We start from the raw sequence: 740000 nt of genomic DNA, 5'->3' as shown, positions 1-740000 counted from the left end.
AGCTGCGAGCAAGCTTTGATCCGTGGATATCTGAATGGGGAAACCCACCTAGCGATAGGTATCATGCCCTGAATACATAGGGGTATGAGGCGAACCCGGGGAACTGAAACATCTCAGTACCTGGAGGAAAAGACATCAACAGAGATTCCGCTAGTAGTGGCGAGCGAACGCGGAGCAGGCCAGTAATCATTGTGAAAGAAGCAGAACGGTCTGGAAAGTCCGGCGATAATGGGTGATAGCCCCGTATGCGTAGTGTTCATGATGGTTCTTGAGTAGGGCGGGGCACGTGAAACCCTGTCTGAACATGGGGGGACCACCCTCCAAGCCTAAATACTCCCTGATGACCGATAGTGAACAAGTACCGTGAGGGAAAGGTGAAAAGCACCCCGATGAGGGGAGTGAAAGAGACCTGAAACCGGATGCCTACAAGCAGTCGGAGCCTCTTATGGGGTGACGGCGTACCTTTTGTATAATGGGTCAGCGAGTTTCTGTTTGCAGCGAGCTTAAGCCGGTAGGTGTAGGCGTAGCGAAAGCGAGTCTGAATAGGGCGAATGAGTTGCTGGCAGAAGACCCGAAACCGAGTGATCTAGCCATGGCCAGGCTGAAGGTGCGGTAACACGCACTGGAGGGCCGAACCCACGCCTGTTGAAAAAGTCGGGGATGAGCTGTGGCTAGGGGTGAAAGGCCAATCAAACTCGGAGATAGCTGGTTCTCCGCGAAATCTATTGAGGTAGATCGTCACGTATTGCCCTCGGGGGTAGAGCACTGGATGGGCTAGGGGGACCCAAAGTCTTACCAAACCTAACCAAACTCCGAATACCGAGGAGTATGAGCGTGGCAGACAGACAGTGGGTGCTAAGGTCCATTGTCGAGAGGGAAACAGCCCAGACCACCAGCTAAGGCCCCCAAATCGTGGCTAAGTGGGAAAGGATGTGGGGATTCCAAAACAACCAGGAGGTTGGCTTAGAAGCAGCCATCCTTTAAAGAAAGCGTAATAGCTCACTGGTCTAATAGAAACCCTGCGCCGAAAATGTAACGGGGCTCAAGCCACGTGCCGAAGCTGTGGGTGCATATCTTTGATATGCGCGGTAGCGGAGCGTTCCGTAGGTCTGCGAAGGAGACGGGGTGACCCTCTCTGGAGATATCGGAAGTGCGAATGCTGACATGAGTAGCGACAAACAGTGCGAGAAACACTGTCGCCGAAAGTCCAAGGGTTCCTGCGCAAGGTTAATCCACGCAGGGTGAGCCGGCCCCTAAGGCGAGGGCGAAAGCCGTAGTCGATGGGAACCAGTTGAATATTACTGGGCCTGCCAGAAGTGACGAATGCGATATGTTGTCTGGTCTTATTGGATTGACCAGGCTTTTGGAGCATTCCAGGAAATAGCTCTGGCGTATAGACCGTACCCGAAACCGACACAGGTGGACTGGTAGAGAATACCAAGGCGCTTGAGAGAACGATGCTGAAGGAACTAGGCAAATTGCTCGTGTAACTTCGGGATAAGCGAGACCCGTCCGTGGGCAACCATAGGCGGGTGGCACAGACCAGGGGGTAGCGACTGTTTAGTAAAAACACAGGGCTGTGCGAAGTCGAGAGACGACGTATACGGCCTGACGCCTGCCCGGTGCCGGAAGGTTAAGAGGAGATGTGCAAGCATTGAATTGAAGCCCCGGTAAACGGCGGCCGTAACTATAACGGTCCTAAGGTAGCGAAATTCCTTGTCGGGTAAGTTCCGACCTGCACGAATGGCGTAACGACTTCCCCACTGTCTCCAGCATCGACTCAGCGAAATTGAATTCCCCGTGAAGATGCGGGGTACCCGCGGTCAGACGGAAAGACCCTATGAACCTTTACTGCAGCTTTGCAGTGGCATCAGAGACATCCTGTGTAGGATAGGTGGGAGGCTACGAACCCGGGACGCCAGTACCGGTGGAGCCGTCCTTGAAATACCACCCTGAATTTTTCTGATGTCTAACCGAGACCAGTCTAGCCTGGTCCGGGACCCTGCATGGTGGGCAGTTTGACTGGGGCGGTCGCCTCCCAAAGTGTAACGGAGGCGCGCGATGGTGGGCTCAGGTCGGTCGGAAACCGACTGTCGAGTGCAATGGCATAAGCCCGCCTGACTGTGAGAGTGACAGCTCGAACAGAGACGAAAGTCGGCCATAGTGATCCGGTGGTCCCACGTGGACGGGCCATCGCTCAACGGATAAAAGGTACTCTAGGGATAACAGGCTGATCTCCCCCAAGAGTCCACATCGACGGGGAGGTTTGGCACCTCGATGTCGGCTCATCACATCCTGGGGCTGGAGCAGGTCCCAAGGGTTCGGCTGTTCGCCGATTAAAGTGGTACGTGAGCTGGGTTTAGAACGTCGTGAGACAGTTCGGTCCCTATCTGCCGTGGGTGTATGAGACTTGAGAGGATTTGTCCCTAGTACGAGAGGACCGGGATGAACATACCTCTGGTGTACCGGTTGTCGCGCCAGCGGCACAGCCGGGTAGCTAAGTATGGACGGGATAACCGCTGAAAGCATCTAAGCGGGAAACCCACCTCAAAACTAGGTCTCACAGGGCCGTGAAAGACCATCACGTCAATAGGCCGGGTGTGGAAGCGTGGTAACACGTGAAGCTAACCGGTCCTAATCGCCCATATCGCTCACACAACGCTCTCCAAAAGAGAGCATACACATGCATAGCAATCATCCACGCAATCACACTCATCATACACAAACACCAACCTCCACACCGACACACAGTTGTCGGGTGGATCAGAAGACCTGGTGGCTATGGCGGGAGACTTCCACCCGATCCCATCCCGAACTCGGCCGTGAAACGCCCCAGCGCCTATGATACTGCATCTCAAGATGCGGAAAAGTCGGTCGCCGCCAGGTCCCCTGATCCACCCCACAAAACACACCACCACCCCCGCGGGGTGGAGCAGCCCGGTAGCTCGTCAGGCTCATAACCTGAAGGCCGCAGGTTCAAATCCTGCCCCCGCAACCAAAATACCCACACAATACACAATCCAGACGCAAGGCCTCAGCTTCAGTGCCCGAGGCGTTTTTGGCGTTCCAGGCCTTACACCCAAAGCCCGCGTTTGACAGCGCATTCAATCTGCCCCCTATCGTACTCTGGTGCTCTGGTGCTCTGGTGCTCTGGTGCTCTGGTGCTCTGGTGATCTACACGTTTAGTGTCCCAGGTAATGGAAATGTGGCCGATGAGATCCTCCGCTTGGTTCCCAAAGAGTGCAGGACAACGGAAGGGTGGCTTGGGCTCTCGTCAAGTCTGGTAATCGTCGCACGGTAGAGCTCGGCCAGACTAGGCGACAGGGCCCGTGTAAAAGTCTGGACCTGTGTCGCAGCATCGCATCGCCGTTTACGCCGTGCTTCCCAAGCGACCCATTCGGCATCTGTGGTTCGGTTGCAGATCTCTGCCTTGATGGCGGTCGTCACGTTCGCGATTTCTCTTCTCGTCCGGGCGAGGGAGGATGGCGCACGACGTCTGCGCCGCAGGAATCGAGATACCATTAATAGATGGCAGAAACCGGAATATTGGCGCGGTATCCGTGCGGCCGAACCATCACCTGCGCGAGTGCGCTTGGCCCGTCTCAGGCAATGAAGCGCCACCAGTTGTGACGACTAGCCTCACCGCCGAAGGCCGTGGCGCGCCAGTTTGAAACGCCGGCGATGCCTCCGCTTGATCAGACGGATCTTGGTTTGAAAAGGTGGAACATCGGGCCAGTCAGCAACGTGGAGATAACGGCCAGAACCATGAGCGAGGCAAAGGCAAATTCCGAGAGCATACCCTGCTCGTGGAGTATGGTTGCTGCGACGATTTCCATGAGACCCTTGCACTGCAGGAGTGCGCCAAGCCCGAGTGTCTGACGCCTCGAAAGGCTGGACGAGGGGGGGAAGGCGTAGATCGAGCCAATCTTGGCGACGATTGATATGGCCACAAGCGAGAGAGAGGCAAGAACCGACGGCCAGGTAAGGGCGTCGCCATCGATACGCAGACCACTATGTCCGAAGAACAGCGGTGCAATCCAGATAAGGCAAAAGGTCGAGATCGCTTCGAACGGCAGACGCCTTACCCATGAGGGAGGCATAAAGGCTCCTGCGAAATACGCCCCGATCAATTCGTGTAAACCGAGCGTCATGCTGGCCCAGGAACCAAGGCTGAGATAAATCGGTACGACTGCCCAGATCAGGGCTTTTGGCGGATTGCGGACGTGACGTGACGCGAGTGAGCCGACGAGACCGAGGCCAATCAGAAGGAGCAAGGCAACGCATTGCCTGAGACCCCAGCTGTGCATCGCTGATTGTCGTTCCGCAGCGAATTGCAGCAGAGCCAGACCGATCCATAGCGTTGCGTCATCGATTACGGCCAATTTCAGAGCGAGCTGCCCGATTGGCTTGTCTCGAACGGGCAACTCGCGAACGATGCCTATGAGGACTGGAAGCGCACTGACGGCGATACACAATCCGATGGAAGCCGCGCCAATGAGCGGGGAAACGGCTGGTGCATGCCAGCCTGGGAGTGGCAGAAAAAAGTAATAAACGAGTACCGTGCCGATGAGAAAGGGACCGCCCAGCGCCGAAGCTGCTCCTCCCAGGAGGCGAGGCAGGCTGGGTGCCGGTATCTGGCTTTCACGGTTGTCGCCCTCAGGATGCTGCCACATTTCCATCCCCGCGGTAAAAGCGAGGACGAGAACTGCGACCCAGCCTATCGTATCACCGTAGAATGACGGGACGCCGACGGATTTGAGAGGCAGATGCCATACGGCGGCGAGAATGCCGATGAGGATCGGGATCACGGCAATGGGTATGGCGCGACCGAGCAGACGCCACAGGATCCAGGGAACACAGACGAATAAACCCAGATCCGCAATGAGCGCCGTAAAATCGTTCATACCTGTCCTTTCCGTTTCGCACGAAAAGATAGCTTAATACCTGAACCAAGGGAAATGATCACAAGGGTCGATGGTCCCCCCAGACGCATTATGTCTCGCAAACCTGGATGAAACGGTAAATCACATGCAGATTATTCCGCCTGTTGATACTGCTTGTCTTGCTCATAGAACTATAACGAGAAGAAGGGCATCACACAGCCATGACATCTGACATAAAACAATATCGCCATGCCAAGGAAAGACTTTACGGTGGGACCCTGACAGTTCTTGGGACCGCTGTCTGGCTCATTCTGTTGGCTGCTTTTGTCATGGTTGCGCTTGTGCGCCCGAACGGTCTGGCCCAACTCGTGGTGATCGCTCTCTATCTCGGCGTGCTCGGCGCGATCAGTCTTGTCGCAGCAGCGCTTTATCGGGCCTATGCGCTTGGCAACATGGTAGCCCTCTCCTCGAGGCAGTTCCCTGAACTCCATGCGACCTTTGCTGAAGTCAGCCAAAGGCTCGGCCTGCAAGAGGTGCCTCGTGCCTTCATCTACAACTCGCACGGTATCACGAACGCCTTTGCCATACGCCTGCTTCGTGGGCGCTATGTGTTCCTGACATCGGCTATCATCGAGACAGACACAGATGCGCAGCTCCGCTTCATCATGGGTCATGAGATTGCCCATCATGTGCTGGGGCATCTTGATGGCTTCAAGACTTTCCTTCGTGCGCCGGCCTATCTGGTACCGCTCCTTTACCATGCCTATTCGCGCGGACGCGAGTATAGCTGCGATGCCGTAGGCGCTTCGATACTGCCGGATTATCGTGACGGTGTAGGGGCCTTGCAGATGCTCGCTTGCGGAGCACGGCGCCTCAATACGTCGATGAATGCTGAGGCTTTTGCCGAGCAGGAGGCACAGGTGCCGGGCATGGCTGGCTTTGTGGTGGAGATCATGTCTACCCATCCGCGCCTCACGCGACGCGTTTCACGTCTCATCGCGCTTTTCGCAACACCCGAACGGAAACACGGCGCTGTCTGACCCGTCGCGTTCTATAGACAAGCGTTATTGGGTTGGATGACACACGGGACGTTCAGCAAGGGGAGGTGGTCCCCGTCTGGATGACGAGGGAGGCATCACGCCTCCCATACTTTCATAAGGAGGCCTGCATGCTGACCGTGAAGGAGCGCGGCGCGCCGATCAGGACCTCGCTTGGATAGCTGGTGTCCGCCCATTGCACGTAATGCTTGTTGGCAAGATTATCGATCCGGCCATACAGGGTGATCCCCTCACAGACGTGCCAGCCGGCAAACACGTTTACGAGTGCATAGTTCTTGAGCGTGAGAGTATTGGCGTAATCACCCTTGCGTGCAGAGACGTAACGCATGCCCGCGCCCAGATCGAGCGGCAGGTCGAAAACGTTCGACCATACGCCCCATAGATTGGCCGTTACCGCCGGGACGTCCGGAACCTGATTGCCGCTCGCATCGGTCGCGGCATTCGGGAAGAACGTGCCGTAACGGGCATAGGTATAGGCCACGTTCCCCGAGACGCTCCAGTGCCGGTCAATGCGCCAATCGGCCTGCCACTCCAGACCGCGCGATTTCTGGCTGCCGGCTGTCGAGACACTGTCCTGTCCGGTCTGGACCAGCACCCTCGTCCTACGGATATCGAAGAAGGACAGGGTTGTGACGAGCCGTCCCGAGAGAGCGCTTGCCTTGAGCCCAATCTCTCCCTGACGTGAGTGACTCAATCGGGAGAATTGCCCTCGATTGGCAAGGAAGAGATTGGAGCCCGGTGGGTCTTCAGCCGTGGTATAAACCCCATACAGGCTCAGATTGGGCAACAGGTCGAAAACCGGACCTATGCGGAAATTGGCCGGATTGTAATGCCCCTTGAAGCTGGTGGACGCATTGAACTCGCCATTCTGGTTAAAGTTCTGCCTGTCGAGTGAAAGCCAGTCATATCTGAACCCTCCCACCAGCCGCAGCCTGTCGGTGATCGAGAGGGTATCCTCAAGAAAGAGGCCCGCGTCGATCATGGTCGTGGGAGATTTACGGTAGGGATACTCCCCGGCAAATGACCCGAGTGCGCCACCTTCAGGGCTCGTCAATGAGACGCTGTCGGCATAATCCGCATCGGGAAAGCCGCGATTGCGGATGAAGCGAATGTAGTAGGCATCTCCGCCAATCACGAGGCGATTGCGTAACCCGAACAGGGGATAATCGAAACGGGCATCGACACTGTCTCCAAGCTGATGCTGGTTCTGATAGACATAGAAGCGATCGCGGCCGACCCGGCCGGGCGTGATTGCCTGTCCGCTCGCATTAGTGGCGCCGGGTGACGCGATATAGCTGTAGGTCTCGGCATTGTCCCAGCGACGTTTGGCATAAAGGAAATAGGCCTTGTCATGCAGCGAGATGTGGTCGCTGGCAGCCCAGTCCAGATGCAGCGTTGGCGTCGCATTGACGGAGCTCGCCCGTGGGTTGGCCACGTTGTAGTTGCGCCACAGCGACGCGCGGCTGATGACAAGTCCCTGAGTTGAATGGAGCAGCCCACCAGCTGCGTCTTTTACAGCAGAGCCCGGTACGAGCGGCGCACCGTAATAGGTCGAGAGATTATCGGTCAGGTAATCGACGGTAAAACGTGCCGTGAACTTCGCGTCTGGATGCCACAGGAGCGTGGTGGTCCAGTCATTGCTGCGCGGGTTGGCGCCTTTGACATAGCCATCAGACGAGGTCCGGCTGAAGTCGCTTCGTATCGCCAGGGTACGGGTGAGGGGCACTGACCCGCCAATGCCTGCATTCCAGCTATTGAAGCTCCCGTAGGAGAGCAGGGCGTTGGCACGCACATGATCCATGTCCGGCGTACGCGTGCGCATATCCACGGTACCGCCGACGGCACCCTGGCCATAAAGAACGGAGGAGGGGCCTTTCAGGATCTCGACCGCCTCAAGGTTGAAGGCGTTGAGCGGCCGGTTCACCATGGTCGTGGGACCAAAATAGAAACCGTCGCGCAGGATCAGCACCTGGTTGCCGCTGAAACCGCGCATCATGAGCTGGGCCGGATTGCCGGGCGAGCCACCGGAGGTCACACCCGGTGCGAAATCGGCAGCATCTTCGGCATGCACATAGCCGCGCTGCGAGATGATCTTCTGATCGATGATCGAGATCGAGGCCGGATTATGCTGGAGGCTGAGTCCGAGCCGGCCGCCTATGGCTGGGCGTGCCTTGAGGCCGGTACTCTCACCATGAGCCGTAATGTACTCGTCGTTGCTGCCTTGCTCCTGAGCGAGGGCAGCAGGTAAAAGCGGCAGAAGGCCAAGTGCAGGCGCGAGCGAGATGCCGGCCAGAAGACAAGCCCTGAGTGAGCGCATGGGGCGCATGTTATGTGTTCTATCCCGTGTTCACGTCACTACGATGGGCAGCGTTTCCCCTGCCACCTGCAGGACACCCCGCCCGCCGGTTCTCGTCCGTGACCCCGTGTGATGGCAGGTCTCCTGACTTGTGCGTCATGATGTGCGAACTGGCCTTCCCGGGGGGATAGTCCCAGTGGCTGAACCCTTGGCGGGTCCACGTTCGCACACTCTTCACCTACAGTTGCGGGGGCAGTCATGGCGTTCGACCATGTTCCCTTTTCATCCCGTCTCCGGGACACCATCGGACTGGACCCTAGCTTTCCGACCCGTGCTGTCAATGCTGCGCGGGTCCTGGTCTATAGTTTGGCTTTTCCTTGCGTCTATTTTGCGACAGCGCTGACAGGCTCGGGTGCGCAGGCGTGAGACGGCACAGACGTGCCCCACGCGCTCGGGAGCGAAAGGGTCGCGCCTTCATGAGGCCCTGTCCCTGTTCTGGCGACTATGGCTGTGTCGTTCTCGCTAACGATTACGCACGTCGTTATCCCGAAGAGACAGGCTTTCAGGCCGGGTTCCCACGCCCGAAATGCGGGTCCGACCGGCTGGGCGATCCGTTTTCGACATGACCCGCGAGAGAGAGAACAAGCTTGCCCGAACGGGTGACGCAATCGACATGGTACCAGTGGTCACTCACGGCAACCGGTATGGTAAGGTGCAAAATCCGCCCCGGTTGTACGGAAAGGTCCTGTCGCTGCCCGGTGTAGTGATCGATGAGCAGGAGCACGACGGGTTCGTCTGCACCGGTCCCCTGTCCCGCGCAGTTCAAGGACAGATGCAGGCTGTTTCCGTTCGCCTGTGAAGTCAGGCCAATGCGGCTCTCGGGATCATGGAGATGGTAGAACCCGTTCGGCCCATAGATCTCGACCGTGCCTGAGGCGGCACAGTGGAACATAGTGGTTGTCTTGCCTGCAACGGTCAGATGTTGGCTTGCCTCACCCGTCTGACGGATACGAAAAACCACACCCTGCTCGGCCGTGTTGGCAAAGACCAGTTTCGTCGGCGCATCGGCGTGGCTTGTGACGGCGAAGCGATAAGGCAGAGCCCGGCTCGGACGCTGACCGGCCTCCTGCAGGGGCAGGCTACCATGCTCAGGTACGAGCGGAGGTGGGTGTGCACAGGAAATTCGTGTCTGGGGCAGATACGCGCTCGTATCAGGAAGAGCCACGGACCACTTCGCATCAGGCTTGCTGAAATCGAAGGCAGAGGTCAGATCGCCGCAAACCGCACGGCGCCAGGGTGTGATGGTCGGGCAGGGCACATTGAACCGCTGCTCCAGAAACCGGATGACCGACGTATGGTCGAAGACCTGTGAATTGACCCACCCACCTTTTGTCCAGGGCGAAATGATCAGGGCGGGTACGCGAGGCCCGAGGCCGACCGGCTCGCCGTGATAGGCCTCACCGTCCGGAAGCTGGCGAGTTGCTGTCTGCGTTGAGGGAACAGGCGGCGGTACATGGTCGAAAAACCCGTCATTCTCATCGTAATTCAGAATGAAAACGGTCTTGGCCCATGTGTCGGGATGTCGAACGAAAATGTCGATCAGCTTGGAAATCAGATGCTCGCCAAAGCCGGGCGGCGCTTCGGGATGCTCCGAAAGGGCCGCCGGTGGGACGATCCACGACACCTGAGGCAGCGTTTCATCGGCAATGTCTTTCTCGAAAGCCTCCAGCAGGTAGCGCCCTTCCAGTTCGTGCATGTTCTCCTTGTTTGAGCCCGGAACGACAGCGCGCGCCTGACGATAGCGCCAGTCCTGCTTGTCGAGATTACGGAACTGCCTGAAGGAGGCGAGGGGATTGTCGCCAAAATTGTCGTATTCCTGGTAGAATTTCCAGGTCACCCCGGCCTCCTGAAGGCGCTCGGGATAGGTCGTCCAGTCAAAAGGTGTGAAGGCAGGATTGTCGTGCGCCATATCGGCAGACCAGTTGCCGTCATCGACATTCTCGACCGCCTGTTTGCCATCAGCGCCGACGGCAAGGCCGTTTGTACCGGTAAAGAAATAGAGTCGGTTGGGATTGGTCGGGCCGAAGATGGAAGCGTGATAGGCGTCGCAAATGGTGAAGGCGTCGGCCAGCGCGTAGTAATAGGGAATTTCTGCGCGGGTAAAATACCCCATCGTCATCGGGCTTTTATGAGGGACCCAGCCATCCCACTCGTTCCACGCGGCCTGGGTGCCTTTCCAGCTATGGTCAAGGCTTTTGAGGCAGGCCGCCGAGGTATGGATCGTATCAAACAGGAAAGGCCATATGGCCCGGCCTTTTGCGTCCTTCTGGGCAAAGACCGGGCTCCCATCCGCCTGCTTCTCGGCGCGCGGGTCGCCAAAACCACGCACGCCACGCAAGGTGCCAAAGTAGTGATCAAAGGCACGGTTTTCCTGCATCAGGATAACGACATGCTGGACATCCCTGATCGTGCCGGTTTCACGATTGGCAGGGATGGCGAGGGCCTGACGCAGGTTTTCTGGCAACATGGTCCCTGCCAGCGCGGCAGCACCGAGATGAAGGAAATGCCGACGGCTGGGTTTCATGCTGACTGCTCCGGAACTCAGTTGAAGTGCTTGCGGATCGTGAAGAAAACCATGCGCGGGGCTGCGGCCTGAAGCGTCTGGAATGTGCCGGACGGATCGGAATTGATAAAGCCGTTGCTGCCCACTGTCGCCACATAGCGCTTGTTGAACAGGTTGGAGACGTTGATCTGCGTATCCAGACCGCGGAGCCAGAAATTATGGCTCTTGAAGCGATAGCCGAGATTCAGGTTGAACACGTCATTGGCCGGTACATAGGCATCGTTCGTATAGGTGTAGTAACGACGATCCTGGATCTGCATGAGCACATTGCCCCAGATCTGCCCGTCATCATAGCCGAGCTGCACATTGGCCAGATTGCGCGGCATGCCGACCACGTTCTTGCCCTTGATGGCGGCCGAGACCTTGCCATCAGCCATCACATCATCCTCATAGAAGGAGTTGTTGAAGGCATAGGAAGCGAAAATCGACCAGTTGGGCGCGAATTGCCAGTTCACGGCTGTATCGATACCGCGTGAGATCACCCCGCCGACATTCGACAGAACAGAGGCGTTACCCTGAATACCCACACCCTGCGTCACAGCCAGCAGGCGATTGCCGAATTCGACATAGTAGCCTGTCACGGTCGCCTGGAATGTCTTGGTGTGATAGCGGTAGCCGAGTTCTTCCGTGTTGGACATTTCGGGCTTCAGCTTGCCCTGAAGCGCCTGGAAACCGGCAACTGTGGTCGAGAAAGGCCCCGAGGTCTGGGCGCTATCGAAGGCAGCCATGTTGCGCGCATAATCCACGAAGATTTCGTGGTTATGGTTGAACCGATAATTCGCACCGACCTGAGGCAGGAAGCCATTGGTGGCGTTGAGCGAGCCCGAGGGATAAGCCGTGGGCATGGGGGTGCCCAGATAGCTGCCGTTCATGGCGCGAGCCGTGTTGTCCACGATCAGCGACTTGAAGCCGTAATTGACCTTCAGCTTCGGTGTAATCTTCCAGGTATCACCCAGATGGACCTGATAGGTTTTGGTGTTGAAGGCACTCTGCCACTGCGTAGCGAAGGCGTTGTCACGATACCAGTGCGTCGAGGAGGGCGAACCATCCAGTGCCAGCGGGTAGAACCGGCGTGCCTGATTGAAATTGTTGTTTTCGAACCAGAAGCCGCCCTCGATGGCATGGTTGGCAATCTTGTATGTCAGGCTGCCAATGAAACCGGCGCGATGGATATCGTATTCCGTCGTGCGGGTGGAAAGAGGGGAGCCGCCAAGCTGTGCGGGTGTTGCCGTATAGGGCGTAACCCACACGCCTTCACCTGTGTTGGTGTGGCCATAACCCATGACATAGCCGGAAAGGCGATTATTGACCCGGAAATCGAGCTTGCCATAGCCCATGGCGTCCTCGCGCAGGCCGCCTGCGTTATAATAGACGGTATCCTGATTTTCGATGCCCTTGGGAAAGGCGGTGCCATTCTGATAGGCGTAGGCAATCTGCTTCGCGCGGGCGTAGTTGCCTGTGATATTGTCGAGATTATAGCCGTAGGTCTTGATCTGGGCGAGGGAGAGATCCTGATAGTCGTTCTCGGCGCGCTTGGACCAGTCACCAAAAACAGTCAGTTTCAGGTTATCACCCAGAGGCTGGACATATTTCGCATTGGCCTGGTCCTGGCGCTGCACGCCGTCACCCTTCCATTTATTCGCATCCTGATGGTCATAGGACACGTAGAACTTGCCGCCGCCCTTGAGCAGACCGCTATTAATGCGAGCGAAGGTCCGCCAGGTCGAGGCAGAGCCGATTGTACCGCTGACATCGGCGCCGAACTTGTCTGACGGATCGATGGAGGTGAATTGAAGCGCACCACCGAGGTCGTTGGATGCTGCAACACCCACAGCCCCTGCGCCCTGCGTCAGCGTGGCGGGGCCGTTATTCTCGGTTTGCAAGGCGCGACCGATGGAAAGCCCGTTATCGTTGCCATAGGCCAGATTGCCCAGCGGGACGCCATCAAAGGTAAAGCCAAGCCGGCTTTGGTCAAAGCCACGAATGATGATCTGCTGCGACCATTCATAGGAGCCGAGCGGATCGGACGAGGTGAACATGACACCCGGCAGTTTCGACAGCGCCTTGAACGGGCTCGTACCCGGTGTGTATTCCTGAATGGCCGTACGGGAGATCGTCTGTGTTTCGCGGGCCTGACCAGCGCCAAGCACGATGATCGACTCAGGCGATTTTGCCTCGACTGAGGTTTTTGGCGTGACAGCTGTTGGGACTGCACGTCTGCCTGCTGATTGAAGCTTTCGCGTTTTTTTCTGCTCGGGCTGAGCCGCGTCACGCTGTGCAACCGTAACATTCTGGGCCATCGCCGTGGGATGCGTTGCGACAAGCAGGGCCGGAAGGCTGGCCGAGATAATGAGACGATGTCTGAGTTTCATTGAAAGGAGCCGTTTCGTCCGAGAGGGTCACGATGCGGCTGGTCATTATCGTGACAGGACGTGTCAAAGTATTATGGTTTTATTAAAATCAGATCGGAAACAAAACATTCATCACTCTGTCATATAGTAAAACTCTAAACAGGCCTCTCTGATCTCGCTTTAAGTGCGCGGGTTGCGGCCAGCGCGAACGCAATTCCCGTGATATAGGCGATTAGGTTGAGCCACGAGAATTGCTGCCCCAGCAGGAAATGTCCCACACTATTGCGCCTTAACGTTTCCAGAGCTTCACAATGAGCCAGCTTGATACATTCGCTGGTGCCGGCTCCAAGGGCGGCGAGAAAAAGCGTGCGCCTCAAGGATTTCCCACCTGTGAGCAGCAGGGCAAGGAACCAGAACATGGCCCCCCAGAGGATGGATCCGCTCCATTTCCTGACAATTAGAGGCAAGCCAAGAGGGGCAAGGCGGCAACACAGACCTAGCGTCACGACAAGCAGACACAGCCCCATTGAGTGCAGACGCCCCAGGCTTTCATGTCGAGGGGGGAGCAAATTTTTCTCCGTCGGTCTCACTACCCTCCTGTCTCCACCGCGTTTGCGAGATGTCGCGGACGATCAGGCCGCAGAAGTAGTGTGACCGTGATGAAGGCGACGTATAGCAGCAGATACCAGGAAACGAGTTTCTGGGGATGGACGACCCATGTAAAATCACGCTTTGCGTAGAGCCATGTTCCGGTGAAGGTGCCGATATTTTCCGCAATCCACAGGGCAACGCTTGAGAAGAAGGCGGCCAAAGGCAAGGGCATGCGCCAGAAAAAATCGATGATCCGATAATGGATGACGCAGTGCCGATAAAGAAGAACGGTCGCGAGAACAAGCAGCCAGCGCAGGTCCGGAAGATAATGGTGCGTGAAGAAATTGGCATAGATGGCAAGCGCCAGGAGCAGTGAAAGCCTGAAATCCGGATAAGGTTCGAAGCGCATATCGAAAAGGCGTATGACACGCGCCATGTAACTGCCCACCGAGGCATACATGAAGCCCGAAAAGAGCGGCACATGAAGGATCTTGAAGAAACCGGGCTCGGGATAGGTCCATGATCCGGCGGACACCTTGAACCATTCCATGGCCGTGCCCGTGATATGGAAGGCAAGAATGATCAGGGCTTCTCTTCCGGTTTCGAGCCTGAAGACAAGAAACAGGATCTGGGTTGCGATGGCGAACAGGAAAAGCGCGTCGTAACGGGCAATCACCCATTGGGGTGACCAAACCCAGTGTGAGACCAGAATGGCCGCCAGCATCAGCCCTCCGAACAGGCAGGCCCAGCCCTGCTTGAGGACGAAGAGAACAAACAGACCTGAGAAGCCGTGAAGATACCGTCTGACCACACGCCCGAGTTTGTGCTCGAGATTGGCTGTAGCGCTGGTATGGGGCTGGGACGGGGCGTTCATGGCGCGGCTCCTTGTCGTTTGCCGCGCCATTGCCGCACCCCGAACTCAAAGGCAAGAGGCGCATCCTCCGCTCTCAATACCTAGCGGGGCAGGAAGCTGCGCTCAGCGGGAGAGAGCGAAATTCAGCCCCCCCATGACGGTCAGGCCTTGATTGGGAATGGTCGAGATCTGGCTCGTGTAATACCGACGATTGGTGATGTTGTCGGCATTGATGAACGCCTGAATCTGATGGGTGATCTGGTAAGAGCCGAACATGTCGAACACCACATAACCGCCTTGCTTGGGGTAGAGCGCCGTGCTGCTTGAGGGCCTGCCCAGCGTTTGGGTGGCGGCCCGGATACGGGCACCGAGCGAGAGCTTGTTGTCGAAAAGATGCAGCCCGACCGTCCCTGCCAGAACCGAACGTGGCGGCGTGGTGAGCATGGCGCCGAAGCCGGTGTAATCGGCGCGCGGCAGCTTTGTGGTCGTATTGGTGTAGGACAGCGTTGCAAAGACCAGGCGGTTATCGTAGCGCGCCTGCCCCTCGAAGCCGTGCGTGAAGGTGTTACCCGCCATGTTCTGGTAGAAATACCCGTAGGTCGGGATATAGGAGCCAGCCGCCGGACGCCCGATCACACGCGTCTGGGCGATATAGTTCTTGATGCGCGTGTCGAAATAATCGCCGTCGAACGTTACCTTATCGCCATCCGTCAGCACGTCACGATAATGTAGCTTGGCACCAATTTCCCAGCCATAGGTCTGCTCAGGCGCGAGATTGGGATTGGGAATGAATTTGAGGAAGCCAAGACCCGGATGCGAGCTGGCCATGAACATCTCGGTGACGGCGGGCGGGCGAAAACCGAGACCGTAGCTGCCATAAAGCTGCAGGCCATGCACCGGCGTGACAGCCAATGTCACCTTGGGATTGACGGCATCGGCGCCTCGGAAGGCGCTGAAGGCACCCGCATTGACTGACGTGAAGCCTGAGGCCTCATTAACCCCGCTGCCAGAGGCATGATAGGTGTCGTAGCGCAGGGCGCCCGTCAGCTGCACGATTTTCCAGTTCAGGGCGAGCTGTGTGAAGGCGCTGCCAACCCCGCGCCCGCCGGAGGGGGTGGACCCTTCATATCCGGTCTGGTCCTTTGTCTTGACGGAGTCATGATAGTACTCGCCGCCATAATTGAGCGAGGCGAGCACGGGGCCAATCGGGAATTGCGAGGTGTTGTCCGCCTCGAAGCCCAGCGTGGTCAGGTTGTATTTCGTCAGATTGGCCGCGGCGAGGGTGATGGCGCGGTAGGCCGGCATGGCATTGTCCAGCCCGGTGGAGACCACATAGCCCTTGACGTGCAGCGAGATGAGTTTGTTGTCGTGCGGTGTGAAGCGATACTCCAGATTGCCCTGGTTGTTCTGTATCTTGTTGCCCGCATAGATGCCTTCGGTGCCCTGTCCGAATTCATTGTGATAGATCACTGTCCCCAGGGTCAGGCTTTGGTCCATGCCGGGCTTGATGTCGATCTTGAACAGGCCGGACTGCATACGCTGGTAGGTATCGGGAATGCGCGTGCCGGCGCCATCCTCGTAATCGCCCGAGCTGCGCATGCTGAAGGCTGCGGCCAGACCCAGCCAGGGGCGTACCCTGACACCCGCGCCGACCACGCCCGAACCATCATAATTATTGGTGCCGCCCAGTGCGCGCGCCATCACACCGTAGCGTTTGCCTGAATCGACCAGATCATCAACGCCCAGCGTGTGCATGTTCACAACGCCTGCGATGGCACCCGCACCATCAGCGGTCGAGACCGTGCCACGAGAGACATCCAGCCCTGCAAGCAGAGCCGGGTCGACATAGACACTGCCATTCGCGCCATGGCTGCTGGTCTGGAAGTCCTGCCTAGCGCCATCCACCATGACATTTACACGCCCGAAATCCTGCATGCCGCGTATGGAAATCGCGAGGGAGGGGGAGCCATCATTCTGGAAATAGACGCCCGGCAGCCCGGTGAGGATCATGTAGGGCTCGGTAGGGGCGACACGGAGCATGTCATTACGGGTCAGTGTTGAGCTCGCCTGCGGCACGGCGATTTCGTTCGTTCCATGAACCTTCACGCTCGGCAGGGTGATCTCGTTGCCGTTGCTGCGGGTTACGGTGCCGGACCGTGCTTCTGCGCGCGCCAGTTGCGCGGCTCCGGTCGCGGTCGTTGTGCTCGCTGCCGCACGTGCTGAAGGGGGAGAAGCGTGTGCGCTGCCAGTCGGCGTGTGCCTGTTTTGCACGTTCTGAGGCGCGTGAGGTCCCAGATCCTGACCGGTAGACGGGGCATTGCCTGTCTGGGCGCGTGCCTGAACCGGAGCGAGGGTGATCAGGGCGAGTGACGTCGAAAGAGAAAGTACCCGGCGGGTAGTGATCATGGCGTTAGCCCTGCGAGTCGGTGAATGATGTTGCGAACGGTTATTGAGAATGACTCGCACTTGCAAGACGTAAAAACATCCTTTAAATCACCGCTCCATCGGGTGAGGGAAACCGGCCACACAGCCCCCATGTCCCCGCAGAAAAGGGTCAGGAACCATGAGCATCAGGTTGTTTGGACGGCGTCAGTTCGGGCTCTCGGCATTGGCAACCGGCGTTTCCGGAGCCGCTTCGCGCGCTGCGCGGGCCGGTGAGGCCCGCCCCATACGCGTGGAGGATTGCCGCGGTCGTCATGTCACTCTGGGCACGATGCAGCGCATGGTTTCCATCGGTGGCACGATTACCGAGACGCTTTATGCGCTGGGTGTCGGAGAGCGGATCATCGGGGTCGATATTACCTCGACCTACCCGGTTGCAGCCCTGCGCGAGAAGAAATCGGTCGGTTATATGCGGCAGCTCTCATCGGAAGGGGTCTTGTCCCTGCGGCCCGATCTGGTGCTCGCGATGAATGATTCCGGGCCGCCCAACGCGCTAGATCAGCTTATGGAATCACCTGTCCCGATCGTTATGATCGATTCCACGCCATCTCTTGAAGGTGTGAAAAACCGTATCCTGACGCTCTCGCGCATCGTGGGTGCCGAGGAGCAGGGGGCGTCGATGGTGGTGCGTTTCGACAATCAGCTGCGCACGCTCAAGGCGTGGAAAGAACTGCACCCCAAAAAGGCCCGCGTGCTGTTTGTCATGCGTGTGGTCAACGGGCGACCGATGGCTGCTGGAACCGGGACGGCGGCCGATGCCATCATAACGCTGGCGGGCGGTATCAACGCTGGAAGCGGCATGCAGGGCTACAAGGCGCTGGAGCCCGAAGCCCTGATCGGGCTGCAACCGGACGTCATTCTCATGATGAGTCAGGGCGGGCAGTCCATGCGGGATGCTCTCCTTGCGGATGAGGCCGTCAAGCTCACACCCGCCGGGCAAAAAGGGGCGATTATCGACATGGAGGGCGAGAAGCTTCTTGGCTTCGGGCCGCGTACTGCCGAAGTCGCGCTTGAGCTGGCGCAGGAAATTGCCCGCCACACGCTGCCTGCATGAATGTGCGACGCCTCAATCCGGTGTCGGCCTTCGTCCTGCTGGGGCTCGGGCTTGTGTCGAGCTTTCTTCTCGCTCTGGCGTCTGGCGCGACCGGTTTCGGCTTTTCACCCCACGGCCTGAGCGATCCGCAGGTCATGCGGCTTGTCGTCATGGGCATCCGTCTGCCGCGTATCGTTCTAGCCATACTTGTCGGGGCGGGGCTCGGGGCGGCGGGGGCGGTCATGCAGGGCATGTTCCGCAACCCGCTGGCCGATCCCGGCCTCATTGGTGTGTCGTCAGGCGCCGCGCTGGGAGCGACGCTGATGATCGTTCAGGGCACGCTGTGGTTTGGTGACACCGTTCTCGCCCATTGGGGCATTCCGGCCGGTGGCATGATGGGTGCCTGCGTGATGACTGCCGGGCTTCAGGCCTTTGCAACGCGTCAGGGGCGTCTTTCGACCAGTCGTCTCGTTCTTGCAGGTGTGGCACTCGGCGCTCTCGCCTCGTCCGCGACCGGCATCCTGCTTTACAGGGCCAATGATACGGCGTTGCGGGATCTGACTTTCTGGACCATGGGCAGTCTCTCTGGGGTACGCTGGCCCGAGATCGAAATTCTGGCGCCGCTCACCATTGTCTCTCTCCTGTTGCTCTGGGCGCTCTCACGACCGCTCAACCTGCTGCTGGCCGGTGAGGAGAATGCCGCGCTCATGGGGTGCCATGTGCGGCGGGTGAAATATCTCTGTCTGTTCGCCGTCACGCTTGCAGTGGGGCCGGCCGTATCGTTTTCAGGCGTGATCGGGTTTGTCGGGGTGATCGTGCCTCATCTTGTCCGCCTCGCAAGCGGGCCTGACCATCGGATCCTTATCCCGGCCAGCGCCATGCTTGGCGCCATTCTGCTGGTTCTGTCCGACACCTTGGCCCGAATCATTGCGCCTCCTTCGGATGTGCCAGTTGGTATTATCACGGCGGCGCTTGGTGCACCTGTTTTCATCTGGCTTCTGATGCGCAGCAGTGATCGGGAGATTCCGGCGTGAGCCTGATGCTCGATAACGTCGCTGTCGTTCATGACGGGCGTTCGTTGCTCAATGGCGTATCTCTCACGCTCTCGCCGGGTGAGATGATTGCGGTGATCGGGCCCAACGGGGCAGGCAAGACGACCCTGATGCGTGTTGCTGCCGGATTGCTCGCGCCAAGTTCGGGCCATGTCACGCTCGACGGCACGCCGCTTCATCGTTTCTCTCCCGCCAGCCTTGCTGCCCGACGCGCCATGCTGACGCAGGACCAGAGCCTCGATGCCCGCTTTTCGGTGGATGAACTGGTGAGGTTCGGTGTCCAGGCCCGGGGCCCGTCTCGCGTGAGCCTCGACGCGCTCGTTGCCCGGACCCTAGAGGAAGTCGGTCTGGCTGAGTTCAGTGAGCGTGACATCACCAGTCTTTCGGGTGGAGAGCGTCAACGCGCGCATCTTGCCCGTATTCTGGTGCAGCTGCGCTGGCAGGGCCATGAAGGATACCTGTTGCTGGACGAGCCCGTTTCAGCACAGGATATCGCTCGCCAGGGGCAGGTTCTGTCTCTCGCGCGGGCGTATACGGGCAAGAACGGCGTGTGCAATGGCAGAAAGGCTGCATGCAATGGCTGTCTCGCCATCTTGCACGATCTGAACTGGGCCGCCGCTTTTGCCGACAGGGTTGTGGTGCTTGCACGAGGGCGGATTTACGACGCCGGCCCTCCTGAGACCGTCATAACACCTTCCATGCTCCGGGACGTATTCGGTCTGACCGATGTTGTTCCGGGGCGCCATCGTGAGACAGGGCGGCCATTTCTGCTGCCGCATGATGTCGTTCCGCCCCGTTTCTCATGAGTAATATCAATAAGATAGTGAAAGTATCGTCGATGTATATCGCCATGAACAGGTTTCAGGTCCTGCCCGAGAGCGAGGAGGCCTTCCGCCAGCGCTGGCTTGACCGCGAGGTCCTGCTGACGACTGTGCCAGGGTTTGTCTCGTTCTCGCTGCTGCGCGGGCCGGTCAAGGATGACCATATTCTCTGGTCATCCCACACCATCTGGTCATCCGAGCAGGCATTTCGTGACTGGACTCAGTCTGAACAGTTCCGCAAGGCGCATGCCGGTGCGGGTGGCAACAAGCCCCTGACACTGGGGCCGCCGGTGTTCGAGGGCTTCGAGGTCGTCCAGCATATCGATAACTGAAACTGGTGCCTCCAGGCGAAAATTCTGACCGGCATGGTTGTCTGATGCCGGTTCGGGATCTCTCGCCTGCGGTACGCTATGCGAACCGATGCGGAGACTATCGCAAGACGCGTTGCGGTGCCTGATCTCGCGCGTGCCACGCACGAGATCAGGCATCTGCACGGCGGGTGCTTATGCGCCGAGGCGGGTCAGGATCAGGTCGAAGGCACGCTCGACCGTGGCCGCGCGCACATCATTGCGGTCACCGGAGAAATGAGCCGTTTCCAGAACGGGATTTCTGGTCCCTTCCATAACACACAGGCAGACCGTGCCGACGGGCTTGTCCGCCGTGCCGCCCGCCGGACCGGCTATACCGGTGACGGCAACAGCGATGGTCGCGTTTTCGGCACGATCGAGGGCGCCCATGGCCATCTCTGTTGCGACAGCCTCACTGACGGCACCGTGACGTTCGAGGGTACGCTCGGCAACATCCAAAGCATCCATTTTCATGGTGTTGGAATAGCTGACGATCCCGCCCTCGATCACGTCTGACGATCCTGCAAGCGATGTAAGCATTGCCGCAATCAGCCCCCCTGTGCAGCTTTCCGCTGTCACAAGGCGGGCCCCACGCTGACGCAGGAAGTCGAGAACAGCTTGCGCCTTTTCTGTCAGGCTGGTTGGAACGAGAGCTGATTCAGCCACGGTGATTAACCTCCAGAACACGATAGAGCGCCATGTTTTCCTCGACGCGCTGGATATAGGAGCGTGTCTCCTCGTAAGGCAGGCTTTCGATCCAGTCGACCATGCCCTCCTGAGTGAGAGGCTGGGGCAGGGGGAGGCTGGCCAGCCATTGGTCGGTGCGATGAGGCCCCGCATTATAGGCGGAGAGAACAACCGGCACGACATTGCCGAAGCGCTGTAGAAGCTGGGCCAGATAGGCGCGCCCCAGTGTGAGGTTTGTTGAAGGGTCGCGCAGGCCACTGGCGCTCGTATCGACTCCGGCAAGACCTGCACGGCGGGCGACATCCCGTGCTGTGCCGGTCTGAAGCTGCATCAGGCCGATGGCCTTGGCTGGGCTCGAAACATGCGCGTCAAAACTGCTTTCCTGACGCGCCACCGCAAGGGCGAGCCCATGTGGCAGACCGTCCCCTTCGGCCTGAACGCCATCGAGAACGGGCCAGCCTTCGGGATAGAGGGCGGCGCCCAGACGACCTGTGCGACGCGCGGCGAACACAGCAGGTTCGAGCACATCGATGGACAGACTGAACCGGGCGAGTGCCGCCTGACCGGCGGCATCCTGTACCTGGGCATAGCCCATCATCAGGAATTCACGAGCGTGGTCGTCGTCACCGCGCTCATGCAGCAGGCGGGCAGCTTCGATAAGGTCACCGCGCGAGACCGGGCCGCTGGAGAGCGACGGCACGCGCGCGAGGGCCTGAGCCAGACCTGGTACGTCACCGCCATCGGGGAGCAGTGTATCGCTTTTCCCTGACAACGCGGCTTGTGCCAGTTGCCCATAAAATGTCGTGGGCATTGTGGCCGCCTGTCGCCACGCGGCATTGGCCTCGCTCTGTGCACCGTCCGCGGCGTAGGCGCGTCCAAGCCAGTAATAGCCCCGGCTTCTGGTGATCAGGCTCGTCTGACGGGTGAGGGGAGAAAACGCCTCCCGTGCCTGGGCTGGGTTTTTGACAAAACGCAGGTCGATCCAGCCGCGCAGGAAGCGGGCCTCCAGCGCAGGCGCAGCACTGAGGGGTAATGTCGTGTCATCGGCCAGGATACGCGCTTGCGGTACGTTGCCCTGCATGAGGAAAGCGCGCGCCAGACCGAGGCGCTCATTGGTCCAGTCGGTTGATGGTGCATGTTTCTGAACGGCGAAGCCGTTACTTTGCCAGAGGGCAAAAGCGACATCTGGCGTCTCATAGCGACGAAGCTGCCGCAGGCGCGCCAGCATGATCTGTGGCTCGGCGCGTTGTGCGTCGGTAAGGGATGCGAATTGCGCGGCTGAATCCGGGGCGTTGGAAAGCAGCGCGATCAGCACACGCGCTGTTCCCTGCCGGGAGGGAGCCAGCAGCGAGATCTGTCGCCCTGCTGCTGTGAACTGGCGTGTGCGCAGTTGGCGCTGGAAACGCGCCCAATGATCGTCAGGGGTCAGGCTCGTTGCGTATTCCGCAAGAATAAGGCTGGAATCGGTCTCTCGATCCGCGCCGTTACGCCAGATGCGACGTGCCTGGTTGGCAGCGTCGGGCAGAAGGGCCGCGCAACGCATGAAGGCTTGTACGCCGGTAAGTGGCTCACGTGGGCAGAGTGACGCCAGTTCGCTGTCGCTCGTGCGCGTTGCCAGTGCCTGTTGATAGCGCGACAACATGACGGAGCGTTCGGGCCAAGCGGGGGTGATATCCAGAAAATCGGCATAGGCGCGCGCCAAAATGCCGGGATCCGGTTTGATCAAAGCAAGCCAGGAGTCGAGGCGTGAGGCGACATCCCCCGGTGCGCTGGTGACAGGAGGCACGATCGCCGATGTCGCCGCGCTATCGCCGCCCTCATCCGGAGATGTGGCGTCAGCAATCGGTGGGGCGGGCTCCTGGGCGTGAGTGCTGCAGCCGCCAAGCAGAAGAAGCGTGCTGGTCAGAAGGAGGGATCTAGCCCGCGACATGATGCACCACCTCGATACTCCCCTTATAGATCAGCTCACAGGCGACGAAGGCCACGATGGCGAGACCCAGCCACGCAATCCAGCGATAACGTTCGAGCAGCTTTGCCACGAGCGTCGCCGCCACACCCATGAGCACGACAGAGAAGGCGAGACCAGTCACAAGCACGTAGGGATGACCCAGCGAGGCGCCTGCAACCGCCAGCACATTGTCGAGGCTCATGGACAGATCGGCGAGGATGATCCGGAAGATCGCCTGACCCAGTGTGCCGCTGCGCGTTTCCCCCTCGGCGGGTTCGGGGTGGCGCATCTCTTGGTACATTTTCCAGCAAACCCAGAGCAGCAACAGCCCGCCCGCAAGGGTGAGGCCAATAACGGCCAGCAGCTGCGACGCCACAAGGGCAAGCACGATACGCATGAGCGCCGCACTCGCGACCCCCACGATGATGGTCTTGCGCCGCTGGGCTGCGGGCAGGCCGCGCACCACCATGCCAATTACGACGGCATTATCGCCCGCCAGGGTGATGTCGATCATGACAACCTGGGCAAGCGCGATCAGGGCGTGCCAGGTGAGATCAGGCGCCACATTATCCTCCACATATCTTCAGGGCCCGAAGCCTAGCGGCCAGACGGGGTGCGCGCAATTATACGCACCCCAACGCAGGGTGTTCGCCTGGAAGGTGTTCGTGGCGTGCGTATTGCGGTAAGAGGGCGCAATCCGGACTTTCCGCTCTCGCAGCGTTTTCTTCCCGAAGGAGCCTTACCGTCATGGTGCCACGCTATAGCCGCCCTGAAATGACCGCCATCTGGTCGCCTGCCAATCGCTATCGTATCTGGTTCGAGATCGAGGCGCTGGCCTGTGAGGCGATGGCAGAGCTGGGCGACATGCCGAAGGAAGCGGCGCAGGTCATTCGCGAGCGTGGTGACGCCGCCATGGCAGCGTTCTCGGACGAGGATCTGGCCCGTATCGACGAGATCGAGGCCGTGACGCGTCACGATGTAATTGCGTTCCTGACATGGCTGGCCGAAAAGATTGGCCCCGAGAGCCGCTTCGTGCATCTTGGCATGACGTCCTCTGACGTTCTGGACACGTGTTTTTCGGTCCAGCTCGTTCAGGCAACCGACCTGCTGCTCGAAGATCTCGATGCCGTGCTGGCCGCACTGAAGAAGCAGGCTTTCGCCCATAAGAACACCGTCACGATCGGCCGCTCGCATGCCATCCATGCCGAGCCGACCAGCTTCGGGCTCAAGCTCGCTGGCCATTATGCCGAATTCGCGCGTAACCGTGAGCGCCTGCTGGCGGCCCGCAAGGAAATTGCCATCTGCGCGATTTCGGGCGCTGTAGGCACCTACGCCCATATCGACCCCCGTGTGGAAGAGTTTGTGGCGGCGCGTCTTAACCTTGCTGCTGAGGATGTTTCGACACAGGTCATTCCGCGCGACCGTCATGCCGCATTCTTCTGTGCGCTTGGCGTGATTTCGAGCGGTATCGAGCGTCTGGCTGTCGAGGTGCGTCACCTCCAGCGTTCGGAAGTGCGCGAGGCGGAAGAGTTCTTCCATCCTGGGCAGAAGGGCAGCTCGGCCATGCCCCACAAGCGTAATCCGGTGCTTTCAGAGAACCTTACCGGTCTGGCGCGTCTGATCCGCTCTCACGTCATCCCGGCGCTTGAAAACGTGGCGCTCTGGCATGAGCGCGATATCAGCCACTCCTCTGTCGAGCGCAACATCGGTCCCGATGCCACGATCGGCCTCGATTTCGCGCTGATGCGTCTGGCAGGCATGATGGACAAGCTGGTGGTCTATCCCGAGCGCATGATGGCCAATCTCGAATCGCTGGGCGGTGTCGTCCATTCGGGCGAGGTTCTGCTGGCTCTTGCCCGCTCGGGCATTTCGCGCGAGGACGCCTATCGTATCGTGCAGCGCAATGCGATGGAGACCTGGACGAAACTCGGGACACCTGAAGGTCGGAGCTTCCGTGAGAATCTGGATGCGGATCCCGAGGTCGCTGGTCGGGTCGATTCAACGGTGCTGGATGAGGCTATGGACAGCACACGACATCTTGTTGCCGTAGACCGCATATATGACAAGGTTTTTGGTTGAGATCCCACATTATGTGTTGACCTTGTGGCGTCTAATTGTGGAAGTAACGTGTTTGTAATCTCAAGCACGTTCATCCGGACCAAGACGAAAGCTGACCAATGGCTTCCACATCGCGCCCACGAGGGCATGCACTAACGAACTTCATCGCCGTTATCGCGGCGACGGGCGGCCTCCTTTTCGGGTATGATACTGGCATCATCTCGGCCGCCCTGCTTCAGCTCACCCCGCAATTCCAGCTCACCACGGAAAGCGCCGAGATCGTTACCTCGGCCGTTATTCTCGGTGCGCTGATCGGTTGTATCTCGGCAGCACCGCTTTCGGATCGTCTGGGTCGTCGTCGTACGATCATTGCTGCGGCGACGCTGTTCCTCATCGGAACCGTGATCGTGACTTTCGCGCATACGGTCGCCATCCTGACCTTTGCCCGTCTGATCCTCGGGCTTGCCATCGGCGCCTCCTCGCAGATCGTGCCGATCTATATTGCCGAGATCGCGCCGCCCGAGCGTCGCGGTTCGCTCGTGGTTGCGTTCCAGTTTGCCATCGCCTTTGGTCAGCTTATCTCCTTCGTGACCGGCTATCTGCTGCAGGATTACTCGTGGCGCCTGATGTTCGGCCTGGGTGTCATTCCGGCGGTCATTCTTTTTGTCGGTATGCTTTTCCTGCCCAACAGCCCGCGCTGGCTGGCCATGCAGGGTGAGTTCGAGCGTGCTCGCACCGTGCTGCGTAGCGTGCGTCGCACCGATGCCGAGGCTGACCGCGAACTGCAGGAAATTCAGGATCAGCACGACGAGAAGGCCCCGCTTTCCGAAGTGTTCAAGCCCTGGGTTCGTCCGGCTACTATTGCGGCCGTTGGTATTGCGCTGCTGTGCCAGCTTACTGGCATCAACGCGGTCATGTACTACGCGCCGACCATTTTTGCCGATGCTGGCTTTGGTCAGTCATCCGCTCTGCTGACCTCGGTTGCGGTCGGTGTCTCGATGGTTGGTACGGTCGCGTTCGGCGGCTGGGCTGTCGATGCCTGGGGGCGTCGTACCCTGATGCTTCGCATGATCCCCGGTGCTGTTGTCTCGCTCGTTCTGCTGGGCTTCATGTTCTTCACTGGCCAGACGCATGGTTGGGGTGCATTTGTGACTGCCGCTGCCGTGGTGGGCTATGTCGTGTTCAACGTCGGCAGTCTGTCGGTGGCGATCTGGCTGGTGGGCGCAGAGGTGTTCCCACTGTCCTGCCGTGGCACGGGCATGAGCCTCGTTGCTGCCAGCCACTGGGGCGCAGATCTGATCATCTCTCTCACGACGCTCAGCATGGTGAAGGCGCTCGGCGCTGGCGGTACGTTCTGGCTCTTCGCAGCCGTGAATGCCGTCTCGTTCTTCTTCGTGCTGCGTTATGTGCCCGAGACACGGGGCCGTTCGCTCGAACAGCTCGAGGCATCCCTGCGTGACGGCACCTTCGCGCCCATCGCTCGCGCCAAGGCTGCTGCTGCCGAATAAGACGACAGGCGCTCTCCTGTCATGACGACAGGGGACGATCATGGGTATGAACGGCGTTGCTCCGCTGCTATATGCGGGACAACGCCGTTCACCGTTTTTGAAAGATCGTCATGGCACGCCGTCGTCAGCTCTATGAAGGAAAAGCCAAGATCCTGTTCGAGGGGCCAGAGCCCGGCACACTCGTCCAGTATTTCAAGGATGATGCCTCCGCCGGCAATGGCGTGAAAAAGGGGATCATCACCGGCAAGGGCGTGCTGAACAACCGCATCAGCGAGCACCTCATGCTTCGCCTGCATGAAATCGGTATCCCGACCCATTTCGTTCGTCGCCTGAACATGCGCGAGCAGCTGATCCGCGAAGTCGAGATCATCCCTCTCGAAGTTGTTGTGCGCAACGTGGCTGCGGGCTCGATTGCCAAGCGCCTTGGCCTTGCCGAAGGCACGCGTCTGCCCCGGTCGATTCTCGAATATTACTACAAGAATGATGCGCTCAACGATCCGATGGTGTCGGAAGAGCATGTCACCGCCTTTGGCTGGGCTAATGCGCAGGATCTCGATGAGATCAATGCCTATGCGCTGCGTACCAATGATTTTCTCACGGGCATGTTCCAAGGCATCGGCATCCAGCTTGTCGATTTTAAGCTCGAATTTGGTCGCCTGTGGGAAAACGACGAGATGCGTATTGTGCTCGCCGACGAAATTTCTCCCGATAACTGCCGCCTGTGGGACACCAAGACGAGCGAGAAGCTCGACAAGGACCGTTTCCGTCGGGATATGGGCCGTGTCGAGGAAGCTTATCAGGAAGTCGCCCGCCGCCTTGGCATTCTGCCCGAGGCCGGCAACGGCGATCTCAAAGGACCGGAGGTCATGCAATGAAAATTCGCGTCAATGTCATGCTGAAGGAAGGCGTGCTCGATCCGCAGGGCAAGGCCATTGGTCACGCCCTTGAGGTGCTGGGCTTTGCCAATGTTGGCGAAGTGCGCGTGGGCAAGACCATGGAACTCGAGATCGCGACCGAAGATCGTGAAAAGGCACTCGCCCAGGGCGAGGCGATGGCCCGTGAGCTTCTGGCGAACCTCGTGATCGAAGATTTCGCTGTCGAGGTTGTTGGATGACCCGCAAGCTGGCTCTTCTGGCGGCAGTTGCTCTTGCACTGCCAGCAGGCGGCCTGGCCGGTGTGGCTCAGGCTGATGAGCATCGTCTCTCTTCCATGCAGGCGGGTCGCTTTGGCGCCATCTGCTCCAAGCCCCAGGGCAAGGCCGTCTGTGATGCCTATATTGCCGGCATGGCCGATTCAGGTGCGCTTTCGGCCCTGAACGCCAAGAGCAATGGCGATAGTGGCACGGTGGCCGGTTTCTGCGTCCCTGACGCCGAAACCACCGATGCCATGCGTGGCAAGGTGCTGTCCTGGCTCAAGGCTCATCAGGACGTCCTGAAATTCCCTGTTGGCAAATCCGTTTTTGCGGCTCTGCACGAAGCCTATCCGTGTTCGGGCCAGGGAGGGAAGCCATGAAGGCCGGTATCGTCGTTTTCCCTGGCACGAACCGTGAGCGCGACATGGAGCAGGCGCTTCGTCTCGTCAGCGGCAAGGCGCCCACCATGCTCTGGCATCGTGATACGAGCCTCCCCGATCTGGACCTGATTGTCCTTCCGGGCGGGTTCAGCTTCGGCGACTATCTGCGTTCGGGCGCCATGGGCGCACACTCGCCGATCCTGCGCGAGGTGCGTGCCTTCGCCGAGCGCGGCGGGTATGTGCTGGGCGTGTGCAACGGGTTCCAGATCCTGACCGAAGCCCAGCTTCTACCAGGGGCGCTCCTGCGCAATGCGGGGATGCGTTTCCTTTCGCAGGACGGGTTCCTCCGTGTCGAGACGCAGGATACGGCCTTCACGCGTGACTGGTCCAAGGGCGATGTCTTCCGTGCGCCGCTGGCTCATGGTGACGGCAATTACACGGCCTCGGAAGCCGAGCTCGATCGCCTCGAGGGTGAAGATCGCGTGGCTTTCCGCTATGTCTGCGCCAAGGGCACGCTTGATGCCGCGAACCGCGTCAGTAACCCCAATGGCAGCCAGCGCTCCATCGCAGGCATTCTGAGCGCCAATAAGCGCGTCTGTGGCCTGATGCCCCACCCTGAAAACCTGGTCGATCCCGATCTTGGCGCGACAGATGGCGTGCCGCTGTTCTCGGGTCTGGTGAAGAGTCTCGTCGCATGAGCATGATCGTCAACGCTGAACTCGCCGCCCGCTTCGGTCTCTCTGCCGAGGAATACCAGAAGGTTCTGGACATCATGGGCCGCGTGCCCAGCCTAACCGAACTCGGTATTTTCTCGGTCATGTGGTCGGAGCATTGCTCCTACAAATCATCGCGTGTGCATCTCAAGACCCTGCCCACCAAGGCCCCCTGGGTCATTCATGGCCCCGGTGAAAATGCCGGTGTTGTGGATATCGGAGACGGTCTTGCGGCTGTCTTCAAGATGGAAAGCCACAACCATCCGTCGTTTATCGAGCCCTATCAGGGCGCGGCGACAGGCGTGGGTGGCATCCTGCGCGATGTGTTCACGATGGGCGCGCGCCCCGTTGCCAATCTGAACGCACTTCGCTTCGGTGACCCGTCGCTTCCTGTGACGCAGCGCGTGATTGATGGCGTGGTACGTGGCATTGGTGGCTACGGTAACTGTGTTGGTGTGCCCACGGTAGGCGGTGAGATCAACTTCCACCCGGCCTATAATGGCAATCCGCTCGTCAACGCCATGACCGTTGGTATTGCCCGCCAGGATCGCATCTTCCTTTCGGCTGCTGCGGGTATCGGCAATCCGGTGGTCTATGTCGGCTCCAAGACCGGGCGCGATGGCATCCATGGCGCTACCATGTCCTCGGCGGAATTCGACGAACATGCGGCGTCCAAGCGTCCGACGGTGCAGGTGGGTGACCCGTTCACCGAGAAGCTGCTGATCGAGGCCTGTCTCGAACTGATGGCGACCGACGCTATCGTGGCGATTCAGGATATGGGCGCGGCTGGCCTCACATCCTCTGCTGTCGAGATGGCGGGCAAGGGTGGTGTCGGTATCGAGCTCGATCTCGACAAGGTGCCGCAGCGCGAGACCGGCATGACGGCTTACGAAATGATGCTGTCGGAGAGCCAGGAGCGTATGCTCATGGTGCTCAAGCCTGAGCGCACTGACGTAGCCCGCGCCATTTTCGAAAAATGGGACCTCGATTTCGCGATCGTCGGCGTGTTGACCGATACGGCGCATATCACGGTCAAGCATCTTGGCAAGACGGAGGCGGATATTCCGCTTGCGCCACTGGCTGATGAGGCACCGCTCTACCATCGTCCCATGACGCACGCTGCCAAGCCGGCGCGTCTGGGCACAGTGGCCGATCCTGCGGGTGTCGAACATGCGCTGCTGACCCTGTTGGCCTGCCCGGATCTCGCCTCGCGCGCCTGGGTCTGGAACCAGTATGACAGTGGTGTCGGCGGCCAGACGGCCCGTCGTCCCGGTGCGGCCGATGCTGCCATCGTTCGCGTCGAGGGCACGAAGCGCGGTCTTGCCATGACGACCGATTGCACGCCGCGCTATTGTCAGGCTGACCCGCATGCGGGTGGGGCTCAGGCAGTTGCAGAAGCCTGGCGCAATATCACGGCAACGGGTGCGCTGCCGCTGGCCGTGACCGATAACCTGAACTTCGGCAATCCCGAAAAGCCGGAGATCATGGGTCAGTTCGCCGATGCCATCAAAGGCATGGGTGAGGCCTGCCGCGCGCTGGATTTCCCGGTCGTGAGTGGCAATGTCTCGCTGTACAACCAGACGAGCCATCCGAGCGGTCTGAGCCAGCCGATCCTGCCGACGCCGGCCATCGGCGCTATCGGTGTGATCGACGATGTGACCAAGGCGATTGGTCTTGGCATGCCTGAGCAGTGCGAGCTTGTGCTGATCGGTGAGATCCGTGGTGAGCTCGGCCAGTCGCTATGGCTGCGTGAGATCTGCCATCGCGAAGATGGTGCCCCGCCGATCATCGATCTTCACGCCGAGCGTCGCAACGGTGACTTCGTGCGCAAGATGATCGGGGAAGGGCGCATCGAGGCCTGCCACGACATCGCCGATGGCGGATTGCTTGTGGCCGTGGCGGAGATGGTCATGGCGAGCGGCGTTGGCTGCCATCTTGACAAGCCGCATCACGGCACGAGCCTCCATGCCTATTACTTCGGCGAGGACCAGGCCTGCTACGTGGTGGCCACCAGGCATGCTACCGCGCTGATCGATGCAGCTGAAAAGGCTCATGTGCCAGTGCGTCATCTCGGACGTTCAGGGGGTGATTCACTGGTTCTGACCGACGGTATGAGCCTGTCGGCCGAGCGTATGCGCAAGGTCAATGCCGAGTTCTTCCCCAAGCTGATGGAGCGCTGAACCATGCCGATGAGCGCCGAAGAAATCGAACGCACCATCAAGGCTGCCCTGCCCGATGCCGTGATCGAGATTCATGATCTCGCGGGTGACGGGGACCATTATGCTGCAACCGTGACCAGTACCGCTTTTGCGGGGCTCCCACGGGTGCGCCAGCACAAGCTCGTCTATGACGCGTTTGGTGGTCGTATGGGGACAGAGCTGCACGCTCTGGCCCTCAAAACACAAACCCCCTGACAATCGAGACCAGTTGGGTCTATAATTAAGCGATTATTGACCCAACGCGCATCTCGCGCACAGGAGCGATCCATGGCCGAAGCTACTTTTCAGCAGATTCAGCAGCTTATCGACAACAATCCCGTCATGCTTTTCATGAAGGGTGACAAACTGTTCCCTCAATGCGGCTTTTCCGCACGCGTCGTGCAGATCCTCGGGCACATGGGCGTCGATTTCGAGACGGCCAATGTGCTTGCTAGCCCGGAACTGCGCCAGGGCATCAAGGACTTTTCGCAGTGGCCGACAGTGCCGCAGCTTTATATCAAGGGTGAGTTCATCGGCGGATGCGATATCGTGACCGACATGTTCCAGAGTGGCGAACTGGAGTCTCTGCTGGAGGAAAAGCAGATCGCCAAAAAGGTGTCCTGATCTGCCTTGATTAAGCCATAAACTCTGCGCGCTGCCACGGTTTCGTCTTAAACTGTGGCAGTATTGCAACGGTAAATCTTCTTGTAAAAAATTCTTCCCGAGACCTCTTGTTGTACTTTCGCAGTCCTGACTAACGTGGCGGAAGTCACTCAGAGGGAAGAAAAAATGCGGCGCCTATCGGGTCTCAAACTTGCAGCTTCAGTCGTCGCCGTTGGGGCAGCCTTTGCCTCTCATGGTGCAAGCGCAAGAGAGATCACCGATTGGGAAGCCTCCAAGCTGACGCTTGATGCACTGACCGCCACGCCCGTCTATCACCGCCCCGTCACAACCTATACGCATCACCACGGTGCAGCCGTTCATCAGGTGGCCGCCCGTCACGTGTCAGCGCCGTCACGTCGCGCCCTTGTCCACACCGTGGTCTATCACGCCAAGGCACCGGCAAGCAGCAAGCATCACGCTCGCCGTCACGGCTGATCGACTGGGGCGCTATTGCGCCCCGCTTAAACTGCCTTCCTGCGCGGTTGGTATCTGATTTCCCCTGCAAGGAATCTTATCGGAGCCGGTCTCCGCTAATGAACTCCGTTAGCCAATCAGACCGTGCTCCCGGCGTTTCCCGCCGACCATTCCCGACCGCCATGCCATGCAGCCGCGGTCGCTCCCCGAAGACTCCTGTCTCTCATCTAAGGCGGGTCCGGGGCAGGGGCAACAGCGCTGTTCGACGGTTGGACTAACCGTCCCTCAGAATATCCTCGATCCATCCGACATTCCCAGCGACGTCATATATCATGAGGTCGCACCGGGTGTTTTCGCGTCGCCATGACGGCTGTGTCTGAAGAAGATACTCCGCGGCGGCCAGAAGACGGTGCTGTTGGGGGAGCCTCAGGGCGTAGGCGGCCTCATCCAGTGTGCGGCGCTGCTTGACCTCAACGAACAGGATGAGACTGTCAGTCGCCGCGACGAGATCGATCTCGCCATATGGGGTGCGGCATCGCTCGGCAAAAAGCACGAAGCCCGCATTTGCAAGCGTTTCGCGCGCGTGAGCCTCCGCCGCCACTCCGGCGGCGAAAGCCCTGCCGCCGCGCCTTTGGCGCGCGGTCGTCACAGCCTGCTACGGAGCAACTTTGCAGCCTCGACTGCGAAATAGGTAAGGACGCCATTGCAACCGGCACGCCGGAATGCAAGCAGACTTTCAAGTATGGCGCGATCGCGGTCCAGCCAGCCATTCTGGATAGCCGCCATCAGCATCGCGTATTCACCTGACACCTGGTACGCAAAAGTCGGAACGGCGAAGGTTTCGCGTACCCGATGGATGATGTCCAGATAGGGCATGCCGGGTTTGACCATGACCATATCTGCGCCTTCCTGGATGTCGAGCGCGACCTCGCGCAGCGCTTCATCGGAATTGGCAGGGTCCATCTGATAGGTTTTCTTGTCGCCCTTGAGCAGTCCCCCGGACCCCAGAGCGTCACGGAACGGACCATAGAAGGCGGAAGCATATTTGGCGGCATAGGACATGATGCGCACGTTGTCGTGCCCTGCCTTGTCAAGAGCGGTGCGTATCGCGCCGATGCGACCATCCATCATGTCAGACGGGGCAATGATGTCGATCCCGGCTGCGGCCTGGTTGATGGCCTGTAGGGCCAGAATCTCTACCGATGCGTCATTGACGACGTAATCGCCCTCGATAAGACCGTCATGGCCATGATCGGTGTAGGGGTCGAGCGCCACATCACCGATCAGCCCAAGGTCAGGGTACAGGCGCTTGATTTCACGCGCTGCCTTGCAGATCAGATTGTCCGGGTTGGTGGCCTCACGGCCCGTCGCATCCCTGATGTCCGTCGGGGTGATCGGGAAGAGGGCCACGGCGGGGATACCGAGCCCGATGGCCTCGGCCAGATGAGCCTCAAGCAGGTCCACGCTCACGCGTTCGACCCCGGGCATGGAGGCGACACTGCTGCGCTGCCCTTTGCCATCACACACGAAGATCGGCCAGATCAGATTGTCGATCGTCAGCGTCGTTTCGGCCACGAGGCGGCGCGTGAAACCGTCAAAACGGTTACGTCTTGGACGGCTGAGTGGAAAGGATCCGGTGATCATTGCGTTGTTCCCTCGGCAGTAAGCTTGCTCTTTTTGATACCATACAGCGCATAAACGACCAGTCCGGCGATCAGCCAGACCACCATGCGTAGCCAGGTGAGCGCATCCAGCGACACCATGACCGCGAGGCAGCTCAGGATACCGCAGACCGGGGTGAACAGCCCGCCGGGTGCGCGAAACGCGCGGGGGCGGTTTGGCTCACGAATGCGCAGGATCAGGACACCCACACAGACCAGCACGAAGGCGAGCAGGGTGCCGATTGAGGTCATGTTGCCGAGCACGGAGATCGGCACCAGCCCTGCCAGCAGGCAGGTCACCACGAGAAAGATCAGGTGAGACACGGCTGGTGCCCGCGTGCGTGGGCTGAGGCGGCCAAATATCGCTGGTAGCAGGCCATCATGCGACATCGCGTAGAACACGCGCACCTGACCCATCATGAGCCCCATCAGCACCGAGATATAGCCAAACAGGATGCTGAACTTGAGAGCGCCCTGCAGCCAGAACAGATGGGTGATATCGATGGCCGTTGCCACAGGGCTGCCATCGCCCTCCAGCTGGCGATAATCAACGACGCCGGTCAGCACGAAGGCGAAGGCGATATAGATGATGGTGCAAATGAGCAGGCTGCCCAATATGCCAATAGGCATGGTTCGCTCTGGATTGCGGGCCTCCTGCGCGGTGGTGGCGATGATGTCAAAGCCCAGATAGGCGAAGAAGATCATGCCAGCAGCTCGCATGATGCCCGAGACGCCAAAATGGCCGAACTCGCCCGTGTTCGGGGGAATGAAAGGGGTGAAATGCTCGGGCTTGATGAAGGGCGAGCAGAATATGATGAAGGCGCCGACCACCCCGAGCTTGAGCACCACGACCACAGCATTGATGCGCGTGGACTCGGAAATGCCGCGCAGCAGAAGCATGACGATGAACACGATTGCGGCCATGGCGGGAAGGTTGATCCAGCCATGGGCCATGCTGCCATCCGGCAGCTTCACCATGCTCATGGGGGATGCCATCCATCGCGGGTCCGGATGCAGGTTCCACTGGCCCAGAATCGAGGCCAGATAGCTTGACCAGCTCGAGGCTACGGCTGCTGCCCCTACAGTGTATTCCAGCACAAGGTCCCAACCGATAACCCAGGCAACCAGCTCGCCAAGCACAGCATAGCTGTAGGAATAGGCCGAGCCGGCAGACGGGATCATGCTGGCCAGTTCGGCATAACAGAAGGCGGCAAACCCGCAGGCAATGGCAGCCACCACAAAAGCGAGTATGACTGCTGGCCCCGCATTCTGGGCCGCAGCAATGCCCGTCAATGAAAACAGGCCAGCCCCGACGGTCGTGCCCACCCCAAGGGCAATCAGCGAAAACGGTCCGATAACGCGGTGCAGCCCGTGTTCGCCTTTTCCGTCGGTTGCCACGTCAATCGGTTTGCGCCGCCACAGGGCGGCGAGGGGCTGGGCCATTCAGTCTTCCTCTAAAACAACTCTCCCGCGCTAAACGGGTTGGCGGCGGGGGGAAATCTGGGATATTGCCCATCGTGATACGCCATTTTCCGCGTCTGTGCGCCCCCTCCGGGAGAGAAAAGAATGACTACTCGCGAGAACATGTCCCCCCAGCACGATTTCTATCATCGCGGTCTGAATGAAGCAGACCCCGAGGTGGCAGAAATCATCAACGCCGAACTGATCCGTCAGCAGGATGGCATTGAACTGATCGCATCCGAGAACATCACCTCTTTTGCCGTTCTTGAGGCACAGGGCTCGGTCCTGACCAACAAATACGCTGAAGGACTGCCCGGCAAGCGCTATTACGGCGGGTGCGTCGATGTCGACCGCGTGGAAAATCTGGCAATCGAGCGTATCAAGGCGCTGTTTGGCGTCGAGTTTGCCAACGTGCAGCCCCATTCTGGCGCGAACGCCAATCAGGCCGCGTTCATGGCGCTCGGCAAGCCGGGTGACACCGTGCTGGGCATGAGCCTCGCCGCTGGTGGACATCTGACGCATGGTGCGGCACCGAACTACTCAGGAAAGTGGTTCAACGCGGTGCAGTACGGTGTGCGTGCCGAGGACGGAACCCTCGACTACGAGGAAATGGAGCGCCTTGCACGTGAGCACAAGCCGACGATTATTGTCGCAGGTGGCTCGGCTTATCCCCGTCATATCGATTTTGCGCGCTTCCGTCGCATTGCGGACGAGGTGGGCGCCTATCTGATGGTGGACATGGCGCATTTCGCCGGTCTCGTCGCGGCTGGTCTTTTCCCGAGCCCCGTGCCCCACGCGCATATCGTGACCAGCACCACGCACAAGACGCTGCGCGGCCCGCGCGGTGGCATTGTGCTTACGAATGATCCGGACATCGCCAAGAAGGTCAATTCCGCCGTATTCCCGGGCCTTCAGGGTGGTCCGCTCATGCATGTCATTGCTGGCAAGGCTGTGGCCTTTGGCGAGGCCCTTGGCGAGAAGTTCAAGGCGTATCAGGGCGCGGTGGCTGAGAACGCCCGCGTTCTGGCTGAGGAACTTGTGGCACGCGGCTTTGACATTGTGACCGGTGGTACGGATTGCCACCTCGTTCTGGTCGATCTGCGTCCCAAGAAGGTAACGGGCAAGATTGCCGAGGCGGCTCTCGAGCGCGCCGGGATCACGGCCAACAAGAATGCAATCCCGTTCGACCCTGAAAAGCCGTTTGTGACCTCCGGTATCCGTCTGGGCAGCCCGGCCGCGACGTCACGCGGTTTTGGCGTTGAAGAATTCCGCACGATCGCTCGAATGATCGATGAAGTGCTGAGTGCCTACGGAACGCAGGAGCAGGACAGGGTCGAGCAGCGCGTTCATGACGAGGTAAAGGCGCTTTGCCGTCGCTTCCCCATCTATGACGTCGCCTATCCCGGCGCCTGAGGATAAAAGAGGGGGGCAATGAGCCCCCCTTTTTTTGCCCGCGCGGGGCGATTGCGGTGGATCGTATGACCGGGTTTCGCTGCGATCGTGTCCAGAGTGTCGTCTGGCTGCCGCGACCGGATCGGGCCTATAGCCTGCGTGCAAGCCTCACCGCCAGTTGTCCTCTGCGCACACACAGATTGGGCATGATGAGGACGCATTGGTCGTAGGGCGTACAGATTTCATCATCACCGTCCAGCGCGATAACCGTGCCCGCCTTTTCGATTACCTGACCACCGAGATAACTCTCGGTAAACCCGAAACTGGCGCTTCTGGCGACGACATTGTCGGTCACCATTGCCTGACGTGAGACGGTAACCGGCTCGCCCCGGCTGCCCCAATGCACAAACCCCGCATTCTCAACAAAGTGACGAATGACGCGTGCGCTGGTCTCGACCGTTTCCGGTCGCCAGTGCTGACCTGCCTCAAGCAGCACGCTGCGCCCTGTGCCGCCGGGTGCCATGAAACCCTCCTGCTCAATCAGCCTTGCGCCTCCAACATGCCCGAGATCGGTGAGGGTCAGAAAAGGCGTGTCGGCCTGCGACGAGAGGAGGCCCGCCAGTGTGATCGAGCGTTCTGTCTGCGGCGAGATGAAGAGAGGTGACGAGTCCCATAACATGGAATGAAGATCGAGCAGCATGTCGCTGCGCCGGATGACGGGCAGCAACTCCTGTGCCCGCGCCATTTCAACCGAACCAGGCTTCTGGCTCAGCCTGTCATTGGACCAGACACGGTTGAGGTCTTCACCGATGAAGCGCGAAGCGGTCGGGTTTGACGGGTCGAAACGTTCGAAGGCGGCCATATTGGCAAATACGATGCGCAATGTGCCGCAAAGGGGCCTGATATCTTCCCTGAGCAGACGGTCGGCAGCGGCGGCGCCCGCGAACTCATTGCCATGAATAAGGGAAATCACGGCGATTTCCGGCCCCGGTACAGGGCTCTCGCGCTCGATGACACCGGGTATCCCGTTATTGCCGGCCCTCCACTGTGAGAGATCAGGTGGGTCGATCAGGATTGGGAATTCGGGAAGGCGACGCGGCAGCGCCAGGCTCGGCAGGAGGCGCTGCCGCCGCCTGCGGACAGGGTGATGATCGCGCGGTGATGCCCCGCAACTCATGCGGCAAGACAGACCTGTCTGACAAGACGGTCGATCATGGTTTCACATCGAGCCAGCTGGTCTATTGTGATCCATTCATCGGGTTTATGCGCCTGGGCGATATCACCGGGGCCACACACGATCGTCTCGAGCCCGGCCTGTTGGTAGATACCGGCTTCCGTCCCATAAGAGACATAACCCGCACTGTTGCGCCCCGTAATCTGCTGCAAAAGCGAGACCAGGGGCGATGTGGGTGAGAGGTTCAGGGGCGGGAGGTCGACAAGGGGCGTCAGTGTCAGCCCGCAAGATGGATCGGCCTCGCGCAGGGCTGCGTCGATTGGCGCAAGACGCTCCGTAATGGACTGGAAGATTGCGGCGTTGTCGTCACCCGGTACGGCACGCCATTCGAGCTCGAAACTGGCTTGTTCGGGCACGATATTCAGAATGCTGCCACCACTGGCGAGCCCGACCTGCATGGTCGTGTGATCGGGGAGGAAGCCGCTGACATGGGGGCCATCGCGTTCGAAAGCGTCGCTCATATCCGCAAGTGCTGCGATGGCATGCCCCATGGCGTGAAGCGCGTTGACGCCCAGCGCAGGCTGGGAGGAATGGGCGGGGCGGCCCCGGATATCCACGCGCACCGTGAACCGCCCTTTATGGGCGATGATCGGCGCGAGCATGGTGGGCTCACCAATCACGCATAAATCGGGCATCAGGCCGCGTGAGATGACATCCTCGATCAGATAGCGGGCACCGTTGCAGGTGATTTCCTCGTCGAAGGTGAAGAAGAGATGGACAGGCTTGCGCAGGGGCAGGCTTTGCATGCGGGGTATGGCGGCCAACATGGCGGCCACAAACCCCTTCATGTCGGTGGCGCCGCGTGCGTAGAGTCTCTCATCCTGCTGGGTGAGGCTGAAAGGATCACGAGACCAGTCCTGTCCCTCGACGGGCACGCAATCGACATGACCAGACAAGGCCAGACCACCGGGCGCTACCGGGCCAATGATGGCATGCAGGTTCCATTTACCGTCCTCTGGCCCGCGACTGCGCGTATAGGGCACGTCCTGCTCATCGAGCAGCGCAGTAATCCAGTCGATGAGGGGCGCATTGGCATGACGGCTTGTCGTATCGAACGAGACAAGCTTTTCCAGAATCGCAATGATGTCCATCGTCTGGGCCTTGGGAGCGGTCATGGGGAGAGTTTAGACCCTGCCTGTCGAAAACCTCAAGGCCGTGTAACTCAGGAAACGATGCTGATACGGTAGCCGATCTCCTTTTCGATCGCCCTCAGCAAAAGCCGCTCATCACGCGTGCAAAAGGATAGCGCCGCGCCGCGCTTGCCTGCCCGCGCCGTGCGGCCAATGCGGTGCACATAGGTTTCGGCCTTCTCGGGCAGGTCGTAATTGAGGACGAGCGCCACATCATCAATGTCGAGCCCTCGCGCTGCGACATCCGTTGTGAGCAGGATCATGGAGCGCCCGCTGCGCAGGGCCTCCACCGCCTTCTGGCGAGCGCCCTGTGCCAGATCGCCATGCAGCGTTGTGACGGGCAGACCTGCCTTGCGCAGATGCTTGCCGATCTGGTCCACCGAGGCCTTCGTGCGCAGGAACACGATCTGGCGTCCCTCGGTTTCGGCACACAGGCGGGTGAGGGTGGCCAGCTTTTCCTCGGCCTCAACAAACATGGCGCGCTGCTTGATGCGACGCGGCGTGACGGTCTGGCTCTCGAATTCAAGCGTGACGGGTTTGTGGAGCAGGCGACTGGCCAGGGCGCGGCCCGTGGGCGGCAGCGTGGCAGAGCACAGCATGGCCTGACGTTCCTGCGGTAAATGCAGGATGATATCATCCATTGCCGCGAGGAAATCCTCGTCCAGCATCTGGTCTACCTCATCCACGATCAGCATGCTGACAAGGTCGAGCCTGCAGGCGCCGCTGGCGAGGAGGTCGATCAGGCGGCCAGGGGTTGCAACCGCAATATCCACGCCTTCCGCCAGCGCCTCGATCTGCGCATCCTTGGGGAGGCCGCCGCAGAGCAGACGCGTGCGAAAGGGCAGGCGTCTGCCGATCTGGCGGCATACACCGGCGATCTGGGTCACGAGCTCACGGGTCGGGGCCAGAATCAGTACACGGGGTGCGCCGGGTTGCCGTTCCGCGGAGAGCGACAGAAGGCGCTGGAAGGCGGGCGCCGCATAAGCTGCGGTCTTTCCAGAGCCGGTCTGTGCCACAAGAAGCACATCGCGCCTGTCATTCAGTTCGGGCCAGACGCGGGTCTGCACCTCATTGGGTTTCTCTATGCCCACTTGCTTGAGGCCCGCGCTGACCAGCGGGTCGAATGGAAAGGCGGCAGGATCTTGAACATCACTCATGGATGCTTCTTGCCAAAGTTCTGCCGGTGAAGGAATTACCGAGTTATGAGTGTAGCCATCATTGCTGAAGATTTTGCCGGAATGCGCGCCCAGGCGAGCGGTCTTGTCGAGCGTGCGGGGCTGGAATGGCATTTTCACCCCGTGCGGATCGGGGGAGTCTGGCGCCGTATCCCCACGAGATTCTGCCCCGATCCGCTGCGTGCTACGGCACCGATCGTGCTGCCGGGCGACACCCGCCTGCTTGTCAGCGTTGGCGGGACAGGCGGGGCAGTCGGGGCAGCGCTGAAAAAGCGCACCGGCCTGCCGCTGGTGCAGATACAGAACCCCCGCATGGATGCGGCTCGCTTCGACCTGATTGTGGCCAATGTTCATGATCGCATGGCCGGACCCAATGTCGTGGCGGCCCGAACCGCCCTGCATGGCGTGACCCCCGCGAAGCTGTCCGACGCCCGGATCCTGTGGGAGAGCAGGCTGCGAACAGGCAAAAAGGCCCTCTTGTCCGTTCTGATTGGCGGCGCGAATGGCCGGTTCAGTTTTGGCGTCAATGAAGCCGCAACACTCGGCGCACAGCTTGCCGGGATCGTCCGGACGCAGGATGTGACGATTGCCCTTACACCCTCACGCCGAACCGATCCGGCAGCTTTGGCGGTGTTGCGCGAGGCGCTGGATCCGTCACGCGCCATGATATGGGACGGGCAGGGCGATAATCCCTATCTCGGTATGCTTGCCTGCGCCGATATGATTGCCGTGACGACGGACAGCGTGTCGATGATCTCGGAGGCCGCCGCCACGACAGCGCCGGTCTTGATCATTGATCTGCCGGGGCGTTCACGGCGTATCCGGACCTTTGTCGAGACGCTGGCCGAGGCCGGGCGCGTCCGTCCGTTCACGGGGGCGTGGGAGCCGTGGGCTATAACGCCGCTTGACGATACCGGCAGAGCGGCCGATGAAATGCGTCGGCGTCTCGCTCTCTGAACAAGGAGTTGCGGGGTCCGTAATAAAGAAAACGGGTACAGGACGACCATGCTCGATATCATCACCTTCGACGCTCAGGGCGGCGGAAACATCCTCTACAAGGCGCTTGCGCATCCCTTGGCGAGCGAGGCTCTGAGGCGACTGGAAGCGACACTGGCGGCTGGAGGTGGCTTTGCGGTTTATGACCCGGGCAATGTGCTGCGTACGCTGGTCGCCCTGTACCCCGGACTCACGCCTTCCTGCGGTGTCTACACGCATGACAGCGAGCAGGTGGGCAAGGATGATGGGCTGGGCGGCGAGAAGCTGGCCCTGACGGATCTTTCATCCTCCGAGGCCAGGCAGGTGCTTGCCCTATCCTTCGAGCATGAAAAGATGTTGTCGCGCCTCGCGCGCGTCACCCATGCCGATCAGCAGATTTTCTCTCTGGAGCCTGCAAAATTGCCGGACTCCATGCTGAGCAATCCGCGCAACTATCTCGACAAGCTCAATTTCGCGACGAACTTTGCGTTCTTCCGTGATGATGAGCGCTTCAGCACGCGGCTCGTCACGGCGAATTACTGGTGCAATTACGACGCGACCGATGTGCGTTACTGGTTCCGCCTTTATGACGACAAGGGCGAGATCCTGGCTGAGTGGGAAGAGGAAATTCCCGACGCGCCTGCCGGTATTGTTGTAGACAGTGCCGTGGTGCGAGCGCGTTTCGATCTGCCGGCTTTCTGCGGTCAGCTTTTCGTTCATGTGCTCGGTGCGCGTGGGCATGATGTCGTGAAATATGCGCTCGACACTTACGGCAAGAATGGTGAGCCCAGCCTCTCGGTCACCCATGACGCCAATGCCTGGCCATCACCGCGTTTCGCGACGCTGCCGGCACCGCGGCCCGGTGAGACGCTGGTCCTCTGGATCCAGAACAGCCATGCAACGCCCATTCCGGCGGGTGCCATCACGCTCAATCAGATGGGCGAGGAGACGCATTTCCCGGTCACGGTCGAGGTTGGCCCATTCTCCACCTATGCGCTCGATGTGGGCGCGCTTGTTAAGGATATCCCCTGGCCGGCCCAGCTTGAGTTGCGTTCGGGGAATCACATCGTACGGCCACGCTACGAGATTACCGAAGGTGCCCTGACCCGTATTGCCCATCTGAACGTGGAGCGCCGTGACCTCGCACCCGAACCAGCGTTGCGCAAGCTGCCGCCTTCGATGGGCCGTGGGTTTGTGTTGCCTTTCCCCATTCTCGACCCCAAGCGCTTCACCAGCGTGGTGCAGCCGAACCCGATGTCGGAAAAGATCACCAGCCTCCCGCTGCGTCTCGATGTTTTCGATGATGAAGGGACGCTCATCACACAGAAGTTTCTGGGCAATCTGCCGCGCAATCATGAAACAGCGATTGCCCTGCACGAGCTGACTGACTGCGCTGGCCATGCCGACCTCGTGTATGATTTCCGCGACGGTGGCGAGGGCGATGGCTGGATGCATGCCCTGATGCGCTATGAGAACCGCGAGAATGGTCACGCGGCAGAGACCAGCTTTGGCGGGCATATCTTCAACACGCTCATGACGTGGCGCAGCGAGCCGCAATCTTACGCCGGTCCGCCGCCGGGTCTGACGACACGTCTTTTTCTCAAGCTCGGTCAGGAGGGCCATGAAAGCTTCTCCTGCCTGATCCATCCGGCCTCGGTTGAGGGAACGGCGCCCTCAGAGACGATTCTGCATCTCTATTCGAACGATGGTGTCGAACTGGAGCGCCGCAGGATCAGCATCAATCCATCGGGCTCCTATATGGTTTGGCCGCATGAGATCTTTGGCGCTGAAAAGCTGGCCGAGGCAGGGATTGGCGGCTATGTGCTGATCCGCGATCTGAGCTGCCGTCTGTTCGGCTATCATGGGCAGCGCAATGCTTCGGCAGGGTTCTCGCTCGACCATATGTTTGGCTTCTGATCTTTTTTTCATTTTCCGCCTTGCCGCGTCATCGGGCCTTTGCTAGAGACGCGGCACCGCAGGATGGGTGCGTAGCTCAGCGGTAGAGCACTGCCTTCACACGGCAGGGGTCACAGGTTCAATCCCTGTCGCACCCACCATCCTCACCCGCAGAAATCAGCCGTTTTTTGACGATTGGCCATTCCGGCGCTTGGTCCGTTTCGGTTCATTCCCGTACGTTCTGAGCCGAGTCATATCGTGTCAAGCTGTGCCAGATCCGTGCCACTTTCCGCGAGTCGTTTTCCCTTGTACTGCCCCGCCAGATCGTGCGATTCTGCGTCGTACGGAAGGTGTTCTCATGGGCGGTTCGAACGCTTGGTGAGATTGAAAAGGGCGGGACTGCAAACCTGCTTTTTTCTGGCATTCGATTCATCGTGGTGGTGATAGGCGGGGCGGCTTTCGGGCCGCCCTTTGCTTGTGCGGGCGGTTTTAATTGACTTCCGCCCTTGTTCACGTTCTGTTCTCTTCTATGACAGACCTGACCCCAGCCTCCGAAGAAGATGTGACATTCGCCATCCGTATGTCGATTTGCCTCGACTATCGGGGCAAGCCGAGGCGTGTAAACGCGAAGATGACCGGGGCAGAGATGGACGCGCTGGCCCAAAAGATTACCGAGCAGTTGAAGCGCTCGAATATGTGGCCGCATCGGGGCCCAGGAGCGCCCGCGCATCAGGCGCCGGATTACTCGGTGGCTTGGCGGGGGAATGTAGATCGCGACAACAGCACAGAGACGCCAGGATCAGGCGGTGCGTGAATCAGGATAAGTCGTGATCCTCGGACTGTCTGAAAATCAGGAAGAGCCCGTGTAGCACCCACATGACGCACATAGCCTGCGCTGAGAATGCCAGAAAATCTGAAGCGGGGCCCAGACCCTCAACCGAGTTCGTCGTAGTCGATAGGGCCCAGAAGGCCGCAGCCACCGCTGCCAGGGTCAGGTTCTTGGTCATGGAGCGCTGTTAAACGTTCAACATAGACGGTTAAAGTCGTGTGAACGCCATTATTGACCTATTAACGATGCGATATCGAAACGTATAGTTACCGCAATCTACTCGTAATGTTGGGACGTCGCCGGGATCATCGAGCCCTCGACGTGTCGTTATTTTAACGTTACTCGACTCCGTAACTCACGGTAACGAGAGCGGCGCGATGCATAAGCGCGGGCGGTTCGGTTCGCAATCGGTGCTTTTCAAGGCCGAGCCGCCTCACTTCTGACAAGCCCGGACCTGGTCCCGCAGCCCGATATAATCTCCAATCCAGCGCACCGTCTCGGGCTTCGGGCCCGCCTTGATCTCAGCTGCAAGCGCCGACTGATCGGCCTTGCTGTAAGTCACAAGGGTAGGGCAGGGCACATACTGCACCGAGGAGCAGGCGGAGAGCCCGAGCAGCGCCCCGAGAGCGATCCTCCTCATGCCGTGCCGTCCCCAAGCCGCTGCAATACGGCATCTTCCGTTGCTGGCTTATCGGCCTGAGCCTGAGCCATGGATTGCGCCTTGAGCGTTGTCGCATCGGCAGAGGTCTTTGCAGCCTCGGACGTGCTGACAGACGCCGCGTTCTTCCCCGCCCGGTTGGCGTACCAGATCAGGGCACCGAGAGCCGCGACGATGAACGCCACGGCCCCGGCAATGAGGTCAGCCGTCACGCGGCCTGCGCGACAGTGCTGCTCGTGCCCTTGAAGGCGGCGACGAGCGTCTTGATGTCGGTATCGAGCTTGTCGGCATCGTCCTCGATCGCGCTGATCGCGTCGAGAATGGCCGACAGGTCCTTGTTCGAGTTCTCGAGCGACGGGATGATCAGATCTCCGACCTCGCCGATGATGGCTGCGGCTGCTGTCAGCTTGGCCGTGGTGGCGGTGCTGACGGAACTACCGGCCGCATCGGTAATCAGCTTGATGAGCTTGGTGACGAGCGTGTTCGCGCTGGTGGTCATGGTCTTTTCCTTCTGGATAATGAGGACTGATCCCGGCCCGATTGCCGGTGTCGTCAGTCAGGGCTTGGCGTCGTCCGCATTGGTGGCGTGCTTGCCGTTCATGCCGACGCTGTTGACGAGCAGGTAAAGGGGGAGCCACTTCGACCCGTCAGCCGGGCGCGGCCAGTAGCGGGCGATCACGGCGGCCAGGGCAACGATGAAGGTGAGGATCGTCGTCGCGTCGCCGGCAAGAGAGGCGGGCAGGAAGGGAAGGACGGTCTGAAAGATCGTCTGCCAGTCGAAGTTCATGCGGATGCTCCGGTTGTGGGGATACCGCGCCCGAGGAACACGCCGCTTTCGATCTTGCGGCGGCGCTGAAGGCCGGGAAGGACGATAAGCTGTCCGTTCACCGTGGCCTTGTCCCAGACGAGGAATTGCTGTGCGGCCGAGTTGTAGAGGCGCTGGTTCAGGCGTCGTACTAGGGTCGAGCCCTTGGCTGCGTTGGTGCCGACATTGAACTGCCAGGAGAGCAGGGCGCCCTCCTGGTAATCTGTCAGCGGGACGGTCACGAACGAGCGGAGCTTCTCCTGCAGGGTCATGACTGTGTTCCGCAGCAGGTCGAGGGCCTGCGCCTGGGTGATCGGCTTCGTCGTCGCCGTAACAGGCGTGCCGTCAGCTAGGAAGCGATTGCCGTAGCCGATGGTCCAGTAATTGGCCGGGCAGAGATAGGGCTTGAGGCTCAGCCCCTCGAAGTCGTCACGCGAGATCAGCGCGATTGCGATGTCGATGCCGGTCATGGGTGCCCCATGGGGATATGAGTGAGGACTGTGGCAACGGCGGCGGAAGTGGCTGTGACAATTGCCCAGCCGACCCATGCCTTGATGCTTCCCTGCCGGATTACCTGAGCAAGGATCTTGTCGAGCTTGGCGTTCGAGGCTGTCTGAGCCGCTCTGAGGGAATGCACATCAAGCACCACCTCTTTCAGCTCAGCTTTCACCTCGGAAAACTCGCCGCGCGTGATGAAATCACCAGGGGGGCTCATGTCGCCTCCAATAAAAAAGCCGCCCGGTGAGGGGCGGCTTGAGGGGGATGGAACTTTAAGGGCAGCCTCACTGGGCGCGCTCTACCGTTGCGACCGAGCCGCTCTTGGCCTCGATAACAGCCGAAGCGTACTGCCCAGCGAGGGTGTAAGGGCCTGTCTCGGCCTGCGTGTCGTACCACCCAACGGTTTCGCCACTCAGGGCAGCGATAGTGACTGCGCCGGCACCGAGTTGTGTCACCGTGATACGACATCCTGCGGCAAGCCCGGTCCCGATGTTCAATGTCAGCGCGGTCGATCCCGACACGGCGATCGTGGTGCCGCAATCCGTAAGGAGAAGCTGTCGGCTTGCGCTCGCTGTGGTGACTGGATGTGCGACAATACGGGTGGCACGCGATCCGTCCAGGTACTGTTCGGAAATCGTGCCGTCTGCCCCGGCATTGCCTACGTTGAGGTCAACCCAACGATAGCGTCCGGGATTGGTCAGGCAAAGGGTCTGAAGGGTGTTAACACCCTTGAGGAAAATGTTGCGGTCGACTTGGGTTCTCACCCCGCTACCAGGCTGGCAAGCCGAATTGATTATACCCAGATTAACGTACTTAGTGCGGTCGCTCGCACTGCCAGCAATTCCAAAGATCGCGTTACCTTGAACGTCCAGCTCCGCAAGTGGCCGCTGGGTCCAGATCCCCAGGCGTCCCAGGCGACGGTCTCGGGAGAAGAACGGTATGGCCCCATTGAAGAATGTGTTGTCGTGGAGATCCACAAACCGGAAATCATCAACGTTCCCGGTCGGCACCTCTATTTCCCAATCGGTCTGCGTATAGCCTGTTCCGCCCGTGACGAGAGGCTGGCCGTTTACAGTATCGCTGGAGTAGAAGTTTGCCGGGCTGCTCATGGTCAGCGTCGATGTCCCGGCACCGGATACAATCGTCGTGTTCTTCGGGTACAAGCCATAGACCTGCTGGCTTTCTACGATGTCGCCGTTGATCCCCGCCGGAAACGTGCATCCACCAGGACAGGTGATCGTGCTCATGGCACTCTGGGGGATAACCCCGTAGAAATCTATGCCCGTTCCATCAAAATGCGCCCCGGTTTCCTGATGTACGAACGGGGAGGCGCGCTCGCGGCTGTTATTGGTCATGTCATAGCTCGACACTTCCATGCCCGAGTAACCGCGCAGCCCTCCGATATTCAGACCGGGGAAATACCCAATCGCGTAATGCTCGAACTGACTGTTGAGGTCAGTGTCATAGCCACGAAACGTCGCTGCGGTGAAGCCATTCGGGGCCTTGTTCCATAGCGTTAGCAGGTTTGAGCCGGGGGCGGTGCTAGTGAGTGTCAGCTCATTCCAAAACGCAGAGAAATCGAGCGATACGACCGGCGAAGCGCCGTTTTGCGGAGAAGGGTTAAGCAGCTTGAGGCCACCCCCGGACGCGGCGTTTAACGTCCCGCCAGCAAGAGGCAGGAAGGTGGAGTTTGCCTGAGACTGTGTCATGTAAGGCGCAAGACTGGACGCCAAAGCCGCCTGCGTCACGCTGGTCGCTGTCAGGCTTGCGATATCGCTCGCATTCTGCGTGATACCGCTCTGCATGGTCGCCAATGAATTTCCGCCCGTTCCCACCGGCGTCGATGCAGGCAAGCCGCCCGGAGGGACAAACTGCGCGCCTGACGACTGCGCCCAGGCAAGCGAAGGCAATAATGCAGCGAGTGCCACCAGGCGCTTCATGCTGAAGTTTCCTTGAATGTGGGAATGTTTGCGTTGTTCCACCAGCCGCCATTCGTGGCCACGAGCGGGAGTGATGCCAGCCATGCAGCCATCTGCGCGCTGTTGATGGGCGTCTGTCTGCGGGAAGGTACGCCGACCAAAGCGGCTACGCCGGCATTGTTCCACCACCCGGATGAAGGGGGCGTGATGGGGAGCGTTGCCAGCCATTCCCCCATATTGGCGTTGGTGAGGATCAGCCCCGGTATCGAGGCGTCACCAAAGTCCGGGCGGCCCGAGAAGGTCGGCACGCCGGCATTGAGCCACCAGCCGTCGCCGGTGGGTTGCTGGGTGCCAAGGCAGGCGATCCATCCTTCCATTCCGCCGCTATCGACGAAAGGTGCGATCGGCCCCGGAGCTGGCTGCGGGTTGCTGGGTATCAGTGCCGGAATGGCGCTTACTGTGACGCCAACCGTGACCTGATAGGTGTTGCCCAACGTCGAAAGCACAGCGACATTGACCGCCAGGGCCCCGGCTGCAAGCCAGGTGATGTACGCTGTAACGCACGAGCCGTAAGAGGATAGCCAGCCTATTGCCCCGGCGGTGCCCGGATCGAAGTCGTAGGAAAGGACGGCCTCTCCGCATCCGAGAAGCCCCGAGAAATCGACGCTGTAATCAGCGCCGCCGTTGATGTTGCTGTCAGGCCATGCAAGCAGAGGTTGCAGGGCCATGCCGCGCAGGTTCGCAGTCGCACACCCGCCAGGGCGTACGATCCGCGCTGATGGGCGCCAGGTCATGGGTGATTGCCTTTATGAAGTGGCGGATGCGTCTGAGGTGGTCGTGCTTCTCGCAGGGGCATCTACCCACCCCGGCATCCCGTTTACCGCCGCACGCTCTTTTCCGGCGGGTGGTAGGCCGAGGCCATATTCCAAGAATACGTCATCCGAGACACCCACAGCATCCGAGGGCCAGGAGCCTGCGGCGTCGTAGCGGTCTCTGAGCGCATAGAGGAAGAACGCGTTTTCACTGGGCGAATAATAGTAGTTCATCTCAAAGACCCCTTGCCTCCCACATGATTCTTACGGACTGGTTAAAGACGACCTGAGATGAATTTCCCTGGCTCAAGGTATCCGCAGAAACGGTGACGGAAGTTTTGCCGGGAAGGCCATTCGATCCTGCCGAGGGCCAGCAGCCGGTAGATGAATTCGCTGGATCGAGAGGCGTGAAGCAGATGCTTCGGCACCTGTTCGGGAAATTGAATGGGAAAGTAATCGTACCCGACGCTGTAACCTGGTTCGAGGCGGCCAGCGTGATAATCCCCCACTGTTCGACCGAACCGTCAGGAGTGATCCGGTAACCACTCACGCCGTTGTCTGTAATCGTGAACTGGTCGCTCGTGATGATCTGCTTTGATACCGAAGTTCCGGCACTATTTGTCGTATTCGCCCACAGCCGCCCCGTACTGCCAAGTGCGTAAAGGTAGTTTACATTGAGCGCGCCGGTGCCGGTCGTTTCGAGTGAGGTTGGCACGGTGCCGTTGATCGTATAGCCGAGAACGCCAGTGCTGGATTTAGACGAGGATGCGGCATAAGGGATCGTGCGCGTTACCGATGCGCCTGCGCTTGTATAAGTGTCAGCGAGCAAACGGGAGTCGCTGCCAGCAGTGTATAAACGGCTGACCTGAAGGCTACTCGTACCCGAAATCTCGATCCCCGTGCCTGTAACGCCGTTGATGGAGAAGCAGAGAGTTCCGAGCGAGGATTTCGTAGCTGAAGCCGCCAGAGCGATTGTCTGTGTGATCGAAGCGCCGCCGCTCGTGTACGTGTCGGCAAGCAGTCGGCCATCACTGCCAGCGGTATAAAGGTTGCTGATCTTCAGGCTTACGGTGCCCGATACCTCGACAGGCGTTGCCGTAAGACCGTTGATCGTGTAGCCGATCTTGCCCGTTGTCGAGGTGGCGGTGGAATCAGCAACCGCCAGAATCTTCGCAGAACTCGTTCCGTCGCTGTTGTAGGTCTGCGCGTACATGCGCCCGGCGTTCGCAGAATAGAGCGAGAGAACGCCAAGCGATCCGTTGCCAGACGTTGCGACAGGCGTAGGCGTCAGACCAGCAAAGAGCGAAGTCCACGACGCCCCGGACGCACCCGGCGTGGTCAGGTTGTTGTCAGCCGTGGACACCCAGAAGACGCCGGTGGTGGTGGGGTCAGCTACGATCGCCTTGGATGGATATCCTTTGAAGGCTGCAGCAAGATTGGCGTTGAACGGTGCCACTGACCGCATAGCGAGACCACGCAGGCTTGGGTAAAGCGGCGCGCCCGAGGCAGCCGAAATCATCGCCGATGTGATCGCCGTTGCGCCACTTGGAATGACGATGCTCCACAGCGGGATACTTCCGCTCGGGACCGATGTCGCGACACCGATAGTAACGCTGTCTGCACGGACCGTAGGCTGGTTCTGGCCGTTATTTCCTACGCCGGCAAAGGTCTGTGACGGATTGGCAGAGTTGTAGTAGGGCAGGACCGCGTTCGCCGTGTCGGCCGTGCTCACTGTTCCGTAAACGATATAGGTCGCACCCGTTCCGGGAATCACAATATTCACGGGGTCGGTCAAAACGTATTGACGAGGAAGCGCGCTTGCCGATGCGGGCAGCACCCCGAATTCCGAGGCATCAACCATGCCGGGCTGGATAATCTGCCCGGGCGAGATCGTAACGGACAATCCTGATCCGGGTGTGCAAGCAAAGCCACTCGCTCCGGTCCCGCTCTCGTCATACAGCGCGCCAGCCAAACGTCCGACGCCGATTTGTGTAAAGCGGGCAGCCTGAAGCTGGTCCTCGACCATCGGAATCTGGCCGGGGTAAATGATCTTCCGATCCATGAGATTTCCTTATGTCAGGGCGCAGCGTTACCAACCCAGATCACAACGCCGCCCGCCCGGATCTCTTCGATCCCGGTGAGTACGCTTGAAGGTGGTGTGGATGCGGGGTTGTCGCTCAGGAGCACGAAGCCCTGGAATGGTGAGAGGCGTGTGCCGTAGCGAAGATCCGCAGCACCGTATCCGTAACCGCCGCCTGCCCCGGGAGAGGCTGCAGAACCGTAGCCCTTGGTATCTGATGCGTTTCGAGGCTCAACGACCCGCCAGCCTGCTTCCCAGTTGGTCGCAAGCGAGCGCTCGAGAGACTGTCTGGTGCCCAGGGTCGGGAATAGAGCCGCTTTTATGCGGGCGCGGTAATCGTCGTCGCTCTCGTTCGCATACCGAGGCAGCGCATCGCCAAAGAAATCCTCGGCGTAGATGTCCAGCATCCCGCCGGTCGCAGTCGCAAGGCGTTGCTGATCGTAGGCGCCCTGGAGCTGCCCCCAGGCCCATGAAAACACCGAAGCAATACCCTGCAACATGCCGTTGAGAATTGGCGCTTGTTCGGCTTCGCCTTTGCTTGGCGCGCCGGGGAACCATCCTGCTGGAAGCAGCGCCCGCAGTCTGTTTGCGAACTGTCCCTGCGATACATTGCCCAGCCTAGCCATAGGTCACCGATCCGGCGCGGATGGCCACGCCCGTTTGTCCGGTAATGTCCGAAGTTCTGCCGTTGAGCAGCAAATTCGAGATGGAAACGACGGAAGACGAGGCGCCGTAGGACAGGACGCTCAAGCGCGAATAAACTGCGCCTTGCCCGATATCCAGCGCATTGAAGTATCCGCTGATCGCAGCAGTTATCAGTGCTTGCACCGACGACGCATTGCTGTTTGGTGCCAGGGTCAGTGTCATACTCACGGTGGGAGTCGAGACCGAGGGCCTGACGACCTGTATCGATACAGGCGAGGCGCGGTACTCATTCGCGACCGCATAGGCCTGAGCGATCGAGGCGTCTGAAACGGCACCGGACCCATCATCGACGTACAGGACGATGTTACCGGGCAGAAAATTGCCCGCTGTGTCAGCGTTCTCAACGCCTTGCACCATGATATTGGTGGCGATCGCCTCGACCGCGCCCTCAATCGCCGCAAGCGTGGCCCGGTTCAGGGAATTTAGCCAAGTCACGAACCCCGCGCGCACTGCGGCGTCGGTTTGCCCGTCACCGCCATTGGTAAAGGCAGCCGGGTTCGTGACGGTATCAATGCCGGAAACGGCTGTACCGAGCAGGCAGATCGCTCCTGCGGAAGCATTGCCTGCTGTTCCGGTCTGTGTGCATTGCACCGGCAGCGTCAGGGACTGAACGCCAGCAGGCCGAATGTAGCCATCGGCAGCATTGTTCCAGGCGGCATTCGTGCTATCTGCAACGACTGCGTAGCTGATGTTGGAGATGGTCAGCACGAGCGCGCCAACCGGGATCGTGGCGGAGGCCGTCGCGGGCGAAAACGACGAGAACAGGATATTGCCCGTTGCGGCCACGCCGGGCTCGCGTGTCAGGCCGAAATCGGCGATGAAGCTGTCAATGTCTGCGCCCTCCGATGTGGAGAGACGGTTGCGGGTGAGGATCTGCAGGGCGACGGATTGCAGCCACAGACCCATTCCCGATGCGGCTTCGAGGATTGCACGCCCGGGCGTTCCGACCGACAGATCGAGCAGCGACGAAGCCGCGCCCTGCGCCGCCGTGACAGCCGTAGAAACGGTCGTCGTGAAAGAGCGAAGCGAGAGCGCCATCAAAGCCTCAGAAACAAAAAAAGCGCCCCGAAGGACGCCTTTCGGCCAGCAACGGCCATGATTGCGGAAAATCTCATATCATGTGGCCATGTACAAGCTAATTCGTGACCTGTAGCGCCTGCACAGATTGCGTTTCCAGGTCCACATACTGGATGTTGCAGACATAGACACCGACGCTTGGATTATTGATCGTGACACTGATTGGCTGGGTCTGATCTACAGCCGCCTCCTGTGCCATCTGCTCCGCAACGAGCGCTTGTATCTCGCCGAGACTGGCTGGCGAGCCGATCTTCGACGGCAGGCTGGCGCCGTAATCCGGCTGCCAGATGTAATCGCCGGCATTGGTGCATAGCCGTCTTATAATGGCCTGCCTGGTCTGATCCGCACCGCTGACCGTGGCGAGACCACCGGCAGTATTGAGGTTCAGATCACCACCGCAGAAATGTGAGATAGCTGTCATGCAACTGGCGCCCCCGTATTGCCGCCGTTATTGCCGTTGGTATGGATATGAGACTTGCCGCTGATACCTGCAGCAAGCACGTCTCTATCCGATGTGACCGTGCCGCCAGTCACCGCAAGGCCAGACGGGCCAAGCGTCATCGATACGCTCCCAACTTGCCAGACCAGCCCCGCATTCGTCATCGTTGTAGTCGTTTGCCCTGCGCCAGAGAAAAGGCCGTGGGCCGTCATATGCCACCAGGGCGCGTTTTGAGTGGCGCCGCCTGCTGATTGAGAGCTTGTGCCTGTTTGCGTGGCAGAGGGCGGAGCGCCGCATCCGGCCATGATCAGCAATTCACCAGCCTGGGCGGGCTTGCTCGTCTGCGGAGAAACAGGAGGCGTGACCGCCGTATCGTACTGGAAGGCGTTGATCTGCATATGCTCGGCATCGCCCTCGATCGGGATAAGCAGGACATGCTCTCCGATATTCGGCAGGCGGGCGATCCGGATATCACCGGCAGCCAAGGCGGCAACTGGCAGCCAACCACTCTCGATCCCCTCTGGCTGCACGAGCGCCTTGGCTGCGTGGTTCACCGGGTCGATCGAGGTGATGATGCCATGCACGGTCTTGGCAATCATGCCGCTCGCAGCAGCAGCGATCTGTCTTGCGTCATGCATCGCTGTCTGCCTCGTCCTGTGTCACATCACGGTTCCGCAGCGTCACATCCTGCTCAAAGCCGCCCTCCCAAGAGAACGTGCTTGAAACAGCGTCAACCGTGTAGCTCTGGCCATCCCATGTCGAGTTGGTTCCGGTCAGGGTGAAGAAATCACGGGGCTGAAGCGAAATGCGCCCAGGGATCGTCATATGGACCTCGCGCCCGTGAGCCACGATCTCATCGTATTTCTGCTTGGCGGTGCTCTGCACGTCCTGCATTGAGCGGCCTGGCACCTTGAAGGAGTGCAGCGTGCCAGCGTTCGCAGCTTTCTTCGGCGATCCGCCCTCGGCTGACCAGTAATACTCGAACTTGGCCCGCTGCCGGCTGTCCCACGACATGACATGCACGACCACGCCTTTGGCGATCTGGTAGTCACGCTTGAAGCTCAGGGACATGGCATTCGAGACGATCGCCTGGTTTGGCCCGGAATCCTGATATCTCAGCGTGTGCGTCGTCGCCGATCCATCATTGCTGGTTGGGTACGGCTTGCAGATGATCGTCTTGCCCGACGCATACAGGTCGCACCCCGCCGAGTTGGCGATATACCGGGCGAGATCGAACGCCGTCTGAAAGCGGCCATGCGCGCTATGTGACAGGCGCTTGTGTTCGATCTGCCAGTATTGACCGGTCATGCTGGCGGGAAAGGACACCTGAGGCGTGAGCCCGGCAGCCGAGATCAGCGTCGTCATGAGATCGGCGCCGGTCTTGTTCAGCCACGCATCCTGAACGCGCAGGTCGAGCAGTTTCGCAAGATAGTCCCGGCACTCGACAACGAGGGCGGTCCCGGTCGGGGTCCACTCGACGTGATCCATGAGGCCTTGGAAAACCGTCACCCATTGCGCGCCTGTCGTGGCCTCGTCCCGCATCTGAATTTGCACATCGGTATCTGCTGTTGCTCCACCCGAGGTCAGTGCCTGATCGAACCAGTAATTGCCGGTAATCTTCGCAAGCGCCGCACGATCAACCGCCAGGTTGATTTCTGCCGTATCGGCACGACTGTAGCGCGTTCGCGAGAGTGCGAACCGCTCAAGACGCGTCTCCGGGACGGCGCGGCCATTGACCAGAATTTGCGCCCTGAGCTTGCGGGCCATCTTGCGCCCGGCAGAAACGGTGATCGTCTCGCTCATGAGGTAAGTCCCGGCACGCCGCTGTTCTGCGTCGGGTCGATGTTGGGGATCTGCAGAGAGACGGGAGAGGGGAGCCATGTAAGGTCGGGATCAGTCATCCCGTTCAGTTGGGCGATGCGCCACCATTGCGTGGCATCATTCAGCCGGCTGGCCGCAACATGGTAGAGCGACACATCTGCCGCCGTGACCTGAATTGTCTGCATGGTGCGCCCGATCAGCCATGAACGGCGGGAGAGGGAATGGCCGCATTTGTCGCGGTTGCGGCGTTGATCGCGGCCCTGTTGACGGCACTGCCTGCATCAATAGCTGTGCTGGCCAGCTGGGCATTCTGCGAAAGAGCCGTGAGCGAGGCAGAATTGTTGAGGGTGATCCCCTCGAGGTTCTGTCCGGTCTGCATGACCAGATCCATCAGGCCGCTTCCAGCAGATTGCAGCCCCCCGATAACGGATGAAGCAGCACTCGGCAGGGCTGACAGGTTCGTTCCGGCCGTGGCCGCGCCCTGTACGATCTGCAGCTTGTCAGATACCTGAGCCAGCACGCCACCAGCGCCAATCAGATTGGCGATAGGGGCAACCTGCCCGACAACTGTCTGAACCTGCCCGACGAAATTTGAGACGCTCTGGGAGATCGTGCTGACCGTGCTGGTGATGGAGGACAAGGCACTGGTTGCATCGTCGCCAATAAGGCCCGAGAGTGCCGAGGTCGATACGGCGGCTGAGTTGGCTGATTCACCGGGAAGCTCGAGCACAAGGAAATAGCGGCAAATCGCGCCCTTTGCCTCGTAGGTGTAACGATAGGCCTGCACATAAACCTGAATGGACATGCCGGCGGCCTGGAGCCTCACTGGCTGCCCTGCACGCCGTATCTTCGCCAGGGACTCTGCGCGCGTCTGGGCAGAAGGGCCGAGGAAAACACCTTCCATCTCGATCCGGTTGGGGTCATTGCCGCCCAGATCGATCACCCGGTCGCCGCCAGGTAGGCGGTGGATGGTGATTTGCTGCTGGCCGCCGAACGTGACGCCGCTTGGCACTTCCATGCCAGTGAGAGTTACCGAACCAATGCTTACCGGCGCAGTCGCTCCAAGGCGCGACAAGGAACCGAGCATCGTCTCGATGTTCAGGAGCGTGTTCGCCATGATGCGTCCAATAAAAAAGCCGCTCGAAAGCGGCCTGGAAGATTACTGCACCAACTGCCAACGCCTGCCGACAGGCGGCGCGGATGAATTGCGCGGAATATAAGGATAACCGGCCGTATTCAGCGTTGGGGTCTCGACCATCCGCTGCAGTTCCGGGTCAGACCGCAGATCGAGAGGCTGATACCGCGCACCGAGACCGCCCATACTGCCGCCATCAGGACCGGCAACCTGAATGCATGCGCTTGCCGCCATGTCGAAGGGCAAAGTACCATTCGTTGAACTGCCATGGGCCATTTGCTGGCGCACGCACTGGGCGTCGGTCGTACCCGGAAGGCGACCCAGGCCAGCGCAACCGGAGAGAAGCGTCGCAAGCGCCAGAGCGGGGAGGTATCTCAGCATTGAACCAGCCTGTCATTCAGAGAGGCCCGATTGTTCGGGCAGCCTGCATTTGGCGATGGGCGCAGGTCTTTCACGAACCACACATCCCTATCCCATATGGCCATGCAGTACAAGGAAATCAGGATCAGAACGCGCTCTCGCCTGCCTCGACAGCCATGAGGTGCTTGTCCCAGCTTTCCTCTGAGGAAGGTCGAAAGCCGCCTGGCGCCACACCGTAACGGCCATCCAGGTATGCTTTGATCTGCTCGTGTGTAGGGATGACCATAGGCCAATGCTGCGAGGCGGCAACGTTGGTCGCATAGCCATCCTGCCATACATCGAGCATCCGCTGCCCGCTCGCTGTCATCGGGCCTGAGGCACATTTCGCTGCGACCTCTGCAAAGGGCGTTGAACCGAGAAGCCGGTTTACGCATCGCGCGTCGGTCTCGCCGGGGCTCTTGTTGTGGAAATAGCAGCCGCTGAGGAGGGGGAACGTCGCCAGGAGCAGCAGAGCGCGGGAGGATTTCATGGGGGAGATTCTGACGCTGGGGCAGGGGCTATGTCAACGATATTGCCGGCCCCCAGGGCGACCCATGGGGGCGTCAGTCTGGCATCAGACCAGATCGCAGTAGGAAGTTTGGTCAAGCGGGGCAAGGAGAAGCGATCATGCAGATCGTAATGTTTGTTGAGATGACATTTGTGAAAACGCCATGCATAGTGATTTTTTATCAGGAACCGGAGTGGCATCAGTGAACGCGAGCGCGCAAACCCTAGTCGGCATAGGGCTGTATACCCCTGCCGAAGCTGGGCGTTTGATAGGTGTTCGCCCGTCGAAGATCCGTAGGTGGCTTCAGGGACACGAGGCTAATGGCAAGCACTACGAGCCATTATGGGCGTCAGAGATCGACCTCGACGACGGCAAGACGTATCTGAGTTTTCGCGATATGTTGGAAGCTCGGGTCGCGTCTAGCTTTATCGCTAACGGCTTAAGTGCGAAAAAACTCAGAAAAGCGATAGAGATAGCTCAGCAAGTTGTTGGCGAGCGGCCCTTGGCGACCAAGTGGCTGAAAACTGATGGACGTTCGGTATTCCTGCAGCTTGCTAGAGATGAAGAAGATGAGGGCGAGCCAGAGTGCTTGGATCTCTTCAAAAATCAATATGCGTTCTCAAGAATAGTCAACGGCAGCCTGAAAGATATCAAGTTTGACGGGTTATATCCTGCAGCTTGGTGGCCCCAAGGTGAGAAAGCAGGAATCCTCATTGATCCTGCACGGTCTTTCGGCAAACCTATTGACCAAGAGACATCCGTTCCTACCGAGCATTTAGTGTCGGCAGTTAAGTCAGAGGGTTCTGCCGAGCTTGTCGCTAAACTCTGGGACGTTCCGGTGCGTGCAGTGCGCCGCGCCATCGCATTCGAGCGTTGGCTGTCTGAGCCCGCTATTGCTGCGTGAAGGTCTTCTTCGACAATTGTACTTCGCCGGTGCTTGCCGAAACGCTGAACGGGTTTCTAATCCACCGCGGTCACGCAGCGATGCATATCCGTGACCTGCCCTGCGGTAGACACGCCTCCGATCTGGAATGGATGTCTTTCCTTCAACGGGAGAAGGAGGCATGGATAGTTATGACCGGCGATGGACGCATTCAAAAAAACCGCGCTGAGAGAGTAGCATTTAGGCAGGCAAGGTTGCGCGGGTTTGTCCTGGCGTCGAGTTATCAAAAGACTCAGGTGCATCAAATCGCATCCAATCTGATATGGCGTTGGCCGGAGATCGAGGATTTCATCAGCAAAACGGCGGGTGGGTCGCTCTTCAAATTGCCAATGGGGAAAAACGGGAAATTTGAGCAGCTGCCACTCTAGGTATGCCGCTTTCGAGGAATGCAACTCTGCTGCCCCGCCTGCCTTGAGTCATCTCACCTCTGGAAAACGACGATGACAAACAAGCCGAACCTAGCCAAGCCGGGGAGCGACGAGCCGTTTGAGCCGTATCCCGACACGAGCCCGCAGCAGGATGACGCGCCTGAACATCCCGATCATCCCGAGGATGGAGGAAAGCCCGCATGACCTCGAAACCGACACCGACATACGATCCCAGCCATCCGGCACCTGAGCCCAAGCCGGGCGAGAACGCACCGCTTCCCGACGCCCCCGAGAACCCGACGAACTGAGACAGAACGCAAAACGCCCCCGCGGATGACACGGGGGCGAATGTCTACCACAGACGCCTCACGATAGCGTGAGGAATGGGAAAGGGCAACGGTCAGGCGAAGCCCGTCGCGTCCGTACGCTTAGTCCCGTCGTCATACGCCTGACAGGGCGCGCTCATGGCTACCATGGTAGTTACCGATATGCTGCTCGCTTCGAGCAGATTCCAAGGAGAAGGGAACGGCGTCTCTAAAGCTGCGAGGCTACCGCCGGTAAAGGTCGGCCACCATCTTCTCAGCCATCTGCCTGGCCGCTACCGTCATTTACTAGCTATGAGACCTTAACCTTGTGAACCGTATCCACTCAGACATTCCCGACGACTCATATATTCAATAGATAGAACGAAAGGATGTATTGCGATGTCTTGAGGTATGCGTAGCTCAGCGCAACCTCTCGTCCATCGCATATTGGATACGTCACATATATTCCAGCCTTTGAGCGCCTTATCCGCTATATCCAACTCCCGACAACAACCGACTTCTGCGCCGTAAATAATAACTTTTTGTACAAGGATACCTAGCTCACGGCGATCATCGACAAATGGCCCGAGTTGATCACATGGGCGAGCAGAAGACGATTTTATCATGATCTTCGAGGAACGCCCCCCAATTTGGAAGGTGAGACGGTTCTGGGACGCACGGACGGGACGAACTTCGTCACCGCAGTCTGTTATGATGGTGACATCTTCAGACTCACTATCTATCGAAGAAGCGATGATATCAGGTGCGTGCTCTCCCCCACACCGCCCGATGATGCGTTTGAAAACGCCTTCGACGAAATGTCGAGACGTATCTAGAGGGCGAGCTCGCTTGTTGCCCTCGGCAACTGCGAGTTGGTCCATGCTCACAGCCGTTTTTGATTTGTCGAATCTCCAATTGCCTAAGCCCTCCACGCAGAGCGTCTCGGAGAGTGCCCCGTTGACCTCGATAATGGCATGATCGCCTGTCATAAAATGGTAGATACTGTATTCCGTCATATCAGTATCGTATCGGATTGAGTGACCGTTCACGAGCATGCGAGCTGGAATGAGCCTATCGTCAATGCACAGACAATGCTCTGCCGTGATGCGCAGAGGCTCGAGAGGGACCTGGTCGTCAAGTGCGCCCGGTTCGATGATAATCGGATATTTTGCGAGATCCAGAGGTTTTCCGATACATGCTCTCACGGTAGATGTTCCGCACCAAACGATACGCGCTATAATTTTCTGACTGTCCCTGAATATATATACTTCGTCACCGATATTAAGTTGTTCTACGGGGATAAGTCCTTTCGGCGAGGATACTTTCGAGCCAGCAAGATAACATGGCGTGTAACGATCTGGCGCAGTTCCAGAATCATCCTGATAGAGATCAGCCGTGACGCCATTTACTGTCACGGTAAAACGATTATCGACACCACTTGATTCTCCAGCTCCAGGATAAGAAATCTTCACCTTGCTCCAATCTACCTTCTGATCCCCGAGGAAAATGATATGATACGCACCGCTGGTGGATCCGAGAATTAAAAATCCCCAACTTGGGTTACCCCATGTATAGTCGTAATCCCAAACAATAGAACCACCGTTATTTGGGTCATTAAAACTTATCTTCCAGCCATCTATCGTCGCAGTAACGTCATCATGAATATCACTATTGTCGAAACTCCCCGTCTCACCACTGGTGGTAAAATATACGCCTGAAAAAGTGTATTCGCCTGGGGCAAAAATTTGGCTGGGCATACAGAGGCTCCTTTTGAAAGATGGCTGCGCAATAAACCTCTGAAATCTGTCATTTTTTTGACACAATATAGCACCTGGCAAGTTAGTTTGCATTATGGTAAATAGAATGCATATTACAAGAAACCACAATGGAATAAGACCACGCAGAAGTATAAAAAACAATATATGATACGCTTTATTTGTAGAAATTAATAACTATTGAATACAGCAACATATACCTGTAATAAATTACATTATTAACGCTCGTATACAAACTTGATGCGGATGAGCGGGTTTGATTCAATGCTGTTATCCGGAGGTTGCATTGGACGATACGATTGGGGCGACGGAAGCGGAGTGAGCGTTGACCGGCACGCTTGCAAGCTGACGAACCGCATCGAGCGCACGCTCAACAGGCTCGAGAACTGGCGGAGGGGTGTCACCGGTCACGACAAAATTGTACAGTCCAATGTCGCGTTGTCTCCATCGGCGCAGCACTTCTCTAGATTAGCTTTGTCCACGTGCATGAGTACAGCGTTAGTCGGCCGTAGGTCAGGTTAATACCCCACACTCATCCCCGGCACCTGTGCACTCGCCAGCCCGTCGAACGCGCCCGACTGAGCCCGGTTGGAGCGCCGGGCGTCGTCCAGGTTGATCTGCAGGATCGCTCGGCCGAGTTCGCGTTTGTCTAGGGTGAGGGGCACTGTGAGGTGGAGCGTCTGGCTCTGGGTGCGCTGTTCCGTTCCATATCCCGAGGGCGATGCGCCGCTCGATGTCCGATCGCTACGGCGCGTTGACCCGGCGTTCTCAGGGAAGACCCGCGCCGCATTCAGTCGGTCGATGATTGGAACATTCTCGTTTGAGACTTGGCGTGGGCCGGGCTTTGTTGGTGTGTAGCCGCTGTAGCCTGTGAGCGACGATAGATCGCTCTGAGCAGTTTGCGCCTTAGGGTCGATCACCCAATGGCCATGCTCCCAAATCGGCTTACGGTTGAGATAGTGGCGCATGAAAGTGCGAGGATTCAGATCTGACCAGTTCAGCGGTGCATCACCGTAGATGGGCGTCTGCATTTCTGGATGCGCTTTCAGTTGCGCAGCGTGGTCGGCTTTGATCTGATCCTGTCGGTTCCACAGATTGACAGCCAAGATGATACCGCCGATCGCAGCCGCGAGAGCCGTCAGGCCCGTTGCCGCGACAATCAGAGATCCACCCTCGGCAATGAGGCCGATCTTGCTCAGTCCAGAACTGAGTAGCCCTAACGATCTCACACCCAGGCTTGCTACACCGCCGATCGTGCGGATACCTCCGGCCATGGTTCCAAATGCGACACCGGCAATAGCGGCCGTACCTCCCAACGCCAACAAAACGCCGAGGCCCGCTCCTACACGCAGCATCCATTGCGCTGTCTCAGGGTGCGATGCCGCAGCCTTTGTAAGACTATCAAGCCCGTGGCTGATCCCCTGCATGATGCTCGCAGCATCTTTGGCGGCTGGGAGGCCGAGCGTTTCCATGAGAGACGCCCACGAGTGCCGCATATTCTCAAGCTGTTGGGTGTAGTTCTGCTGTGCGAGATCGTAGGCGCTAAGCCCTGAAGCCTGCTGCCTCAGGGTCGCATCACGTTCGACGCTTGTGATCTGCTGGACCATCAGTGCTGAGAACCTTCGCGCCGTCTCTGTTGGCAGCGCCTGTAGAATTTCCCTTCTCACAAAAGCATCGTAAGTCTCAGTATTGCCTGGGCGCGTGGCAACATTAGTGTCGTAGTCGTGGCGTAGGCTAGGAGCGAGAACGTCCCTTATCCACGGGAAAAATCCGCGGTTCGGGTCATTCAGCTCGTCTGCGCCCTTGACTCCATCACGCCGGACAGTGACGACCCCTCCACGGCCTACGTGGTAGCCATGCGCTTTGAGGTCGGCCCGCTGTTCCGGGGTCAGATGACCCATTTTTTTAATTGAGCCACCGCTCAAGATACCGAGCCGTTCCAACTCCCGCGCATCGTGATCAGGCATGATGCCGCCGTAGAAAGCACGCGACATCGCACTCACGGCAGTTCCTGCAAGATGCCCGCGCATCTCCAGTGCGGGCGTCATCATCATGTTCCAGAAAGCATCAGGCGTCATGCCACGGGCCGTGACCGCACTCATCTGTATGACATTCAGGAGATCTTGCGGTCTGAGATTCCCACCAGACGCCTGGAGGGTACGAAGCGCAGCATCAAGATAATTGGTCAGCCGCTCTTTATCGAAATTTCCATTGGCATCGTAACGCGCCCCGCCTTGCATTTCGACCGTTCGAAAGATCTGTTGCGCGCCACCCTTGCCATAAAGACTTTCCACGCGGAGAAAGTCGGGGAAAGCCGCGTTGATCTCCCTATAATCGTCACCGCTCTTTCCAGCTCCGACGATGCTGCGAAGTTCGATGATCTTTTGTAAACGCTCGGTGATGTCCGGGCCACGCACCTGGCTCATCGAATTATAGGCGACCGCCGTTTCCTGCGCGATCTGCTTTTGGGTCATACCCGCCTGAAGCATGGCGGTCTGGGCGCGCTGAAGCTTGGCGCCTGCTTCGGCCATTGAGTTGACGCCGCGCAGAATTGCCGAGCCACCAAGAACTCCCACCAGCCCAACTGCGGCAAGCTTTGCGCGGTTCAGCCCGCGCTCCAGATCCTTCGCCGCCATGTTGAGGCCAAGCACTTTTGATGCCAGCGTCTGCAGTGCTTGCGTGGCATTGTCGGTCATGCCGATCGCAACACCGATGCGATAGACGTCAGCCATATGCTATACTCCGGGCATGCGCCCATCTCGTGACGAAACAGACGACGAATTCGATGATGGTGGAACGCCTATGTGGCGTCAGATGCAGGCAGATATGGTCGCTGAGATGCCGCAACTGCGGGAGCGCAAACCTGAAAAGGCCTCGGCGCGAAAACCTACCGGCCAAGTGAGGCGTGTTGTTACCACCGCGCCCAAACAAGCAACTCATGGGCGCTGGATGGCGCCGCACGATGTTTCTTCAGCGGCGCTCCTGCTGATCGTGTGCGGACCAGTAGTGATTTATTTCATGGTCGTGTTTGCAGTATTCGCTTACTGGCTGCTCGACGACGCGATCACTGCCTGGTTGGGATTTTAGGCGAGGGCAGGGCGCATTCGCTGCACCGGGGCCAACGCCTCTCGCCCGAGTAGCGCCGCCTCCTTATGAACAGCCACTGAGGCAACTACAAAGCCTCGGCAGCACATCGCGAACGCTTCCATCTCGATTTCCTGTGGCCTCGCGGTCGGCTTCAGCGCCCGTGTCCTCGGGTCGATGTCGCGTTCGGGCCAAAGCAAGCGGAGCCGACCGCCGCAGTTCTGCACCTGATAGACCTGATCCGCGCCGCCAGCCGAGACAACATAGAGCCCTTCCTCTACAAAGCCCGCCACGTCCTGCCAGATGACATAGTCGCCCCGGCGCAGCGTCGGGAACAGCCCCATATGATCGATCCGCTTGACGTGGTTGTTCGACCCCGCGACGCCGGCCAGTGTCAGCGCGCTCATGACGCTGCATCCTTCGGGCGGGAGAAAGGGCGCAGATGCTTCGCGATCCGGTTGGACCATTTCAGGGTTGCTTGTGATCCCTTGCCGCCTTTGCGCGTCGTGTCGAACATACGTCCGAAGGGTGCGCCCTTCTCCGTGGCTTGATAATCCGAGCCCGATGACGATGCCTGGACCTTGACCTGATAGCCCTCGGCGATAAGCAGCTTGTTCACAGCCACGGCACTGAGGCCGATTTCTTTCCCGATCTCGGTTGCCGTCAGGTAGGCGTCATTGTTCGGGGCTGCGATGGATGTGACGCCCATGATTTCGAGCGGGTTAACGCCAGTCATGTTGAAAGTGCCACGCGCTGCGTGGAGGCACTGCTGGTTCTCGTCAAAGCCGGGGAGGGTGCGGGCGATCCTGAGAAGGCGCGTGTAGGTCGTGTCGAAGGCCGGTTTGCGCGGGCGTTTGGGTGCTGCTGTTACAGCAACACCTTTTTCCAGATCTAACCATCGGTCGATAATTTTGGCGCGAAGCTCCGGGCTATATCCAGAGACGGCGACCATCGTGTTCCGGTAGTCTAGCAAAAACTCCGTGTATGTTTGTCCGTTCTGCGGGTGCGTGTATGGGGTCTCGTTTCCAGAAATGACCCTCCTTTTCACGAGTGCCCGGACAGTCTTGAGAACATTGTCGTGCGAACTGCCTGTCAGCTCGGCAATTTCGCGGCTCGACATGGTTTTGCTGCCGCCTGAAAGCTGACTGGAAATTACAGGCGTGCTTATGATATCCACGGTCATAACCATTGTTTCCTTATTCGGTGGTTGAGGCGACGGGATTTGCTGCCAGGCGTGTTCCCGTCGCCTTTTCTCTTTCCATTTCCTGCCGAAGCAGAAAGATTATGTGCGCTCCCCGACTTCGTTGTGCTTTCGGCGCTGAACTGTCGAGCCATGCTCGCACATCGTCAGGCATGGGAATTTTGAAGTGAAGTTGCTGTCTCATCGTCTCCCCGATTTTGCCTATGGTCACAATAAGGCCATATCGTGCCCATAGGCGTCAAGGACTATAATGGGCCATAAATAGCCATGACCGATAACGCCACCGATTCACTGTTTAAACTAAGGCTGACAGGGCAGCTGCGCCAGAGACTCGAGGCGGAGGCTGCAAAGCGCGGATTAACGTTAACCGGCGAGATTTTGCGACGGATAGACGAAACGTTCTCTGATGTATCTGACCGTCTTACGGAACTCGAAAAGGCGGAGAGCGCACGTAATACGCTTTTTGAAAGGATGAACGATCGGCTTTGGCATATTGAGCGCGGGCTGGAGTCAGCTCTGCGACAGGGTGAGTTGAGGGTTTTCCGATATCGCGAAAGCGGAAGCGATGTAATCCTGACTAGGACTGACATAGTTGGTCGGATGCTCGTCGTCGTGAAAGACGGCCAGATCATCGCGGGAGAATACTTACGTCTGGAGGACATTCAGGGGCAAAAAGTGGCTCTGCAGCATTCGTTTCCATACGCCCATGACGTTATAATTGTACATTCGGATGGGAGTGGGAATTTCTATGAACTGCCTTGGGCGACGCGGGAGCACCGATAACGCTTTTGCCTTTTTAAGTCAGGCGTGGAGCGGGTCGAATTTAATCAACTGTGCTTTCTACGCGGGTACCTCAACCCGAGCGTCTGCCAAGTTGCTGCGAAGACTCCTACACTTTCAACTAGCCTTACCGAGGCACATACTCGCATTACGGCGGTGTAGATCAATGGATAAGCGAGGACTAAAATGGTGAGCCCTCTGGTCCGGCGGCCTTACCGAGGTTGCCGAAACCATGGCTCGTTACGCAGGCACGGAAACTGTTGAACGCTTTTGTGCTGCCAGCCAATGAGAGCTTGCGTAACGTCTTCTTTCCGTAAGAAAGGGTGATGCTCTTCTCCTTGCTAAGGGCGTCAAGCATACCTCCCATATCCGCCGCAGTAACGTCCGTCGCTAACACTTGATCGTTTTCAGCCGTCATCTGGAATGATTGGCTGAAGTCACCAGCGATAACAGTCATTTCACCTGTATCACCTACAGTCATAGACCAGCTTCCGTTTGCACTACGAAGCTCGATATAGTCTTTATCGGCCCGCAATAAGAAGCCGCGGTCGCGTGATCCTGCGACACACACATCTACAGTCAAACCATCAGAAGCAGTATGCTCGGCAGCTGTCCAATTACCTTGTGACGCAGTCACACGGAACTCTTGCGCCTCCGCATGACCGCATAGCGTTGACACGAAGATAGCGGCGCCCCCAAGAAGTAACCTGCCAAACATGTTTTCGCTTCTCCGTCAGGTAGAGTGGACCATTTATCCGTAAATGAAAAAATAAGCGATGCATCCTCACTAAGACGCCGTAAAAAACCTACTCCCCACCCCTCGACCGGCACGTCACAACAAAGGGCGAGTTCAGACCCACTGGTGAAAAGCTGCCGGGATGGAAGAAATAAACTTTGGTCGTCACCGGTGACGAACACTGCCGTTCGACAAAATCCAATCAGGCGAAAGTTTTAGAAGCCATCCGTCTCCAGTATAGTCGTCGCCCTGAACGGTTGAGGGACCAGCGACGGATGCCGATTTCCAGTCGTTCGAAATCAACACACCTTGCCGGACTGTAAGGGTGCCCCAATCGTCGCGAATGATTGCGGTGGGGTAGACTGTGCCCGACGGCGGCAAGGCAAAGACAGTCTGCGGGTTGAACTCGATCTTCATGTGAATCAACGGCACTCGCAACACGGGGCCGTCGACCAGAGCCGACTGCCACACTGCGGCCTGGCGGCCATGAGCGTCCGCCTTCGCAGTCTCCTGGCGCTGAATGTCCGCATAGCCGTAATGATCACGGATCGACATCACCTGCGGCAAAGCGACGTTGCCAATGGCACGATGCAACATCTCACCAAGATCGCTTCCCGGCCGCACCTTTTCCCGCCAAGCAGGAGAGAGGCGGTCCAGCAACAGGCCGTAGGCTGGGCCAGAGGCATAGGCGAAACTCCGCACATAACCGTCGCGCTGATCGTATGTTGAGAGGGTGTCAATCGTTGATGGTACCGCCTTGCTGCCGGCGCCGAGACGCTTGCCGGTATATTCGGCGATGCCCTCCAGTATCTCCAACGCATTCTCCCGTTCGGCCGCGTCCTTTGTCAGACCGCGACGGAGCTTTCGGAAAGCGAGCGCGTCACAGATCGCGGAACGCTGTGCGTCGCCACTAGTCCGTAGCGCCAACGCCAGTGCCCGCCATTCGAGGCGAAGGAGCATGCGCCCATCATACGTGTCGAGATGATCCGGTAGGGCTGCCTTCGGCGGAGGGAGGCGTGCGGGCTGGATGCGGTGGTACGATTCATGCATCAATAACGTGTCACGCGCGACCATGTCCGACGGCAGCGGCAGCAAGACCATTATCCAACGAATTCCGGCCCAGTCGATCGAGGTGTTGGCGATGCTGACGTCCGGGGGGAGCGTCCCGGTGAACAGGGAGCCCTTTGCCCGCAAATCATGCTCAGTCGTATTCCTGTTCGCATAGAGAGTTCGCGTCTTAGGATCGACGAGCATGATCGGTCCGCAAATGCTCAGCCCCCATAGCCGGCCGGCATCGTGCTGACATAAGTCATGCTGTTCGGTGATGGCCTCGCTTGCCACCTTCATGCTGCTACCTGACATGGACTGCGCCGATGCAGAAGCGGCGATACACCCAGCCACTCCGGCGATCGTACACCATAGCTGCCGATGATTTTTAAAACGCACTTGCCCGCATTTCCTTCCTTGGTTGGAGGTCTCTAGGGCGTAGATGTATTGTGCCTGTGCCACCTCAGTATCCTAAGTCATTTTCGAGACACTATCGCAATAAAATCTCAATTTACGGTAAGATATGGAAGATAGCGTGGCGCGGATCGTCGTGGTGGAAGCTGACGACAGTGTTCGTGACGCGATCGATAACCTGCTCAACGACGCGATCCGGTTTGCCGGAGGTGCCTTACTGTCGCTGGAGGATGGGGTTGACGAGGTGTGCATCCACGGCGACGATCGCGGTCCCGGCATACCGGCCCGCTTTCACGCCTAGCGTGCGTTACAGACCAATCTCTCACCGCTCCCCATCCAGCGGCAAAGCCCCATTCGCCACCCCGTCACCAGTGAGGCTGGCAACAAAGCGCCGTCCAAGGGTCTCGACCACCTCGTCGGTCTTTCTGATGAGAGCCCCGGCCAGAACCGTGCGGGGCGACTGCTTTTCAGTTCCAAGCTCGAAATAGGCAAGGTTCTGATCATCGGAGCCAATATGGGCCTCGGAGCCCTCAACCCGGTGGTTGATACTGTCGCCCATCGTGCCAGAGCGCAGGCCAGGGTCGTTCTCGGTGAAGCCCTGTCGAACACGATCATCCTTGGTCGCATCCGCCAGTTCCGCCCATGGCACGAACGGCCCGGCCTGTTCCTGGTAATGCCCAATCTCAGCCTTGGCCTCGTGCTCGACAATGCGTGCGGCTTCTTCGAGAGCGCTTCGCTTGCGATGCTCTACCGCAAGAGCGGCCTCACCTAGAAAGGCGGCAAAGGCCTCGGGGGTGAAATCACGCATCGTCGCGCCTCTCAAACTGCATCTGGTCCCAATCGAAGCGATTGCCCTCCATTTCAGAGAAGGCAATCGCGTGGGCCATGACCTCGGCGTCAGTCAGTTCTTCAGTTGCCGTGAGGTAAGGCACCCCATTCTTTACGAGCCAGAGGCGGTCTCGGAAGCCTGGGGCGCCGAAGAGTTTTTTGCCTCTTCAACAGCCTTTTCCTGACGGGCCTGCATCCACTCGATCGCAGCCGAAGCCGCCTCTGCATCCACGCTGTCCCAGAGGCCGTCGATGTCGTTGAGCGATGAGATGCGCGGCGGCAGGGGAACGCCATCAATCGACACAACGCTCGCCCGGGCAATCGTGGCTGTGGTCCAGAGATTGGCGCCGAATGCTTCGCCACTGAGGCGTGCCAGGCGGGACATGGCGCTCCCGACAACTTCACGCACTTCGATTTCACGCCCCTTGGCGTCTTTGATGGTATCAGTCACGAGATTTTCGTCCTTGTGCTGGCATTGAATTCGAGGCGCTGGGAGGTCTTGTTTTCAGACTGCCAGCGACCGGCATCCGAGAGTCTGACCGTGCAACCCGCGTACTCCCATGTCGTCGTGGAGCCATCCTTTTCGTTGATGTACTGATAGATGGTTCCTTGACCGATCGTGCCAGCGTTCCAGAACGCGGCCTCTTTCGCAGCGATAAGGCTGTCCAGATCGGCAGAACTACGGTCCACGTCGAACTGACCGCGCCAGCCGTTCTCGATATCCGTGAAGATGGGAGGCGAGTTGAGCGGCGTGCTGTTGACCTGATGGGTCTGCTGCTGGCTCTGGAAGCCAGTGACGATCGGCATATTGATCCTGGTGCCGTTCCAGAGCAGGACGACTTGGCAATCCCGCCCGACATTGAACATGTTGGCCATCAGACGCTCCCGCTAGCCGAGGCGATCTGCACCGAGGCGCCGCCCTGAAGGTTGAGAATGAATTTCTCGTTGATCCCCTGATACTGCACGGCGATATCGGCCTGAACGTAGCCGAGTGCGGTGCGGGTGACGGGGTTGTTCGTGCGATCACAGATCACGGTGTAGGGCAGGGCGCCATTGACCGTCGCCAGCTGACCCTGACCCAACATACCGGACAAGAGCCCGAGAATGGTCGCGCGGATCTCGGCGAACAGCGTGTCATTGACGACAGCGCCCACATAAACGCCCATGCCGCCTGCCAGCGTCGTGGCCAGGTAGTTGGTCATGCGCGTGTAGCTGTCGGACTGCACGGTGGCTGTCAGGCTGGTGTTGTGACCCGATCGGCACGCCCAATAGGCGCCACCTGGCGCGGGGTTGGCAATCACGTCCAGACCGGCACCGATCAGGGCAGAGAGCTCTGCTGTCGAGTAGGTCGTCGTACCGCCCGCACTAGTCTGCCCTGCCTTCTGGCTCCCGGCGATGCCTGCAAGCTGCTTGTTCAGGCTGGCATTCTGCGGACCCAGATTGGCGATCACGCCAGCCGCAAAAGCCTGCGGAGGCGCAAGCATCAGCCCGTTCGTGTCATCGTTCCACCACAGCCAGTCGCCGTGCATGACCTTGAGCGCGTAGGAGGCGCCACCCGAAGCTGCCATAGCGGAGACCGCAGCAGAAACGCTCATGCCGGCCGACATGCTGCCGACCATGTAAACGCCCTCGACGAGGCCGAATGCCGCCTGCGTCGAGAAGGTGCTCGCATCGGTCAGGCCATGCAGCATGCCCAGGGCGCAGCCCTGACCGCGCAGGGCATACATGCCTGTTCCGGCACCCGACACGGAGCCATCCGAGCCAATGAAGGCGGTTGTGCCTGGGGCGCTGCCATTGGTGCCACCAGTCAGGGCGACCGTCGCCGGGTAGGTAGGTTCCGTACCGGGTGAGGCAACCACCGTAAGGATGCCCAGCTTGCTCGCAGCATTCACCGCACTGACAATCGCCTGCATCGAGGCCAGAACGCTGCTCTGGATAGCGACCGAATAGACTTCGGCGGTCTGCGCAAATGGCGCGCTGAGCGTGATCTGATACTGCGTGGCGGTTTTCTGCACCGTCATCGACAGGGCGTTGCCCGATGTGCCGGTGTATCGCGCCGTGAGGTTCAGCAAGCCCGTCAGTGTGCCTGTGGCCGCCGTGTCAGTCCCATCGGTCACGCGCACGCAGCGGAAGTCAGAGGCACCCTGTAGCGAGGCGATATTGACCGCCAGCCCCATATCGGTCGCGGCTGCCTGCTTGGGGCCGAAGGCGACGAGATAGTCGCCCATGCCGCCAATGATGACGGGCGTGTTGACCGGGCCCCACGAGGCCGTGCCGACAATGCCCACGCGCCCCGATGTCACGCCATTGAGCAGCGTTTGCGGCTGCACGATCGAGACATAGAGATCCGGCACAGTAAGTGCGGTCGTGTTCAACTGACCGCTTTGATAGATCCTCGACATGAATCAGCCTCCAAGGGATGCGGCACTGACCCGCGTGCAGTGATTGACCTGACCGGTCGCCTCGATCTCGGCGATCGTCGCAGCGTCGGTGATCGGCGCAAAAGCCGGGCAGTTCTTGCCGAGTACGGTCAGGGGCTCGCGGGGGATGTAGGCGTAGTCAGGCGCCGGGCTGACAGTCGCGGGCTTGGTGGTTGTCGCGCCCGATACGGTCGGATTGGCCGCCGGCTCGGCAGACGCAGCCCCGCTGCCCCCGCTCGATAGCGTGGTTGTGCCGCTCATGAATTATCCTCGAAGGGTGAGTTTGAAAGAGGCGAGGGGCGTCAGTGCCGTCCCTCAGGAGGCATCATTGCAGGCTGTCAGGGATGACAGACCCGAATGTCTGGATCACAGGGCCATCAGGCGTCTGGACATGCACCACACCGGCGCTAAAGAGCATCTGCGCTGCGGCCTGGATCTGTGTGGTGTCGTAAATCACATTGAAGCGCATATCGCGCCGATAGAGGCTTTGGGCCTGCATCGTGTCGATATCAGCAGACCCGGCGAATTTGAGTTGGCATTGCGCGCCGTCCGAGGCTGCAAACCATGTCACGCCAGACAACGCCCCATCGAGGGCCGAGCCGAGCGCATCGCGTCCTTCAGGCGCGCCCGACCAAAGCGTGACCAGAAAGAGCTGCTGCTGACGCCGGGTGATGCGCGTTGCCGTGCCGGTTCCGCCCGTGGCCGGGGTCAGCCCGATTGCGTTCGTAATGGTGAGGGTCGGCCCCTGCACCGTTGCGCCGGGGAAGAAAGCGGCCAGAGCGGCCGCAATCGTTGCGGGCGTGTCTGAGGACCGCACAGCATGAACAGCGGCCAGGCGGTCGGGGAATGGCGCGTTCGCATCGGCGCGAACCTGAAGCCCGACATTGCCGCCCGGCACCGATCCGGAGGCGAGCGAGACCGTTGCCGTGTTGCCTGCGATGCTCAGCGATACAGTGGGGGCCGTGATCGGGCCTGTTTCCCAAGGCCAGCCCAGCGGCTCGGGAATGGTGCGATATGCGCCCTGCACCGGCATGACGAGCACATAGTCTGTCCCGCCCTGAGGGCCGCATATGCCGGACATGACGGACTCGGTCAGCCACCCACGCTGGATGATCGTTCGGCGTCCAGAGACTGAGGCGGCGTTCGTGCCGTTCGGGTAGAGCAGGCTCGAACAAAGCTGCGCCAGCCCGTTTGCTACGCTCGAAATATCGGACATGTCAGACCTGCTGTGTGACCATCAGGCATTCATGCCCGTATTGCGAGGAAGCAACGCCGGTGATTGTGTAGGCCTGCCCCGCCTGGGTCGCGACCGTCATATAGGCGGTCGGGGAAAAGCCGGGCATGACCGGTAGCCGCATGAGAAGCGCTGCAGCTGGAAGCGCGCCGGGCGTTCCCGTCTGAGGCACATAGCCACGTCCGGGCTCACCAATCCAGGCAGGCCAGCCGGTGGCTAACCTCACATCCCCCTCCGTCGCCCCGCCATATCCCGGCTGATACCCAACGAGCGGGCAGGAGATGCCCCCTGAAGACGGCCCTGACCCTGCGCCCGGCGCACCAGACAAAGTGACCGTTGCATTGCTCAGAATGGCCTGCGCTGGCCGGAAGGGCTCGAACCGTGTGATGAAGAACGTGCCCTCGTTGGGCAGCACAAACACATCGCCCGGCGCGACATCGGTCGTATCGAAAAGGCCATATGCGACCGGCTTGCCCCACTGGACGGGACGCCGGAACGCAAATTCCGGGTCATCGTTGAATGTTGCCATCACGAGCGCATAAGGTTCGGGCTCGCAGGGCATCGTCAGACAGGATGGCCGGTATTGATGTGCCACTGACCCAAGGCGCTTTGCGGCCTGTCCATATCCGCGCGCTACATGGCGCTGAATAGCGGTCTGGCATACGCCCTGGTTGATGGGTGGCATGGCGCTTACTCTCCAGGCTTGTCAGGCGGCGGTAGTTCGGGCGGCAGTTGTTCCGGCTCTGCCTCGGATGCAGTAGCAGCAACCGGTGCGGGCCAAGCGTCGTGATAGGCCGCCATCTCTGGGCCGAGGGCCGCCTCGCGTCCGCCAGACGCCGACACGTTGCCGTTGCGATCGACAAGATGGCCGATCATGGCCCCAGCGCCCGTCACCTTGAGAGCGCAACGCCCAATAAGCGGCACCTGACCTGCTACGGCCACGGGTGCATCTCCGAACGGCGCAGCCTGGTCGTCATAGGTATGAGCAACGGCGCGCACCGTGCCATCCTCGACCAGTGCCCAGGCGATACGGGGCAGGGCGAAGCCATTGGCGTTCGTGATGATGGGATCGTCTTTGTAGTCCATGCTCGACCTCAAACGATGATGCGCCCCGCCTGCCCGTAAACGCCGGGGCCAACAGGGGCACCGAAGAACGCGCAAAGCTGCTGACGCCAATAGTTGTAAAGGGCCACCCGGTCGGCGACCTCGGACCGGTTGTGCCTCCAGACCGCCGCCTGATCGGTATCGAGATTATCGGAAGCACCGTAGATCGCCTGTTCGAGGCTGGTGCAGTTCGTCAGGTAGGAACGGACCTGCGCCAGTTCGGCGGGTGACATGTTCTGGAAGCGCCACTCGTTGAACCCGTAGGCGGCGAAGAAGCGCCACGACTGCTCGCCCGAACTGATGCCGCCAAGAGCCGGATAGCCCATGAAGCGGCGGCACATGACCAGTTCATCACTCGTGAGCGGAGCAGTCGCAAAAGCCGGCGCTGAAATGGGGGTCAGTGATCCTGACATTCCACAATCTCCCAGGACGCGCCACGCTCGATCAGGAGCGCAACCGTGGCGGGATTGGTGACAACCTCGCCAGCAGGCCAGTGAAAGACGCCCTTGTTATGGACGCTCTCGATAAAGCCGTGCGGCGCGGTCAGGCGAATGACCTGAGGCTGAGGAAGCGCCGTTTCCGACGCCTCCTCATGCTGTGACAGATTGCGCGGACGCCGTGCCATCAGTCTGAAACGATCTGGTCAGTTCCGAGGCTCTCAATCACGATACCGCGCTTGAGGTAGCTGTTGGTGGCAGTCGGAATAATGTCCGGCGTTGCGGTCGTATCGGTCGGCAAAGCGAAGCCGCCGATCCAGTACCACGACTGCGCGATGATCTGCTTCAGTCGATCAAGAGGCTCGCGCGTCACCATTGCGACGCTATCGATCATCTCGATCAGCCCCTCTTCCATGCCCGGAATGTCGGAATGACCCGTGTTCTGGTAATCGCCCTCGACCAGCGCGCCCTTTCCGACAATCAATGCACGGTGGATCGGGCCTGCGCCAAGAGATGCCTGCTGCGGCGCTTCGGTTGTATCGATGAATCGAGTACCCAGCAGTTCGATGATCTGACCGTCACGGTAGGAATCAGAGTTGTAGGCGCCGCGATACAGCTCCTTGAAGTCTGGATCACGGAACAGCGCCTGCCTTTGGATTGGGTCCAGATAGCAGTTATACAGACCATCGATGGTCGGCACATTGTTCGAACGCAGCGTAGCAACGGCTGCGTTGACATCCTGAATGCCGAGCGTGTCGCCAGACTTGAATGCTGCGGAAGTGGCGCGCCCGTTCGTGCGCAGCACCAGCGGCGCAGTTGCGGCGCGAACCGCCTGACCTGCGGTGCCATCAGATACAGCGACATTCGCTGAGAACACGAGGGAGCCCGAAATACCGTTCGGCGCAGTCGAGACAGAGGGTGCATCAAGCAGAACACCGACCAGGGTATAGACGCCAGATCCGACCGTGACCGTCATACCATTGGTCGCACTGACCGGCACGACCTGGCCATTCAGCAGGACATTCTGGAAGCCGCGGATATCGTCGACCTTCACTGTGCTGCCAGCAGCCCCAAGCGTGGTGGTCACACGCGTGTTACCGCCGAGATAGCCGCCGACACCGTTTTGCCCGCCGCCAAACAGCGTGTTCCGAGCGAGACGATCAAGCGACTGCATCGCCTGGATGCCATTGGTATGGGCGTTCGCGAGGAACTGATTGGCGATACCGACGCCAGACGTAACCATGTTCAGGTCGGTCGTATCGCCATACTGGTTGATCGTCAGCGTGTATTGCTCGACGCTCCAGCCGCTCTGCGTAAGGCCGTTGTCGAAATTGGTGTTGGCGGCCGGGTTCAGCGGCGTGGTTACCGGTGTCTTGAGGCTCTTGCGTGTCTTGGTCAGCGTTTCACCGATCTGAACCGGGAAGAGCTCGCGATCTGCGACCGCACGGAAACCGAGTTTGGACTGTAGTCCGTTCTGGAATTCACGAGCGAGAAAGCCTTGCTGAATGGCCGCCGCCAGGTTGGCGGGGAAGTTTTCGATACCCATTGGGGCGTGTCCCTGTGTCTGTTGAATTGGTTGGGCGTGCCATCAGGCACAGTCACGCCCAGCATCAGCCAGGCGGGGAAAGGGATTGTCAGCGTGCGAGGAACTGGCGCTTCTGCGCCTCGTAATCCTGCGTCGCCATTGTGCGGGCGTTGACCGGCTCGGGCTTGCCCGGCTGGGGCGCAGGAGCGGTGCGGGTCGTACCTTGCTCGGCGCCGGTCTTGGGCGGCTCGCCGAACAGATAGGCCTTGCTCTCCTTGGCGGCTTCAAGGGCGTCGGACAGCCCTTCAAACGTGCCGTCCTCGCCGCGCTTGACGGCAGAGAGATCGAGCAGGCGCACCACATCAGACGGGTCATGAGCACCCAGTCGGGTCGCGATTGCCTCGGCCTTCGCGTGCATCAGGGCCTTGTCGCCTGCCGAGCGCAGTTCGGTCATGGCCGTTTCGTTTTCGGCGCGGAGAGCGTCATTTGCAGCGGTGGCTTCGGCCAACTTGGCGTCATGCTCCGCCCGCTGCTTCTCCATCTGGCCCTTGAAACCGTCACGCTCCTTGCGGGCGCGATCGGCGTCTTCCTGCACGCCTTTGAGTTCGGCACGCAGTGTCTTGAGGTCGGCGCGCGCGCGTTCGAGCTCCCGAACGGTGTTCGGGTCGATTTCGGTTGGTTCGGACATCAGTCTCTCTTTTCGGGGTGCGGCATCAGCCGCGATTACGCCTCGACCTGATGCGAGAGCGTCTTGCCAACGAGGGCATCCTTGCGAACCGCGTCGGCGGGCTTGGCCACGCGCTCACCATTCGCAATCTCGGCTTTGATCGCCGTCCATTCCTCGGAGGCGTCAGCGACACCAATCCGGGCGGCGTAGATCATGCATGCGGTCTGGTTCGCGATCAGGCCGCCATCCACTGCCGTCACGAGCCCTTGGGCCAGCGCCAGCAATTCGGGCTCGGTCGGGTCGAACCACGGCGGCCAGTGCAGACAGAGGCCAGTCGGGTCGAGATCCTTGTGCCGCTCGCCGTCGATCAGCACGCCGTCAGCCAGAGCAGCGGAGAACTGACAGACCATGCGGAGCAGGCATAGCAATCCGCTCTCGCCATAGGACTGCCTGAGCCGATCCGTGAGCCAGATGAGCGGCAGGCACATCATCTCCATGGCCCGGCCGGACTGCGCTGCGGAAATCTTGTCTGAATGGGCGCGGTTGCCGTGCAGTTGCTCGAGCACCAAGGCCCGCAACTCCCGGTAGTGGGTCAGGACCGCATCAGCCGCCGCACCGTTGATCTCGAGCAGCTTGGCATCGCCGTCAGGGGGCAGGGTTAGAGCTGAGGCCGCACCACCTTGCCGGGCTGGGGCGCCGGACTCTTCCCGACCAGCCTTGAGCACCAGCGTTGGGTCTGAGGCGTAGCGCAAGCCGCGACCACCCTGCGACAGGAGATAGTCAGCTTCGATGACGGTATCGATCGCCTTCTCGAACGTGCAAGCCCCGTCAGCCTCGCCCGGTGCACCACCAAGGTTCCGGATCCAGACGATGGGCACAAAGCCAAGGCCGTGCTTGCTCGACCGCTCTGCGTCAATGTTGGCTGATTTGTCCGAACTGACGGGTTGCGGCTGCATGACCTCGCATTCTTGCGCCGTCCATGTTCGTTGCCACCAATACAGCGCCCCGGCCATATCGTCAGGGATCGAGTAGCCCGATGCGACCAAATCAGCACCTTTGACAATGAACCGCTCTTGCACCGAAAGAAGGCGACCAAGCGCGTCCCAACGTGGCGTGAGATAGGCCGTGTCGAGCAATGTGGGCGCAAGCTGGCTGTCGATTGCCTCGACCAGGATCGCGACAGAACCGACCGAACCCCGCGTCGCTGCCTCGACCATTAGGGTCCGAAGCCCTGCGCACCGGGCAAAGGCATTAAGCGCATCGCTCGTGTTCTGGTCCGTTGCCCGAAAGCTCGGCCAATGCGTGTCACCAAACAAGAGCGACACGCTGTCATCAACCACCGTTCGGCACAGATTGGTGCGGACGGACGGGCGGCGGCGGGAGAGGGGAATATACTCACCGGCTCCGGAATACTCTTCCGAGAAATCGTGCGGCAGAACGTCGTACATCGTTCCGTCGAGCACACGGCGGAGATTGAGCAGACGAGCACTCCGCGCGGCCAGACCTTGAGGCGCGACGTATCGCTCGGTGAGATGCCGCCAGTCCATGCGAGAGCCTTATCGTCCAAAAGTAACTGGTGCAGGCGCCCATCCAGCCGGGGCGCTCTGCTTTTCAAGCATCAGTTCTGTCAGCGCCCACACCAGCGCGTCGGCCCGGTCAGGCGAGCGAGCGCCCTGGAAGCCGGAAGCCGAGAACTGGCACATCTGATCCTCGAGATCGGGAAAGCGCCCGTGATGCGTGACCTTGCCTTGCTCATAGAGCGCGGCGATCGGCTCTGCCCGGGCGTATTTGCCACGTGAGGCCGTCACCATCTTGATCGGCGCGGTAGCCCTGACCGATCGTATTGTCTGCTCAACCATTGCCCCGCCGAAATTACGTTCTGCGATGATCCGGTCGGCCTTCCAGAGGTCGAGGGCATCGAGCGCGACCTTCGCCCATCCGGCCGGGCCGGTGCGGCATGTCAGATCTGCGAGCACGTGGCCGCAACCTTCACGGTCGATGCCGCAAACTGAAATGCCGATCTCGTCCGAGCGGTAATCTTCCTGACCTGAACAGCCAGACGGATCCACAGCCACGACGATGCGCTTCATGTCTGCCAAGAAGACGGCGCGTTCCTCTTCCACAACCGCAGGGGCCCGCCTGATCCGATCCAGCGTCCAGAGCGCGCCGTCAATCGCGGTCTGATAATTCCCGAACAGGAAGCGCTGACGCTCCTTTTCCGGCAATGCCTCCAGCTGGGCGAGATACTCAGGCGAGAGATTGTCCCGGTTCGCGTCCGGGTTAATCTGCATCGTCGCGTAAGACGCCGGATCAGGCAGGGGCTCGCCGCCTTTCGGCTCTATCCGACGCTCGAACAGACTGTAGAGCCAGTGCGAGGTCGTTGGCGGGTTGGCGTCGATATATTCCTTGGCGACCAGCTTCGTTTTCTGTGCCAAGCGCGTCAGCAGCATGTTGCGTGCGCCGTAGCTGATCTGGCTCGCTTCGTTCAGATAAACCGTGGTGAACTCCAGACCGAGGATCTTCTCGGTCCGGTCCGAACTGTCGAGACCGTGGAACAGAATCTCGGAGCCATTTGGCAGGCTCACGAACCAATCAGTTCTGTTCAGCGTGTAAGGCAGATCGGGAAAGCAGAGGCGCATGACCTTCGGAAAGGTATCGCCAATGATCGTGTGTTTGAGGGCGTTGAATCTGTGCCTGAAGATCCCGTGCCGTGAGCCAGGGGCCATGACTGCTCGGATGACGATTGCCCGGACCAGCAGGAACGTCTTGCCCGAGCGCGACCCGCCACGCAGCAGGATATGCGTGGCAGGCGAGCCTAGGAGCCGGTTGGCCTCAGCCTGCGCAGGATTGAGCGTTGCGACCATGCCTCAAAGCGCGCTGTCGTCCGGTGTGATGGTGATGGCGACCGATCCCGACTGCTTCACGTCATGCCGCTCTCGATATTTTTCGGGGCGGTGCGCGCGCAGCAGTAAGGCGGTCAGAGAGTCGCTGAAACGCTTTTGCTTCAAGGGCTCGCCGGTATTGGGGTCGAGGACGATCTGGCCCATTGAGACCACATATTCTTCGTGCCCATCGACTGCGCGGCGTCTGGCTTCCGCCTCTAAAGCGTCTGTCGCCTCGTCAATTGCGTCGTCCCAGGCGGTAGCGAAGCCAGGATCTTCCGAGCGCCATCTGTAAACGGTTGTTCGATCCAGAACGGCAACGCGCGCCGCCTCCGAGATATTCGACGTTTTGCGCAGATGGTCGAGAAAGACATCTCGCGCATCGCGCTTTGGCTTTGTGGTTTTTGTAGTAGCCCGGCTCTTTACCGGACGTTTGCGCCCAGCCATGCGACCTCCAGGCAATTATGTTTAGGGGAATTCAGCCACAAAAATGCCGAGCAAAAAGCCACTCGTCCTCGCGTCTCTGCACGTCGAGCTCGACCCGAACGGCTGCCCGCACACGCGTCAAAATGGGCTTATCGGCAGCGCCGATTTTCATAAGTCGCCCGGCATTCCGAAAAAGCCGTGGCGCGCATCTGATATGACTGCGCGTAGCGACCCCCATCCGCAAAGTCTCAGGCCACGACAGGGAGATGTCAGCCCTATGGTGGGGCGCTGAAGAACCAACGATTTCACAGAGAACGGCGGAATTAGAGCCCAGCCCAACCAAGAAAAACCGAACCGCGCCGAACTGCACAATATCGCCCACCGACAATCGCGTTGATTGAGGGAGCATTGTGGACCGCGCGGATTTAGGGATTTATCAGATATTATCCGTCTGCATGGCCATTGTACAGCGTTATCTGCGCGCCTGTTCCTTGCGCTGCTTCTGCAAGCGGCAAGCTGATTTATAGGCGCTCGGCAGGATTTGAAGCAGCACGACTGCGCGTTCCCGGATGGCCTTCTCGGCGCTCGTCTTGCTACGTGCAGGAAACTTCTCGCGCGCAATGGAGGCAAACGACTGATCGAGAGAAAGGAGCCGGACGAGCATATCGTGCGCATCATCCCCCAGGTTGTCGCGCACCAAACCCACCCGCTCACTGGCGATGCCGCGCGACGTGGCGAACGTGATCGCATCGCCGCGAATGTAATCGCTTGGCAGCGGACTGTGCATGGCGTCCGTATAGCCGTGAACGCCAAATTGGTAATCGCTCAACCAGCGCTCAGCCAAGGTTTCGGCCTCAGCATCAAGCTCGCCGGCCTTGCGTAGGGTCAGGAGGTGATTGCATCGCGAGCGCTTGCCGACAGGGCCTTGGTAATCGTCCTTTCCCACGCGCTCCATCGTTGCAACGAGCCCCGTTTCATGCCTCGGGGCCGGAGGGCGTTTGGCCGCTTTCGGCCTCGCCATTTGAGCAACAGTTTCATGGATTTTTGGGGCTGTCGTCATACCCTGATTATCGCCGACCGCGCCCTCTAAGTACACAGGAAATTACAGCGGTCAGTTTAAAGGAAGGTCAGTGGGTTGCCCGAGATTTATGCATCCTGACGAGTTTACCGAGCAGCACGAAGATGCAGGCTACAGCCATGATGTCTGCAATCATTTGAGCATGATCCTGCAAAGCGCATGTCCCTTCTAGATCGAGGAAGTGTAGCACGAGAAATGCTCCCCACGCGCACGCAGCGGCGCCGAAAATTGATTTCGATATCGTCATGGGTGCGCGACTACATCGAATTGTAACATTGCGGAAGGGTACGATTACGATTCGACAACAATTCATCAAGCTTTTTTGTTTGTGCCTCCCCATTGCGGGAGGTGGATCGCGGCTAACCACTTGCCATAGATATGTTCATAGTGTGATCCCCCACGAGCATCGGACCACGAGATGTCTACGATCTTGCACAGTTTGCGGTCTCCAGCCTCTATTCGCGGTACGCTCAGGTCGACGTCGCAGTGCAAGTTACCGCTACACTCGGTTATGAACTGGTTTCTGAATTCCTCGGGGATGTCGGCGATTTCAAATCGCCTACCGCCGCCGTCCTCCTCGCAATAGCTTTCTTGAGCGACGACATGACAATGGGCTTCATGCAAAGACACTTGTGCGATATTCCGGTCTTGTTTGTGACAACCAGGAAGGGTTGCCAATAATAAAGACAGTCCAATGATATTGCATCTAGACATGATAAGTCCTGTTGAATCGAACTCCGCAGGTGATGTTAAAAGGGTTAAGGAATCGTTTGCACGCCCGCGCGAGAGGAGACAAATGGCGCCTTCTCGCAACGTTTCTCTATGCTCAAATTTACTTAACACTCGCATAACGGATGATTAACCGTACTTACGTTAGCCTCGATGCATGGACGAGTTCGAGAGCCGGATCGCAGAGTTGAAAGCCTTAAACGCCGTTGCGGAGGCCTTGCAGCTTTATCAATCGCTCATTCTTGCGCAGACATGGTGCGAAAGCGCTTTGACCCTGGACGATGATGAACCGTCAGTCACGGGAACCTGGTGTTATGTAAACCAAGATGCGGGCGAGCTACCGACTTCCGTCTGGCGCTTCAACCAGACCGACGAATGTGTTGGCGCAAGAGCTTGAGACCTGATCTGCCTTATTGGCCGGCGTCGGAACAGGCAGCCCGTGTCCAGGCCGCTTCACAGTAAGAACGGGAAAAGGCCCATCTTTCGGTTTGGGCTTGAACATCTCGAAGATCGTTCCTGCGATTTCTGGGATATGGCCATACTCAAATTCTACCAGAAACAGCCCGTCAGTACAACGAAAACCGCTTGCCCCTCACAGGTATTACGCCGCACCGTCAAAGTATTCCTGACGCACAGCTACGTCCGGTTCTTACGGATCAATAACGACGACGAAGCCGATGCGCCTTGAACAACCGCAAACTCAGTTGGGCAACGCAAGCGAGACCGATGAGGCAGGCGGACATATAGAGCATAGCTTCCGTGTAATACTCTATGTCTATCTCCATCGCCCGTAAGCTCACTATGACAAAGCAGTTGGCGAATAACATTAGGGCGGGGATCTGGCTTCTTGGCATTTTTTTGATCCTGAGTTTGTAACGGTAATCTCCGTTAATCATGACTCAAAAATCAACTAAAACTTGCGCCACGAGCTTTGATTTTTTCGTGCACGCCGATCCAGAACCCCGCATCGTCGTCCGTCACACGCTGGTCCGGGTCTTGGCTGGCGAGCGTGTCGGCTAGGTCGCGCCAGGTGGGGAAGGGCGGAGCGCCACTCGTTCTAGCCAGATTATGGACCGCTCAAAGCGCGGGGCTGATAGATCTGCCCAATACGTTTGGCCTCTTCTTGTCCGCCAATCAGGTGAGCTTTTGTCAATATGTATTTTGGGAAACGAGTGGTGAGATATTCGTGTCGAAACCACCGGCGAAACTCGGCCAAAGCCTCATTTGGGTATGCCCAAGGGCGTTGCGGGTTGCTAGCTGCCTGAGGATAGTAAGAGGGATAATTGTGCTCGAATACTACTCGGGGGCCATAAGTATTTTCGAGATTGTTTTTCGTCCAATAGCTCCCCCAAGCCTTCCCAACGCTGATGTCAGGTATCGTTTTATCATTTACGCCAACATCAGCATTTATTAAGTCGACAATCATCCCTCCCACCTCGTTGAACACAATGAAGTATCCGTCAGGTGCTCCCCCGACAAGTAAAGATACGCGATCATGATAGTACTTCCACTTGTCAGGAGGAGCGTATCCCAAGGCTTCGTAGATGAAACTTTGGAGGCCGAAACGCGCAAGTTGGCGGAAGCTTTTTAGCGCCGTTTCATTCGTTCTCTGTGCTTCGAATGCAAAATACTCGATGACCGCCATGCATACGACATCTGGATAAGCGTAGTGCGCTGATCCGTCTTTTCGTATCTCAATGTAGAGACTAGGTTCGCCGTAAGCTTTTTCAGCCAGATAGTCTTTGAACCAAGACACGCGCTTAGAACCAAATATCCCAGTTTGATGAGCTGTCTCCCATTCGAGGGTCAGCTCTTGCAGGGTTGATCTTGCGGCGCCTGACATTCCAGCCAAGCCTCGCTGTGTTAGGTAGGGGGTGCCATTTTCCAACACGCCCATTTCTATGCCGGCTATGACGCGCTCGATCTCAATCCCTAGGTCTAGAATACCTTGCTTTGGGGTGGCCGGAGATGAAGGGGGATTTAGAGACAAGGCCTTGTAATCCCTAATAATATTGGCGGCCGGTAGTCGACTTAACCGCGGCGTTTGACGTCTTTTTACCGTAGCGAGATGCATCGGCCTGAGTCTCGCTATCAATCGCGCCCATCAATCACATTATTGTGACTTTTTCTCGTCGAACCCCCTCCCCACCAGAACCACGCCTACGCACGACCAGTGGCGGACACAGATACCACGATATCGCAGCGCTGATCGTCACGGATATGACCGTGCACAGGAGGCCTTCCTTGCGATCGATCCACAACGCGATGAAGCCGATCAGGGCGAAAGACAAAACCAACGCCGCGCATCTGATCGCCACAAGAGCCATTTTCCGCCCCGTACAGCCCGTTCCAATTTCCGCCGGTGAGTTTGTCGTCTCGTGTTCCGCACCGCCCTCAGCGGCCCGCAAATTGGCTCTCGCGGCATGATAGGGAACGGGCTTGGCGATGAGGTGCGTTGCGTCCACTCGTTCGGCCCATCGCGTGCCGGTGTCCATGAGGTCCGTGGGTATCGCCCGTTTCGTCGTTTCGCTCATGCCCGATCCTACCACACCCCGAGTCCCGTTTGTACCGAAATCGCCCGGATTTGCTGGGTTTTTCATGCCTGCGCCTCGCTCGTCATGAACCGTTCCGCCGCCTCAAACCGGCGCTGCATTTCCTCGACCCGCTCTTGCGTCACGGCCAGCAAATCCCCGTCGAGGTTCGGCAGATCGGCCTTCAGCGCGTCGAGCAGGGCCCAGCCGGTCAGACCCTCAGCGCCGGGTGGTGTGTAGGTGCCGTGCTTGCGGATCTTCGCTTCGTGGGCTTCGCGCTTGGCGACCTCAGCCCGGCGAGCCGCCATCATCTCCCGGACGGCCTCGCGTTCAGCGTCGGTCGGGCGAGGGCGTTCCGGCTCTCGAGCCTCCTGACGCGACACGATGCGGACATGCGCCACCTTGTCGCGCAGAGGGGCGGCCACCTCGTCCAGCAACTCCGCAAGCTCAGCCACAGAGGGGAAGAACTTGAATCGGCGCAATGCTGCCTTGGTCAGTTCATCGCCCCACACTCCGGCAGGGGTGTCCGAGAGCGCGGCAAGCATTGCAAGCCTTCGCATCTTCATCGCCCCTTCGTCTTGCGGGTTTGGGGCGGCGCCGTTGAGCATGTCGGTCAGATGCTTGACCACCGCAAAAAGCTCATGGGCCGGGAGAGGGTCTAACTCGCGTTCGAGAAGGGGGAGAACGCGACGGGCCTCGGCAATAGCCCCGGCTGACGGCTTTGCCTGCGCCGTACTGCCAAGCACCAAACCGGGAGCGACATCGCCTCGGCGCAAGCGGGCGTTGCGCTCGGCGTCCGTTTCGCGCCTGCCGAAGAAGCCGCCAGAGTGTGAGCCGATCACTGCCTGCAATTCGGGGCTGATCACGATCGCCGGGCGGCGATCAGACATGGCGAGGTTGTTCATCGCTGCATCTCCCCCATGCCTTGGCGTTCGAGCCATTCGGCCTCCATGCGGTCGGCCTGTTGTGCGAGAATGGATTTTGGTCGCTCACGTGGGACGGACGCCGCTTTGCCCCCGCGCTCGCTGTCCCTGCGGCACCAGTTGCGAAACGTGGCGTCCCAGTCGAGCTTGACGCCCTTTGCGCCGGCAACCGCACGCCAGTAGTCGCAGAAAGCTTCGGCCACCTTGTTCGGGTTGCAGCCATTCGAACGGGCGAACTGCTGGAGATCGTCAGACGGCCACCAGGTATCCGGCAGCCTGCATCCCTTGGGGGCTTTCGGCTCGGAATATCCCACAACCCGGACGGATGGCTTTTCGTCAGGCGCGGAAGCGCTGACAGACTCTGAACGTAGTGAAGAGTCTATACTCTCCCTCTCCCTCTCCCTCTCTATGGCATTGCCGTGGGATATGCCGTGGCATTCCCGTGGCTCTTGTGAGTCCGATGCTGTGGCATTGCCGGTTGCGCGGTCAGACTTCTCCCAACGCTTTGCGGCTCTCTCGCGCTGTCGCACGCGAGATTCCCAAGCATGGCGGGCTTTTTCGGCCACTGTAGGGTGGTACAAACGGCCATCAGAACACAGCACCCAGCCACGCAAAGCCATCTCTTTGATGCGGCTCCACCGTGAGCCTGCGCCCGAAAGATGGGCAAGCACTCGGTCGTCATTCGGAAGGCTCGACGCGGGAATTTGCAGCCACGACTTGCACCAAAGCGCAACAGCAGCTTTGAATTCCTCCCCGGTGGACAGCGCAAACATGTCGCTATCAACCAGCCTGGACACGTCCAATTGCATGAATGGGAGCCCCCGCAGGTCGCAATCTGAGGGCGTCAGGGGTTCTGGTTTACTCATGCCGCCACCCTCGCTCTCACAGGCACGCCACAGGCGGCCAGATGCGCCAGCACGGCATCCACAGACCTGCAGACGGCTACTGACCCGCCAGCCTGCGTCAGGCGAGCGTGCATCTCGCGTTGAGCCTTGCTCAGCGTCCCTACGGGCGTCTTGAGCTCGATCAGGTGATGGCGGCCGGCGTGGACGATCTCCAGATCCGGCCACCCAGGCAGGCAGCCGCGCTTTTTGCGTCGGGCACCTTCACGCGGGCCGTTCTGTCGGTTCTCATGGCTGATCGCTACGGCTTCGGGCGGCAGGGCCAGCTTGAGCGCCAGCCATACTGCTTCATGCAGGGTGTCCTCAGGGCGCTTCATGAGCAAACCTCCCAGCCCGGTCCCGCTCCCGTTTCAGGGCGCGGATCTCGGCTTTAAGCAGGTTGATCTCGCAGTCTTTGGCCGCCAGCAGCGACAGCGCCCGACCAGCCTCAGCTTTGGCTTTCCACAACTCATGATCCTGGCCAGTGTGGACGATCTCAGTTGCAGCGAGCAACGCAACGAGCCTGTCGTTTTCGGCTTCCAGTCGGCGGCATCGGCGGAGGAAGAGGAAACCTAGCATCCTAATGCCCTCCGGTATGTGTCGAGCAGATGCTCTGCTTCCTGCACATCCTTCGGATCAGCATTCATGATGCGAATGACCTGCTTGATCGTCTTGGGACAGTAGCCCGCGCTTTTGGCCTCGGACATTATGTCCTTCTGGTCGCCGCGCAGGGCCTTCACCTCTTCCTCAAGCCGGATATGCCGCTCGATAATGGAGCGCAGACGATCGGCAGCCACCCCGCCTTCTTGGGCGCGGGAATTATGATCGTTCGGGAACTCAGACATTCTGGCCTCGCATCGGAATGGCAATTTTCTGGACAGCAAAACCGAGCGCGTTCGCCATGGTGTCTGGCATTTCACGCTTCTGGCTCAGGACTTCGGAGACGGTCGATTTGTGGAAGCCGTGCCGGTCAGCCCATCGCGAAAGGCTTCCTTCCATTTCGATCTGATCGGCTAAGTAATTTCGCAGGTTTGCGAACGGGAGCGGCTGGGTCATTTCTCGGCTCCATCCCGCTTCACCTGGAGCGCGATCTCGTAGCTCGCGAAGCGCGCAACGATGCCGTCCGGGAAAAGCATTACCGATAGAAAACCCAGCCTGAATGTTCTTGGGGGCCCGGAATGGTGGCCAAATCCACACCATCCGAAGTCGATGCCGACGCCTTTGGGCATTGGCCTTCCTCCACAATTCGGAAGATCTCGTCGCGGAGATCGTCACATTGTTGCATGAGCCGGATCAGCTCAGCCCCTCGGGGCGCATTGATACCGGCAAACCAGTTTTCGACCGTGCGTGGCGAGGTGCCGACGCTGCGGGCAAGTTGTTTCGCTGCGTGCCTGAGATGGCCGTAATTACGGCGCAGGATCTCGGACACGGTGTCTGCGTAGGTGGCGGCATCCATCATGTTGCCTGTCCTCCACCGAAAAACTCGGTGGTGATTCCCTCGCGATTTTCGCATTGGCTTTCTCCATTGTTCGTCAGGTCAGGGACGAATTGGAGCAGCCAAAGAATGGACGACGACACCACCACCCACGAGCACGACAAGCCACTGGTCGAGGCAGATGCGAGAAGGTTCACGCAGCGGTTGGATACGCCCGTGATCGCTCTCGACATCATGCGCGCCGCCCGGCTCTGGTCGGTGCTGCACCCGCACGCTACGGGCCAGACGCGCCAACGTCTGGTCGAGCAGTTTGCGGCTGCGGTGGGGGTCGTGGTCGTCATTTGATGGTCAAGGTGCTTCGCTCATGTCAACGCGCGCCCATCTGCGCGATGTCGCGTTGAGCGTCGGCCCATGAGACACCGGGCATCATTGCGCCCCAGGTCTCAGCCGAACCAGCGGGCAGCGGGTCGATGCGCGTGATCTTCGGCTTGCTCTGCGGATGTTCGGCGACGACTTCCGATTTCTTGACACGCTCGATAACGGCCAGCGGAATCCCGGATAAATCGCGGATTTCATATTGCCGCCTGGTCGGTACCCGGTTCCAATACCTGATCGCGTGCTTCGATATCGCGAAGTGCGCCGCGAGTGCATCGATGCCCCCACAATCGCGCACTACGTCCTCAAGGGAGTAATCATCATACTTCGGGTCGATATTTGCCGGACCAGACGCTCTTTCTTTCTTGACTCGGCTCCCGGTGGCATTGCCTCCACAATGTGCGCCGCAAGCCACGCTGCAGAAGCGGCGCGGCAGCCATTTGGAAAGGCGCATACCCGGCTTACGGCTGAACGTAGCCCCGCAATATTCGCAGTTCTTCGTATCGCTCATTTCTGCCCCCCCTTGCGTTCGAGGCGGCTTGCGATGCTCTGCAGGTCGAGCGCGGAGACCGTGCCGGTCAAGGAGAACGGCGGTTTGGCGGCTGGGGCGCTCATGACCGTTCCTCCGAGCTTGTGGCCCGCGTCACGCCGGACGCCCAGACGAGTAGGCGGATGGCAGCGCAGGCGGGGATGATGATTTCGAGGAAGTGCAGGAGACTCATGGGCGGGCCTCCGTTGGGGTGCGACGGGCGCCTACGAGATCAGCAGCATTTATTTCGATCCCAGCGTGTCGCGCTTTCTCAAGAATTTCTCCCTGATAGCGAGCAGGAATGAACCCTGAACCTTTCCATGACTGGACAGTCGAGGGCGGCTTATCGAGCAGTTTGGCCGCAGCGCGCGTACCACCTAGTCGAGTTATGATATCGGTAGCGATTGTCATGTGCGGAATGTGCGCTATGTCCGCACATATAGCAAGCGGAATTTCCGCACTGACTGCTGTGCGTTTTTGTCGCACGATGCGCCCATGACCGACGAACTACCCCGCCTCAAGCTCAAAGCTCTCCGGAACCGCGCTGGGTGGACTGTAAGGGCTTTTGCCGATGCTATGGGATACGGCGAGAAGCAGTCCTCTTATCGAACCTACGAGGACACCTATAAGAAGCCGTTCCTACCGATCGATTTCGTAGAGAAGGCCGTGCCTTTGCTCGTAGATAGAGGCGAGCCGCCTATCGAACTACGAGAGGTATGGGAACTTGCTGGCGTTTTCCCAGGCGAGATGGGAATTCGCGAAGGTATCGAGCGCGCCAAACGGGTAGAGGCCGCCACGCACCCAGTCCAAGGCGCGGTGGTCGTAAATGAATACGACATCTCTCCGCAGGCAGGATCGGGGGCATTGATTGATGAGAGCGCGGGCGGGGGCGAGGGGCATGCTCCCGTTGCATCGTGGGCTATGCCTAGAGGCTTTCTGGAGAACTATCTTCCTGACACGTCTGGGCTGGCAGTCGTCAGAGTGATCGGCAACTCGATGGAACCTGATTTCCTCCCCAGTGAACGAGTTCTGGTCGATACCCGTCACCGGCAACTCAGTCATGATGGAGTCTATGTTCTATGGAATGGGCACGGTGTGGTTATCAAACAACTTCAGCTGATTCCCAATTCGGTCCCTGAGCGCGTTCGCATCATTAGTGTGAACCCCAGTTACCCCATCGACGAGGTTGCTCTGACCGATATCCATATCAATGGGCGTGTGGTAGGCAAGTGGCTATGGAAATGAGATCTTTTCCTCTCAGGAGTACCTCACGTTTGGCGTTTGAGTGCGTCGCTTTTGCGTCAATTAAAGAAAGTTGACTTTTATGGCAACTGGTGGGATTATCGGCGCACTCGGTAGCCTAAGGGGCATCACCAAATATGATCCAGATATTGAAGGCTTGCCTGAAAGGTATATCTGGTATGGAGAAGACGGCGAGCTTCGAATGCAGGAGCTCGAGCGGCGTCCTAGGATTGGAGGATGTAATAGAACACCCTTTGAGCAAGCGATGCAGCGGTTAGATGATTTCTGCGCGGGAAAGCCTATCTTTTATCCCCAGGAAATAAGTAATCTCAAGCACAGAATACACGGAGTTTGGGAACTAAAAACAACGCATGTGAGATTGTTCGGCTGGTTCCCTGAAAAGTCTCACTTCCTCTTTGTAAATTGGGAGCTTAAGCAGAAGCTGCTCATCAACACTGCATACGAACCTTTAATACAAGAGGTTCTTTCTTTTCGTAGTAAGTTAGGGCTTGAGAAATCAGTTAGCTCTGAGAGTGGAAGGCTTAAAGATGTCCTTTAAGAAAATTATTCCGAGGCGTCGAAAGATTTATCTGGAGCTTCTTAGCGATATCGATCTGCAACTGAAAAAAGCTTACTCAGAAGAAAACACGAAATCCGGGCTCAGCAAGGCAGATCTGGCGCGTAAGCTTGAAAAGGATAAATCCTTTGTTACGCGCATCTTTAACGGCACTCGAAATATAACTGTCGAGACTATTGCCGACATGGCTTATGCGCTCAACAGAAAGATTAATTTTGAGCTGACGGAAGAAAATCACCGTGCAGGCAAAAATGAACAGATTAAGCCCTCTGTTATCATGATGGGGGTTGGAAAGTGAAAGACTATCCGGCGCTCTCGGAGTTCTATGACGATCTGCGGATCGAAGTTGGAGGGCGTTTCACATTCGTTGGTTCTTATCCCAAAACGGCGGAGCAACGAACTTTCCCGACGCCACCAGGAAAATTTTGTGTAAGAAATATAGTTCTTTGCGGTGAGGAGGATAAACCCAAAGAGATATCTTTCAGGTTGACACTAAACGGAGAAGAGTTGTTCGAGACCGTACAAGACATCTCCAACGTACCAAGTGATCAATTGCCGGATAGTAAAAACTTGGTGTTCTATGGGATGATAGTTCTAGAGGCGTTTTCGTTTTCTCAACCGGGAATACTAGAGTCGTTCGTTGCTGTAGACGGTAATGACTGGCAGAGATCAGGTTGGCTGAGGCTTACGAAAAAGGTAGACTAACTTTGGACCGGGTAATGTCGCCGATCTCAGGTTGAATAAACCCAACCTACGAAAGATAGAATTCCTTTTCCTAATCGTGCAAGCCCGGCCCAGCCGGGTTTCTTTTTGTGCGGCATGTGCGGAAAAAACGCTTGACCGACGTGCGGAAACAACGCACATTGACCCCATCAACACCGATGGGGAAGCCAGATGGCAACCGAGCCAACAATCTTCGTTTTTGCAAATGCTGAGATCCGGGTCGTCATGCTGGACGACGCGCCGCACTTCGTCGGCAAGGACGTGGCCGAGCGTTTGGGATACTCGAACGCAGCAGATGCGATTTCCAAGCATTGCAAGGGGGTCGCGAAACGCTACCCCCTTTCCACCGAAGGCGGGATGCAGGAAGTCCGCGTTCTCTCCGAGCCTGACGTTCTCCGCCTGATCGTTCGCAGCAAGCTGCCCGAGGCGCAGCAGTTCGAGCAGTGGGTTTTCGAGGAAGTTCTGCCGTCCATCCGCAAGTGCGGCGGATACATGGTCGCAGCGCCGGACGAGACGCCGGAAGAACTGGCAGCCCGCGCCCTAATCGTCATGCAGGCGACAATCGAGCGCCAAAAAGCTCAACTCGCAGCAGCGCAACCCACTCTTGAATCACATGAGCGCCTTGTAAACGCCAAGGGCCGCACGAACCTGCGCGAAGTCGGCAAGGAACTGAAGATCGGCTCGCAGAAAGGCATCGAACTGATGCGTCAGGTCGGCTGGATCTTCAAAGACGCTCGCGGGAAGTGGAAGGCATACGCCTCCGCAGTCGATGCCGGTTACGTCGAGATGAAATACGCGACCTTCACGAACACGGCAGGCGAGGAGGTGGCGACACAGACCGTCTACGTCACGCCACGCGGTGTTACGCGCCTCGACGCACGACTGGCTCAGCACTGACCCTCAACAAATCAAGGAATAGCCAAATGGCAGACTTCGTAATGTTGACCAAGGTGGTTAGGGACGTGAATTTTCGTTCCTGCGTCAGAGCATCAGACATTGTCTCATTTTCGGGGAGAGGTTCCAAAAACTCGACTATGACGCTTCGCCCCATTTCTGAGGGAGACGTGAGGATCATCGAGGTCAAAGAAACCCCCGAGCAAATCCTTGCCCTGATCGCCGAAGCGCAGGGGGCGAAGTGATGTCTATCTATAAGGCCAAAGCCTTCCATGACGCATTCTTCGATGCGTCACGCGAAGAACGCGAGAGCGTATCGGTCGATCGCGCAAAGCACACTTGCTCCTATCTGAAAGACCTCGTGAGCGAAGACGAAAGGATCGCTTCGTTCACCGTCGCCGAGATCATCGAGAACCTGAACCGCTATCTCTGACCCCGCTTGACGCGACCCCGGTACGCCGGGGCCGAACAAGCCGGGTTTCCGGCCAGTGTTTCCAGTGATGGAGAGAGAAGATGGCATATCCAGACGGAATGCAGTTCCGGAGCAGCGATACCCGCAGCCCGTATTATCGCGCCAGTGCGATGAGCAACTTTCAGGCGGCGGTCAGCCAGGACGCAGAGATCGCCGAGGAAATCCGCGAACTGATTACGCGCACAGAGCAGCAGGTGAACGCCAAGCTGTCCCGCGTGAATGACCGGGGCGCGTTCGATACGGACGAGCTTGATTGCCTGTTCTGCCGACTGGGCGAGGCGTTGCCGAACCGTGCTGTGCTTGAGCAGAGGGCAGGGTGATGGAACAGCGTCAAGTCGATGCGTCCTTGCTCGCGGACGTATGCCAGGAATTGCAGGCAACGAACGAGATGCTTGGGCACCATGAACGCCGTTTGCGTCGCGACGGCATGAAGGAAGAAGCCGACCGCGTATTCTGGAAAATGCGGAGCAACGTTGAGTTGCGCGAAGCCGTGCAGGAGGCCGCACAATGACGCCCGCGCAGCATGACCTCGCGAAGGCAAACGCAGTCCTCAAGCACCTACGCAACGAGGCCTGGGGGCTCGATGCGACCCCGCTCCGCAAGAGCCTGATCCAGCAGTGGGAGGCTCAGCGGACTGAGGCAGATCGACGGATGATTTCTGAATTGTGGGAGACACGCTCATGAGCGGGAAATGGACGCCTGGGCCTTGGAGTCTTGATAGAGACGAAGAAGAGGGCGGAATTGCCATCCTCGATGCATCCGGAGCGCAGTTAGGGATACTGCATGGAGAAGGTGAACAAGTTTCCGACGACGCCCACCTGATAGCCACCTCGCCGGAACTGGCCGAGGCTTTGGAGGAATTATACGCAGACGCAAGGGAACTGCTCGTTTCAGCGACATCGTGCGCCGGCCGCCAGGATCTGAACGCCGATGACCTGGAGGAGCGAGGGTTCGCGCCTGACTCTTTCGCCAAAGCCCGCGCCGTGCTCGCCAAGGCGAAGGGAGAGGGGGCGTGAACACCCTCGACATCGCCAACGCGGCATATGCGGAGCACGTGAAGCCCTCGTTTGATCGGATGATCGACGCGCTCAAGCAGATGCGTTCGGCAAATGATCCGGACACAGGTGCGGTTCTGTGCATCGAGGCGCTGGATGCACTCGCCAAGGATTGCGCCGCCATGCGGGATGAACTGCGGGAAGGCGTCCGTCAGTCATGCGACGAGAGCGGCACAGTTTCATTCGAGGCCGGCCCGTATCTGGTGACGAGAACGCGCCCCGATCCTGCTGCCACAGTGACCGATGAAGCCGCCTTGAGAGCCGCCATGCCGGCGCTGTTCTCGCCCCAGCCGGACAAGCTGGATCGAGCCACGCTCACGAAACGCCTCCGACGCGGCGAGACGATACCGGGCGCAACGCTCGGTGCTGCCCCCGTTGGAACCATTCAGATCAGGACAAGAAAATGAACGAAGTAGCGACAGTCGGCGCCCCAGGATCTTTCGTAATCGAGGGCATGCAGGGAGCAATGAAACTGGCCCAGGCCATGGCCTCCGCTCGCATGGTGCCGCAGCACTTACAGAGCAGCCCCGGCGATTGCCTGATGGTGATCGAACAGGCCATGCGCTGGCAGATGTCACCCTTTGCCGTGGCCCAGGCTACCGCAGTCGTCAAAGGCAAGATGTGCTTTGAGGGCAAGCTCGTCGCCGCGGCGATCCAGACGAGTGGCGTGCTGGAAGGGCGGCTGAATTACGAGTTTACCGGAGAGGGCGATAACAGAGCGGTGATCTGCGCCGGCCTTATTCGTGGCGAGAAGAAAGCCCGGTCGGTCGAGGTCAAACTGTCAGAGGCCCGCACTGAAAATCAGTGGTGGAAGAAGACGCCGGACCAGATGCTGACTTACCACGCAGCCCGCGTCTGGGCGCGCCGTCATACGCCGGAAGTCATGCTTGGCGTTTACGCGCCGGAAGAAATGGCAGACGCACAGGACGATCGCCGCGAGCCGGTTGACCTCACGCCCGAACCGAAGCGCACTCCTCCGACCATTGATCACGCGGCACGAATTTCGGGATGGCTGGAGCGCGCAACGAGGCCTGAGCAAGCTGTAGCTGTGCGTGGCAAGTGGATCGAGATCGTTGCGAAGTCCGATGAAGCCGGAAATCCGATAGCCGAGGACGTACAGAACGCAGTGGCTGGCATGATCGAGGCGCGGCTTGATGAGCTGGCCGAAGCGCATGCGGTGCAAGAGGCCGACGAACTGGAGCACGCCCCCGCATGACCCACCCCGGCGACGAGGAAATAGCGGACCGCCTGACGAGAGAGCAGGCGGCACAGGATGCAATTCGCGCCCGGATAGCGGCGCAGGGACAAGCGCAGGAGGCCGTGAAGGACCGGAGCGCAGGGGAGAGACTGGGATGACCCACAAACGGGAGCCGGAGACATTCGAGAAAGAGTGCCGGGCAGTTATCGCACGAGGCCAGGAAGCCAACCGTAAAGAGCGCGGCATGTATCTCAGCTCTCACGAAGTGCATTTGTTGTTTGGGATCGGGCCATTCGCCGAAGATATCAAGGAAGCTTGGACATGACCCACGAACAGAAGCCGGAGAACGCGAGGTTTCGGACGCGGGAGGCGCATAGGCAGCACATTGCCCAGGCATGGCAAGACGAGGGAATGAGCCATTCCCTAGCGAATGCCTGGGCCGATAGAGAACTATCAGAAGCCGAGGCCCGAGGCGCAGCAGAGCAGCGCCGGAAATCAGAAATCGAGGATGAAGCCGAAAACGCCCGGTTCGCTGATGCGGATGAGGAAAGCACGCTCAACGCCCTTATGCGAAGGCACGGGATTAACCGTGAAGAGGCGTCTGAAGAACTGAATTGGTGGCAGGAGCGCGACAAAAGGTTCCCGCTGAATAAAGCAGAGCAGCGCCGGAAGGACACGGAGGCCAGCGCCAACGATACAAAAGAGTTTGTCGAGGCTATGGATGAACTTTTGAAGGCAGCGTCGGATCTGTTGGAGGATGCTTACCGGGAAACGGCCCTGCCAGCGACTGAAGCAGAGCATCTCCAAGAAATGCGTTTTCTGGAACAAGAGCACTTTGGCAAAGCCTTTGCCGCCATTGAGAAAGCAAAAAAGAGGTTGACGGCGCCTGATGAACAAAAGCGCGAAATGATCGCGGCAAAGCTCACCCGCCCCGCCAACGTCGCCGCGCTTGAGGCTCGGGTGAAGGAGTTGGAGGGGGTCTTGAAAGAAGCTGCACGCGCCCTTGAGCAAGTAACAGACGGAGAGCGAGGCGGATACAATGCGCGCAACGGTAAGTTTGTCTGTCTGAGGATGAGTGACGGTGAACGCGCCGATATCATCCACAGCGAGGTCACAGAGGATTGCGAGCGTGCGCTCGTAACGGTGCGCGCAGCCATCCGCGAGGGAGGCGAGCATGGGTGATATCGATACGAGCGGAACGCGTTTGCTAGTCTGCCCATACTGTGGGCACGAACACGAAGATAGCTGGGAATTCAAGATAGAAGACGGCTCAGAGGTAGATTGCGGAGAATGTGGTCGCCTGTTTTTCGCGGAGAGCTTCACTTCCGTAACTTACTATTCGGAAAAGCTGGAGCAAGACGCGCATGACTGACCCCACCCCCTTCAACCGTCTCCTGGGCGAGCGGGTGCGGCGGATGATCGTCGCGCAAGGCCGGTCGCAAGAGAGTGTGGCCGTGGAGGCCGGGATTTCCACGAGCACGCTGGGCTTCCTGATCAAGGGCCAGAACAGCACGATCAACACGGTCCTGAGCGTCATGGCCGCGCTCAAGGCGCCGCCCGAGGTCATGGCCGCGATCTATGCCGACTTTGTGGAGCATCGGAAGGAGAGGGCGGATGGGTGAGGGAATGCCTCGGCTGCGCCCCATGCTCGATGTTTTGGCAACCGACCTTCGTGGGATCGTCGGACGAACAAAGCTGCTGCACCATCTGCGTGATGTGCCCGAGCATGATGGGAAGCCAACACACCGTCGCGTCGGGCCACGGATCAAGTTCAGCCCCGAAGATATCAAGACCCTGATCGAAAGCCTGGAATGTCCCTCAAGATCGTCGCGCGAAAAGGAAGGCAAGACCTCTACATACGCGGAACCGTCCGAGGACAAAGCCTATACGAAAGCACTGGAACGACTGACCCGAAGCAGGCAGAGGCTTACCGGGCAAAGCGGGAGGCGGAACTCTGGGCCGAGAGCGTCTATGGCAAGCGTGCGGTCGTAACCTTCGCAGCGGCTGTCACGGCCTATCTTGAGGCCGAGCAGCGCAGCGAGACGACGCTGAACCATGTTGAGAGGCTCCTGAGGCACTTCGGCAAACGGAAGCTGACCTCGATTGGGCAAGGTGATGCTGACGAGGCGTGCAAGACCATCCTGCGTGACGGGGCGAATGCTTCCCCAGCCACCAAGACCCGTGGCGTTCTGACGCCGCTGCGGGCTATTCTAGAATTCGCAGCCGTGCGTGGCTGGTGCGACAAGCCTGCGTTTCAGATGCCACGGGTTCCGCAGACGAAAATGCTTTTCATCCGGCCAGATGAAGCGGTCGATCTGGTGAATGAGGCAGCGCCGCATGTCCGGCCGTTACTGGTCTTTCTGATCGGCACTGGTGCCCGCATGTCCGAGGCTCTGGATCTTGAATGGTCTGATGTTGATTTGCCAGCCGCACGCGCGGTCGTCTGGCAGAAGCAGGGCACTGAGCGGCACATAGACTTGCCACCCGTTGTCGTGCTGGCGCTTGCGGGCCTTCCACACAGATCGGGGCGCGTATTCCGCCCTGTGCGATCATCGCGAGGGGCTCAGGGGCTTGTGATGGGAGACGCCTATTATGACACCGGGCGGAACGGCGGGGGCCAGATAAAGAACGCCTGGGCATATGCCTGCAAGCGTGCGGGCTTGCCGGGCCGCGAACGAGTCTGGACACCCAAGGGGGAGACAAAGGAGCGGCGGGTTTTTGTGCCGAGCCTCACCCCGCATTGCCTGCGTCACACATGGGCAACGTGGCATTATTGCGTGCACAAAGATCTGTTGAAGCTGAAAGAGGATGGCGGGTGGCAGACGATCACAATGGTCACGCGCTATGCCAAGAAGATGCCGGACCATCACAGGGAGGCGGTGATTCGCTGGCTTGGCACGACTGACTGGCCAGATATCGTCTATTCGTGCCAGATCGGGGCCACTATGTTGGATGGTGGAAAATAACACATATAAAACAGACGCTTATCGCGCTGTCACTTTGCCTTCACACGGCAGGGGTCACAGGTTCAATCCCTGTCGCACCCACCATCCTCACCCGCAGAAAACTGCCGTTTTTTGAAGATTGCAGGGTCTAACCCACGCATCTTCTCGATCTATCTCGGTCTACTGCGGTCTAGAGTCGCCCGGCCCAATCCGTGCAAAATCCGTGCAGTTTGTTCGTGTCTTGTTCTCATAGGGCGCGAGTCGTTTCCCCTTGTACTGACCCGCCAGATCGTGCGATTCTGCGAGGGCTGCGGCGGCGTGGATGGACACGCGGGAGAGGGCCCTCCCTAAGCGGGATCATGCGGCTCGCCAGCCCAGAGCAAGCGTGTTAGACGGTTAATCGGTGGGAAGGCCCCAACTGTCGCTATACGTCCGTCAGCGACAGTTGGTATTAAGCCCGGCCCCTGCTTAAGCGCTCGGTCGACCCGGCGATAATGGGCCGTGATGCGACCGATGGACTTGTCGAGGTGCTGGCCCTCGCGAGCATAGAATCACAATACGTTGCAGACATATTCCTCTGCTATTATCCTAGCAAAGAGAGTTCGGACGATCGCGACCGAGATAACCTAGCGCAACCACTGCGACACTAGAACGCAGCGCCTTTTTATTTGGATTCACGCATGATTTGTTCACGCATCAAGGTTCTAGCCGCCTCAGGCATACTTATAGCTCTAAGCAATGCGGCACCGCTTCGCGCAGCTACAAACACGCCAAAAATCGGTTTTTTCTCGCCATCTGGAGTCGACTCAGGTTACGCAAACAAGATTGATTTCGTCATCGTAAACGTCTATAGTCCAGCCGATCTCGATGCTAAGCTTGCTCGTATCCGTCAGGAAAATCTTAAGGTTTACCTAGATCTCGGTCCATTCATCGCTGTGCAAAAGCCGAGAAACGAAATATCCACTCATTATAGTGATCCCCAAAGTGGCAAGAGTGTGCAGAAGGGATTTTCGCCAGCAACGCCAACTAAACTTCGTTCGTTTTCTCCCGAGATAAACGAAAAACTATCGTCTATAAAAGACGTTATGAAGAAGTATAAAGATTGCATATATGCTATATTTCTGGCGGATGAGCCTTATTTAAATGGCATAAAAAAAGAAGACCTTGAAAAAAACGCATTACTAATCAAAAAGATCCTATCGGATGCAGATTTGACAAATATTAAAGTAGGAATAAATTTTTCTAACGGTATGTTCGATCGACAATTTGCTCATATTATGAGTAAATCATTTTCTGAATACACAAAGAATATTGATGCATATGCAAAATCTCTTAATGATGAGAATAGAAGAAATTTGGAGAGAGTGCGTTTAACCACATACGATCAGTCCGGAAACAGTTATATTGAGGGAGGTATACCTAAAGGTTTCGATATATATACGTTTGACAGTTATCTATCCACTTTCCTGTTAGATTCATCATATGAGGATATCTTAGATTTTTTCGTGCAGAAGAACATCATCGACAATTGTCGAGTATTCTCCGGTATGAAGATGTCCGACTTAAGGAGGAAATTATCTTTCTTCCGTGACGGCCCTATAAACGTAACGAAAAAAGACCTCGATAACGATCAGAGACTGCTCGATGATCTCTATCGGTGCCGCGTTGGAACGCTTATGACTATGCTAAACGCGCAAATATCTTCGGTTGCTCCCTCAGCTCGCACTATGCTGATATCGGAGTCCAGTAACAACGGGGTAATGGAATTCGACTCACACCAGAACCGAGAGCAGGGGCAACCCGAAAAGCTGATCGAAAAGAGAGTCATGGAAGAGGTACAACGCGCTTCTCAGTTCTTGAAACATAGCGAAAACTATCGCATTGATTCGGTCGCTTTCTTCCTTTATAATGATGACTATGACAAAACTATCAAAATGAATATTGGGGGCGTAGCTGCTATGCCTTCTGTCCTCGACTACATATATAACATGCGGGCCGGAAGTGCGCATACCCGCAGTCAGCGCTGACAAACCCGCACCTGGTCCCGCAGCCCGATATAGTCGCCGATCCAGCGCATCGTTTTCGGCTTCGGGTCGCCCTCAATCTCAGCAACAAGCGCAGCCTGATCAGTCTTGCTGTAGGTGAAAAGGGCAGGGCGGGGCACGTACTGCACAGACGAGCAGGCGGAGAGCCCGAGCAGGGCCCAAGAGCGATCCACCTCATGCCGTGCCATCTACAAGCCCCTGCAACACGGCATATTCCGTCGCTGGCTTGTCGGCCTGAGCCTGCGCCATTGATTGCGCACTGAGCGTTGTCGCAACGGCAGAGGTTTTTGCGGTCTCGGATGTGGTGAGAGACGCCGCGTACTTCCCCGCCCGGTTGGCGTACCAGATCAGGTCACAGGCCTCGCCAACAATGGCTGCGACGATCCATCAGTTTCAGGCCTGCGGCACAGCGATACCCGAGCGCCAGAGCAGGTCGCGCAGCAGAGCGTTCTGCTGACGCAGTTCTTCAATCAGGTGGAGGTTTTCTTCTTCGCGTTGTTCGAGCTTGTCCACGCGGGCGTTCAGGCGAGCAAGATCTTCGCGTTGAGAAGCGATGGTGCTGCGAGCATTGGAGGCCCCAAACCCGATAAGCCATCTTATTGTAAAAAGAATCCCCCCAACGACGGCGGCCCACCATGGTTGGGGTTGATAGGCCTCATTCATGAGGGAGTATCCATTGTTGAAGGCAGGCTGCTCGTTCCGCAAGGCTCAGCTTGTGTTGACGCGAATGAGAGGCGTACGATTTGAGAGCCGGGAAGCGACGGAACGGACGCGCTGTGACTGAAAGGCTCAACCAGCCGGTTTGCGGCCATCGTAATCAGATTGGAGACCCCAACCCAACCCATCGCCAAGCTCCCAGAGCATATACGGCGAGATTACCCTTGTTCTGATTGTTGGCATCCCAGTAGCAGGCCAGCGCCATGCCCGAAGGGGTAGGGAGTGCTCGAAGTTCGGCCTGTGTGTAGCATGTTGGGAGATAATAGCCGCCCTTGATGGCGCCGCTGACACTCCCCCCAATAACGGGGAGATAGGTGCGGGCCGCTTCGTCCTTATCGAGTTTTGGGGCGACCGCAGCTGAGACAGAAGTAGGCGTTGCGTAGCTGTGCGAGGCGGAATCGGTCGTGAGATAAGCGCTCAAGGTGTTCGAGAGGCTCGCCTTGCTCACGCTTGACCCTTGAAGCGCGGTGATCTGATCGGCTTGGCTGTTTTCAACCTGGGTTGCACGTGCCTGTTCACCCGCGACAGCTGAGGATAGCGCGGTCGCCGTCGCGTAGCGTGAGTCAGCGTCTTTCGTCATCAGATATCCAGACAGGATGCCGAACAGGCTCTCGGCGCTGACAGATTTCGCCTGCATGTCCGCAATGCGATTGCCCAAAGCCTGTTCAGCGACGCTTGCCCGGTCGCTCTCGGTCTTCACCGCCTCAGCGATGGCGGAAGACGATGCATAACGAGAGGCGGCCTGCGACACAGTGAGATAGGGCGAGAGTGCCACGCCCAGATCGGTCTTGCTGACAGATTGTAGAGCCAGATTGTCTAGAGCCTTCTGATTCTGGGCAATCGTATTGTTCATCGTTCTGAGCGTCACGGCGGGTGTGCCATCAGCTAGGCGTTCCGTGCCAATGGCGGTGTCGGGGGACAGGCCATTCGGCGCGATGAATGGAGGTGCCGCAAGACATGCTTCGCCCCAGAATGCGACGCTTAGGGCAAGAGCGACGCGCGCGGTTTCATTGATCTTGCGGGTCATGCCGGGTCTCCTATGCGTGTGGGGATACCTGCGTTGTTGAACCAGCCTCCCGCATCAGTATCGGGCTCGGTAGGGAGAGCCCTCAGCCAGGCATCCATCGTGTTATCGGTCACGACAGGGAGCTGTGCGCCGGGGGACGGAGGCGCACTCGCCGGGAAAAGAGAGGGGCGGGTGCCGATGCATATCTTGGCCTCCACCTGCAGGCTCGCACCAAGGCTGGTCAGGGCGCATACCGTCACAGTTTGCAGGCCCGGCTCGGTCCATTGCAGCCAGGCCGTCGCGATCGTTCCGAACAGGCTTGTCCAGGCCTGTTGCGCCGAGGCTCCGGCATCGAAGCGGAAGGAAGAGATGAACTCTCCCGGGGCCAGAAGAGCATCGAAATCAATACTGTAGTCTCCCCCGCCATTGAGGGCCGAGGGTGGCCAGACGAGTTCCGGGTGAGATTTTGGATAGCAGCCCTGACCTGCAGGCTCCCTGACGGGACGCAGGATATTGGCGCTAGGACGCCACGTCATGAATGTACTCCTGGAGGAATTATACGAAACATCGATCATGCCGGCGCAGAGCCTCGTACGGCTCGACACCTGGTGATTTGGGGCATGATCAGGCTTGTTGCGGGTTCATCCCGGTTGCCGCGGCCTTATAGGTGCATCCACGCGGGAAAGGGCATCTCGCGCGCGTTTGCGGATAGCGCGACAGAGAAGCGATGAAAGTAATTGGAATATATTTCGGGTCTAGGCCCGATGCTCGTCAGTGATGAGCTGTGCTGGTCAGATTCTGGGTCTCCAGATACTGGCAGTATTGAGTTCAGATAGCATAAATATCTGAAAAAATCTACTTTAGAGAAGCCGTCTGCCTCTCAAGCGATCCTGCTACGTCATGCGTAGTGATATAATACACGGGGCGGCGTGCCCAAAAAGCACGCCGCATGATGGTTTCAGAATTCGCTGGATAGCGTTGCCAGTGCGGCGAAAGGCGAAGCGATCTTGTAAGTCGGCGTCGACCCCGCAATCGTCTTGCCAAAGACACCCGTGGTCGGGTTGGCGTTGGCCTGAGGCGACTGGATCCAGTTCAGGTAACGGTTGTCGCTGATGTTCTGCAGGTTGAGACGCAGGACCGGACTTTTGAAGATGCTGACTTTCGGCAGACGGTAGCCGAGGCCGATATTCATGCGGACATAACCCGGGATGCTCTGATCATTCATGAATGTCGCGTATTGGCGTCCGACATATTTGAGATTGAAATTCGCAAAGCGGGTGCCATCGTCGTAATCGAGCCCGAACCCGACCTGCCATGCCGGCGCCTGCGGTGCCTTTTTGCCTGCGCTGCGTACGTAATCGGCACCTGTTCCCGAACCGGCAGGCACATTGCTGTCGGTCACGGCATGCAGATATTCAACCGACAGGTAAGGGCGGATGTTATGCATCGGTCGCGTGCCGATTTCCGCATCGAAGCCATCCGAATGCATGCCGCCCGCATTGATATTGGTCGAGTAAAACGCGCCTGAGGCGGGGTCCTGGATGGACTGTGTATAGAGGCGGTTTGTGAAGTTGTAATGGAAGTAGGTGATCGAGGACGAAATGATGTCATCCTGATAGCGCCAGCCCGCTTCTTCGGAGATCGAGATTTCCGCTTTCTGGTCCGGGTTGGCCAGGGTCGAATACAGGCCCGTCTTTTGATTGAAACTCCCTGCATCGTAAAGCGCGTAATTCTGCGGCATGCGGAAATTGGTGGAGACCGAAACAAAGACCTGGTTGTGCCGGTCGATCTTGTACCGGATTGCCGCTGTCGGGAGCGCCTGGTTGTAATCTGTCGTGACGTATTTGCTGCGTACATCCGGCAGGTAATTCGTCCCCGAGCGCTTGACGATGGAGTATTTCAGGCCCGCATCAATCGTGAGTTTGCCGCGCAGCAGCGACAAGCTATCACCGATGAACGGCGTGTGAACCTGCGTCTGCGTCAGCGTATTGCGATACTGTGCCTTGGCACCGTTGCTCAGCACTACGTTGTTTTCGTCACCCCACTGGCTGAGCGGTGTACCGTCGGCGTCGACGAAGCTGTAAGGAGCCGTCTGACGCTGCTTGGCATATTCAAACCAGTAGCCAATCATCAGGCGGTTGATGCCAGTGGTCAGGGTGAGTTTGGTGGTGGCACCCGGACGATAGGTTTCGGTAAGCGAGGGATTATAGAGAACCTGCATCCCCTTTCCGACGCCATTGACCGAGCTAGCCAATGTCTGTTTGCCATAAACAAATTTCGACATATCCGTGTATTGGGCGCCGCCACCATTACCATAGCCGTACCAGAAATAGGGCGTCTCGGTCAGAACAAGATGATCGTTCAGACGGAAGGTCGAGGGCATGGAGGCGTAGATATTGGTGAAGGGGTTCGGGCGGGTCTTATAGTAATTGGATGAGCCAGCCTTCGCCGGGGTGTAGTAATTGGCCTCATAAACCGTGTTTGGCGGGTCGGACGGGCCGAGGCCGCTGCCACCCACCGGGTTGGTAAAGCCCGTGCCCCACTTGTCCCAGCTCGCCTTGGTGACGTTGGGATAGGCATTGTTCTGGATGTTATTGCCCACCACAGCCAGGGAGACCCGGTTTCCGTCGCCCCAGTCATTCACGATCTTCATCTCGCCATGCTTCTTATTGTCCCAGCCAGGGCCACGCCAATGATCCTGACGCCCCTGAGAGTAGGAGAAGTAGGAGCGCAGATTGGTGTTGCCGATCTTGCCAGTATCAAAACGCAGGAAGCCGCGTGTGGCATTGAACGAGCCATAGGTTACATCGACCATGCCGCCCATCTTGTTCTTCGGGTCGATCATGTACATGTCGACCACACCGCCCGAGGCACTGATATGAGGGCTGTCGAGGTCGGCAGAGCCCTGAGCAAGGCGCACGGTTTTCAGATTTTCCGCATCAACAATTTCCTGCGGATAGACGGCAAAATTGCCGATATCGTTGATCGGGAACCCTTCAAGGGTGAAGCCCATCTGGGATTCTGTCAGGCCTCGTACGGAAAGGTTGCCGCCCGTCATGCCCAACGGGTCGGTGTCTGACACATTGGCGCCCGGAAGCAGGGCAATAAGCTGCATCGGGTTCAACGCGGGATTTTGTTTGGCAATAAAGTCGCGCGTTACGGCCGATACTGATTTCGGGCTGTCAGAAGGCGTCATCAGACCGCCGCCAAAGGCGCGACGGGTAACACCATCCCCATAATTATGTCCGGTAACTTCAATGCGCTCGTCGGTTGGCGAGGTTGCGCCAAGCATGGAAGGGGCGGAGGAATCGCTGGTGGCAGATCGTCCACTGGGGCGGCTGCTTTGAGCGGCAGCCTCTCCTTGCGCGGTGTCCGAGTTGAGATGGGTGTCCGCCGATTTGGCGCTGGCAGCAGATATAGTCAGCGCTACGAGCGCGGTTGTGCCGAACAAGAGGGCCGTGCGTGAAAACATGATGTCGATCTTCCGTGCCGGGGGGGCGGCTTCAGTATCACTATGTAACGTTACGGCTCGCAGCTGCGCCTCGAAGCGCCGGAAGGTGGCGCTGCAAGCGGCATTTGAAAAACCGCAACATCTTGCGGAGCCTCGTTTAAAAGAAAATTTATGACAGTGATGTGAAATGGAACGACAGCGAATCATGATCCTGTCCACTATGTCAGAAAAGCCACAATTGATACGTTTCGACATAATTTAGGGGAGAGCAACGGCCTCGCGTTGCCAGAGAAGCGCGAGGCTGCGTTATCGTCACACACCCGCGTGGACGTCACCACGCGGGAGCGTCACAAGGGGGGATACCCTGCGGATCACTCTTGGGGGGCGATCAAACCTGCCGCCCGTGCATCGAGCAGCGGTGTGATCCATTCCAGGCGCTGAAACCGAACCGCTCCCGCCTGAAGGATCAGGCCGGGAGCGGTTCGATGCCTTCCTCGTTCCCGGGGTCGGTCAATGGGGGGCGGCCGTCGAATGGCAGGTCGTCCATCGTCATGGCCAGCATGGCGAGGGCCATCTCACGCTCACCCATGATCACGTGATCAGCGCCGAGCTCTTTCAGATGGTCGACGGCGCTGTCGAAATGAGCACGTGCCACAATCCGTAGCCCGGGGTTGAGGGACCTGGCCTGAGCAATGATCTGGCCAGCTTCGAAGGGTTCGGGAATGGCAACCATCAACAACCGTGCCTGTTCAAGGTTCATGGCTTTCATGACGCGTGACTCTGCCGCATTGGCAAGCATGAGCTCGACATCGGGCAGGGCGGCGAGGCTGTCGGGTATCTTTCCGGTTTCAACCACCAGAACCGGCCAGCCATTCTGGACAAGACCATCGACAACCAGACGTCCCACCCGTCCGCACCCGACGACGACAGCATGCCCGACCAGGGCCGTCGGCGCTGGAGGCGGGAGCAGAATACCTCCCTCATCCTTTGCAGGCGTCTCTGGTGCAGGGCTGTGCCGCGTGATCCACGCCTCGATGCGCTGGGTCGCCATGAGGATAAACGGGTTGCTTAGAATCGACAGGATCGACGCGCCGAGAATCAGATCCTGTGCCTGACCGTCCAGAACCTTCATCTTCATACCCAGCGCGGCAAGGATGAAGGAAAATTCGCCGATCTGGGCAAGGCCGCTCGCGATGAAGAGCGTGGTATTCCAAGGCTGACGCAAGAGGCGAAGAATGGCGATGACGGCAAGGGGTGTGCCGATCAGAATAACCAGAAAGGTCAGGATGAGCGGGACAGGTTGCCGTATCAGCACGAGGGGGTTGAACAGCATCCCGACCGAGATGAAGAACAATACGGCGAAGGCATCTCGAAGGGGGAGGGTCTCGGCTGCAGCGCGATGGCTGAGTTCTGACTCGCTCAGGACCATGCCGGCAACAAAGGCACCGAGAGCAAACGAAACGTCGAACCACTCAGTGGCGATGAAGGCCACACCCAGTGCCAGGGCAAGCAGCGCGAGACGGAACAGTTCACGCGATCCCGTATGGGCCACGTAGTGCAGTATGGCCGGGATGACCCGCCGCCCGATCACCAGCATCAGGGCCATGAACGCCGCGACCTTCCCCAGGGTCAGAGCAATCGCCACAGCAAGACCTGAGAGGCTGATGCTGGAATTGCTCCCGCCGCTCATGATTGGCGCGAAAATCGGCAGAAGCACCAGGGCCAGAACGGTCACGAGATCCTGGATAATGAGCCATCCGACCGAGAGCCTGCCGCGCTCGGTCTCGATCAGGCGCTGTTCCTGAAGGGTTCGCAGCAAGACAACCGTACTGGCGACACTGAGCGCAATACCGAAGATCAGACAAGCGCCAGGCGACATGCCGAGCGCCCAGGCAACGCCGGCACCGATCACGATCGAAGCGGTGATCTGCAGTAACGCGCCTGGGACGGCTATGGCTTTGACCGATATCAGGTCTTTCAGGGAGAAATGAAGCCCGACGCCGAACATGAGCAGAATGATGCCAATTTCGGAAAGCTCGGCAGCGAGGGGCTGATCAGCGACGAAACCCGGAGTGAAGGGCCCTACGGCGATACCCGCAAGGAGATACCCCACCAATGGGGATATCCGGATACGCTGAGCAATTGTGCCGAGGATGAACGCAAGCCCGAGACCAATGACGAGGATACCAATCAGGGGCGTGTCGTGACTCATCGTAACTCGAAATCCTGAACATGGAGACAAGATAAAGATATATAAACGATACAGAAATAAGCTGGCCAGTTTCGCAATGTGTCATACGACCAATCTGAAGCAGGATGAGGGCTTCGTGACGTGTTATCTGTTGGAAGATCACGATATACGCCCGGTGCAAGGCGAACGTAACCAACAGGCTCCCCTCGTTTGTGATGCTTTCATCTTGCCGACTATTGTGGGTTCGCTTAACGATGACTGACACAGCGCAGTTGCCATGACACTCTGTGTCTCACCACAAGTTGTGGTCGGATACCCCTCCCGGCGTGACCTGACGCTTCCGCCATCAGGTCGCGCCGACAGACATGGCTGTTCAGTCGAGTTTCTGCATCCGCCGCGCAGCCCGCTCATGTTCACGAAGGATGATGTCGAGGCCTGATTGGCAAGGCTGACCATCTTCCACGAGGATCCGGCCATTGACGATGGTTGTCCATGCTGTTGCCGGAGCACAGCGTAAAAGCGCCTCAACCGGGTCGCTGAGTGCCCCGGCCCTTGAGAAGGGGGGCAGCTCCCATATCACCAGATCGGCGCAAGCGCCCATACGGAGATGGCCGATTTCATCCTCACGGCCCAGACAGGCCGCGCCGCCACGGGTTGCCATATCCAGCGCATCACGCGCTTTCATGCTGTGCGGGCCATTGCGGTAGCGCCCCAGAAGCAGTGCCATACGCGCTTCGAGCCAGAGGGACGCATGATCGGTCGAGGCAGAGCCGTCGCAGCCGAGCCCGACTTTCATGCCTCGGCGTCGCATGTCCATCGCATCCGCCGCGCCACCACCGATCATCATGTTCGAGCAGGGGCATTGCGCCGTGCAGACACCCTTATGCGCCAGGCGATCGATCTCGTCGCCGCTGGGATAGATGTAGTGCGCGACCCATGATCGCTCGCTGGCCCAGCCCGAACGCTCGAAATATTCGGTTGGGGTGCAGCCATACACATCCTGACAATATCGGTCCTCGTCGTGGTCCTCCGCCAGATGGGTGTGCAGGCGCACATCGAGGCGCTCTGCCATGAGCGCGCTCTCTTTCATGATCGTTTCCGACACGCTGAACAGCGAGCAGGGTGCCAGCGCCACACGGATCATCGCGCCGGGGGAGGCGTCATGATAGGCGCTGATCAGGCGCTCACTGTCAGACAGGATAACATCCTCGCTCTGCACCACGCTATCCGGTGGCAGGCCACCATCTTTCACCGAGCGCGTCATGGAGCCGCGCGTGGCATGGAAGCGAAAGCCGATATCCCTTGCAGCGCGGATCTGGGCATCGATCAGCCGAGGCCGGGGGTGGACGTAATGATGATCCATCGATGTCGTGCAGCCACCAAGCAGTAATTCCATCATGGCGACATAAGAGGAGAGATAGACATTCTCCTCATCAAGCGTGGCCCAGAGCGGGTAGAGGCCCTGCAGCCATTCGAACAGGGTGCCATTCACGACTGGCGCGTAGGACCGCGTGAGGTTCTGGTACATATGGTGATGCGCATTCACCAGCCCTGGAGTGACAATCCGACCTGCCGCTGAGATCGTGCGGTCGGCTGCAGGTCTTGGGGTCGTCATGGAGCCAAAACCGCGGACCCGGCCATTTTCGAGATAAATCCAGCCATTTGCTATTTCATGGCCGCGATCGAGATAGAGATAGGCATCCGTGATCAGGATGGAGGGTGACAAGGCGAGAGGCATGGCAGGCTCCTGTGAGCATGGTGCCGCCAGTATGATGGGGCACCCGGTTGTGCCGCACTTGGGGCGCCCATCTCACGGGGAGTCTCCGTCAGATAGGCTCCCGTTGGCCCTGTCCCGGATTGGCGGCTATCCGGATCGTCATCTCGCTTGGAAGAGCGGGCGTAGAGATTATGGTGCCGTCAGGCGTGGTCCTTCCAGAAGCTGCGCTGCAACTCTGCGGCCTCATCCTCCAGCAATGGCCCTAGAACCTCCACCGGAGTCTGCCCGGCGGAGAAAACCACCCGGCAAGGCAGATCGAGTGTCGGATTTTCAGGGTGGGCGCCAGTCATGGCCTTGAGATGGGCCTCGGACTGCCCGTACACGACCCGACCGATCCCCGCCCAGTAGATGGCCCCGGCGCACATGGCACAGGGCTCGGCAGAACTGTACAGTGTGTAACCGCGCAATCTTGTTGGCCCGAACATACGGCTCGCCCGGCTGGCGAGAAGGCGCTCAGCATGAGCGGTCATGTCCTGTCCCTCGGTGCTGTAGCCATTGCCCTGTTCCATGACGATCTCGCCGGTTTCATCCACCAACAGGGCGCCGAAGGGATGATCGCCCGCAAGGCGGGACCGGTTGGCGACCTCGAAAGCCTGACGCAGAAACGTCAGATCGGTCTCGTTTGGGGGATGGCTCATGGTCTTTTCCTTCGTTCAGGCGGCGGCTCTGGCGGCGCCCGCGCCAAATGTGACACCACGGGCCTTGAGCCAGCGGCGATAGGCCACCGAGGAACGGTCTGCCAGGGTGGGAATCTCGCTCGCGGCATCGAGCGGCATGGCAACCGGCCGCTGGCTTTCCAGAATGATGCGATCCTGCAAGAAGATCGTCTGCTGGAACTCCACCAAAGCATCAAGATCGGAGTGATCGTCGAGAAGAAACATGACCGGATGGGCACGACATGTACCGGCCGTCATGGGCTGGACGAACAGCGCAATCACGTCCTTGCGTTGGTCATCACCGGGGCTGGTCTTGTACAGCAGCGTCGCGAACGGACCGGCAATGCGATAGACATAGTCGGTCATGATGCCGCCTTCGGCCGAGAGCGCTGCCTGCGGCTGGAAAAACCGGCAATCCGTCGCCCAGATTTCCTTGCCGTCATCGCGTGTTTCGACGGTGTAACGCTGGACCTCGGTATGCGGCTCTGCGCCCAGTATGTCGGTATGCACAAAGGGGAAATGCGCCATATCGAGGAAGTTCTCAACCACGCGTAGCCCGGAAGCATTGACGGCCACCGACCCGCAGCACACAAGTCGGCGGTCGGATTCATCGGCCTCATCGATACGGATCATGGCATCACGAAGAGCAGGATCCGTTGCGAGACTGGTCCAGACATAGCCGTAGCGCTCGCAGCAGGGCAGGGAATGCGCGCCATGTGCGACCTCGACCGTACCATCAGCCATACGACGGAAACGGATGACGACACCGAGCAGCATGGTTTGCACCCAGATGTCAGACAGGGCCTCGATCATCCCGAGCGGATACCACTGGCTGAGTGAGACCGGATCCACATTTGCTGGTGAGGTCATCCTGACAGCCATCCTCGTCGTTGCGATAACGGTTACATTAATAGTGGTCCTGCACTTGTCAAAAAAAATATTACTGGCAGGATCAGCTGGTATGCAACGCCGTGATGCGGGAGCGAGGGACTATAGCCACTGCACTTCATCTCACAGGTCATTTCGACACTGAAGCGTTTCGGTCTTTTGCCGAGGGCCGCGCACGCCTTCTGTCACTCGATATGCGCACAGAGCGTCTGGAGGCGACTGATATCGTGTTTGTCGTGAAAGGTGCGCAGCCGCTGGTAGGGATGTTCGTGATGGCCTGTCTGGTTGGCCCGGTGGGTTGCCTCGTCAATGACTGGACAGAAGGATACCGGCGATGATCCCTGTTGCCCTGTCAAAGGACCTGGCCCCGGGTGATATTGCCCCCGCCCGTCATAGGGGCCTGTCGCTCGTGCTTTGGCGCGACGAGGCGGGCATCGCGCATGCCTGGGAGGATCGTTGTCCTCATCGCGGCGTACGTCTCAGCCTTGGCTTCATGCGTGATAATCGTCTGGCCTGTCTTTATCACGGCTGGCAGTTCGATACCGAGGGGCGCTGTCGTGCCATACCCGCCCATCCCGAGCTCAATCCGCCCTCGACCATACGAACACGCCCCTATGAGCTAATCGAAAAGGCCGGGATGATCTGGGTCGATCTCACCTCGGGCGATGACCGCCCTCTGATCGCCCCGGCGGAAGGGATCTGGCATGGTGCGCGAAGCCTTGGCATACGGGCCACCGAGCACGACACGCGAGCAGCCCTCGTGATGGATGAGGGACAATGGCGCCTCTCTGCCGACCGCCTGCTGGCGCTGCATACGCCCGTGGAGGGAATCACCATGGTCCATCTCGCTGTACGCGATGCCTCGCATCGGGAGCAGGCGGCGTCATGGCTGCTCCGGCTGCGTGACACGCTGGAGGAGACATCATGCTGACGCTCAATGGCTGGATGATCGATGAGCGCAGCTATGCGGCCCGTCTTGCGGCATCGTTGATGGATATCCCTCTGGCATTCGCGACCGATCGTCGCGCGGAAACCTTCGGCCCGACCCTGACTGATGAGATGGTCTCGTGTGTCGGCCTCTACGAGATTCTCGAGCATTTCTCGCGCGCGTCAGAGACTGGTTGGCTCTGGCCCGAGGGCGAGGCGCGGCAGGTCATGAAATGGGCGCTCGATGGGATAGAGCTTTTTTCAGAGGCACGACGCGAGGCTCTGGCGGCGACACTTCCACGCAAGGCCGAGACCGAGCCTGTCACGTTCCTGTTTCGTGAAATGGAAGATCGTCTGTCTGCGGGGGCGTTCCGGGACGAGATCTGGTTTTCGGGCCGCACGATCGGCTTTGTGGATGTGATCCTCTTCCCGGTCGCCGCGCTGGCGCATGATCTGGGCGTTGCTATGGATCTGTATCCCGCTCTTCGACGCTTCATCCGTCAGGTCAGGCAGTTGCCCGGCTTTGTGGTCATGCCGGGAATTGCCTCATGTCATTGAAACGACCTGCTCTCCTGACCCGCCGTGGGCTGCTGGCCGCGGGTGGATGTGCCGCTCTGGCAGGAGGGGCAAGCGCCGCACCACGCTTTGCTCCGATTGCCGAGGAGGATCTGCTTGTCGGGTTCGGCCATACCAGCCCGATTAATGATGGCGGCTGGACACAGATGCATGACAAGGCCATCCGTGCCCTCAAATCGCATTTCCCGCGCATGCGCTCGCTCTACGTCGAGAGCATACCGTACTCGGCTGACGCAACCCGACTGTTCAGGCAGTTTGTGGCCGAGGGCGCACAGATGGTGATCTCCACCTCGGATTATGGTGATTTCATCAAGGACGTTGCGGATCAGGCGCCGGATGTGGGTTTTCTTGAATGTGACGGCAATAATGTTACGGGTAATCTGGGCTGGTATTACATCACCCACTGGTATGCCAGCTACGTGATTGGCATCGCCGCTGCCCGACTGAGTCACAACGGCAGGCTGGGTTATATCGCCTCCTTTCCTACAACATCGGTCATTGCCAGCGCCAATGCGACGCTGCTTGGCGCCCGCTCGGTCAACCCTGAGGCGACCATGCGGGTCATTTCCATCAACTCCTGGTTCGATCCCCAGGCCGCGGCCTCGGCAGGTGCAGCTCTGATCGATAGCGGCTGCGACTTCCTGTGCGGCATCATGGACGACCCCGGTTATCTGCGCGTTGCGCAGCAACGGGGCGTCTGGGCCGCCATGTGGAACACCGATATGCGGCAGTTCGGGCCTGACGCCTATGTCAGCTCTGTCGTGCTGGATTTCGAGGATTATTACCGCGAGACGATCGCCGCACGCCTTGCCGGACGCTGGCGCCCCACCGGGACTTTCCTCAAGCTCGGTCATGGTGTTGATCGCGATGCCTGGGGCAAGAATGTGCCTGATTCCATTCGTCGCGAAGCCGATGCAGCGCGTGAGCGCATGCTGGCGGGCTGGTCGCCCTTCACCGGGCCGATAAGGGACTCCAAGGGGCAGATCCGCGTGCCGGCGGGGCACACCATGAGCGACATGGAAATCTTCCACTGGAACTGGCAGGTCGAGGGAGTATCGGGACTTGTCTGACCTCTCACATCTCGCGGAAGCCAGACCGGATAATCTGCCGCCCGGCGCACCGCCTCTGCTTACCCTCTCTGGAATCGCGAAGTATTTTCCCGGTGTGATCGCAAACAAGGATGTCACGATCGATTTCTACCCCGGTGAAATTCATGCGCTGCTGGGTGAAAATGGCGCAGGCAAATCCACGCTGATGAATATCGTGACCGGCCTTTACCAGCCCGATGAGGGCGAGCTGATCCTCGATGGTTATGGTATGCGCCTTGAAAGCCCCGAAGCAGCGATCGCGGCCGGTATCGGCATGGTACATCAGCATTTCAAGCTGGTATCGCGTTTCACCGTTGCGGAAAATCTGGCGCTGGGGTGGCGCGAAACCGGTAAATGGCTCTCGGCAAAAACGCTTGCCCGACGCGCAGAGGCGGAAGCCGCCCGGTTTGGTCTCGACATCCGGCCTCAGGCACCCATCGACAGCCTGACCTCTGGCGAGCAGCAGCGCGTTGAAATCCTGCGTGTCCTCTCCCGTGGGGCACGCCTGCTTATCCTTGACGAGCCGACAGCTGTGCTGAGCCCGCTTGAAGTGGGTGAGCTCTATGCCGCATTGCGTCGTTTTCGCGATGGGGGCGGGGCCGTTATCCTGATCAGTCACAAGCTTGATGAGATCATGGCTTTGGCGGATCGCGTGACTGTGCTGCGTCATGGCCGTGTCGCTGGCAGCCACAGGGTGGACCACACTGACCCTGCCACCCTCGTAACCGAGATGATCGGGCGTCCTGTCGAGCAAAAGACGTCCTATCCGCGCACGACGCCTCAGGGGAAGAGCGAGACGGTCATACGGCTGCACGAGGTGAGCTTTCGGGATAGCGCGGGTCGCCTGCGGTTGCATCCGCTCTCGCTCGACATCAGGGCGGGCGAGATCCTCGGGGTGGCGGGCGTGACAGGCAATGGCCAATCCGAACTGGCTGATCTGCTCGCCGGACTCAACGCGCCGTTGACAGGTTCTGTCCATGTCGGTTCGACAGACATGCGCGGGCAGGGGCCGGGTGCCTTTCGCGAGGCAGGCATTGGCTATGTTCCCGAGGACAGGCTGCACAAGGCCCTCGCCCCGGCGCTCGGCGTGACCGAGAATGCCGTCATGCGCGTATTTCGCTCGCACCCGGTCGGCGGACGGATGGCCTACCACGCCAGTCAGGCGCGCGCGTTCACGAAAAGCTTGCTCGAACAGGCGCGTGTGACGGTGAAGGACCCATCCACGCCGATGCGTGGTCTCTCGGGTGGCAATCAGCAGCGCATGGTTCTGGCCCGTGAGCGGATGATCAGTCACCGCGCCCTGATTGCGAGCTATCCGAGCCGTGGTCTTGATATCGGGGCGATCTCCCTGATGCGTGAGACACTGGCCGAAATCCGTGACGAGGGACGGGCCGTTGTGCTCGTGTCGGAAGATCTGGATGAACTGATGGCGCTGAGCGACCGGATTGCGGTGCTGTGCGCCGGTATGTTGATGACCATCGTCGAGCGCAAGGATTTTGACAGGGCGAGATTGGGCGCTTTGATGAGTGGCCGCGCAGGGGAGACCGCAGCATGAGCCGAAGAATTCGCCTTGCTGTGGTTCCGGCCCGCCGTATCCTGATCGGGCGCCTTCTGGCATTGGGCTTCGTTGCGCTCGTGCTGGCGCTCGTTCTGGCCATTCTCGGTTTGCCGCTTGGTATGGTGCTGGGACTTGTCGTAACCTCGACCTTCGGTACTGTTTTCGGTCTCGAAAATCTCGCGCTCTACATGACGCCCTTGCTTATGACGGGTGGTGCGGTGTGGTTGTCTCTTCGCGCCGGGCTATGGAATATTGGCGCCGAGGGCCAGTTTCTCGCAGGTGCCACGGCAGCGTCGGCTGTGGCCCTGTTCCTTCCCATGCCATTGCCACTTTCCTTGCCTCTGGCGATGCTTGCCAGTCTGGCGGCTGGCGCCGCGTGGAGCGCCGTGCCGGCCGCAGGGCGGGCATGGCTTGGCGTCAGTGAAATCATCACCACGCTTTTGCTCAATTTCATCGCGTCGTTCGTCGTCTATTACCTCGTCACAGGCCCCTGGGCCGATCACGTGACGGATGCGCAGGTGTCGAGCCAGCGTCTCTCGGTTGCCATCCCCACCATCTATGGCGTCGTGCACTGGGGGGGAATTGTTGCAATCGTTCTGGTCGTGGCTATCGGCTATCTCCTCAAGCGCAGCCGTTTCGGTTACGAGCTGACGCTGTGCGGGTCCAATCCCGAGGCCGCGCGCTATGCCGGGATCAGGGTTGCACCACGGCTTTTCGTCGCCCTTATGGCGTCCGGCGCCCTTGCCGGACTTGGAGGGATGATGGAGGCGCTGGGTACGGTACACCGGCTTCAGGGCGGCCTCGCGCACGGCTATGGCTATCTCGGTATCGTGGTCGCGTTGCTTGCGCGCCATTCCGCCTATGCCCTTATCCCTGCTTCGTTTCTGATGGCAGTGATCCTTAATACCGGGATCGTTTTGCAGACCTTGCAGGTCAGCGCGTCCTCCGTACTGGCGATCACGGGTTTGCTGGTTTTTGCCATTGCGGTGAGTGACGAGCTTGCAGCCTATGTGCGTCTGGAGACACAGAAATGACGGTGTGGATCCCTCTGGTTCTTCATGCGCTGGCCTATGGCAGTATCCTCGCTCTGGCCGCGCAAGGCGAAGTCATTGCCGAACGCGCTGGGGTCATCAACCTTGGTGTCGAGGGGCTCATGGCCCTTGGTGCGGTTGTCGCCGTGCTTGCCGCTGATGCCTCCATGTCGCCCTGGATGGGCTGTCTGGCGGCGCTTTGCACGGGTGGTGCAGGGGCGCTCGTGCTCGGGCTTGCTACGGTCAATGTCTCGGCCAATCAGACACTCTGCGGCGTCGCCCTGACCTTTCTTGGGTTGGGGCTGAGCGCGGTTATCGGCCATGCCGTTGCAGGCTTGCCCGTTGCCGCGGTTTTCGACAACTGGGCGATCCCGGGTTTGAGCAGCTTGCCGGGCATTGGGGTTCTGTTCAGTCAAAGCCCGTTCGTCTATCTCGCCTTCGTCATCCTGCCCGCTTTGTGCCATTGCGTCCTTTTCCGCTCCCGCCTCGGGCTGAGCCTGCGTTCGGTGGGCGAAAATCCTGCGGCGGCTGATGCTGTCGGTATTCCGGTGCGCCGCTATCGACTAAGTGCCGTGGTAGCTGGCGGAGCGCTGGCCGGTCTGGCTGGTGCCGACATGACCCTGTCGGTCATGCCCGTCTGGTCAGAGGGCATGATTGCCGGTCGTGGATGGATTGCCGTGGCGCTGGTCATTTTCTGCGGTTACCGCCCGATTTTTGCGGCGCTGTCGTCCCTGTTATTCGGGCTCGTCATGTCGCTCAGCTTCTTCGGACAGGCGCAGGGCTGGCCGATTGCCCCGGCCATCCTGAACATGACCCCTTATCTCGGCACCATTATGTTCATGATCCTGCCCGCTCTCCTGCTGCCCGGTATGCGTCGCCTGATGGCGGCGCCCGCCGCACTGGGCACACCTTATTTTCGTGAGGAACGCTAGACGGCTCCGAAAGCGGGAGGGGCCTCACGTTTTCAGGGGGGCTTCCCTCCGTATCCTTTTCTGCTGGTGTCAGAACGACCAGACCGCGTCGCATGAGAACCAGAGCATATTATTCGTGCCATGGCGCACAACAGGATCTTCAACCGTTGCCGCACGATTGAATGGCTGTGTTCCGTTGAGCGATTTGTCCAGTCTGATTTCGGGGCGGACCTGAAACTTGCCGAACTTGATATGGCGATTGACGAACTCAGGCTTGTAGGTGACCCCGACCGTCAACGCACCATAGGTTGTCGGGAGCGCGATATAGTAAGGGTAGGGCGCGTTACGCAGCATATCGGTGTATGACGTCGTGCTGGTATAGGCGGCAATCGTGGTGCCAGTATTGTCGCGAAAGATTTCGCCACGGAGATTGAGCCTCAGCGAAGGATTGATGTCCCAGGCGAGGTAGCTGGTCACACCATAGGCGTCATCACGCGTGATATCATCATGCATGTAGGTGGCATTGAGCGTGGCCGCCAGGCGATCACTGAAGTGATAGGTCAGCAGGACATCGCCATTATAAAGCATTTTGCTATTGGCAGCGCGGCCAATTCCGATACTGGTCCAGCCATCGGCAGAGAAACGGGTTGGCCCATTGTTACCTTGTGGCCCAAAATGCCCGATAACGTGCCCGTCCAGTTTACCATTCATCATATGCGCAAATGCGAGGCCGATATAGCCTTTCGGACGACTGTTATTGCCCGCTCCTCCGAAAGTGGTTGAATTTCCGGCATCCACACCCAGAATACCATCCAGTTGTTCGGTCAGATGAATGGTCGAGAGAACCCCGACCGTTTCGAATGGAACGATATAGGCGGAGGCATAATTGAACGTGTAAAGCGGTCGTGCCAGCGCCGGGGTACCCTCTGCTCCGAGCAGGCCATAGATCTGCCCGATCTGGAAATCGATCCCCCGTGATACCAGCCAAGGCGCATGCAGATCGATATGAGCCTGCGTCGGGGCGATCTGATAGAGCCCGGTGATGAGCTTGTCCGCCATCCCGATTGTGGGGTCGAAACGGGCGTCAGAGCCGTAAAGGATCTCGGCAACGAAGCCGATGCCATACCCGCCGCCGATCGCTGTTACCGGGTGCGATATCGACCCGAGAACCTGATTGAGGGTCAGCGTGTTGGCGCGATCTGTATAGAACTGGCCGAAATTGCGCCCCGAGCGTGTCCACGGGTTGCCGGCGATGCCACCCTGCACGCTGAGATGCGCCTCAAGCCCGTCCCAGTAATCAGGAGCCTTGCCGGGTGGTGGGCTGAAGAGATTGCCAATATGGCCTGTATTCAGCGTGTCCGGCTCGTGTGGATTTGGTGCATTGCCAAGATATTCCGATACCGGTCCGGTACCCGTTGTCGCTTTCCTGACGCGCGGGGCGGTACTTGTGGCGGGCTGTGATGCATCATCAGGAAAGCTTGGTGCCCCGCCGGACTCTCCGGCGCATAAGGCTGTGTTCGATGCTGTTCCGACCCCGACGACAAGCAGCATACCTGCAACGATCCCGGGGTGTCGGAAAGTTATCATTTGATGTTCCCATATTTGTTATTTCATTACGCTGAGCTTATTGAATATTTTCGTGATATTACAAGCAACAATCACAATAAATACCGATAATACGTAGAACAGAAACAATATAAAATTATAATACGATACTGCAAAGAAGCAGATTGCTGCGCCGGCCAGGGCAATAGCGGGCAGCACGGGATAGAAAGGTGCCTTGTAGCTGCGTTCCATCTGCGGTTCGCGCCAGCGCAGAACAAAGAGACTGATCATGCTCATCCCGTACATGGTGAGCGCGCCAAAGACCGAAAGCGTGACCAATGTGGCTGTCAGGGGTTGCCCCCCAATCGAGACGAGATCATCTGCATAGATGGCGATGATACCGATAAGGCTTCCCGCCATGGTCGCGCGATGCGGTGTGTGAAATCTGGGATGAAGCGTCCCGAGGAAACCAGGCAATATACCGCCACGGGCCAGAGCGAAGATCTGGCGTGCAAATCCCATGATAATACCGTGCAGTGAGGCGACCAGGCCAAACAGTCCCAGCCAGACGAGCATGGAAAGCCACGGGCTGTGAGGGCCGACAACCCGTTTCATGGCCTGGGGCAGCGGGTCGTTGAGATTGGCAAGCGCCTTCCAGTCCCCCGAGCCACCCGCGAAGACCATGACGCCAAAGGCGAGGGCGACCAGCGTCAGCACACCTGCCGTATAGGCCAGCGGTATGGCGCGTCGAGGGTCGCGCGCTTCCTCCGCCGCCATCGCCACCCCCTCAATGGCGAGAAAGAACCATATGGCGAAAGGGATGGCGGCAAACATGCCGCCCATCGCTACAATACCGAAATGAGGCGCACTTCCCCAGCCATCGAGCATGAAATGCGCCCATGAGAATGAGGGCGCAACGACTGCCATGAACACAAGCAGTTCGATGATTGCAGCTATCGTTACGAACAACTCGAAAGTCGCCGCGATGTGAACGCCGACAATATTGAGAATCATGAAAAGTAGATAGGCACCGGTCGCGGCAGCCTTTGGCGGGATGCCGGGAAACTGCACATTGAGATAAGCCCCGATGGCAAGCGCGATGGCGGGTGGCGCAAAGATGAATTCCACCAGTGTGGCGAGACCGGTCAATGTCCCTCCCACTCTGCCAAGGGCACGGTCTGCATAGGCGAACGGGCCGCCAGCGTGCGGGATGGCGCAAGTCAGTTCCGTGAAGCTGAAGATGAACGCAGTGTACATGATCGCCACGAAGGTGGTGGCACCCAAAAAGCCGAGCGTTCCCGCTGTTGCCCAGCCATAGCTCCAGCCAAAATATTCGCCGGAGATCACGAGCCCGACAGCGATGCCCCACAGGTGAAAGGCGCTCAACCTGCGATCGAGTTGCGTCTTTTGGGTACTCATGGAGACTCTTCCCGGCTCTTGTTGATTTGTGTGTGAGGGGCTGAACCCATACGGGCCGCATCTGTTGCCGAAGCCGCAGGCGCACGCTCCTTGAGATCGACGCCACTGAGGCCCAGCCGCTGGGATTCCCGAATGAGCCAGATCAGTTTCAGGCTTGCCTCGGTCACACTCAGCCCGTGGGTGTGGATGTTGGACAGGCAATTACGTCTCGAGTCCGGGCAACCGCGTCTGGGCTCGAAGGTGAAATACACGCCCATACTGTCTGAAACCGAAAGGCCAGGTCGCTCACCGATCAGGACAGCCACCATCCTGGCCCCGAGGCTCTGGGCAATATCATCCCCAAGGGCGACGCGTCCCTGAAGGGCGATGACAGGGGGGGCGATACGCAGATCGGGCATACCGGCAAGGCAGGCATGAAACAGTGCAGGGCCGTAACCCGAAACCGCTCGTGCCGAGAGCCCATCGGCGAGTACGATAGCGAGATCCCATTTGCCCGATTTGAGGCTATCTCGGCTTGCGTCATCGAGTTGTCGACCGAGATCGGGCCGGCGCAGATAAGTCGGCCGATCCTGTGCGGCGCTCGTTACAACGACAGGCACTGCAGGAAGCAGGGCTTGGGAAAGGGCAGGGACATCGAGAGGTGTATGCACCGCGTCCCGTGCCTGGGCATGAGCCGCCTGAAAACCCAGCACGTCGGGCGTCGTCTGAGCATTGCCCGTACGGGCAAGCCCGACACGCGCGCGCGTTTCCCGTCGCAGGACATCCCAAAAGCCGTTATCGCCGTGCTGTGCTGCGGCCTTCTCGCTGGATGTTGATGGCTCGATGCGGGTCATGGTTTCCAGCCAATCATCCCGCGCAGGCGGGTCTCGCCCTCCGGGACGGTAAGCGCGCGCTCGTTCACGGGGTCGTAAAGGCCCATGCGCTCAAGCCACGCCGCGAACTCGGGCGCAGGTTTCAGGCCGAGGAGCGAGCGGGTGGTCAGAATGTCATTGAAGGCGAGGCTCTGATAATTGAGCATCACATCATCGGCGCCTGGGACCCCGATCAGGAACGTGACCCCAGCGGTCCCGAGGAGCAACATCAGGTCATCCATATCATCCTGGTCCGCCTCGGCATGATTGGTATAACAGACGTCACACCCCATGGGCACGCCCAGCAGCTTCGCGCAGAAATGGTCCTCCAGCCCGGCCCGGATAATCTGCTTGCCATCATACAGATATTCAGGGCCGATGAAGCCGACCACTGTGTTGACCAGCAGGGGGCTGAAGGCGCGTGCTACGGCATAGGCCCGTGTCTCGACCGTTTGTTGGTCAATGCCATGATGCGCCCCGGCAGAGAGCGCAGCGCCCTGGCCAGTTTCGAAATACATGACATTTTGGCCAATGCTGCCCCGGTTCAGGCTCTGCGCCGCGTCATGCGCCTGTGTCAGGATATCGAGTGTGACACCGAAGCCTTCATTGGCTTTCTGTGTCCCGGCAATGGACTGGAAAACCAGATCGACCGGACCGCCTTTATTGATGATCTCGATTGTGTTTGTGACATGGGTGAGCACACAGCTCTGTGTCGGGATTTCATAGGTCTGGCGTAGCGTATCAAGCATATCGAGCAGCGCGCAGCCGGTTTCCACATTGTCTGTGGCCGGGTTGATGCCAATCACGGCATCACCACAGCCGTAAAGCAGACCGTCAAATGTCGATATGGCGATGCCCTTGAGGTCGTCAGTCGGGTGATTGGGCTGCAGGCGCGAAGCAAGAACCGATTTCTGCCCGATCGTGTTGCGAAACCGGGTGATGATTTCGATCTTGCGGGCGACGGCAATGAGATCCTGGTTACGCATGATCTTGCTGACGGCTGCCGCCATTTCAGGCGTGAGGCCAGGCGCCAACGCGACAATCTTCGCGGTCGTGGCCTCATGGGAGAGAAGCCAGTCTCTGAACATGCCGACGGTCATGGAGGAAACCGGCGCAAATGCCTGTGCGTCGTGCGTGTCAAGGATGAGCCGCGTCACGTCGTCCAGCTCATACGGGATGAGCGCCTCATTCAGGAAGGCAGACAGGGGCAGATCGGCCAAGGCAATGCGGGCGGCAACGCGCTCGGCTGCGCTATGTGCAGCAAGACCCGCAAGGGTATCGCCTGACCGCATGGGTGAGGCACAGGCCATCAGGTGCTTCAAATCCCTGAAAATAAAGCTCTGTCCACTGAGTGAGGCTTTGTAGCTCAAGATATCGCCCGTTCCATGCCCCCTTCAATGCGAAGAGTTCGATGCTGATCCGAAAGAAATACGATAAATAATCACCAGATTTGTCAATGATAAATATGATTATATACCGATTTCTATGTCTGTTGTTGTTATTTGTAAGAAACTTCGCAATTTATTTCCTGAACTTAGCCCATTCTACGCCAGGCTCGACTCAGGCGATATCCTGCTTTCAGGGCACACGTAAGGAGAGGATATCTTAGATAAGGGATATCATGGCAGGATGTCCGACCTTGCCGGGAGAAGCGTTGCCCATGCTTTTCGCGTCATTCGCGCCGAAGGCGGGTGATATCCGATCCCTGCATCGTACCTTCTGATGCGGTGATACCACTATGCTCAAACTGCAAGTCGTGCGGGTCACGCAGGCCTAGGCTCCGGACTATGTCCTTCGGCAGACTCGCCCATTCGCGCAATGGGCAATTCGCATTCCAAGTCATTGATCCTGAGCGCGTTGCCTCATCAAGGATTCGATGTCTCTGTCGAAAATAGATTTTGGGACCGCTTTTATCCATTTTTCTCAGCGACACGATCATTGTTGAGACGATACATTGTTGTCAGTCACATTATGAAAGAAACGCGCCTGAATTTACTGTGATCGGGTGTGATGAGTGCTTACGCGTTTCGATCAAACGCTCTATATTCTGTGTGATAAATCACATGGAGCGTGATCATGAAGATGGATTTCTCAGCAGCCGATGTCGATCTCGACTTTTCGCTCAAGGGGAAGGTAGCGCTGGTTACGGGTGGCGCATCGGGCATCGGTGCAGCCATTGCAACCGCGTTTATCCGCAAGGGTGCCAGGGTTGCGCTGGTCGATGTCAATTTGGACAACGCAGCCGCCAAAGCTGCCGAGCTGGGTGATGCGGCTGTACCCTTCTCCTGTGATGTCTCCAATCCGGACTCCGTGGCCAAGGCCGTGAAGGACGTGCAGGTGGCGTTTGGCCAGCTTGATATTCTGGTCAATTGTGCGGGTGTCGTGTTCCTTGCACCTGCCGAGACGCTCCCGCTGGATTATTGGGACAAGACGATTGCCATCAACCTCAAGGGTAGCTTTCTTGTTACCCAGACTGTCGGTCAGGCGATGATCATGGCAGGCAAGGGCGGGCGTATCATCAATCTCGCTTCGCAGGCTGGAACAGTCGCGATCGAGGAGCACGTTGCCTACTGCGCCTCTAAATTCGGCGTGATCGGCATGTCCAAGACCTTCGCTGCGGAGTGGGGTAAGTACGGTATTACGGTCAATACGCTTTCCCCGACCGTAGTTATGACCGAGCTCGGCAAGAAGGCCTGGGCGGGTGAGAAAGGCGAAGCCGCCATCAAGCGTATCCCAGCTGGGCGCTTCGCCATTCCCGAGGAAATCGCTGCCGCCGCTGTGTTCCTTGCCTCCTCCGGTGCGGCGATGATCAACGGTGCCGATATCCTGATCGACGGCGGCTATACCATTCTCTGAGTGATATCGGAGCGCTGGCGCAGTTCGTTATGCTGCGCCTGTCGCTCCGTCGCCGGTCATAAGCATGACGCGTCACGCTATGGGGCAGGGCGGGATAGGGTGCCGCTCATCCTTGTCAGTCAGTGGCTCGCCTTGACAACGCGCGGGATGGCGCTGGCGCCGGTACAGACCAGGTAATTGGCCCACCGATATAGACAGGCCTTTTCCTGAGGCTTTAGGCGCGCGCCAAGGAGCGGGATCTGTGTCCCGAAAACCACATATTTTCATACTTTGTCAGGAACCCGCCATGCAACGTCATGTTCGGGAATAGTATTATCATTAAATAACAATGCATTAGCTCTGTTGTCATAGAACTGTCATATGGGAGTCATCAAAGCTTCGCAGGTCATGCGCGGGGCCACCGACTAAGGGAGGCTCACACCCACCGCAGCATCGGAAGATGAACCTGACATGACCTCTCTCCCCCGTGCCTGTCGCCTGCTGCTGGCGTCGGTATCTCTGGCCTCTCTGGCTATTGCGACGCCGGTACGCGCAGCCAGTCTCGATCAGATGACCCTGATGGAGAAGCAGATCAAGGCCATGCAGTCCCAGCTGGCCGACATGAAGCGTGAGCATAATCGCGAGATGAAGCGCATTCATGACCAGCTGGCACAACAGAGACAATCAGAGGAAAACGATCCCTACGGTGCACGTAACGGATATCGTGGCATGCCCGCGCATGGCTCGGGCCAGGCTGCGACGGGTGGTTTCTCCACGGCATCGGCTCCGGGGCCGAACAGCAATGTTCTCCTGCCTCCTGTCAATGCCGCAACCCCGTATGGTCAGCTGACCGGCACGCCAACCGGTCGCGTGACCGATCTCTATGGACCGCTTCATCGTGGTCAGATCCAGATCGGTGGCGTACGCATTACTCTCGGTGGTTATGTCGAGGCCGCGACCATGTTCAGGTCTCGCAACAACGTGTCTGACATCTCGTCCAATTTCGGGTCCATTCCTTTCGCGAACAGCCCGAACTACCATATCAACGAGTTCCATGAATCGGCCCGCCAGAGCCGCCTCGCCGCCCTGGTGGAAGGTGACATCACACGCAACCTCCGCGCACAGGCCTATATCGAAACCGATTTCCAGGGCGCTGGTTCATCGTCCAACTCGCGTCAGTCCAACTCCTATGTTCTTCGTGAGCGCGTCTTCTACGGTCAGTTGATTGATGACGCTGACGAACTGACGCTGCTGGGCGGTCAGAACTGGTCGCTTCTCACCATGTTCAACCACGGCATGCGCGCTCGTGACGAGCAGGTGCCGCTTTCGATCGATGCCCAGTACATCCCGGGCTTCAACTGGACGCGCAATACCCAGATCCGACTGGTCAAGGGCTTCGATCACGGCCGCTATAATATGGGCATCTCGGTCGAGAACCCGCAGCAGGTCATCGCGGTTGGGTCAGGCGGTCAGTATCTTCCCGCCGGTGCAACTTCGGGCACCTATCAGAACGCGGGTGTGAACGTGAACAATCCGTCGACCAACTACTCGACGGATGTGGCGCCAGACATCATCGGCAAGCTCGCGGCTGACCCGGGTTGGGGTCATTACGAGCTGACCGGACTGCTGCGCTTCGCTCATAGCCGTGTCTCCTACACCGGGACGGGCCAGAGCAGCACGAAGCTGGCTGGCGGCGGCGGCGGTGGCCTCATCCTGCCAGTCGAGAAGTCGCACAAGGTGTTCTTCCAGGCTTCTGGCCTTATTGGTACCGGGATCGGGCGTTACGGCACGTCCAATATTCCTGACGTGACTATTGACTCCAAGGGCCAGGTGAAGCCCATGCCAGCGGCCAACGTGCTGGTCGGCCTTTATGGCAATGCCACCAAGGCGTTGCAGCTTTACGCCTATGGTGGCATGGAAATGCTGCGTTCGCGCTCCTATTTCAATGTGGGCGGCAAGCATTACGGTTATGGCAACCCGCTCTACAACGTGGGTGGATGTGATATCGAGGGCGCGGCGTCGAGCGCCTGCCAGACCAGCATCAACCGCGTGGTACAGGGTACGGCCGGTTTCTGGTGGACCTATCTGCATGGCGATTACGGTACGCTGCGTGTTGGTGCCCAGTATTCCTACACCTATGTCACCTCCTTCAGCGGGGTGGGTGGTACGCCGCACACGAACGACAACATGGTGTTCCTCTCGCTGCGTTATCTGCCCTTCCAGTAAGGGCGGAGCCTCGCGAGGATCTTCAACGGAAAAAGCCGGGCGTTTCTGCCCGGCTTTTCTTATGCATCTATGGATGAACCAAGCCGCATGCAGGTCAGAAATCTGCGTTGATGCGCCCGAAATAGTAGCCACCATTGATCGGCACCTGTGCCGAGGCGCTATCGTAAACGAGGACGCCGTAAGAGGCGAGTTGGGCAGGCACCTTGCGGGGACGTATGTTAAAGATGTTGTTGGCCCCGACAGCGACATGCCAGTGCTGATTGAAACGGTAGCCGATCTCGAGATCGGTCAACCAGCGCGGCGTGTTCTTGAACTGGGCAAAGCACACATTCGAACCGCGCAATGCCTTGCCATTGATCGGACAAATGGCGCTGGCCGGTGTCCAGTCCTGATAGGTAAGCATCCCGACCGTCTGACCGTAGCGCGACTGCCGTAGGTTCACGTCCCAGTTGCCCAGCGTGTAATAGGCGTTCAGCACGATCTTGCTGCGGGGTGACTCGCTGGTGAGATAAGCCGTGGTCTGGGCATTGAGCAGAGGCGTGCCGGTGGCCGAAAGACCGTTATGGGTCAGGGTGGTCCGGTTGATGTTGAGGCCCATCGATAGCAGCAGATTGCCGTAGCGATGCATCCTCAGGCGGTAATCAGCCTTGATGTCGATACCCTGGGTGCGTGTGCTCGCCCCATTCGAGAAGTAATAGGCCGAAAACCCCGTCGGGTTTGTCAGGGTCGCGCCACCGGGCAGGGTGTAGCCCAGCTGTTCGATGGCTGCGATGGCCTGTGCCCCGACAACGGTACCGCCCTGCACGATACGATCACGCAGGTTGATCTGATAGACATCCGCCTCGACATGGAAATTATCGAGAGGCTCAAGCACGATTCCACCACTGGCATTGGTTGATCTCTCAGGCTTGAGAGCGCTGGCACCCAGCGTCCTTGCAGCGTCAGACGAGACCGGAAGCAGGCCGGACGCCGAGGTCGGACCCACGCTCAGGGCAGAGTAGTGCTGTTCGGCAAGGGTTGGGGCACGAAATCCGTTGCTGATGGTGGCACGCACGGCGATACGTTTGGTGAAATCATAGCGCGCCGAGATCTTGCCGTTCTCGGTGTTGCCTGCATCGGTATAATGTTCGAAGCGTCCGGCCAGATCGATGTCCAGCTTGGGCAGGGGATGAAAGTCATCATCCAGATAGGCGGCCCAGATATCACGGCTCCAGCTTCCCGCGTTCTGTGGCGCGGCACCGGCATAGCCCTGTGTGCCGCCTGCCTCGTAGGACGGAGGTTCACCCGCCACGATGTCATACATCTCAAGCCTGTGCTGACCGCCGAAGGCGAGAGTCATGGGCACAGCATTGGCGATGCGGAAGCTGCGCCGGAAGTCGAGATTATTGGTCCACATCGCATTGCGATAGGTTTCGGCCCGCGCACTGGTTGGCGAGTACCCGCAGCCCTGCGACGAATAATAGGCCTTGGCCTTGTTGGTGGTCTGGCATGATGACCCCAGCATACCGGTATTGGCGGTGTTCTTGGTGTTGATGTCGTCCTCGTCGGCACCGTATTCGGTGCTCAGATCCCAGTCGAACCCAAAGAAATGACTGCCTCTGATCCCCAGATTGGCCTGATAATCGTTTTCCTCAATGACCTCGATCGGCGAAAATCCTGTGGGGTAAAGAGTGGGAGCGATATTGGGAACGCGGTAATTCTGGATGGACTCAGCGTGACGATGCCCATAGGTAATGAGGCCGTAAAAATCGATGTCGGCTCCGATCGGCTTTCCGAAGTCGATACCCAGATTTTCGCGTGTTTCCTCGGGAGTGCTCAGGATCTTGTTCGAGTTTGTCGGCACCTTGATGGCATTGGGAAGAATACCGTAATAGCCGCTCGTATTGGCCCCCGCTGGCGCGTAGGGCAGCAGGCGGTGGTCGATTGTATTCGTGTAGAAATGATCCGTATGATAGATCTGCCCGCTGAGATGCAGATAGCCGTCGCGGCCGAGTTTGGTCCCGCCATCGGCATTGAGCTGGTAGTTCCACCCGCTGCCGGCATAGGCGTTGGCGCCGGTCTGCGCGGCCATATGCAAGCCATGATCCTGTTTCTTGGTGATGATGTTTACCACGCCCGCGATGGCGTCCGATCCGTATTGCGCTGCGGCACCATCCTGTAGCACCTCGATATGATCGATGGCATTGGCTGGGATCATGTTGAGATCGACGGGTGTCGAGCCGAACTGGGGACCGGGATTCTGGACGACATTGCCCGTGACGTGCCGTCTCTTGCCGTCGACGAGCACCAGAACCTGGTTCGGGTTGAGGCCGCGCATACGGATCGAGCCTGTGAGCGCGGCTGTATCGCTCCCGCGTGCCTGGATATTGATGGCCGGATAAACCCGCGTGATGGCGTCTGTCAGGTTCAGCTGCCCTGAGCGCGCAAGTTCGGCCCCGCTGATGACGGTGATGGGGCTCGTGCTGTCGCGAGCCTTGCGGTTGACCGCATGGGTCCCGGTCACAATGACGGATTCTTCTCCCGAGACAGGCCGGGCACGACGTGCAGGCGCCGTGTGGGGTTTGGTATCGGTCCTGTGGGCTGCCTTTACAGCCTTGACCCGGCTTTGCGTCGGGTGAGTGGCTTGTGAATGAGCCTGCTGGGCTGACGTGACAGCCGTAATGGCTCCCAGAGAGACGGTCAGCAGGGCAAGTCTTTTTTTCATCGAAGTCCTTCCGATCCGTAAAAGCGTGCTTTCTCGTTTCGATATCGAAATAATGTAGACGTGAGAAATCGAGCGGGCGCGCCTGTATATCCCCGGCTTTGTCAGGTGATGTGATGGGCAAGTGGATAGGGCAGGGAATGAGCCTGGCGGGCATCCTGCCGCATATGTCGCGGCAGAGGGCTTTCCGGTTCGACCCATTTCCGTTGATCCATCGAAACGATAAATGTTTTTTTAAAAGAGCGGAAGGGGTGTTTTGATGCGTTTATGCAATAAAATTCATCAGGGATAAGTGGCCTGATCGCAGCTCTAGAAGCCCGATGAGAGTGCCACCACGCCAGCAAAACCGCCACCCACGAAATAGGTCGGCGCCTTGCCAGCAATCATGGTGCCATACACACCGCGTGTGGCACGTCTGTTGAGCGAGACGCCATTAACCCCTGATAGATAACCTGATCGGCCGAGATTGATGAGATTAAGCTGGATCTGGGGCGTTCGGAGGGCATTGAACTGCCTGAACCTGTAACCGAGAGACAGATTGGCGGTCGCGAAAGCCGGTATTTTCTCGTCGTTCATGAAGGTCGAATAGGTGGACCCGACATAGCTACCGTTGAACAGTCCAAAAATCTGCCCGTCATCATAGGATAGTCCTAGCCCGCCGGAGAAAGTGGGGGTTCGTACGGGTGTCTTGCCTTTGGTGGGCAGGTAGTCACTGCCCGAGCGCAGATTATTATCGACGGTCGCGTGGACATATTGCCCCGACAGATAAGGGCTGAAATGGTGATAGGGCTTCATACCGAGCTCAAACTGCGCGCCGCGCGCGGTTTGGCCACCGGCATTGATCGATTCAGTGGTCATGACACCGTTGAGAACGGTCGTGGTTGTGACTTGCCGGTTGGTGAAGTTGTAATTGAAGAGCGCAACCGAGACATTGACCAGCCCGGTATGTCGATAGCCGATCTCCTCACCAATCGAATATTCCGGCCGGATATCCGAGGCTGCCACACGTGTCTGCTGTCCTGTGGAGAGGCTGAAGCGATCCTGATAGCTCGAAATGCCTGAGGGTGCCCGGAACCCTGTGGTCCCATTGACATAAAGCTGATCATGATCGCTCAGGCGCCAAGAGGCTGTGATCTGGGGCAGGGGGGAAACATAGCTCGCCCCGCTACGATAGCGCGCCCCGGGCAGAAGATTGGTCACGTTGCGCGTCACCATGATCACGCGAAGGCCAGCAGAGAGCGTCAGTCTTTGATCGAGCAGCGAGAGCCTGTCAGTCAGCGAGAGCGCGTTGACCTGCTGCATCAGTCGAGCGTCGTAGGACGAGAGGGGCGAACCATCGGCGGCAAGAATAGGGTAACGGCCTGTCTGGCTCGGCACGCCACCCTGCGCATCAGGCAGGACGTAACGCGAGAGACTGGAAAAATCGTAATAGGAATACCAGTAGCCAAGGCTCACGCGGTTGGCCCCTGTGTCGATATGCAGGGCTGTATTCATTCCCGGATGGGACTGCCGGTAAGTGTCTGTCGCCACCGCGGGGATGACGGCCCCCAGTGATGGTGAGACCTGAAGCGGCCCGGCAGGCCGGTTGCCCTGATAGCTGCCAATACGGTTCAGACTGGTTCCGTAACTGTCATACCCCGAGACATAGATAAAATAAGGCGTGATATCGAGCGTGACATGGCGATCGGGGTGTAGTGACAGGGGGGCAGAAACAAAGCTCTGGGCCCGGGCATTCTCCTGAAAGCGATAATAGTTGCTGTCTCCTGCCTTGTAGCTGCCGGTATAGTTGAAATCGGTGCCGTATTGATCCCACTGGGCGAGGGTAGGCGGTCGCAGGTAGAAACCCCTGTCGCGATTGAAGGAAAAAATCAGTGAGGCGCTGTTTCGTGCCCCCCATTCTTTCAGCAGGCGCATATCGGTGTGATAGCGGCGGCCAGCTCCCGAGCCCCGCCACTGATCCGCGCCTCTGTATGAAAACGAGGCAAAACCCTTGATGCCTGTATGGCCGATCCGGCCGCTATCCAGGCGCAGGAATTCACGGTTGAGGTTGAAAGAGCCCCAGGAGCCGCTTGCAAAGCCGTCCGCCTCTTCTGAAGGCTTGCGCATCTTCACAGCGATCTCACCCCCCACCGCGTTGTAAAGCGGCGCGTCTGTACCAGCCGCCCCCTGGGTGAGCGTGATGGATGAGATGTTTTCGTTATCAGCAGTGGCCGAGGTGTAAGGGATTAGAAATAACGGCGGTGCGGCAGGCACATTTTCGAAAAGATAACCGATCTCGGTCTGATCGAGACCGCGCACCGATAGTCCCTGCTGCTCGTCATTCATGCCAAGAGGGTCATTGCCTGAATAAACCACACCCGGAAGGCTGGCTATCATCGCGACAGGAGACAGTGTCGCCGACTGGCGGGCAATGAAATCGCGCGTCAATCCGCTGCGTGAGTGGGGGGCTGTCTGGTTGGGCATCATGCCGCCCCCCGGTGTCGTTCCCGAGGTCCCGTCGGCGTTACTGCGCTGATGACGCACGGTAACCGTTTCATGGCGCTGACCTGCGGCGCGCGTATGGGGGCCGCTATGGCCCGTTCCCGGTTTCCCGACCGTCTCACGTTCTGCGTTCGGTCTTTCGTCCTGGCCCCGGACCGACTCATCTTTTGTCGCGTCAGCCAAAGCAGGATCGGCCAGCGAAACAATGGACCAGAGCAAGGAAGAGGCGAGGAGGCGGGATCGTTTGGACAAGCGATTGTTCCGGGTAGAGCCCTGCCAACGCAGAGGTCAGCATGGGATATCGTGAGAGGCAGATGCGATCGCTTGGTTAAGAAGTCTGACGTTTTGTGTAAAATGATATATTATAACAAAGCATGGATCCGGCGTCGCACGCCCACGGTGAAGCCCGCGCAAAATCTCGCCTCGGCACTGCTGATGGAGTGACGCGAACTGATCGGCCTTTACTTGTATTAATGTCGGATAATTTGAACAGATCCATAAAATCTCTCTCGTTATAAATAGTCAATATTCACAATTCAGTCATACATCCTTATTAACGATCCATGTCAAAACATTGCTGCCATCCATGTGAGAACGATTCTCACTATCATGAGAAGAAGGGTAGTATGCTGAAATTCAAAGCCGCTCGGGTTCGTCTGCCGAAAACGAGGCGGGGCCGGATGTTGGGGGCAAGTCTTGGCCTTGTATCCGCTTTCGCCCCGACGGCCGCCCGTGCCGTCCCGCCGCCTGTGAACCTTGGCAATGCTGCTGAGGCGGGTGATGAGGCTTCGGCAGGGGTGTTCGGTTTCCTTTCCAACTGGCGGCGGAGTTCCAATCTGCTTGGCAATATGTGGGGTCTGCGCCCTGAACTCGGCAAATACGGTGCTGTTCTCGCCATCCAGGAGACATCGGAAGTTTTCGGAAACCCTACGGGCGGCAGTCATCGTGGGGCGGGTTATAACGGGCTCACAGTGGCAGTGCTGCAGGTCGATACGCAGCGCGCCATGGGCTGGTATGGCGGCACGTTCAATGTGAGCATGGAGCAGATCCATGGCCGCAATTACAGCGCCGATAACCTTATGGCCCTGCAAACGGTCAGCGGGATCGAGGCCGATCGGGCCACGCGTCTGTGGGAGCTCTGGTATGACCAGAAGTTTCTCGACCAGCAGAAGCTCGACATCAAGATAGGCCAGCAGAGCCTCGATCAGGAATATATGGTGAGTGCCAATGCGCTTGTGTTTGCCAACACGATGTTCGGCTGGCCCATGCTCCCTTCGGCCGATCTGCCTGGTGGTGGCCCCGCCTATCCGCTTTCGGCGTTGGGTGTGCGAGGCAAATACTGGCTTGCGACACCACTTTACCTCCTTGGCGGTGTGTATAGCGGCAGCCCGACCCGCAGCCGCGATGGCGACCCTCAGATGACCAATCCTTCCGGCACAAGCTTCCCGCTGAACCGCGGTGTGATGGCAATTGCCGAACTGCAATATGTGTATCCCGCTTTGGGGGCCATGGTGTCACCCGACGAGGTTCAGCCCCTCTCTCACGTCTATCGCATAGGCGGGTGGTATGATTCCGAGCCATTTGCCGACCAGTACTGGGACAACACCGGGATACCGCTGGCCTCACCGAACAGCAACGGTACGGCGCTCACCCATCGCGGGGCATTCAGCTTCTATGCTGTGATGGATCAGATGATCTGGCGTAGCCATACCGATCCCAACAGAACCATAAGCCTTTTCGGACGTGCGATGGGGGCCCCGCAATCGGACCGTGTGCCGATCGATTTCAGCCTGAATTTCGGCCTGACATTCAATGACCCACTTCCGTACCGCACAGACGATACCTTCGGTATCGGCATGGGCTACACCCATGTAAGCGGTGCGCTGGCCAATTATGACCGGGCGGTGAGGCGCTATTCAGGTGCCTATTCCCCAACCCAGGGCGGGGAAACCTATGTCGAGTTGACCTACCAGTACCAGTTTACCGGCTGGATGCAGTGGCAGCCCGATTTTCAATACATCTTCAATCCTGGTGGCGGCATTCCCAATCCGTCCCATCCGGATCGACGGCTTAAAGACGAACTCGTGTTCGGCTTTCGCACCAATATTGCGCTTTGAGGAACATCATGTCGCCCCGTCTGTCCTGCACTGCTCTTGCCCTTCTGGCTCTTGCCTCCGCGCCCCACCATGCCCGCGCCGATCAGAAGGGCTTTCTGGAAACCCTGCACCGCCATACGACGCTGGCTTCGACAAGCCCCGGGAATGGCGACCTCAACCCCTATGCCGTTGTGGTTGTGCCTGAGGATATGGGCGTGCTGAAAAAGAACGAGGCGCTCGTCACCAATTTCAACAACATCAGCAATCTGCAGGGAACAGGCACCACAATTGTCGCCTACTCTCCCATCACCGGCAATGCGCGACTATTTGCCAATCTGCCGAGTAATCTCGCTGCCTGCCCCGGCGGTGTGGGCCTTACAACGGCGCTGACCATTCTCAAATCGGGCTGGATTATCGTCGGCAGTTCCCCCAGCAAGGATGGCACGACCACCACCAAGGGTGATGGATGCCTGATTGTGCTCGACGCCAACGGCAAGTTCGTCACGACCTGGAAAGGACCGCTGATCAACGCACCCTGGGGGGATATTGCCAGTGTCGATCATGGCGACAAGGCGACACTCTTTATTTCCATGACCGGGTTCGATCTGCCTGGCCCGAATGTCGTGGACCCTAAAACCAATTATCCACCGATCCTGCAGAAAGCGACGGTGCTGCGCCTGGAACTCAGTATCCCGGCAGGTGGGCCACCGGTAATTGACAAGCAGACCGTTGTGGCCAGCGGATTTTCTGCCCGTGCCGATCGCGACAACTTCCTGTTTGGCCCGACCGGGCTCGCACTGGATGACGATGGCACACTCTATGTCACTGATGGCTACGACAACGAGGTAACGGCCATCGATAATGCCCTGACACGGGAGGAACCGGTGACACGCGTCAATGATGCGGTGGGGCGGGTCATCACCAAGGGCGGATTGCTGAACTGGCCTTTGGCCATGATCTGGGTGCCCGGCCATCATCTGCTGGTTGCCAATGGTCGAAACGGGCAGGTGGTCGAGATCGACCCCGCTACGAAAAAGCAGATCTACGCCCAGTGGGTGGATGCCGATCAGGCTCAGCAGCCCCCAGGCAATGGGGATCTGTTCGGTCTGGCCATGACCCCCGATGGAAAGAGCTTCTATTACGTTGAGGACGACATGAACACGTTGAATGTAAGCCAGCCATGACCGACGCTAAGTTCTGGCCCGCATTGCGCCGCCGTCGTTTCCTCGCCGGGTCAGTGGCCCTGGGCGGCCTGTCTCCCGCCGTCGCAGGGGCAGAGGCAGCTCATGCAGATCAGGAGCGGGATCGATCGACTGGTGCGATCGGCTTGTCTCACCAACCCGGCATCGTCACGCCCCAGCAGCCTCATGCCTATTTCGTCACGTTCGATGTGACGACAGACAAGCGCGAAGCCCTCGTTAAGATGCTACGCGCTTGGAGTGAGGCCGCCGACAGACTGATGGCAGGCAAGAATATGCCGGGTCTTGTCGATTCAGACGAGACAGATGGCCTCGGTCAACGCGACCTGACGATCACCATCGGCTTTGGCCCAACCCTGTTTATCAAGGAGGGGAAGGATCGTTTCGGTCTGGCCTCGCATCGCCCTGCGGCGCTGGCCGATCTGCCGCGCTTCACAGGCGATCAGCTGGTACCAGCCCGCACCGGTGGCGATCTGTGTGTGCAGTGCTGCGCAGATGACCCGCAGACGACACTCCACGCCTCGCGCATCCTGACCCGGCTGGCCTATGATATTGCCACACCGCGCTGGGCGCAGGCAGGCTTCCTGCCCAATTTTGGCAAGGGCAAGACACCGCGCAACCTGATGGGCTTCAAGGACGGGACCATCAATCCCGATGCTCAAAACCCGAAGAGTGCGGACCGGTATATATGGGCTGCTGCCAGCGATCTCCCCTGGATGCAGGGGGGGAGCTATCTCGTTGCGCGTATCATTCGTATTGCATTGGAGCACTGGGACCGGACACCTGTTGCGTTCCAGGAAGAAACGATGGGACGTCAGAAACTCAGCGGGGCACCCATTGGCGGACACGACGAATTCGAGCCTTTGACCCTGACGCAGAAGGATCATGACGGCAACCCTGTTACTGTCCAGAACTCCCATGCCCGTCTTGCAGCGCCAGAAGAGAATGGCGGCGCACAAATTCTTCGTCGGGCCTATTCCTATGACAACGGCTTGAGCTACACCGCCGAGCGCTGGCCGCCGTGGCGTCAGGGTATGGAGATGGATGCTGGCCTACTGTTTCTGAGCTGGCAGCAGGACCCCCGGACGGGTTTCGTCAGGATTTTCGAGAAAATGTCCAAATTCGACATGATGAACCAGTACACGACCCATATCGGGGGCGGGCTATTTGCCTGCCCCGGCAGAAAGGATGGGGAGTTTGTTGGGCAGACCTTGTTCGAGAGCTAATCAAATATATCATCTGGTCTTGAGGCGCATTATTTGAGCGTAACGATTGCAAGGATCTGCTGTCTAGAGATACTTTCTATATTCTGGAGTATTCGAGTCCTGTTTTATAATGCTGGACGTTGGAAGGGCGTCGCGGTATTTCGACCGACAGGCAGCCGCTCCGGATTACGGGGCGGGCACATACAGGGGCGGGGCCATTTCACCGGCTGGGCGACATTCACGAGGGATCAGAACAGGCGCATCGTTCATGCGCCTGTCTCTTTGCCTTGTCGTCCTCTTCGGGTTCCTTGCTTCGCTTGGCCTGCAGGGTCTGGCCGAGCCGGATGAGACCCCCAGAGCCGAAATAGAGCGACTGATCGGGGTCGATATCGCGCCCGCCATGGCCATGGCCGACCCCATGGGCATGTGTGATTCCACGTCGATGGCGATGCCCGCATCGCATCAAATGCCAAAGGCAGGGCATCATCATCACGATACAGCCTGTGCGCTTTGCCCGCTTCTTCAGTTGGCTGTGTTCATTCTTGGGGTCGCTCTGCTGGCGGCGTTCTCCCGCTCGATCCGGCTCACCCACATCGTTTCTCTGCCCTCTTGCCGCGCGCCGCCCGGATTACGGTGGGTCCTGCCGCCATCCCAGGCACCGCCAGTCGTCCTGATCTGACATCGCTTTCCGTATTCCGGTGGACGTTTCCTTTGGGAGCGAGCTGGACGGCGGGATTTCGTATCAAGACTGATCAGGATTAGTTCCATGACACTGCCCTCTTATGGCAGATCGCACCGTCGCGCCTATCTCGCGTTCGGGTGTACCTCATTGCTTGCCCTTATTGCTGCGACCAATGCCCACGCGGCGACCACGCCTCCAGCCACGACCTCGCCCCGCGGCGGAAGCGAAGTCGCTGCGAGCGCACTCGAAACATCGCAACGTCAGACCAGGCCATCCTCCATCAAGCGCAAAGCGCCGGATAGGACCGCGAACCAGTCAGATGGTGATGATACCCCGGTCGAATATCTCCGTGTGCAGGGGATACGGCGTACCGCCATTCATTCACCCGATACAGCATCACTACTCAAAGGCTCGCTGGGCTACACGCAATATGCTGCGGGCGGGGTCTCATCCTTGCCCGTCCTCAACGGTATGGCCGATGACCGCGTCGCGACCATTGTGGATGGCATGCGCATTGCCTCGGCCTGTCCCAATCACATGAACCCGGCGATGTCCTATATCGACCCCGACAGTGTTTCCTCTGCCGAGGCTATTGCCGGTGTCACCCCGGTCAGCCTCGGGGGCGACAGCACCGGCGGCACGGTAAAAATTGAGCGCAAGGACCCGCTTTTTGCTGCTCCCGGCAAGATCCTCGTGACGGGCCATGTGCGGGGAGATTATCGCAGCAATGGCGGCGGCTCGGGTGCTTCGGGCACGGTCACAGTCGCCAATGATCTGCTCAGCCTGCGTTATACCGGCTCCTATAGCCATGCGAGCAATTACCATACTGGGGGTGATGGCAAGCAGGTTCGCTCCACCAGCTATCTCTCCTTCAATCATGCCGTAACGGCTGGTCTCAAGAAGGATAATCACCTGCTCGCCCTGACTTTCGGTCAGCAGGATATCCCGTATGAAGGTTTCCCCAACCAGTATATGGACATGACCAATAACCGCTCGACATTTGTGAATGGCAAATATCGTGGCGAGTATCGATGGGCGACCCTCGACGTGCGCGGCTTCTGGCAGCGCGTCGATCACGTCATGAACATGATGAATGACAAGGGTGGTCATAGCGCCACCAGGGGGATGCCGATGAACACGGATGCCCGGACGGCGGGCTACGCAATTGATCTCACTGTGCCGCTCAGCACGCATCACAACATCAAGCTCGGCAGCAGCTATAACCATAACGGACTGAATGACTGGTGGCCGCCGCTCGCGGGGAGCATGATGATGGGCCCCGGTACGTTTCATAACATCAATAACAGCCATCGTGACCACCTGGGCCACTACATCGAGTGGAATGCTCAATGGACACGACGCTTCTCGACCCAGCTTGGGCTGCGCAGCGATCTGATCATGATGAATACGGGCAAGGTGGCACCGTATTCCTGGACCGGCATGATGCAGATGGCCGATATCATGGCAGCACGAAAGTTCAACGCGGCCTCGCGAGGGCGTACAGACACCAATTTCGACGTGACGGCCACCGGTCGCTGGCATATTCGTGACGACCTGATGCTTGAGGGCGGTTACGCCCGCAAGACGCGGTCGCCCAACCTGTACGAGCGTTATGCCTGGGGTATGGGCACCATGGCCACGCGCATGATCGGCTGGTTCGGCGATGGCAATGGCTATGTCGGCAACCTTAACCTGCGCCCCGAAATTGCGAACACGGCGAGCATGACGCTGACATGGCACGACCCGAAAGGCGAGGGTTGGGAAGTTCGGCTCCAGCCATTCTATACCTACACAGAGGGCTATATTAACGTCGTTCGCCTGGCGTCGTTCAGCAATGGGCTGTCGAAGCTGCAATTCGTCAATCACAATGCGCAGAGTTACGGCCTGAACGGCTCGGCGCGTTATCGCCTGTGGAATGATGAGCGCTTCGGACAGGGCAGGATCGTGACAAGCTTCAACTGGGTGCGCGGCCAGGATATGGTCACCCATTCCGGCCTTTATCATCAGATGCCTGCCAACGGCACGATCGGCCTTCGCGAGACCTATCAGAACTGGACCGGACGTGTGGATGTCACGCTGGTGAAGAAGAAGTCGACGGTGGACTGGCTACGTAACGAACCGCGCACACCGGGTTATGCGCTGTTGGGCCTGGGCGGGAGCTATCGCTGGCGCAAGCTTACGCTGGATGCGAGCATCGAGAATGTGCTGAACCAGAAATACTATTTGCCGCTAGGGGGGCTGTCGCTGGGTGATTATCGTCAGACAAATATCCTGTCGCCCCTCGCCGGACTTGGCCGGTCGTTCAATCTCAGCCTGACAGCCGCGTTCTGATGATGGCAAGGCGACGCGTTCATTCTGACGGCGTCGCCTCACCCGTGCCGGGGCAGCAGGATGTTTCGACCTGATGGGCCATGATAAACAACCCCATGCTGCCTTGCCTAATCTGCTGCCCGCGCCTATCGCCTAGCCCACTGGTCAATGTTCAGGGGACCGCCCGGAGCGACTGACGGAAAGGGGAGCGCTTTAAGATGGTTGGGGTGACGGATCAGGCCGCGGCAAAATGTGCAGCTCCGGACAGGCTCCCCCGTCATGCCATGATCATTCTGGCTCTGGCTGCCTTTGTGACCTTGCTGACCGAGATCATGCCTGCCGGATTGCTATCGCTGCTCGCAGATGGCCTCCAGATTACCCAGGCGGCAAGCGGGCAGTTCATCACGGCTTTTGCTCTGGGTGCCCTATGCGCTGCTCTTCCTTCAACGGCGCTGACCTACAAGATGCCACGCAAGCGCCTGCTCTTGCTGGGGCTGGTCGGCTTCACCCTGATCAACGCAGCAAACGGCATAATCACCAATCTGGCGCTTGCCCTTACCATTCGTTTTTTCGCCGGATGCTGTGGCGGGCTGATCTGGGCCATGTTCGCGGGTTACGCAACGCGGCTTTCACCACCGGCACAACGGGGCAGGGCAATTGCGCTGGCGGGTTCGGGCGTCACGCTGGCACTCGTGCTTGGTGCGCCGTTGAGCGCGGCAATTGGCCAATGGCTGGGCTGGCGCGGCGCCTTTTTATGCCTTGGCGGGTTTTCGGGCCTGCTCGTGATCTGGTCGCTCTACTTTCTGCCAGATGCACCGGGCAGTCAGGCCGGAAGCCATTTCAGCCTTTCAGGCAGCCTGCGCCAGCCTGGTGTGCTTGCCAATCTGACACTGATTTTCAGCTTCGTTGCGGCTCATAGCCTGCTTTACGTTTTCATCGAGCCCCTGCTTGTCCCCTCCGGACTTGGAGCGCGCGTGGATCTCCTCCTGCTGGTCTTTGGCGGAGGCTCGGTTGCCGGTCTCTTTGTCACCGGCATTCTGATCGATCATCATCTCTCGCGGCTGACGATGGCCAGCATTCTCGTATTTATGGCGGCCTGTCTGCTCATGTCTCTCGGTCTGACGCACAAGCTTCCGGTCTGCCTTGGTGTTGTCATGTGGGGTATTACCACTGGCGGGTTCGCTGCCCTCACGCAAAGCGCCATGACGAGCGTAGCGGGACGCTTCATGGATACCGCTCAAGCCATGGCGACAACGGCCTGGAACCTCGCCGTGTCAGCCGGCGGGTTATTGGGGGGCGTGTTGCTGACCCATAGCAGCATCGTCGCGCTGCCTGTCGCCGCAATCCTGCTTTTGCTGCTGGGGCTGGGGGCCTATCAACGCGGACTTCGCCCGCTCATTTGAAGGATAGGCCCTGTCAGGCCGTCAGAGTGTTTTGATGTGCGTCGTGGCAACGCGCAAGCGTTGTTTTCTGACCGCGCGCACGGTGAACACAGCCAATCCGACGACCACGACAGTTGCTGCGAAGCTCAGCGTGAGCGACTGCAGATCGGTCATGGGATAATGTAAATGCGCAGGGCCCCACCATCTTGTCATTTTGACTCTCCGTTATTCTGGGCCGGCGAACCAGCATTTAGCTGGCCCTTTGTGCTCTTGTCAGAAAGCTGATCCGCTCGACACGGGAAGAGTGGGCGTCTTGGAAATCATCGTCAATATTCAACTACAGTCACAATAATCACGATATTGTCTTGTTGATATAGATCAAAATCAAGAAATACAAAGACATCGAATACTAACCACAACATGTGCGTTTGCAACACAAGAATGATCCGAAGCCACCAGGGCGAGAACGGCACCGGAGAGGGCTTTCTCCTTGGGGGAATTGCCATGCGCCGGGTAGCGGTGGCCGCTTTGTGAGTCCTTTCCGAGCCCGAGCGGCCGCCTCACAGGTGAGTTGCTAACAGAAATCTGTGACACGCTTACATTGCGCATGCCCAAGCAGTCAGAGACGCTCAATATGCGGAAATTTTGGAGGGATGAGGCGTTCGGGCGCCTCAACGTCATATACGAGCGAGTCGTAATATGGCCCCTGGAACAAAAAAGCCCGCCACGGTCACGTCAGGCGTGCCGGGCGGGCTTCGGTATAGGTCCGGCTGCAATCAGGCGCAGCCGGAAGCAGGGCGACTTCAGTTCTTAGGCCAGCCCTGCAGGACCGCGTTCTTCACGGATTGCGGCAGCGGAACATAGTCCAGCTTCACAGCGTCAGGATTGCCGTTCTTGAGCGCATAGCTGAAGAAGTCCTTCACGGCCTTGCCCTGCGCAGCATCCTTCGGGTCAGTCGGAACCAGCACGAAGGTGGCACTCATGATGGGCCAGGCGTTTGCGCCAGCGGTGTCGAGCAGATCCACGGCATAACGGTCTGCATGAGCCCAGTCGGCATGAGCCGCAGCGGCAGCGAAAGCAGCGGAATCCGGCTTAATGAACGCGCCATCATGATCACGAAGCTGCGCCATGTTCAGATGGTTGCGGCTGGCATAGGCGTATTCTACGTAGCCGATACCGCCCTCTGATTCCTTTACGCCAGCGGCAACACCGTCATTGCCGCGCGCACCTGCACCGCCTGCCCAAGCAATTGACGTACCAGCGCCGAATTTCTGCTTCCAGGCGCCAGAAACCTTGGCGAGGTAAGAAGTGAATACGAAGCTGGTGCCCGACGCATCGGCACGATGGATCGGGGCCACATCCGTGTCCGGCAGCTTGAGGCCCGGGTTGAGTGCTGCAATGCGCGGGTCATTCCAGGTCGAGATCGTGCCGTCATAGAGCCCGGCAATGGCAGGGCCATCCAGCTTCAGCGCGCCGGGGGCAATACCCGGAACGTTCACGATCACAACGATACCGCCCATGGCCGTCGGAAACTGATAGAGCTTGTTGCTGTCCAGCTTCGCTGCGTCCATCGGCTTGTCAGAGGCGCCGAAATCGACCGTGCGTGCGATAGCCTGGTTCTGACCGGCACCCGAACCAACGCTCTGGTAGTTGACAGAGGTGCCGATCGCCTTTTGTGCAGTCTCACCCCAAGCGCCATAGATCGGAGCCGCAAAGCTCGATCCGGCGCCGGTGATGGTGGCAGCGTGCGACACGCCGCATGACAGGGCCAGAGAGAGCGACAGGGCGCCGAAAATTCGGGAAAGCTGCATTGTTTGACCTCGATAGATCGTGATGACGGCTCGTTCTATCGGCGCCAGAAACAGGAAGATACATTTATAAAATGATAGTTTTATGAAAGCCTCCGACGCTCCGGCATGGCGCGCTGCGTGCTTTGGAACCTGTCATGCGTTGTGTCTGATGGGAGCCGTGATACCGCTCTCCGCCGGCGTGATTGGTTCGATCGAAGCGGGATCAGCCAGCTCCGACCTATGCGGATGATCGACCCGGCGCTGCGCTCAGTTCAGGGGAAACAGGCCAACCGATGAAGATCGTAACAGATCGGTCCGGTAGAGGGTTGTACCTCGCCCAGTGTCTCGGTCTTTGACCAGCGCATGGCGGCTACAGCGTCCAGAGCGGGATATGCGCCATCCCCTTATTGGGGAGCGGAGGATGGGCTGACCGGCCATTGTCAGGTTCAGTGTCCATCAGGTCAGCACCCGTGCTCTGAATCCTTCGATGGCCCCATCCGTGAGAGAACGGGGCCACGGGGCGCAGCGTCAGAAGCTCACGCCTGTTTCAAGGTCGATCAGCAGGGCGTTTTTATACCGGTTGGTGCCGCCCGGGTGCCAGATATACTGCAAGCCGGGGCGGATGGTGAGCCACGGAGCCGGACGCCAGCCATAGTTGATTTCGCCTGAATGTTCACCGCTCGGCTTGAGCAACCCGGTATCCTGCGTCTGTACCGCCTGGAGGGCTCCCACATAGGCACCCAGCTTGGGGTTCACGAAGTTAAACTTGCCACCGATGCTGATCGTATCGTTTGGCCTGTTCCAGAACGTCCCTTTGCGCACAACACCCCAGGTGATGAAATACGGGGCGATTGCCGTGCGTGGGTCACCCCAGGTGAAGGACAGGAAGGCCACGGTCGAGCGTGATGAATCGCTCCTGTCGCGCTGCAGCATCTGGTCGGCCATGAACCATCCGCCGTAACGGCCGCGCACTTTGTCGATGGGCAGATTGCCGAGCACACTTGTCGGCAGTTCAAAGCCTGCCAGCTGGGCGTAGACGTTCTTGACCTCTGACGTATCCCAGTAACCGCCAATCTTGACGTTGGTCGGCAGGCGACCCTTGGTGTCCGTGCCGCCGAAATGCCTCCCCAGCTGGAAGGGCAGGTAGGCACCGGTCGAACCATGCAGCCACATCTTCCAGGCATAGCCCGTGTTCGAAATGGTCGGATCGACGTTATAGATGCCGGCCGAAACGAGCATGCGCTGATCACCGAAGGGGAACAGCTTCACGAACGCGCCGGGATGGGCTGTCGGATAGTAACCATAGCCAGAGTTACTGGCGAGCGCTTGCGGCATACCGCAGATCGCATTCGATTCGAACTGGCAATAAAGATTCATGCCCCAATGCATAGTGGACTGACCGAAATCATTTTCGGTGTTGATCCAGCCGATTTCGGTATCGGCGTAGCGGTTCCACTGCATTTCCCATGAGAGCCGTGTGAAACGAATGGTCTCGCCCGAACCGAAGATTTCCTGCGGGCTGTTCAGCGCGGGAAGCTGCTGGCCAATGCCGAGGCCGGCGCGCTCGGTGAGCAGCACATGGAACATACCGTAATTATGCCCGGTGAGCTGGGCAAAATTGACATCGGCTCCGATCGCCACTTCGTGAGCATAGCGCACGGTCTGGGCGCGTCCGCCGGTGGGATTACCCGCGCTGTCCTGCAGGTAGTGGCCCTGCGGGGTGATGCCCATGTTCTGCAAGCGGGTACGCAGGCCGCCCCAGTCACCCGTCATTGTGGGCTGCTTCAGCCAGTCTGAAAAACTCGCCGGAAAAAGGGCCTCGTTACCCGGTACCGGCACGAAGGGGTGGCGCACGGTGCCTAGAGAAGGCTGTGTGCGATCATAGGGGCTGCCGTAGAGATTGGGCGGGTTATCGGCGCCCTTGCCTGCATGATTCTGGGTTGCCGTTTCCTTGAGCATAGGATCGAGCGTGGCTGCGGTCTGATCACTCGGGCTTGCTTGCTGGCTCTGACTCTGGGCAGAGGCCGGTGCAATGAGAAGGCAGCTTCCAAGTATCGTCCCGGCAGCCCAAAGTGCCAGACGCCCCGCGGCATTCTTTACAGGCATGATCGCGTGATCTCTCCATACTGACAGGTAACAACCTCACGCGACGCAAAGCTGAGATATGGCCAACTCTGTGCGTCGTTGCGCCCTCCCTATCAATATTTCATATCATGACAAGGAGATTGACGGCCGCGATCTGTTTCCCACGTTGTGGGCTCCTGGCCTGTGTTTTTAAGGCAACACCTATATATCGGGTGCGGATCAGCAAAATACCGTCGCGGTCGGCATGGCGCGGCGTGCATAGACTGTAAACTCGCGTTGCATGTCCGCAATGGTACCCCGGCGGCTCAAAGGCGACCCGCCGGGAAGATCGTTTTCCCTTGCCCCGTCGGCAGTCGGTCATCGCATGATCAAAACCAGCTGCGAATACCGACCGTCAGGCGCAGATTGCCGCCGCTATCGTCTCGCTCCCGCGCAAAACGCCGCGCCTGCTGGAAATAGCCGTCATACGTCATGGCAATATAGGGCGCGAATTTCCGCCATATCTCGTATCGCAGCCTCAACCCCGTATCGATCTCAGAAATTCCCGCACCGTTACCCCGGGCTGGATCGGCCTTCGAATAAAGGTTCAGCTCGATCTGAGGCTGCAGGATCAGCCGGTTTGTCAGCAGAATGTCGTACGAGCCCTCAAAACGGGCGGCAAAACGTCCCTGATCGCTGACATAGCCGGTAGCCTGCAACTCGAACTGATAAAGCGACAGCCCCTGTATACCGAGCGCAGCCCAGGTGCGTGTGGGACCACTATCCAGATCGACGCGAACACCGCCCTGCACGTCGAAATAAGAGGATACGGCGCGGCTATAGAGAACCTCCTGATCGCCATCTCCCATACGGCCTTTCGACACGGTGCCCTCGGAACGCAGCCAGAGGCGATTATAGTCGCCGCCAATCCAGGCTTCGCCATCCCACCGGAAGCTCGAATTCTGCCCGGCAAGGCGCCCCTCGAACTCGTCGAGCAGGCCATGGACCCATATTCCCTGATCCATGACAGGCATGACACCGTCGATATAGCTGGGCATCGTTGCACTCGCCTTTTCCTGCGACGCTGACGCTGCATGGCTGCCCGATGAGAGCAAAAGGGGGCCGGCAACGCCAGCCAGAAAGTTGATGGTGTGTCTGCGCATGTTCATGACACCACCACCGTGCGGAACATGCCGAGATGCATGTGATAGATGAGGTGACAATGCAGCGCCCACATGCCCGGCGTGTCTGCCGTCACAAGATAGCTGAGCTTCGAGCCAGGCTGGGAGAGAATGGTATGCTTGTTGGGCCTGAGCGCCCCCTGACCGTTTTCCAGCTCGCTCCAGAACCCATGCAGGTGAATCGGGTGCTCCATCATCGTGTCGTTGATGAGCGTGATCCGCACCCGTTCCCCCAGACCCAGCATGATTGCTGGCGCTTCAGAGAATTTCTTCGCGTCAAATCCCCAGATATAGCGCGTCATATTCCCTGTCAGGTGCAGCACGATTTCCCGGCTTGGAGGGCGTTGGTCCGGGGCAGGGCGCAGGGCACGGAGCATTGCGTAGGTAAGGACCGCTCGCCCGTTATCCTCCAGTCCGTCCCCCGGTTCCGACAGGCGATTGACAGGGTCCATGGCGACATTCTGGTTTTCCACATTGCGTGGCGGCGGGCCGGGGTCATCAATCTGGATAGGCTGCGCCGTGGTGAGATGCGTGCTTGACGCTGGTTTGTCTTGCGGTTTCATGCCGCTCATGCCGCTCATGCCGCTCATGCCGCTCATGCCGCTCATGCCGCCCCTATGAGCAGGGGCGTTCTCCATACGCCCCATTCCCATATCGACCATGCTGCGTACGGGCCGCGGATCCATGGGGGGGATGGGCCCCATCATCCCCAAGGCGGGAGCGAGTGTGCCGCGTGCGAAGCCGGTGCGGTCTTCTGGCTGGATGAAGATTGTCCATGCCCGGTTGTCGGTCGGGGTGACGATCAGATCATAGGTTTCAGCCGGTCCGATGCGAAATTCCTCAACACGCACGGGCTCAACATCCGATCCATCGGCTGCGATGATATCGAAATCGAGCCCCGGTATCCGGAAGTCGAACAGGGTCATGGCCGACGCATTGACGACACGCAGCCGGATCCGCTCGCCCGGGGAAAACAAGCCAGTCCAGTTGTCATCCGGCGATTGCCCGTTGATGAGGTAACTGTAAATCACCCCGCTGACATCAGAGATATCCGTGGCGGACATCCTCATGCGCGACCACATCAGGCGGCTCGCCAGAGCGTCATGCAATCCATGCTGGCGGGCTTCATGAAACAGCGAGGCGACGCTGCGCTGGCGGAAATTGTAATAATCGTCCTGCTGCTTCAGGTTGCTGACGATGTCATGCGGCGCGACATCGCTCCAGTCTGACAGGACAAGAACGTAATCCCGCTCATAGTGATGGAGCGGCGGCCCTGCCGGATCGATCACCAGCGCGCCAAAAAGCCCCTGCGCTTCCTCCATGCCGGAATGGCTGTGATACCAGTAGGTGCCCGATTGGCGCAGTGGGAAACGGTAGGTGTAGCGACCCTTGGAAGGAATGCCGGCAAAACTCAGGCCCGGCACACCGTCCATGTTGGCGGGCAGCCTGATGCCATGCCAGTGGATCGAGGTAGGCTGATCAAGATGGTTGATGACATTCAGCACCATCTCGTCACCCTCGCGCCAGCGGAGGGTGGGGGCAGGAGCGCTTCCATTGACCGTAAAGGCGCGGCCCCTGCGCTTGCCGACATGCCAGGGTGCCGTATCGACAGTCAGGTCGTAGATGGAGGCGGGCGCAGGCGGAATGGCTGAGGGGTCAGATATGTGTGCCGCAGGTGTCATGGCGGGCATGGCGCGGGCGGACGAGGCAACGCCGAACCCCGCCAGCCCCGTGACGAATTTCCGGCGATTGAGCGCCGGTCCCTTGCGTGTCAAGGCAATCATGAAACAGGTCCTGAATGATCGGAACGGAACGCGCGGCCTGTAAAAACAGACCGGCATACGGATCAGCGATTCAGGAAAAGCGGGGCGGTCTGGGGTCCGGAACCCGTCGCTGGCCTGCCAGAGCAAAGCCGGATGAGGCAGCATAGCGGGTTACCTGCACGGCGAGCGGACGGGCAGGTGACGTGGCACCAAGAGCGACATGGCCAGTTGTGCAGGACAGGCTCGGGGGGCAACCATGGCAGCCTTCCCCATGCAGTTTGTGCTGGGGCTGTTCCGCCTTGCCCATCATGCCGTTTGTGGCTGCGTCAGGCTTGCCCATTTCGTTCATGGCGATGCTGGGGTGATGCATCGCACATCCCGCATGAGCGCTCTGAACCGGCATTTCGCCGCAACCGGTCAGCTGCGCACCGGCCGCCTGCGCCGGGAACGCCCCGCGCAGGATCAGGCAGAATGTGGCGAGCATCACGATCCATAATGGCGTGCAGCGGTTCGGCATGTCGTCCCATAGACGTTACAGGGAAATAATCGGATCAGTTGCTACACTCTCTCAGAGGCATACGTTGATTGCAACCGTATTGATCACCATCTCGGTCTGGTCATATTGGCAAGGAGCATGAAACAATGAGCGAGACCCTTGATTTAAAGGTTGAAGGCATGTCCTGCGGGGGCTGCTCAAGCCGCCTCGAAAAGGCACTGCTCGAGATCCCCGGCGTGACGGATGTGAAGGCCAGCCACGAGACAGGCGATGTGCGCGTCACCACGTACGGTGCGGCTGTGCCGCGCGCCGCGCTGGAAACGGTCATTGAGGAAACGGGCTTCGACATCGCACGAGGCTGACATGCTCGTCTAACGCCGCCCGGAGATCATCGTGGCCCATTTCGTCGGTTACAACACGGCGGGATGGGCTCAGCGTTCATCGCCTTTCACGCGCCCGTCGCTTAACGAGCCAGCGGTTCAATCTGATCGACACTGGTCAAATGTCGGCATCCCGCACACTTCGGGCTGCTGGTTGCTGGAAAATGGTTCAGCCGACGGTCCCTGCGGGGCAGGCGGTAGTAGCTCTACGCGATGGAGCGGCCAGATAAGGGACGCCCCATCGGTAGAGGCAAGCGGTTGAAACGACCCTTTCTTTCAGTCGAATGAGAAATGATTACATGAGCGCCAGCAGTCTTGATCTGGAAGTAACGGGTATGAGTTGCGCTGCCTGCGCGGCACGGCTGGAGAAAGTGCTCAACCGGCAGGATGGGCTGACAGCATCGGTCAATTTCGCATCCTCGCGCGCGATCATCTCCCGAGCCGATGAGGGGCCAGACCTCAACGCCATTGAAAAGATCGTTGAAAAAACGGGCTTCGGTCTTGGGCATCAGGAAGAACGATTTGCCATTGAGGGAATGAGCTGCGCCGCTTGCTCTGCGCGACTGGAAAAGGTGCTCAACCGCCTGCCGGGCGTCAGGGCAGCCGTCAATCTCGCCACGGAGACCGCGCAGATCGATTACATCGCGGGGGCGGTCACGGAGGATCGTCTCGTCGAGGCCGTTCGCAAGGCGGGCTTTACGGCATCCTCGACAGCGGACCAGCATGGCCACGAAGCCCCTTCGAGAGAGCCTGTAACGGCGCAGCGGGATCTGGCCATTATCGCCTTGCTCTGTATCCCGTTTGCCATCGAAATGCTGGATATGGCTGTTGGCGCCCATCACCTCGTGCCGCTTTGGCTTCAAGCGCTTTGTGCAAGTGTCGTACAGATCTATGGTGCCCGTCATTTCTATCGCAGTGCCTATCATGCGCTGCGAAGTGGCTCGGCCAATATGAACGTGCTGGTCTGCCTCGGCACGAGCATCGCCTACGGCTTCAGCATGGTTGTCACGCTTTGGGGGCTTGATCTGCCAGTCTATTTTGAAGCGAGCGCCTTTGTGATCCTCCTGATTTCGGTTGGAAGGCTTCTCGAGGCGAGGGCGCGTCAGAAAGCGGCTTCCGGTCTGGAAGCTCTGCTCAATCTGAGGCCGCAAACTGCCAACCGCGTAACCCCAAATGGCGTAGAAATTTGCCCTGTCGCTTCATTGCAACGCGGTGATGTGTTCGTGGTCCGCCCTGGTGAGGCCATACCGGTTGATGGCGAGGTTATCGAAGGCACAACCGAGATCAATGAGTCGATGCTTACGGGTGAGGCTGTGCCCGTCCTGCGTCAGGTTGGCGATACGATTTTCGCCGGAACGCTCAACACGACGGGTGTCGTGCGCGCCCGTGCAACCTCGCTTGGAAGCGAGACTGCACTGGCCCGCATCGTGGCGATGGTCTCGCGTGCGCAGGGATCGAAAGCGCCAATCCAGCGCCTGGCTGATCGTGTTTCGGCCATCTTCGTACCCACCATCATTGTTATCGCCCTGCTGACGTTCGTCATTGGTTGGCTGGCAACGCACGATGCGCAATGGAGCCTCGTCTCGGCCATATCGGTGCTCGTCATTGCCTGTCCCTGTTCCCTGGGCCTTGCGACGCCAACCGCACTGATGGTCGGGACAGGAAAGGCGGCCTCTGCCGGTATCCTGTTCCGCAATGCTGAAGCGCTCGAGCGCGTTCATCGTCTCAAGGTGCTGGCCTTCGACAAGACAGGCACGCTCACCAAGGGGCAGCCTGAAGTCGAAGCGATTTATCCTGCAGAAGGGGTGACCGAGGCGGAACTTCTGGGGGTGGCAGCATCACTGGAAGCAAACTCGGAGCATCCATTGGCGAAGGCCATTATATCGCGGGCAAGCGAAGTTGGGATCGCCTCCGCGTACAGTCTGGACCATTTCCGCGCCGTGCCGGGCAAGGGGATCGAAGCGGCGGCAAAGGAAGAGATCTTTCTGCTGGGGACACCCGAATTCCTGCAGGAACAGGGTATTACCATTGCGGCCCTGCCATTGGATGCCGAAACACGGAGTGTCGCCTGTATCGCACGCGGTGGCGTCTATCTTGGCGCGATAACCCTGTCTGACGCTCTGCGCCCGGAAGCCGCGGCCATTGTCTCCTGGCTTCACAAGCAGTCGATAGAGACGATCATGCTGACAGGCGATCGTAAGGCGGTTGCTACGCGCGTCGCCCGGGAAGCAGGTATTGACGAGATCAGAGCCTCACTTCGGCCCGAAGGCAAGGTTTCTGCGGTGCAGGCGTTGCGCGGTGAGGGTCGTCTGGTTGGTATGGCTGGGGATGGCATCAATGATGCGCCTGCTTTGGCCGCTGCGGATATCAGCATCGCAATTGGCTCGGGCTCCGCCGCGGCGCTGGAGACGGCAGATCTCGTCCTGATGAGTGCGGATCTGCGTGCTATCCCGGATGCGTTGTCCATCTCTAGGGCTACCGTCGGCAAGATCAGGCAGAATCTCGTTTTTGCCTTTGGCTATAACGTAGCGGCCATACCTCTTGCAGCCTGCGGACTGCTGGACCCGGTGATTGCCGGCGGTGCAATGGCGCTCAGCTCTGTCTCGGTTGTCACCAACTCCCTGCTTCTCAATCGCTGGCGCTCACAACGATCCCTCTGATCGATGCAGCGCCGAGCGGGGAAGCTTCAGTGTGTGATCAGGCTGACCTTGAGTACACCGCCTTCGGGTGTCAGTCTAAGAGCGCAATCGTCAAAGCTCGGCGGCCCGAAACGGACGCTCGGATCCCGTGAAAACGCTATGGGCTCCTTGGGTATGCCAATAAACGAGCGATCGAGCCGGGCATTGCCGTTGCGGTCCTGATAGGCCTGCACGGCATATACGCCTGCCGGTATGTCGGCAAAATTTACGGTAACGTCTGGCGTAGATGATTTCACCTCAGCATGGAATTTGCAGCTGGGCTTGAGGAACTCATCCTCCGTGCAGATCGCAACCTTGATGGTACCAACGTCATCGGGGACGTTTCCGATAACCGCCTGAACGGGGCCTGCCACGGCCGTGAGAGGGGCGAGCGGCAGGGCCATGAGGGTGGCGAGCAGACCAAGTTCAGGTTTCATAATATCGTCCTTTCCAGGTGACGGGGCGTCCAAGCACATGCCTCAGGCGGGCGTGAAACTGGATGAAAAGCAGCATGAACACCCCGACCGGGCTGGCGAGAACGGTGCGTAAGCCCTGCTGACACCGCAGTGCCACCAGCAGACGCAGTGCAAGGCTCGCCAGTCGCGCAAACTGCATCGTCGGGGTGCCACGAAGCAGGAAGGGCAGAACATGTCCTCCGCCCAGCAGGAGCGTCCATATGGGCAGGGCGACAGGGCCGGCCAAGCCTTCCACGGCGTTCTTCATCAATCCTGCATAGACCTCGCGCCCATTGCGGTACATCCGGCATGTGGCGAGATCGGTGGCATCGATCAGGCGCGTGCGAAAACCTGCCCGACGCATTTCGCGTGCCAGAGCAAGGCCGTCATGAAGTTTGTCCCGTATCTGCCCATGGCCACCGCTGTGACGATAGGCCTCTGCCTCGACCATGACCAGCTGTCCGCAAGCTGCGGCAAGTGCAGGTGTGCGACCCTTGTCGAAAACGAGTGGCAGATAACCGAAAAGAAGAACATCGATGAAGGGCAGGAGCAGCCATTCGAAGCCCGAGCGCATCTCCTGGCGTGGTACACCGCTGATCAGTGACGGGGCGTGTGCGCCTTCGGTAACTGCCAGCAGCCGTGGTATCGCACGTTCTTCCAGTCGGACATCGGCATCGATGAACAGGAGCCATTCCTGGGTGGCGGCAGCGGCCAGCTGGGCGCAGGCATGGTTTTTGCCACACCAGCCCTCAGGGAGAGGGCGCCCGTGCAGCAGCCGTACACGTTTGTCGGCAATGGCTTCGACACGTGCCGCGGTATCGTCCTGAGAGCCATCATCGAGCACCAGAACCTCGCGCACCGCAGGGCCGTTTGCGAGAGCGGTCATGATGGCCGTCTCGATCTGTGCCCCTTCGTTGCGTGCGGGAATAAGCACAGAGATACCGGCGCTGCGGACATTTGAACGTGAAGGTGCGCGGCTCAGGGCACGCAGGTTGAGCAACCCGACAAACAACGGAAAGGCTGCAAGGGCTGCGATGGTCAGTTCACCCCGCGTCGGGGCTGAACGTTCAGCGCCCTGCGTGACGTGGGTCATGTTTTTCCCTCCTCATCAGGCTGCTGAGTTTCTGAAGCTGGGCATACAACCCGCCCGTGCCGGATCGTCCTTCAAGGAGAAGACGGAAACGTGCATGGTCGCGTGTGATGACATCTGCCGCCAGCGCATCCTGTGTCGCCTCAAGAGTGTTCTCCAGAAACGCGTGATTGGCTGTGAGGCTGCCGGGCAGGCTGGAATGAGGCACGGGCTGGCCGAAACGTATGAATGCTTCTGCCCGACTTTCGGAGCCGTAGGCATATTCGATTGCAACCGGGATGATCACGCAGTCTGTCGCCTGACTGGCAATATGAGCCAGGCCCGGCTTGAGCCTGACGGGTCGCAGGCGGACATCGGTAAATTGCCCTTGTGCAGTGAGCCAGAAAACGCCGCCGCTTTTCAGGATGGCTACGGAGTGGTGCAGGAACTGCCGTAGCGAGCCATGCGATGACGGATCAAGCGGCAGAAACCCGGCGCGATTGAGAGTGGGGTAACGCTTGAGCGTCCGGGCATCTATCGGGCCGAAGCCCGGTCGGCCGGGCATGAAATGCGACTGAAGCAACGCAAACAGGGCAGGGTCCCACCAGCCGGGATGGTTGCTGTAAAACAAGATACCGGATGCTAGGGACGCGTCTGGCTTATGTCCCGACCACTGCACGGAGGCAAAATGACGGGTTAGGCGTTGCCTGAGGGCCCTTGTAATCCAGTACGTGAGAAATGGAGATCGGCCATAGGCCGTCTCCAGTCCCGGTCGCCGCGCTTTACCACGGTTGCCGTGTGACAACTCAGCCAGCCGCGCTACGTGATGCTGCACCCGATGGGGCGATGGGTGCGGGGCTATCCGTATCCAGGCAATCCGCAGCGATCCAGCCCGACATGAGCGCCATAGGCATGCCGGGGCCCGGATGAGCGCTGCCACCCGCCATATACAGCCCTGCAATGTCGTCCGACCGGTTTGCAGGCTTGAAGCCGCCACTCAGCTTCCCGTGGCTGGCAAGGCCATAAATGGCACCCGCCTGAGGTGAGTATCTCGTATGAATATCCATTGGGGTCAGATGGTGTTCGGCCACGATACGCTCTTCGATATCAGGCATACCGCCCGCTTTCTTCAGCTTGTCGAGTATGACCTGACGATAACCCGGGAACATCTCGGTCCAGTCCTGGCCGGGGCGCAGATAAGGCGTGTGCACCAGCACATAAAGGGCCTCTCCACCTTCCGGCGCAGTTTGCGGCTCGGTCCTGGCAGGCGCAGCTAGATAGCAGGTTGGGTCCGGAGCAGGGCGGCCCTGGTGATAGATTGCATCGAACTCTTCTTCCGCATCGCGCGAGAAGACGAAATTGTGGTGGGCAAGGTGCTCATAGGCCTTGTTCAGGCCCAGATAGAGCACAACGCCCGAGCACGCAGGCTCGCGAGACTTCCACTGGCGACGGAACTGGCGAAAGGCCTTTGGTGCGGCCTTGCGATCAATCAGTTCATACATGGTACGCACGCTGTCCATGTTCGACACGACTGCCGATGCGGCGATGGTTTCGCCGGATTGGGTCTCGACACCATGGACCCGTTTTGCGTCGTGCAGGATGCGCTTGATACGACAATTGCTGCGAAACACGACGCCATTCTCTTTGGCGATCTTACGCAAGGCAACGGGTACCGCGCGTGTTCCGCCTATTGGATACCAGATGCCTTCATCAACCTGCATGTGGGCGATACCGGTCAGTACCGCCGGCGCCTGAAGAGGGTTTGAGCCAACATATTGCGTGAAATGGTCGAAAACCTGCACAGCCTGCGGGTTGGTGATGCGCTTTCTGATTTCTTGCCCAAGCGTAGAATGCATACGCAATGCGAGGACGTCTCGCAGTGTCTTGGGTACAAAAGTCTCACCGATATTCATGGTATCGCGCAGCCCGCCGACGGATTTCCAGAATACGAAACGCCGCGAGATATCATGAAGCCGCTCGCTGACCCTGAGCAGATCCTCATAACCGGCTCCATCGCCGGGCTTACGTTTTTCCAGCTCCTCTGACATGAGGGCAATATCCTCAACCAGATCGAGAGACTGGCCTTCGTCAAAGAAGCAGCGCCATTGTGGATCCAGACGACGCAGGTCGAGACGATCCTCCATACGCAGGCCGCTTTCGGCAATGATGCGGCGCAGCACCGAGGGAAGCGTGAGAATGGTCGGTCCCATGTCGAAACGGAAACCATCTTGGTTGTGCTCGGCCGCCTTGCCACCCGTCCAGTCATTGGCCTCGCATACGATCACCTCGTGACCGCGGGCGCTCAGCGTGCAAGCGGCGGCCAATCCCCCGAGCCCCGCCCCGATGATAACTATGGGTGCTCGCTTCGTCGTATTCAGCATGGAATTCTCTTCCGCTCAGGCGTGGCCACCGGTACATTCTGGCATCAAGTGCAGACCCGGAGGTGGGGTCTCGATAATCGTCGCTGGCGCCTTGGCCAGATCTTCGATGAGGAGCGTCGCACTAATGCGTGCCCCCTCGAAAATGACGGGCAGACCACTACCAGGATGGGTGCCGCCGCCCACAAGATAAACGCCTTTTACGTCTTCAAACCGATTATGGGGGCGTCGATGCAGCATTTGTCCAAGCGAGTGGGCCATGTTGAACACCGCCCCACGATGGACATCGTGTTCCTCCTGCCATTGCAGCGGGGTGATGGTTTTCTCGACCAAGATGCGCTCTTCTATATCGCCAAACCCCGCATCACGAAGACGCTGGAAGACGATCTGGCGCGCCTGCGCTGTGTTGGCGTTATCCCATTCAAAACCATCCTCGCGCAGATTGCCGACCGGCATGAGAACGTAGAGGGCTGAGCATCCTTCAGGCGCCTGACCGGGGTCTGTCACACACGCGTTCTGGATATAAAGGGACGCCTTGGACGAGATCTGTTTACCTGCCTCGATCTCGGCAAAATTGTTCTCATAGTCACTGGAAAGAAAAATGGTGTGATGAGCGTGATCGGGCAGACGGCCCTTGAGGCCCAGATACATCATGAACGTCGAGCAGGAGAATTTCTTACTGGCAATATTCTCATCGCTCCATTTTTTGCGCGAATTGTCCGGCAAAAGGGCGGAGATGGTGCGGGCGAAATCGCCGTTAACGACAACCGCATCGACCGGAACGGCGCTCCCGTTCGCCACAATCCCGGTCGCCTTGCCCTTGCTGGTCTCGATTGCCTCAACAGCACTGTTGAGCTCGATACGAACCCCCATGGTCGTAGCTGCCTGCGCCATGGCGGCCATGACGGCCTCGGTCCCACCTTTGGGGTGATAGATACCGAACTCGTGTTCCATGAAGCTAAGAATGGTAAAGAGCGAGGGACACCGGTAGGGCGACATGCCCAGATATTTGCTCTGAAACGAAAAGGCGAGACGCGTGCGCGGGTCGCTGAAGTAGCGTGACAGGTCCTTGTCGATGGAAGAGAACGGCGAAAGAACCGGAAGCGCCTTGAGCATGTCAGGCTTGAACAGGTCAAAGACCGAGTTGAAAGGCCTCTGGAGGGGCGCGATGAAACGCTCGAATTTGTTCCTGTTATCGGCAAGGAAGCGTCTCACCTGTCTCGCATCCTGCGGCGAGATCTTGGCTATTTCCTCCTCGAGACGCTGTGGATCTGTCGTCAGCGACAGATTGGGACCATCTTCGAAGCGCAGATCGTAAAGGTGATGCAACCTTTCGAGCTCGACCATCTCATCGAACTCGAACCCGCATTGCGCGAAAATCTCACGGATAATCTCGGGGTAGAGAAAGAAGGTCGGGCCGGTGTCGAAACGGAAGCCCTCAAGCTCGATACATGACGAGCGACCACCGATCTTGTCACCTTTTTCGTAAATCGTGACATTGGCGCCGGCATGGGCGAGCAGCATGGCTGAGGCGAGGCCTCCCGGCCCGGCGCCAATCACGGCGACATTGCGCGAATGAAGCCGGTGGCGAGAATGCTGGGTGCCCGGGGAAGCGGTAGAGACCATGAGGCGCAGGGTCCTGACAGGATGACGGAATGGCAACATTCCGAGGCATTAACGAAAGATGATGATCCCGAGGTCGCACACCCCGTTATTTCGCTTGAAAGTTGTCCGCCTGCGGCGCGTCGCCCGAGCAGATGCCTCAGGCCTCTTCATCAACGGACCGTGATCGATCAGGTTTCGTCGTTAACGATCTTTATCTGCCATGCCATTGGCGAAGCCGCGGCAACAGGTGAAAGGCACCCCGTTTGCGTGTCGAAATGCTGACCGGTCGGGTGAGCGCCAGCAGGCCCTCGCGCCCGCGGGTGACACCAAAACCGCTCCTCCGTGCCCCGCCAAACGGCAGCCGGGGATCCGCGCTCGGAACGATGATGTCATTGATGGTAATCGTTCCAGCCGGAATGCGCCTCGCGATTGCCAGAGCCTCGTGTTCATGACCAAAAATGCTGGCGCCGAGGGCGTGTGTAGCCGCACCTTCAAGGCAGATCGCTTCCTCAACTGAGTGCGTCGTGATCACTGCAAACCAGGGTGCGAACAGATCGATATCAGCAAGTCTCGCCTGACTGGCGTTCAGGAAAACGACCTGTGTCTTGCCATAGACGACAACCTCGCCCCCGGCGGATTTTGCCGAGCAGAGAAATTGCGCAAGCTTTGATGAAGGATCTGGCGCGGAGTTATCCCCTTCACCGCCGAACACGCGGTACAGTTCACGCTGTAAGGGGCGTTTCTGCGCCTCGCTGATGAACACCCTGCGGGGTGCGATGCACGTATGCCCGTCCTTGAGTCTCTGCCCGAAATGCAGCGCTCGTGCCACGAGGGCAAGATCTGCATCGGGCAGGACGAAGACAGGGTCTGCCCCGGATAGCTCCATGATGGTGGGCGTCAGGGTCTCCGCCGCTGCAAGCGCAACCTTGCGGCCTGTTTCAGCTGAGCCGGTGAGGATGATCAGGTCGTAGCCACTCGAGACTGCCTGTGGCCCGCTATCCTCACCGATCAGCTGTACGATCCCTTTTGGCAAACCTGCCTGCTCGAGGAGTACTAAGAAACGGTGGAGGACTGCGGTCCGGCCGGGTGCCGGTTTCAGCGCGACGCTGTTGCCTGCCACCAGCGCCTGTAACGTCTGTATTCCTGCGAGCATGAGCGGGTAATTGCCGGGGGCCAGGATGAGGACCGCCCCCAGTGGCTTGCGCACGACAGACGTCTTCACGCCTTGCAGCCAAAGCGGGCGACCCAACCAGCCAAGCCGCGTCTCCTTGAGCAGAGATGACGCCTCACGGCAGAGGAAACGCGACGCGGCCATGAGCGGGAGGATCTCGGCTGTCATGACATCGAGCGAGGCATGATCGGCAATCAAACGGATTAGGCTAGGCGCGTTCACAAGCATCAACCTGTTGAAACGACTTAACACCCTCAATCGCGCGCGCAGGGGTACCGCTGCCCATCGGGGCTGCATCGCCTTGAGGTCCCGGCAAACCTCCTGCGACGACGTTGCGCTCGATTTGTCCTCGCATTCATCGTGCAAGGAGGCGGAGGCCTCGAGACTCTCAGCCGGGCTGTGAGAATTGCGCGTAAAGGAGGTCGTGATGTCGCTCATGAAGGGTTCCGCTCATATCTCGAGTGCTAACCCCTCTTGATCGCCGCAGGTTCCCTGACCCAGTCTGTGCATCTTCACATCGGGGCCTGAGACACATCCCACCACCCCCAACAGGAAAACCATTGAGCGGAGGCAGATTGAAGCATCAGTGATGCCGGTAATCGGAGGCGTCCCTCTGATCCTGAGCTGACAGCTGTCATGCGCTCGCATTGCTTGGATCCCGCGTTTGAAGGGCAGCGCCCGCTCGGCGCGCTGCATGGCGGCTGACGCCTTGCCCGGAAGATACATGCTATGCGGAGCATCATGATGCTGGCTGGAAGGCGCATTCGATGCGCGCTGGTAGGAACGGAGATAAGCGCGCCTGCTGGCTCGTCCCGTTGGGAGGGCGAGCCCAAGGCGGGTCCCTCTGGCTTCTCCGGATCAGGAACCGGAGGCGAGGGGCGACCTGTTCCCATGCCGCGTCAGACTCTCCGGCTCTTTACCTGAGCAACCGGAAGATGCCGCCTAGACCAGCATCTTCCGTTCAGGAACTTTCACATCGCGGCTTCAAACACGCCAATGATCTGGGCAAGGGTCGCCTTGCGCGGATTGGTGAACATGCAGGCATCTTTCTGCGCGTTCTCCGCCATCGTCTTGTGGTCTCCCGCCTTGACGCCGAGCGCGGTGAGACCCGACGGGATACCGACAGAGCGGGCCATCTGGGTGATGGCGTCGATTGCAGCCTCAGCCGCCTCATCGCGGCTCATGAGATCGGTCGGTACCCCAAGCAGGCGGCCAACGCGAGCATACCGATCGGCCGCGGCGATGAGGTTGAAGCGACAGACGTGAGGCAACAGCACAGCGTTACAGACGCCATGCGGTAGGTTGTAAAAACCGCCCAGCTGATGCGCCATGGCATGCACATAACCCAGCGAGGCATTGTTGAATGCCATGCCGGCCAGATACTGCGCGTAACACATGGCAACGCGCGCTTCCATGTTCTCACCATTGCCCACTGCCTTGGGCAGGAATTCGCCAATCAGGCTGATGGCCTTTTCAGCGCAAGCATCGGTGATGGGCGTTGCTGCGGTTGAAACATAGGCCTCGATAGCATGGGTGAGCGCATCCATGCCGGTGGCAGCTGTCAGGGCAGGCGGCATGGCTACCATCAGGTTCGGATCGTCAATTGCGATCAGCGGTGTGCAACGCCAATCGACGATCGCCATTTTCACATGGGTCTGGGAATTGGTGATGATGCAGAACCGCGTCATCTCAGACGCTGTGCCGGCCGTGGTGTTGATTGCGATGAGCGGCGTCATCGGAACCTTGGATTTGTCCACGCCTTCGTAGTCGCGAATATTACCACCGCCCGCTGTGACCAGGCCAATGCCCTTGGCGCAATCATGGGCCGAACCGCCGCCGAGTGAAACGATGAAGTCGCAGCCATTATCCTGATAGATCTTGACGCCGTCATGCACGTTTTTGTCGGTCGGATTGGGCTCTGCACCGTCAAAAATGACAGTCTGCAAACCATCCTCGAGCAGGTATCCCGAAATGATGTCCGCCACGCCCATCTTCTTCAGGCCAGCATCGGTGACAATCAGGGCCTTTCTGGCACCAAGCGCCTTCGCCCGGTCCCCGGCCTGCTTGGCGCAGCCGGGACCAATGAGGGTCACGCAGGGAATGAAGAAGCTGTCGGTATGATCGGCAAGGGCAATATGCGCCATGTTTCTGATCCTTGTGCCAGAGACGTTCGTATTGACTGGATTTGATCCCGCATAAGCGGTTTTATCCGGCTCTTCTTACACAACGTTCCAATAGATTTATGGCTTCATCAATATAGGATCAATAAAACTCGATTATGAAGTCAATAAATTACAAATAGTACTAAGATGGTATAGAATTATCTGTCTGTTATGTTCTGGCCATACCATTGCGTGATGGCAGACAGGCTGAAGGTCGAACCACAAGGTACGGGAAGCACGGTTAGTTCGGGCAGGGGCGGAAGGCCCTGCGAACAGAGTGGATACGCCTGTAAGCATGAGCAGCCAGCTTGGGCTGGTGCGCATAGTGCAATCTCAATCAGCTAAGGAGATGCGCTTTCGATTCCCCCTATGCGCAGAGGCATCATGAGGGCGTGAGGTGTAGGCACAGCTCAACGCCGCGCCCACCCTGATCTGCAAAACAGCAGAAATGACAGCTCAGAGAGCCGCCAGAAGTGCCTTTGTCAGCTCGGCCGTGCCTGTCTCGCCACCCAGATCACGCGTGCGCACGCCATCAATGCGAATAACACGGTCGATAGCCTGATCCACGCGTGTAGAAAGGTCCTGACGACCGACATAAGCAAGCATCATGCTGGCAGCCATAAGCATTGCTAGCGGGTTGGCAACGCCCTTGCCGGCGATATCGGGGGCGGAGCCATGCACCGCCTCGAAGATTGCAGCATCCGGGCCGATATTGGCACCGGGTGCCATGCCGAGACCACCGACAAGACCGGCAGTGAGATCAGAGAGAATGTCGCCAAACAAATTCGTCGTGACGATCACGTCGTACTGCCAGGGATCGGTGACGAGCTGCATGGCGCAGGCATCAACGATGCGCTCCTCAACAGCGACACGACCTTCATATTCCTTGGCGACCTTGCGACCTTCCTCAAGGAAAATCCCACTGAAGATCTTGAGGATATTGGCCTTGTGGACCAGCGTAACCTTCTTGCGGCCATTGGCCACCGCATAATCGAACGCAAAACGCACAATGCGCGCACATTCTGCGCGCGAGTTGAAACCAGCGCCATAGGCCAGACCCTTCGGGTCGTCACCGACGGGCAGATAATGCTCCATCGCAGCATAGAGCCCTTCGATGTTCTCGCGCACAACCACGAGATCCACCTTGTCGAAGCGCCCGCCTGGAACAACCGTACGTGTCGGGCGCAGGTTGGCATAGAGGCCAAATTCCTGACGCATCGTTACATTGACGGATTTGAAACCCGCACCAACCGGCGTGGTGAGCGGCCCCTTGAGAGCAAGGCCGGTCTTGCGAATACTGTCGAGGGTCGGCTGTGGCAGCGGGGCGCCGAACTTCTCAATGGCGCCAAGCCCGCCGGATTGGTGGTCCCATTCGAACGGGGCACCGACCTTGGACAGGATTTCGACAACAGAGGCGGTGATTTCCGGCCCGATACCATCACCTTCGATAAGGGTCGCGGGGATCATGTGATCAGCCATTCTGTCTTTCCTTTGTTCAGTTCGTGATTGGCGCGCAGGCGTCAACAAGCCAGCTCCGGTCGTCCTCGTCCAGAAGCGGGCCGATATGGGCGAGCGTATCCTGATGATAGGTATTCAGCCAGCGCAGCTCTTCCGGTTCCAGTAACGATGCCATGATCAGACGCCGATCGAACGGCGCAAAGCCAAGTACCTCGAACTCGAGGAAGGGGGCCTGGCTTGTGACTGATGCAGGCTTGACGAGAAGCAGATTTTCCAGCCGGATACCGTAGGAACCGGGCAGGTAATAGCCTGGCTCGTCGGAGACGATCATGCCTTCTTCCAGCGCCACAGGGCGGGCAACAGAGCTTATATTCTGAGGCCCTTCATGGACGGAGAGGTAGCTGCCGATGCCATGCCCTGTACCGTGGTCATAATCGAGCCCGGCCTGCCACAGCGCATAGCGTGCCAGAGAGTCGAGCCTATGCCCCGTCGTACCCTGAGGGAAGCGGGCGCGGGCGAGAAGGATGTTACCCTTGAGCACGCGGGTAAAGGCCTCGCACAACGCTGCGGGGGGCGCATCGGGGCCATTCCAGATCGTGCGTGTCACGTCTGTGGTGCCTGCATCATATTGGCCCCCGCTGTCGATCAGATAGACCTGATTGGGCTGCAGGATCAGATCCTGACCGGGCAGGGCGCGATAATGCGGCAGGGCAGCATTGGGGCCGACAGCCGAAATCGCCGGGAAGCTTTCCCCATGATAGCTCTCTGAAGCACCGCGAAACCCGTTGAGGATTTCGGCGAGCATGGTTTCACGCAGCCCCGTGCCTTCGCGGGAGACGAAGTGGAGGAAGCGGCAAAGCGCGGCCGAATCGGACAGATGCACCTTGCGCGCGCCTTCCTGCTCGGTAGCGTTTTTGCACGCACGGGGCAGGGCACAGAGATCGTTGCCACGCGCCAGCGTTGCTCCTGCGTCAGCCAGTGTCTGGATGAACCAGAGCGATGTCTGGGCCGGATCGAAGCGGACGATTTGACCGGAAAGCGCCTTCAGACGGTCCTGAAGCTCCTCGGGGGGCAGGACGGATACATTGCGGAAAGAGATGGCCGCATCCGGGCTGACGCGGCTGATATCAACGAACACTTCCAAGGAGGCATCCTGATGCAGGATGCCGAAGGCGAGAATGACCGGCGTATTGGGAACGTCATCTCCGCGGATATTCAACAGCCAGGCGAGCGATGTCGGATCACAGACCAGCATGGCTTCCTGGCCTGCCTTGCGCAGCGCGCCGCCAATCTTGCGGCGTTTGGACAGGCTGCCTTCGCCGCTGAAGGCCTCTGGGTGGTATTGCACGGCGCTCTCGGGCGGCGCTGGTTGATCGGCCCAGACGGCATCGACCGGATTGCGATCAAGCGCAACAAAGCTGTAATCGGCTGAGGTCAGGGCATTGAGTTGTGCCTCACCCACCAGTTTGGGGTCATACCCGATTTTGAGACCCCGCGCATTGTGGGCGAGCCACTCCGCCGCTGGCTGTTTTGTCAGATGCAGCCGCTCCCATTGCGTCCCATCGACCTGGTCCTGCAACTGGCTGGTATAGCGGCCGTCGGAAAACACTGCTGCGGTCTCGCGCAGGATGATGGCAAGTCCTGCACTGCCTGTAAATCCGGTCAGCCAGGCCAGCCGCTCGGCGCAAGGGGCCACATATTCACCCAGAAATTCGTCCCCACGCGGCAGCAGAAAGCCATCCACCCCGCTTGCATCGAGTTCATGCCGGACAAGTGCCTGACGTTTGTCGAGAGGGATGAGACTCATGGCGTTTTCTTTCATCTCGGGCCTGTAAGCAGGGCATTGCGGGACGTTTGTAACGGAGTTCCGGCGTGCTTAGGCCGGGTGAGGCGGGCTCGTGTCGCTATCGGGCGATGGCGTGTCCTGCATCAGTCCTGAATGCCCATCTTTGTCGAAAAGACGATACATGAAGACCAGATCCAGCCAGCGACCAAACTTGAAACCCATTTGGGGGAGGGGCGTGCTCTCGCTGAATCCTGCTGCGCGATGAAGCGCGATCGAAGCGGTATTGCTGGCAGTAATGGCCCCGATCAGCACATGCATCCCGGCGTGTTCTGCGTGAGTGGTTATGGCCTCAAGCAGCATGCGGCCAATACCTTTGCGCTGCGCTGCACGTGCCACATAAATGGAATGCTCCACCGTGCGGGCATAGCCTTCATAGACGCGAAACGGCCCGTAGGAGGCGAAGCCGAGGATGGTCCCGTCTTCCACAGCCACGATAACCGGAAAGCCGGCAGCCTTGCGATCGGCCATCCAGCCGCGTCGCTCTTCCAGGCTGCGCGGTGACGTTGCCCATATCGCCTCGGAAGTCGCAATCGCATCATTGGTGATGGCGAGAATGGCAGGCAGGTCGTTTTCGGTTGCGTCGCGAAGTTCAGTCACGGCGGCGCAGAACCAGCGTGGACCACTCGCCTTCGTAATACTGCTTCTCAAGCACAAGTCCCTGGCGCCTGTGCGCGGCCAGCACCATACGGGCCTGGGTCGTCAACAGGCCGGCAAGAATGACCGTGCCCCCCGGGGCAAGATGGCTACCGAGATCACGCGCCATCTTGCAGAGCGGGCGTGCCAAGATATTGGCAAAGACGAGATCGTAAGGGGCCTTGGCACGAACCGCCGGTGTCAGCCAGCCATTGCCCAAGCGAGCATCGATCAACGGGCCAATGCCATTGAGCTTTGCGTTGCTTGCGGCCACTCGAACCGACCAGGGCTCGATATCCACGGCAAGGATACGCTTGTTGAAAAGACGTGCCGCCGCCATGGCCAGAATGCCCGACCCGCAGCCCATATCGAGGATACGGGCCGGTTTGCGCCAGGCCATGTCTTCGAGTGCTCGCAGGCAGCCACGGGTGGAACCATGCTCGCCTGACCCAAATGCGATACCCGCATCCAGCGTGATGGTCAGACGGTCACGCTTGTGGCTGGGGGTGAGGTGGGTACCCCGAATGGCGAAGCGCCGTCCGACATCCTGCTGCGGGAAGGCTTCATAGGTACGGGCAAGCCAGCCTTCTGCCTCGGTGCGCTCGCGCACAAGCTCGGCATCCACGCCGGTCATGAGGCGCGCCAATGTAAGGGCGCGGGCAAGCTCCTCTTCGGCATGGCCCACATCCTTCACGCCCTCGACGCGCCAGATGTTCTGGTCCTCATTGGCCTCGAAAATGCCAACCGTGGTGCAAACGGTCAGAAAGGCCTGTTCGAAAAGCGGCACGGCCTCATCAGCGACGGTGACGGAGATGGTTTCAAGCGCCGAAGCGTGTCGTCTGGATGCGCTCACGAGACCTGTTCCACAAAATGGGCCATAATGCGTTTTTCGCCTGCCTTCTCGAAGTTGATATGCAATCGGTCGGATTCGACACCGAGCACGGTGCCATAGCCGAATTTCTGATGGAACACGCGTGCGCCCGAGGCAATTCCGTGTGAGGCATCGGGGCGCACATCTGTCACGCGGGGGGCAGGTGTGCGGAAACGCCCTTGCGTGCTGCTCAACGGGCCCGATGCAAAAATGGAGGTCTGTGCGGCAGCCTGACGGCGCTCCTGCATGGCCTGTCCACTATGCTCGACCGTTTCCGCAGGAATCTCATCGATGAAGCGGCTGGGCATGGAGTCCTGCCAATTGGCATAGATGCGCCGACGGGCGGCATGAATGATGATCGCCCGTTTTCTGGCGCGGGTAATCCCGACATAAGCCAGCCTGCGTTCTTCCTCGAGGCTCTTGAGACCACCTTCATCGAGGCTGCGCTGTGAGGGAAACACCCCCTCCTCCCAGCCGGGAAGGAACACGGTGTCGAACTCTAGCCCCTTGGCCCCATGCAGGGTCATAAGGCTGACCGTGTCAGCACTCGCCTTGTCCTCGGTCTCGGTGACCAAAGCCACATGTTCCAGAAAGCCTTCGAGCGTGCCGAAATCACCGATGGCTCTAAGCAATTCCTTGATATTATCAAGCCGCCCTGGGGCTTCGGGTGATTTATCGTCGCGCCACATCGGCAGGTAGCCGCTTTCCTCCAGCAACTGCTCCATGGCAACCACATGGCCCTCGCTCTTACGGGTTTCGCGGGCGCGGGCAAAGGCCTCCATGAGGCCTGACAGGGCTTCGCGACCCTTGCCTTTCACCAGGCCGGTGTCGAGGGCATGAGCAACACCAACACTGAGCGGCGCATTCAGGCTGCGCGCCTCATGATGAAGCTTCTGCAACCCGGCAGCACCCACGCCGCGCTTTGGCACGTTGATGATCCGCTCAAAGGCAAGATCATCGGCGGGCTGGGCCAGAACACGCATATACGCCATGGCATCGCGTATTTCGGCGCGCTCATAGAACCGCAAACCACCGACCACGCGATAAGGCAGGCCAAGTGTCAGGAAACGTTCTTCAAAGGGGCGTGTCTGAAAGCCTGCTCGCATCAGAATGGCAATCTGGGAGAGGGGGTGCCCCTCACTGCGCAGCCGCTCGATGGCCCCGGCAGCGATACGGGCTTCCTCGTCCGAATCCCATGCGCTGATGATCTGCAGCTTCTCGCCCTGTGCGTCCTCGCGACCGGGCCGAAGCGTCTTGCCCAGACGGCCTGAGTTATGGGCGATCAGCCCTGAGGCCGCAGCAAGGATCTGGGCTGTTGAACGGTAGTTACGCTCGAGGCGTACGATCTTCGCGCCGGGGAAATCCTTTTCGAAGCGCAGGATGTTTTCCACCTCGGCACCACGCCATGAATAGATCGACTGATCGTCGTCCCCCACGCAGGCGATATTGGCCGGTCCGTGCTCGCGTTTGGCCAGCAGACGCAGCCATAGATACTGGATTGTATTGGTGTCCTGATACTCATCGACCAGAATATAGCGGAACAGCCGGTGATACTGGGCCAGAACGTCTGGCTGTGTGCGCAGGATCTCGAGCGTATGCAGCATGAGATCGCCAAAGTCACAGGCATTGACCGCCTTGAGCCGGTCCTGATAGGCGGCGTAAAGCTTGCGCGCCTGTCCTCCTGCAAAATCCGTATCCTCGGCGGTCGTCACCTGTTCGGGCGTCAAACCGCGATCTTTCCAGCGCTGAAAAATGCCTAGTAAAGCCTGAGGTGGCCAGCGTTTCGTATCGAGGCGGAACGGCTCCATGATCTGACGCACGAGCCGAAGCTGGTCGTCGGTATCAAGGATCGTAAAGCCAGTGGTCAGCCCGACATATTCAGCATGACGGCGCAGCATTCGCGCACACAGGGCATGGAATGTGCCCAGCCACAGCCCTTCTACAGTCTCACCCAGCAGGGCACCCACACGCTCGCGCATTTCACGGGCAGCCTTGTTGGTGAAGGTGACTGCCAGAATCTGGTACGGGCGCGCGCGGCCATCGAGCAGGATATGCGCAAAACGCGTGGTCAGAACGCGTGTCTTGCCCGTTCCCGCTCCAGCTAGGATCAGAAGCGGACCCTCGGTCGTCTCAATGGCCTCCCGTTGCTCGGGATTGAGGCGTTCGAGGTAGTCAGGCGAGGGGGATGGAATAAGGGATTGCGTCACCCGACCGATATAGAATGTAATGCTCTCATGGCCAAACGCTCATTTTCGCCTGAAAGCAAGAACCTGCTGCGCGGGGTGGGGCCGCAAGGGCATCGCGAGCGCATGCGACACCGCGTGCTGAGCGCAGGGGCTGACACATTGGCCGATTATGAAATTCTGGAGATGCTGCTTTTCAGCAGCATACCGCGACGCGATACCAAACCCCTTGCCAAGGCGCTCCTGCAGCGATTTGGAAGCCTCTCTGCCGTCTTTGCGGCTCCGGCGCAGGATTTGCGGTCGCTGGGTGTGAACGAGAAGGCGTTACTGCTTTTGCGTTTCCCCCCGGTACTCGCCGATCGGCTGGCTCTGGCAGAAGATCGCCTACGTCCCCGTCTCGGGAGCTGGGACCAGCTTTGTGCCTATCTTTCCGGGGTGATGGGGAGCGCTGTGCCCGAGCAATTCCGGTTGCTTTATCTTGATAATCGCAACCGGTTGCTGGCCGACGAACCGGTTGATGATTTTTCCACCACTGCGCCCATTTTCCGCAGGGCCCTGGCGCTTCAGGCTGTTTCCTTCATCGGTGTTCAGAAAACACTGACCACGTTTCATGCCGCAACGTCGCCCCTGCGTCACTTCGCAGAGCGCCTCAGTCTAGAGGCTGGCGCGCTTGCCATGATCGTTCATGATGTTGTGGTCGTATCGGAAAGGCGCCCTCCTTTGAGCCTCAGACAAAAAGGGTTTTTCTAGGCTATCCTGCGCCCCTCCCCGCATCATCAGAGGCGGGCAAGTGCCGTGAACTGGCCGTGCAGGGCAGGTGCGAGATCTCCGGGGGAAGCGACAAGAAGATCAGCCCCGGCTTCCGTCAATTCGGCCTCTCCGCCATAGCCCCAGAGCACGCCGAGAGCGCGCAGGCGATTGGCATGGGCGCCTGAAATATCGAATCTCCGGTCTCCAATCATGAGCGTCCGCGCCGATGATAGCCCCTCCTGCGCCATGATGCGGGCGATCATCTCGGGCTTTTCTCCGCCGCTGTCGTCATCGGCGGCGCCGTGGACACGATCGAAGCATTCGTCGAGACCATGCTGACGCAATATCTCGCGGGCGAGGGAGGCTGGTTTGGAGGTTGCCGTAAAGATTCTGACTGGCGAGCGCGCGAGTGTGCGCAGCAGATCCGCCATATGCGGGAAGACAGGCGTCTGGAACTTGCCCGACTTGTCATAGAGGGCGCGGTACAGGGCCACCGCCTTTTCTACCCTGTTGTCACCATAAACGCGGATGACCTCCTCCATCAGCTCGGCCAGAGGGGGGCCTACAACCCAGGTGAGATCAATCGACAGATCAGGCTCATGGCCGAGCGCCCGCACGACTCCATGAAGCGTGTCGATGATCCCGATGCGAGAGTCTATGATTGTGCCGTCAAGATCAAATAAAACAGAATGATCACTCGTATATTGGTCGAACTCTGACATACATCACTCGATTGATCTTGGCGGAGATGCCGTTGAAAGAAGTAATTTGCAAGCATAGCGGCATAGAGGCGAGACTGGGTCTGCAGCCATCCGACGCCGCGCAGGCTGTGTTCGGCTTAATGGAACTACCTCACATGGCCATGGCTGGCGGGCAAGGGCCCGTACTATCGGATGAGGCCCTACTGCGCCTTTTTTGTGAAGGCTCGGGTATTCCCGCCGGTGAACGCACCTCTTTCTGCGAGAACATGTTAATGCGATTTGGTTCACTCGCTGCCATGTTTTCATCGGAGCAGCGCACTCTCTCGGGTATTGTCTCGCTGGATCGCCCGCTTATCTGCACGATCGCTCTACTTCATGAGGCTGCCATACGGGTCAGCCGGGCACGTATGGGTGAGGGCGATATCCTTGCCAACCCGAGGTCAATGCTTGACTACCTGAAATCCCGCCTGACACGCGAGCCGATCGAGCAATTCCGTATCCTGTTCCTTGATGAGCGAAACCGCCTTCTGGCGGATGAGGCGCAGACACGAGGCACCGTAAACCACACACCTGTCTATCCGCGCGAGGTGGCGCGGCGGGCCATGGAAATCGGTGCCAGAAGCATTGTGCTCGTCCACAATCATCCGAGTGGTGACCCGACGCCATCCGATGCCGATATCGTCATGACGCGGGATACACAGAAGGCGGCTGCCCTGATTGATGTGCGCATTGCCGATCACATCATCATCGGCAATGGCAGCTATTCGAGCTTAAGGGAGCTTGGCTTGATAAAGGACCGCTGATCAGATTTCCTGCTCAGACACGGTCTTGATGCCGAGCGCCGCGTCAAGGCGCGCCGCAACACCGAACGGCCCCGGTAGCGCCCCGAGCGGGAAGAGGGCATTCACGTGGCCCATCTTGCGCCCTTCGCGGCACGCGCTCTTGCCGTAAAGATGCATGGCCAACCCAGCGCCGGCAAGAACCGCGTCACAAACTGCCATACCTTCCGGACCGATCAGGTTCTTCATGGCCGCATCACTATGGCGATACGGGTTGGGAAGGGGCAGGCCAGCGACTGCGCGGATGTGCATCTCGAACTGATCGATCAGACAGGCATCCATCGTCCAATGGCCTGAATTATGCGGCCGGGGCGCAATTTCGTTGACCAGAAGCTCTCCCTTGGCCGAGACAAACATCTCGACGCCCAGAATACCTACCAGATCGAGCGTCACTGCGATGCGGCGTGCCAGCGCCTCGGCCTGTTCGGCCAGAGCCACGGGAATACGTGCCGGTGCCAGACTGATATCGAGAATACCATCCTTGTGCTGGTTCTCTGTCACGGCAAAGCACGTGGTGGCACCGCTTGCGTTACGGGCGACCATCACGCTCAGCTCGCGCTCGAAATCCACAAACCCCTCGGCAATGAGCGGGAAGGGCAGATCGTGATCAAGCGCATCGAGCGCGGCCTGATCAGCGATCCGGAACTGACCCTTGCCATCATAGCCAAACCGCGTGGTCTTAAGCAGGAAAGGGAATCCCAGCGCGGTAACCGCACGCTCAAGTGAGGTCGCGTTCGGGACTGAAATCCAAGGCGCTACCGGGATATCATTGTCGCTCAGGAAGGTCTTCTCGAGGATACGATCTTGGCTGATAGCGAGAACGGATCCTGCCGGATGCACCGGGCAGAGCGAGGAGAGCAGGTCCAGACCAGTTGCAGAGATGTTTTCGAATTCGAAGGTGATGACATCGACGCTCTGAGCAAAGTCCCTCAGAACAGCTTCATCGTCATAAGCCCCTACGGTCACGCGCTGTGCCGTTTCCTGCGCTGGCGGATCAGCCTCGGCGCTCAGGATATGCACGTGATAGCCCAGACGGGAGGCTGCAACCGCAGACATCCGTCCAAGCTGACCGCCACCGATGATGCCGATTGTCGATCCCGGAGGGAGCGCTGTAACCGTCATGCTTCAGGGGTATCGGCTACAGAGGCAGTCTGCATGGCGCGCCATGTGTCCAGACGTGCCCTGACGCCTTCATCCTGCAGGGACAGGATAGACGCAGCAAGCAGCGCTGCATTGATGGCGCCAGCCTTGCCAATGGCGAGCGTACCAACCGGCACGCCGCCCGGCATCTGGACGATCGACAAGAGGGAGTCCATGCCCTTCAGGGCGTGGGATTCGACAGGCACGCCCAGAACCGGAAGTGTGGTCCAGGCCGAAACCATTCCAGGCAGATGGGCTGCACCGCCAGCCCCAGCGATGATGACCTGAAGACCACGCCCCCGGGCGCTACGGGCGTATTCAGCCAGCCTGTCAGGGGTGCGATGGGCGGAAACAATGCGCGTTTCGAAGCTGATATCGAGCTCTGTCAGCTTCTCGGCGGCAAAATTCATGGTCGACCAGTCCGACTGGCTTCCCATGATGATACCAACGCGAGGCATCTGGGCCAGATCGGTTGTCTGGCTGTATAGATCGAGGTCTTCGCTCATTCAGGCAATATCATCCGGTATAAGGCGGTTCTCGATAAAGTTGATTTCGTCCTTCAGAAGCAGCTTGCGCTTTTTGAGGCGCTGAAGCTGCAACTGATTGAGCGGATGCTGGACGAGACGATCGATCACCGTATCGAGGTCGCGATGCTCGCTGCGCAGTTCATGCAGACGGCGGAGCATGACTTCATGATCAACGAGCATCAGGTTCTTTCCGCTTTCATTTCAGCCACTACCCGCGAAATCCTACAACAGGGTTAATGGCCGGCGCTATCCCTACTTAGTTCTCTGTATCGTCAAACTCTGACATTTCTGCGACGACGGGCACAGAATGGCCTTCACGGGCGAGGCGCTCATTGGCGGCCTGCACCGCAGCGTTAAGGTCCGTCTGGCTGCACAGGCCCAGGATCACCGGATCGCGCGGCTTGATATTGGCGCTGTTCCAATGCTGGCGGTCACGAACCTTGGCAATGGTATCCTTGGTCGTGCCCAGCAACTTGATGATCTGAAGTTCCGAAAGCTGAGGGAACTGGCGCAGCACGAACGCGATGGCATCCGGGCGGTCATTGCGGCGCGCGATCGGGGTGTAGCGAGCGCCCTTGGCGCGACGGGCGACCGGGTTGGCCTTGGCGGAAAGCTTGAGGCGCAGGTCCGGGTTGCCTTCGCAACGGGTGATCTGTTCCTGCGTCAGCTGGTTGTTCTTGACCGGGTCATAGCCATTGATGCCCGCAGCAACCTCGCCATCAGCAATGGCCTGCACCTCGAGCGGATGCATGCCGCAAAAATCGGCAATCTGCGTGAAGGTGAGGGCGGTTTTGTCGATCAGCCATACTGCGGTGGCTTTCGGCATAAGCGGTAAGGTCATCTCGGTCCATCCTGCGTGAGGAGCATCGCTCCAGCAGGCACCGATTTGAATGTCCTTACCCGGCGTACCGGGGAGATCTGCGCGGCACCTGCTGGATGCATAGCAAAGTCTGCGCTGATATGGTCTGCGAGAGCGGCAGGGGTCAAGCCCCTGCGCGCATTATTGGTAAAAAACCCGGATGCCGCACGACCTTGCCGCTACGTCATCCCTTGTGTGGGGCGACGGGCCAGGCTGGCGTCAGGCCGCGTGGCTGACCGGCAGGGGGCCGGAGGTTGTTGTCATCCCGGAGGCTTTGGCGCTGTTCGAGGCTGGCGTACCCTGCGAGATCGGAATGCGGCGCGGCTTGAGCGCTTCGGGGGTGACTTGCCGCACAGAAACGGTCAGCAATCCATTCACCAGCTCTGCGCCACTGACCTCGATATGATCGGCGAGCGCAAAGCGCCGTTCGAATGCCCGGGTCGCAATGCCACGGTGGAGCAACTCGCCAGCTGTTGTCTTGCGGGGGACATGGCCCTTGATGATCAGCTGGTTCTCGGCAAGGTAAACCTCGACATCCTCAGGACCGAACCCGGCCAACGCCATGGTGACCTGATAAACATCTTCGGCTGATTTTTCTATGTTGTAGGGGGGATAGCTGGCATGGGCCGGCGCATTGGACACGGCATCATCAACCAGACGGGCAAGACGGTCAAAACCGATCGCCGAGCGGAAAAGTGGTGCGAAATCGTAAGACATGAAGAACCTCCTTCAAGGCAGATCCGATACTGCGCCTCCGCATAGGCCGGCACAGAAACATGAAGCATTGTCGCAACCCCGGATGGGCATTGTGACAGGCTTGATGTGGGATCGTTTCCGGGCGGGACAAGGCCCCGCCCGGGAAGGAGCGCCTGATATTACTTCTTGGCGGCGCGAGCGCCGATGCCGGCAAAACGCTTGTTGAACTTGGCCACCTGGCCTCCCGTGTCGAGCATACGCTGCACGCCGGTCCAGGCCGGGTGGGACTTCGGGTCAACGTCGAGACGCAGGGTGTCGCCAGCCTTGCCATAGCAGGACTGTGTCTTGAACTCGCTGCCATCAGTCATGATGATGGTGATCTCGTGATAATCGGGGTGAATGCCGGTCTTCATCTGTGCTGTCCTTGTTGCAATGCTCCGATGCCGACCGGAGCGGATGGCGGGGCTATAACGGAAAGAAACGGTCAGGGAAACGACAAAAACGCAGAAACTTCTGCGCCGCCATTGTTTTTTCTATCCGGCCTCAGGGTTTTATCCCACAATCTGGGGTGCTTGAGCATTTCAGACGCGGCAGATGCCCGCGTCACGAACCGAGCCTGAACACGCTTTCTACTGTCCCTTACCTGAAGGAAAAAAAGTCACGATGTCTGATCTACGTTCAAAGCTGCACACCCCCGGCTGGATCGCCGAATTCCAGAAGTTCATCATGCGTGGCAATGTCATCGACATGGCTGTCGGTATCATCGTCGGTGCAGCTTTCACGTCGATTGTCACCAGTCTCGTCAAGGATATCCTTACTCCCGGCATCGGACTGCTTACAGGTGGGATCGATTTCTCGAATATCTTCATCACGCTCAAGGGGCCGGTACTTCCCACCCTCGCCGAGGCCCAAAAGGCTGGAGCTGTCACGGTCAATGTGGGCGTATTCCTCAACGCCGTAATTCAGTTTTTGATCGTGGCCTTCGCCGTATTCTGGCTGATCAAGATCGTCTCCCGTTTCCAGCACAAGCAGGAAGCCGCGCCGGCAGCCCCGCCTGCGCCGACCAAGAGCGAGGTTCTGCTGACAGAGATCCGCGATCTGATCGCGAAGGATCCCAGATAAGCCAGTCTTTATCGCTCTGTCTTGACGCGCCCGCTTGGCGGGCGCTGTTTCGTGGCGCATGATCTGGTCATGCGCCATTTTCTTTCATCCGCAATTCTGGTTTCGGCCCTGTCTCTCACCGCTTGTGCCGGAGGCGCAGGCGACCAACTGATGCAGAGCCGCTCACCGAGCGTTCTGCTCACAAGCTATGCTATTGCGAATGGCATGGCAGAGCACGGCATGATCGTGCGCATCATGCAGCACAAGGCGACGAAAACCGATATCGCACGCCTGATCGCGATCGATCACAACACGTGGCAATTGATACGGCAGGCTGCGTTCTCGCCTACGGACGCCAATTTCAGACTCGCTGACGGTGGAATTATGCAGATTCTGGATTATGCCACCCCGGTGCCCCAGCCAGCCGTTGATGGTATAAAACCAGGGCTGGCGGCACCCTGACCGGATTCAGGCATCGGTCACCGGGCTAGGGGAGGCAAGCGCAGCCTCCCCGGGATTTTGGCCTCAGGAGGCCTTGCTGCGACGCAGGCGCTTCTCGCCCATAAGCAGAAGCAGCGGTGCCGCAATGAAGATCGACGACGATGTGCCGACCACGATGCCGAAGAGCATGACGGTGGCAAAGCCTGAGAGGCTATGGCCCCCGAAGATAGCCAGCGGCAACGCTGCGAGAAACACGGTCATGGACGTGCCGAGCGTCCGGTTGAGCGTCTCGTTGATGGAGAGATCGAGCAACTCACGCAGGGGCATGGTGCGATACTTGCGCAGGTTCTCGCGCACGCGGTCATAGACCACCACCTTGTCATTGGTGGAATAGCCCAAAATCGTCAGGATGGCGGCCACCATCACCAGATCGAACTGGAAGCGTGTGATAGCAAGGAACCCGACCGTCTTGGTGAGGTCGAGCACCAGCGTGATCACGGCGCTGATTGCGAACTCCCATTCGAACCGGATCCAGATATAAACCAGGATCATGGCAAGGCTGAGCCCAAGGGCAAGAAGCCCGTTGCGAAACAGCTCGCTTGAGACCGAGGCACCAACGGCGTCGGCGCGCAGGACCTGCGTACCGGGCTGAGCCTCGACAACCGCGTGGCGCACGGTATCGACCAGCTTTTGCGTATCGGCTTCCTGCGTCGGGCCTGCAGGCGGTGTATCGAGCTGGATCAGCACATCGTTTTCAGCCCCGAAGCGCTGTAGCCCCGCCGCGGAAATATTATGGACGGCAAGCGCATGACGGAGCTTGTCGAAATCTGCCGGTCCCTGGGTCTGGGCTTCCACAACGATACCGCCGTGGAAATCGAGACCGAGCTTGAGGCCAGGTACGAAGAACAGAACGACCGAGAGAGCCGACAGGATGGCCGAGGTGGCAAGGCCGGCATAGCGGCCCCGCATGAACGGAATATGCTTGTCTTCACGGACGAAGCGGAAAAGAGGACGTGAGAGCATCGCTTCAGACCGGCAGTTCTGTGGGGCGTGTGAGGGCGTACCAGCGAACCATCAGCAGACGTGACAGCAGCATGGTGGTGAAGAGGGTGGTGACGATACCGACCGTAATCGTCAGGGCGAAGCCACGAACGGGCCCAGTGCCGAACACGAACAGCATGACATGCGCAAGAAAGGCCGTCGCGTTGCTGTCGATGATGGTGGAGGAGGCACGTTCGAAACCTGTCTGCATGGCAGCAAGTGCCGTGCGTCCGCGCCCGACTTCCTCGCGGATACGCTCGTTGATCAGGATGTTGGCATCGACTGCCATGCCAAGTGTCAGCAGCATACCTGCCATACCTGGCAGGGTCAGTGTGGCCTCGAACAGCGAGAGAATGGCCGTCATCAGGACCAGATTGGCCAGCAGGGCGATATTCGCGTAAAGGCCAAAGCGCCCATAGAACAGCGCCATGAAGACGATCACGAAGATGAAGCCAATAGCCAGGCTGATGGCACCGGCCCGGATCGAATCAGCGCCGAGCGACGGACCAATCGAGCGCTGCTCGATAACCGCCAGCGGCGCTGGCAGGGCGCCTGCGCGTAGCATCACAGCAAGATCGGTCGCTGTCTGAGCGGTGAAGTTGCCGGTGATCTGACCGTTACCCTGCGTAATAGGGGTTCGGATAACGGGGGCCTCGATCACCTTGTTGTCGAGCACAATCGCAAAGCGTCGGCCGACATTTTCGGAGGTGGTCTGTGCAAAAGCGCGAGCGCCTGCACGATTGAACGAGAAGGTGACTGCCCATTCGCCCGATTGCTGGTCGATCGATGCTCCGGCATTGTTCAGCGCCGCGCCATCAACAGCGACATGGTCCAGCACCGGCAACATCGCGCCCGTACTGATATCCTGCATGAGGGTGGATCCCGGCGGCGCGACGGCGCCCCCTCCGGCCGAGTTGGCCAGCAGACGGAATGTCATCTTTGCAGTGGTGCCCAGAAGGCGCTTGATATGCTCAGGATCACTGATGCCGGGCAGTTCGACCACGATACGGTCGTCTCCCTGCCGTGTGATCTCGGGGTCCACTGCACCTGTGCTGTCGATACGACGACGGACGATCTCGATGGACTGTCCTACAGCCTCGCGCGCACGCTGACGCAACGCGGCCTCGTTCAGGGTCATCACGATGCGGTCGTGATCGATCGCGGCGGCTACGTCGCTGCCAGCGCCAGTGAGCGAGGAGAGAGCCTCAAGGCTGGATTGCTGCTCGCTTGCATCACGCGGGAGGAAGCTGAGCGTTCTTCCAGCGGCATCCTTGCGAAAATCGCGATAGCCAAGGTTCTTTTCAATCAGGACCTGCTTGGCCTGATCCTCAAGACCCTGGAGGCGGTCATCAACGAGGCTCTGCTGATCGAGTCGAAGCAGAAGATAGGAACCGCCACGCAAATCAAGACCCAGATGGATCTGATGCCAGGGCAGCTTGGCCGCAGGCGCACGCATGAAATTGGGCAGGCAAAGCAGGAGGCCGAGGAAACAGACCCCGAGAACTCCCAGCATGGTAGGCCGACTATAGTACATCATCGAACGGAGCGGCGTCCTTCTTGTAACGACCGGAGATTTGAGGCTACCGCGAGGCGGTCAGGCTGCGGGAAGATGCAGGCAGGCGCTCTGCGTTGCAACCTCCCTGTGCCCCCTGCTACACCAAAAACATGATTTCAGACGTGCACAGACCGGGAAAAAATATGCTGAAGGTCGGAATTGTGGGGGCTGGTCATTTTGGCCGCTTTCACGCGCTTAAGGCAAAGGACTGTCCGCGCGAGCAGCTTGTCGCCCTTTATGACCCGGATCAGGCGCGGGCCCAGCTCGTGGCCAAAGAGGCCGGCTGCGAGGTCGCGGAAAGCCTTGAGGCCCTGATTGCCCAGTCTGACGCGGTGATCGTGGCAGCTCCGGCAGAACAGCATTTTCCGGTCGCGTCGGCCTGCCTCACTGCAGGGCGTCACGTGCTTGTGGAAAAACCCATCGCTGCGACCCTCGAAGAAGCCAGAACCCTTGCGGCACTGGCGAAGGCTAAGGGCGTGGTGCTTCAGGTGGGCCACCTCCTGCGGTACTCCTCAGAGCACAAGGCGATTTCAGAGCGTATCGGCAAGCCTCTGTACATCGAAGCGACGCGGATTGCCCCCTTCAAGCCACGCGGCACAGATGTGTCGGTAATTCTCGATCTGATGATCCACGATCTCGACCTGGTTCTTTCACTGGTCGACTCTCCCATCGAGTCCATAGACGCGGTAGGCGTTGCGGTATCGAGCGCGCATGAGGATATCTCCAATGCACGGGTAAGGTTCGCCAATGGATGTGTCGCCTCCATCTCGGCCAGCCGTATCTCACTCAAGACCGAACGCCGTATGCGTGTCTTTTCGGAGGAGGGTTACCTTTCGGCCGATTTCGTTCAGCAAGAGCTGACTATGATTGGCCGTAAGCGTGGTTTGCCTCTACCGGGCACGGGGGGCTTTCGGCGCGAGGCACTGCGGTGGAAGGACAATGATTGCCTTGCTGCCGAGCACGATGCTTTCGCAGCGGCATGCCTGGACGGCGCACCGATCCTTGTCGATGCGGAGGCGGGTATACGGGCGCTCGATGCGGCTATTCGCGTCAAGGCCAGCATGGATGACACGCGGGCGCGCATGGAGATGTCAGGGCTTATCGCATCAGGCGACAGCCTGCCTCCAACCGAGGCCTGAGCGGGAAGAGGGGCATTTTCCTGCTCGATACCCCTTGAAGATTTCTGGTCCGGTGTTCAAGCGCCGGACTCGATCTCTTCTTTTTTCATTTCCAGAAGGAGCCATTCCTCCTCGGCAGAGGTAAGCGCTGCCTCGGCAGAAGTGAGCTCGTCGCTTACCCGGGCAAATTTCTTCGCGTCCTTGCTGTAGAGCGACGGGTCTGAGAGTGTCTCACGCAGGGTGACGATGAGCTTCTCGAGACGATCGATTTCCGCAGGGAGTTTCTCAAGCGCCAGCTTGTCCTTATAGCTAAGCTTCTTGCTGTTGCGCTCTGATCTTGCAGTATTCTTTTCTCGTGGCTCGGCGGTTTTGCCGTCCGGATTTGCATTGCGCTCAGCCGGGGCTTCGCCGCCAGTCTGGGCCAGCATATCGCTGTACCCACCGGCATACTCGATCCAGTGGCCGTCGCCCTGAGCCACCAAAACCGAGGTAGCTACGCGGTCCAGAAAATCGCGATCATGGCTCACCAGCATGACGGTACCCGGATAGTCATCAAGCATTTCCTGCAACAGATCGAGCGTCTCAAGGTCAAGATCATTCGTCGGCTCGTCGAGCACGAGCAGGTTCGATGGCTGGGCCAGTGCACAGGCAAGGGCAAGTCGGCCACGTTCACCGCCAGAGAGGACACCGACCGGCGTACGCGCTTGTTCGGGGCGGAACAGGAAGTCCTTCATATACCCGATGACATGGCGCTTCTCATCACCCACCTGCACCATGTCTCCGCTTCCCCCGGTCATGGTATCCGCAAGCGTCATGGACGGGTCGAGGCTCGCGCGTCGCTGGTCCAGCGTGACGAGCGAGGTGGAGGGACCTACCTGTACGCGTCCCGTATCGGGCTGATCCTCGCCAGTGAGGAGACGAAGAAGCGTCGTCTTGCCCATACCATTTGCCCCGACGATCCCGAGGCGATCGCCCTTGAGCACACGCAGATCGAGATTCTTGACCACAACCCGCTCGCCGAATGCCTTGGTCACATCCTCCGCTACGGTTGTCAGCTTTCCGGTCGTCTGGGCTTCTGACACGGTCAGTTTGAGTGACCCACGGAACTGGCTCGCAATTTCCTTGCGGCGCGAGCGCAGCGAGGCCAGCTCCGCCACACGGCGGACATTGCGCTTGCGACGGGCTGTCACGCCATAGCGCATCCAGTCCTCTTCACGGGCAATCTCGCGATCAAGCTTGTGAGCTGCAAGTTCCTCCAGCGCGAGAACCTCTTCGCGCCAGTCCTCGAAGCGGGCGAAACCCTGGTCGAGGCGACGGGTGATGCCTTGCTCGAGCCAGACGACGGCGCGCGAGAGAGTTTCGAGGAGGCGGCGATCATGGCTAATCACGATCATGGCTGAGCGCATGGAGGCAAGCTCGCGCTCAAGCCATGTGATGGTCGGCAAATCGAGATGGTTGGTCGGCTCGTCGAGAAGCAGGAGATCCGGCCGTGCGGCAAGGGCACGGGCGAGGGCGCAGCGACGGGCCTCACCACCCGAGAGTGTTGCGGTGGTTTCGTCACCTGTCAGACCAAGTTCCGAAAGCATGCTGCGGGCGAGATAATCTTCTTCGGGCTGCAGATCCTGAGCAACGTAGTCGTAGCTCGTCCTGAAGGCCGAAAGGTCTGGTTCCTGCGGGAGATAAACGATCTTGATCCCGGGCTGCACGAAGCACTGGCCAGAGTCAGGCAGGATCTCGCCAGCGGCAATGCGCAGGAGCGTCGATTTGCCTGAGCCATTGCGGCCCACCAGGCAGAGCTTTTCGCCCGGGGCGACCCCGATTTCGGCACCGTCCAGCAGTGGACGACCCCCGAGAGTATAGGAGATATCGCGTAAATGAAGGATTGGTGCAGCCATGCGCCCTATGTGTCGCACCGGCTGCGTCGATGCAAGTCAGATCGCTTTGAGACCGCCCGTAACCGCCTGATAGGTCGTTATGGCCAGCGTGGTAGGCTCGAAGGGCTTGGTGATAATGAAAGATGGCTCTTCCTGCTCGCCTGTAAGCAGCCGCTCGGGATAGGCGGTCACGAAGATCACCGGTGCCTGATGGTCCTTCATAATGCGACCAACAGCGTGCATGCCGTCGCCGCCACCACCGAGATTGATGTCGGCCAGGATAAGTCCGGGGCGTGTTTCCTTGGCCAGCCGCACGGCATCGGCCTCGGTGTAGGCGACACCCGCAATGCGATGGCCGCATTGCTGTACCACGTCCTGGATGTCCATCGCGATGATTGGCTCGTCCTCGATGATCAGCACACTTGTCTCGGCAACTGAACGCAGACCCTCATTCGCCTTGGCAATGTCTCCAAGAATATCGGCCTCGGTTCGCCCAAGGATCATGGCAACGGCGCTGAGTGGAACCTCCTCGAGCGAGGTGAGAAGCAGGACAAAGCGCTGCGTCAGCGTAAGGGATGACGGAGGATGAGTACTGTCATTGGCTGCCTGAAAACAGTCGATGATCGACTTGTAAAGACGGAAGCGAACACTGATCTCATGTCCACCCTTGCGCGTAGCCATGTCGCGTATGGCAAGGGCCACAAGCTGATCACCCTGCTTCTGTGTGCCTTCAAGAGCTCTTGCAAAACGTCGCGCAAAGGGCAAGGCTTGCATGAGGTCTTGGCGCTCTGCATCGACCATTGAAAAACGAAGCTCCAGAAATTTTCCGCCAACACAACGCGGTTCGTCGCGTTACGATGGCACTTTTTCGGCGCTGAGCAAAGAGGAATGCAGTCATGCGCTACCGGGAGATCACAGGCTGAGCACCGACAAGCCAGACAATCCGCGAGAGGCGGGCGCGAAGGCTGACCCCGTCCGGCGGGGAATTGCCACGCACCTTATCGATCTGCGCGGTTTTGCACGCTACCTCACCAGAGACGCCTCCGCAGCCGATGACCTCGTGCAGGACACGGTTTTGCGTGCGCTGGCCGCGCGTGACAGCTTCGTTCCAGGGACCAATCTCAAGGCTTGGCTATTCACCATCCTGAGGAATGTTTTTTTCGAGCAGCGCCGTCGCAAGGTGAAAGAAACAGAAATTCTCGGCGAGATATCACGAGGTAGTGAGGAAGGGTTCGATGAGCGCGATCGATACAAGGATGGCGTCATGGATCTCTCCCAGCTCTTATGGCGTCTGCCTGAGCTTTTACGTGAGGCGTTGATTCTCGTTGGCGCTCAGGAGATGAGTTACGAGGAGGCCGCTGCGATCTGCGATTGTCCAGTCGGTACGATGAAGGCGCGTGTGTCGAGAGCACGAGCCCAGCTTGCCGAGATCGCCTCACCATCTGCGGATCCCGCATAGATAGACTATGGGGAGCAGTAAGCGCTCTGCCTGACCGCCACAAACTGTCCTTGCGACGAGGCGTTTCAGGCGTCTAACAAAAATTTTCAGTTTTTTGTCATTGCATGCAACCTCCTCCTTCGCCCGTTCATTGGTCCGTTGAAAAGCACCGAGCGAAGAAGGATTTTCGCATGACCAGCTTCCATGACCAGGTTATCCAGATTCTCCCCAAACTGCGCGTTCAGGCTCTGTCCCTGACACGCAACCGTTCCGCAGCCGAGGATCTGGTTCAGGACGCGGTATGCAATGCCCTTGCGGCTCAGGATAGCTTCATCCCCGGCACGAACTTCTCGGCCTGGATGCATCGTATTCTGCGCAACCGCTTCATTTCCGATCTGCGCAAGCGCCGTGAGACGACGGATATCGAGGATGTGCCTGCATCGTCCTTTGCGAGCAACGCGACGCACGAAGACAGTCTGGCGCTCAAAGATCTTTCGATGGCGCTGTCTCGTCTGCCTGCCGATCAGCGCGAGGCGCTCGTGATGGTCGTTGTGCAGGGCATGAGCTACGAAGCCCTCGCAGAAGCTACGGGCTGTGCTGTCGGAACGGCCAAGAGCCGTGTATTCCGTGCCCGTCGTCAGCTCGAGGCCTGGATGACCGGCGACCTGCCTGCGAACGACAAGTTGCGCGTCAAGGTTGCTGCTCTCCGCGCCACGCTGGATGATCGTCGCCGCAAGGGACTCAAATCTGACGATCTGTTCACATTCTGATTATCTTTAGCCTAATCAGAAGGCCCTGATGCTGCGACATATTTGCAGAACTTTGAAGGGGAGTGAGGTAACTCATTCCCCTTTGGCGCGATTGGGTCTTTCCTTTTCTTCAAAATGCGATGATTAAATTTCGTTAGTGCAACTCGTCCGGCGACGCATTGTTAAGATCGCATGGGTTGAATTTTTTTGTTGAGGTGAGGACATGACTGGGGGAAAGGACGGCACGCCGGAGAAGCCCCGCCAGGCAGGCCCCAGCAATGAAACAGAAAACCCTTTCGACTTATGGTTGAAGCGAGGGCTTCATCAGCTCTTCGATGACGTTGCAAACGAACCAATTCCTGAGGAGTTACTGCGCCTGATCGAAGAAGATCGTGACGACCGTCAGTCCTGAACGGCAACTTGCCGACAGCGCCCGGCGCCGAACAATAAAAAGGCGCTAGGCTTGAGGCTTCTTCCACTGCACCCATTCAAAGCCGTCGGCCTGAAAACCCGTCTTTTTGATACGGTTGGTTCGCGCGTCATGGCGCTTATCGTCTGCACTTCTGTGCCGCTTGCGACCGTCGCGGGGGTTCTCGCGTGGCACACCTATCTTGCGACCTCAGACAACAGCTTTGAGCGCACCAAGGCCGATGCGGTAAGTGCGAGACATGAAATCGCCGCGGATCTGGGCCGGGCACAGGGGGCGCTGGAGACCCTGGCACAGATTACCCTCCACGAGGAGATTGCGCCCCGGGCTTTCCAGCTCGTCCAGTCTGTCAGCCAGCAACACTATTGCTCGCTCGAGCTGGTCGACCGCGCGGGAAAAATCGTTGCCAGTAGTCGGGGAAACGAAAAGGACGGCAACCCCTGCCAAAGCAATCTTCTTGCTCTTGCCAGTGCCTCACGAGATGCGGTGTCTGAAAAAGAGAGTTTTGCCGAGGGTGACGGGGCTACAGAAGTCGTGATCGCAGGGTCTGCCCTTCTTGTCCGTTCTTCGATACGGCTTGACTATGTTGACCGGACCGGCTCTTCGGTCCCTGGACGGCTGATCGCCTTCCGACCGCTCGTCAATCAGGAATTGGTCTCGACGGCGCAGTATGCGCATGTTTCGAGCGAGCCCGATGTCGGTTCGACCGATCTATGGCTCTTTACGGAGCAGACCCCTCCGGTTGCCCTGACTGCAAGACGGAACGTCACCTCGCCTTGGTCGAGAGAGGTAACAGACCGCTTGCGCGCCGACCTCAAGGTGGGAAGACGGGCCGATCATTTCGAGGCCAATAACGTCTACTACACCCTTATACCGGGTTATGGTCCCACCAGTATCGTTGCTGTCTCGGTTCGAAGCGCAGCTGAGACGCGCGCCTTGCAGCTGTTTCTTGCGCGCGTGATGCTCATCGTCCTTATCCTTGTCGTGGAGTTGCTTCTGGTAGCTCTCGCTGCGCAACGTTATTTGGTCGAACCGCTTGAGAAGCTCGCCTCCAGCGTCTCGGAATGGAGACGACACGGTTCATTTCAACCCGATTTGCCTTTGTCGCTCCCACTTGAAATCCGCCAGATGGAGCGTGCTTTCAGCAGGGCCACAAAACGCCTGGACAGGCATGAGGCAAGGCTCCAGCGCGCAACCAAACAGCAGGATCTGCTCATCAGAGAAATCCACCATCGCGTCAAAAATAATCTTCAGATCGTGGCCTCGCTACTCAACCTGCAAGCGAACCGTATCAAGCTGCCGGAAGCGCGAGAAGAATTCCACCTCGTCCGCGACCGGGTGCGTTCTCTGGCGACTCTCCATCGTTATCTCTACCCTGAAGGTGGGCTCTCATCGCTCGATATCAGAGCCTTTATGGAGGAGCTTGCAAGCCAGATTTTTACGGCGAACAATCATGCCAATAAAGGACGTATCAGTCTTTCATTAGACATCCACGATGTGCCCATCACGCCCGATCAGGCCGTACCGCTCTCCCTCATCGTGACAGAGATCGTCACGAACGCGCTGCGGTACGCGTTTCCTGAGGGAAGAGCTGGATCTGTCCGTATACAACTCCATCGTGTCGATGAGACTGCCCTTTTGCTGATCGAGGATGATGGGGTGGGGCTGGCTTTCCCATCGGAGGGCGAAAAGCGCGAAGGGATAGGTTTGCAACTCGTGCGCGGATTTGCCCGTCAACTCGGTGCTACGCTGGACATCATTTCAGAGCAGGGGACCGTCTATCGGCTTGTATTCCCCGTCCACGTTCCGCGCCGCAACCTGGCCTAGACCGGCCTCGATATCCCGGCGCAGTATCGTGCAATAGGCTCAGAGTTGCCAAGGCGCGAGCGCCACAGGGCGAGTGAGATCTTGAAAATATATGGACAAGCATGCGCTTTGGCGCATTGAGTGATAGACCGCTCATCTAATTCTTTACCCGACGAGTGGTCGTGGACAGGTCTGTGGGCAGACGATCGGATTACTCGTCTCAGAAAAACGTGCTCAGCGAGCCATTGCTAGCAATTTCGAAATAAATCTTCCTGTATCATATCCTGATTCTCAATCTTCCTTTTCGATTGCGAATTTCTGAGGCGAAGTTTTCCAGCAAAATTAACGATATTTTTTCAACCCGCACGTTGTCCGTTTGGGTGATCCTTAAACTTTAACGAAAAACACCTTGATTTCATCAACCTATTGACGCAACCAGAAAAAAAATAGCAAAGTCTTGTTGCGCATCGTTAGTGCGTTGCTCAAATCCTGAGAGATCATTAATGCTCCGTTCCATGGTCAGGCGCCAATTTTGCCGTGACTCAATTCTTGCTGCAGCGTCCTTCGGTATCGCCGGGGAGGCTTTTGCGCAGACGCAAGGACTGGGCGACCCTGATTGGGAGCTTTACAAGAAAAAATACCTGTGCCCCGAGGGACGCATCGTGGATACGGGGAACCAGGACGTATCGCATTCGGAAGGGCAGGGATACGGGCTGCTTTTTGCCTCGACGTTCAACGATCAGGCTGCGTTCGACCAGATATGGGCATGGACGAGAGATAATCTCAAGCACAAGGACGGCAGCCTCCATAGCTGGAGATGGACGCCAACAGCACCTCATGTGAGTGACACAAACAATGCGACGGATGGTGATCTTATGATCGCCTGGGCATTGCGCAGGGCCGCGATCCTGTGGCGGTCGGAAGCCTATCTCGACCAGGCGAAGGCCATATTGCATGACCTGGCCGAAAAATGCGTGCGCAAGGTTGGCAGTCGCCTTGTTTTATTGCCCGGTATGAAAGGGTTTGACCGACCGAAATCGGTCATCATCAATCTTTCATACTATCTGCTGCCAGCACTCGACCGCGCGGTACTGCTCGACCCGTCTGGGCCCTGGAAAAGCGTCAGCGAGCACGGACAACAACTACTCCAGAGCTGCCGTTTCGGTTTGTGGGGCTTGCCGCCTGATTGGCTTGCGATTGATCGAAAGTCAGAAAGGCCGGTTCCCGCTCCCGGCTATCCCCCCCGGTTTTCGTACGATGCGATACGGATCCCGCTCTATTTCAGATGGGGCAAGCGTCTCCCGGCCACGCTGACGCAGTCGCTTTACGCCGTGAGCCAGAACTACTCGATGACAGCGCTTCCTGCATGGGTCGATCTCATGACGGGTGAGCGCTCGCCCTATAACGCGCCTCCCGGTTTCAGGGCAGTTTATCTGTTCGCGCTTAACGGCTCGGACGCTCTGTCGGATCTGCCGAACATCAAGGAGAGTAGTGATTACTACTCATCCTCCCTGACACTCCTCGCAAGAATAGCCTCCATGGAGATGGTTTGATGCCCGATACATTCAAAATACTTCATGAATCATTTTCTGAGCCCTTGCCAGTGACGGAGGATGAAGGCTTCCATGACTTTAACGCCCTGTCGCGCATTGCTGCTGCGGGTGAGCCCCTAAGCGAGCCTGTTCCGGTGCCCGAGCCCCCGCGTGTAACGCCACCCGAACCTCCGGCGTCATACCGGCACACCTCCCCACAGGTGACGCAACCCCAACCGGAAGCGCCTGAGAAGCCAGTCTGGGAAAAAACACAGATAGAGCCGCCCGCAGCGACAGCAGCTCCACAAGCGCAACCTGTGCAAAGGGAGGTTGTGCCACCCACGGGAGCGGTTGCGTCAGCGGGGTCAGGCACGCAGGCAGATGATGCCTGGCGTGATCTGCCGCTTCAGAATCTATTGGCACGACTGCGCACCAGTGTTCCTGTCGTGAACGACACACCTAAACGACTGCATGGAATGTTTCGCCGCTGAAATAGTTCATTTTCCAAAACAAGCGGAAGCAAGAATAAAAGTATGACTCTGATCTGCGTAGCCTCTCCGAAGGGCGGTGTTGGTAAAACCATGTTGGCGGCGCATCTGGCCGATGAGATACGTCGTGCGGGTGTTCCACATGTAGTCGCCATCGATCTCGATCCACAAAACGCGCTCAGGCTGCATTTTGGTGTCCCCATGGCGCACCGATACGGCCTGTCGAGCTGCATTGCCGCTGGCCGTTCGTGGGAAGGCGCACTGATGTCGACCTCTAATGACATCCAGCTTTATCCGTTTGGGTCCCAGCCTTTGCACGCTCAGGCGGAGTTCGAAGAGGCCATCAGAAACCGTCCCGATCTCATCGCCTCCGAGGTCGCACGCCTGAGCGAACGCAGTGATACTGTTGTGATTGTCGATACCTCGCCGGGTTATTCGGTCGCCTTTTCAACGATTTTGCCGATCGCCAACGTCGTTGTTACGGTCATGACGGCAGAAGCCTCCTGTATCTCCCTCCTGCCCGATATCCATGCTGCCAGCTGTTATGGCATTCCGGCGGCCGAGGCCGCTCACTTCACACACCGTGTCATTGTCAACCGGTTTGACCCGCTGAACCGCGTAGGCGCCATGGCGCTGCCGCAGATCGTGCGTCGTATCGGTCCGATGCATCTCGGGACGATCTGCCGGGATGAGCATGTAGGGGAGGCTTTTGCGAGCCAGCGCCTGGTTCAGCATTATGCGCCTTATTCGAGGGCTGCGGCTGATCTGGAGCTTGTGGGTACGCGGTTAATCCAGACCATCACCAATCTGCATTGAGGCGAGGTCGCAGATGAAGCACGTACGCCATAGCATCGCCTTCCTGGAATCATGGATCGATGATGCGCATCATTCGCCTGCGCGCACAGCCATAAAGACAGGGCTAATTTCCTTCGCCATTCTCTGCATGGTGATTGCGGCGTTCGTGCACCTTAATCTTGCCGGACAGACAATCGTCTGTATCTTCGGCATCGTTCTCTTCATGCTCGTCAACAGGCATCCGGGACCTCGTGCCACGCTTGTTCTGAAGGGGCTGTCGATCATTGTATCGCTGCGCTATCTCAGCTGGAGACTGACCGAGACGCTTAATTTCAGCTCATGGACGCAGTCGATACTGGGCAGCGTGCTCGTCCTTGCTGAGATCTACGCCTTCGTCATGTTGATCCTCAGCTACTTCCAGACGCTTCATCCGCTGGGGCGTGAAGTCACCCCCATGCCCAAGGACATCACGACCTGGCCAAGCGTTGATATCTATATCCCCACCTACAATGAAGAGCTGCGCATCGTTCGCCAGACGGTACTAGCCGCCCTGGGCATCGACTGGCCCAGAGACAGAATCAACGTCTATCTGCTCGATGATGGTCACCGCGAAGAGTTCCGTGAATTCGCCGAAGCCTGTGGCGCAGGGTATATCGCCCGTTCCGAGCATAATCATGCCAAGGCAGGCAATCTCAACCATGCCATGCAGCTGACGAAGGGTGAGCTGATCGCAATTTTTGATTGCGATCATATCGCTAGCAGAACATTCCTGCAGGAGACCGTTGGTCCGTTCCTGCTGAAGCCCCACCTCGCGCTCATTCAGACCCCGCATCACTTCTATTCGCCAGATCCGTTTCAGCGCAACTTCTCTCACGGTGCCGTTGTGCCACCTGAGGGAAATCTGTTCTACGGGCTCATCCAGGATGGCAATGATTTCTGGAACGCAACCTTCTTCTGTGGCTCATGCGCCGTCATCCGGCGCACTGCGCTTGAGGAGATTGGTGGGGTGGCGGTCGAGACCGTAACCGAAGACATGCACACGGCGCTCAAGCTGCAGCGTCGCGGCTGGTCGACTGCCTATCTTGCCAAACCGTTGGCGGCCGGGCTTTCCACCGAGCGTCTTATCCTGCACGTCGGTCAGCGCATGAGGTGGGCGCGTGGCATGTTGCAGATCATGCGCCTGGACAACCCCCTGACCGGGCCGGGGCTCAATTTCGCGCAAAGGCTCTGCTATTTTGCGGCCATCGCCAGCTTTCTGTTCGCCATTCCGCGCCTTATCTTTCTGACATCGCCCATGGCGTATCTTCTATTCAATCAGACCCTTATTGATGCCTCGCCGTTCGCGATCGCGATCTACGCCATGCCGCATCTCATACACAGTGTTCTCACATCGGCCCGTACAAACAGGAACTGGCGTTATTCACTGTGGAGTGAAGTGTATGAGACGACACTGGCGCCGTTCCTTGCGCGTGTGAGCGTCATGACGCTTATCTTCCCCCGTCGCGGTAAATTCAACGTCACCGAGAAGGGCGGATTGCTGGACCGTTCCTATCTCGATTGGAGCGCTGTCTATCCGAACGTCTATCTCGCCGCAGCCCTTCTTGCGACGCTCGGAGTAGGCCTGTTTCGCCTCGCACATACCCATCACGACACGATCGTCTCGAACGCGTTGCTCATGAATATCGTGTGGATCACGGTCAGCATCGTGATCGTGCTTGCGGCTATCTCGATTGGACGTGAGTCGATGCAGATCCGTCGCAGCCATCGCGTCGAGATGGTCGTGCCTGTTACCGTTTGTACGGCTGATGGCCGAATGTTCCAGTACACCAGCGAGAACATGTCCAACGGCGGCGGCATGTTGCATGGGCACGCCCCGGTTGAGGCGCTACCCGACGACAGCCTGATCACCGTGCTCGTACCAGACCGCAACGAGACCTATGCGCTGCCTGCAAAGGTCATACGCGCCACATCACAAGGCACGCTGGCGCTCAGCTGGGCCACAACAACAATCATACAGGAGGCCCAGATCGTGCGAGTCATATTCGGTCGTCGGGACGCATGGGCCAGTTGGGCCGATTACAAGCCGGATAGCCTGCCGCGTTCAATTCTTCTCCTCCTGCGCAGTATTGTCGATCTCTTCAAGCCAGCGACCTTTCGCAAGAAAAAGCGCGGCGTGGCGCTGAAACCCCGTATCGTACAGGCGGTTCCACAGAAGACTGCCGTGGTGGTGCGCCCCAAAGCCGGGCTACTACAGGCCCTTCTACTTTCGCTCGGGCTGGGTACGACATTCACGGCTTCGATGGCGCATGCTCAGCAAAACCCGGCTGAGCTTCCCATGCCGACCGGGGTACCTGCCGCAGCAGGTGCTTCGATGTCGGCACCTGCTGTTGGACGTCAGGCTCCAAATATCCCCCCCGCCAACGTTTCTCCAGCACCGACTGCTGGCGCTGCGCCAGCGGGGCCAACGGCTCCGGCCCCGGCAACCCCGGAACCGCAACCTGCCGCCGAACCAGTTGCAAACCCGGTACTATCTCCTGCTGCTGATCTGCCTGGTCCCGCACGGGAAGAGCTTGAGAATGCGCGGACGACGTCATGGAGCTTCACCCAGCTTGGGAGTGCCGACACTCTGATCATGACGCCATGGATTCCAATCCAGGGCCTCAATTTTGGTATCCCATCCTCGGAAGTCGTCACGGCAGCGACACTGACCCTGCACGGCTCAATGTCACCCGATATGCTGCCCGCGGGCAGTGGTGTGACGATTTTTCTCAACGATCAGTTCATCGGCGTTATTCATCCAGACAAGGCCAAACCGCAATTCGACGGCCTGACTTTCACGGTAAATCCGCTGTTTTTCAAAGAGCACAATGTGCTGACGTTCCATTTCGCGGGTCAGTACACCCTGAGTTGTGGCGATCAGACCAGTGCCCTTCTCTGGGCAAAAATGCTGGGGCAATCGAGCCTGTCTATAACGTCGGCTCCCCTGCCGCCCTCGCGCGACCTCGCGACACTGCCCGCGCCGTTCTTCAACGACGCAGTCCTGACGCCAGCCCGTGTTCCCTTCGTCATTGCGCGCCAGAGTTCGCCTCAAACGCTTGAGGCGTCAGCCATCCTTGCATCCTGGTTCGGTGCCCTCAGCGATTATCGCGGCGCCTCTTTTCCTGTTCTTTCGCAATTGCCCCCCTCGGGTGGTGCCGTCGTTGTCGGGCCAGCCTCTGCCCTGGGCACGCTCCTGTCCGGCCAGGCGCCTGTTTCAGGACCCACCATTATTGAAACAGTGAACGCGAATGACGCGTTTGGCGCAGTCCTGATTGTCACGGGACGTACGGATGACGAGGTCGTCGCTGCCGCGAAGTCAATCGCGTTCGCAAGTAAGGGCTTTCCGCACGAGTCTCGTATCAACGCCCCGGTAGTCAGTATCGAACCGCGCAAGCCTTACGACGCGCCTGGTTTCGTATCGCGGACTCAACCTATACGGATCGGAGACCTCGTATCGCTTTCGAGCCTTCAGGGTTATGGCTATGTGCCTGGGACGATATCCGTACCCTTCCGCACGACCCCGGACATCTATACCTGGCGTGCCCATCCGCTCAGCATGCACTTCACTGTGCGTGGGCCACTGGGTACCGAAATCGATCGTCAGCGCTCCCATGTGGATGTCAGCGTCAACGGCATCTATCTGAAAAGCGTCTCCCTCGCTCCCCCTTCGGATCTGCCTCAGTGGCTTCGTCGTCTGTGGCCGGATTCATCCCGAGCCCAATCGGCGCATGTCTCGATTCCTCCCTGGGCGATCTATGGCGCCAATACGCTCGGCTTCTATCTCGAGAGCCGTCCGATCGGGCGTCGTGACTGCAGTGGTATGACGCAGGACCTGCGTATGAGCATCGATCCTGACTCGACCATCGATCTGACGCGCGCCTATCACTACACGCAGTTGCCCAACCTTGCTTACTTCGCAAACTCTGGCTTCCCGTTCACGCGCATGGCTGATTTGTCGGATACGGCAATCGTTCTGCCCGCCAATCATACCGAGGGCGTTGAATCTGCTTTCCTCGATATGGTCGGCATGATCGGTGCGTCCACCCATTTCCCCGTCTCCGGTCTTGGGGTCATCCATGCAGATGCCGTGTCAGAAAACGAGACGCGCAATCTGATCGTCATGGACACGCGAGTATCGTCACCCGCAATCGAGCGTTTCCTGCGTGGTACACCCTACAGCTTCACAGGTTCGACGTTGAACTACACCCGCTCCGGGTTGCTGGAGCCCTTCCGTTTGCTCGCGCGCTCCATGAACGGAAACGACGATGGCGGGCAGGCGAGCACGCTTCAGGCACTCAGCGCCACCACATCATTGGGAGACGGTGGAGCCCTCATCGAACGTCGTTCGCCATTCTCGTCGGATGCCACCATGTTGCTGATGCTCAGCGAGAATCCCCAAGGGCTCGAGCGTCTCATCCAGGCCATGAGAAACCCCAAGACCCAGCCAATGATTCAGGGTGATCTCGCGCTGATCAATGGTTCCCACATCATCGCCACCCGCAATCTGCCGACCTATGCAATTGGCTCTCTGCCATTCTGGTTCTGGCCCGATCTGTATCTCGGTGATCATCCCTTCCGGGTCATTCTCCTGGCGGTGATCGGGGTCGGTCTGGGCGTGTTAATCCTGTTCCGAGTTCTCACCAATCATGCCCGACGTCGCGCCAAGGAATTGCATCGTGACCGCTGATCGCCCCGGACTTCGCAGGAGCGCGCTGCGGGCAGCGCTTCTGGCAAGCTTTGCATCAAGCCAGGCCCTTGCAGATGGCGTGCCAACGGCATCGCCCCAGAATACGCTGTCGGCCGATACCGGGAAGATCCTCCCGGCGGTGGTAAAGCGTGCGCGTTACTGGTTCGAGCACGGGCGCATGGATGATGCGCGCATTGCACTCAATCAGGCGCGGCAATTGGCGCCATCCGACCCCGATGTTCTCGTGCTTGAAGGGCAGATGGACCTGCAGCAAGGCGATATCGCTGCAGCACATCGCATCCTTAAACAGATCCGCGAGCACAGTAATGATCCGGATGCCGGTCGATTGCTCGATATGGATCTGCAGGCGCGTTCGGCCCCGGGAACTGATATCCAGAATGCACGAGCCCTCGCGCAACGTGGCGCGACCACTCAGGCGGCGGCGGCCTATCTCAAGGCATTTCCTGACCGACCGCCATCGCTCTATGCGCTCGAATACTATCGCACCCTTGCGGGCGTGCCAGCCCAGCGCGAAAAAGCACAGATGGGCTTGGCCAAACTCGTGTCAGGTGCGCCGAACAACGTTGAATATCAGATTGCCTATGCGCAATCTCTCGTCTGGGACGAGAAAAATCGCGTCACCGGTATTCAGCGTCTTGAAGCTCTGGCAAAGATGCCCGGCCTCACGGAGGCGCAGAGACAGCAGATCAACTCAACAACGCGGCAATCCGTCCTTTGGCTTCCCGCCACGGCATCATCGGATTCTGTCATCAGCACTTATCTTGCGGCTCACCCGGAAGATAAGGATATTCAGGCTCTTCGCGGGCGTGCGCTCGGTAATACGCTGAAGCCTTTCGAGATAGAGCGGCAAAAAGGCTGGGATGCTCTCAGGGCCAACAATCTTCAGGCAGCGATTGTCTCGTTTCGTCAGGCCCTGACAACAGCGCCCAATGACGCAGATACGTTGGGCGGGCTCGGAGTCACGCTCCTTCGTCAACATCGCGACGCCGAGGCAAAGACCTATCTCGACCGGGCCATGGAAGCCGATCCCTCTTCAGCGACCCGCTGGCGCGCTGCCGAAAGCGGCGCCGTTCTCAATGATTCCTACGCCAAGGCAAATTACCTGTTCAGCCATGAGCGTTATACGGAGACGCTGGCGCTGATCAACCCGATGATCAAACAGTCGCCTGGGCAGTCCTGGCTACGAGCCATGCGCGCCGACATTCTCGAGCGAACCGGTCGTCGGGATGATGCCATCGCGGCTTATGAAGCGCTTATCGCTGCCGAACCCCGTAATGCCTCTTACCGCGAACGCCTTGTCAGGGCGCTTATCGAGGATCATCGGTATGATGAGGCCAGTTCTGTCCTCGCTCAGAGCCCGATCGATAACCCTCAGCTTAAAGCCTTGATCTACGACAGTCAGGCTGAACGCGCCTCGACCCAGACAGATCGGCTCGCAATTTTCCAACGTGCGGATCAGGAGAATGCGCTCTCTCCCTGGTCAAGATTACACTATGCTCAGGCATTGCTTGCAGAAAACCGTCGTGCCGACGCGGAACAGGTGATGGCCCCCCTTACCGAGACCGAGGGGACGAGAGATCCCGCTGCTCTTCAGGCTGCACTGTTCTATGCAGCGCAGACAGGTGATGAACGAACCGTCACCCGATTGCGCGCGCAGGTTCCAGAGCGCTCCATGACACCTGACTTGCGCAGGATACTCCGGCAGGCCGATTTGCGGGCTCAAGTGGCCAACGCACCGACTGATCCTGACTCTGCACGCTTCTATTTCGCGCATCTGCTCGATCAGGGTGACCCGGATGGCAGCCTTGCACAGGTGATTGCCACGACACTGTATGATCGTGGTGACCGTGCCGGTGCATCGCAGATACTGGATCTGCAGATTGCCCGCGCTGGCGGCCATCTCAACGCTGCGCAGCGACTGGCCTATGCGGGGGCCTTCCTGCATATGCGCGATCTCGAGCGCGCTAGGCGCCTATCGATATCGCTCAAGGGCGCAGCGCTGGACGCAACCCAGGCAACGCAGCTCGCGCAAATCGACACGGGTCTTGCTGTCGCGACCTCTGATCACCTCAATGATCAGGGTAACCGTGCCCGTGCCTATGAAGCGCTTGCCCCCGCTCTGGACCGACCGAACCCGCCAGTCTCCGCCAATCTCGCCCTTGCGCGGCTCTACAGCTCGGGGGGGCAGTACGCGCAGGCATACCAGATCACCCTGCAGGCGGTGCAGCATGACCCGAGCGATCTGGATGCGCGGCTGGCGTTGATCCAGACATGTATCTCAATGCATCGCTACGCCGAGGCGAGCGGCTACGTCCAGCAGATGAACGCTATAGCCCCCACGGATCCCAGGAGTTGGTATGCTGCAGCGCAGCTGGATCGGGCGAGGGGCAACATCCGGGCGGCCGTACGTGAACTCGCTCAGGCACGCCTTCTGCGCGTCGAGCAGATTGCGCCTGGCCGCGAGTCCTATGTGCGGCGGTCTAACCCCTTTGCCAGCGAGGATGTGACGCTCCAAAGCAATCAGACTGACCCGCTGATTCGGCAGATGGACAGCGAGCTGACACAAATCAGCGATAGTATGGCGGCCTCTGTCACCATAACCCCTGGTATCGATAGCCGCTCGGGTTCGGGCCTGAATGGTCTCAGCAATGTCACAACGGATGTTGCAGGATCGTTGCCTGTCGGAGGCGGACATATCCGGCTGGCCGCAACACCGACGTTCCTGAGCAGCCGCTCGTACCGCAGCGGGGACGTGAACGGACCACGCGATATCGGGTACAATCCGCTCAATAGCGTTATAGGGGGCGCTCTTAACCAGAGCAGTTCCATGAATGCGACGGGTGTTGCGCTCTCGGGTAGATATGACTGGCGTTGGCTTACCCTCGATGCTGGCACGTCACCTCTTGGCTTCGCGGTGACGAATGTTCTGGGCGGCGTAAGCGTGGCGCCCAAGCTGGCGCGGAACACGATCCTGACAGTTGGAGCCGAACGCCGTTCGGTGCAGGACTCTCTGATTTCCTATTCCGGCCTTCGTGACGCATCGGGCGCCACATGGGGTGGTGTTGTTCGCAACCGGGTTTATGCGCAGCTGGCCTATGGTGATGAAAATGCCTCGCTCTATGCACGCGGAGGTGGATCTTATCTGACGGGGCGCAATACACGCAGCAACACCGGGTACGAGGCGGGTGCAGGAGGACAGATCAGGATATGGGGGCAGGAACGGCCTGATCTGCGCCACAATCTGCATCTCGGGATGGATCTGACGTGGTTCGGCTATGATCGTAACGAATATCAGTTCACGTTTGGTAATGGTGGCTATTTCTCGCCTCAGAACTTCGTCGCGTTTACCTTTCCGGTCACCTACGCTGGGACGTACAAACAAATCGACTGGCGCGTTATTGGTCGTGTAGGATATCAGACCTACCACTCGTCGCGTTCACAAACCTTTCCTGCCAATTCGGATACGCAGGCGTTGCTCGCCAACGTGGCCCCGCTCTATGCGTATCAGGATGGAAATTCCGCCAATGGTCTGACGGGCGGGATTTACGGTGCCATCGATTATCGCATGACACCTAACCTCAAGCTCAGCCTCAACGCCGATTACCAGAAGGCCGGGCCTTGGAATGAGGTCAGAGCTTTTGTTGCAGCCAAATACAGTTTTCTGGGGACGAAATGATCTCGCCTGATTTTTCCCTTTTCATCCATTCTCTTGCCACCGAGCTTGAATTACAGGCAGGCGCCGAGGAGAGTGATGCGCTCCTCTACAGCGTGGGGCGCCGCATGGCTGATCGCCTGCCGCTTCCTGCTTGCGAGACGACCGCGGCGTTCGAACTGGAATGCAACGCCAATCTTGCTCTCATCGGTTGGGGGCAGTTTTCTCTTGGCTTCGATGCGCAGAAAAACGCTCTGCATCTGTCTCTGCACGATTTCCCGCGCACGGGTGCCCTGGGCAAACCGGCGGGCACGTGGCTCGCGGGCTTCTACAATGGCCTTATCACTGGTTGGTTCTCCCAGATGGGCGAAACGGTGAAGCTGCGGCGCGTCGCGACATCCGAGAGCCTTACGATCACTTTCCTCGTTGATGCGGGCAGCTGACGGCTCATTTGGACCGTCTCGGAAGTGTAACTCAAGCTCTGGACGTTGACACCGGAGCGGAGGGTCCGAATGGCCGGGATTGCCAGAAAGACGAAGTGCCAAGTATCCGACACGACGAGGTAGGTACGAGAGCGGATCGCCCCCATCATGCCCGAACCAAGGTGTTTGGGCAGTCCGCAGGCGCTCGGGTGCCGCGATATGCCACCCGCTCCGCTCGGGCTCAATCCAATGCGCGCTGCCGATCTAGAGCGTTTTTTTGCTGCCTGAATCAGCGGGTATTCCCGCTCTGGGGGCAATCTGATCCAAGATGACGGCCGGGATGGAGCCGGCGCCGGATATCGTCACGCACCCTGTCTCTGAATCCACGTGCCCGCGTTGTCGCAGCGGTTTCAAAGGGCCTGTCCCGCCGGCAGGCTGCCGAGCGCTTCGGTGGCAGTTCGGCAAGTGCCGTTCGACGGTGTGTCCTGGCCGCGTCGACTGACAACTCAGCAGCAAAGCCACGCGGTGGGGATCGGCTGTCACACAGGATCGAAGCACAGGCCGACCGGTATCGTGGCGCCGATGGTGCTGGACGGACCGGTCAAAGGCTGTGGCTTCCAAGCCTATGTCGAACGCGCCCTCGTGCCGGATCTGCACCCCGGCGACATCGTCGTCATGGACAATCTCGGCTCGCACAAGGGGCCGGGCGAGCAGGTGGCGATCGAGGCCCTCAGAGTCAGCCCGCGGTTCCAGCCACCCTACAGCCCGGACTTCACCCCGATCGAGATGGCGCTTCCCAAACTCAAGGCCTATCTCCATCGGACCACCGAACGCACCCGCGATGGGCTTTGGGATGGGATCGGCAAACTCATCGATCAGGTCGCGCGCGCAGAATGCGCCAACTTCCTCATCGCCGCTGGATACGAGTCAGATTGGAAGGAAAACGCTCTAATGGGTATCTAAGCCCTGGCGTGTCATCAAAAGAAGGAGAGGAATTGGTATCTGGTCCGAGAGGGAGCCATGCTGAGAGCGAAATCGTAGAATATGCCAAGGAGCACAATCTCAAGGTTGTTGAAATCGGAGCAACAAGACCCGTCTGCGCCTCTTGCCAATCGGTTGTCCAGAAATATACAAATACCTAAACTCTAATGAAGATGGTAAAAAAGTGAGACTAAAAAATATTAGTGCAGTTCTTCATAAATACATCATAAGTGGTGGTGATCTTGTTGGTTTATTCGGTCGAATTTTCTCTTATTGCAGAAAAGAGTTGAATACAAGATTGGAATCGATATCATTTACCGACGAAGTGCCAAAATTTATCTCTGAAACAGAATTCCCAAAAAAAGAAGACTACAAAGAAATTTCTGGATATTATGATGATAAATATTTTTCCTGCGAAGATAGTGGCGATCAGGATATGGATAGTATTTATTTCTCTTTTTCTAGATTCTCTTCTGCATTAGATTATTTTTATCGAGACTTTTCGGTGGAAAATATTGAAGAGGCAATATACGAAATTATCATGTCAACGGAAAATCCAAAATACACCTTGAAAAATATTGAATATAATTTGAATAGTCTTATATCATAGTTTATAGTTATGACATTAATCTATATCCTATGCGTTTTTCATGATTTTCTAGCTTAATTAAATCTAGGTCTTACTTGGTGTCACGATTGCGGCGAGCGGTGCGGCGTCACTCTCGGCCAGTAATGACATTACCCTCAATGGCGGTCGCCTGAGGTCTGGTGGCGATCTGCCGATGCTGGCGGTCATATCGGCATGCAGACGGGCAATCTGGTGATCAAAAGCCCGCAGGATACGGCTCATTACGACAGCCATGCGACATCGGGTGGGGCGAGTATCTCCGTCCCCGTTGCGGGTGTTGGTTAGACGGGTGGCGGCGCGAGTATCGCGCACAGCTCGATCACGGATGAATACCGTTCGACCGGCAAGGACCAGTCCGGGCTCTATGCGGGCGAGGGTGGCTTGGATACAGAGGTGTCGGGCAACACGCATCTGACCGGTGGAGTGATCAGCAGCACGGCGGAAGCAGAGCGCAACCACTTCAGCACAGGCAGTCTGACGGCGGAGAGCCTGGAGAACATCTCGCGCTGGAGTGGCACAAGTGTCTCGGCTGGCGGCGGATATTCGAAGGGCGAGGCGCCAAGCGATGTGCTCAAGACAGGCACGTTTGCGGTGGGTCATGAGGACCACAGCGAGAGCAGCGTCACGCAATCGGTCATCACGGGCAATATCGATGTGCAGAGTGGCAGCACGACCGGGCATTACAGCACCGATCTGGCGAGCGCGAACGGACATCCGGATAATGATTTCGACGCGAAGAAGCTGAACACAACGCTTCAGATCCAGACCGTAGGCCAGACACTGGCAGAGAGTGCTGTTGAGGTTGGCAAGCAGGTATATGATAAATTCCAGGCGGATCGGGGTGTCTCTGGGGGTAGTGGCCGCAATATCAGCGGAAACAACGCAACCCAGGGTGCGGGATCGCACAACTCTAGTGACGGCCAAGCTCAACTAACGGACGGATCTGGTCGGACAAATACGGCCGCCGGAGATCTGGCTGCTTCTTCAGGGGGCTCACCAACGGGGGGCGCTCAGGCGTCAGATAGCAATTCGGGTCATGGGGCTTTTCAGGAAAGGCCCTCAGAGGAAATTACCGTCAGGCCGCCTGAGAAATTCTGGAGCGATGCCCAGCTGACTACGCAGTTGGAAGGATATGAGAACTGGGAGGTGAGGGGCGGAAGAAACAAGCCTTACTCGGGAGGGATGGGAAGCTCAGCCGAAGCGCAGGCTTTCTGGAATGCAAGCGAAAACCGTCTCAGTCAGATCAGCAATCTTCCCGAAGGTTGGGGCCTTATCGGCTCTTTACCTCTGGCTGGCATGCAGGCCATGGATGGGAAGGGCATGGCAGCCCTCGGCACTTTAGCACTTGCTGGTCCAAACTTGGTCGGGCTGGGCTCGCAATTTCGCGTTGTCGCGCTTGGCGCAGGCGGATTGCATGCAGGCGCAGTGTCTGGGGGGATGGGCTCTGGCGTTCTGGCACTTGTCCAGGGAGGCCGCGGCGTTGTTACCGTCGGGGATATCGCAAAAGTGCTGAAATCGCCGCTCACCCAGGGAGAGGCAAGAAACGCATTCAATACCGCTCTGAAAGCCTATCAGGCTTATCAGAATGTAGACGCGACGGCAGGTGAGCACCATCACCCATCCGATCAGGCAAATAGTGGCAGTGGCGCGCAAACTCATTCCGGCCAGCAATCGACGCCAGCCGAAACAGTCGGGGCAGACTCGCTTTCCCCCAACAATGATGAGCCGCCGAGACCAGAGGAGAAGGAAGACCCCGGGAAAAAAGCGAATGAGGTTGGAGCGAGACGCGAACAGATCGTCGCAGAAAAAGTGGGAGGCAGAGTTTCTCGCGAGATAATCAAAATAATACTGGGAGTACGGATATCGACGTTCTGGCGGAGAATGGGGATATCATCGCCGTTGGCGGTCCAGCTAAAGCAAAAAATCTTGGCTCCTTTATGCGAGTGCTGCGCCTTTATAAGGCGGAAGCTGATAAACGGGGTGTACAAGCGTGGGTCTATCTAACTGACAATACAACTGACAGTGTATTGCAGGCGGCTAGGGAAATATTTGGCGATAATGTTAGAACGTTTAGTGAGAAATGAAATGAAAATGTACTGTGAGTGCCGTGTTTCTGGAGAGTATGGCTTGAATATAGTTCTATCATTTCTTGAGGGATATGGATTCAGCGCAGGCGGGCAATTTGCCTTTAAGATAATGTCCGACGATGGAGAATTAGGGGCGATACTGGAAAATAAGGATGAAGTAATTAGAGAAATTATAAACAATAATCATATCAACATAATTATTATAAACAATGATTTTGATAGTTTGTTTTTTCAACTAATAAAATAAGTAATATAATAAAAATAACATTTTCATTTGATGGTTGGACTGTAGAAGACGCTGCAATTATTTCGTCTTCATTATTTTCTCGGCTTGTGACCGATATGTATAGGCAAGTTGATGGAGAATTTTTTAACGCCTATTTTGAATAATATGTTATCTGAGGCGAGGCTTAGAGCCTGTTTGAAAAGTTGCCTGATGAGCATTTCCGGTGCCTCCATCATGCAGCTAACCATAAAAAAAATGGCTATCATCAGAGGTGGACCCGGTTTTTCGGACAGGGGTTTAAGCTATAGACCAGCCTGAGAGGGGACGGATTTATGGGCAAGGTTACGCGCAAGAGGTATTCGGGCGAGTTTAAGTCTCGGGTTGCGCTGGGGGCGATCCGGGGCGAGCAGACGCTGGCGGAACTGGCATCGAAGTATGGTGTGCATCAGACGATGATCGCCCAATGGAAGCGCCAGGCGATTGAAGGCATGGCGGCGACGTTTTCCGGCAAGCAGGCACCCGAGGCGACAACCAGTCCGGTCGATGTGGAGAAACTCCGGTGCTGTCACATTAACTGCGGCGTGTTAGATGCTGGTGATGAGAGCGTCATCTGTGAGCTACAAACGGCACCGATTTCCTCGCGAGCTGATCGCTCATGCTGTGTGGTTGTATTTCCGTTTCCCTCTGAGCTTTCGCCTTGTGGAAGAGATGCTGCTTGAGCGGGGCATTGTCGTTTCGTATGAGACGATCCGTCGATGGAGCCTGAAGTTTGGAGCGGCCTATGCCCGCTCCCTGCGTCGCAAGGCGGCGAGACCGGATGATATCTGGCACCTGGACGAAGTGCGGATCGTGATCCGTGGCAAGCCTCACTGGCTGTGGCGCGCAGTCGATCAGGACGGCTATGTTTTCGACGAGATCCTACAAACCCATCGGAACGCCAAAGCGGCAAGACGTCTGTTGACCCGGCTCCTCAAACGGCAGGGTTTGCGCCCCAGTCGTATGATCACCGACAAACTCAAATCCTATGAAGCAGCGAGGCGCAACATGCGTCTCTCGATCCGGCATCTCTCGCATAAGGGTCTGAACAACCGGGCGGAGAACAGCCATCTTCCCCTGCGAAAACGTGAGCGCATCATGCAGAAGTTCCGATCACCAGGCGGGTGTCAGCGCTTCGTCTCTGTCTTTTCGGCCATTCGTAATCTCTTCGTCCCGTCCGCCTCCATCACCACCGCCCTTTCTCGGCATATCCACCGCCTCAGGGCTCTCGCCCAATGAAGCAACGTGACCGCTCTTAGCGCCTGAAGATCTCTTTCTCGGGCGTCGCCTACCTCACATCAGTTAACGTGACAGCACCGTATGGACACATACATTGGGTTCGACTCTGCTTGGACGGACAAGCAAAAATCATCAGGGGCTATTTGTGCAGTGACTATGGACGGATCCAAGCTGCACGCCTTTATTCCGCCGCGGCTAGCCACTTTCTCCGAAGCACTCGAATTCATCCGCTCGGCGAGAACGGAGGGTGTAACTCAGCTCGCTTTGGATCAACCCACGATTGTCCCTAACCTTTCTGGCAGTCGCCCGGTCGAGAAGGTGGCTGGGTCGGTTATCGGTTGGATGGGCGGCGGCGTGCAGCCGTCGAACCGTGGTAGAACAGGCATGTTCTGCGATGCTTCCCCTATCTGGAAATTCCTCCAAACCTTGAACAGCGTGGAAGACCCGGAGGAGGCACGCGTAGCCAGGCATGGGCTCTATCGTATGGAAGTGTTTCCGGCCCTTGCACTGGCATCATTCGATCCGGGGTACTTTGGTCGTCTGGCTGCCCCGAAATACAATCCTGTCATACGCAAAAAATTCCGTCTTACGGACTGGAAGCGTGTCGCACGGGCAGCCGCTCGCGAGGCCGAAATTTATCAGTGCGCTGCGGTAGCGGAGTGGTGCCGGGAGGCAGAAGCATTTGGGACACCTCGCAAGGCAGATCAGGATCGGCTTGATGCCATCTTGTGCCTGTTGATTGCACTGCGCTGGAGGCTGATGCCTCGCGAAGCATCTATCATGCTCGGTGACCTGGCGAATGGCTACATAGTCGCACCTTGCAGTCCACAAGTACGCGAGCGTTTGCAGAGGGCAGCTCAGCAACGGTCAGTCAAGGTTGATGGACGGGCCCGATGAAGAAGCTGTCTTGTGACCACTGTGTTCCCGGACCTTGGACATCGCTGCGAGCACCGTCGTTACTTCCTGGCAGATCCCCGCCTGGCGTACGCAAGTCATCTTCACCAAAAGATATATGGCCGTGATTTGCAAAGGGCGTTGGGGCGGGTGTCACTTCTCTCGCTCCGATCGGGCCGCCTGTATCCCTCGCAAGCAGATCACGACAGAGCGGATCGATGCCAGCCAAACTACGCCTGAAGCGCAGGCGCGCACGACGTAGTTTGGCCCATCCGCTACCGGTTCGCGCCTAACAGACCTATTTTCGATGACAGAAAAAATCGGAAGTAGGAAAATGGCGGAAGACCGCCAATTTCCGTCTATCGGCAATCTTATCTCGCTACGCGTTATCGACCGATTCGATCGGCAAACGACGACCGGCGTCGGCGGTTATCTTTTGAGCGTTTTAGCGCCCAGTCCTCTAGTGCGAGCATTGCCGAGTTCTCGCATCGCAGAACGGAGACATCAGCCTTGAACCCGTCTCGGGCGATCCACTCGAACATCAGACGGAAATCCTCGGGCAGGCGCTCTCGCATGACGTAGGGGATCGTAAAGCCGCGACTAGGGCGTATCCTGGCTTTCCTCAGGATTGAGGCTGCTGAGCGAGCCGTCAAACTATCGCCTGCAAGTTCTATAGCTCGACTAAGGTAATGGTCAGGTTTTTGGAACGCCTCTGCGGCGAACCAGGCAACATCCTGCACCGAGACAAGCTGCATGGCCTGATCCGGCCCCAGATAGGTCTTCATCATGGACAGCATAGTGATCCGAAAGATCAGGCTCGAAAAGTTTTCCATAAAGGCCGCTGGACGCAGAACCGTAGCCGGCAAGTTCAGTGACGCAATGTGCTGCTCAATCGCCCATTTGCTCTCGAAATGGGGAACGCCGCTCCGTCGCTCTACCCCGCCTGCGGAGCATTGGACGAAGTGCCGTACACCAATATCCTTGGCGAGGCTGGCAAGCCTCTTCCCCTGTCGCTCTTCGCCAGCTGGACCGATCTTCATGGGCGATTGGACAGATAGAACGCCCTCAGCCCCATCAAGAGCCAATCGAAGGGAGTGTTCTTCGTCCAGATCACCATGGAAGGTTTCAACCCCAAGCTTTGCCAGAGCAACTGCTTTTGGCGCCTTCAGATCACGAACAAGCGCGCGTAGGCGCCAGTGCCCTCGACGTTGCATCTCACGGATCGTGGCGCCGCCTTGTTGTCCGGTCGCGCCCGTAATCAGAATGACTGGTTTTGACATCTCGGTCCCCTTACTGAAGAGGCACGATAAGCCGTTCCCGTTGGACAGGGCAGGTGCGTCATCGTAGACGTCTTGTTCCATATATGGAACACGAGCCCATGAACTCAGATGATCTCGGCAGCTTTCTGCGCATCGCAGAGACCATGAGCCTCAGCGCGGCCTCGCGCGCCACGGGAACGCCTAAATCATCGCTAAGCCGGGCATTGTTCCGTCTGGAGAGGGAAATCGGGGCAAAGCTGTTCGAGCGCGGCCCGCATGCCCTCAGACTGACCGAGGCCGGGCGCATACTCTTGATTCATGCTAGACGCGTCGTGGACGATCTGAATGAGGCTACCGCGGCCCTCGATGGGGTGACGGGGCAACCTCGAGGCGTTCTGAAGATCAGCGCGGCAACGACGTTCGCAATCGGGCTGGTGGCGCCGATGCTGCCGCATTTTCTGCGAGACTACCCTGATCTGCGCGTTCATCTCGAGGCCGAGAACCGGATCGTCGATCTGGCGAGGGAGGATGTCGATGTGGCAATCCGGATAGGGGCAATGGCTGACTCCGACCTGATCGCCAGCAAGCTGGGGAGGATCGAATTATGGCCCTGTGCCGGGCCGGCCTGCCTCTTGGAAAGAGGTAGGCCCCAAACGCCGCAGGACCTGGCCAATCACGAGTTGCTTGGGTGGACCGATCAACCGTCGATCTGGCGTTTTACGGATAACTCGAAGTGCGAGCATCGCGTGTCCGTTAATGTTCGATCCGTCATCCCGGAGCCCGCCGTCCTGCAGGTCGTCCTTGAGAGCGGGGGAGGTGTCGGGCGTTTGCCTGCCTTCTTGGCAATCCCCTTAATCGAGCAGGGTCGGCTTGTGAGACTGCTCCCCGATTATGAAGCGGAGACGGTGGAGGTACATGCGGTCTACGCAGCGCATCGAAGCCTTTCCTCCAAGGTCCGGGTATTTATTGATGCTTTGCGCGCACATATGACAGGATAATCGCCCATATCCTCCCGTGGGACACAGCTTATCCGCAGCAAATGCGAACGCTATATGACATCATCTTTGCCTACCGTCGCCCCGACGCTGTTTGACACTTCGCTAGGATCAGAACCCGATTACGCCCCGGAAGGGTCGACCTGTGGCTTTTGACCACAGGCGTAGGGCCCTCAGTTCGGCTTTGCCATGTCGCCTTTCGAGTCATTGCTCATCGCGTCATGTTCAATCGGGTCGTGCTTCATCGCACTGCCCATCTTGTTCTTCTTTTCCATACCCTCTGACTTCATCATGCTGCCATGCTTGCTCATGGACTGCTTCGACATCCCGTGGGGCGCCATTTTGTCCTTCGTCATGGCGTGCTTCTTCATGCTGTCGGAGGACATGTCACCGTGGGACATGCTGTCATGTGCCATAGCGCCCTGCGACATCGTCCCTTGTGACATGGTGTCCTGAGCGAAGGCAGGGGCTCCCAGCAGCATTGTCGAAGAAAAGGCACAGGCAAGTGCGAGTGTACGAAAAGACATGATTACATTCCTGGATCGGTTCAAGGGATCGGACAATGGACGCGCCAGCTTCCGATATCTTTTCTTTCGCCTCAGCCTTGCCGCAGGTTACATGCCTGCGTGATTTTTTATGAGCCGCCGAACCAGTCATAGCCCTGGTCTTCCCAATATCCGCCCGGGAAATGGTTCGTGACCTCGATAGAGGCGAGATATTTCGGGTTTTTGTAGCCGAGTTTTGTAGGGATGCGGATTTTCATCGGGGCGCCATAGGCGGGTGGGAGAGGGTTCCCGCCGAAATCCAGCGCCATGATTGTCTGCGGATGAAGTGCCGTCGCCATATCGATACTCGTGCTGTAATCATCAAAACAGCGGAAATTCACATATTTTGCCCGTAGATCGGCCCCGACATGCTGCAGGAATACAGAGAGCGGAACCCCCGACCAATCTCCGATAGCGCTCCACCCCTCCACGCAGATATGTCGCGTGATCTGCCTTTTCTGCGGCAGGGTACGAAACCGGGCGACGGACCAGGGGCTCTTGTCTGAAACAAGCTCGCTCACCTCCAGCCGCCAGGATGAAGTCTCGACGAGCCTTATGTCGCCCTCGTCATAATAGGCATTGAATGGAAAGGGATGTGTGATGCGTGACGGGTCAAATTCCCTTGCGAGGCGCTGACGGCTGAAAAGAAGCGCCTGCATCCGGTCGGTGAAACGTGACATCAGGCTGAGGGCGTGTTCCACCGACGCATTATCGTCCAATGCGCAGCCTGACAGCAGGGAAAGCCCACCAAGCGAAAGACTGTTCCGCAGGAAGAGCCTGCGTTCGAGCTTGCGCAACTCAGGCGCGACACCGGCGCGGTCGATTTTCGGCGGGCTCATGATGCGCTCTCCTTGTCGCTATCTGGCATACGTCGCCCGAACACCATGCCCCACAAGGTGGCAGGCACCATCAGGGCAAGCGCGACATGGAGCAAAAGAAAGCCCACAATCAGGCTCATCATGGCAAAATGGATGCACCGGGCAATGTCGTAGCCTCCGAACAACCAGGTCAGCCATCCAAGTTGCACGGGTTTCCAGATCGAAAGGCCCGTCGTGACCGTCAGCACAGCCACCACAAGCACGACCGTGTAGAGCGCACGTTGCACGGCGTTGTAGTGACCGGCCTTGTGGGAGAGCTTCAGGCGCAGGGCTTGCCCAATATCCCTCACCACAGATCGCGATCCTGCGGGGCGCAGGTCATTGCGAAAATGCCTGCTTGCGGCGCCATACACGACGTAAACCAGCCCCGCCCCCATCAGCACCCACATGGAAGCAAAATGCCAGGCAATGCCGCCGCCAAGCCAGCCTCCAAGAGTGATGGCAGCGGGGAATTCGAAAGGCAGGATAGGGGAGGCGTTGTAGATCTGCCAGCCACTACCAATCATGACGAGCATGGCAAGCGCGCCTGCCCAATGGGTGAGGCGTATGATCGGTGCGGGCGCGCGTCGCGATCGTGACATGGCAGTTCGTTCCCTGAGTCTTCTGGAGGCTGGCAGAGCTTCCTTCGTGCGCAGGCCCCTAAAAGTTACGGCACGGAACGAAAAAAAAACAGTGTGGCTGCCCGTAACCTCTGCACGGTGCAGCACGAAGGATGGAGTGAAATTCAGCAAAAGGGCGAAGTTCATGACATCGCGTCGACAATTCTGCCTTGCTTCAGTCTGTCTGGCTCTGTCGGGCCGCGCCTGGGGCGCAGAACCTTATCCCGTGACGCATAGTGCTGCTGAATGGCGGCGCCTGCTCACACCGGAGCAATTCGAGATTCTGCGCGAGGCTGGCACAGAGGCACCCTGGTCCAGCCCGCTCCTGAACGAACACCGACAGGGGCGGTTTGCCTGCGCAGGCTGCGCAACGCCGGCATTTGACTCACGCAGCAAGTTCGAAAGCGGGACGGGCTGGCCAAGTTTCACGGCAGCGCTGCCCCATGCTGTTCAGGAGCGTGGGGATGACAGTCTTGGCATGGAGCGCACGGAGGTACGGTGCGCGACATGCGGTGGTCATCTTGGCCATGTCTTTGATGACGGTCCCCAACCGACCGGATTGCGCTACTGCATGAACGGCGCAGCCCTTACCTTCAGGCCAGTCTGAAAGTTCGCATGATGATCAGAAAAAACGTGCTTGGCGTCGCGCTCGCCACATTCAGCCTTTATGGAATTCTGCACGAGGCTACCTCAAGGGCGTCTGCCTATCCGACCTTGCCTGAGCCCGTTATCGTGGCAAAGACCGGTAACGACAAACCCATCGGGCAGATGACGGCATCCCCCGATGATTCCCGTCCGGGGATGACCCCATCCAGCGTCGTTTTTGCGGGAGGGTGTTTCTGGGGGGTGCAGAGCATATTCCAGCATGTGCGAGGCGTCACAGCCACCCGAGCCGGATATGACGGTGGAGCGCGTGACACGGCCCAGTATGAACGCGTCAGCGAAGGCGATACCGGTCATGCGGAATCGGTTGAGGTCGAGTATGATCCCACCCTCGTCAGCTTTGGCACGCTGATGCGGATATTCTTCACCGTGGCACTGGACCCGACGCAGATCGACCAGCAATTCCCCGATACGGGGCCACAATACCGTTCCGTCATCTTCACGCGCACAGCGCAACAGGCGCGCGAGGCAGAGGCCTATATCGCGCAGCTTGATGCCGCCCATATCTTTGCCCAGCCCATTGCAACGCATGTTCAGCCTGACAAGGCGTTTACCGGGGCGGAAAGAGAGCATCAGAATTTTGCCGCGCGTTATCCGCATAATATCTACATCTAGACCTATGATGCCCCGCGGCTGGACGCACTGCGTGCCAGCTTTCCGGCAAGCTGGCGGACAGAGCCGGTCCTCGCACTTTCTACGGCACCTGGGTCTTTACGTATGTCAAATGATAGCGGTAGGAAATGATCTCCGGTCACGCATGAAGGCAGCAGATTTTTGACAGAAGCGGATTGGAGCCGTTGGATGGAGGCCGCGCAGGCAGGAGATGCACAGGCTTATCGCCTGGTGCTGGGCGAGGCACAGGCATGGTTGCGTCGTTTTTTCCTCAAACGCCTGCCGCTTTCAATGGTCGATGATGCCGTGCAGGACACCCTTATGGCGGTGCATGAGAAGCGTCACACCTTCGATCCTTCCCAGAAATTCGGCCCGTGGATTGCGGCCATTGCGCGTTACAAATGGATTGATCGCCTCCGGGCCGCGAGACGTACACAAACGACCCTGCTTGATGAGACGGTGGCTGTGGGCGATCACGAGGAACAGGTGACCACGGCTCATGCACTGGAAAAGCTTCTGGCGCAGTTGAAGCCGGGGCCAGCAGAAGCGATCAGGTTGGTGAAGTTGCAGGGTTTGAGCATAGAGGAGGCAGCACGTCGCACAGGGCAATCCGCGACGCTGGTGAAGGTCAATATCCATCGTGGGTTGAGTCGTATGAGCACGCTGGTGATGGGAGGCAATGATGGTGAATGATCCCCTGATCGAGCAGTTTGTAACCGATCTTCGCCCCGTCCGGAGGCGCTCGCTCTGGCGCGATGCCTTGACCCTCGCGGTTCTCGCCGGGGTCGAGATTGGTGCAGTGCTCGGGTTTGGCCTGATGCGCCCTGACATGCCCCATGCCATGCACATTATGAGCTTCTGGTGGAAGGCAATCGGGCTGCTGCTGATCGTCGGGCTGGGCGGCGCTTCGGCGCTGGTCTCGCTCGACCCGACGCGTTCGCCCCGGCAGGGGCTGCGTTGGCTGGGCGTGACCGCTCTTGTTCTTTTTGCTCTTGGCTGGCTTGTGGACGCGCTTCAGGCTGGGCCAGAGGCCTTATGGCTCAGGCTTGATCCGGCGCACGGCATGGTCTGTGCACGCAAGATCGTAGAGCTTGCTCTGCCCGCTGTCCTCGCGCTGGGTGTTATCGTGCGCCGCGGCGCACCGGTTGATGTGCGCGGAACGGCGTGGGTTACTGGCATTGCCGGCGCGGCTTTTGGTGCGCTCGTCTTTGCTCTTGCCTGCCCCTTTGATGACCCGCTTTATCTCGTCGTCTGGTATTCATTGGCCTGTGCGCTGGTGGCCTGCAGCACGCGTCTGGTATTGCCGTGGCTGATACGCTGGTAGTTCCGGGCGATGCGGGGTGCATCGCCTGATGCGGCGGGGTGGAAGCGATCAGATCGCGCTGTCTTTCGGCAACTTGTCCTGCGTTCTAAGCTCGAAATCCGAGCTGTCATGGCGTTCGCGAAGCTGGGAAGAGAGCGGGCCTGAGAGCCTGTTCACCATCCGGCCCCGCTGGACAGCAGGGCGCTCAAGCAACCGGGCTGACCACGCCTGCACATGGGAATACTCCTGAACGCTCAGAAACTGTGCAGCATCATTATAGAGCCAGCCTTCAACAAGGCCGCCATACCAGGGAAAGATCGCCATATCGGCGATTGTATAGGTGTCGCCTGCTATATATTCATGCCTGGCAAGCTGCCGGTCGAGAACGTCCAGCTGGCGTTTGGTCTCCATGGCAAACCGGTTGATTGCATATTCGATCTTCTCAGGGGCGTAGGCATAGAAATGGCCAAAGCCGCCGCCGAGATAGGGTGCGCTGCCGACCTGCCAGAAAAGCCAGTTCAGACAGGCCGTACGCGATGGAACATCCCGAGGCAGAAAAGCCGCGAATTTCTCGGCGAGATAAAGCAGGATCGATCCTGATTCGAAGACGGGCAGGGGGGTGCCCCCGCTTTGGTCAACCAGCGCCGGGATCTTGGAATTCGGGTTGATGGCTGTAAAGCCCGATCCGAACTGATCGCCATCCCCTATATTGATCAGCCAGGCATCATATTCCGCCCCCTCATGTCCCAGGGCCAGGAGTTCCTCCAGCATGATCGTCACCTTTACCCCATTGGGCGTAGCCAGTGAGTACAGCTGGAGCGGGTGACGCCCTACGGGGAGGTTCTTTTCATGCGTCGGCCCGGCGACAGGGCGATTGGTGCTGGCAAATTTGCCACCATTCTGTTTGTCCCATGTCCAGACGCTGGGCGGTGCATAGTTTTCCGAAGCGGTCATGAGAGCTGCTCCCGATTGTGGATAGGGAAATTGGATGGGAAGAGGGCCCGTTGTGCCTGATCGTCCATATCTGTCTTGAATGCGTGCCTCTTCATCAGCGCCTGTACGCGCGACACGGCCGGGCGGGCGTTGATGTCGTGCATGAAGCGATCAAGTGCAGGCCAGCGCTCGAGCGGATAATCTTCCTTGAGCACACGGGGCGCACGCTCAAGCCAGCCCCAGGCAGACATATCGGCAATCGTGAAAGTATCGCCCACGATGTAACGGCGGTCTGTGAGGTGCTGGTCGAGAACTGTGTAATGTCGTTCGACCTCGCGCCTGTACCGATTGACGGCGTAGTCCAGCCCGGCGGGCGCTGCATGCTGAAAATGCACTGCCTGACCGGAAAAAGGCCCAAGCCCGGATGCGATAAACATCAACCATGACAGCAATTCAGGCCGGTCCGCGGGGGTCCCGAGATATTGCCCGGTCCTTTCAGCAAGATAGAGCAATATTGCATTGGAATCGAACACGCGTGTTGCCGGGCCCGCAGGACCTTCGGTGTCGATAATGGCAGGCACCTTGCCATTGGGGTTGATCGCGAGAAACGCCGGGTCATGCTGATCACCCTTGCGGGTATCGACCGGTATGGCCTCATAGGGCAAACCGGCTTCCTCGAGCATGAGGGCGATTTTCGCCGGGTTGGGCGTAGGATGGAAATAAAAACGGATCATGATAGCTCACCCTTGCGAAACCATGTCAGTCTGATTGGCAGTATGGGCGGGTTCTGCTCACGCTCCACCGTACTGGTGATTGTAATCCTGTGGTGATCACGGAGCCCTAGACCGCGGCCGCACCACCGTCGACAATGAGGTCAATGCCCGCAACATAACTGCTTTCATCAGAAGCCAGAAAGAGCGCGGCCGCAGCAAGTTCCTCTGGCTGCCCCAATCGCTTCATGGGCACGGCTGCAGCCCATTGACGCTTGACGGCTTCGGCACCTTCCGGCGTATCGGCCTGGCTGTCCATGATCGGTGTGTCGAACGGTCCGGGGCTGAGGGTATTGATCCGTATGCCGCGTTCGACCAGTTCGGCCGTCCAGGTTCTGGACAGGCTGCGTATTGCAGCCTTGCTTGCGCTGTATGTGCCATAGCCAGGCACACCCTTATTGGCAGCGATGGATGAGACAAGGATGACTGAGCTGCCAGACCGCAACAGGCCAAGTGCCTTGCTGATCGTGAAATACAGGCCTTTTACGTTGATATCGAACGTCCGATCGTAATTGGCTTGTGTTGCCTGTTCGAGTGTTTGAGGCAGAACGATGCCGGCATTGGCGACCAGAATATCGATAGCCCCACGTTCACGCCGTATCGTTTCCACCATGCGTTCGATATCGCCGGGAAGGCTGACATCTGCCTGTATAGAGGCGGCCTGACTGCCCAATGTCGCTACAGCCCGCTCAAGCTCGGCCTGTCGCCGACCGGTGATATAGACAAATGCGCCTTCAGCGATGAAACGCGTTGCGATGGCAAGCCCGAGCCCGCTGCTTCCTCCGGTCACAAGGGCCGTTTTTCGATGAAGTTTCGTCATAGCTGTTCCTTTTCGAAGGCAGATTGCCGTGAAGGACTCACGAAGCGTGAGACGGGCGCAGAGAGGTTCGTGAACGCCGCAGGCTGGATGTCATCGGGAGCGCGAGACGAGGCCCGTTCTACCGGCAGGGTACAGTACTTGGGTGAGGGCTCAGAGCAGACCGCGATGGCCTTCATACTCTTCGCTTTTGTCGAGTCCACGCTCAGCAATGATCTTCGCAGCGACAGGCATGACACCGGAAATGGCGGGGAAGCCGACATAAGGGAGCATCTGTATCAAAGCTTCCTCTATTTCCTTCAGCTTCATACCGTGATCGAGCGCAAAACCCATATGGAGGCCGAATTCATGGGGCTGGCGCAGCGCAACCATGACGGTCATTGTGATGAGACTTCGACGCGCCTGATCGAGCCCTTCACGTGTCCAGATGTCCTCAAAGACATGATCGAGTGCATACCCGGCTATGGCTGCGCCGAAAGTTCCTGACTGTGATGCCGCGATGAGCTTGGCGGATTGTTCGTCACCCATCAAATGGCGAGTGAAGCTATTGCCCATGTCATTGGAGCGCATATCTCTCTCCGTATCCTCAGTGAAAACTCCGCCCCTGCGCGAGCCGGGGCGGTATGGATGGAGCGATCAGTCGGCCGACTGGGTAGCGTGGCGCAGGGCAGGAAGCATGTCGGCAGGTTCCGGGCGACGCGTATAATCCGGGTTGACCTCGGCATAGAGAATGACGCCGTCCTGACCAATGACGAAGCGGCCAGGCATGGGCAGCGTCCAGCTGTCGTCACCATTGAAACCGGGCAGATCGTTCTTGAGATTCTTGTAAAGCTCAATCAGATAATCAGGCAGGGTGAAGCGAAGGCCAAACTGCGCGGCGACGTCATTATGCGTGTCAGACAGGATCGGAAATTGCAGTTCATTCTGGCGGACTGATTTTCGGCTGTTCACCGCAGTTTGCGGGGAGATTGCGATCAGATGGGCGCCAAGCTCACGAAATGAGGGAAGTGCCGCTTCGAGAGCCTGCAATTCCATGTTGCAGTAAGGGCACCACACACCGCGATAAAAGCTGATGACCAAAGGCCCCTTGGCCAGAAGATCAGCAGAAGAGACAGGGTTACCCTCGGGGTCGTTCAGCGTAAAAACAGGTGCCTTGTCTCCGGCTTTGAGGGCTTTTTCCGCAGCGCCGGACGCAACCAGCTCGGCGGTGGCACGGTGCATGGTTTCGATGACGCTATGCGGAACGTTGTAGGGGGGCTTTCCGGCTTCGAAATCGGTCTTGAAGGCGTCGAGCTTTGCCTGAAGTGTCATGGGTTCGTTTCCTTGAAATCTGGTGACGGATCTGACGATAGGAGGTCGCCGTACCGGAGGGATGATGGCAGATACGACTAATGGTCATTCCCTGGTGGAATAACCGCGGTGGTTATTGCTCTGCTGTCGAGGCGTCAAAGAAGGGATAATCGGTGTAGCCACGAGCATCGCCGCCGTAGAAGGTCGAGCGGTCGTAATTTGTCAGAGCAAGGTCCCCGCGCAGGCGCTCAGGCAGATCGGGATTGCTGATGAAATGCCGGCCGAAGGCGACGGCATCGGCATCACTGGATGCGAGCACGGCTGCGGCACTGTTTTTGTCGAACCCACCTGCCGCGATCAGCGTGCCCCGAAATCTCTCACGCAGATCACGCGCGGCCACAGGTTCGCTCTCGGCGATGAGTTCCGTGCCCTTGATGCGGGGTTCAACCACATGCAGATAGGCGATGCCGAGCCTGTCCAGCTGCTCCGCCACATAACCGAAGGTTTCTTTGGGGTTGCTGTCTGACATCGAGCCGTAGGTGCCACTTGGGCTCAGGCGAACACCCACGCGGTCTGCCCCCCAGACGGATATGACTGCCTGTGTCACTTCCAACAGAAAGCGAGCGCGGTTCTCGATCGGGCCACCATACTCATCGGTGCGGTGGTTGGTACCGTCCTGCAGGAACTGGTCTGGCAGATAGCCATTGGCGCCATGAATTTCCACGCCATCAAAACCTGCCTGCTTTGCCCTTGCGGCACCTTCCCTGAACTGCTCGATCACCGCGGGAATTTCCTCCAGCGAAAGGGCACGCGGCATGGAAAACGGGACAGGGCCACTGGGCGTATAGGCGTCACCTTCTGCCTGGATAGCAGAGGGCGCGACCGGGGCTGCACCACCTGGCTGCAGATCAGGATGCGACTGTCGCCCTACGTGCCACAACTGCATGACAATCTTGCCACCGCGTGCATGAACGGCTTCGGTCACCTTGCGCCACCCGTCTATCTGGGAGTCGTCATAAATGCCCGGCGCGCCGGCATAGCCGTATCCTTCGAGCGCAACGGGTGTTGCCTCTGAGATGATAAGACCGCCGGGTGAGCTGCGCTGGCTGTAATACAGCGCCATGAGGGCATTGGCCTTGCCAGTATGGTCCGACCGCATGCGCGTAAGGGGTGCCATGACGATTCTGTGGCCGAGCGACAGCGCCCCGGCATTGAAGGGCGTAAAAAGTTTGTTCATGGGAATAACCTCGGAGCGATCAGAAGAGGATCAGTTTGGGGCGGCGAGCGTCTCAACCCGGGCGATACCGCGCTGAACGCCAGGTCTGGCCGCAATCCGCTCGTACCAGCGGGCGATATGAGGGGTGTCATCGAGGGTGAGGTCGGGAAAACTGCGCCGCCAGAGCCAACCGAAATGGGCAATATCGGCGATAGTAAAATGATCGCCTGCCACGAAATCCCGGTGCGCCAGCAAGGTGTCGAGCACATGCAGGACGCGTTTTGCCTCTTTGTCGAAGCGCTCGATCGCGAGAGGCAGTTTCTCGCTGGCGAAACGCTGGAAGAAACCCGATTGGCCGAAGGCGGGGCTCAGGGCAGAGGCGTGAAAGAAAAGCTGCTCGAAAACGCGCGCCCGTTCGGCCCCGGTTGCAGGGAGGAGGTGGCCGGTTTTTTCAGCCAGGTATACGAGTATGGCTGCTGACTCTGTGAGGACGAGCTTCTCATCCCTCGCGTCGTGATCAATCAGTACGGGAACCTTTTGGTTGGGATTAAGCGTCGTAAAGGCCGTGGTACCCTGTTCGCCTTGCCGGATATTGATGCCGTGTAGCGCAGAGGGGAGATCGAGCTCTTCCAGCGCGATGGTGACCTTGACGCTGTTGGGAGTCGCGAAAGCGTAGACCTCAATCATGAGCGGTTCCTCCATCAGGTTTTGCAAGGAGAGCGGAGAGCGCCGGGAGAAGGGCGGCGACCATGGCTTGTGGCAGGTCACCCGTGAGCTGATAGGCCGAGATGAAATGCGACACCGGTCGTGTTGATACGGCGTTGGTGAAATGAACGATCATCCTGAAGCCTGCTCCATCCTTCCCCGATGCTGACCGGGTTGCAGGTCTGGTTTGCCTCTGTTTCACTGGGCATGGCAGATCGCTCGATGCGATAAGCATCATTCCCGGGAGGAATAGGATGGACCGATATCAGGCGATGACCACGTTCGTGCGTGTGGTCGAGACGGGTTCATTCTCAGCGGCGGCAAGGCAGCTTCATGTTGGTCAGCCCGCTGTGTCGAAAATCGTGGCACAGCTCGAAGCGAGGCTACAGGTCAGCCTGCTCATACGCTCCACTCATGGCCTCACACCCACCGAAGCGGGGCAGGCATATTATGAACGCGCACGCAATGCGCTTCAGGAGGCCGACGAAGCGGAGCTGGCCGCGCGCGGTGCAGGGAGCGGCCTGTCCGGGCGTTTGCGTGTATCGGCGGCGACAACATTTGCGCGACTGCACATCATACCGCGGCTACCGGCATTTCTCGATGCGCATCCGCAGCTCGATGTGGATATTCTGCTTGATGACCGTATGATCGATCTCGTGGCCGAGGGGGTCGATATCTCGTTGCGTATGGGGGCTTTGGCCGACTCCTCGGCGGTCGCACGCAAGCTGGCGACAGGAAAACGTTCGGTGCTGGCCACACCAGCCTATCTGGCGCGTGCGGGCATGCCGTTGGTCCCTGCCGATCTGGCTGATCACAACGCGATTGTTTACAGTCAGCTCCCCAATGTCTGGTCATTTCACAGGGATGGCTCGGCCGTCTCGGTGTCCGTTGCGGGGCGTCTTAGGGTCAGCGCTGCCGAAGGCCTGCGGGCAGCAATCCTCGCTGATATGGGCCTGACCATCACCTCGGACTGGATGTTTGCCCCTGAACTGGAGAGCGGCGCCGTAACGCGCCTGCTTCCGGCGTGGTCTTTGCCTGATATCGACCTGTGGGCTGTCTTCCCCACGGGGAGAATGATGACCGCAAAGGCAAGGCAATTTGCAGATTTTGTTCAGGGCTTGATGGAATGAAGGCAGGGTGCCGCCGCTTGGTGCGCCTACTGTCTGTCGCGATATTGAGAGAGACGCGGGTTGGCGTAGGGACCGCCTTGGATCAGCTACGCTAGCGAAGCAGGTTTCTGATGAATCTCCGGGGGCGGCTCTACTTCTGATCGATTTGGTTTGCCGCCTGCGACATACAACTGGAGGGTTCCAAAAACCCCTTTGGTCTGGGGTTGCTGGTGTAATTCTATCCCAGCAGTAATGTTGGGGGGGCTTACGAAGCAGCCGGGTTTCTTCGATGTGTACGAGCGGCGTGCCCGGTTAAGCGGGCTTGGTGATCAGCTCGAAGCGTTTTCCCGGACTCTGGAGTTCGAAGCGTTCCGCCCTGATCTGGAGAAGGCTCTGGCTTACTCAGACGGGAGCAAAGGCGGGCGTCCACCGTTCGATCCGGTACTGATGTTCAAGATCCTGGGGATCCAGACACTGAGCAATCTCTCCGGTGAACGGACGGAGTATCTGATCAACGACCGTCTATCCCTCATGCGTTTCCTGGGCCTGGCGTTATCGGATCGGGTGGTGCTGTCACGTTAACTGATGTGAGGTAGGCGACGCCCGAGAAAGAGATCTTCAGGCGCTGAGAGCGATCGCGCTGCCCCACTGAGCGAAGGCCCTGATACGACGGATGTGCAGGGAAAAGGCGATGGTGATGGAGGCGGACGGGACGAAGAGATCCCGGATAGCTGAGAAGACGGACACGAAGCGCTGAGACCCGCCCGGTGAGCGGAATTTCTGCATGATGCGTGCGCGTTTTCGCAAGGGCAGATGACTGTTCTCCGCCCTGTCGTTCAGACCCTTATGCGAGAGATGCCCGATCGAGGCACCAAGTTTTCGTCTCGCTGCTCCATAGGATTTCAGCTTGTCAGTGATCATGCGACTGAGGCGCACCCCCTGCCGTTTCAAAAGCCGGGTCAGCAGATTTCTGGCTGCTTTGGTGTTGCGACGGGGCTGCAGGATTTCGTCGAGAACATAGCCATCCTGATTGACTGCGCGCGACAGCCAGTGAGGCTTTCCACGGCTCACGATTTGCACTTCGTCCAGATGCCAAATAGCGCCAGGCTGGGCCTTCCTGCGTCGCAGGGAGCGGGCATAGGCTGCACCGAACTTCAGGCTCTATCGACGGATCGTCTCGTGTGAGATGACTATACCCGGTTCGAGCAGCATTTCCTCAATAAGACGAAAGCTCAGCGGGAAGCGTGTCCATCCTTTGTCATGACGAGACTGATCGGGCCTCAAGTACTCGTCGACAGCTCTTCTGCTTATGGCGAAAGCCTCAACCGTGCGGCGTTATCGTTAATAAAATTATCAATACTCATTAATGTTCGACAATATCGTTAAAGATCAATTAGGATTGATGTTGGGGCGGATTTTAATACTGTTTTTATAATGGAAAAAGCGTAAGGCGCAGGGCAACAGAAATGTTGCAGGTGTATCTATAATGAAACGCAGTATTGCGCGTCTTTCTCTCCTCTCCGTATTTGCAGGGGTGTTTGCGGCAGCCCCATGTTTTGCTGCCGTAGAAAAAGAGACAAGCCCGGCGTCGCCGGCAGCTTCTCCTGCGACTGTTTCTGGATCGGTCGGCGACTGGACCTATCGTTGCATCTATCCCGCTGGTTCTCTGAATGGTGCGCCGAATATTTGTTCGGTCGAGCAACGTCTCTTCAAGCAGGAGGCCGACAAGAAAGACGTGCCCATCGGAGGAGTGATTCTGGCAAAAGCGACCCCGGATGCGGCCAAGATGCCGATAGCAAGCCGTCCTTGGCGTCTGACGCTCATGACGCCGTTGGGGCTATCGCTGGTCAAACCCTCCCATCTGATTGCAGACAGCAATCCCCCTCTGACCCTTGTCTGGCAGAGCTGCATTGCGACGGGTTGTCTATCGGTTCTGGAACTGAACGATCAGCAGGTGCGCGTCCTTCGTCATGGAAAGGAAGGGCATATGCAAATCAGCAAACTGCTCGATGGTGTCCTGACGATCAACTTTGCTCTGAACGGACTGGATGGCGCGCTGAGCGCGACAGAGCGATTGATGGCGCAGCCTTCGGCGCACTGATTTTTCTGCATTTGAGCTTCTGATTTGGTTTTGTGGTCATGTCTGCATCGCGCGCCCTCCGTCCTGCCCTGACGGGTGTGTTTTGTCTGATCAGCTTCCCTGTTGCGGCTGCCCAGGCGCAAATGCGGGCAGATCCGCCAGCAATCATGCCAGCAGGTCCCGGATCCTCTCAGGATCAGTTCCAGCGTTTCAGACAGCGTCAGCAGCAGCTGGATATGCTGCCTCCACCAGACAGCAACACCCAGTTTCGTAATCCGTCTCCCATAAAAGGCGGGGGAAGCTGCGTCCGGGTGTGGTCGCTTTCAATCGAGGATGCGCCGCATTTGAGCGATGCAGCCAGGAGGGGGGTGATCCAGCGCTACGCAGGACGTTGCCTCGGGGTCAGCGAGTTCAATCACGCACTCGACGATATCAACCGCGCCTATGTTCAGCAGGGTAATGTCACGTCCCGTGCCTATCTGCCCGAGCAGTCCCTGCAGTCCGGCAGGCTGCGCATCGTGGTGATAGAAGGGACGCTTTCTTCGATCCAGTTTGCCGGTATCCAAGCGCGGCATCATGAACTCATGGGGTTCCCAGGGCTGCGGGACCATTTGCTGAACCTGCGCGATCTCGAGCAGGGTCTGGACCAGATGAACCGTATGCCGAACTGGTCGGCGAAAATGCAGATCGTCCCCGGTAACAAGCCGGGGAGCTCTTCAGTTGTCATCCAGGAGCAAAATCCCGGCATCCTGCACGGGCAAGTCTGGGCAGATAATAATGGACAATACCAGACCGGGCATGAAACGGGTCATGCACTCCTGACGGCTCAGGACGCGCTGGGCCTGCTGGATATGTGGTCAGTCGAATATGACCACTCTCTGGTGGGATCTGCAGGTCACCGGGGCACGCAGTATTTTTCAGCTGATGGTTCGATCCCCTACGGTAAATGGTCGGTGTTCAGCGGGTTCTGGATGTCTGATGATGTTTATCACCTGCAGACACTGGGTGAGGATTATCGTCTCGGCGGGCGTCGCCGTGATTTCCGCTTTGGCGTTTCACGCGTTGTCGCGCGCAATAGTGTCGGGGTAACGACCCTTCAGGCGCTTTACGAACTCAAATCATTCAACTCAACGCTCAACCATGTCCGGCTGAATACGCAAAGTACACGCCAGGCCTCGGTCGTGACCCAGGCCAGTGAGTCGCTCAAAGCCCTTGGCGGGCTTTGGTATATTACGCTCGGTGTTCGTTTCGGCACAGACGGCGCAGGCACAAGGTCAAGTTTCGCGCATCCGATAGAGAGCGAGCCGCACACTAGATACGTCAAGCCAGCACTGGATATTGATGGCTACGAGCCTCTTCCATTCGGGTTATCCTGGCACGTCTCCTTTCATGGCGAACTCAGTTCACGCAATCAATTCGCGACGGAGCAATTGCAGCTCGGCGGCCCCTACACGGTACGCGGCTTCCTCAGCCAGATGCTGGTGGGGAACAAGGGGCTCTATGTCCGCGACGACATCTCCTATCGCCTGGCCCCGCTCGATCTTCACGAACACTGTGGTGTGTACCGGGGCTTCTGTCGCCTGTTTGTCGACGGCACAGAATTCTACGGGATTATCGATGGTGGGTTCGTGAAGCTCGGATACCGAGCGGATAATCTGCCGCCAGCACTGCGAGGGGGATCCATTGCCGGTGCTGGCTTCGGGCTGCGGAAGGTCAGCGGCCCGGTGTTCTGGGGCGCGTCTGCAACCCATGCCATTGCCCATGGTCCTCTCCCTGACGAGGGCTGGATTGCTGCATTCCAGGCAGGAGTGCGCTTCTGATGAATGACACGCGCATGAAGAAAAACCTTCGCAAACTCCTGGCGGTTTTTCTTTCCGCAGATATGGCCCTGTTTCCCGCCGTAGCGAGCGCTCAACAAGCCGCGCCGTCAATCGTGATTGATAATCACACGATGCCGAGCGCCCCTGCGCCCAGTCTGGACCGAACCGCCAATGGCGTGCAGCAGCTCAATATCGCCACGCCCAATGGCACGGGCCTGTCGCATAACCTGTTCACCGAATATGGGGTCGAGCAAAAGGGGCTTATCCTCAACAACGCGACAAAGGCGACCCAGACGCAGCTGGGCGGGTATGTTTACGGCAATGCCAACCTGAACGGGACTAGTGCAAAGGTCATCCTCAATGAGGTAACGGGCCCCCATGCCAGTCAGATGCTGGGCACCACAGAGGTCGCCGGGCAGCGAGCCAATGTCGTTGTAGCCAACCCCAATGGCATTACGTGTAACGGATGCGGTTTCGTTAATACGAGCCGGGTGACGCTTGCCTCAGGTCACTCCGAGATCGATACAACCGGCAAGCTGGCTGCGCTCAAGGTGCAGGATGGTTATGTAGCGTTCGAAGGGCAGGGGGGTAATTTTACCGCAGTCCCGGTTCTCGACATCCTTAGCCGTCGCGTCACGTTCAATGCTCAGGTCAATGCCCAGAACGCGCGTCTTATCGTCGGGCAGAACCGTATCGATTACGAAACTGGTCAGGTTCATCCGCTCGACAAGGATGGAAGCCCGGCACCGGCTTTTGCGATAGACAGTACCGCGTTGGGCGGGCTCTATGCCGGACAGATCTCCATGCTCGTCAATGAGGCTGGTGCAGGTGTGCGTGTCAACGGCACAATGGCTGCCAATGCCGGTGACATGACCCTTACGGCGGATGGTCAACTCGTCCTGAACGGGAAGATGAGTGCATCCGGCCGGATCGAAATGGCAGCTGGAGAGATGCAGCAGGCAGGATCGATCCAGTCGGGTGCCTCAACGCAACTGACATCGACTGGAGCCATCACCCAGTCTGGTCAGATTGAGGCTGGCCAGGCAATCGCCCTCTCAGCCGGGAGCCTGCATAATACAGGCTCCGTCAAATCTGCGGGTAATGGGGGTATCCGCATTGCAACGCACAATGAGACACGCAACAGCGGCACGATTGCTGCCAGTGGCGGCGGCCTCTCTGCGTCCGGTCAATCTCTCATCAATGAGGCTGGCGGCGTTTTCGCTGCTTCGGGACCAATCGACCTGCAAAGCGCAGGAGATATCGCCAATAGTGGACAGATTGCGTCACAGGGCAGTTCGGTCGCGCTCAGGGCAAACGGCAGATTTGCACAGAGCGGCGGTGAACTTGCGGCCCAGGGCGGGGCTCTTGCGATCAACGCCAACACGATCGCCAACGACGAAACCAGTCGTATAGCCTCGCGTGACGCCATGCACTTTACGGCGACGCAATTTGGTAATGCTGGGAGCATTATCGCCGGACAGGAGCTGTCTTTCGAAACTGGTCCATCCCTAGCCAATTCGGGCAATATTCAGGCTTACAGTTTGTCGGGAGCGGCTCTTCAGTCTCTAAGCAATTCCGGCACGCTTCAGGCTGTATCCGGTGCCATGTCTCTCTCGGTGCAGACAGCGTTGCGCAACAGCGGTACGCTTTATGGCGCGACGGGTACGACGATCAAGGCGGGTGGTACGCTCGATAATGGTGATGGCCAGATCGGCGCGGGGAGTGGCGCGGTTTCTGTCTTTGCCGGGTATGTCGCTAATACCCGGGGCAGGATCATCGCTTCTGCCGGAGCGCTCGGACTGACGGCATCGGGCGATATCGACAATACTGACGGTACGCTTTCGGCCAGGGGCGGGGCCTTGTCTATTGCGGGGCGGGCACTGACCAATAACGGGTCGGGAGTCCTTTATGCATCCGGACCTCTGACGGCGACACTGGCACAATATAATGCCACGCAGGGAGCGTCTGTGGCATCAGATGCCACGCTCGATCTTACCGCCTCGGGTACTGTTCATAATGACGGGCAGCTCCTGTCGGCGCAGGGCATGACGCTCAGCGCCCAGGATGGTCTGGTCAATAATGCCCACGGTCAGATGGTTGCAACAACGGGCGGTCTGTCAATCACGGCGCAGGGCGCTGGTCTGACCAATAACGGTCAGCTCGGCACGCTGAATGCTGGTGCTGTTTCCCTGAATGGCGCGAGTTATGCCGGGTCCGGGCTTGTGCAGTCTGCCGATAGTCTGACGCTGCGTATGGACGGACTGGCCTCGGTCGGTGGGTCGCTTCTGGCAGGCAAGGGTGATCTGTCGCTGACGGCGGGGACTCTGTCTTCAACCGGACAGATCGGCGCCCAAAGCGGCTCCCTGAGCGTGTCCGTTCAGGATGCCTTGCGTAATAGCGGTACGCTTTATGGCGCGACGGGTACGACGATAAGGGCAGGTGGCGCGCTCGATAATAGTGATGGCCAGATCGGCACGGGGAGTGGCGCGGTTTCTGTCTCTGCCGGGTCTGTCGCCAATAGCCGTGGCAAGATCATTGCGTCTTCCGGCGGGCTGTCTCTGACTGCAGCGGGTGACATCGATAATAGTGACGGCACGCTTTCCGCCAGAGGCGGCGCCTTGTCTGTTTCAGGGCAGGCTCTGACCAATAACGGGTCGGGTGTCATCTATGCGTCCGGACCTCTGACAGCGACACTGGCACGATATAACGCCGCGCAGGGGGCGTCTCTGGCGTCGGATGCCACGATAAACCTCATCACCTCGGGTAGTGTTCAGAACCAGGGGCTGGTGCAATCTGCAAACGCCATGTCGATCAAGGCTGAAAGTGGTCTTGATAACGGGTCTGAGGGGCGGATCATTGCTTCAGATGGTAATCTCGACATATCCGCTCAGGGATCAGGTCTTAATAATGATGGCAAGATAGGCACGGTCAACACAGGCACTGTGCAGGTTCGGGCGGCGGAAATGACCGGCGCTGGCCTAATGCAATCTGCCGATGGGCTCGATATTGAGGCGGTCGGCAATGTTGCGATGACAGGCTCGCTTCTGGCTGGGCGTGGCGACCTAACCCTGTCATTCGATGATTTCTCGTCCTCTGGAGAGATCGGTGCGCAGGCAGGTGCGCTCAGACTGTCGTCGCGCAATACCCTGCGCAATAGCGGCACGTTGTATGGCGCGACGGGTACGACGATCAGGGCTGGTGGCGCGCTCGATAACAGTGACGGCCAGATCGGCGCGGGGAGTGGCGCGGTTTCTGTCTTTGCCGGGTATGTCGCTAATACCCGGGGCAGGATCATCGCTTCTGCCGGAGCGCTCGGACTGACGGCATCGGGCGATATCGACAATACTGACGGTACGCTTTCGGCCAGGGGCGGGGCCTTGTCTATTGCGGGGCGGGCACTGACCAATAACGGGTCGGGAGTCCTTTATGCATCCGGACCTCTGACGGCGACACTGGCACAATATAATGCCACGCAGGGAGCGTCTGTGGCATCAGATGCCACGCTCGATCTTACCGCCTCGGGTACTGTTCATAATGACGGGCAGCTCCTGTCGGCGCAGGGCATGACGCTCAGCGCCCAGGATGGTCTGGTCAATAATGCCCACGGTCAGATGGTTGCAACAACGGGCGGTCTGTCAATCACGGCGCAGGGCGCTGGTCTGACCAATAACGGTCAGCTCGGCACGCTGAATGCTGGTGCTGTTTCCCTGAATGGCGCGAGTTATGCCGGGTCCGGGCTTGTGCAGTCTGCCGATAGTCTGACGCTGCGTATGGACGGACTGGCCTCGGTCGGTGGGTCGCTTCTGGCAGGCAAGGGTGATCTGTCGCTGACGGCGGGGACTCTGTCTTCAACCGGACAGATCGGCGCCCAAAGCGGCTCCCTGAGCGTGTCCGTTCAGGATGCCTTGCGTAATAGCGGTACGCTTTATGGCGCGACGGGTACGACGATAAGGGCAGGTGGCGCGCTCGATAATAGTGATGGCCAGATCGGCACGGGGAGTGGCGCGGTTTCTGTCTCTGCCGGGTCTGTCGCCAATAGCCGTGGCAAGATCATTGCGTCTTCCGGCGGGCTGTCTCTGACTGCAGCGGGTGACATCGATAATAGTGACGGCACGCTTTCCGCCAGAGGCGGCGCCTTGTCTGTTTCAGGGCAGGCTCTGACCAATAACGGGTCGGGTGTCATCTATGCGTCCGGACCTCTGACAGCGACACTGGCACGATATAACGCCGCGCAGGGGGCGTCTCTGGCGTCGGATGCCACGATAAACCTCATCACCTCGGGTAGTGTTCAGAACCAGGGGCTGGTGCAATCTGCAAACGCCATGTCGATCAAGGCTGAAAGTGGTCTTGATAACGGGTCTGAGGGGCGGATCATTGCTTCAGATGGTAATCTCGACATATCCGCTCAGGGATCAGGTCTTAATAATGATGGCAAGATAGGCACGGTCAACACAGGCACTGTGCAGGTTCGGGCGGCGGAAATGACCGGCGCTGGCCTAATGCAATCTGCCGATGGGCTCGATATTGAGGCGGTCGGCAATGTTGCGATGACAGGCTCGCTTCTGGCTGGGCGTGGCGACCTAACCCTGTCATTCGATGATTTCTCGTCCTCTGGAGAGATCGGTGCGCAGGCAGGTGCGCTCAGACTGTCGTCGCGCAATACCCTGCGCAATAGCGGCACGTTGTATGGCGCGACGGGTACGACGATCAGGGCTGGTGGCGCGCTCGATAACAGTGACGGCCAGATCGGCGCGGGGAGTGGCGCGGTTTCTGTCTTTGCCGGGTATGTCGCTAATACCCGGGGCAGGATCATCGCTTCTGCCGGAGCGCTCGGACTGACGGCATCGGGCGATATCGACAATACTGACGGTACGCTTTCGGCCAGGGGCGGGGCCTTGTCTATTGCGGGGCGGGCACTGACCAATAACGGGTCGGGAGTCCTTTATGCATCCGGACCTCTGACGGCGACACTGGCACAATATAATGCCACGCAGGGAGCGTCTGTGGCATCAGATGCCACGCTCGATCTTACCGCCTCGGGTACTGTTCATAATGACGGGCAGCTCCTGTCGGCGCAGGGCATGACGCTCAGCGCCCAGGATGGTCTGGTCAATAATGCCCACGGTCAGATGGTTGCAACAACGGGCGGTCTGTCAATCACGGCGCAGGGCGCTGGTCTGACCAATAACGGTCAGCTCGGCACGCTGAATGCTGGTGCTGTTTCCCTGAATGGCGCGAGTTATGCCGGGTCCGGGCTTGTGCAGTCTGCCGATAGTCTGACGCTGCGTATGGACGGACTGGCCTCGGTCGGTGGGTCGCTTCTGGCAGGCAAGGGTGATCTGTCGCTGACGGCGGGGACTCTGTCTTCAACCGGACAGATCGGCGCCCAAAGCGGCTCCCTGAGCGTGTCCGTTCAGGATGCCTTGCGTAATAGCGGTACGCTTTATGGCGCGACGGGTACGACGATAAGGGCAGGTGGCGCGCTCGATAATAGTGATGGCCAGATCGGCGCGGGGAGTGGCGCGGTCTCTGTCTCTGCCGGGTCTGTTGCCAATAATCGGGGGAGGATCATCGCTTCTGCCGGGGCGCTCGGTCTGACCGTATCGGGCGATATCGACAATAGTGACGGCACGCTTTCGGCCAAGGGCGGCGCCTTGTCCGTTTCGGCACAGATGCTGACGAATAGCGGGGCGGGTGTAATCTATGCGTCAGGTCCGCTCTCGGCGAGGCTTGGGCAATATACTGCCGCACAAAAGGCCTCCCTGGCCTCGGATACTACACTGGCTCTTACCGCTTCGGGCAGTATTCAGAATGACGGGCAGATCCTGTCGGCTCAGGGCATGACGCTCGCCGCCCAGGGTGGTCTGGTCAATGATGCCCACGGTCAGATGGTTGCTACAACGGGTGATCTGTCAATCACGGCACAGGGCGCTGGTCTGACCAATAACGGTCAGCTCGGTACGCTGGATAGCGGAGCGGTCTCTCTGAATGGCGCGAGCTATGTCGGGTCCGGACTTGTGCAGTCTGCCGATAGTCTGACCCTGCGCGTGGACGGACCAGTGTCGGTCGGTGGTTCACTGCTGGCAGGCAGGGGCGATCTGTCGCTGATTGCTGGCTCCCTGTCTTCGACCGGGCAGATCGGTGCGCAAAACGGTTCGCTGAGTGTGTCCGTTCAGGACGCCCTGCGCAATGGCGGTACGTTGTATGGCGCAACGGGTACAACGATAAGGGCAGGTGGCGCGCTCGACAACAGTGACGGCCAGATCGGTTCGGGGAGTGGCGCGGTTTCTGTCTCTGCCGGGTCTGTTGCCAATAACCAGGGCAAAATCATCTCTCCAAAGGGCAGCGTGTCCCTGATTGCAGGAGATGTCGATAACTGGGCTGGCACCATACAGGGGCAGGACAAGGTTACGGCAACCATCAGTTCCCTCGATAATCGTGATGGCGGGGCTGTGCTCTCCCTGGGGTCGGATCTTATCCTGCACAACGGAAAGGGCCCCCTTTCCACCGTACTCAACCAGGGGGGTACGATCGGTGCGACCGGCTTAGTTTCTCTGGCTACACAGCATTATGCGTCTGATGCCAGCAGTTCCTTACTCGGCAATGGCGGTATGGCGCTCTCGGTCTCAGGCGATCTCGATAATCAGGGTATCATCTCCAGCGGCACCGATCTTGTCCTGACCGTTGACAGGCTGATCAACGGTGCGAGAGGCCTGATTGCTGCGAAAAATGGCGATCTGACACTCACGACGACGGCACAGACCGCAGACGCGCTGTCCAATAACGGGATCATACAGAGCTCATCTGCCGGGAAGACACTTTCGATCATCACGGCGGGCCTGACCAATGCCGGGAATATCCTCGGTAATGGGGACGTCACTGTCTCGGTCAGCGATGCTGTGAATAATACCGGCAAGCTTAGTGCCCTCGGCGGTAGCCTCACCCTGAATGCGTCATCGCTGCAAAACAGTGGGACCATGGCCGCATCGGCTCTGCTGTCGCTGGGGCTCGTCAACTCCGCGCTTAATGAGGGCACAGTGTACGGGGCTCAGGGCGTCATGCTTTACGCGGCCTCTCTCGATAATCGTGCCGAAGGCCAGGTCGGTGCGGATGCGGGAACGGTTTCGATCGAGACAGGCCAGCTGAGCAATGCAGGGGGAACCATTCTCTCGACCCGCAGAGACCTGCAGATAAAGACGGATACCCTCCTTAATGAGGGCGGCATCCTGCAGGGCCAGACGGGGCAGACCATTGAAACGGCCAGGCTGACCAATCGGGCAGGCGGGCAGATCCTGACCCGTGACGGCGCACTGGATATTGCAGGCCGACAGGGCATGCCGAGCACGGCAATTGTGAACGACGCTTCGACCCTGCAGGCGTCTTCATCGCTGTCGCTCAAGGCGAATGCCCTGGCAAACGGCAATGGCACGATCCTGACCACCGCAGGCGGGATGGATATTACGCTCTCCGGTGACGGTGCGCTCGATAATACAGGCGGGATCATCCAGAGTGCCGGAAATCTGAGCCTCGACGCGGGCGCCTATACCGGTTCCATAAGCTCGATGCTGACTTCCGGCGGCAATATGGGGCTGTTCCTGAGTGGCGATGTCGTCAATGCGGGTCATATCGACGCAGGGGGTAATCTCGCCCTTGCAGCCAATAGTATAACCAACCTGGCCGGTCAGAGTACTGACGCGCCTGCTGTCATCTCTGCAAAAGGCCAGACTCTCGCACTGACGGCCCAGACCATTGGCAATGCGGGCGCCATCCAGGCCTCTGGCGATCTGAGCACCTTGCAGCTTGAGGCGTCCAATCTCCAGAACAGCGGTACGATTGCTGCGCAACGCGACATTGGCTCGTCGATCACAGGCAGTCTGGGCAATACGGGCACATTCGTCTCGCGTCAGGGTGCGCTGACGCTCAATGTGCAGGATCTCTCGAATTCAGGCTTTCTCGGGAGTGCGGTCAAGACCCGGCTTATCGTTGGAAACAGCACGACCAATACGGGCGTGATCTACGCCGATGCCGGTGTCGTGGCGCGCATGAATGGTCAGTTCGATAACACAGGCGGTCAGATTGGTACGGCAAATGGTGATATCGCGCTCGACGCGGCGCGTATCACCAACGGGTCGGGGCGGATCATTGCCCAGGGTGGCGCACTCACCCTCACAGGTACTGCCATAGCCAACAACAACGGCGTGCTGCAGGCAGACAATTCTGTGGCACTGACTGCGTCACAATTCGACAATACGCAGGGGCTCGTGCTGTCGAAATCGGCTTCTGTGTCTGTCGGGACGGCCAATGCAAGCGATCGTGTGACCAATACCCAGGGGATTATTCAGGGTAACGGGCCTGTCAGTATCGATTTTACCGACCTTGCCAATGACAATGGTCAGATACTGGCTCAGGCGGGCGATCTGGTTCTTCGCGGGTCAGGCAACGGCAGCGTGACCAATACGAATGGGGCCATCCAGGCGACAGGAGCGGTCACGCTTGATGCGGGCTCCTATCAAGGCGGTGAAAACAGCCAGATCACCAGCGGTCGGTCCATGGGACTGACGGTGACCAATGCTTTTTCCAGCGCGGGCAAGATTGCCTCGGTGAGCGACCTGACATTGCAGGCTGGCAGCATCGCCAATGACGAATACGGCATCCTCGCCAGCACGCAGGGCAATCTTGCGCTCAAAAGCGATGCCGCCCTGATCAACCGAAGCGTCATACAGACCCAGGCGTCTCAGGGCTTGCTCTCCATCCAGGCCGGGTCTTTGGAGAATACCGTCCAGGCGGGGATTATCGCCAACGGCAATGCGTCGCTTGCCATAAAGGGTATGCTCGATAACGCCGGAGAGATCACGGCGCATGGCAGCCAGCTGACGGTGAATGCAGCAGAGCTCACCAATACCAGTCTGATGCTCTCGGGCGGTGCCCTGTCCCTGTCGTTGCCGGGAAACCTGACCAATAGCGGGCTGATCTACGGGCTGAGCGATACAACGCTGCAGGCCGCGACAATCGATAACCGCACGGGACAGATTGGCGCGGGTCAGGGGCTGGTGTCACTCACGGCCTCGTCCCTGCGCAATGATCAGGGCGGGCGCATTATCGGCACGGATGGATCGGTCCGCATCGCAGCCGGATCTATCGCCAATGACAATGGTCTGCTGCAGGCTGGAAAGGACATCACGCTTCAGACCGACCGTCTGTCGAACACTGCGGGTCAGGTTCTCGCTGTCAGCGGCTCCCTGTCCATTGCCAGAGATGAAGCAGGCCACGCGCTCGATGACCTGATCAATAGCTGGGGGCGTCTGCAGGCCGGATCGGCTCTTTCTGTTGCCGCCCAGCAGGTCGAGAGCAACATGGGGACCATCCTGACGCAAGGAGGCGACCTGTCTCTTACTGCCGGGCAGGGCGGGCGCATGCGACAGCTCGATCTTACCGGCGGCACGCTGCAGGCTGGCAGGGATCTGACACTTTATACCAGCGCGCTCACGGGAACCAGCACGGTTCAGGCGACCCGCAATCTCAACTTTTCGACCGCGCAGGATGTCGGAGCCTTCCTGTTTTCCGCAGGAGGTGACGCGCGGCTCACCCTGGATTCCGGCTGGCATATCAAAGCCGGTGCCGGGGTGATTGCCGGAGGCGGAATAACCGCGACAGCGCCCGATATCGAGAATGACGGTGCGCTTATTGCAGGCGCTGCCCTGTCTCTCTCGACGCCGGGAGGCCTGACCAATACCGGGCTGATCAGCGGTACGCAGGGTGTGGAGATCGCGCTCGATGGTAATCTGACCAATCGTCAGGGTGCTATCCTGTCCGATGCAGGCGATCTGACGATCGGGGGCAGGTCGGGCCAGTTCGCCGGGGACATCACGAACAGCTCCGGCCAGATTCTGACAGGCAGTGCCCGGGGTGATGTTGTTATCAGCGCGCGCTCCCTCACCAATGATATCATTGGCGGTGTCACCTATCAGCAGGGACAGGTTGTCTACAGCCAGACCTATGACCAGGCTTTGGCGAACCCGCCCACACCGTCCAATCTGAATGGAACAGGCCAGTATTACTGGGGCCAGAAGATCGTCGCGGTCCAGACCCCTGCCGGATTGCTGACGCCGGATGGCCAGCCGGGATCGGGCTATGTCCTTGTGGCCCTCTACGACGGTAATGCCGCCTCGAAGGTTGTCGTCACCGGCGTTGGATCGCTGGCAACGGCTTCCAATGCCCCTTCTGTCATCTCGGCAGGGCATGATCTGATTGTCACGACCAGCGGCGCCATCACCAATGATGCCAGTCATCTTGCGGCCGGCAACAACATGTCGCTCAAGGGCGGCTCGCTGAACAATGTCGGCTACGACACGAGCGTCACCTACACACTGACCTGCTATAACGGCAATTCCTGTCGCTGGTATATGCCCCCCGACGATCCGGCCGATCCGTGGTTTCCCGGTGGCTGGCAGATCGGATCGGGCGGTGGCTGGCCCTGGCCCAGCCAGATCTGGGGCAGCAGCCGCTCGAACGGGCTCTCTGGCACGATTGTGGCCGCCAACACCCTGATCGGTGATTTCACCGGGCAGATCAATAACCAGACAATTATCCAGCATGCGACCGCCGCACAGCTGGCAGAGGCCTCGCAATACCAGGGTAATACGCCAGGTGGTGTAACAGCGCCTGGCATGAACGGCCAGGCCGTGGGTGGCGGTGCCCTGACATTGCCCGGTTCTGACCGCCCGACAGGGAATATCGATACGGGCATTTCCGGCGGCGCCGGGGCGCAGGGCGGTGTGTCGGGCAGTGGGCTTGAAGGCGGGTTCGTATCCGACTCAGGGCAACAGGCGACAGCGCAGTCAGGGCATGACGGGCTTGGCGCGTTCGATGCAGGAGCTCTTTCGTCGGGCGGTGCGACAGACCTGACCCATAATGGGGCTGGAATCACTGCGCCGGGTGCTGGCGGACTGAATACTGGCAATGGAGCATCTGGTGGTGGATCCCTGAATGTGCCAGGACAGGGCAATGGTCTTGCGGGATCGCGTCCCGAAACCGGCGGTTCGTTCAATCCGGGCGGTTTGCCATCAGGCCAGGGTGGCAGCGGGCTTTCCGGTGGTCGTCCGTCATCCGGTGGATCGGCGCCTTCTCTTGCAGGTGGAGGTGTTCTTCCGCAGGAGGGCGTTCAGACGGCAGCGGATGCAGCTCAGAATTTGCGTCTTCCGGGCTTTTTGAACAGTGCCGATCCGTCGGTCATGCAGGTGATTACCTCCATCCCGGCAGGCAGCGCACTCTATGTGCCCAATCCGTCGCCTCAGGCGCAGTATCTGGTCGAGACGAACCCGGCCTATACGAGCCTGACGGCGTTTCACGGCTCGCAATATCTGGTCGATCGTCTGGGCAAGACACCGTCGGATTATACGTTCCTGGGTGATTCCTATTTCGACCAGCAATATGTGCAGCAGCAGATTGTTTCCGCGACGGGCCAGACCTTCCTTGGGGGCACGTTTGTCAACGCATCATCGCAGATGCAGCAGCTGGTCACGAATGCCGGTGACCAGGCGCAGCGCCTTGGGCTGAATTTTGGGCAGGCGCTGAGTGATGAACAAAAGGCGTCTCTGACGCAGAATATCGTCTGGTATGTGCCGGTTCAGGTGAATGGTGCGACGGTGCTGGCGCCGAAGCTCTATCTGGCGCCGGGCAATGTGGCGCTGACAGGCGGCACGATTGCGGCGAAAGACGTGTCGCTTGCGGGCGCGAGCGTCAATAACAGCGGGACGATATCGGGCAGCAACAGCCTGAGCATTCTGGCGCGCAATGGCGACATCACCAATACCGGCACGCTGGCAGGTGGCTCGGTCAGCCTGGTGGCGCAGAACGGGTCGATCATCAACAGCGCCACACTGAACGATTATCTGGTCAATGGCGGCAATCAGGGCCAGTTGGGCTCGGTCGGCACGATCACGGCGAGCGGTGCGGCGTCCCTCTCGGCCAGTCATGACATTACCTTCAATGGCGGTCGCCTGAGTTCTGGTGGCGATCTGTCGATGCTGGCGGGCAACAGCCTGACGCTTGGGGCTGCGACGGTGCGTCAGGCCACGGCGGTAAAGGGCGCCGATGTCAGCAGCGCCTTCAGCCAGACGCAGAATTACACGAGCTCGATCAGTGCGGGCGGCAATGCGGTGCTCGCAGCCCTTGGCGGCGATCTGAAATCGGCGGGTGCTGCGATCGACAGCACGGGCAATATGGTGCTGTCAGCGGCGAAATCGCTGGATCTCGGGTCTGTCACGGACAGCAGTAGCCACGACATTTCGGGCAGCAAGTCGGGCTTTTTGACGCATAGCCGCTTTACCGACACGGGCAGCCTGTCGGTCGAGCGGGGCTCGAACGTAACGTCTGGCGGCACGCTGACGGGTCTGTCCGGCGGGGATATGAGCCTCAAGGGTCTGATCGGCGCCCAGGGCGATGTCACGCTCTCTGCGGGCGGCAATCTGACGCTTGGGGCCACGAAGATGCAGAGCGAGGCGAGTGCGTCGCATCATGTGGCAGGAATCTCGCTGAGCAGCCAGGGCGCGCAGGGCACACTGGGTTATGGCATGCGCGACGACAAATCATCGTCGTCGAGCACGGTTTGGACCCCGTCGGTTCTGGCCTCGCTGGGCGGCAGCGTGTCGCTCAATGCGGGCAAGGCCATCACGATAGACGGCTCGGCCCTGTCAGCGGCGAACGACCTGACGCTGTCAGGCTCGTCCGTCTCGCTGCTGGCAGAGGAGAACAGCCAGACCCAGAGCATGGCGCATAAGGAGAAATCCATCGGTGCCAGTATCGGGCTCTCGCCTGGCTCGATGGTTGGGCAGGCGGTCAATGGCGGCCTTGCCGCCTCGAAGCAGGATAACGGCGTTCTCGGTGCACTGGGCGGGATGCAGACGGCGGTGGGTGAGGCAGGGGCCTATCCGAGCGGTGCCTGGAAGAACGACATCATCGGTGTGCAGGCGAGTGTTGGTTTCTCGACCAGCAAGACGGCCTCGCAACAGAGCCAGACGACGCTGCAGGGCTCCTCGGCCAGCGCAGGCGGCACGCTGGCCATGGTGGCGCGTGGTGACAATGCAGCGGATGCGCAGAACGGTTCGATCAGTGTCACGGCGGGCCAGTTGTCGGGCAAGGATGTGGTGCTCGCAGCCAGCAAGGACATCACGTTGCAATCGGGCGTTGAGAAAGGCGAGACAAAAGGGTCGAGCAGCTCCTTTGGTGCGTCTGTCGGTGTAAACGCGCATATTGGCGCTGGATCGAAGGATAGTACCGGAATCAATGTCACGGCGTCTGTCGGTGGCTCGAAGCAGCACAGCCAGTCCGACAGTACGACGCATGTCGCAACGACGGTGACTGGTACGAACAGCGTCACCATGGTCACACCGGGCACGACGACGCTGAACGGTGCAGTGGTGTCCGGCGGTCATATCGGCATGCAGACGGGCAATCTGGTGATCAAAAGCCCGCAGGATACGGCTCATTATGAGAGCCATGCGACATCGGATGGGGCGAGTATTTCCGTCCCCGTTGCGGGTGTTGGTCAGACGGGTGGCGGCGCGATTATCGCGCATAGCGCGATCACGGATGAATACCGTTCGACCGGCAAGGACCAGTCGGGCGTGTATGCGGGTAAGGGTGGTCTGGATGTCGAGGTGTCCGGCGACACGCATCTGACCGGTGGGGTGATCAGTAGCGCGGCAGAAGCGGGCCGCAATCATTTCAGCACAGGCAGTCTGACGGCGGAGAGCCTGGAGAACATCTCGCGCTGGAGTGGCACAAGTGTCTCGGCTGGCGGCGGATATTCGAAGGGCGAGGCGCCAAGCGATGTGCTCAAGACAGGCACGTTTGCGGTGGGTCATGAGGACCACAGCGAGAGCAGCGTCACACAATCGGTCATCACGGGCAATATCGATGTGCAGAGCGGCAGCACGACCGGGCATTACGGCACCGATCTGGCGGGCGCGAACGGACATCTGGACAATGATTTCAACGCAAGGAAGCTGAACACGACGCTCCAGATCCAGACTGCAGGCCAGACGCTGGCAGAAAGCGCGGTCGAAATCGGCGCCGCCGCTTACGACAGGTATCAGCGCGATGAGGCGTCTGCCGCGGCTCACGCTGGCAGTGGGGGAGCGTCTGCCCAGCATGAGGCCTCCAGTGCTGGCGGCGAGTCGACCCAAAACGGGAGTTCGAATGCGTCATCGGGCCATGCCGGGTCCAGTCTCTCGGGCAATCAAAGCCTGACAAGTCAGAATCATTATGCTCGTCTAACAGGCTCTGCGGATCCGACGGATCCTGATCAGAATGGAACACGGACGGATGGTCAGACTGTCAACGGTTATGATAACGGGGATGGCAGCCAAAGTATAACGGTCACTGCTAAATTGCATCATCCGGCAGCGGGACTGAACTTCAACTACGGGATAGGGGCTACTGATTTTGCCCAGTATATCCTTCCGCCGGTTGCCACAGCAGCTTCTGTTTGGCGGACAGGACAGGATATTTATCAGGGTCAGTTTCGACAGGCTGCAATTGAAAGTGCTCTCGGCTGGGGTCTGGGATTGGAAACCGGGGCTGCTGGCATGGCCGCGGGAAAAGTGGTCGCGTTGGGTCTGAAAGAGATCCAGGCCATAGCCGCAGCTGGAAGAGAAGAAAAAGCCGCAGGGACAGTTCTGCAGAATGTGGCGCATGACGGGGAAACCACCGGGGGAAGTGGGGGATCGTCTGGAGCAGGATCAAAGCTTCTATGGACGAGCTGGAAAAATTATCCGAAAGTGGTCGTGGATAATCGTGAATATGCTCAAATTGGCGATCGCCTTTATAGCCAGCATGCCGTGGACAGAATGCAACCAAGTGGACTAGGCGCTCCAGCAGGAAGCGTAGGAGCAGGACGCAATATTTCACCTAATATGGTCGAGTATGTTATAAACAATGGCATACAATCTACTCAGATTGTAAACGGCGTTACAAGAACTATTTATTCGTCCGGTGATGTTTCCATCGTTACCGAAAACGCAGGAAGAGTGGTTGTAACTGTACTAAGGAAATAAATTTATCAATGTATAAATACGGAAAAGAAATAGAATCTTTGTTGGCTAACTGTAAGCAGCATATTGCTGGAGTTGTGGATAACGCAATCGTGCAATCAAAGGTGAGGCTAACAGAAGACCTTATTTCGTCAGTAGAAAACAGAAATATCGCTTCCTTTTTGTTTTCCATGGAAAACAAACTTGAGTATATCTCTTTCATGGTGGACGATAATAAAAAAGAAGAAGAAGGTCGTAAAATTAGTAGAGAAATAATTGATTTTTTTGATAGTTCCCTACGCGCGCAATCATCCCCTTGACTGCTGATTTTTACTAAGAACTGATCCAGGTTGTTCAAAGATTTTCATCAGGAATTGGCCCATACCTGACACCGCCCCCGACGCATTAGAGCCTGTTTGGAAACTCACGGATGGGCATTTCTGCGGGTGAGATTGGCGCCCATGGCGACGAGGATCATGGCTTGTGAGACGTCAATACGATGCTCATAGTCACGCACGAGACGTCGCCAGCGGGTCAACCAGCCAAAGGTCCGCTCCACGACCCATCGACGGGGCAGAATCTCGAAGCCCTTCGCTCCGTCCCTGCGTCGGATGACCTTGACGACGAAGTCCAGATAGGCCGCCTTGTCCATCAACTGGAGCCGGTCGTAAGCCCCGTCGGCGAACAGGCGCTTCACCCAGGGCCAGCGCTTGCGGATCGCATCCAGGATCACCTGCGCGCCCGCGCTGTCGGAGATGTCGGCCGGGGTCAGATTGACCATCAGCAGACGTCCGTCCGTATCCACGGCAATATGCCGCTTGCGCCCGACGACCTTCTTGCCGGCGTCATAACCTCTTGTTTGCGCATGCGGTGCCTTGATGCTCTGGCTGTCGATCACCCCGGCGGTCGGGCTCGTCTCGCGACCTGACCGCTCCCGATCGAGCATCAGTTCGACGTCATGAATAGTCTGAAACAGAAACCGCCGGGCCAGCTCCCGAAACCAGCCATAGACCGTGCGCCAGTGGCCGAAATGGATCGGCGACATCCGTCAGCCGCAGCCCGAGCGGACCAGGTAGCGCACCGCGTTAATCACCTCACGAAATTCGATCTCGCGTGGACGGCCCATGCGCCCCGGTTCGGGCATCAGCGGCGCGATCCGCGCCCATTCCTCGTCCGTCATGTCCGACGGATAACGCTTCGTCTTGCGGGCAATCCCGGACATTCGGGCCCTCTGCTCTGGTGTCCACATCCAGAGCTCGAATCACATCTGTTCCAACTTTCCAAACAGGCTCTAACATTCGATAATATTTCTCGTATGAGCCCTGAAGATGTAAAAAGCCTACTGCAACTTCCCCGGACTCCAAGTCATTGGCTCAGTGTTGACACACTTGATCTTATCAATGAACTGAAGGTCCCTACAAGTAAATGGAACACCACGAATATTCCAGAACCTATAACATTCAGTTATCCAGAGTGGGGGCTTGGTGGTGGAACACAGGTTATGCTGGACCGTCTAATTAAGATAGAGAACTGGGGAAAATCGAGTCCGTAATATGAGTGAAAAAACAGTTCAATATTACTACAAAAAAATAGAAAATGAGCTGAAGAAATATGACGATAAATTATATCGTGAATTTCTCGAGAAAAAAAGGAAAGAGATGCCGCGTGATATATTCATATGGCTCGATGGGTTATGTAGATTGGGCAATATTCCAAAATCATGCGAGCCTTTTGTAACAGAACTTTTTTGGCTGATACATTGACTGAAGGGTAAAATCACACCAGTTGATTCTTGCGTAGAAATGCATTGATCGCGCTGAAATGAATCGCGGCGTGCTATTTTATGGCATCCATAGATGGAGGGGTCGAAAACCGCCATTCCAAAGTTGTTTTCCTATCATAACTCATTGATGCTACTGCGAATCTGTAGAGCTTAATCGAGGTTCGAGAACCCTCTATCTGGTCAATGACGGCAATCAGTGCCAGTTTAGCTCGGTCGGCACGCTCACGGCGAGCGGTGCCTGGAAGAACGACATCATCGGTGTGCAGGCGAGTGTTGGTTTCTCGACCAGCAAGACGGCCTCGCAACAGAGCCAGACGACGCTGCAGGGCTCCTCGGCCAGCGCAGGCGGCACGCTGGCCATGGTGGCGCGTGGTGACAATGCAGCGGATGCGCAGAACGGTTCGATCAGTGTCACGGCGGGCCAGTTGTCGGGCAAGGATGTGGTGCTCGCAGCCAGCAAGGACATCACGTTGCAATCGGGCGTTGAGAAAGGCGAGACAAAAGGGTCGAGCAGCTCCTTTGGTGCGTCTGTCGGTGTAAACGCGCATATTGGCGCTGGATCGAAGGATAGTACCGGAATCAATGTCACGGCGTCTGTCGGTGGCTCGAAGCAGCACAGCCAGTCCGACAGTACGACGCATGTCGCAACGACGGTGACTGGTACGAACAGCGTCACCATGGTCACACCGGGCACGACGACGCTGAACGGTGCAGTGGTGTCCGGCGGTCATATCGGCATGCAGACGGGCAATCTGGTGATCAAAAGCCCGCAGGATACGGCTCATTATGAGAGCCATGCGACATCGGATGGGGCGAGTATTTCCGTCCCCGTTGCGGGTGTTGGTCAGACGGGTGGCGGCGCGATTATCGCGCATAGCGCGATCACGGATGAATACCGTTCGACCGGCAAGGACCAGTCGGGCGTGTATGCGGGTAAGGGTGGTCTGGATGTCGAGGTGTCCGGCGACACGCATCTGACCGGTGGGGTGATCAGTAGCGCGGCAGAAGCGGGCCGCAATCATTTCAGCACAGGCAGTCTGACGGCGGAGAGCCTGGAGAACATCTCGCGCTGGAGTGGCACAAGTGTCTCGGCTGGCGGCGGATATTCGAAGGGCGAGGCGCCAAGCGATGTGCTCAAGACAGGCACGTTTGCGGTGGGTCATGAGGACCACAGCGAGAGCAGCGTCACACAATCGGTCATCACGGGCAATATCGATGTGCAGAGCGGCAGCACGACCGGGCATTACGGCACCGATCTGGCGGGCGCGAACGGACATCTGGACAATGATTTCAACGCAAGGAAGCTGAACACGACGCTCCAGATCCAGACTGCAGGCCAGACGCTGGCAGAAAGCGCTGTTGAGGTCGGAGTGCAGATTGCCAAGAAGTATTCGACTGCAGGAAATGCGAAAACGTCAGGTAGTAAAGGAGAAGATAACAAGCGGAGTAACGATGCCGCCGCATATACCGCAAATGGAGCGCCCCACGGTTCCGTCCATGACCAGGGGATTGACACAACCGAAGGGTCGACTGGCGCGTCCGGCCAAACCCGGGATGGTACTGACCGTACGACACAAGAACTAGTCGAGCAGGGCGCATACCGTCATGGTGTAGGCAAGGACGATTTGCAGTATCCTTCTTCCTTGGGAGGAAACAGAAGCTCCTGGAGCGAGGCTCATGACGTCTATGATCCGACGACCACTGAAGCTATCGACGTCATTGGACATCGTGGGAATACTCGATTTACCGGGATGGGTGATGACGCGGCCGCGCGCGCTTTCTGGAATGCCAGCGAAAACCGGCTTGGTCAGATCAGCAATCTTCCCGATGGTTGGGGGCTTATCGGTTCCCTTCCTCTGGCTGGCATGCAGGCCATGGATGGGAAGGGCATGGCAGCCCTCGGCACTCTGGCACTTGCTGGTCCAAACTTGGTCGGGCTGGGCTCGCAATTTCGCGTTGTCGCGCTTGGCGCAGGCGAAATGCGTGCAGGCGCAGTGTCTGGGGAAATAGGCTCCAGCGTTCTGGCACTTGTCCAGGGGGGGCCGCGGCGCTGTTACCGTCGGGGATATCGCAAAAGCGCTGAAATCACCACTCACCCAGGAAGAAGCAAGAAACGCACTCAATACCGCTCTGAAGGCTTATCAGGCATCCCAGAATGTGAGCGCCTCTACGGGAGAGCAGCAATCTTCGGATCATACTGGTCAAAACGATGCGCAGGCTCAGCCGCACAAACAAGCAGCGTCAGCAGAGGAAGTGGGCGCTGATTCATTGCCCCCTAATAATGACGATCCCGACGATGAGGAGAAAAAAGACAATTCTTCCACCGATCCTAGTCAGCAAGAATCACAATCCGCGCCTGGTGGCTTACGCAAAACGCTCGGCGAAGTGCGGGAACAGCAAGTGGCGGATATCGTAGGCGGGCGGGTAAGTCGTGATGAAATCCAGCACGGGTCGATGGGAAAGACGGATATCGATGTGATCGCAGGAAATGGTGATCTTGTCGCAGTAGGAGGCCCGGCGAAAGCGAAAAATTTAGGTCGTCTCGGCGAAGTATTGAGGACATATGCAGCGGAGGCTAGTAAAAGAGGGGTGCAAGCATGGGCATATTTTGAGGAATCCACACCAGAGAGTGTTTTAAGTCTGGCACGAAGAATTCTGGGGGATCATGTAAAGACTTTTAAGGACAAATAAATGCAAATGTTAGCCAATGTGATGATCAATTGCGAGAGAGTATATACGCTAAGATACTTAGTAAATATAATGCGTGACGCAAAATTTTATTTATTTAATAAAGATAAGGAAATATTTGGATTTAAGAAAGAGTTTAAAGTAAGATTCTCGTCAGAAGAAGAAATTCTTCATGATTTCGAAAAATGGAACTTAGATACAGTCGTATTTTGGAACAGCAGCAATGAAGCTTTGTTCGCGTGGTGGGACCTTGCAGGGGAGGTTATGAAAATAACGCTTTCTTTCGACGGATGGTCGGAGGAAAAATCTACTATTATAATACAAGATATAATTTCTTCGCTTCTACGGAGAAATTTCCATAGAGGGGATGGTGTTTTCTTCTCTATTGAAGCAGGGTGATGAGAGCGTCATCAGTGAGCTACAAACGGCACTGATTTCCTCGTGAGCTGATCGCTCATGCGGTATGGCTGTATTTTCGCTCCCCCTTGAGCTTTCGTCTTGTCGAAGAAATGCAGTTCGAGCGGGGTATAGTCGTCCCATATGAGACGATCCGTCGGTGGAGCCTGAAGTTGGGCACAGCTCCCGCACGCTCCCTGCATCGCAAGGCAACAAGACCGGATGATATCTGGCATCTGGATGAGGTGCGGGTCATGATCCGTGGCAAGCCTCACTGGCTGTGGCGCGTAGTCGATCAGGAGGGTATTATTCTCGATGAGATCCTGCAGACCCGCCGGAACATCAAAGCAGCCAGACGTCTGTTGACCTAGCTTGTGAAATGGCAGGGGGTGCGCCCCTGTTACATGATAACTGACATGCTGAAATTCTATGGCGCAGCAAGACGCAGACTTGGTCTCGCGATCCGGCATCTCTCGCTTCAGGGGCTGAACAACCGGGCGGAGAACAGTCATCTTCCCTTGCGAAAACGCGAACGTATCATGCAGAAGTTCCGTTCACCGGGCGGGTGTCAGCGCTTCGTTTCTGTCTTTTCAGCCATCCGAAATCTCTTCGTCCCATCCGCCTCCATCACCACTGCTGTTTCCCGGCACATCCATCGTATCAAGGCCTTCGCTCAGTGGGGCAGCGCGACCGCCCCCAGCCCCTGAAGATCTCTTTCTCGGGCATCGCTTACATCACATCAGTTAACGTGACAGCACCTATTGAAAAGCAGACTTAGATTGATGCAGTTCAACCTCACTGTCCTACCTGTTCGAGAATCCAAGGTGGACAATTAAGCGTCTTTTCACGTCAGACGAAAGAAAATTGGGGTTAAAATGATCTTAGATGTGATGCAGCGGAATATATGTGAAAAATACGATTCGGGTTTCTTTCCACCATTGAAAAACGACAAGATAGGAATAAGTAGAAATGTTAGAGAAGGGGCTAGGCCATTAAATGGACTTCGAATAAAATCTGACGGAAATACTTCAGGATGGTATGTTTGGGGTGGAATGGAAATGTTGAATGATGATGATTTTTTTCTTCCTCTGCATTATTCCCATATTCCGTCATGGGAAAAGCTAATCATTCCGTACCTCGCCTTGGCTCCTGGATGGAGATTTTTAATAACGGAAACTTACGAAGATGTATGGTTCGATTCCGATACATTTCAAAGTGTTTTACGTTAAACGCTATAGTTTTCATGGGGTAAAGTAGACAGTTTCTCTGCATGCACTGCACTTGAGCAAAAGGCATCTCTGACGCAGAACATCGTCTGGTATGTGCCGGTTCAGGTGAATGGTGCGACGGTGCTGGCGCCGAAGCTCTATCTGGCGCCGGGCAATGTGGCGCTGACAGGCGGCACGATTGCGGCGAAAGACGTGTCGCTTGCGGGCGCGAGCGTCAATAACAGCGGGACGATATCGGGCAGCAACAGCCTGAGCATTCTGGCGCGCAATGGCGACATTACCAATACGGGCACGCTGGCAGGTGGCTCGGTCAGCCTGGTGGCGCAGAACGGGTCGATCATCAACAGCGCCACGCTGAACGATTATCTGGTCAATGGCGGCAATCAGGGCCAGCTGGGCTCGGTCGGCACGATCTCGGCGAGCGGTGCGGCGTCCCTCTCGGCAAGCAATGACATTACCTTCAATGGCGGCCGCCTGAGTTCGGGTGGTGATCTGTCGATGCTGGCGGGCAACAGCCTGACGCTGGAGGCCACGAAGACGCAGAGCGAGGCGAGTGCCTCGCATCATGTGGCAGGGATCTCGCTGAGCAGCCAGGGCGCGCAGGGGACGCTGGGCTATGGCATGCGCGATGATAAATCATCGTCTTCGAGCACGGTCTGGACCCCGTCGGTACTGGCGTCTCTGGGCGGGAATGTTGCGCTCAATGCGGGCAAGGCCATCACGATAGACGGCTCGGCATTGTCGGCGGCGAATGACCTGACGCTCTCGGGCTCGTCCATCTCGCTGCTGGCCAAGGAGAACAGTCTCACCCAGAGCATGGCGCATAAGGAGAAATCCATCGGCGCCAGTATCGGGCTCTCGCCAACATCCATTATGGGGCAGGTGGTCAATACCGGGCTTGCTGCAAGTCAGACATCCGGCAAGGGCAGTGGGACGCTTGCTGCGCTGAATGCGATGCAGGGCGCGGCGATTATTGCCACCTCGATCATAAATGGAGGCGAAGCCGTTGCGGGCAATATTGTGGGCGTACGCCAATCCGTAGGCTCGTCGTCGCTGCACCAGTCGAGCACCGAGACGCAGACCCATGCCGTTGGTTCGACGCTCAATGCGGGGAACACGCTTTCTGTCGTGGCGCGTGGCGATAATACAGCGGATGCGCAAAACGGTTCCCTGAGCGCAACAGCCTCCAGCCTGTCGGGCAAGAACGTGGTCCTTGCTGCCAGCAAGGACATCACGCTGCAGGCGGGCTGGGATACGACGCATAGCGAAAGCGATATGAAGTCGAAATCGGTATCAGTCGGCCTCGATGTTGGTGTAGGGACTGGCTTTGTTACTGCGAGCCTGAGTGCATCGTTTGGCAAGCAGACGCAGCATGTGGTTTCCGACAGCGCAACGGCAGTCAACACGACGGTAACGGGCGCGCAGAGTGTGACGATTGCGAGCCCTGGCAGCGTGACGCTGAACGGTGCGACGGTCACGGCCCCGCGTATCGATCTGTCAGCCGGCAGCCTGAACATCACGAGCCCGCAGAACACGTCCGATTATCGCAGCGCGGCAAGTCAGAGCGGTGGCCAACTGTGTGTTGGCTACAAGACCGGTATTGGTGGCAGTGGACTTAACCAGAACGTCACAGACCATTTTGCCACAACAGGCCCAACCCTGTCGGGATTGTATGCGGGGGAGAACGGGATCGGTGTGGACGTGTCCGGTCAGACCAGCCTGACGGCAGGGGTTATCGACAGCCAGGCGGAAGCGGCGGAGAACCACTTCGACACGGGCAGCCTCGTCGCGAACAGCGTGACGAATGTATCGCAGTGGAAGGCGACGCAGACAGGCATGTCGATGAGCCTTGGCACGGATATGCTGGGCAGCACGATGGGCATATTGGGCGCGGTCGGCACCAACCTCGCCTCGGGTGCATCGGGCATGATGGGTGGTGGTCGCGCGCATCACGAGACGAGCGAGAGCCAGTCTGCGATCAGCGGGAATATCACGGTCAGTGCCGGGAGTATCACGGGCCATTACACCACGGACGTCTCAAAGGCCAATGCGGCGCTGGATAACGCGTTTGATGCAAAGAAGCTGAGCAATCAGCTCCATGCCCAGAGGCTGGGTAGCCAGCTGGCCGGAGAGATTGGCGGGCTTGTTGCCGATCAATTGGAAAAGGCTGGCGTCGCTGGCTTTGGCGAGGAAGGTATCGCAAACAGTTACGGGCGTATCACGCTTGAAACAGCGGCGAATACAGCCGTGGCCGCTGTCTCAGGGAGTAATATTGGCGCAGCTGCGGCAGGGACCGCAGCAGGCGGCCTTGCAACATCGGCGACGCTGGATAGCGTGGCCTGGTGGGCACTCGATCAAACAAATGGTGACGTAGCGACCGCCCTTCCTTTGACCGCCGCGATCGAGAATATTATCGCGTCCGGCGCAGGCGCGTTAGGTGGCATTGTAGGCGGCAACACGTCGGGCAATACAGGCATTAATGCACTGAATGGTGCAGGCGAAGCCGCTGCGGTTGAACAATACAACATGGCGAGCCTCAAGCTCCTAAAACTGTTCGTGAAGTGAGCTGCCGAAAGAGAAGCGGCTAAGGTTGCAGAAAAGGCTGTTGGGAAAGAGATCGCCAAAACCGAGAAAGCTGCCTCGAAGAATGTTGCGCATGACGGCGAGAGCGCCGAAGAGGATGTAACTTCTGCAGAGACTAAGCCAAATGTAGGTAAGGATGAAAACGCGAAGCCAGATATAGATCGCATAAAAACCGATGGGATTGGCTTTCTGGAGGATGCTGCCTTCGCTCAGGTGAAATTAAAGGGTGGAAAAACCTTCAGTACAGATGGGATCAAAAAATATTCCGCAATGGTCGGGAGGGAAATCAGAACAGTCGCTGATTTGACAGCTGCTATAAAGGAAGGCAAAATCAACCCTTCAGATATAGAAATCAATTATGTCATCGCTGACGGAAAGGCAGTTATTGCTAATACAAGAACTTCTACAGCGCTGGCCAACGCTGGAGTTCCTATTAGCCAATGGAATGGCGTCAACGTTAGCGGTCGCATCGTTTATACAGATAAAACATTCGATGAACTCGTCAGAGACCAGATGGCGAATAAAAAAGGGCTCCAGTAAATATGGATAATTGGAAATAAAAAAAGAAATATTAGATTCAAACAATTATTATGATGATGGGTCTGAGGATGGATTTGAATACGAATTTAAAGATGGATTGCTGAATTTCAAAATCTTTTCCAGTGACACTAAAGTAGTATCATTGATGTTTCATGGTTGTTGTTATCAGTATATTTCTCCCATTCCTGGTTATACTCCATTCAAAATAGGCGGGCTGTCGTCTAAAGATACGACGCGCTCTAGCGTTGTTTATGAAATAGAGAATGGGGACCTTTTAGAAAAGGCTAGAGAAATATGTTTAAATTTAAACATGAGGTTTTTAGATAAACAATTTTTTATGTATTTATCTGACTCAGAGATAGTATTAGATGTTGTTGCCGGAAGGTTTTCTTTCAAATTAACCAATATTTAGTTAGGTTATTTAGTGCATGAATATTGGTTAATTTACGTATTTTCACAGTGTTCATTAATCAATAAATAAATAGGTGGAACGAAATCTGTGAGCCATACATTATTTTCCGATTTAACAAAAAGATATCCATCACGGTTCATCTGTTCCGTATTGACATCTAGGACTACGGCATCACCGTGTCTCTGCCCCACATGATAGGCAACTGTTCGATCGACAGATAAATGTACTTTATGTCGCCGGCCGGGCTTTAATCCCTCTCTCAAAATAGATTTGATATTCTTCTTTGCTGTGCCATGCCACAATTTTTCGGGGGGGGATGCTAGTCGGTATCCCAAGATCAATAGCTAGAGAATGACCCTGCGCTGCTCGGATACAATGTCCATCCGATGAAAGTGTGAAACGTTGCTTATCACTTTTCTCTATAATTTTCAGCAGCATCGGTCGATCCAAGGAATAACCTACTTCCGACGCTGACCGAAGTAATTCGTCTATATTGGCCCATCCTGCGTTATCAAGAGTAATATCAATCCTCTCAGGTTCATGGCGCAAAACTAGAGACAGGAATCTTGATATTTTTTATAGTACATTCCTATTACTGCGTATCATAACCCGAAGTAAAGTCAAGTGGTGATGTCGCGTTAACTGTGACGTGTTAGACAGGAGTGATGAAAGCGTCATCTATGATCTACAAACGATACCGATTTCCTTGTGAGCTGATTGCGCATGCGGTACGGCTTTATTTTCGCTTCCCCCTGAGCTTTCGTCTTGTCGAAGAAATGCTGCTCGAGTGGGGTATAGTCGTCTCATATGATAGGTGCCCCCCCCTTCGGACAGTTTTGGGGGCCTGATAAGCTATAGCCGGTTGTTGTCATGCTGCCGCCTTGACGGCGTTACTGTTGGGCACTGGGTTCGGAATCAACCCCGAACGCCAGTGGCGTCGGCGTGTCATGATACGCCTCGTCGGGCGTTCGTCCAGCAAATGCCGGATGCGGACGTTCCGCGTTGTAATGCGCGATCCATGAAGTAAGCCCGGTCCGCAGTTCCGATCCGGTCTCGTAGGTGTGCAGATAGATGCATTCGTATCTCAGAGATCGCCAAAGGCGCTCGATAAAGACGTTATCGAGCCACCGGCCGCGTGCCCGTTGGCGCGGTCTGGATGGCTTTCTGCCAGCAGCATGCTCTTCTGCCCGAGTGTCTCGCGACGGATCGAGGCAAAGGCGCAGGGATCGCCGAGATTGGCCGGATAGGCGTCGATCTCGGTCATAATGATGCGCGGGGCAGATTTGTTGATCAGATTGTTATAGGCCGCCGCGAGGAATTCGATCCACATCGCGAGGAAGCGCTCGAATTTGAGCGAGTTGTCGACCGGCCGCAGACCGAGCTTTTCCTTAACCTGCGGATGCAGATCGATCATGGGCGCGATCTCGCGCTTGACGTAGCTTTCGATCATATCGTCGGTCTGGGCATAGACGAGGAAATCTGCCGGATCGACATCGACAGATTTCAGGATCCAGTTCTGCCCGATCGTGGTCTTGCCCGAGCGGGCAGGACCGACGACAGCTACGTTCAGGAAGCGCAGTTCATCGAGCGCTTCCATGGGGCCAACTAGGAACGGGGCTTCATCGTGGTTCCACCGCCCGACATAGCCACCGCCACGGTTGTCGAGAATGCGATGCTTGGACGCATAATCGGCGGTGTTGATCCGCTCGGGCGGCAGATAGGCCTTGATGGCCTCGGCAAGGATCAGGCGTGGATCGGCAAACAGCACATCGTCAGGCGAGGTGTCGCTGTCGCTCATGATCGGTGTCGGCTTCCTGTTTCAACGTGTCGAGAACGGCGGTAACTGACTTGCGCTGCGTGTCGGCCAGATCGGCCTCGGCTTTGCGCAACACGGCCTCTGGCCAGTCCTGCTCGCGCGCCAGGCGACGCAGAAGCATGCCGGTGTCACGCGAGAGCGTGGCGAAGGCCGATGAGAACATGTCCTGTAGCTGCTCAGCGACCACGAGCTTGCCGCAGCGCTCGGCTTCCTTGCGCTTGAGTTCACGCAGTCGCCAGATATCGATCTGCTCTTTGGCCGACACCGTGCCCAACGAACGCGGCTGTTCCTCGGGTTCGAAAAGCTCATCGAATTGCAACTGGAGCCGTTCAAGCTGCTCATCGCGTCCGGCGCTCTTGCGCTGCTCTTCCTCTTGCCGCGCTGCGAGGAAGTCGAAGACGGCGTGAGGATCGAAGCGCCAGCTTTTGCCGTTGGTGCCGCGATCCACGAAAGGGAAATCAGGCCAGCGGTCGAGCCAGTTGGTCAGCGTTGGCAGCGAGACCTTGAGACGCTTGGCCATTTCGGCCTTGTTGAGCGCCACGCCGGGCGATGCTTCCATGCTTTCCCCCTTGGACAACAACAACCCTGATTTGATTTTACTGAAAAAGTGTCTCTGACCGGGGTGCGAATAACCCCCGGCAGGGGGCCTTGCCAGGAGGGACCCAACAATTCTGCGTCACCCCAGCAGCGGATACACTGGCAGCCCGAGGTCAGCGATCTGAATGGTCGTAGTAGGTGACGACGCTGTTCTGCTCTTCCATCCAGCCCATGAGCAAGGCATTTGCCGCGTTAATGTCTCTGCCTGTCATGACCATGTTCCCGTCGCCTTGATCGGCGAGTTGCGCGTCAAGCCCACCATTCCTAAAGGCGGCGTTGACAGCCTCTACAGTCAATTCGGCTGGCCGCTGAATCTTTGGCGTTGTACTGTTTTCCATTCGCTCGTTCTTCCTTATTTGCAAGCAGTATCAACAACCCGGTGAGTCTCAACTTTCAAGTCAGACTGCAACACAAATGCGAGAGTTAGAGCATCGAGGGAGGCGCACCGATCAGAGAGAAATAGGCATAAAAAAAGACGCCTGCCCGATTGGGTAAGCGTCTCGCAAGTATGGTTCTCACATATCTGCAAATTGGAAAGATCGGAAAGAGGAAGATGCATTTGGCTGGATTTTTTTTGCAATGACGGTACAGGCACGTTGATGCTACGCCTTTGCAGTGACGTGCGACGTGCCAAGTTCATCGCCGATCTTCCGCCATTCCCACTTATGGCGCCCCGAAATCCGATGCACGATCAGGCGCATGTTGACCACGGTGCGCAGCCTGCGGTCTTCGATCATAGGCACCCAGGTTAGAACGATATCGGGCCGTTCAACCTGATCGGCAGTAGGCCGGGGCAGGAAGTCATCGCTCTCACGATCCCAACCGAGATCTTCCAGATCACGCACATAGTCGGGCCACGTGCTACCAGCCCCGGCAGGACGCAGCCCGGTCGCGGGAAGGGCCGCAAGCGTCAGGGCAGCCTCATCCAGCCATTCGCCCACCTGCTCGGGCAGGCTGCGGTCAGGATCGAAACGCAACGGCATCTTGCTCATGCGGCCTCCCTTGCACGGTCGAGGTATTCCGCACGGTTTGGGATAGGTGCATTGACTGCCCCAGCAGCGCCAGAGACCACGCGCTCGCGCCATGCGTCCATGTCCCGCTTCCAAGCGCGATCGGCTTCGATTTCATACTCGCTCATGAGCGCTTCAGGCACATCACGGTTTCCAATGGCCGTACCGATCGCCTTGCCGAAATAGCCAAGATGGCTGATCGAGGCCCCCTTGCTGCGCTGTCGCTCCGAAACTGATTCGACAACCCCGAGGATCAGGCGCTCGGCTTCATCGACACTCAGCCCGGCACGCAGCGCATCAGCTGACCACTGGCGGACAATGTGGAAGTTGCCCAGGTTTCTGACAGGGTCAAAGCCTGCCGCCTCGAAAGCCTTGGGGCCGATACGCTTGAAGGCCGCATCGATCTGTTCGTCGCTCACCTGCACCCCAAGCTTAGCTTTATCTTCTAAGCTTATATTATCAGCTAAGCTAAGCTTATCGCGCGTGTAGGAGGCTTGGGTTTTGCCTTGGGTTTCCTGCGACACTTTTTTCCCTCCCGAAATCGGCATCATGGCGGTGCGTTGGCGTGGGTCGCGCTGCGGTGACGGATTGGTATTTTTCGGCGGTCTTCCGCCCTTTTTGCCGTTCACGCGCGAGGCAACGGCGCGTCGCGTCGGCTGCAGTGTTTCAGGCAGACCAACCAGCCCGCTTGCCGCATCGTAGGTTATCAGCCGGGATACGGCGTAGGTTTGCATGTAGGTTTCAAGCTGGGTTTCCGACACGTGAAACCGGAAGCGCGCAAGCGTCGCGAGATCGGGTGCGCCATCCTTGCCGGCATGCAGGATGCCATCAGCACCATATTCCAGAATGGCCGTGCCGCATTCTTGAGTTCATCAGCACGCTCAAGCAATGGGCATGCCTGTGGCCGTGCGGTGGTATCGAAACCTTTGCCCCGGACGACAGGCGCCGGCGCGTCGTATTCATGCGCCCGGAGGAAGCCTACGCGGTGCATCAGAAACACCCGCTGGTGGATATTTCGCTCAACGAGCAAACGCTCAAGCTGCGTTTTCGCAGGCCAAGCGAAACGCCCGGCACAATCAATGCCGAACCTGCATTGCGGCGAGCCTGTCACCTGCCCATGACGGGGCGCCACAAGGAACAAGCCGCATGAGCGATAACGCCTGGAATGCCCTCTATCTCGCCACCGCCATTACGATGGTGATCCTGTGGTTCGCGACGACTGAAGTCCGAAGCTACCTGCGGCGCCGTGATCTACGCGTCCAGCTTAGGCTGCTCGACCACCTGCAAGCACTCAGCTGCCAGCATCAGCACACGAAACAAGGAAAGGCCCAATGACTGACCCCACCCCTTCAACCGCCTCTTAAACGAGCGGGTGCGTCGGATGATCGTCTCACGAGGGCGAACGCAGGAGAGCGTAGCTATCGAGGCCGGGATTTCCACGAGCACGCTGAGCTTCCTGATTAGGGGCCAGAACAGCACCATCAACACGGTCCTTAGCGTCTTGGCCACGCTCAAGGCTCCGCCCGAGGTCATGGCCGAGATCTATGCCAACTTTGTGGAGCATCGGAAGGAGAGGGCGGATGGGTGCGGGATTGCCTCGGCTGCTTACCGTCAAGAAAGCAGCCTCTGAGATAGACGTTTGTCCTGAGACGGTGCGCCGGGCCATCCGGGCTGGGAAGCTGGCAGCCTATCGCAGGCCGGGCGGATACCGCGTCTCAACAACTGACCTTCAAGCCTACATGGACACCTACCATTGCCCCGCATCAGAAATGATAAGCCCCACCTGGAATTACGTCGCGGCAAATGGGCGATCGTCTGGTGGGAAGAAGGACAGAGAAAACGACTTTCGACTGGCACAGAGGACGAGAAACGCGCTCGCCAAGCGCTAGCAGACTTCGAGGGAGCGCTTGAAAAGGCGCCCCTCAAGATGGCTGTGTCTGAGTGTTTATCATGATATGTCGAAAGCCGAAGGGGGAAGGTATCGGCGCTGAAGCGTCTTGAAGGAGCCACCGTACCGCTCGAAGAGGCATTGGGCCATCTTCGCATCGATCAGATCGGCCAGAAGCGTTGGGACACGTTCGCCGCAGGTCGTTTCAAGAAACGTGGAGAGGCAAATGTCCCGATCTCACCCGGAACACTGCGCCGCGAGCTCAACGTCTTGCGGGCTGCGCTGCGCCGGGCGTGGAAAGACGGTTATCTCGTCAGGCCACCCGAGATCGAGCCGCCACGTGATAGCGCCCCGCGTGACCGATTCCTGGCCAAGGTGGAAGCCCGACGCTTGATAGACGCTGCGCAGACCCCGCATGTTCGGCTGTTCATGGCCCTGGCCATCTACACCGGCGCGCGCAAGGGCTCGATTCTGGCGCTCACCTGGGACCGGGTCCATTGGACCACGAACATGATCGACTTTCAGGAACCGGGCCGTGCCTTGACGCGCAAGCGCCGCGCAACCGTGCCAATGACCAAGGCGCTGCGCGAGGAAATGGAGGCAGCGTTTGATGAAAGGAATGGCGACTATGTCGTGAACTGGCACGGCAAGCCGATCCCGACCGGGTTGCGCTGGTCCTTCAACAAGGCTTGCGAAAGAGCAGGGCTGACATGGAAGCCAACGCCCCATCACCTGAAGCACTCTCTGGCGTCATGGTTCAAGATGGACGGCGTGCCGATTGATCAGACCTCAGACTGGCTGGCCACTGATCCGCAGACATTGCGTCGCGTCTATCGGAAGTTCGACCCGTCATACCTGGAGAACATTGCGGAGGGCTTTAAGTTGTAGTGGTCCATGTGGACCGCTACTATGCCTGTGGATAACAGAGAAAACTCAATGTTATCAATGGCGTCCCATAGGGGATTCGAACCCCTGTTGCCGCCGTGAGAGGGCGGTGTCCTAGGCCTCTAGACGAATGGGACGAGGCGAGGTGCGTTCTATGATACCGAACGAAACCCCGCAAGAGGGAAAATGCAAATCTAGCGAACTAATTTCGCGCTTAGCTTCTCGCCAGCCAGAAGATGCAGGTGATAATGGGGTACTTCCTGCCCCGCATCGCCGCCAGCGTTGCTGATCAATCGATACCCCTTCTCGGATACATCAAGTGCCGCAGCAACTTCCGAGATTGCCCGTGCAAATCCGGCAATCTCCGCAACGGATGCATGCAAGCCGAAATCCTGTGCACTGACATAGTGCCCCTTGGGAATAATCAGCACATGCACGGGGGCTTGTGGCGCGATGTCCGGAAAGGCGAGGGCAAAGTCATCTTCGTAGATCGGCTTGACCGGAATCTCCCCGCGCAAAATCTTCGCGAAGATGTTTTGCGGGTCGTATGGAAGGCGCAAGTCAACAGCCATCGGTCAGACTCCCGGCTCGACAGGACGTGAGGCCTTTTCCTCAACACCGCTCATAGCCTCCCGGCGGCGTAACTCTTGCCATACATCATGCGGTGTGACGCCAGCGTCCACCCACATCACAATGAGATGGTAGAGCACATCCGCACTTTCACTGACGAGCTCTGATGGTTTGCCAGCAACCGCCTCGATAAGACACTCGACAGCTTCTTCACCAAACTTCTGGGCAATCTTCTTGCGCCCACGCGAGAGAAGTCGCGCCGAATGGCTCAATGATGGATCGGTACCTCGACGGGACTCAACGGTAGCAAACAGACGATCGAGAACCTGCGCATCAATCGGGCTCAGATCAGCTACGGGCTTTTTGACGGCGTTTTTCTTGCCCTGCGCTTTCTTCGTGCTCTCACTCTTGGGCGCAGCGTTCTTGACGCCCTTCTTTCCGGCGCCTCCTTCGGTCTTGCGGGTCGTCCGTTTAGTGGCAAGCGCCATGATCGTCATCCGTCTGAAATCAAGGTGAAAAGAATGCGTTAGTTGGCTGGCCTCACAGGCAGTCCCGCAGCCTCAAGCGCTGCCTTGACCCCCGCAATACCGAATGTGCCAAAATGGAAAACGCTGGCTGCCAGAAGGCCGCTCGCCCCGGCCCTGGCGCCTTCCACGAAGTGCTCAAGCTCTCCCACGCCGCCAGATGCGACGACCGGAATGGTGATCTTGCCGCAAACCTCACGCAGAAGGTCAAGGTCGAAACCTTTACCCGTTCCATCGCGGTCCATGCTTGTCAGCAAAATCTCACCCGCACCCCGCGCCTGCGCCTCCTGCGCCCAGGCAACCGCATCTATACCGGTCGGTTCTCTACCGCCCTTGGTATAAACTTCCCAACCGCCCTTGCCATTGGAACGCGCATCAATCGCGACAACGACGCATTGGCTGCCGAACCGATTGGCTGACTCATTAATCAGCTCCGGATTCACGACTGCGGCCGAATTCACGGCACATTTGTCAGCGCCAGCAAGGAGCAGTTTACGCATATCCTCGGGGGCACGCACACCACCGCCAACAGTCAGGGGCAAAAAGACACGCTCTGCGGTGCGACGGACCACATCATAGATCGTGTCGCGGTTCTCGACACTTGCCGTGATGTCCAGAAAGGTCAGCTCATCGGCTCCTGCCGCGTCATAGACAACGGCCTGCTCCACCGGATCTCCTGCATCACGCAGCGATACGAAATTGACGCCCTTGACCACGCGGCCATCCTTGACGTCGAGGCAAGGGATAACCCTCAGCTTCAGCATGTGGCCCCCTCGACAATGCTGAGCGCTTCCTCAAGCGATATACGCCCGTCATAAAGCGCGCGCCCTACGATCACGCCCTCGAGCCCAGAAACCTCCTGGGCAATCGCGCGGAAATCACGCAGATGCTGCGCCGAACCAACGCCGCCGCTGGCAATGACAGGAATGGACAATACACGTGCCAGATCAGCCGTCTGTTCCAGATCCAGCCCCTCGAGCATGCCGTCGCGTGTGATCTCGGTGAAGATCACGGCAGCCACGCCAGCATCCTGCATCCGCAGGGCAAGGTCACGCGCATTGAGCTCGGAAACTTCGGCCCAACCTTCAGTCGCGACACGCCCCTGACGCGCATCGATGCCCGCGACAATCCGTCCCGGAAAAGCCCTGCAGGCCTCACGCACAAGCTCGGGGTTTTTCACTGCAACCGAGCCAAGAATGACCCGGTCCAGGCCGGCTTCCAGCCAGCGCGTGATGCCCGCCATATCACGAATGCCACCACCAAGCTGCACCGGCAGATCGGTCGCAGCGATAATCGCCTCTACCGCGGCACCGTTTGCCGATTTCCCGGCGAAGGCCCCATTGAGATCAACCACATGCAGGCGCGAACATCCGGCTTCGGCGAAAGAACGCGCCTGTGCGGCAGGGTTATCGGAATAGACGGTGGCATCGTCCATCTCGCCGCGTCGGAGGCGCACGCAGGCGCCATCCTTCAGATCAATGGCCGGATAGAGGGTGAGGGCGCGATGGGGGGTGCTGTCCGTACTGGCCACGATATGATCCTTCCCGGAATGTTTCTTGTGTCTCGCGCCACCACTTTCGGGAGAGAGGGGCAGGGTCATAAAGACGCCCCTGACCACCCCGTCATGATTGCGGGCATAAAGGGGGTGCGTGCCCCAGGGCTCGAAACCGAGCGAGCGGAACATGGACAACGCGGAGGCCTGTGTCTCCGGAACCTCGCAGTTCAGCACGCGGCAGCCCAGCGCTCTGGCGGCCGCAATCACGGCATCGGCCAGAACATAACCTAGCCCACGACCGCGCATATAGGGTGCTACGAAATAACCCCTGATCTGCGCCGTCTGGGCTTGTGCCTCGTTATTGCGTGAAGGCCGCACAAGCTGGGCGCAACCCTGTATCTGCCCCGTTTCATCGCGCACGACGAAAAACCGGGTTTCCGGCACGAGCAGCAGCCCGCTGAAATAGCGTTCGAGCACCGCCCGCCCGGGCGGCGTAAGCCAGCCTAGGCCGCCCCCGTCAATGATCGCCGCCGTCGTGATCTCGCATAGGGCGGCCATGTCACTGTCATCGATGCGCGACAGGCGCTCGGCAATGCGGGTCACGGCATCCAGCTCAGAAAGTTCGCCATGATTGTCAATCCGGTCTTCTGGCTCTTCTCGACATGGAATTGAGTGCCACACCGGTTGTCCCGCGCGACGATTGCCGGCACGGCCCCGCCGTAACTGGCAGTGGCGACGATGTCAGTGGGGTTCCACCCTGTCAGGGCGTAGGAGTGTACGAAATAACCGTGATCGCCCTGTTCCAGCCCTGCAGTCAGCCTGTGTGCGCCGGGTTCGAACTCCAGAACGTTCCAGCCCATGTGAGGCAGGCAGAGCCCCGCCTCAAGCGCGAACTCCATCTTGGCGATACTGCCCTCTATCCAGCCGAGCCCCGGCGTGCGTCCGTGCTCGAGGCCCCATTCTGCCATAAGCTGCATGCCCACACAGATGCCCAGAAAAGGTGTGCCACGATCTGTCGCCTCAATCAGCGCTTCGCGAAGGCCACCCCGCAGCCCTGAGGCGCAATGAGCAAACGCACCCTGTCCGGGCAGGATGATGTGGTCAGCCTGCAGAACAGTTTCAGGGTCGGCCGATATCTGCACCTCGGCGTCCAGCCCGCGTTCCGCAACGACGTGGCGCGCCGTTTGTGCCGCTGAGGCCAGATTTCCACCATCATAATCGATGACTACAACGCGTCTCATGAGGCAGCGCGATCCTTGTCCATCAGCCTGAGGCGAGCTTCATCAGCCGAGCGCCCCATCCAGAGCCCGTTGCTGGCATAGCCCTTGAGCCGGGCCTCCCAACCAATCACTTCGGCCCCGAACACGGCCAACACGACATTGAAGGCCCATGAAAGCAGCAGCCCCGCACCCCCGCCATAACGCAAGAGAACCACGCTGATCAGCGCCGTCAGGGCGAAGGCAATCCAGCGTCCGCTGGCCAGCAATGCCAGGGGACCGAAAACGAGCAGGGACCAGTGAAAACCCTGTTTGACCATGATCGGCTCAACATTGCCGTCGGCTCGATAGGCAAGATAGTCGTTCACAAGACCCCCTTCGTCGATGGAATCATGCCAAGCGCTCGCGGATCATGCGCAACCGCCATTCGCAGAGCGCGGGCAAATGCCTTGAATCCGCTCTCTGCAATATGATGAGCGTTGCGCCCGGCCTTGCAGGTCACATGAAGCGCAATCGACGATGCCATGGCAAAGGCGCGATAGAATTCCTCGAACAGATCCGTATCCATCTCGCCGATACGCTCGCGCTCGAAGGTTACATTCCAGGCGAGGTAGGGCCGGCCCGAGATATCCACGACCACCTCACACAGCGCCTCATCGAGTGGCACCAGCGCATGCCCAAAGCGGGTGATGCCTTTCTTGTCACCCAGCGCCTGAGCAAAGGCCTTGCCGAGGGCGATGCCGATATCCTCGACAGTATGATGGCCATCTACATGAAGGTCACCGTGACAGCGCACATCGAGATCGAATCCGCCATGCTTGGCAAGCGCGGTCAACATATGGTCGAAAAACCCTATGCCGCTATCGAGTTCGGCCTGCCCGCTGCCATCAAGATTGATCGCAACGGAGATATCGGTCTCACCGGTCTTGCGGTGGATGCGGGACTGTCGGGCGTCTGTCATGTTTCCCTCCATAAACTATTCGTCGCGAATACGCGATGGCCTCTTGGCGAGCACGCGGGAACTTGCCATCTATCCGGCATGAGCAGCTCTCCCGCATCATCCCCCGCCCTCGATGTCCTGCTATCCAGGGCCTCGACCGATCATCTGAGCGCGCCCGCTCCTGACAAGGAGCAGATCGCCCGCATCCTCTCTGCCGGGCTGCGAGCGCCGGATCATGGGAAGATGCGGCCCTGGCGTTACATCGTGATCAAGGGCAAGCATCGCGCGGAATTTGCCGAGCAGGTCGTCAAGGCCATGAGCGCGGCCGACCCTGAGGTGCCGCAAAAGAAGATCGACAAGCGCCGTCAGCGTTTCGGTGAGATGCCCATGACGATAGCCCTCGTCATGGACATCGACTCCCGAGGCAAGATTCCCGTCTCGGAGCAGGAACTGTCGATTGGCGCAGGGGCCATGAACGTGCTGAACGCACTCCATGCCGAGGGTTTCGGCGGTTTCTGGGTATCGAGCGACTTTGCCGAGCAGCCCTGTTTCCGTGAGGCTTTGGGCCTTCGGGATTCCCAGCGCCTCGCAGGGTTCCTTTTCGTGGGCACACCGGACAAACCAGTCCATGGCAGCAAACGCCCTGACATTGCCGAGTATATGGCGTTCTGGAAGGGCGAACCTGTCAGCTTCGAGGCCGACAAGTGACGCGCACAGGCTCAACGCTCGGTTTCGATATCACGATTGCCGGGGCAGGGCCGGCAGGGCTGGCCTGCGCGCTCTCTCTTGCCGAGAGCGGTTGGCGCGTCGGCGTTATCGATCCGGCACCCGATACGGCCCTCAGCGCGCCTTCGTTCGATGGTCGTGAGATCGCCCTGACCCATCACTCGCGCAGCTGGCTGCAGACGCATGATGTCTGGCGTCACATCCCGTCCGAGTGTGTTTCGCCCCTGAAAACTGCCCGCATTGAGACCGGCCAGGAAGCGCCGGATCATCCCTCGGGGGCTTTGCTGTTTCGGGCACCGGCGGGGCAGGATCTCGACGACGCGACTGAGGCGCTGGGTTATCTCGCTCCCAACCACCTGATCCGCACCGCGCTGCATCGTGCGGTTCAGGCGCAGGGCAAGGTATCGATCCTGTCGGGCCGCTCTGTGGCCAGAAGCTCCGGCACCGGCGATGTCGCGACGGTCCTGCTTGATGATGGCAGTCTCGTCGAAAGCGCTCTTCTGGTCGCAGCGGATGGACGGTTCTCACGCATCAGACAATCTCGCGGGATTGGCGCAATCGTGCATGATTTTGGCAAGGTCATCATGGTCTGCCGCATGCGCCACCCCGAGCCGCATGACGGCGTGGCGCTGCAGTGGTTCGATGAAGGGCAGACAATTGCCCTCCTACCAGTAGCAGATGACGATCAGCCCGGTCATTTGTCATCACTCGTGCTGACCCTCGCCCCTGCCGAGATCGCAGCACTCAAGCAGCTCGATAAAGCTGCCTTCGATGAGGACATCACGCGCAGGACACAAGGGCGATTGGGCCCGATGAGTCTGGAAAGCGCGCGCTGTACCTACCCCCTCAAGACAGTCTTCGCCCATCGCTTTCAGGCCCCGCGCCTTGCCTTGATCGGCGATGCCGCTGTGGGCATGCATCCGATTACAGCCCATGGCTTCAATCTCGGGCTCAAAGGCCAGAGTATTCTGAGTGAGGAAATCGCCTTGGGTGACGCCGATCCGGGTGCTCCAGATGTACTGCGACGCTTTGAGCGCCGTCATCGCCGGGCCACGGCGCCCCTGTTTGCTGCTACGAATGGTATTGCCTCGCTTTACACCCATGACGCCAAACCTGTTCTGGCATTGCGCCGGGCGGGGCTGGCGCTTGCCGAGCGTCTGACACCGTTCAAATCGCTGGTTACAGGCTTCCTGATGGACCGTGACCACGCAGCCTGAGCCGTTGCCTGCAAGAATTCAGGGTGAGAGATGAAATAAGGGGGCGGGAGTTTGAACTCCCGCCCCCTTATTCATTTCGAAGCCGATCGCTGTGATGTCAGGCTGGCTTGCCGAGTTCGACCCCGGCTTCCTGCAACACGCGGTAAGCATCCAGCATGATGGCATTGGTCACACCTCCAACATCGCGCACCGAGGCGACTTTCGCTGAAAGCGCGAGCGTTATACCCGTGTCGGTAATCGCCGAGATGGCCACGCCGGGTGCCGGGTTCTGAAGGATATCCTCGCGCTGGGTCATCATGCCCATCAACGCTGCCTGAGCCTTTGTCGCATCGGCACGCGGAGAAATCGTGACGGTTGCAGAAGCGGCGCTCAGCGCGGTGCCGAGCGTGGCATTGCGAACGGCAGAGGTGATGAACTGCGAGTTCGGGACAATCATGGTCGACCCGTCGCCCAGTCCGATCTCGGTTGAACGAACACTGATGCGTTTGACATCCCCCTTGATGGAACCGAGTTCAATCAGGTCACCGACGCGGATCGGCCGCTCCGCCAACAGGATCACGCCTGAAACGAAGTTCTGCACAATGGCCTGAAGGCCAAAGCCGATACCAACAGACAGGGCGCTCACGACCCAGGTCAAATTTTTGACCGTCACACCGGCTTCCGAGAGCACAATCAGGAAAACCGCGATCCATGCAACATATTTGAAGATGTTGAGGATGGACGTGCGGGCGCCGATATCGAGATTGGTCGTGGGGAAGAGCCGTGCCTCGAGCCACTGACTGAAGGCACCGATGGCGTAATAGGACACGACGAGTATGACCAGACAGAGCACGGCGGTATTCAGTGAGAACTGCACGCCGTTGATGGTCTGGCCGACGAAAAGTCCGCGGACATTATCAGCTATTACCGGCACATCGAGTTTGCCTTGCGACAGGCAGACGGCAACGAAAACGATAATCAGCCCGATATTCACGGCACCGGAAAGAATCACCCCGAACTGGGCCACACGGTTGGAATGAACCCCAAGGCGTGAGAGGCGCCGGGATATAACCGACCCCACAGAAAAGGTGCGAGCGGTGAATTCTTTCACGGCAATCGAGAGGAGAAGCAGGGTCAGCAAGCTGACCGAAAGCGTCAGCGCCCAGATCGCCACGGCGAAGGCGAAAGCTAGATAGCCGAGGGCGATGGCAGCCCAACTGACGAGAAGCACCAACCAGGCCATGCCATAAAACGCAGGCGCCATCCGGGCATCCGTACGCCCCGTCAGCTTACGGCACAGACCGACAAAAAGAAGGCTCACGACGATGGTGAACAGGGCCTCAATCAGGCGTCGGGCCGTGGTCGGGAACGCGTTTTCCTCACCAACGATGAGAAAGAGGGTCTGCAGGAGCACGAGGACTGCAGCACCCCAATCCACACCCCATAAGGCGCGTGTTACGTGCTGGGAGACACCGTCGACTGCTGTAGCGCGGCTGAGTGCGGGCAGACCAGCCCCGAGGATAAAGCCGCAAAGCGGCATGATACCAGCAAGACCGGCGACAAAAAGAGGACTACGCCCGGCCCCCAGAGAGAGAACACCTGAAGAGATCTCCCAAAGCACAAACATGAGAAGTCCGCAGGCCAGCCCGCTCAGCGCAACCGGAATGAAAGATTGATGACTCTCTGGAAGCGGCTCGCCGGTAAAGCGCTGGGCGATGTTGCTCTCGACGCCACGAAACAGTCGGTAGATCGGGCGTGAAAGCAGGGCCGTCAGGACGAAGACCCCGACAAGAGCGCCCAGCATCCAGGGCCAGCTATATAGCACCCCGGCATAACCGTTATTGAGCGGCGGTGCGAAAGTCAGTTTGAGTTCCGGCCCCTCATCGCGCAGATCACGCCAGAACGAGAGGGTAAGCGGAGACGCAATACGCTCCGACAGGAGCGCTTGCTGGCTCACACTGCCGCGACGTTGAACCTCCAGCTGCACCTGTTTCGCCTGCAAACCCAGCAGCTTGCCCTGAGTGACGGTGGATTTGATATCCTGCAGCACGGATTGCAGATGCGCGCGCTGCGCAACGATTGCCTGGCTCTCACCATCCGCTTTCGCGCCGATGATCTCAAGGTAGCTCTGATATACCGTCTGATAGGAGGTTGCCTGAGTCTGGATGGACTGGGCGACAGTCGTGATGTCGTCAATCTGGTCGGACAGATCCGAGAGCGTCTCGCTGCCAAGCACGATATCGGTGCGGTTCAGCTGACCGTATATATATTTGAGCCGACCCTGCGCCGTCGTGATTTGCCGGTTGAGCGTAGCGGATACGGTCGTCCAGCCATAGCCATCAGCGGCCGAGGGGACTAGCGGCGACGCAACTGGCGCGCTATCACCCGGTGCAGCCAGAGCTGGAAAAGTCGATACCGAAAGGGCAAAGACAAGGAAGAGCCCGTGTAGGAGTTGCAGGGCCGACCGCCTTTTCAAAGCAGACATTTCGATGATCGCCTCCAGTGTTTGTTCGGAATGATGAGGATGCAAACGGTCGGGGGGGCATTACGTTCGCATCCAGAGTTTACCGGCGGCTCAGCCTCGTGATGACTTCAGGTCGCCAACCGACTCAAAGCCCTCACGAGAGAGCTCGCGCAGCAGCTCTTTCTTGATGCGCTGCACCAGATAAGGACCGTGATAGATCAGGGCGCTATAAACCTGCACCATATCGGCGCCAGCCCGCAAACGTTCAAAAACGTCAAAACCACTTTCGATGCCGCCGCAGGAAATCACGGCGATACGCCCCTGAACGAGCGGCACAATCCGATGGAGCATCCCCACCGCCAGCTGCGCCAGAGGACGGCCCGACAACCCGCCTGTCTCATGCGCAAGAGCGGAGCGCAGGGAAGGGGGGCGACTGATCGTGGTATTGTTCACGATGATACCCGCAGCCCCGCCCTCGATGGCCGCCTCGACAATTTCCGGCAGCGCGTCAGGGTCGAGATCAGGCGCCAGCTTGACAACAAGGGGCGGGTGCTCGGCGTTATGGCGCTTCACGGCATTAAGGATGTCAAGAAGCGTGCCTGCGCTCTGCAGATCACGCAGTCCCGGCGTATTGGGCGATGAAAGATTGATGGTAATGTAATCAGCCAGAGGAGCGACGCGCGAGACGAGATAAGGATAATCTTCCAGAGGGCGGGCACCGAGCTTGTTAATGCCTAGATTGGCCCCGACCGGCACCGCCCGAAGAGCCGCATTGCGCCCAGCCTGAAGGGAACGGAACCGTTCAAGCCGCTGGACAAAGGCATCGATACCATCGCCGTTGAACCCCATACGGTTGATGATCGCCCGGTCTTCGGTCAGACGGAAAAGGCGCGGCTTGGGGTTGCCCTCCTGCGGGCGTGGCGTCACGGTCCCGCATTCGACATGACCAAAACCCATACGGGCCAAAGCAAGCGGGGCGCGGGCATTCTTGTCAAACCCCGCTGCAAGGCCGACCGGGTTTGGAAAACGCAGCCCCATACAGCGCGTAGCCAGCGCCGGCACGTCCTTCGCGGCGCTCGGCCCGAGACCCAGAGCGAGCGCCGCAATGGCGGCCTCGTGTGCTGTCTCCGGGTCAAGGCCATGAAACATCCGGGTTGAAAGTGTGGATAGAAACGCGCGCGTCATGACGTATCCTGCAGGTAATTTCTGTCGGCCTCTCTATAACGTCGTGACAGGACGGGTCGACCCCTTTCCAGGTCGATTTGCCTAGCCAATTACAAAACCCGATGTCGCCACCCGACACGTTTCTTGCTCTGTTGCAATACCCGGACAGAGCTGTCCCCGACTGCCTTAAAACGGGCAAAACGTGACCGGAAGATGCGATGGACCGTGGAAAGGCCGGGCACGACCTGTTATGCGAAGCGCCACGCTACCCAATCGGGCGCAATATGGAGGCAGCATCATGTGGGATGAACCCTATCTCGAAACGTGCTGTCGCTCGACGCTGCATCGTGTACTTCTCTGCGAGGGCATAGGCCGTCCGCAGGATCTGCGCGACCAGCCTTGTCTGGAACGCCTGCAGAAAATGGGTTTTGTGACTCTCGGCGATGACGGCCGCTTTCACATCACGCCTGCGGGCATGAATCGCCATGATCAGGAGATAGGGCAGCTCAAGCCAATGAGCGCCCGGGCTTCCCATGTGCGTGCCTGACAGGCCACGCACGGGTTATAAACCCAACCGGGCAATCTTGCAGAGGCCGTGATCCTGCATCGTTAATTCGATTGACAGTACGCGCCTAACCACGCCATGCTCCCGTCCATACCAGGGGGGGCCTCGACAAGAGGCTGAGAGGCTGATCGCGGGATTTCCGCAGCGCAGCGACCCTTTCGCCCCGGCATGTGGGCGAAGAACCTGATCCGGTTCGTACCGGCGTAGGGATTGGTGTGAACGGCCCGGTCCCCCTACACGCGACTTCCGTTCACTCTGCTCTTGCGCTGTCGGACATAACTCCACGCCGCAAGGGGAGACATGATGGACGACTCAACGCTTCATTCCACCAAGGTCAACACGCTCGATCGCGCGCCCGCGCATGGCACGGTAACAACCGGTCCGATCTCGGGCTCGCGCAAGATTATTTCAAGCCCGGCTGACCGGCCCGATATTACTGTACCATTTCGCGAGATCGATCTCGAACCCACCGCGAACGAGCCCGCGGTGAGGGTTTACGACACATCCGGCCCCTATACCGCCCCCGGCTATCATGCTGATGTATCTCTTGGTCTGCCCCGACTGCGCGACCATTGGCTGTCGCGCCGTGGCCTCACGAAAGTGACCGAAACCCGCGCGACCAAGCCCGAGGACAACGGCTTCGCCAAGGGCGATCATGCGGTGCCCCAGTGCCCGGCCCCCCACGGCGTTCTGTGCGGGCAGGATGGCCACCCTGTGACCCAATACGAGTTCGCCCGTGCAGGGATCATCACGGAAGAGATGATCTTCGTCGCCCATCGTGAAAATCTCGGGCGCGCCGAAATGGTCGAGGGTGCCGAGGCACGCCGTGCCGATGGTGAGGATTTCGGGGCTGAAATTCCGAGCTTCATCACTCCTGAATTCGTGCGCTCGGAAATCGCAGCCGGTCGCGCAATCATCCCTGCCAACATCAACCATCCCGAACTCGAGCCCATGATCATCGGGCGCAACTTTCTGGTGAAGATCAACGCCAATATCGGCAATTCGGCAGTGACATCCTCCGCCGCCGAGGAGGTTGAAAAACTGGTCTGGTCCATACGCTGGGGCGCCGATACGGTGATGGACCTCTCAACCGGTCGCAATATTCACAATATCCGCGACTGGATCCTCCGCAACTCGCCCGTGCCGATCGGGACCGTGCCGCTTTATCAGGCGCTTGAGAAAGTGGGCGGCGTCGCCGAAGACCTGACCTGGGAAATCTATCGCGACACCCTGATCGAACAGGCAGAGCAGGGGGTGGATTACTTCACCATCCATGCAGGCGTCCGCATCGCCCATGTGCCGCTCACGGCGCAACGCACCACAGGTATCGTCTCACGCGGCGGGTCGATCATGGCCGCATGGTGCCTCGCACATCACCGCGAGAATTTCCTGTACGAACATTTCGACGAGATCTGCGACATCATGCGTCGCTACGACATCTCGTTCTCGCTGGGCGACGGGCTGCGCCCTGGCTCAATCGCCGATGCAAACGACGCAGCCCAGTTTGCCGAGCTGGAAACGCTAGGCGAACTCGCCCGTATTGCATGGGCGAAGGGATGTCAGGTCATGATCGAAGGGCCGGGCCATGTGCCCATGCACAAGATCAAGATCAACATGACCAAGCAGCTGCGCGAATGTGGCGAAGCCCCCTTCTATACGCTTGGTCCGCTCACCACCGATATTGCCCCCGGCTATGATCACATCACCTCAGGCATCGGCGCCGCGATGATTGGCTGGTATGGTTGCGCCATGCTCTGTTATGTCACACCCAAAGAGCATCTTGGGCTGCCAGACCGATCCGACGTCAAGGTGGGGGTCATCACCTACAAGATCGCCGCCCATGCCGCTGACCTCGCTAAGGGGCATCCTGCGGCTCAGATTCGTGATGATGCCATCTCGCGTGCACGTTTCGAATTCCGGTGGCAGGACCAGTTCAATCTGGCACTCGACCCGGATACGGCGCGGTCCTATCACGACGAGACCCTGCCGAAAGAGGCGCACAAGACTGCCCATTTCTGCTCGATGTGCGGGCCCAAATTCTGCTCGATGAAGATCAGTCATGACATCCGGCGCAATGCTGAACGTGAGCAGGGCATGGAAGACATGAAAGAGAGCTTCAAGGCCCATGGCGGGAAGCTTTATCTGAGGACAGACGAGGTCGAGCCGGCCTGACCTATTGTACCCGGCGGCCTCTGAAGGGTCGCCGGCGCCCTGCGTTGTCCCCCCAACCTCGCGGGGCAAAGCGGGCAGGGGCAGGATATTTCAGATCGGACATATCGCTCAGGTGCGGGGGACTCACCACCATGTGACCTTTCTTGTCAGCTCTCGGCCAACCGCCCAAACGCCTTGTGCCGCAGGAACTCAAGCCAGTCGTGGGTATCCTTGTTCCCCCAGGTAACGTGACACCCCCGCCGGGTTGCGTTAAGAAAACCCCGGTTTCATGGTCCGGGGTCTCATGACATATCTCTATCTTCTGATCGCCATCTGCTCAGAGGTGTTTGCCACCACCATGCTCAAGATGTCGGACAGCTTCACGCGCGCAGTGCCGGGCATGCTGAGCGTTCTGGGCTATGTCATCTCGTTTTACGCGCTATCCTTCACCCTGCGTACCATGCCCACCGGCATCGCCTATGCCATCTGGTCGGGCGTCGGGATCGTGCTCATCTCCGCCATCAGCTGGATCAAGTTCCGGCAGGCCCTCGACACGCCAGCTCTGATCGGGCTCTCTCTCATCATCATCGGGGTCATTGTCGTTAACGTGTTTTCGCGCTCGGTCGGGCATTGATCGACAAATCGCGTCAAAACAACCGAAGATACACGCATTTAATTGACGATTGCCGTGGCAAATTCATATGCGGATGAGATGAAGGTGCCTATGGACGATCCGCATATTCTTGATGTCTTGCTCGGCCGGCTTGGCCCGTCGACACCTGCCGAGCCCGGAAACCCGCCTGCAAGCCCCAAGCCCAAAAGAGGCAAGAAGCGGCAGAGCGTTCCCGTCAAGGCGCGTTCCAAGACTGGCAACAGGAAGGATTCAAAGGGGGGTACGCCACAATCTCCGGTTATCGCCGTTCTCTCTGACGATGCCCTGCGACGTGATCTCGCGCATGCCACCGTGCGATGCGTTACCTTCTACTCGCTCGAGCAACCTCAGGATCTGGTTGAGCAAAGCGCCACCTTTCTTGAGGCGCTTCTGCGCCTGTGGGCATTGCGGGGTATTGACGCGAAAGCCGTGTGGCGCGAGATCGATCATCGTGTGCAGCTTGGAAACCTGCTGAACCAGATCAATCGCGACATCCCTGCCAGTACCGATAGCACACGCAAATACTGGCGGCCGTCCTCCACCAAGCTCCCCTGACCGGATCCGCTCCAGAACACCCATGGAAAATTCTGCTGACATCGCAGTTCTCTTTGTTCTTCTCGTTTCAGCGTTGTGGGGTGGCGTACGCGGCTTCGCACGCGAGGTGTTCAGCCTCGCTGCCTGGCTTGCCAGCTTCGTGCTGGCCGCACGGGTCGCCCCCCTCATCCTTCCCTGGATCACGCAGAAGGTTAGCGACCCGCTCGCCGCGACGGCACTTGCCTATATCGTCTCCTTCATCGTGCTGGTCCTCGTTCTATCGACCGTCGCGCAACGCCTGGCCAGCGGGCTTCGCAGTGTGCTCGTGGGAGGGACGGACAAGCTGCTTGGTTGTCTGTTCGGCGTTGCACGCGGCTATCTCCTGCTGGTCGTGCTCTATCTGGTCTGCGTCTCTGTGGCAGGCGCAGATATGGCTCATTCGCTTATTGCAGGAAGCAAATCCGGACCCTACATCCTCGACGGCGTGAATTTCGTGCGGGAACTAATGCCATATTTCCCGCAACTTCATCTTGCCATGCCGCCCGCAACAGGTCATGAGGCTGCCTTCTGACAGACCCCGGTCCGGAACAGCCTATCTCAGATCGCCCGATCGCCGCATCACCGATCGCCCCATTTCCGGTCGCCCAAGCGTGACCATGCCCAGGAGCGCCGCCCGATGATTGATCCCGCCACACTCGAAACTGCGAACCGCCCCTATGAGGAATGCGGCGTGGTTGGTATCTGGGGCGCCCCCGATGCCTCCGCTCTGGCAGCGCTTGGCCTTCACGCCCTTCAGCATCGCGGGCAGGAAGCCGCCGGTATCGTCAGCCATGATGGTGAGCGCTTCTGCCAGCACAAGGGCCTTGGCCTCGTGGGCGACGTGTTCAGCGATGCACGTGTCATGAGCACGCTCAAGGGCAGCGGGGCCATTGGGCATAACCGCTATGCCACGACCGGCGGTACATTGCTGCGTAACGTCCAGCCGCTCTATGCCGATTTCGAGTTCGGCGGTCTGGCGGTGGCGCATAACGGCAATCTGACCAACGCAGCGACACTTCGACAGGCACTGGTCAAGCGTGGCTGTCTGTTCCAGTCGACGACCGACACGGAGGTGTTCGTTCATCTTATCGCCATCTCGCTCTATGCCACCGTGCTGGAGCGTCTGGTGGATGCTGCAAAGCAGGTGAAGGGTGCCTACTCGGTGGTGGCGCTGGCGCCCGACTTTCTGATCGGGCTTCGTGATCCGCTGGGCGTACGCCCGCTCATTCTCGGCCGCGTGGCTGATGGCGGCTGGATGCTGGCCAGCGAGACCTGTGCCCTGGATATCGTGGGCGCCGAATTCGTGCGCAATGTCGAACCTGGCGAGATGGTGATCATCGACAATGACGGGATACGCTCCATGCGTCCCTTCGCGCAGACCAGCCCGCGCTTCTGCGTTTTCGAATACATCTATTTCGCCCGCCCTGATTCGATCCTTGAAGATCATTCGGTCTATGAAGCGCGTAAGCAGATTGGCGTCGAGCTTGCCCGTGAGAGCGGCGTGGAAGCCGATGTGATCGTGCCCGTACCCGATTCAGGCGTGCCCTCTGCAATGGGTTTTGCCGCGGAGAGCGGAATTCCGTTCGAGATGGGCATCATCCGCAACCACTATGTCGGGCGCACTTTCATCGAGCCGACGGACCAGATCCGCAATCTGGGCGTGCGCATGAAACACTCGGCCAACACGCCTGTGCTCGCGGGCAAGCGTGTCGTGCTGGTGGATGACTCAATCGTACGCGGCACGACATCACGCAAGATCGTTGATATGGTGCGTGCTGCCGGGGCAACCGAAGTGCATATGCGTATCAGCAGCCCGCCCACGAAGCATCCGTGCTTCTATGGCATCGATACCCCCGAAGAGAGCCAGCTTCTGGCTGCGACCCACAGCATCGAGAAGATGGCCGAGGCCATTGGCGTGGATAGCCTCGCTTTCATCTCGTTCGATGGTCTTTATCGGGCGCTTGGGCATGACGGCCGCACCGGCGCACAGGGTCGCTACTGCGATGCCTGCTTTACCGGTGATTATCCAATTGAACTGGTAGACAAGGACGGCAGGCTGGTTGCCTGACGAATGAGAGGGGCCTTTTCAGGCCCCTTTTTCGTTTTCGAGACCGCAGAGGAACATCCTGACGACGCGGCGCAGATAACGCGGCGTTTCGTCCCAATGCTGACGCGGCCGACAATGGCTTAGCTCGCACAGCATCGACGTCGCGAGCGAAGCGCCGAAAAGCAGGTCAGACGCTTCCTCGACATCGTCAATCGCCAGGGCTCCTTCATCGACGAAGCGCTCGAGCCACACGCGTAGTGGGAACGGACCAGCCGCGCTGGAGAAGAACTCGCGAACGAAGCGACTGACCTCGGGGTTACGAGAAACCTCAGCGATCACCACCCGAATCAGACTTAGACGCTTTTCGGTCATCATCGCGACGGCCAGCTTTTCCAGCCCGTAAACAAGCTTGTCCTCTACGGTATCGCCGCAAAGCTCAAGATCACGCAGCCCCGACAGAAGAAGGCGATCCCTGAGCAGTAACTCGACCATTTCCTGCTTGCTTGCGAACATGTGATAGAGCGTCTTCTTGGACATGTTCGAACATTGAGCAATACGGTCCATAGATGCGCCCGAGTATCCATACTCCTGTAGCACAATCTCTGCCGCATCGAATATTCTGTCGCGCCTCTCGGTCTCGCATAATACTGGCGGTCGGCCACAATGCTTGCGCAGCGCAGCAGGCTCCGGGTCTTGGGCGGGACTTTTGATGGTGAGGGGCACAGTTGACATCGTATTGCGAAAAACCGCTCCAGAGCTTCAAAGGGTCCGTTGACCGAGGTTCGGAAACCGTATAGTTCCCTATGCCAGAGAAACTCAAGGGTTTCCGAAACCTTTTTTGGCGCGAGCGCACGGTTTGCGGTTACCCTTCACAAACATGGTAATTTTGGATAGCGCCAGCATGCGAGCATTTCAGTCTTACACGCCACGTTTGCCGTGGTCTCTGAAGGCCACTACCAGCCTTTCACTGCGTCTCATCCCTCTGGCTCTGCTGACGCTTGACCTCACGGGCTGCAAACACAAGGCGGACGCTCCCAAACCACCCCCGCAGACGGTAGGCATCTACACGGTCCATCCTCACCCGCTCAAGACAGCGACATCGCTGCCTGGCCGTGTCGAGGCGTTCGAGCAGGCGCAGGTTCGCCCACAGGTCGGCGGCGTCATTCTCAAGCGCGCCTTCGAGCAGGGCACTGACGTCAAGGCCGGTCAGCTCCTTTATGTGATCAACCCGGCTCCCTATAAGGCCACTTACGATCAGGCGAAGGCGCAGCTTCTGCACGCCCAGGCGGCAGCATTGAGCATTCGCGCCCAGTTGGAGCGTTATCGCCCGCTTGCTGCGGCCCATGCCGTCAGCAAACAGGACTACGATAATACCCTTTCGTCCTCCCGTCAGGCGGAGGCTGATATCGCGCAGGCAAAAGCCAACGTGGACAGCGCAGCCGTTAATCTGGACTGGACCCAGGTACGCTCGCCCATCGACGGACGTATCGGACGTATGCTCGTCACCCCCGGCACACTCGTCACCGCGGGTCAGACCACGGCCATTGCTACGGTCACGCGCATGGACCCGATTTATGTGGACGTGAACCTTGCCACTTCGGACATGCTGCGCCTGCGACGCGAATTCGCCAGCGGCAAGCTGGAAAAGGTGTCGGGTAATGCCGCGGCGGTTGAGCTTACACTCGAGGATGGCAGCCGCTACGACAAGGCCGGCCAGCTGCGCCTGACTGAAGTCACTGTCGACCCTGCAACGGGCACCATGGTCGTCCGTGCCGAATTCCCCAACCCCGATCGCCTTCTGATGCCTGGCATGTACGTTCATGCCGAAGTCGCCGAGGGTGTCGATCCCAAGGCCATCACCATCCCGCAGCCTGCACTGCAGCGTGACTCGAAGGGCGATCCTTTCGTTTATGCGCTCGATGGCGACAACAAGGTGACCATGCGCTTTGTACAGCTCGACCGCGCCCTTGATGGCGACTGGGTTGTGATGGGGGGCCTCAATGACGGTGACCGCATCATCGTCGAGGGATTGCAGAAGGCCCATCCGGGTGCCGTCGTAAAGCCGGTTGAGAAAACGGCTGACGACAAGGCCACAGACGGCAAGGCAGCTGACGCCCAGCCCGCGCACGCAGGATAAGAGTAGTCCATGTCTCGTTTCTTCATCGACAGACCGATCTTCGCCTGGGTTATCGGGCTGATCATCATGCTGGTGGGTGGCGTCGCCATCTTCAGCATGCCGATTGCCCAGTACCCCTCCATCGCTCCACCACAGATCGCGATCACGGTTGATTATCCCGGCGCATCGGCCGAGACGGTGAACAACACCACTGTCCGGCCGATCCTGCAGCAGATGTTCGGCCTTGATCACCTCGAATATCTTTCGGCGTCATCCTACGGCAGCGGCCATATGGAAATCGACCTGACCTTCGCGCAGGGGACAAACCCTGACATCGCGCAGGTGCAGGTGCAGAACAAGTTGCAGCTGGCACAGCCGCGCCTGCCGACAGAAGTCGTCAACCAGGGCCTGAGCGTCACGAAGGCCGTGAAGAATTTCATGCTCGTGCTCGCCTTCATCTCGACCGACAGCAGCATGTCGGGTCAGGATATTGCCGATTACGTAGCCTCGAACGTATCCGATCCGCTGTCGCGCGTTTCCGGTGTGGGTGACCATACGCTGTTCGGTTCCGAATACGCGATGCGCGTATGGATGGACCCCAACAAGCTCTATAAATATTCGCTCAATGTCAGCGATGTTCAGACAGCCATCCAGCAGCAGAACATTCAGGTTTCCTCGGGTGAACTGGGCGGTCTACCCTCCACCAAGGAAATCGGCTTTGACGCAACGATCATCGGTCCGACCCGCCTCAGTGAGCCCGAGCAGTTCAAGAAGATCGTGCTCAAGGTACAGCAGGACGGTTCTCAGGTACTGCTCAGCGATGTCGCCCGTGTCGAACTGGGTGCGCAGAACTACAACCTGACCTCGTTCTACAACAACTTGCCAACGGTCGGTATGGCGCTCAAGCTCGCGCCGGGTGCGAACCAGCTGACAACCGAGACGGCGGTGCGCGCCAAGGTTGCCGAGCTCGAAAAATTCTATCCGCAGGGCCTCAAGACGGTTTACCCGCTCGATACCGAGCCGTTCATCACCCTGTCGATCAAGGAAGTTGTCATCACGCTGCTCGAAGCCATTGCGCTCGTGTTCGTCGTGATGCTGATCTTCCTGCAGAATTTCCGCGCCACGCTCATTCCGACAATCGCCGTGCCGGTGGTGCTTCTGGGCACTTTCGGTGTGCTCTCGGCCCTTGGCTTTTCCATCAACACGCTGACCATGCTGGCCATGGTGCTCGCCGTCGGCCTTCTCGTCGATGACGCGATCGTGGTGGTCGAAAACGTCGAGCGCGTGATGAGCGAGAAGGGGCTGTCGCCCAAGGAAGCCTCACGTCAGTCGATGGACGAAATCACCGGTGCTCTCGTGGGTATCGTGCTTGTTCTTACTGCCGTGTTCCTGCCCATGGCCGCGTTCAGCGGTTCGACCGGCGTGATCTATCGTCAGTTCTCGATCACTATTGTTGCGGCCATGTGGCTTTCGGTGCTGGTGGCCACGATCATGACCCCCGCGCTGTGCGGCTCCATGCTCAAGCCCACCCACAAGGAGCACAAGACCGGACCGATTGCCTGGTTCAACCGCAATTTCGATCGCATGACCAATGGCTACCTGAACGGTGTGCGTCGCCTGGTGCGCAGCCGTCTGGTCAGCATGCTCATCTTCGCGGTCTTTGCGATCGGCGCTGTGTTCCTGTTCCTTCGTGTGCCGGGCGGCTTTCTGCCGGAAGAAGATCAGGGGATTATCTTCGGTCAGGTCACCATGCGTCCGGGTGCCAATAATGCCCAGACGGCGGCGGTCAACCGCAAGATCACCGATTACGTGATGCACAAATACGGTGATATCGCGCAGTCCGTCTTTGCCATGAACGGCTTCAACTTTGCCGGTCAGGGCCAGAGTGCGGGTGCCTTCTTCATCCGTCTCAAGCCGTGGGATGAACGACCGGGTTACAAGAACACCACCATGTCGGTGGCTGGCGAAATCATGAAGCACTTCTGGATGGACCCGGAAGCAATCATTTTTGCCATCAATCCGCCTGCCGTGATGGAGCTCGGCAACGCAGCGGGCTTCGATCTCGAGCTTGAGGATAACGGGCATCTCGGTCACAAGGCCCTTCTTGCCGCTCGTAACCAGGTTCTGGGCGAAGCTGCCAAAAACCCGCGTCTGATGGCTGTGCGCCCGATGGGCCTTGAAGATCAGCCCCAGTTCCATCTGGATATCGACCGTGAGCGTGCCAACGCGCAGGGCGTGACGAATGCCGAGATCAACACCACCATCCAGGGTGCGTTTGGCTCGATTTACGTCAACCAGTTCATGCGAAGCGACCGTGTCAAACAGGTCTATATCGAAGGTGAAGCCTGGGCGCGCATGACGCCTGAAGACCTCAATAAATGGTATGTGCGCAATACCGCCGGCAACATGGTGCCGTTCAACTCCTTTGCCACGGGTAACTGGATTGTCGGTCCGCAGAAGGTGGAGGACTATAACGGTCTGAACTCCTTTGAACTGCAGGGTCAGGGCGCACCTGGCACAAGCTCGGGCGATGCCATGAAGGAGATGGAAAAGATCCTGTCCCATCTGCCCAAGGGTATCGGGTATGAGTGGACCGGCATTTCCTACGAACAGGTCGCATCCAGCGGTTCGACTGGCCCGCTCTACGCACTCGCGGCCATCGTCATCCTGCTTTGCCTTGCCGCGCTTTATGAAAGCTGGGCCATTCCGCTTGCAGTGCTGATGGTGCTGCCACTTGGTGTGCTCGGCGCGATTGGTGCCACGCTCTGGCGTGGTCTGGATAACGACGTGTATTTTCAGGTGGGCCTGCTGACCACGGTCGGTCTCTCGGTCAAGAACGCCATTCTGATTGTCGAATTCGCTAAAGAATTCTTCGAGCAGGGTGACTCTCTTGAAGATGCCGTTCTCAAGGCGGGTCGCGAGCGTCTTCGCCCGATCCTGATGACTTCCATCGCTTTCGTCTGCGGCGTTTTCCCGCTGGCCATTGCGACTGGGGCCGGGTCGGCGGCACGTGTGGCCATCGGTACCTGCGTGGTCGGCGGCATGTTGTCCGCAACCTTGCTGGCCGTCTATTTCGTCCCGGTCTTCTTCGTGGTGATCCTGCGTCTGTTCAAGGTGACACGCATGAAGGATCGCGTTGATCCATACGAACACCGCAATGAAGCTGCGCGAGGAGAGGGCGCATGAGCCTTTTGACCAAAACCGGATCGGTGGGCGCCCTGCTGGCGTTCACCATGCTCGCTTCATGCGATCTGGCCCCGAAATACCAGCGCCCAACCCAGCCCGTGCAGAATGCCTATCCTGCCGATTCCGGGTCGACGCAGGCCCTCCGCGGTCAGGCAGCCTCGGATATCGGCTGGAAGCACTTCTTTACCGACGCAAGACTGCGCGCGTTGATCGAACTTGCCCTGCGCAACAACCGCGACCTGCGTAGCCAGGCAGCAGCGATCATGGAGGCTCAGGGCAGTTACGAGGTCCAGCATGCCTCACTGTTCCCCCCCATTGGGGTCACAGGGCAGGGCCAATATTTCGCCCCCTCAGAAACGGCAGGCTTTTCCTTCGCCCCTGGTCTGGGGCGCGGCACGTCGATGCTACGTTATTACGGCGCCAATATCGGATTCTCGTCTTACGAGGTCGATCTATTCGGCCGTATCCGCAACCTTTCCCGCCAGCAGGCGGAAGAGCTTCTGGGCTCGCGCATGAACGCGCAATCCGTGCTGATCAGCATGGTAGCGCAGGTGGCCAACACCTATCTGCAATGGCTGGCCGATCGTGAACTCGTGCGCGTGACTGACCAGACCCTGACATCGCAGAGCGACACGCTGCGCCTGACGCGCATGAAATACGATCATGGCGAGGCTGATGCCCTGACGCTGGCCCAGACGCAGACCCAGGTCGAGCAGGCGGCCAGCAACAAGGCACAATATGAGCGCCAGATGGCGCAGGACGAGCATCAGCTACAACTGCTCGTTGGTGTGCCTCTGCCTGACACTTTGCCGCCGCCGCAGCGTTTCGGAACCCAGACCCTTATGGCAGATCTGCCTGCGGGCCTGCCTTCCGACCTGATCGGCCAGCGCCCCGATATCCAGTCGGCGGAACACAACCTGATCGGTGCGAACGCCAATATCGGTGCAGCACGGGCGGCGTTCTTCCCCAAGGTCACGCTCACGGCGCAGGAGGGGGTCAGCTCGTTGCAGTTCCGCCATCTCTTCACGCCCGGCGCGCAGACATGGTCGGTTTCGCCCAACATCACCTTCCCGATCTTCACATGGGGTCAGAACGAGGGCAACCTCAAGATCAGCAAGGCGCGTCGCCTTGCCCAGATCGCCACCTATGAAAAGACGGTTCAGACGGCCTTCAAGGAAGTGTCTGATGCCCTTACGGCGCGCGAGACCTATCTCGCGCAGGACAGTCACCTCAAGAGCCTCGTCCAGTCTTCGCAGCAGGCCTTCGATCTGGCGATGATGCGCTACAATACGGGTATCGATCCCTACCTTACGACCCTGACGCAGCAGCGCAGCCTGTATAACGCGCAGCAAAACCTCATCAATGTGCAATTGGCCCGTTACCAGAATCTGGTAACGCTCTACCGGGCACTCGGTGGTGGCTGGAGCGCCAGTGATGTCGCAAAGGCACAGGCCATGCCCGGTGCCGCAAAACAAGGTTGATACAGGAATAGCTTTGATGAAACAGTCAGCGCCGCTTCGTCTCTTCCTCTGCGCCCTCGGCGCAGGGGCGGTGCTCATGCCCGCCCTTGCCACGGCGCAGGATGACGATGACGACAAGAAGAAGCCGGATATGCATCAGCTGGCCCGCTCCTCCGCCTTGCCCAAGGCAGAGGCCGATTTCAGCATGTTCAAATACCGCCCGCCAGGCGACAAGGTTATCGAGCAGGCCGACGCCCACCGTATGCTGTTCAAACGTCCCGACGGCACGCCGGACGGCTATGCCCAGCGCCGAGGCAATGCGATCATCTATTACGATCGCGCCGGCAAGGTTTCGCACGTGCAGCCCATCGACGAGTGAGCGGGGCTGAACCGTCGAGCGGGTAATGAGCTAAGGCCTGTACGGCGTGATGCCTGCCCATGACGGCAACATGATGGTCGGGATTACCTGATCCTTTCCATCATGTTGCCTATTTATTATTTATTTTATCGTTCAGCCAAGTTTTGTCGTGGAGCGATGCTCATATCCGCCTAAGATCATCCATCATGTCAGTGATTCTTCGGCAAAAACGGGCTCTCAGGCGCCGTCAGCTTCCCCTCGGCCCGATACGGGCCAGATGCTTACTCGCATCCTCCCTCGTTGCTGTCGCAGCACTTGCGCTCGCGCCCGGCGCAAGAGCCGAGAGCTTTCACGAGGCCATCCAGCTTGCATGGGACCGTGACCCGGCCAACCAGTCGTTTTCCGTCGATGCCACGGCGTCACACAAGAACGCTCGTGCCGCGCAGTCATGGTTTCCTGATGGGCCGATCGTTGCCGGGCAATATCTCGATGACCATTTCATCGGTACCAATCTTGGCTACACAACCTATCAGGGCAGTATCAGCGTTCCCCTCTGGCTCCCCGGTCAGGGCACGGCCACCGTGCGCAACGCGCTGGCGGATGAAGCGGTCGCCAAGGCCCGGATCAAGGTGCAGCATCTTCTGAGCGCTGTGCGCATCCTCGATCTCGCCAGCGCCGCGACATTGCTCGAAAAAAAGATCGGCAATCTGCGCGCGACCAGCGATCTCCTCGAACGCGTGGTGCAGAGCTCTCATCAGGGTTTGCGCGCCGGTGAAATTGCGGCGGCTGATTTTGACGCTGTGGTGGGTGAGAAGGGCGATTTTGATGCGCAGATTGCCCAGTCAGAGCAGGCTCTTGAAAACAATCGCGCCGAACTTGAGGCCCTCACCGGGACTGACGAGATCCCCGATATCCTGTCGCTCGACGGTCGTATCCTGGGCACGCAGAACCTGACACTCGACCCCACTCGCGACCCGCGTATCGAGATGGCTGCGGCAGTCTCGCGCAGCGCTAAGGCAGCGTATTCGCTGGCGCGCCACTCCTACATGCCCAACCCGCAACTTGGCGTACAGGTGGTCAAGCAGGGCCAGTACGGCAGCCCGTGGGACACTCAGGTGGGTGTCCAGTTCTCGATGGCGTTGCCAAGCGAGGCACGTAATACGCCAATGGTCATGAAAGAGGTCAAGGCCATGGGTGCGGCCGAGCGCGATGCCATACTGGCGCAGCGCAAGGTCAAGACCGAATACCGTCAGACACGCGCCAGCCTCAGCTCAGCGCTGGCCATGCTGCGCAATGCCTCATCGGCGCGGCAGGCACTCGATGCCCGCGCCCATGACCTTGAACATGCGTGGAGCGTCGGTGAAACGCCGGTCATCGAATATCTTCGCGCACGCCGTGCGGCGCTCGAAGCCGGACAGAGGAACGCCGAAGCCGATGTCATCTGGCATGCCGCAATGATCAGAATGAGCCTGATGGCCGGAAACTACCCATGATAATCAACCCCACGCGCCGCCTGTCTGCGCGTTATCGCCGCGCTCTCCTTGCCCTTACCAGCCTGTCATTCGCGCTCGTACCCGAGATCGGGCTCGCACAGGCCGGGCCAGTCTCGACGCCTCCCGGCACAGTCAGCGCGCCGAGTGCCCCAAGTGCCCCGGGTGCAGAGAGCGGACCGCAGAGCCCTGCTGACTGGCCGAATGCACCCATTGCGATTTCGCGGGAGGCACTCAGGCAGGAAGGTATTCATACCGCCGTAACGCGTCAGGGGGCATTGCCACCGCATGTCGATGTGCCTGCCTATATCGATCAGGATGACCGACGCAGCGCCCGGATTCACCCGGTGGGGCAGGGACGTGTGCAGAGCGTTCTGGTGACGCCGGGTGAGATCGTCAAAAAAGGTCAGGTGCTGTTTACCTATGACGATTTCAGCCTGAGCGATGCTCATCAGCGCCTCCTTTCGGCCGAAGCTGCGGTTCAGCAGGCCCGCGCCCTGCGCGACGATGCCCGTCTGTCCTATGATCGGGCCCGCGCCCTTCAGGGCGGCGCCATATCGCAGGGTGAGGCCCAGCGTCGCCGGTCGCGCCTTCAGGACGCTGAGGGCACGGTCAAACGCAGCGAGGCCATTGCGCAGAATGAGCGCGAAAGGCTGGCCCGGTTCTCTTCATCGTCTGAAAAGACCGAGGGGCTCCATTCATCCGTCATCTCCCCGATCGATGGCATCGTGAACAAGATTGTGGTGGGTGTGGGGGAGGAAGTGTCCGGCCGTGCCGCGCCAGCCGTCGAAATTGACGATCTTTCCCGGGTCTGGGTGGTCTCGCAGGTTGGTGAGCAGCAAGCGACGCATCTGAGCCGGGGTGGGAGACAACTGACTTGGCCGGCTCCTGACGCCAGACCCATCGAATCACGCATCGACCTGATTGAGGGCAGTGTGGACCCGATGACCCGCCATGTGCTCGTGCGCAGCCTCGTGGATAACAGCAAAAGGCAGCTCCGGCCCGACATGCTCGTCAAGACACGGCTCTTTTCGACCGAAACCGTGCATGGCATCGTGATCCCGGCCAGCGCCATACAGAAAATCGGCTCGCAGCCCTGCGTGTTTGTCCGTCTGGATGACACACATTATCAGGCGCGCAAGGTGACGACCGGCCCTGATCTCGATGGGCGGATTGTCGTAACGCAGGGGCTGAAACCCGGCGAAACAGTCGTGACGGATGGCAGCTTCGTTCTGAAGTCACAGGCCCTCCTGGCCCCCGAACCCAATCACGGCGAGGGCGGTCAGTAACCATGAAATTCATGCTCGCCCTCCTCAAGGGGCGCGCCGCCATACTCGGTGCGGTCGTCCTTCTCATGATCGCCGGGATCGCGGATCTGCGTTCGCTCTCGGTTGAGCCGGTGCCGGATATCTCGCCCCGGCAGGTGCTCATCTCGGTGCGCGCACCCGGCCTGCCGACAGAGGAGGTCGAGCGCCTGGTGACTTTCCCTATAGAAACCGTCATGTCCGGTATCGTCGGGGTGGATTCCATGCGCTCGGTCTCACGTACCGGCGTTTCCGTGCTCTATCTGCAGTTCAATGACGGCACCGACATCTACAGGGCGCGCGAGCTGGTGGCGCAGCGGCTCGATCAGGCCCGCGCCGCCGTGTCTGTACGCAATCTCGCCATCACGATGGGGCCGATGGCCACCGGCATGGGCGAGATCCTGCAGCTCCAGATTCACGGCGAGGGTCGCTCACTGGCCGCGCTGAACCGGATCATGACGTGGAACGTCGTGCCCAAGCTGCGCCTGATCCCCGGTGTGATCGATGTCAACATCAATGGTGGCGCGTCACAGACCTACCAGGTCGCGCTCAACCCCATGGCGCTGCGTCAGTTCCGGGTTTCGGTGTCGGATGTGTTCAACGCGGTGGATCGTGACAACGAGGCCGCCGGGGGCGCGTGGATCGAGCATAACGACGAGCAGAACATCATCGTTGGGCGCTCGCTGATCGACAGCCTGCATGAGCTGGGCGAGGTGCAGGTGCGCAGCATGCCCAATGGCGGCGTGGTCCATGTGCGCGATGTCGGCACTGTGCGTGAGGGGCGTCTCCCGAGGCTCGGCGGTGTCACGCGCGATGGGGAGGGCGAAATCGTCAATGCCGTAGTCCTGTTGCAGCAGGGGGCCAATGCCAAGGCCACGCTCTCACGCATCAAGGCTGCCCTGCCTCAGATCATTGCCTCACTTCCTGAAGGCGTGACGCTCGAGCCCTATTACAGCCGCGCCACCCTGACTGATGTCACCATTCACACCGTCAAGGAAAACCTTGTCCTCGGCGCGATCCTCGTACTGGTCGTGCTTCTGGTCGTGATCGGCGACTGGCGTGCTTCGCTCGTGATCATTTCGGTCATCCCGTTTTCTCTGGTGGCCGCAATGGTGGGTATGCGTCACCTCGGCATTTCCGCCAATCTGCTGAGCCTTGGGGCCATCGATTTCGGGATGGTGGTCGATAGCGCCCTCGTGATTGTCGAGAGCGTGCTTTCCAGTCAGGCGGGTGACGACGTACCGCTTACACGGCGTATTGCCGAGACCGTGCGCTCGGTGGCGCGACCGGTCATATTCGCCATTCTGATCATCATCATGGTCTATCTGCCGGTGCTCACGCTGGAGGGCGTTGAGGGCCGAATGTTCCGCCCCATGGCCCAGACGGTCATCCTCGCGCTTATTGCGTCGCTGATCTACGCGCTGATCGCCGTGCCTGCTTTTGCGGAACTGATCATGAAGATCAAGCCTCATCACGCGTCCGCGCACGAAACCCATAATGAGGCGCATCCTTCTGATACGGAGGCGCTGACAGGAACCGAGCACGACACCTTCTTCATTCGCTTTCTGCGCCGCGGTTTCGCGCCGGCCTCGCGCTGGTGCATGGATCACGGGCGTATGGTGGTGGGCATCGCCCTGCTGGTGCTGGTGGTTTCGCTTGGCCTGACTACGCGGCTGGGCGGTGAATTCATCCCGCAATTGCAGGAAGGTGATCTGATCGTCACCTCGACACGTCTGCCTGGCATCTCGCTCGACGCCTCGCTGCGTGCCATCACCCAGATCGAGAAAACACTCAGGCAATTCCCTGATATCCGGATGCTGGTCAGCAATAGCGGTACCTCCGCCATACCGACCGATCCTCAGGGCGGCGAGCAGTCTGACACCTATGTTCTGCTCAAGCCGCGCAGCGAGTGGAAAACCGCCACAACACAGGAAGGGCTGATACGCGCCTTCGATGCCGCCTTGCGCAAAAACAACCCCGGCTCGCTCTATTCATGGAGTCAGCCTATCCAGATGCGCATGGATGACCTGCAATCGGGTGTGCGCTCCCAGATTGCCATAGGCATCTATGGTCCGGACATCGACACACTGATGAAGCTCGCCAGCCAGACGGCCCGCGTAGTGGATTCAGTCAATGGTGCTGCCGACGTGGCCCCGCAGGATGTCGGCACGATCCCGTATCTGCACATCGATGTGGATCGTACCGCCGCAGCGCGGTTGAACGTCGATACATCCGAAGTGCTGGATGTCGTGGAATCCATCGGCGGCCATGTAGGCCCTCCAGTCTCGCTGCAGGATGCGCTGATCCCCACCGAAGTGCGCATCATGGCAGAATCACGTGATGATCTGAACGATATCCGCCTGCTGCCCGTGCTGACCCGTGACGATCACTCGGTAAGGCTCGATCAGGTGGCCGACATCACCTTGCGTGACGGTCCGGCGGCGATCCGGCGCAACCAGGGAGAGCGTCGGATGATGGTACAGGCCAATGTGCGTGGCCGCGACCTCAGCTCCTTCGTTCAGGAAGCGCAGAGCGCGGTCAAAAGCCAGATCAAGCTTCCGCCGGGTTACAGGATCGAATGGAGCGGCCAGTTTCGCAATCTGCAAACCGCGGTGGCACGTCTGGAAATTGTCGTCCCGATCACACTGGTCCTGATCTTCTGCCTGCTTATCCTTGCCCTTGGCGATATCTGGCTGGCGGCTCTGGTGTTCGTTAACCTGCCTTTCGCGGCAACCGGCGGTATCATTGCCCTCTGGGTTCGTGGCATGCCATTCAGCATCTCGGCTGGTATCGGGTTCATCGCTCTGTTCGGTGTCGCGACGCTCAATGGCGTGGTGCTGATTTCCTATATCCGTGACAAGCGGCTTGCGGGGTTCGACGCTGTTACCGCAGCCGTCACCTCGGCGCGGGAGCGTTTCCGCCCTGTCATGGCAACAGCCACGGTGGCGTGTCTCGGCTTCTTCCCGATGGCCTTTTCCATGAGCGAGGGCGCCGAGGTGGAGAAGCCGCTGGCGAGTGTTGTGATAGGGGGACTGATCTCCTGCACCGCTCTGACGCTTCTTGTTTTGCCAACTCTTTATATAAGGCTCTCGGCCTGGCGTGAGCGCCGGACCCAGGCCAGTTCGGCCCCGGCTGAATAGACACTCTGCACAGCGGCAGGAAATGAACTTGCGAGCCCAACGAGACGTTAACACCGAAGGCTTATTGGCAGACACCCCAGAGACGGCGATCGTCCTTGGGGTGTTTGACGTTCCTCTGCCCAGGGCCAGGATGGAGAATCTCGATGCTTTCCTGTATCGGTTACGGGGCACAAGGTGCCTCTGAGCGCCTCGCTCCCTTCAAGTTTGATCGTCGCGACACCGGTCCTGACGATGTCCGTATAGACATTCTCTATTGCGGCGTTTGCCATTCCGACATTCATCAGGCTCGTAATGAATGGCACAACACCATCTATCCCTGCGTGCCCGGCCATGAAATTGTTGGTCGCGTCAGCGAGGCTGGCGCGTCTGTCAGCAAGTTCAAGGTTGGCGATCTGGTTGGCGTAGGTTGCATGGTTGATTCATGCCGCGAATGTGCCAGCTGCAAGGAAGGTCTCGAGCAATATTGCGAGGTCGGCTTTGTTGGCACCTATAACGGTGAAGACCGTCAGGGACGTGGTATCACCTTCGGCGGCTACTCCAAGGCCGTAGTGGTCGACCAGGGATTTGTTCTCAAGGTTCCGGAAAACCTCGAACTCGCGGCTGTCGCGCCCCTGCTTTGCGCTGGTATCACGACCTACTCACCGCTCAAGCACTGGAAAGTTGGCCCAGGCCAGCGCGTGGGTATTGTTGGCCTTGGCGGGCTCGGCCACATGGCCGTAAAGTTCGCGCGGGCATTTGGTGCCGAGGTGGTTCTGTTCACGACATCGCAAAGCAAGGTCGAGGATGGCCTGCGTCTTGGCGCGCATGAGGTCGTGCTCTCCAAGGACCCGGAAGCGATGGCGAAGGAAACGGGTCGCTTCGACTTCATCCTCGATGCAGTGGCGGCCGATCATGACATCAACGCCTATCTGAATCTGCTCAAGCGCGAGGGAACGCTCGTTCAGGTAGGCGCTCCCGAGAATCCGCTCCCCGTCAGCGTATTCAGCCTGATCATGAAGCGCCGCAACTTTGCCGGCTCGCTGATCGGCGGCATTGCCGAGACGCAGGAAATGCTGGATTTCTGCGGCGAGCATGGCATCACCTCGGATATCGAGATGATCGCGATGGATGAGATCGAAAACGCCTATTCGCGCATGCTCAAATCGGATGTGAAGTATCGCTTCGTCATCGATATGGCGACGCTCGAAAACGCCTGATTGTGGTAAGGGGCCGGGCAGGGGACGCTACCCGCCCGGCCTCAACGCTGGCTTACGCTGGAACGACCATGCACGCCGGCTGACGAGAAGCTTCAGCAGATCTCGACGGGAATACCAGCGGCTTCAAGATCTGACAGCGTATCGGATTTGATCTGGCTATCCGTCAGAATACGGTCGAATTCCTGCAGCGATGTCAGGCGGTGCAGACCGCCCTGCCGGAACTTGGTGCTGTCCACCAGAAGTACGCATTGATCGGCAATATCCATCAGGGCACGCTTGACCTTCACGACATCCTGATCGTTCTGGAAAGCCGTGTCACCCGAGATCACGGAGGTGGACATGAACATGATATTGCCGCGCAATGAGCGCGCAGCCTGCTCGCACACCAGCCCGAAGAACGCGTTGCGTGAGTTGCTGTAATCCCCCCCCAGACAGATGATCTTGATACCGGGGAAAGGGGCCAGAGCCTGAACGACCCCGACCGCATTGGTAATGACCGTCAGCGGTGCCCGGGCAGGCAGCAACGGCAACATCTCGGCAACAGTGGTCGAGTCATCTAGAATAATGACCTGGCCGGGCTCAATCATCGACACGGCACGCTGGATGATCGCCTTCTTCAGATTGGCGGCGCGATGCTGACGATAGGCAACGTTTTTCTCGGTACGGGCACGGTTCTTGAGCGTGATTCCGCCATGGATCTTGTCAATCAGCCCCTGACTTGCCAGCGCATGGGCATCACGATGAATGGTCATACGGCTGACATCGAAATGCTCCGCCAGAAACTCGATGCTCGCATTACCCTGCTCGAACAGCAGATCGAGAATCTGCTGCTGACGTGATTTCAGGTTCTGGCGCTTGATCCCGGAAAAACCGTCGAGCGCGGCTGCTGGCTTGGGGTCATCACTCATCTTGAAGAACTGCCTTTGACAGATTTTGCTTTGTTCCGATGGACCAAGCAGACCAATCGATAGATAACAAAAATATCACAAATATCTCATGTCAGCAAGAGAGGGTTGTGCCTCAGCGCGTGGCTTTCTCAACCAGGGCAACAACTTGTCATCACGCTCAACAGGCAGTGATCGGCTGCGCGATGACACAAATCGTATCATATATCGCACTGCATTGTGATTATCGAAACATTTACGGACGGTTTAAGTCTTGTAGTCAGATCACCACCCCTCTTGCCAGAACGGAGCCTGGTCATGAGCACAGGATATCTGATCGGGATCGATTGCGGTTCGTCGAGCGCCAAATCTGTGATTTTCGCAACAGATGGCAGGATCGTCGGTCTCGGGCAGGCGCGCGTCGCGCAGATCACCGATACGCCGCGCCATGTCGAGCGTGATATGCCTGCAACCTGGCGCATTGTCGCTTCTACCATACGTGACGCGCTGGCCGATGCAGGGCTGACGGGCACCGATATCGCGGGCGTAGGGGTCACGGCGCATGGTGACGGACTCTTCCTGCTCAACCGAAACAAGCAGCCCCTCGGTCACGGCATCATGTCGCTTGATAGCCGCGCCTACGGTATTCATGACGGGTGGAAGCGCGAAGGGCTGCTCGATCGCCTGATGCCGGTGGCCGGGCAGCGCCCCTATCCGTACTCCGCCACCACATTGCTTGCCTGGATCAAGCGCCACGAACCCGAGCGTTTTGCCTCGATTGGAACCGTGTTCTTTGCAAAGGACTGGCTGCGTTACTGCCTGACCGGAGAGATTGCCACCGATCTCACGGAGGCAAGCACCGCCTTTACTGACCTGCACAGCCAGAGTTACAGCCCTGATATCCTCTCTGCGCTCGGTCTGTCGGAAATCTCCGCCGCCCTGCCACCCATGCTTGATTCATGCGCCCTGGCAGGCACGGTAAGCGCCGAGGCGGCGGCCCTGACAGGCCTTGCTGAGGGCACGCCCGTTTCTGCTGGCCTGCATGATGTAATCGCGGCCGCTGTCGGGTTGGGTCAGGTTCGCCCCGGTGACATGACCGTCACAGCCGGAACGTTCTCCATCAACGAGGTCCTGCGTGACCGCCCGGTGATCGGGACCGAGTGGGCCTGCCGCGCTGGCTACCGCAAGGGCTTGTGGAACTGCATGGCGATCTCGCCTGCGTCGGCCAGTAATCTGGAGTGGATGGCACGTTACGTGGCACCTGACGATCCCGAGGCTGCCGCGAGGCTCATCGAGGCGACCATCGCCAAATTTGCGACGGGCCGCACCGAGCGTCAGATACCGCTCTACCATCCCTACCTGTTTGGCTCCCCCTTCGAGACGCCGGCCACCGCCTCTTTCCTCGGCGTCCAGTCCTGGCACGACAGGGCCGATCTCTTCCGCGCGATGATCGAAGGTACGATATTCAACCACCGCCACCACGTGGAGGATCTGCTGCAAACGGGCGGGGTGCGTCAGATCGGCATTTCGGGAGGAGGCAGCCGCCGCCCGGAAATTGGCCAGCTTTTTGCCGATATCCTCGGCCGCCCTGTCATGACGTCTCCCTTGAGAGAGGCCGGCGCCCTCGGCGCAGCCCTGACAGCCGCTGTCGCCTGTGGTCTTGCTCCTTCACTGGAAGAAGCCGTGGACGCGCTGCATATGCAGCCGCGTCAGTTCGAGCCCGACGCCGCGCTCGCGCGATACTATGACGCCGTTTATGGCCGCTATCTGGCCATAGCTCGCGTGCTCGAGCCCTTCTGGCCATCCCTGCACAGCGATCAGAGTGATGATTACCCGAAGGCCGAGCCCCAGCACGAAAAGCTGCCTGAAAATCTGGCGGCTGGAGCCACGACCTCACCAGCAATGCCCGGGAGCGGACAGGTTGTGCCTCCGCCCTCGGAGGCCGCAACAGCCCCGACCATCACACAGACCCTGACCGCGGCAATCGCCGCGATTCAAGCGCCTGCCGTCCCGATCGGTTCGATCCCTTTGCAACATTGAAACGCCCGATCACGAACGCCCGCTCTCGCTCAATCATGAAAATGCTCAAGACAATACTGGACCCGAACACCCCATGACCCATTCTGCCGAACATCTCGACTCAGCCCATTTCGATGTGACGATCATCGGTGCTGGCATAAACGGGGTCGGCCTCTTTCGTGAACTGGCCCTGCAGGGCGTTAATGTCCTGCTCATCGAACGCGAGGATATCTGTGCGGGAGCCTCTGCGGCTCCTTCGCGCCTCATTCACGGTGGAATCAAATATCTCGAGACAGGGGAATTTCGTCTCGTGGCGCAGTCCACGCTCGAGAGAAACCTGCTGCTTCGCAATGCCCCGCATCTGGTCACGGCGTTGCCAACGGTGATCCCGATCCACTCATGGTTTGGCGGCATTGTCCCTTCAATCAAGCGGTTTTTCCGCCTCAAGAGCAAGCTTGCGGATCGCGGGGTCCTGATTACCGAGATCGGTATGCAGATCTATGATTTCCTTGGGCGACGGGCCAGGGTGATGCCCCGCCATTCGCTCACGCTTGGCAAGAAAGTCCGGCAGAACTGGCCGCATATGACCCGCAAGGTCATCGCGACCGGGCGCTATTACGATGCAGCCATTTCCCAGCCTGAGCGGCTCGGGTTTGAATGTGTGGAAGACGCGCTCAAACTGAATCTCGGCTGCGCCATCAAGACCTATAGCGAGGTTGAGGCATTCAGTGAGGGCACCCTGACCTTGCGTGACCGCCTGACCGGCAGCAAGGAGCAGGTACGAACCGACCTCATCGTAAATGCGGGCGGCGCGTGGATCGACAGCGTCAATGCCGCGCTGGGGCTTACGACGCGCTATATCGGTGGCACCAAGGGGTCCCACCTCGTCATCCGTCACGAGGGCCTGCTGCGCGAGCTCAACGGGCAAATGGTCTATTTCGGCACGGCCGACGGGCGTATCTGCCTGGCTTATCCCTTCCTCGGGCACATTCTGGTCGGATCGACTGACATCCCTGTAAAGGATCCCGATACGGCGCAGTGCTCACAGGACGAGCAAGCCTACATGCTGCGCATGCTGTCCGAACTGTTCCCCGGGTTCACCATCGGTGAGAGCGATGTGATCTATCGCTATTGCGGGGTCAGACCGCTCCCCGCCAGTAATGCTGATGATCCTGGTGCAATCAGCCGCGATCACATCATCCACACGGATTACGCGGGCATCACCCCTGTTCTGTCGCTGGTTGGCGGAAAATGGACCACATTCCGTGGACTGGCGGAAGAAGTGGCCGACAAGACACTCTGCATGCTGCACAAAAAGAGAGTCTGCTCTTCCCGTCAGCGTCCGATCGGAGGGGGGACGAATTATCCGTCCTCGCGCAAGAAAGCAGCCTATCTGCGTCAGCTTGCCAGCAGACATGGCCTGACCGAGGCCCGTGCAGCGCTGCTGTTCGAGCGCTATGGCACTATAGCGGAACGGGTGGCGGAATATTGCGCGCGAGCGCCCGATGCGCCGCTCGCGAGCCTTCCCGAATACACACGCAACGAAATTCTCTATGTGGCAGACGAAGAACTCGTGCGCAGCGTCAACGATATTGTTTACCGACGCACGCCAATTGCCCTGCGCGGTGCGCTCAATCGCGCTGTCATCGACGAGATATGCACGCTCATCGCAACCCCGCTTGGCTGGTCGGAGGCTGAACGCAGCACCCAGGCTGAAACATGCTGGCATATTGCGCGCGAACAGCATGGGGTGACCGATAACAGCGCCGTCGCACAGGCTGCCTGAGGAAGAATGCGCGGCTTGAGAGGATATTCATGAACCGGTTCCGCCAGAAGCTTGCCCGTATGAGGGCCCAATGTGACACACGCGACGACTTCATTCTGGTCGATGCACGTGACGCGGATATGGCCGGCGGCATGTCGGCCTTCTGCCGCCCCGGTCAGGGGATGATGACCAAGGCCGAGTTTCTCGCGGACATCCATAATGTCGTGTCGCATGACCTGGTGGACATGGTTCTGGTATCAGTATCCACCCATGAGGATCTTCTGGCGTCGCACCTCACAACGCTGCGCGACATACAGCTTGCCGTGCGCGCCAATGACAGTTCGGACCTCTGGCGCATCCGCGCCGGCACCTATGAAAGCCAGAAATCGCTGCCTTTCAGAACCGCTACGCTCGATCAGGCGCTCTGCCATTTCGGCCTGTATTCGCTGACTTTCAACGGCGAGGCCAGCCACGATGTCATGGTTCTGGACCAGTTCAGGGCCTTTCGTAGGGAAGCACGCGAAACAGGTTTCGAGTATTTTCTGGAGGTCTTCAATCCCAACCAGACGGATATCGATCCCGGCGATTTCGGCGATTTCCTCAACGATATGATCACACGCTGTCTGGCAGGAATGCGTCGCGATGAAATGCCGCATCTGCTGAAAATTCCGTTCAACACGACGGAGAGCCTGTCGTCCCTATGCCGCTTCGACCCACGTATGGTGATTGGCATCATGGGGGGCGGAAGCGGCACCACACGCGACTGCCTGGAGTTGCTTGGTCAGGCGCAGCAGGCGGGGGCGAGGGCCGCGCTTTTTGGTCGCAAGATCCTGCACGCCGAAGACCCGGTACTGATGCTCGGCATGATGAGAAGCGTGACCGATGGTGTTCTAACGCCCGCTCAGGCCGTGGAATTCTACCATCAGGGCCTCGCGGAACGAGGGATGACACCGCGTCTTTGTGTCCGTGACGATTGTGAGATCACAGAATTACGGCTTTCAAGATAACATCAGGCATAAATCGTCAAACCGCTGAAACAATACAATATACTCCAGAAATCTGCCTTTTCAGTCAATCCGTTCATATCAATGTGAACGATCATAGTGATATTTTCTCTATAAAAATGTTAAAGCCTCCCATAGAGTAACATTAAGACGTTACGAACCGGCCGTCGCGCTGTGCAGAAAGAGGAAGCAATGCCCCAAAAGTCGCTCTGGGTCGGAACAAGCTGGAAGATGAACAAGGGGCCAGGGGCTGCCCGCGACGCGGCCGCTCGGATTGCCGACATGGCGGTGCCTGACACGATCACCCCCTTCGTCATTCCCCCGTTCACCTCACTCGAAACCGTCGCTGCCCGTCTCGAAAACACGGCCTGGCATGTCGGTGCGCAGAACATGCACTGGGAGGAAGAGGGCGCCTGGACGGGTGAAATCTCCCCTCGCATGGTGCGCGAGTGTGGGGCAGACCTGATTGAGCTTGGCCATTCCGAACGACGGGAGCATTTCGGCGAGACCGATATCACGGTCAACCTAAAGGTGCGCGCTGCCATCCGTCACGGCCTGCGGCCGCTCATCTGCATCGGCGACAGCGCCGAGGAATATGAGTTCAACGTGACGCACGAAACCCTGGCACGCCAGACCAAGATGGCGCTTCACGGTCTGACAACGGATGAAATCACTACGGTGCTTCTTGCCTATGAGCCAGTCTGGGCAATCGGCGCGAAGGGCAGGGCGGCCGAGCCGGAATTTGTCGACATTGCCCATAAGCGCCTGCGTCATGTGCTGATCGAACTCGTTGGAGAAGAGCAGGCGCGGCGTGTGCCCCTTCTCTATGGCGGGAGTGTCTCGCTCGACAACGCCGCCCGTTACACGGCACTGAGCGATGTGGATGGTGTCTTCATCGGTCGCTCGGCCTGGGATCCCTCGGGGCTCGAGGCCATCATCAGGTCTGTTGCGTCATGAGCGGCGCGACCGGGGTCGAGAGCAAGGCCGTCTCGGCCAGACGACGCGAGATTCTGGACTACGTGCTCGAAAACGGGGGTGCGCAGATCGAGGAACTGGTGGACCGTTTCTCGACCAGCCGCATGACCATCCATCGCGACCTCCATGCCCTGTCCGAGCAGGGGCTGGTGCGCAAGGTGCATGGCGGTGTGACCATGCTAGCCAGCGGCGTGATGGAAACAAGCGTCGTCCATCGCATGCGCCGTGCCTCGCGTGAAAAACAGGCCATTGCCCGCCTCGCAGCAGGATTTATCAAGGCTGGCGATATCATCGCACTCGATGATTCCACCACCTCGCGCATCCTGTCTGAAAACCTGCCCTCGGGCATGCCGCTCACTGTGCTGACAAACAGCATGGGAATTGCCACGCAGATTGCAGGCGCACGCGATATCAGCCTGATATCGCTGGGCGGCAAATATCACCCCCGCTTCGATGCCTTTCTCGGCATCCTGTGCGAGCAGGGAACCAAATCACTCAGGGCCAATACGCTCTTCATGTCCGTCTCTGCCGTGCGCGATCTCGGCGCGTTCCATCAGGAGCAGGAGATCGTCAAGTGCAAGATGGCCCTCATGGGAATTGTCGATCGTCGCATCCTGATGATCGACAGCCAGAAATTCGATGTGACCGCATTGAACCGTCTGGCCAGCCTTTCTGACTTTGATGTCGTGATCACCGATTCAGGTGTGTCCGAAAGCCAGAAGAACCGAATGCTTGATGCTGGCATCAACCTGCATGTCGCCCATCTGGATGACGCAGCGCCCACCTCGCATTCTCCATCCCCCTGAAACACGATCAAGGAAAACGATCATGAAAATTGCAGTTGGTGGCGACAGCGCCGGTGAAGGTCTGGCCCAGCAGATCGTGGCGCATCTCAAGGCCAAGGGTGTCGATGCGGTCGATCTCTCGCGCCCCGTCGATGCGAAAAGCGAGCTTTATTCCGAACTGAGCGAGCGCGTGGGTCACGCCATTCTTTCCGGCGAATATGAGCGCGGCATCCTGTGCTGCGGCACCGGTATCGGGGTCGCGATTTCGGCCAACAAGATCCCTGGTATCCGCGCCGCTCAGGCTCACGATGCGTATTCGGCCGAGCGCGCCGCCCTGTCGAATAATGCCCACATCATCACATTGGGCTCACGCGTCGTCGGGGCCGAACTGGCCAAGACGATTGTCGATTCCTTCCTAGCGAAAGAATTCGACCCGGCAAGCGCTTCCAAGAAGAACGTCGATGGCATCGACGCTCTCGACAAGAAGTATTCGCCAAACGCCTGCAAGTAATGGATTAACACGACCACATAAGGTCTGATTTCATGAAAAAAGTCCTGCTCGCTACCGCATCCCTCCTTCTCGCTCCGTTGGCCGCTCATGCGGCCCCGGAGAACGGGCCGATGCGTTTCGTCATGATACCGAAAGCCGTGCATCCCTGGTTCGACAAGGCCAATAATGGTGCCCAATCGGCTGCCCAACTGCTCAGCAAGGCAACCGGTCGCACCATCACGGTGGAATATCGTGCACCGCAGACGGCCGATGTCTCGACCCAGAACGACATCATCGAACGGGCCATTGCGACACATCCCGATGGTCTGATCCTCGATCTGCTCGATGAGAAGGGCAATCGCTCGACCATGCAGGAAGCGGTTGACGAGAAGATCCCGATGACGGTGTTCGACTCCCTCCCTCCCGAAGGCATGGATATCACGGCAGTCGGGGCGGATTTCTGCGAGCAGGGCACTCTGGCAGCCGAACGGCTTGCCAAGCTGATCGATCACAAGGGCGAGGTCGCCATCATGATGGGTGTGCCAACCGCCCCCAATCATGCATTGCGCGCCCGTTGTGAACTCAAGGTGTTTGCCAAATATCCCGACATCAAGGTTGTTGCCACAGGCATCGACAATGACAGCATCGAGACGGCTCAAAAGCAGGCTTCGGCCATCATGCAGGCCCACCCCAATCTCGGCGGCTGGGTAGCCTGTGATGCGGCCGGCCCCGTGGGTATCGGCCAGGCCATCCGCGAGAGTGACAAGGTGGGCAAGGTTCAGGAAGTCGGGCTCGATAACCTGAGTGACATGCTCCAGCTCATCAAGGACGGTGTGGTGGATTCCTCGGCCTCGAGCCGCCCTGAAATGCAGGGCTACTGGGCCGTAATCGCCGCCTGGCAGAAGGCGATGGGCCAGCAGACGCCCAAGAACATCGATACCGGTATCGACATCATCACCAAAGCGACTCTCACCAAGTAAGCGATGGGAGCAGGGCCATGGTCCTTCTCAAGGCAACAGGCATACGAAAGACCTATCCGGGTGTCGTAGCGCTTGACCATATCGACCTGACCCTGGAACCCGGCAAGGTGCATATCCTTGCCGGGGAAAACGGGGCGGGCAAATCTACCCTCATCAAAACTCTTTCCGGTCTGGTCAGACCCGATGAGGGGACATTGGTGATCGATGATGCCGATGCCCTTCACGATCACAAGCTGTTTCGACGGGTGGCCTACGTTCCCCAAGAACTCAATCTCTTCCCCTACCTGACCGTCGCGGAAAACATGTTCATGCCGTTTGCCCGCTCGGGCTTCGGCACGGTCACCGTTTCCGAAAAGGCCATGGAAGCCAAGGCCGCCGAGTATATCGCGCGTTTCGGTATCCACGCGCGGCCCGATCAGAAGGTTGCCGAAATCAGCGTGCCCGATCAGCAGCTTCTGCAGATTGCCCGCGCGGCAACCCAGGAAGATTTCGGGGTCATGATCCTCGATGAGCCGACCTCATCGCTGACAGCCCGGGAGACAGAACAGCTTTTCCGCATCGTATGTGATCTGCGCAACCGGGGCGTGGCCATCGTGTTCGTCTCCCACAAGATGGAGGAAATCTTCGCGCTGGGCGATACGGTCACCGTGCTGCGCAATGGTCGCAGCGTTGGCAGCTTCCCTATGGAGGGCATGACCGAAAACGAACTGATCCGCCTGATGTCGGGCAGTACGGTCAAGCTGGACGAACAATTCCAGTCCGATCCGGCCTCTCGCACGGGCGAGACGATCCTCAAGGTAGATAATCTGTGCGGGCCTGGGTTCGAGGATATCTCCTTTGAATTGAAGAGAGGCGAAATCCTCGGCTTTGCGGGTCTGGTTGGCGCAGGCCGTTCCGAAATCATGCAGGCCATGTTCGGTTTCCGCAAAGTCCGGAGCGGCCAGGTGATGCTCGATGGAAAGGTCATCGCCCCCAACAGGCCGGACAAAGCCGTCAAGGCAGGGATGATCTACCTCTCTGAAGAGCGCAAGCATCACGGTATCTTCCCGATGCTCAGCGTGCGCGAAAATATCGCGCTGGCCGTTACCGATGACATCTCCACGGGCGGGCTGATCTCTCCCAGGCGGGAAAAAGAGATCGTCAGCGAGATCATTCAGCGTTTCGATGTCCGCACCTCGTCGGCGGCGAAGAAGATCATGTTTCTCTCTGGCGGCAACCAGCAGAAAGCGATCATCGGCCGCGCCATGGCACGCAAGCCTCGCCTGCTCATATTCGATGAGCCGACGAAGGGCATCGATATCGGCACCAAGTTCCAGATCTACCGGATCATGCAACGCCTTGCGGAAGAGGGCGTCGGGATCATTCTGGTCTCGTCAGAAATGAACGAATTGCAGCGTTGCGCCACGCGCATCATCACCCTCTATTCCGGCCGTATCAACGGTTCCTTCGAGCACGACAAGACGGATGTCAGCACGCTGGTCGCCTCGATCATCGGCTCACCGGAGACCAGACATGTCGCATGAACCTTCAACGCTTCCTCAGGCCGACAGCACGGCGGTCGTGACGGCCCCCGGCGCGCGCGCCCGCATCAAGGCTCTGGCGGCCAACCCGCTCTGCGGCGTGATCGTGGCGCTGGTAGTCATCTTTGTCCTGTCCTGCTCGCTGTCATCGCACTTCCTGACCGCGTTCAACATGAAGATCATCGCGCGCTCGCTGGCTTTCGTGGGGCTCGTCACGATCGGTCAGGCCATATTGATGATCCTCGGTGAGCTCGACCTCTCCGTTGGTGCCATTGGCGGCCTCGCCGGGGTGGCGGGTGGCCTGCTCATGGTTCAGGCAGGCCTCAACCCGTGGCTTTCCCTCATTCTCTGCCTCGCGCTCGGCACGGGGTGCGGGCTGCTCAATGGCCTGCTCATCACAAGGCTGCGCCTGCACTCCCTGGTGCTGACCATTGGCATGGCCGGTGTCTATGGGGGCGCCAATCTGGTGCTCACCAAGGGCGTGGCAATCACCGGAATCCCGAGTGATATCGGTTTCCTTGGCCGTGGCATGATGTTCGGTCTGCCCGTGCCCTTCGTGATCCTGCTTGTCTGCCTTGCGATCGTTTCCTTTGTCATGATCCGCACCCCGCTGGGGCGCTATGTCTATGCCATTGGCAGCAATAATGCCGCTGCACGGATGCTTGGCATCAGGGTGGACGCCATTCGCGTCTGCGCTTTTGCAACGGCAGGCTTCCTTTCCGCACTGGCAGGTATCGTGATGGTTGCCCGCCTCGGAACAGCCCAGCCTTCCATTGGCGATACCTGGGTGCTTGCCCCCATCGCAGCGGCCGTCATCGGCGGTGTCGCCACGACAGGCGGCCTTGGCAGCCCATTCGGCGCCGTTCTGGGTGCGGTCATCATCGGCATCATCGAGAACGTTATCGTGCTGTTCGGCATCTCTCCTTACTGGCAATCGATCGTCAGCGGCGGGATCGTCGTCGCCGCCATTTCCTTCGACTCAATCGCAAGACGCTATTTCAACCGCGAGGCCTGACAGGGGGCCCCTGCGGGGGTCACCCATTGCCTTCATCGCGGACCCTATCGAGGATATTTTCATGACCAAGATCTGTGGTGACGCCGAAAATTTCGCGACATCGGCCCTGCGTGGCTTTGCCAGCCTCTATCGCGACATCGTCCAGCCGGTCCGTGGCGGCGTGCTGCGCAGTCAGCCCGGCGCCAAGGGCAAGGTGGCTTTGGTGGTTGGCGGCGGGTCCGGGCATTTCCCGGCATTCAACGGCTATGTCGGCACCGGCTTTGCCGATGCTGCTGTAGCGGGCGACGTCTTTGCCTCGCCCTCTACCCAGGCCATCCTGCGCATCGCTCGACAGGCCAATCTGGGTGGCGGCGTTATCCTCGGCTACGGCAATTACGCCGGCGATGTGTTGAACTTCAGTATCGCCGCTGAGCGCCTTCGCGCCGAGGGGATCGATGCCCGCATGATCGCCACGACAGACGACATTGCGAGCGCCCCTGCCGAGGAGGCCAGCAGACGTCGTGGCACGGCAGGCGACGTACCCGTTTTCAAGATCACGGGGGCTGCGGCCGAGGCAGGTCTCTCCCTCGACGAAGTCGAGGCGGTGGGCCAGCGTGCCAATGAGCGCACACGTTCTTTCGGTGTGGCTTTCGACGGGTGCACCCTGCCCGGTGAAACCGAGAAGCTGTTCCATGTCCCGCATGGTCGGGTTGCGCTCGGCCTAGGTGTTCATGGAGAGCAGGGCATTGATGAGCAGAATCTCATGCGCCCCGAAGCCCTGGCTGCCATCCTGTGCGAGCGTCTGCTTAAGGAAGCGCCCCCCAAGGCAGGATCGCGCATCACGGCGCTGCTGAATGGCTTGGGCGGGACGAAATATGAAGAGCTTTTCGTGCTGTGGGAAGCGATCATCCCCTATCTTGAAAATGCCGGATATACTCTGGTCGCACCCATCGCCGGGGAATACATCACCAGCCTCGACATGGCCGGATGCTCACTGACCATCACATGGCTCGATGAAGAGCTTGAGCGTTTCTGGTGTGCCCCGGTGGATAGCGCGGCATTCCGCCGCAACGCGGTGACCCGCGTGCAGGATCATGCCCTGTCGGTGCTGACAGATGCCCCGGCCGTTTACATGAAATCCCTCACCGATGCCGGACGTGATGGCGGTCGCTGTGTGGCCTCCATCATGGTCAAGCTCTCACACGCCCTGACAGAGGCCGAGGCCGAGCTTGGGCAGATAGACGCCCATGCGGGCGATGGCGACCACGGGCAAGGAATGGCCCGTGGGGCAGCTGCCTCGGCCAAGGCCGCGCTGGCCGCTGTTGAGGCCGGGGCGGGCCCTGCGACAGTGCTCGCAGCAGCAGCAGATGCCTGGGCGGATCGTGCCGGCGGCACATCGGGCGCCTTGTGGGGGGCAGGGCTGTTCGCCTTCAGCACGGCCTTCGATGACTCTGCCGTGCCCGATGCCCAGAGCCTTTCAACCGGCCTGCGTCGCGCAATGGAAAAGATTACGGCCCTTGGCAAGGCAAAGCCGGGTGACAAGACCCTTATGGATGCTCTGGTCCCCCTAGTGGAACGCTTCGAGCAGGGTCTGCGCCAGGGAGAAAATGTCTCGAAAGCCTGGAACGAAGCCGCCAAGGCATCAACTACCGCAGCCGAGGCAACAAAAGACCTTCTGCCGCGACTGGGCCGCGCACGCACCCATGGCGAGCGCAGCAAAGGCTATCCTGACGCCGGCGCAATTTCCATGGCGCTCAGCGCCCGCGTCGTGGGTGAGGCGCTTGCGTCGCTCTCTGTGAAGTAACATCGCAAGGTCAAACACGGTGGCTCACAAGGCCGCCGCCTGTACGATTAACTGAAGCAAGCTGGAAAGGGGGGGCTCTCATGCTCCCCTTATTCACGTTCCATGCCCAGCTTATCCACAAGCTTGCCCACGAACGCATCCACCAAATCTGTGGGTAACGTCATGAGCAGTGGGAGAATGGCCCCTCGGCAGATACCCACGCCTCATGCCTCAGGGGGAGGAGGATTCCTCAGTGGCAAAGCGGGAGTTATGCCGGGAGTAGAACCAGTAGGTCGCAAATCCGAGCCCGGCATAAGCAATCAGCAGCAGGGCCGGGACCGGATTGCCGTGCATCAGGGCGCGCGCCATATCGGCAAAAAGCGGCGCAATCATCACGAGGCAGAACAGGATACCCAGCGTAGGGGTGACGCCAATCCACCATCCCCTGATGGTGACGCCTCCCAGCGGAACACTGAAGCTTCTCGGCATATCGGGGTGCTTGTTGCGCTGCCAGATGACCGTGAAGCACACAATACCGAAGGCGGCTGCCGTCCCGATGCTGACAAGATCGCTGATCACGTCAATCGGCAATGTCGCCGTAGCGAGAGCTACCAGAATACCCAGCAGAATCGTCCCGGTCCAAGGCGTGTGGTAGCGCTTGTGCACATACGCAAAGATCGGGGGGAGCAGCCCGTCACGGCTCATGGCGAAGAAGATGCGTGTCTGCCCATAAAGCAGCCCCAGCAAGACCGAGCAAAGCCCGATCGTGGCGCCAAGATTGACGAACAGGGCAAGCCACGGCTGATGCATGGCGCGCACGGCAATTGCGAGCGGATCGGCCACATTGAGCTGCTGATAGGGCACAATACCGATCAGGATGGACGCCACACACACGTAAACGATCGTGCAGATCACAAGGCTGCCGATAATCCCGATCGGCACATCCCGGCGCGGGTTGCGCGCCTCGGCCGATGCTGTCGAGACGGCCTCGAACCCGACATAGGCAAAGAAGATGATCGAGGCCGCACGGAACATGCCGGGGATGCCGTACTGGAACCCGCCGCGATATTCCGGAATGAACGGGTGCCAATAGGAGGGATGCAGCGCAAAAAGACCGCATACGACAAACAGGAAAAGCACCCCAACCTTGATGAACACGATCACCGTGTTGACGCGTGCTGATTCCTGTACGCCGCGCACCAGACAGGCCGTCACCACCGCAATGGCCAGCGTCGCGACCAAGTCAAAGCGCCAGCCCGAGGTGATGGCCATACCGCCGCTTCCCGGCACGGTCTGGAAGGTTGCCTGACTGAGTGCCGCCGGGACATGCATGTTGAAGCTTGAAAGCAGGCTCGTGGCGTAACCCGACAGGCCGGACGCGACAGCGGCACAGGAGATGCCGTATTCGAGCAGCAGCAGCCACCCGACCGTCCAGGCCGCTTTCTCACCCATCGACACATAGGCGTAGGAATAGGCCGATCCCGAAACAGGCAGGCTGGAGGACAGTTCGCCGTAGGAGAAAGCCGTAAAGAGACAGGCCAGCGCCGCGATGATGAACGAGACAAGAATGGACGGCCCCGCATACTCGGCGGCGGCCGTGCCGGTCATGACATAGATGCCAGCGCCGATCGTGGAGCCGACACCGAGCATCACAAGCTGCGTGGCAGTCAGCGAGCGCTTGAGCCCGTTGGTTTCGTAATCAGCCGTGACCTGTTCGAGCGTCTTGCGTCGGCTTGCGGAATTCGATGCGGAGGGTGGAGGTTCGGCCAGGTCAGGAATGATACTAATCGCCCATAGAGGAAAAGCCGATCATGCCGGATCGGCTGTCAAAGTGGAAATTATTTCGTTATCAAAAGAGAACGAGTGCGACGAGGGAGACGGCACCGGCTCCCATGCAATAGAAGGCGAAAGGCGACAACGCCCAGCGCTCATGATTGCGGAAATAACGCAGCAGAACAGCCGTACTGATGAGCGCCGTCACGCCCGCCGCGATAGCCGCGATGATGGAAATGCGGATCATGTCCGGGCTGACACTCATATGACGGAGCTGCCACGCCTCATGCACCGTCGCCGCCAGAACCGCAGGCTGCGCCATGAGCAGCGAGAACCGGGCAGCTGTCTCGTGATTGAGCCCGCAGACAAGCCCCGCGTTGATGGTCGAACCCGAACGCGAGATGCCAGGGAAGAGCGCCAGACACTGCCATAGCCCGATGACAACCGCATCGCGGGCCGACATATCGGCAATGGCACGCTGGGGCATACGCCCCTTGTAAGACCGCATCCACTCGGTAACGAGCAGGATCACGCCGTTCAGGATCAGGAAGATCGCCACAGCGGCGGGCGTACCGAAAATGACCTTCAGCTTGTGCTCGAACGCCGCACCGAAGATGACCACCGGTATGGTAGCCACAACCAGAAGCACCAGAATACGGATGGCTTCCTCTCGACGGGCAGCACCATGCAGCCCGATTGCACCGGTGAAGATGGCCAGCCAGTCACGCCAGAAGAAGCAGAAAAGCGCAACCAGCGTGCCAAAATGCAGCATCGTCAGAAATGGTAGGAATAGCTCGCTCCGCTCGTCCAGATTCCAGTGAAGCAGGGCGGGAAGGAGGACTGCATGGCCGAGACTGCTCACGGGGAAGAGTTCGGTCAGTCCCTGGACGATGGCCAGAACCAGTGCTTGAAGCAGCGTCATGTCAGCTCAGTATGAAATAAATGTTTCCATCTCCTGCCTTACTGCGGCACGGATCGCAAGCCCGCGCTTGACCGTCACCGCAACTCGGGCGAAGAGTTCCGCTGATATAACAGGCAGGTGACGCAGATATGGCAGCAAAAAACCGGGGCGGCGCGATTCTGGCCAGCACAATGGTGCTGGCTATCGCGGCAGGCTTTGCTGTCTTTGCCGTGGCACAGCGGCATGGCCCGTCAGGAGACACCCAGAAGCTTCATGCCCACTTCGTTTCTGCCAATGGGCTGGACGCAGGCGCTGCCGTCGTGCTGGCAGGCGTCCGTGTCGGCACGGTCCAGAAAATCAGCCTCGACCCGGCCACACAGATGGCGCAGGTCGATTTCTCCATCGACCGCCATCTGTCGCTGCCTTCAGACACGATCCTGACGATCGCGGCCCCGACGATGACCTCGGAAAATGCTCTGGCCATCGAGCCTGGCAAGTCCCGTGAGCGTTTGCCCTCAGATGGTACCATCACCAACACCCAGGCGCCCACATCGCTTGAGCAGCAGGTCAGCAACTATATCTTCGGGTCCGGCCTCCAGTAGGCCGCATCGCCCCTGAATGGGGGTGATCCAACAAGGCGGGCAGGGGGGGCTGAGGCACCGCGCGCAGGCTTGTGTACGTATCCATAGCACCCGCAAAAATCGTCCGGCCTGCCAACCAGGGCGGTTTCAGCAAAACGCTATCTAGCTGAAGCTGGCGCTCGGGACGACAGCCATCAATCTGCGTCCGATACTGTCGAATACCCTCAGTCGTTGAGGGGGTAGAGTGCGAGAAGGCGTCTTTGCTTGCGCCAGTAGCGCAGCATCGTATAGGCCCCACAGGTTTTCCAGCCTCGTGCCCTGTTCATCGCCCCGACACGAAACGCCATGCGATAGTGATAGAATTGCGCGCGATACGCCTCCCACAGCGTCGTGCGTGAATCCCATATATGTGTGGCCTCGGATCCGACGCCGTTGAGTTCGATGATCTCGAAATCCTCACCGCGTCGCAAAGCCTCGATCGAGGCCGCCTTGACGTCGATACGACCGAAATGGAATTCGCGGATATCGCCGATAATCTCGTCAAGGCGACGTGTGAGCGCGGGAGTGGCATCGGCACAACCGTTGCGGAAGATAGAGCCCTTGCAGTGGTTGCCGGTAAAGACAAGCTGCACCGGTTCCCCCTTGGCGGGAACCGTGTCGAGACGATCCTTGAGGCGCGGCAGATAGATGTCGGGCAGCAGATTGGTTCGCGTATCGCGCGCAATGAGCTCGCGTATGGTTGCAACTCCGTCTCCCTCAAGGATCGGCGCCTCCTTGTAGGTAATCGAGGTGATGCGCCCTGAGGAAGCGCCCGGCTCACGGATATAGAACAGTCCAGCCTCGACAGGCCCGGTGGCGAGTGCCTGCGCCATGATACGCACATTAGAAGGAAACGTATCGAGCACCCCGAGCAGCGCGTCCTCACTCCGGACGAGCTTTACCCCGGTTCCGTTGCACCCGATATCCGGCTTGATCACGGCTGGAAAATCGATGCCCTTCGTCCTCATGGCGGCGACCAAGTCACGCGCATCGTCCTTGCGGCGTCCCTTGCGCAGCATCTGCGTGACATAGGGCGCGATCCAGCGTGTAGCGACCGGACCGGCCAGATCGAGGATACCGCTCTTGCTTTCGCCACACAGCCCGCCAGTTTCGATCAGGGGGTTCGCCGCACTGGGTACGCTGAAATCGCCATAACGCAGGCCGAGACCGATCCAGTACAGAACGATCGGCGTATAGAAGATCGACCCGGGCCAGAACTCGAACAACGAGAGTGGATGCGGCTCCTTCTTTGTTTCTCCCTGTCGGGTTGTGGTCTCTGCGTCCATGCCGGTGTCATCGCGATCGAGAGAGTCGGGCAATCCGTGTGTCGTCTGAAGCATCTGCCACTCAGTCACTGAAAGTCTGGAACCGGGCGATCAGGCGCCCGACGAAAAGGATGGTCAGTATGAACCCCGCGATGCCAAACCAGCGCCAGCTCGCCATATGGACCGACATCCAGCCACCCACATGCAACGACACGCTGAAAAGGAGCGAGGTCCAGATCAATGTAGCGACTACCGCGCTGGCCGCAAACGCGCCGAAGGGTGCCCGGAAAAACCCGCAAGCCGTATAGAGCGGCAGGCGGGCCCCGGGGATGAAACGGCTTATCACGACGGTGCGTACGACGTTGCGGTGAAACCAGCTGCGCCCCTTGTCATGACGCGGCATAGTCAGCCAGCGCCGGGCAGGGGGCCATTTGGCGCCCACAGCACCCAGGCCATAGAGCCCGAGATCGCCCACAGCCACGCCGATATAGAGGGAGACAAGCGCCAGCGCGACGCTGAGACGGCCATCATCCACCGCCATGGCCGCAATCATGGTCGTGGCATCCTCGAGGATGAATGTGCCGATGATGACAGCCAGTCCCTTGGACCACCACGCCGCACCGGCAATCGAGAGGAGGTGGTAGAGCGAACTGCTATGAAGAGGGGTGCCATCGGACATGGCGCATCATGTGCCACGGCAACCCCCAAAACGCCAACAGGGCAATTGCGAATCGCTCCCGACTTGCAGCGTTCGATTGTAACACCCTGCGGCGACGGAACGCCGCCGTAACCTATTGGAGATTTACAAAGCAGCCGCCATCGACCAGCAGGGCGGCACCCGTGACATAGCTGGCAAGCGACGAGCCCAGAAAGACGATTGGCCCCGCCAGATCTTCCGGCTCGCCCAGCCTGCCGAGAGGAATACGCGCGATCATTGCGCTGGCCTTCCCCTCGTCGGCGAGATCCTCCTGATTGATTGGCGTCCTGATGGTACCGGGCAACACTGAGTTGCAGCGAATGTTATGTGGCCCCAGAGCAATGGCTGTTGACTGCATCAGCGAGTGAACGCCGGCTTTGGTGGGCGTGTAATGTGTCTGGAATTCCCCTCCAACCAGAGCCGAGATGGACGACACCGCAATGATCGCCCCACCGCGCCCCTGTCGGACCATCTGATTGGCCGCCGCCTGCACCATGAAATAAGCCCCAAGCAGATTAACGCCGATCGTCTTCTTCAACACGTCTGGCGGAAGGTCGAGAAAAGCGTGGAACGGGCAGATCCCAGCATTGCTGACAAAAACGTCCAGACCGCCCAGTTGTGACTCGATAGTGCTCATGAAACGGACTGCCGTTTCCGGCTCGGCCACATCGCCCTGCAGGTACAAAGCGCGCCGCCCGGTAACCTCGATCTCATCGAGAAGACTGCGGACAGTCTCGGGGGCCACGATATCGGTTATGGCGACGTCAGCCCCCTGCCGCGCTGCCTCCAGGGCCGCAGCCTTGCCGATGCCTGAAGCGCCACCTGTAATCGCGAGTACCTTACCTTCAAGCAGCATGAGCTTCGTCTCCTTCTATCCGGTCGCGTGTCGGACCTGCACGCCTTGGCCTTGACGGCGATAAGTCGCATTGCGGGCTGACCATATCTCCATGCCCCCCCCCCTGAACCCTGACTTCCGTTTGATGGACCAGGTTCAGGATTGGCCCTTGCGAGCCAGCCGGGGGTGCTCCCTCAAATCGCGTTGTAGCGGCGGCGGAGCACCATGCTCAATTCAGCTCTGCGCGAGCCCCGAAGGCGATGGACATGATACTCCTGAGGGAAAAGCAATGCTGATCATTGGCTACTCCGGCGCGGAACCATTCCGCCCGACCGGCCCAGTTCTCCTGTGCCAAACCTAGAGCGGCAGGATCTGGCGCAGATAGTCGCGGTTGCGCGCCGCTACACTCAGGCCGTCACCGCCATAATGCTCGACCAGAAACGGGCTTGAGTACCCATATTCCAGCGCCATCGCGATGGCGGCCCGGTAGCTGATCACACCCTGCTCCATCGGCGCTGGCGCGGTAACGATCATCCCGGTCGTCGCATCTTCGGTACGCAGGTAGTTCTTCACATGCCAGTAGCGCAGATAGGGTGCGAGCTTCACCATCATGCTGTGCCAGTGCTCGACCGGACGATGCAGCCGTACAAGGTTGCCAATATCAGCATTGATCCCGCAGGCAGGGTGATCGACATCCTGAATGAAGCGAACGCTGGAATCAGCCGTTCCGAGATAGGTGTCCTCATACATTTCGAGCGAGAGTGTCACGCCCACGCTTGCTGCATGGTCGGCAAGTTCGCGGATACGTGAAACCGCCTTTTGCCAGACAGCCTTATCTTCCGGGTCACGATGACCCTGAGCGGTCCAGAACCAGAGCGCCTTCTTCTGGGCATCGTTCAGCGCTGTTGCGAAGCCAACCGCGATTTCGCTTGCGCCCATCTCCGGCGCCACATCGATCACCCGATGGATATAGGCCAGATAGGCATCGGCCTTCGCCGGGTCAGGATCAATCACGGAGCGTCGCGATGTCGAGATTGCGGGGATCGTCAGGCCGGCATTGGTGCAGAGCGCCAGAAACTCGCGTCGGCGTGCTGGCGTCAGGTCTGCCACACGCAGCCAGCTATCTGTCGGGTCGATTTCCGTGAATCCTGCACGGGACACCTCCGATATCGCCTTGGCCCAACCCTCGGTGGGTTGATCCTGCACCGAACTGCCATCTGCCAGAATGGCGGGATACTGGATCATGGCCGCAGCAATCGGCCAGTTTTTTGCGTTGTAGCGGTTTTCGGATTTATTGCCTGTCGCTGTGGATCGGGGGGTGGGGGCGTTCTCAACCGGGGCGGACATGATCACATTCCTTGCAACGATGCGTCCGGCACATTGAGAGTCGGTACCAGACACGGCCAAGCAAAGACGGTGCAGATGGTCTTGTCGATCAGAGTTATCCGATGCCGCTATCGGCTTTTCCGATAGCCCGCTCCCGCAAAGCCTCCCACACGAACTGTGCTGCGGGTGACAGGGCACGGTCTCGCATCCGAATGAGGTGATAGGGCCCGATGATATCAGGCAGCGAAACCGGCAATTCGCCAATCATGCCCGTGTTCTTAAACATCCTGAAAAGCGAGCGGGGCAGGACCGAGACCATGTCGGATTGCGTGAGCAGGTCGATCGTCGCGAGAACGGAGGAAAGTTCGGTCAGGCGCCGGGGCATGGGTAATCGCGCCATCGTGAATATTCCCTCGAAGGCACGACGGAGCGGGCTGGGCTGCATCTGCACGATCCATCGCTGCTGTATCAGCGCATCAAGGTCGAGCGCCTCCGCCTGGAACAGGATATTGTCGCACCCGGCAACTACCAGGAGCGGCTCATCGGATATCTCCTCAATGGTAAGGAGATCATGGCCGATGCCCTTCATTGGGCGACCTAAGGCGATATCGATCCGCCCCGATTGCAAAAGGGGCATGAGATCATCGCTGGTGGTCACCCTGAGGGTAAGACTGATCTCGGGGTGGCTGCGCGTTGTTGACGCCAGAACCGGGGTCACAATCTCATGGAGTGCGGCGCCAATCGCGCCAATACTGACAGTCCCTGTCAGCCCGCGTTTGACGGCCTGGAGATCCTCACGCAGGCGCCCGAGATCAGCCAGAATTTTTTCGGCGTGACGTATCGCAACCCGTCCGGCGTCAGTCGGAGTCAGACCGTGGGAATGCCGCTCAAAGAGCTGTGCGCCGAGGTCGTCTTCCATATCCTGCAACAGTTTCGATGCGGTTGGCTGCGACAGGTTGAGTGAGCGCGCCGCACGGTTGAGCGACGGCTCAAGGCTGATCTGCTGCAGAAGCAGGAGCTGCCTGAATTTCAGCCTGAATATAAGCGCGTCCATCATAAGCAGAAGGTGACGGCTTTGCTGCCCTCTGTCACCTCACAACCTTACCGTCAGAGCACGGCATGAATCTTGAGGCCGATTGCATCGACCTGCGGTTTGTCCGCCTGCAGATTGGTGCGCCAGATATGCTGATAGTCAGGCTGGATCGAAAGCCCACGGAAAGCATGAATGCTGTAGGTCGCCTCGAACGTCATCAGATGGCTTTGCGGGTAGGTGGCAGAACCCGGCAGGGAAAGTCCGCGCCGGTATCGTATCCATTGTGACGCCACAAGCTGGCGACTGGCGAAGGTCTCTGACCACTCGAGGCCAAACGTATCTTTCGGACGTGACGGAATGATCCCGCGATCGACAATCCCGGCATAGACCTGCCAGTCATACACACTGTTCTGGCCCTCGCTTTTCGTCGCACCCGCGAGCGCATAGAGCCCCTGCAACGGGCCATGGCCATTGCGTATCAGCATCTGGTCACCTTGCAGCCAGATCTGCGTCTTGCCATTGGTCCAGCGATACGGCTGACCCGTTGCGGCAGCGGCATTCATATTGTTGTCGTAATAGAGATCGCGATAATTCGAGGAATCATAGGCCACACCAAACTTGTAATGCCCGACAAGCTGGCTTTTGCCGAAGGACGGGATCAGACCGATCTCTGTGGGCACATAAACGCCGGTATAGAGCTCTGTACCCATCCTGAAACCCGTGCGGTCATACTGGTTGGAATTGAGATACGGATTGACGCCGTATAACCCCGACTGGACATAAATGCCGTGCAGCGGCCAGTAACGCACACGCGTTCCCCAGGTCGAGCCCGGATAGGTGCCATAGCCCGCGGCTGTGCGCGTCAGCGATTTCGGGATGCCGCAATTGGATTTGTTCATGAAGGTGCAGAACAGGGGCGAATTGGCGAAGTCGATATTGACGGGCATCTTGCCCAGCGCAATCTGCATGCGGTTATGCAGCAGATCCTGCGTGCCATAGACATAGACAAGATGCACCCCGACATTGCCGCCGCCGCCATAGATTTCCTGAAACCCGTTCAACGAGCGTTCACCCAGATCGGACGCCAGATTATGCCCGGCACGATTGACGATGACCGCATGGGTAATGAACCCTCGCCAGCCCACAAGTCTGGACCAGTCAAGATCAAGCTCAACGCCGATCTGATGGGCGTAGCCCGTGTCGCCTGCATGACCGGCATTGAGCACCATGGCACTTTCGCTGGTATAGTCAGCCACAATGCCAATGCCCTTGCGATTGAGGCGCTTGATCAGCCGCTCCCACGGCAGAACCATGCTTTCGACCGGGGGCGTAAACGCCGTATTGGCGTAGGAAGTCGGTGTATCAAGGGCAAAAAGCGGCGCGGTTTCGGAGATCGGCCCGCGATACTGCGCCCAGGCATTCTGGGTCAGCGCGAGGCATAGGAGGCCGCACCCCAGACCCGCCGGGAGGAGCCCCGCGCGACGGACGAGCGGGTTCATTGACCGCGCGACTGGCGCGGTCCTTAGCAAGAAACTCGTTTTCATGAGCGTCTATCCTTGCCTGCGCCTTACCGGGCGCAGATCACGGTCACACAGCCTGCTGCCCAACCCCACGCAGGCTTTTCACCTCGTGGTTGCAGGCGCTGGTCTGGCGCTGCCTAGGTTGCGGGTTCGGCCTCGCGCGCCGCTACAGGCGCCGAGGGCGCAGGAACTGTTGCAGGGAACACAGGCGTCAGTAACGGGGTACCTGCGAAATGAGCCGCCAGATTATCCAGCACGAGCCGCCCCATAGCGGTACGCGTCTCGATGGTGGCGCTGGCGCGGTGCGGTTGCAGCACGACGTTACTCATGGTCGTGAGCGCCTGCGGCACATGCGGCTCATCAGCAAACACGTCGAGCGCGGCGCGGCCAAGCCGCCCGTCCTGTAGCGCCCTGACAAGAGCCTCCTCATCGACCACGCTGCCACGCGCCACGTTCACCAGAAGCCCCTCAGGCCCGACAGCCTCGATAATATCCTCGCTGATCAGATGGCGGGACTGCGCCCCGCCTGAGGCCGCAACAACCAGAACGTCGCTGGCTTCAGCAAGCGCCTTGAGGTCAGCCACGAACGGAATCCCCGGCAGGGAGAGGTCCCTGCGGCTGAAATACGAAACCGGCATGGAGAAGGCCTGCGCCCGCCGCGCGATGGCCTGCCCGACCTGACCCATGCCCACAATGCCGAGTTTCGCCCCGCTGACCTTGCGCGATAGCGGCAATCCCTTGCTACCCCATAGCCCTTGTCGCACCAGCGCATCGCCGGGCAACAGGTCCCGCAGGGCTGACAGCAGAAGGGCCATCGCGAGATCGGCCACATCGTCGGTCAGCACATCACGCGTGACGGTCACGGCGATATTGCGGCGCGCAGCCTCGACCAGATCAACCGCATCCGTACCGATACCGTTAATGGTGATGATCTCCAGATCAGGCAGCGCGTCCATCAGCTTGCGAGGCAGCCCCGTACCGCCGCCGGTCACCACCCCGCGTATCGATACGCCCGAAGGTAGCGTCTCACCATTCCAGCGATGAAGCACGTAGCCCTGCTCAAGCTCGGCTTCCACAAATGGCATCATGGGCTCGATAAGAAGGATATGAGGTTTCACGGGAATGTCCTGTCTCTGGAAGAAAGTCTGGGTCCGACCCGATTGACGGGTTGATTTGTGCCTGGTGAGCCGATGTCAGCGCATCTGTCAGGGCAACTCGACCGTAACGGGGGGAAGATGGGCGATTCTTGCCGTGGCCGTCATGCCCGGTGGGACGAAAATGGTGTCGGTCATCGAGCCCGTTGTGATCATGCAGCCCGCCATGAGTGGGATACCTCTTCCAATTGCGTGATTGGCCAGCCAGACCAGCAAACGACGCGGATCGCCCGCCGAATTGCCCCCGATATGCTCGATCACACGACCATCACTGAAAGCGAGACGAACCGTCTCGCAAACAGGGCTGAGACGCTGCCACGCCCTCGCACCCTGGCCGATTACAAGTGCGCCGTGGCTCCCCTGATCAGCCAGATGCACGAGCCGTGGCTGGGAGCCGGGCCGCACGAAACGCGTGTCGATGATCTCGATGGCGGTATGGACACTGTCGATGGCGTCAATCACCTCGCCCAGCGACCAGGGCCGGTCGCGCCATGGCAGGTCACGGCCGAGACGATAGACGATTTCCGCTTCCACCCCGCGATGACGACACAGACCCGGTGCCAGCGTCGTATCGCCGTTAAAGAGGGTCGCTTCATGCAAAGGCGCTGCGAACGGAAGCCCGGTGGGCGAGGGCGCGCCAACTTTCCAGCCTATGATGTTGCCCTGATCGGCAATCAGAGCAGCGGCGACAGCGTCCTGTATGCGATAGGCGTCGTCCTCTGTCCGTGGAACCTCACTGTCGTCCAGCGCCTGCAGCGGGGCGCGTGTTTGGCGACCATTCAACAGACGCACAGCAGCTGAATCCGTATCGCAGGCAGGGGAGATCTCACCGGGAGGTGCGAGGTCGAGCGTGATCATGCGGAAACTCCCGTTCGATCAGAAAAGTGAACAATAAGCGGTGCGATGAGGCACGGACTCACAACAGCCCATGCTAAGGCCATGATCGCGTATCTGAGGCTCTTCACAGCGCATCTTCCTGCGCCATCAGATCGCGTCCTCTGGTTTCGGGCACATAGAAAGTCGCGAGGATGGCAAGGCAAGCCAGAAAGACGACATAGACGGACAGCGGGATCCAGGCGTATTTGCCACTCCCTACGCCGCCAATATTAAACCTTGCGAACATCGCGATGAGAAATTGCCCGACCATTGGCGATACGCCACCCGCGATGACGGAAGAGAATTCGCGTGTGAACGAGACAGCCGTGTAGCGATGGCGCAGCCCGAACATTTCGGGCAGCAGGGCCCCTTGCGTGCCGAACATTCCCCAGGTTGCTACCCCGAGCGCGAAGGAAAGGGCGATCGCCGAGGGGATAGGGTGGCCCTGACTGAATACATACCAGACGGGCAGGGCGCTGACGGCCTGAAGCAGCGCAAAGCCACGATAGACACGCACACGCCCGAAGCGATCGCTCAGCCACCCTGCAACGGGGATGGTCACGCCGCCCACAAGTGCCGCGCCAATCAGGACCAGGGTGCCCCACTGGCTGTTCATGCCGATTGTGTGCACGAGATAGCTGATGGCGAGCACCTGATAGATCGACGAGCCCCCGTTCTCGGCCATACGTAAACCCATTCCGGCCAGGATCGGCCGCCATGAGGTCGTCAGCGTCTCACGCAGCGAGCCGGTCTCCTCATGACGCTCATCTTCCTTGATCTTGGCGAAAGTCGGTGACTCCTTGAGCCTCATGCGCATGTAAAGCGCTATGAGAAGCAGGACAGCACTGCCGACAAAGGGAACACGCCAGAGCATGGTCTGGGTGATATCCGGAACACCGGTCAGCATGGCATAATAGATGAGTCCGGCCGAGACCGTCCCGATCTGGATGCCTAGAAAGGGCAGGGCCGCGTAGTAGCCACGACGCTTGCGCGGGGCACACTCGGTCATCATGACGGCAGCCCCGGCCTGCTCCGCGCCCGCGCCGAAGCCCTGCGCCATACGCAGGAAAACGAGCAGAAGGGGCGCCATGATGCCGATGCTCTTGTAAGTCGGGATAAGGCCGATAAAGGCGCTGGCAAGCCCCATCAGCGTGACAGTGAGCAGCAATACGCGCTTGCGACCGTAGCGATCGCCCAGACGACCAAAGAAGATCCCGCCTAGAGGACGCACCGCAAAACCGATAAAATAGGTGGCGAAGCTCGCTACCAGACCGAGGCCGGGAATATTGCTCGGGAAAAAGAGCGGGGCGAAGATCAGGGCAGAGGCGAGGCTATAGAGCGCAAAGTCATAGTACTCCATCGCGCTACCAATCGAGCAGGTCCAGGCGGCCCGGCGCAGTTCCTGAGCCGACATCTCGGGGCGCAGCGCGTCGTTGGCCTCGGTTGGAGGAGAACGCATGGCGACCGTTGCGCTGTTTCGCTGAAGAGCCAGACTCACCATCAGACTTTCTCCGCACTGTGAGGAGACACAATGTGGAGGTCATTTCCGGGGCGCTGAACGAGGCTCGACGTAAGCTGGAATAAAGTCATCACATACCGCCTTGCTTCACTCCATCGACCGCCACGAAACCATTTAGATCGATCCAAAAGGAAATTATCAGACGATCTCGGAGGCTTAACCGCGGGGATGGAGGAGACTTTTGTGGAACTTACAATTCTGTAATGACTGTTGAACGCTTTTTCGAAACAAAAGTCACACCCTAAATGTGACACATCTATCAATGATCTGTGATGCGGCGTTAAATCGCTGCCACGATCAGACTTGGCTGATCACGCGCTTTCACGCAAAATCAGCTCCGGTACGATGACTTGCCTTTCCTCGCGCCGTGCAGGTCGTGTCATCCGCTTTTGAAGGAGGCGCGCCGCGGCAGCCCCGACCAGCCGTGGCATTGTGGCGATCGTGGTCAGCGCGGGATAGGAGGCAGATGCCGCGGGAAGATCATCCATGCCGATCACGGCAAAACCGCTTCCTACATGGTTGCCCATCACGACACCGCGCCGACGAAGCTGGTTCATCAGCGCGAGCGCCATGATGTCATTGTAGCAGATGGCAGCTTCTGGCGGTCCAGGAGAGTCCAGAAGGGCATCAACCTTGCGCTCATCGTAGCGGCTGTCACGCGTGCCATCGATGATCGCCACATCCAACAGACCCAGGCGAGCCGCCGCCTCACGGAATCCCTGCACGCGCGCCAGAGCTGCGGAATGCGTTTCCATATTCCCCACATAAACCACCCGCCTCCGCCCTGTGCTGACGAGATAGGCGAGGGCCGCATCGATCCCGGCAGCATAATCGACAGTCACGTAGTCACGCTGGACGCCAGGCACCTCACGCAATACCTGAACAAAGGGCAGGCCTAGCCGGTCCAGCTCCGCTATCAATGCGGAATCACTGCCGATCGCCGGGCAGATGATCAGGCCGTCGATGTTGTGTTCGCGCAGGCGCTGGATCTGCTTCGCCTGTCGTTCCGGCGACTCACCGCTATTGGCGATGAATGACACGATCTCTTGCGCGTCATTTACCTCCTCCACGCCTGCCGTCAGCGTGCTGAAGAATGGGTTGGCAATATTCGACAGGACAAGACCGATGGTTCCCGTGCGGTTCTGCCTCAGATTGGCCGCGCCACGATTGTAGATGTAGCCAAGGCTCTGCATGGCAGCCTGGACCTTCTCGCGCGTTGCCGCGGCAACCAGCGGGCTGTTGCGCAACACGAGAGAGGCCGTCGCGCGTGAGACACCGGCCTCACGCGCGACATCAAGCAGATTGACAGAGACGCCGCTCTGATCAGACTTCATGCGTTAAAGACCTCACAGTTCGAAAATGATCGGTTAACAAAATAGACGAAAAGACGCAGGAAGATCGGTTAGACTCCAGAATAAATCCCGTACCTTCGGTATCGAAAGGCCCGCTTTGCGCGGCCAACACGCTGGCAATCGCATGGCAATATTTTGCAAACAGATTGAATATCGTCATTATCGTTTTGTAATACTTCGCAAACCTATGATATCTATGCAGTTTGTCACTGGACCACACATTAACCGTGTCATAAAAACCGCCTCAAGTTTTGACTGTCCCGGCGCGAATTCATCCAGAATGGTTACGAAACGGTAAACAGGAAACGGTCATTAACGATCACTCCGGCGATGAGCCAATACTAGGCTGATATCCGGACCATGTTGCAAGGCATTGGCGGGAAATACGCCTCCCGCCATCAAAAGCGTTCAACGCGCGTAGCGATATTTTATTTTGGGGGATTCTCTCTTGGCAAAAGCAGCCCGGTCCCGGACGACCACAGCCCGTAAGAAAAATCAGACAGACACCTCTGCTTCTGCCCAGGCAGGCGTCAAGACGCCCTCTACCGCGACCGACCTGCTCGATCAGGTCTCCAAGGCCGCTGCACCGGTGGCGGACGAAGCTGCGGTAACGTCGCCGGCCCCGGTAGCCGAGCCGGCTGCACCGTCAGGTTGCGGGTATCCTGCCGAGGCTCTTTACTTCGATGCCAACTGGTATCTCGCCGCATATCCCGATGTCGGAGCCTGCGGTCTGGACGCGGTCGAGCACTTCATGACGCATGGCTATCTCGAAGGCCGCGACCCCAATGGCCATTTCAGCGTCGCCGAATATATTGCTGCGAACCCGGACATTCCCTTGACGATTAATCCATTCCTGCACTTCATCATGCATGGTGCTGCCGAGGGTCGAAAGCTTCATCCCTGAGCTGAACCGGGGGCGGCACCCTCTGGCAGATAAACAGGCAAGGATGACACTGGTGCTTACCCGACGCTCTATACTGGCCGCGACAGCGGCCGCCCCCTGCCTGTACGGGACCAGCCTCGCCGGAACGCTTGGGCACAAAGGGAGTGCCCATGTTCATAAGCAGGCCACTTCCGGTGCATCGGGCGGTAGTTATGCCGCCTTTCTCGACACTCTGCGCAGCGAGGCCATCAGCAAGGGAATCGCCGCTTCGACTCTGTCGCGTGCCTTTGCCCTGACACGCGAACCCAATGCGCGCGTCATCAAGCTTGACCGGCATCAACCGGAATTTACCCTGACCTGGGCTCAGTATCGCGAACGTGTGATCAGCACGACACGCATCAGCCAGGGGCAGGCCGCTTATCAGCAGCGCGCGCAGATGCTTGAAGCCACAGGCAAGATGTACGGGGTCGATCCACGGGTCATCGTCGGCATCTGGGGGCTGGAATCAGGTTTCGGTCGCAAGATCGGCACATTCTCGGTTATCGATGCACTCGCGACTCTCGCTTATGACGGCAGGCGCGCCAGCTTCTTCCGTGGCGAGCTGTTCAAGGCGCTTCAGATTCTCGATCATGGCGACATTCAGCCAGAAGCGATGCTCGGCTCTTACGCAGGGGCAATGGGGCAGCCGCAATTCATGCCCAGCGCCTATCTGCACTACGCCGTTGATGCCGACCATGATGGCAGACGCAATATCTGGACCAGCGAGCAGGATGTATTCGCCTCTGTTGCCAATTATCTGCATGGCAGTGGCTGGGAACCCGACGCCCCCTGGGGACAGGCCGTGACGCTCACAAAGGACATCCCGCAGGGGCAGCTCGGACGAGGCAACAAGCAGACGCTCGCCTCATGGATGGCGCTTGGCGTGCGCCGGGAAGATGGCTCAGCCTTCTCGCGCAGCGATGTAACGGGCGCTGTCATTCGCCCAGATGGTCCCGGTACGGACGCCTTCATGGTCTATCGCAATTTCGATGTGATCCGGCGCTATAACCCGTCTGATTTCTATGCTCTCGGCGTTGGGTTGCTCGGCTATGCGGTCGCTTAAGGGTAGCGCGGCGCTTCTGGGCGCAACAATCGGACTCGCAGGGTGCCATCATCATGAAACACCCAGACAGGCCGCACCCCATTACATGGTAGGCAGCGCCTGGCAGGGAAGTGACAGCTGGTTTTATCCTGCCGAGCATTTCGATCTCAACGAGACAGGTCTTGCAATAATTGCCACTGCGCCGAAAGGGGGCGTTACGGCAGATGGCGAAATCTGGTCGCCTGATGCCATGACGGGGGCGCATCAGACGCTTCAGCTTCCGTCTGTGGTCACGGTGCGCAATCTTGCCAATGGCCGCATGGTCAGGATCAGGCTGAATGATCGTGGCCCATCAAGCGCGGCACGGGTGCTCGCCGTCACGCCGCGCGTGGCGACCCTTCTTGGCATGGATACAACCCCGACGCCGGTCGAGATTGTTCAGGACGAGGCCATGAGCCGCCAGATTGCCGAGTCCAATCCGAATGCACCGAAACTCGAAATCAGCGCAGCCCCACGCGAGGCCATCACGGCGCAGTCGCTTGATGATGGCACAACGCAGACGCTTGGCATGAAACAGAACGACCGTGAGGCCGGACGCCAGACGCTTTATGTGCCCGACATGCCGCAAACGGTCATGCAGGGACAGGCCCAGATGCCCTATTACCGTGTGATTCTTGGCAGTTTCTCGGGGCATGCAGCGGCTGCACGTGTGGCTGCACAATGTGGCGCTGACATCAGCCAGACGGCGGGTGTGGCGGGATCATTGCCGTGGACGGTTGCGTTGGGCCCCTTCACCGCTGTATCCGAGGCGGACAGGGCATTAGCCCAGGCGCGCCAATGCGGTGGCACAGGCGCGCATATTGTGGCCAGGTAAGGTGTTGACGTGCGGACAAGACGTTTTCTGCTCTCGGGTGCGGCTGGGTTAGCCGTTTCAAGTCAGTTTGCTTTCGCGCGCCCGCGACGTGGCAAGGTAGCGTCCAGCGCTGCGGCGGCAGCCACCCCGACTGCTGCCACAGCCAGCACGGCCACACCGGCATCCACGCCGATCGGCCCGCTCGATACCGTAGCGCGCTGGGCCTGCATCATCGATTTCGATACGGGCGCAACCCTGCTGGAAAAAGCAGCGGACGAGCACATGCCGCCATCCTCTCTCACCAAGATGATGACCGCCTATATCACGTTCGGCATGATCCGGGCGGGCCATCTGAGCCTGACCCAGTCTCTGCCGGTCAGTGAAAAGGCATGGCGCACACAGGGCTCGAAGATGTTCGTGCCTCTGGGGCAGAGCGTGACCGTTTCGGATCTGATTGAAGGCATGGTCATTCAGTCCGGCAATGATGCCTGTATCGTACTGGCTGAGGGCATTGCCGGGTCGGAAGAGCAGTTCGTCAATCTGATGAATCAGACGGCCGCCAAGCTTGGCATGACCAACACTCACTTCATGAACTGCACCGGCCTGCCGGATGAGTCGCAGTATATGAGCGCACGTGATGTCAGCCGCGTCGCGATGCACCTGATCCGTGACTACCCCGAATATTACCATCTCTTCTCGGCCACGGAATTCACGTACAACAATATCAAGCAGGGCAATCGTAACGTCCTGGTGGACAAGGGGCTGGCAGACGGTCTCAAGACCGGCCACACCGATGCTGGCGGCTATGGTCTGTGCGCCAGCTCCAAGCGTGATGGCCGTCGCATCATCATGACGATCAACGGCACGTCTTCCATGAATGAGCGTGCTCATGAGGGCGAACGCCTTCTCGGGTGGGCCTTCGCCAATTTTGAGAACGTCACCCTGTTCCATCATGGTCAGGTGGTTGATCATATGCCGGTCTATATGGGCGAGGCCGCCGAGGTCGCGCTTGTCGGCACCCGTGATATCGTGCTGACCCTGCCTCATGGCTGGCAGCAGCGCAGCAAGATCAGCGTGGAATATCCGTCACCCGCCATTGCCCCTGTCATGGCCGGACAGACGATCGGTGCGCTTGTGCTCCAGAATCAGGGGATGCCGGATATCCGCCTCGATCTCGTCGCCGCCAATGCTGTGCCGCGCCTCGGGCTGGTGGGCCGGGCCCTTGCACGACTGGGCCATGGCCCCAAAGCCGCGCCCCATAGCTAAGGCGTGAGCGGGCTGTTCATCACCTTCGAGGGCGGCGAAGGGGCGGGAAAATCCACCCAGACCCGCCTCTTGCACGCGGCCCTGCTTGCCGCAGGGCATAAAGTACTCCTCACTCGCGAGCCCGGTGGCTCGCCGGGGGCCGAGGCCCTGCGCGAACTGATCCTGTTCAACGAGGCGCCTCTTTCCCTGCGGGCGCAGGCTCTGGCGCATATGGCGGCGCGCGCCGATCATCTTGACAGCGTCATCCTTCCTGCCTTGTCGCGGGGCGAGATCGTGATCTGCGATCGTTTCCATGACTCAACCCTTGTCTATCAGGGCTATGGCCTCGCCAGAGGCGATACCTCCACGCTTGCGTTCATCCAGTCCTTGCGAGCCTTGCTGGCCTGCGAGCCCGATCTGACCCTGATGCTCGAAATTCCCCCGGCAATCGGGGCGGCTCGTGTGGCTGCAAGGGGCGGACGGCTGGACCGCTACGAGCAGGAGCAGGAAGCCTTCCACACCCGTATTGCCGAGGGCTTTGCGCTGGTTGCCCAACAGGATCCGGACCGGGTCAAACGGGTCGATGCCTCGCAGACACCCGAAGAGGTCGCTGCCGGGATCATGGCCATTGTCGCGCCTCGTTTGATCGGCTCACACATCGATACGCCACCCTGCGGTTCATGAGCAGCCCTGAGAACCCGTCTGCGACTGCCTTGATCGGGCATGAGGCGGAGAAAGCCCTGTTTCGACAGGCGCTGGAATCCGGTCGCCTGCATCATGGGTGGATGATTCATGGCGATTCAGGCATTGGCAAGACGAGCTTTGCCTTCGACTGCGCCAGAGTGCTGCTGAATGGTACGGATCGGCAGAGCCGTGCAGGACGACAGATTACAGCAGGTACCCATCCCAATCTTTTGCTGATCACCCGGCGCATGGATGAGAAGCGCAAGCGCATGCGTCAGGAAATCGTGGTGGATGACGTCCGCCCCGTGCAGGATTTTCTGCATCATACGGCTGCGGACGGTTCGTGGCGCGTCGTCATTGTCGATGCCGCCGAAACCCTCAACCGCAACGCGGCCAATGCGCTGCTCAAGCTGCTTGAGGAACCGCCTACCGATACGGTGTTTTTCCTGACCTGTCCTTCACCCTCGGCTTTGTTGCCCACCATCAGAAGCCGTTGCCGTCTGCTGGGGCTGGCCCCGCTAACCACCGAGCAGACGGCCGCAGTGCTCAGGGCGCAGGGCAGAAGCGTTGCCGAACTCCAGACCCTTGTCGCGCAGGCGCATGGTGCGCCCGGCCGCATCCTCTCTGCCGATCAGGGCACAGACAGAGCGGCCCGCGATCTCGCCACGGCGCTGCTGGCAACCGGCGAAACACCCGATGCAGACAGTCTTGCCGCTTTCCTGCGTCACGATGACGGTTTTGCCGTGCTCTGTTCTTTGCTAGGAGAGGGGCTTGCAGACCGCGCCAGAACATTGGCGGGGCAGGGGAAGCTTGCCGAGGCCAGCCAGGCCGCCGAGGCTTTCTCTGCCCTTCAGGCGCTACAGCGCGAGACCGAGCGGTTCAATCTGGACAAGAATCAGGCTGTCAGACAGGCAGCCGCCATAGCGAGTGCTCCATGACCTCACGTTACTACGTCACCACCCCCATCTATTACGTGAATGGCGCACCCCATATCGGCCACGCCTACACTTCCATCGCTGCCGACGTGCTTGCGCGGTTCAACCGTCTGGATGGCAAGGACGTGTTTTTCCTGACCGGTACGGACGAACACGGACAGAAGGTGGAACAGGCCGCCCAGACTGCCGGTATCGATACCCAGAGCTTTACGGATGGCATCGCAGCCGATTTCCGCAGCATGGCGGATGCGATGGGCATTTCCTATGACGATTTCATCCGCACCACCGAGCCGCGCCACAAGCAGGCCGCTCAGGCGTTGTGGGAAAAAGTCGCCGCAAATGGTCATATCTATCTCGATGCCTATGAGGGCTGGTACGCTCTGCGCGACGAGTGCTTCTATTCTGAAGACGAGCTGACAACGCATGCGGATGGCCGCAAGACAGCCCCGACGGGTGCGCCCGTCGAGTGGGTGCGCGAACCTTCCTATTTCTTCCGTCTCTCCGCGTTCGAAGACAGGCTGCTGGCGCTCTATGAGCAACACCCCGAATTTCTTGGCCCGATGGGACGACGCAACGAGATCGTCAGTTTCGTCCGTCAGGGGCTGAAGGATCTCTCCATAAGCCGCACCAGCTTCAAATGGGGTATCCCGGTCCCTGGTGATGCCGATCATGTCATGTATGTCTGGTTCGACGCCCTGACCAACTACCTCTCGGCGCTCGGCTATCCCGATTTCAGCGCTGAGCGCATGAAATACTGGCCGGCCTCGGCACATATCGTCGGCAAGGATATCATCCGCTTCCACGCCGTGTTCTGGCCCGCCTTCCTCATGGCCGCCGAGATCGACCTTCCACATTCGGTTTTCGCCAATGGCTGGTGGACGATCGAGGGCGAGAAAATGAGCAAGTCGATCGGCAATGTCATCGACCCGCGTGATCTGGTGGCCAGCTACGGCCTCGACCCTGTGCGCTTCTTCCTGCTGCGAGAAGTCCCGTTTGGTGGTGACTCAGATCTCAGCAAGCGCTCCTTGGTCAATCGCCTGAATGTCGAGCTCGCCAATGATCTCGGCAATCTGGCCCAGCGCACACTGAGCCTGATCGCACGGAATTGCGACGCCACATTGCCTGCCTTTGACGCACGTAGCGAAGATGACAACGCGCTTCTGGCCAGTGCATCGCTGCTGCCCGAACTCCTGCGCGGCCAGATGGGGCGCTTTGCCCTGACTGACGGGCTGGAAGAGGTCTGGAAAGTTATCCGTGCCTGCAACAGCTATATCGACCGTCAGGCCCCCTGGGCGCTGAAGAAGACCGATCTTGTGCGTATGGCCACGGTTCTGCGTGTTTTGCATGAGGCCATGCGCCATATTGCCATCCTGCTGCAGCCCTATATGCCGGGGACCATGGACAAGCTGCTGACGCAGCTTGGTGTCGCTGAGACTGCACGCGATTTCGCCTCCCTTGCCACACCGCTCGATGCCGGTATTACGCTGCCCGCGCCACAGGGCCTGTTCCCCCGCTATGTCGAGCCCGAGACTGCAGCGTGACGGTCCAACCCATGACAGGCCTGATCGACTCCCATTGCCATCTGGACCGTCTGGACGACGTGCCTGCCGCGTTGGCACTCGCCCGTGATCATGGACTGGCAGGCATGGTGACGATTGGCACGCGCCTCTCACGGGCGCAGACGCAAATCGACCTGACCCGTTTCGACACGCCAGAATTGCGGGTCTGGTGCGCGATCGGCACCCATCCCGACCATGTGGGTGAAGAAGCAACGCCAGAGGTCGGGACGATCATCCATCTCGCCGCGCCGGAGCATGTCATCGGCATTGGAGAGTCAGGGCTGGATTATCTGCATGGCGCACCGTCGGTGCGCGACGTGCAGGCCCATAGCTTCCGGGTTCATATCGATGCCGCCCGCCAGACCGGGCTGCCGCTGGTGATCCATGCCCGCGAGGCCGATGATGATGTTGCGGGCATTCTGCGTGACGAACATGAGAAAGGGGCTTTTCCCTTTCTGCTCCATTGCTTTGCCTCAGGAATGGAGCTGGCCCGGACAGCCATTGATCTGGGGGGCTATATCAGCTTTTCAGGACTCTTGACCTTCCCGAAATGCGAGACCATCCGCGAGGTCGCACGCGCCATACCTGAGGAGCGACTGCTGGTGGAGACCGACAGCCCGTTCCTTGCGCCTGTGCCAAAACGCGGCAAGCCCAACACGCCGGGCTATGTGGCCCACACTGCTGCGCGGCTGGCGATGGAACGCGGCATGGAGAATACCGCTCTGGCCGAACTCACCACACGTAACTTTCACGCCTTGTTCAAGCGCGCCGCATGAAAATCACGATCCTCGGTTGTGGTGGTTCCGGCGGCGTCCCCATGGTTGGCGGCGCACAGGGTGAGGGGATCTGGGGCGCGTGCGACCCCTCCAATCCCCGCAACGAGCGAACGCGCTCCTCCATCGTCATCGAGGCCGAGAGCGGCAAGCGTTTGCTGGTGGATTCAGGACCCGATCTGCGCGCCCAGCTCCTGCGCCAGAAAATCGGCGTGGTCCATTCCGTTCTCTACACCCACGAACATGCGGATCATGTGGCTGGGCTGGATGAACTCCGCGCCATCAATCGCATGCTCGATGCACCGCTTCCGCTCTATGCTACCGATACGGTCATGCACGAGCTTGAGGCGCGCTACAGCTATGCCTTCCGTCCGTGGAGCGGTACCGGATTCTTCCGCCCTGTGCCGGAGCCGCATCTGATCACCCCCACCGACAAGCTGGCAATCTGCGATCTCGATTTGCAGCTTTTCGAGCAGCGCCATTACCGTATCCCGACGATCGGCCTGCGCTGCGGCGATTTCGCCTATTCGACCGATGTCGAATATCTCAGTGAGGAATCGCTGGAGGTCCTTTCAGGCGTAAAAACCTGGATTGTCGGGTGTTTCCAGTATGAGCCCCACGTGGCTCATGCCTGGGTTGATCTGGTTATCGAATGGTGTGCACGGCTGAAACCCGAGCGCACAATCCTGACCCATATGGGACCTGCGCTCGATTACGAGACACTCCGCCAGCGTCTGCCCGACGGTATAGAGCCCGGCTATGACGGCATGGTTCTCACGGTTTAAATATTTCTTCGATTAACCGTTTTTTTGTTGAAGCGCGGCTCTACATCGCGATAGCGTCAGCATATCGGGTGAGTCCGGTACTAATTTTCATAGCGAGAATTCCCCTCAAATCCGGTCATTCCGGCCAGTTCCTGACCATGTTGGAGCATTTATTGCTTCCGCACCCTTTGTCGTCTCTCAAAGCCTGACTTCCCGACTTATCGCCTGATTTCCTATCGGTGGGTGTGACCGTTTCGCCCCCGACTTAGTGGCAGGCCTCATCGGAGCATACGAGTCATGAGTGCATTCTCGGACGTCTTTACGCTGGCCTCTTCTTACCGTGAGGAACGCCGGGAAACAGAGATGTCACTGGCTTCCTATCTGTCTCTCTGCCGTGAAGACCCCAGCTGCTATGCCAGCGCCGCCGAGCGCATGCTGAAGGCGATTGGCGCCCCGGTCATGCTCGACTCAGCGCGCGACCCGCGTCTCAGCCGTATTTTCATGAACCGCACCGTGCGCACCTATCCGGCCTTCGCCGATTTCTATGGCATGGAGGACGCGGTCGAGCAGATTGTCGGGTTCTTCCGTCATGCAGCGCAGGGGCTGGAAGAGCGCAAACAAATTCTCTACCTCCTTGGCCCGGTGGGCGGCGGCAAGTCTTCGCTTGGCGAACGCCTCAAGACCCTCATGGAACGTGAGCCCATTTATGTGCTCAAGGCAGGCAAGCAGATCAGCCCTGTGTTCGAGAGCCCTCTTGGTCTGTTCGACCCGGAGCGCTACGCGGACTCGCTTCAGGCGCAGTACAATATTCCCCGCCGTGTCCTGACTGGCATCGCAAGCCCCTGGGCGCTGAAGCGACTGGAGGATTTCGACGGCGATATCTCACGTTTTACCGTGGTGCGCCTCAATCCGTCGAAGCTGCGCCAGATCGCTATCGCCAAGACCGAGCCCGGTGACGACAACAACCAGGATGTCTCGGCCCTGGTCGGCAAGGTGGATATCCGCCAGCTCGAAAATTTCAGCCAGAACGACCCCGACGCCTATAGTTTCTCCGGCGGCCTCAACCGCGCCAATCAGGGCATTCTCGAATTTGTCGAGATGTTCAAAGCCCCCATCAAGATGCTGCACCCGTTGCTCACGGCAACGCAGGAAGGGAATTATGTCGGCACGGAGAATATCGGTTCGATACCCTTCACCGGCGTCATACTTGCCCATTCCAACGAGGCGGAGTGGCAGTCCTTCCGCAATAACCGCACCAATGAGGCCTTTCTCGACCGCGTATGCGTGATCAAGGTGCCTTACTGCCTGCGCGTGACCGAAGAGTCGAAAATTTACGAGAAGCTGATCCAGTCTTCGGCTCTGGGCGACGCCCCCTGCGCGCCGCACACCCTCGAGATGCTGGCGCAGTTTGCGGTGCTTTCGCGGCTGAAATCACACCCCAACTCGACGCAGTTCGCAAAGATGCGCGTCTATGATGGTGAGAACATTCGCGAGACCGACCCCAAGGCCCGCGCCATGCAGGAATACAAGGATAGTGCCGGTGTGGATGAAGGCATGGAGGGCATCTCCACGCGTTTCGCCTACAAGGTCCTGTCCGCCACGTTCAACCATGACCCCTCCGAGATTTCGGCTGATCCGGTGCATCTGATGTATGTGCTCGAACAGGCCGTGCGACGCGAGCAATTCCCGGCCGAGGTCGAGGCGGCCTATCTGGCCTCGCTCAAATCCGATCTGTCACGGCGTTATGCCGAATTCCTCGGCAATGAAATCCAGAAAGCCTATCTGGAGAGCTACAATGATTACGGCCAGAACCTTTTTGACCGTTATCTCGATTACGCGGATGCCTGGATCGAGGATCAGGACTTCAAGGACCCTGACACAGGCCAGTTGATGAACCGCGATCTGCTTAACGCGGAACTCAGCAAGACTGAAAAGGCAGCCGGCATCGCGAACCCGAAGGATTTCCGCAATGAGGTGGTCAAGTTCTCCCTGCGCTCGAGGGCGAGCAATGGCGGCCGCAATCCGTCCTGGACTAGCTACGAGAAAATTCGTGATGTGATCGAAAAACGCATGTTCAGTCAGGTCGAGGATCTGCTGCCGGTCATCAGCTTCGGCTCGAAGAAGGACAGCACGAGCGAGCGCAAACATGACGAGTTTGTCAGCCGCATGGTCGCACGCGGCTATACCGAACGTCAGGTGCGGCGACTGGTCGAGTGGTACATGCGCGTCAAGCAATCCGCCTGATCTCTCTTTCACGGAGCGTTTCATGGAAATCATAGACAGGCGCCCGAACCCGCACGGCAAGAACACCGAGAACCGCCAGCGCGTCCTGACAAGGGCGCGCCAGGCGATACAGAGCGCCGTGCGCGATGCCGCGGCACAGGGCCGCATACGAGAAATAGGCCAGGATAGTGCTGTATCGATCCCGGCCGATGTCCTTCACGAGCCGAGCTTTCATCGGCATTTCAGCGCCGGTGCCCGCCATATCGTGCTCTCAGGCAACAAGGAGTTCGTAAAGGGAGACAGGCTGCGCCGGCCGCCGGGTGGTGAAGGCGAGGGTGCGGGTGAGGGAAGTGGTGCGGGCGGTCAGGGTGGAGGCGAGGATTCCTACCGCTTCGTTCTCTCACGCGAGGAGTTTCTCGATCTGTTTTTCGACGATCTGGAACTTCCCGATCTCGTCAAGCGCGAGATTGCCTCGACAACAACGCTAGCAACCAGCCGGTCTGGCCTGACGAGCGACGGCTCACCCTCACAGATCGATCTCGGTCGCACCATGCGCCGATCAATGGGGCGACGCATCGGCCTCAAACGTCCCAAACTTCAGGAATTACTCGATCTCGAAGCCGAAATCGCCGCGCTGGAGGAGGCGCGTCCTCTTTCCGATGATCAGTTCGTGCGGTTGCAAGGCCTGCGTGACGAGCGTGACCTTTTGCGCCAACGTCTCGCACGTATTCCCTGGGTCGATCCGGTCGATCTGCGCTACCGGCGTTTTACCCCTGTTCCGAAACCCACCACACAGGCCGTGATATTCTGCATCATGGATGTCTCCGGCTCTATGACCGAGAAGATGAAGGAGCTGGGCAAGCAGTTCTTCCTCCTGCTGCATGTCTTTCTCGAAAAGCGATACGAGAAGCTTGAGATCGTCTTCGTTCGCCATGCCGAAACCGCCGAAGAAGTCGATGAGGACGTGTTCTTTACCGATCCTCGGACAGGCGGCACGGTTGTCTCCACCGCGCTGGAATTGATGCATCAGATCCAGACTGAGCGATACCCGACTGACAAATGGAATGTCTATGTCGCCCAGGTTTCGGACGGCGATAATATTTCATCGGACATGAACAAGGTCAACCGCTTGATGACCGAGGCAATACTCCCTGTCGTGCAGTATTTTGCTTATGTCGAAGTCAGTATGGGCGGTGCGTTACTGCGGAGCGAAACCGATTTGTGGCGTGGCTACAAGAATTTCGCTGGCAACACGCCGCAACTCGCCATGCGTCAGGTTCAGGACAGGCGCGATATCTTTCCGGTTTTCAGAGATCTGTTCGCCCGTCGTGCGGCCGAACGGGCAGGGGAGTGATTATGCTCTATACCGGCACCGACTGGACATTTTCGACGCTCAGGGATTGCTACGGCGAAATCGACCGTATTGCGAGCGAGGAATTACGGCTCGACACGTATCCCAATCGTATCGAGATCATCACCTCAGAGCAGATGCTTGATGTCTATACCTCGCACGGTATGCCGATCAGCTACCCGCACTGGTCGGCGGGTAAACGCTTCGTATCGCATGAGAACGCCTACAAGCGCGGCCTTATGGGTCTCGCCTACGAGGTCGTCATCAATTCGAGCCCATGCATCAGCTATCTGATGGAAGAAAATACGGCTACCATGCAGGCGCTCGTTATCGCCCATGCGGCATTCGGGCATAACCATTTCTTCAAAAACAACCGGCTTTTCCGCGAGTGGACCGACTCAACCCAGATCCTGGACTATCTCGAGTTCGCACGTGGCTATGTAGCGCGCTGTGAGGAGAAATACGGCATCAAGGCTGTCGAACGCATTCTGGATGCGGCCCATGCCCTGCAGGGGCAAGGGGTTGACCGTCATACAGGCAGCAAGCGCCTTGATTTGCGACAGGAGCAGGAACGCGCGCGTGAAAGGCGCGCCTATGAGGATGAGCAGTTCAACGATCTGTGGCGCACGCTGCCAGAGATACAGGGTCAGAACACGGGGAGCGGTGCCACAGACGATCAGATGGCAAGCCTTGGTCTGCCGGAAGAAAACATCCTCTATTTTCTCGAAAAACACGCGCCGCGACTGGCAAACTGGGAGCGCGAGATTATCCGCATTGTGCGCCTGATCGCCCAATATTTCTATCCGCAACCTCAGGCGAAGCTTATGAATGAGGGGTGCGCAACCTGGGTGCACAATTTCATCATGCATCGCCTGCATGACAAGAAACTGATCGATGACGCGGCTATATTGGAGGTCATCCATTCAACAAGCAATGTGATCACCCAGCGTGGCTTCGATGAGGGGGGAGGGCCGAACTTCAACCCTTACGCCCTTGGCTTTGCCATGATGAGCGATATCGCACGCGTCTGTACTGACCCGACGGAGGAGGATCGACGCTGGTTTCCCGATCATGCAGGAAACAAGGACCCTGTGGGCACGCTTCATCACGCCTGGGCAGAATATCGGGACGAAAGCTTTGTGCAGCAATTCCTCTCACCCAAGGTTATCCGTGACTTCCGCTTGTTCAGACTGGAGGATGATCTGAGCCAGCCTTATCTGCTGGTCGACGCAATTCATGATGACGGCGGATATCGAGACATACGTCGCTCCGTGGCCGCATCCTACGATCCCGGTCTGCTTGCTGAGGAGATCGAGATCGTAGGGGCCGATCTCACCGGAGATCGTATCCTGCGGCTTGAGCACCGCACGCGACCGGGGAAGCTGTTGCAACCTACGGATGCAAGGCTGACGCTGGAACATCTGGGCCAGCTCTGGGGCTATGGCGTGATCCTCAAGGAAGTTGATAGCCAGACCGGCGCTGAGCTGGGCAGCTATGCCTTGGCATGAGAACACTCAAGCAGCGCGTCGGCGGATGGAACGCCGGCGCGACGGGCTGTCGCGCCGACGATTTAGGGATAAAATCCACGCGCGCGGCGCTGCAACCTCAGGCCTCCAGCCTATAAGTTGATATACCAGTTGGCATAATATATCTTATCGAACTCTTATATATTCGCAAGAAGGGCGGCTCCGACGCGCACAGATCACAACCTTATATGGCCGCTAATTGGACCTGCAAAATCTCAGTCGCTACGCTGGCGACCACTGAACGCGGCATTAACATTCTGCATGGACCACCTTCGCGCCGGGGTCGTTCCCGGCACAAAGGCGAAGTCCGGTCAGGAGCTCTTGGAGGTATCCCTCTCCGCCTTGATAAGTTCTCTCGCCGGGATGAACGGTTCCTTGTCCCCACCGAGCACGAGCGACAGGCGATGTCCGTCTGCAAGCCGCGCTTCTGCACGCTCGTCAATTGTCCGACGCACGATCGGATAATCCTCGACCAGACGACGGAACAACGATGCCGGTATGGCGAGCAGATGACAGAACTGCAGAGTACGCACCGTACCCCTCGAGAACGTCTCGTTGATCAATGGCGCAGCCCCAATCAGGTCCCCTGCCCCAAACTGCACATCCTGTTCGGCAATATGAACTTCCGCCAGTCCCGCTACGACAGCATAGACCATTCTGATCTTGCCGTTGCGCTTGAGCAGGACCTCACCAGGCGAAGCGAAACGCAGCGAGATATTCATCGCAAGATCATGAAGAACGCCGTCCGGTACGCCTCGAAACGCCGGAAACGACCGCAATCTCTGCTCGATACCGCTCTTGAGATTAAAACGCAGTGGCTTCTCGAGGCGCTCCTGGCGCTTTTCGACGTCCTTGAGTAGTTCACGGTGCAACTCCTCGCTGACGAGGTTGTCAGAAAGGAGCTCGTCATACTCCTCTTCCTCGAGGCGCAAGGCGATCTGATGAAGAATGCGGCTTTCCAGCGCCTCTGAATAACCCTGATAATGCAGGCGCATCATTTCCAGCGCATCGTCGAGCATACGGCGCTGACGTCCGAGAACCTCGGAAACGATTTCGCCAATGCGGTTACCAAGTGTCGGTTCAAGGCGCTGATGCATGAAGCGCATGAGTGACAGCGAGACAAGATGCGCGATAACCAGCATCTCGAAGCGCTCTGACATGCAGTGCATAAGCGGCTGATCAATGTGAAAGCGCCGGTGCAACATCTGCGCCATACGAAATCGCATGGTAGGGCGCAACCGCCGTCGCAGGGCTCTCACATAACCATACCGGCCTTCCAGGCGGGCTCCATCGACCATTGCCTCGGAAGAACGCAGAAGCGTCTCCATGACCCGCCTCGAAAGGCCCCGTATACGGAACAGGTCAAGCAGAAGCGAACGCTCGCGATTGGCGATGGTGATCAGTGCCAGCGTCACGCGCTGACGATCACCGAGAGCGGTATCGAAGGTATTGGCCTCGCTCTCTTCCTGGGCGCGTCGTTCGATCTGACCAATAATGGTTTTCTGGGTCCCTGCCCCAAAACCCAGTTCGTCAGCAAGGCTGTGCGTGCGTTCGGCAACCTGTGCCAGGCCGCTACTGAGCACCTGATGGCGCATCGCCTGATCGATTGCAGGCAACTGATCAAGCTTAAGGAACATCACGAGGTAGCGCAGCGTCGTGCCGTTCACCAGAAGGGTGATCAGCACGAACCCTGTCGCAATGATGCCAATGAAATGAGCTGTCGAGGTAGATACACGCTGGTTTTCAGTCACCGCCAGCGCAAGGGCCAGCGTGATGGCACCACGCAACCCGCCCCAGACCATCGTGGTCTTGAAGGGAGCAGGCACAGGAGGCGAAAGCTTGAAGGCTGCAAGGATGGGCAGCAGGCCGAACACCACGGCCCCACGCGCCAGCAACCCGGCAACCGTCGCGATAAGGATCAGTACACAATCCCATCGCGTCATGCCGATCAGCAGGCGCGGCACCAGCATTGAGGCCAGAACGAACACCAGAGAGCCCGCCCAGAACACAAGCTGGACCCATAATTCATTCAGGAAGCGCCAGACCTGAGGTCTGAAAGTCGAAGGCCCGTAAACCGACATTGTCAGGCCGGAGGCTGCAGTGGCCACAACGCCAGAAAAGCCAAGGAACTCATCGCAGAGGATATAGACGATATAAGGCAACGCCAGTGTCAGCGTGATCTCGGCCGCCGCCGATCCACCGAGACCCGCAATCATCAGCAGGGTCAGGCGGCCAACAGCGACACCGACAATCATGGCGCCGCCGAACGACGCAAAGAAATCGATAACCGTCTCGCCAAGCTCGATATGTCGGTGCGACGTCACCGAGGCAAGCAGGATCGAGAAAATGGCGATCGCCGCGGCATCATTGAGCAGGGCCTCGCCCTCAACCAGTCTGGTGAGGCGCGAAGCCGCTCCGATCTCGCGGAAAATACCGGCGACAGCCGATGGGTCGGTCGTCGCGACGATCGACCCTAGCAACAGACACACCACCATTGTCTGGCCAGCAAAGGGATAAAGCGCCATGCCGATGGTCAGGGTCGAAACCAGAACTGCCACGACGGCCAGAAGCAGGACGGTCGCTGTCTCATGCGCCAGACGTCGCACGTCGATCGCAAGCGCCCCCTGAAACACGAGGATCGGCAGAAAGATAAGAAGGAACGCCTCACTATTGACCGGGAAATAGAGCAGCGTCTCCGCCGCACCATCGAAGATTTCGGTCAAGGATGAGCGCAACAACAGATCTGCCGCGGCACCTATACCAATACCCGCCAAGGCAAGCAGGACCGTCTCCGACACTTCCCAGCGTCGGGCTAGAGGCTGCACAGCGCTGATGAGAACCATCAAAAGCGCCAGCGCCAGAATAACGGCAGCCAGTCCCGTCACCATCATGGGTGGGTGTTCTCCCTCATTTCTGCATAAACACCCTCACTATACGCGAAACTTCACGACTCCGCGAGTGCACCACACGGAACATAAAGGAAATATTACTGATTCACGGTGTGGAACTCTTTTGTTTCAGTCAGATCTGGCAGGCTTCAAGCCAATGCTTCACCTGTCCCTCAGGATCGGGTGAGGCAATGAAGTCCGACACTGCGGCAACACTATCTGCGCCGGCAGCGATGCAGGATGGAGCGCGTTCGCGCGTGATGCCACCAATCGCAACCAACGGCATGTCAGGGCCGATGATCTTGCGCCATTCACGCAACCTCTCCACCCCCTGCGGGCCCCATATCATCTTCTTGAGTTTCGTCTCCCAGATGGGGCCGAGCGCTACATAATCGGGTGAGACCGAAAGCGCCCGCTGCAGTTCCTCATGCGAATGAGTCGAGATGCCAAAGGCAATACGTGCAGCCCTGATCTGATCTAGATCGGCCGTGTCGAGATCTTCCTGCCCAATGTGGATATAATCGATGCCAAGTTCGATCGCGAGTTGCCAGTAATCGTTCAGAACAAGCCGGACATTGTGGCGTGTTGCCGCCTCCTGGGCCTCGATCACCTGCGCTCGCAGGATCTCGGGATCCAGATTCTTGAGACGAAGCTGAATGAAACGTGCACCAGCTGCGCCCAGCCTTTCGACCCAGCGCGGATGATCCACGACCGGGTAAATCGGGGATGGAAGTCGTGACGTCATGGTCAGAAATTCGCCTTGCCAAGAGTTGGTGTTGAGGGAACCGCCATGTCACGCTCGTCCATTGGATCGGCCCTGCGGGACAGACATCCGACGTCGCAGGCCAGACGGAAGGCCTCCGCCATGACAACAGGATCTCCCGCTTTGGCAACTGCCGTGTTGATCAGGATCGCATCATATCCAAGCTCGAACGCCATCACGGCGTGAGAAGGCCTGCCTATGCCAGCATCGATCACCATCGGAACATCGGGAAAATGCGCCCGAAGCGCACGCAGCCCGAAGGGATTGTTGAGCCCCCTGCCCGACCCGATGGGTGCACCCCAGGGCATCAACAATTCACAACCCGCCCGCAACAGGCGCTCTGCCACGACCAGATCCTCGGTGGTGTAAGGAAAGACCTTGAAACCCTCTTCCGTCAGTATGCGCGCCGCCTCAACCAGCGAGAACACATCCGGCTGGAGCAGATCACCCTGGCCGATCACCTCCAGCTTGATCCAGTCCGTCTCGAAAACCTCGCGCGCCATCTGGGCCGTGGTCACGGCTTCGCGCACCGTGTGGCAGCCTGCTGTATTGGGCAGAACGGGCACCTTCAGGCTGCGGACCAGTTCCCAGAAAGCCTGTCCTGCCTGCAAACCAGCAGACTCACGTCGCAGCGATACGGTTACTGCACCGGGCCGCGCCGCCCGAACGGACTCAGCCAGAATGGCTGGGCTGTCATACAGTGCCGTTCCCAGCATAAGCGGCGAACTTAGTTCCGTGCCGTAGGCCAGCATGGCTCAGCCTCCCTGCATGGGAGCGAGAATTTCCAGCCGGCATCCCTCGCTGAGAATACGTGAGGCACGGGCGGATCGCGGAACAAATTGCCCGTCAAGAGCCGTCGCAACCTTCGTCTCACCATATCCGAGCTCGATAAGGACATCCGCAAGCGAATGGTTCTTGATGATCTTCGTTTCGTCGTTCACCAGAATCATCATGGTGAGTCTCCTGCACTATCTGGTGTTCATGGCCGTCCCGGTTCGCACAGGTGGTCGTTTCCTACCGGCTCGGACATTACTGACTATGGTCTGGCCACCCTAAGCTGCCGGGGCGAACCTCTCAACCCGGCGTGGGGAACACGATTGCAGCCACTTCAGCAGCTCGGGCGGGGGACAGCAGAAATCCATGACGGTACATACCATTCAGAGAAATCCTGTTTCCCTCGCGGTGCACCCTTGGGACATTATCGGCATAGGAAGGTCGTATGCCTGTATTGGCCTCGATGATCTCAGCCTCGGCAAAAGCCGGATGAAGCGTGTAAAGCGCATTGAGCAATTCGCTCATGGCGCGGACAGTGATCTCGCGCGTATCGTCGCTCTCTACCATCGTCGCTCCCGCCATGAAGACCTTGTTTTCACGCGGGACGATATAGATGGGTATGCGCGGATGAAGCATACGGATCGGACGGTGAAGGGTGACTTCCGGGCAACGAACGAGAATCATCTCCCCCCTCACCCCACGCAAGCCGGCAACACTTTCCCTTGCTGCGATACCTGTACAATCGACCACCCAGTCGAACGTCTCTTCCATCGGATCCGCATCGAATCTGAAATGGCCGCCCAGTTCCACCAGACGGGCTTCCAGCCCCTTCAGAGCGATCCGGGGGTCAACGTGCCCTTCCTCGGCAAAGAAGAGCGCACGATCAAAACGCCCGGCCAGATCGGGTTCGAGCTGGCCGATACGCTCGGCATCTATCGTCTCGAAATGGCTGGTTCTTCTGCCGAACCGGGCAAGTTCCACCTGATCGCGAGGGGGGGCTACAACGAGGCTGCCCTGTTGCAGAACAGACGGCACATGAGCAGACCACCAGGAAAGCGAACTGAGCGAGTCACGGGTCACTTCTTCCGGCGCTGACTCAGCCTCGCACCAGGGTGCAAGCATGCCGCCCGCGAACCAGGACGCGCCCGAACCGATACGGGAGCCCGCTTCATGCAGCGTGACCTGCGCCCCGCGTTCTGCCAGCGTGACAGCGGTGACCAGACCAGCAACCCCTGCCCCCTTGATCAGCACCTTCGGTCCCGGTCCAGTCATGTCGAACGCTCCTCGCTGCAGCTCAGGCTATTTTTTTGGCAAGCCTACTCCACAGTCACGGATTTGGCGAGGTTGCGCGGCTGGTCCACGTCTGTCCCGCGGCGCAACGCCACCTCATAGGCCAGCATCTGCACCGGGATCGTGTAGAGGATCGGTGCCACGAAAGGATCGACCTCAGGCAGGATCACCATATGCTCTGCGATACCGCTCAGGCGCTGAGCCCCCTTCTCATCCGTAAAGGCCATGATACGACCACCGCGGGCCTTGGCCTCCTGGATATTGGAGAGCGTCTTGTCGAACAGGATCGTCGAGGGCGCAATCACCACAATCGGCACATCCTTGTCGATAAGGGAGATCGGTCCATGCTTCATCTCGCCCGCGGCATACGCCTCGGCGTGAATGTAGGAAATCTCCTTGAGCTTCAGCGCCCCTTCCAGAGCGACCGGGAAACAGATCCCACGCCCGAGATAGAGCACATCGCGCGCCTCAGCCACCGAGGCCGCCATGTCCTGGATATCACTCGCCCGGGAAAACACTTCTGACGCACGCGAAGGGAGGTCGAGCAGATGGGCCAGCAAATCGCCCGCACGCTTTTCCGACATTGTCTCACGGGCCCGCGCAATGGCAATCGTGAGTACGGCAAGCACCGCGAGCTGCGCGGTAAAGGCCTTAGTGCTCGCGACCGAGATTTCGGGTCCTGCAACCATGCCAAGAACCACGTCGCTCTCACGGCCCATCGTACTGCCCTCAACATTGAGGATCGAGACGATGTGCTGCTCGCGTTCGCGAAGGCTGCGTAGGGCAGCAAGCGTATCGGCCGTCTCGCCAGACTGGGAAATCATCAGCGCCATACCACGCGGGGTCAGGGGCGGATTGCGATAGCGCAGTTCGGAGGCCACATCGATATCGACCGGAAGTCGCGCCTCGGCCTCAAGCCAGTAACGGGCGACAAGACCAGCATAGAAGGCCGAGCCACAGGCGGTGATGATGGCGCGCGGCAGTTCAGCCAGCTCAAAAGGGAAAGCTGGCAGATTGATCTCGCGCGTGACCGGATCGATGATGCGCTGCAACGTCTGGCCGATCACGACCGGATGCTCGTGCAGCTCCTTTTCCATATAATGGCGGTAGCCATCCTTGCCGACGGTTCCTGCAATAAGGGCAATCGTCTGTACGGGACGCTGCACGCGCTGGTTGGCGGCGTCGAAGAACTCGACCTGATCGGGTCTGAGCACGCACCAGTCGCCATCATCGAGATAGGCGATTTTGCGGGCGAGTGGTGCCAGAGCGAGGCTGTCCGAACCGAGAAACATCTCGCCCTCACCAAAGCCGACGGCGAGGGGCGCCCCATGACGGGCGCCGATCATGAGCCCCTCATGCCCGGCAAAGATCATGGCAAGCGCGTAGGCGCCCTGAAGGCGCCCCAATGTCTTGCTGGCGGCCTCGCGAGGGGAAAGTCCCTGATCGAGATAGAAATCGACCAGCTGGGCAACACACTCCGTGTCCGTCTCGGAAGTGAAGTGGCGCCCTACCGCCAGCATCTCGGCCTTGAGCTCTTCGTAATTCTCGATGATGCCGTTATGCACGATCGCCACACGATCAGTGGCATGCGGATGGGCGTTGGCCTCGTTGGGCAGCCCGTGGGTGGCCCAACGCGTATGACCGATTGCCGTTATCCCCTCCAGCGGCTGCGTATCCAGGACCGCCTGCAGATTATCGAGCTTGCCCGCCGCGCGACGGCGCGAGATACGCCCGTCTACCAGACTCGCAATACCCGCTGAATCGTAGCCGCGATATTCAAGGCGACGCAGCGCCTCGACAACAAGGGGTGTCGCGTTCTGATGGCCGACAACGCCACAAATGCCGCACATCAGCCATTCTCCTTCTTTGCACGAAGGGCAGAGGCTATCGCCTGCCCACGCATTGCCTTGTTGATCTGCCTTGATCGCCCCAAGGCGAGCGCACCTGGCTCCACATCTTCGGTCAGCACGCTGCCAGCAGCCAGCAAGGCGCCGTCACCCACGGATATGGGCGCCACGAGAATGGAATCAGACCCCACGAAGACGTCGCTCCCAATCGTCGTACGGTGTTTGAACACCCCGTCGTAATTGCACGTGATCGTGCCGGCACCGACATTGGTGCGCTGACCGATACGCGCATCTCCAAGATAGGTCAGATGATTGGCTTTTGCGCCGTCTCCAAGCTCTGTTGCCTTGAGCTCGACGAAATTGCCGACATGGGAAGCCCTGCCACAAATCGTGCCGGGCCTGAGCCTGGCGTAGGGACCTATCAAGGCCTCCTCGCCCACCACGCATCCTTCCAGATGGCTGAAGGCGCGAATTCGCGCGCCACTGCGCACCGTCACCCCGGGGCCAAAAACCACATTGGGTTCAACAACGACATCAGGCTCGATGATGGTGTCCGCGCTGAAAAACACGGTCTCCGGTGCAATCAGGGTGACGCCCGCCTCGAGCGCTGAGAGACGCAGGCGCTTTTGCAGCGTCGCCTCCGCAGTTGCCAGTTCAGCCCGCGAATTGATTCCTGCCAGTTCCTCAGCAGGGGCTTCGACATGGCGCACTAAGCCTTCGCTTGCCGCCAGTGCCACCACGTCGGTCAGATAATATTCACCTTGTGCGTTGTCGTTGCGCACGTCTCCAAGCCAGCGACGCAAATCGTCGGATGACGCGCAGAGAACGCCCGCATTGCATAGGCCAATGGCGCGCTGTTCCTCGGCTGCATCCTTGAATTCGATGACTTCTCTGACGAAGCCGTTTTCAACGATAACACGTCCGTATCTAGCGGGATCGGCAGGGCGCATGGCAAGCAGGGCAAGCGATGTCCCTTCAGCCCGCCGGGTGGAGAGCAGCGCGCGCATCGTATCCACTGTGATCAGCGGGTTATCGGCGTAAAGGATTGCGACATCGCCCTCTCCGAAAAGCGCTTCAGCCATGCGGGCCGCATGGCCCGTGCCCAGGCGTTCGACTTGCACTACGCAGGGCCAGGGCGCGGCGGCCTTTTCGAGGGATGGCATATCCGGGCCGACCACCACGACGATTCGTTCGAACACGCCACTTGCCGTCTCGATGAGATGGCTGATCATGGGGCGGCCGCCGAGAGGGTGCATCGCCTTGGGAAGCGCGGAACGCATGCGCGTGCCGAGTCCTGCGGCGAGGATGACGGCAGTCGTCGGTTTGTGATGGTGGACGGGCTGGCCGTCGGAAAAGGAAAATGATGTCATATCATTACGTGGCGTAGCCAACGCGACAGGGCTCTGTCAAACGGCTGCTTCGTCACTTCGGATTGCTGTTTATTGCAGCCTCCCTCATCACGAGGAAAATCGACCGTGAGCACCGAGATAAAGACCGCCGTATTCGACCTCGACGGCACACTGATTGACAGCCTGCCCGATCTCGCAGAGAGCGGCATTGCCCTTCTGAAATCCTACGATCTGCATCTCCCGACTGAGGAAGACGTACGGGGCATGATTGGAGACGGGGCACATCGTCTGGTCGACCGACTGCTGATTTACGGGGGAGACGAGAAACGCATCGATCGCGATGAGGCCACCCGTCGTTTTCTGGAAATTTACGAGCCGAGGGCGACCGAGAAGACGCATCTCTTTCCCGACACGCAGGCCATGCTCACAACATTGCGTGAGCGCGGTATCGCGTGCGTCGTCTGCACCAACAAACCGGTCAAGGCAGCACAGACAATTCTCGAAAAGCTCGGGGTCGCCTCCCTGATCGATGCCATAGGTGGCGGCGACAGCTTCGCCACACGCAAACCTGACCCCGACCACATCCGCAACACGATGCGCCTGATTCACGCCGAGCCAACACGTGGCATCATGATCGGCGATCATCAGAATGATATCATGGCGGCGATGGGCGTTCCCATGCCTTCGCTCTTCGCGAGCTGGGGTTACGGCGATCGGAGCATGAGCGCCCATGCCACTGCTGTCGCAGGAAGTATCGCCGAGCTCCCTCGCCTGATCTATGATCTATCACGTCCCGACTGATCGTCACAGGCATCAATCGGACGCGAAGATATAGACGGCGCGTGATGGCAGCCTCGCCCGCCGTCAGGGTCTCAGCATCCTGCCTCAGGGCTGCACGGCAGGAACATGATCAAGCACTGCTGTCATCTGTCCCAGTTTGGGATGCTCGAACTCGACACGAACGGCCGTCAGACCAACGCCGGGAATGTCCTGGAACCATGCAGCACCGGGGTGAGGCGCCTTCATGACCTCGAGATGGGAGGAATCCTTGATAAATCCCGCTTCCTGCTGCCCAACAAAATCGCAGCGCAACGCAGGCCCCTTGAACTTCTGACCAAAACTGCCCGGCACATCTGCCTTGAAAGGACCATGCGACGTCATGGCGCTCAGGCGTAACCCGTCGAACACCTGCGCATTGCCATCACATTTTCCGGTCTGACGCACATTTTCCAGCAAAAGGGCCATGGCGCTGAGTGTGTCCATCGCATGGCCCAACTGAGCTTCCGGCACGGCCTCCCTGTCGGGTTCCTTTGGATCGAGCGTGACCACATGGGGCATATTATCGGCAAAGTGCAGGACGATGCTGCGATGTTTGCCCCGCGAGAAGCCCGTGCTTTCATAGCTCACAGGCTGCACCCAATAATGATCGAAATGTCCCTGAGCCATGCTCTGAATGTCCATGCGCATGAACCAGCTCATCAGGCCACCAGCATGAAGCGTCGTGCGGATCCCGTATCCAAGCTCTGTCAGCGTGTAATCGGCTGTAGCGTCGACGACATGCAAGCCATGGTTATAGACACGATAGACAGCCGTGGTCTGTCCGCTATTGGCTGCAGCGCGTGCGGGCATCGCCTCGCCCACATCAGCTGCAAATGACTGCCCCGAGAAACCGAGGACAAGCGCAGTCGCGGCAAGCCCTCTGCCGAAGGAGTTAAACGTCAAGGTTGGCGACCCTCTGGGCATTGCCAACAATGAAGTCGCGTCGCGGTTCAACCACGTCGCCCATAAGCGTCGAGAACACCTGACCCGCATCTTCTACATCTCCTACCTTGACCTGCAGGAGAATACGCGTGGCCGGGTCGAGCGTTGTATCCCATAGCTGCTCATTGTTCATCTCGCCCAACCCCTTGAAGCGGTTGATGGCAAGGCCCTTGCGCCCCTGCTGGAGAACACGGTCGAACACCATTGCAGGACCTGAAAGCTCGGCACCCTGACTTTCCAGCGACAGCTTGACCGGGCCTTCGAAATAATCGGCCACGCGGCTGCCCTCACCTGCCAGCCAGCGTGCTTCTGCCGATTTCAGCAGGGCAGCATCAAGCGCATAAACCTCGCCTACGCCACGCACGCTGCGGGCCAGACGCAACCCACCTTCCTCGGTGGGACCGACCATCCAGCCGCGCTCGTTGACGGGCGATGCCGCATCGAGACGAGCCTGCAATACAGGCGCACGCTCCTGAGCGTGATCATGACCCAGTGACAGAGCCTTGGCCACATAGGCCTGCTCAAGCACCCACACAGGAATCTTGCTCGCGAGGGCTGTCAATGTCTTGGCCACCTGGCCCATGGCCTTGACGCGCTCCATCAGCGCATCGCCGGCAACCACCTCGCCCCCGGCAAGAGTAAGCGTGGCGTTGCTCAGCGCCTTGTCGAGCAGATACTGCTCCAGCGCGGCGTCATCCTTGAGATAACGCTCTTCATTGCCGCGCTTGGCACGGTAGAGCGGTGGCTGGGCAATATAGAGATAACCCTTCTCGATAAGCTCCGGCATCTGGCGGAAGAAGAAGGTCAACAGCAAGGTGCGAATATGCGAACCGTCCACGTCGGCGTCGGTCATGATGACGATCTTGTGGTAGCGCAGCTTGTCGATGGAAAAGCCGCCCTGCTCCACATCGCCACGGCCAATGCCCGTCCCCAGCGCCGTGATCAGCGTGCCGACTTCGGCAGAGCCAAGCATACGGTCGAAACGCGCACGCTCGACATTGAGGATCTTGCCCTTGAGCGGCAGGATCGCCTGGAAACGACGATCACGCCCCTGCTTGGCCGTTCCACCTGCCGAGTCACCCTCGACGATGAACAATTCGGCCTTGCTGGCATCGCGCTCCTGACAATCCGCCAGCTTGCCCGGCAGCGATGAGACATCCAGCACACCTTTGCGTCGCGTCAGTTCACGGGCACGACGGGCAGCATCGCGCGCAGCGGCGGCCTCGTTCACCTTGGCAATGACCGCCTTGGCTTCACGCGGGTGAGTCTCGAACCAGTGCCCAATTGAATCAGCAGCCGTGACGTGCACAACCGGCTGCACCTCGGAAGAGACCAGCTTGTCTTTGGTCTGGGACGAGAATTTCGGATCGGGCACCTTGACCGACAGCACTGCCGTCATGCCCTCGCGCATATCCTCGCCCGTAAGCGATGCCGAATTCTTGGATGACCCCGTGTCAGCATACTTGCCGACAACACGCGTCAGCGCCTGACGGAACCCCGCAAGATGGGTACCCCCATCACGCTGGGGAATGTTGTTGGTGAAGCACAGCATGGTCTCATGGAAGCTGTCATTCCATGTCAGCGCGAACTCGACCTTGATGCCGCTCTCGGCGTGATCGATCGACCCGACGATAGGCGGGGTGACGATCGAGGTCTTGCTGGCATCGAGATACTCGACAAACGCGCTTAGCCCGCCTTCATAGCAGAAGACGACCTCCTTGTTTTCGGCATGACGCTCGTCCCGCAGGACGATTTCGAGACCGGAATTGAGGAAAGCCAGCTCGCGCATACGACGCTCGAGAATGGCAAACTCGAATTCCACCTTCGTGAAAGTCTGCTTGCTCGGCTTGAACGTCACGAGCGTGCCGCGTGGCTCGTCACTGGCACCGATCACCGCCAAAGCGTCGTCACGCTCGCCATGCTGGAAGCGGATGAAATGCTCGGTGCCATTGCGCCAGATACGGACTTCCATCCATTCCGACAGCGCATTGACAACGGCCGCGCCAACGCCGTGCAGACCACCGGAGACCTTGTAGGAATTCTGGTTGAACTTGCCGCCCGCATGAAGCTTTGTCAGCACCACTTCTGCCGCGCTGACGCCCTCTTCCTCATGCAGATCGGTCGGGATTCCACGCCCGTTGTCACGGACACTGACAGAACCATCACCGTTGAGTGTCAAGATACACCGTGTCGCGTGGCCAGCCTGAGCCTCGTCCACGGCGTTATCGATAATCTCGAACACCATATGGTGCAGGCCGGACCCGTCATCCGTATCGCCGATATACATACCGGGGCGCTTACGTACCGCATCGAGCCCCTTGAGAACCGAGATCGAGGAGGCGCCATAATCGGCTTCGTCATCGAGGTTTTCGGGCAACTCGGTCGGACGGATCTGTTCGGACATGCTGGCGTGACGCTCCTACTCGCAACAAGCGGCCAATATAGCCTCTCTAAGGGGCTAGGGCTAGGGCGTTGGAACCGGACAAACGGACAGGCAGCCGCCAGCCACCCCGGGACCGGAAATGCCCCAGCCACGCCCCCTGTGCGGCAAGCCTGTCAGAGCTTCGGGGTCGTTTTGCATAGCAACCCAAACCCGTCTTGCGACTTCTCATCCCGTGTCGGCTGACCGGCACCGTTTCCCCGACGCAAGTGAGATAAGCCGCCATGACCGATCCGATCGACAAGAAAACCCTCAGAACCATCACGCCTGAAGGGGCCAGCCCCGCCACCAACCGACGCAGCATGATGCAAGGAGCAACGCTTGGTCTTGCAGGGCTGGTTGCCGGGTCAAGCCGTGCGCAGGCTGCGCCAAATGCGCCTGCCGCCTCCGCACCGTTGGCCGACCCGCAGAAACTCTATCCCCACGCCCCGTTTGCGTCCCAACCCCAGGAATGGCCGGGCCTACAATCGCGCATGCATCCCAAACCGGATTGCGGAGAGACAAGCTACAAAGGCAGCGGCCGCATGACTGGACGCCGTGCCCTGATCACAGGCGGCGATTCAGGCCTTGGGCGCGCCATCGCCATTGCCTACGCACGGGAAGGGGCTAATATCGCGATCAACTATCTCCCGCAGGAAGAAGAAGACGCGCGCGAGGTTGTGGCCCTCATCCGCAAGGCAGGACGCAAGGCCATTGCCCTGCCGGGCGACATTCGCAACGAAGCGTTCTGTCAGAAGCTTGTGTCGGACGCTGCGTCACAACTCGGCGGCCTTGATACGCTGGTGAACTGTGCCGGTCGGCAGCACTACCATGAGAGTATCCTTGAACTCTCTACCGAGGAATTCGACTGGACACTCAAGACCAATCTCTATGCGCTGTTCTGGATCATCAAGGCCGCTATCCCGCATATGCCACCGGGCAGCGCCATCGTGAACACGGCTTCTTCCAACGCCTATAATCCGTCGGAAATCATCATTGATTACAGCCTTACAAAAGCTGGCATCGCCAACCTGACCAAATCTCTGGCCAAGCAGCTTCTGCCAAAGGGCATACGCATCAATGCCGTGGCGCCCGGACCTTTCTGGACACCACTTCAGGTCTGTGGCGGCCAGCCCATGTCTGCCGTCGAGAAATACGGGACCACCGTGCCCATGGGGCGTCCGGGCCAGCCTGCGGAGATCGCACCGGTCTATGTCACGCTCGCCTCCACGGAGGGAAGTTACATCACCGGACAGATCTACGGCTTAACTGGTGGCACAGGTATGCCCGGATAACAGCGACGCCCCTCTCAGGCAGCGTTTATCAAACGAAAAAGGGGGCGCACCCGGCCATAGGTGCGCCCCCTTTACTTCAGATGCCTTTCTTTGCCATGCCGCTCGCCGGATGAACCGGCCTATGGCATGGCAATGGCCCTGCGGCCAATCAGTTCAGCTCGGCCTGCTGGCCATTGATGACCAGCCCCTTGTCGTTGGCCGAGACATGCACGGTCTGACCATCAAAGATCGTCCCATCCAGGAGCAGCCCTGCCAGCGTGTTCTGCAGGCTGCGCTGTATGACGCGCTTGAGCGGGCGCGCGCCGTAAACCGGATCATAACCGGACTCTGCCAGCCAGTTATCAGCTGCCTGATCGAGGTCGAGTGTGATCTTACGGTCAGCCAGCAACTCACGCAGGCGCTTGAGCTGAATGGCGACGATACGGTTCATATCCGCCCGCTGCAGACGAGAGAACAGAACGATCTCGTCCAGACGATTCAGGAATTCAGGGCGGAAATGATTACGCACCACCGCCATCACCTGAGCCTGTACGAGGTCCGTGCTCTCCCCATCGGGCTGCTGCGCCAGTATGTCCGAGCCGAGATTGGAGGTCAGGATGATGATCGTGTTGCGGAAATCCACCACACGCCCCTGCCCGTCCGTCAGACGGCCGTCATCGAGCACCTGCAGCAGGATGTTGAAAACATCCTCATGCGCCTTCTCGACCTCGTCGAACAGGATGACCTGATACGGCCTGCGACGGACCGCCTCGGTCAGCACGCCACCCTCTTCGTAGCCGACATAGCCGGGAGGCGCACCCACCAGACGGGATACGGCGTGCTTCTCCATGAACTCGCTCATATCCACGCGCAGCATGGCGCGATCGTCGTCAAACAGGAACTGCGCCAGCGCCTTGGCCAGTTCGGTCTTGCCGACGCCGGTCGGACCGAGGAAGAGGAACGAACCGATGGGGCGATTGGGATCCTGCAAACCTGCACGGGCACGACGCACGGCGTTGGACACCGCCTTGAGCGCAGGCTCCTGACCGACTACGCGCTCACGAAGTTCGTCCTCCATACGCACCAGCTTGGCGCGCTCACCTTCCAGCATCCGGTCCACCGGCACACCTGTCCAGCGCGACACGACAGAGGCAATTCCCTGATCGGTCACAGCCTCGCTGAACAATCCTGCCTGAGCAGCATCCTGCTGTTCGACCTGTTGGGCTTCTTCGATCTGACGCTCAAGGCCTGGGATCGTCGCATACATAAGCTCGGACGCCTTGGCGAGATCGCCCTTGCGCTGGGCAATATCGACATCCGAACGCGCCTGATCAAGCTGCTCCTTGAGCTTCTGAACTGCATTCACCCGGTCCTTTTCGGCATGCCAAGCAGCGCTCATGGTGTCCGACTGTTCCTGCAGGTCGGCCAGCTCGGCTTCCAGCTTCACCAGACGCTCGCGGCTCGCGCTGTCCTCTTCCTTGCGGATCGCCTCGCGCTCGATCTTGAGCTGGATGATACGACGGTCGAGTTCATCGAGCGCCTCGGGCTTGCTATCGATCTGCATGCGCAGACGGCTTGCCGCCTCATCCACAAGGTCGATGGCCTTGTCCGGCAGGAACCGATCCGTGATGTAGCGATTGGAGAGCGTCGCGGCAGCCACGAGTGCGCCATCGGTGATACGCACACCGTGATGCAGCTCGTATTTCTCCTTGATGCCACGCAGGATCGAGATGGTATCAGCAACTGAGGGCTCACCCACAAAAACCGGCTGAAAACGACGGGCCAGCGCCGCGTCCTTTTCGATGTACTTGCGATACTCGTCGAGGGTGGTGGCACCGATGCAATGCAGCACGCCGCGTGCCAGTTCGGGCTTGATCAGGTTCGACGCATCCATTGCGCCATCGGAGCGTCCCGCGCCCACGAGCGTGTGCATCTCGTCGATGAACAGGATAACCTGCCCCTCGGCGCTTTCGATTTCCTTGAGAACAGCCTTCAGGCGCTCCTCGAACTCACCGCGATATTTCGCGCCAGCCACCAGGGCACCCATATCGAGCGAGAGCAGCTTCTTGTTGCGCAGCGCTTCCGGCACGTCGCCATTGACGATACGCAGCGCCAAACCTTCCACGATGGCGGTCTTGCCCACGCCGGGCTCACCAATCAGCACAGGATTGTTCTTGGTGCGGCGTGCCAGAACCTGAATGGCGCGACGGATCTCCTCGTCACGACCGATCACCGGATCGAGCTTGCCCGATTGGGCCACGGCCGTCACATCCCGCGCATATTTCTTGAGGGCATCGAAGCCCGCCTCGGCGTTGGCGCTATCGACCACGCGTCCCTTGCGCAATTCCGCCACCGCGCGCTCAAGGGCCTTCGCATCGGCCTTGCCTTCGCTCAGCGCCTGACCAGCGCCAGTCTTGCTGGCAGCAAGCGCCACAAGCAGGCGATCCTGCGCAACGAAGCTGTCACCGGCACGCTGGGCATCCTGCTCAGCACTATCGAGTACACGCACAAGGTCAGGCGTTGCCTGAGGCTGACCAGCCCCGCCGCCCTGCACCTTGGGAACACGAGCCAGTGCGGCATCATTAGCCTTGCGGACTGTTTCGGGTGTACCCCCGGCTGCGCGGATCAGGCCCGAGGCAGCGCCCTCAGGATCATCGAGCAACGCTTTCAAAAGGTGCTCGGGGGTCAGCTGCTGGTGGAAGTCACGCAGTGCAATTGTCGAAGCGGCCTGAAGAAAACCGCGGCTACGCTCGGTAAATTTCTCAATATTCATGTTTTCGCAATGCTCCTATGCCCCGTAAAGGCGGCTGGTTACGACAACGAGAACCCCTCTCAGGCAGTTCTCGCCTCGTCATAACTTGAACATGGGAACATTGCGGCTTTTTCCAAGGCCGCCCTGGCACGTTTCTTGCAAAAAGGGCTCTGCCTTGACCTCCCGTGGCGATGCCGCGCCGTGATGCGCCCTAGTCAGGGGCGTTGGCGGCCTTGAAGTCGTCAAGAGAAAATGGGCGGCCAAAAATCTCGATCTGATCGGTCTGCAGATAGACCTGCCTGCCCGGTATGGTGACACGAACGAAGCGTCCGAGAACGCCCGCCTCGTCGATCCAGTTGAATGGCGTCCCGTCAAGCCCGCCGAAGACCGGGCCGTCCTGCCGATCGATAATCGTTTTCCATATGATGCGATCATGCGAAACTTCGACCTTGAAGCTCGCCAACCGCTCCATAACGCCATCCAGCCGGTTGAAAATCATGATCTGATGAATGTGGCTGAGCACTTCGAGATCAACCATCCACCAGGGGTTGTCTTCAAGGGTTGTGTGATGCTGCGGGTGCCCCGTCAGGAAACCTGATACGGCCCGACTGGCATCGTCATCGCGCGAGCCTTGATGCATGGTGGAACTCTGCGTGGCGCGCTTCCCTCTCGAAAGGAGGTCCCATTGCGAGCAGGGCACGATGCTCGTCTGCCATCCCTTGCCGATCATCGCCTCCCAGTAGTCGGACAGATAGGTATCGAGCACGGCATTGGTTGCAGCGTGATACTCGGCCCGCTCCTGCACATTCTTGTTCTGCCAATGGGTCTGGGCAGCGAAGTCTCCCTGGCATCCCCGGGCAACACGACGCGCGAAATCCTGTTCCGAGCGGATATTGAAATGCGCGATATAGCCAGCCTGAACGAGGCGCTCACGCCTATTGTCGGCGTTCAGAAAAGACCACGCGTGGTCAGGGAAGTTATTGTAATAACCCTCCATCGATTCACCGAGCATGTTGCAGGCGCGCAGCGGCGCGCCCAAGCCGAATAGATCGTGATGGATGGCCACATGCGGGTTCTCGCAGGCACGCCGATAGGACACGGCCTCCGCCTTGGCGAGGATCTTGGTAAAAGGTGAGGCACCGCTCTCGCGATGGCGGTAATGACGCAGGACACTTCCGCCCGGCCGCTCGACATGACCACCATAGCCATAGCCGCACCAGTTGAGATAGACCGCGTCGTGATCTGCACCGAAACGGGTGCTTACACTGCTGATGTCGTTGCTGCCTGGCAAACACACAAACTCGTCGATATCCAGAAACATCAACCAGCGCGTCTCATGCACATGGTGGCGTAGAAAGTGGCGATACATCTGAAACTGCTCGCCCACATAGCGATAGTGATGGAAGGTCACGAATGGCTTTTCGGCGATAATGAAAGGCATCACCGCTTCATAGAGTGCCGTCGGATCATCATCGTTACAGTACAGATAGACATGGTCGAACCCGATCGACCGATGATAGGTGAGCCATTCCACGACGCTTTCCGTCTCCCAGCGCGCGCAGGCTACCAGTGAATGCTGATAATGCGGCGCAGGCCAGATTCCCTTGTTGCGAGCAACTTCCAACGGAAGCTTGCCATAACCAAGAAGATCAACCGGGGGCGGATTTACTGACTGTGACGGCGCCATGTCTTTTCTTGTCGTCCTGATGCAATAATACTTACGCGCTAACGCGTTGATGCCGCACAATAAGACGCGCCAATGCCAAGCCATAGTGAATTCTTGTGACAGACTTGCCGAGCAGACAGGACGCAGGATCGCGACAGGCGTTAACGTGCTCTTGTCACGCGTTATACGTATCCGAAGCGGAACCCTTCCGGGTTCGCCGTTTCCGGTCTCCTGAAACGACGCGCAATATTCTGTCGCGCAACTCAACGCGTTTCCATGCGTGATCATTGCCGTTCATGTAATGCGAGGCCCCTTTGGCGGCCGATAACGGGACAGTTTCTATGACCGATCTTCTCTCGCCCATGCTTCTGCCTGAAACAAGCTGGGTGCGCCGTTCCGCCCATCGCCTGTGGCTGGCCGCCGAGGGCCGCCGCCTGCTCCGCTTCGCAATGGCATCACGCATGGAAGGCGGTTTTGGCGCTCTTGGCCGCGACGGCACCCTGCCCGAGGGCGCGTTGCCAGACGGGATCCTGACCGCCCGTATGGTCCATGCTTTCTCCATGGCAGCCCTGCAGGGCATACCGGGCTGCCTCCCGCTTGTACGTCATGGCGTCAAGGCTCTTCTCGGCCCGCTCCATGATAAGGATCACGGCGGCTGGTACGAATCACCTGCAGCACGCGAGGGCCGCAAACAGGCCTATCTTCATGCTTTCGTGGCCCTGGCCGGCTCGTCGGCAACCCTGCTGGGTGTTGAAGGGGGCGAAAAGCTTCTCAGCCTGGCGACCGAAGTTCTCGAGACCCATTACTGGTCCGAAGATGAAGGCGTCATGCGTGAGAGCTTCGCCTTCGACTGGAGCGACGAGGAGGACTATCGCGGCGCAAACGCCAACATGCACTCCACAGAATCCTGCCTCGCCCTTGCTGATATCACAGGGGATGAGAAATGGCTCGATCGCGCCCATCGTATCGTGCACCGCTTTGTGCACGAGATCGCGGGAAACCATGATTACTGCATGCCCGAGCATTTCAACCGGGAATGGACACTCCTCAAGGACTACAACCGAGACAAGACGACAGACCCCCTGCGCCCCTATGGCATGACACCGGGCCATTTCGCAGAATGGGCTCACCTCACTCTGAAGGTAGAGGCCGCTCTTCTGCGACGCGAAGGGACCGCCCCCGGCTGGATGCTGCATGATGCCCGCGCCCTGCTGGACTCAGCGCTGCGCTTTGGGTGGGCACCCGATGGAGAGCCTGGCATGATCTACACGATCGACTGGGACCATAAGCCGGTGGTCACAGTGCGGGCGCACTGGGTGCAGGCGGAAACTGTCACCGCCGCAGTGAACCTGCTTAAGCGCACGGGCAGCCCTGCCTATGAAACATGGTATCGCAAGGTCTGGGACTATATCGCCAGCACACTGATCGACCATGAATTTGGTGGATGGCGTAATGAGGTGGACGCGCAAGGCCGTTATTCAGGCGAGGTCTACCCGGACAAGGCTGATCTGTATCACGCCTTCCAGGCGACGGTTGCCCCCATTCTCCCCCTGTCGCCTTGCCTTACACTCGCGTTGCGTGAGTCAGACATCGTTTGAGGACATCACGCGATCGATAGCGCCCCAGCGGGTCGAATTAAAGATGCCGGATGGTAACGCCACCCGGCATTTCCTTATCGATACACAGGCTAAACCGCTGAGAGGACCTTATTCAGTGCCTCCGGGCGCCTCAATCTGATCGTAACCCGCCGATCCCGGCGGAGCGCCGCGGGGGACAAGCGGTTCATCTGAAACATGAATGGCCTGCAGCCTGTCGGGCCCAAGACGCCTTGCCACGACTAACTTGCCATAGGCCGTCTGATAGCCGTAACCCTCCGCATAGATCGGCGCCCCGAGACGCAGGAAAGAGGTACGGGCGCCGGAGGCAGGCACACGCAGCACGGTGCCATTATCAAGTAAGGCTCCATTCAGCGCCCCATCACCATCATGCAGGAGCCGCGCAATCCGGCCCTGTGTGCTGGCGGGGGGCGCTGCCGTCACGAGCTCCGGCATCGGCGAGGCACAAAGCTCTTGCCCGTTGCTCAGCGCAAAGGCCCGAACAAGACGAAGCGATGGAGCGGCAAGCCCACGAACGGTAATGGTCGCCCCAGCACGCATGTGGTGATCCTGCGCGGCCAGACCGGGGGGCATTTCGATTTCGGTGCCATCCTTGAGCAAGGCACCGACGGCATCACCCTGTGTGCCCGGCAATAGGCGGTCTATCTTGCCAGAAAAACGGGGGAGACTTGTCAGATCGAAAACACATCCCGCCGGGAGTGAGCCGAGAACTGCCTGCGACATGGTCCCCTGAGGCATCGTATCCCCTGAAATGGCCGGCTGAGCAGCGGCACGTCCAGCAGGCGCAACCACCAACGCAGCAACGAGCCCTGCCAGCAAACCGGTTCTGATCTTCATGTTTCCCCCCTCCGTGAGAGCTATCTCAGCCCTGTCTTTCACAACCGACTGATTGACGCCCCGTTACCCGGTGCGACTTCAGTCCGAGGCACCGGGCAATCGGGAAAGCGACAACGCAGACCAGTTTCAATGACGGAAATGGCGCATACCGGTGAATACCATGGCAATGCCAGCTGCATCGGCAGCATCGATCACTTCCTGGTCGCGAATGGAACCGCCCGGCTGGATAACGGCGATGGCACCGGCTGCAATCACGCTCTCAAGGCCGTCAGCGAAGGGGAAGAACGCGTCAGACGCCGCGACCGACCCTTCTGTCAGTGCCACTGTCTCACCTGCAGCTTCGGCTGCGTCGAGACTCTTGCGCGCCGCGATACGCGCTGAGTCGACGCGTGACATCTGCCCGGCTCCGATGCCGACCGTGGCGCGATCCTTGGCGTAGATCACGGCATTGGATTTCACATGCTTGGCAACGCGGAAAGCAAAAAGCAGATCGGCCATTTCAGCGTCGGTCGGTGCCCGCTTGGTCACGACACGCAGATCGGCTTCGGTCACCTGACCGGCATCACGGCTCTGTGCCAGGAAGCCGCCTGCAACCGATTTGAAAGTCATGCCCTCAGCCGTGGCGGAAGGCACGCCCCCCGTCAGGAGCAGGCGCAGGCTCTTCTTGCGGCTCAGCGCCGCGCGTGCGCCTTCGGTGGCGTCAGGGGCCACAATCACCTCGGTGAAGATCGTGGCAATCTGCTCGGCTGTCGCCTCATCGAGTGTACGGTTCAGCGCGACGATGCCGCCGAAGGCCGAAACGGGGTCACATTTGAGTGCAGCTTTCCATGCCGCCTCGAGCGTCTCGGCGCTGGCCACACCGCAGGGATTGGCATGCTTGACGATCACCACGCTCGGCTTGTCGAACTCGGCAACAGCCTCAAAAGCCGCATCCGTGTCGTTCAGGTTGTTGTAGCTGAGCGCCTTGCCCTGAATCTGCGTTGCCGTCGCGATGCCGAAACGCTTCTCACCGGTGACATAAAAAGCGGCCTGCTGATGAGGGTTCTCACCGTAGCGCAGGGATTCACGACGCGTGCCACTCAGCGTCATGGTTTCTGGCAGGGCGTCGCCGCGCTGGCCCGCAAACCAGGTGGCAATCATCGCATCATAGGCACCCGTATGGGCATAGGCGGCACCTGCCCAGGCCGTGCGCTCGGCCAGGGTGGAACCGCCCGCATCAAGCGATGCCTTGAGCGCATCATATTGTGCGGGCTCAGTCAGGATCACGACATGGTCATGATTCTTGGCTGCTGCGCGGATCATGGCAGGCCCACCGATATCGATATTCTCGATGCAGTCCTCCGGGCCTGCCCCCGACGCGACGGTCGCGGCAAACGGGTAGAGGTTGACGCAAACGAGGTCGATTGGCGCAATATTGTGTTCAGCCATCTGTGCCTTGTGAGAGTCCAGATCACGACGGCCAAGAATACCGCCATGGATCTGCGGCACCAGCGTCTTCACGCGACCATCCAGAATTTCGGGAAAGCCCGTGTGATCGGAAACGTCGGTCACAGGCAGTCCGGCATCACGCAGGGCTTTGGCCGATCCGCCCGTCGAGAGAAGCTGCGCGCCATGCGCGATCAGCGCCTTGCCCAGATCGATCAGACCGGTCTTGTCTGAAACGGAAAGAAGCGCCCGGCGGACGGGCAGGCGATCGGGAGAGGTCATGACGGGCTCCGGAATGGCTGGATTTCAAGAGGTGCTCATAGGCGTCCGAGCCGTTTTACGCAATAAAAGCCATGCGGCGGGCTTTGCCGCTGTGAGATCCGATTGATGTGTGATGGCCGGACTGACGTGTCTCATGGGTCAGGAGATGATACGTCACGCTTCCCAACAACCCGAGACTAACAAGCAGGACCATATATTCGCGCAGGCTGCCCACCCTAGCATATGGCCAGAGAGAGATCCTGTTGCGGGATAATGGGTAGAGCGCCCAGCATCCGCCGGTCACGAGGTCACCTGCGATATGGCTCGCATATCCGATCAGGAAACTTCCCACAGCGGAACACAAGAGATCCATTCCACCAAAATGGATCGCAGCCAGACCCAGCAGCAATGGCACCGCCAGAGAATGGGTAACTGTCCTATGGCCTATGCAACGGGAAAGCGTTCGCGAAAGCCAAGGCAGGCGACAGCCGAGCATGGAACGTTCGGTGTCGATATCAGGTGTCAGGCTCCCCAGGGCAGCCATTCCCAGAGAGGCGAATGTGAACGGCACATAGCCGGCAGCGGCCGCCGTTATTCCACAGGCCAAACCTAGAACGATATGAGAACGTCCATTCATGCCGCCTTATGGCACCACTTGATCATTTCCGTCTAGGCCTATGATTCTAAACAAGACTCTTAGAAAAATATGTAGTTCAGATTGGCACCATGATCGCGCAAGGATCGCTCAAGGATCGCAGTTTGTTCTCTCAAACCCCAAAGGAACAAATCTTGGACTCAGGAATCGTATAATATCAGAGATTTGATCGTTATTGATAAAGCATGATTCGAAGAGACAGCTTCTCACACACTGGTCAAAACAATGACCCTAACCTTCTGATTTTGAAGATTTATCTTCTGAAAAAGCCGGATACTCCCAGCCTCCACCCAGCGCCCGGTAAAGCGAGACGAAAGCAGTCGCAATTTGAATCCTGTTGGCCGAGAAAGTCGCCTCCGCGGCCAGCGCCGCAGCCTCTGCCGTGTCGACCTGGAGGAAGTTCACAGCCCCTTCGCGATAGCGCTGTTGCGCCACCTCGACAGCCTTGCGGCTCTCCTGCCACGCGATCCGCGTCTGCACGAGGCGCTTTTGGGACTGGGCATAAGCCGTCAAGGCATTGTCGACCTCGTTCCAGGCCGTCGTCACGGTCTGGTGGTAGGCAAGCGCCGCGTCTTTTTGCTCGGCCCGTCTCAGTGCCAGCGTCCCGCGCAGGCGTCCGCCCTCGAAGAGTGGGACAGACAGGGTTGGCCCCGTCGCAAACTGACGAGATGGCAGTGAAAAGAAATTCGCTGCAGACAGGGTCTGCGTGCCCATTTGCCCCGTCAGGGTAATATCCGGGTAAAATGCAGCGATGGCGACCCCGACACCAGCAGTCGCCATATGCAGCTTGGCTTCGGCTTCACGAATATCAGGGCGCCTGCGAGCCAGGGCTGAGGGCACCCCGATCGGCGCAGCCGGGACGATGATCGGCATCGTGCCATCACGGCGTGCCAGTTCCTGCGCGAGGCTTCGCGGCGGTTCGTCCAGAAGCAGACCAATGGCGTTGATCAGCGCGCTTTCCGAGTTGCGCAGGGTGGGAAGCGCTGAGGCCGTATTGGCCTGCTCCGTACGGGCCTGCGCCAGATCGAGCGTGGTCGCTGCGCCGTTGCCAAAACGTGACTGCACGAGGGCCAGATCATGATCGGAAACCGCCATGTGCCGCTCGGTAATTGCAATCTGGTCCTGAACTCCGCGAAGCTGCATGTAGCTGTCAACCAGGGTCGCGATCGTACTCAGGGCAAGGCCGTGGCGTGCCTCGGCTGCGGCCTCCTGTGCTGCGTGCTGGGCTTCGACGGCACGGCGTATCTGCCCGAAAAGATCGAGATCCCATGACGCGCCAAGCGTGTTCTGAAAGAAATCATATTCGTTCGGCGCGCCATTGCGTGGCTGCACAAGCGAGATAAACCCCGTCTCGCTCTGATGGGTGCGGGTATAGGACCCGGCCCAGTTCAGGCTAGGGAGCCCCTGCGCGGCCGCGATACGTGTTTGCGACCGGGCTTCGGCAATACGTTGCATCCCGCGTTGCAGGTCGATGTTCTGCACTGCAAGACGATCAATCAGATAATTGAGCTCAGGGTCATTGAACTGCTTCCACCAGGCCACATCGACCGGACCGCCGTAGGTCGTTCCTGCCACATCCTGCGGCTCCGCCCCGAACTGCGCAGGCGAGATCACATCCGGACGTTTGAAATCAGGGCCCATCGTGCAGGCCGCAACCATGCTACCAAGGCAGCACAGCGCTATTCCGCTGCGCAGAACAGCCGGCCGCCTGATCGTTCTCATCGTGCGGTGATCCCGTTCGCGCTATGCCGCTGCTCATCCACGACATTTTCAAGATGGGTATCGACCGTCGTCTCGACCGAAAAGCCCATACGCAGCAGCCTGGCAAGAGGCTGGTTCGGGGCCACGACGATCTTCACGGGAAGGCGCTGGACGATCTTGGTGAAATTACCCGTGGCATTTTCCGGGGCGATCGGGGCGAAGGCGGCACCCGAAGCCGGGGGAATACTGTCAACAATGCCGTCCAGATCCATATCATAGGCATCGACATGAATACGGGCGTGCTGTCCGGGACGCATATGGCGCAGCGCAAGCTCACGATAATTCGCCATGACCCAAAGCTGATCCATCGGCACAAGCGCCATAAGGGCGGCACCCGGCGATACATAATTGCCCGATTGAACGGTCTTCTCGCCCACCATACCGTCAAACGGCGCGCGTATCTCGGTATAGGACAGGTTGAGCTCGTCCTGCCGTACCACGGCGTGGTCGATCTTGAGCGTCCTGAGCGCCGCCTCATGGCGTGCCCGCAGGATCGGGATCTCATCCTGCGCTGCCGTGATCCGCGCTTTCATGCTCCTCAGATTGGCTTCCATTTCGCGCATGGAGGCATCGGTAAGCTGACGCTCCTGCGCGGACCCTGCGCCGGTCTGGGCCAAGTTGTGATAGCGCTGGGCATTCTGCCTGGCATAGACGAGCTGCGCCTCAATCCGCGCGGCTTCTGCCTTGCTTTCCTCGATCATGCTCGGCTGACGATCCACCGCCGCCTCGGCATCGAGCACGAGCGCCTCGTCGTGTGCGAGCTGGGCACGACTGCGGGTAAGCGCCGTTTCGTAGTCGCGTGGATCGAGCCGTGCCATGACCTGCCCCGCCTTGACGCTCTGGTTATCATCAACCAGCACCTCGACCACCTGTCCCGGCACACGCGGCGCAATGGTGGCGTAATGGGCCGTCACATAGGCATCATTGGTCCAGACCTTGCGGTTTGGCACGAAAATGATCGCAAGGATGATCCCGCAGAACACCACGAGGATGAAGCCTGTCACAAGGAAAGGCCATTTGGCGGGGCTGCTTTTCTGGTCGTCTGAAGCCATGATTCAGGATTTTTTCTTCACGAACATGAGGCGGGGGGGATAGGTCCGCTGAGGCAGGAGAATGACCCATGCCATGAGGAACACCGTAATCCCGGCGATGATGAGATAGGCGTCAGACAGTTCCAGAACGGTCGTCTGATGGGCAACCTGATATTTGAAGGTGGGCAACGCATCCGGGCTGCGCGGGGTACCGTCAGGCAGTAAAGGCGCCGGGCGCTGCAAAGGAATGGCATTTGCCTGAAAGGTGCGGTAGCGGTCCAGCCCGATGCGGTCCGTAATGCGGTTGGAATGCAGCCCACCGCGCCAGCGATGGATAAGCTGGAGCATCCAGACGCCGATAGCCTGCGACACGGCACGCGGGGTGTTGACCATTGCGGAGGCAAACGGCCCCTCGGCGGGAACGAGCGAGTTGGTGGACATCATGAGCAGTGGCATGACAATCATCGCCTCACCCGCGCCCATGAAAATCTGCCACAGATAGAACTCGTTGCGGTTCCATCCGACCGTCAGAAAGCTGTCGCCAATACACGCCATGCAGATCAGGCACATGCCCAGCAGGCTGACCACGCGGCTATCAACCGCCTTGCTGTTCAGCACGACAGCCATAAGAGGCAGCATGACGAGCTGGATACAGGCAATCTCCAGCGTGACAGGGTAGATCTGTTCAGGCCGGTAGCCAGCCACTTCCTGCAGGAATGTCGCAGGCAGGGTCGATGAGGCCAGAGACACCACAAGGAAGATGAGCAACGTCGTTGCCCCGTAGGCAAAATTGCGTCGACCGAGAAGCTGGATACGAAATAGCGGCGTATGCTGCTCCCATTCATTGATCACCAAGAGTGGTATGCACACCACCGCCACCAGGGCCATGACGCAGATGGCGGGTGAATTGAACCAGTCCAGCCGGTCTCCCTGCTGCAGCATCGTGGAGAGCGCCCCGAAACCGAACAATATGAGGAGCGCGCCCTTCCAGTCGAAATTGCGGAAGCGTTTGTAATTGGGCTCCTCCGGCGCGATACCATACCAGATGAGCGAAATTGCCAGACTGCCAAAAGGCACGGCTTGCCAGAACACAAAGCGCCAATCGACAAGATCGGTCCACAGACCTGCCAACGCCGTGCTGAGATTGGGAAAAAACGTGGCCGTAAGGGAGTAAGCCGCAAGGCCATAAAGCCGCACAGGGGGTGCCAGCACGCGCAGGGCCACCAGCAGCAGCAACGGCACGGCAAACCCGCCAGCCAGCCCCTCGATAAGGCGCAACCCATAGAGCAGGGTCAGATTGTGGTTGAACGGGATGCAGGCGGCCGAAAGGCTGGCAATCATCGCTACCACCACCGCAAAGCGGCGGACACCGAAGGTCAGCGCCATCCAGGGCGCGAGCGACATCCCCATGACCTCAGCCGAGAGATAAAGGCTGTTGAACCAGGTCCCGGGATCGTGGCTGATGCCCAGTCCGCCCAGGATATCAGGAAGTGATTGTGACGAGACCTGCTCGTTGAGTTCGGTTGTCATCGCAAGCACGATGACACCAGCCAATCCGAAATAGGATCGCCCCTGCTTTGTCATGAAAGCGGCTGAGAGCCGTGGGGATCCGGACGGAATTCTGAGGAGGGCATGTCTGTGTCTATCCGTCGAAAGGCTTCGACTTGGCAATGATCCCGATCTTAAATTCTAAGTTATAATTTCTTACTGACGGATCAGGGACGTACCCCAGTGCAGACCGTAAACCCAGGGACAGTCTTTCTTATTCCTTGGGGTGGCGAACACACCCCACAAGACAGGCGGCCAGACAGCGCGGCACTCAAAACACGCATCCTGCCTGACATCTCAGCGCGCATCAGAGCCGCGCGAACCTGGCCCATCGTCGCTCGTCCGTCAGAAGATCTCTCTCTCCTCGCGTTTGGCCTCAGCCTGCCAGCTTCGCAGCATTGCGGGCACGTGCCTCAATCGCGGCAGCATCGAACGGACCAGCCGTAAGCCAGGAACCGCCCACACATGTAACAGCGGGTTCGGCAAGCCAGGCGCTGGCGTTGTCTTCCGTGATCCCACCCGTGGGGCAGAAACGGGCCTTGCCGAACACGGCGGCAAGCGCCTTGAGCGCGGGTAGCCCCCCATTGGCCATGGCCGGGAAGAACTTGAAACGGCTCAGTCCGAGGTCGAGCCCTCGCATGATATCACCCGCATTGGCCACCCCCGGTAGAAGCGGCACGTCATGACGCTGGGCTGCAGCGGCTACTTCTGGCGTCAGACCGGGGCTTACGATGAACTGCGAGCCCGCATCGACAGCGCGTGCCAGATCGTCACCGTTCAGCACAGTGCCCGCCCCGACATGAGCGCCCTCGACCTTGGACATTTCCCGGATGGCGTCGAGTGCGCATTCGGTGCGCAGCGTCACCTCAAGCGTGGTCAACCCGCCCGCGACGAGCGCCTGCGCGATCGGCCGGGCCAGCGACAGGTCCGGTATGACCAGCACCGGAATGACCGGACAACGCGTCATGACCGAGTCGAGCAGAGTCGTGTCGAGCATCGAAGAATTCCTTGTCGAGTTCTGTAGCATGCAGGTCCATCGTGTCTTCGAGAGCGGCGAGCATGGCTGAGCCACCTTTCTCTGCCGTATCGGACCGGCTGCGCATCAGTGTGAAAAGCTCGCGTCCCGTACCCAGTCCGGGCAAGGGCGGCAAGGCCGGTTGACGGGCCTGCCAGATGGCGGGCTCGACCAGCGCTTCGATCTGCCCACGGCGGGCACAGATGCGCAGCATGTCGCCATCCTCGATCAGGGCAATCGGGCCGCCGGATTGGGCCTCTGGGCAGATATGGATGGCGGCTGGCACCTTCCCGCTTGCGCCGGACATGCGACCATCCGTGAGCAGCGCCACGCGATAGCCCTTGTCCTGCAGGACTGCCAGAGTGGGCGTCAGGCGATGCAACTCAGGCATGCCGTTTGCATCCGGCCCCTGAAAACGGACCACCACAATGACATCACGGTTCAGCTTGCCTGCCTTGAAAGCGGCGATGACATCTTCCTGACGATGAAACACTGCAGCCGGTGCCTCGATGGTCTGGCGGTCATCATCGACGGCACTCGTCTTGTAGATGCCACGGCCGAGACTGCCCTGCACCAGACGCATCCCGCCATCCTGACGGAAAGGCTCGCGTGTATCGCGCAGCACGCTGCGATCGGATGACGCGCGCGCCGCACTGTAAAGCAGGGCCTCTCCCTCCAGTCGGGCACGGCAGGCGTAATCCGCATAGCCACCCTTCGACACCGTAAGGATATCCTGGTGCAACATCCCGCCCTCGCTCAGCGCAGCGATCAGGGTTGGAAGCCCACCGGCCTCCTGCATGGCATTCACATCGGCCGAACCGTTGGGATAAGCCCGCGTGAGCAGCGGCACGGCCCCGGAGAGCGCATCGAGATCGCTCCAGTCGATGCAGATACCTGCCGCACGCGCGATGGCCGGCAGGTGGATGGCGTGATTGGTGGACCCACCCGTGGCCAGTAGACCGACCGCCGCATTCACAATCGCCTTTTCATCCACCATCTGCGCGAGGGGGCGATGATCCGAGCCTGGCTGTGAGATCTCGACAAGGCGATGCACTGCCTTGCGGTTGAGCGCCTGACGAATGCGGGTACTGGGGTTCCAGAAAGCAGAGTCAGGCAACATCAGGCCCATCATCTCCACCATCATCTGATTGGTGTTGGCCGTGCCATAAAAGGTGCAGGTTCCGGCACTGTGATAGGAGGCAGCCTCGGCCTCCATCAGGGCGCTCGAATCCACCTTTCCTTCGGCATAAAGCTGCCGCACGCGCTGCTTTTCCTTATTCGGCAGCCCCGACGTCATGGGGCCCGCCGGAATGAGCAGCGCGGGCAGATGGCCAAAGCGCAACGCGCCCATCAGCAATCCGGGCACGATCTTGTCGCATATGCCAAGAAGCGCCACGCCCTCGAACATGCCGTGGCTCAGGCCGATGGCCGTGCCCATGGCGATGTTGTCCCGCGACAGCAGAGAGAGTTCCATACCCTCCTGCCCCTGCGTCACGCCGTCGCACATGGCCGGCACGCCCCCAGCCACCTGCACTGTCGCACCCATTTCGCGAGCGAAAAGGCGCATTTGATCGGGATAGCGCGCATAAGGCTGATGCGCCGAGAGCATGTCGTTGTAGCTGGTGACGACACCCAGATTCACCCCGCCCCCACGCATGAGGCGCGCCTTGTCCTCCCCCGATGCCGCGAGAGCATGGGCCAGATTGCCGCAGGCGAGGCGCGGGCGCGAGATGCCCTTCTGACGGTTTCGCTCCATGAGGGCGAGATAGCGACGCCGCGACACGGCGGAGCGCTCGATGATGCGCTCGGTGACGGAAGCAACGACGGGATGAACGGTCATGGCGGCTCGCTGGAAGCAGTTTCGTGCTCGCGTTTTCGCGAGCTGCGCCCTTGTAAAGTTTCCGTGATCAGCACGTCAAGTACTGGCTGGTAATAAAATTCCCAAACATGCGTCAGTTTTAAAACTTCCTATCAACATCCATGCAACAGCCTGTTGCATCGGGAACACATCGCAATGGAAATGTCACAATGGCGGCGGGTGACTCTACGTTACGAGATTGAAACTCTTGATCACCATGTGCCATCTGCGGGGTCAAATCCGGAGCTTATTCCGCCCTCAATTCTTTTCGCGAAAGTGACCAATGGCCATTTCCCGCACACGCATCTGCCGCGCCTCCATGCTGCTCGGTGCAACGATCCTCGCCGGTGCGAGCTTCACGGCTCAGGCCGCCACCGCGACCACGGCCCATCACAAGGCAAGCCACAAGAGCAGCACAAAACGCGCCGTACGTTCGTCTGCACGTCCGGTCAGCACGGGCATCACAGCAACCCCGGCGGCTGTCACGACGGCAGCGCCAGTTAGCGCACGTCGCAGCAGCCTGACGTCGCTTTCCGGCCCCGCCCCGGCTGGCAATGAAAGCATCACGGTGGTTGGCTCGGCGCTCAGCACGTCGAACAACACTAACTCGAACCCGGTGCAGATCATCACCTCCAAGCAGATCGCCCAGACGGGTGTGAACAACCTCGGTGATTTCTTTGCCCGTCTGCCGTCCGTCGGCTCCAGTGCCACGACGAACGCTGTCACTAATGGCGGCGGCGGTGTGTCCTGTACCGATCTGCGCAACCTCGGGACCAACCGCGTTCTCGTGCTGATCGACGGCAAGCGCACAACCATCAATGGCAACTCGAACTGCGTCGATCTCAACGCCATTCCGCTTCAGCAGGTGGCTGGCGTGGAAATCCTGAAGGATGGCGGTTCGGAACTTTACGGTGCCGATGCCGTGTCGGGCGTCATCAACATCAAGATGCGTCACGACGTGAACACCGGCAACATCACGATGCGCGGCAGCATCTCGCAATATGGCGATGCGCCCGAGGGCATGCTCTCAGCGTTCAAGGGCTGGAACTTCGACCATGGCAAGGGCAACATCACCCTGTTCGGTCAGTACCTGACCTCAACCGGCGTGATGCAGCGTAACCGCGCCTGGGCAAACCCCGTGGCGCTGACGAACCCGGTCTCAGGCCAGCCGACCTATGGCTCCTCCTACAGCACGAACGGCGTATTCTACCCCGATAGCGGCAATGGCAAGGGCTACACGACCCATGATAATGGCCAGACGGTCGTGCCGTTCACAAAGGCAGATCGCTACCCCTTCAATCGCGATTCCAGCCTGACCAACAACTATCAGGACTCTTCGCTTTCGGGTGATGCACATTACGATGTGAACAAGCACCTGACAGTCTATGCGAACGTGCTTTACAGCCACCGCACCACAAACAGCTTCATGGCGCCCGAGCCCATGTCCGGCTCGATCCCGCCGAGCACCCTTCCCGGCGCGGTCGTGGTTCCCGGCGATTATCCCGGCAACCCGTTCGGTGAGGACACAACCGTCTATCGTCGCATGGGTGAATGGGGCCCCCGCCGTTATGAGCGCGCCTCGGACACGGTGACCGGCATGTTCGGCGCAAAGGGTGAGATCACCCATGGTTGGATGTATGATGCATCCTATACCTATGGTGTTAACCGTGAGAACGTTCGCAGTCTGAACATTGGCAATTATGCCAATCTGCTCAACACTTGGGGTCTGCGCGCAACCGATCCCGGCAACCCGGATACCAGCCTCGTCTATGATCCGAGTGTATGTCAGGCATCGGCAGGTTGTGAGCTCTCCTCACCGTTTGGCAAGCTGACGCCGCAGGGCGCTGCTTATACCAATTACACGACAGCCGAAAACATCCAGTACCAGTTCCGCGACACCAACTTCCGTGTGCATAACAACCACGTCGTTTCGATGCCCTGGAAGAACGGTGGTGAGCTTGGTATCGCGCTCGGCATGGAACATCGCAGCGAGCAGATGAGCGACAGCCCCGACCCGCTGGTGGCACAGGGTCTCACGCTGACCAACACCCAGGCCTATACCGGTGGTGGATTCAACGTTTCCGAAGGCTATCTTGAAGGCAAGTTGAACCTGCTGAAGAATGCCTTCCTGGCCAAGGATCTGACGATCGACGCGCAGGGCCGTTATTCGTCCTACAATACCTTCGGTGCAGCAAAGAACTGGAAGGTCGCGATCAACTGGGCACCCAACCGTGATATCCGCTTCCGCGGAACGCTGGGCACGTCCTACCGCCAGCCCAACATCTTCGAGCTCTTCGGTGGTCAGCAGTTGAGCTATGAAACCGCCTATGATCCCTGCTCGCAGATGGGCAGCTATGGTGCATCCTCCCCGACGGTTGCTGCCACATGCGCTCGCCAGGGCATCAGCCCGGGCTTCGAGATGCGCAACTCGGCTCAGGTTCCGACTCTCCAGGGCGGTAACGCGCAGGTCAAGCCCGAGACCGGCCGCACTTATACGTTCGGTACTGTCTTGACGCCGCACTGGGTGCCGGGTCTGTCGCTCTCGGTCGAATACTGGCATTACACGCTCAAGAACATGATCAGCGTCATCGGGACGCAGTATCTGCTTGATCAGTGCTATACCGGCGCAAACACCGGCTATTGCTCGGCAATCGTGCGTAACGCGCAGACCCAGCAGATCCAGACTGCCACCGCGATGTATGAAAACCTCGGCGGCCTACACACGAGCGGTATCGACTTCGATCTGGATTATACCTTCCGTATCACGCGTCATGATCGCCTGAACCTGAGCAACAATTTCCAGCAGCTGGTAAGCTATCAGCAGCAATATGTGCCGGGCGGTCAGTGGTACAATTATGATGGTCGCCTGCTGTATAACAACAGCACGGGTCAGCCCCGCGTGCGTGACTACGCAACGGCAACATGGCGTCATGACGATTTCAGCTTCATCTATATGATGAGCTATACGGGCGGCATGGTCTGGAACAACCAGTCTGAGGACCTCGTTAAGGGCACTGTTGGCCGTTACAAGACGCCGGGCATCTTCACGCATGACATCACGCTGGCCTATCAGCTGAACCGCTGGAACTTCCAGACAGGCGTGCGCAACCTGTTCGACAAGAAGCCCCCCTACGTCGTTGATGGTGCCACGAACAGCAACGTTTACCAGTACGGCAATCTCTTCATGGGCCGTAACGTGTTCGTCCAGGCCGGGGTCAATTTCTGATCCCTTTTGGCAAACATGACAGGCTATCGACCCGGCATCTCAAGGTGCCGGGTTTTTTTGTGCGATATCTCATACATATTGAGACAGATCACACGCATTGGTGAATTGCATCCCAGAAGCTGAGTGGGAATATGACGAATTCGTAAGAGTTTGGATGGGTCCCCATGGAAGTTGTTATTGGCGTCGATGTCGGCACAGGCAGTGCACGCGCCGGCGTGTTTTCCCTCACTGGAGAGAAGCTCGCTTCCTGCGTGACCCCCACCCGTACCTGGCGGCCTGAGGCAGATTTCATCCAGCAATCCTCAACGGACATCTGGGGTGCCATCTGCAAGAGCATCCGTACTGCGATGAGCGAGCTTGAGGGCAAAAACCCTGTAGTGCGCGGCATCGGGTTTGACGCCACCTGCTCGCTCGTCGTTCTCGATCGCGAGGGCAAACCCCTCTCCATCGATCCCAAGGGGGCAGCTGAGCAGGACATCATCCTCTGGGCCGATCATCGCGCGATGAAAGAAGCTGAGGAAATCAACGCTGGCCAGTATGAGGTGCTGCGTTATGTCGGGGGCACCATCTCTCCCGAGATGGAAACGCCAAAGCTGCTCTGGCTCAAGCGCAATATGCCGGAGACCTTCGCCAAAGCTGGCTATTTCTTTGATCTTCCCGATTACCTGACATGGCGCGCAACCGGCGCAGACTCCCGCAGCTGCTGCTCGACAGTGTGCAAATGGACCTATCTCGCCCATTCCAAGGGCTGGGATGAGTCCTACTTCAAGGCAATCGGTCTGGGCGAACTGGTTGATGAAGGGTACCAGCGCATCGGCAAGAATGTGCGTTCGCTGGGCGAGACCGTCGGAAACGGCCTAAGTGCCGATGCCGCGCATGAACTCGGGCTCGAAGCCGGTATCCCTGTCGGTGTATCCGCGATTGACGCCCATGCCGGTGGCATCGGTGTGATCGGCTCCGCATCGGGTGAAACGGTTGATGATGCCGCACTCGACCGCAGCCTTGCGTTGATCGGTGGAACGTCGAGCTGCCATATGGCCGTGTCGAAAGAGGCACGTTATGTGGATGGGATCTGGGGCCCTTATTCCGAGGCCATGATCCCCGGCACATGGCTGAACGAAGCCGGTCAGTCTGCCGTAGGTTCACTCGTCGATTTCGTGATTTCCAGCCATGCCTATGGCCCTGAACTGGCCGAAAAGGCCAAATCAGAAGGTCGTACCGTTTACGAGCTGCTCAATGAGCGCTTGGCCGAACTCGAAAAAGGCGCCCTGCCCGGTTCGCTGACAGCGGAATTCCACGTGCTGCCAGATTATCATGGCAACCGGTCGCCCCACGCCGACCCGACCCTGCGCGGCATGGTGAGCGGGCTCAGCCTCTCAGCCGGGTTCGATGATCTTGTGATGCTCTATCTCGCGACCATTCAGGGCCTGGCCTATGGCACGCGCGATATCATCCGCGCGCTCAATGCCAAGGGTTACGCAATCGACACCATTTTCGCGACAGGGGGCGGCACCAAGAACCCCGTGTTCCTGCGTGAACATGCCAATGCGACGGGATGCCGTATCATGCTGCCAAAGGAGCCCGATGCTGTTCTCCTTGGCTCGGCGATCCTCGGCGCTGTTGCAGGCGGTGTTTACAGCGACATGCGCGTGGCCATGTCGCAGATGACCCGTGTCGGCGCAGAAGTCGCGCCTGATACCAGCACGTCACGTTATCACAACGCTAAATTTGCCGTGTTTCAGGCGATGCATGACGAGCAGCTTCACCATCGTGCCCTGATGGCCGAAGCCCTCGCCCACTAGACCTTCAAGCCCCCACGCCACGTGGGGGACATCATCCGGACTCCCCACAAGACACGCTGAACTTTCCCCTTACAGCCAGGACGAGCGGCCTTACGCTCGTGGAGCTTGCCTATGGAAGCTGTCATCGCCACACCAAAGCGGGTGAAGCGCAAAGCGGGAGCAGGTGTATTCCTCTCCCCTGCGGTCATCATCCTGCTGATCTGGTCTCTGATCCCCCTCGTCCTGACACTCTGGTATTCGTTCCAGAACTATAATCTGGTCGACCCGACCCTCAAGGGTTTCGCCGGGTTCAGTAATTACGTCTACCTGCTGACTGACCCGGATTTCCTCTACGCGCTGCTGAATACCGTTCTGCTCGTGCTCGGGGTTCTCGTCATAAGCGTTGGCGGCGGCGTACTACTGGCCGTGCTGTATGACCAGGATTTCTTCGGGCGCGGTATTGCGCGTGTGCTGGTCATCTCGCCGTTCTTCGTCATGCCCACAGTGTCAGCCCTGTTGTGGAAAAACCTGATGCTGCATCCGATTTATGGCGTTTACAGCGCCATGATGCGGGCAGTCGGGCTGCAACCCATCGACTGGCTTGCCCATTATCCCATGCAGACAGTCATGATGATTGTTGCCTGGGAATGGCTGCCTTTTGCCGTGCTTATCCTGCTTACAGCGGTCCAGTCACTCGACCATGAGCAGAAAGAAGCGGCACGTATGGATGGCGCGGGGCCGATCGCCCGGTTTCGCTACATCATCCTGCCGCATCTGAGCCGCGCCATCACGGTCGTGATCATGATCGAGACCATATATCTGCTGACCGTATTCGCTGAAATTTCGGTCACGACCTCAGGCGGACCGGGCGTTGCCTCCACCAATCTGGCCTTCCTGATCTATTCACGCGCCCTGCTGCAATTCGATATCGGAGGTGCCTCGGCCGGTGGCGTGATTGCAATCATCATCGCCAATATCATCGCCGCATTCCTCGTTCGTGCGGTCGCCCGCAATCTGGAGGCATGAGATCATGGCCCGGAAAACGCAACTCCTCCCCAAAATCGCGCTCGGTGTCGTCGGCTGGGCCGTCGCGCTGTGGATCTTCTTTCCGATCCTCTGGATGGTCCTTACCGGCTTCAAGAGCGAGATGGACGCAATCTCGACACCGCCTCATCTGATCTTCAAGCCGACGCTGCAAAGCTATCACGACGTCTTTGCCCAGGAGAATTACTGGCACTTTACCTTCAACACCGTGTTCATGTCGGTGCTTGCCACTGGCGGCGCGCTGCTTCTTGGCGTTCCAGCAGCCTATTCGATGGCGTTTTTTCCCACCAAACGCACACGTGGCACCCTGCTCTGGATGCTCTCGACGCGCATGTTGCCGCCTGTCGGCGTGCTCGTGCCGGTCTATCTGATCGCGCGGTCGACGCACATGCTCGACACGGTGATCGGTCTAGCGATCATCAATCTGCTGACCAACCTGCCGATCATCGTCTGGATGCTTTACACCTTCTTCAAGGAAGTGCCGGTGCCAATCCTTGAGGCTGGACGTATGGACGGGGCCAATCGCTGGCAGGAGATCAGCGTCGTGCTGCTTCCGCTCGCCCTGCCCGGCATTGCCTCTACAGCGCTGCTCTCCCTCATCCTGTGCTGGAACGAGGCCTTCTGGTCGCTCAACCTCACCTCGTCGCGCGCTGCCCCTCTGGCGAGCTTCATTGCCTCGTTCTCGTCGCCTGAGGGACTGTTTTTCGCCAAGCTTTCCGCCGCCTCCACGCTTGCCGTCGCTCCGATCCTCGTCTTTGGCTGGTTCAGCCAGAAGCAGCTCGTACGTGGCCTTACGTTCGGCGCCGTGAAATGACCCTCTCTGAAATGACCCTCCCTTTCGGCTCCTCACGCTCTTTCGGAGTGAACAATGGCTAAAGTTGAACTGCGCGATATCCGCAAGACCTATCACGCCGAAGAAATCATCAAGGGCGTTTCCCTTGAGATCAACGATGAGGAATTCGTGGTTTTCGTTGGCCCCTCAGGCTGCGGAAAATCCACTCTCCTGCGTATGATCGCCGGACTGGAAGAGATCTCTGGCGGTGACCTGCTGATTGACGGCAAGCGCGTCAATGATGTCGAGCCCGCCAAGCGCGGCCTCGCGATGGTCTTTCAGTCCTATGCGCTCTACCCGCATATGAATGTCTACCAGAACATGGAATTCGGCCTGAAGCTGGCCGGCATGCCCGAAGCCGAACGTCGCCAGAAAATCACCGACGTGGCCAAGACCCTGCAGCTCGATTCCTATCTCAAGCACAAGCCAGGCCAGCTCTCGGGCGGCCAGAGGCAGCGCGTTGCAATCGGCCGTGCCATTGTGCGCAACCCCAAGGTGTTTCTGTTCGACGAGCCCCTTTCCAATCTCGATGCTGCCCTGCGTGGCCAGATGCGTGTCGAGCTTGCCACCCTGCACCGTCGCCTCAAGGCAACGACCATTTACGTCACCCATGATCAGGTTGAAGCCATGACAATGGCTGACAAGATCGTGGTCCTGCAAAAGGGTGTCGTAGAGCAGGTTGGCTCACCGCTCGAGCTCTACCATCACCCCCGCAACCTGTTCGTTGCGCGCTTCATCGGCTCACCGCCAATGAATTTCCTGCCCGTGACCGTGCGCAGCATCGGTGAAGAAGGCATGACCGTTGCCCTCGATCACGGAACGCCCATCACGGTGCCCGTGCTACCGGGTGAGTCCGCTTCTGCCGAAGCCATGACACTGGGTGTTCGACCAGAGCATATCGTGCTCGACCCGCATGGCGAGATCTCAGGTGTGATCCGCATGGTCGAGCGGCTTGGAGCCCTCACGCTCTTGCACGTCGCGCTTCCGGATGGCGCGCTGATTATCGTGCAGACAGATGGCGATCACGGTGGCGAAGTCGATGCCACGGTCGGTCTGCGCCTGCTCTCGGAAAATTGTCACCTCTTCGACGCAAGAGGGATGGCGCTGACAAAGCTCGTGCGCCACCGTCTCGCCGGTTAACAAGAAAGTCACTCCCCATGTATATGGAAAAACTTCGCCTCGATGGTCGTGTTGCAGTGGTCACGGGCGGCGCGCAGAACATCGGTCTGTGCTGTGCTACCGCGCTGGCCGAGGCTGGCGCCCATGTGGTCATCGCCGACCTTGACGCGACCAAGGCGGCTGAATCGGCCAAGAGCCTGAGCGATTCGGGTATGAAAGCCTGCAGCGTCGCGATGGATGTCACTTCCGAGAGCAGCGTCACCCAGGCCGTGGATACCATCGTCCAGCGTCATGGCCGCCTCGATATTCTGGTCGCTAATGCCGGTCTGTGCATCTCCGAGGTCAAGGCCGAGGACATGACGGAAGATCAGTGGCTCAAGCAGATCAATGTCAATCTCAACGGCGTGTTCCGCTGCTGCCAGGCCGTTGGACGCGTGATGATCAAGCAGAAGTCAGGCGCGATTGTTGCAATCGGGTCCATGTCCGGCCTTATCGTCAACCGTCCGCAGGAGCAGGCCGCCTATAACGCTTCGAAGGCAGGGGTGCATCAGTACATCCGCTCACTGGCCGCCGAGTGGGCCCCGCATGGCATCCGTGCCAATGCCGTTGCCCCCACCTATATCGAAACCACCCTTACCCGCTTTGGTATGCAGAAGCCCGCGCTATACGACCGCTGGGTCGATGGTACCCCGATGGGCCGCGTTGGACAGCCCGAAGAAGTGGCCTCGGTTGTCCAGTTCCTTGCGTCGGATGCCGCAAGCCTGATGACCGGCTCGATCGTCAGTGTCGATGGTGGCTTTACCGTCTGGTGATCTGACGGGAAACGGGCCGCAACCTGCTGATTGCGGCCTTGAGCAAAAAACACCCGGTGCCGTAATGGTGCCGGGTGTTTTTCTTCGGAACAGGAGTGGGGGCAAACCCCATGATTCTGCCCCACTGTTTGAGCTCTCAGGACTTCACTTCATCGGCCCGCGCAAGGGCACGCTGCGTGGCCGGTCGAGCCTCGACAATCTCGCGCCATGCCTTTACCGCAGGGAAGGCTTCGATATCGATCCCCTGTTCCTTCCAGGTGCGCGTCCACGGATAGGTCGCCATATCGGCAATGCCGTATTGCTCTCCGCTTACGAAGGCGCTTTCTCTCAGGCGTGTCTCCAGCACAGTATAGAGGCGCTTCGTCTCGTCCTGATAGCGCTTGATGGCATAAGCGATCTTCTCGGGAGCATAGAGCGAGAAATGATGGTTCTGTCCCAGCATGGGCCCGAAGCCCCCCATCTGCCAGAACAGCCACTCGAGGGTCTTGATCTTCTCACGTGGCGCGGAAGAGAGGAATAATCCGGTCTTCTCGGCCAGATAAAGCAGGATCTCGCCGGACTCAAACACGCTGATCGGTTCACCGCCGTCAGCAGGCGCGTGGTCGACAATCGCTGGCATCTTGTTATTAGGCGAGATCTTGAGAAATGCGGGAGCGAATTGATCGCCCTTGCTGATATTGACCGGAATGATCCGGTAATCCAGCCCAGCCTCCTCGAGGAAAAGCGTTATCTTGTGGCCATTAGGCGTTGGCCAGTAATACAGATCAATCACGCGTCGAACTCCTGATCACAGTTGATCAGGTGGCAACGTCCCCCAGCACGTAACGTTCGAGCCCGATCGCAAAGCCCTCTTCCTCGCACGAGGTTGAGACATGGGTTGCCGCAGCCTTGACCGTGTCATTCGCCTGCCCCATCGCAATCGACATACCTGTCTTTGCAAACATGAGCATATCGTTGGGCTGGTCTCCCAATGTGACCATCGACGCGGCTGGAATGTCGAACAAGGCTTCAAGCGTTGTCACCACGCCGCCCTTGTTGGCCTCCCGATTGGTCACATCAACATAATAGGGCTGTGAGCACGCGGCTGACGCTGTCTGGCCCAGCGCCTCCTGCAAGTCACGCTCGAGTTTCTGCATCAGCGCAGCATCGTCGCTGACACCGGTGATCTTCACGACGTCGTCCAGATGACGGGAGACATCATCTACTCTGGGTGCGAATTTCACCGTCCATTCTTCACGCGAGACATGGGGCGCATCGTGGTCATGAACAAACCAGTCATGGCTCGTATAGACCCAGGGGTCGGCCCCATGATCGGTGATGATCTTCAGCACCTGCTCTGCCTGGGCATGGGTCAGGCGTTTGGTTTCGATGACGCTCCAGTCCGGATGGACCAGAACGCCACCATTGAAACCGGCAATCGGCATGTCGATTGCCAGCGGTTCAATCAGCATCGCCATGCCACGAGGCGGTCGCCCGCTTGTCACGGCAAACCGTATACCCCTCTCGCGAAGGGCATGAACGGCGCGGATGGCACGGGGTGTCAGGATCTTGTCCCTGGTCACCAGTGTCCCATCCACGTCAGCGAGGACGAGTTGAACCGCTTGCTTCATTAGCCCCGGCTTCCCTGCCACTTCCAGTTGAGGATCTCGGGCATATCCTCACCATACTGGGCAATGTAGCGCTTATGCTCAACAAGCTTGTCGTTGATCATCTGCGTGACATAGGCGGCATGTCCCGACAGGGCCGGAACGCGACGCACGGCGTTCAGTACGATGTGATAGCGATCGAGGTTGTTACGCACGGTCATGTCGAACGGCGTGGTGGTGGTGCCTTCTTCGCGGAAGCCGTGCACATGGAAGTTGGCACGATTGCTGCGACGATAGATCAGACGATGCACCAGCTGCGGATAGCCATGGAAGGCGAACAGCACAGGCTTGTCCTTGGTGAACAGATTATCGAAGGTCACGTCGTCCAGACCATGCGGGTGCTCGCTCGGCGACTGCAGCGTCATGAGATCGACAACGTTCACGAAGCGGACCTTGAGGTCAGGCGTATGCTCGCGGAGCAGTTGCACAGCGGCAAGCGCCTCGACCGTGGGAACGTCACCCGCAGAAGCAATGACCAGATCCGGCTCGAAGCCCTTGTCATTGCTGGCCCACTGCCAGATGCCGATACCCTGGCTGCAATGCGCGATGGCCGCATCGATATCAAGCCACTGATGTTCCGGCTGCTTGCCCGCCACGATCACGTTGATACGATCCCAGCTTTCAAGGCAGTGCTTGGCCACATAGAGCAGGGTGTTCGCATCAGGCGGCAGATACACGCGGGCGATATCGGCCTTCTTGTTCACCACATGATCCATGAACCCCGGATCCTGATGGCTGAAGCCGTTATGATCCTGACGCCAGACATGCGAGGTCAGCAGGTAATTGAGCGAAGCGATCGGACGGCGCCACTGAACTTCCTTCGCCGACTTGATCCATTTCGCATGCTGATTGACCATCGAATCAACCAGATGGACGAAGGCTTCGTAGCACGAGAAGAAGCCATGGCGCCCGGTCAGCAGATAGCCTTCGAGCCAACCCTGAATGGTATGCTCGCTCAGAATTTCCATGACGAGGCCATCCGGTGCCAGATGATCGTCATAGGCATACGTCTCAGCCGTCCACGCGCGGTTGGTTACCTCAAGGACGTCATTCAGGCGGTTCGAGTTGTTTTCATCCGGTGACAGCACGCGGAAATTGCGGCTCTCAAGGTTCATGCGCATCACATCACGGAGCCATGCTCCGAGAATTCGTGTGCTCTCAGCAAGAACGGCACCGGGCGATGACACGGCAAGAGCGTGGGTCTCGATGTCCGGCATGCGAAGCGGACGACGAAGCTGACCACCATTGCCATGAGGATTGTCGCTCATGCGCAGGGTACCCTCCGGCGCCAGAGCAGCAATCTCGGCATGGAGGCGGCCATTCTCGTCGAACAACGTCTCGGGCTTGTAGCTGCGCATCCAGTCTTCGAGGATCTTCAGATGGCCTGGCTTTTCCAGATCCGTCAGGGGAACCTGATGGGAACGCCAGTAGCCCTCGCAACGCTGACCATCGACTTCCTTGGGGCCAGTCCAGCCCTTCGGCGTGCGCATGATGATCATGGGCCAGGTCGGGCGATCCGCGCTGTTTTCGCTGCGCGCACGCTTCTGGATCTCGGCGATCTTGTCGAAACAGGTGTCCATAGCCTTTGCCATGAGCTGATGCACGGTGTCGCGATCATCGCCGGCAACGATCACCGGATCATAGCCATAGCCGCGGAACAGGGCCAGAAGTTCCTCCTCGGGGATACGAGCCAGCACCGTCGGGTTGGCAATCTTGTATCCGTTGAGATGCAGGATCGGCAGCACCGCACCGTCATTGCGCGGGTCAAGGAACTTGTTGCTGTGCCACGAGGTCGCGAGCGGGCCGGTTTCGGCCTCACCGTCACCGACAACGCAGGCTACAACCAGATCAGGATTGTCCAGCACGGCGCCATAGGCATGAGAAAGAGAATAGCCAAGCTCACCGCCTTCATGGATCGAACCAGGGGTGGTCGCAGCCACATGGCTCGGAATACCACCGGGGAACGAGAACTGCTTGACCAAGCGTCCAACACCCTCGATGTCTTGCGACACTTCCGGGAAGTACTCGCTATACGTGCCTTCCAGGTAGGTTGCGGCAACGACACCCGGCGCCCCATGACCCGGACCAGCAATGAAGAGTATGCTCTTCTGGCGCTCTTTGATGATGCGGTTGAGGTGCAGATAGAGCAGCGTGAGGCCCGGTGTGGTCCCGAAATGCCCCAGCAGGCGCGGCTTTACATGCTCCAGCTTGAGCGGATCACGCAGCAGCGGATTATCCAGAAGATAGATCTGCGCGACGGAGAGGTAGTTGGCAGCCTGCCACCATTGATCAAACAGGGCGATCTGCTTTGCAGAGAGCGGACCTTGAGCGGTCATGATCACTGTTTTCCTTTCATTATTCTTCTTGTTTGGCGGAAGATCGTTGTTTCTTCATCAGCAGGAATGACGAGCACCGTCACCCTGCCCGATCTCTGACTTATTGTGGGGCGTCCGGCGAGATTGGCGTCTTCGCAAAGTTGCACATCGAGCCATTTTAGCCTTTGACAGACGGCGCGCCTGAACATCGCGTCGTGCTGTCCGATACCCCCGGTAAAGACGATGGCATCCACACCGCCCATCTGGGCAATGAGACCGCCAGCCTGCTGCACGAAGCGCTCGACGAACATCTCGAGCGCAAGCTGGACATTTTCATCAGCTTCGTGCTCGCGCAGAACCCGCATGTCGCTGGAGAGCCCGGAAACGCCTTTGAGGCCCGACTGATAATAGAGCGTATCCTGCACTTCGGCTGGCGTCAGGTTCTTCTGCTGCAGCAGATACAGAATAGCGCCGGGGTCAATCGTTCCACAGCGCGTGCCCATCATAAGACCATCCAGCACGGTGAGCCCCATGGTCGTGGCAATGCTGCGCCCATGCATCAGGGCACACAGGCTCGCGCCGTTTCCGATATGGGCGACAAGAACGCGCTTGGAAGCGATAGCCGGGAAGCGCGCCTCGAGCTCACTGGCGATATAGTCGTAGGAGAGGCCGTGAAACCCGTAAACACGGGCACCATGATCCAACAGCGTGGCAGGCAACGGCAGGCGTGTGCGCACGGTCGGGATCGTGTGATGGAACGAGGTGTCGAAACAGGCCACCTGCAAAAGATCGGGCTTTTCCTCAAGCAGCAGGCGCATCGGGGCGATGCTCGGGGGCTGATGAAGCGGTGCCAGTGAAATCAGATCATCAAGCCGCTCAAGAACCTCGCCATTGATCGCGGTCGGCCCCTCGAAATAACTGCCGCCATGAACCACACGGTGACCGACTGCGCCGATCTCGCTGCCACTCTCATGGGCCTCGACGAAATTCAGAACGTGCCGGATCATATCCCCATGCGCAGAAGCATGTTTGCCGGTCGCCTCGATCACCATGCGCTTGCTGACCCCGTCCGGGGTCCGTGTGGTCAGCACAGCACCTCCTGCCTGATACTCGACCAGACCAGAAAGAAGCCTTTCGCTCGTGCTATCCTCGTCGAACAGGGCGAATTTGATGCTGGATGAACCGGAGTTGAGGGTGAGGATTGTTCTGCTTTGGGACACGTAAGAACCTCGGGTTGCCTGGCCTTATTGCCAGCATCCGAGTGTTAAACCGCGTGATCAACTAATGGTTTTGACATAACATGGCGGTAATCAGGGATTGGATTGATCCAGATTCCGGAAAATCCAAGTATATTCGGGGTTTTCTTGCCCATCACCCGCAATTCATACACGGATATGTGACATTGATCAGGTTTATCACCTGAAACTGATGCATCTCCGTTACCCAAAATCCGGGTGATCGGGCAAACCGTGCAGCGTGGCACTGTCATATTGGATCGCTGAGTCCAGATGCGGATGCCCCGCCCGCTTGGGTCCATATTGCATCTTCAGGGGCCAGCCTGCCGTATTCGGCCATTCAGCGCCGAGCAGGGTGAATGCTTATATGCAGGCAATGTCGCCCCGCCACTCGAGGTGACGGAGCGGAGACAAAGCGGTTGCAAGAGGACCTCGATCTATCGAAGGTCCCGTGCTGGCAGTTTATTAGCGCGAACGCGGAGGACGATTTCCCGAAGGCTTACCCCCACCGCCATGACGCGGCGCGCCACCGGGGCGACCATTGCCGCCACCCGGACGCTGACCACCACCCGGACGACCACCACCGCCTGCGCGCTGCCCTCCACCACGCGGCTGGTTACGGCCACGTCCACCGCCACCCAGTACGGGCGGGCGCATTGTGGAGTCCTGCGCCTCCTGCGAATGGAAGGGGTGATCGCTCACCACCGGGATTTCCTTGCCAATAAGCTTTTCAATATCACGCAGCCAGGCGCGCTGCTCCGCATCGCACAGGGTCACAGCCCATCCATCACGCCCGGCACGGGCGGTACGCCCGATGCGATGGACATAGCTCTCGGCGATATTGGGCAGATCGTAATTGAACACATGGCTCACGTCGTCGACGTCGATGCCGCGCGCTGCGATATCAGTCGCGACAAGGACCTTGACCGATCCATCACGAAAACCTGCCATCGCACGCTCACGTGCGCCCTGCGACTTGTTGCCGTGGATTGCCTCGGCGCGAATACCTTCAGCGTTGAGGAAGTCGGCCACCTTGTTCGCTTCATGCTTCATGAGCGTGAAGACCACAGCGCGCTGGACCTTCTCATTCTTGACCAGCAGCAGTGTTGCGGCGCGCTTGTCCTCAGCCTTGACGAACATCACGGCCTGACGAATGCGGTCCACCGTCGAGGATGGCGGGGTCACCTCCACCTTGGCCGGGTCACGCAGAAGCGAATGCGCGAGCTCCTCGATAGCCTTCGGCATGGTGGCGGAGAACAGGACCGTCTGACGCTCCTTGGGGAGCAGTGCCACGATGCGGCGGATATCGCGGACGAAGCCCATATCGAGCATACGATCGGCCTCGTCGAGCACCAGCATCTCGAGATCATGCAGATCGATATGACCCTGACCGATCAGATCGAGCAGGCGGCCGGGTGCCGCAGTCAGCACATCGACGCCACGTCGCATTGCCTCGACCTGCCGCCCCTGGCCGACACCGCCAAAGATGACAGCGTGGCGAAGCTTCATATGACGGGCATATGCCTTGAAGCTGTCGTCAATCTGGGCTGCCAGCTCACGGGTCGGCGCAAGCACGAGCACGCGGGCACCCTTGGGTGTCAGGGGGCGATGATGGGTTGCAAGACGATGGAGAGCGGGAAGCGCAAAGGCTGCCGTCTTGCCGGTGCCTGTCTGGGCGAGCCCCAAAAGATCGCGCCCCTGCAACAGGTACGGGATGGAGCCTGCCTGAATCGGCGTTGGGTTGGTGTAACCCTCTTCGCTCAGGGCACGCTGAATGGGCATGGCGAGCTGAAGATCGGCAAAACTGGTCATGGTCGAAAACGCCTCCTTGGGCACGAGCGATGCCAACGGGGGCAAGCTCACAGGATGACGTCTCTTGGCCCGGACGTCGTCAGGATAGGAGAAGATCCAGAAACGACATCACAGGCTGCTCTGCGGCTGTCACGAGCATGACAGCCGGGCCACCTGGATCAATCCGGACCGGGGAGAGCCCATATAGGCAGAGGCTCGAATTCTTGCAAGCCACACTGCTTACAAAACCGTGATCGATCCGGGTCAATAAAACGCCCGGCATTCTTTCCATATATGGTCAGTGCCGGGCAGTGCGTCAGGCGAACCGATTATGAATGATCGTCTCTTCCAGCGGCAGGTGGCCGCCATGCGGAGGATAATCGCCTGCCTTCTTACCAATAGCGACAAACATGACGACTTCATGATCCTTGGGCAGGTTGATCAACTCGCCAACGGCCTTGAAGTCGAACCCATCCATGGGGCAGCTCTGATAGCCATGGGCCGCTGCGGCAAGCATCAAGGCATACGCTGCCATGCCACATGACCGGATACCCTCGTCGCGCTGCATCTGCTCGTTGCCGCTGTAGAATTTCTGGATCATGCCCTCATAGGTCGCCTGCATCTTCTCGGGGGCTTCAGCCCAGTAACGCGCCGGGTTCTTTTCCCAAGCCTTGAAATCGGCGCAGAGCACGATAAGGGCGCTTGCCTCTTCCACCTGCGGCTGGTTCCATGAAACTGCCCGGATTTCCTTGCGCAGCGCAGGGTCCGACACAACGACAAAGCGCCAGTGCTGGATATTGAATGCTGTGGGTGCATGACGGCCTGCATCGAGAATGGCGCGCAACTCATGTTCGGGAATCGTCACATCCGGCTCGAAACGCTTGGTCGCTCGACGTTCGGCGATGGCAGTCAGAATGTCTGTCATGAATAACTCCGCTATCCTGAGAACCCCGGCAGGGTTGTGGAGCTCAGGAAACGCATCATGCAAACACAGGGTTCACGCCGGCGTAAAGCGATATTTCGATTAAATTCGTAATATGCCTTCGCGACGGATGCGCCCGCTTAACGCTTGCGTAAAAGAAAGAGCGCCTGCTCGCCAAACAGATTGGCCAGGCGGATCGAACGACGCCAAGGAGCGCGCTCTCCAGCCTCATCAATGGCCAGCCAGCGATCGATCACATAGCCCTCGCTCTCGCACAGCTCGAGAAAGTCCTGAATGGTGCATGGATGGATATTGGGTGTTTCGTACCAGGGCGTATGCCACACCTTGTTCATGGGCATACGCCCACTGAGCAGAATTTGCAGGCGCAGGCGCCAATGGCCGAAATTGGGGAAGGAAACGATCGCATGACGCCCGATGCGCAGCATCTGGCGGAGCACTTCGCGCGGCTTCTCGACCGCCTGAAGCGTGCGTTGCAGCACCACATAATCGAAAGCGTCGTCGGAATAATGAATCAGATCCTGATCGGCATCACCGTGCATGACGGGAAGGCCATGCGCGACCGAACGCGTCACCTCGCGCATGTCGATCTCGATGCCGCGCGCATCGCACTGGCGGGTGCGGAACAGATGATCGATCAGGGCACCATCCCCACTGCCGACATCCAGAACCCGCGTTCCGGGCTCGATCATCTCGGCAATGAGTTGCTGATCAAGACGCATGGTTTGCCTCCTCCACCCTGGCGACAAGCCCAGCCTGTTCCGCAGCGCCATTGATGAAGCCGCGCATGGTGCGGTCAAGATCCGGCTCCTCCAGAAGGAACGCATCGTGCCCTCTGTCGCTCTCGATTTCGACAAAGGAGACGTTCACTCCCGCCCGGTTTAGGGCACGCGCCAAGAGCCGCGACTGCGATGTTGGGAACAGCCAGTCCGAAGTGAAGGAGATAATGCAAAAGCGCGTTGTACAATGACGGAAAGGTGCCGACAGATCGCCATCGTAATCTGCGCTCAGATCGAAATAATCGAGAGCACGCGTGATGGTGAGATAGGAATTGGCATCGAAGCGACGCACGAAACTCGATCCCTGATGTCGCAGATAACTTTCGACCTCGAAAATTTCGCCAAAAAGCGAATTCCCTGACGTGGGAGGCTCCTGAGAAGGAACGGCGTCACGTCGCGTGCGACGACCGAACTTCTGGGTCAGTGCCTCTTCAGACAGATAGGTGATATGGGCCATCATACGGGCCACAGCGAGGCCCTTGGCCGGGATCGTGCCGTGCGCCCAATAGCGACCACCGCACCAGTCGGGATCTCCACAGATCGCCTGACGGCTCACCTCGTTGAACGCGATGTTCTGGGCGGAATGAAAGGGCGCCGTCGCGATAGGCATTGCGGCACCGACACGCTCGGGGAAACTCGCCACCCATTGCAGCACCTGCATACCGCCCATCGAGCCGCCAATAGCGGCGAACAGGCGCTCTATCCCTAGATGATCCAGCAGCTTCGCCTGGGCGAAGACCATATCCCTGATGGTGATAGGCGGAAAATCGGTGCCCCAGGGTTCACCATTGTCTCGAACAGTGCGCGGGCCAGACGAGCCCATACACCCCCCAAGAACATTGACGCAGATAACGTAGAACCGGTCGGTATCGATCGCGCGCCCAGGCCCGACAGCACGGCTCCACCACCCCGGCTTGCCGGTAACGGGGTGCGTCTCGGCTACGTACTGGTCGCCTGTCAGCGCATGACACACGAGAATGACATTGTCTCGCCGGGGCGAAAGCGTTCCATAAGCGCAATAGGCGATATCAAGTGGGGCGACATGGGCCCCGCATTCCAGGGTCAGCCCCTCATCGAGCGTGACCCTGAAAGAGGTGGGGGATCGCGGGCCGTCTGCGTTCATCGCAGCGCGGTCATCCAGCTCATCTGAGACATTGGGCGTTACCACACTACCCATCAATGCGACGGAACCCGCGTTTCCGTTCGCTGCGTGATCATCGGTTGGGCGCATGGCCGGATCGGAATGAAACTGCATGGCCTCGTATCTCGCCAGGTGCAGCGCGCGGTCGATTGAAAGACCGTGCAAGATCGCTGGCGGCTTATGGTGATGACATTCCGTGCCAATGCAGCGGGCCCCCTATTCAGGTCACTCATCGTACGGGCCGGGGAATATGCCACCGTAAACGCTGTGCCGCAATTCCTGCACGCGTCCCGACCGCAGACTATCCCGCGTGAAGGTTCATACGCTCTCTCACCGATTCAGGGAATTTCTGGCCAGCCACTCCAAGCTGGTTTAATGTTTTTTTAACGAATCGCCGGAGAAGCAAAAATGCCGACAAACCTCAGGATCATTGGCCATTCCGGGCTTTTCGATACGGCCTTCTATCTTTCTCGCAACCCGGATCTCCGCGATATCGGAAGCGGCGCCTTGCAGCACTACCACGCCTCAGGCTGGCGTGAGGGACGCAAGCCGAATGCCTTTTTCGATCCCGCCTGGTATCTGGCGACGAACCGCGATGTCACCGACGACCCGTTGATCCATTATCTGACCAAAGGCGAATATGAGGGGCGCCGTCCCGTCGCCTGGTTCGATCCGGTCTGGTATCGCCAGGCCAACCTCGTACCTGCCAACGCGAATGCATTGGCGCATTATCTTGCAAACCGTCAGGCGCCCCATGTGCGGGCGATGCCGGAATTCGACACGGCGTTCTATCTGCGCAGCTACCCCGATGTTGCCGCGTCAGGGATGGACCCGGTCGAGCATTACATGGTGCAGGGATATCGCGAGATACGACGTCCGTTCGAGGGGTTCGACCCGAGCTTCTACCGTATGCGCTATCTGCGTCATCAGCCCGAAACCAACCCCTTCCTCCACTGGCTGGAGCACCGTCATGAGGCAGGGGTGTTTCCCTGCCTGCCCGAACATGAAACCACGACTGCCCGCGAAATAAGACGACGCACCCAGGCGGGACCGCTTTTCGAAACTCACCATCCCCTGCCCGACGCGGCCATCCGACGCGCACGCGTCCTTGCCTACTACCTTCCGCAGTTCCATCCGAATGCCGAGAACGACCGCTGGTGGGGGACAGGCTTCACCGAGTGGACCAATCTCTCCCGCGGGGTCCCGCGCTTTGCCGATCATTATCAGCCTCGCATCCCCCGGGATCTGGGGCATTATCGTCTGGATAATGAAGCCCCCCTGCGGGAACAGGCAGATATGGCGCGGCAGAGCGGCATAGAAGGGTTCATCTTCTATCATTACTGGTTCAACAGAAAGCGGCTTCTCGACACGCCGATGGAGACCCTGCTCAACTGTCCGGATATCGACCTTCCCTTCTGTCTCATGTGGGCTAATGAAAGCTGGAGCCGCCGTTGGGATGGCAGCGAGACGGACGTGCTCATCGCACAGGATTATCGGGAGGAGGATGACGAGGCTCTAATAGACGACCTCGCCCGTCATATGCGTGACCCCAGGTACATCCGGATCGAGACACACCCTCTTTTCATGATCTATCGTCCGGGAACGATCCCGGAGGCACCCTCGCGCATCGCCAGATGGCGCAAGCTGTTCAAGGCCCGTCATAACCTCAGCCCGATCATGATCATGGCCCAGGCCTTTGACGATCATGATCCACGACCGTTCGGGCTCGACGGTGCCATCGAGTTCCCGCCTCACAAGCTCACGCTCGACTGCACACCCATCGAAAACCGGGTGCAGATCCTCGACGAGGACATGACGGCCCGTGTGTACGACTATGCCGAGCTTGTTAGCAAAGCACTCGCCGACCCGGCACCCGAGTTTCCACGCATTCGCACAGTCTGTCCGTCATGGGACAACGACGCGCGGCGTCAGGGTGCCGGTCTCGTCCTCCATGGCTCGACGCCACGGCTTTACGAGGGGTGGTTGAGTGAGACCATATGCCAGGCACGAGCGCATCCGTTTCATGGCGAGGCCATCGTATGCGTGAATGCTTGGAACGAGTGGGCCGAAGGGGCCTATCTGGAGCCCGACATCCATTTCGGCTCTGCCTATCTAAATGCAACAGCCCGGGCTGTGACCGGTTTTCAAAGCTCCTTCACGCCCCATCGCCTGCTGCTCATCGGACATGACGCGTTTCCAGCCGGGGCGCAGATGCTGCTGCTCTCTATCGGAGAAACCCTGCGCCGCAATCATGGCGTAGAAATCACCTTTATCCTGCTTGGTGGTGGCGACCTTCTCGGGCGCTACCGACAGGTCGGGACGGTCGAGATACTCAAGCCCAATACCAATGCGGGACGGGAACGGCTTCAATCCCTGCACGACGAGGGGTTCACCAATGCACTGGTCAATAGCGCCGCCTCCACCTGGCTGGTACCAGATTTGGCCAGCGCGGGGATCGAGTTCACGCTGCTCATCCACGAGTTGCCGGGAATGCTCAAACATCACCATCTGGACGCCCCGCTGGCAACGGCCCGCCTCCTGGCACGGTCTGTTATTGTTCCGGGCGCTCAGCTCACGCGTCTTTGCCCCGAGGCCGTCATCATGCCGCAGGGTCTTTACAACCCGGTCGCCTTTTCCGAGGCAGACCGTCGTCGTGTGCGACTTGCCTATGGGATAGGCAGCGATGCGCTGGTCGTGACCGGCATCGGCTTTGGCGATATCCGCAAAGGTTTCGACCTGTTCCTCCAGCTCTGGCAAATGATCAGAAGCCCCGTCTTTCACAATGCACGTGCCAACCCTCTAGGGGCCAAGAACAACAGTGAAGGATGCAACGACCTGGCTGGTCAGACACGACCTGTTCATTTCATCTGGGTCGGTGCCATTGATGAAACCTTGTCGCGCGCGCTCTCGGCTGATCTCGAGGCGGCTCAGGTCACGCATTGCTTCCACCTTCCCGGGCGCGTCGAGGATGTGGGGCCGTTCCTCTCTGCCGCTGATTTGTTCACCCTGACATCACGCGAGGATCCCTATCCCTCGGTGGTACTGGAAGCTCTGGCCTCCGGCCTTGCCTGCATGGCATTTGCCCGAAATGGCATGATACCGGATCTGCTCGATGACCTGATACGTGAGGGCGATGGGCGCCATGCTGTGATTGCACCGGGCGACCTGCCTGCCACGGCAAACTGGATCCTCTCCTGCCCCCCCCAACACGGCGAAATTCTGGCCGATCGGCTCGAGCGAGGCATCGCGCTCCGGCAGCGTTTCTCTTTTGACCGTTATGTGCGTCAACTGGTGGCGCTGAGCCTGCCCCTCCTGCCCTCAATCTCGGTGGTTGTTCTTTCCTACAACTACGCGCAGTACCTCGCAGCACGTCTGGCCACCATCTTTTCCCAGAACTGCCCGGTCACCGAAATTATCGTCATCGACGATGCCTCCAATGATGGCAGTGCCGCGCTTGCCGAGAAAACAGCAGCGTCTTTCGATCGTAGGATCACACTCATCAGACAAACGCGGCAGAGCGGCTCCGTTTTCGCGCAATGGCAGAAGGCCGCCGAGATTGCGACGGGCGAATGGCTATGGATTGCAGAAGCCGATGACCTTTCCGAGCCCGAATTCCTGGCTGAACTGTCTGCCGTTGCCGCGCAGGCGCCCCAGGCGAGCATGATCTTCTGCGACAGTCGGGCGATTGACAGGGATGGCGTGACAATCTCACCCGACTACAAGGGATACTACCAGCAGCATGCCGCGCACGATCTGGACCGCGACCTGCTGATGGACGGTGAGAATTTCGTTCGCAATTTTCTCTCGCGCTGCAATCTCATTCTCAATGTCAGCGCAGTCCTGTTCAGACGTGAGGCCTTTGCGGAGGCCTTGACGCGCTGCCGGTCGGATCTGGACAGACTGCGCCTGGCAGGCGATTGGCGGCTTTATGTCGAGATCCTTATGAAGCCCAGGGCGCAGATCGGCTATCTTGCCCGGGCTCTCAACATCCATCGCCGCCATGAGCAGTCTGTGACCGGTGCCCTCGATCTGGCGCGACACCTCGATGAAATCGACACGCTGCACGCTCTGATCGGCCAGAGACTTGGGCGAAACGCCTCTCTCGCATCGAGCCAGGCTCAATACCGTGCAGCGCTCAGGGCGCAGTTCGGCTTGCGTACCCCCCCCAGGAAGAAACGTGCGCGCCTCTCCTGAGCCACACGCCAGGCCTCAGGCCTCGCGCAAACGCGGCATAAGCTCTACGAAATTGCAGGGCTTGTGCCGGCTATCAAGCTGATGCACCAGAATGTCGTTCCAGCCATCGCGCACTGCCCCGGTCGAACCCGGCAAAGCAAAAAGAAAAGTGCCGTTTGCAAGCCCGCCGAGCGCACGTGACTGTATGGTGGACGTACCGATCTTGGCATAGGAGAGCATGCGAAAAAGCTCACCAAACCCAGGTATGTCTTTCTCGATCACTTGGGCGAAGGCCTCCGGAGTAACATCCCTGCCCGTGATGCCTGTCCCACCCGTCGTGATCACGACATCCACATCGTCACGGGCTATCCAGGCACGCAGTCGCGAGACAATCCGATCCAGCGCGTCCGGCACGATATCACGTTCGGCCAGTTCATGACCTGCCGCCTGCACATTCTCGGCAAGGATCGCACCCGAACGATCCGTGGCGAGATCGCGGCTATCCGAAATGGTCAGGACGGCGATACGACAAGGTATGAAAACGGCCTGCTTATCTGTCTGACTCATGGGGAGAACCTTTTCTGGCTGGGGGCGCTCGAAAGATAGCCAAGGTTGCTTATACGCGCCAAGAGGGGCAGATGACAGCTATGGAAACGCGAAGGTGTGAGAGCCTGTTGCGATGACCGTCGCCCCCCGTTAGGGTGACTTCGTGTTCCTGACTGGCCCTGTTCGGATAGATGGATTGTTGCGTGTTCTCAGTTTTCCTGGACCGGCTCACTTCCCGCGACACGAGGCTTTGAGATGAGCCTGTCGCCCGCGCCCCAGCGATGGTTCAAGGCACCACCGAGGCGCATTGCCTTCCTTGCCTCACCAACAGACATTGCCCAGAAAACGCGGCAGAGATTCGTGGAGGCCTATGGTGACGCCCCCATAGAAGAGGCCGAGGTAGTCGTCTGTCTCGGTGGAGATGGCTTTCTGCTCGAAGTGCTGCACCGGGTCGCAGAGCACGGCATACCGGCCTATGGCCTGAACTGCGGCTCGGTTGGCTTCCTGCTCAACACGGTATCCGATGAGGATCTGGTGTCCCGCCTGACGCGGGCGCAATCCTCGGAACTGCACCCGCTGCGCATGAAGGCCACAGGGCGTGATGGAACGTTGCACGAAGGGATCGCCTTCAATGACGTGTTCCTGTTTCGCCAAACACGCCAGGCGGTGAAGATCAGGATCGAGGTCGATCAACGTGTTCGTCTGCCCGAGCTGATCTGCGATGGCGTAATCGTCGCGACCCCGGCAGGTTCGACCGCCTATAATCTCTCTGCCCACGGGCCAATCGTGCCTCTCACCGCCAATCTTCTGCCTCTCACGCCGATTTCGGCATTCCGGCCACGACGTTGGCGCGGTGCGCTTCTTCCCTCCTCGGCTGTGGTCCGCTTTACGCTGCTGGAACAGGACAAACGTCCCTGCGCGGCAGTTGCTGACTTTCTTGAGGTACGGGATGTGATCGAGGCTGTCGTCAGCGAGGACCGCTCGATCACCGCCACCATTCTTTTCGACCCCGATCATGGGCTTTCCGAGAGGATCATCGCGGAGCAGTTCGCAGAATAAGCAAAACAAACAAGAAGGCGCAGCCAATGAGCAGTCCCGTCACGAAGACAAGTTTCGATCCTCACCCCGATACCCTCATCACGGCGGCACAGCGCCTCGCACGCGGCGAAATCACCAGTCGGCAGCTTGTCGAGCACTGCCTGAACAAGATCGAAACCTGTGAGAATGCCCGTGCGGCCTTCACGGGTGATTTTTCGGCGGAACGCGCCCGTCAGTATGCCGATGCCGCTGACAGGATTCGTGCCAAGGGCTATCAGGCATCGCCCTGGGCGGGCGTGCCTATCTCGGTGAAAGACCTGTTCGATATCAAGGGTCAGGTGACGCGCGCTGGCTCGACCATTCTGGCGGACCGGCCCCCTGCCCTGAGTGATGCCGAAGCCATCGCGCCGCTCAGGGACGCAGGGTTCATCTTCATCGGCCGCACGCAGATGACGGAATTTGCCTATTCGGGTCTCGGGCTCAACCCACATGGGCCCCAGCCCTGGAACACGCTCATTGACGAGGGCAAGGCCATTCCCGGTGGGTCGAGCTCCGGTGGCGCCGTATCGGTTGCAACTGGTGCGGCCCTCGCGGCTATCGGATCAGATACTGGCGGCTCCTGCCGCATTCCTGCCGCCATGAATGCCCTGACAGGCTATAAGCCGAGCGCTGGCCGCATCAGCCGTGCGGGCATGATCCCGCTCTCCCCCAGCTTCGACAGTGTCGGGAGCATAGCCCGGACGGTCAGCGACTGTGCTCTGCTTGATCATCTTATGGCGTGCGGAAACCCCGGACACTGGTCGGCGCCGGAGTCCGTGGAAAGCGGTTTGCGGCTGCTTCTACCGACATCCTTCGTGCGCAACGATGCAGATGCCCAGGTACTCGCGGTGTTCGAGACCGTCATGCGCCATCTAGAGAGCGGAGGGATTGAAATCGTTCGACAGCCGCTCCCATTGCTGCAGGACATCGCTGATCTCAACATCCAGGCCCAGATCGTCGCGGCGGAGTCATTCCATTACTTCCACGATGACCTCATCCACCATCCTGACCAGTTCGACCCTCGCGTCAGTGAACGCATGATGATGGGTGAGCACACGAGCGTGCAGACCCTGCGCCAGCTTTTCATAGAGCGACAGAAGCTGATCGCGCGTTTCAACGCCGAAATGTCAGGCTTCGACGCCATGATCTGCCCGACGACCCCAATCCTTCCTCCGCAGATCGCCGCTTGCATCGACCCTGATTCCTACGGGCGTTTCAATCGTCTCGTCCTGCGCAATCCATCCCTTGCCAATCTGCTCGACGGCTGCTCCATCACCCTTCCCCTGAACTGGAAAGGTCTCCCTGCAGGGATCATGCTGACCGCGTGTAACGGTCAGGACAGCAGGGTACAGCGCGTCGCTCGCCGCTGCGAGGCTCGCCTCAACGCGTCATAGCGCTCGATACGGCCAGGATGTGCATGGTGAGATTTTAGGGTCTTCCTATCAGCAATATGAGATAGCCCTCTCACCATAGCGTTATTTGAGCGCTCTCCGGTCAGGGACTAGCGTCGGCGTCTTTCCATGCCTCCGCACGATACCGGGCCAGGCGCCCGAGGCTGGTTGTCAAATCACGCCGGCGGACCTGCGGGCGGTATGTCGCTCGGGAGTTCGCACAATGACCGCCAATGACGCTTCGGCCCAGTCACTTCTGCCTGAGGCCAGCGCGCGCCATCTTCCGTTTCTGACCATCGCGCTACTCTTTTCCTATATGGCCGTCGCGATGCCCCTTGCGGTCATTCCCCCTTTCGTGACGTCATGGCCGGGCTATGGCAATGCGCTGGCCGGTATCGCCGTGGGATGCGCATTTGTCTCGACCATCCTGACCCGCACGATCGCCGGCGCCTTTGCAGATCAGCGGGGCGGTCGGACTGCGATGCGGCTCGGTCTGTGCCTCTACGTGCTGGCGAGCGCGATCTGTTTTGCCTCGAGCCTGAACTTTCTGACGAGACCGCTCGCCTTCGCCCTGCTCATCATTGGGCGACTGCTTCTGGGCGTTGGCGAGAGCTACACACTGGTCGGGATGCATGGCTGGGGTATCGGGCTGACGGGAGCCAAAGGCGCTGGCAAAGTCCTGACCTGGACCGGTGCCGCTATGTACGGAGCCTTCGCCTTCGGCGGACCGATCGGTCTTGAGCTCTACCACCTAAGCGGCTTCCCGGCGCTGATGGCTCTTTGCACCATCCTGCCCTGCCTCGGCCTTGCCATCGTGCAGCGTATTCCCCCGACACCGGTCCTGACAGGAGAGCGGGATTCCTTCTGGCCGGTGCTGGGCATCATACGACCTTATGGGAGCGTCGTCGCATTACAAGGCGTGGGATTTGCCGTATTGGGGGCCTTCCTCTCTGTCTATTTTCTTCATGAGCATTGGCGTTTCGGTAGCCTCGGACTGACCTGTTTCGGTCTGGCCTTCGTGGCGGGACGGCTTCTGTGCGGGCACCTCCCCGACCGTCTCGGCGGGTTGAGGGTGGCGACGATATCTCTGGCTATCGAGGCGATTGGCCAAGGATGTATCGCCCTGGCGCCCTCACCCTATCTTGCCCTGGCCGGTGCGGTTTTGACCGGGGCAGGTTGCTCGCTTATCTACCCTTCAATGGGCGTCGAGGTGGTCAAGAGGGTATCTGGCCCCATGCGCGCAACGGCACTGGGCGGTTTCGCCGCCTTTCAGGACCTGTCTTATGCGATCAGCGGGCCGGTAGCCGGTATCGTATCGGATTGTCTCGGCTACGGGGCCATTTTCATCATGGGAATGATCTGCGCACTCGCCGGATTGGCCCTCGTATTCAGATTGGCCAACGCTACGAGAACGAGCAACAGCAATCAGACACCGTTCTCGACATGAAATCGCGAGAAATCGAGCCCCGCAAACAAATCATGAGCCGGAGCCTCACGCGGCAGACGCTTTGAACGGGTCTTCGCGGGGGACTCTACCCGCTTGGGCAATGTTTCCGCCTCAGAGAGGGCGGACGGCTCCTCTGGCGCATGCCGCGCCTTGCGCGCGGTGCTCACGCGTGCCACCGGCTCTTCCGCCGGAGAACTGTCAACAGGCACAGGCACAGGCTCAGCAGGTGGCAGAAACGCGATGAATGCGCTGAAATCACCTGTATTGAAACGGGTGGGACGTTCCCCCCGGGCGCGTTGCAACAGCCATCCTTCAAGCACTACCTGCAGATTGCGCTCGGCATCCTCCGCGGCGAGGCCTGATTGCTGTGCAACGAGCTCGGCCAGGAAGGCGATATCATCGGCATTCACAAGATGGGGCGCTGCATCTGTGTTGCGCTTGACAGCCCAGCCAGTCACGTAAGACGCAATATTCTCCGCGAGCATCGAAATCCCCTCCCTGTTTACTGCGCTTTGCTAGCAGAATGACTCTGTTTCGCACAGATAGCAGAACTGACACCTGACTGCCTGAAACAGATTATGTATCCGGCGCCGGGGCCGTCATCTTTCTCATGCCTCATCTGCCTCACCTGTTCGCCCGTCAAACCTGCGCCCTGCATCACGAAAACAATTGTTTCGAACCCGTCGATATGAGACCTGCTCTCATACGCAACACCTACCGCACGACCTATCACGACTGGACCACGCCTTTGCCGCCTCGTTTGCTCAACATGCCCCCCGTGCTGCGGCGCATCGGCCTTCTATCCGAAGTCTCCGGCGTTGGACTTTGCGTGATGCTGGCCGGTTCTTCGGCGCATGCTGCCGTAAAGCCCGACCCTCACGGCGCCGCGCCCAACCACGCCAGATCCGGCAAGGCCGAGCAAATCACAGTCAAGGCCACCGAGCCTGAAAAGCGCGATGCCGAACGCGGCGGTGGTCTCATTCACCCGCAGCACGGCATCAAGGCAGTCAGCACGGTCGATAGCACTTTCATTGCCAGACAGGCCCCGATATCGAGCGCCTATCAGCTTGTCTCCGTGTTGCCAGGCGCCAATGTGGCCTCATCCGACGCAATGGGGCTTTCCCCGCAGACAACCATCTCGGTGCGTGGCTTGAACACGGATTCCATCGGCTATGTGCTTGAGGGCATGCCTCTCAATGATCTCGCCTTCTATTCCGGCTATCCGAGCCAGTTTGCCGATAGTGAGAATTATCGGCAGATCGCTCTGGCCCAGGGTGAGGCGGATCTGGACAGTCCCGTGCTCAACGCTGCGGGCGGATTGATGAGTCTCGATTTTCGCGATCCGGCGCACAAGGCCGGGGGGACGATGTCGGCCTCCTATGGCTCGTACAACACCAACCGCGAATTCATCCGGCTAGATACGGGAATGATCGGGCACACAGGGCTGCGGGGCTTTGTTTCCTATTCCCATACCAGCGCCGAGAACTGGCGTGGCCCCGGCCATGACATGCGCCACCATATCGATTTCAAGCTTGTGCGTGACATCGGAGAGCGTTCCCACGCAGGACTTGTCGGCAGCTTCAACAGCACGATCACCAGTTATTACCCGCAAGTGTCGAAGGACCAGTTCAGGGAATATGGGGTCTCGTCAGGCAATGCGCTGGCATCGCGCTACGACCCGCAGAACCAGGAAGCTGGCCCCTATTATCAACGCCTGTGGCGTGCGCCCGAACGGACGCTCTATATGGGCTCTCCGATCTCGCTTGCGCTCACCAATCACCTTACACTGAAGGCCACACCCTATGCGCAGGGCGCCTATGGCAATGTGCCGGGCGGTTCGACCCTGCCGCTAAGCGGTCTCTATACCGGTACGCAGGCTCTGACTGACACGCTTACCCTCCCCAGCTCTGCTGATGGGTCGGCCATCGTACGTGCCAATTATACCCAGCGCAGCTATCGCTCAGGATTCACATCGGAGCTTGCCTGGAAGCAGGGATGGAACGAGCTTTATGCCGGCTACTGGTTCGATTACGGCGATGATCACGAAATCCAGTCCTTCTCACCCGTGAGCGAGAACGGCGCTTCGGCCAACATCTGGGGCAGCGGTACCGGCAATTTCGTGCGGCTGAGCAACGGGCGCATCTATCTTGCAGGCGACACGCACACCATCAGCATGGCGAATGCGCTCTATGTGGGTGACAGGATGCATTTCCTGTCTGACCGCCTGCTTGTCGACGCCGGGTTCAAGGAGGTTATGGTCAGCCGCGTTGGTACCAATGCCGTCCCCGGACCGCAGTATCGTGTCGCGAGCAATAGCGCAGTGCCGCTCCCCCGTCTGGGTTTGCGCTTCCAGATCACGCCGCAGCATCAGATCTTTTTGAACGCCACGACCAATTTCCGCGCTCCGGCTTTCACTGCGCTGTACAATGTTTATGACACCAGCTCCGGCGACATCAGTACGACTGGCACGCATAATCTGCGCAACGAATATTCGATCTCTGAAGAAATCGGTTATCGCTACACCGGGCCGCTCGTGACTGGGAGCCTGACCTTCTTCAACTACAACTTCACGAACAGGCAGATCCAGACGCAGGTGCTGGTCAACAACACCCCCATCCAGTCCACCATGAATGCCGGTGGTCAGACATCGCGTGGTGTGGATATCGAGCTTGGCCTGAAACCCTGGCATCATTTTGCACCCTATCTCTCAGGCGAGTACCTCCATGCAACGATCGACAACGATATCGCGAGCGGCGGTGACCTGCTGCCCACTTCCGGCAAGACAGCCGTGCGCAGCCCGAAACTCCAGGCTTCAGCCGGTCTGACCTATGATGACGGGCACGTTTTCGGCTTTGCCGCGGTTCAGTACACGGGACGCCAATACGCAACGTTCATGAATGACGAGCGCATAAACGATCATACGACGGGCAATCTCACGGTCGGATATCGTTTCTCGGATCTCTCCCGACTGAAGGCACCGTCTCTGCGGCTCAACTTCATCAACATTACCAATGAGCATTACCTGTCGGGGATTGCCGACCCCACACTCAATGCCCGCGACACGACAGGGCGATATGGATCGACCATCGCAGGATCATCGCCGGATTATTATATCGGCGGCGGGTTCTCAGCCCTGGCCACTGCGACCGCCGGGTTCTGATGACAAAGTCGGGCGCGTCAGAACAGATCGGGCAATTCGGCCTCTGGGGCAAGGAGGCACAGCGCGACTGGCCGCTCATCACCAAGGATGAGGCAAAGCCCGTCCTTGCGGCTTTCGGACTTGAAAGCACGGCGCCGATCTCGTGGCATAGCGCACGGCCCTTTTCTGCGGTTGCGCGTGTCAGCGATCCGGGCGGTCAGATATGGTTCCTCAAGCGCCATCATCATCAACTTCGTGACCGGGGGGCGTTGGCGGAAGAGCACCGTCTGATCTCTCACCTCTCACGGAATGGCTTGCCGGTCGCCTGCCCCCGCGAGTGCACGAGCGAAAGCGCAGGGTCACGCAGCACAATCCTTGTGAGCGGCGAATGGTGCTATGAATGTTTTCCCGCCCTCAACGGGCTGGACCTCTACCGTGACACCATGTCATGGGAGCCCTACCGAAGCCTTGACGAGGCTTTTGAAGCAGGAAGCGCCCTCGCCCGGTTTCATCGGGCCGCACGCAGTTTCAAGGCCCCGTCGCGTTCGACACGCCCACTGGTTTCCGCCCTAACCCCTTTTCTCGGAGAGGCTGATCCCGAGATAGCCTTTAGCGGCTGGGTCAAGGCTCAACCTGCGCTGAGCGAAGCGCTCGACCGGCAAGGCGGATTGTCCCCGTTGATCGCGGCACTCACGCCCGCCATCACGCAGGCCCGGCCGTTTCTCAAAACGGCGGCCTTGCATTGGGGGCATGGCGATTGGCACGGGTCCAACCTCATCTGGGACAGCGAGGCAGGAGGGCAGAGCCTGCCTGACCGCACGATCGTCAGGGCACCGTTCGATTTCGGGATGGCCGATCTTACGACCCGCGCTTTCGATATCGCCGTAGCCCTCGAACGCGGCATGGTTGACTGGATGAACCCGCGCGCCGTGTCGCCAACCAGTAAACGCGACTTCGTGCAGATGGAGCAGTCGGTGGATTATGCCACAAGACCCGATCACACGGCCGCTTTCCTCGCAGGATACGATCGGGAGGAGGCGCTAGACCTGCATGATCGGGAAGAAATTGCCGCCATGCTGCCTCTTGCCCATGTGGCCTTCGCCTGTTCGGAGGTCTGGTATTACGACACGCTGCTGCGCGCTCCTGACACTGCCAAAGTGACGTGGGAGACCTATCTGATCGGTCATCTCGACTGGTTTGCGTCACCACCCGGTCGTGATCTTTGCCAACTTGTCGCCACGCCTCCGGCGAGAGCCTGATGTCTCCTCTCGAGGCCATTGCGGCGCTTTTCACCGTGGCGGGGATCTGGCTGACTGGCCAACGCCGGGTGTCAGGGTGGCCAGTTTCCCTGATTGCGGCTCTGCTTTATCTGGTGGTCTTTGCTCAGGCACGACTTTGGGCAGATTCGGCCTTGCAGCTTGCATTTTGCGCGTTCCTGCTTCGTGGCTGGTACGCATGGTCTCACGCCCCGCGCGAGCAGACGGGCGTGCGTGTGGCATCGCCTCGTCATACGGCGTTGGAACGAGATATTCTAGCTGGCCTGATCGCGAGTGCGGCACTGGGCTATGGTCTGGCTCACTGGACGGACGACCCGGCCCCATTCACTGATGCCGCGCTGAGCGCATTGAGCCTCGTCGCGCAGATCTGGACCGCCCGGCGAATCATGCTGTGCTGGCCACTCTGGGTTGCCATTGATACCGCCTACGTGGCGCTGTTCCTCACACGCAGCCTGTGGGTCAGTGCCGGTCTTTACGCCATACTGGTCGGGCTGGCTGCCAATGCCTGGTATCACTGGCGATCCACGGCCAGAGGGGCCGGACTGGATAAAATATGACACCCGGCTGCATTGTTCTTCCCCTTCTGCCTCCTTGCCTCCAAGCCACCACGCACCGTGGAAACCGAGGCCCGGCTGATAGCGGGCCTAAGCACGTCAAAAACCCAAGCTGCCTCCCCGACTTCGCTTGCATCCGGCCATCAATGGCCCTACCAGCTTGACCCCGATTTCATGATGCGAAAGGCCGCAGCGACGTGCTCAAGAAACGGATCTTCTATCCGCGTGCGCCCCGACAGCTGATAACGCAGTTCCTGCGCTTTGGCGTTATCGGCGCCCTTGGTCTGGTCTGGGACATTCTGATTGTCTACCTGCTTCGCCCCGAACTCGGCCTGACGGCAGCCACATTGCTGTCCTACTTTCTGGTGGCGAGCCTGAACTGGTTGCTCAACCAGCTCTGGACATTTCGCAGCGTCGCCCATCGCGACCACCCCATACTGCAATGGCTGCGTTTTCTGGCAGCCAACAGCTTTGGGTTCCTGCTCAATCGCGGGACGGTCTATGCGCTGTGCTTCACCATTCCATTCTGTTCACAGCATGTCGCCGTGCCTCTGGCGGCGGGGTCCCTCATGGGGCTGATGGCCAATTTCAACCTGTCACGCAAGCTTGTCTTCCGGGCAAAGGTTCCTGAAACGCCCATGGAACTGGCGCAGATGGCGGTCGATCTGAATGTCGACCCTGCCGATCACGATCTGGAATCCTGAACCGACACGCGCAAAACATTTCCTTTGCGGTCTCTTTGCTCTAGTGGAGATGCCATCTTCACGCCGCAATCGGGATTTTCTGCTCGCGCCATGACCACACCGATCCATAACACCACCACAAATGAGCTGCGTAGCGCGTTTCTGAAGTATTTCGGAGACCAGGGCCACAAGATCGTTCCCTCGGCCTCGCTGGTGCCGCAGAACGATCCCACGCTGCTCTTCACCAATGCTGGCATGGTGCCGTTCAAGAACGTGTTCACCGGGCAGGAAACACGCCCCTATACGCGTGCAACGACGGCGCAGAAGGTCGTGCGCGCAGGCGGCAAGCATAACGATCTGGACAATGTGGGCTACACGGCTCGCCATCTGACCTTTTTCGAAATGCTCGGCAATTTCTCCTTTGGTGACTATTTCAAGGCCGAGGCGATCGAATTTGCCTGGAACCTCCTGACCAAGGGCTACGGTCTGCCGAAGGAAAAACTGCTCGCCACGGTCTACGCCGAGGATGAAGAAGCGGCTGGCCTGTGGCGCAAGATCGCGGGCCTTTCTGAAGAGAAGATCATCCGTATCCCGACGGCCGATAATTTCTGGCGCATGGGCGATACGGGTCCCTGCGGTCCGTGCTCGGAAATCTTCTTCGATCATGGCCCCGATGTCTGGGGCGGCCCTCCGGGCTCGCCGGAAGAGGACGGCGATCGCTTCGTCGAGATCTGGAATCTCGTCTTCATGCAGTATCTCGAAGGGCCTCCGGGCACGCGCGCGCCGCTGCCCCGCCCTTCGATCGATACTGGCATGGGGCTTGAGCGCTTTGCGGCCGTGATGCAGGGCAAGCGCGACGTGTACGACACCGATGTGCTGCGCAGTCTGGTCGAAGCCACGGCAAACGCGCTCAGCACCGATCCTGATGGGTCGCTGCGCGCAAGCCATCGTGTCGTGGCCGACCATCTGCGTTCGACGGCCTTCCTGATTGCCGATGGCGTGATGCCGTCCAAGGATGGTCGTGGCTATGTGCTGCGTCGCATCATGCGTCGCGCCATGCGCCATTTGCAGCGTCTGGGCGCGACCGAGCCGGTTTTCTATCGTCTGCTCCCTGCCCTGATCCGTCAGATGGGATCGGCCTATCCCGAACTCGTGCAGCATCAATCCCTGATTGCTGAGACCATGAAGGGCGAGGAAGAGCGCTTCACCGCCCTGCTGGAACGCGGCATGTCGCTGCTTGAGGATGAAACCGCCCGTGTGGCCGAGGGCGGCGCCCTCCCCGGGGACGTGGCCTTCAAGCTTTACGACACATTCGGCTTCCCGCTCGACCTCACGCAGGATGCGCTGCGCGAACAGGGTCGCACTGTCGATGTGGCCGGTTTCGAGGCCGCCATGGCAGAACAGCGCGCCCGTGCCCGTGCGGCTTGGGTGGGCTCAGGCGATGCCGCTGCAGAAACCATCTGGTTCGATGCCCGCGAGCGCTTTGGCGCCTCGGAATTCCTCGGCTACTCGTCGGAAAAAGCCGATGCCGAGGTCGTACTGGTTGCCAAGGCCGGAATCGAGAGCGAAAGCGCCTCGGCCGGTGATGAGGTCGCCATCCTGCTGAACCAGACCCCCTTCTACGGCGAGAGTGGCGGCCAGGTAGGCGATCACGGCGTGCTGGTTGGCGAGAACCTGCGCATCGAGATAACCGACACCCAGAAGCGCAATGGCGATCTGCTCGTGCATTATGGCCGTGTGATCGAGGGCGTCGTGCGCCCGGGAACATCGGTCACAGCCGAGATCGATCATACCCGCCGACAGGCTGTGCGTGGTCATCACTCCGCCACTCACCTGCTTCACGAGGCGCTGCGCCGCCAGCTTGGCGACCATGTGGCCCAGAAAGGCAGTCTGAATGCGCCGGAGCGCCTGCGCTTCGACGTCTCGCAGCCTCGTCCCATCACGGCGGAAGAGCTGGCACTCGTCGAGCGTGAGGTAAATGCCCGCATTCGTGAAAACAGTGCTGTCGAAACGCGCATCATGACCCCCGAAACCGCGGTCGCTGAAGGCGCCATGGCATTATTCGGCGAGAAATACGGCGATGAGGTCCGCGTGGTCTCGATGGGGCTGGGTGATGAGACGCGCGGAGCCTATTCCATCGAGCTTTGTGGTGGCACCCATGTGGGTCGCACGGGCGAAATTGGGCCGTTCCGCATTGTCTCGGAAAGCGGTGTTTCGGCTGGCGTGCGCCGCATTGAGGCCGTCTGCGGTGTTGCTGCCGACCGTCTGGCCATCGAGGCGGATGAGCGTCTGCGCCGTATGGCCGATCTTCTGAAGGCCACAATTGCCGAGGCCCCGGATCGCCTCGCCGCGCTGGTCGAGGAGCGTCGGGCGCTGGAACGTCAGGTTTCGGAGCTCCAGAAGCGTCTGGCAACGGGTCAGGCCGATTCGGCCAGCGAGTCCATCAATGGCGTGACCTTCGTGCCGCGTGATCTGGGTGACGTGGCACCACGTGAGCTCAAGAACATGGCCGAGGCCATCACCAAGCAGATCGGGAGCGGTGTTGTTGCCCTGATCTCCACGGCTGAAGGCAAAGGCAGTGTTGTCGTCGCTGTCACGAAAGACCTGAATGATCGTTTCAACGCGGTTGATCTGGTCCGTCTGGCTTCAGCCGAGATGGGTGGCAAGGGCGGCGGCGGTCGACCGGATATGGCGCAGGCAGGTGGTCCGCAGCCCAACAGCGACGCCGTGTTCGATTCACTCAGAAACACGCTTTCAGCCTGAACGTTCATGACAAAGGGTGAACCATGCCGTTCAGGCATGGACACCTAATCAAAACCACGGCATCCGAGTCATCTGAGTTCCAGGTGTGGCGCAAAACTCACAGCAAGCCACACCCCTTTTTCAGATGAGGTCACGATGAAAAGTGAAATCGAAAACAGCCTGGTTGCCCTTCTCAAGGGCGTACAGCATTTCGACGAAGAGGTTTATGAAGAGCATCGCGAGCTCTTTGAAAGCCTTGCCGATGGCCAGTCGCCTTCCACCCTGTTCATCACCTGCTCCGACAGCCGCATCAATCCGAGCATGATCACCCAGACATCGCCGGGCGATCTCTTCATTGTGCGCAATGTCGGCAATATCGTTCCTCCGCATGGCGAAATGCTCGGTGCCGTCTCGTCGGCTATCGAGTACGCCGTGCTCGTCCTCAAGGTGAAGCACATTGTTGTGTGCGGTCACTCCAATTGCGGTGCGATGGGCGCCCTGTGCGACCTGAACAACCCGAAATTCGATGCCATGCCCACAGTGCAGCGCTGGCTGCGTAACGCCGAGGCGGCCCGCGCCGCGCTTGGCCCCCTCAAGGCCGAAGACGCCGGGCCCGAGACGGTCAAGGAGTTGGCACAGCAGAACGTTCTGCTTCAACTTGCCCATCTGCGTACCCATCCAGCCGTGGTGGGTGCCCTTGCCGCTGGCGAGATCGCATTGCAGGGCTGGTTCTACGATATCGGGTCGGGGCAGGTCGTGGTAATTGACGAGCAGACCCGTCAGGAGCGGACCGTCCGTGACGTTCTGGGCGATCTTGGCGTCAAGGTCTGATTACGCCCGACTTTGCTTTCTGGCTGTCTGGACCTTTATCCGGACAGCCAGTGCGGCGCCCGGTATACCAGTCAAGCTCGGCACCTGGAATCTTGACTGGCTAACCCTTCTTCCAGCGTCGAGCCCCCTTCTACCAGACGATGCCCCCCAACGTACGGCGCAAGACTGGCAAGCCCTGCGCGATTATGCCAGCCGTCTGGACACCGATATTCTTGCCGTGCAGGAAGTCAGTGACGAAGCCGCACTTCGGCGGCTCTTTCCTTCCCCCGGCTATACGATCGCACTGACACATGCGCCGATTGCCCAGAATCTCGGCCTTGTCCTGCGTGCGCCATGGAAAGTCGTCATTAGCACCGAACTGCGCGACTTCGACCGCTCCTCAATCCACGGTGGCCACGCCCTGCGTCCCGGTCTCGACGCACGTATTTTTGATGGGCGCACGAGCCTGCGACTGTTGATCGTTCATTTGAAATCTGGGTGTTGGGACCGTCTATGGACGGAGGCCGCCCATGCCTGCCCGATCCTGCGCGAACAGGTGGGGTTCATCGCCAACTGGGTGGAAGAACGTGAAGACGAGGGCGAACCCTATATCGTCCTCGGTGACTTCAATCGGCGTCTGACCCCTACCGACCCGTATTATCGCCAGATGGTCTCTCCTCATGACCCGCTTCTTGTCACGGCGGGAATGGCAAGCCCTTGTGAGGGGGGGACCTACTTTATCGATCACATCATATTGGGCGGGGCCGCCCGCTCATGGCTACTCCCCGGCAGTCTGAGCGTCATGACCTTTCGCGATACGCTCCCCCTTACCCTCTCCGACCATTGTCCGGTTTCGGTCAGACTGACCTTGCCGAACACGCCTCCACCGGAAAAGTAACAAGGTTACTCGGCAAAACGGAATGTAGCCGGCAGGAGCGCATTGATTTCGCAGGCGGCATCCGCGAAACATCCGGTACCTGAAAGCGTGAATGGTCGACTAGGATTGCCATATGCCCTGGCGTTCAGCACAGTGCCAGTCGAGGTATAGATCTCGATCACACTTCCATCGACGTAAATATCCAGCCCTGCATGAGACGACTTCTCGAGAGGCGCACGATCCTCGTTGCAGGAAAGTTCGCCCGGCGCAGCTACCGGATCGTAATCGAGATGCAGATAGCGATCCGTGTGGGCAAACACGATGCTCCCACTGCTCAGGGCAGGAAACTGCACCCGTATCCTGACCTGAGGTCCATCGACGCTAACCGCCCGGGTCAGCGTACCGTTGAACATTTCTTCGCCAATCAGGGTCTCCATTGACGGATGGATTCTGGAAGAGACCCTGCCCTGCTTGTCTGCAGTCAACACACGGGGGTAGGACATGACGCCACTCCAGCCACGTGCCGCAGCTTCGCCAGCCTGCCAGGGCTTTTCAGGCAACCATCCAAACACTGTGCGACGACCATGCGCATCACTGAAACTGCGCGCGGCGTAAAACCCGCCATAGCCGAGCACATCCTGTCTGGCTGGCGTGAAATGCCCGTGCTCATACTGCCCCGTAACGATGTGCACGACTGAATTGATAGAAAAAATGAGGGCGTGGCACGAACCGAGGTCGAAGAAATCCGGGCATTCCAGCACATCATCGCCACCGTGCAGGTCAGAAGGCCCATAGAAAACGCGGATGAACGTCCATTTTGCCAGGTCCACGCTCTCATAACGGAAAACAACCCCGCCCACACCTTCGATCTTGCTGCCGACCAGCATGACCCAGGTCTGCCCCTCACGCCAAAGCTTGGGATCGCGAAAGCCGCCGATATTGAGATGATCCGGCCCACTGGCCAGAAGAGGTTCGCGATGCTGACGCCAATGGGTCATCGCACGATCTGAAACAGCCATGCACTGGATCTGGGGAGGCATACGGTTGAAACGAAAGCCGGTGTAGATCGCGACAGCGCGATCCCCATCAAGCACAACATCGCCTGTAAACACGCCATCACGATCAGGCCCGTCGCGCTGGGGAGAGAGCGCGACGGGCTGATAGGTCCAGTTGACCAGATCAGGGCTTGTGGCGTGGCCCCAGTGCATATTGTCCCAGATGGCCGCCTCCGGGTTCCACTGGTAGAACAGACGATACACACCATCGGCAAAGATCGGGCCGCAGGGATCGTTCATCCAGCCTCTCTGCGCCGTGAAGTGGCTGATCGGACGGAAGGGATCGGTGGCGATCATGTGGTCAGGCGGAAAACGCTGGGCAGCGAAAGCCCGGCCGAGGCCACCGCCAGCGATCAGAAGCACCATACCCCCCATGAAAAAGCGGCGACCAGGTCCTGCGACATCACAATCGGGAATAGAGTTGGCAGTAACGACGTGCCCCGAAGGCACGATTTGTTTTCCATTATCGCTCAACCTGCTATTCCTCGATAAACTCTATGTTGATCACTGACTAATATTTGCACAAACACCGGACCAAAATGCGATGACCAGCCTCCATGCGCAAGCAAACACACCTCGCAAGCTTAGCAGCTCGCTGACACGCGCCCTGGCTGCGAGCCTTTTGATTGCTTACTCCGCACTCAACGGCATGGCACACGCAACGCCGTCTACCGTACCCAACGCAGCTGAACTCCACCGGCTCCCGATCAAGGCAGAACTCACGAAAAAAACGACGTCGTTTCAGATCAAGAACCTTTATGCGTTCAGGCTACCCGATAATCTTCCACCGGACGTTAACTTCAGGGGGTTGGTTGGCACGATCTCGACAACCAGCGCCGCAAACCCTGCCTTGCATGGTGCCGTCAACTCGGAAACCCTGTTCGGCCTCGCCTATACCACCCAGGGCAATTGCCCTGTGTCCGGCCAGACGATCGGAAGCTATGCCGAAATCTATGCCCGGTTCCCGAGCCAGGGTCTTGCAGGGCTGATTCTCAAACAGGCGCGTCCGGGTACAGAGACTTTCCCTGTCGCCCTGCTTCTGCCAGAGAGGCTACCCATGCATATCAGGCCCGGCGGCTGTATCTTCCTCAGTTTCGACGGCACCGATTTTGCCAATCTGCCCTATACGATGCGCACCGACCTGCAACTCCTCTATGATACGGGCGCACCACGCTGGACGCAGCAAACCTATAGCGGTCTCGACTCAGAATTCATCGTGACTCCCAGCACCGCACGTGGCCCGGTGCTCAATGCCTATGCAGTACTCCCCGTCTCCAGACAGGGACCGATCCATCCAGGCAAGGTCATCAGCCTCTACGGGAACGTCTCCGCCACTGCCCCTGCAGAATTTGCCAAAATTCCGGCGGGTCAAGGCATCTGGAGCGTGCGCGATATTGTCGTTATCTACAAGCATAATAGTTGCCAGCGTGCCTTCCCCGGTCATTCACCCAACAAGTTCATGTGGAATGATCGCAGCGGTAACGGTCATGCCCCCAACCCCAGCATGGCCCTCGGCCCCGATGCTGTTAAGCTGCTCGAGGTGGTCCTGACGGGTAATGGCCTTGACTCAGTCATGAAGCAAGCCAATGCCATCGACACAGTCCCCGCCGAGGTCGAAGAAGGCGACTGCGTGGCCATTGCGATATTACCGAATGCCGTCAATCCCGCCATCAACGGTGCCGTCAACGTCGAAACCCAGATCAAGGTTGTCTCGACACCCTGAAACCAGTCCACAGGGCCAAGATCGGACCGATATCCGGACATAGCAGTTCAGGCACTCGCAACAAGAAGTATGAAAATGCTCACAAAACGCAGCAGAACTGATCCCACGATATTTCGTGGTTTTTGTTGATATCTATGTGTCAATCAGGTGAAAACAGCCTGCTAAGCACCTGTTTCATCATAAGTAATGTTCGCCAACTTGCGTCGTCGGTCGAGCAGGTGCTTTAATCGCGTCGACAAAAGAGACTTTCCCTTCCTTTTCCCGAGGGGTGTAGAGCTTTCGTGTGATCATCAGGGAAAAAGGTTCTGCTTAATGAACGGTATATCTGAAATCGCCGCCATAACCGCGAGTTCACAGGCCTCGCATCATGGTGAGGGTGGCTTCCAGTCCGGGAGACAATGGTTCCCCTGGTATCAGATCGACCTTGCAAAGCAGATGCGCATCGAAGGCCTTGCCCTGAAAGGTTTGCAGGGTGACGAACGTCAGCCGCCCCTGTTCTCCGTGCTGGTTTCGGACGATGGGCTGCGCTGGCTGCCGTTGTGGACGCAGGCACTCCATGAACCGGACAATGCCCGTGACTTCGACATCCGATTTTCCCGGGTGTTCGCTGCACAACATGTCAGGATCCGGGCAGACGCCTACGGACAACTCTCCTTTAACAGCCTGAATCTGATGGCCGCCTCGACGACGGGAGATGAACTGTCTCTTGGCGACACGTTCTCCATGATCGAACGGCAGGCCGCCGATACGCGGGTCGTTTTCTCTACCTTGTTCAATGAGTCAGATGCCTTTCTGGGGCGCTATATCGATAATTTTCTCGCGTTCACGCCTGAAAATGTCTGTCTGGCGCTGAATTTCCCGACTGGCAGAGAGATTCCAGCAAGTCTCGCTCGCATAAGTCCGCGTGTGCATATCTTCAACGGACAGACGAAGCGTGAAAAATGGGGCCACACGCTCATGATCGGCCACATCGAGGCTTATGAAGAGGCGCGATCGGTCTTTCCGGATTTCCGCTACTTCGCAACAATGGCCTCAAATGGCTTGCTGGTACGCCATTTCGATGTTGCCGCAGCTATCATGCAATTGCCGCTCGCATCGCCCGTTCCCGTCGCCTGCGAACGCGCCTATGAACTGGACCAGGACGTTGATCCCATAAACCCTACTTATCATGGAACATGGATGTGGCATCATCTGAGAAACAGCGAAGGCCTGGGACAGTATCTCAAAAACCAGATCAACCTTGACCGTATCTCAGTGACTCAAATCGAGGGGCTTTTCGCACGGCGCGAAGACTGGGAATTGGTCCAGGAGCGTCGGAGTCTCATCACCGAACTCGAGAAATTCTCGTCGTTCGAGAATTTCATGGCACTCGAGGAACTGCTTCCCACGTCGATTTTCAATCAGTTCGGCAGCGGTGAATATACGCACATCTGTCGCGTCCTCTGGTCAGGCACCAGGGAAACAACAGTAGATGATCTGATCGACGTGGTGCCTCGCCTTCCGGCTCACATTGCCGCCATGAAATGGTTTGATCGCGCGCCAATCGCGCAGTCAACAATGGCAGTCACGACTGACTGGGGCCGCGCCCTGCTCTACCGAGCCCATGACGAACATCCGTCCTTGGCGCGGTTTCAGGAGACGACGCTCATATCGACGCTCCTTGCGCGCGTCAGCCAAGCTGAGCGCTTCGGTCCCCTGACCGACAAATGGTGGAACAGCGAAGCCAGAGGTCGACGCGGGTTCAGGTGGTCGATGCGCGACATCAGATGTGAGCGACAACAGATCTTTCCTGAAATTCCCGAGCTTTGTCCCTCACGTGTGGCTCCCGCAATCCTGTTCATGGAGGCGACAAGTCAGCTCGTTTCGATCTCCATAGCCATGCATGAAACAGGTGACGGTGAAACCACACTTCGTCTGTCATGCAGCGCTGTCTCGCAAGACGGCGCGCCGGTGTCAGGGATCCATTTGCAGGGGTATCTCTATCTCACCGGTATGCAGGGAAGCTCGGTCTTCCGAATGACCATGCGCCAGGATCGATGCGTGCCGCCTGATATCTTGTCGCGAACGGTGTTTTATGACGAATTCGGCTATACTGTTGATTACGCCGATCGACTTGAGCGCACTCACGATACTGAGCGCCATTACTTCGTTCGGGAGGCCCGCGGAGAAGGATTGCAGGTCTGGATAGGGTTGCCTGTGTTCTGCAATGCCACCGCCGAAGTGTCTCTGGCGGTCGGCCCCGATTTCGAAACCGGTCGTCAAGAGCTGAGCTAAGAAAAACAACCATGGCTGAAATGATTGATCTCGCGCTCGGCAAGCCTGCCACACAAAGCTCGAAACATCCGGACTTCGTACTTCCGCTCGAGCAGATCGCAAGTGAGGGCGTGTCGCCCCATGACGAAAACTCCAGCTTTCAGACTGCCGCCGAGTGGTTTCCCTGGTGGCAAGTCGACCTGGAGCGTCCATGCCTGATCGATAGCGTCCTGCTGGTCAACACCGATTACTGGCCAGTCCGAAACCGCATGTTCACCATTCTGGTTTCGTTAGACGGAACATCGTGGGAAGAGGTCTTTTCCAAGACGGACCACACCATTTTTGGCAGCACGGTCAACGACGCTTACCGGGTGGTTTTTCCGAGCGTTATCTATACCCGCTTCGTCAGGGTAAGGCTCGACAACTGGGATCATTTGCACCTGAAAAGTGTTCAGGTATTTGGCCGCGAGGCAGATCCGCAAGACAGACCCGCGACCATCGGAACCCCTACTGATTCCCCCCCTGCAAAGGTTGTCTTCGCAACCAATTACAACGAGGAAGATGAATTCCTTGCTGTTTATCTGGAAAATTTTCTCAATTTCACCGATGAAAACTGTTTTCTCGTTGTCAATTTTCCCGCGAAACGCAGCATCCCACCCCATCCCCTCCTCGCTCATCATCGCATCCACGTTTTCAACGGACGCGTTGAGCGCAAGAAATGGGGGGGCACTCTCCTGCTTGGCCATATGGAATCTTATGGCGAGGCTCTCCATGTTTTCAGCGATCTGACCCATTTCTGTACCTGCGCATCAAACGGATTGTTCATAAGACAATTCGATGTCTCACAGGCCATTCGGCACCTCGGTTCGGGAAGCCTCGCCCCTGTCGGCATGACAAGACACTACCTCATAGATGTCCCGCTGGAGGAGGTCCCGCGCGGCGAAGCATGGGTGTGGGACAACCTTCAGGAGGCTGAGCCCTTTCGGCGCTATCTGATCGATGAGGCGGATATTCCCCTCATGTCCATCAACCAGATCGAGGGACTATTCGCTGATCGTGACGAATGGAATACGCTTTATCAGCGCATTGCAGTGCTGCGACGGTGTGACGGTTACTTCGCTAATCCGACCCAGAAGACACTTGCGCTGGAGGAGTTTCTGCCTGTCACGTTTTTCAGACGTTTCGGCAAGGGGCAGTTCACAAACATCTGCCATATGCTTTGGGAGCCGATAAGGGAGCTTACATTTCCCGATCTGCTGGAATTCGCGCAGAAGCTTCCGGCCCATATGTGTCAGGTCAAATGGTTCAGCCGCAACCCTGATGCCATTCCAACAGCCGCATTATCTCACACATGGAGCCGCAAGCTGCTGTCGGACCTGACAGGGAAACTCTCATCCGGTCAGCAACATCAACGCATGCTCAACCGCGCTCTGTGCGCGCATTACAATAGTGCCTTGCGCGCTTTGGAAACCTATACCCCGCTGACCAGGGGCTGGCGCAGCGATGCTCGCTGGGGCCGGGTTCAGTGGATCGGATCGGAAACGATCGATGATGCAACGAACGGCGTGATTAACGGGGAGGCATTTTTCTCTGGTCTCCCCTCCACAACGCATGCAAGGGGGGCCGCCTGGATCCGCGCCACGCGACCCGCCGACGGGGAAAACCACGTTCATGCAGTAATCGCTGAGGACGGCGCCAGAACGACGCTGTCGTTGGACACGGTTCCGGCTCACGCAAACCCGGGTGAGCACGCCTGGAGTGAGGCTTGGGGCGTTCTCTTCCTGTCTCCGCTGCAAGGTGGACGCGCAGAAATATTCCGCGTGAGCCTCTCCAGACCCTTTGAATTTGCGCATGAGCAATTGCTCATGAATGTTCGACGTTCAAACGGCATAGGCGACGAGGCATGGCTTCCTGTCCTTCAGGAAGACGAAGGCGACAAACGTCACTTCTATTTCCTGCGCCCTGACACCCATATTGGGGAGATATGGCTCGGCATCCCGATGTTTCATAAGACATCCATCCAGCTGGAGCTCAGTTTCGGTATCGTTCCTGTCTGAAAATGGCTCGTTTTCCCCTGTCGTCAGACCACCGGGAAAACGCGCGCAAGGACGGGCCGGATTGGCGGGGGTACCCTCATACGGAGCGAAAGTGTGCGGTGGCAAAGAGCCAGAACGTGACCCCGCCCTGATGCGTGAGGCCATTGCCACCCTTGCCGTGACCACGGCTTTCAACTGGCTTATGCTGCCGCCGGATCATGCCGCAGGAGTCTCGTATGCGCTATCGCAGTCTCGGCCGATCGGGCCTCGTGGTTTCCACCCTTGGCCTTGGTTGTAACAACCTTGGCGGACGCGTAGACCAGAAGCAGTCAAGTACGCTGGTTCACGCAGCGCTCGATCAGGGTGTGACGCTGTTTGATGTGGCCGATGTCTATGGCCGTCGCGATGCCTATGCAGGCGCGTCCGAAGAGGCTCTGGGCAAGGCCCTGACCGACAAGCGATCCCAGGCCGTCATCGCCACAAAATTCGGCATGAAAATGTGCGCGGGCGATGATCCGTCCGCCCGGCACTCCGGGGCATCGCGGCGCTATATTCTTGAGGCCGTTGAAGCCAGCCTGAAACGCCTTGGAACCGACTGGATCGATCTTTACCAACTTCATTGTCCTGATCCACGCACCCCACTCGAGGAGACGCTTCACACACTCGACGGCCTCGTGACGGCGGGCAAGATACGCTATGCTGGCCTTTCCAACCTACCGGCGTGGCAGGTAGCCGATGCCTGTCATATCGCAAGGCGGGATAATTTGGCCGGTATCATCAGCTGTCAGGACGAGCTGTCGCTTCTGACCAGATCGGCCGGGAAAGAGCTCCTCCCTGCCCTGACGCATTTCGGGCTGGGCCTGCTCCCCTACTTTCCCCTGGCCTCAGGCATGCTGACCGGAAAATATCGCAGGGACGCACCGCCACCCGAAGGATCACGTCTGGCAGCTTGGACCTATCTCCAGGAGCGCTATCGTGATCCTGCCACATGGTCCCTTATCGAGGCACTGGCAGAGCTGGCAGCACGTTACGAACGTCCCATGGCGGATCTCGCTTTCGGCTGGCTGCTGCACAAGCCACAGATCGGCAGCGTGATTGCAGGCGCCACATCAACGGCGCAACTCGAAGCCAACATAGTGTCCTGCGCAGCCCCTCTGGACGAACCGTTGCTCGAAGCCCTCGAAAATCTGCTCGAAGAACAGGGAACACCCTCATGACCAGCGCCAGACACCCGGTAGACGCTCCGTGGAGCGTCACCGCGCTCTTACCGGACATTCAGGTAACCTGCCACAAGGCTCCGACTCTGGTCGATCCCGAGCTTGAGATGGGCATCGAGACAGTGTGGCAAGAGGCGTTGAAGAAACACCCTAGGCTCTACAATGGCCGCGTATTTTGCCTCTCGCAGCTGCAGCACGACCGGTTGGACGGGTTCTGGTGCGAATATCGCTGGGTGCTGGCCCAGATGCGCGCGGCCGAGCTGGCCGACCGGCTCCAGCTGAGATCGCTGGCCGTCACCGGGCTTCTTGTCTGCCGCGACGGCATCGTTCTGGGTCGACGTAACCCAAACTCGCTTTATCTGCCCGGTTTCTGGCAAGGTGTGCCCGCCGGCAGCGTCGAGGCCCGCAGCGATAAGGATCCGATCGACCTTCGCGCCCAGCTCCTCGCCGAGCTTGAGGAAGAAATCGGCCTGACCGACGCGGTCACTCTGACCGGTCCGTTACTAGCCTGCGAACATGACACCACCCATATCGTCGATCTCGGCTTTCGCATCGATACCGACCTCCCCTTCGAGGCCATTCGCGAGGCCTGGCAGAAAAAGGCCAATGACGAATACGACCAGCTTGAATGTCATGCGCTGGATCGCATCGATCTGATCAGCCCGCAGGTATTGCCGACAACCCGCGCCATGCTGGAGCGCCTTGCCCAATGAGCACCTATCGCCCCCTCACAGCGTCAAGCCTTATCGATTATCTCGCGACACACCCTGCCCTTGCCACCCGCCTTGGTGGTGGGGCCGCAAGCTGGACCGCCCGCGAGGTCAGTGACGGCAATCTCAACACGGTGTTCATCGTATCAGGGCCGGCTGGCAGCATGTGCTGCAAGCAGTCCCTGCCCTATGTGCGCGTCGATCCCGCCTGGGCCATGCCACTTGAACGAAATCTGTTCGAGGCGCGCTGGATGCAGAGCGTCACGGATGCGGTGGGTCGTCAGATACCGGCGCTCTATCATCTCGATGAAGGACTCTTCCTGATCGTGATGGAAAACCTCGCGACACATCACGTCCTGCGTACCGCCCTGATTGCCGGTACCGCACCGGCCGGTTTTGCCGCCCGTATTGGCGAATTTGTCGGCCGTACCGGCTTTGCCACGTCATGGCGTGCCCTGCCCTTCAAGGACGTGCATGCCTTGCGCGACGTGTTCTCCCGCAATCTGGCCCTGACGCGCATCACGGTCGATCTGGTGCTGACAGACCCCTACCAGAATGACTGCGCACGCAATCGCTGGCTCAGCCCGGAGCTCGACGACGCTGTCGCCTCCATGCAAGGCGACGCCATCCTACATGCAGCGGTCGAGCGCCTGCAGGAGCGCTTCCTCTCGACGGGGCAAGCCTTGCTTCATGGTGATCTGCATACCGGGTCCGTCATGATCAATGGCGACGATGTCCGTGTGATCGATGGCGAGTTTTCACTCTATGGCCCGATTGGCTTCGATATCGGTATGTTCATCGCGAATCTGGTGATGAATGCCTACGCGCAACCCGAGCATGATGAGTGGATGCGCGACGAGATCGCTCTGCTGTGGTCCGGATTCAAACGCGCCTATCTGGAGGCATGGAAGGCACCGGGAGCGAAAGGTGATCTTGGCGCATTGACACGAAACCAGCCTGCAAGCGCGGAATATGCGCGGTTTTTCCAACAGGTCATGCATGATGCGGCTGGTTTTGCCGGTCTTGAGATGATCCGGCGCACCATAGGCTTCGCCCAGATCGATGATTATGACTCAGCGCCGGATCGTCAGAGCCAGGTCGAGGCCAGGCGACGCGCCCTGACGACTGGCCGAGGTCTGATCCAGCGCGCAGGGCAAATCGGAACAATCGAGATGTTTCTCGATCATATCTAACCGCCAGATCGTATGGTGGGCCAGATCAGGGCCCACCATACGATCTGAAGGGTCTCGATCAGGCCTTGCGATAGGCGCGGTCGAACCAGACAAGACCCGAGACCTCTTCGCGTGCAAACTCGGCGCAGAGGGGCTCGACGAAGAAGACGCTATGCGTACCTATTTCCTGTGTCAGGCTGATGCGGCACTCCAATGTGACCAACGCCCCTTCAAGAAGCGGCATGCCGAGCTCGCCTTTGCGCCACGCGCCACTGGCGAAGCGGGTCTCCATGTCATAGCGCGAGCTACCAAACAGGGTTGAGAGCGCTTCCTGCTCGTGCGCCAGGATATTGATGGCCAGCATGTTGTGACGCACCAGATGCGCATGAGTCGACGCCGATCGATTGACGCATACGAGCAGCGTCGCCGGGTCATCGGACACGCTGCATACCGCAGAAGCCGTAAAGCCGTGACGGCCATTCTCGCCATCCGTCGTGATGATGGTCACGGCACTGGCCAGTCGCGCCATCGCATCGCGGAAGATTTCTTTAGACAGAGGGGCACGATCCGGCATCGTTCTGGCTCCTGGAATGTTTGTGTGAACCCGTATGCGGCAATTTCACGTGGCTGCAAGGGGGCAGAGCAGATTTCCACGGCCGGGACACGGTTTGATGCCTTGCTCCCGAAGTGGTTCTCTGAGATATAATTACACGATCAGCGTGGATAGTTTATAAACCACGCCAGTATCAGTTCAAGCAAGGCGGAATGGTGGATGAAACGGGCGATACGCATAGGCGCCGGAGAAGCTCTGGTGCTGACAGCCAACAGATTGCTGGATGGCCACATCGTATGGCGTGATGCCAGCGGCGCCTGGCAGCGTTCCATCGCCCACGCCGCCATTCTTGCCCCCGAGAACTACGAATCGGCGCTCGAAAACGCCATACAATCGGCACAGAACGATGGTGTCGTCGGTGTCTACGAAGTCGTCGTGCGCCCGGCGAAGGTCGCTGAGCCGGTGAGCGTGCGCGAGCGTATCCGGGCCTTTGGCCCTACGGTTCACCCCCAGTTTGCCACGGAGTTGGACGCATGAACGCGCCTGTCGGTCTCTACCAGTATCAAACGGCTGATCGTGAGTTTCTCGCCTCCCGCATCGCGGAATTCGAAGGGCAGGTGCAACGACGCCTGAGCGGTGAGCTGAGCGAGGACGAGTTCAAGCCGCTTCGTCTCATGAACGGGCTCTATCTTCAGCTTCATGCCTATATGCTGCGTGTCGCCATCCCCTATGGCGTGCTGGACTCCCGCCAGATGCGCAAGCTGGCCCATATCGGCCGTCATTACGACCGCGATTATGGCCACTTCACCACGCGACAGAACATTCAGTTCAACTGGATCAAGCTGGAGAACACGCCGGAGATCCTGCGTCAGCTTGCCGATGTCGACATGCATGCCATCCAGACCAGCGGCAACTGCATACGCAACGTCACCTGTGACCAGTTTGCCGGCGCTGCCGCCGACGAACTGATGGATCCTCGTGTCCATGCAGAGATCCTGCGCCAGTGGTCCACGCTGCATCCCGAATTCACGTTCCTTCCGCGCAAGTTCAAGATCGCGATTTCCGGAAGCCCTCAGGACCGGGTTGCGGCACGCTTCCACGATATCGGCATACTGGCCCGCCCCGGCGAGAATGGCCCCCTCTTTCGCATCTTCGTCGGTGGTGGTCTGGGGCGTACCCCGCTGGTTGGGCATGAACTGTTCGATGCCGTGCCTGAAGCGGATCTGTTGATGACCCTCGAAGCCATATTGCGCGTCTATAATGCCTATGGCCGGCGCGATAACATCTACAAGGCCCGTATCAAGATACTCGTGCAGGCGCTGGGTGTGGATGGCTATCGCGATGCCGTCAGGCAGGAACTGGCCCGCATGGACCCCACCCATTATCGCCTTGCCCCGGAAATTGTGGCGGCCATACGGGCGCGTTTTGCCGCCCCCGATCTGACGGTCGCACCAGGTGGAGAGGAAACACTCAGGCAGGATCGTGCCAACCACCCGGATTTCGATCGCTGGGTGCGCAGCAATACCATGCCCCATTTCGCCCCCGGGCGGATTGCCGTGACGGTTTCCATCAAACCGGCTGGCGGTATTCCGGGCGACGCCACCTCGGACCAGATGGACCGTCTTGCCGATCTCGCGGACCAGTTCTCTTTCGGCGAGCTGCGCATCACCCATCTGCAGAATGTCGTGCTGGCCCATGTGGCGCAGGATCGTCTGCTCTCCCTGTGGCAGGCGCTCTGCGAGATCGGTCTAGGCGATGCCAATAACGAACTGATTGGCGATATCGTGGCCTGCCCCGGCCTTGATTACTGCGCACTGGCCAATGCGCGCTCGATACCGATCGCACAGAAGCTCAGCGCCCGTTTCGCCGATAACGCCCTGCAGGAAGAAATCGGCAAGCTACGCATCAACATCTCGGGCTGTATCAATGCCTGCGGCCATCACCATGTCGGGCATATCGGCCTGCTTGGGGTGGATAAACGCGGTGAGGAATTCTTCCAGATCACCCTTGGCGGGCGCGATGACGACAAGTCGCGCACGGGCGATATTCTTGGCGCGGCCCTGCCGGAGGACGATATGGTGGATGCCATAGCGCGTATCGTCGATCGCTATCTCAGCGTTCGGGAAAAGGGCGAGCAGTTCCTCGACACTCTGACCCGTCTTGGTGACGCCCCCTTCAAGGAAGCGGCTTATGAAACTGTTTGAACTGGCCCCTGCGCGCCATCCGGCCCCCAGAACGCTCGATATCATCCCGGTGGCGGAGATGACCGAAGCCACGCGGGCCATCCGACTCTCACCGGAATTCGACGTCGAAACGCTTGGAACCGCCATTGATCATCTTGATCTGATCGTCATCACTTTTCCCATTTTCAGGGACGGACGCGGTTTCACGCAGGCGCGCGCCCTGCGCGAGTATTTCGGTTTTGCGGGCGAGATCCGTGCAGAGGGTCATCTGATTCCTGATCAGGCCCAGTTCCTGCGCAGTTGCGGCGTGGACAATGTGCAGCTTGCCGATGACGCCGACACGACACCTTGGCTACGGGCGCTCTCGCTCTTTCCCGTGACCTATCAGACCCGCCTCGGCCTGCGCTGAACACGCTGCTGCGTCGGGGGAGGATCGCTCCCCGGCGCGCTTTGAGAGACTCGTTCGGCAGTCGCCCTGCTTTCAGAAGCGGTAATTCGCCCAGCCAGCCACGAAATCCGAGCTGGTATAACCAGCCCGTGTCAGGGCTGGCCCTGCCTGAAGATGCTCATAGCGCCCCGTGAAGCTCAAACGGGGTGTCCATGTCCAGACGGCCTGAGCACGGGTGGATTGGGCCACGCGATAGGCCTTTGTGTTCTGCGTTCCTGCGAAGGCCGAGCCATTGGCCCGATAGACGGCATCGTTCAGGCTCGCTTTCCAGGCAAACTGATGCTCAAGCGTGAGACGCAGGCTCTCAATGGGTGAGACCGTGACGTTCGGCGCCAGCGCCACCAGATTGGTGGGCGTCAGGAAGAGCTGGTAGCTGTAATAGATGTTGTTGCCAAACGGTGCGAGCGCACTACGCAATGTGCCTTTGCCATAGGCACCACCGCCGCTGGCATAATCGACATGAAAACCGATTCTTGGCGCGGTCGGCTGCGCCCCGAGACGCCATGTCTGCGCCAGGAAGAACTGCCAGGCTGCAATTGTACGGCCATCATAATGGCCATCCTGATAATTCCCCACCCAGTCGATGGTCAGACGCTGGACATCTCCCCAGAGCCTCATACCGTAATACATCCGGTTCTCACGTGCAGGGGCGCCGCCCCATACAGCGCGCCGGTTGCGCAGACGCCAGACGAACGGATCGAGATAGAGCTTTGATTTTCCCAAAAAATCATGGGGGATAACAAGCCCTCCGGTCCCCCCTGAGAAGCGTATGCCGCGATCGATCACATCGTCTCGCGCTCCGCCCCGGCCGAGGCTTGTGTAGCGGAAATCGAAAAAATCGCCGCGTATGATCTTGCCACGTACCCAGAACCGCGTGCCGTTGAGGACGAAACGCAGCGTGTTGTTATCGCGCTGCGAGGTCATCAAATTGGCGCCATCGGTAAATTCCTGTCGGCCATAGCGTGCCCCGAGATGAACACCGGACAGCGGCACATTCGCCTCGGCGAAATACTGCTGCAGCAGAAGCTTGTTACGCATACTGGCAGCTGGCACGCCGATGTTTGGCCCGGATATTCCGCCATGCGCCAGCTCGCCAAACGCACGAAAATAACGCGTGACATGCAGATCGGCGCCCCCCACGAGGCGCATGATATCCTGTCTCTGCAGAGGCCCCTTCTTCAGATTGGGGTTGCTGGTCTGGTTGAGCCGAAGGCGCATTTCCCCCGACAGGGTCAGGTAGATTGTCTGGGCAGGGTTAAGGGGCAGGAATTTCAGACGATCCAGCCAGTCTCGCCGGTTTTTGGCATAGCGCATCCGGCTCCAGTCCTCAGCCCAGCGCGACAGGTTATAGCCCGAGGTCGTCAGCCCATCGCCCGCTGCGGGAGCAGGATAGGTGGTCACAGCAGGCTCGGCCGGTGCGCGGGTCTGGAATGGGTCAGGTGCCGGGTTATAACCGACAGAGGGCGCCTGCACGGAAGCTTTCGGCGAGGATGTTTGACCCTGCTTCGTAACCTGTGCGCCAGCCGACGCCTTTGCCTGCGGACTTACGGGCAAATCGGGCCCCGAACTGCCCGTACTGGCATTATCAGCGTGCGACACCTTCACACGGGGCATCAAGGCCTCATGCGGCTGAGCCTGAGCTGGCTGCGTGCAAAGCGCGGACGAGAGACAAAACAGGGCCGGCAGACAGCGTCTGGTAAAGCTTACGCCTAGCATCACGAGTACAGTCCCGGTCAGTCGGTCAGCGCGGAGGAAGCGTTCGCCGATCCTCCACCGGGTTTGAGCGCCTCTGCCAGTTTGGCATCGTCCACCACGCCCTCCCATCGTGCCACGACGACTGTCGCAACAGCGTTCCCGATGAAGTTGGTGAGGCTGCGGCACTCGCTCATGAAACGGTCGACACCGAGAATCAACCCGATCCCGGCCACGGGAATGGAAGGCACGATCGAGAGCGTTGCCGCGAGGGTGATGAACCCCGCACCCGTGACCCCTGCCGCCCCCTTGGATGAGAGCATGGCCATGCCAAGCAGCAGAACCTGCTGGCCGAGACCCAGATGGATGTCATAGGCCTGCGCGATGAAAAGCGCTGCGAGCGTCATGTAGATGTTCGTGCCATCGAGATTGAACGAGTACCCCATTGGCACCACGAGACCGACAATGGCCTTGGGGCACCCTGCCCGCTCCATCTTAGCCATGAGGCTCGGCAAGGCGCTCTCGGAGGATGATGTGCCCAGCACGAGCAGAAGCTCTGCACGCAGATAGGCGATCAGCCGCAGGATCGAGAACCCGGCGAGACGGGCCACAACACCCAGAACCACGACGATGAAGACGATTGCCGTCAGGTAGAATGTCAGAACAAGCGTGGCGAGATCTGCCAGACTCGATGCGCCGTATTTGCCCACCGTATAGGCAATGGCGCCAAACGCACCGATTGGCGCGGCTTTCATCAGGATACCGACGATCCGGAATGCCACGGCCGAAATTTCGTCAAGCACATCGAACATGCGCGCGCCGCGCTCACCCATCAGGGCAAGGCCGATGCCAGTCAGAATGGCAACGAAAAGCGCCTGCAGGATGTTTCCTGTCGTCAGGGCCGAAACGAAGGTGTCCGGAATGATGTTCAGGACAAAATCGACAAGGCTGGTCTCGTGAGCCTTGCCAATATAGCGCGCCACGCTGGCCGTTCCGGCAGGTGACGTATCAATCGTGGCATGGAGCCCAGCCCCCGGACGAATGACATTGGCTGTTACCAGTCCGACTATGAGGGCGAGCGTGGAGAAGAACAGGAAGTAGGCGAAAGTCTTCGCTGCCACGCGCGCCACCGCCCTCAGGTCACGCATCCCCGCAATTCCCGTCACAATGGTCAGGAAGATGACAGGAGGGATGATCATCTTGACGAGACGGATAAATCCGTCTCCCAGAGGTTGCAGGGCCTGCCCTGTCTGGGGAGCAAAATGACCGATCAGCGAACCGACGATAATCGCCACGAGAACCTGCACATAGGTATGCCGCCAGAGCGGAACGCGCCTGGCGTGCTCATGACTATCCTCGTCGCCGTTCAGCCCGTGTTGAGCCGTACCTAGGGTACTTGCGATCGAATTGGGCTTCATCATGTCTGGTGTCCGTGGCAAGGCGGCGGCGCGATTCAATATTACACAAATGTAATCAAGACAGCACTACGCTATCTCGTCTCGCACGCAATGCACAATTTCTTGACATAGGATGACAGCGCTTTCCCGAAAGGGACGATCACTTTTCGCAGGTGCGGTCAAACCTGCGAATACTGCCAAACTTGAACCGAACACTCATTTCGGCGCTCGGAGGACACGACATACGGGTTATCGGTTCGTATGACCCTGGCCAGCAGGCAGCAAGCGAGAGTGGCTCCGAGCGATCAGCATCGTAGCAAATGATATCGGCTATTTCCTGTAGGAGAAAAGCGATGGTGCGCCCTGAACGGCAAGGCGCACCCCCGCAATCTCAGAGCGACGGATGGTCCGAGGCGAAGGCAGCAGCGGCACCGAACAGGCCGGGCTGAGGGTGAGTGATGATCTTGACCGGCATATCGCCCATCATGCTCTCGAAGCGTCCCTTCGCAACAAAACGCTCGGCAAAGCCGGAATGAGGCAGACGGTCAGCCACGCGCAGCCCAAGGCCGCCAGCAATGACAACACCCTGGGCGCGATGGGCCAGGGCCAGGTCACCCGCCACGGCACCAAGAGAGAGGAAGAAGCGCTCAAGAGCAGCGGCTGCCATCGAATCACGGCCTTCCATGGCCATCTCCCAAAGCGCCTTGTTGTCGCGCATGGTAATGGGCAGACCCTGCATCTCGGCGATGATTTCGTAGAGATTGGTCAGGCCGGGGCCAGATACGATGCGCTCGGCCGAAACACGGCGGAAGCGGCGGCGCAGCGCACGCAGGATCTTGTCCTCGAACTCGTCGAGCGGTGCAAAATCGATATGGCCGCCCTCGGTCTCGATCACGAAATACTGGCCCTTGCGGCGCAACAGACAGGCAGCGCCAAGCCCGGTGCCCGGACCAACGATGGTCGTTGTGCCCTCGGTCGGCAATGGGCGATCGGGGCCACAGAGATGTTCGAGATACTGCTCATCGATCTGGGCCACGGCATGGCCGACCGCCCCGAAATCGTTGACGAGCGTGAAGTCCTCCAGATGCAGACGCTCTGCCAGCATGGAGGGCTGGATGATCCAGGGATTATTGGTCATCTTGAGCGTCTCACCCTGGATCGGGCAAGCGATGGCGATGCCCGCATAACGGGGCAATTCACGACCGAGGGTACGGCCGAAGGCCTCCCATGCCAGAGCAAGGCTCGCATGATCTGCCGTGCGCAGGGTCGTGGCTTCACCCAGTTCGACCACACGCCCCTGATCGACCTTGGCGATCGCAAATCGTGCGTTCGTGCCTCCAATATCGACGGTGACAATATCCTGCATTGCTTGCTCCAGTTTCCGGGGGCGATTTCCGATCCGGCATGGGCCCGCCCCATCCCGAACCCATCCTCAAACATTTCGTGAGGAAGCAGTCGCAGGCTATCATCCCGGCGTCAACACCCACACTTTGCTCCCTGCCGCCAAACATCGGCTACGCGGCGCTCTGTTTCACCTTCGCAAGGCGCAGAAGGCGATGCGCCACACCACGCGGCACGATCGCCGAGATCAGCTTGAGCAGAAGGAAGATGCGCGGGAAGACGAGAACCGCAGTATTCCGGCTGATCGCGGTCGCGATCTTTGCGGCAGCATCTTCCGCCGTGACGAGAAACGGCCTCGCGCCATCCAGCCTGCGGCTCATGGCCGTGTCGATATAACCCGGTTCGATCAGCGTTACCCCGACATCATGGGGGCCCATCGCCGCATGCAGGCACGTGGCAAAGCGCGCAAGACCCGCTTTCGAGCTGCTATAGGCCGAAGCAAAAGGCAGATCATGATGAGCCGCAACCGAGCCGATCATGGCGATACGCCCCAATCTGCGGGGGGCCATCCTGGAGGCGGCTTCCGTCGCAAGAATGGCTGGCACTGCATAATTGACGAGACTTGCCTCGCGCACCGCTTCAACAGTCTCGGTCAGGGCATTTTCAGGGCGTATGTCTGATACGCCTGCATTGAGAATAAGCACATCGACCGGATGTTGATCGTCACACTGTCGCAGAAGCTGCAACGCGTCATCGATCGCCGTGAGCGACAGGATATGGCAATTGACAACGCTGCCGCGCTCCCTGCACGCCTGGGCGACAGCCTCCAGACGTGAGGCATTTCGCCCCCACAATGTGAGAACGACGCCAGGTGCAGCGTAACGAAGCGCCAGTTCCTTACCCAAACCACCCGATGCTCCTGTGACAAGAACATGTCTTGGTGCAAAGTTCAGCTTTGCAAACCGCTCTGGACGTGACATTCAACGCGCTTTCGTAAATGAAACGGAAGGCCGGTCGCGCCATGGGGGCGAGCCGGACAGACCGCGATTGAGAGTGAGCCTTGTCGGAAGCAGAAGATCTCCGCCAGTTTGATGCCGATCAGGCTGATGCTGGACACGCCGGCTCCGCACAGGTCGATACAGATCATCCTGCGGGGAGACACAGCGCGACGGTAGCGCCTCAGCATTCCCATGACACGCGCTCTTTCCCATCTCCCTCATCTCCTGTGCAAGACGGGCTGGATGTCACCCCGGTGACGGTACGGCCCGTTATCTCCCGCAACGACCTCAAACTTTTCATCAGGCTCCCGCGGATACTTTACAAGGGGCGCGACGGCTATGTTCCTCCGCTGGATATGGAGCAGAATGATCTGCTCAATCCTGCCAAGAACGGCATCTACCGTCATGCCTCCGTGCGCTGCTTCATTGCCTGGCGCGACAACAAGCCTGTTGGACGCATTTCAGCCGTAGTGGATGGCAAGGCCCTGGAGGCCTGGGACGAAAAAACAGGCTGGTTCGGCGCCCTCGATGCCGTGTCCGAAACAGGCGTCATCAAGTCGCTGCTCGATACCGCCGAAGCCTGGTTGCGCGATCAGGGCATGGTACGTATGCGCGGACCTGTGACCCTTGGCTATCATGGCGAGTCCGGTCTCATGATCACTGGCCAGAATGAGCCGCCAATGATCGGAACCCCCTGGCATCCCCCGGAACTCAACGGCCTTATCGAGGCGCTGGGCTTTGAACCCACACGCGACCTCCTGACCTTCAAGCTGGATCTGACTGAGGATCTGGACGAGCGTCATATCGTACCGGGTGCCCTGAAACCCGGCGAGGGGAAGCTGGGCGACGTCACGGTCTCGCATCTCTCCAAAAAGCAAATTGCCGCACAGGGCGAAGTGCTGAGGTCGCTTTATAACGATGCCTGGGCCGGAACGTATAACTTCGTCCCGCTGCAATCCTACGAGATGGAAGGCCTGATCCAGCAGCTCAAGCTGGTGTTGCGGCCCGAGCATTATGTCCAGATCGACCATGCAGGCGAGCCCGCCGCCATGGCGCTGGTGGTACCCAATGTGTTCGATATTGCCCGAGGCATCGACGGAGCACCTTCACCTCTCGGCTGGGCCAGACTGGGTGCGCGGCTGCTCGGTCATCGCTTTGACTCGGCCCGTGTGATCCTGCTTGGCGTATCTCACAAGGTACGCGGCACACTTCTCGGTGCCCTCATGCCTTCACTCGCTATCGACGAACTCATCCGCCGCCGTGCGACGCTGCCCTATAAAACGGTGGAGCTGGGCTGGATCCTCGACACCAATACACCGATGCTGAACCTCGTGCGCCGCCTCGTGCCTGAGCCCAACAAGGTCCATCGCATGTACGAAAAAGATATCGCTCAATAATCACCCTTGTCGCGTATCCCGGTTTGACCGGGGTATCCGACTGCTGGGGCGACCCGCCCCCTCTTGGGCGGGTTCTAAACGCATCGCGGGTCCACGCCAAAAGCCCCCGGTCTCCGTGCTTTGCCGCGCCTCAGAAATGCTGCCAGCCCGTACGTGACAGGCGCATCTCCTCACCCTCTCCATCCAGAACGGCAACGCCGGTACCGGGGGTCACGCGCCCTATGCGGGTTGCTGGTACCCCTGCCTGCCTGGCTGCGTTCATGATGGCGTCTGTCTGCGACTCATCGGCTGCAAAGAGAAGCTCGTAGTCATCGCCTCCCGTCAGACAGGTTTCGAACCATGCCTCCCCGGCAGCGCGAGCCTGAGGAGAGCGTGGTACCGCTGCCGCATCGATTTCCAGATGCACGCCACTCTGCCTGGCAAGATGGCCGGCATCCTGAACGAGACCATCGGAGATATCCATGCCCGCACGGGCGAAATCACCCAGAGGAAAGCCCGTGCGGGGCTGGGGAATACGGTAGCGCCCCGCCAAATAGCCATCGGGGTCTGGCAGTTCGCCCAGAAGGGCCTGAAGGCCGAGGGCAGCATCACCAATGGTGCCTGTGACCCACAGAACATCGCCGGGCCGGGCACCTCCCCGTCGGACGGCCTTTCCACGCGGCACTTCACCGAGGATGGTCAGGCTGAGCACCAGCGGGCCACGCGTACTGGTCGTGTCTCCCCCCAGCAGATGGACATCGAAAATGGCCTGATCCTGCGCCAGCCCCGCGCTGAAACTGGCAAACCACTGATCGTCGAACGCCGCAGGGCGGCTGATATTCATCAGATAGCCGCGCGGCCTTGCGCCCATCGCTGCACAATCTGACAGGCTGACACGCAGCAATTTACGGCTGATCGTCTCGGCCGGGTCGTCAGGCAGAAAATGGACGGCCTCGACCAAGGTATCGGTCGAGAGTATCAACTCGCGGTCCGCGGCCAGATCGATCAGCGCCGCATCATCGCCAAGCGCGAGAGCGCCCTCACCCGCCAGCGGACGAAAGAACCTGTCGATGAAGTCGAACTCGCCGCCGCTCATTTCAGACCGGTTCTGATCCGTCATTTGCGGCATCATCGCCTTCCGCATTGTCCTGCACGGGGGCAGCCGGACGTGTCAGCGCATCGAGCACACCATTGACCAGGCGGGCTTCATCACCTGAGAAGAAACCGTGCGCCACATCGAGATATTCGTTGATGACAACGCGCGCCGGGACGTCCTCACCGAGTTCCCAAGCGCCCGCACGCAACAGGGCACGCAGCACGGGGTCCAGGCGGTTGAGCGGCCAGTTGGCAGGGAGAGCTGCCGCCAGCGTCGTATCGATACGATCCTGGGCGAGCGTCACGCCTTTGACGATCAGACCGAAAAGGCGGAAATCGGCGTCCGGCACGTAGCCATCTTCAAAGCCGCTGCCCCGATCATCGGCCAGACGATGACGCTGGAACTGGCTGATGACCGTCTCGGCATTCTCTCCCCCCTGTTCGCACTGGAACAGCGCCTGAACGGCGGCGACACGGGCTACGGTGCGCGAACGCTTCGGCTGGTTCTTGGTCTTGGTCTCATCAGTCATCGTCATCATCCCTTGTCTTTTCCGCGCTTGACCGGCGGGAGTGGCAGTTCAGCCTCCTCACCGGGACGCATATCCGTCAGCAGCTTCGAAAAAGCCTCAACCTCTCGAAAATCGCGATATACACTTGCAAAGCGCACATAAGCGACACCGTCGATGCTGTGCAATGCATCCATTGCCAATTCGCCAATACGCGCCGAAGAAATTTCCGCTTCACCGGAAGCCTCAAGCTGGCGCACCAAGCCGTTGACGATCCGCTCCTGACGTTCTTCCTCAACCGGGCGCTTGCGCAGGGCGATACGGATCGAGCGGGCCAGCTTGTCCCGATCGAAAGGCACCCGTCGACCGTCCATCTTCGTCACGACCAGTTCGCGCAACTGTACGCGTTCGATGGTCGTGAAACGCTGGGTGCAGGCAGCACAGACACGCCTGCGCCGAATAGCCGCACCATCGTCAGTCGAACGACTATCCTTGACCTGCGTATCTTCATGGCCGCAGAACGGGCAGTTCATGAGAGTTTCCCCCTGATGGGCAGATGATGGCACGGGCCGGCCAAACGAGCCGGGCGCAGAAAGGAGCGTATCAGTGAAAAGAGTGCAAGCTATTCCAGCACTGCTCATGACAGTTTGCGTGACAGGGGCGCTGCTTTTCCCGGCGGGAGCACGGGCCCAGACAGACGACACCAACGTTCCCGGACAGAAGAACGCCAATCGCGATATCACCATCGAAGGGTGGATACGCCGGGCCAAGCATTACCCGGGGCTGGCCGCCGCCTATTTCACGGTCGTCAACAAGGGGCATGAGGCCCACCTGATTTCAGGCGTCAGCTCCCCTGATTGCGCCGCCATCGAAGCATTTCACAGCGAGCAGGAGGTGACGAGTCACACCGCCAACCTGTTTTCGCATTTCACCATTCCTGCCGATATGACAATGGTCTTCCCCGAGGGAGGCTACCATCTGATCTGCCGCAACTTCCCCGACACGATCAAGACAGGCGAGACTGTTCCGCTGACCTTCAAGTTTCTTGGCGGCACATCGACGACGGTGAATTTCACGCTCAAGGACTAGAGGTAACAATTCGAGCCCGGTGACGAGGAGCACGCGTGAGGGATACAACCTCGCTCAATGCCCTTCCCACCCGGGACCGGATCGTGAGCCTGCGCCTACAGAGCCGTCATGGGGCGGTCGTACCACGATTGCCTTCAGTCGCCCTCCAGCGCGGCTATCACGGCATCACCGTAGCGCTTGAGCTTCGATGCCCCTACGCCCTTGATGTCTGAGAGGGCATCGACAGAGTCGGGGTTTTCCCGGGCGATCTCGGTCAGGACCGCGTCATGGAAGATGACATAGGGCGGGATTTCCTGCTCACGGGCTTCCTCGCGTCGCCACCGGCGCAGAGCCTCGAAACGTGCACGTTCCTCCTCGTCCAGCGCATCCACAATCGACGCAGCCGGCGCATTACGCGTAGTGAAGCTTTGTGCCTTCATGGGGTCGCTGCGCAGACGCAGCTTTTCCTCACCACGCAGGATCGGGCGAGCCGCGTCGACATCCAGCCCTAATGTACCGTGCTCGCCACTCATCCTGATGGCCCCGCGCGCAATAAGCTGACGGATCACACCGCGCCACCACTGCTCCGAATGCTCCTTGCCGACGCCGAACACGGTGAGATGCTGATGGGCATGACGCTCAATCGCCTCAGTCAGCTTGCCACGGAGAACCGTCGTGAGATGAACGGCGCCAAAGCGCTGGCCGGTGCGGTAGATCGTGGAAAGCACTTTCTGCGCGGCCTCAGTGCCATCAAATGTCTCGGCGGGCGTCCTGCAATTATCGCAATGCCCGCAGGGAGTCGGCAAGACTTCACCAAAGCAGGCAAGCAGGGCCTGTGTACGACAGCCGACGGTTTCTGTCAGCGCGATCATGCTCTCCAGACGCGCCTGCATGACGCGCTTTTCTGTCTCTGGCGCGTTCGACTGCTCCAGCCAGTAACGCGCCCGCGCCATATCCTCACCGCCATAGAGCAGGAGAGTATCGGCGGGTGCCCCATCGCGCCCTGCCCGACCGATCTGCTGATAATAGGCCTCGGGCGAAGCGGGCATGTCCAGATGGACCACACAGCGGACATCCGGGCGGTCGATGCCCATACCGAAGGCTACTGTCGCGACGATGACCATTGGCTCGCCACTGCGAAACCGCAGAAGCGTTGCGTGTTTTTCCTGTGGCGACAGCCCGGCGTGAAACGGCAAGGCGTTGAAGCCTTTCTCACGCAGGCTTTTCGCCATGCGCTCCGTGCGGTTGCGGCTGCCGCAATAGACAATCGAGGCATCGTCGCGATGCCGGGTGAGTGCGTCCTGCACCTGCTTCGTCTCGGAGCCCTTTGGAGAGGCTGCAAGGAACAGATTGGGACGATGGAAACTGGATGTGAGGCGGCGCGCCTGCGGCATGCCCAGCGCCAGCAGGATATCATCCTGCGTTCGTGAGTCGGCTGTGGCCGTCAGGGCGATACGGGGAACGCCGGGGAAGATCTCTGGCAGATCCGCCAGGGCCCGATATTCGGGACGAAATTCGTGGCCCCATGCCGAGACGCAATGGGCCTCGTCGATCGCAAGGACCGATACCGGGTTACGTGCGAGCCAGCGCGCTGTACCGGGTGATACCAGCCTCTCGGGCGAGATATAGAGGATATCGAGGCGACCATCGCGCAGATCGCTGCGTATGCGCTCAAGCCGGTCCGGATCGAGCTCGGAGTGTAGGGCTGCCGCATTGACACCCAGCTGGCGCAATGCCGCCACCTGATCGTCCATTAGCGCAATCAGGGGTGAGATCACGATCCCCATGCCCGGCCGGCACAGGGCGGGAACCTGGTAGCAAAGGCTCTTGCCGCCGCCTGTGGGCATGATGACGAGCACATCCTCGCCATTCATGACCGCTTCGATGACCTCTGCCTGCTGCCCCCGGAAACTCGAGAAACCGAAAACGCGGTTCAGTACCGCGTCGGGCGTTTCGCGCTCGTCGGAGACGATTGAGGAGAGGTCAGTTAAATCCAAGGTTCAGATGGAGCTTCTCAATGCGTGGAAGGATCGACTTCGATCGTCACCACGCGCGACGCTACGGCTGCATCCTCGTTGTTCTTGGGCGGACGCGCCATCTGGGTGATCTGGGCAGCGCCGACACCGGCCTTTGTCAGGGCTGCTGCGACAACCTTCGCTCGCTCGACGGACAGCATTTCATCAGCAGAGAGATTGCCGTGGGCACCGGCATGACCAATGACTTCAATCGTCTTGGCCTGCGTGTCGCGTGCGTCGGCCGCAGCCTGATCGATGATGTTCTGGGCACTTGCCGAAACAGTGGTCGAGGCCGGTTCGAAGAAAACAGGGTAACGGTCGCGATCTGCACCGCCATTACAGGCAGAGAGACCCGTCAGGGCGAACACCGACAACATCACAGGCAGACGACGCATCTTTATTTCCTTCTCGAATCGCCGTGACATCCACGGGGCCGTGACGATGTCACTGCCTTGTGGCTTACCGCCCGTCAAGCAGACGCCCCAACTTGCTTGCTAGAGCGGCAATGGCGCGAGGGTCCCGGCCTCGATACGCCAGGCCCGGTCGAGGTTTTCAAGCCCCTTCAGACGATGCGCGATGAGGATGACGGTGCGCCCCTGCATCGTGCGACCCAGCGTTCGCAGAAAGGCGCGCTCTGTCACGCTGTCGAGCCCCGTCGCAGGCTCATCGAGAATCACAATCGGCGTGTCGCGCAGGAGAGTCCGGGCCAGAGCGATGCGACGCCCCTGCCCGCCTGACAGCCGTGTTCCGCCCTCGCCTACCCAGGAATCAAGCCCATCGGGCAAGGATTGCACGGTCTCGGCCATTTCGGCGCGCTCCAGAGCCGCCCACAGGGCCTCATCGCTCACACCCTCACGACCGAGAAGCAGGTTGTTCCGTATGGTATCGGCAAACAGATGGGTCGATTGGGACAGCCACCCGATCTGCCCGCGCAGGCTCGTCGTTTCGATTGTTGAAAGATCGTGACCGCCGAACAGGATTTGTCCGGATTGCGGGTGTGCTACCTTGAGCAGCAGCGCCGCTAGACTGGATTTCCCTGCGCCTGAAGGCCCGACCAGAGCGATATGCTCGCCTGCTCTTATGGTGAGATCGATGCCTTTCAAGACAGGCGCACGTGCCGGATCCCACCCGAAGGTCACATCGCGCAGCACAAGGTCGCCAGCCTCAGGCGCCGGGCAATGAGTGCCTGCCGCGCTCGGTTTCGCCTCGGCAACCTCGACAACACGCTGGGCCGCTTGCCCAACCTGTGTCGCCAGCACACTGGTGCGCGTCAGCGTCCCGATGCTCTCGAAAATCATCCCGGTAAGGAATATGAGCGCGATACCGGAAACGTAGTCGAGCGTCAGCTTGCCGAACCCGGCAAGCCCTACGAGAATGAGTACAAGCGCTGCCTGACCGCATAGATAGGACACGGCCCCTGCACCAGCCATGGCGCGCGCCTGATCCAGCTGGGCACCATGAAGCCGCGCCTCCTCGGCCATCAGGCGCTCCGCAAGACGGCTCTCACCGCCAAAGGCCCGCGCCTCGCGCAGGCCAGTCGCTAGATCGACCGCAGCGACGCGCAAGGACGATTCAGCATGAAGAATGACTGCACTGCGTGATGCCGCGCGCCGAGCGGATACGACTGGTACCACACAGGCCGCGACAATAAAAAGACCGGACAGCGCCAGGCCAAAACGCCAGTTTGCATAGCCCGCTACAAGTGCGATGACAGGCAGGGACAGCGCGATACCCAGCATGGGCATGGCAATACGCAGATAAAGATTGTCGAGCAGTTCGACATCGCCAACAAGGCGATTCAGCAGATCACCCGCGCGCCGAAAGCCAAGACCTGCCGCAGCGCCGGAAGCGAGATTGCGGAAGAACCACACCCGGAGCGCCGCAAGGGCGCGGAACATAGCATCATGGGCAAACAGACGCTCGGCATAGCGCAGCACGATGCGTGCGCAGCCGAACGCCCTGAGCAAACCGAGCGCAGCGCCCATTCCCAGCGCAAGGGACGTCACTCTGGCCCCAGCATTCCACATCAGCGCCATGCCGCTCAGCAGGGCAAGTGCAGAGAGGATCAGGCCCAGTAGCAGACGGCCGCCATAGGGCCGCCAAACCCGAAGGATGATCCCGAGAGCCTGCCCGACACTTGGCGTAGCAGAGGGCGAAGGATGAGACGCTCGTGTGCTCATGCGGGAATCTCCGATTCCACACGGACCGTGGACGTACTCGGTTTCATGACTGAAGGTGATGGACCGAGGCGCAGCTTGATGGTTGCGAAAGCCTGCATGGCAGCAGAATGACTGCTCAGAATAACCGTCCGGCCTTTCGCCAGATCATGTAGGGCCGCGATGATACTGCGTTCTGTATCCGGATCGAGATGCGCCGTTGGCTCGTCCAGCAACAGGAGCGGCGCATCCTTCAGATAGGCTCGCGCAATGGCCACACGCTGGGCCTGCCCTCCGGAAAGGCCGAAACCTCCCTCGCCAATCTCGGTATCCAGACCCATCGGCAGGTCCTGCAGAAAAGTATCGACCGCTGAAGCTTTGATGGCCTCATCCAGCGCCACCTGATTTGCGTCTGGTCGGGCGAAAAGCAGATTGTCGCGCAGGGTACCGGCAAAGATGACAGGCTTCTGCCCAATCCAGGCAAGATGCCGGGCGATATCTGCCCCACGCATCGTCGCGATATCCTCTCCGTTGAACAGGATCGCTCCATGATCAGGCCGGATGAAGCCAAGGATCAGTTCGATAAGGGTCGATTTACCTGCGCCTGAAGGCCCGTCGAGTAGCAGTGTTTCTCCCGGCTGCACCGTGAAGGAAATATCGTCGAACACCGCGGGCCGATCGTCGGCCCAGCGATAGCCCAGATGCTGCGCCTCTACCGTAAGAGGCCCCGTCACGACGGCGTCGGCAGCGTCGTGTGCGGCTTCAGCGATTTCCCCATCCAGTCCTTGCATCGCCTCAGCCGCGCCAGCAGCTTGAGCCCGATCCTGATAGGCCAGAGCCAATCCACGGAAAGGCGCGAAGAATTCCGGAACCAAAAAAAGCGCGAAAAGGGTCTGAGCGAAATGTGGTGAAGGTCGAACATGACCCGTCGAAGGCTGGTCCTGAACGCCGGTGACGAGATGGATGAAATGACCCTGTGTCAAAACGATCAGAATGATCGCCACGACCATCGCCACATCAATGGCCGCCGAGGAAAAGAACGCCACGCGCAGAATCCTGACCGTGCGCCGGCGCAACTCATCGGCCGAGCGTGCCAAAGATGCGGCTTCGGCGTCCGTTGCGTTTGAGAGAACTATGGTTGCTATACCGCGAACCCGATCGAGAAACCGTGCCTGAAGACGCACCATCGCCAGAAACTGGTTGCGCGACGCCAGTGCGGCACCGATGCCGAACACAGCCTGCGCTACCGGAACGAGGGTCCCGCATATTGCAAGGATCAGAGCTGCGCGGGCGTCGACTGCCAGCACCGCTACGAGGACAATTGCCGGAAAGACCATCCATGTCATCGAGGCAGGCAGCCAGCGGGCAAAATAGCCATCCAGCGCTTCGATACGATCCACCAGCAAGGCCGCGATCTCGGCGGAGTGCTGACGGCGCAACAGGGCTGGCCCGACATTGAAAACCGAATTCAGGGCTGATCGGCGCAACCGTTCGCGCGACTTCACGCCCGCACGGGCCGCATAGTGCTCCTGCGCAAACAGGCAGATTGCCCGCAGCAGGGAAAGCGCGGTGAAGGCCCCGATAAGACCGGGAACCGACTGGTCGTAACCGGCCAGTAGACGCCCGATTGTCGATGCAAGGAACCAGGCCTGACCGATACCGACCAATGTCGAGAAGCAACCGATCGCTACAACGGGCAGGGCAGCACGTTTGGCTGGCCCCGCATATTGTCGCACCCAGGCCCGCACCAGTTTTTTATCAACACCGCTCATGATGGGGGCATATAGGCAATGCAAACGGCGAAACATAGGGTTTCAAGGGCCAGATTGCAGAACATTTAGGCAGCGGCCTTGCCTGCGACAAAAGCCCCAATCGTCGGGCTGACCGCAAGGCGCGCAAACGCGGCAATAAAAAACCCTGCCTCATTCGAGACAGGGTCTAAGGGCCTCCGCACCAGAAAGGGCAGATGTATCAGCAGAAATGCATCATGCCGAGAAGGGTGGAAAGCCGCTATTCCCACCCGTGACAGTCAGACTTCACGCCTGAATCACGGGAAGGAACGCTGGATCAATTACTGACCTGAAGACGCCGGCATCGTTGAAGCAGGCATCTTCATGTTGTCGTCCATCGGCATGGGGGCCGGAGCCGGTGCTGTGGCATTGGCCATCGGCGCGGCAGCCGGGGCGGTTGCCGGGACGGGGGTCTGGGCCTGCTGCAGGCTGCGTGCGTTCAGGTCTTCGGTCGATGCCGAACCCTTGTCAGCCTTCTGGTGGTGCATGGCAGTCTTGCTGGCATGAGCCTTGTGGCCCGTATGCTTGGCGAATGCCGGGGTTGCAACAGCGAAGGTAGCGGCCATCAGCGTGGCGCCCAGAGCAGAAATCTTCATCGTTCGTCCTTCCTTGATACATAGATATCGGGGTCGGATTTGTGTATTGTGACGCAAACCACACCCGGCTCTAAGCAGGAAACGTAACGAAGGCGTTGCAGTTGCGATGTAATCAAAAAACGTCCGCGTGATTACTGGCGGATCACCGCACCGGGTTGCGACGATACCCCGTAAGTATCACGCGCCCGCTTTATGAAAGCTGATACCATCAGCCGGACGCCCTCATTGAACACCACCCCGATCGCATTCTGGAGAAGGCGCGAGCGGAACTCGAAATCGACGAAAAAATCGACAAGGCAGCCCCGTGGCTCAGGGGTGAATGTCCAGACATTATTGAGATATCTGAACGGGCCTTTCTCATACCGCACGCGTATGCGGTGTGGTCTTTCCAGCGAGACACGGCTCGTGAAAGTCTCGCGAAACGGCCCAAAGCCCACAGTGAGATCCGCGACCAGTTCGTGTTCGGTGCGTGATTTGATGACTGCCTTGACGCACCAAGGCAGGAATTGGGGATAGGCACCCACATCGGCCACGAGATCGAAAAGCTGCTCAGGACTGTAAGCGATCAATCGTTGCTCGGCATGGGTGGGCATTACTGTCTCTCCGGCTGGAGCGCTTCCTGCTTCAGCCTGTTCTGTCGCGCCTCACGAAGCGCTGCGAAATCGGAATCGGCATGATAGGACGAGCGTGTCAGCGGACTTGAGCTGACCTGCAGGAAGCCCTTGGCGCGAGCCATGCGGGCAAATTCCTCGAACTCGTCAGGCGGCACGAATTTTGCCACGGCAGCGTGTTTGGGCGTTGGCTGCAGATACTGGCCCATCGTGATGAAATCGACATCGGCGATACGGAAATCGTCCATCACCTGTGCCACCTCCATCTTCTCCTCACCAAGACCCAGCATCAGCCCGGATTTGGTGAAGATCGAGGCATCGCGCGATTTCACGTCATCCAGCAGACGCACGGATTGGAAATAACGCGCGCCCGGGCGGATAGACGGATAAAGCCGGGGGACGGTTTCGATATTATGATTGAAAACATCAGGCCGAGCCTTGACGACGACCTCAAGCGCGCCAGGCTTGCGCAGGAAGTCTGGCGTCAGGATCTCGATCGTCGTTTCCGGCGAGGCTTCACGTACCCGTGCAATCGTCTGGGCAAAATGCAGCGCGCCACCATCGGCCAGATCGTCACGATCGACAGAGGTGATGACCACATGACGCAGCCCGAGCTTGGCCACCGCTTCTGCCACGCGCTGTGGCTCGTCGGCATCCAGCCTTTTAGGCATGCCTGTTGTGACGTTGCAGAACGAACAGGCGCGTGTGCAGATTTCCCCCATGATCATCATGGTGGCGTGGCGCTGTGACCAGCATTCACCGATATTAGGACACGCTGCTTCCTCACAGACTGTCACCAGCCTGTTATCGCGCATGAGCTTGCGCGTTTCCTGATAGACGGGGCTATTGGGCGCCCTCACCCGTATCCAGTCCGGCTTGCGCTGGATCGGGTTGTCCGGCCGGTTGGCCTTTTCAGGATGGCGAAGCGAGCCTGGCTTGCGATGATCGATGGTGATGCGCTGCATGGTCATGACTAGAAGTGGAGTGCTCCACCCCAGGCTGCAAGGACCGACTCATGCATCGTTTCCGAGATTGTCGGATGCGGGAAGACCGTCTCCTTCAGCTCGGCCTCGGTGAGTTCGGACGTCCGAGCGATCACATAGCCCTGAATCATCTCCGTCACTTCAGCGCCGATCATGTGCGCGCCGAGCAATTCGCCAGTCTCAGCATCGAAGATGGTTTTGGTCAGACCATCCGGCTCGCCCATGGCCAACGCCTTGCCATTAGCGAGGAACGGGAACCGGCCAATCTTGAGCTTGCGTCCGGTTGCCTTGGCTTTTTCCTCGGTCAGCCCCACCGACGCCACCTGGGGACGGCTATAGGTGCAACCCGGAATATTGAGCGGATGGAGCGGCTCGGGATCGTGGCCTGCTATCTTCTCGACGCAGATCACACCCTCATGGCTGGCCTTGTGCGCCAGCCAAGGCGCACCCGCCACGTCGCCGATGGCCCACAGGCCCGGCTCCCCGGTGCGGCAGAACTCATCGACAATGATATGGGTCTTGTCGACCTTGACCTTGGTCTGCTCGAGGCCGAGGTCTTCCACATTCCCGACAATACCAACCGCCAGAATGACCTTGTCGACAACGAGATCGGTCGTGCCCGATGCTGTCGTGATCCGGGTCGAGACGGTGCCATCCTTCTTGTCGAGCGGGCCAACCTTGGCGCCGGTCAGTACCTTGATGCCCTGTTTCTCGAAGGCCTTCTGCGCCATGGCGCTGATTTCGGCATCTTCGGCAATCATGATGCGGTCGGCCACTTCGGCAATGGTCACTTCCGCGCCCATATTGCGATAGAACGACGCGAACTCGACGCCAATCGCCCCGGATCCGATGACCAGAAGACGCTTTGGCAGCTCCTTCGGCACCATTGCCTCGCGATAGGTCCAGACCAGTTCCCCATCGGGCTCGAGCCCGGGGAAATGGCGGGCGCGGGCGCCTGTTGCCAAAATCACGTCGGGCGCAGCAATACGACCGGTTTCCTTGCCATCCTTGCTGATGGCCACGACATGCGCCTTGCCATCGCGGCCGGCGAGCTTGGCGCGGCCATCGTAAACCTTGACCTTGGTCTTTTTGAGCAATCCGGCAACACCGCGCGACAGCTGACGCGACACGGCGCGCGAGCGCGCCACCACTTTCTCGATGTCGAAGCTCACCTTTTCGGCGCTGAAGCCGAACTCGGCAAGATTGTGCAACTGATGATTGAGCTCGGACGCCCGCAGCAACGCCTTGGTCGGGATGCAGCCCCAGTTAAGGCAGATGCCCCCCAGATGGGTGCTTTCGACCACAGCGACATTCTTGCCAAGCTGCGCGGCGCGCAGGGCAGCGACATAGCCGCCCGGCCCGCCGCCCACGACGATCAGATCGAATTTGTCCATGAGTCAGATCACCAGTCGATAAGGGTTTTGCACGATGTCACGCAGGGCATTGAGCCATTTCGCACCGAGTGCTCCATCGACCGCACGATGGTCGACAGAGAGGGTGGCTGTCATGACAGTGGCAACCGCAAGCTGATCGCCACGCACGACGGCGCGCTTCTCACCAGCGGCAATGGCCAGAATACCAGCCTGGGGCGGGTTGATGATGGCGGCGAATTCACGCACGCCAAACATGCCCATATTGGAAATCGAGAACGTGCCGCCCTGGAATTCTTCCGGCTTGAGCTTGCCGTCACGGGCACGCTTGGCCAGATCACGCGCCTGCTCACTGATTTCACGCAGGGTCTTGCGATCGGCCTGACGGATGATCGGTGTGATCAGACCATCGGGAATCGAGACTGCCATCGAGATATCGATGTCGGGGAAATGCAGCGTTTCGGCTTCGGTGAATTGGACGTTCAGGCCGGGGCAATCGCGCAGGGCCAAAGCCACAGCCTTGATCATCATGTCATTGACAGAGATCTTGAACTGCCCCTCGCCCTCGCTGGGTGACGCTGCATTGAGCTGGCCACGCAGGGCAAGCAACGCATCAAGCTCGATGTCGACCGAGACATAGAAATGCGGAACGTTCTGCTTGGACTCACTGAGACGACGCGCAATGACCTTGCGCATGGACGAATTCGGCACGCGCCTGGCTTCAGCCGGAGCGGAACCCCCAGCCGTCACCGTTGCCGGAGCCTCAACAGGCTTCGCGTTCTCGACGTCGCGGCGCAGGATACGGCCGTTAGGGCCTGACCCCTTCAGCGCAGCAAGATCGATACCCTTCTGCGCGGCAATGCGACGTGCCAGCGGTGAGGCGAAAACGCGCTTGCCGTGAGATGCCGCCACCGGCGCGGCCTGAGGCTGCGCGGGCGCAGCCGGGGCTTGGGCGGGAGCCGATTGCACGGCGGTCTGTGAAGCCGTCTCGGGGGCAGGTGCGGCTTTCTGCACAGGCGCCGACTCAACGACGTCAGGCACAGCCTCGCCTTCCTCAACCAGAATGGCGATGGGCGAGTTGACCTTCACCCCCTCGCTGCCTTCCGGCACGACAATACGGCCGAGAATTCCCTCATCAACCGCCTCGACTTCCATCGTGGCCTTGTCCGTCTCGATCTCGGCAATCAGATCGCCTGACTTGACTGTATCGCCTTCCTTCTTCAGCCAGCGCGAGAGCGTACCCTCGGTCATGGTCGGAGAAAGAGCGGGCATCAGGATATTGGTAGCCATGGTCGCAGCCCCTCAGAACAGTTTGCGAACCGCGTCCACCACCCAGTCAGGCTGCGGAAGCGCATGTTTTTCGAGATTGGCAGCGTAGGGCAGCGGAATATCCAGACCACAGACGCGCGCAGGCGGGGCATCGAGATAATCAAACGCCTGCTCACAGGCCACTGTGCAGATTTCGGCGCCAATGCCAGCGACCGGCCAGCCTTCCTCAACCGACACGATACGGCTCGTCTTCTTGACGCTGTTGATGATCGTCTCGGTATCGAGCGGACGGATGGTGCGCAGGTTGATCACCTCCGCCTCGATGCCCTGCTCGGCCAGCTTGGCAGCGGCTTCAAGCGCCACACCAACCATGATCGAGAACGCCACAAGGGTCACGTCCTTGCCCTCACGTTCGATCTTCGCCTTGCCGATGGGCAGAATGAACTCCTCATCCACCGGGCAAGGGAATTTCTGTCCGTACAGGATCTCGTTTTCAAGAACGATCACCGGGTTCGGGTCACGAATGGCGGCACGCAGCAGACCCTTGGCATCCTCTGACGACCAGGGGGCAACGACCTTCAGACCGGGCACATGGGCGTACCAGCTGGCATAACACTGCGAATGCTGCGCACCCACGCGCGCTGCTGCGCCGTTCGGGCCACGGAACACGATGGGACAGCCCATCTGTCCACCCGACATATAGAGCGTCTTGGCGGCGGAATTGATGATGTGGTCGATCGCCTGCATGGCGAAGTTCATGGTCATGAACTCCACGATCGGCTTAAGGCCTGTCAGAGCGGCACCGACGGCCATACCGGTGAAGCCATGCTCGGTGATCGGTGTATCGATGATGCGACGCTCACCGAATTCGTCGAGCAGACCCTGACTGATCTTGTAGGCGCCCTGATACTGGGCGACTTCCTCACCAAGCAGGAACACATCGTCATCACGACGCAGCTCTGCGGCCATCGCATCACGCAGGGCCTCACGCACCGTGATAACCGAGGTCTCTCCCCATTCACGGTCCGGTGTCGCCACCAGTTCCTGCGGCTTCTGGGGGGCTTTCTCCTCAACCGCGGTCTGGACCGGGGTCGTCTGGGCGGGGGCCGGGCCGTTTTCCAGCGCCGAGATATCCTCGCCCTCTTCCGCGATGATGGCAATCTGCGTGTTCACGGCAACATTCTCGGTGCCCTCCGGCACGAGGATCTTTGCCAGAATACCGCTATCGACCGCCTCGACTTCCATCGTAGCCTTGTCGGTTTCGATCTCGGCAATGACATCGCCGGAATTGATCTTGTCACCCGCCTTGCGGGTCCATTTCGAAATCGTGCCTTCGGTCATGGTAGGCGAAAGAGCCGGCATGAGAACAGGAGCGGCCATAACTTACGCCTCCACCAGAATATCGGTCCAAAGTTCAGAGAGATCAGGCTCGGGGCTGTTCTGCGCGAATTCGGCAGCGTCATTAACGATCTGCTTCACCTCGGCGTCGATCTCCTTGAACGCCTCGTCTGTCGTGCCCTTCTCGGACAGCAGCTTGTGCAGCGCCTCGATGGGATCACGCGTGCGGCGCATTTCCTCGACTTCCGAGCGATCGCGATAACGCGCAGGGTCAGACATGGAGTGGCCGCGATAGCGATAGGTTTCCATCTCGAGCAGGAACGGCCCCTTGCCTGCACGGCAATGCGCTACAGCTTCCTGAGCCGCCTCATGCACGGCAAACAGATCCATGCCATCCACCTTGCGGCCCGGAATCTTCCAGGGCGCTCCAATTTCGGACAGGTTGTGAGCCGCAGCACTGGAACGCTCAACGCTCGTGCCCATACCATAGCGGTTGTTTTCGATCACATAGATGCAAGGCAGCTTGTGCAGGGCGGCGAGATTGAAGCTCTCATAGACCTGCCCTTGCTGAGCGGCACCTTCGCCGAAATAGGCAACGCCCACTTCATCGGTCCCGCGATACTTGTTTGCAAAGGCCAGACCGGTACCGATGGCCACCTGCGCGCCCACGATGCCATGACCGCCATAGAAATTCTTCTCGCGCGAGAACATGTGCATGGAGCCGCCCTTGCCATGCGAATAACCGTCCTTGCGTCCGGTCAGCTCGGCCATCACACCGCCGGGGCTCATGCCCATCATCAGCATATGCGCGTGATCACGGTAGGAGGTCACGATCTTGTCGCCCGGCTTCATCGCCAGCGACATACCGACGATAACCGCTTCCTGACCGATATAGAGATGGCAGAAACCGCCAATCAGACCCATGCCGTAAAGCTGTCCGGCCTTTTCCTCGAAGCGGCGCAGCAGAAGCATATCGCGATATGCCGTGCGCACGGTCTCCAGTGGCAGGATCGGTCCGTTGTGATCGGCGAGCGGCTGAGCCGCTCCCTTATGGGCTTTGCCGGACATGCTGAGTATCTCCTGGGCCAGATCGTTGTGTCATGCACAACTCAGGGACCGGTATTTACCAGTCCCGTTGAGCAAGTCCACAACCCGGGCTGTTAATATGTGCGTTAGAGCGTGCCGAGCAGACGGCGGGCGGCGATGCCAGGATCCTGTTCGCGCAGGAGACTTTCGCCAACGAGCACGCCGCTGGCCCCTACCTCACCCACACGCGTCACATCTTCGAGTGTGCGGATACCACTCTCGGAAACGAGGATACGATCGGGCGGCACCAGCGGGGCAAGCTTGGCTGTCGTGTCCAGATCGGTCACGAGCGTGCGCAGGTTGCGGTTGTTGATCCCGATAAGCGAGGTGTCGAGCGCAAGCGCGCGATTGAGTTCGGCCTCGTCATGCACCTCGCACAGCACGTCCATATCAAGACCACGGGCAAGGGCGATGAGTTCGGCAGCCTCGGCATCGGTCAGGGCCGAGAGAATGATCAGGATGCAATCCGCACCGATCAGGCGGCTTTCATGCACCTGCCATGGTTCAAGGATGAAATCCTTGCGCAGGATCGGCAGCGGGCAGATTTCCTTGACCGCCTTGAGATCCTCGATCGACCCATGAAAACACGAGCCTTCGGTCAGGATCGAAAGGCAGATCGCGCCTGCCGCCTCGTAAGCCTTCGCAATGCCAACCGGATCAAAATCCGGCCGTAGAATTCCAGCCGAAGGCGAGGCCTTCTTGATTTCAGCAATCAGCCCGACACGCCGATCGGCCGCCATCTGCTTGAGCGCCTGACCGAAACCACGCGTAGGTACACTGACCTCGCGGGCGCGTGCCGTGATTTCCTTGAGCGGCATGATCTGTGAGCGCTGTTCGACATCGATGCGCGTCCGGGCACAGATACGCGCCAGCACATCCGGCATGTCCACGCCGGAAACGGGCAATGCGGTCTCTTCCTGCACAATGGTTCCGGGCACCTGAACATCAGGAAAGCCGGCGGGCGTGTCATGCGTGGGAGTGGACGAATGATCGGTCATTTCAAGCCTGACGTCTGGATCAAATGGGAGGGGTGCACCGCAACGGCAGAATCGGGCGCCTGCTTCTGCGCCTGAACGAGGGCCGACAGGGCCAGCCCTGTATCGATGGCATTTGCGGCGACCTCGACATTCCTGCGAAGGAGAGTGGGGACGATCGACGCGTTTTCAAGAATGGGGAAACGGCCAGAGACATGCAGGGCGACAGCCGTATTGAGGAGCACAGTATCACGATACGCGCCCTCCTGCCCGGAAAGCATGTCGAGCAGCTTGCTGGCATTATGGGCGGGGTCACCGCCCGCAATCGCTGCGATGGGGCGGTGCGGCAGTCCCGCCATATCCGGTGTCAGGACAAGATCGAGAAAGCGCCCTCCATCCCAGGCATGGATATGCGACAAGCCCGCCAGGGTGATTTCGTCACTCCCGCCAAGATCGGTCTCGCCATGCACGGCCCACACGCACTCTGCACCGAGCGATGCCAGTGTCTCGATCACGGGACGCAGCCAACGCTGATCATAGATACCGATCATCTGTCGGCGGACTTCAGCCGGATTGCAGAGCGGCCCGATCAGATTGAAGATCGTGCGAAAGCCAAGTGCCCCCCGGACCGGCGCGGCATGGCGCATGGCCGGATGATGCAGGGGGGCCGCAAGAAAAGCCAGACGGCCCTCACGCAAGCGGCGCGCCTGCTCGTACAGATCCTCGCATGGGGCGATCCCCAGCGCCATGAGCGTGTCTGTTGCTCCCGCCCGGGACGACAGGGCGCGGTTGCCGTGTTTGGCCACCGGCACACCGAGACCTGCAAGCACGAAAGCAACGGCAGTGGAAACATTGAGCGTGCCCAGCCCGTCCCCCCCTGTGCCGCAGACATCCATTGCCCCTTCCGGAGCATCGGGCAGGGCTGTCATGCAGGCCCGAACGGCACGCACCGCACCACTTAGTTCATCGACAGTCTCGCCACGCAGACGAAGCGCCATGAGAATGGCTGCAAGCTGCTCGCCGGGCACTTCGCCCTGCATGATGAGGGTAAAGAGCGCTTCGGTTTCTTCCCCCGTGAGACGCCGCCCCTCGGCGAGCCGACCCATGACCTGTTTGAGACGACCAGACTGCATTGTCATTCAGGCTGCTTGCGACTTCTGGCGAGCGGCACGGGCGATGTTGAGAAAATTGGCCAGCATCATCTGGCCATCTTCCGAAGCGATGCTCTCCGGATGGAACTGCACGCCATGGACCGGCAATGTGCGGTGACGCACGCCCATGATCACGCCATCCTGCGACCGGGCATTGACGATAAGGGTGTCGGGTATCGTCTCGGGTGCCAGGGTAAGACTGTGATAGCGTGTCGCCTGCGTCGGACTGGCCAGACCATGGAACAGCCCGGTGCCGTCATGACGTATGCCGTCGACCTTTCCGTGCATCGGCACAGGCGCACGGACAACCGTCGCGCCAAAAACCTGCCCGATCGCCTGATGTCCAAGGCAGACACCCAGCACCGGCACATGCGGTGCCGCCGCTGCGATCAGGTCACAACAGATACCGGCCTCGTTGGGCGAGCATGGGCCGGGAGAAATCACGATGGCTTCCGGGCGGAGGGCAAGGGCCTCCTCAACACTCAGGGCATCGTTGCGACGGACGTCACAGGCCTCTCCCAGTGCCCCGAAATGGTGGACAAGGTTGAAGGTGAAACTGTCGTAGTTATCGATCAGCAATATCATGGCACTAAGATGGCGATGTCTCGAGTGAAGGTCAAATTCCGTTACAATGCCTGACTTTCCGGCGGTTCAGCCCGTCAGCCACCACCCCCGCTGGCCTGGATCACGGCCAGCTCCGCCGCACGGAAAATGGCGCGTGACTTGTGTCGCGTCTCCATCTCCTCACTGGCGGGATCGCTGTCGGCCACGACACCACACCCGGCCTGCACATACATCCGCCCTTTGTGCAGGATCGCCATGCGAAGGCCGATACAGGTATCCATATCGCCGTCAACGCCGACATAGCCGATGCAGCCCGAGTAGGGACCACGCCGGGTTACTTCCAGCTCGTCGATGATTTCCATGGCGCGGATCTTGGGAGCACCCGTCAGTGTTCCCGCCGGGAAAGCGGCGGACAGCGCATCCAGCGCGTCACATTCGGGACGAATCGTACCCTGCACCGTGGAGGAAATATGCATGACATGGCTATAGCGCTCGACCACGAAAGACGACGGCACCGTGACCGACCCCATGCGTGCCACACGACCCACGTCATTACGCCCCAGATCGATGAGCATCAGATGCTCGGCACGTTCCTTGGCATCGGCCAGCAACTCGGCTTCGAGGCGTTCATCCTCCTCGCGATCCGCACCCCGCGGGCGGGTTCCGGCGAGGGGACGTACGGTCACAACCTGATCGCGCAGCCGCACCAGAATTTCAGGAGATGAACCGACGAGCGAGAAGCCATCCATCTCGACAAGGAACAGGAATGGCGCAGGGTTGACCCGTCGCAGGGAACGATAAAGTGCCAGTGCAGGCAGAGGAAACGTTGCCTCGAAACGCTGGCTGGGCACGATCTGGAACGCATCGCCCGCTGCAATATAGTCCTGAGCCTTGCGCACCTTGTCCATGAACGCATCTGCCGTCATGGTCGAAACCGGAGCGTCGAGAACGCTGCCTTCGGGCAGCTCAGGCGCCGTATCGAGAGGCGCTGCTATGAGCGCCCTGCTGGCACGCTCAAGCAGGTCCAGACCTGCCTCGCGGCTCATCCCACCCTCGCGCAAGGGCACGGCAAGGTGCAGCTCGTCCCGCACCGAGTCGAACACGGCAAACAGTCCCGGACGCATCATCACGCCATCGGGCAGGTGCAGATCATCCTGCGGCGCATTCGGCAGGATTTCCATCTGCCGGACCATGTCGTAGCCCAGATAGCCGAAAACGCCCCCGATCATGGTGGGCAGTGAATCCGGCAACTCGGCGCGGCTTTCATCGATGAGACGGCGCAGGGAAACCAACGGTGCCTCGTCGATCTCGGTAAATACCGACCCTGCGTCGTGCGGCGCAGTGTTGATTGAGGCAACGCCATGAGCACAGCGCCAGACGAGATCCGGCAACAGGGCTATGACCGAATATCGCCCACGCGCGGCGCCGCCTTCGACACTTTCGAACAGCAGACGATATGGACGCCCCTCACCGCCACCCGCCTGAGCGGGCACCAGCGAGGAAAGCTTCATGAAAGCCGCGACCGGCGTCAGAAGGTCGGCAGCCTCGATACGCGTGAGAAATTCGGTCGTCATTCCTGTCCGGTTCCCGCCTTGAGCGCCTGCTGGAGCACCGGCATGTTCGGCACTGGCTTGATCTGCCCTTCCAGCGAATGGACAAACACCACCGGCACATCAGCGCGCAATGTGTCCTGCAGCTGAGACTGCATGGAGGCGCGAAGCGCCTTGGTGCTCTCAGGGCTTGCAGGCTTGGTCGCCTTGACCGTGAACACATACAGCGCGTCACCATCGGCCATCATGCCGGTCTTGCCAACCGGGGTCGAAAAAATCTGCGAAAGAAGAGCAGATGGCAGGTTACCATTCTGCATGCGCGAGATCATCAGATCCTTCTGCATCTGAGCTTCATCGGTCGTGCCCGCCACGGCCTTGTCGAGACCACCCGATTTGCGGGCTGCCTGCATGAGCGTGGTGGCGCGCTCGTCTGCCATGTGCATCTGACGCTCGCGAAGCCAGTCATGCCCCACCTGCTCGCGCACGGTGTCATAGGGCTTCACATGGCCAGGCTCGATCTCGTCCACGAGCACCGCGAAGGCACTGCCGTCCGGGCCGTTGACCAGCGAGGGCTTCTCGCCCTTCTTCTGACTGAAGATGCGCGCGATAATGGCCTTGCGGACGGCATCGCTCCCCGGCAGAGGCGCAACCTCACCATCTTTCGTCAGGCCCTGGGCATCGAGCGACCCCTGAGCCGGCACGGCGCCGATGTCGGTCGGTATCTGCTCGAGGTCCGCGCTACCCGCTATGGCATCCTGCAGCGAAGCCACGCGTCCACCAAGAATTTGCGGGGCCTGCGAGCGGGCCACTTCATCACGGATATCGGCTTTCGCATGGTCGAAATCGGTCTTGTGCGGTGCATTGATTGCCGTGACGCGGAAAACGATCCAGCCTGCGGGGCTCTCGATCGGCCCTTCGATCACGCCGGAAGGCGCTTCAAACGCAGCCTTCGCCAGTTCAGGGCTCGGGATATCGGCCTTGCGCGCATTGGGGAAGGCAACAGCTGCGGCGGCCGGATTCTGCTTCTGAAGAGCGGCGTAATCGCCACTGGCTTTCCAGGCTGCCAGGACGGCCTCGGCAGCCGTCCGGTCCTGAAGCGTCAGCACCTCGAGACTACGCGTTTCCGGCACATCGTATTTCTGGATCTCGAACTCGTAGAAGCGCTTGAGATCGGCATCGGGAATGGTGAGCGTGCGAGCAATCGTGTCTGCCGAGAGCAGGACAAGCTTGGCATGACGATATTCTGCCGAACGATAAAGCCAAGGATGCAGATCATAGAAGCGGCGAAGCTGTGCCTCCTCGGGGGCGACCGGCACGGCCACAGAGGCGCTGTCGAGACGCAGAAGGTCCACCTGATGCGCAAGCGTATTATAGGACAGAAGCTGATCAAGCACCGAGCCCGGTACCTTCATGCCGTTGCCAAGACCTTCGAGCAGGTTACGCGCACCGATATCATCACGCACCTTCGCCAGAAGATCACGCTCCGTGATATGGATCTGGCTCAGCTTGCTATTGAAGAGCTTGCGGTCGAACTGCCCGTCCGTGCCATGAAACACGCTCATGCCAAAGATCTCGTTACGAACGAGAGCATCGGGCACTTTCATGCCGTTGCGGTCCGCCAGGGCCAGAACCTCGTTCTGCGCCAGCATGCGCTGAAGCACACCCTGGGCAACCTGCTCACGCACAGCCGGGGTCAGTTGGGACGGGTTGCTCAGCCCCATCTGCTGCGCAACACGCGGCATTTCGTTCTGAATGGCATTGGCGAGATCCTGGGCCCCGATCTGTCGGGTCCCGATCTTCACGGCAGTATTGGCCTGATCACCGTTATAGCTGCCGACCATATCGCCGACGCCCCAGCCAACGAAGGCCAGAAAAATGAGAAGCGCAATAATGCGCCCAAGCCAGGAATCGACAACAAGATGCCGCAAAGTCGAAATCATACGCGTCCAGGATCCGCAATTCGCCAGGGATTGAATGGCAGGACCATAGTCTGACACGCTTGACTTGACCAGACGGCGCCCTTGCCCGGAAGACATCAAGCGCCCATGCCCGATGCAACGCTTGTCACTCATCTGACGATAAGATGATGCAAAGATGGCGAACAATCGCCGTTCCCCTCTGTCTCCGGTCGGAAAACATCCGCTAAGCAGGAACATCGCTCGCCGGTTAATGCAGGATCGTTGAAGGATACATGATGCGCCAGATGATCATGGGCAACTGGAAGATGCATGGCCTTCGCGGTCGGGGTTCGGAACTTGCTACCGAAATTGCAGACGCAATCGGGCCCGTTGTGGCGCAGCGCGACGTCGTGCTTGCCCCTCCCTTTACCCTGACAGCTCTCATTGCCCCCATCCTGCAATCAACTGGCATCGGGCTTGGGGCGCAGGACTGCCATGCCGAAGCCGAAGGAGCCTATACGGGGGATATCTCCGCCCCCATGCTGACAGATCTTGGGGTCAGACATGTGCTGCTTGGTCATTCCGAGCGACGAGAACATCATCACGAGGACAATGCTCTTATCCGACGCAAGGCCGTGACGGCACAGAAATTCGGTCTTTGCCCGGTCATCTGCGTGGGAGAGAGCGCGACCCAGAAACGCGATGGACAGGCAGAGGCCTGGCTGACACGCCAGATCGTAGAATGTCTGCCCAGATCGTTCCAGGGCATCGTGGCCTATGAGCCCATCTGGGCCATCGGCACGGGCAAGGCGGCAACCGAACAGGATATCGAATCCCGCATGACGCTGATTCATGAGGTGCTGCGTCGTCATCTGGAAACGGATGACAAAACACCACGGGTCCTGTATGGCGGCTCAGTCAAGCCCGAAGATGCCGCGTCCATCCTCGCTGTTTCCGGTGTGGGGGGCGTGCTCGTCGGCGGAGCCAGCCTGTCTGCCGAATCCTTTCTCGGCATCGCAAAGGCAGGTCTCTCGTCGGCGTCCTGACGGCATATATATTGCGTTTACATGAAAGCCGGACATGACCACGCTGCTGCTCGTTCTCAATTTCCTTGTGACTATCGCCCTGATCGGCGTGATCCTTATCCAGCGTAGCGAGGGCGGTGGTCTTGGCATTGGCAGCAGCCAGGGCATGGGATCGTTCATGACGGGACGCGGCACGGCCAATCTACTTACGCGCACCACATCAGTGCTCGCAGGCGTTTTCATGGTGCTGTGCCTTTTGCTCGCGGTACTGAACCGCGGCGCCTCGACGAACGCAGGCAGCGACATTCTGGCGCAGCCCCCCGCCCCGACGACGCCTGCCGCACCGGCCACCAGCACGACCACCCAGACGCCCGCCGCAACACCCGCTCCGGCGGCGCCTGCGAAGCAGTAACGCAACAGAACGAAAAATTTCTTCCGCCCGGGTCCTCGGGCGGCATTCTTCTCGTTCCCTCGGAACACGATCCGGTGTAGGAGAGCCTTCCATGACTCGGTTCGTATTCATCACCGGTGGCGTGGTTTCCTCTCTCGGCAAGGGCATCGCTTCTGCGGCTCTTGCGGCTCTCCTCCAGGCGCGCGGCTACAAGGTCCGCATGCGCAAGCTCGACCCCTATCTCAATGTGGATCCGGGGACCATGAGCCCCTATCAGCATGGCGAAGTGTTCGTAACCGATGACGGGGCCGAGACCGATCTCGACCTCGGCCATTACGAGCGTTTCACCGGGGTTCATGCCCGAAAGGCCGATAACGCCACGACGGGACGCATCTATTCTGAAGTGATTGCCCGCGAACGACGTGGCGATTATCTCGGCGCGACCGTGCAGGTCATTCCCCATATCACAGACGCCATCAAGGAAGCCGTCGTGGCTGGCACCGATGGCTATGATTTCGTGCTGGTCGAAATCGGCGGCACTGTGGGCGATATCGAAAGCCTGCCGTTCCTCGAATCGATCCGTCAGCTGCGCAACGATCTGGGCCCGGCGCACACCATGTGCGTGCATCTCACCCTCCTGCCCTACATCCCCGCAGCCGGTGAACTGAAAACGAAGCCGACCCAGCATTCGGTCAAGGAACTGCAGAATGTCGGCATCCAGCCGCAGATGCTCATCTGCCGCTCGGACCGCGCGATCCCGACCAATGAGCGTCGCAAGATCGCCAGCTTCTGTAATGTGCGTCCCGAAGCCGTGATTGCCGCGCTGGACGTCGACACCATCTATGCCTGTCCGATTTCCTACCACAAGGAAGGCATGGACAATGAGGTGCTGCGTTATTTCGGCCTGCCTGTGGATGGCGAGCCCGATCTGAGCCGCTGGACCAAAATTGTCGAAACGCTGCGTCATCCCGATGGTGAGGTCCGTATCGCCGTGGTTGGTAAATACACGGCGCTTCTCGACAGCTACAAATCGCTCATCGAAGCGCTGCTGCATGGTGGCATTGCCAACAGCGTCAAGGTCCGCCTCGAATGGGTCGAATCCGAAACGTTCGAGAAGAATCCCGAATCGATCGCAGCGCTCGGTCGGGTCGACGGCATTCTCGTGCCGGGCGGATTTGGCGAGCGTGGCTCCGAAGGCAAGATCGAGGCTGTGCGCTATGCCCGTGAAAACGGCGTGCCCTTCCTTGGTATCTGCTTCGGCATGCAGATGGCGGTTATCGAGTGCGCCCGCTCCCTGGCTGGTCTCGACAAGGCCTCTTCCACGGAGTTCGGCCCGACCGATGAACCGCTGGTGGGTCTCATGACCGAATGGGCACGTGGCAACGAGATGCTGCGCCGCCGTGAGCATGGCGAAATGGGTGGCACGATGCGCCTTGGCGCCTACCCGGCCAAGCTCAAGCCCGGTTCACGCGCTGCCGAAATCTATGGCACGACCGAAGTGCGTGAGCGGCATCGCCACCGCTACGAGGTGAACGTGCATTATCGTCAGCAGCTCGAAGCCACTGGCCTCGTGTTTTCGGGTATGTCGCCCGATGATGTTCTGCCGGAAGTGGTCGAATATCCGGATCATCCGTGGTTCGTGGGCGTGCAGTATCACCCGGAATACATGTCCAAGCCTTTCGCTCCGCATCCGCTCTTCGCCGGATTCATCGAGGCTGCCGTCAAGAAAGCCCGCCTCGCATGAATGATATCACCCTTGGTTCGCTCACCATTGGCAACAAGCAGCCCTTCACGCTGATTGCAGGCCCCTGCCAGATCGAATCCCGCGCCCATGCACGCGATATGGCAGCTGGTCTTGCCGAGATCTGTGGCGATCTTGGCATCGGCTGGATCTACAAGAGCTCGTTCGACAAGGCCAATCGCACGTCTCTCAAGGCGCAAAGAGGGATCGGCCTTGCCGAAGGGCTCGATATTCTTGCGGGTATCCGTGAGGAATTCGGCTGTCCGGTACTGACCGACGTGCATGGCGCGGAACAGTGCAAGCCTGCTGCCGAGGCAGTCGATGTGCTTCAGATCCCTGCCTTTCTGTGCCGCCAGACCGATCTGCTGCTCGCGGCTGGCGAAACGGGTCGGGCTATCAATGTCAAGAAGGGTCAGTTTCTCGCCCCCTGGGACATGGCCAACGTTGCAGCCAAGATCGCGTCGACTGGCAATGAAAAAATCATGCTGTGCGATCGCGGCACGAGCTTTGGCTATAATACGCTGGTGAGCGACATGCGCGGCCTGCCGATCATGGCCTCGACCGGCTATCCGGTGGTTTTCGATGCCACACACTCTGTTCAGCAGCCGGGCGGCCTTGGTGGTGCGTCAGGCGGGCAACGTGAATTCGTGCCTCCCCTCGCCCGTGCCGCTGTGGCTATCGGTGTTGCCGCCGTGTTTATTGAAACGCACGAAAACCCCGACCAGGCGCCGAGCGACGGCCCGAACATGGTGCCGCTTTCAGAGATGCGCGAACTCCTGAAAACGCTCCAGGCTTTCGACAGGCTTGCCAAGTCCAATGGGTTCTAAGCGACACGTCTATTCGGTTCAGACCGAATGGACCGGCAATCACGGGCTCGGCACGCGCTCATGGCATGTCTATAGCCGCAACCATGATATTGCGGCCGAAGGCAAACCCGTGATTCACGGCTCGGCAGATCCCAGCTTTCATGGTGATCCGACGGGCTGGAATCCCGGTGAACTGCTCCTCGCCTCGCTGAGTGCCTGCCACAAGCTCTGGTATCTCGGTCTTGCTGCAGGTGCCGGCCTTGTCGTGACGGCCTATCGCGACGCCGCCGAAGCCGTGATGATGGAAAACGCGCAAGGGGATGGTGAATTTGAGAGCGCTGTTCTGCGCCCCGTCATCACTCTGGCGAGCGGAAGTTCGGTCGAGCAGGCACAAAGCCTGCACGATCAGGCTCATGCCCATTGCTTCATTGCCCGCTCGGTAAATTTCCCTGTGATCTGCGAGCCTGTCTTTCAGATCGTGTAAGGCTGGAGCGGTGCGCTGAGGCAGGCGGCCAGACAAAGCACCACGACAGCCGTCAGCAGGGCGCGGAACGGGAAGTATCCAGCAGGCAGGGCGCCCTTGCGATAGGCAGCGCGCTCGGCCATCAACACCAGAACAAAGCCGATCATTTCCATCAGGATACCGCCGCGCGGTGCCCAGACGACGCCTGCATAGATGGCGATCCAGCTCCAGAGCGACGGCATGACACCGAGGAACAGCCTGCGTCGGTTAATCGCTCCCATGCCCTGTGCTGGCATGATGGCAGGCTGCTCAAGCGCCAGCCCCCAGTGAACCGCCCCCAGGAACGACAGGATGCAGCCGCCATAGGCCAGCATCGCCACGCCAATATGGGTGACTGGCCCCAGACTACCCCAGAACAAGGCCGCCATAGCGAGGGTGATAAATGGCACCAGACCGGCGATACCAAGGAAAATGACGAGCAGTGACAGGGGTCTCACGGAATATCCATCCTCATTTCACATAACGCCAGTTGACAGCGCCGGTGTCTCGACGCCTTGTGATGCCCGAAGTTCGAACGTTCAAACAGGGAGCCCCCAAATGAGCGCCATTATTGATATCATTGCTCGCGAGATTCTGGATAGCCGTGGCAATCCGACTGTAGAAGTCGAGGTTGAACTGTCCTCGGGTGCCAAGGGCCGCGCTGCTGTTCCGTCCGGTGCCTCCACCGGTGCCCATGAGGCCGTCGAGCTGCGTGACGGCGACAAGTCGCGTTATGGTGGCAAGGGCGTTCTCAAGGCTGCTGCCTTCGCTGAAGGCGAGATCCTTGACGCCCTGCAGGGCGCCGAATCGTCGGATCAGATCGCCATCGACGAAGCCATGATCGAGCTGGACGGCACGCCGAACAAGGCGCGTCTGGGTGCCAACTCGATCCTTGCCGTCTCGCTGGCGACCGCCAAGGCAACCGCGCTTGAGCTGGATATCCCGCTCTATCGCTATGTCGGTGGCGTTTTCGCGCACACCCTGCCCGTGCCGATGATGAACATCGTCAATGGTGGCCAGCATGCCGATAACCCCATCGACATCCAGGAATTCATGATCCAGCCGGTCGGCGCACCGACGATCATGGACGCCGTTCGTATGGGATCGGAAATCTTCGCTCATCTGAAGAAGAACCTGCATGCAGCGGGCCACAACACCAATGTTGGTGACGAAGGCGGCTTTGCTCCGGGTCTGAAGTCGGCAGACGAAGCGCTTGGCTTCATCTCGAAGTCGGTCGAAGGTGCTGGTTACCGCCTCGGTGAAGACGTCACCTTCGCGCTTGATTGTGCCGCCACCGAATTCTATCGCGATGGCCGTTACAAGATGGACGGCGAAGGCCGCGATCTCGACTCCTCGGGCATGATCGACTACCTGGCCGATCTCGCAGCACGTTATCCGATCGTTTCGATCGAAGACGGCCTTGCAGAAGACGACTGGGAAGGCTGGGCAGAGCTGACAGCAAAGCTTGGCCACAAGCTGCAGCTCGTCGGGGACGATCTGTTCGTAACCAACACCGAGCGTCTGGTGCGTGGCATCGAGAACAACACGGCCAACGCGCTGCTGGTGAAGGTCAACCAGATCGGCACGCTGACCGAAACGCTCCGCGCCATGGAAACCGCGCATCGCGCCGGCTACAAGTGCGTCATGAGCCATCGCTCGGGTGAGACTGAAGATTCGATCATTGCTGATCTCGCGGTGGCGACCAATTGCGGTCAGATCAAGACGGGCTCGCTGTCACGCTCGGATCGCACGGCAAAGTACAATCAGCTGATCCGCATTGAAAACGAGCTGGCAACCGCCGCCCGTTACGCAGGCCGCTCGATCCTCCCGCGCGCCTGAGCCTTTTTGCACTACGCAAGCATGGGGGAGAGAGTCATTCTCTCCCTCATTGCGTTTACACGATTGTCAGCGATCGCAAGCTGAGGCTAGTCTAGCTCAGGCAGGTTGTGACTGGATTGATGGAGTTCCCGTGCAGATCGTTCGTGCTATCCGTCGTTTTGTACGTGCCGTTGTCCCTCCGGCTCTGTTTCTCGGTCTCACAGCCTATTTCGGCTGGAACGCGCTTCAGGGCGACCACGGGATCAAGGCCTATCACCAGCAGCTCAAACTGATGGATCAGGCGCTTCAGGCCCAGAAAGATGCGGACGCTGAACAGGCCGTCTGGAAGCGCCGTATCGGCAGCCTGAACGAGCGCGCCCTGGACGCCGATATGCTGGATGAGCGCTCACGCGCCATGCTGAATCTGGCCCGTAATGGCGATACGGTCATTCCGTATGGCCCGCACGAAAAGCTCTACTGAAAACTCCCAGAGACGGGTTTCTCCTGCCGGATCTTTCGTGACTATACGCCGAACAGCGCGGGTTCTGTAACGCTCGCGCCCTCGGGACGAAGTGGTGATACATCTCGGCGCAACCAGCGCCCACGCGCCTGAGTTCAACACGACGGCCTTACTGAACGGACTGCATGCACTTCTACCGTATCGTTGCCGACATATGCATCGGCAACCTTGCTTGCAAAAGGGTGCTCCCCAACTTCTCCTTCAAGCTGACGGCCATCAAGCCGGACCAGGTGTCGACTGGGTGAGTCACGGCCCCGCATGAAGTCTGGACCGCCCCTTTCCCCGATCGACAGCTAGCAGGCACAAAAAAAGCGGCCCGAAGGCCGCTTTTCTTTTCCGTCAGCGTCAGCCGATCTTACTTGATCTTGGCTTCGCGGAACGCAACATGCTTGCGGACGACGGGGTCGTACTTGCGCACTTCCATCTTGCCGGTCGCCGAGCGGGCGTTCTTCTTGGTGACATAGAAATATCCGGTATCCGCGGTCGAAACGAGACGGATCTGGATGACGTTGGTCTTGGCCATTGGGTCCTCGCAAACTGATCTGTCGCTGCGCGCGACATGAACGGCAGCGTTTTCAAGCTGGGCGCATAAATGCTTCTATTACGCCCGCGGGTCAAGTGTTTCCGCTCGAACGGAGGATGATTTTTGATGTTCCGGGGAAAAAATCTTGAAGAGATCGAACCAAGAACTTAATAAGAACATTGTGATTCCGGGCAGTTACGGTCGAGTGCCGCCCCCGCCACGGAGAGAGGGACCCCATGCTGACACGCAAGCAACACCAGCTCCTGCTTTATATCGACGGCTATCTGAAGCGGACAGGATTTTCGCCTTCTTTTGACGAAATGAAGGAGGCGCTCGAACTCCGGTCCAAATCCGGCATTCACCGGCTGATTTCAGCACTTGAGGAGCGTGGATTCCTGCGGCGCCATCATCACCGGGCCCGTGCGCTTGAAATACTGCGCCTACCGGTCACTGAGGCGCAGCCTGTGACGGCCGTGACGAGTGATACTCTCGTAGAAGCTGGTCCTTTTCCCCGCCTTGCTCACAGTCAGGCGAAGCCGCTGGCCTCCAGCTTGGCTGACTCGCAGAGTTCTGTCGTGGGTGTGCCGCTCTATGGCCGTATCGCCGCCGGCTTGCCAATCGAGGCATTCCGCGATCAGGGAGAGCAGATTGATATCCCCGCGGCGCAACTCACTAACGGGCAGCATTACGCCCTACATGTATCAGGTGATTCGATGATCGAGGCTGGCATCCTCGACGGTGATATCGTCATCATTCGCCAGGCCGAGACGGCGGAGAACGGCAAGATCGTTGTGGCGCTGGTGGATAATCAGGAGGTGACACTCAAACGCCTGCGCCAGAAGGGCCAGTCGATTGCTCTGGAGCCTGCCAATCCCGCCTATGAGACGCAGATATTTCCTCAAAGCCGTGTCCGCATCCAGGGCGTGCTGATCGGGCTTTACCGTCAGTACAACTGACCGTTCTCATAACCGCCCAGCCCCATAGAGCCTGTTTGGAAAGTCCCCTGATAATGGCCCCTGGCAGCTGCACCGAGCAATTGACGGTCACGAAGCAGCGGAAATCAGGGCATTTGCGCAAAAGCTAAATGGGCCACCCGACCATTTGTCGGGCTCAGACGCAGTTTCCAAACAGGCACTTAGCGATGTCTACCTCCCGACCCTGACAAGAAAGGGCTTCTGTCCAGGATAAGTGTACATCGCTCCAGACTTCGAACAGAGATATGGCGAGCAATCATGAAGTCGTGCGGGCTCAGGAGGCTTGCATTTGCTGAAGGGCCAGGGTCGCGTCAGGCCTCGTGGGGCAACGCGGGGCGCGCACCGGTGTCGGGGTGGAAGAACTCCGATGCAGAGATCTATGCCCTCTGCTATATTGACGCCTTGAGCGTGGCCGGGAGTGCGGAAACGCAGCAGGATATGGCGGCGAGGCCTCTCGCAACAGCGTGTGTGGAGCGATACACCTAGATCGTCGTGATCTGTCGCTCCATCATGGAGCGCTCTACGATCACCAAGCGTCAGCGCAGCCGTTAGCCACAATGGATCAAGTTCGATGTGTCACCCTCAGGCGGAGGCGTACCTCTCTCGATAATCAGAAGCCTCAGCCCATCAGCGTTCAAGTAGTTCACGAGACCTCGCCTCAGCAGAGAGGCAACGTCTCACCCATCCATTTTGCCGAATTCCTTCTGATCGCAGGACGGGACTTTCGCATGCAAGTTTCGACGTAATCGGGCCGAACCATCGAAATGGCCACCCAGCCGCATGCTGCTGCGAGGACTCTGCTCTTCCCAGCATCATGACCGGCCCGAGATCATACGAAATGGAGAGGCCATTCTCGGGCTTTGCGGTTGGTCCGGTGTCGCCGTATCACCCGCGCTCAACACAGCAGGCTTTTGGTCGAGCCCAGTCGTTGAGGTGTCTGATCACTCTTTGAGGCGCACTAAACTATGCCGGGCGTGCGCAATCGTTGCCGAACCGGGCGCACTCTACCGGCCATAAATCCAGCATGTGGCAATCCTCACTCGACCTGCCCTGTTTCTTACCTGGAGATCACCCAGGGTCAGGCCGAGTGTCCGGTCAGTGAGCCGCCTTATCCTTGGTGACGCGCACCGAACCGTCCGGCGATATAAGGGTGCTTGTTCCGTCACCATTCGGGATCACAATGGTGCCGCTATGGCTTGGAGCAAGATATTTGTGCGCATTATCCTCAACCGAGGAAGAGAGCGACGGGCGAGACGCAGAGCGAACGCCATTCACGACGCCATCATGTTCACCCATCTCGATGGTGCCCCCGTCTCCCAGCTGGATGCTGCTCCCATTACTCGCACCATGGCTTTTCGTCATGGAGCCGAAGTAGCTGTTGGTGTCTGCCAGGGCATCCCGCAGGCCGTTAGGCGAGGCCTCGACGTCGCGCAAGGTAGGCAAGGGTTGCGGAGCACCGGGCCAGACATTTCCGTTTTCGGGCAGTAGCGGCATCGCCATGTAGGCGTGCCCGCGGACCTTCTCCATATTCTCCGAAATGCCCTTCGGCATGTTTGGATTGGCACCCGGCAAGGTAACCGTGTCATGGAGGGATTTCCCGAGACCGGAACAGCCACTCAACAAAACTGGGATCGCTAAAAGAGCGGCCTTTCTCATCATCTACTCCAGGGATGTCTTTGCGTCCCTTTTAAGACGCCCCTGACGACAATGCCAGATACAGAACATGTATAGCGCACAATACTAGTGCGTGAGTTTGGCTGAAGAACCGTTTGTGCCGGTTCCAAGCATTTTTGCGAGACCGGTTACCAGATAGCCCCACCCACTCATCACCGTCGGTACCACCGAAACCCAGAGCATCACTGCACCAAGATGGGTAAAGGAAATCGCACCGAGCCCGATCTGTCTTGGCATGACGTCCCCAGCCAGCAGGCAGCCGATCGCGACCATCTGGATGCCTGTTTTCCACTTGGCGAGGCGGGTCGAAGGGAGTGTTGCGCGCTGACTGGCCATGAATTCGCGCAGACCACTTACCATGATCTCCCGCACGAGAATGATAATTGCTGCAAACAGGGCACCGTCCACCAGCCTGCCATATCCCGCCAGAGCGAGCAGCAGGGCCCCCACGAGCAGCTTGTCAGCAATCGGGTCCATCATGCGACCCAGTTCCGACCCCTGTTTCCAGCGACGCGCCAGCATCCCGTCCAGATAGTCGGTAATGCAAGCCGCGATATACAGCACGCAGGCAATCCCGTCCGTCCAGGCATTATTGAACGCAATCAGCGCGATCAGCACCGGGATCGACGCGATACGCAGCAGGGTCAGGATGTTGGGCAGATCTGTCAGCATGAATCTTTCCCGGAGCTGCCTTCAAGTCAGAAAACACATGGAGATGAAATTACGCACCATGATAGGACGCTCATGGTGGTTCTTCATAGCTTCTCGCGCATCATTGCGGGTGAAAAAACTCGTAAATCGTGCGGGCAGTCTCTGAATTGATTCCCGATACCGAGACAAGCTCCTCCAGGCTGGCGCCACGGACACCACGCACCGAGCCGAACCGCGTCAGAAGGGCGCGCTTGCGCACGGCACCAACACCCGGCACGCTATCGAGCTCTGACACCTTGATGGCCTTGCTACGCCCTGCCCTGTGCGTCGTGATGGCGAAGCGGTGCGCTTCATCCCGCAGGCGCTGAAGGTAGTAAAGAACTGGATCATTCGGCGGCAACTGGAATGGCGTGCGCCCCTCCTGAAAGAACCACTCACGCCCCGCATCGCGGTCCGGCCCTTTGGCGATGGCCACGATAGGAATATCGCGCACATTCAGATCTTCCAGAACGGCCCGGACAGCATTGAACTGCCCCAGCCCGCCATCGATCAGCAGGAGATCAGGCCAGTCTTCCGGGCGGGCCTCCGGTGCTTCGGGATCGCGACGGCCAAAGCGCCGCTCCATCACCTCACGCATCATGCCAAAATCGTCACCAGGCGTGACGGGCCCCTTGATGGCAAACTTGCGATAGGCGCGCTTGACGAACCCTTCCGGCCCGCCCACCACCATAACACCGTAAGCGTGCTGCCCCATGATGTGGGAGTTATCATAGGTCTCAATCCGCTTCGGCGGCTCTGCCAGCCCGAAGACGCCCGCCACACCGTTGAGCAGCTTGCTGACACCAGCGCTCTCTGCCAGTCGCCGCTCGAGTGCTTCACGCGCATTGGTTTCGGCGTGACGAACCACGTCGCGCCGCTCGCCACGCTGTGGCTGCAACAGTTCCACCTTGCGCCCGCGCTTGAGACTCAGCGCCTCCGAAACGAGGTCGAGCTCCGCAGGGTCGCTGTTAAGCAGGATTTGGGGTGGTGGGGGTTTGTCATCATAGAACTGCAGCAGGAAGGCTGCGAGAATATCTGCCGCACTCTCCTCCTCCGCATGATCAGGGAAGAAAGCCCGATTTCCGTTGTTACGGGAATTACGGATGAAGAAAACCTGGATGCAGGTCCGTCCCGCCTCCTGCCAGAGTGCAATGATGTCAGCATCGCCAATCGAGGCCGGGTTGATGATCCCCGATTCCTGCATGCTGGAGAACCCACGGATACGATCGCGTATGGCCGCTGCACGCTCAAATTCGAGCGCTTCAGAGGCTCTTTCCATCTCCTCGACAAGTGTCTTATGCACATCCGTGCTCTTGCCCGAGAGGAATTGTTTCGTCTCATCCACCAGCTCGGCATATTGCCCCGGTGTCACCCTGTCTACACAGGGTGCGGAGCACCGACGGATCTGGAACAGCAGGCAAGGTCGTGTGCGTGACGACAAAACGGCATCGCTGCAGGAACGCAGCAGAAAACTGCGCTGGATCAGGTTCAGCGTCTGATTAACAGCCCAGGCCGAGGCAAACGGCCCCCAATAGGTGGCATTCTTGACCGGGCGGCCACGCTGCTTGGTAATCTGCGGAAACTCATGCCCCTCGGTCAGCATGATCCAGGGATAGGATTTGTCATCGCGCAGGAGGATGTTGAAGCGTGGCTTCATCTTCTTAATGTAGTTGGCCTCAAGAAGCAGCGCCTCGGCCTCGGTGCGCGTCGTCACGATCTCCATCGATCGTGTAAGGCTCACCATGCGGCGCAGCCGCTCCGGCAACTGGTTGAGACGGAGATAGGACGACACACGCTTTTTAAGGCTAAGCGCCTTGCCAACATACAGTACCTCTCCCTTCTCTCCCAGCATGCGATAGACGCCGGGCGTGAACGGGATGGTTTTCAGCGCTTCTCTTATGGCCTCTGCGCCCTCCTTGCGGGTAGGCTGTTCAGCGGTATCAACAGCCTGAGCATCACGAACAGAGGGGTCAGTTTGCGTGGTCTTCATCACAGGACGCCATTGCCCAGGCTGAACACAAGTTCATCCACGGAACCTGTGGATAAGTCTGTGGGGCATCGCGTGACAAATTGATGACGGGCGCAGTTTGGCGCGCTTTGCGACGCTTTGCCTAAATTTTGGGCATTTAATGCTAAGACGTTGAAAATCAACAATTTTGCCTATCCGGATCGAAGAAACAGCGCCAAGACGTTGGAAATACAGGGAGTCAATCCCGGAACTGCCCTGAAAGTGGACAAATTTCCGGGCTGCTCCGGCTAGAACGATCCTGTTTTGTTCGAAGTTGCCTTCAGACCCGTTCGGCTTGCGCGAGAACGCGCAGGAAATTGCCGCCCCATATCTTCGCCAGTTCGGCTTCGCTGAACCCCTGTTCGACCAGCGCTTCGGTTACCGCCGGGGATTGTCCAGCATCGGCCCAGCCCTGAATGCGTCCGCCACCATCAAAATCGGAGGACACACCCACATGGTCCACGCCAATCAGGTCCGCAACATAGCGCACGTGACGCGCCAGATCGGCAACACCCGCCTTGCCGGTGGCAGCGGGAACGAGAAACGAGGACATGGCCGTGATCTGGATCACACCACCCGTATCACGCAGCCGCAGAAGCTGCTCGTCATCCAGATTGCGTGGATGGTCGCAAAGGGCGCGGGCACAGGAATGGCTCGCCACGATCGGCACAGCCGAAATTTCAGTTGCCTGCATCATGGTCGTCTTTGCCGCATGGGAGACATCCACCATGATCCCATGTGCGTTCATCGAGGCAATTGCCTCACGTCCCAGGGGGGAAAGTCCGTGATGAAGGCTCTTGTCATTCCCTAGAGCCGGCAGGGGAATGGCGGCATCCGCCAGATCGTTATGTCCGTTATGGGTGAGCGTCATATACCGCACGCCCAGTGCCGCCAAAGCACTGATCCGGGAGATGTCACCACCCAGCGCATGCCCGTTCTCCACTGCCGGCACGATGGCGACGTTGCTCGAAGAGACAGCGTCCTTGACGGCTGCTGCCGTCCGGCAAACCGCAACGCCGGGGCCCGAAAGACCGTTGATCACGCCAAGCATGGCCTGAGCCCGCTCCCAGGCAGCCTGCCGCTCCGCCGGCGCAAGCACAGTCTGCGGAATATAAGCGGCCAGACAGACAGCCTTGAGACCGCCCTCACGCAGCTTTGGCAGATCGACCTGGCGATCAGGTGACCCGGTGGCGAAATCGCCCCGGTCGGGCCACGGAATATCGATGTGAGAATCGAGCGTCAGGAGAGAGTTGTAAATCGCAGGTGTCATGCCTGTTTAAATGGTTTATTGCAGCCGCACAGCAAGAGGCTTTGCTGCACTTCCTGCCAAATTGAAGGACACTGCGCCATGCGGCTGATGACGTGGAATATCAATTCGTTGCGCCTGAGGCTGCCCCTGCTTCAGCGCCTTGGTGAGGAACAGGCGCCCGATATCATCTGCCTACAGGAGACAAAGGTCCCCGACGCCTTGTTTCCCGCAGCCCCCTTGCGTGAGCTCGGCTACGATCATCAGCATTTCCTGGGCATGAAGGGATATAACGGGGTCGCGATTCTCTCGCGCCATCCCATCAGGCCGATCGAAGCAACGCCCGACTGGTGCGGCAAGAGCGATACACGGCATATCGGCGTCGTCATCGACACCACAACCGGCCCTGTCATGCTTCATGACTTCTATGTTCCAGCGGGCGGCGACATTCCCGATCCGGCGGTCAACGACAAATTTGCCCATAAACTGGCTTTTCTCACTGAGGTGACGGCCTGGTTTCGTGAGAATCCGCCGATACGGTCCATCGTGGTTGGTGACCTGAATATCGCCCCGCTCGAACATGACGTGTGGAGCCACAAGCAGCTCTCGACCGTGGTGAGTCATACGCCACCCGAGATCGAACGGCTCAATGCCTGGGCGGCGACCGGGTTTGTCGATGCCATGAGGCTGGTCGTCCCGCCACAGGAGAAACTCTATACGTGGTGGTCCTATCGCAATCGCGATTGGAAGCTTTCAAACCGGGGGCGGCGCCTCGACCATGTATGGCTGACGCCGGATCTGCAGCCAGCACTCACGAACCTCAACGTGTTGAGAGACGTAAGAGACTGGGACAGCCCATCGGATCATGTCCCGGTGGTGTTCGATCTCGATCTGTCTGCCGCATGACCCCGGGATAACCGGTCGGGCCTCCCTCGTGACGGGGCGGCCCCTCGCATGGCACTGCGCGCGCCCCACCAGAGCGTTAAACAAAAACCCCGGCCTTTGCAGGACCGGGGTTTTGAATAGCGTGTTATGCAGACAGGACTCTCAGCCCATCAGCGCATCACTGCCTTCCGGATTGAGACGGTAACCACCGCCCTCAGTCAGCAGCAGCGATGCGTTTGCCGGATCGGGCTCTATTTTCTGACGCAGACGATAGATATGCGTCTCAAGCGTATGGGTCGTGACAGCTGCGTTATAGCCCCAGACCTCGTTGAGGAGCACCTGGCGGGCAATTGGGCGATGCCCGGCACGATACAGATATTTCAGGATCGCGGCTTCCTTCTCCGTCAGGCGAATGCGGCGGTTCTTGGCCGGTTCCTGAAGAATCTTGGAGGAAGGACGAAACAGATACGGCCCGATCGGGAAAACGGCATCCTCGCTGTTTTCAAACAGACGAAGCTGGGCACGCAGGCGCGCCAGCAACTCGGCAATACGGAACGGCTTGGCCACGTAGTCATTCGCGCCCGCATCCAGACCACGCACCACATCGGCCTCGTCGTCCGAGCCAGTCAGAATGATGATCGGCATGCGAATACCCTGACGGCGGAGCTCGGCGCAGAAATCGCGGCCATCGCCATCGGGAAGCGTCACATCGAGCAGGATCGCATCGACACGCACATCGGGAACGCCGAGTTTTTCCTTGGCATCGGCAACAGATACTGCCTGGATCGGTTCGAACTCGCCTTCGAGCTTGAGCTGTTCGACCAGGAGTTGGCGAAGCGTATCGTCATCGTCAACAATAAGGACAGGACGCGGACCAGGCATGTATAACCTTCTCTCTCCAGCTGGGGACGACACCCCTGAGCCAAGACCTGACTTCTCAAGGAAGAAAGACCCTTGTTTTGATTGTGAGCCTTACACGGATATCGTGATAACGCCAATCCGATCAGACGCCTCCCCTGGCGTGATACCGGCCTTTAGACGGCAATTACTCATAAATTAATGTTCAGACGTGAGGTTTGTGACATGACTGTCATCCTGCGACATGCAAACGGGTCTCGCGCGACCCTTTTCCTTGAAGGAGAGCCCCTCCCCGCCCTGATCGGCGCGGCTGGCACAAGACAGGACAAGAGCGAAGGCGACATGGCAACGCCAATCGGCTTCCTTACCTTCAGGCACGTCTTCTATCGGGCTGATCGCGTTGAAAGACCTGTCACCGCGTTACGCATCGAGGCACTCGCGCCGAATGATGGCTGGTGCGATGACCCAACTCACCCTGACTACAACCGGCAGATCACGCTGCCTCACCCGGCGCGACATGAGAAGCTGTGGCGCGAGGATCATTGCTACGATCTATGCGTCGTACTGGGATGGAATGACAGCCCGGCTGTTCCAGGCCGCGGCTCGGCCATCTTCCTGCACCTGCCCCCCACCAGCGGCGCAACGGAGGGCTGTATCGCCCTCGAGGAATGCCTGCTGCGCCGGACTATTGCCTCTGGTCATGCCGGCATTGAGGTCCGACCGGACTAGGGCGTGTTACGGCCCTGCTTATCACAGGGCCGTAACGTCATGCGTGTAGCGGCGTCCCCTCGACTGGCGCAGCAACGGGCTCCGCCTCGGCTGGCGGTGCAGGGGGTGTCATGAAGACCAGCATGTCACCAATGGCGGGACTGACGGGAAACTCGTCTTCCGCCGAGCGTATCGTGATCGACTGGCCCCGGCGTATCGATAGAAAATCAAGACGGTTCGACACGGCGCCAAAGCTTGCTGCGCTCGCCTCGTCGGCCACTGCCGTTGTGAACCGCCACCCCTTGTCGAAGAGCATGTCGATCAGGGTGAAGTTCCATGACGGATCACCCAGCAGCTTGCCCCGGGCATCACGTGAGAGGCCGTGATAGAAATCGAGGCGCGCCACGCCGGGGCTGATCTGGAACACGCGCTGACGTCCCATATGGGGCGCCATATGGGCACAGACCAGCCCGTTATAAATGGCATCCGCCGTGGTCGAAATCAGATAATCCGCCGGACGCTCCTCAAGGGCTTCCTCGCCGTACTGTGAAAGCAGTTCAGCCCGCAGGACCGGCACGCCCTGACGCATGGCGGAGATAAGCGTGTTGGAGCGGTTATCGACCAGAAGGATCGGAATACCGTTCTTGCTCAGGCATTTCGCCAGATCGATCGACCAGGGTGAAGCCCCAACAATGGCAAGGGCCGGTTCATTGGAGAGCGTGAGCTTAAGATAGCGGGCGATCGGCCGGAGGGAGAAGCCGTGAAAGATCATGGTTCCGCCGATAATGGCGAAAACGGCGGGCATGATCAGATCAGCACTGTGATACCCGGCATCGGTCATACGATACCCCGCGGCACCAGCCACAGCGGCGGCCACAATACCGCGCGGCGCGATCCAGGCGACAAACAGCCTCTCCTGCCATTTGAGCCCCGTCCCTATGGTGGAGAGGAAAATGGCAAGCGGCCGTACGCCGAACATGACGGCTGCGGTCAGCAGGCAGATTGGCAGGGACAGATGCGCCAGCACCTCGCGATGCAGATCGGCGGTCAGCATGATGAACAGCACAGCCACCACCAGAACCACAAGGGATTCCTTCATGCGTCGCAACTCAGACAGGCCGGGAACATGCAGATTGGTGAGCGCCATCCCAAAGACGGTCGCGCCCACAAGGCCTGCGCCCTCCATGCTCATGTTGCAGATGCTGAAAATCAGCAGCGCCAGCGTGAGCAGCAGAGGCGTCTTGAGCGGCTCTGGCATGAGGTCGCGCACAAACAGATACCGCACCAGATAAGCTGGCAGGATACCGACAGCGAGGGATTCCGCCGTCGAAGCCAGAAGATCGGGCAGAACCGTGGTGAGAAAGACATCCGTGCCGATCGGCACGCGTGTCGCCACCACCTGCAGCACGACGGCCGCCAAAATGGCGCCAATCGGGTCATTGATGATGGCTTCCCAGCGCAGAAAGGCGGCGACACGGGGTTGCAGCTTGTTATGTCGCAGCAATGGCAGCACGACTGTCGGGCCGGTGACGGTGATAATGGCACCAAACAGCGCCGCCACACCCCATTCCATATGCGCGATGTAATGCGCTGCCGACCAGCCCAGAACCCAGGAAATAGGCAGGGCCAGCATGGTCAGGCGCGTCACCCCCTCGCCTGCCTCGCGCAGCTGGCGGAAGTCGAGGAGCAAGCCGCCCTCGAACACGATGATGGCAACCAGAAGGGACACAAGCGGGCGGAAAATCCATCCGAGAGCCGCCGAGGGATGAAGTATTCCAAGCCCCGGCCCAAAAATGAGGCCAAGAGCAAAAAGGAGCACAATGGCGGGAAGGCGGAACTTCCACGCCACCCATTGCGCCCCGATCCCGGCTCCCAGTGTCAGAAGCAGCCCGACAAACATTGCTAGCGCCATGATAACCCGTTCACCCCTGCCCGGTCGTATGATGAGACGATCTGGAAAACCCTAGCCGGCCCTGCGCTGGAGCACGGCAGCAAAGAAGCCGTCCGTCTCATCGCGCAAGGGGGTCAGGGCAAAACCGGATTCACCGCGCAGCTTTTCGGGAAGCATGTCACCCCCCGCAGCGACACGCTCGAACTGGTCATTGCGCGCCAGGAACGCAGCAACCTGCGCTTCGTTTTCCTCGGCCAGCAGCGAGCAGGTTGCATAGACCAGACGCCCGCCGGGTTTGACCAGTGTCGAGGCGCGATCAAGAATATCGGCCTGCTTGGCCTGCAATTCGATGATATCCTGCTCCACGAGCCGGATACGGGCATCAGGGTTACGGCGCCAAGTCCCTGTGCCTGAACAGGGGGCATCCACCAGCACACGATCAAAGGCGCCGGCACGGCGCTTGACCCACTTATCGCCGCTGGTCAGCAGATGACGCTCGACATTATGGACGCCCGCACGACGCAGACGCTTGACCGCGCCCTCAAGCCGGGGTGCCGATACGTCACAGGCTACGATCTGGCCCTTGTTCTCCATGCCCATGGCGATGGCGAGCGTTTTGCCACCCGCGCCTGCACAGAAATCGACAACGCGCTCGCCCGGCTTCGCATCGAGCGTGCCGACGATGAGCTGACTCCCTTCATCCTGTATCTCGATGACGCCTTCACGGAAGCTCTGCGTGGCGGTCACGTTCTGGCGCCCCGGCAGGCGAAGTCCCCAGGGAGAAAGCGGTGTCGGCGACGCCTGGATCTGCTCGTTTCTGAGCGCCCGGATGGCTTCGTCGCGATGTCCCTTGAGCAGGTTCACGCGCAGATCGAGCGGGGCCGCGTTATCGAGCGCAGCCATTTCCGCCTCCAGCGTCTCGCCGAAAGCGCGCTCGAGATAGGGCTGAAGCCAGTCAGGATATTCCAGACGCACCGGCTGGGGCATATCGGGGTGATTGAGCTCCCGCCCGCCGAGGGCAGCCAAGGCGGCATCCTCACGTGATGTCAGGTGTGACTGGGCAAAGCGCTCACCGTTGAACAGATTGCGCACAGTGCCGATTTCCTCACCGCCCAGAATGAGCGACGCCGCACAGAGCGTGCGGGGTGACGGGCCACCGGGGATGTCGCGCAGATGCCAGTGCAGGCGGCGCCACTGCCGCAGCACATCCCATATGCGAGCGGAGATGACCCGACGATCACCACCACCGATGTAGCGGCGCTCGCGGAAATAGTTATTGGCCGTTGCATCGGCAGGACGGCGGGGGGCAGCCTCGATGGCGCAAAGCAGATCGATGGCAGCAGAAAGTCTGGCGGCGGGAGTCATGCTCCCGCGCTTACAAGTTTTTGTCAGTCCTGGCGATAGTTAGGTGCTTCACGCGTGATGGTCACGTCATGGACGTGGCTTTCGCGCAGGCCAGCATTGGTGATGCGCCGGAACCGCGTACGCACCTGCAGATCGGCCACGGTAGCCGAGCCGGTATAGCCCATGCCCGCCTTCAGGCCACCCACGAGCTGATGCACCACGGCCGCCATGCTGCCCTTGTAAGGCACCTGACCCTCGATCCCTTCCGGCACGAGCTTGAGCGAGTCCTTGACCTCGGCCTGGAAGTAGCGATCAGCCGACCCACGCGCCATGGCCCCCAGCGAGCCCATGCCACGATACGCCTTGTAGGAACGTCCCTGATGCAGGAACACCTCGCCTGGGCTTTCCTCACAACCGGCCAGCAGCGAACCGATCATGACCACATCCGCCCCGGCACCGATGGCCTTGACGATATCGCCCGAGGTGCGGATGCCACCATCGGCAATGGCGAAGATACCAGCTTCGTGACAGGCGGCTGACGTTTCCATGACGGCTGAGAATTGCGGCACACCTACACCAGCCACAACGCGCGTGGTGCAGATCGAGCCAGGACCGATACCGACCTTGACGCAATCGGCGCCGACATTGGCCAGGGCAAGGGCGGCCTCCGGCGTGGCAACATTGCCAGCAATGACCTGAATACCGGCATGGCGGGATTTCAGGGTGGCCACCGTGTCGAGCACGCCGCGCGAATGACCATGCGCGGTATCAACAATCACGATATCCACGCCAGCCGAGACCAGCGCCTCGGCACGGGCCAGCCCGTCGGCACCAACACCGATAGCGGCGGCGCAACGCAGGCGGCCAAACTGATCCTTGATTGCGAGGGGATGAGCCTCGGCCTTGTCCATATCCTTGACCGTGATCAGACCGATGCAGCGGTTCTGGTCATCCACCACCAGCAGCTTTTCGATGCGATGGCGGTGCAGCAGATCCTGAGCCACAGCGGCGTCAGCCCCGTGACGGACGGTCACGAGGTTTTCGCGCGTCATCATGTCGCGCACGGGCGTGTTCAGGTCACTCGTGAAACGCATGTCGCGATTGGTGAGAATACCAACCAGTTCACCACTGCCCGGCAGCACAACCGGCAGACCGCTGATGCCATGCTGGGCCATGATGGCATGCACATCGCGCAGGGTCTGCTCAGGCCCGACCGTGACAGGGTTTACAACCATGCCGGATTCGAAGCGCTTGACGCGGCGCACATGCTCCGCCTGCTCCTCCACGGACAGGTTCTTGTGGATCACGCCCATGCCGCCCTGCTGCGCCATGGCAATAGCCATCGCATCCTCGGTCACGGTATCCATGGCAGAGGACAAAAGCGGAATATTCAGTTCGATCGACCGCGTAAGGCGGGTGCGTGTGGAAGCCTGAGCAGGCAGCACGTCCGATGCGGCAGGCTCAACCAACACGTCATCGAAAGCAAGGGCTTCGCGGATGCGGTCATGTGACACGCTGCGCGAGGCAAAGTCACCAACCCGTTCGCCAGCCATTCCGGTTGGTGTTTCATTGGTCGTGGTCATGTGCCGCAGCCTCCCCGCATATCAATCAGGAAAGCCCGCGGCTTTCCCACCGTTGGCGCGTCCTCTTAGACCAAAGCAGTCCGTGTTGAAAACAGGAGAATGCGCGAGCCTTTGCAAATTTAACCTGTTTGCCATCCACGACACAGCATGCCGACAGCACGATCGACGGCGCACCAGCCTTGATTCAACGTTGATGATCCGTTGTCGTGAGCCGGGCCAGGTTCAGGCTGCTGCGATGGCACCAACCGGCGAAGCCTCGCCACGAAGAAAGTCCCGGATCGTCTGTGCGGCTCGGAAAGAGGCGCCGCGTCGGGGCTGCGAGCCGAAAGTCTCCTGAATGACGCGTTCCTGACGCGCCCTGTAAAGCACGTGACGCGATTCCGCCTGTGCCAGCGCCTGATAGATGTCCTCCGGACGCTCCACCACGTCCCCTAATGTCCAGTGACGAAAATGCGGATTGTTCCGCCACGCCACCCCATGGGGGTTGAGAAAAACACAGGGGCGCGGGGTGATCAGGAACTCGTAAACCTGGGAGCTGACATCACCGATATAGAGTGACGCCCGCGCGGTGTGGGTCATGTCGAGCATTGAGGAGGAAGCTGTATCAAGCCTCACCCTTCCTCCCACAACTTTCTCGAACTGCCGGCGGCGGCGTCCAAAGTCCTTGTGAAAAATCTTCACATGGGGCGCAACAAGCAGGTCGTATCGGTCAAGACGATTGACGGCGTCAGCGAGCGGCGTGAGATAATCCCGATAAGACGAAAGTCCCTTTTTGTAATGGGGATTGTAGAGGGCCAGTGGTCTGGCGCTGCTTTCCGAAACACGAACGATCCGGTCACCATTGACCGCATCGAATTTCGGGTACCCGATGATGCGGGTCTGCGCCGCGGTGGCGAGCTTCTTGGCGAGAAACGCCTCAGCAATTTTAGGTCCGGAGACAAGAGAGAGATCAAACTGGCGGATAAGATGCTCGTCATTGACCTCACGATCGCCCGCACCATGCTGGATCAGGATCAGAGCGGGTCGCGTGAGCCCCATTTCTCGCAGTAACCCGGCCGAGTATTCTGTCGCGACAACAGCATCGAAGGCCTCCAGCTGGGCGACGTTGGCGCGCATGACGACTTCACGTTCAGAGTCCAGACGGCGAAGACGACGCAGCAGCGTGGCTCGTGCGGGCATCCTGAGAGTGCCGCGAACAATATGACCACCCAGCTGGTTCGTCTCACGTATACGGTCGAGATGCTGCGCGGTCTCGGGGAAGCTGACGAATTCCGTCACCTCGACATTGGGAAGCTGGGACAGGGCGGAGGAAACAGCGGCTACGTGATAGCATTGGTAGGGCTCAGCCACGTAAAGGAACGCTATTTTCATCCGGGGCCTCAACTCCTGCAGCTTGGACAATACAGGCCCGTCATACGCGAGAATTTCATAACAATGAGTAACAATGTAATTCTCGAATTGTCCAGATTGTGGCGCTTAAAGGCGAACTGAGGCAGGACGCTCAGGATCGAATGTGAATTCTCCGGATAAATCGCACGATACGCTGCATTATATGAAAGTTATAGGAGATTTAATTTAATAATATTAAGTATCATGTGCTATTTTACTTAATAAACTCACATTGTGTTTTATAATTATAGCAAAAAGCGGCATCTGGATTATGTCACGAAGCGACGCAACAATGACATCCGCTTTTATTGTTACAATTGCCGGATTGCGCATTTGTCGGAGAGGACAATCATGAAACGAAGTCTCACTCACCTGTTACAATTCAGTGACAAAATAACCGACCCATCAGGCGGAGAACCGACCGGCGGTCACGCTACGATAGTCCACCCCGCCCCCCAGCGCCGCAAATTGCTCGCGATCCGTCCCGGTCAGGAACACTTCAAAGGCCTGATCGCTTAGATAACCCAGCAAGCCCTCTCGCCTCCGGGAATCAAGATGAACAAGAGGTTCATCAAGCAGGATAAACGGGGCTCGGCCTGTCCGAGATGCTGTCAAACCGGCATGGTTGAGAATGACATGAACCAGCATGGCCTTTTGCTGACCGCTGCTGGACAGGGCAGCCGATCGACCACTGGCGGCATCCTGAAGGCCAAAATCGGTCCTGTGCGCGCCGACACTTGTCGTGCTGCGCTGCGCATCCTCGCTGCGCGCTGCAGCCAGTTTCCCCCGCAGGCCATCCTCAACCAGAAGCGCCGGCCTGCGATGCAGTTCGGCCGCAATCTCGCACTCCAGCGCCACCCGTGCGACGGGAAACCCCGTACCATCTGTAAGCGCGGTCGCGTTCATCGCATCGACAAGAGCCATGCGCGATGCGGTCAGCGCCACCGCATGGCGCGCGATGCTGTCCTCGAGGGCATCGAGCCAGCTCTTCTGATCCGGACGAGTCGCGAGAAGCCGGTTGCGTTGGGTTACGGCACGCTCATGCGCTGCGCTCTCGCGCGCATGATTGGGATCGAGGGCCAGTACAAGGCGGTCGAAGAACCGTCGCCGCCCGGAAGCCGGGTCGCTGAACAGGCGGTCCATCTGTGGGGTCAACCATGTGACTGCGCAGTAGGGCGCAATCTGCCCCTGATTGCGGATCACCTCGTTATTGAGGCGGAAAACACGTCTGACCGGATTAGCCGGGTCGGTACCGGTGGCGAGGTCCATGCCCTCACCCGCCACATCATTCAGGCGGGCCACAACGCCCCATGGGCCGCCATCCTGACGCTGGATCTGGGCGTTGGAAGCTGCCCTCAATCCACGCCCTGGGGCAAGAAGCGAGAGCGCCTCGAGCAGATTGGTCTTGCCCGCCCCGTTCTCACCCGTGAGCACAACGAGGCGGCTTTGCGGCGTCCAGACCAGACGCTCGTAATTACGAAAATTCGTGAGAACGAGCCTGTTGATACGCAAGAAGGCGGCCCGCTCCCTGATCAGACGCGCATGGGCATCAGCACGTAAAGCGCTGTCGGCAGGTTGGTGTCGCGCACGAGGGTCGGTGCCGCACTATCGGCAAAGGCAAACTCGGCCTCGACATCAATCTGGTCCGTGATGTCATTGAGATAACGCGCCTGAAAGCCGATCTCCAGCGTTGGGCCATCATAGGACACACTTGTCTCGTCCAGCTCTTCCTTGGCCATGCCCTGATCCGGACTGATGGCGGAAAGGGTGAGCAGGTTGGTCTGCACCGCAAGCTTGACCGGGCGCGAGCGCTCCTGACTGATCGCCGCGACACGAGCCACAGCGTCTGCAAAGGCCTGCTTGTTCACCTTCAGGAAACGGTCATTGTTTTTCGGAATGACACGCTCGTATTCCGGGAACGTTCCGTCAATCAGCTTCGAGGTCAGCATCACAGCGCCGACACGGAACTGGATGCGGGTATCGGACAGGCTGGCCTGCACCGTGCCAGCGCCCTCATCGAGAAGCTTGCGAAGTTCGGCCACGGTCTTGCGCGGAATAATGACGCCCGGCATATCGGCTGCCCCGGCAGGCAGATCGGTCTCGACGCGGGCCAGACGATGGCCATCCGTTGCGACGGCACGCAGCTTGCTCGTCTCGCCATCCTTCGCGACATGGAAATAGATGCCGTTGAGATAGTAGCGCGTTTCTTCGGTCGAGATAGCGAAGCGGGTACGATCAACCAGCCCGCGCAGCACCGCGGCCGGGATGGAGAATTCGCAGGGCAGATCACCGGCAACCATTGAGGGAAAATCCTCAACGGGGAGCACATTCAGGCTGGTAGCATAACGTCCGGCGCGCAGCGCCAGCGGGGTATCACCGCCACCGTGATCAAGTTCGACCACCGAGCCGTCCGGCAGCTTGCGCACGATCTCGTAAAGGACACTGGCCGGGGCGGTCACTGCACCGTCACGGGCGCCTTCGGCAGCCACTTCCTCGACAACCGCAATTTCCATGTCGGTAGCGGTCAGACGCAGAAGATTGCCCTCGATGGAGAGCATGACATTAGCCAGGATGGGGATCGTGTTGCGCTTTTCCGCAACGCTCTGGATATGGGCAAGGGCACGGATCAGCGTTGTGCGGTCAGCCTGGAATTTCATATGATCGTAGACCCTCGAACACCCGAAAAACAAAAAAAACAGTCTAGCAGAGCCGCTTGCTGCGGCAAAGATCAGCCCTCGAGCATACGACGCAGCAATTCCACGTCTTCTGCAAAGGCAACATCACGCTCCATCAGTTCCTGCACGCGTGAGACAGCATGCATGACCGTAGTATGGTCACGGTTGCCGAATTTACGGCCGATTTCCGGCAGGGAGCGGCTGGTAAGCTGCTTGGCAAGGAACATGGCAACCTGACGCGGCCTTGCCACGGCGCGTGCGCGACGGGCCGACGACATATCGGTCAGGCGGATATTCCAGTGCTCCGACACCTTGCGCTGGATCTCCTCAATGGTCACACGACGGTCATGCGCCTTGAGAATGTCATGGAGCACGTCCTGCGTGCTTTCCAGCGTGACAGGGCGGCCAAAAAGATTGGCGTGGGCGATCAGGCGATTGAGGGCCCCCTCAAGCTCACGCACATTCGAGGTGATCTTGTGGGCCAGGAATTCGAGCACCTTGGCAGGGACGGCAACGCCCGAGGCAAGCGCTTTCGCTTCCAGAATGGAGATACGCAGCTCGAACGTCGTCGCGTGGATATCGGCCACCATACCGCAACCCAGGCGGGTACGCAGGCGATCCTCCAGACCCGAAAGGTCGGAGGGCGACTTATCGGCGCTGACCACAATCTGACGTCCCGCATCGACCAGGGCATTGAACGTATGGAAGAACTCTTCCTGCGTATTGTCCTTGCCGATCAGGAACTGCAAATCGTCGATCATGAGCACATCGACCGAGCGCAGCTGCTCCTTGAATTCCATCGTCGATTGCGAGCGAATGGCCGCAATGAAGCGGTACATGAATTTCTCGGCCGACATATAGGCGACTGAGACACGCCCACCGCTCGTCAGCTCCGAACCAATGGCGTGCATCAGGTGCGTCTTGCCCAGACCGACACCGCCATAGAGAAAAAGCGGGTTGAAACCGGGGCTGGACGGCTTTTCAGCCACACGGCGGGCACAGGCATAGGCAAACTCGTTGGGCTTGCCCACAACGAAGCTGTCGAAGGTAAAGCGCGGATCGAGCGGCGCTGCCAGATCGTGTCGCGCGTCCTGCACAGCGACAGCCGGAGGCGCAGGGGCCTCGATCTCGACCACTGAAGCCGCAGCCTCGACGGCAACCGGCGTTGCAAGCCCATCGCCAACGCGCTGGACCTGAAGCTCAACGTGGTGAACGGCGCGGTTTTCGTTGCGCCATAGCTCCTGGAGGCGGTCGCCATACTGGCCACGCACCCAGTCACGCAGAAAGCGCGTTGGCAGAAAGAGGGTTATTTCATCCTCTTCCAGCGGGCCAAGCACAATCTGCTGCAGCCAGGTGCGGTACTCAACGTCACCGACCTCGACACGCAGTCTTTCGCGTACCTTGACCCATTGGGAAGCAAGGACAGGATCGGTTCCACTGGTGCAGGAAACCGTTTCCGTCACTGCAGGAAGATCCGTATGAGACCCTTCGTCTGCCATCACTCCCCCGAGTTGTAACAAAAGACACGACAGGAGCCATCACGTGCAATGAGGCATGACCTTCCTGATCCCCGGCTAAAGGGCGGACAGGATAGGGCAAACAGCGCGCGACAGGCAAGCTTAACCGGATGTCATAAAGCGGGACGACCGGCGAAAAAAAAGAACGGATATGGTCGCGTGACCACACCCGTTCTTTCTGTAGGCTCAGACCGGGGAGTGCCTCGGAAAAGGCACCGCCCTGTTATCTGATCAGGCCGAAGCCAGAGCCTTGATGCGAGCCGAAAGGCGCGACAGCTTGCGGCTGACGGTGTTGGCGGCGAGAACGCCCTTGCCAACAGCGCGCTGCATTTCCGGCTGGGCAGCACGCAGAGCGTCGTTTGCTGCAGCCTTGTCACCCGAAAGGATGGCGCTCTCGACCTTCTTCACGAAGGTACGGACGCGGGACATGCGGGAAACGTTACGCTCACGGCGACGCTCGTTCTGACGGATGCGCTTGCGCGCAGAGGCGGTGTTAGCCATTTCTACTCTTCAGCCCTGTTCTGTTCGGCTTGTTAGGTCGTCTTGCAACGACAATAAAGCATACCGGCCAATCATCTCTAAAAGAGACGCAGAGCCAGCGGAGGGCTCGCCTTTAGTCCAGTTTCACGCTGCCAGTCAAGCGTCCTCTAAAGAAAGTGGCAGCTGACGCCGCGGACAATAGAAGCTTGACCGCCCTGCCTGCACCAGACGACGGATTCCCCCGCACGCCGGAAAGCCCGGACATTCGGGACAGGGCTCCCCTTCGCGGCCATAAACCTGATGCAGATCCTGAAACGCTCCCTTTTTTCCTTCGGCATCCACATAATCGCGCAAGGTGGATCCCCCTGCATCGATTGCCTCGCGCAGCACGGCGGGGGTGATTTCTGCAATACGGGCAATCTGCGTTTCATCCAGAGACGAGGCCAGACGTTCGGGATGAATTCCGGCGCGATACAGGATCTCGCATACATATATATTGCCGAGCCCGGCGACGACATGCTGGTCGAGCAAGGCTGTCTTGATGGGCGCGCGCTTGCGATGAAGCTTTTCATAGAGATACGCAGCATCAAAGCCGGGTTGAAGCGGATCAGCGCCAAGCTGTCGCAGCAGGGGGTGCTCTCGCTCCCGCCCTGCATCGGCCAGCAGGAAGCAACCGAAACGCCGTGGGTCGACAAGGCCGATATGTGTTCCATTATCGAGCCTGAGTGTGACATGCTCATGGCGCTGAGGCTGATAGGCCCTGCCCTTTGCTAAGCCGGGCGTGATTCTTATCCGCCCGCTCATGCCAAGGTGTATCAGCAGGGTCGGGCCACGCATGAGGGCAATCAGCATGTATTTGCCCAGACGGGTTGAATCACGGATCTTCTTGCCATCCGCCCGGATCGAAAGATCATCGGGCACCGGCCAGCGCAGATCGTGACGCACCTCGGTGCTGATGATACGGCGACCGGCAAGCGCCGATCTTAATCCATTCAGGATGGTTTCAACTTCTGGTAGCTCTGGCATCTTGGGTGCCGACACTATATCCAGAGAGACATGACCGACAACGCATCATTTCCCCCTCCCGAATCAGCGCACGCCGACAGGGACGAGACCACCGATTTCGGCTATCGCTCTGTCCCGCGGGCTGAGAAGAAACCTCTGGTGCGCGCCGTGTTCGACAGCGTGGCGGGTCGCTATGACGTCATGAACGATGTGATGTCGCTTGGTATCCACCGCGTGTGGAAGCGCATTTTCATCAACACGCTCGCACCGCGCCGCGACCTGAAGCTGCTCGATCTGGCCGGGGGCACCGGCGATATCAGCTTTGGCTGGCTGCGTAGCAATGGCGGCCCTGTCCTGCTGACGGACATCAACGCCTCGATGCTCGAGGTCGGCCGGTCACGCGCTGCCAGCAAGGGATATCTGACGGATATCGAGTTCTCGGTTGTCGATGCCGAAGCCATTCCCCTGCCCGATCGCAGCGTCGATCGTGTTTCGATCGCTTTCGGGCTGCGCAACTGCACCGACAAGGATGCTGTCCTGCGCGAGGCCCGCCGCGTGCTGCGTCCGGGTGGCAAATTCTGCTGCCTCGAATTCTCCCATGTGCAGGTGGCGGCTCTGGCCCCGATCTACGATGCCTGGTCGTTTGGTGTTCTGCCCAAGATGGGCCAGATCATCGCCAAGGACTCCGAGAGCTATCAGTACCTGGCGGAGAGCATCCGCACCTTCCCCGAGCAGGAGGTGCTTGTCGAGATGATGCGCAATGCGGGCCTTGAAAAGGTCAGCTATCAGAATCTCTCTGGCGGTATCGCAGCCATCCATTCCGGCTGGAAGCTCTGATTTTCCATGCGCGCCCGGGTCATCCTGATCATTGGCGGTGGTATAGCTGCCTATAAATCACTGGAACTGATCCGGCTGCTGCGCCGGAGCGACATCGCGGTCGAGTGCGTATTGACGCAATCGGCCACGCATTTCGTGACGCCGCTCGCCGTGCAGGCTCTCTCAGGGGCGCCAGTGCATACCGAGCTGCTTTCCCTGGCCGAGGACAGCCAGATGGATCATATCGCGCTGTCCCGCAGCGCCGATCTGATTGTCGTCTGTCCCGCTACAGCCAATATGCTGGCCCGCATGGCGAACGGTCTGGCGGACGATCTCGCTACAACGCTACTGCTTGCGACCGATACCCCGGTGCTGGTCGCACCGGCGATGAATGTGCGCATGTGGCAACATCCGGCCACACAAACCAATCTGGCCACCCTGCATCAGCATGGTTGCCTCTTTGTCGGGCCGGATGACGGCGAGATGGCCTGTGGCGAGTTTGGTCCTGGTCGCCTGAGCACGCCGGAGACCATTCATGCGGCGATCGAGGCCGCATTGTTTCCCCATACGCCGCTCGCCGGTCGTCATGTGCTCGTCACGGCGGGGCCAACCCATGAGCCGATCGATCCCGTGCGGTTCATCGCCAATCACTCATCGGGCAAGCAGGGCTACGCCGTGGCAGAGGCTTGTGCGCGGCTTGGTGCGCGGGTCACGCTCGTCAGCGGGCCGACAAACCTGCCCTGCCCCGAATCTGTGACAGGCATCGATGTGCAGACAGCACGCGAAATGCTGGCGGCGTGCGAAGCCGCCCTGCCAGCTGATGTCGCAATCTGCGCGGCTGCGGTGGGCGACTGGCGCATGCGAGACATCGCCACGCAAAAGCGCAAGAAAATACCCGGCCAGCCTCAGACACTCGTCCTTGTCGAAAACCCGGACATTCTGGCAACACTCTCGGCGACCAGACCGGAGCGCCCGGAGCTTGTTATTGGCTTCGCCGCCGAAACAGAGCACCTCGAGCACAATGCCACCAGCAAACGGGCGCGCAAGAACTGCGACTGGCTGCTGGCCAATGATGTTGGTGCGGATCACCGCATTTTCGGGGGGGATCGCAACAGGATCCTGTTTCTGTCCGATGCCGCGCCCGATTACTGGCCCGAAATGACCAAACGCGATGTCGCAGCGAAACTCGCCGCTCTGATCGCCGACCATTTTTCCTCTGCCTCAAGGTAAGGTTTCATGTCTCCGCTTCCCGTTGAACTCGTCAGGCTTCCTCATGCCGAGGGGCTCGACCTCCCCCATTATGCCAGCAGCGGGGCTGCGGGCATGGATCTGCTGGCCGCCATCGAATCGGATATGATTATCCGCGCCGGGGAACGCGCCCTCGTGCCTACAGGTCTCAAAATCGGCCTGCCCGCCGGCTATGAGCTGCAGATACGCCCGCGATCAGGTCTTGCGCTCAAGCATGGCATTACGCTGCCTAACACACCCGGTACGATCGACGAGGATTATCGTGGCGAGATCGGGGTGATCATCCTGAACACTGGCCGCGAGGATTTCATCGTGACACGCGGCATGCGCATTGCCCAGGCCGTTCTCGCTCCCGTCATTCGTTTGACATGGGTCGAGGTTTCCGAGTTGGATGAGACGGCACGTGGCACCGGGGGTTTTGGCAGCACAGGTATCCTGCGCACACCCTGACATCACCAATACGCCTCTGACGCGAGGAAGGAGAGCATGTCGCCATTTAAGGCGCGACGCGGCACACGCGGGCCGGATCGGAAGGCAGGACTGACAGCATCGCTTGTCGGTATCCTCGTCGTGGTGGCGGCGCTGGCCCTCGTCTCGCGCCTGGTTCCCGCGCAGCTAGCGGCCTTCCAGCATCACAGCATGACAACGCCCCATTTCCGCTCTCTGGCCGGGCTCGGGGTATTGCTGGGCGATCTGGGTCATACGACGCTGCGGATGATAGCGGCCACCGTAGTCGGCGCCCTGCTGGGTGCATGTCTCGCCCTTGCCGCAGCGAAGACCCCGCCTGTGCGCGGAGCAGTGCTTACCGCGCTGGGCGGTATGCATATGGTTCCGCTTCTCTGCCTCCTGCCCTTTCTGCATCTTCTCGGCTTCGAGGTTTCCGCTATCGGGATCACCGCGCTTTGCCTCGCTGCCCCCATTGCCAGTGCAGCCCTGGGCGCCTGGAGCACGATTCCCCGCGCGCTCGATGAAGCGGCCAGAGGGCTTGGTCTGACAAGCTGGCAGCGTCTCTGGCGGCTTGAAGCCCCTTATGCCATCCCGGATTGTGTAACGGCCCTTGCCCGCACCATGCCGCTGGCCTGGTCGCTTCTGATGGCTGCCGAAATGCTGCCGGTAAACGGCACATTGCCGACACGCCCCGGGCTTGGAACCCACGCGGCGCAGGCCGCGGCTCTGGGGTCGTTCTGGGAGTGCCTGCTGGCGGCCGGGCTTATCGGTGTTCTTGCCTACCTTTACGATAGCTGCCTTGTCTTTCCCTGGCAGATCTGGGCGGATCGATATCGCCTGCGCCCGGTTTTCGAGCATGTGGCCGATCCCTGGATGCTCAAACTCTGGCGCCGTACCCGCCTGCTCAAGATCGCCGGTGAGCATATGCGGCGCTGTCTTGCATGGCTGGGCGATATGCCGATCGGCCGTCGTGGCTTCCGCCCTTCTGGCGCGACACATTCGGCCTCACCGCTGATCGGGCTCTCATCGCTGGCTTTTGCCCTGCTGATCGTGATGGGCTTTTTCTACCGCCATCATGCGCTCGGGCTGCATGATCTCGTTGTCGTGGCCGAGCAGAGCCTTGTCTCGGCCCTGCGCATGACGCTCGCCCTCCTCCTTGCTCTTGCGCTGTGGCTGCCGCTGGGTGTCTGGCTCGGCCTGACGGCACGGCGCGCCGAGATCGCGCGCATGGTGACGCGCTTTCTGGCGCTCTATCCAAAAAACATCCTGTTCCCGCTGCTGTGCCTCGGCCTGACATTGCTTGGGTTGTCGCGCTTCGTCTGGCCGCTCGTTCTGTGCTTTTTTTTCATCCAGTGGCTTTTGCTGGCCCAGATCCTGCGCGGTATGAGGAGCTTTCCGGTTGATCTGCTGCAAGCCGCCCAGAACATGCAGATTCGCGGCTGGCTCTGGTGGCGCAAGATCGTTCTGCCCGGCATCGCCCCCATCCTGCTTGAGGCCGTCAGCGCGGCTTCGATGACGGGATGGACCATTCTGATCCTTGCCGAACGTTCGTCCTGGGCCCTTCACGGTGAGGATGGCGGCGGCATTGGGGCATATGTGGCCAGAGCCATCGAGAATGGTGATCTGCCACGCGTCGTGCTTGGGGCTGCCGTTATCACCCTGTGCATTGCGCTGGGAGAATTCATGGTCTGGCATCCCATCCGCCTGCAGATCCGCCGCCGTATCCCGTCATCCCTGAGCCCGCCCGCCAAATGAGCATGGAGCCCGTCATGCAGGAAAGCCTGCTCTCGATCCGCAATTGCCTGCAGGTTTATCAGAAGGAGAGCAGCACCGACCTCCCCGTGCTTGAGGATGTCAGCTTTGACCTCCATGCGGGTGAAATCGTCGGGCTCGTCGGGCGTTCAGGCTCCGGCAAATCCACGCTTTTGCGTATCGCCTCAGGACTGATCCCGCCCAGCGCTGGAGAGATTCTCTGGAAAAGCCAGAAGCTGACCGGGCCGACACCCGACATCGCCATGGTCTTTCAGTCCTTCGCGCTGTTTCCCTGGCTTACGGTCCAGCAGAATATTGCGCTTGGGCTCGAAGCCAAGCGTCTGCCGCGTCTTGAATGTGAACAGCGCTGCGATGACATGATCGATCTCATCGGCCTCAATGGCTATGAGAACGCGTTGCCCAAGGAGCTTTCCGGGGCCATGCAGCAGCGCGTGGGGCTGGCCAGGGCTCTGGTCATGCAGCCAGACCTGCTGTTGATGGATGAGCCTTTTGCTTCGCTCGACATGCTCACCGCGGAAAACTTACGGACGGACCTGATCGAGCTCTGGTCGGAGAAAAGACTGCCGACACGCGCCATGATGCTCGTGACCCATAACGTGGAAGAGGCCGTGTTGATGTGTGACCGCATCCTGCTTTTTTCATCCAACCCGGGGCGAGTCTCGCATGAGCTGACGGTACCGTTTCCCCATCCGCGCAACCGTGACGACGCCGCATTCCGGCACTTCGTCGATCATATCTATACCCTCATGACACGCAGGGCGCCCCTCATCTCGGAAGCCAGTCTTGAAAGTGGCACCGCTGCGCCGCCCCCCCATCCCATGGCGCTGGTCCTTCCGCCCATCCCCATCAATGTCCTTGTCGGCCTGCTCGAATCGCTGGCAGCCGCCCCGCTCAACGGACGAGCCGATCTGCCCCACCTTGCCGAGCGCCTTCAGATGGCGCTCGATGATCTGTTTCCGCTCGGTGAGTCCCTGCAGCTTCTCGAACTGGCCGAGCTCGAGGATGGTGACATTCTCATCACCGAAGCGGGCGCCCGTTTCGTCCTGGCCGATCAGGATGAGCGTCGGGAAATCATGCGCACGGCGCTGCTTCATCATATCCCGCTCATCCGTTCGATACGCGCCGTGCTCGATGAACGCTCCGGGCATCGCACCGGGGCGGATCGCTTCCGGGAAGAGCTGGAAACCACCATGTCGCCGGGCTACGCCGAGCAAACGCTCATGACGGCGACCAACTGGGCACGCTACACCGAGTTATTCGATTTCGATGAGGAAGCCGATCAGTTCATGCTCGATCGGGAGGCCACCGGGTACTGAACGATCAGCCTCAGATTGGTTCCGGCGACACCCGGCGCCGTGACGATACCGCTTGAGGCCCGCACTGCGAGACATCAAGCCGGCCCGCCATGATATGCGAGCCGGTTGGGTCAGATGACTCTGATCAGGCCTTCAGGCGATCGCGATACATCTTGCGGGCTTTCGCGACCTTCGGGGCAACCACAGCACTGCAATAAGCTGTCTCGGGATTGCGCGCGAAGTAGTCGTGATGCTTTTCCTCGGCTTCCCAGAACACAGCGGGGCCGGCAATTTCGGTCACGATCGGATCTGGCCAGATTCCTGAAGCCTCGATTTCCTGCGTAACCTCGCGGGCGATGGCGTCCTGTGCCTCATCCAGCGCGAAAATGACCGAGCGATACTGCGTCCCGATGTCATTGCCCTGACGGTTGAGCTGGGTCGGATCGTGGGTGGTGTAGAACACGCGAAGGATGTCGCCGTAGCTGATTTCCTGCGGATCAAACACGACTTCCACTACTTCCGCATGGCCCGTCGCGCCTGAGCAAACCTGCTCGTAGCTCGGGTTCTCGCGTCGGCCGCCGGCATAGCCGGGCTGAGCGGACTTGACCCCGCGCAACCCGGTGAAGATCGCTTCGGTGCACCAAAAGCACCCGCCCCCGATCAGGGCTTTTTCCACAACTGCCTCGCTCATGCGCGCCTCACTGGTTTACAACTGGAAGATAGATGCTGCTGGCCTGAGCCCCACCGTGAGAGATGGTCTGCGTTGCAGTCTTGTAGTCTGCCGCCTTAGCATCGAAGATGTTCGAGACATAGGTTTGGGGGTTGCGATCGTAAAGGGGGAACCAGCTCGACTGGATTTGCACCATGATACGATGGCCCGGCAGAAAGACATGGTTCACCGCAGGCAGGGTGAACTTGTATTCCTCGACCTTGTTCGCAGGGATCGCCGCGGGATGCGCGAAATCGTGACGGTAGCGACCACGGAAGATATCCATGGAGACCGCCAGCTCGTAACCGCCCATTTCGGGACGATCGGCGGTGACGCCAGGATAGACATCGATCACCTTCACCACCCAGTCGGCATCCGTCCCTGTTGTTGCAGCGAACAGATCCGCTGTCGGCACGCCTGATACACGCACCGGATGATCCAGAACCGGCGTCTGATAGGTCAACACATCGGGGCGGGATTCTGCAAAACGCTGATCGCTGACCAGCCAAGGCTTCCAGCGCGCGCCATCGGCAAAGCTGTACGGCCGCGTCATGAATGGCACCGGGTGGGACGGATCGGAAACATAGCTGTCGGACCCAGGCTTGGCACGCTCGAAGCTCAACCCGTTTGCTTCACCCAGATAGAGGCGCTCACCCGTACCTGCACAGCTCTCACCGCAATTTCCCAGCCAGCCACGCAAATGATCCCAGCGGTTATCGCCCGTATTATAGATGATGGCGTCGTCAAAATTGACCTTGGCGCTGCCGGGCTTGAGATACTGGTCAAAGAACGGACGCATCACATGGCTGCGATACCAGAGCGCCGTATCGCCGTTGAAATGCAGCGGGCCGAGTGTCGAGCCATCGTAATTCACACCGCTATGGCGCCACGGCCCCATGACGAGGATATTCGGCGCCTTGGGGTGGTCCTTGCGCAGCATCATCCAGCTATGGATGGCGCCCCACATATCTTCCTGGTCCCAAAGCCCCTGCTCCCAGATGGTCGGTACGGTGAGAGGGTGCTTTGCCAGAAGCTTGTCGAGCGCCTGGTCCTGCCAGAAAGCGTCATAGGCCGGATGAGCCTTGGTACGCTGCCACCACGGAAACTGGTCGAGCCCCGCCTTGGTCGCAAAAGCGCCTGCCGACCCGGCTTCGAGGAAGTTCGTATAGTCGTCGGCGTTCTGGCGAGGGATACCGTCGCCCTCGCCTTTCTTCGTCATCTGCATGGTGAAGTAGTCGAAGCTTCCCTGCCGGAAGGCACCGTAATGGAACCAGTCATCACCCATCCAGCCATCGACCATGGGGCTTTCAGGGGCAGCCACCTTGAGCGCCGGATGGGGGTTGAGAAGTGCCATCACCACGGTCCATCCTTCATAGGACGACCCGGTCATGCCCACACGGCCATTGCTCTGCTTCACGTTCTTGATAAGCCAGTCGATCGTGTCCCACGCATCGGTGGTGTCGTCGGTCTTGCTGGGGTTGAGCGGGCCGATGGGCGGGCGCGTCATGACATAGTCGCCCTCCGACCCATATTTGCCGCGCACGTCCTGAAAGACGCGAATATAGCCGCCATCGACAAAGACGCCGTCACCCTGTGGCAGCACGTTGCGCATCTCGGCAGCGCCCGAGACACGATCAGCGCGCTCGGAAGCATGATAGGGCGTGCGCGTCAGCAGGATCGGGGCTTCATGGTCCCTGGCTGCTTTTGGAATGACGATAACCGTGTGCAGCTTCACACCGTCACGCATCGGGATCATGACATCCTGCTTGATATAATCGCGCGCCGTCTCTGGCATCTGGACATGGGCAGGAATATCGGAGCCGCGCTGCACCATATCAGGCGTGACAGGAAGACCGTTTCCTCCCTGGGCCAGAGCTTGCGAGGCCCCTAGCAAACAGGAGGTCACAAGAAGCAGGGATCGGGTCAAATGGCCAACGCGCACGCGGTTTTTCCTCTGGTTCAATGACAAGCGGCGCGATGATTGAACAGACTTCCCCTTGCGGCAAGCGATTGGCCACGTTATTTCGCACAGAGTAATAAAAATACTCGTGCGGGCTCGTTGCTATTGCATTTCATGCGCAACACGCCCCCTCACTCCAGCTCTCCCGGATCAGTCTCATGCCTGCCTATCGTTCCCGCACCACCACCCACGGCCGCAACATGGCCGGTGCCCGCGCGCTCTGGCGTGCGACGGGCATGACGGACAAGGATTTCGGCAAGCCCATCATCGCGGTTGCCAACTCCTTCACGCAGTTCGTGCCCGGTCATGTGCATCTCAAGGATATGGGGTCGCTGGTCGGTGGGGCGATTGCTGAAGCCGGTGGCATTGCGCGCGAGTTCAACACCATCGCGGTGGATGACGGGATCGCCATGGGCCATGGCGGCATGTTGTACAGCCTGCCCTCGCGCGAGCTGATCGCCGATTCAATCGAATACATGGTCAATGCCCATTGCGCCGATGCGCTGGTGTGCATCAGCAATTGCGACAAGATCACGCCAGGCATGCTCATGGCCTCGCTGCGTCTGAACATCCCGGTCGTGTTCGTCTCGGGCGGACCTATGGAAGCCGGCAAGCTGGATGGCCCCGGCATCAATCGCAAGCTCGATCTCGTGGATTCCATGGTTGCCGCCGCCAACCCGAAAGTATCGGATGCGGAATCGGAAGCCATCGAGCGTTCCGCCTGCCCGACCTGCGGGTCGTGCTCGGGGATGTTCACCGCCAATTCGATGAACTGCCTGACCGAAGCACTCGGTCTTTCCCTGCCGGGCAATGGCAGTCTGCTCGCCACCCATGCTGACCGCCGCGAGCTCTTCCTTGAGGCCGGACGTCTGGTCGTGTCGCTAGCCCGTCGCTGGTATGAGCAGGATGACGCAACCGCCCTGCCGCGCAGCATCGCCACCAAGGCAGCTTTCGAGAACGCCATGACGCTCGATATCGCCATGGGTGGTTCGACCAACACGGTTCTGCATCTGCTGGCTGCCGCGCGTGAGGCCGGGGTGGATTTCCACATGGCCGATATCGACCGTCTGTCGCGCAAGGTGCCCAATCTGTGCAAGGTCGCGCCTGCGAAGAATGACGTGCATATGGAAGACGTGCATCGCGCTGGCGGCATCCCGGCCATTCTGGCCGAACTCGCCCGCTGCGACCTTATCGATACAACCGCCCATACCGTCCATGCGCCGACCCTCCGGGACGCGTTGAAGAAATGGGATATTCTTGAAGGCGATGACGACGCCTGCACGCGCTTTCTGGCCGCACCGGGCGGCGTACGTACCACCCAGGCCTTCTCGCAATCCAGCCGCTATCATGCGCTCGACACCGACCGTCAGCACGGCGTGCTGCGCGATCGCACCCATGCTTTCTCGCAGGATGGCGGACTGGCTGTGCTCTACGGCAACCTCGCCGAAGCGGGCGCCATCGTGAAAACGGCGGGCGTTGTGGATAGCCTCCTTACCTTCACCGGGCGGGCCCGCGTATTCGAAAGTCAGGAAGACGCCGTGTCAGGCATTCTGGCAAACAGGATTGTCGATGGCGATGTGGTGGTCATCCGCTATGAGGGCCCCAAGGGCGGCCCCGGCATGCAGGAAATGCTCTACCCGACCAGCTATCTAAAATCCAAGGGTCTGGCCGAGACCTGTGCGCTGATCACGGATGGTCGCTTCTCGGGCGGCAGTTCGGGGCTCTCGATCGGTCATATCTCACCCGAAGCAGCCGAAGGGGGATTGATCGGCCTGATCGAGGATGGCGACCAGATCGAAATCGATATCCCGAACCGCGTGCTGCGTGCCGTGGTGGCGGCTGATGTGCTGGAAGCCCGTCGCGCTGCCATGGAAGCAAAGGGGGATGCCGCCTGGACCCCGGATCGCGTGCGCGAGGTCTCCCCGGCGCTGCGAGCTTATGGCCTTCTCACCACCAGCGCCGCCAACGGTGCCGTGCGCGATCTGAGCCAAATCTCGCGCAAGGGCTGACCCACTGGCCATGATTCCGGCTTACCCGAGGATCATGGCCTGCTCTACCGTAGAGACGTGCCTGGAAACGCTTGCAACAGAAGGCATCAATACGGCAGGAGTGCAGGGGCTGACCTGTGTCGTTGAGATCTGAGGATAAACCTGTGCCCTGTAAGAGAACGCTAGGCGAGCCTCCCGCCCCGGTAGGCAACCGCCAACAGGCGGTCTCTCGCAAAAGAACATCCTGAAACAGACCGTTCATCCCTTCCCTAACCGGGATGATCGGCTGTCCTCTCCGCGTCCAAGAGCGTTCACGCACCTGTTCCGGGCTGCCACAGATCACGGGTCATCGCGACACCGAAAGACAATCATGGTGGGGCCATGACCAAGCACGAGAGACTCACCCATACCCCGCGCGCGTTGCTGGCGGCCCTGCCGGGACATCGCCACCTGCGGCAGAGAAGATTTCCGCAATCGAGGCGGAAAACACTTGGCGCTCCTGACAGCCCGAAGAGGCCTTTTGCCCTTTTCGAATCCTTGGTGGCTTTGCAATACGGTATTGCCACGCCGCAAACATTTCGAATTAATATCATTCTCTCCCCGATTATAGACTTTCCGTCAGACCGGAAGGGTCCTGTCTTCGTTCAGTAAGGTCCTGATTGCTCCGAGCGCGATTGAACCTGGGACTTCACCCAACGTCTGCGTGATCCGAACCGGCAATCGCCCATCGGGGAGATTCGTGCGATGCTAATTGCTAGGACGATACAAGCGCTCATGATCCTGACTGCGCTCGCTGGCACCGGCGTTGCCAGAGCCCAGACAACCGATCGTATCGCGAACGCGGCAATCGTCGCGCAGAACTGCGTCGAGGGTGCCACGATCCTCCCTCTGCTCGGCGGTCCGGATGACGCCCCCATCATACCTGTGCGCGTCGAAGGGCACGATGCAGCCATGTATGTAAGCCCCTTATTCGGCCATCTGTTTGTCAGAAATGCGGGGGCAATCTGGTTTATCCAGGGACCGAGCCACCCGATGATCGCCCAGGACCAAACTGACGCACCGACTGAGACAACAAGGGTCGATACACTCGAGATCGGGCCGATCGTGCTCCACGACCTCGTTGCAGAGCGCTATGATGACGGCCCGCTCAAATCTCTGGCTGGCAGGCCAATCATTGGTATCATCGGGCGTCCAATTCTTCAGCATTTCAGGCTCATGCTCATGCTGGATGTTCCCCATGAGAAGCTGGGCCTGCTGGCCTGGCGAGACGGGCCGCAATGTGCCGCAGGGCCGGAAGGGCTTTTCACGCGCAAGCCTGCGATCATCGATCTCGATCAGGAGGACCGCATAACAGCCTTCATCGACAATCACCCTGTCCATATCAGGCTCGACCCCGATCTTGTTCGTAGCGCCCTGCCAAGGGAGACGGTTACTGAAACACTGGTGTCGGCGGCCGATCTGGAGAAGGACCAGCCTGTCGTAACGAAATTCGGGACCATGCAACGCGGCGTTCGCCATCGCTTCAATGACCTGCGCCTTGGCACGCGCGACTTCGGACCGACGGAATTCCTCGTGCTGGAAAACCTTTTCGACGGCGCCTTGGGCGCAAGCTTTTTCAAGCACGAGGTTGCCTTGATTGACTTTCACCATGGCAAGTTTCTCTTCGCACCGAGCACGTCTCAGGTAAGTCAGCCGGATCTCGGCCTCCATTTCGATGCCTCGCATGAGGGGATCGCAACCGTGCATGATACGCCACGCGAGGGCATGAATGGCCGACCCGTAGCCTTGGGAGGGCAACTGGCGCACCACGCGACGCCCTGAACCAGGGGCTACAGCGTCGTTCCAACCCAATGCCGAATCGAACCGCAGGAAAACGCGTCAGCGCTCTTTAGCGAACATGTCATGCACAGATGTCCTGTTTCGTGCCATTGAGATGCCTCGTCGTTACTTGCCCTGCGCAGACATGCCCAAGGCCTCCGGAATGTCTCTCATGCAACGCTTATCCGCGCTGACCGTCTCAGACCGGCGCACTCTCATGCTGTGCCTGGGCGCGCTCTTTCTGACTGGGGCGGCACCCGCCTCTAACGCAGACAGAGAACCGGGCTGTGATGGCCCCCCCCTGCCAAAAGGCGGAGGTGATCGTCAGGGTAAGTTCGATGCGCAAGGCAAGCCTCTGTATTGGCCCGGCAACACGACGATCTGCCCTTTTGCCGAGACGCATCCCCTGTCGGTGGCCATGCTGGACATGAACGCCCTCATCCGCCGCGACTGGTCTGACCATATCGTGCCGACCCCGCCATCGAGCTACCATATGACAATTCTTGGTGGGGTCGACCCAGAGCAGAAAGCAAAAAATAACTGGCCATCAGGCATTTCCCCCTCGGTCACGATCGAGCAGACAACAGCGATCCTGCGCGATCGTCTCGCATCGAAAGCCTTCGAGTTTCCCGAGAAGATAGAGGTAGAAATCGACGCGGACCGGTTCCATGCGCCGCTGGTTGGTGTGCCCCTGCGCCCAGCGAATGCCGCGATGGCTACAGCCCTGTACGATTTACGCCGTCAACTTGCCGAGGCGATCGGATTTCATCCGGACAACCTGATGAGCTTCATGTTTCACGCGACCTATGGCTATAAAATTCGCCATATCTCACGCACGCAGAAAGCGCCTTTGCGCAAGGCTGTCCATGAATGGCGCCGCGTGACAGCCGAGAAGCTCGGAACCATCGAGATTCCGCCCCCAGTGTTCTGTCGTTTCGAGACGATGTTCGCCTTTACGCCGCTTCTTGCCCTGTCTCACAAGGGCTGAATACCCAAACACCCTCACACCCGGAGGTGGAGGATCCCGCAGGTCTTGCCTGCCTGCGGGACCTGGGTCGAGCAGCCGCCTTCAATAGGTGAAGGACAGGCTACCCAGGAAGGTGCGACCGACCGACGGGGTTGCGCGATCGCTGAAGAGGTTGGAGTAGTTCAGACGATTGGCAAGGTTGTAACCGTTGAGCGCAAGGCGCCAACGATGGCCGATCATGTGTGACACCATCGCATCCCATTCTGTTGTATGCGGCACGCGCGCCGTGTTGGCTGCATCAAGCCAGACAGAATCACGCCATGTCAGCCCGCCACCAAAAGTGAGGTTCCATGGCTTGTTTGGCGCAATCGTATAGGTGCTCCAGATCGTCGCCATGTTCTTGGGCGCATACTGGATGCGCTTGCCGATATCGGCCGGTGTCAGCGAGCCCGTCGTCGTGGCATCGTAATAGGCATAAGTGCCGATCAGGCTCCAGTTGCGGGTGATCTGGCCCGAAAGGCTGAGTTCCACGCCCTGATTGCGCTGGCTGTCGCTCGACGACGACACACTTCCGGTAGAGGGATCGGTCATCAGCGCGTTGCCCTTCTCCAGGCGGAACAGCGAGGCCGTCGCGCCCAGTCGGCCATGCAGGAATTGCTGTTTGACCCCAATTTCATACAGGCTCGCCTTTTCCGGCTTGAATCCCTGTGTCGAGCTTTTGAGGGGCTCGGCACTATTGGTCACGTAGAGCCCGAGCGGTGTGGTTGAGCGTGCCCAGTTGAAATAGACCATCGTGTTGTCGCTGGGCGTGTACATCAGACTGACAGTCGGATTGATGGTGTTCTGCTGCTGGGACAGGCGCGTATCGGCAGCCGTCGCCCCTTCGGTTGCAAAATAATGACTGTTCCAGTGATCCCAGCGAAAGCCTCCACGAATGGAGAACCACGGCGCGAGCCACATCTGCTCCGAGAAAAATGCCCCGACATCAGTGGCATCGCCGGTCTTGTAGAGCTTGCGCCCGGCCCCGCCGGAAAGATTGACAAGGTCGTACTGGTACTGCCCGAAGCCACCCAGCAACAGCCCTGGCTGAACATGCGAGGGATCGACCAGACTTGTGGTGTCGGTGCGCGTGCCGTTCTGCCCGTTGAAGTTATAGGCGTAGTTCTTGCGGCGATCGTAGATATGCTCGACATCCCAGCCAGCAATGATCTGGTGCCGGATGGAGCCCGTACGGAAGTTGGCGCGCGCCGAGAAGACGTTCTGAACGGACCAGTCGTTCTGCTGATAGGGCTCGGGGCCTCCAAGATGACCGCGCCTGTTGACCTGAGCGGCCGAGGGATTTGTGAAAAACAGCTTCTGGCAGGTAGCGTCGCAGCCGGGCTGCGACGCCGAGAAATAACGGTCGTACAGCCCGCCACGTAGATCATCGGAAATCGTCAGGTGCTGGCTGATTTCGGAGTTGAGGCGCGCGGTCAGCATATTCACATTGGATACATCCTGATCGTAATTCGTACCGTACCAGTTGTGACGGTTCAGCCCGTATTCCGTAGCCGGGCGCCCGATTGTGCTGCCCGGTTTCGTGACAATCGGCACGCCATAATCCGGGATGCGGTTATCGGATTGATGAAAATACTCAAGGGTAAAGCTCGTGCGGCGTCCAAGGCCAAAGCCAATTGACGGCGCGAGTCCCCAGCGATGCGAATAAATGTTATCGCGCCCAGCAACATTGTTTTCGTTGCCCATGCCGGTAATCCGGATCGCCGATGCGTCGCCAAGCTGTTTGTTGACGTCCAGCGTGCCGCGGTAATACTCGCCCGAACCGCCGGAAAACTGTGCGTTGTAGCTGTCACCCAGATGGGCGACCTTGGTCACGATATTGATAGCACCGCCTGTGGTACCATTGCCAAAGACCTCGGAAGATGGGCCCTTGATGACCGAGATATGGTCGTAATCGAAGCTGTCACGCGTATAGACGCCGAAATCGCGCAGGCCGTTTTCGTAGATATCGTTCTGAGCCGCAAAACCGCGTATCAGGAACTGGTCACCCGCCATACCGCCCTCACCCTCGCCGACCGACGCTGTAATGCCCGGCACGTTTCGCAGCGCCTCGTCGAGGGATTTGACGTTCTGCTGCTGCATCAGGATCTGGGGCACCGCATTGACTGTCTGCGGTGTGTGCATGATGTCCTCAGGCATACGACCCAGGCCGATAGGCTGATGCAGGATGTTCATGCCTGTGCCACGCACCAGCAGATTCTCCTCGCCTCCCTTGCCGGGAACGGCATCCGCTGAGTCGGGCTGCCTCGCCCTCGTATCCGGTCGATCCGACTTGTCTGCCCTGCTTTGCAGAGCTCCATCATGAAGAGCCTTGTCGCGTCGGGCCGCACTGCGATGAGCCCCCTCACGATTCCCGTTCTTATGACGGGCTGTATCATGGGGGGCCGTCTCGTCATCCGACTGTACAGACTGCGCCTGTGCCTGCGCCGAAGTGCAGGCGAGCGTCATGCCGACAATGAGCGTCAGGGGGTGTGAGGGACGTACCCGTTTAGCCGACACGATCATTCTCCTTGTCTGGGGCGGGATTCGTTGCCGCCAATTGAGAATGGTTCCTATCTTTCAGTTTTAGAGCCTGCAATCGTCTCGCAATTGCATTACGTGGGTTTGTGTCTTTGTGTTGCTTATCTGCGACACATCATGTCATTCGTCGCCGGGTGGCGTCGTCACACCGAGAAGCGCCAGTCTGGTGTGGACACGAGGCAGAAGGTCGCGCGCACGCGGGTCATCCAGTGCGCGAAGCCTCTTCTGCATGGCGAGCAGCACATCCGTTGTCGCATCAGCCAGCGCCTTCTCCCACCAGTCCAGCGCCTCCATCTGCTTTCCGAGGGCGAGAAGTGCCGTCGCGTAATTATGCTGCCCTCGATAATCTCCTGCTTCTGCTGCTCGGCGGTACCAGACAAGCGCTGTGGCGGGGTCCCGCGGTGTGTGCCACCCCTCCTCGATGAAACGGGCGAGAAGATTCATCGATTTGGGATGACCGGCTTCCGCCCCGGTACGGAACAGGGCGAGCGCGCGCGGCAGATCGGCCGTCATCCCGATGCCACGCATGGTCATGATTGCCAGGTTGTAGTTGCCCCAGAGATCGCCCTTTGCGGCGGCGATTCCATAATGCGTCGCAGCTGCGGGCAAATCGACCGGGCCACCCCAGCCGAAATGATGGCAGCGCCCGAGCATATTATGAGCCGGGCCATAGCCTGAGGAGGCGGCGATACCATACCATTGTCTCGCCCGGACCGGGTCTGACGGAAGATAGATACTCTCAAGCAGGATATCGCCCCACTGAACCTGAGCAGCAACATGCCCCTGATGAGCCGCCTCACGAATAGCGCAGATCATTTCCGGCAACTCGGGGCCGTCATCACGAGGTGATGTCCCCCGTTTTATCCGCCGCGATATGAGGCGTTTGAGATGAGACAGCACGGGTACGCCCCCAGAGTGATCAGGCCGCCACAGGGGCGGAGCCGTCTCGCTCTATGCGCTGGAGCATCCTCACGCAACTGCGAATCTCTCGCATAACGTGCTCGATTTTGGAGAAAGCGGGCCTGGGCGAAGCCTAATTGGGTTCCTGCCGTAACACGGTATCATTCTCCCCCGCCTGTCGTGAACGGTACGTTGGAAAGGCGGGAGTCACCACGCAGAGCGCATCGGCCACTCTGCGTGATGCTTGACGGATCAGGCCCCGGCAAGCCGTGCCAGCGCAGCCTGGAGGCGCTCGCGATCATGGGTGAAACTCGCCAGACGCTCGCGATTCTCCTCGACCACCTCCGGCTTGGCACGTGCCACGAAATCGGCATTGCCCAGCTTGCGCTCGACCTTGTCGATTTCCTTGGCGAGGCGATCGATTTCCTTTTCCAGACGCTGGATTTCTGCCCCGATATCGATAAGTCCTTCCAGCGGAAGAACGAGTGTTGCCTCATCGATTACCGTCAGCGCGGCTGCCTTGGGGGGCTCGCCCACCAGAGCGGAGACCGACGTTACGCGCGCCATGCGCCCGATCACCGTGGCCCAGCGCTCGGCACGTTCCAGCGTTTGCGGAGTGGCATCGCGCAGCAACACAGGCACCATCTGCGCCGGCGGAATGTTCATTTCCGAACGCAGGGTACGAATCTCACTGATAAGACGGATCACCCAGTCCATTTCATGAGACGCGATTTCGGCTCCCTGCGGCGGAACGAGCGTCGGCCAGGCGGACTGTGCCACACTCCCGCCAAACCCGAAGGATTGCCAGAGCTCTTCCGTCACGAACGGGATGACGGGATGCATCATCTGCAGGATAGCGCCGAGAACATGGGCGGCGACCGCACGGATTTCATCCTGCTCCGGCGTGTTCTCGGCGGCAAAGGCAGGCTTCGCGAGTTCAAGGAACCAATCGCAGAACACGTTCCAGACAAAGCGGTAGCAGGTGCCTGCGAAATCGTCGAAACGATAGGAGTCGAGCGCTGCCTTGGCACTCGCAACGGCTTTCGATGCCTCATCGAGGATCCAGCGCCCGAGCACGCTCTGCACGCTGGCCGGGTCAAAGCCGCTTACAGGCTTGACGCCGTTCATCTCGCAAAAGCGCGCTGCATTCCAGATCTTGGTGATGAAGGTGCGGTAATCTTCCACGCGCTTGCGGCCGAACTTGATTTCGCGTCCCGGCCCCGTCAGGGCACAGATTGCCATGCGTGTCGCATCTGCGCCGAACTCGGCCACGAGATCGAGCGGATCGAGGCCATTGCCCTTGCTCTTGGACATTTTCTGGCCGCGCTCGTCACGCACCAGACCATGGATCAGGACCGTGCTGAATGGCACGTCATCCATGAAGTGCAGACCCATCATCATCATCCGGGCAACCCAGAAGAAGATGATGTCGAACCCGGTGACGAGCACACTCGTCGGATAATAACGCGCGAGTTCCGCCGTCTTGTCTGGCCAGCCGAGTGTCGTGAAAGGCCAGAGCGCCGAGCTGAACCAGGTGTCCAGCACGTCCTCGTCACGTGTCAGGCTGACATCCTCGCCGAACTGCGCATGTGCCTGAGCAAGGGCTTCTTCCTCGCTGCGTGCCACAAACACGCTTCCCTCCGGGCCGTACCACGCCGGGATACGATGCCCCCACCAGAGCTGACGGCTGATGCACCAGGGCTGAATGTCACGCATCCACGCGAAATAGGTGTTCTCCCATTGCTGAGGCTCGAAGCGGATACGCCCCTCCTCCACCGCCTTGATGGCGGGCTGGGCAAGGGTTACCGCGTCGCAATACCACTGTTCGGTCAGGCGCGGCTCGACAATGGCACCGCCGCGTTCGGCGTAGGGCACCTGAAGCGTATGCGGCTCAATCTTCTCGATATGCTCGAGACGTTCCAGTTCCTCCACGATACGCTTGCGCGCCTCGAGACGGTCCATCCCTTCGAGCGACCGCACGAAGTCGATAGAGGAAAGCCCCTCGATCTCCTGCAGCTCGGACGCGATTTCGTCCAGCCAGATTGCTGCCGCCTCGTCCAGGATGCTCGGCATGGGCAGATCATGCCGCTTGCCGACCTCGAAATCGTTGAAGTCATGTCCGGGTGTGATCTTGACCGCGCCGCTCCCTTTCTCGGGATCAGAGTAGGTATCGGCCACGATCGGAATGCGACGGCCCGTAAGCGGCAGCGTCACGAACTTGCCGATCAGTGCGGTGTAACGCTCGTCTTCCGGATGGACGGCCACGGCGGTATCGCCAAGCATGGTCTCGGGGCGTGTGGTCCCCACGACAATGGTCCCGCCACCCTCGACCGGATAGCGCAGATACCACATGGAGCCCTTGGTCTCCTTGTTTTCGACCTCGAGATCGGAAATGGCAGAGCGGAACGCCGGGTCCCAGTTAACCAGACGCTTGGCACGGAAGATCAGGCCCTGCTGATGCAGGGTGACAAACACATCCCGAACAGCGCGTGACAGGCCCTCATCCATGGTAAAGCGCTCGCGCTCCCAGTCGGCCGAAGCGCCGAGCGTGCGCAACTGCTTGATGATCTGGCCGCCGGATTGCTCTTTCCAGGCCCAGACGCGTTCAAGAAATTTTTCGCGCCCCATTTCCTTGCGGCTGACGCCTTCCTTGTCGAGCACGCGCTCGACAACCATCTGCGTGGCGATGCCAGCGTGGTCTGTACCCGGCTGCCACAGGACATTGCAGCCCTCAAGGCGCTTCCAGCGGATCAGGATATCCTGAAGAACGAAATCAAGCGCATGACCGAAATGCAGGGTACCGGTCACATTCGGCGGCGGGAACATGATCGAGAAGGCGTCGCCCCCTTTTTCAGGATGCGCCGCAAATAGACCTTCTGCCTCCCACTGGGCATAGAGGCGGGCTTCACATGCCGCGGGGTCAAAGGTCTTTTCGAGCATTGTCTTCCTGTCACCTGTCTTGCCATATCTGCGGACCTGACGGGCCGGATATGAATCGAACGTCCAATGACAGCACTTTACAGTTTACAATGCGCCTCGCCAAACCCCTCGTTTTGATCAGCGTGCCCGAATTCTGGACATGGCAGGGATTCTCGCCCTGAGCAGGACATAAAGTCCCGCCCGATTATCACCCCATGATTGCCAGATTATCGTCCGGGCTGGCTGACGGCGTAGTCATTGATGCCCCACAAGCGATCCTTGACGGCTTTGTAGTAGGCTTTTTCATCGTAGAGCGGCACGTCGAGTTTGAGATCGACGGCTGTCAGACGCCCCATCGCGGCAGCCACAGCATAGGACGACTGCACGAGCCCCGCCAGATTCTGCACGAGAGCCGTCTGAGCCTGAAGAAGGGTCTGCTGCTGCTGGAGCACTTCCAGCGTAGAGCTGGTGCCAACGATGGCCTGACGTTCGACACCGTCGAGCGCGATGACGTTGGCTGCGATGGCCGTACGGTTGCTCGTGATCGAATCGTTGTATGCGCGGAATTGCTGCCAGTTGGAGGAGGCATCCTGGGCTGCTGAACGCCGGGCAATCTCGGTGGCTCTGCGCGCCGCCAGATATTGCTGTCGTGCCTGTCGCACTGCCGAGTACTCAGCTCCACCTTGATAAATTGGCACGTTGAAATTCAGCATGGCGTACTTGTTGTCAGTCACCATCTTACCGTAGCCCTGGTTCTTGATGTACGAATAACCCAGCGTTCCGCTGATCTTGGGCATGATCTGCGCGAGCTGAACAGAAAAATTGTCCTTCTGCTGGGCTTCGATAAACAAGGCGTTGATGATCTGCGGGTTGTTGCGGGTCGCCTCGGCAACGACGTCCTTCTCCGCCTTGACCGGCAGCGCCAAAGGCTGGGGTGCGACCAGATTCGGCGCCGGTGGAACGCCAACGATCTGAAGATATGTCGCCTGCGCTGCTCGTAACGTTCCCTCGCTTTGCTGGCGTGTTGCCTTAGCCGTTGCCAGAGCAGCCTGTGCCTGAGCGACATCGGTACGGGTGATCTCGCCCTGCTGGAAACGGTCCTGCGTCGCCTTCAGCTGCTCCTCAAGGACGTGCTCGTTATTGATATTGATCTGAAGGATCTGCTCGCTGCGGATCACGCCCAGATAGACATTCACCACGTCGTTAAAGACTTGTTGCTCGGTCTCTATCAGCTGTGCACGCTCTGCAAGAACAGTGTTGACGGCCTGATGTGTCTGCGCCGTTGTCTTGCCACCCGTATAGATATTTTCGGTGATCGTCACACCACCCTGATATCCAGGCGTCGAGTATGTCCGGCTATATGCCGGAGTCCCGAAATTCGAGCCTGGTTCGGGCCCCTGTGCACCGTAAATGTTCGCGCCCTTATAATATGTGAGAGCCGCCTGACCTTGAATCTGCGGCCTCCACCCTGCGAGCGCTGAAGGTACCTGCTCGTCGGTGGCGCGCAATCTAGCGCGCTCCTGCCGCAGCGTCGGGTTTGTCAGATAAGCCGTCGCCAGCGCTTCTTGCAGCGTATGCGGGATGAATTCAGGCGAGCCTTTGCCGTCATAGGTTTGCGCGAGTGCCGTCGTACTGTTCAGGAGCGCGATCAGACCGACACTGAGCGAAGTATAGGCTTTTAATTGATCCGTTTTCATGGATGGCCTTTCGATTGACGACAACGCTGCAACGGCGTGATGACATTATTCATGCGCTGATACTGAGGCGCGCTTGACGCCTCATATGCCATATCCAGAGGCATTCGGAAATTTCTTCTTATTTCTCGATTACGATGCGCATACCCCCTTGACCCGGAGAGCGCTTGAAGAGATATAGCTCACACACCAGCCGGTCCGGTGGCAGAATGGTGATGCAGCGGACTGCAAATCCGCGTACGTGGGTTCGATTCCCGCCCGGACCTCCATATTTCCCGATAAATCGCAGAAATCCGCCATTCTTGGATAGTTTTAAAGACCTTCCCTGACGCGTTTTACAATCTCCATACGCTTCATCGCTTCCTCAGCCAGCTTTTTCTGGTCGGCGGCGCGGGTGTAGCGCTCGATTTCCGACAGGGTTTTATGACCCGTGATGGCGGCTATCTGGTGTGGCGTACAGCCTGCCTCAGCAAGTCTCCGGGCCGCCGCTTTTCGCAAGCCATGACCCGAAAGATCGCCGTAACCCCTGCCGCATTCGCAGGCGCCCGGAACTGATTGCCGAGACCGTTTGCCGATGCCTGAAGTCCGGCCTGATTCTGCAGGTATGTGGCGTCCGGTGATGGCTCTTTCGCGTTGATCTCGGCTAGGGCTGGATAAATCGGGATCGAAAGCCGCGCGCCAGTCTTTTTCTGGATAACGTTCAAGAAGCCATCCCGGATATCACTCGGTCCCTTCTTGACCGCATCCGATCGGCGCTGCCCGCAAGCTCAACCGCTCGCAAAAGCCGGGGGCATCGAGCTACGGCCCCGAAAGCCTGCCGCCGACAGAAGATGACCGCGCCCAGGGTCAGGCCATTGCCGATCATTGCGTGATCGGTGTGAGTGGCTTGCAGCATGATGACGGCCGGGAGGTCACGGTGGACGAGTTCCGCGCCATGCTCGCAAGCGGCGAGCAGCCCATGCTGATTGCGCTTGCCATTTCAGCCGCCGCCCGCGTCGGTGATGACCGCGCCCGTGAGCACGAGGAAGCGGTGGGAAACTAATCGAGGCATTGGCCTGGGAGCTGGAGTTCACTCCGTATCTCGGGCCGGATGAAGCCCCGGAGATCAGGGAGGCTATCCTGGCGGAAAAGCCGCAGCTTCCGCCCGCTCTCGAACGCCCCTGGCGGTGCTGGCACGATCTGGAACATGACCGCGCCTGGACAACCGAAATGATCGGAAGCGCGATGGGCAAGATCCGTGGCGTTTCCCGTCCTGCCGGTATCGCCTGGGCCGCGCTCGCGCTCTGGTGCCAGATCAATGCCGTAACACAGGAAGATGCGCCCTGGCTCATCGCCCAGGTGCGGGCGCTCGATGCCGTCTTTCTTCAGCACAGAAACGAGCGGATCACCGCGAGCATCGCGCAATTCATGAAAGGGTGAGCCATGGCACAAGCCGCAACCTTCAGCCGGTCGCTGCGCCTTTTTGTCGATCGCAATCTTTCCCCCGATGCCCTGCGGGCTGAAATGGCAAGACAGGCGATTGCAGCGCGTGACGCGGTGATCGCACGCGGCGAGGCTCCGCCCAGCTGGCGGCGCTATGTGGACGGTAAAGCCGATGCGCCTGAAACAAGCGTGCGACTGGATGGAGCCATTCTCTATCGCTTCAATCTCACGGGCGAGGCGGCGGAGGCGGCGCTTACCCTGTGCCAGTCAACATCGCCCGTGCGCAGCGGACGCTTTCGCGATGCCTGGGTGCTGATCTGCGATGACAAGCCCTGGAAACAGGCGCTCAAGGATCTGCCCGCTGACAGCACGATCCTGATCGTCAATCCGCTGCCTTATGCCCGCAAGATCGAGACCGGGGCGCTTGAGCCCCGCATACGGCGCAATCAGATCGAGCGCGTGCGTCAGACCCTCATGCGGCGCTTTCCAACACTCATTTTCGGCAAAACCTTCGTGCGCGTTGGCAGCGGCATCGCACCCTCTGCCCCCTACATCCTGCGCGGTGCTTCGGGCGAGCGCAGAACGCGGGCGGGCGCTGTCATGACCTATCCGGCTCTAGAGTTAAAATATTCAGAAAACATAAAATAGAAAGTCCATGTAATTAAAATCGACTCCATATTATAAGAATAGATATGTGGTATTCAAAAAATATCTGTTTTGGTGTATATAACTAGTCGCCTCGAATGAGGCATGGAGATACGGAATGAAAAAGAATATTTTACTTGCTATCCCATTTATCCTTCCGCTTACATTCAAGCAGGCGCTCGCTCAGACAGGCTCGTTTGTCTCCCGCGCTGAGATCAATCAACCGAACGGCGTGGCCGGACTGGACGGCAGCGGCAATGTTACTGCACCGGTCAAATCCTCAGGGGCACTGTCTGCCAGCAGCCTGACACTGAAAAACGGTCTGAAGGTCTGGGCCGATCCCGCTTATACGGGAACGTCTGGCGCAGGGCGACTGGAGTACCCGCATACGATCGACACCGACAATACGAGCAACGATTACCTTATGGGCGGAGGTCACTCCGACAACGACATTTTTGGAATGAAGTTGACCGGCATGAACCTCTCTGGCGGTGATCAGGGCGGCGTTCTTTACGAATTCGACGATCTACGTGGTTACGAGGGCAACCATCGTAATGATTCTGGGATCAGCGACGGCGTGAATGTCGCCATGTCGATTGCTGACAATCCCGGACTGGATGTGATCGGAGGCGGCGCACCCTCAGCTGACGGTGTGACATACACCCTGTCATTCCCGCATATTGATGAGGTCTGTATCGCACCGGCGCTTTCAGCGAAGGAGAAAAGCTTCTTCCGGAACAGGATGCGCATCTGGACCAATATCGCCCAAGGTATGGCCAACACGGAAGGTGTTGGGGATGCCCTCGACAGCGGACGATACGATCTTCCCAATTATTATTATGGCTATCACGGCGGCTTTTATCCTGACAGCAACAACAAAAGTTGTATGGCCGTTTCGAACTACTACTATCCCGGCACTGCTGACACTGGTCCCGGCTTTCGGACAGTCAAGTCGAACGCAACGATTGCCAAGGTTCCGGGCGCCAATACGGGCGATACGCTCGATAACCAGATTGCAGGCAACACAAATCACCATGCCTATCAATCGCCGGCATTGTTCTTGGGCGGGGCCGAAAAGGCCTTCAACCAGGTCGGTCTGGAAATGTATCATAATACAAAAGACGCTATTACCCGGAATTACGACAATGAGTACGACCACTTCATTGTAAGCAGCCATGACAAGGAAGTCGTGACACGAGGATTCACTTATTCATGGGGTGGCAGCAATCACCGATTTGCTGATGGCAGCTATATGGGGCGTATGGCAGGTTTCGGTCTGTTCCCCGTTGGGCTGATCGTGGACGGTGTTGCCGATAACGGCGGTTTGGCAATTACTACGGACGCGGGCTTCAGTGTGTTCCGTAACCATCAGGATTTGCCTACTTTACAAGGTTCGACCTCGACTGCATCGCTTCTCGGTGTTGCAAACGAAGGCTCTGGGCGTTTCGGACAACTAGCGTTCTATGGCAGCCAGGACGGATCGGACGGCAATGGCTCGCTTCATCTTGGCGTGACAAAGGCCTCTACGGTGGCGCTCACCAATAACCGGGATGCGGTCTGTGCTGATACGCATTCTATCTTGGGTGATTCATCCAAAATGGGCTGTTCGATAGGCGGACAAATCGTCTTTGACCCGCAAGGCTATCAGGGTGGGATCGCCCTTGGGACAGGCGCAGGCAAGAATGCAAATCTCGGTCTTGTCGTAACACCCGCAGGGGATGCCATTGCGCCACGCAACCTGAGCGCAACCTTCATGCACACGAGGAGCCTGAATTTTGACCACAACGGCGCGACACAGGGCACGTTTTATCCTGATGATTGGGGCAACGTGATCTTCAGTCAGGCCAATCTCGTTCTTGCCGATGCCAAGTCGTCTTTCGAAGTCTACGGTCAGGCAAAATTCCGCAGTGCGATCACAGCTTCGGATATCTCTGCAGCGGGACCGGTATCGACAGCTGGCCAATTCCGTGCAGGCCTTCACACCCCCGCTTCGAGCCACGAAGCCTGCAAGGCTGGTACGTTCTCGGATGACGCGAACTATCACTATGTCTGCGTGTCGGACGGGAAATGGAAGCGCGTAGCTCTCAGCGATTTCTGAAGCACACCTTGTCTGGGCTCTAACGGCCCAGACAATCCGCGCAGCAAGGTTTCTGGACTGATCATCATCATACCTCTGACAATCTTCCCGGATACTCAGCGAAAGACGGATCGATGACGACCACGATCTCCGAACTTTACATTGCTTTTGCAAGCAATCTGGCCAAGGCGCAGGAAGATGCGCAATCCCTGATCAGGCTCGGCGATGCGGCAGAGATGGAGGGTTCGAAAAACCCCTTGGGTCTGGGGCTGCTGGTGTGATTCTATCCCAGCTGTGATGTTTTGGGGGGAGATGGCTGATGAAGCAGCCGGGTTGCTTTGATATGGACGAGCGGCTTGCCCGGTTGAGCGGGCTTGGTGACCAGCTCGAAGCGTTTTCCCGGACTGTGGATTTCGAGGCGTTCCGCCCTGATCTGGAGAAGGCCCTGGCTTACTCAGACGGGAGCAAGGGCGGGCGTCCGTCGTTCGATCCGGTACTGATGTTCAAGATCCTGGTGATCCAGACACTGAACAATCTCTCCGATGAATGGACGGAGTATCTGATCAACGACCGTCTGTCGTTCATGCTTTTCCTTGGCCTGGCGTTATCGGATCGAGTACCCGATGCCAAGACGGTCTGGCTGTTTCGAGAGCGTCTGACCGAGGTGGGCGCCATCCAGAATTTGTTCGCGCGCTTTGACGCCACATTGCGCAACGCCGGGTATTTACCGATGTCGGGCCAGATCCTGGATGCCGCACTGGTGGCTGCTCCAAAGCAGCGGAACTCCAACGCAGAGAAAGCCGATCTTCGGGCAGGGCGGATCCCCGAAGGCTGGGAAGACAAGCCGGCAAAGCTGTCCCACAAGGACCGGCATGCGCGCTGGTCGCTGAAGTTCACGAAGGCAAAACGGCAGGAAGATGGGACTTATGCCGTCTACAGATCTCGCCATTCCGTTCTTTGGCTACAAGTGGAGGGTTCGAAAAACCATTGATTGGCGCGGCTGGCTCCTGATTTATGGTTTGTGGCGTGCTGATTGACGGTTCCCGGGGTGACTTTCGCTCTGCGTTTTGAGCAGATCGCGGGCTATCGCCATTGGGATGGCTACGCGCTCGCGTTCAGTCTTTCGAGGAAGAGGAAGCGGCGCATGTTGTAGACGATATTGGCCAGCCCGATCCTCATGGTGGCCCGGGGGATGCCGACTGTTCGGATGAACAATCCCATCTGTGACTTCTGATCGGCAAAGACATGCTCGACACGCGACCGAATTACCGACTTTCCGGCGTTGGACCGCTGGATGTGACGGGGCATGGGCTTGAGATGCGACTTTTTCCTGTGAACCTTCGAGACAAAACCCTTTTTGTCCATGAAGGCCTCAGTAGCTTTCGAGCGATACGCCGTGTCCGCCCAGACGCCTGAGGCCGTATTGGCTTTATCCAACAGCCCCTCTTTTAATCGCGCACCATCACTGGCAGCGGCATCCGTCGCTTTCCATTTCCGGATGAACCGGAACTGCCGTTCAATGGAAATATGGAATTTGTAGCCAAAGAATGGAATGGCGAGATCTGTGGACGGCATAGTCCCATCTTCCTGCCGTTTTGCCTTCGTGAACTTCAGCGACCAGCGCGCATGACGGTCCTTATGCGACAGCTTTGCCGGCTTGTCCTGCCAGTTCTGTGGGATCCGTCCTTCCCGAAGATCGGCCTTCTCCGCATTGGTATTGCGCTGCCTGGGCGCTGCCACCAGCGTTGCATCCAGGATCTGGCCCGACATCGGTAAATACCCGGCGTTGCGCAATGTGGCGTCAAAGCGCGCGAACAAATTCTGGATGGCGCCCACCTCGGTCAGACGCTCTCGAAACAGCCAGACCGTCTTGGCATCGGGTACTCGATCCGATAACGCCAGGCCAAGGAAAAGCATGAACGACAGACGGTCGTTGATCAGATACTCCGTCCATTCATCGGAGAGATTGTTCAGTGTCTGGATCACCAGGATCTTGAACATCAGTACCGGATCGAACGACGGACGCCCGCCCTTGCTCCCGTCTGAGTAAGCCAGGGCCTTCTCCAGATCAGGGCGGAACGCCTCGAAATCCACAGTCCGGGAAAACGCTTCGAGCTGGTCACCAAGCCCGCTCAACCGGGCAAGCCGCTCGTCCATATCAAAGCAACCCGACTGCTTCATCAGCCATCCCCCCCCCCCCCCAAACATCGTAGCTGGGATAGAATCACACCAGCAGCCCCAGGCCAAAGGGGTTTTTCGAACCCTCCATCTGTACGTAACGGTCGATACCCTCGGCCATCTACTGGCGTTGCACCTCACGCCCGATACCGTCTAGGAATGAGCCGAGTACGGATACCCGGCCGCTTCCATGCGAGATGCACTTCGAGAAAAAGTCGTGCTGGCAAATATCCACCAGGGCAACACGAACAAAACACATAGTGAAGGCTTCCGAACATGGTGGCGCCCCACGCGAACGGATCAAACTGCTGAAAGCCGAGTGCAGATTGTTTCCGCTGCTGTGCCGGCGAGCACGGGTCGCTCACTTGCCCGGGGCATCCGAGACCACAGACTGGCTGAGTGTTACGAGCGCTATGCCTCAGTCCTACAGACCTACGCATCATTGCTTAGGCCTGCCTCTGCTTTCCAGGGCCGCTGCCTTGCCACGTTTGTAACAGCCCTCGAACCGTTGAAAAGCCTTCAATACGAACTTTAGCCTCGGGGCTCTGTGCCCCCGTGTGGCAGCAATAATTTACGGGTCACTACGATCGTCGACATACTCAGCAACAGCGTCTGATGCCTTGAGCGTCCATACCTTCTCGAACAGAAGTGTCCTACTATTATTGATCATGTTGCGCATAGTATAGTTCTTCACGCCCCACATGCTCGAATTTGCCATGTCATTATGCTCCGCTAGAAATGGAATTGTTGTTACCACTTTAAGCTCTTCCATATTCTCGAGATAACGATCAATCGTGTTGGTATGTACGTCTAAATCATTCTCGTCCCATTGCGCGATGATCTCCAGACTTTTCCTGCTATAAACATTGCAGACCATGCCCACGGTTCGGTCGGTTGCAACACACTCGATGCCATCTACAGAAAATATTTTCGAAATCTTAGCATCATTGTGCAGATCGGATATAAAGGCCGAAAACACGTCCCATTTATAGTATTCGTTATATATCTTTTTAGCAAAATCCAGGATTTCTTGCGCATCCAGACTTGGAAAAACGGCGTCGTCCTCATGGATCAAGACAAATTCGCACCCAGACTCAAGCAATTTTTTGGCTAGATACTTGAAACTGAAAGCTGCACCGACCCAGCCAGGCCGCGCTCGGAGACCCGGGAAGCAATAGATACCAGCTTTCGCCGCGGCTTTGATAACTGCCCTTCGTTCGAAAGTTTCCGGGAGGCTGAGTACGATCTTGTCGGCGACGATATCACTGCGTTCACACTGGCTATAGAGACGGCGGAAACTTATCTTATCGAGACCAAGCAGGAGCCGTCCTACATAGAAGTGGAAGTTATTTGCCGATTTCCTATTAGCCAAGACGGGCACAAGTCTTGGTTCCTCAATCATCAAACGTACTGCGGCGACCATCGCATCAATATTACCCACTTCGGTAAACTGAATACTGTCCCCATAAGCTGAAAAATCATAATCAGCTTGATCGAGCGAAAGTTCGGACACGACCGGCATGCGCAGGGAAAGTGCCTCGAAGATCCTTGTGCTTTCCAGAGAAGCATTTTCATAATAATGGATATTAACGCAAACCTTAGCTTTCACTATCTCATTATACAAATCGATCCCAAAGGTGTTACCGATAAGCAATACATTGAAATGTCTACTGAGTTCAGCGATGAAAGAGCGCCTTCTCGTGTTATTAAGGTCTCCATAAAATACGACGTCATATTCCTTTTCTGCATGCACTAAATGTTGCCCCTTAGTGCGCAAATAGTTTGTATAATCAGCCATAGCGCCGATTGGCATGTAATAGACTTTAGGGTAACTTATACCTAGCCCATCAAGAAACTTGATCCCGTTCTGAGTATACTCAATCACCGCGAGAGATTCGCGCAATACGCTATTGTATCGGTCGGTAAACCACCTGGACATCACCGTCTGTTCGAGCTGAACACATATGCGCCGATCTGCCGGGGGCAATGTTTCGAACATTTGGGCGCAGACGACGAAATATAGCGATGCCCCCCAGTGCTCAGGGACGTCCGTACGTATCGTAACCTCGAAGCCGTAGGACATAAGCGACGCAGCGAGGCAATATGCAACGTATAAGGTGTGGTGAGTTGCGATGATTACGATATCATTCTTATCAGACGCCTCGGCTCGCTCAGCCCTTATAGCGGGGTGATGTGCTATGCGTTTGGCCTGCGTCAGGTTTGGGCGAAGTATCGTATAGATTTTACCAAATTCGCCAGAGCCCATCAGACGTCCGAACGTCTTGCATTTACGCAATATCAGTTTCGTCCCCCGCAGAGGAGACGTAATCTTCCAACTTGTTGACGCGAGCATGGCACGGACTGCAGCGTCGTTAGGCTCAGGACCCATTGATTTAGGTGGGTAAATCTGATTCAGGCTCTGTGAGGAGACTGAAGATGAGAGACCTGTATTGGCTGACGGACGAGCAGATGGCGCGTCTGGAGCCATTTTTCCCAAGGAGCCATGGCAGACCGCGCGTTGATGACCGGCGTGTATTGAGCGGGATCATCTTCGTGAACCGCAATGGACTGCGCTGGCGGGACGCTCCGCGAGAATATGGGCCGCATAAGACGCTCTATAATCGCTGGAAGCGGTGGAGTGCTGCGGGGATTTTTGTCCGTCTAATGGACGGCCTGGCGGCTGGCAGAGCGGACAATCAGACGATCATGATCGACGCGACGTACCTGAAGGCGCACCGTACGGCCTCGAGCCTGCGGATAAAAAAGGGGGTTCAGGCCGCCTGATCGGGCGGACCAAAGGCGGCATGAACACGAAGCTGCACGCGGTGACGGACAGAAATGGCCGCCCGATCAGGTTCTTCATGACCGCAGGCCAGATCAGTGATTACACCGGGGCCGCTGCCCTGCTGGACGATCTGCCCGCTGCAAAGTGGCTCCTGGCCGATCGCGGTTATGATGCCGACTGGTTCAGGGACGGGCTGGAGGGAAAGGGGATCAGACCCTGCATTCCAGGCCGGAGATCTCGCACGATGCCCGTGAGCTACGACAAACGCAAATACCGGCGCCGCAATCGTATCGAGATCATGTTCGGCCGGCTCAAGGACTGGAGGCGCATCGCCACACGCTACGACAGATGCCCGACCGTCTTCTTCTCAGCCATCTGCCTCGCCGCTACCGTCATGTTCTGGCTATGAGTCCTGAGCCTAGCCATTATTACTTGGTCGAGATGCTGAATGTGATCATTCTGACGCCCGATCGCCACCTCTCTACGCTTCAGCTCATCCTCGAGCGACCTAACTTTGCGATCGAGATGATGTATCCGCTTCTTGAATCCCTCTGCTTCACGCCTGAATAACCCGAAGTTTTCCTGCACCTCCAAGGCGCCCCGCAGCAATTTGATGATTTGGGCTTTGCGAGAACGCACATCCGACAACACTGCTTCCAAGGTGACGTCTTTCTGACTGAGCTCGGCTTGCTGAGTATTTACCCTCAACTCGAGCTCCGCCATCCTTCCCGAATAGTCCGATTGGATCTTGGCAGTATTTTCCTGATGTTGTGTCTGCAACGTCTCAAGGTGAGCAGCTGCCGTCGTGCGCTCGACGAACAGGGTTCCGATTGCCTCACTCTCTCGCTCACAGAAGTATCCCAGACGCGCGAATGCTGTTGCCGCGTAGGTCCAGTCGGGATTTTCGCCCCTCGTCGCATCGAGCCGCTTCAACTGCTCGGCGACATTATCGCCGACCATGACAACACCGAGGCCATTACTGTGGTTGAACCAGAATGACGGAAATTGCGTTTTTACCTCTGCAAAAAATTTCCAGACTCCGAAATCACCCTCGTAAACCGTCGTGTCATGAAGAAGTACTATTCCTTTGCGGGTGAGCTTGGGTAACCACCTGAAGAAATCCTGTTTGACCGCCTCGTAAGTATGCAGACCGTCAATATGCAATAAATCGATCGTTCCATCTGAAAATTTTTCTATTGCATCGTCGAAAGTCGCTCGGATTAAGTTAGAAAACTTACTGAAATTCTTTCTGTTATACTCTTGCACTTCGGCGTAGATATGGTCGCCGTAGAACCCACTGTGCGCGTCGCCCTCCCATGTATCGATGGCGAACGCTTTGGTATTCAGATTATTATCTTTGATAGCCTGACAGAAATTAAAATAGGAATTCCCCCTATACGTGCCGAGTTCCACCAACATTCCTGGCTTCGACGTTGCGACCAGCCAGTGTGCAAAAGGTATATGACCAGCCCATGGACCTGGATGGGTAATATAGTAGTCGTCTTTTAGAGCAGAATGCAGGTCAATTGGGAGCGTGCTCATAAGATCCTCGTGTATCAGCAATTAATTTCAATACTGACACACTTTGAACCAATGCGTAAGAGCGCGAAACGCAGCATCATGGCATGCTTCACTCTTTCCCCAACGCTGTGTGCGCACGATGCATCCCGACGCGCAATACCGGTCGTGAAGAGCGCCGTGCAACGTAATAGCGCTCTGTTTACGAGACCGGCGCTGAGATAACGTGCGGGACATTTTAACATGGAAAAAGTGGCGGAGGGGATGGGATTCGAACCCACGGTACGGCTTGACACCGTACAACGGTTTAGCAAACCGCCGCCTTCAGCCTCTCGGCCACCCCTCCGCCTAGAGGGACGCAGTTTTCACGGCGTTTGCAGAACTGCTTCTAGGGGGATTTGCTCGTCGCGTCAAACCCCCCTTTTGCAGATTTTTTACTCTGCGAGCAGCTTGACCAGCAGCTCGTTCACCATGGCCGGATTGGCCTTGCCCTTCATGGCTTTCATGGTCTGCCCGACGAAGAATCCAAACAGCTTGTCCTTGCCGCTCTTGTACTCTGCGAGCTTGTCGGCATGGGTCTGAAGGATGCCGCGAATCTCGGCTTCGATAGCCCCGGTGTCGGTAACCTGACGCAGCCCCTTGCGCTCGACGATGACCGAAGCCGAATCACCGGTCTCGAACATGTCCTCAAGCACTTCCTTCGCGATCTTGCCGTTGATCGTCGAATCCGTGATCAGCGCCAGAAGCTCCATAAGCCCCTCAGCCTTGACCGGGCTTGTTTCGATCGTCGCACCCGTCCGGTTCAGCGCTGCAAAGAAATCGCCCAGCATCCAGGTGACCGCCAGACGCGGGTCACTGCCCTTGGCCACGGTCTCGTAGAAATCGGCAATCCCCTGCTCTACCGTCAGGACTCCCGACTCATAACGTGAAATGCCGTAGGTTCTTTCCAGGCGCTCGCGCTTGGCCTCGGGCAGTTCCGGAAGAGCGGCGCGGAGGCTCTCAACCCAGTCGCGCTCGATAAGAAGCGGCAGAAGATCCGGATCGGGGAAGTAGCGATAATCATGCGCGTCTTCCTTTGAACGGAGCGAGCGCGTCTCACTACGCACGTGATCGAACAGTCGTGTTTCCTGATCGACTGTGCCACCGGCTTCCCAAATCTCGACCTGTCGCGCCGCCTCGACTTCGATCGCCTGCATGACATAGCGGATCGAGTTCACGTTCTTGATCTCGCAACGCGTGCGATATTCCTCGCCCGCCTTGCGTACCGAGACGTTCACATCGGCACGCATCGAGCCTTCTTCCATGTTGCCGTCACAAGTGCCGAGATAACGCAGAATCTGGCGCAACTTGCGCAGATACGCCCCTGCCTCTTCCGGCGACCGGATATCGGGCTCGCTCACAATTTCCATGAGCGCCACGCCGGCACGGTTCAGGTCGATGAAAGAGCGCGTAGGGTCCTGATCGTGCATCGACTTGCCGGCGTCCTGCTCGAGATGCAGGCGCGTGACACCGATATGGCGCACAGAGCCATCGGCAAGTTCGATCTCGACCTTCCCCTCACCTACGATCGGATGAGCGAACTGGCTGATCTGGTAACCCTGCGGCAGATCGGCATAGAAATAATTCTTGCGATCAAACCGGCTCATCAGATGGATCTGTGCATTCAGCCCTAGCCCTGTCCGTACGGCCTGAGCCACACATTCCTGGTTGATGACCGGCAGCATGCCAGGAAAGCCTGCGTCGATCAGGCTGACATGGGTGTTGGGCTCGCCGCCATATTCGGCCGAGGCACCAGAGAACAGCTTGGCATGGCTGATGACCTGAGCATGGACTTCGAGCCCTACCACGATCTCCCAGGGGCCTGTTGTGCCTTCAATGATATAGCCGCTCATGCGATTGCTCCCGCATGCAAAGCAGGCCTGTGCGTGAAGCCCGCTGCCTTTTCCATGACACGCCCGGCGGCGAACAATGTCTCTTCCTCGAAATAGCGGCCGATCAGCTGCAAGCCGAGCGGCAGACCGTCATGGTCCAGCCCGGCCGGCAGAGACAGCGCAGGCACGCCCGCCATGCTGGCTGGCACGGTGAAGATGTCGTTCAGATAAATCTGCACCGGATCGGTCGGACGTTCAGAATGAGCAAAAGCTGCCGAAGGCGCAGTTGGCGTCAACAGCACATCGACGTTCTCGAACGCCTTGAGGAAGTCGCGCTGAATGAGCGTACGCACCTTCTGCGCACGCAGGTAATACGCGTCGTAATAGCCAGAAGAGAGCACATAGGTGCCCATCAGGATACGACGGCGGACCTCCTCACCAAAGCCAGCGTGACGCGTGGCTTCGTAAAGTTCATCGAGTGTACCAGCGTCAACGCGCTCGCCGAAACGGACACCGTCATAGCGTGCCAGGTTCGAGGAAGCTTCGGCCAGCGCCACAATATAATAGGTCGGCAGGCCGTATTTCGTGTGAGGAAGCGAGACGTCGACAATCTCGGCGCCTGCATCACGCAGCCAGGCGATACCCTGATCCCACAGGGACTGGATGTCCGCAGGCAATGTATCCGGGCGATACTCGCGCGGAATACCAACCCTGAGCCCCTTCACCCCACGCTCGAGCGCATCCTCGTAACGCGGCACAGGGCGATCGACGGAGGTGCTGTCTTTCGCATCGAACCCGGCCATGGATTCCAGCATGATGGCGCAATCTTCCATCGTGCGTGCCATCGGCCCGGCCTGATCGAGCGAGCTGGCAAAGGCAATGGTGCCAAAGCGCGAGCAGCGACCATAGGTCGGCTTGATGCCCGTAATACCGCAATAGGCTGCGGGCTGACGGATGGAACCACCCGTATCCGTGCCCGTCGTGCCAAGCACAAGGCCAGCGGCAACGGCAGCAGCAGACCCGCCGGAAGACCCTCCGGGAACCAGCTTGTCGTCAGAGCCCTTGCGGCGCCACGGATTGACCACCGGGCCGAAGGCCGAAGTCATGTTGGTCGACCCCATCGCGAACTCGTCGAGATTGGTCTTGCCAACGAAGATCGCCCCGTCGGCCAGCAGGTTTGACGTGACCGTGCTTTCATAGGGCGGCACGAAATTGCGCAGGATATTGCTCGAAGCCGTGGTGCGCACACCATTGGTGCAAAACAGATCCTTGATACCCAGCGGCAAGCCACAAAGTGAGGGCGCATTGCCCGTGGCCAGCAGGGCATCGGCAGCACGGGCCGACGCACGAGCCTGATCTGCTGTAACGGTAACAAAGCTGTTGATTTCACCGTCAAGCTTATCGATCGCGTTCAGGAAATGATCGGTCAGTTCGACGGCAGACAGGCGACGCTCCCTGAGGGCCTTTCGCGCAGAGGCGAGGGTCAGATCATGCATCACTCAACAACCTTGGGAACAGTGAAATAGGGACCGACAGAGTCGGGCGCGTTGGACAGCACAGCGTCGCGCTTGTCGCCATCGGTCACAGCGTCTTCACGCAGGCGCGGCATGGCCAGACCGGTGCCAATCATCGGGGGCACATCGGTAATGTCGACTTCGTTCAGTTGCTCGACCCAGCCCAAGATGCCACTCAGCTCCTGGCGCATGGCTTCACATTCCTGATCACTCAGGCCAATTCTGGCCAGTTTTGCTATGCGCCTGACTGTGCGCGTTTCCAACGACATAAAGGATCGACTTTCCTGAAAGTGAGCGGATAATCCCGACGGTCCAGAATTTTGCGAGATCATAACGCCTTCCCATGAGTCTGTTCAATCCATACGCCCTGCGCGATGCCCTCCCCCCCGGCTCCCGGTTGCTGGGGCTCGATCCCGGCCAAAAGACAATTGGGCTGGCCCTGAGCGATGTGACGCTCATGCTCGCCTCGCCCTATCTGAGCCTGAAGCGCCGCAAATTTGGCGAGACCGCCGAAGAGATCGGTCGCATTGTGCGCAAGGAAGGCATCGGGGGGCTGATATGCGGGTTGCCGCTCTCGCTCGATGGATCATTCGGCCCAGCGGCCCGCTCCGCACAGGACTGGATGACGGAGCTCTCCACCCGGCTCGATTTGCCGGGCTGCTGCTGGGATGAGCGGCTTTCCTCCAGCGCGGTCAATCGTTTCCTTATCCAGGAAGCCGACATGACACGCAAACGCCGGGCGGAAGTGGTGGATAAAATGGCCGCAGCCTACACGCTGCAATCTTGGCTGGATGCTACGTCGCCACAACCTGAGTTCGACTGACTGGGGGCAGAGGCGTGCCTTGTGCAAAGGCACGCCCGGGGCACGTTTCTGTTTCAGATCCCCAGTACGCGTCCCGTCTGTTCGCGTATCCGGCGGCAGGCGGATTCATCCTTGCGCAAATCAAGACCGTAGCTCGGTATGATGGCCTCCAGGCGCGTGCGCCATTCCGGCAGGCGGGAAGCGAAATTCTGCTGGACCACCTTCAGGGCTACAGAAGCTGCAATGGAAGCGCCGGGAGAGGCTCCAAGCACCGCGGCTAGGCTGTGGTCCTGCGTGCTCAACACTTCCGTGCCAAATTTCAGTGTCCCACGCCCGTTCTCGCGCTTGATGATCTGTACACGCTGCCCAGCCACGGCGACGCGCCAGTCATGCTGTCGGGCTGACGGGTAGAAATCCTGCAGTGCTGCGAAGCGCGAAGAGGGTTTTTGCAGAACCTGCCCGATGAGATACCGCACAAGGTCGCGGTTATCGACCATCACGTCGAACATGGCGCGCGCATTGTCAGTCGTGATCGAGCGCGGCAGATCCGTCCAGCGGCCGGATTTGAGGAATTTGGTCGTGAACCCGGCATAGGGGCCAAACAGCAGATAGGGCCGCCCGCCAATGATGCGCGTATCCAGATGCGGCACAGACATGGGGGGAGAGCCCACGGCGGCCTTGCCATAAACCTTGGCCGTGTGACGCTGGCACAGGTCAAGATTATCAGCGTGCAGGAAAAGGCCACTTACCGGGAAGCCCGCATAACCATGCGCCTCGGGCAGATCGGCACCCTTGAGCAGTTCGAGCGCAGCCCCCCCTGCCCCGACAAAGACGAATCCGGCCGAGACTGTGCGCGTCTCACCCGTCTCGGTATTCTGCACACTGACACGCCAGCGCGGGTTGCCGCCTGTCCCGCGCCCCTCGCGGTCAAGCGCAGTCACCTTGTGGCGGTAATGAACATCGATGCCGGGCTCGTTGCGAAGATTATTGAAAAGGGTGCGTGTCAGTGTGCCGAAATCGACATCGGTACCCTGTTCCACACGTGTGGCTGCCAGCGTTTCGCCGGGACGACGTCGCGCCATCATGAGCGGCGCCCACTCCGCTATCTGAGCTGCATCCTCGCTATAGGCCATGGTGTCGAAGCAATGATGGCGCACCATGGTCTCGTACCGCGCGCGCAGGAAGGCAACATTCTCCTCGCCGCGCACGAAGCTCATGTGCGGACAACGCCGGATGAACGACGACGGATCGGTGATCCAGCCTTTCTCAACCAGATGCGCCCAAAGCTGGCGGGACAAATCGAACTCCGTGTTCACGTCCAGCGCCTTAGCCATGTCAATGCTGCCATCGGGGCGACGCGTGGTGTAGTTCAGCTCGCAATAGGCAGCATGGCCCGTTCCGGCATTATTCCATGCTTCGGAACTCTCCTTGGCGCATGAATCGAGCGCCTCGAAAACACTGATCGTCAGGCTTGGGTCAAGCGACCGGATGAGGGCTGCGAAACTCGCGCTCATGACACCGGCACCGATCAGGACGATATCGGGGCGCTCTTGGCAGGTCTGGGACATGAGGCAGCTCTTCCAGTCTTGTGAGGACGTATTGGGCGCATCCAGGCAAGCCCGCGAGGCCAGCAAGGAGTGCGAACGCTCTTCAAACACAGCTTGATAGCATCAATCGAGCCCCCTGGGGCCGGATCAGCCGGAGTTGATCATCCGATACAACGATTATCACATGGTTTGCGATACGCCCTGAACGCGCCGGCAAGCTCAATGATCCCCGAGAGTGCATCTTCCAACCGGGCTCTGAGCGACGCAAAGTCCGGCGATGGACGTATGGTGGGCTCATCAAGATAGAGCCGACGGCTGATTTCGACCTGGATTACGTGGACCTGCCGATCAGGCGTGCCATAGCGCTCTGTAATGTACCCTCCGGCATAAGGCCGGTTCAGGCCAACCGAGAACCCCTGCGAACCCAGCCGATGCGCGACCCCCTCGACAATTTCAGGCGCACAACTCGTGCCATGCAGGTCGCCCAGAATAATGTCTGGCAGGCGGAGGTGGGGAATGGTCGGCATCGAGTGAAGGTCCAGCAGGAAGCAGGTCCCGAACCGGCTCCTGCAGCGTTCGATCATGCCCTCAAGCGCCTCGTGGTAAGGCAACCAGCAGGACGCGATTCGCTGCGTCGCCTCGGATACCGGTAACTGATGACGATAGATCCCTCGCCCCGGTCCCGCGATACGCGCCATCATACCAAGCCCACTACGCACCTTGGCTGTGTTCGTCAGGCTTCCCTCGGGCAGACGCTCGCGAAACATGCCGGGATCGAGCTCCCAGGCGTAGCGATTTACATCGCAATAGGCCCGGGGGAACTGGGCACAGAGCAGCGGTATCCCCCATGAGGGAGCGGCCTCGAACAGCAGATCGACATACGCATCTTCACTGCGGCGCAGGGAGATAAGATCCAGGCGGGACTGCCCGAGAAAGCTCTGAGGATAAGCACGACCGGAATGGGGCGACGCCAGAATGAGTGGCGCCACGGGTTCGGCCACATCATGAAGCAAAAAACTGTTGGAAAGACAGAGCTCTGGCTCCCACGACGCGCTCTGGATCATTTTTTTTCCGCTACGGTGATTTTTTTTAAAAAACCCATCTTGCCAGCCCCGTCAACGCCCGCTAAAACGCCGCTCACGGACCGGATGGGCGCATAGCTCAGCGGTAGAGCACTACCTTGACATGGTAGGGGTCACAGGTTCAATCCCTGTTGCGCCCACCATCCGGTCCGTCGATAATTCCCTAAAATTTATAATTTTGGCTCGCACACTTGAGCGATCAGTGTCCTGATGGTCCAGAGCTCTCGATGCAGCGCGCAGGCTGCACTCGCATCATCCTGCCCATGCTGCGTCCTGATCATAAGCATATAATTCGGCACGTCTGCCTGTGTCTGACACGCCGCACGACCATCTTCACAGGCGAACTGACCGCGGCCTCAGCTCGCGCCGCGGCTTAGAGGGGGACGCTTATTCCCCGAGGCACGAAAGAAAGGTGTATTGGGTAGAGCGCCTGGACAGACCCACGACGATCAAGCGCGACAAGCACAATTGAACCGGGCATCCCCCAGAGACGGGATATCAGCGTTCACGGGCTACACACCGATATCCCTCAACATCAAGAGAATCTTCGGATACCTCTGCCTTCTGATTCTCGTGTCGAAACATTGCGCATAGCTACGCTCGGTCAGGTCTCCAATGTCAGGTCTGTCTTAAAGCCGCCCGGAGTGAGGGGGCTTGGTTCTTTCGTCCCACAACGAAATCAGCGCCCTCCTTCGTGCCACCCGATCAAGCCCATCGACAATAGAAAGCGCCCCGCTGCAAGCGAGCAACAGGTCGCTGGTGCGCTGAACGTGACGGCAGTATGGCGCCATCATGACCCAACATTAATCATGTTTTGCGAGCCAGAGACTGAACGGGTTCCGCATCAATCCGTTCTACTCACCATCATGTGATCATCGCTCCGACCGCGTCACGGCAGTAAAGACGCGTAATCGACGCACTCTGTATTGGCTGCTCGATCGCTGGCGGTGCCTGAACGCCTGCGGTCGTCAATCTTGGGTTAACATTTCAAATTCGCAAAGACCAATTCGTTGAAGACGTTCGCGCAGCTCGTCACGAAACTTGGATGGATGACAGAAAATTCCGGCGCAGAAAGCGTCCGAGGTCCCGGATTTCAGCCATATGACGTAAAGATTTAATCTTTGCCGTGATAAAAAGGCTTGCAGATCCATCGTCAAAATTCGTTAAATAGTGGAGACGTCCTTTGTTAAAAACAATAACATCTCATAGGCAGGTCCCATGCTGAAAAGTTCACTCGTTGTTTTGGCCGCACTCATCACATGGGCTGCATCGTCCTTGCTCGCGTCATTGGGGATGCCCAACTTTTCGTCATTGACCGATAGTCTGGACCTGTTTGGCGAAGTGCTGTTTGCGGCGGGCATACTGATGATGTTCGTGCGCCTTGCCTTGAATTCATATCGCAGCAATCTCAGCGCAGGCAGCCCTATTGGCCAAACCAGACGCAGTTGAAGCGTCTGGCCCAGAGTGTCCACTCAAGCGTCTAGGCGCAGGTGCTGGCTCAAGCGCATTGGGGCAAACAAGCAGAGTTTTCAAATCAGGCAGCGCACCCTGCTCCGCGTAAAGCGCCGGATCGTTCAATAACTCAAGAAAACCTGATCGCGATTGCCCAAACGCTAACGCTATGTCTCAAGCCAGACCGTATGACATGCGCTAGACCGTTGTCTTACCTCGCAAGACGACGGGGAATTTAAGGCGGCGGACCCATTTCCTGCGGTTTGCTCGCAATCCTGTCGATCAGACGAGGCCACACCGCCGCAGCGCGATGACGCAAATCAATTGTGTCATGGACGCTGCTAAGGCGGATCTGATTGGCTACGGAGTTTGAACGGCCCATGTCCAGCTACGCCCCTTACAGTGAAACCAGGACTCCCGACACAACACTTGAGAGTGTTTTCCCGACGCAGCACGCTCTGATGCGCGCGCTCGTAGCCAAGGCGTCAGCACTTGGCCCCGTGCCTTATGCCATCGTCTGGCCCTGCAGCAGCCACGCGCTGGGGGGGGCCGTCGAAGCCGCCCGCCACGGAATCATCATCCCGCTTCTGGTGGGCGATCGGACAAAGATTGAAAAGACGGCCAGGGAGGCTGGACTTGATATCGCCGGGATGCGCATCGAACAGGCTGATGATGAGGCCACCGCAGTCAAGCACGCCATCGCCCTTGTTCATGCGGGAGAAGCGCAAGGTCTCACCAAAGGCAGCCTTCATACCGACACGTTCATGGTGGGCGTCATCAAGCAGGAAAGCGGCCTTCGTACAAAGCGCCGCATGAGCCACGTCTTCTGCATCAACGTGCCTGATTATCCCGAACTACTGCTTGTCTCAGACGCGGCCATCAACATTGCGCCAGATCTGGCGACCAAGCGTGACATCGTTCAGAACGCCATCGATCTGCACCATGCGCTTGGCCTCGGCACACCGCGCGTTGCGCTGCTCTCGGCCGTCGAAACCATCAACACCAAGATTCAGGGCACGCTGGACGCCGCAAGCCTGTGCAAGATGGCGGACCGCAAGGAAATCACCGGAGGCATACTCGATGGCCCGCTAGCCATGGATGTCGCGGTCAGCAGCGAATCGGCAAGGATCAAAGGGGTCGTCTCCGATGTGGCAGGCCGCGCCCAGATTCTGGTAGCCCCCGATCTGGAATCGGGAAACATCCTCGTCAAAAGCCTTGCTTTCCTTGGCAAATCCGCAACCTCGGGAATTGTCATGGGGGCCAAGGTGCCCGTTCTGCTGACAAGCCGCGCCGATGATGCAACGGCACGACTTGCCTCTGCGGCCATTGGCGCGCTCTACGCCCGCTATCTGGACGCTACCACCCGCCAGTAACTCCGCGGCACTCCAGTTCCCCCGGCCCTGTTTTTTGGGCCGGGAGGTATCCTCACAGGTTCTGAGCCAACCAGCCTTCCTGCGTGAGAGAGAAGCCGTGCCATGCGGCGGCACCCATCTCCATGCTGTTGTGGGGCACGTATTTCATGACCATCAATTTGGCCCCCTCAGGCAACAGCTTTGACAGCACATCGCGCAGATCGGCGATGATCAGGTTTGACCCGATAAGCCAGAAATTATCGATTTCGTGAAATCCCTCGCTGAAGCTCGCCAGCTTCTGTTCAAGCTCTGCGTAGTCCTGACCCGGCAAACGCTCATAGGCGACGATATAGGTAGTCAATCTGCTGGTGTCCTTGCCTTGTGGACCGGGCGAAATCCGGTCTCGACGTCACTTTTTGCGGGACGGTAACGTTTCCCTCACAAAAACATGACAGTTACGTGAAACATTTGCAACAACCCTGCCGTGTTCGACGTATGTGTGCAGCATCGAGGAGTGAGTTCGATGACGATTTTCGAGTATTACTGGCAGAGCGTTAAAGCCTGGCTGCGGGGCCTTTTCATGACAGGTCTGCGCCTCCCCGGGGCGTGACGCTGCCAGGCCCCATATATGAGCCTGATGGTGGGCGGTCGATGGGTGGCGATATGGCATCGGCGCTGGGCCAGGCCTCCTCACCCGGACGCGGCGGCACCATCGCAAAGCGCGAGCGGGGCAGAGCTTCCGGGCACTCTGCTCTCATGCGCAGAATGATCTTTTCGCGGATATCACAGCGCAGATCCCAGCTTTGCAGCGCATTGCGCGCGCTGGCGATAATACGGATCTTCAATGTCTGCGCATCGCAATCCGCGACCTGACAATCGAACACCTTCCCATCCCAAAGCGGACAGGTCTTGATGATCTCCGCCAGAAAGCCCCGGATCGTCTCGATAGGCGCTTCGTAATCCACGTACAGAAAAACCACGCCAATGATGGCGGCAGAGTTGTGGGTCCAGTTCTCGAACCGGTTCTCGAGAAAATAAGAGATGGGCACGATATGTCGCCGCCAATCCCAAACGCGCAGCACAACATAGGTCGAGGTAATTTCCTCCACCCATGCCCAGTCGCCATTGATGATAATCAGATCTTCCATTCGAATGGGCTGAGTGATGGCAATCTGCACACCGGCAAGAAGATTCGTCAGAAGGCCACGTGCTGATAGACCGACGATCAGCGACGCTGCACCGGCCGAGGCAAACAGCGAGACGCCATACTGACGGACCGAATCGAAAGTCATCAGCGCTGTCGCGACTGTTACGATACCCACCAGGATTTCTGTCAGGCGCCGCAAGACCCTGATCTGCGTCTGGTGGGTGCGGATCATGATGTCATCGACATGATCCCGCGCCGTGATTTTCTGAAGATAAGCCTCGGTCATGATGCGGAAGGCAACAATGGCCGCATAACCCACCATCAGGATGCCGATAAAGAGAAGCAGCTTCTGCAGAAGCTGTGTCGTCTCCCAAGTAAATCCCGAGGCCGCAGGCAGAGCCGAGAGCAGAACCGCCAGCACAACCATCACACGCACCGGGCGACGCATGGCCAGGATGATCTTGCGGAGCACCGCCTCTTCACGGTGGCCAAAGATACGCAGGATAATGACCGAGACGAGCTTGCTGGCATAAAACGCCACGGTAGCCAGCACGACCAGCATGAGAATGGAGACAAGCTGCGCAGGCAGCCAGTCGAAGTAAGCGCGCAGGGCGAAAAGAGAGCTTAGAAACTGCTGCTTCAAAGTGGATATCCAGATCCTTGAGAGGGATGAGGAGCGCCGAGCCAGCCGCCCCGGCACCGTGGGGCAACCCGTTGGCATACCATGCCACAGACTGCCCATCGGGTAAAAACACGATCGGCGCAAAAACCTCCCGGCAGAGTGTTGACACATCCGCCCAACCCTTTTAATTCCACGCCCACCGGTCGCGATGGCGGCGTAGCTCAGCGGTAGAGCAGGGGAATCATAATCCCTTGGTCGGCGGTTCAAATCCGTCCGCCGCTACCATCCGACCGGTAATTCCCCACATGGACATCCATCCGCTTCCTGCCTAAATGACGCTTATGAAAGCGCCACTCGCAGCGGTTACGATGGTTTATAACGAACCGGTTTTTCTGCCGGTCTGGCTGCGCCATTATGGCACTATGATCGGCCCTCAGTGCTGCTACGTGATCGATCATGGGTCGGATGACGGCTCTACAACATCGATCGGTGCCAATCGCCTGCAAATCCCGCGTTCTGCGCAGGATGATGCCAGACGTGCGCGCGCAATCAGCGCTATCTGCGCCGGACTGCTCGAATGGTATGATGCGGTTCTGTATTGCGATGTCGACGAGATGATCGTGGCAGATCCTGCCTGTTTTGGCTCTCTCGTGGCCTTGTCAGAAGCCCGTCAGGCCCCGTGTCTGACTGCGACGGGGTTCGATGTCCTGCACAAGGCCGACAGTGAGCCCGCGGCCGACTTCACACGCCCCCTTTCGGAGCAACGCCATCTGCTACGCTTCTCAGCAGCGATGTGCAAACCGTGCCTGATCAGATCCCCCGTGACATGGTCCCCAGGCTTTCACAGCATAGAAGAAAGCCTCCCCAGCCCCGATCCGGCTTTGATGCTGTTTCATCTGCGCTATACTGATCTGGATGTCGGGCTGGACCGACTGCGTCGCACCCGTGCCCAACCCTGGTGCAGCGATGATGCGGGGAGCCATCAACGTATGGAAGATGACGCCTGGAAGGCCATGCTGGCCTCCATGGCGGGCTTGCCGGAAGAAGCGGCAACACTCGAAAGCAGTGATACTGCCCTGCGTGCATGGCGGGAGCGGATCAACCGCGAGGCGCTGGAACGGGCCCATGACCCCTACCCTGTAGATTTGAGTCTGTCGGGCGATCATTTATGGCCCCTGCCCGAAAGGTTCAGGGGCCTGTTCTAGACGGATCGAGCCAGGATTACTCGGCCGTTTCCTCGACCGCTTCTTCAGTCTCGCCTTCAGCGCCCGAATCATCACCCTGACGACGGTCGTCATGGTCCTGCTGGGCGCGGACACGCTGCTGGTGACGCTCCTGGCGTTCCATCTGACTCTGCTGCGCGGCTTGGGTCATCGCATTGAGAATACGGAAATAGTGCTCGGCGTGCTGAAAATAGGCTTCGGCGAGAATACGATCACCAGTGCCTGTCGCGTCGCGACCAAGCTGCAGATACTTCTCAAAAAGCTGCTGGGCCGTACCGCGCACACGCATATCGGGGCCATTGCTGTCGAACACGTGGTTACGGTTCAGGGGCGTCTGGCCATTTGAATGACGCGACCCGCCACCGCTCGGACGGTGGTGACGGCTTCTCATACGTTTCATATTCATGGGTCTGCGTAGCACTTTCGTATTCGCAATCCCGACCCGGCAGAGCTCGGATACGGCGCGATTGCAGGGAATGAATGACCCTTGGTTTGTCTCTTGCAGGCCGGATTACAGGATCAGGCCCCTACTCCGCACAGCCTGATCACAAGGATCATTGCGAAATCGCGGAAAACGGTATGTTCTGCCGATGAATACACCGGTGAGCTTAACAGACCGATCAGCGCAAGCTAGCAAGTTTGGAGCACACTGCCAATGGTTTTTCCTGCAAGCCCGCGAGAGTAATCAGACATGCTCGAAGCAAAGAGCACGAATGATCCCGCCGAGGTCTCGCCTTGCCTCACGCAGCAATAGTCCCTGCTCTGCCCCAAGCGCCGTGACATCGTCCTCTTGTCCTTGCCCGATTTCCAGAACGAGCATCCCATCCGGTGCGAGATGGCGCGACATCTGAAGCATGATCGCCCGATAGGCCTCCAGCCCGTCATCGCCGCCCACCAAAGCGCGCACAGGCTCATGATCGCGCACCTCCGGCATCAATCCGGCAATATCGGCCGCTGGAATATAAGGCGGGTTGCTAAGGATGATATCGAAACGGCCCGTCAGTGCATCGGTCCAGCTGCCAGCCAGAAAGGCGCTACGTTGCACCAACCCGTTCCTGCTGGCGTTGCGCTGTGCCAAGGCGGCAGCGTCCGGTGACAGATCCACCCCGATGCCAAAAGAGGCCGTGTATTCACTCAGTGCCGCCAGAAGCAAACATCCTGTACCTGTGCCCAGGTCCAGCAAGTGCTGCGGCCTGTTCCGGTCGGGTCTCAAATCGAGCAAGGCCTCGATCAACGTCTCGCTATCACCGCGCGGGATGAGCGTATGGGGCGATACCTCCAGTGTCAGGTTCCAGAATCCGGTCTCTCCCTCGATCAGCGCCATCGGCACCCGTGCGCTACGGCGCATGACGCCCGATTCCAGCCTAGCCATTGCGGAGGTTGGTATGAGGTCTCGTGTCAGGAGTGCGGAGGCGTCACAGGCAAGCGCCCAGCATACCAACCGACGCGCCTCCATCCGTGCTGCCTCGATCCCGGCGCTGTTCAGCCGCCTGGCGGTCTCGTCGAGAACTTGTTTGAGAGGGGATGGATTACCGCTCACTGCCTACTCCTGAAACGGCTTATGATACGGGGATGAAAAAGATCATGCCCCTGCTGACCGTCTTCGTCATGCTAAGCCCAACCGTCGCACTGGCCGAGAGCTTCACTGTTACCGATGACCGCGCGCCCATAGAGGTGTCTGAAGTTTCACGCCTATATATCGATGGGTCGCTTGCCGCGACCTTCCGCCTAGATGACAAGACGCCCAGCTTGACAAAAACAATCGAAATCCCTCTGGGCCGCGTCAATCATGACTATGCCCTTTGCGGCCAGATCACGGTCATCAATGCCGAAGGACGATCGGAAACCCATCAGGTCAGCAGTCAGGGAACGCTTCATCACCCAGAGGGGCATCACCTGCTCGCCCTGGGCGATGAAAACTTCACCGATTTTTTTCTGCGCGAACCGAATGATCCCGAGATTGCCAGACATCACCCCGGTCACGCCGATATCTGCGCTTCACCTGTAAGCTGAAGCTGCGAGCAACGTCTCTCTTTTACTTCAGTTGAGCCCTTCCGCCGCCAGAAGAGCTGTCTGCTCTTCCTGCGTTAAGGCATCAACAATCTCGTCAAACTCGCCCAGCATAACCCGGTCTATCTTGTGCAGGGTGAGGTTGATACGATGATCCGTCACCCGGCCCTGGGGGAAATTATAGGTCCGGATACGCTCCGAGCGATCACCGGTGCCAACCTGGGATTTGCGATCGGCCGCACGGCTGGCATGCGCCTGGGCGCGCTGCATTTCATAAAGGCGCGCCCGAAGGATCTTCATGGCTTTGGCCTTGTTCTTATGCTGGCTCTTCTCTTCCTGCATTGCCACCACAATGCCGCTGGGCATGTGGGTGATACGCACCGCACTCTCGGTCTTGTTGACGTGCTGCCCACCCGCACCTGAAGCGCGATAGACATCGATACGCAGATCACCTTCATCAATGGCCACATCCACCTCTTCCGCCTCGGGCATGATCGCCACAGTGACGGTGGAGGTATGGATACGGCCCTGACTCTCTGTAGCCGGAACACGCTGCACACGATGGACGCCGGACTCGTATTTCAGGCGGGCAAATACCGATCGCCCCGAAACGGTAGCGACGCCTTCACGCAGGCCCGACAGGTCGCTTTCGTCATATTCCATGACCTCGAAGCGCCAGCCATGCAGATCCGAAAACCGTTTATAGGCTCCGAAAAGCTCGGCCGCGAAAAGCGCTGCCTCGTCTCCACCCGCCGCCGGGCGTATTTCAAGAATGGCACTGCGCTCATCAGCCTCGTCACGCGGCAGAAGCGCAAGCCGTACCTGCTGGTGCAGTCCCTCCAGCTGGCCCTCGATCTCCATGATCTCGCCTTGCGCAAGTTCACGCATCTCGGGATCGTCCAGCATGGCCTGAGCGTCCTTGTGGGCGCTTTCCGCACGACGATAGGCAAGGATGGATGACACGACGGGCTCGAGTTCGGCAAACTCGCGCGAGGCCCGCACGAATTCCTCACCCTGTACCTCACCGCTCGACATGAGGGCTTGCAGTTCATCCGACCGGGCGACGATACGCTCCAGCCTGTCATCCAGTGCCACGATTACTGTGCTTTCAGGAAATGATCCGCTAGGGCGTCGAGCGCAATCTCGGTCTGTTCACGCTTGCCCAGATCGCGCACGGTCACGGCACCACGTGCCAGCTCGTCCTCGCCAACCAATACCATATGAGCCGCGCCAGACTTCACCACACGCTCCATGCGCTTTTTCAGCGAGGAACGGGTCTCGATCTCGGCAGCGAAACCGGCATTGCGGAGGGTTTGTGCGGCTGTGATGGCGGCAGCAAGCGTTGCCTCACTGGTGGGGAGCACCGCGACAGGACGCGGCTGTACAGGGGCGGCATCGATAAGCAGCGCCAGACGTTCGATTCCGCCTGCCCAGCCGATAGCAGGCGTGGCAGGACCGCCCATCTGCGCGACCAGCCCCTCATAGCGCCCGCCAGCCAGAACAGTGCCTTGCGCGCCCAGACGATCGGTGACGAACTCGAAGGCCGTATGGCTGTAATAATCGAGCCCGCGCACAATATGCGGATTCTCGACAAACCCGACGCCAAACAGATCGAGCTTGCGACGCAGATCATCCCAGAAAACCCGCGATGCCTCGTTCAGATAGGCACCGAATTTCGGGGCGTTTTCAAGAAGCGCCCGATCCTGCGGCGATTTGCTGTCGAGAATACGCAGCGGATTGGCTTCAAGGCGGGCGCGGCTCTCATCCGAAAGCGCGCTTTCATGAGCCTTGAAATAGGCCACAAGGGCCTCTCGCCAGGCCTGTCGGCTATCGAGATCACCCAGCGTATTGATTTCGAGCGTAACGGCATCGCCCAGACCCAACGCTTTGAGTATGGCGTGCGCCATAGCGATGGTTTCGGCGTCCATCAGCGGATCAGTGGCGCCGAGAAGCTCGGCCCCTATCTGATGGAACTGGCGGAAGCGCCCCTTCTGCGGGCGCTCATAGCGAAACATTGGCCCGTTATAAAAGACGCGCTGCGGCAGGGCCTGCGTCAGACCATTGGTCACGAAGGCACGGCAGATTGCCGCTGTACCCTCGGGGCGCAGGGTCAGGCTGTCGCCGCCGCGATCCTCGAAGGTGTACATTTCCTTGGTGACGACATCCGAGGTATCGCCCAGCGTGCGGGAAAACACGCGCGTATCCTCGAAAATCGGCGTCGACCACTCTTCGTAGCCATAGCGACGCGTGATCTCACGCGCCGTATCCACCACATGGGCGTGGCGGCGCGCGGTATCACCAATCAGGTCATGCGTGCCGCGAACCGGCTGCAACTGGCTCATGATCTCAGGCGCCCGCCAGCGCGGCCTCGGCCTTTTCGGCCTCTTCCTGCGCGGCCTTTTCAGCTTCGATCTTGGCCACGCGTTCTTCCACGAGGTCTACGATATGCTCGATCATGTCCTGACCCTCGTTCAGGCGATGATCCTGCTTGCCCGCCGAATAGACCATGTGACGGCCAGCGCCACCACCGGTCACGCCCAGATCGGTCATCAGCGCCTCACCGGGGCCGTTCACGACACAGCCGATGATGGAGAGCGTCAGAGGCGTCTTGATGTGCTGCAAGCGGTCTTCGAGGGTCTGCACCGTCTCGACCACGTTGAAACCCTGACGCGCACAGGACGGGCAGGAAATGATCTTCACACCACGATGGCGCAGGCCGAGCGACTTGAGAATATCCCAGCCAACAAGCACTTCCTCTTCCGGAGGCGCAGAAAGCGAGACGCGCATCGTGTCGCCCACGCCCGCCCAGAGCAGATTGCCCAGACCGATAGAGGATTTCACGGTACCTGCGCGCTTCGACCCGGCTTCCGTAATGCCGATATGCAGCGGGTGATCGCAGACTTCGGCAAGCTGCTGATAGGCTGCAACCGCCATGAACACATCAGACGCCTTCACGCTGATCTTGAACTCATGAAAGTCATGATCCTGAAGGATCTTGGCGTGCTCAAGCGCACTCTCAACCAGTGCGTCGGGGTTGGGCTCACCGTATTTCTCGAGAAGGTGCTTCTCAAGCGACCCGGCATTGACGCCAATACGGATGGAACAGCCATAGTCGCGTGCCGCATTCACAACTTCACGTACACGCTCGGCGCTACCGATATTACCCGGATTGATGCGCAGACAGGCCGCGCCCGCCTTGGCTGCTTCAATCGCACGCTTATAATGGAAGTGAATATCCGCCACGATCGGCACGTTCACCTCACGCACGATCTCGGCCAGGGCTGCGGTGCTCTCCTCATCGGGGCACGACACACGAACAATGTCCACGCCTGCAATTTCCGACAGACGGATCTGCTCGATCGTCGCCTTGGCGTCCGATGTGAGCGTGTTGGTCATTGTCTGGACCGATATCGGCGCATCACCGCCGACAGCGACCTTGCCAACATGAATCTGACGGGACTTGCGACGTTCGATATACTGGTAAGGGCGATATCCGCTCATAATCTCGTCTCCGTATCGGTTGATTGACCCCAGTGGGCGGCGTCAACCGGGGGCTTCGCCGGAACCCTGTTCCAGAGCGCAGCCCCGTGTCTGTGTCATGTTGGCCAGAACAAGACGCCCTGAGGCATCGGCTTCTGCCCGTCTCCTGTGAGCGCCATCCGCCTTTTGCGGCGTCAGGCCTCGTTAGTCGTCCATAGTCTTCTGCAGCAATGCGCGTCAGGAAAGAGGCAAACCCCACGCCCGACAGGCATTAATGGTGGTGCTTTAACGCGGCTGCGCCGTCTGTTCCAGTTGTCGTGCGTTGAGGCGGTCAGTTTCCGATTCATGCGACGTGCTGGCGGGCGGGCTCGCGCGATGCACCGGTGCCGTAACCTTTGGGGTCGCGACAGTGTTTTTCAAGTCTGTCGGTGCACTGCCGGCATCGTTGCCATCAATGTGCGTTGCTGGGGCCACAGGCGCAGTGCTCGCGGCGATGCCACTGCTATCCTGCCCGAGCTGCCCATTACGGATCGCGTCGGCCGTCACGACAAGATTACGCCGCACCGCCCCGACACGCCCAAGAGCGGATGTTGTAACATCACCAGTGGAAAGCGTAAGGCCTCCCGCATTACCGAGTGTCATGTGATAAGGCCCGGCATCAGCGGGACCCTGCCAGGTTTCACCGGATTTGAGAACTCGGCTGAACACGGTCGCGCCATTCCTGTCACGTATCGACACCCAGGCGTCGGCTGCGGCATGAAGTCCGATCATGTTGGCAGCCACACCGGAACTCGACGCCGTTGCACCGCCCGGCAAAGGGACTGCGGTCGATGCAGCGTTCTGCGACAGGCTGCCCTGCCCTGTCGTGCCCTGATCAGGCATCGTCTGGGCGTTTGCGTTCGACCCAGGACTGATCTGGCCCGGCATGGGAACAGAACCAGCCGAAGCGGGCTGCGTGCCGGGCGTTGCGCCCTGAGGGCCGGTGCCCGGGGCAGACGGCATTTGCCCAGTCACAGGCGCGCTGGAGACTGGGGGCTGGCTGTTTACCTCCTGCGTCACGCCATTACCGCCGGGCGGTTGGGACATGGCGGCTGAGGGTACTGTTGGCACGGCGCCTGTCATCCGGGATGACGCACTCTGAGGTGATGGCGCAAGCCCCTGCTCGGGCATGACCGCTGCAATCTGCGGCGACGTCGTACCATGCTGCGTCACACCGGGCATGATCTCTGCCACAGGTGGCATCTGATGCGTCGGCGCGGGCTCCGAGCCAAAGAAATGATAATAGCCGATATAGGTGCCAACCAGAACGGCCAGCCCTGCACCCACCCAGATACCCACAGGTACCCCGCGCTCGGAAACGGGCTCAGGGAAACTCAGTTCGGTCTTGCGGTCAAAGGCACCGCGGGTGTCGTGGCGAAACCGCGCAACGGCCTGATCGGGGTCCATGCCCACGGCTTGGGCGTAGGTCCTCAGGAAGCCCAGGGCGTAGGCGCTGCCCGGAAATACCGACATGTTCCCTTCTTCGAGGGCCTGCAGATAACTCTCGCGGATACGCAACCACCCGGCCACGTCAGGCAGAGCCCATCCAAGCTCCTCACGTCGGGCGCGCAGATCGACCCCGACCCCGCGTGCCCCCTCGCCCGCGCTGCCCTGCCATCCGGGAATACGGTCTGTGGTCTTATCTGGCATGATTACCCGACTGCAAACTCTGAGAGAGCAGGATGCCCTGTACGGGCGTCTCTTGCAACCAGCGCGTCAACCGCCTGCTCAACCAGATCATGCAGGATCTCGGCAACCGGGCGAATGGCCTTGACCATGCCAACGGACTGACCAGCCATCACCGAGCCTTCTTCCACATCCCCCTCGATCACGGCGCGGCGCAGTGCGCCAGCCCAGAAATGCTCGATTTCGAGCTGGGCTTCTTCCTTGGTCAGTTCGCCCGAGGTGAACCGTCCCAGCGTTGCTGCCTGATGAGCCATGAAACGGCGCGTGCCAGCATTATTCAGCCCGCGCACCGGAATGACCGGGAAGCGTTCGTCAATCTGGTTCGATGTTACGGCATCACGTGCCGCCGCTCGCACAAAGGCCTTCTTGAAGGCCTCATGCGCGATGCTCTCGCTGCTGGCAGCAAAAAGCGTACCCAGCTGCGCACCGGATGCACCCTGCTCAAGATAACCCAGAACGGCATCCCCGCGCGCCAGGCCACCTGCCACGAAAACCGGCACGTCATGGATATGGGGCAGGATTTCCTGAGCCAAAACATTCAGGGACACCGGCCCGACATGACCGCCCGCCTCTGAACCCTCAATGACCAGCGCCTCGATCCCCTGCTTGACCAGACGCTTGCCCAACGCCAGAGCCGGCGCAAAACCGATTGCCCGTGCACCACCATCACGCACCTGCTTGATGGTGGCCCCGCTCGGCACGCCACCAGCCAGCACGACATGCCCGACCTTCGCTGCGATGCAAACATCGACCAGCTTGTCGAGCTCGGGGTGCATCGTGATGAGGTTCACGCCAAACGGCTTGTCTGTCAGAGCCTGCGTGGCCGCAATTTCCTCGGCCAGACGGTCAGGCGTCATGGCCCCGCAGGCAATCACGCCAAACCCGCCAGCATTGGAGATGGCCGAAACGAGATTGCGCTCACTCACCCAGGACATTGCACCGCCCAGAATGGCGGTTGGCGTGCCGAGGAACTGGCAACCCGGGGCCCATAAACGGTCAAGTGTGGCGCGGGCTCTCTGACGGGCGGGATCGATGCTGTTGTCGGTCATGCTCATTCCCCGTCCAGACCATAAGCCGTGTGCAGGGCGCGCATGGCGAGTTCCATATACTCTGCGTCGATCAGCACAGAGATCTTGATTTCGCTGGTGGAGATGACCTGCACGTTGATCCCGCGATCAGCGAGGGTCTGGAACATGGTGCTGGCCATACCCGAATGTGAGCGCATGCCAATGCCCACAACGCTGATCTTGACCACGTCATTGGCCGTATGGATCTCGCCATACTGGATGTCGGCCCGTGCAGCCTCAAGTGCGGCGAGCGCACGCGCCTGATCGCCCTTGGGCACGGTGAAGGTCATATTGGTCGAGCCGTCAGAGCCAACGCTCTGCACGATCATGTCAACATTCACCCGCGCCTCGGTCAACGGGCTGAAAATGGCCGCGGCGATACCCGGACGGTCCGGGATTCGGCTCACCGAGATCTTTGCCTCGTCCAGAGAATAGGCGATCCCCGTGACCAGTTCCTTTTCCATCATCTCGTCCTCATCCACCACCAGCGATCCCGAGAGCTCCGTCTCGGGTTCAAAACTCGACAACACGCGCACGCGCACTTTTTCTTTCATGGCCAGACCGACTGAGCGGGTCTGGAGTACCTTGGCCCCGACCGAAGCGAGCTCAAGCATCTCCTCAAAGGTGATGCGATCCAGCTTTTTGGCCTTTTTCACGATACGCGGGTCGGTGGTGTAGATACCATCGACATCGGTATAGATATCACAGCGATTAGCCTTGATGGCAGCCGCCACAGCCACCGCCGAGGTGTCAGAGCCACCACGACCCAGCGTGCTGATCCGCTCGCCCGGCGCGACGCCCTGGAACCCGGCAATGACCGGCACTTCACCCTGCTCCATGCAGGCAATCAGCGCAGCGCCTTCAACATCGCCAATACGCGCCTTGCCGTGTGCATCATCAGTGCGGAAGGGAATCTGCCAGCCCTGCCACGACCGTGCTGGCACACCGAGCGCCTGTAGCGCGATGGCTGTCAGGCCACTTGTGACCTGCTCGCCACTGGCCACGACAGCATCATATTCGCGTGCGTCGGCCATAGGATCGAGCGCACTGACATACCCGACCATCTGATTGGTCACGCCAGCCATGGCCGAAACCACGACGGCAACCTGATGGCCTTTTTCCCGTTCCTTACGCACACGTTCGGCCACCGCGCGAATACGTTCGAGATCGGCCACTGAGGTTCCGCCGAACTTCATGACGATCCGGGTTGGGCACTGGTCTGAAGACGTCATAATTGTGCACCTGGCTCCGTACGTAGCAGAAAGCGTTCAATCACAGCGTGCCGGGAACGGATTTTCCAGCCTGCGATGTTGCGCAAGGAAAGGCGGGTCACATACTAAGTCCAGATCGCGCCGTCCAGATACTCTGGAACAACGGACCCATTTCTGTATGCCTGGAAACAACATGCCGGATCACGCAGCCTCTTCCGTCTCAGATCGCGAGATCGCCCATTTCGACCAGCTTGCCGCGACCTGGTGGGACCCGAAGGGCCCCATGAAGCCCCTGCACGACATGAACCCCATGCGCACCGAATGGGTCAATGCGCATCTCAAACGCCTGCAAGGATCGCGTGGCGGCAGGCTCTCCCTTCTCGATATCGGCTGCGGGGCCGGGCTTGCCAGCGAGGCCTATGCCCGTATGGGCCATGACGTACTGGGTCTCGACGCTTCGCCCGAGGGCATACGTGCGGCGCAGGCCCATCTGGCAGATCATCCCTTGCCGGACAATACTGGCCCGCTGGTCTATCGCAACGGCAGTGCTGAAACGCTCGTCCGCGAAGGGCAGAGCTTCGATGCCATCTCGGCATTGGAGGTGATCGAGCACGTCAATGACCCACAGGAATTCCTCGCGCTGCTCCATTCGCTGACCAAGCCGGGTGGCCTTGTTGCGGTATCGACACTCAACCGCACCCTGCTCTCGCTGGCTGTCGCGAAGATCGGTGCCGAATACATTGCCCGCCTGCTGCCTGTCGGCACACATGACTGGCAGAAATTCATCAAGCCCGAGGAACTGCACAGAATGGGGCGGGCCGTTGGCCTGCGTATGATCGATGTTGCCGGCATGAGCTACCGGCCGATGCATTGGCGCATCACGCGTGACACGAGCATCAACTACATCACGATGTTTGTACGAGACTGAGAGCAACGGCCTGACAGACTATAGGCTGTCAGGTTTTTCGCCCTGTTGAACAGGCGTGTCGTGGCCCGGTCCTGATCCGGAAGGACGGGGGGCCAGAAAGGCACGGAATTCATCAGTGCCGTGACTTTCAAGCGCCTGAACGAGGCTTTATCAGCCCTGCGTCCGCCAAAGTCGCTCCGCCCGCGAGCGCCCCCTCATCTCCGCCCCCACCTTTTTCGGTTACGAGGGCAGAGAGAGAGAGAGAGAGTTTGCACCCGCCAGTTGAATCAGACTTCCGTATCCATGAAAGCGAAAGTGGTTGGGCTTCCGACCGGGGTAAAGTTTTCGGTAAAGCCGAGCTGGCCGCTCGCCTTGTCGATCCTGAATGACGTCACGGCATCACTGCGCTGGTTGGCACAGAACAGGAAGCTGCCTGATGGGTCGAACATCATCGCGCGACCGTAGTCGGCATGCATCCAGGCTTCATCCTGCAAGGTCAGGGTGCCATCATCACCCACCTTGAACACGGCGAGGGAATCACCCAGACGGTTCGAGGCATAGACAAAGCGGTCATCAGCCGAAATCAGGATTTCAGCTGCAAGTGTGCTGCCACGGAAATGCGATGTGACAGTGCTGACCGATTGCAGATTGTTGATTGCCCCTGTCTGCGGGTCAAAAGCGCTGACGACAATTTTCGAGTCCTGCTCACACAGATTGTACATGAGCTTGCCAGAGCGATTGAACTGGAAATGACGCGGCGCGCTGCCTGGCGTCATGTCGTAATAAGGCGTCTTGGCCGGAACGAGCTTTCCGGTCTGCAAATTGAGCGTCCAGACATAGACGCGATCAAGGCCAGCATCATCCGCAATCACGAACTTGCCGCTTGGATCGCTTTGGATCATGTGCGGATGCGACCCCGAGTGATCGGATACCGCGAAATTTCCCTGGGGGTTGTCTGCTGCACGCTCGGGCTGGCGCGGTCCGGTATTGTGCACGACATCCGTCGCTGGACCGAGCGACCCGTCTGGCCGGATGGGCAGCACAGCCACAGAGCCCCCCATGTAGTTGGCTACGAGGACATAACGTCCTGAGTGATGCACACTCAGATGCGCAGGCACAGCCCCGCCGGAGCTGACGGCGTTAAGCTTCTTGAGCGAGCCGGTCTTGCGATCCACCGCGAAAGCGGTCACCGAGCCGTCGCCATCCTTATTGAAATCATCGATCTCACTCAGCGCATACAGAAAGCGCTTGTCATGCGACAGCGTGATGAAAGACGGGCTGGCGATATCGGTGAAAGTCGTGACAGGCGTCAGGACGCCGCTCTGACGGTCCATTTCGAAAACGGCAATACCCTCACCATTACCGGCACCACCCGGAGGCGCATGCTTGGTGTACCCCCCGACAAAACAGATGGTCTTGGAAACCGCCTTGGGCGGGGGTGGCGGCGCAGCCGGGGCCTGATCAGCAGCACCCTGCGCCATGGCCGTGCCGCAACCCAGCAGGCCAAGGGTACCCAACGCAAAGCTGCGGCGGGAAATCGTCGTTTTCATGTTATGCTCTCAAGCTCCTCAAGCGACCATTCGGCTCAAGGCAGTTTGCATTCAGGACCGATCTTGCCGCGATAACGGGTCCATGTCTGCGTCTTGCCGAAAAGGGGGATACCCAGAATGAAACCGCGCAGCTTCAGCACCTCCGGTGATTCGGCATGGATGCGGGCGTCGTAGGTACGCCCTGTCTCCGGGTCGAGGATATGCCCCCGCCACACGTTCTCATCACTGATTAATCGGAAATCGGTCAGCATGACCAGCCCACATTGTGAACGTCCCCACACATCCTTGGGAACAGGGCCATCATACTGCATGCCAATCAGCCTGCCGCAGAGCGTATCGCCACAATGGCCGATCAGGAACACGCCATCGTGATCCTGTGCGAGCCATAATCCCTCCTCAGGCGCAGGCGGATTACCTCGCGTCTGGGCCTGTCCGGGAAGGCTTGTCGTGAGCAGGATCGCAGCCATCGCGACAATGGCAGCAATATGCCTGAAGGAAAAACCCCCTCGCCTGACCCCTGCGGCACGCCGCACCCCGGCATGCTCAGGATTCTGTGCGGTCGAGCCAGGGTATCGGGGAGAAATCCACGCCTTCATCTTCAAGCCTTTCCCTGTCAGAGTCGCTCATCGTGCCGTAAATGCCACGACCGGTCTGGCTGTCCTCATTGTGGCGTTCATCATGACGCCTCAGCGCCTCTTCGGCAAACCGGTCACCCACATCGTCACATTGCGCCTCGACCTCACGCCTCAGCGAATGGAGCACCATTCTCAACTGGTCGTGCTGCGTGAGGTGAATTGAGGGAGCTGACGTCGCCGGTTGACCTTTGCTCTTGGTCTGACGCGCGATAGCCGGGGCCATCAGGCTTTTCTCAACGGTACTCACGCCACATTGCGGACAGGAGACAAGGTTATGCGATTTCTGGCGCTCGAACTCTGCACCGTCGGGGAACCAGCCCTCGAATTCATGCCCCGCCTTACAATGCAAACGAAAGCAGATCATGCCTGCGCGAGCAACGCGTCCAGCTTGCCAGAAGCATCAAGCTGCATGAGGTCGGTGCAGCCGCCCAGACACTGCTCCCCAACAAAGATCTGAGGCACGGTCCGTCCACCGCCCGAGCGCCTGATTGCATCCTCGCGCGCCTGTGTGCCGTGCGGGGCATTGATCTCACGAAACGGCACGTTCTTCGATTGCAGGATCTGCACGGCGCGCACGCAGTAAGGGCAGCCAGGCTGGGTATAGATTTCTATGTTGGACATATTCACTCCTGAGTGCCGCCCTGGTGATCATGATCGCCGGCAAGTTTGACGGTACGCGTGGCCACCAGAAGGTCGACACACCGCGCTCCGGCGCCGAGCAGTTGTTTTGCGCAGATGGAGGCGGTTGCGCCGGTGGTCAAGATGTCATCAACCAGAACAACATGCTGACCCTCTATCGATCGCTTTGCTCGCTCGCGCACATGAAAGGCCGCATCCAGCGCATTAATCCGCGCCTCTGGGGCTAACCGAGCCAATGTGGCTGTGGAGCGATGACGCACGAGCGCATCGGGCAGAAGGCGCCAGTGCGGGGACGAGCGGACGATATGACCCGCCAGCAGGGCCGCCTGATTGAATCGCCTCTTCCAGAAGCGGTGTCGGTGCAAGGGGACAGGAACGAGCAACCGGCGTTCAGCGCTTTCATCGCGCATCATGCCTGCCATAACGCGGCCCATAAAAGGCGCGATATCCAGTCGATCCCCATATTTACACTGAAGGACCAGCCGGCGCGCCGTGCCATCGTAAAGATAAGCAGCGCGCGCTGCCCTCCAGGGGTATGGAGCAACGGCGCATTGGGCACAGCTTCCATCTGATCCCAGATAGGCTGCCGATGGTACCGGAAGCGCGCAATGCCTGCAGGCGAGCCCGATTGGTGTCAGTGAGCAGAAACATGCTGTGCAGAGGAGACCGCTTGTCATGGTCTCAGCGCCGCATGAGAGACATGTCGGCGGCAATACGAGATCGAGTGCCCGAGGGAGGAAAGCTGCGATCTTCAGCGCAACACCATCATGCTGGAACCATCATTCCACGAGGCATTCATTCGATAACAACCAGCTCGATGAGTGCCGTGTTCACCAGAACTTTTCCCTGATGCTCGAAATTGATCGTCACGCGCTGACCGACAACACTCTGTATCTGCCCGACGCCCCACTCCGGACATTGGGGATGAGTTACAAACTGACCCGGCTCGTAGAAGCTGTAGTTCGGGGTCACGCCCTCCCTCCGCCTGCTTCGTGATCAGAGTTGTTCCTGATATCCTGTTTCAACACTTCGGGGGCCGCGACACCTGAGTGCAGAAGCAGATCTGCCAGGGTCTCCATCATGGCCCGACATGCCGCCTCATCGTCCCCTTCCGCGCGCGCAACGAGGGCTGGCTGAGTGTTCGAGGCGCGCAGAAGCCACCAGCCTCTGGCCTCATCCACCCTGACCCCATCAATGAGCGTCAGGCGCATATCCCTTTCGCGGGCTTGGGCGATAACGGCATCGATTACGTTGAATTTTTGCTCATCCGGACAATCGAACCTTATCTCGGGCGTCGAGACGGCATGGGGGAGCGACGCAACGCGTGCTGACAAAGGGGCCGTCTGCTGCGACAGAAAGTCAATTACCCGGGTCGCGGCGTAGAGCCCATCATCAAAACCGGGCCAATGGTCGGCGAAAAAGAAATGTCCGGACATTTCTCCAGCGAAGACGGCGCCTGTCTCACGCATTGCATTCTTGACGTGGGAGTGCCCACTTGGACACATAAGGGCCTTACCCGCTGCCCTTTTGATGCCTTCGAAAAAAACGCGGGACATTTTGACGTCGCCAAGAACCGTTGCTTCGGGCGTGTCACGCAGGATGGATTGCGCCAGAAGCAAGCTCAAATGATCAGCAGCGATTAACCTACCCTGCTCATCCACCACGCCGAGCCGGTCCGCATCGCCATCAAAGGCAACGCCCAGATCAGCACCATGCTGACATACGGCAGTCTGTAGCTGCACCATGGCCTCCGGCAGGGTCGGGTCCGGATGATGAGCCGGGAAGCGCCCGTCGATTTCGCCGTTCAGAACGATGTGCTGCCCCGGTAGAGCCCGAATGAGCGCCACGAGAATATCACCCGCTGAGGAATGGCTGTTATCCCACACCACCTTAAGAGGACGCCCGCCGGTGCGAAGGCCAGAACGCAGGGCGTCAATATAAGCTGTCGCTGATTCCAGCCTGTCCTGTCCTCCCTCGGCACCGTCATTCGGAGTGATGCCCGCCCGGAGCAAGTTTGCGAGGTCGACAAGACCCTGTCCAAAAACGGGGCGGTTGTGCTGGACAATCTTGAAGCCATTATACTCCAGCGGATTATGGCTGCCAGTGACCATGATCGCCCCGTCCGCCTTTTGACGGCATGAAGCGTGATAGAGCTGAGGGGTGGGGCAACAGCCAATGCGACGTACCGTCGCACCTCCCATGATCAATCCTTCGACCAGCGCCTTCTCCAGTGTGGGAGAGGTGACCCGCCCATCATGGCCGACCAAGATTGTGGCCGAACGCCCCTTACACAAGCCAGACGCAAAAACGACGCCCAAAGCCCGGGCGTCGTCCTCACCAAGCGTTTTTCCAACGATTCCGCGTATGTCATACTCACGCAGGATCGAGGGGTGGAACTCATGTCGAAACAGAGTCACCATCAGGCATCGGCGTATTTCTTGATGAAGCCACGCATGGCATCACGCAGGTCCGGACGCTCAAGCGCGAAAGCAATCTGCGCCTCAAGGTAGCCAGCCTTGTCACCACAGTCGTAACGCGTGCCTTCATAGCGCAGGCCATGGAACGGGGCATGGCCAATCATCTTGGCCATTGCGTCGGTCAGCTGGACCTCACCACCGGCGCCACGCTCGAGCTTGGACAGATGCGTCATGATTTCCGGAAGGAGAACATAGCGACCGATGATCGACAGGTTCGACGGCGCATCTTCAGGCTTCGGCTTCTCGACGAGGCCCTTGACCTCGACCAGCTTGCCATCGTCCTTGCCAACATCGAGGATACCATAGCGGTTGGTATGCTCCTTGGGCACTTCCGAGACCGCAACCACGTTTCCGCCGGTCTGGTTGTAAACCTCAACCAGCTGAGCAACGCAGCCCTTTTCGCCCTGAACGATATCGTCGGGCAGAAGGATCGCGAACGGGTCGTCACCGATAAAGGAGCGCGCACACCAGATGGCGTGACCAAGCCCCATTGGCTCCTGCTGACGCACGGCGGCGAGCGATCCGGCCTCGATCGAGCTCGGCTGCAGGGTTTTCAGCAGGTCGTTCTTGCCGCGCTCGCGCAGCGTCGTCTCGAGTTCGAAAGCCACATCGAAATAATCGATCAGACTGTCCTTGCCGCGCCCTGTGATCAGGCAGAACTGATCGATCCCTGCCTTGCGCGCTTCATCGATGGCGTATTGGATCAGCGGACGATCAACGACCGGGAGCATCTCCTTCGGCATTGCCTTGGTGGCAGGAAGAAAGCGTGTTCCCATACCAGCGACGGGCAGTACAGCTTTTCTGAGCGGCTTGATCACGTTATCCGACCTTTAGATCTATTTGAGTACGCAGCGTGTCCTGAGGGTATTCGTACAATTCATGACCTCAGAACTGCCATGCAGCCTACACGATGACTGGCTGCCTGGAACCGGGTTATACAGGCAAGTTCGGCAAAGTGATGGCGTGCGTACAAAATTTCACAAATGATACCCAGAGATTAATTCGGATCATTAATGAAAGTTCACTTCGTTACCGAAGATTTTTTAAGTTTTTGCAAAGGGGATTTTTGTGGAACTGGCATCCCCCGAAGGGGATGCTACCAGTTCGTCTGGTGCGGTCGAGAAGACTCGAACTTCCACGGGGTTGCCCCCACAAGCACCTCAAGCTTGCGCGTCTACCATTCCGCCACGACCGCATCGTGACAAGCGGGCCGCTCTGGGCGATACCGCTCGTGTGAAGGGGGCTATAGCCGATGACTGATGACCAGGCAATCGTCCATGAGACGATTTTTGAGAAAATCTCGACGAAATTCGAGAAAGAGCTGGTTTCGTATGAAACCGCACTCGAGACCATGCAGCAGAGAGCCGCAGCCATAAGAACCGGAGAGGCAAGCGAGCTACTGTGGTTTCTCGAGCATCCGCGCCTCTACACGGCGGGCACCTCGGCCAAAGAGACCGATCTGATCAACCCGGAGGGCTTACCAACCTTTGAAGCCGGTCGCGGCGGACAATGGACTTATCATGGCCCGGGCCAGCGAATCATCTACACCATGCTGGATCTGCAACAGCCACACGGCCCCACCCCGTCGCGCGATCTTCGCGCATTCGTCCAGAGCCTCGAGCGCTGGATTATCGCAAGCCTCGCCCAGCTCGGCATAAAGAGCCGAACCGAGTGCGGTCGAATCGGGGTATGGACCAATGACCCCATCACAGGTGAGGAAACGAAAATCGCAGCACTCGGCATCAGGGTGAGCCGCTGGGTATCGTGGCACGGGGTCGCCATCAACTTCGACCCTGACCTCGAAGATTTCTCGGGTATCGTGCCATGCGGCATTCGTGAGTTTGGCGTCACGAGCATCAGGCGATTTGATAGTGACCTGACCATGGGGGATCTCGATCAGGCCCTGCTCACCTGCTGGCCTCAGTTCTTCGGCGCGATTCCGACGCTGGCCGATTGACCCGTGACATTGCTACCCTGAGAAATGTCGGAAAGCTGGATCAGGATCCGGTTGCCGCGCGCATCGACACCATCAAGCGATGAGAGCTGCAGCCGGTTGTTCTGATCGAGAAAGCGCAGGGTCAGCAGCCCTTGAGAGGGATTATCCGCCTGGGCGAGCGAAATCTGGCTTGCCCCCGGCGCAGTCCGGATGTCCGTGACACGTATCTTACCATCGAAACGCACGGGAACATGGAGCAGCAGACCGAGCGGGTTGCGTGAGAGGTTGAGACGCGTCACCGCACCCGTCTGCGAGTCGTCAAGAACGAGATGGGCGCCACTTGCACGCAGCGTCATGGCGTGAGGAACAGTATAGTCCAGCCCAAGCGACCCTGGTGCGTAGCGAAAATGCCCTGCCCCGCCATTCTGCTGTGGTCCGCGCTGAATAAAGCTGCCCTCAACCGGGGTGGGATCGTTCAGACAGACCTCGACACGCTTCACCTGCGCCTTTTGCTGCGCCGTCAGGCCATCAGTCCCGCTGACAGCGCATCCGGCCAGAGCAATCGCTAGGCCTGTCGCCGCAAGGCCGCGCCGCACCGTCATACCTCCTCCGGCGCGTGCAGCTTGAGCGAGAGTGCGTGCAAGCCGCTCTCGAATTCCGGCTTGAGCATCTCATTGATGAGACGATGCCGTGCCACGCGGTTCATTCCCGCAAAGCGGGGGCTGACAATCGTCATGGTGAAATGGGTCTCGTCACCCTCGACTCCATTGCGTCCGGCGTGATAGGCGTGGCGCTTGCTGTCGTCACGAATGGTCAACTCAGCGGGTGCCAAAGCATCCTGCAGCTGCCGGCTCATGCGGGCTGCGCGTTCCTTCAACTCGGTCATCTCCACTCCCTCCTTGCATCAATGTGCCTTACAACGCACATAAACCCGATCATGCAGCGCAAATCCACACGACACAGGGCCTTCGACCCGGATCCCGACGCGCCCGAGCGTTACTGCGACATGCCCGGCTGCACCGAGCATGCGGGATATCGTGCGCCCAAGGACCGCACGCAACTCAGGCAATATTTCTGGTTCTGCCTCGAGCATGTCCGTCAGTACAATGCGCGCTGGGACTTCTATAAGGGTATGACACCGGGCCAGATCGAGGCGCAGCTTCGAGCTGACATCTCATGGCAGCGCCCCTCATGGAAACTGGGCACACGCGGTGGACAGAATTTCGATGAGGAAGAGGTTCTCGATCCGCTGGATATTCTTTCCTCCACGCGCGCGCGGCGCGCTCAGGCTGCCCGCCAGCGGCACAATGCCGCCCGCGAGGCCGCGCCCCCGCCCCTGCGCGACCATCTCCGTGCATTGGCGCTGGACTGGCCCGTAACGATCGAGGCTCTCAAGGCACGTTACAAGGAACTGGCCCGCAAGCATCATCCCGATGCCAATGCCGGAGACCCCGCCGCAGAGGACAGATTCAAGACGGTAAGCGTGGCCTATAGTACGATTCGCGCCCATCTCATCAGCCTGTAGGCCCGATTATTGCGCGTTTCCCTCTGGCCTTGTGAGGAAACATGACCATATCCTTGGCCGGAACCTGACATGACAGAGTGAAAGACGGATTGAAACCATGAGCGATCTCGCCTCCATCGATGCACCGGAAACGGTTGTCACTGCCGAACAGAACGCGGTGCCGACTCATGTTCTTGGCGCGCCGGACCGGATCGTCTCAGCGCGTGACGTGTTCAAGATCGAATGCGACATGGAAGTCCCTGCTTTCTCGATCCGGACCGAGCATGTGCCCGATATCGATCCGAGCTACCAGTTCGACTGCGACACGACGCGGGCCATTCTGGCAGGCTTTGCCAATAACCGCCGCGTCATGGTGCAGGGCTTTCATGGTACGGGGAAATCATCCCATATCGAGCAGATTGCGGCACGACTGAACTGGCCCACCGTCCGCATCAATCTCGACAGCCATATCTCGCGCATCGACCTGATCGGCAAGGACGCCATCGTTCTGCGTGATGGCAAGCAGATCACCGAGTTCCGCGAGGGTCTCCTGCCGTGGTGTCTTCAGCACCCCGTCGCCCTGATTTTTGACGAATACGATGCCGGTCGCCCGGATGTCATGTTCGTCATCCAGCGTGTTCTTGAAGCCGAAGGCCACCTGACCCTGCTCGACCAGAATCGCGTGATACGCCCCCATGCCGGTTTCCGGCTTTTTGCCACGGCGAACACGGTGGGTCTTGGCGACACGACCGGGTTGTATCATGGCACGCAGCAGATCAATCAGGGGCAGATGGATCGCTGGAATATCGTCGCATCGCTCAACTACCTGCCGCTCGAGCAGGAAGTGGGAATCGTGCGGGCCAAACTGGGCCTCGGCAACGAGCCCGCCATCACGACGCGTCTCGAAAGCATGGTCGCCCTCGCGAACCTGACCCGCGCCGGTTTCATGGCGGGTGATATCTCTACAGTCATGTCACCCCGTGCTGTCATCACCTGGGCCGAGAACGAGCGTATTTTTGGCGATCTGGCTTTTGCATTCCGCCTGACCTTCCTCAATAAATGCGATGAGGCTGAGCGCGGCATTGTCGCAGAATACTATCAGCGCTGCTTCAACCAGTCTCCGCTGAACGCCTGACGGGGGCGAGCGCATGGCCACCTCCAGAGCCAAGGCACCGGACAGGAACCAGAACGACCTTGCCCTGCCGGGCAGTGAGCGCACGGATGCGTTCCGACGTGCGACGAGTGCTGCGCTGCGGGCAATGTCAGGCGAGCCCGAGACCGAAATCAGCTTTGCGGCGTCGGCCAGTGCCAAACCGGGTACGGGCGTCCAGCTTCCCTATGTTTCCCGGGCGCTCACGCCTCAGGAAATGACACGCGTTCGTGGCGCTGCCGACGCAGCTGCCTTGCGACTGAAGCACCACAATTCAGAACTGTCTCCCCTGCCCCAGCAGGCCGACAGCGCCGAGACCCGCCCCTTGTACGACGCGCTGGAGCAGGTGCGTTGCGAGGTCTATGGCTCGCGTCACATGGCGGGCGTGCGGGCCAATCTGGACCAGAAACTGGCCCTCGACTGCAGCGAGAACGGCTACGCCCGCATGAGCGCGCGCGACGACATGCCTGCCAATGTCGCCCTGCCCCTTCTCGTGCGCGAGGCCCTGTCAGGGCTGCCCTCTCCCTCGCAGGCGGGTCCGGCGCTCAAGGCATGGCGCGAAACGCTTTCGCCCGAAGCCAAGCGTGCGCTCTCGGGCCTTGCCTCGACACAGATGGACCAGCAACGCTTTGCCGAGGCCTGCTCCGGCCTTTTCAAGGCATTCGACCTGACTGAGGAGCCCGAGCCGGACGATCAGAGTCAGGCAGATGACCCGGATCAGGATGATGACAGTCAGACCGAATCCGATCAGCCCGATGATGATCCTTCACCCCAGGATCAGGATGACAGCGAGACGCACGGTTTTCAGCCGGAGCCGACCGAGCAGCCCGACAGCCGCGATGCCAGTGATTCCGAGCTTCAGGACGAAGGTGCAGAACAGCCCGCCGGTGCTCTGGAAGACGATAATGGCAAGGAGGCCGAGGCCAGCGCCGCGCCCCCGGCCTATAAGGTCTTTACCAACGCCTTCGACGAGGAAGCCGATGCTGCCGATCTGTGCGACCCGGATGAGCTGGCCCGGCTGAGGCAGCAGCTCGACCAGCAGCTCAGCAGCCTGCAAGGCGTCGTGTCACGACTGGCACACCGACTGCAGCGCAAGCTGATGGCGCAGCAGCAACGTTCCTGGGCGTTCGATCAGGAGGAGGGCATACTGGACGCGGCACGGCTGGCACGTGTCGTGGCCAATCCGACACTGTCGCTGTCCTACAAGACGGAACGTCAGGCGGAGTTTCGCGACACGGTTGTTACCCTGCTGATCGATAATTCCGGGTCGATGCGTGGTCGTCCGATCTCGGTTGCCGCCATGTGCGGTGACATTCTCGCCCGCACGCTCGAACGTTGCGGCGTCAAGACGGAAGTACTCGGCTTCACCACGCGTGCGTGGAAAGGCGGCCAGAGCCGGGAGCGCTGGGTGGCAGCGGGTCGTCCACCTGATCCGGGCCGCCTGAATGACCTGCGCCACATCATCTACAAGGATGCTGACACGCCCTTGCGCCGGGCCCGCAACAATCTCGGACTGATGCTGCGCGAAGGGTTACTGAAGGAGAACATCGACGGTGAGGCGTTGCTCTGGGCATGGAAGCGCCTGCGCCGCCGCCCTGAGCACAGGCGTATCCTGATGGTGATTTCAGACGGCGCTCCTGTCGATGACAGTACGTTCTCGACCAATCCGAGCTCTTATCTGGAAGACCATCTGCGCTCGGTCATTGCGCGTATCGAATCCTCACCCGAGACGGAGCTTCTCGCCATCGGGATCGGCCATGACGTAACCCGCTATTACCGTAACTCGGTTACGCTCACCAATGCGGAAGAGCTCGGCGGAACCATGATCAAACAGCTTTCCGACCTGTTCGTGGCGCGATAACCCGATCATCCGTCCCGGCGTGGACCGCCCTTCACGGGCGGCCTCGCTCCGGACGACGGGGCCAATGCTCCCTATCCGCGGTTATCGCTCCGCCAGCTCGAGGATCTTGGCGAGCATTGCATCGATTGTGGCGCGTGTTGTGCGGTGGTTGACGATTGCCGCGCGTATGACAAGCTGTCCGCCGATACGCGTTGTGGAGGGTGCAGCCACGCCGCTCTCGTGCAGGTCTTTCACCAGCGTATCGATCGCATCGTCCTCAAGACCGTCCAGTGTAAAGCAGACGATGTTCAGGGCAACCGGGGCCATAAGCAGAAAGCGGTCATCCGCCTCCACGGCCTCAGCCAGATAACGGGCGACGGCGCAGCATTCCTCCACCATTTCCCCCAGGCGGTCGGCACCATAATGGGCGATCGTCATCCACACCTTGAGCGCCCGAAACCCGCGTGACAGATCCGGCCCGAAATCGCAGGGCCAGGGGGCATTACCCGCCAGCCCGCGATCCGCCCGGGTGAGATAGCTCAGTGACTGCGCGAATGCCTGCGCATGCAAGGCGGGATCCCGCACCAGAATACACCCTGCGTCGTAAGGAACCTGGCCCCATTTATGGAAATCAAGGGCAAGGCTGTCGGCTCTTTCGATGCCATCAAGCATGATGGCGTGCTCAGGAGAAAGCCGGGCAAACGCCCCGAAAGCACCATCGACGTGAAGCCAGCATTTTTGTTTTGCTGCGATATCAGCGATGGCCTCCAGCGGATCAACCGCGCCGCAATCCACACTGCCCGCCGTGCCGATGATGATGAAGGGATGATACCCTGCCGCACGATCCTCGGTGATACGCCGTGACAGAGCCATGTCATCCATGCGGTACAACTCATCAACCGGGATGAGGCGCAGGGCGTCGCTTCCCAGCCCCGCCATGTCGAAAGCGCGGCTCACACAGCCATGAGCGGTCTCGGCGGCATAACCGACGAGCTTTGCGCCCGATACCCCGGTCTGACGTAGCCCCGGTATTGCAGCACGGCTGGCGGTGATGATTCCGATGAAGTTCGCGAGCGACGAGCCTGTAACGAGACAACCAGACGACCCGCTCGGCATACCCACCATCTCGGCGGCCCAGCGTATCACCTGTCGCTCCACTTCGATGGCAGCATGATCGCGGCCGCCACAATTATCGTTCAGGCTGGCAGCCAGCATTTCGGCAAGAATACCGATTGGCGTGCCCGCGCCCTGAACCCATCCCATGAATCCGGGATGCGGATTGCCATTTGAATAAGGGCGGATATCGCTCAGGAATCGGTCATAAAGCGCCTGCGCTTCCTGCCCCTCGCGCGGCAACGCGTCCCGGAACCCGGCGCGCAGCGCAGCCGGCATAGGCTGCCAGACAGGCCCCTCCCCCATCTGCTCGGCCCGATCGAAAACATCATCGAGCATACGATGGGCAAGGGTACGCAGCCCGGTCCAGTCCTGCGGGTCCAGTCCACTCATCGCCATTCCTCATCCATGTTTGCATTGCGCCTGTCAGGCACGTGATCTCTTCTAGCGGGCTACGAGCCTGCGCCCAACTCCTGCCGTAAAATTCGGGTTGTAAGAGGGCATGAACAGCCTCATCCTCGCCCCCATGAAACATGCCGCAGCCTCCCTTCTCGCCCTCCTCGCTCTGGGAGGGGCCGCCCGTCACGCGTATGCTGATGCCATCCCGGCATCCTGCATGGCCTCGCAGGCCGCGTCGCGCACAATGGGCACGGCGAGCCTCGCAATGTCTGGCTACAGCGCTGCTCTTTCAGGTGGTGGCGCCACACTGGGGGTCGGTCAGGTGATGGCACAGGACCGTCAGGGCCATCTGACCCTACCCAACCTGCGTGATGCCAATGCCCTGATCTCGTTTGGTCTGCTCAAGCTGGTTCATAATGGATCTCCCGCCGGGTGCCGTGACGTCGATGGCAGGCCAGCCCTCAAGAGCCTGCGCGGCGCCTTGCATCAGGGGGCCGTGGCTGAACTCGTCTGGACTGGCATCGCGTTATCTGATGGCAAGAACCGCTATACGGCTGATCGGGTGAATGTCACCTTGCGGTCAGGCCAGACACCGGGAAGTGTGGATATCAACTTTGCAGCCTCCGGTGTCAGTGCGCCGGGCGGCTCCGCTCTCCCCGGCAAGCTGAGCACGACCCTGACCATTCCTGAGCAGATGCTCGACAGCACAAAATCACCCGAAGGAAGGATCACGATCTCCTCCCTTCAGGCCTTGTGGGATAAAGGACGTCTCGACGGTCATGGCTGGATCACCCCCGGTCGCACCACGGCCACAAGTGCAGGCGAACTGCATGTTGCCATCACCGACCTGAGCGATCTGCTGGCGACCATCCGCCCCGTCCTGCCAAGTGGCGTATCAACCGCGCTCGCTGTGGCCCAGTTCATGGGGCATCGCGATGGCAATCAGGTTCTGTGGGACCTGACGCTGGGCGGCGGCGTGCTCAAGGTTAATTCTATCCCGATCCCGGTAAACTGAGCGGCATGGCCCGGACAATTACCCCTGATCCGCGCTTGCCCAGGCAGCTGGCTCGCGGATCAGGGACAATTGGCCCGAGACCTGCTCGGATATCTCGCGCCGACGGGGATTTTGGATCCCTCAGGCGCGTTCACTGACGCCACGCAACTGAACCGTGACGCCCGCGCAGGAGGGAACACGCTGGTGTCACAATTCCGATTTCATTTGTGTCTTTCAAATAAGACAACGGCTCGCAATCTGTTCTGAGATGGATACCCTGCCAGGTTATCACACTTGAAATCTTGATCCTCAGAGCAAAGTTTCGCCATATACACAGAACTGGTGGACGATTATTGCAATACGGACGGTCATCGCTGGCAATCCGGGTCCTGTAGAACCAGTATCACGGGCCATGAGCACATTGCACACCGGGAAATAAGCCGGAGCGATCAGTCACAGCACCAACACGCCACCCTGGATGCCAACAATGAGCGTATACCCCACGTTATCGCCTGCACGACAATGGCTGGCGACCGAGGCAGGGCGACCTTTCACATGGCAGGCTTTCCCGCCCCTCGATGCTGGACGGGGAATTTTCGTAGGCGACCCGCTGAGTCGACCTGATACCCTGAACAAGATCACGCTCCCTGCAGACGTCACGAGTTTGACGCCATGGGTGTTTGAGGCAGGTGAAGAGACTGAAGCATTTTACGCTCATACTAACAGTCTGATCTGGCTTGAGGTGTCAGGAACAAAACCAGCCTTCACCGTCCTCATGGCGGAGTTCAGCATCGATGCAGCTTGCATCGGTGTTTTTCCGGCGGCGGCCTATGATGCTCTAGGCGCACTTGACCGCGTCGATGATGGGCCGTCCGCTTTTGACTGGGTGAGTGATCATCTTCCACAAATTGCCCATTTCGCGTGCACGCTTCCGATCCCGCAATCCGAGACTCCATGCTTCATCGCCAGCACCGGCAGCGATGGAGGATATGCCGCTGCCGCACTACTCGACGTGGAAGGGAGTCTTTCGGGGGTCCTGATCGATATCGCGGGGAGAGCCAGTGATAGCCGTTTCATCGACAAGCTATTACCCGCCCCCCCCACACGCCCCCTCCGGCGAGGTCGATCAGCCGGGGTGACGTAGCAGGCCACCCTCAACGCGCAGGGCCGCACCCGTCGTTGCCGAGGCGAGCGGCGAGCAAATATAGGCCACCATATTTGCGACTTCCTGCGGATCGGCCAGGCGATTGATCAACGTGGTCGGCCGGTTCTCCTTCAGGAAAGACGCCTCGACTTCCTGCGCAGACCGCCCTGATTTTTCGGCAGCCTTGTCGATCATGCTCATCACCCCCTCCGTACGGGTGGGGCCCGGCAGCACGCTGTTGATTGTCACCCCGGTACCGGCCACGCTTTCGGCAAGGCCGCGCGCGATCGCAATCTGAGCTGCCTTGCTGAATCCGTAATGGATCATCTCTGCCGGAATATTGAGGCCCGACTCACTCGAGATAAAGACAATCCGGCCATCCTTGCGCTCGACCATTTTCGGCAGATACGCACGGGAAAGCCGTACCCCGCTCATGACATTGATATCGAAAAACCGCTGCCATTCCGCATCGCTGATCTCGGCAAACGGGACTTCCTCGAAAATACCCAGATTGTTGACCAGCACATCAACTTCAGGATGCGCTGCAATCAACTGGGCGATAATTTCAGTCTGCGCCACGTCGCCCGCAAATCCGCTCACAGAGGCATCGCTGACCTCCTGACGGACCGCCTCTATGGCCGCAGTTGTGCGTGTCTCGCCACGCCCATTCACGATCACATGGGCTCCGGCTTCTGCCAGACGCTTTGCAATCGCAAGACCGATACCGCCGGTCGAACCGGTCACCAGCGCCTTTTTTCCCGAGAGATCGAGTGCAAGCATGATATGTCTCCATTCATTCGATACAAATCGAACAAACCAGAGCAAATTAAGTTGCCTCCACCCCGCTCAGCATCCCCCGGTCTGGGGGTGAGACAGAAGGGGAAGAGACGAGCCTTCCCCCCAGAACCCAACATTCTCTGCGGCTGTTACCTCGCAACAGGACTCAGGCGTCAGCCTTGTCAGCCAGCTTCTTCAACGCCCCCATTACCTTGCGGGCCATGGTAATTCTCTGCGCGTTGGTCATTTCGCGCACGACAGCAAGCTTCTGGTCGGGACGCAGCTTCACGCCCTGATCCTTGTGTCGTTCCACCCATTTCAGCAGCCCCATCGGGTTGCGGAACTTCCGGTTACGGAACTGGATGACCATGCCCTTGGGGCCGGCCTCAAGCCGATCCACGCCAGCCGCACTGCACAGACGCTTGATGACAACCACATCAAGCAGGTTCTCCACTTCCTGCGGCAGCGAACCAAAACGATCGACCAGCTCGGCGCGCATTGCGTCGAGCTCCGCTTCGCCTTCCAACCCGGCGATACGGCGGTAAAGGCCCAGCCGAACAGGAAGATCGCGCACATAGGTTTCGGGGATAAGCACGGGCAAACCCAGAATGATGTTGGGCGTCCAGTCCTTGTCCTCAGCGCGTTTCTGATCCTTCTGCAGGCGCATGGTGGTGACGGCATCTTCCAGCATCTGCTGGTAGAGCTCGATCCCGACCTCCTTGATATGACCCGACTGCTCATCACCCAGCAGATTCCCCGCGCCGCGCAGATCCAGGTCATGAGACGCCAGGGTGAATCCCGCCCCGAGCGTGTCGAGCGTCTGCATGATTTCGAGACGCTTTTCGGAAGCCGGAGAAAGACGATGGCTCTGCGGCCAGGTGAGATAGGCATAGCCGCGCTGCTTGCCGCGCCCCACGCGCCCGCGAAGCTGGTAGAGCTGACCCAGGCCGAACATGTCGGCGCGATGGATGATCAGCGTATTCACCGCAGGCATGTCCAGACCGCTTTCCACAATATTGGTGGAGAGCAGGATATCGTAGCGCCCGTCGGAAAATTCCGTCATGACGCGCTCGAGTTCTGCCGGGGTCAGACGACCATGCGCCTGAACGGTTTTGGCATCGGGCACGATGTCACGCAGGCGGTCCGCCATGCGGTCCATATCCTCGATACGCGGCACGACGCAGAAAACCTGCCCGCCACGAAAACGCTCACGCTGGATCGCCTCGCGGATCATCACACTGTCAAACGGTGTGATGAAGGTCCGTACGGCAAGCCGGTCCGTTGGCGGCGTGGCAATGAGGCTCATCTCGCGCACGCCTGTTAGCGAGAGCTGCAAGGTGCGCGGGAGGGGCGTGGCGGAGAGTGTAAGCACATGCACATCCTCGCGCATGGACTTGAGGCGCTCCTTGTGCGCCACGCCAAAATGCTGCTCCTCATCAATGATCAGCAGGCCCAGATTGGCAAAATTGACCGATTTGGCGATCAGCGCATGCGTACCGACCACAATATCGACCTGCCCTTCTTCCAGCGCACGCCGCGTCTCGGCAGCCTCCTTGGCTGTCACGAGGCGGGACAGCTGGGCAATACGGACAGGGAAGCCCTCGAACCGGGTCGAGAAACTGCGGAAATGCTGTCGCGCCAGCAGCGTGGTGGGAACGACCACGGCCACCTGCACACCCGACAACGCCGCCACGAAAGCCGCACGCAGGGCCACCTCCGTCTTGCCGAAGCCGACATCGCCACAGACGAGACGGTCCATGGGGCGCCCGGAGGTCAGGTCCTCCAGCACATCGGCAATGGCGCGTGACTGGTCCTCGGTCTCGACAAAGGGGAAGCGGGCACAGAACTCGTCCCACATCCCTTCGGCAGGTATGAGCGACGGCGCTTCCTTCATGGCGCGACCCGCGGCGGTGCGTATCAGCTCGCCCGCCATGTCGCGAATGCGCTGCTTCATCTTGGCCTTGCGGGCTTGCCAGGCCTGACCGCCCAGCTTGTCCAGCGCCACACCGCCCTGCTCCGAACCGAAGCGGCTCAGAAGCTCGATATTCTCAACCGGCAGGAAAAGCTTCTGCGCCCCGTCATAGAGCAGACGCAAGCAATCATGCGGGGCCACGCCATCACTGACCGTTTCCAGCCCCTCATAGCGCCCGATGCCGTAATCAGCGTGGACGACCAGATCACCTTCGGCAATTTCAGACGCCTCGGTAATAAACTGCTCAGCCCGGCGCTTGCGACGGGGCGGACGGGCGATCCGCTCACCCAGCAGGTCCTGCTCGGAGATGAACGCCATGCGGTCCGCCACAAAGCCACGTTCAAGCCCGAGCACAATGAGCCCGACCTTTCCCGGCGAGATCCCCGCTGCCGAAGCCCAGCTATCGTGGGACTCGGTGGTAAATTTGTGCTCCTTCAGCAGCGAGGCAATGCGCTCACGAGAGCCCTTGGTCCATGCCGTCACGTAGCAGCGCCGTCCGGCTTTCTCCCATGCCTCAAGCTGTGTCCGCAGGGCATCGAAAGCCCCTTCACGCGTACCATCCTTGCCACGGACGAAAATGGGCCCCGGCCTGCCCCCGGCATCCATGCCCTGAACCGTATCGGGCTTGGCAAAAGGATTGAGGGCAATGCTGGGCACACGGGCCAACATGGCATCCCAGCCCGAACGATTGAGATAGAGCAGGTGCGAGGGCAATGCCCGATAGATGGCCTCTCCCTCACGCGCGGGAGCCTTCCTGGCCTCGAAGTGATCGGCGATCATTTCCAGACGGGCCGAGAGAATATCCGGCACCTGATGGTCCATGCTGATCGATGCATCGGGCAGATAATCGACCAGCGTATCCATATGCTCATGGAAAAGCGGAATGTAGTGTTCGAGGCCCGGAAAACGCCTTCCCTCGGAAACGTTTTCGTACAGCACATCCGAAGCTGAGGATGGCCCGAAAAGATCGCGCCAGGCGGAGCGGAAGCGGCTTATGGCCTCGGGGCTCAACGCATATTCGGAGACGGGGCGGAGGTTGAAAGCGTCCAGTGTGTCGGTCGAGCGCTGGCTCGACACATCAAAGCGCCTGATATGATCGACCTCATCGCCGAACAGATCGAGGCGTATTGGCTCGCTCTCGCCGGCGGGGAACAGATCGAAAATGCCCCCGCGTGTGGCAAACTCACCGGCCTCCATCACCGTATCGGTGCGCGTGTAGCCGCTCGCCACCAGAAGATCGATCAGCATGGCCTGATCGAGGGCCTCGCCCTTCTTCACGGAAATGGCCTGGTTGCGGAACGCATCGCGTGGCGGCACGCGCTGGACAAGGGCATGAACCGTGGTCAGCACGATGCGCCGCGTCGCCCCTGCGGGTTCCAGCAGACGCGTCAGCGTAGCGGCACGCTCCGCTGTCAGGGCCGGATTGGGCGAGACACGGTCATAGGGAAGGCAATCCCAGGCGGGGAAGCGTAATATGCTCACGCCGGGCTCGACATAGGCCAGCATGTCAGCCAGCGCGGCGACAGCGGCATCGTCGCGCGCCACATGGATAAGCGGGCCGTCATGCTCGCTCAGGCGGCGACGCAGGAGAAAGGCCGTATAGGCCTCCGGCACGCCCCAGAGGGTCGGCCGGTCGGGGGTATCGGTCATACAGAAATCCAAAGCACGCGCGCCACAATGCAGGCGTGCTGCCAGGCGATGGTTTCGTTTTGTTCCATGACGGTTCTATCCTATAGCCTGTGAAACTTCCGATGTCAGCCCATGTTCCATGAAGGTCATGTCTCCAGAGCTATCGCCGATCACCCTGCTTCTGGCGCCCCTCGCCACCCTGCCCGGCATCGGCCCCCGTTATGACGGGCTGCTGCGCAAGGTTGCCGGTGGCAACAGGGTTATGGACCTTCTTTTCACCCTGCCAAGCAGCTACGTCGACCGACGCACGATCATGACCCTGCGTGAGGCCCGTGAGCAGCTCATGCCCGGCGCAACCCTGACCGCCCGGCTGCGTGTGCTCGACATCGTCCAGCCCAGCCGCGCCCGCCAGCCCTTTCGCATCCGTGCGACCGATGACACTGATGAGGTGGAGATTCTGTTCTTTCATCAGGCGTTCGTCCGCTCCGTTGCACCGGGTGATGAACTCGCCGTCTCGGGCAAGCTTGAGCGCTACGGTCTGTCGCTTACGATGCCGCATCCGGATTACATGGTGAACTGGCTGCGCCATGACACAATCCCCGCCATCGACCCGGTCTGGCCGCTGACCGCTGGTCTGTTTCCGTCCGTCATGCGTCGCGCCATGCACAAGGCGCTCGATCTTCTGCCGCCTTTGCCGGAATGGATACCCACGGAAGCATTGGCGCGTCATGACTGGCCGCCCTTTCACGAGGCGCTCGAAATTCTGCACCGCCCCAAAGTCGAGCCAGACCGTCACTGGTCTCGCCTGGCCCTGATGGCGCGCGAACGGCTAGCATTCGATGAATGTCTGGCCGATCAGCTTTCCCTCGCGCTCGCGCGTCAGGAGGCACGCATCCTGCCCGGTCGCGCTCTGAAAGGTGACGGTACCCTGCGCGAGGCTGCTCTGGCCCGGTTCGGCCATGTCATGACCGGCGCGCAGAACCGGGCTTTGGCCGAAATCGACGCAGATATGGCCGCACCTGTGCCCATGATGCGCCTGCTGCAAGGCGACGTTGGCGCAGGCAAGACGCTCGTGGCGCTGATGGCCATGCTTCGTGCCGTGGAAGCTGGAGCGCAGGCCGCCCTCATGGCCCCAACCGAGATTCTGGCCAGCCAGCATTATGAGACCCTGTCGCGCCTTTCTGGCGTACCCTGCGTCTATCTGTCCGGCAGCGTGAAGGGAAAGGCGCGCGCCCTTGCGCTCAAGGCCATCGCCGACGGCACGGCACGGCTCGTCATAGGCACCCATGCCCTGTTTCAGGAAGCTGTGGTGTTTCACGATCTGGGTCTTGCCGTCATCGACGAGCAACATCGCTTTGGCGTGCAGCAGCGTGCCATGCTGGGTGGAAAGGGTGACTGCACCGATATTCTGGTCATGACGGCGACCCCCATCCCGCGCACGTTGCTTCTTACTCAATGGGGGGATCTCAGCGTGAGCCGGCTGGATCAGAAACCGCCCGGTCGTAAACCCATCCAGACATCGCTGCATCCCCTCTCAACGCTTGATGAGGTCATCGGCGGGATCAGGCGCATTGTCGAACGAGGGGCACAGGTTTTCTGGGTTTGCCCGCTTGTTGAAGAGAGCGAGGTGCTCGACGTGGCTGCAGCCGAAGCACGATGGGCCGACCTTTCGCAACGCCTGACTACACCTGTTGGACTGGCTCATGGGCGGCAGGAAATCTCTCAGAGACAGGCCGAGCTCGACCGTTTCCGGCTGGGTGAGACGCGGCTGCTTGTCGCGACGACGGTTATCGAGGTCGGTGTCGATATCCCCAATGCCTCTGTCATGGTGATCGAACACGCCGAACGGTTCGGGCTTGCCCAGCTACACCAGTTGCGCGGCCGCGTCGGGCGTGGTGCAGCAGCGTCGTTCTGTCTGCTGATCTATGATGACGGCGCAACCGGTGCCACAGGCAAGGAACGCCTCGCCCTGCTGCGGGAAACGGAGGACGGATTCATCATCGCTGAACGCGACTTCAGATTGCGCGGCGGTGGCGATCTGACGGGCAACAGGCAGTCAGGACTACCCCTCTTAAGGCTGACCGAAGGGGTCGATGCAGAGTCACTCCTTAACGAAGCACATCGCGAAACCAAGGCGATCACATATAAATTATCTGAGTCCTGCAAAATGGGCACAGAATTACAGGCACTTCTCCGGATATTCGACCGAGATGATCCGAACAGGATAAATCGAGCCGGATAATGACAATACTAGTCACCCGTCGAAATACTTGTTTAATCTTTTGACATGTTACTGAATTCGTTTTGACTATTGAACAAGACCAGACTTGCCCAAATCGTCATTGTCTTTCATAACCTGCATTATCCCGTCAGAGAGAGGCGACATGTCATCGATCCATCAGCCCGAACCACACCTCGCGATACTTGAAATCGCGCGCAGGCTGCTGGGCGCATCGTCTGCCTGCATATGTGGTTTCGACAGGGCCGGAGACCTGATCGAGATTGCCCGCGACGACGGTATCGCCTCCGAGATTACGGCTGAGTGTGTCAGGGCCGTCTGCAACGCTACGGACTCGCTCTATCTGAAAAGAACCGACACATCGATCGATATAGGTATCGCGCTTGAGAATGATCTCGCGCTTCTGGCCCATATTCCGCTTTCGGGATCCGAAACAGAACTCCGTGAGCTTGCCCCCTATCTGGCTGTCTGTGCAAGAACAATCCTTCTCAACCAGCCTTTGCAGACGCGTCGCCGCGACCTGCCTGACCGCCGCCTCTGTGCTGCGCATATCGGCAGGCTGATCGACACCACATCCGGTGAAAGCCGTAAAACCAGCTTCTCGGTACTGGAGATCGATCTCGATCATCTCAACGCCCTGAATCTGCGCTATGGCTGGGAGACCTCCAACCGGGTCATCGACGAAAGCATTACGCGCATCCAGGCCATTCTGCCTGCACAGGCCTATCTGGCCTATGCAGGGGGTGGCAATATCCTTGTCGTTTCGCCGCCCGGCCTGTCGCTCGTCACGACACGTACGCTTATCGCCAATATCCGTCAGGCCCTTTCTCCGGAGATCCTGATTGACCGAGGGGAGATTCAGCCGTCGTTCTCGATTGGGTGGGCACTTTTCCCCGATGATGGCGACAATGCTGCTGCCCTGTTGCAGGCAGTCGATGCCGCTGTGAATGACATTCGTCAGAACGGTGGCGCCCATGAGAGACGTGCGACATTGTCCGGCACGGCGGCGCTCATCGGATCGTCTGGCCTTGAACGTGATCTGATGCAGGCCGTGGAACGCGGCGAACTCTCCCTGAACTGGATGCCGATCATCGCCCCTGGCAGCCAGACCGTTGTGGCGCTCGAAGCGCTGCTGCGTTGGGAGCGCCCTGGCGTCGGTCAGATTCCACCCGATATTTTCATCCAATGCGCCGAAAACGGCGGCATGATCGAAAAGATTGATCAGTGGAGCCTGAAGAAGGCCTGCGAGGCAGCGGCATCCTGGAGCCACCCGCTCCGCGTATGCGTCAATATTTCCCCGACATGGCTGGCACGCCGCCTCCTCTCGGGCATGGTGGAAGGCATCCTACAGGAAACAGGCCTCCCTCCCGAACGTCTGCAGATCGAGCTCTCCGAAAAGCGTTCCTTCGGTCCGCGTGACATCGCCTATCAGGAGCTTTCCCGGTTGAGGGCTCTCGGTGTGCATGTCGCTCTTGACGATTTCGGCGCAGGCTATTCCTCGCTCGAAAGGCTGGCGAATTTTCCGGTTGATCAGATCAAGTTCGACCGCTCATTCATGCTCCGCCTCAACGACGATCGCCGGGTCAATGAAGTCATGGGGCAGACAATCCAGATGGCCCGGCGGCTCGGCATCTCCTGCTGCGCGAAAGGCGTGGAAACAGAGCGTCAGATGGCCTTCCTCGACTCGTATGGATGCGAGGAAGTTCAGGGCTATCTGCTTGGCATCCCGACGCCAGATTATCTCTGACTCAGACCTGTCCGGGGCGGTTTGCCCGCAGACAGACTGAGAGTGCAGACGTCGAGCATAGAAAAAGCCCGTACCGGCGACAGACCGGTACGGGCTTTTTCGATCACGCAGGCACAACCCGGCAGAGCCGGGTTGTTACTGTTGGCTTAGGCTCAGAATTTGACCGAAAGCTTGAGCGATCCGTAGTTGAACAGACCCGCCTTTGCCGTCTTGAACTGGGCAGTCTGCCAGTTCTGGCTGTAGGACAGGCGCACACCATGCCACATCACGGCGAGGCCAGCATGGATCATGCCGACATCCCAGGTCTTGTCGACATGAGGCGAGTTATCACGCAGCGTATTGCCCTGCAGTGTCGAGTCATAGGCAACAGCCTGCCCCTCCACACCACCATACAGATACCAGGCGACAGGACGCGTGGCGACGAAGGCATCCGTTCCATCGAGGCCCGGTCCGATCGTCGCATTGCCGAAATCACTGTCCAGTCCCTGACCGATACGGAATGTTCCGGCTGCATCGGCGTAGGTACGATAGTCGCCGGCAGCCCCTGAAATGGCCGGCAGCACATCGGCGCTGATTCCATAGAGGTTCACGACCGGCAGACGCCAGATACGCCCGGCCTGGATCTGGAAAATCGGCTGATTCTGCAGCTGGGTGTGCCAACCGAGATTTTTCGTATCCCCGATAGCGCCGTGGAAACCGTTCTGCAGCTGACGCCCGAGGCCTGCCGGGCCCATCACACCAAACTGGATGCCGGCAACGCTGCGCGAAAGGTCAGTATCATTGATGAAGTTGACTGTGCCGAGCAGCAGGCTCGAATAGGGACGATCACCCGAAGCCGGCTGAGCGGTCTGGGTATCGCGTGGGGTGAAGATGAGCTGCTGCACACCAAGGCTCACACGCTGTACGCCGTCACCGAGCAGGAAGCGGTTCACGTCAGCGAAAGGCTTGGGCAGATTATCCGTGCCCGATGTCCAGTTGAAACGGAGCCCCGACGTATAATACTGGTCCGAGGTACCCTTGAGGGTCGATACCGCGTCATTCTCGCCCTGCAGCGTCCAGGTGCCGTAAGGGTCCTGTTTCGGGGTGGCGTGAGCCGTTGCACCCATCACAGCGAGACCGAGAACCGAGAGCGATCCGGCCCTGACCTGTCTGGCGCCCGGCCAGCGCGACTTTGAACAGCGCAAATCCATCCCCTTCCGAAATAACAGGCGGCCACCATAGCCGATTTCACGTAACAGGAAACAGTGACAGCCGGTAACCCGAAGACTATCCCCTCATAAAAACGCGATATGAAGAAGATCGTGGTAATCGGGTCACGTTTTCTGGTGGCATAACCCGAAAAAACCGTGTTAGGGTCTTGATGAAACCCCTTGTGGACATCGCCCGTTCCGTACCAGCCGGCAGGCCCGTGCACACCGTTTCGACTTACTCCACTGGTGATTCTCAGTATGATGGATCACCGCACAGATCTCGGGATTAGACCGTTGAGAAGCAACCGTACCGACCGCAGCCCACGTTCCCCGCGCCGCGGCGGATTCGACGACGATTTCATGACCCCCTCCTTCGGTGACCGTGGCGGGATGCAAAATCGTCGTCCCCCTTCGGGCGGCCCACAGGTTCTGGCGTCAGGCCCGGAAGTGGGCGCCAGCGTCAAGTGGTTCAACAGCGAAAAGGGCTTCGGCTTTGTCGAGCTCGCTGATGGATCAGGCGACGTTTTCCTTCACGCAAACGCCCTCTCCACCGCTGGCCACACCAGCGTAAACCCCGGCACGACGCTGAACGTCCGCATTGGCCAGGGCCCCAAGGGCCGTCAGGTCGCTGAGGTTCTCAACGTCGACACCAGCACGGCAGAAGCACCGCGCCCCCGCGCTGCCTTCAACCCGGCTGGCCCGCGCCCGGCTTTCGGTGGCGGTGGTCGTCCGGCCCGTCCGGCTCCTGACCTGTCGCAGGCACAGGATCTGCGCGGCATCGTGAAGTGGTACAACGCCACGAAGGGCTTCGGCTTCATCACGCCGGAAAACGGTGGCAAGGACATCTTCATCCACGCCTCGGCTCTCGAGCGTTCGGGCCTCTCCGGCCTCAATGAAGGCCAGGCCGTCGATGTGAAGGTTGTGCAGGGCCAGAAGGGCCCGGAAGCAGCCGACATCAACATCGCCTGAGCGATCTTTTGATCCAGAAAAAACCCGGCCTTGTGCCGGGTTTTTTTGTGCATTATCGGGATGTGCCTTGTCGGGGCTAGCTCGCCTCAGGCTCTAGAATGACTCTCTGTCAGCACAGTCATATCACATGGTAGCAGTAATCATCTGCGATGACCCGGACTCAGCGCTATGCCCTTTTCAACCGAAAAAGCGCATCAGCACCGGACCAGCCTTTATTGTCGGATAAACGGTGAGAGAGACCGAACTGTGCTCGCGGCAAGGTAGAACCTGCCAAGGCGCTGATCAGTAATCCTTGCCCTTGCTGCGAAGCAAACGAGCCTTGTCACGCTGCCAGTCCCGCTCGGCGATCGCGTGGCGCTTGTCTTCTTTCTTGCGCCCCTGACCGAGGCCAAGTGTCAGCTTGGCACGTCCACGGGCGTTGAAGTGAACGTCCAGCGGAACGAGCGAAGCCCCTGCCCGCGAGACGGCGCCAAGCAAATGAGCAACCTGCTTCTTGTGCAAGAGCAGCTTGCGCGGTGCTCGCGTGTCAAAACGGGAGAGCACCCCGCCCTGATATTCAGGGATATAGGAATTGAATAGCCAGATCTCGCCGTCCCGCTCGCCAGCATAGGCTTCGTTGATCGCTGCGCGACCCATACGAAGACTCTTCACCTCCGGCCCCTTGAGAACGAGACCTGCCTCGACGGTTTCGAGGATTGTATAATTGAACCGGCCTTTTCTGTTCTGCGCGGCAATGCCGTGAGAGATCAGACCGGATTTCTTTTTTTCAGCCACAATTTATCCTGACAGGCCGGTTTTTTTCAGGGCCTCGTCAATCACAGCGCGGGAGGCCGCGCCGGGTTCACACAGGGGCAAACGCACAGTCGGGGTGCACAACCCCAAACGTGACGCTGCGTATTTAACCGGCCCCGGATTGCTCTCGCAGAACATGGCATCGTGAAGGGGTGTCAGACGTTGCTGGATCTGCATCGCCTTTGCCACCTCACCCGCCTGCCATGCTTCGTGCATCGCGGCACAAAGTTTCGGCGCGATATTGGCTGTGACGCTGATGCAACCCGTCCCGCCCGCAGCGAGGAACGAGACCGTTGTGCCGTCATCGCCCGTCAGCTGGGTGAATGGCGCATCGCCAAGCAGGGCACGGAGCTGAAGCGGACGCGACAGATTGGCCGTTGCATCCTTTGTCCCGACAATATTCGGGTGCTTCGCCAGACGCGCCATCGTCTCCGGCAGAACTTCGACCACTGAGCGACCAGGCACATTATAGACATAAAGCGGGAGATCGGTCGCATCGGCAACCAGCATGAAATGCTGGTACAGGCCTTCCTGGGTCGGCTTGTTGTAATAGGGTGCCACCACAAGCAGGGCGTCGGCACCAACGGCCTTCGCATGGCGTGCCATGCCGATCGCCTCATGCGTGCTGTTTGACCCCGCGCCGGCCATAACCGGCACGCGCCCGCCCGACACCTTGACGGTATGGGCGACAACAAGCGCATGCTCGTCATGTGTCAGGGTCGGGCTCTCGCCCGTTGTGCCGGCGGGGATAAGACCTGCCGTCCCTTCATCGATCTGCCAGTCGATAAAGCGACCGAGGGCCGCGAGATCAACCGTGCCATCTTCGCGAAACGGGGTCAGCAGCGCGGTCAGAGACCCTTTGAAATCCTTGTTCCGTGCCATGCCTGTTCACCTGCCCCGTTTTTAGAACCTGCTGCTAAATAGAACTCCTGCCGCCCCTGTCAAATGGATATCGCGTGGAAGCCCTGCCCCTGTGCGCTACCCCGGATACCGGGAGGGACTCGCGGGATAAACGCCAAGTATGGCAATTTTCTCGCTGCATTCCCGCAATACTGCCAGAGCCCGGCCCAGCGCCTCCTGCTCGGGATGCCCTTCCACATCCAGTAGAAAGCCTGTCGCCGTCAGCGTGCCGGGGCTCATATAGCTCTCGAGACGCGTCATGTTGACACCATTTGCCGCAAAACCACCGAGAGCCTCATAAAGCGCACCAGCCCGGTTGAGCACACGAAACACAAGCGTCGTGATCACGCGTTCATCCTGCGGCGAGGGCCAGGCAGCCTGTCGCGCCACCAGATAGAACCGCGTCGTGTTATGGGCGGCGTCCTCGACATTGGCGCGCAAGACCTCAAGGCCGTTGAGTTCGGCAGCCAGTGATGACGCGATGGCGGCGTCCTCGCGGGACTGCCATTTGACGACCATCTCTGCCGCCCCCGCCGTATCGAAGGCCGAGCAGGCCTCGACACCAAGCTCACGGATCAGGTTCCTGATCTGCCCCAGCGCCACAGGGTGGGTATGAACCCGCTTCACTTCCTCGATCCTGGTGCCGGGCAAGGCAATCAGGCAGTGTTCCACACGCTGGAAATGCTCGCCAATGATCGGCAGACCGGCTTCGGGCAAAAGTGCATGAATCTCGGGAACACGGCCCGCGAGCGAATTTTCGCAAGCCAGCATGCCAAGCGTTGCCCGTCCCTCGCGCACGGCATCGATCGCCGCCTGAAAGCTGGGGCATGGCAGGGTTTTCCAACCCGGTCGCGCCGTGCGGCAGGCAAGATCGGAATAAGCGCCGGGACGCCCCTGAAAAGCAATTGTGTGGGTCATGCTGAAAGCACCTGACGTATGCGCACAAGATCCTCGGGCGTATCGACCCCGAGCGGCGCCTCGGCAATAGAAGCGCAGCCAATGCTCATACCCGCCTCAAGCGCCCGCAATTGCTCAAGCGACTCACGGCGCTCGAGAGGCGAAGGCGCCAGCGCCACGAACCGCGCCAGCGCCTCACGCCGCCAGGCATAGACCCCGACATGATGCCAGAGCGGGCCGTCACCCCAGGGGATCGGCTGCCGGGAGAAATAAAGCGCACGCGCTACGCTTGCACCCGGCGCGAAAGCGCAGGCAGCCTTGACGACGGAGGCCCGTCGCGCCTCTTCCTCTGTCTCTACCGGTGCAACCAGCGTACCAATATCGAAACCTTCAGCCACCGGGCGCAAGGCAGCGGAGAGGCTGTGCGGCGCAACCAGAGGCAGATCACCCTGCAGATTGATCACCACATCATGACGCCCCTCCGGATCATGGCTTTGCAGGGCAGCATGAACGCGGTCAGATCCGCTGGGCAAGGCCGGATCGGTCAGGACGCCTGCCACATCATGGCCAGACAGGGCATCGAGAATGGCCTGATCGCCAGAGGCAACAAGCACAGGGCCAAGGCCTGATGCGAGCGCCCGTAACGCCACCTGTAGAATCATGGGCTTGCCGTCGATCTCTGCCAGCGGCTTGTTTGGCAAGCGCGTCGAGGCAAGACGCGATGGAATGACGATGATGGGATTCATGGGAATGAGGCAGGCTTTCCGCTTGTCTTGTGAAGGGCCGCAGCGCGAGGCCAGACATGCCGCACCCCCCATGACGCGTCAATCTTTCCTTGCAGGCTGCGCGTTTTCATTGCGTCAGCCTGCAATGATTCATCGCCATCATGGCTAAAAATATCGTTTTTCGGTCCGATACTGTCGTTCGGGCCCCGTGTGCCCTTGCGATCGGGGCCGCACTGCCGGATATGCCTTCAGATTGCACGACGCTGCCCCGCCCGCCCGGGGCTGATTTACGGATTGTGAGTTACCGCCATGACGCTTCCGCCCGATCTCGATGCCTGCCTGCAAACTGCACGGCTCTGTGCCGATCACGCGGGTCGGGCGGTCACACCCCATTTCCGCGCTGGTCTGGATGTGGATGACAAGAGCGACGAATCCCCCGTCACACGCGCCGATCGCGAGGCAGAATCTGCCATGCGCGACCTCATCAGGCAGGCCCATCCCGACCATGCCATTCTGGGCGAGGAATATGGTTTCTCCGGTGATGAGGGAGATTACATATGGGTGCTGGACCCCATAGATGGCACACGCGCCTTCATCACCGGCAGGCCAAGTTTTGCGACACTCATTGCCCTTTTCCACAAGGGCACGCCTGTGCTGGGTGTGATCGATCAGCCCCTCACCCGTGAACGGTGGATTGGCGTTGCCGGGCGTGAGACCGTCTTTGAATCCGCCACGCTTCCCGGCGTCGCGGGCACCCGGAGTTGCCCGACGCTTGGTGACGCCGAGCTGTCATGCACTTCGCCCGATATGCTCATAGCCCCCTATGACCAGCGTTTCGCACAGCTCAAGAAAGCTGCACGTCGCACAAGCTGGGGTGGCGATGCCTATGGTTATGGTCTGCTGGCACTCGGGCAGATTGACCTGATTGCGGAATGTACCATGAAACCGTGGGACTGGGCTGCTCTGGTGCCTGTTGTGAACGGCGCAGGCGGCATTGTCACGGACTGGCAGGGCGCGCCCCTCACGCTTGAGAGCGATGGTACCGTTCTGGCCTGCGGTGACAAGGCGCTTCTGCCCGAGGCCATCGCGAGCCTTCGCCCTTTCCCCTGAACCACGTATGAGCTAGCACCGCGTTTCGGATTTGCGCTGCTGACAGGAGCCGACATGGAAGCCTCGTTTTCTCTCCCCAAAGACCGCATTCGCATCCTTCTGCTCGAAGGTATTCATGAAAGCGCCGCCCAGCACCTCGCCGCGCAGGGCTACAAGCAGGTAACGTGCCTCAAGACCGCGCTCGAGGGCGAGGCTCTGACAGAAGCACTCAAGGGTGTGCACATGGTGGGCATCCGCTCACGGACACAGCTCACTGCCCCCGTGATCGAGGCGGCCGACCGGCTCATGGCAATCGGCTGCTTCTGCATTGGCACCAACCAGGTCGATCTCAACGCGGCACGCATGGCAGGTATTCCGGTTTTCAACGCTCCCTTCAGCAATACGCGCTCTGTGGCCGAACTCGTCATGGGCGAGATCGTCATGCTGCTGCGTCGTATTCCCTCGCGCTCCGAGCAATGCCACGCGGGCGGCTGGGACAAATCGGCTGTGAACGCGTGGGAAGTGCGCGGCAAGACGCTCGGCATCGTGGGCTACGGCTCGATCGGCTCGCAGCTTTCAGTGCTGGCCGAGGCTTTTGGCCTGCGCGTGATCTATTACGATACAGTGGACAAGCTCCCGCATGGCAATGCCACACCGGTTGCCACGCTCAATGAGCTTCTCGCCCAGTCGGATATCGTGAGCCTGCATGTTCCGCAGACGGAGCAGACGAAGGACATGATTGGCGAGGCCGAAATCCGCGCCATGAAGCCCAATTCCATCCTGCTCAACAATGCACGCGGCACCGTGGTCAATATCGATGCCCTCGCTGCTGCGCTGCGTGACGGGCACCTCATGGGTGCCGGTGTGGACGTATTTCCCAAGGAGCCGAAAGGCGCAGGCGAGAGCTTTGTCTCCCCCCTCCAGGGACTACCCAACGTCATTCTCACACCGCATATCGGTGGCTCGACCATGGAAGCGCAGGAGCGTATCGGGGTGGAAGTCGCCAAGCGCTTTGTGGAATATTCCGATGTCGGCTCCACGCTGGGCGCTGTCAATTTCCCTCCGGTGCAGTTGCCCGAACGTCCGCGTGGTACGCGCTTCATGCATGTGCATGAAAACCGCCCCGGTATCATGCGCCAGATCAACGAGATCTTCTCCAGCGAAGACTGCAACATCGTTGCACAATACCTGCAGACCGATGGCGAGGTCGGTTATGTTGTGGTCGAGACCGATGCGAGCCCCGACTCGGAACTTGATAACCGCCTGCTCAACAGCCTTCGCGAGCTCAAGGGCACGATGCGCGCACGCCTGATCTATCAGCGGTAAAGTAATTTGATGAATTATTAACACTGCACTAATGATGATCAGGAACAGATTCACCTGTTCCTGATCATTCGTTGGTGCCGGTGACCGCTTCATCCTCTTCCATTGCCCGTATCCAGAGTTTTGCCTTTGCAGGCATCGATGCCATCCCGGTCACGGTCGAAATCCAGATCGCCTCTGGCCTGCCCGCCTTCATCATCGTAGGCCTGCCCGACAAGACAGTCGGTGAATCACGCGAGCGCGTGCGCGCTGCCCTGGCAGCACTCGGACTCGCCCTGCCCCCCAAGCGTATCTTGATCAATTTGGTCCCGGCCGATCTGCCCAAGGAAGGCTCGCATTTCGACCTGCCGATTGCTCTGGCCATCATGACGGCCATGGGCATCCTGTCTCATGAGGCCATGGCGGCTTACAGCGCCATCGGCGAGCTTTCGCTTGATGGACGCCTGCAGGCGACGGGCGGCGTGCTTTCCGCCGCACTCGAGACAGTCCGGCATCAGCTTGGCCTGATCTGCCCCCGCCCCCAGGCACAGGAGGCACGATGGGCGAGCGACACGCTCGATATCCTTGCCCCCGATACGTTGCGCGCCCTCCTGTCGCATTTCAACGGCGAGCATGTATTGCCCTCCCCCGAACTCGAACCCGTGGCGCGCTCAGCGACGCTGAACGATCTTGCTTTGGTCAAAGGCATGGACATAGGGCGACGCGCCCTCGAGATCGCGGCTTGCGGGGCCCATTCCCTGCTGATGTCAGGGCCGCCAGGTGCTGGCAAATCCATGCTTGCGCAGTGCCTGCCTTCCATCCTTCCCGATCTCACGCATGAGCAGATACTTGAGTGCAGCCGGATTCACAGTCTGGGCGGTCAGGCCAGCGGGAGTACCCTGATCACCCAACCGCCTTTCAGGGCGCCGCATCACTCGACTACCCTGCCCGCGCTTGTCGGCGGAGGCTCACGATCCCGCCCGGGCGAAGTCAGCCTTGCCCATAATGGCGTTCTCTTTCTCGACGAACTGCCGGAGTTTTCGCGAAGCTGCCTCGAATCCCTGCGTCAGCCTCTGGAGACGGGCGCAATCACGGTGGCACGGGCCAAACAGACGGTGCTTTATCCCTCGCGTTTTCAGTTCATCGCGGCCATGAATCCCTGTCGTTGCGGCTATCTGGGCGATGCTGAGCGCGCCTGCCGTAAGGCCCCTCAATGCGGCGAGGAGTATCTCTCCCGCCTGTCCGGCCCCATGCTCGACCGGATCGATCTTTCCTTGTTCGTTACCCCCGTCTCGCCCCTCGACATGATTACCGCACCGGCAGGCGAGAATAGTGCTGCCGTGCGCGCCCGCGTCGTGAAGGCAAGACAATTTCAGATTGCGCGTCAGGGAGTCCCCAACGCGCAGGTGGCAGCTCAGGATATCGTTCTGACGCCGGAGGCACGCCATCTTGTCAGTGAGGCGGGTACTAGGCTGCGCCTTTCAGCCCGCGGGCTGACCCGCCTGCTGCGCGTTGCACGCAGCATTGCCGATCTCGACCACGCAACAGATGTCGGCGCCCCGCATCTGCGCGAGGCGCTTGGTTTCAGAATGCGCTAGAGCCGCACCTTACCCCGCTAGTGAAGCGCGGAGCACTTCCAGCCCCCCTTCAAGATCCGCAATGAGGTCGTTGGGGTCTTCAAGGCCGATATGCAGTCTGAAGCTTGGCCCCTCAGGCATGGCGTTGGGCAGCGAGCGGCGCACGCCCCCCGTCGTTGGCAAAACGAGGCTTTCATACCCGCCCCAGGACGCGCCGATGCCGAACAAGGCCAGCGCATCAATCATGTCCCGCATGGCCGCGACAGACAGATCGGCGCGCAGCTCCACGCCGAAAAGCGAACTTGCCCCCTCGAAATCGCGCCGCCAGAATTCATGGCCGGGACATTCCTCGAACGCCGGATGCAGCACAAGCGCCACTTCCGGTCGGCCGCGCAGCCATTGCGCCACCAGCAAGGCCGAGGCCGATTGGCGCTCGAGCCGCACCGCCATCGTGCGGAGCCCGCGAAGGGTCAGCCAACATTCATCCGGTCCGGCCAGCTGGCCAATCTGAATGGCGGAATCGCGCAGTGTTTTCCAGAGCGCGCCATCTGCCACCGTAATCGCGCCGGCAATCACATCGGAATGTCCGGCAGGATATTTCGTCAGCGCCTGGATGGAGACGTCGACCCCGTGGCGGAAAGGCTGGAAAATGCCGATTCCCCAGGTATTGTCGAGCATAAGCAGCGCACCATGCTCATGGGCCACACGTGCCAGCATGGGAACGTCCTGCACCTCGAATGTGTGGCTGCCCGGGCTCTCGGCAAACACGACCCGCGTGTTCTCTCGCATGAGCCCGATCAGGGTCTCTTCATCCGCGAGGGGCGCATAATAGGTGGTCTCGATCCCCATACGCGCCAGCATAGTGCCGGCAAAACGGCGTGTGGGCCCATAGACCGAGTCGGGCAGAAGCAGGTGATCACCGGAACTCAGGAAGGCGAGCAAAGGCAGGGTGCAGGCCGCCAGCCCCGAGGAAACGACCTGCGTATGGGTCCCGCCTTCAATCAGCGCGAGAAGCTTTTCAAGCTCATGCTGAACGGGCGAGCCCATCGCCCCATAGATCAGTTCATGCTCATGGCTGCGCAGCCCCTGTTCCCGCATTGCGTCCAACGAGGGAAAAAGGACGGTCGAGCCCCTCGTCACCGGCGCATTGACATAGGCCCCCTGGGGCGGGGTGGGCTCCGGTCGCCCCCCCTGTACCAGCAGGGAGGACAGGCGCTTCCAGCCGGAAGTGACCTGCTTGGCGGTGTTTTCCACTCTCTCGTTTCTCCTGTCAGGTCTCGATGGGGGTCGCAGGATCGCTTCCCCACTCGGCCCATGACCCATCATAAAGCTGCCCTGGCGCCAGCCCGGCCACACGCAAGGCCATGGTCAGCGTTGCGGCGGTCAGACCTGACCCGCAACTGGTAATGACCCGACGCGAGCCTATGGCACAGCTGGCGAAACGCTCGACCAGCGCCTGAGGCTGCAGAAAGCAGCCCTGGGGGTTCAGCACCTCGGTAAAGGGCAGGTTCACTGCGCCCCTCATATGCCCACCGCGCATATTGGGCCGCGGCTCGGCGGCTTGTGCATGGAAACGCGCTGCACTGCGTGCATCGAGGATTACGCGGTCAGGATCATCGAGCGCATCGAGCACATCGCCCTTGCCTGCAAGGAGCGCATAGCGCGTGCGCGGTCGATAAGGCTGCTCGCAGGGTGCTGCCGGGGCCGGCGCAGCGTCGGGCGCAAGACCAAGAGCCTCAAGCGCTGCCAGGCCACCATCAAGAACATGCGCAGACTCGTGCCCGAACAATGAAGCCATCCAGTGCGCCCGACAGGCGCCAATACTCCCCTTGCGGTCATAGAAAACCAGTCCCGTATCGGAGCCTATGCCCAGTGCCATCATGGCCTGCGCAAATGTGGCCGCACCGGGTACGGTGTGGGGAAGCGGGTCCGAGCGATCACATATATCGTTGATACGGAAACGATTTGCCCCGGGAAGCGCTAGTTTGTGGAAATCTGCTTCCGGGTCACCGTCCTGCCCGGGGAGGAGAGCCGACGCATCGAGATAGCGATACCGGCCGGGAGGAAGCGACATCAGGGCCTGTGCATCGATCAGGGGGGGTATCGTCATGGATGGCACGCTCCGGCACATGATGGATCAGGCATGGCCCGGCCTGACGGGGATCGCAAAAACGGATCAGGAACCGCACGATAGCAGCCGGAATGACCCCGTGGTCAACTGGCGGCAGCCGCAGCCGGGGGAGATTAGGTGACAACTGAACGCATCATGCTGGGAATGCTCCTCTTGGGGGTCGCTTATGGTTGCGGCGTGGTGCTGTGGCCCTTCCTTTCCGCCATCCTGTGGGGCGCGATTCTCACTTTCACGACATGGCCCCTGTTCAAGCGCCTGCGCCGCCACATGCGCCCGCCTCTGGCCGCTGTGGTCATGATGGTCGGTAGCGCCATTGCCATTGTCATGCCGCTCGCGCTCCTTACCTCGACCGGCATTGCGGATCTCCCGCTGATCATCGGCGGCATCAACACCGAAATCGAAGCTCTCGGTCGCACGCATCCGGCGCCAGACTGGCTGGCCACGATACCCGGCATCGGCCCACAGCTGACCAATGCCTATCAGCACTGGAGCCATGATATCCGCGGCGTGGGCGAGGCCCTTCACCCGTATGCCGGACAGATCGCCCGTTACACCCTCAAGGCCCTGATGCAGATGGCGAGCGGCCTGGCTGAGCTGATCATGGCGCTCTTCATCGCCCTGTTTTTCTGGATCAGTGGTGATTCGCTGGGGCGTGTCATCACGGCTGTCCTGACCCGCATCACCGGCACCTATGCCGATCGTCTGATCACCATCATCGGCAGCGTCATACGGGGCACAGTCTACGGCATTCTTGGTACTGCCATCGTTCAGGGTGTGCTCACCTCCATCGGCCTGTTCATTTCAGGCGTACCTGCCCCAGTGTTGCTCGGCGGTGTCGCGGCCTTTGTTGCGGTTTTTCCGGTCGGTGCCCCGCTGGTATGGGCACCTGCCGCCATCTGGCTGGCCCTTCATCATCACCTCGGCTGGGGCCTGTTTCTCGCGGGTTACGGCATCGTATTCATCTCGGGGGCAGATCACATCATCAGGCCCGCTTTCATCGCCAGAGGGGCGCAGCTTCCCTATCTGCTGACCGTACTGGGGGTGCTGGGCGGCGTCGTCACATTGGGCGGATTGGGTATTTTTCTGGGTCCGGTCCTGCTGGGCGTCGGCTATACTCTGACCACTGAATTCGCGCGTGGCGCCTATCAGACAGAAAAGAAAATGCTTCAATGAACCCGTCTTTGACCCACGACGCCTCGCCTGCCCCGCTAGCTGATCGTACAGTCCCCGGTATCGGCCAGAATTTTACCATCCTGAGCTGGAATCTGCTTCGCGCCGTGGGAGCACCGCTCGATGAGGTCGTCGAGCTCGCCCGCACCTTCCAGCCCGATATCTTCCTGATGCAGGAAGCCGTGAGCAGTTTCGACAAACTGCCCACCATACTGGGCGGGCATTACGCACGAATCCCTCTGCCAGACCGCATCCACGGCACAGCGTGCTGGAGCCGCTTCCCCTTCGCACGACCGCCGGTCTCCTGCGCCCTACCCTCGGGGTTGATGGTCAAGCGTACGGCACAGCTCATCGATTTCGGGTCGTTCTCGATCGCAAACGTGCACCTGTCTCACGGGCAGATCCTGAATCGCCGTCAGCTTCGCCGTATCGCACCGATCCTGCGCCATCATGCGCTCGTCATGGGCGACTTCAATCTCGTCGGTCCGACCCTCCTCCCCGGTTTTCGCGATGTTGGCCCAAGAGCCCCCACGCATCGCATGGCCGACATGCTGCCGATACGAATAGACCGCTGCCTCGTGCGTGGCATGACACCCCTCAATGCCGGTGTTCTGCCCAATCGCAGTTCGGACCATCACCCTATCACGGTAACACTCCGGCTGGATGCACCCGACAGGCACCGCGCCTTCTTTCAGCGACTGGCAGATCGCCGGCAGGTCAAGGCGCTCACAGATAGGGCATGAACAGCCTGACGGCAGCATTACGCGTCTTGCGCCAGGCGCTGAGGCTGTCGAGCGCGTGATGCGTGAGCCGCCCCGCCTTATGCCGTTCCATGAAACTGTCGAGCGACTGCGCCACTGACGGACTGTAGATTTCGAGATTGATCTCGAAATTCAGGCGCAGGCTGCGCGCATCGATATTGCTGCTGCCGACAAAGGACCATTCTTCATCAATGACAAGCAGCTTGGCGTGATTGAAGGGTGGCCTGTTCATCCAGACATGGCACCCTGCCTTCAGAAAAGGTGCAAGACTGGCATCGCGGGCATAATCGATCAGCCTGTGATTGGTGCGACGTGGCAGGATGATATCGATTTGCACACCACGCAGGGCGGCAAGGCAAAGCTCCGACACCAGCCGCTCATTGGGCAGGAAATACGGCGTCATCAGGCGAACCGCGCGGCGTGACAGGGCAATCGCCTGCAACATGGAGAATTCGATCTTCTCAAGATCGTTATCCGGCCCCGACGTTACGACGCGCATCGGGATATCACCGGCCCGGTCAAGCTCGGGAAACCAGATCTTTCCGTCAAGCTCTTCACCGCAGGTGAAGGACCAGTCTCGTGCAAAGGCTTCGGTCAGTTGATGAACAATCGGCCCCTGAAGCCGGAAATGCGTGTCCGCCACCGGATGCTTGATTCGCAGGCGCCGCAGGTTCTCTTCACCGATATTCAGCCCGCCCATAAATCCGGTACGCCCATCGACAACCAGAATCTTGCGATGATTGCGCAGGTTGATGAATGGCATTTTCCACGGAAGAAGCGAGTGCATGAACCGCTCACAAGGGATGCCACGTGTGCGCAAGGCCTTGTGAATACCGCTCCGAAAATACCCGCCCCCGATACCGTCAACCAGCACACGCACCGCAACGCCCCGCGCCTGCGCTGCCGCCAGGGCATCCACAAACTGCTCTCCAATCCTGTCCGCCCTGAAGATGTAGGAACACAGCAGAATCGAGACCTGTGCCGAGGCAATGTCCTGCAGCATGCGCGGATAGATGTTGTCGCCATCATGGAGGCAATCGACGGAATTGCCGCCCAGCAGAGGCCGCTCGGTCAGCTTGCCGATCATCCGCGCAAGGGGGGCGAAATCCCCCTCCATACGCTGGCGCGTATGAAAGGCCGGGCCCCGCCCCCGCCAGTGATGGTCACTCACCAGCCGACGCGCCAGACGCCTGACACGATTGATACCGAACATCAGATAGAGCAACGCGCCGAAAATCGGCATAAGCCAGCTCACACCGATCCAGCCGGCACAGGCCGCCGTGTTCTGTTTCGTCCGCAGAACATGCAAAGTGACTGCAACAGCAAGACCGAGCCGAAGCAGGATCATGAAGACGTCAAAGAGGGTAATGGGCCAGCTCATTTCTCATAACGTTAGCGTATTCGTCCGGAATTCAAAGAGAGACATCTTGCAACCGGAAAAATCATCGTAAAATATGAGAGGGTGATCGCAAGTCGTGTCCGGCCGGACTCGATGTGCAGGGCTTGATGTCTGCCGCAAGGAGCATTGCTGACATGCTCGGACAATCGTGCAGCGCTTTCACGGACCCTCCTCCTGCCGGATCAGGATACCGGTTGGATAGGGGGCTGAGACAAGTCCAATGCCGCCCTCTGCGCATGGGACTGGAACGCCCTGTGGCATCGGACCGACACTGCTGCGTCCAAAGGAAGCAACCGACGGTCAGGACAGTCAGGCTTACGCAATCGATGGCCCTCCCGTGCGGGGGCGTCACTATCAAGCGTTTTCAGGCAGAGGAGAGAAAGGATGGTTATGTCAGCTCATCGTCCCCAGCTCTTCTACACGACAGAGCCGTCGCCCTGCCCGTATCTCCCCGGCAGGACGGAGCGCAAGGTCATGACCGAGCTGACCGGCAGTGATGTCGACCAGCTTCACGATCGCCTGTCCCGTGCCGGTTTCAGGCGCAGCCACGGCATTGTCTATGCCCCTGTATGCCATGGTTGCCAGTCCTGCATCCCGATCCGGCTCCCTGTCGCGGAATTCGTCCCGGATCGCACCATGCGCCGGGTGCGCCGGGACCACGCCGATCTGGTTGTGACCGAACGTCCCATCGTTGCCACCGAGGAACAATACGCCCTGTTCCGGGCCTATCAGGCGCATCGTCATGGCGATGGTGATATGGCCCTCATGGGGCTCGATGATTATCAGTCGATGGTCGAGACCAGCCCGGTCGAAACCAGCCTGTTCGAGTTCCGCTCACGCGATGGTCGTCTGGTCTGCGTGTCTCTTGTCGATATGCTCTCTGACGGTCTCTCGGCGGTCTACACATTCTATGACCCGGCAGAGACCCATCGCTCCTACGGTACGGCATCCATTCTATGGCTGATCGCCGAGACGGCCCGACGCAACAAGCCTTATCTCTATCTCGGCTACTGGGTGCCAGGCAGCACGAAGATGGGCTATAAATCACGCTTCAATCCGGCGGAAATTCTTCGCAACGGGCACTGGCACCGACTGGCAGGCGCGCCCTCTGCAGGGTCCTCGACACCGACAGTCGCGGTATCGAGCCCGAAAGACGACACCCCTTCCACCGGGGCAGCCTGAGAACTCAGCTTCTAGTCACGAGCTTGCGGGTCATCCATTGCGGGGCAGCCTTGCCCTGATCCGCTCGTTTGCCGACGATCGACGCGAGATCGGCGTCACTGCGCGGCTTTTGCCCCTCATGCCAGACCAGACCTGTTTCCGAGGCAAAGACCCGCAGATCGACAAGGCGCTGACCCGGCGGGAGCTTCTGGATCGTGACACCCATGCCCTTTGTCATTTCGGGCAAAGCATCAAGGGCAAAGGATAGCGCCTTGCGGTTGCTGCCCATGGTGATGATCTGATCACCAGTGACAGCCACGCAGAACCCGGCGCGGTCACCGTCACGCAGCGTCAGGACCTGTTTGCCCGTCCGTTTTTCAGCGGCCATATCGGCGTCACGCACAATCATGCCGCGTCCGCTTTCGCTGGCCAGAACGTGACGGCCGGACTCATCGATCACGAAGAAAGAGACGATATCCTCATCCTGAGGCAGATCGACCAGAACGCGAATGGGCTGCCCGAAGCCACGCCCACGCGGAAGATCAGCCGCCTTGAGCGTGAAGGCCCGACCGCCACTCACCAGGATGCAGAGACGATCGGTGCTCTGACACTCAAGCGCCAGCCCGAACGCGTCACCTTCCTTGAACTTGTGGCTCTCGGGGTCGATCCCATGCCCCTTCACGGCCCTCACCCAGCCTTCACGTGAGAGGAGCACGGTCAGGGGCTCACGATCGACCTGTATGGCGGCACTCAAATCGATCGGCGCGGGCGGTGCCGCAATCTGGGTGCGTCGGGTGCCAAGGGCGCCCTCGCCAAAGCTGGCGGCTGTCGCGTCGAGCTCCTTGCCGATACGGGTCCAGCGTTTGCGCTCACTGCCCAGCAATCCTTCGAGCCCGGATTTCTCCTTGAGAAGCGCATCGCGCTCCTTGCGTATCTCGATCTCCTCAAGACGACGCAGCGAGCGCAGGCGCATATTCAGCACATATTCGGCCTGCAGATCCGTCAGGCTGAACACACGCATCAATTCGGGCTTCGGCTCGTCGCTTTCACGGATGATGCGGATAACTTCATCAAGGTTGAGATAAACGGCCAGAAACCCTTCGAGGATTTCCAGACGGCGCTCAACCGCGTTCAGACGATGCTGCGAACGGCGAACGAGAACGACCTCGCGATGGTCCAGCCATGACTGGATGACTTCACGCAGCCCCATCACCCGCGGCACACGATTGGCGTCCAGCACGTTCATGTTCAGGCTGAATCGGCTCTCCAGCGGCGTGACACGAAAGAGCGTCTCCATCAGCACTTCCGGCTCGATCCCCTTGGTCTTGGGTTCGAGGACCAGGCGGATATCGGTCGTGCTTTCATCGCGTATATCGGCGAGGAGCGGTAGCTTCTTCTGCTCCATCAACTCCGCGATCTGTTCGATCAGGCGCGATTTCTGCACCTGATAGGGAATCTCGGTCACGATCACGGTCCAGGTACCAAAACGTCCCTGTTCGACTTCCCATCGTGCGCGGGTACGGAAACTGCCGCGTCCGGTCTCGTAAGCCGTGACCATGCTGGCCGGGTCTTCAATCAGCACGCCGCCGGTGGGGAAGTCAGGTCCCGGCATGAACTGCATCAGCGCCTCGACCGGCGCCTGCGGGTTCTCGATCAGATGACGTGCAGCGCGACAGATCTCGGCGGCGTTATGCGGGGGAATACTGGTGGCCATGCCAACCGCGATCCCGGCCGCGCCATTGGCCAACAGGTTCGGAAAAGCGCCGGGAAGAACCACGGGCTCGGCATCTTCATTGTCATAGGTCGGACGGAAATCGACCGCGTCATCCTCGATTCCTTCCAGCAGGGCCTTGGCCACAGCGGTCAGTCGGGACTCGGTGTAACGCATGGCGGCCGCATTATCGCCGTCGATCGAACCGAAATTGCCCTGCCCCTCGACAAGCGGATAACGCACCGCGAAGTCCTGGGCGAGGCGGACCAGTGCCTCGTACACGGCGGCGTCGCCATGGGGATGGAACTTACCGATCACGTCACCCACAACGCGGGCGCATTTCTTGAAACCCGCCGTAGGGTCCAGCTTGAGCTGCTGCATGGCGTAGAGGATGCGCCGATGCACAGGCTTCATGCCATCGCGCACATCGGGCAACGAACGCGCCATGATTGTCGACATGGCATAGGCAATATAGCGCTCGCTCAGCGCATCTGCGAGTTTGGTATCCTCGATATGTCCTGCCAGATCCTGACTCATGCCACGCCCTTTCGTTTGAGGGCAGATAAGGCGGCGCGGCGCGGCCTGTCCAGTGCAAATACCCCGTTTTTGTTCCCGGTCCCGCATGGCACGCTTCGGCGGGTGGCCGCCCCTGCGTCATCTGCGGAGCGAAACGCCGTGGCGCGATCAGGTCCGATAAATATGGCTGTCAAGGCAGACGAATTACAACTTTATGTGTCAGGCACCGTTCATCGTTCTCCTCATCTCGTGAAAGACAGCGATAATGACCCTGACAGTTCTCTGGCTGACAGCCCTGATCATGTTTGCCGGTGGGACGGCGCTGCTGCTGCTTGGCAAACGTCGTAACGAAACCGAAGGGGTGATGAGCCTTGCTCACGGTATCGTCCCCATCATCGCAGGCTGTTTGTATGTCGCCATGGCGACAGGCCAGGGCGCAGTGCTCCTGCCGACGGACGCCACACTCGCAGGCGCCGCCAGCACGACCCGCATCTTCTGGTTCGGCCGCTATATCGACTGGGTGTTTACAACCCCGCTTCTGCTTGTCGGTCTCGGGTTTCTCGGGATGTTCCGCGGCCGCAAGCGTGCCGATCTGCTGCTCGGCGCAGTCGCTGCGGATGTGATCATGATCATCACCGCCTTCGCCTTCAGTGCCTCGGAAAATGTGGTCAGCCGCTGGATCTGGTTCGTGCTTTCCTGTGTGGCGTTTCTCGGTGTGTATTACGTCATCTGGGTCTCGCAGCTTCAGGCCAACCGCCTCGAGCGGCCCGAAGTCCAGGCGGCCTATATCCGCAGCGCCACCATCCTTTCGGTGCTCTGGATGGTATATCCGATCATTCTCGCTCTCTCGCCTGACGGGTTTGGCATCGTTCCGGACTCGGCAAGCGTGCTCATTATCGCCATCACGGATGTTCTGGCGAAGGTCGGGTTTGGCTTCCTCAGCCTGTCCGATGACCGTAAACTGACCACGGTCTGATGATGTCTGGCCCGGCATGACATTCATGACATTGACCGGGCCACGCGATTTCTTCGCCCCGCTCTATTGGGGCGGTGCGGGAATTTGCGCCGCTGCCGCGATCCTCACCAATGATGTGCTGATCAGTCTCGCCACCATCATCATCTTTGGTCTGCCACATGGTGCGCTTGACGGAGAGATGGCACGACAAGCGCTGCGCCCCCGTCTCGGGTATCTCTGGTTTCCCGTTTTTGCGTTACCTTATCTCGTGCTCGTCGGGCTCGTACTCGTCGCTTGGCATGTCGTGCCCTTCATCACGCTCAATCTGTTTCTGGCTCTGTCCGTCTGGCATTTTGGCGGTGAGATGCGCGACAACGGTTCTTCGCTGCTGGCCGGGTTTGTCCTTGGAGGGGCACCATTGATCCTCCCCTCCGTATTCCAGCCAGAAGCCACGGCAGCGCTGCTGAGTGCCATGGCGCCGCCTGTTCATCTCGCCGTACCGCCATCATGGCTGATCGTTCTGTTTCCCGTCTGGGCCCTCTGCGCCAGCGCGTGGCTAGGCGTCAGTCCTCCCGCGACGCGCATGAGGCGCTTATGGTCGCTGGTCGGGCTGATTGTGCCGTTCGCAGTGTTGCCACCGCTGCAGGCGTTCATGATCTATTTTGTGTTCCAGCACGCGCCGGCGCATATCGCATCACTCATAGCTGACTGTCGCTGGTGCCGTCTCAGTTCAGCGGGTCACGCATTCTATCGCAGCCTGCCGCTCACATTTGCCTCGCTAGGCATCGGGGCCGTCATGGTGCCGTTCTACGCAGGGCCGCTGGCACCGCGAATGATCGCTGTCACGTTCCAGCTTCTGGCCGCTCTGACGCTGCCCCACATGATATTCGATTATGTGATTGGAAGGGCCCCGGCGCTTCGTGAAGCCCGGACACCTATGCCGGGGGATTTTCCTGCACGGCCTCACGTGCATCCGCCAGTGCCCTGACACGCATCTCCAGACGCTCGCGCGCACCGGGGACAGGTTTGTGCTGGGAGCCGAAAAGATGGCGTGAGAGGAAATGTCCCGTCAATGCCAGCCCCTCAGCCCATAGAGCCGGATCATCGCCGGCATCCTCACCCCCGTGCGGGGTCAGATAATGAGGCAGTGGCAGGAGACGATCGACCCATTCCCCGGCAGAATCGCGGCTTACAGCGCGTCCTGTTCGTGGTGATACGAAGGCGAGATCAGTCGTCGCGCCTGAAATGGCACAGCAATCGAGCGTCAGCCCGTAACCCAGCGTCGCAAGCAACGCGGTTTCCCAGCGCACATAATCCACCACCGGAGCGGGGTCGGACAGCACACAGAAGGCCGCGAGATCGCGCACAGTCTGGAGAAAGAAATCAGGATGAGGCTCGCGATCCGGCAAGGCAGCATCGGCCAGTTCGGCGGCTGACTGAACCAGAGCGAGTTGCAGAGGGCGATCCAGTAGCCTGACGGCTGTTTCCTGAACCATTTCACCGCTCAGATGCCCGAGCTGATCGGACAGGCGGGAGGCATAACGGGCAAGAATCAGATTACCCGGCTGCCAGAGCGCGGCCTGACGTCGTGACGAGCCGCCACGCACCAGACCCGCAATGCGTCCATACTCTTCCGTGAAGAGATGGACCACAGCCCCGCCCTCGCCGTAGCGCCGGGCGGAGAGGACGATTGCAGCACATTCGAAATTCATGTGCTGCAACCAATCCCGTGATCGTAGGACCGATCAGGCGCCAGCGGCAGCGGCCACTTCGGCAGCAAAGTCGCTGGTTTCCTTCTCGATGCCTTCGCCGAGCTGGAAGCGCTCGAAAGCGATCAGCTTGGCGCCGGCCTTCTCGACAACCTTGGACACGCGGGTCTCGCCGTCATGCACCCAGACCTGCTCCAGAAGAACGACTTCTTCATAGAACTTGCGGATACGGCCTTCGATCATCTTCTCGATGATGGCTTCCGGCTTGCCGGACTCACGAGCCTGCTCGATCAGAACCTGGCGCTCACGCTCCAGAGCTTCCGGATCGACGCTGGCAACTTCCAGAGCAGCCGGACGCGTTGCGGCAACATGCATGCCGATCTGGCGGCCCAGTGTCAGCAGGGCTTCGGATTCCGACGGGGCTTCAACAGCAGCCAGAACGCCGATCTTGCCAACGCCCGGACGCAGCGCGCCGTGCACGTAGGAAGCCACGATGCCCGAAGGAACGGTCAGAACCTTGGCGCGACGCAGCGACATGTTCTCGCCGATCGTGGCGATCAGGTGGGTCAGTTCTTCGGCAACCGTGCGGCCCGTGGGCAGCTTGGCCTGCGACAGGGTGTCGAGATCGTCACCGGCATCGAGCGCAGCATGAGCCACGGACTCAACGAATGCCTGGAAGGCTTCGTTACGGCCCACGAAATCGGTCTCGGCATTGACTTCGACCATGGCGGCCTTGTTCTTGCCCGAAGCAACGGCCACAAGGCCTTCGGCCGTGGTGCGGCCCGACTTCTTGGCAGCCTGCGACAGACCCTTGGCGCGCAGCCAGTCGATGGCGGCATCCATGTCGCCAGCAGCTTCCGTAAGAGCCTTCTTGCAGTCCATCATGCCGGCGCCAGTCTTCTCGCGCAGGTCACGAACGAGGGCAGCAGTGATTTCCGCCATGTTCAAAACTCCTCTTGAGCAATGTCCCGTCAGACCCGATCGGCTGACCGGATGACAATGCTCGCCACAATAAAGAACCTGAGCCCCTTCCCGCATCCCGAAAGCGCGGGGCAGGCTCTAGGAACGAAACGGCGCGCCGCAGCTTTTCAGCCGGGCACGCCAGAAATTCCGAATGCCTGGGGAGACCTCACGATCTCCCGCACGCATCTCAGGCTTCAGCCGGAGCTTCTGCCGTGGTCTCTTCAACAACTGTCTCGACCGGCAGTTCTTCAGATGCGCCGAAATCGGCACCCGAAGCAGCCATTTCAGCCGAGATACCATCGAGCACGGCCTGCGACACGAGGTCGCAATAGGTGGTGATGGCGCGGATGGCGTCGTCGTTGCCCGGAATCGGGTAGGTCACGCCAGCCGGGTTGGAGTTGCTGTCGAGAACGGCAACAACCGGAATGCCAAGCTTGTTGGCTTCCTCAACCGCCAGCTTCTCCTTGTTCGTGTCGATCACGAACAAGATGTCCGGCAGGCCGCCCATTTCCTTAATGCCGCCGAGCGAACGCTCGAGCTTCTCGCGGTCACGGGTGATGTCGAGGATTTCCTTCTTCGTCAGACCATGCGTGTCGCCGGAGAGCATCTCGTCGATCTGGCGCAGGCGCTTGATCGAACCCGTGATGGTCTTCCAGTTGGTCAGCATGCCGCCGAGCCAGCGATGGTTGACGTAGTACTGGCCGCAGCGGGTTGCAGCCTCAGCCACATGCTCGGCAGCAGCGCGCTTGGTGCCGACGAACAGCACGCGACCGCCACCGGCCACCGTGTTGCGAACGGCCTGCAGGGCACGATCGAGCATCGGAACGGTCTGCTGCAGGTCGATGATGTGAACCTGGTTGCGGACACCGAACAGATACGGTGCCATCGCCGGGTTCCAGCGACGCGTGTGGTGACCAAAGTGAACGCCGGCTTCGAGCAGCTGACGCATGGTGAATTCAGGCATCGCCATGATGCAAATTCCTGTTCTTCTGGTTGTGCCTCCGTATGACATTGCGCGCTCTCGCGGGCACCAGAGAGTCTGTCGTCATACGTGCGAATTGCCTCACTCCCCCGGCAGCAGAGCCGCCAGAGAAGCCAGACGGGCGCGGTATCGCCTTTTTCGTTCGAAAAGGCAAGGAAGAAGAGCAGGGATTGCCGTAGATCTCCAGCGCACGCTCAGACGACAGGCCCGACTCACTTCCATTACCTGATGCCGATCGAGCAAAGATCAGAGAGGCTCGCAAGGGCGTGCAAATGCGATCCCCGGCGCAAATCAGGCGAACTTAGGCGGGCCTTATAAGACGCCGCCGCCTCAGGCTAGTGGTGATTGCGAGACGCTCTTTGATGTCCGGAGGCAAGCGGTCTGTATCTAACGACATTGTTCGAACCGAAAATATGCCGAACCAGACTAATGACGAAGGGAATATGATCATGCTCGAAAAGAAATTTCACGCGGCAATGGAAAACATCTATCACGAAGGGCTCAAGCTCCCGAAACCGTACAGGGCAACCAGATATTTGCAGCTTGTCAGGGAGTTGGGCAGCAAGAAAGCTGCTGACAGATTGCTGGCCACACCCAATCCGTCAGAGGGATTTACCCAGCTCTATCTTCACGGACAGACGGAGGGCCTCACGAAAAGCGTCGAGTACCTTGTTCTGCAATCACCGTGGTCGACACTTTTCACCGAACAGCAGCTTGCGATCGCGCGCGCAAGGTTGAAGAGGTACGGTTGCTCACAGGCATAATTTCTCCGCCTCTTGAAACCCGCCGTTGAACACAGCTCCCCCGTAAACATCGCTCCATGTGCAGCTGCGCTACAACACGGGATCCGATGCAGGTTGGCTATTGCGGATTGCGATGATCTGGATCGCTATCGTCCCATCGTGTCGCGCCTTGGACACCTCACCCGCTCAAAGATGATCGATGCGCGATACACCGTGAATGGTGCGCAATTGTTCGCCCAATCGTGGCGTGACCGGGAAGTGTCCGGGCAGGGTCACCTCGACCGCCTTGGTCTCGTCCACGGCTGGCACCAGCACGATCTTGCCGCGCCCCCTGCCCTGGCTGCTGAGAAGATCGCGCACCTTCGTCACCGCTGAAGCTTCGCTGATCCATACGCGCATCTCCGAACTTTCCTGAGCGGCAGCCTTCTCCAGATCCGTCACGTCATTGGCCGTGATGCGCAACGCATCGCCCTCAAGCTTCAGATCGGCCGTCACCATCACCGCTTGACCAGCCACCAGCAGGTCGCGGCAACGCGACAGCACTTCCGAGAACAGGGTCACTTCGCACCCCCCCGTCGCGTCGGACAGGCGTACCCACGCCATCTTGCTACCACTCTTGGTGGGGCGCTCCTTCTTGTCGACCACACAGCCCGCAATACGCACGCGATAAGACCCGTTTTCAGCGGCGGTCATGAGATTCTGGGATGTGAGCACATTGGCCCGCTTGAGGACCGAGCGATAGGCATCCAGCGGGTGCGCGGACATGTGGAATCCGATCGCCTCGGCCTCGGCCGCAAGACGTTCGAACTCGGGCCAGTATGGGGCTTCGGCCAGGCGCAGTTCCTCAGGCTCGGCCGAGGCACCGAACAGCCCAATCTGACCCGAAGCCGCCTCCTGCGCATCAGATTGCGCACGGCGCATGATGATTTCCGAGCTGGCAAAAACGATATGACGCGGCTTGTCGAGGGAATCGAAAGCTCCCGCCTTGGCCAGATTTTCGATCTGGATCTTATTGAGCTGCTTGGCATCACAACGTGCAGCCAGATCGGCAAGACTGGCAAAAGGCTTGTCGCCACGTGCCTCCACAATGGCCTGCATAGCCGAAAATCCGACGCGCTTGACGGCAGCCAAAGCGTAGCGGATGGCCCAGCTTCCGTCCTCCTGCTTTTCGAGCGAGAAATCAGCCTTCGAGCGATTGATGTCGACGGGAAGCACTTTGATTTTCATCCGACGCGCTTCCTGACATAGCGAGGCCAGCTTGTCCGTCTTTTCGCGGGCGAGCGACATGCATCCGGCAAGAAACGCCACCGGATGGTTCGCCTTCATCCAGGCCGTCTGATACGAGACAAGCGCATAGGCGGCGGCGTGGGATTTGTTGAAGCCGTAATCGGCAAAACGCGCCATGAGGTCGAACACCTCGGCAGCCTTTTCAGGGGTGATCCCGCGTCCGGTTGCGCCTTTTACGAAGATCTCGCGCTGCGTGTCCATCTCGGCGCGGATCTTCTTGCCCATGGCACGACGCAGCAGATCGGCGCCGCCAAGGCTGTACCCGGCCATTTTCTGCGCGATCTGCATGACCTGTTCCTGATAGACCATGATGCCATAGGTCTCGGACAGGATATCGCGAATTTCCTCATGGGGCGGCTCCCATGAGGCACCGTGTTTGCGCGCGCAGTAATCGGGAATATTCGCCATCGGCCCCGGACGATAGAGCGCCACAGCCGCAATCAGATCCTCAAGCCGCGTCGGGCGCATCTGCTTGAGCACGTCGCGCATGCCCGCGCCTTCGAACTGAAACACGCCGCCCGCATCGCCACGGGCCAGCATGTCATAGGTGGGCGCGTCGTCCAGAGGCAGGGTGGCCAGATCGACCTCGATGCCCTGTTGCGCGATGAAATTGATCCCACGCTTGAGAATGGTAAGCGTGGTCAGGCCGAGAAAGTCGAACTTCACCAGCCCGGCCTGCTCCACGAATTTCATGTTATACTGCGTAACCAGCATATCGCTCTTGGGATCGCGATAGAGCGGCACAAGCTCGACCAGTTCCCGATCGCCGATCACTACACCTGCCGCGTGAGTCGACGCGTGGCGATAGAGCCCTTCGAGCTGCAACGCGATTTCCATCAGGCGGCGCAGCGCCTCGTCGTTCTCGCGCATTTCCTGCAGGCGCGGCTCGCCATCGATCGCCTGTTTGAGCGTGACAGGCTTGGCCGGGTTGTTCGGGATCAGCTCCGCCACGCGGTTGACCATGCCAAAAGGCAGGCCGAGCACGCGCCCGACATCGCGCACGGCGGCGCGCGCCTGAAGCTTACCAAAGGTGATGATCTGCGCCACGCGCTCGCCACCATATTCGGTGCGCACGTATCGGATCACCTCGTCGCGCCGGTCCTGACAGAAATCGATATCGAAGTCAGGCATCGAGACGCGTTCGGGATTCAGGAATCGTTCGAACAGAAGGTTGAACGGCAACGGATCGATATCGGTGATAGTCAGCGCCCAGGCCACGAGAGAGCCTGCCCCCGACCCACGCCCCGGCCCTACCGGGATATCGTGTTCCTTCGCCCATTGGATGAAGTCGGCCACGATCAGGAAGTAACCGGGAAAGCCCATACGCCCGATGATGCCGAGTTCCATTTCCAGACGCTCCTCATAGCGTCTGCGTGTGTCGTCATCGGCCTCCATACGGGACAGGCGCTGGCGCAGCCCCTCTTCCGACATGGCCCGCAATGTCTCTTCCTCGGTCGCGCCCTCATTCACCTTGGGACAGACAGGCAGGAGCGGCGGACGGGTCGAGACCTTCACCGCGCAGCGCTGCGCGATCATGAGCGTGTTGTCGCAGGCCTCCGGCAGATCGGCGAAAAGCGCACGCATGGCATCGGGAGATTTGAACCAGTGCTCAGGCGTGACGCGCCAGCGCTCCTGCTCCGCCATGGTGCGTCCCTGCGCAATGCAGAGTAGCGCATCATGGGCTTCATGCATGGCCGGTTTGGAGAAGAAGCACTCGTTGGTGGCGACCAAAGGCAGGCCAAGACGGTCAGCAGCGGCGATCATGCCGGGCTCAACGGCTTTCTCTTCAGGCAGACCATGACGGTGCAGCTCGACAGCCATATGGGCACCGAAGCTCTCCTGCAAGCGGCGTAGCAGCGTCATGGCCTGATCTTCCTGCCCCTCCGCCAGCAGCCGGAATAATGGCCCACGCGTCCCGCCAGTTAGCAGAAAGAGCCCGTCCGCATGAGCGCAGAGAGTCTCAAGCAGAATGGCCGGGTCGGAAGGATCGCCCTTGAGAAATCCCTCGGAAGAGAGGAACTGCAGATTGGCAAGCCCCGCCTCATTACGGGCCAGCGCCACCATGGGCTCTGACGGGGCACCGGGCTTGTCGCTGCGCGATGGCAGCGCGAGCTGACAGCCGATGATGGGCTGCACGCCCTTGCCCGTGCAGTACTGCGAGAATTCAAGCGCCCCGAAAAGATTGCCTGTATCGGTCAACGCCACGGCAGGCATGGCGGATTCAGCGGCCAGAGCCACCAGATCGGGTATGCGTATCGCCCCCTGGCTCAGCGAATAGGCAGAGTGATTACGAAGATGAACGAAGGGGGCATGGGACATGGGTCATGGTCTACCAGACCCGAACGCCCCCTTCATCTCTTTCTTGCGTTCACCATGAGCCGAAATCAGCATGGTCGGATATGCTGTTCGATAAGGCGTCTTTTCGTTCTGTACCGATGGCCCGCTCGACGATCCGCCCATCACGCAGGGTCACGACACGATCCATACGCGACGCTAGCTCCTCGTTATGGGTCGCAATCAACGCGCCCACATTCTCGCTACGAACCGCGTGCAGCAACTCGTCAAACACAGCGTCGGAAGTATGCACATCCAGATTGCCAGTCGGTTCGTCAGCCAGAAGAAGCTTCGGTCGGTTGGCCAGAGCGCGGGCAATGGCCACACGCTGTTTCTCTCCACCCGAAAGCTTGCCCGGCAGATTATGCAGCCGATGCGCGAGCCCAAAACGCGTCAGGAGATCGGTCGCGCGTGATGTCGCATCGCGAGGGGAAACGCCTGCAATATGCTGGGGGAGCACCACATTCTCCAGCGCCGTGAACTCGGCCAGAAGGTGATGAAACTGATAGACGAAACCCACCTCGTCGCGTCGTATCTGCGTACGTGCCGTGTCCGACAGGGAGGCCGTGTCGTGTCCTGCAATGCGCACACTGCCCTCCTGCGGGGCTTCCAGCAGACCGGCGATATGAAGCAGTGTCGATTTGCCCGTACCGCTGGGCGCGACAAGAGCCACGATCTCTCCGGGGAACAGATCGAAAGACGCGCCCTTCAGGATTTCGAGCGTCTCTTCGCCGGAGCGAAAACGACGCGTGACGTCCTTCAGGGAAAGAACCGGCGCAGCCGCAGGATTGGTCTCACTCATGGCGCAGCGCCTCGATCGGATCGGTCTTGGCTGCGCGCCAGGACGGGTAAAGCGTTGCGACGAAAGACAGGGCAAGCGCCATGACCATAACCTCGATGACCTGCGACCAGATCAGCTTGGCTGGCAGATGTTCGAGATAATAGAATTCCGGGTTGAACAGGCTGGTATGGGTCAGATGCTCCACACCATGCTGGATGCGCTCGATGTTCAGGCAGAACACGACCCCGATCCCGAAACCAATCAGTGTGCCGGACACACCGACCGAGGCGCCGCACATCAGGAAGATGCGCATGACAGCCCCCCGGCTGGCGCCCAATGTGCGCAGCACTGCGATATCGCGTGTCTTGTCCTTGACCATCATGATCATGGAAGAAATCACGTTAAACGCCGCCACCAGGATGATCAGGGTGAGAATAAGGAACATCACATTCTGCTGCACGGTGAGCGCACCCAGAAACGCGTTATTGCTCTGGGTCCAGTCCATCACGCGCAGCCTTGGGTCATCCAGACGCTGGGCGATGGCGCGGGTGACAGGCGTAACCTCAAGCGGGTCACGGGTCGCCACCTGAATGAGCGATACCGCATCGGGCATCATCAGGAAGCGCTGGGCAGAGTCCAACGGCATCAGGATGACACTGGTGTCGTAATCATTCACCCCGGCGTCGAACACCATGGCCACATGATAGGCCCTTATGCGCGGCATGGTCCCGAAAGGCGTGGCGCGGCCATTGGGCGAGAGCAGCGTTACCTTGCTGCCAACCGTCAGGCCGGCCCGGGCCGCCAGTGTCGTGCCAACGGCAATCGCATCATCGCCCTGGAAATCAGCGAGTTTGCCATCGGTGATATTATCGCTCAGGGCATGGAGATCGCGCAGGTCCGACGGGATGATGCCACGCACGACGCCGCCTGTGGAATAATTCCCGGCATCGATCAGCACCGTCCCTTCCGCCATTGGCGTAACACGGGTGACGTTTTTGACCTCGCGTATGGCGACCACATCATCCTGATAATTGGTGATGCTGTGCCCTGCGCTGAAAATGTTCAGATCGCCGTTCAGCCCGAGCACGCGACCCATCAGATCGGCGCGAAACCCGTTCATGACCGCCATGACGATGATGAGGGTGGCAACCCCCAGCGCAATGCCGATGAGCGAAAAAATCGCGATGATGGAAACGAAGCGTTCTCCGCGACGGGCGCGCAGATAGCGCCCCGCCACCACGCGCTCGAAGCGGTTGAACATGATCAGGCGGCGTCCTTGCCTGCTGCATCAGTGCCCAGCACCTTCGCAAGTGCTTCTTTCACTGTCAGCTCGAAGCGTTCGCCTGTCGCGCGACGCTTAAGTTCGACCTTGCCTTCCTTGGCACCGCGCGGGCCGACAATCATCTGCCAGGGATGGCCCATCAGGTCGGCATCGTTGAACTTCACGCCGGCACGCTCGCCTCGATCGTCATACAGGAATGCGTCGGGGGCTGCGGCATAGAGCTGTTCGCACAGCGCGTCCACGGCTTCATCGCCAGGCTTGAGGCTCAGAATGGCAGCGCGATAAGGCGCGACCGAGTCCGGCCAGATGATCCCGGCCTCGTCATGACTGGCTTCGATAATGGCACCGACGAGGCGCGAAACACCGATGCCGTACGACCCCATTTCCGGGAAGAACTGGTTGCCATCAGCACCGCTGACCGAGATCCCCATGGATTCGGTATATTTGGTGCCGAAATAGAAGATATGCCCAACTTCGATACCACGCCCTTCACGGCGACGATCGGCAGGCACGTCTTCCCACGCCTTCTCGTCATGCATCTCGTCAGTCGCGGCATAGAACTTCGTAACGCCGCTGAAAAAGGTCTCAAGGCTGGCATGGTCGGCAATATCGACGGCCTCATGCAGCCAGTCCTGCTCCTCGAGCGCCGCGTCAAAGAAGACGCCGCTCTCGCCTGTCGGCGCCAGCACGAGGAATTCATGGCTCAGATCGCCACCGATCGGCCCGGTATCGGCCTTCATGGGGACAGCCCGCACGCCTAGACGCTGGAAGGTGCGCAGATAGGCCAGCATCATGCGACGATAGGCAGCAACAGCGTCCTCATAAGACGCATCGAAGGAATAGGCGTCCTTCATGAAGAACTCGCGACCGCGCATCACGCCAAAGCGCGGACGCAGCTCATCACGGAACTTCCATTGTACATGATACAGCGCTTGCGGCAGCTCGCGATAGGATTTGATGACCTGCCCGAAGAGATCGGTAATCATTTCTTCATTGGTCGGTCCGTAAAGCAGCTCGCGGTCCTGACGGTCGCGGATGCGCAGCATTTCGGGGCCGTAAGCGTCATAACGGCCAGAGCGCTTCCAGAGCTCGGAAGACTGAACGGTCGGCATCAGCAATTCCTGCGCGCCGATGGCATTCTGCTCTTCCCGCACGATCTGCTCGATATTGCGCAGCACGCGCAGACCAGCCGGCAGCCAGGCATAGATACCCGCCGACGTCTGACGCACAAGACCAGCGCGCAGCATCAGTCGATGCGAGGCAATCTGGGCCTCGGCAGGCACTTCTTTGAGGGTGGGCAGGAAACCGCGGGACAGACGCATCGTATGTGACCGTTCTAGAAAAGAAAAATGGCGCGCCTGTTATGGCGCGTTCGTGGCAGACGCTGCGGGATCAGACCCGCAGCAGATGGACATCGACCAGAGGACGCTTCTGCAACTTGCGTCCCAGCGCGCGGCGCAACGCCGTCTTGGCCGCATCGCGGAAGGCATCGTCATCCTGACGCAGATCATCGGGGATCTCATCGATGGCATCGGCGAATTCTTCCGAGATGCGCGTGCTCTCGGGATCTTCCGATTCCAGCAGACCGGGCGCGCTGATCTTGGGCATGCCAATCACATAGCCCTCGTCATCGACCGCAAAGCTCGCAATGACCATGCCGTTGAACAGCATCTTGCGACGCGCTGCCAGCACGCCGCCGGTCATGGGCAGCAGACGCCCTCCATCGAGCGCCAGGCGACCCGTGGGGGCGGTATCCACCACCTCGGCGTGATCCGGGCCGAGGCGCAGCAGGTCACCGTCCTCAAGCAGGATCGCCTCCGCGCCGGTCTCGCGAGCGAGGGCTGCATGAGCCGTCAGATGACGCCATTCACCGTGCGTTGGAACGCTCAGCTTGGGGCGAACAAGGCTGTAGAGATGACGCAGATCGTCTGCCGTGGCATGGCCCGACACATGGACCAGATGATCCTTGTCGGTCAGCACAGTGGCGCCGCGACGGGTCAGGTTGTCCTGCACCGCCATGACAGCCTGCTCATTGCCGGGGATCATGCGCGAGGAATAGATGACCGTATCCCCTTCACCCAGCGAAATGTTCGGGTGAACATCCGAGGCAATGCGCGACAGCGCCGAGCGGGGTTCGCCTTGGCTGCCCGTAATGATCATCAGCAGGCGGTTATCCGGAACCGAATTCGCCTCGCGCTCGTCGAGGAAGGGCGGAATATCCTGCAGATAACCACACTCGCGGGCCGCAACCTCGAGATTGCGCAGAGAGCGCCCGACAACCATTACCTGACGTCCGGCCGCCTTGGCTGCACGTGCGATGCTCTCGACACGCGCGACGTTACTGGCAAAACAGGTGATCGCGACACGGCCATGCAGCGTCTTGATCAGATCGGCCATGGAATCACGCACCTGGCCTTCCGTACCGGAAATCCCGTCACGGAAGACATTGGTGCTGTCGCACACCATGGCCAGAACGCCCTCGTCACCCACGGCCTTGAAGGCGTCGAGATCCGTCAGCGGGCCAACCACCGGCTCACGATCGAGCTTGAGGTCGCCGGTGTGTACGATCGTGCCATAAGGTGTGCGCAGAACGAGCGACTGCGCCTCGGGCACCGAATGGGTGACATTGATGAATTGCAGATCGAACGGCCCGACCGCGAAATGCCCGCCCATCGGGATGGTATGCATCGTCACCTGCGACAGCAGATGCGCTTCTCCCAGCTTGCGTCGAAGCACAGCGCTCGCGAAAGGCGTGGCATAGATCGGGCAGCGCAATTGCGGCCAGAGATGCGCGACGGCACCCAAATGGTCTTCATGCGCATGAGTGATCACAAGGCCGCACAGGCTCTTGTGCCGCTCGGCGATAAAGAGCGGGTCAGGCATGAGAATTTCGGCTTCAGGCGTATCATTGCCCGAAAAGCCGATACCGCAGTCAATGGCGAGCCACTTGCCGTCGAGGCAATAGAGATTGAAATTCATCCCGATCTCACCCGTCCCGCCCAATGGCAGGAAGGCCAGACCTTTTTCAGTAATGCTCATAAATTAATCCTAGATAGAGACAAAAAATACACCTTCATCCTGGTGCCGGAATAAATTCGCCAGTGGCATTGCGCGCAGCGAGCAAGCGCAGGCCATCCAGCGTGAGAGTTGGAGCCACATGCTGGAACAGATCTGTTCCCTCGGAAAAAAGCGGGGCCAGTCCCCCTGTCGCAATCACCTTGATCGGTGAGGCCATCTCAAGCGCGATGCGCGAGACGATCCCTTCCACCAGACCGACATAACCCCAGAAAAGACCTGAGCGCATGGCAACCGTCGTGCTGCGCCCAATGGCAGAAGATGGACGCCCGACACTTATACGGGGCAGACGCGCTGCTGCCTGATGCAGGGCCTCGAGCGAAAGATTGACCCCGGGTGCAATCGCACCCCCACAAAAGGCGCCCTCGCTATCCACCACATCGAAAGTCGTCGCCGTGCCGAAATCGACCACCACCAGCGGACCGCCGAAAAAATGCTGCGCGGCCAGCCCGTTGAGCCGCCTGTCCACACCCACTTCGGCCGGGGTATCAACCTTAACGGGACATCCCCAGTCGAGCGCGTTATTGGCGATCAGGGGCTCGATATCGAGCCATTCCCGGCACAGACGGCGCAGATGGTAAAGCGCAGCTGGCACAACGGTACCGATAATCGCACGCGAGATCGCACGATGATTGAGATTGGATAATTCGATCAGGCCGAGAAGCCAGACGGCGTATTCATCAGAGGTCCGCTGGTCGTTCGTCGATATGCGCCAGGTGCCACGCCACTCCTTGCCGTCATGGACAGCAAAAACAATGTTCGTGTTACCAGCGTCGACAACGAGGAGCACAGACCGTCCTTCACCCAAGCAGTAGAATATCCCCCGCCGCGACCGTCTGAACCTCGTTCTGGTCGGTCTGCAAGACCAGCCGACCGCACTCATCGAGACCCGCGAAGAAACCCTCTATATAGTCTCCACACCTCTCGACCGCAAGCCGCGAACCCGGCTCATGCGCCCGATCAAGCCAGGCCTGCCGAATGGGCGCAAAGCCCCGACGCTGCCAGAGATCAAACCAGAATGAGAAACACGTCAGTATCTGGCGGGCTAGATCGGCGGGGCCAACCTGCCCTCCCAGCGCTGAGAGTGCGACCGTCTGGCGCCCTGCAATGTCCGGCGCGGCCTTCAGGTTGGCACCAATGCCAATGACAATCCATTCGGAACCGGTCGCACCGCCGCGCTCTATCAGCACGCCAGCCAGTTTGGCTCCATCGCATAGAATATCGTTAGGCCACTTGATCCGCAGAGCCGCGGACGGCGCGCAGGCAGAGAGAGCGTCATAAAGCGCCACGGCAACCATGAACGGCATGGCCTGCACGAGGTCGTTTACCCGAGCATCACGACATATGAAGGAGAAGGAGAGGTTTCCGCTGGGGGCGTCCCATTGACGCCCGCGCGTACCGCGACCGGCCGTCTGACGGTAGGCAAGGACAGCTCTACCGTGGGCGGCACCATTTTCCGCTTCGTTTTTGCAGAAATCGGAGGTGGAACCGAGTGTCTCATGGCACTCAAGGGTCCAGCTAAAGCCTGACTGGAAGCTCATCGATCTTCCAAAAGCTGAGGAATGGTGGGCGATGACGGGATTGAACCGCCGACCCTCTCGGTGTAAACGAGACGCTCTACCGCTGAGCTAATCGCCCTCAGGGCAAACGGTCGAATCGCCGCCTGCCGTGGGAGAGGGGATACGTTAACTTACGGCATCCTTCAAGCCCTTGCCGGGGCGGAAACGTACAGAAACCGACGCGGGAATGTCGATTTCTTCGCCAGTGCGCGGGTTGCGCCCTTTGGCAGCCTTGCGTGTTGCCGTTGCGAACGATCCAAATCCGACCAGACGCACTTCCTGCTTGCGTGCGAGCGCCTCTTCGATACTCGCGAACAGCGCCTCGACGACATCCCCGGCCTTCGCCTTGGGCAGATCGGTCTTTTCTGCAACCGCAGCAATGAGCTCCTGCTTGTTCAGCGGCTTTTCCATCTCGTATCCTCGCAGAGTTCCTGAATAACCGATCATCCGCCCACAGGCGGTGCTACAAGCAAGGCACTATGAAGGCGTTTTCCCTAACGTCAACAGCGCTGAGGCCTGCAAACCGGGCGGTTTCACGCTTTGGCTCGCGCTGCGACTTTCCTGCCATGAATACGACAATGGCCGCCCCTTAAGGGCGGCCACTGCGTTAGTCCGGTCAATCTGATGAAATGGGAAGGATCACGCCTCCCCTACCCTCAGTGTGGCAGCTGGCTGGAGAGATTGTCCTTCCCCAGCGCGGCCGGCACATCATCCTCTTCATCCCACTCGATTGCCTCCGGCGGCCGCACCAGTGCGGAAGCCAGAACCTGATCGACATGTGACACTGGAATGATCTTGAGCGCGTCCTTCACATTGGCCGGAATCTCGGCGAGATCCTTTTCATTATCCTTGGGGATAAAGACCGTCGTGATGCCGGCGCGTGTCGCCGCGAGCAGCTTTTCCTTAAGACCACCGATCTCGAGCACGCGTCCACGCAGGGTGATTTCTCCTGTCATCGCCACATCGCGACGGATCGGAATACCCGTCATGACGCTGACAATCGACGTTGCCATGGCAACACCGGCAGACGGACCATCCTTGGGCGTTGCCCCTTCCGGAACATGCACATGGATGTCACGCTTCTCGAAGATCGTCGGCTTGATGCCAAAGGACTGAGCTCGTGAGCGCACATAGGAAACGGCCGCGGAGACACTCTCCTGCATCACCTCACCCAGCTTGCCCGTTGCTTTTACATGTCCCTTGCCGGGCAGCATGACGCTCTCGATCGTCAGGATCTCGCCGCCAACTTCCGTCCAGGCAAGGCCGGACACCATGCCGACCAGATCCTCACTCTCTGTCTCGCCATGCTTGAAACGACGGATGCCAGAGAACTCACCGAGATTTTCTGCCGTGACCGCAATGGTCTCGACCGAACTCGTCACGAGGCGCTTGACCACACGACGCGCAATCTTCGCGATTTCACGCTCCAGATTACGTACACCGGCTTCACGCGTGTAATGCTGGATCAGGCTGCGCAGGGCGTCATCGCTGATCGACCACTCATGCGGCTTCAGATTATGCGCTTCAGCCTGCTTGCCCACCAGATGACGACGGGCGATCTCGACCTTCTCATCTTCGGTATAGCCCGACAGACGAATGATCTCCATGCGGTCCAGCAAAGGCTGGGGCATGTTGAGGCTGTTGGCCGTCGTCACGAACATCACGTCCGACAGATCGTAATCGACCTCGAGATAATGATCGTTGAACGTGCTGTTCTGCTCCGGGTCCAGCACCTCGAGAAGCGCGGAGGACGGGTCGCCGCGCCAGTCGGAGCCCATCTTGTCGATCTCGTCCAGCAGGAATAACGGGTTTGACGTCTTGGCTTTCTTCATGCCCTGGACGATCTTGCCCGGCATCGAGCCGATATAGGTACGACGATGCCCGCGAATTTCGGACTCGTCGTGCACGCCACCCAGCGACATGCGCACATACTGACGGCCCGTTGCTTTCGCAATTGACCGCGCCAGCGAGGTCTTGCCCACACCCGGCGGCCCTACGAGGCACAGGATCGGCCCTTTGAGCTTCTGCGAGCGCGTCTGGACCGCAAGATATTCAAGGATGCGTTCCTTGACTTTCTCAAGACCATAATGCTCGGATTCGAGCACTTCCTCTGCCGCGGCGAAATCGCGCGAGACCTTCGAGCGCTTCTTCCAGGGAATGGACAGGATCCAGTCGAGGTAGTTGCGCACCACTGTGGATTCAGCCGACATCGGGCTCATGCCGCGCAGCTTGCGCAGCTCGCCAATAGCCTTCTCGCGGGCTTCCTTGCTCAGGCGGGTCTTGGCGATGCGCTCTTCGATTTCAGCCGTTTCGTCACGGCCATCCTCGCCCTCACCCAGTTCCTTCTGAATCGCCTTGAGCTGTTCGTTCAGATAATATTCGCGCTGGGTCTTTTCCATCTGCCGCTTGACGCGGTTACGGATTTTCTTCTCGACCTGCAGGACGCCGATTTCCTGCTCCATGTGAGCGAAAACCTGCTCCAGCCGCTTGCTGACCGAATTACCCTGCAGAATTTCCTGCTTCTCGGCAATTTTCAGGTTCAGATGGCTCGCAATCGTATCGGCCAGCTTCGAGAGGTCCTCGATCTGATTGAGCGACACCATGACTTCAGGCGCGATCTTCTTGTTGAGCTTGATATACTGCTCGAACTGCGAGATCGCGGTGCGACCAAGCGCCTCCGCCTCGCTGCCCGTCTCAACCTCGTCCTGTACGTCCTCGATCTCGGCCTCGAAATGGCCGTCAACATCATGGAATTCCTTGATGCGAGCACGGCGGATGCCTTCGACAAGAACCTTTACGGTGCCGTCGGGCAGTTTAAGCAGCTGCAGGATCGTGGAAACGGTGCCGAAACGATAGATATCCTCGGCTGGCGGATCATCCTGGGAGGCGTTCTTCTGGGCAACAAGCAGGATCTGCTTGCTGTCACGCGTGACAGCCTCAAGCGCACGGACGGATTTCTCGCGCCCGACGAAAAGCGGCACGATTATGTGGGGGAAAACAACGATATCGCGCAGAGGCAGGACAGCGATCGTCTCGACCGGCTTTGTCTTGGCTTTGGCCTCTTCTGCCTTTGCTGCGGTGTTCAGCTTGCTCACCGCAGTTTTCCTCTTTTTTTCAGTCATGAAATCCTGATCTCCTTGAGGACGATCTCAATGCGGCCACCCGTGAGTCTGGCGTAACCGGCATCGCATCTTTGCTGCCTGAACAGGCAGTATCCCCTTTATGTGAGGATGAAGGGCTGGTGCGGCAAGCCAGCCCCGGAGTTTTTACCCGATTGGCTCAGGCAGATTGTTCAGCGGGTTCTGCAGCCTTGCCCTTGCCATAGACATACACGGGCGCAGCACGGTTCTCGGCAACATCCTTGTTGATGACGACCTCTTCCACGCCATCAAGGCCCGGAAGATCGAACATGGTGCCGAGCAGGATGGCTTCCATGATCGAGCGCAATCCACGCGCACCGGTTTTGCGGGCAATGGCGCGCTGGGCGATCTGCACCAGGGCATCATCGGTGAAGGTCAGTGCCACGCCTTCCATCTGGAACAGGCGCTGATACTGCTTGACCAGCGCATTCTTGGGCTTCGAGAGAATGGCGACCAGCGTTTCCTCGTCGAGATCCTCAAGCGTCGCGACAACCGGCAGACGACCGATGAATTCCGGGATCAGACCGAATTTCAGCAGGTCCTCAGGCTCGACGTCATGAAGCACGGCGCCCAGACGACGATCATCAGGATTCTGCACATCAGCCCCGAAGCCGATGCCCGAACCCTTGCCACGAGCAGAAATGATCTTGTCCAGCCCCGCGAATGCGCCACCGCAGATGAAGAGCATGTTCGTGGTATCCACCTGCAGGAACTCCTGCTGCGGATGCTTGCGTCCACCCTGCGGGGGAACAGAAGCCACGGTCCCTTCCATCAGCTTCAGCAGCGCCTGTTGCACACCTTCACCGCTCACATCGCGGGTGATCGAGGGATTGTCCGACTTACGGGAGATCTTGTCGATCTCGTCGATATAGACAATGCCGCGCTGAGCCCGCTCGACATTGTAGTCGGCGGCCTGCAGGAGCTTGAGGATGATGTTCTCGACATCCTCGCCCACATAACCGGCTTCAGTCAAGGTTGTGGCGTCGGCCATGGTGAACGGCACGTCGAGAATTCGTGCAAGCGTCTGTGCCAGAAGCGTCTTGCCCGAACCGGTCGGGCCGATGAGCATGATATTGGACTTTGCAATCTCGATATCATTGCTCTTCTGGGCGTGAGCCAGACGCTTGTAATGGTTGTGCACAGCCACAGACAGCGCACGCTTGGCAATGAACTGACCGATCACGTAGTCATCGAGAACCTTGCAGATCTCTTTCGGGGTTGGCACCCCGTCACGTGACTTTACGAGATGCGTCTTGTGCTCTTCACGGATGATATCCATGCACAGCTCAACGCATTCATCACAGATGAAAACGGTTGGACCGGCAATCAGCTTGCGCACCTCGTGCTGCGACTTGCCGCAGAACGAGCAATACAGGGTGTTTTTCGAATCGCCGGTCTTGTTATTCATCGCTGCTCCTCCTCCCCGATCCGGCGCATCAGTGATGACGCCCCGACAGGGGGAACTTCAAACTTAGGCCAGGCGACAGAAGCCCGGCAAGCCCCTCCGGCGAGAGGCAATAATTGGATACCTGAAGGCAATCACAGGACAGGATTGCCCGTTCGCCGCGTAGGGCCCGGCAGGAGGGCCGGACCTCGCAACCGGAGAGCACAAGGGCTTTAGCCCGGCTCAGCAACACTCTTAGGGCGTGCCTGAACAACCTCATCGACCAGACCGAAAGCCTTCGCTTCATCTGCCGAGAGGTAGGAATCACGCTCAAGCTTCTGCTCGATTTCCTCAAGCGTACGACCGGTGTGATGACGGTAGATCTCGTTGAGGCGCTTGCGGATTTCAAGAATCTCACGGGCCTGGATCTCGATATCCGATGCCTGGCCCTGAGCGCCGCCTGAAGGCTGATGCACCATGACGCGGGCATTGGGGAGGCAGAACCGACGTCCCTTCTCACCGGCTGCAAGCAGCAGCGAACCCATCGATGCCGCCTGACCGATGCACACCGTGCTTACGGGGCAGCGGATGTACTGCATCGTGTCGTACATCGCGAGGCCAGCTGAAACCACACCACCGGGGCTGTTGATGTAGAACGAGATTTCCTTGCTCGGATTGACGCTCTCCAGATAGAGAAGCTGAGCCGAGATGACAGCGGCCACCTGGTCGTAAACCGGACCTGTCAGGAAGATGATCCGCTCCTGAAGCAGGCGGGAATAGATATCGAAAGCGCGTTCGCCGCGTGACGTCTGCTCGACGACCATCGGTACGAGCGCGTTGTTGAAGATCTCGACAGGATCGCGATCCCTCATGGCCATTTCCGCTCCTAACTGGCACCGGCCCCATCAGGGCCGGTGTGTGACTTCTCTCATCTTGGTATGGCCACCATGAACGCCTAGAGCCCGTCCGTCAAAAAACGAACGGACTCCAGACATTTCGGCGCGAATCAGACGATCAGAGATCGGCAGGCGGGATCTCTGCCAGCTCTTCCGGCGTGACTTCCTTTTCGGTGACCTTGGCCAGCTCGATCAGATAATCGACGACCTTGTTCTCGAGAATCGGGCCACGGAGACCATCAGCTGCCTGCGGGTTCTTGCTGAAGAACTCGAAAACGGCCTGCTCCTGACCGGGGTAGCGCATGGCTTCCTGACGGACAGCCTGCATCAGTTCCTCACGGGTTACCGTGATTTCCTTGGTGCGGCCGATTTCTGCCAGCAGCAGACCCAGCTTTACGCGACGCTCGGCAATCTTGCGGTAGTCGGCGCGCAGGGTCTCTTCGTCCTTGCCCGCGTCTTCCTCATCCATCTCACCCGAAGCGCGATCCTGCTCGACGCGCTGCCAGATCTGGCCGAACTCGCTCTCGACCATGCTCTCGGGCGCTTCGAAATCGGTCTTGCCCGACAGGGCATCCAGCAGCTCGCGCTTGATGCGCAGACGCGACAGCTGGCCGTATTCGCCTTCAGCCTGCTTGACGATGATGTCACGCACCTGGGCGATGTTCTCGAATCCGATCTTCTTGGCCAGCTCGTCATCAAGCGCCGGATCAACCGGAGTCTTGAGCGCATTCGCCTTGATGTCGAAGGTTGCTTCCTTGCCAGCCAGTTCCTTGGCCTGATACTCTGCGGGGAACGTGACCGTGATCACCTTCTCTTCGCCAGCCTTCATGCCTTCGAGCTGCTCGGCAAAGCCAGGGATGAAGCCGTCGCCACCGATCTCGACATTGACATCCTGTGCCGTGCCACCATCGAAGGGCGTGCCGTCGAGCTTGCCCACGAAATCGCAGTTCACAACATCACCGGTGCGGGCGGCGCGCTCTTCCTCGATCGTCTCGAAGCTGCGCTGACGCTTTGCCAGCTCGGCCAGAGCCTTGTCGATGGTCTCGTCGCTCGGCTTGGCCGTCAGGCGGGTCAGTTCGAGACCCGACAGATCCGGCACGGCGATTTCGGGCAGGACTTCCAGCTCGATCTTGAAAACGAGATCGCCTTCGCCTTCACCACCGGAAACCAGTTCGACCTTGGGCTGCACGGCAGGGCGCAGCTTGTTGTCTTCCAGAACCTTGTTGGTGGAGTCGTTGACAGCCTGCTCCATGATCTCGCCGTTCAGGGCGGCGCCATAGCGCTGCTTGACGAGCGATGCGGGCACCTTGCCGGGGCGGAAGCCGGGCAGATTGATCGTGCGGCCGAGCTCGGCGAGACGAGCGGCACGTCGCGCCTCCAGATCGCCAGCCGGCACAGTGACGGTAAAGCCGCGCTTCAGACCTTCGGATTGCGTTTGGGTAACCTGCATCTGTCAGGCGATCCTCTATTGACCGGGTTGCCATCGGGGCCCCGCGCCCGGCTTCATCGCAGCACAGGCAAGGCAGGAAGCCCCGACTAAGGAGAAAATTTTTTGGTACGGGCGGAGGGACTTGAACCCCCACGACTTGCGCCACCAGAACCTAAATCTGGCGTGTCTGCCAATTCCACCACGCCCGCACACTCGGATCAGAGTAAACTGAGCCGTCAAGCGCGCCGCTTTACAGCAAGATCAATCTTTTCACAAGACGGGGTGCTTCACGGCATGCCCATAAGCTTTCACACCTGCCCGTGCGCAGCGGCATGAAGGGCGATTGCCAGCGCCCGCGCATCACCGAGATGAGTATCCAGCGCCTCGACAACAGGCCAGTTGCCAGCCTTCATCCCTGCCTCGCCATGCAGCCAGGCCCCGGCACAGCTGGCTTCCCAGGCCGGCATACCTGCCGCCAGCATCGTGGCAATCACACCGGCCAGCGTGTCTCCAGAGCCTGCCGTGGCCAGTGCAGGACTCGCGTGGTCGTTGAGCATCACCCGCCCATCCGGCGCCGCGATAATGCTCACAGCCCCTTTGAGAAGCACCACGCAATCGAGCTTTTCCGCCGCAGCACGCGCGGCCCCGGCCAGATCACTGCCGGGCGCACCGAATAACTTGGTAAATTCTCCGATATGGGGCGTGATGACCGACACGCCGCGCAGCTTTTCCGTAACGCCATCGGCCCAACCAAGCGCTCCGGCATCCGCAAGAACGATACGACCTGCGCGGAGCAGGCTCGGCAATGCCGCTTCCACTTCCTCAGGCGTCAGCCCCGGTCCGCAGAGCCACACCTCGCGCCGTTCATCCTCAAGCAACGCCGGTAGCGGCGCATCGTCGACCACCAGTCCGGGCGCGCCCAGGCGATAAGCCTGCGCGGCTTTGCCAGCACTGATTCGCACGAGCCCGGCCCCGCTGGCCCTCGCGCCCGCTGCCGCCAGACGTGTGGCGCCGGGCATGACCGCCCCACCACAAAGACTCACCACGCCGCGACTATATTTGTGATCATCCGGCGACATGGCCGGAATGGCCCAGAGCGCGGGATGGTTGAGCCACATGTCTGGTGCAGCGTGCGCCACGCAATCTTCCGGCATTCCGATATCCGCACAGATCACCTCCCCGCAGATTGATCGCGCAGGATAGAGCACGTGTCCCGGTTTGGGCCGCACGAACGTGACACTCATGAGGTAATCCGGCACGTCACGGGAGGCACTATCTTCGACCAGCAACGCGCCAGTGCGACCGTTCACAAAGCTTGGCAGATCGACCGCCACCCGCTTTTTCGCGCTGGCCAGCACGGTCATCACCTCGTCCGATGGCGCCCGATCGAGCCCGGCCCCAAAAACGGCATCGATCACCAGATCGGCACGTGCCGCGCTTTCCTGATCAAAAACGACATGCCTGCCATGAAAGCGCGCCGCTGCCTTAGCAGCTATGGTGCCTGCCCGAGGTGCGGCCAGCGCCGCCACCTGAACCGGCCACCCGGCGCGTTCGAGATAGCGCGCCGCCACATAGCCGTCGCCTCCATTATTGCCCGGCCCACACAGGACCAGCACACGGCACGGGGCGAACCGCGTTTTGACGGCCTGCGCTACTGCCCATCCAGCGCGCTCCATTAACGCCTCGATGCCGATACTATGGCTCGCCATTTTATCCATTGCGGCACACTGGGCAGGGTCCGGCAGGCAGAAACGTAGCGGCAAGGCTGTCATGAATTCACTCCACTGTTGATGATTTCGCGCATACTGCTAGGGAACGTCGCAGCAACCCCGTGTATTCATGATGCCGCCCTTTTGAGGGCTGGTTCATGCGCGAACCGACCCGTTATGGAGCCCCCATGTCGAACCCGTTTCTCTGGAGCCTCGTTCTCGCCATCCATCTGTTATGCATGGCGTACTGGATTGGCGGCGGTCTCTATGCAGCCATTGTGAGCCGCAGCACCGTGGCCCTTTTGGAGCCCGCACAGCGCCAGAACGTCCAGATGCAACTCATCGCGCGCTATTTTCGTACCCTGCTGCACATCATCCCTACTGCGCTGGTGACGGGATGGCTGCTCGTCATTCATACGGGCGGCTTTGCGAATATGAGCCTGCCGATCAACCTCATGCAGGGTCTCGCGCTTGTCATGGCGCTGATTTTCGTGAGCGCCTATCTAGGCCCGTTCCAGAGCCTTCGCCGCGCCATCCGCCCGCAGCCTGCCCTGTTCAACAAGGTCCGTCAGCGCGTGATCATCATGGTCGGTGTTGGTGTCCTGACCGTGCTTTGCGCGGCCATGGGCGGAAACATGTAAACGGGGACCGACCCAGCCGCGCCCCTGCCGCTACGGGCTGGCCGCGGAAGGCGGAATGAGAGACACGCAAAATACCCCGTAAAATCTTGCCTTTTGCCTGATTTCGCGATAACGCACAGGCAATTGGCCAGCATTACGGGCTGACCTGTTTGAGAATATGCAGCGCTACGGCACCGCATCATTTCTAGACCTCCAAAGTTATCAGAGAGCAGTTTGACCGCAAAATCGACCGCAGGTTCTGCAAAGACCTCCACCACACGCAAGAAACGTTCCACCTCAAAGACGGAACAATCCGTGATGGAGGCCGTGGCTGACACACAGCCGCGCAACAGCGAACCCGAGGCCTCGATTGCGTCGCCCGTCGCGAAGGCTGCACGCAAGACAAAGACTACGGCGGCGCGCCCGACCAAGGCACGCGCCACGAAGGCGGCTACAGCGAAAACCGCTCCCGAGCCCGAGATCAACGCGGCAGACTCCACTACCGCCAAGACCCCGGCCAAAGCAAAATCCACCACGCGCAAGGCGAGCAAACCCGCAACGGCGGGTGGCAAGGCAGACGAGCCGAAATCAGCTGGCCGTCGTTCTTCACGCGGCAAGGACGCCAGCGCGACAGAGATCGAGGCCGTCGTTACCGCTCCTGACGACGCGAGCCCAGAAGCGCCCGTCTCGCCCGAGCAGCCCGCCAAGCGCAAGCCGGGCCGCCCGCGCAAGACAGCTGTCGCTGCAGAAATTGCAGAAGGCGACGTCAAAAGCGACAACACGGCAGCACCAGCTGAAAAGCCACGCCGCGGCAGAAAGCCCGCTGCGCCCAAGCAGGAAGAAGCGGTCGCAGAGTCCGCAACATCTGACACGGACGAGCCCAAGTCTCGCGCCGGCCGTCCTTCGCGTCGCAACAGCGCCCCGAGCACGACCCCGGCGGAAACACGCAGCCGCGCTGTGAAGAAAGCCGCCGAGAAGGTTGCTGCGCAGGATAACGCGCCGATCGTGAGCAGCACCACGGTTGCTGAACCCGAGGCCCCTACCCCCGCGGTTTTTGAGCCTGAAGTACAAACCGACAGCCGCGCGACGCGCTCGCGTCGTCGGCGCGGTGGCAGGAACTCAGCCCGGACGGCATCAGCTGACGCATCGCCCGCCGATGCCGCGACGGAAACGCAAGACACCCCGCCTGCAAGCACAACCGAAGCAGCCAAGGCCGACCCGGCGCTGCAAGCCATCATCGATGCGCCCAAGCCACTTTTTTCCAAGCTTGGCCTTTCTGCACCGATCATGCGTGCCATCGAGGAAATGGGGTATGAGCACCCAACCCCGATTCAGGCACGCGCCATTCCGGTCGTTTTGAGCGGACAGGATGTGCTGGGTGTCGCCCAGACAGGCACCGGCAAGACAGCGTCCTTCACACTGCCCATGCTGGAGAAGCTCGCAGGCTCGCGCGCCCGCGCCCGCATGCCGCGTTCTCTCATTCTCGAACCGACACGCGAGCTTGCGCTGCAGGTTGCCGAAAACCTCACACTCTATGGCAAGCATCTGCGGCTCAACCATGCCCTGCTGATTGGTGGCGAGAGCATGGCTGACCAGCGTGCGGTACTTAATCAGGGTGTTGATATCCTGATCGCCACGCCGGGCCGCCTGATGGATCTTTTCGATCGTGGCGGGCTGCTTCTGACCCAGACCGGTACCCTCGTCATCGACGAGGCGGATCGTATGCTGGATATGGGGTTCATTCCCGATATCACGCGCATTGTCTCCATGCTGCCCGTGCACCGTCAGACCCTGCTGTTCTCGGCGACGATGGCCCCGGAGATCCGCACCCTGGCCGATCAGTTCCTGCATCTGCCAGAGGAAATCACGGTTTCCCGTCCTTCGTCGGTTGCCACGACCATTGAGGAAGCGCTGCTCGTCGTTGATGAACACGACAAGCGTCGCGTCCTGCGCAAGCTGCTGCGTCGCGAAAACGTGCAAAACGCCATCGTGTTCTGCAACCGCAAGCGCGATGTGGATGTGCTTTACAAATCGCTGCACAAGCATGGCTTCGCGGTTGGGCACCTGCATGGCGATCTGGCGCAGTCGCTGCGCTTCAAGACGCTGGAACGCTTTAAGGCTGGCGAATTGCAGATTCTCGTCTGTTCCGACGTCGCGGCTCGCGGCATCGATATCGGCGGATTGTCGCATGTCTTCAATTTCGACCTGCCCTTCAATGCCGAGGACTATATCCATCGCATTGGTCGCACGGGACGTGCGGGCAAGACAGGTCATGCCTTCAGCCTGGCCTCACCTCGCCAGAAGCTTCTGGCTGAGGGTATCGAGAAGCTGAAGCACGCGCCGATTCCGATGGTCGAAATCGAGGGTATCGAAACCCTCCCCTGGGCCGATCCGGAGCAGGAAGGCGGGCAGCATGAACGACGCGAGCGGCGCGGGAGGGATCGCGGCGGTCGCCAGAACCGCCACGGCGAAAACCGTGACCGTGACCGTGACCGTGACCGTGACCGTGACCGTGACCGTGACCGGGCTGTTGCGTCCGAACCGACGCGTCAAGCATCGCGCCCGAAGCAGGATGCGACGATCGAGCGTCACTCTGGTGAGCATGCGAGCGCCGACCGTGGTTCCGTTGCGCCGACGAACGCCTTCGATCACGACGCACCGCGCACTGGCTTCGGCCATGAGACCCCGGCCTTCATGCTCCTGCCGCGTCGCAACCGCCGGGTCGAGAGCGAAGATCAGGTCGGCCCGATCCAGCATCGCGGTACTGTCTGAGCGATCATGGCGTCCCTGATTGATACAACCGTTCTCTCCTACGGAGCGAACGGCGACGGGCTTGTCCTTATCGCTGACAAGCCCGCCTATATTCCGCAAGCCGTCCCCGGAGACCGCCTGAAGCTGCGTGTTGGCAGCGATCGGCATATCGAGGTGCTCGATATCGAGAGCGCTTCCGCCAATCGCGTTGCCCCTGTCTGTGCGCTGTTTGACAGCTGCGGCGGCTGCTCCATGCAGACAACCGCCCTTCCGGCACTTCTTGAATGGAAGACAGGTCTTGTGGCGCATGCGCTTCAGCGTGCGGGCTTCGACAATCTGCCCCGTATCGAGGCCATGCAGGTGCCGGTTGAAAGCCGTCGCCGCATCGATCTGGCGTTCCAGCGCCTGCCCGGCCGGATTATCCTCGGGCTACATCGACGCCATGGCGATGTCGTGGATATGACCGAATGTCATGTCATCGATCCTGCCCTTTTTGCGCTGCTCGCTCCCCTGCGCGAGGTTCTTGGCTCACTCGGCGCCGTCACAGGCGGGGGTGATCTGCAGATCAATCTCTACAGCTCCGGCCCCGATATCCTGCTTTCGACGGACGCGGCTCTTGTGCCGACGGATCGGGTAAAGCTCGCCAATTTCGGCAAGACACATAAGATCCCGCGTATCTCATGGCGCTCGAAACGCCGCCCCAATGACGGCTATGAAATCGTCGCCCAGCAGGGCCCGGTGTTTCATGCCTTTGGCAGCGTGAAGCTTACACCGCCCCCCGGCGGGTTCCTGCAGGCCAGCGCCCAGAGCGAGAGCGCCATTGCCGAGGCGGTTCTCGCTGCGCTACCTACGCTGAACCGCCGCGATCCTATCGTCGAATTATTTGCTGGTTTCGGCACATTGACCGTCCCTCTCGCGCAGAAGGGCCGCGTCCTGGCCTATGAGGGCCACTTCGAGGCTATTGCTGCGTTGAAATCGGGCGCGATTGGCCAGCGCATCGAGACAACGCATCGCGATCTGACGCGTCAACCGCTTATTGCAAAAGAATTCGAAAAAGCGCGAGTCGTCGTTCTGGATCCGCCTCACGCGGGTGCGTTGATCCAGATGGATCATATCGCACGGTCCAAGGTCGAGGACATCATCTATGTCAGCTGCAACCCGCAGGCGCTGAGCAAGGATTCGGCGCTCCTGAAAAAGGCGGGTTACGAGGTGCTGTCGATCGCGGTTATCGACCAGTTCCTCTGGTCGACCGAGGTTGAAGCCGTTGTCGCCTTTACCAGAAGCAAGAAGCGGCTTTCACGTCGTCAGACGTGAAAGCTCTCGCCACAGCCGCAACGGCCTTTCTCATTCGGATTGGTGAAGGTGAAGCCGGATTCGAGATCCTTGACCTCGTAATCCATCACCGTACCAATCAGGAACAGTGTCGCCTTGCGATCGATCAGCACATCCACCCCGTGATCGGTAACACGCTCATCACCGGGTGACACGCTCTCCACAAAGCTCATGTCATAGGACATGCCTGAACAGCCACGCGTGTTCACGCCAATACGCAAGAGCTGGCCCTTGTTTGCGCCCTCATAGAGCTTCTTCAGCCGCATGGCAGCGCGTTCGGTCATCTGCATCAGGGGCGGCAGGGCACGCTTCACCGGTGCCGGGGCGGTTGTCGTATCGCTCATGGTTCTCTCCCGGTTCAGAACATGTTCAGCGCAAGGCGGGCATCGTCGCTCATGCGGCTCATATCCCAGGGCGGATCCCAGACAATCGAAACGCTGGCATTGCTGACACCGGGAAGCGCCGCCACAGCCTCGCGCACCTGCTCGGGCAATTCCTGTGCGCTCGGGCAATTCGGGGCGGTCAGCGTCATTTCGATATCCACGCGGCCATCATCATGCAGGTCGATCGCGTAAATCAGCCCCAGTTCGTAGATATTGACCGGTATTTCCGGGTCATAAACGGTCGCGATAGCCGATATGACGCTATCCTCGTCCGGAACACCGGCGTGAGCTTCCGGCGCTGGCGTTTCCGCCGGAGCGCCAAGCGGTCTGGTCAGGATGTGACCTTCTTCAGACATGAACGACCTCCCTTGGTCAGACCAGCATCTGACGGGCGCGTGCTACGCCCTTCACCAATGCGTCGATATCATCTCGTGTGGTGTAAACGCCGAAGCTGGCTCTGGCCGTAGCGGTCAGACCAAGGCGTCTGATCAGTGGCTCGGCACAATGCTGGCCAGCACGTATCGCAATACCCTGCCGATCCAGCAGCACCGCCAAATCATGTGGGTGCGCGCCCTCGACAATGAAAGAGACCACACCGCCCTGTTCTGCCGGAGAACCGATCAGCCTCACGCCTTCGCTGCCACCCAGCACGTCACGCGTGTAGGCCACGAGCGCATTTTCATGGGCGGCAATGGATGCAGCGCCCAGCTCTTCCATAAAGGAAAGCGCAGCGCCAAGCCCGATCACCTCAATGATAGGGGGCGTTCCCGCCTCGAACTTGTGCGGAATAGTGGCCCAGCTCGATTTCGCGAAACTCACGGTCTCGATCATTTCGCCGCCACCGAGGAATGGAGGCATGGCATTGAGCAGCGCGCTGCGAGCCCAGAGCACACCAATCCCGGTCGGGCCGTAGAGCTTGTGCCCTGTGCAGACGAAGAAGTCAGCGTCCAGATCCTGCACGTCGATCGCGCGATGCACGGCCGATTGTGACCCGTCGAGCAGGATCTTCGCCCCGTATTGATGGGCCAGACGCGCAAGTGTCTTTGCGGGGGTCAGCGTGCCCAGAACGTTGGACATATGTGTAATGGCCACAAGCCCGACGCGGCCATCGGCCAGCAGGGATTCATAGGCCTCGAGATCGAGATCGCCGGTCTCGGTAATAGGGGCGACGCGCAATTCGATCCCGGCGCGGTCACGCAGCATCTGCCACGGCACGAGATTGGAGTGATGCTCAAGTTCCGAAATCAGCACCGCCTGACCGGGCTTGAGCAAGGCGCCATAGGAATGAGCAACGAGATTGATGGCCTCGGTGCTGTTGCGTGTGAAGATGACCTCATGACGGTCGGGCGCGTTCAGAAAACGCGCGACCTGCGTACGCACCGATTCATAGGCTTCGGTCGTACGCTCGCTCATCCAGTGCAGCCCGCGATGAATGTTCGCGTATTGATGCTGCATCGCGTGCATCATGGCTTCGATCACGCAATCCGGTTTCTGCGACGACGCCGCGCTGTCCAGAAAGACCAGCGGGCGGCCATGAACCGTCTCGGACAGGATCGGAAACCGGCTGCGCAGGGCAGCAAAACGGTCGAGCATGTCGATTGAGGACATCATCCCTCTCTTTTTTGCCACCAGGCATCCACGCGCTGGTCAAGCAGCGCATGAGCGGCCTCGTCAGTCACGAGAGACAGCGCATCCAGCAGGAAGGCGCGCACGAGAATGGCCCGTGCTTCCGCATAGGGGATGCCACGCGCGCGCAGATAGAAAAGCTGTTCGTCATCAAGTGCACCAACGGTCGCGCCATGGCTGCACTTCACGTCATCCGCATAGATTTCCAGTTCGGGCTTGCTGTCAATCTGGGCCTTCTCCGAAAGGAGAAGCGCCTGGTTCATCTGATAGCCATCGGTTTTCTGAGCAACGCGATGAACGTGGATCTTGCCCTGGAACACGCCATGAGCCGCATCCATGAGCACATTCTTGACGGTCTGGCGCGAATTGCAATCGGGTGCGGCATGGGTAATGACCGATGTAAGATCAGCGTGCTGCGCGCCAGCCAGAAGCTGGGCCGCATTCACATGCACCACCGCATGCTTTCCAGCCAGATGCGCCAGCACCTCATGACGCGAGAGCCTGGCCCCCAGCGTCAGGGTGAAGCTGTCATACGTTCCATGCTCAGCCACGCAGGCATTGACGAAAGCCAGGTTAGTGGCCTCAAGGCTGTCCTGCTGAACACGCAGATGGGTCAGATGCGCTTTTTCCGCGACCGACACCGTAAGGCTCGGATTGGCAAGATAACCCCCCTCGCCCGACTGGATATCGAGCAGGGTCAGCGAAGCTCCGGCCTCAAGCGTGACCTGATGCGCAAGATGGGTCGAGACTGGCGTATCGGTCGTCACCAGCGAGACGAGGCAGACCTGACCGGCCTCAACGTTCTCCGGCACAACCAGAGACAGACCCGGCTGACGCAGGGCGTTGTTGAGCACGCTCAAAGGCCGATCGGCCACCAGCAACGCCACGTCGCTCGTGATGACTACACTCTCAGGCAGGCGCGTCAGCCCGGAAACCAGCGACCCATTGATGAAGACAACGCGATTCCCGGTGCGCGCTTCAGGTGCCAGACGGGCAAGGAGCGCTTCCGCATCACCAAGCGACACGGGCTTTGGCGCGTCGAATCTCGTTTTTTCAATCTCACGAAGCGGCGTATAGCGCCACGCTTCTGCACGACGCTGGGGCAGGCCCTGCTGCGCCAGCAGCGCGCGGGCTTCACCCTCATGGGCACGTGTCAGAAACGACCCGACCGCAGGCGATAAGGCTGCGACGTCGCTCATGCCACCGCCTCGAGATATTGCTGATAACCCTGGGCTTCCAGTGCAAGCGCCACTTCTGCACCACCACTATGGATGATACGTCCCTTGGCCATGACATGCACACGATCCGGCTGGATATAATCCAGCAAACGCTGATGATGGGTGATGATCAGCGCCGAGAAATCAGGCCCGCGCAGGCTGTTGACGCCCTCGGCCACGATACGCAGGGCATCGATATCAAGGCCACTATCGGTTTCGTCGAGGATCGCGAATTTCGGGCGCAGCATACGCATCTGAAGCACTTCGTTGCGCTTCTTTTCGCCGCCCGAGAAGCCGACATTCACGTTACGCTTGAGCATGTCGTCCGACATGTGCAGGTGCTTGGTTTCTGCGCGAACTGCCTTCAGGAAGCCCACAGCATCCAGCTCGTCTTCCTTGCGGGCACGACGAACGGCATTGACGGCCGTGCGAAGGAAGTTCGCATTGTTGACGCCCGGCAACTCCACCGGTGCCTGGAAGGCAAGGAACAGACCAAGGGCTGCACGCTCTTCCGGCTCGAGGGCCAGCAGATCCTCGCCCTGAAAGGAGGCGCTGCCACCCGTGACTTCGTAATCGTCACGCCCGGCCAGCACATAGGACAGGGTCGACTTGCCCGACCCGTTGGGCCCCATGATGGCGTGAATCTCGCCCTTGGGTACTTCGAGATCCAGACCGCGCAGAATCTCCTTGGGGGTTCCGTTGTCGTCGATCTGCGCACAGAGACCGGAAATTTTCAGAAAATCATTCATGTTGCGGCTCTTTACCCGACGCTACCTTCAAGACTGAGTTGCAGGAGCTTCTGTGCTTCCACTGCAAACTCCATGGGGAGTTCCTTCAGGACATCCTTGCAGAACCCGTTGACGATCAGGCCCACCGCATCTTCTTCCGACAGGCCACGGGACCGGCAATAGAACAGCTGGTCCTCGGAAATTTTCGAGGTGGTCGCCTCATGCTCGACACGGGCCGTCATGTTGCGGTTCTCGATATAGGGCACGGTATGCGCGCCACACTGATCACCAATCAGCAGGCTGTCGCACTGCGTGAAATTACGGGCACCGCGTGCCTTGGGCATCATGCGCACCAGTCCACGATACGTGCTGTCCGAATGTCCGGCCGAAATGGTCTTGGCGATGATGGTCGAGCGCGTGTTCGGCGCCAGATGGATCATCTTCGTGCCCGTATCAGCCTGCTGGCGGTTATTGGTCACGGCCACAGAGTAGAACTCGCCGACCGAGCCCTCACCCGCCAGAATGCAGGAAGGATATTTCCATGTAATGGCGGAGCCGGTCTCGACCTGTGTCCAGGAGATCTTGGCATTGCGACCGCGGCAGGCGCCGCGTTTGGTCACGAAATTATAGATGCCGCCCCTGCCGTTCTCGTCGCCGGGATACCAGTTCTGCACCGTCGAATACTTGATGGTGGCATCGTTCATGGCCACCAGTTCGACCACGGCTGCATGAAGCTGGTTCTCGTCGCGCATCGGCGCGGTGCAGCCCTCGAGATACGAGACGGTCGCACGGTCCTCACAGATGATCAGCGTGCGCTCGAACTGCCCGGTATTGCGGGCATTGATGCGGAAATAGGTCGACAGCTCCATAGGGCAACGCACACCCTCCGGCACATAGACAAACGAGCCATCGGTAAACACGGCGGAGTTGAGCGCAGCGAAAAAGTTATCACTGACCGGCACAACCGAGCCGAGATAGCGTTTCACCAGCTCGGGATGCTCGCGGATAGCGTCCGATATCGGGCAGAAAATCACGCCAGCCTCTTCCAGAGTCTTGCGGAATGTCGTCACCACCGAAACGGAGTCAAACACGGCATCGACCGCCACGGGCAGGCGTGCCTCAGGCTCGCCCGCACCCTCGACCCCGGCCAGAATGGCCTGCTCGTGTAGCGGGATACCCAACTTTTCATAGGTCCGCAGCAGCTCGGGATCGACTTCTTCCAGCGATTTCGGGCCGGGTTTCGTCTTCGGCTCGGCGAAGTAGAAAGCATCCTGATAGTCGATGGCAGGATAATGGGGCTTCTGCCAGCTCGGCTCTTCCATGGACTTCCAGGCGCGAAAAGCCTGAAGGCGCCATTCGAGCATCCATTCAGGTTCCTGCTTGCGCGCAGAAATGAACCGGATCGTGTCCTCGCTCAGGCCCTTGGGCGCGAACTCCATCTCGATCTCGGTTTCGAAACCCCATTTATAGGTCGACTGGCCAAGGGTTTCGACGGCTTCGCGTGTTTCGGTTACGGCTGGCATGTCATCCCTCCCTGGCAGGATGCTGGTCGTGATTTTCGGCGTGATCATGCGTCACGCAACGTGACGCCGGCATGAAGCCCCCCGAGAGATGGGCGCGGCTCATATCCGCCAGATTGATGGCTTCAAGGGTCGAGCGAATGGCCGTGTTCACCATGTCCCACTGCCCCGAGGAGAGAGAACAGAGCGACTTGGCCTCGCACACACGCCCCTCGACACAGGCTGTGAGTGCAATCGGACCATCGACCGATGTAATGACGGCAGCGATCGAGATATCGGAGAGCGAACGGGCGAGACGATAGCCGCCACGTGCCCCGCGATGCGAGGCCACAAGCCCGTCTGCTGCCAGTCCCTTGAGAAGCTTGGCAACCGTCGGCTCGGGCACACCGGTCGCACCCGCGAGCGCAGTGGCTGTCATGAGCGTGTCCTGTTGGCCAAGCTGCACGAGCAGAACCGTAGCGTAATCAGCGAGTTTCGATAACCTGAGCATCCTGCTCCCTCGATCAGTTCCGCATGAACAGAAATTAAAGACCTAAATGGTGCTATTTTTCTAGCAGATGCGCGTCCGAGGCTCCCGCGTCAACCCTTTTCGCCTTTTGTCATGAGGATAAAACAGCTGGTTGAGCATCCTGCGCGCGACATGTGACCGCACAGGCCTTGCACCGCAGGACGATGGGTCAGCCCAGATGGCCGAAACAGAGCCGCATGAGCATATCCAGCACCGCACCCACCACGAAACCGACCAGAGTCCCGTTGATACGGATATACTGCAGATCACGCCCTACACGCTGCTCCAGCCGCGCCGACAGTTCCGCCGGGTCCCACCGCTCCATGACGGAGGCGATATAGGCAGCCAGCTTGTCACGCAGCGACGGCAGGATACGCACAAGTGTCGTCCGCAGCGTCTGCTCAAGGCGCGCGCGCATGGTGGGGTCGTGATCAAGCTGGTCGGCCAGACTCTGCAATGCCGTCTCGATCACGCTGCGGCTCCAGCCATTCTCACAGGTCAGATCATCCTCGGCGAGGGTCCGAAAGCGCTGCCATATCTCGGACCACCACAGCTTGAGGCTGTCATGCCCAAGATAACCGCTTACGGCATCGCCAAAACGCGCCCGCCGCTCGGGGTCCTGTTCCAGCCGGTCGATCTCGGCACGTATCCAGCTGGTGAAACCCTCGCGCAGCTCGGAGTCCTGAGGGTCGATCCGCTCGAGTTCCAGATAGAGGGCCGTGATCACACGATTGGCGACAGAGGGGCCAATGGCCCAGCCAATCATGCGACCGCCCTGCTCACGCACACGCTCCTCAATGAAGCTGCGCAACGTTGTCTCGCGTTTCTGCACGGCAATCTTGAAACGCTCCAGCAGCGCCGAGAGCACTTCCTGATGCAGCTCATCCTCAACCAATGCGCGCAGCGCACGGGTGATGACGTTGATGGAGGCCTCACCACGCGCCAGCACCGGCAGTGCTTTGGCAATGGCAGCACTGGCTCGCCCATCTTCCAGGCGATCCAGCATGTCCGGCACGCTACGACGGAGGGCAGACGCCGTGGCATTGGCTGTGCGCGGCTGCCGCAACAGATTGGCCAGAATACGGGCGACATCTGCCGAGGCCAGCGCCCGCCCGGCATCCTCCTCAGTGAAAAACTGCGTTGAGACGAAGCGGCCTAGCGCCCGTGCCAGACGGGGCTGCTGACGTGGCAGAACAGCCGTATGCGGAATGGGTAGCCCCAGCGGATGGCGAAACAGTGCCGTGACCGCAAACCAGTCGGCAATGCCGCCCACCACCCCGGCCCGCGCCCCGGAACGCAGCACTTCCAGAACAAGGCCGTCCTTCACAAGACCCATAGCCGGCAGCCCGGCCGATACGACCATGAGCCCGCCCATACCGACCAGCAGCCCGCCCGCCAGACGGCGGGACGCCCTGAGCGCGGCGAGCGCCTCGGCTTCGGTCGTCGAGGTTTCGGCAGGTCGTTGCGTTGGCGGCGGATTCTCGGAAAACGCTTGTTGCATGATGGATCGATTACCACCGGCGGGATAAAAAGTCCTGCGCCTCCCGCAATCCACCATTGCCATCACTCTTGGGGCATGGAAAACCGGGCGCAGTCCGTGAACTGAACATAAGCGAGAGTGCCTTGTCCAATACCGCGCCGCATCACGCCTCTTCCGGAACGCCTGCCCCGAAACCCGAGAGCAAGGCCGATCCGAAAACCGTGCCGGACCTGCGAGATGGCGCGGCTTTTGCCGAACGTCTCACCGGCGAGATGCAGGCGCTTCAGGACCGTGCTGCCCATGAGCGTCACGCGCCCGACCCGATCGAGACCCTGTCGAGCCAGATCGGTGATGAACTGATCGACGGTGCCCTGTCAGTTCCCACGCTTGAAAACGCGGTGCGCGTCCTGCGTGATGCGAATCTGAAGCAGCGTGCGGCTCGTCTGCGTAGCTATGTCGGGCTCAAGGACGAGACCACACCGGCGGCACGCCTCGCCGAGGCTGCGCGTTTGACCGTGGAAAGTTGCGACAGCGTTGAGACGCTGGTTGCGCGTCTGTCGCGCCCCGGTTTCGCCGCTGTGTTCACCGCCCACCCCACCTTCGCACTGGCCGATAACGTCTATCGTCACATTGTCGAAATGGCGACCGAGCCGAGCCATCGTCTGCCGGAACTGAAATCCCATCGGCGCGAAGCGGCTCCGACCCTCGCGCATGAGCAGAATCTGGCGCTGACGGCCATATTGCGCGGTCGCGATGCGCTCGACATCTTCAACGCCGCCATTCTCGATCATGCCAGCAAGCGTTGGCCGGATCAGGGCGAAACGCTCGGCACACTAGATATCCGCACCCTGATTCTGGCAACCTGGGTCGGGTTCGATACAGATGGCCGCAGCGATATCCATTGGTGGGACACGCTGCGTATCCGGCTGGCGCTCAAGCGCACGCAGCTGGAACGCCTGCGCACACAGCTCGAATCCCTCCTGCCGCAGTGCTCGCAACTGGTCGCCCGCATCGACGTCGCCCTTGGCGCAGTCAAGGAGCAGGAGGCTGCCTGCCCTGACCAGCAGCATCACGACGCCAATGCCATCGCCGCCTTTGCGCAGGCGCTGGTAAGCCGACGCGAATCTGCCCTGGTTTCCGCTGAGACGCTTCGCCCCCTTTTCGATGAGGCTCTGGCGCTTATCGATGGGGAAAAGCGCAGTGCCCTGCTGACCGCACGTTCGGGCTTCATGGCGCATGGCCTTGGTGCTGCGCATATCCACACGCGCCTCAATGCGACACAGATCTACAACGTCGTGCGCCATCGCCTCGGCATTGAGGACGACCCGACCATTCCCTCACGCCGCCGTCTGGTGCTGTCACAGATCAACGAGGCGCTGGAAGGGATCAAGGAACCGATTCCTGTCGATTTCGGCGCGGTGATGATGGAGCAGTCCTCTGCTGGCCGTCTCATGATGACGATGGCGCAGATCCTCAAACACATCGACAGCGCCACACCCATACGCTTCCTGATTGCCGAAACAGAAAGCGGCTATACGCTTCTCGCCACTCTCTGGCTGGCCCGCCTGCTGGGTATTCGCGACGAGCAGATCCAGATTTCACCGCTCTTCGAGACGCAAAGCGCCCTCGAACATGGTGAGATCATTCTGGAAGAGGCTTTCCGCTCGCCGCACTGGCGCCAGTATATCCGCAATAACGGTCGTCTCTGCCTGCAATTCGGCTATTCGGATTCGGGCCGCTATATCGGCCAGCTTGCCGCGACGAACCTCGTCGAGCGCCTTCGCCTGCGTACCCTGTCGCTCATGCAGAAGCATGGCATGCAGGATATCGAGCTCGTCCTGTTCGACACGCATGGCGAGAGCATCGGCCGTGGGGCACATCCCTTCAGCCTGTCAGACCGCCTCAGCTATTTCTCGCCCGATCATACACGCGGCCTGTTCGCAAAAGCCGGTATCCGCCTGCGCGAGGAAGCCGCTTTTCAGGGTGGGGATGGCTACACCCTGTTCGGCACCGCCCCGCTGGCAGCCTCGACGATCGCCACGCTTGCAGAACATCTCGTGCGCCCGCTCTCCACGTCGCGCGATCCGATTTATGACGAGCCGGATTTCTCTGCTGATTTCTTCTCAACCATCGCGCTCGACATGAGCAGCCTTGTGGAGGATCCGGGTTATGCAGGGCTTCTTGGTGCGTTCGGTCCCGCACTGATCGACAAATCGGGGTCACGCCCCTCGGCCCGTCAGGGCGATGGCATCAGTGTCACGCGCATCACTCATCCCAGCCAGCTTCGCGCCATCCCGAACAACGCCATTCTCGAGCAGCTCGGCTGGTGGACCAATGTGCTCCAGGGCTTCGGTACGGCTGCATCACGCCACCCGGAAACATTCGAGAAACTGGCCCGCAGCAGCCGTCGCTTCGGCCTTGCGCTCGACTTTGCCCGCCAGGCTGCGGCCCATTCGGATATCGGCGCCCTGCGTGGCATTGTGCGCCTGCTCGACCCCGGCACCTGGCTCGATCGGGCAGCCTCGGCCCGTAATGAGGAACAGCGAAGCCAGCACCTCGTTCTCGCCGATGGTCTGGAAGGGCTCGAATTCTGGCGCAGCCTGCCAGCCATGTTCCGCCGCATCCAGGCTGACCATATCGCGCTCGAATCCGTCTGGAGCCACACGCTCAAGATGAGCGCGCAGGAGCGTACGCTGCACGCCATTCGCCATGCCGTGATTGGGCAGATCTGGCTGCTGGCCACACGCATCCCGTATTTCAGCCCGCGCAACGATATCAATCGTGAGACCCTGCTGCGCCTCGTGCTTCAGCTCGAAATTCCTGCCGTGCTCAAGCGTCTTTCGGAAATCTTCCCGCAATCTGCGGGTATCGTGACCGATCTGGACTTCCACGAGCCGAGCGGCCCGCGTGACGATCACGGCTTCACGCGCGAGCATGAGGAAATCTTTGCCCCGATGGCACGCCTGTTCGCCCTGCTGCGTGAAATCAGCGTGGCGGTCATGCATGCCAATGGGTCGTTCGGCTAAGTCAGTCTCCCCATGCAGTCCGTCCCGCCTCTATAGGGGGCTGGACGGCATGGCCGGGCGCGACAGCTGAACAAACTTGTCCTGCCATCGTTCATGATCTGTACGGCGCATCTTGCGCCCCTTGTCTGAAGCGGCGCCCACTCGGCCCGCATCTTGGAAAGCAAAGATCATGATACGATACACTGCTTTGATTTTGGCACTCGCCGTACCCGGCCTCGCACAGGCCGCAGAGACAACGGGCATTCTCCCTGAGTCCGGGGGGAAATCGCCCTATTCCGCCCCTGCCGTGCCGACAACGATGAAGCCGCTCGCCGGCTCTCTCGCCTCCCTGCTCGATCAGGGGTATGCTATCACCACAACGACACAAACAGGGCCGGAACTCGTCCTAACGCTGAGCCAGCGCGGCCACGTGGTGTTATGTGCGCTCACACCCCCGGACCTGCGCAATGACCAGAATATTCCGACATCGCGATGCTGGGCGCTCAACGCAGCGCCTTGACCTGTCGCCCTTGCAACGCAAGTGGCAGGTGTCATGACGAACGCTTCGTGATACTCACGGTAACGTGATAGACTATCCTATCCAATCAAGGAGATGACATGCATCTGATCTGGACACTGATTGTCGGTTTCTTTGTGGGACTGATCGCGAAATTCCTGATGCCCGGCCGTGATCCGGGTGGTTTTATCATTACGATCTTTCTTGGTGTGGCTGGTGCGCTGCTGGCGAGCTGGATCGGTCAGAAGCTGCATTTCTATCATCCCGGCCAGCCTGCCGGTTTTGTTGCGTCCGTATTCGGCGCCATGATCCTTCTGCTGATCTATCGCCTGTTCGTGGCCAACAACCAGCAGAAGTGAAAAAATCCCCCCGACGCCTCAGCACCGGGGGATAGCTGCAAGGCGATTTACTCGCCAGTCCAGCCCTTGTAGCTGCCAACATTGTCACGTGTGATCAGGGTTGGCGGCATCAGGCGCACCGTACCCTTGGCAACCTTGCCATCCTTGATGGCCTGCCCCATCGCCACGCCGTCCTTGCCCATCTGGTAAGGGTCCTGGCTGGCCGAGGCCACCACCGACGAGCGCGGGTCCTTGAGCGACGAAACGATATCAGGTGCACCGTCGACGGAGGTGACGATAATACCCTGACGATGGGCCTGGCGAATGGCCAGATCGCCACCGATTGCCTCGGGGTCATTGATCGCAAACACACCCTTCAGGTTCGGGAAACGCACCAGGAAGCCCTGCATCACCTTGAACCCGAGATCGCGCTCGGCACCACCATTCTGGTCGTCGCTGACGATCTTGATATCAGGGTACTTCGCAAGAACCTCCTTGCACCCCTTCACACGGTCGATAATCGACGAAACCTGCGGGCCGTTTTCAATAGCGACCTCGCCCTTGCCGTCAATTTTCTTGGCCAGATACTCGCAGGAGATGCGCCCAGCGGCGACGTTATCTGTCTGGACCGTGCCATCGACACCCGCCGAGGCCACGTCGACCGCAATGACGGTCGCACCGGCCTTCTGCACACGTTTGACGGCAGGCATGACGGCCTGCGGGTCCACACCATTGAGCAGGATCAGATTCACGCCCGAAGTGACGAAGCTGTCCATCTGCGAAAACTGCTTGTTGAGATCGTAATCAGCCGACAACGCATTGATGCTGGCGCTCGGGGCGATGCTCTTGAGCTGTGTGGTGGCGCCCTTTACCAGCGCCACGAAGTAGGGATTGCCGAGCGAGCCGACCGAGACACCGACATTGCTTATGCCATCAGCCCGTGCCGCGGGCGCCGCCAGAACGGTGGAGAGAGCGAGAGCACCGAGGAAGAATTTCGTATGAGTGATCATCTTGAAAAATCCGAAACGGAAGAGAAACAAACTCTGGAACCGGTGGAATAAATGGCGGCTCAGGTGCGGGCTGTCGGTGCACGGAACCTGTCGAGTGCCACGGCCACAATGATGACCAGACCCTTGACGATGAACTGCCAGATATCGGAGACGCCAATCAGGATGAGCCCGTTGGTGAGCACGGCAATCAGGAGAGCACCAACAAGCGTGCCCCAGATTGAACCGATACCGCCCACGAAAGAGGTTCCACCCAGAATGACTGCGGCAATTGCGTCGAGCTCATAGGATTGACCGAGTTGCAGGCCGTTCGCTGCGTAGAGACGCGCCGACGACATGACTGCACCCAGCCCGGCCAGAAGGCCCGAAGCCGCATAGACGAACATGAGGACCAGACCGACACGAATACCGGCCAGACGCGCAGCGGACGGGTTGCCGCCAATCGCGTAGATATGCACACCCAGCACCGTGCGACGCAGGATGAACCAGCTTGCCACCACGACGGCAAAGGCAATGACAGCCAGCCAGGGAATGGTGAAGGTCGAGGTGAGGGCGATGCCGTCATTACCGATCCACGCAAAGGATAGATCGGGGTTGAAGATCGTGCGGTCATTGCCCATCAGGCGGGCAAGGCCGCGCACGGCGGTCAGCGTACCAAGGGTGACGATGAAAGGCGGTATCTTCACACCTGCAATCAGCGCACCGTTGAACACGCCGATCAGAAGCCCGGCACCAAGGCAGGCGGGCACGGCAAGCCAGGCCAGATGCGGCATGAGCGAGACGATCAGTCCGCACATGGCGGCGAAGGCGAGGATCGACCCGACAGACAGATCGATACCACCTGTCAGGATGACAAAGGTCATGCCTGAGGCCAGCACGGTGTTGATTGAGGCCTGCTGGGCAATGATGGAAAGGTTCTGGCCGGACAGGAAGCGATGACCACCCAGGAAATGGAAGCCCAGCGCGAGAAGGATCAGCACAGGCAGCATGCCCGCTGCCTGAAGGATGCTGCGCGTGGTGGCGCGTGCGTTCAGCTGGGCAGCTGGTGAGGCCGCCACCGCCGGGTTGAGAGTGTTGCTCATGGAGATGATATCCTAGGCGGCGATTGGCGAGGGGGAGACGAGCCCGACAGCGAGAGACATGATGGCCTCCTGCGTGATGGCCTTGCCTTCAAGCTCACCGGTCATGTGACCCTCGCGCATGACAAGAACCCGATCACTGACACCGATAATCTCGGCCATCTCACTGGAGATGACGATGATCCCGAGACCCTGTGCAGCCAGATCGTTGATGATGCGGTATATTTCAGTCTTGGCCCCGATATCGACGCCGCGTGTCGGCTCGTCGAGAATCAGAACCTTGGGGCCGGTTTCGAGCAGCCGGCCAAGCAGGACCTTCTGCTGGTTGCCACCTGACAACCCCCCGACATTGGTGAGCATGTTCTGTGCCTTGATCCGCAGGGCAGAGAACGACCCGGTTGCGCGTGTACGGCCCTTGCCCTGATCGAGCACGCCCATGCGGGAGTCACGCTCGACCACGCCAAGATTGATGTTGCCGCTGCACGACATATCCAGAAAAAGCCCGAGCGCCTTGCGATCTTCCGTGAGATACGCAATGCCCGCCGCCAGCGCGTCGCGCGGTGAGCGGATGTCGATCTTGCGGGAGTCGAGCCACACTGCGCCGCCGGTTTTCTGATCCGCACCGAAAATCAGGCGTGCCAGTTCGGTACGCCCTGCCCCGACCAGCCCGGCGATGCCAAGCACCTCACCGGGCCGCAGATCGAAACTGGTCGGATGAACGCGCTTGCCATCCGTTAGTCCCTCGACCTTCAGAATGGGCGCGGCATCGTGTCGAATGTGATTGCCGTCTTTTTCGTAAAAGCTCGATAGATCACGCCCAACCATCAGGCTGACGATGCGCCCGGAAGAAAGCTCGTGCTTTTCGAGCGTGCCGACATGGGCACCATCGCGGAGCACCGAAACCCGATCTGCCAGTTCGTCGATTTCGTCCATACGATGGCTGATGTAGATCAGTGCCAGCCCCTTCGCCCGAAGCTGACGAATGAGCGCAAACAGACGATCCGTCTCGCGGGCTGAAAGGGCCGTGGTGGGCTCGTCCAACACAAGAATACGGGCATCGCGATGCAGCGCGCGGGCGATCTCGACAAGCTGCTGCTCTGCCACCGACATTGTCGACAACCTGTCTTCCGGCCCGAAGGGCGCCCCAAGCTCCTTGAGCAGACCCCGGCAGGCCTCGTTCATGGCGGCGCGGTCGATCATGCCGTTTTTGCGAAGCTCTGAACCCAGATGGATGTTCTCGGCAACGGTCAGGTTCGGTGCGAGCGCCAGTTCCTGATAGATGATGCCAATTCCGAGTGCCCGCGCTGAGCCTGGATTCGTAATTCTGGCTGTCTCACCTGCAATGCGGATCTCGCCGCCCGGGTCTGCCGTATAGGCACCGGACAGGATTTTCATCAGGGTCGATTTACCGGCCCCGTTCTCTCCCATGAGCGCCAGAATCTCGCCGCCATAAGCGACCAGCGAAACATCCTTGAGAACCTTCACTCCCGAGAATGTTTTGGAAATACCCTCGACCTGCAGAAGCGGCGCACCGCCATGCGTGTCACACGAAATGTGTTGGGCCAGTGTCATGGGACCAGTCTCCCGGATTAAACGCTGGCAGCCGGACGGGTCCTTGCGCGTCCCTCTGCCTGACGAGAGAGAAGCAGATATTTTGTTAAATTTATATAATGTTTTTGCAATCTTTGATTTTATAACGGATATGTGATGGTTAAATCCTGTCCATGTTATAAATCACAATATGGGCTGTGCCATGGCCAGTCATTTTCCATCCTGATGGGTCAGCATCCGATCATGGAATCTCACGATCCAGGCTGACCCTCACCAAGCGCCTTGCTCAAAAAGTCAGGAAGTACTCCGGCCTCAGCACCATCGAGGAACGGGTCGAACATCCCGTCTATCGCCAGGAGCGAGAGGCCGTGAACGCGCCCCCATAGCCCCGCCATGCGGGGCATGGCATCCGTCGAATCCGGGTGAGCGTCTTCCCTGCCTGCGAGTCCACGCAGAGCGGCAAAAGCGCGCGATGACGCCTGCGCAAGGTCTGGCAGCGTGTGATCAAGCAAGGCACGGCGAAACATCAACCGAAACAGGTCCGGATTTTCCAAGGCAAAACCGATATAGGCCATACCTACAGCATGAGCGTTCACCCGGGGCGATCCCGACATGGCCTGGGTCAGGGCATGGGCAAGGGCCTCATACCCTTCGGCCGCAAGGGCTGAGCGCAATCCGGTCAGGTTTCCGAAATGTGGCACGGCAGCGGTGGCGGAGACGCCGACCTCTCGTGTGACAGCGCGCAGGGTCAGGGCCTCGATACCATCGCGCTGGATGACGACCCGCGCCGCCCGCATCAGCGCCTTGGCAAGATCGCCGTGATGATAATTATCCACATATTGGGTCATGAGGTCTCCTTCTGCCACATCTTTACAAGGAAAAGTTTGACATCATGACCCTTGTAAATGCAATCTTTTTATGAAAAAGGTTACAAGGGAAACAGATTAATGGCTTATCTGAGAGATGCACATCGTTTACCCTTCCGAGCGCTTCTTATCGAACTGGGTGCCCTCGCCCTGATCTAGGGTGGCGAATGGTTTCATGTTGAAGCATACGCCTTTCCCGCCTGTTGTGCTCTGATTGGCGCGAGCGTCTTTCGCCGTTGGCGCGCTTCTGTTCCATTCGATCGTCTGTGGCTGGCCTTGAATGGTACGGCTCTGGGATTCGGCATCATGGATATGACACTGCGTGCGCAGCTTTCCCCGGATATCTTCGCGGCCCTCTGCGCCACACTGCTCGCAGCCCTTTTCCTGTTGGGGAGTTCCTGGCGTGTGCCCATGATCCAGCTGCTGGCAGAGCAGCGCACGGGCCAGATGCTCGATCGTGGCAATCCCACTCTTTCGCGGTTCTTCCGTCGCTACACCCTCATCTGGGCTGGGTATTTCAGCCTGCGTGCCCTGACACTGCTTCTGATGTCCTTGCAGCCTCAAGACATGCTTGCAGAGCAGATCGGGCTGAAACTCAGCCTGCTCATCATGATCCTGCTCAGCTTTCGTGGTCCGGCACTTTATCGCCTCTACCAGCGTGCCCACCCTGCCTTCTGACTGGAATGCGTCTTGAAACATCGCTGGCGTTCATAAGCGCTCACGAAGGGTAAGTGCCTCTCTCGTCACAAGCGCCTCCCTGCCGATTCTAGCCTCCTGCTCCGTCATCACGATCGTCCCCAGATACGACCGCTCCCGCACATGATTGCTCGAAACGAAAAAAGCCGCCCCGAAGGGCGGCTTTTCCGTGTTCCGAGACTGAACCCGAAGGATCAGGCGCTCTTCGCCATGATCTCGTCGGCCACGTTGCGCGGCACCGGATCATAATGATGGAACTGCATCGTGAACGACGCGCGGCCCTTGGTGGCCGAACGCAGATGCGAGATGTAGCCGAACATTTCCTTCAGCGGCACCTGAGCGCGGATCATGACGGTCGAACCGGCCGTCTCCTGGCTCTGGATGATGCCGCGACGACGGTTAAGGTCGCCTACCACGTCACCGACGTGATCGTTCGGGGTCGTGATTTCGACGTCCATGATCGGCTCAAGGATCACGGGGCCGGCATTCTTCATGCCTTCACGGAAGCAGGCCTTGGCGGCGATTTCGAAGGCGAGAGCCGACGAGTCGACGTCATGGTACTTGCCGTCAAGCAGCGTGAACTTGAAGTCCACCGTCGGGAAGCCAGCAAGCACGCCCGTCGAGGACTGCATGCGGATGCCCTTTTCGACAGCCGGGATGTATTCCTTCGGAACCGTACCGCCAACGACCTTGTTCTCGAAGCTGATGCCTTCGTTACGCTCGACAGGCACGAACTCGATCTTGACTTCAGCGTACTGACCCGAACCACCGGACTGCTTCTTGTGGGTGTAGGTCTCGGTGTGGGCACGCGAGATCGTCTCACGATAGGCCACCTGAGGCGCACCGACATTGGCTTCAACGCCGTATTCACGACGCAGACGGTCCACGATGATGTCCAGATGCAGCTCGCCCATGCCGGACAGGATGGTCTGACCCGTTTCCTGATCGGTCTTGAGCTGCAGCGAGGGATCTTCAGCGGCCAGCTTCTGCAGGGCCAGCGTCATCTTCTCAACGCCGTCCTTGGTCTTCGGCTCGACCGAGATGTCGATCACCGGAACCGGGAACTGCATGCGCTCCAGAACAACCGGATCGGCAGCGTCGGCCAGGGTGTCACCCGTCTGGGTGTCCTTCAGACCCACGAAAGCAGCGATATCGCCAGCGCCGACCTGCTTGACTTCCTCACGCTTGTCAGCGTGCATCTGGAACATGCGGCCCACGCGTTCCTTGTGGCCCTTGGTCGTGTTCAGCACGGTATCGCCCGACTTCAGAACGCCACGATAGACGCGCACGAAGGTCAGGGTGCCGTACTTGTCCGAGATGATCTTGAACGCAAGACCAGCGAACTTGCCATCGGGATCGACCGGCACGATCGGCAGGAAGTTCTCGTCAACCTCTTCGCCTTCCGGCGGCGCGATACGGATGCCTTCGACTTCGTCAGGAGCCGGCAGGTAATCGATAACGGCATCGAGGAGCGGCTGAACGCCCTTGTTCTTGAAGGCCGTGCCGCACAGGACGGGACGGAACACGCCGGAAATGGCGCCCTTCTTGATGCACTTCTTCAGCGTTGCGACATCGACATCGCCCTTCTCGAAGTATTCTTCGATAGCGGCTTCATCAACGCTCAGCGCGGTGTCCAGAAGGTTCTGGCGGGCTTCAGCTGCCTTTTCCTTCAGGTCATCGGGGATCTCGGCATAGTGGAACTTCGCGCCCAGCTCGCCGCCTTCCCAGATGATGGCGCGCATTTCGACCAGGTCGACCACGCCAACAAAGTTTTCTTCAATGCCGATCGGCAGCTGAAGCGGAATAGCGACGATGTCGAGCTTTTCCTTCAGCGTGTCGAACGCGCGATAGAAATCGGCACCGGTACGATCGAGCTTGTTGATGAAGATGACGCGCGGAACGTTATAGCGGTCAGCAAGACGCCAGTTGGTTTCCGACTGCGGCTGAACACCGGCAACGCCTTCGATGATGAAGATGGCGCCGTCGAGCACGCGCAGCGAGCGGTTCACTTCGATATTGAAGTCGATGTGGCCCGGGGTGTCGATGATGTTGATGCGGTGGTTTTCCCACTCGCAGGTCACGGCTGCCGAGGTGATCGTGATGCCACGCTCACGTTCCTGCGCCATGTAGTCGGTGGTCGTGTTGCCGTCATGCACTTCACCAATGCGATGCGACACGCCGGTGTAGTACAGAATACGCTCGGTCGTCGTGGTCTTGCCGGCATCAATATGCGCGGTGATACCGATATTGCGGATCTTCGAGAGAGCCGATTTGGCTTCTGCGACGCTGCTTTCGGACACGGGATACCTCCAGAATGCGATGAAAGGTGCTTCAGGCCGCCCCGAAACACCTTTGCCGTGGCCGTCACAGATCGACGCTTTTTCCGAAGAAACCCGGTAAGAAATACGTCGAAGCCGGACCGACCAAGTGGGCCTTGTGATCGAGAGGCTGAATGAAACAACCCGACCACGTTTTCAAGGCCAATTTTGTTGCAGCCAGCCTTTTCCGCCGAAGCGTCAGGCTGGCGCCGTCAGACTCAGGCGGTCTGAGCGGCCTTGCTTTCCTGAGCGCGCAGGATGCGGCGCTTGATGACCTGAGCCTCGACCGGGAGCTTGCGGTTCGGCGTGCTGATCAGGAACGAGTCCAGACCGCCATTATGCTCAACCGTACGGATGCCCTGCGTGGAGAGACGCAGACGAACGCCCGTGCCCAGAATGTCGGACAGAAGGGTGATTTCCTGCAGGTTGGGCAGGAAACGGCGACGGGTCTTGTTGTTGGCGTGGCTGACGTTGTTGCCCGTCAGCACACCCTTGCCCGTGATTTGGCAGCGGCGTGACATGGACTTGATCCTCGGTAGTAATATGATCGCCGAGACCACTCCCGGCATACGACGATGCGTTAAGGCGCGGCTTATGACGGAGCCCCCCGCTCCCGTCAAGCCGAAAGCGACCCAAACCGGTCATTCACCGTCGGAAAAGGCGTCCGCACAGAGCAGTTCACCCGATCGGACGCTGTCTATAGCCGTCTGGAGCATGCGAACCATCGTTTCGGCATCGGTTGTCCGCGCCAGCACGCCCATCGATCCGCCAAGCAGCGCCGACGCGATGAGTTCGGTCGGCAGGTTCTGCTCGACCAGATAACCGATCGCCTTGTCGATCACGACGCCGCACTGACGAAGCTCCTCAGGAATCTCGACACCTTCCGGGTCGCCTGACACCTCATGAGCCGCCTGCTCGCGAATATCCTCTTCCACGGCCTGATCGGGGCGGAAATCCTGGGCGAGGTCATCAGCCGGCTTGGTCATGGGCGTTCTCCTTGTGGTTGCTTCGTATCCTTGCCCCTCACGTAGGGAAGGCCGCCCGGGAAAACTAGGCCTCTGGCCCGGATTGGTTGGACACCATATCGAAATAAGCCCCCTGACGGGCCATCAAGCTCTCGTGCGTGCCTTCCTCGACGATCCTGCCGGCCTCGATAACCAGTATGCGCGTCGCGTGGCGTATGGTGGAGAGACGATGGGCGATGGCAATGGTCGTCTGGCGCGACGTCACGCGGCGCAGGGCGTCCATAAGCCGCAGTTCGGTGCCCGTATCCAGCGCACTCGTTGCCTCGTCCAACAGCAGAAGTCTGGGCTTGCGCAGAATGATACGCGCCAGAGCAATACGCTGTCGCTCGCCCCCCGAGAGTTTCAGTCCTCGCTCACCGACAAGCGTCTCATACCCGTTCTCAAGCCCTTCGATGAAATCATGGATCTGCGCCAAACGCGCGGCCTCCTCGATTTCCGCCTGCGTGGCATCGAGCTGGCCATAAGCAATGTTGTAGCCGATCGTATCGTTGAAGAGTTGCGTGTCCTGAGGCACCACACCGATCATCCTGTGCAGGGCGACTGGCGGTATAGAGCCAAGGTTCTGACCATCAAGCAGGATCTGACCGCTGGCTGGCGCATAGGCACCAAGGATGAGGCGCGCAATTGTCGATTTTCCAGCCCCGGTCGGACCGACCAGGGCAATGGTCTCCCCCGGCCCCGCCCGAAACGACAGGGCATGCAGGATCTCGCGTCCGTCATAGTCGAAACTGACACTATCGAACGCGAGTGAGGCAGGCCCCCTCGCCTCACCTTCGCGTTCCGGCGAAGGCAATGCAGGGCGCGGTGCTTCGTCCATGAGGTCGGTCAGATGCTCCAGATCAACACAGGCATTGCGCCAGCCCGCATAAACGAGATTGAGCGAGATAATGGCCTGATAGAGGGTACGCAGATAAGTGCCGATCAGCACGAAAGCCGCCACATCGAGGTTGCCCGTCGCCAGATCCCGCCCGGCCATGAAAAAGATCGCCAATGTGGCCAGGGCAATCATGGCGTTCTGACTGACGGAAGATAAGCCTGCGACAAATGTCATGCGCAGGCTTGCCTTCTCCTGCTCCCGCCGTGCCTGCTCGTATCGGGCATATTCATGTGGCTCATTGGCGAAATGACGCACGGCCTCGAAATTCAGCAGGGAATCGAGAAGGAAATGCTGGGCCTTGCCATTGGCCTCGTTACGCTGACGCCGGGCACGAACCCGCTGGCGAACGAACCATTGCGCCAGAATGATATAGCTGAGCAACGCGACAAGAATGACGCAGGCATAGCGCCCGCCAAGAAAATGAAAGACGACCGCCACTGTCAGCCCGGTGTCGAGAATGGCCGGTAGGATGTTAAACAGCGCAAGCCGCAAAAGCGTATCGGCCGCCTCCGATCCCCGCTCGATCGAGCGGGTCAGGGCACCGGTCTGACGGTCACGATGGAAGCGATATGGCAAGTCCAGCAGGTGACGAAACGCCGCCTGCGCGGTCAGCGCCTGCAAACGCTGCCCAACGGGCTGATACACAAGCTCCTGCAAGGCAGAAAACACACTGCGGAAAAAAATTAGCCCGCCATAGCCCAGTATGAGCCCGGCCGGCACGACCACACGCAGATCCGCCGTCGCATAATGCGCGACAAGACGACTGAACATGTAGGGCGTGCCCAGAATACAAAGACGCTCGGCAACCAGCAGCGCCAGAGTGAGCCCCATCCCGATACGGAAGAATCGTATGTCGTGTGAAAGAACGAGACGCCAGGCACGCAAAAGGCTCGATAAGGCCAGAGGCAGGGCGAGAGGGCGGGCCACAGGACGGGAAGGAGGAAGGTTCATGCGCCCAACCTGAGCATGCGCCCGGCGTTTTGCAATCAGACGGTGATACGCGATATCGTTGTCATTCAGACAAGAGAGTTGCGCCTTTCATGACTTCAGACAGCCTCGCCCCGTTTCTCGACCACATCAAAAGCTGCCAGACCGCCATTCTGCCCGGCGGGCGGCGGCCTGTCCTGGCCGGCGACAGGCGCTTCGGTCTTGCCGATCCGAAGGTTTTCGAGGCCCTCGCGGCCCTTGGCTATGCCTCCGACGATAGGGGGTATGAGGTCTTTCGTGTGCCCGATGGCGCCGCCCTCCAGCCTCTAGGGGTCGAATTGGCTGATAGGGGGCTTTACAGACCTCATCACGAGCTCTTTGACGTGTTCGACGAGGGCGGCGAGGTCATTGGCCAGATCGATCGCGGGGCCCTGCCCCTCCTCGGCTGCACGGCGGCTGGCGTGCATCTGAACGGTCTGGTCAAGAAAGCAGACGGTCTTTATCTCTGGATGGGCCATAGAGCGCAGAACAAGCGCCTCGACCCCGGCAAGCTTGATCACCTTGCTGCGGGCGGCATCTGCACTGGCCTAACCCCGCTTGAGGCGCTCATCAAGGAAGCGGGAGAGGAAGCCGCGATACCACCCGAACTGGCAGCCAAGGCACACCCAGTAGCAACGCTGCGCTATGCTATGGCACGCCCGGAAGGACTGCGTCAGGATACGCTTTTCTGCTATGACCTCACCCTGCCTGAGGATTTCATCCCGCAGCCCGTCGATGGCGAAGTCGCCTTCTTCGAACTCATGCCCATCGACACCGTGTTTCGTCTGGTGCGCGACACCCACGACATCAAGTTCAACGTCAATCTGGTGCTGATCGACCTGTTTATCCGTCGCGGCCTGTTTTCCGAGGCTGACAGCGCATTTTTGCGCCGCGCCCTCGATCAGCGCTGACACCGAAAGCGATGCGCCCCGCTTTCATGCTCCGACATATCGGACTGTCGCCCCGTAGAAACGGGTCAGGTCATGATTTCACCGTGTCGGGATGGGCTGGTCGTGTCAGCCGCTTGGCGCTGCTGGTTTTTTTTATTGGGCTTACCGGATGCAGCTCGCCCTCACCCGGCAAGCCAGCCATGCCGATCTCCGCCTGCATGGCCCAGAACATCCTGAGCAACAGCCACGAAATGCTCTCCATAACGCTGGCTTTCGGCCTCACCGAGCCGGGCGGTCGGGCCATTACCGCATCTGAATGGTCTGATTTCCTGGCAAGGGAAGTCACGCCCCGTTTTCCTGCGGGGCTCTCCGTTGTCGAGGCACAAGGGCAGTGGCAAGACGGGCCTGGAGGCAGCGTGACACATGAGCCAGCCCGGCTGATATGGATCCTCACACCAAGAGCAGCAACGCTTGCCCCTGCTCTTGCCGCTATTCGTGACGCCTACAGGAAACGGTTCAACCAGCAATCGGTCGGCGCGTTCATCCACTCGGGCTGTGCCTCTTTCTGAGGGTTCGCTCGGCCCTTAGAACACCCGAGTCCAAATTGCGTTATTGACGCGCAGCCTGGACTTGCCGGTAATGACACGCAGGACCACGGCACAGAATGACCCTTCGCAAGGCGTCACGCTGTGCTGTCATGCCCAAAATATTAAATCCGAGGCGGTACGCCGAGGTTGAGGACAATGATGACCGACCAGAACGCCATGCCACCAAACAGCCCGACCGGCGACAGAAACAAGGGTCAGGACTGTGCGGCAGAGGACGATCTTCCGGAAGAGGCTGTAACAGGGTCACCGGTTGGCCGGGGACAAAGACGCTCACGCGGCCTCCTCGGGTTTTTCTTCATTGCGCTCGCGCTATTCACGCTCAAGAACTTCCTGCCGGCGCTGCTCTGGGGGTGCGTGTTCGCCATTGCGTCTTGGCCGCTCTACAAGCGTACCGAGGCTCGGTTCGGCCGTACCGAATGGCTTCCGATGCTTTTCACGGCGGCAATCGCGCTCATCTTCCTGATCCCGCTCAGTCTGGTGGGTTACAAGGCAGCCGAAGAAGCGCAGAGCGCCCTCCACTGGATCGATGAGGTCCGCCATACAGGCATTCCCATGCCGGAATGGCTGAACGATCTGCCGTTCGAGCGGGCACAGGTTGCGCGATGGTGGCAGAATAATCTGGTCAATCCCGAGCATCTGAACAGATTGTTCCATTCGGTCGATGCCAATCACGGTATGGCCGTGACGCGTCAGGTTACGACGCAGGTGGCCAAGAGAGCCACGCTGTTCCTGTTCTCCATCCTGACCCTGTTCTTCCTGCTACGAGACGGCGCCGATATCATCCATCGCGTTCTGGTGGTTTCCAACCGCACATTCGGCCAGCGCGGCGAGAAACTCGCCCGTCAGATGATCTCGTCTGTGCACGGCACAGTCGCAGGGCTGGTTCTGGTTGGGCTTGGTGAGGGGCTGGTGATGGGCGTCGCCTATGTGCTGACCGATACGCCACAACCCTTGCTCTTCGCACTGCTGACCGGGGTTGCCGCCATGATCCCCTTCCTCGGCCTGCCTACAGTCGTGCTGGCAGCACTCCTGATCATCATTCAAGGCAAGATGATTGCAGGGCTCGTGATTGTCGCGCTGGGCGCCATTGTCATCTTTGTCGCCGACCACTTCATCCGCCCTGCCCTGATTGGCGGCAGCACGCAAATGCCATTCCTCTGGGTGCTTTTGGGTATCCTCGGCGGTGTGGAAACCTGGGGCCTGCTGGGCCTGTTCCTTGGCCCTGCGATCATGGCGGCCGTTCACCTACTCTGGCGAATCTGGAGTTCCGACTCTGAAGTCGTCCTTAAAGACGAGGCGTATTGACGCGTCGTTGCGCCGCCAATCGCGCGGCGCAACTCACCGGCCTCTCCCCTGCGTTGTCAGGGCCAGACTAACGAACAATAGCATCACCCCGTATGGCGCGAGGCCTCTCTGGCAATTCATCGAACGTGCGATTGCCTAGGCCAGACTTCGAGTGAAAAAGACACGATGAAATCGAGGGAACACTGCAGGCGATACTCTGCGTGACTGATCTTGTTTTTCTAGGAGAGAGTACCGCAGGACAGGACGATATCGGGCAGGCGGGATTCGAACCCACGACCCCCAGTCCCCCAGACTGATGCGCTACCAGGCTGCGCTACTGCCCGTCAGTCCTGCGGTAAAGGCCGTTTAGCAGCGAGGGACTTTCCCTGCAAGCACCTGAATGCAGGTTTTTGCAGGGAAACGCTTTTTCATGCGGTGGGCAGCATCTCGCGCAGGCTGTCGAGCTCGCCCAGCACGTCTTCCAACGCCAGACGCAGGGCGCGCCGCTCCTGCTTCCAGCGCCCCTGCTCCTTGCGCAGCCCCTCAAGCTCATCCTGAAGAATTGTAACGAGCGCCCCATCCATATCCGACGAAGCAGCGGGCTGCGTCACGACAGGATCCGGCGCGGCAGAAGCTATCTCTGATGCGGCCACAACCGGAAGACCGCTGGTTTCCTCGCCCGGATCAAGGATTATCGGCTCGTGGCTCTCGACAGGCTCAGAGAGGCTATCGCGAAGGTCCTCAGCGCCTGCGTCGCACTCAGAATCGGAACTATGGGCATCGGCTGGACCCTGTGCAGCCTCCGGCCCATCAAGATCCTCCGACTCCTCTGGCATCGCATGCCCCACATCCATTACGGCATCACCCTCGGGATGATGCGCCAGATGCGCCGGCTCAGGCTCAGGCTCAGGCTCAGGAGCCTGGAATGCCGGTATCTCAAATGAGCTACGGGCCGCTTCATCAGAGGTCGCAGCGGCACCGGGTTCCGTGCCAGATCCCGCCACCAGGGCCGGGGCAAGGACTGTATCAACCCCCGCAAGCTGCTCCTTGAGCACGCGCTGTACGCCTTTGATCGTATAGCCCTGGACATAGAGCAGATCGGTGATATGGCGCAGGATCTCGATATCAGACGGGCTGTAATAGCGTCGCCCGCCGCCACGCTTGAGCGGCTTGACCTCGGGGAAACGCGTCTCCCAGAAACGCAGCACGTGCTGCGGCACATGAAGCTCGTCTGCCACTTCGCTGATTGTGCGATAGGCATTCGGGCCTTTTACCAGACGGTCAAAATCTGTCCGCTCTTCCGGGCCGCCCAATACGGACGCCACAGGAAAACTCGTCGTCATGAATCATCGCTTTCGCTGACCAGCCCTTCGGTCGATTCGCCATTCACAACGGCGCGCAGGATCTGGCTGGGCCGAAACACCAGCACCGAGCGCGGTAGAATAGGCACTTCGATGCCGGTCTTTGGATTACGGCCGACACGTCGGCCTTTCTGGCGAACGGAGAAGGTTCCGAATCCACTCAGCTTGACCGTCTCCCCCTTCTCGAGGCGCGCAGCGATCAGTTCGAGAACGCTCTCGAGCAGATCGGCGGACTCGTGCCGGGACAGTCCAACCTCACTGTAGATATGCTCTGCGATTTGCGCGCGTGTCACCGTTGTCATGACACCACCGTATCATGAGAGTAATGAAGGTCAATCAAATCAGTGAAGTGTGAGAGTGCGCTTTGCGCTTTACATGCGCAGAAGCGCTGATCCCCAGGTCAGACCGCCGCCAAGTGCCTCAAGCAGTACGAGATCACCCTTGCGGATACGCCCGTCACGCATGGCTTCATCCAGCGCTAGCGGAATGGAAGCCGCTGACGTGTTGGCATGGCGGTCAACCGTCACGACCACACGTTCAAGCGGGAGGGCAAGCTTCTTGGCCATGCCCTCGATGATGCGCAGATTGGCCTGATGAGGCACCAGCCACGCAATGTCCTGCCCGCTCAGCCCATGAAGGGCAAGGGCTTCATCCACCACCGAAGAGAGCTTGGCGACCGCATGACGGAAAACTTCACGGCCCTGCATATGCAGAACAGGCGACGGTGTGGAGGGACCATCGACGAAAAGGATATCGCCATGGGCGCCATCACTGTGCAGATGGGTCGAGAGGATACCAACGCCGTCTTCTTCGGTCGCTTCCAGAAGGACTGCGCCTGCACCATCACCAAACAGCACACAGGTCGTGCGATCTTCCCAGTCGAGAATCCGCGAATAGACTTCCGAACCAATGACAAGCGCCTTGCGGACCTGACCGCTGCGAATAAACGCCTCTGCCGTCGCCAGCGCATAGACAAAACCCGAGCAGGCAGCCGTCAGGTCGAATGCGAAACCGCTACTCAGCCCCAGTTCGGCCTGCACACGCACTGCTGTCGCGGGAAAGGTCTGATCCGGCGTCGCTGTAGCCACAATCACCGCGCCGATATCGGTCGAATCGCCGCCAGCATAATCGATGGCGGCCCGTGCTGCTGCCACGGCCATGCTGACGGCATTTTCATCCCCGCTGGCGATATGGCGCTGGGCGATACCGGTGCGCGTGCGGATCCATTCGTCAGAGGTCTCGATACGCTCGGCAAGATCGGCATTGGTGACAACCTGCTTCGGCAGATAGCTGCCAAACCCGGTCAGTCGCGCGCGCAGGGACATGTGTCTTCCTCTTGAATGATACCGGTCAAGCACTCAGGCCAGCACCGGCGGCTTCCTCAGCGCGCCCCTCAGGCAGCGCTGGGAGAGGTGGCGAGTTCGGTCTCGACATTCGCCGCCATAAGGGCTTCGACCTGGCGCAGACGCTCGCGGATCTTCTCGTTAATGGAGTGGGTTACGGCATCCATCGCAACATCAATGGCTGCCGCGAATCCTTCGGCATCGGCGCCGCCATGCGACTTCACGACGATACCGTTGAGGCCGACAAATACCGCGCCGTTATACCGTCGCGGATCGATCCATTCCTTCATGCGCTCCAGCCCGGGACGCACAAGAAGGTAACCGATACGGGTCAGCAGGCTGGTCTTGAAAACGCGCTGCAGCAGCATCGAGACAAGTTTGAGCGCGCCCTCGCCTGTCTTGAGCGCAATATTGCCGGAAAACCCGTCGGTCACGACCACGTCGGTCGTCCCCGCGGTGATGTCGTGACCTTCGACAAACCCGTGAAACTGGGCCGCAAGCGGCGATTCGCGCAGAATATCGGCCGCGGCACGCAGACGCTCGTCACCCTTGAGTTCCTCGGCACCGACATTCAGCAGACCGATACTCGGTGCGGGCAAACCCAGAACCGCCTTGGCGAAGGCCTCGCCCATCACGGCAAACTCGACCAGATTGCGCGTATCACAGGCAATATTGGCGCCAAGGTCCAGCATCACCACGTCGCCGCGGGCAGACGGGTTGACTGCTGCCATGGCAGGCCGCGTGATACCGGGGAGGGTTTTGAGAACAATCTTGGCAAGAGCCAGCATAGCGCCGCTATTGCCAGCCGACACAACACCACCTGCCTCGCCCGATGCTACGGCGTCGATCGCCATACGCAACGACGAGTCACGCAGGCGCAAAGCCGCTGTGGGCTTCATTTCCATCGAGATGGAAGAAGGCGCGTGGCGGATCTCGCAGATGCGCTGCGCCTTGGCGTAGCGCGCCAGCTGAGGGCGCAAGATAGCCTCGTCACCAACAAGCAGAATTTTTGCTGTGGGATGTCGATCGGCAGCGCGATCCAAACCAGCCAGAACGATTTCTGGGGCATGATCCCCACCCATCGCATCAATGGCCAAACTATAAGGCGCAGCCTGGCTGGCCGGCGCATCTAGGTCAGTCATGCTCCGCCCCGCGTCTTATTTTGAACAAGACGAGCCGACCCGAAGGGGGTCGACCCGATCGAGCCTCAAACGCGAACGGTCGTCTTCAGCGTCTTGCCGGAAGCCACGACTTCACGACCGTCATAATGACCGCAATGGGCGCACACGTGATGCGGGCGCTTCAGTTCACCACAGTTGCTGCATTCGGCGTGAGCCTGAACGGTCAGGGCGTGATGGCTGCGACGCATGCCCATGCGGGACGGCGTGGTCTTTCTTTTGGGGACGGCCATGGCGGGAGCCTCTTTCTTCTTAGATCGTCCCTGCCTTCGGCCGCCATTCGGCCTCAGCAGATAACGATGCTGTTCACTATGATCAGGCGGGCGGCTCTAGCAGACCCTAGGCCGGGTCGCAAGCATCCTGTTCAATTCTAGCTCAGATCTGTCTTTTTTTTACTCAAAGACAGTCCAGCGAGGGCACCGAACGGGTTAGGTCGGCCGCCTTCCTCTTCAGCTGCTTCCTCTGCCGTCTCCCGTGGGGCTTCGTCAACCGCATTTTCGAGCGCGGCACCGGGCTTGCGAGGATAGGACGGTAGCATCAGCGCCAGTTGCTCCGAGGCGACCTCCCCTAGGTCAAGCGCGTTGCCCTCATACGGAATTTCGTCAATCGCCTCGAGATCCGAGGCGCTGTCCTCGGAAAAGCGGCGCGCCGGCACCATGCGCACGGCGAAGGATTCGTTGAGGGCATCCTCGAATGTTTCGCCCGTGATGACACATTCGAGCGCCACATGGGCGGTCAGCACCCCTTCGAGCACGAAATGATCGCCCGGTTCCGGAATGATGCGAAACCGGCAGTTCAAGGCGTGGATGGCCGGGATATCGAGCCTTTTGGCCAGTTTGCGGCACTCGGCCTCGTTGGCCTTGATCGTCTCTGCCATGCCGTCATGACCGATGCGGTTGATCACAAGGCGGCGGGAAAACTCCGGAGACGCCGTAACCGCAGCCACGGACTCAGCACGGGAGAATTTCGGGTCGTTGCTGTCTGTCATGCTGCCTTCCTGACATGCTGCTGGCAAAAACCCGGGAGCGGGCTTCCTTTTCCGAATTGCCTTAACGTCGCTCTCCGCAATATAGAAGAGCCTGATGGTCCTATCGACGTTGGTGAAATGATGTTCCCACCAATCCGAGAAGATCGCCCGGATTATTTCACGATCACTGCAGGACGACATAACCCGCCATGAAGAGCGCCTCCCAGAAGACCTCCCAGCGGCAGAAATCGCATGCGGGCCTCGCGCGCGCCCTGCTCTGCATCGCGCCCCTCGCCCTGGCGGGCTGCTCGGTTTTCAGCCCGATTCCCCAGAATCGTGGCTCGCTGATCGAAAAGGACGACTACTCGCAGCTCGTACCGGGAACCAGCACACGCAACGACGTGACCGATATCCTCGGCTCACCGACCGCCCATGCGACCTTTGACGACAATACCTGGTTCTACGTCTCGATGGTGACCGTGCCCCAGCCTTTGGGCTTTCCTCGTGTGACCAAGCAGAACGTTCTGGTTCTGGCGTTTGACACCACCGGCGTCCTGCGCCGCATGGACACGCTGCACCGCAAGAACGGCTATAATGTCGGCATGGTCGGCGAGACGACCCCGACGCCGGGCACCAAGGTCAACGTCCTGCAGCAGCTGCTGGGCAATGTGGGCCGCTACAACCCCATGAGCAACATGGGCAGCACATTTGGCGGCACACAGGGTCCGCTGGGTGCCGGTGTGGGCACGGGTCATGGTGGAACAGGCAACTCGCTTCCCTGATCACCCCAATCGCCTAACTGGCCCTGCGAGAGCGCTGGGACGGTATCGCCTTTTGATAAACCGGCTTCGCCCTCACGCGATGCCGGTTTTTTCATGAGGCTTCCACTTGTGGGACCGGGCCCTTTCGTTGCGCAGGGGCTCTTCGCCGGATCCGATTTGAGCTCCGCTCTTCAGGCATTGCGCCTCGCCGGGAAGAAGATCCCTATTGCGGCAGTTTGAGCATGACTCGAAGGCCACCGAGTGGACTGTTCCGCAGCACCACGCTCCCCCCATGTGCGGCCATAATGTCACGCGCGATCGTGAGGCCCAGCCCGCTTCCGCCCTCCGGGCCCGCCGTGCTGCTGAAGGCCCGAAACACATCCTTACGTCGTGATTGCGCAATACCCGGCCCGTCATCGTCGATGGTAATTTCCACCATGCGCCCGGTCTGACGCAGCGCGAACATCATACGCCCGCCATGGCGACGTGCGTTCTCCGCCAGATTGATCAATACACGCCGCATCGCATCCGGGCGCACAGGCACCGTCAGGCTCTGTTCGGCATGGATGGCAAGCACATCGCCTCCAGCCCGCGTCGTTGCCGCCGCGACATCGCGCAGCAGGGCGAGCAGATCGGTCGGAACGGGGTCCTCCTCGCCCTCCCCCCGGGCAAAGGAGAGATAACTGCCAATCAGGCGTTCCATCTCGGCAATGTCAGCAACCATATCCTCGATGTCAGGACGCAGCTCCTGTGCCTCGACCGTGCCCTCGATAGGCATCATGGCCAATGTCAGGCGCAGCCGCGTCAGAGGTGTGCGCAAATCATGCGAAACGCCAGCGAGAACCGCCGTCCGATGCGTCACAAAACGGTTGACCCGTGCCTGCATACGATTGAAGGCGAGCGCGGCCTTGCGTATCTCCAGCGCGCCCTGCGGATGGATCGGTCCGTCATCGCGCCCCAGTCCGAAATTCTCTGCGGCCTTTGCCAGCCGTCTGACGGCACGAACCTGCCGACCGATAAAGAGACCAGCGACCATGAACAGCAGGATGGCGCTTCCAACCTCCCACGCTACGAACAGCCATATGGGCCCAACATCCAGCCGCTTGCGCGGGACAATCACCTCAAGCACGCCGTCATGCAGAGGGATATCGAGCCGCACACTCTGTCTCGTGGCGTTCCAGTCGATGTAACACGGGGCATCGAATACCCGACGCACGGCATTCGTCAGGTCCTCATCCATCGGGCCCAGCACGAAGGGCGCGGGCGCATCGGTCAGCCGTGCACCGGGATGAAAGGCAATGACAAGCTGCGTGCGCCAGCGGGCCTGATGCAGAATCCAGTCCTGCTGCCCCGGCACATGCTCGACCGAATCCCTGATATAGGCGAGATCCGACACCACACTGTCGGCCAGACGGCGCGACACGACGTTCAAATAGTTGCCGTAAAAGAGCTGCAAGGCCACAATCTGGGTGATCAGTAGCGGCATGAGCACGATCAGGAGCGACCGGCCCTGAAAAGAGCGCGGCAAAAGCCGGCGAACCACGCGCTCAAGCATCCGGGCGGCTTTCATGCCAGCCTCAGCTTCCCGGCTTCAGCACGTAACCCTTGCCTCTGACTGTCTGGAGAAAGCGCGGCTCCTTCTGGTCCGGCTCAATCCGGCGGCGCAGGCGCGTAACCTGCACATCGACGGCACGTTCGCCAATCTCATCCATGCCCAGTGCCTCTGCAATGGCCTCGCGCGACAGGATTTCTCCGGGTACGCGGGTCAGCACACCCAGCAGAGCTGCCTCGCCGCTTGTAAGATGCACAATACCTTCCGGCCCAGTAAGGAGCCCGCGACCTGTGTCGAATTCGAGCCGCCCAAGCCGTAGCAGGCGCGGCGTGCCGATAGGGCGTGGAACATGGCGGCGTAGATGCGCCTGCAGCCTGAGCAAGAGTTCACGGGGTTCGAAAGGCTTGCCCAGATAATCATCCGCGCCGGATTCGAGACCGATGATGCGGTCCGCAGGCTCGCCACGCGCAGTCAGAAGAATGATGGGCCAGACCTGGCCGTTTTCGCGCAGCCAGCGAGTCAGGCTCAAGCCATCTTCACCGGGCATGTTGATATCCGCCACCATCGCATCGGGCTGGGTGACAGCCAGGATCTTGCGCGCCGCCTCGGCATCAACCGCCGTGGTGATACGAAACCCGGCCTCGGTCAGAAAGCGCTGCAACAGGCGAAGGAGGCGTGCGTCATCATCCACCACAAGGATATGGGCACCATGACCAACACCCCCTTGCGATTTACCCTCTGCTGATCTGGTCTCGCCCATACCACCCCCGGATATCGTCGTGTCACCCGTTTTGCCCGGCACCGCGTCTGACGCCTTTCCTGCCCTCATATCCGGCATTCCGGTCATGGTACGCCGCCTTCGCCTTGAAGGGTGGCCAGCACGCGCCTGAACCCCTCGACAGCCTGCCCTCCGGCAGCACGATAGGCCAGCGTCATGCGGTCACGCAGGGCCACGAAGATTTCCTCCTCGATGGCCGCCCCCTGCTGCGTCAGATGGAGATGCTTGAGTCTCCTGTCATGCTCATCAGCGCGTTGCTCAATCAGGCCGCGGGCCATGAGTTCCTGCAGGACGCGGTTGAGACTTTGCTTGGTGATATTGAGACGTCGCAGCAGCGCGCTCATGGTCAGGCCCTGATGGGTCGAAACCAGAAACATCACCCGATGGTGGGCCGAGCCCAGCTGGTTGTCACGCTGAAGCGGTTCACAGGTTGCGCTCAACTCGCGCCAGGCCAGAAGCATGGCCTCGTAGGTGAGCCGGATCTGCTCTTCACGGAGATAAAGATGCGCTTGGCCAGGAGCATCTCGCTGCATACGCAGGACGGACATCAACTAGCCCTCACTGTCACGAGGTATGGCGAATTCCTCGGCATAGCCAAAGCTCGCGAAATCAGTCATGCGCATGGTGTAGAGAATACCATCAAGGTGATCATATTCGTGCTGCAGGACGTTGGCGTGGAACCCACGCGCTTCTCCCTGAATCACCGAGCCATCAAGATCCAGACCACGATAGGCAACGGCAGCATGGCGTGGCACGACACCCCGCAATAGCGGGAGAGAAAGACATCCTTCCGTGCACTGCATCATCTCCTCGCCCAGAGGCATGATCTCGGGATTGATCAGCACGCGCGGTGGAATCGGCGCTTCATTGGGGCCACATCGCCCCTCAGGCACGTGATAAACGAACAAGCGCAATGATTTGTGAACCTGCGGGGCGGCAAGCCCGGCGCCACGCGAATCAAGCATCGTTTCGATCATGTCTAAAACCAGTTGCCTGACCGATAAAGAATGAACGTCTTCAACCGGTTGCGCTCGCTGAAGCAATACCGGATGCCCCATACGCGCAATTTTCAGCAACGCCATTTCTGCACACAGCCTTCTATTCGCGGGAATAGTTCCCGCACCCTGTCGCATGGTGACATGAATAATTTTCGGGCGATACTGCTCAAACCGTTTGTGTCCCCTTCAAAACTTGTGCTAAGGCGCTGGCCTCTCTGGAACGCTCTGCCATCGGTATCGCGTTCCTGGCATCGCATTTACAAACAGACCATGATCTTCATGGTCGGACAGGAGATGGCAGACCCGTGCAGGTTCTGGTTCGTGACAACAATGTTGATCAGGCGCTCAAGGCGCTCAAGAAAAAGATGCAGCGCGAAGGCGTTTTCCGCGAGATGAAGCTGCGTCGCCACTTCGAAAAGCCCTCCGAGCGTCGCGCTCGTGAAGCGGCCGAAGCGGTTCGTCGTGCACGCAAGATGGAGCGCAAGCGCCTGGAGCGTGAAGGCTTCTGATCAGCCTGCCGAACCGGCAAACAGAACAACCGCCGTTTTCACGGCGGTTTTTTTGTGCCTGCTTCCCGGGGACTAGCATTGCCCCGCCTCACCTTTCGCCGGACTGTTTCCCGATCCGGCCTGACGCTGGCCAGCGTCACCATAAGAGACCCTTGGCGAGGGAAAGCTTCCCTCGCCTGCCATCCATGGATCATACCTGCCGCAGGCTCGGGCGCTGGGCAGGCATCAGGCTCTCAGTGTTTGAAGGCGGGGTCCTGATCCATGAGGCTCTTTGACAGGTAGACAGCCTCCAATGCCCGTTCATGAGCAATTTCCCGGGCGTTGACTGTCCCGGCATGACCGCCTTCCGTGTCCTCGTAATAGAAGAACGGCTTGCACAGCTCCTGCAGACGGGCGGCGAAGAGACGCGCATGAACGGGGCCCACGCGGTCATCCTTGGTGGAAGTGAAGATGAACGGTACCGGGTAGGACACGTCTTTCTTCAAATGCTGCAACGGCGATATTCCCTCAAGAAATTTGCGCTCCTGCGGTACGCTCATATGGCCATACTCCGCCGCCCAGGACGCGCCAGCCGCCATCGTCTCGAAATTCTCCATATCCAGCAGCGGTACACCAATGATGACGGCCTTCCACAGTTCCGGATGCTGGGTGAATTCCACCCCCATCAACAGGCCACCATTTGAGCGCCCGCGTATGGCGAGGTGCTCGCGATCAGCAATCTCGCGTTTGGCCAGATCGCGCCCAATCGCCGCAAAATCATCATAGGCATGCTGACGGCCCGATTTCATCCCCGCCTCGTGCCAGGCTGGGCCGAACTCGCCGCCGCCGCGAATATTGCCGACCACATAAACGCCGCCACGCTCCAGCCAGGTCTTGCCGATATCGGCATAATAGGTCGGCAGGTAGGAGAGATCGAAACCACCATAAGCGGTGAAAAGCACGGGGTTATGTCCGTCCAGCTTCCAGTCCCGGCGGTGGGTCACGAAATAGGGGATATCGACACCATCACTGGATTTTGCCCAGAACTGCTCGGTTCGCAGCCCCTTGGTATCGAACAGTGCGGGGGTCGTCTTGACCTTCTGGGACTTGCCCGTGTCGGTATCGAAACTCCAGAGCTCAGGCGGGATGATATAACCTTCAACCTTGAGATACGCGTAGCTGACAGAGGCTGACGACGATTGCAGGGTCGCTGAGCTCATGCGTGGCAGGACGTAGTACTTCTCCTTCCAGCCGCTCTCTTTTGCAGAGGGCGTGTAAAGCCGCACGGAGGGATGCACATCGCGATAAACCACCGCGATAATCCCTTTGGACGTGACGCCGATATCGGTTGTCGTTTCGCTGGCCTCGGGCTTGAAAACCAGGGCTGGCGCTTTATTGGATGCTGCAGGGTCGACAGCGACAATGCTGCCACGAGAGAAGTGCCCGCCAACATTCCAGTCCTGATCGAGGCGTATGATCAGCTTGCCTGCATAGAAGCCGAGATAACCGATCTTTTCAGGCAGGGCGATCTGCCTCAGCGTCCCGGTGGCAGGGTCATAAACACGATATTCGCTGCGGAAGAAGTCGAGATTACGCTGAATGATGGCGATACGCTTGCCGGTCTCGTCATGCAGCACCTGGGGCTCGACAATCATGTCGCTTTCCTGCCCGCGATAGATCTCCCTCGCTGCCGAGAGAGGTTCACCCCTTTTCACGAGACGCACGCTGAATGGATAGCCTGAGTGCGTCATGGAGCCCGCCCCCCAGTCACGCGATACCAGAAGCGTGTCGCGGTCGAGCCACGCCACGCGCTGCTTGGAGTGGGGAAGATCGAAGCCATCGGGCACGAAACGACGCGTCTGGGTGTCGAACTCGCGGTAGGAGGCAGCGTCCTCACCCGACAGCGACAGCGTGACGAGGCAGCGCGTCGCATCGGGCTCGAGGCAATCCGCGCCCTGGAATACCCAGTCGTGCTTTTCATCGCGTGACAGGGCGTCGATATCGAGCATCGTCGTCCAGTCAGGCTCCGCCTTGGCGAAAGAGGCTGGCGAGGTCACCCGCCAAATTCCCTTGGGATGGCTGGCATCCTGCCAGTAATTCCACAACTTGCCTCCCGATTGCTCGGGTAGGGTCAGGCGTCCCGGCGCCTGCTCGACCGCAAGCACATCATCGTAGAATTTCTGATAGCGCTTATCGGACTGCAGGAGCCCTGCGCTACGGCTGTTCTGGGCCTTGACCCAATCGAGCGCCTGCTGCCCCTGAACCTGCTCCAGTAAAGCGCGGGACGGCACATCCTTGCCTGAGGGCTCAGCCGTTACCCCCGTCTGGGCGAGGGCCTGACCGACCACGGGAGGTAGGAGGGTCGTGCAGACAAGCGAGGTCATCGCCATCAAGATGCGCTTCATGAGCCATTTCCTTCATGCAAATCACAGGCAGCCTAAAGCATACCGTTACATGATGGAAAGGACCTGACACAGCTGCAGGACTGCGAATGTCGGGGTAGCCATTTCTACCCCACATGCGATGATTCGGTCAGAAAGCCCGGACAATGTGGCCTGGGGGGGGACTAATCCGAAAAAAAACAACCCGATGGGTAAAGTCTCAAGGTAGCCGGTACATTGCTGTCCCGGCCGGTAGGTTCAGATTGATCAGACGGTAGCAGATGATCGGCTGGCCGCGCAGCAGGCGACAGAAGCGGCCTGTTTCAGCCGCGCCGAGCCACGCCGCGGGTAGGTCCGGCTTTTCGCTCTCGCGAAGCAGCAATTGCGCCTTGGGCCCCGGATAGGCGTGGTCCTGCGCGTCATGTCCGCCAAGAAAACCCCAGCGGTGGTCCTGCGCGTCATGTCCGCCAAGAAAACCCCAGCGGTTGTCATAGCTGTATATCGGCTGATCTGGCGTCTCGTAGCGCATGATGGATGCGAGAGCATAATCGCCCACAACGAGGCTATGCCCCGGTGAAACCTCTTCCTGCACCCTGTGTGCCAGCCCGGACCAGTCCGCAGTCTGGCGGGCGATGACATCGTGATGCGCCGAGAGATGGAGCGGCGCGACCATACCCTGAAGGCTGATAAGCGCGGTGATCCCTAGACCCAGGGCGCAGGCATAACCGATGCGCCGATGCGTTGCAGCAGCCGCAAGAGCTGCTGCAGGATAGATCACTACCGGCCAGTTGGCCTGCACCCGCCCCCCAAAAGCATGCTGAACGAAAACGGCAACCGGCACGATGCACAGACAGGCCAGAAGGCGCGCCACTGGTTCGCGTCCCGCCCGTTTGAGGCACCAGATAATCCCGATGCAGAAAAGCAGGAAAACCAGCGGCGTGGCCAGACCGATCTGACCTCCAACCAGTTCCGCAAGAAAGCTGACCGCCTTGAGTGGATGCCAGTCGCTGGCCCGGCCACCCTGCTTCAGAAAGCTGGCCCAGTGATGCGCTGCGTTCCACGCCAATACGGGGAGGATAGTCGCAAGCCCGATGACGGCTCCACCAACAAGCCAGAGCCAGTGACGGCGTTGTGCGGGCGTTGCCAGTACCCAGAGCCCACAGGCAAAAGCCGGCAAGACAGCGGTGTATTTACTGTCAAAGGCCAGGCCAAAAAACAGTCCTGTTGCCAGCCACCAACGCGGCTGCCCCGTGACGATCAGGCGCCCCAGGGCCCATAGAGTAAGCGTCAGGAAAAAAACCAGCGGTGTATCTGGCGTCGCTGTGGCGGCCCCGAGGCCAAGCATAAGTGTCGCGTTGAGCAGCAGGGAGGCACGATACCCGGCCTGAACACTTCCGAGAAGATCGCGTCCGGCGCGGACCAGTACGATCGAACCAAGCAGCGCCGAGATGGGGCCGAGCACCCTGATCCCGAAAGCACTATCTCCGAACAAGGCTGTGCCAAGCCGGATCCATAGGGCGATCATGGGGGGATGATCGAGATAACCTGCCTGAATATGGCGCGACCACGTCCAGTAATAGGCCTCGTCTGGTGAGACACCCAATGTGGCAGCCAGACCAATGCGCAGGAGGGTCAGGACAAGCAGGACACCCCAGAACAGGGCGACGAGCTGCCTCGTTTCCCCTCTGGCGGGGGGAGCCGACTCAGCGCCAGACGAGGGTAGAGGCAATCGCATAATTCCAGACCACACCAATCACTGCGCCAGCCGCGCTGGCACGACTCCAGTGCCCATGCGTGTCATAAATCAGTTCGGCAACGCCGATATTACCGAAAGCCCCAATGGTGGCGCCAATGACGAAGATACACAGTCCCGGCAGCCAACGGCGACCGCGCAGGGGGCGATCGAGATAGGTGATACGATTGTTCAACTGGAAGTTTGCAAGAATGGCGCAGGCCGTACCGAGTATCTGACTCACCTGAAAACCAGCCCCGGAGAAACGCGCGAGTTCCGAGATGAACAGGTTGACCGCAATCCCGATCAGCCCAACAGCCGCAAAAATGATGAAGCGTGTTGGCAGCCATCCACCAAAGGCACGCTCGATCAGCATGCCCAGAAACTGCACCATGACCAGCGGACTGAGCTTGCTCTCACCCGATACACGCGGACGAAACACGAAGGGCACTTCGATGAGCCGCGCCTGACGCGGCACGGAGAGGACGATTTCGAGCAGGATCTTGAAACCTGTCCCGGTAAGTCTCGGAACAGCCTGTTCGAATATCGGCCGTCTGACCGCAAAGAAGCCGCTCATCGGATCGGAGAGCGGCATAGGCAGCAGTGATTGCGACAACCTTATCCCGGCCTGCGACAGCATATGCCGCCACCGATTGGCCAGGCCGCTGCTATCGCCACCCTCTACATGGCGGCTGGCGACAGCGATATCGGCATGGTTTTCAAGCAATGGCCTCACCAGATCGCGCAGGATGCCTTCATCATGCTGCAAGTCGCCGTCCATCACCGCGATAACGGGCGATGTGGAGGACAACGCGCCCTCGATCACCGCAGAGGAAAGCCCCCTGCGGCCGACGCGGCGGATCAGGCGGATACGGGGATCTTCCTGCGCGGCTTTCTCGACCGCTTTCGACGTCCCATCAGGCGAGTCATCGTCAACGAAGACGATTTCCCAGCGCATGCCCTCAAGCGCGCGGCGCACCCCCTCGATCAGGGGAACCACATTGGCGGCTTCGTTGTAACAGGGAATGACGAGGGTCAGATCCGCCGGAAGCGGGGACATCATACCGGAACGCCGGCCCTGTTCAGACTGGTGCGTATGGTTTGCAACGTTTGCACGCGCACCACGTGATCCAGGTCCGTCAGGCGTTTTGTCAGGTAGTTCTGATGTGCGGCATCACGGGCCACAAGGCGCACGAGAAAATCGCCGCCGCCCCGGATCATGTGACACTCACGCACTTCGGCCCAGCCTGCGACTTCGCGCTCGAAAGCTTCCAGCACACTGCCCTTCTGGCTCTCGAGCCCGATCAGCGCGAAGAATGTCAACGACCAGCCGAGCCGGGAGGCATCCACATCTGCATGATAGCCTTCAATCACCCCGATTTCCTCGAGACGTCGAACACGACGCAGGCAGGGCGGTGCCGAGATGCCCGTGCGTCGCGCCAGCTCGACATTGGTCATACGGCCGTCGCGCTGCAACTCGGCCACGATCTGACGGTCGATCGAATCCAGATCGACGATCGTCGCGCTAGACGATCCCGGGGAGAGACCTGCCGACAGTGACTCGACTCGCGCCGTAGCGTCGTGAGGAGCAGCGTTGTGGGGGAAGTGGTCGTCAGGATCGTTGTCAGTCATCGTCACCGTGAGGGTCGGGCAAAACTAGTCGGTTGGCAGGCGCGCATCATCACCTATATCTGCATCCTGACCCGAGAGCCATGTCTCTTCGCAATTGTCTTGTCACTTAGGCATGGTGCATCAACACTCTGCCGGATGATCAATGACCAATGATTAAACGAACACCAGTTCAAGGACATTTCCAGTGAGCCAGAGTTTCAGGACTGATCTGCTTGTTATTGGCGCAGGCCCGGCAGGCTATACCGCAGCAATCTACGCAGCGCGTGCCAATCTCAAGCCGATTCTTGTGGCCGGGCTGCAGCCAGGCGGCCAGTTGACCATCACTACCGATGTTGAAAACTACCCCGGCTTTGCCGAGCCGGTTCAGGGTCCCTGGCTCGTGGAGCAGATGCGCCTGCAGGCCGAGCATGTCGGCACCGAGATGCATTACGACCTGATCACGGAATGTGCCTTCAACGAAAAAACCGACGATGGCTATTTTCGTCTGAAGGCGGATTCCGGCGCGGAATATCTGGCACGCACTGTTGTCATTGCCACAGGGGCCCAGGCGAAATGGCTTGGACTGCCCTCCGAAGCCAGACTGCAGAGCGGTGGCGTCTCGGCTTGCGCCACCTGCGACGGGTTCTTCTATCGCGGCAAGAAAGTGGCCGTGATCGGTGGCGGAAACACGGCTGTGGAAGAGGCGCTCTACCTTACGCACCACGCCGACCACGTGACGCTGGTTCATCGACGAGACAGCTTGCGCGCAGAACGCATCCTCCAGGACCGTCTTTTTGCCAATCCCAAGATCACGGTGCTCTGGAACAACGCGGTCGAGGAAATCCTCGGTGCCGGCAAGCCGGAGACGGTTTGCGGTGTACGCCTGCGCAATACGCAGGACGGTAGTGAAAAGACCTTGGATGTCGACGGCGTATTCGTGGCGATCGGCCACAGCCCCAATACCGGCCCGTTCCGCGAAACGCTGGCGTGTGATTCTGAGGGCTACATCATCACGGTGCCCGGCAGCACAAAAACCTCAGTCGAAGGCGTGTTTGCCGCTGGCGATGTGCAGGACAAGAAATTCAGGCAGGCGATTACGGCTGCTGGCACCGGATGTATGGCAGCCCTCGAAGCCGAGCATCTTCTGGCTGGACTGTCCTGACATTTCGATCGTTATTCTTCCGTAAGAGTTGCTGCATAAAATGACTTGGCAGGGCCTTAGAATGCTGCCAAGTCATAGTGATCAACATTTGATGACCGCCAGGCACGCGACCGGGAAATTCGCCCGCTCGCGCTCTTTTTCTGACGTGGTCGGGGACGAGCTCTAGGAAAGCCGCATGGACTGGGACAAATTGCGAATATTCCATGCGGTTGCCGAGGCGGGCTCGTTTACCCATGCCGGTGACCGGCTCAATTTGAGCCAGTCGGCAGTTTCCCGGCAGATTTCGGCTCTTGAAGAGACGCTGAACGTCCCGCTTTTTCATCGCCATGCCCGCGGCCTGATCCTGACCGAGCAAGGCGAGACACTCAACCACACCGTCCGGGAAGTGTTCTCGAAACTCTCCCTGACACAGGCCTACCTGAGCGAGAGCAAGGTCAAGGCCAAGGGCGAGCTCAAGATCACCACAACGTCGGGGTTTGGCCTCGGCTGGCTGGCCCCCAAACTCCAACGTTTTCTGGCGCTTCACCCCGATATCGAGGTGAGTCTGATCATGGAGGATACGGACCTTGACCTCGGGATGCGTGAGGCCGACGTCGCCATACGTATGCATCCCCCCAGGCAGGCCGATCTGATCCAGCGCCATCTGGCCAACTTTGCGATGCCTATCTATTCCAGTCAGGCCTATCTGGACCAGCACGGTGTCCCGAACAGTATCGCAGAGCTCGGCCAGCATCATCTGGTCGGGTTCGCTGGCATGTCACCTCCCCTCCCCGATGCCTTCTGGCTGCTCGAACTGGTTCGCCGGCAGTGTCATGGCTCAGTTCGCAACAAGCTGGAAATCAACAGCTTCCCGGCCATCGCGACGGCCATCGCAAAAGGTGCCGGGATCGGATCGGTCCCCACCTATCTGGCCCAGGCGCATCCGGAACTGATCCGTATTCTCGACCATGAGCCGATACCGACTGTTGAAGCCTTCTTCGTCTATCCTGAAGAACTGAAGATGTCGAAGCGGATAACAGTACTTCGCGACTTCCTGCTGAGTGAGATCCAGGCAGGAAAGCACTGAGAGCGACTGCTCGATAGCTTGAACACGCAGCCCAGTCCTGGCTTGTGCTTCAGCAAGGATAGCTGTCGGATCAATCGTCTAAAGAGCGTTGGGCAGGTTCCTGCCCGATCCGGCCGAAAATTATGCTGACCTGCCTGCGCTGCGCGTCAATGCGACAGCCTATTCTCGCCTTTTACTCAACGCGCGTGCTCAGCCGCGTCGGGTCGCGTGGGCGTTCACGCGCTCGCGCAATTCCTTGCCTGCCTTGAAGAACGGGATGGTCTTTTCCTCTACAGATACAGCAGAGCCCGTGCGCGGATTGCGTCCCTGACGGGCATCGCGCTTCTTGACCACGAAAGCGCCAAAGCCACGGATCTCGACCCGATCCCCCCGCGCGAGAGCACCGGAAATTTCGGAGAGGATGGTCTGGACAATCAACTCGATATGACGGGCACCGAGATGAGGATGCGCCGCCGAGAGTTCGGCAATGAGTTCGGATTTTGTCATCAGGGGCTCTGCAAACTCTCGGTAACAGGAGGGCGGATCGTCCGATACGCCCGACAATGCTCAGTTCTTACCGTGGCAAAATCGAGACTGCACCGTCAAGACTCTGATAGGCCATGACCTTGTCGATTGCTTCGGGCCATGCAAACATCGAACCGCCGAAGCGATGATAGAGACGCTCCCACATCGTACGATCCGGTTTCTTGATGGCGAGCTTCCTGACTGGCAGATCCTTGCCGTCCTTGATCTGGCCGTGCAACCACGCAGCGGCCTGATCCTCATCTCCGATCTGGTCGATCAGGTGCAGTGCAACCGCCTGACGCCCGGTATAGGGCCGCCCGTCAGCCAGCTGGCGTATTTCCTCTATGGGGCGATGACGCCCCTTGGCGACCATCAGGACAAACTGATCAAACAGATCGTCAACGATCCCCTGAAGCATCTGCCGTCCCTCAGGCTTGAGCGCGGTGAAAGGCTGCGACTGATCCTTCATGGGGCCGGAGGTGATGCTCTCGGCCTTCACGCCAAGGCGGTCGAGCAACACGGAGGCATCGGGGCGCATCATGATGACCCCGATCGAACCGGTAATGGAAGAGGGGTAGGCAAAGAGCCGCTGGGCGGGGACCGCAATCATGTAACCCGCCGAGGCCGCAAGACCCTGCATCGAAACGGCGACCGGCTTGCGACTGGCAAAGCGAGCAATGGCGTCGTGGAGCGCCTCACCGCCAGTCACACCGCCTCCCGGACTGTCAATGACAAGCAACATTCCCTTGATATGCGGATCACGCCCGGCACGTTCGATGGCTTCCACAGTCGGCCTGACCCTGTTGCCTATAACACCCGTGATCTCGAGACGCGCAATCGCGTCGCGTGGCGCATGGGGCCTACCCGGCATAAAGAGCACCAACATCGTGACGATCAAGGCCGCGACAGCAATACCCCGCCAGAGCAGAAGGCGTCTTCGCTGGCGCAGCAAAGCGGCTCCGGTATCGTCATCCGTGCGATTGAACGCCGTCATCGGTCTTGTTTCCCATCACGCAAATAAAAAAGGCAACCCATCGCAGGATGGGTTGCCTTTCAAAGCGCGTCTACTGGGTAAATCCAGAGATCAGGCCTTTTTTGCACGTCCACGACGGGCCGGACGCTCTTCTCCCTCGCTGCTCTCCTCTGCAGGAGCGCGCGATGCGGCATCGGCACCGGCATTGATCTTGCGACCAAGCCCGATCTCACGAGCAAGATGCGAACGACGCTCAGCGTAATTCGGGGCAACCAGCGGGTAATCGCTCGGAAGACCCCAGCGCTCGCGATACTGCTCCGGCGTCATGCCATAAGCGCTCTGCAGGTGGCGCTTGAGCATCTTGAGCTTCTTACCGTCTTCAAGGCAGACAATATAGTCGGGAAAAACAGAGCGCTTGATCGGCACGGCAGGCTGCGGACGCTCCGGCTCGGGGTCAGCCTGACCAGCACCCTGCAGAGCGTTGTATACTTGCTTGATCATACCGGGCAGGTCATCGCCAGCGATCGAATTGTTGGCAACGTGAGAGGAAACGATCTGAGCGGTCAACTCTAGCAGGGCGACGTTGGTTTCTGACTCTGACATTTATTTTCTCTTTGTTGAAGTTTAACTCTTTTAACCGGATCTTTTATCGCATCAGTTTTACAAGGTAAATAGGTTTAACGATTTATCTTTTGTTTTTTATACTTCCAATCCAAACTCGTTAAAATCAAACTGACAACACAGTGTTTCCAACTTCGGCACAAGAAGAAAGTTCTCACAAAAATCTTTTCGGCGTTCATTTTTTGCCGTGCACGTCAATACACGTGAAAACAGCCTAGTAGAACTTTGTAAAGTTTTTGATAAATTAGGAAAAATTACCCGTATTTTTTTATATCGCATTTTTTCGATCAGCCACCTCAGGCAATTGTCGAATAATTAACGCTGTGTTTTCTTCTTCCTTCCTGTTGCGTTGCCCCATTCCGGGAGGCATCGATACCCGTTCAGCCCACATGAAACGGTATTCAAGGCAAAGACTCCTTGCGAGAACCATGAACGTCGTCAGGCTAGCCCACAATGGCAATACCGCGACAACGCGCGAACGTCATGATCGATTCTTCTCCATTACAGTTGGTTACTCATAGATATCGCTTCTGTCGTGCCGGTTGACTGGAGAATCCTATCTCTGAACTCAGATACAGGCGCTCCTTCTGCGGGCGCCGAAGCGCAGGCCGCGTTCAGCAAACTCGGACAAAAACGAAAAATAACGCCTGTTAACTATTTGGCGATTTCCGTCGTCATATCCTGCTCTGCCTGAGTCGCCGCACGGGGACCGCGCCTCAGCCCCCGGCTTCTTCATCGCGGGAAGGAAATCGGAATAGTCGGCGCGTCTGTTACCGATTCTTTAGGTGCGACATGTTCCAGTACGCTTTCCTTCCCGGGGGGGCGCTGCCATCATGGAGCGATGGCCACGCTGAGGCCTTTCGATTGCTCACAAACCGGTCCCGTCTCCTTGCGCCTGTTCACACACTCTTTTTTCAAAACCGGTCGTTCAGGCGACAAAAAGCGCCTGGCAGAAAAGATATCGCTACGCCTGCCTTACACGCTCAAGCGTGACCGATGGGCCTGGCTGTTCGCCCCTTCCGCTCAATCGGTAGAGTTTGCGCTACGCAATACAATCGCAGCGCTTTTGGCGCTCGGCATCGCCATGTGGATGGAACTCGATAGCCCGATCTGGGCCACCATGACCGTCTGGGCGGTGGCACAGGGCACCCGTGGCGAGAGTCTTTCGAAGGCGCGATGGCGTATTGTAGGGACAGTAATCGGTGCGATGGCGGCAATCGGCCTGTTCACGGTCTTTCCGCAACAGCCGCTCCTGTTTTTCCTGACACTCGCACTCTGGATGGGGCTCTGCGCAGGGCTGGCCACCTTCGTAAGCAATTTTCGCGCCTATGCGCTCGTCTTGTCAGGCTATACCTGCGCCATCATTGCGATGGGCGCGGTTTACGACCCCGAGAACGTTTTCATGATCGCGGTGTCACGCTCGACCTATATTGCGCTCGGCGTGATCTGCGAGGCAGGTATGGGCCTCGTCTTTGCCACCAGTCAGGAGCGACAGGCCCGGCAGGCAGTGCGGACCAAGCTTCAGACTGCGCTCTCCCTCGTCTCGCTCTCCATCGCTGACATCCTCTCCGATGCAGCCACAACCCAACGCAAGGCGCGCGAGCTGTTTGCCACCATCCTGCGCCTGAACAGCGAAATCGAATTTGCTGAAATCGAGATGGGGCCTCATGGGCATGAGGGCGACCACGCCCGTGCTGCCCTGGCTGCCGTCTCCATCCTGCTTTCCCGAGGCTTTGGCATGGCGGCCCGCCTGGCGGCCCTTGCTCACAGCCACGGCAGTTTTCATGAAACCTCGCACCATGCGCAACTCTTCCTCCGCGGACTCGAAGCACGCCTGCGCGATGCGGAACCCGTGCAGGGTATTCTGGCCGATCTTCATCTGCTGATCGAGGAATGTCGCATCCATGCCGCACCGTTCATAAGGCCGGATCATAGCGACCTGCCAGATCTTGGCCCGGTGGACGAGCGGGTGTTGCATGTGGCGCTTGGTGAATTACTCAACGATCTTGAAATCGCGATCATCGAATATGATGCCAGCACCCATCTGATTCCGCGCGACCGGTTCCACTTCAGGCTGCAAACCCATCACGATCCGCGAAATGCCATCAATAACGGCCTGCGTGTGATGGCGGCCATTCTGTTCACGGCCCTTGTGTGGGAAGTCACCGCATGGCCGAACGGCACCGGCTTCATCTCGATGACATCTCTTATCTGCGGTCTGTTTGCCACGCAGGAAAATCCGGTTCTGGGCACGACAGCCTTTCTCAAGGGAACGATCTGGTCAGTTATCGCCGGAGGTGTTCTCACCTTCATCTTCGTGCCGAAATTCGACACCTATGAGATGTTCATTATGGCATTCGGGCCTGCCATGTTCATTGGTGGGCTGGCGCGCGCCAACGCCGCTACGGCAGGTGCCGCCGCCGCTTATGGCCTGCTCATGCCCAGCATGGTGAATGTCCAGAATCACCACCGCCTTGATGAGATCGCCTTTTATAATGGTGCCATGGGCACGCTCATGGCTGCCTGCGCCGCTGTGCTGGTCTTCCATACCTTTCTGCCTTTCAGCCCGCAGGCCGAGCGGCTGCGGCTACGGCGGCAGATGCTGGGGGAGTTGCGCAACCTCTGCCATCTGCGCAAGGCGCCGGAAACACGACAATGGATCGGGCGCAATATCGATCGATTTGCCCGATTGATCCGCCATGCAGGCCCTTCGCCCCTTCCCGTGGTCGAGAGCTATCTGCAAGGCACGCTTGCCATCATGACCATCGGTCTCAACGCCATCCGGCTGCGCACACTGCTTGACCGCGAGCATCTGCCCGTTACAGCCCGGCGCCCTATCGAATTGCTGCTCGACCGTATGGAATATACGCGCGACCGTCACGACCGCCCAGCGCGTGTTGCCGCCGCCGCAGTGCGTCGCCTGCGTGCGCTCGACCGAACCGAAACCGACCTCGTGACACGCCTCGAACTTATTCGCGGCATTTCCTATCTCGTGGTGATTCGCGACGAACTCGTTGCCAACGCGGCCTTTCTGGATGAGACACAGGCTTTCACCAGCCGAGAGCTCCTCGAAGAGGTCAAATGAGCCCTGTGCATCCTGCTTCAGCTATTCCAGATCCCAGCCCTGCCGCGCCCCGCCTCGCCCTGCGCGGGACCGTTCTGCGCTTTGTCGGCAATCCGTTCGATATGCTGCCGGATGAGGCTCTGAGCGTCGATACGGATGGTCTGGTGATCATAGAGAATGGCCGCATCAGTGCTGTTGGGTCCTATGATCAGCTGGCGCCAGGGCTCAAAGACGACAGCGCGGTCATCGACCATCGCGGCAGCCTGATCGGGCCGGGCTTCATCGATACGCACGTGCATTATCCGCAACTCGGGGTCATTGCGTCCTATGGCGAGCAATTGCTCACCTGGCTCGAACGCTACGTCTTTCCTGAGGAACGCCGCTTTGCCGAGCAGGCCTATGCCCGGCGCATCGCCTCGGACTTTCTCGACAACCTTCTGCACCAGGGCACGACAACGGCAGCGGTTTACTGCACGGTTCATCCTGAGTCGGTCGAGGCCTTCTTCAGCGAGTCAACGCGACGCAATACGCGTATGATCGCCGGCAAGGTTCTCATGGACCGCAATGCGCCAGATTACCTGCGTGATACGGCTCAGGGCGGTTATGACGAGTCCCGACGCCTGATCGACAAATGGCATGGTCGTGGCCGTCAGCTCTATGCTGTAACGCCGCGCTTTGCCCCAACCAGCACCGAGGCCCAGCTTGATCTGGCCGGAGCCCTCCTCGATACGGCGCCCGATCTGTTCATGCAGACGCATCTTCTGGAAACACTGCGCGAGGAAGAATGGGTCCGGTCCCTCTTCCCTCATCGTACAGGCTATCTGGATGTTTATGACAAGGCAGGGCTTGTTCGACCGCGCAGCATTTTCGGCCATGCCGTCCATGTAAACGAGCAGGACCTGACGCGTTGCGCCCATGCGGGCTGCACCCTGGCGCATTGTCCGACCTCAAACGCGTTTCTGGGCAGTGGCGCCTTTCGCCTGTTCGATGCCATGCGCCCCGACCGGCGTGTACATGTTGGGCTGGGCACCGATATTGGCGGCGGTAACAGCCTCTCCATGTTACGCGTAATGAACGACGCCTATTGCGCTGCACAGTCACATGGAACGAGTCTGCATCCGGTGCAGGCCTACTGGCTGGCAACAGCCGGCGCAGCGCAGGCGCTGGGGCTGCAGCATCAGATCGGCCAGGTGGAGCCCGGGCTCGAGGCTGATCTTTGCGTGATGGACCCTTATGCGACGCCCCTTATGGCGCAACGTGCGAAACGGGCCGAAACGGTGTCAGATCTGCTTTTCGCGCTTTCCATGCTGGGTGACGACAGGGCAATCAGCGCCACTTATGTCATGGGGCTGCGGCATCAACGCCCAACGCCCTGAAACACCAAGCTCCCAACCCGGCACAATCAGAGCTCAGGTGGCGCGGATCAGTCCGTATTGGGTAAGCCAGGATTCATACCAGACCGGCCAGTTTGCGGTGACCTGATCAGGCTCACCCATGCCAAAGCCATGCCCGCCACTGGGCAGGCGGTGATAATCGACAGCCGTCCCTATAGCCTCGCAGGTCTGGGCCATCAGTGCAGCATTATAGGGGTTTGCGATACGGTCATTATCCGCCTGGGTCAGAAACACCGGCGGATAACCTGGCCTGACATGACTTTGCACTGACCACAGACGCGCCAGATCGGGGGCTGCATCGACGCCCACAAGATCCCGATGCGTCGCGGTGTGATCATAGGGCTTCTCAAGCGTGATCACAGGGTAGATCAGGGCAGCGCCCGCCGGTTTCGGCACGGATATCTTTGCAAGGAGTGACGCAAACGGACCTTCTCCGTGCCATTGCGAGGCTGTCATGCCCATAAGATGGCCTCCAGCCGAGAAGCCGAGCAAACTGATACGCGCCTTGTCGATACCGTCACGATGCGCATGGCGCCCGATAAGGGCAAGCGCACGACGAGCATCCTGCAAGGGAGCGAGCGGACCCTCTGCCCATCCCTCACCCGGCAGACGATAGACCAGCACATAGGCGGTCACGCCACGGGCCGAGAGCCAGCGTGCAGCGGGATAGGCCTCACGCTTCATGCCGATGCGTTGATACCCGCCCCCTGCCGCGATGAGTACCGCACTGCCATTGGGGCTGTCTGGGCGAAAAACCTCAAGACGAGGCTCGGTGATGTTGTAAAGAGCGCCCTTGGCCGTCGCCTGTTCCGGTCCGCTTGGACCACCCCCGCCGGGTGGCGTCTCGGGCCAGAGCGCAATCTGCTCTGGCGATCGCGAGCGGGACGGCCCGTGACATCCTGTCAGAGCCGCGGCGGAGAGTGCGAGAGAGGATGTCAGCACACGGCGGCGGTTGAGCGCACTCTTCGCCTCGGCTGGCCCTTCGCTCGCAGCGGTCAGACCATGACCGGAACCTTGCTCCGCCATTGCGATAGCGGGTCTGAAACTTCCGGGCGCTTTACGCGACATGCGGCTTCCTTCCTGCTTGTCGCGAACGGCGCTCAGGCCTTTCGGACGAATTCCGATTTGAGATTCATCCCGCCGATCCCGGGAATCTTGCAAGACAGATTGTGCCCGTCGCTGGCATCGACAAGACGGATACCCTTGATCTTGGTACCGCCCTTGATGACCGACGACGATCCCTTGACCTTGAGATCCTTGATGATGGTCACTGTATCGCCATCAGCAAGCACATTACCATTGGCATCGCGCACCGTCGCATCATCGCCAGCCTGGGCCGTGCCATCCGGAGCGCCGGCCTCGACGCTCCACTCGAGCGCACATTCAGGACAGACCCACAATCCGCCGTCCTGATAGATGTGTTCGCAGCCGCATTGAGGGCAGATATCGCTTTTCACGATCTTGTCTTCCTGTTCATTGGGGCGCCTCATGAAAAGATATCAGGGCACCGCTTTTTCTTGACGCGCAGGGTAGCGTTTACCCCTGACAGCATGGCTTTTGCCAGCGTCATATCGATCATTAGCCGTGGCAAAGCATCTCGCCGCCCAGCGTAACAGAACCTGCGTGGCCCGCTGGCCCACCGTCGAACGTCTTTATTGATGGATTATTGTCGTGATCTGTCGACCCCTTTTTCGGGGTCTGGCGGAGAGGGTGGGATTCGAACCCACGGTGCCCGTGAAGGCACAACGGTTTTCGAGACCGTCCCAATCGACCACTCTGGCACCTCTCCGTAGCAGGATCACCTGGTCGTGGGCGGCTTATAAGGGGCAGGTCCGGTAGCTTGCAAGAGGGGTTAATGCGATTCTTTTCGTAAAGCCGTCATTTCGCCCTGTTCCCCACGCGATAATGATTGACGGAAGCGGCCTGCCTCCTGTAGTGAGCCCCCCTCGCGGGAGCATGCGTCTTGTGGTGCGTGGTTCGGCCAATAATAAAAAGCGACTGGGCAATGCCGACCGGGGAAAACCCTGGCAAAATTGCCAAGAGATCGGACTGATAGAGAGTTTAAGACATGTTCGCAGTCATCCGCACCGGCGGAAAGCAGTATCGCGTGGCCCCGCAGGCAACGTTGAAGGTTGAGAAGCTCGAAGCCGAAGCCGGCACGACTATCACCTTCTCCGACGTTCTGGCCGTTGGTTCCGACGCAGGCATCAAGATCGGCGCTCCGCTGGTCGCTGGCGCCACCGTCACGGCAACCGTCATCGCCCAGGACCGTCTGGACACGGTCATCATCTTCAAGAAGCGCCGCCGGCAGAACAGCCGCCGCAAGAATGGTCATCGTCAGCACGTGACCGTCCTGCGCATCGACGCGATCAACGCAGCGTAACTGACGCTAGAGAGAAGGAGAGACCTCCATGGCACAAAAAAAGGCAGGCGGTTCGAGCCGTAACGGACGCGACAGTGCAGGCCGCCGTCTCGGCGTCAAGAAGTTCGGCGGTGAAGCCGTTCTTGCAGGCAACATCATCGTCCGTCAGCGCGGCACGAAGATGATGGCTGGCCCGAACGTTGGCGTTGGTCGTGACCACACCCTGTTCGCCCTCGCCGATGGCGCCGTGAAGTTCACGCGCCGCGCTGAAGGCCGCGTCCACGTTTCCGTGACGCTGGCAGAAGCCGCAGAATAAAAGACTGGCCAATACCAGTTGACGGGAGAGGCCGGTCCGCTTGGGCCGGCCTTTCTTGTTTTGAACGATATTGTTGGACGAAGACGAGACAGACCATGAAATTTCTCGACCAGGCCAAGATCTATGTGCGCTCCGGCGATGGCGGGGATGGTGTTGTCGCGTTCCGTCGTGAAAAATACGTCGAATTCGGCGGTCCTGATGGCGGCAATGGTGGCCGCGGTGGCGACATCATTTTCCGCGCCGTGCCGAACCTGAACACCCTCATTGATTTTCGCTACACCCAGCATTTCCGCGCCCGCAAGGGCGGCAATGGCGCGGGCTCGGACCGTACCGGAGCCAAGGCCGAAACAGTCATCATCAATGTGCCGATCGGCACGCAGATTTTTGACGATGATCGTGAGACCATGCTGGCCGACCTCGATGAGGACGGCAAGGAAGTGCTGCTTTGCAAAGGCGGCGATGGCGGATTCGGCAATGCCAATTACAAGACGAGCACCAATCGTGCGCCGCGTCGTGCTGACAAGGGCTGGCCGGGCGAGGAACGCTGGGTCTGGCTGCGCCTCAAGCTGATTGCCGATGTCGGTCTTGTGGGCCTGCCCAATGCTGGCAAATCCACCCTGCTTTCTGTCTGCTCACGGGCCAAGCCCAAGATTGCCGACTACCCCTTCACCACGCTCCACCCGCAGCTTGGCGTTGTGCGCCTTTCGGCCACGGAGGAGTTTGTTATTGCCGATATTCCGGGCCTGATCGAAGGCGCCAGTGAAGGCGCAGGGCTTGGCGATCGTTTTCTTGGCCATGTCGAGCGCTGCGCGATGCTCATCCATCTGCTCGACGGCACAGAGAGCCAGCTGGTCAAGAATTACCGCATGATCCGTGGCGAACTCGCTGCTTATGATGAGACGCTCGCTGAAAAGCCGGAAATCATCGTGCTGAACAAATGCGATGCCCTGACCAAAACCCAGATCACAGCCAAGACGAAGGCCCTCGCCAAGGCCTCCGGTGCCGAGGTGTTCACCTTGTCGGCAGCTACCCATGAGGGGCTGGCCGAGCTGCTGCGTATCGTGCAGGATCGCGTCACCCATTACCGTCTGGAAGAACGCGAGACCCATCAGTGACCAACCGACTGGCTGAAGCGCGCTGTGTTGTCATCAAGATTGGTTCGGCCCTGCTGGTCGATGCCAAGAACGCCGCGCTACGCCATCACTGGCTGAACACTGTCTGCGCGGATATTGCCCGGCTGCGCCGTCAGGGCACCGATGTCGTGGTTGTCTCCTCGGGTGCCATCGCGCTTGCACGTGTGCGTATGGGCATGGTGGGGCGCAGGCTCCGTCTCGAGGAAAAACAGGCCGCTGCCAGTGTTGGACAGATCCAGCTTGCACAGGCATGGAGCGCCGCTCTGGGCCTTCAGGATCTCACGGCAGGTCAGTTGCTGCTGACCCCTGGTGACACAGAGGACCGCGAGCGTCACCTCAACGCCAGAGCAACATTGCGCACCTTGCTGGGCCTTGGCTGTGTGCCGGTCATCAATGAAAACGATGCCATCGCCACGACTGAGATCCGCTTTGGCGACAATGACCGTCTGGCAGCCCGTGTCGCCCAGATGATCGGCGCTGACACGCTGATCCTGCTTTCGGACATCGATGGCCTGTATACCGCTGACCCCCGCCTCGACCCAAGGGCGGAACATCTGCCTGAGGTCGCCGCACTGACTGAGTCGATCATGGCCATGGGTGGAGCGCCCCCGCCCGGTTACTCCTCAGGCGGTATGCACACCAAATTGCTGGCGGCCCAGATTGCCACACGTGCGGGTGCCCGCATGGCCATTGCCTCTGGCCTCTCCCCTCACCCGATCAGCCAGTTGCTCGATACCGGGCGCTGCACCTGGTTTCTGGCTGCGGAAGATGCAGGCTCGGCCCGCAAGCGCTGGCTAGCCAGTGCGCTCGAAACCAGAGGTCGCGTCATGATCGATCAGGGCGCGGTACGTGCCCTCGATCATGGTGGTTCTCTCCTTCCTGCGGGTGTGAAACAGGTCGAGGGCCGTTTCAGCCAGGGCGATCTCGTCGTTATCTGCGATGAGGCCGGACAGGAAATCGGCCGCGGCCTGACCGCCTATGATGCCGACGAGTCCCGCCTGATTGCCGGCCATCGCTCTGAGGATATCGTCACGTGCCTCGGTCATTCAGGGCGGGACGAACTGATTCATCGCGATGATCTCGTTCTGATCCGCCAACCCCGCGAACCGGCCTGATCCTCTACGGTACGGTAACCGTATAGGGCGCCTGAAAGACTTAGTCATGCGGTGGGGCCTCGGCAGCCAAAGATCGTCTTCCGTCGGAAGCAAGCAACGGCGTCAAATATAGCTCCCCCCCTCCCGGATGAGTTCGGGTGCCTGTTATCGGCACCCGGGGTCGTCGTCACACCCTTTGATGCTCCTGTGCCTATCGGCTCAGGTCATCAGAGCACTGTCACCGCCATTGACCTCGAATTCGGCGCCTGTCGTGAGGGCAGATGCGTCGGAAGCCAGAAATACGGCAACAGGCGAGATATCCTCGGGCTGTAGCCATCCGACCGGCTGAACCTCGGTTCGGGCACGATCCTTCCATGCCTGAGCGGGTGAGATCTCGCCATGCACCTTGTGATGCACCTGCTGCTCAAGAGCTGCGAGGCGCTGCTGATTCAGCGTGAGCGCAGTACCCACAAGCCCCGGTATGATGGCATTGACTGTCATGCCATAGGGCGCAAATTCCATTGCTGCGGATTTCATCAGGCCAATCAGACCCCATTTTGAGGCGGAATAACTCGCGCCCCCCTTCGTGCCGTGTCGCCCCTGCATGGACGAGACAATCAGCACACGACCGCCCTGGCGCGTGATCATATGCGGCACAAAAGCTCGTAGGGTTCGGGCGGTACCATTGAGGTTGTTCTCTATCTGGTCGTCCCAGTCAGCGTCATCCATGTCGAGCAGCGCCTTCCAGCCCTGTATGGCGGCATTGGCTACAAGGATGTCGATATGGCCAAAGGCTTTGACAACCTCATCCGCTGCAGCTCGCAGCTGCGCGATCTGACGGATATCAGCCCTGATCGCCATTGCCCGGCGACCGAATGACTGGATTTGCCGCACAGTCTCATCCAGTTCCTCATGGCTGGCAGGGACCGCATCGGCCACATGGCTTATCGGGCCGGCGATATCCAGAGCCACCACGTCGGCCCCGTTTGCGGCATACTCGACCGCAATGGCACGACCGATACCCCGAGCCGCTCCTGTGACGACAGCCACGCGCCCTTGAAGCTGAGACCCTCTGCCGGCCCGGATAGCCCCCGCACTGAAAGCGGCAGGGGCGCTTGGCGCAGCATGCGAACCGTCATCGTTGACCGCCGCAGCCCTGGCACCACCGGCTGACGACAGAAATGCGGCCCCCCCTGCCAGACCGGCCGCCAGCAAGGCACGCCGCGGATGAACCGGAGATGTCTCGGGGCCATCACCGAGAATTGCTTTGCTTGTCCTTGAATGAGGCATGGTCGTCGCTCCCGCTTATCTGAAGTCGTATCGTCAGACACAATACGACACATTCAGACAAAGGGGGTGACACATGATTGTGCTCGAAGAGAACAGATCCGGCTTCTTGTAATGCAACTAGCCCGATTTGTCGGATGAATATCGTCCAGACAAAGTCATGAACGATGATTATGCGTTATTAAAATTTATTTTTGCTACTACGGCGACGGAAGACAGCTTGCTTATACCCTGGCATCGTGCCCCAGGTACCAGTTGTGTCCTCTCGATATCATTCCGCCGCTCTCTATCCGATCCTGCAGGTAGCGCCGCGTCAGGGGCGCGGCGGCCATCGAAGGGTGGGCTCGGAACGCACGCGCCGCGCGCCTGCCTCTTCCGCCTGACGGAGTTTTTCAGCTTCCGCTCCGGCACCGCGCGGTGCCATTTCCTGACGCTGCGCCTTCAGGCGCCATGCATCATCGTTGCGGCTCGCTACCTCATTCTGATCCTTGCCCTGAGAGCTGGATATCGATGCGGCGGTACCGCCTGCACCGACATAGGGTGCGGCAGACGCCCGCGTGTCATAAGTGGCACCTGGCGGACGCGGCGCCTCTCGCGGTGGCGGCGGGTCAAAATGCGTGGGACGCAGGATGCGCTCCAGATTCTCCTGTGCGCCGGACTCTGCATAGCTGTAGTCATCCCGCACACTCGGCGGGCTCTGGCGGTCACGACGCTCGTCACTCGACGGGTGGCGCGGCTGGAAGGCCTCGCGCGGTGAAATCTCCTCGGCAGCAGGCATGGGACGCGACGCCTCATCCTGGCCTGAGCGCTCGTACTGCATCCTGTCCGGCTGGATACGTTCAACCGGGGCATGATCTGGCGTAAGGCGCTCACCCGAAGCCCGCTCGCCGGCGGAACGCTCCCCCAAGGGACGCTCAACCGGGGGACGTTCAACCGGAGGCCGCTGGGCTGCCTGCCGGCCGGCCTGCGCCGACCACGGCATGGGGTCGGGAGCGCGCATGGTTTCAGTCGGACGAAGAGGCGGCTCAGCCTGCCCTGCAGACACTGCCGCTCGCCGGGGCGGCGCATAGATTGGCTCACCCGAGGGGCCGGTTTCGCCAGCGCCCTGAGCCAGCCTCATGGCGATGATCCGCAGTTCCGCCCGCACCTCGTTGAGCTGTAGCTCCACCTCTTCCAGTCGCGGTTTTACACCGAAGATGGAAAACGGCATGAGGATGAACATAAGTCCCAGCCCGAGCAGGATAAATCCTGCAAGAAACTGCATCCATAGAGGGAGAGAAAGGAGCGCGGTCGTCATAATCAGCGATCTATGCTAATTTTGCCGACTCCGCCAAGAGCGATCTTTACGGCCAGCCTCCTTGCCGCACAGCGATAGGCGCTCAGATTGACTTCCAGCGTCCGTAACGGTGCTTTTCCTGTCTCCAACCGCGAGAGTGATGCCCTTCTCGGCCGCTGGGTTTCTAGCGCAGATCTGCCGCGTTGAGGGTTACGGCAAGCGGTTGCTCGGCGCCGCTCTTGCCTTCCCTCAGAGCTTGCAGGGATTGATGGAATATCCGGGCGCGATAAACGATCTGCTCTTTTCCATCGCGCCATTGCTCGAAAGCCAGTGTCGTGTCCGGAGCCGTGCTGTCCGGCTGATCACTGAAATGCCAGTCCAGCCCATATCGGGCCGCCAATGCATCAAGCGTCGTGTCATGACCCGCAAAGACAAGAAGCCGCGTTGCGGGTGAGACGATCGAACCATCCCCCAGCGTGATCGCCTCGCCTGCCATGAATCGCGCAATGATATCCGCCATGACCGCGCTGCGTGCGGCGACAGCCACACCGTGACGGCGGACGAGCCCGGACAGATAGTCATGAACCGGGAGCACGGTTGTCAGAAGAGCCGGATTGATTTTTCCGACCCATGCCTCACGGACTAATGCATCGGCCGTCTGGTCAAAACTTTGCGCATGGATCAGCATCAGGTTTTCAGCGAGCGTTGCTGCCAATGTCATCCCTCCGCCCAGCGAAGGTCGCCCTTTTTTCTCACTGACCACAAGGCTGGTCTTGAAACAGGGCCCCTGCCCCGTCTCACAGGCTTGTGGCGCAAAAAGCTGCTGCAACGCCGCCAGCCCGGCATTCACGCTGTCAGGACGCGCCAGCCTGTCATATCGGGCTAGCTGCGTCGCGTCCTGCGCCATCTGATCATGGTGCTGTTTCACGAATTCAGCCGTCACAGCGTCAAACACCGGATCATGCTGCCCGGCGGCGAGTGAGCGGGCCGCGATTTCATGCCCCGGCGAAAGGGCACGGGCCATGATCTGCCCGCTCTCACGGGTGCGGTTATCGGCAGAATCTGCCCATATGAAAGGAGGCGTCGCCCCAAGGCAGGGAGACGTGTTGTGCGTGCAGGCGAGATCATAATGGCGAGACACACCCTGCATCATGGCATCGAGCGTGGCGCGGCCATGATCGGTCAGTTCGCCGGGAGCCACTGGCCAGGAAGGCCAGACAACCCCGGTTTCCTGTTCAAGGCTGTGAGCATCATGCGTCGGGCTGCGTATCCCGTGGCGTGCGATCAGTACGACGCGCTCCAGTCTTGCTGGCGCTTCAGGCTCGACCGCAGAGAAAACAGGAGATGAGGCAGCTTGTGCTGTACCCGCGCCACCCAGTGCCAGCGCAAGAGAAAGAATGAGGGCGCGGTTCATGGCAGGGTGACCGTCAGGTTGAAGAACACCGAGCGACCCGCCAGACGCCAGTAAAGCGGTGCGCCATCGGGATAGCCCGCACTGGCAGCAGACTGGTTACCGGCAAAATCGCTGATGGCACGATTATTGAAGAGGTTGGATATCTTGAGGCTCGGCGTCACATCGCGCATGAAGCCACCCAGCTTCTTGAAATGCCACCCCAGAGCAAGATCGGCCGTGGTGGTGCTGCCAATACGATACTGATTGGCAAAGACTGTATTGCCAGCGCTATCGGTGGTGCTGTCGAGCCCATAATGATTGCCGACAAATTTGCCGATAAGCGAAGCATAAGGGCCCTTATTATCGTCATAGAGCACACCGAAGGAGGCGAGCACATTGGGGGTAGCTGCCACGCGCACCGAGCTGTGCTTGTACTGCGCGTCATTCACGCTGTAATTGCCATAAAGCGATACGCCATGACCGATGGCATATTGCCCCTCGACTTCCAGCCCCTTGTAGATGGCACCACCACTATTGACCGAAGTGCTCTGCGTGCCAAAGCCGGGCACCTTGATTTGCGCCGAGGCAATGAAGTTCGAGAAATTGATGTAATAGGCGTCGAACGAGACCGTCCAGCGCTTCTGCTGCACCACTGTGCCGATCTGATAGTTCAGTGTGGTTTCAGGGCTGACATTGCCGACATTCTGGGTCTGGAACACGCTCATGGGCGGGGCGAGAAAGCCACGGGCAATCTGGGCGTAGGCACTCCAGCCCGGCAGGATGATCTGGTTTGCCGAGATCGAAGGCTGCCATGAGGTGAATTGCTGCGTCGCGTTCAGGGGTACCTTCGTCGATTTGTTGACCGCCGCATCATAATCACGACGGAAATAGGAGTATTTGATGCCCGGCTTGATGATGGTGTTGCGGAACGGCTTCCAGTCGAATTCCAGATAGGGCTGAACGGTCGTGTTGAAATCCGAGATGTCATAGCTATAGGCCGAGCCATTCTTGCCGGGCACCATGATGCCGCCCTTTGTCAGATCTAGGGCATAGGTATAGCGCCGATCGTCCTGCAGATCGGCCCAGGCGCCAACCAGCACATCACCCTGCGACGTATGGGCCTTGAAGGTCAGTGTGTCGCCATAGTCACGGAATTTCGCATCGGCATATTTGCCGGGCACGTCATTCTTGTAGGTGGCCAGCTTCTTGCCTGCAGTTGAATAGAAGGTCACGCCATTGGCGCCCGGGTCATCCGAACTGGCGTCGGTGGACTCGGTGTAATCGTGCTCAAAACCGTTCGTATAAAGACGGTTCTCGATTGTCAGCCAAGGCAGCACCTTGCTCTTGATATCGATGTAATCGAAATCCGACGTGTAGGTGCTCGGCTGATACCCGGCATAGCATTGCAGCGCTGGATTGAAGCAGAGACCGTAATCCTTGCCGTATTTACGATACTGGGCCAGCGTGGCCCCCTGCGTGGTGTTCTGGTTCTCCCAATTATAGGTGGTCAGCAAGGTCAGGGTCGTGTTTTCCCCCAGCCGCGCGACATCCTTGAACAGCAGGTTATTGCGCCGCTCTCCCGAGCCGGTCAGATATCCATCCGTCTCCTCATGCTGCAGATCGAGCACCATCGAGCCAAAACGGGTCTTGCCGGAATCGACCTCCACACCCCCGGCACGGGTGTTGAAGCTGCCATAGGTGCCATAGGGTGTGACCCCGAAATGCTGCGCAGGGGTGCGGGATTGAAACCCGATCGTCCCGCCAAAGGTCGCATTACCGATAGTCGAGGCGGTACCCGGCCCACGGTTGACCTGCACCTCGCCCAGAAAATGCGAAATGAAAAGCGACGAGGTGGTGTGGTGCAGATCGCTGGCATTTCCGAAGGGGATACCATCGAACAGCATGTTGTACTGACCATCCTGAAAGCCACGCAGGCTCATGGTCTCGGCCTTGCCCATGCCGGGGCCGTTGGGGTTCTGTGTCCAGATGCTCGGCTGGAACTTGATAATGTCATCCACGCTTGCCAGTGGCACGATATTATTGGTGATGAAGCGCTTCTGGATGACCGAGGTCGGTTCTGTAATGGTCAGCGGCACGGTGGAAGGCGCAAGGCGCTCAGCCCGCCCGATGACCGTGATATGCTCCTGCCCGGTTTTGTCGTCGTGTTTGTCATGCGCGAAATTGCTGCCACGGGCGGCATTGGCGATCACAACAGTCCCATCGGGCTGGATATGCGCACTCAGCCCGGACCCACCCAGCAAACGCTCCAGTGCCTTGTCGAGCGTCAAGCGCCCCTTCAGCGCCGGAGCATGCCTGCCGCGCACCTGATCGCTCGAAAACAGGATGTCGCGCCCTGACTGCCTTGCGAGGGCGGTCAGGGAGTCTTCGAGTGGTCCCGCAGGCTGACTGAACCCTGTGACCACACGCCCTTCCCCGGAGGCCGCATCCACTGCCCCTGCGTGCCGTAAGGCAGGGGTTTGAGCCAGGCCAGGGAGTGGCCAGGCACCTAGCGACAGCAGCACCATCGCCAAACGTTGGCGACGTGTGCGCGGCTGCATGGCAGGAACAGGGCATGAGGCAGGGCGATCAGAGGCATACAGGGCGGGAATCATCGAAGCGGGCTTCCGTCAGGGTACGACCGGATTGGTCTCTCCCTGGCGAGACGACAGGAACGATCAGGCCCTCATCTGTTTCGGTGTCGTTTCATCAAAGCTTAACAATCAGAGCTGTACGACCGAGATCAGATCGGGGGCAAAAATCACCCGCAAAGGCAGAAGATGCGCCAGCGCCCGGAAGAAACGGGCCGGGTCGTGGGTGTGAAAGACACCGCTGATGCGCAAAGAGGCAAGCGAGGGCGAAACAAGCCTGACAGGACGATCGCTGTAGCGGGCCATCTCGCTCAAAGCCTGCGCAAGCGGCGTGCCATGAAACACGGCGCGCCCCTCACGCCATGCCAGCAGATCGTCCAGCCTCGCGGGCCGCTGGGTCACCAGACGGGTCTGCCTATCATATGCAAAGACCTGCCCTGCCTGCACAACATGCGACGCGCCGGGTTTCTCTAGCCTCGCGCACCCCTCCAGCACGGCAAGCGTCATGGCAGCGTTCGTCACATCCAGCGCATAACGTCCACCACGCCCCGACACAGCCCACGAGCAACAGCCGAATTGCGCCTGCTGCCCGAATGGCGCGGCCATCACCTCATAGCGCCCCGCCTCGAAAACCATGCGACCGGTGCTAGGCGCGAGAACAAGAGAGCTGCACGCATCCATCTCCACGCGCAGCCCGGATGCCATGACGCGCCGATGCTCGCCGCGGCCCGTACAGATCGTCCGCGCATCTGCCACGTTTGCCGCAACACCGAGACTCGCCCCAAACCCGACGATACCGGCCACGACGCCGCGACGCGACAGCGGCAGGGAGACGCTTCCCTGACGCGACCGTGCAAACTGCCCGCCCTGCCAGATCTGTGAGACGAGGTTATAGGCCTGATGATGCGCCTCTTTTTCCTCAAGCCACGCATCGAAACGCCTGCGGTCAAGGTCGGAACACCGGTCGGACATAAGCCGCGCCTGCCAGTTTGCCGCCTGTTCGATTTCTGCGGGCGTCACGCGTCTACCGCTGTATCGGTCAGGAGCGCCATCGCCAGATGGGCAAGGGCTCGCGCCATGGATTTTTCGATCGTGCTGACACTCAGCGAGAGGGCCGCGGCAATCTGACTGTAGGTCAGGTCATCCAGGCGATGCATGAGGAAGATACGCGCCGTGCGGGGATCGAGCGCATTGAATGCCGTGCGTACGCGCCTCAGTTGCTCGCGACCCAAAACGATACGTTCCGGCCCCGGCGCAGCACAGACGGGCTCTGCGCTGGTATCATCGTCCAGCGATCCCACACGCAGCCGTGCTTCGCGCCGCGTGCGGTCGATGGCGAGATTGCGTGCCGCGCGCAGGACATAGGCTTCGGGATGTTCGATGCCGTCCAGCCCGCGCTCGAACAGATGCATGAGCGCGGTCTGAAGCAGATCATCTGTATCGTTGCGCCGGTTCTGACGCCGGATACGCTCGTGCAAAGACGTCCAAACGGACTGTCTGAGGCACCATTCTGCCGCTGACATCGCCATCCTGACCGTAATGAAACAACCGGAACGGGGCGTTTCATATCAATGGCCGTTGCCAAAGTCAGGGAGAGATAGATCGTGTCTTTAAATCTTCATGAAACCCGGCACAGGCCCTTGCTGCACTCAGCAGGATCACAGTGCGGCCCAACAGCAGCGCGCTGACGCCCTGCTGGGTCGCGCGCCTGCGAAACCGGCCTCGTGAAACCGGGGGCTCCGGAAACGGGCATCAAAAAAACATGCCCGGTTCGTGTTAGTCAGACGCCTTACATTCCAAGCGCTCGACGATAGATATCGAGCAGCGTCTCCTGCTCTTCAATCTCATTGGGCTCTTTCTTGCGCAGCTTGATGATGTTTTTGATAGTCGCAACATCGAACCCGGCTGACTTGGCTTCGCTGAAGATATCCTTGATATCGCCTGCCAGCGCCTTGCGCTCTTCTTCCAGACGCTCGACGCGCTCGATAACGCTACGCAGGCGGTCAACGGCAATGCCCCCTACATTCGAGTCAGGATCGGCAGCCTGACGCGCACGGCTGGCGGCGGCTTCGTCAATATCAAAAGGCATGTCAGACATGGTGACCTCGAAAACAGGGGTTGCACACGGCCCGGTCGGGCCAGAACAGCCACAGATGCACGCAGCTGGATTTTGCAGGCACTTGCGAAGAACGGCGGCTTATCGCGCCGGTATAGGCCGGGTCAACGCATATTGCGAGGGAACGACCGGCCATCTGGCGGCTTTGCTTTGCTACCTTTACCCCGTCCGGGCACGCATGTCATAAGACCGCACTGCCCCACCCAGAACCGGAGAGCCAGGAAGATGACCAACTGCCACCAGGTCGCCCCATTCGACTATGTCATTTTCGGCGCCACCGGCGATTTGACCATGCGCAAATTGCTGCCCGCCCTCTATTACCGTCTGACCATGGGACAGGTGCCGAATACGGCCCGCATCATCGGCACGGCACGCTCCCCGCTCAAGCGCAGCGAGTATCAGACGCGTGCACGCGATGCGCTCAAGCGCTTCGTCAAGACTGATGATTTCGACGAAGACACTGTCGATCGCTTCCTGGACATGATCCATTATGTCAGCCTCGACGGCTCCAAGCCCGACAGCAACTGGGCAGGTCTGCGTGAGGTGCTCAGCCACAAGGCCGAAGAGCATGTGCGCGTGTTCTATTACGCCACGGCCCCTGACCTCTATGGCGCAATCTCGAAGAACCTGCACCACGAGGGGCTGATCACCGATGACAGCCGCGTTGTGCTGGAAAAGCCGATCGGCATTGACCTCAAGACTGCCGAAGAGATCAATGAAGGCGTTGGTCAGTATTTCAAGGAAAGCTATGTTTTCCGCATCGATCATTATCTGGGCAAGGAAACGGTCCAGAACGTGATCGCCCTGCGCTTTGCCAACCCGCTTTTCGAGGCGGTCTGGTCGGGTGAGCATATCGAGTCCGTGCAGATCACGGCAGGTGAGCTCGTGGGGGTTGAAGGCCGCGCCGCCTATTACGACAATTCCGGCGCCCTGCGCGACATGGTGCAGAACCATCTGCTGCAGGTGCTTTGCCTGGTCGCCATGGAAAAGCCGAACTCCCTGCAGGCCGATGACGTGCGTGACGCCAAGGTGGCCGTCCTGAAGTCGCTCGTACCGCTCGATGCCAGCACGCTGCCCACCAGCACGGTGCGTGCCCAGTATACGAAGGGTCACAGCAAGGGCGCGACGGTCGATGGCTATCTCGACGAGCTCGGCCATGACAGCAACACCGAAACCTACGTCGCCCTGCGCGCTGAAATCGACAGCCCGCGCTGGAAGAACGTGCCGTTCTATATCCGCTCGGCCAAGCGCCTGAAGGCCAAGGTCAGCGAGATTGTAGTGACGTTCAAGCCGTCTGCCACCAAGCTGTTCCCCTCCCAGCCGGAGAAGAACGTGCTGGTGATCCGCATCCAGCCGGATGAAGGCGTGTCGTGGCAGTTCAACGTCAAGAACCCGCTCGATGATGATTTCGGCCTGTGGGAAACCAACATGGACGTGCATTTCGAGCGCGAATTCTCGGTCCGTTACCCCGATGCCTATGAGCGCCTGCTGCTCGATGCGGTGCGCGGCTATCCTGTGCTCTTCATCCGTCGTGACGAGGTCGAGGCCGCATGGAAGTGGGTCGCGCCGGTCATGGATGCCTGGGCCAAGAACGAAGTGCCGATGGCGCATTATGCGGCAGGCAGCTGGGGCCCCGAGGAAGCGCGTCAGATGCTCGCCCGTGACGGGCAGATCTGGCACGAAGACATGGAATAAGGCATCCCCTTGGCCTCTGAACCCAAAACACCCTCGCAGCCCGGCGCGCCCAGACTTGGTTCGGGCCGCCGCAAGCCCCGCACGCTCAAGCAGCATCTGCTGCGCCGCCTGATCGTGCTGGTGCCCGCCTCGCTTCTGGCCATTCTCGTGATGAAAATGGGGTGGCTGGATCAGGCGGCGGACAAGATCCAGTTCGACCGCCTGGCGTGGTTCGACAACACAAAGCTGGTCGAGCATCTGCGCGTTATGGTCACGCATAACGGTATGACCGACGTGCCGGCCAAATGCCTCGTGCCCATTCTCAATGGCAATGATCCGCCAGATGCAACACGCATCGATTTCATGCAGCGCAGCAATGATGGCTGCCCCGGCAAGCCGGGTACTTTTGATCGCCTGTTCACCATCAAGGTCAATCGTGCCGATCGCATGCTGGCAACCGATCAGGGCACACCCGGCCGGTTCCACGCCATGTCGCAACAATAAAGAAAGCCGGGCCCTGAGCCCGGTTTTTTATTGCGCCTTCCTGTACCGCGCGAATTGCGCGCGCAGATACGCCCCGCCAAGCCGCAAGGCGCGTCGCCCTTCGACCACGACAGCATAGAAATTGAGAAAGCCGTGAATGGCTTTTGCACAGCAGACAAGGCGCACTCTTACTCCCGCCTCACGCAGCAAGGTCGCATACAGTTCACCCTCACCTCTCAACGGATCGAACCCGGCCGTCACGATCATGGCGGGAGGCGCCGCTGACAGATCATCTGCGAAAACTGGCGCAAAATCCGGGTCGAGCATGTCACGGTCGCGCCGGATATACTGCCGGCCATACCAGTTGAGCAGACGCGCCGTGAGCATAAACCCCTCCGCGTAGACAGCGCGGCTTGGAGGTGACCAGAGGCCCGAGACCGTGGGGTAGTAAAGAAGCTGGGCGACCACGCGCCGCATGCCCTCCACTCCAGCACGGCGCGCGAGCACCGCTGCCAGATTTCCGCCCGCGCTGTCGCCACAGACAGCAATGGGCAGATCACGCATCCCGGCCTGTTGATCGAGCCATTTCAGGGCCGCCCATCCGTCCTCGACGGCCGCCGGATAGGGATGTTCCGGGGCCAGCCGGTAATCCAGCGACAACACCATCGCGCCTGCATGGCGCGCGAGACGGCAGCACATGCCGTGATGCGACACCAGATCGCAATGGACAAACCCGCCACCATGCAGAAACAGGATGACGCCCGTCACTTCGCCCCTCGGACGATACAACCTCGCCGGACGCACATGATCGCCGCACGGGATATAGAGAGTTCGCCACGCCTTTGTCTGCAAGGCAGAGAGACCCTGCGGAAAGCTCGGCATGCCCGTCATGCGGCGCAGGGCAGCGAGCGATTCCGGTGTCAGGTAGTCTGGCATGGGCAGACCATCATGTCCTTTTGCGGCGCGCTTCAGCCATGCGAGGAAGATCCTGTAGGGCAATCCGGGGCGTGCAACGGGAAAATCAGTCATGAACTGACCCTAGCACAGGATGCCTGCATGTAGCCGGACTTCAATCAACAGCCCCTGGCGCGACAAGCTTCACTCTCTCGCGAAAGACGATCACACGGATAATCGGGATGAGGCGGATATTCCCCTCACGGCGCCATGATATGGCTCCCCCGCTCTTCATGCCGGGTGCAGTACCTGCCAGAAGCCGCCTTGATTTCAGGGATCGTATGTCAGCTGCGTAAGGCGGAAGTGGCCAAAAAGCGCCGTGTTACGCTTGACCCACTCGCCCTATTGGGTCAGGTTGCGCCCGTCAGACGGTCGGGCGATCGCTGTTGCGCCGGTGAGAACCGTCGTGATGGAGGAAAGTCCGGGCTCCACGGGAGAACGATGCCGGCTAACGGCCGGCGGGGGTGACCTTAGGGAAAGTGCCACAGAAAACAAACCGCCTGCCCGGCCCTCGGGCTGCAGGCAAGGGTGAAACGGTGCGGTAAGAGCGCACCGCTCCTTCGGTAACGCGGGAGGCAGGGCAAACCCCATCGGGAGCAAGACCGAATAGGAGTGGCGGATCCGTCCCTCGGGATGGGATCAGAGGCTCTCCCGCCTTGTCATTCGGGTTGGTTGCGTGAGGCCGGTTGCAAGACCGGTCCCAGAGGAATGATCGCCCCGCTTTTAGCGGACAGAACCCGGCTTACAGACCGTCTGACACTTAGTTACCGGCCGCACTTGCGGCACCAATACCGGCGTTGCCGAAGAAATATTCCGAAATAGTCGGGTGATGTAAATAAGCGCCAAATATACGCTTCTTTTACGCTTTTCGCCCCAATCATGCCTCAATCACGGTGCGGATTGCCACAATAGGAACATAACAAAAACGCCTCATCGATGAATTGATTCATTGGTCTTTGATTTTGATCCAGAACATATCAAGAACACTCATCTTTGCTCTGTTTAAAAAACTTGGAACTTCCGTCGTTTCTTGTTGCGAATTGTTTGACGTCCCATGAAATCCCATGATATCCCAAAACCATCCCAAGCGGCTTTTCCGACATGACGCTCGAAGTCCTGTCCCGTGTCGGGTCCGAAACATCTGCGGCAATCACTCCAGGACGAAGGGGAGGCATCGAACGGCGTGAGTGTGTTCCTCGGCACGCATCAGAACCGCTTCGACGCCAAGGGCCGTGTGTCCATTCCGGCTTCCTTTCGCGCGGCCCTCAGGGCTCAGGCGCAACCCGATGAGAGCCTTGTGATTCTCCGCCCATCCCATCTTCATCCCTGCATCGAGGCGTGGCCCAGCGCCGCGTTCGCCACGCTGGCAGGTCCGGTGGAATCGCTCGATATCTTCTCTGACGATCATGATGACCTGGCCGCCAGTCTCTACGCTGACGCTTACCCGATCGACGCCGACAAGGAAGGGCGCATTATCCTGCCAGACGTCCTCAAGCGTCACGCCAATCTCGTCGACGAGATTTCATTCATGGGTCTGGGGCGCGTGTTCCAGATCTGGGAGCCCGAAGCCGGCGCCAGGCGTCGTGAGGAAGCGCGTGCGCGCGCTCGACGCATGACCAGCCGCCCCGTCACGCAGGGCGAGGTGGCGTCATGAACGCCCTTGCACCGCTCGCCATGCTGACTCGCCACGACCCCGGCCATGTGCCCGTGATGCTGCCAGAGGTGCTCGATGCGCTCGCGCCGCGTGATGGCGGACGCTATGTCGATGGCACATTTGGCGGTGGGGGTTATACGCGCGGCATCCTCGCGCGTGCGGCCTGCACCGTGTGGGGAATTGATCGTGACCCGACGGCTATTGCCCGTGCCGCCGAGCTCGCCGCAGAACTGGATGCCCATGCGCCGGGCCGAGCCCTTGTGCCTGTCGAGGGAACATTCGGCGCCATGGCCGAGCTTCTGAATGATGATGCGCCGTTCGATGGCATCGTGCTCGATATTGGTGTTTCGTCGTATCAGCTTGACGAAGCCGAGCGCGGCTTCTCTTTCCGCCATGACGGTCCGCTTGACATGCGCATGTCACGTGCCGGTCGCTCAGCTGCGGATCTCGTCAATGAAGCGGATGAAGCCGAGCTGGCCGATATCATCTATCACTATGGCGAAGACCGCATGTCACGCCGTATCGCTTCGGCCATCGTGCGTGCACGTCAGGAAGAGCCGATCCGCACAACGGCACGCCTCGCGGATATCGTGCGTAGCGTCGTGCGTCCTGACAAATCTGGCATCCATCCCGCCACGCGCAGCTTCCAGGCGCTGCGTATTGCCGTCAATGACGAGCTTGGCGAGCTACAGCGTGCGCTGGACGAGGCCCCCGCCCTTCTGGATGAAGGCGGAAAACTGGTCGTGGTGACCTTCCACTCCCTTGAAGATCGTCTCGTCAAGCGTGCCTTCGCGCAGGCTGCCGGACGGGTAAGCCGCCCGTCACGCCACGAGCCCATGGCCGAGCGTTTCGTCACGCCCGACTATGTTCTGCCCCATACCCGCCCCGTTCTCGCCTCTAACGAGGAAATCGGACGCAACCCCCGCTCGCGCAGTGCCAAGCTGCGCAGCCTTCTCCGTACCGCACCATCAGCCTCTGTTAGGGGGTCTTCTTCATGATCCGGCCGTTTACGATTCTTTGCGCGCTTCTCGCTGGTGGTTCGGGAATGTTTCTTTATACCAAGAAGCATGAAACAACGGTCCTGGACCAGAACATCACATCTGTTGTTCAGAAGACCGAGCGCGTGAGACAGCAAACCGCCATGCTGCGCACGCAATGGGCCTTGTTGAACCAGCCGGACCGCCTGAGCGCCTTGTCATCGCGCTTTCTTGGACAGCTTCACCCCATGACGCCGACGCAATATGTGCGGCTTGCCAGCATGATCGAAACGCTGCCAGCGCCTTCCACACGTGCGGCCTTTCATGATCCGCGCGAAAGCCTGAGTATTGCGGTCTCGCAGGCGCCGACGGCCCCCGTGGCTCGTGTCTCCGATCCCGCCCCTGCCCCTGCAGCGCCGGCACCCAAGGTCAGCAGCCCCAAGGCACAGGCCCCACGAGACACTGCGGCTCTCATAGCGAGTGCCGAGCCTGCTCACCATCACGCGCCGGTTGTAACACCCACTGTCGCCCCCCCGGTGGTGGCACCACGCGTCATGGTCGCATCGGTGACGCCGCGCGTGGCTACAGCAGCACGTCCGGCACCTTCTGCGCCCCATGCGGTTCGAACCCAGAACGTTTCTTCGCGCCCGGCCATCGAACTCGCGCAGGAAACCCAGCGTACCCATGTCGTGTCTGACGAACTCGGCCAGACAGGCCGTCACAAATCACGCTATGGTGCCGTGGTCCATGCGTCGCCACGCGATGCCGCCGCCCGTGACACTGCAACCCAATCAAGCGGCGAGTCCGACCTTGCCGTGCGTCTGGCCAGCTTTCGTGGCAATCGCCCGCAGGCGACCCCCGCGACGTCATGGCACAGCGCACGTGAAGCGGCCTCTCATACCGCGCGCACCAGTCACGACATTGCCATGCAGTCTCCAAAGCCGCATCATGTGCAGAGCGATTCCGGGTCTTCATCGGCGCTGGCAGGCTATGGTGATGCCTTGCCGCCCCCGACCCCACTCGCCAACTGAGCGGATATGAAAGCGGCTGAGCATGGCTGGCAGGACACCCCCACCCTCTAACAGGTCGGGCCATAGCAGCGGCGCATCGTCTCGCGCCGAGGGAAAGACCACGAAGAGGGTTCGGGCCTCGCTCGACCAGATGCATACGCGACTGATTGGCGTGGGGCTCGGCTTCATGCTGCTTTTCAGCCTTGTCGCGGCCAAACTCAGCCTTGCCACCGTGTTTATGCCCATGGCGCCCGAGAAGCGCCAGATTGCCTCCCAGGTTCCGGAAATCCCCAAGAGTGATCCCAAGGGTCAGGTTGCCGGTGACTTCTCGCTTCCCGACGTGCACCGCGCGAGCATTGTCGATCGCAACGGTCAGACGCTTGCCCTGTCCCTGCCTGTGGCGCAGGTCTATGCGAACCCCATGGAACTGATCGACGCGGCCGATGCGGCGAAAAAGCTCAAGAGCGTGCTTCCGCAGCTGGATGAAGCCGAAACCACACGTCGCCTCTCGCTTAAAAAGCAGTTCGTCTATATCGCGCGCGACATCTCGCCGGTGCAGGAAATCGCGATCAACAATCTTGGTATTCCCGGCATCTATTTTGAGGCCAGCGAGCGGCGTCATTATCCGCTGGGGCGCACCGCTGCACAGATTCTGGGTGGCGTAGATATTGACGATCATGGCGTGGCCGGCGTCGAGCGCTACTTCAACGAGCGGCTTAACAAGGATCATACCCCACTGCGCCTGTCGCTTGATGTGCGTATCCAGGCCGTTGCGCGCGAAGTAACCCAGGCGGCTATGGACGAGTTCCAGGCCATCGGTGCGGCTGCCATTGTCATGGATGTGAACACAGGCGAGATCATCTCCATGGTCAGCCTGCCTGATTATGATGCCAATGAATTCGGCCATGCGCCTGCCGATGCCCGTTTCAACCGCGCTGTCACAGGCATGTATGAGCCTGGCTCGACCTTCAAGCTGCAGACAGCGGCCATGGCCATCGAATACGGTGTTGCCCATATCTGGGACCGTTTCTCGACCATTCCCATCCATATCGGCCGGTTCACCATCTCTGACATCAAGACCGATCATTTCGCCCCCTGGCTGGCATTACCCGACGTTCTGGCAAAATCCTCCAACCCGGCGGCTGCGCATATCGCGCTCGATGTGGGCGCAAAAAGGCAGCAGGACTGGCTGCGCACGATGGGGTTTTTCAACCGCGTGCCTATCGAGCTGCCCGAGGCCGGGCGTCCGATTGTACCGTCCTCGAAGAACTGGGGCATATCGACCGTCATGACGGTCGGGTTCGGGCATGGCGTTGCCGAGCCACCGCTCTCGATCGTGCGCGGCACGGCGGCGACAGTGAATGGCGGCATCCTGATCAAGCCAACCCTCCTTGCCCGTGAGCAGGATGACGGCACCAACGCCGCGACGGATCAGATGCCGGGGAATGCTGCACCTTCGCCGGCAGGCAACGCCGCATCGCAGGATGGCGCGCTGAACACGGCCCCTGCCACCACATCACCCTCTCACGCGCCTGTCGTTCCGGCAGCCTTCAAGCCGGATGCCGACGCCAGCAGCGATGCCCCTGCACCACTGCCCGTCCCGCAGGGCGAGCGCGTCGTGTCAGAGGAAAATTCAAAACTCATCCGCAAGATGCTGCGTCTTGACGTGACACAGGGTACGGCACGCAGCGCCGAGGTGCCTGGCTACTTCGTGGGCGGCAAGACCGGCACGGCAGAGAAGGTCGGCCCCAATGGCCGTTACCTCAAACACGTCAATATCTCGGCCTTCACCTCCATCTTCCCGATGAACGCGCCGCGCTATGCCGTGTACGTCATGCTCGACTCTCCGCATCCTACGCCCAAAACACATGGCTTTGTGACCTCAGGCTGGAATGCGGCGCCAACCACCGGCAAGCTGATTGCGCGTATCGGCCCGATGCTCGGCCTGTTTCCGGACACCAAGAACGCTGCCCGTATCGACGCCGAGATGGCCATACCGCTTGAACCCGGCATTCCCGCCGGGCGTCGCGCTCTCGGGCCAGGTAATGATCCCGGCGACCCGCGCATTGCCGCGCAGAAGGAAGAAGCCGAGAAGAAAGCTGCCAAGGCTGCCGAGAAAGCGGCGAAGCTCGCTGCCAAAGCCGCCGATCGCGCCGCGCACCACATTCCCGAACGAGGCTGAGCCCATGCGTCTTTCCGAGATCCTGAAGCGGGCCGGACTAACGGTCCCGCCTCTTGTCGTTGACCCTGAAATTCATGGCATCACAGCGGATAGTCGTGCGGTGCGGCCGGGTATGATCTTTGCCGCCCTGCCCGGCGTTGCTGTCGATGGCGCGACGTTCATTCCGCAGGCTCTCGCACAAGGTGCCTCGGCCCTGCTGGCCTCAGACGCGGTCACCCCCGCTTTTTCCGTGCCCTGCGTCTCATCGCCCTCGCCTCGCCATGCGCTGGCGCTCATGGCAGCTGTCCTTGCCGGGCCCCAGCCAGCCCATATTGCTGCAGTGACGGGAACAAACGGCAAGAGCAGCACAGCCGATTTCCTGCGCCAGCTCTGGTCCATGAGCGGCAAACCGGCTGCCAGTATCGGCACGCTGGGGCTGATCAGCGATATTCCCGTCGAGGCCCCGCCGCCGCTGACGACGCCAGACGCCGTCTCGATGGCCCAGACACTGGCGCAGCTCAAAACCGCAGGGATCGACCATGTCGCGCTGGAGGCCTCGTCTCACGGTCTCGACCAGCATCGTCTGGATGGCGTGCGTCTCGGCGCGGGCGGGTTCTGCAATCTGACGCGCGACCATCTCGATTATCACGGGACGATGGACGCCTATCGCACCGCCAAGCTGCGCCTTTTTGCCGACCTGTTGCCCGAAGGGGCCATTGCCGCCTTCAACGCGGATATGGATGCGCAAACTGTCACCGCCCTGCGCGATCTGGCGCAGGCACGACGCCTCAAGCCGCGCAGCGTGGGCGAACAGGGTGAGACGATCCGTCTGCTGAATGCCACCCCATTGCCGCATGGTCAGATTGTCTCCCTCGCCCTGTTCGGTGAGAAACTGCCCGACCTCACTATCGGGCTGACGGGCCGCTTTCAGGTTGATAACTTGCTTCTGGCGGCGTCGATGATCTGGGCGCAGGACGATCAGGCGCGGGGTATTCTCGACCTCATCCCCCGTCTGCAAGGCGTGCGCGGTCGTGCCGAACTGGCCGTGACGCTAAATAATGGCGCCAGTGTCTATGTCGATTACGCCCACACCCCCGACGCGTTGGATCATCTGCTGCACAGCCTGCGCCCTCATGCGCAGAACCGCCTGATTGTCGTCTTCGGTGCCGGTGGGGACCGTGATCGGGGCAAGCGCCCCCTCATGGGTGGCATTGCTGCGAAACTGGCCGATCTTGCAATCGTGACGGATGACAACCCGCGCAGCGAGGATCCCGCTTCGATCCGCGCTGCCATCCTTGCCGCCTGCCCTGACGCTCTGGAAATCGGGGACAGACGCGCGGCCATTGCTGCTGCGCTGTCCGAAGCCAGACCGGGTGATGTGGTGGTCGTGGCGGGCAAGGGCCATGAAAGTGGACAGACCGTGGCTGGTGTCACGAGCCCGTTTGACGACCGTGCGGTGATCCGTGAGCTGGCAGGGGTGCCGGCATGACACCGATCTGGACCAGCACCGAGCTTCGTGAGGCCACATCAGGCCAGCTCATCGCCGATGTCGCCGTCACTGGCATTTCCATCGATACCCGTACGCTCGAGCCAGGAGACCTGTTCATCGCCCTCGTGGGCGATACCAGCGACGGCCATGCCCATATCGCAACGGCACTGGAGAGAGGCGCGGCCTGCGTTATGGTTCACAGTGCGTCAGGCAGCGACGACCCGCGATTGCTGCATGTGCAGGACACCATGCAGGGGCTACGCGCCCTGGCACAGGCCGCACGGGCGCGTTTCGCCGGTGTGATGATCGGTGTGACGGGGTCGGTCGGCAAGACCACGACCAAGAACATGCTGCATTGCGCCCTTTCGGCGCTCGGGCCGACCCATGCGGCAGTCGCCTCCTACAATAATCACTGGGGTGTCCCCCTGACGCTCGCCCGTATGCCGCGCAATGCTGCATTCTGCGTGGCCGAGATCGGCATGAACCATCGTGGCGAGATCGCTCCGCTGGCCGGGATGGTGCGCCCCGATGCAGCCGTCATCACCACCATAGGCAGCTCGCATCTGGGCTATATGGGGAGTGTCGAGGCCATTGCAGAGGAAAAATCCGACCTGATCCGCGCCCTCAGTAACGCTGGAGCGGCGCTGGTTCCAGACGATACAGGCCTGGACGCCGTTTTCGAGGATGCTGCCGCACAGGCCGGGTGCCGACTGGCCCATGTCGGTCTGGGCGAGAACGCCGATTATCGTCTGAACGGGGTGCATACCACGCCAGAAGGCTCACAATTCACGCTCGGTTGTCGTGACGGGACAAACCATGTCGTGACGCTTGCTGCACCGGGAGCCCATCTCGTGCGCAACGCAGGCATGGCCCTTGCGACCCTTCAGGCGCTCGGCCTGCCTCTTGCCCCCCCCATAGCGGCTCTGGCCGCATGGCGCCCCGGCGCGGGGCGTGGCCAGATCCAGCCCATCATGGCCGGGCAGGCTGCCTTGCTGGATGAGAGCTACAACGCCTCGGTTCTCTCCATCCGTGCAGCGCTGGAGACGCTCTCTCTCGTGCCGGGCGAACGGAAAATTGCCGTTCTGGGTGATATTCGCGAACTCGGTGACTTTGCCGAGTCAGAGCATCTCTCACTCGTGCCGGATGTCACAGCGAACGCCGATCTGGTTTTTTGCTGCTGCCCGCATATGCGCCATGTTTTTGACGCTCTTCCCGAAGAAAAGCGTGGCGTCTGGCAATCAGACGCGGCATCTCTCGCCCCCTTCGTCCAATCCAATCTGAAAGCCGGTGACGTGGTTCTCGTAAAAGGCAGTCTTGGCAGTCGCATGCGCGACATTGTCACCCCTCTTCTTGCAGGGGGCGTGCAGGCCTGATGCTGTATAATCTTATCGCCATCCACGACACGACCCATGGCGGCTTCTTCAATCTGTTCCATTACCTGACATTCCGTTCAGGCGGTGCATGCCTGACGGCTTTCGTTATTTCGCTGGTTTTCGGGCGTCCCTTCATTGCGCAGCTCAAGCGTATCCAGCGCGAGGGGCAGCCCATTCGCACGCTCGGCCCGGAACGCCATATCCTCGAAAAAGCCGGCACCCCCACAATGGGCGGCATGCTCATCCTGATCGCGCTTTTCGCCTCCACCCTGCTCTGGGCGGATCTTACGAACGGCTTCGTCTGGGCCGTCATGTTCGTGACAGCCGCTTTCGGCGCGGTAGGGTTTGCGGATGACTATCTCAAGCTCTCGCGTCGCAACACGGCAGGCGTATCCAAGCGGGCCCGATTGGGAAGCGAATTCGCCGCCTCGCTGATTGCCGGCTACTGGATGGAAAGCCTGATGCCACCCGAACTGCGCAACATGGTGGCCTTTCCGTTCGTGAAAGACTTCCTGCTGCCGCTCGGCTTTGCCTTTCCGCTTTTTGCCATGCTCACCATGACCGGGTTCGGCAATGCGGTGAACTTTACCGACGGCCTCGACGGGCTCGCCATCGTGCCCGTCGTGATCGCTTCGCTGGTTTTCGCGCTGATCGCCTATCTGGTCGGCAATCGCGTCTTCGCCGATTATCTGCAGCTTCACCTTGTCCCCGGCACCGGCGAGCTTGCGGTTTTCTGCGCGGCGCTTATCGGCGCAGGGCTCGGCTTTCTCTGGTTCAATGCGACCCCGGCCGATGTGTTCATGGGCGATACGGGCTCGCTCTCACTGGGTGGCGCTCTGGGCGCCGTCGCCGTGGCGGTCAAGCATGAGCTGGTGCTTTGCATCGTGGGCGGCCTTTTTGTGGTCGAGACGCTCTCTGTGGTCATTCAGGTTTTCTGGTACAAGCGCACAAAAAAGCGCGTCTTTCTGATGGCCCCGCTGCATCATCACTTCGAAAAGAAGGGGTGGCAGGAGCCCAAGATCGTCATCCGGTTCTGGATTGTGTCCATCCTGCTTGGCCTGGCTGGCCTTGCCACGCTGAAGCTGCGCTGAGATGACCGGTCGCCCCTTCCCCTCCGACCTGTTTGCCGGGTCGCGCTTTGCTGTGGTCGGTCTTGGCCGCAATGGCCACGCTGTCGTCAAGGCCCTGCTTGGCATGGGGGCAGAAGTTCAGGCCTGGGATGACAAATCACCCCCGGCCCCTGATGCTTATGGGGCGCAAGGCGAAAACAGCCGCTTTACCGCCGCCCCGCTGGACGACCTGACCGGGTTCGAGGCGCTGATTCTCTCACCGGGCATCCCTCACAGGCTTCCGAGCCCTCACCCCGTTGCCGTAAAGGCACGTGAGGCTGGCATCCCCATTCTGTCCGATGCCGAGATGCTCTATCGTGCGGTGCGCAAGGCGGGCTCGAAGGCCCGTTTCGCCTCGATCACCGGGACGAACGGCAAATCCACGACGACCGCCCTGCTCGCCCATATGCTGGATAAGGCCGGAGTGCCTGTTCTGGCCGGGGGTAATCTCGGCACGGCCTCGCTCGCCCTGCCGCTCCTGCCGGATGACGGCGTGTATGTCATCGAGATGTCGTCCTATATGCTGGAGCGTCTGGACCAGTATCATGCTGCGACAGCCTGCCTGCTCAATCTGACGCCGGATCATCTGGACCGTCACGGGGATATGGCGGGCTATGCCGCTGCCAAACGCCACGTCTTTGATAACATGACCCCGGATGATCTCGCTGTGGTCGGCGTCGATGACGCCTATACCCGCGCCGAGGCATCAACGCTGATTGCCGAAGGCCTGAACGTCGTCACGATCTCGGTTCACGATGAGACGCTTGTCGCGCCGGTGGCGAAAGTCCATGAAGCAGCGCCCACCCTGCCCGGCGCCCATAATCTGCAAAATGCTCTCGTGGCACGAGCGATGGCAAAGCATCTGGGGCTGGACGACCGCGCCATCGAAACCGGCCTGACAACCTATCCGGGCCTGCCGCATCGTCAGGCGTTGGCGGGCGTCATTGATGGTATTCGCTTCATCAATGACAGCAAGGCGACCAATGCCGAAGCCGCCGAAAAGGCACTGCTCTGCTATGACAAGGTCATCTGGATTGCGGGGGGTACGGCCAAATCGGGTGGGATCGAGGCACTGGCACCATTATTCGATCGGATTGCCAAGGCTTTTCTGATCGGCCGCGACGCGCCCATCCTGCAGGCCTCTCTTCTGGCCCACGGGGTTGCCACTGAAATCAGCCAGACGCTCGATGTTGCGACGTCGGCGGCACTGGAGGCCGCGCGCGCGCTTGATGTCCCGGTTGTTCTGTTGTCGCCTGCATGTGCAAGTTTTGACCAGTTTGCGAGTTTTGAAGCGCGCGGCGCGTCTTTTATCGATATCTTGACTCGCCTCAGCGATTCAGAAACGCCCTGATCCGAAGGGCCGAGGGGTTAGGGGAACATGGCAGGGCTTTCACGTGTCGATACGTCCCGCATAGGGCGCTGGTGGCGCAATGTGGATCGCGTCACCTTGTGCTGCGTCGGGGTGCTGATAGCTTTTGGCTATGTCCTGATGCTGGCCGCCAGTCCTGCCGTCGCCGTGCGTATTGGTGCGTCGCGCGAGATGTTCATCCTCAAACAGGTGATCTTCCTGCTTTTGGCGGGTGGGGTCGTGCTGCTTGTCTCCGGCCTGTCGCGTGAAGCGGTCAAACGCCTCGCACTCATCGGCGGTGTGATTGCGTTGGTAGCTACGTTCATGACGCTCGTTCATGGCGTCGAGATTAAGGGCGCACGGCGCTGGATTGCGCTGCCCATGATGTCGGTCCAGCCCTCCGAGTTCCTCAAGCCGTTCTTTGCAGTGGTGACCGGATGGCTGCTTGCCGAGCAAAGGCGGCGGGTCATTTTCGGCTCGGTCCGTTTCCCCGGCATGCTCATCGCCTTCGGTTGTTTCGGGCTGATCCTGCTGCTGCTTAAGTCACAGCCTGATATCGGCATGTTGTCGGTCATCACGATGGTCTTTTTCATCCAGCTTTTCGTGAATGGCCTGCCCATCATTTTTGTTGGTGCTGGCGTGGGAGCCATGATTGCGGCGTTTGCGGGCGCCTATGTCGCGTTTCCGCACGTGCGCTCGCGCGTGGAGCGCTTCCTGCACCCCAATGTGGGTGACCATTACCAGATCGACACCGCGCTGCGTGCCTTCGGCAATGGCGGCATGATGGGGCGTGGTCCCGGTGAAGGCCGTGTGAAGGATCTCCTGCCCGATGCTCATGCCGATTTCGTCTTTGCTGTGGCTGGCGAGGAGTACGGGCTGTTTATCTGCCTGTTCATCATCCTGATCTTCACGGTCATCGTAGTGCGCACGCTGCTCAAGCTCATGCGCGAGAGCGACCCGTTCGTGATCACGGCTGCGTCGGGGCTGGTTGCCGGGTTCGGGCTGCAGGCCTTCATCAATATGGGCTCGACCTTGCATCTGATCCCCACCAAGGGCATGACGCTGCCCCTCATTTCCTATGGTGGCTCCTCGGCCATCTCCATCGCGCTGACCCTTGGCATGGTGCTGGCCCTGACACGCCATCAGGTTTCGGCCAGCCCCATCAGCTCGCACTATGCCGGTCAGGGACACTGGACGTCGCTTCGTGAAGGATCCAATTCGTGAAAAGCCCCATCGTGATTGCTGCCGGTGGCACAGGCGGCCATTTCTTCCCCGCCGAGGCGCTCGCGACCGAACTTGCGGCGCGCGGGCATGATCTGGTGCTGATGACCGACAAGCGAGCCGGTAAAAGAACGAGCGGTATCTTTCAGGACAGGCCACAATATGTGCTTGATGGCACAGGTGTAGCTGGCAAGGGTATCGCTGCCAAGCTCCGCGGTGTGACTTCGCTTCTGCGGGGTGCCTGGGAGGCCCGCAGCCTGCATAAACAGATCGCGCCCGTCGCCGTGATCGGCTTTGGCGGCTATCCGTCGGTGCCCCCCATTCTGGGCAGTCGTTTCCTGACCGGCGGACGCAAACCGATCGTGATCCTTCATGAAGGCAATGCCGTGCTCGGGCAGGCCAATGCCCTGCTGGCCCGTTTTGCCAGTGCCATCGCGACATCTTTCCCCACCGTCGCCCGTCTGCCTCTGGGGCTGCGCACGGCCCTGACCGGCATGCCGGTGCGGCCCGCCATCGAGGCGCTGCTCGATGAGCCCTATACCCCGCCCGAAGAGGCGATCAATCTCCTGATCTGGGGTGGGTCCCTGGGCGCCAGGGTGTTCTCGACCACTATGCCCGCCGCTCTGGCCCAGTTGCCTGCAGGGTTCCGTGCCCGTCTGCGCGTGACGCAGCAGGTGCATGAGAAGGACATCGCCGAAACACGCGCCGCCTACGAGGCCGCAGGAATAGAATGCACACTGGCGCCGTTTTTCAGTGATGTCGCCACATTGCTTCGGCAGGCGCATCTGGTGATCGGGCGTGCCGGAGGCTCCTCTGTGGCGGAACTTACCATTGCGGGTCGTCCGTCCATTCTCGTTCCCCTACCCATTGCCGCATCAGACGAACAGGGCGCCAATGCCACACAGCTCGTCGATGCTGGCGGTGCGTGGATGTTCCGCCAGAAGGACTTCACCCCCGAGACGATATCGGCCTTTCTTGGCACCTTGCTGAACGACCCCGAACGTCTGGCGATGGCGGCGAAGGCCGCACGCGGTTTTGCCCATCCCCACAGCGCCAGATTGCTCGCCGACCTTGTCGAAGCCCGCATTTCGGACTACCGCTCCCCTGTTTCGTGATGGGTAGTCTCTTCGCTCACATCCATCGCTGACCTGACGCCCTCCTTCTGTCTTTACCCCGATCTTCCTGTTTTTCGCAGTTACTCTGAAAGCCTGGTTCATGCGCGCACTCCCCCTTTCCATCGGAACCATCCATTTCGTCGGTATTGGCGGGATTGGCATGTCAGGAATTGCCGAGGTGCTGCATATGCTCGGCTACAAGGTTCAGGGGTCGGATATCAGCGAAAATGCCAATGTGCTGCGCCTGCGCAAGCTCGGTATTGTCGTCGCGATCGGCCATGACGAAGGTAATCTGGGCGCGGCTCAGGTTGTGGTCACCTCAACAGCCGTGAAGAAGGACAATCCCGAGGTTCTGGCGGCGCGCGCGAGGCTGATCCCCGTCGTGCGTCGTGCCGAAATGCTGGCCGAGCTCATGCGCCTGCGCTGGGCGGTGGCGATTGGCGGCACCCATGGCAAGACAACCACCACAAGCCTTGTGGCCTGCGTGCTCGAACAGGCCAAACTCGACCCGACCGTGATCAATGGCGGCATTATCGAGGCTTACGGCACCAATACCCGCATGGGTTCGGGCGACTGGATGGTGGTCGAGGCCGATGAGAGCGATGGCTCCTTCCTGCGTCTGCCTGCGGTCATTGCCGTGGTCACCAATATGGACCCTGAACATCTGGACCATTGGGGCACGGCAGAAGCCATGCAGGCGGCCTATGACCAGTTCGTGTCCAACATTCCGTTCTACGGGTTTGCCGTGCTGTGCATCGATCATCCTGCCGTACAGCAGATGATCCCGCGCCTGTCGGACCATCGTATTGTGACCTATGGCTTCAGCCCGCAGGCCGATATCCGCGCGGACAAGCTGATTACCGACCGTCTGGGCGCCACATTCGAGGTGGTGATCACCAACCGCACGCGAAAGACCACGCGTCGCGCCGGGCCGTTCCGCCTGCCCATGCTGGGCCAGCACAACGTGCTCAACGCACTCGCTGCCATCGCCGTCGCCAGCGAGATGGATATCAGTGACGAAACCATTCGCCTTGCGCTCGCCGGGTTCCGCGGCGTCAAGCGTCGTTTCACGCGTTGCGGTGATTTCAATGGCATCACGGTTATTGACGATTACGGTCATCACCCGGTCGAGATTGCTGCCGTGCTGCGCGCCGCCCGCCAGGCTGGCGCACGCGATGTGATTGCCGTGGTACAGCCGCATCGCTACTCGCGCCTTCAAGCCCTGTTCAGCGATTTCTGCACCTGCATGAACGACGCTGGAACGGTCATCGTGACCGATGTCTATGCTGCCGGTGAAGCGCCAATCGAGGGCGTCAGCCGCGACACACTGATCGAGGGACTGCGCGCCAGCGGCCATCGCTCCGTGGTGCCGTTGCCCGGCCCCGAGCATCTGGCCGAGATGATCAATGCCATCGCCAAGCCGGGTGACTTCGTTGTGTGCCTCGGCGCGGGCACCATCACCAACTGGGCCCATGCACTGCCGGGCCAGCTTGCCGCACTCAATGGCAAGGCATCATGAGCACGAAGCTGCATCAGCTTTCACCGCGTGGGCGGTTGAGTTTCGACGCACCGCTTGGCCCACGCGCCTGGTTTCGCACGGGCGGTAATGCCGAAGCCCTTTTTGTGCCCAAGGATGTGCAGGACCTTGCCGACACTCTGGCGGCCCTCCCAAAAGGGGTTCCGGTCACGGTGCTTGGCGCCTGCTCGAATGTCATCATCCGCGATGGTGGGATCGAGGGGCTTGTGATCCGCATGGCGGGTGGTTTCGCCGATATCGTCATCGAGCCCGATGGTCTCGTGGCCGGTGCTGCAGCGCTCGACATGATCGTGGCCGAGCAGGCTGCCGCAGCGGGTCTGACCGGGCTGGAATTTCTGGCTGGAATTCCCGGCTCCATTGGCGGGGCAGTGGTCATGAATGCCGGCGCTTATGGCTCTGACATCAATGCCGTGCTCGACTGGGCTGAAATCCTCCTGCCCGACGGGACAATCACGCGTCTGGGCAATGCCGCGCTGGCCTTCAGCTATCGTCATGCCAACCTGCCTGATGGGGCCATCGTGCTCCGGGCGCGGCTGCGGGCGCGACCGGGCGACCGCGAGCAGATCCGCACCCATATCGCGGGCATCAAGGCTGCCCGCGAGGCCTCGCAACCCGTCAAGGCCCGCACGGGCGGCTCGACCTTCCGCAATCCTGACGGCCACAAGGCCTGGCAGTTGATTGACGACGCCGGATGCCGTGGCCTCACCCGGGGTGGTGCTCAGGTGAGCGAAAAGCACTGTAATTTCCTGCTCAATCTCGGCACTGCGACAAGCCGCGATCTGGAAGATCTGGGTGACGAAGTCCGTGCGCGCGTCCTTGCCCAAAGCGGCATCGCCCTGCATTGGGAAATCAAACGCCTTGGAAAACCGTCATCGGGAGAACAGCCATGAGTCTGAAGATTGCCGTCCTTCAGGGAGGCATTTCGAGCGAACGGCCTGTCAGTCTGCGTAGTGGCGCTGGCGTTGCACAGGCTCTCGTCGAAGCCGGCCATGATGTTGTCAGTGTCGATGCCGGCCCCGATCTGGCCGAAACGATCCGCGCCCTGCGCGCTGCGGCTCCGGATGTCGTGTTCAATGCGCTGCATGGCCCGCTGGGTGAAGATGGTGCCATTCAGGGCGTTCTCGAGTGGCTGGGCCTGACCTACACCCATTCCTCCATACGAGCCTCCTCACTCGCCATGGACAAGGAAGCCTCACGCCGCGTGTTTGCTGCGGCCGGTCTGCCCGTGGCCGAAGGGCGGGTCGTCACGATGGAGGAACTCGCGGCAGCCGATCCTCTGCCTACGCCCTATGTGGTCAAGCCCATCGCCGAAGGGTCATCATTCGGGGTCGAGATTGTCCGGACCGGCAGCAACCGCCGTCAGACCATTGCCGCGAACTGGGCCTTTGGCCGCGAGGCGCTGGTTGAGGAATATATTCCGGGTCGCGAACTCACCGTCGCCGTGCTGGGTGACCGGGCACTGACCGTAACCGATATCGTGGCGGCGTCCCCCACAGGCGATTTCTACGATTTTGACGCGAAATACGCACCCGGTGGTTCCGTGCATCACGTGCCAGCGCAAGTGCCCGAGGCCATTTTCACCCAGGCCTTGCGCGTGGCCGAGAATGCCCATCGTGCGCTGGGCTGCTCGGGTGCCTCGCGTGCCGATTTCCGTTATGACGAGGAGACGTCCCGTCTGATCCTGCTGGAAGTCAATACGCAACCTGGCATGACCGCGACCTCTCTCCTGCCGGAACAGGCCGCCTATTGTGGCATTTCCTACCCTGAACTCTGCGACTGGATCGTGCGTGATGCTCTAACCACGCGGGGCGAACAGGCCAGATGAAAAATCGGCGGCCGGAAGCTCCGTATCGCGGATCAGTGCAGCAGGACAGACCAGCGCGTCTCGTACTGTTCATGCGCCGCCACAAGCGGGGCCTGCGCGTATTTCTGGCCTTCCTTTTTCTGCTGGCCGTAGCAGGGATTGCAGCGTCGTTTCTGCGCCTTTCGGCCTCCGAGGCGCGTTTTGCGCCCTATCGCGCAAAGCTCGTTCAGTACCTGCCATTCCAGATCAAGACGATCCGGGTCGAGGGGCGCAACCTCACGCCGGAAGACGATCTGATGCGGGCTCTCGGCACCTCGGTCGGCAAGCCGATTTTCGGGTTTTCGGTCTCGGCGGCGCGTGATCGCATCGACACCCTGCCCTTCATCGATCATGCGACGGTCGAACGGCATATGCCCGACACGATCGTCATCAAGATCACCGAACGCAGCCCGGTGGCCGTCTGGCAGGACCATGGGCAGTTCATCCTGATCAATCGCGCTGGCGAGCGCGTGCCGGACCAGGGGCTTGAGGGTAAGAATGGTCAGGCCTTCATCAAGCTGCCGCTGGTTGTTGGCGAGGGCGCAAATATCGCTGCCTCCACGCTGGTTGATGCGCTGACGGCTAATCCATCGGTCAAGGAGTTCGTTGTCGCGGCCGTGCGCGTCGGGCAGCGTCGCTGGAACCTGACCCTGCGTGATGGCGCAACCGTCCTGCTGCCGGAAGGACAGGAACAGGCGGCGCTTGCGCGTCTTGCGCAATATCAGGGTCAGTTCCGCCTGCTGGAGCGTCCGGTCGTTTCGATCGATATGCGCCTGCCGGATCGTATGGTCATTCACCAGCCCCCCGCGCCGGTTGCCGATCCGAATGCCCCGCAGGATTCGTTGGATACCAACCAGGTCAAACAACCCGGCACCGATGCCTCCAACACGGGTAATGGCGCGACCGTGAGGAGCGGCGGACAAGCCGGATCAACGCAGAAATCAGGACCGGGAACTGCCGGAAATCTGCCGCAATCAACGCACAAACCGGGCCATGCTGCCACTCAGCGCGGCCATGACAGCCAAGCCCCCTCCTCCGCAGATGGAGCCTCGACCGAAGAATGAACGACCTCGTGGCCACAGACCCGGACTCGCCGCGCAAGAAGCGCCGACGGACAGTGCGCAGCCGCGCGCTCCTGCCGGTCAGCACAGGGCAGAGACATCACGAACGCTCCGAAGATCATATTCTCGCCCTGCCCCCGGCAGATGAGCCGGCCATGCCCAGACACTGGCGCGTGGGCGTTTTTGGTGTGCTGGACATCGGATCGACCAAGATGACCTGCCTCATCGGACGCGGCGAGGCCGATGGTACGCTGCGCGTGCTCGGCTATGGCTGGCGTCGCTCGCGCGGAATACGCAACGGTAATATCGTCGACCTGAAAGAGGCTGAGCAGGCCATACGCGCCACTGTCGGTCAGGCTGAAGATGCGGCCGACCGTCGCCTTGACAATATCGCTGTCAACCTCTCCTGCGGTCACCCCGAGAGCCGTCTGTTCAATGCGCGTATGCCCATCGGCGGTCATGGGGTCAGCGAGAGCGATATGGCCCGTGTGGTAGCGGAGGGCCAGGCCCGCGCCTTTACCGAGGGCCGCACCGTCATTCACACCCTACCCATCGGTTATGCGGTGGATGACACCTATGGCATTGTCGATCCCCGAGGCCAGGTCTGTGAACAGCTCACGGCACGGCTTCATGTTGTCGATGCAGCAACGACAGCAGTCCGCACGCTGGATTCGGTCCTCATGCGCTCCGAACTCAAGATGACAGGGCTTGTTTCTGCCTCTCTCGCTTCCGGCCTTTCGGTACTGGATGCAGACGAGCGTGAACTCGGCGCCACGGTCATCGACATGGGCGGTGGCACCACCTCCATTGCCGTGTTCGGTGACGGCATGCTGCGCCATACGGCCTTCCTGCCCGTGGGCGGATTGCACGTCACCCGTGACCTTGCGGGCATGCTCTCGACCTCGCTGGACGAGGCCGAGCGCCTCAAGACCAAATACGGCGCCGCTGAACTCTCCGCCGAGGACAGCAGCGAGCTCATCACGCTCCAGAAAATCGGCGAGGCACCCGGCACCCTGACAACCGTCTCGCGCGCGAGATTGGTTTCGGCCATCAGGCCGCGCATCGAGGAAACACTCGAGCTCGTGCGCGATCGTCTCGACGATGCCGGCTTCAGCCGGACCGGCCGCGAGCGCGTCGTCCTGACCGGAGGCGCCTCCCTGCTGGATGGCGTCGGGCCGATGGCCGCGCGCATTCTGGACCGCCCGGTTCGTCTGGGCCGCCCGCTGGGCATTGTGGGATTGCCCGAAATCGGCGCAAACTCTGCGGGATTTTCTACGGCATCCGGCCTGCTGGCCTGGGTCGCCGGAGCGGACCGCAGTTTCCATGATGCCGATACGCCTGAACAAAGACCAGGAGGCATGTTAAAGCGCCTGGTTCATTTCATTAGGGGTCGCACATGACCAAAAACTAACCTATTAAGGTTATGCTTTTCAGTCATTCTCCCTGAATTCGGGACTGATACCAGCCCTATCCGGATTACGCCATGACGCTCAATCTCACTGCCCCGCAATACAACTACTCTGATTTCTCTCCGCGCATCACCGTTATCGGCGTTGGTGGCGGTGGCATGAATGCCGTCAACAACATGATCGAGATGCAGTTGCAGGGCGTCGAATTCGTTGTGGCCAATACGGATGCGCAGGCTTTGGCAGGTTCACGGGCAGAACGCCGTGTGCAGCTTGGCCCTCATCTTACACAGGGCCTCGGTGCAGGCGCCAAGCCGGAAATTGGCAAGGCTGCTGCCGAGGAAGCCGCAGAGGAAATCAGCCGCCATATCGATGGCGCACACATGGTTTTCGTTACAGCTGGCATGGGTGGCGGCACTGGAACAGGCGCAGCACCCGTTATCGCCAAGATGGCGCGTGACCGCAAAATCCTGACAGTCGGCGTGGTTAGCACACCTTTCGGCTTCGAGGGTGCACGACGCAAGAAAGTGGCCGAAGCAGGCATTGCCGAGTTGCAGCAATATGTCGATACCCTGATCGTCATTCCGAACCAGAACCTGTTCCGCATGGCAACCATGCACACCACCTTGCGTGAAGCCTTCAAGATGGCTGACGAGGTGCTCTATATGGGCGTGCGCGGCGTGACTGATCTCATGCTGGCACCCGGGCTGATCAATCTAGACTTCGCCGATATCCGCACCGTCATGGCGGAAATGGGCAAGGCCATGATGGGGACAGGTGAAGCCGAGGGTGAAGATCGCGCACTCGAAGCCGCCAACCGTGCCATTTCGAACCCGCTTCTCGACGATTCGTCCATGTCCGGCGCACGCGGCCTGCTGATCAACATCACCGGTGGTGACGACCTCACCCTCTATGAAGTCGACCAGGCTGCCGAGCGTATCCGACAGGAAGTGGCCGATGACGCCACGATCATCTGGGGTTCGGCCATCGATTCGTCGCTTAATGGACGTATCCGCGTGTCGGTAGTCGCGACAGGTATTGATGGCAGCCGTGCCCCTGAGCCTGAAGAGATCCAGCCGCCGGTCGAGCCCGTGCAGGAAGCGCCTGTCGTCCCGGACGGTGCAGAAGTCACGACTAGCGCCAACCAACAGCCCTTCCAGCCGGCCTCGACTTATGCGCGCCAGCAACCGCATTATGGTCTTGAAACGCAGGCCCCCGCCAGCGCGGCCCCGTCACCCCATTCAGTGCCGCCCCAGGCAGCAAAGGCGACGCCGCAGCCTGCGCCTTCCCCGCGATCAGGCCTGTTTTCTGATCAGGGACAGCGTCCCGCGCCCGAACCCCAGTCCCAGCCGCGCAGCCTGTTTGGCATCGTGACGGGGGCTCTTCGCGGGCGTCCGGCCCAGTCGAGCTATACAGAGCATAACGAGGCACCGCGTAACGAACCCACCGTGGTCGAACGCGCCGAGCCTTCACGTCCTGTTTCGAGCCACGACAACAGCGAAGAAAACGGTCTCGACATTCCTGCTTTCCTTCGTCGCGATCAGGGTCGCTGATATCTGACACAAAGCCACGCTCTGAAACTGATTTTTACGTGCAGTTTCAGAGCCTTAGGCCGTAATGAATGGCAACAAACATTGACTGGTCTGCCTGCCCCTTTAACGGGTAGAGCTTTCTGCAGGACCGAAACATAACGTTTCGGTAATTTGGGAGAGCGTTGCATCATGCAGATCACGGCCGAAACACCGTTCAAAGCATCGATCGTGCCTCCCTCAGTTTTCAAGAATTCCGCCGATTTTCTGAGCCCCTTTGGCAACAACGCGCAGACCGCGCTCCAATGCACGCTCAGGCAGCCCATCACCTGCGTCGGCATTGGCCTCCACAGTGGCCATCAGGTGCGCATGACCCTGCGCCCCGCCCCCGTTAATCATGGCATCGTTTTCCGCAGAAGCGATCTTCCCGATGCCCTGCCGATCCCAGCGCGCTACGACAATGTGGTGTGCACACGGCTCAGCACAGTGATCGCCCGTGCCGATGCGCCAGATATCCGCGTTGCGACAATCGAACATCTGATGGCCGCCCTGCACGCCAACGGTATCGACAATGCCCTGATCGATATCGATGGCCCGGAAACACCGGTACTTGACGGCTCAGCTGCCGAATTCGATTTCCTGATCCAGTGCGCGGGCAAGACCGAGCAGGATGTTGCACGCGTCGTGATCGAGGTTCTCCGCACCGTTCGTGTGGAAGACGATAACGGAGCGTTTGCCGAGCTTCGCCCTGCACGGGCTGGCTTCGCCCTCGCCATGTCGATCGATTTCACGGCCGGCGCGATCGGCCATCAGCGCCATGCCATGCCCTTCACCCTCGACCGCTTCCGCCAGGAAGTGGGGTATTGCCGTACGTTTGTTGAGCGTAAGGAAATCGAGACCCTTCAGAAGATGGGGCTCGCCCGCGGCGGTTCGCTGCATAATGCCATCGTTGTGGAAGGCGATACCGTGCTCAATCCTTGCGGGCTGCGTCATCCCAAGGAATTCGTGCGTCACAAGCTCATGGATGCCGTTGGCGATCTCTATCTGGCCGGGCATACGCTCAAGGCAGGTTTCATGGGCCATAAATCGGGCCATGGATTGAACAACCGTCTCTTGCGCTCCCTTTTTTCCTCCGGTGAAAACTGGCGTCTGGCAGGTCAGACCGCTCGAAACAGAAGCGAAATACACGCAGCAGCGTAAGAGAAACGATCTCGTGCGCCCAGGACTTCCGCGAATGGTCAGGCGTGATATAAGACCGTTCGTCAGTGGAAGAGTCGGCATGCACCAGAATACAGAACGTCACGTACCTCCTGCCTCGAAGCGTCAGCGCGTCGTTAGCGTCCTGACGGCCGGCAGCTTTCTGCTTTTGAGCGGCTGCTCGCTCTTTTCCAACAAGGAAGAGTTCAAGGCACCAAAGGTCGCCAGTGCCGAGACGCTGTATAATTATGGCATCGATGCCCTTCATTCGAAGCGCTACACGTTGGCCAGTGGCGAATTCGAACTCCTGCAGCAGAACTACCCCTATTCGGGCTATGTAGGTAATGCCGAGCTGATGGAAGGTTACGCCTATTACCTTCAGGGGGAATATGCGCTTTCGGTCCAGCAGCTTGAGCGCTATCTGCTCCTGCACCCCACCAGCCCTGACGCCGCTTATGCCTACTACCTGCGCGCTCTTTGCTACTACGAACAGATTGCCGAAGTGCAGCGTGACCAGCAGGGTACGATCGAAGCCCTGAACGCACTTGAGGAGGTCGTGACACGCTTCCCACAGACGGCCTATGCCCGCGACGCCCAGCTGAAGATCGACCTTTGCCGCGACCATCTTGCTGGTAAGGAAATGCTCGTCGGCCGCTACTACCAGCAGCAGCACAACTACGAGGCGGCTCTTGGCCGCTACCAGCGCGTCGTCAACGACTTCCAGACGACCAATCACGTGGCTGAAGCGCTCGAACGCATTGTCGAGGTCAGCCTTGAACTGGGTCTGGTCGACGAGGCACGCAAATCAGCCTCGGTTCTGGGTTACAACTATCCCAACAGCCAATGGTATCGTTACAGCTACAACCTGCTACGCAACCGCGATCTGTTGCCCGATCATAGCGTCGCGCCGGGTGGCAAGCAGCGCGGTCTCTTTGGCCGCATGTGGCACTCGGTTTTCTGATCCGGACGAGACAAGGACGCTGGCGCGATCTGCCGCCGCCAGCGATGCTTCCAGACTGACACATCAGGACCGCCTTGCATGCTGACTCACCTCTCGATACGCGATGTCGTTCTGATCGAGAGGCTCGATCTGCCTTTTCATCCGGGACTGACGGTCCTTACGGGTGAAACCGGGGCGGGCAAGTCCATCCTTCTCGACTCCCTTGGACTGGCTCTGGGAGACCGCGCCAGCGGCGGGCTGGTCCGTGCCGGGGCAGATCAGGCTGGCGTTTCCGCCTGTTTCGATATTCCCGATGGTCACCCTGTCCATCAGCTTCTTGCCGAACAGGGCATTGCCCTCGATGACCCGCATGAACCGCTTGTGCTCCGGCGCACGGTCACTGCCGATGCGCGGTCGCGGGCCTATGTGAACGATCAGCCCATTGGCGTTGGGTTGTTGCGTCGCATCGCGGCTCTTCTGGTCGAAATCCAGGGCCAGCACGACCAGATGGGTCTGGCGGATCAAGCGACCCATCTCGATCTGCTCGACGCTTTTGGCGTGGATCGCAGTGCTCGCGAGGCCGTGGCTCGCGCCTATCGTCGCTGGATCGAACTCACTGCCGCCCTCGCCGCAGCGCAGTCCGAAATGGAAGCAACGCGGCGTGAGGAGGACTGGCTTAGACAGGCAGTTGATGATCTCAGCGTTCTTGCCCCGCAGGAAGATGAGGAAGAGCAACTGGCTGCGCTGCGTATCGGCCTGCAGCAAAACGAACGACGTGGCGAGGCCATTGCAGCGGCCCTGTCCGAGCTGACACCGCGTGACCGTCGCTCCGCCACCCCCGCCGCCGCCCTGCGCAATGCCAGCCGCACGCTGGCCCGCCTGCTACCCTCCCCCGGCGACGACCCAGTTGCCCATTCCGCGCAGCAGGCCCAGGCGCAGGAGGCACTCGAGGCTCTGGAAAAAGCCGAAGAGGCGCTTGCCGAAGCTGAAACCCTGCTTTCCCGTCTCGCCGCTGATGCAGACACCGACCCCCGCCTGCTTGAGGAAACCGAAGAACGTCTGTTTGCCCTGCGCGCAGCGGGTCGCAAGCATGGTGTGGCCGTCAATGAACTGGCCGCTCTGCTGGCGAGCCTTCAGGCCCGCCTTGAAGCGCTGGATTCAGGCAATGCCCGCATTGATCAGCTGATGGCGGAAACGCAGGCCGCGCGCGAGGTGTTTGCCACAGAAGCAGAGAAACTCAGCCAGATACGCGAGCGCGCTGCGCGTCGGCTTGAGACTGCTGTCATGGCCGAACTCAAGCCGGTCAGGCTCGAGCGCGCCAAATTCATTGTTTCGCTCACGCCACTTGCGCCGGAGGCCTGGAACCTGCGTGGCAAGGAGCAGGCGTCCTTCCTGATCGCCGCCAATCCGGGCCAACCACCTGGCCCACTGGCCAAGGTGGCCTCGGGCGGCGAATTATCGCGCCTCATGCTGGCTCTGAAGGTCGTGCTTGCCGAACGCTCGGCGATACCGACGCTGGTTTTCGACGAGGTGGATTCCGGCGTTGGTGGGGCCACGGCCTCGTCCATCGGTGACCGCCTGCATCGTGTAGCGCAGGATGTACAGGTACTTGTCGTCACCCACAGCCCGCAGGTGGCAGCACGTGGCGACCAGCATTTGCGCATCAGCAAGCGTATCCGAAAGGACAGGACGGAAACCCTTGCAGAAAAACTCTCCGCCGAGGAACGCCGCGAGGAGATCGCGCGTATGCTGGCTGGCGAGACCATAACGGATGCCGCGCGTACGGCCGCTGACAGCCTGTTGGAACAAGAGTGATGACTGATACCCCCGCCCGTGAGCACGCCAGATTAGCGGCGCTCATTGCGCGCTGGAACGACGCCTATTACCGCGACGACGCCCCTGAAGTGTCAGATTCGGAATATGACGAGACCAGAAGGGCGCTTATTGCCCTTGAAGAAGCCCACCCTGACCTCAGGACTGAGGGCGGCATTGCTGAACGCATTGGTGCGGCGCCGGACAATGCCTTTGGCAAGCAGCCCCACCGCGTGCCCATGCTGTCGCTCGACAACGTCTTCAATACCGAGGAATTCGAGGCTTTCGTGGCGAAAGCCGCCCGCTTCCTCGGACTGGATGCCAAGGCGGCCGATCAGCTCACTTTCGTCGCCGAGCCCAAGATCGATGGCCTGTCGATCAACCTCACTTATGTAAACGGCGCGTTGCTGCGCGGGACGACACGCGGTGACGGGCTGGTGGGCGAGGATGTCACCGCCAATCTGAGAACCATTGCTGACATTCCGCAAAAGCTCGAAGGAGAGTTCCCGCAGGAGATTGAGATACGCGGCGAGATCTTCATGGCGAAGGCCGATTTCCTGTCGCTCAACGAAACGATGCAGGTACAGGGACAGAAGGTTTTCGCGAACCCGCGCAACGCTGCTGCAGGGTCACTGCGCCAGCTTGACCCCAATGTGACTGCCAGACGCCCTCTGTCGCTTTTTGCCTATGCGCAGGGCTTTTCGAGCCAACGCTGTGCCGCAACACACTGGGATTGGCTGGAGCAGTTGAAACGTTGGGGCTTCCCGGTCAATCCGCTTTCAACACGCATCGGCCATGCCAGCGAGATCGCCGGTTATATCGCCAATCTTGCCCGCGAACGCTCATCCCTGCCCTATGACATCGATGGTGTCGTCTTCAAGCTGGATGATATCGACCTCCAGACCCGTCTCGGCTTTGCAGGCCGTGCGCCGCGCTGGGCCATTGCATGGAAATTCCCCTCCGAGCAGGCCATCACGCGGCTGGAAAAAATCGAGATACAGGTGGGGCGTACGGGCGCGCTTACCCCAACGGCCCATCTGGAACCGGTCAATGTCGGTGGTGTCATCGTGTCACGCGCAACGCTGCACAACGAAGACGAAATTGCGCGCAAGGATGTCCGCCCCGGCGATCTGGTACGTGTGCAGCGCGCAGGCGATGTCATTCCGCAAATTCTCGGCCCTGTCCCCGAGGACAAGCCGCGTGGCCCGGCTTTCATCTTCCCGACGCATTGTCCCGTCTGTGGCGCCCTGACAGAGCGCCCCGAAGGTGAGGCTGTACGACGTTGCACGGGCGGCTTGACCTGCGAGGCGCAGGTTGTCGAGCGCCTGATTCATTTCGTCTCCCGGCCGGCATTCGATATCGACGGGCTGGGTGAGCGCTCCATACGCGAGTTCCACGAGATCGGCCTGATCGACCGGCCCGGCGATATTTTCCGCCTGCGGGACAAGGCCGACATCATCCGTGACCGTGAAGGCTGGGGCGAGGTATCGACGCGCAATCTGCTCAATGCCATCGAGCAGCGCCGTACCATCGCCTTCAGCCGGTTTCTCTTCGGGCTTGGCATACGGCGTATCGGCGAGCGCAATGCCCAGCTCCTGGCACGCCATTACCAGACCTATGAAGCCTGGTTCGACTCCATGCGCGCTGCCGCCATGATCGGTTCTGACGACCGTCTTGCCCTGGGCAGCATCATGGGTATCGGCCAGAGCATCGTGGCCGATCTCCTCGCTTTTTTTGCCGAGCCGCATAATGTGGAGGCGCTGGCTGATCTGCGGGCGCAACTCACAATCGAGCCGGAATCCCGCCCCGAGGAAGGCCCGCTTTCGGGCAAGACCATCGTGTTTACCGGCACGCTTCACACCATGACGCGCCCTGAAGCGAAGGCCATTGCTGAGCGCCTGGGCGCGCAGGTGAGCGATTCCGTATCGAAAAAAACCGGGCTGGTGGTTCTGGGTGAAAAAGCCGGATCGAAGGCAAAGAAAGCTGCCGAGCTTGGGCTTGAGACCTGCGACGAGGCGGGCTGGCGCGCAATCGCCGGGTTGCCGCCAGCCGGTTAAGGGCGGATACTGCGCCATGAGCCAAGAAAAACATCAAAGCAGGCTCTTCTTCCAGCCCATTCAGAATGAGGAGTCAGGCACATGATGCTGCTGCTTCTGGGCCTCGCGGCCATGGTGGCAGCGATTGCCGTCTCGATCCTGATATCACTTTCCGAGATCTCCTTTGCCGCGGCGCGCGACATTCGCCTGCGTGCGCTGGCCGATCAGGGTGACGCCCGTGCGGCGGCTTTCCTCAAGCTGCGGCGTAATAGCGGGCAGGTCATCACCGTCCTGCAAATCTGCCTCAATGCCGTAGGCGTTCTTGGCGGTGTCATCTCCAGTGAGCTTCTCACACCGGCCTTCAGCACAGCGCTGATCGAGGCCGGGCTGACGCCAGGTGTCGCCACCAAGACGGCTGCAACGCTGGCCTTTATGATCGTGACGGGCCTGTTCGTCCTGTTTGCTGATCTGCTGCCAAAACGTATCGCCCTGAACAATCCGGACCGTGTGGCGCTGCGTGTCGGCTGGTTCCTTACCGGCGCGTTGAGAGTGCTCTACCCCGCCGTCTGGATTTTCTCGGTGATTTCAGACTGGCTGCTCACCCTGCTGCGCATCCCGGCAGCCTCTGCCGTTGAGCCCGTCACGCCTGAGGATCTGAACGCCATGCTGGCCGCAGGCACGGCATCCGGCGTGTTGCAGGAGAAAGAGCACCAGTTGATCCAGAACGTTCTGGCGCTGCAGGATCGCTCTGTCACCTCGGCCATGACCCCGCGAGACGAGATCGTTTTTCTCGACGTGCAGGAGAGCCTTGAATCCCAGCGCGACAAGGTACGTATCCGGCCCTATTCGCGCTATCCGCTCTGCGATGGCGGCCTCGATCACGTGATTGGCTCGATCCGCGCCGAGGACGTTCTGGTAGCGGTCGTGGATGAGGTGCCGGCCTACACCGATCCGAGCCAGCCCATTACCAACCAGATTTTCCGGATGCGTCGTGACACGCTTTCGCTGCCGGACACGCTGAATTTGTGGGACACACTGGCGCAGTTCGACTCGCATGGTGCAGGCTTCGCGCTGATCGTGAATGAATACGGTCTCGTGGTCGGTCTGATCACGTTCAAGGACATCATGGGCGCGCTCATGGATGGACTCGCAAGCCCGTTTGAAGAGCAGGCCATTGTGCGACGCGACGCAAATTCGTGGCTTATCGATGGAGCGGCCCCCATCGGGGACGTGTTCCGTGAGCTCGATATCAACCTCGACGCCGAACGCGATCTGTTTCACACGATCGGTGGTTTCGTCATGCATCGACTGCGCCGCATGGCGCGCAAGGCCGACCGGGTCGAGGCTGCGGGATACCGCTTCGAGGTCGTCGATGTGGATGGTTTCCGCATCAACCAGCTTCTCGTTTCCCGTATGGCACAAGGTGACGCGTAAGCACCTTTTTTACGGATAGCCATACCGGGTGTCGGGGGTACTCGTGATATCAGAAGACAATCCGAGACGGCGGCAATCGAACGTCTCCTGACGCTTCGAGACAGCCGTAGCGTTGCCGGAGCCCCCCTTCGGGTGATCCCCCGAGCTTGTCGCCGGCTTGTCCGCGTCACGGCGTCTATCCTGACATCGCCTGACGTCATGGCGGCTTTCGATCACAGGACAGCCTGTCGATATCCTTCCAAAACCACAAACGTCTGCCCGCAACGGGGGCACCATTACAGACCCGTATCTGACAAAGGATTTCCCGGTCTGCATCAGGCCCCTGCGTGCTTGACCTTCTGAGCCTTCGGGGCGTTCCTGTTGCGCGGGTCAGATTTCGGGTTGGAGGCACATGTCAGAGGGGGTGGAAACACGCATACGCTGGTGGCCCGTCCCCGCCGATCTGCCCAACCCACCCTTCCCGCCCGGATGGATCGGTTTTTCCCTGCGCAGTTGGGCGGCAGTCTGTCTCGCCCTTGCCACCGCCTTCTGGGCGCAGCTCGACTCCCCCGCTGGCGCCGCCGTCACCGTCATGATCATTACCCAGCCCCTGCGCGGACAGGCCCTTTCCAAGGCGCTCTACCGGCTGGTTGGCACGGCGCTCGGCGTGGGCGCTTCCATCCTGCTCATCGCTTGTTTCAGCCAGGATCGCGGCATGATGCTGGGTGGATGCGCGTTGTGGCTGGCAGGCTGCACCTATATCGGGTCGCTTGAACGCCATTTCCGTTCCTATGGCGCACTGCTCGCCGGTTACACGATCGCTCTGGTCGCCATCAACGTAATCGACACACCGCAGAATGTGTTTGACGTCGCCCTTTCCCGCGCAAGCTGTGTGGCGATTGGCATCGCCTCTGTAGCCTTCATCAACATGCTTACCGGCTCGCCTAAGGCGTGGCAGAAACTGGCGGATAGTCTTGAGGCCAAGGCGGGTCAGATCCGGGCTTTCGGACGCGATGCCATGCGGGGTGATTCCGTGCCAGATGCGATGGAGACCACAGCCATCGCAGGCGAGATTCTTTCGCTCTCGGCCCAGATTACCTATGCCCGTACCGAGATCGACCGCTCAACGCGGCGTAGCGCCGGAGCGCGTCTTGCGATTATCGGTATGCTCACCGTCCTTGGGTCGGGACGCGCCATCGCCCATATCCTGCGTCACAAGAGTGTCTCGGCTCTCGCGCATCGTCACGTGCTGGCATGGCATGAGTTACGTGAGGACAATAGCGACCGCTACGAGACGGTTGGCTCCCTGATGGACGCCATGCAGGCGGAGGCACCGGATTATCACCCCGACGCCCATGATGCGCATTTTCTGGAGCGCAGCGCCGTCATGCTGAGCAACCGGCTTCATATCGCGACGGGCATCGATACGCTGCAGCACGCCACCCCGGCAGGGAACGCCCTCAAACTGGCACAGCTTGGCCAGCATGCCGATCATGTCGCCGCGTTTATCAACGCGCTACGGGTCCTGCTGGGATTCTCGATCACCGCCGGGCTTTGCATCGCCAGCGATCAGCCTGCCTCAATGGCGGCTCTGTCACAGGCCGCGCTGATCTTGACGCTGGCGTCCACCGCACTCGACACCTCCCAATTCGGCATGGGTGCAATACTCGGCCTCTCATTGGCCGTGGCTGTGGCCATCGTCATGAATTATTTCGTGCTCCCGCATATCGCTGCTTTCGGTGCGCTGGCCCTGGTCTTTCTGCCCCACACGATCTTTGCCTGCGTCATGCTGATGAACGCCCGTACAAGCGCCATCGGGTTCAATTACGGGGCGTTTTTCCCAATCATCCTCGGTCTGAGCAATCATCAGGATTACGATCCGCTCGCCTTCATCTCGCGCAATATTTTCTATCTGATCTCGGGTGTCGTTGCCTTCGTCATTCTGGTCCTGCTTTTCCCTCCCACGCCCAAAAGCCGACGTTTTCGTATCGCTGCCTCAATCGGTCAGGATCTCGAGGCCCAGTTGTATGGAAACGGGAAGCCAGCCGGGGCGCGTTTGCTTAGCCTCAAATATGACAGGCTCGCGCAATTGCTGACCTGGACAAAACGCATGGACGCGCATCGCCGCGTCAACCGCCATGTCTTCAATCGCCTTGTCATGCTGGAGGACCTCGCCACCACGCTGGCGCGGGTGCGTCACTATCTGGATGAGGCTGCGGCCTCGCCGTGCCTGCGCCTTCTCGCCACTGAAGCACATGGGCTGATCAACACCGCTTCGTTTCCCACGCTTGGCCATGCTCTGCCACAAATCAGCAACCGCTTTCTCGATATCGCACGCACGGCGCGCGACCATGAGCGCAATCTGGCCGTGCTCTGCGCGGGCAGTCTTGAGGCAGTGCGGTCCACACTTGAGGATAATCGCTCGACCTTGCGCCATTTCGGCCTGGGGCGTCGGCGATGGTAGGCGGGATTTCCACACGCAACACGGGTGATGGGTATGAGTGAAGTCATCGACCTCGAAGGCGTTCTCGTCTCGGCCTTTGTCGCCAATCTGTTTCTCGCTCTCCTCACGCTGGCCATTGTGCGCTGGTGCTTCGGCCGTCTCAATCTGTGGCGTTTTTTCTGGAATCCGCCACTCGCGCAATTCGGCCTGCTTGTCTGTCTGCTTGGCCTTTATACCTGGCTTTTGTGAAGGTAATCCGCTCGTGCTCGCTCGCGCCTCCCGCCTGATCCGGTGGTTCATCACCCTGTCGATCCTTGTGGTCGCCGGGATCGTTATCGTGATCCTGTGGGATTACTATACCGCAGCCCCCTGGACCCGTAACGGGCAGGTCCGCGCGCAGGTCGTGAACATGGCGCCGCGTGTTTCAGGCGAAATTATCGAGGTTCGGGTGCAGGATAACGAATTCGTGCATCGGGGCGACGTGCTCTATGTCATCGATCCTTTCGACTTCAAGGTGCGTGTCGCCTCCGCCGAAGCCAATTTGGCCGAGCGTAAGGCCGATCTCGATTTCAGGAATTCGCAGTTCCAGCGGCGTCGGATCATCCCGGGGGTTGCTGTATCGGGCGAGGAAAAACAGCAATATGCCGCCGCCGCCGCTCAAGCCCGTGCCCAGTATGATGCCGCTCAGGCAGCCCTCAGACAGGCCCGCATCGATCTGGAGCGGACGATCGTGCACAGTTCGATCGATGGCTACGTGACAAACCTGCTCATGCGGCCCGGCGATTTTGCCACAGCCGGCCATGTGAATATTCAGATCATCGATTCCGCCTCCTACTGGGTGGACGGCTATTTCGAGGAGACCAAGGTCCATAATATCGAGATTGGCGACCCTGTCCGGATGGATCTTATGGGCGGCCATCATCCTGTTTTCGGCCATGTCGAGAGCATTACCCGCGGCATCTCAAGCATGAATGCCTCGACTGCAACACAGGGCCTGCCATCGGTGGACCCGGTCTATACATGGGTGAGGCTCGCCCAGCGTATTCCGGTGCGTATCCATATCGACAAGCTCCCGCCTGACCTGTATCTGGCAGCGGGCATGACGGCCACCGTCACGATTGTCTCCGAAAACGGCCACAGGCGGCACATGTCCACAAAGGACGCGCTCCATCATTTCGGGGACGACATGCGTCATGTTATCGGCCATTAAGAAAGCGGAATGATGCGATGGCACGCAGGCGCCTAGCCTTTTGGAGAAACAGGGAGCCACCGGAATGACCATGCGAAAAGCCCTCCTCCTGATTGACGTACAGAACGATTTTCTACCTGGCGGCGCACTCGGCGTGCCCAATGGCGATGCGATTTTACCGGCAATCGACACGCTCCTGTCTCTTGATTTTGCAGCCGTTATCGCCAGCCGGGACTGGCATCCGCCTGAACACTGCTCTTTCACGCCCTATGGCGGTCCCTGGCCCATTCACTGCGTAGCGGGCACAAGAGGGGCCGATTTTTCTCCCCGCCTGAACCAGAGCCGACTCAGCCATATCGTCCATAAGGGGCTGGATATCGCCTGTGATTCCTACTCGGCCTTTTTCGATAACGATCAGGTTCACGCCACCGGGCTCGAAGGCCTCCTGCGCGGGCTCGATATCGGGCATGTCACGCTTTGCGGCCTCGCACTCGATTACTGTGTTGCCGCAACGGCCCGGGATGCGCGGCGGCTTGGCTTCGCAACTGATATCGCGCTCCCTGGCTGTCGCGGCATTGCCCCTGACCCTGCTGCCTGCCTGACGGAACTGCGCATGCTTGGCGTGAACCTCATCGAGGCCTGAGCAGGCGGCATCGATGCAGCGCCGCACGACACAGGCGTCTTGTCAGGGCGATCACGAGGCGGCAGGTAAAAGCCGCCTCCCTCTGCTTTTATCCGGATCAACCATGCGCCCGCGCCTCCTTCATCATGACTGATCGCGCGAAGCAATGGCGCAAAAAAGCCGTTCGAGCGGCGTTTCTGGTTCATCGCTGGCTGGGTATTGGCCTTGGCGCGCTGATGCTTCTCTGGTGCCTGTCCGGGATGGTCATGCTCTGGAAGCCCTGGCCTCAGCCAGACGAGCAGCTTGCCAGACTGGCACATGAGCCTCTCCGGTTCGATCGCCCTCCTGTGCTTCCGGATCTGCATGGTTTCTATCGGCAGTTCCGGCTGGTTATGGCCGGATCTGTCCCGGTTTTGCAGGTCATGGGCGACAAGGCAGAAAACCGGAATTTCGACCTGCGCACAGGCCAGATTCTGGGCCGTGAGAATATTTATCCCGACCCTGCCGCTCTGGCGGAGGTCGCTGGCCGCTATGCTGCGCTGGAGGGCGAAACCGCCCCACCCGTTTTCAGAGGGCTGCGCCGCGTGGATCAATGGATCCTGAATACCAAGGGCCATGATGCAGGGTTCTATCGCTTTGATTTCGACAGCCCGCGCCGCACGATCCTCTATCTCTCTCCGCTGACGGGCGATGTCGTGCAGGCCACCACCCGCAAGACACGGTTCTGGTCATGGCTCGGCGCTATCCCCCACTGGCTGTATTTTTCACAACTGCGCCGTTACCCCGTCATCTGGTCTGACACACTCATCATCCTGTCAGGCCTTGGCGTCACCCTGACCACGCTTGGACTCTGGATCGGTCTGCGCCGCTTCCGGGTCGGGCGTCGACTTTCACCCTATCGCGGCGCGCATCTCATTCATCATGCTGCCGGGTCGGTCTTCGGGCTCTTCCTCCTGTCATGGATCCTGACCGGGTTTCTCAGCATGAACCCGGCGGGGCTGATGGCTCACAAGCCCTCCCCCCTCTGGATGTCCCAATGGCGCGGCACACTGCCCGCATCGGCACTGACAGAGACAATTGCTGCTCTTACCCACGTACCTCATCAGTCGTTTCGCGACGTTCTTGTCCTGCCCGGTGCGCGTGGAACGAGACTTGCGGTGACAGACGCAGAGGGTACCCCGCAGCGTCTGGATCTGACACTCGCTCCCTCACCCCTGACCGGGCAGGAACTTGTCGATACGATGGCCCAGACGGGCACAAGGGCTGAGGTAACGCTCTTGCAGAACGATGACGCCTATTATTTCTCGACGCGTCACAAACGCCGCGTCTTTCCGGTTTTTCGTCTCATCGGAGAAGACAGGGCAAGACTCTATCTCGATGCCCGGTCCGGCGAGGCGCTGCTACGTATCGACACAGCAGAAAAAGGCTCACGCTGGCTCATCTATGGTCCCCATGATCTCGATTTCTTTTCTTGGCTCCGTCAGCCAGACGCACGGCTTCGGATCATTCTGCCCCTGCTCGGCGGTGTCAGCCTGATATGCCTGTGTGGCCTGTGGATCGGCGTGAAGCGCTGCCGGCATCGACGCCACAGCCCGGCGGGGCTTGACCATGCAGCACGTAACAGATCAGGAAGAAAACCACGCCGCCATGCAAGATCGTGATGCAAGAGAGCCAGGATGACACCCCCTTCTGCCACACAGCCTGACCGACAAGCTTATCCCCTGGGCATTTTATGTGGCGCAGGCGCAGGGGCCCTGTGGGGGCTGGTTTTTCTCGCCCCTGAACTGGTGCGTCATTTCTCGCCGCTTTATCTCGCCGCCGGGCGCTACCTCGCCTACGGCCTTATCGCACTCATCCTGATTGGCGCGCGATTGCCCGCGCTATGCCGGGTTCTGGCAGCTCGTGACTGGAGCACATTGTTCCGTCTCTCGTTTCTGGGAAACAGTTTCTACTATGTCATGCTATCCATGGCCGTGCAGAAGGGTGGAATTGCCCTGACTTCCCTTGTCATAGGGTTCATGCCTGTGGCCGTAACGATTATCGGCAGTCGCGACCACGATGCCCCACCGTTGCTGAAACTCGCGCCATCGCTGTTCTTCTGCATGATCGGGGCTTTCTGCATTGGCTGGCAGGCGCTGTTTCAGGTCGATCTGTCACGGGAAATTGCGGGGCACAACCCTGTTCTCGGCCTTGCATGCGCCTGCGCTGCACTCGCCTCTTGGACCGGCTTTGCTGTCGGGAACAGTCGCGCCCTTGCGCGTCTCGATCATGTCTCAGCGCATGACTGGAACCTACTTACGGGGATCATGACTGGCGCCCAGGCTCTTGTGCTCTTTCCTGCCGCTATACTGAGCGACGCAGGGCAGCATAGCCATCATGACTGGCTTGTGTTCTGGGCGGTTTCGGCCGGGGTGGCCTTTATCGCTTCGGTCTGTGGCAATGCCTTGTGGAACCGCATGAGCCGGTTGCTACCGCTTACCCTCACCGGGCAGATGATCCTGTTCGAGACGCTTTTTGCGCTGATCTACGGGTTTGCATGGGAGCAGCGCTTGCCACGCCCGCTGGAGATCGGCTCTTTCCTGTTTATCATCGCCAGCGTCCTGTCATGTGTCGCGGCGCATCGTCGCCCCGCCCCGGAGGCCGTAACCGAACAGACGATGTAATGCCTGTCCGGCTGATCCGTCAGGAAAATTACGGCGTACGCTCAAGCGAAGAGGGTCAGGGCTTCCTTCACGCGCTGCTCGTTCAGCGGTTTGGGCAGAAATCTGGCCCGTGCCGGAAAAGTGGCGAGTTGAGGCACGCCGCGACCGCTCGTCACGATAATCTCGATGGGCGGCCAGCGATCACGCACGAGAGCAGCCAGACGTAATCCGTCCATGCTGCCAGGCATGTCCACATCGGCCAGAACGATACGGATATCAGGTCGGGTTTCCAGAACGATCAGGGCCTGATCGGCATCCGAGGCCTCCGCCACAGCGTAACCGGCTTCCTCGACCATATCCATCAGACACATGCGCTGCAGCGGCTCGTCCTCCACAACCAATACGGTAGGGAAACCTGACGTTTTGCCCGATATCGCGTGCGCCATCATGTCCTCATGATCTTTTCTGCATCGGCCCTGAAGCTGGCCGACAGACCTTCAGGCTCATAGCGCAGCGCAACGCCTCCCGTTCCAATCAGACCAAAGGAAATAAGGCGTGAGCCAAATCCGCCACGTACGGGCTTGGCAGCAGGTGGACCGTAACGCTCTCGCCAGTTCAATACGAGCTCGCCGCCCCCGGTCTGGCACTCGATCTCCCAGTCGATCTCGATCTCGCCTTCAGGCACTGAAAGCGCCCCGTGCTTGCAGGCATTGGTCGTCATTTCGTGGATCAGAAGCGCCGTGGACATCGCTGCACGCGAGCCCAGACGTATGACAGGCCCCGACAGGCGGCATCGCTCATCCATACTGGCGTCGCGCAGGATATTGGCGATCAGATCGCCCAGATGGGCGGCGCGCTGGTCATCACCATGCAGCAGGTCATGCGCGCGCCCTAATGACTGCAGCCGTTCATAGAAGCGCGTGGCATCCTCTTTTGAAAGCGCATCACGCAGGGTCATTCGGGCGACCGCCTGCACCATTGCCAGCGTATTGCGCAGACGATGGGCAATCTCACCATTGACCACTGCCTGCATCTCGTCAGCACGACGCCGCGCTATGGCCACCTCCAGACGGTCTGCCGCGTTATGCAGCCAGTGAATCTCATCCGCACCCCACTCATGCGGGTGAGAGAAATGCACCAGCATGAGCGCTACGTTACGACCATCCTCGCGCACCGGAATATTGATCACGCCGCGCGCATGAAGGGCCAGCCAGCCAGCACTCTCGTCAGCTGTACGCGGATCGATCAGGATATCGTTGATCACGAGCGCTTCGCCGGCGAGAAGCGTCTCGCGCAGTCTGCCGTAATCATCGAAGCGATAACGCCCCTTGATGGAGGGCATCCCCTCTACCGCCCATCCCTCACTGACAGTCAGGGTTTCGATGTCGTGATCGAGTTCGCCATAGGTGGCACGGTCGGCATCGAGCGCCTCACCGATAACCGCCATGGCCCGGCATATCATGACGTCGACGTCACGTTCGTCCCGTAACACGTCCCCGAGCGCTATGAGGCCGGTCTGACGCTTGTCAGCCGCGACCTGAGCGGTAGTTTCCCGAAAGGTGAGCGAAAAGAAGTCCTGCCCCACAGGGTAGAACGTGCCCTCGAACCAGCGACGCAGCAGGCGCACTTCCTGCACGAAAGACACGGGACGGTTTTCGTCCACGGCCTGCGCCGCAAGGGAAATCCAGCGTGTCTCGACCCCCGGAAAGATATCGCGACATGTCTTGTTGATGGCATCGGCTGCCGCAATGCCGAGATGGCGCTCCCAGGCCGGGTTGACCTCCTGATATCGCCAGTCAAACACCCGCCCTGCCTCATCACGCATGAGTTTTGCGAGAATATATCCCTCGTTCATGGTCTGGATGAGACTGCGCCAATGCATCTGTGCCCGATCATGGGCCATGCTCCGACGACGCAGTTCCAGCAGATCGACCACCAGACGCGCCAGCTTTTCGAGCGCCGCGCGCTGCACATCGGACAGCCCCCCTGGCTTCGGCGCCGGGTCGAACACCGCCAGCGCCCCGATTGTGCCAAACGGGGTCCGCAGAGGTACGCCCGCGTAAAACCGGAGATGGGGCGCCTCGACCACGAGCGGGTTACGATCAGTGCGGGGATCAAGCCGGAGATCCTCGATCTCGATGATTGAGTCCGTGGCGACCACCATGCCGCAAATGGCATGGTCAAGATCAGTCTGGCACAGGCCGATGCCCTGACGGGCCTTGAACCACTGGCGATCCCTGTCGATCAGGCTCACGACGCCGGAGCGGGTTTCGCAGATCTGGCTGGCGAGCGCGACCAGATCATCATAGCCACGCTCAGGTGGCGTATCGAGAATGTCATAGGCACGCAGCCCATGCGGTGTCGCCATCTTATCAACCATACCCGGTTCCATGCACCTCAGGTCCGGAATGCCCGCAGGATCATTCCGGCTTACGGCTTCGAGCTTGTGCGACAAGTGAACTAAGCGGAGGAATGCGACCATACGGTGTTACATGCCCGATGGACAACCATTGTTTGTTTACGTTTTGGCCCCACTCGCCTCCCGTCCGTGATCAGCCATTGTGGATGCGATCGCGCCCCGCGTTCTTGGCTCCATAGAGCAACAGATCAGCGCGCTTCATAAGCGTCTTGATGGTATCGCCAGCTTCAAAGCGGGTCAGCCCTGCGCTGAAGGTGACCAACCCGGTAGACCGTGAGATTTCCCAATCGGTCTTTTCATGAAAAGCCTCACGCACACTGTCGAGACGAGCTATGGCCGTCTCCAATGTCTGGGCAGGCAGAAGAATACCGAACTCCTCCCCACCGATACGGGCCACCATGTCAGCCGGATGCGTATGGGTCTCGAGCACGTGGGCGACCTGACGCAGAACCTGATCCCCCGTCTGGTGGGAATAGGTGTCATTGATCGCCTTGAAATGATCGATATCGACAATCGCCAGACAGAAATCAGGACCACCAGCGTTGGCCCCTGTCAGCATTTTCTCCACCGCCTCATCGAAGGCGCGACGGTTGTAAACCCCGGTCAGGGCATCTTCACGCGCCTGTCGGGCAGTCAGGTCGATCTGGATTTCCAGACGCGCCAGCAGGGCATCTTTTTCCCTCGTCTGGGCCTCAAGATCGGTCGTGCGAGACCGGATGACGCGCGCCAGACGATTTGCCTCCGCCCGGTAGCTCCAGACAATGCCCCAGTAGGACAGCGCGATGACGATGCAAAGCGCTACCGCACAGGAGACCCAGAACTGGCGCCTCTGCCACCATTTGGGGTCGATCACGAAGCGCACCAGCGTCACAGGTCGGGGCCAGACCTGCCCTGGATGTGCGGCCGAAGTGGTGAGTGTGTAAGCGCCGGGGGGGAGCGATGTCAGTTCGAGCGTGCGCGAACGTCCGGTTGTCGTCCAGGCACTCCCTGCCCCCGTGATCGTAGTGCGGAAAAGGATTTCCTTGGGTGCGATATAGCTTGGTGCCGTGTAGCGTATGGTCAGGTTATGGCGCGACGGCACATGCAAAACGTCCCCCTTGCGCAGATCATGGATATCGCGCCCGTCCAGAGCCACGCCATCGAGTGCGACAGGGGGTGGGGGTGGTTTGACGAGAAATTTGTCGAAGCTGTTCGTGTCGGTTCTGGCAAGACCGATGGCCGTTGCAATCCAGAGCGTTCCATCCCGTGCAAGCGCGGCACTGGGCTGCGCGCTTCCGCTGGCCTGACTACTGCTGAGCCCGTTGGTCTCGTCCAGCTGGATATAACTCAGGGCCTTGCGTCTGCCATCGGCCACGGCTTCCAGATCTGTCAGCGCCATGCGAAAAAGGCCCCGATTGCTGGTGAGCCAGAGATAACCCCTGTTATCCCGAATCAGGGTAAACACTGAGTCGACAGGCAGCCCGGCATCACGCCCGATATGGGTCATTCTCCCCTGACGATAGCGATAGAGCCCACGATCAGTGGTTAGCCAGAGATCGTCACCAATGGCAACGAAGCCGAAAATCGTGTGGGCCCCATCGACCCCGCTGAAGCGTGTGGCACGAACCTTGCCGTCACGGATGACCCGCACACCATCGAGCGTGCCGATCCAGAGCGTATCACCCTTGGTAAAAATGGCAGTGATCAAGCCACTCAATGCTTTGGACGCCGCGTATCGCTCTACTTTGTCACCCGGCATCAACCGGAACAAGCCGCGCTGCGTACCGACGATCAGGCTATGATTGCTGTCAAAAGCCAGCGCACGCACATTGCCTGCAGGCAGGCCGCTTGTGCTGTCCAGATGGCGGATGGTCCCATCCGGCGCTACGGCAAAAAGCCCGTCTGCATAGGTGCCGAGCCAGACCGTGCCGTCATGATCCTCGATACTCGACAGCACCTCGGGCTGATGCCCGGAACGCGTCGGCAGATACATGGTCTCGGGCGAATCACCGTTGATGATACGCGACAATCCACCATCCGTGCCGACCCATAATGCACCCGTATGATCCTCCATGACGGTACGGACGAAGTCACCCGACAACCCGTTATGACGGCGCAGACTGCTGAAGGGAGTTTCCTGCAACCGGAACAGTCCGGCATTGGTGCCAACCCAGATTGACCCCTCTGTATCCTCGGCCAGAGACAGGATTCGCCCGCCCGTAGGGTCGAGCGTGTCAGGCATGACCTCCACCCTGTTCCCGCTAAGGCGCAGCAAACCGTGATCCTCGGTGCCTACCCAGAGCGACCCATGCCGGTCTTGAAGCAGTGCGGTGACCCGTCCCTGATCCCTCAGATCATAGGCCAGACGAGGCTTGTTATCAGTGATGGAGAATATGCGGCTGTCCGAGACAATCCAGAATGTGCCGTCCGGCGCGTGATAAGGCCATGACAGCCCATGGGGCAGGTCCCATGACGCCGGAGGCTGACGCACATGGCCATCCTTGTCGCGTATGATGATACCGCTATAGGTGCCGAGCCACAGTGAATCCGAGGCATCGAACGCCATGTTGCGATAGATGCTTGAAAGCGGCTCGTTATGCCCCGGCGTCAGATAATGGAACCTGCCGGAATGGGACATGGTGCCCAGGCCGTGATTTTCATAGAGCATCCAGACATCGTCATGCCTGTCCACTTTCATCGACTGGACGATTGTCGAGGGCGCACTGGCCTCATGCGGCCAGAAATGCCAGCTGCCATCACTGTCATGACGACCAACATCACCACGGGAGTCGCTGAACCACATATCGCCTGCGGCATCGAGCGCGAGAGCGCCGATCCCGTTATCGGGCAGGGCCGGATCACTGCCGCGGTTCTGCACGTGAAAATCCAGCCCGTCATAGGAGACGAGACCTTCCCACGTTGCAAACCACATGCGGCCATCAGGTGTCTGAACGATGTCGCGTATGGAATTCTGCGGCAGTCCGTCCTGCGTGGTCCAGTGCTTGATGGCATAATTGCCCAGCGATGAGACGTCGTCACTGGGCGCTGCATGAGCCGAAAAGGCAGGCAAGGCGAGCATTGCCAGACTGCACAGCCCGGCCCGAATCTCGCTCACCCGGGAAACTCGATCGCGCCTGCGTGTAGGAGAGGCTGGTTTGTACGGGACCTCAGCCAAGACATGAACAACCGCATGGGCCGGGCCATGAGCGCAATACCTTGCATCGGGTCGTTCTGTCTGTCTGATCGTCGGGCTTGGTCATCTGTCACGTTCATCATGCGGGCAGAGTACGATTCTTATAGCCTTGCCCCTGCCTGGGGAAAAGCATCGAGAGCATCCTGCAACCCGACGTTGCCTTTTCGCAACGCTGCTGCAGATGGGGTTGAGATGAGGCATCCGAACAGCATCTCATGGCAAGACCATCCCCATAGTCGGATCCGGAGATTTATCGGCCAGACGTGCCAGAAGCATTGCGGGTGGAGCTGAAAAAAGCTGATCTGATGGGGTGGCGCTGCGATTGCAGCAAGTTTCGACGATGTTTGCACAAGTCGACTGCTCTGTGATCGAGACTGACATAATCTCCTGACCTGACGACAGAAGATGCAAGTTTTGAAACCTGAGAGAAGGACCAGATACGGATAAAGGGGGATGGCGCGCCCTGCTGGATTCGAACCAGCGACCCACAGCTTAGAAGGCTGTTGCTCTATCCAACTGAGCTAAGGGCGCGTATCGCCATACCCTTGGTGGTGGTGGTCGGGGCGCCCGGACTCGAACCGGGGGCCTCTTGTACCCAAAACAAGCGCGCTACCAGGCTGCGCCACGCCCCGAACGCGCGGACCCTACCGCAACTCGCGGCAGGGTGAAAGGTGCACTCTCGAAAAAACTGAAGAATTATCCGAGGTTACGCCCAGAAGTTGCGCGCCCAAGTTAGGTGCCCAGTTCAGGCGCCCAGGTTGCGGGCCAGGGGCGGCACGAAGAGCGGCGCCGTGTCCCACGGGAAGAGCACCCAGGTATCCTGCGCCACTTCCATAACATACTGATCGGTATGGGGCTTGCCGTTGGGTTTGGCGTAAAGGCAGGCAAAATGCGCCTTGGGGAGCACATCGCGCACGACCTTGGCCGTCTCACCGGAATCGACCAGATCATCGATCACCAGAAAGCCCTCACCGTCACCGGCAGCAATCGGGGCTTTCACCACGCGGGGTTCCTTCTGGTCCTGCGCGCTTTCGCCCGAATAGCTGATGACCGAGATGGATTCGACAAGACGGCAATCGAGCTCACGCGCGATAATAGCCGCCGGAATGAGCCCGCCCCTTGTGACGGCCACGATGCCCTTGAATTCGCCGCGCGCCATCAGGGCCGAGGCGAGGGTGCGGGCATCGCGGTGCAGCTGGTCCCAGGTGACGGTTGCGTAGTTGGTAGCCATCAGAACAGTTTTCCTCCATCTGGCACCCGGTGGTCCGGGCAGATCAGCACCATGTCGCCGGAGCGATCAGGCATGCCGAGCGCCAGCACTTGATTGACGGTCGTGTTTTGCAGTTGCGGGTTAACCACAGCGCAAACCTGCCTGCCAACCAGCTGCGGTGCCTTGTAGTTTCTTGCCAGGGTCATTGTGGCACGACGGACACCCAGATGGGCGCCGAAATCGATCCAGAGCAGCGTCTTGCCCCCCTCTTCCTGCGCCGAGGCGATCGTCCCGACACGTATATCGGGCTGAACGGCCCCTGCCTGCACCGGGGCCGGAGACGATTCGGGGGCAATGTCGCTGTCTGAAGTCATGCGGCGGAACCTGCCTGCGCAACCCGTGAAATGCAATCGCGCAATCACCATGCTGCGCGGGCATTCTGACGCTTGCTGTGGGGCAAAAACCTGCGCGAAGGTGTGCTGCCGATTTTCATACACAACATTGCTGGATTGCGGGCGCTGTCTATAGTGATTGCGCCATGCCAGAGCCCCTTTCTCCCGACGCTTCGCCCCCTCCTCCCTCCGACGCGCTGCGCGATATCATCGGGCTAAGGCCCTTTCTCGCCGGTCGCACGCTCTCTGCCCTGTCTGCACAGGTGCTCGCCGTGGCGGTCGCCTGGCAAACCTATGCCCTGACCCATAGCGTTACGGCGCTTGGCCTTATCGGGCTCGCCCAGTTCCTGCCTATGCTCGCGCTGGTCTTCATTTCGGGCCATGTGGCTGACCGCTATAATCGCAAGCGCATCGTGCAGATCTGTCAGGCGATCGAGGTGTGCGGTGCACTTCTCATGGCGTTCGCCACCATGACGGGCCAGCTGGCCCCGTGGGCGCTCTATGCGCTCGTCGCGTGTTTCGGGGCACTCCGGTCCTTCGAAGGGCCCTGCCAGCAGACCTTTCTGCCTTCAATCGCCACCCCGGCACAGTTCCCGCGGGCGGCGGCGCTGTCATCCTCCCTGTTCCAGACAGCCTCGATCATTGGCCCGTCCCTGGGTGGCTTGCTGTACGGCATGGGCGCGGATTTCTGTTACCTGACCTGCGCTTGTGGTTTTGCCATCGCGCTGGTTTCGACCTCGTTGCTCAGGCTGAAACCCTATGTGGGCAATCGTTCGCCCATGAGCCTTGAATCGCTCTTCGGCGGTATTGCCTTCCTCAAGCGTCGCCGCGACCTGCTGGGGGCAATCTCGCTCGATCTGTTCGCGGTGCTGCTGGGTGGGGCAACGGCGATGTTGCCTGTCTATGCCGATGATATCCTGCATCTCGGCCCCATAGGGCTGGGCATACTCCGGGCCTCACCGGCGGTGGGGGCGCTCATGGGCTCGCTGGTGCTCGCCCGCTACCCGCTCAAATCTCATGCTGGCCCCATCATGTTTGCCGCTGTCGGTATTTTCGGCATCGCCACGATTGTGTTTGGCGTCTCGCATTCCCTCACCCTCTCCGTCCTCTCCCTGGCCGTGCTGGGCGCTGCCGACGTGGTGAGTGTGGTGGTGCGTGGTGCCCTCACACAGCTTGCCACGCCCGATGGCATGCGGGGCCGTGTGTCTGCCGTGAACATGCTGTTTATCGGCTCAAGCAATCAGCTGGGTGAATTCGAGAGCGGTATGCTGGCGACAGCCATCGGCACTGAAGCCGCCGTTGTGGCAGGCGGCATTGGCACGCTTGTCGTCGCGGGGCTCTGGATCAGGATGTTCCCGCGCCTGTGGGCGCTGGATCGCCTTGATACGATCACACCGGATGAAACATGAATTCTGAAGGAAAAATGCCTGGCTCCCGAAGTAGGACTCGAACCTACGACCCAGCGATTAACAGTCGCTTGCTCTACCAACTGAGCTATTCGGGACCGGCGAGGCACTATCTAGCGAAAGCTTTTCATGGGGTAAACCCCCCTTTGTCATTTTTTTCGCATATGGAGTTTTTCTTCTGATGGCAGCGCCCTCCCGCCGACTTGTTCTCATGGGTGCAGGCGGCATCATTCTCGCTACAGTCCTGCAATCACGGCATGTTTTCCATCATCGCACACAGATCGCGACAGACGGAAAACCGAGGCGCGTACGCCTCGCCTGGCCCGAATCCGATTATGATCCCCTGCTCTGGCTGTGCCAGCAGGGGCTTTTCGGGCGCTACAATCTGCAGGTCGATATCGTCGAGGTCGGCGGCGGAAACAGTGCGATCGATGCCGTGCAGAATGGTCGCGCCGATGCCGCGCTGAGCCCCCTGCTCGACTGGCTACCTGCGCTCTATCAGGATGACGCCGAAGATCTGCCGGCGAAACTGGCCTGCGGCGTCAGGGGCGGCAGCTACCGCCTTCTGGTGCGGCGCGACCTGAAGCTGCACAAGGTGGCTGACCTCGCCGGAAAGAAAATTGGTGTCATGAGCCTTGAGGGTGCAGACCGCCGATTCGTCAGCATCCAGCTTCGTCGACGCGGGCTGCATCCAACCGATTCGGTCCATTGGGTCGCGATTCCTGCAGACGACATGGCTGATGCCCTGCGCGCAGGGGAACTGGATGCCGTCGCCGTGCATGACCCGATGGGATGGCGAATCCTGCAACAGACCAAAGGGATCAGCTGGAACATGCTCGACAGCATGACGGGGGCTGAACGCGAAAGAATTGACCTTACGCTCGGTATCGCAACCAAAGCTCTGGCTCAGGACCCCGGCCTCGCTGCCGCCCTCACCGCCACGCTCAGCGATGCCCAGCACGAATTCCCCGCGCATCGCGACGAACTGGCGTTGCTGTGGGACAAGGACAAGGACGCACCGGACGATGCGAAGGGCATGCTGGATCGTGAAATCACCAGCCATCCGGTTACAGGGCATCCGCTTCGGGTGCAGGTCGAGCAATATGTGGACGAACTCAAGCTGCTCGGCCTGATGCAGGACGCCGATAACGCGACCGACATCGCCCATCGTATCTGCCTACCCGTCTGATGCGGGGTTTTCGCAAGGCGTGGATACGCGGGGGAACGCCCCGCTATGCCCGACAGTGTTGTGACCCGGCGAGAGCCCGAGACGTCGGGCAATCGCTTGTCTGAACGGGACGAGAAAGAGAGACTCAGCAGGGATCTGTGTCGGCCAGCGATGGCCGAGGCCATCAGCTCCGCTCGATAGCCTCGCGCCCAGCTGTGGCAAGCTGGTCCACGCGTTCGTTATTGACGTTGCCGCTATGACCGCGCACCCAGAGCCAGGTCACATGGTGGCGCTTTTCCGCTTCCAGGATACGCTGCCACAGATCCATGTTCTTGACCGGATCACCTGCCGTATTGCGCCAATTGCGCCTCACCCAGCCAGTATGCCAGCGCGTGATGCCATTACGCAGATACTCGCTGTCGGTATGGAGCGTCACATGACAGGGGCGGTTGAGCGCCTCAAGCGCCTCAGCCGCTGCCGTGAGTTCCATGCGGTTATTGGTGGTCTCGGGTTCACCACCTGAAAGCTCACGTTCATGCCCATTGGCACAGAGCAATGCGCCCCAGCCTCCCGGTCCCGGATTGGGGCGGCAGCCCCCATCGGTCCAGATCTCGACATGCGGCGCGCCCTCGGGGAGCGGCGGCTTGGTTGCCTCAGACATGGAGCAACCCCTTCGCATTCTCGCGCCAAGCTCGAAGCCTGTGATGATAGGCCAGCGGGTCCTTGCGTGTGACGATTGCATCCGCTGGCGTGTTGATCCAGTCAAAGAGCCGGGTCAGCAGGAAACGGATCGCAGCCCCCTGAACGAGCGCTGGCATGGCCACCCTTTCCTCAGCCGCGAGCGGCCGCACGGATTGATAGCCTCCCATCATCCCGGCAATGAGCGCAGGCGAGGCCGTCTGCTCGTCGGGAAAGCACCAGGCATTGAGGCAGATCGCCAGATCATAGGCATAGAGATCGGTGCAGGCGAAATAGAAATCGATCAGCCCGGAGACGTTTCCACCCTCAAAAAACACGTTGTCCGGGAAAAGATCCGCATGGATCTGCCCCTGCGGGAGGGTCCCTTCCTGCGGCCAAGCTTTCAGCACATCGGCAATGGCAAGTTGAAGCTCTTCAGTCAGGCCCGGATACAGGCTGTCCCCTGCCCCGTGACAGGAATCGAGCAGTGGTAGCCAGGCCTGCGGGCCGAGACTGTTTTCACGACGCGCCCGAAAGCCGTCCCCCAGAAGATGCAATCGCGCCAGCGCCTGACCCAGCGAGAAGCACGCTCCCGCCGTGATCGTGACGATCGGACGACCAGTGAGAAAGGTCGTGATGGCTGCCGGACGATCCATGAGGCGCCGCAGGGCAACGCCGTCACGCGCAATCACCGGGGTCGGGCATTTGAGGCCACGACGGGCAAGATGCTGCATCAGGCCAAGAAACCAGGGTAGTTCGGCCTCATTCACCCGCTTTTCATACAGGGTGAGGATCGCACGTCCGGCTTCGGTCTCGATCAGATAATTGGTGTTCTCGACACCCTCGGCGATTCCGTCCACGCTCTTGAGCGCACCGAGATCGTATTCCGCCAGAAACGCCTCAAGCGTCTCCGGCGGGATGGTTGTATAGACCGCCATCGATTCAGGCGGACAGAAAAGCGTTCATGCGTGTTCCGCCAGATCTCAGACGGGTTCGCCGAGCGGGCTAGGCAGACGGAACGCCACGTTTTCCTTCTTCACGATACGCTCCTCGATATCGAGCTTGTAGCGCGTGGAGAGGGCATCGACCATTTCCTGAACCAGCGATTCAGGTGCCGAGGCCCCTGCCGTGATCCCGACCGTGGAAACACCTTCAAGCACGCTCCAGTCGAGCGCCGCCAGCTTGGGCACCAGAAGCGCACGCTTGGCGCCCGAGCGCTCGGCCACTTCACGCAGGCGCTGCGAATTCGACGAGTTGGGAGAACCAATCACGATCACCAGGTCACTCTCTGGCGCAATGGCCTTCACGGCTTCCTGACGATTGGTGGTGGCGTAGCAGATATCTTCCTTCTTCGGCCCTTCGATGAGCGGGAAACGCTCACGCAGGATCGCGACGATCTCTGATGTATCATCCACCGAAAGCGTCGTCTGGGTGATGAAGGCAAGACGCGTCGGGTCGGCAGGCTGGACGGTACGGGCTTCTTCCGCATCGTTGATGAGTGTCACCGCGCCGTTGGGCAGCTGGCCCATCGTGCCGACCACTTCAGGATGGCCTGCATGGCCGATCATGAGGATATGACGGGCATCGGGACCACCACCGGCAAAATGGCGCTCGGCTTCACGATGCACTTTCGAGACCAGTGGGCAGGTCGCATCCAGATAAAGCAGGTTGCGACGCTGTGCCTCGGCCGGCACAGATTTCGGCACGCCATGCGCCGAAAACACGACATGGCCATCCGCAGGGACCTCGTCGAGCTCCTCAACGAAGATCGCGCCCTGCTCCTCGAGATTCTCGACGACAGTACGGTTATGCACGATCTCGTGGCGGACATAGACAGGGGCGCCATAACGGCGGATGGCTTCTTCCACCACGCGGATGGCCCGGTCCACGCCAGCACAGAAGCCACGCGGCCCGGCCAGAAGAACGCGAAGCGTTTGTGCCCCGGACGCCTGCTCCGAGGTCTCTTGCGGGCGTGAAGTGGTCAAGGTGTCGGGCATGGTGTTCCCCAATCTCACGGCAGGCGGTATATGCGAACAAGCCCCATGGCAGCACGCATGTCAGATGATGCAACGCTTCGCGATATGGGCTCGCATATGGAAGCTACGCAACCCGTTGCCAGTATGCAAGCCCATGATTGATGTGAGCCCGTGATTGCATGATCATTTGGCGTTGTGTCGCCACCATACCATACCGGGCTCGGTTTCCGCACCGGTGAATAGACGAGAGCCTTGTTCATGACCAGATATGCCCGCCAGTTCCTCCCTCTTCTCGCCATACTTGGCACGGGCACAGCCCTCACAGCGTGCGATCAGGACGATCAGAGCGCCTTTGCCCCTGTCTGCCCTCCGGTCGAAATCCTGAGTTCGGCAGCCGATTATTATCAGTATGACGGCCACGGACTGGATGCAGGCAGCCTTGTGACCCACGCGGCCATGAGCGGTCTGACCGGCAATTGTGAAGGTGCGCCCAAAAAAACCGTTCGCTCACGCCTCAGCCTGGGCATTACGGTCGAGCGCGGCCCGGCCTCTGATGGCAAGGATATCGTCCTGCCCTATTTCGTGGCCGTGATGCGCGACGGCAAGATCATCGACAAGAAGGAATTCGAGGTTCCTGTCTCGTTTGCCGGCAACCAGTCCACCGTCTCGCTGCGTACGCCGGTACGCATCATCGATGTGCCTGCGTCGCCCGATCTGCAGCTGACCAACTACTCCCTGAAGATCGGCTTCCAGCTCAGCCGTGAGCAGCTCGACTACAACCAGACCCATCTGCGCCCGGCAAAGTTCACTGCCCACACGAACTAAACCACACAAACTTATAGTGTTTCTATAGAAACACTTTGTATTCTCGTTTTATGCTGATACGCTGGGGAACCATCTTTCTCCGGAACGTTTCGTCATGCGCCCATATCCTGCCCTGCCTGCCCTGCTCCTGCTTGCAGGCTCGCTTCCCTGCGCCGCGCATGGCGAAACCATCAATCTGGTCAACACAGGCCGCACGGCGACGACCGCCCCATCGGTTTCACGCCAGAAACCGCGGGTTGATCCCACAGCGGCAGAAGAACAGGTGACGGTAAGCGGCACCAGCCGACCCGAAATCCAGAACTTTCCCCATGCCGGGCCGGTGGGGCAGCCGCGACGCGTGACCCCGCTTCAAAACCGCCCCCCGCACGGGACGCAGGGCGACTGGGGCGTTTTCACACGGGGAAACGGTGAATCTGCCGGGTTCGGCCCGATAGGCCGTTACGGTGTCGCCCCCTGGGCGGAAGACTGGTCTTTCCTGCGCGACAGGAAGCGCCATGATGACCTGTTCGATGCCATCAAATATATCCCGCTCAATGCCAGTGGCCGTTGGTGGCTCAGCTTTTCCGGCGAAACCCGCCTGCGTAACTGGTCGGAGGAGACACCGTTTCTCGGGACACGTGGCCCGGCAGGCTCAGGGCGATTTGCCGTGCGCAACCTATACGGTGCCGATCTTCATCTGGGCGAGCATGTGCGGTTCTTTGGCCAACTCGTGAATGGCGATGCGGCTGGCTGGGGCGGGTTTGGCTATAATACCACCTATCGCAAGCGCCTCGACCTGCAACAGGGGTTTGTGGAACTGCGCTCCAGGCTTGCTGGCGCAAAAGCTGGAGTGATCGTGGGCCGCCAGCAGTTTCTCGATGCACCGTCCTATATTCTCTATAACCGTGAGACGCCCAACGTTCCCCTCTCCTGGAACGGTGTGCGTGGCTATGCCATCTGGCCGCGCCTGCGCGCAGATGTCTACGATTTCGTCGGCACAAATGTGACGTTCAACAAGATGTTCCATGACCGCGTCGACTGGAGCACGCGTCTGCATGGTATCGACTTAACCTGGGCGCCACCCTCCTTCTCTCTTGGGGCAGAGCGCGTATCATCTTTTCTCGACCTGTTCCTGATTGCGTTTCGCCTGGGCGGCAGTTCGGCGGCTCTCGCCTATAACCGGTCGACGCTCAACGGAACGACGGCGCGTCAGGATTACGGATTTCGCTGGTATGGCGGCGCACCATCCTTCGAATTCTCGGTGGGTGGGCTCTATCAGGGGGGCAGTTTCGAACTGAACCGTACCGGACAGAACCGCGCCGTCTCGGCTTACGCCTTCAACGCCATTGCTGGCTACCGCCATACACCCTCGCCGCTGCATCCCTTCATCGGTGTGCAGGCCGATTTATATTCTGGTGGCTCCTCAAAGAGCAATAACGGCACGATTGGCACCTACATCGCCCCGTTCAACCCGCAAACAAACTATCTCGATACCACGACCTATATTGCGCCAAGCAATCTCGTCAGCCTGTCGCCGGTGCTGCGCATCACGCCACGCAACTGGCTGAGCCTTCAGTTTAAGAGCCCCTTCTTCTGGCGTGAATCAACGGATGATGCTGTTTACGGTCCCTCGGGCGCTTACACGTTCAATAACCTGCATGGCGGGTTTATCGGTATCGTGCCGCAGGCCTCGCTGACGCTGCAGCTCAATCGTCACCTCACATGGACCCAATATGGGGCGCGCTTCATCGGCTCGGACGGGTTGCGCGCAGCCGGTGGCAAGAGCGGAAGTTACTACCAGTCCAACTTCGTCTTTCGTTTCTGATCGCTTCGTCGTAGGACCAGTTCCTTACGACATCGACACAGAGAGACAGCATGAGCAAGGCGACACGGGAATTAACCATAAGAGGACTCATTCTCGGCGCTCTGATCACGGTCATCTTCACCGCGTCCAATGTCTATCTTGGCCTCAAGATCGGCCTGACCTTTGCCTCATCCATTCCGGCGACCGTCATATCGATGGCCGTTCTGCGGGCCCTCGGTGGCAGCACGATTCTGGAAAACAATCTGGTCCAGACACAGGCTTCGGCGGCGGGAACATTGAGCTGCGTGTTTGCCACCATCCCCGGTCTGGTCATGATCGGGTTCTGGGGCGGCTTTCCGTTCTGGCAGAGCTTCTTCATTACCCTGCTCGGCGGCGCGACGGGTGTCCTGTTCACAATCCCCCTGCGCCGCGCATTGGTCACCCATAGCGCCCTGCCCTACCCCGAAGGCGTCGCCTGCGCCGAGATCCTGCGCGTTGCGTCTCCGGAAGGGAACCAGCAGGCGCTCAGATCCCTGATCCGCGGCAGCGTGCTTGCTGCCGTTGTGACCTTCATGAGCACAGGCTTGCGCGTGATGCAGGATGGCTGGAGCCTGACGCTCAGTCTCGGTCAGTCCATCTTCCGCCTGCAGGGGGCGTACTCCTTTGCGCTCATCGGTACGGGCTATCTGGTCGGGCTGACAGGTGGGCTTGCCATGCTGGGTGGCGTTGTGCTGGGCTGGGGAATTGCCGTGCCCTGGCTCACGGCCATTCTGCCCCACCCGGCTGGCGTTTCGGCCACCGATTTCGCGACTGGTATATGGGTGCACAAGGTGCGGTTCATGGGCGCTGGCACAATCGCCATCGCGGCACTCTGGACCGTCGGCTCTCTGCTCGGCCCCGTCGCGCGTGGCCTGAGGGAAGCCTTTTCTGGCACGCATCGCCAGACGCTGGACGAGACGGACCGCGACCTGCCCCCCGCCATCATGAACATCCTGCTCGCAGCGCTCGTTCTCGGATTGGGCGCTCTGTTCACGCTCTTCCTGTGGCCCGTGACTCCGCATGATTTCCTGCTGGTGGTCATGCTGGCTCTGGGCCTCGCTGCCTGTCTGTTCATCGGGTTTCTTGTAGCCAGCGCCTGCGGCTACATGGCCGGGATCATCGGGTCTTCCTCCTCTCCCATCTCCGGCATCTCGATCATCAGTGTTGTGGCGCTCTGCATGGCCCTGATGGGGCTCGAGGCCCTTCATCTGGTGCCGGACGCACTCTCGGCCCATGACCAGCACATCGCCATCGCCTATATCCTGTTCGTACTTACGGCCCTCACAGGCTCGGCTGCGATTTCAAACGATAATCTGCAGGATTTGAAAACCGGCCAGCTTGTCGGTGCCTCTCCCTGGAAGCAGGAAGTCGTGCTGCTGGTTGGCTGCGTGGTGGGCGCCCTGATCATCCCGCCCGTATTGAACGTGCTGTATCAGGCCTATGGTTTTGTCGGCACAATGCCTCGTCCGGACATGGATCCAACACGCGCCCTCGCCGCACCGCAGCCCGCCCTCATGGTCGATCTGGCGCGCGGCATTCTGCTACGTAATCTCGACTGGACCATGATCCTGATCGGCGCTGCGATTGGCGCGGCCCTGATCGTGATCGACCGCCTGTTCAGGCTGCGTAACCTTGCCCTGCCGCCACTAGCTGTCGGCATGGGCATCTACCTTCCTGCCGATGTATCGGTCACCATCGCCATCGGCGCCGTTATCGGTCGGCTATTTGATAAGGCCCATCGTAACGACGTGCATGACGATGACAGTGCCGGCACGATGATTGCCTCGGGTTTCATCGTTGGCGAAAGCCTGATCGGTGTCGTGGTTGCCGTGCTGAGCGGCATGAGCGGCCACGGCGATCTCCTTGCGTTGCCGGTCGGCGCAGGCACAGCACAAATCATCGGCCTCGTCGTGTTTGCAGCAAGCCTGGTCTGGTTTGCGCGTCAGCTGGCGCAGTCCCGCAAGCCCGGGTAACGGGCGGGCCTGCTACAGGCCTGGGGCGCCAGCAAGGCCTGGTCCGAGCGTCGCGCATCTCGTTGCCCCACCCTCAGACCCCATAGCCCCAAAACAGATTAGCCGGGCTTGTCGCCCGGCCAATTCGAATATCCTGCCCGGCAGGTGCGGTGCTTGCTGCCTCAGTCTTTCCACCACTGAACCGGCTCAGGCTCATTGGAAGGATCAACGGGCGGCCGGACCTTGGGCGGACGACCAGGCCCGCGGGTCTTTTTGACGCCTTCCGCGCCCGAAGGTGCAACGCGTTCAACGGCCATTTTGGGTGCCGGTGCCTGCTCGCGCAGACGCTCGACCATAACCTGAGAGTCAAGCAGCGCCTGCTCGATATCGGCACAGCGCGTCTTGAGCTCCTTGACATGCAGTTTTTCGTGCACGAGATGCGTCTCGAGCGTACGCAACTGCACCTGAGCGTCGCTCAGTTCCCTCTGGGCATCTTCTGCCCGGCGCTGTTCGAGTTTGACGAGGTTGCGCAGGCGATTGATCTCATCGCTCTGGTCATCGCTCGTCGCAGGCGCGGCACGCTGTGTCGTGCGTGACACCTGATGGTGCTCGACGACAACCTGCCCTTCCTGCACGAAACGACGGCGGCGCGGCTCGGGCGATGATTTGGTATGGGTGACATGACCGGGGCGCTTGCGATTATTGGCCCCCAGGCGTTCGAGAGCGAGGCGGAGAGAGTCCTCGCTGATTTCGTTTTCTGTGCGGTCGTCTTTACTTGATAAGTCCGGGTTCATATCCACTTTATTTCGTCCGGTAGAAAGATATTACTTTTGCCATTACCTTGAAGTCATAATCCTGACGCGGGAGACAACTAGTCTCCCTGATAATTTCTGAGGCGTTCATATTTGCCCCTGCTCCTAGACCAATTATTTCCCTATGTCACCACGCGGAAAGTAATCCGGCCTCATTATTCGCGACTGCGTAACAAATACGGCTTTGTGAAATACTTGGGCGCAAAACAGAAATGACGGGCTTCTATTACATCCCACAAGATGATTTTGCCTACCGTCACATAGTTCGTCATAATAACGGATGCGATGACAGAAATTCACATTCCCTCGCAACCGAGGGCTTATGGCGTAACGGAACGACGCATATCACAGTTATTTGTTCCGTCATACCATTTGTTCGTCGCTCGCCCTCAAATGCTTCGGCGGTTCAATGGCAGGATGAGGGACTATCCGCCCCACCCCGTCAGGGCGCAACGCGAGTGCACCGGGGCCAGCTGCGCGGAGAATCTCACAGAACGCGCACAAGCTGGAACCGTGACACAATTCACACAGGATCGCGCTGCCAGAGAACATCGTTGCGCCCATCGTCATTAAGATGACGGGCGAGAACAAAGAAGAAGTCTGAAAGCCTGTTCAGAAACGCCGCTGCGCCAGCCAGTCGCGTCTGATCGAGCGAGACGATCCGCCGCTCGGCCCGTCGGGTAATCGTTCGGGCCAGATGCGCCCAACTCGATCCGGCACTCCCACCGGGCAGCACGAAACTCCTGAGTGATTCCTGCCTCGCACGCAGCACCTCGATCTCTCGCTCCAGCCATTCAATCTGATCCGCCGCGAGCGCTTGCGGCATGTCGCGCCCTGGCATGCACAGAACAGCTCCGATATCGAACAGGATATTCTGCACCCGTGCGAGCTGGTCCTGACAGGCACCAGCAAGGCGCACCAGACCGACGGTTGCGTTGAGTTCGTCGAGGCAGCCCATAGCCTCGATCAACGGATCATCCTTGCGCACGCGCTCGCCATCGCCGAGGGATGTCATCCCGCTATCACCACCGCGCGTCACAATGCGATCGAGGCGTACACTCATCGATGAGTACCGGACCGGTGCTTGCGCGTTACCAGTTGCGGCAGCCAGCTGAAGGCTGAGGAGATATAGCGCTGATCGAGCTTCTGCAGATCGGTCGCGACTGCTTTCACATCGCTGTCCTTGGTGGTGGTAAACACCGTCCCGATGGAAGCCTGATTGGCCTGCGCGTCGTCGCGTATCGCCTTCATATAGGCGTGATCGAATGCGGGGCCGTGCAGCTTCGAGAGCCGGTCTGTCTTCTCCTGATCGGCGGCCAGCACGGTGGTTGTAAGAGCAAGGTCATGCTTGCCTGCCAGCGTCGAGAGCGTCTTGCGGTGGGCCTCGTAATCCTTCAGCGCGTCCTGACCCAGCGTCTTCACGTCGTTTGATCGCGCATGGTCGACTGTCAGCTTTGCCAGCGCGATCTGTGTCAGGTCATGCTCGTTCGCCTGCTGAAGGAAGGCGGCATCAGCCGTCGTGAAAGGCGGGGCCTTGTCTGGAAGAGGGGGCAGCTTCGGATAGGCCGGCGTGCAGGCACAAAGCGGCAAAAGCGCAAGACCGACACGCAGCTCTGGTCTTAATCCGAATTTCATGGGCGTTCCCTCTTTCTCGTTATCCCGGCGGTGCAACGCGCGTGGTAAAGGTTTGTTTTCCCGGTTGAACCGCGCAGTAATGAAGAGTGTGCTTCCCATGATGAGATGGCAACGTTTGATTCTGACCCTGGCCGGGCTGTCCGGCTGTGCCGGCGTCATGCTGGCTGCGCTCGATGCCCATCTGCCGGATACGCATTTCATTACCGGCGGCAGAGCCATGCTGGTACGAGGGGTCGAGATGCTCATGTGGCACGCCATCGCGCTTTTGGGCATTGCCTTGAGCGGCTGGAATGACCTGCGCTGGTCAGCCTACCTCATGGCGCTCGGCATGGTCCTGTTCGTTGCCCCGGTGGTGATGCTGGCCCTGAACGGCCCAGCCCTCGGTTTCATTGCGCCCTGGGGCGGCACGCTCACGATGCTGTCTTGGCTGCTGCTCGCCGTGTTGGCCTGGCGCTCTCAGCGCCGGAAACGCGACCACGCGTAAACCAGACCGGTCTGCACAGCTAAAGCCACAATGAAGCAGGCCATCATGATCCCGATCAGGATAAGCTGCTCACGCCCAAGGCTCGTTTCAATACCCAGCAATGCATAGAGCTTCTGCCAGATTTGCGTTCCTGCAATGAACTGAACGCCGTGAGAGAGAAAGGGCACGAAACGAATCAGGCAGGCGAGGACGAGCGTCAGGCCAACAAGCCCGATGGTGCGCAGCAGGGTTGTGGTGATCGAGACCTCTGTGACCGGGTCGCCCACTGGCTGACGCTGTTTCATGATGCGTTCCTCGCTCTCTTGTATTCCCACGGGACAGGGAACATTTCATACTCTGTCAGACTTTCAACCCCCCGCCATCGGACAGGCGCTTTTATCTCCGGGCCTCTGGTCCAGCTGTCCTGCCCGAATGCCTCTGCCATCCGAAAGGCCCGCCTCGTGTTCCATCGCAAATTCGGTGTTTTGACGTCCCTTGCCCTCGGTCTCTCGACGCTTTCCGTGGCGGCCCCTGCCCTCACCAGCAACGTGGCTTATGCAGAGGACGGGCCACCTGCGCCGCCGGTGCTCGACAAGGATGTGCAGATCACCCCGGCGAAGGATGTCTATCCCGATATCGCACTGGCCAAGAAACAGGTTGAGGAAGCCTTCGCCACTGCGGCCCGCACCAAGCGCAAGGTTCTGATCGATTTTGGCGGCAACTGGTGCCCTGACTGCCGCATGCTTGCTGGCATCTTCGAGCAGCCCGAAGTGGCACAGTGGCTCGAATCGCAATTCGTTGTCGTGCCGGTCAATGTCGGTCGCATCGACAAGAATCTCGATATCGCCAAGCAATACGGGGTGACCATTCACGAAGTACCCACAGTCCTGATCGTCACACCGGGGCGCACGCTGCTCAATGCCGATGGGGCGAACACACTGGGCAATGCCCGTGCCATGTCCACACAGGCCGTGCTTGACCTGCTGGACAAATGGAATCGCCGCGGCTGACGCGCCCGATCGCGCCGACCTGCCCCGAACCACGGATGCTGAGGGCTGGGTCGGCGCGATACCTGATCCGGCCGCGCCGGATCATCTTACCATCGTCACATCATGAGCATCTGCTCGGCCTCATGCACAATCTCGGCCAGGGCATCGTCCTCGAACGGCACAGTCAGCCCGGCCTGACGCACGATGGTGCAGAAGGCCTCGCTCCCGCCGACCTCGCAGAGGCCGCGATACAGATCGAGCGCACGTGGTGCATCGACCTGGGCAATCAGCCAGATCTGCAACGCGACGCATAGCGCGAGCGTATAATCGATATAATAGAACGGCGAATTATAGATGTGGCGCTGGGCCTGCCAGCGGCCGCCCTTGGCCGGATAGGCCAGATCGCCCCAATCACGCCAGGGCATGTATTGCTGTTCCAGACGCCGCCATGTTGCGTGGCGTTCCTGCGGCGTCATATCCGGGTGGGCGTAAATCTCGTGCTGGAAATGATCCACACAGGCGCCGTAGGGCAGGAAGCACAGGCTTTCGATCAGATGCAGTCGGCGATAACGTTCGCCTGCCCCATCTTCCACCAGCAAGTCGATTTCTGGCCAGGTCAGGAACTCCAGCCCCATCGAATGGATCTCGGCTGCCTCCATGGTGGGCCAGAGCATGTCAATTACCGGTTGTGAGCGGCTTTTCCAGTTCTGATAGGCATGACCCATCTCATGGGTAAAGACGCCGATATCGCCATGTGTTCCGTTGAAATTGGCAAAGATGAATGGCGTACCTTGCGTGGAAAACGACGTACAGAAGCCACCCCCGGCCTTCCCGCCACGGTTTTTGAGATCGACATAATTGCGCTCGACCATTTCAGCGAAGAAGGCGGCCATTTCACCGCTCTCATCGAGGCGTGAAAACATCTCGAGGGCACGGGTGATCATCAGATCATAATCGCCGGCCGGGGCCGGATTTCCCCTTGGATCAACAAGAGCCTCATCCCAGGCCTTCAGACTGTCCCACCCCATTTCAAGCTGACGACGCTGCAGCAAAGCCTGAACCAGCGGCGTTACATGGGTGGCAATACGCTCGCGGAAACGGGCCACATCTGCCGCTGTATAATCCGTACGCCGCATGCGGCGGTAACCAAGCTCAACATAGGAGTTGAAGCCGAGCGTCTGGGCCATCGCGACACGCACGCGCACCAGATCGTCAAAGATCCGGTCCAGCGTCTCGCCATTTGCTTCGTAAAAGCCCCAGCGCGCCTCTTCAGCCTCATGACGCGTGGCCCGATCCGACTCTTGCTGGAATGGCTCGATGCCGGAGAGGTTGTGCGTCTCGCCACGAAACGGAATCTCGGCCGCCGCAAGGAGCGCCGTGTATTCTGCACAAAGGCGGGCCTCTTCCGCCAGCATACTCTCGATACGCTCATCGAAGGTGGTGATATCGGCCTCCCACAAGGAAAGCACATGGGCGGAGAGGTGCTTCGCAGTCTCTTCTCGTGTCGCGAGCAGGCGTTTCTTGATATCGGTCTCAAGCCCGGTCGCATAGGGCGTCAGCGTATCGGCATAGTCGCGTGCTGCCACATAGTCGGCGTTGCGCGTATCCTGAGCGAACCGCAGTTCAACCAGCGCGGACCAGGACTCATAGGCGCGGCGCTGCGTATCGAACAGGGCGATGGCCGAAGCGATACCGCCAGACTCGAGTGACTCGCCAATAACCGCGTAAGCCTGATCGAGGCTCTCACGGCTCGGGGTGGGAAAATCAAGCGTATTGAATTCTGGAAAGGGTGTGATCATGCCTCATGGTCGCATCCCCCGGAGCGCACGTCCAGACGGTGCCCCTTTGGCCAGAGCAGGTTTGATCCGCCCCCGGTTTGACAGCCCCTACGGCGATACTGCCCCTATAAAGATGGTCAGCCCAGCGTATCTAGAAAATGCGAAAGGCGCAGACAGGCTTCGCGCAGCATATCATCTGAGGCGGCGACGGAAAGACGGATGTGACCGGGCTGACCGAAGGCACTGCCCGGCACCACACTCACATGCGCCTCTTCCAGGAGCGCCTCGGCAAACGCGACATCATCGGTCAGAACGCGTCCCTTGGCTGTGGTCTTGCCCAGCGCCGCACCAATACCCGGAAACGCATAGAAAGCGCCCTCCGGCATAGCGCAGGAGACATGCTTCATGGTGCGCAGGGCAGTGACAACAATGTCGCGCCGCTGCTGATACACATCGCGCATGGCATCGCGTCGCGCTGCCGGTGTGGACAGTGCGGCCACTGCCCCCGCCTGCGCCAGCGTGCAGATGCCTGACGTCGCGTTGCTCTGGATGCTCGTCATGGCCTTGATCAAGGGCTGAGGCCCACCACCAAAACCGACGCGCCATCCGGTCATGGCATAGGCCTTGGCCATGCCATTGATCGTCAGGATGCGGTCTTTCAGATCCGGCGCGACAGAAGCGAGTGACACATGACGGCGTCCGTCGAAAGTCAGATGCTCATAAATCTCATCGGCCATGACCAGAACATGCGGTGCGTCACGCAGCACGGCGGCGATCGCCTCCAGATCATCGCGTTCGAGAATGGCCCCGCTGGGATTGTTCGGGAAATTGAGAACAAGCCAGCGTGTGCGCGATGTGATCGCAGTGCGCAAAGCTTCGGCACGCAGTCGAAACCGATCGCTTTCGAGGCAGGGTACCGGCACCGCAACGCCACCCATCATCTGTGCGATGATCGGATAACTTACCCAATAGGGCACGGGAACAATCACCTCGTCGCCCGGGTCGATGGTTGCGGCAAACGCATTATAGATGAGTTGCTTGCCGCCATTGCCGATCAGGATTTCTTCCGGCGCGTAGCTCAGCCCGTTCTCGTCGAGGAATTTCTTCGCGACGGCTGCCTTGAGCGCGGGCTGCCCGCCAACGGGCGGATATTTCGTATCACCGCGCAGCCCCGCCTGATAGGCCGCCTCCACCGCCTCGGGCGGTGAAGGGAAATCGGGCTCGCCCAATGCGAGAGAAATCACATCCACACCCGCCGCACGCAGGGCGCGCGCCTTGGCGGACATGGCTATGGTGGCAGGCTGCGGCAGGCCGTGCAGGCGCTGCGCAAGACGAAAACTCACTGCTTCAGCTCAGAGAGGCGCAGAAGCGCTGGATACGGGTGCAAGCCTCGCGCAGACTCTCGGTATCGGTCGCATAAGAGATACGGAAATATCCAGGCGTCAGGAAGGCACTGCCATGAACAGCGGCGACACCCGTCTCCTCTAGCAGTTCAGTGACAAAGACCTCGTCATTCTCAATGACCTTGCCGGACGTTGTCTTCTTGCCGATCAGCCCCGCGATGGAGGGGAACACATAGAATGCGCCCTCTGGTCTTGTGCAGGTCAGACCCGGTGCCTGAGCCAGCATGGACAGCACCAGATCACGTCGGCCCTGATAGACAGATACCATCTCACCAATGAAATCCTGCGGCCCTGTCACGGCCTCAAGCGCTGCGGCCTGAGCGATAGAGCAAGGATTGCTCGTGCTCTGTCCCTGAAGCTTGATGAGCGCCTTGGTGAGTTCGACGGGTGCAGCCGAGAAACCGATGCGCCAGCCCGTCATGGCATAGGCCTTGGACACACCATTCATGGTCACCACGCGCTCGCGCAGCTTCGGCTCGACCTGCACCAGTGTCTTGCTCACATGGCCGTCATAGACCAGCTTGGCATAGATATCGTCGGTCAGCACCCAGATGCGCGGGTGATCGAGCAGCACGTCGCACAGCGCACGCAGATCGGCTTCAGAGTAAACCGCGCCGGTCGGGTTGCAGGGCGAGTTGAGCACCAGCCACTTGGTCTTGGGTGTGATCGCTGCACGAAGGGCTTCGGCGTCGAGCCGGAAGCCCTTCTCTGGCTTCGTCTGCACGATGACAGGCGTGCCATCGGCCAGCGCCACGATATCGGGATAGGAGACCCAGGCCGGTGCCGGGATGATCACCTCGTCCCCGGCATCGAGCGTGGCCGTGAACACGTCATAGATGACCTGCTTGCCGCCAGTGGAGACGACAATCTCCTCGGCCTTGTAATCAAGGCCGAAATCACGGTTCAGCCAGGCGGCAACCGCCTTTCGCAGCGGGGCCGTACCGGCGACGTCCGTGTAACGCGTCTCGCCACGGGCGATGGCGTTGCAGGCGGCCTGTTTGACGTTTTGCGGCGTGTCGAAATCCGGCTCACCGGCAGAGAGGCTGATAATGTCCCGCCCTGCTTCTTTCAGGGCCCGCGCTTTCTGCGTGATGGCGATCGTCTGGCTTGGGGAGATCCGGTTGAGCCGGGCAGCGATCAGGGACATATCTTCCTCCGGCTGGCTCTCAGGCCAGCTTCTGCATTTCCTGAAGAACAGCGGCGCCCATTTCCTCGGTGCCGACGCGGTTCATACCATCGGACATGATATCGGCCGTGCGCAAGCCACTGGCGAGCACATTTGATACCGCCTTCTCGATCAGACAGGCCTCATCTTCACGCTGAAGCGAATAACGCAGCAGCATGGCGAAAGAGAGGATCTGCGCCAGCGGATTTGCAATACCCTGCCCTGCAATATCCGGTGCCGAACCATGAATGGGCTCGTACAGCGCATGGCGCTTGCCGCTCTCCTGCACCGGGCCCAGCGTGGCCGAGGGCAGCATGCCCAGCGAGCCGGTCAGCATGGAGGCCAGATCGGAGAGAAGGTCACCAAACAGATTGCCGGTCACGATCACGTCGAACTGCTTCGGGTTGCGGACCAGCTGCATGGCGCAGTTATCGGCCAGCATATGGCTGAGCGTGACATCGCTGTACTCACGCGCATGCAGCGCGGTCACAACCTGCTTCCACAGCAGGCCGCTTTCCATCACGTTGCACTTCTCGACCGAGCAGACGCGATTATCGCGCAGGCGGGCCAGTTCGAACGCAACACGGGCCACGCGCTCGATTTCCGACGTCGTATAGACCTCGGTATTGATTCCACGCTGTGAGCCATCGGCCAGCGTTTCAATGCCACGTGGTTCGCCAAAATAGATGCCACCCACCGTCTCGCGCACGATCATGATGTCGAGACCGGCCACGAGCTCCGGCTTAAGCGAAGAGGCATTGACCAGAGGCGGAAAGACCTGAGCCGGGCGCAGATTGGCGAAAAGCTCGAGTTCCTGACGCAGGCCCAGAATAGCTGCCTCGGGACGCTTGTCGAACGAGACCTCGCTCCATTTCGGATCGCCTACCGAGCCGAACAGCACGGCATCGGCTTCCTTGGCCAGCGCCACAACTTCGGGGCGTAATGGCACGCCGTGAACAGCCAGCGAAGCCCCCCCGACGAGCTCTTCCGTCATGTCCAGCTTGAGGCCCTTGGCCTCATCCAGCCAGCGCGCAATCTTGACGACTTCGCGCATGACCTCGGGGCCAATCCCGTCACCGGGAAGAACGAGTAGCTTATGGGCCTGGCTCACGAAACCGTCTCCATCACAATGGTGGGGCGCCAGGATTCGTCTCTCTGACGCTTCTGTTCGAAGGACGCGATGGCGCTGTCATGCTGCAGGGTCTGCCCGATATCATCGAGCCCCTCGATCAGCATGTGCTTGCGAAACGCATCAACCTCAAACGCAATGGTGCTGCCATCGGGGCGCTGTACGACCTGTTTCTCCAGATCGACAGTGATGCGGGCATTGGCCCCCATCTGCGCATCTTCCATGAGGCTCTCACAGATTTCGCGCGGCAGACGGATCGGCAGGATGCCGTTCTTGAAGCAGTTATTGAAGAAGATATCGGCAAAGCTCGGCGCGATCACGCAGCGGATACCGAAATCCAGCAGCGCCCAGGGCGCGTGTTCACGCGATGACCCGCAGCCGAAATTGTCCAGCGTGACCAGAATTTCGGCCTGGCGGTATGGCTCACGATTCAGCACGAATTCCGGCTTTTCCGATCCGTCCTCGTTATAGCGCTGCGCGGCAAAGGCGTTCTTGCCAAGGCCGCTTCGCTGGATGGTCTTGAGAAAGCGTGCCGGGATAATCTGGTCCGTGTCGATGTTCTCGACCGGCATCGGAGCCGCAATGGCGGTGAGTGTGGTGAACTTGTCCATCATGCCATCTCCCGCACATCGACAAAGCAGCCTGTGACCGCCGCAGCCGCCGCCATCGCGGGCGAGCAAAGATGCGTCCGGCCACCCGGCCCCTGACGCCCTTCGAAATTACGGTTCGAGGTCGAGGCACAACGCTGGCCAGATGTCAGCTTGTCCGGGTTCATGCCCAGACACATCGAGCACCCTGCCTCGCGCCATTCAAATCCGGCGTCGAGAAAGATCCGGTCCAGCCCCTCGGCCTCGGCAGCGGCCTTCACATGGCCCGAACCCGGCACGACCATGGCGCGCACGCCCGGTGCCACATGGCGGCCCTTGGCAATGGCGGCTGCTGAGCGCAGATCCTCGATGCGGCTATTGGTGCAGGAGCCGATAAACGCTACGTCGATCTTGGTCCCGGCGATCTTCTGACCGGCTTCGAGACCCATATAATCGAGCATACGCTGTACCTGACGCGCACGGGCCGGATCGTTGCAGCTTGCCGGATCGGGCACGACACCATCAATGGCAATCACGTCCTCAGGGCTGGTGCCCCAGGTCAGATTGGGCTGGATGGAGGCGGCATCGAGCGTCACCTCAGTGTCGAACACAGCGCCCTCATCGGTGGCCAGCGTACGCCAATAGGCGCAGGCCTTCTCGAAATCCTCGCCTTTGGGGGCAAAGCGGCGACCTTCAACATAGGCAAAAGTCGTCTCGTCCGGCGCAATCAACCCGGCGCGGGCACCTGCTTCGATCGACATGTTGCACAGCGTCATGCGCCCGGCCATGTCGAGCGCACGGATGGCGTCGCCTGCGAACTCCATCACATGGCCGGTCCCGCCAGCGGTCCCGATCTTGCCGATGATCGCCAGCATGATGTCCTTCGCCGTCACGCCGGGGCCAACCTGGCCTGCCACCGTGATACGCATGTTCTTGGCCGGCTTCTGCAGCAGGGTCTGCGTGGCCATGACATGCTCGACCTCGGAAGTGCCGATACCGAAGGCCAGAGCCCCCATCGCACCATGGGTCGAGGTATGGCTGTCACCGCAAACAATGGTCATGCCAGGCAGGGAAATGCCCTGTTCGGGCCCCACCACATGCACGATCCCCTGGTCTTTCGAGCGCAGCTTGAAATAGGGAACGCCGAATTCGGCCACGTTCTTTTCGAGCGTTTCGATCTGGAGCCTGGATTCCGGCTCCTCGATCGGCAGCGAGCGGTCCGAGGTCGGCACATTGTGATCGACCACGGCTACCGTCGCATCCGGACGACGCAGGCGCCGCCCGGACATCCGCAGGCCTTCGAAGGCCTGCGGGCTTGTCACCTCATGGAGAAGGTGCCGGTCTATGTATAGGATGCAGGTGCCGTCCGGGAGGCGTTCGACCACATGGTCATCCCAGATTTTATCGAACAATGTTCGCGCCACCGTACTCTCCTTTGTCATGAACCGGTTTCGACTATCCTGATTTAGGAAGCCGTCTTGGCAACGTCACGGGGACGCTCGGCAATACGAGCCGACTTGCCGCTACGCTCACGCAGATAATACAGCTTTGCACGACGCACCTTGCCGCGACGGACAACAGCGATCTCGGCGATGGAGGGGGAGTAGAGCGGGAAGATACGCTCAACGCCTTCACCGTTGGAAATCTTGCGAACCGTGAAGTTGCTGTTCAGGCCCTTGTTGGAACGGGCAATCACAACGCCTTCATAGGCCTGTACGCGCTCACGCGTGCCTTCAACGACGCGCACGCCAACGCGCACGGTGTCACCGGCCTGGAATTCGGGAACCGGACGGGCGGCGGTCAGACGCTCGATTTCGCGCGCCTCATACTGCTGGACAATGTTCATGGTACTTCTCCGAGAAAACGAAAATTTATCTGTTGGTCTTGGCTTCAGCATAGGCCGCCCAGAGGTCGGGGCGTCTGGCCTGTGTCACAAGGCAGGCCTGCTCGTGACGCCAGGCCGCAATCGCAGCATGATGTCCTGAAAGCAGGATGTCCGGCACATCCATGCCATCCCATGAGGCTGGCTTGGTGTAATGCGGGTATTCAAGCAGACCGTCACCGAAGCTTTCTTCGGCATCGCTCAGCTCGGACCCCATCACACCGGGCAGAAGGCGCACGCAGGAATCGAGCAGTGCATAGGCAGGGATTTCCCCGCCCGACAGCACGAAATCGCCAAGCGAAATCTGCACGACATTGCGTCGCTCCAGAACACGCTCGTCAACGCCCTCGAAGCGCCCGCACAGCACCACAACCCCGTCACCCGACGCGAACTCGCGCGACTGCGCCTGTGTCAGGCGTGCGCCACGCGGCGTCGGGTAGATGACCGGTCGGCCATCGGCCTCGATCGAGTCCAGCGCTTCGGCAACCACATCGGCCCGAAGCACCATGCCCGCACCACCGCCGAAGGGCGTGTCATCCACGGCGCGATGACGCCCACGCCCGAAGTCACGCAGATCATGCACACCCAGAGACCAGACGCCTTCCTCAAGCGCCCGCCCCGCCAGGGAGAACCCCAGCGGCCCCGGAAACATGTCCGGGAAAAGGGTGAGAATGTCAGCGCGCCAGGTCATGAACGCACCGCCACATCGGCCTTGCCCGACAGATCACCCTCGACTTCCACCTCATGCGGCGGCTCGACAATGATCCGGCCCTGATCGAACAGGATTTCGGGCACACAGGCATGGGTGAAAGGCACGATCAGATCCTGACCCTTGCCATCCTGCCCTGCGGCCGTGATTTCGAGGCTGACACCCGCGCCGTAATCATGAATGACCGCAACCGTGCCCAGCACCGTGCCCTCGCGGGTTTCGGCGCGCAGCCCGATCAGATCGGCATGATAGAACTCGTCCTCATCCGTATCGGGCAGGCAGTCCCGGCCGACATAGAGCTTGAGGTTCACGAGACGTGACGCTTCATCGCGGTCAGTAACGGGGCGACCCGACGCGTCGAACAGACGCGCGATGCCATGACCCTGCCATTCCGCCCGCCATACGCGCCCCTTCTCGTCATGCAATGCCCCGATATCCTCGACCGAAGCCGGGTCATCTGTTGCCGCGAAAAGATGCACGAGCCCCTTCACGCCATGGGGCCTGCCCACGGTCGCGACCAGAATATCTTTCGATACATCCGAAGGGGCGCTGACGGTCGTCATGGAATACTGAAGCCTATCCCTGGTCTATGGCTCAGGCTGCGGCCTTGGCGGCTGCACGCTCCTGGGCGCGCTTCTTCGGCGCGGACTGCTTGGGCTGCTCGTTGTAAACGGGCTTCTCAATCAGGCCGGCATTGCCAAGGAAGCGGGCAACGCGATCGGTCGCCTGTGCGCCGTTCGACAGCCAGTGCTTGATGCGCTCGTCGTTCAGACGGATGCGGTCAGCATGGTCGGAAGGCAGCATCGGGTTGTAGGCGCCAACCTTCTCGATGAAGCGGCCATCGCGGGGGCTACGGCTGTCAGCAATCACGATGTGGTAGTACGGACGCTTCTTGGCACCAGCGCGCGAAAGGCGGATCTTAACGCTCATATTTTTACTCCAGGGTATCGAAAACTATGTGAAAATCATGCCGGTTGGGGTTAGCGACGCGGGCCGCCAAAGCCACCGCCGGGCCGCCCGCCGGGAGCACCGCCCGACATGAGACCGGAAAGCATCTGCTTCATGCCACCGAGGCCCATCTTGCCGATGCGCTTCATGATGGTGGACATGTCGTCAAACTGCTTGAGCAACTTGTTGACCTCCTGAACCGTCGTGCCGGAACCGGCAGCGATACGCTTCTTGCGGGAGGCCTTGATGATCGAGGGCGTCTTGCGCTCGTCCTTGGTCATCGAGGAAATGATGGCCTGATGGCGCCGGAAGATCGAGGTATCGAGATCCTGATCGCCAAGCTTGTCCTTCAGCTTGCCCATACCGGGCAGCATGCCGATGATACCGGAGATGGAACCCATCTTGCCGATCTGACGCAGCTGCGAGGCATAATCGTCGAGGTCGAACTTGCCCGCCATCATCTTCTTGGCGACGCGCTCGCTCTCTTCATGGTCGAGCGTCTCGCTGGCCTTCTCGACCAGCCCGGCGATATCGCCAAGGCCGAGAATACGACCAGCCACGCGCTCGGGATAGAAGTCGTCCAGCGCCTCGAGCTTTTCGCCCAGACCCACCAGCTTGATGGGCGCGCCGGTAATCGCGCGCATCGACAGCGCCGCACCACCGCGCGCATCGCCATCCATACGGGTCATGACGACACCGGTAATGCCGACCGCCTCATTGAAGCGCTGCGCGGTGTTCACCGCGTCCTGACCCGTCATGGCATCGACCACGAGCAGCGTCTCGACCGGGCTGGTCGCATCGCGTACGTCGCGCACTTCCTGCATCAGGGCTTCGTCGATCGACAGACGACCTGCCGTATCGAGAATGACGACGTCATAGCCTTCGCGACGGCCCGTCTCGAGAGCGCGCTTCGCAATCTCGACAGGCTGCTGGCCAGCGATGATGGGAAGCGAGCCCACGCCGACGCGCTCGGCCAGCTGCTGAAGCTGAAGCTGCGCGGCAGGACGCTGCACGTCGAGCGAGGCCAGCAGGACGCGCTTGCGCTCACGGGTCAGAAGGCGCAGGGCAATCTTGCCCGATGTAGTGGTCTTGCCCGAGCCCTGCAGACCGACCATCAGGACGGGCACCGGAGCCGCAGCAGCAAGGTTCAGCGGCACATTGCCCGCACCGCCAAGCGCCTCGATCAGGGCATCATTGACGATCTTGGCAACAGCCTGACCGGGAGAAATGCTTTCCAGCACCTCCGTCCCGACGGCCTTTTCCTTCACCTTGTTGACGAAGTCGCGCACAACGGGGAGCGCCACGTCGGCATCCAGCATAGCCAGACGCACTTCGCGCATCGCTTCGGCAACATCCGCCTCGGACAGCCTGCCGCGCTTGGACAGACCCTCAAATACACCGGAAAGCTTGCCAGAAAGCGTGTCGAACACGTTGAACCCTTATAAGCAACAGAAAGACGCCACTGCGCGAGTCTTCGCGGGGTGGCGTTTCAAATCTGGACAGGGAGCTAAAGCGGTGGGGCGGCAAAGTCAAGGCAAAACCTGCCCTGCGCCCGCCTACCCCCGCTTCAGCATCATGATGAAAGAAAAAGGGGCAGGCAGGACAGCGATCCGCCCCACCTGCCCCTCTTCTTCCCGATCACACATCAATCAGGCCGCCCGACCCACACAGGGTGAGCAGCACTGATCGTCATGGACCCGACCTTCAGGGGCAGCTACCCGCCCCCCCCTCGGCAGCACCTCGTGGCGTTGCGGGATCAGGGTGCGTCGTCGTCATCCTTGTCGGCGGCGCCCTTTACATGGGGGGGACGCAGCAGATCACGGATCTGGCCTTCAAGCGCGTCGAGTTTGTCCTGCGTGACGCGGGCCTTGTCGAGCTGCTCGGGTGTCAGAACATCGTGGATAGCCACGGCATCGGCAGCCATCGCCTCCTCATCCTTGGCGTTCAGAGCCTCCTTCTGCTTGATCAACCCATCGAGTTTCGCCTTGTCGACAGGCCCCTTGGCAAGAAGCAGGGCGCCAATCTGGGTATCCAGATCACGACGCTGGTGCATCGCCTCGCGACGATCCTGACGATGGGCATGCATGAGAGCATGGATCTTGTCGCGCTGCTCCTTCGTCAGATCAACGCCGCGCAGCATGCCCATCAGCGGCGGGGGCATCATCATGCCCATATGGCCCGGCGGCGGGGGAACGGGACCAACAGGACCGGGAACCGGAGGATGTGCATAGGCAAGAGCCGCAAGAGAAGGCGCGGCAACGAGTGCCAACATGCGGAAAGTTTTCTTCGAGATCATGCTCGTCATCTTCCTATATTTGTGAAGACACCAAGAACGATGTCCTTGACCTCCGTATTAGCAAGAAGAATGCGGAGAACTAGGGCGAAAGCACTACAGATTGTATGGATTGTTACAGAGCCTCTACCGCCCGCACCGCAAGGCGCGACCTGCCAATGCCTGCCCGTCCTACAAGGCGCGGACACGCATAACACATTCATGTTACAGGCTTGTCATCTTCTTGTTAATTTACCGAAAGGATGACAGCGTGTGCCGATGCGTTTCCTCAAGGAATGGGACGCAGGAACCCGAACGCCAAGAGTTACGTGATCCATGCTCAGGCATCATACCGACCCCGCTACCAACGGCCCTGATATCACCCTGCCCTGTTTGCCGTGCCCTGAGCGCCTGGCGACCGGGAATGGCTGTTACATTTAAGCCGCCCCCTCGCGGAACATGGCTCCGCCTGTCCCGCATGGCAGGCCTCTCTGCCGCCAGCCAGAACCGATCCTAGCGCCTTACCTCACCAGAGTTTTTCCAAGGACAGCCCACATGAAGAAATCCCTGCTTCTGGCCAGCGCCGCCCTCGGGCTGGGACTTGGCGCCCAGGCCAAGGCCGATACGACCCTGACGATTGCGACCGTCAACAACGTGCAGATGATCGAGATGCGCAAGCTGTCGAGCGTGTTCGAGAAAGCGCATCCCGATATCCACCTCAACTGGGTCACGCTTGAGGAAAACGTGCTGCGTCAGCGCGTGACGACCGATATTGCCACCCATGCCGGTCAGTTCGATATCCTCACCATCGGCAATTACGAGGTTCCGCTCTGGGCGAAGCAGGGCTGGCTCTACAAATTCGATAATCTGTCTGCTGCCTATGATCTGCCGGACATCATCGCACCTGTGCGTGAGAGCGTGAGCTATGAGGGCAAGGTCTATGCCCTGCCCTTCTATGCCGAGAGCGTCATGACGCTTTATCGCAAGGATCTCTTCGCCAAGGCCGGGATCACGATGCCCGAAACGCCAAGCTGGGACCAGATCCGCGACTTCGCGGCCAAGACGACCGACAAATCGACCGATACCTATGGCATCTGCCTGCGCGGCAAACCGGGCTGGGGCGAAAACATGACGGTGGTCACCACCATGGTCACGAGCTTTGGCGGCCAGTGGTTCGATATGAGCTGGAAGCCGACGCTCAATACCCCAGCCTGGCATAACGCCATCACCTATTACAGCTCCATTCTCAAGCAGTTCGGCCCGCCGGGTGCCAGTGCAAACGGGTTCAATGAGAACCTGTCTCTCTTCGCCACCGGGCATTGCGCCATCTGGGTCGATGCGACCAGTGCAGCGGGCACGGTATTCGACCCCAAGCAGAGCTCTGTGGCTGACAAGGTCGGTTTTGCCTCCCTGCCCACCGGCAGCTTCAAGGGTGGCCCGACCTGGCTCTGGTCGTGGAACCTTGCCATTCCGGCATCGTCCACCCACGCCGAGGCCGCCAGCACGTTCATCCAGTGGGCGACCTCCAAAGAATATATCCAGCTTGTGGCCAAGACGGATGGCTGGGTGAATATCCCCCCCGGCACGCGCAGCTCGTCCTATCAGTCTGCTGAATACCAGAAGGTCGCACCGTTCTCGTCTTTCGTGCTGAAGGCCATCGAAAGCTCGAACCCCTCAGGCCAGACGGCGCAGCCGCGCCCTTATGTCGGGGCTCAGTTTGTCGACATCACTCCGTTCCAGGGCATCGGCACGCAGGTTGGCCAGACAATCGCCTCTGTTCTGGCAGGCTCAACCACCGTTGACGCTGGCCTCTCAGCCGCCAATGCCGCCACCAATCGCGTCATCCGTCAGGCGGGGTATCAGAAGTAAGTCGTCTTCGTCTTTTACCCGGCGACGATTGATCCGGAATCTGCGATCCATCCATCCTGCGGGGTGGGTGGATCGGTGCAATTTAGTGTGACTAAGCCAACCCGGCTGCCAGCCAGATGTTTCCTGAGACTAATCTCATGGAAAACAATGCGATGTCTCAGAACGGTTCAAATCCTGTCTGGTGGAAAGACGCGGTCATCTACCAGGTCTATCCACGCTCATTTGCAGACTCCAATGGTGATGGCATCGGTGATCTACCCGGCATCATCAGCCATATGCCCTATCTCGAGCACCTCGGGATCGACGCGTTGTGGATCTCGCCCTGCTTCCAGTCCCCTCAGGGCGACGCAGGTTACGACATTTCCGATTACCGAAAGATCGACCCGATTTTCGGCACGGTCGATGACTACGAGACCCTGATCAAGCAAGCGCATGATCATGGTCTGCGTGTCATTGCCGACATGGTGCCCAACCATACCTCCGATCAGCATGTCTGGTTCAAGGAAGCCATGGCTTCCGAACCCGGCAGTGTTGCCCGTGCGCGTTATCTGTTTCGTGACGGCAAGGGAGAGAATGGCGATGAGCCACCCAATAACTGGCAGAGCGTCTTTGGGGGGATAGCCTGGACACGTGAACCTGAGCGCGAGGACGGCAAACCCCGTCAATGGTATCTGCATCTGTTCGATAGCTGCCAGCCCGACCTAAACTGGGACAATCCCGAGGTCCGGACAGAATTCGAGTCCGTACTGCGTTTCTGGCTAGATCGCGGCGTCGACGGCTTCCGCATCGACGTGGCTCACGGTCTGATCAAGGAAAAAGGCCTGCCGCCCTATACCGAGCGCGCCACGATGGTGGGTGAGGATGACGACAAGACCCCGAGCGACGCCCCCATGTGGGACCGCGACGGCGTGCATGAAATCTATCGCAGCTGGCACAGGCTTCTGGCCAGCTACCCCGGTGACCGGATGCTGGTTGCCGAGGCCTGGGTCAAGCCGCTCTCACGCCTTGCACGCTACGTCCGGCCTGACGAGATGCAGCAGACGTTCAACTTCGACTATCTGCTCTGTCGCTGGAACGCTGCCAAGTATCGGGAAATCATCACCGACTCCCTTGAGGCCATGCACAAGGTTGGCGCCATAACGGCATGGGTCATGTCCAACCATGACACCGTACGCCATGCCTCACGGCTGGGACTAAAGGACGTCGGCGCACGCCCGCAGGGAATCGACGCGGCACACGAGCAGCCTGACGAGGCGCTGGGCCTGCGCAGGGCACGGGCCGTGATCTTCATGACGCTTGCCCTGCCTGGTTCAGCCACGTTGTATCAGGGAGAAGAGCTTGGCCTGCCGGATCACACCACGCTGGACCGGAAGTACCGGCAGGATCCCGCCTTTTTCCGCACCGAAGGCAAGGAGATCGGTCGCGATGGTTGCCGTATCCCCCTGCCGTGGAGCGACAAGGGGCCATCGCTCGGCTTCAATGAAACAGGCAAACTCTGGCTGCCCCAGCCCGATCACTATAAGAACTATGCGGTCTCGGTAGAGGAAAAGGCCCCTGACTCAACGCTCGCGCTCTATCGGGCACTGCTTGCCGAACGTAAAGCCGCCGGGCTCGGTCATGGTGAACTCAGCTGGGCGGAGGAACGCCGCAACGTGGTCGAGTTCACGAATGGCCCGATCCGCGTCGTGCTGAACTGTGGCAGCGATCCTGTCTCTCTTCCAAAAGGCGACATCATTCTGGCCAGCCACCCTATCGAGAAGCCGGGCTTCCTGCCGGGCAATGCCGCAGTCTGGATGCGCGAAACACAGGAAAGCTGAAGCGTACCGGGAGCGGTGCGGACGCGGCATCAACACGCGGGAGAGGATAAGGAGCGCGACGACAGCCTTCGCGCTCCTCGAGTTTCGACAGGAGCCTGCTGCAATGCGCTGACTACGTGGCTGCCTGCTGCGCACGGAGCCAGTCGCGCGCGATGGCGAGTTCCTGCTCGAAACGGGCTTCCTCCTCCTGCGCCCGCTGCGGGTCCGGAAGGCGAAGCAGATAGGACGGGTGAATGGTTGCAAGGCCCGGGGGGCGCAGGCCATTGGCGCCGCGCACATGCCCCCGGCTGGCACTCAGCCTCGCACTCTTCCCCTCAAGTGACTGCAAGGCGGTTGCACCCAGCGTGACGATGAGCTTTGGCTGGACCAGGGCAATCTCCTGACGGAGCCAGTCCGAACAGGCGACGATTTCGGTTCTGTCCGGGGTCTGGTGAATTCGCCGGCGGCCTTTCGAGACAAATTTGAAGTGTTTGACCGCATTGGTCATCCAGACATCCTCGCGCTCGATGCCAACAGCTGCAAGAACACGGTCAAGAACCTGTCCGGCCGGGCCGACGAAAGGCTTGCCCTGCAAATCCTCCTGATCGCCCGGCTGTTCACCGATCATCATGAGGGATGCGTTCGCGGGCCCGATACCGGGCACCACCTGTGTCGCATGGCGGCACAATGAGCAGCGTTGGCAGCGCTCCAGAGCCGTCGCCAGCGCCGGCAGTCCCGTCAGGCCACCCTTTGCTGCCCTGACCTCCTCCGCCTTGCGCTGCCATTCCGCCTTATGGCGCTCATGAAAACCGGGGGCTGTACCATCATTCTGCAACGCAACCATGGCTGCCACACGGTTTCCGGCATTGGCAAGCATTGATGGAATCAGCCGCGTCTCAGGGAGGTTCTTCCAGTATTTGGTCGGCATTTCCGAACGCATCGCCTTTGTCTTGATGCGCGCAGGGTTGAAGATTGACTGATAATAGCGATGCCACAACGTCTCGACATCATCTTTCAGATCCGGCGGCTCGCACGGCGTTCTTTCAATGGCTGCCTTGCCGTTCTCGAAAAGGATCGACCCGATTGGCGTCAGAATGAGCCAGTCCATGTCTGAAAAGCGTTCGGCAAAGAACGGGGCCACCGTCTCAAGAATATAGTGCTCAGGCTCGAACCAGGCGATAAAACACCTTCGCGCGCCCTCTTCTGCGTTATCCTCTCGAAACCGCAGGAATGCCTTCATCTTGTGCGCGTCGCGACGGATCTGATGGTCCATGCGTGCGGCCTCACGCACATCCGGATCTGTGGCGATTGCGGGAAGCGCGGGCTCTGTCTGGAGCCGCCAAAGCAAGCGATAGGCAAGCGCGAAACGCTTCGGATCGCGGTACCGCAGGATCGAACGAAGCATGGCAAGCCCTGCCTTGCTGACATGCGCGCCAGAGAGAGTCGGGCCGTCAGCGGTCGGCTCAAAAGCAGCAACCGGCTCAGCAGCTCCAAACAGCTCCGGCTGGTCTGCGTCAGGGGTGACCCATTCGAGCTCGTCCGGCCTCAACCCCTGTAATAGCGCAGCCCTCGCCGTGCTGCGCCACTGTTCAAACCCGGCATCTGCCGGGAGAGAAATCGACTTCACAGCAAGCTCAATTGCTGCGGCTGCGGGCGGAACGATGCAGCGAGATTCTCCTTGTCGATCAGACGGCCGGGCGACCAGTCCGCTGTCACCACAAAGGGTTTGATCTTGCGCAGGGACACGTTCAGACGCTCCACATCTTCCAGCCTGATGATCCGATGACGGCGCGCCGAAAGCAGGGCACCGACACTTCGCGGACCAAGGCCCGGTACGCGCAACAACATCTCACGGCTGGCGCGGTTCAAATCGAGCGGAAACTGGGCGCGGTTTTGCAGAGCCCAGGCAAGCTTTGGATCAAGCTCCAGATCGAGCATGCCATCCTGCCGTTCAGCAACGATCTCCTCGAAGGAGAACCCATAGAACCGAACCATCCAGTCCGCCTGATACAGGCGATGCTCCCGCAGGAGCGGGGGAGACTGGGCAGGCAAGGCCAGCGAGGCATCGGGGATGGGACTGAAAGCCGAATAATAGACACGGCGCAGCGCATAACCGGAATAGAGCGAGGCACTACTGCGCAGGATATCGCGATCGGTCGATTTATCGGCTCCGATGATCATCTGCGTGCTCTGGCCACCCGGCGCAAACCGTCTTGGCTTACGGCCACTCAGCGTCTTGTCGCCTGACTCCTGAATACGCAGGCGCAGCGCGCCCATGCTCTGCCGGATATGGCCCGCATCCTTCTCAGGCGCATAAGCCGCCAATCCGGCATCGGTCGGCATTTCCACGTTGATGGAAAGGCGATCTGCATAGAGACCGGCCTCCTCAATGAGGTGCGGTGCCGCATCGGGGATTGTCTTGAGATGGATATAGCCGTGAAAATGATGGACCAGACGCAGTTCGCGCGCCACACGCACCATTTCCTCCATTGTATAGTCGGAGGAACGGATGACGCCCGAAGAGAGGAACAGACCCTCGATATAATTACGTCTGTAGAACTCGAGCGTAATCCAGATGATTTCCTCGACTGTGAACCGCGTGCGCTCGATTTTCGACGATGAGCGATTGATGCAGTAAGCGCAGTCATAGATGCAGAAATTGGTCATCAGGATCTTGAGCAGCGAGATACAACGCCCATCGGGCGTGTAAGCATGACAGATCCCGGTTGGCGCCTTGGAGCCCAGCCCTTCCTCGCCCGGTTTCTTCTTCGAACGCGCGCCGCTGGATGCGCAGGACGCATCGTATTTGGCGGCATCGGAGAGGATTTCCAGACGTGCGGCGAGGGTCTTTTTCATACACCCGAAATGGGCATCGTGCAGGAACAAGTCAAGAACGTCAGAGTGCGGTAAACGCCGTTAATTTTGGCCAGAAAGGCCACAGTTCCTCGCCTCAGGCGTCCCCTCCCACGGGGAGAACACGGAGCAATTCCTGTACGGCATTCTTGATTGAATAGGGCTTGCGCAAAACAGGAACATCCCTGAATTCAGCCGGTATCATCGTGCGGTCGGCATAGCCCGTTGCGAAGATGAACGGCACATTTTTCTTGCGCAGAAGCGTCGCCACTTCGTGGGAGTTTTCCTTGCCCAGATTGAAATCGAGCAGCGCGATATCCGGGCAGCGATCCTTGATGGCCTGCAATGCCTCATAGACCGACGAGACGGTACGGATATGACGCACACCATAGGTGCTGAGAGCCTGTTCGGTTTCCATCGCAATCAAAAGCTGGTCCTCGACCAGGAGCACATTGGCCGCATGCAGACGCTCCGTCTGGGCGGTATCGGCCATAATCGGCCCTTCGGCTTCGGGCACGGTGGCTGTCTCGGCCACCAGAACAGCATGACGGGCCGGGAAAGTCAGGCGGATGAAAAGACCTTCCGGCCTGAACTCCCGCTTCGCCGTTCCGCCCAGTTCATGCGGAATGGCACGTTCGAGCAAAATGGAGCCAAACCCGTTGCCTTTGGGCGGATTGACGTGTGGGCCGCCTGTCTCGGTCCATTCAAGCACCCAGCAGCCTTCAGCCTCGTCAATAAACCAGCGGATATGCAGATTGCCGCTCGGCACCGACAGCGCGCCATATTTCGCCGCGTTGGTTGCCAGTTCGTGCAATGTCAGGGCGGCAACCGACAGGGCAGGCCCGGAGAGCCACAGATTGGGGCCATCAAGAATGACGGCGGTGGGCTGATGCCGGTAGGGTTCGAGTTCGGCCTCCAGCAGGGTGCGCAGCAATCCACCGCCATCGGTGCGCGCAACCTGATCATGCGCACTCGCAAGCGCCTTGATACGCCCACGCAGAATCTCGACATATTCCTCAATGGTGCGCTCTTTGGCCACAGGGCGACCAATGAGAGACTGCACAACCGCGAGAATATTCTTCACGCGGTGGTTGAGTTCCTCATTGAGCATGCGCTGGCGCAAATCGGCGTCAGCCCGCTCGGAAAGCTGCTGCTGATGATAGACGCCCATCACCTCGATCAGGGCCGAGCGCAGCTGTGCCGCGGCCTCGATATCGAAGCTGGACCAGGGAAGGCAGCGCTCATGCACCTGCTCTTTCCAGATCGCGAAACTCTGGCGCGGCGTCAGGCGCGGGCCGTGTGGCCCGTGCTGATAAGTCTTCTGCGGATCCCCACCCCAGTTGATGGTCTGCACGATTTCACGGCGAAACAGGAAAACGTAGTTTTCCGGCTGGGGTGAGATCGGAATGATCAACACACCGGCAACATGCGCTGTATGCGCCGCGATCCAGGGGTGATCCTTGACCAGATGATCCGACTGCCAGATCTGTGTTCCTGCCTTCGTGCGGGCCAGCTCCACAAAGCGGTCCTGCACCTCCCGAGGCGCTGCAATCCCGTGTCCCGTCCATTCATTATCGATCCAGATGGCAATACCATCGGACTGTATGAGCGGTGCCAGGCGACTGATCTGCCCGCGCAAATAGGCGGGCATGTCGGACACGGAGGCGGCATTGCGCAGGACGCTCTCGATCAGCCCGTGCGTTCGTTCCGCAACCTGTAGGCGTGTCGTCTTGAGGATGACGATAACCTGAAGCGCAAAAAACTCCGCAAACATCTGCACGACGGCGCGCTCGGCAATCGGAAGCACGCGAGGCGCGTAATGGTGACACGCGATCATGCCCCACAGGGCGCCATCGATGACGATCGAGATCGACATGGAGGCGCGAACCCCCATATTGGTCAGATATTCGCAATGGATCGGTGAAACGCTGCGGAGCTGCCCCAGAGACATATCGAGCGGCGAGAGCCCCTCCCCCTCGACCAGCGGCACCGGGACAAACTTTACATCCCCGATCATGCGAATGGGCGAACGGCGATAGAGTTCACGCGCCTGGGCCGGGATATCGGCGCTCGGAAAATGCTGCCCTAGAAAGCTTTCCAGCGAAAGCGCCCGCGCTTCCGAGACGACCTTGCCAGACCAGTCATCGGCAAAGCGATAGACCATCACACGGTCATATTCGAGCAGGCCGCGCATGAGCATGGTCATGACATCGAAAAGGCGCGTGATATCGGTCGTCTTGCGTACACGGTCCATCATGCCGTGAAGCTGGGTGAGAAACTTGGTGGCACGGTGCGTCGGCGCGGCGGGCTCACATTCGAGCACCACCTCTCCGTTGACAATATGCACCGCCAGATCGAAAAACAGATCCGGTCCCAGCGCCTGATTGAGCAGGAAAACCGGGCGACGCTGCGTTACGCTCAGGGTCAGGCCATTACGGATGTCGTGAATGACGTCCGCACCAAAAAGCGCGATCAGGTCAGATCCGATCCCCAGCCCCTCATGATGCAGCATTGCCGGTGCATTGGCCGAGTGCCGCAGAACAACAAAATCGCTGATCGTGCAGGTGATCAGACAGCCATGAGGCTGGATGCTCCCTGGAATGTGGATCGGCTCGCGATCACAACTCGTCAGATCGACCTGACCAAACTCAGCCATCGACTTTTTCCTCGGCGCGATCGACCAGCTTCACGGCATCACGCGCATGGCGGAACAGGGTGGCAGCAGCGCGCCCTGCTTCATCCGCATCAAAGTCGGGAGCATTTTCCAGAAGGACCAGGAAGCTGCGCCAGTTATCTGGCGTCGCCGTCTGTTCGGCCAGATGACTGGCTCCATAGGCCGCATCGAAGCCTAGGGCCGCAGCGCGTCGCGCAATCACCCGCCCGCCCAGTGCTGATCCCTCGAGCGTGTAAAGCATACCCAGAAGTTCAGAATCCGTTGCGGGCGCCGCAATCGCTCTCATCTCGGGCGGAACGATCCCGAGACACCGCAGATCCTCACACAGGCTGCGCTGCATGCTGACAGGTCGCCAGCCCTCAAACCATGTGGGGTAGATTTGCCCATGGATGGCATTTTCGGCAGCGAGGCGGAAACCGGCAATACCGGCAACATAGCGCCGATAGCCCCCCACTGACGCGAGATCTCCGATAAGGTGATCGAGCTGCTCGTGCGCCTCATGCACATGCGCGCGCAGCGCAACACGACGGGAGCTTTCGGCCTTCAGCACGACAATCCCGGGAAACTCACCCTATCAGACATGACCTCGAAGTTCCGTTCCGCCAACGTGAATGACTTTCCATTTAAATCACTCTGTAGCGCAATGTAAACTCGAAGTTTTCCCGCCCGGACCATGAAATCGTTTTTAGGCAATATTTGTAAGTATAAAGTTAACGAGAAACGAAGTTCGTAAATAAATCGTTGCACACAATAAACCGCAGCCCTGTGCCGGACATCGTCCTTTTCGACCTGATGGGGACTAAGGCCGAGATGTAGTTTGGCTTGGTGACCACGCGACAAATCACGTCCCACGGGGAGGTCCTGACACCGTATCGGAGAGGTTTTTCCGATAGGCTCTACTTTGCAATATGTGCTCAGTATGTTCCGGACACCACGTTACGGTGCCTCTGCTCTTTGAGAGCCTTCCAGCAAACAGCTCTTACGGTGCCCCGTAAGAGCTGTGAAAAGGCTTGGGCTTCGAGGATTATTTCTTTTCGAGAGGCGACGGGCCGAGCTCACGCAGCAGTTCCGCCATCTTGGCATAGGCCTTGTTCCGGTAGGCAACGAGCGCTGCCGCCTCCTCCGGTGTATATTGCCCGTAATATCCCGCGCCGTTCTTGACCCCGTATTTGCCCTCCGCGACGAGTTTCTTCACCGTGTCCGGGCATGAAAGACGCTCGCCAAACGCATTCTCGGCCGTTACGAAACCATTCACATACACTTCCAGACCCGCCATGTCGGCAATGGCAAATGGCCCGAAGAAAGGCAGGCGGAAGCCGAAGGTGGAGCGCACGATCGTGTCCACATCCTGCGGCGTGGCGATCCCCTCTTCCACAATGGTGTTCGCTTCCTTGAACAGCACATATTGCAGGCGGTTCAGCACGAAGGTCGGGCGATCTGCCACCTCGGCCGACTGGCGATTCACGCGGCCCAGCATCTCCTTGACCGTTGCGACGACCTCCTTTGTCGTTTCCACACCCGATACAAGCTCGACACCCGGAATGAACGGGGCCGGATTGCTGAAATGCACCGTGAGAAAACGGGCCTGCCCGGTCACAAACGGGGCGAGCACATGCACAGGAATGGTGGAGGTGTTGGTCCCGATAATGGCATCGGGCCGCGCCGCCGCGCTGATACGCCCCAGGACCTCTTTCTTGACGTCTTCACGCTCGAAGACGGCCTCTTCGATGAAATCGACGTCGCGTACGGCATCCTCGATTGAGGAGGCTGTGGTGAGATTGGTCATGATACGATCATAGCTGCCCGGCAGGATGAGCCCCTGATCCTCGAAGGCGCGCGCCTCACCCAGCAGGCGTTCATGGGCACGCTGCGTGGCCTCGGGCGAAATATCAGCCAGCGTGACACGCATACCGGCCGCCGCCATGCTTTGCGCAATACCGCCGCCCATATAGCCCGCACCGATGACAGCAGCGCTTCTGATTGTCTGAACGGCCATGATATTTCCTCACGATCATTTTGATGGACGCTGGAAACGGGATGTTCCAGCGATGTCGTGGACGTAGAAATATTCACCCGGAACGGGGAGCGTCCAATACTCGTATCGATACAATCCATACCTATTTTAATATGAAACTTGCCATGTCACATTCCCATCTTGGCCCGTTCTGGTTCATCGCGTCGCGTCTCAAGCTTCGGCATCTGCAACTTCTCGCGGCTTTTTCGCGCCACTCGACGCTGTTGGCCGCGGCCGAGAGCCTTGGCATGGCCCAGCCTGCCGCTTCCAAACTCATCGGCGATCTCGAGGAGTTGATGAAAATCCGGCTGTTCCGGCTGGAGGGGCGACGGATGATCCCCACCTTTGCAGGCGAGGTCCTGACCCGCCATGCGCTGGTCATGCTCGATGAACTCGAGCGTACGCGCGTTGAACTGAACGCCCTTGTCGATGGCAGGATTGGCCATGTCTCGATTGGCGCCATCGATGGCCCGGTGGTGCAGTCGCTCGCCGACATGTTGCGCATTGCACAGGATGATTATCCTGAAATCGAGCTCGAGATACGCAGTGGCCCAAGCGACAGTCTTTTCCAGATGCTCATCGATGGACAGATCGACATCATGCTGGGCCGTCGCCCCGTCATTCCGTCGGCTCATCCTGTAAGCTATGAGGAGATTGCATCAGAGCAACTCGTTGTGGCAGCAGCTCCAGACCATCCGCTCGCTGTTTCGGGGCCGCATACGCTCGAAACCCTGTCTGAATTTCCCTGGATTCTCCAGCGTCGCGGCAGCCGGTCGCGCCAGCGCCTAGAGGAACTCTTTCTCGAGCGCGAACTGCCCCTGCCAACCCGCATCGTCTCATCGGATTCCTGGATGATGACACTCGCCTACATCACGCGCAGCCAGGCGCTCACCCTGCTTTCGGCCCCGGCCGCCGCCCTGCAATCAGATTTCGGTCAGATCGCAATTCTGCCGATCGATTTTTCCTTCAATGTCGCCCCGTGGGGGATCATGACCGTGCGTGAACGCGCGCCAACTCCGGCAGCCCTTACCGTCATGACACTCCTGCGCCAGTGCATCCCGCAGATATCGCTGAGCCAGCAGGTCTAGGTGCGGCCGTTTCATGACATCAAGGGTCAGGCCCCGGCCGTTGCACGCGATACAGCGTATGTTTCAGCTATTGTCATGGTGCGAGAGCGCATCTGAAGCCCCATGCGCGCCCCTGAGCCCCAGCGGCTGTCCACTCGTTATGTGACGCGGATATCCATCTCATGACCGCCCATTCTCTCATCAACCGTCTCAAGCTGCGTCATCTCCGGCTCATTCTGGAACTTGAAGCGACCAATAACCTGCACCGCGCTGCCGAGCGGATGAATCTCTCCCAGCCTTCGGTGTCCAAGCTGCTGCAGGAGGTCGAACACGCGCTGAACACACGTCTTTTCGAGCGCTCGTCACAGGGGGTATTTCCCACCCCAAGCGGCGTTCTGGCCGCGCGCCATGCCCGCCTGATGCTCAATGATATCGACAGGCTCCAGCTCGATATGAACGCGATGCAGGAAGGGACCTATGGCACGGTGCGCGTGGGCTCGATTGTGGCCGCCCTGCCCGACATCATTTCGCCCGTCTTTGCCCGCATCGCCCAGACGCAACCGGGCATCAGTCTCTCACTGACCATCGACACAAGCGATGGCCTCTTGCTGGGTATGGAAACGGGTCGCCTCGACTTCGTCATTGGGCGAGCACTCGGCTTGCACGGCCCGATGGCGCTCGATTGTCGTGAGCTCGCCCTGGAGCCGCTTTGCGTCGTGACCAGCATCCATAACCCGATGCCCGACCCCGGCACCCTGACACTGCAGGACGTCGCGAACGAAAAATGGATTCTCCAGACGGCACCGAGCCCCATGAGACGGGCGATAGAAGCCGCATTCACCACCGCACTTCTGCCCTTGCCCGCCCATCCCATCGAAGCGTCTTCGATGTTCGCGACCATCGACCTGTTGCTTCATTCCTGCCTGCTGGCGGTCATTCCCTGCAGCGTGAGCCAACATCACGAAAAAGCCGGGCTCATACGCCGTCTTTCAGTTGCCATGCCCGATTTCCTCGGGCCCTTCTCACTCATCAGCCAGCCGGGACGACCGCTTTCCCCCGCGGCACAGCTGGTTTTCAGCGCTATTGAACAGGAGTCGATCAGAATTCCTGATCGGTCAGTTCAATCTTGCTTCTAGCGCACCATTAACTTTCGGATAGGTTTCGTTCATCTTAATTCGGCCCAGTCCGAACGAAAAGGTGACACAGATGCATATCCTCGTCATTGGCGCCGCAGGCATGATCGGGCGCAAATTCACTGAAAGCCTGGTCGCAAATCCCCTCCCCGGCACGGACGGCCCCGAAATCCTGACGCTCGCGGATGTGATCGCACCTTCAGCGCCAGCCGGGTTCTCGGGACGATGCGAAACCATGACATGCGACCTCACCCAGCCGGGCGCCGCCGACCGCCTATTGAGCGGTCGCCCCGACATCATCTTCCATCTCGCTGCTGTTGTTTCTGGCGAGGCCGAGGCCGATTTCGAAAAGGGATACAGCGTCAATCTCGATGGGACACGGGCGCTGTTCGAGGCTATTCGCCATCATGGCGCGCGTGAGGGCTGGAAACCCCGCGTTGTCTTTGCCTCATCCAACGCCGTGTTCGGCGGTGACTTTCCCGATGTCATTCCCGATGACTACATCCTGACACCGCAAACCAGCTACGGCACGCAAAAGGCCATGGGCGAATTGCTGCTGGCCGATTACCGCCGCCGAGGCATTTTCGATGGTATCGGCCTGCGTCTGCCGACCATTTGCGTCCGCCCCGGCAAACCCAACCGCGCGGCCTCCGGGTTCTTCTCCGGCATCATACGCGAGCCGCTGGTCGGGCTTGAGGCGACTCTGCCCGTGCCTGACACCACACGCCACTGGATGACGAGCCCTCGTTCGGCTGTGCAATTCCTGCGTCATGCCGCAGTGCTCGATCTGAACCGGCTGGGCGAGCGACCGAATCTCTCCCTGCCCGCCCTTTCGATCACGGTGGGAGAACAGATTGCCGCCCTTCGCCGCGTTGCCGGAGAAAAAGCGGTCGCACTCATCCGCCGGGAGCCCGACGAGGCCATAGCTCGCATCGTGGCCGGATGGGCCAGAGGCTTTGACCCGAGCCGGGCCCTTTCGCTGGGCTTCACGACCGAGCAGAGCTTCGATGAGATCATCCGGGCTCACATCGAAGACGAACTCGCAGGGCGGATCGCCTGACCCTCTCTTCCGCCTGACCAGCATCGCGCCAGTCTCATAAGACCGGCGCGAGCGAGGAGCACATGCACCATGAGCCCCGATCAGAAAACAAGTCCGCGCGCCGAAGCGCCGTCGCAAGACACCCTGCGCGCCCGAGCAACCGGCAAGGCCTTTGCCAAGTTGCTGCCCTTCCTCATCCTCATGTATATCGTGGCCTTTCTGGACCGGTCGAATATCTCATCGGCCAAGCAGGCGCTGCAAACCGATGTCGGCGTTTCGGATGCCATGTTTGCCTTCGGTGCAGGTATCTTCTTTGTCGGTTATGCCCTGTTCGAAATCCCGAGCAATCTCATTCTCTATCGCGTCGGGGCCAGACGCTGGATGGCCCGCATCATGGTGACATGGGGGCTTGTCTCGGCCGCCATGATGTTCACCCAGGGCAATCTGTCCTTTGTGCTGCTGCGTACGCTGCTGGGCGTGACAGAGGCCGGCTTCTTTCCCGGCATCATGCTCTATCTGACATTCTGGTTTCCCGAAAAAGAGCGCACCCGCGTCCTCGGCGTGTTCTATTTCGGCTATCCGCTTGCGATGACCTTCGGCAATCCGCTCTCGGGTGCGCTGTTTGGTCTTGATGGCGCCTTCGGTCTTGCCGGATGGCAATGGATGTTCCTGCTCGAGGGCGGACTCGCCGTAGCCATGGGGATCGCCACCTATTTCGTGCTGCCCGACAGGCCGCAGGACGTCAAATGGCTGACGACAGAAGAGAAAGCCACGCTCTCAACCGTCCTCGAGCGCGAGGCCGCCAGCAAGGCCGGGGCGACGGGCCATAGTGTCAGACTGGGTGCCCTGCTCCATTCCACCAAGCTGCTTCAGTTTCTGGCGCTTTATATGGTGATGCAGATTGCCAGCTATGGCGTGGTTTTCTACCTGCCCGAGCAGGTCTCGACCATCCTGCATGAGAAAATCGGCCTGCGTGTCGGACTGGTCAGTGCCATTCCCTGGGCCTGCGCCATTCTCTCCACCTATGTCGTCACGAAACTTGTCCAGAGGCACGATGCCCCGCGCTTCGGCCTTCTGGGCTGCCTCGCGGCGGCGGCGATCGGGCTCGTGATATCAGGCTCCGGCTACGGCCCTGTCGCTCTGATCGGTCTGTGCATTGCCGCAGCGGGCGTTGTCACGGTGCAGGCCGTGTTCTGGAATTTCCCGCTTGCCCATTTCACCGGGGTTCAGGCCGCCGGCGCGATCGCGCTCATCAATGCGCTGGGTAATCTCGGCGGGTTCGCCGCCCCGAACATCCGCAGCTTTGCCACCGGGTTCTGGCACACCCCCATGGCCGGACTTTACGCCGTCGCCCTGTCCGGCGTGATCGGCCTTGTCATCGCAGCGTTCCTGCCGCGCACCAACAACCCCGAGCAAACGCCACCTCATCACCCCCGGCATCGCCCTGTGCATTAAGCGCCCTCGCGTGCGCCTTGCCCGATGTCAGGGCCTCTCGCCTTCCCTCATCATAAAGGAACCGACCATGTCGACCACCTATGATCGCGCCAACTGGCCCATCGCCGCCGCCATGATCCAGTATGCCAATATCCTGCCAGATGGATCGAGCGTGCAGGACCAGACGTCGGAGCAATGGGCCGCCACGCTGTCTGAAGTGACTGATGCAGGGTTTACGGAAATCGACCCCACGGACTCCTGGATACGACTCGCCGATCTGCCGGAATCCCGCCTTAAAATCTTCGCTGATCTCGTCCGGGAAGCGGGCCTGACCATGCCGGGCCTTTCCACCGCACGGCGCTCGGTCATCGATCCCGAGGCTGGCGACGAGAATCTGGCCTATAGCCACAGGGTAATCGACACAGCGGCCAGACTTGGCATCGCCGAAGTCTCTTTCGGCCTCTTTTATCCCCTTACGCCCCCGCAAAAGGCGGCGCTCTGGTTCTGGACCGCGCAGGGCAGCGTCAATCCCGATGACCCGTCCGTATGGAAGAAAGCGGTTGATCGCATCCGCGAACTTGCACGTCATGCGCAGGAAGTCGGGGTCGGTCTGTCGCTGGAGATGTATGAGGATACCTATCTGGGCACGGCAGACAGCGCGGTACGCTTCGTACAGGATGTCGATCATCCTTCAGTGGGCATCAATGCCGATCTGGGCAATCTGGTCCGGCTGCACCGCCCTGTCGAGCACTGGGCCTCGATGATGCAGAAAGTCGCACCGTTCGCCCGCTACTGGCACGTCAAGAATTACTACCGCACGGAAGACGCAACCACCGGCATGGTCGTCACGGCCCCGGCACCCCTCGAATTCGGGGTGATCAGCTATCGCGCGGCCATCAAGATGGCCCTCGCTCATGGTTTCAAAAGCGCTTTCCTGGTGGAGCATTACGGCGGTGATGGCCTGAGCGTCAGCGCTACCAATCGCGAGTATCTGCGTCGGGTTCTACCCCGCAAGGCTTGAACCTTCCCCTTCTCTGCGGGCCCCACCGTTTTGGGCCTGCAGAGAACTGGGCGGTCAGCCGGCCCAGCCTGTCTGCCACACTGACACTCCTTTCCTCGCTCATGATCGGAGAGAGATCATGCCCCGACTTCGCTGGCTAATGATCATCCTCTGCTTTGCTGCCACCACCATCAATTATATCGACAGGGCGACAATCGCGATTGCCGCTCCGTTCATGGCCCGCGAACTTCATATCGATCCGGCTGTCCTTGGCGTTATTCTGGGTGGGTTCTTCTGGACCTACGCATTCATGCAATTGCCATTCGGCATGATCGTGGATCGGGTGGGTGTGCGCTCTGCCTATGCTTTTGCCGTAATCTGGTGGTCGGTTTGCACGGCTCTGACGGCGCTTGTTCGCGGCCCCTTGAGCATATTGGGGCTCAGACTGGCGCTTGGCGTCGGTGAGGCCGGCAGCTATCCCTCCAATGCCAAGGTCGCATCGCTCTGGTTTCCCAAGGCGGAACGAGGCCTTGCAGCCGGCATATTTGATAGCGGCTCCCGCGCCGGCGCGGCTCTCTCGATGCCTGTCGTGGCGCTGCTCATCGCATGGCTGGGATGGCGTCTCGCCTTTGTGGCGGCAGGAGCACTCGGGCTTGTCTGGGTCGCAGTATGGTTTGGTCTCTATCACGACCCGGATGCCCATCCGAGGGTCAGGCCAGACGAGCTTGCGCGCCTGAAAGCCGCCCAGCCACCAGCCCTGAAAGCCTCTCCCGGTAGCTGGAAAGCCCTGCTGAAACACCGCTCCGTCTGGGGTATGATGCTGGGCTTCTTCTGCGCCAATTTCGTATTCTATTTCTTCGCCACCTGGTTTCCGAGCTACCTCGTTTCAGCCCACGGCTTTTCGCTCAAGGATCTCGGGCTGATCGGCATGATCCCGGGTGTCATCGCCATTCCGGCTGCCTGGCTCGGGGGATGGTCATCCGATCGCCTCCATCACCATGGGTGGAGCCTTACTGCCGCACGCAAAACCTGCCTCGTTGGTGGATTGCTTCTCTCGTCGGTCATTGCCCTGACCGCCTTCGTGACCGAGACATGGCTTTGCATCACCCTCCTCTCACTTTCGTTTGGGGGCATTGCCTTCACTGGTGCGAATATCTGGTCGCTGCCGGCCGACCTCGCCCCCAGCCCGGACCTTGTTGCGACACTTGGTGGGATGCAGAACAGCGCGGCCAATATCGCCGGTATCGTGATTGCGAGCTTCACGGGGCTAATGGTCAGTCTGACCCACGGTTCATTCCTCGTCCCGCTTTGCGCGACAGGGTTCTTCGGCCTGCTCGGGGCCCTGTCCTATCTTTTCATTGTCGGCCCCATTGCCCCTCTCCCGCTGGACAAAAGATTCGAGGACGCAAGAGCGCGACAGCCTGTAAACGTGAGACATGAGCCATGCTGAGATCTGCCTCGTCTATCCTGAACCTCAACGATTTCGAGCATCTTGCAAGACGTCATCTGCCACGTGCGATTTTCGGCTATGTCGCGGGCGGAGCTGATGACGGCGCTACGGTCCGTCACAACCTCGCGGCGCTGGCTCGGATCAGGACAATCCCGCGTGTTCTGCGCGACGTGTCCTCATGTAGTCAGAAAATCACGCTGTTCGGTCAGGAGTACGCCAGCCCGTTCATGATCGCACCGATGGGCGCCTCAGCCGTCGTTGGCTATGATGCGGATAACGCCATGGCCCGTGCGGCAAGGGCGGCACGCATACCCTACGTTCTGAGCGCGAACGCTATCACGCCCATGGAAGAAATCGGACGGTCCTATCCGGGATGCTGGTTTGCCGGGTATCAAAAACCCGATGAGGACAACATTAGGCGTATGGCCGCTCGTGTCGCCGATTCTGGTTTTTCCGCGTATATGCTCACAGCCGATGTCGCTGTCGGGTCGAACCGGGAGAATAACAAGCGCAATGGCTATACGATGCCATTCAGACCGACCGCACGCCTTGTAGCGGATATGATCGGTCATCCTTCCTGGCTTTACAAAACGGGATGGCGCACGTTGCGACAGCGCGGGATTCCCGCGATCAGCAATATCGACCCGGTTGCCAGACCATCGATTTTTTCGCGCGAGATCAATGCTGTAACGGGTTATCCGAGCTTCAGCTGGAAGCATGTCGAGATGCTGAGGCAACACTGGAGAGGCGCACTCATCATAAAGGGTATTCTCTCCCCGCATGATGCGCGGCTAGCCAGAGAGCTCGGCGCCGATGGTATCGTCGTATCCAATCATGGCGGGCGACAGCTCGACTGTGCAGTCTCTCCGATTGATGTGCTCAGCGCGGTAAAGGCTGAAAGCGCGGATATGACCGTGCTGGTCGATAGTGGCTTTCGACGTGGCACGGATGTGATCAAAGCCCTGATGCGTGGCGCTTCGGCAGTGCTTGTAGGCCGCCCCTTCCTCTATGCTGCCTGCCTGGGCGGTGAAGCGTCGATCCGTCATGCAATCGGTCTTCTGCAGCGTGAAGTGCACACCGACATGTCACTGATGGGCGTGAGTTCGTGCGAGGCATTGCGTGAGGAGATGTGCATCTGATCGGGGCGTTAGGAGGAGAATATTGTACGTCTAGGCTCAGGCTTTTCCTCCGATCTGTGCTGCGGCCAGACTAAAGCCTGCACGAACTCAGGTAGTGTTTAATCTGACGGTCTTCAGGCGGAGATAGGTTTGTCCCGGACCATTATGTTTGCCGACGTGGCCAGCCAGACGCTGGTGACTGACGCATGGTCCCTGCCTTTATTGGAATGATTTTGGATGGCCCAAACGACGGGCTGATGAGTAAGACGATCATAAGAGCGGATGAACACTTGGTTGATCTTTCTCGTCTGGATCCACCTCTCTGCTTTCCCCCGCCCCTATCGAGGCCGTCACCGCGGACCTGTCGACCTAAAAGACCAGTCTGCCCCGTGACTGACGCTGCGCATGCCGGATGGCGCACGCACAGATGTATCTTTGGAGAGACTGCAAAGTGTGTTGTGCGTGATGCACCAGAGCACGATGGGGTTTGGCGCCTTGAACGCGAAAAACGCCTCGCGCACTAAAGCTAGGGCGAGAGCTGCGTCGTGTCTGTATTGTGTGGGTATTTTGGTTGCGGGGGCAGGATTTGAACCTGCGGCCTTCAGGTTATGAGCCTGACGAGCTACCGGGCTGCTCCACCCCGCGGGGGTGGTGGTGTGTTTTGTGGGGTGGATCAGGGGACCTGGCGGCGACCGACTTTTCCGCATCTTGAGATGCAGTATCATAGGCGCTGGGGCGTTTCACGGCCGAGTTCGGGATGGGATCGGGTGGAAGTCTCCCGCCATAGCCACCAGGTCTTCTGATCCACCCGACAACTGTGTGTCGGTGTGGAGGTTGGTGTTTGTGTATGATGAGTGTGATTGCGTGGATGATTGCTATGCATGTGTATGCTCTCTTTTGGAGAGCGTTGTGTGAGCGATATGGGCGATTAGGACCGGTTAGCTTCACGTGTTACCACGCTTCCACACCCGGCCTATTGACGTGATGGTCTTTCACGGCCCTGTGAGACCTAGTTTTGAGGTGGGTTTCCCGCTTAGATGCTTTCAGCGGTTATCCCGTCCATACTTAGCTACCCGGCTGTGCCGCTGGCGCGACAACCGGTACACCAGAGGTATGTTCATCCCGGTCCTCTCGTACTAGGGACAAATCCTCTCAAGTCTCATACACCCACGGCAGATAGGGACCGAACTGTCTCACGACGTTCTAAACCCAGCTCACGTACCACTTTAATCGGCGAACAGCCGAACCCTTGGGACCTGCTCCAGCCCCAGGATGTGATGAGCCGACATCGAGGTGCCAAACCTCCCCGTCGATGTGGACTCTTGGGGGAGATCAGCCTGTTATCCCTAGAGTACCTTTTATCCGTTGAGCGATGGCCCGTCCACGTGGGACCACCGGATCACTATGGCCGACTTTCGTCTCTGTTCGAGCTGTCACTCTCACAGTCAGGCGGGCTTATGCCATTGCACTCGACAGTCGGTTTCCGACCGACCTGAGCCCACCATCGCGCGCCTCCGTTACACTTTGGGAGGCGACCGCCCCAGTCAAACTGCCCACCATGCAGGGTCCCGGACCAGGCTAGACTGGTCTCGGTTAGACATCAGAAAAATTCAGGGTGGTATTTCAAGGACGGCTCCACCGGTACTGGCGTCCCGGGTTCGTAGCCTCCCACCTATCCTACACAGGATGTCTCTGATGCCACTGCAAAGCTGCAGTAAAGGTTCATAGGGTCTTTCCGTCTGACCGCGGGTACCCCGCATCTTCACGGGGAATTCAATTTCGCTGAGTCGATGCTGGAGACAGTGGGGAAGTCGTTACGCCATTCGTGCAGGTCGGAACTTACCCGACAAGGAATTTCGCTACCTTAGGACCGTTATAGTTACGGCCGCCGTTTACCGGGGCTTCAATTCAATGCTTGCACATCTCCTCTTAACCTTCCGGCACCGGGCAGGCGTCAGGCCGTATACGTCGTCTCTCGACTTCGCACAGCCCTGTGTTTTTACTAAACAGTCGCTACCCCCTGGTCTGTGCCACCCGCCTATGGTTGCCCACGGACGGGTCTCGCTTATCCCGAAGTTACACGAGCAATTTGCCTAGTTCCTTCAGCATCGTTCTCTCAAGCGCCTTGGTATTCTCTACCAGTCCACCTGTGTCGGTTTCGGGTACGGTCTATACGCCAGAGCTATTTCCTGGAATGCTCCAAAAGCCTGGTCAATCCAATAAGACCAGACAACATATCGCATTCGTCACTTCTGGCAGGCCCAGTAATATTCAACTGGTTCCCATCGACTACGGCTTTCGCCCTCGCCTTAGGGGCCGGCTCACCCTGCGTGGATTAACCTTGCGCAGGAACCCTTGGACTTTCGGCGACAGTGTTTCTCGCACTGTTTGTCGCTACTCATGTCAGCATTCGCACTTCCGATATCTCCAGAGAGGGTCACCCCGTCTCCTTCGCAGACCTACGGAACGCTCCGCTACCGCGCATATCAAAGATATGCACCCACAGCTTCGGCACGTGGCTTGAGCCCCGTTACATTTTCGGCGCAGGGTTTCTATTAGACCAGTGAGCTATTACGCTTTCTTTAAAGGATGGCTGCTTCTAAGCCAACCTCCTGGTTGTTTTGGAATCCCCACATCCTTTCCCACTTAGCCACGATTTGGGGGCCTTAGCTGGTGGTCTGGGCTGTTTCCCTCTCGACAATGGACCTTAGCACCCACTGTCTGTCTGCCACGCTCATACTCCTCGGTATTCGGAGTTTGGTTAGGTTTGGTAAGACTTTGGGTCCCCCTAGCCCATCCAGTGCTCTACCCCCGAGGGCAATACGTGACGATCTACCTCAATAGATTTCGCGGAGAACCAGCTATCTCCGAGTTTGATTGGCCTTTCACCCCTAGCCACAGCTCATCCCCGACTTTTTCAACAGGCGTGGGTTCGGCCCTCCAGTGCGTGTTACCGCACCTTCAGCCTGGCCATGGCTAGATCACTCGGTTTCGGGTCTTCTGCCAGCAACTCATTCGCCCTATTCAGACTCGCTTTCGCTACGCCTACACCTACCGGCTTAAGCTCGCTGCAAACAGAAACTCGCTGACCCATTATACAAAAGGTACGCCGTCACCCCATAAGAGGCTCCGACTGCTTGTAGG

640 protein-coding genes, 16 tRNA genes, 4 rRNA genes, 1 other RNA gene, 11 pseudogenes and 1 riboswitch (2 of these 673 only partly in view) are annotated in these 740000 nt (G+C 59.4%); of the genes and pseudogenes, 297 read left to right on the top strand and 375 right to left on the bottom strand.

Annotation, left to right across the window (positions count from 1 at the left end; genetic code table 11):
- From Asbog_RS08010 to Asbog_RS08000, 3 genes are all read left to right on the top strand, one after another.
- A 23S ribosomal RNA gene (locus Asbog_RS08010) occupies positions 1–2658 on the top strand (it extends 83 nt beyond the left edge of the window).
- A 113-nt stretch (positions 2659–2771) separates the two neighbouring features.
- Positions 2772–2886 (top strand): 5S ribosomal RNA (gene rrf, locus Asbog_RS08005).
- 35 nt (positions 2887–2921) lie between these two features.
- Positions 2922–2998 (top strand) — tRNA-Met (locus tag Asbog_RS08000).
- A 697-nt stretch (positions 2999–3695) separates the two neighbouring features.
- Here the strand turns inward: Asbog_RS08000 and Asbog_RS07995 are convergent.
- Entirely contained in the window at positions 3696–4904 is a 1209-nt protein-coding gene (locus Asbog_RS07995) for a cation:proton antiporter (RefSeq protein ID WP_062164742.1), read from the bottom strand.
- A 200-nt stretch (positions 4905–5104) separates the two neighbouring features.
- Here Asbog_RS07995 and Asbog_RS07990 point away from each other — a divergent pair, with 200 nt between their 5' ends.
- Complete coding sequence (locus Asbog_RS07990; RefSeq protein WP_062164741.1) at positions 5105–5923, top strand: M48 family metallopeptidase; 819 nt, start codon at positions 5105–5107, stop codon at positions 5921–5923.
- A gap of 112 nt (positions 5924–6035) precedes the next feature.
- On the opposite strand, the gene Asbog_RS07985 is transcribed toward Asbog_RS07990, so the two are convergent.
- The 6 genes from Asbog_RS07985 to Asbog_RS07960 all read right to left on the bottom strand — a co-directional run bounded on the left by Asbog_RS07985 (position 6036) and on the right by Asbog_RS07960 (position 17061).
- Entirely contained in the window at positions 6036–8267 is a 2232-nt protein-coding gene (locus tag Asbog_RS07985) for a TonB-dependent receptor (RefSeq protein ID WP_231944537.1), read from the bottom strand.
- A gap of 87 nt (positions 8268–8354) precedes the next feature.
- Positions 8355–8558, bottom strand: a riboswitch (cobalamin riboswitch).
- Positions 8559–8799: 241 nt separating this feature from the next.
- Entirely contained in the window at positions 8800–10821 is a 2022-nt protein-coding gene (locus tag Asbog_RS07980) for a phosphocholine-specific phospholipase C (protein ID WP_062164740.1), read from the bottom strand.
- 17 nt (positions 10822–10838) lie between these two features.
- The gene (locus Asbog_RS07975) at positions 10839–13232 is read right to left on the bottom strand and encodes a TonB-dependent receptor (RefSeq protein ID WP_062164739.1); all 2394 of its coding nucleotides are present in this window, start codon (positions 13230–13232) and stop codon (positions 10839–10841) included.
- Positions 13233–13366: 134 nt separating this feature from the next.
- The gene (locus tag Asbog_RS14790) at positions 13367–13738 is read right to left on the bottom strand and encodes a DUF2809 domain-containing protein (RefSeq protein ID WP_083510782.1); all 372 of its coding nucleotides are present in this window, start codon (positions 13736–13738) and stop codon (positions 13367–13369) included.
- 62 nt (positions 13739–13800) lie between these two features.
- Complete coding sequence (locus Asbog_RS07965) at positions 13801–14676, bottom strand: DUF817 domain-containing protein (protein ID WP_083510781.1); 876 nt, start codon at positions 14674–14676, stop codon at positions 13801–13803.
- 102 nt (positions 14677–14778) lie between these two features.
- On the bottom strand, positions 14779–17061 hold the full coding sequence (locus Asbog_RS07960; RefSeq protein ID WP_062164737.1) for a TonB-dependent receptor domain-containing protein: 2283 nt from the start codon (positions 17059–17061) through the stop codon (positions 14779–14781).
- 157 nt (positions 17062–17218) lie between these two features.
- Between Asbog_RS07960 and Asbog_RS07955 the strand changes: the two genes are divergently transcribed.
- From Asbog_RS07955 to Asbog_RS07940, 4 genes and pseudogenes are all read left to right on the top strand, one after another.
- The gene (locus Asbog_RS07955) at positions 17219–18151 is read left to right on the top strand and encodes a heme/hemin ABC transporter substrate-binding protein (protein ID WP_062164736.1); all 933 of its coding nucleotides are present in this window, start codon (positions 17219–17221) and stop codon (positions 18149–18151) included.
- Entirely contained in the window at positions 18148–19164 is a 1017-nt protein-coding gene (locus Asbog_RS07950; protein WP_062164735.1) for a FecCD family ABC transporter permease, read from the top strand. Before Asbog_RS07955 ends, Asbog_RS07950 begins: the two co-directional genes overlap by 4 nt.
- 59 nt (positions 19165–19223) lie before the next feature.
- Positions 19224–19988, top strand: a pseudogene (locus tag Asbog_RS07945) (ATP-binding cassette domain-containing protein); the annotation flags it as partial.
- 32 nt (positions 19989–20020) lie between these two features.
- Positions 20021–20335 carry an antibiotic biosynthesis monooxygenase family protein gene (locus Asbog_RS07940; RefSeq protein WP_031241083.1) on the top strand — a complete coding sequence of 105 codons (315 nt, stop codon included), beginning with the start codon at positions 20021–20023 and terminating at the stop codon, positions 20333–20335.
- A gap of 171 nt (positions 20336–20506) precedes the next feature.
- Here Asbog_RS07940 and Asbog_RS07935 read toward each other — a convergent pair whose 3' ends face one another.
- From Asbog_RS07935 to Asbog_RS07925, 3 genes are read right to left on the bottom strand one after another with little or no spacing between them, the layout of a single operon-like run.
- Positions 20507–21016 (bottom strand): CinA family protein, encoded by a 510-nt coding sequence (locus tag Asbog_RS07935; RefSeq protein WP_062164734.1) that lies wholly within the window; start codon positions 21014–21016, stop codon positions 20507–20509.
- Positions 21009–22967, bottom strand: coding sequence for a lytic transglycosylase domain-containing protein (locus tag Asbog_RS14700; RefSeq protein WP_062164733.1), 1959 nt, complete (start codon positions 22965–22967; stop codon positions 21009–21011). The genes Asbog_RS07935 and Asbog_RS14700 overlap by 8 nt, the downstream gene beginning before the upstream one ends.
- Positions 22954–23550 (bottom strand): TerC family protein, encoded by a 597-nt coding sequence (locus Asbog_RS07925; protein ID WP_083510965.1) that lies wholly within the window; start codon positions 23548–23550, stop codon positions 22954–22956. The genes Asbog_RS14700 and Asbog_RS07925 overlap by 14 nt, the downstream gene beginning before the upstream one ends.
- A gap of 182 nt (positions 23551–23732) precedes the next feature.
- Between Asbog_RS07925 and purB the strand changes: the two genes are divergently transcribed.
- The 10 genes from purB (at position 23733) to Asbog_RS07875 (ending at position 32072) form a co-directional block, all read left to right on the top strand.
- The gene (gene purB, locus Asbog_RS07920; protein ID WP_062164732.1) at positions 23733–25064 is read left to right on the top strand and encodes an adenylosuccinate lyase; all 1332 of its coding nucleotides are present in this window, start codon (positions 23733–23735) and stop codon (positions 25062–25064) included.
- A gap of 98 nt (positions 25065–25162) precedes the next feature.
- Positions 25163–26551, top strand: a complete 1389-nt coding sequence (locus Asbog_RS07915) for a sugar porter family MFS transporter (RefSeq protein WP_062164731.1) — start codon at positions 25163–25165, stop codon at positions 26549–26551.
- Between the two features lie 110 nt (positions 26552–26661).
- The gene (gene purC / locus Asbog_RS07910; protein WP_025886165.1) at positions 26662–27426 is read left to right on the top strand and encodes a phosphoribosylaminoimidazolesuccinocarboxamide synthase; all 765 of its coding nucleotides are present in this window, start codon (positions 26662–26664) and stop codon (positions 27424–27426) included.
- Positions 27423–27665, top strand: coding sequence for a phosphoribosylformylglycinamidine synthase subunit PurS (gene purS, locus Asbog_RS07905; protein WP_062164730.1), 243 nt, complete (start codon positions 27423–27425; stop codon positions 27663–27665). Before purC ends, purS begins: the two co-directional genes overlap by 4 nt.
- Positions 27662–28063 (top strand): Rap1a/Tai family immunity protein, encoded by a 402-nt coding sequence (locus tag Asbog_RS07900; RefSeq protein ID WP_062164729.1) that lies wholly within the window; start codon positions 27662–27664, stop codon positions 28061–28063. The genes purS and Asbog_RS07900 overlap by 4 nt, the downstream gene beginning before the upstream one ends.
- A complete protein-coding gene (gene purQ, locus Asbog_RS07895; RefSeq protein WP_023979211.1) occupies positions 28060–28761 on the top strand; it encodes a phosphoribosylformylglycinamidine synthase subunit PurQ in 702 nt (233 codons plus the stop codon). Before Asbog_RS07900 ends, purQ begins: the two co-directional genes overlap by 4 nt.
- Complete coding sequence (gene purL, locus Asbog_RS07890; RefSeq protein ID WP_062164728.1) at positions 28758–30956, top strand: phosphoribosylformylglycinamidine synthase subunit PurL; 2199 nt, start codon at positions 28758–28760, stop codon at positions 30954–30956. Before purQ ends, purL begins: the two co-directional genes overlap by 4 nt.
- A 3-nt stretch (positions 30957–30959) precedes the next feature.
- Positions 30960–31190, top strand: a complete 231-nt coding sequence (locus Asbog_RS07885; RefSeq protein WP_031241086.1) for a BolA family protein — start codon at positions 30960–30962, stop codon at positions 31188–31190.
- A 72-nt stretch (positions 31191–31262) separates the two neighbouring features.
- On the top strand, positions 31263–31598 hold the full coding sequence (grxD, locus tag Asbog_RS07880; RefSeq protein ID WP_023979215.1) for a Grx4 family monothiol glutaredoxin: 336 nt from the start codon (positions 31263–31265) through the stop codon (positions 31596–31598).
- 165 nt (positions 31599–31763) lie between these two features.
- On the top strand, positions 31764–32072 hold the full coding sequence (locus tag Asbog_RS07875; protein WP_062164727.1) for a hypothetical protein: 309 nt from the start codon (positions 31764–31766) through the stop codon (positions 32070–32072).
- 253 nt (positions 32073–32325) lie between these two features.
- On the opposite strand, the gene Asbog_RS07870 is transcribed toward Asbog_RS07875, so the two are convergent.
- The 3 genes from Asbog_RS07870 to Asbog_RS07860 are packed head-to-tail and all read right to left on the bottom strand — an operon-like array spanning position 32326 to position 35155.
- Entirely contained in the window at positions 32326–32700 is a 375-nt protein-coding gene (locus tag Asbog_RS07870) for a YraN family protein (protein ID WP_146926627.1), read from the bottom strand.
- On the bottom strand, positions 32697–33695 hold the full coding sequence (gene hemB / locus Asbog_RS07865) for a porphobilinogen synthase (protein ID WP_062164725.1): 999 nt from the start codon (positions 33693–33695) through the stop codon (positions 32697–32699). Before hemB ends, Asbog_RS07870 begins: the two co-directional genes overlap by 4 nt.
- A complete protein-coding gene (locus Asbog_RS07860; RefSeq protein ID WP_062164724.1) occupies positions 33692–35155 on the bottom strand; it encodes an APC family permease in 1464 nt (487 codons plus the stop codon). The genes hemB and Asbog_RS07860 overlap by 4 nt, the downstream gene beginning before the upstream one ends.
- A gap of 123 nt (positions 35156–35278) precedes the next feature.
- Between Asbog_RS07860 and glyA the strand changes: the two genes are divergently transcribed.
- Positions 35279–36586, top strand: a complete 1308-nt coding sequence (gene glyA / locus Asbog_RS07855; protein WP_062164723.1) for a serine hydroxymethyltransferase — start codon at positions 35279–35281, stop codon at positions 36584–36586.
- 127 nt (positions 36587–36713) lie between these two features.
- On the opposite strand, the gene Asbog_RS07850 is transcribed toward glyA, so the two are convergent.
- The 3 genes from Asbog_RS07850 to Asbog_RS07840 are packed head-to-tail and all read right to left on the bottom strand — an operon-like array spanning position 36714 to position 40086.
- Positions 36714–37742 carry a M14 family metallopeptidase gene (locus Asbog_RS07850; protein WP_062164722.1) on the bottom strand — a complete coding sequence of 343 codons (1029 nt, stop codon included), beginning with the start codon at positions 37740–37742 and terminating at the stop codon, positions 36714–36716.
- Complete coding sequence (argE, locus tag Asbog_RS07845; protein ID WP_062164721.1) at positions 37739–38914, bottom strand: acetylornithine deacetylase; 1176 nt, start codon at positions 38912–38914, stop codon at positions 37739–37741. The genes Asbog_RS07850 and argE overlap by 4 nt, the downstream gene beginning before the upstream one ends.
- 47 nt (positions 38915–38961) lie before the next feature.
- Positions 38962–40086: a DEAD/DEAH box helicase gene (locus Asbog_RS07840; RefSeq protein ID WP_062164720.1), complete on the bottom strand. Its 1125-nt coding sequence runs from the start codon at positions 40084–40086 to the stop codon at positions 38962–38964.
- Between the two features lie 45 nt (positions 40087–40131).
- Between Asbog_RS07840 and Asbog_RS07835 the strand changes: the two genes are divergently transcribed.
- The 3 genes from Asbog_RS07835 to Asbog_RS07825 all read left to right on the top strand — a co-directional run bounded on the left by Asbog_RS07835 (position 40132) and on the right by Asbog_RS07825 (position 43136).
- A complete protein-coding gene (locus Asbog_RS07835) occupies positions 40132–41061 on the top strand; it encodes a mitochondrial fission ELM1 family protein (protein ID WP_062164719.1) in 930 nt (309 codons plus the stop codon).
- Positions 41062–41109: 48 nt separating this feature from the next.
- Positions 41110–42996 (top strand): hypothetical protein, encoded by a 1887-nt coding sequence (locus tag Asbog_RS07830; RefSeq protein WP_062164718.1) that lies wholly within the window; start codon positions 41110–41112, stop codon positions 42994–42996.
- 65 nt (positions 42997–43061) lie between these two features.
- Positions 43062–43136 (top strand) — tRNA-Val (locus Asbog_RS07825).
- A gap of 1101 nt (positions 43137–44237) precedes the next feature.
- Here Asbog_RS07825 and Asbog_RS07810 read toward each other — a convergent pair.
- The 18 genes from Asbog_RS07810 to Asbog_RS07720 form a co-directional block, all read right to left on the bottom strand.
- A complete protein-coding gene (locus Asbog_RS07810) occupies positions 44238–44444 on the bottom strand; it encodes a hypothetical protein (protein ID WP_062164715.1) in 207 nt (68 codons plus the stop codon).
- On the bottom strand, positions 44441–44674 hold the full coding sequence (locus tag Asbog_RS07805; RefSeq protein ID WP_062164714.1) for a hypothetical protein: 234 nt from the start codon (positions 44672–44674) through the stop codon (positions 44441–44443). Before Asbog_RS07805 ends, Asbog_RS07810 begins: the two co-directional genes overlap by 4 nt.
- Positions 44671–44961, bottom strand: coding sequence for a hypothetical protein (locus tag Asbog_RS07800; RefSeq protein WP_062164713.1), 291 nt, complete (start codon positions 44959–44961; stop codon positions 44671–44673). The genes Asbog_RS07805 and Asbog_RS07800 overlap by 4 nt, the downstream gene beginning before the upstream one ends.
- A gap of 57 nt (positions 44962–45018) precedes the next feature.
- On the bottom strand, positions 45019–45249 hold the full coding sequence (locus Asbog_RS07795) for a hypothetical protein (RefSeq protein WP_062164712.1): 231 nt from the start codon (positions 45247–45249) through the stop codon (positions 45019–45021).
- Positions 45246–45737, bottom strand: a complete 492-nt coding sequence (locus Asbog_RS07790) for a lysozyme (RefSeq protein WP_062164711.1) — start codon at positions 45735–45737, stop codon at positions 45246–45248. Before Asbog_RS07790 ends, Asbog_RS07795 begins: the two co-directional genes overlap by 4 nt.
- Positions 45734–45982 carry a hypothetical protein gene (locus Asbog_RS07785; protein WP_062164710.1) on the bottom strand — a complete coding sequence of 83 codons (249 nt, stop codon included), beginning with the start codon at positions 45980–45982 and terminating at the stop codon, positions 45734–45736. Before Asbog_RS07785 ends, Asbog_RS07790 begins: the two co-directional genes overlap by 4 nt.
- Before the next feature lie 67 nt (positions 45983–46049).
- Positions 46050–47705, bottom strand: coding sequence for a hypothetical protein (locus Asbog_RS07780; protein WP_062164709.1), 1656 nt, complete (start codon positions 47703–47705; stop codon positions 46050–46052).
- Positions 47702–48478 carry a hypothetical protein gene (locus Asbog_RS07775; protein ID WP_062164708.1) on the bottom strand — a complete coding sequence of 259 codons (777 nt, stop codon included), beginning with the start codon at positions 48476–48478 and terminating at the stop codon, positions 47702–47704. The genes Asbog_RS07780 and Asbog_RS07775 overlap by 4 nt, the downstream gene beginning before the upstream one ends.
- A gap of 253 nt (positions 48479–48731) precedes the next feature.
- Positions 48732–50558, bottom strand: coding sequence for a gp53-like domain-containing protein (locus Asbog_RS07765; protein WP_062164706.1), 1827 nt, complete (start codon positions 50556–50558; stop codon positions 48732–48734).
- A 14-nt stretch (positions 50559–50572) separates the two neighbouring features.
- Positions 50573–51202: a hypothetical protein gene (locus tag Asbog_RS07760; RefSeq protein WP_062164705.1), complete on the bottom strand. Its 630-nt coding sequence runs from the start codon at positions 51200–51202 to the stop codon at positions 50573–50575.
- The gene (locus Asbog_RS07755; RefSeq protein WP_062164704.1) at positions 51195–52319 is read right to left on the bottom strand and encodes a baseplate J/gp47 family protein; all 1125 of its coding nucleotides are present in this window, start codon (positions 52317–52319) and stop codon (positions 51195–51197) included. Before Asbog_RS07755 ends, Asbog_RS07760 begins: the two co-directional genes overlap by 8 nt.
- Positions 52320–52416: 97 nt before the next feature.
- Positions 52417–52779 carry a hypothetical protein gene (locus Asbog_RS07750; protein ID WP_062164703.1) on the bottom strand — a complete coding sequence of 121 codons (363 nt, stop codon included), beginning with the start codon at positions 52777–52779 and terminating at the stop codon, positions 52417–52419.
- A complete protein-coding gene (locus tag Asbog_RS07745) occupies positions 52776–53435 on the bottom strand; it encodes a phage baseplate assembly protein V (protein WP_062164702.1) in 660 nt (219 codons plus the stop codon). The genes Asbog_RS07750 and Asbog_RS07745 overlap by 4 nt, the downstream gene beginning before the upstream one ends.
- Positions 53428–54600 carry a hypothetical protein gene (locus Asbog_RS07740; protein ID WP_062164701.1) on the bottom strand — a complete coding sequence of 391 codons (1173 nt, stop codon included), beginning with the start codon at positions 54598–54600 and terminating at the stop codon, positions 53428–53430. Before Asbog_RS07740 ends, Asbog_RS07745 begins: the two co-directional genes overlap by 8 nt.
- On the bottom strand, positions 54597–54803 hold the full coding sequence (locus Asbog_RS07735; protein WP_062164700.1) for a hypothetical protein: 207 nt from the start codon (positions 54801–54803) through the stop codon (positions 54597–54599). The genes Asbog_RS07740 and Asbog_RS07735 overlap by 4 nt, the downstream gene beginning before the upstream one ends.
- An 11-nt stretch (positions 54804–54814) precedes the next feature.
- Positions 54815–55735, bottom strand: a complete 921-nt coding sequence (locus tag Asbog_RS07730; RefSeq protein ID WP_062164699.1) for a hypothetical protein — start codon at positions 55733–55735, stop codon at positions 54815–54817.
- Between the two features lie 42 nt (positions 55736–55777).
- Positions 55778–56134, bottom strand: a complete 357-nt coding sequence (locus Asbog_RS07725; protein ID WP_062164698.1) for a hypothetical protein — start codon at positions 56132–56134, stop codon at positions 55778–55780.
- Between the two features lie 124 nt (positions 56135–56258).
- Positions 56259–56642: a hypothetical protein gene (locus tag Asbog_RS07720; protein WP_062164697.1), complete on the bottom strand. Its 384-nt coding sequence runs from the start codon at positions 56640–56642 to the stop codon at positions 56259–56261.
- A 181-nt stretch (positions 56643–56823) separates the two neighbouring features.
- Here Asbog_RS07720 and Asbog_RS07715 point away from each other — a divergent pair, with 181 nt between their 5' ends.
- From Asbog_RS07715 to Asbog_RS14755, 3 genes are all read left to right on the top strand, one after another.
- On the top strand, positions 56824–57564 hold the full coding sequence (locus Asbog_RS07715) for a hypothetical protein (protein WP_062164696.1): 741 nt from the start codon (positions 56824–56826) through the stop codon (positions 57562–57564).
- Positions 57561–57971, top strand: a complete 411-nt coding sequence (locus Asbog_RS07710; RefSeq protein WP_062164695.1) for a PIN-like domain-containing protein — start codon at positions 57561–57563, stop codon at positions 57969–57971. The genes Asbog_RS07715 and Asbog_RS07710 overlap by 4 nt, the downstream gene beginning before the upstream one ends.
- A 72-nt stretch (positions 57972–58043) precedes the next feature.
- Positions 58044–58175 carry a hypothetical protein gene (locus Asbog_RS14755; RefSeq protein ID WP_261763192.1) on the top strand — a complete coding sequence of 44 codons (132 nt, stop codon included), beginning with the start codon at positions 58044–58046 and terminating at the stop codon, positions 58173–58175.
- Positions 58176–58596: 421 nt separating this feature from the next.
- On the opposite strand, the gene Asbog_RS14250 is transcribed toward Asbog_RS14755, so the two are convergent.
- Together Asbog_RS14250 and Asbog_RS07695 are read right to left on the bottom strand one after the other, a co-directional pair.
- Positions 58597–60033, bottom strand: a complete 1437-nt coding sequence (locus Asbog_RS14250) for a Hint domain-containing protein (RefSeq protein WP_171840679.1) — start codon at positions 60031–60033, stop codon at positions 58597–58599.
- Between the two features lie 536 nt (positions 60034–60569).
- On the bottom strand, positions 60570–62783 hold the full coding sequence (locus Asbog_RS07695; RefSeq protein WP_062164692.1) for a hypothetical protein: 2214 nt from the start codon (positions 62781–62783) through the stop codon (positions 60570–60572).
- A gap of 16 nt (positions 62784–62799) precedes the next feature.
- Between Asbog_RS07695 and Asbog_RS07690 the strand changes: the two genes are divergently transcribed.
- Positions 62800–63138, top strand: coding sequence for a hypothetical protein (locus Asbog_RS07690; RefSeq protein WP_062164691.1), 339 nt, complete (start codon positions 62800–62802; stop codon positions 63136–63138).
- On the opposite strand, the gene Asbog_RS07685 is transcribed toward Asbog_RS07690, so the two are convergent.
- Together Asbog_RS07685 and Asbog_RS14245 are read right to left on the bottom strand one after the other, a co-directional pair.
- On the bottom strand, positions 63135–63542 hold the full coding sequence (locus tag Asbog_RS07685) for a hypothetical protein (RefSeq protein ID WP_062164690.1): 408 nt from the start codon (positions 63540–63542) through the stop codon (positions 63135–63137). The genes Asbog_RS07690 and Asbog_RS07685 overlap by 4 nt on opposite strands.
- Entirely contained in the window at positions 63539–64318 is a 780-nt protein-coding gene (locus Asbog_RS14245) for a Rha family transcriptional regulator (protein ID WP_197669035.1), read from the bottom strand. Before Asbog_RS14245 ends, Asbog_RS07685 begins: the two co-directional genes overlap by 4 nt.
- A 285-nt stretch (positions 64319–64603) precedes the next feature.
- Here Asbog_RS14245 and Asbog_RS07675 point away from each other — a divergent pair, with 285 nt between their 5' ends.
- Positions 64604–65119, top strand: a complete 516-nt coding sequence (locus Asbog_RS07675) for a hypothetical protein (RefSeq protein WP_062164689.1) — start codon at positions 64604–64606, stop codon at positions 65117–65119.
- Positions 65120–65297: 178 nt separating this feature from the next.
- Here the strand turns inward: Asbog_RS07675 and Asbog_RS07670 are convergent, their stop codons facing one another.
- Together Asbog_RS07670 and Asbog_RS07665 are read right to left on the bottom strand one after the other, a co-directional pair.
- Positions 65298–65753 (bottom strand): hypothetical protein, encoded by a 456-nt coding sequence (locus Asbog_RS07670; RefSeq protein WP_146926629.1) that lies wholly within the window; start codon positions 65751–65753, stop codon positions 65298–65300.
- A 264-nt stretch (positions 65754–66017) separates the two neighbouring features.
- The gene (locus Asbog_RS07665) at positions 66018–67361 is read right to left on the bottom strand and encodes a hypothetical protein (RefSeq protein WP_062164687.1); all 1344 of its coding nucleotides are present in this window, start codon (positions 67359–67361) and stop codon (positions 66018–66020) included.
- A gap of 73 nt (positions 67362–67434) precedes the next feature.
- On the opposite strand from Asbog_RS07665, the gene Asbog_RS07660 reads away from it, so the two are divergent.
- The gene (locus Asbog_RS07660) at positions 67435–67614 is read left to right on the top strand and encodes a hypothetical protein (RefSeq protein ID WP_148640453.1); all 180 of its coding nucleotides are present in this window, start codon (positions 67435–67437) and stop codon (positions 67612–67614) included.
- Between the two features lie 21 nt (positions 67615–67635).
- On the opposite strand, the gene Asbog_RS07655 is transcribed toward Asbog_RS07660, so the two are convergent.
- The 17 genes from Asbog_RS07655 to Asbog_RS07580 all read right to left on the bottom strand — a co-directional run bounded on the left by Asbog_RS07655 (position 67636) and on the right by Asbog_RS07580 (position 79782).
- Positions 67636–68121 (bottom strand): phage virion morphogenesis protein, encoded by a 486-nt coding sequence (locus Asbog_RS07655; protein WP_062164685.1) that lies wholly within the window; start codon positions 68119–68121, stop codon positions 67636–67638.
- Positions 68114–68245, bottom strand: coding sequence for a hypothetical protein (locus Asbog_RS14750; RefSeq protein ID WP_261763194.1), 132 nt, complete (start codon positions 68243–68245; stop codon positions 68114–68116). Before Asbog_RS14750 ends, Asbog_RS07655 begins: the two co-directional genes overlap by 8 nt.
- A gap of 8 nt (positions 68246–68253) precedes the next feature.
- Complete coding sequence (locus tag Asbog_RS07650; RefSeq protein WP_062164684.1) at positions 68254–68592, bottom strand: hypothetical protein; 339 nt, start codon at positions 68590–68592, stop codon at positions 68254–68256.
- Positions 68589–69017 carry a hypothetical protein gene (locus Asbog_RS07645; RefSeq protein ID WP_231944536.1) on the bottom strand — a complete coding sequence of 143 codons (429 nt, stop codon included), beginning with the start codon at positions 69015–69017 and terminating at the stop codon, positions 68589–68591. Before Asbog_RS07645 ends, Asbog_RS07650 begins: the two co-directional genes overlap by 4 nt.
- Positions 69017–70543, bottom strand: a complete 1527-nt coding sequence (locus tag Asbog_RS07640; protein WP_062164682.1) for a phage tail protein — start codon at positions 70541–70543, stop codon at positions 69017–69019. The genes Asbog_RS07645 and Asbog_RS07640 overlap by 1 nt, the downstream gene beginning before the upstream one ends.
- Positions 70544–70546: 3 nt before the next feature.
- On the bottom strand, positions 70547–70822 hold the full coding sequence (locus tag Asbog_RS07635; RefSeq protein ID WP_062164681.1) for a hypothetical protein: 276 nt from the start codon (positions 70820–70822) through the stop codon (positions 70547–70549).
- A 64-nt stretch (positions 70823–70886) separates the two neighbouring features.
- Complete coding sequence (locus Asbog_RS07630) at positions 70887–71777, bottom strand: hypothetical protein (RefSeq protein WP_062164680.1); 891 nt, start codon at positions 71775–71777, stop codon at positions 70887–70889.
- A 1-nt stretch (position 71778) separates the two neighbouring features.
- Positions 71779–72480: a hypothetical protein gene (locus Asbog_RS07625; RefSeq protein WP_062164679.1), complete on the bottom strand. Its 702-nt coding sequence runs from the start codon at positions 72478–72480 to the stop codon at positions 71779–71781.
- A gap of 5 nt (positions 72481–72485) precedes the next feature.
- Positions 72486–72881: a hypothetical protein gene (locus Asbog_RS07620; RefSeq protein ID WP_062164678.1), complete on the bottom strand. Its 396-nt coding sequence runs from the start codon at positions 72879–72881 to the stop codon at positions 72486–72488.
- Between the two features lie 8 nt (positions 72882–72889).
- Positions 72890–73312, bottom strand: a complete 423-nt coding sequence (locus tag Asbog_RS07615) for a hypothetical protein (RefSeq protein ID WP_062164677.1) — start codon at positions 73310–73312, stop codon at positions 72890–72892.
- On the bottom strand, positions 73297–73524 hold the full coding sequence (locus Asbog_RS07610) for a hypothetical protein (RefSeq protein ID WP_231944535.1): 228 nt from the start codon (positions 73522–73524) through the stop codon (positions 73297–73299). The genes Asbog_RS07615 and Asbog_RS07610 overlap by 16 nt, the downstream gene beginning before the upstream one ends.
- Positions 73524–74882, bottom strand: coding sequence for a hypothetical protein (locus Asbog_RS07605; protein ID WP_062164676.1), 1359 nt, complete (start codon positions 74880–74882; stop codon positions 73524–73526). Before Asbog_RS07605 ends, Asbog_RS07610 begins: the two co-directional genes overlap by 1 nt.
- An 88-nt stretch (positions 74883–74970) precedes the next feature.
- Positions 74971–75549, bottom strand: coding sequence for a phage scaffolding protein (locus Asbog_RS07600; RefSeq protein WP_062164675.1), 579 nt, complete (start codon positions 75547–75549; stop codon positions 74971–74973).
- Between the two features lie 35 nt (positions 75550–75584).
- Positions 75585–77075, bottom strand: coding sequence for a phage portal protein (locus Asbog_RS07595; RefSeq protein ID WP_062164674.1), 1491 nt, complete (start codon positions 77073–77075; stop codon positions 75585–75587).
- A 9-nt stretch (positions 77076–77084) separates the two neighbouring features.
- Entirely contained in the window at positions 77085–78392 is a 1308-nt protein-coding gene (locus Asbog_RS07590) for a phage terminase large subunit (RefSeq protein ID WP_062164673.1), read from the bottom strand.
- Between the two features lie 3 nt (positions 78393–78395).
- Positions 78396–78857: a hypothetical protein gene (locus Asbog_RS07585; RefSeq protein WP_062164672.1), complete on the bottom strand. Its 462-nt coding sequence runs from the start codon at positions 78855–78857 to the stop codon at positions 78396–78398.
- A gap of 451 nt (positions 78858–79308) precedes the next feature.
- On the bottom strand, positions 79309–79782 hold the full coding sequence (locus Asbog_RS07580; protein WP_146926631.1) for a hypothetical protein: 474 nt from the start codon (positions 79780–79782) through the stop codon (positions 79309–79311).
- 1018 nt (positions 79783–80800) lie between these two features.
- Between Asbog_RS07580 and Asbog_RS07570 the strand changes: the two genes are divergently transcribed.
- Positions 80801–81040, top strand: coding sequence for a hypothetical protein (locus Asbog_RS07570; RefSeq protein WP_062164669.1), 240 nt, complete (start codon positions 80801–80803; stop codon positions 81038–81040).
- A gap of 669 nt (positions 81041–81709) precedes the next feature.
- Here Asbog_RS07570 and Asbog_RS07560 read toward each other — a convergent pair.
- The 5 genes from Asbog_RS07560 to Asbog_RS07540 all read right to left on the bottom strand — a co-directional run bounded on the left by Asbog_RS07560 (position 81710) and on the right by Asbog_RS07540 (position 85316).
- On the bottom strand, positions 81710–82633 hold the full coding sequence (locus Asbog_RS07560) for a hypothetical protein (RefSeq protein WP_062165776.1): 924 nt from the start codon (positions 82631–82633) through the stop codon (positions 81710–81712).
- Positions 82634–82751: 118 nt separating this feature from the next.
- The gene (locus Asbog_RS07555; RefSeq protein WP_146926632.1) at positions 82752–83177 is read right to left on the bottom strand and encodes a hypothetical protein; all 426 of its coding nucleotides are present in this window, start codon (positions 83175–83177) and stop codon (positions 82752–82754) included.
- Positions 83178–83239: 62 nt separating this feature from the next.
- Entirely contained in the window at positions 83240–84064 is an 825-nt protein-coding gene (locus tag Asbog_RS07550; RefSeq protein ID WP_146926634.1) for a hypothetical protein, read from the bottom strand.
- An 11-nt stretch (positions 84065–84075) separates the two neighbouring features.
- Positions 84076–84906, bottom strand: a complete 831-nt coding sequence (locus Asbog_RS07545; RefSeq protein ID WP_197669034.1) for a DUF1376 domain-containing protein — start codon at positions 84904–84906, stop codon at positions 84076–84078.
- A 53-nt stretch (positions 84907–84959) separates the two neighbouring features.
- Positions 84960–85316: a VRR-NUC domain-containing protein gene (locus Asbog_RS07540; RefSeq protein WP_062164664.1), complete on the bottom strand. Its 357-nt coding sequence runs from the start codon at positions 85314–85316 to the stop codon at positions 84960–84962.
- Between Asbog_RS07540 and Asbog_RS14395 the strand changes: the two genes are divergently transcribed.
- The gene (locus Asbog_RS14395) at positions 85315–85554 is read left to right on the top strand and encodes a hypothetical protein (RefSeq protein ID WP_146926636.1); all 240 of its coding nucleotides are present in this window, start codon (positions 85315–85317) and stop codon (positions 85552–85554) included. The two genes, Asbog_RS07540 and Asbog_RS14395, sit on opposite strands and share 2 nt — an antisense overlap.
- On the opposite strand, the gene Asbog_RS07530 is transcribed toward Asbog_RS14395, so the two are convergent.
- The 3 genes from Asbog_RS07530 to Asbog_RS07520 all read right to left on the bottom strand — a co-directional run bounded on the left by Asbog_RS07530 (position 85551) and on the right by Asbog_RS07520 (position 86437).
- The gene (locus Asbog_RS07530; RefSeq protein ID WP_062164662.1) at positions 85551–85823 is read right to left on the bottom strand and encodes a DUF2312 domain-containing protein; all 273 of its coding nucleotides are present in this window, start codon (positions 85821–85823) and stop codon (positions 85551–85553) included. The genes Asbog_RS14395 and Asbog_RS07530 overlap by 4 nt on opposite strands.
- On the bottom strand, positions 85816–86034 hold the full coding sequence (locus Asbog_RS07525; protein ID WP_062164661.1) for a helix-turn-helix domain-containing protein: 219 nt from the start codon (positions 86032–86034) through the stop codon (positions 85816–85818). Before Asbog_RS07525 ends, Asbog_RS07530 begins: the two co-directional genes overlap by 8 nt.
- A gap of 79 nt (positions 86035–86113) precedes the next feature.
- Complete coding sequence (locus Asbog_RS07520) at positions 86114–86437, bottom strand: hypothetical protein (protein WP_186820080.1); 324 nt, start codon at positions 86435–86437, stop codon at positions 86114–86116.
- Between the two features lie 105 nt (positions 86438–86542).
- Between Asbog_RS07520 and Asbog_RS07515 the strand changes: the two genes are divergently transcribed.
- Positions 86543–86758 carry a hypothetical protein gene (locus tag Asbog_RS07515; protein ID WP_062164660.1) on the top strand — a complete coding sequence of 72 codons (216 nt, stop codon included), beginning with the start codon at positions 86543–86545 and terminating at the stop codon, positions 86756–86758.
- A 22-nt stretch (positions 86759–86780) separates the two neighbouring features.
- On the opposite strand, the gene Asbog_RS07510 is transcribed toward Asbog_RS07515, so the two are convergent.
- Positions 86781–87299: a hypothetical protein gene (locus tag Asbog_RS07510; RefSeq protein WP_062164659.1), complete on the bottom strand. Its 519-nt coding sequence runs from the start codon at positions 87297–87299 to the stop codon at positions 86781–86783.
- 207 nt (positions 87300–87506) lie between these two features.
- On the bottom strand, positions 87507–87728 hold the full coding sequence (locus Asbog_RS14785; protein ID WP_371861684.1) for a carph-isopro domain-containing protein: 222 nt from the start codon (positions 87726–87728) through the stop codon (positions 87507–87509).
- Positions 87729–87812: 84 nt separating this feature from the next.
- Between Asbog_RS14785 and Asbog_RS07505 the strand changes: the two genes are divergently transcribed.
- From Asbog_RS07505 to Asbog_RS07430, 17 genes are all read left to right on the top strand, one after another.
- Positions 87813–88562 carry a S24 family peptidase gene (locus Asbog_RS07505; RefSeq protein WP_062164658.1) on the top strand — a complete coding sequence of 250 codons (750 nt, stop codon included), beginning with the start codon at positions 87813–87815 and terminating at the stop codon, positions 88560–88562.
- A 70-nt stretch (positions 88563–88632) separates the two neighbouring features.
- Entirely contained in the window at positions 88633–89118 is a 486-nt protein-coding gene (locus tag Asbog_RS07500) for a hypothetical protein (RefSeq protein WP_148640452.1), read from the top strand.
- Entirely contained in the window at positions 89108–89434 is a 327-nt protein-coding gene (locus Asbog_RS07495) for a helix-turn-helix domain-containing protein (RefSeq protein WP_062164656.1), read from the top strand. The genes Asbog_RS07500 and Asbog_RS07495 overlap by 11 nt, the downstream gene beginning before the upstream one ends.
- Positions 89435–90030: 596 nt before the next feature.
- A complete protein-coding gene (locus Asbog_RS07485; RefSeq protein WP_062164654.1) occupies positions 90031–90756 on the top strand; it encodes a phage antirepressor KilAC domain-containing protein in 726 nt (241 codons plus the stop codon).
- Positions 90757–90997: 241 nt separating this feature from the next.
- Complete coding sequence (locus Asbog_RS07475; protein WP_062164652.1) at positions 90998–91186, top strand: hypothetical protein; 189 nt, start codon at positions 90998–91000, stop codon at positions 91184–91186.
- An 80-nt stretch (positions 91187–91266) separates the two neighbouring features.
- A complete protein-coding gene (locus Asbog_RS07470; RefSeq protein ID WP_146926638.1) occupies positions 91267–91545 on the top strand; it encodes a hypothetical protein in 279 nt (92 codons plus the stop codon).
- Positions 91545–91736: a hypothetical protein gene (locus Asbog_RS07465; RefSeq protein ID WP_062164650.1), complete on the top strand. Its 192-nt coding sequence runs from the start codon at positions 91545–91547 to the stop codon at positions 91734–91736. Before Asbog_RS07470 ends, Asbog_RS07465 begins: the two co-directional genes overlap by 1 nt.
- On the top strand, positions 91733–91909 hold the full coding sequence (locus tag Asbog_RS14525; RefSeq protein WP_171840678.1) for a hypothetical protein: 177 nt from the start codon (positions 91733–91735) through the stop codon (positions 91907–91909). The genes Asbog_RS07465 and Asbog_RS14525 overlap by 4 nt, the downstream gene beginning before the upstream one ends.
- Entirely contained in the window at positions 91906–92241 is a 336-nt protein-coding gene (locus Asbog_RS07460; RefSeq protein WP_062164649.1) for a hypothetical protein, read from the top strand. Before Asbog_RS14525 ends, Asbog_RS07460 begins: the two co-directional genes overlap by 4 nt.
- A complete protein-coding gene (locus Asbog_RS07455; RefSeq protein WP_062164648.1) occupies positions 92238–92687 on the top strand; it encodes a hypothetical protein in 450 nt (149 codons plus the stop codon). The genes Asbog_RS07460 and Asbog_RS07455 overlap by 4 nt, the downstream gene beginning before the upstream one ends.
- A complete protein-coding gene (locus Asbog_RS07450; protein WP_062164647.1) occupies positions 92684–93496 on the top strand; it encodes a recombinase RecT in 813 nt (270 codons plus the stop codon). Before Asbog_RS07455 ends, Asbog_RS07450 begins: the two co-directional genes overlap by 4 nt.
- Positions 93493–93636, top strand: a complete 144-nt coding sequence (locus Asbog_RS14520) for a hypothetical protein (protein ID WP_171840677.1) — start codon at positions 93493–93495, stop codon at positions 93634–93636. The genes Asbog_RS07450 and Asbog_RS14520 overlap by 4 nt, the downstream gene beginning before the upstream one ends.
- Positions 93633–93803, top strand: a complete 171-nt coding sequence (locus Asbog_RS14515) for a hypothetical protein (protein WP_171840676.1) — start codon at positions 93633–93635, stop codon at positions 93801–93803. Before Asbog_RS14520 ends, Asbog_RS14515 begins: the two co-directional genes overlap by 4 nt.
- Positions 93800–94660, top strand: coding sequence for a hypothetical protein (locus Asbog_RS07445; protein ID WP_062164646.1), 861 nt, complete (start codon positions 93800–93802; stop codon positions 94658–94660). The genes Asbog_RS14515 and Asbog_RS07445 overlap by 4 nt, the downstream gene beginning before the upstream one ends.
- A gap of 182 nt (positions 94661–94842) precedes the next feature.
- Positions 94843–95100 carry a helix-turn-helix domain-containing protein gene (locus Asbog_RS07440; RefSeq protein ID WP_062164645.1) on the top strand — a complete coding sequence of 86 codons (258 nt, stop codon included), beginning with the start codon at positions 94843–94845 and terminating at the stop codon, positions 95098–95100.
- A 189-nt stretch (positions 95101–95289) separates the two neighbouring features.
- Positions 95290–96444 (top strand): tyrosine-type recombinase/integrase, encoded by a 1155-nt coding sequence (locus tag Asbog_RS14695; protein WP_062164644.1) that lies wholly within the window; start codon positions 95290–95292, stop codon positions 96442–96444.
- A gap of 659 nt (positions 96445–97103) precedes the next feature.
- Positions 97104–98450, top strand: coding sequence for a hypothetical protein (locus Asbog_RS07430; RefSeq protein WP_146926643.1), 1347 nt, complete (start codon positions 97104–97106; stop codon positions 98448–98450).
- On the opposite strand, the gene Asbog_RS07425 is transcribed toward Asbog_RS07430, so the two are convergent.
- From Asbog_RS07425 to Asbog_RS07385, 9 genes are all read right to left on the bottom strand, one after another.
- Positions 98441–98656: a hypothetical protein gene (locus tag Asbog_RS07425; RefSeq protein ID WP_062164642.1), complete on the bottom strand. Its 216-nt coding sequence runs from the start codon at positions 98654–98656 to the stop codon at positions 98441–98443. The two genes, Asbog_RS07430 and Asbog_RS07425, sit on opposite strands and share 10 nt — an antisense overlap.
- 205 nt (positions 98657–98861) lie before the next feature.
- Entirely contained in the window at positions 98862–99131 is a 270-nt protein-coding gene (locus Asbog_RS07420; protein WP_062164641.1) for a hypothetical protein, read from the bottom strand.
- A 154-nt stretch (positions 99132–99285) separates the two neighbouring features.
- Positions 99286–100212 carry a hypothetical protein gene (locus Asbog_RS07415; RefSeq protein ID WP_062164640.1) on the bottom strand — a complete coding sequence of 309 codons (927 nt, stop codon included), beginning with the start codon at positions 100210–100212 and terminating at the stop codon, positions 99286–99288.
- On the bottom strand, positions 100209–100727 hold the full coding sequence (locus Asbog_RS07410) for a hypothetical protein (RefSeq protein WP_062164639.1): 519 nt from the start codon (positions 100725–100727) through the stop codon (positions 100209–100211). The genes Asbog_RS07415 and Asbog_RS07410 overlap by 4 nt, the downstream gene beginning before the upstream one ends.
- Before the next feature lie 422 nt (positions 100728–101149).
- Positions 101150–103663, bottom strand: coding sequence for a TonB-dependent receptor (locus tag Asbog_RS07405; protein WP_062164638.1), 2514 nt, complete (start codon positions 103661–103663; stop codon positions 101150–101152).
- A 445-nt stretch (positions 103664–104108) separates the two neighbouring features.
- Complete coding sequence (ybaL, locus tag Asbog_RS07400; protein WP_062164637.1) at positions 104109–105854, bottom strand: YbaL family putative K(+) efflux transporter; 1746 nt, start codon at positions 105852–105854, stop codon at positions 104109–104111.
- A gap of 352 nt (positions 105855–106206) precedes the next feature.
- The gene (locus tag Asbog_RS07395; protein WP_171840675.1) at positions 106207–107571 is read right to left on the bottom strand and encodes an 8-oxoguanine deaminase; all 1365 of its coding nucleotides are present in this window, start codon (positions 107569–107571) and stop codon (positions 106207–106209) included.
- 179 nt (positions 107572–107750) lie between these two features.
- Positions 107751–108248, bottom strand: coding sequence for a nucleoside deaminase (locus Asbog_RS07390; protein ID WP_062164636.1), 498 nt, complete (start codon positions 108246–108248; stop codon positions 107751–107753).
- A gap of 15 nt (positions 108249–108263) precedes the next feature.
- Positions 108264–109136 (bottom strand): aromatic ring-hydroxylating oxygenase subunit alpha, encoded by an 873-nt coding sequence (locus Asbog_RS07385; RefSeq protein ID WP_062164635.1) that lies wholly within the window; start codon positions 109134–109136, stop codon positions 108264–108266.
- Between the two features lie 101 nt (positions 109137–109237).
- Here Asbog_RS07385 and Asbog_RS07380 point away from each other — a divergent pair, with 101 nt between their 5' ends.
- From Asbog_RS07380 to Asbog_RS07350, 7 genes are read left to right on the top strand one after another with little or no spacing between them, the layout of a single operon-like run.
- Positions 109238–109492 (top strand): hypothetical protein, encoded by a 255-nt coding sequence (locus tag Asbog_RS07380; protein ID WP_146926645.1) that lies wholly within the window; start codon positions 109238–109240, stop codon positions 109490–109492.
- Positions 109489–110085, top strand: a complete 597-nt coding sequence (locus tag Asbog_RS07375; RefSeq protein WP_062164633.1) for a Rieske (2Fe-2S) protein — start codon at positions 109489–109491, stop codon at positions 110083–110085. The genes Asbog_RS07380 and Asbog_RS07375 overlap by 4 nt, the downstream gene beginning before the upstream one ends.
- The gene (locus Asbog_RS07370; RefSeq protein WP_062164632.1) at positions 110079–110639 is read left to right on the top strand and encodes a glutathione S-transferase family protein; all 561 of its coding nucleotides are present in this window, start codon (positions 110079–110081) and stop codon (positions 110637–110639) included. Before Asbog_RS07375 ends, Asbog_RS07370 begins: the two co-directional genes overlap by 7 nt.
- Entirely contained in the window at positions 110630–111727 is a 1098-nt protein-coding gene (locus tag Asbog_RS07365; RefSeq protein ID WP_062164631.1) for a BMP family ABC transporter substrate-binding protein, read from the top strand. The genes Asbog_RS07370 and Asbog_RS07365 overlap by 10 nt, the downstream gene beginning before the upstream one ends.
- Positions 111720–113300, top strand: a complete 1581-nt coding sequence (locus Asbog_RS07360) for an ABC transporter ATP-binding protein (RefSeq protein WP_062164630.1) — start codon at positions 111720–111722, stop codon at positions 113298–113300. Before Asbog_RS07365 ends, Asbog_RS07360 begins: the two co-directional genes overlap by 8 nt.
- Positions 113297–114337 carry an ABC transporter permease gene (locus tag Asbog_RS07355; protein ID WP_062164629.1) on the top strand — a complete coding sequence of 347 codons (1041 nt, stop codon included), beginning with the start codon at positions 113297–113299 and terminating at the stop codon, positions 114335–114337. Before Asbog_RS07360 ends, Asbog_RS07355 begins: the two co-directional genes overlap by 4 nt.
- The gene (locus Asbog_RS07350; RefSeq protein ID WP_023978759.1) at positions 114334–115266 is read left to right on the top strand and encodes an ABC transporter permease; all 933 of its coding nucleotides are present in this window, start codon (positions 114334–114336) and stop codon (positions 115264–115266) included. Before Asbog_RS07355 ends, Asbog_RS07350 begins: the two co-directional genes overlap by 4 nt.
- A gap of 69 nt (positions 115267–115335) precedes the next feature.
- Here Asbog_RS07350 and Asbog_RS07345 read toward each other — a convergent pair whose 3' ends face one another.
- From Asbog_RS07345 to Asbog_RS07330, 4 genes are read right to left on the bottom strand one after another with little or no spacing between them, the layout of a single operon-like run.
- Entirely contained in the window at positions 115336–116796 is a 1461-nt protein-coding gene (locus tag Asbog_RS07345; RefSeq protein WP_051757715.1) for an outer membrane beta-barrel protein, read from the bottom strand.
- Between the two features lie 54 nt (positions 116797–116850).
- Positions 116851–118209 (bottom strand): ethanolamine permease, encoded by a 1359-nt coding sequence (gene eat, locus Asbog_RS07340; protein WP_062164628.1) that lies wholly within the window; start codon positions 118207–118209, stop codon positions 116851–116853.
- On the bottom strand, positions 118206–119042 hold the full coding sequence (gene eutC, locus Asbog_RS07335; RefSeq protein ID WP_083510777.1) for an ethanolamine ammonia-lyase subunit EutC: 837 nt from the start codon (positions 119040–119042) through the stop codon (positions 118206–118208). Before eutC ends, eat begins: the two co-directional genes overlap by 4 nt.
- Complete coding sequence (locus Asbog_RS07330) at positions 119039–120430, bottom strand: ethanolamine ammonia-lyase subunit EutB (protein WP_062164627.1); 1392 nt, start codon at positions 120428–120430, stop codon at positions 119039–119041. The genes eutC and Asbog_RS07330 overlap by 4 nt, the downstream gene beginning before the upstream one ends.
- A 706-nt stretch (positions 120431–121136) precedes the next feature.
- Here Asbog_RS07330 and Asbog_RS07325 point away from each other — a divergent pair.
- Both Asbog_RS07325 and Asbog_RS07320 read left to right on the top strand, forming a co-directional pair.
- Positions 121137–121916, top strand: a complete 780-nt coding sequence (locus Asbog_RS07325) for an SDR family oxidoreductase (RefSeq protein WP_269447744.1) — start codon at positions 121137–121139, stop codon at positions 121914–121916.
- Positions 121917–122366: 450 nt separating this feature from the next.
- Positions 122367–124121: a hypothetical protein gene (locus Asbog_RS07320; protein WP_023978765.1), complete on the top strand. Its 1755-nt coding sequence runs from the start codon at positions 122367–122369 to the stop codon at positions 124119–124121.
- Positions 124122–124215: 94 nt separating this feature from the next.
- On the opposite strand, the gene Asbog_RS07315 is transcribed toward Asbog_RS07320, so the two are convergent.
- Together Asbog_RS07315 and Asbog_RS07310 are read right to left on the bottom strand one after the other, a co-directional pair.
- Positions 124216–126825, bottom strand: a complete 2610-nt coding sequence (locus tag Asbog_RS07315) for a TonB-dependent receptor plug domain-containing protein (protein ID WP_062164626.1) — start codon at positions 126823–126825, stop codon at positions 124216–124218.
- A gap of 306 nt (positions 126826–127131) precedes the next feature.
- Entirely contained in the window at positions 127132–129555 is a 2424-nt protein-coding gene (locus Asbog_RS07310) for a TonB-dependent receptor (protein WP_231944534.1), read from the bottom strand.
- A 428-nt stretch (positions 129556–129983) separates the two neighbouring features.
- Between Asbog_RS07310 and Asbog_RS07305 the strand changes: the two genes are divergently transcribed.
- The 6 genes from Asbog_RS07305 (at position 129984) to Asbog_RS07280 (ending at position 138198) form a co-directional block, all read left to right on the top strand.
- A complete protein-coding gene (locus tag Asbog_RS07305) occupies positions 129984–131420 on the top strand; it encodes a carbohydrate porin (RefSeq protein WP_231944533.1) in 1437 nt (478 codons plus the stop codon).
- Between the two features lie 8 nt (positions 131421–131428).
- A complete protein-coding gene (locus tag Asbog_RS07300; RefSeq protein WP_062164623.1) occupies positions 131429–132583 on the top strand; it encodes a YncE family protein in 1155 nt (384 codons plus the stop codon).
- Positions 132580–133824: a Dyp-type peroxidase gene (locus Asbog_RS07295; RefSeq protein ID WP_062164622.1), complete on the top strand. Its 1245-nt coding sequence runs from the start codon at positions 132580–132582 to the stop codon at positions 133822–133824. The genes Asbog_RS07300 and Asbog_RS07295 overlap by 4 nt, the downstream gene beginning before the upstream one ends.
- A gap of 247 nt (positions 133825–134071) precedes the next feature.
- The gene (locus Asbog_RS07290) at positions 134072–134482 is read left to right on the top strand and encodes a DUF2946 family protein (RefSeq protein WP_062164621.1); all 411 of its coding nucleotides are present in this window, start codon (positions 134072–134074) and stop codon (positions 134480–134482) included.
- Between the two features lie 87 nt (positions 134483–134569).
- Positions 134570–136816, top strand: coding sequence for a TonB-dependent receptor (locus Asbog_RS07285; RefSeq protein ID WP_083510775.1), 2247 nt, complete (start codon positions 134570–134572; stop codon positions 136814–136816).
- A 197-nt stretch (positions 136817–137013) separates the two neighbouring features.
- Positions 137014–138198 carry an MFS transporter gene (locus tag Asbog_RS07280; RefSeq protein WP_062164620.1) on the top strand — a complete coding sequence of 395 codons (1185 nt, stop codon included), beginning with the start codon at positions 137014–137016 and terminating at the stop codon, positions 138196–138198.
- Between the two features lie 21 nt (positions 138199–138219).
- Here the strand turns inward: Asbog_RS07280 and Asbog_RS14745 are convergent, their stop codons facing one another.
- The 6 genes from Asbog_RS14745 to Asbog_RS14390 all read right to left on the bottom strand — a co-directional run bounded on the left by Asbog_RS14745 (position 138220) and on the right by Asbog_RS14390 (position 145459).
- Positions 138220–138351: a hypothetical protein gene (locus Asbog_RS14745; protein WP_261763198.1), complete on the bottom strand. Its 132-nt coding sequence runs from the start codon at positions 138349–138351 to the stop codon at positions 138220–138222.
- A gap of 629 nt (positions 138352–138980) precedes the next feature.
- Positions 138981–139988 (bottom strand): phosphate ABC transporter substrate-binding protein PstS, encoded by a 1008-nt coding sequence (pstS, locus tag Asbog_RS07270; protein ID WP_062164618.1) that lies wholly within the window; start codon positions 139986–139988, stop codon positions 138981–138983.
- 507 nt (positions 139989–140495) lie between these two features.
- Positions 140496–142073: a carbohydrate porin gene (locus Asbog_RS07265; RefSeq protein WP_231944532.1), complete on the bottom strand. Its 1578-nt coding sequence runs from the start codon at positions 142071–142073 to the stop codon at positions 140496–140498.
- 347 nt (positions 142074–142420) lie between these two features.
- Positions 142421–143200, bottom strand: a complete 780-nt coding sequence (locus tag Asbog_RS07260) for a copper resistance protein B (RefSeq protein ID WP_083510774.1) — start codon at positions 143198–143200, stop codon at positions 142421–142423.
- Positions 143197–144996: a copper resistance system multicopper oxidase gene (locus Asbog_RS07255; RefSeq protein WP_062164617.1), complete on the bottom strand. Its 1800-nt coding sequence runs from the start codon at positions 144994–144996 to the stop codon at positions 143197–143199. Before Asbog_RS07255 ends, Asbog_RS07260 begins: the two co-directional genes overlap by 4 nt.
- Before the next feature lie 70 nt (positions 144997–145066).
- On the bottom strand, positions 145067–145459 hold the full coding sequence (locus Asbog_RS14390; protein ID WP_146926651.1) for a hypothetical protein: 393 nt from the start codon (positions 145457–145459) through the stop codon (positions 145067–145069).
- A 158-nt stretch (positions 145460–145617) separates the two neighbouring features.
- On the opposite strand from Asbog_RS14390, the gene Asbog_RS07245 reads away from it, so the two are divergent.
- Both Asbog_RS07245 and Asbog_RS07240 read left to right on the top strand, forming a co-directional pair.
- Positions 145618–145833 (top strand): heavy-metal-associated domain-containing protein, encoded by a 216-nt coding sequence (locus Asbog_RS07245; RefSeq protein WP_062164615.1) that lies wholly within the window; start codon positions 145618–145620, stop codon positions 145831–145833.
- Positions 145834–146150: 317 nt separating this feature from the next.
- Positions 146151–148511 carry a heavy metal translocating P-type ATPase gene (locus tag Asbog_RS07240; protein WP_062164614.1) on the top strand — a complete coding sequence of 787 codons (2361 nt, stop codon included), beginning with the start codon at positions 146151–146153 and terminating at the stop codon, positions 148509–148511.
- Positions 148512–148537: 26 nt separating this feature from the next.
- Here the strand turns inward: Asbog_RS07240 and Asbog_RS07235 are convergent, their stop codons facing one another.
- From Asbog_RS07235 to Asbog_RS07175, 12 genes are all read right to left on the bottom strand, one after another.
- Positions 148538–148966: a DUF2141 domain-containing protein gene (locus tag Asbog_RS07235; protein WP_062164613.1), complete on the bottom strand. Its 429-nt coding sequence runs from the start codon at positions 148964–148966 to the stop codon at positions 148538–148540.
- Positions 148956–150077, bottom strand: a complete 1122-nt coding sequence (locus Asbog_RS07230; protein ID WP_083510773.1) for a glycosyltransferase — start codon at positions 150075–150077, stop codon at positions 148956–148958. Before Asbog_RS07230 ends, Asbog_RS07235 begins: the two co-directional genes overlap by 11 nt.
- Complete coding sequence (locus tag Asbog_RS07225; RefSeq protein WP_062164612.1) at positions 150052–150684, bottom strand: lysophospholipid acyltransferase family protein; 633 nt, start codon at positions 150682–150684, stop codon at positions 150052–150054. Before Asbog_RS07225 ends, Asbog_RS07230 begins: the two co-directional genes overlap by 26 nt.
- A gap of 175 nt (positions 150685–150859) precedes the next feature.
- A complete protein-coding gene (locus Asbog_RS07220; protein WP_062164611.1) occupies positions 150860–152434 on the bottom strand; it encodes a phytoene desaturase family protein in 1575 nt (524 codons plus the stop codon).
- Positions 152435–152449: 15 nt separating this feature from the next.
- Positions 152450–154057 (bottom strand): phytoene desaturase family protein, encoded by a 1608-nt coding sequence (locus tag Asbog_RS07215; RefSeq protein ID WP_083510771.1) that lies wholly within the window; start codon positions 154055–154057, stop codon positions 152450–152452.
- Positions 154058–154247: 190 nt separating this feature from the next.
- Positions 154248–155645: an aldehyde dehydrogenase family protein gene (locus Asbog_RS07210; protein WP_083510770.1), complete on the bottom strand. Its 1398-nt coding sequence runs from the start codon at positions 155643–155645 to the stop codon at positions 154248–154250.
- Positions 155646–156178: 533 nt separating this feature from the next.
- Positions 156179–157351 carry an iron-dependent methanol dehydrogenase gene (mdh, locus tag Asbog_RS07200; RefSeq protein ID WP_062164609.1) on the bottom strand — a complete coding sequence of 391 codons (1173 nt, stop codon included), beginning with the start codon at positions 157349–157351 and terminating at the stop codon, positions 156179–156181.
- 474 nt (positions 157352–157825) lie between these two features.
- The gene (locus Asbog_RS07195; RefSeq protein WP_062164608.1) at positions 157826–158848 is read right to left on the bottom strand and encodes an isocitrate/isopropylmalate dehydrogenase family protein; all 1023 of its coding nucleotides are present in this window, start codon (positions 158846–158848) and stop codon (positions 157826–157828) included.
- A 16-nt stretch (positions 158849–158864) separates the two neighbouring features.
- Entirely contained in the window at positions 158865–160634 is a 1770-nt protein-coding gene (locus Asbog_RS07190; RefSeq protein WP_062164607.1) for an aminopeptidase P family protein, read from the bottom strand.
- 69 nt (positions 160635–160703) lie between these two features.
- On the bottom strand, positions 160704–161270 hold the full coding sequence (locus tag Asbog_RS07185; RefSeq protein WP_083510769.1) for a GNAT family N-acetyltransferase: 567 nt from the start codon (positions 161268–161270) through the stop codon (positions 160704–160706).
- A complete protein-coding gene (locus tag Asbog_RS07180) occupies positions 161263–162159 on the bottom strand; it encodes a 50S ribosomal protein L11 methyltransferase (RefSeq protein WP_062164606.1) in 897 nt (298 codons plus the stop codon). Before Asbog_RS07180 ends, Asbog_RS07185 begins: the two co-directional genes overlap by 8 nt.
- A complete protein-coding gene (locus Asbog_RS07175; protein WP_062164605.1) occupies positions 162156–164384 on the bottom strand; it encodes an ATP-dependent helicase in 2229 nt (742 codons plus the stop codon). Before Asbog_RS07175 ends, Asbog_RS07180 begins: the two co-directional genes overlap by 4 nt.
- A gap of 27 nt (positions 164385–164411) precedes the next feature.
- On the opposite strand from Asbog_RS07175, the gene Asbog_RS07170 reads away from it, so the two are divergent.
- The gene (locus Asbog_RS07170) at positions 164412–165110 is read left to right on the top strand and encodes a JAB domain-containing protein (protein ID WP_062164604.1); all 699 of its coding nucleotides are present in this window, start codon (positions 164412–164414) and stop codon (positions 165108–165110) included.
- 26 nt (positions 165111–165136) lie between these two features.
- Here the strand turns inward: Asbog_RS07170 and Asbog_RS07165 are convergent, their stop codons facing one another.
- A complete protein-coding gene (locus Asbog_RS07165) occupies positions 165137–165832 on the bottom strand; it encodes an HAD hydrolase-like protein (RefSeq protein WP_062164603.1) in 696 nt (231 codons plus the stop codon).
- Between the two features lie 26 nt (positions 165833–165858).
- On the opposite strand from Asbog_RS07165, the gene radC reads away from it, so the two are divergent.
- Positions 165859–166614 (top strand): RadC family protein, encoded by a 756-nt coding sequence (gene radC, locus Asbog_RS07160; protein WP_343206275.1) that lies wholly within the window; start codon positions 165859–165861, stop codon positions 166612–166614.
- Here the strand turns inward: radC and Asbog_RS07155 are convergent, their stop codons facing one another.
- The 6 genes from Asbog_RS07155 to rpmE form a co-directional block, all read right to left on the bottom strand.
- On the bottom strand, positions 166615–167772 hold the full coding sequence (locus Asbog_RS07155) for a 5-(carboxyamino)imidazole ribonucleotide synthase (protein WP_062164601.1): 1158 nt from the start codon (positions 167770–167772) through the stop codon (positions 166615–166617).
- Positions 167769–168296 carry a 5-(carboxyamino)imidazole ribonucleotide mutase gene (purE, locus tag Asbog_RS07150; protein ID WP_083510768.1) on the bottom strand — a complete coding sequence of 176 codons (528 nt, stop codon included), beginning with the start codon at positions 168294–168296 and terminating at the stop codon, positions 167769–167771. The genes Asbog_RS07155 and purE overlap by 4 nt, the downstream gene beginning before the upstream one ends.
- Positions 168297–168497 carry a DUF465 domain-containing protein gene (locus Asbog_RS07145; protein ID WP_023978056.1) on the bottom strand — a complete coding sequence of 67 codons (201 nt, stop codon included), beginning with the start codon at positions 168495–168497 and terminating at the stop codon, positions 168297–168299.
- Between the two features lie 76 nt (positions 168498–168573).
- Positions 168574–169158 (bottom strand): DUF1013 domain-containing protein, encoded by a 585-nt coding sequence (locus Asbog_RS07140; protein WP_062164600.1) that lies wholly within the window; start codon positions 169156–169158, stop codon positions 168574–168576.
- Between the two features lie 237 nt (positions 169159–169395).
- Positions 169396–169893, bottom strand: coding sequence for an Hsp20 family protein (locus Asbog_RS07135; protein WP_083510767.1), 498 nt, complete (start codon positions 169891–169893; stop codon positions 169396–169398).
- 158 nt (positions 169894–170051) lie between these two features.
- Positions 170052–170285, bottom strand: coding sequence for a 50S ribosomal protein L31 (gene rpmE, locus Asbog_RS07130; RefSeq protein WP_023978053.1), 234 nt, complete (start codon positions 170283–170285; stop codon positions 170052–170054).
- Between the two features lie 250 nt (positions 170286–170535).
- On the opposite strand from rpmE, the gene mscL reads away from it, so the two are divergent.
- A complete protein-coding gene (mscL, locus tag Asbog_RS07125; protein WP_023978052.1) occupies positions 170536–170994 on the top strand; it encodes a large-conductance mechanosensitive channel protein MscL in 459 nt (152 codons plus the stop codon).
- Positions 170995–171063: 69 nt separating this feature from the next.
- Positions 171064–171435, top strand: coding sequence for a hypothetical protein (locus Asbog_RS07120; RefSeq protein WP_146926655.1), 372 nt, complete (start codon positions 171064–171066; stop codon positions 171433–171435).
- Positions 171436–171498: 63 nt separating this feature from the next.
- Here Asbog_RS07120 and secF read toward each other — a convergent pair whose 3' ends face one another.
- Entirely contained in the window at positions 171499–172437 is a 939-nt protein-coding gene (gene secF, locus Asbog_RS07115) for a protein translocase subunit SecF (RefSeq protein WP_023978050.1), read from the bottom strand.
- Positions 172438–172441: 4 nt separating this feature from the next.
- Positions 172442–173989 (bottom strand): protein translocase subunit SecD, encoded by a 1548-nt coding sequence (gene secD / locus Asbog_RS07110; RefSeq protein ID WP_062164598.1) that lies wholly within the window; start codon positions 173987–173989, stop codon positions 172442–172444.
- A gap of 164 nt (positions 173990–174153) precedes the next feature.
- Between secD and Asbog_RS07105 the strand changes: the two genes are divergently transcribed.
- Positions 174154–175149 (top strand): Gfo/Idh/MocA family protein, encoded by a 996-nt coding sequence (locus tag Asbog_RS07105; protein ID WP_307723610.1) that lies wholly within the window; start codon positions 174154–174156, stop codon positions 175147–175149.
- A gap of 56 nt (positions 175150–175205) precedes the next feature.
- Here Asbog_RS07105 and Asbog_RS07100 read toward each other — a convergent pair whose 3' ends face one another.
- A complete protein-coding gene (locus Asbog_RS07100) occupies positions 175206–177023 on the bottom strand; it encodes an ABC-F family ATP-binding cassette domain-containing protein (RefSeq protein WP_062164596.1) in 1818 nt (605 codons plus the stop codon).
- A 36-nt stretch (positions 177024–177059) separates the two neighbouring features.
- On the bottom strand, positions 177060–177803 hold the full coding sequence (locus Asbog_RS07095; RefSeq protein ID WP_062164595.1) for a PhyR family response regulator anti-anti-sigma factor: 744 nt from the start codon (positions 177801–177803) through the stop codon (positions 177060–177062).
- 184 nt (positions 177804–177987) lie between these two features.
- On the opposite strand from Asbog_RS07095, the gene Asbog_RS07090 reads away from it, so the two are divergent.
- The 15 genes and pseudogenes from Asbog_RS07090 (at position 177988) to Asbog_RS07020 (ending at position 199152) form a co-directional block, all read left to right on the top strand.
- Positions 177988–178461 carry a sigma-70 family RNA polymerase sigma factor gene (locus Asbog_RS07090; protein WP_031240265.1) on the top strand — a complete coding sequence of 158 codons (474 nt, stop codon included), beginning with the start codon at positions 177988–177990 and terminating at the stop codon, positions 178459–178461.
- A gap of 170 nt (positions 178462–178631) precedes the next feature.
- Positions 178632–179210: a sigma-70 family RNA polymerase sigma factor gene (locus Asbog_RS07085; protein ID WP_023978043.1), complete on the top strand. Its 579-nt coding sequence runs from the start codon at positions 178632–178634 to the stop codon at positions 179208–179210.
- A 202-nt stretch (positions 179211–179412) separates the two neighbouring features.
- Positions 179413–179601, top strand: coding sequence for a NepR family anti-sigma factor (locus tag Asbog_RS07080; RefSeq protein ID WP_023978042.1), 189 nt, complete (start codon positions 179413–179415; stop codon positions 179599–179601).
- Positions 179602–179652: 51 nt separating this feature from the next.
- Positions 179653–181443 (top strand): sensor histidine kinase, encoded by a 1791-nt coding sequence (locus tag Asbog_RS07075; RefSeq protein ID WP_231944531.1) that lies wholly within the window; start codon positions 179653–179655, stop codon positions 181441–181443.
- Positions 181444–181937: 494 nt separating this feature from the next.
- Positions 181938–182975 carry a glycosyl hydrolase family 8 gene (locus Asbog_RS07070; RefSeq protein WP_171840674.1) on the top strand — a complete coding sequence of 346 codons (1038 nt, stop codon included), beginning with the start codon at positions 181938–181940 and terminating at the stop codon, positions 182973–182975.
- Positions 182976–183487: 512 nt separating this feature from the next.
- Positions 183488–184258 carry a cellulose synthase operon protein YhjQ/BcsQ gene (locus Asbog_RS07065; protein WP_023978039.1) on the top strand — a complete coding sequence of 257 codons (771 nt, stop codon included), beginning with the start codon at positions 183488–183490 and terminating at the stop codon, positions 184256–184258.
- A 13-nt stretch (positions 184259–184271) separates the two neighbouring features.
- On the top strand, positions 184272–188963 hold the full coding sequence (gene bcsA, locus Asbog_RS07060; protein WP_083510765.1) for a UDP-forming cellulose synthase catalytic subunit: 4692 nt from the start codon (positions 184272–184274) through the stop codon (positions 188961–188963).
- The gene (locus Asbog_RS07055) at positions 188953–192660 is read left to right on the top strand and encodes a cellulose synthase subunit BcsC-related outer membrane protein (protein ID WP_062164593.1); all 3708 of its coding nucleotides are present in this window, start codon (positions 188953–188955) and stop codon (positions 192658–192660) included. The genes bcsA and Asbog_RS07055 overlap by 11 nt, the downstream gene beginning before the upstream one ends.
- Positions 192657–193079, top strand: a complete 423-nt coding sequence (bcsD, locus tag Asbog_RS07050; RefSeq protein WP_062164592.1) for a cellulose biosynthesis protein BcsD — start codon at positions 192657–192659, stop codon at positions 193077–193079. The genes Asbog_RS07055 and bcsD overlap by 4 nt, the downstream gene beginning before the upstream one ends.
- Before the next feature lie 537 nt (positions 193080–193616).
- Positions 193617–194021, top strand: a pseudogene (locus tag Asbog_RS14235) (transposase); the annotation flags it as partial.
- Between the two features lie 142 nt (positions 194022–194163).
- Positions 194164–194649, top strand: a complete 486-nt coding sequence (locus tag Asbog_RS14385; protein WP_146926657.1) for a hypothetical protein — start codon at positions 194164–194166, stop codon at positions 194647–194649.
- 399 nt (positions 194650–195048) lie between these two features.
- The gene (locus tag Asbog_RS07040; RefSeq protein WP_062164590.1) at positions 195049–196671 is read left to right on the top strand and encodes a hypothetical protein; all 1623 of its coding nucleotides are present in this window, start codon (positions 195049–195051) and stop codon (positions 196669–196671) included.
- A gap of 641 nt (positions 196672–197312) precedes the next feature.
- Positions 197313–197537, top strand: a pseudogene (locus Asbog_RS07030) (transposase); the annotation flags it as partial.
- Positions 197538–197577: 40 nt separating this feature from the next.
- Positions 197578–198255: an IS6 family transposase gene (locus tag Asbog_RS07025; RefSeq protein ID WP_062164588.1), complete on the top strand. Its 678-nt coding sequence runs from the start codon at positions 197578–197580 to the stop codon at positions 198253–198255.
- An 81-nt stretch (positions 198256–198336) separates the two neighbouring features.
- Positions 198337–199152 (top strand): DUF429 domain-containing protein, encoded by an 816-nt coding sequence (locus tag Asbog_RS07020; protein ID WP_062164587.1) that lies wholly within the window; start codon positions 198337–198339, stop codon positions 199150–199152.
- Between the two features lie 383 nt (positions 199153–199535).
- Here Asbog_RS07020 and Asbog_RS07015 read toward each other — a convergent pair whose 3' ends face one another.
- Positions 199536–200429, bottom strand: coding sequence for an NmrA/HSCARG family protein (locus tag Asbog_RS07015; RefSeq protein WP_062165765.1), 894 nt, complete (start codon positions 200427–200429; stop codon positions 199536–199538).
- A 98-nt stretch (positions 200430–200527) separates the two neighbouring features.
- Between Asbog_RS07015 and Asbog_RS07010 the strand changes: the two genes are divergently transcribed.
- The gene (locus Asbog_RS07010; RefSeq protein WP_062165764.1) at positions 200528–201406 is read left to right on the top strand and encodes a LysR family transcriptional regulator; all 879 of its coding nucleotides are present in this window, start codon (positions 200528–200530) and stop codon (positions 201404–201406) included.
- A gap of 170 nt (positions 201407–201576) precedes the next feature.
- On the opposite strand, the gene Asbog_RS07005 is transcribed toward Asbog_RS07010, so the two are convergent.
- The 3 genes from Asbog_RS07005 to Asbog_RS06995 form a co-directional block, all read right to left on the bottom strand.
- The gene (locus Asbog_RS07005; RefSeq protein WP_062164586.1) at positions 201577–201930 is read right to left on the bottom strand and encodes a pentapeptide MXKDX repeat protein; all 354 of its coding nucleotides are present in this window, start codon (positions 201928–201930) and stop codon (positions 201577–201579) included.
- Positions 201931–202037: 107 nt separating this feature from the next.
- Complete coding sequence (locus Asbog_RS07000; protein ID WP_062164585.1) at positions 202038–202787, bottom strand: molybdopterin-dependent oxidoreductase; 750 nt, start codon at positions 202785–202787, stop codon at positions 202038–202040.
- A complete protein-coding gene (locus Asbog_RS06995; RefSeq protein ID WP_062164584.1) occupies positions 202784–203407 on the bottom strand; it encodes a cytochrome b/b6 domain-containing protein in 624 nt (207 codons plus the stop codon). Before Asbog_RS06995 ends, Asbog_RS07000 begins: the two co-directional genes overlap by 4 nt.
- Before the next feature lie 163 nt (positions 203408–203570).
- Here Asbog_RS06995 and msrB point away from each other — a divergent pair, with 163 nt between their 5' ends.
- The 4 genes from msrB (at position 203571) to Asbog_RS06975 (ending at position 206024) form a co-directional block, all read left to right on the top strand.
- Entirely contained in the window at positions 203571–204032 is a 462-nt protein-coding gene (gene msrB, locus Asbog_RS06990) for a peptide-methionine (R)-S-oxide reductase MsrB (protein WP_062164583.1), read from the top strand.
- A gap of 8 nt (positions 204033–204040) precedes the next feature.
- A complete protein-coding gene (gene msrA / locus Asbog_RS06985) occupies positions 204041–204703 on the top strand; it encodes a peptide-methionine (S)-S-oxide reductase MsrA (protein ID WP_231944678.1) in 663 nt (220 codons plus the stop codon).
- A 159-nt stretch (positions 204704–204862) separates the two neighbouring features.
- Complete coding sequence (locus Asbog_RS06980) at positions 204863–205393, top strand: sigma-70 family RNA polymerase sigma factor (RefSeq protein WP_025841758.1); 531 nt, start codon at positions 204863–204865, stop codon at positions 205391–205393.
- Positions 205380–206024 carry an NrsF family protein gene (locus tag Asbog_RS06975; RefSeq protein WP_083510763.1) on the top strand — a complete coding sequence of 215 codons (645 nt, stop codon included), beginning with the start codon at positions 205380–205382 and terminating at the stop codon, positions 206022–206024. The genes Asbog_RS06980 and Asbog_RS06975 overlap by 14 nt, the downstream gene beginning before the upstream one ends.
- A 48-nt stretch (positions 206025–206072) precedes the next feature.
- On the opposite strand, the gene yghU is transcribed toward Asbog_RS06975, so the two are convergent.
- The 8 genes from yghU to Asbog_RS14510 all read right to left on the bottom strand — a co-directional run bounded on the left by yghU (position 206073) and on the right by Asbog_RS14510 (position 211870).
- Positions 206073–206957, bottom strand: coding sequence for a glutathione-dependent disulfide-bond oxidoreductase (gene yghU, locus Asbog_RS06970; RefSeq protein WP_062164581.1), 885 nt, complete (start codon positions 206955–206957; stop codon positions 206073–206075).
- Positions 206954–207670, bottom strand: coding sequence for a glutathione S-transferase family protein (locus Asbog_RS06965; protein ID WP_062164580.1), 717 nt, complete (start codon positions 207668–207670; stop codon positions 206954–206956). Before Asbog_RS06965 ends, yghU begins: the two co-directional genes overlap by 4 nt.
- Positions 207671–207776: 106 nt before the next feature.
- Positions 207777–208526, bottom strand: a complete 750-nt coding sequence (locus Asbog_RS06960) for an SDR family NAD(P)-dependent oxidoreductase (RefSeq protein ID WP_062164579.1) — start codon at positions 208524–208526, stop codon at positions 207777–207779.
- A 150-nt stretch (positions 208527–208676) separates the two neighbouring features.
- Entirely contained in the window at positions 208677–209093 is a 417-nt protein-coding gene (locus Asbog_RS06955; protein WP_062164578.1) for a carboxymuconolactone decarboxylase family protein, read from the bottom strand.
- Between the two features lie 66 nt (positions 209094–209159).
- Positions 209160–209834: a peroxiredoxin-like family protein gene (locus Asbog_RS06950; protein WP_062164577.1), complete on the bottom strand. Its 675-nt coding sequence runs from the start codon at positions 209832–209834 to the stop codon at positions 209160–209162.
- Between the two features lie 112 nt (positions 209835–209946).
- Entirely contained in the window at positions 209947–211050 is a 1104-nt protein-coding gene (locus Asbog_RS06945) for an alkene reductase (protein ID WP_062164576.1), read from the bottom strand.
- 30 nt (positions 211051–211080) lie between these two features.
- Positions 211081–211716, bottom strand: a complete 636-nt coding sequence (locus tag Asbog_RS06940) for a glutathione S-transferase family protein (protein ID WP_062164575.1) — start codon at positions 211714–211716, stop codon at positions 211081–211083.
- Positions 211709–211870: a hypothetical protein gene (locus tag Asbog_RS14510; RefSeq protein ID WP_158625400.1), complete on the bottom strand. Its 162-nt coding sequence runs from the start codon at positions 211868–211870 to the stop codon at positions 211709–211711. Before Asbog_RS14510 ends, Asbog_RS06940 begins: the two co-directional genes overlap by 8 nt.
- Before the next feature lie 118 nt (positions 211871–211988).
- On the opposite strand from Asbog_RS14510, the gene Asbog_RS06935 reads away from it, so the two are divergent.
- Both Asbog_RS06935 and Asbog_RS06930 read left to right on the top strand, forming a co-directional pair.
- On the top strand, positions 211989–212864 hold the full coding sequence (locus tag Asbog_RS06935) for a LysR family transcriptional regulator (protein ID WP_062164574.1): 876 nt from the start codon (positions 211989–211991) through the stop codon (positions 212862–212864).
- A 231-nt stretch (positions 212865–213095) separates the two neighbouring features.
- A pseudogene (locus tag Asbog_RS06930) lies at positions 213096–213410 on the top strand (transposase); the annotation flags it as partial.
- Between the two features lie 51 nt (positions 213411–213461).
- On the opposite strand, the pseudogene Asbog_RS06925 reads toward Asbog_RS06930, so the two are convergent.
- Positions 213462–214088, bottom strand: a pseudogene (locus tag Asbog_RS06925) (IS6 family transposase); the annotation flags it as partial.
- Between the two features lie 241 nt (positions 214089–214329).
- Here Asbog_RS06925 and Asbog_RS06920 point away from each other — a divergent pair.
- The 4 genes from Asbog_RS06920 to Asbog_RS06905 are packed head-to-tail and all read left to right on the top strand — an operon-like array spanning position 214330 to position 232095.
- Positions 214330–214944 carry an invasion associated locus B family protein gene (locus Asbog_RS06920; RefSeq protein WP_062164571.1) on the top strand — a complete coding sequence of 205 codons (615 nt, stop codon included), beginning with the start codon at positions 214330–214332 and terminating at the stop codon, positions 214942–214944.
- A gap of 38 nt (positions 214945–214982) precedes the next feature.
- Positions 214983–216743 carry a ShlB/FhaC/HecB family hemolysin secretion/activation protein gene (locus tag Asbog_RS06915; protein ID WP_062164570.1) on the top strand — a complete coding sequence of 587 codons (1761 nt, stop codon included), beginning with the start codon at positions 214983–214985 and terminating at the stop codon, positions 216741–216743.
- Complete coding sequence (locus tag Asbog_RS06910) at positions 216743–231799, top strand: two-partner secretion domain-containing protein (protein WP_062164569.1); 15057 nt, start codon at positions 216743–216745, stop codon at positions 231797–231799. The genes Asbog_RS06915 and Asbog_RS06910 overlap by 1 nt, the downstream gene beginning before the upstream one ends.
- 8 nt (positions 231800–231807) lie before the next feature.
- A complete protein-coding gene (locus Asbog_RS06905; protein ID WP_062164568.1) occupies positions 231808–232095 on the top strand; it encodes a hypothetical protein in 288 nt (95 codons plus the stop codon).
- A gap of 104 nt (positions 232096–232199) precedes the next feature.
- Here the strand turns inward: Asbog_RS06905 and Asbog_RS06900 are convergent.
- Positions 232200–233024, bottom strand: a pseudogene (locus Asbog_RS06900) (IS5 family transposase).
- A 794-nt stretch (positions 233025–233818) separates the two neighbouring features.
- Here Asbog_RS06900 and Asbog_RS06895 point away from each other — a divergent pair.
- The 8 genes and pseudogenes from Asbog_RS06895 (at position 233819) to Asbog_RS14380 (ending at position 241406) form a co-directional block, all read left to right on the top strand.
- Complete coding sequence (locus tag Asbog_RS06895) at positions 233819–235822, top strand: hemagglutinin repeat-containing protein (protein ID WP_062164567.1); 2004 nt, start codon at positions 233819–233821, stop codon at positions 235820–235822.
- Positions 235812–236249, top strand: a complete 438-nt coding sequence (locus Asbog_RS06890) for a hypothetical protein (protein ID WP_062164566.1) — start codon at positions 235812–235814, stop codon at positions 236247–236249. Before Asbog_RS06895 ends, Asbog_RS06890 begins: the two co-directional genes overlap by 11 nt.
- Positions 236250–236645 carry a hypothetical protein gene (locus tag Asbog_RS06885; protein WP_062164565.1) on the top strand — a complete coding sequence of 132 codons (396 nt, stop codon included), beginning with the start codon at positions 236250–236252 and terminating at the stop codon, positions 236643–236645.
- A gap of 47 nt (positions 236646–236692) precedes the next feature.
- Positions 236693–237349 (top strand): annotated as a pseudogene (locus Asbog_RS14690) (IS6 family transposase).
- A 168-nt stretch (positions 237350–237517) separates the two neighbouring features.
- Positions 237518–237871 carry an immunity protein Imm33 domain-containing protein gene (locus Asbog_RS14810; protein ID WP_083510761.1) on the top strand — a complete coding sequence of 118 codons (354 nt, stop codon included), beginning with the start codon at positions 237518–237520 and terminating at the stop codon, positions 237869–237871.
- Between the two features lie 105 nt (positions 237872–237976).
- Positions 237977–240436, top strand: a complete 2460-nt coding sequence (locus Asbog_RS06875; RefSeq protein ID WP_146926552.1) for a hemagglutinin repeat-containing protein — start codon at positions 237977–237979, stop codon at positions 240434–240436.
- Positions 240437–240667: 231 nt separating this feature from the next.
- Entirely contained in the window at positions 240668–240994 is a 327-nt protein-coding gene (locus Asbog_RS06870) for a hypothetical protein (protein WP_146926554.1), read from the top strand.
- 10 nt (positions 240995–241004) lie between these two features.
- Complete coding sequence (locus tag Asbog_RS14380) at positions 241005–241406, top strand: hypothetical protein (protein ID WP_146926557.1); 402 nt, start codon at positions 241005–241007, stop codon at positions 241404–241406.
- 32 nt (positions 241407–241438) lie between these two features.
- Here the strand turns inward: Asbog_RS14380 and Asbog_RS14740 are convergent, their stop codons facing one another.
- The gene (locus Asbog_RS14740; RefSeq protein ID WP_261763185.1) at positions 241439–241669 is read right to left on the bottom strand and encodes an RNA 2'-phosphotransferase; all 231 of its coding nucleotides are present in this window, start codon (positions 241667–241669) and stop codon (positions 241439–241441) included.
- Positions 241635–241955 (bottom strand): RNA 2'-phosphotransferase, encoded by a 321-nt coding sequence (locus tag Asbog_RS14735; protein WP_261763186.1) that lies wholly within the window; start codon positions 241953–241955, stop codon positions 241635–241637. The genes Asbog_RS14740 and Asbog_RS14735 overlap by 35 nt, the downstream gene beginning before the upstream one ends.
- 116 nt (positions 241956–242071) lie before the next feature.
- Between Asbog_RS14735 and Asbog_RS14685 the strand changes: the two are divergent.
- Positions 242072–242218 (top strand): annotated as a pseudogene (locus tag Asbog_RS14685) (IS6 family transposase); the annotation flags it as partial.
- A gap of 56 nt (positions 242219–242274) precedes the next feature.
- Here the strand turns inward: Asbog_RS14685 and Asbog_RS14220 are convergent.
- The 6 genes and pseudogenes from Asbog_RS14220 to Asbog_RS14505 all read right to left on the bottom strand — a co-directional run.
- Positions 242275–242542: pseudogene (locus Asbog_RS14220) on the bottom strand (integrase core domain-containing protein); the annotation flags it as partial.
- Positions 242491–243003, bottom strand: coding sequence for a phage terminase large subunit family protein (locus Asbog_RS06865; RefSeq protein ID WP_408735422.1), 513 nt, complete (start codon positions 243001–243003; stop codon positions 242491–242493). The gene Asbog_RS06865 and the pseudogene Asbog_RS14220, both read right to left, overlap by 52 nt.
- Positions 243004–243178: 175 nt before the next feature.
- Positions 243179–243781 (bottom strand): helix-turn-helix domain-containing protein, encoded by a 603-nt coding sequence (locus tag Asbog_RS06860; RefSeq protein ID WP_062164561.1) that lies wholly within the window; start codon positions 243779–243781, stop codon positions 243179–243181.
- A gap of 151 nt (positions 243782–243932) precedes the next feature.
- On the bottom strand, positions 243933–244157 hold the full coding sequence (locus Asbog_RS06855; protein ID WP_062164560.1) for a hypothetical protein: 225 nt from the start codon (positions 244155–244157) through the stop codon (positions 243933–243935).
- Positions 244158–244421: 264 nt separating this feature from the next.
- The gene (locus tag Asbog_RS06850) at positions 244422–244811 is read right to left on the bottom strand and encodes a DUF6362 family protein (protein WP_062164559.1); all 390 of its coding nucleotides are present in this window, start codon (positions 244809–244811) and stop codon (positions 244422–244424) included.
- Positions 244808–245563, bottom strand: a complete 756-nt coding sequence (locus tag Asbog_RS14505; RefSeq protein ID WP_171840672.1) for a hypothetical protein — start codon at positions 245561–245563, stop codon at positions 244808–244810. The genes Asbog_RS06850 and Asbog_RS14505 overlap by 4 nt, the downstream gene beginning before the upstream one ends.
- 227 nt (positions 245564–245790) lie before the next feature.
- Between Asbog_RS14505 and Asbog_RS14365 the strand changes: the two genes are divergently transcribed.
- From Asbog_RS14365 to Asbog_RS06825, 5 genes are all read left to right on the top strand, one after another.
- The gene (locus tag Asbog_RS14365) at positions 245791–245979 is read left to right on the top strand and encodes a hypothetical protein (RefSeq protein ID WP_146926562.1); all 189 of its coding nucleotides are present in this window, start codon (positions 245791–245793) and stop codon (positions 245977–245979) included.
- Positions 245976–246164, top strand: a complete 189-nt coding sequence (locus Asbog_RS14360) for a hypothetical protein (protein WP_062164556.1) — start codon at positions 245976–245978, stop codon at positions 246162–246164. Before Asbog_RS14365 ends, Asbog_RS14360 begins: the two co-directional genes overlap by 4 nt.
- Before the next feature lie 46 nt (positions 246165–246210).
- The gene (locus Asbog_RS14500) at positions 246211–246459 is read left to right on the top strand and encodes a helix-turn-helix domain-containing protein (protein WP_062164555.1); all 249 of its coding nucleotides are present in this window, start codon (positions 246211–246213) and stop codon (positions 246457–246459) included.
- On the top strand, positions 246374–246718 hold the full coding sequence (locus tag Asbog_RS14780; protein WP_083510759.1) for a helix-turn-helix domain-containing protein: 345 nt from the start codon (positions 246374–246376) through the stop codon (positions 246716–246718). Before Asbog_RS14500 ends, Asbog_RS14780 begins: the two co-directional genes overlap by 86 nt.
- A gap of 140 nt (positions 246719–246858) precedes the next feature.
- Positions 246859–247605, top strand: coding sequence for a tyrosine-type recombinase/integrase (locus tag Asbog_RS06825; RefSeq protein WP_062164554.1), 747 nt, complete (start codon positions 246859–246861; stop codon positions 247603–247605).
- Between the two features lie 58 nt (positions 247606–247663).
- On the opposite strand, the gene Asbog_RS06820 is transcribed toward Asbog_RS06825, so the two are convergent.
- From Asbog_RS06820 to hisB, 8 genes are all read right to left on the bottom strand, one after another.
- Positions 247664–247739, bottom strand: a tRNA-Glu gene (locus Asbog_RS06820).
- Positions 247740–247796: 57 nt separating this feature from the next.
- A complete protein-coding gene (locus Asbog_RS06815; RefSeq protein ID WP_062164553.1) occupies positions 247797–248174 on the bottom strand; it encodes a histidine triad nucleotide-binding protein in 378 nt (125 codons plus the stop codon).
- Between the two features lie 3 nt (positions 248175–248177).
- On the bottom strand, positions 248178–248660 hold the full coding sequence (locus Asbog_RS06810) for a phosphoribosyl-ATP diphosphatase (RefSeq protein WP_083510757.1): 483 nt from the start codon (positions 248658–248660) through the stop codon (positions 248178–248180).
- A 38-nt stretch (positions 248661–248698) separates the two neighbouring features.
- On the bottom strand, positions 248699–249460 hold the full coding sequence (hisF, locus tag Asbog_RS06805; RefSeq protein ID WP_062164552.1) for an imidazole glycerol phosphate synthase subunit HisF: 762 nt from the start codon (positions 249458–249460) through the stop codon (positions 248699–248701).
- The gene (hisA, locus tag Asbog_RS06800; RefSeq protein WP_083510961.1) at positions 249454–250749 is read right to left on the bottom strand and encodes a 1-(5-phosphoribosyl)-5-[(5-phosphoribosylamino)methylideneamino]imidazole-4-carboxamide isomerase; all 1296 of its coding nucleotides are present in this window, start codon (positions 250747–250749) and stop codon (positions 249454–249456) included. Before hisA ends, hisF begins: the two co-directional genes overlap by 7 nt.
- 41 nt (positions 250750–250790) lie before the next feature.
- Positions 250791–251432: an imidazole glycerol phosphate synthase subunit HisH gene (gene hisH, locus Asbog_RS06795; protein WP_062164550.1), complete on the bottom strand. Its 642-nt coding sequence runs from the start codon at positions 251430–251432 to the stop codon at positions 250791–250793.
- A complete protein-coding gene (locus Asbog_RS06790; RefSeq protein WP_062164549.1) occupies positions 251429–251776 on the bottom strand; it encodes a hypothetical protein in 348 nt (115 codons plus the stop codon). Before Asbog_RS06790 ends, hisH begins: the two co-directional genes overlap by 4 nt.
- A complete protein-coding gene (gene hisB / locus Asbog_RS06785; protein WP_062165762.1) occupies positions 251773–252369 on the bottom strand; it encodes an imidazoleglycerol-phosphate dehydratase HisB in 597 nt (198 codons plus the stop codon). The genes Asbog_RS06790 and hisB overlap by 4 nt, the downstream gene beginning before the upstream one ends.
- Positions 252370–252447: 78 nt before the next feature.
- On the opposite strand from hisB, the gene Asbog_RS06780 reads away from it, so the two are divergent.
- Both Asbog_RS06780 and ubiM read left to right on the top strand, forming a co-directional pair.
- On the top strand, positions 252448–253056 hold the full coding sequence (locus Asbog_RS06780) for a nitroreductase family protein (RefSeq protein WP_062164548.1): 609 nt from the start codon (positions 252448–252450) through the stop codon (positions 253054–253056).
- The gene (gene ubiM, locus Asbog_RS06775; RefSeq protein WP_062164547.1) at positions 253053–254291 is read left to right on the top strand and encodes a 5-demethoxyubiquinol-8 5-hydroxylase UbiM; all 1239 of its coding nucleotides are present in this window, start codon (positions 253053–253055) and stop codon (positions 254289–254291) included. Before Asbog_RS06780 ends, ubiM begins: the two co-directional genes overlap by 4 nt.
- Positions 254292–254388: 97 nt before the next feature.
- On the opposite strand, the gene Asbog_RS06770 is transcribed toward ubiM, so the two are convergent.
- Both Asbog_RS06770 and Asbog_RS06765 read right to left on the bottom strand, forming a co-directional pair.
- Complete coding sequence (locus Asbog_RS06770) at positions 254389–256755, bottom strand: mechanosensitive ion channel domain-containing protein (protein WP_146926564.1); 2367 nt, start codon at positions 256753–256755, stop codon at positions 254389–254391.
- Positions 256756–256845: 90 nt separating this feature from the next.
- On the bottom strand, positions 256846–257919 hold the full coding sequence (locus Asbog_RS06765; RefSeq protein ID WP_062164545.1) for a quinone-dependent dihydroorotate dehydrogenase: 1074 nt from the start codon (positions 257917–257919) through the stop codon (positions 256846–256848).
- 277 nt (positions 257920–258196) lie between these two features.
- Here Asbog_RS06765 and Asbog_RS14205 point away from each other — a divergent pair, with 277 nt between their 5' ends.
- The 6 genes from Asbog_RS14205 (at position 258197) to purF (ending at position 263907) form a co-directional block, all read left to right on the top strand.
- Positions 258197–258445 (top strand): hypothetical protein, encoded by a 249-nt coding sequence (locus tag Asbog_RS14205; RefSeq protein WP_083510756.1) that lies wholly within the window; start codon positions 258197–258199, stop codon positions 258443–258445.
- 318 nt (positions 258446–258763) lie between these two features.
- Positions 258764–260635 carry a phosphomethylpyrimidine synthase ThiC gene (gene thiC / locus Asbog_RS06755; protein WP_231944677.1) on the top strand — a complete coding sequence of 624 codons (1872 nt, stop codon included), beginning with the start codon at positions 258764–258766 and terminating at the stop codon, positions 260633–260635.
- A gap of 283 nt (positions 260636–260918) precedes the next feature.
- Positions 260919–261248 carry a DMT family transporter gene (locus tag Asbog_RS06750; protein ID WP_062164542.1) on the top strand — a complete coding sequence of 110 codons (330 nt, stop codon included), beginning with the start codon at positions 260919–260921 and terminating at the stop codon, positions 261246–261248.
- A 90-nt stretch (positions 261249–261338) separates the two neighbouring features.
- Positions 261339–261821, top strand: coding sequence for a hypothetical protein (locus tag Asbog_RS06745; RefSeq protein ID WP_062164541.1), 483 nt, complete (start codon positions 261339–261341; stop codon positions 261819–261821).
- A 22-nt stretch (positions 261822–261843) separates the two neighbouring features.
- The gene (locus Asbog_RS06740; RefSeq protein WP_062164540.1) at positions 261844–262371 is read left to right on the top strand and encodes a CvpA family protein; all 528 of its coding nucleotides are present in this window, start codon (positions 261844–261846) and stop codon (positions 262369–262371) included.
- 105 nt (positions 262372–262476) lie between these two features.
- Positions 262477–263907 carry an amidophosphoribosyltransferase gene (gene purF, locus Asbog_RS06735; protein WP_062164539.1) on the top strand — a complete coding sequence of 477 codons (1431 nt, stop codon included), beginning with the start codon at positions 262477–262479 and terminating at the stop codon, positions 263905–263907.
- Positions 263908–263925: 18 nt separating this feature from the next.
- On the opposite strand, the gene Asbog_RS06730 is transcribed toward purF, so the two are convergent.
- Complete coding sequence (locus tag Asbog_RS06730) at positions 263926–264618, bottom strand: TetR/AcrR family transcriptional regulator (RefSeq protein ID WP_083510755.1); 693 nt, start codon at positions 264616–264618, stop codon at positions 263926–263928.
- 169 nt (positions 264619–264787) lie between these two features.
- Between Asbog_RS06730 and Asbog_RS06725 the strand changes: the two genes are divergently transcribed.
- From Asbog_RS06725 to Asbog_RS06690, 8 genes are all read left to right on the top strand, one after another.
- Positions 264788–266023: an efflux RND transporter periplasmic adaptor subunit gene (locus tag Asbog_RS06725; RefSeq protein ID WP_083510754.1), complete on the top strand. Its 1236-nt coding sequence runs from the start codon at positions 264788–264790 to the stop codon at positions 266021–266023.
- Positions 266024–266032: 9 nt separating this feature from the next.
- Positions 266033–269188 (top strand): efflux RND transporter permease subunit, encoded by a 3156-nt coding sequence (locus tag Asbog_RS06720; RefSeq protein WP_023977255.1) that lies wholly within the window; start codon positions 266033–266035, stop codon positions 269186–269188.
- On the top strand, positions 269185–270669 hold the full coding sequence (locus Asbog_RS06715) for an efflux transporter outer membrane subunit (RefSeq protein WP_171840670.1): 1485 nt from the start codon (positions 269185–269187) through the stop codon (positions 270667–270669). The genes Asbog_RS06720 and Asbog_RS06715 overlap by 4 nt, the downstream gene beginning before the upstream one ends.
- 76 nt (positions 270670–270745) lie before the next feature.
- Positions 270746–271027 (top strand): hypothetical protein, encoded by a 282-nt coding sequence (locus Asbog_RS06710; RefSeq protein WP_051395777.1) that lies wholly within the window; start codon positions 270746–270748, stop codon positions 271025–271027.
- Between the two features lie 185 nt (positions 271028–271212).
- Positions 271213–272499: a TolC family protein gene (locus Asbog_RS06705; protein WP_083510753.1), complete on the top strand. Its 1287-nt coding sequence runs from the start codon at positions 271213–271215 to the stop codon at positions 272497–272499.
- A complete protein-coding gene (locus Asbog_RS06700) occupies positions 272496–273785 on the top strand; it encodes an efflux RND transporter periplasmic adaptor subunit (RefSeq protein ID WP_062164537.1) in 1290 nt (429 codons plus the stop codon). Before Asbog_RS06705 ends, Asbog_RS06700 begins: the two co-directional genes overlap by 4 nt.
- 2 nt (positions 273786–273787) lie before the next feature.
- Positions 273788–276940 (top strand): efflux RND transporter permease subunit, encoded by a 3153-nt coding sequence (locus Asbog_RS06695; RefSeq protein WP_062164536.1) that lies wholly within the window; start codon positions 273788–273790, stop codon positions 276938–276940.
- Positions 276941–277083: 143 nt separating this feature from the next.
- Entirely contained in the window at positions 277084–278136 is a 1053-nt protein-coding gene (locus Asbog_RS06690; RefSeq protein WP_023977261.1) for an NAD(P)-dependent alcohol dehydrogenase, read from the top strand.
- A 92-nt stretch (positions 278137–278228) separates the two neighbouring features.
- On the opposite strand, the gene Asbog_RS06685 is transcribed toward Asbog_RS06690, so the two are convergent.
- Positions 278229–279044, bottom strand: a complete 816-nt coding sequence (locus tag Asbog_RS06685; RefSeq protein WP_062164535.1) for a DeoR/GlpR family DNA-binding transcription regulator — start codon at positions 279042–279044, stop codon at positions 278229–278231.
- Positions 279045–279338: 294 nt separating this feature from the next.
- Here Asbog_RS06685 and Asbog_RS06680 point away from each other — a divergent pair, with 294 nt between their 5' ends.
- From Asbog_RS06680 to Asbog_RS06635, 10 genes are all read left to right on the top strand, one after another.
- Positions 279339–281060, top strand: a complete 1722-nt coding sequence (locus Asbog_RS06680; protein ID WP_083510752.1) for an FGGY-family carbohydrate kinase — start codon at positions 279339–279341, stop codon at positions 281058–281060.
- 73 nt (positions 281061–281133) lie between these two features.
- Entirely contained in the window at positions 281134–282825 is a 1692-nt protein-coding gene (locus Asbog_RS06675; RefSeq protein ID WP_062164534.1) for a glycerol-3-phosphate dehydrogenase/oxidase, read from the top strand.
- Between the two features lie 29 nt (positions 282826–282854).
- Entirely contained in the window at positions 282855–283811 is a 957-nt protein-coding gene (locus tag Asbog_RS06670) for a hypothetical protein (RefSeq protein ID WP_062164533.1), read from the top strand.
- A 189-nt stretch (positions 283812–284000) separates the two neighbouring features.
- On the top strand, positions 284001–284765 hold the full coding sequence (locus Asbog_RS06665) for a triose-phosphate isomerase (RefSeq protein ID WP_062164532.1): 765 nt from the start codon (positions 284001–284003) through the stop codon (positions 284763–284765).
- A complete protein-coding gene (locus Asbog_RS06660; protein ID WP_062164531.1) occupies positions 284762–285589 on the top strand; it encodes a DeoR/GlpR family DNA-binding transcription regulator in 828 nt (275 codons plus the stop codon). The genes Asbog_RS06665 and Asbog_RS06660 overlap by 4 nt, the downstream gene beginning before the upstream one ends.
- Before the next feature lie 22 nt (positions 285590–285611).
- Positions 285612–286079: an RpiB/LacA/LacB family sugar-phosphate isomerase gene (locus Asbog_RS06655; protein ID WP_023977267.1), complete on the top strand. Its 468-nt coding sequence runs from the start codon at positions 285612–285614 to the stop codon at positions 286077–286079.
- Between the two features lie 32 nt (positions 286080–286111).
- Entirely contained in the window at positions 286112–287038 is a 927-nt protein-coding gene (locus tag Asbog_RS06650; protein WP_062164530.1) for a substrate-binding domain-containing protein, read from the top strand.
- A gap of 17 nt (positions 287039–287055) precedes the next feature.
- Positions 287056–288561 (top strand): sugar ABC transporter ATP-binding protein, encoded by a 1506-nt coding sequence (locus Asbog_RS06645; RefSeq protein ID WP_062164529.1) that lies wholly within the window; start codon positions 287056–287058, stop codon positions 288559–288561.
- The gene (locus tag Asbog_RS06640) at positions 288551–289573 is read left to right on the top strand and encodes an ABC transporter permease (protein ID WP_062164528.1); all 1023 of its coding nucleotides are present in this window, start codon (positions 288551–288553) and stop codon (positions 289571–289573) included. The genes Asbog_RS06645 and Asbog_RS06640 overlap by 11 nt, the downstream gene beginning before the upstream one ends.
- Before the next feature lie 61 nt (positions 289574–289634).
- Positions 289635–291356, top strand: coding sequence for a dihydroxyacetone kinase family protein (locus tag Asbog_RS06635; protein WP_062164527.1), 1722 nt, complete (start codon positions 289635–289637; stop codon positions 291354–291356).
- Between the two features lie 210 nt (positions 291357–291566).
- On the opposite strand, the gene Asbog_RS06630 is transcribed toward Asbog_RS06635, so the two are convergent.
- Both Asbog_RS06630 and Asbog_RS06625 read right to left on the bottom strand, forming a co-directional pair.
- Entirely contained in the window at positions 291567–292985 is a 1419-nt protein-coding gene (locus tag Asbog_RS06630) for an amino acid permease (protein ID WP_146926566.1), read from the bottom strand.
- A 199-nt stretch (positions 292986–293184) separates the two neighbouring features.
- Positions 293185–294030 carry an undecaprenyl-diphosphate phosphatase gene (locus Asbog_RS06625; RefSeq protein WP_062164525.1) on the bottom strand — a complete coding sequence of 282 codons (846 nt, stop codon included), beginning with the start codon at positions 294028–294030 and terminating at the stop codon, positions 293185–293187.
- A gap of 128 nt (positions 294031–294158) precedes the next feature.
- Here Asbog_RS06625 and Asbog_RS06620 point away from each other — a divergent pair, with 128 nt between their 5' ends.
- Positions 294159–294611: an MlaD family protein gene (locus Asbog_RS06620; RefSeq protein ID WP_062164524.1), complete on the top strand. Its 453-nt coding sequence runs from the start codon at positions 294159–294161 to the stop codon at positions 294609–294611.
- Positions 294612–294814: 203 nt separating this feature from the next.
- Here the strand turns inward: Asbog_RS06620 and Asbog_RS06615 are convergent, their stop codons facing one another.
- The 10 genes from Asbog_RS06615 to Asbog_RS06570 form a co-directional block, all read right to left on the bottom strand.
- On the bottom strand, positions 294815–295915 hold the full coding sequence (locus Asbog_RS06615) for a hypothetical protein (RefSeq protein WP_062165758.1): 1101 nt from the start codon (positions 295913–295915) through the stop codon (positions 294815–294817).
- Between the two features lie 61 nt (positions 295916–295976).
- On the bottom strand, positions 295977–296573 hold the full coding sequence (locus Asbog_RS06610; protein WP_062164523.1) for a DedA family protein: 597 nt from the start codon (positions 296571–296573) through the stop codon (positions 295977–295979).
- Positions 296574–296685: 112 nt separating this feature from the next.
- On the bottom strand, positions 296686–297447 hold the full coding sequence (locus Asbog_RS06605; RefSeq protein WP_062164522.1) for an SDR family NAD(P)-dependent oxidoreductase: 762 nt from the start codon (positions 297445–297447) through the stop codon (positions 296686–296688).
- 336 nt (positions 297448–297783) lie between these two features.
- Positions 297784–298773 carry a sugar phosphate isomerase/epimerase family protein gene (locus tag Asbog_RS06600; RefSeq protein ID WP_062164521.1) on the bottom strand — a complete coding sequence of 330 codons (990 nt, stop codon included), beginning with the start codon at positions 298771–298773 and terminating at the stop codon, positions 297784–297786.
- Between the two features lie 94 nt (positions 298774–298867).
- Positions 298868–299809, bottom strand: coding sequence for a LysR family transcriptional regulator (locus tag Asbog_RS06595; protein ID WP_062164520.1), 942 nt, complete (start codon positions 299807–299809; stop codon positions 298868–298870).
- Positions 299810–299859: 50 nt separating this feature from the next.
- A complete protein-coding gene (locus tag Asbog_RS06590) occupies positions 299860–301329 on the bottom strand; it encodes a carbohydrate porin (protein WP_231944674.1) in 1470 nt (489 codons plus the stop codon).
- Between the two features lie 113 nt (positions 301330–301442).
- On the bottom strand, positions 301443–302423 hold the full coding sequence (locus Asbog_RS06585) for a 2-hydroxyacid dehydrogenase (RefSeq protein WP_083510751.1): 981 nt from the start codon (positions 302421–302423) through the stop codon (positions 301443–301445).
- Positions 302424–302510: 87 nt separating this feature from the next.
- Complete coding sequence (locus Asbog_RS06580) at positions 302511–303317, bottom strand: 2-keto-4-pentenoate hydratase (RefSeq protein ID WP_231944673.1); 807 nt, start codon at positions 303315–303317, stop codon at positions 302511–302513.
- A gap of 103 nt (positions 303318–303420) precedes the next feature.
- On the bottom strand, positions 303421–304836 hold the full coding sequence (locus Asbog_RS06575) for an MFS transporter (protein WP_083510750.1): 1416 nt from the start codon (positions 304834–304836) through the stop codon (positions 303421–303423).
- Between the two features lie 329 nt (positions 304837–305165).
- The gene (locus Asbog_RS06570) at positions 305166–306188 is read right to left on the bottom strand and encodes a LacI family DNA-binding transcriptional regulator (RefSeq protein WP_062164519.1); all 1023 of its coding nucleotides are present in this window, start codon (positions 306186–306188) and stop codon (positions 305166–305168) included.
- Between the two features lie 466 nt (positions 306189–306654).
- On the opposite strand from Asbog_RS06570, the gene Asbog_RS14615 reads away from it, so the two are divergent.
- The 12 genes from Asbog_RS14615 to Asbog_RS06510 all read left to right on the top strand — a co-directional run bounded on the left by Asbog_RS14615 (position 306655) and on the right by Asbog_RS06510 (position 320065).
- Entirely contained in the window at positions 306655–307110 is a 456-nt protein-coding gene (locus Asbog_RS14615) for a hypothetical protein (protein WP_186820077.1), read from the top strand.
- A gap of 43 nt (positions 307111–307153) precedes the next feature.
- Positions 307154–308191, top strand: a complete 1038-nt coding sequence (locus Asbog_RS06560) for a lytic murein transglycosylase (RefSeq protein ID WP_083510749.1) — start codon at positions 307154–307156, stop codon at positions 308189–308191.
- Positions 308178–309044, top strand: coding sequence for a septal ring lytic transglycosylase RlpA family protein (locus Asbog_RS06555; RefSeq protein ID WP_171840669.1), 867 nt, complete (start codon positions 308178–308180; stop codon positions 309042–309044). Before Asbog_RS06560 ends, Asbog_RS06555 begins: the two co-directional genes overlap by 14 nt.
- A gap of 9 nt (positions 309045–309053) precedes the next feature.
- Positions 309054–310289: a D-alanyl-D-alanine carboxypeptidase family protein gene (locus tag Asbog_RS06550; RefSeq protein ID WP_062164517.1), complete on the top strand. Its 1236-nt coding sequence runs from the start codon at positions 309054–309056 to the stop codon at positions 310287–310289.
- 3 nt (positions 310290–310292) lie between these two features.
- A complete protein-coding gene (gene tmk, locus Asbog_RS06545; RefSeq protein ID WP_062164516.1) occupies positions 310293–310952 on the top strand; it encodes a dTMP kinase in 660 nt (219 codons plus the stop codon).
- Positions 310949–311890: an AAA family ATPase gene (locus tag Asbog_RS06540; protein ID WP_062164515.1), complete on the top strand. Its 942-nt coding sequence runs from the start codon at positions 310949–310951 to the stop codon at positions 311888–311890. Before tmk ends, Asbog_RS06540 begins: the two co-directional genes overlap by 4 nt.
- The gene (gene metG / locus Asbog_RS06535) at positions 311887–313428 is read left to right on the top strand and encodes a methionine--tRNA ligase (RefSeq protein WP_062164514.1); all 1542 of its coding nucleotides are present in this window, start codon (positions 311887–311889) and stop codon (positions 313426–313428) included. The genes Asbog_RS06540 and metG overlap by 4 nt, the downstream gene beginning before the upstream one ends.
- Positions 313429–313439: 11 nt before the next feature.
- A complete protein-coding gene (locus Asbog_RS06530; RefSeq protein WP_062164513.1) occupies positions 313440–314222 on the top strand; it encodes a TatD family hydrolase in 783 nt (260 codons plus the stop codon).
- Complete coding sequence (locus Asbog_RS06525) at positions 314219–315004, top strand: MBL fold metallo-hydrolase (protein ID WP_062164512.1); 786 nt, start codon at positions 314219–314221, stop codon at positions 315002–315004. The genes Asbog_RS06530 and Asbog_RS06525 overlap by 4 nt, the downstream gene beginning before the upstream one ends.
- A gap of 276 nt (positions 315005–315280) precedes the next feature.
- Positions 315281–317227 carry a PrkA family serine protein kinase gene (locus Asbog_RS06520; RefSeq protein WP_062164511.1) on the top strand — a complete coding sequence of 649 codons (1947 nt, stop codon included), beginning with the start codon at positions 315281–315283 and terminating at the stop codon, positions 317225–317227.
- A 22-nt stretch (positions 317228–317249) separates the two neighbouring features.
- Positions 317250–318560 carry a YeaH/YhbH family protein gene (locus Asbog_RS06515; protein ID WP_062164510.1) on the top strand — a complete coding sequence of 437 codons (1311 nt, stop codon included), beginning with the start codon at positions 317250–317252 and terminating at the stop codon, positions 318558–318560.
- Positions 318561–318562: 2 nt separating this feature from the next.
- Positions 318563–320065 (top strand): SpoVR family protein, encoded by a 1503-nt coding sequence (locus tag Asbog_RS06510; protein WP_062164509.1) that lies wholly within the window; start codon positions 318563–318565, stop codon positions 320063–320065.
- 329 nt (positions 320066–320394) lie between these two features.
- On the opposite strand, the gene Asbog_RS06505 is transcribed toward Asbog_RS06510, so the two are convergent.
- The 7 genes from Asbog_RS06505 to glmU all read right to left on the bottom strand — a co-directional run bounded on the left by Asbog_RS06505 (position 320395) and on the right by glmU (position 329015).
- Positions 320395–322974, bottom strand: a complete 2580-nt coding sequence (locus tag Asbog_RS06505) for a cation:proton antiporter (protein WP_023977295.1) — start codon at positions 322972–322974, stop codon at positions 320395–320397.
- Positions 322975–323104: 130 nt separating this feature from the next.
- Positions 323105–323716 (bottom strand): thiamine phosphate synthase, encoded by a 612-nt coding sequence (gene thiE / locus Asbog_RS06500; protein WP_062164508.1) that lies wholly within the window; start codon positions 323714–323716, stop codon positions 323105–323107.
- Positions 323717–323718: 2 nt separating this feature from the next.
- Positions 323719–324486 (bottom strand): thiazole synthase, encoded by a 768-nt coding sequence (locus Asbog_RS06495; protein ID WP_062164507.1) that lies wholly within the window; start codon positions 324484–324486, stop codon positions 323719–323721.
- Positions 324487–324489: 3 nt separating this feature from the next.
- A complete protein-coding gene (thiS, locus tag Asbog_RS06490; protein ID WP_062164506.1) occupies positions 324490–324687 on the bottom strand; it encodes a sulfur carrier protein ThiS in 198 nt (65 codons plus the stop codon).
- A gap of 121 nt (positions 324688–324808) precedes the next feature.
- A complete protein-coding gene (thiO, locus tag Asbog_RS06485) occupies positions 324809–325780 on the bottom strand; it encodes a glycine oxidase ThiO (protein WP_062164505.1) in 972 nt (323 codons plus the stop codon).
- Positions 325781–325824: 44 nt separating this feature from the next.
- A complete protein-coding gene (gene glmS, locus Asbog_RS06480; protein ID WP_062164504.1) occupies positions 325825–327648 on the bottom strand; it encodes a glutamine--fructose-6-phosphate transaminase (isomerizing) in 1824 nt (607 codons plus the stop codon).
- Positions 327648–329015, bottom strand: coding sequence for a bifunctional UDP-N-acetylglucosamine diphosphorylase/glucosamine-1-phosphate N-acetyltransferase GlmU (gene glmU / locus Asbog_RS06475; protein WP_062164503.1), 1368 nt, complete (start codon positions 329013–329015; stop codon positions 327648–327650). The genes glmS and glmU overlap by 1 nt, the downstream gene beginning before the upstream one ends.
- Positions 329016–329120: 105 nt before the next feature.
- Between glmU and Asbog_RS06470 the strand changes: the two genes are divergently transcribed.
- Positions 329121–329795, top strand: a complete 675-nt coding sequence (locus Asbog_RS06470) for an HAD family hydrolase (RefSeq protein WP_231944672.1) — start codon at positions 329121–329123, stop codon at positions 329793–329795.
- Positions 329796–329879: 84 nt separating this feature from the next.
- Here Asbog_RS06470 and Asbog_RS06465 read toward each other — a convergent pair whose 3' ends face one another.
- Complete coding sequence (locus Asbog_RS06465; protein WP_231944671.1) at positions 329880–330716, bottom strand: DUF3108 domain-containing protein; 837 nt, start codon at positions 330714–330716, stop codon at positions 329880–329882.
- Positions 330706–333159: a DNA topoisomerase (ATP-hydrolyzing) subunit B gene (gene gyrB, locus Asbog_RS06460; protein WP_062164502.1), complete on the bottom strand. Its 2454-nt coding sequence runs from the start codon at positions 333157–333159 to the stop codon at positions 330706–330708. The genes Asbog_RS06465 and gyrB overlap by 11 nt, the downstream gene beginning before the upstream one ends.
- 338 nt (positions 333160–333497) lie before the next feature.
- On the opposite strand from gyrB, the gene Asbog_RS06455 reads away from it, so the two are divergent.
- On the top strand, positions 333498–334469 hold the full coding sequence (locus Asbog_RS06455) for an SDR family oxidoreductase (RefSeq protein ID WP_231944701.1): 972 nt from the start codon (positions 333498–333500) through the stop codon (positions 334467–334469).
- A gap of 148 nt (positions 334470–334617) precedes the next feature.
- Here the strand turns inward: Asbog_RS06455 and clpB are convergent, their stop codons facing one another.
- A complete protein-coding gene (gene clpB, locus Asbog_RS06450) occupies positions 334618–337221 on the bottom strand; it encodes an ATP-dependent chaperone ClpB (RefSeq protein ID WP_062164501.1) in 2604 nt (867 codons plus the stop codon).
- Positions 337222–337411: 190 nt separating this feature from the next.
- Positions 337412–338887 (bottom strand): glycosyltransferase family 2 protein, encoded by a 1476-nt coding sequence (locus Asbog_RS06445; RefSeq protein WP_062164500.1) that lies wholly within the window; start codon positions 338885–338887, stop codon positions 337412–337414.
- Positions 338888–339207: 320 nt separating this feature from the next.
- Between Asbog_RS06445 and Asbog_RS06440 the strand changes: the two genes are divergently transcribed.
- Positions 339208–340464, top strand: coding sequence for an AGE family epimerase/isomerase (locus tag Asbog_RS06440; RefSeq protein ID WP_062164499.1), 1257 nt, complete (start codon positions 339208–339210; stop codon positions 340462–340464).
- Between the two features lie 108 nt (positions 340465–340572).
- Here the strand turns inward: Asbog_RS06440 and Asbog_RS06435 are convergent, their stop codons facing one another.
- From Asbog_RS06435 to edd, 8 genes are all read right to left on the bottom strand, one after another.
- Complete coding sequence (locus Asbog_RS06435) at positions 340573–341319, bottom strand: hypothetical protein (RefSeq protein WP_062164498.1); 747 nt, start codon at positions 341317–341319, stop codon at positions 340573–340575.
- Between the two features lie 126 nt (positions 341320–341445).
- Positions 341446–343026 carry a bifunctional phosphoribosylaminoimidazolecarboxamide formyltransferase/IMP cyclohydrolase gene (gene purH / locus Asbog_RS06430; RefSeq protein WP_062164497.1) on the bottom strand — a complete coding sequence of 527 codons (1581 nt, stop codon included), beginning with the start codon at positions 343024–343026 and terminating at the stop codon, positions 341446–341448.
- Between the two features lie 55 nt (positions 343027–343081).
- Complete coding sequence (locus tag Asbog_RS06425; RefSeq protein WP_062164496.1) at positions 343082–343642, bottom strand: metal-dependent hydrolase; 561 nt, start codon at positions 343640–343642, stop codon at positions 343082–343084.
- A 249-nt stretch (positions 343643–343891) separates the two neighbouring features.
- Positions 343892–345382 carry an efflux transporter outer membrane subunit gene (locus Asbog_RS06420; protein ID WP_083510746.1) on the bottom strand — a complete coding sequence of 497 codons (1491 nt, stop codon included), beginning with the start codon at positions 345380–345382 and terminating at the stop codon, positions 343892–343894.
- Complete coding sequence (locus Asbog_RS06415; protein ID WP_062164494.1) at positions 345379–346473, bottom strand: HlyD family secretion protein; 1095 nt, start codon at positions 346471–346473, stop codon at positions 345379–345381. The genes Asbog_RS06420 and Asbog_RS06415 overlap by 4 nt, the downstream gene beginning before the upstream one ends.
- 3 nt (positions 346474–346476) lie before the next feature.
- The gene (locus Asbog_RS06410; protein WP_062164493.1) at positions 346477–348036 is read right to left on the bottom strand and encodes an MFS transporter; all 1560 of its coding nucleotides are present in this window, start codon (positions 348034–348036) and stop codon (positions 346477–346479) included.
- 340 nt (positions 348037–348376) lie between these two features.
- Positions 348377–348967, bottom strand: coding sequence for a bifunctional 4-hydroxy-2-oxoglutarate aldolase/2-dehydro-3-deoxy-phosphogluconate aldolase (gene eda / locus Asbog_RS06405; protein ID WP_171840729.1), 591 nt, complete (start codon positions 348965–348967; stop codon positions 348377–348379).
- A complete protein-coding gene (gene edd, locus Asbog_RS06400) occupies positions 348867–350855 on the bottom strand; it encodes a phosphogluconate dehydratase (protein ID WP_171840668.1) in 1989 nt (662 codons plus the stop codon). The genes eda and edd overlap by 101 nt, the downstream gene beginning before the upstream one ends.
- Positions 350856–351156: 301 nt before the next feature.
- Between edd and Asbog_RS06395 the strand changes: the two genes are divergently transcribed.
- The 6 genes from Asbog_RS06395 to Asbog_RS06370 all read left to right on the top strand — a co-directional run bounded on the left by Asbog_RS06395 (position 351157) and on the right by Asbog_RS06370 (position 359687).
- Positions 351157–354099, top strand: a complete 2943-nt coding sequence (locus Asbog_RS06395) for a TonB-dependent receptor domain-containing protein (RefSeq protein WP_062164491.1) — start codon at positions 351157–351159, stop codon at positions 354097–354099.
- A 164-nt stretch (positions 354100–354263) separates the two neighbouring features.
- On the top strand, positions 354264–355901 hold the full coding sequence (locus Asbog_RS06390; protein ID WP_062164490.1) for an FGGY-family carbohydrate kinase: 1638 nt from the start codon (positions 354264–354266) through the stop codon (positions 355899–355901).
- Between the two features lie 111 nt (positions 355902–356012).
- Positions 356013–356906: a carbohydrate ABC transporter permease gene (locus Asbog_RS06385; protein WP_062164489.1), complete on the top strand. Its 894-nt coding sequence runs from the start codon at positions 356013–356015 to the stop codon at positions 356904–356906.
- Between the two features lie 4 nt (positions 356907–356910).
- Positions 356911–357738 carry a carbohydrate ABC transporter permease gene (locus Asbog_RS06380; protein WP_023977319.1) on the top strand — a complete coding sequence of 276 codons (828 nt, stop codon included), beginning with the start codon at positions 356911–356913 and terminating at the stop codon, positions 357736–357738.
- A gap of 54 nt (positions 357739–357792) precedes the next feature.
- Entirely contained in the window at positions 357793–358896 is a 1104-nt protein-coding gene (locus Asbog_RS06375; RefSeq protein ID WP_062164488.1) for an ABC transporter ATP-binding protein, read from the top strand.
- Positions 358897–358913: 17 nt separating this feature from the next.
- Positions 358914–359687, top strand: coding sequence for an SDR family NAD(P)-dependent oxidoreductase (locus tag Asbog_RS06370; RefSeq protein ID WP_062164487.1), 774 nt, complete (start codon positions 358914–358916; stop codon positions 359685–359687).
- Between the two features lie 136 nt (positions 359688–359823).
- Here the strand turns inward: Asbog_RS06370 and Asbog_RS06365 are convergent, their stop codons facing one another.
- The 8 genes from Asbog_RS06365 to metX form a co-directional block, all read right to left on the bottom strand.
- Complete coding sequence (locus Asbog_RS06365; RefSeq protein WP_062164486.1) at positions 359824–360459, bottom strand: glutathione binding-like protein; 636 nt, start codon at positions 360457–360459, stop codon at positions 359824–359826.
- A 25-nt stretch (positions 360460–360484) separates the two neighbouring features.
- Positions 360485–361297 carry a Cof-type HAD-IIB family hydrolase gene (locus Asbog_RS06360; RefSeq protein WP_062164485.1) on the bottom strand — a complete coding sequence of 271 codons (813 nt, stop codon included), beginning with the start codon at positions 361295–361297 and terminating at the stop codon, positions 360485–360487.
- Positions 361297–363669: a phosphoketolase family protein gene (locus Asbog_RS06355; RefSeq protein ID WP_062164484.1), complete on the bottom strand. Its 2373-nt coding sequence runs from the start codon at positions 363667–363669 to the stop codon at positions 361297–361299. Before Asbog_RS06355 ends, Asbog_RS06360 begins: the two co-directional genes overlap by 1 nt.
- Before the next feature lie 2 nt (positions 363670–363671).
- Positions 363672–364868, bottom strand: coding sequence for an acetate/propionate family kinase (locus tag Asbog_RS06350; RefSeq protein WP_062164483.1), 1197 nt, complete (start codon positions 364866–364868; stop codon positions 363672–363674).
- Positions 364869–365348: 480 nt separating this feature from the next.
- Entirely contained in the window at positions 365349–366695 is a 1347-nt protein-coding gene (locus Asbog_RS06345; protein WP_062165750.1) for a DEAD/DEAH box helicase, read from the bottom strand.
- A 295-nt stretch (positions 366696–366990) separates the two neighbouring features.
- Positions 366991–367599 (bottom strand): nitroreductase family protein, encoded by a 609-nt coding sequence (locus tag Asbog_RS06340; protein WP_062164482.1) that lies wholly within the window; start codon positions 367597–367599, stop codon positions 366991–366993.
- 137 nt (positions 367600–367736) lie between these two features.
- Positions 367737–368336 (bottom strand): methionine biosynthesis protein MetW, encoded by a 600-nt coding sequence (metW, locus tag Asbog_RS06335; protein WP_023977328.1) that lies wholly within the window; start codon positions 368334–368336, stop codon positions 367737–367739.
- Complete coding sequence (metX, locus tag Asbog_RS06330) at positions 368326–369516, bottom strand: homoserine O-acetyltransferase MetX (RefSeq protein ID WP_062165749.1); 1191 nt, start codon at positions 369514–369516, stop codon at positions 368326–368328. Before metX ends, metW begins: the two co-directional genes overlap by 11 nt.
- A gap of 426 nt (positions 369517–369942) precedes the next feature.
- On the opposite strand from metX, the gene Asbog_RS06325 reads away from it, so the two are divergent.
- Positions 369943–373728: a glycoside hydrolase family 99-like domain-containing protein gene (locus Asbog_RS06325; RefSeq protein WP_083510745.1), complete on the top strand. Its 3786-nt coding sequence runs from the start codon at positions 369943–369945 to the stop codon at positions 373726–373728.
- Positions 373729–373743: 15 nt separating this feature from the next.
- Here Asbog_RS06325 and moaB read toward each other — a convergent pair whose 3' ends face one another.
- Positions 373744–374274, bottom strand: coding sequence for a molybdenum cofactor biosynthesis protein B (gene moaB / locus Asbog_RS06320; protein WP_062164481.1), 531 nt, complete (start codon positions 374272–374274; stop codon positions 373744–373746).
- Positions 374275–374508: 234 nt separating this feature from the next.
- Between moaB and Asbog_RS06315 the strand changes: the two genes are divergently transcribed.
- From Asbog_RS06315 to Asbog_RS06305, 3 genes are all read left to right on the top strand, one after another.
- Entirely contained in the window at positions 374509–375312 is an 804-nt protein-coding gene (locus tag Asbog_RS06315; protein WP_062164480.1) for an NAD kinase, read from the top strand.
- 26 nt (positions 375313–375338) lie between these two features.
- On the top strand, positions 375339–376724 hold the full coding sequence (locus Asbog_RS06310) for an amidase (RefSeq protein WP_062164479.1): 1386 nt from the start codon (positions 375339–375341) through the stop codon (positions 376722–376724).
- A gap of 220 nt (positions 376725–376944) precedes the next feature.
- On the top strand, positions 376945–378168 hold the full coding sequence (locus Asbog_RS06305; RefSeq protein ID WP_062164478.1) for an arabinose transporter: 1224 nt from the start codon (positions 376945–376947) through the stop codon (positions 378166–378168).
- Here the strand turns inward: Asbog_RS06305 and Asbog_RS06300 are convergent.
- Positions 378147–378653 carry a hypothetical protein gene (locus tag Asbog_RS06300; RefSeq protein ID WP_062164477.1) on the bottom strand — a complete coding sequence of 169 codons (507 nt, stop codon included), beginning with the start codon at positions 378651–378653 and terminating at the stop codon, positions 378147–378149. The two genes, Asbog_RS06305 and Asbog_RS06300, sit on opposite strands and share 22 nt — an antisense overlap.
- A 347-nt stretch (positions 378654–379000) precedes the next feature.
- Here Asbog_RS06300 and Asbog_RS06295 point away from each other — a divergent pair, with 347 nt between their 5' ends.
- From Asbog_RS06295 to Asbog_RS06265, 7 genes are all read left to right on the top strand, one after another.
- The gene (locus Asbog_RS06295) at positions 379001–381328 is read left to right on the top strand and encodes a TonB-dependent receptor (protein ID WP_146926586.1); all 2328 of its coding nucleotides are present in this window, start codon (positions 379001–379003) and stop codon (positions 381326–381328) included.
- Positions 381328–382566, top strand: coding sequence for a phosphotransferase enzyme family protein (locus Asbog_RS06290; protein ID WP_062164475.1), 1239 nt, complete (start codon positions 381328–381330; stop codon positions 382564–382566). The genes Asbog_RS06295 and Asbog_RS06290 overlap by 1 nt, the downstream gene beginning before the upstream one ends.
- Positions 382566–383141, top strand: coding sequence for a nicotinamide riboside transporter PnuC (gene pnuC / locus Asbog_RS06285; RefSeq protein WP_062164474.1), 576 nt, complete (start codon positions 382566–382568; stop codon positions 383139–383141). Before Asbog_RS06290 ends, pnuC begins: the two co-directional genes overlap by 1 nt.
- Positions 383142–383335: 194 nt before the next feature.
- Positions 383336–383842: a GtrA family protein gene (locus Asbog_RS06280; RefSeq protein ID WP_083510744.1), complete on the top strand. Its 507-nt coding sequence runs from the start codon at positions 383336–383338 to the stop codon at positions 383840–383842.
- 90 nt (positions 383843–383932) lie between these two features.
- On the top strand, positions 383933–386584 hold the full coding sequence (gene alaS, locus Asbog_RS06275) for an alanine--tRNA ligase (RefSeq protein ID WP_062164473.1): 2652 nt from the start codon (positions 383933–383935) through the stop codon (positions 386582–386584).
- Positions 386585–386719: 135 nt separating this feature from the next.
- Positions 386720–387394, top strand: a complete 675-nt coding sequence (locus Asbog_RS06270; RefSeq protein WP_062164472.1) for a carbonic anhydrase — start codon at positions 386720–386722, stop codon at positions 387392–387394.
- Positions 387360–388271 carry an endonuclease/exonuclease/phosphatase family protein gene (locus Asbog_RS06265; protein ID WP_231944670.1) on the top strand — a complete coding sequence of 304 codons (912 nt, stop codon included), beginning with the start codon at positions 387360–387362 and terminating at the stop codon, positions 388269–388271. The genes Asbog_RS06270 and Asbog_RS06265 overlap by 35 nt, the downstream gene beginning before the upstream one ends.
- A 5-nt stretch (positions 388272–388276) precedes the next feature.
- Here the strand turns inward: Asbog_RS06265 and Asbog_RS06260 are convergent, their stop codons facing one another.
- Positions 388277–389755 (bottom strand): glycoside hydrolase family 32 protein, encoded by a 1479-nt coding sequence (locus Asbog_RS06260; RefSeq protein WP_146926570.1) that lies wholly within the window; start codon positions 389753–389755, stop codon positions 388277–388279.
- Between the two features lie 94 nt (positions 389756–389849).
- Between Asbog_RS06260 and Asbog_RS06255 the strand changes: the two genes are divergently transcribed.
- The 6 genes from Asbog_RS06255 (at position 389850) to mtnK (ending at position 398437) form a co-directional block, all read left to right on the top strand.
- Positions 389850–391028, top strand: coding sequence for a hypothetical protein (locus Asbog_RS06255; RefSeq protein ID WP_062164470.1), 1179 nt, complete (start codon positions 389850–389852; stop codon positions 391026–391028).
- A 312-nt stretch (positions 391029–391340) separates the two neighbouring features.
- The gene (locus tag Asbog_RS06250) at positions 391341–393302 is read left to right on the top strand and encodes a discoidin domain-containing protein (protein ID WP_062164469.1); all 1962 of its coding nucleotides are present in this window, start codon (positions 391341–391343) and stop codon (positions 393300–393302) included.
- Positions 393303–393313: 11 nt separating this feature from the next.
- Positions 393314–395338 carry a galactose-binding domain-containing protein gene (locus Asbog_RS06245; protein ID WP_062164468.1) on the top strand — a complete coding sequence of 675 codons (2025 nt, stop codon included), beginning with the start codon at positions 393314–393316 and terminating at the stop codon, positions 395336–395338.
- 215 nt (positions 395339–395553) lie between these two features.
- Positions 395554–396534, top strand: a complete 981-nt coding sequence (locus Asbog_RS06240; protein ID WP_062164467.1) for an aldo/keto reductase — start codon at positions 395554–395556, stop codon at positions 396532–396534.
- Entirely contained in the window at positions 396531–397247 is a 717-nt protein-coding gene (locus tag Asbog_RS06235) for an NUDIX hydrolase (RefSeq protein ID WP_146926573.1), read from the top strand. Before Asbog_RS06240 ends, Asbog_RS06235 begins: the two co-directional genes overlap by 4 nt.
- Positions 397244–398437 (top strand): S-methyl-5-thioribose kinase, encoded by a 1194-nt coding sequence (gene mtnK / locus Asbog_RS06230; RefSeq protein WP_062164465.1) that lies wholly within the window; start codon positions 397244–397246, stop codon positions 398435–398437. Before Asbog_RS06235 ends, mtnK begins: the two co-directional genes overlap by 4 nt.
- 58 nt (positions 398438–398495) lie before the next feature.
- On the opposite strand, the gene Asbog_RS06225 is transcribed toward mtnK, so the two are convergent.
- Positions 398496–398990 (bottom strand): flavin reductase family protein, encoded by a 495-nt coding sequence (locus tag Asbog_RS06225; RefSeq protein ID WP_062164464.1) that lies wholly within the window; start codon positions 398988–398990, stop codon positions 398496–398498.
- Positions 398991–399188: 198 nt separating this feature from the next.
- Between Asbog_RS06225 and Asbog_RS06220 the strand changes: the two genes are divergently transcribed.
- From Asbog_RS06220 to Asbog_RS06210, 3 genes are read left to right on the top strand one after another with little or no spacing between them, the layout of a single operon-like run.
- Entirely contained in the window at positions 399189–399506 is a 318-nt protein-coding gene (locus Asbog_RS06220; RefSeq protein ID WP_062164463.1) for a DUF2849 domain-containing protein, read from the top strand.
- On the top strand, positions 399503–401173 hold the full coding sequence (locus Asbog_RS06215) for a nitrite/sulfite reductase (RefSeq protein ID WP_062164462.1): 1671 nt from the start codon (positions 399503–399505) through the stop codon (positions 401171–401173). The genes Asbog_RS06220 and Asbog_RS06215 overlap by 4 nt, the downstream gene beginning before the upstream one ends.
- Positions 401160–401561 (top strand): DUF934 domain-containing protein, encoded by a 402-nt coding sequence (locus Asbog_RS06210; RefSeq protein ID WP_062164461.1) that lies wholly within the window; start codon positions 401160–401162, stop codon positions 401559–401561. Before Asbog_RS06215 ends, Asbog_RS06210 begins: the two co-directional genes overlap by 14 nt.
- 72 nt (positions 401562–401633) lie before the next feature.
- Here Asbog_RS06210 and Asbog_RS06205 read toward each other — a convergent pair whose 3' ends face one another.
- The 4 genes from Asbog_RS06205 to Asbog_RS06190 all read right to left on the bottom strand — a co-directional run bounded on the left by Asbog_RS06205 (position 401634) and on the right by Asbog_RS06190 (position 407010).
- A complete protein-coding gene (locus tag Asbog_RS06205) occupies positions 401634–403214 on the bottom strand; it encodes an alginate export family protein (RefSeq protein WP_083510742.1) in 1581 nt (526 codons plus the stop codon).
- 119 nt (positions 403215–403333) lie between these two features.
- On the bottom strand, positions 403334–404713 hold the full coding sequence (gene dctA, locus Asbog_RS06200; protein ID WP_231944669.1) for a C4-dicarboxylate transporter DctA: 1380 nt from the start codon (positions 404711–404713) through the stop codon (positions 403334–403336).
- A gap of 367 nt (positions 404714–405080) precedes the next feature.
- Positions 405081–406055, bottom strand: coding sequence for a glucokinase (glk, locus tag Asbog_RS06195; protein ID WP_062164460.1), 975 nt, complete (start codon positions 406053–406055; stop codon positions 405081–405083).
- Positions 406056–406203: 148 nt separating this feature from the next.
- On the bottom strand, positions 406204–407010 hold the full coding sequence (locus tag Asbog_RS06190; protein WP_062164459.1) for an SDR family NAD(P)-dependent oxidoreductase: 807 nt from the start codon (positions 407008–407010) through the stop codon (positions 406204–406206).
- Between the two features lie 245 nt (positions 407011–407255).
- On the opposite strand from Asbog_RS06190, the gene Asbog_RS06185 reads away from it, so the two are divergent.
- Positions 407256–408425, top strand: coding sequence for a GNAT family protein (locus Asbog_RS06185; protein ID WP_371861676.1), 1170 nt, complete (start codon positions 407256–407258; stop codon positions 408423–408425).
- A 130-nt stretch (positions 408426–408555) separates the two neighbouring features.
- Here Asbog_RS06185 and thiL read toward each other — a convergent pair whose 3' ends face one another.
- The 3 genes from thiL to nrdR are packed head-to-tail and all read right to left on the bottom strand — an operon-like array spanning position 408556 to position 410538.
- Entirely contained in the window at positions 408556–409524 is a 969-nt protein-coding gene (thiL, locus tag Asbog_RS06180) for a thiamine-phosphate kinase (RefSeq protein WP_083510741.1), read from the bottom strand.
- Complete coding sequence (gene nusB, locus Asbog_RS06175) at positions 409502–410035, bottom strand: transcription antitermination factor NusB (protein WP_062164458.1); 534 nt, start codon at positions 410033–410035, stop codon at positions 409502–409504. Before nusB ends, thiL begins: the two co-directional genes overlap by 23 nt.
- Positions 410035–410538, bottom strand: a complete 504-nt coding sequence (gene nrdR / locus Asbog_RS06170) for a transcriptional regulator NrdR (RefSeq protein WP_062164457.1) — start codon at positions 410536–410538, stop codon at positions 410035–410037. Before nrdR ends, nusB begins: the two co-directional genes overlap by 1 nt.
- A 73-nt stretch (positions 410539–410611) precedes the next feature.
- On the opposite strand from nrdR, the gene Asbog_RS06165 reads away from it, so the two are divergent.
- Positions 410612–411094: a copper chaperone PCu(A)C gene (locus Asbog_RS06165; protein ID WP_146926575.1), complete on the top strand. Its 483-nt coding sequence runs from the start codon at positions 410612–410614 to the stop codon at positions 411092–411094.
- A 134-nt stretch (positions 411095–411228) separates the two neighbouring features.
- On the opposite strand, the gene recQ is transcribed toward Asbog_RS06165, so the two are convergent.
- From recQ to Asbog_RS06085, 16 genes are all read right to left on the bottom strand, one after another.
- Positions 411229–413070 carry a DNA helicase RecQ gene (recQ, locus tag Asbog_RS06160; RefSeq protein ID WP_083510739.1) on the bottom strand — a complete coding sequence of 614 codons (1842 nt, stop codon included), beginning with the start codon at positions 413068–413070 and terminating at the stop codon, positions 411229–411231.
- A gap of 17 nt (positions 413071–413087) precedes the next feature.
- Positions 413088–413483 (bottom strand): OmpA family protein, encoded by a 396-nt coding sequence (locus Asbog_RS06155; protein ID WP_023977364.1) that lies wholly within the window; start codon positions 413481–413483, stop codon positions 413088–413090.
- A gap of 99 nt (positions 413484–413582) precedes the next feature.
- Positions 413583–415268, bottom strand: coding sequence for a thiol reductant ABC exporter subunit CydC (gene cydC / locus Asbog_RS06150; protein ID WP_062164455.1), 1686 nt, complete (start codon positions 415266–415268; stop codon positions 413583–413585).
- Complete coding sequence (gene cydD, locus Asbog_RS06145; RefSeq protein ID WP_083510957.1) at positions 415265–417016, bottom strand: thiol reductant ABC exporter subunit CydD; 1752 nt, start codon at positions 417014–417016, stop codon at positions 415265–415267. Before cydD ends, cydC begins: the two co-directional genes overlap by 4 nt.
- 299 nt (positions 417017–417315) lie before the next feature.
- Complete coding sequence (locus tag Asbog_RS06140) at positions 417316–417630, bottom strand: hypothetical protein (protein ID WP_062164454.1); 315 nt, start codon at positions 417628–417630, stop codon at positions 417316–417318.
- Between the two features lie 131 nt (positions 417631–417761).
- Complete coding sequence (locus Asbog_RS06135; protein WP_062164453.1) at positions 417762–418223, bottom strand: type II toxin-antitoxin system RatA family toxin; 462 nt, start codon at positions 418221–418223, stop codon at positions 417762–417764.
- A complete protein-coding gene (gene lipA / locus Asbog_RS06130) occupies positions 418223–419206 on the bottom strand; it encodes a lipoyl synthase (protein WP_371861677.1) in 984 nt (327 codons plus the stop codon). The genes Asbog_RS06135 and lipA overlap by 1 nt, the downstream gene beginning before the upstream one ends.
- Positions 419207–419214: 8 nt before the next feature.
- Entirely contained in the window at positions 419215–420618 is a 1404-nt protein-coding gene (gene lpdA / locus Asbog_RS06125) for a dihydrolipoyl dehydrogenase (protein ID WP_062164451.1), read from the bottom strand.
- A 3-nt stretch (positions 420619–420621) separates the two neighbouring features.
- Positions 420622–421884, bottom strand: coding sequence for a pyruvate dehydrogenase complex dihydrolipoamide acetyltransferase (locus Asbog_RS06120; protein ID WP_062164450.1), 1263 nt, complete (start codon positions 421882–421884; stop codon positions 420622–420624).
- Between the two features lie 12 nt (positions 421885–421896).
- Positions 421897–423243 carry a pyruvate dehydrogenase complex E1 component subunit beta gene (locus tag Asbog_RS06115; protein ID WP_023977372.1) on the bottom strand — a complete coding sequence of 449 codons (1347 nt, stop codon included), beginning with the start codon at positions 423241–423243 and terminating at the stop codon, positions 421897–421899.
- A 3-nt stretch (positions 423244–423246) separates the two neighbouring features.
- Positions 423247–424269 (bottom strand): pyruvate dehydrogenase (acetyl-transferring) E1 component subunit alpha, encoded by a 1023-nt coding sequence (pdhA, locus tag Asbog_RS06110; RefSeq protein ID WP_023977373.1) that lies wholly within the window; start codon positions 424267–424269, stop codon positions 423247–423249.
- A 104-nt stretch (positions 424270–424373) separates the two neighbouring features.
- The gene (trpC, locus tag Asbog_RS06105) at positions 424374–425285 is read right to left on the bottom strand and encodes an indole-3-glycerol phosphate synthase TrpC (protein ID WP_031239899.1); all 912 of its coding nucleotides are present in this window, start codon (positions 425283–425285) and stop codon (positions 424374–424376) included.
- A complete protein-coding gene (gene trpD / locus Asbog_RS06100) occupies positions 425282–426400 on the bottom strand; it encodes an anthranilate phosphoribosyltransferase (RefSeq protein ID WP_062164449.1) in 1119 nt (372 codons plus the stop codon). Before trpD ends, trpC begins: the two co-directional genes overlap by 4 nt.
- The gene (locus tag Asbog_RS06095) at positions 426401–426997 is read right to left on the bottom strand and encodes an anthranilate synthase component II (protein WP_062164448.1); all 597 of its coding nucleotides are present in this window, start codon (positions 426995–426997) and stop codon (positions 426401–426403) included.
- A gap of 74 nt (positions 426998–427071) precedes the next feature.
- Complete coding sequence (locus Asbog_RS06090; protein ID WP_062164447.1) at positions 427072–428550, bottom strand: anthranilate synthase component I family protein; 1479 nt, start codon at positions 428548–428550, stop codon at positions 427072–427074.
- Complete coding sequence (locus tag Asbog_RS06085) at positions 428547–430466, bottom strand: peptidylprolyl isomerase (protein ID WP_171840667.1); 1920 nt, start codon at positions 430464–430466, stop codon at positions 428547–428549. Before Asbog_RS06085 ends, Asbog_RS06090 begins: the two co-directional genes overlap by 4 nt.
- A gap of 254 nt (positions 430467–430720) precedes the next feature.
- On the opposite strand from Asbog_RS06085, the gene tpiA reads away from it, so the two are divergent.
- The 5 genes from tpiA (at position 430721) to Asbog_RS06060 (ending at position 434871) form a co-directional block, all read left to right on the top strand.
- Entirely contained in the window at positions 430721–431470 is a 750-nt protein-coding gene (gene tpiA / locus Asbog_RS06080) for a triose-phosphate isomerase (protein ID WP_062165740.1), read from the top strand.
- A gap of 34 nt (positions 431471–431504) precedes the next feature.
- Positions 431505–431861, top strand: a complete 357-nt coding sequence (gene secG, locus Asbog_RS06075) for a preprotein translocase subunit SecG (RefSeq protein ID WP_062164445.1) — start codon at positions 431505–431507, stop codon at positions 431859–431861.
- Between the two features lie 91 nt (positions 431862–431952).
- Positions 431953–433584, top strand: coding sequence for a CTP synthase (locus tag Asbog_RS06070; protein ID WP_023977381.1), 1632 nt, complete (start codon positions 431953–431955; stop codon positions 433582–433584).
- Positions 433581–434408, top strand: a complete 828-nt coding sequence (kdsA, locus tag Asbog_RS06065) for a 3-deoxy-8-phosphooctulonate synthase (protein WP_062164444.1) — start codon at positions 433581–433583, stop codon at positions 434406–434408. Before Asbog_RS06070 ends, kdsA begins: the two co-directional genes overlap by 4 nt.
- Complete coding sequence (locus tag Asbog_RS06060) at positions 434398–434871, top strand: OsmC family protein (RefSeq protein WP_023977383.1); 474 nt, start codon at positions 434398–434400, stop codon at positions 434869–434871. The genes kdsA and Asbog_RS06060 overlap by 11 nt, the downstream gene beginning before the upstream one ends.
- Here the strand turns inward: Asbog_RS06060 and Asbog_RS06055 are convergent.
- The gene (locus tag Asbog_RS06055) at positions 434859–435347 is read right to left on the bottom strand and encodes a DUF3429 domain-containing protein (RefSeq protein ID WP_146926579.1); all 489 of its coding nucleotides are present in this window, start codon (positions 435345–435347) and stop codon (positions 434859–434861) included. The genes Asbog_RS06060 and Asbog_RS06055 overlap by 13 nt on opposite strands.
- A gap of 100 nt (positions 435348–435447) precedes the next feature.
- On the opposite strand from Asbog_RS06055, the gene eno reads away from it, so the two are divergent.
- Positions 435448–436728, top strand: a complete 1281-nt coding sequence (eno, locus tag Asbog_RS06050) for a phosphopyruvate hydratase (protein WP_062164443.1) — start codon at positions 435448–435450, stop codon at positions 436726–436728.
- A 130-nt stretch (positions 436729–436858) separates the two neighbouring features.
- Positions 436859–437188: an FtsB family cell division protein gene (locus Asbog_RS06045; protein ID WP_062164442.1), complete on the top strand. Its 330-nt coding sequence runs from the start codon at positions 436859–436861 to the stop codon at positions 437186–437188.
- Positions 437189–437582: 394 nt separating this feature from the next.
- On the opposite strand, the gene rpmG is transcribed toward Asbog_RS06045, so the two are convergent.
- Positions 437583–437750 carry a 50S ribosomal protein L33 gene (gene rpmG / locus Asbog_RS06040; protein WP_023977387.1) on the bottom strand — a complete coding sequence of 56 codons (168 nt, stop codon included), beginning with the start codon at positions 437748–437750 and terminating at the stop codon, positions 437583–437585.
- Positions 437751–437986: 236 nt separating this feature from the next.
- Between rpmG and lexA the strand changes: the two genes are divergently transcribed.
- Positions 437987–438706 (top strand): transcriptional repressor LexA, encoded by a 720-nt coding sequence (gene lexA / locus Asbog_RS06035; protein ID WP_062164441.1) that lies wholly within the window; start codon positions 437987–437989, stop codon positions 438704–438706.
- A 1113-nt stretch (positions 438707–439819) separates the two neighbouring features.
- Here the strand turns inward: lexA and Asbog_RS06025 are convergent.
- The 4 genes from Asbog_RS06025 to Asbog_RS06010 form a co-directional block, all read right to left on the bottom strand.
- Positions 439820–440224 (bottom strand): hypothetical protein, encoded by a 405-nt coding sequence (locus Asbog_RS06025; RefSeq protein WP_231944667.1) that lies wholly within the window; start codon positions 440222–440224, stop codon positions 439820–439822.
- 240 nt (positions 440225–440464) lie between these two features.
- Entirely contained in the window at positions 440465–441070 is a 606-nt protein-coding gene (gene pgsA, locus Asbog_RS06020) for a CDP-diacylglycerol--glycerol-3-phosphate 3-phosphatidyltransferase (RefSeq protein WP_023977390.1), read from the bottom strand.
- Positions 441071–441170: 100 nt separating this feature from the next.
- Positions 441171–443078, bottom strand: a complete 1908-nt coding sequence (uvrC, locus tag Asbog_RS06015; protein ID WP_062164438.1) for an excinuclease ABC subunit UvrC — start codon at positions 443076–443078, stop codon at positions 441171–441173.
- 298 nt (positions 443079–443376) lie between these two features.
- The gene (locus Asbog_RS06010; RefSeq protein ID WP_062164437.1) at positions 443377–444366 is read right to left on the bottom strand and encodes a dipeptidase; all 990 of its coding nucleotides are present in this window, start codon (positions 444364–444366) and stop codon (positions 443377–443379) included.
- Between the two features lie 78 nt (positions 444367–444444).
- Between Asbog_RS06010 and Asbog_RS06005 the strand changes: the two genes are divergently transcribed.
- Entirely contained in the window at positions 444445–445248 is an 804-nt protein-coding gene (locus Asbog_RS06005; RefSeq protein ID WP_062164436.1) for an exodeoxyribonuclease III, read from the top strand.
- Positions 445249–445389: 141 nt separating this feature from the next.
- Here the strand turns inward: Asbog_RS06005 and Asbog_RS06000 are convergent, their stop codons facing one another.
- Positions 445390–446109, bottom strand: coding sequence for a response regulator transcription factor (locus Asbog_RS06000; RefSeq protein WP_062164435.1), 720 nt, complete (start codon positions 446107–446109; stop codon positions 445390–445392).
- Positions 446110–446310: 201 nt separating this feature from the next.
- On the opposite strand from Asbog_RS06000, the gene Asbog_RS05995 reads away from it, so the two are divergent.
- Positions 446311–446814, top strand: a complete 504-nt coding sequence (locus Asbog_RS05995; RefSeq protein ID WP_083510737.1) for a L,D-transpeptidase family protein — start codon at positions 446311–446313, stop codon at positions 446812–446814.
- A gap of 37 nt (positions 446815–446851) precedes the next feature.
- Here the strand turns inward: Asbog_RS05995 and Asbog_RS05990 are convergent, their stop codons facing one another.
- From Asbog_RS05990 to mutM, 9 genes are all read right to left on the bottom strand, one after another.
- Positions 446852–448705, bottom strand: coding sequence for a cation:proton antiporter (locus tag Asbog_RS05990; RefSeq protein ID WP_062164434.1), 1854 nt, complete (start codon positions 448703–448705; stop codon positions 446852–446854).
- A gap of 51 nt (positions 448706–448756) precedes the next feature.
- Positions 448757–450049 carry an RsmB/NOP family class I SAM-dependent RNA methyltransferase gene (locus Asbog_RS05985; RefSeq protein WP_062164433.1) on the bottom strand — a complete coding sequence of 431 codons (1293 nt, stop codon included), beginning with the start codon at positions 450047–450049 and terminating at the stop codon, positions 448757–448759.
- Positions 450050–450072: 23 nt separating this feature from the next.
- Positions 450073–451581, bottom strand: coding sequence for an IMP dehydrogenase (gene guaB, locus Asbog_RS05980; protein ID WP_051395765.1), 1509 nt, complete (start codon positions 451579–451581; stop codon positions 450073–450075).
- A gap of 252 nt (positions 451582–451833) precedes the next feature.
- Entirely contained in the window at positions 451834–452982 is a 1149-nt protein-coding gene (locus Asbog_RS05975) for a hypothetical protein (RefSeq protein ID WP_062164432.1), read from the bottom strand.
- 423 nt (positions 452983–453405) lie between these two features.
- Positions 453406–454512, bottom strand: coding sequence for a DNA replication/repair protein RecF (gene recF / locus Asbog_RS05970; protein WP_062164431.1), 1107 nt, complete (start codon positions 454510–454512; stop codon positions 453406–453408).
- A 20-nt stretch (positions 454513–454532) separates the two neighbouring features.
- Positions 454533–455657, bottom strand: a complete 1125-nt coding sequence (gene dnaN, locus Asbog_RS05965; protein ID WP_062164430.1) for a DNA polymerase III subunit beta — start codon at positions 455655–455657, stop codon at positions 454533–454535.
- A gap of 71 nt (positions 455658–455728) precedes the next feature.
- Entirely contained in the window at positions 455729–457174 is a 1446-nt protein-coding gene (gene dnaA / locus Asbog_RS05960; RefSeq protein ID WP_083510736.1) for a chromosomal replication initiator protein DnaA, read from the bottom strand.
- 249 nt (positions 457175–457423) lie between these two features.
- Positions 457424–457693 carry a 30S ribosomal protein S20 gene (gene rpsT, locus Asbog_RS05955; protein ID WP_023977402.1) on the bottom strand — a complete coding sequence of 90 codons (270 nt, stop codon included), beginning with the start codon at positions 457691–457693 and terminating at the stop codon, positions 457424–457426.
- 135 nt (positions 457694–457828) lie between these two features.
- Complete coding sequence (gene mutM, locus Asbog_RS05950; protein ID WP_062165736.1) at positions 457829–458698, bottom strand: bifunctional DNA-formamidopyrimidine glycosylase/DNA-(apurinic or apyrimidinic site) lyase; 870 nt, start codon at positions 458696–458698, stop codon at positions 457829–457831.
- Between the two features lie 30 nt (positions 458699–458728).
- Here mutM and Asbog_RS05945 point away from each other — a divergent pair, with 30 nt between their 5' ends.
- Genes Asbog_RS05945 through Asbog_RS05925 form a run of 5 tightly spaced genes read left to right on the top strand, consistent with a single transcriptional unit; the run spans position 458729 to position 464277 of the window.
- Positions 458729–459514, top strand: coding sequence for a class I SAM-dependent methyltransferase (locus Asbog_RS05945; RefSeq protein WP_062164429.1), 786 nt, complete (start codon positions 458729–458731; stop codon positions 459512–459514).
- A 6-nt stretch (positions 459515–459520) separates the two neighbouring features.
- Entirely contained in the window at positions 459521–460723 is a 1203-nt protein-coding gene (gene coaBC / locus Asbog_RS05940) for a bifunctional phosphopantothenoylcysteine decarboxylase/phosphopantothenate--cysteine ligase CoaBC (protein ID WP_062164428.1), read from the top strand.
- 6 nt (positions 460724–460729) lie between these two features.
- Entirely contained in the window at positions 460730–461191 is a 462-nt protein-coding gene (gene dut / locus Asbog_RS05935; RefSeq protein ID WP_062164427.1) for a dUTP diphosphatase, read from the top strand.
- A gap of 36 nt (positions 461192–461227) precedes the next feature.
- A complete protein-coding gene (locus Asbog_RS05930; RefSeq protein ID WP_062164426.1) occupies positions 461228–462943 on the top strand; it encodes an ABC transporter permease subunit in 1716 nt (571 codons plus the stop codon).
- Positions 462940–464277 (top strand): ABC transporter ATP-binding protein, encoded by a 1338-nt coding sequence (locus Asbog_RS05925; RefSeq protein WP_371861675.1) that lies wholly within the window; start codon positions 462940–462942, stop codon positions 464275–464277. Before Asbog_RS05930 ends, Asbog_RS05925 begins: the two co-directional genes overlap by 4 nt.
- Before the next feature lie 124 nt (positions 464278–464401).
- Here the strand turns inward: Asbog_RS05925 and msrA (Asbog_RS05920) are convergent, their stop codons facing one another.
- On the bottom strand, positions 464402–464947 hold the full coding sequence (gene msrA, locus Asbog_RS05920; protein ID WP_023977409.1) for a peptide-methionine (S)-S-oxide reductase MsrA: 546 nt from the start codon (positions 464945–464947) through the stop codon (positions 464402–464404).
- Positions 464948–464954: 7 nt separating this feature from the next.
- Complete coding sequence (locus Asbog_RS05915) at positions 464955–466838, bottom strand: CocE/NonD family hydrolase (protein ID WP_231944697.1); 1884 nt, start codon at positions 466836–466838, stop codon at positions 464955–464957.
- A 245-nt stretch (positions 466839–467083) separates the two neighbouring features.
- On the opposite strand from Asbog_RS05915, the gene ilvD reads away from it, so the two are divergent.
- The 3 genes from ilvD (at position 467084) to Asbog_RS05900 (ending at position 471719) form a co-directional block, all read left to right on the top strand.
- Complete coding sequence (gene ilvD, locus Asbog_RS05910) at positions 467084–468934, top strand: dihydroxy-acid dehydratase (RefSeq protein ID WP_062164425.1); 1851 nt, start codon at positions 467084–467086, stop codon at positions 468932–468934.
- A 753-nt stretch (positions 468935–469687) separates the two neighbouring features.
- Positions 469688–470734 carry a hypothetical protein gene (locus tag Asbog_RS05905; protein ID WP_062164424.1) on the top strand — a complete coding sequence of 349 codons (1047 nt, stop codon included), beginning with the start codon at positions 469688–469690 and terminating at the stop codon, positions 470732–470734.
- 169 nt (positions 470735–470903) lie between these two features.
- Entirely contained in the window at positions 470904–471719 is an 816-nt protein-coding gene (locus tag Asbog_RS05900; protein WP_171840666.1) for a DUF1868 domain-containing protein, read from the top strand.
- An 81-nt stretch (positions 471720–471800) separates the two neighbouring features.
- Here the strand turns inward: Asbog_RS05900 and Asbog_RS05895 are convergent, their stop codons facing one another.
- From Asbog_RS05895 to Asbog_RS05880, 4 genes are all read right to left on the bottom strand, one after another.
- Positions 471801–474203, bottom strand: coding sequence for a TonB-dependent receptor (locus tag Asbog_RS05895; protein ID WP_083510954.1), 2403 nt, complete (start codon positions 474201–474203; stop codon positions 471801–471803).
- Between the two features lie 192 nt (positions 474204–474395).
- A complete protein-coding gene (locus Asbog_RS05890) occupies positions 474396–475091 on the bottom strand; it encodes a tetratricopeptide repeat protein (RefSeq protein ID WP_083510735.1) in 696 nt (231 codons plus the stop codon).
- A gap of 336 nt (positions 475092–475427) precedes the next feature.
- On the bottom strand, positions 475428–478115 hold the full coding sequence (locus Asbog_RS05885; RefSeq protein ID WP_062164421.1) for a valine--tRNA ligase: 2688 nt from the start codon (positions 478113–478115) through the stop codon (positions 475428–475430).
- A 206-nt stretch (positions 478116–478321) separates the two neighbouring features.
- Positions 478322–479791: a TolC family outer membrane protein gene (locus tag Asbog_RS05880; RefSeq protein ID WP_062164420.1), complete on the bottom strand. Its 1470-nt coding sequence runs from the start codon at positions 479789–479791 to the stop codon at positions 478322–478324.
- 192 nt (positions 479792–479983) lie between these two features.
- Between Asbog_RS05880 and Asbog_RS05875 the strand changes: the two genes are divergently transcribed.
- Positions 479984–480057 (top strand) — tRNA-Cys (locus Asbog_RS05875).
- A 43-nt stretch (positions 480058–480100) separates the two neighbouring features.
- Here Asbog_RS05875 and Asbog_RS14680 read toward each other — a convergent pair.
- Positions 480101–480364 carry a tyrosine-type recombinase/integrase gene (locus Asbog_RS14680; RefSeq protein WP_261763188.1) on the bottom strand — a complete coding sequence of 88 codons (264 nt, stop codon included), beginning with the start codon at positions 480362–480364 and terminating at the stop codon, positions 480101–480103.
- A 292-nt stretch (positions 480365–480656) separates the two neighbouring features.
- On the opposite strand from Asbog_RS14680, the gene Asbog_RS14490 reads away from it, so the two are divergent.
- The 6 genes and pseudogenes from Asbog_RS14490 to Asbog_RS05850 all read left to right on the top strand — a co-directional run.
- Positions 480657–480830, top strand: a complete 174-nt coding sequence (locus Asbog_RS14490; RefSeq protein ID WP_171840665.1) for a hypothetical protein — start codon at positions 480657–480659, stop codon at positions 480828–480830.
- A gap of 8 nt (positions 480831–480838) precedes the next feature.
- Positions 480839–481207, top strand: coding sequence for a hypothetical protein (locus tag Asbog_RS05865; protein WP_062164418.1), 369 nt, complete (start codon positions 480839–480841; stop codon positions 481205–481207).
- Positions 481208–481210: 3 nt separating this feature from the next.
- Positions 481211–481858 (top strand): hypothetical protein, encoded by a 648-nt coding sequence (locus Asbog_RS05860; RefSeq protein ID WP_062164417.1) that lies wholly within the window; start codon positions 481211–481213, stop codon positions 481856–481858.
- Positions 481859–481973: 115 nt separating this feature from the next.
- Positions 481974–483953: a hypothetical protein gene (locus Asbog_RS05855; RefSeq protein ID WP_062164416.1), complete on the top strand. Its 1980-nt coding sequence runs from the start codon at positions 481974–481976 to the stop codon at positions 483951–483953.
- Positions 483954–484066: 113 nt separating this feature from the next.
- Positions 484067–484213, top strand: coding sequence for a hypothetical protein (locus tag Asbog_RS14485; protein ID WP_171840664.1), 147 nt, complete (start codon positions 484067–484069; stop codon positions 484211–484213).
- 38 nt (positions 484214–484251) lie between these two features.
- Positions 484252–484900: pseudogene (locus Asbog_RS05850) on the top strand (transposase); the annotation flags it as partial.
- A gap of 133 nt (positions 484901–485033) precedes the next feature.
- On the opposite strand, the gene Asbog_RS05845 reads toward Asbog_RS05850, so the two are convergent.
- Together Asbog_RS05845 and Asbog_RS05840 are read right to left on the bottom strand one after the other, a co-directional pair.
- Complete coding sequence (locus Asbog_RS05845) at positions 485034–486116, bottom strand: IS5 family transposase (protein ID WP_171840728.1); 1083 nt, start codon at positions 486114–486116, stop codon at positions 485034–485036.
- A gap of 565 nt (positions 486117–486681) precedes the next feature.
- Positions 486682–488376 (bottom strand): CgeB family protein, encoded by a 1695-nt coding sequence (locus Asbog_RS05840; RefSeq protein ID WP_062164414.1) that lies wholly within the window; start codon positions 488374–488376, stop codon positions 486682–486684.
- Positions 488377–488546: 170 nt separating this feature from the next.
- Here Asbog_RS05840 and Asbog_RS14195 point away from each other — a divergent pair.
- A protein-coding gene (locus Asbog_RS14195) for an IS5 family transposase (protein WP_146926961.1) occupies positions 488547–489304 on the top strand; the annotation gives its coding sequence in 2 pieces (ribosomal slippage) (positions 488547–488868 and positions 488868–489304; 759 coding nt in all).
- Here the strand turns inward: Asbog_RS14195 and Asbog_RS05830 are convergent.
- The 5 genes from Asbog_RS05830 to gatC form a co-directional block, all read right to left on the bottom strand.
- Positions 489235–490437, bottom strand: coding sequence for a class I SAM-dependent methyltransferase (locus Asbog_RS05830; RefSeq protein WP_083510733.1), 1203 nt, complete (start codon positions 490435–490437; stop codon positions 489235–489237). The genes Asbog_RS14195 and Asbog_RS05830 overlap by 70 nt on opposite strands.
- Positions 490438–490666: 229 nt before the next feature.
- Positions 490667–490759: transfer RNA gene (locus Asbog_RS05825), tRNA-Ser, on the bottom strand.
- An 88-nt stretch (positions 490760–490847) separates the two neighbouring features.
- Entirely contained in the window at positions 490848–492305 is a 1458-nt protein-coding gene (gatB, locus tag Asbog_RS05820; protein WP_062164411.1) for an Asp-tRNA(Asn)/Glu-tRNA(Gln) amidotransferase subunit GatB, read from the bottom strand.
- Positions 492302–493780: an Asp-tRNA(Asn)/Glu-tRNA(Gln) amidotransferase subunit GatA gene (gene gatA, locus Asbog_RS05815; RefSeq protein WP_062164410.1), complete on the bottom strand. Its 1479-nt coding sequence runs from the start codon at positions 493778–493780 to the stop codon at positions 492302–492304. Before gatA ends, gatB begins: the two co-directional genes overlap by 4 nt.
- On the bottom strand, positions 493780–494067 hold the full coding sequence (gene gatC / locus Asbog_RS05810) for an Asp-tRNA(Asn)/Glu-tRNA(Gln) amidotransferase subunit GatC (protein ID WP_023977422.1): 288 nt from the start codon (positions 494065–494067) through the stop codon (positions 493780–493782). Before gatC ends, gatA begins: the two co-directional genes overlap by 1 nt.
- Positions 494068–494141: 74 nt before the next feature.
- Between gatC and ruvX the strand changes: the two genes are divergently transcribed.
- On the top strand, positions 494142–494621 hold the full coding sequence (gene ruvX, locus Asbog_RS05805) for a Holliday junction resolvase RuvX (RefSeq protein ID WP_023977423.1): 480 nt from the start codon (positions 494142–494144) through the stop codon (positions 494619–494621).
- Positions 494622–494674: 53 nt separating this feature from the next.
- On the opposite strand, the gene mqo is transcribed toward ruvX, so the two are convergent.
- Positions 494675–496168: a malate dehydrogenase (quinone) gene (gene mqo / locus Asbog_RS05800; RefSeq protein WP_062164409.1), complete on the bottom strand. Its 1494-nt coding sequence runs from the start codon at positions 496166–496168 to the stop codon at positions 494675–494677.
- Between the two features lie 140 nt (positions 496169–496308).
- A complete protein-coding gene (locus tag Asbog_RS05795) occupies positions 496309–497211 on the bottom strand; it encodes an N-formylglutamate amidohydrolase (protein ID WP_083510732.1) in 903 nt (300 codons plus the stop codon).
- 86 nt (positions 497212–497297) lie between these two features.
- Between Asbog_RS05795 and Asbog_RS05790 the strand changes: the two genes are divergently transcribed.
- A tRNA-Val gene (locus Asbog_RS05790) sits at positions 497298–497372 on the top strand.
- Positions 497373–499061: 1689 nt separating this feature from the next.
- Entirely contained in the window at positions 499062–500054 is a 993-nt protein-coding gene (locus Asbog_RS05785) for a bifunctional enoyl-CoA hydratase/phosphate acetyltransferase (protein ID WP_083510731.1), read from the top strand.
- Between the two features lie 52 nt (positions 500055–500106).
- Here Asbog_RS05785 and Asbog_RS05780 read toward each other — a convergent pair whose 3' ends face one another.
- Together Asbog_RS05780 and Asbog_RS05775 are read right to left on the bottom strand one after the other, a co-directional pair.
- Positions 500107–500394, bottom strand: coding sequence for a hypothetical protein (locus Asbog_RS05780; RefSeq protein ID WP_062164408.1), 288 nt, complete (start codon positions 500392–500394; stop codon positions 500107–500109).
- A 217-nt stretch (positions 500395–500611) separates the two neighbouring features.
- Positions 500612–501823, bottom strand: a complete 1212-nt coding sequence (locus tag Asbog_RS05775) for a mechanosensitive ion channel family protein (protein WP_062164407.1) — start codon at positions 501821–501823, stop codon at positions 500612–500614.
- A gap of 189 nt (positions 501824–502012) precedes the next feature.
- Here Asbog_RS05775 and Asbog_RS05770 point away from each other — a divergent pair.
- Both Asbog_RS05770 and Asbog_RS05765 read left to right on the top strand, forming a co-directional pair.
- Positions 502013–502087, top strand: a tRNA-Met gene (locus Asbog_RS05770).
- A gap of 56 nt (positions 502088–502143) precedes the next feature.
- The gene (locus tag Asbog_RS05765; protein ID WP_231944666.1) at positions 502144–503007 is read left to right on the top strand and encodes a glycosyltransferase family 2 protein; all 864 of its coding nucleotides are present in this window, start codon (positions 502144–502146) and stop codon (positions 503005–503007) included.
- 16 nt (positions 503008–503023) lie between these two features.
- Here Asbog_RS05765 and Asbog_RS05760 read toward each other — a convergent pair whose 3' ends face one another.
- Both Asbog_RS05760 and prmC read right to left on the bottom strand, forming a co-directional pair.
- Positions 503024–503425: a DUF4167 domain-containing protein gene (locus Asbog_RS05760; protein WP_231944665.1), complete on the bottom strand. Its 402-nt coding sequence runs from the start codon at positions 503423–503425 to the stop codon at positions 503024–503026.
- Between the two features lie 285 nt (positions 503426–503710).
- Complete coding sequence (gene prmC, locus Asbog_RS05755; RefSeq protein ID WP_062164404.1) at positions 503711–504565, bottom strand: peptide chain release factor N(5)-glutamine methyltransferase; 855 nt, start codon at positions 504563–504565, stop codon at positions 503711–503713.
- Between the two features lie 32 nt (positions 504566–504597).
- Between prmC and Asbog_RS05750 the strand changes: the two genes are divergently transcribed.
- On the top strand, positions 504598–505038 hold the full coding sequence (locus tag Asbog_RS05750) for a hypothetical protein (RefSeq protein WP_062164403.1): 441 nt from the start codon (positions 504598–504600) through the stop codon (positions 505036–505038).
- A gap of 27 nt (positions 505039–505065) precedes the next feature.
- Here the strand turns inward: Asbog_RS05750 and prfA are convergent, their stop codons facing one another.
- The 6 genes from prfA to Asbog_RS05720 form a co-directional block, all read right to left on the bottom strand.
- Positions 505066–506130 (bottom strand): peptide chain release factor 1, encoded by a 1065-nt coding sequence (gene prfA / locus Asbog_RS05745; RefSeq protein ID WP_062164402.1) that lies wholly within the window; start codon positions 506128–506130, stop codon positions 505066–505068.
- 2 nt (positions 506131–506132) lie between these two features.
- Positions 506133–507377, bottom strand: a complete 1245-nt coding sequence (gene hisS, locus Asbog_RS05740) for a histidine--tRNA ligase (protein WP_062164401.1) — start codon at positions 507375–507377, stop codon at positions 506133–506135.
- Positions 507378–507381: 4 nt separating this feature from the next.
- Entirely contained in the window at positions 507382–508536 is a 1155-nt protein-coding gene (ispG, locus tag Asbog_RS05735) for a flavodoxin-dependent (E)-4-hydroxy-3-methylbut-2-enyl-diphosphate synthase (protein WP_023977436.1), read from the bottom strand.
- A 264-nt stretch (positions 508537–508800) separates the two neighbouring features.
- Complete coding sequence (locus tag Asbog_RS05730) at positions 508801–510204, bottom strand: helix-turn-helix domain-containing protein (RefSeq protein WP_062164400.1); 1404 nt, start codon at positions 510202–510204, stop codon at positions 508801–508803.
- A gap of 2 nt (positions 510205–510206) precedes the next feature.
- Entirely contained in the window at positions 510207–511289 is a 1083-nt protein-coding gene (locus tag Asbog_RS05725) for an NAD(P)H-dependent flavin oxidoreductase (protein WP_371861678.1), read from the bottom strand.
- Between the two features lie 2 nt (positions 511290–511291).
- Complete coding sequence (locus Asbog_RS05720; protein ID WP_083510730.1) at positions 511292–512539, bottom strand: aspartate kinase; 1248 nt, start codon at positions 512537–512539, stop codon at positions 511292–511294.
- A gap of 157 nt (positions 512540–512696) precedes the next feature.
- Between Asbog_RS05720 and ubiG the strand changes: the two genes are divergently transcribed.
- Positions 512697–513446, top strand: a complete 750-nt coding sequence (gene ubiG / locus Asbog_RS05715) for a bifunctional 2-polyprenyl-6-hydroxyphenol methylase/3-demethylubiquinol 3-O-methyltransferase UbiG (RefSeq protein WP_062164397.1) — start codon at positions 512697–512699, stop codon at positions 513444–513446.
- A gap of 266 nt (positions 513447–513712) precedes the next feature.
- Here ubiG and Asbog_RS05710 read toward each other — a convergent pair whose 3' ends face one another.
- From Asbog_RS05710 to Asbog_RS05675, 10 genes and pseudogenes are all read right to left on the bottom strand, one after another.
- Entirely contained in the window at positions 513713–514975 is a 1263-nt protein-coding gene (locus tag Asbog_RS05710; RefSeq protein WP_062164396.1) for a lactonase family protein, read from the bottom strand.
- Positions 514976–515010: 35 nt separating this feature from the next.
- A complete protein-coding gene (locus Asbog_RS05705; protein ID WP_231944664.1) occupies positions 515011–515571 on the bottom strand; it encodes a DUF2147 domain-containing protein in 561 nt (186 codons plus the stop codon).
- Positions 515519–515959: a DUF1178 family protein gene (locus Asbog_RS05700; protein WP_231944663.1), complete on the bottom strand. Its 441-nt coding sequence runs from the start codon at positions 515957–515959 to the stop codon at positions 515519–515521. The genes Asbog_RS05705 and Asbog_RS05700 overlap by 53 nt, the downstream gene beginning before the upstream one ends.
- A gap of 11 nt (positions 515960–515970) precedes the next feature.
- Positions 515971–516231, bottom strand: coding sequence for a glutaredoxin 3 (gene grxC, locus Asbog_RS05695; RefSeq protein ID WP_062164394.1), 261 nt, complete (start codon positions 516229–516231; stop codon positions 515971–515973).
- Between the two features lie 2 nt (positions 516232–516233).
- Positions 516234–516662 carry a ComF family protein gene (locus Asbog_RS05690; protein WP_146926589.1) on the bottom strand — a complete coding sequence of 143 codons (429 nt, stop codon included), beginning with the start codon at positions 516660–516662 and terminating at the stop codon, positions 516234–516236.
- 147 nt (positions 516663–516809) lie between these two features.
- Positions 516810–516998 (bottom strand): annotated as a pseudogene (locus tag Asbog_RS14775) (double zinc ribbon domain-containing protein); the annotation flags it as partial.
- Between the two features lie 46 nt (positions 516999–517044).
- Positions 517045–517221: a DUF3553 domain-containing protein gene (locus Asbog_RS14190; protein ID WP_083510729.1), complete on the bottom strand. Its 177-nt coding sequence runs from the start codon at positions 517219–517221 to the stop codon at positions 517045–517047.
- Positions 517218–518669 (bottom strand): phosphomannomutase/phosphoglucomutase, encoded by a 1452-nt coding sequence (locus tag Asbog_RS05685; RefSeq protein WP_062164392.1) that lies wholly within the window; start codon positions 518667–518669, stop codon positions 517218–517220. Before Asbog_RS05685 ends, Asbog_RS14190 begins: the two co-directional genes overlap by 4 nt.
- Entirely contained in the window at positions 518669–519544 is an 876-nt protein-coding gene (gene galU / locus Asbog_RS05680) for a UTP--glucose-1-phosphate uridylyltransferase GalU (protein ID WP_023977448.1), read from the bottom strand. Before galU ends, Asbog_RS05685 begins: the two co-directional genes overlap by 1 nt.
- 291 nt (positions 519545–519835) lie before the next feature.
- A tRNA-Leu gene (locus Asbog_RS05675) sits at positions 519836–519921 on the bottom strand.
- 57 nt (positions 519922–519978) lie between these two features.
- On the opposite strand from Asbog_RS05675, the gene lipB reads away from it, so the two are divergent.
- Entirely contained in the window at positions 519979–520683 is a 705-nt protein-coding gene (lipB, locus tag Asbog_RS05670) for a lipoyl(octanoyl) transferase LipB (RefSeq protein WP_062164391.1), read from the top strand.
- On the opposite strand, the gene Asbog_RS05665 is transcribed toward lipB, so the two are convergent.
- Positions 520647–521264, bottom strand: a complete 618-nt coding sequence (locus Asbog_RS05665) for a LolA family protein (protein ID WP_146926591.1) — start codon at positions 521262–521264, stop codon at positions 520647–520649. The two genes, lipB and Asbog_RS05665, sit on opposite strands and share 37 nt — an antisense overlap.
- On the bottom strand, positions 521261–521548 hold the full coding sequence (locus tag Asbog_RS05660) for a BolA family protein (RefSeq protein WP_062164390.1): 288 nt from the start codon (positions 521546–521548) through the stop codon (positions 521261–521263). The genes Asbog_RS05665 and Asbog_RS05660 overlap by 4 nt, the downstream gene beginning before the upstream one ends.
- Before the next feature lie 51 nt (positions 521549–521599).
- Here Asbog_RS05660 and Asbog_RS05655 point away from each other — a divergent pair, with 51 nt between their 5' ends.
- The 3 genes from Asbog_RS05655 (at position 521600) to Asbog_RS05645 (ending at position 525177) form a co-directional block, all read left to right on the top strand.
- Positions 521600–522187, top strand: coding sequence for a DnaJ domain-containing protein (locus Asbog_RS05655; protein WP_035439208.1), 588 nt, complete (start codon positions 521600–521602; stop codon positions 522185–522187).
- Positions 522188–522284: 97 nt separating this feature from the next.
- Positions 522285–523301, top strand: coding sequence for an AAA family ATPase (locus tag Asbog_RS05650; RefSeq protein WP_023977453.1), 1017 nt, complete (start codon positions 522285–522287; stop codon positions 523299–523301).
- Positions 523302–523314: 13 nt separating this feature from the next.
- On the top strand, positions 523315–525177 hold the full coding sequence (locus Asbog_RS05645; protein WP_062164389.1) for a cobaltochelatase CobT-related protein: 1863 nt from the start codon (positions 523315–523317) through the stop codon (positions 525175–525177).
- Positions 525178–525258: 81 nt separating this feature from the next.
- Here Asbog_RS05645 and Asbog_RS05640 read toward each other — a convergent pair whose 3' ends face one another.
- Positions 525259–526662 (bottom strand): pyridoxal phosphate-dependent decarboxylase family protein, encoded by a 1404-nt coding sequence (locus tag Asbog_RS05640; protein WP_062165729.1) that lies wholly within the window; start codon positions 526660–526662, stop codon positions 525259–525261.
- Between the two features lie 109 nt (positions 526663–526771).
- On the opposite strand from Asbog_RS05640, the gene Asbog_RS05635 reads away from it, so the two are divergent.
- Positions 526772–527683 carry a DUF2125 domain-containing protein gene (locus tag Asbog_RS05635; RefSeq protein WP_146926593.1) on the top strand — a complete coding sequence of 304 codons (912 nt, stop codon included), beginning with the start codon at positions 526772–526774 and terminating at the stop codon, positions 527681–527683.
- A gap of 466 nt (positions 527684–528149) precedes the next feature.
- Positions 528150–528806 (top strand): hypothetical protein, encoded by a 657-nt coding sequence (locus Asbog_RS05630; RefSeq protein WP_146926595.1) that lies wholly within the window; start codon positions 528150–528152, stop codon positions 528804–528806.
- Here the strand turns inward: Asbog_RS05630 and Asbog_RS05625 are convergent.
- Both Asbog_RS05625 and mfd read right to left on the bottom strand, forming a co-directional pair.
- Complete coding sequence (locus Asbog_RS05625; RefSeq protein WP_062164386.1) at positions 528789–529586, bottom strand: SDR family NAD(P)-dependent oxidoreductase; 798 nt, start codon at positions 529584–529586, stop codon at positions 528789–528791. The two genes, Asbog_RS05630 and Asbog_RS05625, sit on opposite strands and share 18 nt — an antisense overlap.
- Before the next feature lie 163 nt (positions 529587–529749).
- Positions 529750–533205, bottom strand: a complete 3456-nt coding sequence (mfd, locus tag Asbog_RS05620; protein WP_062164385.1) for a transcription-repair coupling factor — start codon at positions 533203–533205, stop codon at positions 529750–529752.
- A gap of 118 nt (positions 533206–533323) precedes the next feature.
- Here mfd and recG point away from each other — a divergent pair, with 118 nt between their 5' ends.
- On the top strand, positions 533324–535426 hold the full coding sequence (recG, locus tag Asbog_RS05615) for an ATP-dependent DNA helicase RecG (protein WP_062164384.1): 2103 nt from the start codon (positions 533324–533326) through the stop codon (positions 535424–535426).
- Positions 535427–535568: 142 nt separating this feature from the next.
- Entirely contained in the window at positions 535569–537170 is a 1602-nt protein-coding gene (locus tag Asbog_RS05610) for a GGDEF domain-containing phosphodiesterase (RefSeq protein ID WP_062164383.1), read from the top strand.
- 152 nt (positions 537171–537322) lie between these two features.
- Here the strand turns inward: Asbog_RS05610 and Asbog_RS05605 are convergent, their stop codons facing one another.
- On the bottom strand, positions 537323–538276 hold the full coding sequence (locus Asbog_RS05605) for a lipid A deacylase LpxR family protein (protein ID WP_231944696.1): 954 nt from the start codon (positions 538274–538276) through the stop codon (positions 537323–537325).
- 378 nt (positions 538277–538654) lie between these two features.
- Between Asbog_RS05605 and Asbog_RS14730 the strand changes: the two genes are divergently transcribed.
- Positions 538655–539329 carry a cold-shock protein gene (locus Asbog_RS14730; RefSeq protein ID WP_023977462.1) on the top strand — a complete coding sequence of 225 codons (675 nt, stop codon included), beginning with the start codon at positions 538655–538657 and terminating at the stop codon, positions 539327–539329.
- Positions 539330–539611: 282 nt separating this feature from the next.
- On the opposite strand, the gene smpB is transcribed toward Asbog_RS14730, so the two are convergent.
- The 4 genes from smpB to Asbog_RS05580 all read right to left on the bottom strand — a co-directional run bounded on the left by smpB (position 539612) and on the right by Asbog_RS05580 (position 542664).
- Complete coding sequence (gene smpB, locus Asbog_RS05595) at positions 539612–540106, bottom strand: SsrA-binding protein SmpB (RefSeq protein ID WP_062164382.1); 495 nt, start codon at positions 540104–540106, stop codon at positions 539612–539614.
- Positions 540107–541003 (bottom strand): 4-hydroxy-tetrahydrodipicolinate synthase, encoded by an 897-nt coding sequence (dapA, locus tag Asbog_RS05590; RefSeq protein WP_062164381.1) that lies wholly within the window; start codon positions 541001–541003, stop codon positions 540107–540109.
- A gap of 96 nt (positions 541004–541099) precedes the next feature.
- A complete protein-coding gene (locus Asbog_RS05585) occupies positions 541100–541939 on the bottom strand; it encodes a prephenate dehydratase (RefSeq protein WP_062164380.1) in 840 nt (279 codons plus the stop codon).
- Positions 541936–542664, bottom strand: a complete 729-nt coding sequence (locus tag Asbog_RS05580; RefSeq protein WP_062164379.1) for a 3-deoxy-manno-octulosonate cytidylyltransferase — start codon at positions 542662–542664, stop codon at positions 541936–541938. The genes Asbog_RS05585 and Asbog_RS05580 overlap by 4 nt, the downstream gene beginning before the upstream one ends.
- Before the next feature lie 288 nt (positions 542665–542952).
- Between Asbog_RS05580 and Asbog_RS05575 the strand changes: the two genes are divergently transcribed.
- From Asbog_RS05575 to Asbog_RS05565, 3 genes are all read left to right on the top strand, one after another.
- Positions 542953–543753, top strand: a complete 801-nt coding sequence (locus tag Asbog_RS05575; RefSeq protein ID WP_062164378.1) for an inositol monophosphatase family protein — start codon at positions 542953–542955, stop codon at positions 543751–543753.
- 54 nt (positions 543754–543807) lie between these two features.
- Entirely contained in the window at positions 543808–545058 is a 1251-nt protein-coding gene (gene serA, locus Asbog_RS05570) for a phosphoglycerate dehydrogenase (RefSeq protein WP_062164377.1), read from the top strand.
- 80 nt (positions 545059–545138) lie between these two features.
- Positions 545139–546632 carry a YifB family Mg chelatase-like AAA ATPase gene (locus tag Asbog_RS05565; RefSeq protein ID WP_062165728.1) on the top strand — a complete coding sequence of 498 codons (1494 nt, stop codon included), beginning with the start codon at positions 545139–545141 and terminating at the stop codon, positions 546630–546632.
- Between the two features lie 9 nt (positions 546633–546641).
- Here the strand turns inward: Asbog_RS05565 and metC are convergent, their stop codons facing one another.
- Both metC and Asbog_RS05555 read right to left on the bottom strand, forming a co-directional pair.
- Positions 546642–547865: a cystathionine beta-lyase gene (metC, locus tag Asbog_RS05560; protein WP_062164376.1), complete on the bottom strand. Its 1224-nt coding sequence runs from the start codon at positions 547863–547865 to the stop codon at positions 546642–546644.
- A gap of 16 nt (positions 547866–547881) precedes the next feature.
- Positions 547882–548721, bottom strand: coding sequence for a sulfurtransferase (locus Asbog_RS05555; RefSeq protein WP_062164375.1), 840 nt, complete (start codon positions 548719–548721; stop codon positions 547882–547884).
- A gap of 138 nt (positions 548722–548859) precedes the next feature.
- Here Asbog_RS05555 and Asbog_RS05550 point away from each other — a divergent pair, with 138 nt between their 5' ends.
- Positions 548860–549915, top strand: coding sequence for an AI-2E family transporter (locus Asbog_RS05550; RefSeq protein ID WP_146926600.1), 1056 nt, complete (start codon positions 548860–548862; stop codon positions 549913–549915).
- 8 nt (positions 549916–549923) lie between these two features.
- On the top strand, positions 549924–550655 hold the full coding sequence (locus Asbog_RS05545) for an endonuclease/exonuclease/phosphatase family protein (protein WP_371861680.1): 732 nt from the start codon (positions 549924–549926) through the stop codon (positions 550653–550655).
- On the opposite strand, the gene cls is transcribed toward Asbog_RS05545, so the two are convergent.
- On the bottom strand, positions 550639–552054 hold the full coding sequence (cls, locus tag Asbog_RS05540) for a cardiolipin synthase (protein WP_062164373.1): 1416 nt from the start codon (positions 552052–552054) through the stop codon (positions 550639–550641). The genes Asbog_RS05545 and cls overlap by 17 nt on opposite strands.
- A 402-nt stretch (positions 552055–552456) precedes the next feature.
- On the opposite strand from cls, the gene Asbog_RS05535 reads away from it, so the two are divergent.
- The gene (locus Asbog_RS05535) at positions 552457–553254 is read left to right on the top strand and encodes an arginyltransferase (RefSeq protein ID WP_062164372.1); all 798 of its coding nucleotides are present in this window, start codon (positions 552457–552459) and stop codon (positions 553252–553254) included.
- A 4-nt stretch (positions 553255–553258) separates the two neighbouring features.
- Here the strand turns inward: Asbog_RS05535 and parC are convergent, their stop codons facing one another.
- Positions 553259–555481: a DNA topoisomerase IV subunit A gene (gene parC, locus Asbog_RS05530; protein WP_062164371.1), complete on the bottom strand. Its 2223-nt coding sequence runs from the start codon at positions 555479–555481 to the stop codon at positions 553259–553261.
- A gap of 244 nt (positions 555482–555725) precedes the next feature.
- Here parC and Asbog_RS05525 point away from each other — a divergent pair, with 244 nt between their 5' ends.
- The gene (locus tag Asbog_RS05525) at positions 555726–556436 is read left to right on the top strand and encodes a bacteriorhodopsin (protein WP_062164370.1); all 711 of its coding nucleotides are present in this window, start codon (positions 555726–555728) and stop codon (positions 556434–556436) included.
- 16 nt (positions 556437–556452) lie between these two features.
- Complete coding sequence (locus Asbog_RS05520; protein WP_062164369.1) at positions 556453–557403, top strand: Brp/Blh family beta-carotene 15,15'-dioxygenase; 951 nt, start codon at positions 556453–556455, stop codon at positions 557401–557403.
- Here Asbog_RS05520 and recO read toward each other — a convergent pair.
- The 3 genes from recO to rpsB form a co-directional block, all read right to left on the bottom strand.
- On the bottom strand, positions 557351–558127 hold the full coding sequence (gene recO, locus Asbog_RS05515) for a DNA repair protein RecO (protein WP_062164368.1): 777 nt from the start codon (positions 558125–558127) through the stop codon (positions 557351–557353). The genes Asbog_RS05520 and recO overlap by 53 nt on opposite strands.
- Positions 558128–558160: 33 nt before the next feature.
- Positions 558161–559066, bottom strand: a complete 906-nt coding sequence (gene tsf, locus Asbog_RS05510) for a translation elongation factor Ts (RefSeq protein ID WP_023977481.1) — start codon at positions 559064–559066, stop codon at positions 558161–558163.
- A 208-nt stretch (positions 559067–559274) separates the two neighbouring features.
- Positions 559275–560057 (bottom strand): 30S ribosomal protein S2, encoded by a 783-nt coding sequence (rpsB, locus tag Asbog_RS05505; RefSeq protein ID WP_035439212.1) that lies wholly within the window; start codon positions 560055–560057, stop codon positions 559275–559277.
- Between the two features lie 461 nt (positions 560058–560518).
- On the opposite strand from rpsB, the gene Asbog_RS05500 reads away from it, so the two are divergent.
- A complete protein-coding gene (locus tag Asbog_RS05500; RefSeq protein ID WP_197669056.1) occupies positions 560519–560833 on the top strand; it encodes a hypothetical protein in 315 nt (104 codons plus the stop codon).
- A 165-nt stretch (positions 560834–560998) separates the two neighbouring features.
- On the opposite strand, the gene dnaE is transcribed toward Asbog_RS05500, so the two are convergent.
- The 15 genes from dnaE to Asbog_RS05425 all read right to left on the bottom strand — a co-directional run bounded on the left by dnaE (position 560999) and on the right by Asbog_RS05425 (position 579751).
- Complete coding sequence (gene dnaE, locus Asbog_RS05495) at positions 560999–564418, bottom strand: DNA polymerase III subunit alpha (RefSeq protein WP_062164366.1); 3420 nt, start codon at positions 564416–564418, stop codon at positions 560999–561001.
- A gap of 49 nt (positions 564419–564467) precedes the next feature.
- Complete coding sequence (locus Asbog_RS05490) at positions 564468–565235, bottom strand: ABC transporter ATP-binding protein (RefSeq protein ID WP_083510726.1); 768 nt, start codon at positions 565233–565235, stop codon at positions 564468–564470.
- Positions 565228–566475: a lipoprotein-releasing ABC transporter permease subunit gene (locus Asbog_RS05485; RefSeq protein ID WP_062164365.1), complete on the bottom strand. Its 1248-nt coding sequence runs from the start codon at positions 566473–566475 to the stop codon at positions 565228–565230. Before Asbog_RS05485 ends, Asbog_RS05490 begins: the two co-directional genes overlap by 8 nt.
- Before the next feature lie 2 nt (positions 566476–566477).
- On the bottom strand, positions 566478–567818 hold the full coding sequence (gene proS, locus Asbog_RS05480; RefSeq protein ID WP_062164364.1) for a proline--tRNA ligase: 1341 nt from the start codon (positions 567816–567818) through the stop codon (positions 566478–566480).
- Between the two features lie 70 nt (positions 567819–567888).
- Positions 567889–569535: a ribonuclease J gene (locus tag Asbog_RS05475; RefSeq protein ID WP_062164363.1), complete on the bottom strand. Its 1647-nt coding sequence runs from the start codon at positions 569533–569535 to the stop codon at positions 567889–567891.
- A 34-nt stretch (positions 569536–569569) separates the two neighbouring features.
- Positions 569570–570361, bottom strand: a complete 792-nt coding sequence (locus tag Asbog_RS05470) for a type III pantothenate kinase (protein ID WP_023977489.1) — start codon at positions 570359–570361, stop codon at positions 569570–569572.
- Positions 570362–570371: 10 nt separating this feature from the next.
- On the bottom strand, positions 570372–571112 hold the full coding sequence (locus tag Asbog_RS05465) for a biotin--[acetyl-CoA-carboxylase] ligase (protein ID WP_062164362.1): 741 nt from the start codon (positions 571110–571112) through the stop codon (positions 570372–570374).
- A 22-nt stretch (positions 571113–571134) separates the two neighbouring features.
- Positions 571135–571209, bottom strand: a tRNA-Val gene (locus tag Asbog_RS05460).
- 47 nt (positions 571210–571256) lie between these two features.
- A complete protein-coding gene (locus Asbog_RS05455) occupies positions 571257–571541 on the bottom strand; it encodes an HU family DNA-binding protein (RefSeq protein ID WP_023977491.1) in 285 nt (94 codons plus the stop codon).
- A 245-nt stretch (positions 571542–571786) separates the two neighbouring features.
- On the bottom strand, positions 571787–574252 hold the full coding sequence (gene lon / locus Asbog_RS05450) for an endopeptidase La (RefSeq protein WP_083510725.1): 2466 nt from the start codon (positions 574250–574252) through the stop codon (positions 571787–571789).
- Positions 574253–574409: 157 nt separating this feature from the next.
- Positions 574410–575678 carry an ATP-dependent Clp protease ATP-binding subunit ClpX gene (clpX, locus tag Asbog_RS05445; protein ID WP_023977493.1) on the bottom strand — a complete coding sequence of 423 codons (1269 nt, stop codon included), beginning with the start codon at positions 575676–575678 and terminating at the stop codon, positions 574410–574412.
- Positions 575679–575887: 209 nt separating this feature from the next.
- On the bottom strand, positions 575888–576526 hold the full coding sequence (locus Asbog_RS05440; RefSeq protein ID WP_023977494.1) for an ATP-dependent Clp protease proteolytic subunit: 639 nt from the start codon (positions 576524–576526) through the stop codon (positions 575888–575890).
- Between the two features lie 142 nt (positions 576527–576668).
- On the bottom strand, positions 576669–578000 hold the full coding sequence (gene tig, locus Asbog_RS05435; RefSeq protein ID WP_062164361.1) for a trigger factor: 1332 nt from the start codon (positions 577998–578000) through the stop codon (positions 576669–576671).
- 103 nt (positions 578001–578103) lie between these two features.
- Positions 578104–578188, bottom strand: a tRNA-Leu gene (locus Asbog_RS05430).
- Positions 578189–578287: 99 nt separating this feature from the next.
- Positions 578288–579751, bottom strand: a complete 1464-nt coding sequence (locus tag Asbog_RS05425) for a bifunctional ADP-dependent NAD(P)H-hydrate dehydratase/NAD(P)H-hydrate epimerase (protein ID WP_062164360.1) — start codon at positions 579749–579751, stop codon at positions 578288–578290.
- 95 nt (positions 579752–579846) lie between these two features.
- On the opposite strand from Asbog_RS05425, the gene Asbog_RS05420 reads away from it, so the two are divergent.
- The 3 genes from Asbog_RS05420 (at position 579847) to Asbog_RS05410 (ending at position 584373) form a co-directional block, all read left to right on the top strand.
- The gene (locus Asbog_RS05420; protein WP_231944661.1) at positions 579847–580329 is read left to right on the top strand and encodes a hypothetical protein; all 483 of its coding nucleotides are present in this window, start codon (positions 579847–579849) and stop codon (positions 580327–580329) included.
- A 981-nt stretch (positions 580330–581310) separates the two neighbouring features.
- Positions 581311–583080 (top strand): DEAD/DEAH box helicase, encoded by a 1770-nt coding sequence (locus Asbog_RS14185; protein ID WP_408856542.1) that lies wholly within the window; start codon positions 581311–581313, stop codon positions 583078–583080.
- A 6-nt stretch (positions 583081–583086) separates the two neighbouring features.
- Positions 583087–584373, top strand: a complete 1287-nt coding sequence (locus Asbog_RS05410; RefSeq protein ID WP_062164359.1) for a class I SAM-dependent RNA methyltransferase — start codon at positions 583087–583089, stop codon at positions 584371–584373.
- Here Asbog_RS05410 and Asbog_RS05405 read toward each other — a convergent pair.
- From Asbog_RS05405 to Asbog_RS05370, 8 genes are all read right to left on the bottom strand, one after another.
- Positions 584364–584735 (bottom strand): HesB/IscA family protein, encoded by a 372-nt coding sequence (locus Asbog_RS05405; RefSeq protein WP_062164358.1) that lies wholly within the window; start codon positions 584733–584735, stop codon positions 584364–584366. The two genes, Asbog_RS05410 and Asbog_RS05405, sit on opposite strands and share 10 nt — an antisense overlap.
- Before the next feature lie 14 nt (positions 584736–584749).
- Positions 584750–585130: an SUF system Fe-S cluster assembly protein gene (locus Asbog_RS05400; protein WP_023977501.1), complete on the bottom strand. Its 381-nt coding sequence runs from the start codon at positions 585128–585130 to the stop codon at positions 584750–584752.
- 16 nt (positions 585131–585146) lie between these two features.
- On the bottom strand, positions 585147–586385 hold the full coding sequence (locus tag Asbog_RS05395; protein ID WP_371861681.1) for an aminotransferase class V-fold PLP-dependent enzyme: 1239 nt from the start codon (positions 586383–586385) through the stop codon (positions 585147–585149).
- On the bottom strand, positions 586382–587599 hold the full coding sequence (gene sufD, locus Asbog_RS05390) for a Fe-S cluster assembly protein SufD (protein ID WP_062164356.1): 1218 nt from the start codon (positions 587597–587599) through the stop codon (positions 586382–586384). The genes Asbog_RS05395 and sufD overlap by 4 nt, the downstream gene beginning before the upstream one ends.
- On the bottom strand, positions 587596–588366 hold the full coding sequence (gene sufC, locus Asbog_RS05385; protein WP_062164355.1) for a Fe-S cluster assembly ATPase SufC: 771 nt from the start codon (positions 588364–588366) through the stop codon (positions 587596–587598). Before sufC ends, sufD begins: the two co-directional genes overlap by 4 nt.
- Positions 588367–588377: 11 nt before the next feature.
- On the bottom strand, positions 588378–589868 hold the full coding sequence (gene sufB, locus Asbog_RS05380; protein WP_062164354.1) for a Fe-S cluster assembly protein SufB: 1491 nt from the start codon (positions 589866–589868) through the stop codon (positions 588378–588380).
- A gap of 1 nt (position 589869) precedes the next feature.
- Positions 589870–590355 carry an SUF system Fe-S cluster assembly regulator gene (locus Asbog_RS05375; RefSeq protein WP_023977505.1) on the bottom strand — a complete coding sequence of 162 codons (486 nt, stop codon included), beginning with the start codon at positions 590353–590355 and terminating at the stop codon, positions 589870–589872.
- Between the two features lie 187 nt (positions 590356–590542).
- Positions 590543–591874, bottom strand: coding sequence for a DUF445 domain-containing protein (locus Asbog_RS05370; RefSeq protein WP_062164353.1), 1332 nt, complete (start codon positions 591872–591874; stop codon positions 590543–590545).
- Between the two features lie 251 nt (positions 591875–592125).
- On the opposite strand from Asbog_RS05370, the gene Asbog_RS05365 reads away from it, so the two are divergent.
- The 3 genes from Asbog_RS05365 (at position 592126) to Asbog_RS05355 (ending at position 595734) form a co-directional block, all read left to right on the top strand.
- Positions 592126–594879 carry a phosphoenolpyruvate carboxylase gene (locus Asbog_RS05365; RefSeq protein ID WP_062165724.1) on the top strand — a complete coding sequence of 918 codons (2754 nt, stop codon included), beginning with the start codon at positions 592126–592128 and terminating at the stop codon, positions 594877–594879.
- Between the two features lie 169 nt (positions 594880–595048).
- On the top strand, positions 595049–595378 hold the full coding sequence (locus Asbog_RS05360; protein WP_062164352.1) for a hypothetical protein: 330 nt from the start codon (positions 595049–595051) through the stop codon (positions 595376–595378).
- Between the two features lie 98 nt (positions 595379–595476).
- The gene (locus tag Asbog_RS05355; RefSeq protein WP_062164351.1) at positions 595477–595734 is read left to right on the top strand and encodes a GlsB/YeaQ/YmgE family stress response membrane protein; all 258 of its coding nucleotides are present in this window, start codon (positions 595477–595479) and stop codon (positions 595732–595734) included.
- Positions 595735–595781: 47 nt separating this feature from the next.
- On the opposite strand, the gene Asbog_RS05350 is transcribed toward Asbog_RS05355, so the two are convergent.
- The 4 genes from Asbog_RS05350 to Asbog_RS05335 form a co-directional block, all read right to left on the bottom strand.
- A complete protein-coding gene (locus Asbog_RS05350) occupies positions 595782–596723 on the bottom strand; it encodes an ABC transporter substrate-binding protein (RefSeq protein WP_062165723.1) in 942 nt (313 codons plus the stop codon).
- A 59-nt stretch (positions 596724–596782) separates the two neighbouring features.
- Entirely contained in the window at positions 596783–597802 is a 1020-nt protein-coding gene (locus Asbog_RS05345; RefSeq protein ID WP_062164350.1) for an ABC transporter permease subunit, read from the bottom strand.
- Positions 597803–597814: 12 nt separating this feature from the next.
- Complete coding sequence (locus Asbog_RS05340) at positions 597815–599371, bottom strand: sugar ABC transporter ATP-binding protein (protein ID WP_062164348.1); 1557 nt, start codon at positions 599369–599371, stop codon at positions 597815–597817.
- 230 nt (positions 599372–599601) lie between these two features.
- Entirely contained in the window at positions 599602–600198 is a 597-nt protein-coding gene (locus Asbog_RS05335; protein ID WP_083510723.1) for a TetR/AcrR family transcriptional regulator, read from the bottom strand.
- A 324-nt stretch (positions 600199–600522) separates the two neighbouring features.
- Here Asbog_RS05335 and Asbog_RS05330 point away from each other — a divergent pair, with 324 nt between their 5' ends.
- Positions 600523–600894: a hypothetical protein gene (locus tag Asbog_RS05330; protein ID WP_062164346.1), complete on the top strand. Its 372-nt coding sequence runs from the start codon at positions 600523–600525 to the stop codon at positions 600892–600894.
- Positions 600895–601106: 212 nt separating this feature from the next.
- Here the strand turns inward: Asbog_RS05330 and fusA are convergent, their stop codons facing one another.
- The 4 genes from fusA to Asbog_RS05310 all read right to left on the bottom strand — a co-directional run bounded on the left by fusA (position 601107) and on the right by Asbog_RS05310 (position 606083).
- Positions 601107–603212 carry an elongation factor G gene (fusA, locus tag Asbog_RS05325; RefSeq protein ID WP_023977515.1) on the bottom strand — a complete coding sequence of 702 codons (2106 nt, stop codon included), beginning with the start codon at positions 603210–603212 and terminating at the stop codon, positions 601107–601109.
- 236 nt (positions 603213–603448) lie between these two features.
- Entirely contained in the window at positions 603449–603751 is a 303-nt protein-coding gene (gene rpmB, locus Asbog_RS05320) for a 50S ribosomal protein L28 (protein WP_023977516.1), read from the bottom strand.
- Positions 603752–603871: 120 nt separating this feature from the next.
- Complete coding sequence (locus Asbog_RS05315) at positions 603872–604216, bottom strand: hypothetical protein (RefSeq protein ID WP_231944660.1); 345 nt, start codon at positions 604214–604216, stop codon at positions 603872–603874.
- A gap of 64 nt (positions 604217–604280) precedes the next feature.
- Positions 604281–606083 (bottom strand): ABCB family ABC transporter ATP-binding protein/permease, encoded by a 1803-nt coding sequence (locus Asbog_RS05310; protein WP_083510722.1) that lies wholly within the window; start codon positions 606081–606083, stop codon positions 604281–604283.
- An 89-nt stretch (positions 606084–606172) separates the two neighbouring features.
- Here Asbog_RS05310 and Asbog_RS05305 point away from each other — a divergent pair, with 89 nt between their 5' ends.
- The 3 genes from Asbog_RS05305 to Asbog_RS05295 all read left to right on the top strand — a co-directional run bounded on the left by Asbog_RS05305 (position 606173) and on the right by Asbog_RS05295 (position 608901).
- The gene (locus Asbog_RS05305) at positions 606173–607009 is read left to right on the top strand and encodes an NUDIX hydrolase (RefSeq protein ID WP_062164342.1); all 837 of its coding nucleotides are present in this window, start codon (positions 606173–606175) and stop codon (positions 607007–607009) included.
- 83 nt (positions 607010–607092) lie between these two features.
- Positions 607093–607557 (top strand): DUF3574 domain-containing protein, encoded by a 465-nt coding sequence (locus Asbog_RS05300; protein ID WP_062164340.1) that lies wholly within the window; start codon positions 607093–607095, stop codon positions 607555–607557.
- A gap of 177 nt (positions 607558–607734) precedes the next feature.
- On the top strand, positions 607735–608901 hold the full coding sequence (locus tag Asbog_RS05295; RefSeq protein WP_083510952.1) for an AI-2E family transporter: 1167 nt from the start codon (positions 607735–607737) through the stop codon (positions 608899–608901).
- A 249-nt stretch (positions 608902–609150) separates the two neighbouring features.
- Here the strand turns inward: Asbog_RS05295 and Asbog_RS05290 are convergent.
- From Asbog_RS05290 to Asbog_RS05260, 7 genes are all read right to left on the bottom strand, one after another.
- A tRNA-Pro gene (locus Asbog_RS05290) sits at positions 609151–609224 on the bottom strand.
- 84 nt (positions 609225–609308) lie between these two features.
- Positions 609309–610223: a MerR family transcriptional regulator gene (locus Asbog_RS14665; RefSeq protein ID WP_083510720.1), complete on the bottom strand. Its 915-nt coding sequence runs from the start codon at positions 610221–610223 to the stop codon at positions 609309–609311.
- Complete coding sequence (locus Asbog_RS05280) at positions 610220–610543, bottom strand: integration host factor subunit alpha (RefSeq protein WP_023977523.1); 324 nt, start codon at positions 610541–610543, stop codon at positions 610220–610222. The genes Asbog_RS14665 and Asbog_RS05280 overlap by 4 nt, the downstream gene beginning before the upstream one ends.
- 69 nt (positions 610544–610612) lie before the next feature.
- The gene (locus Asbog_RS05275) at positions 610613–611566 is read right to left on the bottom strand and encodes a beta-ketoacyl-ACP synthase III (protein ID WP_062164338.1); all 954 of its coding nucleotides are present in this window, start codon (positions 611564–611566) and stop codon (positions 610613–610615) included.
- A 68-nt stretch (positions 611567–611634) separates the two neighbouring features.
- Positions 611635–612726: a phosphate acyltransferase PlsX gene (gene plsX / locus Asbog_RS05270; RefSeq protein ID WP_023977525.1), complete on the bottom strand. Its 1092-nt coding sequence runs from the start codon at positions 612724–612726 to the stop codon at positions 611635–611637.
- Positions 612727–612791: 65 nt separating this feature from the next.
- Positions 612792–612995: a 50S ribosomal protein L32 gene (gene rpmF / locus Asbog_RS05265; protein WP_023977526.1), complete on the bottom strand. Its 204-nt coding sequence runs from the start codon at positions 612993–612995 to the stop codon at positions 612792–612794.
- A gap of 137 nt (positions 612996–613132) precedes the next feature.
- Positions 613133–613750 carry a DUF177 domain-containing protein gene (locus Asbog_RS05260; RefSeq protein ID WP_083510719.1) on the bottom strand — a complete coding sequence of 206 codons (618 nt, stop codon included), beginning with the start codon at positions 613748–613750 and terminating at the stop codon, positions 613133–613135.
- 188 nt (positions 613751–613938) lie between these two features.
- Between Asbog_RS05260 and Asbog_RS05255 the strand changes: the two genes are divergently transcribed.
- Entirely contained in the window at positions 613939–614511 is a 573-nt protein-coding gene (locus Asbog_RS05255) for an outer membrane protein assembly factor BamE (RefSeq protein ID WP_062164336.1), read from the top strand.
- Positions 614512–614713: 202 nt separating this feature from the next.
- Here the strand turns inward: Asbog_RS05255 and Asbog_RS05250 are convergent, their stop codons facing one another.
- The 4 genes from Asbog_RS05250 to def all read right to left on the bottom strand — a co-directional run bounded on the left by Asbog_RS05250 (position 614714) and on the right by def (position 617902).
- Positions 614714–616060: an ATP-binding protein gene (locus Asbog_RS05250; RefSeq protein WP_062164334.1), complete on the bottom strand. Its 1347-nt coding sequence runs from the start codon at positions 616058–616060 to the stop codon at positions 614714–614716.
- 7 nt (positions 616061–616067) lie between these two features.
- The gene (locus tag Asbog_RS05245; protein ID WP_023977530.1) at positions 616068–616802 is read right to left on the bottom strand and encodes a response regulator; all 735 of its coding nucleotides are present in this window, start codon (positions 616800–616802) and stop codon (positions 616068–616070) included.
- An 83-nt stretch (positions 616803–616885) separates the two neighbouring features.
- Positions 616886–617368 (bottom strand): MarR family winged helix-turn-helix transcriptional regulator, encoded by a 483-nt coding sequence (locus Asbog_RS05240; RefSeq protein WP_062164331.1) that lies wholly within the window; start codon positions 617366–617368, stop codon positions 616886–616888.
- 3 nt (positions 617369–617371) lie between these two features.
- The gene (gene def, locus Asbog_RS05235; protein WP_062164329.1) at positions 617372–617902 is read right to left on the bottom strand and encodes a peptide deformylase; all 531 of its coding nucleotides are present in this window, start codon (positions 617900–617902) and stop codon (positions 617372–617374) included.
- A gap of 221 nt (positions 617903–618123) precedes the next feature.
- Here def and rpsU point away from each other — a divergent pair, with 221 nt between their 5' ends.
- Positions 618124–618327, top strand: a complete 204-nt coding sequence (rpsU, locus tag Asbog_RS05230) for a 30S ribosomal protein S21 (protein WP_007283570.1) — start codon at positions 618124–618126, stop codon at positions 618325–618327.
- Positions 618328–618560: 233 nt separating this feature from the next.
- Here the strand turns inward: rpsU and Asbog_RS05225 are convergent, their stop codons facing one another.
- The 4 genes from Asbog_RS05225 to Asbog_RS05210 form a co-directional block, all read right to left on the bottom strand.
- On the bottom strand, positions 618561–620711 hold the full coding sequence (locus Asbog_RS05225; protein WP_231944658.1) for a prolyl oligopeptidase family serine peptidase: 2151 nt from the start codon (positions 620709–620711) through the stop codon (positions 618561–618563).
- A gap of 196 nt (positions 620712–620907) precedes the next feature.
- Positions 620908–622416 (bottom strand): ArnT family glycosyltransferase, encoded by a 1509-nt coding sequence (locus tag Asbog_RS05220; RefSeq protein ID WP_062164327.1) that lies wholly within the window; start codon positions 622414–622416, stop codon positions 620908–620910.
- Positions 622391–623482 carry a glycosyltransferase family 2 protein gene (locus tag Asbog_RS05215; RefSeq protein WP_062164326.1) on the bottom strand — a complete coding sequence of 364 codons (1092 nt, stop codon included), beginning with the start codon at positions 623480–623482 and terminating at the stop codon, positions 622391–622393. The genes Asbog_RS05220 and Asbog_RS05215 overlap by 26 nt, the downstream gene beginning before the upstream one ends.
- Positions 623479–623976, bottom strand: coding sequence for an Lrp/AsnC family transcriptional regulator (locus Asbog_RS05210; protein WP_051395788.1), 498 nt, complete (start codon positions 623974–623976; stop codon positions 623479–623481). The genes Asbog_RS05215 and Asbog_RS05210 overlap by 4 nt, the downstream gene beginning before the upstream one ends.
- Before the next feature lie 259 nt (positions 623977–624235).
- Between Asbog_RS05210 and trxB the strand changes: the two genes are divergently transcribed.
- Positions 624236–625192 carry a thioredoxin-disulfide reductase gene (gene trxB, locus Asbog_RS05205; protein WP_062164324.1) on the top strand — a complete coding sequence of 319 codons (957 nt, stop codon included), beginning with the start codon at positions 624236–624238 and terminating at the stop codon, positions 625190–625192.
- A 175-nt stretch (positions 625193–625367) separates the two neighbouring features.
- Complete coding sequence (locus Asbog_RS05200) at positions 625368–626258, top strand: LysR family transcriptional regulator (RefSeq protein WP_023977538.1); 891 nt, start codon at positions 625368–625370, stop codon at positions 626256–626258.
- A 189-nt stretch (positions 626259–626447) separates the two neighbouring features.
- Here the strand turns inward: Asbog_RS05200 and Asbog_RS05195 are convergent, their stop codons facing one another.
- From Asbog_RS05195 to Asbog_RS05185, 3 genes are all read right to left on the bottom strand, one after another.
- The gene (locus tag Asbog_RS05195; RefSeq protein WP_023977539.1) at positions 626448–626744 is read right to left on the bottom strand and encodes an integration host factor subunit beta; all 297 of its coding nucleotides are present in this window, start codon (positions 626742–626744) and stop codon (positions 626448–626450) included.
- A gap of 67 nt (positions 626745–626811) precedes the next feature.
- On the bottom strand, positions 626812–627756 hold the full coding sequence (sppA, locus tag Asbog_RS05190) for a signal peptide peptidase SppA (RefSeq protein ID WP_062164322.1): 945 nt from the start codon (positions 627754–627756) through the stop codon (positions 626812–626814).
- Positions 627757–627846: 90 nt separating this feature from the next.
- Positions 627847–628338 (bottom strand): MucR family transcriptional regulator, encoded by a 492-nt coding sequence (locus Asbog_RS05185; protein ID WP_062164320.1) that lies wholly within the window; start codon positions 628336–628338, stop codon positions 627847–627849.
- An 859-nt stretch (positions 628339–629197) separates the two neighbouring features.
- Between Asbog_RS05185 and Asbog_RS05180 the strand changes: the two genes are divergently transcribed.
- Both Asbog_RS05180 and guaD read left to right on the top strand, forming a co-directional pair.
- Positions 629198–631441, top strand: a complete 2244-nt coding sequence (locus tag Asbog_RS05180) for an FUSC family protein (protein WP_083510718.1) — start codon at positions 629198–629200, stop codon at positions 631439–631441.
- Positions 631438–632796, top strand: coding sequence for a guanine deaminase (guaD, locus tag Asbog_RS05175; protein WP_062164319.1), 1359 nt, complete (start codon positions 631438–631440; stop codon positions 632794–632796). The genes Asbog_RS05180 and guaD overlap by 4 nt, the downstream gene beginning before the upstream one ends.
- Positions 632797–632829: 33 nt before the next feature.
- On the opposite strand, the gene Asbog_RS05170 is transcribed toward guaD, so the two are convergent.
- From Asbog_RS05170 to Asbog_RS05160, 3 genes are all read right to left on the bottom strand, one after another.
- On the bottom strand, positions 632830–633882 hold the full coding sequence (locus tag Asbog_RS05170; protein WP_231944657.1) for an alpha/beta hydrolase: 1053 nt from the start codon (positions 633880–633882) through the stop codon (positions 632830–632832).
- Between the two features lie 32 nt (positions 633883–633914).
- The gene (locus tag Asbog_RS05165) at positions 633915–634304 is read right to left on the bottom strand and encodes a zinc ribbon domain-containing protein YjdM (RefSeq protein ID WP_062164317.1); all 390 of its coding nucleotides are present in this window, start codon (positions 634302–634304) and stop codon (positions 633915–633917) included.
- Between the two features lie 209 nt (positions 634305–634513).
- Positions 634514–634603 (bottom strand) — tRNA-Ser (locus tag Asbog_RS05160).
- 279 nt (positions 634604–634882) lie between these two features.
- Between Asbog_RS05160 and rplU the strand changes: the two genes are divergently transcribed.
- The 4 genes from rplU to proB all read left to right on the top strand — a co-directional run bounded on the left by rplU (position 634883) and on the right by proB (position 637740).
- Positions 634883–635197, top strand: a complete 315-nt coding sequence (rplU, locus tag Asbog_RS05155; RefSeq protein WP_023977545.1) for a 50S ribosomal protein L21 — start codon at positions 634883–634885, stop codon at positions 635195–635197.
- Positions 635198–635225: 28 nt separating this feature from the next.
- A complete protein-coding gene (gene rpmA / locus Asbog_RS05150) occupies positions 635226–635492 on the top strand; it encodes a 50S ribosomal protein L27 (RefSeq protein WP_023977546.1) in 267 nt (88 codons plus the stop codon).
- A gap of 95 nt (positions 635493–635587) precedes the next feature.
- Entirely contained in the window at positions 635588–636607 is a 1020-nt protein-coding gene (gene obgE / locus Asbog_RS05145) for a GTPase ObgE (protein WP_023977547.1), read from the top strand.
- Positions 636604–637740: a glutamate 5-kinase gene (gene proB / locus Asbog_RS05140; protein ID WP_062164315.1), complete on the top strand. Its 1137-nt coding sequence runs from the start codon at positions 636604–636606 to the stop codon at positions 637738–637740. The genes obgE and proB overlap by 4 nt, the downstream gene beginning before the upstream one ends.
- Before the next feature lie 198 nt (positions 637741–637938).
- Here the strand turns inward: proB and Asbog_RS05135 are convergent, their stop codons facing one another.
- The 7 genes from Asbog_RS05135 to Asbog_RS05105 all read right to left on the bottom strand — a co-directional run bounded on the left by Asbog_RS05135 (position 637939) and on the right by Asbog_RS05105 (position 646352).
- Positions 637939–639009, bottom strand: coding sequence for an SDR family NAD(P)-dependent oxidoreductase (locus Asbog_RS05135; RefSeq protein ID WP_062164314.1), 1071 nt, complete (start codon positions 639007–639009; stop codon positions 637939–637941).
- Between the two features lie 310 nt (positions 639010–639319).
- Positions 639320–640303 carry a hypothetical protein gene (locus tag Asbog_RS05130; RefSeq protein WP_146926604.1) on the bottom strand — a complete coding sequence of 328 codons (984 nt, stop codon included), beginning with the start codon at positions 640301–640303 and terminating at the stop codon, positions 639320–639322.
- 163 nt (positions 640304–640466) lie between these two features.
- Entirely contained in the window at positions 640467–641696 is a 1230-nt protein-coding gene (locus tag Asbog_RS05125; protein ID WP_062164311.1) for a histidine-type phosphatase, read from the bottom strand.
- Complete coding sequence (locus Asbog_RS05120; RefSeq protein ID WP_083510717.1) at positions 641693–644287, bottom strand: TonB-dependent receptor domain-containing protein; 2595 nt, start codon at positions 644285–644287, stop codon at positions 641693–641695. Before Asbog_RS05120 ends, Asbog_RS05125 begins: the two co-directional genes overlap by 4 nt.
- 108 nt (positions 644288–644395) lie before the next feature.
- Positions 644396–645283 carry a FecR family protein gene (locus tag Asbog_RS05115; RefSeq protein ID WP_062164310.1) on the bottom strand — a complete coding sequence of 296 codons (888 nt, stop codon included), beginning with the start codon at positions 645281–645283 and terminating at the stop codon, positions 644396–644398.
- Complete coding sequence (locus Asbog_RS05110; protein WP_062164309.1) at positions 645280–645786, bottom strand: RNA polymerase sigma factor; 507 nt, start codon at positions 645784–645786, stop codon at positions 645280–645282. The genes Asbog_RS05115 and Asbog_RS05110 overlap by 4 nt, the downstream gene beginning before the upstream one ends.
- Before the next feature lie 266 nt (positions 645787–646052).
- Complete coding sequence (locus Asbog_RS05105) at positions 646053–646352, bottom strand: DUF2312 domain-containing protein (RefSeq protein ID WP_051395789.1); 300 nt, start codon at positions 646350–646352, stop codon at positions 646053–646055.
- A 252-nt stretch (positions 646353–646604) separates the two neighbouring features.
- Between Asbog_RS05105 and zwf the strand changes: the two genes are divergently transcribed.
- Together zwf and Asbog_RS05095 are read left to right on the top strand one after the other, a co-directional pair.
- Complete coding sequence (gene zwf / locus Asbog_RS05100) at positions 646605–648074, top strand: glucose-6-phosphate dehydrogenase (protein WP_062164308.1); 1470 nt, start codon at positions 646605–646607, stop codon at positions 648072–648074.
- Positions 648075–648083: 9 nt separating this feature from the next.
- Positions 648084–648557 (top strand): hypothetical protein, encoded by a 474-nt coding sequence (locus Asbog_RS05095; protein ID WP_062164307.1) that lies wholly within the window; start codon positions 648084–648086, stop codon positions 648555–648557.
- 27 nt (positions 648558–648584) lie between these two features.
- On the opposite strand, the gene Asbog_RS05090 is transcribed toward Asbog_RS05095, so the two are convergent.
- A complete protein-coding gene (locus Asbog_RS05090) occupies positions 648585–649565 on the bottom strand; it encodes an alpha/beta hydrolase (RefSeq protein WP_062164306.1) in 981 nt (326 codons plus the stop codon).
- A gap of 289 nt (positions 649566–649854) precedes the next feature.
- On the opposite strand from Asbog_RS05090, the gene rnpB reads away from it, so the two are divergent.
- The 28 genes from rnpB (at position 649855) to Asbog_RS04950 (ending at position 684638) form a co-directional block, all read left to right on the top strand.
- Positions 649855–650251, top strand: an RNA gene (rnpB, locus tag Asbog_RS05085) — RNase P RNA component class A.
- Positions 650252–650673: 422 nt separating this feature from the next.
- Positions 650674–651144, top strand: a complete 471-nt coding sequence (gene mraZ / locus Asbog_RS05080; RefSeq protein ID WP_023977559.1) for a division/cell wall cluster transcriptional repressor MraZ — start codon at positions 650674–650676, stop codon at positions 651142–651144.
- Positions 651141–652142, top strand: coding sequence for a 16S rRNA (cytosine(1402)-N(4))-methyltransferase RsmH (gene rsmH, locus Asbog_RS05075; protein WP_083510715.1), 1002 nt, complete (start codon positions 651141–651143; stop codon positions 652140–652142). The genes mraZ and rsmH overlap by 4 nt, the downstream gene beginning before the upstream one ends.
- A complete protein-coding gene (gene ftsL / locus Asbog_RS05070; protein ID WP_062164305.1) occupies positions 652139–653152 on the top strand; it encodes a cell division protein FtsL in 1014 nt (337 codons plus the stop codon). Before rsmH ends, ftsL begins: the two co-directional genes overlap by 4 nt.
- Positions 653153–653174: 22 nt before the next feature.
- The gene (locus Asbog_RS05065; RefSeq protein ID WP_083510714.1) at positions 653175–655313 is read left to right on the top strand and encodes a peptidoglycan D,D-transpeptidase FtsI family protein; all 2139 of its coding nucleotides are present in this window, start codon (positions 653175–653177) and stop codon (positions 655311–655313) included.
- A 4-nt stretch (positions 655314–655317) separates the two neighbouring features.
- Positions 655318–656781, top strand: coding sequence for a UDP-N-acetylmuramoyl-L-alanyl-D-glutamate--2,6-diaminopimelate ligase (locus Asbog_RS05060; protein WP_062164303.1), 1464 nt, complete (start codon positions 655318–655320; stop codon positions 656779–656781).
- On the top strand, positions 656778–658154 hold the full coding sequence (locus Asbog_RS05055) for a UDP-N-acetylmuramoyl-tripeptide--D-alanyl-D-alanine ligase (RefSeq protein WP_062164302.1): 1377 nt from the start codon (positions 656778–656780) through the stop codon (positions 658152–658154). The genes Asbog_RS05060 and Asbog_RS05055 overlap by 4 nt, the downstream gene beginning before the upstream one ends.
- Complete coding sequence (gene mraY, locus Asbog_RS05050) at positions 658154–659245, top strand: phospho-N-acetylmuramoyl-pentapeptide-transferase (RefSeq protein WP_023977565.1); 1092 nt, start codon at positions 658154–658156, stop codon at positions 659243–659245. Before Asbog_RS05055 ends, mraY begins: the two co-directional genes overlap by 1 nt.
- A gap of 1 nt (position 659246) precedes the next feature.
- Positions 659247–660614, top strand: coding sequence for a UDP-N-acetylmuramoyl-L-alanine--D-glutamate ligase (gene murD, locus Asbog_RS05045; protein ID WP_062164301.1), 1368 nt, complete (start codon positions 659247–659249; stop codon positions 660612–660614).
- 27 nt (positions 660615–660641) lie between these two features.
- Complete coding sequence (locus Asbog_RS05040) at positions 660642–661835, top strand: FtsW/RodA/SpoVE family cell cycle protein (protein WP_062164300.1); 1194 nt, start codon at positions 660642–660644, stop codon at positions 661833–661835.
- Positions 661832–662947: an undecaprenyldiphospho-muramoylpentapeptide beta-N-acetylglucosaminyltransferase gene (gene murG, locus Asbog_RS05035; protein WP_062164299.1), complete on the top strand. Its 1116-nt coding sequence runs from the start codon at positions 661832–661834 to the stop codon at positions 662945–662947. The genes Asbog_RS05040 and murG overlap by 4 nt, the downstream gene beginning before the upstream one ends.
- Positions 662948–663047: 100 nt before the next feature.
- On the top strand, positions 663048–664466 hold the full coding sequence (gene murC / locus Asbog_RS05030) for a UDP-N-acetylmuramate--L-alanine ligase (protein ID WP_023977569.1): 1419 nt from the start codon (positions 663048–663050) through the stop codon (positions 664464–664466).
- The gene (gene murB, locus Asbog_RS05025; RefSeq protein ID WP_062164298.1) at positions 664463–665374 is read left to right on the top strand and encodes a UDP-N-acetylmuramate dehydrogenase; all 912 of its coding nucleotides are present in this window, start codon (positions 664463–664465) and stop codon (positions 665372–665374) included. The genes murC and murB overlap by 4 nt, the downstream gene beginning before the upstream one ends.
- The gene (locus Asbog_RS05020; protein ID WP_062164297.1) at positions 665371–666309 is read left to right on the top strand and encodes a D-alanine--D-alanine ligase; all 939 of its coding nucleotides are present in this window, start codon (positions 665371–665373) and stop codon (positions 666307–666309) included. The genes murB and Asbog_RS05020 overlap by 4 nt, the downstream gene beginning before the upstream one ends.
- Complete coding sequence (locus tag Asbog_RS05015; protein WP_083510713.1) at positions 666306–667391, top strand: cell division protein FtsQ/DivIB; 1086 nt, start codon at positions 666306–666308, stop codon at positions 667389–667391. The genes Asbog_RS05020 and Asbog_RS05015 overlap by 4 nt, the downstream gene beginning before the upstream one ends.
- Positions 667388–668788, top strand: a complete 1401-nt coding sequence (ftsA, locus tag Asbog_RS05010; RefSeq protein WP_023977573.1) for a cell division protein FtsA — start codon at positions 667388–667390, stop codon at positions 668786–668788. The genes Asbog_RS05015 and ftsA overlap by 4 nt, the downstream gene beginning before the upstream one ends.
- 83 nt (positions 668789–668871) lie before the next feature.
- Positions 668872–670347, top strand: coding sequence for a cell division protein FtsZ (gene ftsZ / locus Asbog_RS05005; protein ID WP_062164296.1), 1476 nt, complete (start codon positions 668872–668874; stop codon positions 670345–670347).
- A gap of 168 nt (positions 670348–670515) precedes the next feature.
- Positions 670516–671523, top strand: coding sequence for a UDP-3-O-acyl-N-acetylglucosamine deacetylase (gene lpxC / locus Asbog_RS05000; RefSeq protein WP_083510948.1), 1008 nt, complete (start codon positions 670516–670518; stop codon positions 671521–671523).
- 79 nt (positions 671524–671602) lie between these two features.
- A complete protein-coding gene (locus Asbog_RS04995; protein WP_062164295.1) occupies positions 671603–672481 on the top strand; it encodes an outer membrane protein assembly factor BamD in 879 nt (292 codons plus the stop codon).
- Between the two features lie 78 nt (positions 672482–672559).
- Complete coding sequence (gene recN / locus Asbog_RS04990) at positions 672560–674275, top strand: DNA repair protein RecN (RefSeq protein ID WP_062164294.1); 1716 nt, start codon at positions 672560–672562, stop codon at positions 674273–674275.
- Positions 674275–676329: an NAD-dependent DNA ligase LigA gene (gene ligA / locus Asbog_RS04985; protein ID WP_062164293.1), complete on the top strand. Its 2055-nt coding sequence runs from the start codon at positions 674275–674277 to the stop codon at positions 676327–676329. The genes recN and ligA overlap by 1 nt, the downstream gene beginning before the upstream one ends.
- A gap of 81 nt (positions 676330–676410) precedes the next feature.
- Positions 676411–677742: a hemolysin family protein gene (locus Asbog_RS04980; protein ID WP_171840663.1), complete on the top strand. Its 1332-nt coding sequence runs from the start codon at positions 676411–676413 to the stop codon at positions 677740–677742.
- Positions 677743–678133: 391 nt separating this feature from the next.
- A complete protein-coding gene (locus Asbog_RS04975; RefSeq protein ID WP_083510712.1) occupies positions 678134–680185 on the top strand; it encodes an FUSC family protein in 2052 nt (683 codons plus the stop codon).
- Between the two features lie 33 nt (positions 680186–680218).
- Positions 680219–680413, top strand: coding sequence for a DUF1656 domain-containing protein (locus Asbog_RS04970; RefSeq protein ID WP_023978594.1), 195 nt, complete (start codon positions 680219–680221; stop codon positions 680411–680413).
- A 13-nt stretch (positions 680414–680426) separates the two neighbouring features.
- Positions 680427–681374, top strand: a complete 948-nt coding sequence (locus tag Asbog_RS04965; RefSeq protein ID WP_062164292.1) for an HlyD family efflux transporter periplasmic adaptor subunit — start codon at positions 680427–680429, stop codon at positions 681372–681374.
- Positions 681375–681438: 64 nt separating this feature from the next.
- Positions 681439–681996, top strand: a complete 558-nt coding sequence (locus Asbog_RS04960) for a nicotinamidase (protein ID WP_062164291.1) — start codon at positions 681439–681441, stop codon at positions 681994–681996.
- 125 nt (positions 681997–682121) lie between these two features.
- Complete coding sequence (locus tag Asbog_RS04955) at positions 682122–683636, top strand: PepSY domain-containing protein (RefSeq protein WP_062164290.1); 1515 nt, start codon at positions 682122–682124, stop codon at positions 683634–683636.
- A gap of 15 nt (positions 683637–683651) precedes the next feature.
- A complete protein-coding gene (locus Asbog_RS04950) occupies positions 683652–684638 on the top strand; it encodes a DMT family transporter (protein ID WP_062164289.1) in 987 nt (328 codons plus the stop codon).
- A gap of 41 nt (positions 684639–684679) precedes the next feature.
- Here Asbog_RS04950 and Asbog_RS04945 read toward each other — a convergent pair whose 3' ends face one another.
- From Asbog_RS04945 to Asbog_RS04915, 7 genes are all read right to left on the bottom strand, one after another.
- On the bottom strand, positions 684680–685066 hold the full coding sequence (locus Asbog_RS04945; protein WP_197669055.1) for a response regulator: 387 nt from the start codon (positions 685064–685066) through the stop codon (positions 684680–684682).
- Positions 685063–686997, bottom strand: coding sequence for a GAF domain-containing protein (locus tag Asbog_RS04940; protein WP_197669054.1), 1935 nt, complete (start codon positions 686995–686997; stop codon positions 685063–685065). The genes Asbog_RS04945 and Asbog_RS04940 overlap by 4 nt, the downstream gene beginning before the upstream one ends.
- A gap of 172 nt (positions 686998–687169) precedes the next feature.
- Complete coding sequence (locus Asbog_RS04935) at positions 687170–690130, bottom strand: ligand-binding sensor domain-containing diguanylate cyclase (protein WP_146926606.1); 2961 nt, start codon at positions 690128–690130, stop codon at positions 687170–687172.
- Positions 690131–690662: 532 nt separating this feature from the next.
- A tRNA-Arg gene (locus Asbog_RS04930) sits at positions 690663–690739 on the bottom strand.
- A 24-nt stretch (positions 690740–690763) separates the two neighbouring features.
- A tRNA-Pro gene (locus Asbog_RS04925) sits at positions 690764–690840 on the bottom strand.
- Positions 690841–690953: 113 nt separating this feature from the next.
- On the bottom strand, positions 690954–691439 hold the full coding sequence (gene gpt, locus Asbog_RS04920) for a xanthine phosphoribosyltransferase (RefSeq protein WP_023978602.1): 486 nt from the start codon (positions 691437–691439) through the stop codon (positions 690954–690956).
- Positions 691439–691792 (bottom strand): hypothetical protein, encoded by a 354-nt coding sequence (locus tag Asbog_RS04915; RefSeq protein WP_031240730.1) that lies wholly within the window; start codon positions 691790–691792, stop codon positions 691439–691441. The genes gpt and Asbog_RS04915 overlap by 1 nt, the downstream gene beginning before the upstream one ends.
- Before the next feature lie 164 nt (positions 691793–691956).
- On the opposite strand from Asbog_RS04915, the gene Asbog_RS04910 reads away from it, so the two are divergent.
- Complete coding sequence (locus Asbog_RS04910) at positions 691957–693219, top strand: MFS transporter (protein WP_062164286.1); 1263 nt, start codon at positions 691957–691959, stop codon at positions 693217–693219.
- Between the two features lie 19 nt (positions 693220–693238).
- Here Asbog_RS04910 and Asbog_RS04905 read toward each other — a convergent pair.
- A tRNA-Asn gene (locus Asbog_RS04905) sits at positions 693239–693314 on the bottom strand.
- Positions 693315–693397: 83 nt separating this feature from the next.
- Between Asbog_RS04905 and Asbog_RS04900 the strand changes: the two genes are divergently transcribed.
- A complete protein-coding gene (locus tag Asbog_RS04900) occupies positions 693398–694405 on the top strand; it encodes an ABC transporter substrate-binding protein (RefSeq protein ID WP_062164285.1) in 1008 nt (335 codons plus the stop codon).
- A 163-nt stretch (positions 694406–694568) separates the two neighbouring features.
- Here the strand turns inward: Asbog_RS04900 and rnhA are convergent, their stop codons facing one another.
- From rnhA to ispH, 3 genes are read right to left on the bottom strand one after another with little or no spacing between them, the layout of a single operon-like run.
- Positions 694569–695045, bottom strand: coding sequence for a ribonuclease HI (gene rnhA / locus Asbog_RS04895; RefSeq protein WP_062164284.1), 477 nt, complete (start codon positions 695043–695045; stop codon positions 694569–694571).
- Complete coding sequence (gene thrB / locus Asbog_RS04890; protein ID WP_062164283.1) at positions 695038–696000, bottom strand: homoserine kinase; 963 nt, start codon at positions 695998–696000, stop codon at positions 695038–695040. The genes rnhA and thrB overlap by 8 nt, the downstream gene beginning before the upstream one ends.
- Positions 696001–696045: 45 nt before the next feature.
- Positions 696046–697059 (bottom strand): 4-hydroxy-3-methylbut-2-enyl diphosphate reductase, encoded by a 1014-nt coding sequence (gene ispH, locus Asbog_RS04885; protein WP_023978608.1) that lies wholly within the window; start codon positions 697057–697059, stop codon positions 696046–696048.
- Positions 697060–697296: 237 nt separating this feature from the next.
- On the opposite strand from ispH, the gene Asbog_RS04880 reads away from it, so the two are divergent.
- The 3 genes from Asbog_RS04880 (at position 697297) to Asbog_RS04870 (ending at position 701658) form a co-directional block, all read left to right on the top strand.
- A complete protein-coding gene (locus tag Asbog_RS04880; protein ID WP_023978609.1) occupies positions 697297–697863 on the top strand; it encodes a hypothetical protein in 567 nt (188 codons plus the stop codon).
- 94 nt (positions 697864–697957) lie between these two features.
- Positions 697958–699667, top strand: a complete 1710-nt coding sequence (locus Asbog_RS04875; protein WP_083510711.1) for an alginate export family protein — start codon at positions 697958–697960, stop codon at positions 699665–699667.
- A 50-nt stretch (positions 699668–699717) separates the two neighbouring features.
- Positions 699718–701658, top strand: a complete 1941-nt coding sequence (locus tag Asbog_RS04870; protein WP_062164282.1) for an OPT family oligopeptide transporter — start codon at positions 699718–699720, stop codon at positions 701656–701658.
- Positions 701659–701819: 161 nt separating this feature from the next.
- Here Asbog_RS04870 and Asbog_RS04865 read toward each other — a convergent pair whose 3' ends face one another.
- The 3 genes from Asbog_RS04865 to Asbog_RS04855 form a co-directional block, all read right to left on the bottom strand.
- On the bottom strand, positions 701820–702431 hold the full coding sequence (locus tag Asbog_RS04865) for a hypothetical protein (RefSeq protein ID WP_062164281.1): 612 nt from the start codon (positions 702429–702431) through the stop codon (positions 701820–701822).
- A 541-nt stretch (positions 702432–702972) separates the two neighbouring features.
- On the bottom strand, positions 702973–703512 hold the full coding sequence (locus tag Asbog_RS04860) for a cob(I)yrinic acid a,c-diamide adenosyltransferase (RefSeq protein WP_062164280.1): 540 nt from the start codon (positions 703510–703512) through the stop codon (positions 702973–702975).
- A complete protein-coding gene (locus tag Asbog_RS04855) occupies positions 703509–704084 on the bottom strand; it encodes a DUF4142 domain-containing protein (RefSeq protein ID WP_062164279.1) in 576 nt (191 codons plus the stop codon). Before Asbog_RS04855 ends, Asbog_RS04860 begins: the two co-directional genes overlap by 4 nt.
- A gap of 97 nt (positions 704085–704181) precedes the next feature.
- On the opposite strand from Asbog_RS04855, the gene Asbog_RS04850 reads away from it, so the two are divergent.
- The gene (locus Asbog_RS04850; protein ID WP_062164278.1) at positions 704182–704568 is read left to right on the top strand and encodes a DUF423 domain-containing protein; all 387 of its coding nucleotides are present in this window, start codon (positions 704182–704184) and stop codon (positions 704566–704568) included.
- Here the strand turns inward: Asbog_RS04850 and Asbog_RS04845 are convergent.
- Positions 704541–704852, bottom strand: a complete 312-nt coding sequence (locus Asbog_RS04845) for a hypothetical protein (protein ID WP_062164277.1) — start codon at positions 704850–704852, stop codon at positions 704541–704543. The genes Asbog_RS04850 and Asbog_RS04845 overlap by 28 nt on opposite strands.
- A gap of 156 nt (positions 704853–705008) precedes the next feature.
- On the opposite strand from Asbog_RS04845, the gene Asbog_RS04840 reads away from it, so the two are divergent.
- Positions 705009–705557 (top strand): thioredoxin family protein, encoded by a 549-nt coding sequence (locus Asbog_RS04840; RefSeq protein WP_231944656.1) that lies wholly within the window; start codon positions 705009–705011, stop codon positions 705555–705557.
- Between the two features lie 95 nt (positions 705558–705652).
- Here Asbog_RS04840 and Asbog_RS04835 read toward each other — a convergent pair whose 3' ends face one another.
- The 12 genes from Asbog_RS04835 to Asbog_RS04780 form a co-directional block, all read right to left on the bottom strand.
- On the bottom strand, positions 705653–707335 hold the full coding sequence (locus tag Asbog_RS04835; RefSeq protein WP_062164276.1) for a M3 family oligoendopeptidase: 1683 nt from the start codon (positions 707333–707335) through the stop codon (positions 705653–705655).
- A 116-nt stretch (positions 707336–707451) separates the two neighbouring features.
- Positions 707452–708657, bottom strand: a complete 1206-nt coding sequence (locus Asbog_RS04830; RefSeq protein ID WP_062164275.1) for a pyridoxal phosphate-dependent aminotransferase — start codon at positions 708655–708657, stop codon at positions 707452–707454.
- Positions 708658–708661: 4 nt separating this feature from the next.
- Positions 708662–709864 carry a pyridoxal phosphate-dependent aminotransferase gene (locus Asbog_RS04825; RefSeq protein ID WP_023978620.1) on the bottom strand — a complete coding sequence of 401 codons (1203 nt, stop codon included), beginning with the start codon at positions 709862–709864 and terminating at the stop codon, positions 708662–708664.
- Positions 709865–709883: 19 nt separating this feature from the next.
- On the bottom strand, positions 709884–710993 hold the full coding sequence (leuB, locus tag Asbog_RS04820) for a 3-isopropylmalate dehydrogenase (RefSeq protein ID WP_062164274.1): 1110 nt from the start codon (positions 710991–710993) through the stop codon (positions 709884–709886).
- Positions 710990–711622, bottom strand: a complete 633-nt coding sequence (gene leuD / locus Asbog_RS04815; protein ID WP_023978622.1) for a 3-isopropylmalate dehydratase small subunit — start codon at positions 711620–711622, stop codon at positions 710990–710992. Before leuD ends, leuB begins: the two co-directional genes overlap by 4 nt.
- Positions 711622–713040 (bottom strand): 3-isopropylmalate dehydratase large subunit, encoded by a 1419-nt coding sequence (gene leuC, locus Asbog_RS04810; RefSeq protein ID WP_062164273.1) that lies wholly within the window; start codon positions 713038–713040, stop codon positions 711622–711624. Before leuC ends, leuD begins: the two co-directional genes overlap by 1 nt.
- Positions 713041–713063: 23 nt before the next feature.
- On the bottom strand, positions 713064–713444 hold the full coding sequence (gene rplS / locus Asbog_RS04805; RefSeq protein ID WP_023978624.1) for a 50S ribosomal protein L19: 381 nt from the start codon (positions 713442–713444) through the stop codon (positions 713064–713066).
- Between the two features lie 25 nt (positions 713445–713469).
- Positions 713470–714171 carry a tRNA (guanosine(37)-N1)-methyltransferase TrmD gene (trmD, locus tag Asbog_RS04800; protein ID WP_062164272.1) on the bottom strand — a complete coding sequence of 234 codons (702 nt, stop codon included), beginning with the start codon at positions 714169–714171 and terminating at the stop codon, positions 713470–713472.
- Positions 714168–714752, bottom strand: coding sequence for a ribosome maturation factor RimM (gene rimM / locus Asbog_RS04795; protein ID WP_062164271.1), 585 nt, complete (start codon positions 714750–714752; stop codon positions 714168–714170). The genes trmD and rimM overlap by 4 nt, the downstream gene beginning before the upstream one ends.
- Before the next feature lie 31 nt (positions 714753–714783).
- A complete protein-coding gene (gene rpsP / locus Asbog_RS04790) occupies positions 714784–715119 on the bottom strand; it encodes a 30S ribosomal protein S16 (protein WP_023978627.1) in 336 nt (111 codons plus the stop codon).
- A gap of 50 nt (positions 715120–715169) precedes the next feature.
- On the bottom strand, positions 715170–716567 hold the full coding sequence (ffh, locus tag Asbog_RS04785; protein WP_062164270.1) for a signal recognition particle protein: 1398 nt from the start codon (positions 716565–716567) through the stop codon (positions 715170–715172).
- A 326-nt stretch (positions 716568–716893) separates the two neighbouring features.
- Entirely contained in the window at positions 716894–717433 is a 540-nt protein-coding gene (locus Asbog_RS04780) for a Spy/CpxP family protein refolding chaperone (protein WP_171840662.1), read from the bottom strand.
- 531 nt (positions 717434–717964) lie between these two features.
- On the opposite strand from Asbog_RS04780, the gene Asbog_RS04775 reads away from it, so the two are divergent.
- Both Asbog_RS04775 and Asbog_RS04770 read left to right on the top strand, forming a co-directional pair.
- A complete protein-coding gene (locus Asbog_RS04775; RefSeq protein WP_062164268.1) occupies positions 717965–719278 on the top strand; it encodes an ABC transporter substrate-binding protein in 1314 nt (437 codons plus the stop codon).
- Positions 719279–719430: 152 nt separating this feature from the next.
- The gene (locus Asbog_RS04770; RefSeq protein WP_231944655.1) at positions 719431–721095 is read left to right on the top strand and encodes a glycoside hydrolase family 13 protein; all 1665 of its coding nucleotides are present in this window, start codon (positions 719431–719433) and stop codon (positions 721093–721095) included.
- Positions 721096–721207: 112 nt separating this feature from the next.
- Here Asbog_RS04770 and Asbog_RS04765 read toward each other — a convergent pair whose 3' ends face one another.
- The 5 genes from Asbog_RS04765 to Asbog_RS04745 all read right to left on the bottom strand — a co-directional run bounded on the left by Asbog_RS04765 (position 721208) and on the right by Asbog_RS04745 (position 728597).
- Positions 721208–722701 (bottom strand): UdgX family uracil-DNA binding protein, encoded by a 1494-nt coding sequence (locus tag Asbog_RS04765; RefSeq protein ID WP_231944654.1) that lies wholly within the window; start codon positions 722699–722701, stop codon positions 721208–721210.
- Complete coding sequence (locus Asbog_RS04760; protein ID WP_062164265.1) at positions 722698–723930, bottom strand: putative DNA modification/repair radical SAM protein; 1233 nt, start codon at positions 723928–723930, stop codon at positions 722698–722700. Before Asbog_RS04760 ends, Asbog_RS04765 begins: the two co-directional genes overlap by 4 nt.
- Before the next feature lie 94 nt (positions 723931–724024).
- Positions 724025–726583, bottom strand: a complete 2559-nt coding sequence (locus Asbog_RS04755; RefSeq protein ID WP_083510708.1) for an HWE histidine kinase domain-containing protein — start codon at positions 726581–726583, stop codon at positions 724025–724027.
- Complete coding sequence (locus Asbog_RS04750) at positions 726576–727151, bottom strand: biliverdin-producing heme oxygenase (protein WP_062164264.1); 576 nt, start codon at positions 727149–727151, stop codon at positions 726576–726578. Before Asbog_RS04750 ends, Asbog_RS04755 begins: the two co-directional genes overlap by 8 nt.
- Positions 727152–727625: 474 nt before the next feature.
- Positions 727626–728597, bottom strand: coding sequence for a 3-hydroxyacyl-CoA dehydrogenase family protein (locus Asbog_RS04745; RefSeq protein WP_062164263.1), 972 nt, complete (start codon positions 728595–728597; stop codon positions 727626–727628).
- A 143-nt stretch (positions 728598–728740) separates the two neighbouring features.
- Between Asbog_RS04745 and Asbog_RS04740 the strand changes: the two genes are divergently transcribed.
- The 7 genes from Asbog_RS04740 (at position 728741) to Asbog_RS04710 (ending at position 736877) form a co-directional block, all read left to right on the top strand.
- A complete protein-coding gene (locus tag Asbog_RS04740; RefSeq protein WP_062164262.1) occupies positions 728741–729703 on the top strand; it encodes a LysR family transcriptional regulator in 963 nt (320 codons plus the stop codon).
- 161 nt (positions 729704–729864) lie between these two features.
- Positions 729865–730818 carry a LysR family transcriptional regulator gene (locus Asbog_RS04735; protein ID WP_062164261.1) on the top strand — a complete coding sequence of 318 codons (954 nt, stop codon included), beginning with the start codon at positions 729865–729867 and terminating at the stop codon, positions 730816–730818.
- Between the two features lie 70 nt (positions 730819–730888).
- Positions 730889–731875 (top strand): D-erythronate dehydrogenase, encoded by a 987-nt coding sequence (gene denD / locus Asbog_RS04730; protein ID WP_062164260.1) that lies wholly within the window; start codon positions 730889–730891, stop codon positions 731873–731875.
- Positions 731876–731944: 69 nt separating this feature from the next.
- A complete protein-coding gene (locus Asbog_RS04725; protein WP_062164259.1) occupies positions 731945–733309 on the top strand; it encodes an MFS transporter in 1365 nt (454 codons plus the stop codon).
- 67 nt (positions 733310–733376) lie between these two features.
- Entirely contained in the window at positions 733377–734309 is a 933-nt protein-coding gene (locus Asbog_RS04720; protein WP_062164258.1) for a sugar phosphate isomerase/epimerase family protein, read from the top strand.
- Between the two features lie 118 nt (positions 734310–734427).
- The gene (locus Asbog_RS04715; RefSeq protein ID WP_062164257.1) at positions 734428–735738 is read left to right on the top strand and encodes an MFS transporter; all 1311 of its coding nucleotides are present in this window, start codon (positions 734428–734430) and stop codon (positions 735736–735738) included.
- Positions 735732–736877, top strand: a complete 1146-nt coding sequence (locus Asbog_RS04710) for an alpha-hydroxy acid oxidase (RefSeq protein ID WP_062164256.1) — start codon at positions 735732–735734, stop codon at positions 736875–736877. Before Asbog_RS04715 ends, Asbog_RS04710 begins: the two co-directional genes overlap by 7 nt.
- 547 nt (positions 736878–737424) lie before the next feature.
- Here the strand turns inward: Asbog_RS04710 and Asbog_RS04705 are convergent.
- The 3 genes from Asbog_RS04705 to Asbog_RS04695 all read right to left on the bottom strand — a co-directional run.
- Positions 737425–737501 (bottom strand) — tRNA-Met (locus Asbog_RS04705).
- A gap of 35 nt (positions 737502–737536) precedes the next feature.
- Positions 737537–737651 (bottom strand): 5S ribosomal RNA (gene rrf / locus Asbog_RS04700).
- Between the two features lie 113 nt (positions 737652–737764).
- Positions 737765–740000: ribosomal RNA gene (locus Asbog_RS04695) — 23S ribosomal RNA — on the bottom strand (it continues 505 nt past the right edge of the window).

Origin of the sequence: Asaia bogorensis NBRC 16594, assembly GCF_001547995.1 — a bacterium.
Lineage (GTDB): Bacteria > Pseudomonadota > Alphaproteobacteria > Acetobacterales > Acetobacteraceae > Asaia > Asaia bogorensis.
This window is presented reverse-complemented; position numbering and strand designations above follow the sequence as displayed.

Excerpts from the sequence above, each read along its gene's own strand:
- Asbog_RS07995 (WP_062164742.1), bottom strand. The coding sequence starts at position 4,904 with ATGAACGATTTTACGGCGCTCATTGCGGATCTGGGTTTATTCGTCTGT.
- Asbog_RS07990 (WP_062164741.1), top strand. The coding sequence starts at position 5,105 with ATGACATCTGACATAAAACAATATCGCCATGCCAAGGAAAGACTTTAC.
- Asbog_RS07985 (WP_231944537.1), bottom strand. The coding sequence starts at position 8,267 with ATGCGCCCCATGCGCTCACTCAGGGCTTGTCTTCTGGCCGGCATCTCG.
- Asbog_RS07980 (WP_062164740.1), bottom strand. The coding sequence starts at position 10,821 with ATGAAACCCAGCCGTCGGCATTTCCTTCATCTCGGTGCTGCCGCGCTG.
- Asbog_RS07975 (WP_062164739.1), bottom strand. The coding sequence starts at position 13,232 with ATGAAACTCAGACATCGTCTCATTATCTCGGCCAGCCTTCCGGCCCTG.
- Asbog_RS14790 (WP_083510782.1), bottom strand. The coding sequence starts at position 13,738 with ATGGGGCTGTGTCTGCTTGTCGTGACGCTAGGTCTGTGTTGCCGCCTT.
- Asbog_RS07965 (WP_083510781.1), bottom strand. The coding sequence starts at position 14,676 with ATGAACGCCCCGTCCCAGCCCCATACCAGCGCTACAGCCAATCTCGAG.
- Asbog_RS07960 (WP_062164737.1), bottom strand. The coding sequence starts at position 17,061 with ATGATCACTACCCGCCGGGTACTTTCTCTTTCGACGTCACTCGCCCTG.
- Asbog_RS07955 (WP_062164736.1), top strand. The coding sequence starts at position 17,219 with ATGAGCATCAGGTTGTTTGGACGGCGTCAGTTCGGGCTCTCGGCATTG.
- Asbog_RS07950 (WP_062164735.1), top strand. The coding sequence starts at position 18,148 with ATGAATGTGCGACGCCTCAATCCGGTGTCGGCCTTCGTCCTGCTGGGG.
- Asbog_RS07940 (WP_031241083.1), top strand. The coding sequence starts at position 20,021 with ATGTATATCGCCATGAACAGGTTTCAGGTCCTGCCCGAGAGCGAGGAG.
- Asbog_RS14700 (WP_062164733.1), bottom strand. The coding sequence starts at position 22,967 with ATGTCGCGGGCTAGATCCCTCCTTCTGACCAGCACGCTTCTTCTGCTT.
- purB (WP_062164732.1), top strand. The coding sequence starts at position 23,733 with ATGGTGCCACGCTATAGCCGCCCTGAAATGACCGCCATCTGGTCGCCT.
- Asbog_RS07915 (WP_062164731.1), top strand. The coding sequence starts at position 25,163 with ATGGCTTCCACATCGCGCCCACGAGGGCATGCACTAACGAACTTCATC.
- purC (WP_025886165.1), top strand. The coding sequence starts at position 26,662 with ATGGCACGCCGTCGTCAGCTCTATGAAGGAAAAGCCAAGATCCTGTTC.
- purS (WP_062164730.1), top strand. The coding sequence starts at position 27,423 with ATGAAAATTCGCGTCAATGTCATGCTGAAGGAAGGCGTGCTCGATCCG.
- Asbog_RS07900 (WP_062164729.1), top strand. The coding sequence starts at position 27,662 with ATGACCCGCAAGCTGGCTCTTCTGGCGGCAGTTGCTCTTGCACTGCCA.
- purQ (WP_023979211.1), top strand. The coding sequence starts at position 28,060 with ATGAAGGCCGGTATCGTCGTTTTCCCTGGCACGAACCGTGAGCGCGAC.
- purL (WP_062164728.1), top strand. The coding sequence starts at position 28,758 with ATGAGCATGATCGTCAACGCTGAACTCGCCGCCCGCTTCGGTCTCTCT.
- Asbog_RS07885 (WP_031241086.1), top strand. The coding sequence starts at position 30,960 with ATGCCGATGAGCGCCGAAGAAATCGAACGCACCATCAAGGCTGCCCTG.
- grxD (WP_023979215.1), top strand. The coding sequence starts at position 31,263 with ATGGCCGAAGCTACTTTTCAGCAGATTCAGCAGCTTATCGACAACAAT.
- Asbog_RS07875 (WP_062164727.1), top strand. The coding sequence starts at position 31,764 with ATGCGGCGCCTATCGGGTCTCAAACTTGCAGCTTCAGTCGTCGCCGTT.
- hemB (WP_062164725.1), bottom strand. The coding sequence starts at position 33,695 with ATGATCACCGGATCCTTTCCACTCAGCCGTCCAAGACGTAACCGTTTT.
- Asbog_RS07860 (WP_062164724.1), bottom strand. The coding sequence starts at position 35,155 with ATGGCCCAGCCCCTCGCCGCCCTGTGGCGGCGCAAACCGATTGACGTG.
- glyA (WP_062164723.1), top strand. The coding sequence starts at position 35,279 with ATGACTACTCGCGAGAACATGTCCCCCCAGCACGATTTCTATCATCGC.
- Asbog_RS07850 (WP_062164722.1), bottom strand. The coding sequence starts at position 37,742 with ATGAGTTGCGGGGCATCACCGCGCGATCATCACCCTGTCCGCAGGCGG.
- argE (WP_062164721.1), bottom strand. The coding sequence starts at position 38,914 with ATGACCGCTCCCAAGGCCCAGACGATGGACATCATTGCGATTCTGGAA.
- Asbog_RS07840 (WP_062164720.1), bottom strand. The coding sequence starts at position 40,086 with ATGAGTGATGTTCAAGATCCTGCCGCCTTTCCATTCGACCCGCTGGTC.
- Asbog_RS07835 (WP_062164719.1), top strand. The coding sequence starts at position 40,132 with ATGAGTGTAGCCATCATTGCTGAAGATTTTGCCGGAATGCGCGCCCAG.
- Asbog_RS07830 (WP_062164718.1), top strand. The coding sequence starts at position 41,110 with ATGCTCGATATCATCACCTTCGACGCTCAGGGCGGCGGAAACATCCTC.
- Asbog_RS07810 (WP_062164715.1), bottom strand. The coding sequence starts at position 44,444 with ATGAGGAGGATCGCTCTCGGGGCGCTGCTCGGGCTCTCCGCCTGCTCC.
- Asbog_RS07800 (WP_062164713.1), bottom strand. The coding sequence starts at position 44,961 with ATGACCACCAGCGCGAACACGCTCGTCACCAAGCTCATCAAGCTGATT.
- Asbog_RS07795 (WP_062164712.1), bottom strand. The coding sequence starts at position 45,249 with ATGAACTTCGACTGGCAGACGATCTTTCAGACCGTCCTTCCCTTCCTG.
- Asbog_RS07790 (WP_062164711.1), bottom strand. The coding sequence starts at position 45,737 with ATGACCGGCATCGACATCGCAATCGCGCTGATCTCGCGTGACGACTTC.
- Asbog_RS07785 (WP_062164710.1), bottom strand. The coding sequence starts at position 45,982 with ATGAGCCCCCCTGGTGATTTCATCACGCGCGGCGAGTTTTCCGAGGTG.
- Asbog_RS07780 (WP_062164709.1), bottom strand. The coding sequence starts at position 47,705 with ATGAAGCGCCTGGTGGCACTCGCTGCATTATTGCCTTCGCTTGCCTGG.
- Asbog_RS07775 (WP_062164708.1), bottom strand. The coding sequence starts at position 48,478 with ATGACCTGGCGCCCATCAGCGCGGATCGTACGCCCTGGCGGGTGTGCG.
- Asbog_RS07765 (WP_062164706.1), bottom strand. The coding sequence starts at position 50,558 with ATGGATCGGAAGATCATTTACCCCGGCCAGATTCCGATGGTCGAGGAC.
- Asbog_RS07760 (WP_062164705.1), bottom strand. The coding sequence starts at position 51,202 with ATGGCTAGGCTGGGCAATGTATCGCAGGGACAGTTCGCAAACAGACTG.
- Asbog_RS07755 (WP_062164704.1), bottom strand. The coding sequence starts at position 52,319 with ATGGCGCTCTCGCTTCGCTCTTTCACGACGACCGTTTCTACGGCTGTC.
- Asbog_RS07750 (WP_062164703.1), bottom strand. The coding sequence starts at position 52,779 with ATGACAGCTATCTCACATTTCTGCGGTGGTGATCTGAACCTCAATACT.
- Asbog_RS07745 (WP_062164702.1), bottom strand. The coding sequence starts at position 53,435 with ATGCATGACGCAAGACAGATCGCTGCTGCTGCGAGCGGCATGATTGCC.
- Asbog_RS07740 (WP_062164701.1), bottom strand. The coding sequence starts at position 54,600 with ATGAGCGAGACGATCACCGTTTCTGCCGGGCGCAAGATGGCCCGCAAG.
- Asbog_RS07735 (WP_062164700.1), bottom strand. The coding sequence starts at position 54,803 with ATGCAGACAATTCAGGTCACGGCGGCAGATGTGTCGCTCTACCATGTT.
- Asbog_RS07730 (WP_062164699.1), bottom strand. The coding sequence starts at position 55,735 with ATGGCGAACACGCTCCTGAACATCGAGACGATGCTCGGTTCCTTGTCG.
- Asbog_RS07725 (WP_062164698.1), bottom strand. The coding sequence starts at position 56,134 with ATGCTGAGATACCTCCCCGCTCTGGCGCTTGCGACGCTTCTCTCCGGT.
- Asbog_RS07720 (WP_062164697.1), bottom strand. The coding sequence starts at position 56,642 with ATGAAATCCTCCCGCGCTCTGCTGCTCCTGGCGACGTTCCCCCTCCTC.
- Asbog_RS07715 (WP_062164696.1), top strand. The coding sequence starts at position 56,824 with ATGCATAGTGATTTTTTATCAGGAACCGGAGTGGCATCAGTGAACGCG.
- Asbog_RS14755 (WP_261763192.1), top strand. The coding sequence starts at position 58,044 with ATGACAAACAAGCCGAACCTAGCCAAGCCGGGGAGCGACGAGCCGTTT.
- Asbog_RS14250 (WP_171840679.1), bottom strand. The coding sequence starts at position 60,033 with ATGCCCAGCCAAATTTTTGCCCCAGGCGAATACACTTTTTCAGGCGTA.
- Asbog_RS07695 (WP_062164692.1), bottom strand. The coding sequence starts at position 62,783 with ATGGCTGACGTCTATCGCATCGGTGTTGCGATCGGCATGACCGACAAT.
- Asbog_RS07690 (WP_062164691.1), top strand. The coding sequence starts at position 62,800 with ATGCGCCCATCTCGTGACGAAACAGACGACGAATTCGATGATGGTGGA.
- Asbog_RS07685 (WP_062164690.1), bottom strand. The coding sequence starts at position 63,542 with ATGAGCGCGCTGACACTGGCCGGCGTCGCGGGGTCGAACAACCACGTC.
- Asbog_RS14245 (WP_197669035.1), bottom strand. The coding sequence starts at position 64,318 with ATGACCGTGGATATCATAAGCACGCCTGTAATTTCCAGTCAGCTTTCA.
- Asbog_RS07675 (WP_062164689.1), top strand. The coding sequence starts at position 64,604 with ATGACCGATAACGCCACCGATTCACTGTTTAAACTAAGGCTGACAGGG.
- Asbog_RS07655 (WP_062164685.1), bottom strand. The coding sequence starts at position 68,121 with ATGCGTGATTTCACCCCCGAGGCCTTTGCCGCCTTTCTAGGTGAGGCC.
- Asbog_RS07645 (WP_231944536.1), bottom strand. The coding sequence starts at position 69,017 with ATGGCCAACATGTTCAATGTCGGGCGGGATTGCCAAGTCGTCCTGCTC.
- Asbog_RS07640 (WP_062164682.1), bottom strand. The coding sequence starts at position 70,543 with ATGTCGAGGATCTATCAAAGCGGTCAGTTGAACACGACCGCACTTACT.
- Asbog_RS07635 (WP_062164681.1), bottom strand. The coding sequence starts at position 70,822 with ATGAGCGGCACAACCACGCTATCGAGCGGGGGCAGCGGGGCTGCGTCT.
- Asbog_RS07630 (WP_062164680.1), bottom strand. The coding sequence starts at position 71,777 with ATGTCCGATATTTCGAGCGTAGCAAACGGGCTGGCGCAGCTTTGTTCG.
- Asbog_RS07625 (WP_062164679.1), bottom strand. The coding sequence starts at position 72,480 with ATGCCACCCATCAACCAGGGCGTATGCCAGACCGCTATTCAGCGCCAT.
- Asbog_RS07620 (WP_062164678.1), bottom strand. The coding sequence starts at position 72,881 with ATGGACTACAAAGACGATCCCATCATCACGAACGCCAATGGCTTCGCC.
- Asbog_RS07615 (WP_062164677.1), bottom strand. The coding sequence starts at position 73,312 with ATGTCAGGATCACTGACCCCCATTTCAGCGCCGGCTTTTGCGACTGCT.
- Asbog_RS07610 (WP_231944535.1), bottom strand. The coding sequence starts at position 73,524 with ATGGCACGGCGTCCGCGCAATCTGTCACAGCATGAGGAGGCGTCGGAA.
- Asbog_RS07605 (WP_062164676.1), bottom strand. The coding sequence starts at position 74,882 with ATGGGTATCGAAAACTTCCCCGCCAACCTGGCGGCGGCCATTCAGCAA.
- Asbog_RS07600 (WP_062164675.1), bottom strand. The coding sequence starts at position 75,549 with ATGTCCGAACCAACCGAAATCGACCCGAACACCGTTCGGGAGCTCGAA.
- Asbog_RS07595 (WP_062164674.1), bottom strand. The coding sequence starts at position 77,075 with ATGGACTGGCGGCATCTCACCGAGCGATACGTCGCGCCTCAAGGTCTG.
- Asbog_RS07590 (WP_062164673.1), bottom strand. The coding sequence starts at position 78,392 with ATGGTCGCAACGCTCAATCCTGCGCAGGCTGAGGCCAACCGGCTCCTA.
- Asbog_RS07585 (WP_062164672.1), bottom strand. The coding sequence starts at position 78,857 with ATGGCTGGGCGCAAACGTCCGGTAAAGAGCCGGGCTACTACAAAAACC.
- Asbog_RS07570 (WP_062164669.1), top strand. The coding sequence starts at position 80,801 with ATGGACGAGTTCGAGAGCCGGATCGCAGAGTTGAAAGCCTTAAACGCC.
- Asbog_RS07555 (WP_146926632.1), bottom strand. The coding sequence starts at position 83,177 with ATGAGCGAAACGACGAAACGGGCGATACCCACGGACCTCATGGACACC.
- Asbog_RS07550 (WP_146926634.1), bottom strand. The coding sequence starts at position 84,064 with ATGTCTGATCGCCGCCCGGCGATCGTGATCAGCCCCGAATTGCAGGCA.
- Asbog_RS07545 (WP_197669034.1), bottom strand. The coding sequence starts at position 84,906 with ATGCAATTGGACGTGTCCAGGCTGGTTGATAGCGACATGTTTGCGCTG.
- Asbog_RS14395 (WP_146926636.1), top strand. The coding sequence starts at position 85,315 with ATGAGCAAACCTCCCAGCCCGGTCCCGCTCCCGTTTCAGGGCGCGGAT.
- Asbog_RS07540 (WP_062164664.1), bottom strand. The coding sequence starts at position 85,316 with ATGAAGCGCCCTGAGGACACCCTGCATGAAGCAGTATGGCTGGCGCTC.
- Asbog_RS07530 (WP_062164662.1), bottom strand. The coding sequence starts at position 85,823 with ATGTCTGAGTTCCCGAACGATCATAATTCCCGCGCCCAAGAAGGCGGG.
- Asbog_RS07525 (WP_062164661.1), bottom strand. The coding sequence starts at position 86,034 with ATGACCCAGCCGCTCCCGTTCGCAAACCTGCGAAATTACTTAGCCGAT.
- Asbog_RS07520 (WP_186820080.1), bottom strand. The coding sequence starts at position 86,437 with ATGATGGATGCCGCCACCTACGCAGACACCGTGTCCGAGATCCTGCGC.
- Asbog_RS07515 (WP_062164660.1), top strand. The coding sequence starts at position 86,543 with ATGGACGACGACACCACCACCCACGAGCACGACAAGCCACTGGTCGAG.
- Asbog_RS07510 (WP_062164659.1), bottom strand. The coding sequence starts at position 87,299 with ATGAGCGATACGAAGAACTGCGAATATTGCGGGGCTACGTTCAGCCGT.
- Asbog_RS14785 (WP_371861684.1), bottom strand. The coding sequence starts at position 87,728 with ATGACAATCGCTACCGATATCATAACTCGACTAGGTGGTACGCGCGCT.
- Asbog_RS07505 (WP_062164658.1), top strand. The coding sequence starts at position 87,813 with ATGACCGACGAACTACCCCGCCTCAAGCTCAAAGCTCTCCGGAACCGC.
- Asbog_RS07495 (WP_062164656.1), top strand. The coding sequence starts at position 89,108 with ATGTCCTTTAAGAAAATTATTCCGAGGCGTCGAAAGATTTATCTGGAG.
- Asbog_RS07485 (WP_062164654.1), top strand. The coding sequence starts at position 90,031 with ATGGCAACCGAGCCAACAATCTTCGTTTTTGCAAATGCTGAGATCCGG.
- Asbog_RS07475 (WP_062164652.1), top strand. The coding sequence starts at position 90,998 with ATGTCTATCTATAAGGCCAAAGCCTTCCATGACGCATTCTTCGATGCG.
- Asbog_RS07470 (WP_146926638.1), top strand. The coding sequence starts at position 91,267 with ATGGCATATCCAGACGGAATGCAGTTCCGGAGCAGCGATACCCGCAGC.
- Asbog_RS07465 (WP_062164650.1), top strand. The coding sequence starts at position 91,545 with ATGGAACAGCGTCAAGTCGATGCGTCCTTGCTCGCGGACGTATGCCAG.
- Asbog_RS14525 (WP_171840678.1), top strand. The coding sequence starts at position 91,733 with ATGACGCCCGCGCAGCATGACCTCGCGAAGGCAAACGCAGTCCTCAAG.
- Asbog_RS07460 (WP_062164649.1), top strand. The coding sequence starts at position 91,906 with ATGAGCGGGAAATGGACGCCTGGGCCTTGGAGTCTTGATAGAGACGAA.
- Asbog_RS07450 (WP_062164647.1), top strand. The coding sequence starts at position 92,684 with ATGAACGAAGTAGCGACAGTCGGCGCCCCAGGATCTTTCGTAATCGAG.
- Asbog_RS14520 (WP_171840677.1), top strand. The coding sequence starts at position 93,493 with ATGACCCACCCCGGCGACGAGGAAATAGCGGACCGCCTGACGAGAGAG.
- Asbog_RS14515 (WP_171840676.1), top strand. The coding sequence starts at position 93,633 with ATGACCCACAAACGGGAGCCGGAGACATTCGAGAAAGAGTGCCGGGCA.
- Asbog_RS07445 (WP_062164646.1), top strand. The coding sequence starts at position 93,800 with ATGACCCACGAACAGAAGCCGGAGAACGCGAGGTTTCGGACGCGGGAG.
- Asbog_RS07440 (WP_062164645.1), top strand. The coding sequence starts at position 94,843 with ATGACTGACCCCACCCCCTTCAACCGTCTCCTGGGCGAGCGGGTGCGG.
- Asbog_RS14695 (WP_062164644.1), top strand. The coding sequence starts at position 95,290 with ATGTCCCTCAAGATCGTCGCGCGAAAAGGAAGGCAAGACCTCTACATA.
- Asbog_RS07430 (WP_146926643.1), top strand. The coding sequence starts at position 97,104 with ATGATTTGTTCACGCATCAAGGTTCTAGCCGCCTCAGGCATACTTATA.
- Asbog_RS07425 (WP_062164642.1), bottom strand. The coding sequence starts at position 98,656 with ATGGCACGGCATGAGGTGGATCGCTCTTGGGCCCTGCTCGGGCTCTCC.
- Asbog_RS07420 (WP_062164641.1), bottom strand. The coding sequence starts at position 99,131 with ATGAATGAGGCCTATCAACCCCAACCATGGTGGGCCGCCGTCGTTGGG.
- Asbog_RS07415 (WP_062164640.1), bottom strand. The coding sequence starts at position 100,212 with ATGACCCGCAAGATCAATGAAACCGCGCGCGTCGCTCTTGCCCTAAGC.
- Asbog_RS07410 (WP_062164639.1), bottom strand. The coding sequence starts at position 100,727 with ATGACGTGGCGTCCTAGCGCCAATATCCTGCGTCCCGTCAGGGAGCCT.
- Asbog_RS07405 (WP_062164638.1), bottom strand. The coding sequence starts at position 103,663 with ATGTTTTCACGCACGGCCCTCTTGTTCGGCACAACCGCGCTCGTAGCG.
- ybaL (WP_062164637.1), bottom strand. The coding sequence starts at position 105,854 with ATGAGTCACGACACGCCCCTGATTGGTATCCTCGTCATTGGTCTCGGG.
- Asbog_RS07395 (WP_171840675.1), bottom strand. The coding sequence starts at position 107,571 with ATGCCTCTCGCCTTGTCACCCTCCATCCTGATCACGGATGCCTATCTC.
- Asbog_RS07390 (WP_062164636.1), bottom strand. The coding sequence starts at position 108,248 with ATGAGCCATCCCCCAAACGAGACCGATCTGACGTTTCTGCGTCAGGCT.
- Asbog_RS07385 (WP_062164635.1), bottom strand. The coding sequence starts at position 109,136 with ATGACCTCACCAGCAAATGTGGATCCGGTCTCACTCAGCCAGTGGTAT.
- Asbog_RS07375 (WP_062164633.1), top strand. The coding sequence starts at position 109,489 with ATGATCCCTGTTGCCCTGTCAAAGGACCTGGCCCCGGGTGATATTGCC.
- Asbog_RS07370 (WP_062164632.1), top strand. The coding sequence starts at position 110,079 with ATGCTGACGCTCAATGGCTGGATGATCGATGAGCGCAGCTATGCGGCC.
- Asbog_RS07365 (WP_062164631.1), top strand. The coding sequence starts at position 110,630 with ATGTCATTGAAACGACCTGCTCTCCTGACCCGCCGTGGGCTGCTGGCC.
- Asbog_RS07355 (WP_062164629.1), top strand. The coding sequence starts at position 113,297 with ATGAGCCGAAGAATTCGCCTTGCTGTGGTTCCGGCCCGCCGTATCCTG.
- Asbog_RS07350 (WP_023978759.1), top strand. The coding sequence starts at position 114,334 with ATGACGGTGTGGATCCCTCTGGTTCTTCATGCGCTGGCCTATGGCAGT.
- Asbog_RS07345 (WP_051757715.1), bottom strand. The coding sequence starts at position 116,796 with ATGCTGCTTGTCGTCGGGGTCGGAACAGCATCGAACACAGCCTTATGC.
- eat (WP_062164628.1), bottom strand. The coding sequence starts at position 118,209 with ATGAGTACCCAAAAGACGCAACTCGATCGCAGGTTGAGCGCCTTTCAC.
- eutC (WP_083510777.1), bottom strand. The coding sequence starts at position 119,042 with ATGACCCGCATCGAGCCATCAACATCCAGCGAGAAGGCCGCAGCACAG.
- Asbog_RS07325 (WP_269447744.1), top strand. The coding sequence starts at position 121,137 with ATGAAGATGGATTTCTCAGCAGCCGATGTCGATCTCGACTTTTCGCTC.
- Asbog_RS07320 (WP_023978765.1), top strand. The coding sequence starts at position 122,367 with ATGACCTCTCTCCCCCGTGCCTGTCGCCTGCTGCTGGCGTCGGTATCT.
- Asbog_RS07315 (WP_062164626.1), bottom strand. The coding sequence starts at position 126,825 with ATGAAAAAAAGACTTGCCCTGCTGACCGTCTCTCTGGGAGCCATTACG.
- Asbog_RS07305 (WP_231944533.1), top strand. The coding sequence starts at position 129,984 with ATGTTGGGGGCAAGTCTTGGCCTTGTATCCGCTTTCGCCCCGACGGCC.
- Asbog_RS07300 (WP_062164623.1), top strand. The coding sequence starts at position 131,429 with ATGTCGCCCCGTCTGTCCTGCACTGCTCTTGCCCTTCTGGCTCTTGCC.
- Asbog_RS07295 (WP_062164622.1), top strand. The coding sequence starts at position 132,580 with ATGACCGACGCTAAGTTCTGGCCCGCATTGCGCCGCCGTCGTTTCCTC.
- Asbog_RS07290 (WP_062164621.1), top strand. The coding sequence starts at position 134,072 with ATGCGCCTGTCTCTTTGCCTTGTCGTCCTCTTCGGGTTCCTTGCTTCG.
- Asbog_RS07285 (WP_083510775.1), top strand. The coding sequence starts at position 134,570 with ATGACACTGCCCTCTTATGGCAGATCGCACCGTCGCGCCTATCTCGCG.
- Asbog_RS07280 (WP_062164620.1), top strand. The coding sequence starts at position 137,014 with ATGGTTGGGGTGACGGATCAGGCCGCGGCAAAATGTGCAGCTCCGGAC.
- Asbog_RS14745 (WP_261763198.1), bottom strand. The coding sequence starts at position 138,351 with ATGACCGATCTGCAGTCGCTCACGCTGAGCTTCGCAGCAACTGTCGTG.
- pstS (WP_062164618.1), bottom strand. The coding sequence starts at position 139,988 with ATGCAGCTTTCCCGAATTTTCGGCGCCCTGTCGCTCTCTCTGGCCCTG.
- Asbog_RS07265 (WP_231944532.1), bottom strand. The coding sequence starts at position 142,073 with ATGCCTGTAAAGAATGCCGCGGGGCGTCTGGCACTTTGGGCTGCCGGG.
- Asbog_RS07260 (WP_083510774.1), bottom strand. The coding sequence starts at position 143,200 with ATGAACATGCGCAGACACACCATCAACTTTCTGGCTGGCGTTGCCGGC.
- Asbog_RS07255 (WP_062164617.1), bottom strand. The coding sequence starts at position 144,996 with ATGATTGCCTTGACACGCAAGGGACCGGCGCTCAATCGCCGGAAATTC.
- Asbog_RS14390 (WP_146926651.1), bottom strand. The coding sequence starts at position 145,459 with ATGCTCGCCACATTCTGCCTGATCCTGCGCGGGGCGTTCCCGGCGCAG.
- Asbog_RS07245 (WP_062164615.1), top strand. The coding sequence starts at position 145,618 with ATGAGCGAGACCCTTGATTTAAAGGTTGAAGGCATGTCCTGCGGGGGC.
- Asbog_RS07240 (WP_062164614.1), top strand. The coding sequence starts at position 146,151 with ATGAGCGCCAGCAGTCTTGATCTGGAAGTAACGGGTATGAGTTGCGCT.
- Asbog_RS07235 (WP_062164613.1), bottom strand. The coding sequence starts at position 148,966 with ATGAAACCTGAACTTGGTCTGCTCGCCACCCTCATGGCCCTGCCGCTC.
- Asbog_RS07230 (WP_083510773.1), bottom strand. The coding sequence starts at position 150,077 with ATGACCCACGTCACGCAGGGCGCTGAACGTTCAGCCCCGACGCGGGGT.
- Asbog_RS07220 (WP_062164611.1), bottom strand. The coding sequence starts at position 152,434 with ATGCTGAATACGACGAAGCGAGCACCCATAGTTATCATCGGGGCGGGG.
- Asbog_RS07215 (WP_083510771.1), bottom strand. The coding sequence starts at position 154,057 with ATGGTCTCTACCGCTTCCCCGGGCACCCAGCATTCTCGCCACCGGCTT.
- Asbog_RS07210 (WP_083510770.1), bottom strand. The coding sequence starts at position 155,645 with ATGAGCGACATCACGACCTCCTTTACGCGCAATTCTCACAGCCCGGCT.
- mdh (WP_062164609.1), bottom strand. The coding sequence starts at position 157,351 with ATGGCGCATATTGCCCTTGCCGATCATACCGACAGCTTCTTCATTCCC.
- Asbog_RS07195 (WP_062164608.1), bottom strand. The coding sequence starts at position 158,848 with ATGGCTGATCACATGATCCCCGCGACCCTTATCGAAGGTGATGGTATC.
- Asbog_RS07190 (WP_062164607.1), bottom strand. The coding sequence starts at position 160,634 with ATGAGTCTCATCCCTCTCGACAAACGTCAGGCACTTGTCCGGCATGAA.
- Asbog_RS07170 (WP_062164604.1), top strand. The coding sequence starts at position 164,412 with ATGGCCAAACGCTCATTTTCGCCTGAAAGCAAGAACCTGCTGCGCGGG.
- Asbog_RS07165 (WP_062164603.1), bottom strand. The coding sequence starts at position 165,832 with ATGTCAGAGTTCGACCAATATACGAGTGATCATTCTGTTTTATTTGAT.
- radC (WP_343206275.1), top strand. The coding sequence starts at position 165,859 with ATGCCGTTGAAAGAAGTAATTTGCAAGCATAGCGGCATAGAGGCGAGA.
- Asbog_RS07155 (WP_062164601.1), bottom strand. The coding sequence starts at position 167,772 with ATGACGGTTACAGCGCTCCCTCCGGGATCGACAATCGGCATCATCGGT.
- purE (WP_083510768.1), bottom strand. The coding sequence starts at position 168,296 with ATGAGCGAAGACCTCGATCTATACAGCCAGACAACCGATCTGGCCCAG.
- Asbog_RS07145 (WP_023978056.1), bottom strand. The coding sequence starts at position 168,497 with ATGCTCGTTGATCATGAAGTCATGCTCCGCCGTCTGCATGAACTGCGC.
- Asbog_RS07140 (WP_062164600.1), bottom strand. The coding sequence starts at position 169,158 with ATGACCTTACCGCTTATGCCGAAAGCCACCGCAGTATGGCTGATCGAC.
- Asbog_RS07135 (WP_083510767.1), bottom strand. The coding sequence starts at position 169,893 with ATGTCTTACGATTTCGCACCACTTTTCCGCTCGGCGATCGGTTTTGAC.
- rpmE (WP_023978053.1), bottom strand. The coding sequence starts at position 170,285 with ATGAAGACCGGCATTCACCCCGATTATCACGAGATCACCATCATCATG.
- mscL (WP_023978052.1), top strand. The coding sequence starts at position 170,536 with ATGTCTGATCTACGTTCAAAGCTGCACACCCCCGGCTGGATCGCCGAA.
- Asbog_RS07120 (WP_146926655.1), top strand. The coding sequence starts at position 171,064 with ATGCGCCATTTTCTTTCATCCGCAATTCTGGTTTCGGCCCTGTCTCTC.
- secF (WP_023978050.1), bottom strand. The coding sequence starts at position 172,437 with ATGCTCTCACGTCCTCTTTTCCGCTTCGTCCGTGAAGACAAGCATATT.
- secD (WP_062164598.1), bottom strand. The coding sequence starts at position 173,989 with ATGTACTATAGTCGGCCTACCATGCTGGGAGTTCTCGGGGTCTGTTTC.
- Asbog_RS07105 (WP_307723610.1), top strand. The coding sequence starts at position 174,154 with ATGCTGAAGGTCGGAATTGTGGGGGCTGGTCATTTTGGCCGCTTTCAC.
- Asbog_RS07100 (WP_062164596.1), bottom strand. The coding sequence starts at position 177,023 with ATGGCTGCACCAATCCTTCATTTACGCGATATCTCCTATACTCTCGGG.
- Asbog_RS07095 (WP_062164595.1), bottom strand. The coding sequence starts at position 177,803 with ATGGTCGATGCAGAGCGCCAAGACCTCATGCAAGCCTTGCCCTTTGCG.
- Asbog_RS07085 (WP_023978043.1), top strand. The coding sequence starts at position 178,632 with ATGACCAGCTTCCATGACCAGGTTATCCAGATTCTCCCCAAACTGCGC.
- Asbog_RS07080 (WP_023978042.1), top strand. The coding sequence starts at position 179,413 with ATGACTGGGGGAAAGGACGGCACGCCGGAGAAGCCCCGCCAGGCAGGC.
- Asbog_RS07070 (WP_171840674.1), top strand. The coding sequence starts at position 181,938 with ATGGTCAGGCGCCAATTTTGCCGTGACTCAATTCTTGCTGCAGCGTCC.
- Asbog_RS07065 (WP_023978039.1), top strand. The coding sequence starts at position 183,488 with ATGACTCTGATCTGCGTAGCCTCTCCGAAGGGCGGTGTTGGTAAAACC.
- bcsA (WP_083510765.1), top strand. The coding sequence starts at position 184,272 with ATGAAGCACGTACGCCATAGCATCGCCTTCCTGGAATCATGGATCGAT.
- bcsD (WP_062164592.1), top strand. The coding sequence starts at position 192,657 with ATGATCTCGCCTGATTTTTCCCTTTTCATCCATTCTCTTGCCACCGAG.
- Asbog_RS07025 (WP_062164588.1), top strand. The coding sequence starts at position 197,578 with ATGAGAGCGTCATCTGTGAGCTACAAACGGCACCGATTTCCTCGCGAG.
- Asbog_RS07020 (WP_062164587.1), top strand. The coding sequence starts at position 198,337 with ATGGACACATACATTGGGTTCGACTCTGCTTGGACGGACAAGCAAAAA.
- Asbog_RS07015 (WP_062165765.1), bottom strand. The coding sequence starts at position 200,429 with ATGTCAAAACCAGTCATTCTGATTACGGGCGCGACCGGACAACAAGGC.
- Asbog_RS07010 (WP_062165764.1), top strand. The coding sequence starts at position 200,528 with ATGAACTCAGATGATCTCGGCAGCTTTCTGCGCATCGCAGAGACCATG.
- Asbog_RS07005 (WP_062164586.1), bottom strand. The coding sequence starts at position 201,930 with ATGTCTTTTCGTACACTCGCACTTGCCTGTGCCTTTTCTTCGACAATG.
- Asbog_RS07000 (WP_062164585.1), bottom strand. The coding sequence starts at position 202,787 with ATGAGCCCGCCGAAAATCGACCGCGCCGGTGTCGCGCCTGAGTTGCGC.
- Asbog_RS06995 (WP_062164584.1), bottom strand. The coding sequence starts at position 203,407 with ATGTCACGATCGCGACGCGCGCCCGCACCGATCATACGCCTCACCCAT.
- msrB (WP_062164583.1), top strand. The coding sequence starts at position 203,571 with ATGACATCGCGTCGACAATTCTGCCTTGCTTCAGTCTGTCTGGCTCTG.
- msrA (WP_231944678.1), top strand. The coding sequence starts at position 204,041 with ATGATGATCAGAAAAAACGTGCTTGGCGTCGCGCTCGCCACATTCAGC.
- Asbog_RS06975 (WP_083510763.1), top strand. The coding sequence starts at position 205,380 with ATGATGGTGAATGATCCCCTGATCGAGCAGTTTGTAACCGATCTTCGC.
- yghU (WP_062164581.1), bottom strand. The coding sequence starts at position 206,957 with ATGACCGCTTCGGAAAACTATGCACCGCCCAGCGTCTGGACATGGGAC.
- Asbog_RS06965 (WP_062164580.1), bottom strand. The coding sequence starts at position 207,670 with ATGATCCGTTTTTATTTCCATCCTACGCCCAACCCGGCGAAAATCGCC.
- Asbog_RS06960 (WP_062164579.1), bottom strand. The coding sequence starts at position 208,526 with ATGACGAAACTTCATCGAAAAACGGCCCTTGTGACCGGAGGAAGCAGC.
- Asbog_RS06955 (WP_062164578.1), bottom strand. The coding sequence starts at position 209,093 with ATGCGCTCCAATGACATGGGCAATAGCTTCACTCGCCATTTGATGGGT.
- Asbog_RS06950 (WP_062164577.1), bottom strand. The coding sequence starts at position 209,834 with ATGACACTTCAGGCAAAGCTCGACGCCTTCAAGACCGATTTCGAAGCC.
- Asbog_RS06945 (WP_062164576.1), bottom strand. The coding sequence starts at position 211,050 with ATGAACAAACTTTTTACGCCCTTCAATGCCGGGGCGCTGTCGCTCGGC.
- Asbog_RS06940 (WP_062164575.1), bottom strand. The coding sequence starts at position 211,716 with ATGATTGAGGTCTACGCTTTCGCGACTCCCAACAGCGTCAAGGTCACC.
- Asbog_RS14510 (WP_158625400.1), bottom strand. The coding sequence starts at position 211,870 with ATGATCGTTCATTTCACCAACGCCGTATCAACACGACCGGTGTCGCAT.
- Asbog_RS06935 (WP_062164574.1), top strand. The coding sequence starts at position 211,989 with ATGGACCGATATCAGGCGATGACCACGTTCGTGCGTGTGGTCGAGACG.
- Asbog_RS06920 (WP_062164571.1), top strand. The coding sequence starts at position 214,330 with ATGAAACGCAGTATTGCGCGTCTTTCTCTCCTCTCCGTATTTGCAGGG.
- Asbog_RS06915 (WP_062164570.1), top strand. The coding sequence starts at position 214,983 with ATGTCTGCATCGCGCGCCCTCCGTCCTGCCCTGACGGGTGTGTTTTGT.
- Asbog_RS06910 (WP_062164569.1), top strand. The coding sequence starts at position 216,743 with ATGAATGACACGCGCATGAAGAAAAACCTTCGCAAACTCCTGGCGGTT.
- Asbog_RS06905 (WP_062164568.1), top strand. The coding sequence starts at position 231,808 with ATGTATAAATACGGAAAAGAAATAGAATCTTTGTTGGCTAACTGTAAG.
- Asbog_RS06885 (WP_062164565.1), top strand. The coding sequence starts at position 236,250 with ATGCAAATGTTAGCCAATGTGATGATCAATTGCGAGAGAGTATATACG.
- Asbog_RS14810 (WP_083510761.1), top strand. The coding sequence starts at position 237,518 with ATGATCTTAGATGTGATGCAGCGGAATATATGTGAAAAATACGATTCG.
- Asbog_RS06865 (WP_408735422.1), bottom strand. The coding sequence starts at position 243,003 with ATGGAAGCGCTCGATGAACTGCGCTTCCTGAACGTAGCTGTCGTCGGT.
- Asbog_RS06860 (WP_062164561.1), bottom strand. The coding sequence starts at position 243,781 with ATGGAAGCATCGCCCGGCGTGGCGCTCAACAAGGCCGAAATGGCCAAG.
- Asbog_RS06855 (WP_062164560.1), bottom strand. The coding sequence starts at position 244,157 with ATGGAAAACAGTACAACGCCAAAGATTCAGCGGCCAGCCGAATTGACT.
- Asbog_RS06850 (WP_062164559.1), bottom strand. The coding sequence starts at position 244,811 with ATGAGCAAGATGCCGTTGCGTTTCGATCCTGACCGCAGCCTGCCCGAG.
- Asbog_RS14505 (WP_171840672.1), bottom strand. The coding sequence starts at position 245,563 with ATGCAAACCTACGCCGTATCCCGGCTGATAACCTACGATGCGGCAAGC.
- Asbog_RS14365 (WP_146926562.1), top strand. The coding sequence starts at position 245,791 with ATGCGCCCGGAGGAAGCCTACGCGGTGCATCAGAAACACCCGCTGGTG.
- Asbog_RS14360 (WP_062164556.1), top strand. The coding sequence starts at position 245,976 with ATGAGCGATAACGCCTGGAATGCCCTCTATCTCGCCACCGCCATTACG.
- Asbog_RS14500 (WP_062164555.1), top strand. The coding sequence starts at position 246,211 with ATGATCGTCTCACGAGGGCGAACGCAGGAGAGCGTAGCTATCGAGGCC.
- Asbog_RS14780 (WP_083510759.1), top strand. The coding sequence starts at position 246,374 with ATGCCAACTTTGTGGAGCATCGGAAGGAGAGGGCGGATGGGTGCGGGA.
- Asbog_RS06815 (WP_062164553.1), bottom strand. The coding sequence starts at position 248,174 with ATGGCTGTTGACTTGCGCCTTCCATACGACCCGCAAAACATCTTCGCG.
- Asbog_RS06810 (WP_083510757.1), bottom strand. The coding sequence starts at position 248,660 with ATGGCGCTTGCCACTAAACGGACGACCCGCAAGACCGAAGGAGGCGCC.
- hisF (WP_062164552.1), bottom strand. The coding sequence starts at position 249,460 with ATGCTGAAGCTGAGGGTTATCCCTTGCCTCGACGTCAAGGATGGCCGC.
- hisA (WP_083510961.1), bottom strand. The coding sequence starts at position 250,749 with ATGGCCGCCCTATGCGAGATCACGACGGCGGCGATCATTGACGGGGGC.
- hisH (WP_062164550.1), bottom strand. The coding sequence starts at position 251,432 with ATGAGACGCGTTGTAGTCATCGATTATGATGGTGGAAATCTGGCCTCA.
- hisB (WP_062165762.1), bottom strand. The coding sequence starts at position 252,369 with ATGACAGACGCCCGACAGTCCCGCATCCACCGCAAGACCGGTGAGACC.
- Asbog_RS06780 (WP_062164548.1), top strand. The coding sequence starts at position 252,448 with ATGAGCAGCTCTCCCGCATCATCCCCCGCCCTCGATGTCCTGCTATCC.
- Asbog_RS06770 (WP_146926564.1), bottom strand. The coding sequence starts at position 256,755 with ATGTCTGCTTTGAAAAGGCGGTCGGCCCTGCAACTCCTACACGGGCTC.
- Asbog_RS06765 (WP_062164545.1), bottom strand. The coding sequence starts at position 257,919 with ATGACGCGCGCGTTTCTATCCACACTTTCAACCCGGATGTTTCATGGC.
- Asbog_RS14205 (WP_083510756.1), top strand. The coding sequence starts at position 258,197 with ATGTGGGATGAACCCTATCTCGAAACGTGCTGTCGCTCGACGCTGCAT.
- thiC (WP_231944677.1), top strand. The coding sequence starts at position 258,764 with ATGATGGACGACTCAACGCTTCATTCCACCAAGGTCAACACGCTCGAT.
- Asbog_RS06750 (WP_062164542.1), top strand. The coding sequence starts at position 260,919 with ATGACATATCTCTATCTTCTGATCGCCATCTGCTCAGAGGTGTTTGCC.
- Asbog_RS06745 (WP_062164541.1), top strand. The coding sequence starts at position 261,339 with ATGGACGATCCGCATATTCTTGATGTCTTGCTCGGCCGGCTTGGCCCG.
- Asbog_RS06740 (WP_062164540.1), top strand. The coding sequence starts at position 261,844 with ATGGAAAATTCTGCTGACATCGCAGTTCTCTTTGTTCTTCTCGTTTCA.
- purF (WP_062164539.1), top strand. The coding sequence starts at position 262,477 with ATGATTGATCCCGCCACACTCGAAACTGCGAACCGCCCCTATGAGGAA.
- Asbog_RS06730 (WP_083510755.1), bottom strand. The coding sequence starts at position 264,618 with ATGTCAACTGTGCCCCTCACCATCAAAAGTCCCGCCCAAGACCCGGAG.
- Asbog_RS06725 (WP_083510754.1), top strand. The coding sequence starts at position 264,788 with ATGCGAGCATTTCAGTCTTACACGCCACGTTTGCCGTGGTCTCTGAAG.
- Asbog_RS06720 (WP_023977255.1), top strand. The coding sequence starts at position 266,033 with ATGTCTCGTTTCTTCATCGACAGACCGATCTTCGCCTGGGTTATCGGG.
- Asbog_RS06715 (WP_171840670.1), top strand. The coding sequence starts at position 269,185 with ATGAGCCTTTTGACCAAAACCGGATCGGTGGGCGCCCTGCTGGCGTTC.
- Asbog_RS06710 (WP_051395777.1), top strand. The coding sequence starts at position 270,746 with ATGCCCGCCCTTGCCACGGCGCAGGATGACGATGACGACAAGAAGAAG.
- Asbog_RS06705 (WP_083510753.1), top strand. The coding sequence starts at position 271,213 with ATGTCAGTGATTCTTCGGCAAAAACGGGCTCTCAGGCGCCGTCAGCTT.
- Asbog_RS06700 (WP_062164537.1), top strand. The coding sequence starts at position 272,496 with ATGATAATCAACCCCACGCGCCGCCTGTCTGCGCGTTATCGCCGCGCT.
- Asbog_RS06695 (WP_062164536.1), top strand. The coding sequence starts at position 273,788 with ATGAAATTCATGCTCGCCCTCCTCAAGGGGCGCGCCGCCATACTCGGT.
- Asbog_RS06690 (WP_023977261.1), top strand. The coding sequence starts at position 277,084 with ATGCTTTCCTGTATCGGTTACGGGGCACAAGGTGCCTCTGAGCGCCTC.
- Asbog_RS06685 (WP_062164535.1), bottom strand. The coding sequence starts at position 279,044 with ATGAGTGATGACCCCAAGCCAGCAGCCGCGCTCGACGGTTTTTCCGGG.
- Asbog_RS06680 (WP_083510752.1), top strand. The coding sequence starts at position 279,339 with ATGAGCACAGGATATCTGATCGGGATCGATTGCGGTTCGTCGAGCGCC.
- Asbog_RS06675 (WP_062164534.1), top strand. The coding sequence starts at position 281,134 with ATGACCCATTCTGCCGAACATCTCGACTCAGCCCATTTCGATGTGACG.
- Asbog_RS06670 (WP_062164533.1), top strand. The coding sequence starts at position 282,855 with ATGAACCGGTTCCGCCAGAAGCTTGCCCGTATGAGGGCCCAATGTGAC.
- Asbog_RS06665 (WP_062164532.1), top strand. The coding sequence starts at position 284,001 with ATGCCCCAAAAGTCGCTCTGGGTCGGAACAAGCTGGAAGATGAACAAG.
- Asbog_RS06660 (WP_062164531.1), top strand. The coding sequence starts at position 284,762 with ATGAGCGGCGCGACCGGGGTCGAGAGCAAGGCCGTCTCGGCCAGACGA.
- Asbog_RS06655 (WP_023977267.1), top strand. The coding sequence starts at position 285,612 with ATGAAAATTGCAGTTGGTGGCGACAGCGCCGGTGAAGGTCTGGCCCAG.
- Asbog_RS06650 (WP_062164530.1), top strand. The coding sequence starts at position 286,112 with ATGAAAAAAGTCCTGCTCGCTACCGCATCCCTCCTTCTCGCTCCGTTG.
- Asbog_RS06645 (WP_062164529.1), top strand. The coding sequence starts at position 287,056 with ATGGTCCTTCTCAAGGCAACAGGCATACGAAAGACCTATCCGGGTGTC.
- Asbog_RS06640 (WP_062164528.1), top strand. The coding sequence starts at position 288,551 with ATGTCGCATGAACCTTCAACGCTTCCTCAGGCCGACAGCACGGCGGTC.
- Asbog_RS06635 (WP_062164527.1), top strand. The coding sequence starts at position 289,635 with ATGACCAAGATCTGTGGTGACGCCGAAAATTTCGCGACATCGGCCCTG.
- Asbog_RS06630 (WP_146926566.1), bottom strand. The coding sequence starts at position 292,985 with ATGCTCGGTGTCGGCTCCACGATCGGCGCTGGCATCTATGTCATGACC.
- Asbog_RS06625 (WP_062164525.1), bottom strand. The coding sequence starts at position 294,030 with ATGACGCTGCTTCAAGCACTGGTTCTGGCCATCGTCCAGGGACTGACC.
- Asbog_RS06620 (WP_062164524.1), top strand. The coding sequence starts at position 294,159 with ATGGCAGCAAAAAACCGGGGCGGCGCGATTCTGGCCAGCACAATGGTG.
- Asbog_RS06615 (WP_062165758.1), bottom strand. The coding sequence starts at position 295,915 with ATGGACGCAGAGACCACAACCCGACAGGGAGAAACAAAGAAGGAGCCG.
- Asbog_RS06610 (WP_062164523.1), bottom strand. The coding sequence starts at position 296,573 with ATGTCCGATGGCACCCCTCTTCATAGCAGTTCGCTCTACCACCTCCTC.
- Asbog_RS06605 (WP_062164522.1), bottom strand. The coding sequence starts at position 297,447 with ATGCTGCTTGAAGGTAAGGTACTCGCGATTACAGGTGGCGCTTCAGGC.
- Asbog_RS06600 (WP_062164521.1), bottom strand. The coding sequence starts at position 298,773 with ATGTCCGCCCCGGTTGAGAACGCCCCCACCCCCCGATCCACAGCGACA.
- Asbog_RS06595 (WP_062164520.1), bottom strand. The coding sequence starts at position 299,809 with ATGATGGACGCGCTTATATTCAGGCTGAAATTCAGGCAGCTCCTGCTT.
- Asbog_RS06590 (WP_231944674.1), bottom strand. The coding sequence starts at position 301,329 with ATGAAAACGAGTTTCTTGCTAAGGACCGCGCCAGTCGCGCGGTCAATG.
- Asbog_RS06580 (WP_231944673.1), bottom strand. The coding sequence starts at position 303,317 with ATGATCACGCTCGACCTCGCACCTCCCGGTGAGATCTCCCCTGCCTGC.
- Asbog_RS06575 (WP_083510750.1), bottom strand. The coding sequence starts at position 304,836 with ATGGTGAGTCTGGCTCTTCAGCGAAACAGCGCAACGGTCGCCATGCGT.
- Asbog_RS06570 (WP_062164519.1), bottom strand. The coding sequence starts at position 306,188 with ATGAAGTCTGATCAGAGCGGCGTCTCTGTCAATCTGCTTGATGTCGCG.
- Asbog_RS06560 (WP_083510749.1), top strand. The coding sequence starts at position 307,154 with ATGACACTGGTGCTTACCCGACGCTCTATACTGGCCGCGACAGCGGCC.
- Asbog_RS06555 (WP_171840669.1), top strand. The coding sequence starts at position 308,178 with ATGCGGTCGCTTAAGGGTAGCGCGGCGCTTCTGGGCGCAACAATCGGA.
- Asbog_RS06540 (WP_062164515.1), top strand. The coding sequence starts at position 310,949 with ATGAGCAGCCCTGAGAACCCGTCTGCGACTGCCTTGATCGGGCATGAG.
- metG (WP_062164514.1), top strand. The coding sequence starts at position 311,887 with ATGACCTCACGTTACTACGTCACCACCCCCATCTATTACGTGAATGGC.
- Asbog_RS06530 (WP_062164513.1), top strand. The coding sequence starts at position 313,440 with ATGACAGGCCTGATCGACTCCCATTGCCATCTGGACCGTCTGGACGAC.
- Asbog_RS06525 (WP_062164512.1), top strand. The coding sequence starts at position 314,219 with ATGAAAATCACGATCCTCGGTTGTGGTGGTTCCGGCGGCGTCCCCATG.
- Asbog_RS06520 (WP_062164511.1), top strand. The coding sequence starts at position 315,281 with ATGAGTGCATTCTCGGACGTCTTTACGCTGGCCTCTTCTTACCGTGAG.
- Asbog_RS06515 (WP_062164510.1), top strand. The coding sequence starts at position 317,250 with ATGGAAATCATAGACAGGCGCCCGAACCCGCACGGCAAGAACACCGAG.
- Asbog_RS06510 (WP_062164509.1), top strand. The coding sequence starts at position 318,563 with ATGCTCTATACCGGCACCGACTGGACATTTTCGACGCTCAGGGATTGC.
- Asbog_RS06505 (WP_023977295.1), bottom strand. The coding sequence starts at position 322,974 with ATGATGGTGACGGGACTGGCTGCCGTTATTCTGGCGCTGGCGCTTTTG.
- thiE (WP_062164508.1), bottom strand. The coding sequence starts at position 323,716 with ATGACGTCACGACTTCCATCCCCGATTTACCCGGTCGTGGATCATCCG.
- Asbog_RS06495 (WP_062164507.1), bottom strand. The coding sequence starts at position 324,486 with ATGCTGGCCTACGGCACGGAACTAAGTTCGCCGCTTATGCTGGGAACG.
- thiS (WP_062164506.1), bottom strand. The coding sequence starts at position 324,687 with ATGATGATTCTGGTGAACGACGAAACGAAGATCATCAAGAACCATTCG.
- thiO (WP_062164505.1), bottom strand. The coding sequence starts at position 325,780 with ATGACTGGACCGGGACCGAAGGTGCTGATCAAGGGGGCAGGGGTTGCT.
- glmS (WP_062164504.1), bottom strand. The coding sequence starts at position 327,648 with ATGTGCGGCATTTGTGGCGTTGTCGGCCATCAGAACGCGACACCCCTT.
- glmU (WP_062164503.1), bottom strand. The coding sequence starts at position 329,015 with ATGACATCATTTTCCTTTTCCGACGGCCAGCCCGTCCACCATCACAAA.
- gyrB (WP_062164502.1), bottom strand. The coding sequence starts at position 333,159 with ATGTCCGAACAGATCCGTCCGACCGAGTTGCCCGAAAACCTCGATGAC.
- Asbog_RS06455 (WP_231944701.1), top strand. The coding sequence starts at position 333,498 with ATGATGCAAGGAGCAACGCTTGGTCTTGCAGGGCTGGTTGCCGGGTCA.
- clpB (WP_062164501.1), bottom strand. The coding sequence starts at position 337,221 with ATGAATATTGAGAAATTTACCGAGCGTAGCCGCGGTTTTCTTCAGGCC.
- Asbog_RS06445 (WP_062164500.1), bottom strand. The coding sequence starts at position 338,887 with ATGGCGCCGTCACAGTCAGTAAATCCGCCCCCGGTTGATCTTCTTGGT.
- Asbog_RS06440 (WP_062164499.1), top strand. The coding sequence starts at position 339,208 with ATGACCGATCTTCTCTCGCCCATGCTTCTGCCTGAAACAAGCTGGGTG.
- Asbog_RS06435 (WP_062164498.1), bottom strand. The coding sequence starts at position 341,319 with ATGAAGATCAGAACCGGTTTGCTGGCAGGGCTCGTTGCTGCGTTGGTG.
- purH (WP_062164497.1), bottom strand. The coding sequence starts at position 343,026 with ATGACCTCTCCCGATCGCCTGCCCGTCCGCCGGGCGCTTCTTTCCGTT.
- Asbog_RS06425 (WP_062164496.1), bottom strand. The coding sequence starts at position 343,642 with ATGAATGGACGTTCTCATATCGTTCTAGGTTTGGCCTGTGGAATAACG.
- Asbog_RS06420 (WP_083510746.1), bottom strand. The coding sequence starts at position 345,382 with ATGAGAACGATCAGGCGGCCGGCTGTTCTGCGCAGCGGAATAGCGCTG.
- Asbog_RS06415 (WP_062164494.1), bottom strand. The coding sequence starts at position 346,473 with ATGGCTTCAGACGACCAGAAAAGCAGCCCCGCCAAATGGCCTTTCCTT.
- Asbog_RS06410 (WP_062164493.1), bottom strand. The coding sequence starts at position 348,036 with ATGACAAAGCAGGGGCGATCCTATTTCGGATTGGCTGGTGTCATCGTG.
- eda (WP_171840729.1), bottom strand. The coding sequence starts at position 348,967 with ATGACGCGTTGTCCGGTCATTCCGGTGCTGGTCATACCGGACCTGTCG.
- edd (WP_171840668.1), bottom strand. The coding sequence starts at position 350,855 with ATGACCGTTCATCCCGTCGTTGCTTCCGTCACCGAGCGCATCATCGAG.
- Asbog_RS06395 (WP_062164491.1), top strand. The coding sequence starts at position 351,157 with ATGGCCATTTCCCGCACACGCATCTGCCGCGCCTCCATGCTGCTCGGT.
- Asbog_RS06390 (WP_062164490.1), top strand. The coding sequence starts at position 354,264 with ATGGAAGTTGTTATTGGCGTCGATGTCGGCACAGGCAGTGCACGCGCC.
- Asbog_RS06385 (WP_062164489.1), top strand. The coding sequence starts at position 356,013 with ATGGAAGCTGTCATCGCCACACCAAAGCGGGTGAAGCGCAAAGCGGGA.
- Asbog_RS06380 (WP_023977319.1), top strand. The coding sequence starts at position 356,911 with ATGGCCCGGAAAACGCAACTCCTCCCCAAAATCGCGCTCGGTGTCGTC.
- Asbog_RS06375 (WP_062164488.1), top strand. The coding sequence starts at position 357,793 with ATGGCTAAAGTTGAACTGCGCGATATCCGCAAGACCTATCACGCCGAA.
- Asbog_RS06370 (WP_062164487.1), top strand. The coding sequence starts at position 358,914 with ATGTATATGGAAAAACTTCGCCTCGATGGTCGTGTTGCAGTGGTCACG.
- Asbog_RS06360 (WP_062164485.1), bottom strand. The coding sequence starts at position 361,297 with ATGAAGCAAGCGGTTCAACTCGTCCTCGCTGACGTGGATGGGACACTG.
- Asbog_RS06355 (WP_062164484.1), bottom strand. The coding sequence starts at position 363,669 with ATGACCGCTCAAGGTCCGCTCTCTGCAAAGCAGATCGCCCTGTTTGAT.
- Asbog_RS06345 (WP_062165750.1), bottom strand. The coding sequence starts at position 366,695 with ATGACCAGTTTTGCCGATCTTCAGCTCGCCATGCCCATTCAGCGTGCC.
- Asbog_RS06340 (WP_062164482.1), bottom strand. The coding sequence starts at position 367,599 with ATGACAGACATTCTGACTGCCATCGCCGAACGTCGAGCGACCAAGCGT.
- metW (WP_023977328.1), bottom strand. The coding sequence starts at position 368,336 with ATGCGTCTTGATCAGCAACTCATTGCCGAGATGATCGAGCCCGGAACG.
- metX (WP_062165749.1), bottom strand. The coding sequence starts at position 369,516 with ATGAACGCAGACGGCCCGCGATCCCCCACCTCTTTCAGGGTCACGCTC.
- Asbog_RS06325 (WP_083510745.1), top strand. The coding sequence starts at position 369,943 with ATGCCGACAAACCTCAGGATCATTGGCCATTCCGGGCTTTTCGATACG.
- moaB (WP_062164481.1), bottom strand. The coding sequence starts at position 374,274 with ATGAGTCAGACAGATAAGCAGGCCGTTTTCATACCTTGTCGTATCGCC.
- Asbog_RS06315 (WP_062164480.1), top strand. The coding sequence starts at position 374,509 with ATGAGCCTGTCGCCCGCGCCCCAGCGATGGTTCAAGGCACCACCGAGG.
- Asbog_RS06310 (WP_062164479.1), top strand. The coding sequence starts at position 375,339 with ATGAGCAGTCCCGTCACGAAGACAAGTTTCGATCCTCACCCCGATACC.
- Asbog_RS06305 (WP_062164478.1), top strand. The coding sequence starts at position 376,945 with ATGACCGCCAATGACGCTTCGGCCCAGTCACTTCTGCCTGAGGCCAGC.
- Asbog_RS06300 (WP_062164477.1), bottom strand. The coding sequence starts at position 378,653 with ATGCTCGCGGAGAATATTGCGTCTTACGTGACTGGCTGGGCTGTCAAG.
- Asbog_RS06295 (WP_146926586.1), top strand. The coding sequence starts at position 379,001 with ATGCTGGCCGGTTCTTCGGCGCATGCTGCCGTAAAGCCCGACCCTCAC.
- Asbog_RS06290 (WP_062164475.1), top strand. The coding sequence starts at position 381,328 with ATGACAAAGTCGGGCGCGTCAGAACAGATCGGGCAATTCGGCCTCTGG.
- pnuC (WP_062164474.1), top strand. The coding sequence starts at position 382,566 with ATGTCTCCTCTCGAGGCCATTGCGGCGCTTTTCACCGTGGCGGGGATC.
- alaS (WP_062164473.1), top strand. The coding sequence starts at position 383,933 with ATGACCACACCGATCCATAACACCACCACAAATGAGCTGCGTAGCGCG.
- Asbog_RS06270 (WP_062164472.1), top strand. The coding sequence starts at position 386,720 with ATGAAAAGTGAAATCGAAAACAGCCTGGTTGCCCTTCTCAAGGGCGTA.
- Asbog_RS06255 (WP_062164470.1), top strand. The coding sequence starts at position 389,850 with ATGACCAGCCTCCATGCGCAAGCAAACACACCTCGCAAGCTTAGCAGC.
- Asbog_RS06250 (WP_062164469.1), top strand. The coding sequence starts at position 391,341 with ATGAACGGTATATCTGAAATCGCCGCCATAACCGCGAGTTCACAGGCC.
- Asbog_RS06245 (WP_062164468.1), top strand. The coding sequence starts at position 393,314 with ATGGCTGAAATGATTGATCTCGCGCTCGGCAAGCCTGCCACACAAAGC.
- Asbog_RS06240 (WP_062164467.1), top strand. The coding sequence starts at position 395,554 with ATGCGCTATCGCAGTCTCGGCCGATCGGGCCTCGTGGTTTCCACCCTT.
- Asbog_RS06235 (WP_146926573.1), top strand. The coding sequence starts at position 396,531 with ATGACCAGCGCCAGACACCCGGTAGACGCTCCGTGGAGCGTCACCGCG.
- mtnK (WP_062164465.1), top strand. The coding sequence starts at position 397,244 with ATGAGCACCTATCGCCCCCTCACAGCGTCAAGCCTTATCGATTATCTC.
- Asbog_RS06225 (WP_062164464.1), bottom strand. The coding sequence starts at position 398,990 with ATGCCGGATCGTGCCCCTCTGTCTAAAGAAATCTTCCGCGATGCGATG.
- Asbog_RS06220 (WP_062164463.1), top strand. The coding sequence starts at position 399,189 with ATGAAACGGGCGATACGCATAGGCGCCGGAGAAGCTCTGGTGCTGACA.
- Asbog_RS06215 (WP_062164462.1), top strand. The coding sequence starts at position 399,503 with ATGAACGCGCCTGTCGGTCTCTACCAGTATCAAACGGCTGATCGTGAG.
- Asbog_RS06210 (WP_062164461.1), top strand. The coding sequence starts at position 401,160 with ATGAAACTGTTTGAACTGGCCCCTGCGCGCCATCCGGCCCCCAGAACG.
- Asbog_RS06205 (WP_083510742.1), bottom strand. The coding sequence starts at position 403,214 with ATGCCCCGTGTGAAGGTGTCGCACGCTGATAATGCCAGTACGGGCAGT.
- dctA (WP_231944669.1), bottom strand. The coding sequence starts at position 404,713 with ATGATGAAGCCCAATTCGATCGCAAGTACCCTAGGTACGGCTCAACAC.
- glk (WP_062164460.1), bottom strand. The coding sequence starts at position 406,055 with ATGCAGGATATTGTCACCGTCGATATTGGAGGCACGAACGCACGATTT.
- Asbog_RS06190 (WP_062164459.1), bottom strand. The coding sequence starts at position 407,010 with ATGTCACGTCCAGAGCGGTTTGCAAAGCTGAACTTTGCACCAAGACAT.
- thiL (WP_083510741.1), bottom strand. The coding sequence starts at position 409,524 with ATGACGGATCAGAACCGGTCTGAAATGAGCGGCGGCGAGTTCGACTTC.
- nusB (WP_062164458.1), bottom strand. The coding sequence starts at position 410,035 with ATGACGATGACTGATGAGACCAAGACCAAGAACCAGCCGAAGCGTTCG.
- nrdR (WP_062164457.1), bottom strand. The coding sequence starts at position 410,538 with ATGAACTGCCCGTTCTGCGGCCATGAAGATACGCAGGTCAAGGATAGT.
- Asbog_RS06155 (WP_023977364.1), bottom strand. The coding sequence starts at position 413,483 with ATGCGTCGTCTGCCTGTGATGTTGTCGGTGTTCGCCCTGACGGGTCTC.
- cydC (WP_062164455.1), bottom strand. The coding sequence starts at position 415,268 with ATGAGCACACGAGCGTCTCATCCTTCGCCCTCTGCTACGCCAAGTGTC.
- cydD (WP_083510957.1), bottom strand. The coding sequence starts at position 417,016 with ATGAGCGGTGTTGATAAAAAACTGGTGCGGGCCTGGGTGCGACAATAT.
- Asbog_RS06140 (WP_062164454.1), bottom strand. The coding sequence starts at position 417,630 with ATGAAGATTTCTGCTCTGGGCGCCACGCTGATGGCCGCTACCTTCGCT.
- Asbog_RS06135 (WP_062164453.1), bottom strand. The coding sequence starts at position 418,223 with ATGCCCACCCATGCCGAGCAACGATTGATCGCTTACAGTCCTGAGCAG.
- lipA (WP_371861677.1), bottom strand. The coding sequence starts at position 419,206 with ATGCAGCGCATCACCATCGATCATCGCAAGCCAGGCTCGCTTCGCCAT.
- lpdA (WP_062164451.1), bottom strand. The coding sequence starts at position 420,618 with ATGGACAAATTCGATCTGATCGTCGTGGGCGGCGGGCCGGGCGGCTAT.
- Asbog_RS06120 (WP_062164450.1), bottom strand. The coding sequence starts at position 421,884 with ATGGCTACCAATATCCTGATGCCCGCTCTTTCTCCGACCATGACCGAG.
- Asbog_RS06115 (WP_023977372.1), bottom strand. The coding sequence starts at position 423,243 with ATGGCCGCTCCTGTTCTCATGCCGGCTCTTTCGCCTACCATGACCGAA.
- pdhA (WP_023977373.1), bottom strand. The coding sequence starts at position 424,269 with ATGTCCGGCAAAGCCCATAAGGGAGCGGCTCAGCCGCTCGCCGATCAC.
- trpC (WP_031239899.1), bottom strand. The coding sequence starts at position 425,285 with ATGACCGATCATTCGTCCACTCCCACGCATGACACGCCCGCCGGCTTT.
- trpD (WP_062164449.1), bottom strand. The coding sequence starts at position 426,400 with ATGACAATGCAGTCTGGTCGTCTCAAACAGGTCATGGGTCGGCTCGCC.
- Asbog_RS06095 (WP_062164448.1), bottom strand. The coding sequence starts at position 426,997 with ATGATATTGCTGATCGATAACTACGACAGTTTCACCTTCAACCTTGTC.
- Asbog_RS06090 (WP_062164447.1), bottom strand. The coding sequence starts at position 428,550 with ATGACGACCGAATTTCTCACGCGTATCGAGGCTGCCGACCTTCTGACG.
- Asbog_RS06085 (WP_171840667.1), bottom strand. The coding sequence starts at position 430,466 with ATGATTTCGACTTTGCGGCATCTTGTTGTCGATTCCTGGCTTGGGCGC.
- tpiA (WP_062165740.1), top strand. The coding sequence starts at position 430,721 with ATGCGCCAGATGATCATGGGCAACTGGAAGATGCATGGCCTTCGCGGT.
- secG (WP_062164445.1), top strand. The coding sequence starts at position 431,505 with ATGACCACGCTGCTGCTCGTTCTCAATTTCCTTGTGACTATCGCCCTG.
- Asbog_RS06070 (WP_023977381.1), top strand. The coding sequence starts at position 431,953 with ATGACTCGGTTCGTATTCATCACCGGTGGCGTGGTTTCCTCTCTCGGC.
- kdsA (WP_062164444.1), top strand. The coding sequence starts at position 433,581 with ATGAATGATATCACCCTTGGTTCGCTCACCATTGGCAACAAGCAGCCC.
- Asbog_RS06060 (WP_023977383.1), top strand. The coding sequence starts at position 434,398 with ATGGGTTCTAAGCGACACGTCTATTCGGTTCAGACCGAATGGACCGGC.
- eno (WP_062164443.1), top strand. The coding sequence starts at position 435,448 with ATGAGCGCCATTATTGATATCATTGCTCGCGAGATTCTGGATAGCCGT.
- rpmG (WP_023977387.1), bottom strand. The coding sequence starts at position 437,750 with ATGGCCAAGACCAACGTCATCCAGATCCGTCTCGTTTCGACCGCGGAT.
- lexA (WP_062164441.1), top strand. The coding sequence starts at position 437,987 with ATGCTGACACGCAAGCAACACCAGCTCCTGCTTTATATCGACGGCTAT.
- Asbog_RS06025 (WP_231944667.1), bottom strand. The coding sequence starts at position 440,224 with ATGGCGATGCCGCTACTGCCCGAAAACGGAAATGTCTGGCCCGGTGCT.
- pgsA (WP_023977390.1), bottom strand. The coding sequence starts at position 441,070 with ATGCTGACAGATCTGCCCAACATCCTGACCCTGCTGCGTATCGCGTCG.
- uvrC (WP_062164438.1), bottom strand. The coding sequence starts at position 443,078 with ATGAAGACCACGCAAACTGACCCCTCTGTTCGTGATGCTCAGGCTGTT.
- Asbog_RS06010 (WP_062164437.1), bottom strand. The coding sequence starts at position 444,366 with ATGACACCTGCGATTTACAACTCTCTCCTGACGCTCGATTCTCACATC.
- Asbog_RS06005 (WP_062164436.1), top strand. The coding sequence starts at position 444,445 with ATGCGGCTGATGACGTGGAATATCAATTCGTTGCGCCTGAGGCTGCCC.
- Asbog_RS06000 (WP_062164435.1), bottom strand. The coding sequence starts at position 446,109 with ATGCCTGGTCCGCGTCCTGTCCTTATTGTTGACGATGACGATACGCTT.
- Asbog_RS05995 (WP_083510737.1), top strand. The coding sequence starts at position 446,311 with ATGACTGTCATCCTGCGACATGCAAACGGGTCTCGCGCGACCCTTTTC.
- Asbog_RS05990 (WP_062164434.1), bottom strand. The coding sequence starts at position 448,705 with ATGGCGCTAGCAATGTTTGTCGGGCTGCTTCTGACACTGGGAGCCGGG.
- Asbog_RS05985 (WP_062164433.1), bottom strand. The coding sequence starts at position 450,049 with ATGACTCCCGCCGCCAGACTTTCTGCTGCCATCGATCTGCTTTGCGCC.
- guaB (WP_051395765.1), bottom strand. The coding sequence starts at position 451,581 with ATGGCTGGCGAACGGGTTGGTGACTTTGCCTCGCGCAGCGTGTCACAT.
- Asbog_RS05975 (WP_062164432.1), bottom strand. The coding sequence starts at position 452,982 with ATGAAAATAGCGTTCCTTTACGTGGCTGAGCCCTACCAATGCTATCAC.
- dnaN (WP_062164430.1), bottom strand. The coding sequence starts at position 455,657 with ATGAAATTCCAGGCTGACCGCACAACGCTGATCCGTGCCCTTGCCCAT.
- dnaA (WP_083510736.1), bottom strand. The coding sequence starts at position 457,174 with ATGGCAGACGAAGGGTCTCATACGGATCTTCCTGCAGTGACGGAAACG.
- rpsT (WP_023977402.1), bottom strand. The coding sequence starts at position 457,693 with ATGGCTAACACCGCCTCTGCGCGCAAGCGCATCCGTCAGAACGAGCGT.
- mutM (WP_062165736.1), bottom strand. The coding sequence starts at position 458,698 with ATGCCAGAGCTACCAGAAGTTGAAACCATCCTGAATGGATTAAGATCG.
- Asbog_RS05945 (WP_062164429.1), top strand. The coding sequence starts at position 458,729 with ATGACCGACAACGCATCATTTCCCCCTCCCGAATCAGCGCACGCCGAC.
- coaBC (WP_062164428.1), top strand. The coding sequence starts at position 459,521 with ATGCGCGCCCGGGTCATCCTGATCATTGGCGGTGGTATAGCTGCCTAT.
- dut (WP_062164427.1), top strand. The coding sequence starts at position 460,730 with ATGTCTCCGCTTCCCGTTGAACTCGTCAGGCTTCCTCATGCCGAGGGG.
- Asbog_RS05930 (WP_062164426.1), top strand. The coding sequence starts at position 461,228 with ATGTCGCCATTTAAGGCGCGACGCGGCACACGCGGGCCGGATCGGAAG.
- Asbog_RS05925 (WP_371861675.1), top strand. The coding sequence starts at position 462,940 with ATGAGCATGGAGCCCGTCATGCAGGAAAGCCTGCTCTCGATCCGCAAT.
- msrA (WP_023977409.1), bottom strand. The coding sequence starts at position 464,947 with ATGAGCGAGGCAGTTGTGGAAAAAGCCCTGATCGGGGGCGGGTGCTTT.
- ilvD (WP_062164425.1), top strand. The coding sequence starts at position 467,084 with ATGCCTGCCTATCGTTCCCGCACCACCACCCACGGCCGCAACATGGCC.
- Asbog_RS05905 (WP_062164424.1), top strand. The coding sequence starts at position 469,688 with ATGATCCTGACTGCGCTCGCTGGCACCGGCGTTGCCAGAGCCCAGACA.
- Asbog_RS05900 (WP_171840666.1), top strand. The coding sequence starts at position 470,904 with ATGCAACGCTTATCCGCGCTGACCGTCTCAGACCGGCGCACTCTCATG.
- Asbog_RS05895 (WP_083510954.1), bottom strand. The coding sequence starts at position 474,203 with ATGACGCTCGCCTGCACTTCGGCGCAGGCACAGGCGCAGTCTGTACAG.
- Asbog_RS05890 (WP_083510735.1), bottom strand. The coding sequence starts at position 475,091 with ATGATCTGCGCTATTCGTGAGGCGGCTCATCAGGGGCATGTTGCTGCT.
- Asbog_RS05885 (WP_062164421.1), bottom strand. The coding sequence starts at position 478,115 with ATGCTCGAAAAGACCTTTGACCCCGCGGCATGTGAAGCCCGCCTCTAT.
- Asbog_RS05880 (WP_062164420.1), bottom strand. The coding sequence starts at position 479,791 with ATGAAAACGGATCAATTAAAAGCCTATACTTCGCTCAGTGTCGGTCTG.
- Asbog_RS05860 (WP_062164417.1), top strand. The coding sequence starts at position 481,211 with ATGGCACAAGCCGCAACCTTCAGCCGGTCGCTGCGCCTTTTTGTCGAT.
- Asbog_RS05855 (WP_062164416.1), top strand. The coding sequence starts at position 481,974 with ATGAAAAAGAATATTTTACTTGCTATCCCATTTATCCTTCCGCTTACA.
- Asbog_RS14485 (WP_171840664.1), top strand. The coding sequence starts at position 484,067 with ATGACGACCACGATCTCCGAACTTTACATTGCTTTTGCAAGCAATCTG.
- Asbog_RS05840 (WP_062164414.1), bottom strand. The coding sequence starts at position 488,376 with ATGGGCTCTGGCGAATTTGGTAAAATCTATACGATACTTCGCCCAAAC.
- Asbog_RS05830 (WP_083510733.1), bottom strand. The coding sequence starts at position 490,437 with ATGAGCACGCTCCCAATTGACCTGCATTCTGCTCTAAAAGACGACTAC.
- gatB (WP_062164411.1), bottom strand. The coding sequence starts at position 492,305 with ATGAGCGGCTATATCATTGAAGGCACAACAGGCCCCTGGGAGATCGTG.
- gatA (WP_062164410.1), bottom strand. The coding sequence starts at position 493,780 with ATGCATGATCTGACCCTCGCCTCTGCGCGAAAGGCCCTCAGGGAGCGT.
- gatC (WP_023977422.1), bottom strand. The coding sequence starts at position 494,067 with ATGTCGTTGGAAACGCGCACAGTCAGGCGCATAGCAAAACTGGCCAGA.
- ruvX (WP_023977423.1), top strand. The coding sequence starts at position 494,142 with ATGAGTCTGTTCAATCCATACGCCCTGCGCGATGCCCTCCCCCCCGGC.
- mqo (WP_062164409.1), bottom strand. The coding sequence starts at position 496,168 with ATGTCCCAGACCTGCCAAGAGCGCCCCGATATCGTCCTGATCGGTGCC.
- Asbog_RS05795 (WP_083510732.1), bottom strand. The coding sequence starts at position 497,211 with ATGATCCAGAGCGCGTCGTGGGAGCCAGAGCTCTGTCTTTCCAACAGT.
- Asbog_RS05785 (WP_083510731.1), top strand. The coding sequence starts at position 499,062 with ATGTCCAGCTACGCCCCTTACAGTGAAACCAGGACTCCCGACACAACA.
- Asbog_RS05765 (WP_231944666.1), top strand. The coding sequence starts at position 502,144 with ATGAAAGCGCCACTCGCAGCGGTTACGATGGTTTATAACGAACCGGTT.
- Asbog_RS05760 (WP_231944665.1), bottom strand. The coding sequence starts at position 503,425 with ATGAAACGTATGAGAAGCCGTCACCACCGTCCGAGCGGTGGCGGGTCG.
- Asbog_RS05750 (WP_062164403.1), top strand. The coding sequence starts at position 504,598 with ATGAAAAAGATCATGCCCCTGCTGACCGTCTTCGTCATGCTAAGCCCA.
- hisS (WP_062164401.1), bottom strand. The coding sequence starts at position 507,377 with ATGAGCCAGTTGCAGCCGGTTCGCGGCACGCATGACCTGATTGGTGAT.
- ispG (WP_023977436.1), bottom strand. The coding sequence starts at position 508,536 with ATGAGCGGATATCGCCCTTACCAGTATATCGAACGTCGCAAGTCCCGT.
- Asbog_RS05730 (WP_062164400.1), bottom strand. The coding sequence starts at position 510,204 with ATGCCAGATAAGACCACAGACCGTATTCCCGGATGGCAGGGCAGCGCG.
- Asbog_RS05725 (WP_371861678.1), bottom strand. The coding sequence starts at position 511,289 with ATGACCGACAACAGCATCGATCCCGCCCGTCAGAGAGCCCGCGCCACA.
- Asbog_RS05720 (WP_083510730.1), bottom strand. The coding sequence starts at position 512,539 with ATGACGTCTTCAGACCAGTGCCCAACCCGGATCGTCATGAAGTTCGGC.
- ubiG (WP_062164397.1), top strand. The coding sequence starts at position 512,697 with ATGCCTGGAAACAACATGCCGGATCACGCAGCCTCTTCCGTCTCAGAT.
- Asbog_RS05710 (WP_062164396.1), bottom strand. The coding sequence starts at position 514,975 with ATGAAAACGACGATTTCCCGCCGCAGCTTTGCGTTGGGTACCCTTGGC.
- Asbog_RS05705 (WP_231944664.1), bottom strand. The coding sequence starts at position 515,571 with ATGAAGGCGTGGATTTCTCCCCGATACCCTGGCTCGACCGCACAGAAT.
- grxC (WP_062164394.1), bottom strand. The coding sequence starts at position 516,231 with ATGTCCAACATAGAAATCTATACCCAGCCTGGCTGCCCTTACTGCGTG.
- Asbog_RS05690 (WP_146926589.1), bottom strand. The coding sequence starts at position 516,662 with ATGATGCGCGATGAAAGCGCTGAACGCCGGTTGCTCGTTCCTGTCCCC.
- Asbog_RS05685 (WP_062164392.1), bottom strand. The coding sequence starts at position 518,669 with ATGGTGACTCTGTTTCGACATGAGTTCCACCCCTCGATCCTGCGTGAG.
- lipB (WP_062164391.1), top strand. The coding sequence starts at position 519,979 with ATGACTGATGACCAGGCAATCGTCCATGAGACGATTTTTGAGAAAATC.
- Asbog_RS05665 (WP_146926591.1), bottom strand. The coding sequence starts at position 521,264 with ATGACGGTGCGGCGCGGCCTTGCGGCGACAGGCCTAGCGATTGCTCTG.
- Asbog_RS05660 (WP_062164390.1), bottom strand. The coding sequence starts at position 521,548 with ATGACCGAGTTGAAGGAACGCGCAGCCCGCATGAGCCGGCAGCTGCAG.
- Asbog_RS05655 (WP_035439208.1), top strand. The coding sequence starts at position 521,600 with ATGCAGCGCAAATCCACACGACACAGGGCCTTCGACCCGGATCCCGAC.
- Asbog_RS05650 (WP_023977453.1), top strand. The coding sequence starts at position 522,285 with ATGAGCGATCTCGCCTCCATCGATGCACCGGAAACGGTTGTCACTGCC.
- Asbog_RS05645 (WP_062164389.1), top strand. The coding sequence starts at position 523,315 with ATGGCCACCTCCAGAGCCAAGGCACCGGACAGGAACCAGAACGACCTT.
- Asbog_RS05640 (WP_062165729.1), bottom strand. The coding sequence starts at position 526,662 with ATGAGTGGACTGGACCCGCAGGACTGGACCGGGCTGCGTACCCTTGCC.
- Asbog_RS05635 (WP_146926593.1), top strand. The coding sequence starts at position 526,772 with ATGAACAGCCTCATCCTCGCCCCCATGAAACATGCCGCAGCCTCCCTT.
- Asbog_RS05630 (WP_146926595.1), top strand. The coding sequence starts at position 528,150 with ATGAGCGTATACCCCACGTTATCGCCTGCACGACAATGGCTGGCGACC.
- Asbog_RS05625 (WP_062164386.1), bottom strand. The coding sequence starts at position 529,586 with ATGCTTGCACTCGATCTCTCGGGAAAAAAGGCGCTGGTGACCGGTTCG.
- mfd (WP_062164385.1), bottom strand. The coding sequence starts at position 533,205 with ATGACCGATACCCCCGACCGGCCGACCCTCTGGGGCGTGCCGGAGGCC.
- recG (WP_062164384.1), top strand. The coding sequence starts at position 533,324 with ATGAAGGTCATGTCTCCAGAGCTATCGCCGATCACCCTGCTTCTGGCG.
- Asbog_RS05610 (WP_062164383.1), top strand. The coding sequence starts at position 535,569 with ATGTCATCGATCCATCAGCCCGAACCACACCTCGCGATACTTGAAATC.
- Asbog_RS05605 (WP_231944696.1), bottom strand. The coding sequence starts at position 538,276 with ATGGGTGCAACGGCTCACGCCACCCCGAAACAGGACCCTTACGGCACC.
- dapA (WP_062164381.1), bottom strand. The coding sequence starts at position 541,003 with ATGGCACGGAACAAGGATTTCAAAGGGTCTCTGACCGCGCTGCTGACC.
- Asbog_RS05585 (WP_062164380.1), bottom strand. The coding sequence starts at position 541,939 with ATGACCCACACAATTGCTTTTCAGGGGCGTCCCGGCGCTTATTCCGAT.
- Asbog_RS05580 (WP_062164379.1), bottom strand. The coding sequence starts at position 542,664 with ATGAATCCCATCATCGTCATTCCATCGCGTCTTGCCTCGACGCGCTTG.
- Asbog_RS05575 (WP_062164378.1), top strand. The coding sequence starts at position 542,953 with ATGACGCTTCCGCCCGATCTCGATGCCTGCCTGCAAACTGCACGGCTC.
- serA (WP_062164377.1), top strand. The coding sequence starts at position 543,808 with ATGGAAGCCTCGTTTTCTCTCCCCAAAGACCGCATTCGCATCCTTCTG.
- Asbog_RS05555 (WP_062164375.1), bottom strand. The coding sequence starts at position 548,721 with ATGACGATACCCCCCCTGATCGATGCACAGGCCCTGATGTCGCTTCCT.
- cls (WP_062164373.1), bottom strand. The coding sequence starts at position 552,054 with ATGAGCTGGCCCATTACCCTCTTTGACGTCTTCATGATCCTGCTTCGG.
- Asbog_RS05535 (WP_062164372.1), top strand. The coding sequence starts at position 552,457 with ATGGTTATGTCAGCTCATCGTCCCCAGCTCTTCTACACGACAGAGCCG.
- parC (WP_062164371.1), bottom strand. The coding sequence starts at position 555,481 with ATGAGTCAGGATCTGGCAGGACATATCGAGGATACCAAACTCGCAGAT.
- Asbog_RS05525 (WP_062164370.1), top strand. The coding sequence starts at position 555,726 with ATGACCCTGACAGTTCTCTGGCTGACAGCCCTGATCATGTTTGCCGGT.
- Asbog_RS05520 (WP_062164369.1), top strand. The coding sequence starts at position 556,453 with ATGACATTCATGACATTGACCGGGCCACGCGATTTCTTCGCCCCGCTC.
- recO (WP_062164368.1), bottom strand. The coding sequence starts at position 558,127 with ATGAATTTCGAATGTGCTGCAATCGTCCTCTCCGCCCGGCGCTACGGC.
- tsf (WP_023977481.1), bottom strand. The coding sequence starts at position 559,066 with ATGGCGGAAATCACTGCTGCCCTCGTTCGTGACCTGCGCGAGAAGACT.
- rpsB (WP_035439212.1), bottom strand. The coding sequence starts at position 560,057 with ATGGCGATGCCTGAATTCACCATGCGTCAGCTGCTCGAAGCCGGCGTT.
- Asbog_RS05500 (WP_197669056.1), top strand. The coding sequence starts at position 560,519 with ATGCTCGAAAAGAAATTTCACGCGGCAATGGAAAACATCTATCACGAA.
- dnaE (WP_062164366.1), bottom strand. The coding sequence starts at position 564,418 with ATGTCCCATGCCCCCTTCGTTCATCTTCGTAATCACTCTGCCTATTCG.
- Asbog_RS05490 (WP_083510726.1), bottom strand. The coding sequence starts at position 565,235 with ATGAGTGAGACCAATCCTGCGGCTGCGCCGGTTCTTTCCCTGAAGGAC.
- Asbog_RS05485 (WP_062164365.1), bottom strand. The coding sequence starts at position 566,475 with ATGTTCAACCGCTTCGAGCGCGTGGTGGCGGGGCGCTATCTGCGCGCC.
- proS (WP_062164364.1), bottom strand. The coding sequence starts at position 567,818 with ATGCGTCTGTCCCGCGGTTTCCTGCCCACCCTCAAAGAAGTGCCTGCC.
- Asbog_RS05475 (WP_062164363.1), bottom strand. The coding sequence starts at position 569,535 with ATGAGCATTACTGAAAAAGGTCTGGCCTTCCTGCCATTGGGCGGGACG.
- Asbog_RS05465 (WP_062164362.1), bottom strand. The coding sequence starts at position 571,112 with ATGAGCTTCCAGTCAGGCTTTAGCTGGACCCTTGAGTGCCATGAGACA.
- Asbog_RS05455 (WP_023977491.1), bottom strand. The coding sequence starts at position 571,541 with ATGGAAAAGCCGCTGAACAAGCAGGAGCTCATTGCTGCGGTTGCAGAA.
- lon (WP_083510725.1), bottom strand. The coding sequence starts at position 574,252 with ATGACTGAAAAAAAGAGGAAAACTGCGGTGAGCAAGCTGAACACCGCA.
- clpX (WP_023977493.1), bottom strand. The coding sequence starts at position 575,678 with ATGAATAACAAGACCGGCGATTCGAAAAACACCCTGTATTGCTCGTTC.
- Asbog_RS05440 (WP_023977494.1), bottom strand. The coding sequence starts at position 576,526 with ATGAGGGATCGCGATCCTGTCGAGATCTTCAACAACGCGCTCGTACCG.
- tig (WP_062164361.1), bottom strand. The coding sequence starts at position 578,000 with ATGCAGGTTACCCAAACGCAATCCGAAGGTCTGAAGCGCGGCTTTACC.
- Asbog_RS05425 (WP_062164360.1), bottom strand. The coding sequence starts at position 579,751 with ATGACAGCCTTGCCGCTACGTTTCTGCCTGCCGGACCCTGCCCAGTGT.
- Asbog_RS05420 (WP_231944661.1), top strand. The coding sequence starts at position 579,847 with ATGCGCGAACCGACCCGTTATGGAGCCCCCATGTCGAACCCGTTTCTC.
- Asbog_RS05410 (WP_062164359.1), top strand. The coding sequence starts at position 583,087 with ATGGCGTCCCTGATTGATACAACCGTTCTCTCCTACGGAGCGAACGGC.
- Asbog_RS05405 (WP_062164358.1), bottom strand. The coding sequence starts at position 584,735 with ATGAGCGATACGACAACCGCCCCGGCACCGGTGAAGCGTGCCCTGCCG.
- Asbog_RS05400 (WP_023977501.1), bottom strand. The coding sequence starts at position 585,130 with ATGTCTGAAGAAGGTCACATCCTGACCAGACCGCTTGGCGCTCCGGCG.
- Asbog_RS05395 (WP_371861681.1), bottom strand. The coding sequence starts at position 586,385 with ATGATGTCCTCAATCGACATGCTCGACCGTTTTGCTGCCCTGCGCAGC.
- sufD (WP_062164356.1), bottom strand. The coding sequence starts at position 587,599 with ATGAGCGACGTCGCAGCCTTATCGCCTGCGGTCGGGTCGTTTCTGACA.
- sufC (WP_062164355.1), bottom strand. The coding sequence starts at position 588,366 with ATGAATGATTTTCTGAAAATTTCCGGTCTCTGTGCGCAGATCGACGAC.
- sufB (WP_062164354.1), bottom strand. The coding sequence starts at position 589,868 with ATGCCAGCCGTAACCGAAACACGCGAAGCCGTCGAAACCCTTGGCCAG.
- Asbog_RS05375 (WP_023977505.1), bottom strand. The coding sequence starts at position 590,355 with ATGCTCAGGTTATCGAAACTCGCTGATTACGCTACGGTTCTGCTCGTG.
- Asbog_RS05370 (WP_062164353.1), bottom strand. The coding sequence starts at position 591,874 with ATGCAACAAGCGTTTTCCGAGAATCCGCCGCCAACGCAACGACCTGCC.
- Asbog_RS05365 (WP_062165724.1), top strand. The coding sequence starts at position 592,126 with ATGCAGGCGCTTCAGGACCGTGCTGCCCATGAGCGTCACGCGCCCGAC.
- Asbog_RS05360 (WP_062164352.1), top strand. The coding sequence starts at position 595,049 with ATGATACGATACACTGCTTTGATTTTGGCACTCGCCGTACCCGGCCTC.
- Asbog_RS05355 (WP_062164351.1), top strand. The coding sequence starts at position 595,477 with ATGCATCTGATCTGGACACTGATTGTCGGTTTCTTTGTGGGACTGATC.
- Asbog_RS05350 (WP_062165723.1), bottom strand. The coding sequence starts at position 596,723 with ATGATCACTCATACGAAATTCTTCCTCGGTGCTCTCGCTCTCTCCACC.
- Asbog_RS05345 (WP_062164350.1), bottom strand. The coding sequence starts at position 597,802 with ATGAGCAACACTCTCAACCCGGCGGTGGCGGCCTCACCAGCTGCCCAG.
- Asbog_RS05340 (WP_062164348.1), bottom strand. The coding sequence starts at position 599,371 with ATGACACTGGCCCAACACATTTCGTGTGACACGCATGGCGGTGCGCCG.
- Asbog_RS05335 (WP_083510723.1), bottom strand. The coding sequence starts at position 600,198 with ATGACCCAATATGTGGATAATTATCATCACGGCGATCTTGCCAAGGCG.
- Asbog_RS05330 (WP_062164346.1), top strand. The coding sequence starts at position 600,523 with ATGGATATGACACTGCGTGCGCAGCTTTCCCCGGATATCTTCGCGGCC.
- rpmB (WP_023977516.1), bottom strand. The coding sequence starts at position 603,751 with ATGTCACGCCGCTGCCAAATCACGGGCAAGGGTGTGCTGACGGGCAAC.
- Asbog_RS05315 (WP_231944660.1), bottom strand. The coding sequence starts at position 604,216 with ATGACCAAGCCGGCTGATGACCTCGCCCAGGATTTCCGCCCCGATCAG.
- Asbog_RS05310 (WP_083510722.1), bottom strand. The coding sequence starts at position 606,083 with ATGAACCTTCCTCCTTCCCGTCCTGTGGCCCGCCCTCTCGCCCTGCCT.
- Asbog_RS05305 (WP_062164342.1), top strand. The coding sequence starts at position 606,173 with ATGACTTCAGACAGCCTCGCCCCGTTTCTCGACCACATCAAAAGCTGC.
- Asbog_RS05295 (WP_083510952.1), top strand. The coding sequence starts at position 607,735 with ATGACCGACCAGAACGCCATGCCACCAAACAGCCCGACCGGCGACAGA.
- Asbog_RS14665 (WP_083510720.1), bottom strand. The coding sequence starts at position 610,223 with ATGACGACGAGTTTTCCTGTGGCGTCCGTATTGGGCGGCCCGGAAGAG.
- Asbog_RS05280 (WP_023977523.1), bottom strand. The coding sequence starts at position 610,543 with ATGACAACGGTGACACGCGCGCAAATCGCAGAGCATATCTACAGTGAG.
- Asbog_RS05275 (WP_062164338.1), bottom strand. The coding sequence starts at position 611,566 with ATGTCCCTGCGCGCGCGACTGACCGGGTTTGGCAGCTATCTGCCGAAG.
- plsX (WP_023977525.1), bottom strand. The coding sequence starts at position 612,726 with ATGACTGACCTAGATGCGCCGGCCAGCCAGGCTGCGCCTTATAGTTTG.
- rpmF (WP_023977526.1), bottom strand. The coding sequence starts at position 612,995 with ATGGCCGTCCCCAAAAGAAAGACCACGCCGTCCCGCATGGGCATGCGT.
- Asbog_RS05260 (WP_083510719.1), bottom strand. The coding sequence starts at position 613,750 with ATGACAGACAGCAACGACCCGAAATTCTCCCGTGCTGAGTCCGTGGCT.
- Asbog_RS05255 (WP_062164336.1), top strand. The coding sequence starts at position 613,939 with ATGAAGAGCGCCTCCCAGAAGACCTCCCAGCGGCAGAAATCGCATGCG.
- Asbog_RS05250 (WP_062164334.1), bottom strand. The coding sequence starts at position 616,060 with ATGAAAGCCGCCCGGATGCTTGAGCGCGTGGTTCGCCGGCTTTTGCCG.
- Asbog_RS05245 (WP_023977530.1), bottom strand. The coding sequence starts at position 616,802 with ATGGGCGAGACCAGATCAGCAGAGGGTAAATCGCAAGGGGGTGTTGGT.
- Asbog_RS05240 (WP_062164331.1), bottom strand. The coding sequence starts at position 617,368 with ATGTCCGTCCTGCGTATGCAGCGAGATGCTCCTGGCCAAGCGCATCTT.
- def (WP_062164329.1), bottom strand. The coding sequence starts at position 617,902 with ATGGCGTTGCTGAAAATTGCGCGTATGGGGCATCCGGTATTGCTTCAG.
- Asbog_RS05225 (WP_231944658.1), bottom strand. The coding sequence starts at position 620,711 with ATGAAGCGCATCTTGATGGCGATGACCTCGCTTGTCTGCACGACCCTC.
- Asbog_RS05215 (WP_062164326.1), bottom strand. The coding sequence starts at position 623,482 with ATGATGTCCCCGCTTCCGGCGGATCTGACCCTCGTCATTCCCTGTTAC.
- Asbog_RS05200 (WP_023977538.1), top strand. The coding sequence starts at position 625,368 with ATGGACTGGGACAAATTGCGAATATTCCATGCGGTTGCCGAGGCGGGC.
- Asbog_RS05195 (WP_023977539.1), bottom strand. The coding sequence starts at position 626,744 with ATGACAAAATCCGAACTCATTGCCGAACTCTCGGCGGCGCATCCTCAT.
- sppA (WP_062164322.1), bottom strand. The coding sequence starts at position 627,756 with ATGACGGCGTTCAATCGCACGGATGACGATACCGGAGCCGCTTTGCTG.
- Asbog_RS05185 (WP_062164320.1), bottom strand. The coding sequence starts at position 628,338 with ATGTCAGAGTCAGAAACCAACGTCGCCCTGCTAGAGTTGACCGCTCAG.
- Asbog_RS05180 (WP_083510718.1), top strand. The coding sequence starts at position 629,198 with ATGGCCACGCTGAGGCCTTTCGATTGCTCACAAACCGGTCCCGTCTCC.
- guaD (WP_062164319.1), top strand. The coding sequence starts at position 631,438 with ATGAGCCCTGTGCATCCTGCTTCAGCTATTCCAGATCCCAGCCCTGCC.
- Asbog_RS05170 (WP_231944657.1), bottom strand. The coding sequence starts at position 633,882 with ATGTCGCGTAAAGCGCCCGGAAGTTTCAGACCCGCTATCGCAATGGCG.
- Asbog_RS05165 (WP_062164317.1), bottom strand. The coding sequence starts at position 634,304 with ATGAGGCGCCCCAATGAACAGGAAGACAAGATCGTGAAAAGCGATATC.
- rplU (WP_023977545.1), top strand. The coding sequence starts at position 634,883 with ATGTTCGCAGTCATCCGCACCGGCGGAAAGCAGTATCGCGTGGCCCCG.
- rpmA (WP_023977546.1), top strand. The coding sequence starts at position 635,226 with ATGGCACAAAAAAAGGCAGGCGGTTCGAGCCGTAACGGACGCGACAGT.
- obgE (WP_023977547.1), top strand. The coding sequence starts at position 635,588 with ATGAAATTTCTCGACCAGGCCAAGATCTATGTGCGCTCCGGCGATGGC.
- Asbog_RS05135 (WP_062164314.1), bottom strand. The coding sequence starts at position 639,009 with ATGCCTCATTCAAGGACAAGCAAAGCAATTCTCGGTGATGGCCCCGAG.
- Asbog_RS05130 (WP_146926604.1), bottom strand. The coding sequence starts at position 640,303 with ATGACGACCGCGCTCCTTTCTCTCCCTCTATGGATGCAGTTTCTTGCA.
- Asbog_RS05125 (WP_062164311.1), bottom strand. The coding sequence starts at position 641,696 with ATGAACCGCGCCCTCATTCTTTCTCTTGCGCTGGCACTGGGTGGCGCG.
- Asbog_RS05120 (WP_083510717.1), bottom strand. The coding sequence starts at position 644,287 with ATGATTCCCGCCCTGTATGCCTCTGATCGCCCTGCCTCATGCCCTGTT.
- Asbog_RS05110 (WP_062164309.1), bottom strand. The coding sequence starts at position 645,786 with ATGTCAGCGGCAGAATGGTGCCTCAGACAGTCCGTTTGGACGTCTTTG.
- Asbog_RS05105 (WP_051395789.1), bottom strand. The coding sequence starts at position 646,352 with ATGCCTTTTGATATTGACGAAGCCGCCGCCAGCCGTGCGCGTCAGGCT.
- zwf (WP_062164308.1), top strand. The coding sequence starts at position 646,605 with ATGACCAACTGCCACCAGGTCGCCCCATTCGACTATGTCATTTTCGGC.
- Asbog_RS05090 (WP_062164306.1), bottom strand. The coding sequence starts at position 649,565 with ATGACTGATTTTCCCGTTGCACGCCCCGGATTGCCCTACAGGATCTTC.
- rsmH (WP_083510715.1), top strand. The coding sequence starts at position 651,141 with ATGAACGCCCTTGCACCGCTCGCCATGCTGACTCGCCACGACCCCGGC.
- ftsL (WP_062164305.1), top strand. The coding sequence starts at position 652,139 with ATGATCCGGCCGTTTACGATTCTTTGCGCGCTTCTCGCTGGTGGTTCG.
- Asbog_RS05065 (WP_083510714.1), top strand. The coding sequence starts at position 653,175 with ATGGCTGGCAGGACACCCCCACCCTCTAACAGGTCGGGCCATAGCAGC.
- Asbog_RS05060 (WP_062164303.1), top strand. The coding sequence starts at position 655,318 with ATGCGTCTTTCCGAGATCCTGAAGCGGGCCGGACTAACGGTCCCGCCT.
- Asbog_RS05055 (WP_062164302.1), top strand. The coding sequence starts at position 656,778 with ATGACACCGATCTGGACCAGCACCGAGCTTCGTGAGGCCACATCAGGC.
- mraY (WP_023977565.1), top strand. The coding sequence starts at position 658,154 with ATGCTGTATAATCTTATCGCCATCCACGACACGACCCATGGCGGCTTC.
- murD (WP_062164301.1), top strand. The coding sequence starts at position 659,247 with ATGACCGGTCGCCCCTTCCCCTCCGACCTGTTTGCCGGGTCGCGCTTT.
- Asbog_RS05040 (WP_062164300.1), top strand. The coding sequence starts at position 660,642 with ATGGCAGGGCTTTCACGTGTCGATACGTCCCGCATAGGGCGCTGGTGG.
- murC (WP_023977569.1), top strand. The coding sequence starts at position 663,048 with ATGCGCGCACTCCCCCTTTCCATCGGAACCATCCATTTCGTCGGTATT.
- murB (WP_062164298.1), top strand. The coding sequence starts at position 664,463 with ATGAGCACGAAGCTGCATCAGCTTTCACCGCGTGGGCGGTTGAGTTTC.
- Asbog_RS05020 (WP_062164297.1), top strand. The coding sequence starts at position 665,371 with ATGAGTCTGAAGATTGCCGTCCTTCAGGGAGGCATTTCGAGCGAACGG.
- Asbog_RS05015 (WP_083510713.1), top strand. The coding sequence starts at position 666,306 with ATGAAAAATCGGCGGCCGGAAGCTCCGTATCGCGGATCAGTGCAGCAG.
- ftsA (WP_023977573.1), top strand. The coding sequence starts at position 667,388 with ATGAACGACCTCGTGGCCACAGACCCGGACTCGCCGCGCAAGAAGCGC.
- ftsZ (WP_062164296.1), top strand. The coding sequence starts at position 668,872 with ATGACGCTCAATCTCACTGCCCCGCAATACAACTACTCTGATTTCTCT.
- lpxC (WP_083510948.1), top strand. The coding sequence starts at position 670,516 with ATGCAGATCACGGCCGAAACACCGTTCAAAGCATCGATCGTGCCTCCC.
- Asbog_RS04995 (WP_062164295.1), top strand. The coding sequence starts at position 671,603 with ATGCACCAGAATACAGAACGTCACGTACCTCCTGCCTCGAAGCGTCAG.
- recN (WP_062164294.1), top strand. The coding sequence starts at position 672,560 with ATGCTGACTCACCTCTCGATACGCGATGTCGTTCTGATCGAGAGGCTC.
- ligA (WP_062164293.1), top strand. The coding sequence starts at position 674,275 with ATGACTGATACCCCCGCCCGTGAGCACGCCAGATTAGCGGCGCTCATT.
- Asbog_RS04980 (WP_171840663.1), top strand. The coding sequence starts at position 676,411 with ATGATGCTGCTGCTTCTGGGCCTCGCGGCCATGGTGGCAGCGATTGCC.
- Asbog_RS04975 (WP_083510712.1), top strand. The coding sequence starts at position 678,134 with ATGTCAGAGGGGGTGGAAACACGCATACGCTGGTGGCCCGTCCCCGCC.
- Asbog_RS04970 (WP_023978594.1), top strand. The coding sequence starts at position 680,219 with ATGAGTGAAGTCATCGACCTCGAAGGCGTTCTCGTCTCGGCCTTTGTC.
- Asbog_RS04960 (WP_062164291.1), top strand. The coding sequence starts at position 681,439 with ATGACCATGCGAAAAGCCCTCCTCCTGATTGACGTACAGAACGATTTT.
- Asbog_RS04955 (WP_062164290.1), top strand. The coding sequence starts at position 682,122 with ATGACTGATCGCGCGAAGCAATGGCGCAAAAAAGCCGTTCGAGCGGCG.
- Asbog_RS04950 (WP_062164289.1), top strand. The coding sequence starts at position 683,652 with ATGACACCCCCTTCTGCCACACAGCCTGACCGACAAGCTTATCCCCTG.
- Asbog_RS04945 (WP_197669055.1), bottom strand. The coding sequence starts at position 685,066 with ATGATGGCGCACGCGATATCGGGCAAAACGTCAGGTTTCCCTACCGTA.
- Asbog_RS04940 (WP_197669054.1), bottom strand. The coding sequence starts at position 686,997 with ATGGTTGATAAGATGGCGACACCGCATGGGCTGCGTGCCTATGACATT.
- gpt (WP_023978602.1), bottom strand. The coding sequence starts at position 691,439 with ATGGCTACCAACTACGCAACCGTCACCTGGGACCAGCTGCACCGCGAT.
- Asbog_RS04915 (WP_031240730.1), bottom strand. The coding sequence starts at position 691,792 with ATGACTTCAGACAGCGACATTGCCCCCGAATCGTCTCCGGCCCCGGTG.
- Asbog_RS04910 (WP_062164286.1), top strand. The coding sequence starts at position 691,957 with ATGCCAGAGCCCCTTTCTCCCGACGCTTCGCCCCCTCCTCCCTCCGAC.
- Asbog_RS04900 (WP_062164285.1), top strand. The coding sequence starts at position 693,398 with ATGGCAGCGCCCTCCCGCCGACTTGTTCTCATGGGTGCAGGCGGCATC.
- rnhA (WP_062164284.1), bottom strand. The coding sequence starts at position 695,045 with ATGTCTGAGGCAACCAAGCCGCCGCTCCCCGAGGGCGCGCCGCATGTC.
- thrB (WP_062164283.1), bottom strand. The coding sequence starts at position 696,000 with ATGGCGGTCTATACAACCATCCCGCCGGAGACGCTTGAGGCGTTTCTG.
- ispH (WP_023978608.1), bottom strand. The coding sequence starts at position 697,059 with ATGCCCGACACCTTGACCACTTCACGCCCGCAAGAGACCTCGGAGCAG.
- Asbog_RS04880 (WP_023978609.1), top strand. The coding sequence starts at position 697,297 with ATGACCAGATATGCCCGCCAGTTCCTCCCTCTTCTCGCCATACTTGGC.
- Asbog_RS04875 (WP_083510711.1), top strand. The coding sequence starts at position 697,958 with ATGCGCCCATATCCTGCCCTGCCTGCCCTGCTCCTGCTTGCAGGCTCG.
- Asbog_RS04870 (WP_062164282.1), top strand. The coding sequence starts at position 699,718 with ATGAGCAAGGCGACACGGGAATTAACCATAAGAGGACTCATTCTCGGC.
- Asbog_RS04865 (WP_062164281.1), bottom strand. The coding sequence starts at position 702,431 with ATGAACCCGGACTTATCAAGTAAAGACGACCGCACAGAAAACGAAATC.
- Asbog_RS04860 (WP_062164280.1), bottom strand. The coding sequence starts at position 703,512 with ATGAGTGTACGCCTCGATCGCATTGTGACGCGCGGTGGTGATAGCGGG.
- Asbog_RS04855 (WP_062164279.1), bottom strand. The coding sequence starts at position 704,084 with ATGAAATTCGGATTAAGACCAGAGCTGCGTGTCGGTCTTGCGCTTTTG.
- Asbog_RS04850 (WP_062164278.1), top strand. The coding sequence starts at position 704,182 with ATGATGAGATGGCAACGTTTGATTCTGACCCTGGCCGGGCTGTCCGGC.
- Asbog_RS04845 (WP_062164277.1), bottom strand. The coding sequence starts at position 704,852 with ATGAAACAGCGTCAGCCAGTGGGCGACCCGGTCACAGAGGTCTCGATC.
- Asbog_RS04835 (WP_062164276.1), bottom strand. The coding sequence starts at position 707,335 with ATGATCACACCCTTTCCAGAATTCAATACGCTTGATTTTCCCACCCCG.
- Asbog_RS04825 (WP_023978620.1), bottom strand. The coding sequence starts at position 709,864 with ATGTCCCTGATCGCTGCCCGGCTCAACCGGATCTCCCCAAGCCAGACG.
- leuD (WP_023978622.1), bottom strand. The coding sequence starts at position 711,622 with ATGGACAAGTTCACCACACTCACCGCCATTGCGGCTCCGATGCCGGTC.
- leuC (WP_062164273.1), bottom strand. The coding sequence starts at position 713,040 with ATGACAAAGGAGAGTACGGTGGCGCGAACATTGTTCGATAAAATCTGG.
- rplS (WP_023978624.1), bottom strand. The coding sequence starts at position 713,444 with ATGAACATTGTCCAGCAGTATGAGGCGCGCGAAATCGAGCGTCTGACC.
- trmD (WP_062164272.1), bottom strand. The coding sequence starts at position 714,171 with ATGACCTGGCGCGCTGACATTCTCACCCTTTTCCCGGACATGTTTCCG.
- rimM (WP_062164271.1), bottom strand. The coding sequence starts at position 714,752 with ATGACGACCGTCAGCGCCCCTTCGGATGTATCGAAAGATATTCTGGTC.
- rpsP (WP_023978627.1), bottom strand. The coding sequence starts at position 715,119 with ATGAGCGTTAAGATCCGCCTTTCGCGCGCTGGTGCCAAGAAGCGTCCG.
- Asbog_RS04780 (WP_171840662.1), bottom strand. The coding sequence starts at position 717,433 with ATGATCTCGAAGAAAACTTTCCGCATGTTGGCACTCGTTGCCGCGCCT.
- Asbog_RS04775 (WP_062164268.1), top strand. The coding sequence starts at position 717,965 with ATGAAGAAATCCCTGCTTCTGGCCAGCGCCGCCCTCGGGCTGGGACTT.
- Asbog_RS04770 (WP_231944655.1), top strand. The coding sequence starts at position 719,431 with ATGTCTCAGAACGGTTCAAATCCTGTCTGGTGGAAAGACGCGGTCATC.
- Asbog_RS04760 (WP_062164265.1), bottom strand. The coding sequence starts at position 723,930 with ATGAAAAAGACCCTCGCCGCACGTCTGGAAATCCTCTCCGATGCCGCC.
- Asbog_RS04755 (WP_083510708.1), bottom strand. The coding sequence starts at position 726,583 with ATGGCTGAGTTTGGTCAGGTCGATCTGACGAGTTGTGATCGCGAGCCG.
- Asbog_RS04745 (WP_062164263.1), bottom strand. The coding sequence starts at position 728,597 with ATGGCCGTTCAGACAATCAGAAGCGCTGCTGTCATCGGTGCGGGCTAT.
- Asbog_RS04740 (WP_062164262.1), top strand. The coding sequence starts at position 728,741 with ATGTCACATTCCCATCTTGGCCCGTTCTGGTTCATCGCGTCGCGTCTC.
- Asbog_RS04735 (WP_062164261.1), top strand. The coding sequence starts at position 729,865 with ATGACCGCCCATTCTCTCATCAACCGTCTCAAGCTGCGTCATCTCCGG.
- denD (WP_062164260.1), top strand. The coding sequence starts at position 730,889 with ATGCATATCCTCGTCATTGGCGCCGCAGGCATGATCGGGCGCAAATTC.
- Asbog_RS04725 (WP_062164259.1), top strand. The coding sequence starts at position 731,945 with ATGAGCCCCGATCAGAAAACAAGTCCGCGCGCCGAAGCGCCGTCGCAA.
- Asbog_RS04720 (WP_062164258.1), top strand. The coding sequence starts at position 733,377 with ATGTCGACCACCTATGATCGCGCCAACTGGCCCATCGCCGCCGCCATG.
- Asbog_RS04715 (WP_062164257.1), top strand. The coding sequence starts at position 734,428 with ATGCCCCGACTTCGCTGGCTAATGATCATCCTCTGCTTTGCTGCCACC.
- Asbog_RS04710 (WP_062164256.1), top strand. The coding sequence starts at position 735,732 with ATGCTGAGATCTGCCTCGTCTATCCTGAACCTCAACGATTTCGAGCAT.